At 66.7% G+C, this 908445-nt stretch carries 794 protein-coding genes and 9 pseudogenes (1 of these 803 running past the window's edge); 395 read left to right on the top strand and 408 right to left on the bottom strand.

Going from position 1 to position 908445, the window contains the following annotated elements; translation table 11 throughout:
- The 4 genes from ACN8ZM_RS24165 to ACN8ZM_RS24150 form a co-directional block, all read left to right on the top strand.
- Nucleotides 1-1555: the 3' portion of a DUF2126 domain-containing protein gene (locus ACN8ZM_RS24165; RefSeq protein ID WP_420212591.1), read on the top strand. It extends 1859 nt beyond the left edge of the window; only the last 1555 of its 3414 coding nucleotides appear in the window; its start codon lies beyond the left edge, outside the window; the stop codon is at nucleotides 1553-1555.
- A gap of 214 nt (nucleotides 1556-1769) precedes the next feature.
- Complete coding sequence (locus tag ACN8ZM_RS24160) at nucleotides 1770-4376, top strand: circularly permuted type 2 ATP-grasp protein (RefSeq protein ID WP_420212666.1); 2607 nt, start codon at nucleotides 1770-1772, stop codon at nucleotides 4374-4376.
- On the top strand, nucleotides 4370-5419 hold the full coding sequence (locus ACN8ZM_RS24155) for a transglutaminase family protein (RefSeq protein ID WP_420212590.1): 1050 nt from the start codon (nucleotides 4370-4372) through the stop codon (nucleotides 5417-5419). Before ACN8ZM_RS24160 ends, ACN8ZM_RS24155 begins: the two co-directional genes overlap by 7 nt.
- Nucleotides 5420-5604: 185 nt before the next feature.
- Nucleotides 5605-5877: a hypothetical protein gene (locus tag ACN8ZM_RS24150; protein ID WP_205823210.1), complete on the top strand. Its 273-nt coding sequence runs from the start codon at nucleotides 5605-5607 to the stop codon at nucleotides 5875-5877.
- 130 nt (nucleotides 5878-6007) lie between these two features.
- Here the strand turns inward: ACN8ZM_RS24150 and ACN8ZM_RS24145 are convergent, their stop codons facing one another.
- Nucleotides 6008-6940, bottom strand: coding sequence for an alpha/beta fold hydrolase (locus ACN8ZM_RS24145; protein ID WP_420212589.1), 933 nt, complete (start codon nucleotides 6938-6940; stop codon nucleotides 6008-6010).
- Between the two features lie 139 nt (nucleotides 6941-7079).
- A complete protein-coding gene (pip, locus tag ACN8ZM_RS24140; protein ID WP_420212588.1) occupies nucleotides 7080-8018 on the bottom strand; it encodes a prolyl aminopeptidase in 939 nt (312 codons plus the stop codon).
- A gap of 321 nt (nucleotides 8019-8339) precedes the next feature.
- Here pip and ACN8ZM_RS24135 point away from each other — a divergent pair, with 321 nt between their 5' ends.
- Nucleotides 8340-9491 (top strand): acyltransferase family protein, encoded by a 1152-nt coding sequence (locus ACN8ZM_RS24135; protein WP_420212587.1) that lies wholly within the window; start codon nucleotides 8340-8342, stop codon nucleotides 9489-9491.
- Nucleotides 9492-9527: 36 nt separating this feature from the next.
- On the opposite strand, the gene ACN8ZM_RS24130 is transcribed toward ACN8ZM_RS24135, so the two are convergent.
- The 9 genes from ACN8ZM_RS24130 to ACN8ZM_RS24090 form a co-directional block, all read right to left on the bottom strand.
- Nucleotides 9528-10343: a multidrug ABC transporter ATPase gene (locus ACN8ZM_RS24130; protein ID WP_420212665.1), complete on the bottom strand. Its 816-nt coding sequence runs from the start codon at nucleotides 10341-10343 to the stop codon at nucleotides 9528-9530.
- A 178-nt stretch (nucleotides 10344-10521) separates the two neighbouring features.
- A complete protein-coding gene (locus tag ACN8ZM_RS24125; protein ID WP_420212586.1) occupies nucleotides 10522-11433 on the bottom strand; it encodes a toll/interleukin-1 receptor domain-containing protein in 912 nt (303 codons plus the stop codon).
- Nucleotides 11434-12091: 658 nt separating this feature from the next.
- Nucleotides 12092-13156: a 2-aminoethylphosphonate aminotransferase gene (locus tag ACN8ZM_RS24120; protein ID WP_420212585.1), complete on the bottom strand. Its 1065-nt coding sequence runs from the start codon at nucleotides 13154-13156 to the stop codon at nucleotides 12092-12094.
- Nucleotides 13156-14337, bottom strand: coding sequence for a phosphonopyruvate decarboxylase (gene aepY, locus ACN8ZM_RS24115; protein WP_043183302.1), 1182 nt, complete (start codon nucleotides 14335-14337; stop codon nucleotides 13156-13158). The genes ACN8ZM_RS24120 and aepY overlap by 1 nt, the downstream gene beginning before the upstream one ends.
- A complete protein-coding gene (aepX, locus tag ACN8ZM_RS24110) occupies nucleotides 14334-16022 on the bottom strand; it encodes a phosphoenolpyruvate mutase (protein ID WP_043183303.1) in 1689 nt (562 codons plus the stop codon). Before aepX ends, aepY begins: the two co-directional genes overlap by 4 nt.
- The gene (locus ACN8ZM_RS24105; RefSeq protein WP_043183304.1) at nucleotides 16019-16786 is read right to left on the bottom strand and encodes an NTP transferase domain-containing protein; all 768 of its coding nucleotides are present in this window, start codon (nucleotides 16784-16786) and stop codon (nucleotides 16019-16021) included. The genes aepX and ACN8ZM_RS24105 overlap by 4 nt, the downstream gene beginning before the upstream one ends.
- Before the next feature lie 36 nt (nucleotides 16787-16822).
- Nucleotides 16823-17824, bottom strand: a complete 1002-nt coding sequence (locus ACN8ZM_RS24100; RefSeq protein ID WP_089453211.1) for an HpnL family protein — start codon at nucleotides 17822-17824, stop codon at nucleotides 16823-16825.
- Nucleotides 17821-18624 (bottom strand): HalD/BesD family halogenase, encoded by an 804-nt coding sequence (locus ACN8ZM_RS24095; RefSeq protein ID WP_043183307.1) that lies wholly within the window; start codon nucleotides 18622-18624, stop codon nucleotides 17821-17823. The genes ACN8ZM_RS24100 and ACN8ZM_RS24095 overlap by 4 nt, the downstream gene beginning before the upstream one ends.
- On the bottom strand, nucleotides 18621-19301 hold the full coding sequence (locus tag ACN8ZM_RS24090) for a CDP-alcohol phosphatidyltransferase family protein (RefSeq protein ID WP_089453210.1): 681 nt from the start codon (nucleotides 19299-19301) through the stop codon (nucleotides 18621-18623). Before ACN8ZM_RS24090 ends, ACN8ZM_RS24095 begins: the two co-directional genes overlap by 4 nt.
- Nucleotides 19302-19954: 653 nt before the next feature.
- On the opposite strand from ACN8ZM_RS24090, the gene ACN8ZM_RS24085 reads away from it, so the two are divergent.
- Entirely contained in the window at nucleotides 19955-21469 is a 1515-nt protein-coding gene (locus tag ACN8ZM_RS24085; protein ID WP_420212584.1) for an acetyl-CoA hydrolase/transferase family protein, read from the top strand.
- An 84-nt stretch (nucleotides 21470-21553) separates the two neighbouring features.
- Here ACN8ZM_RS24085 and ACN8ZM_RS24080 read toward each other — a convergent pair whose 3' ends face one another.
- A complete protein-coding gene (locus ACN8ZM_RS24080; protein WP_089453208.1) occupies nucleotides 21554-23083 on the bottom strand; it encodes a DHA2 family efflux MFS transporter permease subunit in 1530 nt (509 codons plus the stop codon).
- Nucleotides 23084-23218: 135 nt separating this feature from the next.
- Here ACN8ZM_RS24080 and ACN8ZM_RS24075 point away from each other — a divergent pair, with 135 nt between their 5' ends.
- The gene (locus ACN8ZM_RS24075) at nucleotides 23219-23659 is read left to right on the top strand and encodes a MarR family winged helix-turn-helix transcriptional regulator (protein ID WP_043183319.1); all 441 of its coding nucleotides are present in this window, start codon (nucleotides 23219-23221) and stop codon (nucleotides 23657-23659) included.
- 246 nt (nucleotides 23660-23905) lie between these two features.
- On the opposite strand, the gene ACN8ZM_RS24070 is transcribed toward ACN8ZM_RS24075, so the two are convergent.
- Nucleotides 23906-24403, bottom strand: a complete 498-nt coding sequence (locus ACN8ZM_RS24070; RefSeq protein ID WP_420212583.1) for a DUF2938 domain-containing protein — start codon at nucleotides 24401-24403, stop codon at nucleotides 23906-23908.
- 140 nt (nucleotides 24404-24543) lie between these two features.
- Here ACN8ZM_RS24070 and ACN8ZM_RS24065 point away from each other — a divergent pair, with 140 nt between their 5' ends.
- On the top strand, nucleotides 24544-24969 hold the full coding sequence (locus ACN8ZM_RS24065; RefSeq protein ID WP_043183323.1) for a helix-turn-helix domain-containing protein: 426 nt from the start codon (nucleotides 24544-24546) through the stop codon (nucleotides 24967-24969).
- Nucleotides 24970-25196: 227 nt separating this feature from the next.
- A complete protein-coding gene (locus ACN8ZM_RS24060) occupies nucleotides 25197-25883 on the top strand; it encodes a hypothetical protein (RefSeq protein ID WP_420212664.1) in 687 nt (228 codons plus the stop codon).
- Between the two features lies 1 nt (nucleotide 25884).
- On the opposite strand, the gene ACN8ZM_RS24055 is transcribed toward ACN8ZM_RS24060, so the two are convergent.
- Together ACN8ZM_RS24055 and ACN8ZM_RS24050 are read right to left on the bottom strand one after the other, a co-directional pair.
- A complete protein-coding gene (locus tag ACN8ZM_RS24055) occupies nucleotides 25885-26787 on the bottom strand; it encodes a helix-hairpin-helix domain-containing protein (protein WP_089453204.1) in 903 nt (300 codons plus the stop codon).
- A gap of 181 nt (nucleotides 26788-26968) precedes the next feature.
- The gene (locus ACN8ZM_RS24050; protein ID WP_420212582.1) at nucleotides 26969-28504 is read right to left on the bottom strand and encodes a sigma-70 family RNA polymerase sigma factor; all 1536 of its coding nucleotides are present in this window, start codon (nucleotides 28502-28504) and stop codon (nucleotides 26969-26971) included.
- Nucleotides 28505-28801: 297 nt separating this feature from the next.
- Here ACN8ZM_RS24050 and ACN8ZM_RS24045 point away from each other — a divergent pair, with 297 nt between their 5' ends.
- Together ACN8ZM_RS24045 and ACN8ZM_RS24040 are read left to right on the top strand one after the other, a co-directional pair.
- Nucleotides 28802-29239 carry a hypothetical protein gene (locus tag ACN8ZM_RS24045; protein WP_301766645.1) on the top strand — a complete coding sequence of 146 codons (438 nt, stop codon included), beginning with the start codon at nucleotides 28802-28804 and terminating at the stop codon, nucleotides 29237-29239.
- A 33-nt stretch (nucleotides 29240-29272) separates the two neighbouring features.
- Nucleotides 29273-30109: an SH3 domain-containing protein gene (locus ACN8ZM_RS24040; protein ID WP_089453201.1), complete on the top strand. Its 837-nt coding sequence runs from the start codon at nucleotides 29273-29275 to the stop codon at nucleotides 30107-30109.
- A gap of 138 nt (nucleotides 30110-30247) precedes the next feature.
- On the opposite strand, the gene ilvD is transcribed toward ACN8ZM_RS24040, so the two are convergent.
- The 5 genes from ilvD to ACN8ZM_RS24015 form a co-directional block, all read right to left on the bottom strand.
- Nucleotides 30248-32107: a dihydroxy-acid dehydratase gene (ilvD, locus tag ACN8ZM_RS24035; RefSeq protein ID WP_420212581.1), complete on the bottom strand. Its 1860-nt coding sequence runs from the start codon at nucleotides 32105-32107 to the stop codon at nucleotides 30248-30250.
- Between the two features lie 274 nt (nucleotides 32108-32381).
- On the bottom strand, nucleotides 32382-33404 hold the full coding sequence (locus ACN8ZM_RS24030; protein WP_420212580.1) for an Ldh family oxidoreductase: 1023 nt from the start codon (nucleotides 33402-33404) through the stop codon (nucleotides 32382-32384).
- 1 nt (nucleotide 33405) lies between these two features.
- Entirely contained in the window at nucleotides 33406-34989 is a 1584-nt protein-coding gene (locus tag ACN8ZM_RS24025; RefSeq protein ID WP_043183339.1) for an aldehyde dehydrogenase (NADP(+)), read from the bottom strand.
- A gap of 75 nt (nucleotides 34990-35064) precedes the next feature.
- Nucleotides 35065-36690 (bottom strand): APC family permease, encoded by a 1626-nt coding sequence (locus tag ACN8ZM_RS24020; protein ID WP_420212579.1) that lies wholly within the window; start codon nucleotides 36688-36690, stop codon nucleotides 35065-35067.
- A gap of 232 nt (nucleotides 36691-36922) precedes the next feature.
- Entirely contained in the window at nucleotides 36923-37843 is a 921-nt protein-coding gene (locus tag ACN8ZM_RS24015) for a dihydrodipicolinate synthase family protein (protein ID WP_006484863.1), read from the bottom strand.
- A gap of 251 nt (nucleotides 37844-38094) precedes the next feature.
- Here ACN8ZM_RS24015 and ACN8ZM_RS24010 point away from each other — a divergent pair, with 251 nt between their 5' ends.
- The 4 genes from ACN8ZM_RS24010 to ACN8ZM_RS23995 all read left to right on the top strand — a co-directional run bounded on the left by ACN8ZM_RS24010 (nucleotide 38095) and on the right by ACN8ZM_RS23995 (nucleotide 41839).
- Nucleotides 38095-39027: a 4-hydroxyproline epimerase gene (locus ACN8ZM_RS24010; RefSeq protein WP_420212663.1), complete on the top strand. Its 933-nt coding sequence runs from the start codon at nucleotides 38095-38097 to the stop codon at nucleotides 39025-39027.
- Nucleotides 39024-40151 (top strand): NAD(P)/FAD-dependent oxidoreductase, encoded by a 1128-nt coding sequence (locus ACN8ZM_RS24005; protein WP_420212578.1) that lies wholly within the window; start codon nucleotides 39024-39026, stop codon nucleotides 40149-40151. Before ACN8ZM_RS24010 ends, ACN8ZM_RS24005 begins: the two co-directional genes overlap by 4 nt.
- Nucleotides 40152-40340: 189 nt before the next feature.
- Nucleotides 40341-40574 (top strand): 2Fe-2S iron-sulfur cluster-binding protein, encoded by a 234-nt coding sequence (locus tag ACN8ZM_RS24000; protein ID WP_012338331.1) that lies wholly within the window; start codon nucleotides 40341-40343, stop codon nucleotides 40572-40574.
- A complete protein-coding gene (locus ACN8ZM_RS23995; RefSeq protein WP_420212577.1) occupies nucleotides 40571-41839 on the top strand; it encodes an FAD-dependent oxidoreductase in 1269 nt (422 codons plus the stop codon). Before ACN8ZM_RS24000 ends, ACN8ZM_RS23995 begins: the two co-directional genes overlap by 4 nt.
- A gap of 56 nt (nucleotides 41840-41895) precedes the next feature.
- Here the strand turns inward: ACN8ZM_RS23995 and ACN8ZM_RS23990 are convergent, their stop codons facing one another.
- Nucleotides 41896-42840 (bottom strand): LysR family transcriptional regulator, encoded by a 945-nt coding sequence (locus tag ACN8ZM_RS23990; protein WP_089453194.1) that lies wholly within the window; start codon nucleotides 42838-42840, stop codon nucleotides 41896-41898.
- A 164-nt stretch (nucleotides 42841-43004) separates the two neighbouring features.
- On the opposite strand from ACN8ZM_RS23990, the gene gtdA reads away from it, so the two are divergent.
- From gtdA to ACN8ZM_RS23950, 8 genes are all read left to right on the top strand, one after another.
- The gene (gene gtdA, locus ACN8ZM_RS23985) at nucleotides 43005-44048 is read left to right on the top strand and encodes a gentisate 1,2-dioxygenase (protein WP_043183352.1); all 1044 of its coding nucleotides are present in this window, start codon (nucleotides 43005-43007) and stop codon (nucleotides 44046-44048) included.
- Nucleotides 44049-44145: 97 nt separating this feature from the next.
- A complete protein-coding gene (locus ACN8ZM_RS23980; protein ID WP_043183354.1) occupies nucleotides 44146-44844 on the top strand; it encodes a fumarylacetoacetate hydrolase family protein in 699 nt (232 codons plus the stop codon).
- 25 nt (nucleotides 44845-44869) lie between these two features.
- Nucleotides 44870-45511 carry a maleylacetoacetate isomerase gene (gene maiA / locus ACN8ZM_RS23975; RefSeq protein WP_420212576.1) on the top strand — a complete coding sequence of 214 codons (642 nt, stop codon included), beginning with the start codon at nucleotides 44870-44872 and terminating at the stop codon, nucleotides 45509-45511.
- Between the two features lie 19 nt (nucleotides 45512-45530).
- Nucleotides 45531-46739: a 3-hydroxybenzoate 6-monooxygenase gene (locus tag ACN8ZM_RS23970; RefSeq protein ID WP_205824221.1), complete on the top strand. Its 1209-nt coding sequence runs from the start codon at nucleotides 45531-45533 to the stop codon at nucleotides 46737-46739.
- An 80-nt stretch (nucleotides 46740-46819) separates the two neighbouring features.
- Nucleotides 46820-48181: an MFS transporter gene (locus tag ACN8ZM_RS23965; protein ID WP_420212575.1), complete on the top strand. Its 1362-nt coding sequence runs from the start codon at nucleotides 46820-46822 to the stop codon at nucleotides 48179-48181.
- A gap of 98 nt (nucleotides 48182-48279) precedes the next feature.
- On the top strand, nucleotides 48280-48630 hold the full coding sequence (locus ACN8ZM_RS23960; RefSeq protein ID WP_043183360.1) for an ArsR/SmtB family transcription factor: 351 nt from the start codon (nucleotides 48280-48282) through the stop codon (nucleotides 48628-48630).
- Nucleotides 48620-49054 carry a YeeE/YedE family protein gene (locus ACN8ZM_RS23955; RefSeq protein WP_420212574.1) on the top strand — a complete coding sequence of 145 codons (435 nt, stop codon included), beginning with the start codon at nucleotides 48620-48622 and terminating at the stop codon, nucleotides 49052-49054. The genes ACN8ZM_RS23960 and ACN8ZM_RS23955 overlap by 11 nt, the downstream gene beginning before the upstream one ends.
- A 1-nt stretch (nucleotide 49055) precedes the next feature.
- Nucleotides 49056-49478 (top strand): DUF6691 family protein, encoded by a 423-nt coding sequence (locus ACN8ZM_RS23950; protein WP_043183364.1) that lies wholly within the window; start codon nucleotides 49056-49058, stop codon nucleotides 49476-49478.
- 153 nt (nucleotides 49479-49631) lie between these two features.
- Here ACN8ZM_RS23950 and ACN8ZM_RS23945 read toward each other — a convergent pair whose 3' ends face one another.
- On the bottom strand, nucleotides 49632-49982 hold the full coding sequence (locus ACN8ZM_RS23945) for a hypothetical protein (protein ID WP_089453186.1): 351 nt from the start codon (nucleotides 49980-49982) through the stop codon (nucleotides 49632-49634).
- A 203-nt stretch (nucleotides 49983-50185) separates the two neighbouring features.
- On the opposite strand from ACN8ZM_RS23945, the gene ACN8ZM_RS23940 reads away from it, so the two are divergent.
- Complete coding sequence (locus tag ACN8ZM_RS23940) at nucleotides 50186-51670, top strand: PLP-dependent aminotransferase family protein (protein ID WP_420212573.1); 1485 nt, start codon at nucleotides 50186-50188, stop codon at nucleotides 51668-51670.
- A gap of 81 nt (nucleotides 51671-51751) precedes the next feature.
- On the opposite strand, the gene ACN8ZM_RS23935 is transcribed toward ACN8ZM_RS23940, so the two are convergent.
- The 3 genes from ACN8ZM_RS23935 to ACN8ZM_RS23925 form a co-directional block, all read right to left on the bottom strand.
- The gene (locus ACN8ZM_RS23935; RefSeq protein WP_011355479.1) at nucleotides 51752-52027 is read right to left on the bottom strand and encodes a hypothetical protein; all 276 of its coding nucleotides are present in this window, start codon (nucleotides 52025-52027) and stop codon (nucleotides 51752-51754) included.
- 97 nt (nucleotides 52028-52124) lie between these two features.
- Nucleotides 52125-53447, bottom strand: a complete 1323-nt coding sequence (locus ACN8ZM_RS23930) for a cytochrome-c peroxidase (protein WP_420212662.1) — start codon at nucleotides 53445-53447, stop codon at nucleotides 52125-52127.
- A gap of 68 nt (nucleotides 53448-53515) precedes the next feature.
- Entirely contained in the window at nucleotides 53516-54979 is a 1464-nt protein-coding gene (locus ACN8ZM_RS23925) for a metallophosphoesterase family protein (protein WP_043183369.1), read from the bottom strand.
- Nucleotides 54980-55182: 203 nt separating this feature from the next.
- On the opposite strand from ACN8ZM_RS23925, the gene ACN8ZM_RS23920 reads away from it, so the two are divergent.
- Nucleotides 55183-56031, top strand: a complete 849-nt coding sequence (locus tag ACN8ZM_RS23920) for a class I SAM-dependent methyltransferase (RefSeq protein ID WP_420212572.1) — start codon at nucleotides 55183-55185, stop codon at nucleotides 56029-56031.
- Nucleotides 56032-56130: 99 nt separating this feature from the next.
- On the opposite strand, the gene ACN8ZM_RS23915 is transcribed toward ACN8ZM_RS23920, so the two are convergent.
- The 3 genes from ACN8ZM_RS23915 to ACN8ZM_RS23905 form a co-directional block, all read right to left on the bottom strand.
- Nucleotides 56131-56442, bottom strand: a complete 312-nt coding sequence (locus ACN8ZM_RS23915; RefSeq protein WP_043183372.1) for a hypothetical protein — start codon at nucleotides 56440-56442, stop codon at nucleotides 56131-56133.
- Nucleotides 56443-56494: 52 nt separating this feature from the next.
- Complete coding sequence (locus ACN8ZM_RS23910) at nucleotides 56495-58516, bottom strand: BCCT family transporter (protein ID WP_043183373.1); 2022 nt, start codon at nucleotides 58514-58516, stop codon at nucleotides 56495-56497.
- Between the two features lie 99 nt (nucleotides 58517-58615).
- The gene (locus tag ACN8ZM_RS23905) at nucleotides 58616-58855 is read right to left on the bottom strand and encodes a hypothetical protein (protein ID WP_420212571.1); all 240 of its coding nucleotides are present in this window, start codon (nucleotides 58853-58855) and stop codon (nucleotides 58616-58618) included.
- Nucleotides 58856-59138: 283 nt separating this feature from the next.
- Between ACN8ZM_RS23905 and ACN8ZM_RS23900 the strand changes: the two genes are divergently transcribed.
- The 8 genes from ACN8ZM_RS23900 (at nucleotide 59139) to ACN8ZM_RS23865 (ending at nucleotide 68515) form a co-directional block, all read left to right on the top strand.
- Nucleotides 59139-60083, top strand: a complete 945-nt coding sequence (locus tag ACN8ZM_RS23900) for a MurR/RpiR family transcriptional regulator (protein ID WP_089453179.1) — start codon at nucleotides 59139-59141, stop codon at nucleotides 60081-60083.
- Entirely contained in the window at nucleotides 60080-61081 is a 1002-nt protein-coding gene (locus ACN8ZM_RS23895) for an isoaspartyl peptidase/L-asparaginase family protein (RefSeq protein WP_420212570.1), read from the top strand. Before ACN8ZM_RS23900 ends, ACN8ZM_RS23895 begins: the two co-directional genes overlap by 4 nt.
- 29 nt (nucleotides 61082-61110) lie before the next feature.
- Entirely contained in the window at nucleotides 61111-63018 is a 1908-nt protein-coding gene (locus tag ACN8ZM_RS23890; protein WP_420212569.1) for a dipeptide ABC transporter ATP-binding protein, read from the top strand.
- 127 nt (nucleotides 63019-63145) lie between these two features.
- The gene (gene gsiB, locus ACN8ZM_RS23885; RefSeq protein WP_043183382.1) at nucleotides 63146-64708 is read left to right on the top strand and encodes a glutathione ABC transporter substrate-binding protein GsiB; all 1563 of its coding nucleotides are present in this window, start codon (nucleotides 63146-63148) and stop codon (nucleotides 64706-64708) included.
- Nucleotides 64709-64787: 79 nt separating this feature from the next.
- Nucleotides 64788-65708, top strand: coding sequence for a glutathione ABC transporter permease GsiC (gsiC, locus tag ACN8ZM_RS23880; RefSeq protein WP_043183383.1), 921 nt, complete (start codon nucleotides 64788-64790; stop codon nucleotides 65706-65708).
- Nucleotides 65709-65715: 7 nt separating this feature from the next.
- Nucleotides 65716-66609, top strand: coding sequence for a glutathione ABC transporter permease GsiD (gene gsiD / locus ACN8ZM_RS23875; RefSeq protein ID WP_043183385.1), 894 nt, complete (start codon nucleotides 65716-65718; stop codon nucleotides 66607-66609).
- Nucleotides 66609-67691: a P1 family peptidase gene (locus ACN8ZM_RS23870; protein WP_420212568.1), complete on the top strand. Its 1083-nt coding sequence runs from the start codon at nucleotides 66609-66611 to the stop codon at nucleotides 67689-67691. Before gsiD ends, ACN8ZM_RS23870 begins: the two co-directional genes overlap by 1 nt.
- A complete protein-coding gene (locus tag ACN8ZM_RS23865) occupies nucleotides 67688-68515 on the top strand; it encodes a M55 family metallopeptidase (protein WP_420212567.1) in 828 nt (275 codons plus the stop codon). Before ACN8ZM_RS23870 ends, ACN8ZM_RS23865 begins: the two co-directional genes overlap by 4 nt.
- A 38-nt stretch (nucleotides 68516-68553) precedes the next feature.
- Here ACN8ZM_RS23865 and ACN8ZM_RS23860 read toward each other — a convergent pair whose 3' ends face one another.
- On the bottom strand, nucleotides 68554-69333 hold the full coding sequence (locus ACN8ZM_RS23860; protein ID WP_043183389.1) for an alpha/beta fold hydrolase: 780 nt from the start codon (nucleotides 69331-69333) through the stop codon (nucleotides 68554-68556).
- A gap of 142 nt (nucleotides 69334-69475) precedes the next feature.
- On the opposite strand from ACN8ZM_RS23860, the gene ACN8ZM_RS23855 reads away from it, so the two are divergent.
- On the top strand, nucleotides 69476-70255 hold the full coding sequence (locus ACN8ZM_RS23855) for an AraC family transcriptional regulator (protein WP_205823635.1): 780 nt from the start codon (nucleotides 69476-69478) through the stop codon (nucleotides 70253-70255).
- Nucleotides 70256-70716: 461 nt separating this feature from the next.
- Here ACN8ZM_RS23855 and pcaG read toward each other — a convergent pair whose 3' ends face one another.
- The 3 genes from pcaG to ACN8ZM_RS23840 all read right to left on the bottom strand — a co-directional run bounded on the left by pcaG (nucleotide 70717) and on the right by ACN8ZM_RS23840 (nucleotide 72872).
- On the bottom strand, nucleotides 70717-71310 hold the full coding sequence (pcaG, locus tag ACN8ZM_RS23850) for a protocatechuate 3,4-dioxygenase subunit alpha (protein ID WP_420212566.1): 594 nt from the start codon (nucleotides 71308-71310) through the stop codon (nucleotides 70717-70719).
- Between the two features lie 3 nt (nucleotides 71311-71313).
- A complete protein-coding gene (gene pcaH, locus ACN8ZM_RS23845) occupies nucleotides 71314-72021 on the bottom strand; it encodes a protocatechuate 3,4-dioxygenase subunit beta (protein ID WP_006489685.1) in 708 nt (235 codons plus the stop codon).
- 275 nt (nucleotides 72022-72296) lie between these two features.
- Entirely contained in the window at nucleotides 72297-72872 is a 576-nt protein-coding gene (locus tag ACN8ZM_RS23840; RefSeq protein WP_301766619.1) for a YiiX/YebB-like N1pC/P60 family cysteine hydrolase, read from the bottom strand.
- 120 nt (nucleotides 72873-72992) lie between these two features.
- Here ACN8ZM_RS23840 and ACN8ZM_RS23835 point away from each other — a divergent pair, with 120 nt between their 5' ends.
- The 4 genes from ACN8ZM_RS23835 to ACN8ZM_RS23820 all read left to right on the top strand — a co-directional run bounded on the left by ACN8ZM_RS23835 (nucleotide 72993) and on the right by ACN8ZM_RS23820 (nucleotide 75651).
- Nucleotides 72993-73730: a helix-turn-helix domain-containing protein gene (locus ACN8ZM_RS23835; protein ID WP_043183393.1), complete on the top strand. Its 738-nt coding sequence runs from the start codon at nucleotides 72993-72995 to the stop codon at nucleotides 73728-73730.
- A 77-nt stretch (nucleotides 73731-73807) separates the two neighbouring features.
- Complete coding sequence (gene pcaQ / locus ACN8ZM_RS23830; protein ID WP_043183394.1) at nucleotides 73808-74794, top strand: pca operon transcription factor PcaQ; 987 nt, start codon at nucleotides 73808-73810, stop codon at nucleotides 74792-74794.
- 127 nt (nucleotides 74795-74921) lie between these two features.
- Nucleotides 74922-75281 carry a type II toxin-antitoxin system RelE/ParE family toxin gene (locus tag ACN8ZM_RS23825; protein ID WP_043183397.1) on the top strand — a complete coding sequence of 120 codons (360 nt, stop codon included), beginning with the start codon at nucleotides 74922-74924 and terminating at the stop codon, nucleotides 75279-75281.
- Between the two features lie 73 nt (nucleotides 75282-75354).
- Entirely contained in the window at nucleotides 75355-75651 is a 297-nt protein-coding gene (locus ACN8ZM_RS23820; RefSeq protein ID WP_043183399.1) for an XRE family transcriptional regulator, read from the top strand.
- A 150-nt stretch (nucleotides 75652-75801) separates the two neighbouring features.
- Here the strand turns inward: ACN8ZM_RS23820 and ACN8ZM_RS23815 are convergent, their stop codons facing one another.
- The 3 genes from ACN8ZM_RS23815 to ACN8ZM_RS23805 form a co-directional block, all read right to left on the bottom strand.
- The gene (locus ACN8ZM_RS23815) at nucleotides 75802-77076 is read right to left on the bottom strand and encodes an APC family permease (RefSeq protein WP_043183400.1); all 1275 of its coding nucleotides are present in this window, start codon (nucleotides 77074-77076) and stop codon (nucleotides 75802-75804) included.
- Between the two features lie 135 nt (nucleotides 77077-77211).
- The gene (locus tag ACN8ZM_RS23810) at nucleotides 77212-81828 is read right to left on the bottom strand and encodes a DEAD/DEAH box helicase (protein WP_420212565.1); all 4617 of its coding nucleotides are present in this window, start codon (nucleotides 81826-81828) and stop codon (nucleotides 77212-77214) included.
- A gap of 200 nt (nucleotides 81829-82028) precedes the next feature.
- Complete coding sequence (locus ACN8ZM_RS23805; protein ID WP_043183403.1) at nucleotides 82029-82553, bottom strand: metal-dependent hydrolase; 525 nt, start codon at nucleotides 82551-82553, stop codon at nucleotides 82029-82031.
- A gap of 426 nt (nucleotides 82554-82979) precedes the next feature.
- Between ACN8ZM_RS23805 and ggt (ACN8ZM_RS23800) the strand changes: the two genes are divergently transcribed.
- Nucleotides 82980-84701 carry a gamma-glutamyltransferase gene (ggt, locus tag ACN8ZM_RS23800; protein WP_043183407.1) on the top strand — a complete coding sequence of 574 codons (1722 nt, stop codon included), beginning with the start codon at nucleotides 82980-82982 and terminating at the stop codon, nucleotides 84699-84701.
- An 87-nt stretch (nucleotides 84702-84788) separates the two neighbouring features.
- Here the strand turns inward: ggt (ACN8ZM_RS23800) and ACN8ZM_RS23795 are convergent, their stop codons facing one another.
- Nucleotides 84789-85712 carry an alpha/beta fold hydrolase gene (locus ACN8ZM_RS23795; protein WP_420212661.1) on the bottom strand — a complete coding sequence of 308 codons (924 nt, stop codon included), beginning with the start codon at nucleotides 85710-85712 and terminating at the stop codon, nucleotides 84789-84791.
- A gap of 353 nt (nucleotides 85713-86065) precedes the next feature.
- On the opposite strand from ACN8ZM_RS23795, the gene ACN8ZM_RS23790 reads away from it, so the two are divergent.
- Complete coding sequence (locus ACN8ZM_RS23790) at nucleotides 86066-86515, top strand: winged helix-turn-helix transcriptional regulator (protein ID WP_043183410.1); 450 nt, start codon at nucleotides 86066-86068, stop codon at nucleotides 86513-86515.
- Between the two features lie 176 nt (nucleotides 86516-86691).
- On the opposite strand, the gene ACN8ZM_RS23785 is transcribed toward ACN8ZM_RS23790, so the two are convergent.
- On the bottom strand, nucleotides 86692-88107 hold the full coding sequence (locus ACN8ZM_RS23785) for a TolC family protein (RefSeq protein ID WP_175022221.1): 1416 nt from the start codon (nucleotides 88105-88107) through the stop codon (nucleotides 86692-86694).
- A 281-nt stretch (nucleotides 88108-88388) separates the two neighbouring features.
- On the opposite strand from ACN8ZM_RS23785, the gene ACN8ZM_RS23780 reads away from it, so the two are divergent.
- The 7 genes from ACN8ZM_RS23780 (at nucleotide 88389) to ppk2 (ending at nucleotide 96000) form a co-directional block, all read left to right on the top strand.
- Nucleotides 88389-88562, top strand: coding sequence for a hypothetical protein (locus ACN8ZM_RS23780; protein ID WP_006495012.1), 174 nt, complete (start codon nucleotides 88389-88391; stop codon nucleotides 88560-88562).
- Nucleotides 88563-88785: 223 nt separating this feature from the next.
- A complete protein-coding gene (locus ACN8ZM_RS23775) occupies nucleotides 88786-88971 on the top strand; it encodes a hypothetical protein (RefSeq protein WP_031396799.1) in 186 nt (61 codons plus the stop codon).
- Between the two features lie 145 nt (nucleotides 88972-89116).
- Nucleotides 89117-91237 carry a peptidase domain-containing ABC transporter gene (locus ACN8ZM_RS23770; RefSeq protein ID WP_420212564.1) on the top strand — a complete coding sequence of 707 codons (2121 nt, stop codon included), beginning with the start codon at nucleotides 89117-89119 and terminating at the stop codon, nucleotides 91235-91237.
- Nucleotides 91234-92238, top strand: a complete 1005-nt coding sequence (locus ACN8ZM_RS23765) for a hypothetical protein (protein WP_205823627.1) — start codon at nucleotides 91234-91236, stop codon at nucleotides 92236-92238. The genes ACN8ZM_RS23770 and ACN8ZM_RS23765 overlap by 4 nt, the downstream gene beginning before the upstream one ends.
- A gap of 12 nt (nucleotides 92239-92250) precedes the next feature.
- Nucleotides 92251-93546, top strand: a complete 1296-nt coding sequence (locus ACN8ZM_RS23760) for an HlyD family secretion protein (RefSeq protein ID WP_420212563.1) — start codon at nucleotides 92251-92253, stop codon at nucleotides 93544-93546.
- A 7-nt stretch (nucleotides 93547-93553) separates the two neighbouring features.
- Nucleotides 93554-94945, top strand: coding sequence for an OmpW/AlkL family protein (locus ACN8ZM_RS23755; protein WP_420212562.1), 1392 nt, complete (start codon nucleotides 93554-93556; stop codon nucleotides 94943-94945).
- 89 nt (nucleotides 94946-95034) lie between these two features.
- A complete protein-coding gene (gene ppk2 / locus ACN8ZM_RS23750) occupies nucleotides 95035-96000 on the top strand; it encodes a polyphosphate kinase 2 (RefSeq protein WP_205823298.1) in 966 nt (321 codons plus the stop codon).
- 55 nt (nucleotides 96001-96055) lie between these two features.
- Here ppk2 and ACN8ZM_RS23745 read toward each other — a convergent pair whose 3' ends face one another.
- Nucleotides 96056-96346, bottom strand: coding sequence for an H-NS family nucleoid-associated regulatory protein (locus ACN8ZM_RS23745; protein WP_420212561.1), 291 nt, complete (start codon nucleotides 96344-96346; stop codon nucleotides 96056-96058).
- Between the two features lie 263 nt (nucleotides 96347-96609).
- Entirely contained in the window at nucleotides 96610-97197 is a 588-nt protein-coding gene (locus ACN8ZM_RS23740) for an IMPACT family protein (RefSeq protein ID WP_043183437.1), read from the bottom strand.
- Nucleotides 97198-97823: 626 nt separating this feature from the next.
- Here ACN8ZM_RS23740 and ACN8ZM_RS23735 point away from each other — a divergent pair.
- Complete coding sequence (locus ACN8ZM_RS23735) at nucleotides 97824-98216, top strand: hypothetical protein (protein WP_420212560.1); 393 nt, start codon at nucleotides 97824-97826, stop codon at nucleotides 98214-98216.
- Between the two features lie 167 nt (nucleotides 98217-98383).
- Here the strand turns inward: ACN8ZM_RS23735 and ACN8ZM_RS23730 are convergent, their stop codons facing one another.
- Entirely contained in the window at nucleotides 98384-98770 is a 387-nt protein-coding gene (locus ACN8ZM_RS23730) for a hypothetical protein (protein WP_420212559.1), read from the bottom strand.
- 408 nt (nucleotides 98771-99178) lie between these two features.
- Between ACN8ZM_RS23730 and ACN8ZM_RS23725 the strand changes: the two genes are divergently transcribed.
- The 4 genes from ACN8ZM_RS23725 (at nucleotide 99179) to ACN8ZM_RS23710 (ending at nucleotide 102835) form a co-directional block, all read left to right on the top strand.
- Nucleotides 99179-99952: an SDR family oxidoreductase gene (locus ACN8ZM_RS23725; protein ID WP_043183442.1), complete on the top strand. Its 774-nt coding sequence runs from the start codon at nucleotides 99179-99181 to the stop codon at nucleotides 99950-99952.
- 195 nt (nucleotides 99953-100147) lie between these two features.
- Nucleotides 100148-100927, top strand: coding sequence for a DUF4105 domain-containing protein (locus ACN8ZM_RS23720; protein ID WP_301766598.1), 780 nt, complete (start codon nucleotides 100148-100150; stop codon nucleotides 100925-100927).
- A gap of 73 nt (nucleotides 100928-101000) precedes the next feature.
- Entirely contained in the window at nucleotides 101001-102374 is a 1374-nt protein-coding gene (locus ACN8ZM_RS23715) for an HdeD family acid-resistance protein (RefSeq protein WP_420212558.1), read from the top strand.
- A 44-nt stretch (nucleotides 102375-102418) separates the two neighbouring features.
- Nucleotides 102419-102835 (top strand): lysozyme inhibitor LprI family protein, encoded by a 417-nt coding sequence (locus ACN8ZM_RS23710; protein ID WP_420212557.1) that lies wholly within the window; start codon nucleotides 102419-102421, stop codon nucleotides 102833-102835.
- 17 nt (nucleotides 102836-102852) lie between these two features.
- On the opposite strand, the gene ACN8ZM_RS23705 is transcribed toward ACN8ZM_RS23710, so the two are convergent.
- Nucleotides 102853-104193, bottom strand: coding sequence for a helix-turn-helix domain-containing protein (locus tag ACN8ZM_RS23705; protein WP_420212556.1), 1341 nt, complete (start codon nucleotides 104191-104193; stop codon nucleotides 102853-102855).
- 176 nt (nucleotides 104194-104369) lie between these two features.
- Here ACN8ZM_RS23705 and ACN8ZM_RS23700 point away from each other — a divergent pair, with 176 nt between their 5' ends.
- A complete protein-coding gene (locus tag ACN8ZM_RS23700; protein ID WP_420212555.1) occupies nucleotides 104370-104858 on the top strand; it encodes a hypothetical protein in 489 nt (162 codons plus the stop codon).
- A gap of 338 nt (nucleotides 104859-105196) precedes the next feature.
- Here ACN8ZM_RS23700 and ACN8ZM_RS23695 read toward each other — a convergent pair whose 3' ends face one another.
- Together ACN8ZM_RS23695 and ACN8ZM_RS23690 are read right to left on the bottom strand one after the other, a co-directional pair.
- Nucleotides 105197-105847: a DUF2625 domain-containing protein gene (locus tag ACN8ZM_RS23695; RefSeq protein WP_420212554.1), complete on the bottom strand. Its 651-nt coding sequence runs from the start codon at nucleotides 105845-105847 to the stop codon at nucleotides 105197-105199.
- A 29-nt stretch (nucleotides 105848-105876) separates the two neighbouring features.
- Entirely contained in the window at nucleotides 105877-106734 is an 858-nt protein-coding gene (locus ACN8ZM_RS23690) for a LysR family transcriptional regulator (protein ID WP_420212553.1), read from the bottom strand.
- 127 nt (nucleotides 106735-106861) lie between these two features.
- Between ACN8ZM_RS23690 and ACN8ZM_RS23685 the strand changes: the two genes are divergently transcribed.
- On the top strand, nucleotides 106862-107440 hold the full coding sequence (locus tag ACN8ZM_RS23685; RefSeq protein WP_420212552.1) for a DUF4865 family protein: 579 nt from the start codon (nucleotides 106862-106864) through the stop codon (nucleotides 107438-107440).
- Nucleotides 107440-107610 carry a hypothetical protein gene (locus ACN8ZM_RS23680; protein ID WP_420212551.1) on the top strand — a complete coding sequence of 57 codons (171 nt, stop codon included), beginning with the start codon at nucleotides 107440-107442 and terminating at the stop codon, nucleotides 107608-107610. Before ACN8ZM_RS23685 ends, ACN8ZM_RS23680 begins: the two co-directional genes overlap by 1 nt.
- A 67-nt stretch (nucleotides 107611-107677) precedes the next feature.
- Here the strand turns inward: ACN8ZM_RS23680 and ACN8ZM_RS23675 are convergent, their stop codons facing one another.
- Nucleotides 107678-109879, bottom strand: a complete 2202-nt coding sequence (locus ACN8ZM_RS23675) for a glycoside hydrolase family 3 C-terminal domain-containing protein (protein WP_089453143.1) — start codon at nucleotides 109877-109879, stop codon at nucleotides 107678-107680.
- A 591-nt stretch (nucleotides 109880-110470) separates the two neighbouring features.
- On the opposite strand from ACN8ZM_RS23675, the gene ACN8ZM_RS23670 reads away from it, so the two are divergent.
- From ACN8ZM_RS23670 to ACN8ZM_RS23630, 9 genes are all read left to right on the top strand, one after another.
- Entirely contained in the window at nucleotides 110471-112900 is a 2430-nt protein-coding gene (locus tag ACN8ZM_RS23670) for a glycosyl hydrolase family 28-related protein (protein WP_420212550.1), read from the top strand.
- A 198-nt stretch (nucleotides 112901-113098) separates the two neighbouring features.
- Complete coding sequence (locus ACN8ZM_RS23665; protein ID WP_420212549.1) at nucleotides 113099-115489, top strand: hypothetical protein; 2391 nt, start codon at nucleotides 113099-113101, stop codon at nucleotides 115487-115489.
- A 546-nt stretch (nucleotides 115490-116035) separates the two neighbouring features.
- On the top strand, nucleotides 116036-117220 hold the full coding sequence (locus ACN8ZM_RS23660) for a polysaccharide biosynthesis/export family protein (RefSeq protein WP_420212548.1): 1185 nt from the start codon (nucleotides 116036-116038) through the stop codon (nucleotides 117218-117220).
- Nucleotides 117221-117590: 370 nt separating this feature from the next.
- On the top strand, nucleotides 117591-119399 hold the full coding sequence (locus ACN8ZM_RS23655; protein ID WP_420212547.1) for a serine aminopeptidase domain-containing protein: 1809 nt from the start codon (nucleotides 117591-117593) through the stop codon (nucleotides 119397-119399).
- Nucleotides 119400-119824: 425 nt separating this feature from the next.
- Nucleotides 119825-121015, top strand: a complete 1191-nt coding sequence (locus tag ACN8ZM_RS23650) for a glycosyltransferase (protein ID WP_420212546.1) — start codon at nucleotides 119825-119827, stop codon at nucleotides 121013-121015.
- 38 nt (nucleotides 121016-121053) lie between these two features.
- Nucleotides 121054-122307 carry an oligosaccharide flippase family protein gene (locus tag ACN8ZM_RS23645; protein ID WP_420212545.1) on the top strand — a complete coding sequence of 418 codons (1254 nt, stop codon included), beginning with the start codon at nucleotides 121054-121056 and terminating at the stop codon, nucleotides 122305-122307.
- Between the two features lie 297 nt (nucleotides 122308-122604).
- Nucleotides 122605-123816, top strand: a complete 1212-nt coding sequence (locus tag ACN8ZM_RS23640) for a hypothetical protein (RefSeq protein WP_420212660.1) — start codon at nucleotides 122605-122607, stop codon at nucleotides 123814-123816.
- A complete protein-coding gene (locus ACN8ZM_RS23635) occupies nucleotides 123813-125165 on the top strand; it encodes a cellulase family glycosylhydrolase (protein WP_420212544.1) in 1353 nt (450 codons plus the stop codon). The genes ACN8ZM_RS23640 and ACN8ZM_RS23635 overlap by 4 nt, the downstream gene beginning before the upstream one ends.
- Before the next feature lie 102 nt (nucleotides 125166-125267).
- On the top strand, nucleotides 125268-127460 hold the full coding sequence (locus ACN8ZM_RS23630; RefSeq protein ID WP_420212543.1) for a GNVR domain-containing protein: 2193 nt from the start codon (nucleotides 125268-125270) through the stop codon (nucleotides 127458-127460).
- Between the two features lie 227 nt (nucleotides 127461-127687).
- Here ACN8ZM_RS23630 and ACN8ZM_RS23625 read toward each other — a convergent pair whose 3' ends face one another.
- From ACN8ZM_RS23625 to ACN8ZM_RS23610, 4 genes are all read right to left on the bottom strand, one after another.
- Nucleotides 127688-128767, bottom strand: coding sequence for a glycosyltransferase family 4 protein (locus tag ACN8ZM_RS23625; RefSeq protein ID WP_420212542.1), 1080 nt, complete (start codon nucleotides 128765-128767; stop codon nucleotides 127688-127690).
- A 169-nt stretch (nucleotides 128768-128936) separates the two neighbouring features.
- Nucleotides 128937-130085, bottom strand: coding sequence for a glycosyltransferase (locus ACN8ZM_RS23620; protein ID WP_089453132.1), 1149 nt, complete (start codon nucleotides 130083-130085; stop codon nucleotides 128937-128939).
- Between the two features lie 448 nt (nucleotides 130086-130533).
- The gene (locus ACN8ZM_RS23615; protein WP_420212541.1) at nucleotides 130534-132096 is read right to left on the bottom strand and encodes a mannose-1-phosphate guanylyltransferase/mannose-6-phosphate isomerase; all 1563 of its coding nucleotides are present in this window, start codon (nucleotides 132094-132096) and stop codon (nucleotides 130534-130536) included.
- Nucleotides 132093-132677 carry a drug:proton antiporter gene (locus ACN8ZM_RS23610; RefSeq protein WP_043183916.1) on the bottom strand — a complete coding sequence of 195 codons (585 nt, stop codon included), beginning with the start codon at nucleotides 132675-132677 and terminating at the stop codon, nucleotides 132093-132095. Before ACN8ZM_RS23610 ends, ACN8ZM_RS23615 begins: the two co-directional genes overlap by 4 nt.
- Before the next feature lie 1453 nt (nucleotides 132678-134130).
- Between ACN8ZM_RS23610 and ACN8ZM_RS23605 the strand changes: the two genes are divergently transcribed.
- Nucleotides 134131-135522: a sigma-54 dependent transcriptional regulator gene (locus ACN8ZM_RS23605; RefSeq protein ID WP_043183473.1), complete on the top strand. Its 1392-nt coding sequence runs from the start codon at nucleotides 134131-134133 to the stop codon at nucleotides 135520-135522.
- A gap of 46 nt (nucleotides 135523-135568) precedes the next feature.
- Here ACN8ZM_RS23605 and ACN8ZM_RS23600 read toward each other — a convergent pair whose 3' ends face one another.
- The 6 genes from ACN8ZM_RS23600 to ACN8ZM_RS23575 all read right to left on the bottom strand — a co-directional run bounded on the left by ACN8ZM_RS23600 (nucleotide 135569) and on the right by ACN8ZM_RS23575 (nucleotide 142487).
- Nucleotides 135569-138055 carry a glycosyl hydrolase 2 galactose-binding domain-containing protein gene (locus ACN8ZM_RS23600; RefSeq protein WP_420212540.1) on the bottom strand — a complete coding sequence of 829 codons (2487 nt, stop codon included), beginning with the start codon at nucleotides 138053-138055 and terminating at the stop codon, nucleotides 135569-135571.
- Nucleotides 138052-139110: a DUF1839 family protein gene (locus ACN8ZM_RS23595; protein ID WP_043183477.1), complete on the bottom strand. Its 1059-nt coding sequence runs from the start codon at nucleotides 139108-139110 to the stop codon at nucleotides 138052-138054. The genes ACN8ZM_RS23600 and ACN8ZM_RS23595 overlap by 4 nt, the downstream gene beginning before the upstream one ends.
- Nucleotides 139107-140081: an amino acid--[acyl-carrier-protein] ligase gene (locus ACN8ZM_RS23590; protein WP_420212539.1), complete on the bottom strand. Its 975-nt coding sequence runs from the start codon at nucleotides 140079-140081 to the stop codon at nucleotides 139107-139109. Before ACN8ZM_RS23590 ends, ACN8ZM_RS23595 begins: the two co-directional genes overlap by 4 nt.
- Nucleotides 140078-141274 (bottom strand): acyl-CoA dehydrogenase family protein, encoded by a 1197-nt coding sequence (locus ACN8ZM_RS23585; protein ID WP_420212538.1) that lies wholly within the window; start codon nucleotides 141272-141274, stop codon nucleotides 140078-140080. The genes ACN8ZM_RS23590 and ACN8ZM_RS23585 overlap by 4 nt, the downstream gene beginning before the upstream one ends.
- The gene (locus tag ACN8ZM_RS23580; RefSeq protein WP_043183482.1) at nucleotides 141271-141522 is read right to left on the bottom strand and encodes an acyl carrier protein; all 252 of its coding nucleotides are present in this window, start codon (nucleotides 141520-141522) and stop codon (nucleotides 141271-141273) included. Before ACN8ZM_RS23580 ends, ACN8ZM_RS23585 begins: the two co-directional genes overlap by 4 nt.
- A 182-nt stretch (nucleotides 141523-141704) precedes the next feature.
- Nucleotides 141705-142487, bottom strand: coding sequence for a Crp/Fnr family transcriptional regulator (locus tag ACN8ZM_RS23575; RefSeq protein ID WP_043183483.1), 783 nt, complete (start codon nucleotides 142485-142487; stop codon nucleotides 141705-141707).
- 922 nt (nucleotides 142488-143409) lie between these two features.
- Here ACN8ZM_RS23575 and ACN8ZM_RS23570 point away from each other — a divergent pair.
- Both ACN8ZM_RS23570 and ACN8ZM_RS23565 read left to right on the top strand, forming a co-directional pair.
- On the top strand, nucleotides 143410-144198 hold the full coding sequence (locus tag ACN8ZM_RS23570) for a Crp/Fnr family transcriptional regulator (RefSeq protein ID WP_420212537.1): 789 nt from the start codon (nucleotides 143410-143412) through the stop codon (nucleotides 144196-144198).
- 2 nt (nucleotides 144199-144200) lie between these two features.
- Nucleotides 144201-145616, top strand: a complete 1416-nt coding sequence (locus tag ACN8ZM_RS23565; RefSeq protein ID WP_420212536.1) for an undecaprenyl-phosphate glucose phosphotransferase — start codon at nucleotides 144201-144203, stop codon at nucleotides 145614-145616.
- A gap of 110 nt (nucleotides 145617-145726) precedes the next feature.
- On the opposite strand, the gene ACN8ZM_RS23560 is transcribed toward ACN8ZM_RS23565, so the two are convergent.
- Entirely contained in the window at nucleotides 145727-146650 is a 924-nt protein-coding gene (locus ACN8ZM_RS23560; protein ID WP_043183486.1) for a LysR family transcriptional regulator, read from the bottom strand.
- Nucleotides 146651-146863: 213 nt separating this feature from the next.
- On the opposite strand from ACN8ZM_RS23560, the gene ACN8ZM_RS23555 reads away from it, so the two are divergent.
- From ACN8ZM_RS23555 to polX, 9 genes are all read left to right on the top strand, one after another.
- Nucleotides 146864-147526, top strand: a complete 663-nt coding sequence (locus ACN8ZM_RS23555) for an amino acid ABC transporter permease (protein ID WP_043183487.1) — start codon at nucleotides 146864-146866, stop codon at nucleotides 147524-147526.
- Nucleotides 147523-148284 (top strand): amino acid ABC transporter ATP-binding protein, encoded by a 762-nt coding sequence (locus ACN8ZM_RS23550; RefSeq protein ID WP_205823124.1) that lies wholly within the window; start codon nucleotides 147523-147525, stop codon nucleotides 148282-148284. The genes ACN8ZM_RS23555 and ACN8ZM_RS23550 overlap by 4 nt, the downstream gene beginning before the upstream one ends.
- A gap of 46 nt (nucleotides 148285-148330) precedes the next feature.
- Complete coding sequence (locus ACN8ZM_RS23545) at nucleotides 148331-149644, top strand: aspartate aminotransferase family protein (protein WP_420212535.1); 1314 nt, start codon at nucleotides 148331-148333, stop codon at nucleotides 149642-149644.
- Nucleotides 149645-149655: 11 nt separating this feature from the next.
- On the top strand, nucleotides 149656-150336 hold the full coding sequence (locus tag ACN8ZM_RS23540) for a CoA transferase subunit A (RefSeq protein WP_420212534.1): 681 nt from the start codon (nucleotides 149656-149658) through the stop codon (nucleotides 150334-150336).
- A complete protein-coding gene (locus tag ACN8ZM_RS23535; protein WP_420212533.1) occupies nucleotides 150311-150973 on the top strand; it encodes a 3-oxoacid CoA-transferase subunit B in 663 nt (220 codons plus the stop codon). Before ACN8ZM_RS23540 ends, ACN8ZM_RS23535 begins: the two co-directional genes overlap by 26 nt.
- A complete protein-coding gene (locus ACN8ZM_RS23530) occupies nucleotides 150970-152172 on the top strand; it encodes an acetyl-CoA C-acyltransferase (protein ID WP_420212532.1) in 1203 nt (400 codons plus the stop codon). Before ACN8ZM_RS23535 ends, ACN8ZM_RS23530 begins: the two co-directional genes overlap by 4 nt.
- A 70-nt stretch (nucleotides 152173-152242) precedes the next feature.
- Complete coding sequence (locus tag ACN8ZM_RS23525) at nucleotides 152243-153016, top strand: ABC transporter substrate-binding protein (RefSeq protein ID WP_230624333.1); 774 nt, start codon at nucleotides 152243-152245, stop codon at nucleotides 153014-153016.
- Nucleotides 153017-153351: 335 nt separating this feature from the next.
- A complete protein-coding gene (locus ACN8ZM_RS23520; RefSeq protein WP_043183498.1) occupies nucleotides 153352-153744 on the top strand; it encodes a TraR/DksA family transcriptional regulator in 393 nt (130 codons plus the stop codon).
- A gap of 155 nt (nucleotides 153745-153899) precedes the next feature.
- Nucleotides 153900-155666 carry a DNA polymerase/3'-5' exonuclease PolX gene (gene polX / locus ACN8ZM_RS23515; protein WP_420212531.1) on the top strand — a complete coding sequence of 589 codons (1767 nt, stop codon included), beginning with the start codon at nucleotides 153900-153902 and terminating at the stop codon, nucleotides 155664-155666.
- A 54-nt stretch (nucleotides 155667-155720) separates the two neighbouring features.
- On the opposite strand, the gene ald is transcribed toward polX, so the two are convergent.
- Nucleotides 155721-156836, bottom strand: coding sequence for an alanine dehydrogenase (gene ald, locus ACN8ZM_RS23510; RefSeq protein WP_043183500.1), 1116 nt, complete (start codon nucleotides 156834-156836; stop codon nucleotides 155721-155723).
- Between the two features lie 331 nt (nucleotides 156837-157167).
- Between ald and ACN8ZM_RS23505 the strand changes: the two genes are divergently transcribed.
- From ACN8ZM_RS23505 to ACN8ZM_RS23485, 5 genes are all read left to right on the top strand, one after another.
- Entirely contained in the window at nucleotides 157168-157584 is a 417-nt protein-coding gene (locus ACN8ZM_RS23505; RefSeq protein WP_043183502.1) for a DUF3995 domain-containing protein, read from the top strand.
- Nucleotides 157585-158426: 842 nt separating this feature from the next.
- Nucleotides 158427-159164, top strand: coding sequence for a gluconate 2-dehydrogenase subunit 3 family protein (locus tag ACN8ZM_RS23500; protein WP_420212530.1), 738 nt, complete (start codon nucleotides 158427-158429; stop codon nucleotides 159162-159164).
- Nucleotides 159164-160942 (top strand): GMC family oxidoreductase, encoded by a 1779-nt coding sequence (locus ACN8ZM_RS23495; RefSeq protein WP_043183504.1) that lies wholly within the window; start codon nucleotides 159164-159166, stop codon nucleotides 160940-160942. The genes ACN8ZM_RS23500 and ACN8ZM_RS23495 overlap by 1 nt, the downstream gene beginning before the upstream one ends.
- Nucleotides 160939-162351, top strand: coding sequence for a c-type cytochrome (locus tag ACN8ZM_RS23490; RefSeq protein ID WP_301766556.1), 1413 nt, complete (start codon nucleotides 160939-160941; stop codon nucleotides 162349-162351). The genes ACN8ZM_RS23495 and ACN8ZM_RS23490 overlap by 4 nt, the downstream gene beginning before the upstream one ends.
- Before the next feature lie 205 nt (nucleotides 162352-162556).
- Complete coding sequence (locus ACN8ZM_RS23485; protein WP_043183507.1) at nucleotides 162557-164272, top strand: cation:proton antiporter; 1716 nt, start codon at nucleotides 162557-162559, stop codon at nucleotides 164270-164272.
- 77 nt (nucleotides 164273-164349) lie between these two features.
- On the opposite strand, the gene ACN8ZM_RS23480 is transcribed toward ACN8ZM_RS23485, so the two are convergent.
- From ACN8ZM_RS23480 to ACN8ZM_RS23465, 4 genes are all read right to left on the bottom strand, one after another.
- On the bottom strand, nucleotides 164350-165114 hold the full coding sequence (locus ACN8ZM_RS23480; protein WP_089453118.1) for an SDR family oxidoreductase: 765 nt from the start codon (nucleotides 165112-165114) through the stop codon (nucleotides 164350-164352).
- Between the two features lie 19 nt (nucleotides 165115-165133).
- Nucleotides 165134-166129, bottom strand: coding sequence for an arabinose ABC transporter substrate-binding protein (locus ACN8ZM_RS23475; protein WP_089453117.1), 996 nt, complete (start codon nucleotides 166127-166129; stop codon nucleotides 165134-165136).
- A 209-nt stretch (nucleotides 166130-166338) separates the two neighbouring features.
- Nucleotides 166339-168234: a peptidoglycan D,D-transpeptidase FtsI family protein gene (locus ACN8ZM_RS23470; RefSeq protein WP_420212528.1), complete on the bottom strand. Its 1896-nt coding sequence runs from the start codon at nucleotides 168232-168234 to the stop codon at nucleotides 166339-166341.
- Nucleotides 168235-168681: 447 nt separating this feature from the next.
- Complete coding sequence (locus tag ACN8ZM_RS23465; RefSeq protein ID WP_043183513.1) at nucleotides 168682-169026, bottom strand: DUF3564 family protein; 345 nt, start codon at nucleotides 169024-169026, stop codon at nucleotides 168682-168684.
- 651 nt (nucleotides 169027-169677) lie between these two features.
- Here ACN8ZM_RS23465 and ACN8ZM_RS23460 point away from each other — a divergent pair.
- A complete protein-coding gene (locus ACN8ZM_RS23460; RefSeq protein ID WP_420212527.1) occupies nucleotides 169678-170889 on the top strand; it encodes an SDR family oxidoreductase in 1212 nt (403 codons plus the stop codon).
- 55 nt (nucleotides 170890-170944) lie between these two features.
- Here ACN8ZM_RS23460 and hpaR read toward each other — a convergent pair whose 3' ends face one another.
- Nucleotides 170945-171385 (bottom strand): homoprotocatechuate degradation operon regulator HpaR, encoded by a 441-nt coding sequence (gene hpaR, locus ACN8ZM_RS23455; RefSeq protein WP_043183515.1) that lies wholly within the window; start codon nucleotides 171383-171385, stop codon nucleotides 170945-170947.
- A gap of 152 nt (nucleotides 171386-171537) precedes the next feature.
- Here hpaR and ACN8ZM_RS23450 point away from each other — a divergent pair, with 152 nt between their 5' ends.
- From ACN8ZM_RS23450 to ACN8ZM_RS23400, 11 genes and pseudogenes are all read left to right on the top strand, one after another.
- Nucleotides 171538-172227 carry a fumarylacetoacetate hydrolase family protein gene (locus tag ACN8ZM_RS23450; protein WP_420212526.1) on the top strand — a complete coding sequence of 230 codons (690 nt, stop codon included), beginning with the start codon at nucleotides 171538-171540 and terminating at the stop codon, nucleotides 172225-172227.
- A complete protein-coding gene (locus ACN8ZM_RS23445; RefSeq protein ID WP_301766550.1) occupies nucleotides 172224-172988 on the top strand; it encodes a fumarylacetoacetate hydrolase family protein in 765 nt (254 codons plus the stop codon). The genes ACN8ZM_RS23450 and ACN8ZM_RS23445 overlap by 4 nt, the downstream gene beginning before the upstream one ends.
- A gap of 22 nt (nucleotides 172989-173010) precedes the next feature.
- A complete protein-coding gene (hpaE, locus tag ACN8ZM_RS23440) occupies nucleotides 173011-174474 on the top strand; it encodes a 5-carboxymethyl-2-hydroxymuconate semialdehyde dehydrogenase (RefSeq protein WP_089427642.1) in 1464 nt (487 codons plus the stop codon).
- 209 nt (nucleotides 174475-174683) lie between these two features.
- Nucleotides 174684-175532, top strand: a complete 849-nt coding sequence (gene hpaD, locus ACN8ZM_RS23435) for a 3,4-dihydroxyphenylacetate 2,3-dioxygenase (RefSeq protein WP_089453112.1) — start codon at nucleotides 174684-174686, stop codon at nucleotides 175530-175532.
- 33 nt (nucleotides 175533-175565) lie between these two features.
- Nucleotides 175566-175958, top strand: a complete 393-nt coding sequence (locus tag ACN8ZM_RS23430) for a 5-carboxymethyl-2-hydroxymuconate Delta-isomerase (protein WP_420212525.1) — start codon at nucleotides 175566-175568, stop codon at nucleotides 175956-175958.
- Between the two features lie 20 nt (nucleotides 175959-175978).
- Nucleotides 175979-176782 (top strand): 2-oxo-hept-4-ene-1,7-dioate hydratase, encoded by an 804-nt coding sequence (gene hpaH, locus ACN8ZM_RS23425; RefSeq protein ID WP_043183524.1) that lies wholly within the window; start codon nucleotides 175979-175981, stop codon nucleotides 176780-176782.
- A gap of 12 nt (nucleotides 176783-176794) precedes the next feature.
- The gene (gene hpaI / locus ACN8ZM_RS23420) at nucleotides 176795-177601 is read left to right on the top strand and encodes a 4-hydroxy-2-oxoheptanedioate aldolase (RefSeq protein ID WP_420212524.1); all 807 of its coding nucleotides are present in this window, start codon (nucleotides 176795-176797) and stop codon (nucleotides 177599-177601) included.
- A gap of 113 nt (nucleotides 177602-177714) precedes the next feature.
- The gene (locus ACN8ZM_RS23415) at nucleotides 177715-178182 is read left to right on the top strand and encodes a helix-turn-helix domain-containing protein (RefSeq protein WP_089453109.1); all 468 of its coding nucleotides are present in this window, start codon (nucleotides 177715-177717) and stop codon (nucleotides 178180-178182) included.
- Nucleotides 178179-178349: pseudogene (locus ACN8ZM_RS23410) on the top strand (PIN domain-containing protein); the annotation flags it as partial. The gene ACN8ZM_RS23415 and the pseudogene ACN8ZM_RS23410, both read left to right, overlap by 4 nt.
- A 92-nt stretch (nucleotides 178350-178441) precedes the next feature.
- Nucleotides 178442-179467, top strand: a complete 1026-nt coding sequence (locus ACN8ZM_RS23405) for a DUF6396 domain-containing protein (RefSeq protein ID WP_420212523.1) — start codon at nucleotides 178442-178444, stop codon at nucleotides 179465-179467.
- Between the two features lie 116 nt (nucleotides 179468-179583).
- Nucleotides 179584-180273, top strand: coding sequence for a DUF3304 domain-containing protein (locus ACN8ZM_RS23400; protein ID WP_420212522.1), 690 nt, complete (start codon nucleotides 179584-179586; stop codon nucleotides 180271-180273).
- Nucleotides 180274-180446: 173 nt separating this feature from the next.
- Here ACN8ZM_RS23400 and ACN8ZM_RS23395 read toward each other — a convergent pair whose 3' ends face one another.
- From ACN8ZM_RS23395 to ACN8ZM_RS23365, 7 genes are all read right to left on the bottom strand, one after another.
- Complete coding sequence (locus tag ACN8ZM_RS23395) at nucleotides 180447-180710, bottom strand: PAAR domain-containing protein (RefSeq protein ID WP_043183922.1); 264 nt, start codon at nucleotides 180708-180710, stop codon at nucleotides 180447-180449.
- Between the two features lie 116 nt (nucleotides 180711-180826).
- Nucleotides 180827-181201, bottom strand: a complete 375-nt coding sequence (locus ACN8ZM_RS23390) for an ankyrin repeat domain-containing protein (RefSeq protein WP_420212521.1) — start codon at nucleotides 181199-181201, stop codon at nucleotides 180827-180829.
- Nucleotides 181202-181509: 308 nt separating this feature from the next.
- Complete coding sequence (locus ACN8ZM_RS23385) at nucleotides 181510-182601, bottom strand: porin (protein ID WP_420212520.1); 1092 nt, start codon at nucleotides 182599-182601, stop codon at nucleotides 181510-181512.
- 137 nt (nucleotides 182602-182738) lie between these two features.
- The gene (locus ACN8ZM_RS23380) at nucleotides 182739-183806 is read right to left on the bottom strand and encodes an ABC transporter ATP-binding protein (RefSeq protein ID WP_420212519.1); all 1068 of its coding nucleotides are present in this window, start codon (nucleotides 183804-183806) and stop codon (nucleotides 182739-182741) included.
- Entirely contained in the window at nucleotides 183799-185571 is a 1773-nt protein-coding gene (locus ACN8ZM_RS23375; protein ID WP_420212518.1) for an ABC transporter permease, read from the bottom strand. The genes ACN8ZM_RS23380 and ACN8ZM_RS23375 overlap by 8 nt, the downstream gene beginning before the upstream one ends.
- Nucleotides 185572-185671: 100 nt before the next feature.
- Nucleotides 185672-186772, bottom strand: coding sequence for an ABC transporter substrate-binding protein (locus ACN8ZM_RS23370; protein WP_205823102.1), 1101 nt, complete (start codon nucleotides 186770-186772; stop codon nucleotides 185672-185674).
- 218 nt (nucleotides 186773-186990) lie between these two features.
- Nucleotides 186991-188478 (bottom strand): PLP-dependent aminotransferase family protein, encoded by a 1488-nt coding sequence (locus ACN8ZM_RS23365; protein WP_420212517.1) that lies wholly within the window; start codon nucleotides 188476-188478, stop codon nucleotides 186991-186993.
- Between the two features lie 102 nt (nucleotides 188479-188580).
- Here ACN8ZM_RS23365 and ACN8ZM_RS23360 point away from each other — a divergent pair, with 102 nt between their 5' ends.
- From ACN8ZM_RS23360 to ACN8ZM_RS23335, 6 genes are all read left to right on the top strand, one after another.
- Nucleotides 188581-189819 carry a multidrug effflux MFS transporter gene (locus ACN8ZM_RS23360; protein WP_420212516.1) on the top strand — a complete coding sequence of 413 codons (1239 nt, stop codon included), beginning with the start codon at nucleotides 188581-188583 and terminating at the stop codon, nucleotides 189817-189819.
- A 124-nt stretch (nucleotides 189820-189943) separates the two neighbouring features.
- Entirely contained in the window at nucleotides 189944-190624 is a 681-nt protein-coding gene (locus ACN8ZM_RS23355; protein ID WP_420212515.1) for a response regulator, read from the top strand.
- 181 nt (nucleotides 190625-190805) lie between these two features.
- A complete protein-coding gene (locus ACN8ZM_RS23350) occupies nucleotides 190806-192212 on the top strand; it encodes a sensor histidine kinase N-terminal domain-containing protein (protein ID WP_205823096.1) in 1407 nt (468 codons plus the stop codon).
- 571 nt (nucleotides 192213-192783) lie between these two features.
- On the top strand, nucleotides 192784-195390 hold the full coding sequence (locus ACN8ZM_RS23345) for a hypothetical protein (protein WP_420212514.1): 2607 nt from the start codon (nucleotides 192784-192786) through the stop codon (nucleotides 195388-195390).
- 2 nt (nucleotides 195391-195392) lie between these two features.
- Complete coding sequence (locus ACN8ZM_RS23340; protein WP_420212513.1) at nucleotides 195393-196058, top strand: hypothetical protein; 666 nt, start codon at nucleotides 195393-195395, stop codon at nucleotides 196056-196058.
- A 78-nt stretch (nucleotides 196059-196136) separates the two neighbouring features.
- The gene (locus ACN8ZM_RS23335) at nucleotides 196137-196823 is read left to right on the top strand and encodes a hypothetical protein (protein WP_420212512.1); all 687 of its coding nucleotides are present in this window, start codon (nucleotides 196137-196139) and stop codon (nucleotides 196821-196823) included.
- On the opposite strand, the gene ACN8ZM_RS23330 is transcribed toward ACN8ZM_RS23335, so the two are convergent.
- The gene (locus ACN8ZM_RS23330; RefSeq protein WP_205823088.1) at nucleotides 196811-197131 is read right to left on the bottom strand and encodes a hypothetical protein; all 321 of its coding nucleotides are present in this window, start codon (nucleotides 197129-197131) and stop codon (nucleotides 196811-196813) included. The genes ACN8ZM_RS23335 and ACN8ZM_RS23330 overlap by 13 nt on opposite strands.
- 59 nt (nucleotides 197132-197190) lie before the next feature.
- On the opposite strand from ACN8ZM_RS23330, the gene ACN8ZM_RS23325 reads away from it, so the two are divergent.
- Nucleotides 197191-197922 carry a hypothetical protein gene (locus ACN8ZM_RS23325; RefSeq protein WP_420212511.1) on the top strand — a complete coding sequence of 244 codons (732 nt, stop codon included), beginning with the start codon at nucleotides 197191-197193 and terminating at the stop codon, nucleotides 197920-197922.
- Nucleotides 197923-197987: 65 nt separating this feature from the next.
- On the opposite strand, the gene ACN8ZM_RS23320 is transcribed toward ACN8ZM_RS23325, so the two are convergent.
- The 8 genes from ACN8ZM_RS23320 to ACN8ZM_RS23285 form a co-directional block, all read right to left on the bottom strand.
- Nucleotides 197988-198854, bottom strand: a complete 867-nt coding sequence (locus ACN8ZM_RS23320; RefSeq protein WP_420212510.1) for an MOSC domain-containing protein — start codon at nucleotides 198852-198854, stop codon at nucleotides 197988-197990.
- A gap of 88 nt (nucleotides 198855-198942) precedes the next feature.
- Nucleotides 198943-199896, bottom strand: coding sequence for an ABC transporter substrate-binding protein (locus ACN8ZM_RS23315; protein ID WP_420212509.1), 954 nt, complete (start codon nucleotides 199894-199896; stop codon nucleotides 198943-198945).
- 37 nt (nucleotides 199897-199933) lie between these two features.
- Complete coding sequence (locus ACN8ZM_RS23310; protein WP_420212508.1) at nucleotides 199934-201118, bottom strand: c-type cytochrome; 1185 nt, start codon at nucleotides 201116-201118, stop codon at nucleotides 199934-199936.
- A gap of 50 nt (nucleotides 201119-201168) precedes the next feature.
- A complete protein-coding gene (locus ACN8ZM_RS23305; RefSeq protein WP_420212507.1) occupies nucleotides 201169-201984 on the bottom strand; it encodes an ABC transporter ATP-binding protein in 816 nt (271 codons plus the stop codon).
- Entirely contained in the window at nucleotides 201978-203072 is a 1095-nt protein-coding gene (locus tag ACN8ZM_RS23300) for an ABC transporter permease (protein ID WP_420212506.1), read from the bottom strand. Before ACN8ZM_RS23300 ends, ACN8ZM_RS23305 begins: the two co-directional genes overlap by 7 nt.
- Nucleotides 203073-203076: 4 nt before the next feature.
- Entirely contained in the window at nucleotides 203077-204111 is a 1035-nt protein-coding gene (locus ACN8ZM_RS23295) for an ABC transporter substrate-binding protein (RefSeq protein ID WP_420212505.1), read from the bottom strand.
- A gap of 32 nt (nucleotides 204112-204143) precedes the next feature.
- Complete coding sequence (locus ACN8ZM_RS23290; RefSeq protein ID WP_205824791.1) at nucleotides 204144-204983, bottom strand: class II aldolase/adducin family protein; 840 nt, start codon at nucleotides 204981-204983, stop codon at nucleotides 204144-204146.
- A 22-nt stretch (nucleotides 204984-205005) separates the two neighbouring features.
- On the bottom strand, nucleotides 205006-206091 hold the full coding sequence (locus tag ACN8ZM_RS23285; RefSeq protein WP_420212504.1) for an LLM class flavin-dependent oxidoreductase: 1086 nt from the start codon (nucleotides 206089-206091) through the stop codon (nucleotides 205006-205008).
- A 312-nt stretch (nucleotides 206092-206403) separates the two neighbouring features.
- Here ACN8ZM_RS23285 and ACN8ZM_RS23280 point away from each other — a divergent pair, with 312 nt between their 5' ends.
- A complete protein-coding gene (locus tag ACN8ZM_RS23280) occupies nucleotides 206404-207798 on the top strand; it encodes an acyl-CoA dehydrogenase family protein (protein WP_420212503.1) in 1395 nt (464 codons plus the stop codon).
- A gap of 61 nt (nucleotides 207799-207859) precedes the next feature.
- On the opposite strand, the gene ACN8ZM_RS23275 is transcribed toward ACN8ZM_RS23280, so the two are convergent.
- The gene (locus ACN8ZM_RS23275; protein ID WP_420212502.1) at nucleotides 207860-208777 is read right to left on the bottom strand and encodes a LysR family transcriptional regulator; all 918 of its coding nucleotides are present in this window, start codon (nucleotides 208775-208777) and stop codon (nucleotides 207860-207862) included.
- Nucleotides 208778-208851: 74 nt separating this feature from the next.
- On the opposite strand from ACN8ZM_RS23275, the gene ACN8ZM_RS23270 reads away from it, so the two are divergent.
- A complete protein-coding gene (locus ACN8ZM_RS23270; RefSeq protein WP_420212501.1) occupies nucleotides 208852-209418 on the top strand; it encodes a cysteine dioxygenase in 567 nt (188 codons plus the stop codon).
- Between the two features lie 103 nt (nucleotides 209419-209521).
- Nucleotides 209522-211150, top strand: a complete 1629-nt coding sequence (locus tag ACN8ZM_RS23265) for a rhodanese-related sulfurtransferase (protein ID WP_420212500.1) — start codon at nucleotides 209522-209524, stop codon at nucleotides 211148-211150.
- Nucleotides 211151-211227: 77 nt separating this feature from the next.
- Here ACN8ZM_RS23265 and ACN8ZM_RS23260 read toward each other — a convergent pair whose 3' ends face one another.
- Nucleotides 211228-212370, bottom strand: a complete 1143-nt coding sequence (locus tag ACN8ZM_RS23260) for a glycerophosphodiester phosphodiesterase (RefSeq protein WP_420212499.1) — start codon at nucleotides 212368-212370, stop codon at nucleotides 211228-211230.
- A 375-nt stretch (nucleotides 212371-212745) separates the two neighbouring features.
- On the opposite strand from ACN8ZM_RS23260, the gene ACN8ZM_RS23255 reads away from it, so the two are divergent.
- Both ACN8ZM_RS23255 and ACN8ZM_RS23250 read left to right on the top strand, forming a co-directional pair.
- The gene (locus ACN8ZM_RS23255; RefSeq protein WP_205824772.1) at nucleotides 212746-213810 is read left to right on the top strand and encodes a phytoene/squalene synthase family protein; all 1065 of its coding nucleotides are present in this window, start codon (nucleotides 212746-212748) and stop codon (nucleotides 213808-213810) included.
- A gap of 496 nt (nucleotides 213811-214306) precedes the next feature.
- Nucleotides 214307-215521 carry a porin gene (locus ACN8ZM_RS23250; protein ID WP_043183556.1) on the top strand — a complete coding sequence of 405 codons (1215 nt, stop codon included), beginning with the start codon at nucleotides 214307-214309 and terminating at the stop codon, nucleotides 215519-215521.
- Between the two features lie 128 nt (nucleotides 215522-215649).
- On the opposite strand, the gene ACN8ZM_RS23245 is transcribed toward ACN8ZM_RS23250, so the two are convergent.
- From ACN8ZM_RS23245 to ACN8ZM_RS23210, 8 genes are all read right to left on the bottom strand, one after another.
- Nucleotides 215650-216267, bottom strand: a complete 618-nt coding sequence (locus tag ACN8ZM_RS23245) for a hypothetical protein (RefSeq protein ID WP_420212498.1) — start codon at nucleotides 216265-216267, stop codon at nucleotides 215650-215652.
- On the bottom strand, nucleotides 216264-217421 hold the full coding sequence (locus ACN8ZM_RS23240; protein WP_420212497.1) for an AAA family ATPase: 1158 nt from the start codon (nucleotides 217419-217421) through the stop codon (nucleotides 216264-216266). The genes ACN8ZM_RS23245 and ACN8ZM_RS23240 overlap by 4 nt, the downstream gene beginning before the upstream one ends.
- 363 nt (nucleotides 217422-217784) lie before the next feature.
- A complete protein-coding gene (locus tag ACN8ZM_RS23235; RefSeq protein ID WP_420212496.1) occupies nucleotides 217785-219305 on the bottom strand; it encodes an efflux transporter outer membrane subunit in 1521 nt (506 codons plus the stop codon).
- A gap of 9 nt (nucleotides 219306-219314) precedes the next feature.
- The gene (locus ACN8ZM_RS23230) at nucleotides 219315-220469 is read right to left on the bottom strand and encodes an ABC transporter permease (RefSeq protein ID WP_420212494.1); all 1155 of its coding nucleotides are present in this window, start codon (nucleotides 220467-220469) and stop codon (nucleotides 219315-219317) included.
- Complete coding sequence (locus ACN8ZM_RS23225; protein ID WP_420212493.1) at nucleotides 220466-221425, bottom strand: ABC transporter ATP-binding protein; 960 nt, start codon at nucleotides 221423-221425, stop codon at nucleotides 220466-220468. The genes ACN8ZM_RS23230 and ACN8ZM_RS23225 overlap by 4 nt, the downstream gene beginning before the upstream one ends.
- The gene (locus ACN8ZM_RS23220; RefSeq protein ID WP_420212492.1) at nucleotides 221422-222393 is read right to left on the bottom strand and encodes an HlyD family secretion protein; all 972 of its coding nucleotides are present in this window, start codon (nucleotides 222391-222393) and stop codon (nucleotides 221422-221424) included. Before ACN8ZM_RS23220 ends, ACN8ZM_RS23225 begins: the two co-directional genes overlap by 4 nt.
- Nucleotides 222390-223097: a TetR/AcrR family transcriptional regulator gene (locus ACN8ZM_RS23215; protein ID WP_420212659.1), complete on the bottom strand. Its 708-nt coding sequence runs from the start codon at nucleotides 223095-223097 to the stop codon at nucleotides 222390-222392. Before ACN8ZM_RS23215 ends, ACN8ZM_RS23220 begins: the two co-directional genes overlap by 4 nt.
- A 192-nt stretch (nucleotides 223098-223289) precedes the next feature.
- Nucleotides 223290-224360: a helix-turn-helix domain-containing protein gene (locus ACN8ZM_RS23210; RefSeq protein WP_420212491.1), complete on the bottom strand. Its 1071-nt coding sequence runs from the start codon at nucleotides 224358-224360 to the stop codon at nucleotides 223290-223292.
- 288 nt (nucleotides 224361-224648) lie between these two features.
- Here ACN8ZM_RS23210 and ACN8ZM_RS23205 point away from each other — a divergent pair, with 288 nt between their 5' ends.
- Entirely contained in the window at nucleotides 224649-225395 is a 747-nt protein-coding gene (locus ACN8ZM_RS23205; protein ID WP_420212490.1) for a hypothetical protein, read from the top strand.
- A gap of 71 nt (nucleotides 225396-225466) precedes the next feature.
- Here ACN8ZM_RS23205 and ACN8ZM_RS23200 read toward each other — a convergent pair whose 3' ends face one another.
- The 3 genes from ACN8ZM_RS23200 to ACN8ZM_RS23190 all read right to left on the bottom strand — a co-directional run bounded on the left by ACN8ZM_RS23200 (nucleotide 225467) and on the right by ACN8ZM_RS23190 (nucleotide 227916).
- Nucleotides 225467-225889, bottom strand: a complete 423-nt coding sequence (locus ACN8ZM_RS23200) for a cupin domain-containing protein (protein ID WP_420212489.1) — start codon at nucleotides 225887-225889, stop codon at nucleotides 225467-225469.
- Nucleotides 225890-225899: 10 nt separating this feature from the next.
- Nucleotides 225900-226337 carry a carboxymuconolactone decarboxylase family protein gene (locus ACN8ZM_RS23195; protein ID WP_043183563.1) on the bottom strand — a complete coding sequence of 146 codons (438 nt, stop codon included), beginning with the start codon at nucleotides 226335-226337 and terminating at the stop codon, nucleotides 225900-225902.
- A 94-nt stretch (nucleotides 226338-226431) separates the two neighbouring features.
- A complete protein-coding gene (locus tag ACN8ZM_RS23190) occupies nucleotides 226432-227916 on the bottom strand; it encodes a PLP-dependent aminotransferase family protein (RefSeq protein WP_420212488.1) in 1485 nt (494 codons plus the stop codon).
- Between the two features lie 256 nt (nucleotides 227917-228172).
- Between ACN8ZM_RS23190 and ACN8ZM_RS23185 the strand changes: the two genes are divergently transcribed.
- Both ACN8ZM_RS23185 and ACN8ZM_RS23180 read left to right on the top strand, forming a co-directional pair.
- Nucleotides 228173-229090 carry a LysR family transcriptional regulator gene (locus tag ACN8ZM_RS23185; protein WP_089453066.1) on the top strand — a complete coding sequence of 306 codons (918 nt, stop codon included), beginning with the start codon at nucleotides 228173-228175 and terminating at the stop codon, nucleotides 229088-229090.
- A 151-nt stretch (nucleotides 229091-229241) separates the two neighbouring features.
- Complete coding sequence (locus ACN8ZM_RS23180) at nucleotides 229242-229991, top strand: SDR family oxidoreductase (RefSeq protein ID WP_043183566.1); 750 nt, start codon at nucleotides 229242-229244, stop codon at nucleotides 229989-229991.
- Nucleotides 229992-230087: 96 nt separating this feature from the next.
- On the opposite strand, the gene ACN8ZM_RS23175 is transcribed toward ACN8ZM_RS23180, so the two are convergent.
- Together ACN8ZM_RS23175 and ACN8ZM_RS23170 are read right to left on the bottom strand one after the other, a co-directional pair.
- The gene (locus ACN8ZM_RS23175; protein ID WP_420212487.1) at nucleotides 230088-231725 is read right to left on the bottom strand and encodes a glycoside hydrolase family 32 protein; all 1638 of its coding nucleotides are present in this window, start codon (nucleotides 231723-231725) and stop codon (nucleotides 230088-230090) included.
- A gap of 150 nt (nucleotides 231726-231875) precedes the next feature.
- Entirely contained in the window at nucleotides 231876-233474 is a 1599-nt protein-coding gene (locus tag ACN8ZM_RS23170; RefSeq protein ID WP_420212486.1) for a glycoside hydrolase family 68 protein, read from the bottom strand.
- A 153-nt stretch (nucleotides 233475-233627) separates the two neighbouring features.
- Here ACN8ZM_RS23170 and ACN8ZM_RS23165 point away from each other — a divergent pair, with 153 nt between their 5' ends.
- The 5 genes from ACN8ZM_RS23165 to ACN8ZM_RS23145 all read left to right on the top strand — a co-directional run bounded on the left by ACN8ZM_RS23165 (nucleotide 233628) and on the right by ACN8ZM_RS23145 (nucleotide 238821).
- On the top strand, nucleotides 233628-234692 hold the full coding sequence (locus ACN8ZM_RS23165; protein ID WP_043183929.1) for a substrate-binding domain-containing protein: 1065 nt from the start codon (nucleotides 233628-233630) through the stop codon (nucleotides 234690-234692).
- Between the two features lie 386 nt (nucleotides 234693-235078).
- Nucleotides 235079-235765 carry a type 1 glutamine amidotransferase domain-containing protein gene (locus ACN8ZM_RS23160; protein ID WP_420212485.1) on the top strand — a complete coding sequence of 229 codons (687 nt, stop codon included), beginning with the start codon at nucleotides 235079-235081 and terminating at the stop codon, nucleotides 235763-235765.
- Between the two features lie 157 nt (nucleotides 235766-235922).
- Complete coding sequence (locus ACN8ZM_RS23155; protein ID WP_420212484.1) at nucleotides 235923-237032, top strand: NADH:flavin oxidoreductase/NADH oxidase; 1110 nt, start codon at nucleotides 235923-235925, stop codon at nucleotides 237030-237032.
- Nucleotides 237033-237161: 129 nt separating this feature from the next.
- Nucleotides 237162-238232 (top strand): AI-2E family transporter, encoded by a 1071-nt coding sequence (locus ACN8ZM_RS23150; RefSeq protein ID WP_043183575.1) that lies wholly within the window; start codon nucleotides 237162-237164, stop codon nucleotides 238230-238232.
- Between the two features lie 214 nt (nucleotides 238233-238446).
- Nucleotides 238447-238821 carry a hypothetical protein gene (locus ACN8ZM_RS23145; RefSeq protein ID WP_420212483.1) on the top strand — a complete coding sequence of 125 codons (375 nt, stop codon included), beginning with the start codon at nucleotides 238447-238449 and terminating at the stop codon, nucleotides 238819-238821.
- A 24-nt stretch (nucleotides 238822-238845) separates the two neighbouring features.
- Here ACN8ZM_RS23145 and ACN8ZM_RS23140 read toward each other — a convergent pair whose 3' ends face one another.
- From ACN8ZM_RS23140 to ACN8ZM_RS23130, 3 genes are all read right to left on the bottom strand, one after another.
- Nucleotides 238846-239640 carry an SDR family NAD(P)-dependent oxidoreductase gene (locus tag ACN8ZM_RS23140; protein ID WP_043183576.1) on the bottom strand — a complete coding sequence of 265 codons (795 nt, stop codon included), beginning with the start codon at nucleotides 239638-239640 and terminating at the stop codon, nucleotides 238846-238848.
- A gap of 390 nt (nucleotides 239641-240030) precedes the next feature.
- Nucleotides 240031-240585, bottom strand: a complete 555-nt coding sequence (locus ACN8ZM_RS23135) for an inclusion body family protein (RefSeq protein WP_301766507.1) — start codon at nucleotides 240583-240585, stop codon at nucleotides 240031-240033.
- Between the two features lie 121 nt (nucleotides 240586-240706).
- A complete protein-coding gene (locus ACN8ZM_RS23130) occupies nucleotides 240707-241261 on the bottom strand; it encodes an AidA/PixA family protein (protein WP_420212482.1) in 555 nt (184 codons plus the stop codon).
- 362 nt (nucleotides 241262-241623) lie between these two features.
- On the opposite strand from ACN8ZM_RS23130, the gene ACN8ZM_RS23125 reads away from it, so the two are divergent.
- Nucleotides 241624-242181 carry an inclusion body family protein gene (locus ACN8ZM_RS23125; RefSeq protein ID WP_043183580.1) on the top strand — a complete coding sequence of 186 codons (558 nt, stop codon included), beginning with the start codon at nucleotides 241624-241626 and terminating at the stop codon, nucleotides 242179-242181.
- Nucleotides 242182-242436: 255 nt separating this feature from the next.
- Nucleotides 242437-243282 (top strand): AraC family transcriptional regulator, encoded by an 846-nt coding sequence (locus tag ACN8ZM_RS23120; RefSeq protein ID WP_043183582.1) that lies wholly within the window; start codon nucleotides 242437-242439, stop codon nucleotides 243280-243282.
- A gap of 45 nt (nucleotides 243283-243327) precedes the next feature.
- Here ACN8ZM_RS23120 and ACN8ZM_RS23115 read toward each other — a convergent pair whose 3' ends face one another.
- The 7 genes from ACN8ZM_RS23115 to ACN8ZM_RS23085 form a co-directional block, all read right to left on the bottom strand.
- A complete protein-coding gene (locus ACN8ZM_RS23115) occupies nucleotides 243328-243915 on the bottom strand; it encodes a LysE family translocator (RefSeq protein ID WP_043183583.1) in 588 nt (195 codons plus the stop codon).
- Between the two features lie 99 nt (nucleotides 243916-244014).
- Entirely contained in the window at nucleotides 244015-245454 is a 1440-nt protein-coding gene (locus ACN8ZM_RS23110) for a heavy metal sensor histidine kinase (RefSeq protein ID WP_043183585.1), read from the bottom strand.
- Nucleotides 245451-246146, bottom strand: coding sequence for a heavy metal response regulator transcription factor (locus tag ACN8ZM_RS23105; protein WP_089453057.1), 696 nt, complete (start codon nucleotides 246144-246146; stop codon nucleotides 245451-245453). The genes ACN8ZM_RS23110 and ACN8ZM_RS23105 overlap by 4 nt, the downstream gene beginning before the upstream one ends.
- Before the next feature lie 28 nt (nucleotides 246147-246174).
- Nucleotides 246175-247698, bottom strand: a complete 1524-nt coding sequence (locus ACN8ZM_RS23100; protein ID WP_420212658.1) for an efflux transporter outer membrane subunit — start codon at nucleotides 247696-247698, stop codon at nucleotides 246175-246177.
- A gap of 5 nt (nucleotides 247699-247703) precedes the next feature.
- Nucleotides 247704-248933 (bottom strand): efflux RND transporter periplasmic adaptor subunit, encoded by a 1230-nt coding sequence (locus tag ACN8ZM_RS23095; protein WP_420212481.1) that lies wholly within the window; start codon nucleotides 248931-248933, stop codon nucleotides 247704-247706.
- Nucleotides 248934-248969: 36 nt separating this feature from the next.
- Nucleotides 248970-252137 (bottom strand): efflux RND transporter permease subunit, encoded by a 3168-nt coding sequence (locus tag ACN8ZM_RS23090; RefSeq protein ID WP_089453056.1) that lies wholly within the window; start codon nucleotides 252135-252137, stop codon nucleotides 248970-248972.
- A gap of 228 nt (nucleotides 252138-252365) precedes the next feature.
- Entirely contained in the window at nucleotides 252366-253121 is a 756-nt protein-coding gene (locus ACN8ZM_RS23085) for a Crp/Fnr family transcriptional regulator (protein ID WP_043183591.1), read from the bottom strand.
- A 168-nt stretch (nucleotides 253122-253289) separates the two neighbouring features.
- Between ACN8ZM_RS23085 and ACN8ZM_RS23080 the strand changes: the two genes are divergently transcribed.
- Nucleotides 253290-254960 carry an acyl-CoA synthetase gene (locus tag ACN8ZM_RS23080; RefSeq protein WP_089453054.1) on the top strand — a complete coding sequence of 557 codons (1671 nt, stop codon included), beginning with the start codon at nucleotides 253290-253292 and terminating at the stop codon, nucleotides 254958-254960.
- Nucleotides 254961-255030: 70 nt separating this feature from the next.
- On the opposite strand, the gene ACN8ZM_RS23075 is transcribed toward ACN8ZM_RS23080, so the two are convergent.
- From ACN8ZM_RS23075 to ACN8ZM_RS23065, 3 genes are all read right to left on the bottom strand, one after another.
- Nucleotides 255031-256488 (bottom strand): MmgE/PrpD family protein, encoded by a 1458-nt coding sequence (locus tag ACN8ZM_RS23075; protein ID WP_420212480.1) that lies wholly within the window; start codon nucleotides 256486-256488, stop codon nucleotides 255031-255033.
- Between the two features lie 59 nt (nucleotides 256489-256547).
- Entirely contained in the window at nucleotides 256548-257621 is a 1074-nt protein-coding gene (locus ACN8ZM_RS23070) for a porin (RefSeq protein ID WP_420212479.1), read from the bottom strand.
- A gap of 159 nt (nucleotides 257622-257780) precedes the next feature.
- Nucleotides 257781-258689 carry an HpcH/HpaI aldolase/citrate lyase family protein gene (locus ACN8ZM_RS23065; protein ID WP_420212478.1) on the bottom strand — a complete coding sequence of 303 codons (909 nt, stop codon included), beginning with the start codon at nucleotides 258687-258689 and terminating at the stop codon, nucleotides 257781-257783.
- Between the two features lie 227 nt (nucleotides 258690-258916).
- Here ACN8ZM_RS23065 and ACN8ZM_RS23060 point away from each other — a divergent pair, with 227 nt between their 5' ends.
- The 4 genes from ACN8ZM_RS23060 to ACN8ZM_RS23045 are packed head-to-tail and all read left to right on the top strand — an operon-like array spanning nucleotide 258917 to nucleotide 263549.
- Entirely contained in the window at nucleotides 258917-259666 is a 750-nt protein-coding gene (locus ACN8ZM_RS23060; protein WP_420212477.1) for an IclR family transcriptional regulator, read from the top strand.
- An 18-nt stretch (nucleotides 259667-259684) separates the two neighbouring features.
- The gene (locus ACN8ZM_RS23055; RefSeq protein WP_205824740.1) at nucleotides 259685-260962 is read left to right on the top strand and encodes a CaiB/BaiF CoA transferase family protein; all 1278 of its coding nucleotides are present in this window, start codon (nucleotides 259685-259687) and stop codon (nucleotides 260960-260962) included.
- A 59-nt stretch (nucleotides 260963-261021) separates the two neighbouring features.
- Entirely contained in the window at nucleotides 261022-262044 is a 1023-nt protein-coding gene (locus ACN8ZM_RS23050; protein WP_420212476.1) for a cyclase family protein, read from the top strand.
- A 41-nt stretch (nucleotides 262045-262085) separates the two neighbouring features.
- Nucleotides 262086-263549 (top strand): MFS transporter, encoded by a 1464-nt coding sequence (locus ACN8ZM_RS23045; RefSeq protein ID WP_420212475.1) that lies wholly within the window; start codon nucleotides 262086-262088, stop codon nucleotides 263547-263549.
- Nucleotides 263550-263608: 59 nt separating this feature from the next.
- On the opposite strand, the gene ACN8ZM_RS23040 is transcribed toward ACN8ZM_RS23045, so the two are convergent.
- The 3 genes from ACN8ZM_RS23040 to ACN8ZM_RS23030 all read right to left on the bottom strand — a co-directional run bounded on the left by ACN8ZM_RS23040 (nucleotide 263609) and on the right by ACN8ZM_RS23030 (nucleotide 266049).
- A complete protein-coding gene (locus tag ACN8ZM_RS23040; protein ID WP_043183601.1) occupies nucleotides 263609-264040 on the bottom strand; it encodes a YqaA family protein in 432 nt (143 codons plus the stop codon).
- Between the two features lie 61 nt (nucleotides 264041-264101).
- Nucleotides 264102-265277, bottom strand: a complete 1176-nt coding sequence (gene kch, locus ACN8ZM_RS23035; RefSeq protein WP_420212474.1) for a voltage-gated potassium channel protein — start codon at nucleotides 265275-265277, stop codon at nucleotides 264102-264104.
- A gap of 124 nt (nucleotides 265278-265401) precedes the next feature.
- Nucleotides 265402-266049 carry a LysE family translocator gene (locus ACN8ZM_RS23030; protein ID WP_089453048.1) on the bottom strand — a complete coding sequence of 216 codons (648 nt, stop codon included), beginning with the start codon at nucleotides 266047-266049 and terminating at the stop codon, nucleotides 265402-265404.
- A gap of 285 nt (nucleotides 266050-266334) precedes the next feature.
- Here ACN8ZM_RS23030 and ACN8ZM_RS23025 point away from each other — a divergent pair, with 285 nt between their 5' ends.
- Nucleotides 266335-266817 carry an Lrp/AsnC family transcriptional regulator gene (locus ACN8ZM_RS23025; protein ID WP_021159229.1) on the top strand — a complete coding sequence of 161 codons (483 nt, stop codon included), beginning with the start codon at nucleotides 266335-266337 and terminating at the stop codon, nucleotides 266815-266817.
- Between the two features lie 824 nt (nucleotides 266818-267641).
- Here ACN8ZM_RS23025 and ACN8ZM_RS23020 read toward each other — a convergent pair.
- Complete coding sequence (locus ACN8ZM_RS23020) at nucleotides 267642-269291, bottom strand: IclR family transcriptional regulator (protein ID WP_420212473.1); 1650 nt, start codon at nucleotides 269289-269291, stop codon at nucleotides 267642-267644.
- Nucleotides 269292-269468: 177 nt separating this feature from the next.
- Here ACN8ZM_RS23020 and ACN8ZM_RS23015 point away from each other — a divergent pair, with 177 nt between their 5' ends.
- From ACN8ZM_RS23015 to ACN8ZM_RS23005, 3 genes are all read left to right on the top strand, one after another.
- Nucleotides 269469-270428: an MBL fold metallo-hydrolase gene (locus tag ACN8ZM_RS23015; protein ID WP_043183605.1), complete on the top strand. Its 960-nt coding sequence runs from the start codon at nucleotides 269469-269471 to the stop codon at nucleotides 270426-270428.
- Nucleotides 270429-270607: 179 nt separating this feature from the next.
- Nucleotides 270608-271960 carry an MFS transporter gene (locus tag ACN8ZM_RS23010; RefSeq protein ID WP_420212472.1) on the top strand — a complete coding sequence of 451 codons (1353 nt, stop codon included), beginning with the start codon at nucleotides 270608-270610 and terminating at the stop codon, nucleotides 271958-271960.
- An 87-nt stretch (nucleotides 271961-272047) separates the two neighbouring features.
- Nucleotides 272048-273388: an MFS transporter gene (locus ACN8ZM_RS23005; protein ID WP_420212471.1), complete on the top strand. Its 1341-nt coding sequence runs from the start codon at nucleotides 272048-272050 to the stop codon at nucleotides 273386-273388.
- A gap of 132 nt (nucleotides 273389-273520) precedes the next feature.
- Here the strand turns inward: ACN8ZM_RS23005 and ACN8ZM_RS23000 are convergent, their stop codons facing one another.
- Entirely contained in the window at nucleotides 273521-275341 is a 1821-nt protein-coding gene (locus tag ACN8ZM_RS23000; protein WP_420212470.1) for a sensor domain-containing diguanylate cyclase, read from the bottom strand.
- A gap of 332 nt (nucleotides 275342-275673) precedes the next feature.
- Complete coding sequence (locus ACN8ZM_RS22995) at nucleotides 275674-276474, bottom strand: SDR family NAD(P)-dependent oxidoreductase (RefSeq protein WP_043183609.1); 801 nt, start codon at nucleotides 276472-276474, stop codon at nucleotides 275674-275676.
- Nucleotides 276475-276615: 141 nt separating this feature from the next.
- Here ACN8ZM_RS22995 and ACN8ZM_RS22990 point away from each other — a divergent pair, with 141 nt between their 5' ends.
- Entirely contained in the window at nucleotides 276616-277575 is a 960-nt protein-coding gene (locus ACN8ZM_RS22990) for a GlxA family transcriptional regulator (RefSeq protein WP_205822696.1), read from the top strand.
- Between the two features lie 87 nt (nucleotides 277576-277662).
- Here the strand turns inward: ACN8ZM_RS22990 and ACN8ZM_RS22985 are convergent, their stop codons facing one another.
- Entirely contained in the window at nucleotides 277663-278154 is a 492-nt protein-coding gene (locus ACN8ZM_RS22985) for a 2,4'-dihydroxyacetophenone dioxygenase family protein (RefSeq protein WP_128843224.1), read from the bottom strand.
- A 167-nt stretch (nucleotides 278155-278321) separates the two neighbouring features.
- Here ACN8ZM_RS22985 and ACN8ZM_RS22980 point away from each other — a divergent pair, with 167 nt between their 5' ends.
- The 3 genes from ACN8ZM_RS22980 to ACN8ZM_RS22970 are packed head-to-tail and all read left to right on the top strand — an operon-like array spanning nucleotide 278322 to nucleotide 280399.
- Nucleotides 278322-278792: a MarR family winged helix-turn-helix transcriptional regulator gene (locus ACN8ZM_RS22980; RefSeq protein ID WP_043183613.1), complete on the top strand. Its 471-nt coding sequence runs from the start codon at nucleotides 278322-278324 to the stop codon at nucleotides 278790-278792.
- A gap of 36 nt (nucleotides 278793-278828) precedes the next feature.
- Nucleotides 278829-279164 carry a hypothetical protein gene (locus ACN8ZM_RS22975; protein ID WP_043183616.1) on the top strand — a complete coding sequence of 112 codons (336 nt, stop codon included), beginning with the start codon at nucleotides 278829-278831 and terminating at the stop codon, nucleotides 279162-279164.
- The gene (locus ACN8ZM_RS22970; RefSeq protein ID WP_043183617.1) at nucleotides 279161-280399 is read left to right on the top strand and encodes an MFS transporter; all 1239 of its coding nucleotides are present in this window, start codon (nucleotides 279161-279163) and stop codon (nucleotides 280397-280399) included. Before ACN8ZM_RS22975 ends, ACN8ZM_RS22970 begins: the two co-directional genes overlap by 4 nt.
- 66 nt (nucleotides 280400-280465) lie before the next feature.
- On the opposite strand, the gene ACN8ZM_RS22965 is transcribed toward ACN8ZM_RS22970, so the two are convergent.
- A complete protein-coding gene (locus ACN8ZM_RS22965; protein WP_043183618.1) occupies nucleotides 280466-281416 on the bottom strand; it encodes a LysR family transcriptional regulator in 951 nt (316 codons plus the stop codon).
- A gap of 105 nt (nucleotides 281417-281521) precedes the next feature.
- Between ACN8ZM_RS22965 and ACN8ZM_RS22960 the strand changes: the two genes are divergently transcribed.
- Both ACN8ZM_RS22960 and ACN8ZM_RS22955 read left to right on the top strand, forming a co-directional pair.
- Nucleotides 281522-282877 carry an aspartate aminotransferase family protein gene (locus ACN8ZM_RS22960; RefSeq protein ID WP_420212469.1) on the top strand — a complete coding sequence of 452 codons (1356 nt, stop codon included), beginning with the start codon at nucleotides 281522-281524 and terminating at the stop codon, nucleotides 282875-282877.
- 49 nt (nucleotides 282878-282926) lie between these two features.
- Nucleotides 282927-284444, top strand: a complete 1518-nt coding sequence (locus ACN8ZM_RS22955) for a CoA-acylating methylmalonate-semialdehyde dehydrogenase (protein ID WP_043183620.1) — start codon at nucleotides 282927-282929, stop codon at nucleotides 284442-284444.
- Nucleotides 284445-284555: 111 nt separating this feature from the next.
- Here the strand turns inward: ACN8ZM_RS22955 and ACN8ZM_RS22950 are convergent, their stop codons facing one another.
- The 4 genes from ACN8ZM_RS22950 to ACN8ZM_RS22935 form a co-directional block, all read right to left on the bottom strand.
- Nucleotides 284556-284930, bottom strand: coding sequence for a hypothetical protein (locus tag ACN8ZM_RS22950; RefSeq protein ID WP_043183621.1), 375 nt, complete (start codon nucleotides 284928-284930; stop codon nucleotides 284556-284558).
- Nucleotides 284931-285225: 295 nt separating this feature from the next.
- Nucleotides 285226-286161 carry a DMT family transporter gene (locus ACN8ZM_RS22945; protein WP_420212468.1) on the bottom strand — a complete coding sequence of 312 codons (936 nt, stop codon included), beginning with the start codon at nucleotides 286159-286161 and terminating at the stop codon, nucleotides 285226-285228.
- A 134-nt stretch (nucleotides 286162-286295) separates the two neighbouring features.
- Nucleotides 286296-287228, bottom strand: a complete 933-nt coding sequence (locus ACN8ZM_RS22940; RefSeq protein ID WP_420212467.1) for an AEC family transporter — start codon at nucleotides 287226-287228, stop codon at nucleotides 286296-286298.
- Between the two features lie 182 nt (nucleotides 287229-287410).
- Nucleotides 287411-288295: a LysR family transcriptional regulator gene (locus ACN8ZM_RS22935; RefSeq protein WP_043183625.1), complete on the bottom strand. Its 885-nt coding sequence runs from the start codon at nucleotides 288293-288295 to the stop codon at nucleotides 287411-287413.
- A 311-nt stretch (nucleotides 288296-288606) separates the two neighbouring features.
- On the opposite strand from ACN8ZM_RS22935, the gene ACN8ZM_RS22930 reads away from it, so the two are divergent.
- The gene (locus ACN8ZM_RS22930) at nucleotides 288607-289848 is read left to right on the top strand and encodes a serine hydrolase domain-containing protein (protein WP_420212466.1); all 1242 of its coding nucleotides are present in this window, start codon (nucleotides 288607-288609) and stop codon (nucleotides 289846-289848) included.
- A gap of 13 nt (nucleotides 289849-289861) precedes the next feature.
- Here the strand turns inward: ACN8ZM_RS22930 and ACN8ZM_RS22925 are convergent, their stop codons facing one another.
- Together ACN8ZM_RS22925 and ACN8ZM_RS22920 are read right to left on the bottom strand one after the other, a co-directional pair.
- Nucleotides 289862-290692, bottom strand: a complete 831-nt coding sequence (locus tag ACN8ZM_RS22925) for a GntR family transcriptional regulator (RefSeq protein WP_420212465.1) — start codon at nucleotides 290690-290692, stop codon at nucleotides 289862-289864.
- Between the two features lie 114 nt (nucleotides 290693-290806).
- A complete protein-coding gene (locus ACN8ZM_RS22920; protein ID WP_420212464.1) occupies nucleotides 290807-291742 on the bottom strand; it encodes an AraC family transcriptional regulator in 936 nt (311 codons plus the stop codon).
- Between the two features lie 87 nt (nucleotides 291743-291829).
- Between ACN8ZM_RS22920 and ACN8ZM_RS22915 the strand changes: the two genes are divergently transcribed.
- A complete protein-coding gene (locus ACN8ZM_RS22915; RefSeq protein WP_420212462.1) occupies nucleotides 291830-293260 on the top strand; it encodes a cytochrome P450 in 1431 nt (476 codons plus the stop codon).
- 231 nt (nucleotides 293261-293491) lie between these two features.
- Nucleotides 293492-293797: a hypothetical protein gene (locus tag ACN8ZM_RS22910; protein ID WP_043183631.1), complete on the top strand. Its 306-nt coding sequence runs from the start codon at nucleotides 293492-293494 to the stop codon at nucleotides 293795-293797.
- A gap of 72 nt (nucleotides 293798-293869) precedes the next feature.
- Here ACN8ZM_RS22910 and ACN8ZM_RS22905 read toward each other — a convergent pair whose 3' ends face one another.
- Together ACN8ZM_RS22905 and ACN8ZM_RS22900 are read right to left on the bottom strand one after the other, a co-directional pair.
- Nucleotides 293870-294253, bottom strand: coding sequence for a hypothetical protein (locus tag ACN8ZM_RS22905; protein ID WP_420212461.1), 384 nt, complete (start codon nucleotides 294251-294253; stop codon nucleotides 293870-293872).
- A 138-nt stretch (nucleotides 294254-294391) separates the two neighbouring features.
- Entirely contained in the window at nucleotides 294392-295192 is an 801-nt protein-coding gene (locus tag ACN8ZM_RS22900) for a helix-turn-helix transcriptional regulator (RefSeq protein WP_301766474.1), read from the bottom strand.
- Between the two features lie 141 nt (nucleotides 295193-295333).
- Between ACN8ZM_RS22900 and ACN8ZM_RS22895 the strand changes: the two genes are divergently transcribed.
- Together ACN8ZM_RS22895 and ACN8ZM_RS22890 are read left to right on the top strand one after the other, a co-directional pair.
- A complete protein-coding gene (locus tag ACN8ZM_RS22895) occupies nucleotides 295334-296740 on the top strand; it encodes an APC family permease (protein WP_043183634.1) in 1407 nt (468 codons plus the stop codon).
- A gap of 72 nt (nucleotides 296741-296812) precedes the next feature.
- Entirely contained in the window at nucleotides 296813-297922 is a 1110-nt protein-coding gene (locus ACN8ZM_RS22890) for a P1 family peptidase (protein ID WP_301800379.1), read from the top strand.
- Nucleotides 297923-298066: 144 nt separating this feature from the next.
- Here ACN8ZM_RS22890 and ACN8ZM_RS22885 read toward each other — a convergent pair whose 3' ends face one another.
- Both ACN8ZM_RS22885 and ACN8ZM_RS22880 read right to left on the bottom strand, forming a co-directional pair.
- Nucleotides 298067-298279, bottom strand: a complete 213-nt coding sequence (locus ACN8ZM_RS22885) for a hypothetical protein (protein WP_043183635.1) — start codon at nucleotides 298277-298279, stop codon at nucleotides 298067-298069.
- 137 nt (nucleotides 298280-298416) lie between these two features.
- Nucleotides 298417-300600, bottom strand: coding sequence for an FUSC family protein (locus tag ACN8ZM_RS22880; protein ID WP_043183636.1), 2184 nt, complete (start codon nucleotides 300598-300600; stop codon nucleotides 298417-298419).
- 201 nt (nucleotides 300601-300801) lie between these two features.
- Between ACN8ZM_RS22880 and ACN8ZM_RS22875 the strand changes: the two genes are divergently transcribed.
- The gene (locus ACN8ZM_RS22875; protein ID WP_043183638.1) at nucleotides 300802-301749 is read left to right on the top strand and encodes a LysR family transcriptional regulator; all 948 of its coding nucleotides are present in this window, start codon (nucleotides 300802-300804) and stop codon (nucleotides 301747-301749) included.
- A gap of 123 nt (nucleotides 301750-301872) precedes the next feature.
- Here the strand turns inward: ACN8ZM_RS22875 and ACN8ZM_RS22870 are convergent, their stop codons facing one another.
- Both ACN8ZM_RS22870 and ACN8ZM_RS22865 read right to left on the bottom strand, forming a co-directional pair.
- Entirely contained in the window at nucleotides 301873-302175 is a 303-nt protein-coding gene (locus tag ACN8ZM_RS22870) for a DUF4148 domain-containing protein (RefSeq protein WP_043183639.1), read from the bottom strand.
- Nucleotides 302176-302391: 216 nt separating this feature from the next.
- On the bottom strand, nucleotides 302392-303534 hold the full coding sequence (locus tag ACN8ZM_RS22865; RefSeq protein ID WP_043183640.1) for a porin: 1143 nt from the start codon (nucleotides 303532-303534) through the stop codon (nucleotides 302392-302394).
- A gap of 460 nt (nucleotides 303535-303994) precedes the next feature.
- On the opposite strand from ACN8ZM_RS22865, the gene ACN8ZM_RS22860 reads away from it, so the two are divergent.
- Nucleotides 303995-305329, top strand: coding sequence for a chloride channel protein (locus ACN8ZM_RS22860; protein WP_420212460.1), 1335 nt, complete (start codon nucleotides 303995-303997; stop codon nucleotides 305327-305329).
- A gap of 208 nt (nucleotides 305330-305537) precedes the next feature.
- Nucleotides 305538-306860, top strand: a complete 1323-nt coding sequence (locus ACN8ZM_RS22855) for a TIGR00366 family protein (protein ID WP_089453030.1) — start codon at nucleotides 305538-305540, stop codon at nucleotides 306858-306860.
- 66 nt (nucleotides 306861-306926) lie between these two features.
- Here ACN8ZM_RS22855 and ACN8ZM_RS22850 read toward each other — a convergent pair whose 3' ends face one another.
- From ACN8ZM_RS22850 to ACN8ZM_RS22835, 4 genes are all read right to left on the bottom strand, one after another.
- Nucleotides 306927-308255 carry an MFS transporter gene (locus ACN8ZM_RS22850; protein WP_043183642.1) on the bottom strand — a complete coding sequence of 443 codons (1329 nt, stop codon included), beginning with the start codon at nucleotides 308253-308255 and terminating at the stop codon, nucleotides 306927-306929.
- Nucleotides 308256-308477: 222 nt separating this feature from the next.
- On the bottom strand, nucleotides 308478-309410 hold the full coding sequence (locus ACN8ZM_RS22845) for a 3-keto-5-aminohexanoate cleavage protein (protein ID WP_089453028.1): 933 nt from the start codon (nucleotides 309408-309410) through the stop codon (nucleotides 308478-308480).
- A 35-nt stretch (nucleotides 309411-309445) separates the two neighbouring features.
- A complete protein-coding gene (locus tag ACN8ZM_RS22840) occupies nucleotides 309446-310252 on the bottom strand; it encodes an SDR family oxidoreductase (RefSeq protein ID WP_043183646.1) in 807 nt (268 codons plus the stop codon).
- A gap of 71 nt (nucleotides 310253-310323) precedes the next feature.
- On the bottom strand, nucleotides 310324-311034 hold the full coding sequence (locus ACN8ZM_RS22835; protein WP_420212459.1) for a GntR family transcriptional regulator: 711 nt from the start codon (nucleotides 311032-311034) through the stop codon (nucleotides 310324-310326).
- A gap of 377 nt (nucleotides 311035-311411) precedes the next feature.
- Between ACN8ZM_RS22835 and ACN8ZM_RS22830 the strand changes: the two genes are divergently transcribed.
- A complete protein-coding gene (locus tag ACN8ZM_RS22830; protein ID WP_420212458.1) occupies nucleotides 311412-312680 on the top strand; it encodes a glycosyltransferase in 1269 nt (422 codons plus the stop codon).
- Nucleotides 312681-312731: 51 nt separating this feature from the next.
- On the opposite strand, the gene ACN8ZM_RS22825 is transcribed toward ACN8ZM_RS22830, so the two are convergent.
- Both ACN8ZM_RS22825 and ACN8ZM_RS22820 read right to left on the bottom strand, forming a co-directional pair.
- Nucleotides 312732-314141 (bottom strand): cytochrome-c peroxidase, encoded by a 1410-nt coding sequence (locus ACN8ZM_RS22825; RefSeq protein ID WP_420212457.1) that lies wholly within the window; start codon nucleotides 314139-314141, stop codon nucleotides 312732-312734.
- A gap of 94 nt (nucleotides 314142-314235) precedes the next feature.
- Nucleotides 314236-315906, bottom strand: a complete 1671-nt coding sequence (locus tag ACN8ZM_RS22820; RefSeq protein ID WP_089453024.1) for a phospholipase C — start codon at nucleotides 315904-315906, stop codon at nucleotides 314236-314238.
- 403 nt (nucleotides 315907-316309) lie between these two features.
- Between ACN8ZM_RS22820 and ACN8ZM_RS22815 the strand changes: the two genes are divergently transcribed.
- Nucleotides 316310-317167, top strand: coding sequence for an EamA family transporter (locus ACN8ZM_RS22815; RefSeq protein WP_420212456.1), 858 nt, complete (start codon nucleotides 316310-316312; stop codon nucleotides 317165-317167).
- A 30-nt stretch (nucleotides 317168-317197) separates the two neighbouring features.
- Here ACN8ZM_RS22815 and ACN8ZM_RS22810 read toward each other — a convergent pair whose 3' ends face one another.
- Nucleotides 317198-317671 (bottom strand): Lrp/AsnC family transcriptional regulator, encoded by a 474-nt coding sequence (locus ACN8ZM_RS22810; protein ID WP_043183655.1) that lies wholly within the window; start codon nucleotides 317669-317671, stop codon nucleotides 317198-317200.
- 317 nt (nucleotides 317672-317988) lie between these two features.
- Between ACN8ZM_RS22810 and ACN8ZM_RS22805 the strand changes: the two genes are divergently transcribed.
- The 6 genes from ACN8ZM_RS22805 (at nucleotide 317989) to ACN8ZM_RS22780 (ending at nucleotide 322374) form a co-directional block, all read left to right on the top strand.
- Entirely contained in the window at nucleotides 317989-319374 is a 1386-nt protein-coding gene (locus tag ACN8ZM_RS22805) for an amino acid permease (RefSeq protein WP_043183656.1), read from the top strand.
- 45 nt (nucleotides 319375-319419) lie between these two features.
- Nucleotides 319420-320622 carry an amino acid aminotransferase gene (locus tag ACN8ZM_RS22800; RefSeq protein WP_420212455.1) on the top strand — a complete coding sequence of 401 codons (1203 nt, stop codon included), beginning with the start codon at nucleotides 319420-319422 and terminating at the stop codon, nucleotides 320620-320622.
- 163 nt (nucleotides 320623-320785) lie between these two features.
- A complete protein-coding gene (locus ACN8ZM_RS22795) occupies nucleotides 320786-321184 on the top strand; it encodes a DUF488 domain-containing protein (protein ID WP_043183658.1) in 399 nt (132 codons plus the stop codon).
- Between the two features lie 138 nt (nucleotides 321185-321322).
- A complete protein-coding gene (locus ACN8ZM_RS22790) occupies nucleotides 321323-321613 on the top strand; it encodes a DUF1488 domain-containing protein (RefSeq protein ID WP_043183659.1) in 291 nt (96 codons plus the stop codon).
- Between the two features lie 16 nt (nucleotides 321614-321629).
- On the top strand, nucleotides 321630-321869 hold the full coding sequence (locus ACN8ZM_RS22785; RefSeq protein WP_089453021.1) for a UDP-glucose 4-epimerase: 240 nt from the start codon (nucleotides 321630-321632) through the stop codon (nucleotides 321867-321869).
- Nucleotides 321870-322023: 154 nt separating this feature from the next.
- Nucleotides 322024-322374, top strand: a complete 351-nt coding sequence (locus ACN8ZM_RS22780; protein ID WP_420212454.1) for a metal ABC transporter ATPase — start codon at nucleotides 322024-322026, stop codon at nucleotides 322372-322374.
- Nucleotides 322375-322434: 60 nt separating this feature from the next.
- On the opposite strand, the gene ACN8ZM_RS22775 is transcribed toward ACN8ZM_RS22780, so the two are convergent.
- The 3 genes from ACN8ZM_RS22775 to lhpI form a co-directional block, all read right to left on the bottom strand.
- Nucleotides 322435-323214: a helix-turn-helix domain-containing protein gene (locus ACN8ZM_RS22775; RefSeq protein ID WP_089453019.1), complete on the bottom strand. Its 780-nt coding sequence runs from the start codon at nucleotides 323212-323214 to the stop codon at nucleotides 322435-322437.
- A gap of 16 nt (nucleotides 323215-323230) precedes the next feature.
- Nucleotides 323231-323635, bottom strand: a complete 405-nt coding sequence (locus tag ACN8ZM_RS22770; protein WP_043183664.1) for a response regulator transcription factor — start codon at nucleotides 323633-323635, stop codon at nucleotides 323231-323233.
- Nucleotides 323636-323803: 168 nt separating this feature from the next.
- A complete protein-coding gene (gene lhpI / locus ACN8ZM_RS22765) occupies nucleotides 323804-324739 on the bottom strand; it encodes a bifunctional Delta(1)-pyrroline-2-carboxylate/Delta(1)-piperideine-2-carboxylate reductase (protein ID WP_420212453.1) in 936 nt (311 codons plus the stop codon).
- Between the two features lie 263 nt (nucleotides 324740-325002).
- Here lhpI and ACN8ZM_RS22760 point away from each other — a divergent pair, with 263 nt between their 5' ends.
- The 7 genes from ACN8ZM_RS22760 to ACN8ZM_RS22730 all read left to right on the top strand — a co-directional run bounded on the left by ACN8ZM_RS22760 (nucleotide 325003) and on the right by ACN8ZM_RS22730 (nucleotide 333264).
- The gene (locus ACN8ZM_RS22760) at nucleotides 325003-325740 is read left to right on the top strand and encodes a FadR/GntR family transcriptional regulator (RefSeq protein ID WP_043183666.1); all 738 of its coding nucleotides are present in this window, start codon (nucleotides 325003-325005) and stop codon (nucleotides 325738-325740) included.
- A gap of 121 nt (nucleotides 325741-325861) precedes the next feature.
- On the top strand, nucleotides 325862-326983 hold the full coding sequence (locus ACN8ZM_RS22755; RefSeq protein ID WP_420212452.1) for a branched-chain amino acid ABC transporter substrate-binding protein: 1122 nt from the start codon (nucleotides 325862-325864) through the stop codon (nucleotides 326981-326983).
- Between the two features lie 65 nt (nucleotides 326984-327048).
- On the top strand, nucleotides 327049-328056 hold the full coding sequence (gene lhpH, locus ACN8ZM_RS22750; RefSeq protein ID WP_043183670.1) for a trans-3-hydroxy-L-proline dehydratase: 1008 nt from the start codon (nucleotides 327049-327051) through the stop codon (nucleotides 328054-328056).
- A gap of 175 nt (nucleotides 328057-328231) precedes the next feature.
- On the top strand, nucleotides 328232-330811 hold the full coding sequence (locus ACN8ZM_RS22745; RefSeq protein WP_420212451.1) for a penicillin-binding protein 1A: 2580 nt from the start codon (nucleotides 328232-328234) through the stop codon (nucleotides 330809-330811).
- Nucleotides 330812-330890: 79 nt separating this feature from the next.
- Entirely contained in the window at nucleotides 330891-331766 is an 876-nt protein-coding gene (locus ACN8ZM_RS22740; RefSeq protein ID WP_420212450.1) for a PilZ domain-containing protein, read from the top strand.
- A gap of 222 nt (nucleotides 331767-331988) precedes the next feature.
- On the top strand, nucleotides 331989-332315 hold the full coding sequence (locus ACN8ZM_RS22735) for a DUF4148 domain-containing protein (protein WP_043183673.1): 327 nt from the start codon (nucleotides 331989-331991) through the stop codon (nucleotides 332313-332315).
- Between the two features lie 256 nt (nucleotides 332316-332571).
- Nucleotides 332572-333264 carry a hypothetical protein gene (locus tag ACN8ZM_RS22730; protein WP_420212449.1) on the top strand — a complete coding sequence of 231 codons (693 nt, stop codon included), beginning with the start codon at nucleotides 332572-332574 and terminating at the stop codon, nucleotides 333262-333264.
- Between the two features lie 175 nt (nucleotides 333265-333439).
- On the opposite strand, the gene ACN8ZM_RS22725 is transcribed toward ACN8ZM_RS22730, so the two are convergent.
- Genes ACN8ZM_RS22725 through ACN8ZM_RS22715 form a run of 3 tightly spaced genes read right to left on the bottom strand, consistent with a single transcriptional unit; the run spans nucleotide 333440 to nucleotide 335755 of the window.
- Complete coding sequence (locus ACN8ZM_RS22725) at nucleotides 333440-334333, bottom strand: DMT family transporter (protein ID WP_420212448.1); 894 nt, start codon at nucleotides 334331-334333, stop codon at nucleotides 333440-333442.
- 7 nt (nucleotides 334334-334340) lie between these two features.
- On the bottom strand, nucleotides 334341-335129 hold the full coding sequence (locus ACN8ZM_RS22720) for a DUF2182 domain-containing protein (RefSeq protein WP_080741589.1): 789 nt from the start codon (nucleotides 335127-335129) through the stop codon (nucleotides 334341-334343).
- Between the two features lie 23 nt (nucleotides 335130-335152).
- A complete protein-coding gene (locus ACN8ZM_RS22715; protein ID WP_089453012.1) occupies nucleotides 335153-335755 on the bottom strand; it encodes a DUF1326 domain-containing protein in 603 nt (200 codons plus the stop codon).
- Between the two features lie 347 nt (nucleotides 335756-336102).
- Between ACN8ZM_RS22715 and ACN8ZM_RS22710 the strand changes: the two genes are divergently transcribed.
- Nucleotides 336103-336507: a lysozyme inhibitor LprI family protein gene (locus ACN8ZM_RS22710; RefSeq protein ID WP_089453011.1), complete on the top strand. Its 405-nt coding sequence runs from the start codon at nucleotides 336103-336105 to the stop codon at nucleotides 336505-336507.
- A gap of 75 nt (nucleotides 336508-336582) precedes the next feature.
- On the opposite strand, the gene ACN8ZM_RS22705 is transcribed toward ACN8ZM_RS22710, so the two are convergent.
- Both ACN8ZM_RS22705 and ACN8ZM_RS22700 read right to left on the bottom strand, forming a co-directional pair.
- Nucleotides 336583-337230 (bottom strand): response regulator, encoded by a 648-nt coding sequence (locus ACN8ZM_RS22705; RefSeq protein ID WP_006483707.1) that lies wholly within the window; start codon nucleotides 337228-337230, stop codon nucleotides 336583-336585.
- Nucleotides 337227-339338 carry a PAS domain S-box protein gene (locus tag ACN8ZM_RS22700; RefSeq protein ID WP_043183680.1) on the bottom strand — a complete coding sequence of 704 codons (2112 nt, stop codon included), beginning with the start codon at nucleotides 339336-339338 and terminating at the stop codon, nucleotides 337227-337229. The genes ACN8ZM_RS22705 and ACN8ZM_RS22700 overlap by 4 nt, the downstream gene beginning before the upstream one ends.
- Nucleotides 339339-339948: 610 nt before the next feature.
- Here ACN8ZM_RS22700 and ACN8ZM_RS22695 point away from each other — a divergent pair.
- The 5 genes from ACN8ZM_RS22695 (at nucleotide 339949) to ACN8ZM_RS22675 (ending at nucleotide 345498) form a co-directional block, all read left to right on the top strand.
- Nucleotides 339949-340419 (top strand): universal stress protein, encoded by a 471-nt coding sequence (locus ACN8ZM_RS22695; protein WP_205824909.1) that lies wholly within the window; start codon nucleotides 339949-339951, stop codon nucleotides 340417-340419.
- Between the two features lie 375 nt (nucleotides 340420-340794).
- Nucleotides 340795-341301: a cupin domain-containing protein gene (locus ACN8ZM_RS22690; RefSeq protein ID WP_420212447.1), complete on the top strand. Its 507-nt coding sequence runs from the start codon at nucleotides 340795-340797 to the stop codon at nucleotides 341299-341301.
- 186 nt (nucleotides 341302-341487) lie between these two features.
- Nucleotides 341488-342513 carry a DedA family protein/thiosulfate sulfurtransferase GlpE gene (locus tag ACN8ZM_RS22685; RefSeq protein WP_420212446.1) on the top strand — a complete coding sequence of 342 codons (1026 nt, stop codon included), beginning with the start codon at nucleotides 341488-341490 and terminating at the stop codon, nucleotides 342511-342513.
- Between the two features lie 451 nt (nucleotides 342514-342964).
- Nucleotides 342965-344347: an amino acid permease gene (locus ACN8ZM_RS22680; protein ID WP_043183686.1), complete on the top strand. Its 1383-nt coding sequence runs from the start codon at nucleotides 342965-342967 to the stop codon at nucleotides 344345-344347.
- Nucleotides 344348-344562: 215 nt separating this feature from the next.
- Nucleotides 344563-345498, top strand: coding sequence for a universal stress protein (locus tag ACN8ZM_RS22675; RefSeq protein ID WP_043183687.1), 936 nt, complete (start codon nucleotides 344563-344565; stop codon nucleotides 345496-345498).
- 548 nt (nucleotides 345499-346046) lie between these two features.
- Here ACN8ZM_RS22675 and ACN8ZM_RS22670 read toward each other — a convergent pair.
- Nucleotides 346047-346481, bottom strand: coding sequence for a hypothetical protein (locus ACN8ZM_RS22670; RefSeq protein ID WP_420212445.1), 435 nt, complete (start codon nucleotides 346479-346481; stop codon nucleotides 346047-346049).
- A gap of 553 nt (nucleotides 346482-347034) precedes the next feature.
- On the opposite strand from ACN8ZM_RS22670, the gene ACN8ZM_RS22665 reads away from it, so the two are divergent.
- Together ACN8ZM_RS22665 and ACN8ZM_RS22660 are read left to right on the top strand one after the other, a co-directional pair.
- On the top strand, nucleotides 347035-347289 hold the full coding sequence (locus tag ACN8ZM_RS22665) for a DUF3562 domain-containing protein (RefSeq protein ID WP_089453005.1): 255 nt from the start codon (nucleotides 347035-347037) through the stop codon (nucleotides 347287-347289).
- Between the two features lie 344 nt (nucleotides 347290-347633).
- A complete protein-coding gene (locus ACN8ZM_RS22660; RefSeq protein WP_043183691.1) occupies nucleotides 347634-349433 on the top strand; it encodes a methyl-accepting chemotaxis protein in 1800 nt (599 codons plus the stop codon).
- A 30-nt stretch (nucleotides 349434-349463) separates the two neighbouring features.
- Here the strand turns inward: ACN8ZM_RS22660 and ACN8ZM_RS22655 are convergent, their stop codons facing one another.
- Entirely contained in the window at nucleotides 349464-350501 is a 1038-nt protein-coding gene (locus ACN8ZM_RS22655) for a sigma-54 interaction domain-containing protein (RefSeq protein WP_420212444.1), read from the bottom strand.
- 415 nt (nucleotides 350502-350916) lie between these two features.
- Between ACN8ZM_RS22655 and ACN8ZM_RS22650 the strand changes: the two genes are divergently transcribed.
- From ACN8ZM_RS22650 to ACN8ZM_RS22640, 3 genes are read left to right on the top strand one after another with little or no spacing between them, the layout of a single operon-like run.
- Nucleotides 350917-352902 (top strand): ATP-binding protein, encoded by a 1986-nt coding sequence (locus tag ACN8ZM_RS22650; protein ID WP_420212443.1) that lies wholly within the window; start codon nucleotides 350917-350919, stop codon nucleotides 352900-352902.
- 55 nt (nucleotides 352903-352957) lie between these two features.
- Entirely contained in the window at nucleotides 352958-353368 is a 411-nt protein-coding gene (locus ACN8ZM_RS22645; protein ID WP_420212442.1) for a BON domain-containing protein, read from the top strand.
- Between the two features lie 58 nt (nucleotides 353369-353426).
- A complete protein-coding gene (locus tag ACN8ZM_RS22640; protein ID WP_420212441.1) occupies nucleotides 353427-354038 on the top strand; it encodes a DUF4142 domain-containing protein in 612 nt (203 codons plus the stop codon).
- 12 nt (nucleotides 354039-354050) lie between these two features.
- Here ACN8ZM_RS22640 and ACN8ZM_RS22635 read toward each other — a convergent pair whose 3' ends face one another.
- The 3 genes from ACN8ZM_RS22635 to ACN8ZM_RS22625 form a co-directional block, all read right to left on the bottom strand.
- Nucleotides 354051-354557, bottom strand: a complete 507-nt coding sequence (locus tag ACN8ZM_RS22635; RefSeq protein WP_420212440.1) for a PRC-barrel domain-containing protein — start codon at nucleotides 354555-354557, stop codon at nucleotides 354051-354053.
- Between the two features lie 93 nt (nucleotides 354558-354650).
- Complete coding sequence (locus ACN8ZM_RS22630) at nucleotides 354651-355082, bottom strand: CBS domain-containing protein (RefSeq protein WP_089453003.1); 432 nt, start codon at nucleotides 355080-355082, stop codon at nucleotides 354651-354653.
- 340 nt (nucleotides 355083-355422) lie between these two features.
- Entirely contained in the window at nucleotides 355423-355671 is a 249-nt protein-coding gene (locus ACN8ZM_RS22625) for a hypothetical protein (RefSeq protein WP_043183698.1), read from the bottom strand.
- A gap of 140 nt (nucleotides 355672-355811) precedes the next feature.
- Here ACN8ZM_RS22625 and ACN8ZM_RS22620 point away from each other — a divergent pair, with 140 nt between their 5' ends.
- The 5 genes from ACN8ZM_RS22620 to ACN8ZM_RS22600 all read left to right on the top strand — a co-directional run bounded on the left by ACN8ZM_RS22620 (nucleotide 355812) and on the right by ACN8ZM_RS22600 (nucleotide 361930).
- Entirely contained in the window at nucleotides 355812-356111 is a 300-nt protein-coding gene (locus tag ACN8ZM_RS22620; RefSeq protein ID WP_043183699.1) for a hypothetical protein, read from the top strand.
- 333 nt (nucleotides 356112-356444) lie between these two features.
- Entirely contained in the window at nucleotides 356445-356756 is a 312-nt protein-coding gene (locus tag ACN8ZM_RS22615; protein WP_011355236.1) for a hypothetical protein, read from the top strand.
- A gap of 206 nt (nucleotides 356757-356962) precedes the next feature.
- Nucleotides 356963-357841, top strand: coding sequence for a MipA/OmpV family protein (locus tag ACN8ZM_RS22610; RefSeq protein WP_043183702.1), 879 nt, complete (start codon nucleotides 356963-356965; stop codon nucleotides 357839-357841).
- Nucleotides 357842-357938: 97 nt separating this feature from the next.
- A complete protein-coding gene (locus ACN8ZM_RS22605; RefSeq protein WP_420212657.1) occupies nucleotides 357939-359633 on the top strand; it encodes a VRR-NUC domain-containing protein in 1695 nt (564 codons plus the stop codon).
- On the top strand, nucleotides 359630-361930 hold the full coding sequence (locus ACN8ZM_RS22600) for an ATP-dependent DNA helicase (RefSeq protein WP_420212439.1): 2301 nt from the start codon (nucleotides 359630-359632) through the stop codon (nucleotides 361928-361930). Before ACN8ZM_RS22605 ends, ACN8ZM_RS22600 begins: the two co-directional genes overlap by 4 nt.
- Before the next feature lie 105 nt (nucleotides 361931-362035).
- Here ACN8ZM_RS22600 and ACN8ZM_RS22595 read toward each other — a convergent pair whose 3' ends face one another.
- A complete protein-coding gene (locus ACN8ZM_RS22595; protein WP_011355232.1) occupies nucleotides 362036-362806 on the bottom strand; it encodes an IclR family transcriptional regulator domain-containing protein in 771 nt (256 codons plus the stop codon).
- A gap of 141 nt (nucleotides 362807-362947) precedes the next feature.
- Here ACN8ZM_RS22595 and ACN8ZM_RS22590 point away from each other — a divergent pair, with 141 nt between their 5' ends.
- On the top strand, nucleotides 362948-363889 hold the full coding sequence (locus ACN8ZM_RS22590) for an energy transducer TonB family protein (RefSeq protein ID WP_420212438.1): 942 nt from the start codon (nucleotides 362948-362950) through the stop codon (nucleotides 363887-363889).
- A gap of 8 nt (nucleotides 363890-363897) precedes the next feature.
- Complete coding sequence (locus tag ACN8ZM_RS22585; RefSeq protein WP_420212437.1) at nucleotides 363898-364104, top strand: hypothetical protein; 207 nt, start codon at nucleotides 363898-363900, stop codon at nucleotides 364102-364104.
- A 145-nt stretch (nucleotides 364105-364249) separates the two neighbouring features.
- On the opposite strand, the gene ACN8ZM_RS22580 is transcribed toward ACN8ZM_RS22585, so the two are convergent.
- Both ACN8ZM_RS22580 and shiA read right to left on the bottom strand, forming a co-directional pair.
- On the bottom strand, nucleotides 364250-365551 hold the full coding sequence (locus tag ACN8ZM_RS22580) for a UDP-N-acetylglucosamine 1-carboxyvinyltransferase (RefSeq protein ID WP_043183708.1): 1302 nt from the start codon (nucleotides 365549-365551) through the stop codon (nucleotides 364250-364252).
- 217 nt (nucleotides 365552-365768) lie between these two features.
- Nucleotides 365769-367076, bottom strand: a complete 1308-nt coding sequence (gene shiA, locus ACN8ZM_RS22575; RefSeq protein ID WP_205822605.1) for a shikimate transporter — start codon at nucleotides 367074-367076, stop codon at nucleotides 365769-365771.
- 356 nt (nucleotides 367077-367432) lie between these two features.
- On the opposite strand from shiA, the gene ACN8ZM_RS22570 reads away from it, so the two are divergent.
- Nucleotides 367433-368560 carry a 4-hydroxyphenylpyruvate dioxygenase family protein gene (locus tag ACN8ZM_RS22570; protein ID WP_089452993.1) on the top strand — a complete coding sequence of 376 codons (1128 nt, stop codon included), beginning with the start codon at nucleotides 367433-367435 and terminating at the stop codon, nucleotides 368558-368560.
- A 46-nt stretch (nucleotides 368561-368606) separates the two neighbouring features.
- Here ACN8ZM_RS22570 and ACN8ZM_RS22565 read toward each other — a convergent pair whose 3' ends face one another.
- The 5 genes from ACN8ZM_RS22565 to ACN8ZM_RS22545 all read right to left on the bottom strand — a co-directional run bounded on the left by ACN8ZM_RS22565 (nucleotide 368607) and on the right by ACN8ZM_RS22545 (nucleotide 374304).
- The gene (locus tag ACN8ZM_RS22565) at nucleotides 368607-369842 is read right to left on the bottom strand and encodes an NADH:flavin oxidoreductase (RefSeq protein WP_420212436.1); all 1236 of its coding nucleotides are present in this window, start codon (nucleotides 369840-369842) and stop codon (nucleotides 368607-368609) included.
- Nucleotides 369843-370463: 621 nt separating this feature from the next.
- Nucleotides 370464-371804: a type II toxin-antitoxin system HipA family toxin gene (locus ACN8ZM_RS22560; protein WP_420212435.1), complete on the bottom strand. Its 1341-nt coding sequence runs from the start codon at nucleotides 371802-371804 to the stop codon at nucleotides 370464-370466.
- Nucleotides 371805-371806: 2 nt separating this feature from the next.
- Nucleotides 371807-372235, bottom strand: coding sequence for a helix-turn-helix domain-containing protein (locus ACN8ZM_RS22555; protein WP_089452990.1), 429 nt, complete (start codon nucleotides 372233-372235; stop codon nucleotides 371807-371809).
- A gap of 152 nt (nucleotides 372236-372387) precedes the next feature.
- Entirely contained in the window at nucleotides 372388-372567 is a 180-nt protein-coding gene (locus ACN8ZM_RS22550; protein WP_420212434.1) for a hypothetical protein, read from the bottom strand.
- 45 nt (nucleotides 372568-372612) lie between these two features.
- The gene (locus ACN8ZM_RS22545; protein ID WP_007180429.1) at nucleotides 372613-374304 is read right to left on the bottom strand and encodes a site-specific integrase; all 1692 of its coding nucleotides are present in this window, start codon (nucleotides 374302-374304) and stop codon (nucleotides 372613-372615) included.
- 143 nt (nucleotides 374305-374447) lie between these two features.
- Here ACN8ZM_RS22545 and ACN8ZM_RS22540 point away from each other — a divergent pair, with 143 nt between their 5' ends.
- From ACN8ZM_RS22540 to ACN8ZM_RS22525, 4 genes are all read left to right on the top strand, one after another.
- Nucleotides 374448-377474, top strand: a complete 3027-nt coding sequence (locus ACN8ZM_RS22540) for a Tn3 family transposase (protein ID WP_007181927.1) — start codon at nucleotides 374448-374450, stop codon at nucleotides 377472-377474.
- Nucleotides 377471-377833, top strand: coding sequence for a hypothetical protein (locus ACN8ZM_RS22535; RefSeq protein ID WP_156903410.1), 363 nt, complete (start codon nucleotides 377471-377473; stop codon nucleotides 377831-377833). Before ACN8ZM_RS22540 ends, ACN8ZM_RS22535 begins: the two co-directional genes overlap by 4 nt.
- Nucleotides 377830-378093, top strand: coding sequence for a hypothetical protein (locus tag ACN8ZM_RS22530; protein ID WP_007180432.1), 264 nt, complete (start codon nucleotides 377830-377832; stop codon nucleotides 378091-378093). Before ACN8ZM_RS22535 ends, ACN8ZM_RS22530 begins: the two co-directional genes overlap by 4 nt.
- Nucleotides 378094-378169: 76 nt before the next feature.
- Nucleotides 378170-378742 carry a hypothetical protein gene (locus tag ACN8ZM_RS22525; protein WP_007180433.1) on the top strand — a complete coding sequence of 191 codons (573 nt, stop codon included), beginning with the start codon at nucleotides 378170-378172 and terminating at the stop codon, nucleotides 378740-378742.
- Nucleotides 378743-378831: 89 nt separating this feature from the next.
- Here the strand turns inward: ACN8ZM_RS22525 and ribBA are convergent, their stop codons facing one another.
- Together ribBA and ACN8ZM_RS22515 are read right to left on the bottom strand one after the other, a co-directional pair.
- Complete coding sequence (ribBA, locus tag ACN8ZM_RS22520) at nucleotides 378832-379872, bottom strand: bifunctional 3,4-dihydroxy-2-butanone-4-phosphate synthase/GTP cyclohydrolase II (RefSeq protein ID WP_420212433.1); 1041 nt, start codon at nucleotides 379870-379872, stop codon at nucleotides 378832-378834.
- Nucleotides 379869-380807 (bottom strand): alpha/beta hydrolase fold domain-containing protein, encoded by a 939-nt coding sequence (locus ACN8ZM_RS22515; protein WP_420212432.1) that lies wholly within the window; start codon nucleotides 380805-380807, stop codon nucleotides 379869-379871. Before ACN8ZM_RS22515 ends, ribBA begins: the two co-directional genes overlap by 4 nt.
- Nucleotides 380808-381088: 281 nt before the next feature.
- Here ACN8ZM_RS22515 and ACN8ZM_RS22510 point away from each other — a divergent pair, with 281 nt between their 5' ends.
- On the top strand, nucleotides 381089-382279 hold the full coding sequence (locus tag ACN8ZM_RS22510) for a helix-turn-helix transcriptional regulator (RefSeq protein WP_043183719.1): 1191 nt from the start codon (nucleotides 381089-381091) through the stop codon (nucleotides 382277-382279).
- A gap of 197 nt (nucleotides 382280-382476) precedes the next feature.
- Here the strand turns inward: ACN8ZM_RS22510 and ACN8ZM_RS22505 are convergent, their stop codons facing one another.
- Together ACN8ZM_RS22505 and ACN8ZM_RS22500 are read right to left on the bottom strand one after the other, a co-directional pair.
- The gene (locus ACN8ZM_RS22505) at nucleotides 382477-383142 is read right to left on the bottom strand and encodes a cation diffusion facilitator family transporter (RefSeq protein WP_420212431.1); all 666 of its coding nucleotides are present in this window, start codon (nucleotides 383140-383142) and stop codon (nucleotides 382477-382479) included.
- Between the two features lie 93 nt (nucleotides 383143-383235).
- A complete protein-coding gene (locus ACN8ZM_RS22500) occupies nucleotides 383236-384132 on the bottom strand; it encodes a LysR family transcriptional regulator (protein ID WP_420212430.1) in 897 nt (298 codons plus the stop codon).
- A 123-nt stretch (nucleotides 384133-384255) separates the two neighbouring features.
- Between ACN8ZM_RS22500 and ACN8ZM_RS22495 the strand changes: the two genes are divergently transcribed.
- The 4 genes from ACN8ZM_RS22495 (at nucleotide 384256) to ACN8ZM_RS22480 (ending at nucleotide 388802) form a co-directional block, all read left to right on the top strand.
- Nucleotides 384256-385551: an MFS transporter gene (locus ACN8ZM_RS22495; RefSeq protein ID WP_420212429.1), complete on the top strand. Its 1296-nt coding sequence runs from the start codon at nucleotides 384256-384258 to the stop codon at nucleotides 385549-385551.
- A gap of 64 nt (nucleotides 385552-385615) precedes the next feature.
- Nucleotides 385616-386506, top strand: coding sequence for an amidohydrolase family protein (locus ACN8ZM_RS22490; protein WP_420212428.1), 891 nt, complete (start codon nucleotides 385616-385618; stop codon nucleotides 386504-386506).
- 8 nt (nucleotides 386507-386514) lie between these two features.
- Nucleotides 386515-387402, top strand: coding sequence for an isocitrate lyase/PEP mutase family protein (locus tag ACN8ZM_RS22485; protein ID WP_420212427.1), 888 nt, complete (start codon nucleotides 386515-386517; stop codon nucleotides 387400-387402).
- Between the two features lie 44 nt (nucleotides 387403-387446).
- Nucleotides 387447-388802, top strand: a complete 1356-nt coding sequence (locus ACN8ZM_RS22480) for an MFS transporter (RefSeq protein WP_241017725.1) — start codon at nucleotides 387447-387449, stop codon at nucleotides 388800-388802.
- Between the two features lie 15 nt (nucleotides 388803-388817).
- Here ACN8ZM_RS22480 and ACN8ZM_RS22475 read toward each other — a convergent pair whose 3' ends face one another.
- The 5 genes from ACN8ZM_RS22475 to ACN8ZM_RS22455 form a co-directional block, all read right to left on the bottom strand.
- Entirely contained in the window at nucleotides 388818-389033 is a 216-nt protein-coding gene (locus ACN8ZM_RS22475; protein WP_043183727.1) for a hypothetical protein, read from the bottom strand.
- A 2-nt stretch (nucleotides 389034-389035) separates the two neighbouring features.
- The gene (locus tag ACN8ZM_RS22470) at nucleotides 389036-389407 is read right to left on the bottom strand and encodes a DUF4156 domain-containing protein (RefSeq protein WP_420212426.1); all 372 of its coding nucleotides are present in this window, start codon (nucleotides 389405-389407) and stop codon (nucleotides 389036-389038) included.
- A 213-nt stretch (nucleotides 389408-389620) separates the two neighbouring features.
- Nucleotides 389621-390268: a response regulator gene (locus ACN8ZM_RS22465; protein ID WP_043183730.1), complete on the bottom strand. Its 648-nt coding sequence runs from the start codon at nucleotides 390266-390268 to the stop codon at nucleotides 389621-389623.
- Complete coding sequence (locus ACN8ZM_RS22460) at nucleotides 390265-391722, bottom strand: HAMP domain-containing protein (RefSeq protein ID WP_420212425.1); 1458 nt, start codon at nucleotides 391720-391722, stop codon at nucleotides 390265-390267. Before ACN8ZM_RS22460 ends, ACN8ZM_RS22465 begins: the two co-directional genes overlap by 4 nt.
- Nucleotides 391723-391884: 162 nt before the next feature.
- The gene (locus ACN8ZM_RS22455; RefSeq protein WP_043183732.1) at nucleotides 391885-392376 is read right to left on the bottom strand and encodes a papain-like cysteine protease family protein; all 492 of its coding nucleotides are present in this window, start codon (nucleotides 392374-392376) and stop codon (nucleotides 391885-391887) included.
- A gap of 187 nt (nucleotides 392377-392563) precedes the next feature.
- On the opposite strand from ACN8ZM_RS22455, the gene ACN8ZM_RS22450 reads away from it, so the two are divergent.
- Nucleotides 392564-393583, top strand: a complete 1020-nt coding sequence (locus ACN8ZM_RS22450; protein WP_420212424.1) for a DNA-binding protein — start codon at nucleotides 392564-392566, stop codon at nucleotides 393581-393583.
- Nucleotides 393584-393705: 122 nt separating this feature from the next.
- On the opposite strand, the gene ACN8ZM_RS22445 is transcribed toward ACN8ZM_RS22450, so the two are convergent.
- On the bottom strand, nucleotides 393706-395277 hold the full coding sequence (locus ACN8ZM_RS22445) for a hypothetical protein (RefSeq protein WP_420212423.1): 1572 nt from the start codon (nucleotides 395275-395277) through the stop codon (nucleotides 393706-393708).
- A 307-nt stretch (nucleotides 395278-395584) separates the two neighbouring features.
- Here ACN8ZM_RS22445 and ACN8ZM_RS22440 point away from each other — a divergent pair, with 307 nt between their 5' ends.
- From ACN8ZM_RS22440 to ACN8ZM_RS22405, 8 genes are all read left to right on the top strand, one after another.
- Nucleotides 395585-396205 (top strand): TetR/AcrR family transcriptional regulator, encoded by a 621-nt coding sequence (locus ACN8ZM_RS22440; RefSeq protein ID WP_420212422.1) that lies wholly within the window; start codon nucleotides 395585-395587, stop codon nucleotides 396203-396205.
- A 230-nt stretch (nucleotides 396206-396435) separates the two neighbouring features.
- On the top strand, nucleotides 396436-397494 hold the full coding sequence (locus ACN8ZM_RS22435; protein ID WP_420212421.1) for an NADP-dependent oxidoreductase: 1059 nt from the start codon (nucleotides 396436-396438) through the stop codon (nucleotides 397492-397494).
- 107 nt (nucleotides 397495-397601) lie between these two features.
- Nucleotides 397602-397901, top strand: a complete 300-nt coding sequence (locus ACN8ZM_RS22430; protein WP_043183739.1) for a putative quinol monooxygenase — start codon at nucleotides 397602-397604, stop codon at nucleotides 397899-397901.
- Nucleotides 397902-398036: 135 nt separating this feature from the next.
- The gene (locus ACN8ZM_RS22425; RefSeq protein WP_043183740.1) at nucleotides 398037-398492 is read left to right on the top strand and encodes a (2Fe-2S)-binding protein; all 456 of its coding nucleotides are present in this window, start codon (nucleotides 398037-398039) and stop codon (nucleotides 398490-398492) included.
- Between the two features lies 1 nt (nucleotide 398493).
- Entirely contained in the window at nucleotides 398494-400716 is a 2223-nt protein-coding gene (locus ACN8ZM_RS22420) for a molybdopterin cofactor-binding domain-containing protein (RefSeq protein WP_420212420.1), read from the top strand.
- 16 nt (nucleotides 400717-400732) lie between these two features.
- Nucleotides 400733-402043, top strand: coding sequence for a c-type cytochrome (locus ACN8ZM_RS22415; protein ID WP_420212419.1), 1311 nt, complete (start codon nucleotides 400733-400735; stop codon nucleotides 402041-402043).
- A gap of 151 nt (nucleotides 402044-402194) precedes the next feature.
- On the top strand, nucleotides 402195-403640 hold the full coding sequence (locus ACN8ZM_RS22410; protein ID WP_043183744.1) for an NAD-dependent succinate-semialdehyde dehydrogenase: 1446 nt from the start codon (nucleotides 402195-402197) through the stop codon (nucleotides 403638-403640).
- A 397-nt stretch (nucleotides 403641-404037) separates the two neighbouring features.
- Entirely contained in the window at nucleotides 404038-405516 is a 1479-nt protein-coding gene (locus tag ACN8ZM_RS22405; RefSeq protein WP_043183745.1) for a sensor domain-containing diguanylate cyclase, read from the top strand.
- A gap of 61 nt (nucleotides 405517-405577) precedes the next feature.
- On the opposite strand, the gene tagH is transcribed toward ACN8ZM_RS22405, so the two are convergent.
- Together tagH and ACN8ZM_RS22395 are read right to left on the bottom strand one after the other, a co-directional pair.
- Entirely contained in the window at nucleotides 405578-407026 is a 1449-nt protein-coding gene (gene tagH, locus ACN8ZM_RS22400; protein ID WP_420212418.1) for a type VI secretion system-associated FHA domain protein TagH, read from the bottom strand.
- A gap of 44 nt (nucleotides 407027-407070) precedes the next feature.
- On the bottom strand, nucleotides 407071-407457 hold the full coding sequence (locus tag ACN8ZM_RS22395) for a TssQ family T6SS-associated lipoprotein (RefSeq protein ID WP_176130515.1): 387 nt from the start codon (nucleotides 407455-407457) through the stop codon (nucleotides 407071-407073).
- Nucleotides 407458-408087: 630 nt separating this feature from the next.
- Here ACN8ZM_RS22395 and tssJ point away from each other — a divergent pair.
- The 23 genes and pseudogenes from tssJ (at nucleotide 408088) to ACN8ZM_RS22280 (ending at nucleotide 442483) form a co-directional block, all read left to right on the top strand.
- On the top strand, nucleotides 408088-408603 hold the full coding sequence (gene tssJ, locus ACN8ZM_RS22390; RefSeq protein WP_043183748.1) for a type VI secretion system lipoprotein TssJ: 516 nt from the start codon (nucleotides 408088-408090) through the stop codon (nucleotides 408601-408603).
- Nucleotides 408600-410012, top strand: coding sequence for a type VI secretion system baseplate subunit TssK (gene tssK, locus ACN8ZM_RS22385; protein ID WP_420212417.1), 1413 nt, complete (start codon nucleotides 408600-408602; stop codon nucleotides 410010-410012). Before tssJ ends, tssK begins: the two co-directional genes overlap by 4 nt.
- Nucleotides 410013-410027: 15 nt before the next feature.
- Complete coding sequence (locus tag ACN8ZM_RS22380) at nucleotides 410028-411350, top strand: DotU family type VI secretion system protein (protein ID WP_043183750.1); 1323 nt, start codon at nucleotides 410028-410030, stop codon at nucleotides 411348-411350.
- Between the two features lies 1 nt (nucleotide 411351).
- Entirely contained in the window at nucleotides 411352-414978 is a 3627-nt protein-coding gene (gene tssM, locus ACN8ZM_RS22375) for a type VI secretion system membrane subunit TssM (RefSeq protein ID WP_420212416.1), read from the top strand.
- The gene (gene tagF, locus ACN8ZM_RS22370) at nucleotides 414960-415655 is read left to right on the top strand and encodes a type VI secretion system-associated protein TagF (RefSeq protein ID WP_089452968.1); all 696 of its coding nucleotides are present in this window, start codon (nucleotides 414960-414962) and stop codon (nucleotides 415653-415655) included. The genes tssM and tagF overlap by 19 nt, the downstream gene beginning before the upstream one ends.
- A gap of 72 nt (nucleotides 415656-415727) precedes the next feature.
- Nucleotides 415728-418070, top strand: coding sequence for a protein kinase domain-containing protein (locus ACN8ZM_RS22365; RefSeq protein ID WP_420212415.1), 2343 nt, complete (start codon nucleotides 415728-415730; stop codon nucleotides 418068-418070).
- Between the two features lie 40 nt (nucleotides 418071-418110).
- On the top strand, nucleotides 418111-419172 hold the full coding sequence (gene tssA, locus ACN8ZM_RS22360; protein ID WP_420212656.1) for a type VI secretion system protein TssA: 1062 nt from the start codon (nucleotides 418111-418113) through the stop codon (nucleotides 419170-419172).
- Between the two features lie 73 nt (nucleotides 419173-419245).
- Complete coding sequence (tssB, locus tag ACN8ZM_RS22355; protein ID WP_043183757.1) at nucleotides 419246-419800, top strand: type VI secretion system contractile sheath small subunit; 555 nt, start codon at nucleotides 419246-419248, stop codon at nucleotides 419798-419800.
- Nucleotides 419793-421301, top strand: coding sequence for a type VI secretion system contractile sheath large subunit (gene tssC / locus ACN8ZM_RS22350; protein WP_089452965.1), 1509 nt, complete (start codon nucleotides 419793-419795; stop codon nucleotides 421299-421301). The genes tssB and tssC overlap by 8 nt, the downstream gene beginning before the upstream one ends.
- Nucleotides 421302-421372: 71 nt before the next feature.
- Nucleotides 421373-421864, top strand: a complete 492-nt coding sequence (locus ACN8ZM_RS22345; RefSeq protein WP_027791618.1) for an Hcp family type VI secretion system effector — start codon at nucleotides 421373-421375, stop codon at nucleotides 421862-421864.
- A gap of 16 nt (nucleotides 421865-421880) precedes the next feature.
- Nucleotides 421881-422429 (top strand): type VI secretion system baseplate subunit TssE, encoded by a 549-nt coding sequence (gene tssE, locus ACN8ZM_RS22340; protein WP_420212414.1) that lies wholly within the window; start codon nucleotides 421881-421883, stop codon nucleotides 422427-422429.
- 4 nt (nucleotides 422430-422433) lie between these two features.
- On the top strand, nucleotides 422434-424305 hold the full coding sequence (gene tssF, locus ACN8ZM_RS22335) for a type VI secretion system baseplate subunit TssF (RefSeq protein WP_420212413.1): 1872 nt from the start codon (nucleotides 422434-422436) through the stop codon (nucleotides 424303-424305).
- Nucleotides 424302-425399, top strand: a complete 1098-nt coding sequence (gene tssG / locus ACN8ZM_RS22330; protein ID WP_420212412.1) for a type VI secretion system baseplate subunit TssG — start codon at nucleotides 424302-424304, stop codon at nucleotides 425397-425399. Before tssF ends, tssG begins: the two co-directional genes overlap by 4 nt.
- A gap of 12 nt (nucleotides 425400-425411) precedes the next feature.
- Nucleotides 425412-428072, top strand: a complete 2661-nt coding sequence (gene tssH / locus ACN8ZM_RS22325) for a type VI secretion system ATPase TssH (RefSeq protein ID WP_420212411.1) — start codon at nucleotides 425412-425414, stop codon at nucleotides 428070-428072.
- A complete protein-coding gene (tssI, locus tag ACN8ZM_RS22320) occupies nucleotides 428069-430342 on the top strand; it encodes a type VI secretion system tip protein TssI/VgrG (RefSeq protein ID WP_420212410.1) in 2274 nt (757 codons plus the stop codon). The genes tssH and tssI overlap by 4 nt, the downstream gene beginning before the upstream one ends.
- Nucleotides 430343-430397: 55 nt before the next feature.
- Nucleotides 430398-431021, top strand: coding sequence for a hypothetical protein (locus ACN8ZM_RS22315; protein WP_420212409.1), 624 nt, complete (start codon nucleotides 430398-430400; stop codon nucleotides 431019-431021).
- A 17-nt stretch (nucleotides 431022-431038) separates the two neighbouring features.
- Nucleotides 431039-432340: a hypothetical protein gene (locus tag ACN8ZM_RS22310; RefSeq protein WP_420212408.1), complete on the top strand. Its 1302-nt coding sequence runs from the start codon at nucleotides 431039-431041 to the stop codon at nucleotides 432338-432340.
- The gene (locus tag ACN8ZM_RS22305) at nucleotides 432337-436812 is read left to right on the top strand and encodes an RHS repeat-associated core domain-containing protein (protein WP_420212407.1); all 4476 of its coding nucleotides are present in this window, start codon (nucleotides 432337-432339) and stop codon (nucleotides 436810-436812) included. The genes ACN8ZM_RS22310 and ACN8ZM_RS22305 overlap by 4 nt, the downstream gene beginning before the upstream one ends.
- A complete protein-coding gene (locus ACN8ZM_RS22300) occupies nucleotides 436809-437339 on the top strand; it encodes a SecY-interacting protein Syd (RefSeq protein WP_420212406.1) in 531 nt (176 codons plus the stop codon). Before ACN8ZM_RS22305 ends, ACN8ZM_RS22300 begins: the two co-directional genes overlap by 4 nt.
- A gap of 334 nt (nucleotides 437340-437673) precedes the next feature.
- Nucleotides 437674-439074: an ISNCY family transposase gene (locus ACN8ZM_RS22295; RefSeq protein WP_420210992.1), complete on the top strand. Its 1401-nt coding sequence runs from the start codon at nucleotides 437674-437676 to the stop codon at nucleotides 439072-439074.
- Nucleotides 439075-439321: 247 nt separating this feature from the next.
- Nucleotides 439322-439790: pseudogene (locus tag ACN8ZM_RS22290) on the top strand (helix-turn-helix domain-containing protein); the annotation flags it as partial.
- A 450-nt stretch (nucleotides 439791-440240) separates the two neighbouring features.
- A complete protein-coding gene (locus tag ACN8ZM_RS22285) occupies nucleotides 440241-440555 on the top strand; it encodes a hypothetical protein (protein ID WP_043183771.1) in 315 nt (104 codons plus the stop codon).
- Between the two features lie 557 nt (nucleotides 440556-441112).
- Nucleotides 441113-442483, top strand: coding sequence for an MFS transporter (locus tag ACN8ZM_RS22280; RefSeq protein ID WP_043183772.1), 1371 nt, complete (start codon nucleotides 441113-441115; stop codon nucleotides 442481-442483).
- 309 nt (nucleotides 442484-442792) lie between these two features.
- On the opposite strand, the gene ACN8ZM_RS22275 is transcribed toward ACN8ZM_RS22280, so the two are convergent.
- Both ACN8ZM_RS22275 and ACN8ZM_RS22270 read right to left on the bottom strand, forming a co-directional pair.
- On the bottom strand, nucleotides 442793-442981 hold the full coding sequence (locus ACN8ZM_RS22275; protein ID WP_043183775.1) for a hypothetical protein: 189 nt from the start codon (nucleotides 442979-442981) through the stop codon (nucleotides 442793-442795).
- 135 nt (nucleotides 442982-443116) lie between these two features.
- Entirely contained in the window at nucleotides 443117-443248 is a 132-nt protein-coding gene (locus ACN8ZM_RS22270) for a hypothetical protein (RefSeq protein WP_420212405.1), read from the bottom strand.
- Between the two features lie 119 nt (nucleotides 443249-443367).
- Between ACN8ZM_RS22270 and ACN8ZM_RS22265 the strand changes: the two genes are divergently transcribed.
- On the top strand, nucleotides 443368-445479 hold the full coding sequence (locus ACN8ZM_RS22265) for a radical SAM protein (protein ID WP_420212404.1): 2112 nt from the start codon (nucleotides 443368-443370) through the stop codon (nucleotides 445477-445479).
- 150 nt (nucleotides 445480-445629) lie between these two features.
- On the top strand, nucleotides 445630-446127 hold the full coding sequence (locus ACN8ZM_RS22260; RefSeq protein ID WP_420212403.1) for a DUF4303 domain-containing protein: 498 nt from the start codon (nucleotides 445630-445632) through the stop codon (nucleotides 446125-446127).
- A gap of 203 nt (nucleotides 446128-446330) precedes the next feature.
- Here ACN8ZM_RS22260 and ACN8ZM_RS22255 read toward each other — a convergent pair whose 3' ends face one another.
- The 5 genes from ACN8ZM_RS22255 to ACN8ZM_RS22235 form a co-directional block, all read right to left on the bottom strand.
- Entirely contained in the window at nucleotides 446331-448661 is a 2331-nt protein-coding gene (locus ACN8ZM_RS22255; protein WP_420212402.1) for a putative bifunctional diguanylate cyclase/phosphodiesterase, read from the bottom strand.
- Nucleotides 448662-448714: 53 nt separating this feature from the next.
- The gene (locus ACN8ZM_RS22250; protein ID WP_420212401.1) at nucleotides 448715-450805 is read right to left on the bottom strand and encodes a putative bifunctional diguanylate cyclase/phosphodiesterase; all 2091 of its coding nucleotides are present in this window, start codon (nucleotides 450803-450805) and stop codon (nucleotides 448715-448717) included.
- 419 nt (nucleotides 450806-451224) lie between these two features.
- A complete protein-coding gene (locus tag ACN8ZM_RS22245) occupies nucleotides 451225-451440 on the bottom strand; it encodes a hypothetical protein (protein ID WP_420212400.1) in 216 nt (71 codons plus the stop codon).
- Nucleotides 451441-451587: 147 nt separating this feature from the next.
- A complete protein-coding gene (locus tag ACN8ZM_RS22240) occupies nucleotides 451588-453285 on the bottom strand; it encodes a M4 family metallopeptidase (RefSeq protein WP_301766335.1) in 1698 nt (565 codons plus the stop codon).
- Nucleotides 453286-453973: 688 nt separating this feature from the next.
- Nucleotides 453974-455188 carry an MFS transporter gene (locus ACN8ZM_RS22235; RefSeq protein ID WP_420212399.1) on the bottom strand — a complete coding sequence of 405 codons (1215 nt, stop codon included), beginning with the start codon at nucleotides 455186-455188 and terminating at the stop codon, nucleotides 453974-453976.
- A gap of 461 nt (nucleotides 455189-455649) precedes the next feature.
- Between ACN8ZM_RS22235 and ACN8ZM_RS22230 the strand changes: the two genes are divergently transcribed.
- Nucleotides 455650-456180 carry a toxin gene (locus ACN8ZM_RS22230; RefSeq protein ID WP_420212398.1) on the top strand — a complete coding sequence of 177 codons (531 nt, stop codon included), beginning with the start codon at nucleotides 455650-455652 and terminating at the stop codon, nucleotides 456178-456180.
- Nucleotides 456181-456198: 18 nt separating this feature from the next.
- On the opposite strand, the gene ACN8ZM_RS22225 is transcribed toward ACN8ZM_RS22230, so the two are convergent.
- The 7 genes from ACN8ZM_RS22225 to ACN8ZM_RS22195 all read right to left on the bottom strand — a co-directional run bounded on the left by ACN8ZM_RS22225 (nucleotide 456199) and on the right by ACN8ZM_RS22195 (nucleotide 466280).
- The gene (locus tag ACN8ZM_RS22225; RefSeq protein ID WP_420212397.1) at nucleotides 456199-456948 is read right to left on the bottom strand and encodes an SDR family oxidoreductase; all 750 of its coding nucleotides are present in this window, start codon (nucleotides 456946-456948) and stop codon (nucleotides 456199-456201) included.
- Nucleotides 456949-457143: 195 nt separating this feature from the next.
- Nucleotides 457144-457551: a VOC family protein gene (locus ACN8ZM_RS22220; protein WP_179258790.1), complete on the bottom strand. Its 408-nt coding sequence runs from the start codon at nucleotides 457549-457551 to the stop codon at nucleotides 457144-457146.
- 209 nt (nucleotides 457552-457760) lie between these two features.
- On the bottom strand, nucleotides 457761-458282 hold the full coding sequence (locus ACN8ZM_RS22215) for a hypothetical protein (RefSeq protein WP_420212396.1): 522 nt from the start codon (nucleotides 458280-458282) through the stop codon (nucleotides 457761-457763).
- 58 nt (nucleotides 458283-458340) lie between these two features.
- Nucleotides 458341-459141, bottom strand: a complete 801-nt coding sequence (locus ACN8ZM_RS22210; protein ID WP_420212395.1) for a hypothetical protein — start codon at nucleotides 459139-459141, stop codon at nucleotides 458341-458343.
- A gap of 283 nt (nucleotides 459142-459424) precedes the next feature.
- Nucleotides 459425-459556, bottom strand: a complete 132-nt coding sequence (locus ACN8ZM_RS22205) for a hypothetical protein (RefSeq protein ID WP_420212394.1) — start codon at nucleotides 459554-459556, stop codon at nucleotides 459425-459427.
- A 529-nt stretch (nucleotides 459557-460085) separates the two neighbouring features.
- Nucleotides 460086-465140, bottom strand: coding sequence for a YadA-like family protein (locus ACN8ZM_RS22200; RefSeq protein WP_420212393.1), 5055 nt, complete (start codon nucleotides 465138-465140; stop codon nucleotides 460086-460088).
- An 873-nt stretch (nucleotides 465141-466013) separates the two neighbouring features.
- Complete coding sequence (locus ACN8ZM_RS22195) at nucleotides 466014-466280, bottom strand: hypothetical protein (protein ID WP_143331128.1); 267 nt, start codon at nucleotides 466278-466280, stop codon at nucleotides 466014-466016.
- On the opposite strand from ACN8ZM_RS22195, the gene ACN8ZM_RS22190 reads away from it, so the two are divergent.
- Nucleotides 466275-467081, top strand: a complete 807-nt coding sequence (locus ACN8ZM_RS22190; protein ID WP_043183789.1) for a response regulator — start codon at nucleotides 466275-466277, stop codon at nucleotides 467079-467081. The two genes, ACN8ZM_RS22195 and ACN8ZM_RS22190, sit on opposite strands and share 6 nt — an antisense overlap.
- 22 nt (nucleotides 467082-467103) lie before the next feature.
- On the opposite strand, the gene ACN8ZM_RS22185 is transcribed toward ACN8ZM_RS22190, so the two are convergent.
- Entirely contained in the window at nucleotides 467104-469266 is a 2163-nt protein-coding gene (locus ACN8ZM_RS22185) for a TonB-dependent siderophore receptor (RefSeq protein ID WP_420212392.1), read from the bottom strand.
- A 125-nt stretch (nucleotides 469267-469391) separates the two neighbouring features.
- Here ACN8ZM_RS22185 and ACN8ZM_RS22180 point away from each other — a divergent pair, with 125 nt between their 5' ends.
- Nucleotides 469392-469793, top strand: a complete 402-nt coding sequence (locus ACN8ZM_RS22180; protein WP_420212391.1) for a hypothetical protein — start codon at nucleotides 469392-469394, stop codon at nucleotides 469791-469793.
- On the opposite strand, the gene ACN8ZM_RS22175 is transcribed toward ACN8ZM_RS22180, so the two are convergent.
- Complete coding sequence (locus tag ACN8ZM_RS22175) at nucleotides 469790-470815, bottom strand: AraC family transcriptional regulator (RefSeq protein ID WP_043183791.1); 1026 nt, start codon at nucleotides 470813-470815, stop codon at nucleotides 469790-469792. The genes ACN8ZM_RS22180 and ACN8ZM_RS22175 overlap by 4 nt on opposite strands.
- A 352-nt stretch (nucleotides 470816-471167) precedes the next feature.
- Here ACN8ZM_RS22175 and ACN8ZM_RS22170 point away from each other — a divergent pair, with 352 nt between their 5' ends.
- The 6 genes from ACN8ZM_RS22170 to ACN8ZM_RS22145 all read left to right on the top strand — a co-directional run bounded on the left by ACN8ZM_RS22170 (nucleotide 471168) and on the right by ACN8ZM_RS22145 (nucleotide 477472).
- A complete protein-coding gene (locus ACN8ZM_RS22170; RefSeq protein ID WP_420212390.1) occupies nucleotides 471168-472415 on the top strand; it encodes a dienelactone hydrolase family protein in 1248 nt (415 codons plus the stop codon).
- 40 nt (nucleotides 472416-472455) lie between these two features.
- Nucleotides 472456-473244: an SDR family oxidoreductase gene (locus tag ACN8ZM_RS22165; protein ID WP_420212389.1), complete on the top strand. Its 789-nt coding sequence runs from the start codon at nucleotides 472456-472458 to the stop codon at nucleotides 473242-473244.
- Nucleotides 473245-473309: 65 nt separating this feature from the next.
- Nucleotides 473310-474548 carry a styrene monooxygenase/indole monooxygenase family protein gene (locus ACN8ZM_RS22160; RefSeq protein ID WP_420212388.1) on the top strand — a complete coding sequence of 413 codons (1239 nt, stop codon included), beginning with the start codon at nucleotides 473310-473312 and terminating at the stop codon, nucleotides 474546-474548.
- A gap of 5 nt (nucleotides 474549-474553) precedes the next feature.
- Nucleotides 474554-475081, top strand: a complete 528-nt coding sequence (locus ACN8ZM_RS22155; protein WP_420212387.1) for a flavin reductase family protein — start codon at nucleotides 474554-474556, stop codon at nucleotides 475079-475081.
- Between the two features lie 36 nt (nucleotides 475082-475117).
- Nucleotides 475118-476074, top strand: a complete 957-nt coding sequence (locus tag ACN8ZM_RS22150) for a SphA family protein (protein ID WP_043183951.1) — start codon at nucleotides 475118-475120, stop codon at nucleotides 476072-476074.
- A gap of 135 nt (nucleotides 476075-476209) precedes the next feature.
- Nucleotides 476210-477472: a serine hydrolase domain-containing protein gene (locus ACN8ZM_RS22145; RefSeq protein WP_420212386.1), complete on the top strand. Its 1263-nt coding sequence runs from the start codon at nucleotides 476210-476212 to the stop codon at nucleotides 477470-477472.
- Between the two features lie 64 nt (nucleotides 477473-477536).
- Here the strand turns inward: ACN8ZM_RS22145 and ACN8ZM_RS22140 are convergent, their stop codons facing one another.
- The 20 genes from ACN8ZM_RS22140 to ACN8ZM_RS22045 all read right to left on the bottom strand — a co-directional run bounded on the left by ACN8ZM_RS22140 (nucleotide 477537) and on the right by ACN8ZM_RS22045 (nucleotide 497623).
- Entirely contained in the window at nucleotides 477537-479480 is a 1944-nt protein-coding gene (locus tag ACN8ZM_RS22140; RefSeq protein ID WP_420212385.1) for a heavy metal translocating P-type ATPase, read from the bottom strand.
- Nucleotides 479477-480520 (bottom strand): protease modulator HflK, encoded by a 1044-nt coding sequence (hflK, locus tag ACN8ZM_RS22135; RefSeq protein ID WP_420212384.1) that lies wholly within the window; start codon nucleotides 480518-480520, stop codon nucleotides 479477-479479. Before hflK (ACN8ZM_RS22135) ends, ACN8ZM_RS22140 begins: the two co-directional genes overlap by 4 nt.
- Nucleotides 480517-481554 carry a protease modulator HflC gene (hflC, locus tag ACN8ZM_RS22130; RefSeq protein ID WP_420212383.1) on the bottom strand — a complete coding sequence of 346 codons (1038 nt, stop codon included), beginning with the start codon at nucleotides 481552-481554 and terminating at the stop codon, nucleotides 480517-480519. Before hflC ends, hflK (ACN8ZM_RS22135) begins: the two co-directional genes overlap by 4 nt.
- Before the next feature lie 93 nt (nucleotides 481555-481647).
- Nucleotides 481648-483543, bottom strand: a complete 1896-nt coding sequence (gene hflK, locus ACN8ZM_RS22125; protein WP_420212382.1) for a protease modulator HflK — start codon at nucleotides 483541-483543, stop codon at nucleotides 481648-481650.
- Nucleotides 483544-483745: 202 nt separating this feature from the next.
- Nucleotides 483746-484243 carry a hypothetical protein gene (locus ACN8ZM_RS22120; protein WP_420212381.1) on the bottom strand — a complete coding sequence of 166 codons (498 nt, stop codon included), beginning with the start codon at nucleotides 484241-484243 and terminating at the stop codon, nucleotides 483746-483748.
- 415 nt (nucleotides 484244-484658) lie between these two features.
- Nucleotides 484659-485627 carry a type II secretion system F family protein gene (locus ACN8ZM_RS22115; protein WP_420212380.1) on the bottom strand — a complete coding sequence of 323 codons (969 nt, stop codon included), beginning with the start codon at nucleotides 485625-485627 and terminating at the stop codon, nucleotides 484659-484661.
- Between the two features lie 36 nt (nucleotides 485628-485663).
- Nucleotides 485664-486641 carry a type II secretion system F family protein gene (locus tag ACN8ZM_RS22110; protein WP_043183807.1) on the bottom strand — a complete coding sequence of 326 codons (978 nt, stop codon included), beginning with the start codon at nucleotides 486639-486641 and terminating at the stop codon, nucleotides 485664-485666.
- A gap of 33 nt (nucleotides 486642-486674) precedes the next feature.
- Nucleotides 486675-488042 carry a CpaF family protein gene (locus tag ACN8ZM_RS22105; RefSeq protein ID WP_043183808.1) on the bottom strand — a complete coding sequence of 456 codons (1368 nt, stop codon included), beginning with the start codon at nucleotides 488040-488042 and terminating at the stop codon, nucleotides 486675-486677.
- Nucleotides 488043-488061: 19 nt separating this feature from the next.
- Entirely contained in the window at nucleotides 488062-489270 is a 1209-nt protein-coding gene (locus ACN8ZM_RS22100; RefSeq protein ID WP_043183809.1) for an AAA family ATPase, read from the bottom strand.
- Between the two features lie 22 nt (nucleotides 489271-489292).
- Nucleotides 489293-489736 carry a TadE/TadG family type IV pilus assembly protein gene (locus tag ACN8ZM_RS22095; RefSeq protein WP_043183810.1) on the bottom strand — a complete coding sequence of 148 codons (444 nt, stop codon included), beginning with the start codon at nucleotides 489734-489736 and terminating at the stop codon, nucleotides 489293-489295.
- Nucleotides 489733-490266, bottom strand: a complete 534-nt coding sequence (locus ACN8ZM_RS22090; protein ID WP_420212379.1) for a TadE/TadG family type IV pilus assembly protein — start codon at nucleotides 490264-490266, stop codon at nucleotides 489733-489735. The genes ACN8ZM_RS22095 and ACN8ZM_RS22090 overlap by 4 nt, the downstream gene beginning before the upstream one ends.
- A gap of 13 nt (nucleotides 490267-490279) precedes the next feature.
- Entirely contained in the window at nucleotides 490280-491551 is a 1272-nt protein-coding gene (locus tag ACN8ZM_RS22085) for a pilus assembly protein TadG-related protein (protein WP_420212378.1), read from the bottom strand.
- Nucleotides 491552-491576: 25 nt separating this feature from the next.
- Entirely contained in the window at nucleotides 491577-491873 is a 297-nt protein-coding gene (locus tag ACN8ZM_RS22080) for a hypothetical protein (RefSeq protein WP_089452634.1), read from the bottom strand.
- Nucleotides 491874-491893: 20 nt separating this feature from the next.
- Nucleotides 491894-493831 (bottom strand): type II and III secretion system protein family protein, encoded by a 1938-nt coding sequence (locus ACN8ZM_RS22075; RefSeq protein ID WP_420212377.1) that lies wholly within the window; start codon nucleotides 493829-493831, stop codon nucleotides 491894-491896.
- 104 nt (nucleotides 493832-493935) lie between these two features.
- A complete protein-coding gene (gene cpaB / locus ACN8ZM_RS22070) occupies nucleotides 493936-494775 on the bottom strand; it encodes a Flp pilus assembly protein CpaB (RefSeq protein WP_043183817.1) in 840 nt (279 codons plus the stop codon).
- A gap of 35 nt (nucleotides 494776-494810) precedes the next feature.
- Complete coding sequence (locus ACN8ZM_RS22065; protein WP_420212376.1) at nucleotides 494811-496211, bottom strand: ATP-binding protein; 1401 nt, start codon at nucleotides 496209-496211, stop codon at nucleotides 494811-494813.
- Between the two features lie 32 nt (nucleotides 496212-496243).
- Nucleotides 496244-496783 carry an A24 family peptidase gene (locus tag ACN8ZM_RS22060; protein ID WP_420212375.1) on the bottom strand — a complete coding sequence of 180 codons (540 nt, stop codon included), beginning with the start codon at nucleotides 496781-496783 and terminating at the stop codon, nucleotides 496244-496246.
- 28 nt (nucleotides 496784-496811) lie between these two features.
- Nucleotides 496812-497018 (bottom strand): Flp family type IVb pilin, encoded by a 207-nt coding sequence (locus tag ACN8ZM_RS22055; protein WP_301770951.1) that lies wholly within the window; start codon nucleotides 497016-497018, stop codon nucleotides 496812-496814.
- Nucleotides 497019-497109: 91 nt separating this feature from the next.
- Nucleotides 497110-497292: a Flp family type IVb pilin gene (locus tag ACN8ZM_RS22050; RefSeq protein ID WP_043183821.1), complete on the bottom strand. Its 183-nt coding sequence runs from the start codon at nucleotides 497290-497292 to the stop codon at nucleotides 497110-497112.
- 139 nt (nucleotides 497293-497431) lie between these two features.
- Nucleotides 497432-497623, bottom strand: a complete 192-nt coding sequence (locus ACN8ZM_RS22045) for a Flp family type IVb pilin (RefSeq protein WP_089452629.1) — start codon at nucleotides 497621-497623, stop codon at nucleotides 497432-497434.
- A 1050-nt stretch (nucleotides 497624-498673) separates the two neighbouring features.
- On the opposite strand from ACN8ZM_RS22045, the gene ACN8ZM_RS22040 reads away from it, so the two are divergent.
- Genes ACN8ZM_RS22040 through ACN8ZM_RS22025 form a run of 4 tightly spaced genes read left to right on the top strand, consistent with a single transcriptional unit; the run spans nucleotide 498674 to nucleotide 502761 of the window.
- The gene (locus tag ACN8ZM_RS22040; protein ID WP_420212374.1) at nucleotides 498674-499912 is read left to right on the top strand and encodes a glycosyltransferase family 87 protein; all 1239 of its coding nucleotides are present in this window, start codon (nucleotides 498674-498676) and stop codon (nucleotides 499910-499912) included.
- Nucleotides 499912-501291 (top strand): glycosyltransferase family 87 protein, encoded by a 1380-nt coding sequence (locus ACN8ZM_RS22035; protein ID WP_420212373.1) that lies wholly within the window; start codon nucleotides 499912-499914, stop codon nucleotides 501289-501291. The genes ACN8ZM_RS22040 and ACN8ZM_RS22035 overlap by 1 nt, the downstream gene beginning before the upstream one ends.
- 24 nt (nucleotides 501292-501315) lie before the next feature.
- Nucleotides 501316-502362 (top strand): glycosyltransferase family 2 protein, encoded by a 1047-nt coding sequence (locus ACN8ZM_RS22030; RefSeq protein ID WP_043183827.1) that lies wholly within the window; start codon nucleotides 501316-501318, stop codon nucleotides 502360-502362.
- A 15-nt stretch (nucleotides 502363-502377) separates the two neighbouring features.
- Complete coding sequence (locus ACN8ZM_RS22025; RefSeq protein ID WP_043183829.1) at nucleotides 502378-502761, top strand: GtrA family protein; 384 nt, start codon at nucleotides 502378-502380, stop codon at nucleotides 502759-502761.
- A gap of 140 nt (nucleotides 502762-502901) precedes the next feature.
- Here the strand turns inward: ACN8ZM_RS22025 and ACN8ZM_RS22020 are convergent, their stop codons facing one another.
- Together ACN8ZM_RS22020 and ACN8ZM_RS22015 are read right to left on the bottom strand one after the other, a co-directional pair.
- A complete protein-coding gene (locus ACN8ZM_RS22020) occupies nucleotides 502902-504683 on the bottom strand; it encodes a DKNYY domain-containing protein (protein ID WP_420212372.1) in 1782 nt (593 codons plus the stop codon).
- A gap of 119 nt (nucleotides 504684-504802) precedes the next feature.
- Entirely contained in the window at nucleotides 504803-505327 is a 525-nt protein-coding gene (locus tag ACN8ZM_RS22015; RefSeq protein WP_420212371.1) for a GNAT family N-acetyltransferase, read from the bottom strand.
- 504 nt (nucleotides 505328-505831) lie between these two features.
- Between ACN8ZM_RS22015 and ACN8ZM_RS22010 the strand changes: the two genes are divergently transcribed.
- From ACN8ZM_RS22010 to ACN8ZM_RS22000, 3 genes are all read left to right on the top strand, one after another.
- Nucleotides 505832-507025, top strand: a complete 1194-nt coding sequence (locus ACN8ZM_RS22010) for an AAA family ATPase (protein WP_420212370.1) — start codon at nucleotides 505832-505834, stop codon at nucleotides 507023-507025.
- A gap of 4 nt (nucleotides 507026-507029) precedes the next feature.
- Nucleotides 507030-508733, top strand: coding sequence for a cobaltochelatase CobT-related protein (locus tag ACN8ZM_RS22005; RefSeq protein WP_420212369.1), 1704 nt, complete (start codon nucleotides 507030-507032; stop codon nucleotides 508731-508733).
- Between the two features lie 257 nt (nucleotides 508734-508990).
- A complete protein-coding gene (locus ACN8ZM_RS22000) occupies nucleotides 508991-510082 on the top strand; it encodes an alpha/beta fold hydrolase (RefSeq protein ID WP_420212655.1) in 1092 nt (363 codons plus the stop codon).
- 46 nt (nucleotides 510083-510128) lie between these two features.
- Here the strand turns inward: ACN8ZM_RS22000 and ACN8ZM_RS21995 are convergent, their stop codons facing one another.
- The 4 genes from ACN8ZM_RS21995 to ACN8ZM_RS21980 all read right to left on the bottom strand — a co-directional run bounded on the left by ACN8ZM_RS21995 (nucleotide 510129) and on the right by ACN8ZM_RS21980 (nucleotide 514606).
- Nucleotides 510129-511898, bottom strand: a complete 1770-nt coding sequence (locus ACN8ZM_RS21995) for a histidine kinase (RefSeq protein WP_420212368.1) — start codon at nucleotides 511896-511898, stop codon at nucleotides 510129-510131.
- 79 nt (nucleotides 511899-511977) lie between these two features.
- The gene (locus tag ACN8ZM_RS21990) at nucleotides 511978-513399 is read right to left on the bottom strand and encodes an HD domain-containing phosphohydrolase (RefSeq protein WP_043183836.1); all 1422 of its coding nucleotides are present in this window, start codon (nucleotides 513397-513399) and stop codon (nucleotides 511978-511980) included.
- Between the two features lie 137 nt (nucleotides 513400-513536).
- The gene (locus ACN8ZM_RS21985) at nucleotides 513537-513986 is read right to left on the bottom strand and encodes a GNAT family N-acetyltransferase (RefSeq protein WP_420212367.1); all 450 of its coding nucleotides are present in this window, start codon (nucleotides 513984-513986) and stop codon (nucleotides 513537-513539) included.
- 83 nt (nucleotides 513987-514069) lie between these two features.
- A complete protein-coding gene (locus ACN8ZM_RS21980; RefSeq protein WP_301767817.1) occupies nucleotides 514070-514606 on the bottom strand; it encodes a tetratricopeptide repeat protein in 537 nt (178 codons plus the stop codon).
- A 206-nt stretch (nucleotides 514607-514812) separates the two neighbouring features.
- On the opposite strand from ACN8ZM_RS21980, the gene ACN8ZM_RS21975 reads away from it, so the two are divergent.
- Both ACN8ZM_RS21975 and ACN8ZM_RS21970 read left to right on the top strand, forming a co-directional pair.
- Nucleotides 514813-516114, top strand: a complete 1302-nt coding sequence (locus tag ACN8ZM_RS21975) for a hypothetical protein (protein WP_420212366.1) — start codon at nucleotides 514813-514815, stop codon at nucleotides 516112-516114.
- A gap of 11 nt (nucleotides 516115-516125) precedes the next feature.
- A complete protein-coding gene (locus ACN8ZM_RS21970; protein WP_420212365.1) occupies nucleotides 516126-516749 on the top strand; it encodes an ABC transporter ATP-binding protein in 624 nt (207 codons plus the stop codon).
- A gap of 253 nt (nucleotides 516750-517002) precedes the next feature.
- Here ACN8ZM_RS21970 and pntB read toward each other — a convergent pair whose 3' ends face one another.
- The 5 genes from pntB to ACN8ZM_RS21945 all read right to left on the bottom strand — a co-directional run bounded on the left by pntB (nucleotide 517003) and on the right by ACN8ZM_RS21945 (nucleotide 523108).
- Complete coding sequence (gene pntB / locus ACN8ZM_RS21965) at nucleotides 517003-518415, bottom strand: Re/Si-specific NAD(P)(+) transhydrogenase subunit beta (RefSeq protein ID WP_089452616.1); 1413 nt, start codon at nucleotides 518413-518415, stop codon at nucleotides 517003-517005.
- Nucleotides 518416-518428: 13 nt separating this feature from the next.
- Entirely contained in the window at nucleotides 518429-520021 is a 1593-nt protein-coding gene (locus ACN8ZM_RS21960; protein ID WP_205823171.1) for a Re/Si-specific NAD(P)(+) transhydrogenase subunit alpha, read from the bottom strand.
- Between the two features lie 365 nt (nucleotides 520022-520386).
- Entirely contained in the window at nucleotides 520387-520959 is a 573-nt protein-coding gene (locus ACN8ZM_RS21955) for a GNAT family N-acetyltransferase (protein WP_420212364.1), read from the bottom strand.
- A 329-nt stretch (nucleotides 520960-521288) separates the two neighbouring features.
- The gene (locus ACN8ZM_RS21950) at nucleotides 521289-522092 is read right to left on the bottom strand and encodes a lipid II flippase Amj family protein (protein WP_205823169.1); all 804 of its coding nucleotides are present in this window, start codon (nucleotides 522090-522092) and stop codon (nucleotides 521289-521291) included.
- 110 nt (nucleotides 522093-522202) lie between these two features.
- Nucleotides 522203-523108 (bottom strand): LysR substrate-binding domain-containing protein, encoded by a 906-nt coding sequence (locus ACN8ZM_RS21945; RefSeq protein WP_301767821.1) that lies wholly within the window; start codon nucleotides 523106-523108, stop codon nucleotides 522203-522205.
- A 166-nt stretch (nucleotides 523109-523274) separates the two neighbouring features.
- Between ACN8ZM_RS21945 and ACN8ZM_RS21940 the strand changes: the two genes are divergently transcribed.
- The 6 genes from ACN8ZM_RS21940 to ACN8ZM_RS21915 all read left to right on the top strand — a co-directional run bounded on the left by ACN8ZM_RS21940 (nucleotide 523275) and on the right by ACN8ZM_RS21915 (nucleotide 527600).
- On the top strand, nucleotides 523275-523817 hold the full coding sequence (locus ACN8ZM_RS21940) for a sugar ABC transporter (RefSeq protein WP_420212363.1): 543 nt from the start codon (nucleotides 523275-523277) through the stop codon (nucleotides 523815-523817).
- Nucleotides 523818-523824: 7 nt separating this feature from the next.
- Nucleotides 523825-524151, top strand: coding sequence for a hypothetical protein (locus tag ACN8ZM_RS21935; protein WP_420212362.1), 327 nt, complete (start codon nucleotides 523825-523827; stop codon nucleotides 524149-524151).
- Nucleotides 524152-524169: 18 nt separating this feature from the next.
- Nucleotides 524170-525015: an MBL fold metallo-hydrolase gene (locus ACN8ZM_RS21930; protein WP_205823166.1), complete on the top strand. Its 846-nt coding sequence runs from the start codon at nucleotides 524170-524172 to the stop codon at nucleotides 525013-525015.
- Nucleotides 525016-525232: 217 nt separating this feature from the next.
- Nucleotides 525233-525979 (top strand): SDR family oxidoreductase, encoded by a 747-nt coding sequence (locus ACN8ZM_RS21925; protein WP_089452608.1) that lies wholly within the window; start codon nucleotides 525233-525235, stop codon nucleotides 525977-525979.
- Nucleotides 525980-526132: 153 nt separating this feature from the next.
- Nucleotides 526133-526987 carry a DJ-1/PfpI family protein gene (locus ACN8ZM_RS21920; protein ID WP_420212361.1) on the top strand — a complete coding sequence of 285 codons (855 nt, stop codon included), beginning with the start codon at nucleotides 526133-526135 and terminating at the stop codon, nucleotides 526985-526987.
- A gap of 130 nt (nucleotides 526988-527117) precedes the next feature.
- Complete coding sequence (locus tag ACN8ZM_RS21915; protein ID WP_420212360.1) at nucleotides 527118-527600, top strand: YybH family protein; 483 nt, start codon at nucleotides 527118-527120, stop codon at nucleotides 527598-527600.
- A gap of 93 nt (nucleotides 527601-527693) precedes the next feature.
- On the opposite strand, the gene ACN8ZM_RS21910 is transcribed toward ACN8ZM_RS21915, so the two are convergent.
- The gene (locus ACN8ZM_RS21910) at nucleotides 527694-528641 is read right to left on the bottom strand and encodes a GlxA family transcriptional regulator (protein ID WP_420212359.1); all 948 of its coding nucleotides are present in this window, start codon (nucleotides 528639-528641) and stop codon (nucleotides 527694-527696) included.
- 256 nt (nucleotides 528642-528897) lie between these two features.
- Between ACN8ZM_RS21910 and ACN8ZM_RS21905 the strand changes: the two genes are divergently transcribed.
- On the top strand, nucleotides 528898-529509 hold the full coding sequence (locus tag ACN8ZM_RS21905; protein WP_420212358.1) for a GNAT family N-acetyltransferase: 612 nt from the start codon (nucleotides 528898-528900) through the stop codon (nucleotides 529507-529509).
- A 41-nt stretch (nucleotides 529510-529550) separates the two neighbouring features.
- Here the strand turns inward: ACN8ZM_RS21905 and ACN8ZM_RS21900 are convergent, their stop codons facing one another.
- The 11 genes and pseudogenes from ACN8ZM_RS21900 to ACN8ZM_RS21850 form a co-directional block, all read right to left on the bottom strand.
- Nucleotides 529551-530066 carry a helix-turn-helix domain-containing protein gene (locus tag ACN8ZM_RS21900; RefSeq protein WP_420212357.1) on the bottom strand — a complete coding sequence of 172 codons (516 nt, stop codon included), beginning with the start codon at nucleotides 530064-530066 and terminating at the stop codon, nucleotides 529551-529553.
- 98 nt (nucleotides 530067-530164) lie between these two features.
- Entirely contained in the window at nucleotides 530165-531061 is an 897-nt protein-coding gene (locus ACN8ZM_RS21895) for an alpha/beta hydrolase family protein (protein WP_420212356.1), read from the bottom strand.
- 222 nt (nucleotides 531062-531283) lie between these two features.
- Nucleotides 531284-531535: a hypothetical protein gene (locus ACN8ZM_RS21890; protein WP_420212355.1), complete on the bottom strand. Its 252-nt coding sequence runs from the start codon at nucleotides 531533-531535 to the stop codon at nucleotides 531284-531286.
- 55 nt (nucleotides 531536-531590) lie between these two features.
- Nucleotides 531591-532110: pseudogene (locus ACN8ZM_RS21885) on the bottom strand (integrase core domain-containing protein); the annotation flags it as partial.
- Nucleotides 532111-532298: 188 nt separating this feature from the next.
- On the bottom strand, nucleotides 532299-533456 hold the full coding sequence (locus ACN8ZM_RS21880) for a cytochrome P450 (RefSeq protein WP_420212354.1): 1158 nt from the start codon (nucleotides 533454-533456) through the stop codon (nucleotides 532299-532301).
- A gap of 241 nt (nucleotides 533457-533697) precedes the next feature.
- Nucleotides 533698-534072 carry an adenosylmethionine decarboxylase gene (gene speD / locus ACN8ZM_RS21875; RefSeq protein WP_420212353.1) on the bottom strand — a complete coding sequence of 125 codons (375 nt, stop codon included), beginning with the start codon at nucleotides 534070-534072 and terminating at the stop codon, nucleotides 533698-533700.
- Nucleotides 534073-535287 (bottom strand): MFS transporter, encoded by a 1215-nt coding sequence (locus ACN8ZM_RS21870; RefSeq protein ID WP_420212352.1) that lies wholly within the window; start codon nucleotides 535285-535287, stop codon nucleotides 534073-534075. It lies immediately after the preceding gene.
- Nucleotides 535288-535305: 18 nt separating this feature from the next.
- On the bottom strand, nucleotides 535306-536718 hold the full coding sequence (locus ACN8ZM_RS21865) for a coproporphyrinogen-III oxidase family protein (RefSeq protein ID WP_205823156.1): 1413 nt from the start codon (nucleotides 536716-536718) through the stop codon (nucleotides 535306-535308).
- A 66-nt stretch (nucleotides 536719-536784) separates the two neighbouring features.
- Nucleotides 536785-536994, bottom strand: a complete 210-nt coding sequence (locus ACN8ZM_RS21860) for a hypothetical protein (protein WP_143331124.1) — start codon at nucleotides 536992-536994, stop codon at nucleotides 536785-536787.
- A gap of 205 nt (nucleotides 536995-537199) precedes the next feature.
- A pseudogene (locus ACN8ZM_RS21855) lies at nucleotides 537200-537430 on the bottom strand (IS30 family transposase); the annotation flags it as partial.
- Between the two features lie 631 nt (nucleotides 537431-538061).
- A complete protein-coding gene (locus ACN8ZM_RS21850) occupies nucleotides 538062-538376 on the bottom strand; it encodes a hypothetical protein (RefSeq protein WP_043183860.1) in 315 nt (104 codons plus the stop codon).
- Between the two features lie 200 nt (nucleotides 538377-538576).
- Between ACN8ZM_RS21850 and ACN8ZM_RS21845 the strand changes: the two genes are divergently transcribed.
- From ACN8ZM_RS21845 to ACN8ZM_RS21830, 4 genes are all read left to right on the top strand, one after another.
- Nucleotides 538577-538792: a hypothetical protein gene (locus tag ACN8ZM_RS21845; RefSeq protein WP_420212351.1), complete on the top strand. Its 216-nt coding sequence runs from the start codon at nucleotides 538577-538579 to the stop codon at nucleotides 538790-538792.
- Nucleotides 538793-538885: 93 nt separating this feature from the next.
- Nucleotides 538886-539203, top strand: a complete 318-nt coding sequence (locus ACN8ZM_RS21840; protein WP_420212350.1) for a hypothetical protein — start codon at nucleotides 538886-538888, stop codon at nucleotides 539201-539203.
- On the top strand, nucleotides 539204-540229 hold the full coding sequence (gene pstS, locus ACN8ZM_RS21835; RefSeq protein WP_089452594.1) for a phosphate ABC transporter substrate-binding protein PstS: 1026 nt from the start codon (nucleotides 539204-539206) through the stop codon (nucleotides 540227-540229). It abuts the gene before it with no gap.
- 269 nt (nucleotides 540230-540498) lie between these two features.
- Entirely contained in the window at nucleotides 540499-540816 is a 318-nt protein-coding gene (locus tag ACN8ZM_RS21830; protein ID WP_420212349.1) for a hypothetical protein, read from the top strand.
- Between the two features lie 10 nt (nucleotides 540817-540826).
- On the opposite strand, the gene ACN8ZM_RS21825 is transcribed toward ACN8ZM_RS21830, so the two are convergent.
- Nucleotides 540827-541426, bottom strand: a complete 600-nt coding sequence (locus tag ACN8ZM_RS21825) for a DJ-1/PfpI family protein (protein ID WP_420212348.1) — start codon at nucleotides 541424-541426, stop codon at nucleotides 540827-540829.
- Between the two features lie 658 nt (nucleotides 541427-542084).
- Between ACN8ZM_RS21825 and thrS the strand changes: the two genes are divergently transcribed.
- On the top strand, nucleotides 542085-543320 hold the full coding sequence (gene thrS / locus ACN8ZM_RS21820) for a threonine--tRNA ligase (protein ID WP_420212347.1): 1236 nt from the start codon (nucleotides 542085-542087) through the stop codon (nucleotides 543318-543320).
- Between the two features lie 383 nt (nucleotides 543321-543703).
- Here thrS and ACN8ZM_RS21815 read toward each other — a convergent pair.
- Nucleotides 543704-543835 (bottom strand): annotated as a pseudogene (locus tag ACN8ZM_RS21815) (IS3 family transposase); the annotation flags it as partial.
- Nucleotides 543836-544034: 199 nt separating this feature from the next.
- Between ACN8ZM_RS21815 and ACN8ZM_RS21810 the strand changes: the two are divergent.
- Nucleotides 544035-544985 carry a hypothetical protein gene (locus tag ACN8ZM_RS21810; RefSeq protein ID WP_420212346.1) on the top strand — a complete coding sequence of 317 codons (951 nt, stop codon included), beginning with the start codon at nucleotides 544035-544037 and terminating at the stop codon, nucleotides 544983-544985.
- Between the two features lie 387 nt (nucleotides 544986-545372).
- On the opposite strand, the gene ACN8ZM_RS21805 is transcribed toward ACN8ZM_RS21810, so the two are convergent.
- Together ACN8ZM_RS21805 and ACN8ZM_RS21800 are read right to left on the bottom strand one after the other, a co-directional pair.
- Nucleotides 545373-546581: a lysozyme inhibitor LprI family protein gene (locus tag ACN8ZM_RS21805; RefSeq protein ID WP_301767841.1), complete on the bottom strand. Its 1209-nt coding sequence runs from the start codon at nucleotides 546579-546581 to the stop codon at nucleotides 545373-545375.
- A 217-nt stretch (nucleotides 546582-546798) separates the two neighbouring features.
- Nucleotides 546799-547425, bottom strand: a complete 627-nt coding sequence (locus ACN8ZM_RS21800; protein ID WP_301767842.1) for a tyrosine-type recombinase/integrase — start codon at nucleotides 547423-547425, stop codon at nucleotides 546799-546801.
- A gap of 254 nt (nucleotides 547426-547679) precedes the next feature.
- Here ACN8ZM_RS21800 and ACN8ZM_RS21795 point away from each other — a divergent pair, with 254 nt between their 5' ends.
- The gene (locus tag ACN8ZM_RS21795; RefSeq protein ID WP_301767843.1) at nucleotides 547680-548678 is read left to right on the top strand and encodes an HNH endonuclease; all 999 of its coding nucleotides are present in this window, start codon (nucleotides 547680-547682) and stop codon (nucleotides 548676-548678) included.
- A 711-nt stretch (nucleotides 548679-549389) separates the two neighbouring features.
- Here ACN8ZM_RS21795 and ACN8ZM_RS21790 read toward each other — a convergent pair.
- A complete protein-coding gene (locus tag ACN8ZM_RS21790) occupies nucleotides 549390-551450 on the bottom strand; it encodes an FUSC family protein (protein ID WP_420212345.1) in 2061 nt (686 codons plus the stop codon).
- 145 nt (nucleotides 551451-551595) lie between these two features.
- Here ACN8ZM_RS21790 and ACN8ZM_RS21785 point away from each other — a divergent pair, with 145 nt between their 5' ends.
- The 6 genes from ACN8ZM_RS21785 to ACN8ZM_RS21760 all read left to right on the top strand — a co-directional run bounded on the left by ACN8ZM_RS21785 (nucleotide 551596) and on the right by ACN8ZM_RS21760 (nucleotide 558802).
- The gene (locus tag ACN8ZM_RS21785) at nucleotides 551596-552498 is read left to right on the top strand and encodes a LysR family transcriptional regulator (protein WP_089452588.1); all 903 of its coding nucleotides are present in this window, start codon (nucleotides 551596-551598) and stop codon (nucleotides 552496-552498) included.
- A gap of 393 nt (nucleotides 552499-552891) precedes the next feature.
- Entirely contained in the window at nucleotides 552892-554451 is a 1560-nt protein-coding gene (locus tag ACN8ZM_RS21780; RefSeq protein ID WP_043183864.1) for a DHA2 family efflux MFS transporter permease subunit, read from the top strand.
- Nucleotides 554452-554626: 175 nt separating this feature from the next.
- Nucleotides 554627-554956, top strand: coding sequence for a hypothetical protein (locus ACN8ZM_RS21775; RefSeq protein ID WP_043183865.1), 330 nt, complete (start codon nucleotides 554627-554629; stop codon nucleotides 554954-554956).
- A 257-nt stretch (nucleotides 554957-555213) separates the two neighbouring features.
- On the top strand, nucleotides 555214-555549 hold the full coding sequence (locus ACN8ZM_RS21770; RefSeq protein ID WP_420212344.1) for a sugar ABC transporter ATPase: 336 nt from the start codon (nucleotides 555214-555216) through the stop codon (nucleotides 555547-555549).
- Between the two features lie 136 nt (nucleotides 555550-555685).
- Nucleotides 555686-557275 (top strand): ABC transporter substrate-binding protein, encoded by a 1590-nt coding sequence (locus tag ACN8ZM_RS21765; protein ID WP_043183867.1) that lies wholly within the window; start codon nucleotides 555686-555688, stop codon nucleotides 557273-557275.
- Between the two features lie 273 nt (nucleotides 557276-557548).
- Nucleotides 557549-558802: a hypothetical protein gene (locus tag ACN8ZM_RS21760; RefSeq protein WP_420212343.1), complete on the top strand. Its 1254-nt coding sequence runs from the start codon at nucleotides 557549-557551 to the stop codon at nucleotides 558800-558802.
- Nucleotides 558803-558930: 128 nt separating this feature from the next.
- Here ACN8ZM_RS21760 and ACN8ZM_RS21755 read toward each other — a convergent pair whose 3' ends face one another.
- Nucleotides 558931-559179, bottom strand: coding sequence for a helix-turn-helix domain-containing protein (locus ACN8ZM_RS21755; RefSeq protein ID WP_043183871.1), 249 nt, complete (start codon nucleotides 559177-559179; stop codon nucleotides 558931-558933).
- 232 nt (nucleotides 559180-559411) lie between these two features.
- On the opposite strand from ACN8ZM_RS21755, the gene sapR reads away from it, so the two are divergent.
- The 9 genes from sapR to ACN8ZM_RS21710 all read left to right on the top strand — a co-directional run bounded on the left by sapR (nucleotide 559412) and on the right by ACN8ZM_RS21710 (nucleotide 567381).
- Nucleotides 559412-560293 (top strand): sap1 transcriptional regulator SapR, encoded by an 882-nt coding sequence (sapR, locus tag ACN8ZM_RS21750; protein ID WP_420212342.1) that lies wholly within the window; start codon nucleotides 559412-559414, stop codon nucleotides 560291-560293.
- A gap of 24 nt (nucleotides 560294-560317) precedes the next feature.
- Entirely contained in the window at nucleotides 560318-560881 is a 564-nt protein-coding gene (gene ddpX, locus ACN8ZM_RS21745) for a D-alanyl-D-alanine dipeptidase (protein ID WP_420212341.1), read from the top strand.
- A gap of 46 nt (nucleotides 560882-560927) precedes the next feature.
- Nucleotides 560928-562529 carry an ABC transporter substrate-binding protein gene (locus ACN8ZM_RS21740; protein ID WP_420212340.1) on the top strand — a complete coding sequence of 534 codons (1602 nt, stop codon included), beginning with the start codon at nucleotides 560928-560930 and terminating at the stop codon, nucleotides 562527-562529.
- Between the two features lie 10 nt (nucleotides 562530-562539).
- A complete protein-coding gene (locus tag ACN8ZM_RS21735) occupies nucleotides 562540-563610 on the top strand; it encodes an ABC transporter permease (protein WP_420212339.1) in 1071 nt (356 codons plus the stop codon).
- A 66-nt stretch (nucleotides 563611-563676) separates the two neighbouring features.
- Complete coding sequence (nikC, locus tag ACN8ZM_RS21730) at nucleotides 563677-564591, top strand: nickel transporter permease (RefSeq protein WP_043183878.1); 915 nt, start codon at nucleotides 563677-563679, stop codon at nucleotides 564589-564591.
- A gap of 1 nt (nucleotide 564592) precedes the next feature.
- Entirely contained in the window at nucleotides 564593-565507 is a 915-nt protein-coding gene (locus ACN8ZM_RS21725; protein ID WP_043183879.1) for an ABC transporter ATP-binding protein, read from the top strand.
- Entirely contained in the window at nucleotides 565504-566280 is a 777-nt protein-coding gene (locus tag ACN8ZM_RS21720; RefSeq protein WP_420212338.1) for an ABC transporter ATP-binding protein, read from the top strand. Before ACN8ZM_RS21725 ends, ACN8ZM_RS21720 begins: the two co-directional genes overlap by 4 nt.
- 132 nt (nucleotides 566281-566412) lie before the next feature.
- Entirely contained in the window at nucleotides 566413-566667 is a 255-nt protein-coding gene (locus ACN8ZM_RS21715) for a GlsB/YeaQ/YmgE family stress response membrane protein (protein WP_043183881.1), read from the top strand.
- A 378-nt stretch (nucleotides 566668-567045) separates the two neighbouring features.
- Nucleotides 567046-567381, top strand: a complete 336-nt coding sequence (locus ACN8ZM_RS21710; protein WP_043183882.1) for a type 1 fimbrial protein — start codon at nucleotides 567046-567048, stop codon at nucleotides 567379-567381.
- Between the two features lie 67 nt (nucleotides 567382-567448).
- Here the strand turns inward: ACN8ZM_RS21710 and ACN8ZM_RS21705 are convergent, their stop codons facing one another.
- The 3 genes from ACN8ZM_RS21705 to ACN8ZM_RS21695 all read right to left on the bottom strand — a co-directional run bounded on the left by ACN8ZM_RS21705 (nucleotide 567449) and on the right by ACN8ZM_RS21695 (nucleotide 570398).
- On the bottom strand, nucleotides 567449-568321 hold the full coding sequence (locus ACN8ZM_RS21705; protein WP_043183883.1) for a LysR substrate-binding domain-containing protein: 873 nt from the start codon (nucleotides 568319-568321) through the stop codon (nucleotides 567449-567451).
- 106 nt (nucleotides 568322-568427) lie between these two features.
- Nucleotides 568428-569327 (bottom strand): class A beta-lactamase, encoded by a 900-nt coding sequence (gene bla / locus ACN8ZM_RS21700; protein ID WP_043183884.1) that lies wholly within the window; start codon nucleotides 569325-569327, stop codon nucleotides 568428-568430.
- A gap of 210 nt (nucleotides 569328-569537) precedes the next feature.
- Complete coding sequence (locus ACN8ZM_RS21695) at nucleotides 569538-570398, bottom strand: peptidoglycan DD-metalloendopeptidase family protein (protein ID WP_420212337.1); 861 nt, start codon at nucleotides 570396-570398, stop codon at nucleotides 569538-569540.
- Between the two features lie 499 nt (nucleotides 570399-570897).
- Between ACN8ZM_RS21695 and ACN8ZM_RS21690 the strand changes: the two genes are divergently transcribed.
- Together ACN8ZM_RS21690 and ACN8ZM_RS21685 are read left to right on the top strand one after the other, a co-directional pair.
- Nucleotides 570898-571794, top strand: a complete 897-nt coding sequence (locus tag ACN8ZM_RS21690; protein WP_043183886.1) for a LysR substrate-binding domain-containing protein — start codon at nucleotides 570898-570900, stop codon at nucleotides 571792-571794.
- Between the two features lie 482 nt (nucleotides 571795-572276).
- Nucleotides 572277-574445, top strand: coding sequence for a hypothetical protein (locus ACN8ZM_RS21685; protein ID WP_420212336.1), 2169 nt, complete (start codon nucleotides 572277-572279; stop codon nucleotides 574443-574445).
- Between the two features lie 104 nt (nucleotides 574446-574549).
- On the opposite strand, the gene ACN8ZM_RS21680 is transcribed toward ACN8ZM_RS21685, so the two are convergent.
- Together ACN8ZM_RS21680 and ACN8ZM_RS21675 are read right to left on the bottom strand one after the other, a co-directional pair.
- Entirely contained in the window at nucleotides 574550-575290 is a 741-nt protein-coding gene (locus ACN8ZM_RS21680; RefSeq protein ID WP_420212335.1) for a sulfite exporter TauE/SafE family protein, read from the bottom strand.
- Nucleotides 575291-575571: 281 nt separating this feature from the next.
- Complete coding sequence (locus ACN8ZM_RS21675; RefSeq protein ID WP_420212334.1) at nucleotides 575572-576588, bottom strand: aldo/keto reductase; 1017 nt, start codon at nucleotides 576586-576588, stop codon at nucleotides 575572-575574.
- 140 nt (nucleotides 576589-576728) lie between these two features.
- On the opposite strand from ACN8ZM_RS21675, the gene ACN8ZM_RS21670 reads away from it, so the two are divergent.
- The gene (locus tag ACN8ZM_RS21670; RefSeq protein WP_043183890.1) at nucleotides 576729-577640 is read left to right on the top strand and encodes a LysR family transcriptional regulator; all 912 of its coding nucleotides are present in this window, start codon (nucleotides 576729-576731) and stop codon (nucleotides 577638-577640) included.
- Between the two features lie 41 nt (nucleotides 577641-577681).
- On the opposite strand, the gene ACN8ZM_RS21665 is transcribed toward ACN8ZM_RS21670, so the two are convergent.
- The gene (locus tag ACN8ZM_RS21665; RefSeq protein ID WP_205822648.1) at nucleotides 577682-578836 is read right to left on the bottom strand and encodes a porin; all 1155 of its coding nucleotides are present in this window, start codon (nucleotides 578834-578836) and stop codon (nucleotides 577682-577684) included.
- Nucleotides 578837-579219: 383 nt separating this feature from the next.
- Here ACN8ZM_RS21665 and ACN8ZM_RS21660 point away from each other — a divergent pair, with 383 nt between their 5' ends.
- Nucleotides 579220-580317, top strand: a complete 1098-nt coding sequence (locus tag ACN8ZM_RS21660) for an OpgC domain-containing protein (protein WP_043183960.1) — start codon at nucleotides 579220-579222, stop codon at nucleotides 580315-580317.
- A 61-nt stretch (nucleotides 580318-580378) separates the two neighbouring features.
- Nucleotides 580379-581314 carry an alpha/beta hydrolase gene (locus ACN8ZM_RS21655; RefSeq protein ID WP_089452572.1) on the top strand — a complete coding sequence of 312 codons (936 nt, stop codon included), beginning with the start codon at nucleotides 580379-580381 and terminating at the stop codon, nucleotides 581312-581314.
- Between the two features lie 36 nt (nucleotides 581315-581350).
- On the opposite strand, the gene ACN8ZM_RS21650 is transcribed toward ACN8ZM_RS21655, so the two are convergent.
- The 4 genes from ACN8ZM_RS21650 to ACN8ZM_RS21635 all read right to left on the bottom strand — a co-directional run bounded on the left by ACN8ZM_RS21650 (nucleotide 581351) and on the right by ACN8ZM_RS21635 (nucleotide 586335).
- Nucleotides 581351-582952 carry a GMC family oxidoreductase gene (locus ACN8ZM_RS21650; protein WP_420212333.1) on the bottom strand — a complete coding sequence of 534 codons (1602 nt, stop codon included), beginning with the start codon at nucleotides 582950-582952 and terminating at the stop codon, nucleotides 581351-581353.
- 26 nt (nucleotides 582953-582978) lie between these two features.
- Nucleotides 582979-583512, bottom strand: coding sequence for a sugar dehydrogenase complex small subunit (locus tag ACN8ZM_RS21645; RefSeq protein ID WP_043183961.1), 534 nt, complete (start codon nucleotides 583510-583512; stop codon nucleotides 582979-582981).
- 14 nt (nucleotides 583513-583526) lie between these two features.
- The gene (locus ACN8ZM_RS21640) at nucleotides 583527-584813 is read right to left on the bottom strand and encodes a c-type cytochrome (protein WP_420212332.1); all 1287 of its coding nucleotides are present in this window, start codon (nucleotides 584811-584813) and stop codon (nucleotides 583527-583529) included.
- Between the two features lie 307 nt (nucleotides 584814-585120).
- Entirely contained in the window at nucleotides 585121-586335 is a 1215-nt protein-coding gene (locus ACN8ZM_RS21635; RefSeq protein ID WP_420212331.1) for an FAD-dependent oxidoreductase, read from the bottom strand.
- Between the two features lie 164 nt (nucleotides 586336-586499).
- On the opposite strand from ACN8ZM_RS21635, the gene ACN8ZM_RS21630 reads away from it, so the two are divergent.
- Both ACN8ZM_RS21630 and ACN8ZM_RS21625 read left to right on the top strand, forming a co-directional pair.
- Complete coding sequence (locus tag ACN8ZM_RS21630) at nucleotides 586500-587444, top strand: LysR family transcriptional regulator (protein ID WP_420212330.1); 945 nt, start codon at nucleotides 586500-586502, stop codon at nucleotides 587442-587444.
- Between the two features lie 140 nt (nucleotides 587445-587584).
- Entirely contained in the window at nucleotides 587585-588349 is a 765-nt protein-coding gene (locus ACN8ZM_RS21625; protein ID WP_420212329.1) for an SDR family oxidoreductase, read from the top strand.
- Nucleotides 588350-588533: 184 nt separating this feature from the next.
- On the opposite strand, the gene ACN8ZM_RS21620 is transcribed toward ACN8ZM_RS21625, so the two are convergent.
- Entirely contained in the window at nucleotides 588534-588869 is a 336-nt protein-coding gene (locus tag ACN8ZM_RS21620) for an H-NS family nucleoid-associated regulatory protein (RefSeq protein ID WP_420212328.1), read from the bottom strand.
- A 326-nt stretch (nucleotides 588870-589195) separates the two neighbouring features.
- Between ACN8ZM_RS21620 and ACN8ZM_RS21615 the strand changes: the two genes are divergently transcribed.
- On the top strand, nucleotides 589196-589822 hold the full coding sequence (locus ACN8ZM_RS21615; protein WP_420212327.1) for a TetR/AcrR family transcriptional regulator: 627 nt from the start codon (nucleotides 589196-589198) through the stop codon (nucleotides 589820-589822).
- A 182-nt stretch (nucleotides 589823-590004) separates the two neighbouring features.
- Here ACN8ZM_RS21615 and ACN8ZM_RS21610 read toward each other — a convergent pair whose 3' ends face one another.
- Nucleotides 590005-590877, bottom strand: a complete 873-nt coding sequence (locus ACN8ZM_RS21610) for an NmrA family NAD(P)-binding protein (RefSeq protein ID WP_420212326.1) — start codon at nucleotides 590875-590877, stop codon at nucleotides 590005-590007.
- An 86-nt stretch (nucleotides 590878-590963) separates the two neighbouring features.
- Here ACN8ZM_RS21610 and ACN8ZM_RS21605 point away from each other — a divergent pair, with 86 nt between their 5' ends.
- Nucleotides 590964-591893: a LysR family transcriptional regulator gene (locus tag ACN8ZM_RS21605; RefSeq protein ID WP_420212325.1), complete on the top strand. Its 930-nt coding sequence runs from the start codon at nucleotides 590964-590966 to the stop codon at nucleotides 591891-591893.
- 16 nt (nucleotides 591894-591909) lie between these two features.
- Here ACN8ZM_RS21605 and ACN8ZM_RS21600 read toward each other — a convergent pair whose 3' ends face one another.
- Nucleotides 591910-592803 carry a LysR family transcriptional regulator gene (locus tag ACN8ZM_RS21600; RefSeq protein WP_043183900.1) on the bottom strand — a complete coding sequence of 298 codons (894 nt, stop codon included), beginning with the start codon at nucleotides 592801-592803 and terminating at the stop codon, nucleotides 591910-591912.
- A gap of 218 nt (nucleotides 592804-593021) precedes the next feature.
- Between ACN8ZM_RS21600 and ACN8ZM_RS21595 the strand changes: the two genes are divergently transcribed.
- Nucleotides 593022-593954, top strand: a complete 933-nt coding sequence (locus ACN8ZM_RS21595; protein ID WP_420212324.1) for an alpha/beta hydrolase — start codon at nucleotides 593022-593024, stop codon at nucleotides 593952-593954.
- Nucleotides 593955-594209: 255 nt separating this feature from the next.
- Here the strand turns inward: ACN8ZM_RS21595 and ACN8ZM_RS21590 are convergent, their stop codons facing one another.
- Genes ACN8ZM_RS21590 through ACN8ZM_RS21580 form a run of 3 tightly spaced genes read right to left on the bottom strand, consistent with a single transcriptional unit; the run spans nucleotide 594210 to nucleotide 596408 of the window.
- Nucleotides 594210-594677 (bottom strand): hypothetical protein, encoded by a 468-nt coding sequence (locus ACN8ZM_RS21590; RefSeq protein ID WP_420212323.1) that lies wholly within the window; start codon nucleotides 594675-594677, stop codon nucleotides 594210-594212.
- Nucleotides 594674-595387 (bottom strand): DsbA family oxidoreductase, encoded by a 714-nt coding sequence (locus ACN8ZM_RS21585; protein ID WP_420212322.1) that lies wholly within the window; start codon nucleotides 595385-595387, stop codon nucleotides 594674-594676. Before ACN8ZM_RS21585 ends, ACN8ZM_RS21590 begins: the two co-directional genes overlap by 4 nt.
- 37 nt (nucleotides 595388-595424) lie before the next feature.
- Complete coding sequence (locus tag ACN8ZM_RS21580) at nucleotides 595425-596408, bottom strand: zinc-binding dehydrogenase (RefSeq protein ID WP_420212321.1); 984 nt, start codon at nucleotides 596406-596408, stop codon at nucleotides 595425-595427.
- Nucleotides 596409-596505: 97 nt separating this feature from the next.
- On the opposite strand from ACN8ZM_RS21580, the gene ACN8ZM_RS21575 reads away from it, so the two are divergent.
- Nucleotides 596506-597552, top strand: a complete 1047-nt coding sequence (locus ACN8ZM_RS21575) for an AraC family transcriptional regulator ligand-binding domain-containing protein (protein WP_420212320.1) — start codon at nucleotides 596506-596508, stop codon at nucleotides 597550-597552.
- 170 nt (nucleotides 597553-597722) lie between these two features.
- Here ACN8ZM_RS21575 and ACN8ZM_RS21570 read toward each other — a convergent pair whose 3' ends face one another.
- The 5 genes from ACN8ZM_RS21570 to ACN8ZM_RS21550 form a co-directional block, all read right to left on the bottom strand.
- Nucleotides 597723-598259, bottom strand: a complete 537-nt coding sequence (locus ACN8ZM_RS21570) for a MarR family winged helix-turn-helix transcriptional regulator (protein ID WP_420212319.1) — start codon at nucleotides 598257-598259, stop codon at nucleotides 597723-597725.
- A gap of 52 nt (nucleotides 598260-598311) precedes the next feature.
- On the bottom strand, nucleotides 598312-598917 hold the full coding sequence (locus tag ACN8ZM_RS21565) for a TetR family transcriptional regulator (RefSeq protein ID WP_420212318.1): 606 nt from the start codon (nucleotides 598915-598917) through the stop codon (nucleotides 598312-598314).
- 162 nt (nucleotides 598918-599079) lie between these two features.
- On the bottom strand, nucleotides 599080-600528 hold the full coding sequence (gene adeC / locus ACN8ZM_RS21560; protein ID WP_420212317.1) for an AdeC/AdeK/OprM family multidrug efflux complex outer membrane factor: 1449 nt from the start codon (nucleotides 600526-600528) through the stop codon (nucleotides 599080-599082).
- The gene (locus ACN8ZM_RS21555) at nucleotides 600525-603692 is read right to left on the bottom strand and encodes an efflux RND transporter permease subunit (protein ID WP_420212316.1); all 3168 of its coding nucleotides are present in this window, start codon (nucleotides 603690-603692) and stop codon (nucleotides 600525-600527) included. Before ACN8ZM_RS21555 ends, adeC begins: the two co-directional genes overlap by 4 nt.
- 11 nt (nucleotides 603693-603703) lie before the next feature.
- On the bottom strand, nucleotides 603704-604864 hold the full coding sequence (locus ACN8ZM_RS21550; RefSeq protein WP_420212315.1) for an efflux RND transporter periplasmic adaptor subunit: 1161 nt from the start codon (nucleotides 604862-604864) through the stop codon (nucleotides 603704-603706).
- 954 nt (nucleotides 604865-605818) lie between these two features.
- Here ACN8ZM_RS21550 and ACN8ZM_RS21545 point away from each other — a divergent pair.
- Nucleotides 605819-606787 (top strand): LysR family transcriptional regulator, encoded by a 969-nt coding sequence (locus ACN8ZM_RS21545; protein ID WP_420212314.1) that lies wholly within the window; start codon nucleotides 605819-605821, stop codon nucleotides 606785-606787.
- Between the two features lie 105 nt (nucleotides 606788-606892).
- Here the strand turns inward: ACN8ZM_RS21545 and ACN8ZM_RS21540 are convergent, their stop codons facing one another.
- The 3 genes from ACN8ZM_RS21540 to ACN8ZM_RS21530 all read right to left on the bottom strand — a co-directional run bounded on the left by ACN8ZM_RS21540 (nucleotide 606893) and on the right by ACN8ZM_RS21530 (nucleotide 610426).
- Nucleotides 606893-607552 carry a TetR/AcrR family transcriptional regulator gene (locus ACN8ZM_RS21540; protein WP_043177224.1) on the bottom strand — a complete coding sequence of 220 codons (660 nt, stop codon included), beginning with the start codon at nucleotides 607550-607552 and terminating at the stop codon, nucleotides 606893-606895.
- 362 nt (nucleotides 607553-607914) lie between these two features.
- Nucleotides 607915-609009, bottom strand: coding sequence for a potassium channel family protein (locus ACN8ZM_RS21535; RefSeq protein ID WP_043177239.1), 1095 nt, complete (start codon nucleotides 609007-609009; stop codon nucleotides 607915-607917).
- 82 nt (nucleotides 609010-609091) lie between these two features.
- Nucleotides 609092-610426 (bottom strand): NAD(P)/FAD-dependent oxidoreductase, encoded by a 1335-nt coding sequence (locus tag ACN8ZM_RS21530; RefSeq protein ID WP_420212313.1) that lies wholly within the window; start codon nucleotides 610424-610426, stop codon nucleotides 609092-609094.
- 224 nt (nucleotides 610427-610650) lie between these two features.
- Between ACN8ZM_RS21530 and ACN8ZM_RS21525 the strand changes: the two genes are divergently transcribed.
- Complete coding sequence (locus ACN8ZM_RS21525; RefSeq protein ID WP_043177243.1) at nucleotides 610651-611505, top strand: helix-turn-helix domain-containing protein; 855 nt, start codon at nucleotides 610651-610653, stop codon at nucleotides 611503-611505.
- A gap of 125 nt (nucleotides 611506-611630) precedes the next feature.
- Nucleotides 611631-613298: an ATP-binding domain-containing protein gene (locus ACN8ZM_RS21520; RefSeq protein ID WP_420212312.1), complete on the top strand. Its 1668-nt coding sequence runs from the start codon at nucleotides 611631-611633 to the stop codon at nucleotides 613296-613298.
- Between the two features lie 55 nt (nucleotides 613299-613353).
- On the opposite strand, the gene ACN8ZM_RS21515 is transcribed toward ACN8ZM_RS21520, so the two are convergent.
- Entirely contained in the window at nucleotides 613354-614913 is a 1560-nt protein-coding gene (locus ACN8ZM_RS21515) for a methyl-accepting chemotaxis protein (protein ID WP_043177246.1), read from the bottom strand.
- Nucleotides 614914-615144: 231 nt separating this feature from the next.
- On the opposite strand from ACN8ZM_RS21515, the gene ACN8ZM_RS21510 reads away from it, so the two are divergent.
- Nucleotides 615145-616659 (top strand): MDR family MFS transporter, encoded by a 1515-nt coding sequence (locus tag ACN8ZM_RS21510; RefSeq protein ID WP_420212311.1) that lies wholly within the window; start codon nucleotides 615145-615147, stop codon nucleotides 616657-616659.
- A 59-nt stretch (nucleotides 616660-616718) separates the two neighbouring features.
- Here the strand turns inward: ACN8ZM_RS21510 and ACN8ZM_RS21505 are convergent, their stop codons facing one another.
- Complete coding sequence (locus ACN8ZM_RS21505) at nucleotides 616719-617717, bottom strand: quinone oxidoreductase family protein (RefSeq protein WP_420212310.1); 999 nt, start codon at nucleotides 617715-617717, stop codon at nucleotides 616719-616721.
- 131 nt (nucleotides 617718-617848) lie between these two features.
- Between ACN8ZM_RS21505 and ACN8ZM_RS21500 the strand changes: the two genes are divergently transcribed.
- From ACN8ZM_RS21500 to ACN8ZM_RS21470, 7 genes are all read left to right on the top strand, one after another.
- Complete coding sequence (locus ACN8ZM_RS21500) at nucleotides 617849-618721, top strand: LysR family transcriptional regulator (RefSeq protein ID WP_420212309.1); 873 nt, start codon at nucleotides 617849-617851, stop codon at nucleotides 618719-618721.
- 87 nt (nucleotides 618722-618808) lie between these two features.
- Complete coding sequence (locus ACN8ZM_RS21495) at nucleotides 618809-619351, top strand: GNAT family N-acetyltransferase (protein ID WP_420212308.1); 543 nt, start codon at nucleotides 618809-618811, stop codon at nucleotides 619349-619351.
- A gap of 27 nt (nucleotides 619352-619378) precedes the next feature.
- On the top strand, nucleotides 619379-620218 hold the full coding sequence (locus ACN8ZM_RS21490) for a MerR family transcriptional regulator (RefSeq protein ID WP_301800882.1): 840 nt from the start codon (nucleotides 619379-619381) through the stop codon (nucleotides 620216-620218).
- A 123-nt stretch (nucleotides 620219-620341) separates the two neighbouring features.
- On the top strand, nucleotides 620342-621322 hold the full coding sequence (locus tag ACN8ZM_RS21485; RefSeq protein WP_420212307.1) for a sulfonate ABC transporter substrate-binding protein: 981 nt from the start codon (nucleotides 620342-620344) through the stop codon (nucleotides 621320-621322).
- 347 nt (nucleotides 621323-621669) lie between these two features.
- The gene (gene ilvA, locus ACN8ZM_RS21480; protein ID WP_420212306.1) at nucleotides 621670-623250 is read left to right on the top strand and encodes a threonine ammonia-lyase, biosynthetic; all 1581 of its coding nucleotides are present in this window, start codon (nucleotides 621670-621672) and stop codon (nucleotides 623248-623250) included.
- Nucleotides 623251-623890: 640 nt separating this feature from the next.
- The gene (locus ACN8ZM_RS21475) at nucleotides 623891-624094 is read left to right on the top strand and encodes a cold-shock protein (RefSeq protein ID WP_006485974.1); all 204 of its coding nucleotides are present in this window, start codon (nucleotides 623891-623893) and stop codon (nucleotides 624092-624094) included.
- A 277-nt stretch (nucleotides 624095-624371) separates the two neighbouring features.
- Entirely contained in the window at nucleotides 624372-624596 is a 225-nt protein-coding gene (locus ACN8ZM_RS21470; RefSeq protein ID WP_043177258.1) for a hypothetical protein, read from the top strand.
- Between the two features lie 134 nt (nucleotides 624597-624730).
- Here the strand turns inward: ACN8ZM_RS21470 and ACN8ZM_RS21465 are convergent, their stop codons facing one another.
- Complete coding sequence (locus tag ACN8ZM_RS21465) at nucleotides 624731-624964, bottom strand: hypothetical protein (RefSeq protein ID WP_420212305.1); 234 nt, start codon at nucleotides 624962-624964, stop codon at nucleotides 624731-624733.
- A gap of 9 nt (nucleotides 624965-624973) precedes the next feature.
- A complete protein-coding gene (locus ACN8ZM_RS21460; RefSeq protein ID WP_420212304.1) occupies nucleotides 624974-626407 on the bottom strand; it encodes a CoA transferase in 1434 nt (477 codons plus the stop codon).
- Between the two features lie 103 nt (nucleotides 626408-626510).
- Here ACN8ZM_RS21460 and ACN8ZM_RS21455 point away from each other — a divergent pair, with 103 nt between their 5' ends.
- On the top strand, nucleotides 626511-627806 hold the full coding sequence (locus tag ACN8ZM_RS21455; RefSeq protein ID WP_420212654.1) for a citrate synthase family protein: 1296 nt from the start codon (nucleotides 626511-626513) through the stop codon (nucleotides 627804-627806).
- Nucleotides 627807-628034: 228 nt separating this feature from the next.
- Here the strand turns inward: ACN8ZM_RS21455 and speB are convergent, their stop codons facing one another.
- Nucleotides 628035-629003, bottom strand: a complete 969-nt coding sequence (speB, locus tag ACN8ZM_RS21450; RefSeq protein WP_089452548.1) for an agmatinase — start codon at nucleotides 629001-629003, stop codon at nucleotides 628035-628037.
- 364 nt (nucleotides 629004-629367) lie between these two features.
- On the opposite strand from speB, the gene ACN8ZM_RS21445 reads away from it, so the two are divergent.
- The 5 genes and pseudogenes from ACN8ZM_RS21445 (at nucleotide 629368) to ACN8ZM_RS21425 (ending at nucleotide 634655) form a co-directional block, all read left to right on the top strand.
- Nucleotides 629368-630039 carry a lysoplasmalogenase gene (locus ACN8ZM_RS21445; RefSeq protein ID WP_420212303.1) on the top strand — a complete coding sequence of 224 codons (672 nt, stop codon included), beginning with the start codon at nucleotides 629368-629370 and terminating at the stop codon, nucleotides 630037-630039.
- Between the two features lie 246 nt (nucleotides 630040-630285).
- Nucleotides 630286-631875, top strand: a complete 1590-nt coding sequence (locus tag ACN8ZM_RS21440; RefSeq protein ID WP_420212302.1) for a flavin-containing monooxygenase — start codon at nucleotides 630286-630288, stop codon at nucleotides 631873-631875.
- Nucleotides 631876-631896: 21 nt separating this feature from the next.
- Nucleotides 631897-632832: an SDR family NAD(P)-dependent oxidoreductase gene (locus ACN8ZM_RS21435; protein WP_420212301.1), complete on the top strand. Its 936-nt coding sequence runs from the start codon at nucleotides 631897-631899 to the stop codon at nucleotides 632830-632832.
- The gene (locus ACN8ZM_RS21430) at nucleotides 632829-633734 is read left to right on the top strand and encodes a metal-dependent hydrolase (protein WP_420212300.1); all 906 of its coding nucleotides are present in this window, start codon (nucleotides 632829-632831) and stop codon (nucleotides 633732-633734) included. The genes ACN8ZM_RS21435 and ACN8ZM_RS21430 overlap by 4 nt, the downstream gene beginning before the upstream one ends.
- Nucleotides 633735-633738: 4 nt before the next feature.
- A pseudogene (locus ACN8ZM_RS21425) lies at nucleotides 633739-634655 on the top strand (alpha/beta fold hydrolase).
- On the opposite strand, the gene ACN8ZM_RS21420 reads toward ACN8ZM_RS21425, so the two are convergent.
- On the bottom strand, nucleotides 634610-635170 hold the full coding sequence (locus ACN8ZM_RS21420) for a putative glycolipid-binding domain-containing protein (protein ID WP_420212299.1): 561 nt from the start codon (nucleotides 635168-635170) through the stop codon (nucleotides 634610-634612). The pseudogene ACN8ZM_RS21425 and the gene ACN8ZM_RS21420 overlap by 46 nt on opposite strands.
- Nucleotides 635171-635426: 256 nt before the next feature.
- Between ACN8ZM_RS21420 and ACN8ZM_RS21415 the strand changes: the two genes are divergently transcribed.
- The 4 genes from ACN8ZM_RS21415 (at nucleotide 635427) to ACN8ZM_RS21400 (ending at nucleotide 642343) form a co-directional block, all read left to right on the top strand.
- Nucleotides 635427-636320 (top strand): urea transporter, encoded by an 894-nt coding sequence (locus ACN8ZM_RS21415; protein ID WP_420212298.1) that lies wholly within the window; start codon nucleotides 635427-635429, stop codon nucleotides 636318-636320.
- Nucleotides 636295-637071 carry a class II aldolase/adducin family protein gene (locus ACN8ZM_RS21410; protein ID WP_043177273.1) on the top strand — a complete coding sequence of 259 codons (777 nt, stop codon included), beginning with the start codon at nucleotides 636295-636297 and terminating at the stop codon, nucleotides 637069-637071. The genes ACN8ZM_RS21415 and ACN8ZM_RS21410 overlap by 26 nt, the downstream gene beginning before the upstream one ends.
- A 50-nt stretch (nucleotides 637072-637121) precedes the next feature.
- Nucleotides 637122-637310, top strand: a complete 189-nt coding sequence (locus ACN8ZM_RS21405; RefSeq protein ID WP_039344138.1) for a 4-oxalocrotonate tautomerase — start codon at nucleotides 637122-637124, stop codon at nucleotides 637308-637310.
- 191 nt (nucleotides 637311-637501) lie between these two features.
- On the top strand, nucleotides 637502-642343 hold the full coding sequence (locus ACN8ZM_RS21400; protein ID WP_420212297.1) for an NAD-glutamate dehydrogenase: 4842 nt from the start codon (nucleotides 637502-637504) through the stop codon (nucleotides 642341-642343).
- A gap of 31 nt (nucleotides 642344-642374) precedes the next feature.
- Here the strand turns inward: ACN8ZM_RS21400 and ACN8ZM_RS21395 are convergent, their stop codons facing one another.
- From ACN8ZM_RS21395 to ACN8ZM_RS21375, 5 genes are all read right to left on the bottom strand, one after another.
- On the bottom strand, nucleotides 642375-643235 hold the full coding sequence (locus tag ACN8ZM_RS21395; protein ID WP_420212296.1) for a class I SAM-dependent methyltransferase: 861 nt from the start codon (nucleotides 643233-643235) through the stop codon (nucleotides 642375-642377).
- A 7-nt stretch (nucleotides 643236-643242) separates the two neighbouring features.
- Nucleotides 643243-643593, bottom strand: coding sequence for a VOC family protein (locus tag ACN8ZM_RS21390; protein ID WP_043177283.1), 351 nt, complete (start codon nucleotides 643591-643593; stop codon nucleotides 643243-643245).
- A 1-nt stretch (nucleotide 643594) separates the two neighbouring features.
- Nucleotides 643595-643771 carry a ribbon-helix-helix domain-containing protein gene (locus ACN8ZM_RS21385; protein WP_039344130.1) on the bottom strand — a complete coding sequence of 59 codons (177 nt, stop codon included), beginning with the start codon at nucleotides 643769-643771 and terminating at the stop codon, nucleotides 643595-643597.
- A 90-nt stretch (nucleotides 643772-643861) separates the two neighbouring features.
- Complete coding sequence (locus ACN8ZM_RS21380) at nucleotides 643862-644692, bottom strand: arylamine N-acetyltransferase family protein (protein ID WP_420212295.1); 831 nt, start codon at nucleotides 644690-644692, stop codon at nucleotides 643862-643864.
- A gap of 122 nt (nucleotides 644693-644814) precedes the next feature.
- Nucleotides 644815-645501 (bottom strand): hypothetical protein, encoded by a 687-nt coding sequence (locus ACN8ZM_RS21375; protein WP_205823465.1) that lies wholly within the window; start codon nucleotides 645499-645501, stop codon nucleotides 644815-644817.
- A 379-nt stretch (nucleotides 645502-645880) separates the two neighbouring features.
- On the opposite strand from ACN8ZM_RS21375, the gene ACN8ZM_RS21370 reads away from it, so the two are divergent.
- Nucleotides 645881-646120, top strand: a complete 240-nt coding sequence (locus ACN8ZM_RS21370; RefSeq protein WP_420212294.1) for a hypothetical protein — start codon at nucleotides 645881-645883, stop codon at nucleotides 646118-646120.
- On the opposite strand, the gene ACN8ZM_RS21365 is transcribed toward ACN8ZM_RS21370, so the two are convergent.
- Nucleotides 646063-647547, bottom strand: a complete 1485-nt coding sequence (locus tag ACN8ZM_RS21365) for an amidase (RefSeq protein WP_043177289.1) — start codon at nucleotides 647545-647547, stop codon at nucleotides 646063-646065. The two genes, ACN8ZM_RS21370 and ACN8ZM_RS21365, sit on opposite strands and share 58 nt — an antisense overlap.
- A 367-nt stretch (nucleotides 647548-647914) precedes the next feature.
- On the opposite strand from ACN8ZM_RS21365, the gene ACN8ZM_RS21360 reads away from it, so the two are divergent.
- From ACN8ZM_RS21360 to ACN8ZM_RS21350, 3 genes are all read left to right on the top strand, one after another.
- Nucleotides 647915-648349: a universal stress protein gene (locus ACN8ZM_RS21360; protein ID WP_043177291.1), complete on the top strand. Its 435-nt coding sequence runs from the start codon at nucleotides 647915-647917 to the stop codon at nucleotides 648347-648349.
- Between the two features lie 637 nt (nucleotides 648350-648986).
- Complete coding sequence (locus ACN8ZM_RS21355; RefSeq protein ID WP_420212293.1) at nucleotides 648987-649235, top strand: adhesin; 249 nt, start codon at nucleotides 648987-648989, stop codon at nucleotides 649233-649235.
- A gap of 290 nt (nucleotides 649236-649525) precedes the next feature.
- Nucleotides 649526-649999, top strand: a complete 474-nt coding sequence (locus ACN8ZM_RS21350) for a nuclear transport factor 2 family protein (protein ID WP_043177296.1) — start codon at nucleotides 649526-649528, stop codon at nucleotides 649997-649999.
- Between the two features lie 9 nt (nucleotides 650000-650008).
- Here ACN8ZM_RS21350 and ACN8ZM_RS21345 read toward each other — a convergent pair whose 3' ends face one another.
- Nucleotides 650009-650764 carry a BPL-N domain-containing protein gene (locus ACN8ZM_RS21345; protein WP_420212292.1) on the bottom strand — a complete coding sequence of 252 codons (756 nt, stop codon included), beginning with the start codon at nucleotides 650762-650764 and terminating at the stop codon, nucleotides 650009-650011.
- A 607-nt stretch (nucleotides 650765-651371) separates the two neighbouring features.
- On the opposite strand from ACN8ZM_RS21345, the gene acnB reads away from it, so the two are divergent.
- On the top strand, nucleotides 651372-653957 hold the full coding sequence (acnB, locus tag ACN8ZM_RS21340) for a bifunctional aconitate hydratase 2/2-methylisocitrate dehydratase (RefSeq protein WP_043177301.1): 2586 nt from the start codon (nucleotides 651372-651374) through the stop codon (nucleotides 653955-653957).
- 119 nt (nucleotides 653958-654076) lie between these two features.
- Here acnB and ACN8ZM_RS21335 read toward each other — a convergent pair whose 3' ends face one another.
- From ACN8ZM_RS21335 to ACN8ZM_RS21310, 6 genes are all read right to left on the bottom strand, one after another.
- Entirely contained in the window at nucleotides 654077-654589 is a 513-nt protein-coding gene (locus ACN8ZM_RS21335; protein ID WP_420212291.1) for a DUF4274 domain-containing protein, read from the bottom strand.
- 77 nt (nucleotides 654590-654666) lie between these two features.
- Nucleotides 654667-655080: a PPC domain-containing DNA-binding protein gene (locus tag ACN8ZM_RS21330; protein WP_043177304.1), complete on the bottom strand. Its 414-nt coding sequence runs from the start codon at nucleotides 655078-655080 to the stop codon at nucleotides 654667-654669.
- Nucleotides 655081-655165: 85 nt separating this feature from the next.
- Nucleotides 655166-655549 carry a hypothetical protein gene (locus ACN8ZM_RS21325; protein WP_420212290.1) on the bottom strand — a complete coding sequence of 128 codons (384 nt, stop codon included), beginning with the start codon at nucleotides 655547-655549 and terminating at the stop codon, nucleotides 655166-655168.
- A 267-nt stretch (nucleotides 655550-655816) separates the two neighbouring features.
- Nucleotides 655817-656839: an FAD-binding oxidoreductase gene (locus ACN8ZM_RS21320; RefSeq protein WP_420212289.1), complete on the bottom strand. Its 1023-nt coding sequence runs from the start codon at nucleotides 656837-656839 to the stop codon at nucleotides 655817-655819.
- Nucleotides 656840-656852: 13 nt separating this feature from the next.
- Nucleotides 656853-658520 (bottom strand): hydroxylamine reductase, encoded by a 1668-nt coding sequence (gene hcp / locus ACN8ZM_RS21315; RefSeq protein WP_043177310.1) that lies wholly within the window; start codon nucleotides 658518-658520, stop codon nucleotides 656853-656855.
- Nucleotides 658521-658714: 194 nt separating this feature from the next.
- Entirely contained in the window at nucleotides 658715-658942 is a 228-nt protein-coding gene (locus tag ACN8ZM_RS21310; protein WP_420212288.1) for a DUF3079 domain-containing protein, read from the bottom strand.
- A 177-nt stretch (nucleotides 658943-659119) separates the two neighbouring features.
- Here ACN8ZM_RS21310 and ACN8ZM_RS21305 point away from each other — a divergent pair, with 177 nt between their 5' ends.
- A complete protein-coding gene (locus ACN8ZM_RS21305) occupies nucleotides 659120-660046 on the top strand; it encodes an ADP-ribosylglycohydrolase family protein (RefSeq protein ID WP_420212287.1) in 927 nt (308 codons plus the stop codon).
- Nucleotides 660047-660088: 42 nt separating this feature from the next.
- Nucleotides 660089-660481 carry a hypothetical protein gene (locus tag ACN8ZM_RS21300; protein ID WP_420212286.1) on the top strand — a complete coding sequence of 131 codons (393 nt, stop codon included), beginning with the start codon at nucleotides 660089-660091 and terminating at the stop codon, nucleotides 660479-660481.
- 44 nt (nucleotides 660482-660525) lie between these two features.
- Here ACN8ZM_RS21300 and ACN8ZM_RS21295 read toward each other — a convergent pair whose 3' ends face one another.
- The 15 genes from ACN8ZM_RS21295 to ACN8ZM_RS21225 form a co-directional block, all read right to left on the bottom strand.
- Entirely contained in the window at nucleotides 660526-661077 is a 552-nt protein-coding gene (locus ACN8ZM_RS21295; RefSeq protein ID WP_420212285.1) for a GNAT family N-acetyltransferase, read from the bottom strand.
- Between the two features lie 170 nt (nucleotides 661078-661247).
- Entirely contained in the window at nucleotides 661248-662648 is a 1401-nt protein-coding gene (locus ACN8ZM_RS21290; protein ID WP_420212284.1) for an MFS transporter, read from the bottom strand.
- Between the two features lie 30 nt (nucleotides 662649-662678).
- On the bottom strand, nucleotides 662679-663923 hold the full coding sequence (locus tag ACN8ZM_RS21285; protein WP_089452526.1) for an NAD(P)/FAD-dependent oxidoreductase: 1245 nt from the start codon (nucleotides 663921-663923) through the stop codon (nucleotides 662679-662681).
- Complete coding sequence (locus ACN8ZM_RS21280; protein ID WP_089452525.1) at nucleotides 663920-664882, bottom strand: VOC family protein; 963 nt, start codon at nucleotides 664880-664882, stop codon at nucleotides 663920-663922. The genes ACN8ZM_RS21285 and ACN8ZM_RS21280 overlap by 4 nt, the downstream gene beginning before the upstream one ends.
- Nucleotides 664883-664900: 18 nt before the next feature.
- Nucleotides 664901-666391 carry an aldehyde dehydrogenase gene (locus ACN8ZM_RS21275; RefSeq protein WP_420212283.1) on the bottom strand — a complete coding sequence of 497 codons (1491 nt, stop codon included), beginning with the start codon at nucleotides 666389-666391 and terminating at the stop codon, nucleotides 664901-664903.
- A 72-nt stretch (nucleotides 666392-666463) separates the two neighbouring features.
- Nucleotides 666464-667279, bottom strand: coding sequence for an aspartate dehydrogenase (locus tag ACN8ZM_RS21270; protein ID WP_043177331.1), 816 nt, complete (start codon nucleotides 667277-667279; stop codon nucleotides 666464-666466).
- Nucleotides 667272-668939 carry a thiamine pyrophosphate-binding protein gene (locus ACN8ZM_RS21265; RefSeq protein ID WP_043177334.1) on the bottom strand — a complete coding sequence of 556 codons (1668 nt, stop codon included), beginning with the start codon at nucleotides 668937-668939 and terminating at the stop codon, nucleotides 667272-667274. The genes ACN8ZM_RS21270 and ACN8ZM_RS21265 overlap by 8 nt, the downstream gene beginning before the upstream one ends.
- The gene (locus ACN8ZM_RS21260; RefSeq protein WP_420212282.1) at nucleotides 668932-669729 is read right to left on the bottom strand and encodes an SDR family oxidoreductase; all 798 of its coding nucleotides are present in this window, start codon (nucleotides 669727-669729) and stop codon (nucleotides 668932-668934) included. The genes ACN8ZM_RS21265 and ACN8ZM_RS21260 overlap by 8 nt, the downstream gene beginning before the upstream one ends.
- Complete coding sequence (locus ACN8ZM_RS21255; protein WP_089496640.1) at nucleotides 669726-670583, bottom strand: IclR family transcriptional regulator; 858 nt, start codon at nucleotides 670581-670583, stop codon at nucleotides 669726-669728. The genes ACN8ZM_RS21260 and ACN8ZM_RS21255 overlap by 4 nt, the downstream gene beginning before the upstream one ends.
- Nucleotides 670580-671476: an alpha/beta fold hydrolase gene (locus ACN8ZM_RS21250; protein WP_420212281.1), complete on the bottom strand. Its 897-nt coding sequence runs from the start codon at nucleotides 671474-671476 to the stop codon at nucleotides 670580-670582. The genes ACN8ZM_RS21255 and ACN8ZM_RS21250 overlap by 4 nt, the downstream gene beginning before the upstream one ends.
- 18 nt (nucleotides 671477-671494) lie before the next feature.
- Nucleotides 671495-672022, bottom strand: a complete 528-nt coding sequence (locus ACN8ZM_RS21245) for a cupin domain-containing protein (protein WP_043177345.1) — start codon at nucleotides 672020-672022, stop codon at nucleotides 671495-671497.
- 37 nt (nucleotides 672023-672059) lie between these two features.
- On the bottom strand, nucleotides 672060-672830 hold the full coding sequence (locus ACN8ZM_RS21240; protein WP_174920687.1) for an SDR family oxidoreductase: 771 nt from the start codon (nucleotides 672828-672830) through the stop codon (nucleotides 672060-672062).
- Nucleotides 672823-673899 (bottom strand): Rieske 2Fe-2S domain-containing protein, encoded by a 1077-nt coding sequence (locus ACN8ZM_RS21235; protein ID WP_420212280.1) that lies wholly within the window; start codon nucleotides 673897-673899, stop codon nucleotides 672823-672825. The genes ACN8ZM_RS21240 and ACN8ZM_RS21235 overlap by 8 nt, the downstream gene beginning before the upstream one ends.
- Before the next feature lie 52 nt (nucleotides 673900-673951).
- Nucleotides 673952-674263 (bottom strand): recombinase-like helix-turn-helix domain-containing protein, encoded by a 312-nt coding sequence (locus ACN8ZM_RS21230; RefSeq protein ID WP_043177351.1) that lies wholly within the window; start codon nucleotides 674261-674263, stop codon nucleotides 673952-673954.
- 1 nt (nucleotide 674264) lies between these two features.
- On the bottom strand, nucleotides 674265-674582 hold the full coding sequence (locus ACN8ZM_RS21225; protein WP_006758060.1) for a non-heme iron oxygenase ferredoxin subunit: 318 nt from the start codon (nucleotides 674580-674582) through the stop codon (nucleotides 674265-674267).
- Nucleotides 674583-675026: 444 nt separating this feature from the next.
- Here ACN8ZM_RS21225 and ACN8ZM_RS21220 point away from each other — a divergent pair, with 444 nt between their 5' ends.
- Complete coding sequence (locus ACN8ZM_RS21220) at nucleotides 675027-676106, top strand: porin (protein ID WP_043177357.1); 1080 nt, start codon at nucleotides 675027-675029, stop codon at nucleotides 676104-676106.
- A 109-nt stretch (nucleotides 676107-676215) separates the two neighbouring features.
- Here the strand turns inward: ACN8ZM_RS21220 and ACN8ZM_RS21215 are convergent, their stop codons facing one another.
- The 15 genes from ACN8ZM_RS21215 to ACN8ZM_RS21145 form a co-directional block, all read right to left on the bottom strand.
- The gene (locus tag ACN8ZM_RS21215; protein WP_089452517.1) at nucleotides 676216-677109 is read right to left on the bottom strand and encodes an IclR family transcriptional regulator; all 894 of its coding nucleotides are present in this window, start codon (nucleotides 677107-677109) and stop codon (nucleotides 676216-676218) included.
- A gap of 301 nt (nucleotides 677110-677410) precedes the next feature.
- Nucleotides 677411-677890 carry a type 6 secretion system effector deamidase TecA gene (gene tecA, locus ACN8ZM_RS21210; RefSeq protein WP_043177360.1) on the bottom strand — a complete coding sequence of 160 codons (480 nt, stop codon included), beginning with the start codon at nucleotides 677888-677890 and terminating at the stop codon, nucleotides 677411-677413.
- A gap of 102 nt (nucleotides 677891-677992) precedes the next feature.
- The gene (locus ACN8ZM_RS21205; RefSeq protein WP_420212279.1) at nucleotides 677993-678472 is read right to left on the bottom strand and encodes a YbaB/EbfC family DNA-binding protein; all 480 of its coding nucleotides are present in this window, start codon (nucleotides 678470-678472) and stop codon (nucleotides 677993-677995) included.
- A 58-nt stretch (nucleotides 678473-678530) separates the two neighbouring features.
- Nucleotides 678531-679976 carry a Do family serine endopeptidase gene (locus tag ACN8ZM_RS21200; RefSeq protein ID WP_420212278.1) on the bottom strand — a complete coding sequence of 482 codons (1446 nt, stop codon included), beginning with the start codon at nucleotides 679974-679976 and terminating at the stop codon, nucleotides 678531-678533.
- A 76-nt stretch (nucleotides 679977-680052) separates the two neighbouring features.
- Nucleotides 680053-680436 (bottom strand): hypothetical protein, encoded by a 384-nt coding sequence (locus ACN8ZM_RS21195; protein ID WP_122949553.1) that lies wholly within the window; start codon nucleotides 680434-680436, stop codon nucleotides 680053-680055.
- A 46-nt stretch (nucleotides 680437-680482) separates the two neighbouring features.
- Nucleotides 680483-681313, bottom strand: a complete 831-nt coding sequence (locus ACN8ZM_RS21190) for a hypothetical protein (protein WP_420212277.1) — start codon at nucleotides 681311-681313, stop codon at nucleotides 680483-680485.
- A gap of 8 nt (nucleotides 681314-681321) precedes the next feature.
- Nucleotides 681322-682212: a peptidylprolyl isomerase gene (locus ACN8ZM_RS21185; RefSeq protein ID WP_420212276.1), complete on the bottom strand. Its 891-nt coding sequence runs from the start codon at nucleotides 682210-682212 to the stop codon at nucleotides 681322-681324.
- Nucleotides 682213-682256: 44 nt separating this feature from the next.
- The gene (locus ACN8ZM_RS21180) at nucleotides 682257-682700 is read right to left on the bottom strand and encodes a hypothetical protein (RefSeq protein WP_420212275.1); all 444 of its coding nucleotides are present in this window, start codon (nucleotides 682698-682700) and stop codon (nucleotides 682257-682259) included.
- Complete coding sequence (locus ACN8ZM_RS21175; protein ID WP_043177376.1) at nucleotides 682697-683293, bottom strand: YbjN domain-containing protein; 597 nt, start codon at nucleotides 683291-683293, stop codon at nucleotides 682697-682699. Before ACN8ZM_RS21175 ends, ACN8ZM_RS21180 begins: the two co-directional genes overlap by 4 nt.
- Nucleotides 683294-683352: 59 nt before the next feature.
- Nucleotides 683353-684036, bottom strand: a complete 684-nt coding sequence (locus ACN8ZM_RS21170) for a hypothetical protein (RefSeq protein WP_089452510.1) — start codon at nucleotides 684034-684036, stop codon at nucleotides 683353-683355.
- Nucleotides 684037-684048: 12 nt separating this feature from the next.
- Nucleotides 684049-685860 (bottom strand): putative porin, encoded by a 1812-nt coding sequence (locus ACN8ZM_RS21165; RefSeq protein ID WP_420212274.1) that lies wholly within the window; start codon nucleotides 685858-685860, stop codon nucleotides 684049-684051.
- Nucleotides 685861-685952: 92 nt separating this feature from the next.
- Nucleotides 685953-686651 carry a TonB family protein gene (locus ACN8ZM_RS21160; RefSeq protein WP_051889648.1) on the bottom strand — a complete coding sequence of 233 codons (699 nt, stop codon included), beginning with the start codon at nucleotides 686649-686651 and terminating at the stop codon, nucleotides 685953-685955.
- Between the two features lie 4 nt (nucleotides 686652-686655).
- On the bottom strand, nucleotides 686656-687066 hold the full coding sequence (locus tag ACN8ZM_RS21155) for an ExbD/TolR family protein (protein WP_060126341.1): 411 nt from the start codon (nucleotides 687064-687066) through the stop codon (nucleotides 686656-686658).
- An 18-nt stretch (nucleotides 687067-687084) separates the two neighbouring features.
- Nucleotides 687085-688890, bottom strand: coding sequence for a DUF2341 domain-containing protein (locus tag ACN8ZM_RS21150; RefSeq protein WP_420212273.1), 1806 nt, complete (start codon nucleotides 688888-688890; stop codon nucleotides 687085-687087).
- Between the two features lie 66 nt (nucleotides 688891-688956).
- Nucleotides 688957-690609, bottom strand: coding sequence for a ShlB/FhaC/HecB family hemolysin secretion/activation protein (locus ACN8ZM_RS21145; protein ID WP_420212272.1), 1653 nt, complete (start codon nucleotides 690607-690609; stop codon nucleotides 688957-688959).
- An 822-nt stretch (nucleotides 690610-691431) separates the two neighbouring features.
- Between ACN8ZM_RS21145 and ACN8ZM_RS21140 the strand changes: the two genes are divergently transcribed.
- The gene (locus ACN8ZM_RS21140; protein WP_420212271.1) at nucleotides 691432-691998 is read left to right on the top strand and encodes a hypothetical protein; all 567 of its coding nucleotides are present in this window, start codon (nucleotides 691432-691434) and stop codon (nucleotides 691996-691998) included.
- Nucleotides 691999-692031: 33 nt separating this feature from the next.
- Nucleotides 692032-693027, top strand: coding sequence for a type II secretion system minor pseudopilin GspK (gspK, locus tag ACN8ZM_RS21135; RefSeq protein ID WP_420212270.1), 996 nt, complete (start codon nucleotides 692032-692034; stop codon nucleotides 693025-693027).
- A 34-nt stretch (nucleotides 693028-693061) separates the two neighbouring features.
- Here gspK and ACN8ZM_RS21130 read toward each other — a convergent pair whose 3' ends face one another.
- A complete protein-coding gene (locus ACN8ZM_RS21130; RefSeq protein ID WP_420212269.1) occupies nucleotides 693062-694735 on the bottom strand; it encodes a type II toxin-antitoxin system Phd/YefM family antitoxin in 1674 nt (557 codons plus the stop codon).
- A gap of 164 nt (nucleotides 694736-694899) precedes the next feature.
- Here ACN8ZM_RS21130 and ACN8ZM_RS21125 point away from each other — a divergent pair, with 164 nt between their 5' ends.
- The gene (locus tag ACN8ZM_RS21125) at nucleotides 694900-695724 is read left to right on the top strand and encodes a hypothetical protein (RefSeq protein WP_420212268.1); all 825 of its coding nucleotides are present in this window, start codon (nucleotides 694900-694902) and stop codon (nucleotides 695722-695724) included.
- A gap of 265 nt (nucleotides 695725-695989) precedes the next feature.
- Here ACN8ZM_RS21125 and ACN8ZM_RS21120 read toward each other — a convergent pair whose 3' ends face one another.
- The 8 genes from ACN8ZM_RS21120 to gspG form a co-directional block, all read right to left on the bottom strand.
- Entirely contained in the window at nucleotides 695990-696241 is a 252-nt protein-coding gene (locus tag ACN8ZM_RS21120) for a FecR/PupR family sigma factor regulator (protein ID WP_080741398.1), read from the bottom strand.
- 257 nt (nucleotides 696242-696498) lie between these two features.
- Complete coding sequence (locus tag ACN8ZM_RS21115; RefSeq protein ID WP_043177399.1) at nucleotides 696499-697494, bottom strand: FecR family protein; 996 nt, start codon at nucleotides 697492-697494, stop codon at nucleotides 696499-696501.
- Between the two features lie 11 nt (nucleotides 697495-697505).
- Nucleotides 697506-698054 carry an RNA polymerase sigma factor gene (locus ACN8ZM_RS21110; protein WP_043177401.1) on the bottom strand — a complete coding sequence of 183 codons (549 nt, stop codon included), beginning with the start codon at nucleotides 698052-698054 and terminating at the stop codon, nucleotides 697506-697508.
- A 6-nt stretch (nucleotides 698055-698060) separates the two neighbouring features.
- Entirely contained in the window at nucleotides 698061-698807 is a 747-nt protein-coding gene (locus tag ACN8ZM_RS21105; RefSeq protein WP_089452503.1) for a secretin and TonB N-terminal domain-containing protein, read from the bottom strand.
- 165 nt (nucleotides 698808-698972) lie between these two features.
- Nucleotides 698973-699485, bottom strand: coding sequence for a type II secretion system protein GspM (gspM, locus tag ACN8ZM_RS21100; RefSeq protein ID WP_051889649.1), 513 nt, complete (start codon nucleotides 699483-699485; stop codon nucleotides 698973-698975).
- Complete coding sequence (gspL, locus tag ACN8ZM_RS21095; protein ID WP_420212653.1) at nucleotides 699449-700936, bottom strand: type II secretion system protein GspL; 1488 nt, start codon at nucleotides 700934-700936, stop codon at nucleotides 699449-699451. The genes gspM and gspL overlap by 37 nt, the downstream gene beginning before the upstream one ends.
- Nucleotides 700937-700965: 29 nt before the next feature.
- Complete coding sequence (gspH, locus tag ACN8ZM_RS21090) at nucleotides 700966-701469, bottom strand: type II secretion system minor pseudopilin GspH (RefSeq protein WP_244912085.1); 504 nt, start codon at nucleotides 701467-701469, stop codon at nucleotides 700966-700968.
- A 4-nt stretch (nucleotides 701470-701473) separates the two neighbouring features.
- A complete protein-coding gene (gene gspG / locus ACN8ZM_RS21085) occupies nucleotides 701474-701887 on the bottom strand; it encodes a type II secretion system major pseudopilin GspG (protein WP_089452661.1) in 414 nt (137 codons plus the stop codon).
- A gap of 139 nt (nucleotides 701888-702026) precedes the next feature.
- Here gspG and ACN8ZM_RS21080 point away from each other — a divergent pair, with 139 nt between their 5' ends.
- The gene (locus tag ACN8ZM_RS21080; protein WP_420212267.1) at nucleotides 702027-702473 is read left to right on the top strand and encodes a type II secretion system protein N; all 447 of its coding nucleotides are present in this window, start codon (nucleotides 702027-702029) and stop codon (nucleotides 702471-702473) included.
- Between the two features lie 11 nt (nucleotides 702474-702484).
- On the opposite strand, the gene gspF is transcribed toward ACN8ZM_RS21080, so the two are convergent.
- Entirely contained in the window at nucleotides 702485-703702 is a 1218-nt protein-coding gene (gene gspF / locus ACN8ZM_RS21075) for a type II secretion system inner membrane protein GspF (RefSeq protein ID WP_420212266.1), read from the bottom strand.
- Between the two features lie 640 nt (nucleotides 703703-704342).
- On the opposite strand from gspF, the gene ACN8ZM_RS21070 reads away from it, so the two are divergent.
- Nucleotides 704343-705677 (top strand): substrate-binding domain-containing protein, encoded by a 1335-nt coding sequence (locus ACN8ZM_RS21070; protein WP_420212265.1) that lies wholly within the window; start codon nucleotides 704343-704345, stop codon nucleotides 705675-705677.
- A 163-nt stretch (nucleotides 705678-705840) separates the two neighbouring features.
- The gene (locus ACN8ZM_RS21065) at nucleotides 705841-707166 is read left to right on the top strand and encodes a substrate-binding domain-containing protein (protein ID WP_420212264.1); all 1326 of its coding nucleotides are present in this window, start codon (nucleotides 705841-705843) and stop codon (nucleotides 707164-707166) included.
- A gap of 102 nt (nucleotides 707167-707268) precedes the next feature.
- Here ACN8ZM_RS21065 and ACN8ZM_RS21060 read toward each other — a convergent pair whose 3' ends face one another.
- The 8 genes from ACN8ZM_RS21060 to ACN8ZM_RS21025 form a co-directional block, all read right to left on the bottom strand.
- The gene (locus ACN8ZM_RS21060) at nucleotides 707269-720033 is read right to left on the bottom strand and encodes a filamentous haemagglutinin family protein (RefSeq protein ID WP_420212652.1); all 12765 of its coding nucleotides are present in this window, start codon (nucleotides 720031-720033) and stop codon (nucleotides 707269-707271) included.
- 311 nt (nucleotides 720034-720344) lie between these two features.
- Nucleotides 720345-722579: a tetratricopeptide repeat protein gene (locus tag ACN8ZM_RS21055; RefSeq protein WP_420212651.1), complete on the bottom strand. Its 2235-nt coding sequence runs from the start codon at nucleotides 722577-722579 to the stop codon at nucleotides 720345-720347.
- A gap of 2 nt (nucleotides 722580-722581) precedes the next feature.
- Nucleotides 722582-724825: a tetratricopeptide repeat protein gene (locus ACN8ZM_RS21050; protein WP_420212263.1), complete on the bottom strand. Its 2244-nt coding sequence runs from the start codon at nucleotides 724823-724825 to the stop codon at nucleotides 722582-722584.
- A 41-nt stretch (nucleotides 724826-724866) separates the two neighbouring features.
- Nucleotides 724867-727089 carry a tetratricopeptide repeat protein gene (locus ACN8ZM_RS21045; protein ID WP_420212650.1) on the bottom strand — a complete coding sequence of 741 codons (2223 nt, stop codon included), beginning with the start codon at nucleotides 727087-727089 and terminating at the stop codon, nucleotides 724867-724869.
- A gap of 188 nt (nucleotides 727090-727277) precedes the next feature.
- Nucleotides 727278-727940, bottom strand: a complete 663-nt coding sequence (locus ACN8ZM_RS21040; protein WP_420212262.1) for a PulJ/GspJ family protein — start codon at nucleotides 727938-727940, stop codon at nucleotides 727278-727280.
- Nucleotides 727924-728355 carry a type II secretion system minor pseudopilin GspI gene (gspI, locus tag ACN8ZM_RS21035; RefSeq protein ID WP_043179123.1) on the bottom strand — a complete coding sequence of 144 codons (432 nt, stop codon included), beginning with the start codon at nucleotides 728353-728355 and terminating at the stop codon, nucleotides 727924-727926. Before gspI ends, ACN8ZM_RS21040 begins: the two co-directional genes overlap by 17 nt.
- Before the next feature lie 307 nt (nucleotides 728356-728662).
- On the bottom strand, nucleotides 728663-728869 hold the full coding sequence (locus tag ACN8ZM_RS21030; protein WP_043177420.1) for a hypothetical protein: 207 nt from the start codon (nucleotides 728867-728869) through the stop codon (nucleotides 728663-728665).
- A gap of 339 nt (nucleotides 728870-729208) precedes the next feature.
- Nucleotides 729209-729814, bottom strand: coding sequence for an alpha-ketoglutarate-dependent dioxygenase AlkB family protein (locus ACN8ZM_RS21025; protein WP_420212261.1), 606 nt, complete (start codon nucleotides 729812-729814; stop codon nucleotides 729209-729211).
- A 237-nt stretch (nucleotides 729815-730051) separates the two neighbouring features.
- Between ACN8ZM_RS21025 and ACN8ZM_RS21020 the strand changes: the two genes are divergently transcribed.
- Entirely contained in the window at nucleotides 730052-730639 is a 588-nt protein-coding gene (locus tag ACN8ZM_RS21020; protein ID WP_043177424.1) for a malonic semialdehyde reductase, read from the top strand.
- Nucleotides 730640-730723: 84 nt separating this feature from the next.
- On the opposite strand, the gene ACN8ZM_RS21015 is transcribed toward ACN8ZM_RS21020, so the two are convergent.
- A complete protein-coding gene (locus tag ACN8ZM_RS21015; protein ID WP_420212260.1) occupies nucleotides 730724-731872 on the bottom strand; it encodes a metallophosphoesterase in 1149 nt (382 codons plus the stop codon).
- 865 nt (nucleotides 731873-732737) lie between these two features.
- On the opposite strand from ACN8ZM_RS21015, the gene ACN8ZM_RS21010 reads away from it, so the two are divergent.
- From ACN8ZM_RS21010 to ACN8ZM_RS20990, 5 genes are all read left to right on the top strand, one after another.
- Nucleotides 732738-733031, top strand: coding sequence for a hypothetical protein (locus ACN8ZM_RS21010; RefSeq protein WP_011547413.1), 294 nt, complete (start codon nucleotides 732738-732740; stop codon nucleotides 733029-733031).
- On the top strand, nucleotides 733028-734077 hold the full coding sequence (mdtN, locus tag ACN8ZM_RS21005; RefSeq protein WP_043177437.1) for a multidrug transporter subunit MdtN: 1050 nt from the start codon (nucleotides 733028-733030) through the stop codon (nucleotides 734075-734077). Before ACN8ZM_RS21010 ends, mdtN begins: the two co-directional genes overlap by 4 nt.
- The gene (locus tag ACN8ZM_RS21000; protein WP_420212259.1) at nucleotides 734058-736283 is read left to right on the top strand and encodes an FUSC family protein; all 2226 of its coding nucleotides are present in this window, start codon (nucleotides 734058-734060) and stop codon (nucleotides 736281-736283) included. The genes mdtN and ACN8ZM_RS21000 overlap by 20 nt, the downstream gene beginning before the upstream one ends.
- The gene (locus tag ACN8ZM_RS20995; RefSeq protein WP_420212258.1) at nucleotides 736270-737814 is read left to right on the top strand and encodes a TolC family protein; all 1545 of its coding nucleotides are present in this window, start codon (nucleotides 736270-736272) and stop codon (nucleotides 737812-737814) included. Before ACN8ZM_RS21000 ends, ACN8ZM_RS20995 begins: the two co-directional genes overlap by 14 nt.
- Nucleotides 737815-738119: 305 nt before the next feature.
- Complete coding sequence (locus ACN8ZM_RS20990) at nucleotides 738120-738827, top strand: MgtC/SapB family protein (protein ID WP_011354660.1); 708 nt, start codon at nucleotides 738120-738122, stop codon at nucleotides 738825-738827.
- Nucleotides 738828-738877: 50 nt separating this feature from the next.
- Here ACN8ZM_RS20990 and ACN8ZM_RS20985 read toward each other — a convergent pair whose 3' ends face one another.
- The gene (locus tag ACN8ZM_RS20985; RefSeq protein WP_420212257.1) at nucleotides 738878-739597 is read right to left on the bottom strand and encodes an autoinducer binding domain-containing protein; all 720 of its coding nucleotides are present in this window, start codon (nucleotides 739595-739597) and stop codon (nucleotides 738878-738880) included.
- A gap of 73 nt (nucleotides 739598-739670) precedes the next feature.
- On the opposite strand from ACN8ZM_RS20985, the gene ACN8ZM_RS20980 reads away from it, so the two are divergent.
- From ACN8ZM_RS20980 to ACN8ZM_RS20970, 3 genes are all read left to right on the top strand, one after another.
- On the top strand, nucleotides 739671-740114 hold the full coding sequence (locus ACN8ZM_RS20980; protein ID WP_205821766.1) for a DUF4902 domain-containing protein: 444 nt from the start codon (nucleotides 739671-739673) through the stop codon (nucleotides 740112-740114).
- A gap of 210 nt (nucleotides 740115-740324) precedes the next feature.
- Nucleotides 740325-740933: an acyl-homoserine-lactone synthase gene (locus ACN8ZM_RS20975; RefSeq protein WP_043177453.1), complete on the top strand. Its 609-nt coding sequence runs from the start codon at nucleotides 740325-740327 to the stop codon at nucleotides 740931-740933.
- A 51-nt stretch (nucleotides 740934-740984) separates the two neighbouring features.
- On the top strand, nucleotides 740985-741749 hold the full coding sequence (locus ACN8ZM_RS20970) for a hypothetical protein (RefSeq protein ID WP_420212256.1): 765 nt from the start codon (nucleotides 740985-740987) through the stop codon (nucleotides 741747-741749).
- Nucleotides 741750-741921: 172 nt separating this feature from the next.
- Here the strand turns inward: ACN8ZM_RS20970 and ACN8ZM_RS20965 are convergent, their stop codons facing one another.
- Entirely contained in the window at nucleotides 741922-742212 is a 291-nt protein-coding gene (locus ACN8ZM_RS20965; RefSeq protein ID WP_420212255.1) for a hypothetical protein, read from the bottom strand.
- Nucleotides 742213-742514: 302 nt separating this feature from the next.
- Here ACN8ZM_RS20965 and ACN8ZM_RS20960 point away from each other — a divergent pair, with 302 nt between their 5' ends.
- Nucleotides 742515-742901 carry a VOC family protein gene (locus ACN8ZM_RS20960; RefSeq protein ID WP_043177460.1) on the top strand — a complete coding sequence of 129 codons (387 nt, stop codon included), beginning with the start codon at nucleotides 742515-742517 and terminating at the stop codon, nucleotides 742899-742901.
- A gap of 21 nt (nucleotides 742902-742922) precedes the next feature.
- Here the strand turns inward: ACN8ZM_RS20960 and ACN8ZM_RS20955 are convergent, their stop codons facing one another.
- Nucleotides 742923-743489, bottom strand: coding sequence for a GNAT family N-acetyltransferase (locus tag ACN8ZM_RS20955; RefSeq protein WP_420212254.1), 567 nt, complete (start codon nucleotides 743487-743489; stop codon nucleotides 742923-742925).
- A 150-nt stretch (nucleotides 743490-743639) separates the two neighbouring features.
- A complete protein-coding gene (gene ribA / locus ACN8ZM_RS20950) occupies nucleotides 743640-744290 on the bottom strand; it encodes a GTP cyclohydrolase II (RefSeq protein ID WP_122947508.1) in 651 nt (216 codons plus the stop codon).
- Nucleotides 744291-744467: 177 nt separating this feature from the next.
- Between ribA and ACN8ZM_RS20945 the strand changes: the two genes are divergently transcribed.
- Entirely contained in the window at nucleotides 744468-744929 is a 462-nt protein-coding gene (locus ACN8ZM_RS20945) for a CBS domain-containing protein (RefSeq protein ID WP_021162297.1), read from the top strand.
- Between the two features lie 154 nt (nucleotides 744930-745083).
- On the opposite strand, the gene ACN8ZM_RS20940 is transcribed toward ACN8ZM_RS20945, so the two are convergent.
- Nucleotides 745084-745413: a DUF4148 domain-containing protein gene (locus ACN8ZM_RS20940; protein ID WP_043179606.1), complete on the bottom strand. Its 330-nt coding sequence runs from the start codon at nucleotides 745411-745413 to the stop codon at nucleotides 745084-745086.
- A 512-nt stretch (nucleotides 745414-745925) separates the two neighbouring features.
- On the opposite strand from ACN8ZM_RS20940, the gene ACN8ZM_RS20935 reads away from it, so the two are divergent.
- Nucleotides 745926-746324 (top strand): GreA/GreB family elongation factor, encoded by a 399-nt coding sequence (locus ACN8ZM_RS20935; protein ID WP_043179609.1) that lies wholly within the window; start codon nucleotides 745926-745928, stop codon nucleotides 746322-746324.
- Nucleotides 746325-746501: 177 nt separating this feature from the next.
- On the opposite strand, the gene ACN8ZM_RS20930 is transcribed toward ACN8ZM_RS20935, so the two are convergent.
- Nucleotides 746502-747629, bottom strand: coding sequence for a porin (locus ACN8ZM_RS20930; protein ID WP_043179611.1), 1128 nt, complete (start codon nucleotides 747627-747629; stop codon nucleotides 746502-746504).
- Nucleotides 747630-748230: 601 nt separating this feature from the next.
- On the opposite strand from ACN8ZM_RS20930, the gene ACN8ZM_RS20925 reads away from it, so the two are divergent.
- Entirely contained in the window at nucleotides 748231-748602 is a 372-nt protein-coding gene (locus ACN8ZM_RS20925) for a YXWGXW repeat-containing protein (protein ID WP_080741464.1), read from the top strand.
- 493 nt (nucleotides 748603-749095) lie between these two features.
- On the opposite strand, the gene ACN8ZM_RS20920 is transcribed toward ACN8ZM_RS20925, so the two are convergent.
- Nucleotides 749096-749482: a winged helix-turn-helix transcriptional regulator gene (locus ACN8ZM_RS20920; protein ID WP_043179613.1), complete on the bottom strand. Its 387-nt coding sequence runs from the start codon at nucleotides 749480-749482 to the stop codon at nucleotides 749096-749098.
- Nucleotides 749483-749811: 329 nt separating this feature from the next.
- Here ACN8ZM_RS20920 and ACN8ZM_RS20915 point away from each other — a divergent pair, with 329 nt between their 5' ends.
- The 4 genes from ACN8ZM_RS20915 to ACN8ZM_RS20900 all read left to right on the top strand — a co-directional run bounded on the left by ACN8ZM_RS20915 (nucleotide 749812) and on the right by ACN8ZM_RS20900 (nucleotide 753369).
- The gene (locus ACN8ZM_RS20915; RefSeq protein ID WP_043179615.1) at nucleotides 749812-750288 is read left to right on the top strand and encodes a nuclear transport factor 2 family protein; all 477 of its coding nucleotides are present in this window, start codon (nucleotides 749812-749814) and stop codon (nucleotides 750286-750288) included.
- A 222-nt stretch (nucleotides 750289-750510) separates the two neighbouring features.
- Nucleotides 750511-751326, top strand: a complete 816-nt coding sequence (locus tag ACN8ZM_RS20910; protein ID WP_043179617.1) for a helix-turn-helix transcriptional regulator — start codon at nucleotides 750511-750513, stop codon at nucleotides 751324-751326.
- A 149-nt stretch (nucleotides 751327-751475) separates the two neighbouring features.
- Nucleotides 751476-751634, top strand: coding sequence for a hypothetical protein (locus ACN8ZM_RS20905; protein WP_420212253.1), 159 nt, complete (start codon nucleotides 751476-751478; stop codon nucleotides 751632-751634).
- A gap of 109 nt (nucleotides 751635-751743) precedes the next feature.
- A complete protein-coding gene (locus ACN8ZM_RS20900) occupies nucleotides 751744-753369 on the top strand; it encodes an amidohydrolase (RefSeq protein WP_420212252.1) in 1626 nt (541 codons plus the stop codon).
- A gap of 19 nt (nucleotides 753370-753388) precedes the next feature.
- Here the strand turns inward: ACN8ZM_RS20900 and ACN8ZM_RS20895 are convergent, their stop codons facing one another.
- The 3 genes from ACN8ZM_RS20895 to ACN8ZM_RS20885 all read right to left on the bottom strand — a co-directional run bounded on the left by ACN8ZM_RS20895 (nucleotide 753389) and on the right by ACN8ZM_RS20885 (nucleotide 756897).
- The gene (locus ACN8ZM_RS20895; protein WP_205821743.1) at nucleotides 753389-754000 is read right to left on the bottom strand and encodes a cysteine hydrolase family protein; all 612 of its coding nucleotides are present in this window, start codon (nucleotides 753998-754000) and stop codon (nucleotides 753389-753391) included.
- Between the two features lie 173 nt (nucleotides 754001-754173).
- Nucleotides 754174-755424, bottom strand: a complete 1251-nt coding sequence (locus tag ACN8ZM_RS20890; protein WP_420212251.1) for an MFS transporter — start codon at nucleotides 755422-755424, stop codon at nucleotides 754174-754176.
- A 156-nt stretch (nucleotides 755425-755580) separates the two neighbouring features.
- Complete coding sequence (locus ACN8ZM_RS20885; protein ID WP_420212250.1) at nucleotides 755581-756897, bottom strand: MFS transporter; 1317 nt, start codon at nucleotides 756895-756897, stop codon at nucleotides 755581-755583.
- Nucleotides 756898-757220: 323 nt separating this feature from the next.
- Here ACN8ZM_RS20885 and ACN8ZM_RS20880 point away from each other — a divergent pair, with 323 nt between their 5' ends.
- Nucleotides 757221-758138, top strand: coding sequence for a LysR family transcriptional regulator (locus ACN8ZM_RS20880; RefSeq protein ID WP_089452376.1), 918 nt, complete (start codon nucleotides 757221-757223; stop codon nucleotides 758136-758138).
- 19 nt (nucleotides 758139-758157) lie between these two features.
- Here the strand turns inward: ACN8ZM_RS20880 and ACN8ZM_RS20875 are convergent, their stop codons facing one another.
- From ACN8ZM_RS20875 to ACN8ZM_RS20865, 3 genes are read right to left on the bottom strand one after another with little or no spacing between them, the layout of a single operon-like run.
- Nucleotides 758158-759303: a porin gene (locus ACN8ZM_RS20875; RefSeq protein WP_420212249.1), complete on the bottom strand. Its 1146-nt coding sequence runs from the start codon at nucleotides 759301-759303 to the stop codon at nucleotides 758158-758160.
- A gap of 59 nt (nucleotides 759304-759362) precedes the next feature.
- A complete protein-coding gene (locus ACN8ZM_RS20870; protein ID WP_420212248.1) occupies nucleotides 759363-760460 on the bottom strand; it encodes a M14 family metallopeptidase in 1098 nt (365 codons plus the stop codon).
- 7 nt (nucleotides 760461-760467) lie between these two features.
- Complete coding sequence (locus tag ACN8ZM_RS20865; protein ID WP_205821740.1) at nucleotides 760468-761799, bottom strand: MFS transporter; 1332 nt, start codon at nucleotides 761797-761799, stop codon at nucleotides 760468-760470.
- Nucleotides 761800-761930: 131 nt separating this feature from the next.
- Between ACN8ZM_RS20865 and ACN8ZM_RS20860 the strand changes: the two genes are divergently transcribed.
- The 3 genes from ACN8ZM_RS20860 (at nucleotide 761931) to ACN8ZM_RS20850 (ending at nucleotide 764333) form a co-directional block, all read left to right on the top strand.
- Nucleotides 761931-762824 (top strand): LysR family transcriptional regulator, encoded by an 894-nt coding sequence (locus ACN8ZM_RS20860; protein ID WP_043179636.1) that lies wholly within the window; start codon nucleotides 761931-761933, stop codon nucleotides 762822-762824.
- Between the two features lie 181 nt (nucleotides 762825-763005).
- Entirely contained in the window at nucleotides 763006-763542 is a 537-nt protein-coding gene (locus tag ACN8ZM_RS20855) for a VOC family protein (RefSeq protein WP_420212247.1), read from the top strand.
- 35 nt (nucleotides 763543-763577) lie between these two features.
- Nucleotides 763578-764333, top strand: a complete 756-nt coding sequence (locus ACN8ZM_RS20850; RefSeq protein ID WP_420212246.1) for a glucose 1-dehydrogenase — start codon at nucleotides 763578-763580, stop codon at nucleotides 764331-764333.
- A gap of 182 nt (nucleotides 764334-764515) precedes the next feature.
- Here the strand turns inward: ACN8ZM_RS20850 and ACN8ZM_RS20845 are convergent, their stop codons facing one another.
- The gene (locus ACN8ZM_RS20845) at nucleotides 764516-766033 is read right to left on the bottom strand and encodes a purine-cytosine permease family protein (RefSeq protein WP_420212245.1); all 1518 of its coding nucleotides are present in this window, start codon (nucleotides 766031-766033) and stop codon (nucleotides 764516-764518) included.
- A gap of 202 nt (nucleotides 766034-766235) precedes the next feature.
- Entirely contained in the window at nucleotides 766236-766883 is a 648-nt protein-coding gene (locus tag ACN8ZM_RS20840) for a glutathione S-transferase family protein (RefSeq protein ID WP_043179647.1), read from the bottom strand.
- 104 nt (nucleotides 766884-766987) lie between these two features.
- Between ACN8ZM_RS20840 and ACN8ZM_RS20835 the strand changes: the two genes are divergently transcribed.
- On the top strand, nucleotides 766988-768106 hold the full coding sequence (locus tag ACN8ZM_RS20835; RefSeq protein ID WP_420212244.1) for a transketolase-like TK C-terminal-containing protein: 1119 nt from the start codon (nucleotides 766988-766990) through the stop codon (nucleotides 768104-768106).
- Between the two features lie 18 nt (nucleotides 768107-768124).
- Here the strand turns inward: ACN8ZM_RS20835 and ACN8ZM_RS20830 are convergent, their stop codons facing one another.
- Nucleotides 768125-768580: a MarR family winged helix-turn-helix transcriptional regulator gene (locus ACN8ZM_RS20830; RefSeq protein ID WP_420212243.1), complete on the bottom strand. Its 456-nt coding sequence runs from the start codon at nucleotides 768578-768580 to the stop codon at nucleotides 768125-768127.
- A 173-nt stretch (nucleotides 768581-768753) separates the two neighbouring features.
- On the opposite strand from ACN8ZM_RS20830, the gene aceE reads away from it, so the two are divergent.
- Nucleotides 768754-771438 carry a pyruvate dehydrogenase (acetyl-transferring), homodimeric type gene (aceE, locus tag ACN8ZM_RS20825; protein WP_420212242.1) on the top strand — a complete coding sequence of 895 codons (2685 nt, stop codon included), beginning with the start codon at nucleotides 768754-768756 and terminating at the stop codon, nucleotides 771436-771438.
- Between the two features lie 60 nt (nucleotides 771439-771498).
- Here aceE and ACN8ZM_RS20820 read toward each other — a convergent pair whose 3' ends face one another.
- From ACN8ZM_RS20820 to ACN8ZM_RS20810, 3 genes are read right to left on the bottom strand one after another with little or no spacing between them, the layout of a single operon-like run.
- Nucleotides 771499-773022, bottom strand: coding sequence for an efflux transporter outer membrane subunit (locus ACN8ZM_RS20820; RefSeq protein WP_043179656.1), 1524 nt, complete (start codon nucleotides 773020-773022; stop codon nucleotides 771499-771501).
- Nucleotides 773019-776192, bottom strand: a complete 3174-nt coding sequence (locus ACN8ZM_RS20815) for an efflux RND transporter permease subunit (RefSeq protein WP_420212241.1) — start codon at nucleotides 776190-776192, stop codon at nucleotides 773019-773021. Before ACN8ZM_RS20815 ends, ACN8ZM_RS20820 begins: the two co-directional genes overlap by 4 nt.
- Nucleotides 776193-776205: 13 nt before the next feature.
- Nucleotides 776206-777432, bottom strand: coding sequence for an efflux RND transporter periplasmic adaptor subunit (locus ACN8ZM_RS20810; protein ID WP_301767956.1), 1227 nt, complete (start codon nucleotides 777430-777432; stop codon nucleotides 776206-776208).
- Between the two features lie 80 nt (nucleotides 777433-777512).
- On the opposite strand from ACN8ZM_RS20810, the gene soxR reads away from it, so the two are divergent.
- Nucleotides 777513-777992 carry a redox-sensitive transcriptional activator SoxR gene (soxR, locus tag ACN8ZM_RS20805; protein WP_043179662.1) on the top strand — a complete coding sequence of 160 codons (480 nt, stop codon included), beginning with the start codon at nucleotides 777513-777515 and terminating at the stop codon, nucleotides 777990-777992.
- A complete protein-coding gene (locus tag ACN8ZM_RS20800; RefSeq protein WP_420212240.1) occupies nucleotides 777989-778198 on the top strand; it encodes a hypothetical protein in 210 nt (69 codons plus the stop codon). Before soxR ends, ACN8ZM_RS20800 begins: the two co-directional genes overlap by 4 nt.
- Nucleotides 778199-778211: 13 nt before the next feature.
- Here ACN8ZM_RS20800 and ACN8ZM_RS20795 read toward each other — a convergent pair whose 3' ends face one another.
- On the bottom strand, nucleotides 778212-778865 hold the full coding sequence (locus ACN8ZM_RS20795; RefSeq protein WP_043179666.1) for a TetR/AcrR family transcriptional regulator: 654 nt from the start codon (nucleotides 778863-778865) through the stop codon (nucleotides 778212-778214).
- Between the two features lie 148 nt (nucleotides 778866-779013).
- On the opposite strand from ACN8ZM_RS20795, the gene ACN8ZM_RS20790 reads away from it, so the two are divergent.
- Nucleotides 779014-780306: an NAD(P)/FAD-dependent oxidoreductase gene (locus ACN8ZM_RS20790; RefSeq protein ID WP_089452363.1), complete on the top strand. Its 1293-nt coding sequence runs from the start codon at nucleotides 779014-779016 to the stop codon at nucleotides 780304-780306.
- 44 nt (nucleotides 780307-780350) lie between these two features.
- Nucleotides 780351-780749 carry a DUF3331 domain-containing protein gene (locus ACN8ZM_RS20785; protein ID WP_043179670.1) on the top strand — a complete coding sequence of 133 codons (399 nt, stop codon included), beginning with the start codon at nucleotides 780351-780353 and terminating at the stop codon, nucleotides 780747-780749.
- 29 nt (nucleotides 780750-780778) lie between these two features.
- Here the strand turns inward: ACN8ZM_RS20785 and ACN8ZM_RS20780 are convergent, their stop codons facing one another.
- Both ACN8ZM_RS20780 and ggt (ACN8ZM_RS20775) read right to left on the bottom strand, forming a co-directional pair.
- On the bottom strand, nucleotides 780779-782107 hold the full coding sequence (locus ACN8ZM_RS20780; RefSeq protein ID WP_420212239.1) for a dicarboxylate/amino acid:cation symporter: 1329 nt from the start codon (nucleotides 782105-782107) through the stop codon (nucleotides 780779-780781).
- Nucleotides 782108-782332: 225 nt separating this feature from the next.
- Nucleotides 782333-784084 carry a gamma-glutamyltransferase gene (ggt, locus tag ACN8ZM_RS20775; protein ID WP_301767960.1) on the bottom strand — a complete coding sequence of 584 codons (1752 nt, stop codon included), beginning with the start codon at nucleotides 784082-784084 and terminating at the stop codon, nucleotides 782333-782335.
- Between the two features lie 363 nt (nucleotides 784085-784447).
- Between ggt (ACN8ZM_RS20775) and ACN8ZM_RS20770 the strand changes: the two genes are divergently transcribed.
- A complete protein-coding gene (locus ACN8ZM_RS20770; protein ID WP_420212238.1) occupies nucleotides 784448-785326 on the top strand; it encodes a MurR/RpiR family transcriptional regulator in 879 nt (292 codons plus the stop codon).
- A gap of 27 nt (nucleotides 785327-785353) precedes the next feature.
- Here ACN8ZM_RS20770 and ACN8ZM_RS20765 read toward each other — a convergent pair whose 3' ends face one another.
- The 3 genes from ACN8ZM_RS20765 to ACN8ZM_RS20755 all read right to left on the bottom strand — a co-directional run bounded on the left by ACN8ZM_RS20765 (nucleotide 785354) and on the right by ACN8ZM_RS20755 (nucleotide 790134).
- Nucleotides 785354-786700, bottom strand: a complete 1347-nt coding sequence (locus tag ACN8ZM_RS20765) for an AAA-associated domain-containing protein (protein ID WP_043179726.1) — start codon at nucleotides 786698-786700, stop codon at nucleotides 785354-785356.
- 11 nt (nucleotides 786701-786711) lie between these two features.
- Complete coding sequence (locus tag ACN8ZM_RS20760; RefSeq protein WP_043179728.1) at nucleotides 786712-788463, bottom strand: ABC transporter permease; 1752 nt, start codon at nucleotides 788461-788463, stop codon at nucleotides 786712-786714.
- Nucleotides 788464-788544: 81 nt separating this feature from the next.
- Nucleotides 788545-790134 carry an inorganic phosphate transporter gene (locus ACN8ZM_RS20755; protein WP_043179730.1) on the bottom strand — a complete coding sequence of 530 codons (1590 nt, stop codon included), beginning with the start codon at nucleotides 790132-790134 and terminating at the stop codon, nucleotides 788545-788547.
- A gap of 273 nt (nucleotides 790135-790407) precedes the next feature.
- Here ACN8ZM_RS20755 and ACN8ZM_RS20750 point away from each other — a divergent pair, with 273 nt between their 5' ends.
- The 4 genes from ACN8ZM_RS20750 to ACN8ZM_RS20735 all read left to right on the top strand — a co-directional run bounded on the left by ACN8ZM_RS20750 (nucleotide 790408) and on the right by ACN8ZM_RS20735 (nucleotide 793603).
- The gene (locus tag ACN8ZM_RS20750; RefSeq protein ID WP_043179734.1) at nucleotides 790408-791352 is read left to right on the top strand and encodes a metallophosphoesterase family protein; all 945 of its coding nucleotides are present in this window, start codon (nucleotides 790408-790410) and stop codon (nucleotides 791350-791352) included.
- A gap of 25 nt (nucleotides 791353-791377) precedes the next feature.
- Nucleotides 791378-791710: a cupredoxin domain-containing protein gene (locus ACN8ZM_RS20745; protein ID WP_301767963.1), complete on the top strand. Its 333-nt coding sequence runs from the start codon at nucleotides 791378-791380 to the stop codon at nucleotides 791708-791710.
- 92 nt (nucleotides 791711-791802) lie between these two features.
- Nucleotides 791803-792264, top strand: a complete 462-nt coding sequence (locus tag ACN8ZM_RS20740; RefSeq protein ID WP_043179736.1) for a cupin domain-containing protein — start codon at nucleotides 791803-791805, stop codon at nucleotides 792262-792264.
- A gap of 199 nt (nucleotides 792265-792463) precedes the next feature.
- On the top strand, nucleotides 792464-793603 hold the full coding sequence (locus ACN8ZM_RS20735) for a patatin-like phospholipase family protein (RefSeq protein ID WP_089452357.1): 1140 nt from the start codon (nucleotides 792464-792466) through the stop codon (nucleotides 793601-793603).
- A gap of 137 nt (nucleotides 793604-793740) precedes the next feature.
- On the opposite strand, the gene ACN8ZM_RS20730 is transcribed toward ACN8ZM_RS20735, so the two are convergent.
- From ACN8ZM_RS20730 to ACN8ZM_RS20720, 3 genes are all read right to left on the bottom strand, one after another.
- Nucleotides 793741-794904, bottom strand: coding sequence for an alpha/beta fold hydrolase (locus ACN8ZM_RS20730; protein WP_420212237.1), 1164 nt, complete (start codon nucleotides 794902-794904; stop codon nucleotides 793741-793743).
- A gap of 116 nt (nucleotides 794905-795020) precedes the next feature.
- Complete coding sequence (locus tag ACN8ZM_RS20725) at nucleotides 795021-795701, bottom strand: HAD family hydrolase (RefSeq protein WP_420212236.1); 681 nt, start codon at nucleotides 795699-795701, stop codon at nucleotides 795021-795023.
- Nucleotides 795702-795782: 81 nt separating this feature from the next.
- Complete coding sequence (locus ACN8ZM_RS20720; protein ID WP_231937848.1) at nucleotides 795783-796094, bottom strand: winged helix-turn-helix transcriptional regulator; 312 nt, start codon at nucleotides 796092-796094, stop codon at nucleotides 795783-795785.
- On the opposite strand from ACN8ZM_RS20720, the gene ACN8ZM_RS20715 reads away from it, so the two are divergent.
- Nucleotides 796093-796890: a carboxymuconolactone decarboxylase family protein gene (locus ACN8ZM_RS20715; RefSeq protein ID WP_420212235.1), complete on the top strand. Its 798-nt coding sequence runs from the start codon at nucleotides 796093-796095 to the stop codon at nucleotides 796888-796890. The genes ACN8ZM_RS20720 and ACN8ZM_RS20715 overlap by 2 nt on opposite strands.
- A gap of 34 nt (nucleotides 796891-796924) precedes the next feature.
- On the opposite strand, the gene ACN8ZM_RS20710 is transcribed toward ACN8ZM_RS20715, so the two are convergent.
- The gene (locus ACN8ZM_RS20710) at nucleotides 796925-797431 is read right to left on the bottom strand and encodes a winged helix-turn-helix transcriptional regulator (protein ID WP_043179746.1); all 507 of its coding nucleotides are present in this window, start codon (nucleotides 797429-797431) and stop codon (nucleotides 796925-796927) included.
- A gap of 162 nt (nucleotides 797432-797593) precedes the next feature.
- Between ACN8ZM_RS20710 and ACN8ZM_RS20705 the strand changes: the two genes are divergently transcribed.
- From ACN8ZM_RS20705 to ACN8ZM_RS20695, 3 genes are all read left to right on the top strand, one after another.
- Nucleotides 797594-798385, top strand: coding sequence for an SDR family NAD(P)-dependent oxidoreductase (locus ACN8ZM_RS20705; protein ID WP_420212234.1), 792 nt, complete (start codon nucleotides 797594-797596; stop codon nucleotides 798383-798385).
- 38 nt (nucleotides 798386-798423) lie between these two features.
- Entirely contained in the window at nucleotides 798424-798843 is a 420-nt protein-coding gene (locus ACN8ZM_RS20700) for a tautomerase family protein (RefSeq protein ID WP_043179749.1), read from the top strand.
- Nucleotides 798844-798935: 92 nt separating this feature from the next.
- A complete protein-coding gene (locus ACN8ZM_RS20695; protein ID WP_420212233.1) occupies nucleotides 798936-799283 on the top strand; it encodes a hypothetical protein in 348 nt (115 codons plus the stop codon).
- 54 nt (nucleotides 799284-799337) lie between these two features.
- Here ACN8ZM_RS20695 and gcvA read toward each other — a convergent pair whose 3' ends face one another.
- Nucleotides 799338-800249, bottom strand: coding sequence for a transcriptional regulator GcvA (gene gcvA, locus ACN8ZM_RS20690; protein WP_043179752.1), 912 nt, complete (start codon nucleotides 800247-800249; stop codon nucleotides 799338-799340).
- 176 nt (nucleotides 800250-800425) lie between these two features.
- On the opposite strand from gcvA, the gene ACN8ZM_RS20685 reads away from it, so the two are divergent.
- From ACN8ZM_RS20685 to ACN8ZM_RS20630, 12 genes are all read left to right on the top strand, one after another.
- Entirely contained in the window at nucleotides 800426-801199 is a 774-nt protein-coding gene (locus tag ACN8ZM_RS20685) for an SDR family NAD(P)-dependent oxidoreductase (RefSeq protein WP_420212232.1), read from the top strand.
- 118 nt (nucleotides 801200-801317) lie between these two features.
- Nucleotides 801318-801599 carry a hypothetical protein gene (locus ACN8ZM_RS20680; protein ID WP_043179755.1) on the top strand — a complete coding sequence of 94 codons (282 nt, stop codon included), beginning with the start codon at nucleotides 801318-801320 and terminating at the stop codon, nucleotides 801597-801599.
- A gap of 55 nt (nucleotides 801600-801654) precedes the next feature.
- A complete protein-coding gene (locus ACN8ZM_RS20675; protein ID WP_043179756.1) occupies nucleotides 801655-801999 on the top strand; it encodes a carboxymuconolactone decarboxylase family protein in 345 nt (114 codons plus the stop codon).
- A 74-nt stretch (nucleotides 802000-802073) separates the two neighbouring features.
- Nucleotides 802074-802742 carry a cupin domain-containing protein gene (locus tag ACN8ZM_RS20670; protein WP_420212231.1) on the top strand — a complete coding sequence of 223 codons (669 nt, stop codon included), beginning with the start codon at nucleotides 802074-802076 and terminating at the stop codon, nucleotides 802740-802742.
- A gap of 2 nt (nucleotides 802743-802744) precedes the next feature.
- Nucleotides 802745-803869 (top strand): flavin monoamine oxidase family protein, encoded by a 1125-nt coding sequence (locus tag ACN8ZM_RS20665; protein WP_420212230.1) that lies wholly within the window; start codon nucleotides 802745-802747, stop codon nucleotides 803867-803869.
- Between the two features lie 53 nt (nucleotides 803870-803922).
- Nucleotides 803923-805008 carry an alcohol dehydrogenase gene (locus ACN8ZM_RS20660; RefSeq protein ID WP_420212229.1) on the top strand — a complete coding sequence of 362 codons (1086 nt, stop codon included), beginning with the start codon at nucleotides 803923-803925 and terminating at the stop codon, nucleotides 805006-805008.
- Nucleotides 805005-806012 (top strand): dicarboxylate transporter/tellurite-resistance protein TehA, encoded by a 1008-nt coding sequence (tehA, locus tag ACN8ZM_RS20655; RefSeq protein WP_420212228.1) that lies wholly within the window; start codon nucleotides 805005-805007, stop codon nucleotides 806010-806012. The genes ACN8ZM_RS20660 and tehA overlap by 4 nt, the downstream gene beginning before the upstream one ends.
- Nucleotides 806013-806176: 164 nt before the next feature.
- Nucleotides 806177-806350 carry a hypothetical protein gene (locus tag ACN8ZM_RS20650; RefSeq protein ID WP_155291816.1) on the top strand — a complete coding sequence of 58 codons (174 nt, stop codon included), beginning with the start codon at nucleotides 806177-806179 and terminating at the stop codon, nucleotides 806348-806350.
- Nucleotides 806350-806934, top strand: a complete 585-nt coding sequence (locus ACN8ZM_RS20645; RefSeq protein WP_089452345.1) for a disulfide bond formation protein B — start codon at nucleotides 806350-806352, stop codon at nucleotides 806932-806934. The genes ACN8ZM_RS20650 and ACN8ZM_RS20645 overlap by 1 nt, the downstream gene beginning before the upstream one ends.
- Before the next feature lie 29 nt (nucleotides 806935-806963).
- Nucleotides 806964-807545, top strand: a complete 582-nt coding sequence (locus ACN8ZM_RS20640; protein WP_420212227.1) for a carboxymuconolactone decarboxylase family protein — start codon at nucleotides 806964-806966, stop codon at nucleotides 807543-807545.
- A 133-nt stretch (nucleotides 807546-807678) separates the two neighbouring features.
- Nucleotides 807679-808929, top strand: a complete 1251-nt coding sequence (locus ACN8ZM_RS20635) for a MalY/PatB family protein (RefSeq protein WP_089452344.1) — start codon at nucleotides 807679-807681, stop codon at nucleotides 808927-808929.
- A gap of 180 nt (nucleotides 808930-809109) precedes the next feature.
- Complete coding sequence (locus ACN8ZM_RS20630) at nucleotides 809110-810543, top strand: amino acid permease (protein ID WP_420212226.1); 1434 nt, start codon at nucleotides 809110-809112, stop codon at nucleotides 810541-810543.
- A 69-nt stretch (nucleotides 810544-810612) separates the two neighbouring features.
- Here the strand turns inward: ACN8ZM_RS20630 and ACN8ZM_RS20625 are convergent, their stop codons facing one another.
- Nucleotides 810613-811542 (bottom strand): AraC family transcriptional regulator, encoded by a 930-nt coding sequence (locus ACN8ZM_RS20625; RefSeq protein WP_420212225.1) that lies wholly within the window; start codon nucleotides 811540-811542, stop codon nucleotides 810613-810615.
- Nucleotides 811543-811595: 53 nt separating this feature from the next.
- On the opposite strand from ACN8ZM_RS20625, the gene ACN8ZM_RS20620 reads away from it, so the two are divergent.
- From ACN8ZM_RS20620 to ACN8ZM_RS20610, 3 genes are all read left to right on the top strand, one after another.
- Nucleotides 811596-812918, top strand: coding sequence for a tetratricopeptide repeat protein (locus ACN8ZM_RS20620; RefSeq protein WP_420212224.1), 1323 nt, complete (start codon nucleotides 811596-811598; stop codon nucleotides 812916-812918).
- Nucleotides 812919-813081: 163 nt separating this feature from the next.
- On the top strand, nucleotides 813082-814320 hold the full coding sequence (locus ACN8ZM_RS20615; protein WP_420212223.1) for an MFS transporter: 1239 nt from the start codon (nucleotides 813082-813084) through the stop codon (nucleotides 814318-814320).
- Between the two features lie 103 nt (nucleotides 814321-814423).
- Nucleotides 814424-815332, top strand: a complete 909-nt coding sequence (locus ACN8ZM_RS20610; RefSeq protein WP_043179768.1) for a LysR family transcriptional regulator — start codon at nucleotides 814424-814426, stop codon at nucleotides 815330-815332.
- Nucleotides 815333-815616: 284 nt separating this feature from the next.
- Here ACN8ZM_RS20610 and ACN8ZM_RS20605 read toward each other — a convergent pair whose 3' ends face one another.
- Nucleotides 815617-817062 (bottom strand): APC family permease, encoded by a 1446-nt coding sequence (locus tag ACN8ZM_RS20605; protein WP_420212222.1) that lies wholly within the window; start codon nucleotides 817060-817062, stop codon nucleotides 815617-815619.
- 27 nt (nucleotides 817063-817089) lie between these two features.
- Nucleotides 817090-818649, bottom strand: a complete 1560-nt coding sequence (locus tag ACN8ZM_RS20600; protein ID WP_420212221.1) for a carboxylesterase/lipase family protein — start codon at nucleotides 818647-818649, stop codon at nucleotides 817090-817092.
- Between the two features lie 163 nt (nucleotides 818650-818812).
- Here ACN8ZM_RS20600 and ACN8ZM_RS20595 point away from each other — a divergent pair, with 163 nt between their 5' ends.
- From ACN8ZM_RS20595 to ACN8ZM_RS20585, 3 genes are all read left to right on the top strand, one after another.
- Nucleotides 818813-819367 carry a TetR/AcrR family transcriptional regulator gene (locus ACN8ZM_RS20595; protein WP_420212220.1) on the top strand — a complete coding sequence of 185 codons (555 nt, stop codon included), beginning with the start codon at nucleotides 818813-818815 and terminating at the stop codon, nucleotides 819365-819367.
- Nucleotides 819368-819587: 220 nt separating this feature from the next.
- Nucleotides 819588-819896: an ArsR/SmtB family transcription factor gene (locus tag ACN8ZM_RS20590; protein ID WP_043179776.1), complete on the top strand. Its 309-nt coding sequence runs from the start codon at nucleotides 819588-819590 to the stop codon at nucleotides 819894-819896.
- Nucleotides 819897-819978: 82 nt separating this feature from the next.
- The gene (locus ACN8ZM_RS20585; RefSeq protein WP_301767977.1) at nucleotides 819979-821040 is read left to right on the top strand and encodes an alkene reductase; all 1062 of its coding nucleotides are present in this window, start codon (nucleotides 819979-819981) and stop codon (nucleotides 821038-821040) included.
- Between the two features lie 97 nt (nucleotides 821041-821137).
- On the opposite strand, the gene ACN8ZM_RS20580 is transcribed toward ACN8ZM_RS20585, so the two are convergent.
- From ACN8ZM_RS20580 to ACN8ZM_RS20570, 3 genes are read right to left on the bottom strand one after another with little or no spacing between them, the layout of a single operon-like run.
- Entirely contained in the window at nucleotides 821138-822430 is a 1293-nt protein-coding gene (locus ACN8ZM_RS20580) for an MFS transporter (RefSeq protein ID WP_089452337.1), read from the bottom strand.
- Between the two features lie 14 nt (nucleotides 822431-822444).
- The gene (locus tag ACN8ZM_RS20575) at nucleotides 822445-823617 is read right to left on the bottom strand and encodes a porin (protein ID WP_420212219.1); all 1173 of its coding nucleotides are present in this window, start codon (nucleotides 823615-823617) and stop codon (nucleotides 822445-822447) included.
- A 60-nt stretch (nucleotides 823618-823677) separates the two neighbouring features.
- Nucleotides 823678-824865, bottom strand: a complete 1188-nt coding sequence (locus ACN8ZM_RS20570; protein ID WP_420212218.1) for a M20 aminoacylase family protein — start codon at nucleotides 824863-824865, stop codon at nucleotides 823678-823680.
- A 118-nt stretch (nucleotides 824866-824983) separates the two neighbouring features.
- On the opposite strand from ACN8ZM_RS20570, the gene ACN8ZM_RS20565 reads away from it, so the two are divergent.
- Nucleotides 824984-825901, top strand: coding sequence for a LysR family transcriptional regulator (locus ACN8ZM_RS20565; RefSeq protein ID WP_089452335.1), 918 nt, complete (start codon nucleotides 824984-824986; stop codon nucleotides 825899-825901).
- Between the two features lie 45 nt (nucleotides 825902-825946).
- Here the strand turns inward: ACN8ZM_RS20565 and ACN8ZM_RS20560 are convergent, their stop codons facing one another.
- Complete coding sequence (locus ACN8ZM_RS20560) at nucleotides 825947-826474, bottom strand: GNAT family N-acetyltransferase (RefSeq protein WP_420212217.1); 528 nt, start codon at nucleotides 826472-826474, stop codon at nucleotides 825947-825949.
- Between the two features lie 86 nt (nucleotides 826475-826560).
- Between ACN8ZM_RS20560 and ACN8ZM_RS20555 the strand changes: the two genes are divergently transcribed.
- Nucleotides 826561-827172 (top strand): LysE family translocator, encoded by a 612-nt coding sequence (locus ACN8ZM_RS20555; protein ID WP_043179790.1) that lies wholly within the window; start codon nucleotides 826561-826563, stop codon nucleotides 827170-827172.
- Nucleotides 827173-827228: 56 nt separating this feature from the next.
- Complete coding sequence (locus ACN8ZM_RS20550) at nucleotides 827229-828185, top strand: alpha/beta hydrolase family protein (RefSeq protein ID WP_420212216.1); 957 nt, start codon at nucleotides 827229-827231, stop codon at nucleotides 828183-828185.
- On the opposite strand, the gene ACN8ZM_RS20545 is transcribed toward ACN8ZM_RS20550, so the two are convergent.
- Nucleotides 828182-829102: a phosphatidylinositol-specific phospholipase C gene (locus ACN8ZM_RS20545; RefSeq protein WP_420212215.1), complete on the bottom strand. Its 921-nt coding sequence runs from the start codon at nucleotides 829100-829102 to the stop codon at nucleotides 828182-828184. The two genes, ACN8ZM_RS20550 and ACN8ZM_RS20545, sit on opposite strands and share 4 nt — an antisense overlap.
- 6 nt (nucleotides 829103-829108) lie before the next feature.
- Between ACN8ZM_RS20545 and ACN8ZM_RS20540 the strand changes: the two genes are divergently transcribed.
- Nucleotides 829109-830131, top strand: a complete 1023-nt coding sequence (locus tag ACN8ZM_RS20540; RefSeq protein ID WP_420212214.1) for a LacI family DNA-binding transcriptional regulator — start codon at nucleotides 829109-829111, stop codon at nucleotides 830129-830131.
- A gap of 32 nt (nucleotides 830132-830163) precedes the next feature.
- Here ACN8ZM_RS20540 and ACN8ZM_RS20535 read toward each other — a convergent pair whose 3' ends face one another.
- From ACN8ZM_RS20535 to ACN8ZM_RS20475, 13 genes are all read right to left on the bottom strand, one after another.
- Nucleotides 830164-831051: a carbohydrate ABC transporter permease gene (locus ACN8ZM_RS20535; RefSeq protein ID WP_420212213.1), complete on the bottom strand. Its 888-nt coding sequence runs from the start codon at nucleotides 831049-831051 to the stop codon at nucleotides 830164-830166.
- Nucleotides 831021-831890, bottom strand: a complete 870-nt coding sequence (locus ACN8ZM_RS20530; RefSeq protein WP_043179796.1) for a carbohydrate ABC transporter permease — start codon at nucleotides 831888-831890, stop codon at nucleotides 831021-831023. Before ACN8ZM_RS20530 ends, ACN8ZM_RS20535 begins: the two co-directional genes overlap by 31 nt.
- A 34-nt stretch (nucleotides 831891-831924) precedes the next feature.
- A complete protein-coding gene (locus tag ACN8ZM_RS20525) occupies nucleotides 831925-833163 on the bottom strand; it encodes an ABC transporter substrate-binding protein (RefSeq protein WP_420212212.1) in 1239 nt (412 codons plus the stop codon).
- Nucleotides 833164-833364: 201 nt separating this feature from the next.
- The gene (locus tag ACN8ZM_RS20520) at nucleotides 833365-834573 is read right to left on the bottom strand and encodes a porin (protein ID WP_043179800.1); all 1209 of its coding nucleotides are present in this window, start codon (nucleotides 834571-834573) and stop codon (nucleotides 833365-833367) included.
- Nucleotides 834574-834740: 167 nt separating this feature from the next.
- Nucleotides 834741-835679, bottom strand: a complete 939-nt coding sequence (locus tag ACN8ZM_RS20515; RefSeq protein ID WP_041493501.1) for a helix-turn-helix domain-containing protein — start codon at nucleotides 835677-835679, stop codon at nucleotides 834741-834743.
- 63 nt (nucleotides 835680-835742) lie between these two features.
- The gene (locus ACN8ZM_RS20510; RefSeq protein WP_420212211.1) at nucleotides 835743-836330 is read right to left on the bottom strand and encodes a DUF3156 family protein; all 588 of its coding nucleotides are present in this window, start codon (nucleotides 836328-836330) and stop codon (nucleotides 835743-835745) included.
- Complete coding sequence (locus ACN8ZM_RS20505; protein WP_301767985.1) at nucleotides 836327-837829, bottom strand: APC family permease; 1503 nt, start codon at nucleotides 837827-837829, stop codon at nucleotides 836327-836329. Before ACN8ZM_RS20505 ends, ACN8ZM_RS20510 begins: the two co-directional genes overlap by 4 nt.
- 237 nt (nucleotides 837830-838066) lie before the next feature.
- Entirely contained in the window at nucleotides 838067-839407 is a 1341-nt protein-coding gene (locus ACN8ZM_RS20500) for an aspartate aminotransferase family protein (protein ID WP_043179807.1), read from the bottom strand.
- Between the two features lie 72 nt (nucleotides 839408-839479).
- Nucleotides 839480-840982, bottom strand: a complete 1503-nt coding sequence (locus tag ACN8ZM_RS20495) for an aldehyde dehydrogenase family protein (RefSeq protein ID WP_420212210.1) — start codon at nucleotides 840980-840982, stop codon at nucleotides 839480-839482.
- A gap of 263 nt (nucleotides 840983-841245) precedes the next feature.
- The gene (locus tag ACN8ZM_RS20490) at nucleotides 841246-841443 is read right to left on the bottom strand and encodes a hypothetical protein (protein WP_043179813.1); all 198 of its coding nucleotides are present in this window, start codon (nucleotides 841441-841443) and stop codon (nucleotides 841246-841248) included.
- A gap of 161 nt (nucleotides 841444-841604) precedes the next feature.
- Complete coding sequence (locus tag ACN8ZM_RS20485) at nucleotides 841605-842315, bottom strand: hypothetical protein (protein WP_420212209.1); 711 nt, start codon at nucleotides 842313-842315, stop codon at nucleotides 841605-841607.
- A gap of 12 nt (nucleotides 842316-842327) precedes the next feature.
- On the bottom strand, nucleotides 842328-843068 hold the full coding sequence (locus ACN8ZM_RS20480) for a response regulator transcription factor (protein WP_420212208.1): 741 nt from the start codon (nucleotides 843066-843068) through the stop codon (nucleotides 842328-842330).
- 163 nt (nucleotides 843069-843231) lie between these two features.
- The gene (locus ACN8ZM_RS20475; RefSeq protein ID WP_089452323.1) at nucleotides 843232-844113 is read right to left on the bottom strand and encodes a neutral zinc metallopeptidase; all 882 of its coding nucleotides are present in this window, start codon (nucleotides 844111-844113) and stop codon (nucleotides 843232-843234) included.
- Nucleotides 844114-844513: 400 nt separating this feature from the next.
- Between ACN8ZM_RS20475 and ACN8ZM_RS20470 the strand changes: the two genes are divergently transcribed.
- From ACN8ZM_RS20470 to ACN8ZM_RS20450, 5 genes are all read left to right on the top strand, one after another.
- Nucleotides 844514-845305 (top strand): SDR family NAD(P)-dependent oxidoreductase, encoded by a 792-nt coding sequence (locus ACN8ZM_RS20470; RefSeq protein ID WP_420212207.1) that lies wholly within the window; start codon nucleotides 844514-844516, stop codon nucleotides 845303-845305.
- A 199-nt stretch (nucleotides 845306-845504) separates the two neighbouring features.
- Nucleotides 845505-846551 (top strand): LysR family transcriptional regulator, encoded by a 1047-nt coding sequence (locus ACN8ZM_RS20465; RefSeq protein WP_420212206.1) that lies wholly within the window; start codon nucleotides 845505-845507, stop codon nucleotides 846549-846551.
- Between the two features lie 100 nt (nucleotides 846552-846651).
- Nucleotides 846652-847338 carry a hypothetical protein gene (locus ACN8ZM_RS20460; protein WP_420212205.1) on the top strand — a complete coding sequence of 229 codons (687 nt, stop codon included), beginning with the start codon at nucleotides 846652-846654 and terminating at the stop codon, nucleotides 847336-847338.
- A gap of 78 nt (nucleotides 847339-847416) precedes the next feature.
- Nucleotides 847417-848736 (top strand): MFS transporter, encoded by a 1320-nt coding sequence (locus tag ACN8ZM_RS20455; protein ID WP_420212204.1) that lies wholly within the window; start codon nucleotides 847417-847419, stop codon nucleotides 848734-848736.
- A gap of 49 nt (nucleotides 848737-848785) precedes the next feature.
- Nucleotides 848786-849487 (top strand): DUF2848 domain-containing protein, encoded by a 702-nt coding sequence (locus tag ACN8ZM_RS20450; RefSeq protein WP_420212203.1) that lies wholly within the window; start codon nucleotides 848786-848788, stop codon nucleotides 849485-849487.
- A gap of 414 nt (nucleotides 849488-849901) precedes the next feature.
- Here the strand turns inward: ACN8ZM_RS20450 and ACN8ZM_RS20445 are convergent, their stop codons facing one another.
- Together ACN8ZM_RS20445 and ACN8ZM_RS20440 are read right to left on the bottom strand one after the other, a co-directional pair.
- Nucleotides 849902-851293, bottom strand: a complete 1392-nt coding sequence (locus tag ACN8ZM_RS20445) for an RtcB family protein (protein ID WP_420212202.1) — start codon at nucleotides 851291-851293, stop codon at nucleotides 849902-849904.
- A 131-nt stretch (nucleotides 851294-851424) separates the two neighbouring features.
- Nucleotides 851425-852408 carry an NAD-dependent epimerase/dehydratase family protein gene (locus ACN8ZM_RS20440; protein WP_420212201.1) on the bottom strand — a complete coding sequence of 328 codons (984 nt, stop codon included), beginning with the start codon at nucleotides 852406-852408 and terminating at the stop codon, nucleotides 851425-851427.
- Nucleotides 852409-852509: 101 nt separating this feature from the next.
- Between ACN8ZM_RS20440 and ACN8ZM_RS20435 the strand changes: the two genes are divergently transcribed.
- Nucleotides 852510-853412, top strand: coding sequence for a LysR family transcriptional regulator (locus ACN8ZM_RS20435; RefSeq protein WP_420212200.1), 903 nt, complete (start codon nucleotides 852510-852512; stop codon nucleotides 853410-853412).
- A gap of 51 nt (nucleotides 853413-853463) precedes the next feature.
- Here the strand turns inward: ACN8ZM_RS20435 and ACN8ZM_RS20430 are convergent, their stop codons facing one another.
- Together ACN8ZM_RS20430 and ACN8ZM_RS20425 are read right to left on the bottom strand one after the other, a co-directional pair.
- On the bottom strand, nucleotides 853464-853784 hold the full coding sequence (locus ACN8ZM_RS20430) for a DUF7660 family protein (RefSeq protein WP_043179842.1): 321 nt from the start codon (nucleotides 853782-853784) through the stop codon (nucleotides 853464-853466).
- A 59-nt stretch (nucleotides 853785-853843) separates the two neighbouring features.
- Entirely contained in the window at nucleotides 853844-854716 is an 873-nt protein-coding gene (locus ACN8ZM_RS20425; RefSeq protein WP_043181331.1) for a LysR family transcriptional regulator, read from the bottom strand.
- A 170-nt stretch (nucleotides 854717-854886) separates the two neighbouring features.
- On the opposite strand from ACN8ZM_RS20425, the gene ACN8ZM_RS20420 reads away from it, so the two are divergent.
- The gene (locus ACN8ZM_RS20420) at nucleotides 854887-856347 is read left to right on the top strand and encodes an MFS transporter (protein WP_420212199.1); all 1461 of its coding nucleotides are present in this window, start codon (nucleotides 854887-854889) and stop codon (nucleotides 856345-856347) included.
- An 81-nt stretch (nucleotides 856348-856428) separates the two neighbouring features.
- Here the strand turns inward: ACN8ZM_RS20420 and ACN8ZM_RS20415 are convergent, their stop codons facing one another.
- A complete protein-coding gene (locus ACN8ZM_RS20415; protein WP_011354524.1) occupies nucleotides 856429-856626 on the bottom strand; it encodes an oxidoreductase-like domain-containing protein in 198 nt (65 codons plus the stop codon).
- Between the two features lie 73 nt (nucleotides 856627-856699).
- Nucleotides 856700-857710: a choloylglycine hydrolase family protein gene (locus ACN8ZM_RS20410; RefSeq protein WP_089452315.1), complete on the bottom strand. Its 1011-nt coding sequence runs from the start codon at nucleotides 857708-857710 to the stop codon at nucleotides 856700-856702.
- A gap of 333 nt (nucleotides 857711-858043) precedes the next feature.
- Here ACN8ZM_RS20410 and ACN8ZM_RS20405 point away from each other — a divergent pair, with 333 nt between their 5' ends.
- Nucleotides 858044-858466 carry a RidA family protein gene (locus ACN8ZM_RS20405; protein WP_420212198.1) on the top strand — a complete coding sequence of 141 codons (423 nt, stop codon included), beginning with the start codon at nucleotides 858044-858046 and terminating at the stop codon, nucleotides 858464-858466.
- 71 nt (nucleotides 858467-858537) lie between these two features.
- On the opposite strand, the gene creD is transcribed toward ACN8ZM_RS20405, so the two are convergent.
- From creD to ACN8ZM_RS20380, 5 genes are all read right to left on the bottom strand, one after another.
- Nucleotides 858538-859929: a cell envelope integrity protein CreD gene (creD, locus tag ACN8ZM_RS20400; protein ID WP_420212197.1), complete on the bottom strand. Its 1392-nt coding sequence runs from the start codon at nucleotides 859927-859929 to the stop codon at nucleotides 858538-858540.
- A gap of 104 nt (nucleotides 859930-860033) precedes the next feature.
- Nucleotides 860034-861485: a two-component system sensor histidine kinase CreC gene (gene creC / locus ACN8ZM_RS20395; RefSeq protein WP_043179855.1), complete on the bottom strand. Its 1452-nt coding sequence runs from the start codon at nucleotides 861483-861485 to the stop codon at nucleotides 860034-860036.
- 15 nt (nucleotides 861486-861500) lie between these two features.
- Entirely contained in the window at nucleotides 861501-862205 is a 705-nt protein-coding gene (creB, locus tag ACN8ZM_RS20390; protein ID WP_043179858.1) for a two-component system response regulator CreB, read from the bottom strand.
- An 86-nt stretch (nucleotides 862206-862291) separates the two neighbouring features.
- Nucleotides 862292-863005, bottom strand: a complete 714-nt coding sequence (locus ACN8ZM_RS20385; protein WP_175025717.1) for an SDR family NAD(P)-dependent oxidoreductase — start codon at nucleotides 863003-863005, stop codon at nucleotides 862292-862294.
- Between the two features lie 103 nt (nucleotides 863006-863108).
- The gene (locus tag ACN8ZM_RS20380) at nucleotides 863109-864017 is read right to left on the bottom strand and encodes a sterol desaturase family protein (protein WP_174970345.1); all 909 of its coding nucleotides are present in this window, start codon (nucleotides 864015-864017) and stop codon (nucleotides 863109-863111) included.
- Between the two features lie 983 nt (nucleotides 864018-865000).
- Between ACN8ZM_RS20380 and ACN8ZM_RS20375 the strand changes: the two genes are divergently transcribed.
- The 6 genes from ACN8ZM_RS20375 (at nucleotide 865001) to ACN8ZM_RS20350 (ending at nucleotide 870734) form a co-directional block, all read left to right on the top strand.
- Entirely contained in the window at nucleotides 865001-866095 is a 1095-nt protein-coding gene (locus ACN8ZM_RS20375) for a hypothetical protein (RefSeq protein ID WP_420212196.1), read from the top strand.
- Nucleotides 866096-866188: 93 nt separating this feature from the next.
- On the top strand, nucleotides 866189-866494 hold the full coding sequence (locus ACN8ZM_RS20370) for an EF-hand domain-containing protein (protein WP_155291818.1): 306 nt from the start codon (nucleotides 866189-866191) through the stop codon (nucleotides 866492-866494).
- A 44-nt stretch (nucleotides 866495-866538) separates the two neighbouring features.
- Nucleotides 866539-867252 carry a response regulator gene (locus ACN8ZM_RS20365; protein ID WP_043179863.1) on the top strand — a complete coding sequence of 238 codons (714 nt, stop codon included), beginning with the start codon at nucleotides 866539-866541 and terminating at the stop codon, nucleotides 867250-867252.
- Nucleotides 867252-868598, top strand: coding sequence for an ATP-binding protein (locus ACN8ZM_RS20360; protein ID WP_420212195.1), 1347 nt, complete (start codon nucleotides 867252-867254; stop codon nucleotides 868596-868598). Before ACN8ZM_RS20365 ends, ACN8ZM_RS20360 begins: the two co-directional genes overlap by 1 nt.
- 518 nt (nucleotides 868599-869116) lie before the next feature.
- Nucleotides 869117-869884: a DUF4410 domain-containing protein gene (locus tag ACN8ZM_RS20355; RefSeq protein WP_420212194.1), complete on the top strand. Its 768-nt coding sequence runs from the start codon at nucleotides 869117-869119 to the stop codon at nucleotides 869882-869884.
- A gap of 157 nt (nucleotides 869885-870041) precedes the next feature.
- A complete protein-coding gene (locus ACN8ZM_RS20350; RefSeq protein WP_205825105.1) occupies nucleotides 870042-870734 on the top strand; it encodes a dihydrodipicolinate reductase in 693 nt (230 codons plus the stop codon).
- On the opposite strand, the gene ACN8ZM_RS20345 is transcribed toward ACN8ZM_RS20350, so the two are convergent.
- Complete coding sequence (locus tag ACN8ZM_RS20345; RefSeq protein ID WP_420212193.1) at nucleotides 870695-870937, bottom strand: hypothetical protein; 243 nt, start codon at nucleotides 870935-870937, stop codon at nucleotides 870695-870697. The two genes, ACN8ZM_RS20350 and ACN8ZM_RS20345, sit on opposite strands and share 40 nt — an antisense overlap.
- 151 nt (nucleotides 870938-871088) lie before the next feature.
- Here ACN8ZM_RS20345 and ACN8ZM_RS20340 point away from each other — a divergent pair.
- Nucleotides 871089-871415, top strand: a pseudogene (locus tag ACN8ZM_RS20340) (cupin domain-containing protein); the annotation flags it as partial.
- A gap of 51 nt (nucleotides 871416-871466) precedes the next feature.
- Here the strand turns inward: ACN8ZM_RS20340 and ACN8ZM_RS20335 are convergent.
- Nucleotides 871467-872669 (bottom strand): RNA-guided endonuclease InsQ/TnpB family protein, encoded by a 1203-nt coding sequence (locus ACN8ZM_RS20335; RefSeq protein ID WP_420212192.1) that lies wholly within the window; start codon nucleotides 872667-872669, stop codon nucleotides 871467-871469.
- An 83-nt stretch (nucleotides 872670-872752) separates the two neighbouring features.
- Between ACN8ZM_RS20335 and ACN8ZM_RS20330 the strand changes: the two are divergent.
- Nucleotides 872753-872872 (top strand): annotated as a pseudogene (locus tag ACN8ZM_RS20330) (transposase); the annotation flags it as partial.
- A 71-nt stretch (nucleotides 872873-872943) separates the two neighbouring features.
- Nucleotides 872944-873114 (top strand): annotated as a pseudogene (locus ACN8ZM_RS20325) (cupin); the annotation flags it as partial.
- A 250-nt stretch (nucleotides 873115-873364) separates the two neighbouring features.
- Here ACN8ZM_RS20325 and ACN8ZM_RS20320 read toward each other — a convergent pair.
- From ACN8ZM_RS20320 to ACN8ZM_RS20275, 10 genes are all read right to left on the bottom strand, one after another.
- The gene (locus ACN8ZM_RS20320) at nucleotides 873365-873985 is read right to left on the bottom strand and encodes a response regulator (RefSeq protein ID WP_043179870.1); all 621 of its coding nucleotides are present in this window, start codon (nucleotides 873983-873985) and stop codon (nucleotides 873365-873367) included.
- A gap of 39 nt (nucleotides 873986-874024) precedes the next feature.
- A complete protein-coding gene (locus ACN8ZM_RS20315) occupies nucleotides 874025-875626 on the bottom strand; it encodes an ATP-binding protein (RefSeq protein WP_420212191.1) in 1602 nt (533 codons plus the stop codon).
- A gap of 220 nt (nucleotides 875627-875846) precedes the next feature.
- Complete coding sequence (locus ACN8ZM_RS20310; RefSeq protein WP_420212190.1) at nucleotides 875847-876812, bottom strand: spore coat U domain-containing protein; 966 nt, start codon at nucleotides 876810-876812, stop codon at nucleotides 875847-875849.
- 18 nt (nucleotides 876813-876830) lie between these two features.
- A complete protein-coding gene (locus ACN8ZM_RS20305; protein WP_420212189.1) occupies nucleotides 876831-879236 on the bottom strand; it encodes a fimbria/pilus outer membrane usher protein in 2406 nt (801 codons plus the stop codon).
- An 84-nt stretch (nucleotides 879237-879320) separates the two neighbouring features.
- Nucleotides 879321-880160 (bottom strand): molecular chaperone, encoded by an 840-nt coding sequence (locus tag ACN8ZM_RS20300; protein WP_420212188.1) that lies wholly within the window; start codon nucleotides 880158-880160, stop codon nucleotides 879321-879323.
- Nucleotides 880161-880178: 18 nt separating this feature from the next.
- Nucleotides 880179-880688: a spore coat U domain-containing protein gene (locus ACN8ZM_RS20295; RefSeq protein WP_420212649.1), complete on the bottom strand. Its 510-nt coding sequence runs from the start codon at nucleotides 880686-880688 to the stop codon at nucleotides 880179-880181.
- A 91-nt stretch (nucleotides 880689-880779) separates the two neighbouring features.
- Nucleotides 880780-881346 (bottom strand): Csu type fimbrial protein, encoded by a 567-nt coding sequence (locus ACN8ZM_RS20290; protein ID WP_043179881.1) that lies wholly within the window; start codon nucleotides 881344-881346, stop codon nucleotides 880780-880782.
- 51 nt (nucleotides 881347-881397) lie between these two features.
- Nucleotides 881398-881943 carry a spore coat U domain-containing protein gene (locus ACN8ZM_RS20285; protein WP_420212648.1) on the bottom strand — a complete coding sequence of 182 codons (546 nt, stop codon included), beginning with the start codon at nucleotides 881941-881943 and terminating at the stop codon, nucleotides 881398-881400.
- A 1048-nt stretch (nucleotides 881944-882991) separates the two neighbouring features.
- The gene (locus tag ACN8ZM_RS20280) at nucleotides 882992-883801 is read right to left on the bottom strand and encodes an SDR family oxidoreductase (RefSeq protein ID WP_420212187.1); all 810 of its coding nucleotides are present in this window, start codon (nucleotides 883799-883801) and stop codon (nucleotides 882992-882994) included.
- Nucleotides 883798-884631, bottom strand: a complete 834-nt coding sequence (locus ACN8ZM_RS20275) for a molybdenum cofactor biosynthesis F family protein (RefSeq protein WP_420212186.1) — start codon at nucleotides 884629-884631, stop codon at nucleotides 883798-883800. The genes ACN8ZM_RS20280 and ACN8ZM_RS20275 overlap by 4 nt, the downstream gene beginning before the upstream one ends.
- Nucleotides 884632-884801: 170 nt before the next feature.
- Here ACN8ZM_RS20275 and ACN8ZM_RS20270 point away from each other — a divergent pair, with 170 nt between their 5' ends.
- The 3 genes from ACN8ZM_RS20270 to ACN8ZM_RS20260 all read left to right on the top strand — a co-directional run bounded on the left by ACN8ZM_RS20270 (nucleotide 884802) and on the right by ACN8ZM_RS20260 (nucleotide 887523).
- Nucleotides 884802-885596 carry an AraC family transcriptional regulator gene (locus ACN8ZM_RS20270; RefSeq protein WP_043179886.1) on the top strand — a complete coding sequence of 265 codons (795 nt, stop codon included), beginning with the start codon at nucleotides 884802-884804 and terminating at the stop codon, nucleotides 885594-885596.
- Between the two features lie 205 nt (nucleotides 885597-885801).
- Nucleotides 885802-886761 (top strand): DMT family transporter, encoded by a 960-nt coding sequence (locus ACN8ZM_RS20265; RefSeq protein WP_420212185.1) that lies wholly within the window; start codon nucleotides 885802-885804, stop codon nucleotides 886759-886761.
- 189 nt (nucleotides 886762-886950) lie between these two features.
- Nucleotides 886951-887523, top strand: a complete 573-nt coding sequence (locus ACN8ZM_RS20260; RefSeq protein WP_420212184.1) for a permease — start codon at nucleotides 886951-886953, stop codon at nucleotides 887521-887523.
- A gap of 95 nt (nucleotides 887524-887618) precedes the next feature.
- On the opposite strand, the gene ACN8ZM_RS20255 is transcribed toward ACN8ZM_RS20260, so the two are convergent.
- Nucleotides 887619-887753, bottom strand: coding sequence for an entericidin A/B family lipoprotein (locus tag ACN8ZM_RS20255; protein ID WP_009688930.1), 135 nt, complete (start codon nucleotides 887751-887753; stop codon nucleotides 887619-887621).
- Between the two features lie 233 nt (nucleotides 887754-887986).
- Here ACN8ZM_RS20255 and ACN8ZM_RS20250 point away from each other — a divergent pair, with 233 nt between their 5' ends.
- The gene (locus ACN8ZM_RS20250; RefSeq protein ID WP_043179892.1) at nucleotides 887987-889282 is read left to right on the top strand and encodes an aspartate carbamoyltransferase; all 1296 of its coding nucleotides are present in this window, start codon (nucleotides 887987-887989) and stop codon (nucleotides 889280-889282) included.
- Nucleotides 889283-889324: 42 nt separating this feature from the next.
- On the opposite strand, the gene ACN8ZM_RS20245 is transcribed toward ACN8ZM_RS20250, so the two are convergent.
- Nucleotides 889325-889882, bottom strand: coding sequence for a hypothetical protein (locus tag ACN8ZM_RS20245; protein WP_420212183.1), 558 nt, complete (start codon nucleotides 889880-889882; stop codon nucleotides 889325-889327).
- A gap of 372 nt (nucleotides 889883-890254) precedes the next feature.
- Here ACN8ZM_RS20245 and ACN8ZM_RS20240 point away from each other — a divergent pair, with 372 nt between their 5' ends.
- The 6 genes from ACN8ZM_RS20240 (at nucleotide 890255) to ACN8ZM_RS20215 (ending at nucleotide 895965) form a co-directional block, all read left to right on the top strand.
- Nucleotides 890255-892498, top strand: coding sequence for a TonB-dependent receptor (locus ACN8ZM_RS20240; RefSeq protein ID WP_089452293.1), 2244 nt, complete (start codon nucleotides 890255-890257; stop codon nucleotides 892496-892498).
- Nucleotides 892499-892501: 3 nt separating this feature from the next.
- On the top strand, nucleotides 892502-893269 hold the full coding sequence (locus tag ACN8ZM_RS20235; RefSeq protein WP_301801105.1) for a tetratricopeptide repeat protein: 768 nt from the start codon (nucleotides 892502-892504) through the stop codon (nucleotides 893267-893269).
- Complete coding sequence (locus ACN8ZM_RS20230; protein WP_420212182.1) at nucleotides 893266-893949, top strand: Fe2+-dependent dioxygenase; 684 nt, start codon at nucleotides 893266-893268, stop codon at nucleotides 893947-893949. Before ACN8ZM_RS20235 ends, ACN8ZM_RS20230 begins: the two co-directional genes overlap by 4 nt.
- Before the next feature lie 304 nt (nucleotides 893950-894253).
- Nucleotides 894254-894934, top strand: a complete 681-nt coding sequence (locus ACN8ZM_RS20225; RefSeq protein ID WP_420212181.1) for a M15 family metallopeptidase — start codon at nucleotides 894254-894256, stop codon at nucleotides 894932-894934.
- A 103-nt stretch (nucleotides 894935-895037) separates the two neighbouring features.
- Nucleotides 895038-895622 carry a nucleotidyltransferase family protein gene (locus ACN8ZM_RS20220; RefSeq protein WP_043179911.1) on the top strand — a complete coding sequence of 195 codons (585 nt, stop codon included), beginning with the start codon at nucleotides 895038-895040 and terminating at the stop codon, nucleotides 895620-895622.
- A gap of 202 nt (nucleotides 895623-895824) precedes the next feature.
- The gene (locus ACN8ZM_RS20215; RefSeq protein ID WP_021158153.1) at nucleotides 895825-895965 is read left to right on the top strand and encodes a hypothetical protein; all 141 of its coding nucleotides are present in this window, start codon (nucleotides 895825-895827) and stop codon (nucleotides 895963-895965) included.
- A gap of 35 nt (nucleotides 895966-896000) precedes the next feature.
- Here the strand turns inward: ACN8ZM_RS20215 and panE are convergent, their stop codons facing one another.
- Nucleotides 896001-896948: a 2-dehydropantoate 2-reductase gene (gene panE / locus ACN8ZM_RS20210; RefSeq protein WP_420212180.1), complete on the bottom strand. Its 948-nt coding sequence runs from the start codon at nucleotides 896946-896948 to the stop codon at nucleotides 896001-896003.
- Between the two features lie 250 nt (nucleotides 896949-897198).
- Between panE and ACN8ZM_RS20205 the strand changes: the two genes are divergently transcribed.
- A complete protein-coding gene (locus ACN8ZM_RS20205) occupies nucleotides 897199-898752 on the top strand; it encodes a methyl-accepting chemotaxis protein (RefSeq protein ID WP_420212179.1) in 1554 nt (517 codons plus the stop codon).
- A gap of 102 nt (nucleotides 898753-898854) precedes the next feature.
- Here the strand turns inward: ACN8ZM_RS20205 and ACN8ZM_RS20200 are convergent, their stop codons facing one another.
- Together ACN8ZM_RS20200 and ACN8ZM_RS20195 are read right to left on the bottom strand one after the other, a co-directional pair.
- Nucleotides 898855-899745 (bottom strand): hypothetical protein, encoded by an 891-nt coding sequence (locus ACN8ZM_RS20200; RefSeq protein WP_420212178.1) that lies wholly within the window; start codon nucleotides 899743-899745, stop codon nucleotides 898855-898857.
- A gap of 134 nt (nucleotides 899746-899879) precedes the next feature.
- On the bottom strand, nucleotides 899880-900551 hold the full coding sequence (locus tag ACN8ZM_RS20195) for a LuxR C-terminal-related transcriptional regulator (RefSeq protein ID WP_420212177.1): 672 nt from the start codon (nucleotides 900549-900551) through the stop codon (nucleotides 899880-899882).
- A 403-nt stretch (nucleotides 900552-900954) separates the two neighbouring features.
- Here ACN8ZM_RS20195 and ACN8ZM_RS20190 point away from each other — a divergent pair, with 403 nt between their 5' ends.
- On the top strand, nucleotides 900955-901449 hold the full coding sequence (locus ACN8ZM_RS20190; RefSeq protein ID WP_043179921.1) for a hypothetical protein: 495 nt from the start codon (nucleotides 900955-900957) through the stop codon (nucleotides 901447-901449).
- 27 nt (nucleotides 901450-901476) lie between these two features.
- Here ACN8ZM_RS20190 and ACN8ZM_RS20185 read toward each other — a convergent pair whose 3' ends face one another.
- The 7 genes from ACN8ZM_RS20185 to ACN8ZM_RS20155 form a co-directional block, all read right to left on the bottom strand.
- The gene (locus tag ACN8ZM_RS20185; RefSeq protein ID WP_043179923.1) at nucleotides 901477-901983 is read right to left on the bottom strand and encodes a hypothetical protein; all 507 of its coding nucleotides are present in this window, start codon (nucleotides 901981-901983) and stop codon (nucleotides 901477-901479) included.
- Between the two features lie 134 nt (nucleotides 901984-902117).
- Nucleotides 902118-903539, bottom strand: a complete 1422-nt coding sequence (locus tag ACN8ZM_RS20180) for a sigma-54 dependent transcriptional regulator (protein ID WP_043179926.1) — start codon at nucleotides 903537-903539, stop codon at nucleotides 902118-902120.
- A gap of 111 nt (nucleotides 903540-903650) precedes the next feature.
- The gene (locus ACN8ZM_RS20175) at nucleotides 903651-904235 is read right to left on the bottom strand and encodes a hypothetical protein (protein WP_043179928.1); all 585 of its coding nucleotides are present in this window, start codon (nucleotides 904233-904235) and stop codon (nucleotides 903651-903653) included.
- A 156-nt stretch (nucleotides 904236-904391) separates the two neighbouring features.
- Complete coding sequence (locus ACN8ZM_RS20170) at nucleotides 904392-906128, bottom strand: chemotaxis protein CheA (RefSeq protein WP_420212176.1); 1737 nt, start codon at nucleotides 906126-906128, stop codon at nucleotides 904392-904394.
- A 44-nt stretch (nucleotides 906129-906172) separates the two neighbouring features.
- Nucleotides 906173-906454, bottom strand: a complete 282-nt coding sequence (locus ACN8ZM_RS20165; protein ID WP_011354481.1) for a hypothetical protein — start codon at nucleotides 906452-906454, stop codon at nucleotides 906173-906175.
- A 74-nt stretch (nucleotides 906455-906528) separates the two neighbouring features.
- On the bottom strand, nucleotides 906529-907119 hold the full coding sequence (locus ACN8ZM_RS20160; protein WP_043179934.1) for a hypothetical protein: 591 nt from the start codon (nucleotides 907117-907119) through the stop codon (nucleotides 906529-906531).
- A gap of 112 nt (nucleotides 907120-907231) precedes the next feature.
- Nucleotides 907232-907555, bottom strand: a complete 324-nt coding sequence (locus ACN8ZM_RS20155; RefSeq protein ID WP_043179937.1) for a hypothetical protein — start codon at nucleotides 907553-907555, stop codon at nucleotides 907232-907234.
- Nucleotides 907556-908445: the final 890 nt, after the last annotated feature.

Raw genomic sequence — 908445 nt, 5'->3', positions numbered from 1 at the left:
GAGTCGCCTCCCCGAGCGCTTCGAATCGGCGGCGTGGATCACGCGCACCGCGCTGTGCGTCGAAGTGCGCAACGGCATCCTGTACCTGTTCATGCCGCCGCTTGCCGCGCTCGAGGATTATCTCGACCTGCTCGGCGCGATCGAGCTGACCGCGCACGCGCTCGGCGTGAAGCTCGTGCTCGAAGGCTATCCGCCGCCGCGCGACGCGCGGCTGAAGCTGCTGCAGGTGACGCCCGATCCAGGCGTGATCGAGGTGAACATCCATCCGGCCGCGAATTTCGACGAGCTGGTCGATCACACCGAATTCCTGTACGACGCCGCGTGGCAGTCGCGGCTGTGCAGCGAGAAGTTCATGGTCGACGGCCGTCACGTCGGCACGGGCGGCGGCAATCACTTCGTGCTCGGCGGCGCGACGCCGGCCGACAGCCCGTTCCTGCGCCGCCCGGATCTCCTGGCGAGCCTGATCGCGTACTGGCACAACCATCCGTCGCTGTCGTACCTGTTCTCGGGGCTCTTCATCGGGCCGACGAGCCAGGCGCCGCGCGTCGACGAGGCGCGCAACGACCAGCTCTACGAGCTCGACATCGCGTTCGCGGAGATCCAGCGCAACAAGCTGCTGTTCGGGCAGGACATGCCGCCGTGGCTCGTCGACCGCGTGTTGCGCAACCTGCTGATCGACGTGACCGGCAACACGCACCGCAGTGAGTTCTGTATCGACAAGCTGTATTCGCCCGATTCGTCGACCGGCCGGCTCGGCCTGCTCGAACTGCGCGCGTTCGAGATGCCGCCGCATGCGCGGATGAGCATCGTGCAGCAACTGCTGCTGCGCGCGCTGGTCGGGCGTTTCTGGGCCACGCCGTACACGACGCCGCTCACGCGCTGGGGTACCGCGCTGCATGACCGTTTCATGCTGCCCGCGTTTCTTCAGATGGATTTCGACGACGTGCTGGCCGAACTGCGCGACGCCGGCTTCGCGTTCGATCCGGCATGGTTCGCGCCGCACTTCGAATTCCGCTTCCCGCTGTTCGGCCAGATCGCGGTGAACGGCATGCAGCTGTCGCTGCGCGGCGCGCTGGAACCGTGGCACGTGATGGGCGAGGAGGGCGCGCCCGGCGGCAACGTGCGCTACGTCGATTCGTCGGTCGAACGGCTCGAAGTACGCGTGACGGGGCTGAACGACAACCGGCACGTCGTGACGGTCAACGGCCGCGCACTGCCGCTGCAGCCGACCGGCACCGTCGGCGAATACGTCGCGGGCGTGCGTTACAAGGCGTGGTCGCCGCCGTCCGCGCTGCATCCGACCCTCGGCGTGCACGCGCCGCTCACGTTCGACGTTGTCGATACGTGGCTGCAGCGCTCGCTCGGCGGCTGCCGCTATCACGTCGCGCATCCGGGCGGGCGCAACTACGCGACGTTCCCGGTCAATGCGTACGAGGCCGAAAGCCGCCGGCTCGCACGCTTCGTCGAGATGGGGCATACGCCGGGACGGATGGATGTCGCGGCTGCCGCGCCGAGCCGCGAATTCCCGTTCACGCTCGACCTGCGGCGGCCGTGACCGGACGATGACAGGACGGGCGACGATGCGCGGTTCGCGACACCCGGGTGCGGCGGTCGCTGGCGGCCCCGCCGGAATGCTAGGATGCGGGCAGATTGCGGCCGCGCGCCGCGGCCCGCCGCCCGGGTGGCGGCGCGCGTGCGCAGCCGCGCCCTGACGACGGAACGACACCGTGCCGCCCACTGACACCGATCATCTCGCCGCCCCCGACGCGATGCCCACGCTTTTCGATACCGGCGCGCAGCCGGACGCCGCCGAACTGGCCGCCGCGCTCGCGGCGCCGGCCGCCGCCGGCCGTTACGACGAACTGCGCGGCAGCGCGGCCGGCCTGAACGCGCCTGCGCTCGCGCCCGCGTGGCGCAGCTTCTTCACGTCGATCGGCAGCGACGGCGTGGCCGATCTCGATCGCCGCGCCGACGCGCTGTACCGGCGCATGCGCGAGAACGGCCTGTTCTATCAACTGCACGAGCAGCGCGCCGGCGACGGCGCGGCCGGCCCGTGGTCGCTGGACCTGCTGCCGCTGATCGTCACGCCCGAGGACTGGGTCGCGATCGAGCGCGGCGTGCTGCAGCGCGTGCGGCTGCTCAACGCGACGCTGGCCGACCTGTACGGCCCGCAGACGATCCTCGCGCGCGGGCTGCTGCCGCCCGCGCTCGTCAACGGGCATCCCGGCTACCTGCGCGCGATGCGCGGCGCGCGCGTGCCGGGCGATACCTGGCTGCACGTCGTCGCGTTCGATCTCGCGCGCGGCCCGGACGGGCAGTGGCGGATCGTCGCGCAGCACACGCAGGGCGCGGCCGGCCTGGGCTACCTGCTCGAAAACCGGCTGATCGTGTCGCGGCTCTTTCCGCGCGGGTTTCGCGGGCTGCGCGTGCAGCGGCTCGCGTCCGCGTACCGCGCGCTGCTGCAGAGCATGCAGGCGCTCAGCCCGGCCCGCAAGAATTCGCGGATCGTGCTGCTTACACCGGGGCCGCACAGCGCGACGTATTTCGAGCACGCGTATCTCGCGCGCTACCTCGGCCTCACGCTCGTCGAAGGCGGCGACCTGACCGCGCGCGACAACCGCGTCTTCCTGAAGACGCTGCGCGGGCTCGAACCCGTGCACGGCATCTTGCGACGCGTCGACGACGCATGGCTCGATCCGCTCGAACTGCGGCCCGATTCGATGCTCGGCGTGCCGGGTCTGCTGCAGGCCGTGCGCGCGGGCAACGTGCTGCTCGCGAACGCGCCGGGTTCGGGCTTCCTCGAATCGCCGGCGATGCTCGGCTTCATGCCGCGTCTCGCGGAAGGGCTGCTCGGCGAAACGCTGACCCTGCCGGCCGTGCATTCGTGGTGGTGCGGTGAGGCGGCCGCGTGCGACGACGCGCTGCCGCAGCTCGCGCGCGGCATCGTCAAGGCATCCTATCCACCCGACGTCCAGGCCGGCGGCCCGTTCGAGCCGGTGATCGGCGCGCGGCTCACGCAGGCGCAACTGGCCGAGTGGCGCGCGCGGATCCTCGCGCGGCCCGAGCACTACACGGTGCAGGCCGACCTGCCGCTGTCGCAGGCGCCGACCTGGCCGCGCCAGGACGCTCCCGACGGCAACGGCGGCGCGCGCATCGTGCCGAAGCCGCTGCTGCTGCGCGTGTTCGCGCTCGCCGACGGCGCGCAGCGCTGGCGGCTCCTGCCGGGCGGGCTGTCGCGGGTCGGTACGCGCGATACGCTGTTCAACGCGCCGATGCCGCGCGGCGGCAGCACCGTCGATACATGGGTGATGACCGAAGGCATCGTCGATTCGACGACGCTGCTGCAGACGCACCTCGGCCCCGACGATCTCGTCGAGCGGCCGCGCGCGATCGCGAGCCGGGCGGCCGAGAACCTGTTCTGGCTCGGCCGTTACACCGAGCGTGCGACCAACCTGATGCGGCTCGCGCGGGCGGCGCTCGAACGGCTGCGCGGCGAGGACGACGTCGACAGCCCCGCGCACCTGGAACTGCTCGACACGCTGTGCCGTGACACGGGCCTGATCGCGGCCGATGCGCCGAACGCCGTCGATGCGCCGCGTGCGTTCCAGCACGCGCTCGCGACGTCGCTGACGCGCGGCGCGGATCGCACGTCGGGCATCGCGTCCTGCCTGTTCGGGATGCGTGGCGCGGCCGCCGCGATTCGCGAACGGCTGTCGAGTGATCAGTGGCGGCTGATCGACGACGCGACCCAGCTGTTCGCAGACAGTGCGGGCCAGCCGGAAGCCGAGGAGCAGATCGGCAACGAGGCGCTGCAGCTGCTGGCGCGCCTCGGTCTGCTGCTCGGCGCGATCACCGGCGCGCAGACCGACAACATGACACGCGACGACGGCTGGCGGTTGCTGTCGATCGGCCGGCAGATCGACCGGCTGGATTTCCTGTGCAGCGTGCTGAGGTTTGCGTTCGACGAAGGCGCCGTGCACCGGCAGGACGGTTTCGAGCTCGTGCTGGAGCTGTTCGACAGCACGATCACGTTCCGTTCGCGGTTCCAGCGCGGCTTCGACGTCGCGCCGCTGCTGTCGCTCGTCGTGCTCGATACCGACAACCCGCGTTCGCTCGGCTGGGTCGTGCAGGCGCTGCGTGGCCGGTTGACGAAGGTCGAGCGCAGCGAAGGCTATGCGCTGTCCGAGCTGGCCGAGACGATTCCCGACGTCCCGGCGTGGTCGCTGCACGAGCTGTGCGAGACCGGCGACGGCGGCCGGCACGACAAGCTGCTCGATGCACTCGATACGACGGCGAAGGCGGTCTGGGAACTGTCGAACCGGATCGGCGAGCGCTATTTCAGCCACGTGCGCGAGGCGGGCAGGACGTTATGGTGACGACGAAAGGCGCGGCGAAAGTGCCACCCGGTTCCGGGAATGCGCGAAACGCATCGGCACCGGCATCTGCGACGGCATCCGCGATGGCAGACGTGACGCGCGGCCGGTTGCTGCGCGTCACGCACGATACCGAATACCGTTACGCGGCGCGCGTCGAATCGGCGCAGCACCAGGCGCGCCTGCAACCGCTCGTCACGCCGCGCCAGCAGGTGCTGTCGTTCGCGCTCGACATCGATCCCGCGCCGGAATCGGTCGGGACCGAGATCGATGCATTCGGCAACGCGCGCGCATCGTTTGCGTTGAACCAGCCGCATGACGCGCTGCTCGTGCGCAGCCGCAGCACGGTACGCGTGACGCCGCCCGTGTGGTCGCTCGGTGCGCGCGGCGAACCGCCGCCCGCCATCGCGAAACCCGACGCGAAACAGGCGACTGCATGGGAAGCCGTGCGCGACCGCTTGCGGTTCCGCGCGGGGCAGCCTTACGACGCGGCGAGCGAATTCGTGTTCACGTCGCCGCATGTCGCGTGCGATCCCGAGCTCGCCGCGTATGCGGCCGCGAGCTTCACGCCGCAACGGCCGCTCGTGCAGGCCGCGTGGGAGCTGATGCGGCGCGTGCATGCCGATTTTGCGTATACGCCGAACAGCACCGACATCACGACGTCGGCGCTCGATGCGCTGCGCTTGCGCAAGGGCGTGTGCCAGGATTTCGCGCACGTGATGATCGGCGCGCTGCGCTCGCTTGGGCTCGCCGCGCGTTACGTGAGCGGCTATCTGCTCACGCAGCCGCCACCCGGGCAGCCGCGGCTGATCGGCGCCGACGCGTCGCATGCGTGGGTCGAGGTGTACGACCCGGCGTGGCCCGAGGACAACGGCTGGCTGCAGCTCGACCCGACCAACGATCGCGCGCCGGGCGACGACTACGTGATGCTGTCGATCGGTCGCGACTATGCGGACGTGACACCGCTGCGCGGCGTGATCCGCGGTGGCGGCGCGGATCAGGAGCTGAAGGTCGGGGTGACGGTGGAGCCGCTCGACGCGCCCTGACGTATGCGGCATGCCGCGTGCCTGCGCGAATGCCGTTTAAGTCTTCGTTAATACTGCACGCCTAGCATGGTCATGCCGGCAAACGGATCGGACTCGATCCGGGACCCCGGCGGCACGCGCGGGTGCGTCGACGTCACGGCACCGCACCGTCGCGCATCGCCATTCCCTTGCAACGGCGGCGGATCATGATCAAAAACTTCGACTACACGCTCGGCAGCGACACGATTGCGCTCTGCGCGAGCTTCGGCGCGGGGCCGGCGTGGCGCCGCGTGCTCGTGAGCCGTGCGGATTCGATGGAGACGCTGGTGGTACTCGATGCGCGCGGCCTGTCGGGCTTGCTGAAGGTGGCGACCGAGGCGCCGGAAGGACTGCTCGACGATGCGATCCGCAAGGTCGGCGACGAACAGCTCGTCGAGCGGGCAATCAGCGGCAGGACGATCGTCGAAACCGCGCTGTGAACGCGCCTGAGTCAGATCAATCCGCGCACCCTTGTCGCGGATTGACGGCACGGCCTGGCGACACCGGCAATAGGCGGGCATCATCGGGCGAATGCAGGCACAAGGACCCGCGTGAATCGCGCCCGGTCGATCATTGCGCGAGAAAATCGAGCAGGGCGGACGCAAGCTGTTCCGGCTGCTCTTCGGCCGGATAGTGGCCGGAAGCGCGCAGCACGACTCCGCGCACATTGGACGCAACCTTCTCCATGGTGGCCTTCGACCCTTCGCCGTACCCGAATTCGCATCCGATGGCGAGGACCGGCATCTCGAGTTTCTTTTCTCCGAGCGTCTTGTTGTCGTCGAGATCCACGAGGAGCGTGCGGTAGTAGCTGAAGCTCGCACGCAGGGCGCCGGGCTGCGTGAGCGCCGTCGCGTAGACGTCGATGTCGGCTTCCGTGATGGACTCGGGATCCACGGTGCCGACCGTGTCGCGCCGGACAAAGTGACGGACAAACAGCGCCTCACGGCCGCGGACCAACTCTTCGGAAATGTCGCCTGCCATATTGAAGCCGAAGTGCCAGCTGCCGCCGGTGGCCACGTTCATCGCCTTTTCCTGGCCGAAGCCTGGCAGGCCGCTCTCGATGAACACGAACTGCTCCGTGAGTTGCGGATACAGTGCGGCGAACGCGTAGCCTACCTGGCCGCCCATATCGTGTCCGACGATGCACGCCTGGTCGATCTGCAGCGCATGCAGCAATGCGGCGATGTCGCCTGCGACGGTTTTCTTGTCATAGCCTGTCGCGGGTTTGCTGGAGTGGCCGAATCCGCGTAGATCCGGGGCAATGACTTTGCAGTGAGGCGCAAGCAACGGGACGAGCTTGCGCCATGCGTACGACGTTTGCGGCCAGCCGTGCAGCAGCACGACGGCACGGCCGGCTCCGGCCACTTTCGTATGAATGCGCAAGCCGTTCACCCGCACGGCAAGCGATTCGACAGCAGGGTGTTCGAGATTCTCGCGACGGGGTTCCGTCAAGCTCATTGCCATGAATCGGCCTTCGGTAAGGAAAGATTGCTCGGTGAGCATGCGATCCGACAACGCGCCGCGCCGCGCGATGACCGCACGGCCTCCAACTTCCCGGGCACGGCAGGTCCGGCCGGCGCAAGGGTTGGAGGGCTCGAGTCAGGTCGATCTGCTCGCCGGCGGCGTTGCCTGAGGGCGTGTCCTAGTCCTGGTTCGCGAACCGGTCTGTCGCGGCGATCAGCGCTTCCAGGATCCCCGGCTCGTTGTACGCATGCCCGGCGCCGGGCACGATCTCGAACGTCGCGTCCGGCCATGCCTTCGACAGCTCCCATGCGGTACGCGCGGGTGTCGCGACGTCATAGCGACCTTGCACGATCACCCCCGGAATGCCGGCGAGGCGATGCGCGTCGCGCAGCAGTTGGCCTTCTTCGACGAAGCCCTTGTTCACGAAGTAGTGGTTCTCGATCCGCGCGAATGCAAGGGCGTAGTGACCGTCCGCGAAGTGCGCGGCCAGTGCGGGGTCGGGCAGCAGCGTGATCGTGCGGCCCTCCCAGATGCTCCACGCGCGCGCGGCTTCGAGCTTCGCCGCTTCGTCGTCACCGGTCAGCCGGCGATGGTAGGCGGCCATCAGGTCGCCGCACTCGGCTTCCGGAATCGGTGCAAGGAAGGCTTCCCACAGGTCGGGGAACAGCCACGATGCGCCTTCCTGGTAGTACCACAGCAATTCCGCGCGACGCATCGTGAAGATGCCGCGCACGACCAGCGCGGTCACGCGCTCGGGGTGCGTTTCCGCGTATGCGATCGACAGCGCGCTGCCCCACGAGCCGCCGAACACGAGCCACTTTTCCGCGCCGACCATCTCGCGCAGGCGTTCGATATCGGCGACCAGATGCCACGTCGTGTTGTTCTCGAGGCTGGCATGCGGCGTCGAGCGCCCGCAGCCGCGCTGGTCGAACAGCAGGATGTCGTAGCGCTCGGGATCGAACAGGCGGCGATGGTCGGGGCTGCAGCCGGCGCCGGGGCCGCCGTGCAGGAACACGGCGGGCTTGCCGGCCGGGTTGCCGCAGCGCTCCCAGTAGATGCGATGGCCGTCGCCGGTGTCGAGGTGGCCGTGGGCGTAGGGTTCGATCGGTGGGTACACAGGCAGGCTCCGGGTAAGGGTCGACAGGGGGCGGACGAGGCGCGGGCCGGTGAGCGGGCGGGGGACTACGGATATTGCGCCGCCGCAAAAATCGTTGTGTTGGCATCGGACCGGCCGCCGCCGGACAAGGCTTGTCATTATGCCCATTCGCCGTCCCGGATGTCGGCGCGTGGCGGCGTGTGCGGTCGCCGGTATCGGCCCGGGGATTTTTGGCGCAATTTCATTCCGATATTTTTCATACAAAATCCCGGCGGCATATCGGCGTGCCGAAGCGGGGGCGCCGGTCTGCTGCCCATCCACCGTGCCAACGGAAACCAGCCGATGAACCATCGCGTCACGCAGTTGACCGGGTTGCGCGCCGTCGCGGTCGCGATGGTTGTAGTCGGACATGCCGAGCACGTGCTGCCCGGCGGCTACACGGGCTGGTACGCGCCGTTGCGGCTGATCGCCGACGGCCGGCTCGGCGTGCTGATCTTCTTCGTCCTCAGCGGTTTCCTGATCACCAACGTATTGCGCGCCGAGTTCGCGCGCACGGGCGGCATCGCGCTGACGTCGTTCTACGTGCGCCGCGCGCTGCGGATCTGGCCGGCCTGCTACGTCTATCTAGCGGCGGTCGCGATCGTGGCCTTCGCCGGCTGGTTCGACGTCGACCGCCGGCAGTGGCTGTATGCGGCGCTGCACCTGTGGAATTACTCGGCGTGGTTCGGGCTGACCGGCGACAACACGCTGCATCCGGACGGCGCGTGGTATCTCGGCCATTTCTGGTCACTCGCGCTCGAGGAACAGTTCTACTGGTTCTGGCCGCTGCTGTTCGTGTATGGCATGCGCCGCCGCGGCACGCGCTGGCTGGCCGCGTTGATCCTGATCGTGCCGCTCGTGCGCGCGGTCACGTACTTCGTTGCGCCTGCGCTGCGCGGGCAACTCGGGATGATGCTTCACACTGGCGTCGATCCGATCCTGATCGGCTGCTATGCGTCGCTCAACCGCGAACGGCTCGAAGCGTGGATTCGCACGTGGCGTGGCGAGACGCGCATCGTGACGGCGATCGTCTTGATCGTGCTGTTCGGGATGCCGCTCGCCGAACATCGGCTCGGCGGCTTCTGGAATGCGACGTATGGCGTGACGCTCGAAGCCGCATTGATCGCGATCGTGATCGTCGTGCTGAATTTCCGCAGCGAGTTCTGGTGCGTGCGATGGTTGCGCGCGCGGCCGGTCGTGTTTGTCGGCACGATCTCGTTTAGCCTCTATCTGTGGCAGCAGCCGTTCGCGAATCCCGATCTGGCGGTGCCGCACGCGTTTCCGCTCGGGATCGTATGGGCGCTGATGGCCGCGACGGCCAGTTACTTCCTGGTCGAGAAACCGTTCCTGCGGTTGAAGGATCGCTATTCGGCGCGCGAGATTCGGCGTGTACGCGATGAGGCACTGCGGATTCCGGCGTCGGGCGATGCGATCGGGGCGAAGGTGGTGGAGTAGGCGGGCGGGGCAGCGTCACCGCAGCCTCGCTTGCCGTTACTTGAATCGCTTCATCGAGACAGGTGAATACCAGAAGTCCCGGTACATATCGCTTCCGTATGATTTGCCATCGTATTTGACGACCGTGCGCACGGTGCGTTTTCCTGCGTCCGGTTGTTTGTCGTCGTCGCTGTCCGCGTTCATCACGTGTGCCGTAATCGACGGGTCCGCAAAGCCGTTGTGCGACGTCTTCTCGACAGCAATCGTCATGCGGGCAGATTCGCTGCGCAGGTCGCTGGTATCGGGGCCGCAGGCAGTGCCGGTGGTGGCGACCCAGCCATTGAGATTGGTCCCAAACACGGGGCGGATGTGAGCACCGTCGCGAATCCACAGGGTCAGTTCGTTTTCCATGTAGGCATCAGGACAGCTCGGTCCGTGCGCGGTGCTGCTGAATACGACGCCGAATGCTCGCACATCGGGAGACAGTCGGTACGGAGCCGTATCGATGCGATAGCTGTTCTCGCCAATCTGCGTCGCCGCATCTTCCTGGACCACCGACTTTTCCGCCGCCACGACCTTGCCGCCTTCAACGAGCGCGACGACCTGCAGCTTGTTGCTTTCGTCCGGGTTCTTGCTTTTCGGAAGCGAGTCGAACGCGGCGGCCACGATCGTCGTCTCCGGCGCGTTCGGCATGACCTTGCATGCCGATGCCACGACGAGCCGGTTCGTGTCGCGCGCGGCAAGGCGTGAGTTCGTGATGCCGGCCCAGCGGGCGACTGCGGCGACGGTTGCGTCGTCACAAGTCGGGTTGTCGGTGGCATGAGCGGCGGGGGCAGTGAGTACTAGCAGCGGGGCGAAGCGAAGGATTCTCATGGTTAAGATTGAAAAGGGCTTTTCACGGGTTTTCTTGAATGCCGGCCCAGCGGTTCGATCAATCTGTTGCATCGACCGGTTGAATCCGCGACCCGAAGCGGACATTGACCGTTTTGACAAGCGGACGTAAGCAAAATGGCCTGTACAATTTCAATCACATTGACAATGAAATGATCAATCATGCCGCGGAGTTGACGGCGAGATAAATCTGCCTGCAAACCTCATCCTCGCCCAGTGCATTCCAGTCAACTCCCTTGACATTTAGGAGGCTTGGGCTGTAATCATAGACCTCCTTCTTAGTGACTCCACACCAGATAGGCAACACAAGTCCCTTCTCTTCAAGAATTTCACGAGTGAATATGGAGTCAAATTCTCTTTTCCCCCAACCGGTATTGGCGAAAAAATGTGGGCTCAAGATCAAAACGCACTTTTGACACTCCTTCAAACCTTTTTCGATACTTTGCCGCAAGTTTTCGCCGAGCTTCAGCGAAAATTCGTCGTACCAAACCGGGCACATTTTTCTTTGTAAATTTAATGCAATAGGTCTGGCAATCGATTCTTTGTCTCGGGAGTCGTGACTAACGAATGCTTGCGGTTTCTCAAACTGACTGCGACGCGACGAATATTCATCAGATCGGAATTGCAAGTCGTGGTCCATAGTTTTTGCCTCAGTTTGAAGTTGGTCAATATCGGATTGAGATAGATTCGTTTCTGAATAAAGGAATACTCGCTTGCTCGTGTGTATCGATAGCAGGTCCTTCCAAGATGGATCGCCAAAAAATTGATAGCGAATCGAAAGGGGCTGACTATTTTCAACGTGAAGTTTACCGGGAAATTGTTTGGCAGAAGGGAGGGTAATTCCGCCGTCTAAGTTGAATTGAGTTTTCCCGTAATTGAGCGAGGAAAGAAGTTTTTGAAAATCTACGAATGCGCGTGCAGTGTTTGGTAGGTAAAATGAAATAAACGCGGATTGCGCAGATGCATCGTATAAGAGGCATCCTTCAAGTGACTCACCACCAAAATCATATCTAACTTTGATTCTCAGGCAATAGTCGAAATCGGTTTCGTAATATTGTCGGATTGTGGCCATAGCATGTCGTTTTCAAATTTTAAATAACATGTGCAACTTTCTACGTCAAGATGTCACTGACGAAGACTTGACAACGATTGTCAGCGATTTTTCCTACGGCGTCGACTATCCGTTTTTGACCGACTGTCGCCCGACACCGTAGGTCGTAGCTGACCAAGAGCCAACCTTCGTCACTGTCGAAATCGACTGATTACCCAGTGCTCCTGTTCCTCGTGGCTCGTACGAGTAACGCAAATGCGCGATGCCGCAGACTCTGTGAGAAACGTCGACTCTCTGAAATTTCCCTCAACAACTCGCTTATTTCGTCGTCGACAGCTGGACCTTGCTCCAACCAACAGATCGCGAGGTCGCACCAATATGGGGTTGGCCATCGCAATCCGGCCATCACGACTTCTCGAGCAGAGTCGTTGCTCGATACAAACTCTGCCAGCGAACCCTCAAGTGGCTTGACTATTGAAGGGGATTTCATCACGGAGCTTGGTTCGCGTGGTTGCGGAGGATGTCGAGGGCGATTCTGATCGATTCTCGTTGATGTCGGCGTTCGTGTCGACTGACTGCATTTGACCGAACACCGACAATGTGTCTCCGTGTTTCCGAAAAATCCGCAAAGAATAAAAAAGGCCCTTGCGGGCCTTTCGTAGACGAAGGAGTCAGGCGCTTACCGCGTCAGCGCAGTAAACCCTTCCAGCAACCGATCAACATCAGCCGCTTGAATCGCGCCCATCGTCGAAATCCGGAACAGCTCCTTCGACAACCCGCCTTGCCCCGCGTAGATCACGAAGCCACGTGCCTTCAACCCGTCGTGCAGCGTTTCGTACGTCACACCCTGCGGCAACCGATAAGCACGAAGCACAACCGACGATTCACCTTCCGCCAGCACCAGCGGCATCCCGCGCGCGGCAAGCCCGGCTTGCGCCTGATCAGCCAGCGCCTTGTAATGCGCATGCCGCGCACGCCAGCCGCCAGCCTCATCAAACTCGCGCAGCGCCTCGACGAGCGCGTAATACGCGTGCACGGAAGGCGTGAACGGCGTATTCCGCTGATCCTGCAGCTTCGCGAGACGGCCGAGATCGAGGTAGTAGGTACGGCTCGCCGCCTTCGCGAGCGCGCTGCGGCGCACGATCACGAACGCTGCGCCCGGCACGCCGTGCAGGCACTTGTTCGCGGTCGCGGCGACCGCGTCGATGTCGCCGCCGGCGAAATCGATCGCTTCCGCACCAAAGCTGCTCACGCCATCAACGAGCATTTTCACGCCGCGCGCACGGCACACCTCGGCAATCGCCCCGAGATCGTTCAGGCGACCCGTCGTCGTTTCATGATGAATCACGGCGACGTGCGAGTAACCGCCCGCATCGAGTCGCGCACCGATCTGCGCGAGATCGGGCGCCTGCATCCACTCATGCTTGAGCACATCGTGCGCGATCCCGTACTGCGTCGCGATCTGCGTGATCCGCTCGCCATACACACCATTCTCGATCACGAGAAGCTTGCCGTCCTTCGGCACGAGCGCCGCGATCATGCTTTCGACAGCGGCCGTACCCGAACCGGTCATCAGCACGGCCGTCCACTCAGCCGGATCGAGTTCATATGCGGCGACGAGACGCTGACGCGCTTCATCCTGCAGATCGAAGAATTCGCTTTCGCGATGGCACAGGTCAGGTTGCAGCAGGCTGCGGCGCACGCGTTCGGTGAGCGTGACCGGGCCGGGGTTCAGCAGCAGCATCAATGGGCTCCTTCAACGTGGGCTTCGGTCTGCGCGGCGCCGATGTGCCGCATCAGACGATTCTTGACCTCGACCGGCGTGACGGTCGGGCGGGGCAGGCCGTCGGGCACGCCGGTGCGGATCGCGACACGCACGAATTGCGCACCCTCGGCCGACGAAGCAAGTGCCGTATCGAGCACGTCGAGCGTGTCACCTTCGACCGCCGACGCATACCCGCACGCGGCAGCCACACCCGCGAACGAAACATGTTGCGACACCGTCGCCTGGCCGCCCGTCGATTCGTGCGCGCCGTTGTCGAGCAGCACGTGCGTGAGGTTGGCCGGGCCGTAGGTGCCGAGCGTCGCGAACACGCCCATGCGCATCAGCGCGGCGCCGTCGCCGTCGACCGCGACCACGCGCAGGTCGGGGCGCGCGAGCGCGAGGCCGAGCGCGAGCGGCGTCACGCAGCCCATCGAGCCGACCATGTACAGCTGGTTCGGGCGATCGTCGATGGCGTAGAGTTCGCGGCCGCAGAAGCCGGTCGACGCGAGCACGACGGTCGAATCGACTGGCGTGTGCGCGATCACGCGCTGCAGCGCGTCCTGGCGGGACGGCCAGGTGTCGGCCGACGCGGCGCGCGACGACGCTTGCGCGGCGACATGCGCGCGCGGCTGCGCGGCCGGGTTGGCCTTCAGTTCATACGGCGCGACGCTGCCTTTCTGCATCACGAGCGCGTACGGGCGGCCCGTCGCGTCCATGTGCGCGATCGCGCGGTCGAGTGCCGGGCCGACCTGTTCGGGGTCGGTCGGGAACGTCTCCCACGGGATCTCCATCGTGTCGAGCATCGCGGGCGTGATCGGCCCCATCAGCGCGTGCTGCGGCTCGTCGGCCACGCCCGGCTGGCCGCGCCACGTGACGATCAGCAGTTGCGGCAGGCGGAACGTCCACGTGAGCGACGTGAGCGGGCTCACCGCGTTGCCGAGCCCCGAGTTCTGCATCATCGCAATGCCGCGCTTGCCGCCGAGCGTCGCGCCCGCGATCAGCGCGACCGCGTCGCCTTCGTTCGCGGCCGACACGTAATGCAGCGTCGGGTCCTGCAGCACGTAATTGATGAACGGCGTCAGGTACGAGCAGGGCACGCCCGCGTACCAGTCGAAACCGCGCTCGCGCGCGGCCTCGACGAACTGGGCCGCTTCGATCATTGCGCGCCCCCGTTACGGGCGCCCGGTTGCGACAGCGGCGTCTGGCCGTGCGCGAAGTCGCCCGCGCGGCGGAAGTCTTCGAGATCGTTCACACCGCGCCAGTGGCCGTGCACGTACTGCACCTCGATCTTCTCGCCGGCGGCGATCAGTTCGTTGAGCAGCGCCGGGATGTCGAGCGTGTCGAAATCGTCGCGCGCCTGCAGCGTCGCGAGCATCGCCTTCAGGCGGTCGACACCGGCGCCGCGCACGTTCAGCAGGCCGATCCAGCGGCCGTGCGGCGTGCCTGCGGCGACGTCGCTCGACACGCGTTGCAGGTAGGTCTTCTGGCCGAACAGGCCGCGGTCGTCGGCCGCCGAGCAGAGCGCGAAATCGCGCACGCTCTGGTTGGTCGGCTCGGTCAGCGACGAATCGACCACCACGCTGAACTCGGCTTCGCTTTCCGCGAGGTCGCGCACGATGTAGCTGCGGAACAGCAGGTCGCCGTACGAGATCACGGTGTCGCCGGTCAGGCGTTCGGCCGCGCAAGCGAGCGACGCGAGTTCGCCCGTCTGCGCATGGCGTTCGTTGACGACGAGCTTGATGCCCGACGTGTCGATCGCGTCGGCGCGATAGCCGCCGACCACGGTGATGTCGTTCACGCCGTGCGTCTTGAAGCCGTCGACGAGCCAGCGCAGCAGCGGCTTGCCGGCGACCGGCAGCATGACCTTCGGCTTGTCTTCGGTCACGGCCTCGAGGCCCTTGCCGCGGCTCGCGGCGAGCACGATCGCCGCGTTCGACGCGCGCGACGACGACGACAGGTAGATGCGCTCGGCCGCCGAGTATTCGTCGGCGTCCTGCAGGCGGAAGATTTCGTTGACCGATGCGACGCGGTCTTCGACGTTGATCAGCGTTTCGCTCTCGTGGATCTCGCGTGCGGTCGCCTGCATCGCGGATGCCGACGCACGGATCAGGTGGTTCGCCCAGATCACGGTGCTGATGCCGGCCTGGCGGAACACGTCGGTCGGCGTGCTGTAGTACTTGGTCGGCACGATCACGAGCGGCGCCTTGCCGCTCCATTCGCGCGCGAACTGCAGGATTTCGTCCGGGCGCGACAGCTTGCTGTGGATCAGGATCGCGTCCGCGCCGGCTTCCGCATACGCGTTCGCGCGGCGCAGCGCCTCGTCCATCCCCCAGCCCGCGATCAGCGCTTCGACGCGCGCGACGATCGAGAAGTCGGGATCGCTCTGCGAATCCTTGCCGGCCTTGATCTTGCCGCAGAACTCGTCGATTTCCGCGAGCGGCTGGCGCTCGCCGCCGATGAAGCTGTTGGTCTTCGGGAACTGCTTGTCCTCGATACAGACGCCCGCGATGCCGCGCTGCTCGAGCTTCTTGACGAGGCGGCGCACGTTGTTGAAGTTGCCGTAGCCGGTGTCGCCGTCGAGCAGGATCGGCAGGTCGCTCGCGTCGGCCATGAATTCGAGCACGTCGACGACCTGGGTCCAGCTCGCCTCGTTGTTGTCGCGCACGCCGAACTGCGCGGAGATCGCGAGGCCCGATGCCCAGATCCCCTTGAAGCCGGCCTCGCGGACGATCCGCGCGGACAGGCCGTTGTGCGCTTCCATCAGGAATTCGAGTTCGTTGCTGACGAGCATGCGGCGCAGGCGTGCGCTGCGCGATTCGGAGAAGTTGGGTTCGCGTGCATTCATCGTGCAGCTCCTGCGGTAGTACGTTGAATCAGGGGGAGAATGTCTTGCGTGGCGCGTGCGACGTCGTTCGGGAAGTCGATCTCGATCCACGGCGAGCCGGTGACGTCGGCGACGTCGAACGAATGACCGCCTTCGAGCAGCAGGTCGCGCACGGCTTCCTCGTGCGGCATGTTCGCGCGGCCGCTGTCGACGTAGCCCGCGACGATCGTCGCGAGGCGGCGCGCGGTGCCTTCCGTGAAGCGGAAGAAGCCGACCGATTCGCCGATCGTGTCGTATTCGAGGTCGACCGCGAGCTGCTTGCGCAACTCGACCGGCACGCCGTTCTTCAGGCACAGCTTGACGGGTTCGTCGCCGGCCTCGAAGTCGCGATCGATCAGCAGGCGGTCGACCGCCTTGTCGGGATCGGCCACCAGCGCATGCAGGATGTTCTCGTCATACAGCACGTCGGCGTCCATCAGCAGCACGTCGCCGCCGCGCGTCATCGCATCGGCGACGGTATGCACGGTCAGCACGCTGCCGAGGTCGTAGCGGTCGTTGATCACGATCTCGGCCTGGCGGCCGAGGCGCTTCAATTCCTGCTCGACCTTCTCGTGCTGGAAGCCCAGCCCGAGCACGATCTCGTCGACGCCCGCGGCGTCGAGCACGCGCAGATGCCGCTCGAGCAGCGAAACGTCGTCGAAGCGCAGCAGGCACTTCGGGAACTGCGCCTCGGGCGGTTGTTGCAGGCGCAAGCCGAGGCCTGCCGCAAGAATGATGGCTCGCATGGGTTCTCCAACCAAAAAGCCGGCGGATCTGAACGATCAGTCGGCGAGCGGCTGCGGCGCACGGCGCCGCTGCCAGTTTCTTTCACTGAAATGCAGATAGAGCAGGCCGGGCAGGCCGAGCGCGAGTTCGCGCGCGCGCTTCGCGAGCGACAGCGCGAGCGCCGCGTCGGGCGGCAGTCCGACCAGCGGCGCGAGCAGCAGGTAGCCGCCTTCCTGCGCGCCGAGCGAGCCCGGGATCGCGAAGGCCGCGCCACGAATGGCCTGGCCGACGCTCTCGAGCAGCAGCGCGTCGAGCCAGCTCACCGGGTGCCCGAGAAAATGCAGCGCGAGCCACACTTCCGCGGTGCCGACGATCCAGCCGACGAGACTCAATGCGAACGTCTTCGCGACCTTCGCGCGATCGCGATACAGCGCGCCGACCGCGTCGTCGATCGCGTCGGCGCGGGTGGCCAGCGACGACCAGTCGCGCGGGCCGAGCAGCTTCGACGCGAGGCGCAGGCCGCGGCCGAACAGCCCGCGCCGCTGCGCCACGTAGAACAGCGCGGCGAGAGCGCCGAGCACGCCGGTGGCGATCAGCGCGGGCGTGCGCAGGTGCGCGACCGATTCGTGTGTCGCATACAGGCTGAACGCGGCGATGCCGATCAGCGCGAACGCCATCTGCGCGAGCGCCTGCATCGTCGTGCTGACGGTGACGGCCGCCGCCGCGTCGGCCATCCGCGTGCCGCGCTGCGCGAGGTGGCGCACCATCAGCACGGGGCCGCCGATCTGCCCGGCGGGCAGCAGGCTGTTCACCGATTCGCCGACCCAGCGCGCACGCAGCGCGTTGCCGAGTTCGGCGCCCGGCTGGCCGGGGCGGAACATCACGGAGATCGCCATCGCGTCGATCACGAGCGGCACGACGTGGAACGCCGCGACCAGCGCGAGCCCCCAGCCGGCCGCGAGGAACGTCGACGCGACCGCGCCGACGCCCTGCCATGCCAGGAGTGCGACGAAGAGTGCGGTCCCGAGGGACAGCAGGATGAGGCCGGCGCGTGTCATGACCCGGTCGTGCGCCGCGTTGCCAGTTGCTTGAACACCTGGCGGAAACCGAAATACGCGATCGCGTCCTTCATGTTCGAGATGAAGCGCTTCCACGGCCGCATGCCGGGGTTCGTCACGTATTCGAAGGTGAGCGACACGCGCATCTCGTTCTGGCCGAGCGGCGTGATGCGGTGGCGCAGCTTGTCGCCGTCGAACAGCACGATGCCGCCGTCGGCGATCTGCACGGAGCCCGGCTCGTCGGCGACGTCCGGATTGCGCGTGTGCAGCTCGTAGTCGAGCCGGCACGACGATTCGTCGATCACGCCGATCAGCAGCGTGTAGCGGCGGCCGTCGTAGTACGACGTGTCGTAGTGCCAGCCGATGTGATCGCCGGGCTTCGTGTAGTAATACAGCGCGTACGCGTGCGGATCGTCGTCCGGCGACAGCATCAGCTTGTCGCCCGTGACCTTCTCGAGGAAGGAGATGAGTGCCTTCGAACGATACAGTTCGGCGATGTACGGCGCCTGCTCGTCGATCGTATGACGGCTCACGCTGCCGCCCTGCTTGTGACCGGGCAGGTAATTGCGGTTCAGGCCGGCCTGCATCGCGCGGGCGGCGTCGGCCAGCTTCGCGTGCGCGTCGGCCGGCAGGAATGCATCGAGGTACAGGAACGAGCCCTGGCGCGTGTAGTCGTTGCGCACTTGCTCGAGGTCAAGATGGCCGACGCAGTCGGCCACGGTGCGATCGGGGTCGGACGCGGCGCGCACGGGCGCGGGGCGTGCCGGGCTCAGCACGGAGTCGTCGCGCGTGCTAGTCATTTGGAAGCCTGGATTTCAGTGGAATTCTGCGGAACATTGCCGCGCCGGACGATGCGCCACCAGTCGATCACGACCCACGCGGCAAACAGCGGGGCGCCGATCGACGCCGCGAGCAGGAACGGCTCGACGCCGTCGAACAGCGTCACGAGCGGCAGCAGGTACAGCACGTCTTCGGTTTCGAAGCCGCCGGCGAATGCCTGCTTGGTGCCGGCCTTGCCGGCGAACGATTCGATGCGCATGCGCAGGAAGAAGATCAGCGCAACGGCGGCGCCGGCCACCGCGCCGAGCAGCACCGGCGACGCGGCCATCTGGCCGCCCTGGGCGACGATGCCGAGGCCCATGCTGACGAACAGCGCGACCGTGACGAGCGCGTCTGCCGCGAGGTCGTAAAAATGACCGATCTTGCTCGTCTTGCCGCTGATGCGCGCGAGCTCGCCATCGGTGTGGTCGACGAAGTTCGACAGTACGATCAGGAACGCGCCGGCATTGCTCCAGCCGAAGCCGCCGTGCGCGAGGCACCAGGCGCCGGCGAGGCCGATCAGCAGACGAACGGTGGTGAGGTGATTCGGGGTGACAGGCGTGTCGACGAGCGGTCGGACAAGCGAGCGCGCCAGCCGCGCATCCCAGGTGCGTGGCAGGGGCGGTTCGGAACGTGTGGCGGTTTTTCTTTGGTCCATCGGCGAAATATATACGGAATTGTAATTTGGTGCTTTTTATTCGATCAATGTCCTGACATGAGGGAGTGTTACCGCGTCTTGCGGCGATTGGCCGGCCGAAAAGCGCGTGCGCGAAAGGGCGGCCAATCGGGGCCGCGCGATCCAGATTCCAGTGTGGTTCGCATCGGGCGGCTGTCAAGGACGGACGGGCCTCTCAGGCCGGTGCGGCGGTACTTTTCGCGCTTCGCTGCGCGCGTCGCGCGGCGCGTGCGAGCTTGATATGCGTCAGGTCGGAATGAGCCGCATCGGGTGACAATTGGCCGCGCCGGACGGGTGTCGTTCATTGCCGATGGAAAGGCGGTAAATGGCCGTCAAAATCCGCCGATTGATGCATGAGAGTTGGCGATCGGCGACGATTTTTCCTGCCCGATACTTTCGCGCACCTTTCGCGTGCATCCGCTTCAAACGGTGCGCCTGTCACAGAACGGTCGTTCGATACCCGGCAAATTCGACAAGGATCTTTTTCATACAGCGGACATTTCGCGGCGATCGCCTCTGCGATACTCCGACCGTGCCTGTGGTGCCGGCCGCCCCTCGCGGCCCCAAGGGCTTCATGTCGCTCAGGAGACACCCCCCGCGACGTCAACGACAGACCAAAGCGTCAGAAACCAGCCATGTCATCTTCACGCATCCTCGCTCCCGCCCTGCGTTCGCTCGTCCGCACCGCCGACGAAGCCGCCGCGCTGATCCGTCCCGGCATGACCGTCGCCATGAGCGGCTTCACGGGCTCGGGCTATCCGAAGGCCGTGCCGGCCGCGCTTGCCGCCCACATCGACGCGGCGCACTCGCGCGGTGAGGACTTCCGGATCAACGTGCTGACGGGCGCATCGACCGCGCCGGAACTCGACGGCGCGCTCGCCCGCACCAACGGCATCTCGATGCGCTTGCCGTACCAGTCCGACCCGACGCTGCGCGACAAGATCAACGGCGGCGAAGTCGATTACCAGGACGTCCACCTGAGCCACGTCGCGCAGTACGCATGGTTCGGCCTGTACGGCGATCTCGATGTCGCGATCGTCGAAGTCGCGGGCATCCGCGAGGACGGGCTGCTGATTCCGTCCGCGTCGATCGGCAACAACAAGACCTGGCTCGAACGCGCGAAGCACGTGATCCTCGAGGTCAACTCGCGCCAGCCGCTCGGCCTCGACGGGATGCACGACGTCTATTACGGCACCGCGCTGCCGCCGCACCGCAAGCCGATTCCGCTGACGAAGAGCGACGACCGGATCGGCGAGCCGTACCTGCGTTGCCCGGCCGACAAGATCGTCGCGATCGTCGAGACCGATGCGCCGGACCGCAGCAATGCGTTCCCCGCACCGGACGCGACGTCGAAGCAGATCGCGCTGCAACTGATCGACTTCCTGCGCCATGAAGTGAAGCGCGGCCGCCTGCCGGAAAACCTGCTGCCGCTGCAGTCGGGCGTCGGCAACATCACGAACGCGGTGCTCGCGGAGCTCAGCTCGGCCGGCTTTTCGAACCTGACCGCGTACACCGAAGTGATCCAGGACGGCATGCTCGACCTGCTCCAGGACGGCACGCTGGGCTTCGCGTCGGCCACCGCGCTGTCGCTGAGCCCGGCCGCCGTGCAGCGCTTCGCCGATGAAATCGCGACGTTCCGCGAGAAGATCGTGCTGCGCCCGCAGGAGATCAGCAACCATCCGGAGCTCGTGCGCCGTCTCGGCTGCATCGCGATGAACGGGATGATCGAGGCCGACATCTACGGCAACGTGAACTCGACCCACGTGATGGGCACGAAGATCCAGAACGGCATCGGCGGCTCGGGCGACTTCGCGCGCAACGGCTACCTGTCGTGCTTCATGTCGGCGAGTACCGCGAAGGGCGGCGCGATCTCGCGGATCGTGCCGATGGCGAGCCACGTCGACCATACCGAGCACGACGTCGCGGTGGTCGTCACCGAGCAGGGCCTCGCGGACCTGCGCGGCCTGTCGCCGAAGCAGCGTGCCCGCAAGGTCATCGCGACCTGCGCGCATCCCGACTATCGGCCGATGCTCGAGGATTACTTCGAGCGCGCGTCGCGCGAAAGCTTCGGCAAGCACACGCCGCACCTGCTCGCCGAGGCGCTGTCGTGGCACGAGCGCTACGTGCGCACCGGCACGATGAAGGCCTGACGCGGCACGCCTGCCGCGCGTGAGCGTCGCGGGGCAGGCGGCGCGCATGCGGTGCGCGTATCCGTCCGTCGATCGGCCGGATCGTCAGTCCATCGCCGCATGCGCGACGTCGACGCTCGCCGCCTTCTGCGGCGGGCGGATCAGCAGCAACAGCGGGATCATCAGCAGCGTCGCGACGAACATGAGCTTGAAGTCGTTCAGGTACGCGATCATCGACGCCTGCTGGTTGATCGTGCGGTCGAGCAGCGCAATGTCGAGGCGGCTGCCGGCCATCGCCTGCACGGCCGGGTTGAACGGCGTGATGTGGGTCGCGAGGTCGGCATGCGCGACTTGCGTGTTGCGCGTCATCAGCGTCTGGACGATCGAGATGCCGATACTGCTGCCGATGTTGCGCATCAGGCTGTAGGTGGCCGTGCCGTCCGCGCGCAGGTCGGGCGGCAACGTCGAGAACGACAGCGCGCTCAGCGGCACGAACACGAGCCCCAGCCCGAAGCCCTGCACCACGCCGGGCCACACGATGTCCGCTTCGGACAGCACGATCGTGTACTGCATCATCTGCCATAGCGCGAGCGCGGAAATCGACAGCCCCGCAAGCAGCAGCATCCGCGCATCCACGTATTTCAGCAGCCTTCCGACGAACAGCATCGCGATCATCGTGCCGGCGCCGCTTGGCGCGGTGACGAGGCCCGTCGTCGCGACCGGGTAGCCCATCAGGTTCTGCAGCATCGGCGGCAGCAGCGCGCGTGTCGCGTACAGCACCGCGCCGACCACGAAGATGAACAGCGTGCCCGTCGCGAAGTTGGGGTCGCGCAACAGTTCCGACTTGAAGAACGATGCCTTGCCGACGGTCGCGGTATGCGTGAGAAAGAACGCGAAGCTGAGCGCCGCGACGAGCGCCTCGATGCGGATCTCGTATGAGCCGAACCAGTCGAGCTGTTCGCCGCGGTCGAGCATCGCCTGGAATGCGCCGATCGCGAGCGCCAGCGTCGCGAAGCCGAATGCATCGAACTTCACGTGCGGGCGCGGCGCGCGCGCGGGCAGGAAGGTCATCACGCCGGCGAGCGCGAACGCGCCGATCGGCACGTTGATGAAGAACACCCAGCGCCAGTTGTAGCTGTCGGTGAGCCAGCCGCCGAGCGTCGGGCCGAGGATCGGGCCGACCATCACGCCCATCCCCCAGATCGCCATCGCCTGGCCTTGTTTCTCGCGCGGGTTGATGTCGAGCAGGATCGACTGCGACAGCGGCACCAGCGCGGCGCCGAACACGCCCTGCAGCAGACGCGCGCCGACGATCTGCACGAGCGTCTCGGCCAGCCCGCACAGCGCCGACGCGACGGTGAAGCCGGCGATCGACACGATCAGCAGCCGCTTCACGCTGAGCCGGTCGGACAGCCAGCCGGTGAGCGGCGTCGCGATCGCTGCCGCGACGATATAGGAGGTCAGCACCCACGTGATCTCGTCCTGCGACGCGGACAGCGTGCCCTGCATGTGCGGCAGCGCGACGTTCGCGATGGTGCTGTCGAGGGTCTGGATCAGCGTGGCGAGCATGATCGACAGGGTCAGCATCGGCCGGTTCAGGGCGGGCGAGGCGGGGGCGTCGGCGGCGGGGTTCAAGCGGGTGTCTCCGTGGGGCGGTCGCCGTGGGCGGCGATCCGGTATGACGCAAATTATAAGCATGCGTATTATATCTCCGCTTATGGCTGCGTCTCGAGCGGGAGGCAGTTGCCGGCTCGACCCTATAATCGCCGCATGGACAAGACTTACGAGAACCGGATCGGTTACCTGATCGCCGATGTGGCGCGCCTGAACGGGCGGCTCTTCGACCGGCGCGCGAAGCGCATCGGGCTGACGCGCGCGCAGAGCCGCGTGCTCGCGTACCTGACGTGGAAGGGCGAGATGAATCAGGCGCGGCTGGCCGAATGGCTCGAGATCGCGCCGATCACGCTGACGCGGCTGCTCGACCGGATGGAAAGCTATGGCTGGATCGAGCGCGTCGCGAACGACGACGATCGCCGCGCATTCGTGATCCGGCTGACCGACAAGTCGCGCGAGATCTTTCCGCAGATGCTCGAAGTGGGGGACACCGTCGCCGACGACGGGCTGCGCGGCTTCACGGCCGACGAGCGCGATACGCTGGTGCGGTTGCTCGGGCGCATGCGCCACAACCTGATCGACTGCGGCGGGGAGTGATGGGCGCCGCCATCCGGCAGGCCGGATGAACGGCTTGAAAATGGCGGGAACACCGGAAGGCGGCGCGCGAGCACGCCGGGTCGGCCCGTATTCCGGCGTGGGCATCTTCATCGCCGTGGCGCCGGTGCCGATACGCGGCGCGGCCTTCGTCCGGCGCGCGCGGGGCGATGCGCTAGTCACGCTCGACGGAGGGCTCGCGTGGGCGTGGGCGACGCGACCGGTTACGGCTTTGGCGAGGCCGTGTGCTCAACGGGCCAGCACTGCGAGCGTGATTGCCGCCAGATAAAGCCCCACACCGTACGACAGATGCGTGATGAGACTGCGCCGTCGCGCGACGCCCGGGTTCGGCGTGCGCGACGCCGCGATGCCGAAGCCGAACGCGGGCTGCATCACGAAGAACGGCGCGACCACGCTGGCGAGGCCGGCGACGAGCGCGGGGAGCGGGGTCGGCGTGCCGATCCATTCGGTGCCCGCGATCGCGACGGGCAGCGCCGCGAACGCGATGCCGATCGCGTAATGCGCGATCCAGCCGAGCGCGCGTTCGCCCGGCACGGGCGCCGCGGCGCCGATCGACACGTGCCGGAACCGGCCTTGCATCATGTGACCGATCCAGCGGCCGACCAGCGCGTAGTCGAGCGACGGAATGCCGAAGGCACGCCGCCGGAACAGCGTCCACAGATCCATCACGAGCGTGGCGCCCGCGCCGATCAGCAACAGGTTGAGCAGGACGTCGGGCGGGCTCATCGCGAGCCTCCCCGAAGAACGGAAAAGGCTGCGCGGTGCAGCGGAATACAGCGTGGTTTCAGCGGTTTCATGGCAGTCCGGGCTTGTCTTTATGGAGTCGAGCGACTATCTTGCAACTTCAAGTTCACTTGAGGTCAAGCATGAGCCGGCTGGACATTGCAGATGTGGCACGACGCTCGGGATTGCCCGCGTCGACGCTGCGTTACTACGAGGAAAAGGGGCTGATCGTCCCGACCGGCCGCCACGGGCTGCGGCGGCAATACGACGAGTCGGTGCTGGAGCGCCTGGCGCTGATCGCGCTGGGCCGCGAGGCCGGGTTTTCGCTCGACGACATCCTCGCGATGGTCGGCACGGACGGCCTGCCTGCGATCGATCGCGCGAAGCTCGACGGCAAGGCCGACGAACTCGACCGCACGATCCGCCGTCTCGGCGCCGTGCGCGACGCGTTGCGGCATGCGGCCGTGTGCCCGGCATCGAACCATCTCGAATGTCCGTCGTTCCAGAAGCTGCTGCGGATCGCCGCGCATCGCCACCCGGCGCGCCGCACGAAGACGGAAGGCGCGTAGGCGCTCGGCCCGCGCGATGCGCATGCATTGGCGGGGGGGCAGTGGCGATTCGGCGGCACGTCGCCATTCATGGCCGACGGACATTGCATTGCAAACAGGAACAACGGGGTTGCCGCGTGTGGTTTTTACTTGTGCTTTACGTGCTTCCTGCCGCGTATGCGGCATCGAAGGTCGGGCCGCATTACGGGTTTCTCGCCGGGTGCGCGACACTGGCCGCCGTGCTGGCGATGCAGACCGCGCTACTGACGTGGGGGACTGCCCTGTTGAAACGGCGGCGTGGGTCCGTTGGGCAGCCTGAGACGAGCGCGACGCCCGTAGCGGCCGATAGTCTGGATGACGAACCGGCTGACGAGCCCGACGACACGCCCGATGTGCCGCTTCGATATGGCGAGCATGCCCGATTCAAGCAACTGGTCCTGATTGCCGACGCCGCACGGCCCGAGGTTACGCGCCGGTTCTACGACAAGGCGAAGCGGGCGATCGAAGCGTACGTGGATGTCGAGACGGGGCGCGACGGTTCGGGCGCGGCGATGGTGTCGACGGCCGACCTCGCCCCGGCAGACGGCCTGCCCGCCGCGCCGCCGGACGAAACGCTGGTCGTGTTCGTGTCGAACGACGGTGCGTGGTCGGGGTTCCGCGTCGGCGACGACAGCTTCCGGTTCCGCCACGGCGCAATCACGAGACTGCGGTTCACGCATGTGATGCCGGTTCGCTGGAACGGCGACTACATGGTGACGTTCTGGTTCGACGTGCCGAAGCGGGAGCGCCCTACCGATTACAACGCGTATCTGACCGGGTTCGATATCGGGGTGGACCGTGCCGGCCACCGTTCACGCACGCTCACCCATGCCTGTCGTGAAATCGCGTCGGTGCTCGACGTCGCGTTCGACGTCGACGAGGTTGGCGACGACTGAGTCATCCCGCGTAATACACACGGCATTCCTGCTCGCGCCCGCGCACGATGCGCTTGCCGACGAGCGAGCCGTACGTTTCGGTGAAGACGGTGCGCTGGTGCTCGCATTGCAGGGCGTCGTAGAAATAGAGCGAGACCCAGTCGGTCGGGCGGGAGGCTTCCGGCGTGCGCATCGCGGCATGGAGGCACAGCGCGGTGAAATGCCAGCCGCCCTTGGTCATGTGCATCACGGGCAACGGCACGTAGCCGTCCGCGTTCAGGCGCCGATGCACGGTTGCGCGTTGCACAACGCCAGGCGTCGGCAACGCACCGGCGGCGGCCTTGTTGCGATACAGACGGTCGATGTAGAGCAGCAGTTCGACAGGCGGCTCCGTGCCGGGCCCGGCGTCCTGCACGCGGCCCTGCCAGCGCCGACGGCGGCTCAGCACGTCGTCGAGCGCGGTGCGGATGCCGGCCGCGCGTCGCGGGCCGACGCCCGTGATCGTTTCGAGCTGGCCGTTGCGGGCCGCGCGTTCGAGCTCCTCGAGCGTATCGATATGCAGCAGGTCGTGAATGCGCAGCGCGAGCGCGTGGCCGATACCCGGCACCGCCTCGAATGCGGACGTGCGTTCGGCGTCGCCGCACAGCCGGTCGAGCTGGCGCCAGCGCCCCGTCACCAGCAGCTCGGCAATCGCCTGCGCGACGCCTGTGCCGATCTCGGGCAGCGTGCCGAGCGCATCGACGCCGCCGGACTCGAACACTGCGCGGATATCGAGGTCGAGCGCATCGACCGTCTCGGCCGACGCGCGGTACGCGGCGACCCGATACGGATTCGCGCCCTGGTCAGCCAGCCGCTGCGCCGCCTCGCGCAGGCAGGTCGCGATATGGCGGTTTTCCTCGTACGTTTGGCTGGCGGTCGTCTGCATGGCGAGGGACCCGGGGAAGCACAAACGGAATGGACACGGCTAGCGATGCGCCGGTCGGCTTTTTAACATTGTCGCGATACGCGATGAAGAAAACTTGACGCACGTCAATGGCAAACGTAGCACAGGTGCGAAGCGCACGGTCGTGCCGGATCGTGGCACGACCGTGCGTCGCGTGACGCGGTCACGCGTCGAGGAACGACTGCGCGTTCTCGGCCTCGGCGGCCGTGCGCAACGCGGCGAGCGCCCGTTTCTCGATCTGCCGCACGCGTTCGCGCGACATGCCCGCGTCCTGCGCGATCGCGTCGTAGGTATCGGGCTCGGCGCCGCCGAGGCCGAACCGCCGGCGCAGCACGTCGGCCTCGGCCGGCGTGACCGACTGGAGCAGCGACCTCACGCACTCGCGCATGCGCGTGTCGGCCAGTTGCTCGAACGGGCTGGCCGACGCCTGGTCCTCGATCAGCTCCACCAGGCCGGTGTCCGCGTCGGGCAGCGGCGCGTCGAGCGATACGGGCTCGGCTGGCAGCGCGAGCACCGCGCGCAGCTTGTCCTCGTCGAGGCCGGTTTCGGCCGCGAGTTCGGCCGGCGTTGCGCGGCGGCCCGTGCGCTGGCGAAACCGCAGCGCATGCCGCTGCACACGCTGGTACTGGTCGCCGACGTGCACGGGCACGCGGATCGTGCGTGCGCGATCCGCGACCGCGCGCGCGATCGCCTGGCGGATCCACCAGGTCGCATAGGTCGAGAACTTGAACCCGCGCCGGTATTCGAATTTCTCGATCGCGCGCATCAGGCCCAGGCTGCCGTCCTGCACGAGATCGGGCAGGTCGACGCCGCGGTTCATGTACTTGCGCGCGATCGACAGCACGAGCCGCAGGTTCGCTTCGAGCATCGCGCGCGTGGCGTCGCGCACTTTCTGCTGGCCGTCGGTGAGCGCGGCTGCGAGTGCCCGTCGCGCGACCGTGTCGAAGCAGGCGGCGTCGCCCGCTGCGGTGCCATGCGGCGCAGACGCGAGCGTGCGCACGACGCGGCTCGCGTCGTCGACGGCCGGTGCGACCCACGCGATCGCGCCGAGCAGGGCGGCCACGCGGTTGCGCGCGTCGCGGTATTCGTCCGAACGGAAGCCATGCGCGTGCAACGCGCCGCGCAAGGCCGCGACGGCCGCCTGCAGCGCGTCGTCGCTGACGGGCGCGGGCGTGTCTGCGCTGTCGTCATCGGACGATCCGGCGGCGCCGGTCGTTGCCGTTGCGCGGTGACGCGCCAGCAGCGCGTCGACGGCGGCCGGACAGCCGGCGAGCGCGTGCAGGATCTGGTGGCGGCCCGTTTCGATCTCGCGGGCGAGCACGATCTCGCCTTCGCGCGTGAGCAGCGGCACGGCCTGCATGCGCCGCAGGTAGAGCGCGAGCGGATCGGTCGACGCGCTCGTGCCGCGTGCGAGGTCGCCGAGCATCGCGCGGCCTTCGTCGAGCGCATCGCGATCGACGTCGACAGGCACCGTGCCGGCGAACGGCGCAGGTGCGGCCGGCTCGTCGAGCACGGCGATGCCGATGTCGGCGAGCGCGGCGCGCACGACGTCGAGCGCGTCGGGGCTGTCGCTTTCGGGCGGCAGCGCGTCGACGAGGTCGGCGTGGGTCAGATAACCCTGTTCGCCGGCGAGCGCCAGCAACTGGATGATCGGATCGAGCGGCGTGTCCGCCCGGGGAGTGGGGCGTGGCGTAGTCATGTCGATGGCGGCGTGAGCCGCGTTCCTGTCTGGGCGGGCCGAAGTCCGCCGGTTTCGGGCCGCCGGTTGCTCGCGAACCCCTGTCCGCGCCGGCCAGCCTGACATCGTTCAAGTTGAGGGCATTTGCGCGAACTTCAACGCGGGCGCGGCAGACGTGCCAGCACGCGGCATGCCCACGCGGCCGTCCGGCACAGGAAACAAAAAGTAACCGATCATACCGAGCGGAAATCTGCAGGGGACGTAAGCTAGAGTCAGGCGCCGCCCGGCGGCGGCGCGTGGATTCTGCCGGAGCAACACATGACCCCGATTCCTGCCGCGAGGTGTGCGGTATTCGCATTGACGACGCTGACCCTCGGCGGCTGTTATTACACGAGCCCGTATGGCTATGCTCCGTATTACGCGCCGGCACCGGCCACGCTGACGCAGCGCGAGCTACCCGTCACGCCGGCTACGCCGGGCACCGCTCCACCGGGCCCGACGTCGGCGGCGGTTGCGCCGCCCGAGGCCGATTCGGCGCCTGTCTACGTCGCGCCGGCCTATCCGCCGCCGTATCCCTATCCGTATCCATACTATGCACCCGCGTATTACCCGGGCTGGTATGGCTGGGGCGCGCCGGCCATCTCGGTCGGCTTCTGGGGCGGCTGGGGCGGCGGCTGGCGTGGACGCGGCGGGTACGGGCATCGTCCGTGGGGCGGCGGCCACTGGGGTGGCGGCTGGGGCGGGCATCGGCATTGACCGGCGCGCGGCGGCACCGCGCGGGAGAGCATCATGAGGAACACGATTGTCCGAAGTCTGTGCGTCGTCCTGCTTGGCCTCGCGGCCGCGCCGGGCATGGCGCAGGCACAGAGCACCGGCTACACGAACGCGCCGGCCGAACTGTTCGCCGGGCCGGCGCCCGACTATCCGGTCGTCGCGCAGATTCCGCCGGGCACCGCGCTGGACGTGTTCGGCTGCCTGAGCGACTACTCGTGGTGCGACGTCGCGCTGCCGGGCGTGCGCGGCTGGATCGACGCGCAACTGATCGACTATCCGTACCAGGGCGGTTACGCGCCGCTACTCGAATATGGCGCGATCATCGGCGTGCCGATCACGGGGTTCGCGATCGGCGCGTACTGGGATCGCTACTACCGTCACCGGCCGTGGTTCCATGACCGCGATCGGTGGGAACATCGCGCGGAACCGCGGCTCGGCCCGGGCGGCGTACCGCCGGGACAGGGACGCCCGCAACCGGGCGGCGCGGTGCAGGTCGCACCGGGCGGTCCGCCGCCCGTGCATGACACACGGCCGTCGGCTGCGCGTGGCGGCTGGAATGGCGCGATCCGCACGCCGCCACCGGCTGCGCCTGCGCCGATGCCGGGTGCTGCCGTCCGTGAACGACCGGCAGCGCCGCCGCCGGCCGCCGTCATGCGCCCGCCACCGGCCGCTGTCATGCGTCCGCCGCCCGCGCCGGGAGGTGAGGGCCGCTCGATGCCGGCACCGGTGCACCCGGGCGGTGGTGGCGGTGGTTACGGCGGCGCGCGACCGCAAGGTGGCGGGAACGGCGGCGGAAGCCACGGTGGTGGCGGTGGCGGCGGAGGCGGCGGCCCGGAAGAATTCCGTCACTGACGTTGCCGGCGCTTTCTGCCGAAGCAGAACGAAAAAAAGCCGCTCCGGAGAGCGGCTTCTGGGTCGGGCAAGCGGGCGGTCGTACGGCCCGCGGCCTGACCGGCTACGTGTTACAAGCAGCCGGTCGTGCTACCCCTGTCAGTCGTCGAGCAGCGACAGGTCGCGCACGGCACCCTTGTCGGCCGACATGACCAGCTTCGCGTAGGCCTTCAGCGCAGCGGACACCTTGCGCGGACGCGGCTGCGCCGGCTTCCAGCCCTTCGCGTTCTGCTCTTCGCGGCGGCGCGCCAGTTCCTCGTCCGACACCAGCACGTCGATCGTGCGGTTCGGGATGTCGATGCGGATCTTGTCGCCGTCGCGCACGAGGCCGATCGCACCACCCGCTGCCGCTTCCGGCGAGCAGTGGCCAATCGACAGGCCCGACGTGCCGCCCGAGAAACGGCCGTCCGTCAGCAGCGCGCATGCCTTGCCGAGCCCCTTCGACTTGATGTAGCTGGTCGGGTAGAGCATTTCCTGCATGCCGGGGCCGCCCTTCGGGCCTTCGTAGCGCACGATCACCACGTCGCCGGCCTTGACCTTGTCGTTCAGGATGTTTTCGACTGCTTCATCCTGCGATTCGGTCACGTGCGCCGTGCCTTCGAACACGAGGATGCTTTCGTCGACGCCGGCCGTCTTCACCACGCAGCCGTCGACCGCGATGTTGCCCGTCAGCACGGCGAGGCCGCCTTCCTTCGAGAACGCATGCTCGTACGAGCGGATGCAGCCTTCGGCGCGATCGACGTCGAGGCTCGGCCAGCGCGTGTCCTGGCTGAACGCGACCTGCGTCGGGACGCCGGCCGGGCCGGCCAGGTAGAACGTGCGGACCGCTTTGTCCTGCGTGCGGACGATGTCCCACTGGTCGAGCGCATCCTTCAGCGACGGCGCGTGCACGGTCGGCACGTCGGTGTGCAGCTTGCCGGCGCGCTCGAGCTCACCGAGGATCGCCATGATGCCGCCTGCGCGATGCACGTCCTCGATGTGGTACTTGTTCGTGTTCGGCGCGACCTTGCACAGCTGCGGCACGACGCGCGACAGGCGGTCGATGTCCTTCATCGTGAAGTCGATGCCGGCTTCCTGCGCGATCGCCAGCAGATGCAGGATCGTGTTGGTCGAGCCGCCCATCGCGATGTCGAGCGTCATCGCGTTCTCGAACGCCTTGAAGCCCACCGAGCGCGGCAGCACGCGTTCGTCGTCCTGCTCGTAGTACTCGCGGGCCAGTTCGACGATGCGGCGGCCGGCGCGCTTGAACAGTTGTTCGCGATCGGCGTGCGTGGCCACCACCGTGCCGTTGCCGGGCAGCGACAGGCCGAGCGCTTCGGTCAGGCAGTTCATCGAGTTCGCGGTGAACATGCCCGAGCACGAACCGCAGGTCGGGCAGGCCGAGCGTTCGACTTCGGCGACTTCGGCGTCGGAATACGACGGGTCGACCGCGATCACCATCGCGTCGACGAGGTCGAGCTTCTTCACTTCGATGGCCTTGGTGACCGGGTTCGCGAGGCGCGTCTTGCCCGCTTCCATCGGGCCGCCCGACACGAAGATCACCGGGATGTTGAGGCGCATCGCGGCCATCAGCATCCCCGGCGTGATCTTGTCGCAGTTCGAGATGCACACCATTGCGTCCGCGCAGTGCGCGTTCACCATGTATTCGACCGAGTCGGCGATGATGTCGCGGCTCGGCAGCGAATACAGCATGCCGTCGTGGCCCATCGCGATGCCGTCGTCGACCGCGATCGTGTTGAATTCCTTCGCGACGCCGCCGGCGGCCTCGATCTCGCGCGCGACGAGCTGGCCGAGATCCTTCAGGTGCACATGCCCGGGTACGAACTGGGTGAACGAGTTGACGACCGCGATGATCGGCTTCGAGAAATCGTCGTCTTTCATGCCGGTGGCACGCCAGAGCGAGCGCGCACCTGCCATGTTGCGGCCAGCGGTGGAGGTTTTGGAACGGTAGATGGGCATTGTCGTTGCTGAAGAAATATCGCGGGAAAAGGGTGGAGGCACGGGGAATAAAGGCCTCTCTCGCGCCCGTGCGAACAACCTCTTGAGCTGCGCCCTGGGCAAACCGGACGATTATCCCACAGCCGCCGCGGGCGTGGCGCTCGTGGGGCTGGCAACCCGCGCGGGCGGCGTGCCCGGCGGGCTGCTGCGGGACGCCCGTATGACCGTCCAGGGAAGTGGCCGGATCCGCGCATCGATCGGCGATGAACACGCGATCCGGCCCGGCGCCTGGCGATCAGTCGAGCAGCGTCAGGATCTCGTCGTACAGCGGCTTCGGAATCCGCACGCCGTTCGCGATGCTGCGCGCGCGGGCGTCGAAGCGTCGTTGCGACGGCAGCCGCGCGCCCTGCGCGACGATCGACTCGAACATCCGTTCGCCGCGCGCGAGCCCCGTGTCGAGGTCATCGCCGAGGAACACCTTCGGGTCGAACGCGATCACGAGTTCGCCGTGGCACGGCGTCGCGCCGACGCCTTCGTCGAAGTCCATCGACTCGCGGCTCGTCATGTCGCCGATCAGCGCACCGCCGAGCAGTTCGACCATCGCCGCGAGCGCCGAACCCTTGTGGCCGCCGAACGTGCGCATCGCGCCCTGCAGCGCGGCCTTCGGGTCGGTGGTGGGCTGGCCGTCGGCGTCGATCGCCCATTCCGGCGGAATCGCCTTGCCTTGCTTCGCGTGCAGCTCGATGTCGCCGCGCGCAATCGCGCTCGTCGCGAAATCGAACACGAACGGCACGCCGCCCGGCCGCGGCCACGCGAACGCGATCGGGTTGGTGCCGAACACCGGCTCCTTGCCGCCTTCCGGCGCGACCCAGCTGTGGCTCGGGTTCATCGCGATGCCGACCAGCCCTTCGGCCGCGATCGCCTCGACCTCGGGCCACAGCGCGGAGAAGTGGTAGCAGTGGTTGATCGTCATCGCGGCGATGCCGTGCTGCTTCGCCATCTCGACGAGCACCGGCAGGCCCGTCTCGAAACTCAGCAGCGAGAAGCCGCGATGCGCGTCGACCGCGACGATCGACGACGACAGCCGCCGCAGCGTCGGCACGGCCTGCGGATCGACCTTGCCCTTCTTCAACGAACGCACGCAGACGAGCAGCCGGTACACGCCGTGCGAATGGCATTCGTCGCGCTGGCCCTGGGTAATCACGTTGGCGATGGCATGCGCGTGCGCGTCGGACATGCCGTTGTGCGTCAGCACGCGCAGCGCGAGCGCGTGGACTTCATCGAGCGACAGGACGATTTCGTCGGGGGATGCGGACATCTCAAGCCTCCCGCGGCGCGGGCACGCCGTCGATGCGTTGCGGCACGTTCAGCGGATTGCCGTTGCGGATCGCGTCCGGCAGCAGCGCGTCCGGCAGGTCCTGATACGACACGGGGCGCAGGAAGCGTTCGATCGCGCGCGCGCCGACCGACGTCGTGCGGGTGTCGGAGGTGGCCGGGAACGGGCCGCCGTGCACCATCGCATGACCGACCTCGACGCCCGTGCCGAAGCCGTTGACGAGAATGCGGCCGGCCTTGCGCTCGAGCATCGGGCGCAGCGCGGCGAACAGCGGTGCGTCGCCGTCGGCGAGATGTGCGGCGATCGTCAGCTGGCCTTCGAGCGACTTCAGCACGCGGTGCAGCGTATCGGCGTCCGGGCAACGCACGATCAGCGACGCGGGGCCGAACACTTCGTCGCGCAACTCGGGATGCGCGATGAAAGCGTCGGCCGAGGTGGCGAGTAGTGCTGCGCGGGCCTGCAGCCGGTTGCCTTCGGCGCCTTGTGCGAGCAGCTCGACGGCCGCGTGATCGCGCAGCGTCGCGACGCCTTGCTCGTAGCTGGCGTGGATGTGCGGCGTCAGCATGGTTTGCGCGGGCGCTGCGCGAACCGCGGTGGCGGCCGTTTCCTCGAATGCGCGCAGCGCGGGGCCGTCGACCGCGAGCACGAGGCCAGGGTTCGTGCAGAACTGGCCGGCGCCGAGCGTGAGCGATGCAACGAACTGCGGGGCGATCGCGTCGTGCCGCGCGTCGAGCGCGGCGGGAAACAGCAGTACCGGATTGATCGAGCTCATTTCCGCATAGACGGGAATCGGCTCGGGGCGCGCGGCCGCGATGTGCATCAGCGCGACGCCACCACGGCGCGAGCCGGTGAAGCCGACGGCCTTGATGCGCGGATCGGCGACGAGCGCCTGGCCGATCTCGCGCGACGCGTCGAACAGCAGCGAGAACACGCCTGCCGGCATCCCGCATTCGCGCGCGGCCTGCTGGATCGCGCGGCCGACGAGTTCCGACGTGCCCGGGTGCGCCGAATGGGCCTTGACGATCACCGGGCAGCCGGCCGCGAGCGCCGAGGCCGTATCGCCGCCGGCGACCGAGAACGCGAGCGGGAAGTTCGACGCGCCGAACACGGCGACGGGCCCGACCGCGACGTTGCGCAGGCGCAGGTCGACACGCGGCAGCGGCTTGCGCTCGGGGCGCGCCGGATCGATCCGCGCGTCGAGAAAGCCGCCGTCGCGCACGAGCGACGCGAACAGCGCGAGTTGGCCGACCGTGCGGCCGCGCTCGCCTTCGATGCGGGCGCGCGGCAGGCCCGTTTCGATGACGCAGCGCTCGATCAGGTCGTCGCCGAGCGCCATGATGTGGCGGCCGATCGCATCGAGAAACGCGGCACGGGCTTCGAGCGACGTTTCGCGATACGTGTCGAATGCGTCGTCGGCGAGCGCGCAGGCCGTCTCCAGGTCGTGCAGGCTCGCGCCGCCGAAGGCGGGTTCGAGCCGTTCGCCGGTTGCGGCGGCGATTGCGTGAAGGGTGCCGTTCTGTCCGGCAACGGCGGACTGGCCGATCAGGAGCTGACCTGTGAGTTGCATGGTTTTCCTCGGAAAAAGCAGGGGCCGGGCGTGGAGCGCCCGGCCGAAGGGATCATGGGAAAGGGCGCGGACGCGTCAGTCCTCGTCGTCGTCGAGTTGCAGCTTGTCGGCGCGCACGCCGGTATTCGCACCCCAGTAGTAGATGACGAGCGCGACGGCCGCGACGACGACCGTGTCGTACGGATGCGCGAGCCGGCCCGTGCCGCCGAAGCCGCCGAGATACGACAGCACGATCATCGCGGCATAGAACGCGATCAGCCACGCGGACGAGCGCACCTGTTCGGCGAGGCTCAGGTGTGCGGTCGGCACCCAGCGGCGGCACGCGAGATAGATCACGAACATCACGATCTGCAGGCCGAGCAGCCAGGACACCGTGCTCCAGCCCGACCAGTAGACGATCAGCGCGGCGATCACGAACGACGCGGGGCCGGTGACGCCGAACGCGACCGCGCGGAACGGCCGCGGCAGGTCGGGCGCGGTGCGGCGCAGCGCGGCGACCGACACCGGCGCGACCGCGTAGCTGAGCACCAGCGCGGCCGACACGATGTTGATCAGCGCTTCCCACGACGGGAACGGCAGCGTCCAGAAGATTGCGAGGCCGAACGTGAGCCACAGGCCCGCGCGCGGGATGCCCGACGCTTCGTCGACGCGCGTGAACACCTTGAAGAACGTGCCCGTCTTCGCCCAGCCGTAGACGACGCGCGGCGTCGCGTTCATGTAGATGTTGCCGCAGCCGCTCGGCGAGATCATCGCGTCGGCGACGACCATCACCGCGAGCCAGCCGACGCCGAGCGCCAGCGCGATGTCGCGGTACGGCAGCGAGAACGCCCTGCTCACGTCGTGCCAGCCGGCGGCGAGCATGTCGGTGGGGATGCTGCCGATGAACGCGAGTTGCAACAGCACGTAGATCAGCGTCGACAGCAGGATCGACAGGATCAGCGCGATCGGGATCGTGCGCTGCGGATTGCGTACTTCGCTCGCGACCGACACGATCGGCGTGAGCCCGAGATACGCGAAGATGATGCCGCCCGCCGACACGGCCATCTCGATGCCCGGCATGCCGAACGGCGCGAAGCCGTGCACGGTCAGGTTCGCGGGCTTGAAGAACGTGAACAGCACCGCGATCACTGACAGCGGCACGATGAACTTGAAGATGCTGATGATGTTGTTCGCCTTCGCGAACGTCTTCACGCTCGAATAGTTCAGGTAAAAGAAGAAGCACAGCAGCGCGGCCTGCACGAGCCAGCCGAGCGTGGTCGGGTCGCTCGATCCTTCGACGGTCAGGCCCGGAAACCACGCGGCCGCATACTGGCGCGCGGCGACGACTTCGATCGCGATCAGGCTCGAAAAGGCGATCAGCGTGATGAAGCCCATCAGGTAGCCGAGCAGCGGGCCGTGCGAGAACACCGGGTAGCGGACCACGCCGCCCGCGCGCGGCAGCGCGGCGCCGAGTTCGCAGTAGACGATGCCGAGCAGCAGCACCGCGAAGCCGCCGAGCAGCCACGAGAAGATGCCGGCCGGGCCCGCGATCGTCGACACGTGACTCGCGGCGAACAGCCACCCCGAACCGAAAATGGCGCCGAGACCGATGAACGTGAGGTCGGTCAGCGACAGCTGTTTCTTGAACTTGCCGTGACCCGCGTCGGGGTGCGCGGAACGGGAAAGCGGGACAGACGGGTGAGCGTTGCCTTGGCCTGGCATGGGCTTGTCTCCTAGGGGAATATCGGCACAGGCTAGAGGTGCGCCGCGCTCCGACGGAGCAGCGGCGCCTGCCTGCCGGCCGGCATCGCCCGGTTCGAACGACCGGGGCGGGCTGCGGGCCTTTCACGAGCGGCGCGGGCTGGCGCCGGTGCGAACGGGCCCGCGGGCCATGCCGGACCGGAGACGGCGGCGCGCAGGCGGAAAGCCCGCGCGCCGCCGCAGGGGGAGTCGATCAGAGACCGACGTCGGGCAGCGCCGGGCGCGTTTCGAGCGCCTTCGCGACGATGGCCTTCACTTCCGCGAGCGTGTCGCCCTGCAGCGCGAGGCGCGGCGGACGCGTGATTGCGCTGCCGCGGCCGACCAGCTCTTCGCACAGCTTGATGCACTGCACGAGGTCGGGGCGTGCGTCGAGGTGCAGCAGCGGCATGAACCAGCGATACAGCGCGAGTGCTTCGTCGAAACGCTTCTGCTTCGCGAGGCGGAACAGCGTCTCGCCTTCCTTCGGGAACGCGTTCGACATGCCCGACACCCAGCCTTCGGCACCGACGGCAATGCTCTCGACCACGACGTCGTCGAGGCCCGCGAACAGCACGAAGCGATCGCCGACCGCGTTGCGCAGGTCGATGAAGCGGCGCGTATCGCCCGACGAATCCTTGAAGCAGACGATGTTCTCGCAATCCTGCAGCGCAATCAGCACGTCGGGCGTCACGTCGTTCTTGTAGATCGGCGGGTTGTTGTAGACCATCACCGGCAGGTCGGTGCTCGTCGCGACCGCGCGGAAGTGCGCGGCGGTTTCATGCGGCTTCGCCGAGTAGACCAGCGCGGGCATCACCATCACGCCGTCGACGCCGACGCGCTGTGCTTCACGCACGGTGTTGCGTGCGAATTCGGTCGTGAATTCGGCGATGCCGGCGATCACCGGGATCTTGCCGCCGGCTGCGTCGCGTGCGGCCTCGATCACCTGGAGCTTCTCGCTCGTCGACAGCGACGTGTTTTCGCCGACCGTGCCGCAGACCACGAGGCCCGACACGCCGTCGTTCACCAGGTTCTTGACCACGCGGTGCGTGGCGTCGATGTCGAGGGAAAAGTCCGGCTTGAACTGGGTGCTGACGGCCGGGAAAACCCCGGTCCACTGAATGGCGTTTCGGCTCACTTCAATCTCCTACGTGTTTGTATCGGTCGGCCGACGTGGTGTCGGTGTGCAACCAGTATCGCCGCGCAAACGCCGATCACGCTTGAGTCGTATCGCGGAGCAAAATGACGAAATCGGCACAGCGGCCGGACGGCGCGGGAAGGGCGCTTCGCACTATGCCGATTTCGTCGTCGTCCTCATCGAAAAGCCACAAGCGGACGGACGCGCGACGGAGGAAGCTATGCTCCTTTCCCCACTTCGGACGGCTCATGATGAAGCGCATCCAGATCATCGATTCGCACACGGGCGGCGAACCCACTCGGCTCGTCGTGTCCGGTTTCCCCGCGCTCGGCAGCGGCACGATGGCCGAGCGCCGCGACGTGCTCGCGCGCGAGCACGACCGTTACCGCACCGCATGCATTCTCGAACCGCGCGGCAGCGACGTGCTGGTCGGCGCGCTGCTGTGCGAGCCCGTGTCGCCCGATGCGGCGGCCGGCGTGATCTTCTTCAACAATAGCGGCTATCTCGGGATGTGCGGGCACGGCACGATCGGCGTCGTGCGCACGCTGCACCATACGGGGCGCATCGCGCCCGGCGTGCATCGGATCGAAACGCCCGTCGGCACCGTCGAGGCGACGCTGCACGACGACCTGTCGGTCAGCGTGCGCAACGTGCCCGCGTATCGCCATGCGAAGGGCGTCGCGCTCGACGTGCCGGGTTACGGCCCCGTGAAGGGCGACATCGCGTGGGGCGGCAACTGGTTCTTCCTGATCAGCGACCACGGGCAGCGCGTCGCCGGCGACAACGTCGCGGCGCTCACCGCGTATGCGTCGGCCGTGCGCGAAGGGCTCGAACGCGCGGGCATCACCGGCGCGAACGGCGGCGAGATCGACCATATCGAGCTGTTCGCCGACGATCCCGAACACGACAGCCGCAGCTTCGTGCTGTGCCCGGGCCTCGCGTACGACCGTTCGCCGTGCGGCACCGGCACGAGCGCGAAGCTCGCGTGCCTCGCGGCCGACGGCAAGCTCGCGCCGGGCGCTGTATGGCGGCAGGCGAGCGTGATCGGCAGCGTGTTCCATGCGAGCTACGAGCAGGCCGAAGGCGGCATCGTGCCGACGATCCGCGGCAGCGCGCACCTGAGCGCGGAAGCGACGCTGCTGATCGAGGAAGACGATCCGTTTGGCTGGGGCATTGCGCCGTGAGCGATGCGAAGACGGATGTCGTCGTGATCGGTGCCGGTATCGTCGGCGCGGCGTGCGCGCACGAACTCGCGCAGCGCGGGCTGAACGTGCTCGTCGTCGACGACGCGAGCGGCGGTGCAACCGGCGCAGGCATGGGGCACCTCGTCGCGATGGACGACAACGCGGCCGAACTCGCGCTCAGCCATTACTCGATCGAACTGTGGCGCGCGTTGAGCGGCGAGATGCCCGACGAATGCGCGTACCGCAACTGCGGCACGCTGTGGCTCGCGGCCGATGCGCACGAAATGGATCTGGCGCGCGCGAAGCAGGCGACGCTGGCCGCGCACGGCGTGGCGGGCGAACTGATCGACGCGGCGACGCTCGCGCAACTGGAGCCGATGCTGCGCCCGGGCCTTGGCGGGGCGTTGAAGATTCCCGGCGATGCGATCCTCTATGCGCCCGTCACCGCGAACTGGCTGCTGCAGCGCGCGCCGCGCATCACGTTGCGGCGCGACAGGGCCGTCGCGGTCGATGGCCCGAGCGTGACGCTCGCAAGCGGCGACACGCTGCGCGCGGAGCGGGTGCTCGTCGCGAACGGCGTTGCCGCGCGCACGCTGCTGCCCGAGCTGCCGCTGCGCCCGAAAAAGGGCCATCTGCTGATTACCGACCGCTATCCGGGCCAGGTGTCGCACCAACTCGTCGAGCTGGGCTATGCGGCGAGCGCACACGCGAGCGACGGCACGTCGGTCGCGTTCAACGTGCAGCCGCGGCCGACCGGCCAGTTGCTGATCGGCTCGTCGCGCCAGTTCGACACCGAGGACGCGCAAGTCGAGCCGCCCGTGCTGGCGCGCATGCTGCGCCGCGCGGTGGGCTATCTGCCCGACCTGGCCGACCTGAACGGCATCCGCTCATGGACGGGGTTTCGTTCCGCGAGCCCCGACGGGCTGCCGCTGCTCGGCGAGCATCCGGCGCGGCCGGGTGTGTGGCTGGCGGTCGGGCATGAAGGGCTCGGCGTGACGACCGCGCCGGGCAGCGCGCGGCTCGTCGCTGCGCTGATGGCCGGCGAACGGCCGCCCATCGATATCGAACCGTATTGGCCGGGACGCTTCCTGAGCGCGTCCCTCGTAGCTGGAGCGCTGACATGAAACGACCCCCACGCTCACTTCGTACGCTGTCGACCGGCGTTGGCGCTTCAGTGCTTACTCCGGTTCCATGCACGAGCCTCCTTGGGGCGGCCCGGCGGAGGCTGAGATGAAACGACCCCCACGCTCTCTTCGTTCGCTGCCCCCCGCGGGGGCGGTCAGCCCCCTTGGGGCGGCCCGGCGGAGGCTGACATGATCATTCATCTGGACGGCCGCGCGCTGACGGTGGCCGACGGCGCGACCGTCGCGGCCGCCGTCGCGGCGAGCGGCGACGACACGACGCGCGTGTCGTGCACGGGTGCGGCGCGTGCGCCGTTTTGCGGGATGGGCATCTGCCAGGAGTGCAGGATGACGATCGACGGGCGCCGCCGGCTGGCTTGCCAGACGCTGTGCCGCGACGGCATGCAGGTGGAGCGCACGCGATGAAACAGGAACGACTGAGTGTCGACGTCGCGATCGTCGGCGCCGGCCCGGCCGGGCTGTCGGCGGCGCGGGCCGCCGCACGAAGCGGTGCGACGATTGCGATCGTCGACGACAACCCGCGCGCGGGCGGGCAGATCTGGCGGCAAGGCGCAGCGGCGACGCCGACGCCGGCGGCCGCCGAGCGGCTCGCCGTATTGCGGCAGCCGAACGTCACGCATCTCGCGGCAACGCGCATCGTCGCCGAAACGCAGCCGGGCACACTGCTGCTCGAGGACGACGAACGCGGGCTGCTGCTCGATTTCCGGACGCTGATTCTCTGCTGCGGCGCACGCGAGCTGCTGCTGCCGTTCCCGGGCTGGACGCTGCCGGGTGTCACCGGTGCGGGCGGCTTGCAGGCGCTGATCAAGTACGGCCTCGACGTGCGCGGGCAGCGCACGGTGATCGCGGGCAGCGGGCCGCTGCTGCTGGCGAGCGCTGCGACGGCCCGTCAGGCCGGTGCGCGCGTGTCGCATGTGCTCGAGCAGGCCGCGTGGGGCGACGTGGCCGGTTTCGGGGCGGGGCTGTGGCGCTGGCCGTCGAAGCTTGCGCAGGCGGCGAAGCTCGTCACGGCCGCTTATCGGCCGGATGCGCACGTCGTCGAAGCGTTCGGCGACAAGCGGCTCGAACGCGTGCGGATTCGTCAGGGCGATCGCGAGTTCGACGTCGATTGCGACCGGCTCGCGTGCGGCTTCGGCCTCGTGCCGAATACCGTGCTGCCGAGCCATCTCGGCTGCCGGATCGACAATGGCGCGGTGGCGGTCGATGCGCATCAGCGCACCAGCCGCGACGGGGTTTTCGCGGCTGGCGAGTGTACGGGCGTCGGCGGCAGCGAACTGGCGATGGTCGAAGGCGAAATCGCCGGTTTGGCGGCGATCGGGCAGACGGCGCCGTTGGCTGCGCTGGTGACGCAGCGAGCACACTGGCAGGCGTTTGCCGATGCCGTGCGCGAGCGCTTCGCGATCCGCGAGCCGATCCGCTGGCTTGCGCGGCCCGATACGCTGCTGTGTCGCTGCGAAGACGTGCGTTTCGATGCGGTCGCGCAAGCGCCGGGCTGGACGGCCGCGAAGCTGCAGTCCCGTTGCGGGATGGGCGCGTGTCAGGGCCGCGTATGCGGCGCGGCCGCGCAGGCACTGTTCGGCTGGACCCCGCCGGTGCCGCGCACGCCGCTCGTGCCCGCGCGCGTCGGCACGCTGATGCTGGACGGCACGGCATCCTGCGACGGCGCGTGATGTGACGCTTCGCGTCGTCGCGGCAACGCGGCCCGGGTGACGCCGGGCCGCGCCATTCATTCCACCTTCACTTTCTCCCATCCACCGACCTGCGGTGCCGCGCAGGCGCGCAGGCACTCGATCGTCGCGGCCACGGCTGCGCGATTCGCGCTATCGGGGTGCCAGTACATCGACACCGCGCCCTGGCCTTCGAGCTGCATCGGCAGGATCCGGATCGCGTTCAATTGCGCGAAGCGCTGCGCGGCACGATACGACGCGACGCCGAGCAGGTCGGTGTTGTTCAGCAGCGTGAGGTTGAGGATCGACGAATTCGATTCGACGCAGTGCGGCGGCCGCACGCGGCCGGCGGCCGTCAGCGCGGCCTCCAGCGCGTTGTGCACCGGCGTGCCCGACGGCCACACGATCCACGAATAGGCGAGCACGTCGTCCCAGCCGACCGACGCCGCGCCGGTGAGCGCATGGTCGGGCCGTGCGACGAACACGACCGGATCGACATACAGCGCTTCGGCGTGAAGCAGCGGATCGACGGAGGTCGACCCCGAACGGCCGACGACGATATCCAGTTCGCTGCGCGCGAGCTGCGGCATCAGCTGGTTCATCGTGCTTTCGGTCATCCGAACCTGGGCGCGCGGCATGCGTTTCAGCAGTTGCGATACCGCGAGCGGCACCGTATCGGCCGCCGCGACGCCCGACGTGCCGATCGTCACGAGACCGCTGCCGCCTTCCCGCAGCGCGGCCATGTCGTCGCGCGCGACGTCGAGCTGCGCCTCGACGCGGCGCGCATGCTCGATCAGCGCTTCGCCGTAGGGCGTCGGCCGCAGGCCGCGCGCATGCCGCTCGAACAGCGGCAGCCCGACATCCTCTTCCAGTTCCTTCAGCCATTTCGACAGCGCGGGCTGCGTGGTCGCCAGCGCCACCGCCGACTGGCTCAGATTGCCGGTGCCGGCAAGGCTCAACAGTACCTGCAGATGCCGCAGTCGCAGCCGGTGGGTCCAGTCCATCGCATGCCTCGTCGCGAGTAGGTATATCCAGAAGTATATGAATCAGATGATTTGACCATTTTACCGGGTATGTCTGGGTCGAATATAAATCTGCTAACGGACTGCAGCAGGGTCCCCGCCCCGACATAGCGCCGACGCCGATCGGCCGACTCCAAGGAGACATCATGACGACCCATCCGGACGCGTCGCGCGCCGCCTACTACGCACGGATCGCCGAGCAGCGCCTGGCGCCGCTGTGGGAATCGCTGCACAACCTCGTGCCGAAATCCCCGCAGCCGGCCGCGCAGGCCGCGATCTGGAAGTACGCGCAGATACGCGACCTCGTGATGCAGGCCGGCAGCGTGATCAGCGCGGAGGAGGCCGTGCGCCGCGTGCTGGTGCTGGAGAACCCGGGGCTGCCCGGCAAGTCGAGCATGACGCCGACCCTGTACGCGGGGCTGCAGCTGATCCTGCCGGGCGAGATCGCGCCGAGCCACCGGCATACGCAGTCGGCGCTGCGTTTCATCGTCGAAGGGCGCGGCGCGTGGACGGCCGTGAACGGCGAACGCACGACGATGCATCCGGGCGACTTCATCATCACGCCGTCGTGGGCGTGGCACGACCACGGCAACCCGTCGGAGGAAGCGGGCGGCGAACCGGTCGTGTGGCTCGACGGGCTCGACATTCCGCTGCTCGCGAACCTCGACGCGGGCTTCGCGGAGAACTACCCGGAAGCCGTGCAGCCGATCAGCCGCCCGGAAGGCGACAGCTTCGCGCGCTTCGGTCACAACATGGTGCCGGTGCGGCATCGCGCGAGCGATCCGACGTCGCCGATCTTCAGCTATCCGTATGCGCGCACCCGCGAGGCGCTCGATGCGCTGTACCGGAACGGCGAGCTCGACGCATGGGACGGCGTGAAGCTGCGCTATGTGAACCCCGCGACGGGCGGCTGGCCGATGCCGACGATCGCCACTTTCATGCAGTTCCTGCCCGCCGGTTTCGACGGCCGCACGTATCGCAGCACCGACGCGACGATCTACTGCGTCGTCGAAGGCAGCGGCACCGCACACATCGGCGGCAACGCATTCGAATTCGAGCCGCACGACATCTTCGTCGCGCCGTCGTGGGTGCCCGTGCGGCTGTCGGCGTCGTCCGACAGCGTGCTGTTCAGCTACTCCGACCGGCCCGTGCTGTCTGCGTTGAACCTGCTGCGCGAAGCGCGCGACTGACGCCGGCCGGTTTCGACGATTCGTTTCCCGATTCCTGTTTCCCGTGCGTCGCCGCGGCGGCGTGCCCCCTTCATTCGTATTTACGCTGGAGCCATTCATGACTTTCGTTTTCCCGCCTGAAGCACCTGTGGCACTCCCCGTTGCCGGCAGCGATGCGCAGTTCGCGGTTCGCCGCGTTTATTGCGTCGGCCGCAACTACGCGGCCCATGCGCGCGAAATGGGCTTCGATCCCGATCGCGAGCCGCCGTTCTTCTTCTGCAAGCCGGCCGATTCGATCGTGCCGGTCGCCTACGGCGAAACGCTCGATCTCGCGTATCCGTCGCAGACGCAGAACTATCACTACGAAGCCGAACTCGTCGCGGTGATCGGCAAGGGCGGTTCGGACATTCCGCTCGAGCGCGCGCTCGAACACGTGTGGGGCTACGCGGTCGGCCTCGACATGACACGCCGCGACCTGCAGATGAAGATGCGCGAAATGGGCCGGCCGTGGGAAATCGGCAAGGCGTTCGACCGCTCGGCACCGATCGGGCCAGTGCATCCGGCAAGCGACGTCGGTCATTTCGAGCAGGGCGGCCTGTGGCTGACCGTCAACGGCGCGACGAAGCAGAAGAGCGACGTGTCGCACCTGATCTGGTCGGTCGCGGAAACGGTGGCCGACCTGTCGAAGTTCTTCCGCCTGGAACCGGGCGACGTGATCTTCACCGGCACGCCCGAAGGCGTCGGCGCGGTGGTTGCGGGCGACGTGATGAAGGTCGGCGTCGAACGGCTCGGCGAACTGACCGTGCGCGTGGTCTGACGCATCTTCCTCGAAAGGCGACATCGTGCAACTGCATAGCTTCTTCAACAGTTCGACGTCCTACCGGGTGCGCATCGCGCTCGCGCTGAAAGGGCTGCCGTACGACACGCTGCCGGTGAACATCCGCACCGGCGAGCATCGCGAGGCGGCCTACGTCGCGAACGTGAACCCGTCGGCGGCGGTGCCGGCGCTGGTCAATGGGGACTTCCGGCTCGGGCAGTCGCTCGCGATCCTCGATTACCTCGACCAGTTGCATCCGGAACCCCGGCTGATTCCGCTCGAACCGCAGCATCGCGCCCGCGTGCTGGAACTCGCGACGCTGATCGCTTGCGACATCCATCCGCTCAACAACCTGCGCGTGCTGCGCTATCTCGACACCGACCTGAAGGTCACGCCGCAGCAGAAGACCGCGTGGTACCGGCACTGGATCGCGGAAGGGATGGCCGGCGTCGAGCGGCTGCTCGCGCGCGCGGATACGGGCCCGTGGTGCTTCGGCGACACGCCGACGCTGGCCGACGTGTGCCTCGTGCCGCAGGTCGCGAACGCGTTGCGGATGGATTGCGACTTGAGCGCGTATCCGCGCAGCCTCGCGGTTTTCGAGCACGCGCGGCGCGAGCCGGCTTTCGAGGCCGCACAGCCACAGCGGCAACCGGATTACGTCGCGTAACACGAAGCAGGAGACAGACATGGGCGAGACACAACACAACGGCCGGCGCGTGCTGGTGATCGGCGGCGGCATCGGCGGGCTCGCGACGGCGCTCGCGCTCGCGCGCCAGGGCATTCGCGTGAAGCTGCTCGAACAGGCAGATCAGATCGGCGAGATCGGCGCGGGGATCCAGCTCGCGGCCAACGCGTTCAACGCGCTCGACGCGCTGGGTGTCGGCGAGGCCGCGCGCAGCCGAGCCGTGTTCACCGACTGGCTGCAGCTGATGGACGCGATCGATGCACGCGAGGTCGCGCACATCGATACGGGCGCCGCGTACCGCGAGCGCTTCGGCAATCCGTATGCGGTGATTCATCGCGCGGACATTCACCTGTCGATCTACGAGGCGGTCAAGGATCATCCGCTGATCGAATTCCGGACGAGCACGCAGGTGTGCGGCTTCGAGCAGGACGGCAATGGCGTGACCGTGACCGACCAGCACGGCGAACGTTATCGCGCCGATGCCGTGATCGGCTGCGACGGCGTGAAATCCGCGATCCGTCACGCGCTGATCGGCGACGCGCATCGCGTGACGGGCCACGTCGTGTATCGCGCGGTGGTCGACGTCGACAACATGCCGAAGGATCTGCAGATCAACGCGCCGGTCGTGTGGGCCGGCCCGCATTGCCATCTCGTCCACTATCCGCTGCGCGGCGGGCGGCAGTACAACCTCGTCGTCACGTTCCACAGCCGCGAGCAGGAAACCTGGGGCGTGCGGGAGGGCAGCAAGGAGGAAGTGCTGTCGTACTTCGACGGCATCCATCCGCTGCCGAAGCAGATGCTCGACCGGCCGACGTCGTGGAAGCGCTGGGCGACCGCCGATCGCGATCCGGTCGAACGGTGGAGCGCAGGCCGCGCGACGGTGCTCGGCGACGCCGCGCATCCGATGACGCAATACATCGCGCAGGGCGCGTGCCAGGCGCTCGAGGATGCAGTGACGCTCGGCGCGGCCGTGGCCCGGACCGATGGCGATTTCGAGGCCGCGTTCGCGCTGTACGAGCGCGTGCGGATTCCGCGCACCGCGCGGGTGCTGTATTCGGCGCGCGAGATGGGGCGGATCTATCACGCGAAGGGCGTCGAGCGGCAGGTGCGCAACGGGCTCTGGGTCGGCCGCACGCAGGCGCAGTTCTACGACGCGCTCGACTGGCTGCACGGCTGGCGCGCGGAGGATTGCCTGAAGTCCGTCGCGTAACGCGGCGCGGTTGGCCCGATTCCGGCGGCGCGCATTTCAACGACACGACGCGCGACCGCCTTCCTGGAGGAGACACCATCATGGCCGATACGTTGTCCATCGACGTCAGCGAATGGATCGACCGTCATCGCGTTGCGCCGTTTCAGGCCGCGATCGTCGCCCTGTGCTTTCTGATCGTCGCGATCGACGGTTTCGATACCGCGTCGATCGGATTCATCGCGCCCGTCATCCGCGCGGAATGGGGGCTGTCGCCCGCGCAGCTCGCACCGGTGTTCGGGGCGGGGCTCGCGGGGCTGATGGCCGGCGCGCTCGTGTTCGGGCCGTTCGGCGACCGGTTCGGCCGCAAGCGCCTGCTGCTCGCATGCGTGGCGTGCTTCGGCATCGCGAGCGCCGCGTCGGCGAGCGCGGGCGGCCTGACCGAGCTGATCGCGTGGCGCTTCGTGACCGGGCTCGGCCTTGGCGGCGCGATGCCCAATGCGATCACGCTGACGTCCGAATATTGCCCGGCCCGGCGCCGCTCGCTGCTGGTGACGACGATGTTCTGCGGCTTCACGATCGGCTCCGCGCTCGGCGGGCTCGCGGCCGCGTCGCTGATCGAGCACCACGGCTGGCGTGCGGTGCTCGTCGTCGGCGGCGCCGCGCCGTTGCTGCTGCTGCCAGTGCTCGCGTGGCGGCTGCCGGAATCGGTGCGCTATCTCGTCAACACAGGCGCGGCGCGCGAACGGATCGCGGCGATGCTCGGTCGTATCGCGCTGGATCCGCATCTTGCAAACGCGTCGTTCATCGCGCCCGCCGGCAAGCCGGCCGGGTCGCCGCTCGGCCGCCTGTTCGGCGCCGACCTGCTGCGCGGCACGCTGCTGCTGTGGCTCACGTTCTTCATGAGCCTGCTCGTGATCTACCTGTTGTCGAGCTGGCTGCCGACGCTGCTGCGCACGACCGGCGCGACGCTGCAGACGGCCGCGCGCGTGACCGCGATGTTCCAGGTCGGCGGCACGCTCGGTGCGATCGTTCTCGGCGGGCTGATGGACCGTTTCGACCCGCATCGCGTACTGGCCTGCAGCTATGCGGCGGCCGGCGTATTCGTCGCCGCGATCGGCATGTTTGCCGTGTCGCCGTGGGGCGCCGCGCTCGCCGTGTTCGCGGCCGGTTTCTGCGTGTCGGGTTCGCAGGTTGGCGCGAACGCGCTGTCCGCCGCGTTCTATCCGACCGAGTGCCGCACCACCGGCGTGAGCTGGGCGAACGGGATCGGCCGCGGCGGCTCGGTCGTCGGATCGATGGCGGGCGGCGCGATGCTGGCGATGGGCGTGCCGTTGTCGACTGCGTTTGCCGTCGTCGCGGCGCCGTGCGTGATCGCGGGGATTGCGGTGCTGGCGCTCGGCGTCGTGCGTGCCGATGCGGCGCGCATGCCTGCTGCCAAGACGATGGCAGGCGAGCAGGCCTGAGCGAAGGGGGGGGCGCAAGGCCGCCCGCCGGCAAACAGCGGGGAGCATCATTATATAAATTAATATAATATTGATGCTTTAATTGTCTCCCTGCGCCGATGAACGACGATCTTTCCGCCGGGTTGCCGGAACCCGACCAGATGCGCGCGGCGGCCGAATCGGCCTGCGCGCTGCTCAAGGTGCTGTCGAATCCCGACCGGCTGCTGCTGCTCTGTGAACTGTCCCAGGGCGAGCGCTGCGTGAGCGATCTCGAGACCTCGCTGGACATCCGCCAGCCGACGCTGTCACAGCAGCTGGGCGTGTTGCGGGACAACGCGCTGGTTCGCACGCGCCGTGACGGCAAGAACATCCACTATTCGCTCGACAGCCCGGCCGCGATCGCGGTGATGGGCGTGCTGTACGCGCAGTTCTGCGGCCCGGCCGCGAAGGGGCGGCGCGATGCAGCTTGATGCGCTTCATTTCACGCCGTGGCTGTCGCTGGCCGGCGGCGTGCTGATCGGGCTCGCGGCCGCGTGGCTCGTCGCGTTCAACGGCCGGATTGCCGGTATCAGCGGCATCGTCGGCGGTCTGCTCACGGCACGTGCGGGCGAGCGCGACTGGCGCGCCGCGTTCGTCGCCGGGCTGATCGCCGCACCGCTCGTGATGTACGTCGCCGGGAACAGGCTGACACCGCAGGTCGATGCAAGCTGGGTCGAATTGGTGGCAGCCGGGTTGCTGGTCGGCGTCGGCACGCGGTACGCGGGTGGCTGCACGAGCGGCCACGGCGTGTGCGGGATGTCGCGCGGTGCGCTGCGTTCGGTGGTCGCGACGGCGGTCTTCATGGTCGCAGGCTTCGTGACCGTCTTCGTGCGACAGCACGTGCTGGGAGGCTGACATGCAGGCAGGATTCGCGTTTCTGGCGGGGCTGCTGTTCGGCGTCGGCCTCATCGTGTCGGGCATGGCCAATCCGCAGAAGGTGCTCGGCTTTCTCGACCTGGCGGGCCGCTGGGATCCGTCGCTCGCGTTCGTGATGGCCGGCGCGACGGGCGTGGCCGTGTTCGCGTTCGCATGGGCGAAGCGCCGGACGCGGTCGTGGCTCGGCTTGCCGATGCAGTTGCCGGCCCTGCGGGCGATCACCGTGCGCCTGGTTGCCGGAAGTGCCGTGTTCGGTATCGGCTGGGGGATCGCCGGGTTCTGCCCGGGGCCCGCGATCGTGTCGATCGGCTTCGGGTCGGCGAAGGGGATCGTATTCGTCGTCGCGATGCTGGCAGGGATGGCGGTATTCGAGTGGGTCGAGCGCCGCAGGCGCGTGCGGTGACGTCGTGACCGCCGCGTGCCGGGCGGGCTGTGGCGGTTGAATAGGTCGAGGTCGGTCGATCCGCATGCGCACCGCCGAACCGGATCGCGTCAGATCTCCGCTGGATGAGGCGGTGGCAGCCTGACGCTTTCCGTGATGCGTCGAATCGCCATATCAGGAGGGCTCGCGCACGCGCTGGCCGCCGCGTATCCGGCCGGACAACCGGCGCAGCGCCGCACGCCATGCCGCGAGCACGCCAGGCCGTTCGTCCGGCTCCACGACCGTCGTGCTGACCGCGCCCGTGCCGCCGGCTGACAGCGCTACGTGGCCGGCCGTCTCGAGCGTCAGGCATTCGCCTTCGTCGAGCAAGCGGCGGATGTGCTGCGGCGCGTCGGGCAGCCAGTCGAGCCCACCGTGACGCAGCGTGACCGCGAGCGCGCCGTCCAGCACGATCACCTGGCTGCCCTTGTCGAACCACGCAAAGTGGCTTTGCCCGGCGTCGAGCCGGATGTGATGCGTTTGCATGGCGATTCCCTTTCCCGGTTGCGCGGCCTCGCGACGGCGAGGCGACAGCGTGCAGTCAGGTTAGGGAAACGGGCACCGGCACGACAGATTCAGGGGGCGGGAATCTGTTGCGGTGCAGACGACGATTTTGCGCTGCTGTATCGGTGGGTTTCCCCGGAATCTGTATCTGGCGTGCGATCGGCCGCGCGGGCACGATCGCCTGCATGACGCCATTCGCCGAATCATCCCGCCCACCTTTGCCGATGGACGGCGAGCCGCTTTACGAGCGGCTCGCCGAGCATTACCGCCGCATCATCGCGGCCGGCACGCTGTCGCCCGGCGACCGGATGCCGTCGGTGCGCGCGTTCATGGCACAGCACGGCGTGAGCCTGTCGACCGCGATCCAGGCGTTCCGGCGGCTCGAGGACACGGGCTGGTGCGAGGCGAAGCCGCGCTCCGGCTACTTCGTGCGGCGCCGCGCGGCGGTCGCACTCGAAACCCTGCCGGAAAGCGACGGGCCGCCGCTGAGCGTCGAGCCGCCGTTCGCGGGCCTGCACGAACGTGTGTCGCGCGTGATCGATCGCGCAAATGCGGCGCCCGATGCACTGAATCTCGGCGGTGCGTCCGCGCTGGCCACGCTGTACCCGGCCGAGCGCTTGCAGGCGCTCGCGATCCGGCTGTTGCGGCGCAAGCCCACGTTGCTGACCGATGCGGGGCCCGTTGGTGGTTCGCCCGAATTCCGGCAGACGATGGCCAAGCGCGCGCTGTCGTACGGCGTGACGGTGACGCCGGACGACGTGATGTCGACGAGCGGTGGCGTCGATGCCGTGAATCTCGCGTTGCGCGCGGTGGCGCGCCCCGGTGACACGATCGCGATCGAATCGCCGGCGTTTTTCGGCTTGATCCAGTTGCTCGAAAGCCTCGGCCTGCGCGCGCTCGAAATCCCGGCCAGCCCGACGACCGGCCTGTCGATCGAAGCCCTCGAAGTGGCACTGACCGCGTATCCGGACATTCGGGCCGTGGTCGTCGTGCCGAACCTGCAGAACCCGCTCGGCTGCGTAATGCCCGACGAGCGCAAGGCCGCGCTCGTCTCGCTTTGTTCGCGCCACGGCGTGGCCGTGATCGAGGACGAGCCTTATCGCGAGCTCGTCGAGGCGCCGCAGGCGGTCAAGCCGGTGAAGGCGTGGGATCGCGACGGCACGGTGATCTACTGCCCGTCGTTCAACAAGGTGCTGGCCCCCGGGATGCGGCTTGGCTGGATAAGCGCGGGGCGCTGGCACGCACGCGTGAAAATGCTGAAGTTCACGCACAGCCGGCACAACGCCGCGTTGCTGCAGGCCGTTGCGGCCGAATTCGTCGGCTCGGGCGCGTTCGATCGCCATCTGCACCGGTTTCGCGAACAGTTGCGCGTGCAGCGCGACGTGACGATCGACGCGATTGCACGGCATTTCCCGGCCGGAACGCGGATGAACCAGCCGCCGGGCGGGATGCTGCTGTGGATCGCGTTGCCGGACGGCGTGCACTCCGAGGCGTTGTTCGACGCCGCGCTGGCGCAAGGGGTCAGAATCGCGCCCGGTTCGATCTTCTCGAATTCCGACCGCTTCGACGGCTATATCCGGCTCGCGTGCACGCGCGTGTCCGATGCGGCGCACGAAGCGGCATTCGAAACGCTCGGCCGCCTCGTACGGGAAGCCATCGCGGCCACGTAAGCGCGGTGGCGGCTGGCCAGGCTTGCGAATGCGCAAGCCCCCCGGCTTTCCGAGCCACCGAAGCAGGAAGCCGCCGCCATTTCATCGGCTGGCCGAGTGTGTGGCGAGGTGCTGGCGGATCAGCGACAGGTAACGATCACCGACCGAGAAATCGCGCGCGGCGCGGGGCCGTTCGGCCTGCCGCAGCGTAGCCGGTGCGCTCATGCCCAGATAGCGGCAAACGGCCGATGGAAACGGCTTGCGCGTATGCCCGAGCTGGCGAGCCGCGCGCTCGACGCGGGCATCGCCGACCTGGGCGCGGAGCCATGCCAGCACTTGGCGATCGGCTTCGTTGACGATACGGACCAGATGTTCCATCGCGCACCTCACTGTTCATAAATACAGTACTGTAAATATAACCAGTGTTTGCGGCGACCGCAAGCGGGTACGCGTGCGGCTGGCCGTTCGGCCAGGGTCAGCGAGCCGGCACGGCAGTTCGCGTGATCCGGCCAGCCGGAGCAGCGGGCGCCACGGGAGCAGCAACCTTCGTATAGTGCGCATCGGTCAGCGTGCCGAGGAACGCGACGATATCGTCGATTTCCGCGTCGGTCAGCGCGGGCGGCGTGCCGGGCCGGCGGTTCATCGGCGTCGAGTTGACATTGATGTTGCCGCGGTAGGCGGCCGGTACGTCGTCGAACGTTCTGGCCCCGTGATACCAGAAGCCCGGGTCGGTCGAGCGCGTGTTGTAGAAAGCAACCGCATCGCGCAGCGTCGCGAACACGCCGTTGTGCATGAAGGTCTGCTTGACCGCGACGTTGCGCAGCCCCGGCGTGCGCAGGTAGCCGCACCATTGCGTCGGCTCGGGCCAGCGCAGCCGCCGCGCTGTGTCGCACAGCCCGTTGTCGAAATGGCGCGGATCGCGGTTTGCCGGCAGCGCGCGGTTGCGCGGTACCGCGATCGCGTCGTAGCCGAAATCGGTGAACAGCGAACGCTCCGGGCGGCTCGACGTTTCCGACAGCGTGTGACAGCTCATGCAGTTGCCCTTGTCGGGATTCCGGAACAGCGCGAGGCCGCGCATCTCGGCCGGCGCGAGCGGCTTGCGCGTGCGCAGGAACGCGTCGAAGCGCGACGTGAACGGCGCCATCTCGTCGCTCTGCAAATAGGCTTCGACGGCCAGGCCCAGCGCGCGCACCAGTTGCTCGGGATCGCGCCGCACCGGCGCGCCGAAGCGTGCGGCGAGATCGGGCGCGAGTTCGGTCGCGTCGACCTTGCGCAGCAGCGCGGCCGGCGATCGGTTGTTCATCTCGTTCGGATCGAACAGCGGCCCGCGGATCTGCTCGGCGAGCGTATCCGCGCGGCCGTCGCTGAACAGGCCGCCGAACGGCGACGGCGCGGGTGCGTCGTCATCCTGATAGAAGTGGCGGCGCGGCACGTAGCGCACATAGAGCAGCGACGGCGCATTGCGCTGGCTGAAGCGCCCGGGTCGGCTGCCTTCCGGCACGCCGGGCCCCGCGAGCGACGCGGCCGACAGCGTCGGCGCGAACGCGCGGCCCGGGTCATGGCAGCCCGCGCACGACATGCTGCGCGGCTCGGACAACCGTGGATCGAAGAAGATCCGGCGGCCGAGCGCGACGAGCGTCGGGTCGGGCGCGAAGCGCGCGGTCGCCGCATCGATCTTGCCCGTCACCTGCGGCGTGCCGTTGCCGATCGTGTCGACGACCCGCGACGGCGGCGCACCGGGAAGCAGGACCGTTTCGGCCGGCGCGGCGTGAGCGGCGAGCGCCAGGCCGGCGAGCATCGCCGCAGCCAGCGCGCGCAGCGTTTGCGGGCCGCGTGCCTGGCGGCCGTCACATCGAACTGCTTCACTCACGGCGCAATGAACCCCGTCTTGTCGCAAGCGAGCGTCGTGCCCGACTGGTTGCACGACGCGAGCAGCTTGCCGGCTGCCGAATACGCGTGGAATACCCAGCCGGTCGCCGGGGCGGCGCGGCGTTCCATGATCAGGAAGCCGAAGCTGTTGTTGTGCGACAACCGCTCGATCACGGCGCCCGGTGCGGGCGTCAGACCGGCCGGGAACGGGTCGGGCAGCGCGACGTCGAGATTGTCGCCGCCATTGCCGGACACGATCGTCGCCGGATGCCCGGACGAGAAGTTGATCGCCTGGAAGTCGTGCACGTGCCCGTGCAGCGCGACGTGCACGCCGGGCGGGTAGTACGCCTGCGCATTGAGGCTCGACATCACCGACTGCAGCGCGAGGTTGCCCGGCGCGGGCGTGCTGCCGGCGATCGGCGCGAACGCGAGGATCGGATGATGGTTCGTGAAGATCGTCGTCGTCATGCCGGCTTTCGACGCGAGCGCGGCGACCGTCTGGAACTGCTTCTGGTAGATGCCGAATTGCGCGTCGGTCGTCTTGAGCGGCGTGCGGCCGACCTTCGCGGTGTCGAACACGATCACCTGCGAGCCGCCGCCGAGCGACACCGCATAGGGTTCCGAATAGTTCGCGTTGTTGTCGTTGGCCGGATCGTCGCACGAGCGCGCGGCCGAATACGGACGCGGATCGAGGAAGCGGAACCAGCCCTGGCCCGCCCGCGCGCATTCCTCGTGGTTGCCGCGCACGACGACCCACGGCGCCTTCGCGAGCAGCGGGGCGGCCGGGCGGAACAGGTCGGCCTGCCACGTATCCCAGCCATAGCCCCACGGGCTGTCCTTGCAGCCGGCGATGTCCGGCGGGCATGCGTTCTCGCGATAGTGGTAGTCGCCGATGTGCATCACCAGATCGGGCGACAGCTTCGCGACGCTGGCCGCGATCGTGTCGAGTGGCCACACCGTCGCGTCGTTGCACGCCTGCCACGCGTTGTCGGCTTTCTTCATGCGGCAGCCGGTGTCGGCGATGATCGCGATGCGTTGCGGCTGCGCCTTCGGCAGCGGCAGCGTGCGGCCCGCGACGCTCGCCGCCTGCGCGTCGGCCGGCAGCGTCGCCTCGCAGACCGACACCGGAAAGCTCGACGGCTTCGAATCGGACGGGTCGCTGGCGGTCGGCCGCAGGGCGATGGTCGCGGCGCCCGCGCGCAGGGACATGCGCGACAGCTTGCCGTCGACGGTCAGTTGCGGGCACAGCGGATCGCTGGCCGACGCGGGCGTGTAGTTCGTGATGACGCGCGCGATCGCCTGGTTCGACTCGCCGATCTCGACCCATGCGGCCTGGACGTTGACCGACGCGCTCGCCGGATCGTCCGGCGAATCGATGTGGTTCGAGCACGCGGACAGCGCGGCGAGGGCAACAAGGGGAGCGCAGCGCACGAGCAGGGCGCGCGGGAGGAGTCGTCGCATGGGAGGCACCGTAGGAAAGTCGTCAACGATACGCAACGCGAATGTAAGAAATGTGAACAAAACGGGGCGCGACGAGGGGGGCGTGGACGCGGGCCGGGTGTCGGCATGGCGGCGGCAGGTCGCGGCACGGGGGCCTTGACCTCAAGCCGGCTTGAGGCAGCACAGTGCGATGCACGATCAATGAACCAGAAGGGGAATCGACCATGGAAACCAGCCGGCCCAACGACGAACAATCCGCGCTGTGGAACGGCCCGTCGGGGCGCGCGTGGGTCGATACGCAGGCGCCGATCGACCGGATGTTCGAACCGCTGGAGAAGTTGCTGGTGGATGCGGCGGCCACGTCGTCCGCGCGCAGCGTGCTCGACGTCGGCTGCGGTACGGGCGCGGTCACGCTCGCGCTCGCGCGGCGGCTCGGTGCGAACGCGCAATGCACGGGCATCGATATCTCGGCGCGGATGATCGATGCCGCGCAGGCGCGCGCCGAACGCAGTGGCGTTCGCGCCCGCTTCGTGCGCGCGGATGTGCAGACGCACGCGTTCGAGCCCGCGAGCGTCGACCTGATCGTGTCGCGCCTCGGCGTGATGTTCTTCGACGATCCGGTTCGCGCTTTTGCGAATCTGCGGCATGTGGCGCGGCCGAAGGCGCAGATGCGGTTCGTCGCGTGGCGCGGCGCGGCCGACAATCCGTTCATGACGATCGCCGAGCGGGCCGCCGCGCCGTTGCTGCCGAACCTGCCCGCGCGGCGGCCCGGCGCGCCGGGGCAATTCGCGTTCGGCGACCGGCAGCGGATCGCGTCGGTGCTGTCGGACAGCGGCTGGGCCGACATTGCGATCGAGCCGGTCGATCTGGCGTGCGCGTTGCCCGCGCCTGCGCTGGACGACTACATCACGCGGCTGGGCCCGGTCGGGCTTGCGTTGCTGGAGGTGGACGAGGCGACGCGGCGGCGCGTGGTCGACACGATGCGTGCCGCGTTCGAACCCTACGCCGAGGGTGCGGATGTGCGCTTCGACGCGGCATGCTGGCTCGTGACGGCGCGCGCACCGTCCGCATAACGCAGTGCCGTAACAAGGCGGATCACGGAAGGGGCGGCCGGTTCGCCCCGCGCGTTGCCGTTCGCGCGGGACGAAGCCGGGGCGTGTGACGTACGCGCGTCAGCGTCGCCGCGCGCGCAGCATCAGCCACGCGCAACCGCCGGCGACCAAAGCGAGGCCGAGCAGGACGGCCTCGACGCCGAGCGCAAACCCGGGCGGCATATCCCCGGTGTCCGGCATCGGCGACAGGTTGATGCCCATCGCGATGGCGCCACCGGCGAGCAGCGCCGCGCAGACGACCCAGTAGACCTTGCCGCGCGGCGCGGCGGCCCGGATCCGCCACAGCGCGATGCCGGCGCCGCCGAGGTAGAGCAGGGCGAGCGTGCCGAGCGCGATGACATCGGAGGCGCGGCTTTGCAGGAGGCTGGTCATCGCGCGGCTCCATCGCGGGTGGCGAACCGCCACAGCACAACAAAGGCGGCGTTCATTCGGCCTCCGTCGCGTGTCCCGGCGCGCGGCTCAGCAGATGCGTGCGCTTGTCGGCCGCGAGCGACACGTAGCGTTCGTACTGGCGCAACACGTCGGCAATCACTTCGTCGCCGCGCAGGTATTCGACGTCGTAGCCGAGCCGGCCGTCCTCGAAGAAGGTAACGATCCCGTACACGTGTGCCCGTTCCGCTTCCGGCTCGGCCGCCTCGCGCACCAGGAACGCGGCCGCGGATTTCACCGTCACGCGCACGCCGTACACGAAATCGCGGTGGTCGGCAGTCGGCACGGTGAGCCGCACCGCGTCGTCGCTGTCGCGCTGCACGTTCGCATCGACGCCGCCCGCGCGCAGTTCGTCGGCGACTTTGCGCAGTGCGGGCTCGACCGTCTCCGTGATGAACTGGCGCGCTTCGGCTTCCGTCGTCTGCCGCAGGATGTGGGTCAGGCGGTGGCGCCAGTGCTGGCCGGTCCAGAAGCTCGTCGCGGGCGCGACGTCCTGCGAATAGTGCACGCGGTCGGCCGCGAGCCCGCGCCACAGCCCGTAGCAGAGCGCGATCATGATGATCGCGACCGGCAGCGCGGCGATCAGCGTCATCGCCTGCAACGCGCCGAGCCCGCCGGCGACGAGCAGCACCGCGGCCGTCACGCCGAGCAGCGCGGCCCAGAACAGCCGTTGCCAGACGGGCGAGTGCGCGTTGCCGCGCGTCGCGATCTGGTCGATCACGAACGCGCCCGAATCGGCGGACGTGACGAAGAACACCGCGATCAGCACGATCGCGACGATCGACAGCAGTTGCGGCATCGGCAGGAAATCGAAGAAGCGGAACAGCAGTGCGTCGACATTGGTGGCCGTCTGCGCGAGCGCGCCGGCCGCGCCGTGCGTATCGAGCCAGATCGCGCTGTTGCCGAACACGGTCATCCACACGAGATTGAACGCGGTCGGCACGAGCAGCACGCCGATCACGAACTGCCGGATCGTGCGGCCGCGCGAGATGCGTGCGATGAACATGCCGACGAACGGCGACCACGACACCCACCACGCCCAGTAGAGGATCGTCCAGCCGCCGAACCAGCCTTCCTCGCGCGGCGGCGCGTACGCGTACGTGCGGAACGACAGGTCGACGAGGCTCGACAGGTACTGGCCGATGTTGTCGCCGAGCGCGCGCAGCAGGAAGGCCGTCGGGCCCGCAACGACCACGAAGGCGAGCAGCAGGAACGCGAGCAGCAGGTTCAGCTCGGACAGCCGCCGCACGCCCTTGTCGAGGCCGGTCGCGGCCGATACGCCCGCGAGGATCACGACGACCGCGACGAGCCCGATGCGGAACACGTTGCTGCCGGTGTCCCAGCCGGCGACGGTATGCAGGCCCGCGCTCAGCTGCATCACGCCGTAGCCGAGCGTCGTCGCGATGCCGGCGACCGTGCCGACCAGCGCGAACGCGTCGACCGTGTGGCCGATCCAGCCGTTGATGCGCTCACGCAGCACCGGATACAGCCCCGATCGCAGCGTCAGCGGCAGGTTGTAGCGGAAGCCGAAGTACGCGAGCACGAGCCCCATCAGCCCGTAGATCGCCCACGCGTGGAAGCCCCAGTGGAAGAAGGTCATCAGCATCGCCTCGCGCGCGGCGGCGGGCGTGCCGGGGTCGACGGTCGGCGGTTTCAGGAAGTGCTGCATCGGCTCGCCGACGCCGAAGTACATGAGGCCGATGCCCATGCCGGCCGCGAACAGCATGGCTGTCCACGACACGAAGCTGAATTCGGGTTCGGCGTCGTCGGGGCCGAGCCGGATGTTGCCGAAGTCGCTTGCGGCGATCAGCACGAGAAATACGAGGAAGCCGGTGACGGCGAGCACGTAGAACCAGTCGAAGCGCGCGATGACCCATTGCTGGCCGGCGGAGAACAGCGCGCCGGCTTCGCTCGGGCGCAGCGCGCACACGACGAGCAGCGCGCCGATGACCGCGAGCGCGGGCAGGACGACCTGTGGCTTGAATGTCGTGCGGGGCGAGGGACGGGAGTCTGGCATGGCAGGCATCCAGTTGTGGGCGCAACGAGGCGCGACGCCGCCCGGCGCGCGCGTCGCGCGTCGGACCCTGATACGGCGTGCGTCGAGTGTACCGCGGTGTCAGGACTGCAAGAAGGGGGCATGCAGAAGGGAAAACCTGACGAATTGTAAGGTATCGATGCGATCGAGAAAACCCGTGCGGCTTGCGCCGCAACCAGACGAGGCGCTTGAAAAGCCGCGGCGGCCGTATATCGGGCGCCCGGACAGCACGCGCGGCATGCGCGAACGGCGCGTCGCCCGGGGCGGCGGCAGCGCGCCGAAGGCGCCGATGGATCGGAAGGTGACGGCGATCCCGGCCATGCCGACGAACTGGCCATGCGTCGTCGATGGCGTGAGCTGCTGTGAATCGACGACGGTGCATTCGAACGGAACCTGCTCGGGGTTTTCCCGACGGACGAGGACGTGCGGTACACGTCACGGCGCACGGCGACCACGTGCCGAAGGCCCGTGCGGAGGGGCTGTGCGAGTGACCGGGCGATCGCCGGGCACAGGGTGGGGCGTGACAACCCTGATGAAAATTTATTTCTTTTTCGGATTGTGATTGTGTAAATTCATTTTCATCATCCTTGCAACAACCCTTCGCATGACGCCTCTCGTTCCGCACGACGCCAGTCAAGATGAACCCGCGATCGCCGAGCGGATCGCGTCGGCGATGCCGTTGATGACGCCGATCCACCGACGCATGGGCGAGTTCGTGCTCGCGAATCCGTTCCGCGCGGCGACGATGCGGATCGACGAACTCGCGCAGGCCGTGAATGCGTCGATCGCGACCGCGAACCGCTTCGCGAAGGCGCTCGGTTTCGACGGCTATCCGGCGATGCGCGCGGCGCTCGTGCGCGGCTTCGAGGCGACGCTCGGGCCGGTCGAGCGGCTGCGTTCCGCGCAGGAGCAGGAGTCCGGCGTGCGTGGCGCCGCATGGATCGACGCGGTCTTCGACCAGGCCGTCGCGAACATCGAGAACACGCGCGCGCAACTGGACGCGGCCGATGTCGAAACCGCGGTCGAGGCGATCGTCGGCGCGCGGCGCGTGCTGATCCTCGGCGCGGGGTCGAGCGCGTTTCTCACCGGGCTGATGGAGCACGGGCTGTCCGTCTGTCACGACAACGTGCAGTCGCTTGCGCTGCTCGGCGGCCCGTCGCATGCGGCGCGGCGTTTGTACACGGCCGATTCGCGCGATCTCGTGATCGCGCTTGCATTTCCGCGCTACGTGACGGACACGATCGAGCTGGCCCGCCGTGCGGCGGCGCGCGGTGCACGCGTGCTGGGTATCTCCGACGGCCCGCAATCGCCGCTTGCGCCGATCGCGTCGCTGAACCTGTACGTCAAGGCCGAACGGCGCTTCGCGGCCACGTCGGAAGCGGCCGTGCTCGCGATGATCGAGGCGCTGATCGACGCGGTCGCGCTGCGCACGCACCGCTCCGCGAAATCCGCCGCCGAGATGACCGAATTCCTGCTGCCGTGGCTCGTGCAGCCGCAAGCGGCGCTGCCGGCCGCCAACCCTTCTTCTCACCGTCCGAAAAAAACATGACTTCATCCGCGATCGTTGCGATTCACGGTGGCGCAGGCACGATCCTGCGCGATGCGATGGATTCCGACACCGAACGTCAGTACCGTGCCGAACTGAACGCGATCCTGACGGCCGCGCAGCAGGTGCTGGCCGACGGCGGCAGCGCGCTCGACGCCGTCACCGTCGCGGTGCGGATGCTGGAGGACTGTCCGCTGTTCAACGCCGGGCGCGGCGCCGTCTATACAGCGGAAGGCAAGCACGAACTCGACGCGGCGGTCATGGATGGCGCGACGCTCGGCGCCGGTGCGATCTGCTGCGCGACGCGGGTGCGCAATCCGGTGCTGGCCGCGCGGCGCGTGATGGAAGCGAGCGAGCACGTGCTGTTCGCCGGCGAGGGCGCCGATGCGTTCGCGGCCGCGCAGGGGCTCGAACTCGCGGAACCGGGCTACTTCGACACCGACGCGCGTCGCGCGCAGTGGGTCAAGGCGCGCGCAGCGGCGGGCGCGATGCTCGACCACGACGCGGCGACGTTCACCTTCGGCGCATCACAATCGCAGCCGCAGCCGGCCGAACCGCTCGATCCGGACCGCAAGCACGGCACGGTCGGCGCGGTCGCGTGCGACTTGCATGGCCACATCGCGGCGGCGACATCGACGGGCGGCATCACCAACAAGCAGCCGGGGCGTGTCGGCGATTCGCCGATCATCGGCGCGGGCTGCTATGCGGACGATGCAACGTGCGCGGTGTCGTCGACGGGCACCGGAGAGATGTTCATCCGGCTCGCGACCGCGCATGACGTCGCCGCGCAGATCGCGTATCGCGGCGCGTCGCTCGCCGACGCCGCGCACGACGTCGTGATGAACAAGCTGCCGCGCCTCGCGGGCCGCGGCGGGATCATCGCGGTCGACGCGCAGGGCAACGTCGCGATGCCGTTCAACACCGAAGGGATGTACCGCGGCTACGCGCGTGTCGGCGAAGCGCCGGTGGTCGGCATCTATCGCGACGACGACACGGCCTGATCCCGGACCGCACGAGGAGGAGACCCACGATGACTTCGAGCCGTAACCCGTCCGGCCTGGTGCTGCCCGAGCAGCGCGTGGTGGCCGTCGACGACCTGTCGGTCACGTTCCGCCGCGAAGGCGCGACGTTCGACGCGGTGCGCAACGTGTCGTTTCACGTCGATCGCGGCGAGACGCTCGCGATCGTCGGCGAATCGGGCTCGGGCAAGTCGGTCACGTCGCTCGCGCTGATGCGGCTCGTCGAGCACGGCGGCGGCGCGATCACGAATGGCCGGATCGCATTCCGCCGGCGTGGCGGCGCGCTCGTCGATCTTGCGCAGGCCAGCGGCGCGACGATGCGCGGCATTCGCGGCGCGGACATCGCGATGATCTTCCAGGAGCCGATGACGTCGCTGAATCCGGTGTTCACGGTCGGCGACCAGATCAGCGAGGCGATCGCGCTGCATCAGTCGAAAAGCATGTCGGAGGCGCGCGCGGAAACGCTGCGGTTGCTCGAGCTCGTGCGCATCCCGGAGGCGCGTCGCGTGTTCGCGCGCTATCCGCACCAGTTGTCGGGCGGGATGCGGCAGCGCGTGATGATTGCGATGGCGCTGTCGTGCCGGCCCGCGCTGCTGATCGCCGACGAGCCGACCACCGCGCTCGACGTGACGATCCAGGCGCAGATCCTGCAACTGGTGCGCGGGCTGCAGGACGAGATGAACATGGGCGTGATCTTCATCACGCACGACATGGGCGTGGTGGCCGAAGTGGCCGACCGCGTACTCGTGATGTATCGCGGCGAGAAGGTCGAGGAGGGCGAATCGGATCGCATCTTCGCGGCGCCCGCGCATCGCTACACGCGCGCGCTGCTCGCGGCCGTGCCGAAGCTCGGCTCGATGCAGGGCACCGATGCGCCCGAGAAATTCCCGCTGCTGAAGGTGGAGGGTGCAAGCGCGGCGGCACCGGCGGTGTCGCCCGCACCCGCGGCGAACGACGCTGCGCAACCGCCCGTCGATCAGTCTGCGTCGCCGATCCTGCGCGTGCGCGATCTCGTGACGCGCTTCCCGGTGAAGAGCGGCGTATTCGGCCGCGTGTCGCAATACGTGCATGCGGTCGAGCGCGTGAGTTTCGAATTGCGCGCGGGCGAGACGCTCGCGCTGGTCGGCGAATCGGGCTGCGGCAAGTCGACCACCGGCCGCTCGCTGCTGCGCCTCGTCGAATCGCAGAGCGGCTCGATCGAGTTCGACGGCCGCGACATCAGTGCACTGAAAGGCCCGGACCTGCAGGCGCTGCGCCGGAACATCCAGTTCATCTTCCAGGATCCGTTCGCGTCGCTGAACCCGCGCCTGACCGTCGGCTTCTCGATCATGGAGCCGTTGCTCGTGCACGGCGTCGCGAGCGGCCGCGAAGCGCAGGCGCGCGTCGACTGGCTGCTCGACAAGGTCGGCCTGCCGCCCGAGGCCGCGCGCCGCTACCCGCATGAATTCTCCGGCGGCCAGCGCCAGCGGATCGCGATCGCGCGGGCGCTCGCGCTGAACCCGAAGGTCGTGATCGCGGACGAATCGGTGTCGGCGCTCGACGTGTCGGTGCAGGCGCAGATCGTCAACCTGATGCTCGACCTGCAGCGCGAGCTCGGTGTCGCATACCTGTTCATCTCGCACGACATGGCCGTGGTCGAGCGCATCAGCCATCGCGTCGCGGTGATGTATCTCGGCCAGATCGTCGAGATCGGCCCGCGCCGCGCGGTGTTCGAGGCGCCGCAGCATCCCTACACGAAGAAGCTGATGAGCGCGGTGCCGGTGGCCGACCCCGCGCGCCGGCATGCGCCGCGCCAGCTCGCGGCGGACGAGATCCCGAGCCCGATTCGCGCGGCCGGCGACGAGCCGGTCGTCGCACCGCTCGTCGCGGTCGGCCCCGATCATTACGTCGCGACGCACCGCGTCGGCGGCGCGTATTGAACGCGCGGAGGCGGCGATGGATCGCAGTTGCGCACGTGCGAGGCAGAGACGGTTTTTTCCCGAGCGGGGGCAGTCGTTCCGCGTATCCAACCACACGTTACCGAATCATGCACAGGAGTCAGGTCACATGAGCAAGTCGCTTTCATTTCCGATGTTCCGCTCGCGCGCGCTGTTCGCCACCGCCGCGAGCGCGTTCGCGCTGTCGGCCGCGGTGCCCGCGTTCGCGCAGCAGACCGCGGTGATGGCGGTGGATTCGACCTTCACGACGATGGACCCGTACGACGCGAACGACACGGTGTCGCAGGCCGTCGTCAAGTCGTTCTACCAGGGGCTGTTCGGCTTCGACAAGGACATGAAGCTCGTCAACGTGCTGGCGACGAGCTACGACGCGAGCCCGGATGCGAAGACCTACACGATCAAGCTGCGCCAGGGCGTGAAGTTCCACGACGGCACCGATTTCAACGCGGCGGCCGTGAAGGCGAACTTCGACCGCGTGACCGATCCCGCGAACCACCTGAAGCGCTACAACATGTTCCGCGTGATCGAGAAGACCGAAGTGGTCGATCCGTACACGGTGAAGATCACGCTGCGCGAGCCGTTCTCGGCGCTGATCAACACGCTCGCGCACCCGTCGGCCGTGATGATCTCGCCGGCCGCGCTGAAGAAGTGGGGCCGCGACATCGCGCTGCATCCGGTCGGCACCGGCCCGTTCGAGTTCGTCGAATGGAAGCAGACCGACGACCTGAAGGTGAAGAAGTTCGCCGGCTACTGGAAGAAGGGCTATCCGAAGATCGACGCGATCGACTGGAAGCCGGTGGTCGACAACAACACGCGTGCAGCGCTGATCAAGACGGGCGAAGCCGATTTCGCGTTCCGCATCCCGTTCGAGCAGGCGGCCGATCTGAAGGGCAACCCGAAGGTCGACGTCGTGGAGCGGCCGTCGATCGTGCAGCGCTACGTGTCGCTGAACATGCAGCAGAAGCCGCTCGACAACCCGAAGGTGCGCCAGGCGCTGAACTACGCGGTGAACAAGGAAGCGCTCGCGAAGGTCGCGTTTGCCGGCTTCGCGACGCCGTCCACCGGCGTGGTGCCGCAGGGTGTCGACTACGCGACCAAGCTGGGCCCGTGGCCGTACGACCCGGCGAAGGCGCGCGCGCTGCTGAAGGAAGCCGGCTATCCGAACGGCTTCGAGACGACGCTGTGGTCCGCATATAACAACTCGACGTCGCAGAAGGCGATCCAGTTCGTGCAGCAGCAGCTCGCGCAGGTCGGCGTGAAGGTGCAGGTGCAGGCGCTGGAAGCCGGCGAGCGCGTCGCGAAGGTCGAGAGCGCGCCGGATCCGGCGAAGGCGCCGGTGCGGATGTACTACCTCGGCTGGTCGTCGTCGACCGGCGAGGCGAACTGGGCGATCACGCCGCTGCTCGCCGGCACGTCGGCGCCGCCGAAGCTCCTGAACACCGCGTACTACAAGAACGACACGGTCGATGGCGATCTCTCGAAGGCGCTGGAGACGGTCGACCGCGCGAAGAAGACCGAGCTCTACACCGATGCGCAGAAGCAGATCTGGACCGATGCGCCGTGGATCTTCCTCGTGCAGGAGAAGATCGTGTACGCGCGCAGCAAGCGGCTGCAGGGTGCGTACGTGATGCCGGACGGTTCGTTCAACTTCGACGAAATCTCGCTGAAATGACAGTGGTGATGACGGCGGCTCGTCCGCCATGCGGTGCCGGCGGCGCCAGCCGCCGGCATGCTGATTCGATCGGTGCCCCATGCTGAATTTTCTCGTCAAACGCCTGTTCGGCCTGCTGCCCACGCTTGCGATCGTCGCGGTGCTGGTGTTCCTGTTCGTCCACCTGCTGCCGGGCGATCCGGCGCGGCTCGCGGCCGGGCCCGAAGCCGACGATGCGACGGTCGCGCTGGTGCGTACCGATCTCGGCCTCGACCAGCCGCTGCCCGCGCAGTTCGTGAACTTCTTCGTGAAGATCTCGCACGGCGATTTCGGCCTGTCGACCCGCAGCAAGCGGCCGGTCTCGACCGAGATCGGCGAGCGCTTCATGCCGACGCTGCTGCTGACGCTTGTCAGCATGGCGTGGGCGACGGCCTTCGGGATGGCGATCGGCATCGCGTCGGCGGTGTGGCGCAACCGCTGGCCCGACCGCCTCGGCATGACGCTCGCGGTGTCGGGCATCTCGTTCCCGGCGTTCGCGCTGGGCATGCTGCTGATGGAAATTTTCTCGGTGAAGCTCGGCTGGCTGCCGGTCGTGCCGGACGGCTCGTGGAAGAGCTACGTGCTGCCGTCGCTGACGCTCGGCGCCGCGGTCGCGGCCGTGATGGCGCGCTTCACGCGGGCGTCGTTCGTCGAGGTGCTGAATGAGGATTTCGTGCGCACCGCGCGCGCGAAGGGCGTGCGCGAGCCGATGGTGGTGCTCAAGCACTGCCTGCGCAACGCGATGATCCCGGTTGTCACGATGATGGGGCTGCAGTTCGGCTTCCTGCTCGGCGGCTCGATCGTCGTCGAGGTCGTGTTCAACTGGCCGGGGCTCGGGCGCCTGCTCGTCGACGCGGTGACGATGCGCGACTACCCGGTGATCCAGGCGATCGTGTTGCTGTTTTCGCTCGAGTTCATCCTGATCAACCTGACCGTCGACGTGCTGTACGCGGTCATCAACCCGACCATCCGGTTCAAGTGAGGCGCACATGAACGCGACTGTCCAGCCCGCGGCGCCGGCCGCACCGACCGCGATCCGCACGCCGTGGCGCGAATTCTGGCGCAAGTTCCGCAAGCAGACCGTCGCGCTCGTCGCGGGCGGCTTCGTGCTGGCGCTCGTCGTGCTGGCGTTCGTCGGCCCGCACATCGCGCCGTTCGATCCGGAAAACTATTTCGACTACGACGCGCTGAACGCGGGGCCGTCGGCCGTGCACTGGTTCGGCGTCGATTCGCTGGGCCGCGACATCTTCAGCCGGATCATCGCGGGCACGCGCATCTCGCTCGCGGCCGGCTTCTTCTCGGTCGCGCTCGGCGCGGTGATCGGCACGTTCTTCGGGCTGCTCGCCGGCTACTACGAAGGCTGGTGGGACCGCATCACGATGCGCGTGGCCGACGTGCTGTTCGCGTTCCCGGGCATCCTGCTCGCGATCGGCGTGGTCGCGATCCTCGGCAACGGGATGGTCAACGTGATCTGCGCGGTCGCGATCTTCAGCATCCCGGCGTTCGCGCGGCTCGTGCGCGGCAACACGCTGATGCTCAAGCACATGACCTATGTCGAGGCCGCGCGCAGCATCGGCGCGTCGGACTGGACGATCATCATGCGGCACATCCTGCCGGGCACCGTGTCGTCGGTCGTCGTCTACTTCACGATGCGGATCGGCACGTCGATCATCACGGCCGCGAGCCTGTCGTTCCTCGGGCTCGGCGCCCAGCCGCCGACGCCGGAGTGGGGCGCGATGCTCAACGAAGCGCGCGCGGACATGGTGACGGCGCCGCACATCGCGATCTTCCCGAGCCTCGCGATCTTCCTGACCGTGCTCGCGTTCAACCTGCTCGGCGACGGGCTGCGCGACGCGCTCGATCCGAAGCTGGAGCGCCGCTGATGCGCATCGCACCGATGTGGACGGCGACGCTGCCGGCCGGGCCGCGCGGCACGATCGCCGATGTGTCGGGCGTGACGGTCGGCCATTGCACGCTGGATGCCGGCAACGTGCAGACGGGCGTGACCGTCGTGAAGCCGCATCCGGGCGACGTGTACCGCAGCAAGGTGCCGGCCGGGGCTGCCGTGATCAACGGCTTCGGCAAGAGCGTCGGGCTCGTGCAGGTCGACGAGCTCGGCACGCTCGACACGCCGATCGCGCTGACCAATACGTTCGGCGTCGGCGCGGTTGCGCAGGCGCAGATTCGCGCGGCGATCGCGGCGAATCCGTCAATCGGCCGCGACTGGTCGACCGTCAACCCGCTCGTGTTCGAGTGCAACGACGGCTACCTGAACGATATCCAGGCGTTCGCGGTCACGGCCGCGCATTACGACGACGCGTGCCGCGCAGCATCGCGTGACGTCGCACGCGGCGCGGTGGGCGCCGGGCGCGGGATGTCGTGTTTCGACCTGAAGGGCGGGATCGGTTCGGCGTCGCGCGTTGCTGTCGCGGCCGGGCGGCCCTATACGGTCGGCGCGCTCGTGCTCGCGAATTTCGGCCGGCTGCCGATGCTGACGCTCGGCGGCGTGCCGCTCGGAGGCATCGTCGCGCAACGGCGTGCGGCCGAGGCCGCGCACGCGGCACCGCCCGAGCAGGGCTCGATCATCCTGTTGCTGGCCACCGATGCGCCGCTGGACGCGCGGCAACTGTCGCGGCTCGCGCGCCGTGCGGGCGCGGGGCTGGCTCGCACGGGCTCGGTCTACGGGCACGGCAGCGGCGACATCGCGCTCGCATTTTCCACCGCATACACGATCGGGCACGACGCATCGACCATCGCGCTGCCGGCCCTCGTTGCCGATGCGGCGCTCGATCCGCTGTTCATGGCCGCGGCCGAAAGCGTCGAGCACGCGATCGCCGACGCGCTGCTGCAGGCCGTGACGGTGGCCGGGCGCGACGGCCACGTGCGGCAATCGCTGCGCGATGCGGTGCCCGATCTCGATCGCCTGTTCAACGAAGGCCACAAAGGACGTCTTGCCCAGTCATGAAGATCCTGATTTCGACCGACATCGAAGGCGTCGCCGGCGTATTCGCCACCGAGCAGACGCGCGCCGGCAATCCGGAATACGAACGCGCGCGCCGCTGGATGACCGCCGAGGCGAACGCGGCGATCGAAGGCGCGTTCATGGGCGGCGCGCAGGCGGTGTGGGTCAACGATTCGCACGGCGGCTTTCGCAACCTGCTGCCCGACGGGCTCGATGCGCGTGCGCGTGTCGTGCTCGGCAAGCCGCGCACGCTCGGGATGATGGCGGGCCTCGAACAGCAGCCCGACCTCGTGTTCATGATCGGCTATCACGCGAAATCGCAGACGCGCGGCGTACTCGCGCATACGATCAACGGCTTCGCGTTCACGCAGGTGTGGCTGAATGGTGTCGAGCTCGGCGAAGCCGGGCTGTACGGCGCGCTGGCACGCGAATATGGTGCACACGTCGCGCTGGCCACGGGCGACGACGTGTTCGCGGAGGAAACGCAGCCGCTGTTTCCCGATGCGCATTTCGAGACGGTCAAGACCGCTGGCGGCGCATCGAGCGGCGATACGCTCACGCCCGCCGCGTCCTGCGCGCGGATCGCAGCCGCTGCGCGCGACGCGGTGGCGCGGGCAGTGTCGGCTGGCGTGCGCGCGGGCGCCCATCGGCCCGCGCCGGCCGCGTGCACGCTGCGCGTGCAGACGGCGGCGCTGGCCGACCTGTTCTGCGTGCTGCCGTCGCTCGAGCGCGTCGATGCGGTGACGCTGCGCTTCGACGGGCCTTCGGTCGAGCATGTGGTGCGCACGCTGAACAGTTTGTCGGCGATGTCGTTCATGTTGCGGTGATGCGCGTTACTGCCATGCCGCTTGCACGCCGCGCGTCGTCAGTGGTTGCCGACAGGGTTCGCCGTCACGGCGAGCAGGAACGCTTCCATCGCCGTGACCAGTGCCAGCGGCGTCTCGTTCATCGGGTAGTGGCCGGCATTGCGCAGCACGTCGACGGTGGCGAGCGGATAGCGTCGCAGGTAGGTGCGGGCCATCAGCGCGGCGTCGAACGCCGGATCGTGCTCGCCGATCAGCACTTTCACCGGATGGATGCCCGCGATCTCGTCGCTGAAATCCGTATCGGCCCACGCGCGGAAGTACGCGCCGAACGCCGGCGGCGACGAACGGGCTGCCGAATACGCGGCTTTCCACTCGACCCAGGCGGCGGGCAGCCGGCCGCCGGTGCTGCGGTCGATGATGGTCCGGCGATCGGCGACGTGGTCGGCGGCGCGCTCGAATAGCGCGCGTTTCTCCGCGTCGAACGGCAGGCCACCGCAAGGCACCGGCGTGATCGGCACCAGCGCGCGCACGCGCTCGGGGGCCATGACGGCGATTTTCTCGGCCGCCATCGCGCCCATCGAGTGGCCGACGATGCTGAAGGTCGCGAAATCGAGTGAGTCGGCCAGTGCAAGCGCGTCGGCGGCGATCTCGTCGATCGTGTAGTCACCCGCAGCGTCGCGCAGGCGGCCGTAACCTCGGTAGTCCATGAAGACATAGCTGAAGTGCTCGCGCGACAGCCACGCTTCGACGGGTTCGAATGCGTGGGCGTCGCCGAACCAGCCGGGCAGTACAAGAACAGGGTGGGGGCCGTCCCCCACGCGATGAAACGTATTCGGCATGTCCGCTCCGATGCAGTGGTGATCCGGCCGATCAGGCCGACGGGTCTTGCGGCCGTCTGGTCGCGCAAGGGTGGAGCGGATCGTAAATCGAGCGAAGGAGACCCGCCTTCGATATCGGGTCATTGATGATGGAATTCCGGCCGTGAGAAATACGCTGCTAGATCCCTACGAACACATTCCCCGGAGCGTGGTCGTGACCGCCAACGACTATGCGGCCGGCACGACGTTTCCGGCGCACGCGCACGGGCGCGGGCAATTCGCGTTCGCGTCGCGCGGCACGATCAGCGTGTCGACGCCGCACGGGCGCTGGCTGGTGCCGCCGCAGCGCGCGTGCTGGGTGCCTGCCGGCGTGCGGCACGAAATGACGATGACCGGGCCGGTCACGATGCTGAACACCTTCGTGTCCGGCGATGCGGCGCAGGAAGCGGGCCTGCCCGAGCAGTGCGGCGTCTACGGCGTATCGGCGCTGCTGCGGCAACTGATCGACGATGCGATCGACCTGCCGGCCCTGTATGACGTCGACGGACGCGCGGGCAAGCTGATGGCGCTGCTGGTCGCGGAAATCGCGACGATGCCGCGCCTGTCGCTGCATGCGCCGCTGCCGGCCGACGCACGGCTGGCGAAGGTATGCCGGCACCTGCTCGCGTCGCCGTCGATCGCGGCGGATCTCGACCAGGTGGCCGCCGACGCCGGCTTGAGCCGCCGCACGTTCACGCGGCAGTTCCGCGCGCAGACAGGCGTGAGTTTTGCCGCATGGCGCCAGCAGGTGTGCATGCTCGCGGCGATCGCGCGCCTGAGCGACGGGCAATCGGTGACGCGCGTCGCACTCGATCTCGGGTACGCGAGCGCAAGCGCGTTCACGTCGGCGTTTCGCCGCATCCTGGGCGATACGCCGAGCCGGTACCTGGAGATTCGGCGCTAACCGGAAGGAATCGGCGCGCGTCACGACCGTGCACGGGTTGCCACCAAAAAATACGCGCCTGCCAATTTCGGTCAGACGCGTTTAAAGGCACTCGGTCAGAAAAAATGCGCGCACGGCCTGCCGGACAGTGTCGCGCATTACATGCGTAATTGTTGCTTCTTCCGATTCAATCTCGTTGACTCGTTGTGGATAGCGAAGAATACGCCGCATAACGCGCAAACGAAATCCCGCGGGACTCGCGACTCATGTGCGGTTGCAGCAGCATGCGTTTCAATCGTGCGTTCGATGCAGGGGCAGAAGCCCCTTGCAATGGGCGTCGGCGCTGATGGCCAGGCGCGATGCGCCGCAGCATCGAATGCTGGCGACGGAGCACGAAAAACGCCGTGTGGCGCGATACCTGTCGGAATCGCGCCACACGGCGGTGCGGGAGCGGGCGATGCCGGCGTGCGCCGGCTCGCGCGTCACACGTCGAAGAACACCGTTTCGTCCGGCCCCTGCATGCGGATGTCGAAGCGGTAGACCACCGGACGGCCCGGCTGCGCGTCGCGTTTCGCGACGAGCGTCGCGCGGCGCTCGGCCGGCACCGCGTTCAGCACGGGGTCGGCCGCGTTCGCGGCGGCTTCGTCGTCGAAGTACACGCGCGTGAACGCATGGGTGAGGATCCCGCGCATCATCACGGTCACGTTGATGTGCGGCGCTTCGTTGGCGGCGAGGCGACCCGGCTTCACCGTCTCGACGACGAAGCGCTGCTGCGCATCGGTGCCGGTGCCGACCCGCGCGAAGCCCGTGAAGCCGGATTTCGCGATGTCGTCGCGCGACGCGGGGTAGCGGCCCGCGCCGTCCACCTGCGTGAATTCGAGCACCGCATCGCCGACGACGTTGCCGTCGCCATCGAACACCTGGCCGACCAGCAGCACGTGCTCGCCTTCGGCGTGGGCCGCGGCGATCGTCGGCGTGAACAGGCTCTTCAGGTCGTAGTCGTATTGCTGCGGGCACAGGCCGTACGCGAAGTACGGGCCGACCGTCTGCGAAGGGGTTTGTTTCAGCGTCGTCATGGTTCAGCGCTCCATCGGAGTAGCGTCGCGGCCGCGCAGCACGATGTCGAATTCGTAGCCGAGCGCATAGCCTTCTTCGGTGATGTCCATCGAGAAGCGCGAGATCAGGCGATCGCGCGCGGCCTCGGGCGTGCCCTGGAAGATCGGGTCGTACGCGAGCAGCGGGTCGCCGGGGAAGTACATCTGCGTGACGAGACGCGAACCGAAGTAATCGCCGAACAGCGAGAAATGGATGTGATTCGGGCGCCACGCGTTCGGATGGTTGCCCCACGGATACGCGCCCGGCTTGATCGTCAGGAAGCGGTAGCGGCCTTCGTCGTCGGTCAGGCAGCGGCCCGCGCCGAGGAAGTTCGGGTCGAGCGGCGCGTCGTGCTGGTCGACCTTGTGCACGTAGCGGCCGGCCGCGTTCGCCTGCCACACCTCGACGAGCGTGTTGCGCACGGGCTTGCCGCCTTCGTCGAGCACGCGGCCCGTGACGACCATGCGCTCGCCGAGCGGCTCGCCGTTCTTCACGGCGTTCTTCGTCAGGTCATGGTCGAGCGCGCCGAGATCTTCGGCACCGTAGACCGGCGCGTACTGGTCGCGCAGTTTCTCCTTCAGCGGGATCAGCGGGCGGGTCGGGCCGCGTTTCACGGACGAACGGTACTCGGGGTGGACATAGGCCGGATGCGACGGCCAGTCGCGCGGCGTGAGGATCGTGGGGGAATCCATCGGGCGTCTCCTGATAGGTATTTCGCGAAGGGGATGGCAGGACTTTAGCCAATCCGGAAAGTTATGCAAAATGACCTTTTTTCGCGAATCGTATAACCGTTCGTTATGTTGGACGCGCCAATGAAAATTCCGCCGGACAGGATGCCTGTCCGGCGGAAAAAGCGATCGGGCTTCGCGTCGTCGGTGACGACCCCGTGCACGGCCCTCCAGCCAGCCCGTCGCTGCTTTTTTGTGTTGTCGTTCTTGTTGTTATCCGGTCTCCCTGAGCGCGCCTGTTATGACTGCCGGCCGGGATCGAACACGATCCCGTCGAATTCGAGTGACAGCGTGCCGCTGCGCAGCAGTGCGGCGGGCGTCGCGTCGCGGTCGGCACCGAGCACGTCGCTCACGTAGTCCGCGCAGAACCCGCGCCGTGTCCGCAGGTTGAAGCGGTTGCCGAGCAGCGCGTCGATCCGCTGTTCCGCCGTTGCGTGTACCTGGCGCTGCGCATCGGCGGTCGGTGCCGAGACGCGGCGTGCCAGCGCGATGCGCCCGCCGTCGGTACGGGCGACGAAGCGCGACAGTGGCGTGAGCTTCGTCCACGCAAACGCGGATTCGGCGATCACGGGCTCGTCGCCCGATGTGTCGACGACGATGCCGAAGCGATTGGCCCATGCACCCGTCGAGCCCGTCGCACCTGCCGCGTCGCGGGGTGCATGCGCCGGCACGCGGATGAACACGAGATCCCCGACGTGCGCGCTGGCGGCCAGCGTGCGGACCGTGGCGAGCGGCATCGTGCGATCCGTGTCGCGGGCATCGCGCGGGGCGGTGTGATGCGATTCGTAGGCAGCGGTTTCGGTTCGGGTGGTCATTTCGGCTCCGTCGTTCAGTGACAGCACGGAGCGGATTATGCAGACAAGTACCCGAAAGTGTTCATCTGCGTGCGCAGGTAGCCTAATATCTGACCTGGAGCATCATTTTTCGATACCAAAATGACCGAAACCGCCCAACTCATCGAAATGCTGAAGCGCCAGTTGAAGGCGCAAGGCATGACCTACCGCGACGTCGCGCGTGCGCTCGACGTTTCCGAGACCAGCGTGAAGCGGCTGTTTGCCAGCGGCCGCTTTACGCTGGAGCGCGTCGTGGAGATCTCTCAGCTGCTCGGCTATACGCTGGCCGAGCTCGTGCAGGAGGCGTCCGCGTCGGCGCCGAGGCTGCACGTGCTGACCGAGCAGCAGGAGGCGCTGCTCGTGTCGGACGACAAGCTGCTGCTCGTTGCCGTCTGCGCGATCAACTACTGGACCGTGCAGGACATCGTGTCGGCCTATCAGGTGACGAAGGCCGAATGCGTGAAATACCTGCTGATGCTCGACCGGATGAACGTCGTCGCGCTGTTGCCGGGCGACCGGATTCGCGTGCGCGTCGCGCGCGATTTCGACTGGCTGCCGGGCGGGCCGATCCGCCGTTATTTCCATGCGCACGCGCTCGGCGATTTCCTCGACAGCCGCTTCGACGGGGAAGGCGAAACGATGACGTTCTCGCAGGGGATGCTGACGGAGGCCGCGTCCGCGGAGCTCGAGCTGGAGTTGCGCCGGCTGCGCAGCAAGGCGGCCGCGCTGCATGCGGAATCGTCGTCCGCACCGCTCGCGCAGAAGCACGGCACCAGCTTGCTGATCGCGAAGCGGATGTGGGAGCCGGCCGGTTTCCAGGCGCTGCGGCGCCACGCGTGACACCTCGTCGAGTGCTTGGGGCTATCCGGAAAGTTATGCAAAATGGCATTTCATCGTCACTCGCATAACCACCCGTTATGAATAACCGTATCGCCGACGGCCGCGTCAAGTTCCGGCACCTGCAGTGTTTTCTCGCGGTCGCGCAGCTGGGCGGCGTGCAGAAGGCGGCCGAAAGCCTGTCGATCACGCAGCCGGCCGTCTCGAAGACGATCGCCGAGCTGGAGGCGATCCTCGGCGTGAAGCTGTTCGAGCGCGGCCGGCAGGGCGCGCAGCCGACCCGCGAAGCGCAACTGTTCCTGCCGCACGCGAACGCGTGCGTGCTGGCGCTGCGGCAGGGCGTCGGGCTGCTCGCGCGCGAGGGCGGGGCCGCTGCTGCGACGCTGGAAATCGGCATGCTGCCGACCGTCGCGGCATCGCTCGCGCCCGCATTGATGAAGGCGCTCGCCGAGCGCTGGCCGCGCGTCGTCGTGAGGATCGCGACGGCCGCGAACGCCGATCTGCTCGAGCGCCTGAAGTCCGGTGCGATCGAGTGCGCGATCGGGCGACTGTCGGAGCCGGAGCGGATGATCGGGCTCGCGTTCGAGCAGCTGTACAACGAGCCGCTCGTCGCGGTCGTGCGCGCCGGGCATCCGCTGCTGTCGAGCGCGGCGCCGGCGGCCGAGCTCGCGCGCTATCCGGTCGTGCTGCCGCCGTTCGGCACGCTGATTCGCCAGTCGGCCGAGCAACTGCTCGGTGCCTGCGGCGCGCCGCCGCTGGATTCGTTCATCGAGGTGCTGTCGGTATCGGTCGCGCGCGCGCTCGCGCTCGAGAACGATGCGGTCTGGTTCGTGCCGCTCTATGCGGCCGAGTACGACCTGTCGGCCGGGGCGCTGGCACGCCTGCCGCTGCCGTCAGCCGGCACCGACGAGCCGGTCGGGCTGGTGCTGCGCACCGATGCGCAGCCGTCGCCGGTCGCGCGGACGCTCATCGATGCCGTGCGCGATATCGCGCGGTCGCGGTTCGGCGAGACGCGCGCACGCGGGACGTCACGCGCGGCACGCAAGCCGGCTCGTCGCGACAATTGACCCGTCGGGCCGTGCGGCAAGCGCGGCCCGGCCCGGTACCCGGCTGCCGGATTGGCCATCCGGTCAGTAGCCGGCCTCGCGGTGCTTGGCATATCGTACCGATTTTGGTACGATTGGTGTCAAGACGATGACGAGACAGCAGATCCAGGTCACGCTCGGCGTGCGGTTCTTCCAGACGGCCCGTGGCAACGAGCCGGTGCGCGAATGGCTGAAGGCGCTCGGGCAAGCGGAGCGAAGGGCGATCGGTGAAGAGATCAAGACCGTGCAACTCGGCTGGCCGCTCGGCATGCCGCTGGTCCGGAAGATGGCGCGGGATCTATGGGAGATCCGCGTGATGCTGCCGGGGCGGAGCGCCCGCGTGCTGTTCACGGTCGTCGGCGAAACGATGGTCTTGTTGCACGGCTTCTTCAAGCAGTCGCGGGCCACGCCGTCGGATGATCTCGATATCACCGTCGCGCGCCTGAAAGCGCTGACGCGCGCCATCTGAATTTCCCGGTTGCGCTGGAACGCACCGTCTCCGACGGGCAGGCAGCCGGCAACGCCATGCACTGGAGTACCCCATGACGACCACGAACAACCCGCATATCGGCAGCGATTTCGATTCCTTCCTCGAGGAGGACGGCAATCTCGAAGCGGCCACCGCCACCGCGATCAAGCGCGTGATCGCCTGGCAGATCGGGCAGGAAATGAAGGCGCAGCACATCACGAAAACCGCGATGGCCGCACGGATGAAAACCAGCCGCGCCGCGCTCAACCGTCTGCTCGACGAAACCGACACGAGCCTCACGCTGGCGACGCTCGCGAGCGCGGCCGCCGCGCTCGGCAAACGGCTCAGCTTCGAGCTGGTGCCGGCCTGACGGGCGTGAAGAAGCGGCGTGCGGCCGAGTCTGCATCGCGACGCGTAATGCGTGCGGCGGAATGGCCGGCAATCCGGCCCACGGCTCGGCCATGACGCGCGGGCGTGTCGCCGCAAGCGGGCGAATGTCGGCCCGCGCGCACACGCCGGGTCACTGACGCGGCGCGGCCACTTGTAGATAAAGCAGCGCACCGCCCGCGAGCAGCAGCGGGCACAGGATGTACCAGCCAGTCGTCAGGAACAGCCCGGCGACCGCGACCAGCGAAATCCATGCGCAGCGGTAAGCGATCCCGCCGCGCGGCAGCAGTTTCAGCGCGGCGGCCGCGCCGAGTCCATACACCATCACGAAGCATCCGGACGTAACGAGCACGAGCGGCTTCGGCCCGACGTCCGACAGCGTCGTCGCGGCCAGTGCGACGGCGGCGAGCACGGCGATTACGCCGAGGCTGTGGCGCGGGACGCCGCCGACCTGGCTGCCATGCGCGAGCCACGCGGGCAACGCGCCGTCGCGCCCAAGCGCCGCGCCGAGCTTGGCCGCACCCGCGAAATACGCGTTCATCGTGCCGAGCGTGAGCAGCAGCGCGGCCACGGCGGCCAGCACCTGCGCATGACCACCGATGCCGCCTGCGATCAGTTCGGCGAGCGGCGCACCCGATGCGCCCGCGGACGGCCCGAGCACCGTCACGCTCGCGGCCGCGACCGACAGATACAGGAACCCGACCACCACGACCGCGATCCCGGCCGAGCGCGGCATGTCGTGCGCGGGCCGGCGGAATTCGGCTGCGAGATGCGTGATCGCTTCCCAGCCGGCGAAACTCCACACGAGCAGCGCGGCGGCCTGGCCGACCGCGAGCCAGCCGTGCGGCGCGAACGGATGCAGGTTCGCGGTGCGCGCATGCGGCGCGGACGCGAGCACCGCGGCCAGCAGCAGCGTGACGAGCAGCGCCGACAACACGAGCTGCATGCGGCCCGACACGGTGACGCCGAATGCATTCGCGGCCGACACGATCGCGATCAGCGCGGCAGCCGTGACGACGACGGTCGTGTGCCCGCCGCCCGTGACGGCCGCGACGTATGCGCCACCGAACATCGCGGCAGCCGGCGCGCCGGCCGGTACCGCGAAGTAGAAGCACCAGCCGACGATCGCCGCGGCTTTCGGCCCGAATGCGCGCCGGGCGTAGGTCGAGACGCCGCCTGCGTCGGGATAGCGTGCGCCGAGTGCGGCGAAGGTGGCCGCGAGCGGCCCGGACAGCACGACGAGCGCGGCCCATGCGAGCAGCGAGGCCGGGCCCGCGACTTCGGCAGCCAGCGCGGGCAGCGCGATCACGCCTGTGCCGAGCACCGCGCCGATATAGAGCGCGGCACCCTGGAAAATCGTCAGTGAGCCCGCGTGATGAGCGGCGGGCGAATCGGCATGCGAGGGCATGGACAGCAGTCTCCGGAAGTCTTGTCGTGTTCGAGCGCGAGCGTCCGCGCGGAAAATCGTTCGATGCTACCCGAACGCCGGCGGTAGCGCGGCCCGGCGATCAGTAGTCCGGGCGGTGCCGCGTGTCAGCCGATGTCAGTGGTGGCGTGCGAGCCGCAGGCGGGCATCCTCGCGCGCGGCGGGCGACAGTTCGGGCGCGTAGTGGAATGCCCCCGACACCAGCGATGCGACCGGCACGCCGTCGCGGAACAGCACGCGATTGCCGGCCAGCGCCGGCACCTTGTCGCCGGGCAGCAGCGTGCCGGCAAGATTCAACGGATCGGCGCCCATCACGCACACGTACTGTCCGTCGCCCGGTTGCCGCCGCAGTTCGCGCAGGATCGGGATCGCTTCGGGCAGCGCGAACTGTTCGCCCGCGAGCCCGGCGACGAAGCGTCCGCCGCGAATTTCGCCGCGCGCTTCGAGGCGTTGCAGCACGCGCGCGAGCTCGCGCCAGTTCGGCAACCAGTCGGCTTCGCGTTCGAGCAGCCGCCAGAACACGACGCCGTAGCGGCGCAGCAGCGTCCACGCGATGTGTTCGAGCGCGTCGGGGTCGGTCGCGGCCAGGCCGCGTTTCGGTGCCGGCGCTTCGTCCGGCGGCGCGTGGCGTTGCACGAGTGCCCAGCGGCCCGCGTCGTCCATGCCGCCGATCAGTGCGCCGCCGCGCCGCGTGCGCGGCGCATAGGTCGCGCTGCGCTTGACGACCGGTTTCAGCAGCGCGCGCAAGCCCGCATAGCTGTCGGCATTCACGAGGCCGGCAGACACGAGTTCGCCGAGCGCTTGTTCGAGTTCGACCGGCAGCATGTGCAGTTCGTCGAGCAGCGCGTCGAAGAACATCGCGCCGTGCGCGGCGAGGGCGTCGCGCACCTGGGTGGCCCGCGCGGACAGTGCCGGTTGCGCATCGGGGTCGCGCAGCGCCTGCCACGCGGAAAGGTGGCGGCGCGGCAGCAGCACGATCGGCGTCGTCTTCACGGGCGTGCCGGCCGCGCGCGCCGGCGCGCCGATGCGCGTCCACACGAGCTTGCCGGAGCGGCACAGCTCGTCGAGCCCGCCTGCCGTGTAGTCGGTGAGCCGCGCGGGCAGCAGCGCATCTTCCCATGCGCTTGCGGCGGCCTCGTAGCCTTCGAGCTGTTCGACCACGGCCGCGAGTGCGTCGCGGCCCGTGCCGCGCGTGTCGGGCGTCAGGTGCTGCCAGTGGAACAGGAAGCGCATGAAATCGGCGCGCTCGACCGGCTCGATTTCGCGACGCAGCCGCTTCACCGTGTAGCGATGAATGCGCGCCAGCAGATGGCGTTCGCACCATTCGTCCGTCGTCGTGCCTGGCGTGAACCGGCCGCGCATCACATAGCCTTCGCGCTCCAGCGCCGCGAGTGCCGTCGCGATCGACGCAGGCGGCAGGCCGAGCGGTGTCGCGATCGCGTCGAGGGCTAGCGGGCCGAAACCGGTGAGCCGCGCGCGGATCACGTCGACGAGTGCGGCATCCGCTTCCCACGGTTGCGCGCAGGCTACCGGCACCTTGAGCGCCGGCGCGATGCGCGCGTCGGGATGCAGTGCACGCAGGCACACGAGCCGTTCGACCGGCACCCACAGTACAGCGCCGCCCGGCGCGACGAGTTTCGTTGCACGGCGGCGTTCGGCGAGTTCCGCGAGCCGGTCGGGCCAGCCTTCGCGGGTTTGTGCTTCGCTATCCGAGACGCACGCGAGCGTGAGCAGCGCGTCGTGCATTTCGTCGGCGTCGCGCACGAGCGGCCAGGCTTCGTCGCGCACCGCATCGATCGCGTCGGCGTCGAGCGCGCCGAGATCGTCGGCCGATTCGGGATCGCTCCAGCGGCGCGACTGTACGGCCTGCGTGCGGCGCTCCTCGAGCGGTGCATCGTCGAGGAACGCGTAGGGTTTCGCGTTCAGGATCTCGGCGGCGAGCGGCGACGGTGCGGGCAGGTCGCGCGCGACGAGCTCGATCGCGCCGCTTTCGATCCGGCGCAGCAGCGCAAGCCAGCCATCGGTGTCCATCGCGTCGTGCAGGCAGTCGTCGAGCGTCTGGTCGACCAGCGGGTGATGCGGGATCTCGCGCTCGCCGACGATGTTCTCGAGGCACGCGACCTGATCGGGAAACACGGTCGCGAGCAGGTCCTCGCTCTTCATCCGCTGCAGTTGCGGCGCGGTGCGCTTGCCGCCCGTGAAGCGCGGCAGCGCGAGCGCGGTCGTCGCGTTCCAGCGCCAGCGCACGCCGAACATCGGCGCGTCGAGCAGGGCCTGGACCAGGACGTGCTCGGCGCTGGCCGAACGCAGGTAGTGCCACACTTCGTCGAGTGCGAAGCTGTGCGCGAGCGACAGCGACAGGATGATCGCGTCGTCGGTCGCGGCTGCCTGCAGTTCGAAGTTGAAGCTGCGGCAGAAGCGCTTGCGCAGCGCAAGCCCCCACGCGCGGTTGATGCGGCTGCCGAACGGCGAATGGATCACGAGCTGCGTGCCGCCCGATTCGTCGAAGAAACGCTCCATCACGAGCGTGTCCTGCGTCGGCAGCGCACCGAGCGCGGCGCGCGTGCGGGCGAGGTAGTCGGCGATCTGGTGCGCGGCGTCCGGTGACAGATGCAGATCGTCGACGAGCCAGCGCAACGCCGGCATGAGGCGGCTGTCGGCCGGGCTGGCAGGGGCTGCACGGGCGACGTTGTTTCGTACACTGATCGCGGCTTCGGCTTCGGCTTCGGCTTCGGCTTCGGCTTCGGCTTCGGCTTCGGCTTCGGCTTCGGCTTCGGCTTCGGCTTCGGCTTCGGCTTCAACTCGTCGCGTCGATTTTGCACTGCCCTTGGTCCTGGCTTGGGTCGTCGCCTTGATTTCAGCCGCCGTCTTCCCGCGGATATCGTCGTCGGTGCGTTTACCGCCTCGGGCATGCCCTTGCCGCTCGCCGTCGGCGAACAGTCCGTCGAGCCGTGCGCGCAGCCGGCCGACCGCCGCCGACAGCTCGTCGCTGCGCCCCGGCGCCTCGCCGAGCCAGAACGGAATGTTCGGCGACTGGCCTTGGGCGTCCTCGACGCGCACGCGGCCTGTTTCCACGCGAATGATCCGGTACGACTGGTTGCCCAGCTGGAACACGTCGCCCGCGAGGCTCTCGATCGCGAAATCCTCGTTGACGGTGCCGACCTGGATGCCCTGCGGTTCGAGCAGGACTGCATAGTCGGCCATGTCGGGGATCGTGCCGCCCGACGTGGTCGCGGTCATCATCGCGTTGCGGCGCCCGCGCACGGTGCCGCCGACCACGTCGCGATGCAGGTACGCGCCGCGCACGCCGCGCCGGCTCGTGAAGCCTTCGGCGAGCATCTTCATCACTTCATCGAAGCGCTCGCGCGTCAGCCGTGCGTACGGCGCCGCGCGCGTGACGCTCGCATACAGCGCATCTTCCTGCCATTCCGTGCACGCGACTTCGGCGACGATCTGCTGCGCGAGCACGTCGAGCGGCGCTTCGGGAATGCGCAGCGTGTCGAGCTCGCCGCGTTGCACGCAATCGAGCAGCGCCGCGCATTCGACGAGCTCGTCGCGCGACAGCGGGAACAGCCGGCCCTTCGGCACGCCGCCCACGTGGTGCCCGGAGCGGCCGACGCGCTGCAGGAACGGCGCAATCCCGCGCGGCGAGCCGACCTGGCAGACGAGATCGACGTCGCCGATATCGATGCCGAGTTCGAGCGATGCGGTGGCGACGAGCAGCTTCAGTTCGCCGCGCTTCAGGCGCTGCTCGGCGTCGAAGCGGTGCTCCTTCGCGAGACTGCCGTGATGCGCGGCGATCGCTTCCTTGCCGAGCCGGTCGGCGAGATGGCGCGCCATGCGCTCGGCGGTGCGCCGCGTGTTGACGAACACGAGTGTCGTGCGATGCGCGGCCGCGAGCCCGGCGATGCGGTCGTACACCTGTTCCCACACGTCGGTTGCCATCACGGGTTCGAGCGGCACGTTCGGCAGTTCGAGCGCGAGGTCGCGCTCGCGCGTATGGCCCGTGTCGACGATCGTGCAGTCGCGCGGCGCGTCGGCCGGGCCGCCGACCAGGAAGCGCGCGACCGCGTCGATCGGCTTCTGCGTCGCCGACAGCCCGATACGCGGCAACGCGCGGCCGGCCAGCGCGTCGAGACGTTCGAGCGACAACGCGAGATGGCTGCCGCGCTTGGACGACGCGAGCGCATGGATTTCGTCGACGATGACCGAGCGCACGTTCGACAGCATCTGCCGCCCCGACGTGGACGACAGCAGCACGTACAGCGACTCGGGTGTCGTCACGAGGATGTGCGGCGCACGCTTGCGCAACGCGGCGCGCTCGGCTTGCGTCGTGTCGCCGGTGCGCACGGCGGTGCGGATCGCCGGCACCGGCAGGCCGAGTTGCGCGAGCGATTCGGCGATGCCGGCAAGCGGCGCGTCGAGGTTCACGTGGATGTCGTTCGACAGCGCCTTCAGCGGGGACACGTACACGACGAGTGTCGCGTCGGGCAGCGTGCCGTCGTGCGCCAATGCATCGCGCACCAGATCGTCGAGCGCGCACAGGAACGCGGTGAGCGTCTTGCCGGAGCCGGTCGGCGCAGCAACGAGCGTCGAGCGGCCCGCCTTGATGTGTGGCCACGCGAGCGCCTGCGCGCCGGTGGGCGCGGCGAACGTGCGTCGGAACCACGCGGCGACGGCCGGGTGGAACACGTCGAGCGCACTGGCGGCAAGGCGGGTAGCGGTGACGTCCATCGGAGCGTTGAAATGGGGGTGCAAGCGCAGAAGGCGCACGCACGAATCGAATCGTCAGTGTGCCAGACGTCGTGGGTGCGTGCCGGGCAGGTGTATCGGCGATTCAGATTCAAATGGGGGCCCGCATCGCACTTTCAACGAACAGAAAGTTGCATGCGCGCCGGCACACCGATAGCGTGCCGAATTGCACCGAATTGCAACTAAACGCGATGTAGCCAGCCGAGCCAGTGTTCGAGCAGCGGCGCACGCGAGCACAACGACTGCGCGAGCCACAGCGTGCCGCCCCATGCGGCGGCCACGACGATCAGGTCGCAATTCCCGCTGTTCCACAGGTTGAGCGAGTGACGCCGCCAGATCCACGGCACGCCGAGCGGGTTCGGCCAGTCGGCGAGCAGGTGCATCACGCCGCCGCACGCGAAGCCGAACAGCGGCGCGGCCCACAGCGGATGCGGTTGATGGATGAGCCCGTGCCACCCGAGCGCGAGCAGGGCGATCCAGCCGATGCCCCAGTGCGTGATCGTGCGATGCGTGACCCACAGGCGGCGCTTGCGGCGCCACCAGGCGACTTCGAGCCAGTCGGGCGCGGTGCCGCCCGCGACGCCCGCCGCGAATGCGGCGAACATGCCCACATGCCACGGACCCGTGGCGCCGGTTTGTGCGACGAGGGCGGCGGCGGCGACGCCGGCTGCGAAGCCGGACGCATGATGTGCATTGCGTGATGCCATAGGAAGCGAGACGAAGAAACGTGAAGCGGCGCGTGCGAGAAAAATTGATGCAGCGCGAAAACGGGGCGCTATCTTCGCAGATCGGCTCGTGCAGTGGGAGCGACATTTGCAGATTTTTTTGCACGTGTCGCGTGGTCTTCCACGCAGTTCGCAACTTTCGGTTTTTTTGTGCGCTGCGTGATGACGTATATGGCGGATGGACACGGCGGAAGCGCACTGTGTGCAATTTCGACCGATCCGCATGCAGGTTGAAAAGCTTCGGCATGACCGCGCGCACATAACGACTGCGCTTTCGTTGCACGTCACGTGTTCGACCCTTTTTGTCCCCCTATACTACGAAGCCGGAGATGGCCGTCGGCGTGCCAGCGGCCATGAGCGGAACAGGTGCTTTTCCTGCCTGAAGGAGATCCACATGGGGGACATGCAATGACTACGCTGAATCGCTTCAAAACATCCGCTGTCGTGCTCGCGACGGTGGCCGGCATCGGTTTCCTGCCGAACGCGCCCGTCTATGCGAAGGGGCCGCAGCCGGCCGTCCTGACGAGCTCCGCGGTCGCGGTGGCCGACAAGTACAGCGCGGATGCTGCGGAGCGGATCTTCAAGGAAGGCGGCAATGCGATCGACGCGGCCGTCGCGATCGCGTTCACGCTTGCCGTCACGTATCCGGAAGCCGGCAACATCGGCGGCGGCGGCTTCATGACGATCTACAAGGACGGCAAGCCGTACTTCATCGACTACCGCGAGCGTGCGCCGCTCGCCGCGACGAAGGACATGTATCTCGACAAGGACGGCAACGTCGTCAAGGGCATGAGCCTGTACGGCCCGCGCGCGGTCGGCGTGCCGGGCACGGTCGCGGGCATGTGGGAAGCGCAGAAGCGCTTCGGCAAGCTGAAGTGGAAGCAGGTGCTCGCGCCGGCGATCCACTATGCGCGCGACGGCTTCGTCGTCGACGAGCAGCTCGCGCAGCGCGGTGTCGACGCATCGAAGGAGTTCGGCGGCAAGACCAACTTCGACAAGTATTTCTCCGGGCTGAAGGCCGGCGTGAACTTCAAGCAGCCGGATCTCGCCGACGTGCTGACGCGCATCGCGAACGACGGCGCGGAAGGTTTCTACAAGGGCAAGACGGCCGAGCTGATCGCCGCATCGATGAAGACCGGCGACGGCAACGGGCTGATCACCACCGAGGATCTCGCGCAGTACCGCGCGGTGTGGCGCCAGCCGGTGCAGGCGAAGTGGAACGGCTATGACGTGATCACCGCGCCGCCTCCGAGCTCGGGTGGCATCGGCCTCGTGCAGCTGTTGAAGATGAAGGCCGACCTCAAGCAGGATTTCGAGGGTGTGAAGCTCAACTCGCCGCAGTACATCCACCTCGTCGCGGAAATCGAGAAGCGCGTGTTCGCCGATCGTGCGCAGTATCTCGGCGATCCCGATTTCTACAAGGTGCCGATCGCGCAGCTGACCGACGATGCGTACATCGCGAAGCGCGCGGGCGAAGTCAACCCGAAGGAGCCGTCGGATACGAAGAGCGTGCAGCCGGGCCTCGGCACGACGATGCCGGAGAAGGCTGAAACGACGCACTTCTCGGTGGTCGACAAGTGGGGCAATGCGGTGTCGAACACGTACACGATCAACGGCTATTTCGGCTCGGGCGTGATCGCCGACGGCACGGGCATCGTGCTGAACGACGAGATGGACGACTTCTCCGCGAAGCCGGGCGTCGCGAACATGTTCGGCGTGGTCGGCAGCGATGCGAACGCGATCGAACCGAAGAAGCGCCCGCTGTCGTCGATGTCGCCGACGATCATGACGAAGGACGGCAAGGTATCGCTCGTGATCGGCACGCCGGGCGGTTCGCGCATCTTCACGTCGATCTTCCAGGTGATCAACAACATCTACGACTTCAAGATGCCGTTGAAGGAGGCCGTCGGCGCGATGCGCTTCCATCACCAGCTGCTGCCGCCGAACACGATCTTCTGGGAGCCGTACCACCCGATCGAAGGCGAACTCGCGAAGCAGATCGAGGCGCGCGGCTATACGCTGAAGGGGCAGGATTTCAGCGGCGACATCCAGGTGATCAAGATCGACGGCAAGACGCCGGAGGCGATGGCCGATCCGCGCGGGCGTGGCGTGACGCGGATCATCCACTGACGTGAAAGGGCGCGTGCGCGGTTGCGAAGGCGGCCGCGCACGTCGTGTTCCGCAGCCGGGTGTCGTGCAGCCGGCTGCGGAACACACTCAGCCGGTGGTCCGGATGAATTCGGCGATGCGTGCCGCGATGGCGTCGGGCGCATCCTCGAAGCAGTAGTGTCCGACGCCCGCCAGCCGCTCGACGGGCGCGGACGGAAACAGTGCCGTGAAGAGCGGCAGGAAGTGTTCGGCGCCGAGCGTTCGATCGGCGTCTCCCCAGATCGCGAGCGCGGGCTTTTCGCGTATCGCGCGCAGCGCCGCGGCATCGGGCTCCTCGAACCGGTGCGCGCCAGAGGCAAACCCGCGGGCCCATCCGATCGCGCCGAGACAGTCCGCCGGTTGCGCGAACGGCGCACCGTATGCGGCGATCCAGGTGTCGTTGACGATCGCGTGATTTTCGAACCCGTTCAGCTTCAGCGTGCTCAGGATGTTGAAGCCAAGCTGGCCGAGCACCGTCTCCAGCGTATCGTCCGCCGCCGCGCGCATGATCCACTGGAACCACGGTGCATCGCGACCGTTCGCGGTCAGGCGTTCGACCAGATCGGGCTGGCCGAACGGCGTCGGCCCGTTCGCGGACACGATGCGCCGAATGCGATCCGGATGCCGTGCGGCGAGCCCCATGCCGACCGGGCCGCCGAAATCGTGCATCACGAGCGTGATGCGATCGAGGCCGTGCGCGAGCACGAAACGCTCCAGATTGTCGATATGGTCCTGCAGCCAGTAACTGCGGTCCTGCGGCGTCGCGCTTTTGCCGAAGCCCATGTGATCGGGGACGACGACGCGGTGCGTCGGGCTCAGCGCCGCAATCAGATGACGGAACAGATAGCCCCACGTGGGTTCGCCATGCAAGCACAGGATGGTTTCGCCGTCGTGCGGGCCTTCGTCCACGTAGTGCATCCGGAAGCCGGATGCGTCGTCGAAATGCGGGGCGAATGGAAAGGTGCCATCGAACGTGGCATCGGGCCGGATCATCGAACGCTCCTTCGGATAGTCGGACAAGTTGGTTTCAAGTTGAAACCGAATCGAAGCGTAGGATATGCGGTTTCTAGTTGCAACCAAAAAGATGGCTGGCCCAATTGCCGAATGACTGTGTCATTGGTGCGAGATGACGCACTGGAACGGAGCAGTGCCGGATTTTATAGACCGAACGTAGAGGCTTGAGTGCTAATCGGGCTCGAACCGATCGTTCTTTTCGTCGATCGCGAACAGTCGGGTGTCGTGCGATTGATCTTTCGAGTGGCGAGTTTTATATTGCAACCATTCATTTCAACGGAAACGACCGCCGTTCCACCCGCATTCCGGAAACGGCGTCACCGCATGCATCGATGAACAGACGAACCACGCACGAAGACTCCCCCTGCGGCGTAGCCCGCCCGCTGGACGCGATCGGCGACTGGTGGTCGCTGCTGATCGTCCGCGACGCGTTCGACGGGCTGAGCCGCTTCGGCGAATTCCAGAAGAATCTCGGGCTGGCCAAGAACATCCTGGCCGCGCGCCTGCGCAACCTGGTCGCGCACGGGATCATGGACATCGTGCCGGCCGCGGACGGCGGCGCGCATCACGAATACGTGCTGACCGAGAAAGGGCGCGGCCTGTTTCCGCTGTTGGTCGCGCTGCGGCAGTGGGGTGAGGATTTCTTCTTCGAACCGGACGAGGCGCACGTGCTGCTCGTCGACCGGAAGACCGGGCTGCCGGTCAGGAAGCTCGAGCTGCGTTCGCAGGACGGGCGCGTGCTCGGGCCGGAAGACACGGTCGTGTTGCCGCCGCCGGACTGACGGGTAGCTATTGATCGCGTCGTGCTGCATCAGCAGCGTTGTCGTGTGCGCGCGGACATCACGCGTTGCTCGAGCTGCGCGATGCGGCGTCCGTATTCGTCGTGCTGGCGCATCGGCGCGGCGAACAAGGTTGCGCGTACAACCTTTTACGCGTGCCGATGCGCATCGAACCGCATTCAACCACGGTCATTCGCCGCGTTGCTTTCGAGGAAGCTGTCCACCGCGATCAGCGATTGTTCATCGAGCGTACCGAGCACGCTTTTCAGCTTCAACTGCAGCTTCAGCGCATCGAGATAGCTGTCGAACAGCTTCTGCCGGATGCCCGAGATGTCGCGCCGCAGGTTCAGCGTTTCGTACGTCGTGCTGTAGCCGACCTGATGCGCTTTCATCGACGAATCGTACGCGAGCCGCGCGGCCTGCAGCGACTGCTGCAGCGCGCGGATGCGCTTGCCGACCGATTCGAGCGCGGACAGCGCCTCGCGATGATCGGTGCCCAGTTGCTCCTCGACCTCGCGCAGCCGGTTGCGGTACTGCTCGGTCACGTGCTCGGCCTCCACCTGCCGGTAGTACACGCTGCCGCCGGAGAAGATCGGGATCGTCACCTGCACGCCGATCGCGCTCTGATGGAAGTCCGAGCGATCGGTGAGCCCGCGCAGGTTCGGGTTGAGCCCGCGCGAATACGACGCGAACAGGTCGACGGTCGGCAAGTGCTCGGCGCTGACGCGCTTCGCGGCGAGCCGCGCGACCTGGACGTCGCGATACGCCTGCCGGTACGCGGGGTTGTCCTGCGGCGCGTATTCGCCCGACGGAATGCGCGGCGACGAGCCGCGCATCGCGAGCCGCGGCCAGCGCGAGAAATCGATCGTCGAACCGAGCAGCGTCTCGTAGCGCGCGCGACGCGCGTCGACGTCGGTTTGCGCGAGGGCTTCGTCGGATTGCGCGAGGCTGCGGCGCGCCTCGATTTCGGCCGTATCGCCGATCGTCTTCATCCCGAGCTGCGCCATGCGTCGCGTATCGCTTTCGAGCCGGGTGAGCGCGTTCACTTCGTCGTCGGCCGACTGCAGTTTCTCGCGCGCGCTGAGCAGGTCGAAGCACGCATTCGCGACACGCAGGATCAGGTCCTGCCTCGCCACCTCGAGTTTCTGTTTCGACGATTCCTCGTACTCGGTCGCGCGCCGCATGTCGTACAGGTAGGGCACGTTGAACAGCGCCTGCGTGACCTGCGCGGAACCGTAGGCGGCATTGCTCGACCCGCTGACATCGATGCCGAACAGGTTCGCGTGCGTACCGTAGCGTCCCCATTCGAGTTGCGCGGCAGCCTGCGGCAACATCTGTGCGCGTGCTTCCGGGAATTTCTGGCGCGCCGCGTCGTATTCGCTGCGCGCCTGCAGGTAGCGCGGATCGTGCACGACCGCGTACTGGAAGGCGGTGTCGAGGCAGAACGCGTGCGCGTTTGCGGACACTCCGATTATCGTTACAGCGAACAATGTCACGGTTGCAAGTCGGGGATTCCACCTAGTCGAAAAACTTGATAGGGAATTACCCGCACTCGGTGTCGCCGATCCGCGATTCGCGCGCCTCGTTTCAAACATGGCCGTCTCCGTCTCCTGCCCGTGCCGCAACGCATTGCGGCGGGATTTAAACGTTTTGAAATTGAAATTCAAACAGCGTGAATGCCTGCCATCCGTGACGCATCGGAAAACGCACCTGTAAGAGTGTGTCCTCCATTGAATTCCGATGCGATCGCATGATAGCCTGATTTCGGCTCGTAATCGCAGTGATTATTAGATTAACAAGTCGCTAGGGATTAAAAGCCGTTTGTCTTTCAATGAAGGTTCTTTGCATCATCTTTATTTTTTACGAGGAGAGAATGATGAAGGTCATGACGACGGAACAGGTCAGGAATGTGCATGGCGGCGGTGCGATCAGCTCGCTGGGTAGCCTCGCTGTTGACGCCGCGCCGGTGGTGACCGCGCTCGGCCAGTTCCTGCCGAGCCTCGGCAATTACCTGCAGAACCCGAAGACGTTCAATAACACCGGCAAGTAACCGCCGTGCGCGGGGAGGCGCCCCCCGCGCGAAATGCTGCGAAACAGAAGGAAAAGAATCGATCGCCGCAGTGGAAAAATCGAATCGGAAATACATTATTTCCGGTTGGGGCGATTATCAGGAGGCAGGAGTGCCGGATTATCCCCGTAATAAAGTTAACGGCCATTTTGATTGCAATTGGCTGACGGTGGCGGGCATTCCGACAATATAAAGGCCACAACAAATGCGAGACATCACGGAAGAACAGGCCCGCCAGATTCGCGGCGGCGCGTCGCTTTACTCCAATTCGGCTGCCTATACGGTCGATCTCGTCAATCAGTCGATCGGGTCCACGCTCCAGGGCCTGATGACCCAGTACCAGACCCGCGCCGTCGAACAGTTCCGGATGTCGCTCGGCTCGTCGCGCTGAGCGGCCCGCCAAGCGGCCGGTAACACCGATCTTCCGTCGCAGCCGGCAGCGTGCCGGCTGCGCCCATGCGTATCGCGCACGACCCGCCACGGGCCCGCTACCGGCAGGCCCGGGCGGCGCGTCGGCGCGCCCCGGGTGTCCGACCATGCTCTTCAATACGCGTAAAGTCCGTCCGGTCCTGCAGGACGAGGTGACGGAGTGCGGCCTGGCCTGCCTCGCGATGATCGCGTCGTGGCACGGGCGCGAAATGACCTTGCGCACGCTGCGCAACCGCTATCCCGTCCGGATCGATTCCGGGCTGTCGTTCTTCGACCTGATGGAGATCTCGAACGATCTCGGCCTGCGTGCGCGCGGGTTGCAGTTCGACGCGGGCGAGCTCGACGCGCTCAAGACGCCGTGCATCCTGCACTGGGGGATGAACCACTATGTCGTGCTGACGAAGGTCGGCTATGGCAGTGTGCACATCGTCGACCCCGCACTCGGCGAGACGAAGCTGCCGCTCGCGCAGGCGCTCACGCACATCACCGGCTATGCGCTCGAACTGAATCCGGACATCGGCTTCACGCGGGCGGGGCAGGCCGACCGGATCCGCCTGCGTGACTACCTCGAAGGGCTGACCGGCATCCGCAAGAGCCTCGCGATCGGCATCGCGGGCGGCGTCGCCGCGCAGCTCCTGCTGCTGCTCGGCCCGTCGTACGTTCAGTTGACGATCGACGAGGCGCTGAAGAAGACCGACGTCGACATCCTGTACCTGCTGACGATCCTGTTCGCGATCGTGTTCCTGTTCGACACGCTCTACGCGAACCTCGTCGGCAACATCAAGAGCTACCTGCGCAACATCGTGTCGCAGCAGTTGTCGGCGAACATGGTCGGGCATCTCGCGCGGCTGCCGATCGGTTACTTCCTGTTCCACAACACCGGCGATTCGATCTCGCGCGTGTCGTCGGTGTCGGAGGTCGGGCGATTTCTCGTTGATGGCCTCGTTGGCGGGCTGCTCAATATCGTCACCTGCACGCTGACGCTCGTGCTGATGCTGTACTACAGCCCGGTGCTGGCCGGCATCAGCCTGGCCGGGATGGTGCTGTTCGCGCTGAGCCGGCTCGCGATCCAGCCGCAACTGCAGGACGCGATGTCGCAGATCCTCACACGCGGTGCCGAAGCCGACGCGCTGCTGATCGAGAACATCCGCTCCGCGCACTCGATCAAGCTGCTGTCGGCCGAGACCGCGCGCAGCAGCCTGTGGGTCAACGCGTTCACGCAGAAGCTGCAGGCGATGCGCCAGCAGGAGCGGCTGCAGTTGCTGTTCGATGCGATCTCGAAAGGGATCGTGCACGTCGAGCAGTTGGTGATCGTCACGTACGGCGCGTGGCTCGTGATGCATGGGCAGAGCACGATCGGCGTGATCTACGCATTCATCCAGTACAAGAACCTGTTCGCCGACAAGTTCATCGACTCGATCCAGCTCTATGTGCGCCGCAAGGTGTTGCAGGTGCATATGGACCGCGTCGCGGACGTGTTGCAGACGGAGACCGAGGAGCCCGCGCCGGACGCGGTCGTGCGGCCGGTCGACGGTTTCGACGGCGCACTGTCGATCCGTGCGCTGTCGTACACGCCGAAGGGCGGCCATCGGCCGATCCTGAGCGACATCGCGCTCGACGTGCCGGCGGGCGGCAAGATCGCGATCGTCGGCCGCACCGGCAGCGGCAAGACGACGCTGCTGAACCTGATCTGCGGGCTCGTGCGGCCCGAGCCCGGCACGCTGTTCGTCGGCGGCGTCGATCTCGCGGAAGTGAACCTGCGGCAGTACCGCAAGCATCTCGCGGCCGTCACGCAGTCCGACCAGCTGTTTCGCGGGACGATCCGCGACAACATCACGAACTTCGCGCCCGCGCCGCGGATCGGCGCGATGTTCGACGCGGCAAAGCTCGCGTGCATCCACGACGAGATCGAGCGGCTCGACCATCGCTACGACACGCCGCTCGGCGATACGCAGAAATTCCTGTCGGCCGGGCAGATGCAGCGGCTCCTGATCGCGCGGGCGCTGTATTGCGAGCCGCGCCTGCTGATCCTCGACGAATTTTCGTCGAACCTCGACCAGGCGACGACGCACGAGATCTGCCGCAACGTGCTGACGCTGCCGTGCACGATCGTGCTCGTCACGCACGATGCGTCGATCCTGTCGATGGTCGACCGGATCTACGAGATGCAGGACGGCGTATTGACCGATGCGACCGACGCATGGCGTTCGGCCGAGGAGACGCGGTGATGCTCGGACGACTCTTTCTGTTCAATTCATTCTCGTATGCGTTCCTCGTGCGGCGCGCGGTGCGCGCCGTCGCGCTGCGCACGTCGCCCGCGCGCGGGCTGCGGCTGATGCGCTGGTGCTCGGGCGCATGCCTGCGCTGCTTTCCGTGCATTCGCGAGTCGATCGAGCGCGCGGTCGCATACATGCTGAGCGCACACCTGAACGACGATCCGCGACGCGTGCGGGACGTGTCGGCGGCGATCGTGCGCGAACTGTTCGAAGCCGAGTTCGCGGGGCTCAAACTGCGGACGCACAGCCTCGAAGCGATGAAGTCGATGATCGACGGGATGGCGTGCGAAGGCGACGCGCAACTGCAGGCGGCGCTCGCGCGCGGTGGCCCGCTGATGCTCGCGGGGCTGCACTTCGGCAACCTGATGCTGTTCGTCACGAAGCTGCGCTTCATGATTCCCGACGACCGCAAGCTGATGGTGATCCTGCACCGCGATGCGCCCGGCGCGTTCTTCGACGATGCGCTGCGGCTCGTCGCCGAATACGGTGCCGGCGAAGTCGAATTCATCGACATCGAGGAGCGTGTGCACCTGCGCCGGCTGATCACGAGCCTGCGCCGCGAGGCGCCCGTATTCCTGCTGTTCTCCGACCTGCACGGCAAGTTCGGCAAGACCAACCGCTGCCGGCTCGGCGGCCGCTGGGTGCGGATGGCCGGCGGCGGCGTGAAGCTCGCGGTCGAGCAGGGGATTCCGCTGCTCGTCGCGTATGCGACGGGCGTGCCGTTCCGCGATCGCTGCGCGGTGCATTTCACCGAGCTCGCGGCCAGCCCGCTCGCGCCGATGCTCGGCGCGGACGACGACGCGTCGCCCGTGCGCGCGACGCACCAGCGCATCGTCGACCGGCTCGAGCAGGCGCTCGTGCAACAGCCCGAGCAGTGGCATTTCTGGGAACACTTCACGCCTTACCTGATGCCGGCGCCGCTGCTCGATGCAGCCGCGCGGCGTCGCTCCTGACGAGCCCGCCCCATGCCGACCTGGAACTCCGCCCTCCGAGAACAGAAGCCGTCGCGCAAGCTCGCGCGCGGCACGACCTTCGGCACCGTGATCCACGGCGTCGTCGACGTGCCGGTGTCGATGCGGTTCTTCTGCTATCTGTCGCTCGCGATGTTCGCGATGTTCGTGACCGCGCTCGTCGAACTGAGCTATGCGAACACCGAGAGCGTGTCGGGGATGCTGACGCCGCGCTCGGGGCTGATCGGCGTCAGCGCGCCGCCGGGCTGGGCCGTGCGCGACATCTACGTCGGCAAGGATCAGCACGTGAAGGCCGGCCAGCGGCTGCTGGCGGTGACGCGCGACACGAGCTTCGTGAGCCAGGCGAACAACGTGCAGGGGATGCGCGCGGCGCTCGACCGGCAGCGCGTCGAGGTCACGCAGCAGATCGATGCGGCGCGGCTCGAATACAAGTCGTCGGTGCAGCAGATCAACCAGCAGATCGCCGCGCAGGGCGAGAGCAGCGGGCTGATCGGCCGGCAGATCCAGGACCAGAAGCGCATCGTCGACGAGTACGGCGAACGACGCGCGCGCGTGAAGCAGCTGCTCGACGAACAGGTCGTGACGCTCGAGCAGTACAACCAGGTCAACACGCAGTACCTGCAGGCCGGGCAGGCATACCAGGACTTGCTGCTGCGCCGCGCCGAGCTCGCGAAGAACGCGATGAAGCTGCGCGGCGACCTCGACACGATGCAGAGCAAGTACGACGGCGCGAACGCGGAACTGAAGATCAAGCAGGAGGAGCTGAACGCGAAGGAATACAACATCGACGAGAACGTGAACCAGGTGCTGTACGCGCCGGCCGACGGGCAGATCGTGCGGCTCGACGTCGTGCAGGGCGGCGTGATCGACCCGCCGGGCACGCGCGTCGTCGAGATCTTGCCCGCGAAGGCCGACGGGCTGATCGCCGAGGTCTACATCCCGTCGTCGAAGGCCGGCTTCGTGAAGAAGGGGCAGGAAGTGAAGGTTGCGTACGCAAGCTATCCGGTCGAGAAGTTCGGCACGTATCGCGGCAAGGTGCTGTCGATCTCGCCCGTCGCGTTTTCTGCGAAGGAGCTGAACCTGCCGGGCGATGCCGCCACGCCGCAGACCTACTTCAAGACCTGGGTCGAGCTGGCCGACCGCTCGCCGGCATTCGAAGGGCGGCCGCTGTCGCTGCGGGCCGGGATGATGCTGAAGGCCGACATCGTGCTGGAGCGGCGCAGCCTGCTCGAATGGCTGTTCGAGCCGCTGTACCGGATCCGTCAACGCCTGTTCGGCGTGCCGGCCTGAGCCGATGGTGAGCCGGGACAAGCACTGCCGCCGCGTGCGGCCGGGCGCCGTGCGTCCGCTGTCGCGCTGGCTCGGCGTGACGCTGTTCGCCTGCGCGGCCGCCGCGCATGGCGCACCGCAGCCGGACGGCGACGCCGAACCACGCTGGCAGGCCGGGGCCGACGGGATCGGCTTCTGGCCGGGCGGTGACGCGGACGGATTCGATGCGAGCGCGTGGGCGACCGATGCGGGGCCGGCCCGCCGTGGGCGCGACGATTCGGACAGTGGGCCGCAACCCGACGCCGTCCCGTTGACGGCGCGCAAGATCACGCTCGGCCAGCGACCCAGCGGGGCGGGGCGCGCATGTGCGGCCACGCGCGACGACGGCGCGGCCGGCATCGGCTTCGACGACGGCGGCGGTGACGCCGGCACCGGCTGCAAGCCAGGCGCCGCGCAGGAGGCGGCGAACGACGCGCCGGCGCGCGGCGTCGTCCATGCCGACCGGATGCCGTACGAACTGCATCCCATCGACCCGTCGCGGCTGCCCGATCTGCCGGCCGCCCAGGCGCCGCCGCTGCTGACGCAGCTGATGGGCGACGACCGCAACATGGTCGCTCTCGGCTGGCACTTCGTCGGCACGACCGGCCGATCGACGCCGGTGACGACGCACACGGACGCACTCGGGCTGAACAGCTTCCAGAACCAGGGCTCGAGCCTGTCGCTCAGCAATACGAACACGCTGGCGTTCACGTTTACCCACTTTTTCTCGGAGAACTGGGCGGCCGAACTCGGCGGGGGCATCCCGCCGGTACTGACGCTGCGCGGGAACGGCAGTATCGCGCTGCCGCTCGACCGGATTTTTTCGGGTGTCCAGGGGCGCTTGCCGCTGATCGATCTCGCGAACACGCAAAGCAACCCGCTCGCGACCACGCGCGCGTGGCTCGGGTCCGTCGTGTTCAAGTATTACCTCGGCGAGCGCGACGATCGTTTCCGCCCGTTCGCGGGCATCGGCATCAGCTATACGCGCTTCACGAACACGAACCTGAATCCCGTGTTCCAGCGCAAGCTCGCGTCGCTCGGCGGGCTGCTCGCAGCGGGCGGGGACATCGGCAGCCTGCAGTCGCTGCTGCTTGATCCGTCGCTGTTCCAGCGCATCTGGGATGCCGGCGGCGACCTGTTGCTGTCGGGGAAGACCAACGTATCGGCGAAGGTGAAGAGCGTGTGGGAGCCGGTGTTCACCGTCGGCGCGAGCTACCAGATCACGCGCCAGTTCTGGATCACCGGCATGGTGACCTATATCCCGTTGCGCACCAAGATCACGCTGGATATCGACCAGCCGAACCGGCAGCTCGCGTCGAACACGTTCGATATCTCCGCGAACCCCGTGCTGGCCAGCGTGCTGCTCGCGTACCGCTTCTGACGGGCGTGGCGGCCCTCATTTCATGATTTTGACGCGCGACACTGGGATAATGGCGGAGTTTGGCTGCGTCAATGATGGAAGGAGGCCCCATGGGCGACAACGATACCCGCACCGAGACCGGAACCGACAACCTCACCGAGATGGAGTCGATGGAGTCGATGGAGGCGCGCCAGCGCCGTTTCGAGGAAGATCTGGTTGACGCGTACGACGAAGAGCTCGAGATGGAGCTCGACGACCGCCGCTTCGACGACAACGACGACCTGCTGTTCTCGCAGGAACGTCGCGAGGCACGCAAGGAGTATTTCCGCGAGCTGTTCCGGCTGCAGGGCGAGCTCGTGAAGTTGCAGGACTGGGTCGTGAGCACGGGGCACCGGCTCGTCGTCATTTTCGAGGGGCGCGACGCGGCCGGCAAGGGCGGCGCGATCAAGCGCATCACGCAGCGGCTGAACCCGCGGGTCTGCCGGGTTGCCGCGCTGCCCGCGCCGAGCAACCGCGAGCGCACGCAATGGTATTTCCAGCGCTATGTCGCGCATCTGCCGGCCGGCGGCGAGATCGTGCTGTTCGACCGCAGCTGGTACAACCGCGCGGGCGTCGAGCGCGTGATGAACTTCTGTACCGACGACGAATACGAGGAGTTTTTCCGTTCGGTGCCCGAGTTCGAGAAGATGCTGGTGCGCAGCGGAATCCAGATCGTCAAGTACTGGTTCTCGATCACCGATCACGAGCAGGAAGTGCGCTTCCAGAGCCGGATCGAGGATCCGCTGAAGCAGTGGAAGCTGAGTCCGATGGACCTGGAAAGCCGCCGCCGCTGGGAAGCCTATACGGCCGCGAAGGAAGAGATGCTGCAGCGCACGCATATTCCGGAGGCGCCGTGGTGGGTCGTGCAGGCCGTCGACAAGAAGCGCGCGCGGCTGAACTGCATTCACCATCTGCTGCAACAGGTGCCGTATCACGAGGTGCCGCACGCGCCGATCGACCTGCCGCCGCGCGAGCATCACGAGGATTACATCCGCCGGCCGACGCCGGACGACATGATCGTGCCGGATACTTACTGAGCGGTCGTGGCGGGTTCGATGCGATGAAGGGGCGCGCCGTGCAACGCGGCGCGCGTTACTCCTGGATCAGGAACGCGGTGCGGTCGCGCCCGACGATCCATGCAGGTGCGCGGCCGCGCCCGCTCCATGTCGCCCCGGTTGCCGGGTCGCGATACTTCACGCCGACAGTGAACAGCTTTGCACGATGGCTGTAGCCCTGCCCGAAGACTTCCCGTGCGGTCAGCGCGTAGCTCGTGACGAGCTCGCGCACCTGCGCCAGCACCGCGCTGCGTTCGCGGCTCCGTGCCGCCTTGATGCGCCGATCGAGTTCCGCCAGCTGGGCTTGCAGTGTCTGTATCTGATGCATGCGTCCGTTATCCCGTAGCCGAGTTTTGGATGATTGGCGACGCGTGACGAACCTCACGTCGGCACGCCCGGCCTTGGCGTGCCGCCTCGGCCGGTGGCGGTTGTGTGCTGCCTGTGCCGGCCTGCGGGTAAGACGTATGTGGCGCGAGTCGCCGGGAACCCGGTGAGATTAAGTGGCGGCGCGCGTTTTTTCTATCGGATGTATCTGATTTTTCGGCGGAATTTGCAGATGGCCGGGGCGACGGAGCGGGCGGTTGCCGTTCGTCACAGATCGGGAAAGCCCGATCGCCCTTGCGTCAGGTCGAACAACTCGGTTCGCGCATTCCCGTCGGCGGTCTCGGGCAGCTTGATCACGAGCTTCACCGTCATCCCGTACGCGCTGTCCACCAGTTCATAACCCGCTTGTTCGATCCAGCGGCGCACGCGCGCCTCCTCGGGATAGCCGATCTCGATCGCGAGCCGCGTGTAGCGGATGCGTTCGATGCGCTCGGCATCGAGCAGCGCCGACGCGATTGCATCGGTGTACGCACGTACCAACCCGCCCGCGCCCAGCTTCACGCCACCGTAGTAACGCACGACCGCGCCGAGCACGCCGTCGAGATCGTGATGGCGCAGCACTTCCAGGATCGGACGGCCTGCGGTGCCCGACGGTTCGCCGTCGTCCGACATGCCCGACTGGCCGCCCGCCAGCAGTGCCCAGCATACGTGGGTGGCGGCCGGATGCTCGTCGCGCAGGCGTTGCAGCGCCTGCATCGCCGCGTCGCGGTCTTCGACGGGAATTGCGTACGCGATGAAGCGGCTCTTGCGGATCTCGAGTTCCCGGATGTAGGTGGTGGCGAGCGAATAGATCATTGTCCGGGTGAAAAAAAGTGTAGCGAAATCAATGGCTTTTGTAGTCGACTGCTTGATTTTATGTTGATCGATGTTGGCCCGTGTAAGCAAGGCTTGCCTACAGGTAGCCTACATGGATGGGTCTGAATGAAGCGAGAGAATTTTACCGTGGCACGCGTCGATGCATTTCGTTGCGACCAGAACACGCCTCAGACCACGATGGGTGAGGCTTGAGGTCAGTACGTCGGCAAGTCCTGGCTATCGAATGTTGCGTGCGGTCATTCGAGGGGCTGCGGATGAGCCGGAGTACGCCGGCCTTGAGTCGTCGGATGCACCCGGTACAAGCGCGGCCTCATGCATGCTTGCCCGGCAGCCGTCGCGAAGCGACCGATGCCATTAGCGGGCTTGCTGTTTCAGGATTTCCCACAAGTTTTCTGAAAGAAATGACGTGGATTGTCAATTACGCTCGTCCAGCCGAAATAGCGATCTGGGATACGGGGGTAAAAGATGACGGTCATTTCGCGACGCGTGCGCAAGTTCGTATCGATGTATCTCGCCGGCGCACTGCTCGGTCTCATGCTGGCTGCTTGCGGTGGCGGAGATAATGAAATCGACTCGTCCGGACTGTCGAGAGTGATGCGAAATATGTGATACCCGTCACGAAGAAAATAGAGGGCAGCAAACCCGAGGGTGGTTTCCTGCTGGTTCAGGAAGGGCAGTCGGGGCAGATTACCGTGTCGAATTACGTTTCAACGCTGAGTTCGGCGGCCGGGCACGCACAGTCGGTCGATCCGAAATGGGAGTTGGTCGCTTCCACCTGGGCGGCGGACGACTGGTCTCCAAATGAAAATCAGATCATAAAGATGCCGGGTGAAACGGCGATGGTCTTCAAGAAGGAGCCGATCCCGAGTTCGACGGACAAGAATTTTTATCAAAGTTTCAATTTCCAGTTCGGCGTGATCGATCTCGCGAACCGGATACATCTGTCCGACCAGATCGTCGTGCAATCGCAGGGGCAACCTTGTGTCGTACCTCAGTAAGGCGCGTGTTTACGACACAGGGGAAGCAGCATCGGAGCGACGTCGGAGTCGCCCTGGTGCCGCGCAAGAACATGATAAAAATCCGACCCGCTCGCCGGATATTCCCGCGTCAGGCGAAAGTAGTCATGCCGGATGAGCCACCGACGGAAACCGGCTTTCGACCGGTTTCAATTTGTGTGCAGGTTGGCTGCTTGCGTTGCGAAAAAGCTGTCGCGACGGAGGTTTAGTACCTCGTGCAAGCGCGGTATCGTGTGATGGATCGCCGGATCCAGATCGACGGGATAGGCGTCGGTGCGATAGGCGCCGCACGCGAAAGCCTCGAATATGTCCCACGTGTACGGCGACAAGTCGAAATTCGACAGCCTCACCAATTGCTGCATCAGATCGAAGCCAACGGGAAGGGGGAACCTGCTCTCGAGGTACGACACCGCGACGTTCCGAGCCAATACGTCAAAAACATCGTGGCGGTTGAGCGGTTTCGAGATATCGATGGCCTCCAGATAGCCTTGGGATATGCAGCGGGTCGTCTGAAAGTGGCGAATGATTTCGTTCATGAGCAGTGGGACCTGCGCGAAAGAATGACGTTTTCATCTGAGCGACGCAGACCCTGAACGACGATGCGGCATTGCGTCGGGGTTTGTCTGAAGAAAAGCCGCATTTTCTTGCCTGAAGGCGGCTCGATTGTTCCGCAGCACGAGGCTGTCGTCTTTCAAAAAAATCCGATGATTTTATGGAAATTTATGGTCGCCGTTAGAGGTAGGATTTTCGGCGCACGGTGCGTTGCCTGCGTTATTTTTTCGCTCGCTGATTGATTCGAAATCGGTATGTCTCGCCGCCATGAATTTGGGATTGTCAGCGTGCGGGATTCAATCGTTCAGGGCGCCTGCTTTTAATCAATCGCGGAATAGTGTTGCCCATCGACCGATGCAGGCGGCGTGTTTCCGGAAACTCGGAGAGTGGAGATGGCGGATCATCAGATTACGGGCAAGACGGTATTGATCGCGGGTGGCGCCAAGAATCTCGGTGGACTGATCGCGCGGGATCTGGCGCAGCAGGGCGCGAAAGCGGTTGCGATTCATTACAACAGCGAGCGCTCGAGGGCCGATGCGGTCGACACGATCGCGGCGATCCGGGCCGCCGGCGCCGAGGCGGTCGCGTTCCAGGCCGACCTGACGAGCGCGGGCGCGGTCGAGAAGCTGTTCACGGACACGATAGCGGCGATCGGGCGGCCGGACATTGCGATCAACACGGTCGGCAAGGTCCTGAAAAAGCCGTTCACCGAGATCACCGAGGCCGAGTACGACGAAATGAGCGCGGTCAACGCGAAGTCGGCATTTTTCTTTCTGCGGGAAGCCGGCAAGCACGTGAACGACAACGGCAAGATCGTCACGCTGGTCACGTCGTTGCTGGGTGCGTTCACGCCGTTCTACGCGGCATACGCGGGCACGAAGGCGCCGGTCGAGCATTACACGCGCGCGGCGGCAAAGGAATTCGGCGCGCGGGGCATTTCCGTGACCGCCGTCGGGCCCGGGCCGATGGATACGCCGTTCTTCTATCCTGCCGAGGGCGCGGATGCGGTTGCGTATCACAAGACGGCAGCCGCGCTGTCGCCGTTCAGCACGACGGGCCTCACCGACATCGAGGACGTCGTGCCGTTCATTCGTCATCTGGTGAGCGATGGCTGGTGGATCACCGGCCAGACCATCCTGATCAACGGCGGGTACACGACGAAGTAACGCGCCGCATTCGAAGCGGCATCGCGCGGCATCGGTGTCGCCTGGCTTTCGCTGACCGCATACCGGGTGAATCGACATGACGAAATCGACGACAGCTTGCCGCATTGCCGCGCGGCGCGTACCCGGTTCGGGTGATCGCGCCACGGGCGACGACGCGCTGCAACCGGACGTAGCGACAGGGCTGGAATGAACCCGTTGTCGTCGCTGATTCGGCTTGCGCGCGCGCCGGCCGTGTGGGTGCCGGAATACGCGCGTGCCGCGCGTGTCGAATGGCGCGGACCGCGGGTCACGGTGCGCGACGTGCGCAACTTCAGATACCGGACGCGCGACGACTGCGTGCCTGCGTACTACGACGCCACGTTCGCGCTCGATGCGGTGACGACGGTCGATCTGGTCGTGTCGCGCTGGACGGCCGAGGCGATCGCGCACGTGTTCCTGAGTTTCGGGCTGGACGACGGCCGATACGTGGCGATCTCGATCGAGACACGCCGGCGGCACGGACAACGCTATTCGCCCTACGCAGGCTTCCTGCCGCTGTACGACCTTGTGTACGTCGTCGCCGACGAACGGGACCTGATCGGTGTGCGCAGCGATGTGCGCAAGGAGCGCGTCTATCTGTTCCGTGCGCACGTCACGTCCGACACCGCGCGCGCATTGTTTGCGGATTACCTGCGCCGCGTGCATGCGCTCGAAAGCCGCCCGGAGTTCTACAACACGCTGTTCAACAACTGTACGACGAACATCCTGCGTCACGTCAGGGCGGTTGCACCTGAGGTCGGATACAGCTGGATGGTCTTGCTGAGTGGCTATGCGGATCGATACGGGCACGATCTCGGCCTGCTCGACGCATCGATGCCGTTCGATGCGCTGAAGACGGCGAGCCTGATTCGACGCCCGCCCGGCGCGACGATCGATGGCGACTTCTCCGCGGCGATCCGCGCGTCGCTGCCGCTTGCACGGACGTACGAACAATGAAGCACGCGCCCGGCCGCAGGTTCGCGACACGCGTATCGCGCAGTCGCGGCCGGCGATGATGAGGTAAGGGACCATGGTGAGACTGGTAATGCTGTTGCTGGGCGTCGACTATCTGCGCACGCGTGCGACGGGGATCGTCTGGATCGGCGTTGTGTGGGCGGTCGCAGGGATCGTCGTATTCGTCGACGCACTCGACGGCGCAATGCATTTCCCCATCACGTTGTTCGCGTGGCTGTTCCTGCTCGAAGGGCTGGCGACGCTCGCGGTTGCATGGACCGGCGTCGGCGGGCAACGCGCGCTGCGCTACGTGAAGGGCATCGCGGTCGTCGCCGCCTCGGTGCTGATCTTTGCCGGGCACCATCACGGCAACCTGATCCTGTCGATGATCTTCGGGACGCTGTTTCTCGTCGACGGGCTGCTGCAATGCGTATCCGCCTGGATCGTCCGGTATCGCCGCTGGAGGGCCGCGGTCGCGTGGGGTGTCTTCGAGATCCTGATCGCGGTGTTCTTTTACCAGCCGTATCCGACGCATTACGCGGGCACGTTGCCGTTCTGTCTCGGGCTGTTCCTGATCTTCGGCGGTATCAACATGCTGACGCTCGCCGCTCGCGTGCGGCGGCTCGAGCGCAATCCGGCATTCAACGTGTCGCGGCGATCCGCGTTGCTGCCCGACGCCGATTTGGCCACGCGCGCGAGCCGGTTCGATCGCAATGAATGGGACGGCCCGCCGGCCGACCACGAGCGTGCGCTGACCGTGCACGTGTGGACGCCGGCCGGTACGTCGAAGGCGCAGGCTCAGCACCATCCGGTGGTCGACCGCTATATCGCCGCGGTCGACGTCAACGGCACGATCTCGACCGGGCACGCGGCGCTCGAATCCCCGGAAGGGATCTATATCAGCCTGTATCCGGCCGCCGAGATCGACCGCTCGCCGTCCGAGTTCGGGCGCATCCTGCGCGCGACGCGCGAGAACGACGTGCCCGGCACGTTTCAACCGGACTATGCGACGGAGTCGACGGCATGGTGCCCGTCGACGGTGCGTGTGCGGATCCGCAATTACGACCCCGCGAAGCTGCACGCATTCTGGGAGCGCTATCGCGCGAATACGACGTACAACCTCACGCACCGGAACTGTTCGAGCACCGTCGCCTATGCGCTCGAGGCGGCGATCGACGGCGCGGTCGGCCGGTTGCGCGGTGGCGGGACCGGGTGGGGCAGTTTTCTGCGCGTGCTCGTCACGCCGGAACTGTGGGTGGCTGCGCAGATTCGCAAGCGTGCAGTGACGATGGCGTGGACGCCGGGACTCGCGCTCGACTATGCGCGCGCGCTCAGCATGCTGGCCGATCCGCGGCCGTTCGCGTGGTGGAAGGCCGCGCGGGTGGCTGCGAGCCGGTTGTCGCAACAGCGGCGCGCATGGCGTGCGCAGGACGCGGGCGCTGCGCGGTGACCCGGGTGCGAACCGTATCACGATCAAGCTGGAGGAAGGCACACATGACGATCCGCTCGAAGCTCGCGCCAGTTGCGATGCTGCTGGCTGTCCTGGCCGCACACGATGTGCATGCGGCGCCGGACTGCGCGAATCCGCAGGATCAACGCGCGATGAACGAATGCGCGAGCCGTGGCTATGCGCGCGCGGACACCGAGCTCAACCGTCGCTACCGCGCATTGCAGAGCCGGCTGAAGGACGATCGCGACGGTGCGAGGAAGCTGACCGAAGCGCAGCGCGCATGGATCGCGTTTCGCGATACCGAATGCGCGTTCCAGACGATCGGCGTGGCGGGAGGCTCGGCCGAGCCGCTCGCACGTGCCGCATGTCTGGAGGAAACGACGAAGTCGAGATCGGCCGCGCTGCAACGCTATCTCGACTGCCGCGAAGGTGAGACGAACTGTCCGGTCGCGGCGCAGTGAATCACGCCGCGCACGGCTTACCGGTCGTTGCTGTCGTTGCGGGCCGTCGTGGCCGCGAGGCGAAGCTGACGCGGCGTGACGCCGTAATGCCGCTTGATCAGCGTCGTCAGATAGCTCTGGCTGCCGAATCCGCATTCGAGCGCGATCGACAGGATGCTCGCGGACGTATGACACAGTCGCCAGCGCGCGCGTTGGAGGCGCCGTTCGATCACGTACTGCATCGGCGTGCGTGCGAACTGCTCCTTGAACGCGGCGATCGTCGCGTGTTCGCTCAGGCAGGCCAGGCGCGCGAGGTCGGCGAGGCCGATCGGTTTGCCGAGGGACTCGTCGATGAAGCGGTTGACCTTCGTTTCACACAACGTGTCGGCGAGCCCGCGGAAATCGTTGCGGATGTCGGCCGCGTTCGGATTGCGCCGGTAAGTCGCGCTCGGCGGCTCGCCGAAGCGCTGCCGATAGGCACTCACGAAGCGGTTGGACGGCGCGAAGCCAAATGCATGCAGCGTGCCGACGAAACTGCCGTCGCCTTTGGCGAGCGCACGGCGGACGCCATACAGCCGCCCGTCGAAAAACAGCGCGGTCGAAGGCTGGCCGGTCAGCCGGCGGATCGCGTTCTCCAGCGCGCCGGTCGGGCAGCCGAGCGCATGTGCGATCGTGCCGAGCGTCTTCCATCGCATCGGGTCGGTTTCGATCATCGCCACCGCGGAACGCGCGGTGTGTTCGGTCGCACAGGTATCCGTCGCAAACAGCGCGCTGTAGTTGCTGCCGTGCCGCAACATCATGTGTTTCAGCATGTGCTCGTACAGTGCACGAATGGCTGCCTCCGGTGTGGGCGTCAACAGCATCATCCGGCGCAGGCAGTCCGCCGCGGCATTCCATTCGATGGCCGCGTCCGCCGCGACCGGCTTCATGTCGAACCTGACCGGCGCGGCAAGCGGCTTGCCGATCCATTGCGATACGAAGTCGTTCAGATCGCCGGCATCGACAATCACCGACAGATGGCCGATACCCTCCGGTTGCGTGACGCAGGTCGACATGCCGGTCGACGAAATCGGCATCACGTCGCCGACCGCACATTGTGCGACCGTTCCGCCGCTCGTATAGGTCGAACCACCGCGCCGGCACGACAGGAACAAATAATTGGGACGCGGTTCCGACGAGTGGAAATGAAACGGCATCTCGTAATCGACGTCGTATATGCCGATTCCGTTCCATTCCTGGCCGCCCATATTCACGGCCTTCCGGTCCGCATGCTGCGCGCGAAAGCGGTTATCCGCATAAATCTTCTCGATGAAATCCGAAACTTCGTCCGGATCGTCGCTGTGAAAACTGTGCGTCTGGATCGGTGATTCGCTAATCATGATGGTCGGTCAGGCTTTGGGTGGCTCAATTGAATACACCGGGGAATCAATCTGGGCTGGCAGCAGTGCAACGCACGGCCGACATCGTAGGGAGGTGCAAGCCGGTCGATAAGCCGCCGCGCTGTATACGAGGTATACAGCGCAGCGGCTGCAGTTAATCACAACGAAACTGACGCGTGGCGAAACAATTCGGTCGGGTAGCACAAAAAAGTCTGTTGTTTTTCAGACGAGACGGCACTTTTTCATGGAGATCCCTTCGCTATTTTTACAGCTTTGAGACCAGTGCAAACAACCAACCACACCTGTACAAACACCTGGAGCAAACACGAATGAAGATTATTCCCCTGGCGCTGCTCGCTTCTTCAGCATTGATCGCCACGTCGGCAATCGCTGGGGATTTTTCGATCACAAGCGATCCGGACTCGGTCCATCATTTGGTGGTGACATGTCGCGACGGGGCGGGGAAATCCGGCTCGAGCCGCATTACCTTACAACCCGGACAGCGGATGGATATTGGTGATCCTACCTGCAACACATACACCGTATCCATTTCTACTGCAAACGGTACAAAGAGCGGGCGCATTGTAAGTTACACACTCGATGCCAACCGTTCTTATTCCATATTCTGGAACGATCGATACTGGGACATTGCGTCGGATAATTGATACGAATGAAGCTCCCCGCGTCCCGGGGTTTTAAGAGACGGTTTCATAAAGTCTGCTCGGCACCCGAAGCGTATCCGGAGACGATGAAAGCGATGCAGCCGGGCGTGCATGCGTTCAACGACCCAGCATCCGTATACGACGAAGTCGTATACGGATTCATCGGTTCACGAAGAGGATTATCTGACATGCGCGTGCATGGTATTCGAGTCCGTTGACGGTGGCGACGTGACGAAGATGCGCTGGGCACGCCTCATTCCGATTGATCGCTGTCTGCGCCACAAGAATTTATGGCAGCCGCTGAATTAGCGGGGGGCGGCTATTCCACGGTTGTGGCCCGATTACGGTTGTCGTGACGCCGCGGATCCGGGACTGACATGAAGCGCGTACAGCTCGGAAACGCTGACCGCCTGGCGGCTGCTGTGTTCCACCGAGCCTTCGTTCGTCCACAGGAACGGATAGAAGTTGAAGCATTGATCCGTCGTCAGATGCTGGACATCAGCTTGCCAGCCTGACCAGCGCAAGCTCGCATAGAAGTCGTGCAGCTTCTCGCTGAGCAACCACCGCACGAAGTCGCTATACCCGATCTCGAGGGGCTCCCATCTCAACGTGTCGGGTGCGAAGTAATACACCGAACCCGTGTCTTCCCCGAGTGCGCCGCCGTTCAACGCGAAGAAGCCGCCGACGGCATCGTCTGCGATCAATAGGAAACCGGACGATCGCCCCGTGTTCCAGCCGACGATGTCTCTGGGCAGCCTGGGGTGGCCCGAGCCAAGCAGACGAAGGTAGCCGCCTTCCACCAGAATGCCGCCGGTCGAATAGGCGATGGCCCCCAGGGTCGATCGGGTGGATACCTGAAGCGCTGAAAGCACTTCGCCACGCCGATCGGATGCGGGCAGTATTTCGCAAGGGTGACGGGCTGCCGCTACCCACTCGATCAAAGCCGGGAGCGCGGATTCGTGTTCGTTGATCAGTTCATCCAACTGGCGCATGTTGTTCTCCGGATTGTTCAAGCACGACATCACCGCACGCCGACCGACGAACGCAGTGCCGCACCGAGCGTGCGCAGCGCCTGCCGGGCCCGCGCATCGGTCAGGCTCGAGTAGAGCACCACGTCGCGCGTCGGCAAGGGCGGCAGCCCGTATCGCGCACCCACCTCAACCGATCCGACGGGCGCCACGCGATGCCCGAGCGCGGCGACCGCCAGCCCCGCGGATACCGCCGCGCCGATCGTCGCCACGCCGCCACCGACGAACACTTCCGTCCAGGCGACGCCGGCTTCGTCCAATGCGCCAATCGCCATGCGGCGCACACTGCACGGCTCGGCCTGCGTCGCGAGCCGCAGCGGTTGCGGCGGATGGTACTCGAAGTCGGTCGCGGCCATCCAGCCGAACGATTCCGACAGCAGGGTTTCACCGTCGAGCCGCCGGCTGTCGTGCTGCAGCGCGACGGCGGCGTCGAGCTGGCCGCGGTCGAACGCATCGAGCACGTCGCGCGATGCGGCAACCCGGATCTCCAGTACGAGCCCCGGTTCCGCTTCGCTCATGCGCCGAAGCAGCATTGGAAGATCGGCGCCGACGACATGATGGCTCACGCCGATTACCAGCCGCCGCTGGCCCGCACCGAACGCGCCGATCGCACCCTGGTGAGCGGCCACGAGTTCGCGCGCCGGCTCCAGGAACGCCGTGCCGTCGGCCGACAGGCGAACCTGCCGTGGCGTGCGTTCCAGCAGGCGGCGGCCGAGGCCGTCTTCGAGCCGCTTGATCTTCAGGCTCACCGCGGACTGGGTCGTGTCCATTGCCTCGGCGGCCCGCGTGAAGCTCTTGAGGTCGGCGGTCAGCACGAACGCCTGCACGGCTTCGATGTCGAGCGTTTTCATCGCACACTCATCCATTGAGAAATGAAATCATTGAAATATTCTGCCATCGTATTTTCAAATGATTCAAGGTCTTCTACGCTGTTCCCAAGCCGTTCGGAATCTCCCATATCTTTCCCAGGAGTCGATCATGCTGACCGCGTACTACGTGCACCGCCTGCCGGCGGACTACGACCTCGACATCATCCGCAATCGCGTGCGTGAGCGCGGCAGGCTCTGGGACGACACGCCGGATCTGGTCTTCAAGGGGTTCCTGCTGCGCGAGGCCGGCCGCCACGGCGCGACGGAAAACGGCTATGCGTCCCTTTATCTGTGGCGCAATGAACAGGCGTTCACCGGGTTCGTCACGGACGGCCGCTTCCGGGTCGTGACGGACAGCTTCGGACGCGCGCCGATCGACGTGCAGGTCGCACTCGACGCGCGCAAGGGCCGTGCGTCGACGGGGCGCTTCGTGCGGCTGGAAGCGATCGATATTCCGGCGGATGCCGACCTCGATGCCACGCTGGCACAGGAGGTCGCACGCAATCGCGAAGCGGCGGCGCGGCAGGGCACCGTCGCGGCCGCCGTCAGCCTCGATCCGCTGCGCTGGCGGCTGACGCGCGTACTCGTTTCGGAACACGAACCGGACGATGACGGCGCGGGCACGGTGTACCAGGTCCTGCATCTGGCCCGGCCGTTGCTCGATACGCTCGAGGGGAGCGGGGTGTGATGACCGGCGTCGCGTCGCAAGCGCGGGCCGGGCCGGCGGATGGGGCGGGCGGCGCGGCATCGACGCGATTGCCGGCCGGTCTGGTGGTCGCCGCGCATCTGACCGGGATGGCGGCGGGGATCGCCGCCATTGCCGTGCTCGCGACGTTGCTGGCGTTGCTGTTCCGGTAAGGTTCGCGGGGAGAATACGGTAGAACCGCGCAAGACGTGTGCGGCTCTACCGTGGGGGCATTCCTGCTCAGTGCCCCTGCAACCGGATATCCCGCGACGACGCACCCACATACACCGTTCCGCCCGGCACCACGCGCCAGCCGTTACGCGACGTATCCCACACGCTTTGCATCCGCGGCGACACGGTGACACGTACACGTCGCGTCTCGCCAGGATTCAGCCGGATCTTCTCCCAGCCGACCAGCCGCTTCGGCGGTTCGTCCTTGTACGGCACGCCAAGATAGACCTGCGGCGTTTCCGCGCCGGCGACGCGTCCGTCGTTGCGCACCGTGAACGCGACGCTCAGCGACCCGTCCCATTGCGTCGACACCGACAGCCCCGAATACGCGAAGTGCGTGTACGACAGCCCGTAGCCGAACTCGAACATCGGCTTGATGTTGCGTGCGTCATACCAGCGATAGCCCATGTTCAGCTTTTCCGCATAGACGGGATCGTTGTCGAACGCCCCGTTTTGCCCCCAGGTCGGCGAATCCTGATCGCGCGCGGGGAACGTGACGGGCAGCTTGCCGGACGGGTTGACCGCACCGAACAGCACGTTCGCGATGGCCTTGCCGCCGGCTTCGCCCGGATACCACGCCTCGACGATCGCGGACACCTGGTCCTTCCACGGCATCAGCACCGGGTTGCCGCTCTGGACGACGACGATCGTGTGCGGATTCGCGCGCGCGACGGCTTCGACGAGCGCATCCTGGTTCGACGGGTTCGCGAGGCTCAGGCTCTGAAGATCGCCGAAATCCTCGCCGGCCGGCTGCGCGACCACGACGATCGCAACGTCCGAACGGCCCGCGAGTGCCGCGGCCTGATCGATCTCCTGCTGCGTGTACGCGCGGAACGGCGATTGCTGGTCGCTGTTGCCCGCATACGTGACCTGCGCGGCCGGCGCGAGCGCGCGGATGGCCGCGACGATCGGCACGTCGACCTTCAGCCACGGATTGCGCCACCAGCTGCATCCCGTCGATGACCCGAACGTCAGGCCGCCGCAGCCCGCGAACGATCCCGATACGGGGTCGCGCGTGTTACCCGAACCGCCACCGGACAGCACGGCCGTGTCGGCATGGCCGCCGATCACCGCGATGCGCGCCAGCGCCGACGCGGCGAGCGGCAACTGGTTGCCGTCGTTCTTCAGCAGCACGATCGACTGCTCGGACGCGGCCTGAGAGAACCGGTTCGCGGCCGCGAAATCGATCGTGCCGCCACCCTTGGCCGGATCGTCCATCACCCCGACGCGGATCATCACCGCGAGCTTGCGCCGCACCATGTCGTCGAGTCGTGCCGTCGACACCGAGCCGTTCGCGATGGCCTGCTTGACCGCCGCCGGCGTCAGGTACACGCTCGGCCCGACGTCTTCCTCCTCGTCGAGCCCGGCGTTGATCGCGGCGGCGGTGCTGTGCGTCGCGCCCCAGTCGGACTGCACCTGGCCCTGGAAGCCCCATTCGTTCTTCAGCACGTCGTTCAGCAGGTGAGGGTTCTCGCACGCATACGCGCCGTTCAGGCGGTTGTAGCTGCACATCACGCTGCCGGGCCGCCCGCGCTTCGCGGCGATCTCGAACGGCAGCAGGTAGAGCTCGCGCAGCGTGCGCTCGTCGATCTGCGTGTTGCCGCCCATCCGGCCGTGCTCCTGTTCGTTGCCGGCGTAGTGCTTGATGGTGGCGATGACTTTCTGCCGCTGCGTGGCGAGCGTGCGTTCGGCGAGCAGGTCGCCGGCGAGCAGCGGATCCTCGCCGAGATACTCGAACAGGCGGCCGCCACGCGGTTCGCGCGCGAGGTTGGTGCCGCCGCCGAGCCCCATGCCGAACCCTTGCGCGCGCAACTGGATCGCGACCTGCTTGCCGTAGTCGTACGACAGGCGGCGATCCCAGCTCGCGGCGACGGCGATCGTCGCAGGGAACGTCGTGCTGGCCTGCGACGTGCTGCCGGAACCCGTCGCCGAATCGACCATGTTCAGGTCGGGAATGCCGAGCCGCGGCACACCCTGGATATAGCCGGCGCCGCCGCCCGGCACCTTTGACATTTCGTATTGCGAATGAATGAATTGAAGTTTTTCGTCGAGCGTCATCTTGCGCACGAGCAGGTCCGCGCGCCGGACCGCCGCGGCCGACGCGAACGCATCGGTGGCGTCGCCCTGCGCGTTGAAATCGGCGTCGCCCGCGTAGGCGGTGGTACAGAGGGTCGCTGCCAGCACGACGGCCGGCCAGAGTGTGTCCCGCATGTTGCTCTCCATGATCGTATTGCCGGTTGTTCGGATGATGTCTGGAGCTGCGCACGTCCGGTGGATTCGCACCGGACGCATTCGGCTGGCGATGCAGGGTGGTTGCGCGTCGGCATGCCAGGCCAGGCGGGGAATCGTTACGGCCGGTTGGGCTCGACCGGTACACGCGGACGGTGACGCACGGGCCGCCCGACGCTGCCGGATCGGATGTAGCGATCCTCTGCAGCGACTAATGGTATGAATGTAGTTTGACTACAGCATCGGTGTTTATACCGATATGTCCGATCTTTCTTCGGCACGGTCGCGCAGCGGGGTGGAAAGGCGGTCATCGTTCCCGATGATGGAGATGTGGCTGGGTAAGAAGTACCTTGCCGCAGGCGCGTTTGCGGGGAAATCGGGCGGTGCATGCGATCCGGGTCGTTGCGTGCGCATCGAATCGGGCTTCAGTCATGTCGCGCACGGTTTGTCACGAATGGCGCTTCTATTCTGGAATGGGCGAGTGCGAACGATCGTGCTCGCTCATGCTCTTCAGATTCCCCTTTTTTGACTTCTTTCCATCGCGATTGAATTGCGACGATACGGAGCGCCTGAATGACAGCAGAATTTCCGGCTACATACATTGTAGGTACCGCAACGGGCCTGACCGCCCGCCCGCTTCTGCAGGAATTGGTCGATCTCCCGATGAGCGTGAGGCGATTCGGGGTGATGGGTGACGGTGTGACCGACGATACGGCGGCACTCCAGGTGGCGCTCAATGCCGGGATCCCGCTGTATTTCCCGCCGGGTACCTATCTGTACAACACAACGCTGACGGCAACGGCGTCGATCATCGGAGCCGGGTGGGACTCGATCTTGCAATGCACGACAGCGCAAGGCCAGAATTCGGTGATTTACTGGCGCAGCGCCAGTAATTTCAAAATTCAGAATCTGCAGTTCTTTTCAAAGAATGCGACCGCCTACTATCCGGACGAGAATGCCGGCTCACTCAATTTGCAGGACTGCAGTCAGTTTGAAATCTCGGGGTGCAAGTTCAACAACTCGGCCGGCGGCGGCGCCATCATGCGCAGTTGCGCCAACGGGAAGGTGTTCGGCAATACGCTGCTCGATATCTGGCATGACGGCATTCATGTGACCAAGGCAAGCTCGGATATCACCATTACGAACAATGAGGTGATCAACGGCGGCGATGACGCGTTTGCGGTGGTTGGCTATTTCAACGAGGGCGTCCGGCCTTGCCGCGTCACGATCGCAAACAACCGGGTGGTCGGCACCAAATATGCGCGCGGCATCGCGATCGTAGGTGCCCAAGACATCACGGTGACCGACAACCAGATCTATAACCCGATGGCGGCCGGTATTTATGTGGCATCGGAGTTGACGAGCGTTTACCAGTCGTACGGCAATGACAACGTGACGGTCGCCAATAACGTTCTGGATACGTGCGGAGTTCAATCCAACATCGGCGCAATCGTCAATTCGCCAAACGGGCCGATCGGCTATGGCGCATTGGTCGTGACCGCGACGGCCGGATTCAATAATTCGAACATCACGATCGTCAACAACACGATCAAGAATGCCGCGGGCACGCCGATCGGTCTGTGGCAGCCGGCCGGAAACAACATCCACGTCAACATTTCTCAGAACACGATCAGCAATGCATGGGATCCGAACAACAAGAACGGATTCCCGTTGACGACGATCGCTGCGGCGTCGGCATCGACGACGCTGAACTTTGCCAATACCCCTGGCGTCGCCGTCGGCATGACGGCCTGGTATTTCAACGGATCGACCAGCGTGCCGATCGGCACGGTCGTATCGGCCGGCGTATCGACGGTCACGCTGAACAAGAATGCGACCGTGCCGAGCGGCGGGACCGTGATTTTTTCTGGTGTCGGCCTGTTCGGTGCGACGATCAAGACCACCGCGTCGGCTCCGAGTGCCGCGACATCGTTGACGTTCGCCACGACGACGGGCGTGACCTACAACGACAACTATGGTTTCGGGTCACCGGGAAACGAAACGACAGGCGTGTCGGTCGGGCAGGGCGTCAGTGGACCCAACATCGCGGCCGGAACCTTCGTGATCGGCGTGACGGCGAATTTGGTGACGCTAAGCAAGCCGACGACCGGCACGGTGGCGAGCGGCACGTCCATCGTCTTCACGCCGATGGTGTGCATGACGTCTCAAACGATTGCGACCTCGGCCGCAGCGGCGGCGGGAACCAACACGCTGACGTTCACGCCGTACCCGTCGGCACGCGGTTGTGCGGTGGGGCAAGGCGTATCCGGAGCGAATATCTCGGTCGGCACGTACGTGACGTCGGTTTCCGGTAACGGAAATGGCCCGACCGTTACGCTGTCCAGCAATGTCACGGGCAGCGGAATTGCCAGTGGCGCGTCGATCACGTTCACCGGGACCGGTGGACTGAGCGCCGTTTCCGGGATCACGCTTTACAACACCCGTGGGTGCATCGTTTCGAAGAATCAAATGTCCGGCATTTCCAAGGACGGTATCTACGTGGACGGATCCTGCACGTCGTTCACGGAGATCAGCGGCAACACTGGGGAGAATATCGGCTGCTGCAACGGCTTCGCTCGCCTCATCACGGTCGGCGCGCTCACGGCCGGCGCGTCGCTCAAGCTGCGGGGAAACTATATGGCCCAGCCGGTCAACTATCCCCGTGCAATCGACGTACTGATCTCGTCGACCTCATGGGCCTATACGTCGTGGAGCGAAGACAACGTTGCGCAAAACGGCTTTGTCGGCTTCGGCGTGCAACTGACGCCGGTCGTGCAGACGGTGGGGGCTTCACCGTGGACGTTCGCGAACAGCAACCCGAGTGCGGTCAGCATGTCGATCGCCGGCGGCACCGTGTCGTCGATCGGTGTGTCCCGAAACGGGCAGGCCGCCTATGCGTCCGGATTGACGAACGGGTTGATCGATCTCAAGCCGGGCGACGCGATGACGGTCACCTATAGCGCCGCGCCAACGGTCACGATGATTCCCCGACTCGGGCAGTAACGCACGTCTTCAGGTCGGCATCCAGGCGGCGAGGGGAAGTCAGGATCATACCGATCCGCCGGATCAGCGGGACGGCCGCGCGGCTCGCCCGCTGTGGCTGCGAGAAGCCCGAATCAAACGCGCCGGTCGACACGGCGCATGCGACGTTTTCATCAACATTCATCAAGCGTATCCATCAACCACACCTCGAGAATCGATATGGCATTCCAGCTTCAGGATCGTGTTCAGGAAACGACGACGACTACCGGCACGGGGGCGCTTTCTCTAGCGGGGGCAATGACCGGATTCCGTTCGTTTTCGTCCGTTTGTGCAAATGCAGATACCTTCTATTACGGGTTGCAGGCCGTGACCGGTGTCGGTTCCCCGAGTGGAAACTGGGAGATCGGAATCGGCACGTACAACGTCAGCGGGAATACGCTGTCGCGGACCACCGTATTGGCGTCGAGCAACGGCGGGGCTGTCGTCAACCTCGCAGCGGGCACCACGCAGGTATGGATCGATCTGCCGGCAGCACTGCCTGCCAACTTGCCGGTCAGCGCCAAATACTTCGGCGCGAAGGGCAACACGAGGATCGTCAATGACGGGGTAACGACGTCGGGGTCGACGGCGTTGACGTCGGCGTCGGCAGCATTCACGGCTGCGGATGTGGGCAAGCGAATCGATATCGCGACGACCAATGCAAGTGGCGTCGCGACGCTTGTGGTCTCGACCACGATCGCGGCGTTCGTCAGCGCAACGCAAGTGACGCTCGCGAAAGCAGCCAGTGCCTCCGCCACGGCTGCGAATGTGGTCTACGGCAGCGACGACGGCCCGGCCCTGACGGCCTGGTTGAACTACCTGATGACCATCTGGCCGGCTAAGGGCGATCTTCCGGCCGGAGTCTACTATTCGGGTAGCGCGCTTCCAGCGATCACGAAGCCGATAGCCTTGTTCGGGCATTCGGCGCGCACCTCGATCATCCAGTTTGGCGCCGGCGTCAGCGGTCAATGCCTGACGGTGCTGAACGCGGGTTTCAATAACGAAGCGACGGATCTGCCGCAAACAGGCAACGTGTCATGGACATCCAACACGGCCGTCCTGGCCGGTTGCGTGCTGCGTGACTTTACCCTTCAGGGAAATCGCGCGTGTGCATCGCTTCAACATGGATTGGTATTGCAAGGCAACGTGGACTGGCTCGACGTCGCGCACGTGAACTGCCTGTATTTCAGGGGTGGTGGCGTGCTGTGGATGGATACCGGAAGCGGATCGACGCAAGCGCGCGCCGACGTACGCGAAGTCAATCTGGATACGATGAAGATCAGGCATTGCGGCGACCTGTCGACGAACACGCCCAGCTTCGGTATCTATCTTGATGACAGTCCAGCCGCCCCCGGATCCGATTCGTCGAACCTGTTCAACCTGAACAATATCGACATCATCTTCAGCTACGGCACGGCGCTCGCCGTGCAGGACCGGCGAACGTCGAATACGGGATTTCCGCTGTACGGTATCCAGGCGCGCAACATCGTGCTGCACGATCGCATGAAAACGATGGGACTGAGTGGAGGGCGCATGTTCAGTGTCGTCGGGCAGGTCACCAACTGTCTGTTCGACATCAACTTCCCGTTGAGCGCCCGCAACGACTATGCGGCGGAGATTCTGCCGAACCCGAATTTCAATGTTTATCCAACTGACAATGAATTTACCTTCGCATTCCCGAATACGGTAAAGGGCGTGGTCATCGGGAACGTCGGCTATAACGCGATTAAGTTCAGGAACTTCTTCGGATGTGCTGAAGCGGTCTTTATCGCGACCGAGGGCCCATACAATCTACGAATCGATTGCGAGACCGACAGCGTGTTCCAGCAGATCGGCTCAGCGATCGTGCTGAATGGTACGGGGGCCGTGGCGATTCCGGGCTGGTCGTTCGGCACGACACCGAACCTGTCGATTTTCATGCCGGTCAATGCGGCCAACGGGACCGGCGACACGACGCTGGCGACGATCTTCGGTGTCACCGGCACCATTACGCGTGCCGGAAGCGTGACGGCAGGAACGGACACCTATACGTTTACGCCGTCCTTATCCAGTACGTCGTACATCCCGGCCGGTGAATACTTCTCGAAGATTTGCGTCGACGCGTCGCAAGGCAATGGTGTGGCCGGCCGCTACAAATATATTCCGGAGGACCGCTACGGGCGCGCAGTCAATAGCGCATGGGCAAGCGGGCGCCTTCTGCAAATCTGGCCCTGGCAGTTTCACATCGAGAATGCCACGGGGCTGGTTCGCTATAGCTATGGCGCGCCGACGGCTGACAGCGCCGGCAATGCAATGGCGCTTTGGTCAAACGGCTTCGTCGGCACAAGCTCGACGCCGAGCGTGACCGGTATCAGCAAACTGACGGCGAACTATGCGTTGCCGACGACGCTGACGAACCTGACCGGCGGCATTGATGGTCAGTCGGTCAAGATCGTTGCGACCAACGGGAACTGCACGATTGCGAATAACGCGAACCTTCAGACGACGACCGGGGCGAATGTGGTCATGGCAATCGGTCAGGTTCTGACGTTCACGTTCGACGCGACGCTGAACAAATGGTGCGGCGGTTGACAACGTTCCCCTAGCCACCTGGTGACAGGGTCCTCCACCGCAACGCGCACCGATCGGTGCGCTTTTTTTTTTGCAACGACGAATCCGGCGACCGCGCTCGCGGCGGCCGGGCGCCGGATTCAGGCAGTGTGGTCGGCCGGGCAGGGGCGTGATCCTCGGGGCCCGATCAGATGTTTGTATGAAGATAGGTTTTCGGTGGGGTTGCTCACATACACACGGCGCCAGGCAGTGTCCAATCAAGTATCAGCGGGTGAGCAACCCGGCCGGAGCACGACCGGCAGGGTTGCGCCAGCGCGCATTGCCCGATTCCTGTCGGGCGGCGTTCGACGCGGCGATGCATGCGTGCGCCGGTGCGCAGTACGTTGTCGTGGAGTGTGGCGGCCGACAGGATGCAGACAAGCGCGACATGGTGCCGCTCATGATGACCTGCACGGACTGACGTGCGGTGACAAGGGATGCGCGGCAATGCAGCGCGGGCCGTGCCGGCAAGCGTAATGCGGTAATCCGTCATGTTGGGCGGGTTTCTGCACTGTTTGGAAACATACGATGTCAACGACTACACAAACCATATCGAGGCTCGGTTCACCGCGACGGCTTGCGGCGGCGGTGACCGTGTGTGCGCTGAGCGCATGTGCATTTGCGCCCGGCATGACCTACCACGCGCCTGCCGAACGCGACGCGAATGCGCGCGTGGGGGGCGCCGCATCGGGCGCGGGCGGCCTCGACGGCGTGCAGAACGTGTCGAGCGAGGACCTGATCGAGATCACGCCGGCGTTTGTCGAGCAGCAGCACGCTACGCGTTCCGCCAGCGTCGACGCCGAGGTCCGGAACTTGTTCGGCACGCCGAAGGCGTACGTCATCGGTCCCGGCGACGTGCTGAACATCGTCGTATGGGATCACCCGGAACTGAACCTGCCCACGGCCCAGGCGACGAATGGCGACAATATCGGCACCAACTCGGTCGCGGCGGGCTACACGGTCGACGCGAGCGGCAACGTGCAATTTGCATACGCCGGCCTCGTACACGTGGCAGGGATGACCGAAGCGGAGGCTCGCACGGCGCTGACCAGGCGACTCGGCGAAACCGTGCGCAAGCCGCAGATTGCGCTGCGCATCCAGGCGTATCGCAGCAAGCGCGTCTATCTCGACGGCGAAGTGCGCACGCCCGGGTTGCAGATCGTCAACGACATGCCGATGACGTTGCCCGAAGCGATCGATCGCGCAGGCGGCTTCACGACCGCGGCCGATCGGTCGCAAGTCACGGTGACGCGGGGGGGCAAGACGGTGAACGTGAGCTTGCCGGCGATGATTGCGGCCGGCGTGAATCCGTCGAACATCCTGCTGCGCGACGGCGATCTGGTGCGCGTGCGTGCGACGAGCGACGCGAAGGTGTTCGTGCTCGGTGAGGTGTCGCGCCCGGCGACGTTGACGTTGACCGACGGGCGAATGAGCCTGGGCGAAGCGCTCGGCGACACGGGCGGCGTGAGTCAGTACACGTCGGACGCGCGACAGATCTACGTGGTGCGCCGCGGGCCCGGCAACCGGCCGCAGGTCTATCACCTGGACGGAAGTGCGCCGGCATCGTACGCGCTCGCCGATCAGTTTGCGCTCGAGCGGCGCGACGTCGTATTCGTCGACGCCTCATCGCTGGTGCGCTGGAGCCGCGTCGTGAACCTGCTGATTCCGTCTGCAGCCCAGGGTGCGTTGACGGCCCGCGCCGTTACACCGTGAAGCGCGTACCGAATGACTTGATCGTGCGACGGTGTGGTTCGGTGTATTGAAATTGTAATGTGACGTACGGAATACGTCAGAAATGAATGATCTACTACCCGTAGACATTCGAGCGGGGCCGTCTGCCTGACGCATCGAGGTCATCCGGCGTGAAAAATGGCGATATGACGGAATGCGAATTAAGTACATTCTCAAAAGCAATCTCAACGACGAAGAGTCCGCGGATCGGGGTGGTTCTCGGCGAACGTTCGCGCATCCGGCGCGCACGTCCCTTCGTTCATGCGAGTAGCGATCGACCCCTTGCCCCATGGCCTGCGGCAAGCACGCATTGAAATCCGGCCCGTCAGACACTTACAACAAGGACCAAACCATGACACCCATCCAGTTCGATGGATGCGTCGGCTGGCTTCACGAGGGCAATCGCTCTCATGGCATCGTCATTTGCGAACCGCTCGGCCACGAGGCGCTTTGGCTTCATAAACTGGTGCGCTCACTCGCCGAGCATCTCGCCGATCGTGGCTTCCCGGTGCTAAGGTTTCACTATCCGGCGAGCGGCGATTCGCTAGGCGATGAACAGGATGCGGATCGCTTCGAGCGCATGCTCGCGAGCATCCAGCGGGCCGTTCGGACACTGCACGAACGCGTTGCGCCGGACAGCCTGACGCTCGTCGGCGTGCGCGCCGGCGCGGCGTTGGCACTCCTTGCGGCCGATGGCATGCCGGGGCTCACGCGTTTCGTCGCAGTTGCGCCCGTCGTGCGTGGTCGCAGCTATGTGCGCGAGCTTTCCCTCGTCGCACAGCGTTGGCTCGACAACGTGCCGCCGACCGTACGAGATGCGGTTCGCCACGAACGGCCGTTCAACGTACTCGGCCATGCGTATCCCGACGATCTCGTCGGCGCGCTCCGGCGCATCGACCTGAGCCACGCTGCCGCGAACATGTGCACGTTGCCGACGCGTGCGTTGCTCGTCGATGCACCGTACGGCGACAGTGCTGCGCTGTCGGACGCACTGCAGGCACGGGGTGTCCCGGTGAGCGTTCATACGTGCCAGGACTGGGCGGTTGCGATGCGCGAACCGCTCTGGTCACGGCTGCCCGATGCGTTGCCCGATACGATCGCGAACTGGATCGACGACGGTGCGGATACGGTCGTTCGCGTCACCACGCAACGCCCCGTGCGCGGAGTCGCCCTGGAGGGCAACGGCTGCGTCGAACATGTGGTCCGAGTCGGCCCGCAATCGCTGGTCGGGGTGTTGTGTGAACCGGCCGGCGACAGAGTATGCGCCGGTGCGCCCACCTTGCTGATCGCCAATACGGCCGCCAATCCGCGCATCGCCGACGGGCGCCTCGCCGTTCGACTGGCCCGTTCGCTCGCGGGGCTCGGCATCCGCAGCCTGCGTATCGATTCGAGCGGGATTGGCGATAGCAGCCAGCGTGCGCGTGACGACCAGACGGACATTCCGTACTCGGACCAGGCGATTGGCGACATGGTTGCGGCCGCGCGTTGGCTGAAAGATGCCGGCCACCACAAAGTCGTTGCGTTCGGGATCTGCTCAGGGGCGTACGCGTCGCTTCATGCGGCCGCGCAGGGGCCACTGGCCGGCGTGATCGCGGTCAATCTCCCGGTTTTCATATGGCCGCGCGGGCAGATGCTCGCGAACGTCGTCAATAACCAGACCAATTCGATGCGCGGCTATGCCGCCTCGTTGCGCAACCTCGACAAGTGGCGCCGCCTGCTGACCGAGGGGCGCGACCTGCGCCCGGTATTACGTGCGCTCTTCCGTTTCGTCACCGATGTCATGAGCGTACCGGTCAGGCGCTTCATGGAGCGTGTCGGCCGGGGGCCGGGCAAGGACACGCCCCGTGGCTTGCTGCGCGACATGTCTGCGCGTGGCATCCAGACTCATCTGATCTACGGTACGTTCGACGCGGGCGTCGACGTCATGGTCCGGAATTTCGGTTCGGCATCGTCCGGTGCGTTCGCGCACTTGCCGAATGTATCGGTCGACACGCAGGATGCACTCGATCACTCGCTGCACGGTGCGGTCGCTGCGCAATACGTGATCGATCGATGCGCTGCGTTGCTGGTTGGCTGGCATGCGCCGGCGGTGCCTGTCGCTGGCGTCGGCGTCATTGCGCAAACAAAAGCGGAAACGAAGACGAAACGCGCGATTCCGTAGCATTTCGGCAAGCACCGGACAGACGCAAACGCGGCGGGGCCGGCCATTCGCGGACGACTGAACGGCTGGCAGGCGGACGGTGCACGGACCGTAACACGCCCGGGTGCGCCGGGACACCTGTTTGAAACCGCCCGTAAGTAACCGTGCGAACAGATCCCCGGTGTCCGAAACATTATCGTGGCGGTGTCCTTTTCTCGTGTCGTTCCGCCTGCAACGGCGTCGGCGCCACGAGGCCGTTCAGGAATGCCGATGCAACGAAACCGCCACGAATGCCGAAACACGACCAAACGCCGCGCGCGGCAGGCCGAGCATGCAGGTCGGTTTGGCGCGGGCTCGTGGAGCCCGAGCGCCGAGCCGCTTCCCGCGTACGAAGACCGTGACGCCGCGTCGCGCTCACAGTGCAACGTACATTGAGGCCGGTCGTGATGCGTGTGTTGGTCATCAACGACTTCGTTCGCAGGGGCGGGGCCGAGGAGGTCTATCGAGTATCGGTCGACGTGCTGCGCGCACGTGATGACGTTGTGGTCGAAACATTCGACGAGCACGCGCTGCCGGATGTCGAAGATAGCCGGCGTTCGCGCGCGTGGTCGCCTGCGGCTGCGCGTGCGCTCGTCACGCTGCTCGAGCGATTTCGTCCGCAACGGATCCTCGTTCACAACTATCACAATCTGCTGTCGAGCGCGATCCTGCCCGTGCTGGCCCGCTACAAGCGGCGCTCGGGATGTGGCTTGTACATGACCGCGCACGACTACCATCTGTTGTTTTACAACCCCGGTCTGATGGTCTATTCCCGGGGAAAGGCGCGGCCGTTGTCGCTCGACCAACTGCATCGCGCCCGGCGCTTTGCCTTCGCCGCCAGTCCGCGCGGCTTTCTTCACGACATCGCGAAGAAATTGCACTGGCATGCGGTCAATGCGCTTTTCGACCCGATCGGCCTGTTCGACGAAATCCTCTGCCCAAGCCCGTTCATGCGCGACCTGATCGCACGATCCGGTCGAACGCCCGCGACACTGGTGCCGAACCCGATCGACGCCGGGCTGATTTCCCGCGCACCGAAGCCCGCGAGAGGCAACCGTCTCGATCTCGCGTTCGTCGGTCGTGTGGAGCCGGACAAGGGCCTTGCGCCGTTTCTTGCACGGATGGCCGAACCGGCCGGCGATGCGATTGCGTCGCTCACCATCTACGGTGACGGAACTGAGCGGAGCAACCTGGAAAATCAGTACGCGACACTCGTTGAATCGGGGCGGCTGCGTTTCGCTGGACGCCTCGATCACGACACGTTGTTCGCGGCACTGCCCATGCACGATGCCCTCGTGTTGCCGTCGATCTGGGTGGAAAACGCGCCCCTCGTCATCGTTGAAGCCGCAATGCTCGGCCTGCCAGCGCTCGTGCACGACATCGGAAGCCTGTCGACCTTCGGCGACGAAATCGGCAACAAGATTTGCTACCGGAATACGCCTGAGGACTTCGCGCGCGCACTCGTCGAATTGCGGGCGCACCTCGACAGAGAGAACCGTCGCTACGACTGGTCGCTCTACTCGGTCGACTGCTATGCGTCGTCGCTGTACGCCGTGCTCGGCATCGGCAGGGACGGTCCGCGCACGCGGGCACATTGACGGTCGGTGCAAGGTTCACATTCAGCCTGGAAAGCACGATGACCGCCGTTCGAAAAAACTTTGCGTTGTTGTTTTCGCTGCAAATCTCGACATATGTCGTGCCGCTCGTCACGTTGCCGCTGCTGACGCGTGTACTCGGCCCGCAACAGTACGGCACGCTGTCGTTCGTGCTGGCGGTTGCAACGTACTTCATCAATCTGGCGAACTACAGTTTCGACCTGACCGCAACGCCGCGTGTCGCGCTCGCGAAAGACAGGGCGGAGCGCTCCCGCATTTTCTGGACGACGGTTTGCGCCCAGTGGCTGATCACCGTCGCCGGCTTCGTCGTGCTCATTGCACTGACGATGCTGATTCCGCATTTCGCAGCGGAGCGTACGGCGCTGCTCATCGGATTCGGGATGGCGATCGGCGCCGCGCTTACACCAGGCTGGTACTTCCAGGGAATCCAGCGGCTGAGCGTGTACAGCGTCACGGTGGTTGTGTACCGTGTGCTCAGTGTCGCCGCCTTCTTCCTGTGGGTGCGCACGCCGGACGATCTCCTGCCGGCGGTCATGATCAACGCGGCGGTGCCGTTGCTGTGCGGAATCACGTTGCTTGCATATCTCTTCTTTCGGCGCGAGATCGAGCGCGTACACGTGCGGTTTGCCGATATCGTCGCAGCGCTGCAAGCCGGCTTTCAGGTGTTCCTCGCGTCGACGTCGATCTCGTTCTACGCGTCGACCAATACCGTGCTGCTGAGCATCGTCTCGGGTAACGTCGCCGCCGGCTATTTCGCTGCAGGTGACAAACTGATCCGGGCCGCGGTGGGTCTGTTGCAGCCGCTGCGGGCATCAACCTATCCACATGTCACTTATCTGATGCATCACGCGCGCGACGAGGCATTTGCGTTCCTGCGCAAGCTGATCGTCGTGCAGGGCGCGCTCGTGCTGGCCATGTCGGCAGCCATCTACGCATGCGCGCCGATCGCTGTCCGGATCCTGTACGGCAGTTCGTTCGCGCCGACGGTCGGCGTGCTGCATTGGCTGGCCCTGGTGCCGTTCATGGCTTGCATGACGGATCTGTTCGGTGTTCAAACGATGCTGCCGCTCGGCATGAAGCGTGCCTTCAGCGTCATCCTGATCTCGTCCGGCATGTTGAACGTGACCTTGCTGCCGCCGCTTGCGATGCTGTTTGCCGAGCGGGGCGCCGCTATCGCAGTATTGATCGCCGAAACGGCCGTCGCGCTCGCTCTTGCGTACGTTCTCCGTCGCGAACGGGTTGGCCTGGTCAACGTGCCGGTGCGTTCGGGGTGACGCGATTCGCGGTGCTGCACGCACGACGCGGGGGACGGTGGCGGCGCGATTCCGCCACGCGGCGGGCACTGAAAGTGTGGGTTGTCGAACGTTTCTTCCGAGTGCGCCCACCTATACTGGCCGGACCTGAACGCAGGCCGGCGGTACTTCGCCGCACCTGGTCGGCGCAATTCGCACGGGGCGGCTTGCGCGCACCATGTCGCGCGCCACGCCTTCGCGTCGCTCCGCTCGACAACATGTGTCTCCAGCATCATGAACGGAAACCGATCGATTAACCGGCTCTGGGCCGCCACATTCATGATCGCGATCGCGAGCGAGGTCTTTTCCGGCGCGATCCGCTACTACACGTCGCTCGCCGGCATTTCGATGCTCGGCTATCTGCCCAAGGCGCTGATGGTCGGCTGCATCGTGCTCGGCCTCGTGATACGCCCGCGCATCGATACGCTGCTCGTCGGAAGTTACCTGGCCGTGCAGCTGTGCGTTTCGCTCGCGAACGGCGTCAGTCTCGTGGCTGCGTGTTTCTGGATCTGGACGGTCGCGCCGTTGCTGTTCGTGCTCCTCATGCCGCCCGGCGCGCTCGACATGCTCGAGTCGAACCCGATTCGGCTCGCGTTCGTCGTGTTGACGACGGCCTGCTGCGCCGGCGTCATGCTCAACGGGTTGGTACACCTGCCATGGGTGGGCGGCAGCATCGACGTGGACGGCGTCAATGTGCAGCTCGCGTCGTCCAATTACGTCGGTACCGTCCCGCGCCTGACCGGCTTTGGTCGAAGCAGCGCCACGACCGGCCTCGTGATCGGCTTGCTGACCACGTGGCTCGTCCCGCGCCTGCGCAACGCGATGGCCATCGCGGCGCTGCTCGCAATGTCGGCGGCCGCGATCTGGGCCACCACCAACAAGACGACACTCATTGCGCTTTCGCTCGTGCTGCTCTGTTTCGCCGCGCTGAAAACGGCAGGCCTCAGACGCGCCTGTATCGTCCTGACGAGTTTGATGATCGTATTGCCCGTTGCGGGGTGGGTGATCGCCGCGACGATCAACGTGGGTGTCCCCGATACGGGGTCGCTCGCTTCGATGCAGGACCGGCTGTTGAACACGTGGCCAAAGCTGCTCGACGGCATGGCGAGCGCAAACCTGCTCTGGTTCGGCGTCGGGCCCGGCGGCTTCGGTTCCGCGACGGCTTACTATACGGCCGACTTCGGCTTCAATACCGGCTACTCCGATAATGCCGCGCTCTATGTCGTCGCGAATCTCGGTGTAGCGGGAGCCATGCTCGTCATGCTCGTATTTGCGCAGCGCGTGCTTGCAAGTCGTACCGATGACCCGCGAGCGTGGCTGATGCTGCTCTTCGTGCTGTTGAGCGGCGTGACGACTGACATCTTCGAAGCGCTTGGCTGTCTGCTCTTCACGGGCCTCGCGATCCGCACGCTGACCGTGCATGCCGGCCGTGAGCGTCGAGCCGGGCGCGATGCCCCGGGACGCGCGGCGACTTGGGTGGGCAGTCGATGAGCCTGACCATTCAACCTGCACGCGCGAGGTCGTGGGCGAGGTGGTTCGCGACCGCGCTGCTTGGGGCCGTCGTCATATCGACTGCATCGAAACCCGCCAGCTCGGACGAGCCGGCCGTCGTCCTGCCGAATGGGACGCAAACGTCGACGCTGCCGTTCGTCGCTCTCCCGCGCTTTTTCGACACGCGCGCGAATTCGGGTGTCGCGATTCACGAGATCGCCGATCCGGCGTTGCTCGACGCAGTACGAGACGCCGGCTTCTCGTTCGTCCGTACCGACCTGTTCTGGGATTCGGTGGAAACGCCGAAAGGCTGGGATTTCTCGCGCTACGATGCACTTGTCGCCAACCTGCGCGCGCGTGGGCTCGGCGCGCTGTTCATCCTCGGCTATGGGCATCCGCGATACGCGCCCAAGCAGCCGCCGACGTCGCCCGCACAGATCGACGCATTCACCGAGTATGCGACGCAAGCCGCGCGGCACTATCGCGATCAGCCCGTACGCTTCGAAGTCTGGAACGAGCAGGATCACAAGGACTACTGGCTCGCGCCGCCATCGCCGGCCGCGTACCGGAACCTGCTGGAAGCGACCGTCCGGGCGGTCAAGGCGGCGAATCCGAATGCGGTCGTTGCGACAGGCGGCGTTCAGCAGGTCGACATGACATTCATCCGGGCGGTCGGTGATATCGGCAGCGCATCGCAGCCCGCACCCGATGCGGTCAGCGTACATCCGTATCGGCAGAGTGCGCCGGAAACCGCGTTGGGCGACTATGCTGCGCTCACGCGCGAGCTCGCCACGTATCGTATCGCTCCCGCCATCTGGGCCACCGAATGGTCGTATCCGACCTATGCATACAAGTACGTGGCGCACACCCGTGACGGTCACGATCCGGTCGCGCGCGAGCGCCAGGCGCGCTACGCGGTACGGCGTTTGCTGGTCGACTGGATCGCGCAGATCGGGCTCACCGCCTACTACGACATGCGCAACGATGGCCGCGACCCGAAGAACATGGAGCACAATTTCGGCCTGCTGGACGCCGATAACACGCCGCTGCCCGCATACGTCGCGGTGCGCCATCTGTTCTCGTTTACCGCGAACGCCCGCGACGCACGATTGTTTCTCGATCCGGTCCGCCGCTTTGCCATCCTGCAATTGCGGGCCGACGGCGTCGTGAAGTACGTGGTCTGGTGCTATGAAAACAACAACGCGGTAGACGTCGACCTGTCGCAGTTGCCTGCTGCCGGCACGTCCGCATCCGATCTCTATGGAGCGTCGCTCGACATCACGCGTCGTCGGCTGACACTCCGCGAAGAGCAGGGCCCGGTGTTCATCGTCTCGGCGGCTGGCCGATAGCCGGCAAGCAAGATCGGAAACGGTCGCCTCATACAGAAAATCAACATGACATCCAACGCACGAAACATCCAATATCCGCAGCGAGTACCGGACGAATCCGGGATGGTGCAGCTTTGGCAAGCCGTCACCCAGCATCGCCGCCTGTTCTTGACAACGATCGGCGTAACGCTCGCTGCTGGCGTGCTGTACGCGTTGCTGGCCACGCCGCAGTATCGGGCCGAAGCGCTGCTGCGTGTCCAGACCAAGCCCGGCTCTTCGATCAGTTCGCTGTCGGACGTCTCCGGAACGATTGCGGCGTCGCCGTCCGCGTCCGACGAAAGCGAGATGCTGATTTCCCGCGCGGTCATTGACAGTGCGATCGAGGCGACCGGTGCCGATCTCGATATCCGCAATGCAAGCCGGTTTCCGCTGATCGGTTCGATCGTCGCATCGCGCTCGGATTCGGACGATACGCTCGCGCCGGCGCCACTGGGGCTGACCGGTTATGCGTGGGGGGGCGAGAGGCTCGACATCGGCGAATTCTCGATTCCGACGAATGCGCTTGGCGATCGATTCAGGATCGTGGCGGACGACGCGAACACCTGGACGCTCCAGGACGACGACAACCATGCGCTTGCGCATGGCACGGTCGGTGAAACGGTACCGTTCAGGTTGCCGGGCGAAGCTACGGCCGGCCGGCTGCGCGTCGACGTGTTGCGCGCTCGTCCGGGTATCGCATTCACGGTGCGCAAGCAGCCGGAGCCGCTCGTTTTCGAAAACGTATCGAAGCATCTGAAGACGGTCGTGCCGAACCGCGACTCGACACTGGAATCGCCTTCGATGATTCGGCTCAGCTACCAGGCGGACAGTGCGCGGGAAGCGAAAAAGATGGTCAACGCGATCGTGCAGCAATATCTGCAGCGTGACCTCGCGTTTCGGACCGATCGCGCACGGCGCAATCTCGACTCGCTGCGCCAAAGGCTGCCGGTACTGAAGCACGACTTGCAAAAAGCCGAGGACGATCTGAACCGGTACCGGACGCAGAACGGTGCGATCGACGTCGACCAGCAAGGCGCCGCGCTGATCAGTCGCCTCAACACGCTGGCCGAGCACCAGACCGCGTTGCAGATCTCGCTCGACGACGTCAGGCAGCGTTTTCTGCCAAAGAGCTTCCAGTATCAGACTGTGCAGTCGCAGCTCGAGCAGGTGAAGCGCGAGATCCGTGACACGAGTGCAATGGCGGCTCAGTTGCCGACGACGCAGCGCGAATTCGTGCGGCTGTCGCGCCAGGTGACGATCGCGACGCAGCTCTACACCAGTGTGCTGACCAACGCGCAGCAGCTCGAGCTCGCCATTTCCAGCGCGTCGCCGGGCGTGACGGCCGTCGACTGGGCAGTCGCACCGTTCCGGCCGGTGTGGCCCAAGCGCGGCATCGTCGTGCTCGGCGCGCTGTTTGCAGGCGTGTTCCTCGCATTGACGGGTGTGCATCTGCTGTCGCTGTATCGCCGTGAACTTCATTCGCCAGCCGCGTTGGCCAGGGTGGCCGATCGCCCCTGTCTCGCGATCGTGGCGCCGTCGCCTGCATTGGCAGCCGCGCCTGGCGGACCGCGCCTGACAGCGTTGCCGTTGGCCGCGACGCATCCCGACGACACGGGTATCGATTCGGTGCGCGCATTGCGAGCGAGCCTGAAGGTGGTACTCGCGGCGCCTGGTCAGGGTGGCAAGGGCGGCAAGGTCTTGCTGTTCACGGGGACGACCGCGGGCGTCGGCTGCAGTTTCGTATCGTCGAATCTGGCGTACCTGCTGGCGGGAACGAACGCCAGCGTGCTGCTGATCAACGCCGACTTGCGTGCTTCGTCGATGGCCGGCGGTCCGGGCCTTACCCAGGTGCTCGACGGCTCGGTGTCGCCCGATACCGTGACGTTACCCGTGGCGGGAAGCCACCTGTCGATCATGCCGGCGGGTGCTCCGGTCAAGACGTCTCCTGGCGAGTTGCTGGAAGGCGCGGGGTTCACGGCACTCATCGCGTCATTGCGCGAGCGTTACGACTTCGTCGTCATTGATGGACCGCCGCTGCTGCCGAACAACGACGTGCTTGGCATCGTCGGTGTGAACTGCGACGCGCACGTCCTTGTTTCACGCAGCGGCGTGACGCGCGTCGCCGACGTTGAGACTGCGTTGTCTCGTTTGCGGAGTATCGGTGCCGATATCACAGGGCACGTCTTCAATACATACACTGGATCGAGCCGGCCGGTCGTCGAACGCGTGCGGATGCGTGGTTTTCCGGTTCGCTCGACCGAGCGCCAGCGCGTGTAATGTCGGGAAACCACGGTGTCGTGGATTCACGTAGCGGCACCGACGAGGCCAGGGAAAGGGGACGGTCCCACGCTGTTCGGTTGGTGTCGTTTGCCGCGCTGGAGAACGGCATCGGAGGGGCGGTCAACGTGGGCGAGCGCTTGCCGGCTGGCGGCGAGCGCTCATTCTCCGTCCGATGAACAGTGAGTCGAAACCGAGTTGATCCGGCTCGACTCGCATCGGCCAGCTCAAAGCGTATTGAATATCCGCGTCATCATTTCCGCGCTCTTGCTCCAGCTGTATTGCTCGGCATGGATGGATCCCCGGCGTTTCAGGTCCGCCCTGAGATCGGCAGAATCGAGCAAATTGCGCAATTTTTCTGCAATGTCTTTCGACGAATAGGGATCGCAATAGAGCGCCGCATCGGCGCAGACTTCCGGCAGCGCTGCCGATCTTCCCACCAGGGTCGGGCAACCATATCGCATCGCCTCGAGCGGCGGAATGCCGAACCCCTCGTAAATCGACGGATAGAGGAAGCAGGCCGCATGCTGGTACAGCGCCTTCAGCTTCTCGTCGCTGATGTACCCGGCGTACTTGATGTTCGGCTCGGGCGCGGAGATATCGTCCTGCACGCCGAACACGGCGGTATTGCGCATGCCGACGATGACGAGATCGACCGACGGGTCGTCGATTTGCCGAAATGCCTCGATCAGCCGGCCGAAGTTCTTGGTGGGGTTCATGCTGCTGACCGCCAGTACGAACCGGCCGGGCGTGAGCGCGTGCTCCTTCAATACGCTCGGGTCTGGCACCAGTGCATCGAGGTGGTCCGAACCCAGTGGTACGACGCTGATTTTGTCCGTTGAAACACCACAGTGGTGTGCGAGGCGATCGCGCGAGAAGCTGGAGTTCGTCAACACGCAAACGGATGTGCGCGCAAGAATCCAGAACATGATCCGGTACCAGGCCCGGAACGGTCGGGAGAAGTGCGCGGGTGTGTCGAATACCGCCGCGTCGTGCATATAGATGATCTGGTTGCCGAGGAAAATGGAACCTGAATTGCTGAGGTTGACGATCCGGTCGCGGCGAGCAAATAGAGGCAGGACCAGTTGCTCCCAGATCACGCCCTTGGCGAAACCGACCTTGACCGTCTTCGTGCCGCTCACCACGGCATCGGTATGTGGCGGAACCAGGAGCGTGACGGAATCTTGCGGCTGCGACCGGACCAGTGCAGCGATCAACTCGCGTGCGACGCGTTGCACTCCTGTCGTTTTCTGGGTGGCGAAACGGCCGTTATAAACGAGTTTCCTGGGTTCTTTGATGTTGCTCATGTCAAATCCGGTGTAATCGATGCGTGGCGGCGCGCGTGCGTATCTTGTTCAACCGCACCGCCTGCATCGTGTCCATGACGTGCATCGGTTCGATTGTTGGGGGGCGACCGACTTGCCGAGTGCATCGCTGTCGAGGCGGACCCGCACGGTTCGCGATTTCGGCGATGGATCAGGCCTTGACCTGTTCAGGCGCGGCATGCTCGAAATACCGGGCATCGGCGCGAAGCTGGCGTGCGTTCAGTCCGTAAAGGGACTGCCACTGCCTGAAGATGGAACTCATCGAAAACCGATGGAGCGCAAACTTTCTGGCAGATTCCCCCATTTGTTCTCGAAGCTGCCGGTCGTCGCGGAGCAGGGCCACATACCGCGACATCTCGTCGACACTTGACGCGACATATCCGGTCACACCGTGAATGACTACGTCGCGGTTGCCGACGACGTCCGTCACCACGGCGGGCAGGCCGGCCACCTGAGCCTCGATCAGTGCCAGCGGCATGCCTTCCCAGCGCGAGGTCTGGACGTAGATGTCCAGTCCGGACGTCAACTCGAGTGCGCGCGAACGCGTCACCCAGCCGCTGCAGACAATTGCCTGACTGTCTCGAGGATCCGGAATCTCTTCGGCGTTACCGCCAATCCAGAGAAACTCGACGTCGGCGTCGTGCAGCTCGGACGCCAGCTGTACGAAGGCTTGGTGATTTTTCTGGAACGACGCGCGACCGCTCATTCCGATTGCAATCTTGTGATCGTCACGTGCCCGACGCGAAGGGATCTCGACGACGTTGACGCCGTTCTCCACCAGCACGGCCGATTTCGCTCGAATTCTTCCCTTGATTTCCCTGAGTTCGCTATCCGAGCAGGCGACAATGGTTCCGCCGAGGAGGGCTGCCATTCGCTCGAAACTCAGGTAGGCGAACTGCTTCGCGAGGGAAACATCGCAGCGCAGAAACGACAGGCCATGCGGGGAATAGAGCACCTTTGCGGCAGGTGCGGCGATCCTTGCTGCGGCTCGTCCCAGCACGCCGGCCTTCGACGAATGAAGATGGATCACCGTCGGACGGCATTCACGAAGGCATTGAACCAGCGTGCGCAAACCGAGCAGGTCCTTCTTGACACTGACTTCGCGGGTCAGGTCGACGTGGACGAGCTTGACGTCGGGCCTGAAGAGCGTCGGGAAGTCGTTCGGCGTTTCGGGGCGAATGGAATGCAGCACGGTCACGTCGACGCCGGTTGCCGCGGCGTGATTGGCGAGATGGACGAGCATTGAAAGCACGCCACCACCAAACGCTTCGACGATATGAACGATCCTTTGAGTGGTCATCTTCTGGGCTGCCTGTTCGACCGGATGACGTGAGGTCGACCGCAAAAGCGAATATCCGACGGGGCGCCATGTCGACGACATTCAATTCGGTCGATGGGGAACATTAAAAATATGTATGACTAAGTGAATGGATGGAATGAAGTCTTGCCGTCCGTGTCCGTTCTACCTCGCTCGGGCGCGCGATATGTCGACGTTGTCGGGGGATCGATCCACTCGATGGGGCATCGATATGACGAGAGGGCGAAATGCGTCCTTGCTGCTGGAAGGGATCGGACGATTCATGTCGCGCAACGGTGATCGTTCGTTCGAGGACGTGTGACGCCACGTGTCTGAAGCATTGTGCTACGCACGTGCGACGTGCTGGGTGCGATGGCTTACATTGGACGACCGGAACCTGGCTGGCCGCGCGTCGGTCTTCCACGTGTGCGGCGGCATGGTCGGCACGTGCTTATCGAGCGACGTCTGGCGCGTGCGTTTTCTTTGACGCAATCGGGGCCGGTTTCGCCTCCCGTACTTCGACGGCCCGCCCGTACTGATCGTCGAAACGGACGATGTCATCCTCGCCGAGATAGTCACCCGACTGCACCTCGATGATTTCGAGCGGAATCCGGCCGGGATTCTCGAGCCGATGCAGTTCGCCGACCGCGATATACGTCGACTCGTTCTCGCAGAGCAGGAATGTCTCGTCGCCACGCGTCACCTTCGCGGTGCCGCGTACGACGATCCAGTGCTCGGCGCGGTGATAGTGCATCTGCAGCGACAGCCGCTTGCCGGGCTCGACGACGATCCGCTTTACCTGGAAGCGTTCGCCGAGGTCGATCGAATCGTAGTGTCCCCACGGCCGCTGCACCTTGCGGTGTTCGCTCGCCTGCGGGCGCCGTTCGGTCTTCAGCCGCGCGACGATGTTCTTCACGCGCTGCACGTCGTGCTTGTTCGCGACCAGCACGGCGTCGGGCGTCTCGATCACGACGACGTCCTTCATGCCGACGCACGCGATCAGGCGGCCCTCCGAGCGCACGAGGCTGTCCTGCGTGTCCTCGAACACGATCGGGCCGCGCGCGACGTTGCCGTGATCGTCCTTCGGCATGATCTCCCAGATCGCATCCCAGGTGCCGACATCCGACCAGCCGGCCGCGAGCGGCACCACGATGCCTTCGATGCCGAGTTCGCGGTGTTCCGCGAGCCGTTCCATGACCGCATAGTCGATCGAGTCCGACGGACACGCGTCGAAGGCCGCCGCGTCGATCCGGAAGAACGGATCTTCGGCGATGCCCGCACGCCATGCGGCTTCGCAGGCCGCATGGATGCCAGGCGCGAGCGTGCCGATCGCCCGCAGCCAGACCGACGCACGCGTGACGTAAATCCCGCTGTTCCACCAGTAGTCGCCCGATTGCAGATAGCGCTCGGCCAGCGCCGCGTCGGGCTTCTCGACGAAGCGCCCGATCGCGTAGCCACCCTGGCCGCCGTGGCGGCCCGCGCGCGGCTCGCCGACCTGGATGTAGCCGTAGCCGGTTTCCGCGCGCCGCGGCAGCACGCCCAGCGTGACGATTGCGCCTTCCTGCGCGTAGCGCGCCGCGCGTGCGATCGCGTCCTGGAATGCGCCGACGTCGGCGATCACGTGATCGGCCGGCATGACCGCGAGCACGGGATCGTCCGCGAGTTGGCTCGCGTCGAGTGCCGCCAGCGTGAGCGCGGGCGCGGTGTTGCGTGCCGCCGGTTCGAGCAGGATGCGGGCGGGCGCCGCGCGGCCGAGCACCTGTGCGGCACTCATGACGCGATGCTGTTCGCCGCAGACCAGCAGCAGCGTGTCGCCGAGCGACGCGTTCGCGATGCCGTTCAGGCGGCGCGCCGTCGTCGACAACGGCGATTCGTTCGAGACCAGCTCGATCAACTGCTTCGGATACTGCTCGCGCGACAGCGGCCACAGTCGCGTGCCCGAGCCGCCTGCGAGAATCACGGGCAGGATGTGCGGCAGCTCGGGTTCGGGAACCGGGCGAAGGGTGGGGGTCATCGATTGGCTCCAGTGTCGGCGGGCAGCCGGTTGTGTGCATGGCTGTCGGTTCGCGCGTCGTCGTTGCGCGACCGGTGCGCCGAAACGGTCCGGGTGAGCAGGTTGCGCAGCGCGCCTGCGGCGCGGCTGGCCGGCCGGACCAGGCCGATGAATGGCGTGCCCTGTTCGAGATACGGGCCGTAGGCCTTGCGGAATCCGAAACGTTTGTAGAACGCCTGGCGCGGCGCCGGCACGTGCGTGCGCACCGCGGTGTCGGGCCACGCAGCCTGCGCGGCGGTGAGGGCACGCTCGATCAGCCGCTCGAGCGTATCGTCGTCGCGACAGCTCTCGCTCGTCAGTACCTTGTCGATCACGACGTCCGGATCGATGTCGTCGCCGGGCAGGATGCGTGCGTAGGCCGCGACTTCCATCGTGTCGCCGTCGCGCACGCTCGCATAGACATGCAGCGCGCCCGCGTCCTTGCCGTCGATGTCGAGATGCGTGTGCGCGTCCTCGACCACCAGCACGGCGTTGCGCGCGCGCAGGATTGCATAGAGATCGACGGCGCCCAGATGTTCGAATTCACAACAATGCCATTCCATGATGCTGTCCTCGCGTGATGCCTTCGGCACGCCGTGCCGCACGGACGCGATCGTTCCGTGCGGCGCGGCGATCCTCATCATCCGGGCACGCCGTGCGTCGGTCTGTTCGAAAGCGTACTCACGATCCGGATTCGCACGGCAGGCGCGGTACGCGCAGCCGCGGCTTGCCGCGCGAGCGTCGCTAAGTGCGGTAGCACACACCGCGGCAGCCGGTGCTTTTCCATAATGGCCGCGATCCTGGTGGCCCGCCTCGATGCGTGGCCAGTCAACATCGCATGTCAATAAAGAACCGGGGGCAGGACTTGAAGATTGCGAGCGTTCACGACGGGCCGGTCGTGCGTGGCGGTACCGGGCACATATTCACGCAGGCGGTCGGCAGCTTGGTGCAGGCCGACCCAATGCTGCTTCGTCGAATTTCTTCAGGATCGTGCGTGCCCGTGCGGCGCACACGTCCTTCATCCGCATGCCGTTGTCTGACCGCATGCGCTACCGCAGCGATCTGCCGTGGTTGCCGCTGGCAATCGCGCGGTGCGGCCTGGCCCATTGCGACCACGTGCAGGCCACACTCGCGCCGACGGAGCGCAACGCACAGTCGCGGCGGGTCCATGCACGGCGCGTCGGACCGTCATGCTGCACTGCGGGAGATCGGTGTCGGCACAACCGGTTTCACGCGTGGCCGCGACGATGCACCGGAGGACGACCGGCGCGAGCGACATGCGCTTCTCCGCGCGTCGGCACCGCGAATTTCGATGCGCGATGGAGGGCGGTTGATTACGGCGTGTAACGGACGAGCGGGGGATGAGCGGGCCGTGCGCCATCGCGATACGATGCGGCCGTCCGGCGGCGCGCGCGATTATGCGGTGAGTGGAATGCGGTGCCGGCCTTTCCCGGGGATTTCGATGGAAATCACGGGCAATCAGCCACCCCCATTTTGCGGAAAAGTAGTATTTGCCACTGATTGACTGGAATGCTCATAGATAATCAAATCTGAGTGGTCAAACGCGTGTAGTGCGGGGCGACCAGTCGCGTAACCGGTTGATTCAGGTTTATCTTTTGGTAACAAGACCATCTCCAAACGGGGTGTAAATTCAGGAGCGGATGGGATGCGGCGGTCATTCCGGCAACGGGTTGGCGGCCATCCGGTTCAGCATCGGGCGCACCTGTCGTGTACGACGTGACGCACATGCCGACGGCATTCCCGTCTGCCGACGCGCTCCGCCTGGATGGCGGGTCGCCTCAAAGCGGGGACGTCGTGGCTCCCGCAGCCGCGCGTTCCCTTCGAGTTCGATGACAACGAGGCCGGATGACATCCGGCTCGACCTCCGGGGGCTCTCGCCGTGTGCAGTTTCGATCTTCGCCAAAGCTGCGGAAACGCAGCGCGGAAAGGCGGCCATGCGCCGCCGGCCGCAGCGCACGCGAACGGTTCGCGGAGTGGAGAAAGTGATGGTTCGCTATGAATATGCCAATAACGCGCGATAAGAGCGCCGGCGCGGGGAGCGGTAACGGGCAGCGTCCGCTGATTTACTGGACGCAGTCGCCGTCCGTCATGCTGCGAAAGGAACTGGCGCGACGCGACTGGAAAGTGTCGATCGTCGCGCAGGCGAGCGACCTGCGCGAAACGTCCGGCGAAATCACCTGCGGCATCCTCGACCTCAGCGGCGGCCATGCCGACGCGATCGGCAGCATCGCGTCGACCTGCGCGTCGATGCGCGACGTCGTCTGGGTCGCACTCGTCGACGCCGGCCAGACCGCGTCGCCGAACGTGCGCGCGCTGTTGCGCGACTATTGCTTCGATTACGTCACGTTGCCCGCATCGCACCAGCGGATCGCCGATACGGTCGGCCATGCGTACGGGATGGAGTGCCTGTTCGCGCGCGACCGGGAACGTCTCGAATCGGAGGAGAAAGGTATCGTCGGCACCTGCAGCGCGATGCTGCGGCTGTTCGACACGGTGCGGCGCTTCGCGCGCACGGATGCACCGGTGTTCGTGTTCGGCGAAACGGGCACCGGCAAGGAGTTGACGGCTGTCGCGATCCATCGCCATTCGGAGCGCCGCAACGGCCCGTTCGTCGCGGTCAACTGCGGGGCCATTCCGCCACATCTGCTGCAGTCCGAACTGTTCGGCTATGAGCGCGGCGCGTTTACCGGCGCGAACGCGCGCAAGATCGGCTATGTCGAAGCGGCAAACGGCGGCACGCTGCTGCTCGACGAGATCGGCGACCTGCCGCACGAGAGCCAGGCGAGCCTGCTGCGTTTTCTGCAGGAGCGCGCGATCCATCGCCTGGGCGGCAGCGATCCGGTGCCGGTCGATGTCCGGATCGTATCGGCGACGCACGTCGACCTGCGCGGTGCCATGGAGGAAGGACGCTTTCGGCCGGACCTGTTCCATCGTCTGTGCGTGATGCGCATCGACCAGCCGCCGCTGCGCGCGCGCGGCAAGGACATCGAACTGCTCGCGCATCACATGCTCGAGCGCTTTCGCGGCGATGCGCGCCATCGCGTGCGCGGCTTCTCGACGGATGCGATCACGGCGCTCTACAAGCACGACTGGCCCGGCAATGTCCGCGAGCTGATCAACCGCGTGCGCCGCGCGGTCGTGATGACGGAAGGGCGCCTGATTACCGCGCAGGATCTCGAACTCGAATACTGTCTCGATGCCGCGTCACCGTCGGTGGCCGACATCCGCAAGTCGATCGAGCGCGAGGCAATCGAAACCGCATTGCTGCGCACGCGCGGGCGCGTCGCGGCTTCGGCACGCGAGCTCGGCGTGTCGCGTGCGACGCTGTATCGCTGGATGGAAGCTTACGGAATCGAGCGGCCGCGCGGGACGGGTTCGTCCGACTGAGATTCGACCGGGGCGCTCGCGGCTTGCGGCAGCCGCGAGCGTCCTGTCAACCGGCCTGCGTGGCGCGCACCGTGCGTGCGGCGTTCACGGCCCGGATTTCCACCACGGGCGGCCCATCGGCCGCGGCCCCGTTCTTCCCGCCCATTTCGAGCGGAACGAGCACGACACGCGCCGGCGTGCCGGGCGCGAGGTGGAACCAGTCGTCGCGCGGCATGAAGCCCGGCGCATCGATCTGCACATGGCGTGCGACGTGCCGTGTGTCGATGTCGACGTGCCACGTGTCGCCGGTGCGCGACACGCACGCCTCCAGCCCGAGTTCGCGGCGCGCCAGCACGGCAGGGTGCGTGCGGGACGGGAAATGGAACGCCTGCGACAGCAGCGCGCCGTCGTCGGCGGCGCGTAGCGTCGCGACGACGGTGTCGTGTTCGCAGGGCCCGAAGCGGTACGCATAGGTCCAGTCGAAGAAGCGGCCGAGCAACTCGGCCGAGCCGATTCGCAGCGTGTCGTGCGCCGCGATCCGCACCGGGCAGCCGGCCCGCGCGACCGGCGTGCGGCCGTCGCGCAGCGCGACCAGTTCGAGCGTTGCCGACAGCGGCGCGGGGCGTTCGTTGACGACATGCACGTCGAGCCCGTTCAAGCCTTCGTCGACGACCAGCACCTGCACGGGTTGCAGGACCTGGCGCAACGCATGCCACGCCGATTTCGGCCGGTGCGCGGCGTCGATCACGCCCCAGCCGGCACCCGGCATCACGTCCAGGAATTGCCAGACGAGCGCGCCGGCACAGCGCGAGCCGGTGCGACGCCATTCGGAAAACGTGTCGCGCATCAGGTCCGCGATCACCGCGCGCGACAGCTCGAAGTAGCGCGCCGGATCTTCGCGCCGCAGCCGGTCGGGCGCGACGTCGTAGAGGGTCTGCAGATAGTGGTCGCGAACGTCCTCGAAATCCCACGACGTGCCGGGGTCGCGCGGCACGGTGGCCTTCCAGCGCGGCTCGTGCACGCCGGGCCAGCCGAGCTCGGCGAGCGTCGCATCGCACGGCACGTTCGAGAACGCGAGGCATTCGCTCGCGAAGCGCACGTCCGCGCGGCGCGCGTCGTCGAGCGGGCGCAGGTACGCACCGACGCCGTAGTAGTGCGACACGCGTTCGCGCGGCGCGAACGGCAGCACGCCGCCGTCGGGCGAATCGGGCACGTACGGGACGTCGGGCCGGCGTGCGGCCGCAAGGCCGGCCAGCCGGTCGGCGGTCAACTCGAGGAAGCGCTGCTTCGGCCCGAGCCCGGACATCGCGGCCTGTTGCGCGATCTCGCTGCCGCCGCACAGTACGGCAAGCGACGGCGATGCGCCGTGACGCGAGAGGAACTGCCGCGCCTCGCGATCGACGTTGTCCGCGAACGCGGGATCGTCGAGCGCATAGTCGAAGTTCGCGAACATGAAATCCTGCCAGACCAGCAGCCCGAGCCGGTCGCACCAGGTGTGAAAGGCATCGGCCTCGTAGGCCATCGTGCCGCCGACGCGGATCATGTTGAAGCCGGCGTTGCGCGCGAGCCCGAGCAGGCGGGCGTAGGTGGCGTCGTCCGCGTGCAGTGCGAGCGGCGCGGCGCTGCTCCAGCATGCGCCGCGCGCGAACACGGGCACGCCGTTGATGCGCAGCCCGAAACCCTTGCCGTCGGCGCCGGCGTCGACCTCGATCGTGCGGAAACCCGTCGCGCCGAGCGGCCGCCGCTCGTCACCGATATGCAGTGCAATGTCGTACAGCACCGGCTCGCCGTGCGTATGCGGCCACCAGCGGCGCACGCTGGGCACCGCGACGCTTGCGCGCAGACGGTCGGGTCCGGCCCGTTCGAGCGTGGCGTGGTGCTGGCCGCATGACAGCCGTGCCGCGAGCGCGTCGGGCAGCGGTGCGGCGAACGTCAGTTCCGCGTCGAGCCAGCCCGTGTCGCCTTCGATGCGCGCATGCAGGTCGCATTCGACGAGAACGGGCCCGTCGGCCGGATCGAGCACGTCCACGGGCCGCCACGGGCCGGTCGGCACATGCGGCGGAAACCAGCCGGGCATGTGTCCGAACAGCGACGTGCGGATCGTGCGCAGTGCCGCCGGCTCCGCGAGCCGCGTGCGCCAGCGCGCGCGGCGCGGCGCGCGCGTATCGTGCAGGTGCGGCGCGAGCGCGCGGAAACAGAGGGTCAGCCGGTGCGTGCCGTCGAGCGACACGGCTACGTCGTGCGCGACGAACATGCTGTCGGAGCGGAGGATCGGGGTGTCGTCGAGCCACGCTTGCGCGAGCGTCGCAAGGCCGTGAAAGCGCAGCACGCGCGGCCCGTGTCCGCGCAGTTCGATCCGGTACCAGTGGTCGCGCTCGTCGAGCGATTCGGCCTCGTCGAGCCGGCCGGCGAGCGCGAGCGACTGCGCGACCGTGCCGGGCACGGTCGCCGGGATCCAGTCGGCGCCGGCGGCCGGGAGGTCGCGCGGTTCCCGTGCGGCGCCCGCGGCCGTCGCCAGCATCGACCACGCGGGCAGGGCACGCGTGCGCGTCACCGCATGACCGGCACGGGTGCCGCAGTGTCGCTGTGCACGGGCGTCAGGTGCCGCAGCGGCAAGCCGATCTGCCGCGCGCAGGCGACCACATCCGCGTACGCGGCCTCGATCGCTTCGAGCGTCGAATCGCCGTGCTCCTCCTTGCCGCGCGCGCAGGCGCGCGCGAGCCGGAATTCCAGCACCATCGCTTCGGACGCGATGCGATCGCACGCGGCGCGGATCTCGGCGAACGGCCCGACGCAGCCGCTGGCCTGCAGCCAGCGCGCGTAGTGGCCGAACAGTTCGAAATTCGCACCGAGCTGCCGAACCGAATTGAACGAGTAAGCATGGAAGTGCTCGAGCGGTGAGTCGGCGAGCGTCCGCGCGTCGGTCTGCAACTGCCGCCGGAACGCGGCGATCGGGTCGACCACCGGCAGGCGCCGCAGGTGCCGCTGCAGCGCGGCGAGCGACGTTTCGCACAGCGCGCGCTCGTCGAGCGGCGCAAACCGCCGCTTCGCGCATTCGACGTACGGCGGCAGCGTCATCGGCGAACTGCCGCCGACGAGCCCGTTGTAGTCGAAATCCTCGGCCACGTAATAGCCGCTGTTGTGGAAATAGCCGATCTGGCGCTTCGCGCGGTCGATCGCATCGATGCCGATCGTCGTCTTCGTGTGCTGCGTGCGGTAGCTGCTGCCGCGCGTATCGGGCAGGAACCACGCGTCGACTTCGACGATCATCAGGTGGCCGCGCGCGACCTGCGTCTCGATGTGCAGGTCGAGCGGTTCGTAGATCGAGTGCTCCTGCACGACGATGCCGTACAGCCGCTCCAGTTCGTCGTGCGGAAACTTGAAGAACGTGAACTGGTCGCCCTCGAAGTCGAGCGCAATCGTGAACGGCAGCGCCGCGTACGGATTGAAGCCCCACCACCGGAGCACCTCGAGCCACATGTCGACGTAGCAGTTGGTCTGTTTCCAGACCATCTCCTGGCTGTGCAGCGGATGCGGCCGGTAGTGGCGCGCGCGGTGGCGCACATCCTCGAACGACGCGTCTTCGCCGTCGCGGGACACGAATCTCATGGCGTGCCCCACAGCACGTCGCGGACTTCGCGCGGCCATGCGTCGAGGTCGAAGCCGTGATGGCGGAACAGCGCGAGCGTGAGCCGTTCGAGGCCAAAGCCGACGCAGCCCGTGTGCGCAACGTCGCCCGTCGCGGTGCGGATGTTCCACAGCAGCCCGAAATGATCCATGTGGTAGTTGAAGCTCAGGCAGGCGGTCTGGCGACCGTCGTGCTCGATCGGGATCAGCAGCTCGAACTTCAGGTTCTGTTCGCGCTGGCTGTTCGCGACGATCTTGCCGCCGCGCCCGAAGAACGGGTCGTTCGCGAGATCGATCGCGTTGGGCAGGCGCAGCGCCTCGATCATCCGCGTGCCGCGTTCGATCCACGTCTCGCGGAACGACACGATCTGCTCGGGCGTGCCGATCCGCACGTATTCGCGCATCCGGAACAGCTGCATCCGGGTCGGATCGAGCGACGGCTCGTGGCGGAAGCAGTACGAGAAGACGTCGACGATCCGCCCGTCCGCCGGCAGCGCGCCCGCGCGCGCGACGACCGGATAGACGGGGTAGCACGCGGCCGGCGTCATCACGACGTAGGTCGGCTTCTGGCTTTCCGTCCAGTCGTCGCCGCGATCGAGGCACTGCAGTACGCGCTGGTGCTGGCGCTCGTCGCCGCAGAACGCATGCACGCTGCCCGCGAGCTGCGGGAAGCTCTTCATGTATTCGCTGCGCTCGAACTCGGTGCGGCTCATCGCCGGCGGGAAGCGCAGCACTTCCGCCTGCTGGTCGGCACCGATGCGCGTGACGAACGCATCGAGCGCTTCGACGACGCGCTCGAACCGTTCGCTGCGGCCGAACAGGCCCTGGATGCCGGTCGAGACCAGCAGGCCCGCATCGATCAGTTCGTCGCGCAGCGGGTTGACGCCTGCGCGGTCGAGCGGCGCGTCGGCGGGAGCGGAGGCGGAGGAGGGCACGGCAAGGCGATCGTTCACGAATGTTTCTCCAGCGTCGCAGGACGCAGCGCGAGCAGCAGGTTCGAGGTATTGGCGGCAATGCGGTCGTTGTTGATCATCAGCGGCGCCGCGTGCAGGTCGCGAATGTGGCGACCGATGCTGAACGGCGTGCCTTGCTTGTAGCCGGCCATCCCGCAGATCATCATGGCCTGGTGCGCGACTTCCAGCGCGGTCGTCGACACGTAGGTCTTCAGCGTGTTGATTTCGGCGGCCCAGGCCATGCCGGCCGACCACGAGCGCGCCGTCGCATTCGCATGGAGGCGCAGCACGTTGTCGACGCGGGCCTGCATCGCCTGCATCAGCGCGAGCGATTCGGCGATGCGCCGCGACGCGGGCGACGGTGCGCCGTCGGTCTGGCGTGCCTGCGCGCGGAAGAACTGGTGTGCGCGATGGAACGCGTCGCCGGCCACGCCGATCCATACGGCGGCCCACAGGATGTGCGATACCGGCACCATCGTTTCCTCGGCGATCTTCGCGAACGGCACCGGCAGGCACTGGACGGTGGCGCCTTGCGCGTCGAGCTCGAAACCGTTGCTGCAGGTGCCCCGCATCCCGAGCGTGTCCCATTCGCCGCGGCGCGTGAGCGTGTAGCCGTCGCGCAGCAGCGTGACGAGCACCTGTTCGGAAGCCGGCGCGTCCGCATCGCGTCGTGCGGTCGCGAGGATGCCGTCCGCATAGTCGCCGTACGAGATCGTCGGCGCGGATTTGCGCAGCCGGAACTCGCCGCCGTCGATTTCGAGCGCGCACTGGCTCGCGCGCAGGTTGCCGCCGACGCCGTCTTCCGACGTGGCCGATGCGAGCAGCCACTGGTGACGCACGAGCTGCTGCAGGAACAGCTTGTGCCAGCCCTGGTCGGCTGCGTGATCGACGATGCACGCGACCTGGATCTGGTGCATCGCGAACACCATCGCCGACGACGCGCAGGCCTGGCCGAGAATCGAGCAGGCCGACACGATGTCTTCCAGCGACGCGCCAGCGCCGCCCAGATGGGTCGGCACCATCGCGCCGAGCAGGCGGCGCGCGCGCATCGCCTCGATCGCCTCGACGGGGCAGCGCGCGTCGCGGTCGACCGCGTCCGCGTGCTGCGCGGCGATCTGCGCGACGGCATGCGCGGCCTCGTCGAGCCGACGCGAATCGCTGTCGGCTGCGAGTTCGGGAAGCGGCGCGCTCATGCGGAATGCTCGGTGCGTTGCAGCGTGGCGATCGTGTCCGCGAGCGCATCGATGCTGCGGAACAGGTTGCGGTTCAGCATCTCGTCGGGAATCTCGACGTTGAATTGCTTCTCGACCGCAAGCATCAGCTGGATCGTGTCGAGCGAGGAGAGGCCCGCTTCGTAGAGGTCGTCCCCGTCGCCGATCGAATCGATCGCGGCTTCGAGGTGGGCGACGTGCTTCAGGATGGTTCTGATTTCGTTTTTCACGTGCTGCTCCGGCGTGCGTGGTGTCGTCCGCTCGGGCAGACGCGCGATACGCGCTGACGTCCCCCCGGCAGTCCGGCATCAGTAGACCATTGGCAGACACTGCGTTCTGTTCGCCACCCTACAAACAGCTAACCCCGCGCTAACCACGCGCAACGAAGCGCCGCGCCGCGCAGGCAGGCCGGTCAGGTGCGCGATGCGGCCGGCACGCCCGAGTCGGCCGACAGGATGCGCTTCATCTCGTCGCGCACGATCGCCCGGCAGCCGCACGACATTTTTTCGAGGCCGTCGAGGTCGGCGAGCTCGATCGAGCTCCGGTATTGCCGGATCAGGCCCAGCTTCTGGATTTCGCCGGCCGCATCGGTCACCGTCTCGCGCCGCACGCCGAGCATCTGCGCCAGCATGCTGTGCGTCACCTGGATCTCGATGCTGCGCGTGCGGTCGTATGCCAGCAGGAACCATCTGCATAACTGATGTTTGAGCACGTGATGACGGCTGCAGAACGTGATCTGCGAGACCTGTGCCATCAGCAGCCGCACGCAGACGAACACGAGATGGCGGATCACCGGCGATGCATCGAACGCGGCGGCGAACATGCGCCGGTCGAGCCGGTAGACGAAGCCGTCGCGGCAGGCGACGGCCCGGCAGGGCATCCGGCCGCTGCCGCCGATCACGTCGTCGCATACCACGCTCTCGCTGCCGATCTCCGCGACTTCCAGCGTCATGCCGCCGGACGACACGTACTGCAGCGAAATCGCGGTCGTGACGGGCAGGTAGACCGCGGCGAGCATTTCGCCGGGTTCGCAGAGGACCTGCCCCGATTTCAGGTGGACGAGTTGAAGGTGGGGCGCCAGCGTCGCGAGCTCGTCGCGGTCGATGGCCGCGAGAAACCGGTTCGCGTCGAAGCTGTGGGAAAGCTCGATCATGCCGTTCGCGTGCGCGACGGCGTCAGGGGCCTGGTGAGTCACGGCGCATCCTCGTAGGGTGGCGGTCGCGCGTCGTCGCGGCGATACCCCGGAAAGGGGAATTCGCACGCTCGTGCGGACTTGTGTTCGTCATGAATGGAGTGACGGTACTGGCGAAAAGGCTAGCACGCTATTGAATTGGATCAATTGCACATTGCGTCATTTCACAAAGTTTGACGATTTTTGCGTGAGAGCAAACGTTATCTGGATTTAATGATTCATTTCGCCGGAATTAATCATCCGAAAACAGAATGCGACGGCGGCGATTCATTCGGTGTCAGCCGTGAATCAATCGAGTGGCGGCGCGCATCGCGCGGGGAGAGTGCGTGACGGGCATTGAACATTATTTGACAAATAAATGGTGCTCGCAAGAATGTGATTGAAAATCAATGTGTTGCGTGTGAAGTGTGCGATAGGTCGCAGAGTATTGAATTAGTGTGTCGATTCAAATTTGAGACAGTTTCAAACGACCGTGTGAGGTGGGGTGTCTCCGCGGAGCATAGTCCGGGACGTCATGTAAACAATTGAAAATAGACTGTAAGTATATGAGCGACAAGCCTCGTGGCACCGGTTCGGCTGCCTCGGCTCGATGCAAAAGAAATGATCAGTCAAATGGCGTGCAGTGTCCATGGTCCGGAAGAGTGTCCGGAAATGAGACGGTTTTTTGTTTTTTAGCCGATTATTCGGGCGATCTAAATCCGGCGTGATTCACATATTAAGGATGGGCATGTATTGGCACGTAAATCGCTTATTCGGGCTGGCGTGTCGAAACGGGACGGTCGACTCGATCCGGCGGCGACAAGCCGATGGTCGGTCGGAATCAGGGTTGTGGGCCGCAACCGCTGGGAACGTCCGGGCGCGCATCGCGATAACGAGTTCCGTGCACGCGGCAGCAGGCGGTGCGGACAATAAAAGGGATACAGACATGTTTCATCTTCACTCGAGCTACTCGGCGAATGCCATTCTCGCAGCCCTCCCGGAGGACAGCATCCGCACCATGGCGCCGCATCTGGAACTGGTCCGGGTCAAGGCCGGGGCACTCGACCGGGTCGGCGAGCCGATGCGCCACGTGCATTTCCCGACGACGGCAATGATGTCGGTGCAGCACCTGATGGAGGACGGTGCGATGGTCGAGGTCGCGCAGATCGGCCGCGAGGGGGTAGTCGGGCTGGCCACGCTGGCCGGCGGCGCCTCGGTGTCGCATCGGGTCGAGGTGCGCATCGGCGGAATGGCCTATCGCGTGCCGAGCTGCGTGATGCGTGCCGAATTCGAGCGCTCGCCGGCGACCTACCGTCTGCTGCTGAACTACTGCCAGGCGACGATGGCGCAGATTTCGCGCAGCGCGCTGTGCAACCGGCATCACTCGGTCAGCGAGCAGCTCAGCCGCTGGCTGCTGCTTGCGCACGATCGCATCGACGGCGACGAACTGGCCGTCACGCAGCAGACGATCGCGAACATGCTCGGCGTGCGGCGCGAAGGCGTGACGGAAGCGGCCGGCAACCTGCAGGAAGCCGGATTGATCCGGCAGCGCCGCGGCCGCATCACGGTGCTCGACCGCGACGGCCTCGAACATCACGCGTGTGAATGCTACGACCTGATTCGCGCCGACTATCGCAGGTTGCTCGGCACGCGCGGGGCGGCGCGGCCGACGCCTACGCCGGTTCGCCCCCGCATGCCGGAGGGGCGTTGCGGGTTCCCGGCACATGGTGCGTGACGATGCAGTCGAGGTCCGGTGGAACGAATGCGATACGGCGTGCCGCGATCGCGGCGACCGACGTCGTGCTCGTGCTGGCAGGCGCGCTCGCGGCGCAGGCGGCGTCGGGCCTCGCGTGGCGCGAGCTGTCCGACGCGCAGCGCGGCGCGATCGCGCTGCTGTGCGTGCTGACCGTGGCATTGCTGCCGCGCTACCTGCGCACCGTGCGCGGCAGCGTGGCGCCGCAAGGCGGCACGCATGCGCTGACGCAGACGATGGTGGCGCTCGTCTGCGCCAGCGTGCTGACGGTGGCCGCCGCGACGTGGATCATGAACCGCGGCGGCACGGTCACGACACGCTGGATCGTGCGTACGGTGCTGGCCGGCGACGCCGCGCTGCTGCTCGGCCGCGCCGCGCTGCTGGCGCTCGCGCTGACGCGCGACGATCCGCGCGCGCGGCAGCGCCGTGTCGCGGTGGTCGGTGCAACCGCGTACGGGCGTGTCGCGGTCGAGCGGATGCAACTCGCGCCGCAGGGTCCGTTCGTGGCGGTGTGCGTCTTCGATGACGATGCGCAGGCAGCCTCCGGCGGTATCGGCGGCGTGCCGGTGATCGACGACTGGAACGCGTTGCGCGACCTGATTCGCGGCGGCGAGATCGACGAGGTCTGGCTCACGCTGCCGATGTCGCACGAGTGGCGGATCCAGCGCATCGTCCGCGAGTTGCGCGACGAGTTCGTGGAACTGCGGCTGCTGCCCGACGTGCGCCAGATGGCCGTGGTCGATCGCTCGGCGACCGACGTGCTCGGCATGCCGGCGATCAATCTCGCGACCACGCCGCGCTCGGCGCCGGAGCTGTGGGCGAAGTTCGCGTTCGACCGGCTGTTCGCGTTCGGCGTGCTGATTCCGTTGCTGCCGCTGCTGTCGCTGCTGGCGATCGCGGTCAAGCTGTCGTCGCCGGGGCCCGTGCTGTTCAGGCAGCGCCGCAAGGGCGTCGACGGCCGCGAGTTCGACATCCTGAAGTTCCGGACGATGCGCGTGCATCGCGACCAGCCTGGCGTCGTACGGCAGGCGTCGCGCAACGATTCGCGCATCACGCGCGTCGGCGCGTTCCTGCGGCGCACGTCGCTCGACGAACTGCCGCAGTTCTTCAACGTGCTGTTCGGGCAGATGTCGGTCGTCGGCCCGCGTCCGCATGCGATCGAACACGACGATTTCTACCGGCAACTGATCGACTGCTACATGTATCGCTATCGCGTGCGGCCCGGCATCACCGGATGGGCACAGGTGAACGGCTATCGTGGCGAGACGCGCAAGGTCGAGGCGATGGAAGCGCGCGTGAAGTTCGATCTGTTCTACATGCAGAACTGGAGCTTCTGGTTCGACATCAAGATCATCCTGTTGACGGTCGTGCGCGGCTTCATCGGGCGCAACGCGTTCTGACCGGCGGCCGGGCATTCCGTCAACGGCGAATTCGAGTGCGGCGTGCCATCGCGCTTGCCCGCCGCGCGTGCCGTGCTCCATATCGCGGCGCGCGGCGGCGGGAACGCGCGTCAGCGCATCACGAACGCGTCGGGATAGGCCGAGCGCTCGGCGGTATCCCTGACGCACGCTTGCGCGATGTCGAGCACGTCGCGCACGGCCGGATTGTTCTTCAGCGCATGCTGGTGAACGAGGTAGAAATTGAACCACTGGCTCGAATCGAACGGACGCGCAACCAGTTCGCGGTTCGCGCACAGGTCGGCAGCGGTCAGCGCATTGAGCAGACTGACGCCGTCGGTGAGCCGGATGACTTCGCCGAGCGAACTCATGCTGACGCGCAATTCGTAGCCGAGCCGCCGGCGATCGCTTGAGTCGTCGTAGATCAGATGGTCGGACTGGATCGGCTTGATGTACTGCTGATCGGCAAGATCGTCGTAGGTCAGCAGCTTGCGCGCGGCAAGCCGGTTTTTGCGTGTCAGCAGCGCGACCATCTTCGCGCCGAACACCGGCACGAAGATCAGGCCGGGTTCGTGGATCTCGTAGGACACGATCGCGAGGTCGAGGCGACCGCCTTCCACATCCGAGATGAGCCGTCCGCTCGCGGCGACGTCGAGCGCGACACCCGTGCCGTCATGCGCCTGCGCATACTGCTGCGCGAGCCGGGGCCCGAAGCTGTGGCACAGCCCCGGCGCGCAACCGATGCGCAGCGACGCGACGCCGTTGTCCTGCAACAGCGAAATTTCCTCTTCGATGCGATTCAGCCGGTCGAGCAACTGCACGGCCTCGTCGAGCATGTAGCGGCCGGCCGGCGAGATCTGCAGGCGCTGGTTCTCGCGCGCGAACAGCCGGATGCGCAGGCTGTCCTCCAGCCTCGCGAGGGCATGACTGACTGCCGACTGCGTGATGCCCAGTTGAACGGCCGCTTGCCGTGTGGAGCCGGCCGTGGCGATCGCATGGAAGATTTCGATGTCGCGCAGGCTGAAGTCGCTCCGCATGTTCGCTCCGGTCAATCAATTGATTAAAAAAGATCATATATTGACCGAAAAATAATTCAAAGCGAGACTGCGATCCAGTCAAACAACAGGCCGGTTCCTTTTGCTGTAATGGCTTTCGAGCTGTCGGCAGATGATGAATCAAATCGGTCACTCATCTTACGGAGACACTTTCAGCGCCGTTGCGCCGCCGCGCAGCGCGCTGTCCGCCATGCCATGTTCGATTTCCATCTCGTGTTCAAGTACCTGCCGATGCTGTTCGAAGCGGCCGCCGTGACGGTGGAGCTGACACTGCTCGCCACCGTATTCGGCCTGGTCATCGGCCTTGGCGCCGCGCTCGGCCGACTGTCGCGCCATCGTGTGCTGCGTGATGCCACGAGCGCCTACATCTGGCTGATCCGCTCGACGCCGCTGCTCGTGCAGCTCTTCATCATCTATTTCGGGCTGCCGCAGTTCGGCATCGAGCTGTCGCCGTTCACGTCCGGCGTGATCGGTCTGGCGCTCAACGTCGGCGCCTACAACGCGGAGACGATTCGTGCGGGCATCCTCGCCATTCCGCACGGGCAGATCGAGGCGTCCCGGTCGCTCGGCTTTGGCGCTGCGCGCACGATGCGGCTCGTCGTGCTGCCCCAGGCGCTCAAGCTGATCGTGCCGCCGCTCGGCAACAACCTGATCATTCTCACCAAGGACACGTCGCTCGTGTCGACCATTACGCTCGCGGAGCTGTTCATGCGCACGCAGCAACTGGTCGGCGCGACCTTCAAGCCATTCGAACTCTATTTCGCGTGCGCCATGATCTATGCATTGCTGACCACCGGTACGAGCATGGCGCTGCGCCAGCTCGAACAGCGTCTGATCCTGAAGGGAGGTCGCGCATGAACGGGGCCCAGCCGCAGATCGTCCTGCGCGACATCCACAAGACCTATGGCGCACTCGAGGTGTTGAAAGGCATATCACTCGAGGTCCGCAAGGGCGAGGTGGTCGTGCTGATTGGCCCGAGCGGATCGGGAAAGAGCACGCTGCTGCGTTGCGTGAATCATCTCGAGACGCCGACGCGGGGCGAGGTGAGGGTGCTCGGCAGTCTCGTCAACGATCCTGCCCGCGGACACGGTGCCCAGGAGCGTTACCTGAATACGATGCGGATGAAGGTCGGCATGGTGTTTCAGCATTTCAACCTGTTCCCGCACCTGACCGTGCTCGAAAACCTGACGCTCGCGCCGATGCAGCTGCTCGGCATGGCGGCCGCGCAGGCACGCGACGAAGCGAGGGAACTGCTCGACAAGGTCGGCGTGCTCGACAAGCAGGATGTGTATCCGGGCAATCTGTCCGGTGGCCAGAAGCAGCGCGTCGCGATTGCACGGGCGCTGGTCCTCAAGCCCGACGCCATGCTGTTCGACGAACCGACGTCGGCACTCGACCCCGAGATGGTCGGCGGCGTGCTGGCGGTCATGGAGCGGCTGGCAAAGGCCGGCATGACGATGATGGTCGTCACGCACGAGATGCGGTTCGCGGAGCGCGTGGCGGATCGCGTCGTCTTCATGGCCGACGGCCGGATCGTCGAGGACGGCTGCCCGTCCGAGATCTTTCATCGGCCGTCGCACGAACGGACCCAGGCGTTCCTCGCCGACATCCGGTGAGTGCGCGCGACATCGAATCACCCTACGCAACCCGAAAAGGACGTCAATGAGCGACCATCTCCTTTATCAGTCTGCCGTGCAGCTGCCGACCATCGCGCGCGCCGAAGGCATCTACGCATGGGACACGGACGGCAATCGTCACATCGACGCGTGTTCCGGCGCCATCGTGGCCCAGTTGGGACACGGCCATCCGGCCATCCGCGACGCGATGCTCGCGCAGCTCGACAAGGTCGCGTTCTCGTACCGCACACAGTTCGAGAACCAGCCCGCCGTGGATCTCGCGGAGAAGCTCGTCGGCCTCGCCGGCGGCCGTTTCGATCGCGTGTTCTTCTCCAGTGGCGGCTCGGAGTCCGTCGAATCGGCATTGAAGCTCGCACGCCAGTACTGGGTATGCCGCGGCGAGCCGGCGCGCAGCGTGTTCATCGCGCGTCAGCCGTCCTATCACGGCTCGACGATGGGCGCGCTCGCGATGACGAGCTACACGCCGCTTACCCGGCCGTTCGAGCCGATGATCCAGCTTTATCCGAAGGTGGCTTCGCCGACGCAGTATCGCGTGCCTGCCGGGAAGACTGCGGAACAGCATGCGCTCGATTGTGCGGACGAACTCGACGCGGCGATTCGCGAAGTCGGCGCCGAACGGGTGGCCGCCTTCGTCGCGGAGCCGATCGGCGGCGCGAGCACGGGCGCCGAAGTGCCGCACGATGCGTATTTCACGCGTATCCGCGAAATTTGCTCGCGGCACGGGATCCTGCTGATTCTTGACGAAGTGATGACGGGTATCGGCCGCACGGGGCGCTGGTTCGGCTTTCAGCACTGGAACGTCGACGCCGACATCCTGTGTGTTGCGAAGGGGCTCGGCGCCGGGTACTACCCGACGTCGGCGATCGTCACCCGGGCCGAGCTGACCGCCCCGATCCTGGCGTCGGGTGGATTCCAGCACGGCTATACCTATGCCGGCAATCCGCTCGCGAGCGCGACGGCGCTGGCCGTGATCGACGTGATCGAACGCGAGGGGCTGGTGGAGAACGCGGCCGTGACCGGCGACTACCTGCGCGACCTGCTCGACGATCTCGCGACGCGGCACGACTTCATCGGCGACGTGCGCGGACGCGGCTTTCTGCAGGCGATCGAGTACGTCTCGGATCGCGACGCGAAAACCCCGTTCGACCCGGCGCTCCGGTTCGGCGAGCAGGTGACGCGCGCCGCGCGTGAACAGGGCGTGATCGTCTACCCGCGCAAGTCGTTGATGGGCGAAACCGGCGACCATACGCTGATCGCACCGCCGCTGATCACGACGCGCGCGCAATGCGACGAGATCGTCGAGCGGCTCGACCGGGCATTCCGGACGCTCGGGCGATGAGGGATTCACGCATGGACAAGCGCATGCAACTGGCCGACGCGGTCGCACCGATCCCGGACGGCGCGTCGATCATGGTCGGCGGTTTCGGGTCGCCGGGCACGCCGTTCTCGCTGCTCGCCGAGTTGCAACGTCAAGGCAAGCGCGATCTGACGATCATCAAGAACGACGCGAACCAGGACAACTACGGCGTGTCGCGACTGATCGAGGCCGGTGTCGTGCGGCGGCTGCTGACGACGCATCTCGGCTTGAGCGGCCCCGCGCGGCGCGCATACCTGTCCGGCGCGCTGCAGGTCGAATTCTTTTCGCAAGGGTTGTTCGCCGAACGCATTCGCTGTGCGGGCGTCGGCCTGCCTGGCGTCGTGACCGACATCGAACTGCCGCCCGAACTCGGCGTGACGCGCGAGACGATTTCGGTTGACGGGCGGACGCTGTATTTCGAATCCGCGCTGCATGCGGATTTCGCTCTGCTTCGCGCCGACCGGGCCGATCCCAGCGGCAATCTGCGCTATCGCGGTGCGGCGCGCAACTTTTCGCCGCTGATGGCGATGGCCGCGGAGCGGGTGCTGGTCGAGGCACGCGTCGTCGACGCGACACCCATGGCACCCGACGACATCCATACGCCGGGCATTCACGTGCACGGCCTCATCCAGATCGACGGAGACAGCGATGAATACCAGCCCATCCAGCGCTGACCCGCGCCACGTGATCGCGCGCCGGGCCGCGCGCGAGGTGGCGCGTGGGCAACTGATCAACCTCGGCATCGGCCTGCCGACCCTGATTCCGTCGTATCTCGGCGATCCGCCCGCCGCCTGGATCCACTCGGAGAACGGCATCGTCGGCGTCGGTGCGCTGGCGCGCGCGGCCGATCTCGACCGCGAGTTGATCGATGCCGGCGGCGGCTACGTGTCGGTCGTGCCGGGCGGCGCGATCGTGGACAGCGCCGAGTCGTTCGGCATGATCCGGCGCGGGCTGGTCGACATCACGTTCCTGGGCGCGTTGCAGGTGTCGGCCTACGGCGACCTCGCGAACTGGCTCGTGCCGGGCGGCCTCGTGGCCGGTATCGGCGGCGGCGCGGAACTCGCGCAGAAGGCGCGCCGCGTGATCGTGACGATGCCGCACACCGACAAGAATGGCCGGCCGAAGATCGTCGAGCACTGTACGTTGCCGCTCACGGCCCGGCGCCGTGTCGCGATGGTGATCACCGAACACGCGGTATTCCGGTGCGACGCGGACGGGCTGACGCTGGTCGAGCGACTGGGGTCGATGAGCGTGGCGGACATCCGGAACCTGACCGATGCCGACTTCACCGTTGCCAGGGAGGCCGCATGACGTATACCGATCGCGACGCATGGATCGTCGGATATGCACGGACGCCGATCGGGCGTGCGTTTCGCGGCGCGTTCAACGACACGACGTCGCCGACCCTGGCGGCCCTGTCGTTACGCGCCGCGGTGGCGCGCAGCGGTCTCGATCCGGAACGGATCGACGACGTGATGCTCGGCTGCGCATTGCCGGAAGGCACGCAGTATTACAACGTCGGCCGGATGGCGGCGCTGGCGGCGGATCTGCCCGTCAGCGTAGCGGGCATGACGGTCGACCGGCAATGCGCGTCGGGACTGATGGCGGTGGCCATGGCGTCGGCGCGAATCGCCGGTGGCGAAGCCGACGCGATTCTGGCGGGTGGCGTCGAATCGATCAGCCTCGTCCAGAACGCGAACATGAATCGCTATCGTCAGCAGGACGAACAGTTGCTGGCCCGACACGCCGATGCCTATATGCCGATGGTCGAGACGGCGGATGTGGTCGCGAGTCGATATCGCGTGTCACGTCGCGCACAGGACGACTACGCGGCGCTCAGCCAGCATCGTGCGGCGCATGCGGCCCAAGCGGGCTGGCTGCGCGACGAAATCGTCGCGGTCGATGTGCGCAAGCTCGAGCGGGACAAGGCGAGCGGCGACAGCGTGCCGCGCACGCTGCGCGTGAGCGAAGACGAGTGCAGGCGCCCCGGTACGTCGGCCGACGCGCTGGCCGCGCTCGATGCTGTGCGTGACGGGGGCACCGTGACGGCCGGCAATGCCTGTGCGCTCGCGGACGGTTCGGCCGCCTGCGCGGTCGTATCCGGTGCGATGCTGCGGACGCTGGACACCCCGCCGCTCGGACGCATGATCGCGTGCGCGGTCGCCGGCTGCCGGCCCGACGAGATGGGCGTGGGCCCCGTGCCGGCCGTCCACAAGCTGCTCGCGCGCACGGGGCTGTCTGCTGCCGATATCGACCTGTGGGAACTCAACGAAGCGTTCGCATCGCAGGTCGTGCATTGCGTCGATGCGCTCGGACTGTCGTATGAAACCGTCAATGTCAACGGCGGAAGCATAGCGCTCGGTCATCCGTATGGGATGACCGGCGTGCGGATGGTCGGGCATGCGTTGCTCGAAGGGGCGCGGCGTGGCGTACGCCGTGTCGTCGTCACGATGTGCATCGGCGGCGGGCAGGGCGCCGCCGCGTTGTTCGAGGTCGCGCACCGCGAGTGACCGCGCGATGCCACGTCGAACGCCTCGATGCGTTCGATTCACGATCAAATCGACATTCTGGAGACTGGAAATGACTTTGATGCAACGATTGACGAGGGTGGCCTGCGCGGCGCTCATCGGTGCCGCGAGCATCGCGGCGCACGCCGACGATCTCGACAGGGTCCGGCAGACCGGCAACCTGACGTTCGCGCTGACCGGCAAGTATCCGCCCTTCAGCTTCATCGACGAGTCGGGCAAGCTGACCGGCTTCGACGTCGATATCGGCAACCGCGTCGCGAACCGGCTTGGCGCGAAGCCGGTCCCGGTCATGACCGCGTGGGACGGCATCGTCGGCGGGTTGCTGGCCGGCAAGTACGACGCCGTGATCGGGAGCCTGGCCATCACCGACGAGCGGTTGAAGGCCGTGGATTTCACGCGGTCGTACTATCGTTCGGGCGCGCAACTCTTCGTGCCGAAGGGCAGCACGGTGCAGGACATCGGGCAGCTGAAGGGCAAGGTGATCGGTGTCACGCTCGGCGAGACGTACGAGGCGTGGCTGCGCAAGAATCGGCCCGACGTGCAGGTGAAGACCTACAAGGGGCTGCCCGACATCCTGATCGACTTGCAGAACCGCCGTATCGAAGGATTCGTGACGGACCGCATCGCGGGCATCCTGACGATACGCGACAAGCATGTCGACGCGAAGCCGGCCGGGCCGCTGCTGTATCCGGAGAAGATGGGGATCGCGGTGCGCAAGGACAGCCCGAAACTGCTGGATGCGATCAACGCCGCGCTCGATACGATGCTCAAGGACGGCGAGTACGGGGCGATCAGCAAGCAGTGGCTCGGCGAGGACGTACGCTGAGCCCGCAGTCCACCCGGGTCGTGGCAAGCCGGCGGCGGGCGCGGCGTTCGCGCCTGCGCTCGCCATCGGCGGCGTTGCTTCGCCTGGCGATCGTGTCGTGATTTCGCGTCCGTCCCCAGTTTCACGAAACGCATGCCGAACGCTGCAGTGCACGCTGATTCCGGTCAACACATGCGTGTTCAATGGGTTTATCCTGCGTCGAATGCGTCCGGCACTTGTTGTCTCCGGCCGCAGATCCGGACACGGTGGCAGGCGGTGACGCCTGCCCGCCGCGCACCGGCGCGACACCGCGCGCCGCAATGCCCCGCGCGGAACCCGGAACAGGAGAGACGGCCATGGCGCTCGACCAACAACAACGGCAGACGCTGAAACAGCGGCTGAACGAGAGCGAGCAGACGTTGCGTGCGGAGATCCGCACGAGCGAAGACCAGCGTGCGTCGGAATCCTACGCAGACCTTGCCGGCGCGGCGCCGGACGAGGGCGACGAGGCGAATGCGGATCTGTTCGTCGACGTCGATCATGCGTTGATCGGCATGAAGCTGACCGAACTGCGCGCGATCGGTCGCGCCCAGCAGCGGATGCGCGACGGCAGCTACGGCGAATGCATCGACTGCGACGGCTCGGTCGGCTACGAGCGCCTGCTGGCGCGCCCGGCCGCCGAACGCTGCACGCATTGCCAGTCGATCTACGAGCGGCACTACGCCACGACGCCGCGCGCCTCCCTCTGATTCCGACGACGCGACCGCAACGGCGCTGCACGCGATGCGCGGCCGGCGTACGATGATGAACGGGCGCCCGGCGGCGTCAGCATGCGGCGCCGGGTGGGCAGACGCCGTCGCGCACGCGCGCGGCGCCATCCACGTGGAAGGGAGCCACGCCGATCATGCCGATCCACAATGCCGGGTGTGCGGCCGTGTTCGCCGAGATCGCCGACATGCTCGAGATCCAGGGCGCCAATCCGTTCCGGGTGCGTGCCTATCGCAACGCCGCACGGACGATTGCCGACTACGGGCGCGATATCTCGACGATGATCGCGAACGGCGACGATCTCGGGAAGATTCCGTCGATCGGGCCTGATCTCGCGTCGAAGCTGCGCGAGATCGCCGCGACCGGCACCTGCGAGCTGCAGCAAACGCTGCGCCACGCGTTGCCGGGCGCGATCGTCGAACTGCTCGACGTGCCGGGGCTCGGCGCGAAACGCGTGAAGGCGCTGCATGACGCACTGCACGTCGATTCGCTCGAGCAGCTTCGCGCGGAAGCGAAGAGCGGGCACGTGCGCGAGCTGCCGGGCTTCGGCGCGAAAACCGAAGCACATCTGCTCGAAGCGATCGACGACCGGCTGAAGCGCGACCCCCAACGCTTCCTGCTGCCGGATGCGGCGCATTCGCTGCTGCCGCTGCTCGAACGCCTGCGCGCGATCGCGGGCGTCGGCAAGGCCGTGCCGGCCGGCAGTTTCCGCCGCCGCCGCGAGACGGTCGGCGATCTCGACATCCTGGTCACCGCACGCGATCCGGTCACCGTCGCCGAAGCATTCGTCGGCTATGGCGAGGTGGCGCGCGTGCTGGCGCACGGCAAGACGAAGTCGAGCGTCGTGCTCGCCAGCGGGTTGCAGGTCGACCTGCGCGTCGTCGATGCCGATGCGTTCGGCGCGGCGCTCGTCTACTTCACCGGATCGAAGGCGCACAACATCGCGTTGCGCAGGATCGCGCAGGCCGGCGGGTTGAAGATCAACGAATACGGCGTGTTTCGCGGCGACGAACGGATCGCGGGCGCGACCGAGGCGTCGGTCTATGCGGCGATCGGGCTGCACGACGTGCCGCCCGAATTGCGCGAGGATCGCGGCGAGATTGACGCGGCGCGCGCGGGCACGCTGCCGGCGCTGGTCGAGCGCAAGCACGTCCACGGCGATCTGCATGCGCATACCGACGCATCGGCCGGCCGCAACAGCCTGCGCGCGATGGCCGATGCAGCACGCGCACGCGGGTTCGCGTACCTGGCCATCACCGACCGGGCGCCGCATGCCGGCGGCGGCCGCGACAGCTTCGACTGGCTGGCCCGGCAACTCGACGAGATCGATCGCGTCAATGCGTCGTTCGACGATTTCGTGCTGCTCAAGGGCGTGGAGGCCGGCATTCGCGAGGACGGCAGTCTCGATGTGCCCGATGCGCTGCTCGGCCGGCTCGATCTCGTGGTCGGTGCGGTACGCGACGGCTTCGCGCTGTCGCGCGACGCGCAGACCGCGCGCATGCTGCGCGCGATGGACCATCCGCATTTCACGATTCTCGCGCACCCGACCGGCCGCGTGCTCGGCGAGCGAGATGCATGCGAACTCGACGTGCCGCGCGTGATCGCGCACGCCGCGGCGCGCGGCTGCTTCGTCGAACTCGATGCACAGCCGCGGCGGCTCGACCTGCCGGACATCTGGTGCCGTGAGGCCGCGAAGGCCGGCGTGCCGGTGGCGATCGGCTCGGATGCGTGCAGCACGGACGAACTCGACAATCTCGCGTACGGCGTCGATCAGGCGCGGCGCGGCTGGCTCACGCGGCCCGACGTGCTGAACACGCGCACGCTTGCGCAGTTGAGGCCGCTGCTTGCACGCACGATGGGGGCGGACGGCGCGTCGAAGCGCAGCGGCGCGAAGGGCGCGTGAACGCGGCCGGCGGCGCGTGCCGCCAGCCATCAGCCATGCGTGAACGCGGTCACGTCATGCCAGCACGTCGGCCGCCGGCACATAGGGCAGGCCGAGCGCCAGCGCGACCGCTTCGTACGTGATGTGTCCGTCGCACACGTTCAACCCCGCGCGCAGATGCGGATCGTCGGTCATCGCCTGCTTCCAGCCCTTGTCGGCGAGCGCGAGCGCAGCCCCAAGTGTCGCGTTGTTCAGCGCGAAGGTCGACGTGCGCGCGACTGCGCCGGGCATGTTCGCGACGCAGTAGTGCACGACGCCGTCGACGACGAAGGTCGGGTCCGCATGCGTCGTCGCATGCGAGGTCTCGAAGCATCCACCCTGGTCGATCGCGACGTCGACGACGACCGCCCCGGTACGCATCGTCGCAATCATGTCGCGCGTGACGAGCCGCGGCGCCGACGCGCCCGGCACGAGCACCGCGCCGATCACGACATCGGCATCGCGCACGGCTTCGTCGATCGTGTGCGCATTCGAGCAGACGGTCGTGATCCGGTTGGCGAACACGAGGTCGAGCTGGCGCAGCCGGTTCACGTTGGTGTCGAGCACGGTGACGCGTGCGCCGAGGCCGACCGCCATCTGCAGCGCGCCGGTGCCCACCACGCCCGCGCCGAGCACGACGACGTGCGCGGCCGGCACGCCGGGCACACCGGCCATCAGCAGGCCGCGCCCGCCACGCGGGCTTTCGAGGTGGGTCGCCGCGACCTGGATCGACATGCGCCCGGCCACCTCGCTCATCGGCGCCAGCAGCGGCAGGCCGCCGCCCGGGCCCGTCACGGTTTCGTAGGCGATGCAGACGGCGCCGGACTTCACGAGCGCGGCCGCCTGTTCGGGATCGGGTGCGAGATGCAGGTACGTATAGAGGATCTGCCCGCGCCGCAACATCGCGCATTCCGCCGGCTGCGGCTCCTTGACCTTGATGATCATGTCGGCGCGCGCGAAGACTTCGTCGGCGCCGTCGCAGAGCGATGCGCCCGCGGCCGTGTAGTCGTGGTCGAGCAGGCCGATCGCCGTGCCCGCGCCGCGCTGCACCAGTACGCGATGGCCGTGTCGTGTCAGTTCGTGCGCGCCGGCTGGCGTGAGGCCGACACGGTATTCGTGGTTCTTGATCTCTTTCGGCACACCGATCAGCATGAGTCGCCTCCATGGCCTTCGTTATCGTTGTCGTGCAGGTGCGCGATGCGGCGAACGATGCACGTGCGGCCGATCGCGCGGGGGCGTATCGATCGCAGTACTGGAATAACAGGGTAGTAGTGCGCGGAGGGAAGTCAAGCGGCCGGCCCGCGTGTGCCTGCGCGCGCACTGCATCGCAACATGCGTCGTGGCGGGTTGCGACCGGACGTCGCAATGCATGTGTCGCCGGGTTTCGGTATCGTCACGTGTGTCGCGGGCCGAGGCCGCGCGCCGGAACCTTGCCGGCAACACATCGAAATAACGACACAACGAGACGAGGACACTGACCGCCATGACCGGAGCGTATTTCATCGTGCCGACGCTTAGCGCAATCGCACTCATTCACGTCTACTGGGCGTTGGGCGGGCGGCGCGGCAAGGGAGCGGCCATTCCGGAGCAGGATGGCGTGCCGCTGCTGCGGCCGACCGCCATCGGCACGCTTGCCGTCGCGGCGGCGTTGCTGGGCGGCGCGTGCGTGGTCGCCGCGCGTGCCGGCTGGCTGGGGCTGAATCCGTATCACGGCGCGATCACGTTCGCGGTCGTTGCGCTCGCATTGATCTTCGCGGTGCGGGCCGTCGGCGATTTCCGTTACGTCGGCTTCTTCAAGCGGATTCGCGGGTCGCGTTTCGCGCGGATGGACTCGCTGTATTACTCGCCGCTTTGCGCGGCGCTGGCGCTGTCCATCGCATCGATGTTCTGGCCGTGGTGAGCGCGCGTCTCAGCGCGCAGGCGCAGCCCTCGCCATAAGGCATTCCACCGGTATGACGTCGGTCGGCCCTGCGCCGTTTTCGGCGACGAAGAGCATGATGGCGTTGCCGATGCATGCGCTTCACGTCCAAGTCGAGCATCACGGGCACGCCGTCGCGCGTGCCGATGGCCAGTGCTGTCCGGATTCCGGCGACAACTGCACGTGATGACGGGCGCCGGTCGTTCTTTCTTCCAGGTACGCATGACGCGCGGAGGCCATCAGGCCGCCATGCGAACCGGCTCCCTCGGATGCCCCATGTGGCTGGAAAGAGACAGCCTTCGGCCACGCTCGGCACACAACAATCCTCTGCCTGATACCGACATCGCCCGCTAATCGCGCGATCCTTGCACGTTCCGGCTTCCGGATTTTTCAATTGTTGCGATTTTCAATGCATTGAATTGCATTGACGCCTCTTTTATTGGAACCGGTTCCATATATAATCCGCGGCTCTTGTTGCCGGATCCGAAAGAGGGTCGTGCACGTCGCGCTTGCTGTCGGCAAACGTGGCGTCTAAGTTGAATGAGGGTCATGAGCGATGAGGGGCAAATGCGGGCAGATGCCGGTATTTGTCAGACGATAAGGCCCGCGAGAGGTCGACCCGTGCGGTGCAGCCTGAACGGGCGCGCTGCGCGGCTGCATGAAGGCGCTGCCGCGCGTTGCACGAGCGGTGCCTGCATCGAGGTTGTTCGCAACAGACGAAAGAACAGGACGGCCAGCCGCGTGCGGCATGGCTGCCATGCCGGATGTGCCGCATGCGGAGTGCGCGCGTCCGGGCCCCGATCCCCAACGATCAACATCCGACCATGTCCACGCCACCTGACAAACCCAACTCGCGCCGCCGTTTCCTGCGCACGTCGGTCGCGCTCGTGCCGATCGCGTCGGTCGCCGGCTGCGACCTGCGCTCGTCGTCGCAGTCCGCGACGACCGGCAACGCGCCCGGCGCAGCGGCCAATGCCGAACGCGCTCCGTACAAGCCGACCTTCTTCGATGCGAAGGAATGGGCGTTCGTCCAGGCCGCCGTCGACCGGCTGATTCCGGCCGACGCCGAAGGCCCCGGCGCGCTCGAATCGGGCGTGCCCGATTTCATCGACCGCCAGATGGAGACGCCGTATGCGCACGGCGCGACCTGGTACATGCAGGGGCCGTTCCAGCAGGGCGTGCCCGAGCTCGGCTACCAGTTGAAGCTGGTGCCGCGCGACATCTACCGGCTCGGCATCGCGGCGGTCAACCGCTATTGCGAGAAGACCCACGGCAAGGCGTTCGCGGATCTCGACGCGCCGACGCGCGACACCGTGCTCGGCGCGCTGGAGAAGGGTGGCGCGCAGATCGACGACGTGCCGCCCGGCGTGTTCTTCGGCCAGCTGCTGCAGAACACGCGCGAAGGCTACTTCTGCGATCCGGTGCATGGCGGCAATCACGACATGGCCGCGTGGAAGATGATCGGCTTTCCGGGTGCGCGCGCGGACTTCATGGATTTCGTCAACCAGAGCGGCAAGCCCTATCCGTACGGCCCCGTCTCGATCAACGGGGAGCGCAGCTGATGGCCGCAGAGAAAAAGCCGCATGTCGATGCGGTGATCGTCGGCTTCGGCTGGACCGGCGCGATTCTCGCGAAGGAACTGACCGAAGCGGGCCTGAATGTCGTCGCGCTCGAGCGCGGCGAGTATCGCGACACCTATCCGGACGGCGCGTATCCGAACACGATCGACGAGCTGACCTACAACATCCGCAAGAAGCTGTTCCTCGACCTGTCGAAGACGACCGTGTCGATCCGTCACGGCCTGCAGGACACCGCGCTGCCGTACCGGCAGCTCGCCGCGTTCCTGCCGGGCGAAGGCGTGGGCGGCGCGGGGCTGCACTGGTCGGGCGTGCATTTCCGGATCACGCCGGAAGAGCTGCGCCTGCGCAGCCACTATGAAGAGCGCTACGGCAAGAAGTTCATCCCGGAAGGGATGACGATCCAGGACACGGGCGTGACCTACGACGAGCTCGAGCCGTATTTCGACTTCGCCGAGAAGGTGTTCGGCACGTCGGGGCAGGCGTACAAGGTCGGCGGCAAGGTGGTCGGCGACGGCAACGTGTTCGAAGCGAATCGCAGCGACAACTTCCCGCTGCCCGCGCAGCTCAATACCTATTCGGCGCAGCGTTTCTCCGATGCGGCCAAATCGCTCGGCCTGCATCCGTACCGGCTGCCGTCGGCGAACACGTCGGGCCCGTACACGAACCCGTACGGCGTGCAGATGGGCCCGTGCAACTTCTGCGGCTACTGCAGCGGCTACGCGTGCTACATGTACTCGAAGGCGTCGCCTAACCTGAACATCCTGCCCGCGCTGAAGCAGGCGCCGAACTTCGAGCTGCGCTCGAAGTGCCACGTGCTGCGCGTCGACCTCGACGACACTAAGAAGCGCGCGACGGGCGTGACCTACGTCGACCCGGCCGGGCGTGAAGTGCACCAGCCGGCCGATCTCGTGATCGTGGCCGCGTTCCAGTATCACAACGTGCACCTGCTGCTGCTGTCGGGCATCGGCAAGCCGTACGATCCGATCTCGGGCGAAGGCGTCGTGGGCCGCAATTTCGCGTACCAGAACCTGTCGACGATCAAGGCGTTCTTCGACAAGGACACCTACACGAACCCGTTCGTCGGCGCGGGCGGCAACGGCGTCGCGGTCGATGACTTCAACGCGGACAACTTCGACCACGGCCCGCTCGGCTTCGTCGGCGGCTCGCCGCTGTGGGTGAACCAGGCCGGCGTGAAGCCGATCAGCGGCATTGCGACGCCGCCTGGCACGCCGCAGTGGGGCTCGGCGTGGAAGAAGGCCGTCAAGGACAACTACGCGCACACGATCTCGATGGACGCGCACGGCACCAACATGTCGTACCGCGACGTGTATCTCGACCTCGATCCAACCTATCGCGATTCGTACGGCCAGCCGCTGCTGCGGATGACGTTCGACTGGAAGGACAACGACATCAAGATGGCGCAGTACGTGACCGGGCAGATGAAGAAGATCGCGGAGGCGATGGGCCCGAAGGCGATCGGCGTGTCGACGCGCGAGTTCGGCAAGCACTTCGATTCGCGCGCATACCAGACGACCCACCTCGTCGGCGGCGCGATCATGGGCACCGACCCGAAGACGAGCGTGCTGAACCGCTACCTGCAATGCTGGGACGTGCACAACGTGTTCGTGATGGGCGCATCGGCGCTGCCGCAGGGCATCGGCTACAACCCGACCGGGATCATCGCGGCGCTGGCCTACTGGTCGGCGCGTGCGATCCGCGAGCAATACCTGAAAAATCCCGCGCCACTGGTGACCGTATGAAGACGACGATGAACCACAACGTCGCGCGCCGGATGTCGCGCGCGCTGGCGGCCGGTGCGGCCTGGGCCGCGTTCGGCTTCGCGGGCTCGACGGCCTTCGCGCAGCCGGCAGCGCCCGCGGCGGCTTCCGGCCCGGCGGCCGCACCCGCGGCCCAATCCGCCGACGCGGCCCTGATCAAGCGCGGCGAATACCTCGCGCGAGCGGGCGACTGTATCGCGTGCCACACCGCGAGCGGCGGCAAGCCGTTCGCGGGCGGGCTGAAATTCGATACGCCGATCGGCGGGATCTATTCGACGAACATCACGCCGGATCCGAAAACGGGCTTGGGCGGCTGGACGGTCGAGGACTTCACGCGCGCGGTGCGCGAGGGCGTGCGCAAGAACGGCGACACGATGTATCCGGCCATGCCGTTCCCGTCCTATGCACGCCTGACCGACGACGACATGAAGGCGCTGTACGCGTACTTCATGCACGGCGTCGCGCCCGTCGAGCACGAGAACCGCGCGGTCGACATCGTGTGGCCGCTGTCGATGCGCTGGCCGCTCGGGATCTGGCGCAAGATGTTCGCGCCGACGCCGAAGCCGTTCGACGCGGCGCCGTACACCGATCCGGTGGTCGCGCGCGGCGCGTATCTCGTGCAGGGTCTCGGCCACTGCGGCGCGTGCCATACGCCGCGCGCGGTGACGATGCAGGAGCGTGCGCTGACGGATGCCGGCGGCCTCGACTTCCTGGCCGGCGGCGCGGCGATCGACGGCTGGGTGCCGACGAGCCTGCGCGGCGAGCCGCGCACGGGCCTCGGCACGTGGACGGAAACCGAGATCGTGCAGTTCCTGAAGACGGGCCGCACGCTGCGCACGGCCGCGTTCGGCGGGATGACGGACGTGGTCGGTCACAGCATGCAGCACATGACCGACGACGACCTGAACGCGATCGCACGCTACCTGAAGACGCTGCCGCCGCGCGTGCAGGGCGAACAGCCGCACGTGTACGACGCGGCTGCCGCGAAGGCGCTGCAGACCGGCGACGCAAGCAAGCCGGGCGCGGCCGTCTATCGCGACAACTGCATGGCCTGCCACCGCAGCGACGGCCACGGCTACACGCGCGTGTTCCCGGCGCTCGCCGGCAACCCGGTCGTGCAGGGCGACGATCCGACTTCGCTGATCCACGTCGTGCTGGAAGGCAGTGCGCTGGAGGGCACGCGCACCGCGCCGTCGACCTTCACGATGCCGCCGTTCGGCTGGCGCCTGTCGGACCAGGAAGTCGCGGACGTGTCGAATTTCGTGCGCACGAGCTGGGGCAACACGGGGGCGGCAGTGACGGCCGCGCAGGTCGCGAAGGTGCGCAAGAGCGTGCCGTCGACCCGGCCCGAACCGCCGCCGGGCGCGCGCTTCCCGCAAGCGTCGCGCTGACGGGGCGGCGGGGCGCCAGCCCCGCCTGTCCGATGTGCTTCAAGGCGCCGCGCACCCGCGCGGCGCCTTTCATTGCGCCGGGGTTGCACCCCGCAAAGGCGCGCCACCGCGTGAAATTTTCGCGGTGGCGCGCCATTTTTCCGCCTCATCCCTTATCCTTCGTTCTTGAACCTTACTAAATAGTTACAAGAACTCGGGAGGGGGGATGCCTCATGACGTCAGCCTGATTGCGTTGCTCGCGGCCGGTTTCGGTCTCGCGATGGTCTTCGGTTATTTCGCGTCACTGCTGAAAATGCCGCCGCTCGTCGGCTATCTGCTCGCCGGGATCGTCATCGGTCCCGGTACACCCGGTTTCGTCGGCGATCTGTCGCTCGCGCAGCAGCTCGCCGAAGTCGGCGTGATGCTGCTGATGTTCGGCGTCGGCCTGCATTTCTCGCTCGGCGATCTCCTCGCCGTGCGCAAGATCGCGCTGCCGGGCGCGATCGTCCAGATTACGGTGGCCACGCTGCTCGGCGGCGGGCTCGCGCTCACCTGGGGCTGGAGCGTCGGTGCGGCGCTCGTGTTCGGGCTGGCGCTGTCGGTGGCGAGTACCGTCGTGCTGCTGCGCGCCCTCGAAGGGCGCGGGCTGGTCGAGACGGTCAACGGGCGCATCGCAGTCGGCTGGCTCGTCGTCGAGGATCTCGTGATGGTGCTCGTGCTGGTGCTGCTGCCGCCCGTCGCCGGGCTGCTCGGCGGCACGCCGCCCGGCGACGCGCATGCGGCCGGCGGCAGCGTGTGGAGCACGCTCGGCGTCACGATGCTGAAAGTCGCGGCGTTCATCGCATTGATGCTGGTGGTCGGCAAGCGCGTGTTTCCGCGCATTCTGTGGCTCGTCGCGCGCACGGGCTCGCGCGAGCTGTTCACGCTGTGCATGATCGCGGCCGCGGTCGGCATCGCGTTCGGTGCGGCGAAGCTGTTCGACGTGTCGTTTGCACTTGGCGCGTTTTTCGCCGGGATGATGATGCGCGAGTCGGAATTCAGCCGGCGCGCGGCCGACGAGACGCTGCCGCTGCGCGATGCGTTCTCGGTGCTGTTCTTCATTTCGGTCGGGATGCTGTTCGACCCGAAGATCCTGCTCGCGGAGCCGCTGCACGTGATCGAGGTCGCGGCGATCGTGCTGGTCGGCAAGACGCTCGCGGCGGTCGCGCTCGTGATCGCGTTCCGCTATCCGCTGAATACCGCGCTGACGGTCGGCGCGGGTCTCGCGCAGATCGGCGAGTTCTCGTTCATCCTCGCGGGGCTCGGCCGCGCGCTCGGGCTGTTGTCGGCCGAGGGGCAGAGCCTGATTCTGGCGGTCGCGCTGATCTCGATCGCGATGAATACGCTGCTGTTCGCGATGATCGATCCGGCGCTCGCGTGGATCCGCAAGCATTCGGCGTTCGCGCGCAAGCTCGAGGCCCGTGACGATCCGCTCGCCGCGCTGCCGATGTCGACGCCGCAGACGCACCTGACCGGGCAGGTCGTGATCGTCGGCTACGGCAAGGTCGGCACGCGGATCGCGCACGCGCTGGACGAGCGCGGCATCGCGTATGTCGTCGTCGAGCAGAATCGCGAGCTCGTCGAGAAGCTGCGCGAGGAAGGCGTCGCGGCCGTGTCGGGCGATGCGATCGAGCCGATCGTGCTCGTGCAGGCACATATCGCGCGCGCCGGGATGCTGGTCGTCACGCTGCCCGACGTGTTCGACGTGCGGCAGATCGTCGAGATCTCGCGCACGCTCAACCCGACGCTCGAAGTCGTGCTGTGCACCAACAGCGGCGACGAGGCCGCGCTGCTGTCGAACGAGGGCATCGGCACCGTGTTCATGGGCGAGACCGAGCTCGCGCGCGGGATGACCGAGCACGTGCTCGGCCGGATGGTGAAGCCGGCTGCGGCCGCGCATTGACCGCACGCGGCATCGCGCCGCGCACCGGCAGGGCGCGGCGGCCCAGGCGGCCGCCGGCCCCGCGTACCGCTTCACGATCAGTAGAACGTCTCCAGCGTCAGTTCCTGCGCCATCACGCGATTGCCGGCCAGCAGGCCGCCGTCGACGGGCAGCGCGACGCCCGTGATGATCCGTGCGGCCGGCGAGCACAGGAACAGCGCGGCCTGTGCGACGTCGTCCGGCGTCGCGAAATCGTCGAGCGGATACCACTTCCTCAATTGCTCGAACACCTGCGGGTTGCGCTGCACGCGCGCTTCCCATGCGGGCGTCTTCACGGTGCCCGGCAAGACGATGTTCGCGCGCACGCCGTCGCGGCCGTATTCGATCGCCAGCGATTTCGTGTAGCTGATCAGCCCGGCCTTCGCCGCGCTGTACGCCGGATGCCCGAGCGCATGCACGCCGTTGACCGAACCGATGATCGCGATCGCGCCGCGCCCGCGTGCGCGCATGCCGGGCAGCACGGCTTCGACGCTCACGTAGGTGGCCGTCAGGTTCGCGTCGAGATCCGTGCGCCAGGTGGCCGGCGTCGTGTCGCGCAGCGTGGTCGATGCGGCCGTGCCCGCGTTCGCGACGAGCACGTCGACTTGCGGATGCGATTCGAGCATCGAACGCAGCCGCTCGGCGTCGGTCAGGTCGTCGACGACCGGCGTCGCGCGCGCGTCGCCGAGCGTATCGAGGAAGCGGCTGAGCGCCGCGCGGTCGCGATCGAGCGCGAGCACGCGGTCGCCGGCCGCGAGGAAGGTGCGGCACAGCGCCTGGCCGATGCCGCCGGCGGCGCCCGTCACGAGGGTGGTGCGTGTCATGTCGGCTCCTTGAGGTGGCTCACAGACCGAGCGCGGCGCGCGCCTGTTTTTCGTTGTCGCGCGTGATCAGCGTGCCGGACGTCAGCACGAGCGGCGGCGGCGCCTGGTTCTTCGTGATCCAGTCGTACATGTTGACGCTCGTCTGGTAGCCGTGCTGGCGCGGATTCAGCAGGATCGAGCCGTAGAAGCCCGTCGGCTTCGGCTTCGCGAATTCGTTGAGCGCGACCTGGCTGCCGTTGATGCCGACCGCGACCATCGCGTCGGCGCCGATGCCGCGCCCCTCGGCGGCGCGCACCGCGCCGACCGTCGTGTCGTCGTTCGAGCCGAACGCGACCCAGCGCTTGAAATTCGCATGCTTGGTGAGCGCGATGTTCGCCGCGTTGAATGCGCCTTCGGTGTCGGCCGTCATTTCGGGCGCGTCGATCACGTTCGCGGCCGGAAAGCCGGCGGCCTTGAGCGCGTCGACCGCGCCGGTCGTGCGCTCTTTCGCGGTCGGCAACTGGTCGTACGCGATCCGGATGATGCCGACCTCGGCCGGGTTCCAGCCGCGCCGCTTCGTCTCGTCCGCGATCGCCTGGCCGACCTGCTGGCCGATCTTGTACGCGGAGATGCCCATGTGCGGCACGCCCGGGAGCGGCGCGCCGTGGCCGTCGACGAGTTGATCGTCGACCGACATCAGCTTGATCCCCGCGCGCCTGGCCTTCGCCGCGATGCCGGGGCCGAGCTTCACGTCGGGTGCGCAGATGATCACGCCTTGCGCCTTTTGCGCGGCGAGGCTGTCGAGCGCGGTCGATACTTTTTCGCCGCTCGGCGTCGCGATCTTGATCAGCGTGAAGTGCTTTTCCTTCGCCGCCTGGTCGGCGAAGCGCCATTCGTCCTGGAACCACGGATCGTCCGGCTGTTTGACGAGGAAGCCGATTTTGACGTCGGCGGGGTCGGCGGCATGGGCGGGTACCCCGCCGACCAGTGCCGCGCTCGCAATGGCCAGTGCGAGCGTCTTCCAGTGGAATCGCATGCGTCTCTCTCCTTTGTTGTAGTCGCGCACGCGGGCAGGGCTGCCCGACGCGCGGAAAAATTGTAGGAGGAGGGAGCGGGAACGCTCAAATGATGCGCGGCGTTCCTAGAAAGTGGGACGGTGCCCGATGGCGGGGGGGAGTGTGGAGGCGAGTGGTAGCCGGTGAGCCACGCGCGCCGGTTGCGGGCGCGGCATGTGGGCTGTGCGGATCATCCCGCCGCCGTGTTTGCCTGCGCCGGCGCTCTCGACGGCGCGGCAGTCTTCAGCGGCGCGGCGGTTTTCGGCGCAGCAGCCGTCCTGGTTTGTACAGCCGCTTTCGGCACCGCCACCGTCTTCTGCGGTGCAACGGCCCTCGCCGGCGGCGTCTTTTCGGGCTCGACCGGCGCGTCGGGCGGCACGCCGAGCAACTGCAGCGAGCCGCTCGTGACCGACGCGAACACCGGGCCGGCCACAGTGCCGCCGTAGTAGCCCTTGCCACGCGGCTCGTCGATCATCACCGCGACGATCAGGCGCGGGTTGCTCATCGGCGCCATCCCCGCGAACAGCGCGCGGTACTTGCCCTTCGCATAGGTCGCGCCGACCTGCTTGCGCGCGGTACCGGTCTTGCCGCCGATCCGGTAGCCATCGACGCGCGCGCGGCGCCCCGTGCCGCCTTCGCCGACCGCCATCTCGAGCATCGAGCGGATCGACGCGGCCGTTTGCGCGGACGTCACGCGGTGGCCGCGATGTGCGTCGATCGTCTGCTGGTCGGTGCCGTTCTTCAGCAGCGACACCGGATGCAGCGTGCCGTCGCCCGCATAGGCCGTGTAGGTTTGCGCGATCTGCAGCAGCGACATCGACAGGCCGTAGCCGTACGCCATCGTCGCCTGTTCGATCGGCCGCCAGCGCTTGTAGCCGCGCAGCCGGCCCGACGCGACGCCCGGGAACGTCAGTTCCGGCGCGCGGCCGATCCCGTATTCCTGGTATTTGTTCCAGATCGTTTCGGCGGGCAGGTTCAGCGCGAGCTTCGCGAGCGCGACGTTACTCGACTTCTGCAGGGCCTGCGAGACCGTCAGCGAGCCGTGGTTCGACGTGTCGTGGATCACGGCCGGGCCGATCTTGTAGGTGCCCGGCGACGTATTGATGATCGTGTTCGGGGTGACCTTGCGCTCGTCGATCGACAGCGCGACGACGAGCGGCTTGATCGTCGAGCCCGGTTCGAACGTGTCGATCACCGCGCGGTTGCGCAACTGCTGGCCGGTGAGGCGCGCGCGGTCGTTCGGGTCGAAGGTCGGGTAGTTCGCGAGCGCGAGGATCTCGCCGTTCTGCGCGTCGAGCACCACGACGCTGCCGGCCATCGCGTTGTTCTCGACCACGGCCGCCTTGAGCTGGCTGAACGCGAGCTGCTGGATGCGGCGGTCGATCGTCAGTTCGATCGTCGCGCCGTGCTGCGCCGGGACGAGCGGGCGCGTGTCCGACACGATGCGGCCGAGCCGGTCGCGAATCACCTCGCGTTGCCCGGACGTGCCCACCAGGCGCGCATTCGCCGCGAGCTCGACGCCTTCCTGGCCCTTGTCCTCGATGTTCGTGAAGCCGACCACGTGCGCGGCCGATTCGCCTTCCGGGTAGAAGCGCTTCGAATCGGCGATCTGCGTGATGCCGTCGATCGCGAGCTTGTCGAGCTTGCCCGCGGTGTCCGCGTCGACCTGCCGCTTGAGCAGCACGAACGTCTTGTCGTTGCCGAGGCGCCGCTTGACCTCGACGAGCGGCATGTCGAGCAGCTTCGAGATCTGCGGGTAGTCGGTGTCGGCAACCTGCTTCGGGTTCGCCCAGATTTCATAGGTCGACAGGCTGACGGCGAGCATCGCGCCATTGCGGTCGACGATGCTGCCGCGCGTCGCGTCGAGTTCGATCGTGCGCTGGTAGCGCTTCTGTCCCTGACCGACGTAGAACTCCTTGTTCGCGACTTGCACCCAGAAGGCGCGGCCGATCAGCGCGGCGAACGCGAGGAACACGATGATCACGATCAGCTTCGAGCGCCACATCGGCAGGCGCGACGCGAGCATGGGGTTCTTGGTCGCGGCCGCGTACGGATCGGCGGGGTGGGTCTTCTTTTTCACGCTCATGCAATGGCCGGGTCGGGCCGCCGAAGGGCGGCTAGTCAGTCTGAATAATGGGATTGTAATAAATGAGTAAACCCCGTGTGGGGAAAGTGTGTTCCGGCCCCGAGAAAAAGCGCGTGTCGGTGCGCCGGCAAGGGGCGGAATCGGGGAGGAAAGGCGGGGGTTACGGCACTGCACCGACACGACGCAGCCGGCGATGCAAGGCGGGCGATTCGCTGCGTGTCGATCCGGGCGTGTTGATCCGGGCGTGTTGATCCGGGCGTGCGATTTCGGGGATAGCCGATGCCGGCCGTCCCCGGTATGCGATCAATTGCCCGGATCGCGGTTATTTATTTGAACCGGAAAATGAAAACGCCCCGATATGGGGCGCCGTTAATGCTGAATATCGAAATGAATATCGTTGAAACCGGAATAAACCCGAAAACTGCAGACGAATTACATCGATAATTTCTATCGGGCGACGGAAATGAATTCCTGGTATTCCGGCTCGCTGGTGCAACGATCGACGGCCTGCAGCCGCCACGCGCCGGGGTGATCGCCGGCGAGTACGGCGGGGCCCTGTTCGCGCTGCGTTGCATCGAACGACAGTCCCTTCAGCTGGCACACGGCATTCCCGCCGTCGGCCGCGCAGAGCGCCATCGCGCCCTCGACATCGCGAACCTTGCCCCAGGTCGGAAGATCCATGCCCTGATGTGCCTCGCGCGACCACAGCCCCTCGTCGGTATCGACCCACAGTACCGCGAAGGAATGCCGGGTTGCCGATTCGCTGCCATTAATCCGAATGGTGAGGCGCATTGTGATCGTCTCCTAAAAAAATTGACACATTCGACCGTTTTGACTTGAACAGTCTAGATAGACTGGTGTGAAACGCAAGTGATAAACCGCAATAAATCCGTATTGAGTTCATTGCGGTTTCAGATGGAACGACGTCTGACGATTCACGGTTATTCCGGTGGCGCGCGCAAACACGCGCGCACCGGCGATCGCGGCACCGAAGGGGGCCGGGGCGATCATCGAGACATGGGATGACATGGCCGCGAGGCGCGTCGATCTGTCGCGCGCGGCCGGCCGCGTAAACCGGGCCGACCGAGGCGGCACCGTACCGTCGGAAGGCGGCCCGATCGGATGTTGCGGCGTTTTGACGGCGCGGCCGGGACGACAGACTCCGACAATCGCGTACAAATCGGCACACTTTCACGAAACTTTCGGGACAGACTTGCCTGCGGTCGGGCCCCACACTGGGATCTTCCCGATCCAGTGCCGCGGACGCCCGTCCTCGGCGGCTGCCGCCGCCTCGTGCCAGAGACGCGATCGACGCGATCGCGGGCCGCACGCCCGATCGGGACTGCCGGGGCGCGCGTCAGGCCCCGGCCCGGCCGGTGAGCCGTGCGCAGCCCGCAACCGCGGGCGTCGCGCCGCCCGGCCGACTCTTCGAAGGAGACTATCGTGCTGATCTGGAAAACCGCGTTGTCGCTCAACTGGCGGACGAGCCTCGTGTCGCCGGCCAGCGCACCGGTCGCGGCGGCGAACGTCGGGCGGCTGGTGCTGACCGGCGCAACCGGCTTCATCGGCAGTACCGTGCTGACGGCGCTCGTCAATGCGGGGCTGCTCGACCGCATCGTCTGCGTCGTGCGTGCGCAGGATCGCGGCCACGCCGTCGCGCGGCTGCGCGAGGCGGCGCTGCGAGCGGGGCTGGCGCCGTACTGGGCGTCGCGCCTGACCGATGCGAACGTGATCGTCGGTGCGCTCGGCGACGTATGGCAGGGCGCCGACGCGTCGCGCCTCGCCGCCGCGACGCACGTGATTCATTGCGCGGGCCATGCGTCGCCGGCCGACGGCGCGCACCTGCGGGCCGACATCGCCGATGCGGTGCGCTTCGCCGAACGCTTCGCACGGGCGCCGCGCCTGCAGCGCTTCGTGTATGTCGGCACCGCCTACGCGCATGCGGGCCGTGGCGGGATCGTGCAGGAAGAGACGGCGGGCGATGCGGCGAACGACGTCGCGCGTGACGAGGAAGGCCTGCCGGGCGCGGTGCTCGCGGCGGACTACCTGCACGCGAAGGCGCAGACCGAGCAGCGCCTGCGCGCGCTCGGGCTGCCGCTCGTCGTGGTGCGGCCGTCGCATGTGGTCGGCCACACGGTGCTCGGTACGCGGCCCGCGCCGAATTCGTTCTGGATGTTCCGCCTGGCGCATGCCGCGCGCCGCTTCACCGCGCGGCCGATGACGCGTATCGACATCGTGTCGGTGGACGACGTGGCGCGCGCGACGATGCTGCTGGCCGTCAAGCCGACGCTCGCGCACGACCTGTATCACGTGTCGGCCGGCGACGAGGCGCCGCAGGTCGCGCAGATCGTGCGTGCGATGGACGAGGCGGCGGGGATGACCGGTGCGCCGCGCTACGCGGCGTGCGCGCCGGCCGAATTGCCGCTGGTGGTGCGCGATGTGCTCGGGCGGACCGATCCGGCCCTCGAGCGCGTGATCGGCCGGGCGCTGCAGCGTTGCGGGGAATTCGCGACGGTCGATCGCGTGTTCGACAACCGCCGCGTGCGCGACGAAATCGATTTCGAGCCGTTGCCGTTCATCGACTACGTCGAGGAGTGCATGCGCACGTCGCGCGGCGTGGCCGTGACCGAGCTGATGCGCGGCGCAGTGCACTGATCGCCCGCGCTGCGCTGGCCCCCGTTTCCGCCGCTGGCGGGAGCGGGGGCTGTCATTACGTGTTGCCGCCGAGCTCGATGAGCCGGTCGAGCGCGCGATAGATGTCTTCGAGGCCGTCCTGGCCGAACCGCGACTCGAGCTGCTGGTACTGCTCGTCGATCCGCGGACCGATTTCCGTGACCAGTTTCCTGCTTTGCGGCGTCAGGCTGACCAACAGCCGGCGCTGATCCTCCTGTGCGCGCGTGCGCGTGATCAGGCCGTCGCGCTCCATCCGTTCCAGCACGCCCGTGAGACTCGGGCTCAGGATGCAGCAGCGTCGCGCGATCTGTCCCGCTTCGAGCGCATGCGCCGGTTCGCCGTCGAGCACGCGGATGATCCGCCATTGCTGTTCGGTCAGCGCGAATTCCTTGAGAATGGGGCGAAACAGACCCATCAGCGTTTCGCGGGCCTCGAGCAGCAGCATGGCCAGGTTGCGATGGTCGAGCGTACGGTTCATCGGGGTGAGCAGTGGACGGGGACGCATCAATCTTAACAGCCGCCGGTAGTGAATTTCGCATATCAGGGTAATCGAGGTTGCCAGCGCCCGATTGTTTACTTAAGATGTTAACTATTGACGATGCGCCGCGACGCGCGGCAGGGGAATGACGCATGGAGCTGTCTTGCACGACCGCCGCGGCGCCGCCGTTGCCGGTTGCCATCGGTACTGTCTACGGTGCGCTGCTCAACGAGCGCGCGGCGCTCGACGCGCTCGGCGATGCCGTGAACGCGCCGCCTTACGGCCGCCCGCCGCAGGCGCCGATCCTGTACATCAAGCCCGCCAATACGCATGCGGCCGACGGCGCGGCCGTCGTCGTGCCGGCCGGCGTCGACGCGCTGGAGATCGGCGCGTCGATAGCCGTCGTGTTCGCCCGGCGCGCGACGCGCGTGGCGGCCGCGCAGGCGCTCGACTACGTACACGGCTTCACGCTCGCGAGCGACGTGTCGGTGCCGCATCCCGATTACTACCGTCCGGCCGTGCGCTTCAAGTGCCGCGATGGTTTCTGCCCGCTGGGCCCGGCCATCGTGCCGGCCGCCGCGCTGGGCGATGTCGACGCGATCGGCCTGACCGTGCGGATCGACGGCGCGGTGGCCGTGTCTGCCTCGACTGCCACGCTGATTCGCCCGGTGCGCGAGCTGATCGCCGACGTGACGGCCTTCATGTCGTTCGACGCGGGCGATGTCCTGCTGCTCGGCGTCGCGGGCGGCGCACCGCGCGCCCGCGCGGGCAGCACGATCGAGATTTCGGCCGCCGGCATCGGCACGTTGCGGCATACGCTGATCGCGGAGGACGCACGATGAAAACCGCACGCGTCATTTACAACGGCGCCCTGCATGCGGCCGAACCGGCCGGCGACGGCGCGATCCGCCTCGATACGGGGCGCGTCGTCGCTGAAGAGGGGGTCGCATGGCTGCCGCCCGTCGCGCCGCGCACGACGTTCGCGCTCGGCCTCAACTATGCCGACCATGCGAAGGAACTCGCGTTCAAGGCGCCGAGCGAGCCGCTGATCTTCCTGAAGGGGCCGAACACGTTCATCGGCCACCGGTCGCGCACCGTGCGCCCGGCGGATGCGACCCACATGCATTACGAGTGCGAGTTGGCTGTCGTGATCGGCCGTCCGGCGCGCAACGTGAGCCGTGCGCAGGCGATTGACTACGTAGCCGGTTACACGGTCGCGAACGACTACGCGATCCGCGACTATCTCGAGAACTACTACCGCCCGAACCTGCGCGTGAAGAACCGCGACACCTGCACGCCGCTCGGGCCGTGGTTCGTGAGCCGCGACGAGATCGGCGACGCGGGCGACCTGACGCTGCGCACGACGGTGAACGGCCAGGAGACGCAGCGCGGCAGCACGCGCGACATGATCTTCGACGTGCCGGCGCTGATCGAGCACATCAGCGGCTTCATGACGCTCTCGCCGGGCGACCTGATCCTGACCGGCACGCCCGAGGGGCTGGCGGATACGAAGCCGGGCGACGAGGTCGTGACCGAGATCGAAGGGATTGGCCGGCTCGTGAACACGATCGTCGGCGAAGCAGACTACTATCGCGCCGGCTGAGCCCGTCGCCCAAGGAGAGAGCATGACCATCAAGCACTGGATCGACGGCCGCGAAGTCGAAAGCCGCGAGACGTTCACGACGCTGAATCCCGCGACGGGCGAGGTGATCACCGACGTCGCATCGGGCGGCGAGGCCGAGGTCGACGCGGCCGTGCGCGCCGCGAAGGAAGCGTTCCCGAAATGGGCGAACACGCCCGCCAAGGAGCGCGCGAAGCTGATGCGCAAGCTCGGCGAGCTGATCGAGAAGAACGTGCCGATGCTCGCGGCGCTGGAGACGCAGGACACCGGCCTGCCGATCGCGCAGACGAGCAAGCAGCTGATCCCGCGCGCGTCGGAGAACTTCAACTTCTTCGCGGAAGTGTGCGTGCAGATGAACGGCCGCACCTATCCGGTCGACGACCAGATGCTGAACTACACGCTGTACCAGCCGGTCGGCGTGTGCGCGCTGGTGTCGCCGTGGAACGTGCCGTTCATGACCGCGACGTGGAAGACGGCGCCGTGCCTCGCGCTCGGCAACACGGCCGTGCTGAAGATGTCGGAGCTGTCGCCGCTGACGGCTGACCAGCTCGGCCGCCTCGCGCTCGAAGCCGGCATTCCGCCGGGCGTGTTGAACGTCGTGCAGGGCTATGGCGCGACGGCCGGCGATGCGCTGGTGCGCCATCCGGACGTGCGTGCGGTGTCGTTCACCGGCGGCACCGTCACCGGCAAGCGGATCATGGAGCGCGCCGGTCTCAAGAAGTATTCGATGGAACTCGGCGGCAAGTCGCCGGTGCTGATTTTCGACGACGCCGATTTCGACCGCGCGCTCGATGCGTCGCTGTTCACGATCTTCTCGATCAACGGCGAACGTTGCACGGCCGGCTCGCGGATCTTCGTGCAGCGCACGATCTACGACCGCTTCGTTCAGGAATTCGCGCGCCGCGCGAACAACCTGATCGTTGGCGATCCGTCCGATCCGGCCACGAATCTCGGCGCGATGATCACGCGCCAGCACTGGGAGAAGGTGACGGGCTATATCCGCATCGGCGAGCAGGAAGGCGCGCGCGTGGTCGCGGGCGGCGCGGACAAGCCGGCGGGCCTGCCCGACCATCTGCGCAACGGCAACTTCGTGCGGCCGACCGTGCTGGCCGACGTCGACAACCGGATGCGCGTCGCGCAGGAAGAAATCTTCGGGCCGGTCGCGTGCCTGATCCCGTTCGAGGACGAGGAGGAAGGGCTGCGGCTCGCAAATGACACGTCGTACGGCCTGGCTTCGTACATCTGGACGCAGGACGTCGGCAAGGTGCATCGCCTCGCACGCGGCATCGAGGCCGGGATGGTGTTCGTGAACAGCCAGAACGTGCGCGACCTGCGCCAGCCGTTCGGCGGCGTGAAGGAATCGGGCACCGGGCGCGAGGGTGGCGAGTACAGTTTCGAAGTGTTCGCGGAGATCAAGAACGTTTGTATCTCGATGGGTTCGCACCATATTCCGCGCTGGGGCGTGTAACGGGCGCGGGTCGTCTGGCAGCACGAATGATTCCTTAGCCGGCAAGCCGGCCAAGCATGGGGCTGGAATAACCGCTAAAGCGCTAACTCCAGCCGACCGCGAAGCATGGGGCTGGAGTAACCGCTAAAGCGCTAACTCCAGCCGACCGCGAAGCATGGGGCCGGAGTAAGCGCTAAAGCGCTAACTCCGGCCGACAGGAGACTTGAACGATGGGCAAACTGTCCCTCGCCGCAAAGATCACGCACGTGCCGTCGATGTACCTGTCGGAATTGCCCGGCAGGCATCACGGCTGCCGCGAAGCGGCGATTCGCGGCCATCAACTGATCGGCGAGCGCTGCCGCGCGCTCGGCGTCGACACGATCGTCGTGTCGGACGTGCACTGGCTCGTCAACGCCGGCTATCACGTGAACTGCAATGCGCAGTTCTCGGGCACGTACACGAGCAACGAGCTGCCGCATTTCATCCGCGACATGCAGTACGCGTATCCGGGCAACCCGGCGCTCGGCCAGTTGATCGCCGAGACGGCCAGCGAGCGCGGGATCGCAACGCGCGCGCACGAGATCGACAGCCTCGAACTCGAATACGGCACGCTCGTGCCGATGCGCTACATGAACGCCGACCAGCACTTCAAGGTCGTGTCGATCGCCGGCTGGTGCATGTGGCATCAGCTCGACGAAAGCCGGCGCTTCGGCGAGGCGCTGCTCGAAGCGATCGAGAAGAGCGATTCGAACGTCGCGTTCCTCGCGAGCGGGTCGCTGTCGCATCGCTTCAACGACAACGGCAGCCCCGAGGAATCGATCCACCAGATCAGCCGCGAATTCTTCCGGCAGGTCGACCTGCGCGTGGTCGAGCTGTGGAAGCAGGGCGATTTCAAGACCTTCTGCGCGATGCTGCCCGAGTACAACACGCATTGCCACGGCGAAGGCGGGATGCACGACACCGCGATGCTGCTCGGCTTGCTCGGCTGGGATCGCTACGATAAACCCGTCGAGATCGTCACCGACTATTTCGCGAGTTCGGGTACCGGGCAGATCAATGCGATCTTTCCGTTGTCCTGATCACCACGCCACGCATTCGACAGGAGACTCGCCATGCCCCATATCGTCGTCGAATACACCGCGAACATCCGCGACGACGCGCGCATTCCCACGCTGCTGCGCACGATCAACGAAACGCTGATCGCGCAAGGCGGCGTGTTCCCGACGGGCGGCATCCGCTCGCGCGCGATCGAGCTGCACGACTACTGCGTCGCCGACGGCACGGAGGACGACGCATTCGTTCACGTGACGCTGAAGATCGGCTCGGGCCGCACCGACGCGCAGAAGAAGGCCGCGTGCGACGCGCTGTTCGACGCGATCAAGTCGCATTTCGCGGCGCTGTACGCGAAACGCTACCTCGCGCTGTCGATGGAACTGACCGAGTTCAGCGAAAGCGGCTCGTACAAGCACAACAACATCCATGCCCGCTACAAGCGGGCCGGCTGAACCCCATTCCCGATCCGACCATGCTCGAACCCGCCATCATCGACCAGCTCGCGCAGCGTCTGCACGACGCCGAGCGCGAACGCAAGCAGATCCGCCAGATCTCGCTCGACCATCCCGACATCACGATCGACGACGCGTATGCGATCCAGCGCGCGTGGGTGGCCCTCAAGCTCGCGGAAGGCCGCACGCTGAAGGGGCACAAGATCGGCCTCACGTCGAAGGCGATGCAGAACACGTCGCAGATCGACGAGCCCGACTACGGCGCGCTGCTCGACGACATGTTCTTCGCCGACGGCGGCACGATTCCGACTGGCCGCTTCATCGTGCCGCGCGTCGAGGTGGAGCTCGCGTTCGTGCTCGGCAAGCGGCTGACGGGCCCGGACTGCACGATCTTCGACGTGTACGACGCGGTCGACTATGTGGTGCCCGCGCTCGAGATCATCGACGCGCGCAGCCAGTCGATCGACCCCGACACGAAGCGTCCGCGCAAGGTGTTCGACACGATCGCCGACAACGCGGCGAACGCGGGTGTCGTGATCGGCGGGCGGCCCGTGAAACCGCAGGACGTCGACCTGCGCTGGGTCGCGGCGATCATGTCGCGCAACGGCGTGGTCGAGGAAACGGGCGTCGCGGCCGGCGTGCTGAACCATCCGGCGAACGGCGTTGCGTGGCTCGCGAACCGGCTTGCGCGCTTCGACGTCGCGCTGGAGCCGGGGCAGATCGTGCTTGGCGGCTCGTTCACGCGGCCGTGCGCGGCGCGGCCGGGCGACACGTTCAGCGTCGACTACGGCCCGCTCGGGACGATCCAGTGCTACTTCGAATGAGGTGAGCGAACGATGCAGATGCCTTCGAATGTCTTCAAGGCCGCGCTCGCGCGCGGCGATGCGCAGATCGGGCTGTGGCTCGGGCTCGCGAATCCGTACAGCGCCGAGGTGGTTGCGGGCGCCGGGTTCGACTGGTTGCTGATCGACGGCGAGCACGCGCCGAACACGGTGCCGACGATCCTCGCGCAACTGCAGGCGATCGCGCCGTATCCATCGCATCCGGTCGTGCGCGTGCCGTGGAACGATCCGGTGATCGTCAAGCAGGTGCTCGATCTCGGCGCGCAGACGTTGCTCGTGCCGATGGTGCAGAGCGCGGATGAAGCGCGCGCGGCGGTGGCGGCGACGCGTTATCCGCCGCATGGCATTCGTGGTGTCGGCAGCGCGCTGGCGCGTGCATCGCGGTGGAATCGTGTCGGCGATTACCTGCATCGCGCGAATGACGAGATGGCCGTGCTCGTGCAGGTCGAGACGCGGGCGGGGCTTGATGCGATCGATGCGATTGCGCGGGTCGAAGGTGTCGACGGCGTGTTCATCGGCCCGGCGGATCTCGCGGCTGATCTCGGGCATCTCGGCAATCCAGGGCATCCGGATGTGCAGGCGGCAATCGACGGTGCGATCCGGACGATCAAGGCGGCCGGCAAGGCACCGGGGATCCTGAGCGCGGACGAGGCGGCCGCGCGTCGTTATCTGGAAGCAGGAGCGCTGTTCGTCGCGGTCGGGGTGGATACGACACTGCTGGCGAGGAGTGCGGAGCGGTTGGCTGCGCAGTTCAAGGGGAAGGGCGGCGAGGCCGTGAAGAAGGGGGACGGGACGTATTGAGCCACGCGGGGTGTCGTCGACATAATAAGGGTATTATCAAATTTCGATTATTGCGATTTTCGTTTATTTCGAATAGACTGGTGCGACTCTGAAACCCTCGATTGGAGAGCGCGATGCCCCATACCCCGACACCCGACATGATCTTGCCGGTCGAGCGCGAGATGCAGGCGGCTGTCGAAGGGCAGCGCACGCTGGCGGCTTATCTCGCAACGCGAACCGATACACAGCGTATTCAGATCTTCGATGACGAGAATCGAGCGCATCAGGTTGAGCTCCCGACGTCCGCGCTGCGGCTGTTGGTCGATATTCTCGCGGAGCTGGCCGATGGCAACGCGGTCAAGGTCGTACCGGTTCACGCGGAATTGACGACTCAGGAAGCGGCGGATTTGCTCAATGTTTCTCGCCCGCACTTGATCAAGCTGCTTGAATCGAATGCGCTGCCGTATCACCGGACGGGTAAGCATCGTCGCGTGCGTTTTTCCGATCTGATGCATTACAAGGCAGCGCGCGATCAGGCGAGTGCCGATGCAATGGACGAGTTGAGCAGGCAGGCTCAGGAGTGGCGGATGGGCTACGAATGACGAGTTCGCCATTCACGGCCGTCTATGATGCCTGTGTGCTTTATCCCGCGCCGCTTCGCGATTTTCTGATGCGGCTGGCGTTGAGTGGATGCTTCCGGGCTCGCTGGAGCACGCATATTCACAACGAGTGGAAGCGTAACCTCTTGCGCAACCGTCCCGACTTGAGCGCCGAGCGCTCTTCGTCGGCCACGATGCCGTACCGTTCGGTCTCCGCGTCAAATGGTGGCGGTATCGGTGGCACTGACGAGTCGGGCCGCGCATGAAAATTTTGATTGATGCATTGCGCTTCTCGCTCGCCGCTTTACTGCTCGTCACCACGGCGCATGCAGGCGTCCTGACTTCCGTTGGTCATCAGTGGACCACTGCTACGTCTGATCTTCCACGTGACGAAAAACTGCCGCTCTTCGATCCACATCGAAAAGACTTCACCTGCGTAGTTGAGGCACAACAGGTGCCTCCAGTGGATCCGCAGGCGGACATGTGGTTTCAGCAAGCGTTGACCTTGGACGATCCGGCCGTACCGGCCGACAACATCGACTATGCGAAGGTGTATCAGCTCTATCTACAGGCCGCTGGAAGAAACCACTGGAAGGCGATGCTGAACCTGGCGTCGCTGATTTTGAGCAATCGTTCCGGCGTACCGGAACACGATCCCGAAGCCGCGATTCAGTGGGTCGAGAAGGCCATGAGGCTCGATATTCCCGATGCATACGACCGGATAGGCATCTATCACCTCGACGGGGTGGTCAAGGGCGGCGGTGCAAGCAAGGCGTACGCATTTTTCCAGCGAGCCGCCGATCTGGGGAGTCCGGCCGCGATGGCTTTCCTTGGCTACAAGCTGGCCGCGTCTTACGACAATCCCGGTGAGGGTTTCTGGGCCAACCAGGCGGTGGGAACCCGGATGCTCGAATGTGCGCTGGCACAGGGGTATGGCGATGCCGCAGAGAAACTGGGTTTGATCTACGCCCGTCCCAATACGCTCGAGGCAAAACGCCGTGCACTGAACGTCTTGCATGAAGGCGTCAAGCTGGGAAGCGCCAAATGCGCCGATAGCCTTGCGGCGGAATTCGACGGGATGGACCTCGACAATGGCACCAACCTGGTCGGCCATATCGACAAGGCACGTGCTCGACGCTATGGCAAAGTCGCCGATGTCTTGAAACCTTACGATGGGCGATTGAAGCTTCCCAACCTGGACAAGATATTGCCCTTGCCGCCAGCACCGCTCCCCAAATGGAACGGCGATATACAAACGCTGATCAATACCGCGAAGGCGGTCACTTAGCCGACGAGGCGACCAAGAGCGACGCCGCGCACGCGATGAGGTTTCGAGCGCGCGACAAGTCTCATCGGGTCAATGCCGGTCAGCAAGCAGTTCGAGGAAGCAAGTTGATTCGCCCAATGAAAAACGTACCAGCGCGCCGCAGCGCGCGACCAGCAGCCATGCCGGTGCGGTTTCTGGCTGCGCTCGCGTTAGGCGTGCTGGTGGCCGGCTGCCATCAGGAGGCGTCGCAGGCAGGCGCTGCCGCGCAGGTGGTGCCTGCCGCCAGCGCGGTCGAGAATCCGGCGTCGGTCAGCGGATTGAATTACGCATCGTATGGGGTTGGAAGTTTCTCCATCACGGATTCCGAAGGTCGAAGCGGGGGCGGTCCGAACATCGCGCCGGTTGGCAAGACCGGGGAACCGAGTGGGGGTGGCTCCGAATCGTGCTGCGTCTATGTGCCGGAGAAGTGGCGCGACGGCATGACGGTGCACGTGCGTTGGGAGCGTGACTCGCACCCATACGACGCCAACGACCGTAGCGGCGACCAATGGCTCGAAGCCGTGGCAAAAGTGCCGCCGTATGGACCCACGCAGTACAACTTCGTGGTGCAGTTCCTCGAGGACGACCGGATTCGCGTCCGCGTCGACGACGGCAGTTCGTTGGACAAGCCGGCCAGCAACGATCCGTATGTCGTTCAGGGTGTGCTCGACGCCACGGCGAACGCGCAGATGCAGGCGCTGCGCGAGCGCGACAAAGCGGCCGAGGCATACGATCGGCAACTGCAAGAAAGGGTGGATAAGGCGTTGAATCACGAGGCGGGCAAATGAGCCTGATCCAATAGCGGAAGTGCATGCCGGAGGCCGGTCGTCCTGGCGAAGCGAAGCAGGTGTGGAGCGAGGGGCGTGCCAAAGCCGTTGATCCGAAGATGGGCTGCATGGGCTATGACTGACTTCCGCCAAAAGAGGAACTTGGTGACGACCTATCCGAAATGCTGGTGATGTCACTCGTTCGCCAGAAATTCTTGTTGGCTAGCGATCAATGACGCGCCACATGCGGTCTTCGTCCCGTCCAGCGCTACCGCGCGGCCTTCGATCGTGTACTGGCTCGAGCCTTGAACGATTGGATAAGCGCCGTTGCACTTCGGACACGAGACCATGTGACCGACGCCAGATGCGGACCTGCCGTTCAAATTCGAAAGTCCAAAGCCTTCGAGCACCATACCGCCGTGATCCGTTGTGTCGCCTTTGCGGATGATGGCCTTCATAGTGATGGATGCCACCGTTCAGAAATGAAATCCGACAATATCGTTCGATTGCCTGGCAGGAGCGTCGAGGTAGATGCTCGATGCCATGAAATCGGTATCGAAGTTGCGAAGCAGATCTATTTGTCCGTTTTCAGGAGGTGAATTATTTCGGTGTTTTTGCTGATCTCAGCAACGTCCAGAGGCGTTTGGTCGAATTCATTCTTCAATTGCTTCTTGGCTCCGCATTTCAGAAGAAATTTAACCGATTCTACTTGCTTCATCATTGCTGCCTGATGAAGCGGTGTATTGCCCAAGTCACCTAAAATGTTTACATCGGCGCCAGCATCAATCAACACTCTCATATCGTCAATGGCACCCTTGCGCGCGGCAAGATGCAAGAGAGTATCGTCCACCGCTCCTCGTTGATTGGGGGCGGTCAGTTCAAGGCCCAAAAATTCAGGGTGGGTCTTGTACTTCTCAAAAACAGATTTCAGTTGCTCTTTTGAGGACATTTTGGCGTGCATTTCCTATTGTGATCATCCTTCAGATTCTGAAGGCGATTTTTCCAACCGGTAAGCTTTTGGTCATGCCGCCCTGGTAGCCACTTTTGATCCCATGCCTCGTACAATTTAATGCACTTTTCGGCATGGTCGATTTGTCGAGAAAGTGTCGAACAGTCGTTACTGCCAGGAGGAGGCGTATCACAGAAGCCTTTAGCATATTGGTCGAGCCGTGCGGCGACAATCCGGGATTCACCGTCATGCCGCCGCGCGTGGGGCCAAAAGACAGCCCCGTGCGACACACGCCCGCCGCATCCGGCTCAGAACCGCTGCTGAATCCCCGCCGTCACCCCGACTTGCGTGGTGCCGTACCCGTTGACATCGCGCGATACGCCGACCTTCTGCCCGTGCTGCCCGATCGCAAACGCACCGGCCGCGTACAGCACCGTGCGCTTCGACAGTGCGTACTGCGCGCGCATCGACACGAGCGTCGGATCGGCGTCCGTGCCGCCCTTGATGTTCTGGTGATACACGGCGCCGATCAGCGAGAACGTCGGCGTGAACTGGTACGAGCCGCCGAGCCAATACATGTCGCTCAGCTGGTTCGCGGCGCTCGTGCGATACGCACGCTTGTAGTTCCGATAGCCCGCCATCGTCTTCAGGTTACCGAAGTCGTAGCTCAGGCCGGCATGAATCCCCTGGATGTAGTTGACCGGATCGGCCGGCGTCACGCTGTCGGACGCGCCATTCTGACGGTCGAACGCGACCACTGCCGCGAACGGGCCGCCCTCGTAGCCGATCGCCGCATCGTACTTCGAACTGGTCTTCACGCTGCCCGGCACGTTGCCGAAGCCGTACATCGCGCCGAACTTGAAGCCGCTGAATTCGCCGTCGTAGCGCACCGCGTTCGACGAACGCGTGAACATGCCGTCCTTGCGGCCGCCGGTGGCCATCGACGACGTCGCCCACGAGTAGTTCTGCGCATACCCCATCGGGTCGAACGGCAGCATGTAGTCGTAGGTGACGGTGAAATTGCGGCCGAGCGAGATCTCGCCCCACTTGCCCTTCAGGCCGACGGTTGCGCGGCGCCCGAAGATCGAGTCGGGGCCGTCGTCGGACGCGCCGTTCGCGAGATCGATCCCGCTTTCGAGACGGAACACAGCCTTCAGCCCGCCGCCGAGATCCTCGACGCCGCGCAGGCCCCAGCGCGACGTGTTCTTGTTGCCGGACTTGAGCTTGTACGAATTGCCGCCTTGCGGCGCCGCGTGGTTGGCGAACTCGATGCCGGCATCCATGATCCCGTACATCGTGACCGACGACTGTGCGTGCGCGGCGCTTGCCGCGAGGCCGGCGACGGCGGCCGAGCCGGTCAGGACGGCGGCGCGAAGGGAGCGTTCTGCGCGTGACTTCATTGACGGTGTCTCCTTGGTTCTTGTGAGTGGGTGAAACGGGGTGAAGCGAATGCGGCGCGCAGCACGCCGCGGCGGACGCGGGGGAGGCGTCCGCCGGACCTGCATGTCATCGGATGGCGGGATGCGCGCCGCGTGGGTCAGCCCGCTTTCGCGAACGCCCAGCAGTCGTTGGTCGGGAATTCGATCCAGTGCTTGCCCGCTGCGCGCGGCATGTGGCCGAACGCGCGCAGGCGCATGTCGCCGCAATGGAACAGGTATTCCCAGCGGTCGCCGAGATACATCGACGTGACGAGATCGGCTTGCAGCCGGTTCGCGCCCGGGCCGTCGGCGACCTGCACGCGTTCGAGGCGAATCACGGCCTGTGCGTCCTGGCCCGGCGCGAGCGTGTCGCGTGCAAGTGCGCGGATTTCCCAGCCGTCGCCCGCGAGCGTCACGCATTCGCCGTCGATCGCCGCGACGCGCGCATCGATCCGGTTGTTGCTGCCCATGAACTCGGCCGTGTACAGCGAGCGCGGTGCGCCGTACAACTCGGCCGGCGTGCCTTCCTGCTCGATGCGGCCGTTGCGCAGCAGCAGGATGCGGTCGGACATCGCCATCGCCTCGGTCTGGTCGTGCGTCACGCACAGGGCCGACAGCCCGAGCGACACGATCAGCTCGCGCAGCCAGGCACGCGCTTCTTCACGCAGCTTCGCGTCGAGGTTCGACAGCGGCTCGTCGAGCAGGATCACCGGCGGGTTGTAGACGAGCGCACGCGCAATCGCGACGCGCTGCTGCTGGCCGCCCGACAGCTGATGCGGAAAGCGTGCCGCGAGATGGCCGAGGCCGAGCTGGTCGAGCGCGGTCTGCACGCGGCGCTTCTGTTCGGCCGGCGCGACGCGGCGCAGCTTCAGCCCGTAGCCGACGTTGTCGGCGACGGTGCGGTGCGGCCACAGCGCGTACGACTGGAACACGAGACCGAGCGAGCGCTGCTCGACGGGCAGGTCAACGCGCTGCGCGCCGTCGAAGAACACGCGGCCGTCGAGCTGGATACGCCCGTCGGACGGCTGTTCGAGGCCGGCCACCGCGCGCAGCAGCGTGGTCTTGCCGCTGCCCGACGCGCCGAGCAGGCACACGACTTCGCCGGCCTTCAGTTCGAACGACACGCCCTTGAGGATCGGGTTGGCGCCGTAGCTGAGGTGCAGGTCGTCGACGATGAGCTTATCCATGAAGTTTCACTCCGAAACGCAGGGCCACGCCGAGACCGGCGCCGACCATCGCAATGTTGATGACAGAGAGCGCGGCGACCTGGTCGACGGCGCCGGTCGCCCACAGCGACACGAGCAGCGCGCCGATCACTTCGGTGCCGGGCGACAGCAGGTAGACGGCCGTCGAGTATTCGCGCTCGAAGATCATGAAGATCAGGAGCCACGCGGCGAGCAGGCCGAAACGCACGAGCGGCAGCGTCACGTCGAGCGACACGCGGCTGCGCGTCGCGCCGACGCTGCGGCCGGCTTCCTCGAGCTCGGGGCCGACCTGCAGCAGCGCGCTCTGGATGAGCCGCATCCCGTACGCGAGCCACACGACCATGTACGCGATCCAGATGCTCCACATCGAATTCTTCAGCTCGCGCAGGCCGGGCACGAACAGGAAGATCCACAGGAACGCGAGGCCGGCGAGCAGGCCCGGCACCGCGCGCGGCAGCAGCACGAGATAGTCGAGCAGCTTGGTGGCCCAGTCGGGGCGGCGGTGGCCGGCGAACGCGACGAGCGAGTAGAAGCCGATCGCGAGCGCGCCGCCGATCACGCCGATGCCGAGCGTGTTGACGATCGCGCGCACCAGGTTGTCCTGCTCGAACAGCTCGATGAAGTTCGACAGTGTCAGCACTTCGGCGAGCGCGACGCCTTCGCCCCAGTTGGTCACGAACGCGCGCAGCACGATGCCGGAGATCGGCACGATCACGGTCAGCATCAGCCACAGCGCGACGATCGCGAGCGCGACCCAGCGCCATACGCCGAGCGGCAGCACCGTCGCGCGGCCGGCCTTGCCCTTCACGGTGACGAAGCGGTTGGCCGTCTTCAGCAGCCGGCGCTGCAGCAGCACGAGCGGGAACGTGATCGCGACGATGCACACGGCGACTGCGGCCATCAGGTGATACGACGGCACGCCGAGCTTGTTGGTCAGCTTGTACAGGTAGGTCGCGAGCACGAGGTGGCCTTCCGGATCGCCGAGCACGAGCGGCAGCCCGAACACTTCGAAGCCGAGGAAGAACACGAGCACGCCGGCGAACAGCAGCGCGGGCATCGTCATCGGCAGGCTGACGTCGAGCGCGACGCGGAACGGGCGGGCGCCCGTCACGCGCGCGGCTTCCTCGACGTCCGAGCCGAGATTGCGCAGCGCGGCCGACGAGTACAGGTACACGTGCGGCACGTGCGTGAGGCCGACGATCACCGTGATCGCGAAGATCGAGTACACGTTCCAGGGCACGTTTTGCACCCCGAACAGTTCCTTGAACCACACGGAGTAGAAGCCGACCGGGCCGGCCGCAACCACGTAGCCGAACGCGAGCACCATCGGCGACACGAACACCGGCGTGAGCAGCAGCGGTTCGAGCCAGCGGCGGCCGGGCAGGTCGGTGCGCACCATCAGGAACGCGAGGATGCCGCCGAGCGGGATCGAGATGAACAGCATCCCGCCGGCGATGATGAACGAGTTCTTCACGGCCGACCAGAAGTCGGGATCGCTGAAGATGAAGCGGAAGCCTTCGATGCCGAGCGTCTTGTTCGCGTCGAAGAACGGCGCGGACAGCAGGCTCTGGAACAGGATGAAGCCGAGCGGCAGCGCGACCGCGACGGTCAGTACCGCGACGACGATCCAGCGCAGCATGCCGGCGAGCGGCTGCAGGCCGTTGGCCGGCAGCGCGGGAATCGCGTCGCGCGGGCCGGTGGTGGGCGGCACGGCCGGTGCCGTTCCGCGGGTGCTGGTTGAAAGCATGAGTTCGCCCCTGCGGCCATCCGGATGGCCGCCTCAAGGAAGTCGGTAAGGGGAAGGGGCCGCCCGCGCCGTGTGCGGCGGGCGGCCGGCAGTCAGCGGATCAGCGCTTGATCGCCTGCTGCCATTGCTTCAGGAAAGCGAGGCGCTTCGACTGGTCGAGATAGACGAGCAGGCCGGTGCCGATCTGGATCGGCTTCAGCGAATCGCCGAGTTCCTTCGTGAGGCTCGCGGCCGACGTTTCGCCGGTCACGTCCGTACGGATCGCGTACAGGTTCGCCTGGTTCGCGATCAGCGTCTGGCCGCGCTTGGACAGCAGGTAGTCGACCCACAGCTTCGCGGCGTTCGGGTTCTTCGCCTTCTTCGAAATCGTGGCGAGACGGCTCACGACCTGCGTGTAGTCCTTCGGAAACACGTAGCCGATCGACTTGTCCTTCTTCGCCTTCGCATACGCATACGAACCGATGATGTTGTAGCCGATCAGGTTCTCGCCCGACGAGATCCGCTCCATCATCGCGCCCGTGCTCGACTGCAGCTTCGGGCCGGTCGCGCCGATCGCCTTCACGAGCTCCCACGTGACCTTTTCGTTCACGTGCGCGTCCTGCGTCAGGTAGTTGAAGCCGACGCCCGATTTCTCGATGTCGTAGGTCGTGACCTTGCCCTTGAACTTGTCGGCCTGCGTGGTCAGCAGCTTGATCAGGTCGGCGCGGGTCTTCGGCACTTCGTTCTCGGGAATCAGGCGCTTGTTGTAGACGATCGCGAGCGGCTCGAACGTCGTGCCGTACGCCAGCTTCTGGTACTGCGCCCACTGCGGCACGTTCGCGCTTTCGGGCGAGTCGTACGGGGCCATCAGGCCGTCGTTGACGAGCTTGACCTGCAGGTCCATCGCCGAGCTCCACAACACGTCGGCGCTGGTGCTGCTCGCCGCGTTCTCGCTGATGTAGCGGTTGTACAGCTCGGTGCTGTTCATGTCGTTGTACTCGACCTTCACGCCGTACAGGCTTTCGAAGTCCTTGATCAGCGGACGCACGAGGCCCGTGTCGGTCGTCGAGTAGACGATCAGCTTGCCTTCCTTCTTCGCGGCGTCGATCACGCCCTGGTAATTCCCCGGATACCCGGCCGGAACCTGCGCGGCGGCGCTGCCGGCGGCAGTGCCCAGAACGACCGCCAGCGCGGCGGCGAGGTGCTTCGGTGCAAACGGCATGTCTTCCTCCAGTTACGTCTAGGTGTTGTTCGAGTGGAGCGGATGTTAATTGCGGCGCACTTTCAGCCTGCTTTCATTTCGGTTCACAATCGTGTTGTTTGTGTCATGGATTTCCCGAGGTCGAAGCGGCGGCCGCCGCGCGTTTCGCGACGCGCGGCACGATCTGGCATCGGAGGGAGGCGCGTTGCCGCGGGGCGCGGCAACGATGGCGAGGGCGGCTACGCGGGTTGCGCGAGAAGCTTGCCGAGGATCCGGCCGCCATGCCGCGCGTGCGCGGCCGTCAGCGCGGAATACCCGACGACGACGCCCGCGTCGCACCGGGCGCTTCGACAGAATCCGCTGATCGGCTGCAATTCGACGCCGGCCGCCTGGGCCTGCGCGACGTACGTTGCGTCGTCCATCCCGGGCGGCAGCCACAGCACGAAATGAAAGCCCGCGAGTTCGCCGGACACCGTATATCGCCCGGCGGCGTGTTTCGCCAACTGATCGAGCACGATGTCGCGCCGCTGGCGGTACGCGTGCCGTGCGGCGCGCAGGTGTTTCGCAAAATCGCCGTGCGCGATGAAGCGGGCCAGCGCCAGCTGCGGCGCCACGCCGACCGAGCGCGCGGTCGCATGCCACACGGCCGACAGCGCCGGCCGCAGTTCCGCCGGCACGACCATGAAGCCGATGCGCAGCCCCGAGAACAGCGTCTTGTTGAACGAGCCGCAGTAGATCACGCGATCGCACGCGTCGAGCGATTTCAGTGCGGGCAGCGGGGCGGTCTGGTAGCTGAATTCGCCGTCGTAGTCGTCTTCGATGATCCACGCGCGGTTGCGCTGCGCCCAGTCGAGCAGTTCGAGCCGGCGCGACACCGACATCGTGACGCCGAGCGGCGCCTGATGGGCGGGTGTCACGTAGGCCGCACGCGCGCCGGGATGCCGATCGAGCGCCCCCGTGTCGATGCCTTCCCGATCGACCGGCACGTCGATCACGGTCGCGCCCGCGATCGTGAAAATCTGCCACGCCGACGCATAGCCGGGATCCTCCATCAACACCGTCGAGCCCGGCGCGAGCAGCGTGCGCGCGACGAGATCGATCGAATGGCGGATGCCGGTCGTGATGAAGATGTCGGCCGCGTCGCACGGGATGCCGCGGTATTCCCGCAGGTACGCGGCGATTTCATGGCGCAGGCCCTCGACGCCTTGCGCCGGCGTCGCCCCGAGGTCGTTCGCCGTCGCGGCAAGCAGGCTGGCCCCGAGCGCCTTCTTCCATTGCTGCATCGGCAGCAGGCCGGGATCGGCCAGCCGCGCGACGAACGGGACGCCCGGACGCACGCCTTGTTCCGGCACGGCGGTGTCGGTCGCGCGCGGCGGCGCGGGGCGCGGGTCGGAAGGGGGATGGCCGTTGTCGCGCGACTGCGCGGCCGCGCGCAGATAGCTGTCCGGCACCACCGCGCAGACCCGCGACCCCGACCCTTGCGTGCGGGCGATGTAGCCCTCCGCGCACAGCCGGTCGTACGCCGCTTCGACGGTTCCCCGGGCGACACCCCAGCGTGCGGCGAGGGTGCGGCTGGACGGCAGCGGGCTGTCGCCGGGCAGCAGGCGTTTCAGGATCGCGTCGCGCAGCGTGTCGGCAATGCATTCCTGCTTCGACTGCGGACTGCCCGTGGACAGCCCGGCAGGGCACGGCAGATCGAGCGGAATCGCGGCTTTGCCTCGCGCCATAGTGGTCTAGTCAGTGTTGGATTTAATGGCCCTTAAGCTTATATCACTTTGACCTTAGATTGCTGTCGACCACATCAATCCGACCGGAGACGGGCTCACCGCATGAAAACGCGTTCATTACCCCAGTGGGGCTGGCTGTTCCTGTTGATGCTCGTCGTGTGCCTGCCGCGGGTCACGATCGATGCGTACCTGCCGTCGCTGCCGGCGATGGCGGACGCGCTGCACGGCACCGACGCCCAGTTGCAGCTCACGCTGACCCTCTACATGGTCGGCTATGCGCTGTCGATGCTGGTGTCGGGGCCGTTGTCCGATCGTTACGGCCGCCGTCCGGTCCTGCTCGGTGGCCTGTGCCTCTATGTGGTCGCGAGCGTCGCCTGCGCGTGGTCGACCAGCATCACGGCGATCGTCGCCGCGCGCATCTTCCAGGCGTTGGGCGGCTGCAGCGGGACCGTGATCGGGCGGGTAATCGTGCGCGAGCGTTTCCCGACCGCGATGCAGGCCACGATGCTGGGGCGGATCTCGGCCGGCATGGCGCTGTCGCCGGTGATTGCGCCGCTGGCCGGCAGTGCAGTTGCCGAGTGGCTCGGATGGCGCGGCGTGTTCGGATGGCTGGCGGCGGGCGGGGTGGTCGCGACGGCGATGGTGCTGCGCTACCTGCCGGAGACCCGCGAAAGCGACGCGCGGCCGGCGCTGGGCGCGGGGCTTCTGCGGACGTACGCGAACCTGCTGCGCGAGCGCCGTTTCCTGCGCTATTCGCTCGCCATCAGTTTCGCGTACTGCACGTACTACCCGTTCATCGCGGAATCGTCGACGCTGTTTCAGCGGCAACGCGGCGTATCGGGCCCGGTGTATGCCGCGATCTTCGGCCTGACCGTGCTCGGCTACCTGATCGGCTCGAACATGTTCGCGCGGACCGGCACCCGCTGGAAGGCCGATTCGGTCATCGCGGCGGCGGCGGGCGTCAATCTGGCCGGCGCCGTCGCGTTGTGGATCGGCGGTGCGATCGCGCCGACGGCGGTGGCGGCGCTCGTCGTCCCGATGTTCTTCGTGATGATTGCGGTCGGGATCGCGATCCCGGCCTGCCAGTTCGCGGTGATGCAGCCATACACGACGATCGCCGGGACGGCGTCCGGGCTGTTCTTCTTTATCCAGATGGCGATCACGGCCGCGTGCGGCGGCGTGCTGGCGTGGCTGTCGGACGGCACTGCGCGCCCGATGATCGTCGTGACGGTCGGCGCGAGCGTCGCGTTCCTGGCGGTGGCGGTCGGCCTCCGCGAGCGGCGGCGCGCAGGCGACGGGTCACGCTTCGCGACACGGAACCGGCCCGTAGCCGACCGCTGAGCGTTGGTCGGCCGGCCCGGCCGACGCGCGCTCGCGCCGGCGGCGCAACCGGTGTTTCCGCGAGGCGTCGGCATGGAAAGGATCATGTAATGTAGCGGCCTGTCGCTGACCTTACGGAATCCCCATGCGTGTGCTGCTCGTCGAAGACAATCCGAACCTCGCCCAGTCGCTGAACGACGCGCTGAGCGCGGCGCGCTTCGCGGTCGACCACATGGCGGACGGCGAGGCGGCCGACCACGTGCTGCGCACGCAGGATTACGCGCTGGTGATCCTCGATCTCGGGCTGCCGAAGCTCGACGGGCTGGAAGTGCTGCGGCGGTTGCGCGCGCGCCGCAATCCGGTGCCGGTGCTGATCCTGACCGCGCACGGGTCGGTCGAGGAGCGCGTGAAAGGGCTCGATCTCGGCGCCGACGACTATCTCGCGAAGCCGTTCGAACTGACCGAACTGGAGGCGCGCGCCCGCGCATTGATCCGCCGCAGCCTCGGCCACGAGCATTCACGGGTCGAATGCGGGCCGCTTTCGTACGACAGTATCGACCGCAGCTTCCAGCTCGCGGGCGAGCCGCTGTCGCTCACGCCGCGCGAGCGCTCGGTGCTCGAGGTGCTGATCCTGCGCAACGGCCGCGCGATCAACAAGGAAACGCTGTCGGAGAAGATCTTCGGGCTCGACGAGTCGGTCAATGCCGATGCGATCGAGATCTACGTGTACCGGCTGCGCAAGAAGCTCGAGAACACGGGCGTTGCGATCGTCACGCTGCGCGGGCTCGGTTATCTGCTCGAAGCGAAGGCGGAGGCGGCGGAATGAACCGCCGCCGCGCTCACGCTCTTTGCACGGGGCCGGTGTACGCGTTGACACGCTGCGCCGGATCGACACGTTCGCGGCCCGCCAACGGCACGCCTGCCATTCACGGCCGATCGCATGGGCGCGGAGAAGCGCGCCGTGCATGCTCCGCTGTGCTCCATGGGGCGGCCTGGCGGGAGGCACGGTGACCCGCCCGAACCTGCGCACCCAGGTCGCGCTGTGGCTGCTGCTGCCGCTGCTCGGCCTGCTCGCGCTCGACTCGTGGCTTACGTACCAGCGCGCGATGAACGCGGCGCACGTCGCGTTCGACCGCACGCTGTCGTCGTCGCTGAAATCGATCCGCGAAGGCGTGCGGCTCAACGATGGCGAGATCGAGGTCGACCTGCCGTATCTCGCGCTCGAAATGCTCGAGTCGAGCGACGGCGGCAAGATCTACTACCTGATCCGCGAGGACAACGGCCACACGATCACCGGCTATCCGGACCTGCCGCTGCCGCAGGGGCGTGACGCGGGCGACGGCGCGCTGTTCGTCACGCGCTACTACGACGTCGTCTATCGCGGCGAGCAGTTGCGGATGGCCGCGCTGCGCATCCCGGTGCACGACGTGCCGACCGCGCAGTCGCGCATCGTGTGGGTGATGGTCGGCGAGACGATCGAGGCGCGTCAGGCGCTCGCGCGCGAAATTTTGGTGGGGTCGCTGCTGCAGGAAGGCTTGCTGGTCGTGCTGGCGCTCGGCATCGTGTGGCTCGGCGTCGGGCGTGGGCTGCGGCCGTTGAACCGGCTGTCGGCGACGGTCGCCGCGCGCAGCGAGGACGATACGACGCCGCTCGATACCGGCGCGATGCCGAGCGAACTCGCGCCGCTGGTCGAGTCGATCAACCAGTACATCGGCCGCACGCAGCGGATGCAGGTCGCACGGCGCCGTTTCTTCGCGGACGCGGCCCATCAACTGAAGACGCCGCTCGCGGCCGTGCAGGCCGGCGTCGAGCTTGCGCTGCGGCCCGACGAGCAGCCACGCGCGAACGGGCACCTGCGGCGCGCGAACGGCGCGGTGCGGCAGGCCGCGAAGATCGTCCAGCAACTGCTGTCGCTGTCGCGGCTCGATTCGGACAGCGGCCATGCGATCGCGCACAAGCCGGTCGCGCTGCACCGGCTCGCGCGCAGCGTGACGCTCGACTGGTCACCGGTTGCACGCGCGCGCGACATCGATCTCGGTTTCGAGCACGAAGCCGACCTCGACGTGCACGGGCAGTCCGACCTGCTCGGCGAGATGATCGGCAACCTGATCGACAACGCGATTCGCTATGCGGGCGACCGCGCGGTGATCACGGTGCGCGTGTCGCGCGATGGCGAGCATGCGCGGCTCGACGTCATCGACAACGGGCCGGGCATTCCGGCGGACGAGCGCGATGCGGTGTTCGAGCGCTTCCATCGCGGCAGCAAGACGCAGACGGTGGAAGGGACGGGGCTTGGGCTGTCGATCGTGCGCGAGATCGCGCGCGTGCATCAGGGCAATGTGACGCTTGATGATGCGGCCGGTGGCGGGCTGGTTGTCACGATCCGGTTGCCGGTGGCTGATGGGAATGGCTGACGAGGTGCGTGGCCGGATCCGCTGAAGTTGGACTGCATTGAAACAGAATGGGCCTGAGCGCAATTGCAACGGCCATCTGAATTGAGTTGGTTCGCCGATTCAGGGGGAACTGACATTTCGCCTGCGCTGCCGGGAACGGCATTGTCAAATTCCGCGCGTCTTTGCCGGTTACTGGGTGCTCCAACCGGGGGCAGTTGCATGTCTATAATATTAGCAATCCATATTATTTGACGCGGATCCCGAATTTCGCCCGCATTGCAGGGTATTTCGGGTTCTTTAACACCCGCGTGTATGTCATCCGACGGAAAAATACACCTCGAAATTTCGGATTCGTCTCATGGACATTCTGCGCATCGGCGGCGAACCTCTCACTTCGCGCGGTTCGGGTAGCGCTATCACGCTGGGCGATAGCGGCATTACCTCAACGCTGCGCTAACGCAATTCAAACGTCGGATGGCTGGCGGAGTGCCTGTCACGGCAATCCCTTCGGTATTGATGGCCAACCGCTGGCCGATCAGGCGATTGCTCCCGACGACATGTCATTTTGCGAACTGAGTTTGTGGAGCCGCTCATGCTTATCAGCTTCCCCTTCCTGGGCACGCCTCAGCCGCGAACCGAGGACGACAGGAACGACGGAACCTTTGGCCTCGGTGAAAAGAGCGGCAAAGGCAGTTTCCCCGTTAGCCATCAGTTCGGTTGGCATGGCGGTGTGCATCTGGTCGCGCCAGGCCCCGACGCGAATCCGGAACCGGTGCGCGCCATTGCCGACGGCGAGGTCGTGTTTGCGCGTCCCTGCGCTGCCAAGCCGGAGCAGAACCCTACCGAGCAAGAGCGCGACGCTTACCCCTTGCTCTACTACGCAGGTTGGACCAGCAATGGTGTGGTGATCCTCAAGCACCAGACTGAAATCGGCGAGGGTGTCGAGGTCGTCTTCTATTCGATCTACCAGCACCTGAAGAGCGTGGCGATCAATTCGGCCACCAAGGCAGCGTGGACGAAAGGCGACAAGATCTATCGCAAAGACCCGGTTGGCCAAGCAGGTGAGATTTACGGTAGGCCAAACCGCATCCATTTCGAAATCGTTGCGGACAAAGCGAACGTCGAGAAGCTGATGGGCCGCAGCGAAGGCAAGCTGCAAGCCTCCGAGGGACGACGCAATTGCGTCTGGGGTGACATCCATATCGTGTTGCCTGCCGGTACGTCTATGTACGCGGTCAACCCGCGTACTGAAACCAGGAGCTACGTCGTGCGCGTCTTCGATTCCACCGTGGGTGCCGCCAACGATACGCTCGAAAGCGTCGCGCAACGGTTCAGTACGACGCGTGAGCGGATTCTTGCGCTGAACGGCAAGACTACGGTGCAGGCAGGCACTTGGTGGTCGAGAGTCTCAGGCTCGGAACAACATGCTTTGAAGAAGCCCGCGCCGACCATGCAGCAACGCACTATTCGCGTGCCGGCCGTCTACGGGGTGGCAGCCACCACGCCGCCTGACGACCTGACCGCCGAGGCATGGGCGCAATGGACCGTACGGCCCATCGGTCAAACGAAGGAGGTGCTTAACGTTGCGCTGAGCGAAGCGCGAGGCACCATCACTCTGACTACGCGTGACGCTGTGGGGGATCGACGTGGTGGCGTTGAAGAAGCAAAGGGCGGTTATAGCCTATACAAGACCGCGACAGACACGTATCCCGGATGCCCCAGTGCAGGCTACGAGATGCTGCGTTTCGGTCGAATCCTGGGGCCCGACGCGCCAGCCGCCACAGATCTGCATGAGGGCCGCCTCCCGCATTTCCGCAAGATTGCTATCGACGGTGGCGTCACAGCCTACGTGGATCTCAATCGTATCGGCGTGAAGGTCTACAGCGACGCCGACTTCCCGCACTGGCTGGGGTGGACATTTATCGACGACGATACCGACGGCAACAGCAGGTGCGATTCGACGCAACTGCTCGACATGATCGAGCCGATGTCGCCAACGCCCGGTGCCGACGCTGCCACCCAATACCGAAATCGGCTGATCCTTGCCTACGCCAAAACGCAGGCCGGTGAATTGCGTGACCGACTCACCTACTGTGTGGTCAAGATGCCCACCGAGTGGGCACGTGACGATTTCGACAAGCGCTGGGATTGGCTGAAAGGCACCGACGGCGAAAGTCCAATCGGCAACATCGTGTTCCCGATTTGCTTGGGCGATCCGGCCTACGAATGGCTCAAGCGCCACCATCAAGCGTTGGCGTTTTGGGAGGAGGCCGTAGAGAAAGGACTAACCCTGAAAGCGGAACATTATCATTTTCATCCGATGCAGTTTATTTATGTCTTTAAAAAAAGCGGATGGCTTAGCCCCGCTGAATTGAAGCAAGTGGTTCCAGCACGAGCTTTGCGAGGCCTGGGGCCAGGCGCATCCACTCAGATCGTGTATGAAAGTACGAGGGCACAGGCTGGACAGTTGGTTGAGACGAATCTTATCGAGTTGAATCGTGCCCTGAGAAAATACGGCATAAATACACCCGAACGTATGGCTGCCTTTCTCGGAAATTCGGTGCCTGAAACGGCTTGGTTGCGAGTGATGCAAGAGGAGGACGCCGACAGTCGTTGGTATGCTCCTTGGATAGGGCGTGGTTTCCTTCAGATTACCCATTCAAGCAACTATCTAGGCTATTGGCACTGGCGTGGGCGCGGGATTGATTCATCGATTGAAGTTAGACTGAGGCAGTCTCAGAAGCAAGCTGATACTCAACGAAGCAACCAACCACTGAAGGATATGGAGCGACAATTGCCTGTACAGATGCAGGGATGGCGCGAGGATGTGCGCCGAATTGCGTTTGATGCTGCCGATAGTTCTGGATACTACTGGAGCGTACACAAGGCAAACTATGAGGTGGATAAGGCTTCACCCAATATTCGTCGTTCGTTCACATTGCATATCACGAGTCAGCAGCGACGTAGTCAACCATTTGCATTCTATGAGAATGTGTCTTTTCGACGGGTGAGCTGCTTGATAAATCTGCCAGGTCATCTCGACCGCGATAACCCAAGGCTGAATGGTTTGGTGGATCGTTATCATGCTCACGCGTATGCGCAAGTATTATTGCTTGATCAGCCAGTATTTCCTAACGACAGTGGCGTGCGACAGTTCCTGCCTGAGGACTATCAAGTGAAAGGGGAGGCGCCGCGATAAATATGAAATACTTAATATGTAAGATCGTCTTCGGGCTGATTTTTTGTGCTAGTAATCGATATGTATTGGCGCATGATAAAAACAAGGAGGCGCTAGCCATTGCAGATCATTCTGATGTCATGCCTGCTGGCATGCAGCGCTATGTTATTTTTATGCGCGATTGCGCTATTGAATTTTTCGCAAAAAAAGGTGGAAATACTCGGACCTACATGGAAGGCGGTAGCTCCTACGCGGATTTTTCACTGAATCATCAGGCTGTGCAAAAATCGTTGAATTTTAGTTTAAATTGCCGTAAAGGGGCTGCAGCTGATCTTTGCTCGAAACTGTTGCCTGTTGAAGATTTTGAAAATATTCACTACTACAAGATACGTCGCCTGGAGAGGCTGCATCCGCTTTACTTTGGGGTTGCACAAATTTCGTCATTTCCTCTTAACAGCTTTCGGCCCGGTCAGGTTCGGGAGCTGGATTTTTGTTTAGGGGATGGTTTACGTACGCTGCGTACCGACAGAGGAGGTATAGAGATCGGTTACGATTCTCGTGATATTTCTGAGACGGTGGGCAAAAGTCTTCAGAATTCCTCGGAGAGAGCTCTTCCCGAAGTGCTTGAAATCATTCGTTCGATCCACTTTGTGTCACCTGATGATGAGATGGATGGGGGTGTGATTTGATTCCGACGGGGGGTAATTTTATTGTGTGAATTAAAATCGCACGATATGTGGATAATTTATTTTGTTTTGAATAATTTCATGAGGGATTGTTTCTATAATATTCACGGTGCCGCGCTTCTTGTCGTGCTGTTGTCGGTGCTGTCGACCTCGTCCTTGGCTTCGAAGGGTTGCATACACGGCGATTCAAAAGAAGTTCATATAGCGCGATCAAAGGAAAGTGGGTCGGTAGTCAAAATCGATTATTGTTGGAGGGGTGGTACCGGTGACGTTGTTATTGATTTGATAAATGATAAAATTCAGCAGAAGTATAAATTTATTGTTGATAATGAGGCGTATTCAATAGGTGTCAATTCATCTATCGATTTGACGGGCCAGGGTGGGCGTGATCTCGGAATAGCGAATGGAAAAGGAAGGTCTGGAGAAGGGATGTGGTACTGGATTTTTGACGGAAACTCAAGGTCATACAAATTTGTTGGAGCGGCGCCACTGCTTCGGAGATCAAAGGCAAAGAATGGGCCACTTTTTGCAATCGTAAGCGGTAGTGGGGATGTTCAGGCGACGCGCTATAGTTATCGAATCAAAGGAGGGAAATTGGCGGTGGTTGGTGCGATAAGCTTTACACCTGTCGATGATGCATATGACATTTCTTTGATGATCTGTGCTTCTGATATTCGGTGCGGGGAGGTCGGAAGGCTAAAAAATATTTCATCGGAGCGAGCACAGAAGTGCATGGAAGGAGTCGATGATTGCAATTATCTTAAATAGAAATCGAGAACAGGATCAGGTTTGCTTCCAGCTGAGTGGTCGATATCGACGTTAAGGTTTACAGCGACGCCGATTTCCCGCACTGGTTGGGATGGGCCTTTATCGATGACGACACTGAGGGCCACGGCCGTTGCGATTCGATGCAACTGCTTGACCTGATCGAGTCGATGACACCTGCATCCGGTGCAGAAGCGGAACGACCAATTCCGCAGGATGGGGCGGCGCCCGGTGTTGCCGTGATTGAAGCTGTCACCCGATACCGCAATCGGCTGATCCTTGCCTACGCCAAGACGCAGGCCGGCTTCCACGTGACCGACTCACCTACTGTGCGGTCAAGATGCCGACCGAGACTCCGCAGGAGGAGCACATGAGAATGCTTTTTTCTGCCGTCGTTGTCTTGATTGCATTGGTGCCTGCTTACACGAGCGGAGCAGCGTTGGACGACTCCAAACTTTCGGCACCCGAATTCGACAAACAGCGTGAGCTTCGAGGCGTAGGCTCTTGTCGCTTCACTATCGAAAGCCAATCTGGATTTGAGGAATATCGTCTTGGTTACGGGCGGGAGGAGTACGCAACGTATTTAACGCAGCTACCTGGTATTCGGTCGAATACTGCGATAACGCTGACACTTGGCTGTGCGAGTGACGACAACGGCGATGTCGATAGTGCCATGGTCCTAAACGATAACATCATCAAGTCCGCGCGAATCGGACATTGGTCGCTATCGAAGCGTGCTGCTCGACAGAGGGAGCCGAAGCTTGTCGTCACGAATGTGGCGAACGGAACTACCCGGGGCTACGTCTTGATGGCGATTCCAAACAAAATCGACTCGCAAGGCACCTTGGGCTTCTGCGTTACCGACCAACAACAGGTCTCATTCGGCGGTGCATCTCTGTCAGCTGTTGCACGGAAGGGAGAAAACATCGCTTGTGAATCTGATACAGGGGATCAGGCTCGTTCCTTCCCGGAGGCTTGGCGTAACACGATACTCGCAAGAACGACGTGTGCTTCCTCTGATTTTTCACTGTCCAATTGGTCGCGTGCAAACTCGACAGCAAGGATGGAAATCGAGCAAGTTCAACGTGCCTCACTGGTGTGAGGAATCATCGCCCGGCGTCGATCGCCGGGGCATTCGACCATTTCTTGAACATGTGAACGCCCGGCTCAATCGCCGAACCCGATCTCCGCTTCCAGCGACTGGCCGACTTCGAGCCACGTGCCCGCGCCTTCGACGACGATCGCGTTGATGCCGAACGTCAGTTCGCCGTCGAAGTTCGGGTTCGCCCGATAGGTCTGCATCGTGTCGGTCGGCTCGTGCGGCCACGCCGGATCGGGCGCGCCGGTGACCTGGTCGATCGTCGGCATCGGGCAGCGCGTGCACAGCTTCACGAGGCGCAGCCGCACGGGCGTCGCGCCTTCGGTGTCGAGATGCTCGACGAAATCCTCTTCGTACGCGGCGAGATCCGACACCACGATGTTCGGGCGGAAGCGGTTCATCGGAATCGCCGGCGCACCTTTCGCGGCGAGCCGCGCGTTCAGGTCGTCGAGCGACGACTGGCCGATCACGAGCAGCGGGTAGCCGTCCGCGAACTGCGTGTGCGTATCGATCTCGCCGGTCCACTTGCGATTGCAGCCGCGGCGCGCGTCGGGCCCGAAGCGCGCGAGCTTCGTGGGCATGCCGAGGAATTCGGTGAGCCACGCGGCGGTTTCGGCGCCCGTGTCGATCGCGTCGACGGTGTCGCGCCAGACGGTCGCGGCCATTTTCGGCGTGGCGGGCGATACGTCGCCGTCGAGCGGCGTGCGGATCTCGCGCATGCCCGGCGCGTTCAGCACGAGCGCATCGTTGTCGAGCGCGGTGCGGATCAGCGCGAGGCGCGGGTGCGTGCGCTGCGTGATCATCTGCCCGGTGGGGTCGGTGATCAGCCAGTGGCGGTCGTACGCCAGGCCCGTTTCGAGCAGTTGCGCGCGCGACAGCGCGATGCCGGCACAGGATTTGATCGGGTAGATGAAGAGTTCGGCGATGGCTGGCATGACGCTGGCTGAAGGCGGATGACGAGACTGCGATTGTGCCAGATCGCGCCGCAGCCGTTTGGACGGCTGCGCACCGTCGCGCGGCCGGTCATGCGAGCGGGAAGCCCGGGTCGAACGTCGTGCGCACGTCGAGCGGCTGGCGCAATAGTCCCGCCTTCAGGTAGAAGTCGGCCGTGCGCTGTTGTTCGGCGATCACCGTCGCGTCGATCGGCAGCCAGCGCGTGTTGCGGCGCTCGAACTGCAGCCTGGCGGCTGCCGGCGGAATGCCGATGATGCGCGCAAGTGCCGCGGAATACGCGTCGACGTGACGGTACGACCATGTCTGCGCGCGCACGACGCGCCGCAGGAAATCGTGCAGCACGTCGCGCTTCGACGCGATTGCCGCGTCGGTCGCCGCGATGTAGCTGAGGCCCGACCACAGTCCGCGGCCGTTGACGAGCACGCGCGCGCGGCCACTCGTTTCGGCGAGTGCGGTATAGGGCTCCCAGGTCGCCCACGCGTCGATCGAGCCGGTTGCGAGCGCAAGCATCGTATCGGCCGGCGGCAGGAAGCGGAACGAGACGGCGTCGGGCGGCAGGCCGGCCGCGTCGAGCGCCTTCAGCGTGACGAAATGGCCGATCGAGCCGCGCGTCGTGCCGATCCGCTTGCCCTTCAGGTCGGCCGCGCCTTTCAGCGCCGCATCGGGCCGCACGAGCACCGCCGTGCCGTACGGATCGGAACGGTTCGCGCCGATTACCTTGATGCGTGCGCCCGACGCGAGCGCGAAGATCACCGGCGCGTCGCCGATCGGCCCGCAGTCGACGGCGACTGCGTTCAGCGCTTCCGCGAGCGGTGCGGCGGCCGGGAACTCGGTCCACGCGATGTCGTACGCAAGGCCGTTCAGTTCGCCGGCCGCTTCGAGCAGCGCGCGCAGCCCGCCTTTCTGGTCGCCGGCGCGCAGCAGCGGTCGTGTGCCCGATTGCGCGCGCAGTGCGGCCGGGGCTGCGGCGATCGTGGCGAGGGCGCTCGCTTGTGCGAGGAAATGGCGTCGGGTCGGATTCATCGTGAAGTTCGGTTGGAAGAAACGGTCAGGGATTCACTCAGTGCGGGAGCCCGGCCTGTACGTCACGCACGGGTTCCGTGTCGACGCGCAGCAGCAGCGCGGTCAGCGGATCGCCGTTCGCTGCCGGTACTGCCGATCGTGCGGTGGCGTCCGAGCGGCACAGCAGGTCGGCATCCGACCAGCCGGCGCTGCCCGGCAGCGCGCGCGCCCGCAACCAGCCACGGCGATCGGCGAGAAGCTGCGTGCCGCCGAACGCGTCCGGCGCCACGCCGGCGATCGTCGCGAAGGCGAGCCATGCATCGGGCGTCGACGCCACGCAATCGGCTCGCGCGGCGCCGGTCGCTTGCGCCACGGGCGCACCGCGTGCCGTGACGAGCAAGGTTTGCCAGCGCGCATCTTCCGGCGGGGGCGTCGCGCCCGGCGCGAGCGCGACGATGCGCACGCGCTGGCCTTCGCGCCAGCGCTCGAGCGGTTGGGACGCGGCGCCGCCGCAGCGCACGTCGAGCGCCGGCAGCGGGACGGGCACGGGCCACGCGCCTTCCGCCTGCGCGCCGCTGCCCGCGGCGAGCGCTTTCAGGTAGTCGAGCACGGCCCAGGTGTCCTGGGGCCCGAGCGTCGCGGCGAAGCCGGGCATGGTCGACGCGCCGTGTTCGTCGCGCGTGCCGTGGCGCACGCGCCAGAACAGCTCGCCGTCGAGACGGCGGGCGAGCAGCGCGCCGGCGAAGGTCGGCGGCCAGTGCGAGAGCGTGGCCGCGAGCGGCCCTTCGCCGCGTCCGTCCGCGCCGTGGTACGCCGCGCAGTGTTGCGCATACAGGTGCGCGCCGCGCATCACGTTCGATACCGAAAACGGCGCGGGATCGCGTTGGAAACTCGTCGGCACGGCGGGCGAGAGCCACAGCGAAGTCGGCGGCCACGGCGCGAACCACGCAGCGGCCAGCGCGGCGAGCGCCGACGCGACACGCCATTTGCGCGACGCGAGCGCGATGCCCGCGAGCACGACGGCCAGCGCCGTCGCCGCGGCGGCGAACGCGAGTTGCCGCGTGAGCCCCGCGTCGATGCGCAGTGTTTCGAGCGCGATGCGGTGTGTCCACGGCCACGCGGCTTGACCGTCGGCGTCGCCGGTCAGCCCGAGCGCATGCAGCGCACGCGCCAGCGCGATTTGCGCGCGGTACAGCCCTTGCAGGAACACGAGCGCCCAGTCGGCAAACGTCGGCGCGTTCATCGGCACCATTCCCGCCGCGCGGCGGCCCATCGTCGAACGGCACTGCGCATCTACCAGCTCGCATCGAGCCCGAGGTGCCGCAGCGCGTCGTGACGCAGTTCCGCGAGGTGCGGGTCGCCGCGATGGCGCGGGTAGGGCAGGTCGACGTGCAACTCGGCGACGATCCGCGCGGGACGCGGCCCGAACACGATCACGCGCTGCGCGAGGAACAACGCTTCCTCGACATCGTGCGTGACGAGCAGCGCGGAGAAACCGTCGCGTTGCCACAGCGCGGTGAGCTCGGCCTGCATCGTGAGCCGCGTCAGCGAATCGAGCTTGCCGAGCGGCTCGTCGAGAATCAGCAGGCGCGGATCGTTGACGAGCGCGCGGGCCAGCGCGACCCGCTGCGCCATCCCGCCGGACAACTGGTGCGGGAACACGTTCGAGAATTCCTGCAGCCCGACGCGCGCGAGCGCATCGTCGACGCGATGCTGCGACGCACGCGCCACGCCGCGCGCCTCGAGGCCGAGCGCGACGTTCGCACGCACGCGCCGCCACGGGTACAGCGTCGGGTCCTGGAACACGACGATGCGCGACGGATCGGGTTGTTCGATCGGCACGCCATCCTGTGCGATCGTGCCTTGCCGCGCGGCGTCGAGGCCCGCGACGAGGCGCAGCAGCGTCGATTTCCCGCAGCCGCTCGGGCCGAGCAGCGCGACGAATTCGCCGGCCGCGACCGACAGCGTGACGTCATCCAGCACCGGCAGCGCACCGCCGGGGCCGTCGAACGCATGGCTCACGCGGCGGATGTCGATGCGCGCGCCGCGCGGCGTCGTGGCGGCGGGCGCGACGGCAACGGACGAGTCGAGACCGGCGGCGCTTACCATTTGACGGTTCCTTTCTGCCAGGCGAGCACGCGGTCGCGCACCGCGAACAGCAGCGCGATCAGCCCGGAAAACAGCAGCGCCATCACGATCAGCGCCGCATACATGTTCACGTACGATGCCCAGCCCTGCGCCCAGCTCAGGTACCAGCCGAGCCCCGACTTGACGCCCATCATCTCGGCGACGACCAGCACCGTGAACGACGCGCTCAGCCCCATGAAGATGCCGACGAACACGTGCGGCAGCGCGGCCGGAATCGCGACGCGCAGCACGAGGAAGCGCGCGTTCGCACCGAGCGTGCGCGCGACGTCGTAATACTGCTTGTTGACGCTCGCGACACCGGACCACGTGAGCACCGCGACCGGGAAGCCGGTTGCGAGCGCAACCAGGAACGCGGCGGCCGAATAGCTCGACGGGAAGAAGTAGAACGTGAGCGGCAGCAGGGCGGTGGCCGGCACGGGGCCGAGCACGCGCAGCACCGGATGCACCCAGTAGCCGATCCGGCGCGACCAGCCGATCGAGACGCCGACCGCGAAACCGACCGCGACGCCGTATGCAAAGCCGAGTGCGAGCAGCTTAAGCGTGTTGCCGGCGCTGCCGAGCAGGCGCGGCCAGTCGTCGACGTAGACCTCGATCAGCGCTTGCGGCGGCGCGAAGAACGGCGTCGGCAGCCAGCCGGTTTTCGCGGTGACGATTTCCCACGCGGCGAGCACGAGCGGCAGCGCGACGAGCCACGGGCCGGCCGGGCGCACGCGCGCGAGCCGCGTGCGCGTCGCCGGGACGAGATGGCCGAGCGTCGCGGCGGCGAGCAGCAGCGCGGCGATCGTCCATGCGGCGACGGCGAATTCGTCGGTATACGCCCAGTCGGTGAAACCGACGACGCGGTTCGGCCACAGTTGCGTGAATGCGCCGAGCGCCGCCCACGCCAGCGCGGCGGCGATGCCGGTCGGCCAGGTGCGCGCGCGCCGGGCTTCGGCGGCGAGCGTGGCTTCGCACGCCGTGCAGGCGCCGCGCGTCGCGGATGCAGCGGCACTGCCGCCGGCAGGGGCCGACGTGGTGCGCGCGGATGAAGCGTGTTCGATCGTCGACATCGCGTTACCCCAGCACGTTCGCATAGACCTGCTGCGCGAAGCGCTGCGGGTCGGTGCTCTTCTTCAGCACGCTGATGCGGCGGAAGTCGTCCGCGTAGAACGCGATTTCCTGCTGCAGGTCGACGTTGGTCGGGTGGTGGTTGTAGGTGAGCGTCGCGTAGAGCTTGCGCAGGTCCTCGGGGCTGATCTTCGGCGAATACTTCGCGAACACCTTCGCGGCTTCGTTCGGGTTGTCGTGCGTGAATTCGGTGGCCTGCACGATCGAGCGCGCGAGTGCGGCGGCCGACGGCCGGTCGTTGCGCACGAGGTCGCCGCGCGCGCCGATCACGCAGCACACCTTGCGCGCGTATTCGCCGGACAGGTTCGTCGCGAGCTCCGTATACGCGCCGTTGCTGCGCTTTTCGAGCAGATAGAGGTTCGGGTCGCCGTCGGCGATCGCGTGGATCTCGCCCTTGTCGACCGCGACGCCGAGCAGGTCGGCCGGATACTGCCGCCACGTGATGTCGCGCTCGGGATCGATGCCGTTCTTCGCGAGCAGGATCGAGAAGAAATGCTTGCCGGGCGCGGCCAGGTCGCTGACGCCGACCGTCTTGCCCTTCAGCGCCTGCAGCGTCGTCACGCCGGCCGCCTTCGCGCCGAGCAGCCGCACGCAGCCGCCATGCGAGCTGCCGATGATCTTCACGTCGAAGCCGGCTTCGAGCGGCTTCAGCCAGCGGTGGATCATCCCGACCGCCGCATCGGCCTTGCCGGTCGCGATCGATTCGAGCAACTGGTCGGTCGAGCCGCTGTAGTTGATCAGCTCGACCTTCAGGCCGTTCTTCTCGAAGAAGCCGCGCTCCTGCGCGACGACGATCGGCGTCAGGCAGAACGCGTTCTGGTTCCACGCGAACGTGAGCTTCTTCAGCGGCGGCGCGGACCAGGCCTTGCGGCCCAGCGTGATCGCGGGTGAGGCGAGCGCGACGGCGCCGGCGGCGCGCAGCAGCTTGCGGCGTTTGTCGTCGTGCGTGTCGGCGGGCGCGGGGGCGGTGGTTCGGGTCATGAGGTCTGGTCTCCGGTCATGCGGAAAGGCGCTCAGTCGAGCAGGTCGGGTTCGTCGGCGACGACGCGCGCGAACAGGCTGTCGAATGCATGCAGCGCGCCCTCGGGGCCGCCGATCTGGCCGTGCGTGTGGCGCGCGATCGCGGGATCGATCGGCTGTGGCGTGCCGGCCGCCTCGGCCAGCAACTGCGTGTGCGCGGCGTTGTCGAGTGCGATGTACCACCACGCGGCGGCCTCGACCGTCGGGCCGGCGGTCAGGATCCCGTGGTTCTTCAGGATCGCGCCCTTGTGCGTGGTGCCGTCCGGCTTCGCCAGCGCATCGGCGATCCGTGCGCCTTCGCTCGTGTCGACGACCATCCCCGTGAAGTCGTCGAACAGCGCGTGGTCTTCGTAGAACACGCACGCGTCCTGCGTGAGCGGATCGAGCGGGCGGCCGAGCGTCGACCACGCCTTGCCGTAGGTCGAATGGGTATGCGCGGCGGCGACGATGTGCGGATGCGCGTCGTGGATCGCCGCATGGATCGCGAACGCGGCCTTGTTCAGCGGCCGCGTGCCGATCGCGGTTTCGCCGCGCGCGTTGACGAGCAGCAGGTCGGACACCTTGATCTGCGAGAAATGCACGCCGAGCGGATTCACCCAGAAGTGGTCGGGCAGTTCGGGGTCGCGCGCGGTGATGTGGCCGGCGAGCCCCTGCGCGAAGCCGAAGCGTGCGAACAGGCGGAACGCGGCCGCGAGCCGTTCCTGACGGTGACGGCGCTCGGCGGCGACGTCGATGCGCGGTGCCGGCGAATCGAACCAGAAATGCTGTCGCGGCGACGCGGCGAGCGTGAGGCCCGACGCAGTGCGTTGGGGCGTGGACAGAACGGCGGACATCGGATGGGTCTCCCGGGTTGCGTCAGGCTGCGCGGCGCGCCGCGTCGCGTGCGGCGACGGCGCTGCGCACGCGCGGAATCAGTTCGCGGCCGTAGTCGATCGCGTCTTCGAGCGGATCGAAGCCGCGAATCAGAAACGTCGTGACGCCGAGGTCGTAGTAGTCGAGCAGCGCATCGGCGACCTGCTCGGGCGTGCCAACGAGCGCCGTCGAATTCGAGCGCGCGCCGGTGAGCTTCGCGATCTCGGTCCACAGCCGCTTGTCGACGCGCGAGCCGCGATCGGCCGCGGCCAGCAGGCGGCGTGCGCCTTCGCTCTGTTGCGGGCCGCCGGTGCCGAGGCCGGCCGCTTCGCGCAGCCGGCGCGTTTCGTCGAGGATGCGATGCGCGCGCGCCCATGCTTCGTCCTCGGTCGCGGCGAGGATCGGCCGGAACGACACGGAAAAGCGCACCTGCCGGCCGTGCTTCGCGGCTTCGGCGCGCACGCGCGTCGTCAGGTCGCGCACCTGGTCGAGCGATTCGCCCCACAGCGCGTAGACGTCCGCGTGCTTGCCGGCCACTTCGAGCGCGGCTTCCGATGCGCCGCCGAAATAGATCGGCACATGCGGCTGCTGGAACGGCTTCACTTCCGAAAAGCCCTGCTTGAACCGGTAGTGCGCGCCGTCGTGATCGAACGGCTGCGCTTCGGTCCAGATCCGCCGCAGGATGCCGAGGTATTCGTCGGTGCGGGCATAGCGCGCGTCGTGGTCGAGGAAATCGCCGTCGCGTTGCTGTTCGCTGTCCGAGCCGCCGGAGATGAAGTGCACGGCGAGCCGGCCGCGGCTGAACTGGTCGAGCGTCGCGATCTGCCGCGCGGCGAGCGTCGGCGCGGTGAAGCCCGGGCGATGCGCGAGCATGAAGTGGATTCGCTCGGTCGCGGCCGCCGCGAACGCGATCGTCAGCGTCGCCGACGGGCCGGTCGAGTGATGCGGCACGAGGATCCGGTCGAAGCCGGCCGTCTCGTGGGCACGCGCAAAGTCGCGCACGTAGTCGGGATCGACGACGGGGCCGGACGGCGGGTGGATTTCCGACTGCTTCTGGCTCTGGATCATGCCGATGAATTCGACGCTCATCTGGGTCTCCGGTGCAGGGACGTCCCGGCGCGCGGCCGGGCAGGAATGGAGCGCAGGTTAACGCCGGGATCATGCGGAATGGAAATAATCAATCCCGATTTGAATATCAGATTTGCATGGTTTGGGCGGGGGTGCGCTGCGCCTACGCTGTGGGCTCACGAACGATCGGGCGCGCGGGCGCCGGCGCATCCGGCGCTGCGTGTTCCGGTTTGCCGACTTCATGAGAAACCGCGTCGCGTGGCGATCGATGGCCGCTGTCGCGGCGTTTGCCGCAGCTGCCGTCTTGCCGTATTACCCAGGGAATCCGTTTCGATGTCCGCCAGCCTTGCCGCTTCTTCGCCATCCTCGCCGCCGCCTTCGCTGCGCCTCCTGCCCACCGATGATGCCGACGCCGATTCCGACGCCGGTTCCTACGATGCGCGCGTCGCCGCGCTGCTTGACCGCCTCGCGCCGGCACTGGCTGCCGATGCGGCGCGCAACGACGTCGACGGCCACTTTCCGCACGAGAACTTCGCTCGGCTGCACCGCGCGGGGCTGATCGCGCAGGTCGTGCCGCGCGAGCATGGCGGCGCCGGTGCGACGCTCGCGCAGGCGAGCCGGATCGTGGCTGCCGTCGCGCGGGCCGATCCGGCGACCGCGTTGGTGCTGACGATGACGTACCTGCAGCATCGCGCGCTCGGCCGCGCCGACAACCGCTGGCCGGCGCAGGTACGGCGGGCGGTGTTCGACAGCGCGGTCGCACAGGGCGCGCTGATCAACGCGCTGCGCGTCGAACCCGCGCTCGGCTCGCCGTCGCGCGGCGGCCTGCCGGAAACCATTGCACGGCGTGACGGCGACGGCTGGCGGTTGTCCGGCCACAAGCTGTACAGCACCGGGATCCCGGCGCTGCGCTGGCTGGCCGTGTGGGCGCGCACCGATGAACCGGCGCCGCGGGTCGGCGTGTTTCTCGTGCCGCGCGACCGCGATGCGGATGGCGACCGCATCCGCGTGATCGAAAGCTGGAATCACCTCGGCCTGCGTGCGTCGGGCAGCCACGAGGTCGTGTTCGACGACGTGTGGCTGCCGGCGGATCACGCGGTCGACGTACGCGCGCCGGACGCATGGGCCGTGTCGGCCGCGACCCACGCGGATGCCGATGCGCAGGCCGACCAGCAGGCATGGATGGTCGCGCTGCTCGGCAGCCTGTACGACGCGGTGGCGCGTGCGTCGCGCGACTGGCTGGTCGGGTTCGCGACGACGCGTGCGCCGAGCGGGTTGGGGGCACCGCTCGCGACATTGCCGCGCGTGCAGGAAGCGGTCGGCGAAATCGAGGGCTGGCTGCATGTGAACCGCGTGCTGCTCGACGAGCACATCGCACGCACCGACGCGGGCAATGCGCCGCCGGTCACGACGAGCGGCCTCGTCAAGCGGACCGTGACCGAGCACGCGATCAGCGTGGTCGAGCAGGCGCTGAAGCTGTCGGGCAATCACGGGCTGAGCCGCGCCAATCCACTCGAACGCCACTATCGCGACGTGCTGTGCAGCCGCGTGCATACGCCGCAGGACGATGCGATCGCGGTGGCGGCCGGGCGTGCGGTGCTCGAAGCGGTGAGCCGGGGCGAAGGGAAGGACGAAGCGAAGGGCGAAACGAAGGGCGAAACGAAGGACGAAACGAAGACAGGCGGGGCGTCGGTCAACGAGACCGAACGCGGCCACGTCGATGCGTGAGCGGAGCAGGGGTGGCGCGGGCGTCGATCGGGCAGCGCGATGCCGTCGCTGCCCGGTACGGTCACGCAGCCTTGCCGTGCGCCTGCTCGGGCAACGCAAACGCCGTGCGCGCATGCGCGGCAACGGCTGCGAGCGGCGCGTCGAAGCGGGCCGCATCGTGCCGGCGCAGCAACCACAGATCGATCTGCGGCTTGAAATCGGTGAGCGGCACGATGTCGAGCGCATCGCGCAGCGGGCTGCCTTCGACGAGCGGCAGCGGCATCAGTCCGATACCGAAGCCGTTCGCGACGCTCTGCAACTGCAGGTCACGGCCGTAGGTGTCGAGGGTGACCGGCATCGGCAGGCCCTGCGCGTCGAGCGCGCGCCGCAAGCCCGCGCGAAAGCCGCAGCCGTCGGGGTTGAGCACCCAGCCATGCGCGTGGCAATCGGCGAGCCGGTAACTGCGGCGCGGCCAGTCGCCCTTGCGGCCGACCGCGACGAGCCGCGTGGCCAGCAACCGTTCGCCCTCGACCTGCGCGGGCAGCACCATCTCGCGCGCGAGGAACACGAGCGCCGCATCGAGTTCGCGGCGAGCGACGCGTTCGACCAGCATGCCGCCCCACGCGGTCGTGACCTGCGTCGCGAGCGCGGGCCACTGCGCGGCGAGATCGGCGATCAGCGCGGGCAGCATCAGCTCGCCGAGGCCCTGCGTGAGCCCGACCCGGAATTCGCCGGCGGGCGGCTGCTCGCCGGCCGTCAGCTCGCGCAGCGCATCGACTTCGCGCAGGATTGCGCGACACTGTTCGAAGACCCGCCGGCCGATGTCGGTCGGGCGCGGCGGCTTCGTGTTGCGATCGAGCAGGATCACGCCGAGCGCTTCCTCGAGATTCTGGACGCGCCGCGTGATCGCGGGCTGCGTCATCCCGAGCTCGGCCGCGGCCTGGCTCAGGGTCTGGCAGCGGACGACCGCTGCAAAAGCGTCGATATCGCTAATTTTCATGTTTGTTCTGCATGGTCTTTCGGGTGCATCATGACGATCCATCATATTCGGCATCATATTCGAGGAGCCAGCCGATGAGTACGCTTTCGTTGCATCAGACGCCGCTGCGGCCGTTCGTCGACGGTCTGGGCGCGCTGCTCGCGTCCGGCGCGAACGAGGCGCGCATCCTCGACGAGGGTGGCGCGTTGCTGGCCGCGCTCGTCGAGCACGACGACTGGTTGCCCGACGCATTCGCGCAGCCCGACCCCGCGCGCTATCGGCAGTACCTGCTGCATCTCGACCCGGACGAGCGGTTTTCGGTCGTCAGCTTCGTGTGGGGCCCTGGCCAGACGACGCCGATCCACAACCACACGGTGTGGGGGCTGATCGGGATGCTGCGCGGCGCCGAAATCTCGCAGCCGTACCGGTTCGACGCAGCAGGCAAGCCCGTGCCATCCGGTGAAGCCGTGCGGCTGCAGCCGGGCGAAATCGAGGCCGTGTCGCCGCGCATCGGCGACGTCCATCGCGTGACCAACGCATTCGCGGATCAGGTCTCGATCAGCATCCACGTGTACGGCGCGAACATCGGCAAGGTCGAACGCGCGGTGTACCTGGACGACGGTACCGTGAAGCCGTTCGTATCGGGCTATTCGAACGCCTGATGCAACGCGTGTGCGCGACCGGTTGCCCACACACGCCATCGGGCCCAAGATTCATCCGTTCCGCTTTCTTCACCGACTTCAACGCATTCAAGACAGAGACACCGTGACGCAATCCGCCGATTCCACTTCCCGCTTTCCCGTCGCGTCGTACCAGGACGTGCGTGCGCGCCTGCTGGCCCGCGACGAGATCGCGCTGATCGACGTACGCGAGGAAGATCCGTACGCGCAGGGCCACCCGCTGTGGGCCGCCAACTTTCCGCTGTCGAAACTCGAACTCGACGCATGGACGCGGATTCCGCGCCGCGACACGCCGATCGTCGTGTTCGGCGAAGCGGGCGGCGAGGATCTCGCGCCGCGCGCGGCCGCGACGCTCGCGCAACTCGGCTACACCGACGTGCGGCTGCTCGACGGCGGCCTCGCGGGCTGGCTCGCCGCGGGCGGCGAACTGTTCATCGACGTGAACGTGCCGAGCAAGTCGTTCGGCGAATGGGTCGAGGCCGAGCGGCATACGCCGTCGCTGTCCGCGCAGGAGGTGCAGGCGCTGATCGATGCGAAGGCCGATGTCGTGATCGTCGACGCGCGCCGTTTCGACGAATACCAGACGATGAACATCCCGACGTCCACGAGCGTGCCGGGCGCGGAGCTCGTGCTGCGCGTGCGCGCGCTGGCGCCGAACCCGGCGACGCAGGTGATCGTCAACTGCGCGGGCCGCACGCGCAGCATCATCGGCACGCAGTCGCTCGTCAACGCGGGGCTGCCGAATCCGGTCGCCGCGCTGCGCAACGGCACGATCGGCTGGACGCTCGCGGGCCAGACGCTCGAGCGTGGCGCCGCGCGTCGCTTTCCGGACGACATCGACGCGACCCAGCGTGCCGACGCGCGCCAGGCGGCGCGCGCGGTCGCTGAGCGCGCGGGCGTGCCGCGTATCGCGCTCGCGGATGTCGCCGTGCTCGACGAACCGGGCCGCACGCTGTACCGCTTCGACGTACGCACGCCGGAGGAGTACGAAACCGGCCATCTGCCGGGCTTCCTGAGCACGCCGGGCGGCCAGCTCGTGCAGGAAACCGATCATCACGCGGCCGTGCGCGGCGCGCGGATCGTGCTTGTCGACGACGACGGCGTGCGCGCCGACATGACCGCGTCGTGGCTCGCGCAGATGGGCTGGGACGTGCGCGTCGTCGAACCGGAGGACAGCACGGCGAAATTCGGCGAGCGCGGCCAACCGCCGCGCGACGTGCCGGCGACGCCGCCCGTGACGGACGTATCGCCCGCGACGCTCGCGGGCTGGCTGAAGGAGGCTGCACCCGGCGAGCTGGCGATCGTCGACGTAACGGCCAGCGCGAACTACGTGAAGCGCCATATCCCGGGCGCGTGGTTCGCGGTGCGTGCGCAGTTGCGCGACGCGCTCGCGGCGATTCCGCCCGCGAAGCGCTATGTGTTCACATGCGGGTCGAGCCTGCTGGCGCGATTCGCGGCGGACGACGCGCGAGCGCTGCTGCCGGCTTCGGCCGACATTTCGGTGCTGACCGGCGGCACTGCCGCATGGATCGAGGCCGGGCTGCCGCTCGAAAGCGGCGAGACGCATCTCGCGTCACCGCGCGTCGATCGCTACCGGCGCCCGTACGAAGGCACCGACAACGCGGCGGCCGCGATGCAGGCGTATCTCGACTGGGAGTACGGACTGGTCGATCAGTTGAAGCGGGACGGCACGCATCACTTCAACGTGATCTGACCGATGCGGCGCAACCGGGCGCCGCGGCACGCTGTGCGCCGCGCCCGGCTACCGCATCGCGGGCACGTGCTGCGCGCTCAGCGCTTGAACGTATCGACGGCCGTGCGGCCGACGGCCGGATCGTCGGTGAAGAAGCCGTCGATGCCCGCGCGCAGGTACGCCTGGATCTCGCGCACCGAGCCGGCGGTGTTGCGCGTGGCCGGCGTGCCGCCGTCCTTCAGCGACGCGGGCAGGAAGTTGTTCTCCGGGCGGAACGTGTACGGATGCACGACGAGGCCGGCCTCGTGCGCGTAGCGCACGTACGGCGTCGGCTGCTGCAGCGTGCCGTCCGCGGCGACGGCGATGATCGACGTCTTGTACGGGCCGACGCCGTTCGCATAGGTCGCGATCTCGCGCATGCCGTCGCGCGTCGACAGGTCGCCGTAGGTGCGCTTGTCGTTCGCCTTCACGAAGTCGTACGGGCGCTGGCCGGCTTCGTCCATCAGTTGCACGAGCTTCCAGTTCGGCTGGCTCGACTTGATCCGGTTGCGGATCGTCTTCAGGTTCGCGACCTCGAACGACTGGATATAGACGGTCGCCGTGCGCGCCGTGTATGAATCCTTCAGCAGCGCGTCGACGAGACGGTCTTCGAGCGGCAGGTTGATCGACTGGAAGTAGGTCGGATGCTTGGTTTCCGGATACAGGTGGATCGTGCGGCCGGTCTGCGCGGCCATCTGCTTCGCGAGCGCGACGATCTCGTCGAACGTCGGAATCTCGAACTGGTCGTTGTACGTGGTGTTCGCGGGGCGGACCTGCGGAATGCGCTCGCGGGCACGCAGCGTCTTCAGCTCGGCGAGCGTGAAATCCTCCGTGAACCAGCCTGTCAGCTCCGCGCCGTCGATCGTCTTGGTCGCCTTGCGGCTCGCGAACTGCGGCAGCGTCGACACGTTCGTCGTGCCCGAGATCTCGTTCTCGTGACGCGCGACGAGCACGCCGTCGCGGGTCGACACGAGGTCGGGCTCGATCACGTCCGCGCCGTCCTCGATCGCCTTGCGGTACGACGCGAGCGTGTGTTCGGGGCGCAGCGCACTTGCGCCGCGATGGCCGACCACCTGGACCTTCGCGGAAATCGGCTGGGTGGGATCGGACGCGACGTCGTCGCCGCCGCATGCGGCGAGCAGGAACGCGGCGGCGCACGCGAACGGGACGTAGCGCAGGGAGGTCGGGCGCTTGAAGAGCATGGCGGTGAACCTTCGAAACGGGAGTCGGAAAGGGGCGGTCGCTCCGGCGGCGCGGCTGTTGCGCCGTGTCGCACGGAGTCGAATGGGACGCGATCGTCGCACCGAATAATTACATATGTATTACGTGCGCCTTTCCGTTTCATATTTTTAGGGCGCGATGCTCGCGGCAAGGCGGTTGGCGGTGGCCCGATGTGCGACGCATTCCGCCCGTCTGAGGCAGGCCGCGCGCCGGATGCACTAAACTTGCGGGAATTTTGCATCGCTGCGCCGGGGCCGACGCCCGCCTGGCGCGACGATGCGGCGACTCGCGGGCCGACGCGGGCGCCCGGCGCCCGTGTGCGTCCGGGGCGCGCGCCGGCCGATTTTTCCCGACCCATGACGACTCGAACCGACTCTGCCTACCTGCTCGGCGACCTGCTGAAGAACGTTTCCCGCTCCTTCTACCTGACGCTGCGCGTGCTGCCCGACGGCATGCGCAACCCGGTCGGCCTCGCGTATCTGCTCGCGCGCGCGGCCGACACGATCGCCGACACGGCGCTCGTCGCCCCCGATCGCCGGGCCGCGTTGCTGACCGACCTGCGCGACGAGGTCGAACGGCTCGGCGACGGCGTTGCACTGTCGCGTGCGCTCGAGGACGTGACGCGGATGCAGACCGATTCGCACGAGCACGTGCTGCTCGGCTCGATCGAGCCGATGCTCGCGCTGCTGCGCGCGCAGCCGGACGCCGATCGCGCGTCGATCCGCAAGGTCGTCGCGACGCTGACGGCGGGGATGGTGTTCGACCTGCGCACGTTCCCCGACGAGCAGTCGGGGCAGGTCGCGTCGCTGCCGACGCGCGACGAACTCGACCGCTACACGTATCTCGTCGCCGGCTGCGTGGGCGAGTTCTGGACCGACATGACGGGCATGCACACGCCGGCAGCGCGTGGCTGGAACCTGCCGGACATGTGCGAGAAGGGCATCCGTTTCGGCAAGGCGCTGCAGATGACCAACATCCTGCGCGACTGCGGAAAGGATCTGCGCATCGGCCGCTGCTACCTGCCCGACGACGTGCTGGCTGCGCACGGGCTCGGCGTCGCCGACCTGATGTCGCCCGATGCGTCCGCGCGTGCGCGCGGCGTACTCGTCGACCTGCTGCGGGTGACGCTCGACCAGTATCGCGACGCGTGCCTGTATACGCTCGCGATCCCGCGCCGCTTCGTGCGGCTGCGGCTCGCATGCCTGTGGCCGATCATGATCGGCCTCGAAACGCTCGAACTGCTGGCCGGCCACGCGGCGTGGCTCGATCCGGTCAAGCCGGCCAAGGTGCCGAGAAAGCGCGTCTACCGGATCATGGCGTCGTCGCTCGCGCTGGTTGGCTCGAACGCAGCGATTCGCGCGCGCATGACCGCGCTCACCGACGCGGTGAATGCGCATCTGGTGCAACCGGCCACGCGCTGAGTCGCACTGAACGACGCCGGTACGACAGATGCCGGCGTCGCCTGTCGGCCCGCGTTCGCCGGGCCGCTCCCGTCCAACTGTCCATCCCCCAGGCTTCGACTAAAACGTTTTCATTATTTCGTGTCACGAAATGTGGGTGTCATGAACGTCAGCGATCCTGCGCGGCGGCGTGAATCGTGGCGTCAGCCGCGGTCGCGCATTTGTAAGATGGATGTTGCCGAAGGCATCTGACGACATCCGACGGTCTCGTTGCACCCGTAAAAATGTAAAGCTAGGGTTTTCACCGGGAAATGCCGGAGAGGCCCGCCGCGCAAGCGTTTCAAGGTGTTATGTAACCGTTTGGTGAACCCGCGCGTTGCGTCGATCATACGATGACCGACTGCGCGTGTTGGGAAATAATCGGTAATCCGTCAGAATTGCGCCGGCATGTACTCGCACATGTGTCAGATCATAAAACCACACCACAAAAGAAACATTCTTTGAGGACGGAGAATCAATGAAAAAGCGCGTCGCTGTTGCCATGACGGCAGCTGGCCTTGCAGCCGCTACCGCCGCTCACGCCCAGAGCAGCGTGACCCTGTACGGTATCGTCGATAACGGTCTGGCTTACCAGAACAACTCGTCGGCAGTCGGTGCGACCTCGGGTGGTCACTCGAAGGTGCAGATGTCCACCGGCGTGTGGGCAGGCAGCCGCTTCGGCCTGAAGGGCAGCGAAGATCTCGGCGGCGGCACGAAGGCGATTTTCCAGTTGGAAGCTGGCGTCAACACGGCTAACGGCTCGTCGCAGTGGACCAACGGCATCTTCACGCGTCAGGCGTGGGTGGGCCTGACCAACAACACGTACGGTACGCTGACGGCTGGCCGCCAGTACACCGCGTACTACACGCTGCTGTCGCCGTACAGCCCGACGACCTGGCTGACCGGCTACTACGGCGCGCACCCGGGCGATATCGACTCGCTGGATACCAGCTACCGCGCGAACAACTCGCTCGTCTACATGTCGCCGAAGTTCTACGGCTTCACGGTCGGCGGTTCGTACTCGTTCGGCGGCGTCGCAGGCGCAACGAACCGTGGCTCGACGTGGAGCGCGGCGATCCAGTACCTGAACGGCCCGGCAGGCATCGCGGTCGGCTATCAGAAGATCAACAACGCGACGCTCGGCGGCGGCGTGTGGGGCGCGAACTCGACGGTCCAGAACGGTCTCGATTCGAGCGGCAACGGCGCACAGCCGGCAGTGTCATCGATCAACAACGGCTACGCTACCGCGCAATCGCAACAGCGTATCGCTGTGACGGCTGGCTACCAGTTCACGCCGGCATGGGACATTTCGGCATCGTACTCGAACGTCCAGTACACGCCGGGCGTCGGTTCGTCGTTCCGCAATACGGCCATCTTCAACACGGCAGGCGCCGTGCTGCACTGGAAGGCAGCCGCTCAGTGGGACTTCGCAGCGGGCTACTCGTACACGGCGGCAACGCAGTCGAACGGCATCACCAGCTCGGCCAAGTACCACCAGGTCACGCTGTCGCAGTACTACAGCCTGTCGAAGCGCACGGGTCTGTACGCAGTTGAGGCTTACCAGCACGCCAGCGGCAACACGCTTGGCAAGAGCGGCATCATCGCCGCAACGACGTCGATCGGCGACGGCGTGGGCGCAGGTTCGAAGCAGAACCAGATCGGCGTCGGCGTCGGCATGATCCACCGCTTCTAATGTCGCGCGGCGCGCGAGCGCCGCTGGCGGCACGCGGTATGAAAACCGGCCTTCGGGCCGGTTTTTTTTATGGTTCTTGGCAGCGTGTCGTGGGTGGCACTTGACGCCCGAAACAGCCCTTAATGCAACTAGCCCTTTTTCGGTGAATCCTGCAATAGAGAGGTGACTCGTGGAATCGCTCGGGCCAAACTTGGAGCACGATTAACGGCCCGACCGATGTTCCAGTGGTTTTTGACGAAGTCTGTCATGTGAATGTTATAGCCCAAGCCAACCGGTGATGTAGCTCCTTTTCCGGGTAGCATCTCATCTCGTAATTCTCGACGCTTACTTTTCTTGACGAGGGCAAGCAGTGCTTGCTTCGGGTCGGGGAGGATTTCAGGCTGTGCCGGAAACAAGTCTTTGCTTACGATAGCAAAATTTGAAAACCCCACATGGTCTGCAAGAACCCAAGCCTCAGCCTCTTTTACAGCAAGCCGCATTGAAAGCCGGTGGCTGACATCTGCTGGAAGCCATGAATTGCGCTGTGTTACCACGCATGGAGCCTGATCGGCATCAGCGACCATTAATACAGGCATCACTTTTTTCGCGACATTGTTCATTGATGGAATTTTCTGCCGGAATGGGGCTGCTCCTCCGGTGACAATTCTCTGCTGAACATCTGTGGCTATCCCGCTATGCGCGATCAGAGCTTCGGCTATGGCACAGCACAATTCATCCTCGCCTACGACGAACACAGCTTTGCTCATACGAACAACCCAAGTTGATCTATTCCTTGCGGATGTGTCTTAGGCAATAAAACGTCTGCAGGAGACAGCCCAGAAGACATTAGCTGGAGTTCTGTCTCGTTTGCGACTCGAGCAAGGGTTCCGTCGCTTGCCGGTTCGAGCAAGAGAATTGCTCTACCGTCAAGGGGATTGCGCAGCAGCGCCTCACTGTGAGTTGTGATAATGACTTGCCGTCCAAAGGTCTTTTGCTTTCGTAGTACACGGTCAATCATCAACGGGATGTGAGCCACGATTGCGTCATTTAGCGATAGCTCAGGCTCCTCCAATAGTAGCAATGAGTTGCTCTCCTGCAGCATCCAAAGCAGGCCCAGTAGCCGCAACGTACCATCAGAGAATTGATCTTCACGCTGCCACGCACCGTGAATTCGCCAATGTTGATAGGACGCCATCAAGTGCGGAAGACCAGTGATTTTGTCTTGTTCGAACTTGAGTTGATTGAATTGAGGTACTGCCTTCTCGAGAGACTGTTGTATCCGACGCAAACGTGCATCACGTGTCTTTTGTGATGTTTTTGCAATGCGCTGCAGCAAACCTTGTCCAAATGGATCGCCTTCTAATATTCGTGCGCCAATTTCAGTGTGCTTAAGAAGTTGTGGAACCAAATGAAGATAAGTGGTTTCGCGAAAAAAATCAGCAATATCTCGAAAATCTGTATTTGAATTAATTTGCTCGAGTGCGGTTTGAGTTAATCTCAGTAGGTCGCCTTTATCTTTATTGTCTGGGCGACTAAGAACGGCAGTGGTTTTCCCGGCAAGCTTTACAATTTCTCGCGTAATCAGGACGCGGTGCAAGCCTTTTCCTTCTGGCTTAAAGGCAAGCGTATATTCCCACATTGGATCAGAGTCAACATCCTCTGAAATGGCCACGTGTATTTCGATTTCGTTGTCGGTTCGTGCCTGCAAACACCGCAATTTCTTCAGGCCACCTCTATCTTCGATGGCTTTTTGCAATCCGCCACCTGCAGGTTTGCAAATGTCACGCAAAAATCGGAAAACATCAAGAAGATTTGATTTTCCTGAGGCATTGGCGCCGATTACGTAGGTTCGATTTCCTAGCGGTACATCAAGATTCTTGAAGTTGCGCCAGTTCTTCAGTCTTAGTCGGGTAATCAGCATATGCAGATTTTTCAGTGATATTTTGCAGAGCCAGAACGAAAAATTGTCATGCATCCTCGTTGAGGCGGTTTGCAGTCAGTATAGCGCGGTACCAGATAAATCGGAAAACTCGTTGGTCTCCTCGCTTTCGCCTTAGTCGAAAAAACATCTGCTGTTGAACTGCTGCGACCAGATCTGGTGGCGTTGCCTTGGCTGTTCTACCGCGGCGATTGGTTCAAATCGGTGAGTCGCCAGAAGTCACCACCGCGCCATCTGGCAGCTCCTCCTTCGTAGCTAAGCCTACGTAAGCCGGCAGTAAGTGGCATCACCTTGGCGAACGTGGACGGGATGTCTGATGTTCCGTTGTAGTCTTCGATACATTCTTTATTGCGTCATCCATTCACCGTTCACGTCTCTGACGTATTTGTCCCAGCTTCCCGCCAGCGCCTGGAACAGCGCCGCCGTATCGGCAAGCCGGTCGGCCTGCGCGCGCGTACGGTCGAGCGCCGTCTGCAGCGTCTGCCGCTGCGCGTCGAGCAGGTCGAATGTGCTGATCCCGCCTGCCGCGTAACGGTCGCCGGCAATCCTGTTGCTGGCCGCCGCTTCCTGCGCGGCGGTGTCTCTCGCCTGCAGTTCCGCCGCGTCGTGCTCGACCGCGCGCATCGCGTCGGCCACCTGCTGCAGCGCCTCGATCACGGTTTCCCGGTAACTTGCGAGCGCCGCGTCGTAGGCCGCTTCGGCCGCACGCTTCTTCGCGCGCAGTTCGCCGCCGTGAAAGAGCGGTTGCGTCAGGCCGAGGCCGACATTCCACACGTTGAGCCCGCTCAAGAGATCCGCGATGCGCGTGCGCTCCGAGCCGATCCCCGCCGAAATCGACAAGCGCGGATACAGGTTCGCGGTGGCCACGCCGACGTTCGCGCTGGCCTGATGCAGCACGGCTTCGGCCGCGCGGATATCGGGCCGTTCGCGTGCGAGCGTCGACGGCAACGCGACGGGCAGCGTGCGCGGCAGCGCGAGCGCATCGAGCGCGAGGTCGGGTAGCACGGCGTCGGACGGCGGCACGCCGAGCAGAATCGCGAGCCGGTGGCCGGACTGCGCGAGGCGGGCCGCGAGCGGCGGCAGCGACGCCTGCGTCTGCGCGAGCAGCGCGCGTTGCGCATGCACGTCGGCCTGCGATACGCCGCCCGCTGCGAAGCGCGCTTCGACGATGCGCAACTGCTGCGTCTGCGCGTCGATCAACTGCCGTGTGAGCGCGACCTGCTGCGCGAGCGACGCACGCAGGATCGCGGTCGCGACGACGTTCCCCGCGAGCGTCAGGCGCGCAGCGTCGAGCGTGTACGCCTGGTAGTCGACTTGCGCGCGCAGCGCTTCGAGCGCGCGCCGGTTGCCGCCGAACACGTCGAGCACGTACGACACGCTCACCGACGCGTCATAAAGCGTGAACGGCCCCGGGCTGGGCACGTTGGCGGGCAGGCCGAATGCGGTCGTATCGACCTGCTCGCGCGTGGCGGAGAGGCTCGCATCGACTTTCGGCAACATCGTCGCGCCGGCTTCGGCCGCATGGTTCTGCCGCGCTTCATCGAGCCGCGCGCGGGCCGCGGCAAGCGTCGGGCTGTTGTGCCACGCGGTATCGACGAGCCGGTTCAGGGGTTCGGAGTCGAACTGCGTCCACCATTGCCGAGGGGTGTGCGCGGCCGATGCGAACGTCTGCGCGTCGCCGGCCGGGCCGGCGGTTGCGGCCGTCGTCGCGGGTGGCTCGCCGCGCGTGTAGTGCTGTGTGGCCGGCGCATCGGGCGCGTGGAAATCCGGCCCGACCGCGCATCCAGCGACGAGCAGTGCGGCGGCCAGCGCACAGCCGTGAGCAGCATGGTCAACGTAGGAGGGGCGACGCGAAGCCGGTTTCATCGTGCGCACCTAGTCGAGCGTCCGCTGGTAGAAGCGCAGCGCGACGCCCATCACGACGACGGTGAACAGCGCGACCGGCCACACGGACGGCCACAGGTCGCTCCAGCCGTTGCCTTTCAGCAGGATGCCGCGCACGAGGCGGTTGAAGTAGGTGAGCGGCAGCAGGTTGCCGATGAACTGCGCCCACTTCGGCATCCCGGCGAACGGGAACATGAAGCCCGACAGCAGGATGTTCGGCAGGAAGTAGAACACCGCGAGCTGCATCGCCTGCAACTGGTTCTGCGCGAGCGACGACAGCGTGATGCCGACCGTCAGGTTCGCGGCGATGAACAGCAGCGCGGACAGGTAAATCGCGAACACGCCGCCGACGAACGGCACGTCGAACACGAAGCGCGCCGCGGTGACGATGATCGACACCTGGATCAGCCCGATCAGCACGTACGGGACGATCTTGCCCGTCATCACCTCGAGCGGCCGCACGGGCGTCGCGAGCAGGTTCTCCATCGTGCCGCGCTCGCGTTCGCGCGTGATCGCGAGGCCCGTCATCATCACCATCGTCATCGTCAGGATCACGCCCATCAGGCCGGGCACGACGTTGTACTGCGTGATGCCCTCGGGGTTGTACAGCCGGTGCAGCACGACGTCGAACGCGGCCGGGCGGCCGTTCAGGTAGGCGAGCGGGCCCGTCAGGTCCTTGTCCGCGACGGGCTGCACGAGGCCCGGCAGCGCGCCGATCGCCGACGCGGTCGCGACGGGATCGGTCGCGTCCGCCTCGATGAGCAGCGACGGACGCTCGCCGCGCAGCAGCCGTCGCGAGAAATCGGCCGGCACGTTCAGCACGAACTGCACGTCGCCGCGTGCGAGCGCATGGCGGCCGGCCGCCTCGTCGGGCAGCGTCTCGACGATGTCGAAGTACGCGGAATTGCGCATCGCGGCGACGAAGCTGCGCGCGAACGGGCTGGCATCGGCGACGATCACCGCCGTGGGCAGGTGCTTCGGATCGGTGTTGATCGCGAAGCCGAACAGCGTGAGCTGGATGATCGGCACGCCGACGATCATCGCGAACGTCACGCGGTCGCGCCGCAGCTGCAGGAATTCCTTCAGCACGATGCTCCACCAGCGGGCGACCGAGAATGCGTCGCGCACGCGCGCCCACGCGTTCATGACGACGCTCCGCCGGACGGCCCGGAGGCACGGCCCATCATGAAGATGAACACGTCCTCGAGCCCGGTGTCGATCGGCGCGACCTGCAGCGCGGCAGGCCCGTCGGCTTGCGCGGCGACCTGCGCGAGCGTCGCGTCGAGCTGTGCGCGATCGCGGCCGCTCACGTGCAGCGCCGAGCCGAACACGACCGTCTGGTCGACGCCCGGCATCGTGCGCAGCCGAGCGGACAATTCGCTCAGATGCGCGCCGGTGATCGCGCGGGTCGCGAGCCCCTGCGACGCGACGATCTTCGCCGACGTGCCCTGCGCGAGCAACTCGCCGTACGCGATGTACGCGAGCTTGTGGCAGCGCTCGGCTTCGTCCATGTAGTGCGTGCTGACGAGCACCGAGATTCCCTGCGCGGCCAGCCGGTGCAGTTCTTCCCAGAAGTCGCGGCGCGCAGCCGGGTCGACGCCGGCCGTGGGTTCGTCGAGCAGCAGCAGCGCCGGCTCGTGCAGCATGCAGGCGGCCAGCGCGAGGCGCTGCTTCCAGCCGCCCGACAGCGCGCCCGTGAGCTGGTCCGCGCGGCTCGCGAGGCCGAGCGAGTCGAGCGCGCGCGCGACGGCCGCCTTGCGGTCGGACATCCCGTACACACGCGCGACGAAGTCGAGGTTCTCGCGGATCGACAGGTCTTCCCAGTACGAGAAGCGCTGCGTCATGTAGCCGACGCGCCGCTTGATCTGCGCGCTGTCGCGCACGATGTCGTAGCCGAGGCAGGTGCCGCTGCCCGAGTCGGGCGTCAGCAGCCCGCACATCATCCGGATCGACGTGGTCTTGCCGCTGCCGTTCGGCCCGAGAAAGCCGAAGATCTCGCCGCGCGCGACGCGCAGCGTCACGTCCTTCACGACGTGCTTGTCGCCGAAATGCTTGTTCAGGCGATCGACGTCGATCGCGTACGGTGCCGGCGGCGCGTTCATGGCACCCTCACGGCGACGGGCTGGCCCGGGTGCAGCTTCGGCGCGTCCGCGACGGCGGGGCGCGCCTCGATCATGAACACGAGCTTGGTCCGGCTCTCGTTGCTGTAGATCACGGGCGGCGTGTATTCGGCCTCGCTCGACACGTAGGTGATGCGCGCGGGCACGTCGGCCGCACAGCCGTCGCAGTGGATCGCGACCGTGCGCCCCGGCGCGAGCGATGCGATGGTGGCCTCCGGCACGAAGAAGCGCACCTTCAGGTTTTGCGGCGGCAGCATCTGCACGACAGGATTGCCGGCCTGCACCCATTCGCCGACGCGATACAGCGTGTCGTACACGCGCCCGGCCGCGGGCGCGGCGACGCGTTTCTGGTCGAGCTTCCATTGCGCCTCGTCGACCGCCGCCTGCGCGGCGTCGACCTGCGCGGCCTGCGCGGCGACCTGCTGCGCGCGGCCGGGCAGGCGCGCGACGTCGACCTGTTTCTGAAGTTCGCGCATTTGCGCGGCCGTGGTTTGCGCGGACGTGCGCGAATCGTCGAGCTGCTGCTTCGACAGGCCGCCGGCCGCATACTGGCTTTCATCGCGCGCGAGTTGCGCGGCGGCTCGCGCGGCCTGCGCGGTGGCCTGCGCGAGCTGCGCCTGCGTGACCGCGATTTCCGGCGGGCGCTTGCCGGTCTGCAGGTCGGCAAGCTGTGCGCGGGCGGCCGCGAGCTGATGCTGCGCCTGCAGCAGCGCGGCCGTTTCGCTGACGGCTTCGAGCGAGAACGCCGGTGCGCCGGCGGCGAGGGTCTGGCCGCGCGCGACCGACAATTGCGTCAGCGTGCCCGATTGCGACGACGACAGGTACACGAATTCGCCTTCGACGTAGCCCTGATAAGTCGTGCCGTTGCCGGCCGACCGTCCGCAACCGGCGAGCAGCGCGACGGCGACGGCGGCGGCCAGCGCGAGCGGCAGCGCGCGGCGCGCGTTCATGACGGCCTCCGCGGCGAGGGCGAGCGGGCCCGCACGCGCGGCGCGGCGGCCGGCGGCTGCATGCCCGAACCGAGCAGCGCGCGGACATGGCGGTGCAGCACGTCGCGGTCGATCGGCGGCAGGCCGCCGCGCGCGCTTTGCCACAGTTTCGCGGTCGCGAGCGGCAGCATCACCAGCGCGATGATCGAGTGGAACAGGAACGCGGGTTCGAGCGCGGGGTTCAGCGTACCGGCCTGCTGCGCGCCTCGGATGCGTTCGGCGAAGCGTCCGACATGTTCGAGCGGAATGCGGCGGACCATCCGCTCGCGCAGCAGCCCGCCTTCATGGATGATCTCGCGCAGCCAGATCGACGGCAGCCACGGCATGCGGTGCGTGACGTCGAAGAAGCGGTCGACGAGTTCGGCGACGAGCGCGAACGGATCGTTTTCGATCTGCGGCTCGGTCGGCCGCCACACGAACGCGATGGCCTGCGCGAGCCGTTCCTCGACGATCGCGTCGAGCAACTGCTCGCGATTCGTGAAGTAGTAATGAACCATCGCCGACGTGACGCCGGCGGCGGTGGCGATCTGTGCGACGGTCGTCGCGGCGATGCCGCGCTCGGCGAACAACTGCATCGCGACGTCGAGCATGTGGTCGCGCAGGTCGAAATCGTCGACCGACGGGCGGCGCCCGCGCGGCCTGGCGACGGTGGATTTCGCGTTCATGAAATCGACGCTAATTGATGAGTTAGTTAATTTCAAGGAGGGGTTTTCGCTGCCGTTGACCTGGATCAGGTGCGGCTCGAATCGCGGCGCGGACGGGCGTGGCGTCGCGACGGTCGCGCAACGCAACGCGGCGTTCGAATGAAGGAAGCGGCTACAGAAGAAGCAACGCGCGCGAACGCAGCTGTCGCGCGCTCAGGCCGCGCGCCGGTTGCCCTTGACGATCCACTCGCTGAACGTCGGGTCCGCCAGCTCGCGGCGCGGGGCGGCCGCCACCGGGGCCAACGAAGCGTCGTCGGAACGCCGAGGGGACTGTTCGATCGTTTCACGCGGGCTGTGCCCGAATTCGGCCTTGAAAGACCGGCTGAAGTGCTTGTCGCTGGCGAACCCGTAGCGCCACGCGAGATCCGCGATGCGGGTTCGCGGGCGGGTCGGATCCGCGAGCATGTTCCGGATCCGCACGAGCCGGGTGCGCTGCACGAGCTTCATCACGCCGCCGTCCGGCTGGAACAGCCGGTACAGCTTCGGGCGCGACACGCCGATCGCCTTGCAGATCGCGTCCGGACACAGACCGGGGTCGGTCAGGTGCTGCTCGATATAGCTTCGGGCGCGCTCCCGCAGCGCGGCGTCGATCTCCGTGCCGGCCTGCATCAGCGTGTCGGGGCAGGGCTGTACGCACGCATGCAGCAGGTTCGTCGTCGCCTGTGTCAGATAGGGCGCCTGCGCGGCGGACAATCCCGCGAGGTTGCCGTGGAATGCGAGCAGGTAGTCGGTGAGGATGCCGCCCATCGCCGGCGCCATCGCACAGCCGTGCAGCTTCGCGGTATCCGGATGAAACAGGTCTCGCGGCAGGGTCACGATGACCGTGTCGCCGGTCTTGACGATGCAGTCGAACGCGTGGGCCGTGTCGATCAGGTACAGGCCGCCCGGGCGCGTATCGACCGTCCTTGTGCCGAATTGCCAGGTGATGCTGCCGCCGAGATGCAGCAGCAGGTAGTAGTGGTCCAGCCCGTCGGCGCGGACCTGCCGCGCGGTGCGCGTCATCCCGTAGGCGACGGTGCGGTCGGGATTCAGCCAGGTGCGCCGGCCCATCGTGAACGGCCCGACGCGCGTCGCGTCGAACTGGCAGTCGAACGGCACCGAGCGGTCGTCGGGTGCGACGAACGACCAGCTACCGCTGGTGGCGGCCCATGCGTCGAACCGCTCGGCGGGCGGCGCAGCGAGGGTGGAAAAGCGATAGGTGTCCAGTACGGACGGGCTATCCATTGCTGGCCCTTCGGGTAGGGAAGACGCCGCTCGGTTCATTCCCGGAAACAGGAACACGGAACACGCAAAACGCGGTGACGGTCGATCGGAATCGGGCGATGCCGGCACGTCGAACGGAAAGCCACCAAATAGAGACGCACAGACACCTGTTGTCGCGCGGGTCATCATATCATCGGCCCGCAACACGCTTGAACCACGACCAACCAACACGAAAAACAGTACCGAGGGCCGTGCGTGAAAACAGTCGGGAACCGGCCGCTGTTGGCAAGGCGGTATCCGGGGGCAGCCATGACGAAAAAACGATGGGCCGGGGTGTCGGCGACGGCGCTGGCCGTTCTGCTCCTGCCGGCGTGCGGGGGGCCGGACCGGCCGGCGCCGGATGCGACCGGCAGCCGCGCGAACGGAGCCGATGTCTCCCAAGCCGAATGCGATCCGGTGTATCGGGAAGGCGATACCGTACGCCTGCATGTGTATGTTCGCGCGTCGGCGCACAGCCCGATTGCCGACGACGGCGTCGTGACGCGGACGTATTTGCCGGCCACCTTTCAAGGCGTGTCGCTGACGCGGGAAACCGAAGCCGCGGCCGATTCGATCGTGCAAACGCATCGCTACTATCGCGTCGGTCATGGCGTGCGCACGTATTACGGCGAGGATCAGACCATCGCCGGCAAGTTGATGCTGCGTGACATCTATGCGCCGCCCTATGCCGAGGCGATCAGCCTCGAAGGAACCGAATCGGCGCTTTATCGCGATACGGTCACCGTTCCGGCCGACGGCCAGCAAACGGCCGTGTCGATGCGACGTGCCTATGTCGGGCGCGACACCGTGCGCCTGCGGAACGGCAAGACGTTCGCCGGCGCGTGCCACTACCGCGTCACGCAGGTCGCGGCCGATTCGGACGGCCGGGTGACGACCGTCGCCGACGAATGGCGGGCACCCGGCGTCGGCGTGGTCAAAACGGTGGCGGCCGTTGGCGGGATCGACACCATGACGCGGGAACTGGAGTCGGCGACGGTCGGCGGCCGGATGTATTGAGGCCGCCCCTCGCGCGGGCTGCGCCGACAGCCCGATTCACGGGCCGTTCGGTGTGCCGCCGCCGGCGACGTTCACTGATCGATCGGCGACGTCAGCGGCGCGTGTTCGCCGGTCAGCCCGAACACGACGAGCTGCGCGGGCTCGGTCGCGCTTGCGTTGCGCGACACCTGGTGGCGGGAGCCGGGTGCCTCGTACCACCCTTCGCCGGCACGGTAGCGGTGCAGCGGGCCGCCGTTCACCTGCGACAGCACTTCGCCTTTCGTCACGACCGCGAACACCGAACCGAGGTGCCGGTGGGCTTCGGAAGCCTGGCCCGGCGCATAGTCGACGGTTGCGACGACCGCGAGCTTGCCGGGCGCTTCGGGCACGGCCTGCTGCATGATCGTGTGCACGTTGTCGCCGGCGTCGTGCGCGCGGGCGACGGCCGGCAGCAGCGCGGCACCGGCCGCGAGCCATGCGCCGACGGCGACACGGCGGAGCGTAGCGTACGTCATCGTCGTCTCCTTACTCGGGCATCTTGCGGAACGCGATCGCAAAACGGTTCCACGAGTTGATCGTCGCGATCAGCATCGACAGGTCGAACAGCTCCTCGTCGGTGAAGTGCGGCTTCACGGCTTCCCAGACGGCGTCGGGCACGTGGTTGCTGGCGACCAGCGTCAGCGCCTCGGTCCATTCCAGCGCCGCGCGTTCGCGCTCGGTGAAGAACGGCGTCTCGCGCCACGTGACGACGGTGGCCAGGCGGCGGTCGGTTTCGCCACCCTTGCGCGCGTCGGTCGTGTGCATGTCGACGCAGAACGCGCAGCCGTTGATCTGCGACGCGCGCAGGCGAACGAGTTCGGCGAGCGGCTTCTCGATCGAGCATTTCCCGAGGAATTCCTCGGCGTTGCGCATCACCTTGATCGCATTCGGGCTGGCGGCATAAAAGTTCAGGCGCGGTTGCATGGCAGGTCCTTGTTCGGTGGGAGCGCACGGTGGCGCGACAGGACCCACTTTAAGACGCATGCTGGCCTGCTTGAATCACCAATTTCACGGAAATTCAGGTAACCAGTGCCGGGCTGCCGAGGTTGCCCGAACCCAGCACGCCGGCCAGCTTCGCGAGCGCCGTGTCGATGCGCAGCGCGTCGATCCCGCCATAGCCGAACAGCAGTCCCGCCCGGACCGGCACACCGACGTGGAATGCCGAGATGCCGTACAGGCCGATGTCCTGCGCGCGGGCCGCGCGGACCAGCGCCGCTTCGTCGAGCCCCGGTTTCAGGTAGGCGGCGAGGTGGATGCCGGCAGTCGGCACGATCGCGTCGAACCACGGCGCGAGTTCGCCGCGCAGATGCGCGATCAGCATCTTGCGGCGCGCATCGTAGTGCTTCTGCACGCGCTTCAGGTGCCGCGCGAAATCGCCTTCGAGCATGAAGCGTGCAAGCGCCGCCTGCGTCAGCGTGCAGGTATGCCAGTCGACGATCTGCTTCGCCTTGGCGAGCGCGCCGCGCAGTGCGCGTGGCGGAATTGCGTAGCCGATCCGCAGTTCGGGAAAGATCGTCTTCGAGAACGTGCCGACATACGCGACGAGGCCCGTGCGGTCGAGGCTCTTCAGCGATTCCACCGGCCGGCCCTCGAAGCGGAACTCGCCGTCGTAATCGTCCTCGATGATCACCGCGCGGCGGCGCTGCGCCCATTCGAGCAGCGCGACGCGCCGGTCCAGCGTCATCGGCATCCCGAGCGGGAACTGATGCGACGGCGTTACGTAGACGAGGCGCGCGTCGTCGGGCAGCCGTTCCGTCACCAGACCGTGCGCGTCGACCGGCACGCCGATCACCGTCGCGCCGAGCGACGCGAACGCGGCGCGCGCGGGCGGATAGCCGGGATCCTCGACCGCGACCACATCGCCGGGCCGCACCACGACACGGGCGATCAGGTCGAGCGCCTGTTGCGCGCCTTGCGTGACGAGCACGTCGTCCCAGCCGCACGCAACCGCGCGGCTGAACGCGACGTAGCGCGCGATCGCGCCGCGCAACTGCGGATCGCCGGCCGGGTCGTGGTAATGGGCGGGGCCGCGCATCTGCTGGCGCAGCGCGTGATGCAGGCAGCGCCGCCACGCGTCGAACGGGAACAGCGCCTTGTCGGTCACGCCGCCGCGGAAGTCGAAGCCGGGCGAATCCTGCGGCGTGGGCATCGCGAGCGCGTCGGGCAGGTCGTTCCACAGCGCGCGCGCATCGACCGCGTCGACGCGCGGCGTGTCCTCGACGAGCGACGGCGCCGACATGGCCGCGGCGTGCGGCACGCGCGCGAGGCCGTCGGCAACGAACGTGCCGTCGCCCGCGCGCGTATTCAGGTAGCCCTCGGCGACGAGACGCTCGAACGCGTCGAGCGTCGTCTTGCGCGAGACGCCGAGCTGTTTCGCGAGGTCGCGCGTCGACGGCAGCCGTGCGCCGCCGGCGAGCCGCCCGTCGACGATCGCGGTGCGCAGCTGCCGGAAGATTTGCCCCGTCAGGTCGTGACGGCCTTCGATGCGGATGGCGATGTCCATCGCGGTGGTTACCTCGATTGCCGTGATTTCGTGTAGTCGAGCATACCGGAAGTCGATCGCCACGGCGTGGTGCGGGCTGCGTGGCGGCTGGGCGGGACGCCTGTACCGGTCGCTCACAGGCAAAGAAGCGGGGGTGTCCGGCCGAATGACGGGGCGGCGCACCCTGGCGACCGGCATCCGCTGCCCGCGTCGCCGGATTGGACCTCGGCTGGCCGCTGCCTTACGATCCACGACAACCCCACACCGGAGCGAGCCCATGCTGTCCGAAGACGAACTTGCGCTGCTCGACGCGATCCGTGCCACCGGCAGCCTGTCGCGCGCGGCGGCGCGGCTCGGCAAGGCGCCGTCGACGGTGTCGCACGCGGCGCGCCAGCTCGAAACGCGCTTCGACGCGCTGCTGTTCGACCGGCGCGGCTACCGGCTGCAGCTCACGCCGGCCGGGCAGTTGCTGACCGATGAGGCGGCACGGCTGGCGCTGGACGTCGCGCGGCTGACGCAGCGCGTGCGGCAGGTCGCGAGCGGCTGGGAAGACCGGCTGTGGATCGTCAGCGACGAGGTGCTGGAGTTCGACACGCTGCTGCCGGTCGTGCGCGCGTTCGATGCGCTCGACTCGGGCGTGTCGTTGCGTTTCACGCACGAAGTGCTCGGCGGAACCTGGGAAGCGCTGCGCGACGGCCGCGCGGACCTGGTGGTCGGCGCGACCAACGAGCCGCCGGCGATCCCCGGTTTCAAGTGGTTCGAGCTGGGCGCGATGGAGTGGGTGTTCGCGGTGTCGCCGCGCCATCCGCTGGCCGCCGCGAGCGGCGCGCTGACGCGGGACGCGATCGGCGCGCACCGCGCGGTCGTCGTCGCCGATTCGTCGCGGCGCGCAGCCGGCCGCGCGTATGGCCTGCTCGGCGGGCAAGCCGTGCTCGCGGTGCCGTCGATGCGCGCGAAGATCCTCGCGCAGCGCGACGGGCTCGGCGTCGGCTGGGTGCCGCGCCGGCGCGTGGCGTCGTTGCTCGCACGTGGGGAACTCATGGAAAAACCGACGGCCGATCCGCGCGAGCCGAACCTGCTGTATGTCGCGTGGCACGGCGACCGGGACGGCCGCGCGCTGCAATGGTGGCTCGAGCAATTGCGCGAACCGCGGCTCGCGCAGCGCCTGCTCGACGGCATCGACGTGGCGGGCTGACGCGGCGCGGAACGGCACGGGCCAATCGAACCGGCCCGCGCAAACACGTTCGACGATTTCGCACATGTTCGCCGCGCACGTCGTACGGCAAGGCCGGGCGCCGCGCGCATCCTGTGTTCACGGTCAACTCACCGGTTCACAGGAGAACATCATGCAACGCTTCGAAGGAAAGACGGTCCTCGTCACGGGCGGTAACAGCGGCATCGGCCTGGCGGCCGCCAAGGCATTCGCGGCAGAAGGCGCGCGGGTCATCATCACCGGGCGCGATGCGCAGACGCTCGAGGCCGCGCGGCAAACGCTCGGCGCAGGCGCGCTCGCGATCCGCAACGAGGCCGGCAGCGTCGCGTCGGCCCGCGCGCTGGCCGATGCGATCGCGTCGGCGGGGGCGCGGCTCGACGCCGTGTTCATCAACGCGGGCGTCGCGAAACTCGCGCCGTTCGCCGACAGCGACGAGGCCATGTGGGATCTCGTGTTCAACACCAACGTGAAGGGCGCGTATTTCCAGATCCAGTCGCTGGTGCCGCTGCTGAACCGCGGCGCATCGATCGTGATCAACGGCTCGATCAACGCGCACATCGGGATGCCCGGCTCGTCGGTGTACGCAGCCAGCAAGGCGGCCGTCAATTCGTTCGCGAAGACGCTGTCGGCGGAACTGCTGCCGAACGGCGTGCGCGTGAACGTCGTGAGCCCCGGGCCCGTGCAGACACCGCTCTACGGCAAGCTCGGGCTCGATGCGGCCACGCTCGACGAAACGGCCGACAAGATCAAGGGCCTCGTGCCGGTCGGCCGGTTCGGTACGCCGGATGAAATCGCGTCGACGGTGCTGCACCTGAGCGCGCCGGAATCCGCGTTCATCGTCGGCGCGGAGATCATCGCGTCGGGCGGGATGGGCTTGCTCTGAGCGATGGGCCCCCGGCGGGGGCTGCAACCGATCGGCGTCATGCCGGGCGGACAGCCCCCGTCACATGCAGGACCGATGGCCGTCCGCACAGCGCATCTATCGCGCCACACAGGCGCCAGGCCTGTCGCCGCCGGCTTCGAGCTGCGTTACCGTGAGCCCGGAGAACGTCGCGCGGCCTTGTTCGGCAAACACGGCGACGCGATCCGCGTCGAGCGGCGGAAAAATCAGGTCGGTGAGCGCCACGCGGCCGCCGTTCGCGAACACTTCGACCGAGCCGCGATCGACGACGATCTCGAGCCGCAACTGGCCATGATCGAGCGGCAGGTTCACGATGTGCTCGCGGCTGAACGTGTCGGCGAAACGGGTTTCGCCGGACATCGAACGATCGAGCGTCAGCGTGCGCTTCGCCGTGTCGTACACGATCCGGGTGCCGACCGAGCCATCCGCCGAGCGCCGGACGATCAGGCCCGCGCGTGCCGCGTGCTGCGGCGCGATCGTGACCGTGATGCGCTGGACGACGCCGCGCGTCGCGGCCGACAGCGCGCGTGTCGTGGAGTCGACCGTGAGGTCGCCTTCGTGTACGGCAGGCCTGCCGTCCGCCCATGCATCGAACGCGGCGGCTGGTGCGACGACGAGCGTCGGTTCGCCGTCGATCGTTTTCAGCGACAGTTCGCGCGGCAGGGTCGTCGCGCCGCGCCACGGCGTGGTCGGCACTTTCGCCGCGTAGTCCCAGTTGCTCATCCACGCGATCGCGACCGGCCGCGAGCCGGGCGCGCCCGAGAAGGTGCCGGCGGCGTAGAAGTCCGCGCCATGGTCGACCCAGCGGAATTGCGCGGGGTCGGAGCCGGCGGGTGCGATGCGATCCGGCGTAAACGTGCGGCCGTCGAAGTTGCCGACGAAGTACATGGCGCCGGAGCCGCCGGCGATCGACCACGGGTTGACATTGACGATCATGACCCACCGGGTGCGTGCGGGGTCGCCGTCGAGCGGCAGCGGCAAGAGGTCGGGCATTTCCCAAAGCGTGCCGTCGTGCGGCACGCCCGGCCGCGTGAAGTCGCTCAGGAAATTCCAGTGGATCAGGTCGTCGGAACGATAGAGCTTCACGACGTGCGCGTCGGCGACGACCGTCGTCATCAGCCAGTAGCCGCCCGGCGCATACCACGACACTTTCGGGTCGCGAAATTGCTTCGATTCCGGATCGAGCGTCAGCACCGGATTGCGTGCGTACGGCTGCCAGGTCGTGCCTCGATCGAGGCTGTACGCGAGCGACTGCGCCTGGGTGCCCGGCGCGTGGCCGGAGCCCGGCTTGTACACGCTCGTATAAAGCGCGACGAGCGGCGTTTGGCCCGGCTTGCCCAGGCCGGACGTATCGAGCGTGTCGGCGACGATCGAACCGGAGAAGATTTCCTCCGTCGCGTTCGCGCGCATCGCGACCGGCTGCTCGCGCCAGTGGACGAGATCGGTGCTCGTCGCATGGCCCCAGGACATGTTGCCCCATTCGTTGCCGAGCGGATTGTATTGAAAGAACAGGTGATAGCGGCCGTTGTCGTAGACGAGCCCGTTCGGGTCGTTCATCCAGTTGCGCTGCGGCGTGTAGTGGAGCGCGGGCCGCCATTGCGGCGTGTCGTTGCCTGCCGGTGCGTGGCAAGGCGCGGCGGCGACCTGGGTGCAGGCCACGCAGGCGAACAGCAACCGGGCGAGCCGGGCGGAAAAGCGGAAAGACGTCGATATCATGCGGGGGGCTGTGCTTCGCCATGCAAAGCGCGAAAGGAGGGCGCATGCCGCTTTCAGCGGTGGCGTGCGCAATGGATGGAAAAAAGAGGAGGCGCGCACGCGACACGCGCGATATGCGCCTCCCGAACCCCGGGCCTTTAACAGCGCTCGTTATTGTTGGTTATCCTGATTGCCCTGGCTGTTGCCGCCGTTGGCGCCGGCGCCGGTCGCGGGCAGGTTCGCCGGAATGTCGCCGTAGCCGCCGAGCCCGCCGCGTCCATAGGCGCGATCGACCGCCGTCGATGCTCCGTTGATGTTGACCTTCACCGTCGGCGCGAGCGTGCCGCCGCGGCGCGCGCCGATCGCATCGATGAACGACTCGACGAGTCCGCCCGGCATCACGTAGTGCGAATACGACTGGAATTCGCGCGGGTTCTGGTTCGGATCCTGCGAATACGGCGCGCCGGCCGGCGCGGAGAAGTCGGTCGGGTTGCCGAGCACGAGGCCGCTGCCGCCGTTCAGCGGCAGGAAGTCGCTGCGGATGCCGTTGCCGACGAAGCCGTACACGCCGTCCGGACCGTCGACGCCGGCCGCCATCGTCGTGCGGTGGCTGATCGTGAACAGGTAGTACTTGCCGTCCTTCAGGTAGATCTGCGGGCGCTCGGTCTGGTCGTCGACGCAGTTCGCCGACAGGAGCGGCGGCAGGAACTTCCACTCGGTCAATTGCGGGTTCGTCGCGATCGCCAGGCCGACATTGGCCTTTTGATACACTGCGCCCGAATTCATTACCGCGTTGAGATCTTCCTTGTACGGATCGTTCGGCGCGTAGCCGAGATCGGCTTGGGTGCAGGTGCGCGCGCCGCGCGGGCCGCCCGTGTTGCCCTCGAAGACCATGTAGGTCTTGCCCGGGTGTGCGGGATCGGTGAACACGAACGGATCGCGGAACGAGAAGTAGGTGTTCTGCTGGCCGGTCTGGTAGTAGTTGCCGTCCGGTTGCAGCAGCGCCTTGTGATCGTCGAAGCCGCTGAACCACACGTGCTTGTCGTCGGCGTGGATGTGGCCGTCGGCACGCGTGATGATCGCCTGCGGCGGCGTGATGTCGGCGCCGCCGGGCGCCGAGCGGTTGAACGACGTCGCGGTGTAGTAGAGGCTGACGTTGTCGCCGTGCGTGAGGCGTGCCGAGCCCGACCATTCGGCGTTGTTGGTCATCGGCGCGGTGCCGAACACCTTGACGCTGGCGCCGTCCGGGAACAGGTGGCCGCCCCAGGTCCAGCCGCCGTTCGCGGGGCGCTGCGACGCGGGGATGCCCGCGCGTCGGTAGAAGAAGCCGATGCGCGCATGGACGTGACGGTCGTCGAACGTGTAGCCGGCGTGCGGATCGGCAGTGAGCGAGAAGATCACCTCCCAGCCCTTGTAGCTGAGCTGGTTCGCGCGCAGGTCGGCCAGCGGCCACGTGTCCCACACCCACACGTTCGAATTGATCAGCGGGAAATCCTGCGGGATGTCCGGCATCGTCAGCGCTTGCGGCAGCGAGTTCTTGTCGGCGCCGGCGGTGTGCGATTGCGCGACGATCTGGCGGATGTCCGCCCGCGTCCAGCGCATCGTGAAGTTGCCTTCGGGATCGTAGGCCTGCTGCGTATGCGGCGTGGGCATGGGCGCGCCCGTGCCGCCGGACTGCGCATGCGCGACGGACGCGAGGGCGGCGAGTGCGCCGCCAGCGAGGAGCAAAAGTTGGGCCGCCGTCGGGCGGAAAAGGGGAAAGTAAGTCATCTCGTCGTCGTTTCCAGGGAAAGTGAAAGTGAACGGCTGAGTGGGCATCGATGTCCAAACCGGTTTGGATGCTATTTCAAACCGGTTTGGACGTCAAAAGATAATTATTTGACGGTAATCACTACCGAGCGGAAACAATTGCCGGCCATCGGCATGCCGCACGGCGCATCGAATGCGAGGAACACGGTGACGGTGAAGGTGAATCTGAAGGCGCTATCGGACGCGCTCGGGCTGTCGCGGACGACGGTCAGCCGCGCGCTGAACGGTTACGACGACGTCAGCGAAGCGACGCGCGAACGCGTGGCGCGGGCTGCCCGGGAAATGGGCTATGTGGCGGACCCGACCGCGCGCCGGCTCGCGACCGGTCGCGCGGACGTGATCGGGATCGTCTATCCGTTCGGTGCGGGCGATCTCGGCGATCCGCGCTTCGGCGAAGTCGTCGCGGGCATCACCGAGCGGCTCGCGGAACGCAATCTCGATTTCATCATCGCGTCGGCGCGACCAAACGCGGAACTGGACACCTATCGGCGCATCGTCGACGGCAAGCTCGTCGACGGCCTGATCGTCGCGCGCACGCTGGTCGACGATCCGCGCATCGCGTACCTGCAGGCGAGCGCGTTTCCGTATGTGGCCTACGGCCGGACGCAGGTGGCCGAACCGTATGCGTGGTTCGATTTCGACAACGAGGCCGGCGCGCGGGACGCGGTGCGCCGCCTGACGGCGTTCGGGCATCGGCGCATTGCGATGATCAGCGCGCCGCTCACCCTGAATTTCGCCGCGCAGCGCCGGGCAGGCTATCTGTCGGCCCTGCACGAAGCCGGCATCGAGCCGGATCCGGCGCTGCTCGTCGAGTGCCCGTTTACGCACGACGGCGGGCTGCAGGCGGTGCGGGCGCTGCTCGCAGGTGCCGAGCGGCCGACGGCGCTGCTGGTCGACAACAATATCGCGGGCGGCGGCGCGTTTCGGGCGCTCATGGACAGCGGACTGCGGCTGGGCGAGGACATGTCGCTGATCGTCTACGACGGCGTGCCGCCCGACATCGCGCATCCGCATCGCGTGACGGCGGTCGTGCAGCCGACCGGCCACGCATCGGGGCGCTCGCTCGCGGAACTGATGCTGCGGCTGCTGGGGGAGGGTGTTCGCGAGCAGCGGCTCGAAGCGCCGGCAATCGAGGCGGGCGACACGGACGGTCCGTTGCGCGGCCAGCCGGCGCGGTGAAGGCGAGGGGCGCGAGCGACCACGAACGCTCGCGGATCGCGCCCCGCCGAAAAGCCCACGACGGCGGCAGGGGCGATTGCCCGTTTTCTAGACGACCGGTCTAATCAGGGGCTATCATCCGTCCTCGTGAATGCGGCGACGTCCGTGGCACATGCAACAAAGACGCGAAAATGCCATTTCGCGCTGCGATGCTGATGGTGCAGCGAGACGCCGTCGTTTTATTTTGAATTGTTCTAGACGACTGGTCTAATAGGCGCATGCCACATTCGGATACGCGGGTCGCACGTTGACGCGTCACAGCTGACTAACCGACAGGCGTGCCGCGCCGGCCGGATTGTCCGGTTGGGCGGCCCCGTTCCCATCCACTTTCGAAGGAGTGTCCGATCATGAAGATTCTGGTTGTCCTGACCTCGCACGACACGCTCGGCGACACCGGCAAGAAGACCGGCTTCTGGCTCGAGGAACTGGCCGCGCCGTACTACGCGTTCAAGGATGCGGGCGTCGCGCTGACGCTCGCGTCGCCGAAGGGCGGCCAGCCGCCGCTCGACCCGAAAAGCAACGATCCGGCCGCCCAGACCGACGCGACGCGCCGCTTCGAAGCCGATGCGGCGGCCAAGGCCGAGCTGGCTTCGACGCGCAAGCTGGCCGACGTGTCCGTGGACGACTACGACGCCGTGTTCTACCCGGGCGGCCATGGCCCGCTGTGGGATCTCGCCGAGGATCTGCATTCGATCGGCCTGATCGAGCGCGCGCTGGCGGCCGGCAAGCCGGTCGCGGCCGTGTGCCACGCGCCGGGCGTGCTGCGTCACGTGAAGAACCCGCAGACCGGCGAATCGGTCGTGCGCGGCAAGCGCGCGACGGGCTTCACCAACAGCGAGGAAGCGGCGGTCGAACTGACGGAAGTCGTGCCGTTCCTCGTCGAGGACATGCTGAAGACCAACGGCGCGCAATTCGAGCGCAGCGCCGACTGGGCGCCGCATGTCGTCACCGACGGGCTGCTGATCACGGGGCAGAACCCCGCCTCGTCGGAACCGGCCGCCGAAGCGCTGCTCGCGCAGCTCGGCCACCGCTAAGCCGCTAAGTCACTAGCCGATGGTGCCGGCCGGGCCGGCGCCGTCCCGTATCCGTCGCCGGGCGCTAACCGGCCCGTCGACGGCCCGAATCGTTCCGTCGTGCGACCTGCACGACGCGTTTCCAGTTGTTTTGCAGAACCAAGCAAAGGAGTCGTGGATGTCTGCCCTGTTCGAACCGTTCAAACTCAAGGATGTCACGCTGCGCAACCGCATCGCGGTGCCGCCGATGTGCCAGTACGTCGCCGAGGACGGCGTCGTCAACGATTGGCATCACGTGCATCTGGCCGGCATCGCGCGCGGCGGCGCGGGCCTCGTGATCGCCGAGGCGACGGCCGTGTCGCCGGAAGGGCGCATCACGCCGGGCTGCGCGGGGCTGTGGAACGATGCGCAGGCCGAAGCGTTCGCGCCGTCGGTCGCGGCGATCAAGGCGGCCGGCGCGGTGCCCGGGATCCAGATCGCGCACGCGGGCCGCAAGGCGAGCGCGAACCGCCCGTGGGAAGGCGACGACCATATCGCCGACGGCGATCCGCGCGGCTGGCAGACCATCGCACCGTCGGCCGTGCCGTTCGGCGCGCACCTGCCGAAGACGCCGCGCGCGATGACGCGCGACGACATCGCACGCGTGCAGGCCGACTTCGTCGCATCGGCGAAGCGTGCGCGCGACATGGGCTTCGAATGGCTCGAACTGCACTTCGCGCACGGCTATCTCGGCCAGAGCTTCTTCTCGGTGCATGCGAACCAGCGTGACGACGAATACGGCGGTTCGGCCGAGAACCGCGGCCGCTTCCTCGTCGAAACGCTGGCGGCCGTCCGCAAGGTGTGGCCCGAGCATCTGCCGCTGACCGCGCGCTTCGGCGTGATCGAATACGACGGCCGTGACGAAGAGACGCTCGCCGAGTCGATCGCGCTCACGCAGCGGCTGAAGCAGGAAGGGCTCGACATGCTGAGCGTGTCGGTCGGTTTCTCGACGCCGGACGCGCAGATTCCGTGGGGCCCGGCGTTCCTCGCGCCGATCGCCGAGCGCGTGCGCCGCGAGGCCGGGCTGCCGGTGTCGTCCGCGTGGGGGATCGACACGCCGCAACTGGCGAACCGCGTGGTGGCGGAACAGCAGCTCGATCTCGTGATGGTCGGCCGCGCGCATCTGGCCGACCCGCACTGGCCGTACTACGCGGCCAAGCAGCTCGGTGTCGAGCGTCCGTCGTGGACGCTGCCCGCGCCGTACGCGCACTGGCTCGAGCGTTACCGGACCGCCGACAAGGTGGCCTGAACGGGTGTGTCGCCGGGGCGGCGCGCGCATCAGATGCGCCGCCGATCCGGCGCCGATGGATAGAATGGCGGTTCGCGCCGGCTGGTTGCCGGCGCGAACCGCCATTTTTTTCATTTCGACAGAGGTGGCATGGGCGCACATGTCCCGTCGTCTCACGATCCCGCCGCGCGGCCGCGCGCGCAGCAGATCTCCCGCGCCGTGCTGTATGCGGCGCTGCTGGTCATCGCGCTGTGGGTGATCCGCGATTTCATTCCCGCCATCGCCTGGGCCTGCGTGATCGCCATCGCGATGTGGCCGATGCTGAAGCGCTTCGAATCGCACCGGCTGTTCCGCAACCGCCCGACGCTCATCGCGCTCGTCATCACGGCGGCGATCTCGTTGCTGGTCGTGCTGCCGGTGGCCGTCGCGGCGACCCAGGCGATCGGGCAGGCGCATGACCTGCGCGAGTGGCTGCGCACGATCCAGGACAACGGCATCCCGGTGCCGGACGTGGTCGGCCGGCTGCCATACGGCGCGGCGCAGATCACCGAGTGGTGGCAGGCCAATCTCGGCCATCCGCTGCATGCGGCCAGCGCGATGCACGGCGTCAACAGCGAGAAATTCATCGCGTTCGGCCGGCAGTTCGGCACGAAGCTCGCGCACGGGCTGCTCGAATTCGGCTTCATGCTCGTCACGCTGTTCGTGATCCTGCGCGCCGGCCACAAGCTGTCGGGTGCGTTGCTGCAGGGCGCGCGGCGCGCGTTCGGGCGCAGCGGCGCGGAGCTGATCGAGCGGATGGTCGCGGCCGTGTTCGGCACGGTGACGGGGCTCGTCGTCGTCGGGCTCGGCGAAGGCGCGCTGCTCGGCATCGCGTATGCGCTGGCCGGCGTTCCGCATGCGGCGCTGCTCGGCCTCGTCACGGCGATCGCCGCGATGCTGCCGTTCTGCGCGCCGGTCGTGTTCTGCGGCGCGGCGCTGTGGCTGTTCGTCCAGGGAGCGACCATGTGGGCCATCGTGGTGGCCGTGCTCGGGTTCGTCGTCGTGTTCATCGCCGAGCACTTCGTGCGGCCGGTGCTGATCGGCAGCTCCGCGCGGCTGCCGTTCCTGCTCGTGCTGTTCGGCATCCTCGGCGGCGCCGAGACGTTCGGCCTGATCGGACTGTTCGTCGGCCCCGCGCTGATGACGGTGCTGACGATGCTGTGGGCCGAATGGATTGCATGACGATGCGCGCCGGGGCGGCCGCATGACGCGGCGGTACGGAAGCGCGATCAAGCGCGCACCGGCCGCCGCGACGGGCGACGATCCGGCTGGTACCGAAGCCTGCATTGCAGCGATCCGGATAAAGTTCTCTACATTTCTTTTCGATCCGGACCCAAAGGTCTAGTAGCATGGCGCTTTCGATCACGCCGGCATGGCGCAGCAGATTTCACCAAGCATGCGATTGATTACGATGTCCCGTCCCGCAGCGACGCTGTCCCTGGCCGCCAGCTGCCTGATGTTGCACGGTTGCGCGTGGTTCGACTCGTGGCTGCCATTCTCGTATTCGCGCACGCCGCTCGCGCGGGCCGCGTCGCGGCATGGCGCGACGCGCGCCGATGTCGTCCGCGCCGGCGGCAATCCGCGCAGCGTCTGGATGGTCCGCAACGGTAGCGGCGTCTGCTACAACTACTTCATCGAGCACGTCAACGATCACCGCGAGTATTTCGTCGTGTTCGACCGGGCCGGCGTCGTCACGCAACACGGCTTCGATTCCTGCATGAACGCCGACCGCAAGGGCACGCTCGCGCCGGGCAAGGCCGCTTCGCGCTAGCGCGGCGGCCGTGCCCGCCCGGCGTCACGCGATCGTGTCGACCACGCCGCCGTCCACCCGCAACGCGGCGCCCGTCGTCGCCGAGGCGAACGGCGAGCACACGTAGACGACCAGGTTCGCGACTTCCTGGGGCGTCGCGGGCCGCTGAATGATCGAACTCGAGCGGTGGTTGCGCACGAATTCCACGGCCACGTCTTCGACGCTGCGGCCGGTTTCGTCGGCCGTTTCCTTCAGCAGTGCCCGCACGCCGTCCGACATCGTCGGCCCCGGCAGCACCGAGTTGACGGTCACGTCGGTGCCGGCCGCGAGCTTCGCGAGGCCGCGCGCGATCGACAACTGCGCGGTTTTCGTGAAGCCGTAATGAATCATGTCGACCGGGATGTTCAGGCCCGATTCCGACGAAATGAACACGATCCGGCCGGCGTTGCGTTCGATCATCCCCTTCAGGTAATGCCGCGCGAGGCGCACGCCGGACATCACGTTGGTCTGGAAATAGTGATCCCACTCGGCGTCGTCGATATCGAAGAACGCCTTCAGGCCGTAGATGCCCGCGTTGTTGACGAGGATGTCGGCCGCGGGCGTGTGCTGCGTGATGCGCGCGGCGCCGGCGGCATCGGACAGGTCGGCGGCGATGCCGTCGAAGCCCGCATCGGGGACGGCCGCGCGCAGGTGCGCGAGCGCGGACTGCACCGACGCGTCGCTGCGGCCGTTGACGACGACGCGCGCGCCGGCACGCGCCAGCCCTTCGGCAATCGCGAGCCCGATGCCGGCGGTGGAAGCGGTGACGACAGCGGTCTTGCCTTTCAGATCGATCTGCATGAGCGTGGCGGGGGAAGAGTGAACGGGAGCCGCCGCGCGTGCCGCGGCGGACGGAATTCAAAGCTTAGGCAAATTCCGGTCAATAGGCCACGTCGCGAGCGCGTCGGCGGCGGTCACGCGGAAATTCCGGGGGGCGAAGTGAAGCGCTGCCGTGTATTGCGGACGCGCGAGATCGCTGTCGGCTCGGCTCAACCGAGCGCGAGCGCGCGTGGTTCACGCGCGGGGTACCCGATCGATGACGTATTCGCCGGCTGCGATAGCAGCCCGTCGATATCCGGCCCGCCAGGATCGGCGCAACAGCCGATCCTGGCGGATGTCGTGCATGCTGCCAGCATCTCTCGCGACCGTTGCTCGCAGAACGGGCGAACCTTCAACGCCGGAACACGAACATCAGGTGCACGTGACGAACCAGTCCCACCAGTAGTATCCGAACAGCTCCTGGGTACTTCTTTCCAGCGTATAGAGCCCGAAGCAGGCGCCAAGCGTTTCTATCCCGCTTTCTCTTGCCTTGGCGCCGATGCTGACGAACGTTTGCGGTTTCGTCAGCGGCGGCAGGCCGTCGCGCGTTTCGGGGTTCAGCTGTACGGCATTCACATCAAGGAAGTCCTGCGAAAACTGGTTGAAGACTTGCTGGCCGAACAGGTGCGAAACCTGATAAATCAGCACCGAGTCTTCCGCGTTTTCATAGAGGGAGACGGCCCTGAGTGAAACCGTGTCGCCCGGATACAGCGTCAGAACGGGGGCTGCCGGGCCAGTTCCGATCGACGCGCCCCGCGCGCCGGTGTAAAGCAGGCGCACGGCGCGATGATCGATGGCGATCGGTAACTCGGGCTGCTTGCTCGGATGCGGGTACCTCTGCTTGATGTATTCCGTGTCGATTACGGCCAGGACGTCGATTTGCTGCGCGGGCGTGTCGAGCGTGAGGCTTCCAAGATCGGCTGTCATACGGGTGCTCCATTCTGGTTTTATCGCGGAAAAGGGGCGGCGCACGGTAGGGCGCCGCGCAAAACCTGCCGGCTTGAATCGCTCCCGTATGGCTTCGGAGCGAGTTGTCGGCGCGCTTGCCTCAAGCAGCGGAGGCTTGCCAGACCCAGAAGAAGTAGCCGAACAAGGTTTTCTTGTTTTGGCTCCGCGTATAAAGCGCAAAAGACGTTGCGAGGCGCTCGGATCCGGAGGATCTTGCGACGGATTCGAATGCCTGGAAGACCTGCGATTGCGCCGAGGTCGCGATGATGTCGGGCGTTTCGGCAGCACTCGCAGCGCCAGCCTGTTCGATGGTCACCGCGGCAAACGGACCGAACACCTGAGCGCCCGAGTATTGCTGGACGTGGTAAATCTGCGCGGCGTCTCCCGAATTGTCGGACAGAGACGTCCCCATCAGGGATACCTTGTCGCCAACATTCAATGTCAGGCTCAGATTTCCGGTTCCTTCCGAACTGCTCACGCCGGGCGTGTGGCCGTTGAGCATGAACAATGCATTGCTGGCGATGGGAGTCGGGCTCTGCGCGCTCAGGCTCGGATTGGGGTAGCTTCTCTTTATGTAATTCGTGTCGATAACTGCAAGAATTTGAATGGATTGAGCGGATTTTTCCAGATTGATGCTATTTGGATCGACTTTCATTGGAGTGCCTCCGTGGTGGGTCAATTGCCCGTTCGGTGCGCGTGGCGCATCGGCGATGCGCTTCGTCAGTATTATCCATTTATATCCGCTTTAATACCTGTCAGGTTTGATGGGGGATTTATTTTAATGGGGATTGATTTTGTGGTCGGGAGTGGGTGATGTTGTCGTGTAATCGACTGTAATTGATTTTTATGGATTTTTCCGGGCGATATTTCAGGTTGCCGCATGTGATGAAAAATGCTCATCGCCGCGTAATCGGTTGTAATTGATTTTGGTGGTCAAAGGGAATGATATTGATCCTGACGCGCTAATGACGTGTCGTCGGATTCAAATTCATAACGCTTAGTGAATGGAGATTAACCATGGCTACCGAAGTTACTCTTGCATCGAGCGCACAGGACATCAACATCATCGCGGTGATCGATACGGAATGGGTCAAGAGGACGTATCCGAACCCGAGCCAGGATCAGACCAAGCCGACCGGCATCGCCCACAATGGCCAGTTCCTGATTTGCACCGGCGCGCGTGGCATCAAGGGGCAGGGTACGGCCGACCTGGAATTCATCGCATACCCGGGTGATCGCGTCCAGTTTACCGGCGTGTCGATCTACGACAACTCCGACGATGCCGTGATCATCTACAACATCCCGCGCTATTCAGGCGATGAGGTATTCAATCCGTTCGTCTGCAACACGGTCGTCCGCAATGGCGCGGTGGAACCCAACCCGGATTCGGGGTCCCGCAATGGCCTGCCGCCGCTGAAGAAACAACTCACGTTCGCGACTTTCGACTCGTCGGTCCGGAAAAGCGGCACGGAATATTTCGGCGTTTGCTTCGCTCTTTACAAGCTCGTCGGCGGGCAAAACCAGGAACTGGTCGGCTACTACTGGTGGGATCCGAAGATCGTCGTTCCGGCCTGACCCGCTCCTGTCGGCTTCAGCTCCCGAGCAGGCGCAAACGCGTGCAAGCAGGGGCAGGACGCGCGCCGTTTCAGCGTAAGCGGGACATCCGCCACCGCTCGTGTCGGAAGTCGGCGGGGCAGGATCGTGCCCACGATCATTGTCGTGGGCACGACCATTCAGCCAGGCGCCGCGCTGCGCCGGGCGAGCGCGGTTGCACGGCGCCGCACAGTCTTGTACGGTGAGCGTTCGTCGTCCGAACCGGGAGCCCGCCGCGTGAGCCGTACCACCAATCGATCCGTCGTACCGTCGCCGTTCTGGCGTGATGCCGCGTTGCCGTTCATCGAGGCGCGCACCGTCGACGACGGGCGTGCGATCTGCTACGCGAAGCACACGCACGACACGTTTTCGGTGGGCGCGATCGTCGGCGGCACGAGCACCTACCTGAACGGCGCGACGAACGAGCACGTCGGGCGCGGCGTGCTGGTGATCATCGATCCGGAACAGGTGCATGCGTGCAATCCGTACGGCCCCGACGCGTGGGCATACCGGATGGTCTATGTCGACGTGCCGTGGCTCGCGCGGCTGCAGCATTCGCTCGGCCGAGATCCGAACAGCGATTTTCACGGCTTTTCGCCGAAGTTGACCGAGCGGCACGACCTGTTCGCGCAATTTGGCGGTTTCTACCGCACGCTCGTCGCGCCCGGCATCGATCCGCTCGGCAAGGAGAGCGCGGCGGTCGAGTTCTTCACGGCGCTGCACGGCGCGCTCGATCGCGAGCTGCCCGACCCGCGCGCCGGGGACGACAACGCGAGGCTCGCGCGCGCGGCCGACTACATCGCCGCGCATTGCCGTGAGGGCGTCACGCTCGATGCGATCTGCGCGGCGGCCGATTTGTCGCCGTCGTACCTGATCCGCGCGTTCAACGCGCGCTACGGGATGACGCCGCATGCGTTCCTGATCGATCGCCGCGTGCAGTACGGCCGCACCGAGCTGCGCCGCGGCCGGCCGATCGCCGACGTCGCGCTCGACGCGGGCTTTGCCGACCAGGCGCATTTCCAGCGCGCGTTCCGGCGGATCGCGGCCGCGACGCCCGGGCAATACCGCAGCGCGACGAACTGAACGGCGGCCCACGCCGGCCGCCGCCCGTTTCCGACACGGCCTGCGTCAGATGTCGAGCAGATAGAGCGCACTGCCGGCCAGCAGCAGCGCCATCAGCCGGTTGAACACGCGCATGCGCCGCGCGTTCGCGAGCCGGTGCTGCAGCGACGCGCCCGCGTACCCCCAGCACGCGATCGACGCGAAGCAGATCACGAGATACAGCGCGGCGAACTGCCAGACCAGCGCGCGGTCGCCGTCGGCCGCATACGCGCCCATCGCGGCCACGCACGCGAGCCATGCCTTCGGATTCAGCCACTGCAGCGCCGCGCCGGACGCGGCCGACGGGCCGGCCACGTCCGGGTCGGCCGACAGCCGGCCGTCATCGAGCGCGAGTCGCAGCGCCATATACAGCAGGAACGCGATGCCCGACCACTGCGTGGCGGTCGTCAGCACGGGCCAGCGCGCGAGCGCTTCGTGCAGCCCGAGGCCGATCAGCAGGAACAGCGCGACGAAGCCGAGCGTCGCGCCGGCCGCATAACGCAGGCTCGCGCCGAGGCCGTGGCGCGCGCCCGCACTGAGCGCGACGATGTTGACGGGGCCAGGGGTGATCGACGAGGCGAGCGCGAACGCGGCCATCGAAACCAGCATGCTCATTGGATATCTCCATGCGAAAGATCGAAAGTCGCATCGAGACTACGGGAGCCGCACCGGCCCGTATTGAAGAAAACTCCCCTCGGCGGCGCGCGGCCGCCGTCAGTGCAGGGCGCGCGGCGCGTGCGCCGGCCGGGTGTCGTGCAGGTCGGCCGGGCGCAGCGGGCCGCCGGCACAGGGTTGCGTCGAGACCGAGAACCCGAACGTGTTGATGCCGCCCGAACAGGCGACGAATACGCTGCCACCGTGCATCTCGGCGACGGCCTTGACGATCGACAGCCCGAGCCCGTGGTTCTCCTTGCTGTTCGCACGGGCTTCCTCGAGCCGGTAGAAGCGCTCGAACACGTGCGAGCGCCGGACGGGGTCGATCGGCTCGCCGGGGTTCGCGACGGACATCTCGACGAGCGTGTCGCGCCGCACGATCGTCACGCTGACCGTCGCGCCCGGCGCCGAATGCTGGATCGCGTTGATCAGCAGGTTCGTCATCGCGCGGCGGAACAGCGACGGATCGACGGCCGCGCGCGCATCACCGTGCAGCTCGGCGCGCAACTGCGCTTCGTCGAGCGGGATTTCGAGGAAGTCGAGCATGCGCCGCACCTCGTCGGCGAGCGACACGTCCTTCAGGTCGGTCGCGCGTTCGCCGCGGTCGCTGCGCGACAGGAACAGCATGTCGTTGATGATCACGCGCAGCCGCTCGAATTCCTCGAGGTTCGACTGCAGCGTCTGCTGCATCCGCTCGACCGTGCGGTCGCGGCTGGTCAGCGCGACCTGGGTCTGGCCGATCAGGATGCTGATCGGCGTGCGCAGCTCGTGCGCAACGTCCGCGTTGAACGCTTCGAGCCGCGCGTAGGTTTGCTGGATACGGTCGAGCGCACCGTTGAACGAGGTGGCGAGGTCGCGCAGCTCGGCCGGCAGCGCGTCGGTCTGCAGGCGCTGGCGGCGGTTCGCGAGGCTGATCGCCGAGGCGTCCTGCGACAGCCGGTCGAGCGGCGCGAGCCCGAAGCGGGCGACCGCGCGGCTCAGCAGCAGCGCAATGATCGTCGCGATCGTGATCAGCCCGGCGAGTGTCCAGCCGAAGCGGCGCAGCATCCGCTGCGTGCGCTCGCACGAACTGGCGACGATCAGCTTCAGCGTCGGCCGCTCGCCGGCACCGGCCACCGTGACGGTCTTCGTCATCACGTCGTAGGTGCTGTGATTCAGTGCGTATTGCTGGAATGCGCCGAACGGCGCGCCGACGGGCACGCCGTCGACGGGCGTGCCGAAGCGGAAGTCCGGATTCGGGCTGTCGACCTGGTAGCGCGTCGAGCCGTCGGGCGGTTCGAGGTCGGCGAGCTTTTCCTGCATGAGACGCCCGCGCTGGGGCGTGAGCGCATGCGACACGATCATCTCGGCGACCTTGGTGCGCGTGTCGAGTGTCGCGCGCAGCTCGGCGAACAGCTGGCGCTCCATCATCACGAACAGCCCGCAGCCCACCAGCGTGAAGACGAGCAGCGACACGATGCCGAACATCGCGGACAGCCGCCGGACGATCGAGCGTTTCATGCGGGCCTCTCGCCGTCGCCGTCCTCGCGCGCTTCGAGCACGTAGCCCATGCCGCGGATCGTGTGCAGCAGCTTGTCCGTGAACGGGCCGTCGAGTTTTGCGCGCAGGCGCTTGATGGCCGTCTCGACGACGTTCGCGTTGCTGTCGAAGTTCACGTCCCACACGAGTTCGGCGATCGTCGTCTTCGACAGCACCTCGCCGCTGCGCCGCGCGAGCACGCCGAGCAACTGGAATTCCTGCGCGGTCAGGTCGAGGCGCGTGCCGTCGCGCGTGGCGCGGCGGCCGATCAGGTCGACCCGCAGGTCGCCGATCGAGATCAGCGTCGATTCCTGCACGCGCGCGCGGCGCGTCAGCGCGCGCAGCCGTTCGATCAGTTCCAGGAACGAGAACGGCTTGGTCAGGTAGTCGTCGGCGCCGCCGCGCAGCCCGCGCACGCGGTCGTCGACGCGGTCGCGCGCGGTCAGCATGATGACGGGCGTCTGCTTCTGCGCGCGCAATGCACGCAGCACGCCGAAGCCGTCGAGCTTCGGCAGCATCACGTCGAGCACGACCACGTCGTAGTCGAATTCGACGGCTTTCCATGCGCCGTCTTCGCCGTCGAGTGCGGTGTCGACGACCCAGCCTTCTTCGGTCAGGCCGCTCTTCAGGTATTCGACGACTTTCGGTTCGTCTTCGACGATCAGGACTTTCATGTTCGAATCCGTTGTCCGGGTAATCCGGTTAAGGGCTCGGGTGTGCCGGCGCCGGCGCCGGGGCGGTCGTGGCGACCTCGGCCGGTGCCGGGCCACCCGCAGCATGGCCATCCCAGCCGCCGCCCAGCGCCTTCGCGAGAAACACGACGAGCGCCGCGCGCTGGCCCTGGATCTGCACGGCCTGCCGCTCGCTCGTCAGCAACTGCTGTTCGGCCGTCAGCACGTCGATGAACGGCGTCAGGCCGCCCGCGTAGCGATCCTGCGCGAGCGACACGAGCTTGCGCGCGTCGTCGACGGCGGCGGACGCCTGCTGCGCCGCCTCGGCGAGCACCGACAATCCCGTGACCGCATTCTGCACCTCCTGGAACGCGGTGAGCACGGTCTGCCGGTAGCTGGCCTGCGCGGCGACATAGCCGGCCTGCGCGAAATCGACGCCGGCCTTCAGCTTGCCGCCCTCGAACAGCGGCTGGCTGAGCGACCCGCCGACCGACCACAGCAACGCCGGTACGGTAAACAGCCCCGCGAAGCGCGTCGCGTCCCAGCCGATATCGGGCGACAGCATGATGCGCGGGAAATACGCGGCGCGCGCGACGCCGATCTGCGCATTCGCGGCGGCCATCGCGCGTTCGGCCGACGCGACGTCGGGGCGCCGCTGCAGCACGTCGCTCGGCAGGCCGGTCGGCAGCGCCGGCGCGTTGATCGGTACGACGCGCGGCGCGATCGAGAAAGTGGGGGCCGGCGTGCCGACCAGCGTCGCGATCGCCGTTTCGACCTGCACGCGCTGCTGGAGCAGCAACTGCGCCTGGGTGCGCGTCGCGTCGAGCTGCGCGCGCTGTTGCAGCAGATCGAGGCCCGATACCGCGCCGAGGTCGTGGCGTGCGCTTACGTAGTCGAGCGCCTTTTGTTGCAGGTCGATCGAGCGCTTGACGACGTCGATCTCGGTATCGAATTCGCGCAGCGCGAAATAGCTCGACGCGAGATCGGCGGTCAGCACCAGGCGCGCGTTCGCGAAATCGTCGCGGGCCTGCTCGGTGGTCGCCTGCGCCGATTCGACGCTGCGCCGCACGCGGCCGAACAGGTCGAGTTCGTAGCTGACGGCCGCGCCGACCTGGATGTCGTTCTGCACGGTCGACGTGCTTTGCGTCGCGTAGTTGGTTTGCGGCCGGTCGGACGAGATCTTGAAGCGCTGGCCGCTCGCGTTCAGGCCGACGGCCGGATACTGCGCCGACGCGACCGATGCGAGCGTCGCCTTCGCCTGGTCGTAGCGCGCGGCGACGGCCTTCAGGTTCTGGTTGTTGCGCAGCGCGTCGGCTTCCAGCGCATCGAGCTGCGGATCGCCGAACGCGGTCCACCATGCCGGGTCGAGCGGCGCGCGGGCCGGCGCGGCCGGATGCCAGTACGCATCGGCCGGGTCGAGCCGCCACGCGGCCGGCGTGGCGACGTCGGGCCGCTTGTAATCGGGGCCGACCGTGCAGCCGGCGAGCGCGGCCGTGAGCGCAACGGCCGTGGCGACCGACGTGGCAGCGGCGGCGGGCCGCCGGCGGATGCGCATCGCGATCACGACTTCGCCTCCGCGGCGCCGGAGGCTGGCTTCGCGGCCGGCGCCGAGACGATCACCTGATCGCCGTTCGCGAGCGCGTCGCTCGGGTTCGTGACGAGGCGGTCGTTCGGCGTGATCGGACCATCGACCTCGAGCGTCTGCCCGATCGTGCGCACGACCGTCACCGGTTTCAGGCGCACCTGGCCGTTCGCGTCGACGGTCGCGACCGTCGGGCCTTCGGCGCGGAACAGCAACGTATTGGCCGGCACCTGCAGGCGGCCGACCGGCGTCATCGGCAGCGTCGCCTGGACATAGGCGCCGGGCAGCAGCCGCCCGTCCGGGTTCGGCAGCGTGATTTCGATCTGCAACGAGCGCGTCGCGACGTCGATCGCCTCGGACGTGCGCGTGATCGTCCCGTCGAAGGTCCGGCCCGGCAGCTCGGCCTGCGCGACGCTCACGTGCTGGTCGACCTTCACCTGCTGCGCGTACGCCTGCGGCACCTGCACATAGAGGCGCAGCCGGTCCGCCTGTACGACCGTGAACAGCGAGCGGCCCGCGTTGCCGGAACTGACGAGATCGCCGACATCGACGTTGCGCTGCGTGACGATCCCGTCGATCGGCGCGACGATCCGCTGGAAGCCTTTCAGCTCGGTGAGGCGGCGCATGTTCGCATCGGCCGCGGCGAGGTTCGCGGTGCCCTGGTTGAACGCGCCTTGCCGGTCGTCCAGTTCCTGCTGCGAGACGGCGTCGCGCTGGCGCAGTTGCTGCGCGCGGTCGAACGACGTCTTCGCGAGCGCGAGTGCGGCTTGCGCCTGCTGGCGCTGTGCGGTGGCCTGCGCGAGCTCCTGGTTCAGCTCGGGTGTGTCGAGTTCGGCGAGCAGTTGCCCCTGTTTCACGTGCGCGCCGATGTCGGCCTGCCAGCGCAGCACGTAGCCGCTCGCGCGGGCGTAGATCGGCGCCTCGACGAAGCCGCGCAACGTGCCGGGCAGCGTCAGCTTGCCGCCGGTGGCCGCATCGACCGGATGCACGACGGTCACGTATTGGCGCGTGTTCTGCTCGGCGACCGCATCGAGCCGGTTGTGGTTCAGCACGTTGACGACGACCGTGCGCGCGGCGCCGGCGGCCAGCAGCACGCCGATCACGATCAGGACGATGCGTCCGCGTCGCGACACCGACGTGCGCGACGGCAGGTGCATGCCATGTTCGTCCACCTGGATGCCGACGGAGCTGTGATGTTTCTCTTCCATGAATTCAACCAAATCAACCGGGTAGTGGGACGAAAGTCAGTGTCCGGCCTGGCGCGCGCGCCGGCGGGCCAGCCGCGCATGCACGCCGCCGAACACGAGCGGCACGAACAGCAAGGTCGACACGGTCGCGAACAGCAGCCCGCCGATCACCGCGCGGCCGAGCGGCGCGTTCTGCTCGGCGCCTTCGCCGAGACCGAGCGCCATCGGCACCATCCCGATGATCATCGCGAGCGCCGTCATCAGCACCGGCCGGATCCGCGTCGCGCCGGCTTCCAGCGCGGCCGTGAGCGGCGGCGCGCCGGCCGCGAGACGCTGGCGCGCAAACGATACGACCAGGATGCTGTTCGCGGTCGCGACGCCCACCGTCATGATCGCGCCGGTCAACGCGGGCACGCTCAGGTGCGTGCCGGTGATGAACAGCATCCAGACGATGCCGGCGAGCGCGGCCGGCATCGCGCTGATGATGATCAGCGGGTCGAGCCACGACTGGAAATTGACGACGATCAGCAGGTAGACCAGCACGATCGCCATCGCGACGCCCGCGCCGAGGCCGATATACGACGTGCGCATCGTCTCGATCTGGCCGCGCATCGTCAGCTCGGTGCCGCGCGGCAGCGTCGCGCGCGCATCGGACACGATGCGGTCGATCTCGCCCGCGACCGCGCCGAGGTCGCGGCCTTCGACGCTCACGTACACGTCGATCGCCGGGCGGATGTTGTAGTGCGTGATCACGGCCGGGTTCGCGGTGCTGCGCACCTGCACGAGGTTGCCGAGCAGTTGCAGCGGCATGCCCGTGCGGCCGCTCGCCGAGATCGGCGTGCCGAGCAGGTCGTCGACCGACGAGATGCTGTATTGCGGGGTCTGGATCTGCAGCGGGTACTGGACACCGGTGCGCGGGTTGATCCAGAACGACGGCGTGGTCTGAGCACTGCCGGACAGCGAGATCAGCATGTTCTGCGCGACGTTCTGCGCGGAGAGGTTGAGCTGCTGCATGCGCGTACGGTCCATGTCGGCCAGCAGGGTCGGCTCGTCGTTGCGTTGCAGCACGTGCACGTCGACGGCGCCGGGGATTTGCCTGAACTTTTTCATCAGGCTGCTCGCGATAGTCATGTTACTCGCGAGATCGTTGCCGAGCACCTGCAGGTCGATCGCGGCCGGTTGGCCGAAGTTGAGGATCTGCGTGATGATGTCCGACGGCTGGAAGAAGAACTCGACGCCCGGGAAGCGCTCGGGCAGCACCGTGCGCAGCGCCTGCACGTAGTGCTGGGTCGCGCGGTGGCCGGGCTTCAACGCGATCAGCAGCTCGCCGTCGAGCGTGCCGATCGTGCCGGCGTTGCTGTACGACAGGTTGATGCCGCTCGCCGGCAGGCCGAGGTTGTCGACGATCGCGCCGAGTTCGTCCGGCGGCACGGTTTCGCGGATCACGCGCTCGACCTGGTCGGCGAGGCGCGCGGTTTCCTCGATCCGGTAGCCGGTCGGCGCGCGCATGTGCAGCCGGATGTTGCCGGAATCGGCATTCGGGAAGAAGTCGCGGCCGAGCACGAACACGAGGCCCGTCGACAGCACGCAGAAGCCGAGGAAGCACATCGCGTAGAAGCGGCGGCGTACCAGCAGGATGCTGAGCAGCACGATGTACCACGCGCGCAGCCGTTCGAACGCGTCGTTGAACGCGTGATGGATGCGCGCGAAGCGCGACGTCGAATGGTCGGGGCCGGTGCTGGCCTGCTGCGGGCGGAACAGCAGCATCGCGAGCGTCGGCACCAGCGTGCGCGACAGCACGTACGACGCGAGCATCGCAAACACGACCGCTTCCGCGAGCGGCACGAACAGGAAGCGCGCGACGCCGGTCAGGAAGAACATCGGCACGAACACGATGCAGATGCACAGCGTCGACACGAACGCGGGCACCGCGATCTCGCCCGCGCCTTCGAGGATCGCGTCGTGCAGGTTGGTGCCGAGATGCAGATGCCGCTCGATGTTCTCGATCGTGACGGTCGCGTCGTCCACGAGAATCCCGACCGCGAGCGCGAGCCCGCCGAGCGTCATGATGTTGATGGTCTCGCCGAGCGCGGACAGCGCGATCAGCGACGTGAAGATCGACAGCGGGATCGAGATCGCGATGATCAGCGTGCTGCGCCAGTTGCCGAGGAACAGCAGGATCATCATCGCGGTCAGCACGGCGGCGATCAGCGCCTCGTGGATCACGCCCTGGACGGCCGCGTTGACGAACACCGACTGGTCGAACAGCGGCGTGATCGTGAGCCCTTCGGGCAGGGTCGGGATCACCTTCGGCAGCAGCGCCTTCAGGTCCGCCACGACCTTGAGCGTCGACGCGTCGCCGCTTTTCAGGATCGAGATGAGCACGCCGCGCTGGCCGTTCTGACGCACGACGTTGGTCTGCGGCGCGAAGCCGTCGCGTACCGATGCCACTTCACGCAGGTAGGTGGTCGCGCCGTTGACGGTCTGGATCGGCAGGTTGTTGATGTCGGCGATGGTGTCGGCCGACGCGTTCGTGTCGATCCGGTATTCGGTCTGGCCCATCTTCGCGGTGCCGGTCGGCAGCACGAGGTTCTGCGCGTTGACCGCGTTGACGATGTCGGCGGGCGTGAGCCCCTTCGCGAGCAGCGCCTGCGGATCGAGGTCGATCGCGACCACCCGCGTGCGGCCGCCGTACGGGAACGGAATCTGCACGCCCGGCACCGTGATCAGCTGCGGGCGCAGGAAGTTGAGCGCGATGTCGGCGAGCGACTGTTCGCTGAGCGTCTTGCTCGACAGCCCGAGCTGGATCACCGGAATGCTCGACGCCGAATAGGTGATCACGAGCGGCGGCGTCGCGCCTTGCGGCATCTGCCGCACGATCGCCTGCGCCGACGAGACCGTTTGCGCGATCGCCGTCTGCACGTTCGCGCCCGGCTGCAGGAACACCTTCACGACCGCGATTCCGGGCAGCGACGTCGATTCGACGTGCTGGATGTTGTTGACGGTCGTCGTCAGGATCCGCTCATGGACGGACGTGATGCGGTTCGTCATCTCCGTCGCGGAGAAGCCGCCGTAATTCCAGATCACGCTGATCACGGGAATGTTGATCGCGGGCAGCACGTCGACCGGCGTGCGCATCAGCGCAAGCGGGGTGGCCAGCACGATCATGATGGCCATGACGATGAACGTGTAGGGGCGCTTGAGCGCGAGATTGACGATCCACATGGAGGCAGCGGGACAGGCGGTGATCAGGCGTGGGTAATTGGAACCCGAATGATAGGCGTCGGCGTGGAACGGGTTACTGTCGCGAAACTGGCGGAATTGTCAGGTTGGCGCGTGGGGGCCCGCGGCCGATTCAGCAGAGGAAACGCACGGCCGCGCGCTGGCCGGAAAACGGCCGCGATGCCGGACGCCCCGGCTGCGTCGGCGGCGCTTTCGTTCATCGGCCCGCGCTCAGATCTGCTCCATCCCGACGCGCGCGAGCGCCCCCAGGTCGACGACGTCGATCTGGTTGTACGCGAGCCGCAGCGCGCCGAGCTTCTCGAGCTGCTGCAGCGCCTGGTTGATCCGCTGCCGCGATACGCCGACGAGCATCCCCAGTTCCTCCTGCGAAATCGACAGCGACGGGCCGGTGTCCGGATACAGGTCGGGGTTGAACAGTTGCGTGAGCGCCTGCGCGACGCGGGCGTCGACATCCAGCAGTCGGCTGTTCTGGATCGACGCGATGAATTCGCCCATCCGGTTGTTCAACTGGTGGATCACGAAGCGCGTGAACGGCAGGCTCGTGTCGAGCAGCGCGTGGAACGTGTCGACCGGCACGAACAGCACGGTCGAGCGCTGGATCGCGACGACCTCGTACTTGCGCAGCTCGCGCTTGATCACGCTGCCTTCGCCGAACCAGCCGCCCGACGGCACGCCGGAGAACGTGCAGCCGCGCCCCGACGCATTGAAGATCGCGAGCTTCAGCAGCCCGCGGTGTACGCCGATCCAGTATTCGGACGGCGCGAGCCGGTGGGCGATCACGTCGCCGGCCTCGCACTGCTCGACGCGCGACTGGGCGAGCACGAGCGCCTGGTGCTCGGGCGCGAGCGTGCGGAACCACGCGCATTGGCCGAACAGCGTGGCCAGCGGCGGCAGCGGGCCCGGTTCGGGAAGGGCGTCGGCCGGGTGGGCGGGCGCGTCGGGCGGGGCAGCGAGAGGGTCGTGCATGGGTGCGGGTTTGCGAGGATAGGGATAACGCGCAGCGCGTGAAAGGCACTCTGTCGTTTCGATGACAGACGGCTCACAATAGCGCCCGTTAGGCTGTCGGCAATTGAACCACATCAAAACGATCCGGGGTGGCTGTGCCCCGGTCGACAGGACACGGGAGACAGGATCATGACGCAGATGTTCGAGGCCGGACTCGGCCGCCGCGACGCGAATTACGTGCCGCTCACCCCGATCGACTTCCTGGTCAGGACGGCCGAAGTCTACGGCGAGCGCCTCGCGATCGTGCACGGCGACGTGCGGCGCACCTGGGGCGAGACCTACACGCGCGCGAAGCAACTGGCGAGCGCGCTCGCGCGGCTCGGCGTCGAACGCGGCGACACGGTCGCGGCGATGCTGCCGAACATCCCGGCGATGGTCGAGGCGCACTTCGGCGTGCCGATGGCCGGCGCCGTGCTGAACACGATCAACACGCGGCTCGACGTGTCGTCGGTGCTGTTCATGCTGCGTCATGGCGAAGCGAAGGTGCTGATCGTCGATACCGAATACGCGGAGTTCGCGCATCGCGCGGCGCTCGAGGTGCCGGGCCTGAAGATCGTCAGCGTGGCCGACGCGATGCCGGCCGACCCCGCCCGTTTCGCGGGCGCGACGGATTATGAGGCGCTCGTCGCAAGCGGCGACGCCGACTACGCATGGACGCCGCCCGCCGACGAATGGGATGCGATCGCGCTGAACTACACGTCCGGCACGACCGGCGACCCGAAGGGCGTCGTCTATCACCATCGCGGCGCCTATCTCGCGGCGATCAGCAACATCCTCGAATGGGACATGCCGAAGCACGCCGTCTACCTGTGGACGCTGCCGATGTTCCATTGCAACGGCTGGTGCTTCCCGTGGGCCGTTGCGGCGCGCGCGGGCGTGAACGTCTGCCTGCGCAAGTTCGACGCGAAGACGGTGTTCGACCTGATCCGCCGCGAACGCATCACGCACTACTGCGGTGCGCCGATCGTGCAGAGCGCGATCGCGAACGCGCCGGCCGAATTCCGCGAAGGCATCGACCACACGGTGCACGCGATGGTCGCGGGTGCGGCGCCCGCGCCGGCCGTGATCGCGAAGATGAAGGAGATCGGCTTCGACCTGCTGCACGTGTACGGGCTGACCGAGGTCTACGGCCCGGCGACCGTGTGCGCGAAGCAGTCGCACTGGGAGGAACTGGGCGACGAGGATCGCGCGCGGCTCAATGCGCGCCAGGGCGTGCGCTATCACCTGGAAGCGGGCGCGACGGTGCTCGATCCCGACACGATGGCGCCGGTGCCGGCCGACGGCGAGACACTCGGCGAGATCATGTTCCGCGGCAACATCTGCATGAAGGGCTACCTGAAGAACCCGAAGGCGACCGACGACGCGTTCCACGGCGGCTGGTTCCATACCGGCGATCTCGCGGTGCTGATGCCGGACGGCTATATCCGGATCAAGGATCGCAAGAAGGACATCATCATCTCGGGCGGCGAGAACATTTCGAGCATCGAGGTCGAGGATGCGCTGTACCGGCATCCGGCGGTGGCGGTCGCGGCCGTCGTCGCGATGCCCGACCCGAAATGGGGCGAGGTGCCGTGCGCATTCGTCGAGCTGCGCGAAGGCGCGAGCGCGACCGAGGCGGAGATCGTCGCGCATTGCAAGCAGCTGCTCGCGGGCTTCAAGGTGCCGAAGGCCGTGCGGTTCGGCGAACTGCCGAAAACGTCGACCGGCAAGATCCAGAAATTCCAGCTGCGCAATGCGGTGGGATCGGACAAGGCAATTGATCTGGCGGGCGGCGACGTGCCGGGCAAGAAGACGCAGTAATCCGCCAGGCTCGCTGCGCCGGCGGTCGCACGTCGACGAGCCGGCGGCCGGGCCGCCGGGCCGCCGTCGTTCAGGCACGGATCGTCATCAGCGCGGGCAGCGCCGTCACGTCCGGCTGTTCGTCGAGATGCCACAGCCAGCCGAGCGCGCGGCGCGTTTGCGCAGGCTTCCAGTAGGTCTGGACGCACTTCGCGAACTTGGTTTCGAAATTCGCGCGCGTCATCGGATGGTGCGGAAAGCCCGGCAGGTCGTCGACTTCCCGCGTGAACCGGCGCCCGTCGTCGGTCACGGCGGTCACGCGATTCGGCGCGTATTGCGGAAAGCGCGCCGTCAGCGCGGGGTCTTCCACGACCGTGATCCGTTCGATCAGTGCGTGCAGTTTCGGGTCGCGCAGCGCCGCCGGCGTGTAGCTGGCGGTCGTGATGTCGCCGTCGAGCATCGCACGCGCGACGATGTAGGGCAGGCTGTGATCGGCCGTCTCGCTGGTTTCGGGCGCCCATTTTTGCCGGTCCTTGCCCGCGGTGACATAACCGACCCGCGTCGTCGCGACCTCGATGCTGCGGATCCGCCCGAGATCGCCGACTTGCGCGGCGACGTCGATCGCCGCGGGAATCGACGTCTGCGTGAGCCCCTGCGCCGGGTAGAACTTCACGATGCAGTCGTTGATGCGGAAATGCCCGCCGCGCCCGCCGAACTGCGTCAGGTCGACGTCGAATGCCCCCGAGATCTGCCGGAAGAAGCCGGCGTTGCCCTCGAAGATCGGCGACGGGCCGGTCAATCCCTCGCGTGCCAGGCGCGTCGCGAAGATCGCGTTGCGCGCGGCGTCCGCATCGGCCAGCGCCTTCCAGTTCGACAGTTCCTGGATCCGCGTCTGGTTGAGGGCCATGTGTCCGTTGATTGCCAGATTCACGGCCTGCACGAGCTGCGGCCGGGTCAAGGCCATCAGCCGGCCGGTCGCGAGCGCGACGGCAGGCAGGCTGTAGCACGTGTGGTCCCAGCCGCGCGGGCTGATCGCGGCCGCGTCCATCAGGCGGCAATTGATCTCGTAGGCCAGCGCGATCGCGAGGATCAGGTCGCGGCCGCTGCCGCGCTGCGCTTCGGCCACGGCCAGGCACGGCGCGACGTTGTCGCTCGGATGGCCGGTTTCCTTGCCCGCGTACGCGTCGTTGAGATCGAAGTAGCGGAGCGCGGCGCCGTTGGCGAAGGCGGCGAGATCGGGCGTCGTGCGTTGCGCGGTGCCGAGCAGCGTCGACGAGCCGCCGCCCGTTGCGAGCGCAACCTGTCGGGCGATGCGGACCGGCGCTTCGTCGTGGGCCGCGATCGCGCAGCCGAGCGCGTCGATGAAATGTGATTTGACGGTCTCGACGGTGGCCGCGTCGAGATCCTCGTAACGGAGCGAGGCGGCGTAGTCGGCCAGCCGATGGGCGAGGTTGTCGGGCGAGGCGGGCGTCTGCGCATACGTGCGCAACGGCAGGGCGCCCGCGACGGCGGCGCTGGTCAGGGTGGACAGGAAGTGACGTCGGTTCATGTTCTGGAGCATCGGGAAGGAGTGGTCGGAAAACGTGCGCACGGCAGTCGGGCGGGGCGCTAGAACAGCTTGCGCATGCCGACGGCGACGCCGAGCGAACTGTTGCGGTTGCTGGCGAGCGAATAGTTGAGGATGCGGTAGTTGTAGTTGTCGAAATCGAGCGCGGCGCGCCATGCGTAGCCGCTGGTCAGATAAAGCGTGGTGGCTTTCGACAGCGCGTAGTTGAACTGCACCGTGATCTGCTTCGGGTTCTCGGGATCCGGGGCCGGCTGGCCGGCCGCGGGATTCTGCTTGCCGATGTCCTCGTAGTAGAACGCGCCGATCACCTGCAGCACGGGCGAGACCTGGTAACGCGTACCGAGCCAGTAGAAGTTGAAGCGCGTGACCACGCCGGGTGTCGTCACCGTGCCGTTCGCATGGGTGAAGCCCGCGATCAGTTGCGCCGCGCCCACCGTATAGATCGCGGAGGCCGCATAACGCCGGAAATGGGTGATGTCGGCGGGCTGCGTGCCGTTGACGTTGTCGTAGGCGGCGGCCACCGACAGCGCCGGCCCCGTGTATTCGAAGCCGATCCCCGAGGCCGCGCCGCTGCGAAACGATCCCGGCGTGCCGCCGAACGAGTAGTGCGCCTGGATCGCGACCGGCCCGAAGGTCACGCGGTACTTCGCCATGCTGTTCTCGCGGAAGTTCAGGCCGACGATCGCGCCGGCGGGCTCGTAGATCGTCGAGTACGCGATGGTCGGCGAATAGTGTTCCATCACGTCGAACAGCGTCGTGTACTGGCGGCCGAGGCGCAGCGTGCCCCACCTGTCGTTTTGCAGCCCGACCCACGCGGAACGATCGAAGCCGCCGGAATTGGTGCCGCTGTTGAGGTTGATCCCGCTTTCCAGCCGGAACACGGCCTGCCAGCCGCCACCGAGCGCTTCCGAGCCCTTGATGCCCCAGCGGGAGCCGCTTTTGCCGCCCGAGCCCATTCGCACGAGCGACCCGGAGCCGCCCGGCGTGGCGGCGTTCTGGTGCGTGAGGGTCTCGAGGTAGATGTCGGCGACGCCGTACAGCGTCAGGCTGCCTTGGGCGCTCGCGGTGGCGGAGGCCACCCCGAGGCCGCACAAGGCGAACAGCTTCTTCTTCATCGTTGTCTCCTGTTTTTTGATGTTGTTGTGTCAGTCATGCGAGTCGACGCGGCGGCCGGCGTGCGAGACGCACGACGCGCCGGCCGGAGCGGCGACGGGTACCGCCGCGTGGCGGCCGGCGACGCACGTTCGCCAGCACGCCGCGTGCGTGAACGGGCGCTAGCGGGGCGCGCCCTGCGCGTCGCCCGGCTGCGCCTGGCGCCGCGCGAGCACACGTCGTGCGCGCTCGACTACCGGCGCGTCGACCATCTTTCCGCCGACGCGCAGCGCGCCGCGCCCATCCGTGCACGCGGCTTCGTACGCGTCGATCAGCGTCTGCGCGGCCTGGATCTCGTCGTCGGTGGGCGCGAATGCGCGGTTCAGGATCGGCACCTGCGCGGGGTGGATGCAGGTGGCGCCGGCGAATCCCATGGCCTTCGAGCGTTGCGCCATGCGGGCGAATGCCTCGCGATCGTCGAGCGAGTCCGGCGTGCCGGCGAGGCCAAGCGGCAGCACGCCGGCCGCGCGCGCGGCGATGACCAGCAGCTGCTTGGGCACGTTCAGCACGTCCGCGCTCGCGTCGCTCTCGCAGTGCAATGCGAAATCGCCGCCGCCGAGCATCAGCGCCGCGATGCGCTGCGACGCGCGGGCGATCCGCGCTCTCGCCTCGAACGCACCGGGCGTCTCGATCATCGCGATCACGCGGATCGCGCCGTGCGCGACGCCCTGTTCGTCCTCCAGTTCGCCGAGCAGCGTGTCGATCGCCTCGAGGTGCGACGCGCCGAGGACCTTCGGGATCGCGACGCCGTCGGCCCCGGCGGCAACCGCCGCGCGCAAGTCGTCCGCGAGGCATTGCAGCGAGCCGTTGACCCGGACCAGCACGTCGCCGCCCGCGGCCTTCAGGCGCGGTACGGCCGCCGCCAGTGCGTCGCGCGCAAGCGCCTTCCGGTCCGCCGGCACGCTGTCTTCGAGATCAAGCAGCAACGCGTCGGCGCCGCACGTCGCGGCCTTGTCGACGAAGCGCGGGACGTGGGCCGGCACGTACAGCAGCGAGCGCCAGCCAGGTGCGTTGCAGGTGAGGTTTTTCATGGTAATCCGTAAAAATGAAAGTGACTTTCATTTTTGTGCGGATCGCGAAGGTTCGTCAATATCGAGGTTTACCCGAAAAAACAACGGGAATCTGATGATTCGTGGGTGGTGATCGATCCGTTGCCTGTTGACACGGCGAGTCGCATCCATAAAAATGAAAATCACTTTTGTTTTTATGCGGATGTGCCCCGATGCCGTCCGTCCCGGTTTCTCTTTGCGAGGTAGGTATGAATGCTCAGGCAGATGGCGGCGTTTCGGCCGTCAATCGCGCGTTGTCGGCGCTGCTGGCGTTCGGCGATGCGCCGAACGGATTGATGCTCGCGCAGGTCAGCGAGGCGACGGGGCTCAACATGAGCACGTTGCTGCGCCTGTTCGAATCGCTCGAGATGTTCCAGTTCGTCAAGCGCATGCCCGACGGCCGCTATGTGCTCGGGCCGGCCACCTTCCATCTCGGCATGATGTATCGCGAGTCGTTCCAGCTGCGCGAGCACGCGGTGCCGTTACTGACGCGGCTGTCTGAGGAAACCGCTGAAACCTCGGCGTTCTACGTGCGCGACGGCGACGAGCGCGTCTGCCTGTTTCGCGCGTATGCCCAGCGTGCCGTCCACACCAACGTGCGCGAAGGCGACCGTTTCCCGCTCGAGGTCGGGGCGGCCGGCCGGATCCTGCTCGCGTTCTCGGGCACGCGTGGCGGCGATTACGACAAGGCCGCCGAGCAAGGCTACGCGGTGTCGATCGCGGAACGCGACCCGGAGAGCGCGGCGATCGCCTGCCCGGTATTCGGGGTAGGCCGTTCGCTCGCCGGCGCGATTTCGCTGGGCGTGCCGCGCTATCGCTTCAACAAGAAGGTGCTCGCCGATTACCTGCCGCGCGTGCAGGCCGCGGCGAGCGAACTGACCCATACGCTGGGCGGCGATCTGCCGGTGTCGGCCAGCGTGCCCGCGGCAATCGGCCCGCAGGGCGAATTGCAGGATTAATCCACCAGGAGAATCTTCATGTCGGAACCCTTGGCGCAAGCCGGAATCGAGAGCGCCAGTCACGCGGGCCGTATCGGCCCGCTCCACGCCCGCCAGTTCGACGCCGATGCCGCCGGCCCGTTGTCGGGCGTGCGCGTGGTCGACCTGTCGCGGCTGATGGCGGGCAACATGCTGAGCGTGCAGCTCGCGGATTTCGGCGCGGACGTCATCAAGGTCGAGCCCGAGCAGGGCGATACGCTGCGTGCGGTCGGCGCGGGCGGCATCAGTACGAACTGGAAGGTGTACGGGCGCAACAAGCGCAGCGTGTGCGTCGATCTGCGCACGCCGGAAGGCATCGACATCGTGCTGGCGCTGGTGCGCGATGCCGACGTGTTCATCGAGAGCTTCAAGCCCGGCGTACTCGAGCAGATGGGCCTCGGCCCGGACGTGCTGCTCGCGGTTCGCCCGAAGCTCGTGATCGCCCGCATTTCCGGGTGGGGACAGACGGGGCCGTACCGCCACAAGCCCGGCTTCGGCACACTCGCGGAAGGTTACTCGGGCTTTGCGGCGATCAACGGCTTCGCCGACCGCGAACCGGTGCTGCCGCCGATGTTTCTCGGCGACATGACGGCCGGCCTGTCGGGCGCGATCGCCGTGATGGTCGGATTGTGGGCGCGCGACGCGAACGACGCGCCGGGCCAGGTGATCGACGTGTCGTTGTTCGAGCCGCTGCTGTCGATCCTCGGGCCGTCCGCGGCGAACTATGCGATGACCGGCAGGGTCAAGCCGCGCACGGGCAGCCGCTCCACCAACACGGCGCCGCGCAATGCGTATCGCACGCGCGACGACCGGTGGCTGTGCCTGTCGAGCTCGACGCAGACGATGGCGGAGCGCCTGTTTCGCGCGATCGGGCGGCCCGATCTCGTGGACGATCCGCGCTATCGCACCAACGTGCTGCGCGTGCAGCATGCGCAGCAACTCGACGAGATCGTCGGCGGCTTCATCGCGGCGCGCGATCTGGCCGACAATCTCGCGTTCTTCGAGGAGGCGGGCGTCACGGCCGGCCCGATCCATGATATTAGCCAAGTTGTTCAGGACCACTACGTGATAGGTCGTGAGGCGCTGGTCAACGTGCCGGACGAAGACGTCGGCACGCTGCCGATGCACAACATCGCGCCGCGCTTCTCGCATACGCCGGGCACGTTCCGGCGGCCGGCGCCGCGGCTCGGCGAAAACAATCGCGAGATCCTCGTGCCGTTGCTGGGCGAGCGCGAATTCGCACGCCTCGCCGAACGCGGGGTGATCTGTCACGGATGACGAAGGACGGGCACGTGCATCCACGGCCCGCGACAAACACAATCGAGGAGACTTTCGACATGAACCCGCGCTGGAACCACCGGCCGCCCGGCTCGAACTGGGGCGATTTTGGCGACGACGACCAGAAAGGGCGTCTCAACTGGCTCACGCCGCAGAAGACACTGGAGGGCGTGCGCGAAGTGCGGGAAGGCCGCGTGTTTTCGCTCAGCCTGCCGCTCGACGTGCCGCACGGCGGCGGGCTCAACGCGCGGCGGCGGCCGCCCGCGATCATGCCCGCGCTGCTGCACGACAAGCCGTACTTCGGCTATCGCGCGGACGAGCAGGTGGCGCATGCCACGGACGTCGTATGCGACGACGCGTTCTGCCTGCATTCGCAGTTCTCGACGCAATGGGACGCGCTGTCGCACGTCGGCGGCCTGTTCGACGCGGACGGCGATGGCGATGCGGAGGCGGTGTTCTACAACGGCTTCCGGATGGGCGAGCACGTGCGGGTACCCGAGGCCGGCGCGCAGGTGGGCGGCGCCCGTGCGCTCGGCATCGAGCACATGGCCGCGAGCGGCGTGCAGGGGCGCGGCGTGATGATCGACCTGCGGCATCATTTCGGCGATGCGCGTCGCAAGGTCGGATATGACGACCTCATGGCGGTGATGCGGGCCGACGACGTCGTCGTCGAGCGCGGCGACATCGTCTGCCTGCATACCGGCTTCGCCGACCTGCTGCTCGACGCCGAGGTGCCGGGCCGCGCGCTCGACGTGCACGCCGCCTGCTGCGTGCTCGACGGCGACGATCCCCGCTTGCTCGAATGGATCGACGTGTCCGGGCTCGCCGCCCTGGTCGCGGACAACCACGCGGTCGAAGAGCGTCCGCGATCGCCGCTGCCGCGTGCCGAACGCGGGCCGCTGATGCCGCTGCACGCGCTGTGCCTCTTCAAGCTCGGCATCCATCTCGGCGAGCTGTGGCACCTCACGCCGCTCGCGCGCTGGCTGCGCGAACACCGGCGCAATCGCTTCCTGCTGACGGCGCCGCCGCTGTACTTGCGCGGCCTCGTCGGCTCACCGGTCAATCCGGTCGCGACCGTCTGAACGCGGCGCGACACCCCGCATTCCTTTCCGGAGACAGCAGCATGTCCAACTCAACCGCGCTTGCCGTGACGGCGCGCATCGACCGTCTGCCGCCGACGGCCAGCATCTGGCGCCTCGTGCTGATGCTGAGCGTCGGCGGTTTCTTCGAGGTCTACGACCTGTTCCAGATGACGTACCTGCCGGCCGGCCTCGTCAGCGACGGGATTTTTCACGTCGGCGCGAAGGGCATGTTCGGCCTGTCCGACCAGGCGACGCTCGGCGCGGCGACGTTCATCGGCCTGTTCATCGGCGAAATCGCCGTGGCGCGGCTTGCCGACCGTTTCGGACGGCGCGCCGTCTTCACCGGCTCGCTGCTGCTCTATACGTTCGCCAGTCTTGCGATGTGCATGCAGCAGACGGCGGTCGGCATTCATCTGTGCCGGCTGGTCGCGGGCATCGGCGTGGGCGCTGAACTGATCACCATCGGCGCGTACCTCACGGAACTCGTGCCGAAGGGCATGCGTGGTCGTGCGTTCGCCGTGTGTTTCGCGATCGGTTATCTCGCGATGCCGGTGCTTGCGCTCGCGTCCTGGCTGCTGATCCCGCGTGCGCCGCTCGGCATTTCCGGCTGGCGGTGGGTGATCCTCGCGGGCGGCAGCGGTGCGGTGGTCGTCTGGTGGCTGCAATCGCGGATTCCGGAGTCGCCGCGCTGGCTCGCGATGCGCGGCCGCGCGGACGAAGCCGAAGCGGTGCTCGGCAAGATCGAGGCGCGCGTCGCGAGCGAGCATGGCGGGCCGCTGCCCGACGTGCCGCCCGTCGCGGCGGGCGAAGCGGAAACCGTGCGCGCGGTGTCGATGTGGGATGAAGGCTTGCGCGGCCGGACGCTGATGCTGATTGCGTTCAACGCGTGCCTGAGCATCGGCTTCTTCGGGTTCAGCCAGTGGCTGCCGAGCCTGCTGGCGGCTCGCGGTACGCCCGTGACGCAAAGCCTGCTCTATGCGTTCCTGATCGCGTTCGCGTATCCGCTTTCGCCGCTCGCGGCCGGGCTGTTCTCCGATCGCGTCGAGCGCAAGTGGCTGATCGTGGCGACCGCGTTCGGTGTCGCGTTGTTCGGGACGGCCTTCGCGATGTCGTCGTCGGCCGCGGCCGTGATCCTATTCGGCATCCTGATCACCTTTTGCAACACGACGCTCGCGAGCAATGCGACCGCCTATCAGGCCGAGGTCTTCCCGACTGCGATTCGCAGCCGCGCGCTGGGGTTCGTCCACTCGTTCGGCCGGCTGACCGGCGTGGTGAGCAGCTACCTGATCGCGCTGATCCTCGCGCATCTCGGCGTGCCGGCGGTGTTCGTGCTGATCGGCGCAAGCATGCTGGTCGTGATGTTGTCGATCGGGCTGTTTGGTCCGCGTACCAATCGCCGTTCGCTCGACGAGATTGCGGCGCCCGCGGCTGCACGGCAGGGCGCGGCGGAATCGGGTTCGGGGGGAGGGTATCGCGGCCCGGCCGTGCGCGCGAGGCAGCGGTAGTCCGGGCGCGACCGCTTTCGCGTGGCGCGTGCCGGGTTCAACGGTGACGCGTCAACCCGTCAACCTGGAATGAGCCACGCGATCACGAGATACCGGGCGACCTTCGCGATGGTGACGATCGCGAGGAACGACGGCAGCGGCTCGCGCAACACGCCGGCGATCATCGTCAGCGGATCGCCGATCACGGGCGCCCAGCTCAGCAGCAACGACCAGCGGCCGTAGCGGGCATACCAGCCCTCGGCGCGCGCGAGCGCGGCCGGCTTGACGGGAAACCAGCGGCGCTCGCGGAAGTGCTCGATGCCGCGCCCGAGCGCCCAGTTGATCACGGAGCCGGCGACGTTGCCGACGCTCGCGACGAGCACCAGCGCCCACACGGGTTCGCGCCCGGCGAGCAGCAGGCCGGCGAGCACGGCTTCGGACTGGAGCGGGAACAGGGTCGCGGCGACCATCGACACGGCGAACAGGCCGCCGTAAGTGAGCAATTCGGACATCGCGCGATTGTACCGGGCACGCGCCGGCCGCCCTGGGGCACCGGGTCACACGTTCATGCGTTCATGCGGCGTCGGCCGTGCCGAACAGCAGGTGCGAGATCACCGACTTGTCGACGGGTTCGTCGTTGAGCGTGCTGGCCAGCAGTTCGCCCGCGAGTTGCTGGGGCGAAAACACCATGTCGGGTTTCAGGAGGCGCAGCCGTTCGAGGTTGCGCTGCTGGTTCACGAGCGCGACCGTGCGAACCGACGCTGCAATCTCGCGGATCGCGAGGATGATGAAGGCGTTCTCGGCGTCGTCGGAGCGCAGCGCGAGCACGGCGCGCGCGGTCGCCGCGCCGGCGCTTTCCAGCACCGCGTGGTCGGTCGCATCGCCGACGATCAGGTCGGTCGTGGCCGGATAGTTGTGCTCGACGCCGGCTGGCACGACGACGGTCACCGCGTAGCCGCGCTTGCGCAGCCCGTCGTGTACCGCATGCGCGACGGGTGTCGCGCCGACGATCAGGTAATGATGCTTGCGGATCACGTTCGAAATGCCTCCCTTGACGATCCGTTTCAGATTGCCGCCGATCACGGGGCCGACGACCGCGCTGATCGACGTCGCGAACACCGTGATGCCGAGCACGATCACCGACGCGGTGAACAGGCGCGCGGTCGGTGCGTGCGGCACGATGTCGCCGTAGCCCACCGTCGACATCGACACGATCGAGAAATAGACGGCCGTGGCGAGATCGTGGACGGGCGGCGTGAATTCGTCGCCGAGATACAGCACGCCGAAGGTCGCGTAGATCAGCAGCGATACGATGCTCAGCAACGCGAACAGGCTGCTCGCGGCGACGCTCGCGCGGTCGAAGTGCCGCCAGTAATACAGCAGCGCGACGGCCAGCACGGCCGTATAGACGAATACCGCGTGGCTGCGATAGCCGCCGAGCACGCTGATCGCGGCGGCGGCGACCAGCAGCAGGATCGACAGCACCCACGCGACGCGGGCGCGCAGCACGATGCCGATGGCCATCGTCGCTAGGCCGGCCGCGACGACCACTTGCGGCAACACGACGAGCCCGGCGTTGTCGACGAGGTTCAGCGCATCGGCGAGCCACGCGTGATGCACGCCGAGCCGGGCATGGTCGACCACGGGGCGCAGCACCATGAGCGCATCGAGTGCGAGGAGGAGGGCGAGATACCAGTGCAGGCCGATCGGCGCGAACAGGCGCCGCAGGCGGGTAGTGAGGGGCTTCATCCAGTCGCCCGGCTGGCCGGGCATGTCCAACGAACCAGCCGCTACCCTAAAGCATTCGGCGATCGCGTGCTTTTTCGACGGGTGTGGCGGCGGCCGCGATGAAGCCGGCCGGCCGCCCGGCGCGTCAGTTCCAGCCGACCATGATCGCGCCCATCCCGACGAGCAGCCCGCCCGTCACGCGGTTCATCGCGCGCATCCGCGCCGGCCGTTGCAGCGCGCGGCTCAGCCGGTGCGAGAACAGCGCCATCGACGCGACCCCGCCCGCGAACAGCACCGCGAACGTCGCCGCGAGCAGCAGGAACTGCTGGTTCAGGCTCCAGTCGGCGCTCGGGCTGATGAACTGCGGAAAGAACGACGGAAAGAACAGCAGTGTCTTCGGGTTGAGGCCCGAGGTGGCGACGCCGCGCCAGAACAGCGCGCGGTGCGAGTCGGTTTCCGGCGTTGCCGCACCGGCCGGCCCGGCCGAGGCAGCGGGTGCTCCGGCTGGCGCACGGCTGAGCCATTGCTTGCAGCCGAGCCAGACGAGGTAGGCCGCGCCGGCCCAGCGCAGCACGGTCAGCGCGCGCTCGTCGAGATGCACGAGGGAATTCAGACACAGCGCGGTCAGCGCGAGTTGCAGCAGCACGGCGAGCGTGCCGCCCCAGACGCACGGCAGCGCGCGACGCCAGCCGGCGCGCAGTGCCTGGTTCATGGTGAGAAGGTTGACGGGGCCGGGGGCGTAGACGAGAACGGCGGAAGCAGCGAGAAACGAGAGGTAAAGCCTGAACGACATGACGGGTAGGGCAGGAACAGGAACACGGGCGCCGAAGCCGCGCGGCCGGATAGGCGCGCGGGCGGCGGGGAATCGCATGCCTGCTGGCCGGCACCGCAACTCGTGATTGCGGCCGTGCGTCCCGGTGCGAGGGGGTTGTCGCGGGGAGCGTGCCGGACAACAGGCATGGGTAAAAATATATCAAGGGGCCGGATTAAAAGGCTTCCGCATTTCCACACAAACCGACACAAATCCGGAATGTCGTTCAGATAGAATCCCGGTTTTCAGTAGAAGATTCTTCTTGTCATGGCCACACGTGAACGCTCGCCGAAAACGCTCGACAGTCAGGACCGCAAGATCCTCGGCGCACTGCAGAAAAACGCGCGTCTGTCGAACGCCGAACTGGCCGAACAGATCGGCATGTCGACCACCGCGTGCTGGAACCGCACGCGGCAGCTCGAGGTGGACGGCTATATCGACGGTTATGTCGCGCTCGTCAATCAGCGGAAGCTGGGCTACGCGGACATCGTGATCCTCGAAGTCACGCTCGATCGTCACGAGGACGACGCGCTCGCCCGCTTCGGTGAGGAACTCGCCGCACTGCCCGAGGTGCTCGAGGCTTATCTCGTGTCCGGCGAGTACGACTACTGGATCAAGGTGGCGGTGGACGGCACGGCCGGCTACGAGCGTTTCCTGCGCGAAAAGCTGTACAAGATCTCGAGCATCCGTCACAGCCGCTCGATGTTCGCGCTGCGCTGCATGAAGGACGTGCCGTCGATTCAGGTGTGAGGGGAATAAGCATGCGGCCGGCGTTGATACGACGGCGCAGGTGGCTGCGCGTGGGCGCGGGGAAAGACGGCAATCGGGTGCAGGGCAAGCCGCATCGCGCGGTTCGGTACCCGGGCCGGTAAAGCGGATGAATCTTCCATCCGGGACGATCCGGCGTAACCGCGCGCCGGCTCGATGACGGCTGCCCGCCCGGGCAACCGTCCGACAGAACCGCGCCGACGCCGGTCGGCGCCGGCATCGGCTTCAACGTGACTGCTACGCGCTCCCGACGCGGCGAGCGCATTCAACCGGGGCAACCCCGGCCGGTTTCCGACCGACAGCCAGGCGAGATGCCGTGCACTGCATGCCGATGCCCGACGCTGCGGCCTCGCGGCGCGCGTTCGGGCAAGCGGATCAGGCAGGGGATTGTGCGGCCAACTGGCGGCCGGCCGCTCCGTTCAGTGCGGCAGGCGTGCGTGTGCTTCAGCGATGACTTCGCAGTTCTCGAGGTGGAGTGCCCAAGCTTCTGCAATCAGGTCGCTCACACGTGCGAGCCAGCCTGCGGATTCGGTGGAACGGTTGGAGACATTGGACGTTTGCATGACGAAGCCCCGTATAGGTGGCGAGTTAGGGATAACCCTAATCATAGCGAAACGGCTCCGCTTTGTGAAATGCGATTTCGTTATATGAGAATTACTGACAATTTGTGTTGCTGCTTCGCAACATGAATATCGGGTGGCTTGGTCTCGGGCGCGCAGGCGTGGCGAGGCCGTGCCTGCACGGCCTCGCATGGGACAAGAGAAGGGATTCGAGCGGTGAGGAGGACGGCGGAAGCGGGCGGTGGCTTACCGGCCGATCCACCCGAACCGCCACGACAGCCGCCGTGTCGCGGCGAGCAACACTTGCGCGAGGTCGCTGTCCGGCCCGCGCGGGAAACCGCGCGACGAGCCGATGATCGCGATCACGAGCCGGATGCTGCCGGTGTGATCGAACACGGGCGCGGCGACCGTCCCGATGCCCGGCACCGGCGCGTCGAACGCGAAATCGAGTGCGTCCGCGCGGATCGTCGCAAGCCGCGCGCGGAAGGCGTCGTCGGCGGGCGCGGCGGCGTTGCCCGCGAGGCGCACGGGCTCGTCGGCGAGCAGGTCGGCCAGCACGTCGTCGGACATGCCGGCCGCGAAGATTCGTCCGATCGCCGTATTGACCAGCGACATCACCGTGCCGACCTGCAGGCTCACGTGCTGCGGCCGCGCCGACTCTTCGAGGCGAATCACGGTCGGACCGAGCGGCCCGAGCGTCGCGGCCGCCACGCTCATGTCGGTCGCGCCGGCCAGTGCGACGATCTCGGCTTCGGCGTCGCGGGTCGGCGACACGCGCTGCATCGCGATCAGGCCGAGCGCCTGCCCGAGCGGGCCACCGCCGAAGCAGCCGGCGTCGTCGCGGCTCAGCAGGCCGATCTTCTGCAGGCTGACGAGATGCGGAAACGCCTTCGCCGCCGGCATGCCGGCCGCCGCCGCGAGATCGCGCAGCGGCAGCGCGCGGCCCGCCGATACCAGTGCGAGCAGCAGCTCGCCGGTGCTGTCGAGCGCATTGATCCCGCGCTGCGCTTTCGCATCGTCGGCCAGCGCGGGGGGCAGGCGCAGGGCGGCCGGGGCCGGGCCGGACGCGGGCGGCGGGGCGTCGTGCGCCGCGCCGAGCGAGGCGGTGGCCTGCCGTGCCGCGTCGCGCAGTGCCGCTGCGATCGGGCCGTCCCAGTCGACGTCGATCGAGCCCGTCGAACCGATCACCGTCAACGCGAGCTGCAGCTTGCCGTCCGCGTCGAACACCGGCACGCACATCGCGCTGACGCCGGGGCTCGGCAGATCGACGCCGCGCTCGATACCGCGTGCGCGGATCGCATCGAGTTCGGCCGGCGGCACGCCGGTATCCGGCACAGGCTGTTCGGCGCCCGCGAGCGTGGCGCCCGCACCGGCCTGGCTGGCCGCCATCGCGTCGAGTTGCGCGGGATCGCCGAACGCGCGGAACACGCGGCCAGTGGCTGTCGTGTCGAGCGACATCACCGAGCCGACGTGCAGGTTCACGTGCAGCGGATAGCCGCCGTGCTCGATGCGCACGATCGTCGGCCCGAGCGCGCCCGGCACCGACAGCGCGACGCTCAGGCCGACCGCTTCCGCGAGCCGTGCCGCGTGCGGCAGCGCCGCGCGATAGGCCGGCTGGCGCTCGATCGACATCAGCCCGAGCCGCAGCGACAACGGGCCCGGCTCGTAGTTGCCGGTGATCGCGTCACGCTTCACGAGCGCGAGCCGCGTCAGGCTCACGAGATAGGTGTGCGCCTGCGCGGTCGCCAGGTCGGCCGCCGCGGCCAGTTCGGACAGGCCCAGCGGCTTGCGACGGCGCGCGAGTGCGTCGAGCAGCCGGCCGCCGACCTCGACACTCTGGATCCCGCGCTGCGCCTTGGGCGGCGCGTCGTCTGCGCTGACTTCGTGGTTCTGCACGCGATGATTCTTCCGTTGACGAAACCCCGCATGGTATCCGACGCCATTTATCGCGCCAGCCCGCAGGTTTACCCGTATTAGACAATAGCAAGCGACTTTGTCATTGACAAATATTCGATGCGGGCCGAAGATCCGCTCACTCCCCTCAACACATGGCTCGCAGCCACGGAACGCAACATGGCCAAAGCATTCGCCTCCCAAGCCGATCTGGAAGAGAAGAAAGTCACCTGGACGAAGCTGTCCGAGAACGCGTACGCGTACACCGCCGAAGGCGACCCGAACTCGGGCGTGATCATCGGCGACGACAGCGTGCTGATCGTCGACACGACCGCGACGCCCGCGATGGCACAGGATCTGATCGCGAAGATCCGCAGCGTGACCGACAAGCCGATCAAGCACGTGGTGCTGTCGCACTACCACGCGGTGCGCGTGCTCGGCGCATCCGCGTATTTCGACGAAGGCGCGCAGCACGTGATCGCGAGCCGGGGCACGTACGAGATGATCGTCGAGCGCGGCGAGGCCGACATGAAGTCGGAGATCGAACGCTTCCCGCGCCTGTTCGCGGGTGTCGAGACGGTGCCCGGCCTGACCTGGCCGACGCTCGTGTTCGAGCGCGAGATCACGCTGTTCCTCGGCAAGCTCGAAGTGAAGATCATGCACGTCGGGTCGGGCCACACGAAGGGCGACACGATCGTCTGGATTCCGTCGCAGAAGGTGCTGTTCTCGGGCGACCTCGTCGAATACGACGCCGCGTGCTATTGCGGCGACGCGCAGCTCGAACAGTGGCCGGCCACGCTCGAGGCGCTGCGCGCGCTCGGCGCGGAGAAGCTCGTGCCGGGCCGTGGCCCCGCGCTGCTGAACCCGGCCGAAGTGAACAAGGGCCTCGACTACACGAAGGATTTCGTCACGACGCTGCTCGCACAGGGCCGCAAGGCCGTCGAACAGAAGCTCGACCTGAAGGCATCGATGGCGCTCACGCGCGAAGCGATGGACCCGAAGTTCGGCCACGTGTTCATCTACGAGCATTGCCTGCCGTTCGATGTGTCGCGTGCGTTCGACGAAGCGAGCGGCATCACGCATCCGCGCATCTGGACCGCGCAGCGCGACAAGGAAATGTGGGCCGCGCTGCAGGACTGAGCGGCTTGCACAGGCGGGGCACCCGACAGGGCGCTCCGCCTTTTTTCTGAAGCGGCGACCGGCCGCGGCTTTTCGCCGACTTTCCGTCTGCCGTATCTGATCTCACAAGAAAGCAGGGCGCACGTACGCCCTGGGAGACGGCTGCGCGCTCGAATCGCGCAGCCGGTTTGGAGAGAGACATGCCCCAATCGCTTCCCGCCGAAGCGACGCTCGCGCACGCGAGTGCTTCGGCTTCCACGTCTGTCGCCTCAGACGACGCGCTGCTGTTCCGCAAGATCGCATGGCGGATCGTGCCGTTTCTGTTCCTCTGCTACGTCGTCTCGTTCCTCGACCGCATCAACATTGGCTTCGCGCAGTTGCAGATGAAGCACGATCTCGGCTTCAGCGACGCGATGTACGGCCTCGGCGCCGCGGTGTTCTACGTCGGCTACGTGTTCTGCGAAGTGCCGAGCAACCTGCTGCTCGCGCGTTTCGGCGCGCGCCGCACCTTCACGCGGATCATGCTGCTGTGGGGCATCGCGTCGACCGGGATGATGTTCGTGTCGCAGCCGTCGCATTTCTATGTGCTGCGGTTCCTGCTCGGCGTGTTCGAAGCGGGCTTCTTTCCCGGCATCGTGCTGTACCTGACCTACTGGTTTCCCGCGAACCGGCGTGCGGCCGCGATCTCGGTGTTCTTCGCGGGGGTGGCAGTGGCCGGCGTGCTCGGCGGCCTGATGTCGGGCTGGATCATGCGTGACATGAGCGGCGTGCTCGGGCTGCACGGCTGGCAATGGATGTTCGCGATCGAAGGCGCGCCGGCGATCCTGCTCGCGTTCGCCGCGTTCACGAAGCTCGTCGACCGGCCGCAGGACGCTGCCTGGCTCACGTCCGACGAAAAGGCGCGTGTCGCCGCGCTGTGCGCGGAAGGGCGCGGCGCCGCACATGACACGCACGACCGGCGCAGCCTCGCGGCCGCGTTGACGAACCCGCGCGTCTATCTGTTCGCGTTCATCTATTTCTCGCTGACCTGCGCGTCGCTGACGCTCAACTTCTGGATGCCGCTGATGATCCGCGACTTCGGCGTGACCGACGTCGTCGCCGTGAGCCTGTACACGGTCGTGCCGAACGCGGTCGGCGCGGTGGGGCTGATCCTGATCGCGCGCCGCTCGGATCGCACCGGCGAGCGCCGCAAGCACTTCGCGTGCTGCACGATCGGCGGCGGGCTTGCACTCGCGGCGCTGACGCTGCACCTGCACAGCTTCGCGGCGATGCTCGCGTGCCTGTCGATCGCGGCGACGCTGATCTTTGCCGCGCTGCCGATCTTCTGGGCCGTGCCGACCCGCTACTTGTCGGGCAATGCGGCCGCGGCCGGAATCGCGCTGATCAGCAGCATCGGGATCACGAGCGGCATCGTCAGCCCGTGGGTGATCGGGATGATCCGCACGAAGACCGGCAGCATGGATCTCGCCGTGTATCTGCTGGCCGCGCTGCTGGTGGCGAGCGGGGCCGCGCTGATGCTCGGCGTGAAAGGCGAAGGCGCGCCGCGCGACTGAGCGGGCAACGGCCGGTCGCTGCGCGCGGGCGGCGGCGACCGGCGTCACCTGTCCGTCCCGTACCCGAATCCATCGAGGAGACGATCGATGTCTGCCCCCTTTCAAGCGGACGCCGCGCGTGCCGTCGCGTCCGGCGTTGCTGCAACCGACGACGATGCGCTGTACCGGCGGATCGGCGCGCGAATCGTGCCGTTCCTGTTCATCTGCTACATCGTGTCGATCCTCGATCGCAGCAACATCGGCTTCGCGCAGTTGCAGATGCGGCAGGACCTTGGCCTGACCGACGCGATGTACAGCCTCGGCGCGGTGCTGTTCTTCGTCGGCTACGTGCTGTTCGAGGTGCCGAGCAACGCGTTGCTGCGCCGCTTCGGGGCGCGCCGCACGTTCGCGCGGATCATGTTCCTGTGGGGCGCCGTGTCGGTCGCGATGATCACCGTCGACAGCGCGAAGCATTTCTACGTGCTGCGCTTCCTGCTCGGGCTGTTCGAAGCCGGGTTCTTTCCGGGCGTGGTGTTATACCTGACCTACTGGTACCCGGCGCGGCGGCGCGCATCGGTGCTGTCGATCTTCTATGCGGGCGTCGCGGTGGCCGGGATGGTCGGCGGGCTGCTGTCGGGCTGGCTGATGCGCGGGATGTCGGGCGTGCTCGGGCTGCATGGCTGGCAATGGATGTTCGCGATCGAGGGTGCGCCCGCGATCCTGCTCGGCGTGGTCGCGTGGTTCTGGCTGTGCGATCGTCCCGAGCAGGCGAGCTGGCTGTCCGACGCCGATCGGCAACGGCTCGCGGCCGACCTGGCCGCCGACCGCGCCGGTGCCGAGTCGCCGGCACCGCATTCGCTGCGGCAGGTGCTGGCCGAACCGCGCACGTACCTGTTCGCGTTCATCTATTTCTCGCTGACCACCGCGCTCCTGATGCTGCTGTTCTGGATGCCGCTGATGATCCGCGAATTCGGCATCCACGATGTCGTGCAGATCAGCCTGTTGTCGGTCGTGCCGAACGCGATCGGCGCGGCCGGCCTGATCGCGATCGCGCGGCGCTCCGATCGCAAGCGCGAACGGCGCTGGCACTTCGCCGCGTGTGCGTTCGGCGGCGCGCTGGCGCTCGTGCTGCTGACGCTGCATCTGCCGAGCATCGTCGCAATGATGGCGCTGTTGTCGATCGCGGCGATGCTGATTTTCGCCGCGCATCCGGTGTTCTGGGCCGTGCCGTCCGCGTATTTCTCCGGCGCGGGCGCGGCGGGCGGGATCGCGCTGATCAGCAGCATCGGCGTATCGAGCGGCATGATCACGCCGTGGCTCGTCGGGCTGATCCGCACGAGAACGGGCAGCATGGATCCGGCGATGCTGATGATCGCGGCGTTGCTGGCCGCGTGCGCGGTTGCGATGCTGTTGGGCGTGCGGGCCACGCCGCAAGCCGATTCGGCGTGACGCCGGCGGCTGCGGGGCGGATTCAGGTGAGGGGCAGGAACAGCCCGAGCAGCACCCGCGCCCTGTGGATCAGGCCACCGCGCGCCTGCCGGTCGATCGTCAGGCACGCAATCGACGTGATCATCGCGCCGGCTACGCCCGATACACCTCGATCCGGTTGCGGCCGCGCTCCTTCGCGAGATAGAGCGCCTTGTCGGCGCGCGACAGCGGCTGGTACGCGCCGAAGTCCGACGTCCGCATCGCATCGATGCCGATGCTGACGGTCAGCGTGACCTGCTGATCCTCGTGCATCAACTGCGCCTGCATCGTGCGTTGCTGCACGCGCTGCGCGAAGGCCAGTGCCTTGTCGAGATCCGATCCCGGCAGCACGATCGCGAATTCCTCGCCGCCGACCCGGCCGACGATGCCGTCCGGCCCGGTTTCCGCGAGCAGCAGCCGCGCGAAATGCCGGAGCGCGCGGTCGCCGACCGGGTGGCCCCAGCGGTCGTTCAGCGCCTTGAAGTGATCGAGATCGAGCATCAGCACCGCGGCGGCCAGGCCGGTCGTGCGCACGGTGCGCAGCGCGGCTTCGCTTTGCCGCATGAAGGCGTGACGGTTCGACAGTTGGGTCAGGTGGTCGGTCGTCGCCATCCGGTGCAGTTCGGCCTCGATGTGCTTGCGGTCGGTCGCGTCGGTGATGAAGCCGTGCCACACGGTGCCGCCGTCGGCCGTGCGCAGCGGGCGCGCATCGCCTTCGCGCCAGCGCAGGCCCTGGCCGGGCAGCAGCACGCGATATTCGAGGCGCCACGGCGTCAGTCGCACCGACGAGTCGTGCAGCGACTGCCGATAGGCGAGCAGGTCGGCCGGATGGATCCGCGTCTCGACGGCCTCCGCGCTGCGGGCGATCTGCTCGGGCGTCAGTTCGTAGATGTCGCCGACCCCCGCGCTCGCGTAGGAAAAAAAGCGGTGCCCGTCGGCCGCCTGCCGCAGCTGGAACACGAGCCCGGGCACCTGGTCGGTGAGATCCGTGACGAGCGCGGCCGAGTCGCGCAACCGCGCGGCGAGCTCACGCAGCGCGGTGATGTCCGTAGTCGTCCCGACCATCCGGAGCGCGCGGTCGTTGCCGTCGCGGGCGATCACCTTGCCGCGGCTGCAGATCCACTTGTACGAACCGTCCTTGCAGCGGATGCGGTGCTCGACCGCGTAGTAGTCGGTGCGGCCTTCGAAGTGCGCGAGCATCGCGGCCTTCACGTCGTCGATGTCGTCCGGATGCAGTCGCTCGTACGCATCCTCGATCCGGGTGCTGAGTTCGTGCGGCGCGTAGCCGAGCATCGCCTTCCAGGCCGGCGAGTAATGGATCTCGCCGGTTGCCACGTTGCGATCCCATACGCCGGTGCCGCTTTCGGTCAGCGCGAGCGTGGTCAGCGTGCTGTGTTCCTCGACGATGCCGAGCCGCTCGCGTAACGCGCTTGCTTCGATCGCGCGGGCAAGCGCGCTTGCGGCGAGCGTGGCGAGGTCGCGCAGCACCGCATATCGGGGGGCGTCGAGCGTCAGGCACGTATCGTCGACGACGCACAGCGTGCCGAGGGTCGCGCCATCGGGCGCCGTCAATTCGCAGGCCGCGACGATCCGTAGTGCATGACTCGGGTGGTCGTCGTCTTGCCCGGTGCGGTTCGCACCGGGCAGCGCGAAGCGGGCATCGTCCGTCGGATCCGGCTCGGCTTGGGGCAGCAGGCATTCGGCGGGAAATCGATCGGGAAGCGGATCGGGCAGTGCGCCGTCGGCGGCCAGCACGCGTTGCGCATCGGCTTCGGCGCGCGCAATGAATGCGCCGGCGGCGGCGCAATACGCACGCGCGACACGGCAGACGGTGTCCAGTTCGGGCAGGGGCGGAAGCGCCGGCTGACGGTCGGCCGCGCCGCGCGCGGAGGCCGGCGCATCGCCGGTCTCGGTGATGAACATCCGGAACCGCATGGTCGAATTCCGCAACGGACGATTGCGCTCGTGATCGGACGAATGCCGGTCGAACGAGGCTGCTTGGGGGACTGTAATCGCAGAGCTTACTGTTGCGCGGAATGCGTGGCAAGCGGCCAGAAATCGGCGGTCGGTGCATGTCGATGCGGCGGTCGGGAAAGCGTCCGGCGCGTGTTCCCGCAGACGAATCCCGCGAGCGGCGCTCGCCCGGAAACCTGCTGCCGAACCCTGGATGACGGCGGGCGATTCACCGCGCGTCACCGCGTTCCGCAGCCGGTCCCGGGGGCGACGCGCGCGTTGCTTTCGACCTGCGGGTGCGGGATGTCCCGCGTTCAGCGGCCCGTCGCGTAGCGCGGCGCGGGCGTATCCGTCGACAGGTGCGGCGCCATCGTGCGGCGCGCGGCTTCGTACGCTTCCCATTCGTCACCCGCGTGCAGCGACGGGATCGTCACGAGTTCGCCGCGATCGAAGCCGACCAGCGCCGCGTCGACCATGTCGGGCGCCGGCATCACGATTTCCTTCGGCAGGTGCTCGAGCGGCAGGCCGCCCGTCTGCCAGAAATCGGTCGCGGTCGCGCCGGGCAGCACGGCCTGCACCTGCACGCCCTTGCCGGCGAGCTCGTGATGCAGCGACTGGCTGAACGCGAGCACGAACGCCTTGCTGCCGCCGTACACGCCGTTCAGCGTTTCCGGCGAGATCGCGACGATCGACGAAATGTTGATCACCGCACCGCGGCCGCGTGCGACGAAACCGGGCACGGCCGCATAGGTGAGGCGCGTGAGCGCGGTCACGTTCAGGTCGATCATCCGCGTCATCGCGTCGACGTCGCTGTCGAGCAGCGGCGCGTGCGTGCCGATGCCGGCGTTGTTCACGAGCAGCGTGATGCTCGCGTCCTGTTTCAGCTTCGCCTCGACGGCGGCGAGTGCGGTGCGGTCGTTGAGGTCGGCGTCAATGATCTCGACGCTGCGGTGCGTGTCGTTCGTGATGCGGTCGGCGAGGGCGACCAGCCGGTCGCGGTTGCGCGCAACCAGGATCAGGTCGTAACCGCGGCGTGCGAGGCGGTCGGCGTAGAGGGCGCCGATACCCGACGAGGCGCCGGTGATGAGGGCGGTACCGCGATGTGCTTGCGTCATGATGTGCTCCGTTTCGAGGGAAATGGCCGGATGGCGTGAAGCCATTCTGGTCTCGAATCGTTGCGACACAAATGACGTAGATGGGTATGATTCAGGACATCGGGCGGACCTGCGTGCCCGGGATGGAACGGGAGAACGCGCATGCACCGCATCGGCTTTCTGATCAGCGACGGCTTCCAGATCATGGCGCTCGCCGCGCAGTCGGTGTTCGAGTACGCGAACATGGGCATGAGCGAGCCGTTCTACGTGATGGACAGCTATTCGGTCGACGGTGGCGACGTGCGCTCGTCGCTCGGGCTGCCGGTCGCCACGCGCGCGCTGCGCGGGCGGATCGCCGTCGATACGTGGATCGTCGCGGGCGTCAACGATCCGCTCGCTTCGCCCGCGCCGGCCGGCGTCGTTGCGTTCCTGCGCCGCGCGAACGCACGCGCGCGGCGGATCGCCGGCATCTGTACGGGCGCGTTCGTGCTGGCCGAGGCCGGGCTGCTCGCGCAACGCCGCGCGACGACGCACTGGGCGTTCGGTCGCGACATGCAACGAAGCTACCCGGAGATACGTGTCGAGGAAGACCGGATCTACATCGTCGACGGGCCGATCTGGACCTCGGCCGGGATGACGGCCGGCCTCGACCTTGCGCTCGCAATGGTGGAAAAGGATCTGGGCGCCGATGCGGCCCGATCGGTCGCGCACAAGCTCGTGATGCACCAGCGGCGGGCCGGCGGCCAGTCGCAGCATTCGGAAATGCTGGATCTCGCGCCGAAATCCGACCGGATCCAGAATGCGCTGAACTACGCGCGGCAGCATCTCGGCCGTGCGCTGACCGTCGAGGATCTCGCTGAAGCCGTCCACCTGAGCCCGCGCCAGTTCAGCCGCGTGTTCACGCTCGAAACGGGGCAGTCGCCCGCGAAGGCGATCGAGCGGTTGCGGCTGGAATCGGCGCGGCTGATGATCGAGCAGAGCCGCCATTCGCTCGACGTGATTGCGAAGGAAAACGGTTTTCGCGACCGCCGGCACATGCGCGACGCGTTCATGCGCGGGTTCGGCGTGCCGCCGCAGGCGATGCGGCGCGAAGCGCGGGCGGACGAGCGGGACACGGGCTGAACGGTCACCGACCTCAGTCGGTTCGTCCCGTTGTATCGACGGTTACGGTGATGGGCGGCCCGTCCGATTTCCGCTATCGCCCGGCATTCAACGCGTGACGAACGGCGCGGCGTCGTCCGGCGCCGTGCGCGCATGCTTGCGCTGGCGCAGCAGCGCGACGCGGCAGTTTTCGCGCGCGGTCTCGCGGCCGTCGTCGTCGAGCAGCACGAGATCGCCGCGCATCACGTTGAGCGTGATCACGTCCTCACCCGGTGCGCCGAGCGTTTCCGGCGTATGCACCGAACCGGCCGGTTCGAGCACTGTCGAGCCGGCGTGCGCCACCCAGTCGTATTCGCGGTAGCGCCACGCCCCCTGCAACGTATGGACGAACACCTCGCCGTCGTGACGGTGGCGCGGCAACGTGCCGCCGGCGGGCATCTTCAGCAGCGCGGTCAGCGTGTCCTCGGCCGCATTGATGTGCAGGTACTTGATCGCCAGCCCCGGCAGGTCGGCGCTCATCGGCAGCCACGGCAGCGCGTCGCCGGGCAGGCACGAGATCGGCGGCAGGTCGGTGGAGAGCGGGGCGGACGGCTGCGTCATGGCGGGAGGCGTGCGGAAATGGGGAGCCCGCATTATCGCAGAGCCGGGTTGCGCAGCCGAACCGGACGTTGCGCATCGACTCGAGCACCGGCGAGGAGGCGATCCTTACAGCTTGAAATATGCAGCTAAACTGTACAGTTTTCCTGTATATCTGCTATCTTGAATTCATGAACACGCCATCGCCATCCTCCGACGCGCTCCCACTGGCCGGTCTCGCCGGCGAACTCCGCATCTCGGTCGGCAAGCTGATGCGGCGGATGCGGGAGCAGATCCACCCGAACGACCTCACGTCATCGCAGAAGTCGGTGCTGTTGCGGCTCGACCGCGACGGCCCCGCGACCGTGTCGGCGCTCGCGCGCGCCGAAAGCGTGCGCCCGCAGTCGATGCGCGTGACGGTCGCGACGCTCGAGACGCTGGGCGCCGTCAGCGGCGCGCCCGATCCCTCCGACGGCCGGCAGACGCTGATCGCGCTCACGCCCGGTTTCCGCAAGGTGCTGCAGGCCAACCGCGCGGCCAAGGACGACTGGCTGTTCCGCGCGCTGCACGCACAACTGTCGGAGGCGGAGCAGGCGGAGCTCGCGTCGGCCGTGAAGCTGCTGCAGCGGCTCGCCGAATTCCAGGCGCCGGCACGCCCGTAATCCGCTTCGACCTGTTTGCCGAAAGGACACCTGCAAATGAACCTCCCGCATCTCGTGTCGTATTTCTTCGGCGGTGCGTTTCTCGCGAACGTCGTGCCGCATCTCGTCAGCGGATTGCGCGGGGAGCCGTTCCAGACCCCGTTCGCGAATCCGCCCGGGCGCGGGTTGTCGTCGTCCACCGTGAATGTCGTGTGGGGCGTCGCGAACCTCGTGGTGGCTTATGTACTGGTGTGCCGGGTCGGCGACTTCGACCTCCGGGTGACGGCCGACGCGGCGGCGTTCGGTCTTGGCATCCTCCTGCTCGGCCTGTTCCTCGCGCGGCACTTCGGCGAGCTGCACGGCGGCAACGAGCCCGACCGGGAGCGGCCATGAGCGTGCCGGCGGCGGGCGTATTCCGCTCGCTTCGCAGCTTCAACTATCGCGTGTGGGCGATCGGCTCGCTGGTGTCGAACATCGGCACGTGGATCCAGCGCACCGCGCAGGACTGGCTCGTGCTCACGCAGCTCACGCATCACGACGCGTCGGCCGTCGGCATCGTGATGTCGCTGCAGTTCGGCCCGCAGCTTCTGCTGCTGCCGTGGACAGGTTACGCGGCCGACCGCTTCGACCAGCGCAAGCTGCTGATGGCGACGCAGGCGCTGATGGGCGGGCTCGCGCTCGCGCTGGGGCTGCTGACGGTGACCGGCGTCGCACAGTTGTGGCACGTGTATCTGTTCGCGTTCCTGTTCGGCTGCGCGTCGGCATTCGATGCGCCGGTGCGGCAGACTTTCGTCGCGGAGCTGGTCGCCGACCGGGAGCTGGCGAATGCCGTCGCGCTGAACTCGACGTCGTTCAACGCGGCGCGGATGATCGGGCCGGCAGCGGCCGGCTTCATCATCGCGTCGGTCGGCACCGGCTGGGCGTTCCTGCTCAACGGGCTCAGCTTCGTCGCGGTGCTGGCGTCGCTGTCGATGCTGCGTGCCGACGAACTGCGCGCGCACGCGCGGGCCGACCGCAAGCGCGGGAGCCTGCTCGACGGGTTCCGTTATGTGTGGCAGCGCCCGGACCTGAAAGCGATCCTCGTGATGCTGTTCCTGATCGGCACGTTCGGGCTGAATTTCCAGCTGTTCATCTCGACGATGGCGGCCAGCGTGTTTCACGTCGATGCGCGCGGCTTCGGCGTGCTGTCGTCGATGATGGCCGTCGGCACGATTACCGGCGCGTTGCTCGCGGCGCGCCGCGACCGGCCGCGCTTCCGGCATCTGTGGATCGGCGCGGCGCTGTTCGGGCTCGGCTGCACGCTGGCCGCGCTGGCGCCGGGCTACTGGCTGTTCGGCGCCGCGCTCGTGCTGACCGGGATCGCCGCGATCACCTTCATGAACTCGACCAACAGCCTGGTGCAACTGTCGACCGAGCCGGCGATGCGCGGCCGCGTGATGGCGCTGCGTCTCGCGGTGGCGCTCGGCGGCACGCCGATCGGTGCGCCGGTGGCGGGCTGGGTCGCGAACCATCTCGGCCCGCGCTGGGCGCTTGGTGTCGGCGCGATGTCCGGCTTTGCCGCGGCGCTCGTCGCGACGCATTTCATGGCGCGCATGCGTGCACAGCCGGGGACGGATGACGGCAGCTGACCGGCAGTGAAACCGGCGCAGGCTGCACAAGCACCCAAGCACCCAAGCACTCAGCCACGACGGTCGTTACGCCACCGGCCTTGCCGCCGCATGCGCGGCTTCCAGACACGACTGAAACAGCAACGCAGCCCGCGATGGCCGCGGCGAGCGCCGCAGCAGGCTCACGAACCGGCACCGGTAATTGAACCGGTGCGGCGCGATCGGCTGCATCAGCCCCTTGTTTTCGAAGCTTTCCGCGTAATGGTCGGGCAGGAAGCCGAGATAGCGGCCGGACAGGATCAGCGTCGCGATCGACTCCTGATCCGACGCGGTCGCGCTGCGCGTGAGCTTCGCGCGGTGACTCAGCTCCATGTTCGGCGAATGGAAGCCGAGGCCCGCGAACGCATGATTGCGGATCGTCGTCCACGTGAGCTTGCCGTGCGGCGCATCGAAGAGCGGGTGCTGGCGGCCGCAATAGAGGAGCATCCGTTCGTCGAACAGCTCCGAATACACGAGGCTGCCCGAGTTGCGGTGCGCGGGGATGATCCCGACCTGATAGCTGCCGTCGATGATGCCGCGCTCGACCTCGTTGATCGACGCGACATGCAGGTTCAACGCGACGTCGGGCGCCTCGTCGGCGAACTGGCGGATTGCGTCGCCAAGCCGCGCGTTCGCGTTGGTGGCCGTCTTGTCGAATACCGCGATGTGCAGTTCGCCGCCCATCTTGTCGTGAATGCCGTCGATCCGGCTGCGAAATGCCTCCATCGACGCGAGCAGCCGCAGCGTCTCCTCGTACACTGTCTGGCCCTCGGGCGTCAGCGTGAAGCCCGCGCGGCCGCGCCGGCACAGCACGAGGCCGAGGCGCGTTTCCAGATCCTTCACGTGCCGGCTGATCGTCGAGATGCCGATATTCAGTTCCAGCTCGGCCGCCGCCATCCCGCCGCACTGCACGACGCCCTTGAAGACCCGCAGCAGGCGGAGATCCATGTCGCTGAGCTGCCCGAGCAGCGCGCGGCTCTTCGGTTTCTTTGCTTGCATAGTTGAGCAAGTGAACATTGATATTGCGATATTCAAAAGACTAATTGGCGTCCCGACAATGTGCAACATCATCACAAGGAGGAGGGGCGCCACGCGCCGACCGACATGACCGACATCACCACCGCCCAGCAGGACGACACCAACCTCCGTACCGACGCCGCCTGGCTCGACGCGCACTGGATGCCGTTCACGGCCAACCGCCAGTTCAAGGCCGATCCGCGCATGATCGTGTCGGGCAAGGGCGCGTATTACACGGACGGCGAAGGCCGCAAGATCTTCGACGGCCTGTCGGGCCTCTGGTGCACGGGCCTCGGTCACGGCCGCACGGAAATCGTCGAAGCCGTGAGTCGCCAGGTCGCGCAGCTCGACTACGCGCCGGCATTCCAGTTCGGTCATCCGAAATCGTTCGAGCTCGCCAACAAGCTCAAGGACCTGACGCCGGCCGGCCTCGACTACGTGTTCTTCACGGGGTCGGGCTCGGAAGCGGCCGATACCTCGCTGAAGCTGGCCCGCGCTTACTGGCGCGCGAAGGGCAAGGGCACGAAGACGCGCCTGATCGGCCGCGAGAAGGGCTATCACGGCGTGAACTTCGGCGGTATCTCGGTCGGCGGGATCGGGCCGAACCGCAAGCTGTTCGGCCAGGGCCTCGACGCCGACTTCCTGCCGCACACGCAACTCGCCGAAAACAAGTTCTCGCACGGGATGCCCGAGCACGGCGCCGAGCTGGCCGACCGCCTGCTCGAGCTGATCGCGCTGCACGACGCGTCGAACATCGCGGCCGTGATCGTCGAGCCGTTCTCCGGTTCGGCGGGCGTGGTCGTGCCGCCGAAGGGCTATCTGAAGCGCCTGCGCGACATCTGTACCGCGCACGACATCCTGCTGATTTTCGACGAAGTCATCACGGGCTTCGGCCGTGCCGGCGCGATGACGGGCGCCGACGCGTTCGGCGTGGTGCCGGACATCATGAACTTCGCGAAGCAGGTGACGAACGGCGTGCAGCCGCTCGGCGGCGTGATCGCGACGAAGGAAATCTACGACACGTTCATGGCCGCAGGCGGCCCCGAGTACATGCTCGAGTTCCCGCACGGCTATACGTATTCGGCGCATCCGGTGGCATGCGCGGCCGGTGTCGCGGCGCTCGACCTGCTGGTGAAGGAAGACGCGGTGGCCCGCGTGCGCGATCTCGCGCCGCATTTCGAGGCTGCGGTGCACGGGCTGAAGGGCCAGCGCCACATCGCCGACATCCGCAACTACGGCCTCGCTGCCGGCCTGACGATCGCGGCGCTGCCGGGCGAGCCGGCACGGCGCCCGTACGAGATCGCGATGCGCTGCTGGGCGAAGGGTTTCTACGTGCGCTACGGCGGCGACACGATCCAGCTGGCGCCCCCGTTCATCTCGGAGAAGCGCGAGATCGACAACCTGATCAACGCGCTGTCCGATGCGCTGAACGAAGTGGACTGAGCCGCGGCTTGCCCTGAGCGATAACCGAATTCACGAACGAGCCTGAACGATGAAACACGACAGCAATGTGACCTCCACCGTCGGCCACCTGATCGACGGCAAGCGCGTCGACGGCGGCAGCCGCGTCCAGCCGGTGTTCGACCCGGCCACCGGCGAATCGCACAAGAGCGTCGCGCTCGCCGACAAGCTGACCGTCGAAGCCGCGATCGCGTCCGCGCAGGCCGCGTTCCCGGCCTGGCGCAACACGCCGCCGCTGAAGCGCGCCCGCGTGATGAGCCGCTTCAAGACGCTGCTCGAGGAGCACGCGGAAGAACTGTGCGCGCTGATCACGGCCGAGCACGGCAAGGTGCTCGCCGATGCGATGGGCGAACTGCAGCGCGGGATCGAGAACGTCGAATACGCAACCTACGTACCCGAGCTGTTGAAGGGCGAGCACAGCAAGAACGTCGGCCCCGCGATCGATTCGTGGAGCGAGTTCCAGGCGCTCGGCGTCGCGGCCGGCATCACGCCGTTCAACTTCCCGGTGATGGTGCCGCTGTGGATGTGGCCGATGGCCGTCGCATGCGGCAACACCTTCGTGCTGAAACCGTCCGAGCGCACGCCGTCGTCTACTTTGCGCATGGCCGAGCTCGCGCTCGAAGCCGGCCTGCCGCCGGGCGTGCTGAACGTCGTGAACGGCGACAAGGAAGCGGTCGACACGCTGCTGACCGACCCGCGCGTGAAGGCGGTGAGCTTCGTCGGCTCGACGCCGATCGCGGAATACATCTACTCGACCGGCTGCGCGCACGGCAAGCGCGTGCAGGCGCTCGGCGGCGCGAAGAACTTCGCGGTCGTGATGCCCGACGCCGACATCGGCAACGCGGTGAACGCGCTGATGGGCGCGGCGTACGGCTCGTGCGGCGAGCGCTGCATGGCGATTCCGCTGGTCGTCGCGATCGGCGACGAGACGGGCGACAAGGTCGTCGCGGGCCTGAAAGCCGAGATCGAGAAGATGAAGGTCGGCCCGGGCAACGGCGCGGGCGTCGACATGGGCCCGCTCGTCACGCAGCAGCATTTCGAGAAGGTGACGGGCTTCGTCGAAGCGGGTGTCGAAGCGGGCGCGACGCTCGTCGTTGACGGCCGCAGCGTGAAGGTCGACGGCCACGACGGCGGCTATTACCTCGGCCCGTGCCTGTTCGACAACGTGAAGCCCGGCATGCCGATCTACCAGCACGAGATCTTCGGGCCCGTGCTCGGCGTGATCAGGTTGAAGTCGCTCGACGAGGCGATGGCGCTGATCGACGCGCACGAGTACGGCAACGGCACGTGCCTGTTCACGCGCGACGGCGAGGCCGCGCGCTACTTCGGCGACAACATCCAGATCGGCATGGTCGGCATCAACGTGCCGCTGCCGGTGCCGGTTGCGTACCACTCGTTCGGCGGCTGGAAGCGCTCGCTGTTCGGCGACCTGCATGCGTACGGCCCGGACGCGGTGCGTTTCTACACGAAGCGCAAGACGATCACGCAGCGCTGGCCGTCGGCCGGCGTGCGCGAAGGGACGGTGTTCAGCTTCCCGTCGAACCGCTGACGCGCATGCCGGCTGCATGCAGCCGGTATGACGGGCAAAGGCCCGCTCCGATCGTCGATCGGAGCGGGCTTTTTCATGTCTGCACGGATGGGGCGGAAGGCAGCAGAATGCTTACGGTGCCACCACGTGCCACATGTTCTTGAAGTTGTCGCCGTTGCGGTCGCCCTGTTTCATGTCCTTCGAGAAGAAGTACAGCGGCTTGCCCTTGTACGCCCATTGCGGGCTGCCGTCATCGCGCTTGATGATCGTGTAGGGGCCGACCGGGACGTCGGTCGCGCTGGCCTTGTAGGGCGGCCAGAAGGATTCGCATTGGCCCGTGCAGGCGCTGGTGCCGGCGTTGGGCTTGTCGTGGTCGAATGCGTAGACGGTCATCCCGTTTGCGGCGACGAGCGCGCCGTTTTCGACTTTCGTGATCGAGCCTTGGGCCGACGCCGAAGCGGATGCAATGGCGAGCAGGGCGGAGCTGACGAGCAGCGCGGCTTTCATGAGGGCCTCCTGTAATCCGGTGGGCGGCCGCGATCGGGCACGGGCGAGCGTGCGCCAGGATCGCGATGAATGGTGCCGGAACGCGGTGCCGTTGCCGCCGGTGCGAGCGACGCAGGGTCGAATGGCGGCGAACGGAGCGCTCCATTCACGATAGGCGGTTTTTGGCGGGGCTGCGAGAACATCGGGGGCGTATCGGCCGCGCGTCGGCGTCACGCAACGGCATGGCGATCGCCGCCGTGCTGCGCGCCGGTATTCACCATCCGTCCCCGAAGGGCGCGCCGCGCATGCCGCTGCGTCAGCGTCTCGCCCGATTGGTCAGCGCGACGCCCGCGATCACGAGCGCACCGCCGGCCAGCATCGACGGCGACAACGGCTCGCCGAGCAGCGCAACCGACAGCAGCACGCCGAACACGGGCACCAGGTTGGTGAACACGGCCGCGCGGGCCGGCCCGAGTTCGCGGATCCCCTGCGAATACCAGACGAACGCGACCACCGTGCCGATCGCGCCGAGATAGAGCATCGACGCGACGGCCTGCCACGTCAGCGGCGTGCCGCTGCTGGCGGGCGAGCCGAACAGGTGCGCGACGATCAGCAGCGCGAGGCCCCACAGCGCCGCATACGTCGTGGCCGCCAGCGGCGACAGCCCGTCGAGCGCGCGCCGGCCGATCACCGTATAGGCGGCCCAGCTCAGCACCGCGCAGAGCATGTAGCGTTCGCCCGCGCCGAACGTGTTGCCGAGATCGGTCAGCACCCGCAGCAAGTCGCCACGGCTGATCACGATCAGCGCGCCGAACAGCGCGACGGCGATGCCGGCCCAGCGCGACAGCGACAGGCGTTCCCCGCGCACGACGATCGACAGCAGCACGGCGGTGGCGACGGGATTCAGCGCGACGAACAGCGCGGTGCGCCCCGCCGGCATCCGCGCGAGTGCCGCGAAAAAGCACACGTTGTACAGGAAGATGCCGGTCGCGCCGAGTCCGAAGGTCGTCAGGATCTGGCGGCCGTTCAGCTTCGGCAGCCCGCCTTCGATCTTCCACGTCAGCACGACCAGCAGCAGCGCGGCGATCGCGAAGCGGCCGGTGGCCGCTGAGGTCGCGGACATCGTCGCGGCCAGGATCCGGCCTGCGATGAAGGTCCCGCCCCAGAACAGCGCGACGAGCGTGAGCTTCACGTAGATGGCCGCGTGCGGCCGGGCGGCGGCGATGGCGGCGGGCGGGGCGGGAGCATTCATGTGACGGGGTTTCTCGGTGAGCGCCTGCGGCAACGCATGAGCGACCGCGCGCGGCCGGCGATTGCGAATCGCGCGATCGCGACGGTGCAGGCTGGATTCAGGGGGATCGGATAGGATCGGGCGCGGCGTCGTCGTCAGCGAAACGCGGGCGCCGACGCGAGGGCAGTCAGTACGACGGGCATCGCGAGCGCCGCGGCGATCGTCTGGAACGCGGTGATGCCGGCCATCAGCGGCGCGTCGCCGCCGAGCTGGCGCGCCATGATGTACGACGCCGACGACGTCGGCAGCGCCTGGAACAGCAGCGCGACCGTCAGCGCCGCGTCGCCGAGCCCGAACAGGCGGCCGGCGGCGAGCGTGATGAGCGGCATCGCCATGAACTTGAACGCCGACGCGACGCACACCGGCTGCAGCCACGCACGCGCCGCATCGAATCGCAGCGCCGCGCCTACGCACAGCAGGCCGAGCGGCATCGACGCGACGCCGAGCGCACGCACGGCCGGCTCGACAGCCGCCGGGAACGCAACGCCGCCGGCCTGCATCGCGATCCCGAGCGCGCACGCGACGACGAGCGGATTCGACAGGATCTGGCGCGCGAGCGCCGCCGCGCCGAGCCGCGTGTCGCCGTAGCGCGCGAACACGAGCACGCACATCAGGTTGACGGTCGGGACGATCGCCGCGACGCACACGGCCGCGAGCGCGATGCCTTGTGCGCCGAACAGGCCGGCCGCCAGTGCGGTGCCGACATAGTTGTTGAAGCGCACGGCGCCCTGGAATACCGACGTGAAGCCGGCGCCGTCGACCCGCACGAACCGGCGGACCAGCAGAAGAAGCGCCGCGGCGAGTGCGGTCGAACCGACCAGCGCAGCCGCGAGCGGTAAAACGGGCAGCGATTGCAGCCGCGCGTTCGCGAGACCGTCCGCGAACAGCGCGGGCAGCAGCACGTAGTAGCACAGCCGCTCGGCCTGCGGCCAGAACGCGTCGGCGATGAAGCCCGTGCGCCGCAGGCCGTGGCCGAACGCGACCAGCAGCGCGACCGGCGCCAGCGCGAGCAGGATCGGGCCGATCATCGGCGTGCCTTCACGCGAGCCATGCCGGCGGTGCGGGCCGCCACGAGCGGCGGGCACGCAAAGCGGCGGAACGAGGCGGGAATCCATCCGGCGGGCAACATGGCGACACGCAATCGAAAGAGTGACGATGCCGCCAAGTTAACACGCGCAAGCAACAGGAATAATTGTTAATTATCGGGTGTTCAATGAGAAATTCTCATTGATGACGCGGTGACTTCGGCCGCGAGCGCACGCGCGAAACGTTCGGCCGGACGCGACTGGTGTTCGAGCAGGACCACCGCGCGCCCCATCTGCGGCTGGCCGAACGGCAAGCGCGTGACGGGCGGCAGGCGCGCAAGCGTCGCATCGGGGAGCGCGACGATTGCCGCGCCGAGCCCTCTCGCCACCATGCGCGCGATCGTTTCCGCGCTGTCCAGCACCATCTCCTCGCGCACGCGCACGCCGATGCGGCGCAGCTCGGCGGCGATCATGCGGCCGGCCCATGCCTGCGCATCGAAGCGGATGAACGGCAGCGTGTCGAGCAGCGTGACCGCGTCGCGTTCCGCATGGTCCGGCGGCGCGAGCAGCCAGAAGCGATCCTCGTACAGCGTGGTCCACGTCAGTTCCGCCGGATGCGGGCGCACCGGGCTCGTCGTGATGGCCGCATCGAGTTCGCCGGCCGCGACGCGGTTCGCCAGTTCGGCCGACATCCCGGCCGACACGTGCACGCGCAGCCCCGGATGCGCATCGCGCAGCGCGAGCAGCGCGTCGGGCAGCGGGCCGGACAGCGCGGTCTGGATCGCGCCGATCCGCAGGCGCCCGACCAGCTTCTTCTCGTCGCTGAGCGCATCGGGAATCCGGTCGACCATCGCGAGCACCTGCTCGGCCTGCGCGAGCAGGATGTTGCCGGCCTCGGTGAGTACCGGCTGCCGGCGCGAGCGATCGAACAACTGCACGTTGTATTCGCTTTCCAGCGTCTTGATCTGCAGGCTCACCGCCGATTGCGTGAGGCCGATGGCTTCGCCGGCGCGCGCGAACGTCCGGTATCGGGCGATGGCGACCAGCGTTCTGAATGCGCGTAATGACATGGGCGGACGGAGGTGGGCAGAGGCAGCCGGGTGCGAAGCGGATCCCGGCCGGCGCGATTGACGGCGCGTTGCGATGAGCGGTTCGCAGGGCCGCCGCCAGGGTTCGCGACATCATGCCCGCGTGTCTCGAATCGGGCAACCGGCCCGCATGGCGCGCACCGCGTGTCGCCGATGACTCGCGACGGTTCGAGCATTCTTTAAAATGATATAGTTCTATTTTTAGAATGTTTGAGCCGGGCAGGCGTGTTTGGGGAAGCGCAGTGACGCGGGTTCCGGCGTGTCGAGACCGAAGTGGAAACAGGAGCAGGGGCATGACCAAGGTGGCACATCCGGGTTTGTCGTCGCAGCGGCTGAAGGCGCTCGACACGCGGCTGAACGAACGGTACGTGGCGTCCGGGCGCCTGCCGGGGGCGGTGACGATGATCCATCGCCGTGGCGAGCTGGCGCACGTCAACGTCGTCGGATCGATGGACGTCGAGCGGGCGAAGCCGATGCGTGACGACGCGATTTTCCGCATCTATTCGATGACCAAGCCGATCACGAGCGTCGCGTTCATGACGCTGGTCGAGCAGGGGCTGGTGGCGCTCGACGATCCCGTGTCGAGCGTGATCCCGGCATGGAAGGAGCTAGGTGTTGCCGTGGCGGGCGCACGGAGCCTCGGCGGGTTCCAGACCCGTCCGGTCGCGCGCGAGATGCTGATGGTGGATCTGCTGCGCCATACGGCCGGGTTGTCGTATTTCTTCCAGGCCCGCACGAACGTCGATGCCGCGTACCGCGAACTCGCGCTCGGCGAACCGGGCAACCCGGGCGGTCTCGACGGCATGATCGCGGACCTGGCCCGGCTGCCGCTCGACTACTCGCCGGGCGACGAATGGAATTATTCGGTCGCGACGCACGTGCTCGGCTATCTGGTCGAGAAGATCTCCGGGCAGCCGTTCGCCGACTACCTGAAGCAAGCGCTGTTCGACCCGATCGGCATGCCCGACACCGGCTTCTTCGTGCCGGACGAGCAGGCCGAGCGCCTGTGCGCGTGCTATCGACCGGGTGCGGATGGTGGGATCGTGCTGCACGACGACCCGGCTGCCAGCGCATTTCGCCGTCCGCCGGCGCTGGCATCGGGCGGCAGCGGGCTCGTGTCGACGGCCGGCGACTATCTGCGCTTCTGCCGGATGCTGCTGAATCGCGGATCGATCGACGGGCACCGGATCCTGAGCCCGAAAACCGTCGAGCTGATGACGATCAACCATCTGCCGGGCGGCCAGACGCTCGACCGGATGTCGCGCTCCACGTTCAGCGAGGCCGTGTATCCGGGGCTCGGTTTCGGGCTCGGCTTCGCGGTGACGCAGGACCTGGCCGCGACGATGCAGCCGGGCAGCGTCGGCGATTACTTCTGGGGCGGCGGTGCCAGCACGGCGTTCTGGATCGATCCGGCCGAGGACCTGATCGTCGTGTTCATGACGCAGCTGCTGCCGTCGACGACGTACCGGATCCGCCGCGACCTGCGGCATTGGGTCTACGGCGCGATGTGCGACGACGTCGATACGTCGGCGTGACGCGGTGCGCGGGTCAGGCCGCCGGCTTGCGGGTGGTTTTCCGGACGCCGGTGCGCGGCGACGGGATCAGGTCGGCACTGCGGTCGTCGCCGTCGAGATCGTGCGTGATATCGAGCACGAACCGGTCGGCGCGATACAGGTAGAGCCCGGCGTGGACGATGCAGCCGTCGCCGTCGGTCCACCAGCGGCGCATGCGAATCAGCATGTCGGCCATGCTGCAGTCGGCGCCGTCCGATGCGAGCAGGTCGGCCGTTTCCTGATCCGCATAGGCGGCCGTGATTTCCTGGCGCGCCTTCGCGAGCGGTAGCCGGTTGTATTGACGGACGAGATAACCGACCTTGTGCCGCGCGTCGCTGCCCTTCGGAAAGCGGTCGTAGGTTTCGCGCGCGACGTAGCTGTCCATCACGCCGTAAGGCGCACCGTCGTGCAGATGAAGCGTGCGGATCCGCATGTAGGCGGCGCGCATCGGCTGGCCCGTCTGCAATGCGGCGGGCAATTCGGTCACGGCGTCGCGCAGCAGCACGCGCAGCGTCTGGCCGGGTGCGAGCTGCAGCGGATCGTTGATCGCGGCGCGCAACGCCGGGTTATCCGCCGGCGAGACGACCTCGGCCGTGACGAACGTGCCGCGGCCGCGGGCGCTGCTCACGAGCCCTTCGGCGCTCAGTTCGGCCAGCGCCTGGCGCACCGTGATCGTGCCCGCCTGATAGAACGCGCACAGCTCGGGAATCGGCGGCAACTGGTCGCCGCGCTTCCATTCGCCCTGCTGGATGCGTCCGCGCAGCAGGCTGGCAATCCGCGCATAAAGGGCGACCCCTTTGCGTTCTGGGGGCGACGACGGGTTCAATTACGGGCTCCTGGAATGATGCGGGCGGTGGAGGGGGTCGGGGCAATGCCTAACATTCTACTATTGGAATGTATGACCCATTTCGCATGGCCGGCATCGTGGCGCCGCCGTGCGTCACACCCACAGCCGGTACATCCAGAACGATTCGTCCTCGATGAAGCGTTGTGTGAATTCGCTCGGCGAGAATCCCGTGATGCGCTTGACCTCGCGGCTCAGGTGCGCCTGGTCGGCGAACCCTTCGTCCAGTGCGAGCGTCGCCCAGTTGAACGCGGCACCGGCTTCGAACCGGTCGCGCGCCGCAAAGAACGCGCTTTCCGTCCTGACGAGCGTTTGCCATTCGCGCAGCGATCGGCCGCTGTAGGTCTTGATACGCCGCTCGACCTGGCGTGGGCTGTGGGTATGCCGCCATTCGCGCGCCTGCAGCGCGAGGCGCTCGACCCAGCTGCGTCCCGCATTGCGGAGCGACGACAGCGGCGTCGCGGGCCGCAGCGCCTGCCAGCGAGGCGCAAGATGACGTTCGATCGCCGCCAGCGCATCGGCATCGCGTTCCGCGCCCACCAGCGCATCGAGCAGCGGATGCCAGTCGTCGCCGAGGCAGGCGTGCGCGTCGAGCACGCGGTCGTGGATGTCCGCCAGCGCAATGCCGAACAGTGCCCGCGCCGCATCGGCGGTGAAGCAGATCATGCCGATCCGTCCGCCCGTCGGCGCCCAGGCCACGGTCGGGGCCGAATGGCTGCCCGACAGCGTCGCTGCGGCACCGAAGGGGCGCCACCGCGGCCCGTCGGCCGTGGGTTCGACGAAGCCCACGTCGAGATCCCGATACCACGACACGCACACGAGCGGCGTGGCCGGAAAATGCGAGAGCCGTTGCGCGTCGCTCAATGCGAACCCGCGCGTGTCGTGCAACACGATCGCGACCACCGCGCCCTGCAGGGCAGCCGGCGCGGGGTACAGCCGTCCATGCGGCGACCGCCCGTCGCTCAGCGCGCGGGGAGCGCGCGCCAGCGGATCGGGGCACGACGGCGAGATCGATGACGGGTCGGAGAACATGACGCCGGAGTATAGGGACCGGCCCGACGCGTGTCGATGTCGTTTGCGTTCAAGACCGCCCGCATGCCGATTCGGATAATCCGGCCCATGAACACGCGATCCACTTCCCAATGTCCATTCCATGCGGGCGCTTCGGCTTCGGCGCCCGTGCTTCACCCGCCCGGCGTATGGCCGCCGGGGCCGCGTGCCGGCCTGACGGGTTGGGGGCTGCTGCGCACGATGTCGCGCGACCTGGTCGGCACGCTGGCCGGCTGGCAGCGCGCATACGGTGACGTCGTGCACTTGCGCATGTGGCCCGAGCATGCGGTGGTCGTGACCGATCCCGCGCTCGTGCGCGAACTCCTGGTGACGCATCACGATGCGCTCGGGCGCTGGGAGCGTGCCGTCCGGGTGTTTGCGGAGGTCCACGGCAACAGCGTGCTGATCGCCGAAGGCGACGCGTGGCGCGACAAGCGGCACGCGTTGCAACCGAATTTCATGCCGAAGCCGGTGCAGGCGTTCGTGCCGTCGATCGCGGCGACGGCCGGACATGCGCTCGCGCAGTGGCCCGCGCGCGATCCGGACTGGCCGATCGAAAGCGCGCTGACGTCGCTGGCGATGGACGTGATCATGCGCACGATGTTCTCCGACGCGATCGGCGACGAGGCGCGTGCGGCCGAGGAAGCCGTGCGCGTGGTGAGCGCGGCGGCCAACGCCGATTTCTACTGGCCGGCAAGCGCGCCGGACTGGATGCCGTGGAAGCGCGGCAAGGCGCGGGCGATGGCCGTGCTGAACGGGCTGATCGACCGGCAACTGCATGCGCGTCTCGATCTGCCGACGCACGCGTGGCCCGACGATCTGCTGTCGCGCCTGTTGCGGCTGCATCGGGACGACGCACGGCGATGGCCGCTGCAGGCCGTGCACGACGAATGCATGACGGCGTTCCTCGCGGGCCATGAGACGACGGCCGGGGCGTTGACCTGGTGGGCCTGGTGCATGGCAGCGCATCCGGCGGCGCAGGATGCCGCGCGCGACGAGGTGGCGCGCGTGCTGGGCGGTCGCGCGCCGTCCGCCGAGACGCGATCGTCGTTGCACTACCTGACCCATACGCTCGAGGAAACGCTACGCCTGTATCCGTCCGCGCCGATCCTGATCAGCCGCCGGGCATCGCGGCCGATCGTGCTGGGGCCGTGGCAGTTTCCTGCGCGGACGCTGTTCATGCTGCCGCTGCAACTCATGCAGCGCGATGCGCGATGGTTTGCTGAGCCCGACGCGTTTCGTCCCGAGCGGTTTGCGGACGACGCGCCGGCCGCGCCGCGCGGCGCCTACATGCCGTTCGGCACGGGGCCGCGCGTGTGTCTCGGGCAGCATCTGGCGATGACGGAAATGACGGTCGTTGCGGCGATGATCCTGCAGCGCTACGCATTGTCGGTGCCGCCCGGCATGATGCCGCCGCGGCCGGTGCTGAACGTGACGCTGCGGCCGGAGCGTCCGCTGCATCTCGCGATCGCGCCCGCTGCGGGCGGCGGTACCGTGTGATGCGTGCCGCGCGGCCGGGCGAGCGGGGCGCCGATGCGACGGCGTATCGAATGCGACGCCATGCCCGGCGGATTTGCGCGTCGCTCACGATTGGCGTTCACGCGATGCGATGTCATCGAATCGTCGGAATGTGAATGCGAATCGGCCAATGGTCGTGGCGCCACTGGCGCGGCATCGCGCAGCACCTATGCTTGAAGGGCCCAGGCCGGGCGGAGCCCAAGGAGGATGGTCATGCGCATGCTTCTCAACATACGAATCCCTCACGAGCCGTTCAACACGCTGGTGCGCGACGGCAGCGTCGGCGACGTGATCGGGCGAATACTCGAAGCGGTCAAGCCGGAGGCCGTGTATTTCACCGAGCAGAGCGGCGGGCGCGGGGCCGTCGTGATCGTCGACGTGAATGATCCGTCGCAGATCCCGGCGCTCGCGGAGCCGTGGTTCCTGATGTTGAATGCGGACTGCGAGTTCCGCGTGGTGATGTTGCCGGACGATCTCCGGAACGCCGGGCTCGCGCAACTCGGTGAGAAGTGGAAGTAGCGGGAAGCTGCACATGCCCCTGCGCCTGCTCGAGAACCGGGCAGGCGGCATGACGCAGCGCTCGCGCGCCGACTAATGCGCAGGCTGCGGCGGTTCGACGTTCGCCGCTTCCCTGTCTTTCGGTCGCAATAGCAACAGCAGGCCGCTCAGTGCCGCAGCGGCGACGAACACGAAAAAGAACCGCTGGTTCCATTGATACTCGCTGGCGGACGCCGTGCCACCGTGATTCCCGGCCGTGGCGCCGATTTCCAGCAGGAACGTGAAGACGGCCGGCACCGGCGCGGAACCGAGGTAGGCCAGGAACGCGAACTGCAGCCGGCCACGGGTCAGGATCGACCAGATGTTCTTCCCCATCAGCCAGGCGACCAGCACCACGGGCGGTACGAGCACGATCGATGCGGCACTGATCGCGCACAGAAACAGCCAGCCAAGTCCCATGATCGGAATGAGCGACATGAATCGGGATTCCTGTTTTCGGGCAATCTTGTTGTGGACGGAGCGTCCGCATCGGTGTCGCGGGATGAACACGGCATGTGGCGCTTGACGGAGTGTGCCCGATTCCGCGCCGGTTGCCATCCATCAGCATCGACGCGGTCATCCGGCCGCGTCTTCCCCCAGCGCCTGGATGAACCGCGAAAACAGCTCGGGTTGCGACGAGATCCCGAGCTTTGCGTAAAGATGCCGCCGGTGCACCTTCACCGTTTCGGGTGAGATCGCGAGCCGCTCGGCAATCGCCTTCGACGAATTGCCGCGCAGCACCATTCTCGCGATCGACATCTCGCGATCGGTCAGCACGCCCGCACCGAAGCGGGCGAGCGCCTGCTCGACCCGCGCGCCGAGATCGGCGTCGGGCGCCACGCGCGCCGCATCGCCCACCAGCCGCCAGTGCTGCCGGATCGCCGCGAGCACCCACGGCATTGCGGCCGTCAGCTTGCCGAGCGGCTCGACGTCGAACCGCGCGCCCGCGCCGAGCGACAGCGACAGCAGCATGTCGGCGTTCGGCCGCACGAGGATCTGGATCTCGTCGTCGCCGACCGCATCGCGGAAGTAGCTCAGGAAATATTCGCTCTGCCGGAACAGGTCGGGCGCGACTTCCTCGAGCCGGTAGCAGCCGTCGGCGAGCCCGTCGTGCGCGGCCTGCAGGAACGGGTCGAGCAGATACACGCCGTTCAGGTAAAGCGGCACGGGTGATGCGGCATCGGTGCCGCCCGTGTCGTACTCGTCGAGCACGAGCGGCACGCCGTCGGGGCCGATCGCGGTCGCGAGCGCGTTGTCGAACGGCACCATTTCATTGAGCAGCAGCACCAGGAACCGCCAGAAACGCGGCTGGCCGAGATGATCGATTGCGCGGCCGAGCGCCTGGTGCATCGCGATTTCGGAAAAGAGACGATCCATACCACCACCGGAAGGGCGTAACACGAAGGGGGAATAGCGGTCCTGAAATTGGCTTCCTAGACTGCCACGCAATCAATCGGGCCCGAGTATGGGCGTTCAAAAAAAGTTGGCAAAGGATTGGCCCAAGCACAGGAGAACGAAATGGCGATGATGTCGGAATCGACGGGCACGCTGCAAGCGGCGCCTGCAACGGAAGACGCGCCGCGCGCGCTGTCGCAGACGCTCAGCGTGCGCGATGCGGTGATGATCACCGTCTCGGGCGTGACGCCCGCGAGTTCGATCTTCGTGATCGCGCCATTCGCGATCCAGCAGGCCGGCAGCGGCGCCGTGCTGTCGTTCCTGCTCGGCGGCGTGCTCGCGCTGGCGTTCGCGCTCTGCTACGCGGAGCTCAGCGCCGCGCACCGCAGCGCGGGCGGCGAGTACGTGATGGCCAAGCGCGTGTTCGGCACGCTGCCCGGCTACCTGACCTTCATCACGGTGCTGTCCGTCAGCGTGTTCATCCCGGCCGTGCTCGCGAGCGGCGCCGCGCCTTACCTGAACAACGCGCTCGGCACGCACTTCAGCAACCAGTCGGTCGCGCTGACGATCGTGCTGCTCAGCTACCTGCTCGGCATGCTGAACATCAAGACGAACGCGTGGATCACGGGCGCGTTCCTGGTGGTGGAGATCGGCGTGCTGATGCTGATCGCGGGCCTCGGCTTCGGTTCGCCGCATCGTGGCGCCGACGTGCTGGTCGCACCGGTCGTCGCGAGCGGCAACGCGCTCGTGCCGGCGACGCTGGCCGCGATCGTCCCGGCGATCGGCACCGCGATCTTCTGCTACAACGGCTTCGGCTCGGCCGCCTATCTCGCGGAAGACCTGCGCGGCGGCAACCGCAATGTCGCGAAGGCGGTGATCTACTCGCTGCTCGTGATCCTCGTCGTCGAATTGATTCCGCTCACCGCGATCGTGCTCGGCGCGCCGTCGCTGACGGAGCTGACGAAGAGCGCCGACCCGATCGGCTATGTGGTGCGTTCGCTGAGCAATCCGGCCGTGTCGCGCGTGGTCAGCGGCGGGATTTTCCTGTCGGTATTCAACGCGATCATCGCGATCGTGATCACGATGGGCCGCCTGCTGTACAGCAGCGGCCGGCACGCGCTCTGGTCGCGCACCTGCAACCGCGCATTCTCGACGATTCATCCGCGCTTCGAATCGCCGTGGCTCGCCACCCTCGCGCTCGCGGTGCCGTCGGCCGGGCTCGTGTTCGTGTCGAGCCTCGACGAGCTGACCGCGTTCACGGTCGACCTGCTGCTGCTGATCTATCTGGTCGTCGGCCTGGCCGCGCTCGCGAGCCGGTTCGTGCGCCGTGACGTCGAACACCATTACCGGATGCCGTTGTGGCCCGTGACGCCGCTCGTCGCGGTAGCCGGCGCCGCGTATACGCTCTACACGACGCTCGCAACGGCGACGAAACCGACCGACCTGATCATCATCGCGGGGTTGCTGATCGCCGCGCTCGTGATGTATGCAGTCTGGGCGCGCCACAGCGAAGCCTTCCGTACGCTCTGAGCGCCGGATCGAAAGCTTGCCGCACCGAAACACTGAAACACCGAACCATTGAAAGACTGGAGGAATCGCATCATGCGCACGAGGGATCTCGGCATCCGCATCGGACTCGGCACACCGGGCCGCTTCAACGCGATCACGGACGTTCCGGGCGTGCGGGTCGGACATTGCACGCTGAACGTCGAGAACGGCGACGCGTCGATCCGCACCGGCGTCACCGTCATCGAGCCGCGCGCGGGCGCCGCGCACGATTCGCCGTGTTTCGCGGGCGTGCACGTGCTGAACGGCAACGGCGACGCGACGGGGCTCGAATGGATCCGCGAGGCCGGCCTGCTTACCACGCCGATCGCCTATACGAACACGCACAGCGTCGGCGCGGTACGCGATGCGCTCGTCGCGAACGAGCGCGAAGCGGCGGCCGGCCGCGTGTACTGGTGCATGCCGGTCGTGATGGAAACCTACGACGGGCTGCTGAACGACATCTGGGGGCAGCACGTGAGCGCCGCGCACGTGCAGCGCGCGCTGGCCGCCGCACAGTCGGGGCCGGTCGCCGAAGGCGGCGTGGGCGGCGGTACCGGGATGATCTGCCACGAGTTCAAGGGGGGCATCGGCACCGCGTCGCGCGTGCTTTCGGCCGAGGCGGGCGGCTGGACCGTCGGCGCGCTCGTGCAGGCGAACTACGGCGTGCGCGAGATGCTGCGCGTGGCCGGCTACCCGGTCGGCGAAGTGCTGCGGCACGTGCCTTCGCCGTTCCGTGCGCCGGACGCGCAAGGCGAGGCCGGGATGGGCTCGATCGTGGTGACGATCGCCACCGACGCGCCGCTGCTGCCGCACCAGTGCACGCGCCTCGCGCAGCGTGCGAGCGTCGGGCTGGCGCGCGTCGGCGGCGGCACGGAGGATTCGAGCGGCGACATCTTCCTTGCGTTTGCAACGGGCAACGACGGCCTGCCGGCGGCGAACTACGGCAGCAAGGGGGCACCGACGACCGGCGTGAAGATGGTCAACAACGACCATATTTCCGCGCTGTTCGTCGCGGCGGCGGAGGCGGTGGAGGAAGCGATCGTGAATGCGCTCGTCGCGGGCGGCGACGTCGAATCGCGCGGTGCGCGGGTCGAGGGGCTGGGGCAGGCGCGCTTGCTGGATGCGTTGCGCGAGGTGGGTTGGCGGCCGGGGCGCGGCGCCTGAAACGGCATGCGCCGCTTCAATCGAAGCGGCGTGGGGGCGAGCGGCGATGCGGCGATCGGCCGGGCCGCGATCGGCCGGGCCGCCGCTCGCCCGCGCAAGCAGTGCGGGCGGTGCAGGCCTGGCCGTGACGACGCGGCGTCATGCTCAGCTGCCGAAGTAGACGTTGCAGAAGCTGACGGGGCCGACACAGGCGTTCGGGTCTTCCTGCTTCGATTGCGCACGATCGACGCGGCCGGCGGTTGCGACGGCTTCAGCGCGGTTCGCCTGTTGCTGTGCGACGTCTGCCGGTGCCGGCTGTGCGTGAGCAACAGCAGCGGTGAGCGACAGGGCAACGAGGGCGAGGTGCAGCGGCTTCATTTTGGTTTCTCCTGGGTGAGTGCCAGTCTCGCTGGCAGTGAGGAAACTATAGGCTCGTACTGCTTAAAGATTAATCACCGCGGCTGTAGAGCTTATTTCCATCCGGAACAAGGATCACGTTGCGCACGCACCGATCGTCAATGGCGATGCCGGTTGAACGGCGCGTCCTTGTCCAGCAGCGCGCTGCGCATGAAGTGCAGGCAGCCGACGATCCGCTGCATGCGGTGCCGCTCGTCGGGCACCGAATACCACGCCTGCAGCGTGTGCTGCGCCGCGCGGATCGCGAGATTCACCGATTTCAGCGTGCGCGCATGATGGCCGGGCGTCGGATCGTCGAAGAAGCGCGGCAGCTCGTGCAGCACCGCTTCGACGGAGCCGGTCCAGCGCAGTGTCTGCGGCGGTTTCGATGCGGAGAACGCGTTCAGTTCGTCGCGCAGGTCGATCACCGCGTGGCCGACCTCGAGCGTCGACAGCATCCAGCGCATCGCGTCGCGATGCTGTCGCGTGCGCCGCACGAGCAGCGTGCGCAGTTGCGCCATCAGGTCGTGCGTGCTCGACTGGAAGCGCTGCGCGAGGCCGTCCGTTGCCCCTTCGCATGCCAGCGTGACCTGGCGGCGCAGATCGTGCGCGATGCGGCCGGTGAGCCACGGCATGTGGGTCGGAAACACGACCGCGAACACGAGCGAGCACGCGAGCATCGCGATGACGATCGCCAGGCCGTTGTTGATCAGCACCTCGGGCGTGTATGCAGTCACGTTGTCGGGCCCCGCGAGCAGGCAGAAAAACACCGCGAAGCCGATCCCGTAGCCGGACAGTCCCGGCCGCATCGCGAGAAACGCGCCGAGGCCGAGCACCGGCGCGAGCACGGCGCACAGCAGCGGGAAGCCGTCGATGTTCGGATACACGTAGCACAGGAACACGTAGCCGACGGCGGTCGCGAATGCCGCGCCGACGCTCATCTGCGCGACGAACTTCGGCGCACGCGGTGACGTCGAGCTGAGTGCGCACGCGATCGCGGTGGCGATCACGGCGAGCGGGCCGCTCGGCCATTCGGACGCGAGCCAGAACGCGCTCATCGCGCCGACGGCGACGATCGTGCGCAGGAACGCGAACCCGACGAAGAACGAGTTGGTCTTCACCGCGTAATGCGTGACCGAGCGCTCGAATGCGTGATCGTCCTGGTCGAGCGACGCATAGGTGTCGGCGTAGCCGAGATATTCGCCGATGAAGCGGTACAGCAGCTCGATCGCCGTATCGAAGTCGAGCAGGCCGCCGGCCGCATGCGCCTCGATGTCTCGGCGCGATGCACGCGCGGCTTTCGGCAACGCGCTGTGGAAGCGGCGCAGTTCGAGCAGTGCGCCGGTGGCCGGCGCGATCCCGCGCTGGCGCTCGTCACGCAGCGCGGCGAAGCGCTGCGCGAGCGCGTCGACATGCGGCGCCAGCGCATCGAGCACCGCGTCCGAGCCATTGGCGCGTAGCCGCTTGACGAGCTGGTGCAGTGCATGCAGCCGCGTGCACGCGTTCATGAACTCGCTGTTCAACCGCGCGAGGCGGCGGCTGCGCGCGCGAATGTGCGGATCCTCGAACGACGCGAACGCGCGGTTGGCCTCGAAGCCGACGATATCGTCGACGAAATCGGCGAAGCGCCGCTCGAAATCGCCGCGTGCGACGTCGCCTGCGAGCGCGCCGGCCGTGAACGCCGCGAACGTCGCATGGCGGGTGCCCAGCGAACGCATCAGCGCCTTCGCGGAACTGAGCGGCAGGATCAGCGCGCTGACCGCGCCCGAGCACGCGATGCCGAGCGCGACTTCCGCGGCGCGGGTGAGCGCGGACTGGAACAGCGTCTGCGGGGTCATCACGGACGGCAGGCCGATCAGCGCGGCCGTATAGCCGGCGAGCACGAAGCCGTACCAGCGGAAATGGCGGTTGCGCACCGCGAGCGCGATGCAGGTGCCGATCCACAGCGTGATGCCGGCCATGTACAGCTCGGGCTGCTGCGCGAACAGCCCGCCGAGCGCGAGCGCGGCGACGAGGCCGGCCGCCGTGCCGAGCACGCGGTAGAAACTCTTGGCGAACACCATCCCCGACAGCGGCTGCATCAGCACGAACACGGTCGTCATCGCGGTGCGCGGCTGCGACATTTCCAGGCGCATCGCGATGCCCATCGCGAGGAGCGCCGCGAGTACGGTTTTCGCGAGGTGCAGCCAGATCAGCCCGTCGCTCGCGGCCCAGTCGCGCGCGGCGTCGCCGAGTGGATCGAGCCAGGTCCTCCATCGTGCCGGTTCGATGGAAGGTCGCTCGATCGCAGGTGATGGCTTCATGACTGGGGTGGGGCTCGTACGGCGCCGGGCGGGGTGCCGCGGCTTGTCCGAACGGTCCGTTCGACTGGTGAGGCGCCGATTGTAGGAGTGCGGCGCCCGCGCATTAACGCAGCTGCGGGGAAACGATAGTTGCAGCCGGAGTAACAATCTGTCGCATCCCGTGGAGGAAAATAGCGGCTCCGCTACAGGTTGCTCACAGGAATGGATACCCTACAAAACATGCGGGTGTTTTCGCGCGTCGTCGAAACGGGCAGTTTCACCGCCGCCGCGCAATCGCTGAATTCGACGACCGGCGCGATGTCGCGCGCGGTGTCGGAGCTCGAAGCGCGCCTGCGCACCCGACTGATGAATCGTTCGACGCGCCGTCTCGCGCTCACGTCGGCCGGCGAAAGCTATCTGCGGCGCTGCCGCCAGATCCTCGCCGACGTCGACCGCGCGGAAGAAGAGGCGAGCTGCGCGCACGAACGGCCGGCCGGCGTGCTGCGCATGCACAGCTTCGCGAGCGTCGGCCATCACTATGTGTTGCCCACGCTGACGCGCTATCACGCGCAGTTTCCGGACGTGTCGATCGAGCTGTCGCTGTCGCAGCGCATGCCCGACCTGTTCGACGGTACGAGCGACATGGCCGTCGTGACCGCGTCGTCGCTGCCCGATTCCGAACTCGTGTCGCACCTGCTCGGCTCGACCTTCAGCATCCTGTGTGCGTCGCCCGACTATGTGAAACGCCACGGCGCGCCGGTTCGTCCGCAGGATCTCGCCGCGCACGCGTGCCTGACGCTGTGCACGCCGGCATTCCCGACGCACGAATGGGTGCTCGAAGGGCCCGAAGGCGTCGAGCAGATCCACGTCGCGGGGCCGGTGCAGACCAATACGGCCGAATCGCTCGCCCTCGCGATCCGCGACGGCATCGGGATCGGCATGCTGCCGCTGTACTCGGCGATCGATGCGCTGCGCGACGGCACGCTCGTCCGCGTGCTGCCCGCGCATATCCTGCAGAAGATGAACGTCTACGCGCTGTATCCGTCGCGCCGCTTCGTCGATGCGAAGGTGCGGACCTGGGTCGAGATGCTGCGTGCCCAGGTGCCGGGAATGATCGCGCGCGACGTCGAGATGCTCAACGCGATCGATCGCGAACCGCAGGCCGCCTGAGCGGCGGACGCGCGCCGGCGTTCTGCCGGCTTTTTCTCTTCAAGCCAACCACACGAACGCGAATGCAACCTGCGCCGCGCCCGCGGCACATCGTTCACGCGGGCGCGGCGCATCGTCGTGCCGTTACAGCGCGGGCTTTGCCGCCGCGCCCGATTCCGTTGCCGGTTCGCCGGCCGGGCCGTACGCGGCATGCGCGGCCTTCTGTTCCGCGAGACGCTTTTCGTGGAGTCGTTCCTGCGCCGCCATGATGTCGTCCGGATAGTTGTTCACTTCGCCGCGCGCCGGGTTGTAGCCGACCGATTCGAGATCGATGAGCTCCTGCAGCACTTGCGCGCGCGTGACGGGCGACTGTGCCGACTGGGCGAAGGACAGGGCCGGTGCAGCGAGCAGGACGGCAGCGGCGGCGGTAACGACGAGCGATTTCACGAGGTTCTCCTGGGGACGGGGTGGGCGGCCGGTTCGACGCGCGATGCGTGACCCCGACCTTTGCTGGCAGTCTACGCAGCACCCGCGCGCGTAAAAACCCCGATTCCAGGCAGGCAGCCTTCCAGATGGAACAACATTGGTGCAAGCCGCCCGCGGCGAACGCACCCGCGTAAGAACGCGGGTGCGTGGCCAACGGGCGATGCTGCCGCGCGCCGGTCAGAAGCGCGTGCGCATGCCGATCGTGCCGACGATCTGGTTCGCCGTGCTCGATGCGCCGCCCGAGCCGTTGATGAACGCCTGGTAGCCGCGGCCCGATGCGTGCTGATACATCGCTTCCGCGTACACGTCCGTGCGGCGCGACAGCTTGTAGACGGCCTGCAGGTCGACCTGATGCCACTTCGGATCGGTGCCGTGCTTGCTGTCGGGGTTCGACACGCTGGCGTCCGTGTACACGTAGGCCGCGCCGAGGCTGACGGCCGGCGTCACCGCATAGCGCACGTTCACGTCGTAGTTGTTGAACGCGACCTGGCCGGTCGAGCCGAACGAGCCGGTGTTGTCGTACTGCGAGCGCGTATAGACGAAGCCGACGGTGGCCGGGCCGAACCCGTAGCTGATGCCGCCGCCGTACGAACGCATGCGGTCCGAGCCGATCGACCAGCCGCCCTGGTTCAGGCTCTTCGCTTCGGCCGCATCGGTCGCGCCGGGGCTCGCGCTCGTCGAGCCCTTCGTGCCGTTCATCTGCAGGTACGCGCCGGCCAGCTTCAGCGGGCCGTTCGTGTAGCTCGCCGCGACGCTGTACGCGCGGTTCGCACCGAAGCTGGTCGCGTTCGAGAATGCGTACATCGCGCCGACCTTGAAGCCCGCGTAGGTCTCGCTCGTGTACTTGACTGCGTTGTTGATGCGCAGCGAGTGGTTCAGGTTGTCGTTGTCGAACGGATGCGCGAAGCTCGTGTCGCCGAAGTCGCCGGCCGTGGCCGACAGCGGCGCGACGAAGTCGACCATCGTGTCGTACTGGCGGCCGAGCGTCAGCGTGCCATAGCCGCTCTGGCTCAGGCCGACGTACGCGTGGCGGCCGAACAGCTTGCCGTCCTGCCCGAGCCCGCCGTTGTTCACGTTGAAGCCGTTCTCGAGCACGAACAGCGCCTTCAGGCCGCCGCCGAGATCTTCGGTGCCGCGAAACCCGATGCGGCTGCCGTTGACGGTGCCGCTGTTCAGGCGCCACAGCGACGCACCGTTGGCGTTGTTGGTGTAGACGATGCCGGCATCGATCAGGCCGTACAGCGTCACGGAGCTCTGTGCGTGAGCGAGCGGGGCGAACAGCGCGGCGGTGCATGCGCCGGCGATGAGGGTTTTTTTCAAGTCAAGGCTCCTGCGTGTGGGACTGGGAACGAAAGTTCGGCGCAAGTATAGGAATGCCTCGCGCGCGCAAGGCCACCGGGGGCCGCGAGCGCACCTTTCCGGATCCGGCAAGAGTCCTTCACAAAACTGACACGACGCGCCGCGCACGCGAGACGATGGCGGTTCTTGCGTGATCGCACGCGGCTGGCATCCGTTCATCGCGGAGCGCCTGTCGCGTCGTTGCAACATGCGCGGGGCGCGGCACGGCGGCTGATCGGCGCGACCGGCGCGCGTCACGTATCCAGATTGAGGCGGACGAAGGAGGGCGGAGGGTGACGGCCTGCCTGTATTCGTGTATTCGCAAAATGCATGAGTCGATTCGAAAAATACGTTTGTCTCATGATGGGCGCCGGCCTACGATGCGGTCCTGACGACGGCGCGCGTGTTGCGCGCCGTCCTTTCGATCCCATTCGCCGACCCCATGCGCCTCGATCTCCCGTCCGCTCCCGCCTCTTCTTCGCCGGCCGCCAGCCCGTTCACGCGCGTGGCCGTCGTCACGATCCTGACCGGCGTCGGCGCGGGCCTCGGCGGCATGCTGCTCGCGCTGCTGCTGCATGCGATCCAGCACGTCGCGTATGGCTACAGCGTCGCGCACGTGATCGGCACCGAGAGCTTCCTCACCGGTGTGACCGGCGCCGATCCGCTGCGCCGGCTCGCGGTGCTGACCGTCTGCGGGATCGTCGCCGGCGGCGGGTGGTGGGCGCTGTACCGGTATGGCCGGCCGCTCGTCAGCATCCGCCGCGCGGTGCGCGCGGCCGATCCGCGGATGCCGTTCGTCAGTACGACGGTTCACGCGCTGCTGCAGATCGTCACCGTCGCGCTCGGCTCGCCGCTCGGCCGCGAAGTCGCCCCGCGCGAGATCGGTTCGCTGCTTGCCGGGCGGCTGGCGCATCGCGCGGGGCTCACGCCCGACGATTGCCGGCTGATGGTCGCGTGCGGCGCCGGCGCGGGCCTCGCGGCCGTCTATAACGTGCCGCTCGGCGGCGGGATTTTCGTGCTCGAAGTGCTGCTCGGCACGTTCGAACTGCGTGCGCTGGTCGTGGCGGTCGCGACGTCGGCGATCGCGGCGGCCGTCGCGTGGATCGGCCTCGGCAACGAGCATCAGTACACGGTGCCGCCGTTCGTGCTGAGCACGCCGCTGGTGGCGTGGTCGATCGTCTGCGGGCCGCTGTTCGGCTTGGCCGCATACGGCTTCGTGCGGCTCACGACGCGAGCCCGGGCGAACGCGCCGAAAGACGGGCGGCTGCCCGTGCTCGCGCTGCTCAATTTCGCGGCGATCGGCGTGCTCGCGATGCGGTTTCCTCAATTGCTCGGCAACGGCAAGGGCCCGGCGTCGCTGGGCTTCGACGGCACGCTGACGATCGGCCTTGCCGCGGCGCTGCTCGTGCTGAAGGTGCTGATCGAGGTCGGCAGCCTGCGGGCGGGCGCCGAAGGCGGCCTGCTGACGCCGGGCCTCGCGAACGGCGCGCTGCTCGGCGTCGTGCTGGGCGGGCTGTGGAGCCTCGTGTGGCCGGGTGCGTCGATCGGCGGATGTGCGCTGGTCGGCGCGACCGCGTTTCTCGCCGCGTCGATGCAGATGCCGATCACGGCGGTCGTGCTGCTGGCCGAATTCACGCGCGCGGATCACGACAGCCTCGTGCCGATGCTGCTTGCCGTGGCCGGGTCGCTCGTCGCGTACCGGTTCGCGCAGCGGCTGGCCGAGCGGCGGGTGGATTCGGTTGCAACCGTGAGCACACCTGCGACGGCCGTTCGCTGACGCACGCGCATCCGTCCTTGTCACCGGCGGTGCCGACTGCACCGCCGGTCGCTGTTTTCCTCTCCGTTTCCACGGCCGCGCCAGCACGCAATCGCAGCCGCGCGCGCCCAAGCGCGTTCGCCGGTTCTGTGCAAGAATCCGCGCGTTTCCGCGCCTCAACAAACAACGACACGCGCGGACGTCCCTATCAGGAAACGAGGAGCTCAAGTTGATTCAACGCATTTCCCGCTTTTTCACGCAGGTGGTTCACCGCGTGTTGCCCGACCCATTGATTTTCGCCATCCTGCTGACGATCGTCACGTTCGCGCTCGCGTTCGGCCTGACGCCGAATACGCCCGCGCAGCTCACGACGATGTGGGGTTCGGGTTTCTGGAACCTGCTCGCGTTCTCGATGCAGATGGTGATGATTCTCGTCACCGGCCACGCGCTCGCAAGCTCGCCGCCCGTGAAGCGCATGCTCGTCGCGCTCGCGAGCACCGCACGCACGCCGGGGCAGGGCGTGATGCTCGTTGCGTTCGTCGGCGCGCTCGCCTGCGCGATCAACTGGGGCTTCGGCCTCGTGCTCGGCGCCATGCTCGCGCGTGAAGTGGCGCGCCGTGTCGCCGGCAGCGATTACCGGCTGCTCGTGGCGTCCGCATACATGGGCTTCCTGAGCTGGCACGGCGGATTGTCGGGTTCGGTGCCGCTCGTCGCGGCCACGAAGGGCAATCCGATGGAGAAGACCATCGGGCTGATTCCCGTGTCGCAGACAATCTTCACCGGTTACAACGCGTTCATCACGATCGGCCTGATCGTGATGCTGCCGTTTCTCGCACGCATGATGATGCCGAAGCCCGGCGACGTCGTCAGCGTCGATCCGGCGCTGCTCGCCGAACCGCCGAGCGTCGAGCGCCAGCTCGGGCCCGACGCGACGTTCGCGGAGCGGATGGAGGAGAGCCGCGCCTTGTCGGTCCTCGTCGCGGCGCTGTGCGCGGCGTTCCTCGTGCTGAAGTTCGTGCAGAAGGGCTTCGCGCTCGACATCGACACCGTGAACCTCGCGTTCCTCGCGGCCGGCATCCTGCTGCACCGCACGCCGATGGCCTATGCGCGCGCGGTGGCCGGTGCGGCGCGCGGCGCGTCGGGGATCATGATCCAGTTCCCGTTCTATGCAGGCATCCAGGCGCTGATGGATCACTCGGGGCTCGCGGGCGTGATCACGAAGTGGTTCGTCGATATCGCAAACGTGCATACGTTCCCGCTGCTCGCGTTCCTGAGCTCGGCCGTGATCAACTTCGCGGTGCCGTCCGGCGGCGGCCACTGGGTCGTGCAGGGCCCGTTCGTGATGCCGGCGGCTCAAGCGCTCGGCGCCGATCTCGGCAAGGCCGCGATGGCGATCGCGTACGGCGAGGCGTGGACCAACATGGCACAGCCGTTCTGGGCGCTCCCCGCACTGGCGATCGCCGGGCTCGGCGTGCGCGACATCATGGGGTATTGCGTGACGACGCTGCTGTTCTCGGGCGTCGTGTTCATCGCGGGGATGTATCTGTTCTGACGCGGCAGGGCGCGATGCGGGCGGCGTTTGACGCGCACATCGCGCCGGCTTGAATGGCGTGGGCGGTCAACCGTGCGACCGCGCATCGGCATGCTCGTGCCCGTGACGCAGCGCCAGGCTCGCGAACGCCGCGACGACGAGCGCGGCCGCCAGCAGCGTCAGCCCGTTCTTCGCATTGCCGGTGGCCTGTTCGATCGCACCGACGACGGTCGGCCCGACGAAGCCGCCGAGCAACCCGCACGTATTCACGAGCCCGAGCCCGCCGGCCAGCGCGCTGCCGGCGAGCCGCGACGCGGGAAAGGTGAACACGATCGATTGCACGACGAAGAACATCGACGCGGCCACGCACACGCAGGCGAGCCCGGCGACAGGCGACACATGCGCGGCGCCGACCATCCCGGCCGCCATCACGACCAGCCCCGCGCACAGCATCCGCCGTGAATGACGCGACTCGCGCGCGAAGCGCGGCAGGGTCCCGGCCCCGATCGCTGCGGCGAGCCAGGGCAGTGCGGTCAGCAACCCGACGGCGAACGGCGAGAAGCGCCCCGACGCGCCGATGATGCCCGGCAGGAAGAAGATCACCGTGTAGATCGTCAGTTGATGGCAGAAGTACACGAAGATCGCGAGCCAGATCTGCGGATCGCGCAGCGCGGAACCGAACGCATGGCCGCCGTGCGCGGCGACGCCCGCATCCTGTTCGGCGGCCAGCGTGCGCTCGAGCGCGCGGCCGGTTTCAGCGGAGAGCCACGGCGCGGCGCTCGGGCGGTCCGGCAAGCGCGTCCACACGACGAACGCGAGCAGGATCGCCGGGATGCCTTCGACGACGAACAGCCATTGCCAGCCGTGGAAGCCGAGCGTGCCGTCGAGTTCGATCAGCGCGCCGGCCAGCGGCCCGCCGACGATGTTGGCGATGCACACGCCGAGCAGGAAGTAACCGGTTGCGCGCGCCCGCTCTTCGCGGCCGAACCAGTACGTCAGGTACAGCATCACGCCGGGAAACAGGCCGGCCTCGGCGGCACCGAGCAGCAGGCGCATCACGTAGAACGACGTTTCGCCGCGGACGAACGCCATGGCGACCGACAGTGCCCCCCAGGTGATCATGATGCGCGTGATCCAGAAGCGCGCGCCGACGCGATGCATGACCAGATTGCTCGGGATCTCGAAGAGCGCATAGGTCAGGAAGAACAGGCCCGCGCCGAGCCCGTAGGCGGCCGACGAAATGCCGAGATCGACGCCCATCGAGTGTTTGGCGAACGCGATGTTGGTGCGGTCGAGGAAGCTGATCACGTAGGCGGCGATCAGCAGCGGCATCAGTTTGCGGAACAGCAGCCGGTTCAGCGACGCGCTTGCGTCGCCGGTGGCGGACGGCAGGGCCTGGGCTTGAGGTGTGGACATGCGGACGACTCCGGTAAGGGCGAACCGGCGCGCGCGGCAAGCACGGCGCGCCGCGTTCGGCAGATGCCGCTGCGACGTGCGCAGCGGATGGGCAGACGACGGAGCCGCGCCGGCGGCGCTCGAACGGAGCGGGGCGATGATGGGCGTCCTGGCGCCGGCCGGCTGCGGCCGGCGCCTTGTCACTGCGCTTGCGGGTCCTGGTGTTGGGTCGCGAAGCGGCGATCAGAAATTCACCGCGTCGCCCCCCTTGAGCGCGAGCATCGCGCGCGCCTCGGCCGGCGTCGCGATGTCCAGCGACAGGCCTTCGAGCACCTGCCGCATTTTCAGTACCTGCGCCGCGCTCGATTCCGCGAGCTGGCCGGGCGCGATCCACAGCGAATCCTCGAGCCCGACGCGCACGTTCGCGCCCTGCGCGGCGCCGATCGTCGCGAGCGGAATCTGGTTGCGGCCGGCCCCGAGGATCGACCAGACGTAGTCGCCGCCGAACAGGCGGTCGGCCGTGCGGCGCATGTGCATCAGGTCTTCCGGGTGCGCGCCGATCCCGCCGAGCAGGCCGAACACGCTTTGCACGAAGAACGGCGGCTTCGCGAGCCCACGGTCGACGAAATGCGCGAGGTTGTACAGGTGCGAGATGTCGTAGCACTCGAATTCGAAACGCGTGCCGTTCGCGCCGCAGCGCGTGAGGATCGTCTCGATGTCGGCGAAGGTGTTCTTGAACACGAGGTCACGGCTCTTCTCCAGATGTTCGCGTTCCCACGGATGCTTCAGCTCGCGGAAGCGCTCGAGCATCGGGTACAGCCCGAAGTTCATCGAGCCCATGTTCAGCGACGCGACCTCCGGCTGGAAATGCAGCGCAGGCTGCAGCCGCTCGTCGACCGTCATGTGCGGGCTGCCGCCCGACGTCAGGTTGATCACGGCATCCGTCTGCGCCTTGATGCGCGGCAGGAATTCGGCGAACACGGCAGGATCCTGGGTCGGCTTGCCGTCCGACGGGTTGCGGGCGTGCAGGTGCAGGATCGCCGCGCCGGCCCGGGCAGCCGCGACGGCGGCCGTCTCGATCTCGTGCGGCGTCACGGGCAGGTACGGCGACATCGAAGGCGTATGGATCGCGCCGGTCGGCGCACAGGTGATGATGACTTTGCGAGCGTTTGCCATGGAGGGAATCCCTTCGGTGAGCGATGCAGGAGGCGTCAGAGCACTTCGACGTTGCCGCAGACGGAGATCGCCTGTCCGGTGATCCCGTGTCCGCCCGGCGAACACAGGAACAGCGCGGTCGCGGCGATCTCGGCCGGATCGGTCATGCGCCGCAGCGAGATCTTCTCCAGATAGCGCTTTTCCATCTCGTCGTAACTGACGCCGAGCTGCTGCGCGCGCGCCTCGATCACGCGGCGCATCCGGGGGCCCCGCACGATGCCGGGCTGGATCGCGTTCACGCGGATGCCGAGCGGCCCGAGTTCGATCGCGAGGCTTTTCACGAGGCCGACCACGGCCCACTTGGTCGCCGCGTAGGGTGTGCGGAACGCATATCCGAGCCGACCTGCCACCGACGACAGCGCGATGATGGCGCCGCCGTGTTTCGATTCGCGCAGAAGCGGCACCGCGCGGCGCGCAAACTGGAACTGCGCGTTCAGGTTGATCGCGACCGTCTGCTCCCACTGCACGGGATCGATTTCGTCGATGCCGCCGGTCGGGCCGGCGATGCCTGCGTTGTTGACGAGCACGTCGAGGCCGCCGAGCGTGGCCGATACGTCGTCGAACACCCGCGCGACGGCAGTCGGATCGGATACGTCGGCCAGCGTCGCACCGATCGCGCTTGCTCCTGCGCGCGGCGGCCGGTCGGCGAGCGCGGCGATTGCGGCCTGCGATGCGTCACAGACATGCACGCGCGCGCCGCACTCCGCGAACGCGTCCGCGATTTCGAGACCGATGCCCGAGGCACCGCCCGTCACGAGGACGCGCAGGCCGTCATAGGGTTTCAGCAGGTCGGAAGCTGTCATGCCGGGTTGTCTCCATCGTTGATGTTGTCGGATGCGGCCGCCCGCGATCGGGCGATCGCGGCAAACGGCCGCTATGGCTTCGCGTTCGCGGTGCGCGGCGTTTGCGCGGCACGCAGCGTCTCGGCAAGGTCGTGCGCGGCGCCGCCGATGTCGAGTGCGATGCCGGCCCGTACGCCCGTGCCGTCGCGCCGCTCGAGCGCATCGACGATCGCGCGGTGCGCATCCATCGAGCGCCGCATGTGCGGGATGTCGAGCGCGACCATGTTGAGGAACGGCCCGACGCGCATCCACAGGTTCTCGACGATCGCGAGCGTGCTTTCGCTCGCGCCGTGTGCGTAGATCGCGCTGTGGAAGGCGAAGTTGCTTTGCAGGTAAGCGCGCGACCGGCCGGCCTCGACGTGTGCCTGCATCGTTTCGCAGGTCTTGCGGACGGCGGCGATCTGCGCATCGGTCATTCGGGCGCATGCGCGTTCGGCGATGCAGCCTTCGAGCGCGATTCGCACGTCGCGCAGTTCGTCGAGCATGTCGAGCGTCATCGGCGGCACGACGAGCGCGCGGTTCGGGCCGTCGACCAGTGCGCGTTCGGCGCGCAGCCGCGTGAGCGCGGCACGCACGGGCATCGTCGACGAACCGACCGCCTCCGCGACGCTGCGCAGGCTCAACGCCTGTCCGGGCGCGAAACGGCCGCTCATCAGCGCTTCGCGCAGTTGCTGGTAGACCTTGTCGGCCATCGTTTCCTGTTCGATGGCTTTGAGGGCGGGCGGGACGATACGTGGCGCCAAGGCGGGTTCTCCTGGGTTTGATCTGCGATCTGTGATCACACTTGCAATGTGCGAAGTGTGGTCGCGGGAGGGCGTGGAGTCAAGGCGAACGGGATCGGGGAAAACGAGGGGGCAGGCGAAGGGCTGGCTGACCGGTGCGTCCATGACTTCCATTCGTTCCGGGCCGTTCGATATGGGGCGGCCGCAATCGACACTGTTTCTTACGGGTGGGGGACTGCGGAGCCGCGGCGGGGGCGCTTGCACAGGCAGATTCAAACGTTGCAGGCCGTCAGCCGTTCGTTGCTTGGCGAGCGAAAGGCGCTATGTTATAAAGGCGCCGAGAGCGAGCCTGGCATACCTTCGAACAACGGATCACATTCGCAGTACCAAGAAAAATCATGACTAAACAGGGGTATATCGAGGGTGAGGACACGCGCGTGCGGGTCCTGTTTCATGTGACCGATTTCGGCAACGGCGGGATCGAATCGTCCCTGATCCAGTGGCTGCGGATCCTCGACCGCCAGCGTTTCCGCGCGGTCCTGTCGATTACGTACGCGTCGCCGATGCTGGCCCAGCGCTTTCGCGCGCTGATCCCGGCAGACATCCCGATCGAGATCCTGGTGGGTCCGCAGTGGCTGCGCTACTTCCAGGATCGCCGTCACGCGCACAAGCTCGGCAAGGCGGGCCGGATCGCGCGCGATCTTCACGGTGCGCTCGCGGTGCGCCCTCACATCGGGCGGCGCGTTGCCGAACTCGCGCGCAACGTGGACGTCATCGTCGACTACGACCTGTCGCTGCGGCGCCTGGCCGGCCGGTTCGGAGTGGCCTGGATCGGCGTCAACCACTTCAGCTTCGTTGCACGGCTCGGCGGCCAGGGCCGCCGCGTGCGCCGCCTGCTCGACCAGTACAGCCGCTACGACAGCATTGCCGCGCTGAACCCGCAGATGGGCGACGAAGCCGACCGGATGTTCGGCGACCGCCTGCAACAGGTGACGGTCCTGCCCAACGCCATCGACATCGACGCGATTCGCGCAAACGCGACGGCGCCGCGCCCGGCACTGCCCGGCGGGGTCCCGTACATCGTCTCCGTCGCACGGCTCGACGAACTCCAGAAAGATCACCGCACGTTGCTGCGCGCGTATGCGCAACTCGTCGCGCAGCGCGACGTGCCCGAGCATCTCGTGCTGGCCGGCGACGGCGCACATCGCGACGAGCTCACACGCTTGGCGGATACGCTCGGCATCGGTGCGCGGGTGCATTTCATGGGGCAGATGGACAACCCGCATCCGTTGATGGCGGGCGCGTCGATTCTGGTCCTGAGCTCGAAGAACGAAGGGATGCCGATGGTGCTGATCGAGGCGCTCGCACTCGGCAAGGCGATCGTGTCGACGGACTGCCCGACCGGGCCGCGCGAGATTCTCGATCACGGTCGCGCGGGGCTGCTGGTGTCGGTCGGCGACGTCGACGCGCTGGCCAATGCGATGGCTCAGTTGCTGTCCGACGATGTGCTGCGGGCGGATCTCGCCGCGCGTTCGTTCGATCGCGCCGCATGCTTCGGCATCGCGGAAAGCAACCGGCGGCTCGACGCATGCATCGACGCGATTCGCGTGAAACGGGCGGGCCAGCTTCGCCAGCAAGCGCACACGAGGGTGCAGCGCGCCGGCTGACCGCTGGCGCGCGGGTGCCACGCGCCCCGCCATGCGCGGGGCGCGTGCGGTTTACCGCACCGGCTCGTCGTTCAGCGTGCCGAGGAACGCTTCGATATCCTTGATATCCTGCGCCGTCATCGCGGGCTTGTCGCCAGGCTTGCGGTCGAACGGCGCATCGGTCACGTCGACGTTCGCACGATATTTCGGCGGGATGTCGTCGTACTCGTCGATCTTCCCGTCCGCGCCGCGCGAATAGAACTTCTGCGGCGAGATGCTGCGCTCGTTGTAGAACGCCATCACCTGGTCGAGCGTGTGGAACACGCCGTTGTGGAAGAACACGTGGCGCGTCGCCGCGTTGCGCAGCGTCGGCGTCAGGAACATCGCGCAATACTGCGTCTGGTCCTTCAGGTCGTCGCGGAACGGCCCGCACACGCCGAGATCGTAGAACGCCGGGTTGCGGTTCTGCGCCAGTTCCTTGTTGCGCGGTGCGCCGAGCGCCTCGTACTGGTAATCGGTAAACATCGGCGGCAGCCCGTCCTTGCCGGGCTTCGACAGGTGGCAGCCCGCGCAATTCGCCTTGTCCGGATCGTTGAACAGGCGCAGCCCGCGCAGCTCGGCCTGCGACAGCCGCGCGCGGCCTTCGAGCCAGCGGTCGTACTTGCTGTTGTACGGGTGGAACGACGGATCCTCGACCTGGTAGCGCGCGATCGCGAACATCGCTTCCGACACCGCGAGCTGCGGGCTGTCGAACACGCGTGCGCCGAACAGTTGCTCGAGCTGCGCGCGGTGCGACGACTGCGCGAGCTTGCGCGCGACGTCGTCGATGCTCGCGTTCGCCATCTCGACCGGATTCAGCAGCGGGCCGAACGCCTGCTGCTGCAACGTATCGGCGCGGCCGTCCCAGAACATCCCGCCCTGCGGCACGAGCTGCGGCGCGGCCGACGTGCCGGCCACCTTCTGCGCCTTGACGACGCCGGCCGCCGACGCGGCCTGTTGCGCGACGGTCGGCGCGGCGTCGTTTTCACCGGCATCGGGGCCGATGCTGAAGTTCGGCTGGCGGTACAGGTACATCAGCGACGGCGGCGGTCGATAGCCCTGCTGCGTCATCGCGAGGCCGCCCGGCTGCACGTCGAGCGCGTTCGGTGGGCCGTATGCATGATCGGGGCTGTGGCACGACGCGCACGACTGCTTGCCCGATGCGGACAGCGACGGATCGGCGAACAGCGCGCGGCCGAGCTGTGCGACCGCCGACAGCGGCTGCGCGGCGGGCCGCTGCAGCACGACCGGATGCGGGTTCGCGCCCGTCCAGTCGGCGACGACGGTGCCGATCGCCGCGGGCACCTGCGCGGGGAACGCGATCGCGAACGCACCGTAGCCGAGCACGGCGGCGCCGATCACGAACGCCGTGCGGCGCAGGAGGCGGGAAGGCGTGCGGGTGCCGGTGGTGTCGGGAGACGGGAACGCGGGGCGAGCTGTCATGCTGTCGGTCGGAAATCGGGCGCCGCACGAAGCGGCGCATTAAATGGAAACGGCCGGCGCGTGATGCGCCGGCCATGCGGTCACGACGTACCGGTCAGATCGCCGGTGCCGCGCTCAATGCGGTGCCGAGCGTCGGGTCGAGATACAGCGGCGTCGTGTTCGGCTTCGACGTGAAGTCGAACAGGCTGCGCAGGTCGCCCGCCGTTGCATCGAACGAACCGCCGCCGATACGCTGGCCGCCGAGCCAGTTGTCCTCGATGAAGCGCACGACCGACGACTGGTCGATCATCGTGTGGTCGACGTAGTTCTGCTTCGCGTACGGCGAGATCACGATCAGCGGAATGCGCACGCCCGGGCCGCAGCGGCCGTTCACGGTCGCGCCGTTCACGCCGGTGGTGCCGCCCGTGCCGCACTTGCCGCTGCCGTTGACCTGGTCGACCGGGTCCGACGACGCGCGCGTCGGCGCCGTGTACACGTGGTCGTACCAGCCGTCCGAGTCGTCATAGGTGACGATCACGGCCGTGTTCTGCCAGTCCGGCTGCTGCTGCAGGAAGTTGACGACCTTCGTCACGAACGCCTGCTCGTCGAGCGGATCCGAATAGCCTGCGTGTGCGTCCTGTGCGGCAGGGGCCTTCAGGTAGCTGACCGACGGGAAGTTGCCGGCCTTCACGGCGGCGAAGAAGTCGTCCGTGTCGTACTGGTGGTTCGCGGGTTCGGCGGTCTTGCCGTCGGTCTGCAGGCTCGAGCCGATCGCTGCGACCGAGCTCGGGCGCGTGTGCTGCGGGTTCGCGGTCGACGCGTAGTACTGGAACCAGTTGTGGTGCGGGATGTAGTCGGACGTCGCGGCGTTCACGGCGGTGGCGACCGTGCTGCGGGCGCAGCCCGTGGTGCCGTTGCCGTTCGTCGTCGACAGGTTGAAGCCGCCCATGAAGCCGCCCCACGTGATCTTCGCGCCGTTCAGCAGGTCGCCGATGTTCTTGCCAGCCATCATCGCCTGGTCGGTCGTGCTCGAGCACACGTCGTAGCCCGGGTCGACGTCGTTGATCATCGTGAAGCCGCCCTGGCCGTCATTGATGTAGTACGAGCTCTTCGCGAGCGTCGACGGCTGCGCGGACGTCTTGACGACCTGCATCCCGTTGGTCTGGCCCGACACGACGTTCAGCGCGCCCGGCGTCGACGGGCCGTACGACGTCGTGTACATGTTGTCGCTCATCGCGAAGCGCTGCGCGTAGTTCCACAGCGCGGTCACGGTGTTGCCGTCGAAGTAGCCCATCACCTGGCCCTTCGTGCCGAACGCGCCGGCGCCGCCGGACGAGCCCTTGCCGGTGTATTTCGGGAACAGGTCGGCGAGGCCGTTGTCCTCGGCCTGCTGCTCGGCCGTGTACGCATGGTTCTGGTCGGCGGTCGCGGCCTGCGTGCGGTCGAGGCGGAACGGGTTCGCCGCGTCGGTGCCGTTGGCCGTGTTCGTGAAGTTCGGGTTCGCGGTGAGCAGCGTGCCCGTCAGGCCGTTGGGCGTCGGCGTGCCGGTCTTGGCGGTGAACGCCGGTTCGCCCGACGGGTTCGTCGCGTTCGGGTAGGTGCCGAAGTAGTGGTCGAACGAGATGTTTTCACCGTAAATCACGACGACGTGCTTGATCGGCGTGGCGGTCTGCAGCGCATCCTGCGACGACACGGCGGGCGTCGACGTCGGATCGCTGCCGCCGCAGGCGAACAGCGCCAGCGCTGCGGCAGCGCAGGCGGTGACGAGCAAGGCTTGACGGAACATCGGGAAACTCCAGGTAAGGTCTTCGATGGTGGAGAACGGCCCCGTCGCCGTGTCGGTTCGGCGCGGAGCTCGTGAGAGAGCACGCGCATTGGAACAGTCGCGTATGAAGATATGGGGACGGAGTGTTTTCGCGTCGATTGCGCTGCGGTATCGATTTCATTACGGCGGAATGCGGCACGAAAGAGAAAGGAAAGGGGCAGACCGCATGCCACCTTGGCGTCACATTCCGCGGCGCGCGGGGCCGCTGCCCCGGATGCCGCGCGGGGCGGGCGAAAGGGCGCCTTCGCCCCGTTCGCGCACGATGCGATGCGGCACCGGTTTTTTGACAATCGGATGACGGATTCGTAGGATGAAAACTCTGCGGCGACGATTTCGCGTGGCCGACCGTCAGCGAGTATTCATCGTGCCGATCCCCGTTTTGTTTGCCGTTCTGTGTGCGGCGTTCCTGCATGCGTCATGGAACGCGCTCGTCCGCAGCAGCGGCGACCGGCTGCGGTCGGCCACGGTGCTGCAGATCGCGATCGGGCTGTTCGCGCTGCTGTTCCTGCCGGCCGCCGCGCCGATCACGCCCGCGAGCTGGCTTTATGTCGTCGCATCGGCCGTGCTCCACGTCGTGTACACGCTGCTGCTGGTGCGCGCATACGAGCACGGCGACCTGACCGTCGCGTATCCGGTCGCGCGCGGCACCGCGCCGCTGCTCGTCACGCTCGGCGCGGCGGCGTTCGCGGGCGAGCACCTGAATGCGGGCGCGCAAGCCGGACTCGTGCTGATCTGCGCGGGCATCATGGCGATCGGCCTGGAGCGTGGGCGCGACGCGAAGCACCGGATGATGCAGGTGCTGCCGACCGCGTTCGCGACCGGCGTGTCGATCGCGGCCTACAGCGTGGTCGACGGGATCGGCGTGCGGGAAAGCGGCAACACGGTCGGCTATACCGCGTGGATGTTCGTGCTGACGGGCGCGATGATGGCCGCGTACTACCGGCTGCGGGCGGGGCCGCTGCGGCTGACGCAGGATGTCGGCGAAACGACGAAGGCGGCGTGCGGCGGCGTGTTCGCGGCGCTCGCGTACGGCATCGTGATCTGGGCGATGGATCGCGCGCCGATGGGGCCGGTGTCGGCGCTACGGGAAACGAGCGTGGTGTTCGCGGCGCTGATCGCACGCGTGTATCTCGGCGAGCGGCTGACGCCGCGCCGGGCGGCCGGCTGCATCGTGATCGCGGCGGGGGCGTTGCTGATCAGTGCGTTTGAAGCGGTGCGGTGAGCGGGCCGGCGGGGTGCGCGGCCCGCGGCTTCAGCCCTCGACCGGCATCGCACTCGTGCACTTGATCTCGTCGAGGCACACGCTCGAATGCACGCCGCTCACGCCGGGCGTCCGCATCAGCGTCTCGAGCAGGAACTGCGACAAGCCCTTCAGGTCGTGTGCGACGACCTTCAACACGTAGTCGATGTCGCCCGTCACGGAAAAACACTCCTGGATCTGCGCGAGATCGGACACCAGTTTCTGGAACTTCGACAGGTCGCGGATATGCCCGCGCTCCATCGTCACGTGCACGAAAGCGGTGACGCCAAAACCGAGCGTGTCGGGGCACAGCCGGGTTTCGTAGCGACGGATCGCGCCGATCTCCTCCAGCCGCCGGTGGCGGCGCAGCGTTTGCGCGGGCGACAGGCCGACGGCCTTCGCCAGATCGAGGTTCGACGCGCGGCCGTTCTCCTGCAGGATCGAAAGCAAGTGGCGATCGAGGCGATCCAGAACCGGTTCATGCATTTTTGTTTCCTTATCTATCTCCTGGATGCAATCTTATCTCATAATGTAGGGTTTGCATGAACGAGTTACGAAACCCGATTTCGTCGTCGCGACGCTAAACTGACGCCGGATTTTCGTGTGCGAACGCAGCAATGCGGGCGCGGCGACAGTCGGCGGCCGGTCTGGCGGGCACGCCGACACGAATCGGGCGCCGCCACGCGAAGATTGCAGTCCCCAACCCGGCGGCTCCACGAACGGCCCCGGCACAGCAAAACAGCGCCCGGCACACCGAGGCGCGCCGCACCGCTTCAGGCGGAGGCGGACAGAGTGGAGAAGACATGGTTTCTGGAAACGAGAGCGACGGCCTGAAGCGCGGGCTGAAGAACCGGCACATCCAGCTGATTGCGCTCGGCGGCGCGCTCGGCACGGGGCTGTTCCTCGGCATCGCGCAGACCATCAAGATGGCGGGCCCGTCCGTGCTGCTCGGCTACGGGGTGGCCGGCATCATTGCGTTCTTCATCATGCGCCAGCTCGGCGAGATGGTCGTCGACGAGCCTGTCGCCGGCTCGTTCAGCTACTTCGCCAACAAGTACGTCGGCCACTTCACCGGCTTCCTGTCCGGCTGGAACTACTGGGTGCTGTACATCCTCGTCAGCATGGCCGAGCTGTCGGCCGTCGGGATCTACGTGCAGTACTGGTGGCCCGGCGTGCCGACCTGGGTGTCGGCGCTGGTGTTCTTCGTCGCGATCAACCTGCTCAACCTGGCGAGCGTGAAGTCGTACGGCGAGACGGAATTCTGGTTCTCGATCATCAAGGTTGCCGCAATCGTCGGCATGATCGGCTTCGGCGGCTGGCTGCTCGCGAGCGGCCACGCCGGGCCGGAAGCCACCGTCCGCAACCTGTGGCAGCACGGCGGCTTCTTCCCGAACGGCGTGTCGGGGCTCGTGATGTCGATGGCGGCGATCATGTTCTCGTTCGGCGGGCTGGAGCTGATCGGGATCACCGCGGCCGAGGCCGACGATCCGAAGCGCAGCATTCCGCGTGCGACCAACCAGGTCATCTACCGGATCCTGATTTTCTACATCGGCGCACTCGCTGTGCTGCTGTCGCTGTATCCGTGGGAAAAGGTCGTCAGCGGCGGCAGCCCGTTCGTGCTGATCTTCCATGCGCTGAGCAGCAACGTGGTTGCGAACGTGCTGAACGTCGTCGTGCTGACGGCCGCGCTGTCGGTCTACAACAGCGGCGTGTACAGCAACAGCCGGATGCTGTTCGGCCTCGCGCAGCAGGGCAACGCGCCGAAGGTGCTGTGCTCGGTGAACAAGCGCGGCATTCCGCTCGCCGCGCTCGGCGCGTCGGCGCTCGCGACCGGCGTGTGCGTGCTGATCAACTACTTCATGCCGGGCAAGGCGTTCGAGGTGCTGATGGGCCTCGTCGTGTCGGCGCTGATCATCAACTGGGCGATGATCACCCTGATCCACCTGAAGTTCCGCCAGGCGAAGCGCGCGGCCGGGGAGGAGACTTCCTTCCGCAGTCTGGGCTATCCTTTCACGAATTACCTGTGCCTGGCATTCATGGCCGGCATTCTCGTCGTGATGTACCTGACGCCGGATCTCCGCCTGTCGGTGTACCTGATCCCGGTATGGCTCGCGGTGCTCGCGGTCGGGTATCGCTTCCGTCAGAAGAATGCAGGCTATGCGGTGCATGACAGCGCATCCGCACGCTGAAGCAGGCCACGACCGATCATTCTTCCAAACGAGACCGACATAGCCATGTTCGAACACATCGACGCGTACCCGGGCGACCCGATCCTGACGCTCAACGAGGACTTCCAGAAAGATCCGCGCGACCAGAAGGTCAACCTGAGCATCGGCATCTACTTCGACGCCGAAGGCCGGATTCCGGTGATGGGCGCCGTGCGCGAAGCCGAAACCGCGCTGCAGCGCGACAGCAGCGCGAAGCCGTATCTGCCGATGGTCGGCCTGGCCGCGTATCGCGACGCCGTGCAGGCGCTCGTGTTCGGCGCCGATCACCCGGCCCGCGCGGCCGGCCGCATCGCGACGCTGCAAACGCTCGGCGGCTCCGGCGCACTGAAGGTGGGCGCCGATTTCCTGAAGCGCTACTTCCCGGATTCGCAGGTGTGGCTCAGCGATCCGAGCTGGGAAAACCACCGCTTCATCTTCGAGCGCGCCGGCTTCACGGTGAACACGTACCCGTACTACGACGAGGCGACGGGCGGCCTGAAGTTCGACGCGATGCTCGCGGCGATCGACGCGCTGCCGGCGCGCAGCATCGTGCTGCTGCACGCGTGCTGCCATAACCCGACCGGCGTCGACCTCGACGAAGGCCAGTGGGAGAAGCTGATCGACGTGATCGAGGCGCGCGGGCTGCTGCCGTTCGTCGACATGGCGTACCAGGGCTTCGGCGCGGGCCTCGACGCGGACGCCTTCGCGGTGCGCGAACTGGCCCGCCGCGGCGTGCCGGCGCTGGTCGCGAACTCGTTCTCGAAGAACTTCTCGCTGTACGGCGAGCGCGTGGGCGGCCTGAGCGTCGTCTGCGAGGATCCCGCCGCGGCCGACCGCGTGCTCGGCCAGCTGGCCGGCGCCGTGCGCTCGAACTACAGCAACCCGCAAACCTACGGCGCGAAGGTCGTGGCGGCCGTGCTCGGCACGCCTGCGCTGCGCAAGCAGTGGGAAGAGGAACTGGCGGCGATGTGCCGCCGCATCGCACGGATGCGCCAGTCGATCCATGACGGCCTGCGCGACCACGTCAGCGGCGAGGCACTGACGCGCTACGTGAAGCAGCGCGGGATGTTCACGTACACGGGCCTGACCGAATCGCAGGTCGACGCGCTGCGCGAAGTGCACGGCGTGTACATCCTGCGTTCGGGCCGGATGTGCGTGGCGGGCCTGAACGACTCGAACGTCGCCATCGTCGCCGATGCAATCGGCAAGGTGCTGAAAAGCGGCGTCTGATCGCGGCGCGCTCCGGCGCGCCACGCGGCAGGCCGAACCGGCTGTCTCCCGCAAGGGGGCAGCCGGTTTTTTGTTGGGCGGCCGCAAGGTGCGTCGCCCGGCTGACGCGGGGGCAGGCGCGGCGGTACGATCACGGGATCGAACATCACTCGAAAGGAGCGACATGGGCATCCGGATCATCCAGCTCGGCACGCCGCGCGCGGCCGGCGAGGGCCTGCGGATCGGCACGGTGCGGCGGCCGCCGCGCGGCGTGCCGAAGGCGGAATTCGCGTCGCGCAACTACTATGATGTATGGTTGCCGACGCTGTCGCCGAGCCCGGAGCTCGTCGCACAGGCGCAGGCCGCCGAAACCGATGCCGAATGGAACGCGTTCCGGCGTCACTTCCGCGCGGAGATGGCGCATGGCGATGCGTCGAAGGTGCTCGACCTGCTGGCGGCGCTGTCGGCGACCACCGCGTTCTCGATCGGCTGTTACTGCGACGACGAGCGCCATTGCCACCGCAGCGTGCTGCGCGAACTGCTCGCGGAGCGCGGCGCGGCAATCGAGCCCGACGCGGGCTGAACGCAGTTTGAAGCGGCGTCGCGCAGCCGCGCCGGCACGCTGCTGCGTCGTTATCGTGCGGCGCAGCGAACCGGTTGACGTGGGTCAAGCGCGCGGGCGCGCGCGCCACTATGCTCTTGTCATGGAGCCATCACGACGATGACAGGCCGACAGATGCAGATTGTCTTCCCGCCGGAACCCCCCGAATATTGCGCACGCGATCTGGTCGTGGCGTTTTCGGCGCTGGTCGACGGGCGTTGCGTGCAGTGCGCGGTCACGGCCGAGGCGCTGGAAGATCATTTCGGCGCGCCGTCGCTGCTCGAACGCGACCTGCTGGCTGCGTTCGAAGCGCACCGGTCGGCGATCGAGGCGATGGCGCGACGCATGCTCGAGGAAATCGGCGGCCGGCCGGTGCTGCTGCACAGCGGCCACTTCCGGCTCGAAGACTGATACCGCAGGAGGGCGCATGACACTGCAGGGCAATATTCACGAACGCGACTGGTCCGTCGAAGTCGAGACGCGCCCGTGCGAATCAGGCGAATTCCGCTGCCGCGTGTCGGTCGAGCATGGCACCGGTGCCGCGCGATTTCATCACACGTTCGAGCACAGCCACGCGTATCCGACCGAGCGCGAGGCGATGATCGAAGGGCTGCGGGCGGGCATGACGTGGATCGAGATGAAGGCGTCGCAGACCTTCAACGTATGAACCGTCCCGCGCCGACGAAAGCGCGGGCAGACTATCGGCCGGCAGCGATCGAAGCATTCGCGCCGTGCCACGGGCAACACGTGCCGCCGCCTTTCGGTGCGGGCGGCACTTGCAAGGCGGTCGACGAGCGGGCGGCCCCGTCAGGAGACACGACATGGGCGTGGGCATGCAGATCGCCTGCCACGGATTCGCGGGTTCCGCCGCGGTCGAAGCCGAAGCCGGCGCGCAGCTGGTCCGGCTGGAACGGTTTCGCGCGCTGATCGGCGGCTGCCATCTCGCCATCGAAGCGCGTGCCGCCGCCGATGGCGCACGTCAGTACGACGTGCGGCTCGACCTCGTGATGCACGACACGGCGCTGTGGTCGCTGCCGCCGTGCGTCGGCGGCGACGTGGACGACACGCTGCGCCGTGCGTTCATGCAGGCCGAACAGGCGCTGATCGCATGCCAGGCGGGCGGTGCAAGGGTGGGGCTGCGCAACGCGGCGGCCGGCTGCGCGGTGCGATGATGCATCGCGCGCGGGGCCGGGGTCGTGCGGGTCGCCAGACGTCGCCCGGGTCTTGGTCCGTCAGACCCGTGCGAGCGCTTGCGAGTCGATGATGCGTATGCGCTTGCCGCGCGTTTCGACCAGCGCTTCACGATGGAACCGCGAGAACATCCGGCTCACGGTTTCGAGCTTCATCCCGAGATAGCAGCCGATTTCCTCGCGCGTCATCCGCAGGTTGAATTCCGTCGCCGAATAGCCGCGCGCCTCGAAGCGCGATGACAGGTTCAGCAGGAAATGCGCGACGCGTTGCTCGGCCGACATCGTGCCGAGCAGCAGCATCTGGCTCGACTCGCGGACGATCTCGCTGCTCAGCATCTGATAAAGGAAGTGCTGCATCGGCTTGATCTCGCGGCACGCCGCTTCGAGCGCGCCGAACGGGATGATGCACACGACGCTGTCTTCGAGCGCGATCGCGTCGCAACAGTGCTGGCCGCCGCCGATGCCGTCCATCCCGAGCGTTTCACCAGCGATCTGGAAACCCGTCACGTGCTCGCGGCCGTCGCGATGCATCATCACCGTCTTGAATGAACCGGCGCGCACCGCATAGATGCTCTGGAACGGATCGTCGGTGCGGAACAGCGCGTCGCCCTGGCGAACCTGCCGGGTCGTGCAGATGATCGCGTCGAGGCGGCCGTATTCGGCCGCGGTCAGGTGCGGCGGCAGGCACATCGAGCGCATCGCGCAGACCGAGCAGCGCGCGGCGGGATGTTTGGCTGCGTCGGCGCGCGTGACCGCGCGAAGCGGAATCGTCGGCCGAGGTGCGATGGGTACGTCGGCGGCGCAGATGGTGGCTGTGGACATGAGTCACTCCGGCTCGTCAGGGGCGGTGCGCGCGGGCGTGCACCAGGGATTCGATGACACGGCATGCAGCGTCGAATTCGACGGTCTTGTCGAAGAAGTAATCGGCTCCGGCCGACGCGCATGCCTCTCTGAATGCCGGCGCCGAGTGATTCGTCAGCACGATCGTGACGATGCGCGGCGCGGCCTTCGACAGCGTCCCGATCAGGTCGAGGCCGCTGCCGTCCGCCAGCCGCAGGTCGACGATCACCACGTCCGCCTGGCTGCTGCGGATATGCGTCCACGCGTCCTGGCCGTCCTCCGCCTCGCCCACGACGGCGACGCCGCGGATCGCGCCGACGAGCAGCGCGATCCGCTGCCGGACGGCAACAGCGTGATCGACGAGAAACACCCGGAGTGCGGCGGGCAACTGGCTGGCATTCATGCCGGCAGTATCGTGTTGCGCCGCCGAAAATGAAATCGGCCGAATTGGAAGTTGATGTAGGCCGCTGCGACGCGTTGTAGGGCGATTCCTACAACGCGTACGGAAAATCGCCGGAGCGGCGCCGAGCTGGGGGTGCCGCGAGCGCGGCCAGCGGGCTGCGCCGCCGAATCAGCCGGCCCGGCGTGCGTCCAGCGCATCGCGCGCCGTGCGGCACGCGGCCAGATCCCACGCGGCACAGCCGACGCTCTTGAACAGCAGCGGCCCGCTGCGGTCGAATGCGCCGCCGAGCACGTCGGCCAGCGATGCGACGTCCTGCCAGTCGACCTGCGCGACGATTAGGTCGCCGGCTTCGTGGCGCGCGCCGGCCGGATCGTCGACCACCAGCCGGCTGGCGCGCACCGTGGTCGCGTCGATCTCGGCCGCGTCCGCGGTGAATGCGCCGACGCCGACCACGAGCCGGCCTTCGCGCGCGGCTTCGCGATAGACGGGCGTACGGCTCGTCGTCAGCGTGACGACGACATCGATCGCATCGGGAATCGCGTCGCCGTCGAGCGGCACGAGACGCGGCGCGTGCGTGCGATGGGCGGCACAGAAGGCCGCCGCGCTGTCGGCGCTGGTGCCGCGCACGTGAAGGCGTGCTTCGGGAAAGATCGCGGCGAGCGCTTCTGCGTGATTGGCGGCCTGCTTGCCGGTGCCGATCAGCAGGATGTCGCGCGGCGCGGCGCCGTGCAGCGCCTGGATGCCGAGCGCGGTGATGGCCGCCGTGCGGCGTCCGGTGACCGTCGGGCCATCGAGCGCGAAGCGCATCTCGCCGGTGGTCGCGTCATATGCCGTGACCTGGCCGAGGATCGTCGGCAGCCCGCGCGCACCGTTGCCCGGGCACACGTTCACGAGCTTGTGGGTCGCGAGGTCGCGCGCGCTCGACGGCATCGACAGCATCACGCCGCCGGCCTGCAGCGGCACGACCAGGCGTTCGGGGCTGACGATCTCGCCCGACGCATAGTCGGCGACAGCCTGCCTGAGCGTGGCGAGGAGCGCCGGGTAGTCGAGCAGCGCGGCCGTGTCGGCCGCATCGAAAACGGGAATCGGGGAAAGAGCGGTCATCGTGTACGTCGTATGCGTCGGTGAGCGTGGACGACGGGCGCATGCCGCGCCCGCCACAGGGCTGCCGGATACCGTGACACAGGGCAGTGTGGATCGAATCTATACCACTTGCTGGCCCACCCGCAACCCAGAAAATAAAGCGGCTCGCTGTTTTTGGTTCTAATATCTGTCCAGAAGGGCCGTCACGGCGTCGATGCCGGCGCGCTCCGGTATAGTGCGAACCCATTCCAGATTCACGCCCGCGACCGGGCAGGAGCCATACGATGATGTCCGCGCGTCCCGACACACCCGAAGGCGGTTTCAGGCCGCTGCAGATCTACGAGCAGGTGGCCGAGAAGATTCGCGACGAAATTCGCGCGGGGCGCTATGCCGCCGAGTCGCGGCTGCCGTCCGAACGCGAGCTCGCGGGGCTGTTCCAGGTCGGCCGGCCGGCCGTGCGGGAGGCGCTCGGCGCGCTGCAGAACGAAGGGCTCGTGTTCACGAAGCGCAATTCCGGCACCTACGTCGTCGCGTCGCCGCTCGACGTGCTCGCGCAGCGCGGTGACACGCACGCGGCGTCCGAACCCGATTTCAGCCCGACGTCGACGCTCGACGTGCGGCTGATCCTGGAGCCCGCGATCGCCCGCCTCGCGGCCGCGCACGGTCGGGCCGACGCCGGCGCCGAGCGCTATCTGGCTCAGATGGAAACCATTACCGACGTCGACGATCCGCATCAGCGCGCGCTGTGGAACGAGAGCGACCGGCTGTTCCATCGTCAGCTCGCGTTGATGACCGGCGATGCGCTGATGGTGAAGATCGCCGACGAAGTCGCGAAGACGATGGACCAGCCGCTGTGGAAACGCCTGAAGGACGACGGCATCTACGATGCGGGCCGAATCCGGCTCTACGTGTCCGAACACCGGCTGATCTACGAGGCGATCGTGTCCGGCGACGCCGACGCGGCGGCGTTCTATGTCGAGCAGCACATCCGCCGCGTGCGGCGCGACATCACGCCGAAATGACGGCGCCAGGTTCGTTCTGGTCTGAAAAATGACCAGAATCGAAGTTTTTATTTTGATATTGCTTGCATGGTGACCACGCGTGTCCTACATTGGTTTCACACAAAACCAATCAGGAGACATCATGCGACACCTCGTTACCGCGCTCTCGGTGGCCATCGCCGCCGGCGCGCTGACTTCCGCGCACGCGCAGGAAGTCGTGATGATCGGCCATTCGGCGCCGCTGACCGGCCCGCAGGCCGCGAACGGCAAGGACAATGAAAACGGCGCGCGCCTGGCCGTCGACGAACTCAACAAGGCTGGCATCAAGGTCGCCGGCAAGACCGTCACGTTCAAACTGGTTTCCGACGACGACCAGGCCGACCCGAAGGCCGGTGTGCAGGTCGCACAGAATCTCGTCGACAAGGGCGTCGTCGCGGTGCTCGGGCCGTACAACTCGGGCGTCGCGATTCCCGCGTCGCGCGTGTACTCGACTGCCGGCGTGCCGATGCTGCCGGTCGCGTCGAACCCGGCGCTGACGAAGCAGGGCTTCAAGAACATCTTCCGGATCGGCGCGAGCGACGAACAGCTCGGCGGCACGATGGCCACCTTCGCCGCGAAGACGCTGAACGCGAAAACCGCCGCCGTGATCGACGATCGCACCGCATACGGGCAGGGCGTGGCCGAGCAGTTCATGAACGTCGCGAAGGCAAACGGCATCAAGATCGTCGACCAGGAATACACGAGTTCGTCGGCCACCGATTTCCTCGGCATTCTCACCAAGATCAAGGCCAGCAACCCCGACGTGATCTTCCTCGGCGGCTACGCGGCACAGGGCGCGCCGATGGCCAAGCAGATGAAGCAGCGCGGCCTGCGTGCGAAGCTGCTCGGCGGCGACGGCATCTGCTCGGCCGACATGGGCAAGGTGGCGGGCGACGCGGCGTCGATCGTCTACTGCGCGCAGGGCGGCGTCGCGCTCGAGAAGACGGCGGCCGGCCGCGAATTCCTGAAGAAGTACCACGACACGTATCACACCGATACGCAGGTCTACGGCGTGAACTACTACGACGGGATGAAGCTGCTCGCCGACGCGATGGTCAAGGCCGGCACGACCACCGACAAGGCGAAGCTGATCGCGCAGCTCGCGAAGTCGGACTACAAGGGCGTCGCGGGCACCTATTCGTTCGACGCGAACGGCGACCTGAAGGGCGCGCCGACCACCGTCTACGTGATCCGCAACGGCCTGCCGGAACCGTACGCGAAGTAACCGGCCAGCCTGCCATCGGACGGCGGCGCGGCCGCCGTTCTTCGTTTCAACGCATTCGACCACCCATGAAAATTTCCCGATCCCTTTCCACCGTCGAAGTCCATACGGGCGGCGAAGCGTTCCGCATCGTCACGAGCGGGCTGCCGCGTTTGCCGGGCGACACGATCGTCCAGCGCCGCGCGTGGCTCAAGGAGAACGCCGACGAGATCCGCCGCGCACTGATGTTCGAACCGCGCGGCCACGCCGACATGTACGGCGGCTACCTGACCGAGCCCGTGTCGCCGAACGCCGATTTCGGCGTGATCTTCCTGCACAACGAAGGCTACAGCGACCATTGCGGACACGGCGTGATCGCGCTGTCGACTGCGGCCGTCGAGCTCGGCTGGGTGCAGCGCACGGTGCCGGAAACGCGGGTCGGCATCGACGCGCCGTGCGGCTTCATCGAGGCGTTCGTCAAGTGGGACGGCGAGCATGCGGGGCCGGTGCGCTTCGTCAACGTGCCGTCGTTCATCTGGCAGCGCGACGTGTCGGTCGAGACCCCGTCGTTCGGCACCGTGACGGGCGACATCGCGTACGGCGGCGCGTTCTATTTCTATGTCGACGGCGCGCCGTTCGACCTCCCGGTGCGCGAAGCGGCGGTGGAAAAGCTGATTCGATTCGGCGCGGAAGTGAAGGCCGCCGCGAACGCGAAGTACCCGGTCGTGCATCCGGAGATTCCGGAAATCAACCATATCTACGGCACGATCATCGCGAACGCGCCGCGCCACCCGGGCTCGACGCAGGCGAACTGCTGCGTGTTCGCGGATCGCGAGGTCGACCGTTCGCCGACGGGTTCCGGCACCGGCGGCCGGGTTGCACAGCTCTACCAGCGCGGGCTGCTCGCGGCCGGCGACACGCTCGTCAACGAGTCGATCGTCGGCACGGTCTTCAAGGGGCGCGTGCTGCGCGAAACGACGGTCGGCGACATCCCGGCCGTGATTCCGGAAGTGGAGGGCAGCGCGCATATCTGCGGGTTCGCGAACTGGATCGTCGACGAACGCGATCCGCTCACCTACGGTTTTCTCGTGCGCTGAGTGGCAGCGCCGATCGGCCGCGCGTCGCGCGGCCTCCCGGTTGTAGTACCAGGCTTGGCGCGTCGTTCCCGTTGCGGGGCGCGCGCCTTTTTTACGTGGGTACCGCCCGCGCCGCCGCCCCGTGCATGCCGGTGCGACGCCATCGCAGTCCGGCGGGCCGCGCGAGTTTGGTACGATGCACCCTTTTCAGCCGAGCTCCACCCGCGTGAATCGCCGAAACGTGTCGTCAGTGCGTGACTTCTGTGCCAGATGGGTCGCGCGCGCCCAACCCGTCGCGGCTGCCGCCGTCGCGCGGGTCAAGCCTCTCGCCGCCACCGCGTGGCACCATGTCCGTCATCCGACGCGCCGCGGCGTGCTGCTCGCGGGCGCCGCCGTGCCGGCGCTGTTCGTGGTGTACGTGGTCGTGCTGATCCCGTTCACGCCGGGCATCGGCGACATCCGCAAGGCGCGCGTCGACCAGCCCGCACAGGTGCTGTCTGCCGACGGCAAGCTGCTGGCCGAATTCAAGCCGTCGAACCGCGAGTGGGTGCCGCTCAAGCAGATCTCGCCGCACATGGTCGATGCGCTGATCGCGACCGAGGATCACCGCTTCTACGAACACCACGGCCTCGACTGGAAGCGCACGGCGTCGGCCGCGCTCCATACGTTCTCGGGCAGCCGCCAGGGCGGCTCGACGATCACGCAGCAGCTCGCGCGCAACCTGTATCCGGACGAGATCGGCCGCGCGCCGACGCTTACGCGCAAGGTGAAGGAGGCGATCACCGCGCTGAAGATCGAGGCGGTCTACAGCAAGGACCAGATCCTCGAGACCTACCTGAACACGGTGCCGTTCCTGTACAACGCGTACGGCGTCGAGATGGCCGCGCGCACCTATTTCGACAAGTCGGCCGACGAGCTCGACGTGCTCGACAGCGCGACGCTCGTCGGGATGCTGAAAGGCAACAGCTACTACAACCCGGTGCTGAATCCCGAGCGCGCGCTGCAGCGGCGCAATACGGTGCTGGGCCAGATGGTGAAGTACGGCAAGCTGTCGCCCGCGCAGTTCGCGCAGCTGCAGCGCCGGCCGTTGCGGATCGACTTCGAGCGGCAGAAGGAGCCGCCGGGGCCCGCGCCGCATTTCGCGCAGCAGCTGCGCAAATGGCTGATCGCGTGGGCCGACCGCAACGACTACAACATCTACGCGGACGGGCTGATCGTGCGCACGACGATCGACTCGCGGCTGCAGCAGATGGCGACCCAGGCGCTCACGCTGCAAGGTAACCAGCTGCAGGGCATCGCGAACAACGCATGGAGCGGCCGCGACGGCTGCGGCACCGACAACGAGGTGTTCCGCACGTTCATGCGCGAGTCGCCGGAGTACAAGGCTGCGCAGGACGCCGGCAAGGACGACGCGGCCGCGATGAAGCTGCTCGCGGCCGACCGCGGCTTCATGCGCGCGCTGTGCAAGACCAAGACCGACGTGCAGGCCGGCTTCCTCGCGATCGATCCGCGCAACGGTCAGATCCGCGCGTGGGTCGGCAGCCGCGACTTCACCAACGAACCGTTCGACCACGTTGCGCAGGCGCGGCGCCAGCCGGGCTCGACGTTCAAGCCGTTCGTCTATGGCGTCGCGTTCGCGAGCGGGATGAAGCCGGACGACACGTTCATCGACCAGCCGGTCGAGATCCCGTTGAAGGGCGGCGAGATCTGGCGGCCGAACGACGACGTGCCGCCGACCGGCAAGCCGATGACGCTGCGCGACGCGGTCGCGCTGTCGCGCAACCGGATCACCGCGCAGGTGATGGAGAAGGTCGGGCCGGCTTCCGTCGCCAGGCTCGCGCGCGACATGGGCGTGCGCGAAAGCCCGCTCGAACGCGTGCCGTCGCTCGCGCTCGGCACGAGCCCGGTCACGCTGAAAGAGATGGTCGCGTCGTACGCGACGATCGCGAACGGCGGGCTGTATGTCGAGCCGCAGATGGTCACGCGCATCGAGAACCGCCAGGGCGACGTGCTCGCCGAATACGCGCCGGCGCCGCCCGAGCGTGCGCTCGACGCGGAAACCGACAAGACGCTGCTCAGCGTGATGCGCGATGTCGTGACACGCGGCACGGGCGGCAGCATCCGCACGCGCTTCGGGATCCGCGGCGACGTGGCCGGCAAGACCGGCACGACGCAGGACAACGCGGACGGCTGGTTCATCCTGATGCAGCCCGGCCTCGTTGCCGGCGCGTGGGTCGGGTTCGACGACGGCCGCGTGACGCTGCGCAGCGATTATTGGGGGCAGGGCGCGCACAGTGCGCTGCCGATCGTCGGCGATTTCTTCCAGCGTGCGCAGCGCGCCCGGATCGTCGACACGAAGGCGAAATTCGATACCGAGCCGTCGCCGGGCTGGTTCGCGTCGCTGCGCGAGCGCGTGACCGACCTGTTCGACACGTGGTTCCCGCCCGAGGCGAAGAAGGCCCCGGCGCCGGTCAGGACGCAGCGGGTGGAGCGTGCGCCCGAGGCTGACACGGGCGCGGCCTCGGCCGCTTCGGCGCCCGAAGCGGCATCGGGCGGTATCGTCGAGGAATGGGTGCCGGCGTCCGAAGTGGCCGCGTCGGCCGCCGCGCTGTCGGCGGGCGCGTCGCAACCGCAGCCAGCGCAGCCGCCGGCGGGGGCGAGCACGGCGAACGGGGGCAGCGCGGGCCCCGGCGCCGCACCGGCCGCAGCCCCATCGTCCCAGCCGTCTCAGCCGTCCGTACCGGTCGCGCCCGACGCGACCGGCGCTTCGCAGTAACGGAGCCGTTCAGATTTCGCGCGATGCTGCCGTAATCATGTTGTCATGACAGCTCGCGCGGTCGCTCCGCGCCTCCCCGATGAGGCTATCTACCGACTACGTCCCGCTCGTGCGCGACGATCTCGCCGCCGGCGTCCCGCTCGGCTTCGATCTCTACGATGCCGACGGCGCCGCGCTGCTGCCGGCCGGTACGACGCTGCGCGATGCCGCGCAGCATGCGTTCCTGTTCGACCATTTCCGGCCGGTACGCCGGCGCGACAACGCCGAGCCCGAGCCCAGCGTGCCTGACGCGGTGCCGCACGCCGCGCGAATGGGATTGTCGGCGGGCGCCGCGATCGGTCTCCGCCGTCGGGTCGGCGCGACACGCGGGCTGCAGCGCTGCCGGCTGATCGGCATCGCCGCGTCGGGCGCGCTGTTCGTCGAGCCACAGCCGGCCGCCGCGTTCGACTTCGCGCGCGGCGACGACATCGAGGCGGTCGCGATCGGCCGAGCCGCCGTGTCGCGTTTCGGTGCGACGGTCGAGTCGGTGCAGACGTCTGGTGCCGCGCGGTTTCTGATCCTGTCGCCGCCCGGCTTCGTCGACCGGCTGCGCACGCGCGCGGAGCCGCGCGTGCCGGTGCGGATCGCCGCCTGCTGCGCGGGCGGGGCGGAGGGGGCGGAAGGCATCGGGATGGTGCACGACATCAGCGTGAGCGGGCTGTCGATTGCCGTCGACCGGCCGATTGCGGCAACCGGCGAACCGTTGCGCGTGCTGCTTCCGTACGCTGCGGGCGATCGGGTCGAGCTGCTGGCGCTCGAGGGTACCGTGCGGGCCGTCCATGCGGATCCGGCTGCGCCCGCGCTGACGCTGCATCACGCGGCGTTCGGCGAGATCGGCGCCGACGACCTGATCCGCCTCAAGGCGCTGCTGTTCGACCGGCTGATGGCGTCGTCGGATACCGATCGGCGGCGCTGATGGGGGGCGGGCGGACCGGGCGCCGTGCCGCGGTATTCAGTGCGTGAATGCCGATAATCATCTGATGATTCAATGGTTTCCACGGCGATTGTATATTTTCCGTCAACAGTGAATTCGCGATTTAAGTATTTACCCTGATAGCGCAGCCTCCTAGACTTCTACTCATGCGCAACGACCCCGAGTCCGAAGCGCCTGACAAAACAATTCTGGAGGTAATGCATCATGAAATCGCTGATCAAGGCAGTTGCACTGGCCGCTCTGGTGGCCGCACCGGTCGTCTCGTTCGCACAGAGCCAGCAGCCGCTGACGCGCGCGCAAGTGCGCGCCGAGCTGGTCCAGCTCGAAAAGGCCGGCTACAACCCGAACGACTGGATGAACTACCCGGAAAACATCCAGGCCGCACAAGCAAAGATCGCCGCCGCGCAGAACACCGGCGCGCAAGCTGATGCAACGGGCTACGGTGCGAACGCTGCCGCGGCGTCGCAGTCGGGTCAGCGCGTGGTCGTGCCGGCCGCAACCGACCGTTCGTCGGTGTTCTTCGGCCACTAAGCCAGTTGCCATGCGGCGGCGTTTGCCGCCGCTGGAAGCCTCGCATTGAAAAGAGCCCGCACTCGGTTGGAGTGCGGGCTCTTTGCATTGGAGCGCAGCGGCGCGATGCTTTCAGCCGCGAGGAATGCGCAGGACATGCGAAAACTGGCGATGGATCCATGCGATATCAACCCGTGCCAATAATCATGTCGCATGCAACGTCCGCTGGATACGCTTCCGCGTTGCATCGTTAGCGTAAGATCGCCGGCGATGTGGAATGACGATTTCAATCAACGGAGAAGCGATGCGCCTGTATTTGGTCAGCGGAACAGTGTCAAATTTGCGCTTTTCTCGCGAGGTGTATTCGGCATCAAAATTTCAAAAATTCGAAGCGATGGCAGCGGAGTTCGCGCCTCTATTGCGTGAGGCCATTGGTGAAGGTGGTATGGCGATGCAGAACGATCCTGACAGGGCTCGCTCCAAACCACGCAAAGGTTACTGGATCGAGATCGAGGTGGCAGGGCGAACGCTCGAGGGCTGGTTCGACAGTATTTCGATTGAGAATGGCGGGCATGTCGACGCCGTCTGTGACGAAAACGGATTGATGATGGCGCTTCACAACCCGTTTGCGAGGTTGATCGTATTCAAGCCGCCTTGCCCTGACGGCCTGAAGCCCGTTTTCAACAGATCCTTGCTTTACGCCTACCTCGCCGTGACCGCGCTTTTATTTTTTGGCCTGGCCTTTATGTTGGCGTTCGCGGCATCCACGTGGGGCCAATTTTTTGACCTGATGCCGATCCTGCTGGCAATGACGATGTCGGTCGTGGCGCTCTTCGTGCTGTTGGCCTTTCGCGATGAATTGATCATTGGACGGAGAACCAGAAAGATTCTCAAGTTGCTCGGTTTGTCGGATACGGCGAGCAAACTGACGGCGGAATACATCGGCACCGGTGACGCGTACCGCTACTGACGGTTTCGGCCCGAACCTCCGGCCGCTTTTGAGCCGGTGATTTGGGTGACTGCGCGATTCTTCCGTCAGGCGAATCCAGGGTTTCAACCGCGAGCTATCCCGTAAAAATGTGTGTTCCCGGTATCCCTGAAATCCATGCGACGGGCCCACACTTGGGCTTCAACTCCACCCATCATTACCGCGCAGTACTCGCGTGCCGAGCCCGCGTCGCGAGCACGGCCGCGACGCCGCCGAGGATCGCGGCCGATGCGAGCGCGAGCCGCCATGTCGGCTGTTCCGACAGGAACAGCACGGCGCCGCACGCGGCGATGGGCGGAACGGAGAGTTGAACCGCCGCGGCGCGCATGGCCGTGAGGTGCCGCAGCGCGGCATACCAGACCACGTAGCCGAGGCCCGACGTCAGCGCCCCGGAAAGCGCGGCGAGGGCGACGCCGGCCGGCGTGACATGAAAGCGGGCGGCGAGCGCGACGCTCAGCGCGAGTGCCAGCGGCGCCGCACGCAGGAAGTTGCCGGCGGTCGCCGCGACCGGATCGACGGGCCGGCGGCCCCGTATCGAATAGATGCCCCACGCAATGCCGGCGGCCGTCATCAGCGCGGCACCTTGTGGGGTCGGCGCGGCGAGCCCGGGTGACACGAGATATACCAGCCCGCCGAGCGCCGCGCCGAACCCGGCCCAGCCGGTTGCGGCAAACCGTTCGCCCGCGTGCCATCCCGCCGCGAACATCGTCAGTTGCACCGCGCCGAACAGGATCAGCGCGCCGGTGGCCGCGCTGACGGTCAGGTACGCAAACGAGAAGCATGCGACGTATACGAACAGCATCGCCGCAGCCGGCCAGTCGGCTGGCGGGGCGGGCCGTCGGGCACCCACGCGCGCGACGACCGCGAGCATCAGCGCGCCCGATACGAGGCGCAGGCTGCCGAAGCTGGCCGCGTCGATTCGCCCAGCCTGCAGCGCGAGTCGGCACAGCAGCGAATTCGATGCGAACGCGAGCATCGCGATCGTCGTCAATGCGACGATGCGCACGCCCGGCCGGACATGCAGCGCGAATGCGGAGGCGGGCGGTCGCATCGGGGCCTCACGCGTGGCTGGCGACGATCAGCACGGCCGCGCCGAACAACGCGACGCCGAGCGGCGCGGTGAGCGCCTGCCCCCACGACGCATTCTTCTCGAGGGCCATCAACGCGGCGAGCGACAGCATCCAGCCCAGACTACCGGCGCCGACGACGAACATCAGCAGCATCAGCGCCCAGCAGCAGCCGACACAGAAGACCCCGTGGCTGACGCCGAGCGCGAACGCGTGACGCATCGGCGTGCGGCCGCGCCAGCGGCTGATCACGAAACTGAAGGGGGTTCGGCAGCGGTCGAGGCAGTGCGTCTTCAGTCCGCTGAACTGGAACGCGCCGGCGAGCGCGAAGACGGCCGCGCCGATCAGCCAGCCACGCCACGCGAGCGCCGGCACCTGCGCGACACCGGTCAGCAGCAGCCCGTGCAGGGCGTGTGCGACGAGGCCGAAGCCGCTCCACGTGGCGACGTAGCCGATGCCGACGAGCGCAAGCAGGCGCGTCTGGTCGGGGCGGCTCGCGACGACGCGGGCGAACGCATCGAACAGCGACAGCGTCGTCGGCAGCATCATCGCGAGGATCATCAGGGTCCAGCCGGCCGCGTCGAACGCAGCCGGCAGCCATAGCGTGCCGCCCGGCAGCGCGCGACAAAGCGCGCTGAACGGCGACGGCAGTGTGCTGTCGCCGTGGTCGAGGTACCGCCCGTACGGACTGCGCGTCCACGCCCACAGGGTGAGCCACGCGAACGCGACGAGACTCGCGAGCACGAGTGGAAACACGCGCCGATGCAGCGACGCAGCCATGATCGTTGGCGTGCGATCGCGCTTCACGCGTCGAACAGGAACGTGCTCTGCAGCGCGTTGTGATTCTTCAGATCGACGTCGATGCCGATCGCCGCGTTCTTCGACCGATAGACGGGCGCCTTGCCGACGAACACCGGCGCGCCGGGCACCGTCGAGAACACGGTGTCGGTCAGCGTCGTCTGCGCGCCGCTCGGGCCGAGGTACGGCTCGAGTTCCGCGTGGTAGTCGGTGCCGATCGACAGCGTGCCGCGCGCCCCTTCGACATTGAACGTGATGGGGGCGCGTTCGATCGACACGACCTTGCCGATCAGTTTGGCGAGTTCGGCGATCGGGCCGCCGGCCTGGCCCGTGTAGACCTTGAGCAGCGCCTGCTCCTGCGCCTCGGACGCGGTGTCGCTGAGATAGATCGCAGCCGTCCAGTTGCCTTGCAGGATGTTGCCCGGCACGCGGCACACGGCGGCGAGCGTATTGCCGCCCACGTCGACGCCGTCGATGGTGCCCTTGTCGACATGCCACGCGACGATCGTGTCGCAGACGCCGAAATCCGGATCCTCGCCGATCCAGCACGGGCAAAGTACGCGACAGTTGCAGACCTCGAGCAGACGGCCTTCAAGGTGATAGCTCATGATTCCCTCCAGGGAGCGACGGCGATGGCACGTTGGGCTGGGTGGAGGAAGCTGACAGACGAATCGTCACCCCGCTCGGCGATGCGAACGCGAAATGCGCTGAGGAATGCGCGGAAGCGGAGACGGGATGGATGCGATAGCGCGGGCCTGAAGCGGCGTATCGATTTTCAAGTGTAGGTGTGGAGGGCCGATATGCAAGCCGTCGCAGGCTGCGAGGCCGGCTGACAAGCCAGCGCGCGTGCGCTAGCATCGCGATCGGTGTCGCCGCGAGACGGCGGCGCGATGCGCGTCAGCGCGGCAAGCCCGGCACCGGGTTCCCCGACTTCAACGAACAACAAGGAGCATCCATGCGTGTCTTGACCGGTCTGCTGTGCTCGCTGGCGCTGGCGGCGAACGTCGCCCATGCACAGGCGAATTGTGCCGACGCGACGGATCAGGCGGCGATGACGGCATGTGCCGATCGCGCCTACAAGAAATCCGACGGGGAACTGAACCGGACCTACCAGGCCGTCACCGCACGCCTGCACGAAGCGCGGCCGCTTGCCGACAAACTCGTGAATGCGCAGCGTGCGTGGATCGCGTATCGCGATGCCGAGTGCAACTTCTCCAGCGCGAATGCCGAAGGCGGCAGCGTGTATCCGATGGTCGTGTCGACCTGCCTCGACGATCTGACCAAGGCGCGCACCGAAACGCTGAAGGGCTATCTGTCCTGCGAGGAAGGCGATCTCGCGTGCCCGGTGCCGGCCAAGTAAGCGTCGTGCGCCACCCCGGCCGGCCGCCTGCCGCGCGGCCGGTGGCGCCCACCATCCGAGGCTGGACGTCGTCGGTTACACGTCGTCCGTTTCGTCGAGCAGCTTGTGCCGCATCGCGTAACGCACCAGCGCCGCTTCGTGCGGCATCTGCATCTTTTCCAGGATCCGCGTCTTGTACGTGCTGACCGTCTTCGCGCTCACGCACAGCGCGTTGGCGATCTCGGTCAGCGTCTGGCCGGCGGCGATCCGCCGGAACACGTCGAATTCGCGGTCGGACAGCCGCTGGTGCGGTAGCGTCTCGGCCGGCTCGTTCAGGCTCTGCGCGAACTGCTCGGCCATCGCGAGGCTCACGTAGACGCCGCCCGACGCCACCTTCGTGACTGCGCCGACCAGCTCGGCGCTCGCGCTTTCCTTCGTCAGATACCCGGACGCACCCGCGCGGAACGCGCGCACCGCGTATTGCTGCTCCGCGTGCATGGTCAGCACGAGGACGCGCAGCGCGGGCTTCTCGTCCTTGATCTGCTTGATCAGTTCGACGCCGTTGCGGCCCGGCATCGACAGGTCGAGCACGAGCACCTGCGCGGGCGTGGCGCGCACGAGCGCGATCGTCGACGGGCCGTCGCAGGCTTCGCCGGCCACCTCGAATCCGGTGGCGTTCTGGAGGATGTGCCGCAGACCGTCGCGTACGAGCGTATGGTCGTCGGCGATGAGCACCTTGATCATATGATGAGCGTTTCCTGTTGTACGGTACTGAGCGGGAGGGCGACGGTGATCGAGAAACCGCGCGCGAGCGCGGTGTCGATCGTCACGGTGCCGCCCAGCATGTGGGCGCGTTCGCGAATGCCGATCAGGCCGAACGATTTGTCTTCGTGGGCCGTGCCGCCGCGCGCCGAGCCGCGGCCGTTGTCCGCGACGCGCAACACGCAGAAGCCTTCCTCGACGTCGAGCCGCAGCGCGACGCGCGTTGCATCCGCGTGGCGCGCGACGTTCGTCAGCGCTTCCTGCACGATCCGGAACAACGTGGTCGCGCCCGCGCTGGTGAATGTGAGGCCGCCCGTTTCGATGTGCCGCTCGACATCGATCCCGTAGCGGTTCGTGAAATCGTTCGCGAGCCATTCGATCGCGGGCACGAGGCCGAGATCGTCGAGCATCACGGGCCGCAGGTCGGCCGCGATGCGCCGCACCGACGCGACCGTCGCGTCGATCAGCCGCCGCATGCCCTGCAGATGCCCGAGCACGCCCTCGTCGGGCGGCGCATGGCGGGGGCCGCGCAACTGCTGCTCGACCACCGACAGATCCATCTTCAGCGCGGTGAGTTGCTGGCCGAGGTCGTCATGCAGTTCGCGCGCAATGCGGGTCTTTTCCTCTTCGCGCACGTTCTGCAGGTTCGCCGACAGTTCGCGCAATTCCTCGCGCGACTGCTTCAGCGCGTTCTCGGCACGCTGCCGCTCGGTGATGTCGCGCAGCATCACGGTGTAGAGCTTGCCCGACGCATCGCGGATCTGCGAGATCGACGCCTCGATCGGGAATTCCTCGCCATTGGCGCGCAGCCCGAACAGCACCCGCTGGCGACCCATCTGCCGCTCGGATACGCCCGTCACGCCGAACTGGTCGACGTGCTTCGCGTGCGCGGCGCGGAACCGCTCGGGGATGAAGCGCGACAGCGGCGCACCGATCGCCTCCATCGCGGACACGCCGAACACCTGCTCGGCCATCGGATTGAAGATCACGACCGTCTGCTTTTCGTCGATCGTGATGATCGCTTCCATCGACGAACGGATGATGCCCATCATCCGCGCTTCGTTGAGGATGCCGCGGCTGCTCGCGCCGGAATCGGCGGTGCCGGCGCGGCCGCGCAGCAGCGCATGGATGAGCACGGCGAACGCGATCGACGCGATCAGCCCCGCGGTGAGCACGGTGCCGGCCGCGCGTTGCGCGCCCGTTGCGCTCGGACGACCGTCCGCGGAATAGGTGAGCGTCAGCACGGTGCCGCCAAAATTCAGCTCGTCGGTGCGCCGCATCAGGTCGGGCGATGCCGACGCCTCGTCGGTCGTCGTTTCGACGCTGACGATCGCGCGCCGATCGCCGCCGGCGGTAATCCACACGTCGATCCCGCGCTCCGCGTCGAGTGCGCGCTCGATCAGGCGCCGCGGGCTCAACGCCGCGAACAGCACCCCGTCGGCGCCGGCTTCGCGCGTACCGGGCGGTGTGCCGGCCGCATGCGGCGACGCGACGGCCGGCAGGAACAGCGTGAAAGTGCGGGCGTCGCGGGACGTGTCGTCGTCGGCCGGGTGGACGCCGAGTGCGATGTCGCCGGTCTGCAGCGCGCGCGCGAGCGGTGCCGCGTCGGACGCGCCGAAGCGCACGACGGGCGAATTCGACGCCGGTGCGCTGAGCGCGGCGGTCGCGAGCGTGCCGGCCGGCATCGGCTTCGCGCCGGCGAGGGCGGTGCGCGTCGCGGGCGCCAGCGGTGCATAGCCGATCTGGCGGACCGGCGAGCGGGCGCTGTCGAGATCGAGCGTGTCCGCATACCGACGCCATTGCTCGGGCGTCATGCCCGGGACGAGGCTGAACGCGCCGCGCGCGCCTTCGAGCACGGCCACGCCGGATTGCAGCTCGTGGCGGAGCATCGCGGTCACGTGCGACGTGCGGCGTTCGAAACGCGTATGGACGGCGCCTTGCCACTGGTCGCGCACGAGCAGCGCGACGCCGAGCGACAGCGCCGCGCCGGCGCACAGCGTAACGACGCCGGCCGCGAGCGGCTGGCGTAACATGATCTGGAGGCGCGTGGGCCCTCGGGCGTCACGCGTCGGGGTTCCACTTGCGGTCATTCGATGGCCATTCTGTTGTCGGGGGCCGCCTAAGGGCCTGTTTGCGCTTATAACGGACTTGCGCTGGCCCCCAGAAGGGCCGAGCGCAAGGAATGCGACGAAGCGAATACTCGACGTATTCGCGAGGAGTATGACGCCGCGATCGGCCCTTCTGGGGGCCAGCCCCGCGAATGAATTTTCCAAGACAGGGGAACGTGCCTTGCCGGCCGTATTGCGGCGTCGATCGTCGCTTGTTTGGCGCGGCCAAACGGCGCTCCTCACTCCTTGCACTACGGCCGGCAAGGCACGTTCGCAAGTCCGTTATAGGCGTAAACAGGCCCTTAGCACGGGGGCAGCGCAGCAAAACCGGTCAAAACTCGCACCGGCTGCACGCAACGTCTATTTTCAAGATGAAATTGTGCGCGATTTACACGTTTTTTGTAATGGGGTCACTAGAAATTGCGGCAACTGGCGTGAAGCAGCGGGCGCGCCGGCCGCGTTTGACGCGCATCAACGGGCGCGTCGGCACGTGGGGCAGACTGTTCGGCAGGCCAGCCGGCACCGGGCCGGGTGGCGATAACGGGCCGTCGTCGCGCAATGCGCGACGCGTGCCCGGTCGGAGGGACGGACCATGTACAAGCGGATTTTCGTCGGGCTCGATGGCAGCCCGAGTGCGCGTCTCGCGCTGAACGAGGCGATCCGGATCGCGGCGGCGTCCGGCGGTGAAGTCACCTGCGCGTATGTCGTCGAGCATCGGCCGCAGCTCGTCGACGTCGATGCGGGCTTCGCGGCCGCGCGCGCCGGCGATGCGGCCGCGACCGATGCCGCGACGCCGGTGCTCGACGATGCGAAAGCGGTGCTCGCGCAGGAGCATGTGCCAGGCACCGTGCGCGCGCTCGACGCATACGGCGAGGATGTCGCCACGGTGCTGATGCGCACGGCGGCCGAAGCCGACGCCGACCTGATCGTGATGGGCACGAGCGGGCGGCACGGCCTGCGCCGGTTGCTGCTCGGCAGTGTCGCCGAATCGCTGCTGCGCGCGGCCGACCGGCCCGTGCTGCTGGTGCGGCACAGCGAGCCCGGCGCGTCGGCGGCTGCGTGACGCACGCGGCACGGCGCTGGCGCATGAGCGGTCGCGGCCGGCAACGGTCGCGCGCCTGCGCCGGATGACGGCCTGTTGAAACGGAAACGCACGACGCGCCGGTCGACGCACGGCGTGTGAGCGCGGCTGTCGTTTCTGTCGCATCGGCCGGGCGAGGGCGGCGCGCCCGATGCACGTTCCCGGGCGCAATCCCGCGCCCGCGGTTGCATCCCGACACGCAGTTCTGGCAGCATCGACCGGTGTCCGCTTGTTCGCCGCGCGCATGGCAGCGGCGATCGACGCAGCGGCATCCGGCGGAATACGGTCGCGGTCGTGACGAGCGAAGCGAGGCCGCGCACCGGTTCCGGGTTCCTTACCTTACCGACGTCATCCGCCATGCCGATTTCCGCTACCGACCTGATTCGCCAGTTCGACCTGCAGCCGCATCCCGAAGGCGGCTATTTCCGCGAAACCTATCGTGCGACCGATTCGGTCGTGCGTCCGGCCGACGGTGCGCCACGCGCCGCGTCGACGGCGATCTACTACCTGCTGTGCGACGGCGCGTATTCGTCGTGGCACCGGATCCGTTCCGACGAGGTCTGGCATTTCTACGCGGGCGACCCGATCGAGGTGTGGGTGCTCGACGAGCGCGACGGGTTGACGATCCACCGGCTCGGCAATCCGCTCACGCATCCGGGCACCGTGTTCCAGGCGGTCGTGCGGGCCGGGAGCTGGTTCGGCGCGCGCTGCGCAGCGCCGGAGCACGTTGCGCTCGTCGGCTGCACGGTGGCGCCGGGCTTCGAGTTCGCGGAATTCGAACTGGCCGACGCGGCCGCGCTGGCCGCCGCGTTTCCCGACTACGCGGAATACGTCGTGCAGCTTGCTCAGCGCACGGACATGTGACCGTCACGGTGGTGCAGCCTAATGGCGCGAAGCCCGTGCCGATGGCGCGTGTTCAGCGCGATCGCGGCCAAACCCGTTTAGAATGCCGTGATGCATCAGGTCGGTTGCGGACGTGCCGCGGCGGCCGGTGCCCAGCCGTACCGACGGCCCCCGTCGCGCGGCCGCATGTCTTCCAGGAGCGCCGCCGTGTGGCACTTTCCCATCGCTATTCCATCGTCGCTCGGCCCGTGGGCCGTGTTCGCGAGCGTGTTGATCACGCAGCTCGGTGTGCCGGTGCCGGCCGTGCCGATGCTGATTCTCGGCGGCACGATGGCGGCAATGGGGCAGGCGTCCTGGGTCAGCATGTTCGCGGCGGCGATCGGCGCGACGATGCTGGCCGATTCGCTGTGGTTCTTCATGGGCCGCACGCGTGGCCGGCGCCTGCTGAACGGCCTCGTGCGCTTCTCGCTGTCGCTCGACACGACGCTGCGTTTCGCGCGTAACGTATTCGAAAGATACGGCGCGCCGCTGCTCGTGCTGTCCAAATTCCTGCCGGGCCTCGGCCTCGTGTCGGCGCCGCTGCTCGGCACGACCGCGATCGGCGTCGGCGTGTTCCTGTTCTGGGATCTGGCCGGCGCGTCACTGTGGGCCGCATTCTGGCTGATCGGCGGCGCGGCCATTCACGACCAGATCGTCCAGTTCGTGCTGTGGGTGCGCGCGAGCGGCGGCACGATCCTCGATGCGTTCCTCGCGATCTTCATCACGTTCCTGCTGTACCGCTGGGTGCGGCGCGTGCAGTTCCGCCGCTATCTCGCGCAGGTTCGCATCTCGCCGCCGCAACTCGTCGAGATGATGACGTCGGACGAGCCGCCGTTGATCTTCGATGCGCGGCCGAAAGCGATTCGCGAGCGCGAACCGTACCGGATCGCCGGCGCGGTGCCGGTCGATCTCGATTCGCCGGACCTGCTCGACCCGGAAATGCTGAAACGGCCGATCGTCGTCTATTGCGTGTGCCCGAACGAGGCCACCGCGAAGCGCCTGATCGCGAAGATGCAGCGCAAGAAGATGATCCACAACATCCGCGCGCTGAAAGGCGGCCTCGATGCGTGGGAAAAGCACGGCTTCCCGGTCGAGCCGCTGCCGGCCGATCTCGATGCGTCGCGGTATTTCGTGCGTCAGGAACACGGTGCGCTCGAAGGCGAATATACGGTGCGCGCGACGCTGTCCAAATAAATCCGCGCGCGGCATACGCGCGCATTCGGCGCATTCGAATTCCGCCGCCGTTTTCACCCGCTGCGATTTTTCCAAAATCGACTGGCGTGAAACCGCTGATCCTCCATATAATCCCGCCTGCATATTGCGTGCGCATGATCGCGCACATTCGACGCGTGTTCGTTCGCGCCGAAAGCGATTGATCCCGTCGCCGTCCGTCACGCGCACAGCCGCGTCACACGGGCCGCGCGGGCGTATTCCGTGAAAGGCCCGATCCGTTTTCCGGATTGTTCCGGAAAATACGGATAATCCGCGGCGATTCCATTCGGATTGACGCAGTATCCGTGTCGTTTCTCATCTGGAAAACGACGGCGGAGATTATTTCGTTTTCGGCATGCCGGTATCGGCATGAACGGTCGCGCATTGACATCGACAATGATGGCGGCCCGTTCGCGGCTGCCAGGAGACGGACTTGAAACAACCAGAAGACCAGTTGCACCGTGGGCTGGAAGAGCGGCACATCAACCTGATGGCGCTCGGCGCGACGATCGGCGTCGGCCTGTTCCTCGGCTCGGCCACCGCGATCCGCGTCGCCGGCCCGGCCATCCTGCTGACCTACCTGCTGGGCGGCATCGCGATTTTCCTGATCATGCGCGCACTCGGCGAGATGGCGATCGCCAATCCGGTCGCCGGCGCGTTCAGCCGCTACGCACGCGATTACCTCGGCCCGCTCGCCGGCTACCTGACCGGCTGGACCTACTGGTTCGTGTGGATCGTCACCTGCATGGCGGAAATCACGGCGGTCGGCGTCTACATGCACATGTGGTTCCCCGGCGTACCGAACTGGATCTGGGCGCTCGCGGCGCTCATGGCGATGGGCTCGGTGAACTTCATCGCGGTCAAGCTCTACGGTGAATTCGAGTTCTGGTTCGCGCTGATCAAGATCGTCACGATCGTGCTGATGATCATCGGCGGCGGGTTGATGATCGCGTTCGGTATCGGCAACGGCGGTGTCGCGATCGGCCTCTCGAACCTGTGGGCGCATGGCGGCTTCATGCCGAACGGCATCAACGGCGTGATCGCCGCGTTGCCGATCGTGATGTTCGCGTATCTCGGCGTCGAGATGCTCGGCCTCACCGCCGGCGAGGCGCGCAACCCGGAGAAGTCGCTGACGAAGGCCGTGAACTCGGTGTTCTGGCGCGTGCTGATTTTCTACATCGGCGCGCTGTTCGTGATCATGTCGCTGTATCCGTGGGACCAGATCGGCACGCAGGGCAGCCCGTTCGTGATGACGTTCTCGCGACTCGGCATCCCGGCTGCTGCCGGCATCATCAACTTCGTCGTGCTAACCGCAGCGCTGTCGTCGTGCAACAGCGGCCTGTTCAGCACCGCGCGGATGCTCTACAACCTCGCGCAGCAGGGCCAGGCACCGAGCAAGCTCGGCAAGGTCAACCGCAACGGCGTGCCGGTGTATGGCGTGATCGTGTCGGTCGCGCTGCTGCTGATCGGCGTGCTGCTCAACTATCTCGCGCCGCAGCATGTGTTCACGTGGCTCACGTCGGTGTCGACGTTCGGCGCGATCTGGACGTGGTGCGTGATCCTGATCGCGCAGATGCGCTTTCGCCGCACGCTGTCGGCCGACAAGATCGCGCGCCTGCCGATCCGCGTGCCGTTCTATCCGCTCGGTTCGTTCGTCGCGCTCGGCTTTCTCGTGCTGGTCGTCGTGCTGATGGCGTTCACGCCCGACACGCGCGTCGCGCTCGTGATCGGGCCGGTATGGATCGTGCTGCTCGGCATCACGTATGCGCTGTTCTACGCGAACCGTCCGGCGGCATCGGTGCCGACGAAGTCGTAAGGAGCAAGGGGCTGGCGCAAGCACCGCGCGACTCTTGATCGCGATCATGCGCACGCGGGCCGGACGTTCTATGCTGAACGCATCGATTGCCCGCGCTTCGCGTGGCATCCTGCCGATCCCCGCGACCGCGGCGGCTGTCCGGCCGCCGCGCGCCGCTTCCGCGCGAAGCTCCCGTCGTCGTTCCGCGACGACGCGCACGCACGGAGACCTTCGCCATGCAGCCTGCCCAGCCCATCCCGACGCCTGCGCGAATCGCGCTGGCCGTCGATCCGACGCCCGAATCGCTGTCCGCCGCGCGCTATGCGCGCACGCTGCTGCGTCCCGGCATGCGATTGCGCATCGTCTGCGCCATCGACAACCCGCGCCTCGTCTTGCCCGACATCCCGCGCATCGACGCGCTGCTCACGTCCGCGCGCGAGGACATGATGCGCGAAGCGCAAGCCACCGGCGAACGGATCGCCGCATTGTTCGCCGACAGCGGCATCGAGGTCGAGCAGGCCATCATCGACACATCGGTGACGGGCGGCACGGTGGCCGATGCGCTGGTGAGCGATACGTCGGCGTGGCGCGCGGACGTGCTGGTGGTCGGCGCGAATCCGCATCACGGGCTGCTGCGGCTGGTCGAAGGTGCGATGTCCGACACGCTGACGACGCGCGCGCGCTGCGCGCTGCTGATCGTGCCGGCCGCCTATGCGCGCCCGGCGGACGGCGGCCTGCAGCGGCTGATGTTCGCGGTCGACGGCAGCGAGCCGGCGCTGCACGCGGTGCGCGTCGGGCTCGGCTTCGCGGCGCCGACGACGTTGCTGTACGCGGCCTACGTGATCGACCGCGCGGTTCGTCTGACGGATATCGTGCCGGTGCGCGCGCTCGAGGATGCCTATCGCGCGGAGGGCGAGGACGCGCTCGCGAAAATCGGCCCGCTGTTCCATGCGACCGGGAACCCGACCAAGCGCGGTGTCGTCGAAACCCGGCCGACCAGCGACGACGTGGCCCATGCGTTGATGCGCGACGCCGTGCACTGGCGTGCCGAGCTGCTGGTGGTCGGCACGCACGGCCGGCGCGGCATCGCTGCCTGGCTGATCGGCAGCGTCGCACGCCGCGTGGCGCATCTCGCCCAGGTGCCCGTGTTGCTCGTGCGCGGTGCCGAGTAAATCGCGCGGTGTCACGAACGAAGCGGGCTTGGGTTGATCTTAATCAGAAACGGCATGCGTATCGCGTGAGACCTTGGCGGAACATCCGGCCACGTGGCCGGTCTGTCGTGGATGTACCGCACAGCGACGCAGCCACGCGAGCGTCACTTCGTGCGATCGGTGGCGCATTCGCCGTCGTCACATCATTTTCCGGAGCCGCGACGTGCATGGCACGGCGCGTCATCCGACCGAGAACTCTCTGGCACGAGGGTAGGCAGCCGACGGCTGCCTTGGAGGACGGGCGGGGTGCAAGTCACCCCGTCCGCTTTCCGCGTTCGTGTTGTCGTTGGCCCCGTCTGGATTGCTTTCCCCGCAGGAATCGTTGTCATCGCGGCCGTGTGGAACGGCGCATCACGATGCGTGATGACGCGCGGTCGCGCCAATGCGGATCGGTGATGATCGCGGCAGGCGCGCCGCCGCCATACAGGCACGGCGTACGGCAGGCGCCGCCGAGTTGGCGCGGTGCGCAGCCGGTGCACGGCCCCGTGCCGTGCCGGCTGCCTGCGCGCTCAGGGCGTGCGAAGCATCGACCGCAGGTCGTGCCGGCGGCCCGCGCCGCGGCGCACCCGCGGCCGCTGGCGCGCGACATGCAGCGGCGCGCACGCGCTGCACGTGCGGTTGCGCAGGCGGTTTGCATGCGGCCAGCCGGGGCGCGCCTTGCGGCGCGGCTCCGCAACGGCCGCCGCGTCGGAGGCGGCCCGCGCGCAGAGTGCCGCGGCGAACCGTTGCAACGCGAGGACCGAGCCCGCGACGCTCTGGTACTTCTCGCGGCCGATCTGCCCGTCGAGCGTGACGAGCAACCCGGCTTCGCGTGCGAGCGCAAGCAAGGTGTCGATATTGTCGGACGGACGGTTGCCGGCCGACACGGCACGGGCGGGCAGGGCGCGCGCGTTGCCCGACGCGTGCCGCTGGCCGTCCCGGCCCGGTAAGTTGCGATGTCCCATGGTTGGTCTCCTGCGCCAGGCCCCGCATGCCGGCTCGATGGCCGGCTGAGCGATTGCCCGTATGAACGTTTCGTCCATGTCATCAGTATCGTGTGGCGCCCGTGCGCTGCCAAGCAGCGCGCGCTGAAGTCGCTGTCAGGGATTGCGCGGGGCGTATCGGAATCCGCTGACACGCAGTGCGACCGATCGGCCGTCCCGGCGACGATCCGGCGCGTTCGTTCCGACGAATGGGCCGGGCGTGGTGGCGGTCGCTTGACGCATGATTTCGGCCGGTCTAACTTCGCCACTGCATCGGCGTCGAGCGGCCTCCATCGTTTGCCCGCCACCGGTGCCGCGCCTCGGGGTGGCGTGGCAGGGCTTCCAGTCTCGTTCGCGGGCAGTTCGCGCCGCGGATCTTGCGCGGTCGGTTCGGGGACGAATCGGCGCGGCGGCACGCAACGTGCCGTTGATCGCGCGCAAACACGCGCCGGCGCATCGCACGCCGCGCGGCCGTTCAGTCTTTAAGCTTCCGGTATCTACTTCTTTTCGTTCCTCGACCGTCAGGAGTCCGTCGATGTCCAAGGACAATTTGCTCGATTCACTCAAGGAAGCCGCCAAACAGCGCGCGATCGGTTCGGATCAGTTGCGTGCGATGCTCGACGACGAAGTGCGCGTCTTGTCGTCCGACGCGCGGGTGCACGACTACATCCACGTGTTCGCGATCCGGCACCTGCGCGAACGGATGCGCCAGCAGGACGATTTCGACCACGACACGCGCTCCGATGGGGCGCCCGCGGAATCCGATCCGCGTCCGAGCCACCGCCTGTGACGGGCACACGCCGCGGCTGATGCCGCGGACGTGACGCGCTCCGTCGCCGGGCCAGGGCCGGATCCTGATCGACATGCAGGCATCCGTCGACAGCGAACCGGCCTGTTCCCATTCCCTTTCGATTGCCGTGCGCAAGATCGCCGGCACCGTCGTCGCATCCGGCGACGGCGTGTGCGCGCGGCGCCGGCCGGGTGCGGCGATCCCGGCGCCCCCTGAAAACCGACGTTGCGTTTCGTCATACGTTTCACTGAATTGTCACGGCGGCCTCAAGTAAGCGGCGCGATTGCCGTTTACCCGGTGAATTCGTCCACCGGGCGTTCGCGCTCCCTTACCGAGTCGTTGCCATGTTCTCGTCCATCCGCGCCCGCATCCTCGCCGCGTGCGTCTCCATCGTCGTATTCGCGCTCGTCGCCACCACGCTCATCAACTATTTCATCGCGCGTTCGTACAACGACGACGCGATCGATCGCAACCTGACCTCCGTCGCAAGCGGCCACGTGGTCGGGATCGCCGACTGGGTCGCCACCCGGAGCCGGATGATTGCGTCGTTGCAGGATGCCGCGCTGACCCCCGATCCGCTGCCGGTGTTCAAGCAGATGGCCACGGCCGGTGGCTTCACGAACGTCTACGCGGGCTATGCCGACAAGGCGTTCCACTTCTCCGACCCGACCGGCATCCCGCCCGACTACGATCCGACCGGCCGCCCGTGGTACAAGCAGGCCGCGCAGGCCGGCAAGCCGGTCGTCACGCCGCCTTACGTCGACGCCGGCACGGGCAACCTCGTCGTCACGTTCGCGGTGCCGATCCTGCGCGACGGCGCGCTGAAAGGCGTCGTCGCCGCGGACGTCTCGATGGACACCGTGATCGCGAACGTGAAGTCGATCCACCCGACGCCCGCGAGCTTCGGGATGTTGATCGACAGCAACGGCCACGTGGTCGCGCACCCGGACGCGAAGCTCACGCTGAAGCCGGTCGCCGACGTGTCGGCCGAACTCGGCGCAACGAACGGCGCGACGATCGCGGCCGCGACCGCGCCCGTCGAGGTGAGCGTCGGCGGCGACGCGAAGCTGGTGCGCGCGCGCCCCGTGCCGGGCACGGACTGGTACGCGCTGGTGCTGCTCGACAAGAGCGAAGCGACGGCCGGCATGCGCTCGCTGCTGACCGCGTCGCTGATCACGCTGCTCGTGATCGTCGCCGTCGCGTCGGTGATCATCGGCGCGATCACCGCGACCGCGTTCCGCCGCCTGTCGCAAGTGCGCCAGGCGATGGCCGCGATCGGCTCGGGCGCCGGCGACCTGACGCAGCGCCTGCCGGCCGACGGCCGTGACGAAGTGGCCGACATCGCACGCTCGTTCAACAGCTTCGTCGACAAGCTGAACGACGTGATGCGTCAGATCCGCGATGCGAGCGAGTCGGTGCGCACGGCTGCGAACGAGATCGCGGCGGGCAACCAGGACCTGTCGTCGCGCACCGAATCGGCGGCGGCGAGCCTCGAGGAAACGGCGGCATCGATGGAAGAGATCACCGCGACCGTCGGCCAGTCGGCGGCGGCCGCCGGCCAGGCCGACGAACGCGCGGCGGCCGCGTCGCGGATCGCGTCGCATGGTGGCGTGGTCGTGTCGGACGTCGTCGCGACGATGGAGAAGATCGAGGAAGCATCGGGCCGGATCGGCGACATCATCGGCGTGATCGACGGGATTGCGTTCCAGACCAACATCCTTGCACTGAACGCGGCCGTCGAAGCGGCGCGCGCGGGCGAGCAGGGCCGCGGCTTCGCGGTGGTCGCGCAGGAAGTGCGCAGCCTCGCGCAACGCAGCGCGCAGGCCGCGCGCGAAGTGAAGGTGCTGGTCGAATCGACGGTCGCGAGCGTGTCGGCCGGGTCCGGGCAGGTGCGTCAGGCCGGCGACACGATGCGCGAGATCGTCTCCAACGTGTCGAACGTGACGACGATCATCTCTGAGATCACGCACGCGGCGAACGAGCAGACGCGCGGCATCCAGGAAGTGAATCGCGCGGTCACGCAGCTCGACGAAATGGTGCAGCAGAACGCGGCGCTCGTCGAACAGTCGACCGCCGCCGCGACCGCGCTGCAGTCGCAGGCGAACGCGCTGGCGACGACGGTCGGGCGCTTCAAGGTCGCGTAACGCGGCGCGCGGGAAGCGCGGCCGCACCGCTCAGGAGCGGCCGCCGTCGCGCATCAGCGCGAGCCGGTTGTAGAGCGTTTTCAGGCTGATCCCGAGCGCTTTCGCGGCGCGCGGCTTGTTGCCGTCGAAGTGGCGCAGCGTCGCCGCGATGAAGCGCTGCTGCGCATGGTGCAAGGTCGCGCCGAGCGGCAGCGCCATCGTGTTCTCCGACAGGCGCTCGGGTGGCATCGCCGGCTTCGGCAGCGTGACGTCGATGCCCTCGTCCGCCAGGATGTACGCGCGCTCGATCGTGTTGTGCAGCTCGCGTACGTTGCCGGGCCACGAATACGCGCGCAACGCGGCGATCGCTGCTTCGGTCAGCCGCTTGTGCGAGTGATGCCGCGTGTTGAGCGCGTCGACGAATTCCAGCGCGATCGTCTCGATGTCGCCGTCGCGCTGGCGCAGCGGCGGCACGTACAGCGCAAACGCGGCGAGGCGGTAGAACAGGTCCTCCCGCAGCCGGCCGTCGCGCACGGCTTCGGCCGGGTTGTGGCGCGTGGCCGACACGATGCGCACGTCGAGCGGAATCGCGTCGGTGCCGCCCACCCGGACGATCGCATTCGATTCGATCGCCCGCAGCAGCTTCACTTGCAGCGGCGCGGGCATTTCCGCGATCTCGTCGAGCAGCAGCGTGCCGCCGCGCGCGGCTTCGAAGAAACCTTCCCGCTGCGCAATCGCACCGGTGAAACTGCCTTTCTCGTGCCCGAACAACTGCGATTCCGCGATATCGGGCGAAATCGCGCCGCAGTTCACGGGGACGAACGGGCCATCCCGACGGGCACTGAGATCGTGCAGCCGGCGCGCGACGATATCCTTGCCGACCCCGCTTTCGCCGGCAATCATCACGCTCGCGCGGGTCGGCGCGATTTTTTCGATGCGGCCGAGCAGCGTGCGCATCGCGGACGACCGGCCTGACAGCCGGCGGCCGTCTGCGCGCTGCTTCGAACGGTTGGCGGTTTCTCCCATCGGGGTTGGCGGGCCGTTTTGAAAATCGGCACCACGCGTTCCGTTGATTGCAATATTTATCATCGACAGCGAAACGACCGCAAAGGTGCCGCGGAATAGAAATTTCCAATGTGCGCGGCGAGGGCGGAAGAAACAGACCATCGATTCCTGACACGAATCGCGGCACTTCAGGGCCATCCAGGGTCGTATCGGTGCTTTTTTACAGCATTTCGATAAAAAAGCCGGTCGCGACCATGATGCGCCGATGCGGCCCGTGACAGCGGCCGGTGCTCGACCGGCCACCGCCCCCGGCCCTTGGGGCCGCCAGGCAGCCAGGCAACCAGGCAACCGGCACGGCGTACCGTCGGCCATCCACGCCGGAATCGGGCATGCCACTTGCGGATGTCATCCCGCTCGCCCGGCACGCTCGACGGCAGGCCTGCTGCTCGACCAGCGGCATGACACCGTGCGACGGGAGCCGGCGCGACGCAAGGATGCAATGAGATCCCTGACCCGTGAGCTGTTACGGCAGGGTGCATGGGTGGTGCTGGCCGTCGGGCTGGCGTCCGCGCTGCAGGCGTGGGCGGTTCGCGTCGTCGGCGAGCATGCGCCATTTGCGCCGCTGCCTTTCTATGTCGGCGTGGCGGCTGCCGCATGGCTGACGTCGTTCGGCGGCGGCCTGGCCGCGGCGGCCGCGAGCGTGGCCGTGATCGGCGTGTTGTGGTGGCGCGATGCGCCGCTGGCCACGCTGCTCGCGCAGGCCGGCGCATTCATCGCGATCAGCTTCGTCGAATGCGTGCTCGTGATGGCCGTGAAGCCGTTGCTCGCGAACGATCGTCTGCGCGAACCCGATGACGACGGCGACGCCGCTGCGCGCGAGCCGGCGCCTGCTGCCCGCGTCCCCGTTCCCGTCCATGACGACGGCCTGCTGCGCCGCGTGGTCGATGCGTCGCCCGACGCGATCGTCGGGGTCGATGCCGCACGCCGGATCACGAGCTGGAATCCGGCTGCGCGACGGATCTTCGGCATCGACGCGGCGCAGGCCACCGGGCGCGATATCACCGCGATGATCGCGCCGCGCTGGTTGCGGCGGCATCCGGTGCCCGCGTCGTTCGCGAACCTGCATGCACTGGTCGGGCCGCTCGACGTGCTGTGCGTACGGTGCGATGGCAGCCGTTTTCGTGCGACCTTCGCCGCGTCGCCGATCGTCGATGCGCAGGGCCACTGCACAGGCCTGTCGATGACATTGCGCGAAGCGCGCGAACGCCGTCGCGGCGAGCGGCGCAACATGCGCTCGCTGCGCGGCGCGCGCGACGCTCGTGCCCAGGCGGACACGTCGAACCGGCTGAAGGACGAGCTGCTGGCGACGGTGTCGCACGAACTGCGCACGCCGCTGAACGTGATCTACGGCTGGGTCGAGGTACTGCGCAACGTCGATGGCCAGGGGCTCGCGCAACAGGCGGTCGATGCGATCGATCGCAGCGCGCGGTCGCTGTCGCACATGGTGGCCGACCTGCTCGACGCGTCGGCGCTCGCGACGGGCCGCTTGCGCCTCGAGCGCGTGCCGGTCGATCTCGTGCGGATCGTGCGCGATGCCACGCGTGAACTCGACGCGACGGCACAGGCGAGTGGGCTCGAACTGTCGACCGAATACGAGATGCCGACCTGCGTGATTCCGGCGGACCGCGAGCGCGTGCGTCAGGTCCTGTCGAACCTGTTGTCGAACGCGATCAAGTTCACGCCGCCGGGCGGCCGCATCGTCGTGTCGCTGACCCGTGCCGGCGAGCGCGTGCGGCTGTCGGTCGCCGATACCGGGCAGGGGATTGCGCCGGAATACCTGCCGCATCTGTTCGAGACGTTCAGCCGGCCCGAACGCGCATTCGCGTCGCCGAAGCGCGGCCTCGGGCTCGGCCTGTCGATCGTGCGCAACATCGCGCAACTGCATGGCGGCGAGGTCGTCGCGACGAGCGCCGGCACCGGACGCGGGACGACCGTCACGGTCACGCTGCCGGCGGGCTGGGACGCCGACGATCCGGCCGAGAACCTGCTGCACGCGGGGGGCACGCCGGACACGGTGGCGCTCGACGGCCAGCGCGTGCTCGTCGTCGACGACGATGCGACATCGCGCGCGAGCCTTGCCGCGGCACTCGAAACGATGGGCGCACAGGTGTCGACCGCGCAATCGGGGCACGACGCGCTCGACGTGGTGGAACGGCAAGCGCCGAACGTCGTGCTGTCGGATCTCGCGATGCCGGACGGCGACGGCTTCTGGCTGCTCGACCGCATCCGCCATTTGCCGGGCGGCAGCGGGCATCTGCCCGTCATCGCGGTCACCGCGCACGCCGGCAACGCCGACCGGCATCGCGTGATGGCCGCCGGCTTCGACGCGTATCTGTGCAAGCCGGTGGACATGCCGACGCTGGCGAGCGTGATTGCCGATGTCACACCCGCCGCCGAGCACGGTCGGCACCCACGCGGCCGGTAGCCGCCGGCGCGGACGCTCGCCCGGTCAGCCACGAGGCAGGAGGCAAGGAGGCACGATGGACGCAACGGAAAGCACGCGGCACGACGGTGCGAGCGGCACGCGGGCTTGCCTGACGCGCATGCCGTCGGTCGTGTCGGCCGCGATCTTCCTGATGCTGTCGTGTGCATGGATCGCGACACCTTGCGACGCATCGGCCGAGGAGGGCGTCGGCGCAAGGCTCGAGAAGCAGGCATCTGCCGTCGGCGGCCAGATCCGCGATGCGACGCTCGCGTCCCGGATCCGCGCGGCGCTCGTCGCGGAACGTGGATTGACATCCGGCGACATCGACGTGCAGGTTCGCCATCGCGTGGCCGAACTGACCGGCAGCGTACCCGACGAACGGCAACGCGCGACCGCGATCCGCGTTGCGCACGATGTCGACGGCGTGAGCGGCGTGCGCGACAGGCTGCAGATCCGCCGCAAGTAACGTGATGTGATGCATGAGCGAGCACCGACCCGCTCTGTCGCGACACCCGGAGGTCCGGATGAAAACGAATCGAACCCGCCGGCCGGCGGCGATCGTGCTGGCCGCCACCGTCGCCGGAATGGCCGCCGTGCTCTCGCATGCGCAGGTGTCACCCGCTTCGTCGGCGCAGGTCGCGCCGGGCGTCATCCGCCCCGGCACGACCGCCGACGAGGCCGGCATGACGCAGCGGCCGACCGGTATCGATGTCGAGTTCGTCGACAAGGCCGGCATGATCGGCCAGGTGGAGCGTCAGGCCAGCCAGCTCGCGCTCGATCGCTCGTCCAACCCGGACGTGAAGGCCTTTGCGCGCCGGATGGTCGACGATCACGGACGGATCGCCGGCGAATTGCGGCAGCTTGGCGCGGCCAAGGGCGTGCCGGTGCAGTCGCGGATGCTCGTCGACCCGGCCGTGACGGCGTTGCGCGCGAAAGTGGGCCATGCATTCGACTCGGCCTATGTCGCGCTGGCGGGCCCGCGCGCGCATGAAGCGGCGATCCGCCTCTACGAAGCCGAGGCGCGGAACGGCCGCGATCCGCAGCTTCGCGCGTTCGCCGCCAACGCGTTGCCGATGCTGAACGCGCATCTGGCCTCGGCCCGGCAACTTGAGCAGACGGTAGCGGCCGCGCACTGACCGGCGAACGCGTTACCGCTTGCCGCCTTCAGCGCGTTCAGGGCCACCCGGCGACGCCTCGTACGGCGGTGCGTCGAGCGCCGTTTCGCCTTCCTCGATCAGCCAGTACGGCGAACTGCCGTAGTACGCATGCAGTGCCTCGGCCCAGACCGGATCGGCCATGGCCGGCCAGCGATTCCGGTCGAAGCCGGGGGCTTCGCGCACGCGTTCGGTGGCGACCGGCAGCACGAAGCATTTGCGCTCGACGTCGAGCACGAGCACGTTCCACGGCACGGCGAGCAGCTTGTCGCCGCTCCCCGGCAGGCCGCGCGACGACACGACCGCATACGCGATCCGGCCGGTGCGCACGTCGAGCATGATGTCGGCGACCTGGCCGATGTCGTCGCCGTCCATCGTCAGGACGCGATCGCCCTCGAGCGTGCGGGCGGCCATCACGTCAGGCCCCGGCCCGCCGCGGGCCGCGCGACGGATGCCGCCGACGATGCGCGTGTCGGCGCGCGACGGTCTGTCCGTTGTCATCGAACACCTCCTGGTCGAAGCGGCACCCCGGGGCGGGCCACGCGGCATGAAGCGGCACCCCGGGGCGGGCCACCCGGCATGAACGGGCGCCGGTCAGCGCCGGCGCGGCAGCGACACGTCCTCGAGCGTATTGGCCAGCTCGTCGCGCTCGGGGCCGCCCGCGCGTGTCGCGATGTCGCCGAGCGACACGATGCCGACCAGCCGCCGGTTGCGGTCGAGCACCGGCAATCGATGCAACTGCACGTCGGCCATCCGCTGCTGGACGTCGCCGACGCCGTCGTCCTCGACACACCATTGCACGGGCGTGGACGCGACCGCCTTGACGGGCGTATCGGACGCATGGCCGTGCGACAGTCCGCGCACGGCGAGGTCGCGATCGGTCACGATCGCGACGAGTTCGGTGCCGTCGCAAACGGGCAGCACGCCGATATCGAAGCGCCGCATCAGTTCGGCCGCATGGCGAATCGTGTCGGTCGGCGCGACGCACACCACGTCGCGCGACATGATCTCGGTGACGCGATACATGAACGTCTCCTTCGTGAGCGAGACGATGAGGAAGCAGACGGAGTGCCGCGCGCGTGCCGCCCACGCCGGGCCGCGACGGCCAGGCGACGGAGAAATTTGCCAGCCCGCTTGTACATCTTCCACGGCGGCAGCCGTGAACGGGCGGGGCGGGACGTCAGTGGCCGATGCCCGTCATCGCGACGATCGCGAGCACCACTGCGCTTTCGATCGCCGCCAGCGCAGCGACGCCGGCGGCGCCGCTGATTTCATGCCATCTGCGTTCAAGGCGTTTCATCAGATCAACTCCGGATTGCTCCGGCGCGCCGCTGCGCCGCCGCGCAGCGCGGGCCGGGTGCCACCGTCAGCCGTGATCGGGGGGCGGGGAAGGAACGTGCGGCGCGCGGCGTTCGTGCTCGCCGGACGGCTTGGCAGGATCGATACGGGTCGCGCCGCCAACGGCGGGCGGGTCGCTGGCCGGAAACGTCTCCTCGAGTCCCTCGTCGATGCGTTCCTCCGTCTTGTCTTTGGACGGCGGGCGCGACGTGGCGAGCCAGAGCAGTCCGGCAGCCGGTGACACGGCGTCGTGGCGGCCGGGGGCGTGAACGGTCATGGTCGAACCTCCTTGATCATGGATGCGGGCGCAAGCGCCATGCCTGCGCGGGCCGACGGCACGACGCTTGCGCGTCGGCGGAACCGTACGGGGCGCGACGCAGCCACGCGCGCCGTCGGCGTGGACGAGAGGACATCGTGATGAATGCATCCAAAGAAAGGATACGTTACGACGCGAACGTATGCGGCGGCGATTTCTCCCATGTGCGCGGACGTTTCGACACGTGGAAGCGCGAATCGCTGGTCTATCGGCCCGAGCGGCGCATGTTCGACGGCAAGGACGAGGTACGCGAACTGAACGACACCGTCTACGACGGCCCCGAGCGCGCGCAGCGGGCGCTCGTCGCGCAATGCACGCCGTCCGACCGGTTCGCGCTCGCGGTGCGGCTGATCGCGGAGGGGCGCGCGATGTGGCTGGTGATGGCGGCCTACGACGACTGAGCGCACCGCCGCGCCCGACCGGAGCGGGCAACCGGAGAAAAGCGGCGCCGCAGCGGGCACGCCATTTGCGCGCGGTGGCAGCGCCATCGAGATGCGCGCGCCGTCGCGCAGGAGAGACATGAAGACGCCATTCACGCTGCACCGCCCCGAGCCGACGACGCCCGACGTCGACCCGAATCCGCCGCCGCCCGGGCACGACGATCCCGTCGATCCGCCGGTACCCGACGGGCTGCCGCAGGGCGACCCGCCGCCGCACCCGCCACCGATGCGGATGCCGGGAGGCAGCGGTGTGCCCCAACCGGCCGCGCGAAACCTGAAAAAAGGAGGACCCTCATGGACATTCACGTGCAATCGCCAGACAAGCGCGCGATCGCTCAGGTGCTGGGCCGCTATTTCGAATCGCGCTCGTTGCGCTATCACATCGAGGAATTGCCGGGCGGCGTGCTGCAGATCGGCTTTCGCGCCAGCGGCCACCCGGTCGCCGTCACCGTGTCGTTCGACGATGCCGCGTACGACACCTATACGCACTGGGATGCGAGCCAGAAGCAGCTCGCGCTCGGACGGCTTGCCGATGGCTTCTCGCGGATGATGTCGACGCGCAGCCCGGCCGCGCTGGCCGGCGACTATCACGTCGAGCGCTTCTGATTCCACCACGCTTCACCGGTCGGTGCCGGCCTACGGCAAAGTGCCCGCGCGCAGCGGGCGCTTTGCGTCTGCGCGCGTGTCGCGTAGGATGTCCGTTAATTCAGCGCACGCTACGTTCGCGCCGCAGGCTGCCAGCCGCTGCAGCCGAAGAGGCGCAATGCGCTTTCCTTCAGGTTCGATTCGCGCAACCGACGGGGACCGCCTTGATGACTGCTGCTCGCCCTTTGCTGTCGCCCGGCGCACGCCGGTTCGTTTCCGGTGTGTCGGCCTGTGCGGCGCTCGTCGCGGCCGATGCCCGCGACGCGTCGGCCCAGACGCCTTCGCCGCTCGGCGAATGGCAATACTCGGCGGGTGTGCCGCTCGAAAAACTGTACGACCCGAACATCTCCACCTGGGATATCAGCGTGGGTGCCGCGATGACGCTGCAGCCGCGCTATGCGGGCTCCGATCGCTATCGCGTGATGGGCGGCCCGAATCTCGACATCCGCTATCGCGACCTGTTCTTCCTGTCGACGGGCGAGGGGCTCGGCGCGAACGTGCTGCGCGGGCCGAACTGGCGCGTGAGCCTGTCCGTCGGTTACGACCTCGGGCGTCGTTCAGCCGACGATACCGAACACCTGAACGGCCTCGACAACATCAACGCGGCACCGGTGATGAAACTGGCGGCCGATTACGTGATCTCGAAGGAATTTCCGCTCGTGCTGCGCGCGGATATCCGGCGCAGCCTCGGCGGCTCGAACGGCTGGGTCGGCGATTTCTCCGCGTACATGCCGCTGCCGGGCAGCAACGAGCATTTCTTCTGGTTCGCGGGGCCGACCGTATCGTTCGCCGATTCGCGCTACATGAACAGCTGGTTCGGCGTGAACCAGGGCGCCGCCGCGCGTTCCGGGTTGCCGGCCTATTCGTCGGGGGCCGGGCTCAAGTCGTTCGGCGCGGGCGTGACGATGGCCTGGTTCGTGAACAAGCACTGGTTCGTCACGATCGACGGCGCGATCGAGCAGCTCGTCGGCCGCGCCGCGCGCAGCCCGATCACGCAGCAGTCGACCAACGGCGTGTTCGACATGTCGGTGAATTACCAGTTCTGACGGCGGCCGGGCAGCAGGTCGGGACGATACGGGGTGCGGCATCCGCCGTCACATTTGATATGATTCCGACCTGTACAAATGTACAGTGATCAATCCCGTGACGCCTGCTTCGCCGACGCCTCCGGCGTTTTACTACCTGACCAATTTCGAACGCGCGCTGGCCTGGCTCGGCGAGCGTTACGACGACCTGTTCGACGCGCACGAGCACGCGTTCGTCCGGCAGTTCGCGACACTGCCGCAGGCGTCGCGCGCGCTGCTCGTGCGGATGCTGATGCGCAACGGGGCCGACTTCCGCGCCAGCAAGCTCCTGTACGACGAAATCGGCTGCACGCTCGACGCGGCCGCGCCGCTCGTCGAGCTCGGCTGGGTCGACCCGGCGCCCGCGCTGACGCTCGACGAACTGTTCGCGCTGTCGACCAAGGCCGATCTGCTGCGTATCTTCCCGGCACTCGCCCCGCATGCGGGCGAGCGCAAGCCCGAATGGCTCGAACGGCTGCGACCCGCGCACGACGTCGCGCAACCGCTCGACGCGTGGTGCGCGCAGGCCGGCGACCGCGTGCTGCGCGTGACGGTGGGCGCGCTGTGCGACCGGCTGCGCCTGATGTTCTTCGGCAACCTCCATCAGGACTGGAGCGAGTTCGTGCTCGCCGATCTCGGCGTGTTCCAGTACGAAAGCGTGCCGATCGCACCGTCGTCCCGTGCGTTCCAGCAGCGCGGCGACGTCGACGCGTATCTCGCGCTGCAGATGTGCCGCGATGCGCTCGACGCATGGCCCGACGATCTGCCGTTCGACGACCTGATGCGCGCGATCGACGCGGTCGGCTGCGCGCAGCCGTGGCTCGCGACGCGTCGCGCGAAGCTGCTGTTCGCGCTCGGGCAGACCTGCGAGCGCCGGGCCGACTGGACTGCCGCGCTCGACGCGTATGCGCGCAGCGCATGGCCCGGCAGCCGCCATCGGCGCATCCGCGTGCTCGAACGCTGCGGGCGTGACGACCAGGCGCTCGCGCTGGCGCTCGATGCGCGCGGCGGCTTCGAGAGCGACGAGGAACGCCAGCGTGTCGAGCGCATGCTGCCGCGCCTGCAGCGCCGGCTCGGCCAGCGCGTCGAACGTGCGGCCGCCGCCGCGGACGTACCGCGCGAAACGCTCGTGCTGGCGCGCCCCGACGCGTTCGTCAGTGTCGAATTCGCGGTGCGCGACCATCTCGCGCAAGCGGCTTCGCCGGTTCATTACGTCGAAAACACACTGATCAATTCGCTGTTCGGGCTGCTGTGCTGGGAGCCCGTGTTCGCGGCGGTGCCCGGTGCGTTTTTCCACCCGTTCCAGCGCGGCCCGGCCGACCTGCACGCGCCCGATTTCGCCGCGCGCCGGGCAGACGCGTTCGCCGCGTGTTTCGCGCAACTCGATTCGGGCGCCTATCGCGACACGATCCGCCGGCATTTCGCGACGAAGGCGGGGCTGCAATCGCCGTTCGTGTTCTGGGGCGTGCTGAGCGACGAACTGCTCGATGAGGCGCTCGCGTGCCTGCCGCCCGAGCACTTGCGGCTGTGGTTCACGCGCCTGCTCGCGGATATCCGCAGCAACCGGTCGGGGCTGCCCGATCTCGTCCGCTTCTGGCCCGGTGAGCGCCGCTACGAGCTGATCGAGGTGAAAGGCCCCGGCGACCGCCTGCAGGACAACCAGACGCGCTGGCTCGCCTACTGCGTCGCGCACGGCATCCCGGTGCGCGTGATCGATGTCGAGTGGGCCGGTGAAGGCGTCGCGCACGCCGAAGCGGCGGGTCTGTCCGCATGAGCTACGTCGTCGCGGTGCGGGCGATGTGCGAGTTCACCGCGCGACGCGGCGATCTCGACCTGCGCTTCACGCCCGCACCGACCGCGCTCGAAGGCATCGCCGGCCATGGCGCGGTCACGTCGAGCCGCGGCGCACGCTACGAAACCGAGATCGCGCTGACGGGCACGTGGGGCACGCTCACCGTGCGCGGCCGCGCGGACGGCTACGATCCGGTGGCGAACCGCCTCGAGGAGATCAAGACCTATCGCGGCAGCCTCGATGCGATGCCGGCCAACCATCGCGCGCTGCACTGGGCGCAGGCGAAGGTCTATGCGCACTTGATGTGCGACGCACGCGGCCTCACGGAAATCGACGTCGCGCTCGTCTATTTCGACATCGTGTCCGAGCGCGAGACGATGCTGACGCAAACGCTGGGAGCGGCCGAGCTCGCGACGTTCTTCGCCGAGCAGTGCGCGTGCTTCGTCGGCTGGGCCGAGCGCGAGACGGCCCATCGTGCGGCGCGCGATGCGGCGCTGCGCGCGCTCGCGTTTCCGCACGGACAGTTCCGCAGCGGCCAGCGCGAGCTGGCGGTGGCCGTCTATCGCGCGGCACGCGACGAGCGTTGCCTGATGGCGCAGGCGCCGACCGGCATCGGCAAGACGCTCGGCACCGTGTTTCCGCTGCTGAAGGCCTGCGGCGAGGGCGAGCTCGACCACGTGTACTTCCTGACCGCGAAAACGCCTGGCCGCGCGCTCGCGCTCGAAGCGGCGACGACGCTCGGCGCCGGCACACCCGCGCTGCCGCTGCGCGTGCTCGAACTCGTTGCGCGCGACAAGGCATGCGAGCATCCCGACAGCGCGTGCCACGGCGAATCGTGTCCGCTCGCGAAAGGTTTCTACGACCGGCTGCCGGCCGCGCGCGATGCGGTGATCGAGACCGGGCTGCTCGATCGGGACACGGTGCGCACGGCCGCGCTCGCGCATGACGTCTGCCCGTACTACCTGTCGCAAGAGCTCGCGCGCTGGTCCGACATGATGATCGGCGACTACAACTACTACTACGACGGCAGCGCGATGCTGCACACGCTCGCGCAGCAGAACCAGTGGCGCGTCGGCGTGCTCGTCGACGAAGCGCACAACCTGCTCGATCGCGCGCGCAAGATGTACAGCGCATCGCTTGATCCGTTCGCATTCGCGGCCGCGCGCGAGGCCGCGCCCGCCGCGCTGCGCAAGGCCTTCGACCGGCTCGCCCGCGCCTGGGGTACGGTCAATCGCGCGCAGGCCGAGCGCTATGCCGCGTATCCGGAGATACCGGGCCCGATCGTGTCGGCCGTGCAGAACCTCGTCGCGGCGATCGGCGAACACCTGACCGACGCGCCGCGCGCGAACGGCGACGCGCTGCTGCGGTTTCATTTCGAGGCGATCCAGTTCGGCGTGCTGGCCGAAGCGTTCGACAGCGCGTCGATCTTCGACGCGACGCTGCATGGCGAGCCGATGCCGCGCCAGCCGGCGCTCGATGGCGTTGCGGCGCCCGGCCGCCGGCGCCGCGTGCAGTCGACGCTGTGCGTGCGCAACGTGATTCCGGCCGGCTTTCTCGCATCGCGCTACGAAGCCGCGCGCGCGACCGTGCTGTTCTCGGGCACGTTGAGCCCGTTTCATTTCTATCGCGACACGCTCGGGTTGCCCGGCGACACGGGCTGGCTCGATGTCGACGGGCCGTTCCGCGCCGAGCAACTGACGGTGCGCGTCGCCAGCCACGTGTCGACGCGCTGGCGCGACCGCGACCGTTCGCTCGAACCGATCGTGGACCTGATCGCCGCGCAGTACGCGACGCGGCCCGGCAACTACCTCGGCTTCCTGAGCAGCTTCGACTACCTGGGGCGCGTGGTCGCGCTGATGCAGACGCGGCATCCGGACGTGCCCGTCTGGGCGCAGGCGCCCGGCATGGCCGAAAGCGAGCGCGACGCGTTTCTCGCGCGTTTCGACGCGGGCGGGCGCGGCGTCGGCTTCGCGGTGCTGGGCGGGGCGTTCTCGGAGGGTGTGGACCTGGTCGGCGAGCGGCTGATCGGCGCGTTCATCGCGACGCTCGGGCTGCCGCAGGTCAACGACGTCAACGAGCAGATGCGGCGCGCGATGGACGCGCGTTTCGGCAACGGCTACGACTACATGTACCTGTATCCGGGCTTGCAGAAGGTCGTGCAGGCGGCCGGGCGCGTGATCCGCACCGAGCACGACGAAGGCGTCGTGCATCTGATCGACGACCGTTACCGGCGGCGCGAAGTGCGCGATCTGCTGCCGCGGTGGTGGCGGATCGGGTGAGACGGAAGAAGCGCGGCCGGCAGACTGCCGATTCCGGCAGGTGGGCGCCATCCGTCGCGTAGCGAGATCGGGCGGCCGCGGACGCGGCCTGGGCGGGTGCTGCCGCTACAGCACATTCAGCATCGCGAGCGCGGCTTCCTGCAGGTGCGGCAGGACGCGCCGCACGGCCGCGTCGGTCGTCTCCGCGCCGATCGGCATGTTCGTGCTCAGCGCGGCGACCACTTCGCCGTGACGGTTCTTCAGCGGCACCGCGATCCCGCGCACGCCGACCTGCAATTGCTGTTCGATCGCCGCGAAACCGGCGTCGCGTGCCTGGTCGACCTGTTCGAGCAGGCGCGCCTTGTTGGTGATCGTGTGCGGCGTGAACGGCGGCAATTCGGTGTCGTCGAGCCACGCGCGCACGGCTTCGCGATCGGGATGATGGGCGAGCAGCACGACACCCGGCGACGTCAGCGGCGCCGGCACGCGCGCGCCGAGCACGAAGCCGGTCGTCATCACGCGCGACACGCCGTTGCGCGCGATGAACACGAGTTCCCAGCCGTCGAGCACGCTCACATACGCCGATTCGTTCAGCGATGCGCTCAATTGCTGCAGATAGGGTTGGACCGTTCGCGGCAGCCGCGCCGAATCGAAGTACGACCAGCCGACCCGCAGCACGCGCGGCGTGAGGCCGTACAGCTTGCCGTCGGTGTACACGTAGCCGAGCGATTCGAGCGTCAGCAGGTAGCGCCGCGCGGCCGTGCGCGTGAGGCCGGTACGCGCGGCGGCCTGGGTGGGCGTCATGCGCGCGTGCTGACTGTCGAACGCCTCGAGGATCGCCAGGCCTTTTTCGAGGCCGGCAATCCAGTCGCGTCGGTCGAGTTCGGGCTTTTTCATCGTCGGAGGGGCGCCTGGGTGCGCGGTAATCGCGCGCGAATGGGCGATTATCGCGCAAATCGGATCTGTCGCAACGCATGGCCGGGCTTGTATGATTCGACGCTGGATGTGTGCCCCGAGTATGTGCCCCGAGCCCGGAACATGACCGTCGACGACAACCGATATCTCCTCCTGCCAATCGCCCGCCGTATCGCCCGCTGCGCCGTGCTGGTGGCGCTGGCGTCGTTGCCGGCGGCGCAGGTTTGGGCGGGGGCGCCGGCCACGCAGGATGCATGGACCGTGGCGGTCAGGCAGGCCATCCTGCAGCGGCTGCAGATCCCGGCCGGGTCGGGCCATCCGTCGTCCGGCACGTACAAGGCGCGCCTGAGCGCACGAATCGGCCGCGACGGCTCGGTGACGCAGGTGGAAATTGGGCAGTCGTCGGGCTATGCGGATCTGGATCAGGCGGCGGTGGCCGCGTTCCGGGGCGGGAACGTGCCGGCGTTCTCGCCGGACATGCCTCAGGATTCGATGCTGCTCAATGTGCCGATCGTCTTCGATCTCGGCCCGGCGCAGCCGGATGCCGGCAACGGGCGGCGGTTCAGCGATGCGATGACGGGGCTGTCGTTCTCGGTGCCGGTGCCGCTGCAGTTGGGGGAACGGCATACGCGGCCGTCGATGCCGCTGGTCGTCGACGTGACGAATCCCGAGCCGGTGCCGCGCTACGCGGGGAAATCGAACAGCCTGTGCGCGGTGGCGCTGAAGTCGCAATCCTCCGCGATGGCCGACGTATCGCAGCGCGAACTGAATTCACCGGAGGCGATCGCCAACCTGAAGGCGTCGATCGAGTCGACGATTTCGATCCTCGGCGTGATCGAGCGCATGTCGCCGATCGAGCTCGGCGGCGGCGTGAAGGGGCAGGAAACCGTGTATTCGCCGAAGATCGGGCCCGATCATGAGCGCGTCAGGCTGTACATGGCGCTCGGCGATACGCCGAGCTACCGGATCAGCCTGACGTGCGCGACCTATGTGGAAGACATGCCGAAAGCCTTGCCGCTGTTCCGCAGCATCGTGAAAACGATGGCGTTGGGGACGTCGCACTGAGCTGCAGCATGACGTCGGGGCGAGGTGCGCCGCGTTCAGGGCTGCGGAAGGCGTCGGGCAACCGGATGGACACGAGCGTCCAGTATCCATCGAGCTCGACCGACGACAGCCTCGGCCAGCGGCCGAGCCATCCCGCACGCGGGACGACCGCGGTGATGCTGTACGGCTTCGATCACATGGGCGCGGGCGACGTCGACTGCGGGGACGCAGAGTGACGCCTGGCGGGTAGCACGGCCGGCCGGAACCGGCCGACGGGCAGGTGATGCTGATTGCCGGGCTGCCTGTCGAGGCAGCCGGAAGAAAACGGAAGGGGAAAAGGCGGCCGCGGTATCACGCGTACCGCCTCCGGTGCAGCGCTCGTTACTCGCTGCTCGTCCACTCGACGTTCGCGCCGACCGAGCGCAGGTTCTCGACGAAGTGCGGGTGCGCGCGGCGGATCGGCAGCGCGTTCATGATTTCCGAGCGGCCTTCGATGCTCGCGGCCACCATCAGCAGCGCGATCGCGACGCGGATGATGTACGGGCTCTCGACGCGCGCCGGCGTCAGTTGCAACCCGCCGAACGTGATCAGCCGATGCGGATCGGACAGCAGCACGTGCGCGCCGAACTTCGAGAGTTCGCCCGACCAGCCGAGCGCACCGTCGTAGACCTTGTTCCAGAACATCGCGCTGCCTTCCGCGCGCACGCCGAGCGCGATGAAGATCGGCAGCAGGTCGACCGGCAGGTACGGCCACGGCGCGGCTTCGACCTTGGTGAGAATGTTCTGCGTGAACGGGCGGCGCACGCGCAGCGGGCCGTCGCGTTCCGCACGCGACCAGCCGTCGCGGTGCGTGATGTTGACGCCGAACTTCGCGAACGTGCGGTCGATCAGCGGGAAGTGTTCGGGCGACGAGTTGCGCACCGTGATGTCGCCGCCCGTGATCGCGCCGAGCGCGAGGAACGTCGCGATCTCGTGGAAATCCTCGGCGAAGCGGAACTCGCCGCCGCCGAGCTTGCGGCCGCCCGTCACGCAGAGCCGCGACGTGCCGATGCCCTCGATCGCGACGCCGATCATCGCGAGGAACTGGCAGAACTCCTGCACATGCGGCTCGGACGCGGCGTTCATCAGCGTCGACGTGCCGTTCGCGGTCGTCGCGCACAGCGCGAAGTTCTCGGTGGTCGTCACCGACGCGTAGTCGAGCCAGTGGTCGTTGGCCGTCAGCGGGCCGTCGGTGCGGACGATCAGCGAATCGGGCGTGCGCTCGATGTGCGCGCCGAAGCGCTCGAACACCTCGACGTGCGGATCGATTTCGCGCACGCCGAGCGTGCAGCCCTTCACGTCGTTCTCGAGGCGCGCGACGCCGAAACGCGCGAGCAGCGGCGGGATCAGCATGATCGACGAGCGCATCGCTTCCGGCAGCCGATGGACCGCCGGATCGAATTTCGTGTTGCGATGGTGGAGTTCGAGCAGGCCCGTCGTGAAGTCGACCGATACGTCGCTGCCGAGCGTGCGGAAGATGTCGAGGATCTTGCGTACGTCGGTGATATCCGGCACGCCGATGAGACGCAGCGGCTGATCGGTCAACAGGGTGGCGCACAGAATCGGCAGGACGGCGTTCTTGTTCGCGGACGGCTTGATGTCCCCGCGCAGCGGAGTGCCGCCGTGGACGATGAGATTCGACATGATATGGGGGCGTATCGGTGACTGACGTAGGCCCATATGATGCCATTGGTCGGCGGGCGGCGTGGAATGTTCAGAGGGGAAAAGGGGGAATCGGTGGGTGTAACTGACAGTGTTTGACGTCGCGCGCACGAACGGAAGGCAGTGGCGCCGTTGCCGGTCACCGTTGAACAATGCGTGATGGCCGGCCGCGGGTCGGGCCGGCCATCCGGACGAGTTGTTACTGCGCCGCCCGCATCCGCGCGGCGACGACCAGCGAGATCAGGCAGCCGACCGCGAGATAACCGGCGACGAGGTGCCACGAACCGCCGGCCACACTGACGAGGCCCACCGCGATGAACGGCGTGAACCCGCCGCCGACCACGCTCGCGAACTGGTAGCCGACGCCCGCGCCGCTATAGCGGTATTCGGCGCCGAACAGTTCCGTGAACAGCGGCTGCTGGACGCTCACGACCATGTCGTGTGCGGCGTTCGCGAGCAGGATCGAGAAGATCACGATCCACGCGATCGACCGCGCCTCGAGCGCGAGGAAGAACGGCACCGCCGATGCTACGCCGATCAGCGCACCGATCAGGTAGATGCGGCGCAGGCCGTAGCGGTCGGCCAGCCACGCGAAACACGGGATCGTCACGCAGCTCACCGCGCCGACCAGCAGGCCGATGTTCAGGAACAGGTCGCGCGACATGCCGAGGTTCGTCGTCGAATAGCTGAGCGCGAACGCGGTGACGATGTACATCGTGAACAGTTCGGCGAGGCGCAGCGCGATGATCAGCAGGAACGCCTTCGGATGGCGCGTCAGCGCTTCGAGCACCGGCAGGCGCAGCTTGCGGTTGCCGTGTTCGACCTTGTCGACGAACTCCTGCGATTCGTCCATGTTCTTGCGCACCCACAGCCCGATCAGCACGAGCACGATGCTGAACACGAACGGCAGGCGCCAGCCCCACGACTTGAACGCGGCCTCGCCGAGCGTGTGGCTCAGGATCGACACGATGCCCGTGGCCAGCACGAGGCCGACGCCGTAGCCGACCTGCACACCGCTGCTATAGAACGCCTTCTTCTGCTTCGGCGCGCTCTCGACGGCCATCAGCGCCGCGCCGCCCCATTCGCCGCCGACCGCGAAACCCTGGATCGCGCGCATCAGCACCAGCAGCACGGGCGCCCACCAGCCGATCGTCGAGAACGCCGGCAACAGGCCGATCGCGACCGTCGACAGCCCCATCAGCATCACGGTCAGCACCAGCATCCGCTTGCGGCCGAGCCGGTCGCCGTAGTGGCCGAACACGACGCCGCCGAGCGGCCGGAACAGGAAACCGACGCCGAAGGTCGCGAATGCCGCGAGCGTGCCCATCGTCGGGCTGACTTTCGGGAAGAACTCGGAATTGAATACCAGCGCGGCGACGATCCCGTACAGCAGGAAGTCGTACCAGTCGACCACGGCGCCGACGAAGCTGCCGATCGCGGCCTTGCGGGCCTGGCTGCGTATGCGGGCACTGGCGGTGGCGTCGAGGGTGTCGATGGTTGGGGTCATGGCGGTGTCTCCTGGCACGGCGCATCGAGGAATCGTGGCGGTGCCGCGTCCGATGCTGCATTGAAGTCGATGGGTGAACGGAGAATAGGGCGCGCGCCGCGCGGCGGCAATTGGCCAAACGGGCAAAGTGCGCGATTATCGTTCAATTCCGTGCGATTATCGAACGCTTTCCGGGTTTGCACTAGGCGGGGCGGCGATATCCCTTTTGGCCAGGGTGTGCCGCCGTGAACGATCTGGTTAAAATCTGCAGCATTGATAACTCGCCCGTTCGGGGCGGATGCGCGGCGGCCGCCCTGGCCGCGCATGCCGCACGCGACGGGCGCCATCCCCATCGACGCATGCCCCCGGAGACTGGAATGCCCGGCAATTCCCACCCCCTGTCCAGCGATACGCCGCCCGTTGCCGATCCGGCTGCCAATCCGCTCGGGATGGCCGGCCTCGAATTCGTCGAATTCGCGGCGCCCGTGCCGGAAGCGCTCGCGCAGCGCTTCGAGCAGCTCGGGTTCAAGGCGATCGCGCGGCATGTCAGCAAGGACGTCACGCTCTATCGGCAAGGGCAGATGCATTTCCTGATCAACGCCGAGCCCGAATCGTTCGCCGCACGCTACGCGGAGGAATACGGGATGGGCGTCTGCGCGATCGGGTTGCGCGTGGCCAGCGCCCGGCGCGCGTTCGAGCGGGCGATCGAGCTCGGCGCGTGGGCGTTCGAAGGCGAGAAGGTCGGGGTCGGCGAGCTGAAGATTCCGGCGATCCAGGGCATCGGCGATTCGCACCTCTATTTCGTCGACCGCTGGCGCGGGCGCGACGGCCAGCGTGGCGGCGTCGGCGATATCTCGATCTTCGACATCGATTTCCGGCCGATCGACATCGCGACCGCGCATACCGATCTCGACTGCGTGGGCGTCGGGCTGCAGCAGGTCGATCATTTCACGCAGACCGTCGGTGCGGGGCGCATGCAGGAGTGGCTGGATTTCTACCACGACCTGCTGCATTTTCGCGAGATCCACGAAATCGACGCGCACTGGCATGTGTCGGAGGAATCGCGTGTGATGGTGTCGCCGTGCGGCGCGGTGCGGATTCCGGTCTACGAGGAGGGTACGCGGCGCACCGAGCTGATGCACGCGTATCTGCCCGACCATCCGGGCGAGGGCGTGCAGCATGTCGCGCTGGCCACCGACGACATCCTGTCGTGCGTCGATGCGCTGCGTGCGAACGGCGTCGAATTCATCGAGCCGCCGGCCCGGTATTACGACGACGTCGACGCGCGGCTGCCGGGGCACGGCGTCGATCTCGACGCGCTGCGCCGCCGGGCGGTGCTGGTCGACGGCGAGATCGGCAGCGACGGCGTGCCGCGCCTGTTCTTCCAGACCTTCGTCAAGCGCCGGCCCGGCGAAATCTTCTTCGAAGTCGTGCAGCGCAAGGGGCACCACGGGTTCGGGGAAGGGAATCTCGCGGCGCTCGCCCGCGCGCGCGACGCCGGCTGAGCTGCCGCGGCGCCCGCATCGGGCGTCACACGCGATACCTGACGCTTCACGCGCCGGCGGCCGGCACGCGGTTCGGCGCGGGGTCGTTCGGCTCGCGCAGCACGCACGCGGTGCCGCCCGGCGTGTACATCGACACGACACAGCGGTTGCACGACGTGCAGCCCGACTGCGCGAGCCGGCCGTCACGCAATCCGTTGACGAAATCCGGCTCGAACACGAGCGCGCGTGCAAGCGCGACCGCGTCGAACCCTTCGCGCATCGCCAGCTCGACGTTCCCGCGCGAACGTACACCGCCGAGGTAAGCGAGCGGCATCTTGACGGCCTCGCGCACTTTCCTCGAGTGCTCGAGGAAATACATCTCGCGAAACGCGCCCATCTTCGGCTCGGTGAGCTTCTGCAGCGCCATCGCGGCGCGCACGATCGCGTTGTCGGCATTCGCGCGCGCATCGCCGGGCAACGGGCTGCCGAACAGCTGCCACACCGATTCGACGTTCATTCCGCCGCTGAGCACGAGCAGGTGCGCGCCTTCGGCTTCGAGCCGCCGCGCGATTTCGCATGCGTCGTCGGCCGTGCCGCCGCCGCGCACGCCTTCGGTCACGCCGATCTTGCAGACGACGGCGAGGTCGCGGCCCACCGCATCGAGCACGCGGCGCAGCACCTCGACCGGGAATGCGGCACGCCGTGCCGCGTCGCCGCCGTATGCATCGCGGCGGCGGTTGTACAGCGGCGACAGGAACTGGCTGAGCAGATAGCCGTGCCCCATGTGGATCTCGACCGCATCGAAGCCGGCGTCGCGCGCATGGCGTGCGGCTTGCGCGAATTCGTCGGCGACGGCCGACATCTGGTCGCGCGTCATCGCCTGCTTCAGAAAGCGGCCGCTCATCACGCCGACCTTGTTGAAGCCGCCCGATGCGCTCAACGGCCGTGCGGTCGACAGCGACGGCAGGAACGTGAAGCAGCCGCCGTGCGTGATCTGCGCGGATGCGGCCGCGCCGTGGCGATGGACTGCGTCGGTCAGCGCGCGGAACTGGCGGACGGTCGGCACGTCGAGCCGCGCCTGGTCGACGAACGTGCGGCCGTCGTCGCTGATCGCGCAGTACGCGACGGTCGTGAGCGCCGCGCCACCTTCGGCGATGCGTTCGTGAAAGCGGACGAGCGCGCGCGACGGCACGCCGTTCGGCGTCATGCCCTCGTTGGTGGCGGATTTGATCAGGCGGTTGCGCAGCGTCAGCGGGCCGATCTGCAGCGGGCTGAACGCGGTCGTGAGGTCGGCGGATTCCATGAGGGGGCGGGTGTCGGGAATGGGCACGGCGACCATTGTGCGGCGGTGGCGCATGCGCGCATCATCCGGGTGGACGAGCCGGGTGGCGGTGATGGCAAGCCGGTGTGCCGTCGGGCGCGCCAGCCGGGCCGGCCTCACGGCCACGCACTTCGTTCGTCACCCGACGTGATGCGTTGCCGGCTGCATTCGTTCCGGAATCGCGGCGGATGTGCCGGTTCAGTCCGGATGTGCCGCCGAAGCAGCGCATTGAATCGCCATATCCGGTTCTCGAACCTGGCCGATGCGTCAGCGCAACCCGTACTGGACGGGATCTCGATCGCGGCGGATCTGTGCGTCCAGCCCGGATGGTCTGTCCAGTCCGTGCATTGAATCGCCATATCCGGTTCTCGAACCTGGCCGATGCGTCAGCGCAACCCGTACTGGACGGGATCTCGATCGCGGCGGATGTGTGCGTCCAGCCCGGCTGATCGGTCGAGTCAGTGCATTGAATCGCCATATCCGGTTCTCAAGCCCGGCCGATGCGCCAGCGCGACCTGAAACGGACCTGACCTCGATCGATGCATCGAACGCCACCAGACGCTCAAGCCTGCCCCAAACCCGACAGCCACCCGTCAAGCCACATTACGCGGGATCGCCAGCCCCGAGCTTGCGAACCTGCCGGCGCATGCCATCGAAGATCGCGTCTGCCACGTCCGCCGGAAAATCCGCCGGGATCTGCGCGGCAGCTTCGGCGATCGCGGGTTCCGTGCGTGCGACGACGGCCGCCATCGCGGCGCGCACGTCGTCTTCGGTCAGGCCGACGCGCCGGCCCTGCGCGATCCAGTGGCGCGGCTGGATCTCGCCGATCACGTAGTGCCGGTTCTTCCCGCACACGGCCATCGCGAGCCGTGCGCGGCGCGGCGGAAGCTGGTTGCGGCGCGTGCCGAGGATCGGATGCGCGGACAGCACGTCGTACAGCGGCGTGCTGCGGTACGTGTTGCCGGGCAGGTGCGCGATGCTGAAGTTCTTCGCGTGCCCGTCGATCGCCGCCAGCACCCAGAACACGAGCTGCGCGATGAAGAAATTCATCCGGTCGTGCGCGGCGTCGGCCGAATTCGCGAGGATGCCCATGATCGTCTCGATGCCGGGGCCGCCGTCGGATTCGTATTTCGCGCCCGACGGCGTGCCGGTCGCCTGGCACATGTCCTCCTGCGGCAACCGCAGGATCCACGTGCGGTCGCGCGAAGCGCGCCGGTCGAAGCGCTCGACGATCAGCGCCTTCTGGTCGTCGAATCGGCCGATCTCGCACCGCGCGACCGGCAACCCGTACGCGGCGACGAGCCTGGAGCACAGCCATTCGTTTTCGACGGACGTTCGCATGTCGGCCTGCATGTTCCCGACGCGCCCGAGCGGCAGCTTGAAGATGTGCGTCGTCGGCGTGCTGCCCGATGGCCGCAGCCAGCGATTTCCCTGGCGCAGCAACGCGGTCTTTTCCTGCGCGCCGGCAATCGACAGGCGCAGGTCGCCTTCCGGTTCCGGGCGGCCGGGCAGCGGCGCGGCGGTCGCGTGGCGCAGCACGTCGGCGACGGCCGCGTCGTCGAGCGTCACGCCGTCGATCGCTTCGAGATCGATGGGCGTTTCGCCAGGCGGCAGCATCTGGATCGCGCCGACGCAATCGCGGCCGATCGACGCGAGCAGTTCGAACGGCGCCGTCGATCGGAGCCGGTAACGCTGCGCGATGCGACGGCGGATCGGCTCGCTGTCCGGCAGCAGGTTGTCGAAGTAATCGGCGACGATCGCGCCCTGGTGCGGCTGGTTGCCGGGCGTGAAGGGCAGCGACAGCGACAGCGGCCGCCCCTGCGGATCGTCGAGCCAGGCCGGCAGGTAGACGAGACGCTCGACGCCGCGCCGGACTTCCCAGTAGCCGACCGGAATGCCGTTCATCCACAGGTCGAGCCGGTCGTGACGGGTGCGCGTGGCCATCGTCACCAGTCCTCCCGCTTCGATACCCGTGGCTTGGCCGGTGTTGCGGTCGCGGGCCGCTTGCGTGCGGCACCGGTCGTGGGTTTGGCTGGACTGTTGGCGGGCGTGGTGCCGCGCGCCGCATCCGGCTTGCGTTTGCTCGCCGCCGGTTTGCGAACCGCCGGCGCGGCATCGGGCGCGGGAACAGGGTCGGCCGATGCCGCCGGGACATCCTGCTTGCCTTGCGCGAGCGTCATGTGAACGCCGAGCGTGTTCAGCACTTTGAAGAGCCGCTCGATACTGACCGCCGACGGGTTGGCTTCGAGCTGCGCGTAGGATTGCTGCGTGACGCCCAGGCGGGCGGCCAATTGCGCCTGCGTGAGGCCCGCGGCTTTCCGGAAGCCGACGAGTATCGGACGCAGCTGGGTCAGGGTCTGGACAGGAAAGGCCATCGGGCGCTCCGCGGGATGACAGGCGATCGTTTGTAATCGGGAAATACAGTCTATGGCATGTATCGTCAAAATACAAACCCAAGACTGTATTTAACAAAAACAAACGATAGCCTGTTATACGGAAAGCCGGCCGGCCATCCCGCGTCAACGCGTCATGCCGCCCGCAGCGGATTCGCGTGCGCGCTCCGCGCGCTTTCCGGATCGTCGTCGCCGAGCGGAATGAACGCCATGATCTCCAGGTCGTGCCCCGACAGCGCGGGCAGCCGGAACGGGCTCGACAGCACGTTCAGGGGTTCTACGCCGGAACCCCAGAAAATTCCGTCATTCCACATTGTGAACGTCAATCGGTTTGTTGCCTGACGTGCCGAGCGAGTAACTCAGTCGGTAAATGCCTGCCCGAACTGCCGTGCCCGCTTTACATCGTCGGTATGCAAGTAAATCGACGTGGTCGAAATCGACGCGTGACGCAGGTTATCTCGTACGGCGCTCAGCTCAACCCCTCTGGCGATCGCGTGGGTCGCATGGGTGTGCCGCATCCAGTGCGGAGAGGCCCGATGCAGCTTTTCAGCCAGCACCGGATGGTCGTTCTTGATAATCTGCGCGACGAGCCGAAAAAACCGGCGCATGACTTCCCACAGCCGCAAGGGCTTGATGCCGGCATCGGCGTCGTCAAGGCTGCCAATCAGGGACGTGGTCGGATTCCAGTGAGCACGGCTGACAGGAAGCCCCCGCTCCTGCAGATATCGGTCCAGCGCTGTGCGCGCTAGGGGTGTCAGGGTAACGCGGGCTGGCTTGCCGCCCTTGCCGACCACGTGCAGCCAGTGATCACCGGCTGCGTCGACTTCGATGCTGCGCAGTGTGGCGTCAGCCAGTTCGCTGATCCGCAGTCCCGTTGCGTAGCCGAAATCCAGCATGAACCGCAACCGTTGCGCAGCGGGCGCCTGCCAGCCGTACGACCACTCGAGCCCGTTGGCGATGGTGCGCGTCAGCATCCATTCTCCTTCGGTGAAAGCGTGCGAGGTTTCAAGAGCCATGGCGCGCTTGCTGCCGCGTACCTTGATGCCGGAGAATGGGTTGGCCACGACGTAGCGCTGCTCGACCAGCCAGCGGAACATGGCGCTGAGCACGGCAAGCGCATGCGCAATCGAACGGGCCGAGAGGTTGTCGACAAACGGGCGCCAGTCCGTTGATGTGCGCGGCCGCGGTGGCCCGACCCAGCGTTCTCGCGGTGTAGGTCTGCGCAGAAACGCCCTGTAGTCGGTGGCATCCCGGGTGGTCAGCGAAGACAGCGCCTTGCCGCGAGCAACGATGCCCCAGAGAATCAGCCGTTCGGCTTCCTTGCGGTAGGCCCGCTGCGTGGCCGGGGATTCGTGCAACGCGAGCCATGCCTGGATAGCGTCGTAATCGTTGTCGACGCCGAGGATGCAGGCCGACACCGGTGCGCGGAAGGCGCCGGCGGATCCGTCGATCTCGTGCGGTAGCCGTAGTTGCTCCCAAGGCGTCACGACTGACTGCCGATCCGCGATGATCAGTGCGCGGGCCCGCTCCGTGAGCGCCGGGTACGCGGCAAAGAAGGCCTCGATCCTTCTTGCACTGGCCGGCCCGAGACCCGGAATGACGGTCCACCACTGCCGGCGACGCGGAATCCGTACCGTGAGATCGGCCAGGGTCCGGATGCCGGCCGCGTGCAGGGTGCGGGCAGCGCGATTCGGCAGCCAGTGCGCAATGTCGTCGCCGATCTGCGGAGCTGGCGCAGGCATGATGCGCAGTAGCTCGACAGCCTGCGTGGTGGCGCGCGCATGATGCATACGCTTTTGGGCCGGGCATTCGAACAGCGTGGCCAGATCTGCCCGCTGTCGGTTACGGGCATAAAGTGCCAGTTGCCGGCGGATCTGGCCGATGACGCCGCGGGCTGACTGGCTGTGGCTGAGCCGATCTTGCATGTACCGGTGTGCCGCCTCACGCGAGGATGCGCCCTCGTACCAGGCACGCAGCGCTGCCAGTGCATCAGCATCAGGAAAGTCGGTCGGGATGTCGGCGGCGGACGGGCTCGTGGGGCGCGTTTTCATGTCATCGAGTTTAATATGGAAACAATGCCACAGAGATAATAAAGCTTATCTCTGTAGAATGCGGGAGTTCAATATTTCTGTCGTACCCCATGTCGTGATATCACAAAATTGAAGGATCTGACGTTGCGTGGAGAGGATGGTCGATGATCAACAAGAATAAGCTGCTCAGCGTCTTTTCCGACGCCGAACAGGAAGCCCTGTATGGCCTGCCTGATTTCGACGATGCGCAGCGGCTGGAATACCTGGCATTGACCGAATCCGAACTGGCGCTCGCCAGTAGCCGGCCCTCCATACCCGCGCAGGTCTATTGCATCTTGCAGATTGGCTACTTCAAGTCCAAGCACGCCTTCTTCCGCTTCGATTGGGACGAGGTTGAGGACGATTACGATTTCGTGTTGAGCCGCTATTTCCACGGCGAGCCGTTCGAACGCAAGCCGATCACCCGGCACGAGTACTACGCCCAGCGCGAACAGATCGCTGAACTGTACGGCTATCGACCGTGGGTGGCCGCCTTCCTGCCGCAACTCATGCAGCAGGCCGCGCAGATCGTACGTCGCGACGTGACACCGGGATTCGTCGCCGCCGAGCTCATCGTGTGGCTCAATGAGCACAAGATGATCCGGCCCGGCTACACGACCTTGCAAGAGCTAGTCAGCGAAGCCCTGTCCGTCGAACGTCGGCGGCTGGGCGACCTGCTCACCGGCGTATTGGACGAATTGACCCAAACCGCGCTAGACCAACTTCTGGTGCGCGATGATACTCTGTCGAAACTGGCGGCGCTGAAACAGGATGCCAAGAATTTCGGCTGGCGTCAGATGGTCCGCGAACGCGAAAAGCGCGGCACGCTGCAGCCGTTGCACGAAATCGCCAGGACGCTGCTGCCCCGGCTGGATATCTCGCAGCAGAACGTGCTGTACTACGCAAGCCTGGCGAACTTCTATACCGTCCACGACCTGCGCAACCTGAAGGCGGATCAGGCGCAGCTCTACCTGCTGTGTTACGCCTGGGTGCGCTTCCGACAGCTCACCGACAACCTGGTCGATGCGATGGCCTTCCACATGAAGCAGCTCGAGGAAGAAAGCAGCGCGGGCGCGAAACAGTCACTCATCGCCGAGCAAGTAAAACGCCATCGGGAAACGCCGCAGATCGGCCGCCTGTTGTCGCTCTATGTGGACGACAGCGTAGCCGATCCGACGCCGTTCGGCGAGGTGCGTCAGCGCGCCTATAAAATCATGGCCAAAGATGTGCTACAAAACACGGCGCAACGCATGACGGTCAAGCCGCTGAGTCAACTGGCACTACACTGGTTGGCGGTGGACGGCCTAGCCAAACGTATTCGCCGTCACCTGCGCCCCTTGTACGTCGAGCTCGACTTCGTCGGCACCTCCCCAGACAACCCGTGGCTCGCGGCGCTGGCTTGGGTCAAGGGGGCCTTCGCCAAACAGCAGCGCCTGTCACAACGACCGCTCGCCGAATGTCCCGCGGCCACGCTGCCGAAGCGCCTGCGACCGTACCTGCTGATCTTCGGCGCTGATGGTCAGCCGACCGGTTTGCACGCCGATCGCTACGAATTCTGGTTGTACCGCCAGATCCGGAAGCGCTTCCAGTCGGGAGAGATCTATCTCGACGACAGTCTGCAACATCGTCACTTCTCCGACGAGCTTGTTTCGATGAACGAGAAGGCCGACGCGCTGGCGCAGATGGAGATCCCGTTCCTGCAGCAGCCAATCGATGCCCAACTCGATGCGTTAGCGGCCGAGTTGCATGCACAATGGCTGGCCTTCAACCGAGAGCTGAAACAGGGCAAGCTTACGCACCTGGAATACGACAAGGATACGCAGAAGCTGATTTGGCGCAAACCGAAAACCGAGAACCAGAAGGTGCGTGAGCAGGCATTCTACGAGCAACTGCCATTCTGCGATGTTGCCGACGTGTTCCGCTTCGTCAACGGCCAGTGCCAGTTCCTGTCGGCGCTGACGCCATTGCAGCCGCGCTACGCGAAGAAGGTAGCGGACGCCGATAGCCTGATGGCGGTTATCATCGCTCAGGCAATGAACCATGGCAACCATGTCATGGCGCGCACCAGCGACATTCCGTACCACGTTCTGGATAGCACCTACCAGCAGTATCTGCGTCAGGCGACGCTGCATGCGGCCAACGACTGCATCAGCAACGCCATCGCCGCGCTGCCGATCTTCCCGTACTACTCGTTCGATCTCGATGCGCTGTACAGCGCCGTCGATGGGCAGAAATTCGGCGTCGAGCGACCGACCGTGAAGGCGCGTTACTCGCGCAAATACTTCGGACGAGGCAAAGGCGTCGTCGCCTACACGCTGCTGTGCAATCATGTCCCGTTGAACGGCTACCTAATCGGCGCGCACGAGTACGAGGCGCATCACGTGTTCGACATCTGGTATCGCAACACGTCGGATATAGTGCCGACTGCGATCACCGGCGACATGCACAGCATCAACAAAGCCAACTTCGCTATCCTGTATTGGTTCGGGTTGCGCTTCGAGCCTCGCTTCACAAACCTCGATGACCAGTTGCAGGAATTGTATTGTATCGACGACCCGGCGCTGTACGAGAAATGCCTGATTCAGCCGATCGGACAAATCGATCGGCAGCTCATCACCAGTGAGAAGACAAATATCGATCAGATCGTCGCCACGCTGGGCCTCAAAGAGATCACGCAGGGCTCGCTGATCCGCAAACTATGTACGTACTCGCAGGAAAACCCGACACGTCGCGCGATTTTTGAGTTCGATAAGCTCATTCGTACCATCTACACGTTGCGTTACCTGCGCGACCCGCAGCTCGAGCGAAACGTGCATCGCTCCCAAAACCGCCTCGAGTCTTACCATCAGCTTCGTTCGACCATCGCCCAGGTCGGCGGCAAGAAGGAATTGACCGGCCGCACCGACATCGAAATCGAGATCAGCAACCAGTGCGCCCGGCTGATCGCCAACGTCATCATTTTTTACAACTCGGCGATTCTGTCGCATCTACTGACGAAATGGGAGGCCAGTGGCAACGCCAAGGCGCTGGCGCGGCTTACGCAGATATCACCGGCAGCCTGGCGGCATATCCTTTTGAACGGGCACTACACTTTTCAAAGCGACAACAAAATCGACCTGGACGCGCTCATTGCAGGGCTCGAATTGGAGTGATCGAATTTTCGGCGGTTCTGGCTTGGAATCCCTTATTCCTGTTACGGTGGAATACGATGCCACAACCAGGTAATCCTTTACCCCCAGCCGTGGTCAACACCTGGCGACTGAGCGTCGGCACGTCGCTGTTCGTGATCGATATCCTGGCCGACGGCAGCTGGCGACCGGCGTATATTGCGCCAAAGCGGCTGGGTGGCTGGACGATGGATGTGTTGCCGAACATGCCGCCGACGTTAGTCGATATCGCTCCCTCGGTACGCACCTGGGCGCGACAGTACGGCGCGAATGTAACGAACCGGCGCACGCCGGCGCGCCGGTTTCCCGCGCAAACCGCTTCTTCGAACAGGACGCCAGAATGAACATGCTGAAACGTCGTCTCGATGCGACAGACGAAAAGCTGCAGGAGCTGAAAACAGCCCGCAAAGCGGCAGCTAAGGCGCAGCGCCAGCAGGTCAAGCAAACGCGCGCGGATCGCGAGCGAAAGATCATGCTGGCCGGCGAGGCGTTGCTGCGGCGTGTCGATCGCGGCGAGTGGGATGAAGCCGATTTCCGCGCGATGATGGACGATTATCTGTCGCGGCCCGCCGATCGCGCGCTGTTCGAGCTCGACGATGTATAGCCTTTGATGTTCGACGTCGACGCACCGCACAGCCAGGTCGGCAAATGTTGATTTGATTCACGATGAAGGATGCCCGATGCTGCCAACGCTCCGCATGAACCGGAATTTTGTCGAGGCCTTGCTGGCCGAGCGCGCGCCCTGCTTTGCGATGGGACTCGTGGCCGAGGGCCAGACGCACTATGCTTGCCTGGCACTGCGGCCGGTGGATGACATTCCGAACGACGTAACACGCAGCGGTTTCAACTTTGGCCACTCGATACGCGGCACCGACGACTTCGAGGTCGTACACTTCGGCTTAGAGTTTTACGGCTACCGCATCTTCAATGCGCTGATCAATCCGAGCAACTTCATCGCCAGGACAATCCTGTCGCACATGGTCGACACGAAGGCGTTTTTCTTCTTCGCGGTCAACCCGTCAGGCGGTGTGACGGTGTTCAAGTCCGGCATCGGTGAATGCAGCCTGGACAGCATCGAGTCTAATCTCGAGCGGATACTGCGCTCGAGCACGTCCGATGCTCAGTACGACGCGGCGCTGACAACGTTCAGCGACCATCCAGATCCGGTCGGGCCGATGCTGCACTGGGTTTGCCGGGACTGCGAAGATTGTCTCGACCTGTCCCACAATGTAATCGAACTGGGCCCCGCGTAACGGTCCTGATGGTCCGTGTGACCGAGACCGTCATGTCACTCACCGGACGTCGCTCCAACATTCTTCGGCTGGAATAAGCCGATTAATGTTCACAATGTGGAACGACGGAATTTTCTGGGGTTCCGGCGTAGATCCCCGTTCAGCCGCCGCACGCCGAGCTCACGCAGGATCTGCGAGCCGATCCCCGTCACGCGTCCGTCGCGGCGGGCAGAGCCGGCCGGCATCCGCATCGCGTCGCCGCGCATGTCGCAGTCGAGCAGCACCGCCACGCCGCAGCCGGCCGCGTCGATCCGTTGCAGCGCGGCATGCAGCGGCCACGAATGCGCGGACGGCTCCGCATCGAGCAGGTCGAGCAACGAATGGCATTCGTGCACGCGTGTCAGCACGGGCGTCGACGGATCGGGCTCGCCGCGCACGAGCGCGAGATGCGGTGCGCCGTGCACGGTGTCGCGATACTCGATCGCGCGGAATCGTCCCCACGGCGTATGCAGTGGCCGCTCGCCGACGCGTTCGACGAGCGATTCGTGTTCGCGGCGGTAATGGATCAGATCGGCGATCGTGCCGATCTTCAGCCCGTGATGCGCGGCGAACGCCTTCAGCTCGGGCAGCCGCGCCATCGTGCCGTCGTCGTTCATCACTTCGCAGATCACCGAGGCGGGCGTGAGCCCGGCAAGCGCCGCGAGATCGCAGCCGGCCTCGGTATGTCCCGCGCGCACGAGCACGCCGCCCAGGCGCGCGGCGATCGGGAACACATGGCCGGGCTGCACGAGATCGTCCGGGCGGGCACCCGCCCGCACCGCCGCACGGATCGTGTGGGCGCGATCGGCCGCCGAAATGCCGGTCGTCACGCCTTCGGCCGCCTCGATGCTGACGGTGAACGCGGTGCCGAACGGCGTGCCGTTGCGATCGGCCATCGGCGGCAGCCGCAACTGCTCGCAGCGTTCGGCGGTCAGCGTCAGGCAGATCAGCCCGCGCCCGAAGCGCGCCATGAAATTGATCGCGTCGGGCGTCACGTGATCGGCCGCGATCACGAGATCGCCTTCGTTCTCGCGATCCTCTTCGTCGACGAGCAGGACCATCCGGCCCGCACGCAGCTCGTCGACGATCTCCAGCGTACCGGCGAGCGTCATGACGCCTCCGTCGCGCCGAACGCGCGGCGCAGCGCGTCGGCGCCGAAGGTCAGCACGCGGTCGGCCGCATCGATGGCGCCGAGCATGCTCGCGAAGCCGTGAAGCTGGCCCGGCCAGCGCACCAGCGTCACCGGCGTGCCGGCCTGTGCGAGCCGCAACGCATACGCTTCGGCCTCGTCGCGCAGCGGATCGAATTCGGCGCTCACGATCGTCGCCGGTGCCGCGCCCGCGACGTCCGGCGCGGCGAGCGGGCTCGCCAGCGGCGAAGCGCGATCGGCGCCTTCGTCGAAATAGTGCCGCTTGAACCAACGCATCATGTCCGCCGTCAGGAAATAGCCGGTGCCGAGCGTTTCGTACGACGGATGTTCGGTCGCGCAATCGACGACCGGATACAGCAGCAACTGGTGCGCGATCGCGATGCCCGAATCGCGCAACTGCAGTGCGGCGACCGCCGCAAGATTGCCGCCGGCGCTGTCGCCGGCAACCGCCACCGCACCGGCTCGCGCGCCGAGATCGCGCGCACTGGCGGCGGCCCAGCGCACGGCGTCGCATGCGTCGTGCGCGGCGGCCGGGAAGCGCGCCTCGGGCGCGAGCCGGTAGTCGACCGACAGCACGAGCGTGCGCGCACGGGCTGCGAGGCTGCGGCACAGGTTCGCGTGCGAATCGATGCCGCACGACACGAAGCCGCCGCCGTGGAAAAACACGGTCAGCGGCAACGGCCCGTCGGCAGCGGGCCGGTACAGCCGTGCGGACAACTGACGACCGGATGCGGGAATCTGCCAGTCCTCTTCGGCGACGACGGCATCGCCCGGCGCGAATGCGCCGCCGGCGGCAAGACTCGCGCGATACGCGGGAACGGTGAGCTGCGCGAAATCGATCGCGGGTGCCTGGGCGAACGCGGCGAGCAGCGCCTGCGCCTGTGGGTCGAGCGGCATGGGGACTCCTGTCTGAATCGTATGCGGTTTGAATCAGGTAAACCCGTGTCGCGGTTTTCCCTGAGTCCGTGCCGGACGCTTGCCGGCACGGCCTGACGGGCATTCCAGCGCAGCGGGCAGGGCGCCACATCATCCGATCGGACGATGGTTGGTTCGTCCGGATGGCCAATTCTCACCATTCAGTGAATCTCCCGATGACGCCGGAATTTAGACGCGTCTTAATCATGGCGGCGCGGTTGGGTCGCGTCGGAAACATGTCGTATGGAGGATGGAGCGTGCTGATGGAGACGAGATGGGCTCCGCAAGAGAGCCAGGCAACCAGTGACGAGGCCGACATCGGCGTCGCGGATTTCAGCGAGCTGATGGCGCGCATCTACCAGGGGCCGCTGGAGACGCCGCCGTGGGCCGGTGCGCTCGAACTGGTCCGCCGCTGGCTGCAGGCGAACTACGTGACGCTGATCCTGCGGGCGGCCGCGAGCGACCGCCGCGCGCCGCTGTCCGTGCACGCGTCGGAATTCGGTCCGGTCGTCCCGGGCGACGGCGAGGCGTCGTACAACAACTACTACTATTCGCTCGACCCGTTCGTCGGCCTGCCGGCCGATCGCGTGGTCACGGTCGACGAGGTATTCGGCGACACGGGCTGGCTGTCGAGCGAACTGTACAAGCAGTTCCTGAAGCCGCAGGACGTGCGCTATATCCTCGGCGCCGACCTGCGCACATCGTCGGGCGTCGAGTGCCGCTTCCGCGTGTGCCGCAACCATGCATCGAAGCCGTTTTCCGCGCGCGACAAGGCGATCTGCGCGCTGCTGCTGCCGCACCTGAAGCGCGCGGTCGAGTTGCATTCGCGGCTCGACACGGCCGAGGTCGAACGCTCGATCTATGCGAACGCGATCAACCGGATGCAGATCGGCACGATCACGCTCGACGAGAACGGCACGATCATCGACCTGAACAGCGTCGCCGACGAGATCCTCAAGCAGAACAACGGTCTGACGATTGCTCGCGGCACGATCGAGGCGGCCGACGCGCAGGAGAACCGCACGCTGAAGCGGCTGATCCGCCACGCGGTGATGGGACACCACGGCACGGCCGCGGCAACCGTCGAAGCGATGCCGATCACGCGCAGCTTCGACAAGCCGCGCCTCGGGCTGCTGGTGCGCACGGTGCTGCTGTCCGACTGGTCGGAGGACAACAAGCGGCGGCCGGCCGTCACGCTGTTCCTGCGCGATCCCGACCGCAAGCCGCAGGGCGCGCAGGAAATCATTCGCAAGCTGTTCGACCTGACGCCCGCCGAGACGTCGCTCGCGCTGTTGCTGACGAACGGGCTGACGCTCGAGGAGGCGGCGGAGGAATCGGGGATCAGCAAGAACACGGCGCGCACGCACCTGCGCGCGATCTTCTCGAAGACGGGCGTGACACGCCAGGCGACGCTCGTGCGGATTCTGCTCGGGAGCGTCGTGCCGCTCGGGTAAGCGATAGCCGATGCCGATCCATCGGAACCGGCTGCATTCGTCTGGCGATACATCGACATCGGTCAACGCGTCGCGTGCCGGACGATAGCGGCGACATCATGCAAAAGAGGCTCGCAACGTGCGAGCCTCTTGTTCGTTCAGCTGGGCCGACAGCGACTATTCAGCCGCCCGCGATGCATGGCGATGAACCCTGGCATTCACGAGCCGCGCGTCGACCGATCCGCCCATGCCGACAGCGCCGGCCACTGCGCACAGCCGCGCCGGATGAACCCAACGCCCGTGCGGATCACGAGCGCGCCGATCGCGAGCGCGGCCAGATCGTCGAGCCGACCGAAGCCGACCAGTGCCGCGCTCATCGCGAGCGCCGCCAGCAGCGACGACAGCGCATCGGTCCGGACATGCCAGCCGCTCGCCTCGAGCAGCGCGGAGCCCGTCTCGCGTGCCTTGCGCAGCATCCAGTGCGACAGCGCGGCCTTGCCGGCAAGCGTCACGGCGACAAGCGCGAGCGTCGTCGCGCCCGGCTGCACGACGGGCGGCGTCGTGAACCGGTTCGTCGCGTGCCAGATCATTTGCGCGCCGGTCGCAACGAGCAATGCGCCAAGGCCCGCGAGCGCGAGCGGTTCGTAGGTCGGGCGCCGTTCCGGCGGCAGGCGCGCGTCGAGCCGGCACGCGACGAGGATCAGCGCATCGGCCGCGAGATCGATTGCCGCATGCGCGACGTCCGCCAGCAGGCCTGACGAATGCGCGGACCCGGCCGCGACCGTCTCGACGGCGAGCAGCAACAGGTTGATCGCGAGGCTGATGGCGAGGGCGCGGGACGTGGCCGCATAAACGTGGGGCGTGGCGCGCGACGTGCGCTGCATGGCGGATTCGTCTGTCGATAGCGTGGGTCAGACCCGAACGCTACCGGTCGACGGTGGCAGATCGGTGACAGGCGCAGGACGCCGCCCGGCCGGTCAGCGCTGCACGTCTGCCGACGGCAGCAGCGCGGCGAAGCGATCCGCGAGCGTCGGGCGCGACCGCGCGGGCCAGATCGCGCTGAGTTCGAACAGCGGCAGCGCGCCGCCGTCGCGGATGGTGCTGTAGGCGACGCCTTCGAACGCGAACGTGTGGATCGAATGCGGCAGCAGCGACACGCCGCATCCGGCGGCGACGCACGAGATCACGGTCAGCGTGCGGTTCACGTCGAGCACGATGTCGACCGGGTGCCCGGCTTGCCGGAATGCACTCAGGATGCCCGCGCGGATCAGCGGCAACTGGTCGTGCGGAAACCACACGAGGCCGGTGCCGGCGAGATCCTGCAGCGTGACCGTGCCGTCGGGCTGGCGCCGGAAATCGTTCGGCAGCACGGCGACGAGCGGGTCGCGCCGGATCAGCTTCTCGCGCATCCGGCCGTTGACGGGGACCGGCGTATGCAGCAGGCCAATATCGATCTCGCCGCGCTCGAGTGCGATCGCCTGCTCGGCATTGCTCATCTCGCGCATCACGAGTTCGACGTCGGGCGTGCTTGCGCGCAGCGCGCGAATCGTGCGCGGCAGCGTGTCGAACAGCGCGGCGCTGACGAACCCGATCGTCAGGCGCCCGGCGCGCTGCGCGCCGATTTCGCCGGCCCGGTGCGCGGCCGCGTCGAGGCGTGCGAGGCTCAGGCGCAGGTCGTCGACCATCGCGAGGCCGGCGGCGGTCAGCGTGGCGCCGCGCCGCGAACGGTCGAACAGCCGGACGCCCAACTCCTTCTCCATCCGGTTCAGGGCCTGGCTGAGCGCCGGCTGCGCAATCCCGAGCTCGTTGGCCGCGCGCGTGAAGCTGCCCGTATCGACGATCGCGAGGAAGTAGCGAACGTGCCTGATTTCCATAAGCTCGCGTTATGAATAATTATTCAAAACATAGTAGCGAATTATCTCCACGCTTCATAGGATGCTCATCGGGCCACAACATCAGGCGCCCGGCGACGGCATGACGACACGAGGAGACCTGCATTGAACTGGACCCGCGAGCTATCGACGACCGAACGGCGCACGTTGCGCGGCTGCTTTGCCGGCTGGGCACTCGACGGGCTCGACACGCAGATGTTCAGTCTCGTGATCCCCGCGTTGCTCACGACCTGGGGCATCGGCAAGGGGCAGGCCGGGCTGATCGGCGGCGCGACGCTTGTGGCGGGCGCGCTCGGCGGGTTGCTGGCCGGCGTGATCGCCGACCGCTACGGGCGCGTGCGGGCGCTGCAGATCACCGTGTGCTGGTTCTCGCTGTTCACGTTCCTGAGCGCGTTCGCGCAGAACTTCGAACAGTTGCTGGTGCTGAAGGCGCTGCAGGGGCTCGGGTTCGGCGGCGAGTGGACGGCCGGCGCGGTGCTGCTCGCCGAAACGGTCGGCGCGCGCCATCGCGGCAAGGCGATGGGCATCGTGCAGAGTGCATGGGGCTTCGGCTGGGGCGGCGCGGTGCTGCTGTACATGCTGGTGTTCGCATGGCTGCCGGCCGAATGGGCGTGGCGCGTGCTGTTCGCGATCGGCGCGCTGCCCGCGCTGCTGGTGCTGTATATCCGCCGCGCGATTCCGGAGCCGCCGCGGGCGACGCCGGTCGACGCATCGGCGCAGGCAACGGCGAGCGGCGACGAAGGGCCGACGATCGGCATCTTCGACCGCTCCGTGGTGCGCGCGACGGTGGTCGGCGGGCTGATCGGCGTCGGCGCGCACGGCGGCTATCACGCGATCACGATCTGGCTGCCGACCTACCTGAAGACCGAGCGGCACCTGTCGGTGCTCGGCACCGGCGCGTATCTCGCGGTCGTGATCGTCGCGTTCATCTGCGGTTGCTTCCTCAGCGCGTACCTGCAGGACAAGATCGGCCGCCGCCGCAACGTGATGCTGTTCGCCGCGTGCTGCGCGGTGATGGTGAACCTGTACGTGTTCCTGCCGCTGAACGACGTCGCGATGCTGTTGCTCGGTTTTCCGCTCGGCCTGTTCTCGGCCGGCATCCCGGCGACGCTCGGCACGCTCTTCAACGAGCTTTACCCGCGCAACGTGCGCGGCCGCGGCGTCGGCTTTTGCTACAACTTCGGCCGCATCGCGTCGGCCGGCTTCCCGGTGCTGGTCGGGCGGATGGGCGAGTCGCTGCCGCTCGGCACGGCACTCGGCATCGACGCGGGCATCGCATACGGGCTGGTCGTGATCGCGGTGTGGTTCCTGCCCGAAACGCGCAGCCAGCGGCTGTCGGGTGCGGCGCCGGCCGGCGAGGCGGATGCCGAAAGCCAGCCGCGCGCCGAGGCGTCGCTGTAGGGCTCGCCGCCTCCCGTCATCGAATCGCCCGGTGCAGCGGCCGGGCGCCTCTTGCAGACTCGTCATGGATTGTCTCGTGAATCACCTCGCCGAACCGGTTCCGGCCGCGCCGTCAGTGGACGCGTGGTACGCAGGGAACCCCGCCGTGGCCGCCGTCGATGCGCATGCGCACGTGTTCGCGCGCGGCCTGCCGCTTGCGCCCGTGATCCGGCATGCGCCCGACTACGACGCGTCGCTCGACGCATACGTCGCGCACCTCGCCGCACATAGCATCACACACGCGGTGCTGGTGCAGCCGAGCTTCCTCGGCACCGACAACACCTACTTCGTCGACGTGCTGCGCCGTTACCCGCAGCGCTTTCGCGGCGTCGCGATGGTCGATCCGGCGATTTCCGACAGCGAGCTCGACGCGCTCGACCGGGCAGGCGTGGTCGGGATGCGGCTGAACCTCGTCGGGCTGCCGATCCCGGACTTCGGCGCGCCCGTCTGGCGCGCGCTGTTCGCCCGCATCAACGCGCTCGGCTGGCATGTCGAGATCCATCGCGGCATCGAGGATCTGCATGCGATCACCGCGCCGCTGCTCGCGCAGTCGTGCACGCTGGTGATCGACCATTTCGGCCGCCCGTCGCCCACGCTCGGCGAGCGCGCGCCCAGCTTCCGCCGCCTGCTGTTGCTCGCGGATACCGGCCGCGTCTGGGTCAAGCTGTCGGCCGCGTATCGCAACAGCGTGGCCGGCGACGGCGCGATCGACGCGTTCGGTGCCGCGCGGGCGCTGCGCACCGCGTTCACGGCCGAGCGGCTGGTGTGGGGCAGCGACTGGCCGCACACGCAGCATCGCGAGCGCGTCGATTTCGATGGCGCGTATGCGGCGCTCGCGCGCTGGCTGCCCGACCCCGGCGAGCGCATGCGCGTGCTGCGCGATGCGCCGAGAACCCTGTTTCGTTTCGACCAATGAGGCCCCGCATGTCCGATCACACCGCACTTCGTCGCGCCGGGTTCCGGCGCAGCATCGCCGCCCGCCAGGGGCTGCTCGTCGCCGGCACGTTCAATGCGCTCAGCGCGCGGGTCGCGGCCGATCTCGGCTTCGGCGCGCTGTACCTGAGCGGCGCCGGCGTCACCAACATGTCGCTCGGTTTGCCCGATCTCGGTTTCGTCGGGCTCGGCGAGCTGGCCGAGCACACCGCACGCGTGCGCGATGCGGTCGAGCTGCCGCTGATGGTCGATGCCGATACGGGTTTCGGCAATGCGCTGAACGTGCTGCAGACGGTGCGCACGCTCGAACGCAGCGGCGCCGACGCGATCCAGCTCGAGGATCAGGTGCTGCCGAAGAAATGCGGCCATTTCGCGGGCAAGGAAGTGATTCCGGCCGGCGAGATGGTCGGCAAGCTGAAGGCGGCCGTCGACGCACGCGTGGATCCGAACCTGCTGATCGTCGCGCGTACCGATGCGGCCGCGGTCCACGGCATCGACGACGCGATCGAGCGCGCGCACCGCTACGCGGAAGCGGGCGCCGACGTGCTGTTCATCGAGGCAATGGATACGGCGGAGGACGTCGAGCGGCTGCCGGCGCTGTTCGACACGCCGCAGCTCATCAACATCGTGATCGGCGGCAAGACGCCGACGCGCTCGCGCGACGACCTGGCGCGCCTCGGCTACGGCGTGGTGCTGTACGCGAACGCGGCGCTGCAGGGCGCGGTGCGCGGGATGCAGGCCGCGCTGACGGTGCTGCGCGATACGGGCCGGCTCGACGAGGATCCCGCGCTCGTCGCGCCGTTCGCCGAACGGCAGCGGCTCGTCGACAAGGCGCGCTTCGACGCGCTCGATGCCCGCTACGGGGCCGATCGCGCATAAGCGCGCCGGCACACGGGCGGCAAGGACAGCCGCCCGGCACGACCATGCCAGGACAGGACAGGAGACAACCCGTGGCAATTTCCCCTACCGGAGCGGCCGGCGAGCCGCCGCGTATCGGTTCGATCGTCGGCGGCCTGGCCGGCAACCTGATCGAGTGGTACGACTTTCTCGCGTACAGCATCTTCTCGATCTACTTCGCGCCGGCGTTCTTTCCGGCGGACCGGCCGACCGTGCAGCTGATGAACACCGCGGCGATCGCGGCGGTCGGATACGTCGCGCGGCCGGCGGGGAGCTGGCTCGTCGGCCTCTATGCGGACCGGCGCGGGCGCAAGGCCGCACTGACGAAATCGGTGCTGGCGATGTGCGCGGGATCGATGCTGATCGCCGTCACGCCCGGCTACGCGACGATCGGCGTGCTCGCCCCGGCGCTGCTCGTCGCCGCGCGGCTGCTGCAGGGACTCAGCATGGGCGGCGAATACGGCACCAGCGCGACCTACCTGAGCGAAATCGCACCGCCGGACCGGCGCGGCTTCTACGTCGGCTTCCTGCAGGTGAGCGTGGTCGCCGGCCAGCTCGTCGCGCTCGGCCTGATGCTCGCGATGCAGCGCATTTTCGCCGGTACGCACGACCTCGAACGCTGGGGCTGGCGGATTCCGTTCTTCGTCGGCGGCGTGCTCGCGCTGTTCGCGCTCTACATGCGCCGCAACGTCGTCGAGAGCGACGCGTTCATCGCCAGCCGGGCGCGCGCGGCGAAGACGCGCATGACGGCCGACCTCGCGGCCCACTGGCGCGAGCTGCTGCTCGCGATCGGCATCACGGTCGGCGGCACCGTCGCGTTCTACACGTACACGGTCTACATGCAGAAGTACCTCGTCAATTCGGTCGGGCTGCACAAGGAAACGGCGACCTGGATCTGCACCGCCGCGCTGCTGCTGTACATGCCGCTGCAGCCGCTGTTCGGCCTCGTGTCGGATCGCGTCGGCCGCCGGCCGGTGCTGCTGTGGTTCGGAATCGGCGGCACGCTGCTGTCCGTGCCGATCTTCACGGCGCTCGGACACGTGCACGAGCCGCTCGCCGCGTTCGCGCTGGTGTTCGCCGGGCTGGTCGTGCTGAGCGGCTTCACGTCGGTGCACATGCTGGTCAAGGCCGAGCTGTTTCCGCCGCAGATCCGCGCGCTGGCGGTCGGGCTGCCTTATGCGCTGACGACGGCGATCCTCGGTGGCACGACCGAATTCGTCGCGCTGCGGCTGAAGGCGAGCGGCAATGAGACGATGTTCTTCTGGTACGTCGCCGCGTGCGCGGCGATTTCGCTGCTCGTGTACTGGCGGATGCCGGAGACGCACCCGGCGAAGCGCGGACGCGCGTCGCGGGCGGCAGTCGCCGCGCCGGCCTCGCGCTGAACCGGTGCCGGCGCGTTACTGCGCCCGTTGCGCCACGCGTGGCGCGGCGGGCGTCACGATGCGGGTCGCGATCGCTTCCGGCATGTCGTCCGGCCAGGACGCGGCGCATCGCATCCCGGGCGGCGGCGCCGGCAGGCCGCCCGGCATGACGGCTTCGTTGGCGTCGCGGCCGCAGCCGGGCAACCAGCCTGACACGCCGAGGCTCCAGATCAGGGTCGCAAAGAGGCGCATCGTCACGCTCCGGCGTCTGGACAGCGATAGACGCTGCCGGTCAGCGTCACGCCCGTCTGCCGCAGATAGCCGCCTTCGCTGCCGTCAAAACTCCCGCTCTGCACGCCGCGCTGCGTGAGCAGCACCACGACGTTGCCGCCGAGCGCGGCCGCGCGGTTCTTCAGGTCGTTGCGCGCGCCGGTCTCGAGCGTCGCGTCCGGGATGAAGCCGCCGGTCAGGAAGTTGCCGCGGCTGCCCGTCACGTCGCCGAGGTGACGGCAACTGCCGCCGGGGTCGCGCATGACGATGCGCACGTCGCGACCGGCGGCGGAAGGCTCGAGTGGCGCGCACGCCGCCAGCGCGGCAGGAAGGAACAGCAGCCAGAGAGGTCTCATGTTTCCGCCGTAGCGAATGCGCGTGATCGCGCGACAGCGCCACTTTAGGGACGCCGCCGCGTCCGCACATCGGGCGAAGGTCGTGTGCTCGGGCCGGAAAGGATGCGACCAAAGTCGCAGACGGTGCGTATCGCGCGGGCCGGTGCGCGACGCTGGAATGCGGGGCGGGGCGGGGAGCGGGGCGTGCCGCCGACGCGCTGCCGGCAGCGGATGTCAGGGCTTCGGCGCCATCAGTCCTTCGCGCCACGCGAGCGCGACGGCCTGCGTGCGGTCGGACAGATGCAGCTTCGACATCACGTTGCCGAGGTGCGTCTTCACGGTCTTTTCCGTAATGCCGAGCGTCGCGGCGATGCGCGCATTGCTGCCGCCTTCGGCCAGGCAGCGCAGCACCTCCAGTTCGCGCGCGGTCAGCCCGGCGAACGGGCTGCGCGGCGGCTTGCGCCACGCGCCGATCATGCGCTGCGCGATGCCGGGGTGAAGTGTGGGTTCGCCGTGGACGGCCGCATGGATCGCCTGCAGCAGACGCTCGCCGCGCATCGATTTCAGCAGGAACGAATCGGCGCCGGCGTCGATCGCGGCGAGCGCGAGCGCATCGTCGTCCGACGAAGTCAGCACCATGATGTGCGTATCGGCGCTGGCCGCCCGGATCGCACGAATCACGGCCGGCACGCCGGTGTGCCCCATGCCGGGCATCATCAGGTCAAGCAGCAGCACGTCGGGACGATGCGTGCGTACCTGCTCGATCGTCGACGCGCCGTCGTCCGTTTCCGCGACGATCTCGAACGACGCATCGAGCCGCAACAGCCCGCGGATGCCTTCGCGCACGACCGCGTGGTCGTCGGCAATCAGGATGGTGGTCATGCCGTCTCCATCGGATGAAAATGAACGGTCACGCGCGTGCCGTCCGCGCCCGACGCGATGTCGAGCATGCCGCCGGGTAGCGCATCGGCGCGCCAGCGCAGGTTGCCGAGCCCCATGCCAGTCGGCACGGCAGCCGGGTCGAAGCCGCTGCCGTCGTCGCGCACGACCCAGCGCCAGCGCGACGACGCTGCGCCGGAGGGCGCACGCACGGCGTCGCCCGGTTCGCACGCGATGTCGATACGACGGCAGCCGCTATGGCGCAACGCATTCGCGGCAGCCTCATGGGTGATCATCAGCAGTTCGTGCGCGGCCGACGGGTGAGCGTCGAGCGTGTGCGCTGCACGTTCCGGCAGATCTAGCGACCAATCGATGCCCGAGCCGGCCAGCAGGTCGTGCACCGCCTGCGAAACGGCCGCGCGCAGGCCGTCCTCGGCAATCGCGGGCAGGCTGAAGCCGGTCACCACGTTGTCGAGATCCTGCTGAAGATGATCGGCCAGACGCCGCGCCGCGCCGACCGTCGGCAACAGGTCGGGGTGGCGCTGCGCCTCGTACGCCAGCTCGGTCAGCTTGAGGCCGAGCACGAAGCTGCGCTGCTTCGCGGTGTCGTGCAGGTCGCGCGCGATCCGCGTGCGCTCGACCGACACCGCGAGTGCCTTCTGCATCCCGAATGCCCGCGCGAGCGCATCGGCCATCCGGTTGAAATGCGCGGCCAGTTCGCCGAGCTCGTCGCGAGACGCATCGGCGATCCGTGCCGACAGGTCGCCGGCCGCCCAGCGATCGGCCGCGGCCGTCATCCGCCGCACGCGCCGCACCAGCAACCAGACCAGCAGCCCGGCGAAGCTCGCGCCCATCGCGCCGAGATACAGCAGAGTGCGTATCAGGTCGTACGCCGACGCATCGTCCGCGATCTCGTAGTGCAGTTGCCAGCCCGGCCAGTAATGGACGCCGATCCGCGCGATGGCGCCGCCCGCCAGCGTGACGGGCGTGACGATGGCCCAGTCGCCGTCGCGGCGCAGCATCGTGTCGGGCGCGGCCGGATCGGCCGGGGCCGTTGCGAACGCGTCGGACAGCAGCGGCGACGCAGCCGGCGCGGTCGCGCATCCGGCGCCATCCGGTCGCGCAATGCGCACCTGCAGTCGCCCGGCACCGAAGAAACCCATCATCGGCGCGAAATCCATCACGTCACGCGCGCCGACCCGCGCGATCTGCCAGAACAGTGCGTCGGCCGCCGCACGGCACGCAACCGGGTCGCGCCAGTCGACGGCGCCGGTCGCGGTGGCCAGCGCAGGGCGGTCGAGGTTACCGAGAAACCGGCGGATATCGCTTTCGGCATGCGCGCGCCACAGCACGCTCGTCAGCAGCGACGACAGCACCATCGCCACGAACCCCACGACGATGAACGTCGGCACGAGCTTGACGAACAAGCCACGGAAGCCGATCCGGAATGTGCGCAACGCGGGCTCCTCGTTGTTCTGTTTGCTTGACGGACGCACCGGATGAATGCCGACGACACGGCAACGCAGCGCAACCGGCTTTCAATTGCGCCATGTTGACGGTTTTCGGAGGCGGCTGCTGGGGCGTTTTGACGGGAGGGTGGAGGGACGCCCGCAATGGACTCAATAGCGGTGCGGCCCCTTCACCAGCAGTCCGTCGGGTTTCCACCGTCCGGTGTCGAGTGTCGCCAGAAGCATCGTGCGCGCGGGCGGCCCCTCCGGGTCGTTGTAATGAACGGTGCGTTGCCTGATCCCCGTGATGACGATCACGTGACCGATTTCAGGCTGGCCAGGCCTGTCCAGGAAATGCCCTGCGGCCCAGATCGGACCGAAGTCCTTCAGGACCGCGGCCAGCCACTCGGGCGTAATGACCGTGGGCTGATTGAGCGCCACGAGTCCTTCGGCCGCGCACAAGTCAGGGATCCTCGACGGGGGAAGCCCCTGGTCTGCCTGCCATAGCGTCGGCATGCCCAGACGCGGCCCGGGGCGGTGGAAGTACGACACCATGCACGCCGCCGCATACCAGCATGCATTGTTCAGTGCTTTGGATCCTGACTTGGTCTTCTTTACACCGCGCTGATCGACCATCGGCACGTTCAATCTGAAGTCCACCATTTCGGGTCTCCAGGCAGGAGTGATCCATAAGCGTATGAACAATCGGGCACGACGACAACCAGCGTGACTGGCAATCCACCCGACAATCTCGACATTATAGAAATAATGTCAAATTACATGGCTCGATTAATTGGATATTTAACGGTTTACGTTATATTATTAACGAAATCATCGACCCAACCTCGCCATGTCCGATCTCGCTGCCGACGAATCCCGCCTGACCGCCGAAATCGAGCGCCTCAAGGCCGAATTCCCGAAAACCCGCGAGCTGTATCGCGAAGCCTGCGCGCTGCTGTTCTTCCGCTTCGGCATCACGCCCACCGCGAACCGTCTGTACCAGCTCGTCCGCAAGGGCAGCATGAGCACGCCGACGGCCGTCCTCGGCGAGTTCTGGGCAGCGTTGCGGGAGAAGAGTCGCGTCCGCATCGAGCATCCCGACTTGCCGGCCGATCTGCAGGCGGCCGCCGGGGAGCTGGTGGCGGCGCTATGGAATCGGTCGAGCGCCGACGCGGCCGCCGCGCTCGATGCCCTGCGCGCAGAGGTCGAAGCCGAGCGGGTGGCGGCGCAGGCGGAAGTGGCGGCGCTGCAGGCCGAACTGGCCCGCACCGAAACTGCACTGGAGCAACGCACGGCCGCGCTGCTGGCCGCGCAGGTGCGCATTCAGGAGCTGGAGCAGGCGAGGGCGGCGGACGACGCATCGCGGCAGGCGCTGCAAGCCGATATCGAACGCCTCACGGCCGACAACGCGGAAGGCGACCGCGCACTCGCGCAGGCACGCGCGGATTTCACCACCCAGCTCGACCGGCTGCGCGACGACGCCGGCCGGGCCGAGGAGCGTCTGCGTGCGTCGGAGAAGCGGGCGCTTCAGGAAATCGATCGTGAGCGGCTCGTGGCCGCTCGGCTGCAAAAGGAACTCGATGCGTCGGCATCCCGCGCGGAGCAGCGCGATGCGCAGCAGCGCAAGGACGTGGCCGCGCTGCAGGCGCAACTCGGCGACGCGCTGCATCGATGCGGCATGCTCCAGGGGCAGCTCGACGGCGCGCAGGCGACCGAGGTGGCGCGCGGCAAGGAACTCGATGCGCTGCGACGAGAAATGACGGTGCTCGCGCGTCGGGCGCCGTTGCGGGGCGCCAAGGCTGCGCCGGCCGCGCAACGGGACGAGCGGCGCGCGCGCACGCGAAAGCGCGCCGACGAAGCGCCGCGCTGACGGCGAAACCGCGCGCGCGTCAGCCGATGGTGACGCACGCGTGAAGCCCGTAAGCGAGCAAGTGGGTAAGCCAGCCGCGATACCGCTACCCCCTCAACCGCTCGCCCACCCACCCATACAAATCAACTCGACACATACCGTGACGGCAGCGCCGGCGCATCCGCCGGAATCGTGACGAGCGACGTGTTCAGCCAACCCTGCGGCGAGCCATTCGACTGCGCATACGCGCCGACGTACGGCATCATCCGCGTCGTCTGGTAGACCTGCGGCGTCCACCCCGCGGGCGCCAGGAAGATCGACGTCGCGCGCTTCTCGCTATACGCGGACGCCCCGTACGTCGAGATGTTCCACAGCGTCTGCTGATACGTCGCATAGTCGGCGTTGTGCCGCGACCCGCCGGCCTGCCAGCCTTCGAGCTGGATGAACATGTTGTACGTGCCGGCGCCCGCGAGCAGGTTGTTCACCGTGCGCCCGTACAGGAACGACAGGATCAGCCCGCAGTTCGCCGGCGCGAAATCGCTGCCGACGCTCAGGTAATAGCGGCCGGTCGTGTTCAGGACCGACGCGTAATGCGAGTTGCCGATATCGGTCGACGTCGTCAGCCCGCTCGCGCCCATGAAGCTGTCGAACGCCTGCATCGTGACGCCCGCCGGCAGGTCGCTCGTCGCGCTGATCGCGACGATATGCGAGCCGGCCGCCAGCAGCGTCAGGAACGCGGACAGCGTGCCCGCGTTCCAGTTGCCCTGCGCATCGACGAACGGAAACGCGCGATAACCCGTCAGCGCGAACACCGCCGGATCGGTGCCGGCCTGCCACGCGATCTGCGGCACCCACATCGTCAGCGGGCCGGCGTTCGATGCGCCGGACACGTACTGGTTCAGCGCATCGATGAGCTGCGCATCGGCTGCGGGCAGCACGCCATACGCGGCGCCGTTTTGCCAGCGCTGCACCCATTGGGCGACGAAGCCCGCGAGCTGGCCGCCGGTGAAGTCGGCGGGCGGTACGTAGCCGAGCGGGCCCGTGCTTTGGTACGCGGACTGGATTGCCGCAGCCGTACGCACGTTGCTGCCGAACATGCTGTTCGCGAAATCCTGACAGTTGTTGGCCGGCGGCGTCGCCAGCTGCGCAAGCGGGACGACCCACGCGCCGTTCGCGGTCGCGACACCGCGATACAGCGTGAGATTCGCGACCGAATCGTGACCGGGAAACGTGGCGGCGTCGGCGCCCGACACGTAGCCGGCCGACGGCGTGACGCTCACGGTGGTCGGTTGCGACCCGAACGGATGCGTGTACGCGATCGCAAACGACGCGTCGCCGCCGGCAAGGCTGAACGATCCCGTGCAATCGCCCCAGCTGTTCGACGCGCTGACGGCGGTCGATTGCCCGGTCGAAATCTGCGCTTGCGACGCCTGCGGCAGCGAGCCGCTCTGGCTGGCCGCATTACCGTACGCGAGTGCCGTCGACGGGATCGCATTGACGACGTTGATCGTGATCGAGCGGTCGGCGATCCCGTAGTTGCGCGTGGATGCATCCGCGGCGCCGGCGGCGGCGAATGACGACGCGGACGTCGGGTTGCCGTCGCCGCCACAGGCGGCCAATGTGCCGACGAGCGGCGACAGGGTCAGCGCGGCGCCGCGCTGGATGAAGCGCCGGCGGTTCGGCGCGGACGGGCGTTCGGGTTTCGAAGCGGTCATGGGCGTTCCTGGTCACGGGTTCGGGAGGCGGCAACGACGATCCGGCGCATTGCACACGTGTGCAATGCCGGCCGAAATGCGTCGATTGCCGGCATGTGCGCCGCGCGTATTTATGCGGGAAATCGATGAAACGCCCGCGACGAAACCGAGTCGCGCGTGTGACGCCGTGCACCCGCCAGGGCGGGAGAGGAGCGAGGCATGCCGGCGCAACGTTTGGGCGCCCGGCGGGGATCGGGTAAAGTGCCGCTCAACCTACCGGATCGACGTTACTAGACGACCGGTCTAATCGTTGCTACCATACGCCATCATGAATGCATCTTCAGGCGCGGAAGTCCGCCAGCACATCCTGAACATCGCCAAGCCGATCATGCTCCACAAGGGGTTTTCGGCGGTCGGTCTGAACGAGATTCTCGCTGCGGCGGGCATCCCGAAGGGCTCGTTCTACCATTACTTCGGCTCGAAAGAGGCATTCGGCGAAGCGCTGCTCGAATCGTATTTCGACGGCTATCTCGCGCATCTCGACAACCTGCTCAAGCATCAGGCCGGCACGGGCGCCGAGCGCCTGATGACGTACTGGAGCAACTGGCTGCACACGCAATGCGCGGACGATCCGGAAGGCAAGTGCCTCGCGGTGAAGCTCGGCGCGGAAGTGTCGGACCTGTCGGAAGCGATGCGCGCGGTGCTGCGGCACGGCACGAGCCAGATCATCGAGCGGCTCGCGGGGGGCATCGAGGCCGGGCTGGCCGACGGCTCGCTGAGCGCGGTCGCCGATCCGTCGCATACGGCCGCAATCCTCTACGAGCTGTGGCTGGGCGCGACGCTGCTGGAGAAGATTCACCGCAACCGCAAGCCCCTCGAACGGGCGATGGTCGAAACGCGGCGCATGCTGAACCTGCCGCCGTTCGAGCCGAGCGGAGCGCAGGCGTAACCCGGGCGCGCATCGGCGCGCCTTGTTTTTACCCTTTTTCTAGACGACTGGTCTACTCAATGCGCATGACGAACGTGCCACGCCGCGTTACGCTGTCCCGATTGTTTCAACCGCACGCATGCAGACGCGACGGCCTGAGCGCCGCCGCCGCATGCGCGCGTCTCCTGCTGGTCCATCCCTGATCCGATCGTGCCCACGAAGCACGTCCATTCCTGTTGACGGAGGCTTACATGCCGCAAAGCAAGACCGCAAACCGCCAGATCATCCTGAATTCGCGCCCGGTCGGCGCGCCGACGCCGGGCAACTTCCGTACCGAATCCGGTGACGTGCCGACGCCGGGCGCCGGCCAGGTGCTGCTGCGCACGGTCTGGTTGTCGCTCGACCCGTACATGCGCGGCCGGATGAGCGACGCGCCGTCCTATGCCGCGCCGGCTGAACTCGGCCAGCCGATGGTCGGCGGCACGGTCAGCCAGGTCGTTTCGTCGAACCTGCCCGCGTTCCGCGAAGGCGACCTCGTGGTCGCGGGTGCGGGCTGGCAGGACTATGCATTGTCCGACGGCCGCGACCTGATTCCGCTCGGCCGCGACTTCGCGCATCCGTCGTACGCGCTCGGCGTACTCGGCATGCCGGGGTTCACCGCCTATACGGGGCTGCTGAAGATCGGCGAGCCGAAGGCCGGTGAAACGGTCGTCGTCGCGGCGGCCAGCGGTGCGGTCGGCGCGGTGGTCGGCCAGATCGCCAAGCTGAAGGGCTGCCGCGTGGTCGGCGTCGCGGGCGGCGCGGACAAGTGCGCGTACGTGACCGATACGCTCGGTTTCGACGCGTGCGTCGACCATCGCGATCCGGCGTTCGCCGAGAAGCTGAAGGACGCGTGCCCGAACGGCATCGACGTCTATTTCGAGAACGTCGGCGGGGCCGTGTTCGACGCGGTGTGGCCGCTGCTCAACGACCATGCGCGCGTGCCGGTATGCGGGATCATCGCGCACTACAACGACGCGGCCTACGACGACAAGGCCGTATCGACCGGCCGCGACCGCGTGCCGGCACTGATGGGCACGATCCTGCGCAAGCGCATCCGGATGCAGGGTTTCATCATCCTGGATCACTATGCAACCGGCTATGCGCCGTTCATGAAGGAAATGAGCGAATGGGTCGCGCAGGGCAAGGTGAAGACGCTCGAGGACGTCGTCCCCGATCTCGCCGATGCGCCTGAAGCGCTGATCGGCTTGCTCGCCGGCAAGAACTTCGGCAAGGTCGTCGTGCGCGTGGGTCCGGACGAACTGGCCTGACACGACGGTACCGGCCTGCAGTAGTAAACGGTCGCCCGCCGGCGTTACCTGAAATACATGACGCCGGCGGGCGGCTTTCCCGATTCCGTTTCGATAGGAGTGACAAGATGGCGCTTCACGTGATTGCTTCCCTGTTCGTGAAACCCGAACACGCGGAGGCTGCCGAAGCCGAACTGCGCAGCATGGTCGCGAAGACGCGCACCGAACCGGGCAACCGGCGCTACGACCTGTTCCGCGAGCAGGACGGTTCGCCGAACCTGCACCTGTACGAGATCTACGACGACCAGGCCGCCTTCGACGCGCACCTCGCGAGCCCGTATTTCGGTGAATTCCGTACGAAGTCGGCCGACTGGTTCACTGCGCCGCCGGTCATCAAGGTGCTGTCGGGCATCGACGTCGCCGAGTAACCACGCTGTACTCCCGTCGCGGCTCGCCCCCACCCGGGCCGCACGGCACCCGCCGCACGGCCCGCGGCGGCGATGACAACACCACGCGGCGCGCCGTTCGCGCCACCTCCCCAATACACCGGCCCCGGAGGCTGAATGATCACCCTCAACATCAACGGCGAAACCCGCTCGGTCGACGCCCCCGACGACATGCCCTTGCTCTGGGTGCTGCGCGACGTCGTCGGCCTCACCGGCACGAAGTTCGGCTGCGGGATCGCCCAGTGCGGCGCGTGCACCGTGCATCTCGACGGCGTCGCCGCGCGCTCGTGCGTGCTGCCGGTCGCGGCCGTCGCGGGCCGCAAGATCACGACGATCGAAGCCGTCGGCGCGACGCCGGCCGGCCACAAGGTCCAGCAGGCGTGGCGCGAGCTCGACGTCGTCCAGTGCGGCTATTGCCAGTCGGGGCAGGTGATGGCCGCCACCGCGCTGATCGCATCGAACCCCAACCCGAGCGACGCCGACATCGACGCGGCGATGGCCGGCAATATCTGCCGCTGCGGCACGTACAACCGGATTCGCGCGGCCGTGAAGCAAGCCGCCAAGGAGGCCTGACATGTCGCGAGGACTGATCGAAGCAGGTCGGGCCGGCGCGGGCGTGTCGCGCCGTTCGTTCCTCAAGCTCGGCATGTCGCTGGGCGCGGCGGCGGGCGGTGGCCTGCTGCTCGGTTTCAGCCTGCCGGCCGCGGGCGACGATGCGCGCCGTTCGGTGATCGGCGGCGACGGCGATGAAACCGCGCGCGCCGGCGTGTTCGCGCCGAACGCGTTCGTGCAGATCGACCGCGCGGGCAAGGTCACGCTGGTGATGCCGAAGGTCGAGATGGGGCAGGGCGTCTATACGTCGATTCCCATGCTGGTCGCGGAAGAACTCGAAGTGCCGCTGTCGAGCGTGACGCTCGACCATGCGCCGCCGAACGAGAAGCTGTTCCTCGATCCGCTGCTCGGCGGCCAGCTCACCGGCGGCTCGACGTCGATTCGCTACGCGTGGGAACCGCTGCGCCGTGCAGGTGCGACCGCACGCACGCTGCTGGTCGCGGCCGCCGCGAAGCAATGGCATGTCGATCCGGCATCCTGCCGCGCCGCGAACGGCGAGGTGCAGCATCCGCCGAGCGGCCGGCGCGCGTCGTACGGCCAGCTCGCCGATGCGGCGGCCAAGCTGCCGGTGCCGAAGGATGTCGCGCTGAAGAAGCCGGCTGATTTCAAGCTGATCGGCACGCCCGCGAAGCGGCTCGATTCGCCGGAAAAGGTCGACGGCACGGCCCAGTTCGGGCTCGACGTGCGCCTGCCCGGCATGCTGTACGCGGTGATCGTGAACAGCCCGGTGTTCGGCGGCACGGTCGCGAGCGTCGACGATGCGGCCGCGAAGAAGATCCCCGGCGTGCGCCAGGTCGTGCGCGTCGACAACGCGGTGGCGGTGGTCGGCGATCACACGTGGGCCGCGAAGCGCGGCGCATCGGCGCTGGTCGTGAAGTGGAATGAAGGCGCGGACGCGAAGGTCTCGACGAAGGATCTTTTCGCGGATCTCGCGCATGCGGCGGCGAACGGCAAGGGCGCGGTCGCACGCAAGGACGGCGACGTCGACAAGGCATTCGCGAATGCGAAGACGCGCGTCGATGCCGTCTATGAACAGCCGTTGCTCGCCCACGCGACGATGGAACCGGTGAATTGCACGGTGCACGTGCGCGGCGACGGCTGCGAGATCTGGGTCGGCACGCAGGTGCCGACGCGGGCGCGCGATACCGTGCAGCAGCTCACGGGCCTCGCGCCCGAGAAGATCGTCGTGCACAACCACCTGCTCGGCGGCGGCTTCGGCCGGCGGCTCGAGACCGACATGATCGGCCAGGCCGTGAAGATCGGCAAACAGGTCAACGCACCGGTGAAGGTGGTCTGGACGCGCGAGGAAGACGTGCAGCACGACATGTACCGGCCGTGCTACTACGACAGGATCTCGGCTGGCCTCGACGCGAACGGCAAGCCGGTGGCGTGGCAGCACCGGATCGTCGGCTCGTCGATCATGGCGCGCTTCGCGCCGCCGGCGTTCCAGCACGGCGTCGATCCCGATGCGGTCGAGGTTGCCGCCGAGCTGCCGTACGACCTGCCGAACCAGCTGGTCGACTACGTGCGCCAGGAGCCGCGCCACATCCCGACCGCGTTCTGGCGCGGCGTCGGCCCGACGCGCGGCACGTTCGTGGTCGAGAGCTTCATCGACGAACTGGCCGCGCAGACCAAGACCGACCCGGTGCAGTATCGCCGCGCGCTGCTCGACAAGACACCGCGCGCGCGCAACGTGCTCGACGTCGCAACGAAGGCGGCCGGCTGGGGCGGCCCGGCGCTGCCGAAGGGGCAAGGGCGCGGCGTCTCGGTGATGCACGCGTTCGGCAGCTTCTTCTCGATCGTCGTCGACGTCGCGGTGGATAACGGCGAGGTGCAGGTGAAGCGTGTCGTGTGTGCGGTCGATTGCGGTATGGTCGTCAACCCGAACACGATCGAGGCACAGGTGCAGGGCGGCATCATCTTCGGGATCACGGGCGCGCTGTATGGCGAGATCACGATCGAGGACGGCCGCGTCGTGCAGAGCAACTTCAACGACTACCGGATGCTGCGGATCAATGAGACGCCGCCGATCGAGGTCCATCTCGTGAAAAGCGGTGAAGCGCCGGGCGGGATCGGCGAGCCGGGCACGGCCGCGACGGCCGCGGCGGTGTCGAACGCGATCTTCGCGGCGACCGGCAAGCGGCTGCGCAAGCTGCCGGTCGGCGACCAGCTGAAGACGGCGTAAGGGGAGGACACAAGAGATGCGAAATCTGACCCTGACCCGTGCTGCTCACGCCCTTCGTGCGTCGCTGATCGCCATCGGCACGCTCTGCGCGCTGGGCACCGCCGCCACCGCACAGGCCGCCACGCCCGACAGCGCGCTCGTCGCGCGCGGCGCGTATCTCGCGAAAGCGGGCGACTGCGTCGCGTGCCACACCGCGCCGCGCGGCACGCCGTTCGCGGGTGGCCTGAAGATGGTCACGCCGATGGGCGCGATCTACACGACCAACATCACGCCCGATCCGGACACGGGCATCGGCGGCTATACGGAAGCCGAATTCGCCGGCGCGCTGCGCAAGGGCGTCGCGAAGGACGGTCACAACCTGTATCCGGCGATGCCTTACCCGTCGTACGCGAAGCTGAAGGACGACGACGTGAAGGCGCTGTACGCGTACTTCATGCACGGCGTCGAACCGGTGAAGCAGGCGAACCGGCCGTCCGACATCCCGTGGCCGCTCAACATGCGCTGGCCGCTCGCGTTGTGGAACATGGTGTTCCTCGACACGACGCCTTATGCCGACAAACCGTCCAAGGACGCGATGTGGAACCGCGGCGCGTATCTCGTGCAGGGGCTCGGGCACTGCGGGTCGTGCCACACGCCGCGCGGTGTCGGCTTCCAGGAGAAGGCGCTCGACGAAGGCGGCGCGGCATTCCTGTCGGGCGCGCCGATCGACAACTGGTTCGCGTCGAACCTGACCGGCGAGCCCAACACGGGGCTCGGCCGCTGGAACGAGGCGGAGGTCGCGCAGTTCCTGAAGACCGGCGCGAACCGCCATGCGACAGCGTTCGGCTCGATGGTCAGCGTGATCAACCACAGCACGCAGGCGCTCTCCGACGACGATCTGGCGGCGATTTCCCGTTACCTGAAATCGCTGCCGGCGACGGGCGGCACGGGCGCACCGCCGTACCGCTACGATCCGAAGGCGACGCAGGTCGCGCTGGGCCGGCCGGCAGCCGATCCGGGCGCGAAGGTGTATAACGCTTACTGCCTGCATTGTCACGGCGTGGACGGGCGCGGTTACGCGCCGCTGCTCGCGCCGCTCGCCGGCAATCCGAACGTACTCGAAGCCGATGCCGCGTCGCTGATCAACGTGACGCTGAACGGCAGCGAGACGCTCGTGATCGATGGCGTGCCGTCCGCGTATCCGATGCCGGCGTTCTCGAACCAGTTGAACGACCAGCAGATCGCCGACGTGCTGACGTTCATGCGCGCCGGCTGGAACAACGGCGCGCCAGCGGTGCAGGCGGCGGACGTCGCGAAACTCCGCAAGGCGACGGCGGCCGCGCGCTGAGCGCGGCCCCATGCGGAACGATGGCGGGCCGGCGTGCCCGCCGTCACTGCCGCCGGGTGCGTGCCTGCCCGGCGGCCTGGTGTTTTCTGTCAACCGGCGCGCGGCCGTTCGCGGCAGCGCGCGTTTATCGACGCAATGTAGGGGTGTCTGGATGGCTAACGTGACTTATACGGATACGCAACTGCTGATCGACGGCGAGTGGGTCGACGCCGTGAGCGGCAAGACGATCGACGTCGTGAACCCGGCGACCGGCAAGCCGATCGGCAAGGTGGCCCACGCGGGCATCGCCGATCTCGACCGTGCGCTCGCCGCCGCGCAACGCGGCTTCGAAGCCTGGCGCAAGGTGCCCGCGCACGAGCGTGCGGCGACGATGCGCAAGGCGGCCGCGCTGGTGCGCGAACGCGCGGACGCGATCGCGCAGCTGATGACGCAGGAACAGGGCAAGCCGCTCACCGAAGCGCGCGTCGAAGTGCTGTCGGCGGCGGACATCATCGAATGGTTCGCGGACGAAGGCCGCCGCGTGTACGGCCGGATCGTGCCGCCGCGCAACCTCAGCGCACAGCAAACCGTCGTGAAAGAGCCGGTCGGCCCGGTCGCCGCCTTCACGCCGTGGAACTTCCCGGTCAACCAGGTCGTGCGCAAGCTGAGCGCCGCGCTGGCAACCGGCTGCTCGTTCCTCGTGAAAGCGCCGGAAGAAACCCCCGCGTCGCCGGCTGCGCTGCTGCGCGCCTTCGTCGATGCAGGCGTGCCAGCCGGCGTGATCGGCCTCGTGTACGGCGATCCCGCTGAAATCTCGTCGTACCTGATCCCGCACCCGGTGATCCGCAAGGTCACGTTCACGGGGTCGACGCCGGTCGGCAAGCAGCTCGCCGCGATGGCCGGCCTGCACATGAAGCGCGCGACGATGGAGCTGGGCGGGCACGCGCCGGTGATCGTCGCCGAGGACGCCGACGTCGCGCTCGCGGTGAAGGCCGCCGGCGGCGCGAAGTTCCGCAACGCCGGGCAGGTCTGCATTTCGCCGACGCGCTTTCTCGTGCACAACAGCATCCGCGACGAATTCACGCGCGCGCTGGTCAAGCATGCGGAAGGGCTGAAGGTCGGCAACGGCCTCGAGGAAGGCACGACGCTCGGCGCGCTCGCGAACCCGCGCCGGCTCACCGCGATGGCGTCGGTCGTCGACAACGCGCGCAAGGTCGGCGCGAGCATCGAAACCGGCGGCGAGCGGATCGGCTCGGAAGGCAACTTCTTCGCCCCGACCGTGATCGCGAACGTGCCGCTCGAAGCGGACGTGTTCAACAACGAGCCGTTTGGCCCGGTCGCGGCGATCCGCGGCTTCGACAAGCTCGAAGACGCGATCGCGGAAGCGAACCGCCTGCCGTTCGGCCTCGCCGGCTACGCGTTCACGCGTTCGTTCGCGAACGTGCACCTGCTTACGCAGCGCCTCGAAGTCGGGATGCTGTGGATCAACCAGCCGGCCACGCCGTGGCCGGAAATGCCGTTCGGCGGCGTGAAGGACTCGGGCTACGGGTCGGAAGGCGGGCCGGAAGCGCTCGAGCCGTACCTCGTCACGAAGTCGGTGACGGTGATGGCCGTCTGACGGTCGTCGATCGATCGCGTGCGCGGCGCCATGGGCGTGGCGCGCGCGGTCGGCACGGGCCGGGCGGCATGCCCGGTCCCTCGCCAGCTTTTCCCGCCTGCCGTACATTCGAACGGCAACCCGCCCGGCATTTCACTGTGCGTGCCACTGCGGATGGATTGTTTCAATTCCATCATCGGCAACGCCACACGCCACGCCCCTCGGTGAATCGATACCGGCATCCGGTGCCGACTCGCACGGAACACGATCCGCCCGACACCGCTCGGCTCACGTCGTCAGCCACCTGGCAAGTTCGGACTGCACCTCGTACCCGGATGTCGCACTTTTTGGTATAGGTTATTCAGAACAAACCATAACAACCGGTGCGTGAGCGTCGGCCTAACCTGAGAGGAAACGGATGCATCCGCGGTCGGCAGCGCCGTACTACGTTGTGCTGGCGGGGACCTTGATAGCGTGCGCGCTGATGGGGCTCTGCGTGTTGCAGTTGTTTCAGAGCCGTCACGACGCGCTCGATCGCGCACGCGATACGTCGCGGAACCTGGCGCTCGTCGCCGAGCGCGACATCGAACGCAATATCGAACTGTACGGCCTGTCGCTGGAGGCGGTGATCCAGGGCCTTCAGCGGCCGGACGTGATGGCGGCGTCGCCGGCCTTGCGGCGCGGCGTCCTGTTCGATCACGCGATGACGGCGAAATTTCTCGGCTCGATGCTCGTGCTGGATTCGGCCGGCAACATCATCCTGGATTCGGCGACCGACGTGCCGCGACAGGGCAATTTCGGCGACCGCAAATACTTTACGGTTCATCGCGACAATCCGAACGCCGGGCTTTACATCAGCGATCCCTACGCGTCCCGCCTGCGCGGCGGCTCGCTCAGCGTGGCGCTGACGCGCCGCGTGTCGAATCCGGACGGCTCGTTCGGCGGCATCGTGATGATCGCGGTCAATCTCGAGTATTTCCACACGCTGTTCGCCGGCCTCGCGCTCGGCTCGCACGGCGCGATCTCGCTGGTCGGCAGGGACGGCATCATGTTCATGCGCCAGCCGTACGACGTGCACACCATCGGTCGCGACATCAGCCAGGCGGCGACGTTTCGCCACTTCATGACGGCGCCGGAAGGTTCGTTCCTCGACACCTCGACGATCGACAAGGTGCGGCGCCTGTACTACTTCAAGACGCTGCCGCACCTGCCGATGATCATCATGGTCGCCGAGGCGGAGCAGGACATCTACGCCGCGTGGCGGCGCCGGGCGATCACGATCGGCGCGCTGGTGGCCACCTTCGGCGCGGCGTTCATCGTGCTGTCGTTCTTGCTGGGCACCCAGCTGCGGCGCAGGATGCGCGCCGAATCCGAGCTGGTGATGCTGGCACGCACCGATGGCCTCACCGGGCTCAACAATCGCCGCTCGTTCGGGGAAGTGCTGGACCTCGAATGGCGCCGCGCACGCCGTGCCCGTTCGGTGTTTTCGCTGCTGTTCGTCGACGTCGACCGCTTCAAGGCCTACAACGACACGTATGGTCACCAGGCCGGCGATGACGCGCTGACGGCGGTTGCACGGTGCATCGGCGACAACATCCGGCGTCCCGCGGATACCGCGGCTCGCTACGGCGGCGAGGAATTCGTCGTGATCCTCCCCGATACGCCGGCGACGGGTGCGACCGAGATCGCCGAACGGATTCGGGCCGCCATCGACGGACTGGCGATCGAACATGCGGAAAGCGAATTCGGGCGCGTCACCGCGAGTATCGGCGTGGCGAGCTGGGCGCCCGGGCAGGAAGGGGAGGTCGAATCGGTGATCAAGGCGGCCGACGAAGCGCTGTACCACGCGAAGGAAACGGGGCGAAACAAGGTCGCCTCGCATGAAACCGGCAACTGACGCCACCGCCGGCACGCATCGCCCGCTGCCGATGGCGGGCGTGCCGTTCAAGGCTCGGCGCTCAATGCCGGCCGCTGCCGCGATAGCTTTCCACTTCCGCGTCGTACGCCGCCAGGAACGCCTTGCCGAACACCGACGCGAAGTCGTCCTCGATCGCGAACACCGTGTCGCGATGGGTGGCCGCGTAGCGATCCCACATCCTCGCCTTGTACAGCACGGGCACGCGCTTCTCGTACCAGCGCATCGCGTCGTCCCGCTCGCGCAGCCGTTGCGGTGAAAAGCGCGTCAGCAGGTCCATCAACGCGGCGCGCATGCCGGCGACCATGCCGATCTGGTGCGCATGCAGATCCTGGAACGCGTCGCTGACCGCGCTCTGCGGCGACATGAAGCCCGGCAGCGGCAGCCCGAACATCTGCCGCAGCACCGCACCGCCGTCCGGCAGCAGCTTCAGCGGGTTGTTCTCGCGGTCGAGCAGCATCGTCATGTGCGCCTTCACTTCGCGCTTCAGGATGCTGCGCGACGACAGCAGCTCGACCGTGCCGTTCGCGAACAGCGCCAGCAACTGGCCCGCGATGTACAGCTGCTCGGCCGACCACTGATGCGATTCGGCGGCCGTATCGAGCCCCGCGCCTTCGAAGAACGCGCTCAGCAGTTCATCGGGCGTCGGCGCGCGGGCGGCATGCGGCGCCGGTTCGTCGACGGGCTGCGTATCGGCGGCGCGCGCGGCGGCCGGTTGCACACGCACGTGTTGCGTCCACTCGGGCGCGTGGTCGGCCTGTGTCGTGGACGACGCTTCGCGATCCGCGTGGCCACGATCGACTTGCGCCGCCGTGCCCGTTGCGCCGATATCGCCCGACGACTGCGTGAACAGGTCGAGCGGATCGGTCGATAGCTGGTTCAGGTCGCGCTGCGACGGCGCGGGCGGTACGGCCTGCGCTGCGCGGTTCGCCGGCTGGGCGGCGTCCGCACGAGCCGGGCCACCTGGCCGGGTACCGGCGTCCGCCGTCTTGCCGCGCGGCGCGAGACGATCCTGCAGGAGCCCCCACAGCCGGTTGCCGCCGCCTTTCGTATCGACCCGCGAAGACGAAGCTTGCGCGGGCGCCGCTGACGCTCGCGCCTGCGCCTGCGTATCGACGTGCACGCCGGTATCGCGCGCCATGTCGATGACCGGTGCCGCGTCGCCATCGCCGCCATCGTCACGCTCGGCGCGCAGCACATACGGCCCGATGCGGATGATGTCGCCGGTGTTGAGCGGACGCTCCTGCGCATAGCCGACCGGCTCGCGGTTCACCTCGATCGTCGAGACGCTGCTCAGGTTCTTCAGCAGGCAGGCGTCGTCGCCGACCTGCAGCAGCGCCTGCAGCCGCGAGATCTGCCGCGTGTCGTCGCGCAACACCAGATGGTTGTCGCTGGCCCGGCCGATGGTGCCGCCCGGCGGATGAAACACGACGGCGTCGTAGGAGTCGTTTTCGACCGGCTCGCCGGCATGTTCGATCACGATCAGTTGCATGTCATACGTCGCTCGGTGAAGCGCTCGCGTGGAAGCCGGTTCGTTCAGGATGACGACGCATGCCTGCGGCGCGCGAATTCGAACGCGGGCCCCCAGATCGGATGCCCCTTCTCGGCAGGGGACAAGTCGAAGCGCGGGTTGAGGTCGAGAATTTTCGAGAACTCGGCGCGGCACGGCGTGATGCGGTTCGTCACGCAATAGCTGAACGCGAGAAGCTTGTGCGCGGCCACCTGCGTGTCGGTGTCGGCGCCGTCGATCTCCTTCGCGTGGCTCAGCAGCGCGATCGTGCGCCCGTAGTCGCCGCTGTCGTACGCGGCACGCGCGCTATCGACCGTCGCGCGTGCAGCCGACTGTGTCGGGGACGTACTGCACCCGCCGGCCCCCAGCAACAATGCGCCGAGGAAAAACACGAGCGATGAACGACCTTTCATTATTGAAATTAAAAATTGGCGTAATTGGAAGGTGGCACACAAGCGCTGTTGGATTCTAGTGCCAATCATCTGCATCGAACCGGCTGTTACGTTTTGTTTCATTTGGCCGATTCATTTCCACTTGAATGCAGAATCGACTACGAATTTCAGTGCTTGTGAATCCAGAAAAACGGCCTATAGTTCGCTGTGTTTTTCGGATTCGTCAGTTGTTTGGTCAGCGCACGTCAATGCTCGAAAAAACGGCCCGTCCGTTCGTGCGAAACGAATAGCCTGGCACACCCTCCGTGTCGCGGGCGCCCCTTGCCCGGCGGCCGGCCGGCTTGCGCCCCCGAGCCATCCGACAGGTGTCCACGCCATAGAACCGGGCCGCCCAGGCGCACCGGTCGGATTAACTGTTGCCATTAATTTACCAATCTCAATTCAATTGCCCATCATCTCGCCAAATCGACTTTCAAAAACCCTGAATGATATGACCCGGCTTTTTACAAGAATAATTTGCCGACACGGATTGCAATGAATGGATATGCAGGTTACACAATTACCGATCAATTAATTGTCCCTTTTTCAATCAGATCATCCGGTTTCGCAGTCGAAAACCGGCGCGTGGCTATTGGGTGGCGAGGGTGGAATATGCAATGGCGGTCGAGCAGTTTCATCGTATGGGGATGCGTGATGCTGTTGCCGGGATGCGGCGCGACGGAACACGCCGCGGCAGTGCCGTATGCGATCACGGTTGACGTTGCACCCGACGTCAACCCTGACATGAACCGCAAGCCTTCGCCGATCGTGCTGAAGGTGTTCCAGCTCCGCGCGGCGTCGTCGTTCGACAGCGCGGATTTCTTCTCGCTGCAGGACAAGCCGGAGAACGTGCTCGGCGCGGACCTGCTCGGCACCGACCGCGTGATCCTGCGGCCCGGCGAATCGCGCACGCTGCACTATCGCGGCAACGTCGAGGCGGGTGCGATCGGCGTGGTCGCCGAATACCGCATGCTCGAAAAGAACCGCTGGCGGCTGACGGTGCCGCTGCCGCGCGCGAAGCAGCTCAACCTCTACAAGTTCTGGCAGACGTCGCCGGGCGAGCTGAAGCTGTCGATCGCCATACGCAATGGCGGCATCGCGCTGAACGATGCGAAGGGGCGCCCATGACTGAACCGACGATGTCCGCGACGCCGGTCGCGGCGCTCCGCCAGCGGGTGGTGTGGACCGAGGGGATGTTCCTGCGGCCGCAGCATTTCCAGCAGCTCGAACGGCACTGGGAACGCTACGTCGCGCTGCGCTGCCTGCCGTTGCAGGGCTTCTACTGGGGCTTCGACACGCTGGAGCTCGATCGCGAGCAACTGGCGCTCGGCAAGGTCGCGCTGCGCACCGCGTCGGGCGTGATGCGCGACGGCACACCGTTCGACCTGTCCCATCCGGACGATCTCCCCGAGCCGCTCGACGTGCCGGCCGATGCGAAAGACCAGCTCGTCGTGCTCGCGCTGCCGCTGTGGCGCGGCGGGGGCGAGGAGGTGTCGTTCGGGGCAGGTGCAGCCGGAGGCAATGGCGCGAACGGCACGAACGGCGCTAATGGCAGTGCGGATGTCGCGCGCTACGTCGTGCGCGAATACGAAGTGGCCGACGCGAACGCGGTCGCGCTCGGCCCCGCGCTGCTGCAGACGGGCCGCCTGAACGTGCGGCTGATGCTCGAAGCCGAGCTGACCGGCGACTGGCACGCGCTCGGTGTCGCGCGGATCGTCGAGCGGCGCACCGACGCGCGGCTGCTCGTCGACGACGGCTACATTCCGCCGCGCCTCGTCGCGCAGCACGACGCCGTGCTGCTGGCCTATGCGCGCGAACTGCACGGGCTGCTCACGCAACGCAGCGAAGCGCTCGCGGCACGGTTGTCGGAGCCCGGCCGCGGCGGCGTGTCGGAAGTCGCGGATTTCCTGCTGCTGCAACTCGTGAACCGCTATCTCGCGCTGACCTGGCATGCGCAGCAGCACGTGTCGACGCATCCGGAGGCGCTGTTCTGCGACTGGCTGAAGCTTGCGTGCGACCTGAGCACGTTCACGGCGGCCGGCCGGCGCCCGCAGTCGCTCGCGGTCTATGTGCACGACGATCTGCGCACGAGCTTCGCGGAACTGATGACCGAGCTGCGCCGGTCGCTGTCGACGGTGCTCGAACAAAACGCGATCCAGATCGAGCTGCGCGACGCGGGCAACGGCATCCGCGTCGCGACGCTGGCCGACCCGGCGCTGCGCGACACGGCCGGCTTCGTGCTCGCCGTGCGCGCGGACGTGCCGGCCGACAGCCTGCGCACGCGTTTTCCGGCGCAGGCGAAGCTCGGGCCGGTCGAGCGGATCCGCGATCTCGTGCAGTTGCAGCTACCAGGCATCACGATGCGCCAGTTGCCGGTCGCGCCGCGGCAGATCCCGTATCACGCGGGCCATACGTACTTCGAGATCGACAAGGGCAGCGACCTGTGGAAGCAGCTGGCGCGCTCCGGCGGTCTCGCTTTTCATTTCGCCGGCGAATTCCCTGGACTCTCGATGGAGTTCTGGGCGATACGCGGGTAAGGGCGGGGCGACGCGATGAATTCCTCCTCCGATTCGATCTCCCCCGGCGCAGGCGGATTCGTGCCGCCGAATCCGGGTGGCGTGCATCCGTCCGCGGCGGGCACGGCCGGCCCGACCGCGACGCAGCCGCGCCCGGGGCGTTGGGCCGCGAGCGGCACGAACCCGCTCGTCGCGGCGGCGAATCCGTTGCTGAACCTGGTGCCGCAGATCCGTTCGACCGTCCATCACCCGAATCCGGCGTGGCTGCGCGAGCACCTGGTCGTCGAGATCCGGCAGTTCGAGGCACGTGCGCAGGAGGCCGGCGTGCCGTCGGAAGCGATCATCGGCGCGCGCTACTGCCTGTGCACCGCGCTCGACGAGGCCGCCGCGCTGACGCCGTGGGGCGGCAGCGTGTGGTCGTCGCACAGCCTGCTCGTGTCGTTCCACAACGAGACCTGGGGCGGCGAGAAGTTCTTCCACCTGCTCGAACGCCTGTCGCAGCAGCCGCGCCAGCATCTCGACCTGCTCGAGCTGCTGTATTTCTGTCTCGCGCTCGGTTTCGAGGGCCGCTATCGCGTGCTCGACAACGGTCATGCGCAGCTCGACGCGCTACGCCACCAGCTCGCGCTGACGATCCGCTCGGTGCGCGGCGAATTCGAACCGGCGCTGTCGCCGCACTGGCGCGACGTCGTCACGCGCGATGTCGCGCGCCGTTTCGTCGTGCCGCTGTGGGTATGCGTGGCGCTCGCGCTGCTGATCGGCTTCGGCGTGTTCGTCGGGCTGCGGATCGCGCTCGCCGGGCATTCGGATCGGCTGTTCGCGTCGATCGACGCGCTGCACGTGCCGAAGCTGCAGCCCGCGCAGGCGCCGCCGCGCCCGGCGCCGGCGCCGCGCATCGCGAAGTTCCTGGAACCGGAAATCGCGGCCGGCCTCGTGTCGGTGCGCGACGACGCCGATCGCAGCGTGATCGTGCTGCGCGGCGACGGGTTGTTCAAGTCCGGCTCGACGTCGGTGATCGACCGCTACGTGCCGGTGCTCGCGCGCGTGGCCGATGCGCTGAACAAGGTGCCCGGCAACGTGCGCGTGACCGGCTATACCGACGACACGCCCGTGCACACCGCGCGCTTCGCGTCGAACTGGGACCTGTCGCGCGAACGCGCGGAAGCCGTGCGCGGCATGATCGCCGCGCGGCTCGACCATCCGGAGCGGCTCGCGGCGGAAGGGCGCGGCACGCTCGACCCGGTCGCGCCGAACGATTCGCCGGCGAACCGCGCGCTGAACCGGCGCGTCGAGATCACGCTGCTGCCGGCGCCCGGCACTGCCGCCGTCGGCGCGAGCGCCACGCAGGGAGCCAACTGACATGAACCAGGCTGTCGCGCGTTTCGTCCGGCCGTTGCCGTCGCGGGAAATCTGGACTTTCGCCGGTCTCGTCGTGCTCGCATGCTTCATCTGGCTCGCGGGCCCGCTGTTCTCGTTCGCCGAGGTCCGGCCGCTCGAAAGCGGCTGGGCGCGCGGGCTGACGATCGCAGTGCTGTTCCTCGCGTGGGGCGCGCGCGTCGCGTGGCGCGGCTGGCGTGCCGGCCGCCTCAACGCGCAGTTGCTGAACCAGCTGCGCGAAGCCGCGCCGGGGCCGGCCACCGCCGACGATCCGGCCAAAGCGCAGCTCGACGAGTTGCGCAGCCGCTTCGACGAAGCCGCGACGCTGCTGAAGAAAGTCCGCTTCGGCCAGGCCGACACCGCGCGCAAGGGCGTGTCGCAGTGGTTCGACCGGATGTCGCGCCAGTATCTGTATCAGTTGCCGTGGTACGTGTTCATCGGCGCCCCGGGCTCGGGCAAGACCACCGCGCTCGTGAATTCCGGGCTCAGTTTTCCGCTCGCAGAGCAGTTCGGCCGCGCGGCGATTCGCGGTGTGGGCGGCACCCGGCATTGCGACTGGTGGTTCACGAACGACGCGGTGCTGATCGATACGGCCGGCCGCTATACGACGCACGAGGGCAACCGCGCGCTCGACGAGGCCGAGTGGAAAGGTTTCGTCGACCTATTGAAGAAGTACCGCACGCGCCAGCCGCTCAACGGCGCGATGCTGACGATCAGCGTGGCCGACCTGCTTGGCGCGTCGGAGGCCGAACGCACGCAGCACGCGATGGTGCTGCGCAAGCGGCTGCTCGAACTGCGCGCGCAGCTCGGCATCCGTTTTCCCGTGTACCTGCTCGTGACGAAGGCCGACCTGCTCGCGGGCTTCGCCGAGTATTTCAGCAGCTACGGCCGCACGGAATGCGCGCAGGTGTGGGGTTTCACGTTCCCGCTCGCGCAAAGCGAGGCGCCGGGCTTCGACTTGCGCGCGGCCTTCGACCGCGAATACCGGCTGCTGCACCAGCGACTGAACGACGGACTGCCCGAACTGCTTGCCGCGCAGACCGACGCCCGACAGCGCGAGATGACGTACCTGCTGCCGCAGCAGATCGCCGACCTGCAGGACATGCTCGGCCAGTTCGTCGCCGAGGTGTTTTCCGTGTCGAGCTACGAGCCGATGCCGATGTTGCGCGGCGTCTACCTGACGAGCGGCACGCAGGAGGGCACCGCGTTCGATCGCGTGATGAGCGGCATCAAGCGCTTCCTGAAGATCGAGGGCGTGCCGCCGGTCGCGCAGGTCGGCTCGACAGGGCGCAGCTTCTTCCTGAAGTCGCTGCTGCAGGAGCACATCTTCCGCGAAGCCGCGCTCGCCGGCAGCGATCTGCGCTGGCATCAGAAGCGGCGCGTGCTGCAGATCGCCGGCTACGTGCTGCTCGCGCTGGTGTGCGTGGCCGTGCTGGTCGCCTGGCTGCGCAGCTATTCGAACAATCGCGCGTATCTCGACCAGATCGCCTCGCGCGTACCGGCCGTCGATGCGCAGATTGCCGGGGCGAAATTCTCCGATGCGGCCGACGTCGCCCGCCTGCTGCCCGTGCTCGACGCGCTCGGCGGCCTCGCGAATGCGGGCGGCGTCGACCTGCAGCATCCGCCGCTCGCGTATCGGTGGGGGCTGTTCCAGGGCGAGAAGATCGATGAAGCCGTCGATGCCGTGTACCGGCGCGCGCTCGAAGACGTGCTGCTGCCGATCGCCGCGAGCCGGATGGAAGCCGCGCTGCGCGACGCACGGCCCGACGAGACCGAATACGCGTATGCGGCGCTGAAGGCGTACCTGATGCTGTACGACAGCGCGCACTACGATCCCGCGTTCGTGCAGGCCGTCGTCGACCTCGAAATGGAACGCGCGCTGCCGCCCGATTTCTCGCCGGCCGAGCGCTCCGCGCTGCGTGCCCATCTCGCCGCGCTGTTCGGCGGACGCGTCGCGGTGTCGCCGTATCCGATGAACGAGCGGCTCGTGGCCGACGTGCGCGACCGGCTGCGGCAGGTGCCGTTCTCGCAGCGGCTGTACCGGCAGCTCACGCTCACGCTGCGGCCGGCCACCTCCGCGTTCGACTTCAGCGTCGCGCGGGCAGTCGGCCCCGACGCGTCGCTGGTGTTCCGCCGTCAGAGCGGCAAGCCGCTGTCGGAAGGCGTGCCGGGCCTCTATACGCGCAACGGCTATCGCAACGTGTTCGCGCCGCGCCTGGCCGGCGAGGTCGACGCGTACGGGCGCGAGGAAGTGTGGGTGCTGAACCTCGGGCTCTCCGAGATTCCGGGGCCGAACGACGCGGCCGCATGGGCCCGCGATATCCGCCAGCTGTACCTGAACGACTACCTGAAGATCTGGGACGACTATCTCGCCGACATCAAGCTGCAGCGCACCGCGACGCTCGCGCAGAGCATCCAGGTGGCGCGTGCGCTGTCGTCCGCCGATTCGCCACTCACACGGCTCATGGTTGCGCTCGCGCGCGACACGGCGCTCGGCGATGCGCCGGGCGGGGCGCGCAATCTCGCGGCGCGCGCGCAGGACAAGGTCGACGAGGCGCGCAGCTCGCTGTCGCAGATCTTCGCGGGCCAGGGCAGCAATGCGAGCGCGTCCGCGGCGGCGCCCGCGAGCGCCGAGCAGATCGTCGACAGCCACTTCGCCGGGCTGCGCGCGTTCGCGCCGGGCAGCGGCGACCAGGCGCAGGCGTTCAACGAGGTGTTGAAGTCGATCGACGCGCTGTACACGTACCTGACGGCCACCGACGACGCGCTGCGCAGCGGCGCGCAACCGCCGCCGTCCGACGCGCCCGCCAAGCTGCGCGCGCAGGCCGGCCGCCTGCCGACACCGTTCCGCGAAGTGCTCGACGACCTGTCGAACGTCGCGAACGGCAGCGTCGCGACCGTCGAGCAGCGCAGCGTCGCGACGCGGGCCGGCGCGAACGTCGGCGACTTCTGCCGGCAGGCGATCGCGGGCCGCTATCCATTCGCGCGCGGCTCGTCGCGCGACGTCGCACCGGCGGATTTCGCGCAGATGTTCGCGCCCGGCGGCCTGATGGACGACTTCTTCCAGAAGAACCTGCAGTCGATCGTCGATACGACGTCGCATCCGTGGCGCTTCGCGAACCGCAATGCGGACGCCGATCCATCGGCCGCCGCGATGCTTGCATCGTTCGAGAAGGCGGCGGTGATCCGCGACGTCTATTTCGGCGGCGGCGCACGCACCGCGCAACTGAAGGTGCAAATCCAGCCGCTCGAAATGGATCCGTCGATCACGGAGATGGTGCTCGACGTCGACGGGCAGATCGTCCGCTACGCGCACGGCCCGCTGGTGCAGAGCGCGGTGGACTGGCCGGGCCCGCGCGGCAGCAACCAGGTGCGGCTGCAGGTATCGGGGCAGGCCGGCGCGACCGACGGCTTCTCGACCGACGGGCCGTGGGCACTGCACCGGCTGTTCGACCGCGCGGCCGTGTCGGCCGGGCGCGGCTCCGACCAGATGATTGCGCGCTTCACGGTCGACGGCAAACCGATCGTGCTGCAAGTGAATGCGGGCAGTGTCCGCAACCCGTTCAGGCTGCCCCAGATGGAGTCCTTTACATGCCCTCCGAAGCCATGAGCTCGACCCCGCCGTTCACGCGTACCGACGGCGATGCGCCGGCCTGGTACGGGAAGATTCCCGGCGCCGGCGACTTCGTGAATAGCCGTCTGCCGCATGCGCTCGCGCTGTGGTGGGAGCGCTGGCTCCAGCAGGGGATGGCCGCGATGCGGCAGCGCGGCACGGATGAGATCGAGCGCCACTACACGGTCGCGCCGGTCTGGAATTTCCTGATTCCGGCGGGCGCCGGCGCGTCGTGCGTGCAGCCGGGCTGCCTCGCGCCGAGCTGCGACCGCGTGGGGCGCTACTACCCGGTGATCGTCACGCTGCCGATGCGCGCGGCCGATTACTGGAACGGGCTGCCGGATGCCGCCGACACGTTCTACTGGCAGGTCGGCCAGGCGCTGCTCGACGCGATCCGGCATGCACGCGCGCCGGGCGATCTCGAGCAGATGCTGGAGCGCGTGCGGCTCACACAGGGCGACGACACGTACGCGGACATCGTCGACGGCATGCCGGCGCCGCCGCCGGAACGGCCGGCCCCGGCTGCGTGGCCGGGACTGTCCGGTTACTTCGATCCGCACGGCGGCACGAGTTTCTGGTGGACCAACCGCGCGGACGGATCGCCGCTGCGCACGCATGCGCATACGGGCACGCCCGACAACGCGCTGTTCCTGACGCTGTTCGGCGGCAGCTAGCGGCCCGGCCGAAGAATGGCGGGCCGCCGGGCGCGGCGGGCGGACAGGACGCGGTTTCGAGAGGTGGTGGAGATGAAGGACGCTGGATCGAGAGACAACGAGCACGACACGGCGACACGCGGCAACGCATCCGAATTCACGGTGCGGCCGCTGCCGCTCGGCCATCGCCTGGGCGAACTGCAGCTCGACGAGGTGCTGGGCATCGGCGGTTTCGGGATCGTCTATCGCGCATTCGACCGCACGTTGCGGCGCGCGGTCGCGATCAAGGAATACATGCCGTCGATGCTGGCCACGCGCGGCGGCGACTATACGGTGTCGCTGCGCTCCGAGCGGTTCGCGCAGGCGTTCGACGCCGGGCGCGGCGCGTTCCTCAACGAGGCGCGCCTGCTCGCGCAATTCGATCATCCGGGGCTCGTCAAGGTCCTGCATTTCTGGGAAAGCCACGGCACCGCGTACATGGTGATGCCGTTCTACGAAGGGCGCACGCTCAAGCAGCTGCTCGACGGCGGGATGCGGATCAGCGAGACGCAGTTGCGCAATATCGTCGGCGCGCTGCTCGGCGCGCTCGACACGCTGCACCGCGCGCAGTGCTTCCATCGCGACGTCGCGCTCGACAACGTGCTGATCCGCCCGAACGGCAGCGCGATCCTGCTCGACTTCGGCGCGGCGCGCAAACGGATCGGCGATCTGGTCGACGACGGCGCGATGATGATCAAGCCCGGCTACGCGCCGATCGAGCAGTACACCGACGATCCCGCGTTCAGCCAGGGGCCGTGGACCGATCTCTATGCGCTCGGCGCGGTGATGCACGCGATGATCACCGGCGAGCTGCCGCCCGCGGCGGTCGTGCGCAGCATCAAGGACACGTACCGGCCGCTCGCGTCGCGCGAACTGCCGGCCGGCGAGGTGTACAGCCCGGCGTTTCTCGCGGCTGTCGATCATGCGCTGCAGTTGCGGATTCCGGATCGGCCGGAATCGGTCGCGGCGTTCGCGGCCGAGCTCGGGTTGCGGGATTTCGGGGCAGGTGGCGGGTATGGTGCGGCGGCCGTGCCGCCGGTGACTGAAGCAGGCAGGAGCGGGGAAGGGAAGAGCGAAGCTTCTGCTGCGTCCGGCACGGCGTCGGCTGCTGCTGCGGCTTCGATCGGCTCGGGCGCGACCGCTTCGGGCAACGCTGCTCAGGATGGGCGGCCGTCAACGCCCGCCGGTGCGGATCAGGTGTCCAGGCCCGCGGACACGGCATCCGCATCGTCTGCCGTGTCCGGTGCCAAGCCGGAGGCCGATGTGCGTTCAACGCGCCAGGCGGCCGCGCAAGGCGCCACGACTGCGGCTGCGGGCGCGCTCGCAGCATCCGCATCGTCTGGGCCTCAGCCGGCGGCCAACCCGGTTGAAAAGCCGGTTGAATCCGACGTACCGAACGGAAACGCCGAACGCACGAAAGCACCGCCCGCTGCACGAACCGACACCCACGACGAAGTCGGTACGCGATCCGCAAATCCCGACACGGACATCGGTGCGCGCGGTGCAGCAGGTGCCGGGAATGCGAACGCACACGCGGCTGCCGGCGCACCGTATTCCGCCGCATCGGCTTCGTCATCAGGCGGCGCATCCGTGCCGCCCGGTGCCCAGCGTGGTCACGCCACCGCCGGATCGCGCCACCGCCGCCTGCCGGTCTACGTCGGTAGCGCGCTCGTTGCGCTGATCGCAGTCGGCCTCGCCGCGACCTATCTGTCGCGTCCCGCCCGCGTCGCCGACGAGCCCGCGCCCGTTGCGAGCCAGCCGCAGGCCGGCACATCGCCGCCCGCGAGCGCGCCGGCCGCCACACTGGCCCAGCAGGGACCCACACCAACCGTCGTGCCGCCGTCCAGCCTGCCGGCCGGATCGTCCGCGCAAGTTCCGCCGCCCCCCATCGCCGCCGAGCCTGCCAGCACGCCTGCCGTTGAAGCCACGCCCGCGCCGCAGGTTGCGACCACCGTGACGAACCCGGCCCCGGCCCCGGCGGCGACGGCCGGTTCCGGTTCCGCCATCGCGCCCGCCGGCAGCCTCGACGCGTCGGAACGCGTCGTCAACGTGCCGCCGTCGGAAGCCGCCGTACCGCCGCTGGCTTCGGCATCCTTGGCGCCGAAGCCGCCTGAAAACCAGACGGCCATCGCCGCCGCGAACGTGCTGCCCGCCGAGCAACAGCCGCGTCCGCAGAAGGCACAGGAAACCGTGCAGGTGCGTTTCAACGTGCGGCCGTGGGGCGACATCTACGTGAACGGCGCGCGGCGCGGCGCGAGCCCGCCGCTGCGTTCGGTATCGCTGACGCCGGGCGTCTACGTGATCGAGATCCGCAACGGCTCGCTGCCGCCGTTGCACCGCACCGTGGCGATCGACTTCGGCAGCAAACCGGTCAACATCGACTATGCATTCGAATGACGTCAGCCAGGCGGCGCTGGCCGCCGCCGCATTGTCCGCGATGCCGCCCGGCATGCCGGCGACACCGCGCGCCGACGTGATCGGCCAACTGCTCGCGGATGTCGCGCCCGATGCGCCGTGCGGCGCGAACCTCGAATACGACGCCGAGTTCCTGCAACTGCAGGAGCGTGCGACGCCGCGTGCCGAGCAGCAATACGGCGACACCGTGATCCCGGCCGAAGCGCCCGACTGGCGCGCGGTCGAGCGGCTCGCGATGGCGCTGTCCGCGCGCACGAAGGATCTGCGCGTCATCGCCTGTCTCGCACGAAGCTGGACCGAGCAGCACGGCATTCCCGGCTATGCGGACGCGCTCGCGCTCGTCGCGAACCTGCTCGAGCGCCGCTGGGATGACCTGCATCCGCGGCTCGACGCGGACGGCGACCCGGACCCGACGCTGCGGATGAACGCGCTCGCCGAAGTAGCCGGCGCGCACGACTGCGCACGCGCGGCGCGCCGCCAGCCGCTGTTCGATGGCGGGCCGAGCGTGCGCGACGCCGAACGGCTGCTCGACGGCCGCGACGACGCCGGCAGCCCCGTGGCCGGCAGCCGCGAAAGCCTGCTGGCTGCGCTGTCCACCGCGCGCAGCGACGGCACGACGCCGCTCGACGCGGCGCGCGCGGCACTGCACGCGCTGGATGCGATCCGCGTGTGCGTGACGGACAGGCTGGGCCGCGAATGGGCGCCCGACGAAGGCGATGCGGAGAAGGCGCTGCGGCGGATCGTGCGCGAAGTGCCGCTGCCCGAGCCGCAACCGGTCTCTCCCGACATGCAGCAAGCCGCGCCCGGCGACGCCTCACCGGCCGGCCCCGCAGCAACCGCAGCGGCGGCGATGCCGAACGCCCACGCGTGGCGCGATGCCGAAGTCACGAGCCGCGACGACGTGCGGATCGGTCTCGACAAGATGTGCCGCTATTTCGAGCAACACGAACCGAGCCACCCGGCGCCGCTGCTGCTGCGGCGTGCGCAGCGGCTGCTCGCGCTCGACTTCTACGAAATCATCCGCGACCTCGCGCCGGAGAGCCTGCCGAAGCTGGATCTGCTGAGCGGCGAGCGGAGCGAATGAAACGAACGAAAGGCGCCGCCATGCGGGCGACGCCGACGGACTGCGCAACCTGATCGATGTGAAGGAGTGGACGATGACGGACAGAACCAAGGCGGCAGGCAGCGGACAGAAGTTCATTGCGCGCAACCGGGCGCCGCGCGTGCAGATCGAGTACGACGTCGAGACCTACGGCGCCGAACGCAAGGTGCAGTTGCCGTTCGTGATGGGCGTGATTTCGGACCTGGCGGGCAAGCGTGCCGAGCCGCTGCCGGACTTGCCGGAGCGCAAGTTCCTCGAGATCGACGTCGACAACTTCGACGAGCGGATGAAGTCGGTCGCGCCGCGCGTTGCGTTCCAGGTGCCGAACACGCTGACGGGCGAAGGGATGCTCAACGTCGACATGACGTTCGAGCAGATCGACGATTTCTCGCCGGCCGCGATCGCGCGCAACGTCGACGCGCTGCGCAGGCTGCTGGAGGCGCGCACCGAGCTGTCGAACCTGCTGTCGTACATGGACGGCAAGCACGGCGCCGAACAGCTGATCGAGCGTGCGATCAACGATCCCGACCTGCTGAAGACACTCGTGCGCGAACCGCATGCCCCTGCCCAGGGCGGCGACGCGACCCAACCGGAGGCCCGCGATGAATGATCCCGTCCAATCCCGCGCGGACACGCGCGATACCGCGCAACCGGCCGTCGCGCACGACGAATTCGCCGCGCTGCTGCAGAAGGAGTTCAAGCCGAAGACGGCCGAGGCGCGCGAGTCGGTCGAGCGCGCGGTGCGCACGCTCGCGCAGCAGGCGCTCGAACATACGGTCGGCATGACGACCGATGCATACGGCAGCGTGAAGCAGATCATCGCGGAGATCGACCGCAAGCTGTCCGAGCAGATCAACCAGATCCTGCATCACAACGAGTTCCAGACGCTCGAAGGCGCGTGGCGCGGGCTGCATTACCTCGTCACGCACACCGAGACCGACGAGCTGCTGAAGATCAAGGCGTTGCCGGCGTCGCGCAACGAAGTCGCGCGGATGCTGAAGCGCTACAAGGGCGTCGCGTGGGACCAGAGCCCGCTGTTCCGCAAGATCTACGAAGAGGAATACGGGCAGTTCGGCGGCGAACCGTTCGGCTGCCTGGTCGGCGACTTTCATTTCAACCACAGCCCGCCCGACGTCGAAATGCTCGGCGAGTTGTCGAAGATCGCGGCGGCCGCGCACGCGCCGTTCATCGCGGGCGCGTCGCCGGAGCTGATGCAGATGGATTCGTGGCAGGAGCTGTCGAACCCGCGCGACCTGACGAAGATCTTCCAGAACACCGAATACGCGGCGTGGCGCAGCCTGCGGCAATCGGAGGATTCGCGCTACATCGGCCTCGCAATGCCGCGCTTTCTCGCGCGGCTGCCGTACGGTGCGCGCACCAACCCGGTCGACGAATTCGACTTCGAGGAAGACACCGACGCCGCGAACCACGACCGCTACACGTGGGCGAACTCGGCATACGCAATGGCCGCGAACATCAACCGCTCGTTCAAGCAGTTCGGCTGGTGTTCGTCGATCCGCGGCGTCGAATCGGGCGGGGCGGTCGAAGGGCTGCCGAGCCACACGTTCCCGACCGACGACGGCGGCGTCGACCAGAAATGTCCGACCGAGATCGCGATCAGCGACCGCCGCGAAGCCGAGCTCGCGAAGAACGGCTTCATGCCGTTCGTGCACCGGAAGAACTCGGATTTCGCGGCGTTCATCGGCGCGCAGTCGCTGTACCAGCCGGCCGAATACCACGATCCCGACGCGACCGCGAACGCGCGGCTGTCCGGCCGCCTGCCGTACCTGTTCGCGTGCTGCCGCTTCGCGCACTACCTGAAGTGCATCGTGCGCGACAAGATCGGCTCGTTCCGCGAACGCGACGACATGGAGCGCTGGCTGAACGACTGGATCATGAACTACGTCGACGGCGACCCCATCAACTCGTCGCAGGAAACCAAGGCGCGCAAGCCGCTCGCGGCCGCGCAGGTGGTGGTCGACGAGGTCGAGGACAACCCCGGCTACTACACGTCGAAATTCTTCCTGCGGCCGCACTACCAGCTCGAAGGGCTCACGGTGTCGCTGCGGCTCATCTCGCGGCTGCCGACCGCGAAGGCGGCCAACGAGTGAGCGGCGGCGCAAGCAACGATCGGCAATCAACGCGGCATTCATCCTGACATCGCACTGAAACGGAGACGGCAATGGGCGTGGCAATGTTTATGAAGGTGGACGGCGTGACCGGCGAATCGGCGGACGCACAGCACAAGGGCTGGACCGACATCCAGTCGTTCACGTGGGGCGCGAGCCAGCCGGGCGCGATGGCGAGCGGCAGCGGCGGCAACGCGGGCAAGGCGAGCTTCAACGATCTCGTCGTCGCCGCGTACATGGACAAGGGCGCGCCCGCGATCATCAAGAACTGCGCGAACGGCAAGCATCTGTCGTCGGTCGAGATCTCCGCGTGCAAGACGGGCGGCACGCAGGTCGAGTTCATGCGCGTAACGCTGCAGGAGGTGCTCGTCACGTCCGCGCAGGTCGCGGGCATCGACCCGGGCGACGTCGCCGACCGCCTGATGATGCACTACGGCTTCCAGGCCGCGAAGGTGAAGAAGCAGTACTGGCAGCAGAACGACAACGGCGGCAAGGGCGCGGAGGTGACCGTCGGCTGGAACATCAAGGAAAACACCGAGATGTGACGGCGCGGAGATGACCATGGACGACCCGCGAACCCGCGACGGCCGGGAGGGCAGCCTGCGCGACCGGCTCCAGCCCGCGTTGCTCGACCGGCTCACCGACGATGCGCCGCAGCGCGAGACCGAAGCGCCCGGCGCACAGTGGATCGGCACCGACCGCCTGCGCGCGGCCGTGCTGCGCGATCTCGCGTGGCTGCTCAACACGCGCAACGCCGAGGACGGTTTCGTCGACTGGTCGGCGTTCTCGCACGCGCAGGCATCGGTGCTCAACTACGGGATGCGGCCGCTCGTCGGCAAGCCGATGTCGGGTGTCGAGCGCATGTCGGTCGAGGCGTCGATCCGCGACGCGATCCTCCGTTTCGAGCCGCGCATCGCGCCCGACAGCGTCGAAGTGCGCAGCGTGATCGACGCGGCCGGCGGGCGGGCCGGCGAACGGCGCCACAACGTGCTGCTGTTCGAAATTCGCGGCACGCTGTGGTCGATCCCGCATCCGCTCGAATTCGTGCTGCGCTCCGACCTCGATCTCGAGACGGGCGCGATGTCGCTGCAATCGGTAACGGGGGCCTGACGCGATGGATACGCGCCTGCTCGATTACTACAACCGCGAACTCGCGTACCTGCGCGAGCTCGGCGGCGAATTCGCGCAGCAGTTCCCGAAAGTGGCCGCGCGGCTGCGGCTCAATGAATCGGGGCCGCCCGACCCGTACGTCGAACGGCTGCTCGAAGGCTTCAGCTTCCTCACCGCGCGCGTGCAGCTCAAGATGGACGCCGAGTTTCCGCGCTTCACGCAGGCGCTGCTCGATGCCGTGTATCCCGGCTATATCGCGCCGCTGCCGTCGATGGCGATCGTGCGGTTCGCGCCGATGCTGAACGAAGGCAGCCTCGCGCAAGGCTGGCGGCTGCCGGCCGGCACCGCGCTGCGCGCGCGTCCGGCCGCGTCCGAGCAGACCGCCTGCGAATTCCGCACCGCGCACGACCTGACGCTGTGGCCGCTCGAACTGACCGATGCGACCGTCACCGGCGCGCCGTCGTGGCTGCCGCGTGGCGCGTTCGCCGCCCGGCAGGACGTGCGCGGTGCGCTGCGCATCCGGCTGAAAGCGCGTGGCGGCGCCAAACTCTCCCAGTTGCCGCTCGACCGGCTGACGTTCCATCTCGCCGGCCCCGAGCGCGACGCGCTGCACCTGCTCGAACTGATCGCCGCGCATGCGCTTGGCGTCGTATGCCACGATCCGGCGCAGCCACCGCGCTGGCTGCACACGCTCGACGCCGACGCGATCGTCCACGAGGGTTTCGATCCCGCGCAGGCGATCCTGCCCGACGACGGCCGCAGCTTCCACGGCTACCGGCTGCTGCGCGAGTATTTCGCGTTTCCGGCGCGCTTCCTGTTCTTCAGCATCGGCGGGCTGCGTGCCGCGCTCGCGCGCGCGACCGGCGACGAGTTCGAACTGACCGTGCTGTTCGACCGCCACGACGCGGCGCTCGAAGCGGCCGTCAGCGCGAAACACCTCGCGCTGAACTGCACGCCGGCCGTGAACCTGTTCACGCGCCGCGCCGATCGCATTCCGCTGCAGCCCGGCGCGCGCGAGCACCATGTCGTCGTCGATCGCAGCCGGCCGCTCGACTACGAGGTCTATGCGGTGCAGCGGCTCGCGAGCGAGCAGCGCGACGACGGCCAGTCGCGCGAATTCCGGCCGTTTCACGCGTCGATCGCCAGTGATGACGGCAACCACGGCGCGTACTACACGGTGCGGCGCGAGCCGCGGCTGGTCTCCGCGCAGGCACGCGCGAGCGGCACGCGCACCGGCTACGTCGGCAGCGAGACCTACGTGTCGCTGGTCGACAGCCAGTGCGCGCCGTACGACGAGACGATGCGTTACCTGGCGGCCGACACGCTGTGCACGAACCGCGATCTCGTGCTGCTGCAGCCGCCCGGCGATGCGAACACGTTCACGCTGCGCGTGTCGGCCCCGGTCGAAAGCATCGTCGCGATCCGCGGCCCGTCGCGGCCGCGCCCGCCGATCGCCGATGCGCAAACCGCGTGGCGGCTGATCCGCCATCTCGGGCTGGCCCGCCACACGCTGACCGATCTCGATGACGACGAGGGCGCGCGTGCGCTGCGCGAACTGCTCGGCCTGCATGCCGACCCGGCCGATGCCGCGATGCGCCGGCAGATCGACGGCGTGCTGCGCGTGGCGTTCTCGCCGGTGTTCCGCCGGCTGCCGACGGCCGGGCCGCTGATGTTCGGGCGCGGCGTGCAGGTCGACGTGACCGTCGACGACCATGCGTTCTCCGGCGACAGTCCGTTCCTGCTCGGCGCGGTGCTCGAACAGTTCTTCGCGCGCCACGTGTCGATCAACGCGTTCGCCGAATGCGTGCTGACCAGCGCGCAGCGCGGCACGCTCGCGCACTGGCCGGCGCGTATCGGCAGGCGGCCCGCGATATGAAGCGCGATAGGTCACCGGGCGCCGCCCCAGCCACCGAAGCTGCACGCCGCGACGCGTGGTGGGCACGCCTGCGTGCCGCGCCGCACGGTTACGACCTGTTCCAGGCGCTGCGCTGGCTCGATGCGCTGTCGCCCGGCCGCGCGCCGCTCGGCCATGCCGCGCGGCCGCGCGACGAACCGGTGCGGCTCGGGCAGCAGCCATCGCTCGCGTTCGCGGCGTCGATGCTGGCCGGCGTGAGCGACGAGGGTGGTGGCACGCCGCCGCGCATCGCGATCCACGGTTTCGGGCTGTTCGGCCCGAACGGGCCACTGCCGACGCACCTGACCGAATACGCGCACGAACGCGCGGCACAGCACGACGACCCGACGTTTGCCGCGTTCGCCGACCTGTTTCATCACCGGCTGATCCTGCTGTTCTACCGCGCGTGGGCCGACGCGCAGCCGACGGTGAGCCTCGATCGCCCGGAACGCGCACGGTTCGATGGCTATGTCGCGAGCCTGATCGGGCGAGCAGCACACGGCGACAAACCGGCCTCGCAAGCCAACGCCGACACCGACGCGCTCGCACCGCACGCGCGCTATTTCCATGCGGGCCATCTCGTGCGGCACACGCGCAACCCGGAGGGCCTCGTGCAGATCCTGCGCCGGCATTTCGGCGTCGAGGCCCGCATCGTCGAGCACGTACCGCAGTGGGTCGCGATCGAGCGTTCGCAGCGCTGCACGATCCGCGCGACGCGGCCGACGTTGCGGGTCGGCGCCGTCGCACTCGGCATCGCGGTGCGCGATGCGCAGTCGCGCTTCCGGATCGTGCTCGGCCCGCTGTCGCTCGACGCGTACCGCCGTTTCCTGCCGGGCGGCCCGCATGCCCGGCAGCTCGCGCAATGGGTGCGCGAATACGTCGGCATCGAATTCGACTGGGACGTGCAGCTCGAACTCGCCGCCGACGCGGTGCCGGCGATTGCGCTCGGCGCGCCGCAGGGCATCGGCCGCACCGCGTGGCTCGGGCAGCGGCTCGAACCGGGCCCCGCGCGCGACCTCATCGTCCGCTATGACGTGCGGCGCGGCGGCGCACCCCTTCATCGCGAAACCGCCTAAACGGGAACCGTCATGTCCGATATCGGCCGCGCCAACCTGTTCGGAAAACTGAATCCGTTCCTCTACGAGACGCTCGAGCAGGCGACCGGCTTCTGCCGGCTGCGCGGCAATCCGTATGTCGAACTTGCGCACTGGCTCAAGCAGATGCTGCAGCGGTCCGACGGCGACCTGCAACGCGTGTTGCGCCACTTCGCGATCGACGACGCCGCGATCGACCGCGGGCTCGTTGCCGCGCTCGACAAGCTACCGCGTGGCGCGGGCTCGGTGTCGGATCTATCCGTGCATATCGACGATGCGGTCGAACGTGCGTGGGTCTACGCGACGCTGAAGTACGACGCGACGCGCATTCGCGGCGCGGTGCTGCTGCTCGCGATCCTGAAGACGCCGCAGTTGCGTAACGTGCTGCTGGCGATCACGCGCGAATTCGAGCGCATCGTGCCGGACGTGCTCGCCGACGCACTCGAATCGATCGTCGAAGGCTCGCCGGAGGCACCACCGGCCGGGCAGGCTGCGCCGGGCGGCGACGCTGCAATGCGCGGCACGACCGCCGCCGCCGACGGCTCCGCACTCGCGCGCTTCGCGGTCGACCTGACCGCCCGCGCGCGGGCCGGCGAGATCGATCCGGTGATCGGGCGCGATCCGGAGATTCGCCAGATCGTCGACATCCTGCTGCGGCGCCGGCAGAACAACCCGCTGCTGGTCGGCGAAGCCGGCGTCGGCAAGACCGCCGTCGCGGAGGGCTTCGCGCTGCGGATTGCCGCCGGCGACGTGCCGCCATCGCTGCGCGACGTCGCGCTGTACCTGCTCGACATCGGGCTGCTGCAGGCCGGCGCGAGCGTGAAGGGCGAGTTCGAGAGCCGGCTGCGCGGCGTGATCGACGAAGCGATGTCGTCCGAGCGGCCGGCGATCCTGTTCATCGATGAAGTCCACACGCTCGTCGGCGCGGGCGGGGCCGCCGGCACCGGCGACGCCGCGAACCTGTTGAAGCCCGCGCTCGCCCGCGGGCTGCTGCGCACCATCGGCGCGACCACATGGTCGGAGTACAAGCAGTACATCGAGAAGGATCCCGCGCTGACGCGGCGCTTCCAGCTCGTGCACGTGCACGAACCGGAGGAAGCGGCCGCACTGACGATGCTGCGTGGCCTGGCCGGGAAACTCGAGGCCCACCATCGCGTGCTCGTGCTCGACGACGCGCTGCAGGCCGCCGTCACGCTGTCGCACCGCTACATTCCCGCCCGCCAGTTGCCGGACAAGGCGATCAGCCTGCTCGATACGGCCTGCGCGCGCGTCGCCGTCAGCCAGCACGCGGTGCCCGCGCCGATCGAAGATGCGCGCCGCCGGATCGACAGCCTGCGTGTCGAACAGGAACGGATCGGGCGCGAATGCGCGCTCGGCACCGGCGATACGGCCCGGCGCGAGGCGATCGATCACGACATTAGCGCCGCGCAGACCGAACTCGACCGGCTCGACACGCGCTGGCAAACCGAACGCGACGCGTTGACCACGATCGTCGATGCCCGCACGCTGCTGCTCGACGACGATCCGTCGCGTGCGCTCGACGCCGACGCGCGTACCGCGGCGCTGAGCCGTCTCTCGGCCGCGCAGCAGGCGCTGGCCGACCTGCAGGGCGACGCGCCGCTCGTGCTGCCCGCCGTCGACACGCATGCGGTGGCCGCCGTCGTGGCCGACTGGACCGGCATTCCGCTCGGCCGGATGGTGCGCGACGAAACGCAGGCCGTGCTGAAGCTCGCCGATACGCTCGGCGAACGCGTCGTCGGCCAGAAGCACGCGGTCGAACTGATCGCCGAGCGCATCCAGACCGCACGCGCGAAGCTGGACGATCCGAAGAAGCCGCATGGCGTGTTCCTGCTGTGCGGCCCGTCGGGTGTCGGCAAGACCGAGACCGCGCTCGCGCTGGCCGACACGCTGTACGGCGGCGAACACAACGCGATCACGATCAACATGAGCGAGTTCCAGGAGGCGCATACCGTGTCGACGCTGAAGGGCGCGCCGCCCGGCTATGTCGGCTACGGGCAGGGCGGGGTGCTCACCGAGGCCGTGCGCCGCCGCCCGTACAGCGTCGTGCTGCTCGACGAGATCGAGAAGGCGCACCGCGACGTACACGAGATTTTCTTCCAGGTATTCGACAAGGGCTGGATGGAGGACGGCGAAGGGCGCGACATCGATTTCCGGCATACGGTGATCCTGCTGACGTCGAACGTCGGCGCCGATCGCGTGATGCAGCTGTGTCGCGATCCCGAGCGCCTGCCGGACACGCAGACGCTCGCCGATGCGCTGCGCGCGCCGCTGCTCGACGTGTTTCCCGCCGCGCTGCTCGGCCGGCTGACCGTCGTGCCGTACTACCCGCTCACCGACGCGACGCTCGCGCGGATCGTCGCATTGCAGTTGCGACGGATCGAGCAGCGGATCGATGCGCATCACGGCATCCGGCTGCACTGCACCGACGCGGCGACCGCGCTGGTCGTCGAGCGCTGCCGGACGATCGAATCCGGCGGCCGGATGGTCGACGCGATTCTCACGCACACCGTGATGCCGCGCATCGGCCGCGCGATCCTGCAGGCCACGCTCGAAGGGCGCGTGCTTGCGTCGATCGAGTTGAGCGCGGCCGACGGCGAATTCACGTACCGGTTCGACGAGGAGGAAACGACGTGAATCGCGTATTCACACTCGACAGCCCACACGGCGATGCCCTCAAATTCCATACGCTCGACGGCAGCGACGAACTCGGCCGCCTGTTCGAATTCCGGATCGAGGCGCTCGCCGACAGCCACAGCCTGTCGCTGAAGGACATGCTCGGCAAACCCGTGACGGTCCGGATCGAACAGCAGGACCTGTCGACGCGCTACCTGAACGGCATCGTTGCGCGCGCATCGCTCGCCGGACGGCGAGCCGAACGGTACTACGGCTACGAGCTGATCGTGCGCCCGTGGCTGTGGCTCGCGACGCGCCGCTCCGATTGCCGGATCTTCCAGAACAAGACCGTCCCCGAGATCGTGCAGGAAGTGCTGTCGACGTACGGCTTTCCGATCGAGAATCACCTCGCCGAGTCGTATGTGCCGCGCGACTACTGCGTGCAGTACAACGAGACCGACGCCGCGTTCGTGTCGCGGCTGATGGAGTTCGAGGGGATCTACTTCTGGTTCCGGCATGCCGAGGATACGCATACGCTGATGCTGGGCGACGCGATGTCGTCGCACACCGTGCTGCCTGGCTACGAAACGATTCCGTACATCGCACGCGACCGTACGGCGATCGCCGACGAGGAGCACATCGACGGCTGGCTGCCCGCGCAGGAAGTGAGTGTCGGCCGGCACCAGACCACCGACTACGACTATACGAAGCCGCGCGCCGATCTGTCGTCGCAGAAGGTCGATCCGCGTGGTCACGATCACGACAGTTTCGCGTCGTTCGAGTGGCCGGGCGGCTATCGCGACGATGCGCCAGGCGCGCATTACAGCCGCGTGCGGCTCGAGGAACAGCAGGCCGAACACGAGCGGGCGAATGCCGATACCGACGTGCGTGGTGTCGCGCCCGGGTATCTGTTCACGCTCGAACATTGCCCGCGCGCCGACCAGAACCGCGAGTACCTGATCGTGCGGTGCCAGTACCGGTTTCAGGAGAACGCGTATGCGAGCGATCAGGGCGCGGAGGCTGTCGTGCATCAGACGATGATGCTCGTGCAACCGTCGAGCCTGCCTTATCGATCGCCGCGTGATACGCCGCGGCCGCGCACCAACGGGCCGCAGACGGCGACCGTCGTCGGGCCGCCCGGCGAGGAAATCTGGACCGACCAGTATGGGCGCGTGAAGCTGCAGTTTCGGTGGGATCGGTACGGGCAGAGCAATCAGGATTCGTCGTGCTGGGTGCGGGTGTCGAGTCCGTGGGCCGGGGGCGGGTTCGGGGGGGTGCAGATTCCGCGGGTGGGCGATGAGGTCGTCGTGGATTTTCTGAACGGCGATCCGGACGAGCCGATCGTCACCGGGCGGGTTTACAACGGCGAGAAGATGCCGCCGTGGGGGCTGCCGGGGAGTGCGACGCAAAGCGGGATGCTGTCGAGATCGTCGCCGGGCGGGACGACCGACCACGCCAATGCGTTCCGGTTCGAAGACAAGAAGGGCGCCGAGCAACTCTGGATGCACGCGGAACGGAATTTCGATGCGGAGACGGAGCTCGATCATTCGCTGTCTGTCGGGAACAACCATACGCATACGGTCGGGAACGACGAAACGATGCAGGTGAAGAACAACCGGCAACGGAGCGTCGGGCAGAACGAGACGGTGAATATCGGGCAGAACCGGGTGGCGCAGATCGGGGCGAACGAGACGCATGGCGTGACGGGGAATCGCAGCGTGTCGGTCGATGGCAACAGTTCGCATACCGTGACCAAGGGGAATCACAACCTGGCGGTGGTCGCCGGCACGCACGACGTCTTCGTCGAGGGGAACAGCACACATGTCGTCGGCACCGGGTCGTATGCGACGAAGGTCAATACGGGAAGCCATTCCGTCGACGTGGCCCAGGTCGCTTCATTGGCGGCCGGGAAGTATATCGACATGGGTGCGGGAGAAAGCGGCGTGTCGATCAACAAAGAGAACGTCGGGGTTCTGATCGGCGGACTGGCGAGCGACGTCGGTGTCGGCATTACCGGTCAGGTTGGCGGCGTCGACATCGCCGGATACGACAAGGGCGTGAACATCTCGGGCTTTGCGCAGGGCGTGTCGATTTACGGCGAGAACGATCTCAATCTTTCGGGCAAGTCGACCGCCAATCTTCAGGCGCCGACGGTGAACATCGATAACGGCAAGGCCAGTTGCAACGTCAATGTCAACGCGACGCGGATTGTCCTGGCGACCGGTGGCGGCTCCATCACGCTCGACGGATCGGGCGTGACGATCCAGGGGACGATTGCCCACATCAATTGATTTCGGCCGGTACCTGCCGGTTGCGCGATTGCACACGAAGCATGGGAGACATTCGATGGAAAACGAATCGGACCAGATGATGGTCGACGAAGCGCTCGAAGCGGAAACGGTCGAGGCGTTGCGCCGGTTGTTCGCCAACGATGCAGCGCCGGAACGTTCACCGCCTCCCGAACACCGCGAACCGTCGACGATGATCGGCGAAGTGACCGATACGCATCACCCCGATGCGATGGGGCTCATTCGCGTGAAGTGGGCTTTGCTGGACGACACCACGTGCGAACGCTGGCTCGAATGCGTGGACGGCATCAAGCCCCGCATCGGCGATCGCGTGCTGCTGCAATCTCCCGCGAACTGGCCCGAGTACCTGATCGCCGGGCTGCTGACGCGCAAAGGTCATGGCGAACCCGTCGAGCCGGTTATCGAACCCGCCATGGCGCTTTCCCTCGAAGCCGACCAATGCGTGCAGATCGCGGATGCATCGGGCTGTCCGCTGCTGCAGGTGCGCGCTTCGCCTGACGGGCCGGTCGTGACGCTGCTGAACCGGAACGTGAATATCGAAGTGGCCGGCAAGCTGCGGTTGAGTGCGCAGACGCTCGAACTGGAAGGCGGGCGAGGCGGGGTTGATATTCGAACCGAAGCGGATACCGTCGTGCGCAGCCGGTACGTTCGCCTGAACTGAGAAGGCGGCCTGACGTCATGCATCGTGAATTCTCCACCATCGAATCGTCGCTCGAGGCGTTCATCGATCAGCCCGATGATCCGACGCTGTTGATCGAGGCAACCGACAACGACGTCGTGCCGGTTCTCAAGATGATGCATTCCCTCGACGAACGACTCGGCGATGCGGTTTTCCTGAATTTTCCGTTTCCTTGCGACTCTGTCGACGCGTATCTGCAGACATGTATGGAAGCACTTGCACGTCAGATCGACGACGCAAGCAGCGCACGCATCGAACGTGGCGAAACAGGCTGGCCGCCGTTGCCACTGACATGCACCGACCCGAGGCGCGCGCCGGCGACACGGCTGCGCGAGGCTGTCATGCACGTTCGCACGCTGATGCCGGAAGGCACCAAGGTCGTGTGGGCATGGCTGCCGTCACCGATGGGCGATTTCGGTGGCTTCGCAAAGCTGGTGCTGCAATGCCTGGCACTGAACGGCTTTGAGGCGTGGATGGAAGGACATCGGTTCTGCATCCGCGACGACCGGAAGCATCCGTGCCTGATTCCGCTCGCTCGGGAGAAGAAGGCCGAGCATGTGCTGGTTCTTCCAGTCGACTTCTCGTCCGAAAAGGCGACCCGTCATCTGGTCGACATCGCGAACGATGCAGTGCATCCGATCGAGCAGCGCATGGGGGCCTTGCTGCAAATCGCAGGGATCGATCTTGCGCATGGCAGATTGCCCGAAGCGCAGCGCAAGTATTACGCGCTCTTTTCCTTCCACGCCGAGCGCAAGGATGCGACCGGCTGCGCAGTGGCCTTGCACGGTCTCGGCGATGTGGCGTTGCGCCACGGGTCACCACGCGATGCGAAGGACTGGTACGTGCGCGCGCTGCCGGCTGCGCTCGATGGCCGGAATCTGCTGGTCGTGCTGAATGCGTTGATGGCGACGGGTAGCTGTTGCAACACGCTCGGCGAGCATGCGAAGGCGGCGACTTATTTCGACCTGGCAAGCGGCGCGGCAGGCAGGCTGATGCTCGTGCATACGAAGATCGAGGCGATGGAGAAGGGCGGTGTCGCGCTGCTGGCTTGCGGCCAGGCGGCGGAAGCGGCGAAGAGCTGGATTGCAGCGAAGGGATTGTGTGAACGGTTCAGTTGCGAACGGCAACGTATTTCCATCCTCGATCGACTCGTTTCCCTCTACGGGAATGCCGGTCTGAAAACTGAGGCGAGGGCGTATGAGTTGGAGAAGGATCCGCTTTACATGACTCGCCTCCGTGGAACCGTCGCGCCGACGGGTCACGATGCGATGGCCGCCGGATACGAACGGGCTCGCCCATGAGTGAATTTGGAACCCGGTTGACGCGCGCGTCAGCGCCTACCGAGAGCCATTCAACGTCATCGGAGTCGAAGGCCGACACCGCATGCGACTCGCTGCTCGGCACGGTCAAGTCTACGTTCGATCCGTTCAAGCAGACCTTCTCGTCGGAAGGCGGCACGCTTCACCACGTCAGCGAAGCCGTGAACTCGCTCGCGTCGTTGCAGGGCATGCCGTCGCAGTTGCTCAACACCGGCATCGCGCAGATCCCGCTGCTCGACAAGATGCCGGGGATGCCGGCGGCCACCATTGGTGTTCCGCATCTCGGTACACCGCACGCGCATAGTCATCCGCCGAGCAGCGGTTTTCCGTTGCCGAGCGTCGGGGCGACCATAGGCAGTGGGTGTTTGAGCGTGCTGATTGGGGGTATTCCTGCGGCACGTGTACTGGATATCGGTATTGCGCCGACGTGCGGCGGGATAACGCCGTATTTCGATATTCAGACGGGCTCGAGCAATACGTTCATCGGTGGTATGCGTGCGGCACGCATGGGTATCGACATGACGCGGCATTGCAATCCGATGGGGCATGTGGGGAAGTCGGGCGGCGAAGCGGCGAGCGCTGCCGAGAAAGGCGAGGAGGTGGCGAGCGAGGCTGCTCAGGTGTCTGGCCGGGCGAAGTTGCTGGGGCGGGCAGGGAAAGCGTGGTCGGTTGGTAATGCGGCAGTCGGGCCGGCGTCAGGAGCGGCGACTGCTGCCGACGACGCATCGCAAGGAGAAGTCGCCGCCGCCGCGATGATGGCCGCGCAAACAGCGGCCGATCTCGCGTTCATGGCACTCAGCAACCTGATGGGCAAAGATCCCGGCATCGAGCCGAGTATGGGTACGCTGCTCGCAGGCGATCCGACAGTGCTGATCGGCGGGTTTCCGCTACCGGACTCGCAGATGATGTGGCACGGGGCAAAGCACGGGATCGGGAAGAAGGTCAAGCCGAAGTTGCCGAAATGGGTGCAGAAATTGGCTTGTGAATTTTTTGGTGAGCCCGTGTGTGCCGTCACTGGAGAGGTCGAGAACGATTTCACCGACTACGACACGGCTGACACGGTCCCGTTTCAATGGAGGCGGTACTACGGCAGCAGGTGGCACGACCGTGACGGTGTGTTGGGATATGGATTCCGGCACGCATGGCAGCACGAACTGGTGCTGATGCGAACACGCGCCGTGTACATCGATCCGCGCGGAACCCAATACACGTTCGCCAAAAGATCAGATGGCACCTACTGCGGTCATTGCCAAGGATACAAGATCGAGCAGTTTGACGGCAGGCACTTTGTCGTTCGCCACGATATAGAAGGTGACTTAGAGTTTGAACGTAGCTCGGCAACGGACCAATTTGCCAGATGTGTAGGCCTTGTCCGCGACGGGGCGCGTAACTGCCTGCACTGGAACGGAGACGGTCATCTACGGGGAATTACGCAAGCCGACACGCACGGCCAAGTCCGACGCGAGATTGTATTCAGATACGACCAATTCGGACGGGTAGTGGAGACTGCTTTAACTGATGTCAACGGTCATATCAAGCGCATTGCCCGCTACGCGTACGACGCAAACGGCTGCCTGGTCACACATTGCAATGCGCTTGGAGCGACGGCGAGTTACGCATACGACTCGCGACTCCGTATGGTGCGCCTCACTGATGCGAACGGATATTCATTCCTCTATCGCTACGACGTCCAAGGGCACTGTTTGGAGAGCAGGGGCCAGGATGGGCTGTGGCATGTGCAATTCCAGTACCACCCGGGACGGACGATCGTCACCGAAAGCGACGGCGGAAAATGGACCGTGCTCTACAACGATGCCGGAACGATCACACACGTCATCGACCCTTATGGGGGCACCGCGGAGTACGTGCTCGGTGCGGACGGCCGCATTGAGCGCGAAATCGATTCGGGCGGGTGCGTCACCCGCTGGCTTTACAGTTCAACCGGGCGTAACACCGGGCGTGTCGATCGATGGGGAAACTTATGGCCGCCAAAGGACGAAGCGCCTATCTTGCCGAACCCATTGGCGCATACCGTACCGGCTACTCCGCTTGCTCTGCAATGGGGAAAGGTCGCGCCCACGGATCTGACAGATGCAGTTCTGCTCCCACCAGAAATACAGAATGTTGCGGAATCGCTATTTCAGCATCGCACATTTTCCCCCAGCGAACAGCACGATGCCAGCGGGCAGGTCGTTTGTTATACAGACGAATATGGAGGAGTTGAGCGGTTTCGCCGCGACGCTTCGGGAAATATTATTCAGGCCTGCGACAAAGACGGACGTGAGTACCACTATGGCATCGCGTCGTGGAATCTGCGAGAAAGCGAGACCAATCCGTTAGGCAACACCGTCCGATATCGGTATTCACCCAAACAGGAAGTCACGGCTATAGCCGATGCGAACGGCAACGAAAGCGCGTACACGTATGACTACAAGGGTCGCATTACGAGCGTTATGCGGCATGGCGTGGTGCGTGAGACCTACGCTTACGATGCGGGCGACCGGCTGATCGAAAAGCGCGATGGTGCTGGAAACCTTTTGTTGCGCTTCGAGGTGGGCGAAAACGGCCTGCACAGCAAGCGCATTCTAACGAGCGGCGAAACACACACCTACTACTACGACCGCCGGGGGAATTTTACAAGAGCGTCAACGGACAAATTTGATGTCGCACTTACATACGACGCACACGGTCGCCGTACCGGGGACAAGCGCGACGGACGCGGGATCGAGCACGTATATGGCGACGGGCGGCTACGCAGCACGACTTACTTCGAGCGCTTCACGGTGCGCTACGAAGCCGAGACCGATGGTGAAGTGCTCATTCACGCTCCAGTCGGCGGTACGCATCGACTACAGCGTTCCTCCGATGGTCAGATTTTGCTGCGCCTCGGCAATGGTGCCAACGTGTTGTGCCAGTTCGATGCGCACGGTCGATGCGTCGGGCGGCTGACCTGGCCGGAGGGCCGCACAACACAGATCCGCTGCGTGCAATACCAGTACAGCGCGATGGGCGAACTGCGGCGTGTGATCGACAGCACTGGCGGCACCACAGAGTATCAATACGATGTCGCGCATCGACTGGTCGGCGAGCGTCGCAGTGGCGGGGGCGTGCGGCATTTCGAATACGACCGTGGCGGCAACCTGATGTCGACGCCGACGTGTCAATGGATGCGCTATGCCGAAGGCAACCAGCTTTCGAGCGCCGCGTGCGGCACCTTCCGCTACAACAACCGAAATCACCTGGCCGAGCAGATCGGCGAGAACGACCGTCGTACGACCTATAGCTACGACAGCCTGGATCTGCTTGTGCAGGTGAAGTGGGGCGATCAGGGCAACATATGGACGGCGGACTATGATGGGCTGTGCCGCCGGGTTTGCAAAGCCATGAATGGGCGGCAAACCGAATTTTACTGGGACGGGGACAGGCTGGCGGCCGAAAAAGGACCGGACGGACAGTTACGGATATACCTATATGTGAACCAAGAGGCATTCCTGCCTTTCATGTTCATCGATTACTCAGTCGTAGACGCATCTCCCGAATCAGGGCAAGCGTACTTCGTTTTCTGCAATCAGGTCGGGTTGCCGGAATGGATAGAAGACGCCGATCGACGAGTGGTTTGGCGGGCTGCCGAAATTGATCCATACGGCCTCATTTACACTACCACGGGAAATATTGTTGATTATGTGCTTCGTTGGCCTGGGCATTACTATGACCACGAGACTGGACTGCACTATAACCGATTCAGATCGTATCACCCGGGGCTGGGGCGATATTTGCAATCGGACCCGGCTGGACAGTATGGTGGGATTCATCTGTACGCCTACTCCAGCAACCCGACAATTGATGTCGATGTCCTTGGGCTAACGTGTCAGAATCCGAACCACCCTGATGATTGCGACGGCAAGGGGCCGGAACATGAACATCCGGGGGTACCCAGGCTTTACAGGGGAGCGCCTCTGGGCGGGGTCAACGAGCTACATATAATTGACGATCCGAGATTAATCGTGGACATGCCGTTCGTCGGCATCAACGCGCCGAAGTATAAGCGAAACGCTGCTGGATGGCTTCGTGATCTCCAGTATTATTGGGACGAGATAAAGGCTAGACATCCAGAAGCCTTCAGCCCCTTCAATTTAAGAATTTTGAATGGAGAAATTACACTAACCCGCAAAGATGGCACTCCCTATACGCCATTATCCCCCAAAAATGATCCAGTTTTCAGATCAGTATTTCCGCAGTTTGATGTCACCGGATTGCGTGGGCAGCTGCTGGTGCATCACCATATAGGCGGCGGAGGGCAAGCGGTGGGGATTCCCAAGCCTCTGCATCCCGGATTTGGTGGTATTCATAACACCGAAAAGGATCTTGGCATCTGGGGTGGCGATGACCGCACTGCAAAATTGCTCCAACAATTCTTGGATGACAATAATAATCTACCTATAGGTGACATATGAAACAAGGGAATCGCATGAGAGAGGTGTTGCGGTCGTATTTTAAACAATTCGATACGTATGATGATGAGCGATTACCTCAGATGCCTGTGCCGGATGATGCGACGCCGGGTATCTTTGTTGGGGCCGAGGAAGACGGCTGGGTCAGATGGAGGCCAAGGGAAAAGGATGAATTCTTTGACCTTGGCGAACTCGAAAACAATGCAAAAATATCCATTCCGCAGTCGATCAAGGATTTCATGAATTCTTGGTGGTTTGGCGATCTCGATGTGCAGTTCGGAGAAAATCGGTTTGCAATTGATCCCATCATCCCAGGCAATTACAGAGCTGATTTTTATTCGCGCCTGCTTGGTTATAAGCGCGCACACCAAGGGAGGTTGGAGTATATCCCGATAGGCATCTGCATGATGACAGGAGATCTTCTCGTGGTTGAGATCAAATCTGGCAAGGTGTGTACAGAGGAATTCGATGCGGGTGAATATCGAGTGATTAGCAACGATCTGGAGGAATTCTTCGAGTCAGGAAATTGACGATGCCACGGAGTAGACTTCACGATCTCGACAATGCGACTGCCAGAATTGTCAGGATTTGCTATTCGGCACAAGCCGGCGGCCCCTAGTGGAATTCGCTGGCCGGGCTATCATCATCTCCGTGTGCTGTAGGGCACAAATATAAACCGGACCTATGATCTACAGTCGTCACACAATTTTACATAACGTGAATTATCGACATTTTGTTTGTAGGAGCAAAGTAGTAATGTCGCATCTGAGCAAAGTTGAAATGTCGTAGTTCGAGGGTTTCGGCGCATGCTGGCGGCGGTTCGAACTGCCGGAGCGCATCGTGGGCCAACCTGGACTGATCACCATGAGCATGCGGGAGCTGGATCGTCTGAAGGTCGTGGAAGCCGTGATCGAGCAGCGTCTGATGCCTTGGCGAGCCGCGGAGCGGCTTGGGATCAGTCGACGGCAGATTGAACGGCTGGTCGCCCGGTATCGGGCTGCTGGCCCGGCCGGTCTGCTTTCGCAGCGCCGTGGCCACGCGAGCAACCATCAACTGCCCGAGGATTTGGCGCATCGTGCCTTGAGCCTGGTTCGGGAGCGCTACGCCGATTTTGGGCCGACGCTGGCCTGCGAGAAGCTTTGCGAATGCCATGGGCTGCAGTTGTCGAAGGAAACCGTCAGGAGGCTGATGACAGACGCTGGGCTCTGGATTCCGCGCCGGCAACGACCGCCGAAGGTCTACCAGCCGCGAGCGCGACGGGCGTGCCTGGGTGAACTGATCCAGATCGACGGCAGCGATCATCGGTGGTTCGAGGAACGGGCGCCGGCCTGCACGCTGCTGGTGTATGTCGACGACGCGACGAGCCGGCTGATGCATCTGCACTTTACGGCAACCGAATCGACCTTCAGCTACTTTGAGGCGACGCGGGCGTATCTGGAGCGCTATGGCAAGCCGGTGGCGTTCTACAGCGACAAGTACAGCGTGTTCCGCAGCCCGAATGCGGGCAAGACCGGCAGCAGCGTGACGCAGTTTGGTCGGGCGATGTATGAACTGAACATCGACACGTTCTGCGCGAACAGCAGTTCAGCCAAGGGGCGTGTCGAGCGAGCCCATCTGACGTTGCAGGACCGGCTGGTCAAGGAGATGCGCTTGCGCGGGATCAGCACGGTAGCCGACGCCAACGCGTATGCGCCCTCCTTCATCGCCACGTATAACGCCCGCTTCGCGAAGCCACCACGCAGCGACTTCAATGCGCACCGGCCGCTGCGTAACGATGAGAATCTGGATCGGCTGATGACCTGGCGCGAAACGCGCCGGGTATCGAAGTCACTGACGGTGTTGTACGACCGTGTGCTGTATCTGCTGGACGATACGCTCGAGAATAGGAAGCTGGTTCATCGCTATATCGACGTCTGGGAGTACCCGGACGGACGGATCGAAATACAGGCCGATGGCGAGGTATTGCGATGCCGCCTTTACGACAAGCTGGCGGAGGTTGATCAAGGCGCGATCATCGAACACAAACGCTTGAGTCACGCGCTGCAGGTCGCTGAAGCGATCCAGGCGCAGCGCGACAATCGACGGATCTCGGGATCGCCGTCGCGCGCCAATCGGGGGCTGCCGGTACGCGCCAAGGCATCGTTGCCCGGTGCCAAGAAGCAGCGTGCGTTCACCGAAGCCGACATCGAAGCAGCCATCCTGCAGGTCGCTTCGCAGACACATCAAGCAGAGTCGAACCGGCGGTCTGCCAAGGCCCGTGGGTGAACGTAAGCGCCCTGCTGCTTCAGGCTCGGCGCTTCAACACTGCATGACGGAAAACCGATGAAACATGCGACATCTGTATTTAGCTGGCGCTACGACATCTGAATCCGGGTATGACATTGTTTGTGGGAGCAAAGTTGTAATGTCGCATCTAGGCAAAGTTGAAATGTCGTAGTTCGAGGGTTTCGGCGCATGCTGGCGGCGGTTCGAACTGCCGGAGCGCATCGTGGGCCAACCTGGACTGATCACCATGAGCATGCGGGAGCTGGATCGTCTGAAGGTCGTGGAAGCCGTGATCGAGCAGCGTCTGATGCCTTGGCGAGCCGCGGAGCGGCTTGGGATCAGTCGACGGCAGATTGAACGGCTGGTCGCCCGGTATCGGGCTGCTGGCCCGGCCGGTCTGCTTTCGCAGCGCCGTGGCCACGCGAGCAACCATCAACTGCCCGAGGATTTGGCGCATCGTGCCTTGAGCCTGATTCGGGAGCGCTACGCCGATTTTGGCCCGACGCTGGCCTGCGAGAAGCTCTGGGAGTGTCACGGCATTCGGCTGGCCAAGGAGACGGTCAGAAGGCTGATGACAGACGCTGGGCTCTGGATTCCGCGCCGACAACGACGCGACGAGCCGGCTGATGGTGCTGCACTTCACGCAGACCGAATCGACCTTCAGCTACTTCGAGGCCACGCGAACGTATCTGGAGCGCTACGGCAAGCCAGTGGCTTACGCAGGCCGACGTCGAGCACGTGATCTTGGATCTGGCGCAACGTCGGCAGACCGCAAAGCCCTCAGATAAACCTGGCCGTCGGTCCGCAAAAGCAGGAGAAACAAACGTGAGCGCCCTGCCCGTTCAGGCGCCGACCTTCGACACTGCGTAACGGTCAAAACGAGGAAACAGAAGCAGCAAACCAACCTTAAAACCGGACATTTTTAAATGGCTGGAAGGTGGACATCTGAATCCGGGTATAACATTTAACAGGGTTGATACCTATCACTCCTGCGCCGCAACAGACTTAACTCTGAAGCGAACGAGTCAGACTCGTGGTCAGGAGATCTACGAGGATCGCCGCTGGTAGACTGCCTCGCAGCGACCGCGGCCATCGCACGCCATGGCCGATTTTCGGTGGATCCTCGCGCGGCGTTAGAATAGCGCCCCTTCTCACAGGAGACGAAAATGTCCTGGTTCGTTTACGAAGTACCTGAATACCACGAAGACGCTGCGCGCATCGAGCCCTTCAGCGACCTGCGTAGCCGCGTGCTGAAAGCCGGCGACCCGGCCATGGCCGACGAACTGGAAAGCGTTCGCGAGAATGCCGCCGCGACTGCGGACACGCCCGAGCGCCCGCTGCGTAGTCCGGAAAATCCGCATGTTTTTCCGATTCCTTACGCCGAATCCATGATCCTGGTTGGGTTCATCTTCGATCTGAAACGCGAATTCCGGCAACTGGTCGTGTCACCCGTGGAAATGCCCTGGCTCAAAGACGCGTAAATGGTGGTCGGAACGGACGCCGACGGGAAAGTTGTTCCTGGTCTGGAGCCGGGTCCGAATATCCAGTGCACGCTTTCGGATATACATGCGTCCCGTTGGAACCGCGCGTCGGACTGAATCAAGCTGCAAGGCTGTTAAAACAGGGGCGGCTGCCGTGGATCTCGCGGGGTACCGAGACGCGTTCGACATCTTTCTCTGCACGTTGCATCCAGGTTACGTTTTACGAGCAAAGTTGAAATTGTCGTAGCCCGAGGGTTTGAGTACATGCTGGCAGCGGTTCGGGCCGTCTGAGCGCAGCGCGAGCCGTAACGGCGTCAGGTGCGGTCGTCGAACGATCCGCGAAACCCCGGCTCGGCATCTGCATGCGTCCAGCTCGAGCATCACGCCACCCCGATCGTTTCCGCGTCGAATGACAATCAAATATCATATTATGATATATAAGGATCGCTGAATAAAACCTCCGGACGCCGTGGCAGCCATGCTCAGCGCCCGCTTGCCGGAACCTGTCGCGGGGCGTATGGTTGATTTCTCTATCGCCCTTTCCGGGAGATATCAAAATGGCTGCCATGCAATCCGCGGCCACGCCCCTCTCCGACGAGGAAGCCCGGCGCCAGCTACACCGCGCCGTCATCGCCAGCACGATTGGCACCACGATCGAATGGTATGACTTCTTCCTCTACAGCACGGTCACCGGCCTGGTCTTCGCAAAGCTGTATTTCCCGCAATCCCACCCTCTTGTCGGCACGCTCCAGGCGTTCCTGATCTATGCCGTCGGCTTTGTCGCACGGCCGGTCGGGGCGGCGATCTTCGGCCATTACGGCGACCGTATCGGACGCAAGGCCACCCTGATCGTGACCCTGTTGCTGATGGGGCTCGCCACGTTCGCCGTGGCCTTCGTTCCGACCTACGCCGCGATCGGCATCTGGGGCGCCGTTATCCTCACGATCCTGCGCTTCATCCAGGGCGTCGGCGTGGGTGGCGAATGGGGCGGCTCGGTCCTGATGTCGATGGAGTGGGCGCGCACCAATACGCATCGCGGTTTCGTCGCGTCGTGGCCGCAGTTCGGCGTGCCTGCGGGATTGTTCCTCGCCAACCTTGCCGTGCTGGCCATGAGCTGGCTTTCCGGCAACGCGTTTCTCACGTGGGGCTGGCGCGTGCCGTTTTTCCTCAGCATCGTGCTGGTTGCGATCGGGCTCTATATCCGCCTGAATATTCTCGAGACGCCGATCTTCGCGAAGCTGCTGGCCGAGCATCGAATCGAGAGGACGCCGATGCTCGAAGTGCTGCGCAAGCAGCCGAGGGATATCCTGCTGTCGGCGTTTGCGCGGATGGCCGAACAGGCACCGTTCTATATCTATACGGCGTTCGTGTTCACTTACGGGATCACGGCGCTAGGCGTCACGCGCGAACTGCTGCTGGCGGCGGTGCTGGTCGCATCCGTGGTCGAGTTCTTCACCATTCCGCTGTTCGGGCACGTGTCGGATCTGATCGGGCGGCGCAAGATGTACATCATCGGTGCGGCTGCCGTCGGCGTGTTCGGATTCATCTACTTCGCGATGGTCGATAGCCGGAATCCGGTATGGATCTTCGCGGCCATCGTGTTGTCGCTGGTCCCGCATTCGATGATGTATGGGCCGCAGGCTGCATTGATTGCCGAGTCATTCACAGGGCGGTTGCGGTATAGCGGCGCGTCGATGGGTTATCAGCTCGCGTCGGTCATTGCCGGTGGCCCGGCACCGCTGATCGCAACGGCGCTGTTTGCCTACTACCACTCGGGGTATGCGATCGCGGCGTACGTGCTGGTGTGTGCGGTGCTGAGCGTGGTCGCCGCATCGAAGCTTGGCGACTATACGAACAAGGATATTTCACGGGAATACGACGACGCTCGGGGCTTGGGGGATCATGGGCACGCGCCGCCGGTGACTTGACGCATTCGCCGGCTCAGGCAGGCGATGACGACCGCAGCCGCGATCCCATCGCGTCACGGGTGCATCGAGCCGCCTTGGGTAGGCCGATACGCAGGGCTGGGCCGCGCCGCGAGACGGCGCCGGGCGACGCAAAACATCGAGCAGCCCAGCCCGGAACAGGTCCGACGACGGGGCGCGATATGCGTGCTGCGCCGTTCGTGATTCGACGCTCGCCGTCCGGCGGGCGCGTTTCACATGGCTCGAAATGGGGGAAGCCGCCGGACGGTGAGAGCGCTGCTGTCGCGCAGCGGTTCGCCCGGCGTAACCGGCTTATCGCTCGCTGACCTTCGCGCGCGGCAGCCATTCCGCCACGGCGCCTTGCGTGCCCTTCAGATGGGCGGGAGTCGCGTCCTGAACGTGCGCGTCGAAGCGGCGTGCCGCCTCGGTGTCGAGATGCCGGCCGTCGAACGTCGACTGGCGACGGGAAATCATGTTGATGCGAAGACGTTTTGCCGCCATGGTCGGTATTCCTTGAAAAAACAGCTCTCGCCAACTGGCGAAGTGCCATAGATTTACGTGAGAAAGATGTCGCTGCGATGACGCGGTGCGCAACGCAAATCCCTCGCCCTCACCTCTTTCCTCCGGCAATCCCCCTCAAGCATCCACCCACATCCTCAACAGGTTGTGATATGCACCGGTAAGCCGCAGTAACGACTTCCCGTCCACGCCCTGCTGAGTCAATCGCTGGGTCGAAGCGCCCCTACAGCGGCCGCGCTTGTCGGCCACCGACTACGCCGTGATAATTTCCTTTTCGCGCATAATGCGCTCAAGGACAATACAGCAGTTTCCCACATCGACACCGGATTCACGTTGACCGTGGACAAAAATAATTGAGGGCCTCGCCGATGCCGGATTCCACTGGTTTTGATCGCAATGCATTCAGGGAATATCCACTGGATGGCGCACTGCTGCGCTTTCACCCCGCGACAGGAACGCACATCCGGATCGAGCATCCGGCGACCCGCCACTTGCGGCGCCTCGCCCCTCGAGTCGCCATGTTCGGGATAACGAACAAGTGCAATCTATCTTGCGATTTTTGCTCGCGTGACGTTCAACGCGATAGCGCCTGGTCCGTCCAGTCGGCCGCCGACGTCCTTCGCGGCCTGAGCGCGGCAGGAACGCTGGAAGTCGCCTTTGGCGGCGGAGAGCCGTTCGCGTTCCGCGGATTCGCCGAGTTGATCGACATCCTCCATGACACCACGCCGCTTGCACTGAACGTCACGACCAACGGAACGCTGATCCGGCGCAACACGTTTGCGCCCTACGCCGGCCGTTTCGGCCAGGTCCGCGTCTCGCTCTACGACGAGGTGCGCTGGCGCGACGCGGGCACGGTCCTGTCGGAATTCGGACAAAGATGGGGGGCCAACCTGATCGTCGACGACGCCGTGCTGCCGGGGCTTCCCGCGCGGCTGGCCGAACTGGCCGCGCTGGGTTGCGAGGATGTCTCGTTGTTGTCTTACATCGGCCCCGATCTGCGCAGGCACCTTTCGCCACGGGGACGGGCGCAGCTTGCGGCGATCGTTCAGGACTCGCCGCTTGCGTGCCGACTGTCCGTGTGCTTTGGCGACGCGGTTCCGGTACCCAGATTGTTCGATGGTGCCGATGGAAGTGGCGACTGCGGCGCCGGTCTGGACTTCGTTTCCATCACGCCTGACCAACGCATGCAGGGCTGTTCGTTCCATGACGGCGGCCTGCCCGCGAGCAGTGCGGAGGAGATCCTGCACGGGTGGCGGAATGAGCGTGCGCGCCTCGCGCAGCCAAGCGCACGGCGCGGTTGCGCACGTCGCAACGCAAGCGCCAGTCGAACCCGGTCCACGCCATCGGTCAGCGTGTGGCAGGCATTCTCCGGCAACAACAGCGGCGAATGCGTGATGGTCGCGAAGTTCGAGACCATCGCGGATGCGGACGCCTACCTCGCGCAACTGCTGCCGTCATGGGCACCCGATGCCGAGTACTCATCCGAGTGGAAGCGCCTGTTCAACGAAGAAGCGGTCGCGGGCCCGCAATTGTCGGGCGGAGGATCACCTCGCGAGCTGGCGGCGATCGGTCGCTCGGTGATCGCGACGGGATACGACGCAGAAGACCTGTTTCCGGAGTTGCGCGCCCTGGCCTGGAAGAAAGGCGCATACGTGGTGCCTGACGGCGTCCACGCTCATCACGTATTCCTGCTGGCGGCGGTGCGTGCGTCAAGCGCAGATGACGCCCGCACCCTGGCCAGCCTGACGCCCCATCCGGCCGCCAGGACCTGGCTGCATGGCGATGTCATCCTCGTCATGCTCGAATTGCAGGGGGATAGCGTGCCGGGTGAGCTTGTCGAGACTCGACAATGGCTCACCGCCTTTGCGGCCGGCCGGCCGCTCGCCGCCGAGCTCGTGTTTGAGGACATGGATGATGCGGCCATGCTGTCCGTGTTGAAGCGGCTCGGTACGGAGATCGGCAAAACGCCCAGGCTTGCGTTGCATTTCGGATGGCGTGATCAATCCGGCGAGAAAGCGGCTCGATTCGCGCAAATGATCGAAGACGGCCAGACGAGCATCGCAGGCAAATGTGTGTTGGTATCGGGCCTCGCGCGGCGAAAGCGGCTCGCTGTGCTCGCCTATCGGCAGGGTGCGCATGTCAGCGCCCTCGACGGATCGGAAGTGCGTGTCAGCGCCTATCTTTCCGTGCCTGATGTCAGGCCTCAACCGGGCCGGCGCGCAATACCCGGCGAGATTGATATTGGCCGGGTTGGCGAAGCGCTCCGCCAACGGTTCCCGGGCGGTATACGCATCGATGTCAAGGCGGGATATCGCCGAGGCATGGCGTTCGTGGACATCGTCACCGCGGACCCTGCATACGCTTTCGCACAACTCGAGCAGCTTGCCGCGTTGTTCGATGCCACGCTCTCCCTCTGGGTTCACGAGGTCGATCCGCTGGCATTCGCGGTTCGACGCGTGATCGCGGACGTCCGTGCCTGATCTGCCGTGCAACATGGCGGGTCGGCCGAACCAATGTCCTGCAGATTGAACATGTCCATGCGATGTCCCCGGCTAAACACGTAACGATACGGCGAGGTCAAGAAGAACATGCATCCTGAATTCGCGCTCGAGATTGCCGACGCGGCGAGCGTGACCTATCGAGCGCTTCTTGCTGCCCATCCGGACGAACATTTTTATGCGTTCGCCCTCTATACCGACAGTGGCGCGATGACCGTCGTACCGGCCGCCAATTCCGAGGAGGGATTGAAGCGGGTTCGCGAACGGATGGAGGTCGGCGACGACGAGAAGGCGCCGGAGTTCACCTGGGCAACCGGCGAATGGGCGTATGAATCCGCCGAGGCTGATTCGTTCAATCCGCTCTGCGAGCGGTTGGCCGAAACGGTACTGGGCCCGGAGATTCCCGAAGCGAAGTTCGGCGAATTTTTCAGGGATCTTCAGCGCGACATGATCGAGGCGCTCCGGATGCTCGACCAGGAAGGATTGTTCGGAACGGGCGCGGCGCGCGAGAAGATCACGCTGTTCGTCACGATCAGTGACGACAACGGGGCCGAGGCACTGGAGAACGAATCCGCCAGGATCCTGAACCCGCCCGCCGTCTTCGATCGTTTCATCAACCGGTACGCGTAGCGGCGAAAAAGCCGACACCGAGCGTTCGAGACGCGGCATGCGCCGATGCCAAGGGTCGTTCGCTGATCGGCAGACTGCGCGAGTTCGTCGATTTCACAGCAGAAATCTCGTCGAACACGTGGCGATGGCGTCGGCCGATCCACGGCACGCTGAGGCGAGTGCCCTACCCGCTTCAGCGGGCGCGCATGGCGCCCATGCCACGCTCACGCCCGCGTGGTCGTGGCCTGCTCGGCCAGCGCGGCCCGCTCGATCCAGTGGATGGCCGGCGCATCGTGCTCGCCCGGCACGGGCCTGCCGATCAGGAAACCCTGCACTTCGCGGCAGCCGGCATCCGTAATGCACGCCAGTTGCTCCTCCGTCTCGACGCCTTCCGCGACGGTCGTCACGCCGAGGCGCTTGCCGAGATCGGCCACCGCGCGCACGACGGCCGCGCAGTCCGGGCGCGTGACCGCATCGCGCACGAAGCTGCCGTCGATCTTGATCTTGTCGAACGGAAACGCGCGCAGATGCGCGAGCGACGAGAAGCCCGTGCCGAAGTCATCGAGGGCGACGCGCACGCCCATCGAACGCAGCGCGCGCAAGTCCGCGATCGCCTTGCCCTCGTCGTGCAGCAGCGCGGTTTCCGTCACCTCGATTTCCAGCCGGTCAGGCGCGAGGCCCGCGCCGGCCAGCGCCGCCGCGAAGGCCGGCACGATCGTGCCGTGGCCGAGCTGCCCCGCCGACACGTTGACGGCGACGCGCGCGCCGTCCGGCCAGCGCGCCGCCTCCCGGCAGGCCTGGTCGAGCACGAATCGGCCGAGCCGGTCGATCAGGCCGCCGCGCTCGGCCACCGGAATGAAGCGGCCCGGCGAAATCCACCCGGCGTGCGGGTGATGCCAGCGCAGCAGCGCCTCGCGGGCGGTAATGCGGCGGGTCCGGGCATCGACGATCGGCTGGTAGAACACGTACAGCCCCTGGTTCTCGTCCAGCGCGAAGCGCAGCTTCGATTCGAGCGCGATCCGCTCCTGCGCGCTCGTTTCCATGTCCGGCGAGAACATCCGGTACGTGCCCTTCCCGGCTTTCTTGGCCGCATAGAGCGCCATGTCCGCGCGTGACAGCAGCACGCCCGCGTCGTTGCCGTGATGCGGCGCCAGCACGCAGCCGATCGACGCGCCGATGCGGAACTGCCGGTCGGGCGACGGTGCATAGGGGGCGGCGAGCGAGTCGACGAGCCGCGCGGCCGTGCCCATCGCGCCGTCCGCGTCGGTGTCGCGCAGCAGCACCGCGAATTCGTCGCCGCCGATGCGCCCGAGCATCATCCCCGGCTCGGGGCACTGCCCGCGCAGGCGTTCCGCGACCTGGCGCAGCACCTCGTCGCCCGCCGAATGCCCGCGGGCGTCGTTGATCAGCTTGAAGCCGTCGAGGTCGATGAAGAGCAGCCCGAGCACCTTGTCCGAGCGGCGCAGGCTCGCGTCGAATTCGGCCAGGAAGGTCGCGCGGTTCGGCAGGCCGGTGAGCGAATCGTGATGCGCGAGCTGGTGGATGCGCGCCTCCGCTTCGGCCTGCTGCGTGACGATCGACCACGACAGCATCGGGCCGATGTAGCGCCCCTGGGCGTCGCGCACAGCCGAGACCTGGATGTCGAGCACTTCCGGCCCGAGCGCGATGCGGGCGCGATGCGGCAAGTTCGCCGGATCGGCAAGCAGGCGGCGCTGGTGCTGCGGGTGCGGGTGGAAGAAGTCGATCGGCGCGCCGAGCGCATCGTCCGCCCGGATCGGCAGCAGGTGCTCGATCGAGCGCAGCAGGTTGCGCGACGTCGCGTTCAGGTAGTTGATGCGGAACGTCTCCGGGTCGGCCGTCATCACGGCCACCGGCATGTCGTCGATCATCCGCATCAGCCGCATCTGCGCCTGCTCGCGCATCCGCGATTCGGCCTGGGCATCGACGGTACGCAGGAAGCCCCGGTAGTTGACCGAGATCACGGCGATCAGCGCCGCCGACACGAAGGCCATGTTGACCGCGGTGGCGACGAGCGTCGGCTGGCGCGTCGAGAGAAAGAATGCGATGAACGCGACGTTGACGATCACGGCCACGCTCAGCGCGGCCGTGCGCAGGTACATCAGGCTGAAGATGCAGCCGATCACCGTGATCGCCATGTAGAACGCGACCTGGGCCTTTTGCCACGCGTCACCGTACGGGAACAGCAGCAGTGCCCAGGCGGTGAACGTCACCGCGATCGGGATCACCAGCCAGTTGGTGACCGTGAGCGCGCGCAGCACGGCGTCCGGCGTCGGTTCCAGCAGCCGGGCGCGGCGCCAGTGCAGCAGCCGCGCGAGCGACGCGAGCGTCATCGCGGCCGGCATCGCGACCGACAGCCACCACGGCGTGCTGCCCAGGTGCGTGACGGCGAGGCTCCAGGTGCTCGAGATGAGGATCAGGTACATCACCGGAAGCTGGCCGGCGAATACCCGGAACTGCGCCGCGAGCAGGTCCGGGTTGCGGGCCGGCGCTGCGATGCTTGCCAGTCTTGCGATCCGTGCGTAGTGGGTTTTCATGTGAGCCTGCATGCTGCAACCCGGGTTCGGGTTGTCGTGTCCGGCGCCGCCGGTTACCCGCACGGGTCCGGCTCCATATCGGCCTTGACGGCCGATTCAGCCGCGGCAACCGGCGCACCGGCGCGGTTGCCGCCGGTCAGCGCGAGCTGCCCGCTGCCGACGATCTCGTTGAGTGGCGCGGGCCTGCCGAGCAGGAAGCCCTGCGCTTCGTCGCAGCCTTCGTTCGCCAGCAGCGCAAGCTGGTCGCGCGTTTCGATGCCTTCGGCCAGGATCGGAATGCCGAGGCTCTTGCCGAGCGCGAGCACGGCGCGGATGATCGCGCGATCCTGCGGTTTCGCCTCCGCGTCCGCGACGAACGACTGGTCGAGCTTGATGCGGTCGAACGGGAACGAGCGCAGCGTGTCGAGCGACGAATAGCCGGTACCGAAATCGTCGAGCGCGATGCTCACGCCCAGCGCCTTGATCTGCCGCAGCGTGTCCAGCGCGCGCTCGCGGCCGGCGAAGATCGTCGATTCGGTCAGCTCCAGCTGCAGGCGCGACGCCGGCAGGCCGGTTTCTGCGAGCACGTTGGCCACGAGCGCCGTCAGGTCCGCGTGCATGAACTGCACCGCCGATACGTTCACCGCGACGGCATAGGGCGGTTCCCACGTGGCCGCTCGCGCGCATGCCTCGCGTAGCACCCATTCGCCGATGTCGAGGATCACGCCGTTCTCCTCGGCGAGCGGAATGAACTCGGCGGGCGGAATCGTGCCGAGCGTCGCGTGCTGCCAGCGCAGCAGCGCTTCGTAGCCGCGGATCTCGCCGGTCGTGAGCGAAGTCTGCACCTGGTAGTGGATGCTCAGCTGGTTGTCGGCCACCGCGCGGCGCAGGTCGGCCGCGAGGCTGCGGCGCGCGCGCACGATCAGGTCCATCGCCGGCTCGTAGAAGCAGATCGTTTGCGCGATGCTGCCCTTGGCGCGGTACATCGCGAGGTCCGCGTTGTTGATGAGGATGGCCTGGGTGGCGGCGTCGTCCGGGAAGATCGCGACGCCGAAGCTCGCGCCCGGCACAACCTCGTAGTCGTCCAGCCTGACCGGCTTGTAGAGCGCCGGCTCGAGCCGCTCGAGCAAATCCATCAGGCGCGTGTCGTCGTCCATCCGGCAAAGCGCCGCGAATTCGTCGCCGCCGATGCGCGCGACGAATTCGCCGTCGCGCAGCAGGTTCGTCATGCGCCGCGCGAGGATGCGCAGCACCTCGTCGCCGGCGTGATGGCCGCGCAGGTCGTTGATTTCCTTGAAGCGGTTCAGGTCGATGCCGATCAGCGCGAGCTTCGTGCCGTGTTCCTGCGCGAGCCCGATTTCGAGATCCAGCCGTTCGTTGAAGCTGGCCCGGTTCGGCAGGCCGGTCAGCATGTCGCTCAGCGCCAGCCGGCGCAGGTGTTCGAGCGATTCGGCCCGCACGTTGCTGTCGATCACGTAGCTCACGAGCCCTGTGCAGACGATCACGAGCGACATGCCCGCGACCGCCAGCGCCAGCGGACGCAGCGCGCTCATGTCGGTCCAGGTGCCGTCGAGCGTCAGCGGCGTGATGCGTAGCGCGGTCATCCCGGTGAAATGCAGCGCGAGAATCGCGAGCGACAGCACGCCGGCCATCTGGTTGACCGCGTGCGGCGACGGCCGCATCGCGAGGTGCAGCGCGAGCGCCGCGAGCGTCATCGCCAGGAGCACCGATGCGATCAGGTAGCCGACGTCCCACGACACGATGCCCTCGACTCGCCACGCGAGCATGCCGGTGTAGTGCATCAGCACGATCGCCACGCCGACGATCGCGCCGCCGAGCGCGGGCGCGGCCTTGACGGTGCGACAGGTCGTCAGCGCGAAGCCGATCGTGCTGCCGCCGACCGCGATGAACAGCGACACGAGCGTAAGCGGCAGGTTGAAGTGCACGGGCGCGCCGGCGTCGAAGCCGAGCATCGCGATGAAGTGCGTGCACCAGATCGCCACGCCGGCCGAAATGGCCGTCAGCACCTGCCAGCCGAGCCGCTGCGTGCCGGACGTGTTCACCGTGCGCTGGAACAGGCGCGCGGTGACCCACGAGCCGGATCCGCACAACAGTGCGGCAAGCAATACCAGCCAGTGATTGTGCCGATAAACGATGCACCCCAAAACTGTCGCCAAAACCTTCCTTCCCCTATCCGTCGCATGGGCTGATGCTGTTCCCGATCGAAGCCGCGAGGCGATGCCGCTTCGATCGGGCGCGCCTTCCAGATATCGGCATGTGATGAATAAACTGAACGCCACGCGGCTGCGCGCAAACGATTTCCTGGAAGATATTTTTTGTGGAAAAAGTGCCGGAACGCGGCTGGATGGGGCATCGACGGATCGGCTGAGGGCTTGCCGATCGCCCGGGAGGTGCAGGTGATGGATCATGCGGTGGAGTTCCGCCTGGGTTCACCGTCAGCTTCTTGGGGGGCATCGCGGATGACCGGGGAGCGCGGCGCGGATCTTGAAGAAGATGTGTTTCTCGTCGCAACGCCAGCGCCCTGCTGCTTCTCTTCAGAACTTCTACGCCGAGTGACGGCAAATCAATGAAACATGCGACGTCTGAATCCGGGGATGAGATTGCCGGTGGCGGCAAATTTGGCATGCGCGTGCTTCGGCGCCTCACCGGCCGATTCCGGATAAGCGCGCGACCGGTAATGGACGCGCATCGGCGCGCGGATGGCTGCCGGCGCGACCGTGTCGGCATGCAGCGCCGATGAACGGGATACGTGGTGGGCGTGATAAAAGTGGCGTTCCAAAGGTCGACCGCCTGCAATCGCAGGCGGTCGATCCACATCTGCCCGTCATTCGCCTGAGTGTCGCGTGGCCTCGATCGGCACGCCTTGCTCCGACACGAAATACCGCCACGCGATCATCGGGCGCTCAACGCCCTCACACCGACGCGATCAATTCACCCCGACCGCACTCCACGCGCGAGCGACCGTTGCGCTTTCGGCCGAGTTCGCGCCGTACAGGTCGTTCGCCGCCTGGATCGATGCACGACGTGCGTTCGGGTAGCTGGAGTTGGCATTCAGATACACGGTCAGCGTCCGGTACCAGATCTTGCCGGCCTTTTCGCGGCCCAGGCCGCTGAAGGTCGTGTCGCCGTTGCAAACCAGCTGTGCCTTCGTCAGACCGGTATCGGTCGACGGCACCGTCGGGCCTTCGGCCAGCAGGTAGAACAGGCGGTTGCCGACGCCCGACGTGAAATGCGGATCGTGGCGCGGATTCGACCACGAGAATCCGCCGGACGGGTAACAGCTGAACGACCGGCCATCGAGATCCTGCTTGTACATCTTGCGCAGGCCGCCGCTCACCACGCGCGCGCCGATCACGTAGTTGCCGGGATCGTTCGGATTGTTGGCGTAGTACTTCACGAGCGTGCCGAAGATGTCCGACGTCGACTCGTTCAGGCCACCGGCGTCGCCCGAATAGTTCAGGTTGGCCGTGGCCTCGGTCACGCCGTGGCTCATCTCGTGCCCGGCGACGTCGACCGACACGACAGGTTTCGGCAGACTGGTGCCGGGTTGGCCGTCACCGTACACCATCACGTGCGACGAGAGCCATGCCGCGTTCGCGCCGGTCGTGCCGCTGCCGGTATTGAATACAACGTGTGCATAGCTCTTCACGCCGCGGCCGTCGTTGAAGATGCCGTTGCGGTTGTGCGCCGTCTTGTAGTAGTCCCAAGTGAGCGCGAGCCCATAATCGATGTCGGCGGCGACCGTCTGCCGGTCGGTGGTCGTGTTGTTGCCCCACACGTTCGTGCTGCTCGTGAAGATCGGCAGGTCGGTCGCCTGCTCGACGTCGTCCGAGGTCAGGCCGCGACCGTCGTAGACCGAGCCGGCGCCGCGACTCGGATCGAGCATCCGGTACGCGTTCATGCCCGTCTGGTCCGTGGTGAGCGTCAGGTCGCCGTAGTACAGCGAGCGGCCGGTGCCGGTCGCGGCGGCGGTCTTGATCAGGTCCTGTGCGTCGAGCACGGTGCCGGTGCGCGCGTCGACGTAGTACAGCACCGCATCGCCGTGCGCATCGGTTGCCTTGCCGTATACACGCACGGCGTAGGCCAGCGTCGGGTTGACGTCGCGTGCGAACACGACGAGTTCCGCGTCATCGACGCGGCGCACGTCCGAGTTGAACCGCGCGGCCGCGATGCGCTTGACCCTGGCCGCACCGATGTCGGGTGCGTTGCGTACCACGGAGCGGTTTCCGACCTTGCCGATCGTGCCGGAGAGATTGATCGGCGCGAGCTGGGTCACGCTCGCCTGCTTCAACTGCCCCTTGCTCGAATGGACGACAACGTCGCCGCCGATCACCGGCAGCCCCGCGTAAAAGCGGTCGAAACGCACGTGCTCGGTGCCGTCGGGATCGACGATCACGTCGCGTACCTGGAACTGATCGCCGTCCGTCGGCGCGCCGGCCTGTGGCCCCGCGAACTTCAACGTGCGGGCTGCGCCACCGACTGCGAGACTGAAGGCGGACGGGTTCTGCTGGATCAGTTGCAGTGCCTTGTCAACCGTGGCCGACTGGTCGCCGGCTTGGGCAAAAGCACTGAGACTCGCGACGGTAATCGCGGTGATGGACAGCAGACGAGACAGTTTCTTCATGTAATCCCCCGGGTTATAAGTGGGTGATGTTCGAGGAATGCATCAACGTCAGACTTTCAAGACATGTCACGAACAGCAGAGGGATCCTAGAAGGTCATTTTTATAATTACAAGATATTTTCTGTTTGATTAATTTTTACCTTCATCGAAGTTAATCGAGTCATGTTTTGGTGAGGAATTTGAAATTATCTCGTTGGCTGAGGTGACGGAATCCGCAACCTTGTATTGGCTGGATTTGCGGGGCGAGCCCCGTGTTACCTAGGGGAGCCAGCGTGCGACGTGGGTCGATCAGGACGGACGATGTGAAACCGGAGTAAAGCGGTAGATGCTATTTGCTTTATTAAATATTGATTTTGATTGTTGCCATTCCGGGCGCGTCGGTGCGATTTTTCACGGCGATACGATTCTCGTTTTTGATGACGAGACCTTTTAATTCGTAGTGAAAGCAGGACGACCGACGCATGAGATAATGTTTTCTACGAATCTCCCGCTTGAGCGACGCGACGCAACTCATCGCATGTAAGCGTCACCCTTTCTCCGGCATCGGAAGGCCCGCGCTCCGACACCGGCTGCGCACGGTTCTGACCACCTGTCGCGCTTGTCGTACGTGAAGCGGATGTACCGTGGCACGCAGCTATTTCCGACGGAGACGCATGCGATCGACGAACCCTCCGTCGACGGTCGGCCGCCTACCCGCCCCTCACCTTCAACCGCACCACCAGCCACGTCAGCGCGCCCAGCACGAACACGGCGAGCGTCCACGTGCCGCCATGGTGCTGCAGCACCGCGGCTGTCGCGGCGACGCCCGCCAGTCCTTGCTGCAGGAAGCCGCACAAGGCCATCGCATGCGCGCCATGGTCGTGCGCATCGCTGACGGCGGTGGCCATGCTGTTCGGAAACAGCACGGCCTGGCCGAAAATCGCCAGGCAATACAGCGCGATGAAGATCCACAGGCCGGTAAAGTGCGTCAGCAGGCCGCCGTGCCACGACGCCAACATCAACGTGGTTGCCAGCGCAACCAGCGCGGCGCCGGCATGCATCAGCCGCACGCCGCCGAGCCGTCTCACGAGGCGATTGACCAGCATCGCGCCGCTGAAATAGGCGACGCCGAGCAACAGGCCGATACCGCCGAAGCTCGTTACGGCCAGCTTGAAATGCTCCTGGAACACGAACGGACTCACTTCCTGCAAGGTCACGGTGGTCGCGAACCCCAACCCGCCTGCGCAGGCTGGCCACAGGAAGCCCGGGCGCCGCAGCAGGATCCAGTAAGTGCCGGCCATGCCCGACGTGACCGCGGTGCGGCTCCCCGCCTTCAACGGCAACATGGACGAGAGACCGATCGCCAGCGCGGCGATGACGGCCATCAGCACGAAACCCGTTTGCCAATGACTGTATCGGCCGATCAGCCCGCCGACGAACTGGCCGCCGCCCAGCGCCGTGATGAAGGCGATCGACAACACGGAGAGCCGTCGCGCCAGTTCGTCACCGCGCCAGTTGTCGCGGACGATGATTCTGGCGATGATCGCTGCGCCGCCGCCCCCGATGCCCTGGATGGCGCGCAACGCGAGCAGTGCCGGTGCGACCGTGCAGCTGGCGAGCAACAGGCTGCTGGCGACGAACAACAGCAGCGAAATCAACAGCGGGCCACGCCTGCCCCAGCGTTCCGCAGCGGCGCCCCAGAATGGCACCGGCAGCGCCGCGCCGATCACATAGGCGGAGATGGAGAATTCGGCACCGCCTTGCGTCATCTTCAATTCGCGCATGACGACAGGCAGCGACGGCAAGTACACCGTCGTCGCCATTTGCGCCATGAAGACGATCAGGCACGCCAGCGCCATCAGGGGAACAGTCGACGCGGCAGGTTCGCACGGCGCGCCGGCGGCAAGAACGGGTTTGTCGCTCATGCGCGGTCCCGATCCGATCGAGATGCGCACGCCGTCTTTACCCATTCGCGCACACATCGCGGGATCCTGTCGCACGCGCCGCCCGCTTGCATGCTCTCCCGCACCCCGAGTTCGGTCGCCATCGTTTCTCTCTTTCGCTCTTGTTGACGTTCGTTGCGGCCGTGTGCTGCCCGACCCTCGCGCGAGATTGTACAAAACGCGGAACGTGCCTGCACGAGACCCCACGCCTGTCGTGGCCGTCGCAACGGCGAACCTCCGGGAGCGGTGTCGGAACGACGTCTCTTGCAACCGGTTCCGGGGAAATTGGAACCTGTCCGGAACGGCATGCGCCAATGCATCGAGGCCCCCGGGACGCGCATGACGACCCGAGTGCCACCTGCCTGAACCCGATCGAAGACCCAGCATCGCATCGGCGCATGAGGCACAATACCCGGCTTCCAAAATCAACCGCGGCCAAACCCATGCGCTTCATCGTCGTTGGAACCAGCGGAGCGGGGAAATCCACCTTTTCGAGCGCACTGGCCGCGGCAGCAGGCTGCCCGTACATCGAGCTGGATCGACTCTACTGGGGCCCGGGCTGGACCGCCGTGCCGCCGGAACAGTTCGAGAACGCCGTCCAGGCGGCGACAGCCGGCGACCGATGGGTCGCCGACGGGAACTACAGCGCCGTGCGCGACGTGCTCTGGTCGAGAGCCACGCACGTGATCTGGCTCAACTTCGGGCGACGGACGGTATTCTCCCGGGTGCTGTGGCGCACGTTGAGCCGCGGGCTCATGCGCACCGAGCTTTCGCACGGCAACCGTGAGTCGCTGCGGATGGCATTTTCCCGAGAGTCAGTGCTGCTGTGGTCGTACACCACGTTCGCGAAGAATCGTGTCAAGTTCGCCGCCCTGCGCGACGACCCGAAATACGCGCACCTGCACTGGACGGAAATCACCGAGCCTTCGCGCACCCGCGCGGTCATCGACATGCTGGCCCGCGCGGGCAGTTGAGCTTGCCCCAACGGGGCATCACTTCACCGCTGCATTGCCGCCGTCGGCGAACAGGGCCGAGCCAGTCACGAAACTGGCCATCGGGCTCGCCAGAAACAGCGCCGCGGACGCGATCTCGTCGGGGCGGGCGATGCGCTTCATCGCGTGGAGCCCGGCCGCCCATTCCTTCTGCTCACGGTCTCCCCCCATCGCGGTATCCACCCCGCCCGGCAACAGTGCGTTTGCCCGAATGCCCCGTGCCGCGTAGTCCGCGGTGATGCTCTTCACCAATCCCATCAAGCCGGCCTTGGACGCGCCATACGCGGCCATCCCGGGAAGCCCGACGCTGGTTCCCACGAAGCTGGACGTGAAGACGATCGAACCGCCCCCGCGTTCGAGCATCGCGGGAATCTGGTTGCTTGCGCCCAGGAAGGCCGCCGTCAGATTGATGGACAGCGTGTGCTGCCAGTCGTCGAGCGAGAGGTCCGCGAGCGGCTTGAGCGGTCCGACCGTCCCCGCGTTGTTGATCGCGATGTCGAGGCCGCCGAACTCGCGCAGGGCCGTCGCGACGAGCCTTCGATGCGTATCGGCGTGACCGACGTCGCCGGCGCATGCGCACGCCTGCCCGCCCTGACGACGGATCTCGTCGGCAACCTGATTCAGCGTGGCTTCGTTTCGCGCGCCCAATACGACTGACGCACCGTGCTCTGCGAACATCAACGCGATCGCGCGGCCGATGCCGGCAGAAGCGCCGGTGACGATGGCGACTTTCCCTTCGAGTAAGGTCATTTTTTTCACATCCCGTGAGTGAGGTTCGTCACGGCAATGTAGGTGACCGCACGCAGGCGGACACTCCGTTTCTTGCTTTTCAAGTCCTGCTCGACGGCAAATCGCACGGTGGGTTGCGGGTGGCGCGGATCGGCCCTGTCGCGCACTGCAGCGATCTGCACTGGACGGAAATCGCCAGGCCGTCGCATACCCGCATCAGTCGTCGAACGTGCCGCGATATTCCGGCGCGGCATCCGCACGCGTGTTCAGTTCGAACATCACGCCGCCCGGTGCGCGGCAGAAGAAACGCGAACCGCGCCCGTTGTTGAAGACGTCCGTCACCATCTCGACGCCCTCTTCCCTGAAGCGCTCGAACAACGCGCGAACGGCATCGAGGCTCGGCAGCTCGAACCCGACGTGGAAATTCGTCGGCCATGCCGGCACGTCGTCGCTGACGTGGTCGATCACCACGTCGAAGCCCGCGCGCTTGAGGATCCAGGATTTTTCCCAGCTTCCCGCGATCGTGAAGCCGAGGTGCCGCTCGAAGAAGCGGGCCGTCGCCAGCGTGTCGGCCGACGGGAAGCTCAGGTGATTGAGCTTCATGGTTTGCGTAGTGGCAGTCATTGCGAGTCTCTGTCATGCGTCGATCGGCGGAGGCCCCATGCCGTTCCGCCCGACGAATTCAGAATACGAGCCGACGCTCACCTTCGACAACTCGCATTGGACGCCTGCTTCGACCGCGCGCGAACCCGCGTGGCACCGCGGGCCGGGGCACGGATGCGATCGCCGCGGATCGCGCTACTCGCATTCGGCCGCGATTCACCGCAACGACATCATTTCCGGCACCCGCCCACCTCCACCTTCGTGATGATGTCGGCATGGTTGGTCTTGATGGTGATCATGCACACATAATCGAGGACGGTTTCGTGGCCGTAATACCCGGTGGCTTCATAGTCGTCCTGGTACAGCGGGATCTCCGCCACGCCATTTCCTGCGGGATTCACCCCGGCAACATGACTGCCGACGTACCGGCTGCCGGTCTGGACGAACGTCAGGTTCGGGCTCACGTGAACCCGCGACGTGTCCCAAAAGTAGTTCCCGGTATAGCTTGCCGACTCCGGCGACTGCCCTAGCGGCGGCTGATTGATGAACGGACGGCCGAACGCCTTGAACGCCACCGATATCGGCTGTCCGACCATGGCTTTGGCCGCCTTCTGAACCGGGCCGGGATCCAGGGTCGCGCACACCGGGCTGGAATCCAGGACGGAGCAGACATTCGCGCAACCGGCGAAGAACGGGATCGCCGCACACGCCCACACCATCGACATACTGTTTCTCGAGATAGACATCGCCATTCGACCCTCCCCGTGCACAAGTGGAACCCTCGTTGAACGCGACCTGCCGCGCGCCGCCCTACGTCTGCGCCGCTTCGTACACCCTCGTCTTTGGATTGAACCTGTATTCGACGACGTCCGCGGCACCATAAGTCTTCTTCCGACCGGCGTTGTCGACGCCCGTCCCCTTCATCGCCACACGAAGACGCGGCCAATCGCGACCGTCGGTCGACGGGAAGGTCAGGGTCGACGAGCCGGCCACACACGGGATGTGATTGCCGGTGCCGTCGGCATCGCATGCTGCGCCGTTGTCGTCGCCGCGAAACACGTTGCCGGCATAGGTCCAGTCGGTATCGTCAGGATTACTTGACGCACTGGTGCGCTGATAGACGAACATGCTGAACGACTTGATCCGGGTCCCGGAAGCCAGATGCCAGGTCGGGACCGCCAGCACGATCTGCCCGTCCGGCGTTGTCGTGCTCACGGCGGGTTCCTTGTCGTCGATCGTGTCGGCCTTCTCATAGCCGCCAAACTCGCCGATGGAGCGCTCCGACTCGACCATGTTCCAGCCGGCCACGCCACCGTCCGTGGTCCATTCGAAGGTGGCCTCGGTGATCGTCACCCGGGCATCGGGCGCCGGGGCAGCGGTTTTCTCCTGTTCGGCGTACTTGTTCGGCGTGTCGTAAGCGAAGCCGGTGAAGTAATGGTTGCCGTTCAGATCGAACGCATAGCCATACCAGTACGACGCCTGGCTTCCGTTGGCGATCTCCATCGTGTCCTCGCCGTGCGCGTCCTTCTGGTAGATGCCCTCGAGCACCTGGCCGGGCCTCGGCGGCACGGGTGCCGGGCGCTTCTCGCTGCCCTCGCCTTGCGCGGCCACGGCCTGCGTCGCCGACGCAGCGGCCGATTGCGCATTCGATGCCGTATCCGCATGCCCGGATTTATCCCCGCATGCCGCGACCACAAGCGAAACGACGGACAGCCACGCAAACTTCCCGATCATGTGCCTTTACCCCTGTATGCGGTCCCGTGATGCGTCGTGATGTGATCCGATGCGATCTCACGGGATGCATTAACTGATATCGCTGTTCGATACCGATTGCCCGGCCGACCGATTCAAGCGCCGGGCCGTGTTGAACAAATGGAGCGGATTGTCTGGGCGTTCAGCGCCGCCGGGCGTCGTAACCGGCGGGAAAAGCGAAGGCCATGAAGGCGGGCGCTGCATAGGCAGACAGCCGAATTTGACGCGGCAACGCGAAGCGCTGCTCGGGAAGCATCTTGTTGACGGGTTTCATCGTTTTCGTTTGTCGTTGTCGGCGCCAATACGGGATTGGAAGACGTGCTCGGACACGCTCAACGCGGGTTGCGTTGCACCAGTCGACGATTATCACCACTATCGGCAAATAAATCATCCATCGACGGTATTCGCGGACGTTGTTTCTCGCAGAGAAATGTCGACCGCATTTGACGATAACGCGTGCAATGCGCTGGCACTTGGCACCGGCAAACGCTTGCTTTCATACGACTGACACAATCTGCCAGGTCGCAAATCATGCTCACCGATTGGGCGCAGCCGGTTGCCCGGATCGATGTCGGCATCCTGCCGATGCCATTTTTTTGGTGTTTGCCGCGTGAGACTCGGGCGTGAGGCAAGCGATATCGCGTGCCGGACACGCCCGGCGCAGCCCTGTCGATCGTCGCGACGCCTCAAGCGCCGATGGCCCGGGGTCGACAGACAGACCCCGGGCCCCGGATTTCCCGCCGGTGCCGGGCATCACAACCGCTGCCCGGCACCATTGGTCGATCGATACTGCGCGAACGACGTCAGAACTGGTAACCGGCACCCACCACCGCGCCGAAGTCCGAACGCGTGTTGCCCGTCACCGACGCCTTGACGACCCAGCGGTTGCTTTCCGTCACGTACGAGTACCCGGCGGCGAAACCCTGCTGGCCGTGATAGTTCGACGTCGCCGCCGAGACCATCGAGCGGCCCGCGCCCGTCGGTTGCGGCAGGCCGGCGACGGCCATTGCCGATGCCACGCCGCCGTACATGTCCTTCTTCAGGTCGTTGAACGAGTTGTACACCTGGCCGATGCGCTGGTCGGTGTAGCCCTTTGCCTGCGTCGTGGCGGTCGACAGGTTGTCGTTCAGCTGCTGCACGTTCACCGCGTCGGTCGGCGCCGTGCCGGCCGCGACGTTCGTGACCTGACGTTCGCTGCCCTTCGCACCGACCGAGAACGAATTGTCGCGATCGGCGACGGAGCCCTGGCCGACTGCCACCGCGTTCTTGCCGGTTGCGGTTGCCGTCGACCCGATCGAACCCGCATCGGCACGCGTGATCCACGTGGTGTTCGCATCGGTCGCCGCCGCGCGGATCTGGTCGTTGGCCGCCGCGTTCTTCAGCGCGTTGTTGAACTGGCCCATGTTGACCGCGTCGTTGTCCTTCACGCCCGCCGCGACGCCAGTCAGCACGCGGTCGCCCGCCGTGCCGGAGAAGTTCACGCTGGTGCCGCCGGAGTCCTTCCCGACCGTGATCGCGCCATTCGGATCCTGCTGCTGCACGAGGCCGGCCTTGCCGTTCGCGATGTTGGTGACGTTCCCCTGCAGGTTCGTGATATCGGTCGTGTTCTTCGCGACCTGCTGGTTGGTTGCGTAGAGCTGCGAGCCGTTCACCGCGTCCGTGCTGGTTGCGCTGAGCGTGCCGGCCTGCACGTTGGTGATGCGCGTGCCACCGGCGCCGCCGAGGGTGATCGAGCTCTTCGAGCTGTCGTCGTACTGCACCGCGAGCGCGCCGAGCTGGTTGAGATTCGACTGCACGCTCTTCAGCTGCTTCACGTTCACCGCGTCCGTATCGTCGGTGCCCGCGGCGACGTTCTTCAGCACGACCGCCGCATTCGTGTCGCCGCCGATGAGCGATACCGAATTCAACCGGTTGCCGTTCGCGTCGACATCGTACTTGACGACGTTCTTCACGGCCTCGCCCGCCTGATTGGACACCTGCGTGATCTGCTGTTCGAGCGACGATTTCACGCCCGACAACTGGCCGCCGTTCACCGCATCCGTGCTGCCCGCAGCGATGTTGCCGTCGGCCACGTTGGTCAGCTTCGTCGGGGCGCCACCGCGCGCCGCGTTGTATGCGCCAGCCTTCGGGTCGAACTGCAGCGCGTCCTGCTGCAGCCCGGCGATCGAGGCCGTGTTGCCGGCGATGTTCGTTTCGGCAGTGTCGATACGCGTTTCGTGATTCTGGAGCGTCGTCGTGTTGCTGCCGACGCGGGTGTCGAGGTTGGTAAGCGCGTCGCCGACATTGTTGAACGAGCCGCCACCGACTTTATAGTCCGGCGCGCTGATCGTGCCGTCCGGTTTCGCGGTCGCACCGCCGCCCAGTGCTGCCGCCGTACCGTCGGTCGCGCGGCGCAGCTGCGCGCCGTTCACCGCGTCCGTGCTGCCGGCCGCGACGTTGCCTTCCGCGACGTTGGTCAGGCGCACCGGACTCCCGCCGTTGCCGGCGCCGAGCGAAACCTGCTTCTTGCTCGCGTCGTCGTACTTCACGGCGAGCGCATCGAGCTGGCTCGTGCCGTCCTGGATCGCCGCATTCAACTGGTCGACGTTGACTGCGTCCGTGCCGTTCTTGCCGGCCGCGACATTGCCGATGCGCTGCGGACCGTTGCCGCCGTGGCTCGCATCGTAGGTGCCGAGGTTCGCGTTCCACTGGAGCGCGTCCTGCTGGAGCGCGGCGATGTTGCCCGTATTCGTCGTCACCTGGTTGCCGAGCGTCGTCACGCTGTTGCTGACAGTCGTGATCGACTGATTCAGCGTGTCGGTTGCCTTGCCGAGCTGGCCGACATTCACCGCGTCGCTCGCGGCAACGCCGTCCGCCACGTTGTGCACGCCGACCGGTGACTGTGCCCCCTTGCCGCCGAGCGTGACACCGCTGTGTGCGTCATCGTCGTACTGCACGGCATTCTTCGTCGCGTTGCCGATCTGGTTGGTGATCGACGTGCTCAGATTGCCGAGCGTCGTGCCGAGGTTGTTCGTCACGCTCGTGCTGAGCGACGACAGGCCGCCCGTCAGTTGCCCGACGTTCACGGCGTCGGTATTCGCAACACCAGCCGCGACGTTGTGCAGCGTCGTGCCGTTCGTGCCGGCGAACGTCACCGAGTCGAATCCGCTTTGGCCGTCGTACTTCACGTTACGGGCGTCGGCCGCCTGCAGGTTGGTGATATTCGTGGTCGCCGTGCTCAGCGATGCGTTGATGCCGGTGACGTTGCTCTGCAGGTTCGTGATGTTCGACGCTGCCGTCGAGATGGACGTCTGCAACGGTGCGACGGTGCCCGTCAGCTGACCGACGTTGACCGCGTCGGTATTGGCGACGCCGGCCGCGACGTTGCCGATGCGTTGCGGGCCGTTGCCGCCGTGGCTCGCATCGTACGCACCGAGGTTCGCATTCCACAGCAGCGCATCCTGCTGAAGCGCAGCGATGTTGCCCGTATTCGTCGTCACCTGGTTGCCGACATTCGTGATCGACTGATTCAGCGTGTCGGTTGCCTTGCCGAGCTGGCCGACGTTCACCGCGTCGCTCGCGGCAACGCCGTCCGCCACGTTGTGCACGCCGACCGGCGACTGTGCACCCTTGCCGCCGAGCGTGACGCCGCTGTGTGCGTCATCGTCGTACTGCACGGCGTTCTTCGTCGCGTTGCCGATCTGGTTGGTGACCGACGTGCTCAGGTTGCCGAGCGTCGTGCTGAGGTTGTTCGTCACGCTCGTGCTGAGCGACGACAGGCCACCGTTCAACTGCCCGACGTTCACCGCGTCGGTATTCGCGACACCCGCTGCGACGTTGTGCAGCGTCGTGCCGTTCGTGCCGGCGAACGTCACCGAGTCGAATCCGCTCTGGCCGTCGTACTTCACGTTGCGGGCGTCGGCCGCCTGCAGGTTGGTGATGTTGGTGGTCGCCGTACTCAGCGATGTGTTGATGCCGGTGACGTTGCTCTGCAGGTTCGTGATGTTCGACGCCGCCGTCGAGATCGACGATTGCAACGGTGCGACGGTGCCCGTCAGCTGGCCGACGTTGACCGCATCGGTATTGGCGACGCCGGCCGCGACGTTGCCGATGCGTTGCGGGCCGTTGCCGCCGTGGCTCGCATCGTACGCACCGAGGTTCGCATTCCACAGCAGCGCATCCTGCTGAAGCGCAGCGATGTTGCCCGTATTCGTCGTCACCTGGTTGCCGACATTCGTAATCGACTGATTCAGCGTGTCGGTTGCCTTGCCGAGCTGGCCGACGTTCACCGCGTCGCTCGCGGCAACGCCGTCCGCCACGTTGTGCACGCCGACCGGCGACTGTGCACCCTTGCCGCCGAGCGTGACGCCGCTGTGTGCGTCATCGTCGTACTGCACGGCGTTCTTCGTCGCGTTGCCGATCTGGTTGGTGACCGACGTGCTCAGGTTGCCGAGCGTCGTGCTGAGGTTGTTCGTCACGCTCGTGCTGAGCGACGACAGGCCACCGTTCAACTGCCCGACGTTCACCGCGTCGGTGTTCGCGACACCCGCTGCGACGTTGTGCAGCGTCGTGCCGTTCGTACCGGCGAACGTCACCGAGTCGAATCCGCTCTGGCCGTCGTACTTCACGTTGCGGGCGTCGGCCGCCTGCAGGTTGGTGATGTTGGTGGTCGCCGTGCTCAGCGATGTGTTGATGCCGGTAACGCTGGTCTGCAGGTTCGTGATGTTCGACGCTGCCGTGGAGATGGACGTCTGCAACGGTGCGACGGTGCCCTTCAACTGACCCACGTTGACCGCATCGGTGTCGGCGACGCCGGTCGCAACGCCGCCGATCTTGGTGCCGTTGCTGCCGTCGAGCGCGATCGCTGCGTGCGAATCGTCGGTGTATTTCACGACGTTCTTCGTCGCCGTCACGATGCTGGTGCTGAGGCTGTTGCCCACGTTGGTCACGCGCTGGTCGACGTTCGAGATCGTGGTCGACAGCGAATTGCCGACCGACGTCACGCGCGCGTCGACAGTGGCAATGCTCGTGCTGAGCGTGCCGTTCACGTTCTTCAGCTGCTGGACGTTGACGGCGTCCGTATCGGCCGCGCCCGCCGCGACGTTCTTGAGCTGGCGCTCCTTGCCGACCGCGCCGAACGATACCGCGCCGCCGACCGGCGCGGCGGTGCCGCCGAACACCGGCGTGCCGCCATTGTTCGCGCCGGTGCTGCCCGAGCCGATCGCCACCTGGTTGTTGTCATTCGTCTGCGCGCCCGCACCGATTGCCACGGATTGCGTGCCGCCGGCGCGCGTTTGGGTGGCCGCGTCATACGTCGCGCCGGCCGACACGCCGTCGCTCGTCGTCGGGTTGGCGCCGCCGATCGCCACCGAACGATCGCCGCTCGCCAGCGCCGAGTGGCCGAGCGCGATCGAGCTCGTGCCGTGCGCATCGGCGACGTTGCCGAGCGCCATCGAGTAGTCGCCGACCGCGGCCGACTGGCGACCGATGGCGAGCGCCGTATTACCTTGCGCGACGGCGACCGTGCCGATCGCCGTGGCCGAGTTCGCCAGCGCCTGCGCACCGACGCCGACCGCAATCGCGCCGCCGCTGGTGGTACCGCTCTTGCTGGCCGCATTCGACTGGTCGCCGATCGCGATCCCGCTGGCATTCGCCTTGGCGTTCGTTCCCATCGTGACGTTGTTGGTGCTCACCGCCGCGTAGCTCCCGCTCTTGGTCGACACGCACTGCGGGTTGGTCCCGTCGATGCACTGACCGCTCAGCGCGTTGTCCGGGTTGCCTCGATCGACGAAATTGTCCGCCTGCGCGGCGCCCGCGATCAGGACACCTGCCCCCGTGAACATGGCGGCGGCCAGCGCCGAAATCTGCTTCCTCTTCATGGTCTTCTGCTCCGTTTTTAGCGTTTGGTTTGAATACGGACTACTTACTTTTATTGAAGGCTTCAGCTGCGATTGCGATTACGACTTCAGTGCGGAACCCGATTCCCGTGCCGGCCCGAGCGTGTCGAAGGCGACACGTATCGTCCGCCCGTGGCGACGGGACGTTCGAAAGCCCGGGCACGCCGTTCGTGTTACGGCCCGTTCCGTTAATCCGGCTAATGCATTAGGAATGCATATTGGTTTGTATGGACGAATTCGCCCAGCGACTGAATCCGGAGATTCAACCCGCCGTTATGGATACCCCTGATTTGATGTCGCGCCGACCGCGACCCACCCCGCTTCTTTTATTTCATCCGCGGCAACCGGATTTTCGCCTGCACGCAACGAACCTGCGTTCGGATACACATCAATTGATGCCCCGGATCCAAATCGCACAACGTCCGTCACAACCCGCCGCGCCTTGCGTTACCTTGTGCAACCCTGCATTCAAAGTTCGGACGAATTATGAGACACGATCTAAAATTATTGAAGGCGACATTCTTTATAGATTGTAAAATTCAATATATTCAATGTGTTACATTAACATTTCCCGTCTCGCAAACGATTTACAGCCGCCGAATTTAATCGAAATGTTTTGCTGAGCGGACAAATACTTTGCTGAAGCGGATTAAAGATAAATGCCGGAAAAAGTTTTTATGCAAAATCCGCTGGACTACGTGATTGCGCATGGGACGAGAATGGGAATGGCGGAAATGGACAGAGATCCCCTCCCGTTCAACGCAGCAAGCGCACGCCTCGACGCGCATTGAAAAACCCGAAAGACGGAATGAGCCGAATTGAGTCGATGGTTCTGGTCAGAATTGAAATAACCCCCTACAATGCGGCCCGCATCGATACCGGCAGCCACACTTTTTTCAGGGGACGACGACGGTAATGCTCCGCGTCTTTACCGGAGCAGCGATCAAAACAACCCATGCCGGGTATTCCACCGACGGGTTGTGGGTCGCGTCGTTGGACGAAATCCGAATACCGATGCACTTGAGCGTCGCCATAGAGCGGCTTCCGACGATTATTTCGAACCGGGCCGGCCACCCGCAGGAACGCAGCCAGCAGCCATTCCAGAACAGGTGCACGATGCATCCATCGATCTCCGCATTGGGCGACGTCCATATCCTGATCGTCGACGATCAGCCCGACCAGCTTCGCTTGCTGATCGACATCCTGCGCGACACGGGGTGCCGGATCAGCATTGCATCCGACGGGGCGCAAGCGTGCCAGCGTGCGCAGGCGCTCATGCCGGACCTGATCCTGATGGATGTCCGCATGCCGCGCATGGACGGCTTCACCGCGTGCCGGCTGCTTGCCGCCGATCCGCAGACGTGCGCGATTCCGGTCATCTTCCTGACCGTGGCCGGTGCCTTGCACGAACGCCTCGAGGGGTTCGAAATCGGCTGCGTCGACTATGTCGTGAAGCCGTTCGAGCCGGCCGAAGTGCTTGCGCGGATTCGCGTGCAGCTCGCGCGGGCGAAGCGCGCCCGGCCCGTCGACACGGAAAGCCCGTTCGTGGCCGGCAAGGAAGACGACATCATCGTGCGCGCGGCGATCCGCCACCTCGCGCGAACGCTGAACGATCCGCCGACGGTGGAGCAACTGGCCCGCGCGGTCGGCACCCATGAAAAACGGCTGTCGCGCGCGTTTCGCGACAATCTCGGCCAGACGGTGTTCGAGTATCTGCGGCACGAGCGGCTGCGGATCGCGCAGGATCTGCTGGATTCGACGTCGCTCAGCATTGCCAGCATCGCGCAGGAAATCGGTTTTTCCACGCCGGCGAATTTCGCGACCGCATTCCGCGAACGTTTCGGCCTCACGCCGACCGAGTGGCGGCGCCAGCGCCACGCCGGCGAACGTGCCGTGCGGCGGGAACCGCAACGCGACGCTTGAGACGCGTTCCGCGCATTCACGATTACCAGTTGTATTTCGCGCTGGCCAGCACGGTTCGCTCGTTGCCGAACACGCAGACGGCGTACGACTGGCAGCCGCTGACATAGCGCCGGTCGAACAGGTTCGCGACGTTCAGCGCGAACCGCCAGTGCGACATCTCGTAATGCAGCGCCAGATCGACCAGCGTCACGCTCGGCACGGTCAGCGAATTGTCGGGCGCGCCGGCCGACGCGCTCTGGTAGCGCACGCCGCCGCCGATCCCGACGCCCGACAGCGCGCCCGTGCGCCAGGTCCAGTCGGCCCACATCGACGCCATCTGCCGTGGCAGCGGCACGGCCACCGGCCAGTGGTTCAGCGACGCGTCGTTCGCCTGCACGTTCTTGACGTCCTGATAGACATACGACGCGACGACCGACAGCTCGCGCGTGACTTTGCCGACCGCGCTCAGCTCGATCCCGCGCGAGCGCACCTTGCCGGTCTGCACGGACGTCGTGCTGGTCGGGTCGAGCTGCACCGGTGTCGGCGTCACGACGTTGGTCTGGTCGATCTGGTAGATGGCCGCACTCAGCATCAGGTTCCGGCCGGGCGGCTGCCAGCGCAGCCCGGCTTCCGTCTGCGTGCCGCGCGTAGGTTCAGGCAGGCCGCCGCCAAACATCCGCACGCCGATGACGGGATCGAACGACGTCGAATAGCTGACGTACGGCGACAGTCCGGCGTCCCCCTGATAGGTCAGGCCGACGCGCCCGGAGAACGCACTGACGTCCTGCCGTGCCTGCGTGCCGGCCGTCCGGTCGTCGAACCGCGCATTGACGAAGTCCTCGCGACCGCCGAGCGTCAGCGTCCAGCGCTTCCAGCGGATCTGGTCCTGTGCGTACACGCCGAACGCGTTCATCGCCGTGTACTGGTCGACGTGGCCGAGCGACGTCGGGCCGGAGAAGATCGCAGCCGTGACGGGCCGGTAGACGGGTTGGTACAGGTTGAGCGACGGCGCCAGCGCGAGCCACGCACTGTGGGTCGTGGTCTGCCGGTCGTATTGCAAGCCGAGCAAGAGCGTATGGTCGAGCGGCCCCGTGCCGAAGCGCGCCTGCGCGTAATGGTCGATATCGAGCCGGCTGTAGTTGAGCTGGAACAGCCCCGCGAAACGCATCATGTTGGTGGTGCTGCGGGGCACGAGGCCGTTGCCGAACACCGTCGCGTCGTCGAGCGACAGGTGCGACCAGCGCACGTCCTGGTGCAGCGACCAGATTGCATTCACGCGGTGCGCCAGCGTGTAGCCGAGCGACCACTGCTTCTTCCGGTAGTCGTTGAAGGCGGGGTCGCCCATGTAGATGTCCTGCGACAGGCGGCCGTTCGGGTTCGGCAACACCGTGCCCGACGCGGGCAGGAAGTTCGACGAAATATCGCCGCTGTCCTGCAGGAACGTCGCCGAGAGCGTCAGCGACGTGTCGGCGTTCGGCCGCCATCGGAACGACGGCGCCAGCGCGACACGCCGGTCGCCGTTCGGGCCGGTCACCGCGTTGCCGTCGCGCGCCACGCCGACGAAGCGATACGCATATCGGCCGTCCGGATCGAGCGCGTCGCCGACATCGACCATGAATTGCTTGCGCGCGTCATTGCCGATCTGCACGCCGGCTTCGCGGACGCGTTCGCCGTCGGCGAGCTTCGTGTGTGCGTCGACGATCGCGCCGGGCTCGCCCGCGCCGTACAGCACCGACGTCGGCCCGCGCAGCACGGCGATCGAGTCGATCGTGTACGGGTCGACGCGCCAGTTCGCGATCACGGCGGTGTTCGGCGCGGCCACGCCGTCGACGTACAACGTCGGCGTGAAACCGCGCAATGCCGCATACCAGTCGGTGCGGCTGTCGGCGCCGAACGTCGCGAATCCCGGCACGTAGCGCAGCGCCTGGTTCAGATCGGTCGCGCCGGTCATCTCGATCTGCTGCGCGGTCACGAGATTGATCGTTTGCGGGATCTCCGCCACCGGCGTGTCGGTCTTCGTGCCGGCCGTGGTGCGCCGCCCGACGAGCCCGCTCGACGCGCCGTCCGCCTTCCCTGTCACATCGATTTCCGGCAGCGCGGCCGCCGCCGATGCCTGCGCGTGCGCGCCGCCCGCAGCCGCCACGTACAACGCGCCCCCGGCTGCGATCGCCCTCGCGCGTCGCGCCGCCCCCGTCCCCGTTACCATCGTTCTGTGCTCCGTCGTGCTGCTGGCCGATTCGAGCCGATCGCGGCGCCACGCACCGCCGGCGCCCGCCCTGTGTTGTCGTGCTTGCGATACGGGTGGCGCGCGAGTCGGCATGCGCTGGCCCCGTGGTGCCGTTCGCGAGCGCAGCGATCATACCGGGCGAACGTGGCGCGGTCTTCAAAAAAGTGCGCACGCGGGTCAAGCCGGCATCCGGCACATGGGAGGGGTTCGGGATCGATCCCGATCGGGAATTCGACGGCGCGATCGGCCGCCTGGCGAACCTCGTCATCGATGACGTCGAGCATCCCGCAAGCTTCGCGGCAATCACGCCGGTCCGGCAGAACCTGTTTCCGTGGACGTTCCGCGATGAACTGCGCCGGGTCGAGCCGTCCTGCGTACGCTTTCACGACGATCATCGCACCGCGCCGCCCGTTCATCGAATGGCGGCTCGGCGGGGGCGTGACGGCAGTCTGGAGCGTGCCGCTGCCGTCGGCGATCCGCGGGCGGGCTGCCGCCTGCGACGCTAACCGCGCACGCGCCGCATCCTGAGCGTCGCCGAAGGCGATTCCCCGAACGCCCGCTTGTACTCGATCGCGAACCGCCCGAGGTGCGCGAAGCCCCATTTCAGCGCGATGTCCGTCACCGATGCGAGCCCCGGCGACGCGTCGGCCAGCAGTTCCTCGCGCACATGTTGCAGCCGCAACTGTCGCACGAAGCCCATTGGCGTGATCCCGTGGCGATGGCGAAAGCCGGCGAACAGCGTGCTCGGGCTGACGCCGGCGAGTTCGGCGAGCCGTTCGATCGTCAGCGGCTCGTCGAGATGCGCGCGGATGTAGTCCTCGACGCGCCGCACGTAGAACGGCGCGAGCGCCACCGGCAGGTGCCGCGTGCCGTTGCGCGCGCTGTTCGGGTGGCCATGCAGCAGCAGGTTGAGTAGCGTCGATTCGAGCTGCTCGAAGGCGAGCGGGTGACGCAGCGGATGCGCGTCCGTCGCAATCGCGCCGGCGAGGATCGGCAGCATCTGCGCCAGGCACGTCCCCTGCGACGATGACAGGCTGAATTCCGGTTCGAATTCGACCGGCGCGCGCCGGTCGTCGCCGAAATGCCGCTGCGCGTGGCGCTCCATCACTTCGCGCTCGATGCGCAGGATGACTTGCGGGCACGCATCGCCCCAGCGCATCTTCAGCGACAGCGTCGGCGAGATCAACGACGCGGTGCCCGGCGACGACACGAAACGCGCCGCGCCGCACTCGATCTCCGCGTCACCGCGCAGCGGGATCTGCAACAGGAAGAAATGTTCGAGCGGCCCGGGCTCGATGCTGACGCCGCCGCCGTAATCGAGCAGGTTCAACGACAGGTTGCCCCAGCGCGCATGATGCATGCAGCTGCGCAGCGCGCGCGATTCGCCGGTCGGCGTGAGCCGGTGCGGCTTGAATACGTCGGCGACGCGAGCGCGAACCTCGTCGACATCGTTGGACTGCAGCAGCAGGTTGTCGTGATTGAAACAGGCGGCGTCGGCCAGCCAGCCTGTTTCGGAAAATTGCGCCATCGATGTTCTCCCGTCATGCTCGATTGCACTCGCGCCGTGCATGCGTTCCCGGTATGGGGGCATCCGCCGCACGATCCGGATAGCGCCCGGAGTATCCGGACAGTCCGGCCGCCAAAGCACGCAAGTCCCGCGCAAACGACGCAAGAAGCGGACCGTTCGCGCATCGTAGAAAACTGTGCGGGACTTCCGCATCCGCACATACCCGCAGTTGGCCGTGCGCCTGCCCACGCGCGGCGGCCGGACCGTCAGGTTTCCGGAATTCGCGGATACCGGCCGAAGAAAGCGGATAGAAGTGCCCATTTCGTCCGCCAATACTGGGCTCGTCGCAGCAATGAAACGAATGGAGGGACACATGAAAGGACGTCACATCGAGATTCCGTCGCCGGATGGCCGCACGTTTCGCGCGTATCTGAGCACGCCGGCCGGCGGCACGGGGCCGGGCATCGTGCTGTGCCACGAGATCTTCGGCGCGAACGCGACGATGCGTGAGGTGGTCGACTACTACGCGGAGGAAGGCTATACGGTGCTCGTGCCCGACCTGTTCTGGCGCCAGGCGCCGGGCATCGAGCTCGGCTACACAGCCACCGAGGTGGAACGCGCGATGGCCCTTTACCGCGAATACGACGAGAACAAGGGCGTCGAGGACGTCGGTGCCGCGCTTGACGCACTCAAGCAGTTGCCGGCATGCACGGGCGAAGCCGGTGTGCTCGGCTACTGCCTCGGCGGCAAGCTCGCGTATCTCGCCGCGTGCCGGCTGCCCGACGTGGCCGCGGCGGTCAGCTACTACGGCGTGGGCATCGAACACGCGCTGGACGAGGCGGCGCACCTGCGCGGCCGGCTCGTGCTGCAGATTGCGGGGCAGGACCGCTTCTGCCCGCCCGATGCGCAGCAGCGCATTGCCGAAGCGCTGTCCGGGCGCGACGGCGTCGACGTGTACGTGTATCCGGGTGTCGATCATGCGTTCGCGCGCGTCGGCGGCGATCATTACGATCCGGCCGCCGCGGTGATGGCCCACCAGCGCGCGATCGCCGCGTTCCGTGCCGCGCTCGGCCCGCATTACGACCTGTCCACGCTGTGGGAAGCGCATCTCAAGCACGAATTCGACACGCGCAACGTCGACGCGACGATGGCGACGATGGTCGCCGAGCCCTACGTCAACCATATTCCGACGCTGACGGGCGGCGTCGGCTACGACGAGCTCAAGCGCTTCTACACGCATCACTTCGTGCATGCGAATCCGCCCGACACGTCGATCACGCCGATCTCGCGCACGATCGGCGCGAGCCAGATCGTCGACGAACTGCTGTTCTGCTTCACGCACACCACCGAGATCGACTGGATGCTGCCGGGTGTCGCGCCGACCGGCAAGCGCGTCGAGATTCCGCTCGTCGCGATCGTCAAGTTTCGCGGCGACAAGCTCTATCACGAGCACATCTACTGGGACCAGGCCAGCGTGCTCGTACAGATCGGGCTGCTCGATCCGGACGGCCTGCCGGTCGCGGGCGTCGAAACGGCCCGCAAGCTGCTCGACGTAACCGTGCCGTCGAACGGCCTGATGCGCCGCTGGCAGGACAGCGCGCCGCCGACGGATGCGCATTGACGCGTCCCTTCCGTCACACAACCATTTTCGGAGACACCCCATGACTGCCCTTGCTGGCAAAGTCGCGATCGTCACCGGCGGCGCCACGCTGATCGGCGCCGCGGTCGCGCAGGACCTGAGCCGCGCCGGTGCGTGCGTCGCGATCCTCGATCTCGATGCGCAGAACGGCGCGCGCGTCGCCGATTCGCTCGGCGAACGGGCGATGTTCGTCGCGCTCGACATCACCGACGATCGTGCGATCGAGCGTGCGATATCGGCCATCGTCGAACGGTTCGGTGCGATCGACGTGCTCGTCAACCTCGCGTGCAGCTACGTCGACAACGGCATCCAGGCGACCCGCAACGACTGGCTCGCCGCGATGGACGTCAACGTCGTGTCGGCGGCGATGCTCGCCAAGGCCGTGCATCCGCACATGATCCGGCGCGGCGGCGGCGCGATCGTGAACTTCAGCTCGATCTCGGCCCAGTGCGCGCAGACCGGCCGCTGGCTGTACCCGACGTCGAAGGCGGCGATCCGCCAGCTCACGCGCAGCATGGCGATGGATCTCGCGCCCGATCGCATTCGCGTCAACTCGGTGTCGCCGGGATGGACGTGGTCGCGCGTGATGGACGAGCTGACGCACGGCGACCGGGCGAAGACCGATCGCGTCGCCGCGCCGTTCCACCTGCTCGGCCGCGTCGGCGATCCGTCCGAGGTCGCGCAGGTCGTGACGTTCCTGTGCAGCGACGCGGCGAGCTTCGTCACGGGCGCCGACTACGCGGTGGACGGCGGCTATTCCGCGATGGGCCCCGAACAGGCGGTGCCGGCCATTCCGCGTCTCGCGGAATAACCCATCGTCGCCACCGCTTCCCGCACTATCAGCCAGCCGGCATCCGGCCAACCAAGGACATTTCCATGAGACGCATCGCTATCGTCGGCGCCGGCCAGTCCGGCCTGCAACTCGCCTTCGCCCTGCTCGACCAGGGCTACCACGTCACGCTCGCGACCAATCGCGACGCCGAACAGATCCGCACCGGCAAGGTCATGTCGAGCCAGTGCATGTTCCACACGTCATTGCAGATCGAGCGCGACCTCGACCTGAACACGTGGGAGGAAGCGTGCCCGTCCGTCGAAGGAATCGGCATCGCGGTGCCGCATCCGGACGGCAACGGTCGCAAGGCGATCGACTGGTCGTCGCGGCTGACCCGTTATGCGCAGTCGGTCGACCAGCGCGTGAAAATGGCCGACTGGCTCGATGGCGTGCGGCGCCGTGGCGCCGACGTGCGCATTGCCGACATCGGCGTGCCCGAGCTCGAGGAACTGGCACGCAGCCATGACCTCGTGCTGCTCGCGGCCGGCAAGGGCGAGATCGTCAACCTGCTCGGCCGCGACGACGCGCGCAGTGCGTTCGACCGCCCGCAACGCGCGCTGGCCCTCACCTATGTAAAAGGGATGACGCCGAGCCAGCCGTATTCGCGGGTGCGCTTCAACCTGCTGCCCGGCATCGGCGAGTATTTCGTGTTCCCCGCGCTGACCACGTCGGGCCCGTGTGAAATCATGGTGTTCGAAGGCATTCCGGGCGGCCCGCTCGACTGCTGGGCCGACGTGAAGACGCCCGAGCAGCATCTGGACCGCAGCCTGTCGTTCCTGCAGCACTACGTGCCGTGGGAATTCGAGCGCTGCCGCGACGTCGAGCTCACCGATTCGAACGGCACGCTGGCCGGACGTTTCGCGCCGACGGTGCGCAAGCCGTTCTTCCGCCTGCCGTCGGGCCGCACGGTGTTCGGGATGGCCGATGCGGTGGTCGTCAACGATCCGATCACCGGCCAGGGATCGAACAATGCCGCGAAATGCGCGAAGGCCTATTTCGACGCGATCGTCGCGCGCGATGCCGCACCGTTCGGCGAAGACTGGATGCAGCAGACGTTCGAAGGCTACTGGGCCTATGCGCAGCATGTCGTGCGCTGGACCAACTCGCTGCTCACCCCGCCGCCGCCGCACATCCTCGAACTGCTCGGCGCGGCCGGTCAGTTGCCCTCGCTCGCCGCGGCGATCGTCGACGGCTTCGACGATCCGCGCCGGTTCTCGCCGTGGTGGTTCGAGCCGTCGGCCTGCGCGGCGATGATCCGCGAACACAGCCTGCGTGCGGAGTAACCGCCATGGAAACGACCGCCACCGATCGCCCGGCCCTCGACCCGATGCAATTGCGCGCCGCGTTCGGGCAATTCCCGACCGGCGTGACCGTGATCACCACGTGCGCGGCCGACGGACGCAAGGTGGGCCTCACCGCCAATTCGTTCTCGTCGCTGTCGCTCGATCCGCCGCTCGTGCTGTGGAGCCTGCGCAAGCTCGCGCCGAGCCGCCCGGATTTCGTCGCGGCTACCCATTTCGCGATCAACATCCTCGCGCACGACCAGATCGAGCTATCGCGCCGTTTCGCGACACCCAGCGCCGACAAGTTCGACGGCGTACTGCACGTCGATTCGCAGGCGGGCGGCGTGCCCTGCCTCGACGGCGCGAGTGCGCGCTTCGTGTGCCGCAACGTCGGCCACTACGAAGGTGGCGATCACCTGCTCTTCATCGGCCACATCGAACAGTTCGACGCGTTCGGCAAAGCCCCGCTGGTGTTCCATGCCGGTCAGTATCGCGCGATCGCCGATCATCCCGATCTTTTGCGCACCATTTGATTAGTTATGCAAATAAACATAAAGGAGGTGGTGAACATGACATTCGGCTCTCGCCTGCTCGTCGTCGCAGGCCTCACGATTGCCGGCATGGCCGCAAGCGCGCCGGCCAGCGCGGCCGACCTGCCGGCGGTCAACCTCGGCATGACCAGCTTCCTCGACGGCATGCCGCCGGCCGGCTCCGGCTGGTACGGCACGCAGTACCTGCAGTACTACACGGCCGGCCGCGTCAACGACAATGCGGGCAACAAGGTCGGGCTGCCGAAGCAGGACATCGACCTGTTCGCGGGGCTGAGCCAGCTCGTCTATCAGTCGCCGCTGACGTTCGCGGGCATGCATCCCGGCCTCGACGTGATCCTGCCGTGGATCGCGTCCGCGCGGACCGACGACGGCATCGGCAACGTCGCGCTGAATGCGCGTGCCGGCTTCGGCGACCTGCTGATCGGCCCGTTCATCCAGTTCGACCCGGTGATGGGCGCACAGGGCCCGCGCTTCGCGCAGCGCGTGGAATTCCAGTTCATCGCGCCGACCGGCGCCTACGATCCGTCTCGCGCGATCAACCCCGGCAGCCATTTCTGGTCGTTCGATCCGTACTGGGCGGCGACGCTATGGCTCACGCCCAAGTGGACCGTGTCGTGGCGGCTGCATTATTTGTGGAACGCGACCAACCATCAGCCGGCCACGTCGCTCGGCCCGGACGTGACGTCGACGCAGGCCGGGCAGGCCATCCACGCGAACTTCGCGACCGAGTATGAAGTGCGCCCCGGCCTGCGGCTGGGGCTCAACGGCTACTGGCTGCGGCAGACCACCGACATGAAGGAAAACGGGCAGGACGTGCCGGGCACGCGCGAGGCCGTGTTCGCGATCGGCCCGGGGGCCATGGTTAGCTTCTCGCCGCACGATCATCTGATGTTCAACGCGTACTTCGAGACCTATGCGCGGAACCGGCCGCAAGGCACGCGGATGGTGCTGCGGTACGTGCATCACTTTCAGTGACGGCCGCGACCGGGTGAACGCGCCCGATCGCTATCGTCAGACGAAAAATGCGGACTGCAGGCATGCGCGCGCCTGTCCTATAGTTTTGGAGAAGGCAACGCAGGCAATACGTCACGACCACGGAGGGTCCGCGCCATGGCGACTTCAGCAACCTCCCGGTTTTTGTCGAACGTATCGCGGCGGCTGGTGCGCGGCATGGTTGCCGTCGCACCGGCCGTGGTCATCGGCCTCGCCGTTTCCGCGTGCGGCGGCGACAGTTCGCCGGCCTCGAGCACGCCCGCGTTCGCGAACGCGGCGCGCCCGCAGATCAATGCGCTGCTCGCGGACACGCTGACGCCCGGTGCGGTCGTCTATGTGCAATCGCCGCAGGGCAACTGGCTCGAATCGTTCGGCACGGCCGTGCGAGGCACGAATACGCCGATCCCGACGAATGCGCACTTTCGCGTCGGCAGCGTGACGAAGACCTGGACCGGCACGGTGATCCTGCAACTCGTCCAGGAAGGCCGGCTGAGTCTCGGCGACACCGTCAGCAAGTTCGTCCCGAACGTGCCCAACGGCAACACGATCACGATCGAACAGTTGCTGACGATGCGTAGCGGCCTCTACAACTATTCGACGAATCTCGCGTTCAACCAGACGCTCGATGCGCAGCCGGACATGGTCTGGACCACGTCCGATTTGCTGGGCATCGCCGAAGGCCAGCCGGTCTATTTCCCGCCCGGCACGGATTTTCGCTACTCGAATACGAACACGATACTGCTGGGGCTCATCATCGAGCAACTGACCGGCATGAGCGCGGCCGATGCGATGAACGCGCGCCTGTTTGCGCCGCTCGGCCTGGCCAATACCTTGCTCCCGCCGCAGCAGGATACGTCGCTGCCGGCACCGGCACCGCAGGGCTATCAATGGGGCACCAATGCCGAAACGACCGACAGCGACGCGCTGTCGCCCCAGCGCCAGGCTGATGCGAAAAGCGGCGCGCTGCAACCGACGAACGTGACCAGCGTCAATACGTCGTGGGCGTGGACGGCCGGCTCCGGTATTTCAACCGTCACGGAACTGGCCGCCTACGTGCAGCGGATGGTCGGCGGCGGCTACCTGAACGCCGACCTGCAGGCGCAACGGCTCGCCAGTTGCACGCCGATCGATGCGACCGACCCGATGTCGGCGAGCTACTGCCTGGGCCTGGCCAAGTTCGGCACGTTCTACGGACATACGGGCGAGATACCCGGCTTCAACACCTTCATGGGCTACGACCCGGTCACGCAAACGACGATCGTCACGTGGTCGAACACGGCTGCCGCGCCCGATGGACGCGCACCGGCCAACGAAATCGCGCGGATCATCATGGGGGAACTCAGCAAGGCGGCCGAGGTGCCGAGCGAAGGTCGGCCGTGATGGGGTGAAGGGGAATTTCGCGACCGTGCATGAGGTGCGCCGCTGAACGATCGCTCTCCTCCGCTCACGCGCCGCGATCGTCCTCGTCGATCCGCAGCAGCCGGCCGGCGTTCGCGATCACGATGAACGTGCCGACGTTATGCAGGATCGCCGCCCACACCGCGCCGAGCATGCCGGTCGCGGCCAGCGCGATCACCGCGAGCGTCCATGCGAGGCCGATCGCCGCATTGGTCGTCGCCGTGCGCCGGCAGCGCCGTCCCAGGCGGATGCAGGTCGGAATCCGCCGCAGGTCGTCGCCCAGCAGCACGACGTCGGCCGACGCGATCGCGATGTCGACGCCGCGCTCGCCCATCGCGATGCTCGTCGAGCCGGCCTTGATCGCCAGCACGTCGTTCAGCCCGTCGCCGACGACGAGCGGATTCAGGCCCGCGCCGATCTCGCGCATCACGTAGTCGAGCTTGTCGTGTGGCAGCGCCTGCGCGACCACCGTCTCGATGCCCGTCTCGGCCGCGACCCTGCTCGCGACGCGCTCGAGGTCGCCCGTCAACAGCGTCTGCCGCGCCAGGCCCAGCGTCCGCAGTTCGGCAAGCGCCTCGCGCGCGTCGGGCCGCAGCGTATCCGCGAAACCGAACCACGCAAGCAGCCGCCCGCCGAGCACGAGGCCGACGAGCGGCCCGTCGAAACCGTCCGGAGCCGGCGGCAACGCATCGACGTGGTCGGCCAGCAGCGCGGGCCGACCCAGCACAGCCGTGCCGTCCGGCGTATCGGCGACGACACCGAGGCCGCGCAATTCCCGCGTGCGTTCGAATGGCGCAACGGCGGCGCCGGTGAGACCGGACGCGGCGGCATCGCGAACGAGCGCGCGGCTCGCCGGGTGCGCGCTGCTTTCGCCGAGCCGTGCGGCCAGCGCACGCGCCTGCGCGCCGTCGACGCCTGGCTGCAACCACATCTGCCGGACCTGCAATTCCCCGCGGGTGAGCGTGCCCGTCTTGTCGATCACGAGCGAATCGACTTCGGCGATCTTGTCGAGGAACGCGGCATTGCGAAACAGGATGCCGTGCCGCGCGCCGACCGCGATCCCGGCAATCGCCGTGGACGGCGCGGCGAGCACCAGCGCGCACGGGCACGCGGCCACGATGACGGCGAGCATCGCCGACGCATTCGCGGACGTGAACCAGACGATCGCCGCGATCAGCAGGACGAGCGCGAGATACGCGCCCATGTGCCGCTCGAGCACCTGCGTGACGGGCGGCTTCGCCTGCTCGGCGTGCTGCATCAGCGCGATGATCTTGCCGAGCGTCGAATCCTTGCCGGTGTGAGTGACCTCGATGCGCAGCACGCCGTCGAGATTCAGTGCGCCGCCATACACAGCACTGCCCGTATCGACGTCGAGCGGCACGGATTCACCGGTAATCGGCCCGTTGTCGACGCTCGACGTGCCGGCCACCACGATGCCGTCGACCGGAATGCGCGCGCCGGCCACCACCTCGATGCGGTCGCCCGTCCGCAGCGCGTCATAGGCGACTTCGGCTACGCTGCCGTCCGGGCCGATGCGGCGCACGCGGCCGGCCGTCAGCCGGCCGAGCGCGCGGATCGCCTCCTGCGAACCGAGCACGCTGCGCTCTTCGAGCGCATGACCGAACGTCATCACGATCGGCAGCAGCGCGGCCGTCGTCATGTCGCCGATCGCCCACGCAGCCAGCATCGCGAGCGCGATCAGGCGATCGGTCACGCCGTGCAGGCTCGGTGCGCGCAGGCTGTGCCATGCACTCGCAAACACCGGCCCCGCGACGATCAGCGACGCGAGCGCGGCAAGCAATTGTGCAAGCGTGTCGCCGCCGGCCGACAGCATGCGCCATGCGAACGACAGCACGAGCAGGCCGCCCGCGAGCAGCGCCAGCGCGATCTGCCGCGTGATCGTGTGGCGTTCGTCGGAGGACAGCGCGTAAGCCGTCGTGCCGGCGGGCGCGGCGTCCGGCTGCGTGGCCGGTTCGGCGAGCGAATTCATCGGGCGTTTCCGGGCAGGATCAGGTTCGAGGTGTCGTGCGGATCGATCGTCGTCACGCGCCCGGCTTTCGACAGCACGCGCTGCACGCGATCGCGATACAGCCGCGCCAGCAGCCCCGGATCGCCGTTCTCGCGGAGCGTCGCGTCGAGCTGCCGGATGTCGAGCGTGTCGGTCTGCGCGGTGGCGACGCGTTCGGCCGCGTGGGCCTGCGCGTCCTGGACGATCCGGTCGGCATCCTGCTGCGCGTCCTGGCGCCGCTGTTCGGCGGCGGTGCGTGCTTCGGCGATGGTCCGCTCGGCGACCTGCAGCGACGTCAGCACCGCGTTGAACGCGTCGGCGGCCGCACCGGGAAACGCGGGCTGCACGTCGACGCGCGCGACTTCGACGCCGAGCCCCGCATGCGCCGCGTCGAGCGCGCGCAGGTGCCGCGCGATCGCATCGGCGAGATCGCCACGCAACCGTTCGCGGCGTGCGGCCATCTGCCGGTCGGCGGCCAGTTGCTCGGGCCGGGCGACCAGGATCGCGTCGAGATCGCGGGTCGCCGCGACCTCGACCGCCGACGCGGACACGATCCGCTCGAGCGCGGCGTCGAGACGGTCCCGCTGCAGCACATATGCATACGGATCGCTGACGCGGTAATAGAGCACCGCGCTCAACGCGACCGCGCCGCCGTCGCCCGTCAACACGTAGCCGGAACCGGCAAGCGCGTCGGGCAACCGCGCGACGCCCTGCACGGACGGCGCGAGCGCCCGCGGATCGCGGTCGAGCGAGCGGATCCGCTGTTCGAGCACGCGCGCGGCGCCCGGCACGAGCAGGACCGATTCGAACGGCTGCGGCCATGCGATCACGAGCCCGGCGTCCTGGGTGCGCACGAGCGCGCCGAAACGCATCACGACCGCACGGCTGTCCGCCGGAATCCGCCGGATGTTCGAGCCGGCCCACGCGCACGCGGCGAGCACCGCGAGCGCGGCGACGAACCAGAACGACAGGCGCACGGCCTGCGCGCCCGGCCCGAGCGGCGGTGCGGACGGGTCGCTCATCGCGCCGCCTTGTGCGACTTGGGCGCCGGCGCGGCCTGCCCCGACGCGTCGCCCGGGCCCTGCACGAGCACGCGGAACGGCGCGGCGTCGGTGCGCAGGATCAGGTTCGTATTGGTGCCGACCACCGTGTTCAGCGTGTCGAGCGAACGCAGCATCGTGTACAGGTGCGGGTTGCCCGCATAGCTCTTGCCGTAGATGTCGGCCGCGTCCTTGCGCGATTGCGCTTCGATGCCGGCGGCTTTCACGTTCGCATCGGCCAGCGCGATGCGCGCGTCGCGCTCGGCGTCCGAGCGGATCTGCGCGGCCTCGCGATTGCCGTCCGCGGTGCGCTGCGCGGCCACCGTCTCGCGTTCCGCGCTCATCCGGTCGACCGTCGCGGCGAGCGTAACGGCCGGCAGTGTGAGCCGTTCGAGCCCGACCTGGGCGACCCGCACGCCGTAAGCCGCATAGAGCTGCGCGTCGATCTGCCGGCGCAGCGCATCTTCGAATTCGCCGATCTTCACCTGGGCCGGATCGGTGTTCACGAGCGACGCGAGATCGTATCCGGCGGAGGTCGTCTGCAGCGCGGAGCCGACGAGCGAGCGGATCTGCCGCGCCGCTTCATCCGGCTCGTTGCCGACCGCACGCATGAAACGCCCGATGTCGCGCGCATCGGCCGGCACGCGCCACGCGACGTAGGCCTCGACGATGATGCGCAGCCCGTCGCGGGTACCGACATCCTGCAGGCCGCTCGACGTGGTGTGCAGGCGCAGGTCGACCGGCGTCACCGCATCGATCGGCGCGGGCAGGCGCCACGCGAGCCCGGGTTCGAGCAGCACGCGCACCGGCCGCCCGAAGCGCGTGATCACCGACGCCTCGCCGGCACGCACCTGCACGAAGCTCGCGACCGCGAGCGCGACGAGCACGCACAGCAGCGCGACGGCGACGCGCAGGCGGAACGCGCCGGGCGGCTGCGGGGCACCGCGATGCGCGTGGTGGTCGTGGCCATGGCCGTGGTGCGCATGATCATGCGCGTGCGAATGAAACAGACTCACGATATCGCCCCGGGTGCGGCGTCGCCCGCGTGCGGGGCGGCGGCACGGCCTGCCGCCGTGGTGCGCCGCCCGCGCGGATCGCGCCGCGACATGTCAATGGATGCCGGCCAGATCGCCGGCGGGAGTATTGCGAAGATCGACGGTCGCCCGCGTGCCGTCGGCAAGCCGGTCGTCGATGATCGTCATGCGCGCGTTGCGCAGGCCGCGTTGCAGCCGGTCGAGGTAATACTCGAACGGAAACGCGGGGCCGCCGAGCCGGTACGCGACCACGTCGGCATCGAAATCGATCTGCTGCACGCGCGCCGACGACAGCGTGTCGCCGGCCTGCGCTTCGGCGTGCGCGACCCGTTCGAGCGCCTGCTGCTGCGCGTTGCCGAGCAGACCGGCCGCGAAGCCGCGCGCCTGCGCGACGCTGCCCTGCGCGCGGATCTGTGCGGCCTGCACGTCGTGGAATGCGGCCGCCGCGCCGGTCGGCGGATGCACGCTCTCGATCACGACCGCGATCACGTCGACACCGCTTTGCAGCCGGTCGAGCTGCTGCTGGATCGCGCGCTTCAACTGGTCGGCCATCGCGGCCTGATTCGTTTCCAGCAGCGACTCGAGCGTATGCGACGCGAGGTAGTGCACGAGTGCGCGATTGGCGCTCGTGCGCACCGTGCTTTCCGGGTCGATCGTGCGATAGAGCGCCGCGCGCGCGTCGGCGTCGGTCGGGCCGAGCCGGTAGTCGACCCGCACGTCGGCGTTGACGATCTGGAAGTTCTGGCGGTCGCCGTTCGCGCCGGCGATCACCTGGGTGGTTTCCCACGGATGCGGCGCGTCCCACAGACGATCGAGGCGTTCGGGCGTCGGGTCGTCGGCCAGCACGGGCGTCGGATCGGCGTTGCCGTCGTTCGCGCTGCCCGCGATCGCGACCTGGTGCACCGCGCCGTTGTCGACGATGCGCGCGCGCCCGAACGGCCAGGGCAAACCGACGTGCAGGCCCGGCTGCCAGACCGCGACCGGCGCGCCGAACCGTTCATACACCGCGCGCTGCTCCGGGTTCAGCACGACGATGGCGGTCAGCAGCCACGCGCACGCGACGGTGGCGGCGAACGCGCCCGGCAGCAGCCGCACGAAGCTGCGCCAGCCCCAGCTCTGCCGCAGGTCGATCCCGTAACGATGGCGCAGTTCGGCGCCGAGCGACGCGAACGGCGACGGGCGCCGGCTCAGCAGCCCGGCGATCGCGCTGGTCGGCACGACCGCGCCGCGCGGCACTGCAAACCACGACAGCACACCGCGCAGCGCCAGTTCCGCGGCGACGGCGGCGTTGAGCAGCGCCACCGCATGCACGAGCCAGTCCGCCGTGCGGTGCCGGAACGCGAACCAGGCGGCGGCCAGTGCCCCCGCTAGCGCGGTGACGAGCGCGACGCGCAGCACCCGTGTGAGCGACGCGGACACCGCCGAATTGCCGGCCGCCGCCGCATGATGGCGTTCGGCGACGAGTGTCAGAAACGCGAGGACGATGCCTGCCGCACCGGCCGCGAGCGTGGGTTCGGGCGCAGCCATCGCGCGAATCAGCATGACGGGCGACGGCGGCTGCCACGCGAGTGCGGCAAGCGCGACGGAGAGCGCACCGCCGGCGGTGACGGCCCACGGCCGCCAGTCGATCGCGGCGGCGATCGCCGGCCACGGGTTGTCGTCGTGCTCCGGTTCCTGCGTGCGGCTGAACGCATGGCGCAGCCAGTCGGCGAGCAGCGTGGCGGCCGATCCTTCCGGAGGATGGCGGCGCGCACGTCCGGCGAGCAGCACGCCGATCGCGACGACGAACACGTTGCACCACGCGCTGGCGAGCGGCGCGCACCAGCGCAGGTCGGCGGGCAGGATGTCGACCGCGCTCAGCGTGCCGAGCGCGGCGACCAGCAACGCGGCGGCGCCTGCGACCGGCGCGAGTGCGTCGCGGCCGGACGGGCTGCCGGGAATGTCGTCGTTGCCTTCCGCCTGTTGCCCCATCGGGGGTTCCTTACGTACGCGTTACAGGGTGCGCAGGAGTCCGTGCGGATTGCTGCGAGCGGCAATGTAGCGCGGCGGATGATGAAACTCAAGGCATCGATGCGATTGGCACGAAGGACGAAACAGTCGCCGGGATCGAACCTTTCCGCCGCCTTGCGGCCAACGGCGATCGCCGACCTTCCGCACGGCGAGCATCCGGGATTCAGATCCGGTGCCGGTACGTCGCCGTCTCGATCTCCAGCACCCGGCCGGAATGCGGCAAGAACGCGATACGGACACGCTCGCCGCTACGCAAGTTGTCAAAGGTGTCCTGGTCGACGTCAAAGCGCCGGCGCGGCACGTCGGGGCCGTGGTCGGCAATCAGCAGGTAGTAGCTCGGCACGCCGCCGACATGGCGCACGTCGAGCCGGGCCACCGTGGTGTCGAGCACGAACTTCCGGTTGGCTTTCAGGTCGAGCGAGACTTTGCGCTCGTACCACTTGCCCATCAGATACATGCTCAGGCTGGTCAGCACGATAATCCCCGCGACCCACTGGAACGTCAGCAGCGGAGATTTGATTCGCTCCGTGAGGAAGGCGAGGCCGACGGGCACCGCGGTAAACACGAGCGCCACCACGACGATCAGCAGGCCGCCGCCTTTCATGCTGCGCAAGCGGGCGCGCTCGTCGGGCTCCAGCGGTTCGGTCGTCAAAGTCGGCATGGTTCTCCTGTCGCGTCTCGACCGGAAATGGCGCGTGCAGCGCCGAGATTGCCGACCATGCTATCGCGCGGCACCGCTCCTGTCATCGCCGCGATTGCGTCCGGGATGCCGCCGACACGCCGGTCGCGATCCGCGACCGCCGCGTCATCGCGCACAACGCGATGCCGGCAAACTTCGCCGGCATTCAGGTTAGCAGTAGGGGGCAGCCGGTAAGGCGGTGGACTACGGCTTGTTCCATGGCCGACCATGGGTCCAGGATGCATTGACGCCGCTATGGTCAACCTGTCTCGCGGCGCCGCCTGGGGAGGGAGCCTCCATGAAGCCTGTTGCCGTGCCGGCCGGCGGGGGTGGCCGTCCGGCACGCAAAACCTTTATCGACGATTCCGTCGATCCCGGCGTGACGCCGGCTCATCGCTCAATGCGACATCCCGACGAACGTCGGCAGCAGCACGCGATACACGTGAATCATCGCCGGCCCGAGCAGCACCAGCATCAGCGCGGGGAAGATGCAGAAGATCAGCGGGAACAGCAGCTTCAGCGCGATCTTCGCGGCCCGCTCCTCCGCACGCATCCGGCGCCGCGTGCGCAGCATGTCCGACAGCACGCGCAGCGATTCGCTGATGCTCGTGCCGAAGCGATCGGCCTGGATCAGCATCGTGCAGAACGATTCGATATCCTCCACACCGGTGCGCAGCGCGAGATTGCGCAGCGCCGTCTCCTTCGTGAAGCCGGAGCGCATCTCGAGCAGCAGCAGGTCGAGTTCGCTCGAGACCACCTCGCTGCTGAACCGCAGCTCCTCGCTCACCTTCATCAGCGCCGCGTCGAGCCCCAGGCCCGCTTCGACGCACACCGTCAGCAGGTCGAGCGCGTCCGGGAAATCCTCGAAGATCTTCTGCTGGCGCACCTTGACCCGCTGCGACAGCACGATGTTCGGGATGTAGTAGCCGATCCCGGCGAGCACGACGAGGATGACCGACAGGATCTCGCGCTCGTTCCCGAGCCGGGTCGTGACCAGCACCAGCAGCGCCGCGCACGGCAACAAGAGCGCGAGCAACGTCTTCGCGGTGAAATACAGCGCGGCCGCGCTCTGGTTGCGCCAGCCGGCATTCATCAGCCGGATGCGCAGCGGCGAACTCTCCCAGCCCTCCTTCGGCACCGACAGCCTCGAGATCGGGGTCGACAGTTCCACCAGCTTCGCGACCCAGCGCGACGTCGTATCGTCGCCGTCGCCGGAGCCCGTGCCGACGACGGCGCCACCGGCCTGCTGAATCCGGCGCTGGATGTTGCGCGGCGCGAACAGCAGCATCGCGGCGAGTGCGCCGCCGGCCACGAAGAGGAACAAGCCACCCAGCATGACGGCGTGGACTACGCTCAGGTTTTGCATGACAGCCTCGCAACGGTTCGTTATTCGGCTCGCGCGTCAGACGCGAATCCGGACAATGCGGCGGATCCACAACAGGCCAAAGAGCATCGACACCAGCATCACGCCGACCATCCTGATCCCGGCCGGATCCTCCCAGAGCACCGACAGGAACTCGCGGTTCAGCAGCGCGATCGCGCCGGCGGTACCGAACGGCAGCAGCCCGAGAATCCACGCCGACAGCCGCCCTTCCGCCGACAGCACGCGCACCTTGTCGAACAGCTTGAAGCGCTCGCGGATCAGCCCGGAGATGCTGTCGAGCAGCTCGGCCAGGTTGCCGCCGGTCTCGCGCTGGATCAGCACCGCGATCACGAAGTAGCGCAGGTCCTGCACCGGCACGCGCGTCGCGAGGTTCGTCAGTGCGTCGTGCAACGACACGCCGTAGTTGACCTCGTCGAACGTGATCCGGAACTCGCCGCCCATCGGATCGGGAAACTCTTCGCTCACCATCCCGAGCGTGCTCGTGAACGAATGACCGGAACGCAGTGCGCGCGCGATCATGTCGCAGATGTCCGGCAACTGCCGTTCGAGCTTGCGCATGCGCCGCCGGCGGCAGCGCATCACGTACAACGTCGGCCAGCATCCGGCAAACAGCGCGATCGGCAGCACGGCCAGTTGCGGCAACGTGGCGAAGCTCAGCGCCAGCCAGGCGAGCGCCGGGAACACCGCGCTGAGCACCACCAGCTTCGACAGCGTCCAGTCGAGGCCCGATTGCTGGATCAGGAGATCGAGCGTCTGCACGCGCGGCATGCGCAGCAGCAACCGGTCGAACGGCTTCGACTCGTCGAGCATCCGCTTCTTCAGGATCGACAGCCGCTCCTGCTGCACGTTGCCGCCGGCCGACATCGCGCGGATGCGCGACTCGATCCGGCGCACGGCGGTGCCATGCCGCGCGTTCCACCATTGATAGGCGCCTTCGATCGTCAACACGACGGCGACGAAGGTGAGAATCACAAAGGCGTAAAAGATCGTGTTCATGAGGCCTCCCCGGCAGCCAACGGCGCCCTGTCGTCAGTTCGTCTCGTAACGCTGCGACGGGTCGTAGAGCGAATCCGGCAGGTTGATGCCGAATGCCTGCAACCGCTCGACGAACTTCGGCCGCACGCCGGTCGCGCAGAAGTGGCCGCGTACCGAGCCGTCGCGGTCCACGCCCGTGCGCTTGAACGTGAAGATCTCCTGCATGTTGATGATGTCGCCTTCCATCCCGGTCAGTTCCTGGATGCTGACGATCTTGCGCTTGCCGTCGGTCAGCCGCGCGGCCTGCACGACCACCGAGATCGCCGACGCGATCTGCTGGCGCATCGTCTTCGGCGGCAGCGTCAGGCCGGAGACGCTGATCATGTTCTCGAGCCGCGTCAGCGCATCGCGCGGCGTGTTCGCGTGGATCGTCGCGAGCGAGCCTTCGTGGCCGGTGTTCATCGCGTTGAGCATGTCGAGCGCTTCCGCCCCGCGCACTTCACCGAGGATGATCCGGTCCGGGCGCATCCGCAGCGCGTTGCGCACCAGCGTGCGCTGCGTGATCTCGCCCTTGCCCTCGATGTTCGGCGGGCGCGTTTCGAGCCGCAGCACGTGCGGCTGCTGCAGTTGCAGCTCGGCGGCGTCCTCGATCGTCACGATCCGCTCGTTGCGCGGAATGTAGCCGGACAGGATGTTGAGCAGCGTCGTCTTGCCGCTGCCGGTGCCGCCCGACACCAGCACGTTCACCTTCGCGCGCGACAGCGCGTCGAGCAGCTCGGCCATCGGCGGCGTCAGGCTGTGGTAGCGCACGAGGTCGTCCATCTTCAGCGGATTCACCGCGAAACGCCGGATCGACATCAGCGGCCCGTCGATCGCGGACGGCGGGATGATCGCGTTCACGCGCGAACCATCCGGCAGCCGCGCGTCGACCATCGGGCTCGATTCGTCGATGCGGCGCCCGACGCGCGACACGATCTTCTCGATCACCTTCATCAGGTGCGCGTCGTCGTAGAACGTCACGTCGGTCAGTTCGAGCTGGCCGCTGCGCTCGACATAGACCTGCCGGTACGTGTTCACGAGGATGTCGGAAATGCCGGGGTCGCGCAGCAGCGCTTCGAGCGGGCCGAAGCCGAACATCTCGTCATACACGTCGATCGCAAGCTGCCGGCGCTCGATGTCGTTCGCGGGCATCCGTTCGTCGTCGAGGATGCGCGAGATCAGCGCGGCGATTTCCTGCCGGACCTGATCCTGCTGCAGCCGCGACAGACGCTCAAGCTCGACGCGCTCGAGCACGGCCAGGTGAATTTCACGGCGCAGCTTCTGGTACGCGTCGCGTACCGACGAATGAGCCGGGCCGCCCGGTTCGCTGCCCGCCGCCAGCGGCGGGGTCCGGTGCAACGACATCTGTTCGCGCAATGACATGATCGATTCCCCGAAAGAATTACATGGACTTGAGCTTCGGCGTGGCCTTGCGGCCGAAGAACCTGGACATCAGCGGTTCGCTGCGCGTGGCGCCGTGTCCCGCGCGCACCTCCCCTTCGACCAGCTGTTTCGCGTAACCCTGCAGCGCACGCGTGACCGCCGTGCCGCGTGCGAGCCGCGATACCGGATGGCCCTGGTTGATCGCTTCGAGCACGGTGTCGGCGTCGTCGGGAATCGTGCAGGCGGCCTTCAGGCCGAGCACTTCCTCGAGCGCGGTGCGGGTCCGGTCGCTCGCGCGCGTCGCGCGGTTCAGGATGAGCCGCATCTGGTCGGTCGAGTAGCCGAGCGACACGAGAATCTCCAGCAGCCGGCGGCCGGCGCGCACGTGCGGCATCGTGGGCTGCATCACGAGCTGGATCTGGTCGCTGCGATCCAGCGCGACCATCGACAGCGGATTGATGCCGACGCCGATGTCGAAGATCACGAAGTCGTAGCGCGGCGCGGCGACGCCCAGGATCCATTCGAGCGCGTCCTCGCGCATCTCGGCGGCCTTGACCGGGTCGCCGGCGCCCGCGAGCACGTGGAAGTTTTCCGTCACGTGCGCGACGCTCGCGTCGAGAAACGCGCTGTCGAGCCGCTCGATCTGCGTGCACAGCTGCGGCAGCGTCGACGGCGGGGTTTCGTCGCTGACGAGAAAGGCCGCATCGGCGAACTGCTGGTTCAGGTCGATCAGCAGCACACGGCGCTTGAAGCCTTCCGCGATCTCGAATGCGACGTTGCTGGCCGCGAAGCTCGTGCCGGCCCCGCCCTTGCACGACATGAACGACACGATCCGCGTATCGTCGGTGTCGCGCCGCGTGCTTTGCGCGGCCGCGCGTTCGAGCGCGTTGCCGAGCGCCTGCGGGTCGAGCGGCCACTGCAGCACGTCGCGGGCGCCTGCGCGCATCGCGTCGAGCAGCACGTGCGGCGATGCGTCCGCGGTCACGAGGATGCAGGTCAGCCCGGCGTGAGCCCGGCAAATCCGCTCGATCGCCGACAGCTCGGAGGCGTCGAGCGACGTGCCGTCGACCAGCAGGATGTCGAACGCGTCGAGCCCGTCGGTGCGATGTTCGATCTGCGACGGGCGGCCGGTCGCGCGCGTCGCGCGATAGCGTCCGCAGTCGGCCACGAGGCGCGCGATCTGCGTGAGTCGCGCGGTGTCGTCGGAAGCTACGAGGATGTTGATCATGTCGTGTGCCTCGCCTGTTCGATCAGTTGCAGTTGGCGCCGCCGGTCGCGGAAGTCAGGCTTTCGCGCGGCAGCGTCGTCGTGAACGGCGGCATCTTCACCGTGACGTTCACGAACGGAATCATCGTCTTGACCGTGACGTTCGTGACGCTCACGGTCACGAACGAGCACGAGGTCACGTCGCAGTTGGCCGGCGAGTAGTTCACCGACACGTTCGCGCTCGACAGCAGCGGCAACATCGCGGTCACGCGCTTCGCGACCCCGGCGGCATTGACGTCGCAGACCACCGCCGTGCGCGCACCGAGGCGCACGGCTTCGCTCGCGGTGTTCCAGTAGAACAGCACGCGGCCGAATTCGAAGATGCCGATCAGCAGCATGATCAGGACCGATGCGATCAGCCCGAACTCGACGAGTGCCGCGCCGCGCTGGCCGCGCCGGCGCGATAGCGGGAAATGGCGCGCGTTCATGACACTTGCCTCATCACGGTGACGATGTTGCCGAACGTGATCGACGTGAGCCCCGGATACACGGGGATCGGCTGGTACTGGTAGCCCTTGATCTTCACTTCGACGACGTTGATCGCGCCCGACGCCGAACCGCTCGCCGCGTTGTTGTTCGAGTCGTAAGTCGGCAGGTTCGCGAACTGCGACGGGTCGGACGAGTCGCTGCAGCCAGTCGTGTGCTGCGCGTCGCAGATCGTCACCATCGAGGTCGTGAGCCCCGGCACCAGCTCGGTGCCGGACGCACCGCACGTCGTGCTGCCGTAGACGACGAGGCACTGCGCCGCCGACACCGGATACGCGCTGTCGGTCGGCAACCAGACCGACAGGTAGCGCGCCGCATCCCGCGTCGCCTTGGTCAGCGTCTCGTACTGGTAGATCGCGCGGCCGAACTCGGCCACGCCGGTCGCGAGCAGGATCATCGGCATCAGCACGATCGCGAACTCGACGGCGACGACGCCACGGGTGCGCGAACGGCGAAACGGACGGGTTTTCATGATCGTCTCTCCGCTATTGAACGAGCATCGGAACCTGGGTCCCGGACGCGCTGCCGCTGCCCGGCATCCCGTGCGTCGCGCACGGGTTGTTGCCGGAAACCGACGAGCCGAGATATTCGAGGTGCGCGACGACACCGCCGCTGCCGGGGCTGAACGGCAGCGGATCGAGCATCAGCACGCAATCCCATTGCGTGACGTGCACCTTGCCGCTGTTGCCGTTCAGCGTCGAGCAGTCGCCTTCCGGGGCAAGCGCGACGCGGCGGTCGCCACCGTTATTCTGGTAATTGGCCTGCGACCACGTGCCGTTGGTCGCGACCCCGCTGCCCGACGGCGGCGCGCCGTCGCCCTGGTAGGACTTGAAGGTCGTGCGGTCGGTCACGAACTGCGTGTAGGCGTCACCCTTGATGCCGGCGGTTCCGGGCGGCCCGTAGTTCGGGCCGACATACGCGTAACCGGTGAAGTCCGGCTGGCCGCTCGACCCGTTCGCGCCGTTCGTATAGATACCGAAGCGCGTATTCCAGGCACGCAGCGACGCCGACTTCAAGCCCGTGGTGCTGAGGTCCGGCGGGCTCGTGATGTTGCAGGTGTTGCCCGACAGCTCGCCGGCCAGGGTGGGTTCGTTCGTCGAGCCGTCGAGCGCCGCCCAGCCGAAGTTGCCGGGCCCGTAGGTCGACGACGACCCGGACGGCGACGTGATCCAGTCGCCGACGTTGTAGGACGGCGCGCCGGTTGCGCGGCACACGAACACCGGGATCGCGCAGGTCGTCTGGCCACCGCCCACCGTCGCGATCGCGCTGGCCGACACGGTCGCCGCGTTTGCCAGCTTCGCGCCCGGCAGCACGTTCAGCACCTCGATGAACCAGTGCGCGATGTTGCTCAGCGACGCCGTGCACTGTACGTACTTGATGTTGGCCGGCGTCGTGACCGAGTTCTTCGTCAGGAACGCATTGGTCAGCGAATCGCTGAACGTGACGTTCGCGTTCGTCGACAACTGCACCGACTTGTTCTGGAAGAACACGAAATTCAGGTGGCCGGCGGCGATGCCGTCCGCCTCGGCCACGGAGAGGCTGATGGCCCCGGTCAGATCACGCGCAGCGGACAGCGCGCACGCATCGGCGCTGTTCTGCAGTTCGCTGCGCGTGACGTACAGCTTGCCAAGATCCAGCGCGAGGCCGACGAACCCGATCATCACCGCCAGTGCGAGACCGACGATGATCGCGACGGCACCGCGCTGGCGATGCAGGCTGCGACGCATGACTTTCGGATAGCGAGCTGCGCTGTTCATGGCGTTCTCCCTGAGCGTGCCGTCGTTACTGGTTGGCCTTGCCGATGCCGATCACGAACGCATTGGTGGGCGGATCGATCTGCTTGAACGACTTGTCGTAGTTGTCGAGCGCCGACGCGGCCGCGTTGCCGTCGACCACCGTCGTCGCGGCCGCGTGTTCGGCGGCATGCGGATCGATGATCTGGGCTTGTGTCACGGCGCGGACCGATTCGCCGAAGCGGGTGTCCCACACCGGGGTCGACGACATGCAACCGGCAAGCGCGAAGGCCAGCGGTACGGCGAGCGCCGCGCGGCGCACGAATACGAGGTAGGCGGATTTCATGAGTGTCCCCTTGGATGGCATCAACGATCGGTGGACTCGGGTTCCGAGCGGGCGATCTGCGCGTGGGCAGCCGCCGGGATCCGGTGCTTCGGTCGCGCCGGCGTCGCCGGCTGGGCCGGTGCGTTGGAGCCGGCCGCGGCAAGGCGCGCGGCGGCGGCTTCGATGTGCGCGATACGGGCCGCGTTGGCCGCGTCGGATTGCGGCACGGTGGCCGCCACCGGCGCGGGCGCCTTCTGCGGCTCGGCCGTTACCGGCGGCTGCGCGTCCGCACCGTGCGGCGCGCGCGGCGCGGGCAGCGCGGCGGCCGGGCCGGCCGGCGCATCCGATTGCGGCGCCGGTGCGGGGGCTTGAGCGGGTGCCTGAGCCGGTGCCTGCGGGGCTGCTGCTGCGCCGTTCGCCGGTTGTGCGCCTGGCTTGCGAACCCCGCCGCGGCCTTCCATGTTGCCGGTCGCATACACGTCGGCTTCGTTCGGCTTCGAGAAGCTGTCGGTCGGCAGCGGCACGTCGGCGGTCTGCAGCGGCTTCACGAGGTGCGGCGTGATCAGGAAGATCAGCTCGGTACGGTCCTGCTGGAACGACGTGCTGCGGAACAGCGCGCCGAGCACCGGCACTTCGCCGACACCCGGGATCGACTTCAGCGCGCCCGTCACGTTGTCCTTGATCAGCCCGCCGATCGCGAACGATTCGCCGTCGCTCATCTGGACCGTCGTCGACGCGCGCCGTGTCGTGATCAGCGGCAGGATCGACGTGCCGCCGATGTTGGTCGCGCTCAGCGTGACGCCCGTCTGCGACAGTTCCGACACTTCCGGCGCCACCTTCAGGCTGATCCGGCCATTCGCCAGCACGGTCGGCGTGAACTTCAGCGCGACGCCGAATTCCTCTTCCTGCAGCGTGATCGACGACGTGCCGTTGCCGCTGCTCTGCGGGATCGGGATGAAGATCTTGCCGCCGGCGAGGAACGTCGCTTCCTGGCCGCTGATCGTCACGAGATTCGGTTCCGCGAGGATCTTGACGAGGTTGTCGGTGTTCTGCACATCGGCCGCGATGCTGAACGGCTTGTTGTTCGCCTTGTTGAAGACGGCCCCGCTCGCGACGCCCGCCAGCAGGTTGCTGACCAGCGCGCCGCTCCACGAACCGAACCCGCCCTGGATGTTGAATGCGCTGCCCATCTGGTTCAACAGCGTCTTCGACACCTCGGCCACCTTCACCTCGAGCATCACCTGCTGCGGCGACGTGACGGCCAGCATGTTCAGCACGCCGCCACCGCCTGGCTTGCCGCCCGCGGCCGGGTCGCCGGAGCTGTCGCCGTAGGCGTGCGCGATCTGCACGGCCTGTTGCGCGGCCTGCGAGCTCGACACCGTGCCCGACAGCACGATCGTGCCGGCCGCGGTCGTCACGCGAATGTCGCGTTCGTTCGGCATCAACTGCTGCAGCGACGCCTGCAGGCCGCCGGCATCCGCGCCCACCGCCACGTCGATCACCCGGCATGCACCGCTTCTGCCCTGCACGATCATGTTGGTCGTGCCGACCGACAGCCCGAGGATGTACAGCGTCTGCGGCGACACCATCGTGGCCTGCGCGACGGCCGGATTGCCGATCGTCCGATTGCGGACCGGCTCCGGCATCGGCACCAGCAGCGACTTGCCGAGCGGCACGCTGACGCTGGTCGATTCACGCACCGCGCCGACGCAGTTCGGCCCGCGCAGCGGTCCCGCCGACGCGGCGGGTGCGGCGGCCGCCACCGGCGCCATGCTGATCGTCATCTGCATCGGCCCCTTGCCGACCGCGGCCGGCGCGCTGGCGCCCCCTTTCGTCAGCACGGCCGACTCGACACCCTCCTGGGCCAGTGCGCCATAGACGGTCAGCCATCCGGAACAGAGGATCGCGGCCATCATCGTGCCCCGAGCGACGCGTGTACGCAGCGGGCCGGTACCTGTGCATTGCGGTTTGATCTTCATTTCGTCTGATCCCCCGAGAGACCGGCGCTGCGCCGGTTATCGACTTCCAAGGCCGCCGTGTCTCACTGACGGCCGATCTGTTTATCTGGATGAATAGGTCTGCTTCAGAAACATTCGACGCTGCCCCGCACGCCCGTCAGCACGCCGACGCAGTCGCGCCGCACTTCCGGCGCCGCGTGCGATGCGACGTGTACGCGTACCGTCCGTACATGGACCGGTGCCGGCGGCGCTTCGGGTGCGGGCTCCTTGCCGAGCAGCGTCAGCTTGGTCGCGCCGTCGGTGTTCAGCGTCTTCTGGTCGACCTGGTTGCGCAGCACGAGCGACAGCGTGCCGACGCTGCGTGCGAGGTCGAGCCGTTCGGCCTGGTCGGGCGTGACTTCCAGCGTGACCGCGTTGACGACCTTCGGCGCCGTGTCGTCGCGGCTGACCTGCTGCGCGACGGCGAGCACGAGGATGTGTTCGAGCACGATCTTGGAGATGCTCTGCCCGTCGGTCTTGCCTTGCTGTTCCTGCGTGTTGACGATCACGTCGACGTAGTTGCCCGGCAGCGCGAAGCCCGCGACGCCGACCACGTCGTTCACGCGCACCGTGATCGCGCGGCTGCCGTCCGAGATCACCGCGGACAGCCCGCCCTTCGTGCCGATCGGCGCGAGCTTCGACTCGATCACCGGCTCGTCCCGCGACAGGCTGGTGCGGACCACGCGCCCTTCGAGCGACTTGGTATCGGTGAACGCGCCGGTCGGCACGCTGCCCGACGGCCAGTTCACCATGTGGATCTGGTTCGGCCCGAGCGGTTCGCCCAGGTTCAGGTCGGTGGCCGCCACCGCAACCGGCGTGACCGAGCTCGTGGATGTCTGCATCAGCCAGTGGGACGCGAACAGGACCGCGGCAAGACCCGCGACCATCGCGACGACCAGCATCATGACCGCTCGACTGTTTTTCATGGCAATGCTCCTCGACGAATCGTGAAAGAAACCGCTCAACCGGTGACGCTGGTGCGCCCGCCGCGCTCGACGGGCGGCGGATGGCCGCCGTCCCGTTCAGGCGCTGAACCGAAATAGCTCGCCCAGGCGTCGTACAGCGCGTCGTGCGTCACTTCGGGCGGATCGCCGCGGTAACGCGCGCCGGCAGCCACGAGACGCAACAGGTCTGCCGGGAAACAGGCGAGAAACGCCTTGCCGGTCGGCAGGTGCAGCCGATGCAGCAGGTAGTCGAATGCGTCGTGTGCCGCGACGAGGCCCAGCGACGAGCAGGCCGCGTCGAACAATGCGCGGTAGTCGTCGATCGACAGCGCGCCGACATGCAGCTTCGAGCCGAGGCGGCGCAGGAACGCGTCGTCGCCCAGTTGCTCCGGCGACAGGTTGCTCGAGAACACCGGCCAGACGTCGAACGGCATGACGAAGCGGTTGCCGGATTCGAGCGTCATGAAGTCGACGCCGCGATCGAGCGGGCGCAGCCAGCGATTGAGCAGGTCGCGCGGCTCGACGCGCTGCCGGCCGAGATCGTCGACGACGTACATGCCCATGTTCGCCTTCATGTGCGGCGGCGCCTGGTAGAAGCCGGCGGCCTCGTCGCGGCGCAGGTCGAGCTCGTCGAGCGTCAGTTCGCCGCCGGACATCACGACCGGCCGTTCGCACAGGCGCCAGCGGCGATCGACCGACTGGCCGCCGGGTTGCGATGCCGCGTCGACATGCACGAGCGGATCGTAGATCTGGATCACTTCGCCGGCCGCGCAGATCGCGTGCGGCACCGGCACGTAACCGTGCATCAGCGAGCCGAGCCGCTCGGCGAGAAAGGTCTTGCCGCTGCCGGCCGGGCCGTAGATCAGCAGCGGACGGCCCGCGTTCAGCGCCGCGGCCGCCGCGTCGAGCACCGCCGTGTCGATCACGATGCCTTCGAAGGCGGCCCACACGTCGTTCTGGCCGATGTGCAGGTTGCGCACCGAATGCGCGGCCACGCATTCGAGATACGCGTCGAGCGTCACCGGCGCGGGCCCGCTGTAGCCGCTGCGCGCCCGTTCCTCGAGCGCCAGCACGCGGCCCGCGTCGGTCAGGCGGAACGTCACGTCGAGATCGGTCGCACCGCGATGGGTGAGTTCGACGAGGTGCTCGCGCACCAGGAATGCAAAGACGTCGTCGAGCACCGCGAGCGGCAGGCAGTGCCGCTCGACCAGGTCGCCGTACGACGGGCGGCCGAGCATCAGCGTCGACTTCAGCACGAGCCCGGCGACGAACGTCTTGCTCAGTCCCGTGTCGTCGAGCGAGCGCGGCGCCGCGGGCAATGGCATGCCCAGCTTCGTATGCGCCTCCCGCGACGGCAACGGATCGGGCAGATGGGCCACCTGCGCGTCGCGTCTCGGTTCGGTATGGTTCGTGTTCATGGTCGTTCCGTCCTCGTTGCGGATGCGTCGCGCTACACGTACGACGCGAACAACATGGCCAGCGTGCCGGCCGCGATCGCTACGCCATACGGCAGCGAGCCGACCGACGTCATTTCCGCGGCGCCGTCGGCGGCGGCCGCACCCTTGCCTTGCGCGTGCCGCGCGATCAGTGCGCGGACGTTCGCCCACATCTGGCGCATCCGCCCGCGCAACAGCACGACCGCGAGTGCACCGATCCCGCCGGCCACGAAGGTGGCCAGCACGATGTAAAACGTCATTTGCGCGCCGACCCATGCGCCGATCGCGAGCATCAGCTTCACGTCGCCGGCCGCCATTCCGCGCAACAGGTAGAACGGCAGCAGCAGCGCGAAACCGGTCGCGGCGCCGGCAAACCAGCCGAGTGCGCCCGCCACGACGCCGTGCAACACGCACTGGGCGACCAGCGCGCCGGCGAGGCCGAGCGCGACGAGGCGGTTCGGGATGCGGCGGGCCGCGATGTCCGTGCCGGCCGCGGCAACCGCGAGCAGCGTCACGCACAACGGAATCGGGTAAGGCGGCGCAACGGGTAACATGGCGAACCTCACGGAGCGGATCGAAGGATCAGGAAACCATCGCCAGCGCGGTGGCGGCGGCGGCCATGACGGCCGTTGCGATCACCACGTACGTATCGGCAAGCGAGCCCCGCAGCGTCACGACGCTGCCCAGCACCGCGACAGCGAACGTCGCGGCGAGGAACGCAGACTCGATCGACGTCACGCCCCGTTCGTCGCCGAACCTGGAGCTTGCGATACGCACCCTGGGTTGCATGATGGTCTCCGGTTCCCGGTCATCGGGGGCGTGGGAGCGGCTCGAACGCTGCACCGGCCGAGCCGTCCGCACGCGCTGCCCTTCAACGGCCTCAAATGGCCGAGGTCAGGTCGGCAGCGATCGTGGTGAACACGGTCTTGAGCTCCGTGCCGACCGCGGTGACTGCGACGATGATGCCGACTGCGATCAGTGCAGCGATGAGGCCGTATTCGATGGCGGTCACGCCGTCTTCATCGCGCACGAAACGGGCGGCTTGTTGAATGAACTTGGACATGATGATCTCCTTGCGTGGTTACTTTTAAGCACCTCGGGTGCCGGCTGGTCGGATGACCATGCATCGATACGGCGAGGCAGGTGTTGATGCCGTGTGGTGGCGACGAGCAATTCGGATGTTTCGTTCGTCGTACCGTCCATCAGAGTGCTGTTACCGCCGAGTCCAGACTTGACGCGATCGTGCTGAACACGTTCGACAGGTCCGTACCCACCGCCGTCAATGCGACGATGATGCCGACCGCGATCAGCGCAGCGATCAGGCCGTACTCGATGGCCGTCACGCCGTCCTGATCCTGAACGAACCAGGCGATCTTTTCGATGATTCTTGACATAGGTACTCTCCTTTCGGACTGCTATTAATTACCCTTCGTCCGCCAGGACGTCGGGACGGGCACCACCGGCACTACTCGAAAAATCGGAACGCGCCGCTCAGCTGCGGGAACGGGGATGCACATCCCTGTCCGTGCGAACGGGTATCAATGAGGCAGAGAGCCAGAGAGGCGTGTACGGTGCGACCGGCCGGATGAACCGCGCGATCCGGTCGACCGGAACGGCACGACTGCCGTTCGACGCATGGAATCCAGTTGAACGGGAGACAAACTCCCGGCAAAGCTGCAATGTGTCTTTAACGCGGTTTGCGAGCCGCACTGTGCTGTGGTCTTTCATTTTTATTCCCCATATGCTGCCATGCCGATTTCTTATTGCCCTGAAGAGACCGGGTCTCATTGGTCATTCGACGAAAGCTGCGTGGTGAATCCACCTGGAGCTGCGTATTCCCCGACGCGCTCCGGCCTTCCTTTCCGCAGGTGATTCCGAAGCTGGTTCCGTCTGTCTTTTGCCGGAACCGCCCGGTCGTCACCTCGTCGACTGCCGTGCCAACGCTTACGCAAAGAGCAGGCCACCCAGGGCGAAATCCAGGCGTATCAAGGGTTCCGGCGATGCCCGCGTTCGTCGGCCCACGGCCCGATGCGAGAAATGTTTCAGAATTGATATGGGTTCGTCCGCAAGCGTTGTAAGCCGGAACGCCCGCAGCCGCGCTGCGTCAAGGATCAAAAATTTTTACTCGGGATTTTCCCGAACGTCCGCAGCGGCCTGCGCTGCACGCGATCGGCGGGATGCGGCCCCGGTCAAAATGACGGAATGTTTCAACGCAGAAACAAAAATGCCGATCGCGTCGATTACTCATACCTGAAAACACGCTTTTCGCGCGTCTCGCCAGACAATCTAAATACCGGCTTTCAGTGCGCGGTTTGCATCACGCGATTTTTTCTTCAACAATGAATTCACCGGACAACGCCATTTCAGGGCGATTCGATCCGCAGGCACGACAACATGAAACGGCTGCGACAGACCACGCAGCCTCTACACACAGACGGGGAATCATGTACACAGCCAATCGTGGGACGCGCGTTCGCGCCGTACGCTGTGCTCAATGGCTGACAGCCGACCGGATCATTCCGTACAGCTGCATCGTGCTGATGCTCTTCGTCGCATTGCTGGCCGTTTGGGGCGTCGTGACCGATGGCTTTACATCGAGCGACGTTACCCGTCCGGGTGTCGACTTCTCGGTCTTCTGGACCGCATCGCATCTCGTGTTGCAAGGCCATGCCGCATCGGCCTACGACCCTACGTCATTCCTGCAGGCCGAGACCGCGCACTTCGGTGCGTATCTGCAGCATCGGCCGCTCCCCTGGCTCTATCCGCCGACGATGTTGCTGTTCATCGCGCCGGTTGCCCTTGTGCCTTTCCTGCCCGCTTACCTCCTTTTTTCCGCGGGCAGTCTTTTATGCTATGCGTTCGCCGTCTCGCGGTTGTCGGGATTGCGCGCGCATCTTCCCGTGCCGCGCGCCACGGCGCTCGTCATGATCGCGTATTCGGCCGTGTGCCTGTCCGCACTGTTCGGCCAGAACAGCATCCTGACCGCCGGCATCGCCGCACTCGCGCTGCATCTGCTCGGCAAGCGCCCGATCGCGGCCGGCGTGTTGATCGGGCTGCTCGCGATCAAGCCGCAACTGGCCGTGGTGTTCCCGTTCGCGCTGATCGCCGCGCGTGCGTGGCGCGCGTTCGGGGCGGCGGCAATCAGCGCGACGCTGTTAGCCGCGGCCGGGATCGCGCTGACCGGTGCCGGCGCGCTGCATGGGCTGGGCGCGGCCGTGTCGACGGTGCGCGACCAGCATTTCATGCTGCCGTCGTACTGGCTTGCGTCGCCGACGCCGTTCGCCGCGCTGCGGCTCGCGGGCGCATCGGTGGCGGTCGCGCTGACCGCGCAGGCGGTGGTTGCGCTGCTCGCGATCGCGGCGACCATCGACGTGTGGCGCCGCACGCCCGACATGCGCTTGCGCGGCGCAGTCCTGTCCGTCGCCACCTTGCTGATTACGCCCTATCTGTGGCACTACGAACTGACCTGGCTCGGTATCGCGATCTTCTGCCTGATCGCCCATGGCTTCGATGAAGGCTGGCTGCCCGGCGACCAGGCCGTGCTCGTGCTGGCCTGGCTGCTGCCGATCTTCGAGATGCTGAACCGGTTGATGAAGCTGCCGCAGATCGGTCCGATCGTGCTGCTTGCCGTGCTGTTCGTCGTCGTTCGCCGCACCGCGCAGCGCTCGCCGCGGAACGCGTGATGAAGACGCCCCTTTCCATTCGCCATGCCCATCCCGCGATGGATGTGCATCCGGAGCTCCCGATCGCCGGCCCGCGCCGCTATCCGCACTGGCTCAATCGCGATCGCGTGCGCGCCTACGCCACCGGCGTGTTGCTGACCGAGCTGCTGTTCATCGGCATCTATATTGCCCGGGTGGCCTTGCAGCATGCCAACGCGCTGACCCCGCTGTCGCAGGATTTTTCCGCAATCTGGAGCGCCGCATGGCTCGCCGCGCACGGGCGTGCCGCCGACGTCTGGCATTTCGACGCGTTGTTCGCGATCCAGCAGATCGCCGTCCCGGGCATGAATCTCGAGAACGGCGTGCTCCTGTGGCTCTATCCGCCCAGCATGCTGTTGCTGGTCTTGCCGCTGGGCTGGCTGCCGTATATGGCGGCGGTCGTGCTCTGGCTCGGGATCACGTGCGTGCTGTTCGCCGCCGTCATTCATGCGACCGTGCAGCGCGGCACCGCGTGGCTGTGCGCGCTGGCCTTCCCCGCCGTCTTCGTGACCGTCATCGTCGGGCAAACCAGCCTGTTTACCGCCACGCTCGGCGGCCTCGGCCTGCTGCTGCTGAATCGCCGCCCCGTCTGGGCCGGGATCTGCTTCGGCATGCTGATGATGAAGCCGCAGGTGGCCATCCTGATCCCGCTCGCGCTGCTGTGCGCCGGCCAGTGGCGTGCGCTGGCCGCGTGGGCGGCGACGATTGCCGCCTGTGTCGCGCTCGCCGCGCTCGCGTTCGGTACCGACTCGTGGCTTGCGTTCGCCCACGCGATGCACGAGGTCTACCAGGTCGTCGGCGCCGGCCACGCGAAGCTCGCGCGGATGCCCACCGTGTTCGCGCTGGCCGCGATGGCGGGCTGGCCCGCCTACGTCGCCAGCGGACTTCAGCTGCTGTCGGCATCGATCGCGGCCATCGCCGTCGTCTATGCATGGCGCGGCGCGTGCTCGTATGCGCTGCGCGCCGCGACCCTCGCCTGTGCCTGCCTGCTCGTCAGCCCCTATCTGTACGACTACGACCTGACCTGGTACGGCATCGTGATCGCGTGGTACGTGCGCTATGCGTGGACGCACGGCTGGCGGCGCTTCGACCGCGAATGGCTGGTGCTGCTGTGGCTGATGCCGCTCGCGGGCCTCGCCGTCGTGCCGCATCTGTCGTTCCAGTTCATGCCGCTCGTCACGCTGGCGTCGCTCGGGCTGCTCGTCGGCCGGATCGCCCGGGAACGACACGACGTGCCGTCGATGCCGGACGCAAGCGACAACACGACCGAAACCGCGTTCACGCATCAGGCCAGAACGCACCACCGCCCGGCGTACGGATTGCGCCGCACCGGCAGACCGACCATCGGCGCCCATCGGTGAAGCGACATCACAAGGGGAATCATCATGCGGGAACCACTCTTTACACCGCTCGTATCGCTGGTCGTGCCGTTCTATAACGAAGGCGAAGCCGTCGAACGCTTCTTCGACATCGTGATTCCGCTGATGACGTCGATCGACGCGATCCGTTTCGAGATCGTCTGCGTGAACGACGGCAGCCGCGACGACACGCTCGAGCGGCTGATCCGGATCAGCACCGGCGAGCGGCGCGTGCGCGTGATCGACCTCACCCGCAACTTCGGCAAGGAAGCCGCGCTGACGGCCGGTCTCGACGAAGCCGTCGGCGACGCGGTGATCCCGCTCGACGCCGACCTGCAGGATCCGCCGAGTCTGATTCCCGTGATGATCGAACACTGGCGCGACGGCGCGGAAGTCGTCGCCGCGAAGCGCAGCAACCGCGCGTGCGATTCGTTCGCGAAGCGCACCGCGGCCGCGATCTACTATCGCGTGCACAACATGCTGTCGGACGTGAAACTGCCGGAGAACGTCGGCGATTTCCGGCTGATGGATCGCAAGGTCGTGAACGCGCTGCGCAACCTGCCCGAGCGGCATCGCTTCATGAAGGGGCTGTTCGCGTGGGTCGGCTATCGGACCGTGATCGTCGAATACCAGCGCGACGCGCGCAGTGCCGGACACTCGAAATTCTCCGGCTGGAAGCTGTGGAATTTCGCGCTGGAAGGCATCACCAGCTTCAGCACCGTGCCGCTGCGCAGCTGGACCTACATCGGCGTCGGCATCGCCGCACTCGCCTTCCTGTACGGCTCGTTCATCATCTTCCGCACGCTGCTGTTCGGCAATCCGGTGCTCGGCTACGCGTCGCTGATCTCGGTCACGCTGTTCATCGGCGGCATCGAGCTCATCGGGATCGGGATCGTCGGCGAATACGTCGGGCGGATCTACGACGAGTCGAAGCAACGGCCCGTCTACCTGATCCGCCGCCGCTACCAGGCGCACAGCAAGGTGATCGAGCTCCCGGTCGCGCGCGATGCGCGCCGCCAGATCGCACGCCGGCGCGTGCAGCCGACCCGTGCGCGGCTCGGCAGCGTACGCTGACGCGCACCGACGGCCATGATCGCCCTGCTTTATGCCGAGCGCACGCGGCTCATGCGCTTCGGCGTGTCCGGGCTCTGCTCGACCGCGATCCACGCGCTGGTCGCGGCGGCGATGTTCGCGCGGTTCGACGCGACGCTGGTGACGGCGAACGCGATCGCATTCCTCTGCGCGACGGCGTTCTCGTATCTCGCGAATACGCTGTGGAGCTTTTCGTCGACGGTGCGCACGCGCAACGTGGTGCGCTTTCTCGCGGTCACGCTGGCCGGCTTCGCCGAAACGCTGCTGCTCGCGCGGGCGGCCGAAGCGCTCGACGTGTCCCGCGGGATGAGCATCGTCGCGATCGCGCTGCTGATTCCTCCAACCACGTTCGTGCTGCACCGGTTCTGGACCTACCGGTAAGCGACCTTGCTCCTCCGCGCCGCTCCCGAAAGCGCGAATCTTCCGGCGGCCCGTGTGTAGGGCCGTGCGATTCGCTCTGTCGCCGACAGGTCACGCGGTGAATGATTTCAACAGCCCGTCAGTCACTCGACGCCCTTTTTTCAGGACTCGCGATCCCGAGATTCAACGGGCCGATCGAATTCATAGCGCCGATGCCGGTCGTGAGCTGCAGTCCTACCGTCCGCGACAAAACTGGCCGCATCGGCGTCGGGAATCTGTTCGGCGCGGAAATAGACTACCTTGCCCTGGCGCGCGTAATCGGAGTCAGCCCGATCGGAGTCAGCCAGCACGGTGAATTTCTTCGGATCAGCATCCTGAATCAGCTTTTCGCAGTTATAAACACGATTTCCGTCCGTCCAAAAGAATGAACCCATGAATTTGACGGCTTCGGGAGGCGAGTCCGGGATGACCTCGCCGTTGAGCCAGACATGCTGCGCATCCGCGCTGATAGTCGCGTTCGGCAGCGCGCGCATGATCCGGAACGCTGCCGGCTCCGCATCCTGCAAGATATGCAGGTCCGGGCTGAACGCATGGCCATCCGAGACATCTCGAAGCTGGTAGACGTGGTGATTGTCTGCATATAAATCGTAGTCAAGATAGCGCAGCATGGCGGCATCGAGTGGGCGCTTGATCGCATGCCCTTGACGAAAGAACCGTCCGTTGTTGCAGCTCAGTCCGCCCAGATACGTCGTCATTCCTGGAAGGGCGCCCTCCATGCGGATCAGGCCCCGATCCGTCTGGACATAGACTGACTTGCCATCTTCAAACAGACAGTCTTTTACATGGACGAACGATGCGCCCTCCACCCGGGTGGGGCGAACATACTCGAAGTTGTATCTCTTCTCCCATACTGGAATGCCGCCGTGCGCTTGAATGATGCGCAAGACGCTCTTGACGTTGCCTTCGGTATTCCCGCCGTTCGGGTAGTCCGCGTGACCGAAAATACTTCCCCCGTTGGGATAATCCACGTTAGCGACAGCCCACACGGTGTCGCCACAACGCAATAGCGGCTCTCCATCCGAACTGAAGGGCCGCCAACCCTGCATGGATATGGATGCGCCCGATTCGAGCGATTGCACCGGCACAACGACCACCATCGGATGGTGATACCAGATCTGGCGCGCGTCGGCATAAAAGGCCGAGTCCATGCTGTTTGCTGGCGTGACCCGGCGAAAGGTTTTCGGGTCTGCGTTTCTCATTACCGGGTTATCCGAAGAGCCGCCGTAAACGTGCTCGCCATCGGTCCAGAAAAAACGATCGTAATCGTAGGGCGCTTGCGGGCTGGCCCGTAGCGCACCCAGTGCAACCTGCTGCTTCAGGGTCCGTGCCAATGGAGGGAACAGCACAGCCATGACGTTGTCCGGGTCGCCGAAGTTCTCTTGACCGATCCACTCATCGAACCAATCGGGGGACACCTGCGCATTGACAGGTTCGGGCACGATCCGCGAGGCCTTTTGACTGATCTCGATGCACAGAATATCGGCGCCGGTGTCGAACAAGCGGATGAATGACGGCTTTTTTGCCGTGTAGATTTCCGCAATACCTCGCAGCAACGCGCAGAAAGCAAGCGCGGACTCCATGACTCCCGCTTCATCGCCATACTGAAAATACACCGCAAAACGCAGCGCTTTTGCTTGTTTGTCGTAGTTGCAATGAAGGTGACCATCACCCAGCCCAAAGCTGCTCACGCAATGGGCAACCAATCCGTCAGCGACACTGAGGTCCGCCGATGTTGCCGCGTGGGAGATCCCGGAATCGCCGCGACCCACTGAACCTGGCCAGTCATCGAATGTCGTGGCAGAAAGTGGAGCGGATTTCAGCCATCGACGCAACGCCGCCTCACTGATTTCGACATCGGCGAGCACGAAAAGTGGTTCAGCCATTTATTTGTGTTCCCTTAATCATTGCATGTTGTCGTGGACGTGGCGCTCGCGATTCATGCACGCCTATCTCCACGGTCCGGCAACCGGCTGCCGCTTTGCTGATTCGCGTGCCGGCACCGTCACAAGCTGCGCCCCAACAACTGCCCCGGCCAACCGTCCACGTCGAAGGTCGAGATTCGCTCATACCCGCAGGACTCGTAGAAACGCACCAGCGCGCCCGTCCCGCCGCCATAGCAGTCCACCCGCAAACGCCCCACCCCGGCAGCCCGGGCGCGCTCATCCGCGAAGGCCATCAGACGCCGGCCGACACCGCGCGCCCGCGCATCGCGCGACGCAACCAGCACACGGACATAAATTTCCGGCTCGGTCGCGGGCGGCACGTAGGGCATGGACTCGCCGAGGATCAATGCGCCCAGGACGCGACCTTCCCGATCCTCTGCCACCCACGCGTCGGGCAGCGCACAGGCGTCGGTCACGAGCGCAATCCGCTTGGGTTGCGTCGACCACCGCTCGCGGCCCCATTGCCCGTCGTTACCGATGGAAACGAACCACGCAATCACGTCGTCAAAGATCCCCAGCACGGCCGGGGCATCGAGCGCACTGGCCCGACGGATCACCCGTTCGTCCATTCCTGTCTCCGTCATGTTCAACGCTCCTTCGCCGGATTCGACGACCGGCGCACCATTGGATGTCGCGCCGAGCCGTCCAGGGACACGCGATGGCAGCCAGGCGATCAAGCCTGCTACGGTACTGAAATTCCCCCCTGTTGATCAAGGCATGACGAGACGGCTGCCATTCGACATGACGGATTGTCTTCGTGAGAGGCCGGAGAGATCAGCGTCAGGCAGGGTGTCAATCGACCTTCGAATACATGAACGTTGCCGACTGGCGCCCACGAGCCGTAACCTTGCCGCCGGATCGGCACGACAAAGGCGGTTCGGTGCCATGCCGACGGTGCCGAAAAGCCATGCTGCAACCCATGCCCCATGGCGCTCGCCTGCTCCGGCTGGCCGATGCACCGCCTGCGCTGCACCGGATCGCTGCGAATCGATTCCCGTACGAATGCCCTCCTTCACGACAAAAAAATCTACAATCGACGCGATGCATCGCAAGCATGAAGCGCCAGCCGCCCACTCTCGCTCGCCACCATGAACGCACCCGCTGATTCCTCCCCGTCGGTACTCGGCGTCTATCGTCAACTGGCGGACCCGTCCGCCGGGCAATGGATCGTCAGCCGCTCCGAACGCGCGCATATGTACCGAATCCAGCATCACCGGCCCGATGGCAGCACGTCGGTCGATACGGTCGTCGATGCGGACAACCTCGATGCGAAGCTGCACAAGTGGATCCAGGAAGGCTTCGTCCGGCGCGAAGCCGGCGACCGTGCCACGCCCGCTCATCGCGGCGAGTTCATGCAGGACCTGCGCCGCGCGCAGTCGTCGCGACCCGTGGCGGCCGGCACCGCAACCCACGTCGCGCACGTGGGTGGCGTGCCGATGCCGCGCGGGCCCGGCGGGCCGCTCGTGCCGCCGCTGAACCCGGCCTACCTGTTCACCGCGCGTGCGACGAACGTGCTGGAAGACATCGTCGAGAACCGGCGCATCCTGTTGATCGGCCACACCGGCACGGGCAAGACGAGCCTCATCGAACAGGCCGCCGCGCTGGCCGGCCACGGCGTGCTGCGTTCGAACATGAACGGGCAGACGACGGTCGGCGACTTCGTCGGGTTCTGGACCGTCAAGGGCGGCGAGACGATCTGGGTCGACGGCGTGCTACCGACCGCGATGCGCGAAGGGCTATGGCTCATCGTCGACGAGATCGACTTCGCGGAACCGGCGATCCTCGCGGTGCTGACCGCCGTGCTCGAACCGGCCGGACGCCTGCTGCTGAAGGAGAAAGGCAACGAGATCGTCGTCCCGCATCCGTCGTTCCGGCTGTTCGCGACCGCCAATGCGGTGGGCGCGATGGGGCAGTTCCGCCATCTGTACCAGGGTGCCAACGTGATGAACGAGGCGTTTCTCGACCGCTGGCGCGTGTACCGCCTCGACTATCTGCCGCCGCCCGACGAGGCGCGCGTGCTGCAGCGCACGTTCGGCGCGGCCATGACCGCGGCGATGGCCGACACGCTCGCGGCGATCGCGGCCGACTGCCGCGCCGCGTTCGTCCGCGAGGATCTGGCCAGCGCGTTCTCGACGCGGCGCCTGATCGACTGGGCCGAGCTGATGCTGCGCACCGGCGATCCCGAATCGGCCGCCGGCCCGACGATCTACGCGAAGGTCGGCGCGGAAGACGCCGACCTGATCCGCAGCATCATTCGCCACTACATCGACGTCGAGGCCTGACGCGATGGACCGGGACGACGACGCGCGGTCGCTCCACCTGACCCGGCTCGCCCGCACGCTCGCGCAGCGGCACGGCATCGAGGTGCGGTTCGCGCGCCATGGGCCGGTCGCGCAGCGCGACCTGCTGGTGCTGCCCGACACGCTGCTCGCCGGCGACGTCGACGACGACGCGATCATCGGCCTCGTCGACCTCTACGCGGCGCGCACCCGCTTCGGCGCGATCGAGGACATTGCCGCGCTGGCATCGCCCGCGGTGCGCGCCATTGCGCAGGCGATCGACGACCGGCGCGCGGCCGGCCGCCTCGCGTCGATCTATCCCGGCGCAATGGCGTTCCTGCGGCGGATGCGGGCGGCATCAGCCACCGACACGCTTCCCCGGTGGCAGCGAATGGCGTGGCGCGACAGGCTGGTGTGGCGCATCGAGCGTGCGCTGTGGGACGAATCGCCGTCCCCCACCGAGCGCGTGCCGTCGCTCGATGCGACGCTGGCCGCATCGGACGATCTCGTCGACGAAGCACGCGCCGCGACCTCGACCGCCGACAGCATCCGCGTCGCGCACCGGATCGTCGAGCGCGTGCGCGCGCTGGCATCGGCCGGCGCGAACAACATGATGTTCACGGCCGATCCGGGCAGCACGATCGACAGCGACAGCATTGCCGCCGAATTCGAATCGGACGGACCGGGCGCGCCAGACGACGCACGTGCGCCGGTTTCGGCCGAATCGAGCGCCGGTGCGATCGCCGACACGGAATCGACGGCCGAAGCGCCGACGCCGGGCGACGCAACGCCCGGCACGATCCGCCTGTCCGCGGACAACCGGCCGCTGCTGTCGGTCCCGCTGACCACCGCGTTCGACACGGTGACGGACTTCACCGGCCAGGGCGAACCGGCTCGCTGGCACCGCCTGCGAAGCGCGGCCCGCGCGCAAACCGAGCCGCTCAAGCTGCGACTCGAACGCGCGTTGAAAGTGGACGAGCAGACGCGCTGGAAGCGCGAACAGGAACGCGGCGCGCTCGACCGGACGTCGCTCGCCCGCCTCGTCACGTCACCCGGCTATCGCACGCCGTTCCGCGTCCGGCGCGCGGCGCCCGGGCGTGACGCGGCCGTCAGCCTGCTGATCGATTGCAGCGGGTCGATGGCCGGCAAGAAGATCGAGCTCGCCAGGCTGTGCGCGGCGGCGCTGTGCGATGCGCTGACGCAGCTCGGCTTCGCGTGCGAAGTGCTCGGCTACAGTTCCGTCGAGGATGCCGCGATGCGCGCGCACTACCAGCGCTGGATCGACGCCGGCCGCGACACGTTCGGCTACAACCGGTTCGTCGAACGGCTCGACCTGCGCGTCTACAAGCGGTTCGAATCCGACAACCCGAGCGGCCTCGCGTGCATCGAATGCGGCCACGAGAATCCCGACGGCGAGGCATTGAGCTGGGCCGCCGAGCGGCTGCTCGCGAAGCGGGCCCGGCGGCGCATCCTGATGGTGCTGTCGGACGGCTATCCGGCAACCGGCGACGGCAACCCGGCGATCCTGCGCACCGACCTGCGCGCACGCGTCGATGCGCTGCGCGAGCGGCGCGTCGAACTGATCGGCGTCGGGATCCTCGACGATTCGGTCGAAGCGTTCTATCCGGTCAGCAGCGTGGTCGAGCACCTGCACGAGCTGCCGGGCGCGGCGTTCAATGTGCTGAGCGATACGCTGCTGGACCGGCGCTAGCCCCGCGCGCGACAGGCTCGATGCAGACTTCGATTCGCACGGGCGTCACATCGGACGGTGAACATCGCCGATGGCAGACTCGAATCGCTGCCGTCAAGCAGGCCGCTGCTTTCCGTTGCTTTCGATCTGCCGACCGGTTCCGGTGCGCACACGGCCGGCAGCACGAATCTTGCTCCGCGCCCCATTTCGATTTTCAACTCGACGGCGGATTCGGCTGCCTCTTCCTGCTACGGTCGGCCGCCGGCACGAAACTGCACATGTCCAGGAAAAAAACCAGCCTCTGGTTGCGGCCTCTCGACCTGCTCTCCGTCGCAACCGGCACGCGCCCGGCGAAGCGCACGAACAAGCCACGACCGGCCGCCAAACGGGCGGTCAAGCCCGCCGTCGTCTCCCGTACCGCAAAACGCCCGGGCACCGTGCATCCCGCCCGCGCACGGACGGACAAGGCGCCCGGCACGTGGCTCCGGTCGTTTCATTCCGCCGGCCCGAGTGCCGGCCGCTACGTGAACCACCTTGCATACGCGCTGTATCTGCCCGCCGCGCCCGCGACGACAGCCGGCATGCCGGCCGTCGTCATGCTGCACGGCTGCAAGCAGAGCGCCGAATCGTTTGCCACGGGCACGCGCATGTGCCGTCTCGCCGAGCGGTCGGGATTCGCCGTGCTGTTTCCCGAGCAAGCCAGGACGGCCCATGCGCACCGCTGCTGGCACTGGCATGGCGACGCGACGCAGTCCGAAGCCGCGGCCGTTGCGTCGCTGGTCGACGCTGTCGTGCGACAGCACGGATTCGACCGCGACCGGATCTACCTGGCCGGCATGTCCGCCGGTGCCGGACTCGCCGCGGCACTGGCAATACGGTATCCCGATCGCTTCGCGGCAGTCGGACTGCACTCCGGCCCCGCCATTGCCCCGCCGTCGTCGACACTGGCGGCCATGAACCTGATGCGTCGAGGCCTGCGCGACGACCCGATACGCGCAGTCGAAGCCTGTGCCGACGTCGCCTCCTATCCCGGCATGCCGGCCCTTGTCATGCACGGCGCACTCGATACGGTCGTGACCGACCGGAACGCAACGCAGCTCGGCATCGCGTTCGCCCGGCTCAACCGGCTCGTCGATGAACACGGCGCGATGCGCGTTGGCGAGCAACGCATCCATGCGCGCGACGATGCCGACTATGTCGACTATCTCAAGGGCGGACGTCTCGTCGTCAGGGTCTGCATCGTCCGCCGGCTGCCGCATGCATGGAGCGGTGGCGACCCGCGCGAGCCGTTTCATTCCGCCACGGGGCCGGACGCCGCCGCGATGTTCTGGCATTTCTTTCGTCGCCAGCGCCGCAAGCGACTGCGGTGACGTGCGACAACCGCGCCGGCCCGTGGCGCACGACGCCGTCATGCGATCACGCCCGTTGCGCCAGCGCTGCCGCGTTCGCGCGATCGCCGGCCCGCCGGATCGGCAGCCGGACGCAGAACGTCGTGCCGTGCCCGGGCTCGCTCATCACGTCGATGGTGCCGCGATGGCGCTCGACGATCCCATGCGACACCGACAAGCCCAGCCCCGTGCCCTGCCCGACCGGCTTCGTCGTGAAGAACGGATCGAAGATCCGCCGGACGACGTCGGGCGTCATGCCCGTTCCGGTATCGCTGATCGCAATCGACACCTGCTCGCCGTCGCTCGACGTGCGGATCGTGATCACGCCGCGCTCGGGAATTGCATGCGCCGCGTTCACCAGCAGGTTCATGAAGACCTGGTTCAACTGCGACGGCAGGCATTCGACCTGCGGCACGTCGCCGTAATCGCGCACGATCTCGGCCTTGTACTTGAGTTCGTTGTGGACGACGTTGAGCGTGCTTTCCAGGCCCGCGCGAAGATCGACCACGCTCCACTCGCCGCTGGCCGGACGCGAGAAATCGCGCAGGTCCTGCACGATGCGCCGCACGCGCAGCGCGCCGTCGATCGATTCGTCGATCAGCGTCGCGATCTCGTCGCGCACATAGTCCAGATCCGCCGCGCGGCCCGTCGCCGTCAGCGCGTCGCGCGTGGCCGGGTCGAGCTGCGGCAGCGCGGCTTCATGCGCGGCGATCACGTCGAGCAGACTGCGTACCCAGCTCTTCAACGTATTGAGGTTCGCGCTGACGAAGCCGATCGGATTGTTGATCTCGTGCGCGACACCGGCCGCGAGCTGGCCGATCGACGCGAGCTTTTCCGACTGCAGCAACTGCACGTGGGTTTCCTCGAGTACCTGCAACAGGCGCCGCTGCTCGTCCTTCTCCTGTTCGAGCCGCGCCTGCGCGGCCTTGCGTTCGTCGATCTCGGTCGCCATGTTCTCGCGCGTCCGCTGCAGCATCGCCGTCGTCTTTTCGTAGCGGTGCAGCGCGCGTTCCAGTTCGGCGGTGCGCAAGCGCACGAGCCGCTCGAGCGTATCCGTCATCCCGCGCAGGAAGGTTGTGCGCGCATCGAATCGGCTCAGCAGCAAAGTGACGACCAGTGTCCCCGTTGTAAACAGCGCGACGGTTGTTGCGAGCCACGGCGTATCGACTCCGTTCGCGGCTCCGCATCGCGCGTCCGGCGCGAAATGGGCGGCCGCCATCGCCGTGTAGTGCATGCCGGTAATGGCGATGCCCATCACCAAGGCCGCGCCGACCCGCTGGGCGGTCGCATGGCGCGCCTGCTGCACGCGCAGCGCCTGTGCGATCCACAACGCGGCCGTCGACGCGATCACCGCGATGCCGATCGACGCGGCGAACAACGCCGCATCGTAGCGAATGCCGGGCTGCATGCGCAGCGCGGCCATCCCCGTGTAATGCATGCCGGCGATCCCGCCGCCCATCAGCGCGCCGCCCGCGAGCAGCCGCCACCAGCCCAGCCGCGCGCGCGTGACGACCGTCAGCGCGAAGTACGACACGAGCACGGCAATCGCCAGCGACGCGCCTGTATCCGACAATGCGTAGCCGAGCGGAATCGGCAGCGAGAACGCGAGCATGCCGACGAAATGCATCGACCAGATGCCGGTACCCATCGCCATCGCGCCGCCGCCCAGCCACGCACGCTTGAGCTTCCGGTTGTCGAGCAGCGAAATGAAGGCGGCCAGGTCGAGTGTCGTATACGAGGCCAGCGTCGCGATCGCAAGCGACAGCAGGACGAGCGGGAGATCGTAGGTGCCGTACATGATGAGCGCCCGAATCGAGGTGAGTGCGTTGCCGCAGCGCGCGATCGCGCACCGCGGCCGTCAGGCTGCGCGTCCGGGCTCAGGCAGGGGCCGCGCCCGCGTTCGGCGCGTTCGGCACCGGCTTCGCCGCGGCCTGGCCGGCCAGCACGAGGATGTCGAATGACGTCCCCTCGCGCGTCTCGAAGCGGCGCACGAGCTCGATCTGGTGCGCCGACATCACGCTGCCCTTGGTCATCAGCAGCACGCCGCGATGCGTGCGCAGATCGTCGGCGAGCTGCATCCCTTCGCGCAGCTGCGCGGACTTGATCTCCGCGACGGACGCCGCGATGCCGAGACTCGCCGGGTCCTGCAGCAGTTCGATCAGGCGGTCGACGATCCGCGGGTCGTAACGCACGCCGGCCTGCGAGCGCAACGCGTCGATCGCCTGCTCGACCGAATGCGGCGCACCGATGTCGCCGTTGCGCAGCCCTTCGAAATCGCGCACGATCGCCACGATCCGCGAGCCGAGCGGGATCGAGTCGCCCGCCAGGCCGTCCGGCGTGCCGCGTCCGTTGAAGCGTTCGTACTGGTGCAGCACGATCGACGCGACCTTGTGCAGTTGCGCGACCGGCGTCAGCACCATCTGCGCGCGCAGCGGATGCTGCTGGAACAGGCCGTGCTCTTCGGCCGTCATTTTCGCGAGCGGCTTGCGCAGCAATTCGTCCGGCAGCGACAGCTTGCCGATACCGTGCAGCAGCCCTGCGAAATAGACGTCCTGCGCATGCAGCTCGCTCATCCCGGATGCCAGCGCGAGCCGCCGCGCAATCTCGCCGACCCGCATCGCGTGACCGCTGGCCGACCCGCAGCGCATCTCGATCATGCTCGCGCAGACCTGGACCATCGCGGTGAAACTGCTTTTCAGGTCGCGTTGCGCGGCTTCGAGGAACATCACGGTCTGGCCGAGCTCCTCCGTGCGTGCGCGAACCTGCGTTTCGAGTTCCGTGTTGAAACGGCGCAGCGCTTCGTTCTGCTCTTCCGTCAGCGCGGCCAGCCGGGCCGCTTCGCGCCGCAAATGCCGCTGCTCCAGCGCGTGTTCGATGGTCAGCAGCAGGTCGTGATCGTCCCACGGCTTGTTCAGGTAGCGATATACGCCGCCTTCGTTAACGGCCTGCACGACCGACGCGATCTCCGCATAGCCGGTCAGCAGGATGCGCATCGTATCCGGGTAGCGCGCCCGTGCACGGGCCAGGAACTCCGCGCCGCTCATGCCCGGCATCCGCATGTCGGACACGATCAGGTCGACTTCGGTCGACGCCAGTATCTCGAGGGCGGCCTCGCCGCTTTCCGCGGTCAGGATCGCGTAGCCCGCGGGCCGGAACACGCGCTTGAGCGCCGACAGCACGCTCGGCTCGTCGTCGACCAGCAGGATCGACGGCACGCCACCCGCATCGTCGGATGTCGCTGCCGCCCCGGTCGTTTCAGGCGATACCGCATTCGGTCCGTTTGTTGCAGATGTCGTCATGATGAGCCTCGGAGCATGTATTTATAGTCTCTCTGCATCAACGGCACGCGCCGCGCATTCCGTATCCGGGAAAACGCTGATGCGCTCGCCCGGATCGCACCGCGGATGCGTCGCCGCAGCGCGTGGCCGCATGCGTTCTACACGGTTGCCGAACCCGGTTCACGCACGTAGTAGATGTCCCACTCCGCTTCGTCGGCCCGCACGAAGCCGTGCCGCGCATAGAAGCGGTTCGACGCGCTGCCGCGCAGCGCGCCGACGCGGACGGGCACGCGCTTCTCATCCGCCTCGGCAAAGATCCTGCGCAGCACGGCCGCGCCGATGCCCTTTCCCTGATGCTCGGGCGCAATGTACAGATGGTCGAGCTGCCAGTGGTCTTCCTGCGGCCGAACCACGAAAAAGCCCGCGTTCACGCCATCGGCTTCGATGAAGCGGCATAGCGCCGGGTCGAACGACGCGAGAAAGCGTTCGCGCGCACGCTGGGGATCGAAGCGGCCGACACGTTCGAGGCTGTCGCGCATCGCGGCGATGCGGATCGCGACCAGCGTTTCGGCGTCGGATCGGGCGGCGAGAGGAAAGGTCAGGTTCATGGGCAGGTCGCGCTCGTGCGAAGGAAACGCCCGGCATCGCGGCGCGGGCGTCGAAGCCTGCTCGCGATGCCGGCACGCGTGCGTCAAGGCGTCTCGATGCCTTCCGCCCGCGTCGCCAGGAATCGCAGGTACTTGTCGTCCTCGTCCTCGAACAGCTCCGGCCCGCCGCCCATGTACGCGCGCATCAGTTCGTCCGCCGCGCGGTCGAGATTGCCCAGTTCGAACTGGCATTGGCCGAGCCGCAGGTGCAGGAACGGGTTGCCGATCGCGTTGGGGAAATGCATCGCTTCGCCGAGCGTGTCACGTCCGGCCGCGTAGTCCTCCAGATAGAAATTCGCGTCGCCGATCGCGGCCATCAACCAGGTTCCGGCTTCCCAATTGGTCTTGGGTTCGGGAAGCAGGTCGAAACCCGCCCAGAATTTCGCCAGCGCGCCCGCGTAGTCGCCGTCTTCCATCAATTCATCGCCCGCGTCGCTCAGCGCGCCGATCCGTTCGTACAGCGCGTTGTCCAGTTCTGCCATGTCGAGTCCCTGTTCCGGAGTTGAAAGCGGCCCGGTGCGGCCGGTGGTTGCGATACGATCGCGGCGATTGTGTGCAGTTTTGCCGTCCTGCGCGTTCATCCGGCCGGCATTCATCCAGCATACCCGAGCCGTGTGACGCGCGTGCCTCGACTTTCGGCGCATCGCTGCGGCGTCTGCTCGTGAATCCAACAAGACTCGTATCAGGGTGCTACGCTGACGGATGCCTTGAGCCGCCGTGCCCCACCCGTTTGCGCAGCCGGCGCGGCCATACGCGGCGACGGTTTTTCATATGACGTGGCGATCTCATGCGTGTCGCCACACCCAGCGAAGACGGATGTAGTTGTGGCGCGGCGACCGCCGTGGCACGATGCCGGGTTCGATTGCGCAGTGAAAGGGAGCTGGAAGCGATGTTGTCTTGCCGACTGAGGTGGTACGCGCTTGCGACGTCCAGCCTGCTGCGCAGGCATTGGCAGGCACTGTTCCTGTTGATTCTGCTGTTGCTGCCGGCGATGCCGGTGTTTTCGCAGACACGCATCCTGGGCGCCCCCGTACTCGAAGCGCTGGCCCCGTCGCATGGCATCGAATGGCGGTTCGCGTGGGTGCACCTGCTCGAAGCCGTCGGCATCGTGTGGGTTTTGGCGCAGCGCACCGCGATCACCGGCGGGCCGTTCGTCACCTTCCTTGCATCTTTGCCCGTCCCCGACAGCCGCCGTCGTCTCGTCGACACCCTCGTCGTGATCATCGCGAGCACGCCGCTGTTGCTGCCCGTATTGGCGGCTGCCATCGCGCTCGCCTTCGTGCCGCAGAAGGCGGTCAACTACCTGTTCGTGTTCGACCTGTTCCTGATTACGCTGGGATGGCAACTGACCGCGCTGTCGCGCAATATGCGCGACGCAATCGCGTTGATCGTTGCCAATGCCTTCCTCGTCGGCGGCTTTCACGCCGAGGGCGCGTTGCGTCCGGTGTTGCTGATCGTGGCATTGTTGCTCGCGGCGTTCACGATTGCGCATACCGCCGCCGCATCGTCCGCTCGGTCGAGAACGCCGGGCGCATGCGCGCGTCGCGTCACGCATGCCATCCGCGCCCGTGTGCGGAATGGGCTTTCGCCCATCGCCACGCTGCAAATCGGCATCCTGCGGGACCGTGCCGCGAGCACCGTCGGACACTGCCTGATGATGGGTGCGGTCGCCGCCGCGACAGGGTTCCTGCTCGCACTCTGGGATTTCGACAAGCGCGCCGTGCCGCTGACGTTGATGGCGCAGGCCGTCATCGCACTGATTGCGGCGACGACCTATCGCGATTTGCTGGCGGCTCACCAGCGTGCATCTCACTTCATGCGGTCGCTGCCGCTGTCGGCGTTCGCGAAGCGCCGCGCCGACTGGCTGACCGTTGCCGCGCTGGCGCTGCCGTTCGCCGCGATCGCACCGCTGCTGCTGGTGCTGCACGGCGTGCTGTCGTCGCAGATGGCGGCGGCGCTCATCTGCTCGGGCGCACCGCTCGTCGCATTACACTATCTGCCGCAACGCTACGCGTCCCGACAATCCGTGTTGCTGGGCGTCGTGCTGACCGTGATCTGGGTCACGCTCACCTGGCCAATTTTCATTTGATCGACCGATCCATGCTCCGCTTCGACAATCTCGGCAAGCGCTACGACAAGCGCGTCATCTTCCAGGGACTCCACTACGCATCCGGTGCCGGATGTGTCGCGCTGTGCGACGAAAACGGCAGTGGCAAATCGACGTTGCTCGCCATTCTCGCCGGCACGATCGACGCGGACGAAGGCGAGGTGTGGCTCGGCGGCCATTCGCTGCGCACCGCGCCACTCGATGCGAAATCCGCGCTGGCGTACGTGCCCGACGATTGCCTCGCGTATCCGTTTCAGACCGGTCGTGAATTTCTCGACCTCGTGGCGGCTGCCAAGAAGACGGCTGTCGATACCCGCACGCTCGAACTGGCGGATCGATTCGGGCTGGCCCCGCATATGGAGAAGCGTTTCGAGCAGATGTCGCTCGGCACGCGCAAGAAACTGTTCCTGACGGCGACGACGCTCGGCGCGCCCACCGTCGTGATCGCCGACGAACCGGGCAACGGGCTCGATGCGGCGTCGCGTGCGGTGCTGATCGATCTGTTCAAGACGTTGGCCAAGGACCGCGCCGTCTTTTTTTCGAGTCACGATCCGGCGCTGGCGCGCGCCTGCGACGCAAGGACCACCAGTTTCGCGGAGCTTGGATTCGCTGGATAGACGGTATCGTCGCCGGCGCAGTCACAGGAAAGGATCGGGTGTGACTGCTTGTCGAAGGGTGATCGGCGCACCGACAATCGATCGCCGTCATTTTCCGGAAGGAAGAAAGGAAGTGCGAAACGGACCATCCCGCCCCGCACTTCCGTGAATTTTACGACGCACATGTCCGGCGTGCCGGGCCCCGATCAACCGACTGTCCGACACCCCAGCCGCTTATCGTTCGACCCGCGCACGTGCCCGAACACGCACCCCGTCAGGCCTTCAACGCCCCGAACACCTCGTCCAGCATCTTCTTCGCGTCGCCGAACAGCATCCGGTTGTTGTCCTTGTAGAACAGCGGATTGTCGACACCCGCATAGCCGGACGCCATGCTGCGCTTCATCACGATCGAGGTCTTCGCCTTCCACACCTCGAGCACCGGCATGCCGGCGATCGGGCTGCCCGGATCTTCCTGCGCCGCCGGGTTCACGATGTCGTTCGCGCCGATCACCATCGACACGTCGGCTTCCGGGAAATCGCCGTTGATCTCGTCCATCTCCATCACGATGTCGTAAGGCACCTTCGCCTCGGCGAGCAGCACGTTCATGTGCCCCGGCATGCGGCCGGCCACCGGATGGATCGCGAAACGCACGTCGACGCCCTTCTCGCGCAGCACCTTCGTGAGTTCGTGCACGGTATGCTGGGCTTGCGCCACGGCCATCCCGTACCCGGGCACGATGATCACGCTCTTCGCGTCGCGCAGCAGCTCGGCCGTTTCCAGCGCGCTCACCGCCACCACTTCGCCGGCCGGCTGTGCGCTGCCGCCCGACGCCGCGGGCGCACCGCTGCCGGTACCGAAGCCGCCCGCGATCACGCTGATGAAGTTGCGGTTCATCGCGCGGCACATGATGTACGACAGGATCGCACCCGACGAGCCCACCAGCGCGCCGATCACGATCAGCAGGTCGTTGCCGAGCATGAAACCGGTGGCCGCCGCCGCCCAGCCCGAGTAGCTGTTGAGCATCGACACCACGACGGGCATGTCCGCGCCGCCGATCGCCATCACCATGTGCACGCCGAACAGCAGCGACACCACCGTCATCACGATGAGCGGCGTCAGGCCGTCCTGGACCGTCTCCGCATGCAGGAACGCGCGGCCGAACACGATCACCACCACCAGTGCGGCCAGGTTGAGCCAGTGACGTGCCGGCAGCAGCAGCGGCTTGCCGCCGATCTTGCCGGAGAGCTTGCCGAACGCAATCACCGAGCCCGCGAAGGTCACCGCGCCGATCAGGATGCCGACGTAGATTTCCACTTCGTGGATCGCATGCTCGGCACCCGTGAACTGCACCGACGTATCGATGTAGCTCGCGAAGCCCACCAGGCACGCGGCCAGACCGACCAGGCTGTGCATCAGCGCAACCAGTTCGGGCATCTGCGTCATCTGCACCTTCTTCGCGGCGAACAGGCCGACCGCGCCGCCGACGACCAGTGCCGCCACGATATACGGAATGCCCTCGGCGGAAACGCGCGGGCCGAGTACGGTCGCGAGCACGGCGATCAGCATGCCGATCATGCCGAGCAGGTTGCCGCGGCGCGCGGTCTCGGGATTCGCCAGCCCGCCGAGGCTGAGGATGAACAGGATGGCCGCGCCGATATAGGAGACGGTAGTCAGATTGGAAGTCATGGTTGTCGTCTCCTTACTTGCGGAACATCGCCAGCATGCGGCGCGTCACGGCAAAGCCGCCGAACATGTTGACGGCCGTGAGCGTCAGCGCGCCCACCGCCAGGCCCAGGATCAGCCCTGACGGGCGGCCGTCTGCCGCCGCCTCGCCCAACGGCGGCGCGACCTGCACCAGCGCGCCGATCGCGATGATCGACGAGATCGCGTTGGTGACGCTCATCAGCGGCGTATGCAGCGACGGCGTGACGTTCCAGATCACCATGTAGCCGACGAAGCAGGCGAGCACGAACACCGTGAAGTGCGACAGGAACGTGGCCGGCGCGAACTGGCCGACCAGCAGGAACGCCAGTGCGCCGACGGCGAACGTGATGGCGAGCGACTTGGCCGACATCGGTGCGCCGCTGCCGTGACCGTGGCCCTTGGATGCGGCTGCCGCGACCGGCGGCGCGGCGGGTTTCGGTGCGGCGGCCGGCTGCTGGATCGGCGGCGGCGGCCAGGTCACGTTGCCTTCCTTGATGACCGTGAGGCCGCGGATCGCGTCGTCGTTGAAGTCGACGTTGATCGTGCCGTCCTTGTTCTTGCACAGCTCCTCGGCCACGCGCAGCAGGTTGGTCGCATACAGCGTCGACGACTGGCGTGCCAGGCGCGACGCGAGATCCGTATAGCCGACGATGGTCACGCCGTGACGCACCACCGCCTCGCCCGGCACCGTCAGCTCGCAGTTGCCGCCTTGCTCGCCGGCCATGTCGACGATCACGCTGCCCGGCTTCATCGATTGCACCATCTCGGCCGTGATCAGCTTCGGTGCCGGTTTGCCGGGAATCAGCGCGGTGGTGATGATGATGTCCGCCTCCTTGGCCTGCTGCGCGTACATCGCGCGCTGCGCCTGCTGGAAGCCTTCGCTCATCACCTTCGCGTAGCCGCCGCCGCCCGAGCCCTCTTCCTCGTAGTCGACCTTGACGAATTCGCCGCCCAGCGACTTGACCTGGTCGGCGACTTCCGCGCGCGTGTCGTTGGCGCGCACGATCGCGCCGAGGCCCGCGGCCGTGCCGATCGCCGCGAGACCGGCGACGCCCGCGCCGGCGATGAACACCTTGGCCGGCGGCACCTTGCCCGCGGCCGTGATCTGCCCGTTGAAGTAACGGCCGAATGCGTGGGCCGCCTCGATGACGGCACGGTAGCCGCTCACGCCGGCCATCGACGTGAGCGCATCCATCTTCTGCGCGCGCGACAGCGTGCGCGGCAGCGAATCGATCGCCAGCACCGTGGCCCGCTTCGCGGCCAGCTGCTGCATCAGTTCAGGGTTCTGGGCCGGCCAGACGAAGCCGATCAGCGTGCCACCCTCACGCATCAGCGAAACTTCTTCGCTGCTCGGCGGGCGCACCTTGAAAACGATATCGCTGCGTCCCCATAGATCGGCAGCCGTCGCCACGACTTCGGCCCCGGCCGTACGGTAGTCGTCGTCGCTGAAGTTCGCGCCGGTGCCGGCACCGCTTTGCACGGCCACCGAGAACCCGAGCTTGATCAGCTTTTCGACCACGTCGGGAACGGTCGCTACGCGCCGCTCCTCGTGGGCCGTCTCCAGAGGGACCCCAATCAGTAATGTCATATCCTGAACTGTCAGTAGTGGCCGTCGCAAGGAATTACGGCCTGCGTTTCACGTCACCCAACTCAATCCATCCGTGTACGACTTTGCTTCGCGCGCAGCTTGGCACTGCCGCGCGGATTTCACAAACGATCCATCCTCTAATTGATCGTCTTGTCAGATCAACCCGGTTCATGCTGTTGTCTGATTTTCCTGACGAATATCCGGCCGCTGTTCCGATCGGATAAGAACTGCGAAGCATATCCCGTGCCAGAGTCTTTCCGAAATTTATATTTTGAATCGACGCGCATTCAATCCATGAATCCCCTGTCTGGACACGACGGGCCGGCCACCTTCCGTTCATTCTCCGGGGCCGTCCCGCTCGCCGCCTAGAGCGGCGCCAACCGTCGCTCCATCTTCACGATCTCGAGCTCGACCTGGCTGCGCCCGTGCGAAAAACGCCCCTGCCCGACGACCTCGAACCCGTGTCGTTCATAGAACGGCCGGGCGTTCGTGGTGGCTTCGAGATACGCGCGCGCATGGCCGCCGTTCGCGATCTTGGAGACCGCATGCGCGAGCAACATGGCGCCAACGCCGCCCCCCGCCGAATGGCCGCGGACGAACAGCTTGGTGACCTCCTCGCCCGCCGTCTCGACGAAGCCGCATATGCCGCCGTCGTCGGCGACCCAGATCGCGCCAGCGGCGACGGCGGCCAGGTACATCGAAGGATCCCGCCCGTCCAGCCAGCCCTCGATCTGTTGCTGCGTGTAATGGCCGGCGCAAAGCTTGACGACCGAGTCGCGGTGTACCGCGTAGATGTCTCCAACGTCTTTTGCGACGGCGGCCCGAATCACCGGGGAATTCATTCGATTGGCTCCCTGAGGCACGTAGTTCGAGTTGTACAAGACTGCGGATTTTTTGACGCCGCGACTGCGAGACGTGGCGGCAGGAATCGGTTTCATCGCGCATCCCCCGCTCGCCGGCACGATGCGATGTGTCGCATCACGACGACGCACACCGCGTCGCCGGGGATCTTCCGCGCAACCGAGTTTAAACGAGGATGTGGCGTATTCCGGTTAAACCCTGCAACGCTCACTCGCGCGCAGCGTCGACATGCGCACGTATGCGGCGCACACCCGCGTCCGGCATCCATGTCGACATGTCGATGCGCATCGCGCAAAACCGCGAGCAAGCCGATACGCGAACCGGGACCGCGCCATTCCGCCACCTCGAACCGCTCGCGCCCGCTCGCGCCTGTTTGCGCCTGTTCGCGCCGTTCAGGCCTGCCGCACTAGATCAGCTCGGCGACGTGCACGATGACGAGCGCGGCCGGAACGAGCAGCGCCTGCGCGCACAACGTGCCGAGCACGCGCGCGCCCGCGAGTGTCGTGATGGCCCGCCGGAAGCTGTTTTCCGAGATCCGCCCTTCGATGACGTCGTCGGTCATGACGGACACCTGCGGGTCGATGATGACCGCCAGCACGACGGTCGCGAAACCGTTGATGACGGACGACAGGTTCGCGCATGTCACTCTCAGATCGGGCTTCAGGTAGCCCGCATACAGCGACGCGAACACGCCGACCGTCCAGATCGCCATCGCGGCAACGTTCAACGCGATGACGCGCCACGACACGCCCGTGTTCGCGGCCAATTGCGTGACGTTCTGGCTCGAAGGCAGTCGTGCGCCGACGCGAAGCGTGTTGATCCCTGCGCGACTGCACGCATCCAGCAGCAGGCGCGGAATCGAGCGGTTCGCCTGGAAGTGTTCGACGGCGCGACTGAAATAACGCTGGAACGTCGGGATCAGGAATGTCCCGACAATGGTCGCAATGGTTGCGGACAGCAGGAACCACCGGAAGTCGGCCAGCAACCCGCTCCCCATCCGGTGCGCGATGTCCATTTCAACCCGTTTCGCGATGAACGGCCCCTGAAACGAATTGGCCGTTCGGGACACCAGCGCGATGATCCCGAACAACGAGAACGACAACGCGATGCGACGCGTGCGAACGCCGGCGATCCGCACCGCATACGCGAGTGTCGCGATCACATGGATGACGAAGGTAAGCCCGCAGATGATCCAAAGCTGACTGTCCATGCTGGTGCCGCGTGCGTGACGGGATCACGAGTGTACCCGAGCCCGGCCCGCGCCCGGCGCATCGGCTAGGTGAGGCCGCCTTCGCAGGCGGAAAGGTGTGGCGACGAGCGTCAGGCGCTACCGTGCGGTGCCAATCCCCGCGCCTCATTCAGCATCCATGTCGCGAATGCCTGCAACGGACCCTCGGCCAGTTCGATCGGCTCGGGCAGGACGAGGCAGAAGTTTTTCGTAATCGACTTGCCCGCCGGCCAGGGCGCGACCAGCCGGCCCTGCTCGAGCTCCGCGTCGATGTAAAGGCGCGGCACCAGCGCGACACCCAGGCCGGCCAGCGCCGCTTCGATCAGCATCGAATGGAGATCGTAACGCGCGCCGACCGCCGAATTGGTCAGCTCGATGCCGGACTCCTGCGCATAAGCCTGCCACGCGTCCGGGTTCTGTCGCCGGTGCAGACGCGGCAGTGCGTCCAGCGACGGGTTCGCCCCGGCACCGGCGAGCAGCGCCGGGCTACAGACGGGCACCAGCACTTCCTCCAGCAGCGGATGCAGATGCATCCCCGCCCATGCCGGATGCTCGAAATGAATGGCGGCATCGAAGCCGCTCCCGGCCAGCAGGAACGGTTCCATCCGCTCGGCGATATGCACCGTGATATTCGGATGCCGGTCTTGAAAGTGCTTCAGCCGGGGGATCAGCCAGCGGGTGGCAAAGGTTGGAATGGCGGCGATATCGATGCTCGCGCCTTCGATGGGCTGGCCCATCAGGTACAGGCTGTCCCGTTCCAGCCGATCCAGAATCTCACGAACCTGCCCCGCGTATCGCGCACCGTTCGGCGCCAGCCGTACCCGATTGCCGATCCGCTCGAACAGCGTGACGCCCAGGAACGCCTCCAGCCGGCCGATCTGACGGCTGACGGCGCCCTCCGTCCGCGCCAGCTCTTCGGCGGCTCGGGCAAAGCTGCCGTGTCGGGCCGCGGCTTCGAACGCCTGGAGCGCGGAATTGCTTGGGATCTTGCGGGGCATGGGCGTCTCGACGGTTGGGGTGTGCTTGCCATCAGCTTGAGCAAATATCACTGAAGGCTGACTTTATTTCGTTTTATCGGGTGGAAATGCGAGCTTAGCATTACGTTACCGCACTGACCATCGACGGTTCGCAGATGGATGAGCATCCTGTTCAAAGGACAACGTGATGATCTACACCGTGGAATGCAGCTTCGCCGACCTTGGCAGCGAAGCCGAATGGAACGACTTCTACAGCCTCGAAAAACTGCCCGCGCTGATCTCGGTAACGGGGTTTCACACGTCGCAGCGGTTCAAGGCGATCAGCGGCGGTTGCCCGGTCTATCTGGCGATCCACACGATCGACGGGCTCGATGTGCTGACCGGCGATGAATATCGCCGGAAAGGCGGCGGCAATTTCGCGAAATGGCAGCAGCACATCACCGACTGGCATCGGAATCTCTACAGCGATATCGGTGTTGCGCCGGCGGTAAAGGACGGCGAATACCTCGCGCTGTGTGCCGGCGGCCCGGACCCGCTGATCCGGTTGGGCCTCGAGCCGCTGGCCATGCAGGCCGTTGCGCTGGAGAGGTTTCCGGAGCGCCGGTGGCTCGCCGTCCTGCCACGCGACAGCGCTCAGCTTGTCGAGAATCTTCCTGAAGGCATTCACCTTTACGCGCCGATGACGCCGCAACTGACCAGCGCGCGCGCCCTTTCCGCTGCGCAGGAGTAAGCCCGCGATGCCGAACGTCACTTTCTCGATCGATGCGAACCGGATGCCGGCTGATGACAGTCTTGCCGAGCTGTCGCGCGACTGCGTCGAGCTCTGTACGCAAGTGCTTGAAGCGGCGCTCAAGAACGTCCACGTCATTTTTCTGGAAGCTCGGCATGGGCATGGACATCCCGTCTTCGCAGACATCCGGTATCGCGTCGCGACGTCTCGCACGCCGGCAGTCATGAACCGGTTCATGGAAGCGCTGGATCACGCGATCGTTCGCCGCACCGGTCTCACCGCGCGCATTCGGTGTTTTGGTTACACCACGTCGAACCTTCACGCCCGCAACTAGCCGATCCGGAGAAACACGATGTCCACGCTTACTTTTCCCGGTCAGCAAGTCGGGGATTTCACGATCACGGCCATCAGCGATGGCTACCTCACGGCCAGCCTCGACTTTCTATCGAACATCGATTCGGCCGACGCATCAAGAATGCAGCATGAAGCCGGGCAGAAAGCGCCCGACGCCGTGCATATCAATTGCTACGTCGTGCGCGGCGCGGGCCGTACCGTCCTCATCGACGGGGGCGCGGGCGGGTTCAAGCAATGGGGTGGGCAACTCCGGACGAACCTGGTGCTTGCCGGTATCGAACCCACTGCGATCGACACCATCCTGCTGACCCACGCGCATCCCGATCACGTCGGGGGGCTGGTGAATGAGGTAGGACAAGCCGCGTTTCCGAATGCGGAGCTGGTGGTGCATCGGCGCGAGGTCAGGTTCTGGCAGGACGACGGCAATCTGAGCCGCGCCAGCGAGCGGGCGCGCGGTAACTTCTTCAAAGCGCGTCAGGTGTTCGATGCCTATGACGACACGCTCCGTCTGTTCGACTCGGGTCAGGTGCTCCCCGGCATCAGCGCGCTGCCGCTGCCGGGGCACACCGATGGACACACCGGATATGTGCTCGAATCCCGCGATCAAAGCCTGCTTGTGTGGGGGGACGTGGTTCATTTTCCGCATATCCAGGTTCAACGGCCGGAGGTCTCGATTGCGTTCGATCACGATGCGTCGCTGGCGGTGGCAACGCGGTCACGGCTTCTCGATCAGGTCAGTTCGGAGGGGCTGTTGATCGCCGGCATGCATCTGGGGGAACTCGGGTTCGCACGCATCAAGCGGACGCGTGACGGGTATGGCTTGCTTTACGAGCACGAAGGCTGACACCACCGGTGCACTGACGTGCGATGCCACCACCTGGCGTCGAGATGCATGAGTCGCCCGTTCAACTGAGTGGCGCTTTTTGAGGGTTATACGACCTTTGCGCCATCCGCTTCGCGTTCCATACTTCGCGTGGAAGATCGAGCCGAGCAAGGCACACCGACGCCATTGCGCCATGTGCCTTCGGCCCGATCCATCACGACGTAGAAAGGAGCAGAAGATGAGACTTAAAAACAAGGCGGCGTTGATCACCGGCGGCACCAGCGGCATCGGTCTTGCAACCGCGAAGCTGTTCATGGCGGAAGGCGCCCGAGTAGCGGTGACGGGTCGCGACGATGCGGTATTCGAACGCGTGAAGGCCGAACTCGGCGAGCAGGCGCTCGTTCTCAAGGGCGACGTCCGTTCGATCGCCGACATGCGCGCGATTGCCGCCGAGGTCAACGAGAAGTTCGGTGGCCTGGATGTGGTGTTCGCGAATGCGGGCTGGGCTTTCCCGTCCGCAGTCAACGACATCGACGACGCACTCTATGACGAGATCATGGACATCAACGTCAAGGGCGTGGTGTTCACGCTTCAGGCAGTGTTGCCGGATTTGCGCGCAGGCGCGTCGGTCATTCTCAATACCTCGTTCGTCGCGCAGACCGGCAAGCATGGCATCTCGTTGACCGCGGCAGCGAAGGCCGCCGTGCGATCGCTCGCCCGCAGCTGGTCCTACGAGTTTCTCGACCGGAAAATCCGCTTCAACGCGATCGCGCCCGGCCCGATCGACACGCCGCTGCTCGGCAGATGGGGCATGCCCGACGAATGGGTTCGCGACCGCAAGGCCGCGTTCGCCGAAGCCATTCCGGTGGGCCGCATGGGCACGGCCGACGACATCGCCTACGCGGCACTCTATCTCGCCAGCGACGAATCCTCGTACGTCGTCGGCACCGAGCTGGTCGTCGATGGCGGTGCGTCGCAGCTTTGAGCCTGCGGCGCCCGTTTCCAGCGCCCAGCACGTCATCCCGGCTCATCCCCCCATCCGATCCCACGCCCGCCACGCTTTTCGTCGCGGCGGTGATTCCATCCGGCCCAGCCTGCTTGCGCTCGCAGCGGGGCCGACATGCAAGGAGAAGCGATCTTGACCGACAGTAGCGAAAACCATGCTTCCGGACAGCCCCTCACCCGAGCAGGCCGCTCGCGCCGCGATATGCTCAAGTTTGGTGGCGTCGCGACCCTCGGCGCCGTCCTGGGTGGCGGAGCCTTGCTGGGGCACACAACCCCTGCGCTTGCGCAGACAGGCAGCGCAGGCGCACTTGCCCCGAATGACCCGCTCAATATCCTGATCGTCAATTACGACGGCGGGACGCTGCTCGACTTCGCCGGCCCCAGCGAGATTTTCCATCGGCTACCGAACACGAACGTTCGCTACGCGAGCCTCGATGGCGGCAACGTGACGCTCGAATTCGGCGTCGTGTACGGCAACACCGAACGACTGGCCGATATCGACAAGACCGATGTGATCCTGGTCCCCGGCGGGTCCGATTTGTCGGCGCCGATGCGACCCGCGTATCAAGCGCAGATCCGGCGTCTGGCAGAAAGCGCCAAACACGTGACGTCGGTTTGCAACGGATCGCTCGTGCTCGCCGCGACCGGCGTTCTCAAGGGCAAGCGCAGTGCCTGCCATTGGGCGTTCGTCAACAAGCTGGCCGAATATGGCGCCATTCCCGTGCCCGATCGCTTCGTGGAAGACGACAACGGCCGGTTCATGAGCGGTGGCGGCGTGACGGCGGGCATCGACTTCGCACTGCGCGTGGCCGCGAAGCTGCGCGGGCAGCAGGCCGCCGAATTCACGCAACTCGCGATCGAATATGATCCCGCGCCGCCGTTCCACTCCGGCCATCCCAGGGACGCGCGGCCAGAAATCATCGCGATGGTCGACAAGAAACTGCCCGGTGCATCCAGGGGGCTCGCACGCGTCCCGGGCGTTCGTTGAGCCGCTTGCAGGCGATGTAAGCGCGACCAGCTTCAGGACTCGATGATCACTGCCGCCGACGTTGCCTGCTCCAACCGACAACCTTCGTAGTCCTCTTAATTAAATCAAATTCACGATCGGAAATCACTCGATGCAACAAATTCGTATGTGTACCGCTGCGCTCGCAGCCAGTGTCACCTTTTTCGCGTTTGCCGCGCCGGCGACTGCCGGTGGTGTGCAACGTCCGCCCGAAGCGGCCATCAAAGCCGAGAATGCGCGATGGGCGGATGCCTTTGCGCGAGGCGACTACGAGGCGATCGGCCGCCTCTATACCCGCGACGGCACGCTCTTGCCGCCCGGTGGCGACAAGGTAACGGGAAGCAGCGCGATCACCGCGTACTTCACCAACGGGTATGCCGGCTCGAAGCCCGCCACCGTATCGTTCAGCAATTACGAGTTCTACGGTAACGATCGGGTCGTGACGGAGGTTTCGGATGCGGAGATCCATGACCACGACGGAAAGCTCAAATACCGCGGCAAGCAGACCCTCGTCTTTCTGAAGCAAGGCGGTGCCTGGAAGTTGCATCGCGACATGTGGAACGACTACGGGCCGCTGAAAACGGATGACCATTGATCGACTGGCGAAACGGATCGTGACCTGCCCACAGCGCCACTAGCCCGTTCGACGGACGTTGACCGGGCATCGCGCTGATCGGCTAGCCGTCGATCAGCGCGCCCCGTTCGATCGGCTCTCGCGTCGAATCGCTTGCGGCGGGTGCCCATGCAATTTGATGAAGGCCCGCCGCATCCGTTCCGGATCGGAGAATCCGACAGCCAGCGCAATCTGTTCGATCGGTTCGCTACCGCCCTGCAGGCGCAGCCTCGCCGCTTCGACTCGCAAGCGCTCGACCGCCTTCGCAGGTGTTTCACCGGTTTCCCGGCGAAATGCGCGTCCGAACTGTCGCAGACTCAATCTGGCGGCATCGGCGAGCCGTTCGACAGGCAACGCTTCGGCCAGATGTTCCCTGGCAAAATTCAGCGCGATGCGGATACGATCCGATTCCGGCTCCATCTGCGACATCGCAGAGAATTGGGACTGACCGCCTGGCCGGCGATACGGAACAACCAGAAGCCTGGAAACCGCGCGCGCAACCTCCGCGCCCATATCGCGTTCAATCATGCCAAGCGCGAGGTCGATTCCGGACGCGATGCCCGCCGACGTCCAGATGCGGCCCTCCTCGATATAGATACTGTCGCCCTCGACTTTGGTGCGCGGGAAGCGCGACTGCAATTGCGCCGCGTATCGCCAGTGCGTCGTAGCTCTCACGCCGTCCAGCAAGCCGGTTTCCGCAAGCAGAAACGCCCCCGTACACACGCTTGCCACCCGTGCGGCCCGGGCGGCCAGTTTCCTGGCGGCCGCGATATTCTCAGGCGTCTGCATCGGATCGATATTGCCGCCCACGAAAACGACTGTGTCGAACGCGCGCCTTCCGATCGGCCCGGTTTCGATCAAAAGGCCCGTATTGCCAGGAACCGGGCCGCCGGACTGAGAAATGACATGGAGATCATAGGGCGTATGGCCCGCCGCTGTGCCCACCTGATTGAAGGCCGACAGTGGCCCACCCAGATCAAGCACATCGTAGTCACGGCAAACGAAGAATCCGATTCGATGCATGACGAAGTCGTTAACTGAAAACCCCGGAAAGTCGTATTTTACAGAGAACCCTCAAATAGCGCCATTCGGCCTGAAATGAGGGAAAAAGGTCGTTTACGCGCTGATCGATTGTCCGTATGGACGCCGAAATCCGACGCGCGCAGAGCAACTTTTCCAGCAGCGCCTGCTCCTTTCCTGCAGAGGAATCGAGTCATGCGCTACGCTGCAAGTCACGCCAACGTTCCCCCCGCAACGATCCATCGGAGCCGCCTCGAACATGCACGGTACAGAATTGAAGGTAGCCTCGCTGCCCCCTCGGTTTCTCGAAGCAGCGCTGGCGTTGCTCGATTCGGCATTCGAGCAAGACCCGACACTTGGCTGGTGCCTGCTCGCCGAAAATCCGGGATTCCACGAGCGCCGCGCCCATTATCTCGGGCGCTATCTGAAGTATCACTACGATGCAGGCCTGCCGGCTTTGGGCGCGTGGCGCAATGACGATCTCGTTGCAGTCAGCTACTTTGCGCCCGCATCCTGCAGCGAATCGCCCCGCATGCTGGCGGAGCTGGGGCGCGACATCGCGATCGGTTGCGGCGCGTCATCGTTGAGCCGGATCGATTTGCTTCGCGAGACGCCTGCCGCGAGTGCGCCGGGTGCGGCGTGCAGCCGGATCGAATTCATCGGCGTATCGCCGGTTCGGCAAGGCGAAGGCATCGGATCGGTGCTGCTCCGTGCGACGTTGTCCCATCTTGGCGACGCCGATCCGTCGGCGAAAATAGCGCTGGAGACGGGAGAATCGCGCAATCTCCCGTTCTATGAACGCCACGGGTTGTCGGTCAAAGCGCGCATGGAATATGACGGACTGACGCAATACCGATTGCAGACCGACTAGCCGCCGACATCAGCCGGGCCAGGATCGGAACCCGGCCCGCCCTACTCCGTATTCACCTTTCGCCATTGCATCGGCGACATCTCATACCGTTCGCGAAACGCCCGACTGCACGCCGCTTCCGATGTATACCCGACGCGCGCGCCGATATCCGAAATCGGCGCGCGGCTGTACCGCAGCAACTCCGCCGCCCGATCCAGGCGCCAGGTCGTGAGATAGCTCAGCGGCGCCTGCCCCACGACGCGCTGGAACCGGTCCGCAAAAGCCGATCGCGACAGATTCGACAACGCGGCCAGATCGCTGACGCTCCAGGCACGTCCGGGATCCGCATGAATGGCGGACATCGCCGGGTTGATCCGGCTGTCGATCGCACCGGACAACCGCCCGTGCCCTGCCGAGCCCTCCGTCGCCCAGGTGCGCAGCAACTGGACGAAGATGACATCGAGCAACCGGGAGATCATTGCGGCGGCGCCCGCGCGCGGACTTAACGCCTCGTCGAGAATGAAATGGCAGCTCAACTCCAGCCACTCGAACGGCCGCTCCCGCAACCCTTTCAGCACCAGCCTGCAACCGTCCTCCCGATACTGCGGTAGTACCCGCGCCTTATCAGATAACGTTCAGCGCCCAAACCTACGCCAGGCCTTACGCGCCGCCTCCATCATGGCTGCCGTCGAGCGGGAAATCCCTGACGCTCGAGAAACTCGGATACCACGGGCTCCCAGACGTCGACGCCGTGCGCAAACAGCATGTGGCCGTTTTTCTCGAACGGCGGAAGCAGCCGATAGTCAGCGTTGCCGCCAGCGTGAACGAAGGCATCGTGCCAGGCGCGGCTATAGGTTGGGCCAAAGTATTGGTCATTCTCCGTATAGATCCACAGCATCGGGACGCGTGCTGTTTTTCCAAATCGCGAATACATCGCCTCCATCAGCTCGTCCTGACAGGGCGATCCGGGATGTTGAACCGGATCGCCACCCGCACCGCCCGCAAAGTTGATTGCAGCAACCACGCCCGCCGGATTTTCGGCAGCCATCGCTGTCGTCACAAAGCCGCCGACAGATTGACCAACGATGACGATGCGATTCGACGTGACGTGCGGTTGGCGTTTTGCATAGTCAAGCACCGCGAGTTCCTCGGCTCGGGCGGCATCGATCATCGGGTGATAGTCTTTGTGGCGACACGCGCCGCTATATTCGGGATCGAACTGTATGCCGTACGCACCGTAGCCGATCCGGGTCGGCGCGAATACGGCAAATCCGAGTTTCAGGAACACGGCGACTTGTTGCGTGTAGCGGAATCGAGCGGGCGCAGCTCGATTGTCTCCATTGCGTCCGTGATTGAGGATCAGGATGGGGAATGGTCCATCGCCGTCTGGAAAGAACTGCGTGATCGCGACCTTACCGGTCTGTTCCGCGCCATAGAAATCCTTGACCGTCACGTCGATCGTCGACACGGCTTCGTGGAGATCCGTTCTGAACTGTTCGGCGCGGGCGTCGGAGATCACGAGCGCAACGCAGATCCACAGCAGGTGCCTGGCAATAGTCATCGTGACCGGCATGTCGGGAATAGATAATTTTTTGATTCATCGGAGATGCTGCGCGGGCGTCGCGAAGGAACGTCACAAAGCAAACGAATCGTCGCGCGTCGACGCTACGGAACGTAACATGCGCGCCGACGATTAGCGACAATTGAACTATCGCAATGTGTCAGTACGGATCGTGAATGATAGTCAGGTACTGACTTGCCCCCGCATCTCCGGACACGCGCTAAATCGAACTCGTCAATGGTGCGAATCGGGTGTTCGACAGATGTCTGTAATGACGCCATCCGCGAAGACCCTGCCCTCCCACATCTGGATTTCCATGCCGATAGCCAGATGTGGGGCAACCAGGGCGAATGACAGAAACTTTACCGGTACATCGTGTTCGTGACCAAGTTCGAGCGTCCGACCTTCGACCAACCAGCGACAATCAAAGTACTGGCCCTCGATGACCAGCGGGCAACCGTAGTGCATGCCCGGATTGACGAGCACCGGCCCATTTCGTCCGCCTTCGGCTGTAGTTCTCAGACGAAGACGTAGTACCACGTCAGGTTGCATCAAATTCCTCCCGGGCCAAGGTTCGCCTGAACTCACGTGGGGGGGGCGATATTTCGAAGCGCTATGCGGATGCTTCTCGTTGCAGTGTTCGAACGCGACAGCCAGATTGCGAACGGCCGTTGCTGCATCAGGCTTCGGCATGAAGACGATGTGGTCGCGCTTCATTGTCTTCACAAAGCTTTCGGCCATGCCGTTGCTTTGTGGGCTGCACACCGGCGTCGTCAACGGCTTCAGGCCGATGTCGGCAGTGTAGCCCGAGCCGTTATCCGTGAGCCATTCGATTTCCGCTGGCGCCTTCAGGGCGTTGCCAAAGCGATGCTCAACGGCCGCGAGCATCACGTCACGCACGATGTTCCCACTGTGGCCGCCGGTCGTCGTCACTCAGCTCATCGCTTCGCGGTCGCAGCACGCCAGCGCAAACGTCAGCGCAGCGGCTCGCCGTTGTCGCAACGAAACTCGAAGCCGTCAGCACACCAGCGCTGATTGCTTTTCGCCACAGCAACCTTGTTCAGAGCCGAATGGCTTGCTGAGGGTCTGCGCCAAGCGGAGGTGTTGAAGCGTCGCGCATGATCCATCATTCGACCACGCCCCGATACGCGGCATTCGGATCGACGCGGCTGACGTGGCCGTGTTGTCGCAACAAGACCAGCCGGCGACAACGCCCTTTACGCTCCCCTCCGAGTGACGTGATGTCGCCTCAACGAGGCCTCAGAGAGAAGCTGGCCATTTTCAATCCGCGCGCAGACAGGCCGTGATCAAACCGGGTCTGCTCGTTGTGATAATGCACGCGCGAAAAGCGCGCAAGGAACGCTGTGAGGTATTCCGTTGCGCACGCGGCCGCGAATTCCGACCCGACGCATCGGGTGGGGCCCCACCCGAATCCAAGATGGATCGGTTGCCGGTTCTCGTCGAATACGTCAGCATTGCTGAACACTTGATCGTCCCGGTTAGCGGCGCCGACATGCAGATAGACGCGCTCGCCCTTTCGAACCAGGTAGTCACCGATTCGGGCATCATCGAGCGCGACGCGACCGCTTATCTGAACGGGCGAATCGTACCGCAAGGCCTCGGCTATGAACGAGGCGAGATGGGGGAGCAGAGCATTGTCGAGGTCCCCCTCTCTCGTCGAAAGGTGGCACAGGCAGGTGTAGAGCAGATATGAAACGCTTTCGTGAGCGGCCACGTAGAGCAGGACGAGATCGGCCAGTATCTCTGCGTCGTTCGCGCGCGACAAGCCGCGCTCCGTCGCCAGCCAGTCCGCCAGGCGATCGGTCGCTTCCATGGCGGCAATCAGATCTTCTCGCTTGGGCCTTTTCCCGTCGAAGAAGTAGGTGACGGTCACGGCATCCTCGGTGACGTATGCAGGCACCTCTGCCATTTGCAGCACGAGGAATTTGGCACAGCGAGCCACGAACGGTCGCAACGAGGTCAGGAACACTTCGGCCGGTTCATCGGCAGGAAGAAGGTCAATCGATTTCGACGCCGCCCCGCGGATACGATCGAGGCCGGGATCATGCCTGGCGTGACCGACGGCTTCCAGGAGTCGCTGACGTCGTGCCGCATAAGCGGAGCCCGCGGGCAAGAAAATGGACATCGCCTGCATGACTTCGTATCCCGATCGGGCTTGCCTGCTGTCGCTAAAAAGGTCGGACGGCAACGACAGACTTCTGCGCCCAAACTCGTCGATGCGCCGGGCCACTTCCTTGCAATTTTCGTAGCCGATAACGACGTGACCATCGAGATACCTGTCGAAAAACACGCCGTGGCCCCCGCCGAACGAGCGTAACGTCTCGTAGTAGATCCGTGAGTCGTAAAAGCCACGCTTCAGCGCCGTCAAAATGGTGGGTTCTTGCACGTTATGCCCTCAGATCCGGATCGGGAATGCCTCATCGAACGCGGCTTCAATCGCATCGAACATTTTCGCCCGCTCTCCATTCGATACGACACGCTCGCCGGCGGCCATCTCGCCTTCGTAACGCTTGCTTGTGCCGTGGGCCCACCTGGGGCCGCGAGTGAGAATGTGAACAGGACCTCCGGTGTCCGCTGCCGATGAGCCGGCAACGGACAGCGATACGTCGCACGCCGCCGTCAGATCGTCACGTCTCGCTGCACCGATCCCCTCGCTCGCACTGAACGATCCGATAGGATCCGACGGCGCTAGCCCGAGCGAAGCCGTGGAAAATATTGGCCGGTTCGAACTGCACACCGCACGTGAACGCATCAAAGAACGCTTTGCCCTGCTCAGGATAGGTGTGCAACGATACGTGGGATTCGGCGAGGAGCAAAAGGATGGTCACTCCGCTTGGCTGGAACGCATGCCGGATCACCCCGAGAACCGTCACCCCTTCCGTGATGGCCGCCTCCGTCAACGCCCGTTCGAGCGACGACAGATCATTCAGCACCTCGGGGTTGGTATCCGATATGTCGACAAAGACGTGGCGACCGCAAGCCAGATACGATGCCCCGTCCATTCAGACCTCGACCCGAATCTTGCCGAGATAGGCAACCGACGCAATCAGCAGCCCCGTGATCACCAGACTGCCACCAACAGGTGAAATCAGCGTCAGCAATCCGGCCAAGCCACCCGACAACGCTTCACTCGTGTTCGCCAATGTAGAGAACAGGCTGAAGTTCTTGCCGACGTTCGCGTCGGTCGAGAGATTCTGAATGTTGGTCGGCAAAATGACGTCGGCGAATGCGCCTACCGCGCCCAGCAAGAAGCATCCCGCAAAAATTGTCGGTGTACTCACCACGCAGGCCGGCAGGATCGCGAGTGCAATGCCGTACATGCTCCAATAGAGCATCAGATTGCGCGTATCGAACCGTCGCATCACCTTGCTGCACACGACGGCGCCGGCCAGTGCGCCGAACGCGATGAAGCTCATTGCATAACCGACCATGCTGTCCGAGTAGCCGTTGCCTTTCAACAGCGCCGGAATCAGGATGCGTAAGGCCGAACCGACGAACAGAATGCAAAGCGCAGAGTATCCAATCGTGACGAACAATTCGCGCTTTTGTAACGCCCCCTTGAGATTCTGTCCGAAATCGCCATAGAGACTCCGGATCGTCAGTTTCTCCTGGGAAAGCGTGGCGTCGTCGCGCATGTGCGCCGCGATGGCACACCAGACGCAAAGCGTCGACAGCAGATAGGTCGCGGCGTCGATGATCAACACGAAGCCCGGATTGCCGACGGTCGCCAGCATGACGCCGCCGAGCGCGGGCCCGACGAGTCCACCCATTTCGGCGGCCATTTGCGTTGCCCCGTTGGCAGCAGGCAGGTGCTCGGTTTTGACGATCGCCGGAATCGTCCCCTGAAACGCCGGCTGGAACAATGTGCGGAAAGAAGTCATCGCCATGCCGATCAGCCCCAGCGAAACGAGGTCGACACGATCGATCGCGAGCAGCACGCAGAATAGTCCCGTCGTGACGGCACGGGAGAGATCCGCGAATACCATCAGCGCGCGGCGAGGCAGTCGATCGGACAATGCGCCGCCGAGCGGCCCGAGCACCAGATACGGGATGAAGCGGAAGAAGTAGACGATGCCGGCGAGCGCCACGTTGTTGTGTGCGGCGTGCAACACCGTGATGACGAATACGAACTCGTGAACGCCATCGCCAATTTGGGACATGGCATTACCGGCCAGCAACACCGAGAATCGCCGTTCACGACGGAGCATTCCGATCATATGTCCTGCCTCCTTTCGCTACGCTGCCGCCAGAGGAATGATCGGATACAGCAATTCTCGCTTCGAGAACTGGCGCCCCGGGTCCTTGAGTTTGTCGACGACCATGCCGTTCATCAACAGCTGGTCTGCCTTTGGCATCAGGAAGTACATGAGATTGACGTACCAATACCAACCGAGCTTGGTCAGCGAAATGGACGTATCGTCTTCCGTGACGAATCCCTCGCCTCTCAGCGTGTCAAATTTGGCAAGCACTTCGGGATGAACCTGATCCCAGACGACGCGCTGCTTCTCGATCGTTCCGTGATAGGGAAGGCGGAGGACGAGCGGGCGAGCGTAGTCGAGTGACACGTCGTGCTGGCTGACCACACTGGGAAACTCGCCGGCGGCGATCTTCTCCTGATAGACCTTCCTGCTATGCGTGTTCGTCGTGACGTGCCCCATCGTCGAACTGATCGCGTTCACGCCGAAACCCAACAGGTCGAGGTCGTGGTAGCCGTACACATGTTCGTGATAGACGAACGAATAGGCGTCGCTCACGACGCTGGTCGTTGCCGGTGTGCGAACGTAGCCGTGGCCGTTGTGCGGCATGAATCCGGCGTGCCGCATGAACTGGTCGACGAGGAGGTTCATCCCGAATTTGCGCATCGCCGATGTCGGCGCTGCGGCTTCGTCCGACAGCTTTTTGTGCAACCCGACCTGGGTCACGATGTTGTCGATCGGGTAGATATCGACGTTTGTCGTACCGAGCGCGACGGCTTTCTGAAGATCCGCGACGAGTTCTTCCTCGTCCTGCCCGCTCATGCCATACAGGATATCGAACGTCTGGTACGGAAACATTTCCTTGAGCAGCGTCGCTGCGCCGTGGATCTGGTCGAGCGTCGCGGTCAGGTCGAATATTTCACGCCACCTCGGTGAGAACGTCTGCAAGCCAAAGCGCGGGTGCGTCACGCCGATGTCTCGCATGGCTGCGGCACGCTCGGGCGTGAGGCTCTTGACCTCGACTTCGAACGAGAATTCACGCAACTGCGACAGATCGAAGGTCGCACGAATCAGTTCGCCGATCTGCCTGATCTGCTCAGGATCAAGCAGGCTCGGCGTGCCGCCGCCGAAGAAGATCGAGCTCACCGGAACGTGCTTCAGATCGACCGACTCGGCTCTCATCCTGATCTCGGTGAGGAGCGCATCGAAGTACTGATCGATGGTGGAACGATCCGAATACTTTCCCCGGGTAAACGGACAGAAATTGCAGATCGTGTCGCAAAACGGAATGTGGAAATACAGCGCCCGCGATCGAGCGTGTTGTTGCGCGTGATGCCACACGCGAGACGCCGATACCGCGGACTGTTCCTTGCCCTGATTGGGAAAGAAGAAGTTGTAGATTGGAAACTGACGATCAAACTTGATTAGCGATGCCCCTGCCAGCAGATTCATGTCGCCCCCCGTGTTTGCCAGGAAGGAGGGGCATGCGCCCCTCCTCTTTCAACGCCTGATCGTGGCTTACCAGACGCCCATCTTCACCGGCATGGCCTGGACTTCCTGGGTTTCGAAATAGCTGAGCACGTCTTCCATTCTGGACTCCAAAATAAAAGAACAGGATGCCTCCTGCGAGGATGTCAGATTGATTCCGACATTCGATACCAGACCCGCTTCACTCGGAGCGGATGCTGCGTGACACGGCTCGATATTGCCGTCGTTTCCGGAAGGCACGAGGCCTCCTCATGACGCCAATCGGCAAGCGCTTATTTGTCTTATGAAACGTGAATGAAACGTATCAGGAGAAAATATGACAGTCAAACTTTTTTTGACGACACCAAAAAATGTATGACTGGTGATGGGGCGTCACCAAATGGACTGGCTCCACGGCGGGTTATCCGCCCTTCGGCAAGGCGTGTGGCGTATCCACGAAGCCGTCGGCGACGACTCCGCGCGAGCGCTCCTCGCGTTTAGAAAGCGTCAAGGCAAGTCGGGAGCGATGTCGAGGCACTGGCCGAATTCCGCCCGTCCTGGCGAGAATCCTCTGAATAGAGGAACGATAGCGATCGAACCGTTGGGCAATTTGATGAAGCGTGCTCCCCCTGCACCACCGTTCCCGCATCAGTGCCTTTTGAGGCTCGGTGTAGCAGATCCTGCGCCGCTGTTTCATTGCAACACCGCCACTGCTTATGCAGCGCCTGGCGTGTTGCATCGACCGGTTGAATCCCCCGTTACGGACAACCGGAAAACATGGCATGGACGCGGGCATTTCCGTGCCTAACTGCACAGGAATACTATCGAATCTTCGTTCGAGAATCGTGCCGACCATCCCGATAATTCGGATAGGAAGCTGGAACGTCAGCTATTGATCCCACCGAAGCCAAGAGGTCTTGTACCGAGGTCGCTCGTCAGTCCAAGCAGGTACCCGTCTGGATCTTGAACGAGGAATTGCCTCAGTCCAATTTCCCGATCGCGGGATCGGTACCATTTTTCTTCTTCATCCATGAATAGCGCCCAACCTGCGTCAAGTAATCGCTGACGCGCGCCCGCCATCGGCAACACCTGGCGGGATGGCGAATTTCGAGCAGTCGCGCTCCAGATTCAGACAAATTCGGATTGCAAATGAAAATTTGCCCGGCCCCGTGAACACCCAACCCACCGCATCACCTGCAAACGTCACCCCGACGATGCCGCGGTACCTGCACCGTCCCTGACAACGCCCAACACGAGAAGTTACGCAAAGTCCTGCGCCCGCTCTTTCCGAAACCGGGCACGCCACCCGCTCATCCTCCCTGCGGCGCTCATCGCATCACCGCCCAAGAGCCCTGCTCGGCCCGCGCGTTGCCCGTTCGAACAAAATCCGAAACATTCAGCGAAACCGTATCGGCCTTCGCATTGGTGCGCGTCTTCCTTGCGACCGCCAGGATCGGCGCCACATGCTCGTAAAAGCACTCGAGTTGTCGCGCGTCAGATGCCAGTCGCTCGAGCTCGCACGCTTTCTCGAGAATCAACCGGGAAATATGAAAACGCTGAAGCCCGCGGCCGACCCGAATCTGAAACACGACGCCATCGCTGTTATGCGGCACCCCCGCCCATACGAGCGAACTGCGATCCATGAAGCCTCCGGGAAATCTTAATCGTCACATCAATATGCCAGCCATCTCCGACCTTGCATATTTGTATTTCAAAATTGTGGCGTTCGACGCATCGGCGCTTTCGCGGGATCCGCATATTGCGCCGCAGCAAAAGTGCCCGTAGACTGGGTTCGCATTCAATGTAGTTGCCCTGCAGTCGCCCCATGACGGGAGAGCACGCCATGACGACTTCTTCACCCGCACTGATCCCAGCGCCTCCCGCCCTCCACGTTTTCCAGCAGGATGGAGGCTGGCACTGGGGCATCACGGTTCCTCGCTCCGCGGGATCCGGCTTCAAACTGATCGCATTCAGTCACCACATCTTTTCCACTGAAGACACGGCCCAACGCGACGGCGATCGGGCGTTGGCCTCCATCGTCGCAAGTGACGTGCATTGAAAGGCGAATCGAGCCGTTGCACCGTCCTTGAGTTTTCACAAGCAGATGCAATACTCGTATTTCCCTTCGATGCGAGACCACGTACCGCGCACGATGACGGACTCCGCCACTTGTCTGACTTACCCGATCGTCGGTGACGATCCAGGCCGGCCGCGCTCCACCTTTGGCCCCGGCTGGGGGAACGTTGCAATCAAGCTCGCAGCGGACGTCATCCGAGAAAAGCGCGGCGCACCGACTGCCACACCTACGCAATTGCTCACCGTGTTTGAAAGCAATCGAGAGAAGATCGCGGCCACGGTCAACCGTCCGACGTTGACGCAAGACGGCCGGCGGATCCCGCTCGACGAGTCAGACTTCTCAACCGAGGCCAGCTTGCAGGCCAGCATGTCGATAGCAGACAGGAGGCGTTAGATGAACATCCGGATCTTGGTTCCCTGCACCGTATTTCTTGTTGCCCTCAGTGCTCAAGCTGCAGATATCACCGGTGCAGGCAGCACCTTTGCCGCACCGATTTACGCAAAGTGGGCCGATGCGTACAAGAAGGCGGGGGGTGGCAAGGTCAACTATCAAGGCATCGGGTCGTCGGGCGGCCTGAAGCAGATCAACGCGAAGACGGTGGATTTTGCCGGTTCGGACGCTCCGTTGAAGGATGACGAACTCGCGAAGACCGGCCTGTTCCAGTTCCCGACGGTGGTCGGCGGCGTGGTGCCGGTCGTCAACGTGCCGGGCGTGAAGGCTGGCGAGCTGACGCTGTCGGGCCCGGTGCTCGGCGACATCTACCTCGGCAAGATCAAGAAATGGAACGACCCGGCGATCGCCGCACTGAATCCGAAGGTCAAGCTATCGGACACCGACATCGCCGTGGTTCGCCGGGCTGACGGCTCGGGCACCAGCTTCATCTGGACGAACTACCTGTCGAAGGTCAACGGCGAATGGAAGTCGAAGGTCGGCGAAGGCACGACGGTCAACTGGCCGACGGGCACGGGCGGCAAGGGCAACGACGGCGTGGCCGCCTTCGTACAGCGCCTGCCGGGTGCAATCGGCTACGTCGAATGGGCCTACGCGAAAAAGAACAACATGGTCTACACCGCGCTGAAGAACTCGACGGGCACGGTGGTCGAGCCGAAGACCGAAACGTTCAAGGCCGCGGCTGCGGGCGCGAACTGGTCGAAGTCGTTCTACCAGATCCTGACGGACGAGCCGGGCAAGGACGCATGGCCAGTCGTCGGCGCGACGTTCGTGCTGCTGTACGCGAAGCAGGACAAGCCCGCACAAGGGGCGGAAACGCTCAAGTTCTTCGACTGGGCATTCCACAACGGCAACCAGGCCGCCACGGAGCTGGACTACATCTCGCTTCCCGATTCGGTGGTGTCCGAAATCCGCAAGCAATGGAAAGCGAAAATCAAGGATGCCGCCGGTAAGGCGATTGCAAACTGAGTGCGTCAGGTGGGACGCGCCCTCGCCCACCTTCGCACTGCGGCGAAGGCGATTGTCCCTCCGAAGCGCTTCCAGCATGTTCGATATGGCCGACAGTCGACGCCCGCCGCGATCATGAGCACGCTTGAATGGCACTTGGGCCGGATCCGCCGATCACGTTGCAATCAGCGGACCATTCGAGTCATGAGCGAAGAGACGCTTCCTCGCGCCGACGCATTCCTGAAAGGCTGACGCACATGCCTTGTGAAGCCTGCACGAACATGCGCACGATGTCCGATCCTGTCGCCCATGGCGAACTGGTGGAATTGCACAAGCCGACGAAGTTGCGGCCGCTGGGACGCCCGGCAATCGTCGTGCGGCAGTATCGCTACCGTCTTTGCAAGACGAACTGGCTGCTGGAGTTCGACCCCTTGCAAGCCGGGGTCACCGAATGGCTCTGCCTGAACGGGGCATCGAACATTCTCGCCCCCACTTCCACACGTCAGCCCAACGACGTGGCAACCTCGCGCGCCGGTGAAGCCGCGATCGGGAACACGGCGATACTGCCGAACCCGGCTCACTGCAATGGAGGCGGCGCCCTCTTTTAGTGCACTACGGCTACGGCAGGTAAGGCGTGATGTTCGCGAGCGCGCGGGAAACGTACTCGTCCTTCTCGCCGACCGGCGCAACGTAGTGCAGTGCGCTCCGCGCGGCTTCCTCGCCTTCCGTGCGCGCAATGATCCATGCGGCCAGATACGGCGAAGCAAAGCAGCCACCTGCGGTTGCGACGTTACCTTGCGCGAAGAATGGCTGATTGAGGACGTCGACGCCTGCCTCGACTACCCAGGGTTTGGTCGTGAGATCCGTGCAGGCCGGGATGTTGCCGAGGAAGCCGAGCTTTGCGAGAACCAGCGTGCCCGAACACTGGGCACCAATCAGTTGCCGGGCAGGATCGAGCTTCAACTGCTCCATCAGCGTGGCGTCGTTGACGACCTCCCGGGTTTGAATGCCGCTTCCGACGATGACGGCATCCGCCGTGCTGGCATCCGCCAACGTCGACTGCGCCTGCACGGTCACACCATTCATCGACGTGACGAAATGCTCCGGGCAGGCAAGCGTTACCCGCCAGTCGGGCTTCTTGATTCGATTGAGCACGCCAAGTGCGATGAGGGAATCGAGTTCATTGAAGCCCTGGAACGTCAGAATCGCGATGTGCATGGGGTGCCCTGTCTGAAGTCTGTCGACGCATATTGCCAGATCACCGTGATGAACGTCGCTTCCGTGCCGAAAACTTGTCGTTGCGACCACTGAAACCTGGTCAGAAGGTGCAATTCGCGCGCTCATGTCAGCGCGCTGGTCGACTTCGGCGGACAGCGCAATTTTTCCTGGGTACGTGAGCACGCAACCTGCTGCAGCATCCGCGAACACCGCGCCACCGATGCAGCAGTCGCTTTATTTGATAATGCCCGCCCACGAAAGCTACGCGTGGATCTACTCGTGCTCTTTGGGGAAATGACCCCGAAGAAGCATTCGACACATCCCGATTCGGTCGTTCCCGCACGTCCAGAAGCAGCCGCGCGCATGCGTGTATGCATGCATTTGAAGATGTCATCGTCGCGCTGATTTACCGAGTCAATGATCTCCATACAATTGACGCGACCTGTTCAATTGATTTATCGTGGCCTCATGCAACGCCAATTTATTTCCCTCGCGAGCATCACCACCACGACGACCACCGGTAACGGCGGGTCGTCTGGAGGATGCGCGCGGTAGTTTCGGCAGTTGCATACCTTCAAGGGCCCCGCCGGCAACGGACGGGGCCCTTGGCGTTTATGGCGCTCCGTGTGTTGTCAGCACATACCAACACGGAGTCATCATGAACGACAGCGATCATCGCATTCTCGGGAGCAGACTCGGCCTGTTCCATCAGCAGCAGGAAGGTCCGGGTATGGTTTTCTGGCATCCACGCGGCTGGGCGCTGTACCGCGTGCTGGAAGATTACGTGCGAATGCGAATGCGCCGCGCGGGCTTCCGCGAGATCCGCACGCCGCAACTACTGGCTCGCGCGTTGTGGGAACGCAGTGGGCATTGGGACAAGTTCGGCTCGCAAATGTATGCGCTACCCGAGCGATCGTTGATCGAGCCATCGGCCGATGTCGATCGCGACGATGCGCTGGCGCTGTGTCTGAAACCGATGAGCTGCCCATGTCACGTGCAGGTGTTCAATCAGGGGCTGCGTTCATATCGCGAGTTGCCGATTCGCTATAGCGAGTTCGGTGCGTGTCACCGCGACGAACCCTCTGGCTCGCTGGAAGGACTCAAGCGCACGCGTGCGTTTGTGCAAGACGATGCGCATGTGTTCTGCACGCAATCGCAAATCGAAAATGAAGTGGTGCGCTTTTGCGAGTTGCTGAGCGCGGTCTATACGGACCTTGGATTTTCGTCCGTCACGGTCGCGCTGGCAACGCGGCCGATGCAACGGGCCGGCGAAGAGGCAGTGTGGGATCAAGCCGAAGCATCGCTCGCGGCCGCGGCTCGTGCGGCCGGTCTGGCATTCGAACTGTCCGAGGGCGAAGGTGCCTTTTATGGACCCAAGCTCGAATTCAAGCTGTCTGACAGTCGCGGCCGGGAATGGCAATGCGGGACGATTCAGCTGGACTTCGTGCTCCCCGAGCGGCTGTCCGCGTATTTCATCAACGCGGAAAACGTACGAGAGACGCCGGTCATGGTGCATCACGCCGTGCTGGGCAGCATGGAGCGTTTCATCGCAATACTGCTTGAACACTACGATGGGTGGTTGCCTGTATGGCTCGCGCCCGAACAGATTGTCGTGGCGAGTATCAGCGATGCGCACGCCCCCTACGCGATGCGGGTGGTGCAGAGGCTTGAAAGCGCGGGACTGCGCGTCGTTGCTGACTGCCGTGCCGAGCGACTGGAGCGCAAAATCATTGACGCCCGGAATTTGCAGATTCCGTTCCTGATTGCCGTAGGGGCACGCGACGAACAGAATGGAACGGTCAGTATCCGCAACCGCAATGGCGATCAGGTTACGTTGCCGCTTGAGGAGGCAATCACGGTTTTATCGTGCGAGGCCAAGGTACCGGCGCCATAATCTGCGTAAGTCAAGACCTGATCTCTCAGTCAGCGTCAGATCAGGTCTGAGCTTGCTTCGCCGTCACTTCATCAAGGGCGGTGATCGACCCGTAAGCAGACATTGAGCAATCTTCGCTCAGAGACGGCCGTGCAGCGATCGCAGCCGGTCGCCGCAGCAATTGGAACTCACGCTGAGCGCCGTGAAGCAGCCGGTGGATCTTGCGAGCGCGCGACCCACGAAAGTTGGCTCTATGAATTCATGCCGCGCTTGATTACTACCACCGCCGCAGACTCTGGAAATCAGTTGTCTGCTTGACAGGAAGCTTACTCGCCAAGATCGATTACTGTGTTGTCGAAGAGCAGGTTACCCAGGTGCGTGCGCCAAGAGTCTGAGTGCTCGCGCAACGATGCTCCCGGCTCCAGTGTCTCCTGCACGATGACGATTTTTTCCTGCGCCGTGCGCCGACGACGGCGCACCGGCTCGGTCAGAATTTCGATGCTTTCCACGTAATGACTAGGCTTACTGATAGGCACGAGACTATCCCTTATTTTAAGAGAGTCCTCGTGTCCTCAAATACGTGGGGCCGCTCCACGGTGGCGGTGGCCTAGCCACGCCTGGGGTTGGGGAACTCTGGCCTGGGGCTGATATATGCAACAACGCCCGTGGACGCAGCCAATGCTACGATGCATTTGTAACAAGGTGCAGGAAAGAAGCAGCTAAAACGTTGGAGCTATGGCGAAATACGAAAAAATTGAAGGGTTCTCACAATCGCAGAACAAGCTTTACGCCAAATACAAAGAGGAATTTGGCGAGGAAGTTGCCTTAGCTGTGGCTAGGTGGATAAAGACGGACAGAGCCTCCTTCGCCGAGATAGAAGTCATACGGAAGCTGATTGCACCATACAAAACCATCACAGTCCACGGAGCTGGGTCTGGCGGTAAAGGCTTGTGCCTAAAAGGGCGCTACTCAGAGGAGAACCCGCGCTTCAGTGAATTCTATCTGCACTTCGTACTTCAGTACGCTGTACCAAATCCAAGCCAAAGCCCACAATCAAAAAACTACTCCATCGATATGGTCGTAGAGGTATTCCATGCGGACGGAGTGAACAAGGATGACCAGCTCTTAGGGGCAATTGGTGTTGAGTACGACGGGCACCCTGGACATTTTGACTCCGAAAACACAAGGCGCACCTATTTGCGAGACGCCAACATTTCATCGCAGGCTGGGATACAGCAACTGAGGATAAGCCCAGATGGAGCGAAGCGCCATCTGGGAGTTTATGAGGTAGCGATAAAGAAGTTCATACGGAGAACGATCGACACTCATCTTGAGACTGTCAAGAGAGCGATTAGGAAGAACCGACTCATCGTTGAGAAAGGGGTATTCAACGGGAGGCAACCTCTCTCTCCTGCCTCAACTTTGTTGAGACTTATTGCTGATCCCTGGGTGGATTGCCCAATCTGCAAGGGCAGGGGCTCTTTTTGCTCAATTTCTTGTCCCCTCTGCGAGACTCATGGGCGAGTCCCCGAAAGCATGCTTGCACGCGAAAACTTAAGCACGTATCGCATGGTTACATGCCCTGCTTGCAAGGGGTCAAGCAAGTCATGCAGGCATTGTGGCGGTTCCGGCAGCATGGACCATATAAAGGCATTTGAGTACGCGAAGAAGCACGACTGTGACTAGTGTGTGCTAAGAATTAGCGGGAATGATTACCGCAGAGGCCAATGTGATGACCACAGCGAAGCTGCTGTCCGTCTTATCGCCACGCAAAGCAATACGCTTGAATTCTTTGAGCTTGCGAATATAGCTTTCCTGAAAAAGGATGACGTAGCATAGCCGTGGTCAGAGTTTAGGGGCGTTCATCTCAAACTGGATTTATGCAAAAGATCCCAAAGCTCCGCTCTCAACCTAGACCTGCCGTTCGCGGCCTCGCGCCGGACAACAACTTCTGGCCGGAAACAGACCTTACCGACCGTCCGCTCCCGACCCGTTGCGGCCGCTAGATGCCGCCAGTTGTCGATGACCGATACACGAATCGGAGCGGCCGTTTGCCTGTCCTGGGTCGACTTATCACTTGATGAACCAGTCGAAATACGGTGCGTCAAGAGTTGAGCCGGGGAGCGCCATCCAATTGATTAATATGTCTTTGGGGTCGGTGCGTAGACAGTCAGCCTCTTTGTCCCATTCAAATTGAGTCTCTTGAAGAAGGCCTACACCACTGAACACTGACAGTGCTCCGAAACAAAAGTATGTCCAGGCTCCAGGAGGCCCACTCCGACCGCGCACATAAATTTCCTGCGTCCTCAGGCTATCTCGAAACTCAACCTCCAACTGATGGTCACTCGCGAGAATGTCTGCCAACGTCAATTTGCCGAGAGGTATATCAGTAAAAAAGGCCGGGGACGAACCTGAATAGAATCGGTCGTGGAGCAAAATAATAATGACATCGTCGACGATATCTTCGTCGTTATATGAAATCTCTACCTGAGTTTCTTCATAACGGTAATAGAAATGATTGGCTGAAACAAAGCTTGGCGTACCCAGAATATCTTGCACACGCTTCTTTGGTACGCCAGGAACAATATGTTGTAGAAGGTTCTTTGGTGTCGTAGGAATTTTTACTACCAAGTCCCCGCTGACCTCCATCTTTCCTTCTGCTGATAGTCCAGCGATCCGCTCTCGCGTAATCGCTTCATATTTCAGATTGACCATGAGCGGCCTGATCGTTCCACCTTCCCAGCGTCGAGACTCCCGTGTTGTCTCCGTCTCGCGGAAGGACTCCCATGCTGACTGTGACTGCTGGAGTAACAGGCGATCATCTCCGTCGAGCTCTCGAATTTTACTATTAACTATCGCTGCTAATTCATCGTCAGCCTGCGTTGCCTTTTTCATCGACAGCAGGTTCATGTCTGTTTGCGTCAGAGCCTGCTCCCAATCTGGGTCATGCTCTGCTTTCTCGGCATCGCCAACCAATTGTGAAGCAGCATCTGTATATTTCTGCGCAGTGACGATGGCTATGCTGGCAGATTTACCCAGAGCCTTAGCACGAAAGCTCTGAAGTTCCTCCAGAGTCATTCCGTTTTTGTCCAATTTCTCCTTGAGATCGGCAAGCTCGTTCAGTTGCGAAATATTTTCCGCATCTGGCTTCCCTTCTATTTTTCTTTCAAGCAAATATTTGAAAAATAAGTAAATCCCGCCGAGGGACGGGAGAGCTAAAATTTTGACCCAGTCGTTTTGAAGAAGCGTGTTGACGCTCTTCTGGATTTCAACAATCTCCAAGCCTCACCCCCTTTGTGACAGGCTGCTAGCGTATCAGAACAGACGCGCCAGCGAAGTAGTAGAACCGGCCGAGGCATACTCGCGCAGTCACAATAGAGTGGAGACAACCAGCGAAAGACCGTTCCCTTGACGATAAACGACGTCCGAACGTGCTTGGGAAAATACAAGCCAATGGCTGTAGATGGCCGGCAAGCGATCGCTCGCCGGCCGTGGTAAATCAAACTTCGGTTTGCTCTGCCATCTCAAGGGCATCGTCGACCTCGATGCCGAGATAGCGAACCGTGCTTTCTAGCTTCGTATGCCCGAGCAGCAACTGTACCGCCCGAAGATTCTTCGTTCGCCGGTAGATCAGCGAAGCTTTTGTGCGGCGCATAGTGTGGGTACCGTATGCGGTATCGTCAAGACCAATCGCCGCGATCCAGCGATGCACCATCCGGGCGTATTGCCGGGTCGAAAGATGCGGTGACGTATGCAACCGGCTCGGAAACAGAAAATCCGCCGCCTTAAGTCCTCGCGCTTCGATCCAGGCTTCGAGGCTCTCACGGGTCTGTTCCGTGATCTCGAATTGGACCGGCCGCTGGGTCTTCTGCTGCATGACGGTGGCCCTCGCGGCCACGTGGCTTCCGTGACGGACGTCCTGCACCTGTAATCGCGTGAGATCGCACGCTCGAAGCTTGCTATCGATTGCGAGATTGAATATCGCAAGCTCACGGACGTTCGATGCCATCTGAAGCCTCGTCCGGATTGCCCAAATTTCTTGGAGCTTTAGCGGCGGCTTCTGCCCGGTGAGTTTGCCCTTGTTCCATGGAACACGATGGCTAACGGCGACATTCTCGGATTTCATGACAATCTCCTTTCAAGCAAAGGGAGATTGAGTGTGCGCCTACGGACGGTCGCTACTCGACCCGCAAGAGACATTCATGGAGCTGCCATGAAGCAGCCATTCATGCCTTACTCCATGTTGTGCGAACTGCGGCCGGTTCGCCGCATGGGCTATAACAGCGTATAGAAAGAAAAGCACCGAATCGAAGAAGTTCTTCTGCACTCTGGAGCTATAGTGAACGAAGTTAGAACTCGTCATCCCGGAGCGTCCGAGAAATGTACGGCCCCTGCATCCTCTGCCTTGAGTCCGCTGAACCGCTGACCGAAGAGCACATCTTTCCCGAAGCCGCCGGCGGAAACATTTCAAAGTACGTACTCTGCAAGCCTTGCAACGACAAGTTGGGGCACTGGGTTGATGCACCCTATGTGGACCAAAAGCACATTCAGCTTGCCCGCGTTACGTACAAGATTCCGGGAAAGACGGGAAACATCCCGCAGCCGTTTTCCGATATTTACTCTGTAGATGGCTCCGACGGACAGTTGAAGATAAAGCTGGACAAGAACTTTGCGCCAAGGATGGTGCCTCAAGCACCGAAGGTATGGGTTACAGAGAACGGTGAAGTCGGTCTCAGTCTGGCCCTGGACGTCAAGGACAGGAAAGACATTCCGAAAATCATTAGGACCGTACTGTCACGGTTCTTCAAGTCAGATGAGGGTATGCGTCTCGGATGGTCCGATGAGCAAAAGGAAAATGCAATACAAAAGTCCATCGACGGGGCCAGCAAAGTCGACCCTAGGTCCGAGCGGATACAGTCCACCTTGGGCGGTCGCTGGACAATCGAACTCAAAGCACTATTTGCCGAGTATGTAAAAGTCATTTATGAAATCTGCTGCCTAGAGTTCGGCGCTCCCTTTATCAATAGCCGATCTGGGGAGCTACTGCGGGCCTTTCTTCGTGCTCAGTGCTGCGATGAACCCGAGCCATGGGAGCTAATGGATATGGCTAAACATCTAAATGTTGTCCCTCAGATTCCACCAGACCTCGATGGCGTTATTAGGCACCTCACGAACGGCAATCCATATACGCATCATATTGCCGTAGTGACGTCAACCAGTGTGGTGTGCTCTATGCTCGGGATGGGTGCCGTTTTCCACGCTAGAGACCTCAATCAAGCCCAAGGAGTGGCAGACGTAGCAAAGGTCTATGTCAGCAGCGTCACAGGCGGCAAGTCGGGAATATTCTGTCTTCATGAATTGCTAATTGATGCCCAATGAGTTCTAACCTCACGGCCAACATAGACCGCCTGCAAGCTGCACGGCTCCAGCGAGCCGGTTACTTTAAACCCTGAGTGACTGTTTTCTATTGAGGTCATCGACTGCTCCTGGCCGGCAGCTGTCACTCGCCATCAGCGACAACTGCCGAATGACGAACATCGAGCTGCCCCGTTGGGCTGCCGACAAACTCGGGCGATATCTAGCCGATCCAAACTTCCGTACCGATTGGAACCTCGTCCTTGGATAGCGCTTCAAGCGTGCACGACCAGCGTCGCTCCCGGGATGGTGGAGACTGAAAATGGTAAGTCACGGTTAGCTGCGCTTGACTGATCGAGCCGTCTGGCCGACGAAGCTCGACGTCCATGTTTCTTGGGCCCGAGAAATCCTCTTCAAGAGGGCCAGGCACCACGACTAGACCGCGTCCCGCGATGAAAAATGTGTCTGCGATGGTCAAAAGCCGCCTCACTGTCGCCTCTTTTAGTTCACGCTGGCGATCGATTGTCGCGAATCCAAGGACAAACGTCGACTCGTAGCGTCATCGACTACCGCCGGACAATACGGGTCTACGCGCCGCGTTTCTCTCCCTCGCTTATGCGACGCAGGCGGCTCCAGCCAAATTCAACGTATTCACGCGCCCGATCGAGCGCACGCTGCTCGAACTGAACCGCGAGCCGCTGCCGGCGGAAGTGACACCCGGCAAGGTCTATCGGCTCAGTTGAGCCACGCCATACCGCTCGCGCTCCAAGGCAGACGCCCGCGCAGGAAACGGCTGTGCGCAGCAGCGGCCTCCGCGATCGTCCGCACCAGCACGACGCCGCGCAGCAGCGCGCGCCCGTCGTCGCTGTCGAGGTCGGCCACGCGCCGCCGCAATGCGCGGGCGGCCACGTCGCAGGTCCGTTCGAGCCGGACGAAATCGCCCTGCCCGATCCGCCCGCGCACCGCCGCGACGGCCCGGCGTGCCGCCGGTTCGCGCGTCGCCAGTTCGGCCAGCGCCAGCAGGCTGTCGCCGATCGTCCAGGCCGCGAGCAGATCGCGCAGGTCGCGCTCGACGAGACTCTGCGGCAGGCTGCCGGCGAAACCCAGTTCGCGGCCGAGGCGATCGGCCGTGCGGCTCAGCCACGCGCTGGCCGGCCACGCGCGCGGGTCGCGTGCGAGGTTCGCCAGATCGCGGCGCACTGCGCCGTGCAGGCGCCGCCGGCTCGTGCCGGGGTCGCCGGGAAACACGAGCGCGAACACGAGCGCGCCGAACGCGATCCCGAGCAGCGTCGCGAGCGCCGAGTTGAGGAACGCGGCATCGCCGATGCGCGCCGTGTTGTCCGGCGACGTGAAGTTCCAGAAGAAGATCGAGAAGCCGCTGCCGATGCCGGCCGTGCGCGGGTTGCGCATCACGATGCCGGTGCCGATCAGGAACACGCCGAGGATGTACGCGAGCATCTCGAAACCCGACACCGCCGGCAGCAGCACGAAATTGCACAGCGCGCCCGCAACCGCCGCGCAGGCGGTGCCTTTCAGGAAGCCCATGGCCGCGCCCACCGAGTTCGGGCGTGTCGAGAACAGCGCGCAGACCACGCCCGTGATCGTGACGAAGCCGGCGCCCGACGGCCACGCGCTGACAATCCAGATCGCCGACGCGGCCAGCACCGCGATGAACGCGCGGATGCCGTTGTGCCAGGCCAGCACCGTGTCGCGGTGGAACGCGTAGCGCACGCGCGACGTCGGCGGACGCTCCCGGTCGACCAGCGCCTTGCCCGCAAACGCCCGCTCGAATCCGGCCAGCACCGCGGCCAGCCGGTCGAGCGTCAACAGCCGCGACGTATCCGAGCCGGCCGGTTCAGCCGCTTCGGCGCGCACAGCGTCGTCCACGCGCGCGCGCAGCGCCGCGAGTTCCGCGCCCGGCTCGCCCGCGGCGGCCATCCCGTCGAGCACGCGCGCGGCGTCGGCGACCAGCGGGTCCGGCGCGTCGCCGCTGCGCGCCGCATGCTCGTGCAGCGCCTGCCCGGCGGCCTGCGCGGCCAGCACGCCGAGCACGGCGGTACGCAGGTGGCCGATCGCGTTGCGCACCGGGGGGGCGCCAGCGGCCGCATACTCGGCCGCCGTGTCGAGTTCGAGCGCGTCCGCAAACAGCCGGTGCACGGCCGCGCCGTTCGGTTCGCGACGCAGCGCGCCCGCGCCGACGGCGACCGCGCGCTGCAGGTAGCTCGCGAACCGCTTGCGCACGTCGCGCAGCGGCGAACCGGGTGCGAACACCGTCTCGAACGCCGCGCCGCACAGGATGCCGACCACCACGTACAGGAATCGCGCGGTCGCGATGTCGAATGCGTGCAGCGGGGCGGAAACGGCGTCCATCGCGATGATCGCCGCCGTATACCCCGCGAGCACGGCCGCATACGCCCGGAAATTCCGCAGGAAGGTCGCGACGCCCGCGCACAGGCCGATCCACGCGGCGAGCGCCGGCAGGAACAGTTCCGGGGTCTGCGCGAACGCGCCGGTCAGCAGCAGCGCGACCGCCGCGCCGATCGCGGTACCGAGAATCCGGTACTGGCTCTTCGACAGCCCCATGCCGCGGCTGCCCTGCGCGACGATCCACACGGTCGACGCGGCCCATTTCGGGTCGTCGAGATTCATCCGGAAGGCAATGTAGAGCGCCAACAGCGACGCGGCGGTGTTGCGCAAGGCGAAGCCGAGGGCGCCCGGCGGCAGCGTGGGCCGTGCGTCGCGCAATGCAGTGCGGACGGCCGCGAGCGGCGGCAGGCTGGGGAAAGCGAATTTCATGCCGCGAGCATACGGGGGCGCACCGCCGCCACTAAGAGGCGCGGACGGGATGCGTTATTGCACCGGGCAGGATAATCGCTGCGTCATGAAACGATCCGGCCAGCAAAGGTAAGATGCGCGCAGATCGAACACTGAAGCACCCCACATGGACTTCGAAAGCATCCGGATATTCCTGCGCGTGGTCGAGCGCGGCAATTTCACCGCCGCCGCCACGCACCTCGACATGCCGCTCAGCCGCGTGAGCCGCAAGGTCAAGCAGCTCGAGGACGAGCTCGGCGTCCAGCTGCTGTACCGGACCACGCGCCGCGTATCCGTCACCGAGGCCGGACGCGACTATTACGAGCGCTGCCTGCGCGCCGAGGACATCCTGCTCGACGCGGATCGCCAGGCCCGCTCGCTGCGCACGGCGCCGGAGGGCACGCTGCGCGTGCTGGTGCCCTACTCGATCGGCCTGTTCGAACTGGAGCCGACGCTCGCCGAGTTTCGCCGGCGCTATCCGCTGGTCCAGCTCGTGCTGATCTACGACAACAACCCGCTCGATCTCGTCGAGCACGGCTTCGACGTGGCGCTGCGCGCGGGCGTGCTGACCGACTCCAGCTACATCGCGCGCTCGCTCGGCTGGTCGCAGGCGAAGCTCGCCGCGAGCCCCGCCTATCTCGACCGCGCCGGCCGGCCCGCCACGCCGCAGGACCTCGCGCAGCACGACCTGCTGCTCGTCGGCCGCGACGCGCCGGGCCTGACGCTGCGGCTCACCAATGCGGCCGGCGACGTGGCCGACGTGCCGGTGCGGCCGGTGCTGATCACCAACGAATCGGTGACGGTGCTGCGCCAGGCCGCGAGCGGCGGCGGCATCGCGCTGGTCTCGACGCACTACACGGCCCGCCGGCTCGAACGAAACGAACTCGAAATCGTGCTGCCCGACTGGCACCGCGCCGACGACGTCGAGCTGCACGTGCTGTACCCGCGGCGCGCGACGCTCGACAGCAAGGTGCGCGCGTTCGTCGATTTCCTCGCGGAAGTGTTCACCGCATGGCGAACCGCCCTGTAACCGGCACGGTTCGCACACCGATTATTGCGCCCCGCGAAATCGATTAGTGAGCCGGCGCGTGTTGATGGCGGCTCGCCACATCGTTAGCCTGTCGCGATGCACAACGACTCCACACGCGACGTCAGCCGCCTGACCGCTGCCCGCAGGCGCGTCACGCGCGTCCCGCCTTCCTGACCGGCAGCCTCCTGCCTCCCGAAGCCCGCCACGGCTTCGCGCATTCGATCGAGCCGCACGTCGCACGCGTCGGCCCCGTGTAACGGGCCGCGTCGCGCGCACCGTGCCCCCTTCCGTTCAGCCGCCGCACCGCGCCTGCGTTTCTTTCGCGCGCGTGCGCGGCCGCGCGTGCCCGCCGCAACGGGCCGCATCCGTTCCGCACGTTACGCAGGAAACCCCATGTCCACTCCGTCATCCCCAGCCCCGCTGTCGGGCGGCCGCCTCGCGATCGGCACGATCGCGGTATCGCTCGCGATGTTCATGAACGTGCTCGACTCGTCGATCGCGAACGTCGCCATTCCGACGATCTCGGGCGACCTCGGCGTGTCGGTCGACGAAGGCACGTGGGTGATCACGATCTTCGCAGCCGCGAACGCCGTGTCGATTCCGTTGACGGGCTGGCTCACGCAGCGCTTCGGCCAGGTACGCCTGTTCGTCACGTCGATCCTGCTGTTCGTGTTCGCGTCGTGGCTGTGCGGGATCGCGCCGAACCTGCCGACGCTGCTCGCCGCGCGGATCCTGCAGGGCGCGGTCGCGGGGCCGCTCGCGCCGCTGTCGCAAGCGCTGCTGCTCGGCGCATGGCCGCGGCAGAAATCGTCGAGCGCGCTGGCGCTGTGGTCAATGACGGCGCTCGTCGGGCCAATCGCGGGACCATCGCTCGGCGGCTGGATCACGTACGACTACAACTGGTCGTGGATCTTCTACATCAACATTCCGGTCGGCTTCTTCGCGGCCGCGGTCACGTGGATCGTGTTCCGCGACCGTGAATCGGCCACGAAACGCATGCCGATCGATACGGTCGGCCTGTTGCTGCTCGTGCTGTGGGTCGCATCGCTGCAGATCATGCTCGACAAGGGCAAGGATCTCGACTGGTTCAACTCGCCCGTCGTCGTCGCGCTCGGCATCGTCGCACTGATCGGCTTCGCGTTCTTTCTCGTGTGGGAGCTTCACGAGGCCAACCCGATCGTCGACCTGCGCCTGTTCACGCAGCGCAATTTCGCGGGCGGCACGATCGCGATCTCGGTCGCGTACGGGATGTTCTTCGGCACGCTGGTGCTGCTGCCGCAGTGGATGCAGGGCTATCTCGGCTACCGCGCGGTCGATTCGGGGCTCGCCACCGCACCGCTCGGCGTGTTCGCGATCCTGCTCACGCCGGTCATGGGACGCCTGCTGCCGCGCACCGATCCGCGTTACATCGCGACGCTCGCGTTCGTCGGCTTCGCGGTCGTCTTCATGATGCGCACGACCTTCTATACCGACGTGTCGCGCTGGGATCTCATTTTGCCGACGCTGCTGCAGGGCATCCCGATGGCGATGTTCTTCGTGCCGCTGACGTCGATCATCCTGTCCGGGCTGCCGCCGGAAAAGATCCCGGCCGCCGCCGGCCTGTCGAATTTCGGCCGCACGTTCTGCGGCGCGGTGGGCACGTCGCTGATCAGCAACGCATGGAACGACCGCACGATCCTGCATCACGTGCGGCTCACCGAACAGGCGAGCGTCACCAACCCGGTCTTCACGCAGCAGGTCGACACGACGCGTTCGCTGCTGCACCTGAGCCCCGATTCGGCGCTCGCATTCTTCAACGCATCGGTCGATTCGCAGGCGGCCGTGATGGGGTTGAACGACATCTTCTACGTGTCGGCGATCATCTTCATCGCGATCATTCCGCTCATCTGGATCACGAAACCGGTGCGCTCGGGCGGCGGCGATGCCGATGCGGCGGCAGCCGGCGCGCATTGATCCGCATGCGCGACGGTCGGGCCCCGCGCCACGCATGCCGGGGCCCGCGTCGAATCGCGCGGACGTAATAAAGACTTGCAATCGATACAGGCCGAAACGTCAACAGGCGGTGCCCGCTCCGCGTTTTTTCATCAAGCGCCCACGATCCGGACGCGCAACGACAGGAGAAAACACCATGCGAGCCCTTACCCGCCATCTCGCGATTGCCGCCACCCTGATGTCGGTGCTGACCGGCACCGCGTTCGCCGACACGCCGTGGCAGCAGGCGCATCCGCGCCGCGAAGAAGTCAACCAGCGCCTCGCAAACCAGAATCGCCGGATCCATCACGAAGTGAAGGAAGGCGAGATGTCGCACGCACAGGCCGCGCGCCTGCACCGTGACGACCGCAAGATCCGCCAGGAAGAGCGGGACATGGCTGGGCAGGATCGCAGCCACATCACGAAGAGCGAAAAGCACGTGCTGAACCAGCAGGAAAATGCGGTCAGCCACCAGATCGGCCAATAAGATCGACACCACCGGCAAGTGCCCATTCGCCATCACTTGAAACGCCCGCTGCCGCCATGCGGTAGCGGGTGCTTGTTGTGTATCGAATCGTTTCAACGCGCCAACGCCGTCAAACGCTGCGGGTATACTCGACCGTCAGCCGCCTGTCGCATCGTCGTCCGTCATCAACGGCCCGATTCCGGGCGGTTTCGTCGCGAAGCTTCGCGTTTCGCCTACCCCGCGCCCCAGCCTCGATACGAGACACACGACGACCCATCATGAAACGATTCCTGCTGCTCCTTCCCGCCGCCCTGCTCGCCGCCTGCGGTTCCGCTCCCTCGTCCGACTCGGCCGCGTCATCCGGCGCAGCGCCGATGATCTACGTGTCGTCGCAACGTCCGGCCTACGCGATCGCCAACTGCCTCGACAGCCGCCTGTCGGGCACCGAGCAATCGCAGCACAACGGCGTGACCGATATCGCCGTCGGCTCGAACTCGTACTTCGTCACGCTGACGCCGTCGGGCAACGGTTCGGTCATCAAGGTCGTGCGCGGCTCGGGTAACGAGCCGGCCGAGGAAGCGATGCGCTTCGCGGTCGCGCGCTGCGCGATCTGATCCGAACCTGCCGATGCCGGGCGCCCGCCCGGCTCGCTGCTGCGCGCCACCCCGCCGGCGCGCACGCCGAATAATTTCATCCGGGCGGCCGTCGATGAGAGAATCGCACCCACGATTCCCTTTCCACGGAGCCCGCATGAAGCACCTGCTGTCCCGCCTGTTCGTCAGCGCCGCGCTCGTCGCACTTGTTCCGGCGCTGCCGGCACAGGCGGCCACGCCGCCCGGCATCTTCGTCGTCGCCACGCAACTCGGCGAATTCACGACCCTCGACCCGAGCGGGATCTACGAGCTGGTGCCGTCCGAGTACGTCGCGAACACCTACGAACGCCTGGTGCGCGTCGACCTGAAGGACCCGACGCGCTTCGACGGACAGATCGCGCAATCGTGGACGGTCGGCGCCGACGGCGTGACCTACACGTTCAAGCTGCGCCCCGGCCTCACGTTCCATTCCGGCAACCCGGTGACCGCCGACGACGTCGCGTGGTCGCTGCAGCGCACCATCCTGCTCGACAAGGGGCCGGCCGGCGTGCTCGCCGATCTCGGTCTCACGAAGGCGAACGTGACGCAGAAGGTGCGCGTGGTCGATCCGCAGACCGTCGTGCTCGAAACCGACCGCAAGTACGCACCGAGCTTCGTGCTCAACGTGCTGAGCGCCTGCCCGGCATCGGTCTTCGACAAGAAGCTGCTGCTGTCGCACCAGCAGGGCAACGATTTCGGCAGCGGCTGGCTCCGCACCAACGACGCGGGCTCGGGCCCGTACCAGCTCGTCAAGTGGACGCCCAACGAGAGCATCGTGCTGCAACGTTTCGACAAGTACCGCACGCCGTACCCGATGAAGCGCATCGTGCTGCGTCACGTGCCCGAAGCGTCCGCGCAACGGCTGCTGCTGGAGAACGGCGACGCCGACGCCGCGCGCAACCTGAGCCCCGACAGCCTCGCCGCGCTGACGAAGGCCGGCAAGATCAAGGTCGCGTCGTGGCCGGTGTCCGCACTGCTGTACCTGAGCCTGAACACGAAGAACCCGAACCTCGCGAAACCCGAGGTGCAGCAGGCGATGAAATGGCTCGTCGACTATGACGGCATCCAGCGCAACATCGTCAGCACGACCTACAAGGTGCATGAAACCTTCCTGCCCGAAGGCTTCCTCGGCGCGTCGAACGCGCGGCCGTACAAGCAGGACGTCGCGAAGGCAAAGGCGCTGCTCGCCAAGGCCGGCTTGCCGAACGGCTTCGACGTGACGATGGACATGCCGAACGACTATCCGTACCTCGAGATCGCGCAGGCGCTGCAGGCGAACTTCGCGCAGGGCGGCATCCGCGTGAAGCTGATTCCGGGCGATGCGAAGCAGGCGATCGGCAAATACCGCGCGCGCCAGCACGACATCTTCGTCGGCGAATGGTCGCCCGACTACATGGACCCGAACAGCAATGCGCGCGGCTTCGCGTGGAATCCGGACAACTCCGACCAGTCGCCGACGAAGATGCTCGCATGGCGCAACAGCTGGGACATCCCGCAACTGACGAAGGACACCGAGGCCGCGCTCGTCGAGCCGTCGCCCGCGAAGCGCGCGCAGCGTTACGACGCGCTGCAGAAGGCCGTGCTCGCGAACTCGCCGTTCATCATCATGTTCGAGAAGGTCGTGCAGGTCGCAACGCGCCCCGGCGTGACCGGACCGGAAATCGGGCCGATCAACGACCTCGTGTCATACCGCACGCTCGCGAAGTAATGGCGGCTGCCCGCGCGGCCGGGTGTACCGGCACGCGGGCAATCGCCGCGGCCCGCCGCGCCGGCGCCAGGCCGTGCGGCGGCCGCGATCTACAATGAGCGGCACCGCCGACCCGGTTCGGCCCGTCGGCGCGCAGGATGATCGTGCCGCACGACATGACCGCGTCCGCCGTCGACAAGCCGTGTTCCGGCGGCTGCACGACGGCAGGCAGTTTCAGATACGCAGCACGCGCGCCGCGCCGGCTACCGGGCGCGCGCACCACGGGGAGAACACATGCATACGAGCGAGCACGCGGTCTGCGTGGCGATCAACGACAACAACCGCGCATGGTATGAAATGCTCGTGCCGTTCCTGCTGTCGCTGCGGCACACCGGCTACGACGGCCGGATCGCGGTGATCGGCTACGGCCTCTCCGAACGCAAGCGGCAGATCCTGGCGAGCCAGTCGGTCGACGTGATCGACGCGTCGAGCGCGCATGCGCTGCCGGTCGGCCGCTTCATCGAGGCCGCCGAGTATTGCGCACGCAACCCGCAGATCCGCAAGCTCGCGCTGTACGACGCCGACATCTGGTTCTGCGCGCCGGGGTTCGACCTGTTCTCGCAGATCGGCGACGACCGGATCCACGCGTGCCCCGACCCGCTGTTCTGCACGTTCGTCGTCGCGCCGTTGATCGGCGAGCGGCGCGATCATCACTGGCGGCTCGTCGTCGACGAGGTCTCCGCGCGCCACGGCGGCGCATTGCAGGCCGGGCTCGTTGCCGGAACTGCCGACGCGTGGGCGCGCTACGCCAGCCATCTGCGCGACTGCATCGCCCGCATCGGCACCGATTTCCAGGATTGCTTCGGGATCGATACGACGTTCCTGCACCTGTGGGGCGCACAAGGCGAAACGGCGCTGCTCGATCCGGTCCAGAACTTCGTCAGCAAGTACGGCATTCACGAAGCGTTCGACGGGAGCAACGGCACGACGACGCTCCGGTATCGCGACGAGCCGATCCGTGCGTTGCACATGACCGGCGACATCCGCTTCTTCGACCGGTGGCGCTACTACGCGAACCGCACCGACGCCGCGCTGCGCGACGGCGCGCCGTTCGCGCTGTCGGACGGCACGCCGGCACCGTCCGACGCGGTCGCGGCGCGCATCGCGGCGACCGACTACGTGCGCTCGGCCGGGCTGACCGTCGCGGCCGCGGCGATCGAGGGAAGCGCGGGCGCCTACCTGCAGGCGATCGACGAGCCCGGCGGCACGATGCTGATCGGCAGCGGGAACCACGAGGTCGTGTTCACCGCGTCACGCGATATCGCGCGGCTGAACGTCTACGTCACGCACCCGTCCGGCTCGCCGTCGCCGCTGCTGTGCGAAGTGCTGGTCGACGGGCAGGCGCAGCGCAAGGGTACCGAGCTGATGGCGCATTTCTCGTATCGGATCGTGGCCGGCACCGTCATCACGCTGCGCTCGACGAGCCTCGGCGGCCAGCAATGCAACGCGATCTGGCGGCTGCGCGAGGCACCGGACATGCAGCAGTAGGCTGCCGGCGGGCGGCCGTTCAGTTGAAGGCCGCCCACACCACGGACGCATTCAACCCGACGATCACGACCGTCGCCTTCGACCGGCCAGATCGACAACGCGCGAGTGTGCGATTTGCGTCCCATCGCTTACCACTCGACTTCGGCTGCTTCGCGCTCGTCCTTCGTGCGGATGCAGAGCTCGAGACCGTACAGCGCGGTCAGTTCGAGCAATTGACTGAGCGACAGGCTTTCGGTACGTGTGGATTCGAGCGACGAAATACGTGGCTGGCCCACGCCGATCCGCACCGCCGCTTCGGCTTGTGTCAGCCCCTTGGCCTGGCGCGCGGACGACAGGATCTCTCCCAGTTGCGCGGGTGTATTGACGATGAAATTCACGGCGTGGATTCCTGTAGGCAATAAACGCAGCATATTTCTGACAGGCATAAACGCAAAATATGCGTGACAGGAATAATTCTCCAGCCTGCTCGCCTGCCCCTCCCAGCCACCCACCACGCTCCCGACCCTATCACCTATCCTCACACCATAGTTTTTATCCGCTGGCGCGAATGATTTTGGCTTTGTTAGATGGATGACATTCGATCATCAGACGACAGCGATCTAACAGCCGATGACCTGCGCGTTCGCCCATACCGTCGAATCCCGCTACGCCGAGCTGACGCCGACCGCCAAGCGCATCGCGAGCTACATGCTCGCGAACCTCGACCGGCTCGGGCTCGAGACGGCCGACCAGATCGCGCAGCAGGCCGGCACCAGCGGCATCTCGGTCGGGCGGTTCCTGCGCAGCGTCGGCTATCGCAATCTCGACGACCTGAAGCGCGAGCTGCGCGGCGGCGGCGACCGCCCCTGGATGATCACCGACCGGCTCGACGAATACCGCCGCGTCGCGGGCACGCAGCCGGCCGAACCCCATGGCAACGGCAATGAAGGCCCGCTCCCGTCGTCGCTCGAGCGCGAGCTCGATGCAATCCGTCACGTGTACCGGCTCGCCGAAGGCCCGGTGTTCGCGCAGGTGGCCGACCGGATCGCGCATGCGGACGCCGTGTTCATCCTCGGCATCCAGTCGACGCGCGGGATCAGCAACGCGTTCAGCAGCTACCTCGAATACCTGCGCCCGCGCGTGTTCTATTCGGACGGCCAGTCGGGCTCGTACGTCGATTCGCTGAACTCCGAATTCGAGCGGCCGTACTGCATCGTCACCGACACGCGCGCGTATTCGCGCAGCGCGCGCCGCTATTGCCAGGCGGCCGCCGAGCGCGGGCAGCCGTTCGCGCTGGTCACCGATCTCTCGTGCCCGTGGGCGCGCGACTGGCCGGCCGACCTGCTTCAGGTAAAGACCGACGTCGGCCAGTTCTGGGATTCGCTCGCGCCGCTCACCTGCCTGTTCAACCTGCTGATCACGGCTGTGGTCGACCGCCTCGGCCCCGCGATCGACCGGCGCGTCGCGCGCAACCGCGAACTGCAGCACACGTTCGATCAATTCGAATCCTGAATGCGAGGGCCTTCCGAACCGCCGATGAACACGCACCGCCTCGTTGAAATCACGCCCGCCACGCATCGCGTCGACATCGATCTGGTCTACGCGACCGATCGCAACCTGACCGGCAAGCCGATCTACCGCGCAGCGCACTGCCTGTTGCTGGAGCCGGCCGAAGCCGCACTGCGCCGCGCGGTGGACATCGCGGCACAAGCCGGCTTCACGCTGCGGATCTACGACGCGTACCGGCCGCCGCAGGCGCAGCAGGTGCTGTGGGACTGCCTGCCCGATCCGAACTTCATCGCCGACCTCGGCCGCGGCTCGAATCACAGCCGCGGCACCGCGCTCGACCTGACGCTCGTCGGCACGGACGGCGAGCCGCTCGACATGGGCACCGGCTTCGACGAGATGGTCGCCGCATCGGGCCACTTCCACGCGGGGCTGCCCGAAACCGTGCAGCGCAACCGCCTGCTGCTGCTCGGCGTCATGCACGCGGCCGGCTTCGCGCACATCGACAGCGAGTGGTGGCACTACGAATTGCCGGGCTCGCGCGCACTGCCGCAGATCGACAACGCCGACAGCGGCCCGTGGCACCTGATGTGATGCACGTCCCCCTTCCCGTTCACGTTCGACAACCGATGGAGCGCTCATGAATTTCCTGACATCCCGGCTCGTCGCGGCGCTGGCCGCCGCGTCCGTTCTCGCCGCCGTTCCGCTTTCCGCTGCACGCGCGGAAACGCCGAAGGACATGTTCGTGATGGCCACGCTGCTCGACGAATTCACGACGCTGGATCCGGGCGAGATCTACGAGCTGGTGCCGGAGGAATACGTCGCGAACACGTACGACCGGCTCGTGCGCGTCGACCTGCGCGATCCGTCGAAATTCAACGGCGACGTCGCTCAATCGTGGACGGTGAGCACTGACGGGCTGACCTACACGTTCAAGCTGCGCCCCGGCCTGAAGTTCCACTCGGGCAACCCGCTGAGCGCCGACGACGTCGCCTGGTCGATCCAGCGCGCGGTGCTGCTCGACAAGGGCCCGGCCGCCGTGCTCACCGGGATCGGGCTCACGAAGGCGAACGTCGTCGCCAACGTGAAGAAGCTCGACGACCTGACGGTGTCGGTCACGACCGACCAGAAGTACGCGCCGACCTTCGTATTGAACGTGCTCGGCTCCTGGCCCGCGTCGGTGCTCGACAAGAAGCTGCTGCTGTCGCATCAGCAAGGCAACGACTTCGGCAACGCATGGCTGAAGACCAACGAGGCCGGCTCCGGCGCATACAAGCTGGTCAAGTGGACGGCCGGCGACAGCCTCGTGCTGCAGCGCTTCGACGGCTACCGGCTGCCGCTCGCGATGAAGCGGATCGTGCTGCGCCACGTGCCCGAAGCCGCGAGCCAGCGCCTGCTGCTGGAAAACGGCGATGTCGACGCGGCGCGCGACCTGAGCCCCGACGATCTCGCGTCGGTCGTGAAGTCCGGCAAGGCGAAGGTGTCGGCCTCGCCGCAGGCGACGCTGCTGTATCTCGGCCTGAACACGAAGAGCCCGACGCTCGCGAAACCCGACGTGCAGGAAGCGCTGAAGTGGCTCGTCGACTATGCGGGCATCCAGGGCAACGTGGTGAAGACGACCTACAAGGTGCACCAGACCTTCCTGCCCGAAGGCTTCCTCGGCACGCTGAACGCGAACCCGTACAAGCTCGACATCGCGAAGGCGAAGGCGCTGCTCGCGAAGGCCGGCGTGCCGAACGGCTTTTCGGTGACGATGGACGTGCGTAACGACTATCCGTACACCGAGATCGCGCAGGCCGTGCAGGCGAACTTCGCGCAGGCGGGCATCAAGGTGCAGCTGATCCCCGGCGACAACAAGCAGACGCTCGCGAAATACCGCGCGCGCCAGCACGACATCTACATCGGCGAATGGTCGGCCGACTACATCGATCCGCACAGCAACGCGCAGGGTTTTGCGTGGAACCCCGACAATTCCGACAAGTCGAGCTATAAAATGCTGGCCTGGCGCAACAGCTGGGACATCCCGCAACTGACGAAGGAAACCGACACCGCGCTCGCCGAACCGACCGCCGCGAAACGCGCGCAACGGTATCAGGCGATGCAGAAGGAAATGCTCGCGCGCTCGCCGTTCGTGATCATGTTCGAGAAAGTCGCGCAGGTCGCGACGCGGCCCGGCGTGAGCGGGCTCGAAGTCGGGCCGATCAACGATCTCGTGTCGTACCGCAACCTGAAGAAGCAATAAGATTCGCCGCATGTCGACTCCCGTCTCCTCCCTCGAAGCACTGCGCACGCTGCCCGCGCGGCGCCCGGCCGTGCGCTGGGTCCTGCGCGTGCTGCGCTGGGCACTCACGCTCGCCGTCACGTTCGCGGGGCTGCTCGCGCTGACGTTCGTGATCGGCCGCAAGGTGCCGATCGATCCCGTGCTCGCGATCCTCGGCGATCGCGCGTCGGCCGAGGCGTACGCGGCCGAACGCATCGCGCTCGGGCTCGACAAGCCGCTCGTCACGCAATTCCTGATCTATGCGCGCGACGTGCTGCACGGCAATCTCGGCATGTCGCTGCTGACCGCGAACCCGGTGCTCGACGACATCAAGCGCGTGTTCCCGGCCACGCTCGAGCTGGCGACGATCGCAACGCTGATCGGCATCGCGATCGGCGTGCCGCTCGGCGTCGCGGCCGCCGTGAAGCACAACCGGCCGATCGACCACATCGCGCGCTTCGTCGGGCTGATCGGCAATTCGGTGCCGCTGTTCTGGCTCGGGCTGATGGGGCTGCTGCTGTTCTACGCGCGGCTGCACTGGGTCGGCGGGCCCGGCCGGCTCGATCCCGTGTACGACGGGATGGTCGACACGCGCACCGGCAGCCTGCTGATCGACGCGGCGCTCGCGGGCGAGTGGGACGTGTTCCGCAACGCGGTGTCGCACATCGCGCTGCCGGCTGCGATCCTCGGCTACTACTCCGTCGCCTACCTGAGCCGCATGACGCGCTCGTTCATGCTCGACCAGCTGAGCCAGGAATACATCGTCACCGCGCGCGCGAAGGGGTTGTCGGAACGACGCGTAATCTGGCGGCACGCGTTCGGCAACATCATGGTGCCGCTGCTCACCGTGATCGCGCTCACGTACAGCAACCTGCTCGAAGGCTCGGTGCTGACCGAGATCGTGTTCGCATGGCCGGGGCTCGGCTCGTACCTGACCGGCGCGCTGCTGAACGCCGACATGAACGCGGTGCTCGGCGCGACGCTCGTGATCGGCGCGATGTTCATCACCGTCAACCTGCTGACCGACGCGCTGTACCGCGTGTTCGATCCGCGTGCGCGCTGAGGGCCGCCACGACATGACCGCCTCCCCCCCGCTTCTTTCATCGCCCATGCCGAAGGTCTTCCAATCATGAACGCCGAGCGACTCACGCTGCGCGCATGGCTGCTGTCCGACGCGCCCGCGTCGCGCTCGCAGGCCGCGCTCGGCCTCGCGTACCGACGCTGGCGCCGGTTCGCCACCAACCCGCTCAACCTGTTCGGGCTCGCGATCCTCGTCGCGCTGATCGTCGTCGCGATCGTCAGCCCGCTGATCATGCCGCACGATCCGCTGCGCCAGGTGCTGTCCGACCGCCTGCTGCCGCCCGGCTCGCCGTCGCACTGGTTCGGCACCGACCAGCTCGGCCGCGACATCCTCTCGCGACTGATCGCCGGTTCGCGCCTCACGCTCGGCATCGCGCTGCTCGTCGTCGTGATCGTCGTGCCGATCGGCCTGCTCATCGGCACGACGGCCGGCTATTGCGGCGGCTTCGTCGACAGCGCGCTGATGCGTATCACCGACGTCGCACTCGCGTTCCCGAAGATCGTCCTTGCGCTTGCGTTCGCGGCCGCGCTCGGGCCCGGCGTGATCAATGCGGTCGTCGCGATCTCGATCACCGCGTGGCCCGCGTATGCGCGGCTCGCGCGCGCCGAGACGATCCGCATCGCCCAGGCCGACTACATCCACGCCGCGCGGCTGCAGGGCGCGTCCGGCCCGCGCATCCTGCTGCGCTACATCGTGCCGATGTGCATGTCGTCGGTGATCGTGCGCGCGACGCTCGACATGGCCGGCATCATCCTGACCGTCGCGGGCCTCGGCTTCCTCGGCCTCGGCGCGCAACCGCCGAGCCCCGAGTGGGGCTTCATGGTCGCGTCGGGCCGCAACGTGCTGCTCGACGCGTGGTGGGTCGCCACGCTGCCCGGCTGCGCGATCCTGCTCGTGAGCCTCGCGTTCAACCTGCTCGGCGACGGGCTGCGCGACGTCTTCGATCCGCGTCATGGAGCGTGACATGCCACTGAATTCCGCCCCCTCGCCCGCGCCGCTCTGCGAAATCGACGGCCTGAGAATCGGCTTTCGCGGGCACGACGGCACCGTCACCGATGCCGTGCGCGACCTGTCGCTGACCCTCGCCCCCGGCGAGCGGCTCGGCATCGTCGGCGAATCGGGCTCAGGCAAATCGCTGACGGGCCGCGCGCTGCTCGGCCTGCTGCCCGACGCCGCGCGCTGGTCGGCACGCACGATGCGCTTCGCGGGCCACGACCTGCTCGCGATGTCGCCGGGCGAGCGCCGGCGGCTGTGCGGCAGCCAGATGGGCATGATCCTGCAGGACCCGAAATATTCGCTGAACCCGGTGATGACGGTCGCGAAGCAGATGGGCGAAGCGTTCCGGCTGCGCGAACGGGGCCTGCGCGGCCGCGCGCTGCGCGAACGGATCATTGATGCGCTGTCGGCCGTGCAGATCCGCGACCCGGCGCGCGTGGCCGATGCGTATCCGCACGAGCTGTCGGGCGGCATGGGCCAGCGCGTGATGATCGCGATGATGGTGTCGACCGGCCCGCGCCTGCTGATCGCCGACGAGCCGACCTCCGCACTCGACGTCGCCGTGTCGATGCAGGTGCTCGCGGTGCTCGACGCGATGATCGCGCGGCACAACACGGGCCTGATGTTCATCAGCCACGACCTGCCGCTCGTGATGTCGTTCTGCGATCGCGTCGCGGTGATGTACGCCGGCCGCGTGGTCGAAACCTGCGCCGCGCGCGACCTGCGCAACGCATCCCATCCGTATACCCGCGGGCTGCTCGCCGCGAACCCGCCGCTCGCGAACCCGCCGGACGAACTGCCCGTGCTGCGGCGCGATCCGGCGTGGCTCGATCCCGCGTCGCACGCCGGCACGCCCGCCGATCGACAGGAGGCCGCACGATGATCGACGTCGATCACGCATCGATCCGTTTCCCGACCCGCACCGGTCACGTCGACGCCGTGCGCGACGCGAGCTTCGCGGTGCGCAACGGCGAGGTGTTCGGGCTCGTCGGCGAATCGGGCTCCGGCAAGTCGACGCTGCTGCGTGCGCTGACGGGGCTCGTGCCGCTCGCGTCCGGCAGCCTGTCGATCGACGGCCGGCCGGTGGGCGGCAAGCCCGATCGGGCGTTCCGCCGTCACGTGCAGATGGTGTTCCAGGATCCCTACGCGTCGCTGCATCCACGCTTCACGGTCGACCAGACGCTGCGCGAGCCGCTGTCGATCCATGGCATCGGCGACACCGATGCGCGCATCGCCCGCGCACTGTCCGAAGTCGGCCTCGGCCCCGCGTTCCGGTTCCGCTATCCGCACCAGCTGTCGGGCGGCCAGCGCCAGCGCGTCGCGATCGCGCGCGCGCTGATCGTCGAACCGCGCGTGCTGCTGCTCGACGAGCCGACGTCCGCGCTCGACGTGTCGGTGCAGGCCGAGATCCTCAACCTGCTGCGCCGCCTGCATCGCGAACGCAACCTGACGATGATCCTCGTCAGCCACAACCTCGCGGTGATCGGCTTTCTGTGCCAGCGCATCGCGGTGATGCAGCATGGCGAGATCGTCGAGCAGCTCCGGATCAAGGACGTGCGCGCCGGGCAGGTGGCGCGCGACTACACGCGCACGCTGCTGCACGCGACCGAAGGCTACCGTCGTCTCGACCCGGTGGCGGGCGCGCCGGCGGCGTGACATCTGCGCGACGCGCCTGCGTGCGATACTCGGCGCGCCCCGCCCCGTGCCTCTGCCGCCGCATGGAACCCTTGTGCGCCGTACGGGTCAACACCGTTTCGTCAACAGCTCAACCGCAATAGGGAGGCGTTCATGCTGCACTTCATCGAAACCCTGGTCGTCGGGCTCATCGTCGGCCTCCTCGCCCGCGCGCTCAAGCCCGGCGACGACAAGATGGGCATCCTGATGACGACCGTACTCGGCATCGTCGGCTCGCTGTTCGCCGGCTACGTCGGCCGCGCCGCCGGCTGGTACGCGCCGGGCCAGGGCGCGGGCTGGATCGCGTCGATCGTCGGCGCGATCGTGCTGCTCGTGATCGTCGGCGCAATACGCAAGCGCATGAACTGAACGGCGCCCCTTCGGCTCCAACGCAAAACGGCCGCTCGACACGAGCGGCCGTTTTCTTTTGGTGCGCCGACATTCACCCGCGCACCGCTTCCACGATCCGTAAACTCGTTGACTTCGCAACGACCTGTCATGACGACCCGCATCGGACATCCGCGCTCCGGTTGGGCATACACCATCGGCATTACCCTGATTTGATATCTCACAAATCAGGCATAGATTGAATTCAGCAATACGGAATCGTTTGCGCATATCCCGAATTTGTAAATTTTCCACTCAAGAGTTTCGATGGATTTGCCGTTTACGCACTCAGCATCGCAGCGTTGACGGACTGCCACCCGAGCGGCCCCGCTGCGACGCGCTTCCTCTCTGGAGCCTGTCATGAAGCATCGCCATATCGCCGCCTCGTTCGCCCTGGCTGCCTCGCTTCTGGCCACTTCCTCATCCTTTGCCGCCGGCGCGTCCGGCATCATCCATTTCTCCGGCATGATCGTCGAGCCGCCCTGCTCGTTCGCGCTCGATACCGCTGACCTCGCCCGCGGGCACGTGCTGCCTGACTGCCCGCGCCCGGCAACCGGCCAGATCGCGTTCGTCGACGCGGCGAGCCAGCAGGCCATCAAGACCACGACCTTTACTCAGGCCTCGCGCGCAATCGTTTTACCGAACCGTCCGGGCAACAATCAGGCGCCGATGATCGCCGTCGTGACGTACCAGTAAAGCCGTCCGCCGGCGAGGCATCCAACGGGTGCCGCGCGCCGGTTCGCGCACGTGCGCGCTTCGCCGGTCAATCGCGATGGCGCGCGATCCAGTCGCTGAACGCGCGGATCTTCTGCTGGTTGCCGATGTTCTCGGGATAGACGAAGAAGTAGCGTGCGCCCGTCTCGAGCACGATGTCGAACGGCCGTTCGAGCCGACGCGCGCTGACGTCGTCATCGACGAGCGTCACGTCGCCGATCGCGACGCCAAAGCCCTGCATCGCCGCGTTCGTCGCGAGATCGAGCGTGTCGAACGTCGGCCCGCGCGCGGGATCGACGCTGCGCTCGCCCGCATGATCGAGCCAGGCGCGCCAGTCGCGATGGTCGCGGGTCGGATGCAGCAACGTATGACGCGCAAGATCGCCGACCGCGTCGAGCGGCGACGTCTGCCGCAATTCGGGCGCGCAGACGGGCGTCAGCCGCTCGTCGAACAGCGGCAGCGCGAACACGCCGGGGCCCGGCGACGTGCCGTAGACGATCGCCGCGTCGAACGGCTCGGTCGAGAAATCGACGACGTGCTGCCACGCCGTCGTGATCTGCACATGAAGATCGGGATGCTCGCCCTGGAAGCGCATGATGCGCGGCAGCATCCAGCGCATCACGCAGGTCGGCACCTTCAGCGCGAGATCGGTGCGCTGCCGCGTGAGCTTCATCGAAATATCGTCGATCCGCGCGAAACTCTCGTTGACGACCGGCAGCAACTGCTCGCCTTCCGCCGTCAGCGTGAGGCCCTTCGCATGCCGCTTGAACAACGGAAAACCGTAATGCGCCTCGAGCGTCTGGATCTGCCGGCTCACCGCGCCCTGCGTGATGCACAGCTGCTCGGCCGCGCGCGTGAAGCTGCGGTGGCGAGCCACCGTCGAGAAGATCTGCAGCGCGTGCAGGGGCGGAAGTCGGCGCATGAAGAAGGCAAACGGAAAAACGGCGCGGAAGGACCGCGCGCCGACCCCGGCGCGCGCTGTCCGACACGATAAGCCAAACGCCGGTTTTGCGCGAGACGCGGGACGCTCAGGCCGTCGCGGTGAGCGCGCCCGCCACGATGCGCGCCGCCGACGCGACGACGTCCGCGCGGGCCGCAGCGGCGGCCTGCGGCTGCGTGAACGACACGGCCATCACGATCGGCGCACGCGACGGCGGCCACAGCACCGCGACGTCGGTCGTCGTGCCGTATCCGCCGGTGCCGGCCTTGTCCGCGACGCGCCAGCCGGGCGGTACGCCCGCCGCGATGCCGGTCGCGCCGCGCGCGCCACCGACCATCCATTCGGTCAGCTGCGTGCGCTGCGGCTCGTGCAGCGTGGTGCCGAGCAGCAGCCGCTGCAGCGTGTCGACCATCTCGACCGGTGTCGACGTGTCGCGTTCGTCGCCGGGCGCCGCGTTGTTCAGTTCGGGCTCCCAGTGATCGAGGCGGAACGACGTGTCGCCGCTCGCGCGCGCGAACGACGTGACGGCCTGCGGGCCGCCGAGCACGCCCATCAGCAGGTTGCCGGCGCCCTTGTCGCCCGACTGCAGCATCGCCACGCAAAGCTGCTCGATCGTCATGCCCGTGTCGACGTGGCTTTCCGTAATCGGCGAGCCCGACACGACTTCATAGCGGCGATACAGGATGCGGCGCGGCAGCAGCGACGCGTCGAGCGAGCCGCGCGCGAGCATCGCGGCGGCCGCGACGACCGCGTACGTGCCACACAGCGGGAAGCGCTCGCGCGCATGGTGGGCGATGCGCACGCCGTTCGACGTATCGAGCGCGGCGACGCCGAGCCGGCCGTTCGAGGCCTTCTCGAGCGCGGTCAATTCGGCCTGGGCGGCATGGGCGCGCCCCTGGTCGGCGACCGGCGCGGAGCTGCACGCGGCGACGAACGGCGCGGCAACGGCGGCAAGCAACAGCGAGCGGCGTGTCGGAGAGTGTTCCATGAATGTGGTGTGTTCTATCGGAAACGGTGGCACGGAGCAACGCGGGCACGCATCGACGACGCGCGCCCGTTCACGCCGACGGCCGGCCCGCGGCGGCATCCGCCGCACATCCCCGAAAGACGACCGTCGGCCCCGCGAAGCGCGGGACGCGCATGAACAGGCCCTAGCGTAGCAGCGACCGCCGCCACGTTCCAGCGCAACGGCCCGGCGTCACCCTTGTGACGAAGGCAGGTACGGCATCGGATTGACCGGCTTGCCGTCGCGCCGCACTTCGAACAGCAGCGCGACACGCGAGTTGTCGAGGTCGCCCATTTCGGCAATCTCGTCGCCCTGACGCACGATGTCGCCCGTCTTCACGAGCAGCTTGCGGTTGTGCGCATAAGCGGTCAGGAAATCCGCATTGTGCTGGACGATGATCAGGCTGCCGTAATCGTTCAGGCCGGTGCCTGCATACATCACGCGGCCGTCGGCCGCGGCGCGGACCGGGTCGCCGGGCCGGCCGGCAATCTGGATGCCGCGGTTCTGCCCCGGCCGGAACCCGTCGACGATCCTGCCGTTCGCGGGCCACCTGAGCGCGACACCGCCCGCATGCCGCTTCGTTTCCTTGACGACCTGACGGTCGCTCGCCGTCGCTGCGGCGGTCTGCGTCGTTGCAGGGTTGCCCCCTGCGCCGTTACTCGCGGCCGACGATGCGGCCACCTGCGTGCCGGCCGTGCCCGCCGGCGGCAACGGCTGCTGCTTGACGATGCGCAGCACCTGCCCCATCCGCAGCCTGCCGTTCGCACCCAGCTTGTTCCAGGTGCGCAGGTCGGCGATGCTGCAATCGTTCGCGGACGCGATGCCCGTCAACGTGTCGCCGCGCTTCACGACGTACTTCTGCGCGACCAGAATCGGCGCCGGTGGCGGGCTGGCGGCCGACGGCGCAGCGACGGGCGCGCTCGACGGCGACGACTGTCCCGCCTGCGTGTCGCTTGGCGGGACGGACTGCGTGCTTGCACAACCGGCCATGACGAGCACGGCGGCCAGGCCCGGCAGCCACGCCGCGTGACGATGAATCTCGCGCGTTTTCATGGACGATCCGACTCCGGTTTGACAATCTTTCAAGCATCTCAAAAACGGAACGGCCGACGTGTAACCGGATGCAAACAATGATGACAAACAATCACGAACCGGATGCCGGCCGGCATTCGTTACCGGTAATACGGCCCGATCCAGAAAAACTTGATGGTCTTTTTGCGGAAAAGCGGAAGAATTTTCGTTTCGAGAATCTATGACAGATTTGTTTCAATAGACGCGAAGCGGTGTTCAACGCAACCACGTGGCGAGTTCGGAACAGGCCCACGCGATGCCGATGCACAGGAACAGCACGTGCATCGCGATCTTGAACGACACGGCCCACGACGGATCGATCTGCATGACAGGCTCCCCGGTTGATGTGCGGTCATGATCCGCCATCGATCGCGCCCCGAAAATGCGGAACCGGCGAATCCGGCCTCAGGCTGCGCCTGAGACCGCGGCTGCGATTCCCTGCTAACTTATCGGCCATTCCAACATGATCGCCCCACCCATCATGCGTTTTGACCTGACCGACCTGCGGCTCTTCCTGAACATCTGCGACGCCGGCACGATCACGAGCGGCGCCGAGCGGACCCACATCACGCTGCAGGCCGCGAGCGAGCGCATCCGCGGCATGGAGGACGAGCTCGGCGTGCCGCTGCTGCACCGGACCAAGTCGGGCGCGCAGGCAACCGACGCCGGCCGCGCGCTCGAACACCACGCGCGCACCGTGCTGCAGCAGATCGACCACATGCGCGGCGAACTGCAGCAATACGGCCAGGGGCTGCGCGGGCATATCCGGCTGCTGTGCAACACGGCGTCGCTGAGCGAATACCTGCCCGACGCGCTGGCCGACTACCTGCCGCATCATCCGAAGCTGTCGATCAGCGTCGAGGAGCGCTCGAGCCAGGAGATCGTGCATGCGATCCGCAACAAGACGGCCGACGTCGGCATCGTCGCCGATTCGGTCGGGCTCGGCGGGCTCGAACAGAAACCGTTCCGCGAGGACTGGCTGATCGTCGTCGTGCCGGCCACCCATGCGCTCGCGGCACAAGACAACGTCGCGTTCGACGCGATCGCCGATGCCGACTTCATCGGCCTCACCGACGGCAGCGCACTGCAGGTGCATCTCGCCGACCAGGCGCGCGCGCTCGGCAAGCGGATCCGCTATCGCGTGCAACTGAAGAGCTTCGATGCGATCTGCCGCATGATCGCCAGCGGCGTGGGCATCGGCATCGTGTCGCGCCACGCGGCCGAGCGCGCGATGCAGACGATGGACGTGCGGCTCGTCGAGCTGTCCGATTCGTGGAGCCATCGTCGGCTGAAGCTGTGCGCGCGGTCGTTCGACGCGCTGCCGAAGTACACGCGGGAGTTCGTCGCGTTTCTGTCCGGCGAAACCACGTCGCAGTGACGCGCGCCGTTCGTGGTCGAAGCCGCGATGCGCGGCCCGACTCACTTCGATCCTTATGGATAACGTTTTCTCGCAAAATCCGGTGAGCTGGCGTCGCCGGATAGCCGTTCTGCTCGCCGCTTCCGCACCGACACTCCACGCTGCACCGCCTCTCAACCGGAAGAAATCCCGGTAACGGGTGCGACATTCCTATCCCGCCTGCCCCTCCCGCCTTCCCACTATCCGGGTTTTTCCCGGCGCTTCCGGCGTGAAAGTTCATTGACATCATGTCGATCGCTGCCTAAATTTGGAAAACGTTTTCCAATGTATCCGCGCGACGCCGGTCACGGCCCGTGCAGGGAGAACGCTTGCCCGCTCGAGTAGTGATTCAGGCCGTCCGTCTTCAGGGATCAGGGTTGCAAGACGGAGGCAAGGTACGGGCATCGAGCGCGGCAACGGCCACCGCCGCCCGTCCTTCATCACTATTCAAAACTGGAGACACAATGCATCCGCGCAGCAGATTCGCGCTCGGCGCCGCGTTCAGCGCCCTTTCCGTCCTGTTCGTCAGCGCGTGCGGCGGCAACGACGTGACCGATACGCCGTCATCATCTTCGCCGCCCCCGTCCACGACACCGTCGCTCGCGTCCAACTCGTTGCAGGCGCTCGTCTACGGCGCGCCCGACACCAGCGTGCCGGCCGGCACGAACATTCCGGTCACGATGATGGGCCAGATGCGCGCGTTGTTCGACCTGATCCGGAAATCGCCCGACTTCACGCAGGTCGTGATGGATCTCGGCGACGGCACGCCGGTCCACGTGCTCGACACCAACACCGGCGACAAATTCCTGCCGGGCAAGCTCGCGCTCGGCCTGTCGTACATCCTGATCGACATGAAGTCGAAGAACGATCCGCAATACGCAAGCTACCTCGCGACCTACCAGACGATCACGACCGCGATGATGGCGCAGTCGGGCAGCAACTACACGTATGCGAATACGTCCTGGGGCGAGTACTACTACCTCGTCGCGCTGAACAACCTGAAGGCGCACGGGATGCTCAACGAAGTCTTCAGCGACGCGATGCTCGCGACGCTGCAGCAGCGGCTCACCTTCTGCGACATGTTCGGCCCCGATGCGAGCGGCAAGACCGATACGTGCCCCGCGGCCGGTACGCCAATCGACATCGCGTCGCTCAACACCGCGCAGAATTACTATGCGGTGTCCTACGGAATTGCCGGGCTGCGCCAGAAGCTCGGCTGGAGCAGCCCGTCGTTTGCATCGAAGACCGATCCGTCGGTCGCGACGATGGGCGCGCGCGACGCGCTGCTGTACACGCTCACGAACCATATCCGCAACGATTCGTCGGGCGGGTTCTCGGACGAAGCGTCGAACACCCACACGACCTACTACGACCAGGCACGCTTCGACCGCTACAGCACGCTGCTGATCGGCGAAGTGACCGAGCGCACGTTCGAGATGGGCAACGAAGCGAATCTCACGCCCGAACTGAAGGGCTATCTGCGCAAGTCGGTCGACCTGATCCTGCCGCAGCTGAACGCGAACGGCCAGGGCTTCAACTACGGCCGCTCGATCGGCCCGTACGGCGATTCGGCGTTCATGGAAGTGCTGACGGCCGCGGCCAACGCCGGCGTGCTGACCGACCAGGAGAAGCAGGTCGCGTATGCGTTCATCTACCAGGCCGCGCGTCGGTTCGACACATACTGGTACGACCCGTCGCTGCCGACGCCGTCGGTGAACATGTGGGTCAAGGGCCGCGGCACGGACGCGTATCGCGGCAAGCCGCGCGTGATGGGCGAGAACTTCAGCCTGCTGCACCAGTACCTGTACGTGAACGCGTGGTGGAACAAGCTCGGCTTCGGCGGCCAGGCGCCGATGGCCGATGCGGACTACAACGCGTGGCTCGATGCGCTGCCGCGCTACACGCTCACCTGGTACAACCAGCCCGGCGACACCGCGCATCCGTACAGTGCGGCGCTCGTCACCGTGCGCGACGGCCGGCGCGTGATCAACCTGAACCTCAGCCAGGCGCCCGACTACAACTCGTACACGCCGTACTATCCGGTGCCGTTCTCCGACAAGCTGATCTACGGCACGACCGATCTCGGCTACGCGCTGCTGGTGCCTCAAGTGTCGTACAACGGGAAGACCTACATGCCCGTCACGTACTACAAGAACCTGAACGTCCAGCAAGGCAACGGGCAGGTGATCGTGTCGTTCGATACCGCGAAGTTCCGGCTCGCGTCGAAGAACGCGGCGTACACGACGGATCTCGACCTGCAGGTGCATACGGTGCTGACGTTCGCGCACGGCTCGGTCGCACGCAGCGATACGCTGAGTACGGGCACGCTCACCGGCAACCTGTCGGTCGAGACGGACTTCACGTCGTTCGCGGATTTCGCGTCGACGCAGGCCAACGGCGACGGTGTGTCGGTCGCGTATGCGAACAGCGCCGCGACCGGCTATGCGGCGTCCGGGTTCGACACCTGCGCGCTGTCCGCCTTCGACACGGCGAACGGCACGACGAATCCGCTGTCGACGACGCCGATCGGCCAGTTGCATTCGAACTTCGCGTGCACGACGAAGCCGTTTGCACTCGGCGCGGGCGCGACCCGCACGTTCGGGTGGACGCTGAAGTACGCCGACCCGGCCTGAGCGGTGTGACCCTCGTTCCGTGCATGCTCCCGAAGCCGGTTGCTGTCGAACCGGCTTCGGGATCGTCACGACCGGTGGGCATCACGCTCGTCGGCGATGCCCGCTCACAGCCACCCCGACGCCGCCATATACCCGCCCAGCGCGATCAGCCCGACGAAGAAGCAGCGCTTGAACGCCTTCTCGCTCATCACGCGCCGCGCATATTGCCCGCCGGCCATGCCTGCCAGCGCCGGCACGAGCGCGAGCGCCGACACGCCGAGATCGACCGTCTCCAGCGCGCCCGTCACTCGCAATTGCAGGCCGAGCACGATCGTCGATGCGGTGAACGACAGCCCGAGCGCCTGGATCAGGTCGTCCTTCGACAGCCGCAGCGCCTGCAGGTACGGCACGGCCGGCACGACGAATACGCCGGTCGCAGCCGTCACGACACCCGTCAGGTAGCCGACCACGGCCGACAGCCATTTTTCGTGGCGGCCCGGCGCCGGCAGCCGCGCGGCGGCCAGCCCCCACAGCCCGTAGAGGATCAGCACGACGCCGAGTGCCGCATGCGTCCACGTGGTGCCGGCCGCGAGCGCGGGCAGCCCGCCCGTCAGCGTGCCGATCGTCAGGCCGGCGAGCAACGGCCACAGCCGGCGCAGCAGCGGCCCGAACGACGGGCCGAGCCACAACTGCCACACATTGGTGATGAACGACGGCACGAGCAGCAGGCTCGCCGCGGCCGACGGTGGCATCGCGAGCGTCAGCAGCCCCATCGCGATCGTCGGCAGGCCGAGCCCGATCATTCCCTTGACCGCGCCGGCCAGCAGGAAAACCCCCGCGATGATCGTCAGCGTATGAATGTGCATGAAAGGCATTCCGTCCGGTTGAGTACGGCGCCGATGGTGAACCCCGATCGCGCCACCCGCCATCTGGCTTTGCCTGAGGCTGGCTAGGGCTTGCCGGACGGAGCGGCGGCGCGATGGTGCCGATGGGCTGTCGCACCGCCGGCCGTCGTGAAACGCACCGCCGGCGTCAAGGCAGGCGGTACCGGCCATGCGCCGCCATCCGGGTTGCCGAACCCGGCCCCGGCCCCCGGATTCGAGCCGAATACGGGGCCTGTTCCGCAACCCGTGCCGACCCGGGCCGATCAGTCCCCGTGAGATGCCCCCCGCCCCTGCTCGCTGTCGAGGTGCGCCATCTGTGCGGTCGGATAACGCTCACCGGCAGCCGCCCCGGCGGGAACCGCCGCTTCAATGCGCGCGCTGTCATTGACCGTTAGTTGCATCTCTGAGGCCTGAAACGCATCCTGAAGCTGCGTGCGCTTGCGCGCGCCGATCAGCGGCACGATATCGTCGCCGCGCGACAGTACCCACGCGATCGCGACCTGCGCCGGATTGCTGCCCTTCTCGTCGGCGATGGCGCGCAGCGCGTCGACGAGCGCGAGGTTGTGCGCGAGGTTCTCGCCCTGGAAGCGCGGGCTCGCGGCGCGAAAATCACGCTCACCTTCCCGCGCCGTGCTCCAGCGTCCGCCGAGCAGCCCGCGCGACAGCACGCCGTAGGCCGTCACGCCGATCCCGAGTTCGCGGCACGCGGGCAGGATCCCGGCCTCGATACCACGCGACAGCAGCGAATACTCGATTTGCAGGTCGGCGATCGGCGCGACGGCCGCCGCGCGGCGGATCGTGTCGACGCCGGCTTCCGACAGGCCGATATGGCGCACGTACCCGGCCTGCACGAGATCGGCGATCGCGCCGATCGTCTCCTCGATCGGCACCGCCGGATCGACGCGCGCCGGCCGGTAGATGTCGATGTAGTCGGTCCCGAGCCGCTTCAGCGAGTACGCGACGAAGTTGCGGATCGCCACCGGCCGCGCGTCGTAGCCGGCAAACCCGCCGGCCGGATCGCGCAGCGCGCCGAATTTCACGCTGATCAGCACCTGGTCGCGTGCCCGGCCGCGCAGCGCATCGCGGATCAGCATCTCGTTGTCGCCCATGCCGTAGAAATCGCCGGTGTCGAGCATCGTGATGCCGTGGTCGAGGGCCGCGTGCAGGGTCGCGATGCTTTCGTCGCGGTCGGCCGGCCCGTAGAAGTCCGACATCCCCATGCAGCCGAGCGCGAGCGCCGACACCCGCGGGCCCGTCCGGCCCAGTTCACGCATATCCATGTCCGTTTCCTCGAGTGATCAATGAACAGGCCGGATTCTGGACGCATCGCGACGCACGATAAACGCGAAACACTCAACCAAACCATTCGACGCTGATTAACAATGGAGCCTGCTCCCCTCCACCCACGCACTCGCCCCGCATGGATCATCTGCAAGCAATGCGCATCTTCGCGCGCGTCGCCCATCTCGGCAGCTTCACGAAAGCGGCCGAGCAGCTGCAACTGCCGCGCCCGACGGTCAGCAATGCCGTCCAGTATCTGGAAAAGCACCTGAAGACCCGCCTGCTGCAGCGCACGACGCGGCGCGTCGCGCTGACGGCCGAGGGCGCAACCTATTACGAACGCTGCATGCGCTTGCTGGCCGATCTCGACGATGCGGAAACGCTGTTCGAGGACGCCGGCACGACGCCGCGCGGCGCGATCCGCGTCGACCTGCCCGAGCGCTTCGCGCTGAACCAGGTGATTCCGGCGCTACCGGGTTTCCACGCGCGCTACCCCGACCTGCGCGTCGTGATCGGCACGACCGACCGCTTCGTCGATCTCGTCGCCGACGGCATCGACTGCGCGGTGCGGGTCGGCACGATGTCCGACACATCGCTCGTCGCGCGGCGCATCGGCGAACTGGCGCAGATCAACTGCGCGGCACCCGCGTATCTCGCGCGACACGGCACGCCGCGCTCGCCGGACGAGCTGCCGGACCACGTCGCGGTCGGCTATTTCTCGAGCCGCACGGGCCGCGAGCTGGACTGGGAATATGCGGACATGGATTCGGGCGAGCTGCACGCGGTCAAGATGCGCAGCGTCGTGTCGGTCAACAGCTCGCAGGCGTATCTCGCGTGCTGTCTTGCGGGCCTCGGGCTGATCCAGGTACCGCGCGACGGCCTCGGGCCGCTGCTGGCCGACGGCTCGCTGGTCGAGGTGCTGCCGGAATGGAATGCGGAGCCGCTGCCCGTGTCGGTCGTGTTTCCGACCGGCCGGCATCTCGCGCCGCGTGTGCGGATCTTCGTCGACTGGCTCGCGGAAACGCTCGGCGCCACGCCCCGGGCGGACTGAGCGCAGCCAGCGCCGGAACACGCGGCCCCGGCGCCGCCCGATCAGAATTTGTGGCGGATCGCGGCGCGCACCGCGAACTGGTTCGACGACGCCGACGGGCCGTCCGTCCCGACGACATAGCCGCCGTCGGCCGCCGTGCCGGTCTTGTCGCCGGCGACCTTCTGCCATGCGCCCTGCAGGTAGACGTCGGTGCGCTTCGACAGGCTGTAGTCGGCCATCAGCCCGACAGTGTGGTATTTCGGCTTGAACGACCCGGCTGCGGCATCGAACTTGCCGTCCGTGTACACGTACTGCGCGCCGAGATAGAAATCGGGCGTGAGCTGGTACTTGCCGTTGATCTCGAAGTTCTGGAACTTCGTCGCGGTCAGCCCGAGGCCGGCGAACGTCGCCGTCGGCAGGTAGACGGTCGACACCGGGTTCTTCACGTCCGTCTTCGTGTAGACGAAGCCGACCGTGGCCGGGCCGAACGTGTAGTTGACGCCGCCGCCGAAGATCCGCAGGCGGTCGGCGACGAAGTTTGCGTCATCCGCCGAGATCGCGCCCGCGCTGCCGACGCCCGGGTTGTTCGCCTGCAGGTACGCTGCCGCGACCTGCAGCCCGGCGAGCGAATACTGCGCGCCGAGGCTGTATTGACGGTTGTTCGAGAAGCCGGTGCTGTTGCTGAAGCTGTACGTGCCGCCGAACGTCAGGCCGTTCCAGTCGGCGCTTGCATACTTGACCGTGTTGTTGACGCGGAACGAGTTGTCCGTGTTGTCGTTGTCGAACGGGTGCGAGAACAGCGTGCCGCCCCAGTTGCCGTTGGCCGTGAGCGGCGCGAGATAGTCGACGACCGAGTCGTACTGGCGGCCGAAGGTCAGCGTGCCGAAGCGCGACTCGCTCAGCCCGACGAACGCCTGGCGGCCGAACATGCGGCCGCCCTGGCCGAGCCGGCCGTTGTTCACGTCGAAGCCGTTTTCCAGCGTGAAGATCGCCTTCAGCCCGCCGCCGAGATCTTCGCTGCCCCTCAGGCCCCAGCGGCTGCCCTGTGCATAGCCGCTCGCGAGCTGGTAATTCGTTTTTCCGACCCCATTGACGTTCACGTTGTTCGTGTAATTGAAGCCTTCGTCGATCACACCGTACAGCGTCACGCTGTTCTGGGCGAAGACCGGCGCGGCGAAAGCGGCCAGCGCGGCGGTAAAAATGACGTGCTTCTTCATGACGGATCTCCGGAGCCGGTGGCCGGGCATGGTCAAGCGCCCGGCGGATGTTTGGTCTGTTATATGTGTGGCCCGCAGGGCGGACGACGCGGTGTGCGGCCGCGTGAGGTCAAAATGGTGTCACGTCGCAAACCGTCCGTCCATCGGGGTATATGAACCCTGCGCAAACCGTTGCGCTCGTCCAACTGCCCTGTTGCGCAGACGGCCTGACCGGGCTTATCGGCAGCGGCAGGACGGCCGACCATCCGCGTAAACCCGGTGTACGCCGCATCGGTGGCACAATGCGCATCCGTTCGTCATTTCTTTCACGAAGTCATGCTTCACCCCGATTCATGCGCGGCGCGTGCCGGCCGCGCACGCGCCCCGCGCCGGGAGGCGGTCCGATGACCGCACCGGCCCGGGCCGGCCGCTACGCCGAGCTCGATTTCTTCCGCGGCCTCGTGCTGCTCGTCATCGTCGTCGACCACATCGGCGGCAGCATCCTGTCGCGCGTGACGCTGCACGCGTACGCGCTGTGCGACGCGGCCGAGGTGTTCGTGTTCCTCGGCGGCTTCGCGACCGCGATCGCGTACAACTCGCTGGCCGAGCGCCACGACGAGGCCGCCGCGCGCCAGCGCTTCATCCGGCGCGCGTTCGAGATCTACCGCGCGTTCCTCGTGACGGCCGGCCTGATGCTGCTGATCACGGCCGCGCTGAACGCGTTCGCGATCGACGGCCCGAACATGCCGACCAACGACCTCGACGGCCTGCTCCAGAAGCCGCTCGCCGCGTTGCGCGACATCCTGCTGTTCCGCCGCCAGCCGTATCTCGCGTCGGTGCTGCCGATGTACGCGTTCTTCGCGCTGCTCGTCCCGCTCACGCTGCCGCTCGCGCGCACGCAGCCGTGGCTGCTGCTCGCGTTCAGCGGATCGCTCTGGTACGCGGCGCCGCACGTCGCGCGCTTTTTGCCGACCGTCGAAGGCGCGCCGTGGGACTTCAATCCGTTCGCGTGGCAGTTCCTGTTCGTGCTCGGCGTGATCGCGCGCTGCCAGCCCGTCTACCAGACGCTCGCGCCGAAGCCGCAAGGCTGGCTGCTGACGGCCGCGGCGCTCGCGATCGTCGCGGCCGGCGCGTACTACCGGCTGCGCATCGAACCGTTCCCGACCGATCCGTCGATCAAGCAGAACCTCGGCGCGCTGCGGCTCGCGAACTTCCTCGCGATTGCGTGGCTCGCGGCCAAGCTCGTCCACCTCGGCTGGATGAAGAAGGTCGCGCACGCGATGCCGTGGATCGGCACGATCGGCCGGCAGGGGCTGCTGTGCTTCGTCGCGGGCACCGGCATCTCGCTCGCGGTCGACTCGCTGCTTTACCAGGCGACCGAAGGCTATCTCGACGTGAAGCTCGGCCTGCTTGCCGATGTGGTCGCGATGGGCCTGCTGTATCTCGTCGCCAAACTCTACGGGCCGCTCGTCGCGCGGCTGCCGTTCCGTTCGCGGCGATGACGCGCCGCGCCGTCATGCGCCGCTGCTACGATAGCCGGCGCCTCTCCTGAAACGATTCGTCATGCGCCGACTCGCCCTTCCGTTCGCCCTCGCCCTGATCGCCGGCTCCATCGCCACCGCCCGCGCCACGCCGGCCGCGCCGCCGGTATCGCCCGTACCGCCGCCACCGGCCGTCCAGACCGCGACGACCCCGTCGGCCGCCCTGGAGCCCGCGGTCAACCCGGGCAGCAGCGTCGTGCTGCGCACGTTCCGGTCGGCGTCGCTGAAGCGCGACTGGTCGTACACGGTCTACCTGCCGCCCGGCTACAACCCGGAAGGCGCGCGCTACCCGGTGATGTACCTGCTGCACGGCAACGCCGGCAATGCGAACGACTGGGTCACGCAGGGCCGGCTGCAGGCCACCGCCGACACGCTGATCGAACGTCGCGAGATTCCGCCCGTCGTGATCGTGATGCCGCAGGGCGGCACCGACTGGTACGTCGACCGCAAGGAGAAGATGCAGAGCGCGTTCCTCAACGACCTGCTGCCCGAAGTCGAAGCGCACTTCGCGGTGTCGAACCAGCGCGCGGGCCGCGCGATCGGCGGCGTGTCGATGGGCGGCTTCGGCGCGCTGCGCTTCTCGCTGCTCGAACCCGGGCTGTTCTGCGGCGCGATGCTGCTGAGCCCCGCGATCTACGCGAACGAGCCGCCGCTCAATTCCGCCGCGCGCTACGTCGGCGTGTTCGGCGACCGGCAGTTCGATCCGCGCGTGTGGCACGAGCTCAACTACCCGGCGCTGATGCGCGGCTATTTCGCACGCACCTGGCGGATCCCGATGTTCATCGCGGCCGGCGACGACGACCTGACCATCCAGGCGGAATCGAGCGTGCTGTACACGCACCTGCGCCGCGCGCAGAACCCGGCCGAACTGCGCATCGTCGACGGCGGGCATACGTGGGACGTATGGCGCGGGCTGCTCGGGCAGGGCTTGAAGTACGCGCTGGAGTGCGTGAAGTGACGGCGGCGTAAGCGCGGCCCCGCGCCGCCGGCCGCGTCAGACTTCCGTACCGATCGTCTTCGCCATCCGCAGCGCCAGCGCGTACCCGGTCAGCGTCGGATTGACCACCGACGAACTCGGATGCACGGCCGTGCTCGCGATGAACAGGTTCGGGTGATCGTGCGTCCGGCAATCGCGGTCGACGACCGAATCCGCCGGATCGTTGCCCATGATCGTCGTGCCCATGATGTGCGAACTCGGCACCCACGCGTGGACGTCGTTCACGACCTCGGTTGCACCGAACACCTGCTGGAAATCGCGGTAATCGTCGAGCACTTGCGACGCCGCGCGCAACGAATAATCGTAGACGTCGTAGTCGGTGCGTGGCGTCGGCAGCCCGAGCGCATCCTTGCGGTCGCTCAGGGTGACCCGGTTGCGCGGGTCGGGCAGGATCTCGACGTAGCTCGCGATCTTCAGATAGCGTGCCGCGTCGTGACGAATCCGCGCATCGAGCGCGTCGCCGACGATGCCTTGCGCGATCAGCCGCCGCGTGACGATCTCGTTGGGCACCGTGTTGTCGAGGAAATGCCGGATCGCGCCATGTTCGCGGCGAAACGCACCGTCGCGCCGCGTGTTGATACTGCCCTGCTGCGTCGGGCCGCGCCCGGCCCACAATGGCTCGCGGGCGAGCATCGCGATCGCGCGGCCGGTGTGCCCCATCATGTTGCGGCCGACCTGGCCGGACGCGTTCGCGACGTCCGACATCAGCAGCAGCTTCGGAATCTCGACGCCATGTGCCGCGAGCACGAAGGTGCGAGCGGTCAGGCGCGTGCTTTTGCCGTCGGGCGTCATGTAATGAATCGCCGCGATCTTGCGGTTCTCGCCGCGTTCGATCTTGTAGACGACCGCATTCGTCAATAGCCGCGCGCCCTGCGCGACGGCGCGCAGGACCGGGCGATCGCCGGAGAATTGCGCGCCGATCGGGCAGATCGGCGCGCAGTTGTTGTTGCCCGCGCAGGTCGGCCGGCCGTCGTAGGGCCGCGTCGCGCGCGCGTTGGGTTCGTCGACGAAACGATGGCCGATCGTCGCGACCTTGTCCGCGACCTGCTGCGTCAGGTACGACCACGGTTGCTGCCGCATCGGGTACGGCTTCGAGCGCGGCGGGAACGGCGCACCGCCCTGGCCGCTCTGGTCGTCGGTGTCCGAGCCCGATACGCCGATCTGTTCTTCCGCGAGCTGATACCACGGCTCGAGCTCGTCATAGCCGATCGGCCAGTCGCGCCCGTGCCCGTACAGGCTGTGCAGGCGGAAGTCGTTCGGCAGCATGCGCCAGGTCGCGCCGCCCCAGTGCCACGTCGTCCCGCCGACGAGCCGCAGGAACGATGGCTTCTGCAGCACCGGGCCGACGCTGTCGATGTACCGGTCGGAATAGCGCCCGGTGGACGACTTCGGTGCCCACGGCAGATCCGGATACGGGCCGTTGTAGTCGGACTTGTTGCCGTAGTTGCGGAACGCGCTGACGAGTTCGGCCCGCTTCACGTCCGGCCCCGCCTCGATCACGATGACGGACTTGCGCTGCTGCGTCAGCGACTGCGCGACGGCGCCGCCCAGGATGCCCGCGCCGATGACGATGACGTCCGCGTCGTAAGTACTGCCCATGGTTTCGATCCTCGTTCGGAAGGCGGTCAACCGGCGTCGACGGCCGGGCGCTCGGTCCAGTATTCGGGGCGCGCGCGGATATAGGTTGGAATGACCGTGACGTCCACGGTCGGCTCGAACATCAGCGCGGTTTCGTAGCCGACCATCCGCGCCTGCCCGCCGTGCCCGACGCTGCCGGTGTAGAAGGCTTCGATGACGGCCAGCGCCGTGGTGTGCAATTCAGGCGCCGCGATGCCGAGCGTCTTCACGAAGGCCTCGAGCGGCTGCGTGCCCGTGTCGATCGCGACGACGAGCGCGCGCAGTCGTGCGGGAAACGCGTGGTCCTGCGCGACGAGGCCGTCGTAGACGGACTGCACATAGCGCGCCGGGAGCGCCTTGCGGCAAGTCAGGTACGCAGCCACGCCGGCAAAGTCCCGCGCCGGCAAGGCTTCCGGCGCCACGGCCGCACGCGCCATCAACCTACCGGCCGGCAACGCCGCGGCGAGCGCCGCGCCGGCCGACAGCTTCATGAGACGACGGCGCTGCACGTCCAGGTCGCCGGCTCCATCGAAATCGTTCATCGCGGACATCTCCTTCAGTGTGCGGGCGCCGTGCGGAGCTTCGCGACATCCGCCGCGCTCACGCGGGCCCGGCCGCTGCCGAACCGGTCGCTCAGGTAGTTCACGAGCACCACCACTTCGTCATCCTTGAGTTCGGTCTGAAAGGCCGGCATGAAATAGTGCGTGGCGCCGTTGTTCACGCTCGCGCCGTGCATCACGACCTGCAGCAGGTTCGACGCGGTCGCGGTGCCGACCGTGCTGTTGGCGAACAGCGACGGAAAGAAGCCGTCCGCCGTGCCGGCGCCCGTCATACCGTGGCAGCTCGCGCAGTGGTCGAGATAAAGCGACGCGCCGGCCGGTGCCTGAGCGCCGACGGCGGCTGCGGCACGCACCGCGACGTAGTCGTCGGTCTTGCGCCCCTGCGTGGAACGCGGCGCGGTGTCAGCGCCCTTGGCGGCCGGCACCGTCGACAGGTACGTGGCGATCGCGTTCAGGTCGCGATCGCTCATGCGGCTGAAGCTGTGTTCGACGGCTTCCGCCATCGGGCCGGCTGCCTGTGCCTTGCCGGGCACGTTGCCGGTGCGCAGGTACTGGACGATCTGCGCGGTCGTCCACGTCCCGATGCCGGCGTCGCGGTCGTGCGTGATGTTGAACGCCTGCCAGCCCGCGAGCGGCGCGCCGGCGAGGTAGCCGGTGCCGGTTTCGTCGTAGGCCAGTTCCTGCATCCCGATGCCGCGCGGCGTATGGCAGGTGCCGCAGTGCGCGGCGCCCTGGACCAGATAGGCGCCGCGATTCCACTCGGCATCCCGCCCGGGTTTCGGCACATACGCGCCTTCGCGCAGATAGAGCGCGTTCCAGATTTTCAGCGGCCAGCGCATGGTCAGCGGCCACGGAAAATCCGGTTGGCGGTTCGCCTGATGGACCGGCGCGACGCCGTGCATGAAATACGCGTACAGGCTCGCGATGTCGTCATCGCTGAACTTCGTATACGACGGGTACGGCATCGCCGGATACAGGTTGCCGCCGTCGCGCCGCACGCCCTTGCGCAGCACGTTCGCGAATTCCTGCCCCGAATAGTTGCCGATCCCGGTCTGCTTGTCCGGCGTGATGTTGGTCGAGTAGATATTGCCCATCGGCAACGGCATGGCGAGACCGCCCGCGAACGGCTGGCCGCCACCCGCGGTATGGCACGCGACACAGTCCGCCGCGACGGCCAACGCCTTGCCCGCCGCAACGCGATCCGCCGCCTGCCCGGCTGCCGACGCGGGGGCCGCCGCGATGAGAGAAAGCACGACTAGCGCGGAAATGCCGGGCAAACGCATGGAATCGTCCCTGGAGGAATCCGGTGAAAAGGTGATTTCGGGAGTGTTCTGTCATGCAGCCCCTATTTTTTGAGAGGCGGTGGTGCGCATGACGTGGCCGGACTATATCATTTTCTGTATCGATACACTAAATCGATACAGAATCGCCGTTCAGGAAACAATCGATGAATGGCTTGCTTTCGTTAGCGGGCTTTCCGATGCAGCACGAAGACACGGTGCGACCGGTCACGCCGGCCGACCTCGCCGTCCTGCCGGTACGCCGGGCAGTCGGCCGCCCGAGCGCGACGGCCATGCGACGGCTCGCCGCTCAAAGCCACGTGCCGCCCTGCCGTTCGCTCGGCGCCCCGGCCAACGCGTCGAAATCGTGAATCCAGTCCAGGTGATGCAGCACGCTGTCGCGCTCGGCCAGACGCGCATTGCGCGCCTGCGCGGCCGGCCCGTCGGGCAGGTGCAGCACGTCGGCCACGGAGATCGACGCGTACTGCACCTTGCGCGTGCGGCCGCGACGCAGCCGCTCGTACGCTTCCTGCGCTTCGCGCCAGTTGCCCGGCCCGGCCTGCGCCAGTTGCGCGGCCAGCACCACCGCATCCTCGATCGACTGATTCGCGCCCTGCCCGTGGTGCGGCACCAGCGCATGCGCGGCGTCGCCGATCAGCGTCACGCGCCCGCGGCTCCAGCGGCCGAGCGGCGGCCGATGGAACAGCCCCCAGCGCAGGCTGATCGGCACGGCGGTGATCATCTGCACCACCGCCGGATGCCAGTCCCTGAACGCGCGCAGTTGCTCGCCCTCTTCCGACGGCATCACCCAGTCGCGCGACGGCCACGGTGACGGATGACGCTCGACCAGCAGGAAGTTCTGGTCGCCGTTGTCGCCGATCGGATAGTGCAGCAGGTGCCCGTGCGGCCCGATCCAGTACTGAAGCGTGTCGGGATCGGGCAGCAAGCTCAGCCGCGCGGCCGGCACCACGCCACGAAACCCCGAACAGCCCGAATACAGCACATCGTCGTAGCCGAGCATCCAGCGCCGCGTGATCGAGCGCGCGCCGTCCGCGCCGATCACGAGATCGGCGTCGACGCGCTCGCCGTTGTCGAACGCCAGCGTGACGCGATCGGCGTGCTGCGCGAGATCGGTCAGCCGATGGCCGAGATGGATGGATTCGGGGCCGACCGCCTTCGACAGCACGGCCTGCAGATCCGCGCGATGCACGCCCCAGTACGCGCCGCCGAATTGCCGGCGATAGTCGGGGTCGCCGCGATGATGGCCGATCACCGCGCCGCTGCGGCCGTCGCGATAGACGAGCCCCGGGATGTCCGCGCACACCGCGTCGAAGGCCGCCCGCAAGCCCATGCGCTCGTAGAAGCGCGTCGCGTTGGCCGACAGCGCGACGGCCGCGCCGACTTCGCGCAACACCTCCGTCTGTTCGTAGAGCTGCGCGTCGATGCCGTGCTCGCGCAGTGCGAGCGCGAGCGTCAGGCCGCCGATCCCGGCGCCGACGATCGCAATCTTCAGGTTCGTCTGCATGATGAAGGTGTCTCCGATGTTCCGATGGGGGGCTGCGGCTCGCGCAGCGGTCATGTCGATTGCATGGCCGTGTCGATATTTTCAGGAGCGGACTTTCATCCCGCAATAAAATGACCGGAATCTGCTTCATCACTGGAAGCAATGAACCCGGCAAGGCGAAACCCATGGAACTGAGCGATCTCGACCTCAATCTGCTGCTGCTTTTCCAGCGGCTGATGCAGGAGCGGCGCGTATCGAGCGTCGCCGAGCAGATGAACATGAGCCAGCCGGGCGTGAGCAACGCGCTCGCGAAGCTGCGCCGCCGGCTCGGCGACCCGCTGTTCGTGCGCGGGCCGGGCGGCGTGGTGCCGACGCCGTTCGCGCTCCGTCTCGCGGAACCCGTGTCGCACGCGCTCGCGACACTGCATGCCGCGCTCAATCCCGAGACCGGGTTCGATCCGCTGCGCGCCACGCGCACGCTGACGATCGGCATGACCGATATCGGCGAAGTCGTGTTCCTGCCGGCGCTGCTCGAACACCTGTCGCAAGCGGCGCCGGGCATCGCGCTCAATACCGTGCGCAACACGAGCGTCAACCTCGGCGACGAAATGGCCGACGGCCGCGTCGATCTCGCGATCGGCCTGCTGCCGCAGCTCAAGGGCGGCTTCTATCAGCGCCGGCTGTTCGATCAGCGCTATGTGTGCCTGTTCCGGCGCGGGCATCCGCTCGAGGACGCGCCACTGACGGTCGACGCGTGGCGCAATGCCGAGCATCTGGTCGTCGTGTCGGCCGGCACCGGTCACGGGCAGGTGGACGAATGGCTGAAGCGCCGCCGCGTGACGCGCCAGGTGCGGCTCACGGTGCCGCATTTCATGAGCGTGGGCTACATCCTGCAGCGCACCGACCTGATCGCGACGGTGCCCGAGCATCTCGCGCAGCAGCTCGCCGCGCCGTTTTCGCTGGGCTGGCGCGCGTTGCCCGTCACGCTGCCGGGTGCGCCGATTCACATGCTCTGGCATACGCGGGTCAATCAGGACGAAGGGAACCGGTGGCTGCGCGACGTGGTCGTCGATCTGTTTGCGGAGTCGGGCACGCGGGCAAGGAAGGCCGCGCCCGGCAGGAAGAAGTAGTCGAGGTCGTCGCACCATCGCGCGTGCTTTACGATATCGCGTGAACCGCTGCGCCACGCATTTCGACTACATTGCCGAAGTGGCCCTGCCATCGTTCATCCGCAGCCTCACCCGTCACTCAACCCGCAGGAACTCAAGCCATGTCTGTCTCGAAGTCGCAGAAATTCGCAGCTGTCACGGGCGCCGGCTCCGGCATCGGTCGCGCAGCGGCCACCGCGCTCGCCCAAGCGGGATTCACCGTCGCGCTGCTCGGGCGCAAGGAGGCGTCGTTGCGCGAAACGCAGGACGCGATCCAGGCCGCCGGCGGCGACGCACACGTGTTTCCTGCCGACGTCACCGACGAAGCATCGGTCGACCATGCGTTTGCGCAGATCGCGCAGCAGTTCGGCCGGCTGGACGTACTCTTCAACAATGCCGGCCGCAATGCGCCGCCGATTTCCCTCGACGAATACGATTTCGATGTGTGGAACAGCGTCGTCGCGACGAACCTGACCGGCGTCTTTCTGTGCGCGCGGGCCGCATGGCGCCTGATGAAAGCGCAAACGCCGCAGGGCGGCCGGATCATCAACAACGGTTCGATCTCTGCGCATGCGCCGCGCCCCGATACGATCGCGTACACGGCCACCAAGCATGCGGTGACCGGGATCACCAAGTCGCTGGCGCTCGACGGCCGCCGCTACAACATCGCGTGTAGTCAGATCGACATCGGCAACGCGGCAACGTCGCTTACGGACCGGATGACGCAAGGCGTCCCGCAGGCCGACGGCAGCCTGGCGCCCGAGGCACGCATGGACGTCACGCATGTCGCGAACGCGATCGTCCAGATGGCGAACCTGCCGCTGGACACGAACATCCTGAACATGACGATCATGGCGACGGCCATGCCATTCGTGGGACGCGGTTAAACGCACGCGGCACCCAATCCCGCTCGCATCGGGAGACATCACCCGCGTCACGACAGCGGACGATGTCTCCCGGAGACCGATGCGCACCGGTGAAATCGCCTGAAAGCGCGACGCTGCTCGTGGTGTTGACGCCGCCGGGCCAAACGCCGGCGAAGCCGCTATCGCCGCAGCCCGGCGCCCGCCTTCAACGGGCCCTGGTTTTCTTGCTGGTGGACAGCGGCTTGACGATGACGAACTGACGGCGATCCTTGCCCCTGATCCAGAGCGGCGCATTGCCGCGCCCGCTCCACTCCTTCCCGCTCGCCGGATCGCGATAGCGCGCCGGCAGCACTTTCACGACGTACGAACCCCGGCTGCCATTGCGGCCGACCAGGTCGCGATGCTTGATCGCGTAGGTATCCATCAGCGAGTGAACCTCCGCGATCGCATCGACGCGTTCGCGTGCGCGTGCGCGCTCGATTTCCTCGTCCAGTTCGGCCAGCTCGACTACGAGCTGTGCATAGGTCTTGCTCGCGCTCATCTTCTGCTTCCTGCCCCGCATCCGCATGCTAACCGGCACGATTCGCATGACTAACTGACTGTTTCACGTCGCCCCGTGACGACGGCATTCACTCGATCGGCAAACGGCTCGCGTCGGCGCATCGAAGCACGCGACACGAGGGCAACGACACGCCGCCACACACCGGCACACAGTGCGCGCCCGCGACGGCACGATCGCCCGCCCGAAACGATCCCCGCTCGGACATCCGGCGACACAATCGCGCCCTGCATTTCACATATCAAGTGATATTTGAAATGCAATCGTAATGGTATCTATCTTAAATATCAACTGATATCCTGCCTGCCATGAACATGGCCCCCCTTCCCCCGCGGCTGAGTCGCGAAGAAAGCCGCTTGCAGACCCGCGCCCATTTGCTCGCCGCGGCGAAGCGGCTGTTCGTCGACCGCGGGTTCGGCGCCACGTCGCTCAGGGATATCGCGGCCGAGGCCGGCTATACGCAGGGTGCGTTCTATTCGAACTTCGCGAGCAAGGAGGCGTTGTTCATCGAACTGATGCAGGAGCGCTCGAAGACGCAAGTGGCCACGATCGCCCAGGCGCTGAGCGACCCATCCGCGTCCGGGGAGGACATCCTGAATGCGCTGGATGTCTGGTCGCGGACCGTCGATGCCGAGCCCGAGTGGTCGGTGCTGGGCGTCGAGTTCAAGCTTCTGGGGCGGCGCAACCCCGCTTTTGCCATCGCGTCGCAGGCGTTGCTGGACGCCCATCGCGATGGCCTCGCCTATTGCATCGAACAGATTTTCGCGCGGCTGAAGAAAGTGCCGCCCGAACCGCCGACCGTGCTCGCCATTGCGTTCATGGGGCTCTCGCAGGGCCTGTCGCTGCAGCAGTCGATCCTGTCCGAGGTGCCGATCGGGCACATGATCATGGTGTTCCTGCGCAGCCTGCTGGCCACGGCCGCGCCGGTGCACTGACCGGAAAGGTCGCGCGCGACCCGGCAGCGACCGCCTCCGCGGCGGAGCCGGATCGCGCGTGACGCCATTCGACCCGTTGCGGCCGTTCGGCATACGCGATGAGCCCGTGTCCGGGCAGTGCCGCCGCGCCGTTCACGAACGCCGCGATGCCGCAACGACGCGCCGGCTGCGGACGGCCGGCGTCACGCGCGCAGGATCTCCTCGGTGACCTGTTCGAACGGCACGCGCCCGTGTCGAAGCTCGACCGTGTCGTCGCTCCCGAAGTCGATGTGACCGCTGTTCAGCCCGCGATTCAGTTCGATGAATCCATCGATTGCCGCGGTCGAAAACGGATTCATCGCGAGTACCCCGGCCCATGCGGACGGCTCGAGCGCCACCGGCCGCACCGGTCGATTCAGCGCACGCGCAAAGATCGCCGCGATGTCGCCGGGCGAATACGCCATCGGCCCTGCCAGGCCGATCTTCCGGATGCCCGCCCAGTCTTCACGCAAAAGATCCGCCGCGAGGCGGCCGATATCCTCGGTCGCGACCATCGGAATCGCGCGCTCGACCGGCACGAGCAGGCTCGGCAGAATACCTTGCGTGCGAACCGGATCGACGACGCGCGCCCAGTTCTCCATGAAATACGCCGCGCGCAGGAACACGACCGGCATGCCCAGTTCCGCCAGTCGTTGCTCGGCCGTGCGATTGGTCGCGATCACGCCGGTGCCGTCCGGTCGATCCGCGCCGACCGACGACAGCAGCACGAGTTTCGGCAAGCCCGCCGCGCGCACCGCGTCGGCGACGGCACGTGCCGTCACGTCCGCGTGTTCGAACAGGTTTTCCAGCGCATAGTTGGGCGGCTTGACCAGATACGCGCCGCGCGCGCCGGCGAAGGCACGCGTCAAGGCCGCGGCGTCGGCCAGATCCGCGACCGCCACTTCCGCACCCTGCGCCGCCCAGCGCGCCGCCTTCGCGCGATCGCGCACGACCACGCGCACCGCGACGCCCGCATCGATCAGGGCCTGGGCCGCGACGGCTCCCGTGCGCCCGGTGACACCCGTAACAACGAACATGTGTTCTCCCGTCAGACGCTCCACCCGTTGGAGCGATGACTTCGATGATGTAGGCTGGCATCACATAACTCAAATGCATACCAATCATGTCCAGCATGCACGAAGTGGATTTGCGCGCCGTCGATCTCAACCTGCTCAAGCTGCTCGACGCATTGCTCAAGGAGCGCAGCGTCACGCGGGCCGGCGCCCGGCTCGGCCTGACGCAGCCGGCGGCAAGCCGCGCGCTGGGCCGCCTGCGCACGCTGCTCGACGATCGCGTCGTCGTGCGCACGCCGAAGGGGCTGGAGTTCACGCCGCGCGCGGCGTCGCTCGCGTTGCGCGTGTCGCGCGTGCTGACGGAAGCGGCCAGCATCGTCGCGCCGGCCGTATTCGATCCGGCCACCGCGCGCGGACAGTTTTCGATCGCGAGCCTCGATCACATGGCGCTGACGCTGATCCCTGACGTGAATGCGCGGCTGGAGCAGCGCGCGCCCGGCATGGATCTCGACGTGCCGCCGTCACGCGGCAACAACGTCGAACTCGTGGTGGACGGCACGGCCGGTATCGCGCTCGGCGCGTTCGACGACGACACCCTGCCGGCCGGCATCTATCGTCGCAAGCTCTACGACGACAGCCTGGTCTGCATCGTCCGCAACGGGCATCCGGCACTGTCCGCGCGACTGACGCCGAAGCGTTTCGCGGCGCTGTCGCACGTGCTGGTGACGATCGGCGGCCGCGGTGGCGAGCAAGTCGACGCAGCTCTCGCGCAGCAAGGGCTGCAGCGGCGAATCGCGATGCGGTTGCCGCATTTTCTGGTGGCGCCGATGGTGGTCGCGAAAAGCGACATGACGCTGGTGCTGCCGCGCCGTCTCGCGCGGCACGTCGCGCAGTCGATGCCGGTCACGCCGGTGCCGCTGCCGGTCGAGGTGCCGCCGTTCGCGTTGACGATGATCTGGCACGAGCGCACGCACGACGATCCGGCGCACGGGTGGCTGCGCCGGCAGATTGCCGAGCTCGCGCAGGACATGGCGCCGTAGCGCGCGACCGCGATCGCTACCCGCGGTAGCGCAGTGCGTCGACCACCAGCGAAAACGCGGGGGACGCATGACGGCGGCTCGGATAGTAGAGGTAGTACGGCTCGTAGGTCTTGCGCCAGCCCGACAGCGCTTCGACCAGTTGCCCCGCGGCCAGCTGATCGGCGACGTACGCATGCGGCAGGTACGCCAGCCCGAGCCCGCTCAGCGCGGCATCGCGCGCCGACCCGATGCTGTTGCCGACCAGTTGACCATCGACCTTCACGCGCTGCTCCTTGCCCGCTTTCGCGAACACCCACGGGAAGTACTCGCCGTGCGTCGGCAGGCGCAGGTTGATGCAGAGATGCTCGGTCAGGTCGCGCGGGTGTTTCGGCGCCGGCCGGCGCGCGAAATACGCCGGCGCCCCGACGACCGACATCGGATGCGGCGCGCTGATCTGCACGGCGATCATGTCTTTGGCCACGAGCCCGCCGCGCCGCACGCCCGCGTCGTAGCGGCCGCTGACGATGTCAGTCAGACCGTAATCGATATTGAGCTCGACGCGTATGTCCGGGTACGCGGGCAGAAGTCGCGTCACGGCCGGCTGCAGGACATGCTGCACCGCATATTCGTCGGCATTGAGGCGGACCGTTCCGGCGGGTTTGTCGCGCAGGTGGGTAATTTCGTCGAGGCCCGCATCGATCTCGCCCATCGCCGGGCCGATCAGCTCCAGCAACCGGCTGCCCGCGGCAGTCAACGAAACGCTGCGCGTGGTGCGCGCGAACAGTTGCAGGCCCAGCCGCGTCTCGAGCGCGCGGATGACCTGGCTGAGCGCCGACTGCGATACGCCCAGGCGCGCGGCCGCGCGCGTGAAGCTGCCTTCTTCGGCGACCAGCAGGAATGCCGTCAGGTCCTTGAGGTTGTTGCCGTGCATTCAGAAGCTCCGCTTATCACTGCATCAAAATTTTTCTGGATTATCACCGAGCCTGTCAAGGTCTAAAGTCCTCCTTGCCGCGAGCATCGACGGTACGCCCTATTCGACGGCATGCCGGCGTTCGGCTCGCTCACCGGGAGACTGTTCCCGATCCACTCATCGCGCGCAGGGCCCGATCGTCGACACGACCGGCCACGCGCACACGACAGGACCTCACCATGAAAACCGTGACCTTCAAGAACCGCATGTGGGACGTGGCCGCCGATCTTCGCCTGCCGAAGGACTTCGATGAAACGAAGACCTACCCGGCCATCGTCTGTGCGCACCCGATCAGCAGCTGCAAGGAGCAGACGTCGGGCCGCATCTACGGCGAACAGCTCGCCGAGCAGGGGTTCATCACGCTGGCCTTCGACGCATCGACCCAGGGCGCGAGCGGCGGTGAGCCGCGCTTCAGCGAAGATCCCGCGCTGCGCGTGGAAGACTTCCGCTGCGCGGTGGACTACCTGGTCACGCTCCCGTTTGTGGACGAGCAACGCATCGGCGTGCTGGGCATTTGCGGCGGTGGCGGTTATGCGGTCAATGCCGCGATGACCGAGCGCCGGTTCAAGGCGGTGGCAACGGTGGTCGGCGCCAACTATGGCCGCCTCATGCGCGAAGGCGACATGACGCCCGACTCGGCGCTGAAGACGCTCGACGCGATCGCCAGCCAGCGCACGGCGGAAGCACGCGGCGCGGCCCCGCTGCTGACGACCTATATCCCGAACTCCCGTCAGGAATGCGAACAAGCGGGCCTGACCAATGTGGACATCGTCGAGGCGGTCGACTACTACAAGACGCCGCGCGGCCAGCAGCCCGGTTCGCCGAACCAGCTGCGTTTCGCGAGCCTCGCGCCGGCGGTCGGCTGGGATGCGTTCTTCCTCGCCGAGCATCTGCTGACGCAGCCGCTGCACATCGTCATCGGCGGCGGCGAGCCGGGCGTGTTCGGTTCGTACCGCGACGGCTTCGACCTGTACAACCGCGCGCGGTCGAGCGAGAAGACGCTGCAGATCGTGCCCTGCGCCACCCACTATGACCTGTACGACCAGCCTGCGCCGACCAGCCAGGCGCTGGAGCAGCTGGTGCCGTTTTTCCGGAAGCACCTGGGGGCGTAACGCGACGCGACGACCGGGAAGCCGTGTGCTTTCGCGCTGCGACGGCCGCGATCGATGGGGTCGTCGCGGACGCTGTCACCGAGGTCGCATGCTAGCCGAACGCACACCAGATCGCGTTCGGCGCAACGGCAATGCGTCGGCGGCGATTTCGCGCGCGCACCGGGATACCGGCGCCGCGGCGCGCCCTCTCCCGTCCGCGAGCCGGTTGCCGCTCACGCCAGGGCGGCAACTTGCACGACCTCGTTGCTCATGCGCTTACGAGGCACTGCCGACGACACGGCGATAGACGTCCGTGTTCTGATAAACGCGCCCGTCGGAAAATCGGCCGAACACCGAGATCGTCATCCGGACGCCACTGCCATCCAGCCGGCGCTCGGCCCAATGCACCTTTTCATTGTTCTTGAATGCCGACGACCGCAACAGGCCGGGCGGCTCGAACTCGAAACCGAGTTCGTCGGCGGCGCCGGTGCTGGAATAAGGAAACCGTCCACCGCCAAGCTTTCCGGCGAAGCGGATCTCCCGCGTACGCCCCGCGGCACTGCGCCACCGCGACGTGATGGCCAGCCAGCCGTCGCCATCCAGCGCGACGGTGTAGGTGCCGTCCAGTGGAGGTATCCCGAACTCGTATACCGAGCGTCCCGGTTCGAGCGCCCAGACGCCGAGGAACGGGAAGTCCTCCGGCGCGGGCGCAACGCGCCCGTCTGCCGGAAGCGATGCGTTCATTTGCGGACCTCGCAAAAGCCGTCCTTGCAGATCCCGGCATCATCCGATGCCGGGGCCGGCCCGGTCTCCTGCGTGGCGGCCGCCGCAATCGCCGCCTGTTCGCTCAACACGCGCACGAAATCCGCGACATCACGCGCGCCCGACACCGACGCCTGCCCGTTGATCACGAAGTAAGGCACGCCACGAATCCCCAGTTCGACCGCTTGCTGCTCGTCGGCGCGCACCTCGTCGGCAAAGCGGTCGGTGCCCAGCACCGCATCAACGTCGCCGGCCGCCAACCCCGCCTCGAGCGCCAGCGAACGCAGCACCTGCCGGTCACCGATATCCTGCCCCTCGGTGAAATACGCGCGCAGAAAGCGCTCCTTGACCTGACCGCCGATTCCGTCGTGCCTGGCGAGGTGGATCAGGCGATGCGCATCGAACGTATTGCCGGGCCTTGCGATGCGCCACTGGAAATCCAGCCCCATGCGGCGCGCTTCCTGCTCCTCGTGATTCAGGATGGCCAGCGCGCGCTGGCGGTCGATGCCGTACAGACGATTCATCACGTCCGGCAGCGGCATGGCATACGACCGGGGCGCGGAAGGGTTCAGCTCGAAGCTGTGCCACTCGATTTGCGCCGCGATGCCGGTCTGCTCCAGCGCCGCTTCCAGCTTGCGTTTGCCGATATAGCAAAACGGGCAAATAACGTCCGACCAGATATCGATCTTCATGATTGCTGCTCCATCGTGCAGGAACCCCGAACCGGGTTCAGAATTCACTATGACCACCGCGCAGCAGCACCTTCCCGGCACTGCTTCGGATACCTGATGCCATGGCTACATCACCTAGGTCGTAAACCGCCGCGACGGGCAGATTGAAGCCGTTGCGCTGCGCGATCGCGAGGATCTCGGCCACCATCCGGGCCCGGTACGCGTCGCTCAGCTTCTCGACCTTGCGCAATCCCCAGAAGCCGCGCACCGTCGCCTGCTTGAACAGCACGTCCTGGAAGTCGATGTTCAACGGCTGATTGCTCAACGCACCGAATACCACCAGCGTCGCGTTGTCGTCCATCACGTGAAGCATTTGCCCGGTCAGGCTGCCGGCCACCGAATCCAGCGCATGGAGCAGCGGCTCGCCGTTCAGCGCGGCCTTGATACGCGCCTGCCAGCCGTCGACGGTGGTGTTTTCCACCACGTCCACCCCGAGCTTCCTGAGTTCTTCGACCTGCGCGTCCTGATTGACCAGGGCAATGACGCGAATATTCCGCGCGGCGGCCAGCAGCGCCACATTCTTGCCCACGGCGCCCGCCGCGGCATTCAGCATCATCCATTGGCCGCTTTGCACGCCCAGGTCGTCCAGCACCACCATGGCGCTCGTCGGCATGATCAGCAACTGCGCCGCGAGTTCGTCGCTGATGCCGTCGGGTACCGGCAGCACCTGGCCGGCCGGCGCCACGAACGCATCGGCCCAGGTGCCGAACGCACCCGACACCGACACGCGCTGACCGACTTGCAGATGGGTCACGCCCTCGCCCACGGCCAGCACGCGCCCCACCGCCTCGGTGCCGGCACGCGCCGGCAATTCCGGCTTGATGCCATAGGTGCCGGAAATCTGCATCAGGTCGTGGTTGTGGATGGGCGCCAGGATCATCTGCAACAGCACCTCGCCGGCTTGCGGCGCCGGACGCACGACGTTGCGAATCTCGAGCACCTGCTCGGGCTGGCCCATGGATTGATGAATGGCGGTACGCATGACGGACACTCCGTGTGTCTGGTTTGAATGAGGTCATGGTACGCAGCCGCCAGATTTTCTCTTGATCTCACGAGACAATGTTTTTATATTGCGAGACATGACCGCAATCATTCGTTCGACAGGCATGAAGGGCTACCGCGAGCTCATGACGACGCTCGGGGTCGATCCGTTGCCGCTGCTGCGCAAGCACAAGCTTCCGGCCGACCTTGGCGAAGTGGACGACGCGACGGTTTCGATTCTGTCGGTGATGCAACTGATGGAAGACAGCGCCGCCGCCGCGCACCGGCCCGACCTCGGCCTGCAGCTGGCCGCCCGCCAGGACATCGACATCCTCGGCCCGCTCGCGATGGCCATCCAGCATTCCGCCAATGTCCGCGAGGCCATGACGACGGCGTCCCGCTATCTGTACGTGCACAGCCCGGCCGCGCAGCTTTCCGTGATCGAACCGAGCACGCTGGTCCAGGATGCGGCGGAGATCCGTCTCGAGTTGCTGGTTCCTCGCGCGCCCGTGTCCCGGCAAGCGCTCGATCAGTGCCTGGGCAGGATGCACCATCTGGTGCGGTCCTTCGCGGCGGACAACTATCGGCTGCTTGCGGTGGCGTTACCGTACGGGAACAGTGCCGACCCCGGCGCCTATGCGCGTTTTTTCGGGCCAGCGCGCATCTATACGGAGCAGGAGCACGCCGGTTTGCACGTGTCGCCGCAAACCCTCGGCAGCCGGCTGGAGAACGTCAATGCGTCGCTGAAGCACATCGCGCTGGAGTATCTGCAGCGGCACTACGGCGACCCCGGATTGTCGATGGTCGAGCGCGTGCGACGGGCGCTGCATTGCACGCTCGGCGCGACCGGCGGAAGCAAGTCGGCGATTGCCGAGCTGCTGTTCGTGCATCCACGCACCATGCAGCGCAAACTGGCCGACGAAGGCGCGACTTTCGAGGGGGTCCGGGATGAGGTCCGGCAGGAAATCGCATTGCGCTACCTGCAGCAGACGACCATCCCGCTGGCCCAACTGACGAGCTTGCTGGGGTTTTCCGATCAGTCGGTCCTCACCCATTCGTCGATACGATGGTTCGGCCTGCCCCCGTCGAAGCTCCGTGCAAGTTCGCGATCTCGAGCGCCTGCTGCCGCGAATCGATCGCGATGAGCGGCGTCGAATCGACGCCCCCTCTGCAATACGTCTATGCGGATTACGACGCGCGGGCCGCGTTGATGTCGGAGGGCCGATCCGGGAGCGGGCACACCCCTCCCGTTCGGCACCTGGGAAACATCAGCGAAGGCGGCCTTCAGTACGCAAGGAAAGGCCGGCCACGACGCTCATCCGCTCGCATCGCGTCGCGCCGCATTGACGAGCATGCGCGACAGCAAATTACCCATCTTCCGAAGCTCGTCGTCGTTCGCGAAGGCGCGCCACTCGCGCTGAATTTCGGATTGCACGTCGCGCCACGCAGCCGCGATCCGGCGCCCGTCCAGCGTGAGCGACACGTGGACGATACGGCGGTCATCCTCGTTCTGCGTTCGCGTCACGAGAGACAGCGCCTCCAGCCGGTCCACAAGGCGCGTCACCGCGCTGCCGGCAATACCGCAGGCATCGGACAGCTCACCGGCCGTCAACGGTTCCCCGCCACCGAGTGCGTGCAAGAGCGATGCCTGCGAAGTCGTGATGCCGAGCGCCCGCTCGACATGCCGGTCGACGCGTCTGGACAGCAACGATTCGGCAGCCGACAGCAGGTGCACGATGGACATACCCCGGCCGCTCATTTCCCGTTGTCTGGAATCCGAACCAGACCTCTCCTGCACCACTTCACGGCACCCTTCTTTCTCGATTTCACGTTCTTCCGGTACGGGATTCATGGCAGCACGCGCGGCCCCCGGCACAACACCGTTCGCCGAGCGCCTGGCGCATTCATCCTTGAATCAGCGTCCGGACGATTTCGGTAATGTCAGCCATGTCCGGATTGCGACGTCCGGGCCGCGTCAACTCCCGGCGCAGCAACCCGCTCAACGTCGCGTGAACCACGCTGGCGATCACCGCCGGTTCATGTTCGCTCGCCAACTGTCCGGCCGCTATCGCACGACGCACGCAGGCTTCGATGTGCTGTTCGGCATGGCACGCGGCCTGACGAACCCGCTCGCAGAACGCGGCCGTTTCACCCGCGCTCTCGCAACGCGTGTAGGACAGCGTGTACAGGCGACGGGACAGCTTCGACCGGGTTGCCGCCCGCCAGCACGCGCCGAGTGAATCGATCAGCGCATCGAGCGCATGCGCCGCATCCTGACGCGGCGTAATCAGAAAGGGATCCAGCGGGATCGCCGCATCGGCGAAGATGGCATCGAGCACGTCGAGCTTGCTCTCGAAGTGCCAGTACACGGCCCCGCGCGTGACGCCGGCGCGGCGGGCGATTTCCTCGAGCGACGCATGCGCGAAGCCATGATCGAAGAACACGCCCTGCGCCGACTCGACGATGATGGCCCGTGTCGCCTGTGCCTGTTCACGGGTTCGTTTCACCATAAGCTTTCCGAACGTCCATCCGCATCGGGATGGCTCGCCTGTCACATCGCAGCGGCCCGGCAAGGGCATGCGATTGCGTGCCCCGGGTGTCGGGGCACGCCTCCTGAATCACCGCAACGGGCCGGGCCCGTTACGGTGTCCTGCTTCACGTCAGCGCACGGATCAACCCGGCGGATGCGCGGCTTGCCCGGTCGGCACGTCGGCTTTCACGGTCCGGTCCTGCCAGCCGCCGCCCAATGCGCGGTAGAGATCGACCGTGTTCGTCATCCGCGCCAGCCGAACCTTCACCAGATTCTGCTGCGCGTCGTACAGCGACCGCTGGTTGACGAGCACGTTCACGTACCCGTCCACCCCCTCGCGATAACGTACGTCGGACAACCGGTACGCCGACTGGCTCGCATCCACCAGCAGACGCTGGGCCGTTTCCTGCTGGCCCCAGGTCGCACGCCCGTCGAGCGCATCGGAGACTTCGCGAAACGCCGTCTGGACCGCCTTCTGGTACGTCGCGACTTCGATGTCGCGATTGACCTTCGATACCGCCAGGTTCGCGCTGTTGCGTCCGTAGTCGAAGATCGGCACGCTGATCGTCGGCCCGAACGACCACGCCGCGCTGCCGGGATCGAACAGGTTGCGCAACGACGCACTGGCCGTGCCGCCGCTGGCCGTCAGCGAAATGCTCGGGAAGAACGCGGCGCGGGCGGCGCCGATGTTCGCGTTGGCCGCCATCAGCTGATGCTCGGCCGCCATGATGTCCGGCCGCCGCGCGAGCAGATCCGACGGAAGCCCGGCCGGCAGATCCTCGTCGAGCCGCACCGTCGCCAACGATTCGCGCGACAGCAGCGCGTCGTCGAGCGGCGCGCCGACCAGCAGCGTCAGCGCGTTGATGTCGGTCCGCACCTGCCGGTCGTACTGCGCGAGATTCGCTTCCGCGGCACGGACGGTCGTCTCGGCCTGACGCAGATCGAGCAGCGACGACGTGCCGTTCCGGTACCCCGATTCGACGATCTTCAGCGACGCCCGCTGGCTGGCGAGCGTGTCGGCCGTCAGCGACTGGATGTCCTGGTCGGCCTGCAGCGTCAGCCACGCGGTGGCCACCTCGGCGATCAGGCTGATCTGGGTGGCCTGGCGCGTGGCCTCGGTCGCCAGATAGGTCTGCATCGCCTGCTCCGTCAGGCTGCGGATCTTGCCGAACAGGTCCAGCTCATACGACGCGACGCCCCCGACGTTGTAGGAGCGCGTGACGCCGGCTTGGCCCGTCGTCGACAGGTCGGACGGCAGCCGCTGGATCGACCCGGACGCGCTGGCCGACAGCGTCGGCAGCAGGTCCGCCCGCTGGATCCGGTACTGCGCGCGCGCCGCTTCGATGTTCAGCACGGCCACGCGCAGGTCGCGGTTGTTTTCCAGCGCCATGCCGATCAGCGTCTGCAGGTGCGGGTCGGTGTAGAAGTCGCGCCAGCCGAGTTCCGCGGCCGACGGCTTGCCGGCGGTGTCCGGTGCAGTGGCCGCGTATTGCGCGGCGACCGACGGGTCGGGACGATGATAGGTTGGGATCATCGTGCAGCTCGCCATCAGCAGCGCCGCGGGCAACACCGCGAGTTTCAGGATCTTCATGCGGTCACCTCGTCAACCTTGTCGATGTCGTCGGCCTTGTCGGCCTTGTCGGCCTTGCCTGTCTTGCCGCGCGAGAACAGGCCCGTCACCAGCACATAGAACAGCGGCACGTAGAACACGGCCAGGAACGTCGCGGTCATCATCCCGCCGACCACCCCGGTGCCAACGGAGTGCTGGCTGCCCGAGCCGGCGCCGTTCGAGATCGCGAGCGGCAGCACACCGAGCACGAACGCCATCGACGTCATGATGATCGGGCGCAGCCGCAGCCGTGCCGCCTGAACGGCCGCCTGCATCAACGACATGCCTTCCTTTTCGTACAGCTCCTTCGCGAACTCGACGATCAGGATCGCGTTCTTCGCCGACAGGCCGACCGTCGTCAGCAGGCCCACCTGGAAGAACACGTCGTTCGTCAGGCCGCGCGCCAGCGTGGCGACCACGGCGCCGATCACGCCGAGCGGCACGACCATCAGCACCGAGAACGGCACCGACCAGCTCTCGTACAGCGCGGCAAGACAGAGGAACACGATCAGGATCGACAGCGCATACAGCGCCGGCGCCTGCGAACCCGACAACTGTTCCTCATAGGACAGCCCCGTGACCGCCAGCCCGAATCCGTTCGGCAACTGCGCCGCGATCTTCTCGATCTCCTGCATCGCTTCGCCCGAGCTGTGGCCGGCTTTCGGCTGGCCCTGCAGTTCGACGGCCGGAATGCCGTTGTAACGCTCGAGCTTCGGCGAACCGTATTCCCAGTGCCCCGACGCCACCGCCGAGAACGGCACCATCTGGCCGTTGCTGTTGCGCAGATACCATTTGTACAGATCCTCCGGACCCACGCGCGCATCGGGCACGCCCTGGACGTACACCTTCTTCACCCGGCCGCGATCGACGAAGTCGTTCACGTATTGGGAACCCCAGGCGGCCGTCATCGTATCGTTGATGTCGGCGATGCTGACCTGCAGCGCACGCGCCTTCTCGTCGTCGATATCGATGTGGAACTGCGGCTCGTCGTTCATGCCGTTCGGGCGGACGTTGGCCAGCAGCGGGTTATCATGCGCGAGCTTCAGGAACTGGTCGCGTGCCGCCATCAGCGCCTCGTGGCCTTGACCGTTCCGGTCCTGGAGGTACACGTCGAAGCCCTGCGAGTTGCCCATTTCCATGATCGCGGGCGGCACGATCGGAATCACGATGCCGTCCTTGATCTTTGCAAAGGCCCCGCCAGCGCGCTGCGCCAGGCCGAACACGCTCGTATCGCTGCCCTTGCGCTTTTCCCACGGCTTGAGCGAGACGAATGCCAGCGCCGAGTTCTGCCCACGCCCCGCGAAGTTGAATCCGTTCACGGTGTAGACCGACTCGACGACATCCGCCTCGTCCTTCAGCAGGTAGTCGCGCACCTTGGTCAACGCGTCTTCGGTCCGTTCCGCCGATGCATTGCCCGGCATCTGGATCTGGACGAACAGCGTCCCCTGGTCTTCGTCCGGCAGGAACGCCGTCGGAATGCGCGTGAACAGGAAGCCCATGCCGACCACGATCAGCAGGTAGATGACGATGTAGCGCCCCTTCTTGCGCAGGATCGCCGCGACCGCACCTTCGTAGCGGTCGGTACCGCGGTCGAACGTCCGGTTGAACCACCCGAAGAAGCCCTTCTTCACGTGATGATCGGCATCGCCCGGCTTGAGCATCGTCGCGCACAACGCCGGCGTGAACACCAGTGCAACCAGCACCGACAGCGCCATCGCCGACACGATCGTGATCGAGAACTGGCGATAGATCACGCCCGTCGACCCGCCGAAGAACGCCATCGGCAGGAACACGGCCGACAGCACCATCGCGATGCCGACCAGCGCGCCCTGGATCTGCCCCATCGACTTGCTGGTCGCTTCCCGCGCGCTCAGCCCTTCCTCGGTCATCACGCGCTCGACGTTCTCCACCACGACGATCGCATCGTCGACCAGCAGGCCGATCGCCAGCACCATGCCGAACATGGTGAGCGTGTTGATCGTGAAGCCGAACGCGGAGAGCACGCCGAACGTCCCCAGCAGCACGACCGGAACCGCCAGCGTCGGAATCAGCGTCGCGCGGATGTTCTGCAGGAACAGGTACATCACCAGGAACACGAGGATGATGCCTTCGATCAGCGTCTTGACCACTTCGTGAATCGACGCGTGAACGACCGGCGACGTGTCGTACGGAATGACGATCTTCACGCCCGGCGGCAACAGCGCTTCCTGTTCCTTGAGCAGCTTCTTGACGGATTCCACCGTCTCGAGCAGGTTCGCGCCGGTTGCCAGACGCAGTGCGATACCGGCGGACGGCTTGCCGTCGTACATACTCGAGATCGAGTAGTTCTCCGGCCCGAGGCTCACGGTCGCGACGTCGCCGAGCTTGACCTGCGAACCGTCGGCATTCACCTTGAGCAGGATCTGCTTGAACTCGTCGGCGGTACGCAGGCGCACCTTCCCGATCACGGTCGCGCTCAGTTCCACGCCGCGCCGCGTCGGCAGGCCGCCGAGCTGGCCCGACGAGACCTGGACGTTCTGCGACCGGATCGCGTTCGTGACATCGAGCGGCGTGAGCGAATAGCTGTCGAGCTTCGCCGGGTCGAGCCAGATCCGCATCCCGTACTGCGAACCCATCAGCAGGTAGTCGCCCACCCCTTTCGTCCGCAGGATCGGATCCTGGAGGTTCGACGCCAGATAGTTGCCGAGGTCGCCGCTCGACATCTTCCCGTCTTCGGAAACGAGCGCCGCGACCATCATGAAGTTGATCTGGTACTTGACGACGCGAATCCCCTGCTGCTGCACTTCCTGGGGCAGAAGCGGCGTCGCGAGCGACAGCTTGTTCTGCACCTGGACCTGCGCGATATCGGGGTTGGTGCCCTGGTCGAACGTCGCGACGATCGTCATGCTGCCGTCGGCGTTACTTTCCGACGACATGTAACGCAGGCCGTCGAGGCCGTTGAGCTGCTGCTCGATCGGCTGGACGACCGTGTCCTGAACCGTCTGCGCGGATGCACCCGGGTAGCTGACCGTGATCGACACCGCGGGCGCCGCGATGTTCGGATACTGGTTGATCGGTAGCGAACGAATCGCCAGATAACCGGCCAGCATGATGACGATGGCGATCACCCACGCAAAGATGGGGCGCCTGATGAAGAACTGTGACATGCGCGCTCCGACTAGCTGCCGTTTGCCGTAGACGGCGCGGCAATGCGCGCGTCACCCAGGTCGACATGGACGTTCGTCGCCGGTACCGCGACCACCTTCATGCCCGGCTGCAGTTTCTGCACGCCCTCGGTCACCACGCGTTCGCCCGCATTCAACCCGGAGCGGACGAGCCACGTATTGCCGACCGTCCGGTCCACCGCGAGCTGCTTCAGCTGCACCTTGCCGTCGGCATCGACGACCCAGGCCACCGGCGTGCCCGTCGTATCGCGCGTGATGCCCTGCTGCGGCACCAGGATCGCGTCGCGCTTGACGCCCTCGTCGAGCTTCGTGCGCACGAACATGCCCGGCAGGATCTGGTGATCCGGATTCGGGAACTGGGCACGCAACGTCACCGAGCCCGTGCCTTCGTCGACACTGACTTCGGAGAATTTCAGCGTGCCGCCATGTGCATACGACGTGCCGTCCTCGAGCAACAGTCCGACACTGGCTGCCCCTGCGCTGACGGTCTGCAACTGGCCGTCGGTGAGTTCCTTGCGCAGGCGCAGCATGTCGGACGACGACTGCGTCACGTCAACGTAAATGGGATCGAGCTGCGTGATGACGGCCATCGACTGCGCCTGGCCGTTCGTGACCAGTGCGCCTTCCGTCACGAGCGAGCGGCCGATACGCCCGGCGATCGGCGCGTAGACCTTCGTGTAGTCCAGGTTGACCTTCGCGGTATCGAGATCCGCCTGCGCCTGGCGATACGAGGACACCGAGTCGTCGTACTGCTGACGGCTCACCGCGTTGTCGGCAAGCAGTTTTTCATTGCGCTCGGCGAGATGCTGCGCCGACACCAGTGCGGCACGCGCCTTTTCGTACGCGGCCTTGTATGGCGCATCGTCGATCTGGTAAAGCTGCTGCCCCTGCTTGACGTCGTCGCCTTCGACGAAGAGCCGCCGCTTGATCACGCCGTTGACCTGCGGGCGCACCTCGGCGACACGCCACGAATTCGCCCGACCCGGCAACAACGACTTGAGCGTGATCTCCTGCGGCTGCAGCGTGACCACGCCGACCTCGGGGACGGCCGCCACCGCGGCTTCCTTCTTCTGGCATCCGGCGACGGCCATCGACCCGACCACGACACACGTCGCAAGCAAGGCGCTTCTCTTGGGAATGATCATCCGGTACATACAACATCCCTCACTGTTCGTTTCATGTTTCTCACTCTCAACGTTGCGAATCCGGCGGCCACTGGGGAAGCCCCTCGGTGCGCCGGGCTGAACGACAAGTCCGGTTCGTCGATCCATATGGACGCCTGCGTGGCGCATCCGCCATCGCGACATGCATACGATCCGCCGCACGCAACGTCGAATCGGCAAATGGCACCGCCTTCAACGATTTCTGCGCGCAGCATGACTCCCACCCATTCAGTAGGTGTACTGATCTATAAGAAAGGACGTTAACGGTCCGGAATATCGCGCCCGTTAACGCGCGACCCGACGCAACGAATCACCCGTACGAATGACGCGTGCGATGCGACGGGACCTCCACCCGATGGAGTAGGCATGCCACCCGGGTTGCCGGGCGCCTGTCGTGCGGGGCGGAAGCAGAGCGCGCTGCGCGCTATCCGTCCCCGATGGCCGGAATCCTCATGGTCGAAATTTATTCATCACTTGTTGATTTAATGCGATGGTAGGGCATCCGTCGCGACGCTGTCAACCGTTCGATCGTCGCGCCATGCGGCAGGACGGCACGCTCGAGGCAGCGCCAAGCCAGGCGCAAGCGGCACTCACGTGGCAGAACGGACAGCGGATAGAAGTGCCACTCAGATCGGAGCAACGAGGTGACAGGTGCGCCGGTGGGCGACGGAATTCAGCGATTGAGCCGCGCGGACGAAGGGTCGGCGTCGAACCTGGCGAGCGTGTCGAAAGTGCTACCGCCGCCCCGATCGACGTGCTGAGCCATCGTGGCGGACATGACGGCGGGAAGCGAGCGCGGACACGCTTCACGCATGATCATTTTTACGCTATCATTTTATTCAACACGTGTTGAATAATGTTGGCGAACGATGCCAACGACCGTTCCCAAGCACATGCCGAGCACGTCGATTGCCGGGCGCGATATGTCCGGGACGGAAACGACACGTGAACCCGGAAACCGAAATGGACAAACTTCAATCGATGCGGTCGTTCGTACAGGTCGTGAACGACGGAAGCTTCATCCGCGCAGCCACCCGCCTCGGCATTTCTCAAATGATGATCAGCCGTCGCGTCAACTGGCTCGAGGAACAACTGGAAAGGCGCCTGCTCGTCCGCAGAACGCGGAGTGTGTCGCTCACGGATTTCGGGAAGACGTACTACACGCGCGTCAGCGACATTCTGGCGAAGCTCGACGAAGTCGAGCACGCGGTGTCGGTGCCCACGCAAACGCCGTCCGGAACCCTGCGCGTAGCGGTCTCCGTCGGCCTTTCGCTGCGGCACCTGTCGTCGTGCCTGCGAGACTATTGCGATTCGTACCCGGAAGTGGTTCCCGTTCCCGTGCTGGTCGATCGCCCGGTCGATCTGGTCGCAGACGGATACGATGCCGGCATCTTCGACCTGTCGTCGTTGTCATGCACGAGCCTCGTCGCACGCGCGGTCTTCAGCTCGCCGCTCATCGCGTGCGCATCCCCCGACTATCTTCAGCGGCGCGGCGAGCCAACGCGCCCGGAGGAACTGGCCGAGCACGCGTACCTCGCGATCTCGAGCCCCCAGCGCGGCAAATCCGAGCTGCAACTGGACAGTGCCGACGGCACCGTGACGATCACGTGCCATCCGGCCGTCGTGGCCAACAATATCGATTTTCTGATGCAGATGGTCCTGTCGGGCGCAGGCATCGCGTTGATCCATCCCGCACTGGTTCAGCGGGAACTCGAGAAAGGCACGCTGAAGCGAGTTCTCCCGGATTACTGGGCGCCCTCGCCCACGTTCGGCATCGTTTACCCCAGCCGTCGCCACTTGCCGGCCAAGGTGCGAACCTTCATCGACCATCTGTTGGCGACTTTCGACGAATCCGAGACTGCCTGGCACAGCGCCGCATCGGCTCAATGCCAGGCAAGCGCGGATGCCGCGTGACAGCGGCTGCCCGCTCGGCCGCATGATGCGCCGGCCCCGCGACCTTCATCACCACGCACCTCGCCGGAATTTCGTCGCACCTGGCACTTCGGCGCGACGGCCACGCTATCGCAGCAGCCCCATTGCGATATCCAGGACGCCTTGCTTGAATTTTTCGGGGTGATCGGGCAGTGTTGAAAACTTCGCGAACACGTGGCCATAGGAGATCGTATTGCTGATCGCATTCACGATCATCGCGTGCATCAGCTCGGGATCGTGAGACTTCATCTTTCCGGCTTCGATGGCATCCGCGAGAAGCGGAATGAACGCGTCACGATAGGGGCCGAGCAACCGTTCCACGAGGACGTTCAAGCGCTCGCCGTGCTCCGTCGTGGCGGTCGAGAAGAACATGCCGATATCCGGGTTGGCGAACACGTTGTCGATGAACAGTGTCAATGCCTGCCTGATCCGTTCGACCGGCGACATCCGGCTGTTGCGGAGCTGTTTCGTCATCTCGATCAACGGTGCCAGTTGCGCGGCCAGCTGGTCGACGACCGCCGTCCACAACCCCTCTTTCGACCCGAAATGATGCGCCATCAATGCGGGATCGACACCGGCCAAACCGGCGATTTCCCGCACGCTGGTTGCCGCGTAGCCCTGCTTGGCGAACCGCTGCCGCGCACATCGCAGCAGCGAATCGAAACCCACGTGCGCAGTGCCGGACGGGCGTCCCCTGGTACGTTTGGCAGTGGGCTGGCGCTTGGCCGAAGTATCGGAGCTGGGCATGCAGGAATAGCGTCGAAGGCGGGAAGACGTCGAAGTATACCAAGCACATGTTGCGCGCCCAATGCGATTACCGTCGCGGAAACCGCACTCGACCCGGGACGCTGGCATGCTGCTTACGCTGTCTCGTCGCGACTGCGGTTTTGCAACACGATCATCCGATAACACTCGTCACAACAACAAGCGTCGAGTCCTTGCCGAAGTCGTTAAAGGGATCTCGACGACGCATTTGATATCGATCTGCGCGGATTCACGTTGCCATAGATCGCCTGCACGGCGCCCACACGACAAAAAAAAACGCGAAATCACGAAACCGTTCGCCATCAAATCATGGGCATCGATAGACTTTCCAGAACGCCCGTCCATCAAATATCCGGATCGGGAATCCGCGCCGACTGGATCACGACCAGCGTGTCCCCCGCCTCGATCCTGCACGGCGGGTCCTCGTAGAACGAATAAATCTTCCCGCACCGATCGAGCCCGACGACGATCGCCCCCGGCACGACGTTCGTCAGGCAGCCGATCTCGCTTGGCATCGCCTCGCGCTCCAGCAGCGTCGCGCGGCCGCGCGTCGACAGCATGTCGTTCACGAACGGCACGATATAGCGGCTATGCACGGCATCCGCGAGCAGCAGCGCGCCGATCTTCGTCGACGACACGATCACGTCCGCCCCCGCCTGCCGCAGTTGCCGCTGGTACAGGTTCTCCTGGATCCGCACGACGATCTTCGTATCGGGCGCGATGCTGCGCACCGACAGCGTCAGCAGGATCGCGGTCGGATCGTCGGTCACGGAGATGATCACGGCCTTCGCTTCACGCACCTGTGCCTGCTGCAGCAGATCCTCGTGCGCGGGATCGCCGAGCAATCCCGCCACGCCGAGCGACGTCGCGGCCTCGATCGCCTGCTGCTGCGAATCGATCACGATGAGCGTCGCCGGATCGACGCCGCTCTCGAGCAGTTCGCGCACCGCGATCGACCCCGACAGGCCATAACCGCATACGACGATGTGATCGGACAATTGCTTCTGCAGGCGTTTCATGCGGAATTCCTCGATGACGCGCTGGATCACGAACTGATACGCCGTGCCCAGGAAAATGAACCAGATGACGATACGGATCGGCACGATGAAGAACGCATCGATCAGGCGCGCCCGCGCGGTGACGGGCACGATGTCGCCGTAGCCGACCGTCGCGACAGTCACCATCGTGAAGTACACGAGATCGGCGACGGTCATCGGCGTGCTCTTGGTCGAATCGCGCAACCCGTCGCGATCGAGATACAGCACGAGGAACGCGAGCGTGCACAGCAGCACGACCGCGCCGATACGGAACATCAGCGTGCGCCGCGGCGACGTCGCGGGACGCGTGAACAGCGTGCGCGCCCGCGGTGCCTGCCACGGATTGCGGGCGCGACGCAGGCGTGAGCGCAACGAGCGGCGCTGGGCGGAAGGCGTTGCCAACGGGGAATCTCCTGAAGGATGCGGGCTCGATTCTACGATGGGTCGGCCGCGACCGGCCGACGTCATCGCGTCGATTCGTCTGCTACAGCATGCTGCGCGGCCGGACCATCGTCCCGTCGACGAAGCGCCGCGCGCGAAACGCCGACAGGTCGAGCGACGGCGCGCCCGTGTCGACCCATTCGGCAAGCAGCCGCCCGACGATCGGCCCCATCGCGAAACCGTGGCCGCAGAACCCCGTCGCAATCGCGAGCCCGGACGGCGTGCCCGGCGCATCGATCACCGGAATGCCGTCGGGCAGCACGTCGATCAGGCCGGCCCAGGCTTCGACGATCTGCGCGTCCTTCAACGCGGGGAAGATGGTCTTGAGTTTCGTGAGCGCACGCGGCGCATGCGCACGATTCGGCTGCGGCTGCGGATCGCGCGGCTCGATCGGCCCGGCCGCACCGTTGATGCGGGCAAGCGCATCGCGCCACGCAGCCCCGTTCACGTGCAGCCGGAACTTGTCGCGCTGCGACCAGAACTCCGGCCAGAACAGGCTCAGTCCGCGCAGGTGGCCGAGCGTCAGGTCGACGTCGACCTGCATGTCGTCGGCGAGATTGATCGCGCCGTTCTTGCGCTGCCGGATGCCGAGGCCGTGCCCCCACACCGTCGACGCCGACACCGGCGGCACCACATTGGTGCGCATGCAGGTGCCGCGGACGGCCTGCTGCGGCAGCCGGATGCCGACGCCGTCGAGCAGCCGGAAGCTGGTCGCGCCGGCCGCGCAGATCACGCGCCGCGTGCGGATCGTGCCGCGCTCGGTCACGACACCGACCACCGCGCCGCCGGCCGTCTCGATCGCGGTCACGCCGCAGCCTTCGAAGAAGCATGCGCCCGCCTCGGCGGCACGCGCGGCGAACGCGGCGGCCACGCGGCGCGGCTCGGCCTGGCCGTCGGTCGCGGTGTACAGCCCGCCGAGCGTGCGTGCCTGCGACGAAAGGCCGCTGACGCGCTCGTCGATCTGCGCGCGCGTCAGCGTACGCGTGTCGAGCCCGTGCTCGCGCGCGACGGCGAGCCACGCGTTGAACGACGCCCAGTCCGTTTCGTTGTCCGCAATATAAAGACAGCCGCCCTGCCGCCATTCGAGATCGAAACCGAGGGTTTCCTCTAGCCGCTCCCAGATCCGCATGCCGGCCATCATCAGCGGCACCTCGGCCGCTTCGCGGCCCTGCTGCCGCACGAAGCCCCACGCACGGGTCGATTGCTGTCCGGCGATGCGCGACTTGTCGAGCACGACGGCCTTCAGGCCGCGCAGGCCCAGGTAATACGCGGCGGCGCAGCCCATGATGCCGGCACCCGCGATCACGACGTCGGCTTCTGCCGGGAATCGCGTGCCGGCGAGGGTCAGGGCATCGTGCAGCGGATAAGTTGTCGTCATTGTTTCCTGTCAGGCGTTAATGCATCCGGATACGAACCGCGACGGTAACGTCGTGACACACCTTTCACACAAACGCACCTTTCACGGCGCTGAATGACGACCATTTTGCGGTAAAGTTATCTTTTCCGCGCGTGGCCGGTCGGCTCGCCCCTGGACGTCTTGAAGACTGTCCGTCGAGACTGCCGAAAGGCGTCGTTCTGAACGTCACGATCCGTTCCCGTAGCATGACCACTGAAGCAATCACCACGGATTCCCTCGCGGTTGCCGAGCGCGTGCGCGAGCTGATGACCCGCAACGGCATCGGCAAGCGCCAGCAGACCACCGAGCTGTGCCGCATCCTCGACCTGAGTTTCTCGCAAGGCCATCGCAAACTGCGCGGCAGCAGCCCCTGGACGCTCGCGCAGATCAAGAAAGTCGCCGAAGCATACGGCGAACCCGCCGCCCAGCTGTTCGGCGCGCAAACGCTCGACCCCGGCATGGTCGGCGCCTATTCGCAGGAAGCCGTCCTTTATGCGGGCGTCGCCGAAATTCCGTGCACCGCATGGATCGGCGCGCCGCTCGAAGCCGGCGCTCGCCCCGAGTTCGTCGCGTATGAACAAAACGGCCGCTGGCGCGTGCTGCGCCACACGGGCGTGCTGTACCAGAACGCGTACGACGTGCACAAGATCGAGATCTATCCACGCCGCGCGGAGAACGACAAGCTCGTCGTCGCGGTGATCGACCCCGATCGCGTCAGCGCGACCGAGCTGTGCCGCTATCTCGAACGGCAAGGCTTCGCGACGGCCGCATTCGACGGCCTCGCGCCGTTCGTCGACGCGCTGCAGGGCCAGGCGTTCGACGCGGTCCTGACCGAATGGCTGTTCGACGACAGCACGGCCGCCACCGCGATCAAGGCGGTGCGCACGTCCGACAACCCGGGCGCGCCGATCTTCGTGCTGACCGGCGACCTGCTCACCGGCCGCGCGAGCGAGGCCGACATCAGCGAAGTGATCCGCGCGTTCGACGTCGTCTGCTACGAAAAGCCCGCGCGCATGGCGATCCTCAGCGCCGATCTCGCGAAACGGCTCGCGCGCGGGTAACGTCCCCGGGCCGTCCTTCTCCGGACGGCCAGCGTCTGCGCGGCACGGCGGTCGTGAACCGGGTCATAGCTCAGTACAATAGCCGCACCCGTTCACGCCCACGCCGGCTTCCGCCGCCCGACGCCATGGCCCGCCTCATCCCCGACGACTGGAAAAGCCTCGCCGCGACCGGCGCGGCCGAACGCGAGCGCGAAACGCTCGCCGCGCTCGAACACGCGCTGCCCGACAGCTACACCGTGTATCACGGCGTGCACTGGACGCGCGCCGACCAGGCGTTCTCGGTGTTCGGCGAGGCCGCGTTCGTCGTCGTGAGCCCGGCCGGCCGCGTGCTGCTGATCGAGCAGAAAGCCGGCTTCCTGCGCGAAACGCCGAAGGGGCTCGTGAAGGTCTATCTGCAGAAGGAACGCAATGTCCCGATCCAGCTCGCGCGCACGCAGGAAACGCTGCACCGGCGCCTGACGGCCGCGCTCGGCGCGGGCGTCTACGGCGTCGAGGCGCTGCTGTACTGCCCCGACTACGCGATCCGCGACGCGTCGATCGCCGGCGTCGCGGCCGACCGCATCGTCGATGCGTCGCGCAAGGCGCAACTCGCGCAGGTGATCCTGCAGATCCTGCCCGAAGACGACGAGCACTTTCCGAACGCGCCGAAACTCCACCATTTCCTGGCTGACGAGCTCGCGCTCACGCCCGACACGAGCGCGCTCGTCGGGCAAGCCGGCACGCTCGTCACGCGGCTGTCGGGCGGGCTCGCCGCATGGGCGCGCCAGCTCGAATTCGCGCCGTTCCGGCTGCGCGTCACCGGTACAGCCGGCTCGGGCAAGACGCAGCTCGCGGTGCAGGCGATGCGCGATGCGGTCGCGGCCGGCAAGCGCGTGCTCTACGTGTGCTTCAACCGGCCGCTCGCCGACTACATCGCGCGCATCGCGCCGCCCGGCGCGAAGATCGCGAACTACCACCAGCTATGCGACTGGGTCGCGCGCGACGGCGGCTATACGCCCGACTTCCAGGTGCCCGGCGAGTTCGAGCGGCTCGAAGCGCGCTTCGCGGAAACGCCGATTCCCGAGCACTGGCGCTTCGACGTGCTGGTCGTCGACGAAGGGCAGGATTTCCATGCGCCGTGGGCAGCCGCCCTGGAGCGCTTGCTGGCGCCGGATGGCGCATGGTGGTGGCTGGAAGATCCGTTGCAGAACCTGTACATGCGCGAACCCGTCGCGCTGCCGGGCTGGGTCACGCTGAAGGCGCTCACGAACTACCGGAGCCCGCGCGACCTGCTCGAATTCGTCCGCGACATCGTCGGCCGGGTCGAGCCGCTGGCGATCGAGCTGCGCTCGGGCAGCCCGTTCGACGGTTCGGATCCGTCGGTGTCGGCGTACGGGGAAGCAGACGCGTCGGGAGACGCACTGGCCGACGCCTGCATCGACGCGACCAAGCGGGCGATCACGCACGCGCTGTCGCTCGGCTTCCGCAAGCAGGACATTGCGCTGCTGTCGTATCGCGGCCGCGAGGGCTCGGTGCTCGCGCCGCTCGACCAGCTCGGCCCGCACCGGCTCAAGAGCTTCACCGGCAAGTACGACCTGTTCGGCAACCCGGAGTATCGCGAAGGCGACGTACTGCTCGATTCGATCTACCGCTTCAAGGGCCAGTCGGCGCCGTGCGTGATCCTCACCGAGGTCGACTTCGATACGCTCGACGCGCGTGCCGCGCGCAAGCTGTTCGTCGGCGCGACGCGTGCGACGATGAAGCTGCTGATCGTCGCGTCGTCGCGCGCGGCCGCGCAACTGGCAGCCGTCTGACGTAACGGGCGGGCGACCTGCAGGTGAGCGCCCGCCCCGTCGCCGCCCCGGTCGATCAAGCGACCCGGAACGCGCCGACCGCGCGGCGCAGCCCGTCGGCCTGCTCTTCCAGCGACGCGGCCGCCGCTGCGGCCTGCTCGACGAGCGCCGCGTTCTGCTGCGACACCTGGTCCATCTGCGACACCGCGCGGTTCACCTGCTCGATCCCGTCGCGCTGCTCGTTCGATGCAGCCGCGATCTCCGTCATGATGCCCGTCACGCGCCCGATCGCCTGCTGGATGTCCTGCATCGTCGTGCCGGCCACGCCGACGAGCCGCGAACCGTTCGCGACGCGCTCGACCGATTCGCCGATCAGCGTGCGGATTTCCTTCGCCGCCGACGCCGAGCGTTGCGCCAGTGTGCGCACCTCGCCCGCGACCACCGCGAAGCCGCGGCCCTGCTCGCCCGCACGCGCGGCTTCGACCGCCGCATTCAGCGCGAGGATGTTGGTCTGGAACGCGATGCCCTCGATCGTGCCGATGATGTCGGCGACCTTCTGCGAGCTCTGGTCGATCTCGTTCATCGTGCCGATCACCTCGCCGACCACCGTCGCGCCGCGCGTCGCGATCTCGCTCGCGCTGTCCGCGCACGCCTGCGCCTCGAGCGCATGGTCGGCGTTCTGCTTCACGGTCGCCGTCAGTTGCTCCATGCTCGCGGCCGTCTCCTGCAGCGCGGATGCCTGTTCCTCGGTGCGCTGCGACAGGTCGGTATTGCCGGCCGCGATCTGGTGCGTCGCCGTCGAAATCGCCTCGGAACCCTGGCTGACCTGGCGCACCGTGTCCGCGAGGCTGCGCTGCATGCCGGTCACGCCCTTGACCAGCTCGGCCATCTCGTCGCGCGACGACCAGCGCACCTCCGACGTCAGGTCGCCGTCCGACAGGCGGCGGAAGTGCGACAGCAGCCGGTTCACCGGCTGCGTGATCGCGAAATGCAGGCCGACCGCGCAGCCGAGGCATGCGGCGAGGCCGAATGCGATACCCGCGATCGCGCCCACGCGCATCCAGCCGTAATAGGTCTGCGCGGTGTCGTACACCGCCTTGCCACGCGCGGCCTGGTACGCATCGAGCGCATCGGTCGCCTGCGTGAGCGCGACCGACAGCGGCGGCGCGACCTGCATCAGCAGCCGGTCGGCCTCGTCGCGGCGGCCGTCGCGGACCGCGTCGATCATCGGCTTCAACGCCTGCCCGATCAGCGCCTGACGCGCGGCGTCGAGGCGGCTCGCGAGCGGGCCTTCGTCGCCGTCGTGCGGCATCGCCGCGTAGCCGCGCCATGCAGTGTCGGCCTTCGCGAGATAGTTCTCGGCCTTCTTGACGAGATCGGGCACTTCCGGCGCTTCCGGATGCAGCAGCGCGCGATCGAGCGTCGTACGCACGACCGTCAGGTTCAGGCTGGCCGCCGACAGCGCGGTCTTCGCAGCCAGCTGCTGCGTATAGGCCTCGTCGAGCGCGCGGTTCGAGCTCTGCATGCCGGCGAGGCCGATCAGCCCCGATACGACGAGCAGCGCGGCGACGAGGCCAAGCGTGGAGAAGATCCGCGTACGGATCGAGAAACGGGAAAACAGGACGTTCAGGTTCATGACGGGACGTGAGCGGTGATTAGTGCCGCGGCAATCGGTCCGCGGCACTCTGGATTACGGTTTGCCTGCAGAAAACTTGAGTCCGGCCCTGCTTTCCGCCTGATCCCGATCAATTTTTCGGGCCGGCAATCTCCTGTTACGGCTGCAACATATCGAGGCTGGGCAGAAATTGACCAGTCAATCATCTGTGGCTATAGTTCGACACAATTCCCTGCCATGGCAGATATTTCAATGACAACCGACACCCTCCTCACTCCGGCGGCCACCGAAACGGCCCGCCGCGACGCGCCGACCGGGCTGATCATCGCCGCGCTGCTGCTCGTCATGCTGCTGTCCGCACTCGACCAGACGATCGTGTCGACCGCGTTGCCGACGATCGTCGGCGAGCTCGGCGGGCTCGACCAGTTGTCGTGGGTCGTCACCGCGTACCTGCTGTCGTCCACCGTCGTGCTGCCGCTGTACGGCAAGCTCGGCGACCTGTACGGCCGCAAGATCGTGCTGCAGGCCGCGATCGTGCTGTTCCTCGCGGGCTCCGCCCTGTGCGGCGTCGCGCAGGACATGACGCAGCTGATCGTGCTGCGCGCGCTGCAGGGGCTGGGTGGCGGCGGCCTGATGGTCGTCACGATGGCCGCGATCGGCGATCTGGTGCCGCCCGACCGCCGCGCGCGCTACCAGGGGATGTTCGGCGGCGTGTACGGCCTCGCGACGATCATCGGCCCGCTGCTCGGCGGCTTCCTGGTCGAGCACCTGTCGTGGCGCTGGATCTTCACGATCAACCTGCCGCTCGGCTTTCTCGCGCTCGCGGTGATCGGCGTCGCGTTCCGGCCGCACACCGCGCACGTGAAGCACCGGATCGACTACATGGGCGCCGCGTTCCTCGCCACCGCCCTCACCTGCGTAATCCTGTTCACGAGCGAAGGCGGCTCGCTGCTGCCGTGGACGTCGCCGCAACTGTGGATGACGCTCGTGCTGGGCGTCGTCGCGATCGGCGGCTTCATCTATGAAGAACGGCTCGCGGCCGAGCCGATCATGCCGCTCGAACTGTTCCGTCATCGCACCTTCGTGCTGGTCAGCCTGATCGGCTTCGTCGTCGGCATCGCGCTGTTCGGCTCGGTCACGTTCATCCCGCTCTACCTGCAGGTCGTGAAGGGCTCGACGCCGTCGCAGGCCGGGATGCAGCTGCTGCCGATGATGGGCGGGATGCTCGTGACGTCGATCGTCAGCGGCCGGCTGATCTCGCGGCTCGGCTCGTACCGGATGTTCCCGATCCTGGGCACGCTGACCGGCGGCATCGCGATGGCGCTGCTGTCGACACTGACGCTCAATACGCCGCTGCACACGATGTATGCGTACATGGCGCTGCTCGGGATCGGGCTCGGCATGGTGATGCCCGTGCTCACGCTCGCCGTGCAGAACACGGTCGAATTCCGGCACATGGGCGTCGCGACGTCGGGCGCGACGCTGTTCCGCTCGATCGGCGGTTCGCTCGGGGTCGCGGCGTTCGGTGCGCTGTTCTCGCACGGGCTGCAATCGCGGGTGATGGCTGCGCTCCCGGCCGGCACCGAGCTGCCGCCCGCGCTCGGCCCGGCCGCCGTGCACCAGCTACCGGATGCCGTGCGTGATGTGTACCTGCATGCGTTCGCCGGTTCGCTGCATGTCGTGTATCTCGCGGCGGCGACCGTCATCGCGATCGCGTTCGTGCTCGCGTGGTTCGTCGAGGATGCGCCGCTGCGCAAGCACCACTGAGCCGCCCGTGGATCGCGATGCGAGCGGCGGGCCGCATCGCGATCCCCATCCGCCTGCCGTCAAGGCAGCAGCACGACCCCGCCCGTCGTCGCGCGCGACTCCAGCAGCCGGTGTGCATCGGCCGCCTGTTCCAGCGGTAGCCGCGCGCCGATCTCCATATGCATCCCGCCCGCCAGCCGGTCGAGCGTCGCGCGTGCAGCCTCCCGATATCCGTCCACGTCGCGCGCGATGAAGCCGAGCACGCTCGGCCGCGACAGCGCGATCGACCGCGCCGGCCCCAGTTCGTCGAGATCGAACGTCTGCCGCGCGCCGATCGCGGCCACCTGTCCGATGCTCGCGACCATCCCGAACGGACGGACCGCGCCGAGCGTGCGCGTCAGCACGTCGCCGCCGATCCCGTCGATCGCAAAATCGACCCCCGCGCCGCCGCCGAACGCGCGTGCCGCCGCGACAAAATCTTCCTCGCGATAATCGACGACCGCCTCGGCGCCGTGCGTACGCACGAGCGCGGCTTTCGCGGCCGACCCGACCGTGCCGATCACCCGCGCGCCGAGCGCACGCGCCCATTGCGTCGCCAGCAGCCCGACGCCGCCGGCCGCCGCATGCACGAGTACCGTGTCGCCGGCGCCGACCTGCCGGATGCGATGCAGCAGCATGTAAACCGTGATCCCTTTCAGCAGCCCGGCGGCGGCGGCTTCGTCGCTCAGGCCATCGGGGATCGGCACCACGCGCTCGGCCGGCATTGTGCGCAGGCTCGCATAGCTGCCGGTCGGCATGCCCGCATACGCGACGCGCTGGCCGGGGGCGAGCGCCGTCACGCCGGGCCCGACCGCATCGATCACGCCGGCCGCCTCGACACCGAGCGCGTCCGGCAGCGCGGGCATCGCGTGCGCCCCCGTCCTGAAATAGATGTCGACGAAATTCACGCCGATCGCGGTCTGGCGAATCCGTACTTCGCCGGCACCGGGCGGCGCGACGGGTGCATCGACGCGGCGCAGCACGCCGGCGTCGCCGTAGCGGTCGATCCCGATCCGGATGGCAGTGGCAGTCTGGGTCATGACGTTCCTCGTAATCGAATGAAGTGACACGATCATCCCATCGTGCATAATCGAACGGAATTCATGCAAATCGCCCATCTACTGTGCAAAATTCAACCGATCCGGACACCGCGCCCGCATCCGCGTTACCGATGAGCTGGGACGACATCCGCTATTTCCTCGCGGTGATGCGCGGCGGCAGCCTGTCGGCCGCCGCGCGAGCGCTGCAGGTTCAGCATTCGACGGTCGCACGCCGCATCGACGCGCTGGAGTCGGCGCTCGGCATCCGGCTGTTCGACCGGCTGCCGCGCGGCTGGCCGCCGACCGACGAAGGGCTGCACCTTGCCGAGCATGCCGCCCGCCTCGAAACCGACGCGCATGCGTTCGCGCGCGCCGCCCAGGGCGCGGCGGCGTTCGACGGCGTGGTGCGCGTCTCGGCGTCGCCGGTGTTCGCGAGCCATTTCCTCGCGCCGCGGCTCGCCCGTGCGCAGCGCGCATGGCCCGCGCTGCGGATCGATCTGCTGGGCGAGATGCACGCGGCGAACCTGTACGCACGCGAAGCCGATCTCGCGGTGCGGCTGTCGCGGCCGACCGAGCCCGGGCTCGCCGCGCGCCGGCTCGGCACGATGCGCTTCGCGTTGTGCGCGTCGCCGGAATGGGCGGACGCGCCGCCCGACACCTGGCCGTTCGTCGGCTACGACGATGCGCTCGCGCAAACGCCGCAGCACCAGTGGCTCGCCCGCTTCGCGGCCGGACGCCGTTTCGCGTTCGTCACCAACGACCTGGCTGCGCAGCATCACGCGTGCGCGGCCGGTGCCGGCGTCGCGCTGCTGCCGAGGTTTCTCGTCGACGATCCGGCTGCGCACGCCGGTGCGCCGCTCGTCGAACTGACGGCCGCACCGCGTTGCGACATCGAGCGCGAGATCTGGCTCGTCGTCCATCCGGACGTGCGCCGGTCGCCGCGCGTGCAGCGGGTCGCCGACGCGATCGCCGATGCGGTTCGCGCGGCGGACGGCCGACTCTAGGCGGCCGCGGCCGCACGCGGCTTTGCCATGCGCTCCGGCGGCCGGCATAGTGGTGGTTTGCGTTCTGAATTCGCCGGACCCGCCGCCATGCCCACCACCCCCGCCTGCGTCGTTCGCGACGCGACCGACGCCGACCTCGATGCGATCCACGCGATTTATGCGCACCACGTGCACCACAGCGTCGCGTCGTTCGAAGAGACGCCGCCCGACGTCGCCGAACTGCGCGCGCGCCGCGACGCGGTGCTGCGCCACGGGCTGCCGTATCTCGTCGCCGAATGCGACGGCCGCGTGGCCAGCTACGCGTACGCGACACCGTACCGCACGCGCAGCGCGTACCGCTTCACGATCGAGGATTCGATCTACATCGACGAGTCGCAGCGCGGGCGCGGAATCGGCCGCGCGCTGCTCGCGGCGCTGATCGTACGCTGCGAGGCCGGCCCGTGGCGGCAGATGATCGCGGTGATCGCCGATGGCGGCACCGGCGGCTCGACGTCGCTGCATCGCGCGTTCGGCTTCGAGCCGGCCGGCATGCTGAAGGCGGCCGGTTTCAAGCACGGCCGCTGGATCGATACGGCGCTGCTGCAGCGCCCGCTCGGCGACGGCGCGCGCACGCTCCCTGTCTCGCCCTAGCCCGCCGCGTCGCGCTAGAATGGCCGCATGTCAAAACAGACTCATTCCACACCCGACGAGGCGGCGCCGGACTCCCGCAACGAGTACACGGTCGACGAACTTGCACGCGTGTCCGACACGACCGTGCGCAATGTCCGCGCCTACCAGGATCGCGGGCTGCTCGCCCCGCCGGAAAAGCGCGGCCGCGTCGGCATCTACGACGACACGCACGTCGCGCGCCTGAAGCTGATCAATCACCTGCTCGCACGCGGCTATACGCTGTCGAACATCCAGGACCTGATCAAGGCGATCGACGAAGGCCACGACCTGCGCTCGATCCTCGGCCTCGAAAACGCGATCGGCGGCCGCTGGTCGCACGAATTGCCGAAAACCTATTCGCTCGCCGCGCTCGCGCAGATGTTCGGCCCGCAGGCGACCACGCAGCTGTCACGCGTGACCGAACTCGGCCTGCTCGAACGGCGCGGCCTGTCGTTCGTCGCGAAGAACCCCGCACTGCTCGAAGCGGCGGCGGCGATGACGAAGGAAGGCATCCCGCCGCGCGAGCTGCTCGACGTGATCAGCCTCGCGCGTCCGCATTTCGACGCGATCGCGCGACTGCTCGTCGATCTCGTCGTGAAGCGGCTCGACCGCTACGACGCCGACACGCTGCCGCCCGCCACCGACGTGCCCGAACTGGTCGACGCGATCTGGCGCCTGCGCCCGCTCGCGGCCGTGTTCGTCGAAGGCGAGACGAACCGCGCACTCGAAACCGCGGCGAGCGCCTATCTCGGCGGCCGGGTCGCGACGATCCTCGACAAGAAGCTCAGCGACGAGGCCGCGCGGCAGTCCGGCACGCCGGCATCGAAAGACGACAGCGACGAAGCATAGGCGCACCGCCGTCATATTGATATCGGCAATGCTTCGTTTGCGGGCGTGATCGCCCATGCGACGATTCTTCCAATCGAGCGGCACCGCCGCTCGCCCGAAGACGTTTTGCATGGAGTCCGTTCGATGATTCGTTTCACCCGCTGGATCGCCCGCACCACCGCCGTCACGCTCGTCGCACTGTCCGCCGCGTCGGCCTTCGCGCAAGGCGGCGCCGACAAGGTCGTGCGCATCGGCTACCAGAAGGCCGGCCTGCTGTCGGTCATCAAGGCGCAAGGTTCGCTCGAAGCGCGGCTCAAGCCGCTCGGCTATGGCGTCCAGTGGTTCGAATTCCCGGCCGGCCCGCAACTGCTCGAAGCGCTGAACGCGAACAGCATCGACTTCGGCTATACGGGTGCGCCGCCGCCCGTGTTCGCGCAGGCGGCCGGCGTGCACTTCGTCTATGTCGGCGCGGAACCGCCGGCGCCGCACAACGAAGCCGTGGTCGTGAAGGCCGATTCGCCGATCCGTTCGGTCGCCGGCCTGCGCGGCAAGAAGATCGCGTTGCAGAAGGGCTCGAGCGCGAACTACCTGCTGCTCGAAGCGCTGAAGAAGGCCGGCGTGCGCTACGACGAAATCCGCCCCGTGTACCTTGCGCCGGCCGACGCGCGCGCCGCGTTCGAGAGCGGCAACGTCGATGCGTGGGTCGTCTGGGATCCGTACTATGCAGCCGCGCAAAACGCGCTGAAGGTGCGCACGCTGTCCGACTACACGGGACTCTCGGCGACCAACAACTTCTACGAAGCGACGCGCGATTTCGCGCAGCAGCATCCCGACGTGGTCGGCGCGATCCTGAAGCAGGCGCGCGAGACGGGCCAATGGGTCAACACGCATCCGGCCGACACGGCCGCGCTGATCGCACCGAAGGTCGGCCTGCCGCAACCGCTCGTCGAGACGTGGATCAAGCGGGTTCCGTTTGGCGCGGTGCCGCTCGACGAAAAGATCGTCGCGGCCCAGCAAGGTGTCGCCGATGCGTTTTATGCGGCGAAGCTGATTCCGCAGAAACTGAGCGTGGCCGACAACGCATGGGTCGACAAGAGCGTGCAGAGTGCGCTCGCGGCGAAGTAACGCGCAACCCGCGGCGCGAACTGATTCGAACGAGGCCGACCGGCACCCTGCCCGTCGGCCTCGTTCGTTGCTTGTCACGGATGACCGGGAAAGGCGACGCGAAGTACCGGCATTCGACCAGGCAGCCATCCATGATGGCCGGAATTCGCTCGATACAGTTGACAACTACCGTTGCCATGGTTGATGCTTGAAAACATGAGCCGCCAAGCATTCGCCATTGCGCTGATTATTCGCACCATTCTTCGAATGGTGGGTTAGCGCGCATCCGGCTCAATGACGACAACCCGCCCCTGAGGCGGGTTGTTTCATTTCCGCCCAGGGCATTTCAAACCCGCCCCCGAAAGGAAATGACCGTGTCTTTGTACCGAAGCTCGCCTGACGCTTGCACCGCGCTTGCCACGCCAGCCCAACCTCCCGTCGACTACGTCAAGAAAATTCTCACCGCCCGTGTCTACGACGTCGCGCGCGAGACGGAACTCCAGCCCGCCCGCAACCTGTCGGCCCGGCTGCGCAACGCTGTCTACCTGAAGCGCGAGGACAACCAGCCGGTGTTCTCGTTCAAGCTGCGCGGCGCGTACAACAAGATGGCGCACATTCCGGCGGACGCGCTCGCACGCGGCGTCATCACGGCGTCGGCCGGCAACCATGCGCAGGGTGTCGCATTCTCGGCAGCGCGGCTGGGCGTCAAGGCCGTGATCGTCGTGCCCATTACGACGCCACAGGTGAAGGTCGATGCGGTGCGCGCGCACGGCGGCCCGACGGTCGAGGTCATCCAGGCTGGCGAGTCGTACAGCGACGCGTACCAGCATGCGGTCAAGGTGCAGGCGGAGCGCAATCTCACGTTCGTCCACCCGTTCGACGATCCGTACGTGATCGCCGGCCAGGGCACGGTCGCGATGGAAATCCTGCGCCAGCACCAGGGGCCGATCCACGCGATCTTCGTGCCGATCGGCGGCGGCAGCCTCGCGTCCGGCATTGCTGCCTACGTGAAGGCCGTGCGCCCGGAGATCAAGGTGATCGGCGTGCAGACCGAGGATTCGTGCGCGATGGCGCAATCGCTCGCGGCCGGCCGGCGCGTCGAGCTGACCGAGGTCGGCCTGTTCTCGGACGGCACCGCGGTGAAGCTGGTCGGCGAAGAAACCTTCAGGCTGTGTGCCGAATACCTCGACGGCGTCGTGACGGTCGACACCGATGCCCTATGCGCGGCCATCAAGGACGTGTTCCAGGATACCCGCAGCGTGCTCGAACCGGCCGGCGCGCTCGCGGTCGCGGGTGCGAAGCGCTACGCGGAACGCGAAGGCATCGAGAACCAGACGCTCATTGCGGTCACGTCCGGTGCGAACGTGAACTTCGACCGGATGCGCTTCGTCGCCGAGCGCGCGGAAGTGGGTGAAGCGCGCGAAGCCGTGTTCGGCGTCACGATCCCCGAGGAACGCGGCAGCTTCCGGCGTTTCTGCGCGCTCGTCAGTGACCGCAACCTGACCGAGTTCAACTACCGGATCGCCGACGCGCAATCCGCGCACTTCTTCGTCGGCATGCAGATCAAGCGCCGCGGCGAATCGGCCGAGATCGCCGCGAACTTCGAATCGCACGGCTTCAGGGCCATCGACCTGACGCACGACGAATTGTCGAAAGAACATATCCGCTACATGGTGGGCGGCCGTTCGCCGCTCGCGCTCGACGAGCGCCTGTTCCGCTTCGAATTCCCGGAACGTCCGGGCGCACTGATGAAGTTCCTGTCGGCGATGGCACCGGACTGGAACATCAGCCTGTTCCACTACCGCAACCAGGGCGCGGACTACAGCTCGATCCTCGTCGGGCTGCAGGTGCCGCAGGCCGATCGCAACGCATTCGACCACTTCCTGTCGACGCTCGGCTATCCGTACATCGAGGAAGGCAGCAATCTCGCCTATCGCTTGTTCCTGTAGTACGGAAAACACGGGGCGACGATGCGGGTCTTCAGGGCAGTTGATCGTCCTTGCCGCATCAGAAACGGCTGTCATCCCTCTCGCACGATCGGTGGCGCATCGGGACATGCGCCGCCGATCGCTTCGGCCGTCTGCTCCGGCGCATGACGGACGCACGACGCGTCGGCCTTTTTTGTTCCTGTCGAATTTTCGGGAAACGCGGGACGATCGGTCGGCGTTCGACCAGAGCACGGGTCTCACTTCTATGTTTATCGTGGGCGACCGCGATGCGATTCCCCATCGCAACGTGGTCCCTGATTCGAATGGCTGATTTGGACAAGGCGATGTGGCCGCTTCGGATCGTTCAGCGCCATCGACCCCATCAGGCCCCGCCCAACCTGCGCGTCATGCCGGATAGCGTGCGCAGCCAGTCAGGGCCACATCGCTTCATCCGCCAATCCAAGCGCCTGAAGAAATAGTTACAAAGTAGCGATTGACGCCGGCACCGCCCAGCGGTTAGTGTATCGTCCGAAGTTCAAGAAGTCCGATTGCTGTTCATCAATTGATCGCTCCTCAGCGGTATTCGTTGTCCTCTCCCTCCTTGACGCTTCACGCGCTCTTTTCCAGAGCAAATCTTTCTATTTTTTCTCAAGGAATCTTCATGGATACCGGTATCGTCAAGTGGTTCAACGACAGCAAAGGCTTTGGCTTCATCACGCCCGACAACGGCGGCGACGATCTGTTCGCTCACTTCTCCGAAATTCGCGCCGACGGCTTCAAGACGCTGGCTGAAAATCAGAAGGTGAGCTTCGAAACGAAGCAAGGCCCGAAGGGTCTGCAAGCGGCCAACATCAAGCCGCTGTAAAGTTTGAAGGACCCGGCCTCCCGTAACGGACGCCGGGTTGCAGCGACATCCTCGCGGAGATTGATCTCCCAAAGTTGGCGCGATTGCTCTTAGCTGCATCGGTTCATTCAGCAGCTCGCCGAGCGCCACACGCCTCGTTGCACTTCATTCCCCCTCAGGCTGCCAAGCCCTTTTTCGCTTTACGACTGCTTCAGATTCAGCTCGCAATGGCTTTGAATCGGCGCACCTGTGCACATTCCGCACGGCACGCGCGCACTCGAACATTATTAAAATTAAAATGCAGAACAATCGAATTCAACAATACAACGGCTATGCCGTTCACCCCTCGGCGCATCGTTTGCCCGACGGAAGTTTTTCATCCAACCTGCTGCTTGAACGCGCCGGTAGCCCACGCACCGAAGGCCGCTACCAATTCTATTCGCTCGATTACTTCACGAGTGAGGAGCAGGCGCTGCAGCATTCGGCCCGCTGGGCACGCAACTGGGTCGACACGCGCGGTTGAAGGCTAGGCCCGGCCATCGATCCAGCGACGCGCGCAACGCGCCGGCGGCCTGCGCGCGCCCACTTGCTTCACTCGCCCGCCACTCTCTCCGCCGGCCGCGTTGATCACGAAATCGAAGGGCTCGAAACGCTCTGTCAGCGTATCCCGAACGCGTTCCACCTGATCAGGCACACCCAGGTCGGTCGCGAGGGCACGGTGGGACGCGCATCGGGAAACACGCCGCCGATCGCTTCGGCGGCGTGTTCCAGCACGTTCGCGCGCTGTCCGACGATGACGATGACGACCTGCGCATTGCGCTGAGCGCCATGCATCGCCGTGGCCGGGCCGATTCCCGTCCCGCCGCCACGCACCGGCACCAGCCGATTCATCGCGCCGCTTCAAAGATCGCCGTTCGAAGACAACCACTCGGGTTCATACGCACCCAGTGCGCGCGCCGGATAAAACCAGCGAAGCGGCGCATCGTCGATCTGCACGGGCGGGAGGAGCCGGGATGCCGGCCCCCACGTCGTCGGCTCGACGTGCTCTGCACGATCCCGTTGACCGTCGGCGACCAGTTCGACCACCTCGCTCATGGGCTCCGACCGCAGTTGCAAATCGGCCGCCGTGCGCGCCAGCGACGCGCGAACCTCGGTACCGACACCCTGTTTCATTCGTGTCGTCAGCCCACGGATGGCGGCCGTCGCCATCAGGTAACCCGTCGCATGGTCGATGGCCTGAACGGGCAGGTTCACCGGTTCATCGCTGCCCATGACACGCATGCCCGCCTCGGCGATTCCCGTGCTCGTTTGAATGAGGCTGTCGAAGCCGCGCCGGCAACGCCATTCACCGCTCCAGCCATAAGCGTCGAGCGAAACGTCGATGAGCGCAGGATTCAGTTCGCGCCGATGCGCAGCATCGAGACCGAGGCGCGCGAGCGCGTCGGCCCGGTAACCGTGCACGACGATATCCGCGCTGCCGAGCAACTGTTTGAGCGTATCGAGGTCCGCCGCATCTTTCAGGTTCAGCCGCGCACATCGCTTGCCGAGGACGACTTCGGGCACCGTGCCCGGTTCTTCCCAACCGTACGGATCGATGCGCAATACGTCTGCGCCCAGGCCCGCAAGAAATCGCGTCGCCACGGGGCCGGCGAGGATGCGTGTCAGGTCGAGCACGCGGATGCCGCGCAACGGCCGGTCTTTCGAAGGCCGCCAGTCGCGCGCGACGGCATCGGTCGCGGCATGAACATGCAGCAACGGTTCGGTTGCGACCGCCTTGCCCTGCGGGTGCTCGGCCCACTCCTGCGCCGCGTACATCGCCGCAGCGCAACCGCCTCGCTCGACGATCGCGTCTTCGAGCGCACCGGCATCCCAGCGACTCACCGCTTGCGCGACCGCCGGTGCATCGGCGGCACAGCCCAGCACCGACAACGCGGCCAGCCGATGATGCGGCGCGTTGGTGTGCAACCGGATCCAGCGATCGCGCGCCCGATAGTTGCCGGCCACCGGATCCCATTGCGGCGGCATCGTCCAGCCCTGCGGACGCAGCGACGTGCCGAACCACAGCGACGCCATGCGCCGGTCGACCCGCACCGACGGCAACGTTCCGGTCGACGCATGCAGCAATTCGGCAACGGACGTCCCTGCCGCGCCGATTGCCGCCGTGGCCAGGTCGGTTACGCGAAACGCGGAAACCAGCTCACCCGACCCGCTGAAGCTGCACGACTCGAGGAACGCCTGAGACCCACCCGCCGCCAGCCAGAACGCCCGCAGATGACGCGACACCCGATCCTCATCGGCCACGGCCCGTTCCCTCGACACTTGATCGATACGCATGTTCGCCTCGCATGAATTAGGTGAGGCAAAGATCGTCTCGCTCGCATTTGCTGTCAACGTTGATTATCCTGATCAACCTGTCGAACGATTCCCCCTGCGCACGATGTCGAACTACCTGAATTCGATCGAAGCCGCGGCAAGGCTCGGTGTCTCGCGGCAAACCCTCTATGCGTACGTCAGCCGCGGCCTGCTTCGCGCGGAACCGGGCGGCAGTCATCGCGAAAGCCGCTATCTCGCGGCCGAGGTCGACCGGCTCGCGGATCAGCGCGCACGAGGCCGCAAGCCGAAGGAAGTCGCGAAGGCCGCGCTGAACTGGGGTTCGCCCGTGCTCGAGTCGAGCATCACGTTGATCGACGGTGGCCGGCTCTTCTATCGCGGTGTGGATGCACTCGATCTCGCGTCCCGCGCGAGTCTCGAAGAAGTCGCGGCGCTGCTATGGCGATGCGACGAGCAGGCCGCTTTCGGCCGCCACATTCCCGCTACGCCCGCGGTGCTGCGAACGCTCTTCAGGCATTACGGCGAGCAACGCGCCGAGCAGGCCCTGCTGCCGCTCTTCACCGTCGCAAGCGAGGACGCGCCAACGGCGATCTGGCAACAATCGTCCGATCGTCAGGCGCAGGGCTGCGGCGATCTCGTGCGGATTCTTGCCGCATGCCTGTTGCGAACCCGGATCGACACAGCGCCCATCCACGTGCAATGCGCACGGGCGTGGGGCGTCGGGCCTGCTGGCGCCGAGTTGATCCGCATGGCGCTCGTGCTGTGCGCGGATCACGAACTGAACGCGTCGAGCTTCACGGGACGATGCATCGCGTCGACAAACGCGAGCTTGCGGGCCGTCGTGGTCGGTGGTCTGGCCGGCCTGTCGGGCGAGCGGCATGGCGCGACCACCGCGCGTGGCGAAGCACTGTGGGACGAACTGGGTAATAAGGACATCGAGCAAAAAATGAGCGAACGTCTCGCCCGGGGAGACGGCTTGCCGGGCTTCGGACATTCGCTCTATCCCGACGGCGACGTGCGTGCGACGTATCTGTTGTCGCGGATCCTGCCGCGCCATCCGCAATGGAGAAGGATGATCGATGCAGGGAGCGCGCTCGTCGGCCACAAGCCCTCTTTGGATCTCGCGCTGGTGGCGCTGCGCAGACATTTGCGGCTTCCCGTCGGTGCCGCATTCGGCCTGTTCGCGCTGGGCCGCTCGATCGGCTGGATCGCGCACGGGCTGGAGCAGCGCGAGCAATCCGATCTCATCCGGCCGCGTGCGGTTTATACGGGGACATGGCCAGGTGGATCCGGTGCCGGGGCGGATCATGCGCGATCCCGCGGACGGTCGGGAAAGCATCAAACAACGGAAACTGCAGCGCCGGAAGACGACATGCTTGCCGCTTTTTTCAGGAGTCGATAGCTTATCTTGATGCGATGACGTCAGCGTGCATCGTCGGTGACAAGCCAACGCCTCGTTGGCGTATGCAAGCGGCCATCCAATGACGTTCCGCCGATGTCGCCAACGGGTCGGCAAGCACGCGCCATGGGAATCCGCGAAGATCTTTTGCCTGAGCCACGTGATGCAAACCGCACACGGCACACCGATCCGGCGATGCGCGCACCGCGCCAACGGCACGCGCATGCTGACTTACTTCAGCGCCCCCGCCACCTTCTTCTGCCGCCACAGACACAGCAAGTCACACGCGACATGCGCGGCCGCAATCGCCGTGATGTCCGCGTGGTCGTACGCGGGCGCCACCTCGACCACATCCGCACCCACCAGGTTCACCGCGCCGAGCGCGCGCACGATCGCGAGCGCCTGTGCCGAAGACAGCCCGCCCGCGACCGGCGTGCCCGTGCCGGGCGCGAACGCCGGATCGAGACAATCGATATCGAACGTCAGGTACGCGGGCCGCGCGCCAACGATGTCGACGATCCGCTCGACCGCCGCGCGCGACCCGTGGTCATGCACCCACGCCGCATCGAGCCGCTCGATCCCGAGAAAGTCGTCGTTCCACGTGCGGATGCCGACCTGCACCGACGTCGCCGGATCGATCAGCCCTTCCTTCACGGCCTTGTAGAACATCGTCCCGTGATTGAGGCTGTCCGGATCGTCGTCGGCCCACGTATCGCAGTGCGCGTCGAAATGGATCAGCGACAGCGGCTTGCCGTAGCGCTCCGCATGCGCGACCAGCAGCGGATACGTGATGTAGTGGTCGCCGCCGAGCGTCAGCATCTTCGCGCCGGAACCGAGGATCGTGCGCGCATGCTCGACGATCGCGGGCTTGATCGACAGCGGGTTGTGCGCGTCGAACCAGCAGTCGCCGTAGTCGATGGCCGCGAGATCGTCGAACGGGTTGAAACCCCACGGATACGGATGAAGCTCCGCGAGCTGCACGCTCGCCGCGCGGATCGCAGCCGGGCCGAGCCGCGCACCGGAGCGGTAAGTCGTCGCGAGGTCGAGCGGTACGCCGGAGATCGCGACGTCGACGCCGTCGAGCTCGCGCGAATAGTTGCGGCGCATGAACGACAGCACGCCAGCATAGGTGTTTTCGATCGACGAGCCGTACGGCGTCGTGCGACGGATCGCGCCGTCGCCGTGGAGAAGTTCGGTCATGGTCGGACCTGTTTTCGTGGGGAGGCCAGCCCGCCCCGCTTCGCATGGGCGCGCGGGCCGGGCACGGCATGGATACATCGGGCTCGCACCAGCTTGCGCATCCTGCCGCGCGGCCGGGCGGAACAACGACAGCAACAACCACATCGACAACGGCAATACCGCGGCGATCATAGCAAGCCGAATTGAAGTCGTTGCCCCGGTTCAACCGGGGCAACGCGCGGAGAAATCCGGCAGTAGCGACGCCCTCGTTTCCTAGAAGGATTCGCCGGTTTTCCCATCCCCTTTCTTCCGGATAATGGCCGACAGCCGCGCCCTCGACCGCGCACCGTCCACCGCAGACAACAACAAACCGGAGACACCCGCCTTGATCGCCACGCTTCCCGCCACCTACCGCCGGCTCTGGCCGCTCGCCGTCGTCGCCGCGCTGCTGTACGGGCTGTCGCTCGCCGCCGCGCCCTATCCCGGCCAGGCCGCCGCGAAAGCGGCGATGGGCATTCTGCTGCTCGCGGCGGGCAGCACCTGCGCCGCACCGCGCGAACGCGCGTGGCTGTGCGCGGCGCTCGTGACGGCCGTGCTCGGCGACGTGCTGCTCGCGCTACCCGACTGGCCGCTGTCGTTCGTCCTCGGCCTCGGCGCGTTCCTGCTCACACACCTGTTCTATTGCGCGATCTTCTTCCGCTGGCGCGCGCGGCCGCACGGCTGGCGCATCGTCGCGCTCGTCGGGCTGTGGATCGCCGCGCCGGCGTTCTACGCAGCGTTCTTCCCGCATCTCGGCGAGCTGGTCGCACCGGTCGCCGTCTACATGCTCGTGCTGTGCACGATGGCCAGCTTCGCGCTCGCGGCCCGCACGCGCGGCCCGTTGGTCGCGCTCGGCAGCCTGATCTTCGTCGGCTCCGATACGCTGATCGGCGTCGGCCGCTTCCTCGGCGGCTTTCCGGGCATCGACTACCTGATCTGGGGCCTCTACGCGCTCGCGCAGGTCACGATCGTGGCCGGGGTTTTCCATGAGACGGCCGCCCGAACGATCCGTCCCTGATACTGTTTCAAACAGACCGCCGCGCGCCGGCGGTCTCGTCCGCCCCCTCTCTCGCCCGACCGACGGCCCTTTCCCCGCATCCCGCGATGCGGAAAGCGCCCTGTTCCAAACCCCGCGCAGCCTTTTCCCGTCTGGCTTCCGGCCCTTAGAGCGCCGCTTCTAGCCTCTTGCGGTTTCCAGGTTCACCCACTATCGTTACATCGAACAATGTAACATTCAAAAATGAGCCAAATCGGAGACACCCGGATGAATGCTCGCACGTTGCCTTTCGGTCCGCCCGGCCACGACGGCCTGGACGAAACCATCGACATCGCCATCATCGGCACCGGCTTCGCCGGCCTCGGGATGGCGATCCGCCTGCGTCAAACAGGCGTGACCGACTTCGTCGTCCTCGAGAAGGCCGCGTCGGTCGGCGGCACGTGGCGCGACAATCATTACCCCGGGTGTGCATGCGACGTGCAATCGCACGTCTATTCGTTCTCGTTCGCGCCGAACCCGCGCTGGACGCGCATGTTCGCGCCGCAGCCGGAAATCCGCGCGTATCTGGAAGACTGCGTACAGCGCTTCGGCGTCGGCCCGCACCTGCGCCTGAACCACGAATTGCAGCGCGCCGAGTACGACGACGCCGCGCAACGCTGGCGCCTCACGTTCGCGAACGGCAAGCGGCTGTCCGCGCGCGTGCTGGTGTCGGGGATGGGCGGCCTGTCGCGGGCCGCACTGCCGTCGATTCCCGGCGTCGAGAATTTCCAGGGCCGCGCGTTCCACTCGCAGCACTGGGATCACGACTATGCCCTCGAAGGCAAGCGCGTCGCGGTGATCGGCACCGGCGCGAGCGCGATCCAGTTCGTGCCGCAGATCGCGCCGCGCGTGAAGGAACTCGCGCTGTTCCAGCGCACGCCGCCGTGGATCATGCCGAAGCCCGACCGCAACCTGACCGGGCTCGAGAAGTGGCTGTTCCGCACGCTGCCGTTCACGCAGAAGGCCGTGCGCAGCAGCATCTACTGGATGCTCGAATCGCGCGTGCTCGGCTTCGCGATCCATCCGTCGCTGATGAAGAACGTGCAGAAGCTCGCGCTGCGCCACATCCGCAAGCAGATTCCCGATCCGGAGCTGCGCAAGACCGTCACGCCGAACTACACGCTCGGCTGCAAGCGCGTGCTGATCTCGAACGACTACTACCCGGCGCTGTCGCGCAAGAACGTCGACGTGATCACGACCGGCATCGACCACATCGAAGCCGACGCGGTCGTGACGACCGACGGCCGCCGCCATGAAGTCGACTGCCTGATCTACGGCACCGGCTTCCAGGTGGCCGATCCGTTTCCGCGCGGCGCGATCCTCGGCCGCGGCGGGCTCGACATCGTCGACGCCTGGCGCGACGGCGCGCACGCGTATCTCGGCTCGACGCTGCCCGGCTATCCGAACTTCTTCATGATCGTCGGCCCGAACACGGGCCTCGGCCACAACTCGATGGTGTTCATGATCGAGTCGCAGATCGAGTACATCCTCGGCGCGCTGCAGGCGATGCGCCGCGAACGCGCGGATGCGATCGAAGTGCGCCCGCTCGTCGAAGCGCAATTCAACAGCGACCTGCAGGGCAAGCTGAAAAAGGCGATCTGGTCGACGGGCGGCTGCAAGAGCTGGTACCTCGATCCGCGCACCGGCAAGAACACGACGCTGTGGCCGGGCTTCACGTGGCGCTTCCGCCAGGCGACCGCGCACTTCTCGATCGCCGACTACCACGCGTATCGCGCGCCGCAACACGACACGACCGCGCGGCCCGTCGCCGCGCCCGCCGCTTCCGCTTCGACTACCACGTCCGCCGAAGCGGCCTGAGCCAGACAAGGAGCAACCGACATGAGAGATTTCGCCAACAAGGTCGCCGCGATCACGGGTGCCGGCTCGGGCATGGGCCGCTCGCTCGCGATCCAGCTCGCGCAGGCCGGCTGCCACGTATCGCTCGCCGACAAGAACGGCGTGGGCCTCGCCGAAACCGAGCGGATCGTCCGCGCGATCGCGCCGAACGTGCGCGTGTCGACGCGCGTGCTCGACGTCGGCGACCGCGACGCGATGTTCGCGTGGGCCGACGACACCGCGAAGGAACACGGCAAGGTCAACCTGATCTTCAACAACGCGGGCGTCGCGCTGTCGAGCACGATCGAAGGGATGGAATACAGCGATCTCGAGTGGATCGTGAACATCAACTTCTGGGGCGTCGTGCACGGCACAAAGGCATTCCTGCCGCACCTGAAGGCGACCGGTGACGGCCACGTGATCAACACGTCGAGCCTGTTCGGCATCTTCGCGCAACCGGGCATGAGCGGCTACAACGCGACCAAGTTCGCGGTGCGCGGCTTCACCGAATCGCTGCGCCAGGAACTCGACATGATGAAGTGCGGCGTGTCGGCGACCTGCGTGCATCCGGGCGGTATCCGCACGAACATCGCGCAGGCCAGCCGCGTCTCGAAGAACATGGTCGGCTTCATGGTCGCGAGCGAGCAACAAGGCCGGGACACGTTCGAGAAGTTCTTCATCACGACCGCCGACGACGCCGCGCGCACGATACTCGCCGGTGTCCGCCGGAACAAGCGCCGGGTGCTGATCGGCCGCGATGCGAAGGCCGGTGACTGGATGGCGCGCGTCCTGCCGTGTACGTACCAGGCGCTCGTCGTGCTCGCGACGCGCCGCGAGGCCGCGCGGGCCCGCCGCGACGCCGCGCGCGGCACGCCGGCGCCCGCCCCGATGCACGCCACCTACACCAACGCAAGCAATCAGGGAGGAGAACAATCATGACCACCCCGCACATGATGCCCGTGCGACGCGACATCCGTTTCGCGCTGCCCCCCGAACGCGCGCGCGACTGGCACGTCCAGGGCGTGCCGGTCACGCACTTCATGAACGCGATGTCGCTGCTGTTTCCGGCCGGCGAGCGCTTCTTCATGGATTCGGTGCGCAACTACCGCGACCGCATCGACGACCCCGACCTGAAGAAGCAGGTGGCCGGCTTCATCGGCCAGGAGGCGATGCACACGCGCGAGCACGTCGAGTACAACGACCTGCTGCAGGCGTCGGGGCTGCCCGCGCACAAGCTGGACAAGCGCCTGTGGGCGATCCTCGGCTGGCTCAAGAAGGTGCTGCCGCATTCGATTCAGCTCGCGATCACGATCGCACTCGAGCACTACACGGCGATGTTCGCGAACCAGTTGTTGTCGGACCATGAGCGCTGGATCGACGGCTCCGTCGAAGGCTACCAGCAGATGTGGATGTGGCACGCGATGGAAGAGACCGAGCACAAGGCTGTCTCGTACGACGTGTGGAACACCGTGATGAAACCCGGCCTCGGCAGTTATCTGCTGCGCACCAGCGCCATGCTGGGGACGTCCCTCTTGTTCTGGGCGACCATTTTCGACTTCCACATCCGCCTGATGTCCGCACATCGGCGCCGTCACGGCAAATTCGGGGGCATGTGGAATCTCGTGAAGTACCTGTACAGCCCGAAGGACGGCGTGTTCCGGCGAATCGCGCGCGAATGGTTCGACTACTTCCGCCCCGGCTTCCACCCGTGGGACCACGACAACCACCAGTACCTGCAGGGGCTCGACACGCTGCTCGAGAACATCGACGCGACCAACGCGCGCTACGCCGCGCAAGCCGCCCCGCGCCGCGTGCCGCTGCACCCGGTTCCGCAGGCATGACGTCATGGCGCGCGCCCACGAGATGCTGACCGTCCAGTCCGGCGACGTGAAACTCGCCGTCTACGTAAGCGGGTCGCGTCGCGCGCCGCCGCTGATCCTCGTGCACGGCTACCCCGATTCGGCGGCCGTGTGGGCGCCGATCGGCGCGCGGCTCGCGAAGCGCTACCGCGTGATCGCGTACGACGTGCGGGGCGCCGGCGCCTCCGATGCACCGCGCCGCCGCGCCGACTACACGCTCGCACGGCTCGCCGGCGACCTGAAGGCGGTGGCCGACGCGACCTGCGGCGGCCGGCCGTTCCATCTCGTCGGCCACGACTGGGGGTCGATCCAGTGCTGGGAGGCCGTGACCGACCCCGCGTTCCGCGGCCGGATCGCATCGTACACGTCGATCTCGGGCCCGTGCCTCGATCACGTGTTCCGCGCGAAGATGCGGCTCAAACAGAGCCTGAGTCGTGGTACATCGCGTTCTTCCACTTGCCGCTGGTGCCGTCGCTGGTGTGGCGGCTCGGCGGCGCGGCATGGTGGCCGCGCTGGCTGCAGCTCACCGAACGCGTGCGCGCCGAGCGCGATCCCGTGCAACTGAAGAACGCGCTGAACGGCCTGCAGCTGTACCGCGCGAACTTCATCGCACGGGCCCGCAAGCCGCGCGAACGGTATGCACAGGCGCCCGTGCAGATCCTGGTGCCGGTGCGCGACCGCTATGTGACGCCCGAGATGTCGGTCGATCTCGACCGCTGGCTCGGCGACCACGTGCGCGAGGAAATCGACGGCACGCACTGGATCGTATTGCGCCACCCGGACATGATCGCGTCGCGGATCGACCGCTTCGCGTCCGCGCACGAGCGGCCGGCGCTCGCCCCGGCCGCGGCCCGGGTTCAGCGCACCGCCGGGGCCGGCAGGCGTCTGAACAGCGTCTCGTAACCGATGACGAGCCCGTCGTCGTCGACGTCCATCTCGGCGGTGAAATCGCGGAAGATCCCTTCGTAGCGGTAGCGCCGGCCCGGCTCGAGGCACGCGTAGGCCTGCTTGACCGGCGTAACCTTCAGGTCCGGCGTCGAGATGTACGCGACGTCGATCGGCCGCCGCTCGCCGCGCGCGAGCCCGAGGCGGCCGATCGGCAGCGAATTCGTGAACGGCGTCGCCGCGATGTCGATGTCGATGCAGCCGTCCAGCTCCGGCAGTACGCGGCCCGAGCCGTCGTGCCAGTGGCCGGCGCCGTCGCCGCGCAATGCGAGCGTGCCGCCGCCCATCACCTTGAGCACCGCATAGGTCACGCGCCAGTGCGCGTCGCACTCGACGCGATACGCGAGCCCGTACGCACGGCCATACCGCTGGCCGACCACCGCGCTTTCGACGACGATCCCGCCGCCGCTCCGGTCGAACGTCAGATGTTCGACCCCGTCGCCTTCGAGCGACGCCCACCGCACTTCGCGCATTCTTCCGTCTCCCGGTATGCCCGATGCGAGGCATCGTCGCACAGATCGCTCGACGAAAATGCCGGCCACCGCCGGCATTCGGGTCCCAAACGGGCACCCTCGCCGGGGGTGCCAACGGCGCGGCGTTCGGGCGCGAATCGACCGCTGCCTTCACCATTTCGGGGCATCGACCACAAATCCTGACTATCCAGAATTCCCTATTCCGGTGCATGGCATTGTGTCCTATGCTCGCGGCTCGTCCTGTTCCGCCGCCATCATGCCTACCGCCCGCCCCGTCCCGCCGTCGATCGACCTGCGTATCTTGCTGCGCGGCATCGGGCAGATCGTGCTGCAGGCGAACGCGCTCACCGGCGCGCTGCTGCTCGCCGCGCTGGCGCTGACCGACCTGCGGCTCGCGAGCGCGGCGCTGGTCGGTTCGGCCGCCGCCAGCATGACGGCCGTGCTGACAGGCGCCGAACGCCGCGACGTCGAACAGGGGCTGCACGGCTTCAACGGCGCGCTCGCCGCGCTGATCGCCGTGCTGTTCGCGCCCCATCAACTCGCCGCCGTCGCGCTGGTGCCGCTGGTCTCGATCGGCGCGGCGCTCGTGCAACGCGCGATGCGCTTGCCGCTCGCACGCTGGCGCCAGTGTCCGTATTCGAGCCCGTGCCTCATCGTCACCGCGCTCTGGCTGCCGTTTGTCGCGCTGCAACATGCCAGCGGCGCGACGGCCGGCCCGGTGCTGACGTTGACTGCCGCCGCCGACGCCCTTCTGTCAGGCGTCGCGCAAACCACTTTCGCGCAAGGCGCGTGGGCCGGCGCGCTGATCGTCGCCGGCCTCGCCGTCGCGTCGCGCCGAGCGGCCGCGTTCGCGCTCGGCGGCGCGCTGGTGTCGACCGTGCTGCTGGTTGCGCTCGGTGCCAGCGGCGCGTCGTTCGCCGACGGCCTGCTCGGCTTCAACGGTGCGCTCGCCGCGCTCGCGCTGATGCCGCGCGGCCCGCGCGCGGCGCTCGCGGCCGCCGCGCTGGCCGCGCTGATCCAGTGGCTCGCGACGCGCGCCGGCATTCCCGCGTTCACGGCCCCGTTCGCGCTCGCGTCGTGGGTCACGGTGATCGTCGCGCGCCGCTTCACCCTCGGAGAACCCGATGTCGTCATTCGCACACCGTCCTGATGCCGTGAAACCCGGCGGCCCGATCTCGGACGCCGAACGCCAGATGCGCGTCGACCTCGCCGCCGCGTACCGGCTCGTCGCGCTGAACGGCTGGGACGACCTGATCTACACGCACCTTTCCGCGACCGTCCCCGGCGAGCCCGGCCACTTCCTGATCAACCCGTTCGGCCTCACGTTCGACGAAGTCCGCGCCTCGAATCTCGTGAAGATCGACCTGGCCGGCAACCGGATCGGCGACAGCGAGCACGCGGTCAACGTGACGGGCTTCGCGCTGCACGCGGCCGTGCACGCCGCGCGCGCCGACGCCGTGTGCGTGATGCACCTGCACAATACGGCCGGCATCGCCGTGTCGATCCAGCGCGACGGGCTGCTGCCCGCGTCGCAGCACGCGCTGCGGTTTCATGGCGACCTCGCGTACCACGACTACGAGGCGCTCGCGTTCTCGCCAGCCGAAGGCGCGCGGCTGACCGCGAGCCTCGGCGCGAAATCCGCGATGCTGCTGCGCAACCATGGCACGCTGACGGTCGGGCGCACCGTGGCCGAAGCCTATGTGCTGATGGATACGCTGATCAAGGCGTGCGACATCCAGGTGCGCGCGCAGGCCGGCGGCGGGCCGCTCGTGCTGCCCGACCCGGCCATCGCCGACCGAACCGCCGAACAGCTGCGCGACGGCGGCGCGATCGAAGGCGAACTGGAATGGCCGGCGCTGCTGCGCCGGCTCGACCGGATCGATCCGACGTATCGCGACTGACGCCGCCGATTCCCAACCCAACATTCACCCCAACCATCGGAGCATCCGTCATGCCGACTTTCAATATCCAGCTCTTCGAAGGCCGCACCGTCGACCAGAAGCGCGCATTCGTCGAAGCGATCACGCGCGTCACGTGCGAGACGCTCGGCTGCGAGCCGGGCTCGGTCGACATCATCCTCACCGACGTGAAGAAAGAGAACTGGGCGACGGCCGGCAAGCTGTGGAGCGACGAGCGCTGAGCGTCAAAGGCGGCGTCGCTTCGGCGCTGCCTGCCCTGCACTGATCACCCACTGCGGCGCCCACAACGGCGCCGCACGCGGCTTCCTCCGGCCCGCCCTTCGTTGTGCGCCCGCACATCGCTTTGTCACGCAATCGGCGCATAATGCCGGACAGACGCAGCAGCCGATGGCCACCCGACGAGGAGACCGCCATGGAAGCGAAGAACGAGGAAGTCGTCGCACACCTGCTCTCGGACGTCGTCGAATTCGCGCGCGGGCGCCTGCCCGAAGCCACGTTCCGGATCGTCGAACCCTTCCTGCGTCATTACTACGACTTCGTCGATGCCGACGATCTGCAGAGCCGCAGCATCGCCGATCTCTACGGCGCCGCGATGGCGCACTGGCAGACCGCCCAGAAATTCGTGACCGGCAGCGAACGGCTGCGCGTGTACAACCCGATCCTCGAACAGCACGGCTGGCATTCCGACCACACGGTCATCGAGATCGTCAACGACGACATGCCGTTCCTCGTCGATTCGGTGACGATGGCCGTCAACCGCCTCGGGCTCGCGCTGCACTCGGCGCTGCACCCGGTATTCCGCATCTGGCGCGGTCGCGATGGCAGCATCGAGCGCGTCGATGCGGGCGGCGCGACGCCCGGCGACGGCCAGTCGCAGCTCGCGTCGTTCATCCATTTCGAAGTCGACCGCTGCGGCGATGCCGCGCTGCTCAACACGTTGCGCAACGACATCGCGCATGTGCTCGGCGACGTGCGCGCGTCGGTGGAAGACTGGCCGAAGATCGTCGACATCGCGCGCGCGACGATCAAGGAAATGAAGGCGCGCGAATCGACCGCGGAAGACATCGAGGCACGCGCGTTCCTCGAATGGATGGCCGCCGATCACTTCACGTTCCTCGGCCAGCGCGACTACGCGCTGGTATCGGACGGCACCGGCTTCGGGCTGCGCGGCATCGAAGGCACCGGCTTCGGCATCCTGCGCGAATCGCTGCGCACGTCGGGCGCGCCCGACGTCACGCCGCTGCCACCGGCGGCGGCCGACATCATCACCGGCTCCTGGCCGATCTTCCTGACCAAGGCGAATTCGCGCGCGACCGTGCACCGGCCCGGCTATCTCGACTACGTCGGCGTGAAACTCGTCGGCCCCGATGGCAAGGTCACCGGCGAACGCCGCTTCATCGGGCTCTACACGTCGACCGCCTACATGGTGTCGAGCGCCGAGATTCCGATCGTGCGCCGCAAGTGCGCGAACATCGTGCGGCGCGCGGGCTTCTTGCCGAAGGGACATCTCGGCAAGTCGCTCGTGACGGTGCTCGAAACCTATCCGCGCGACGAGCTGTTCCAGGCCGACGAAGACCAGCTCTACGACATCGCGCTCGGCATCCTGCGGCTGCAGGAACACCAGCGCACGCGCCTGTTCGTGCGACGCGACCGCTTCGACCGCTTCGTGTCGTGCCTCGTGTTCGTGCCGCGCGACAAGTACAACACCGACCTGCGCCGGCGCATTGCGAAGCTGCTCGTCGATGCGTACAACGGCGTGAACGTCGAATTCACGCCGCTGCTGTCGGAATCGGCGATCGCGCGCATCCATTTCGTCGTGCATGCGGAACCGGGCACGATGCCCGACGTCGACACGCGCGAGCTCGAAACGCGGCTCGTGCAGGTCACCCGCCGCTGGCAGGACGATCTCGCCGACGCGCTGCTCGACGCATTCGGCGAGGAGCAAGGCAACCGCCTGCTGCAGCGCTATGCCGACTCGTTCCCGGCCGGCTATCGCGACGACTATCCGGCACGCACGGCCGTGCGCGACATCGAGCTGATCGAGCGTGTGAAGGATTCGGGGCAGCTCGCGATGAACCTGTACCGGCCGATCGAGGCCGAGGCGCGCGCGTTCCGCTTCAAGGTCTATCGCGCGGGCGACCCGATCGCGCTGTCGCGCAGCCTGCCGATGCTCGAGCATCTCGGCGTGCGCGTCGACGAGGAGCGGCCGTACCGGATCCAGACCCAGGACGCCGCGCATGCGTGGGTACACGACTTCGGCCTCGAACTCGCCGACGATACCGAATTCGACATCGAGCGCGTGAAGGGCCTGTTCGAAGATGCGTTCGACCAGATCTGGAGCGGCCGGATCGAGAACGACGACTTCAACCGCCTCGTGCTGCGCGCCCACCTGAGCGCACGCGAAGTGACGATCCTGCGCGCGTATGCGAAGTATCTGCGGCAAGTCGGCTCGACCTTCAGCGACGCCTATATCGAACGCGCGCTGACCGGCAATCCGGCGATCGCGCGGCAGCTCGTCGAGCTGTTCCTGCTGCGCTTCGACCCGGCCACCGGCGACACGCGCGACGTGCAGGCCGAACGGATGCTGAAAGAGATCGAAGGCGCGCTCGACCAGGTGCCGAACCTCGACGAGGACCGCATCCTGCGCCAGTTCCTCGGCGTGATCAACGCGACCGAGCGCACCAACTACTTCCTGGCCGACGCGAACGGCAACTCGAAACCGTACCTGTCGTTCAAGTTCAATCCGTCGAAGGTACCGGGCCTGCCCGAACCGAAGCCGATGTTCGAGATCTGGGTGTATTCGCCGCGGGTCGAGGGCGTGCACCTGCGCGGCGGGCGCGTCGCGCGCGGCGGCCTGCGCTGGTCGGATCGCCGCGAGGATTTCCGCACCGAAGTGCTCGGGCTGATGAAGGCGCAGATGGTGAAGAACGTCGTGATCGTGCCGGTCGGCTCGAAAGGTGGCTTCGTCGTGAAGAACCCGCCGCCGCCGAGCGATCGCGAAGCGTGGATGCGCGAAGGCATCGCGTGCTACCAGACCTTCCTGCGCGGCCTGCTCGACCTGACCGACAACCTGGTCAGCAACGCGATCGTGCCGCCGCCCGACGTCGTGCGCCACGATCCGGATGACCCATACCTGGTCGTCGCCGCCGACAAGGGCACGGCCACCTTCTCCGACTACGCGAACGCGATCTCGCACGAATACGGCTTCTGGCTCGACGACGCGTTCGCGTCCGGCGGCTCGGTCGGCTACGACCACAAGAAGATGGCGATCACCGCGCGCGGCGCGTGGGAATCGGTGAAGCGGCACTTCCGCGAGATGGGCATCGATACGCAGACGACCGACTTCACGGTGGTCGGCGTCGGCGACATGTCGGGCGACGTGTTCGGCAACGGGATGCTGCTGTCGCCGCATATCCGGCTGGTCGCCGCGTTCGATCACCGGCACGTATTCCTCGACCCGAACCCCGATCCCGCGACGAGCTTCGCGGAGCGCGCACGCATGTTCGCGCTCGAACGCTCGAGCTGGGCCGACTACGATCCGGCGTCGATCTCGTCGGGCGGCGGCGTCTATCCGCGCACCGCGAAGACGATTCCGCTGTCGCCGGCCGTGCAGGCCGCGCTCGGCATCGACGCGCACGCGCTGCCGCCGGCCGAGCTGATCCGCGCGATCCTGCAGGCGCCGGTCGACCTGCTGTACAACGGCGGCATCGGCACCTACGTGAAGGCCGCGCGCGAAACCCACCTGCAGGTGGGCGACCGCGCGAACGACGCGGTGCGCGTGAACGGCACGGACCTGCGCTGCAAGGTGGTCGGCGAAGGCGGCAACCTCGGCTGCACGCAGTTCGGCCGGATCGAGTTCGCACAGCGCGGCGGCCGCATCAACACGGATGCGATCGACAACTCGGCCGGCGTCGATTGTTCGGATCACGAAGTCAACATCAAGATCCTGCTCGGGCTCGTCGTGTCCGATGGCGAGATGACCGAGAAGCAACGCAATGCGCTGCTCGCGGAGATGACCGACGAAGTCGGGCTGCTCGTGCTGCGCGACAACTACTACCAGACGCAGGCGCTGTCGATCGCCGGCCGCTATGCGGTCGAGATGCTCGACGCCGAGGCGCGCCTGATGCGCTGGCTCGAACGCGCGGGCCGCCTGAACCGCGTGATCGAATTCCTGCCGACCGACGACGAAGTCGCCGAGCGCCAGACCGCGAAGCTCGGCCTCACGTCGCCGGAACGCGCGGTGCTGCTCGCGTACAGCAAGATGTGGCTGTACGACGCGCTGCTCGAATCCGACGTGCCCGAGGATCCGCTGGTGGCCGCGATGCTCGTCGACTACTTCCCGAAGCCGCTGCAGCAGCGCTTCAGCGAACCGATGCGCCGCCATCCGCTGCGCCGCGAGATCCTCGCGACGCACCTGACCAACGCGCTCGTGAACCGCGTCGGCTGCGCGTTCGTGCACCGGCTGATGGAGGAAACCGACGCGAAGCCCGGCGACATCGTGCGGGCGTGCATCATGGCGCGCGACGTGTTCGACCTCGATGCGGTGTGGCGCGACATCGACGCGCTCGACAACCGCGTCGCCGACGACGTGCAGGCGCGCATGTTCGTCGACGTCGCACGATTGCTGGAGCGCGCGGCGCTGTGGTTCCTGCGGCATCTGCAATCCGGCGCGGTGGCCGACGGCGGCGTCGTCGAGCTGATCGCGCGCTGCCGCGACGCGGCGGAGCGGCTTGCGCCGCAGCTGCCGTCGCTGCTGCCGGCCGACGATCTCGAAGCGCTGTCCGAGCGGCAGCGCGTGCTGGTCGAAGCCGGCGTCGACAGCGCGCTGGCGGTGCGCGTCGCGAGCGGCGACATCTCGGCCGCGCTGCTCGACATCGCCGAGGTGGCCGCGGCGAGCAACCGCAGCCTCGAACTCGTCGCGGGCGTCTATTTCTCGCTCGGCACGCTGCTCAATTACAGCTGGATCGGCGAACGCGCGGCGACACTGCCGACGCCGACCCACTGGGACATGCTGGCGCGCGCGGCCGCGCTCGCGGAAGTCGCGCGCCTCAAGCGCACGCTCGCGACGAGCGCGCTCGCGGAATCGCCGGATTCGACCACGCCGGAGACGATCGTCGGCGCGTGGCGCGCGCGCCGCGAAGCCGCGCTCGTGCGCTACGAGCACCTGCTCGCGGACTTGCGCGCGTCCGGCGGCGCGAGCCTCGCGGTGCTGCTCGTGGTCGTGCGGGAAATGGCCGTGCTCGAGCGCGCGTGACGGGCGCGACGAACGCAATGAACGCGACGGCTCAGACCGTCGCGACCAGCAGCTCTTCCGCGTTGTTCGGCGGCCGCAGGCCGTCGGTGCGATCGGCGAAATAGCGGCGCGTCAGTTCGGCGGCCGAGACGTGCGCGGCTTGCGCAAAGCCGGCCTCCCGCGCGAGCGCCTGGATCTGCGCCGGCATGAAGAAGCTGATGAACGGCGTACCGCTTGCGCGTGCGCCCTTCGCGGCCATTTCGAGCCCGGGGCGCACGTCCGGATCCGCATTCTCCAGCGGCAGCAGGAACGTCATCGCGAGCGTCGAGCCCGGTGCGAGCGATGCGACTTCGCGCAACGCAGCCGCGTTCGCTTCGTGCGACAGGTACATGCTGACGCCGGTGGACACCACGACCGCCGGCTTGCCGGCATCGAAACCCGCGCCGACGAGCGCCGCGCGCCACGACTGTTTCGCTTCGAAATCGACCGGCACGAAACGCAGCCAGTCGGGCACGCCGAAACCGAGCTCGACCAGACGGCGCTGCTTCCATGCCTGCGGCGCGGGCGGATCGACTTCGAAGACGGTCACGCGGGACGCCATGTCGGGCCGACGCTGCACGAAGCTGTCGAGGCCCGCGCCGAGGATCACGTACTGGCTCACACCGCGCGCGGCCTGCTCGGTCACCAGATCTTCGATGAAGCGCGCCCGCGCGACGATCGACGCACGGAACGGCCGCGTGAACTGCGGATCCATGTCGCCGCGCTGCTGCCAGCCGGGTTCCGGTGCGAGCATTTGCAGCCCGACCTCGTCGGCGAGCACATGCGGCGGTGCATCGAGTTCGACGTGCAATGCGCGCCACAGCGCGACGCGCGCGGCCGTGCTGTCGGGGGCGCTTTCGCGGGGTTCGGTCATCGCCGCCTCACGCGCCCTGCTTGCCCGGCGCCTGCAGGCGCCACACGCGGCCGTCCGGGTCGCGCACGGTCATGTCGCGCGTGCCCCAGTGGGTATCCTCGAACGGCGTGACGACGTCGACGATCGGCTGCGGCTGCACCGCCTGTTCATCCGGCACCTTGAGCACGACCTGCATGTCCGGCGTCTCGCCCGGCGGGACTTCGGCGATGAACAGAAAGGGGCCGTCGCCGCTACGCAGCTGGCCCGAGTGGTGATCGGTTTCGAACTCCAGCGTGAAGCCCAGCGCCTGGAAGAATTTCGCCGACTTGCCCCAGTTGTGCGTCGTCAGGTACACCGCTTCGATTCGCTCGGATGACATGTCACTCCTCCTTGGTGGATGGCCCCGCGCCCGGCGGCGGCGCGGCCAGGTACGCGCGCAATGCATCGGCCACCAGCGCGGACAGCGATTGCTCCGTTTCAATGGCGCGATGCTTGACCTGCCGGATCAGGCTGAGCGGCAGGTACACGTTGAATTGCTTCACTTCTTCGTCGGTCATGGCGCTAGTATGCTAGCAATCTAGCAAATGTCAATCGCAGCCGCGGCCCGTGTTTGCGGGCCGCCGTTGGCTATCGATCGTGAGTCCGGGTTACGTCGCGGCGCGCGCCGCCAGCCGCGCGAACAACGCGTCGAGATCGAATCCCGTGGTGTCGATGCCGATCGTGTCGCGCAGGCACGCGCCCCAGGCGGCCGCATCGTCGAACGTGGCGGTGCGCCCGACGCCCGCCGCGTCGCGGATCGTCAGCGTGGTGTTGCGCAGCGCGGCACGGCCGTCCGGCAGCACGCGGCAGGCAATCAGGTTATGCAGGAAGATCGATTCGGGATAGGTCGACGTGAACCAGTTCGCGGCGTCGTAATCGATCCACTCGACCCGCTTCGGCTGGAAGCGGTAGGTGGTCTGCCAGCCTTCGGGCGTCTCGATCTGCATGTCGAATTCACCGTCGACCGGCGCGGCGACGACCCGGAACGCGCCGTGCGGCGTCAGTTGCCGCTCGTCCGGCACGAAACGCAGCGGCGCAGTCAGCGTCGCGCTGCCGAAGCCGATGTCCGCGAGCCACGCCGCGCCGTCGAGATCGATGCGCAGCAGCATGTGCGTATGCGCGGTGGCGACTTCCGGCGGCAGCATCCAGCGCACGCGCGCGATCATCGGCGTCACGCGAAAGCCGATCGTCGTGAGCGCGGTGTAGAACAGCTTGTTGAGTTCGAAGCAGTAGCCGCCACGGCGATGCGCGAGCACCTTGTCGACGATCGACGGCAGGTCGAGCGCGACGCGCGCACCGGTCAGCGGATTGAGGTTTTCGAACGGAATCGCCTGCGGGTGCAGCAGATGCAGCCGCCGCAGCACATCGAGCGTCGGCTCGACCGGGCCGTCGTAGCCGATGCGGGAGAAATAGCGCGAGAGGTCGAACGAGTCTGTCATGAACCTGCACCGAAAAAAGGGACACGCCACGATAGCATCGCGCGGAATCCCCATGTTGGGCGGGGCGATCTTCGTCGTCGCGCGCGATGCCGGCACCGCATCGCGCGCAGCCCCGCGCAACGTTACGGCAGCAGCTTCAGCGCGGACGAGGCGACCGATGGCACCGAAATGCCCTGGCTCGTCGCGAACTGCACGGCCTGGCTGAGCGTCGCCGCGAGCGACTGCAACTGGCCCGGCGCGCTTTGCGCGATATACGACGCAGCCTGCATGTTCTGCGGATTCAGGCCCGACTGCAACAGCGACGCCGCGCTCGTCGAACCGAGATTGCCGAGCCCCGACTGCAGCTGCGAATACTGCGTGAGCCCCTGCCCGAGCGACGCGAGGCCGTTGCTGAACGCCTGCTTGTCGATCGGCCCGTGCGTCGCGCCACCGCTCGCGAACGCCTGGCCAAGCGCCTGCGACACCGATTGCTGCGCGCCGCCCATCTGCGACAGCGCGGCCGGCGTCAGCGCATCGCCGCCGGCGAGCTGGCTCGCGGCCTGCTGCGCCTGCCCGGCCGCGCCGGTGAGCCCCATCGCCGACGCAAGCGAAGACTGGCCGGTCAGCACCTGCTGGTTCGCGCCGACATAGGCCTGCAGCAGTTGCCCGACACCGCCCTGCGCAGGCGCCGCCTGCTGCTGCCCGCCGCCGAGCAGCGATGCGCCGAGCGACTGCAGGTCGAGCTGTGCGTGTGCGGCGCCGCTTGCCAGCATGCCGAACGCGATGCCTGCCGAGGCCAGGTACCGGCCCGTCGCGCGAATCTGCTTCATGTGTTTTCCTCGTGCCCGAATTGTTGAGGCCGATATTGTCGAAGCGCGCCGCGCGCGGCCGCAACGACTGAAACACATCGAAACGAAATCGCGCGGCGCGGCCGCTTGCAATTCCGCGACCGACGTACGCGGCCGGGCGGATTCGTCCGCGTTTGCCGGGCCATATCGGGCGGGAGCTGAAATTCGTTCGCGAGCCGCGTCAATGGTGGCGTTGCCGGGTTTCGCAGACGATGCCGGAGGGGGCGGCCAGCCGTCGCGCGTGTCGCACTGCGCGTCGAATTCACCGTCGACCGGCACCGCGGCGACGCGGAACGTGCCGAGCAGCGTCTAATGACGTGACGCCACGCCGTCGCACAACACGCCCGTGCCCGTGCCTGGCGTGACCCGCGCCGTCGAACAACACGTTCGGGAATCAAAGCAAAACGGGCGGCTTGTCGCCGCCCGCTTCTCGATCTGCCATGCGCCCATCGGCTTCGGCTTCGGCTTCGGCTTCGGCTTCGGCTTCGGCTTCGGCTTCGGCTTCGGCTTCGGCTTCGGCTTCGGCTATCGGCCAGCGCAGCGTTACGCAGCCATCCACCCCGGCAACCGTCCGCCGACCAAATCAGCCGCCTGCTCATAGCCACGCGCAAGCTGCAACACCGCGAGATCGGCGCGCGGACGCCCGATCAGCTGCATCCCCATCGGCAGCCCCGCGTCGTTGAAGCCGACCGGCACGCTGATCACCGGGCAGCCGGCCAGCGTCCACGGCACGACCGTTTCCATCCAGCGGTGGTAGGTATCCATCGCGCGGCCCGCGATCTCCTTCGGCCAGCGCTGGTCGACGTCGAACGGGAACACCTGCGCGGTCGGCGCCGCGATGAAGTCGTAGCGGTCGAAGAAGCTCAGCACGGCCTGATGCCACGCGGTGCGCTCGACGCTCGCGTCGAACACGGCCGCACCCTGCATCGCGAGCAGCCCTTCGACCTCGTAGATCGCCTCGGGCTTCAGCAGCGCACGGCGCGCCGGGTCGCGATAGTGCGCCAGCAGGCCGCCGCCGGACAGCAGGTGCCGGTGCGTGAGCCACAGGCGCCAGATCCGGTCGGGCGCGAACGCCGGCAGCGCGGCATCGACGTCGCAGCCGATCTCGCGCAGCGTCGCCAGCCCCTGTTCGCACAACGCGAGCACGCCAGCCTCGGTCGCGAGATAGCCGTTCCAGTCGCCGACCCATGCGATGCGCTTGCCGCGCAGGTCGGTGTCGAGCGGCTGGGCGAACACGGCCGGATCCTCCGCAAGCGACAGCGGATCGTTGCGGTCGTAGCCGGCCTGGATCGCGAGCAGCTGCGCGACGTCGCCGACCGTACGGCCCATCGGCCCTTCGATGCCGAGCTGCTGCACGAACACGTCGACGCCCGGCCAGCGCGGCACGCGGCCCTGCGACGGGCGGAAGCCGTAGATGTTGCAGAACGCGGCCGGATTGCGCAGCGAACCGCCGAAATCGCTGCCGTCCGCCACCGGCAACATTCGCGACGCGAGCGCCGCCGCCGTGCCGCCGCTGCTGCCGCCCGCGCTCTTCGTCAGGTCATACGGGTTGCGCGTCGCGCCGTAGACTTCGTTGAACGTGTGCGAGCCGAGCCCGAACTCGGGCGTGTTGGTCTTGCCGATGAAGATCGCGCCGGCCGCGCGCATCCGCGCGACGCCCACGGAATCGGCCTGCGGCACGTTTTCGCGGAAGATCGGCGAGCCGTAGGTCGTCCGCAGCCCCTTCGTCATCGCCAGATCCTTCGGCGCCTGCGGCATCCCGTGCATCCAGCCGTGGTACTCGCCGCGCGCCAGCGCGGCATCCTTCTCCGCGGCTTCGGCGAGCAGCGCGTCGCGATCGCGCAGCGCGACGATCGCGTTGACCGCGCCGTTCACGCGCTCGACGTGATCGAGATACGCGCGCATCGTCTCGACGCACGACACGGCCTTGCCGCGGATCGCCGACGCGAGCTCGCCCGCCGACAGGCGCACGATCGGATCGACGGGGATGGAAGCGGGAGCGAGAAGCTGCGGGGCGCCGTGCGGCATGCGGAGTCTCCTGGAATCGGAATGGAATGGCGGGCCGCGTGGCGGCGGTCGCTCCCGAACCGGCCGGGAGCGGCCGCGCCGCGGCCGATGCACTACTCTACGCGACGCCGGATCGGCAACCTCCGATATTTTCCGCCGCGATTCATTGCGGTTTCGACTGAATCGGGGCGGCGGGCCACGCGTCGCGCACACCGGCCCCGCCGATGAAATCGTTTATGCGCATAAACTTAAATTTCTTATATTTCTATTAGGTGCGGCACGAGGCCGCGCGCGTTAACGACATTTTTACGCGCTCGCCCGCTCTCTTTAGATTGTTCGGCCCGGCGGCGCGCTACGCTGGAATCATCTCGTTCCCTGGACAATATTCATGCTCAAGCTGCTGGTTCCGGTCGGCCACTCTCCACGATCGCTTCAGGCGGTTCGCCATGCGACCTTCCTGTATCGCGAACGTTGCGCGTCGGAGATCGTCCTGATCAACGTTCAGGCACCGCTCGAATCGACGCGGCTCGAGGCCTACCATCCGCTGTCGCGGTTGCGTTCGATCGAGGAGAAGTTCGCGTCCGACGATCTGGCCATGGCCGAGCGGATCCTGCAGGAAGCCGGCGTCAAGTACAGCGTCGTGATGAAGGTGGGCCCGGTAGCCGATACGATCGCGGCCGTGGCAGCGGAGACAGGATGCGACGAGATCGTGGTCGTCGCGCCGCGTCACGACCCGTTGCATGCGCTGATGTCGGTGTTCCGCCGCAGCGTGATGAGCCAGCTGGTGCGGATTTCGAATGTGCCGGTAACCGCCGTGCAATGACGGCGATGACGCGCGGCGACGCGTCGACGGGCGTTCGCTGACGGGCCACAGGCCAGCACCCGCGACGGACGAACGAGCCGTGCGACACATGTGCGCGTTGCCGCCCGCACGCGCACCGGCCTTCACGCAGCGCTCAATCGATGACCTTGCGCCAGAACACGAAATAGGCAGCTGCCGACGATGCAACGAGCAGAATGGCCCACATCGGGGCGAGGCTGATCAGGACAGAAGAGACGTTAAGCATTTGGATTCCTCACTATTTCGATAGCGACATTCAACACGCACCTGCTTGCCGGAACCGATGCGTTCGTCCGCGATCGCGTTCCGTCAAATCATGCATTCATGCTATCGCTTTGAACGGCCGCGCGACCGCCCCGTCCCGCCCGTACCCTGACATTCGTCAAACTCGCGCGAATCGCGTGCCTGTCGCGCTGAAAACCGTCGCGCGAATGCCGCGCCGCACGTCCGGCTTCGCCTGCCAGCGGCGTTGAAGCCGCGCCCTCCTTCCGCACGCAAAGCACGAAAAACGGGACAAGATCACCGCGCTTCCCCCGTTTCAGCAGACGTTTACCGGGGGAACCCCCAAGTGCTTCGTCGAACCGGTCCGCGTTACGCTTGAGCGACGAGGAGACGAACCATGAGACGAGCCGTACATATCGCTGTTTTCGCGCTGCTGGCGTATCTCATTGGCGATCGCGCGATCCTGCATGCGCAGGGCCGCGACACCAGCCCGCTTGCGTGCGAACAGGGCGCCGCGCAGGTGAAGATCGACGCGCTCGGCCGCGGCTTCGGCGAAGCGGCCGCCGGCAGCCAGAGCGAGGCATTCATGTCGGGCTGCCTGGTGACGGGGCGCGGCAACCAGGACGTCGCGCTGGCGAACCGCTGACGTACGTCGGTTGACACGCTGGTCGCACCTGGGTCACGACGGCTGAACCGGCGCCACGTGCGCCCGCATCCCTTCCCGCTTTGTTCGACCGAAGTCGCGACGCATGTCACGGCCCGGACGGCGGTGCCGCCGAACGCCTACACGTGACCGGCATTGTCGCGGGGCGAACGCGTCGACGTCGGCTCGATCGGCGGATCCTTGCCGTCCAGCACGCCCCCGTCGATTGACCGGCGGAATTCCGGCCGCCGCGTCGCGGCTCCGCTTCATCCGCAGCAACACCCCATCCAGAGATGAACCATCCGCACACCGAGTTGATCCAGCGCTTCTACACGGCGTTCCAGCAGCGCGACATCGACGCCATGCTCGCCTGCTATGCCGATGACGTCGTCTTCAGCGATCCCGCCTTCGGCGAGTTGCGCGGCGACCTCGCACGCGACATGTGGCGCATGCTGGTCGCGCGGGCGCAGGACTTTTCCTTGACGTTCGGCGACGTCGACGCGGATCAACAGGCCGGGCGGGCCGAGTGGATCGCCCACTACCGGTTCACCGCGACCGGCCGGATGGTGGTCAACCGGATCGACGCGCGGTTCCGGTTTCGCGACGGACTCATCGTCGAGCATCGCGACAGCTTCGACCTGTGGCGCTGGGCGCGTCAGGCGCTGGGACTGAAAGGCGCGCTGCTCGGCTGGACGCCTTTCGTGCAACGCGCGATCCGCGCGCAGGCGCGGAAAAATCTCGACGCGTATCGCGCCAAACGGAAATAGCACGCACCGTTATGGCTTCATCGTCGCATTGATCAGGTCGTAAGCCATGTCCGGCTGAATGCCGTCCGGATTCTTTAGACCGTACTCGCCGTACCAGCTTTCGTCCGCTTCGGGATGCGGGCCGACGAGCCCGACGCGGCCTTTGCCGTAGCGATAGGTCGCGGCCGCGATATCGCGGTTCGGATAGGTCGCCAGCACGACCGCGCCGGGAGCGGCCGGAAGCATCGCGCCGTCCTGGAAGTAGATCCAGCGCCTTTTCCCGCGCCATACCACCGGCGTCACCGTGTCCGCGATACCGTGGAGCGTCGAGCGCGGCCGGTCGACTTCGGTGTCGATCTCGCCGTCGACCAGCCCGAAACCCGGAGCACCCGCCAGGTAGGCGCCCATGCAGATGCCCAGATAGCGCCCGCCGTTCGACACGTATTGCCGCACGGCCTCGATCGAGCGCTTCCCGATGCTGGCCGCCGCGCCCGGGATGTCCTGCCCGCCGCCGGGCTGGACATACAGCGCGGCGCCCGCCAGGGCTGCGGGCGTGATCTTGAGTTTTTCCGCCGGCCCGACATAGATCACGCGGAACTTGTGTTCCGATTCCCGCAGGCGCTTCGCAATCGTTTCGGGGCAACCATCGCAGGCGGCCGGGCCGCGATAGACCAGCGCGACGGGACGGCTGGCGGAGCCGCGCGTTTCGTCGCCGGCCGCGGCCGCCTGCACGACCGACGAAGCGACGAGCGACACCACCACGAAAACCGATTCTCTGTATCGCATGCTGTTGATCGAAAGGACTGAGGGACGCGCGGCCGTTCAGGACGGGGCGATCAGCACGCACCGCTGCTCGCCTCGGCTTTTGAAACCTGATTGAAAGTCGCGCGAAATGGAGCGTAGGCGCGCGAAAGCGGCATGTGTGTACCGTTTCCTTGCGTGCTTGTGCAGATATGTGCGCCACGGCCCCGGCAACCGGGCTCCCGGGACTTCGTTACCGGTCGCGCCCCTCGCCGGCCGTCCCGAATAGCCCGCGCCTGTTCCGCATGACGGCATGCCTGATCCGACGGGAGCAGCCTGGCGCGAACGGACGATCCCGGATCGCAGTTGGCCACCCGGCCCCGCCGCCCGCGCACGTCCCGGCGACGGTCGGCACCACCCCGAATCCCTCGCCCGCGTTTACGCCCAGGCAAGCTCGCGAAACACGTCCGAAAAACCCAACCCCCTGTCCCATCGGGCTTTCCCGTGCCGCGGATCTCAACTCTTATATAAGACATAAGACATTTGACGTTACAGAGCATTGAGATTAGAATCCCGCTCAAAGCAGTGCCTGGAACAGCCCCGGAGTGCCGGCAAGGCCTTCCCCTCAAACGCAATATCAGCAGGTCTCCCCATGCTTGAAAACTTTCGTGCTCACGTGGCCGCCCGCGCCGCGCTCGGTATTCCTCCCCTGCCGCTGACGGCTCAGCAGACCGCCGAACTGGTGGAACTGCTGACGAACCCGCCCGCCGGCGAAGAGCAGACGCTGCTCGACCTGATCACCCATCGCGTGCCTGCCGGCGTCGACGAAGCCGCCCGCGTGAAGGCCGGCTTCCTGGCCGCCGTCGCCAAGGGTGAGACCGTCTGCCCGCTGATCTCGCGCGAACGCGCGACCGAACTGCTCGGCACGATGCTGGGCGGCTACAACATCCAGCCGCTGATCGAGCTGCTGTCCGATGAAGCCGTCGCTGCCGTGGCCGCCGACGCACTGAAGAAAACCCTGCTGATGTTCGACCAGTTCCATGACGTCAAGGAACTCGCCGACAAGGGCAACGCGCACGCGAAGGCCGTGCTGCAGAGCTGGGCCGACGCCGAATGGTTCACGAGCCGTCCGGAAGTGCCGCAAAGCCTGACCATCACCGTGTTCAAGGTGACGGGCGAAACCAACACCGACGACCTGTCGCCGGCCCCGGACGCCACCACCCGCCCGGACATCCCGATGCACGCGCTCGCGATGCTGAAGAACACCCGCCCGGGCATCACGCCGGAAGAAGACGGCAAGCGCGGCCCGGTCAAGTTCATCGAATCGCTGAAGGAAAAGGGTCACCTGGTCGCCTACGTGGGCGACGTGGTCGGCACCGGCTCCTCGCGCAAGTCGGCAACCAACTCGGTGCTGTGGTTCACGGGTGAAGACATCCCGTTCGTGCCGAACAAGCGCTTCGGCGGCGTGTGCCTCGGCGGCAAGATCGCCCCGATCTTCTACAACACGATGGAAGACGCCGGCGCACTGCCGATCGAACTCGACGTGTCGCAGATGGAAATGGGCGACGTGGTCGAACTGCGCCCGTACGAAGGCAAGGCGCTGAAGGACGGCAACGTCATCGCCGAATTCCAGGTCAAGTCCGACGTGCTGTTCGACGAAGTGCGCGCCGGCGGCCGCATTCCGCTGATCATCGGCCGCGGCCTGACCGCGAAGGCACGTGAAGCGCTCGGCCTCGCGCCGTCGACGCTGTTCCGCCTGCCGCACCAGCCGGCCGACAGCGGCAAGGGTTTCTCGCTCGCGCAGAAGATGGTCGGCCGCGCCTGCGGTCTGCCGGAAGGCCAGGGCGTGCGCCCGGGCACGTACTGCGAACCGAAGATGACCTCGGTCGGCTCGCAGGACACCACGGGCCCGATGACCCGCGACGAACTGAAGGATCTCGCGTGCCTCGGCTTCTCGGCCGATCTCGTGATGCAGTCGTTCTGCCACACCGCCGCTTATCCGAAGCCGGTCGACGTGAAGACGCACCAGACGCTGCCGAACTTCATCAGCACGCGTGGCGGTATCGCGCTGCGCCCGGGCGACGGCGTGATTCACTCGTGGCTGAACCGCATGCTGCTGCCCGACACCGTCGGCACCGGCGGCGATTCGCACACCCGCTTCCCGATCGGCATCAGCTTCCCGGCAGGTTCGGGCCTGGTCGCATTCGCGGCCGCCACCGGCACGATGCCGCTGGACATGCCGGAATCGGTGCTGGTCCGCTTCAAGGGCAAGATGCAGCCGGGCGTCACGCTGCGTGACCTCGTCAACGCGATCCCGCTGTACGCGATCAAGCAAGGCATGCTGACGGTCGCCAAGCAAGGCAAGAAGAACATCTTCTCGGGCCGTATCCTCGAAATCGAAGGCCTGCCCGACCTGAAGGTCGAGCAAGCGTTCGAGCTGTCGGATGCGTCGGCAGAGCGTTCGGCAGCCGGTTGCTCGGTGCACCTGAACAAGGAACCGATCATCGAATACCTCAACAGCAACATCACGCTGCTGAAGTGGATGATCGCGCAGGGCTACCAGGATCCGCGCAGCCTGCAGCGCCGTATCGAGGCGATGGAACAGTGGCTGGCCGACCCGCAACTGCTGTCGCCGGATGCCGACGCCGAGTACGCGGCCGTCATCGAGATCGACCTCGCCGACATCCACGAGCCGATCGTCGCCTGCCCGAACGATCCGGACGACGTGAAGACGCTGTCGGACGTCGCCGGCGCGAAGATCGACGAAGTGTTCATCGGCTCGTGCATGACCAACATCGGTCACTTCCGTGCCGCGTCGAAGCTGCTCGAAGGCAAGCGCGACATCCCGGTCAAGCTGTGGGTCGCGCCGCCGACCAAGATGGACCAGAAGCAGCTGACCGAAGAAGGCCACTACGGCGTATTCGGCACGGCTGGTGCGCGTACCGAAATGCCGGGCTGCTCGCTGTGCATGGGTAACCAGGCACAGGTGCGCGAAGGCGCGACGGTCATGTCGACGTCGACCCGCAACTTCCCGAACCGCCTGGGCAAGAACACGAACGTGTACCTCGGCTCGGCGGAACTGGCGGCGATCTGCTCGCGTCTGGGCAAGATCCCGACCAAGGAAGAGTACATGGCCGACATGGGCGTACTCAGCGCGAACGGCGACAAGATCTACAAGTACATGAACTTCGACCAGATCGAAGACTTCAAGGAAGTGGCCGACACCGTGCAGCTGTAAGCACGCGGAGCGGGCTGCGACGGGCGGTAGACGTCGCAGCACACCACGCCATGGCGTCGCAGGCTGAATGCCCGCGGCGCCATTTTTTTATCCGGCGCCGGAGGGGAGCGCCGGCCCGGTCACTCGTGAAGCGCGTAAAGCCGCTCGACCACGTCGAACGGCAAGCCTTCGTCGTACCCCTCCGCCTCGTCGAGATCGACATACTCGCGGCCGTCGGTCGGCTGCAGCATCAGCGCGGGCACCGGTCGCGCGACCGGGAGATCGGGATAGTCGTTCGGGCTCGCGCCTTCGTAGTCATGCGGATCGAACCAGATCCCGTGATCGGCGTAATAGCCGTCGGCATAACGCTGCTCGATTTCACGCACCAGCCGGAACCGGTCCAGTTGATACGACGCGTTGCCCAGGTCGCTTTCGTTCGCGTACTGCACGAACCACGCGGCACCGAGACTCCAGTAGATCAGCAGCGCGGTGGCGCGATCGATGTTGCGGTTGTCGAGCAGCCAGCGCAGCGCGCGGCTGTTACCGTCGTAATTGGAACGCGCGGCGAAGCGGTGCCATTGCTCGGGCGTCGCGCCCTCGAGCCAGGTGCGGACGATATCCCACGCCTTTTGTTCGATGTCGGAATCATCCATGGATGGCGGCCTCGCGGAACGGTGAATGGCGAAAAAAGCGTCGAATGACCGGCGATTCTAACGCCGCTTCGCGACCGTCACGCGCCCTCGCCGCCCGGCTGGCGGCGGATCACCAGTTCGTTGAAGCCGGTGTGCGGGTCGGGTTCGCGCGCAAAGCGATGCGCGGGCAGCACGGCAAGCAGGATCTCGGCGGTCGTGCGCACCACGCAGCCGCTGGCCACATGGCCGCCCGACACGCGGCCGACCACATCGGAAACGGACATGTGCAGGTGCGCGCCGTCCGGCGATACCGAGCCGGCCAGCGTCAGGATTTCGAGGTCGCCGCGCAGTTCGGTCGGCACGTCGGCCCCGGCAAAGCGCAACTGCGCGACGCTCAGGCTGCCGATGCCCTGGATCACGAATGCCGCGTGCGCGTCGTGCTGACGCAATGCGTGCTCGATCGACGCGCGCAGGTCGTCGCCGGGAGAAAGACGCAGAGGGTGGGCTTGCATGGTCGTGATCCTGTTCGGGGCCGGGATGTCGACCAAGGGTAAGTTCGTGCCGGCAATCCGGCAAGCCCGCCAGTCGCCTGCCCGGTCAGAGATCGAGCCGCAGGCACTCGAATTCGACCGCGCCGTCGCATGGCAACTCGCCCACGTCGAGCGTGAAGCCGACCACGTCGATCAACCCCTGCTCCCGATCGATGACCCACCCGCATCCGCGGTAGCCGTACGGGTTCCCGGTTTTCCCGATCCATTGCCGGCTGGCCGCACGTCTTGCGTCGTCGGGCCAATCGTCGAGACAGGCCGCCCGGACCTCGCAGTCGACTGCCGACACCGGCGTTCGCACGATGTCGTCGACGCGCGCGTCGCCTCCGAACGAGAACACCGTGATCGCGTGTTCGCCGCACCGTAACGTCACCGCCGCGCACTCGCTGTCGGTTGAATATGGCGCGACGCGCGTCACCACCACCTGCTCCATGTCGTGACTCCATGCCCCGATGCCGCCGCCGTGTCGTCGGCCGCGCGGATTGCGCTCCGTCGTCCGTCGTCCGTCACCGACGCCGGTCCCGGGCGCAAGCATACCGCCAGCGACGCGCGCGCCCTCCGGACGAATGTGCGGCGACGCCGTGCGACGGCTTCGCGGCAACGGACCAGCAGGCCGCGCTGGCACGTTGCACAACGGGCGAGGCAGCCTTCCGCTGGCGCCGCAATACCCGCGGCGCACCATCGGTGCCGGATACAAGCATCACACGGTGAAACGCTCGCTCGCGAACTGCGCATCGGGCACGCCGGCCGTCATCGCCACGTCCCGTACCGCCTGCACGAGCGGGGGCGGTCCGCACACGTAGATGTCCGGTGGCGCGCCGCCCTGCGCGAGCGCCGCGCGCAACGCATCGACCGGCGTGCCACTCGACCCGGCCCACTCCCCGCCCGGCCGCCAGACGCACAGTTCGACGCGCAACTGCGGCAGGTCGGCTTGCAATCGAGCGAGTTCATCCAGCATGAACAGTTCGCTTTCCTGATTGACGCCGAAGAACAGCCGCGCGTCGACCATCTCCTGAAATTCAGCCATGCGCCGCAGCATCGACAGGATCGGCGCGAGCCCGGTGCCGCCCGCGACGAACCAGCGCGGCCGCAGGCTGTCCGCGAACAGCCCGAAGCCACCCATCGGCACGCGCACGGTCAGCGGATCGCCCGGCCGCGCCCGCTCGCGCAGGTAGGTCGAAAACCAGCCGCCCGGCCGCAGCCGGATCAGGAACTCGAGGCGGCCGTCCCAGTTGCTCGTGTTCGCGAGCGAATACGGGCGGCGCACACCGCTGCCCGGCACCTCGAGTTCCGCGAACTGGCCCGGCTCGAATTCCGCGGCCAAGCCGAACGCGTCGTCGGGCTCGACCTGCAGCTCGACGCGCATCGTGTCGGCCGCGATCGTCTCGAGCGCCGCGATCCGCGCGGTGCGCACGGGCACCGGATGCAGCAGCACCTTGGTGCGGTCGTACGGCGCGGCGACCCGCAGATCGCCGCGCGGCCGGGTCCGGCACAGCAGGACCGCGCCGCGCTGGCCGGCCGGCAGCACGCCGGCACTGTCGGTCGACGTCTCGTACGCGCCGTCGACGACGGTCGCCTGGCACGCGCCGCAGCTTCCGCGCCGGCATTGCGACGGCAGCGTGATATCGGCCTCGGCCGCTGCCGACAGCAGATCCTGCCCGGCGTCGCAGCCGAAGCCGAAGCGCTCGCCGTCGCGTGTCGTGATCTCGATGCGATAAGTCATCAAACGATCCCGCTCAAGCGGCCTGGCGCGCCAGCGACGCGGCCAGGTCGGTACCGGCGTCGCCGATCGGCTGGATGCCGAACTGCTCGACCAGCACCGCCAGCACGCCCGGCGTCACGAAGGCCGGCAGCGTCGGCCCGAGGCGGATGTTGCGCAGGCCGAGCGCGAGCAGCGTCAGCAGCACGGCCGCCGCCTTTTGCTCGAACCACGAGATCACGAGCGACAGCGGCAGGTCGTTCACGCCGCATTCGAACGCATCGGCGAGCGCCGTCGCGATCCGGATCGCCGAGTAGCTGTCGTTGCACTGCCCGAGGTCGAGCAGGCGCGGAATGCCGCCGATATCGCCGAACGCGTGCCGGTTGAACCGGTACTTGTTGCAGCCGAGCGTCATCACGACCGTATCGTCGGGCGCCTGCTCCGCGAACTCGGTGTAGTAGTTGCGGCCCGGCGCCGCGCCGTCGCAGCCGCCGATCAGGAAGAAATGGCGGATCTGTCCGGCCTTGACCGCGTCGATGACCTTGTCCGCGACACCGAGCACCGCATGCCGGCCGAAGCCGACCGTGATCGTCTCCTCCGGCGCCGTGGCCGGGAACCCGGGCAGCGCCTGCGCGGCGCGAATCAGCGTCGAGAAATCGTGATGCTCGAGATGGCGCACGCCCGGCCAGCCGACCGGCCCCGTCGTGAAGATCCGCTGCCGGTATTGCGGCATCGGTTCGATGATGCAGTTGGACGTCATCAGGATCGGCCCCGGGAAATGCGCGAAGTCGCTCTGCTGATCCTGCCATGCGCCGCCGTAGTTGCCGGCCAGATGCGGAAACGCCTTCAGCACCGGATACGCATGAGCCGGCAGCATCTCGCCGTGCGTGTACACCTGGATGCCGGTGCCGGCCGTCTGTTCGAGCAGCGCGTGCAGATCGCCGAGATCGTGGCCCGACACGAGGATCGCCTTGCCCGCCACCGGCGACACGCGCACGGCCGTCGGTTGCTGCGCGCCGAAACGGCCGGTGTTCGCGCTGTCGAGCAGTTCCATGACCGTCAGGTTCAACCGGCCGAGGTCGAGTGCCTGCGCGAGCAGCGCGTTGACGTCGTCGGGGTCGCGCGCGAGAAACGCGAGCGCCGCTTCGATCCCCTCGTAGATGTCGTCGCGCTCGTAGCCGAGCACCCGCGCATGATGCGCGTACGCGCACACGCCCTTCAGCCCGTACAGCACCAGCGCGCGCAGGCCGACGATGTCCGCGCCCACCTTGTCGAGCCCGTGGTCCACGCCGACGCTCTTGGCCTGCTCCAGCAGCCCGGCCAGATCGTCCGCCGGCTGCCACATCGCCGGCCCGTGCTGCGCCGGGACGACCGTGCCCGCCGCCCGCGCGCTCGCATCACATGCGGCCTTCACGCGGTCGCGCATCTGCGCCGCTTCGCGCAACAGTGCGACGAAACGGGCCGCATGGAAGTTCACGTTGGTCAGCGTCGTGAACATCGCATACAACACGAACCGGTCGGCATCGCGATCCGGTGCGCCCATCGCACGCGCGATCGCGCCGTATTGCGCAATGCCCTTCACTGCATGGACCAGCAGGTCCTGCAGGTCCGCCGTCGTTGCATCCTTGCCGCAGTTGCCTTTCGCCGATGCACAGCCGGGCCGCGTGCCGGTCCGGTCAGTCTGTTCGCATTGATAGCAAAACACGGTGCTCTCCTTTCTCGATCATGGGGGCGCGGGTCGGCGCGAGCGACAGCGGAACACGGGTTCCTGGCTGCCGGGCATCCCGCCCGCTTCAAGATGCGTGTCTTATGCATCTTTTTTCATGATGTTTCGGCACGCGTTTCGCAACCGTGATGCAGATCAAGAAACCGGATGCGCGCAGGTGAGGCAACTTGTCGCTATGACTGCCCGCCGGCTTCGGTCGCGGGTTCATGTGCGTTGTCGGCATCCGCGCCTTCGATGCCCCAGTCGCCGTATCGATACCAGTCGTCACCGAGCAGCTCGCTCGGGTGCTGCGTACGGCTGGAGCCATTGCCGCAACGCATCGCGTGTGTCGGGCAGTAGTTGTCGCATCCCCAGCAGATCCGCTCCGGATGCATGGGATGCAGCGGAAATTTCTTGGCCATGATCGTGTCTTCCCGGTGTCGTTTCATCCGCTACCGTTCGACTCTAGTTCACCGGCACACACGGGCCATGCGGCATTCGTTCGCACCGGCGGCATGGCATCGGCTAGGTACGCGCGCACGATTGGTCTAGGCTGCACGGTATTCCGCGGCGCGAGCCGCCAACCCGATCCCTGTCCGATGACCACCACTCCGAACCGACGATCCCGCCTGCGCGGCGGCCTGCTGGGCCTGCTGATCGGCGACGCGCTGGGCGTGCCGTATGAATTCCACGACGCCGAGTCGATTCCGCCGCCCGCCGCGATCGACATGACGCCGCCGCCCGGCTTTGCGCGCGCCCACACCGGCGTGCCGCCCGGCACCTGGAGCGACGACGGCGCGCAGGCGCTCGCGCTGCTCGACGCGCTGTCGGACAACCGCGACCTGAATCTCGACACGTTCGCGCGCAACCTGCAGGACTGGTTTCATCGCGGCGCCTTCACGCCCGACGGCCGCGTGTTCGACGTCGGCCTGCAGACGCAGCGTGCATTCCACGCGCTGGCGGCCGGCGCGGCGCCAGCCGTTGCCGGCCCGAACGGCGAGCGTGACAACGGCAACGGTTCGCTGATGCGCTGCTTTCCGGTGGTCATGGTCGCCGCATCGCGCGACGAAGCGATCCGGCTCGCGTGCAAGCAGAGCGTCGTCACGCACGGCCACGTGCGCTCGCAACTGTGCTGTGCGCTCTATGGCCTGACGGCATGGGGCATCGTCGAAGGCCAGCCCGCGCCCGATGCGGTGCGCGCGGCCGAAGACGAGCTGCTGGCGCGCTACGCGGGCACCGCCGACGAGAGCGAACTGAAGATCGTGCTCGATGGCCGCTTCGATGCGCCGCAAGGATCCGGTTACGTGGTCGACAGCTTCTGGTCGTCGATCCATTGCCTGCTGTCGACGGGCAGCTACGAAGACTGCGTGAAGCGCGCGATCGCACTCGGCAACGACACGGATACGACGGCAGCCATCGCCGGCAGCCTCGCCGGCGCGCTGTACGGCGAGCACGCGTTGCCCACCCGCTGGGTCGTGGCGCTGCGCGGGAAAGAACAGGTCGAGGGCTGGCTCGCGAAACCGTGAGCGTGCGAAGGGAATACGCGGCAGACAGCAGAAGGAGATCAGATGGGGCAGTACGCAGACGCAGACTGGTACAGACGAAGCGTGGCCGACTACCTCGCGCAGTACGGTGCGGTTCCGCCGCCGTGGATCATCGCGGCCGATTCGCATCCGTACAGCATGCGGTGGCGCATGGGCGGCGGCGAAACGTTCATGATGGTGTTTCAGGAATGGTGGGAACAGCACGCGTGGCACGAGCCCGAGCGCGTGACCTACTTCCTGAAATGGCCGCCTCCGCCGCGCTGGATTCCGTGGATGGCCGACGTGATCTGGGATCTCGAACCGTGGGAAGAGGACGGCGAATTCGACTACACGCGCTACTACGCGCAGCTCGAGCAGCTGGGATTCGGCGGCACCGCCGACGTGGAAGCCGACATGGAAGACAGCCGCTGGGATTGATACCACCGGGCCATCGCCGGCCCGGCCGCATCACACGTCACGCATCACGCGCGCCGGTCGCTCGCCAGCAACCCGTACAGCGCGCTGTCCGATACTTCGTCCCCGACGATCCAGCGTTCGCGCAGTAACCCTTCCCGCGCAAAGCCGAGCCGTTCGAGCAGCCGCGCCGATGCGGCGTTGCGCGGATCGATATCGGCTTCGAGCCGGTTCAGCCGCAACGTGCCGAACGCGTGATCGATCACGGCCGATGCCGCCTCGCGCATGTAACCGCCGCTCCAGTACTTGCGCCGCAGGCTGAAGCCGATCTCGGCGCGCCGGCATTGCTCGTTCGCATGGAACAGCACGCATTCGCCGAGCGCTTCGCCGGTTTCCCGCAGTTCGAGCACGCAGATCAGGTCCTGCCCGCCCGCGGCATTCTTCACGTTGCGCGCGACACGTTCGATCGCCTGTTCGATGTGCGTCATCGGCGAGAACGAGAAATAGCGCATCGCTTCCGCATCCGACCAGATCTCGAAGAAGGTGTGCGCATCGGCGTCGCGTAGCGGTCGCAGGACGAGGCGGGAGGTATCCAGCGTGACGGGTTCGAACAGAGGCATGGCGGCAGTCGGTCGAAAAACGGGATCGTGAATTAGAACACGCAAGCCGCAAATCGGCCTTCTCGCGCGTTCGCACGCTCCGCCGCACAGCAGCAACCCGATCGCCGCCAAACAAAAAGGCCCGGACATCGCCCGGGCCTCTTCACTGCAGCCGATACCGCCAGCCGCGCTTACGCTTCAAGCGCTTCGAGCACCTTCCCCTTCGTCTCGATCCCGACGAAGTGCACGGTCACCGCCGCGATCAGCGGCACGATGCCGATCAGGTAGAACGCCGGCGCGAGGTTGCCGCCGATGATCGCGTGCGGCACCACCATCGGCGCGACGAACGACGCGATCTTCAGCCACGCGCTGCCGAGCCCGCAGCCCGACGCGCGGATGCTCGTCGGATACTGCTCAGGCGTATAGACGTACGCGGTGATGAACCCCGAGGCCATCAACCCGAGCGACAGCGAGCAGAAGATCGAGACGACATACACCGACGACGCGTGATAGACGCCCGCGAACGCCAGCGACAGCGCGCACAGCACGAACGACCACACGATCACCGGCTTGCGGCCGAGCTTGTCGACGAGCAGCGCGGACGCCAGCGACCCGAGCACGCCCATCACCGAGCCGATCACCGCGAGGTTCAGCGCGAGCTGCAGCGGTGCGTGATAGAAGTTCTTGTAGATCGTCGGCAGCCACGTCGACAGCCCGTACTGGATGAACCCGCAGGTCGCCCACAACGTCGCCACCGCGAGCGTGCGCTTGCGATACGCGGCGCTGAACAGGTCGCTCATCTTGCGCTTCGGATGCTGGCGCACCATCTCGTCGAACGCGGCCGCCTGCGTGACCGGCGGCAGCTCGCCGCGCACCGACGCTTCGAACGCGCCGACCGCGCGCCCTGCTTCGGCCAGGCGCCCGCGCGACGCGAGCCAGCGCGGCGACTCCGGCACGATACGCGTGAGCACGAGCGACAGGATCAGCGGCAGCCCGCCGACGAAGTACATGATTTCCCAGCCGAAACGCGGCACGAGCCACGCGCCGAGCGCCATCGACACGAGCAGGCCGATCGGGAACACGATCTCGTACAGCAGCACGAAGCGGCCGCGGCCGTGTGCGCGCGTGATCTCGTTGATGTACGTCGCGGCGACCGGCAGCTCGCCGCCCAGGCCCAGGCCCTGCAGGATCCGCAGCAGCACGAAGATCTCGAAGGTCGGCGCGAAGCCGCACGCGATGCTGGTGATGCCGATCACGGCCGAGCTCCACGCGATCGCCTTCACGCGGCCGTGCTTCTCCGCCAGCGCCGGAAACAGGAAGGCGCCGATCAGCTGGCCGATCGCGCCGGATGCGATCAGCAGGCCGATCTGCGTCGGCGACAGCCCCCATTTGTGGATCAGCAGCGGCAGCGTCGCCGCGATCGTGATCACGTCGAAGCCGTCGAAGAACGTCGCGGCGCCGATCAGCACGCGCGCGCGGATCTGCATCGCGTTGGCCGGAAGCCGCTCGAGCCGCGCGATGATCGCGCCGGGCGTGGAGGCGGCAGCTTCCATCGTGGCGCGACCGGCCACGACGTTGTCGAAAGTGCTCATGCGGGGTGTCTCCTGTGTCTCGTCGCCCGGTCAGGCCAGTGTCTTGCTCGTGTCTGCCAGGGCTTCCGTATCCACTGCCCGGCCCTGGTTCATCCACTTGCGCGCGAGCTTCAACTCACGTGCGTTGTTGACGGCGATGACACCTCTCACATGTCCTTCGCCCACGAAAAACAGCGTCGCGCGTCGCGCGGCAAGCTCGCCGCGCACGACGAGCTGCGCATCGGCCGGCAGATCGCCGAGGATCTGCAGGTTCACGTCGTACTGATCGGACCAGAACCACGGGATCTCCGCGTACGGGGCACGCACGCCGAGCACGGCCTTCGCCGCCGCGATCGCCTGGTTCTGTGCGTTGGCCCACGATTCGAGCCGCACGCGCCGCTTCAGCCAGCCGTTGTGATGGTTCGCGACGTCGCCGCACGCGAAGATCGCCGGGTCGCTGGTCGCGCCGAATTCGTCGACGACGATGCCGTCGTCGATCGCCAGCCCCGCGTCGCTCGCGAGCGACGCGTTCAGCGCGAGGCCGATGCCGGCCACCGCGAAATCGGCGTCGATCGTCGTGCCGTCGGCGAGCGTCGCGCGTACTTTCGACGCGTCGTCGGGCTGCGCGTCGAGCGACGCGAGCGCCGCGCCGAGCCGCACGTCGACGCCGTTCGCGCGATGCAGGTCGAGCAGGAAATCCGACACGATCTGCGGCACCGAGCGGCCGCACAGCCGCGGCGCGCCTTCGACCACGACCGCCTCGACGCCGAGCTTGCGCGCGGTCGCCGCGACTTCGAGGCCGATCCAGCCGCCGCCGATCACGAGCACGCGCTGGCTCGCACGCAGCTTCTCGCCAAGCGCGGCCGCTTCGTCGAGCGTGCGCAGGTAATGCAGGTTCGGCGTCTTCACGAGCGCGTCCGGCAGGCGGCGCGACGTGCCGCCGGTCGCGATCACGAGGCGGTCGTATTCGATCTCGCGACCGCTTTCAGTTTTTACGACGCGGCGTGCACGGTCGATCGATGCGGCGCGTTCCGGCTGCCAGGCTTCGACGTTCAGTGCGTCGAATTCGTCGGGACGCACGACGCGCACGGTGTCGATGTCGGCGTCGCCGGCCAGCACGGCCTTCGACAGCGGCGGACGCTCGTACGGCAGATGCGGCTCGTCCGCGATCATCACGAGACGGCCGGCAAAGCCTTCCGCGCGCAGCGTCTTCAATACCCAGCCGGCGGCCTGGCCGCCGCCGATCACGACGACCGTGCCGGGCGCGGCTTGCGCCTGTTCGTTCCCTTCGCTCATGATTTCCGCTCCGTCATGAACTTGCCTTCCGGCGCCTTCGCGTTCTTCTGCCGGCGCGTGTTGCCGTCGAGGCCGCCGTCGACGGCCCATTCCGCGAACACGGTCGGGCCCGGCTCGAATTCGCGCGGCTGCCACTCGGGCGTCAGCATGTCTTCGTCCGCGTAGTACTCGATCAGGCCGCCGGCCGGGTTCTGGAAGTACCAGAAGTACGCGGACGACACCGGGTGACGGCCCGGGCCGAGTTGCGTTTCCCAGCCGCAGCGGTCGATGTGCATGCCGCCGCCGAACACTTCGTGGATGTCGCGCACGGTGAATGCGACGTGGTTCAGGCCACGCTTGCCGTTCGGCAGCGCGAGCAGGAACAGGTCGTGGTGGCCGCCGTGCGGCGCGCAGCGCATGAACGCGCCGCGGCCCGGATAACGGTCGGACGTCTCGAAGCCCAGCAGCTCGTGATAGAACTTTTCCTGTGCGTCGAGGCAGTTCGTGAAGAACACCACGTGCCCGACCTCGACCGGCTCCGCGCGCGCATAGATCGGGCTCGGCTGGTCGACGCGCAGCGTCTGGCCCCACACGTTCGACGGCGAGCCCGTGATGTCGAGTTCACGCTTGCGCGTGACTTCGATGCGGATCGCCATCCCGTTCGGGTCGATGCAGCCGACCGCATCGTCCTGCGCGTAATAGCCGGGCTGGCCGGCCAGTTTCGTGCGCAGCGCGTCGAGTTCCTGCTGCGTCGCGACGCCCCACGTGACTTCACGCAGCGTCGGGCCCGCTTCGAACGCCGGCGGCAGCGCCGGATCGTCGGCCTTGACGGCCAGCACGGTGCAGCCGTTCAGCGTCTCGAAGCGTGCGCGCGCGTCGTCGTGCGAGACTTCCTTCATCCCCCAGTCGGCGAAAAAGCGCCGGCAGGTCGCGAGGTCGTCAACGCCATACGTGATCTGCTCGATTCCCAAAATGCTCATTGCGTCATTCCCCTTCGCTCAGTTCGCCCACGGCAGCGGCGCGTCGTTCAAGCCCCAGTAGAGGCTCTTTTGCTGCATGTACTCGCGGATGCCGAGGCGGCCCTTCTCGCGCCCCATCCCGCTCTCCTTCCAGCCCGAGAACGGCGTGGAAATCGAGAACAGCTTGTACGTGTTGATCCAGACGGTGCCCGTCTCCAGCGCACGCGCGATGCGCCACGCGCGCTTGTAGTCGCGCGTCCAGATGCCGGCCGCCAGGCCGAACACGCTGTCGTTCGCCTGTGCGATCAGCGACACTTCGTCGTCGAACGGCATCGCGACGAGCACGGGCCCGAAGATCTCTTCCTGGCAGATGCGTGCGCTGTTCGGCAGGCCTTCGAGAATCGTCGGCTGATAGAAGAAGCCGTCCTCGCGCCCGTCGCCCGACGGCCGTTCGCCGCCGCACAGCAGGCGGCCGCCTTCTTCGAGACCGAGCGCGACGTAGCGCTCCACCGATTCGCGATGCTTCGCGGTGATCAGCGGCCCCATCTGCGTGTCGGGACGCGTCGGGTCGCCCACGCGCAGCTTGCGTGCGCCCGCGACGAGACGCTTCATGAATTCGTCGTACACCGCGCGCTGCACGAACAGCCGCGAACCCGCGATGCACGCTTCGCCCGACGAGCTGAAAATGCCATACAGCACGCCGTTGACCGCGTGATCGAGATCGGCGTCGTCGCAGACGATGGTCGGCGACTTGCCGCCGAGTTCGAGCGACACGGGCATCAGCTTTTCGGCCGCGATGCGCGCGATGCCGCGGCCCACTTCGGTGCCGCCGGTGAACGACACCTTCTTCACGAGCGGATGACGCACGAGCACGTCGCCGATCACCGAGCCCTTGCCCGGCAACACGCTCAGCACGCCCTTCGGCACGCCGGCTTCCTCGCAGATGCGAGCCAGCGCGAGCGACACGAGCGGCGTGACTTCGGCCGGCTTGAGCACGACCGCGTTGCCGCCCGCCAGTGCCGGCGCAAGCTTCTGCGCATCGGACGCGATCGGCGAATTCCACGGCGTGATCGCCGCGATCACGCCAATCGGCTCGTACACGCTCATCGTTAGGTAATCGCCGCGCGACGGCGTCAGTTCCTCGTCGAGCGTTTCGAGGCACGCCGCGAAATAGCGGAACGTGTTCGCGGCGCTGGCCACCAGCACGCGCGTCTCGCTGATCGGCTTGCCGTTGTCGCGGCGCTGCAGGTTCGCGAGCGCCTCGTGGCGCTGCATGATCAGGTCGGCGATGCGGTACAGCACCTGCGCACGCAGGTGCGGCTTCAGCCCGGCCCAGTCGGCGCGGCGCCACGCGGCATCGGCGGCGACGACAGCTTCGGCCGCGTCTTCCGCGTTCGCGGTCGACACTTCCATGTTCAGCGACTGGTCGGCCGGATAGATGCTCGCGTAAGGCGCACCACGGCCGCGCCGCCATTCGCCGCCGATCAGGATGTTGCCGTCGGGTACGAGGCTCGTATCGAAAGGAGTCATGTCACAAGTCCCACAAATCTGTCTCTGCACGTCCGCCCTCGCCGTGGCGCGGGCGGACATTCAATGGCCCGGTCAGATCACGCAGCGGGCCGCGCGGTTGCGCAGCGCGCGGATCGCGCTGTACGCCGTCAGCGCGGACGTCTTCGGGTTGTCGGGCAGCGGCTTGCCGCTCATTTCCAGCGACATCTCGCCGAATGCGCCGCGCGCGGTGATGCGATGCACGTTGCGCTCGACGGCCGGATCGGCAATCAGGCGCACGTGCGTCGCGTCGAGCCCGAGGCCCGCGAGCGCGACGGTGGCCGCGACGTTCGCGTTCTTCGGATACAGGCGTGCGGCATCGCGCGCGCTGCCTTCGAAGATCACCTTTTCCGCGGTCATCGCACGCAGGTCGCACAGTTCCTCGGCGGGCGTGCCGAGCCAGCCGAGCGGCGGCTTGCGGCCCACGTACAGCACTTCGTCGAGGCCGCCCTGCTGCGCGGACGCCAGCGCGTCGATCCCGCCGATCGCGCCGGACAGCAGCGTGACCGTCGCATCGCCTTCGTCGGCCGCCTGCGCGAGCACGTCGAGCAGCGCGAGATCGGACAGCGCGCCGATCGATGCGACCGCGCAGTCGGTGCCGGCCTTCAACAGCGGCACGACGTGATCGACGAGCGCGCTGTGGCCCGCGCATTCGAGCGCGAACTCGGGGCGGCGGGCCAGTGCGTCGACCGACGACACGACCTCCACCGCGCCGCCCAGCACGCCCTGCACCGCCGCGCGCTGGTGTTCCGGCACGATCACGTGCGCGATGCGCAGCGACGCATCGTGCTCGACCGCGTGGTACACGGCCGCGCCGATCGCACCGAAGCCGATCATCGCGACGTCGACGGGTGCGTGGCCGTTACGCATACTGGCGCTCCGACGGCTCTTCCTTCTTGACCGGCGGGCCCGCGAAGTTCGACGCGAACGAGCCGACCGACAGCATGTCGACCTCGACCATCACCGGCCCTTCCTTCGCCATCCCTTCGCGCACGATCGCTTCCGCCTGGTCGAGCGACGTGATCCGGTAGTGCGTGAGGCCGAAGCTCGCGCAGAACTGCGCGAAATCGGGCTGGTGCAGCTGCACGAAGCAGCGGCGGCCACCGTAGTGCGCGTCCTGGATGTTGCGGATCACGCCGTAGCACTGGTCGTTCATCAGCACGATCATCACGTTCGCGTTTTCCTGCACGGCCGTGACGAGCTCGCCGACGTTGACCATCAGGCCGCCGTCGCCGACGAGGCAGACCGTCTTCGCAGCCGCATCCGCCAGCGCCGCGCCGATGCCCATCTGGATGCCCTGGCCGATGCCGCCGCCGAGCGCATGCACGCCCGAGCGCGGCTCGAAGATCTTCAGCAGGCGGTTACCCCACGTGCTGTTCGAGATCGTCACGTCGCGCACCCAGTTGTAGTCGCGGCCGACGGCGCCCTGCAGCGTGTCGACGAGCTGCTTGTACGGCCCGAGGCCCTTCGACACGTCGGCCACCGCCTGCTCGCGCGCTGCCGCGAGATCGGCGGCGAATTGCGGATCGACCGACAGGCGGCCTTCGAGGCGGTCGGCCAGCTCGGCCAGCACGCGCTTCGAATCGCCGTGCACGAACAACTCGTTGCGATAGCCGCGGTTGTCGGCGAGCGCGTCGGCATCGACGCGGAACAGCGGCTGCGGCAGCGCGAGCTTGTACTTCAGCGTCTCGTTGCCGCGCAGGCGCGAGCCGACGACGACGAGCGCATCGCAGGTCTTGTAGAACGCCTCGACGGACGCGTGCACGTTGAACGCGCCGAGCGTCGCCGGGTGATCCTCGGGCAGCACGCCGCGGCCCTGCACGCTCGTCACGACGCCGAAGCCGAGCTTCACGAGGCGTTCGACTTCCTCGCGTGCGTGGCGCGCGCCGCCGCCGAGCCACAGCAGCGGGCGGCGCTTGGCCGCCAGTGCGTCGGCTAGCTTCGCGACGCGTGCGGTGTCGTGCTCGCGCACCGTGACGTGTGCCGGTGCGAGGTCTTCCGGCCATTCGATTTCGGCAGCCTGGATGTCGATCGGAATCTCGACCGAAACGGGGCCCGTCGGCGCGGTCTGCGCGATGCGCACGGCTTCGCGGATCGTCGGCAGCACGGTTTCGACGGTGCGCACGCGGAACGCGGCCTTCGAGATCGAATGCAGCATCGACAGCTGGTCCGGCGCTTCGTGGATGTACGCGAGATCCTGGTCGAGATACGGCGTCTCGATCTGCCCCGTGACGTGCAGCAGCGCGGTGCCGGCCGTCAGCGCTTCGACCATCGCGCCGGCTGCGTTGCCCGCCGCCGTGCCCGTGCTCGTGAACGCGACGCCGAGGCCGCCCGACACGCGGGCCAGGCCGTCGGCCATGTTCAACGCGCCGGCTTCGCCGCGTGCGCCGACATACCGGATGTTGCCGCGCGAGTTGATCGCGTCGAGGATCGGCATGTTGTGGATCGAGATGACACCGAATGCGGTCTTCACGCCGCACTGCTCGAGAAAGGCGGCAATCAGCTCGCCAACCGTGGTTTTTTTAGACATGGCGTGCAAAGCCTCCAGAAACGTCGATATGGCTGCCCGTCGTGTACGACGACAGATGCGTTGCGAGATAAAAGAGTGCCCAGGCGGCCTCGTCAGGCTTGCCGAAGCGGTTCAGCGGAATGTTCTTCGTGCGGGCGATCGCGCCCGTCCAGTCCTCCCAGCTTTCGCCGGCCTGCGCCTGCGCTTCGTAGCGGCGGCGCCACTGGCCCGACTCGACGATGCCGATCAGGATCGAGTTCACGCGGATGCGCTGCGGCGCGAGTTCGGTCGCGAGCGACTTCACGAGACTCAGCACGCCCGCGCGCGCCGACGACGTCGCGACCATGTGCGGCTCCGGCTGCAGCGCGAGCAGCGAGTTCACGCAGGTGATCGTCGGCGCCTGCGCGTCGCGCAGCAGCGGCAGGAACGCACGGGTCGGGCGGATGATGCTGAAATACTTCAGTTCGAGCTCTTCGCGCCACGCGTCGTCGGTCGTGTCGGCGAAGGTCGACACGCGGCCCTGGCCGGCGTTGTTGACCAGCATGTCGGCACGACCGAAGCGTGACGAAACCGCTTGAGCGAACGCAGCCACATCCTGCTCATCGAGCACGTTGCAGCGTGCGGCGAGCAGTTGCGCACCCGGATATTTCTCGCCAAGCATCGCTTCGGCGCGCGCCAGGCGCTCGCTGTCGCGGCCGCAAATCGCGACCGACGCGCCCGCCTGCAGGAACCGTTCGGCAGTCGCGAGGCCGATGCCGGACGAACCGCCCGTCACCACCGCCACCTGCCCGGTCAGATCGATCTGAATCATCGGAGTCCTAAAGCCTTCAGAAACGTGTGCTCGTCATCCGAGCGGTAATTGAGCCGCCGCGACAATTCCGCCGCCGCGCGCTGCACCTTGTCGATCAGACCATCCGCGATCAGCGCCGCGTCGATCTCCGGCCTCGGCACCGTCACCGTGATGCACGCGACGATCTTCTGCGTCTCGTTGCGCACCGGCGCCGTCACCACCGAGATACCGCGCTCGAACGACGAATTGCTGACGCCGTAGCCGCGCAGCGCATCCTCGCGGATCACTTCGTACAGCGCGTCGACCGTCTCCGGCGTCGCGTTCGTCATCCGGTTCAGCGCGCCTTCCGGATACAGCGCATGCAGTTCCTTCAACGACAGGTCGCCCATCAGCACGTGGCCGTGCGTCGTCGCATGCGCGGGCAAGCGCGTGCCGACGTTCACGCGGATCGAGCTGAACACCGGCGCCTGGCTCTGCGCCTTCGCGACGAACACCACGTCGCGGCCGTCGCGGATCACGATGTGCGTCGTGAAGCCGGTCGCGTCGCGCAGGCTCTCGATCACGGGCAGGCCCAGATCGGTCAGCTCCAGCGAGCTCAGGTATTCGAAGCCAAGCCGCAGCACGGCGATGCCGAGCTTGTAATTGCGATCCTTGTCCGCACGCTCGAGGAAGCCGAGCGATTCGAGCGTCTGCAGCAGACGGAATACCGTCGTGCGCGGAATGCCGAGCCGCTTCGACAATTCGGGCGCGCCGAGCACGGGCTCGCGCGGCGAGAATTCGGCGAGGATCCGCAGCCCGCGTTCGAGGCCGGGCACCACGTAGCTGGCTTCGGCTTTCCCGTTTTCGGTATCGGGTTGTTGTAGCGGTTCGTTCATGCCAGTCCCCGCTGTTGGTCGCACTGACGGCAGAACGTGTCGATCAGTGCGGAATAAACGGTCGGTGCTTCCACGTAGCCGGCATGGCCCGCTTGCGGAATCACCTGCAGCCCGACGTGCGCGGCCGCGGCAATCCGCTCGCACGCGGCGGGCGGCGTGATCGCGTCGTTCGCGCCGACGGCCACGGCCGTGCGGCCGCGAAAGGCGGCGAGATCGGCCGCGAGATCGGCATTCGCGAGCAGATGCGTGGCCTGCGCGTAGCCGGCCGGCACGATGCGCGCCATGTTCCAGCGCACCCACGCACGCGCATCCTCGTTCGCGAAACCGGACAGCATGTTGCCGCTGCGCTGCTCGGCGAGCCCGGCCGGGCCGAGTTCGGCAAGCATCGCGAGCCGCGCGTCACGGCGCGATTCGCGGGTTTCGGCCGGTGCGCTGCCATAGCCGCCCGCGGGCGACACCAGCAGCAGGCCGGCGATCCGCGCGGGCATCACGCGGGCGAGACCGCCCGCGATGATCGCGCCGAGCGAATGACCGACCAGCACGCAGCGTTCGATGCCGAGTGCCTCGAGCCACGCGTTCAGCGATGCCGCGTAATCGGTGGCGGCCGGCGACGCGCCGTGCACCGGCGTCGACACGCCATAACCGGGCGCATCCCATGCGAGCACGCGCCGCGATGCGCCGAGCGTGTCGAGCTGGCGGACCCACGATGCGGCGCCCGAGCCGATGCCGTGCAGCAGCACGACGGGCAGCGCACGGCCCGCATGCTGCGCGCCGGCCTCGCGATAACCGATCGTGCCCGCCGCGCCGGCCGCGCAACGCTGTTCGGGAAACTGCCCGAGCAGCGCGGCGAACGCCGCGGTGCGGTCGCGTTCACGTTTGTCGATGACACTCATTGCTTCACCCGCTCCGTTTCAGCGCTTGATCTTCGCGAGCGGCGAATCGGGCGGATACGTCGGCGTGATCGGCTTCGGCGAACCGAGCATCACGCACATCAGCGCGTCTTCCTCGCCGATGTTGATTTCCGTGCGATACACGCCGGGCGGCACCGAGATCAGGTCGCGCTCGCCGAGGATCGCTTCCCACGTCTCGCCGTCACGCTCGCAGATCACCTTCATCTTGCCGCGCAGCACGAAGAAGATTTCCTCGACGTCCATGTGGATGTGGCTCGGGCCGATGTTGCCGGCCGGGATGACCATCGTCGAAAACGTGAAGCCGCCGGCCGGCACCGTGTTGACGTCCTTCGCGACGCCCGTGCCGCCCGTGCCGACGTAGCGCATCTGCGCACGGCGGTACTTCGGGTCGTAGTCGGCCTGGAACTTCAGTGCGTCCCAGTCGTAGCGACGGGTCGCGTAGCGCGCCACGCGCCCTTCCATCCAGTCGTTGAAGCTTGCGCCTTCCGGCTGGTCCCACGACTTGCGTTCGAGATCGGCGTCCGCCATCGTCCTCTCCTTCATCAGAGTGAAAACTTCAATTCAATCAATTCATCACGAAGCCGCCGTTCACCGGCAGCAGTTGACCCGTCACGAAGCGCGCGCCGTCCGACAGCAGGAACAGCACGGGGCCCGTCACGTCGTCGGGCACCTGCGCGCGTGTCAGCGCGCGGCCCTGCATGTAGAACGCGTGGCGCTCGGCCGGCACGTAGGCCGTGGCCTCGACTTCGGTGAGCCCCGGCGCGATCGCGTTGACCGTCACGCCGTGCGCGCCGAACTCGCGCGCCTGCGCATGCGTCATCGCGATCACCGCGCCCTTGCTCGCGACGTACGCGAGCAGCTTCGGCGCGCCCCACAGCGCGGTGTCCGACGCGAGGTTCACGATCGCGCCGCGGCCCGACTGCGCGAGGTGCGGCAGCGCCGCATTGCTGACGAGCCACACGCCGCGCACGTTCACGTTCATCACGGCGTCCCACGTCGATACGTCGAGCTCGGTCGACAGCTTGCCGCCCGAGTTCGTGATCGCCGCGTTGTTGATCAGCGCGTCGATGCCGCCGAGCGCCGCCGCGCCCTGCGCGACGAACGCATCGACGCTCGCCGGATCGGCGAGATCGAGCGCGAAGAAATGGGCGACATGGCCGGCTTCGGCGAGTTGCGCGGCAAGTGCGCGGCCTTCGTCGGCCAGCACGTCGCCGAACGCGACCTGCGCGCCCGCTTCGACGAGCGCCGTCACGAACGCCGCGCCGAGCCCGCGCGCGCCGCCCGTGACGAGCACGCGGCGCCCCGCGAGCGACACGACCGGAGCGCGCTCAGCCATTTGCCGGCTCCGATGCGGCCTGCGCCTGCGCCGCGCGATGCGCGTCGAGCGCGGAAAGATGCTCCTGCGCACGCGTGCGCAGCATCCGGCGCACGCGCGTCATGCCGACATCGTGCTGGTACAGGTATTCGTGATCGCGCGCATTCGGCGCGAGGCTTTCGAGGACGTAGCGGTCCTGCTCGAGCACGTCCCAGTGCAGGCCCTCGAGGCGGTTGCGGTACATGAAGCGCCACACGTCGCGCTGCCAGCCGCTGACCTTGCGGGTGCGCCAGAAGTAGACCTGGCAGTTGTCGCCGTCGACCGGCGTCGCGAAACCGATGATCCCGAAGTTGCCGCCCGGGCCGAACTTCTGCTTGTACGGAATCGCGAGGCGCATCCACAGGCAGCCCGTTTCGCCGAGCTCGACCCAGTCGAAGTTCACGTCGCGCTGGCCGATCTTCTCGAACATCAGCCCCGTTTCCGTCTTGCGCACGCGCATGTCGGCCTGCTTGTCGCCTTCGGCCATCGAGTGCGAGGTGGCGTGCAGGTACGCGCCGTGCATCGGGTCCATCACGTTGTCGATCGCGTACTGGTAATTGCACGTCCAGTTCGACACGCACAGGAAGTGGCCGTATTCGTCGTCGACCAGTTCCTCGGGCAGGTTCAGCGGCGCCGGCTCGCCGTGCGCTTCGTCGCCGAACCACAGGAAGATCGCGCCGGCCTTCTCTTCGACCGGATACGACTTCACGCACTTCGTGCCTTCGAGCGGACAGTTCGACACCGCCGGCACGCGGTTCACGGTGCCGCCGCCGTCGACTTCGATGCCGTGATACCAGCAGGCGATGTTGCCGCCGAGGTTCCAGCCGAGCGACAGGCGCGCGCCGCGGTGCGGGCAGCGATCTTCGAGCGCGTGAACCTTGCCGTCGTGATCGCGCCACAGCACGATCTGCTCGGACAGGCGCGTGAGGCCGACCGGTGCGTTCGACACCTGCCAGCTCGGCGCGACGGGATACCAGTAGTTCTTGATGCCGCGGTCGAGATAGGCACGGACCGGGTCGTGTTGTGCTGCGTGTTGTTCGGGGGACGTCATCAGTGTGCTCCGGATGCGGTTGTCGTCGGGTCGGCGATCGGCGCTCGAGCGCTCATTCCGCCAGCGCGGCCATTTCGGCGCGGAAGCGCTCGGCGGTCCACGCCGTGCCGTCCGGCGCGCGGAAGCCGATGCGGTTCAGGCCCGCGACGACGTCGTCCAGCTCGATCGCGCCGGCTTCGAACACGCGCTCGAGCGCATCGCCGAGGTCGTTTTCGTACTGGGTCGGTGCGGCCTTGCGGTTCTGCCAGACCTGGTTCTCGACCTGGCCGGGGATCTCGATCTGCCCCTTGCCCGCGACGTTGTTCGGCTGCGGCGCCACCCACGGCTTCAGGAAGGGATTGAAGTTGACGGTCGCTTCTTTCATGTCATTCCACCTTGATCTGGATTTCCTCGCCGGCGAGACGCACCGCGTACTGCTTCAGTGCGCGTCCGCCCGGACCCTTCAGGCATTCGCCCGTCTTGATGTCGAACACGGCCTCGTGCAACGGGCATTCGACCGTGCCTTCGTCGACGAACCCCTGCGTCAGCAGCGCGTACGCATGCGGGCACACGTTCTCGAGCGCGTACACCTCATCGCCGACGCGATAGATCCCGATCTCGACGCCGTCGGTCCGCTTGAACTCGATCGGCGTGTCTTCCGACAGCGCGCCGGCGTGTCCGGCGCAAACCCATTGTTCAGACATCTCACACCCTTCCTTCTGATCGACTCTCGGTTGGTTCCGATTTGTTCCATACCCGGAACAGCAGTTTATGGATGGTGAGTATAGGAGTGACTTTCCACGAGTAAAACAAAAAGGTGTATGCCCTAGGGAAAACACTGACCGTCGGGTTGGCGATCACGTCCATCCATCTCATTAAATGAAATTTTTTGTTATATGACGGGGATTTACCGGGTTTACGCGGGCTTCGCGCACCGCCGCCGGGCATCGTTCCGAAACCCATCCGTCCCGAAAAAATTATTTTTGATCCGGTGCGTGACGCCTCTATACTCCATTCCATCAGAGGCACATCGTTCCTTATATGGAACATTAAAATGCCCGCCCGATGGCGAAAACGCGCGACGGCCGGCCGTTCCTGCGCATGCCGCCACGGCACGTTTTCATCAGGTTGGAGATTCAGGAGATCAAATGGTCAAGCATGCGGTAGCAGCAGCAGTGATCGGATTGGGCGCCGCGTCGGGCGCGTGGGCGCAGAGCAGCGTGATGCTGTACGGCAGCATGGATGCGGGTGTCGCGTACGTGAACAACGTCGGCGGCCATGCGAAGTGGGCGATGATCCAGGGCAATACGCAGCCCGATCGGTGGGGCCTGAAAGGCAAGGAAGACCTCGGCGACGGCCTGTCCGCGATCTTCCAGCTCGAAAACGGCTTCTATACGAACAACGGCCAGTTCGCGACCGCGAACACGATCTGGAACCGCGCGGCGTTCGTGGGCCTCAGCTCGGAACGCTACGGCACGCTGACGCTCGGCCGCCAGACGCCGTTGTCGTTCGACTATCTCGATCCGCTCAGCACGGCCTACCTCGCGATGAGCTGGTACGCGTTCCACCCCGGCAACATCGACGGGCTCGCCGCGACCGGCAACGTGCCGTACAACAACTCGGTCAAGTACCGCTCGCCGACCTTCGCGGGCTTCTCGGCCGCCGCGACGATGGCGCTCGGCAACACGACGAACTTCTCGACCGGCAAGTCGGTCGGCGTCGCGCTGAACTACGCGAACGGGCCGTTCAAGGCATCGGCCGTGTACTCGAACGAGCACGACCGCGCGATCCTGATCAGCACGACCGGCATCACGTCGTTCCAGGGGCAGAACACCGCGACCGGCTATACCGCGAGCAAGGTGGAAAACATCGGCGCGGGTGCGTCCTACCAGTTCGGCGACTTCCTCGTGCATGGCCTGTACACGCGCACGAAGATGCAGTCGAACGGCTTTTCGGATACGTTCCAGAGCTACGACGCGGGCGTGAACTACCGCAGCAGCGCGTTCAACACGATCGCGGGCGGCGCGGCGACCACGACGCTGGCCGGCCGCCGCTGGACGCAGGTCGAGCTCGGCGACATCTATTCGCTGTCGAAGCGCACGCAGCTGTATGCGAACGTGTTGTATGAGCACGGTTCGGGCGGCGCACAGGCCGCGTTCTTCACGGCAGGCGTGTCGAGTACCGCGAACCAGGTAATCGTGCTCACCGGGATCCACCACTCGTTCTGAACGAACGGTGGCAGGCGCTTCGCCGCCTGAAACGACAAAAGCGGCCCGCGGGCCGCTTTTGTCTTTCGCGCATTGCATGGGCACGGCCGCCGGCCGCACATCGGAACACTCAGAACATCGCGACCTTGTGGCGCGCGTGTGCGAACGTCGGGTCGCTTTCGAGCGGACGATAGTTCAGCCGCTGCGACAGATCGACCGCCGCGCCGCACACGGCTTCGACGAGCCGTTCCTTCTCGCCGGCCTCGCCGATCTCCGAGCGCGGCACCGTCGCCGTGATCGCCGCGACGATCGAGCCCGAATGATCGCGCACGGGCGCGGTGACGGCCGAAATGCCGCTCTCGAATGCCGCCTCGCTGACCGCGTAGCCGAGCCGCGCGTAATGGCGCACGCGTTCGTACAACTCGTCGACGCTGCCCGGCGTGCGCTCGGTGAACTGCTCGAGGCGCTTTTCCGGATAGAGCTGGCGCAGCGCGTCGCGCGTCAGGTCGCCCATCAATACGTGGCCATGCACGGTTGCGTGCGCGGGCAGGCGCGTGCCGACGTGCACCTTCACCGAACCGAACATCGACGCGTTGCTCTGTGCCTTCGCGACGAACACGACGTCGCGCTGATCGCGGATCAGCAGGTGCGTCGACAGGCCGGTCGTGTCGCGCAGCCGTTCGAGCACGGGCGCACCGAGATCGGTCAGTTCGAGGGAATTCAGGTATTCGAAGCCGAGCCGCAGCACGCCGACGCCGAGCCGGAAATAACGGTCGCCGTTCACGCGCTCGAGGAAACCGAGCGCTTCGAGCGTCTGCAGCAGGCGGAACGTGGTCGTGCGCGGAATGCCGATGCGCTTCGACAACTCGGGCGCGCCGAGCACGGGCTCGCGCGCGGAGAATTCGGCGAGAATCCGCAGCCCGCGTTCGAGCCCCGGCACCAGATAGGACGAACCGCCGCCGGACGATTCATCGTCGCCGGGCGCGGCTTGGTCGGGTGCGTTGCTCATCGTTGTCTTGGCCATGTGGGCATGGACGGGAGGAAATCAATCACGAAACAGGTCATGGATCGTCGTGGACGGCCGGTCGTGCCGCCCCGGCGCGCACGCAGTTGCACCCGCGCACTTCGCCGCGACGCAGCATGCGCCGCCACGACTCCCGGAAGAGTCATTCACGGTCGAGAGGATAGCAGCGATGGGCAGCGCGACGCCATGCGGAAATCGCCGGACGGCGGGACAGCCGCCGCCCGGCCGTGTGCGAGGCGAGCCACCGACTGATCGAGACCACCGTGGCCTGTACCGCGGAGACCGCCGAGACGCCCGCAGGCTACAGGTGCGACAGATGAACCCGGATGTTCGTGCGGTCGTACTTGAAGCCGCCGGCCGCGTCCGGTTCGAGCACGCTTGCCAGGTCGACCGCATACCGCCATCCGCTGCCGAGAAGCCCGCCGTTTACGGCGCGGATCCGGGTGCCGCCGATGGCGATCGCCGCATGAAAGACCGTGCCGCCACGCGAGAAGCCGACCGCGGTCCCGGCCTGAATGGGCGCGTGCCCGTCCCATTCGCCGCCGTTCTCGAAGTTGAACCGCGGTCGCCAGTGCTGACCGATCGTGTCGAGCAGCGTGTTGGGCGTGATCATTGCGTCAGCCCGCATCAGGTACCGCACATAGGCTGCGGCATCGTAGCAGACGCCGGCGGAAACATACGTGTTGATATCGGCCGTGCCGGAGATCAGCGCCTGCACGTGTCTCTGCCGCTCGGGGAAACCGAACTGGGCGACATGCGCGCCCAACGGGGTCAGTTGCATGGGTGGCTCCTGTTGAAGAAGCGAGGCGTCATCGTCCCGCCAACGCAATAACCTCATATCTTATTATGATATCCGGCGACGTCGACGCCCGCCCCCCGCGCATCACGGCATGCGCGCCGCCGATGCCGGCGCGGCGGCCGCCGCATCGGGATTCGGCGCGAGCCGCAGGCGCACGCGCAACGGCTGCAGCATGTCGGGCGGCGGCGGTTCCGCCAGCGGGCCGGCCGTGAGCAGTTGCCGCAGCGTCGCGTCCGCGTCGGGATCGCCGAGCGACGCGAATTCGACGCGCGTGACGGCGCCGTTCATGCCGATCCACGCGCGCACGACGATCGCGGGCGGTGGCGCATCGGCACGCGCGTTCAGTACGCGCGCCTCGAGATAGCGGTGCAGACGATCGGCCGCGTCGCCGTCGGCTTCGAGCCAGGTCTGGAACTGCTGCCCGGCGAGCTGTCCGTAGCGGATCCACGCCTGCGGCACGTCGGCCGTCTGCGCGATGGCCGGCACGGCGCACCCGGCCAGCGCCCACGCGACAGCGATCGTCCGCAGCCATCCCGCTGCGCCCCACTCCTGCATTCGCTTCATCCCGTCTCCCGTTTCGACGGTTCGCCGTCGTGCTGCGTCGTGTCGTGTCATGCGACCCTCAACCGATCTCGATCGGCACATACAAGCGCGTGCCGCCACGCTGGACGAGCAGCGCGACGTTGCCGTGCGCGGCGTCGATCTCGGTCATCAGCGCGCCGATGCTCGCGACCGACGTGCCGTTGACCGACAGCACGATATCGCCGGGCTGCAAGCCTGCGCGGGCGGCCTGCCCGCTCGCCTGCTCGACGACGAGCGCCTGCCCGACACCGAGCCGCTGCCGCTCCTGCTCGGTCGCCGCGCGCAGCGCGAGCCCGAATCGCGCGGGCCCTTGCTCGCCACCGGCCGACGCCGTGCCGCTGTCGAATGCGCCAACCGTCGCGCTCACGTGCATCGCCCGTCCCGCGCGCCACACCAGCAGGTCGGCTTGCCGCCCGGCCCGCATGCCCGCCACGGTGCCGAGCAGGTCCGCCGATTCGGCAACCGGCTTGCCGTCGACCGCGAGCACGACGTCGCCCGGCTGCAGGCCCGCGTGTGCGGCCGGGCCATCCGGCTCGACCATGGTGATCAACGCGCCGTCCGGACTCGCGAGGCCGAACGACCGCGCGAGCGCCTGGCTCACCTCCTGCACGGCCACGCCGAGCCGGCCGCGCGTGACCTTGCCGGTCCGCAGCAACTGGTCCTTCACGTCGAGCGCGATATCGATCGGGATCGCAAACGCGAGCCCCTGATAACCGCCCGTCTTCGAGAAAATCATCGAGTTGATCGCGATCACGCGGCCGCCGAGATCGAACAGCGGGCCGCCCGAATTGCCGGGGTTGATCGGCACGTCGGTCTGGATGAACGGGATCGCCCGCTCGCCGGGCAACGAGCGCGATTTCGCGCTGACGATGCCCTGCGTGACCGTGTTCGCGAACCCGTACGGCGAACCGATCGCCATCACCCAGTCGCCCACTTCGGTGCGCGCCGGGTCGCCGGTCGCAACGACCGGCAGGTTGTGCGCGTCGATGCGGATCACCGCGACGTCGGATACCGGATCGCTGCCGATCACGCGCCCCTTGAACTGCCGCTTGTCGGTCAGCTTCACGTCGATCGCAACGGCGTCGCCGACCACGTGCCGGTTGGTCAGGATCACGCCATCCGCACTGACGATGAAGCCGGAGCCGAGGCTCACTTCCTCGCGGTTGCCGATCACGCGCCGCGCCAGAAACGGCGCGAGCGGATGATCGGGCGCGATGCCGGGCGGCAACTGGATGCCCAGCTGCGTGACTTCGCGCGTGACGCTGATGTTGACGACGGCCGGGCCGACACGTCGCACCAGCGCGGCGAAATTCGGCAGCGCGACGGTCGGCGCTGGCGCTGGCGCTGCCGATGCGGCACCCGGCTGCGCGGGCCGCTCGGCAGCCGTTGCCGTTGAACAACCGCACGCGCACGCACAGGCCAATGCCAGCCCGCCGGCCATCGCTCGCAGCATTGCCGCCCGGTTCATGTGCTTGCCCGCCGTCATGTTGCTGCTCCTCGTCAGTTCGCGCCGGAACGCAACCGGCCCATCGATACCTGCGCCGCACGCTCGGCCGCGTGCGTTACTTCGGCGGCACCGCGACCGGCGCATCGGGCCGCTGCGGCGTCACCGACCGGCCCCAGTTCGAGCCGAAACGGTTCCGCTCGGTCGACAGGTTGAACGTGCCGAGACGGTTCGACGGCTGCTTCGACAGCCGCTCCGAATCCGTTTGCGATGCCCCCGCCTGCGGGTCGGCCTTCGGCTTCAGTTGCTGGCTCAGGCAGTCGTACGACAGCGCGCGCTTGCCGTCGACTTCCGCATCGACACACACCGGCTTCGCGGCCGAGCCCGGACTGGCCGGCGCGGGCACGGCCGCACTCGCCGCCGCGCGTCCCCCCTGCGCGTGCGCACCGGCTGCCAGCAGCAGGCAGACGATCGTCGCGATTCCGCTTCGTCGCATCTTCATGTGCGTCTCCTTCAGAAATGGCGCCATGGCGCCTTCACGGCCGCCATCACAGGTGCGTGCCCGGCGTCGCCGCGCGCGCCAGGAAACGCGCGAACGCCGCGCCATCGGCCGCTTCGACGGCAGGCTCTTGCGCATCGATCCGTTGCGCCCACGCGTCGCGCATGTCGTCGACCGGCTGCCACGCATGCACCTGTGCGCCGGTCGGATACGGCGTGACGAGCGGTTCGCGGTAGTCGACGCGAAACAGCGCTGGCGCACCGCTGCCGGCCGTCCACAGATCGCCGACGTCGCGCACGCTCGCGTCGAACCAGAACCGCACCCAGCGCACCGTCGGCGCGCGCGGGTCGGGGCCCGGTGCATCGGTGCCCGCCGCGTCCGGCACACGCAGGAAGCCGGCCAGCACGAGCAGCACGGCCGCCAGATCGTCGTCGCGCAACATCCGGTACGACCAGAGATCCGCGACGTCGACACAGGCGACCACCGCGATGAAGCGGCCGATCGTGAGTGCGGGCCACGCCCGCCGCATCAGCGCGTAATGGCGCGCCCACTGCGCGACGAAGCGCTCGCGGTGCCGGGCGGCGACCTGCACGTCGCGCGAGCCGCGAATCGTCAGTTCGTCCGGTTGATACTGGCGCGTCGTGAGCACGCACTGCGCGGAACACCGCGCGCTCCGGTGCCGCGCGTAGCCGCCCGCGCCGGGCAACGGCTCCAGCGCGCCGAAGCACAGCGGGCAATGCGTGGGCCACTCGCCGGGCCGGCCCGGCCACGGGTTGGCCTTCGGCATGCGCGGGCGGTCGGCGGCCGCGGCCGGGCGGCGTCGCCCCGGCGTGCGCGCGTCGGGCACGTCGACGCGCGGTGTCGAACGGACGATTGCCATGAGCGTGCCTACCGGGCAGACGCGAGCGCTTTCTTCAGCGCGTCTTCGTTGATCGGCGCGTTCGCCGCCAGCTTCGCGAGATACGCCTGCGCATTCTGCTGGGTGCGCTGCGCACGCAGCATCGCGCGCAGTTGCTCCTTCACGTCGGCCAGCGGGCGCGGCGCGGCCGCGCGGATGTCGATCAGCTTCACGACATGAAAGCCGGCCGGCGTCTGGATCGGCGCGGAGACCTGGCCCGGCTTCAGCGCGTCGGCCGCCTGCCGGACCGCCGGCACCATCAGTTGATCGGGCACGAAACCGAGATCGCCGCCGTTCGCGGCACTCGCCTTGTCCTGCGAGTTCGCCTTTGCGAGCGCCGCGAAGTCGCCACTGCGCGCGCGGTTCGCGAGATCGGCCGCCTGCTTGCGCGCCTTGTCGAGCGTCGCGGCATCCGCGTTGGGCGGCACCGCGATATAGATCTGCGCGACGTGCAAGGCGCGCGGCGCAGTGAACGCGGCGCGGTTCTTGTCATACGCGGACTGGAGCTCCGCGTCCGACGGATAGTCGGCCGGCGGCGCATTCACCGATGCCAGATAGCTGCGCACGACGATATCGCGCTGCGCCTGCTCGACAGCCGCCTGCACCTGCGCCTGCTTGTCCCAGCCCTTCGATTTCGCCTCGGCCAGCACGGCCTTCTGCGCAAGCGTCGAGCGCACGACCTGGTCCAGCGCCCCGGGATCGGCCGCGAGACGTTCGCGCCCTTCGGGGCTCACCGCCTTCAACAGCTCCGCGATATCGGCCTGCGTGACCGACGCCTGCGCGGCATTCGCGATCACGTCGTCCTGCGCGTGCGAAACGAGCGGCACGGCCAGCGCGAGACCGCCTGCCACGATCGCCAGCATCTTCATCTTCGTCTTCATCGTTCGACTGCCCTCTCGATTGCTCTTGAAATGCGGACGCTGCATCAGCGCGCGTCCGTCAGCGTCATGCGCAGGACGAGCGGCTGCGCCATCCCGCGTGGCGGCGCTGCGCCGACCGCCCGGCCGACGAGTGCGGCGTGCAGCGCCGCGTCGAGTTCCGGTTGCCCGGCCGCACCGCTGTCGATGCGCGTCACGTGCCCGTACCGGTCGAGCCACGCACGCACCGGCAGCTCGGGACCATCGTCGCCGGCATCGGCAAGCTCACCGGCCCAGCGCTCGATGCCGGCGCGCAGGCGGCACACCGCTGCGTCGTCGCCGTCGAGCGTCGCCTGCAGCCACTGCGCGATGCGCCGTGCATACGCGCCCCACGCGGCGGGTGCATCGCCGGCGGCGATCGCATCCGCGTCGTGCCACGCACGGCCGGGCAGCAGCGCACGCAGCGCAGCGCCGATCCGGCCGCCGGCGCGCCAGCTCGCGCCGAGCGTCACTGCGCGGCAGCCTCGAGCCCGGCGACTGCCGTTGCCGCCTCGGCGGCCGACGCGGTGGCCGGATCGCCTGCCGCCGCCGCGCGCGCCGCCGCTTCCTGCTCGGCCATCGCAGGACGGTTGCGCAGGTGCAGCAGGAACTCCTGAATCAGGCGATCCCACAGCTCGATCGTCGAGCGCAGATAGCGCTCCGACACGCCGCCCGCGACGACCACGTCCATCTCCAGCGCGAGAAACGGCCCGTGGCTCGCGAGACGCGCGAAGCGCTTGGTCCGGTTCCAGTCCGCGACGAGTTCTGCCGGCAATTCACCCTGCACCTGCAGCACGCACGACAGCGTGTAGTCGATGAACAGCAGCGACGCGGGCGATGCGTCGGGCCCCTGCGGCGCGAGCACGGCGGCCGGGTTGCCGAAGCGCACCGCGAAGCCGATGCCCTGGCTCGCGCTCATCAGTTGCACCGCGCCGTTCTGTTCCGCCGCCGTCACGCGGTAGCCCGCGCGGCGCAGCACGTCGGCGAGGTGGTCGGCGCTGATCGCTTCGATCGGCGCATCGTGTGCCGCGCGTTCATCGCCGGCGTTCGGTTGCTTGTCTTGCATGTCTGTGTTCCCCGTATTCAACGAATCGATCGGTTCGACCCCGGCTGCGGGCCGCGCGCTCACTGCGGGTTTGCCGCAGCGGCCGATGCCGGTGCCGGCGTGGCGGCAACGGGCCGCGCAGCCGGGTCGTACTTGCCCGCATACAGCGCATCGCCGTAGCGTTGCGCAATGTCGTCGTACTTCACGCGCGCCGACTGCGCGAACGGCTGACGCGACGAGAACAGCGTGCCGATCCCGACGTGCTCGTAGGCGTCGAGAATCTCGTGCCCCACGCGATACAGCTCGGCATTGTGTGCCTGGCAGGTTTTCAGTTGCGTGTCACGCGCCGCCACGTCCTTCTGCAGTTGCGTGTGCTGCGTATCGCGGGCGCGCGACACGGCGAGCAAGTCCTCGTAGGACGACTTGTATTTCGCGAGCGACTTCGCGTCCTGCTCGCGGCCCGCCCGCTCCTGCGCGAGCGCGCGCTTCGCGGCCGCTTCGGCGCCCGAGTCGCCGTGCGCGGCCGCCAGTTGCCCCTGCATCGCCTTCAGTTGCGCGAGCGCGTCGTCGCGCTGCTTCTCGGCCGCCACCTTGTCGCTTTGCAACTGCGCCTGGTTGTCCTGCAACTGGCGCAGCTCCTGCACGGTCGAGCGCAACTGGCTGCGCAGCTTGTCCTCGATGCTCTGCGCGTGCGCGCCGCCAGCCGCAAGCAGCAGCGTGCCGGCCACGCTGGCCGCGAACATCGTGCGAGTGATCGTGTTCATCCGCGGCTCCGGTCAGAAGCGAGCATTGAGCTCGATCTGCAGCACGTCGATCGAGACCGGCGGCCCGTACACTTCCTTCGAGCTCAGGTAACGGGCCGACACCCACGTGTCCCGTGCGACCGCATACGCGGCGCCGAGCACGTAGCCGCGCGCGTTGGTGCCGCCGAGATGGAAGTCGGGATCGTTGAACGCGTCGAGCACGGCGTCCGGCTGCAGGTACTTGTATGCGATCGAGAAGTTCCACTGGCCCTTCTCGCGCGGCTCCGGCTCGCCGAACGTCGCCTTCGCGAGGAAGCCGTTCGGGCCGCTGCGGTAGTCGGCGCGCGTCGCGTTCACCGACGTCGAATCGTAGTTGTTGACCGGCAGCGACGCCGCCGCGAACGCCTTGTTGTCGTTGTACGCGAGGTTGCGCACGTATTCGCCGTCGAGACGCAGCTTGAAGCGATCGGCCACCACCGTGTCCCACTGCGCCTTCAGGTCGAGCAGCCGGTAGTTGTAGGCCAGGCCGAACAGCTGCGGCTGCGGCGTCATCCCCGGCGCGAGATTCGGGTTCTGCACGATGTTGCGCAGCGCGACCAGCGTGTTGCCGCCCTGCATGAATGCCGGCGCCTCGTTGTCGGTGCTGCAGCTCGTCGCGCCCAGATACAGCGCGCACGGCGACGACAGCGTGCCGCGCATGTTCTGGAAGTCGTAGTACGCGACCGCGCCGCGCAGCCGGTTCTTCGCGTCGATCTTCCAGTCGGCACCGAACTGCGCGCCGAACATCCACTTCGTGTCGCTGCCGGCCTTGTCGGTGCTGTTCGACGGGAAGTTCTCGCTCGTGTACTGGATCGGGAACACGCCGAGCGTGCCGAACAGCGTGACGTCCGGATTCCACGGCAGCGCATGGCGCAGGTTCGCGGCGAGGCCGTCCATCATCAGGTCGTCCGAGAACACCAGGTCCGACTTGAAGAACGGATTGTCGAACCGGCCGGCCGTCAGGTTCAGCCACGGCGTCGGCCGGTACGCGAAGAACGCCTTGTTCAGCCAGATGTTCTTCTTCGCGAAGCCGCCGCCCGCGGTGGCCGTGGTCGACACGGGCCCGTTGTCGTTGCCGCTCGCGAGCTGGATGCCGGCGATCATTTCGTCGGACAGCGTCGCCGTCACGCCGAGCCGCGCGCGGTAGCGCAGCAGGTTGTTGCGGTTCTCCCGCGTGTTCTGCGTGGGAATCTGCGTGTTGTTGGTGTTCGAGTTGACGTCGAACCCGCCGCCCTGGTTGATCGCCGCGAAATTCGTCACGCCGTTCGTGTTGCGGCCGCCATAGAAGTGATACTCGTCACGCACGCGCAGGTCGCCGTCGAGCTTGATGCGCGACACCCAGTCGGGGAACGTGTTCGGTTGCGCCCAGTTCTCGGCCTTCGCCTGCGCGATCACTTCCTGCTTCACCTGGTCGCGGATCTGGTCGCGCACGAGCTGCGGCACGTACGGCACCGCGACATCGCCCGGCTGCGTCGGCGGATTGACGACCCCACCCGCCACGACCGGCGCGCCCGATGCGCGGGCCGACCTCGCCTGCACGGCCTCGGTGCGCGCCTCGCTGATCAGCTGGTTCGCGTTTTGCTGCGTGAGCACGCCACGCTTCACGAGCAGGTTGATCAGGTTGATCACCACGCTCTCGGTCGGCGCGGCTTTCCCCGTCGCCGCCTGCGCCTCGAGCGATTGCCCGTGCGCGGCGGACGCGCAGGCCAGCCCGAGCGTCAGCACCGCCGCGCCGACGCGCGACAGGCGCGCGGGCAGCGCGCCGTTGCGGGGCACCCCACCCCGTCCGTTCATCTTCCGAATCATCGAAGCACTCCGAACAATTTTCGTTTCTTTTCCGGCGGCATCCGTGCGACGGCGCCACCCCATGATTCTTTCGTCGTTTCGCGCACGCATCGTCATGCCGGCTTGCGCCCCTGAAGCTTGACGAGCACCGGATACGCGGTTGCGGGCGGCGGCACCTCGTCGACCCTGCCAAGCGCTTCGACCGCCGCGACGACGGCCGCATCGATCTTCGCGTCGCCGGTGGACTGCGCGACCGTCACCTTCGTGATCCGCCCCGACGCGTCCATCCACAGGTTCAGGCTGCCCGCGAACCGCGCGCCGCCTGCCTCCTGCACGCCCTTGTCCTGCTCGATCGCGCGCTGCAGCACGTAGACCATGTATTGCGCATAGCTCGCGTTGCCGAACTTGCCGCCCCCGCCGCTGCCGAGCATGCCGGACCCGTCGCCCGCACCGATGCCGAAGTTGTCGGTGCCCGCCTGCGCATCGGCATTCATCGTCATCTGCTTCGGCTGGTTGTCCGACGGCTTCGGCGCCTCGGACGGCTTCGGCGCGATCGTCGGCCGGTCGACCGGCGTCTTGACCTCTTCCTTCACCTTCTCGGGCGGCGGCTTCTGTTTCGGCGGCGGCGGGGGCGGCGGCAACGGAATCACCGTCGTCACCTGCGGCGCGCTCACGCGCTTCACGCCGGCCGTGTCGCCCGCGAAATGCCAGATCAGCGCGGCCACGCCGGCGAGCACCAGCGCGATCGCGACGGGCTTCACGTAGCGGCCGGGGCCCTTGTCCGGCGGGCCGCCGTTGTAGGTCATTTCCATCGCGTCAGCCGCCCTGCTTCGCCTTGCCGGTCACGAGACCGACCTGCGACAGATCGAGGCGGCGCAACAGGTCGAGCACGTCCATCACCTTCTGGTACTGCACGCCCGCGTCGCCCTTCAACACGATCGGAAAATCCGGATTGGTCGCCTTCTCGGTGCGCAGCCGGCTTTCGAGCTCGTCCATCGTCACCGGGTACGCGTCGAGGAACACCTGCCCCGAATCGGCCACCGTGATCGCCTTCGTCTTCGGCTTCGCGAGGCTCGCGGACGAGCTCGCCTTCGGCAGATCGACCTTGATGCCCTGCACCGACGCGGTCGTCATGATGATGAAGATGATCAGCAGCACGTACGCGAGGTCGAGCATCGGCGTGATGTTGATGTCGTCGTACGGCTTGTCGTCGTCCTGAACCTGCATGGTGGTCTCCTGCGTGCGTCAGTCGGCCAGCACCGCGTGATCCGGCGCGCGGTGCGCTTCGGCGAGGCGCGTGACGAATTCGTCGACGAACACCTGCATGTTCGCGGTCACGTTCTTGTTGCGGATCAGCAGGTAGTTGTAGCCAAACAGCGCGGGAATCGCGACGAACAGGCCCGTGACCGTCGCGAGCAGCGCGGCGGCGATACCCGGCGCGATCGCGTTCACGTTCACGTCGCCGGCCGCCGCGATCGCCGCGAACGTGATCATCACGCCGACCACCGTGCCGAGCAGCCCGAGGAACGGGCCGCCCGAGATCGCGATCGTCAGCAGCACCATCGACTTCGACAGCTTCTGGTTCTCGCGCACGAGCGTCGCGTCCATCGACGCGCGGATCGCCTCGATCGATTCTGACGTAATCACCGTGCGGCCGTTGCCGTCCACGCGGCTGTGGATCTCATGCACGCCAGCCTTGTACAGCCGGTACAGCGACGACTGGTACAGCCGGCGGCCGTCGGCGCTCGCTTCGTCGACATGCGCGAGGCCGACCAGATGACGCCCGGCCACTTCGCGGAAGCGCTGCACGAAATACTGGTTGGCCTTGTCGACGGTGCCGACGTAGCGCGCCTTCGTCCACATCACGACCCACGACACGAGCGCCATGCCGAGCAGGATCGTGATCACGACCCACGCGTCGACGGTCACCGACTGCACGATCACGCCGAAGTAGCCGAAGCCGAAGCCCGACTGCTTCTCGTCGGCGCCATAGGCGACGAGCTTCGATTCCGAGCCCTGCGCGAGCGCGTCGACCGCGATCGCGGCCGCCGAGCGCGCGATCTTCGACAGACGCAGTTCGTCGAGCGCGCCCGAATACGCGGCGAACCCTGCGGGTGCGCCCGTTGCGTCCGCCGCGACCGTTGCCGCGCCGCTCAGTGCCGGCAGCGTCGCCGCGACCTGCGCGGCCTGCTTGCCGTTCACGTAGACGGTGAGGTTCTTGCCGTCGGCCGTGACCGCGAGATACGTCCACTGGTTCGCGGCGACCGGCGCTGCGGCCGGCGTGCGCACCGGCGCCGGATTGCCTGCCGCGCCCTGGACTTCCGCGAACGGCACGCCGTTGTCGAGGCCGATCAGCAGCGCGTTCGCGCCGTCGCGACGGCTGTAGACCAACGTGTTCGGGGCAAGCGCCGACGGCTTCACCCATGCACTGAACGTGAAGCTGCCGCCCGCCGGTACGTTCAGCGACGCACTCGCCGGCAGCGTCAGCGACCCGTTGCCGTCGAACCGCGCGCCCTTGCCGACGATGCCATCCTCGACCGTCTGGAACGACGCGTTCTGCGCGTGGTTGCCATAGGCGGTCAGGTCCTTCGGCGGCGCACCGGCCGCGCCGTTGAAGTGGTAGACGAGCGTGTAGTCGGCATCGAACGTCTCGGCCGGCTTGCTGCCGTCCGGCGCCTTCTTGTTGCCGTAGTACATCCAGATCGACTCCGCGGCGCCGGCCGGCATCTTCGGGATGTCGACCCAGATCAGCGCGACGCCGAGCACCGGATCGTATTGCTCGATGTGGTAGTTCAGCGGCGTCTTGTCGTCGGCGGCGACGAAGCGGATGTCCGCGCCGTTGTCGGCCAGCCCGTCGAACTGGAAGTTGCCCGAGTGCAGGCGGATCAGCAGCGGCACGCGGCCGGCCGATTCCGCGAGGTTCGCGCCTTTCGCGCTCGCGTCGATCGTGATCGCCTTCCGGTACGACCAGTCGTTCTGCCACCATGCATTCGCGATGCCGGGCAGCACGCCGAGCATCACCGCCAACAGGAAAAACAAGACTCGCTTCACGATCCACTCCCCGAATGTGCGGGCGCCGCGCTCGTCGCATCGCCCCGGCACGATCAAAAAAATCCGTCAGAAACCCAGCCTTACGTAGAAATCGAATCGCGGGCTGTACTGCCGCGTATAGACGCCCGCCTTCAACGGCCAGCCGGCCTCGAAATCCGCGCTCGCATACTTCATGATCTGCACGCGTGTGCCGACGCCGACACTCATCAGGTTGAAACGCGACGTCTGCTCCGGCAGCGGGCTCAGCAGCCACAGGTGCGCCGCGTCGAAGAACGCGTGGAAGCGCCATTCGTTCACGCGGCTGCCGACCGCCCCGCCGAGCCACTTCGCGAGCGACGGGCTGCGCAGCTCGACCGATGCGATCACGCCGCTGTCGGCCGTGTCCTCGGCCTGCATGTAGCCGCGCACGCTGTTCATCCCGCCCGCGGCGAACTGCTCGCTCGACACGAGCGGCGAGTTCGAGATCTGCGCGTTCACGTGCGCGTTCGCCTGCATGTCGTTCGCGAAGCGCTGCGTGTGGTTGACGTCGAACTTGCCGTACACGAAATCGGGCGTCGCGTTGTAGCGCTTGTTGTCCCATGCGCCCCAGTCGCTGCCGACGCCGCGGAGGTTGGTCGTCACCGATGCGGCGAACGACGTCTGCGAATTCTTCAGGCTCAGTTGCCCGTTGTACGACAGCGTCACCGGCACGTACGTCAGCGGCGCCGTCGAGCTCGGCTGGCCCGGCATCGACACGTTTTCGTCGAAGTGCTTGCGGTCGATCTCGATGCTGACCGAGTGCGCGTAGGTTTCCGACGCCGGCAGCGAATAGATCGCGGTGAAGCCGTACGTGGTGCCCTTGCCGAGCACGTTGGTGCTCGCGACCGACGCGACGTTGCTGTCCGAATGCACGACCGTCGCGAGGAAGCTCCAGTGCGAATCCTTGATCGGCGCGAGATACGAGAACGCGTAGACGCGCGCATCGTTCGGATGCTGCGGCGCGAGCACGTAGGTGCCGGAAATCACGTGGCCGAGCTGCCAGAGATTCGAGTAGCTGAGGTTCGCGGTCGTGCGCAGCGTCGACGTGCCCGGGCTGTTGTCGTTGTTCAGTTCGAGCGAGCCATGCAGCGGGCTGTGATCGTCGACCTTCAGGTCGACGTCGACCGTCTGCGGCAGCGCGCCCGGCTTGAGGATCGGAATCACCTGCCGGTCCGCCGAGCGGTTCAGGTCGGTGAGCTGTTGCTGCGCCTGGTTGAAATCGGGCACCTGGCCTTCGGACAGCGCGGGCACCGCATCGCGGATGTTCTGCGGCGAGTTGTATTTCGCGCCGTCGACCCGCAAGCGGCCGACCTTCGCCTCGGTCACCTGCAGCAGGATCACGCCGTTCTTCACCTGCTGCTGCGGCAGCTCGACGACGACCGACTGGTAGCCGCGATCCTGGTACACCTTCTGCAACGCATCACGTGCCGCGTTCACGTCGGCGAGCGTGCGGCCCGGCCCTTCGAACGGATACACGGCCTTCTCGATCTCGAGCGTCGGCAACGTCGTGTTGCCGCGCACCACGAAGGCATTCACGTCGAACGACTGAGGCACGGCCGGCGCCGCCTTCGCAGCCGGCGCGGCTTCCTGCGCATGAACGCCCGGCGCGAGGCCCAGCCCTCCGGCCAGCACGACACCGGCCAGGCATCGGCAGTTCAGCCGCCATCGTTCACGTGACTTGCGGTCTACTCTCGGCGGCATGCGCCATTCCCCTTTGTTGTTCCGGATCGCAACGAAGCACACCGCACCAGCCGTTCGCTCCGCTATCAAATGCCTGTTTCACTTTGATGACGGTTTGTTCGTCATCCTTATCATGATCTGCGCAATGCTTTTCCCGATTTCCGTATCCAGTGCGTTCGACGGCATCTACCGAAAAGGACGAAGCGAATCCGGAAAACCCGCAATCTCCAGCACGCATCGTCGCGACCGACTGCCCGCCGACGCATCGGCACTGATGCGTCGATCGACAACGACCATCGTGGGCGGCGCACGAGTCGCCGCTCTCACCTACCTAGACGGAACTGGTCGCGCATTGCCGCAAACTTTTTTCGCGGGCCGTCCAATTGGCCGTCCGACTGGCCGTCCGACTCGACGCCGGAAGCAGGACACGGCCGCCAGCGTGCGGCCTGCAATGCGCGCGCAACGAGCGCCGCGTGAATCGCGCGGCGCGTTGCGCAGGAATGTGCGTGGCCCCCGTTTCGTGTTCGTATCGTCTGCCGAGGCCGTCAAGGCTTCCGGGCACCGCGCGCGTGCGCGATCGCCGGCAAACGTGTTGCCGCCCCGAACGCGTCGCGCAGCGCGCGTCGCCCCTTGCGGACGGCACGACAATCCTCGGGTTTCAACCGGGAAGTTTTTGTGACATTCCGCTGAAGATATGCACGAGATGCGCGCGAGACCGTTTCCGCGCACCGCACGCGCGATGCGGCACGACGACAAACGTCCCGGCGACGAGAAATCCTGCGGTTTACGGCCGTCCGCTTCGTCCTAGCTATTGGGTAAAAACATCAACGACCGGGTCCATCCATGTCATTCGCGACGATGCTCGTACGGTGGCTCGCCGAACGCCTGTCCGGCCATGCCGCGACCGCGCGCCGGCCGCCGCCCGCCGCCTTTGCCGCGGCGCGGCGCCCGTTGCGCTGGCGCGCCCCCTGGCTGGTCTGGCACCTGCTGTCGTGGGTCGCGCTCACGTTGCTCGCGCCGCCGATCTGGACGATCGGCACGTTGCTGCTGATCGACGCGTCGAGCGATCAGCCGCTGTTCTGGATGCTCGCGATGGCGATCGTGCCGGTCGCGAACGGAGCCGCGATCGTCGCGGCGAACCAGCGCCATCATCGCAGGCCGTTCACGCGGCGCTCGACGGTCGCGCTCTACCTGTTCTTCGTCGCGATGGCCGTCGGCTGCGCGCTGTTCGTGCTGCTGCTGTGGTGCTCGCATGCGATCGCATCGCTGGTCGGCCCGCTGGCGTTGACGACCGGCGGCACGCATCCCGCGACGCTCGCGTTCTGGGTGACCGGACTCACCGCGATGTTCGGCGTCACGTCATCTGCGCATGCGAGCATCGCCCACGCGTGGCTGGTGTTCGAGGACTGACCACAGTCACATCGTCCTTGCAGGAGCAAGCGAATGCATCGATACGGCAAGTCGGGCAGAACGCGGCCGCCGCGCGAACGTGGCATCGCGATCGTCACGGTGCTGCTCGTCGTCGCACTGGCGGCGACACTCGCGGCAAGCGTGCTGTGGCGCCAGCAGGTTGCGACGCGCGACGTGGAGAACCAGCGGCTCGCGACGCAGACGATGTGGGTCGAGCGCGCGGCGGTCGAATGGGCGCGTGCGACGCTGCGCGCGCAGAGCGCAACGTCGAACGTCACGTTCGTCGGCCAGCCGTGGTCGTCGCCGGCCGCCGACGTGCAGCTTGCGGACCTGCTGCCGCCCGAAACCGCGGCGGTCAATGCGGAGCTGTCGCGCGCCTGGATCTCCGGGCATGTCGAGGATGCGCAGGCGCGCTTCAACCTGACGAACCTCGTGACGCGCATCGCACCCGGCAAGCCGTGGCAGGCCAACGGCGAAGGCGTGCTCGCGTATCGGCGGCTGCTGAGCCAGCTGTCGCTCGATCCCGCGCTCGCGCAGCAGACGGCCGACTACATGCTGCGCTCGCTGCGCGACACCAACGGCCCCGACGGCTGGCCGCTGCAGCTCGTGTCGATCGACGATCTCGCACGCATTCCCGGCTACGACGCGCGTGCGATCGAGACGCTGGCGCCGTTCACGACGATCCTGCCGGACCTGACCACCGTCAATGCCAATACCGCAGCCGAGCCCGTGCTCGTCGCCGCGATTCCGACGCTGTCGGCGAGCCAGGCCAAGCGACTCGTCGACCGGCGCGGCACCGCGTATTTCGTCAGCACCGGCGACATCGCCGAGTACCTGCTGCCCGCGCGCGGCGGCAATCCGACGCTGCCGGACGGCTCGACCGTCGGCGTCAACAGCCTCTACTTCATCGTGCATTGCCGCGTGCATTCGGCACGCATCAACGCACGCGTCGACACGCTGATCGCGCGCTACGGCAGCGGCAATTTCACGTGGACGTCGGTGATCTGGGTCCACCGGCTGGCGAGTTGATCGCGGCGCCTGCGCGCCACTTCGTCATCGCCAGCTAGTTCAGCGACGATTCGCTCAACGCGACCGAATGCATGCCCTGCGTCGCCGCGCAATCGAACGACAGCCGCGTGAGGCTCGTCTCGCGCACTTCTCCGAGCAGCCGGTTCCAGTCGTCGATCGACACGAGCAGCGCGATCGGCCGGTTGTACTTGGTGACCATCACGAGCGCCTCGCCTGCGTGCCGCAGTGCCTTCGACGGATTGCTGCTGAAGTCGCGCGTCGCCATCGCGATCGTGCGCAGGCTGAACACGTTCGCGGCGGGATCGCCGCCGTCGTCATGCAGCAGGTGTTCGACCGTCGCCGCGCGCAGCAGTGCCTGCGACTTCGCCGACAACCGGTTGTCGCGGCGCCTGCGCCGCTCGCTGCGCGGATCGACGTGCACGGCGAGCATCCGTACGATCTGGCCGAGCGTCGCCGCAGGCAACTGGTCGTAGCGTCGCCACCAGTCGGGCGGCAGCGCGATCATCATCCCCACATAGGTTGTGGTGACGCCTTCGGCGATATGCGACGGCACCCGTTCCGCGTCGCGTTCGTCCAGACCGAGCGCGCCGCTGACGACGCGCGTCATCACGCTGAACGCGTTGTAGGCGAGTGCCGCGATGCCGCTCGCAAGCTGCGACGCACGGGCGGGCACGCTGCCGAACAACGCGCCACCGAGTACCGGCTCGAGCGGAAACGGCAGTGCATCGCGCCAACGCCGGCGCGCCAGCTGCATCACCTGGCCCGCGTCGAACTGGTCGGCGGGCAGGTTCGTCAGTACCGCGACCGCCGCGCCCTCGTTGCCGTCGGCACCGCGATCGCGCCATTCGATTCGCCTGAGCGTACCGGCCGCGTCGCCTTCGCCCGGGATACCCACAGCCTGCTCCCGAACGTAACCGCCATCGAGCGGACCGGCAGCGCGCCAGTCGCCGAGCGGGCGGCATGCCGTCGCACCACCGTCGTCGCGCAGCACGAATGCGCCGCCGCGGCGCGGCCAGCCCGACACGATCGCGTCGATATCGAAACGGCCATCGACGATCCACAACTCGCCGGGCCGCACCGTTTCCAGCAGCGCGCCGACGAACGCGCGTTCATGTACGCGGCCGCGCTCGACCGGCAGCAGGTCGACGATCATCGCAAGCTCCGGATCGTAGACCGGCAGCACGCGCGCACCGGTCAAACCCAGTGCCGCATCGCGCGCCGGGTCGTCGCACGCGCGGCCGCAGTCGCAACCGGCACCGCCCGGCGCGCAACTGTCGCCCGTGCCGTCCAGCACGCGCAGCCGCATCCCGCCGAGCGTGCGCCCGCGTTCGTCGGCTCGCGTCGCCGCGACGGGCAACAGCAGATCGACGCTGTCCCTGACGAGCGCTCGCCCCCAGCCGGCCCGCCATCGACTCATGCCGTCGTGAAGCGCCGCCACCGCGGTGCCCGATGCGGACAGCGCGCTCCCGGGCACGCCGTGCGGCATCTGCGATGGCTGCATCCGCGTCTGCGTCTGCGCGGCAATCGCCGCGATCGCATCGACCGCCAGCGCGAACAGCGTCTCGCGGATCGACTCGTCGTCGGGTTCTTCGTCCGCGTCGACAGCCGTGTCGATCCAGTCGTCGTGCAGCGCGCACTGCAACACGAGCCGCGTCATGATCGTCATCGGGCTCTGTTCGACGAAGCGTTCCACAATCGTGCGCATCATCCGGTCACTCCACACTGTTCGGCCGGGCGCGCTCGCCCGCCTGCATCGCGGCGCGCTCGCACTTGACGGGCCGCCCGCGACGCCGCAGCATCGTGGGCGTCCGGACCCGCGCGACGGCGCGCCGCCGCGGCGGTCCGCCCGCAATCGATGCACGAGGCACCGGCATGTACGTAGATCCCCGCGTGGCCCATGGCCGCGCCCGGTTCGACCTGAGCGGCTCGCCGCGGCTCGTCGCCGACGAGCGCCGCTGGGAAATCAGCAACGTGGTCACGCGCGGCCTCGACGATTTCACGGGCGTGCGCAACCGCCGCAACCTGATGCGGCTGCTCGAACGCCAGATCGCGCCGAAGCTCGCGCGCCTCGGGCTCGAGCCGTTCGTCGGCGCGCTCGGTCATGCAGAAGGGTTGTTCGTCAACTTCTCGACGATGAGCGCCGAGCATGGCCTGCGCGAATTCCAGCTTCAACTGACCGTGCCCGACCTCGTGCTGCGCAGCTTCGCGTCGAACGTGATCCGGCCGCATGCGGTCGCGCGCTGCATGCAGCGCAACGGCGTGATGTCGCTGGCTGAAATCGAGCATGAATCGCGCATCGCGTTCGTCGCGGCACGCGTGATGCGCTCGCTCGCCCTCGCGGAAGGCTGGCAGCAGATCGGCGTGCCGACGCCGCGCGGGCTGTTCGTCGGCACGCTGACCGATGCGCGCGATGTCGCGATGAACACCTATTTCCGGCCCGGCGACAACGACCGTCCGTCGCGCTGGAGCGGCTTCTCGGCCCTCTTCTCGACGATGCCGGACTGGCGCCCGGAACAGGTCCGGCACGGCGGCGAACTGCTGCAATGGATGGTCAACCATATCGTGGCCCTGCAAGAATCCGCACCGTTCGTCGAACGCTTTCCCTTTCTGCGCGAGCCGCTGCGCGATGCCGGCGATCCGCTCGACGCCGCTTGGGACGGCGCACGCGCCGGCCTGCAGCCCGGGGCGCCCTCCTGAATCCCGAGTCGTGAATCCGGGCTTGCGTGACGCGGCCGGCACGTACTCGGCCACGCCCGCCACCATGCGTGAGCGGTGATCCGGAAGCCCATACAGACCTCCGTTCCCCGGTCTCCGCTTTACAGCCCCTCTGTACAGCCCCCTCGCTCTCTCATATACAAGGTCGAAGCGGGCCCGCCTAACCCGCATACTTTCTTTCAGCGCACGTGTGCCACGGCGCAAATGCGCTTGCGCACCACACCGGTGCGCGCGACGAGCCGCCGTATCAATGCGTGCGCGTCGGCCCGCCAGGCGCCTGACGGCCGACCGCCTCCAGCACGGCCCACATCCAGATCAGCTCGCGAACCGTGCGCGCATGCTCGTCGCTCTGCGCACGCCAGCGCGCGAAGGCGTCGAGTTCCTGTTCCGTCGTGTCGCCGGCGCGCAACCACAGCAGCCAGCGCACGGCGCCCTCGCGGATCGCATCGGCGCGCGTAGTCGCGTCGCCGGGATCCGACTCCCGTTGCGATTCGTTCATGATCACGCCACCGCCCGAAGCTCCCTCGACACACCTCCCCCGCACCGCGCATCGCTGCACGGCCGGGGCGCTTGCCACCCACGCCTCGGGTCCGACGACGTCACACCGGGCCGCCATGACAGGCAGCCCGGCGTTTGCCGGCCCTCATTGATCAAGTCGTATCGGACGGCCGTAACCCGCAGCGCGCGGACAGCCGGAAGCGACGCGAACGCATCGCCAGCGGAAGGAAGAAGGAAACGTAAAACGCGGGAAGCCGGTCAGCTCAGCAGCACGATGTTGCCGGGCAGGCGCGTGATGTGCGCGCCATACAGGCGGCCGACCATGTCGATCACGTCGTCGACCCGCGTGATCGGGAACTGCGCCTGCATGCGGTTCTCGCCGAGCGACGCGCTGCGCAGGATGACCTTGCCGCGCCGGTAGCGGTTGATCTCGTCGACGACATCGGCGAGCGGCACGCCGTTGAACACCAGCATGCCGCGCCGCCATGCAGTGACCGCGCCTGGATCGATCCGAGACACGGGCTGCACGCCACGATCGTCGTAGACGACCTGATCGTCGGCCGTCAGCGTGCGCGCACCGCGCGGATGCTCGAGCGCGACCGTGCCGGACAGGCAGGTCACGCAGACCTGCGAACCCGTGCGCCGCACGTTGAAGCGCGCGACGGTGGCTTGCATGCGGCCGCCGCCTGCCACCACGGTGACGGGCTGGATCGGTGTCGCGCGGTCGGCCGGCGGCGCGGCCGCGTCGATCTCCGCCTCGCCGGCGACGACTTCGACGCCGTGCGCGACGTCGCTCGCGGCCAGTACGTCCAGACGCGTCTGCGTATTCAGCTCCACCGTCACGCGCGACGACAGCGCGACGCTGCGTTGCTCGCCGGTGCCCGTGTGGTAGTCGGCCGCGAGATCGCCGAGCGACGGCCACAACTGCATCGGCGGGCGCAGCGCGAGCCACGACGCGCCGGCCGCCACCGCGAAGCCGATGAACGCGCGCCGCCCGGTGCGCATCGTGCGCTCGCGCTTGGCAACGTTTGCCCAGGCAGCGGCCGCGCGTTCCTCGTGCGCGAGTTCGGTCGCCGCCGTGCGCAGCGAGCTCCAGGTATCGCGCAGCAGGTCGGCGGCTTGCGGACGATCGGCGCACCAGCGCTCGAACGCATCGGCTTCGGCCTGGCTCGCGTCTCCCGAGCGCAGACGCAGCAGCCACGCACTCGCTTCGTCGAGTTCGTCGTGGGCAGGTTCGGCCTGGGCTTTCGTCATCGTCCTGATGCTCAAAATTTACGCGGGCCGCCTCGCGTGCCCGTGTACGGATCACCATCTTCCTGCATGCGCTGCAGGCAGTACTTCATTGCCGCACTCAGCTCGCTTTCCACGAGCCGCAGCGAAATGCCGAAATGCTCGGCGATCTCGCGGTTCAGCAGACCGTCCACACGGGCGGCCAGCAGGATCGCGCGGCGCCGCGGCGGCAGGCCGCGCAGCACGTCCTTCAGTGTCTCGACCTTGCGGCGCGCCGCGACGATACGCTCGGGATCGGCCAGTTCGTCGGGCATCTCGAGCAGCGTCTCGACATCGTCGTCGTGCAGATGGCGGCGTTCTCGGCGATGCTGGTCGATCGCGACATTGTTCGCCATCCCGAGTATATAGGCGTCCGCGTTCGTCACCTGCGTGGAAACGTTCGCGTTCTCGAGGCGCAGCCAGGTTTCGTGCAGTGCGTCGGCGGCGCCGTCCTTCGACCCGGTCACGCGCTCGAGGCGCCTGACGAGGTACGCGTAGCGCGTCGCCAGCAGCTTCCTGAGCCCGGTGCGGTTGCTGTCGGTCATCGCGGCCTAGCCCCGGACCGCCGGCTGCGGCGCCGGACAGCGGAAATGCACGCCATTGCCGGCCGGCCGCAGCAGGATCGTGACCGGCTGCGGCAGGTCCGCAGGCGGCGCGTCGTCCAGCTTCAATGCGCGCAACGCACGCATCACCGCCGCGTCGCGGGCGGCTGAACCGCTCGATGCCACCATGTTGACCGCCACCACCGCCCCCCTGTTGTCGATGCGCACCTGCGCGACGAGTCGATAGCTGCCCGGCACCGCCCCCGGCTGCCCGCACAGCGCATCGATCAGATGCGCCTGCAGCATGCCCGCGAACGCACGCCGATCGCCGGAATCGCCGATCCCGTCGATCGGCAAGGCCGCATCCGCCGGCGGGTCGGCCGTCGCGGGCACCTGCTCGGCAGCCGGCTGCGCGACGATGATCGCTTCGTCCGGGCGCGAGAATTCCGCACGCAATCCCGTTCCGGCCAGCATTCGCTCGAGCGCGTCGCGCGGCGCGAATTCGCCCTGGACCGGCGCACTCGTGCGCCCGTCGAGCAGCGGCGCCGGCGCCAGCACGATCAGCTCGGTCAGCCGCGCGAAGTCCTGCAAGGTCTTTGCGAGCGGCTGCGCGGGCAGATCGAAATGCACCATGCTGCCCGGCTGGCGGCCGCTGGAACCGGTCTCCTGCGCTTGTACGCCGCGCATGCACAGCACGACGAACGCAAGCCACGCGACGAACGCCAGGACACCGGTCGGCGCCCGTGAACGAGTCATGAATCCCTGGACGGAAGTGGAGTTGCACGTTGCCGTGCGAAACGCGCACCCCCGTGAGCGGTTCCGCAGCAAACGAACGTCAGATTGTGAGCGGGCACTATGACAGTCAGGTGAACCGTGCAGCGATGCGATTCAATACTTTCGCTGCGTTCATGCGGTTCGCAATCAACGGGCCGTTGGCGGCTGCAGCAACGCCGAAACCGTCGTCACACCAGGCTTGCCGTCCGCGCTCGCGTGCGCGCTCACGACCCGCACGTGGTGCGTGTCGCGCATCCGGTCGAGCCAGTCCATCCAGGCGGCGAACGAGATGCCCTTCGCGTCCACCTGAATGCCTTCGCCCAGCACCGCGACTTGCGCCTTCGCGATGCCCGACTGTGCGAGCGATGCGGCAAGCGCATCCTGCAGTGCGGCACCGGCCGGCGGCCGGATCGCGGCGGCTGCGCGCAGGCGTCGTGCTTCTGCGAGTTGCCCGCCGGCTTCGGCTACCTGTCGCTGCAATGCGGGCAGGTTGGCCGCAATGCGTGCGCGCCCCGTGTACGCAGGTTCCCACATCACGTGGTAGACCAGCGCCGCGAACAACACGGCACCACCCGCCGCCAGCAGCGTGCGCTCGCGCGGCGAACGGCCATCGAGCCACTGCGTCAGCGCGGCATGGGCCGCGCGGAGCCGAGCATCCACTTCGCATCCTCCTCGTTGGCCGTCACGCCCTGCGCCTGCAGGCGCTGGCGGAATCCGTCGCGGTCGACGGCGGTACCGGGACGGAAGGCGACCGCCAGCGAGCCGTCGCGATAGTCGAGCGTCGCGATCGCATCGGACGGGATCGGGCCCAGCGCACGCGACAACGACGCCGACAGCACCAGGTAATCGTTTGCATGCAGCTCGCCGGCCGCCGCGCGCAGGCGTTCGAGCCCGGTTCGCATTTGCAGCGGCGGGTCGAGCAGCACCTGCGTCTCGGGGAAGGCGGCTTTCACACGGGCCGTCAGTTCCGTGTTCAGCGCATCCTGGCGGTGGCGTAGCTGGAACCACTGCAGGTTGATCGTCGCGATTGCGATGATCGCTGACGCGGTCGCCAGGCCGGCAGGCACGCGCCAGCGACGCCACCCGCCCGTGGCGGCGCGTGAAGCGCTGCGGGCGAATTCGAACTGGCACAGGTCGAACTTGCAGTCGAGCGCGTTGCTTGCGAGTGCGTCCCACCGTAGTGTTCGTGCGGCCAGCGGGAATGCGGACGGTCCGGCCATGCGTGCGCGGAGGTCCGATGGGGCTGTGGCGCCGCCTTCGACATCGTCGTGACCCTCGACAACCAGCGCGTGTACCCGCACGGAATCGTGTTTCGACAACTCGGCAATCGTCGTATCCAGCGCCGACGCATGCGTTTCAAATCCGAACCCCGATGATCCGCGCTTGATGGCCAATTCAAGTCGGAGCGGGTTGCCACGCGCATCGGTATCGGTATTGGCTTCGCTCGATGCCGGTCGACAAATGACCAGTACATCGGTTTCACAGCGTTCGGCATCCACTTCGCTCAATGCGGGTGGATCGACGCTCAGCACATCGGCTTCGCTGTGCATGAGCACTGCCGCTTCGCCATCCTCGTCGCCGTTCGGTATTGGAAGTGTTCGCGATGTGGATGACCTTGCGAACTCGGGCAACACATCGTCCTGCTCGCCGCCATCCGCTGGCCCACCGTACACCGTCGTCGTCATGCAGTGGATCAACGGTACCGCACGCACGCGCCGATGGCCGGCCTCGGTGAACCAGCGAATCACTTCGCCGAACCGCTCGCGATCGACGACCGCCACAGGTCGCGCCGCGTTGTCGGTTGCAGCCGGACCAACGGCGACATGACTCTGCAGCGCATCGCCGATCAGATACTCCTCCACCGCATGCGGCAGCACGCGTCGCAATTTCTCTCCCTTCACGGGAGGCAGGTTCACGTCGACGAGCAACGTATCGCGTGCGGCGAGCACGAGCACGGTCGACGCGGCCTTCGGCCACGCTTCACGATGCGCGCGCCCCGCCCGCACGCATTGCCCACGGCGGTCGAACAGCGCGTACGGCATCTCCGTGGCTTCCCACCCCGCAGCATCGAACGTGTCGATCGACGGCAGCAGCACGATCAGACTCGACATCGCGCCCCCCCTGACGTTTCGTGCGACGTTCATGGCCGACGCACGACGAAGTTGCCAATGCCCGTACCGACAACCGCCATCCGCACATCGCCGGACCACAGCGTGATCGTCACCGGCACGTCGATGCTTTCGCTGCCGAGCACGATACGTGAAGGAGTTTCGCCACCGCCCGTGTAACGCACTGATACGCCCGTCACCTCCGTGCCCCAGCGACGCGCACGATACAGGTCGTCCGTCATCGGCGCCCACGCGCCGCTTTCGGTGCGCTGCATGAAGCGATAGCCGCCGCCCACCGCCTGCCACGCGATCGGCATCGAGCGCACCTGCGCTTCGTCGCCGGCCGATTCGAGCAGGTTCGCGAGCCGCTGCGCTTCCTCGGCCAGATCCGTGCGGCGATTGCGCGACGGCGCGAGCGTCACGACCGCGACCAGCAGCCCGACGATCACGAGCACGACGAGCATCTCCAGCAGCGTGAAGCCGGCCGCATCGCGTGCCGCGAGCGGACGCCGCTTCCTGATGCGCGCAAGCTTCATGCCATCACTGCCACGAGCCGATGTCCGCATCATTGCCCTCGCCGCCCGGCTTGCCGTCCGCGCCATAACTGAACACGTCGATCGCGCCGTGCGCGCCCGGGTTCAGGTATTGATACGGGTTGCCCCACGGATCCTTCGGCAAGCGCTCCAGATAGCCGCCGTCCTTCCAGTTGTTCGGCACCGGATCGGTGGTCGGCTTCTGGATCAGCGCAGTGAGCCCCTGCTCTTGCGACGGGTAGCGGCCGTTGTCGAGCCGATACAGGTTCAGCGACTGCATCATCGTGCCGATGTCCTGCTTCGCGGCGATGCGGCGCGCCTCGTCGGGACGGCTCATGATCTTCGGCACGATCAGCGCCGCAAGAATCCCGAGAATCGCGACCACCACCATGATTTCGATCAGCGTGAAGCCGCGTTGCATGCGGCGGCGCGCACCGTCATGCGGCCGGCCGGCATGCAACGTTCGGACTTCTTCGTGGCGCGTCATCATGCATTCACCCTTGTGTCAAAGAATGGAAACCGTTGCCTGTTCATCGAACCCATCGAACCACTTCGTCGCCATGAAACCGCTCGCCCTGCTGCGCACCGTTCCGTCCCGCATCGATCCGTTGCCGCTCGTCGCGACGCTTGCAGCCGGCACGGCGCTCGTCGCCGTTTCGATGTGGGCCACGCGCGCACTGAACGCGCCCGATGCGCCGGCGCCTGCCCAGCCCGCACCGCCCGCACCGTTCGACGTTACGGCCAGCGCCCAACTGTTCGGCGCAAAACCTGACGACAACCGCAACACGATCCAGTTGCTCGGCGTGCTCGCGTTCGACGCGCGCCGTGCGGCCGCGATCGTCAGCGTCGGCGGCGAAGCGGCGCGCGTCGTGCGGATCGGCTCGGCGATCGGCGAAGCCGCGAAACTTGCTGAAGTGCGCGCCCGCTCGATCGTCGTCGACCGCAACGGCCTGCAACGCGAGATCGCGCTGCCCGCCGTGCAGAACGCCAACGCGTTCGTGCGCTGAGCCACAACGCATCACTGCACCATGTTGTTCAGCTCGATGATCGGCATCATCACCGCGAGCACGATCACGAGCACGACGCCACCCATCGCCAGGATCAGCAGCGGTTCGAGCAGGCTCGTCAGGAACATCGTGCGGCGCTCCAGTTCACGCGATTCGCCTTCGGACGCGCGGTCGAGCATCGTCGTCACGTCGCCAGTCGCTTCGCCCGAGCGGATCAGGTGCACGAGCACCGGCGGGAACGTCTTCGTATGGGCCAGCGCACGCGACAACGCCGAACCTTCGCGCACACGCACGATCGCATCGTCGACGTTCGCGCTCATCGCGCGGTTCGACAGCGTCTCGCCGGCCGCCTGCAACGCGCGCAGGATCGGCACGCCCGCTGCGGTCAGGATGCCTAGCGTGCTTGCAAAACGCACCGTGTTGTAGCCACGCACGAGCTTGCCGGCGAGCGGCGCGGTCAGCACCCAGTGGTCGAATTTCAGCCGCGGCCCGTCCTGTGACAGCACCTTGCGGATCGCAAAGACGATCGCGATCGTTGCAAGCAGCGACGCCCACCACCAGTGCCGCACGAAACCGGACAACGCCATCATCACGACCGTCAGCATCGGCAACTGCTGCTTCGTGCTGGTGAACACGTTCGCCACCTGCGGCACCACGTAGCTCAGCAGGAACGTGACGATGCCGAACGCGATCAGCGTGACGATGCCCGGATACGTGAACGCGAGCAGGATCTTCTGCTTCAGCGCATTGCTCTGCTCGATGTAGTCAGCCAGACGCGACAGCACGATGCCGAGCTTGCCGGTGTGCTCGCCCGCTGCGACGAGCGCGCGGTAGATCTCCGGAAAGTCGCGCGGATGCTGGCCGAGCGCATTCGCGAACGAATGGCCGCCGACGACTTCCGCACGGATCGACGCCATCAGCTCGCGCACGTATTCGCGCTCGGCCTGCTCGCTCAGCACCGACAGCGATTCGTCGAGCGGCAGCCCCGCGACCAGCAGGCTCGCGAGCTGGCGCGTGATGATCGCCTGCTCGCGCTGCGACAGCTTGCGGCCGAACGACAGGCGTTGATGACGTTCGCCGTGCAGGCGTTGCGCGGCGAGTTCGACCACGAGCGGCGTGAGACCCTGCGTGCGCAGATGGCTGCGGCCTGCGCGCGCACTGTCGGCTTCGAGCACGCCTTTCAGCGTGCGGCCGGTGGGATCGATCGCTTCGTAACGGAATGCCGACATGTCAGTGCCCTCGTGTCACGTGTGCGACTTGCTCGGCGACGTCGTGCAACGAGTCGGACGGAGTCGTCGAGGAAGACTACGGAGCGAACCGGCGCAGATTTGTGACGGATGTTGGGCTACCTTTTTTGGCTTTGGCGGGCGTTATTATTTTTGGTCGGCGCCCTTATATTGGAGAAATCATTTAATTCACATCGATGGCATCAATTATTCAATCATTGACCACCCGGCAATTAAGAATCAATACCCAACAATTAACCAAATTAAATCAATTTCGGGAATATATAAATCGGATAGCCGATGCGCCGCCGGAAGAAATCTTCCGTAGCATCCGCCACGAAACTGACTTGATGTTGCGATAGCGCTGCCTTGCCCGCCAACACGCCCGCGGCACGACATGCCGCCACCGTTCGTCATCGTCTTCCCAACATCCGGGACTCACGCGTCCCGCGAAGCAGTCCCGATTGGCCGCCCGCCAATCCGGATACTCCATTGGCAATATCGCCAAAAATGTTCCGTACCATTCGTTATTAAAAATTCACACGCCGCATACGGATTTCCTCCTACATTTATCCGGCGGTCGACACGGTATTCAAACCGCAGCAGCAGGCTTCCCGTTTATCTTCGTCCAAGGAAATTTCTCATGAAATCCAGCAAGCGCAAGATCTGTCAAGTCCTCGCTCTCGTCGTTTCGGGCATGGGTGCATCGGTCGCGATGGCCGCAGGCCCGCTGATTCAAGGTGGTGGCTCGTCGCTCGTCGCACCGACGATCGGCTCGGCCAGCAACCCCGCCAGCGAAATCGGCCTGTACACCACCAACAACGCCACGTTCACGTACTTCTCGGTCGGCTCGGGCGCCGGCCAGAACGCGTTCCTGAACAACCAGCCGACGTACTTCGGCGCGGGCGCCAACACCACCAGCGCGGTCTACTTCGCGAACAGCGATGCCGCGCTGACGGGCACGCAGGTCACGGCATACAACGCCAGCACGGTCGGTGCGAACAGCGGCCCGCTGATCCAGATCCCGTACATCGTGACGGCGATCACGGTGCCGGTCGTCAACGGTCCGGCCGTGACGAGCGCGAACACGCCGCAAACGACGCCGGGTCAAGCGCACAGCATCGCGCTGAACGACGACGACCTGTGCGGCATCTTCTCGGGCAAGCTGACGAACTGGAACCAGGTCACCAACCCGGAAGGCGGCCTTTACTCGGCGAACGCCCCGATCACGGTTGTCTATCGCTCGGACGGTAGCGGCACGACCGAACTGCTGACCCGCCACCTGGCAGCAGTCTGCACGACCAACAACACCGCGTCGGGCGTCAAGTTCATCGATTCGCTGACGTTCGCGAACACGTCGGCATTCCCGTCGGGCGTGCCGGCGAACTTCAAGGCAGCGTCGGGCAGCGGCGGCGTTCGCGGTTTGCTCACGACGCTGTCGTCGGCCAGTACGGCTGCCGTCGCGTACCTGAGCCCGGACTACACGAACACGTACATCGCATCGCAAAGCGCGGTCGTGACGTCGTCGGGCGCGCTGCAGCTTCCGCTCGCCAGCCTCTACAACACGGTGGCCCGCGCGTACTACGCGCCGACGTATGCGAATGCGACGACGGCAGTCAGCACGGCCTCCGCGCCGTCGACCCAGGCCGCCGCAGCGGATCCGACGCAGTGGGTGCCGGTTTCCGGTGCGGCTTACGCTTCCCTGGCCAATCCGTCGTCCGGCTATCCGGTTTCGGGTACGAGCCAGATCATCCTGAGCCAGTGCTACGCCGATCCGACGGTTGCCTCGAACGTTCAGAGCTTCCTGAACAACCACTACACGAACGCCAGCTACGCATCGGTCGTGCATGGCAACGGCTTCGACACCGTCCCGTCAGGCTTCAAGACCGCGATCCTCGCCGACTTCCTGAGCAACAGCAGCACGTACGGGCTGGATATCAACGATGCGTCGACCTGTGCCTTCGTCGCGGGCCGGTAATCCGGATCATCCCTGATTCAACGCGTCCTGTTGAAACCGCCTCGAGCATTCGAGGCGGTTTTTTTTGCACTGCCGACGTCACGTGCAGCGATGTACCGATAGATCCGTTGCGCGTCAGTCGATACATACACGTTGCGTCCGGCCACGTCTCCGAGAAATTCACATGAAATTCAGCAAACGCAAGATCTGCCACATCCTGGCACTTGTCATTTCTGGCGCAAGCACATCGCTCGCCATCGCGGCCGGCCCCGTCATTCAGGGTGGAGGATCGTCACTCGTCGCCCCCATGCTCGGCGCCCACTCGCCGGCTTCGGGTGAAATCGGCCTGTTCGGCACGTCCAGCGCGACGTTCACGTATTTCGCGGTCGGTTCGGGTGCCGGTCAGAACGCGTTCCTGAACAACCAGCCGACGTTCTTCGGTGCGGGTGTCTCGGGTACGGTCGCATTCGCGAACAGCGAGGCGGCACTCACAACGGCGCAAGTCACGGCGTACAACGCCAGCACGGTCGGTATGAACAGCGGCCCTCTGATCCAGATCCCGTACCTCGTTACTGCGATCACGGTGCCGGTCGTCAACGGTCCAGCCGTGACGAGCTCGGTCACGCCGCAAACGACGCCGGGTCAAGCGCACAGCATCGCGCTGAATGATGACGACCTATGCGGCATCTTCTCGGGCAAGCTGACGAACTGGAATCAGGTCACCAACCCGGAAGGCGGCCTTTACAGGGCGAACGCCCCGATCACGGTCGTCTATCGCTCGGACGGCAGCGGCACGACCGAACTGCTGACCCGCCATCTGGCTGCCGTTTGCACGAGCGCAAACACGAAAGCCGGTGTCACGTTCATCGATTCGCTGACGTTCGCGAATATGTGGACATTCCCAACAGGCGTGCCATCAAACTTCGTCGCGGCTGCGGGCGACCGTGGCGTTCGCAATTCACTCGCATCGCTAGGGTCAGCCGGCACGGCCGCCGTCGCGTACCTGAGCCCGGCCTATACGAACACGTTCCTCGCATCGCATAGCACGGTCGTGACATCGTCAGGCGCGCTGCAGCTTCCGGTCGCCAGCCTGTACAACTCGACGAATGCCACGTACTACGCGCCGACGTATGCGAACGCGACGATGGCATTCGGCTGGATTGCTCCTCCGTCGGGTGCAGTGGTCGCCGATCCGAACCAGTGGGCGCCGGTCTCCGGCACGGCTTACAAGCATTTGGCTAATCCCAACTCCGGCTATCCGGTTTCCGGCACGAGCCAGGTCATCCTGAGCCAGTGTTACGCCGATCCGACGGTGGCATCGAACGTTCAAAGCTTCCTGAATAACCACTACACAAACGCCAGCTACGCGTCAATCGTGCGCGGCAACGGCTTCGACACCGTACCGTCAAGCTTCCAGGCCGCGATCTCCGCAAACTTCCTCAGCAATTCAAGCGGGAACAACCTGGACATCAACAACGCATCGAGCTGCGTTCTTTACAACGGCCGCTAATCCGAAGCATCGCAGATTTGACGCTTCCGTTAAACCCGCCTCGAGCATTCGAGGCGGGGCAATCTCTACTCTTCCAGTCCCAACAATACTGGCACTGCCGTATCAGAAGCGGTTCAGCTTCCCAAGCTCGTCCTTGCTAAGCAGCGTCCGCTGAGTCGGCCCGGCCGCGCCGAACCCCAACAGCGACACCGAATTCGACGAGTCGTAACCAACCTGCTCCGACTTGCGCCGCTTCGACCCGCCATCCGGGCCGTTATCCCCGAAGCCCTCGACCTGCACGCTGATCGCCCAGCGTCGCGGGGCAACGCCCGATGCATTGTTCTTCGCGATGTCCTGCGCGACCTGGCTCGCCGCCGACGCCGCCGAACTCGCGGCCGTCAGCGCGCCCGTATTCACCGCCTGAACGAGCGGGATACCGGTCGCCTTGCCGGTCACCTGGATGTTGTCCGCGTTCACGACACGCAACGCGGCGACGTTGAGGTTGCCCGCACGAATACCCGCATCGCCGGCATCGACGGTACCGCGCGGCGCGATCAGGTTGACCGTGCCTTTCGGTGCACCGGGAATGCTCTGCAGCGTCGCGATCCCCGCCCCTGTCACCTGCCCGCGCGAATCGACCGTGCAGTAGTGGTTCGCATCGCAGACATACTGCGGCGCCGGCGTGTCGGCCGACGTCTTTGCGCCCTTGCCCGCGTTGATGTCACCGTTCGAACTCCAGATGGTCATGTCGCCGCCCTGCTCGGTGAATATCCGGCTCTGTGCGAGCAGCACGCTCTGATCCGTGAAGATGTCGACGTTACCCTTCTCGAGCGTCAGGATCCCCATCGTGCCGGGGCCCGCAACGACCTTCCCGTCACTGCCGACGATCTGCGGCGGCGCCGTCGTACTGCCGACGAGCGCCTGCCCGCCCGGCCCGAGGATCGTCACGTCGCCGCCTTGCTGCGTCTGAATCGTCGTGCTGCGGATATCGAGGTTGCCCGTGCTCGCGGGCTTGTTCGCCCCGTTTGAGCCACCACTCAGATTGTTCGCCGTATAGCCGAACGAAGCGGGGAACAGCGTGTTGATCGCCTGGTAGCCTCGCGAATACTGGCCGTTGTACCGGCTCGCCGGGTCGTTGAAGTCCGCACCGACCTGCGCCAGCACGTTGAACAACACCTTCTCCGCGAAGAATTGCTGTACGTACGACGGCAACGCCTGGAACTGCTTCCACGCGTCATCGGCCGTCAACCGGCCGACCTTCGCCAGCGCAGCGTCCTTGTCCACCTGCAATCCCGTATCGACGCCAAGCCCCGCGTCGTACTGCTCCATGAACGCGATCAATGCAGGCGTCGCACTCGGCACGCCGGCGACGGAGCTGCCCGGAGCGATATAGGTAGAAACGAATCCCGGCAGATCGACACCCGGCCCGACGCCGAACAGCACGTTGACGTTCGCGCTTTCGTGCGGCAAGTTCGGATTGTTCACGTTGCCGACTGCATCGATACCCGTGAACAGGTGCGCGATCCCGCCCGTGTTCGCCTTCCTGTTGTACAACTCGACCTGACTCGTCAGCGGGCCGATGTTGCGTCCCGCCTGCACATCGAACGAGCCCGGCCCTCCGAGCTCCAGTACCGGTACCGCGCCTGCGGCCGTCGAAATCGGTGTGTCGCAGATGTCCCGGCCGGCAACGATCCGCGTCACATCAGAACTGCGCAAATTCTGCCCCCAGAACGCCAGATTCATGATGTCCTGTCCAGCCTGCACGAGCGCCGGTTTGTCGATCGATAGCGTGACGAGATTCTGGTATAAACCGTCGCTCACGCCGAGCGCGTCGACGGTGCCATTGACGATGCTTCCGTTCAGACTGTAAAGACGCGCGGGCTGCATGTCGTCGCCATGAAGCGCATTCAGTGCATGTGCCGCGAGCGTCGTATTCATCAGCGACGGGACATTTGGCATCGGTTGCGGATTTGTCGGAGAAGGCATCTGCGATGGATCTGCGTCCGACAAACCAAACGTGCTGGGCATATCTGCGTTGGTTCGCAGGACTGATACATTGGAAAGGTACACGGATTGGTCTGCAACCAGATTCAACTGGCCGACGGCAGACGGATAAAGCACGCCCCCTGAATCGATATGGATCGCGCCGCCGAATGCTGTCAGATTGACACTCGCGGGAAGAACGCCATTTGCGCCTGTCAGTAGCCCGCCTAGCGCACCGAGCCGGACATCTCCGGTTGTGGACAGGACATTCACCGTGGAAGTCGGCGAGTAACCCTGACTGTCGGGATACTGTCCATAGTATTCCAGGAGGACGGCTTTAGTAGGTTGACCACCGGGCGGCGAAATCCGGCTTGCATAAGACGGATTCAATACTTCGCCGATTTCCACGCCTTGACGCGCCGTGACATCGAATATGCCATCCTGCGTTGCAAGCACGGTAGAAACGGCAATCGGACCCACCGCGGTTCGTGGAGAAAGCACGGCAATATCCGACCCGATGCGTCCGCCAGCCGATATCGTCCCCGTCCCCTTCGCGACGAAGTAGTCGCCGCTCAGAATATCGGCCCCCGCTCGTACCGTCAGATTTCCGCCGCCGGCCGTAACCGGTTTGCCGTTTCCGTTCAGATACCACGTGGTTGGCAATGACACGGCGAAGTCCGAGATATTGCCGCCTGCGCTGATCGATACGTTGCCGCCGACGCTCATTACGCCTTGGTCGAATGCGCCGAAATCGATCGACGATCTCGTCAACGGGGCGACAATTCCGCCGCTCCTCGCGGTTGCCTCCGGGGTGATCTGCATCCACTGCCACCAATACTGGCTGATGTCGTTTCCGGCACCGCCGGTTACAGCTCCTGTCGCATCGGTCACGTTCTGGATGCCGTTGATATCGCCCTGCACACGAATCGATATGTCGCCGGCAGAATCGGGATTCACGGTCGGGGTAACCAGAATATCTTGCAGACCCGCGCTACCACTCATGACCTTGGAGCTAAGGCCCAACGCGGGCGAGCCCTGTGCCGGCGCACCCGCCGTATAGACGACACCCGGCGCAGTCGTATCCGCCAACGCAAAATCGTTGCCCGCTGCAATGTCGATCGATCCCGTGCCAGTACGAATCGTCGTCGGCTGAAGCAACGTCAACCCCTTCGAGTCGACGTAGGCCGTGTGCTGGTTCAGCGTCACGCTACCGGATGCAGCGCTGCCGGCATCGAATGCCGCGCCAGGTTGCACGGCAAGCGGATTGGCACTCGTCAGGTCGGCGCCGCCCACTACGCGGTACGACGAGCTTTGTCCTCCAAGGAGTGCGGCGAAACTGATGGGCAACGGGTTGTTGGCGGTTGCAACATTTGCCGGCACGTTACCCGGCAAGTTTCCGATATTGGAAATCCCCGTATCGGCAATAGACAATGGTGCGGTCGGAGCAAATACAAAACTGAATGCGTTATTTGGATGCACCAACACACTACCCGACGACTTAGTGGTAGATACCCTGCCAAAGTACGATGTTCCGTACAATGAAATGTAGGCACTGTAATCCGTCGGATTAGATGACATGACAGGAGGCGTGGGCGTGCCAAACTGTTTAAACACCACCACCCCGTTTCTAACCAACCCCGTAACAGTAGCGACCGCGTATCCGGCCATCCACTGCGAATACGCTTCCGAATAACCCTGATACGACGCGTTTTCGGAAAGTACTGGCGCAGCGGTCGAGAGCGGAACACGGGGCATCACATGAAGCGCATAGTTCCCAAAAAATCCAGCGCCATTTACCCACAGATCGTAATATCCCCCCCACGCATTCGCATACCCCAGGTAATCCGAATAATAATCAGCCGTCTGCTTTACGAGCGGCGCACTCAGCGCCATATTTGGATCGTATAGCGAACTAGCCGGGTTGTTGCCGAATGAGGACAAGGAATGGGTCGAACCATCCGTCAATTGCACGGTAATCGACGCCGGATCGTAAAGCGATATCAGATTGTTGTACAACGCCAGCGCAGCGGCATACGTTCCCGTCGCGCCGGCATTCCCGGCCGCCCCCAGGATCGTCGCCACCTGGTTCTGGAAGAACCCGTCGGTAATGCTCGCTTCCGCATCGAAATTGTTGGTCGCCCGGAACGTCAGCATCGGCGCGACCGTCCCGATATAACGATACGAAGGATCGATCGTCCCGCTGTTGTTCGGCAGTCCCGCGCCGAGATTCCAGTTCGACAGGACCGAGATGTTGCCGCCGTTGATCGCCGTGCTCGGATTGTCGAATTCGACACCGGGTGCCACGCGGAAATTCGCGATGTTCGCCGTCGAGCCCTGCAGCGTCGGCCCATTCGCTCCGAGCCCGCTCTGAATGAATCCCATCAGCGTGCCGGGCGTCATCGAGAGTGTGCCGTCGCTCGCCTTGACGATCTGTCCGCCGTAGTAGTTCTGATGATCGGCGTTCGCAGTCGTCGGAACGAAGTATGCGCCGCTCGCTCCCGGGAAGCCAATCGACGCCACACCGTTGTACAGCGAAGCCAGGTCTGACTGGCTCCCCGTCAGCGTTACCTGTGCACCGGTCGCGTTGTTCGTCAGCGTGCCGCCACCGTCGCCGCTCGCATTCGGCGCAAACGTGAAGGTTGGCGGATTGGTGCCTTGTGCCGTGAACGTACCGGCCAGCAAATGCCCTTTGCTGTCGTACCAGCCTGCCGGATCGACGATGCCGTCGAAGTGCTGCGCGCCCGACGTCGCATCGGTCGTGCTCCACGTCGCGTACGCCTCGAGCGTCGTCGCACGGGAACCGACGATGCCCTTGCCGTCGTTGAACGCATTCGGCAGCTGAACATCAACGCTGCCATCCGCGAGCAACGGCGCGCGGAAATTCACCGTGCCGCCCGACAACCCGCCGGCCATCCCGCCCGATACGTCGATCAGCGCATTCGCACCGACACGGATCAGCCCCGAACGCGACGGATCGATGTTCTCGTAGCCATAGGTCGCGTTGTACGGGTTCGCCACTGTCGGATCGAACACCGCGCTCGTGCCGATGTTCACCTTGCCGCCGCGCTGCGTCGGGTCGGAACTGCGTGCGAGCAGCATGCCCTCCACATCGACGCCGCTGCGGCCGTACAGGTCGATCTGCCCGCCCGCCTTGCCCGACGCGTCGATCGTGCCCAGCACGTTCACGTTGCCGTTCGCCGTATCCGACGCATTGCCCGCGCCGCCGTCAGCCGTCAGCGACACCGAGCGCGCGGTCAACGCGTTACCGGCGGACAGCGTCAGGTTGCCCGACTTCGTATGAACCGCAATCGACTGGTTCACGCCGCTCGATGCGAGCGTCTGCGCCAACGAATCGAGATCGGCCGCCCCGGCCGTGTCGAGCGACAGCGAGCCGCCCGCATAGCCGTTCGTCGCGCCGCCCTTGATCGTGCCGTTGAGATTCACGACCTGCTTCGGCGCAGACAGTGTCAGGCTGCCCGCCCCGCCGCCGCCTTTCGCGCCAGAGAAATCAAGCGTTGCGCCCGACTGCACGTCGACCGTCCCTGCATCGGCGGTCAGGATGATCGAACCGGCCGGCGCGTACTGCGTCACGTCGAAGAACTGTTTCGACACGCCCGCGGCGCTGACCGTCGAACCGCTGCCGATCGTCAGGTTGCCGGTGGTCGCCTCGAGGCTCACGTTGCCGGCTGGTGCCGCGATCGTCGCGCCGTTGTCGGCCAGCGTGCTGCCCACGAATTTCCACGCGCCGCCGACCGGCGTTGTCGTCAGCGCCGTGCCCGCTGCGCCGTTCAGCGTCAGGACACCGGACGTCTTCACGGTCGACGCGGAACTCGTATCGGCCAGATACACCGGGGCATTCAGCGTCACCGGCAATGCACCGAAATCGAACGTCCCCGTGCCTTGCCCCACGATGCCGCCGCTCGCGGTCATGTTCACCGACGAGAACCCGCTCAGCGTCTTCGTGCCTGCGCCGAAGTCGATCTCCTTCCCGTTGACCGTCAGCGTGCCACTGCCTGTCGTACCCGCACTGGTGGGTGCGCCCGTCTCGTTCGTGAATGCGATCTGCTGCCCGTTCAACGTGACGTGGCCGCCGTCGCTCGTGAACGTGCCGGCGCTCAGGTCGACGCTCTTGCCGAACGTCGCGTTCACATCGCCGACGAAACCCATTGCACCATAGCTGCGCAGCGAAACGAGATCCGCGTTGGCAAGCTGCGCGAGCCCGGCCGGATCGATCACGAAGCCCGGCAGGTTCGCGGCGGCCGCACCGCTCGCATTCGTGAACGTGATCGCCGAGCCGTCCGCGGTAATCGCTTTGCCCGACAGCACCGCGCTCGGATCGACCTTCAGGTTGCCCGACGAATCGAGCATCAGCGCCTGGCCGCCCGACAGCGTCGCGCCTGCTCCGACCGCCAGCAGCCCCGTGCCGGTGCCGCCGGTGCGCGTAAGCGACGCCATCGCGCCGTTCGATACGCGCAGCAGCGCGCCGTCGCCTGCGATCGTGATCGGCTGGTCCTTCGCGGCCGGGTAGTCGCCGGCGGCCACGATCGACGCCCCCGCGTCGACACGCAAGCCATTCGCCGCGCTCGAATCCATTCCGCTCGCGTCGGTCTTCGTCACGAGCAGGATCTCGGGGCCCTTCAACGACGAGCCGGCATCGTTCGACACCACCACGCTGTTCGCGATCGGCGTGATCGTCACGCCCTTCGTCGTCGCGGCGCGCGTGCCGCCGATCAGCAGGCTGCCGGCGTTCAGCGAATCGAGCGCATCGCCGCCGATCTGCAGATAGCCAGGCAGCGCCGCGCTGCCGTTGCCGGTGATCTGGATGTCCTGAGACGCGACGTCGACCTCGGCCGGCGCGCCGCCCACACCTGCCGCCGCGTTCAGCGTCGCACCGAGCGTGAGCGCCTTCGTTGCAGCCAGCACGAGCTGGCCGCCGTCCACCGGCAGCGGCGGCGTCACGTTGCCCTGCTTCACGGCCTGCGTCGTGAAGAAGTCGTTCGCCCCCTTCAGCATGTATTGCGAGTACTGCTGCCACGTCGCACCCGACTGCACGTTGAAGAGCGTCGGCGTCGCGCTGCGACCGCCCGTCACCGCATCGGCAAAATACCCGGCCGCCACGACGGTGCCGTCCGGTAGCACCTGCGACGCGCCTGGCACGACGTTGCCGGTCGTCGCCGATACCGTCACGCGATAGGCGCCCGGCAGCGTCGCGTACTTGCCGGGCAGCAGCGTGTAATAGCCAGGTGCGAGGCCCGGCACGCCGGACAGGTACACGGCCTTGCCGATCGCGTCGTTCATCCCGGCCTGGCCGACACCCAGCGTCACGGTCTTGGTCGTCGGCGTCCCGTTGCTGGCGACATCAGGCTGCAGGATCTGTGCGAACAGCGGATCGTAGGCGGCCACCGGCGCTTGCGTGCCCGGCACGATCGCGTAGACATTCCCGGCGCCCGCGTTGACCGGCACGGCCGTTGCACCCTTGCCGTTCGCATAGCTCACGTTGTATTGCGACAGCACGTCGCGCGTGCCGCCCGTGCCCGGCACCCATTCGGCGGCCTGCAGGTCACCGCCGCCGGACAGGTCGATCGTCGCGCCCTTGTCGAGTGCGACGCTAGTGCCGTTCACGCCGATGTACTTGGCCGGCGGCGCACTCAGGTCAGGCGCCGTCGTGCCCGCGAGCGGGTTGAACTGCCATTCGACGCCATCGACCGTCGTGCCGTAAGGAATGATCGATCTGCCGTTCGAAACCGACGTCACGCTGCCGTTCGCGAACGTCACCGAATCGGTCGCGACCAGCGGCAGGTTGCCGAACTGCTTCTGCGTCGCGCTGTTCGTCGGGTCGCCGACGCCGAATACGAGCGAGCCGGACGGCGCGCGCACGGCACCGCCCTGCACGATGTTCGTCGCGTCGACGAGCAGCGTGCCGCCCGCCGACAGCGGCGTGCCGGACGCACCAGTCGTGCCGAACGTAACGGTGGTCGGCGCGGGTTTGCCGGTGGTCGAATCGACCGGGCCGACCGCATCGACGATGAACGTGCTGCCGGTCGCCGGATAAACGTCCGCCGCGTTGAACGTCACGTTGCCCGGCGTGTACAGTACGCCGGGAACCAGCCCGGCGGGGCCGCTCTGCGCCACGCTGGTCGAACCGAGTCGGATATCGCCACTGCTTGCGAGGGTCGCCTGACCGATATTGTTGAGCTGGATCTGATTGCGCAGGTCGAGGAACGACGCGTTCACGTTCAGCGTCGCGTCGGAAAGCGTCGCAACCGGTGCAAACGCGGGAGACGACGAAGTCTGTACCGGGCCGGCCAGCGCGACATAAGGCGCGGCAATGGTCACCGTCGTGCCGAGCGGATGAGCCGGCGGTTGGGCGAGCAGGTTCACGAGCACCGAATCGCCGCCTGCCGGCAGGGCCGGTGTCGACAGCAGGGTCGAGAGCTGGTCCATCCCGATTGCCGCGATTCGTCCGGTATTCAGCGTCACCGATTCAGGCAACGTCAGGTTGACGTCACCGGCAAACACAACCGGCGGCACCGGAATCCGAAACGCGGACGGCGTGCTGTCGCCCAGCACCAGGTTCGCGATACCCGAATCGTTCAGGCCGTCGGCCGCGAACTGGATCACGCCCGTCGGCTGACCGATCGGCTGACCGGTGGTCGGATCGATCGCGGTCGAGAAATCCTGGCCGGCGGCAAGCCCAGCGGGAACGAGCGTCCCGCTTTGCCGCACGACGAGCGCCGTCGCGCCAGCCGAGGTGTTGTTCTGGTGCGGCAGGATCGTCAGCGTGCCGCCGCGCGCCTGTGAGGCACCACCGTAGCCGGCCAGCGTCCCGTCCGCAAACAGTCCATAGGCGGCCGACAACGTGATCGACCCGGCATCGCTCCATACCGGCTGGGCTGCATACGTACCGTTCGCCTGCAACCGGTCGAAGCTCGCCGATGCGCCCGATACGTCGATCTTCGAACCGGCTTGCGCGACTACGTAACCCGAATCGCTCGACAGCGCCACCGAACCGCCCGGCAGAACCTTCCCCGCCTTCGGCAAGACCGTCGTTCCTCCCATCTTCACAGGCGCCGCAAGCGGATTGGCGAGGGCGACGCCAGAAACATCGAGTGTCGCATCGGAGCCGAGCCAGACGGACCGGCTGTTGCTCGGCGTGAAGACATTGAATTGCCCCTGCTGAACGTTCTGGGTTCCGGTATCGGCACTCAGCAAGATCGACCCGCCCGGCGCGACCACCGAACCGAGCACCGTGACCTGCGTGGGCGATGCGAGAACAACGCTCGCACCGGCATCGGCGTTGATCGATGCGCCGGACGACAGCGTGACCGCGCCAGCCACACCCGGATACGACGGCGGCGGGCTGTCTGGCGTGCCTTGCCACACCACGTAATTCCCCCCCGTCAACACGAGGTTCGTCGGCTGCCGGTGATACGTGTCGAGTTGACCGATTGTCGTCAGGCCGCCGGCCGACAGATTCGTGCCCGAGTTTGTCCGCTGGAGCGCCAGTGCATCCGGAATGCGGTTCAACTGAGTCAGTGCGACTTCCGCGCCGGGTGCGATGGTCGAATCGTAGTACGCGTTCAGCACGTACTTGCCGAAGCCCTGTTGCGCGAAGAAGTTCTCGGGCAGATATACGTCCCATGGCGACGCTGCCGTCCGGTCACCACCGATCCGGAAGCCGAGCGCCTCCAGCGTCAACGTGCCTCCTCCCGAAAAGCCTTCGCTCAGGATCGTGCCGCCCATCGCGATCGTGCCCGCGGTCGGTTGCGTCGAGGGCAGGGGCGAACCGCTGTCGCGCGTATGACCGAACTGCTGCGTCGCCTGCGATGCGGCGTAGGTCTGCAATGCAACGTTGCCCCCGCGCCCGGCCGGCACGCCGTTCTGCATCAGCAGCTGGCCGTTCGCGAGCATTTCGCCGCCGCTCGATACGTCGAGCACACTTCCCGGTCGCAACAGAATCGACCCCGTCGTATCCACGTTGCTGCCGTTCACGACGACCGATCCCTGCTGCGTCGCCGACAGCGAAATGCTGCCGCCGTTGATGAACTGGCTGTTGCCGGGAGTCGTGCCCGGGGCAGCCAGCACATCGTTGTTCACCCACTGTCCGGCCGCACTGAGCACACCCTGCGGCCCGACAACCACATTGCCGCCGCTCGTGATCGAAATCGATCCGGACGGCGCGGACAGCCGTCCCGCGACATTCACGGCCGCGCCAACCGCCGTGCTGCTGAGCGAAATTGATCCACCCGGCTGCAGGTTCAATTGCGTGCCCTGTGCGACCACGATGCCCTTGCCGGCGTCCTTGTCCTCGGTCACGTTCAGGTTCGCGAAACCGCCGTTGTTCAGCTTCGCAACGGGCACGACCTGCGTCGTCAGCAGGTTGTTCGGATCATTGACGGCCATCGACTGGGACGCGGTCTTGTCGATCGGCGTATCGATCGAGAAGCCCGGCATCAGCACGCCGAGTTGCGGTGCATTGTCCTGCAGGATCGCGGTGCCCGAGATACCGTTGATCGTGACCGTCGTGTTGGCCACGGTGTTCCACGTCATCCCTGCCAGCGCGCCGCCGGCCAGCTTCGGATCGGCACCGAGGTTGAACGTGCCGCCGGACGGCAGGCTGTTGCCCTGCATCTGCTTCGCGCCGCCGAACGACTGCGCGCTGATGTCGCCGTCGAGCACCAGCGCCTGCGACGCGAACAGGTCGAGCGTGCCCGCATTGCCGCCGACGATGTAGTCGGACTGGTAGGTGCCGCTCGTCAGTAGCGGGTTGTACCAGGATTTCGTCACGCCCCAGCGCGGATGGCTTTCGATGAACTGCCCGGCGATGCCGACATAGTTGTCGTAAGGGCTCGCCTGCCCGATCGGCACGATCGCGCCGTTGGCATCGACGAGCCGCGTCGTGTTGACCATCCCGCCGTTGTAATGCACATACCCGCCGTTCAGGTTCATCGACGAACCTGCCGCGGTCATCACCTCGTTGCCGGACAGCGTGATCGTACCGCCATTGGTCAGCAACTGGTCGACGGTACGCGGAATCAGGTTCACGTAACCCGACAGGTTCAGGATCGGGCTGCCGACCCACTGAACGCCGTCGCTGCGCGTGCCCGTCAGCGTGCTGTCGACGACGACGCCTTTCAGTCCGAACAGGAAGCTGTTGCGCAGCAGTGGTGAATCAGCGAGTTCGTTCTGGCCAATGCGGTCGACCGTCACGAGCGTCTGCGCGATCGGCACCTGCACGTCCGCCAGCCCCGATACGTCGATCGTCGCGCCGTCGTCCAGATAGATCCGGCCGGGCACCGCCGTCTGGCCCGGCACCTTGTTCACCACGATCGACGGCGCATAGGCCGTCACCGATACGTTCGAGCCCGGTGCCTCGATCAGCGAGCCGCCCTGGAACCAGACGGAACCGGCCGTCATCGTGATGCCGCCCGGCGTGAAGGTCGTACCCGGCGTGGACGTCGCGGTCTGGCCGTTGTTGTCGGGCAGTACCGTCGTGACCGAACCGGGTCCGAAGCTCAGCAGGCCGGCACGGTTTGTATTGTCGGCTCCGCTCAGGACCTGATTCGGATACGGCGTACCCAGCGGAGTGTTCGACGCATACTCGTCCGCCGTCGAGAGCGTGATCGTGCCTGGCGTATTCACGCTCGTCGTCACGCCCACTACACCGTTCTGCGCGACGCGGCTGCCGAGCAGATTCACGTTGCCACGCGCAGCTTGCACGATGCCCGTGTTCGTCAGTGTGCCGGCCGGCGTTATATCGATCGACTTCCCCGTGGCCGGATCGACCGTCACGATCTGCCCGCTCAGCGCCGGCAGCAGGACTTGCGGATTGCCCGACGCTCCGGCTCCGTTGGGCCGCAGACTCACCCCCACCCCTGCCGCGAGCACGACCTGCCCCGACGTCGCCGAGATACTGCCCGCATTCGTGACATTCGGCGCGGCAACGAGCACGAAACCGCCATCGCTCGCCGTACCATTGGTATGCGTCGTGATCGACGCGCCTTGCTCGACGGTCACGTCACCCGGCGCCTGGTACGTGCCGATCAACGTCACCTGATTACCCAGCCCCAGTACCTCGTTCAGCGTGCCCCCCGACCCGGCCACCCCGCTCGAACTCCCCGACTCCGGATAAGCCAGCCCGCCCGTCGTCCCCGCAGGCAAGCTCAAAAACTGCTGATTGCTCGCCACAATGCCCGCAGGCGTCGGCACGAGCTGGTTTTTCATATCGAGCAGGTTCAGCGATGAAGCCACGAGCGAATGCACGTTGACCTGCGACCCTGCACCAAACAACACCCCATTCCGGTTGATCACATACACCGCGCCCTGCGCGGTGATGTTCCCGAGAATCTGGCTCGGCTTGCCGCTCGGATCGTTGATCCGGTTCAGCACGGCCCAGTTGTTCGCGCCGTTCGTCTGCGTGCCGGCCGACTGGTCGAAGTTCAGCGTCGTCTGCCGGCCGACGTTCATCGTCTCCCAGGTCAGCACCGCGTTCTGCCCGGTCTGCTTGACGTCGACGTTCACGTGTCCGCTGCCGTCGACGTTCTGCGTCGGCGCATTCGCGTTGAACCACAGCACCGGATTGTTCGTATCGCTCGACGCACCGGCCGCCACCTGCAGCCCGCCCGGCGTCAGCCCGTTCGGCACGGTCGAAGGCAGCTTCGCCGCCGCAGCAGCAGCATTCTGCTGCGCGGCAATCTGCGCGGCGATCGCGTGCGCGGCATACCCGAGGTTGCGGATCGACGGCTGACTCGCCTGCAGCGCCTGCTGTGCCGACACGCCCAGATTCGGCATGCCCGGCGCGCCACCGGCGCCGCCCGCGCCGCCGCCCGATGCACGCGCGGCCGCCGCGCCGAGGTTCATGATGCCGGCCGCGTGCACGTGCGCGGACGCGCCCGCCAGCAGCATCAAGGCCACGGCCCGGACCAGCGGCCGCAGTTCCGATTTCAGGACCGGGCGCGAGCCCGTCGCGTCAGGTTGTCGTGCCGTGCGTGCGCGTGCTGCCATTCTTCACCCCGAATCCTATGAAATTGCGCTTGACGACGGTCGCGCCGAAAGCGGCACCGATCCGATTTCGCGCTGGGTCGTTGCAACCGGGTTCGAACCCGGCCACTGGAATCCCAAGAACATACGAAGGCCCGATGGCAGCGGCGTGGCGGGTGTTACGGACCATTCGGGCCGCGTGCGAAAGGTCCGTAGCTTTTGTCACAGTCGGCCGGTCACGCGGTTGCGCGGTGCGCGTGGATGCGGGCCGCGAGGGCCTCCGTCACACGCCCAACCAGCGCCGGCCAGTCGCCGGGCAGCCCCTGCCGGAACAGTGTCGCGCTCGGGTACCACGGGCTGTCGTCGCGCTCGAGCAGCCAGCGCCAATCCGGTACGCGCGGCAGCATCACCCACACGGGGCGCCCGAGCGCGCCGGCCAGGTGCACGACCGACGTATCGACCGCGATCACCAGATCCAGCGTGTCGACGAGCGCGGCCGTTTCCGCGAAATCCTTCAGCTCGGCCTCGAACGACAGCACGCCGCTCGTCGCGAATGCGTCGGCGTCGCGCGGGCGTACGCCTACCTGCAGACTGACGAACGTCGCATCGAGCGCGACGAGCGGCGCGAGCGCGGCGAACGTCATCGACCGGTTTTCGTCGTTCGCATGATTCGGATTGCCCGACCACGCGAGCCCCACGCGCAATCGTTGCGGCCAGGCGACCGTGTCGAGCCGTTCGATCCATGCGGCACGCCGTTGCGGGTCGGCATGCAGGTACGGCACGTCGGACGGCACCGTATCCAGCGTCGTCCGGAACGCGAACGGCAGGCTCATCATCGGGCAATGGAAATCGAACGTCGGTGCCGGCTGCCCGTCGGCGACGACGCGGCTCACACCGCGCAGCGTGCCCAGCAGCTCGGCCAATGGCGCCGGCGCGTCGATCAGCACGGTCGCGCCGCGCGCGTGCGCGAGGCTCGCGTAGCGGCAGAATTGCAGCGTGTCGCCGAAGCCTTGCTCCGCATGCAGCAGCAGCGTGCGGCCCGCGAGCGGCTCGTCGCCCGTCCATTGCGGACGGTCCGCATGACGCCGATGCAGCGTCACGTCGGCAGCATCCCAGCGCGCTTCATGCTGCCGCCAGCCGGCGTCGAAGTCGCCCAGCACCAGGCGGCAAAACGCCTCGGACCGGCGCGCGACGCCGTGATTCGGGTCGCGCCCGCACGCCAGCGCGAAATCGACCAGCGCGGCTTCATGGTCGCCAAGTTGCTGCCGGGCGACCGCGCGCGTATAGATCTCCTGCGCCGTGCGGCCCGGCGCACCGGCGGCCGCCGCGTAGCTCGCGAGCGCATCGTCGTAGCGGCCGAGCAGTTGCAGCGCGATCGCGCGATTGCACAGCACTTCCGCATGTGGACCGCGTGCTTCGAGCGCACGATCGTAATGCGCGAGCGCCTCGTCGAACGCACCGAACGCCCGCAGCGCGCCGGCCCGGTTGCGCAGCGCATCGAAATCCGCTGGCGCGCGCGCGAGGGCTTCGCCGTATGCGTGCGCGGCTTCCTCGTGCAGCCGCAGCCCGAGCAGCGCGTTGCCGCGGCCGACCCACGCGCCGACGTTGTCGCGGTCGCGCGCCAGCAGCCGGTCGCTGCGCTTCAGCAGTTCGTCGCGCAAATGCAGCAGGTCGAGCGCGACACAACTCACGAACAGCAGTTGCATGTCGTCCGGCATCCGCGTGAGCGCTTCGTCCAGACACGCCAGCGCTTCGGCCGGACGCCCCAGTTCGATCAGCGTATAGCCGCACGCATAGACGAGATCAGGTGTCTTGCCGCGCACCACCATCGCGAGCTGAAAGCAATGCAGCGCCTCGTCGCCGCGGCCGAGCGCACGCAAGGCATGGCCGCGTTCAGCGAGCGCGGCCGGGTCGTCCGGATCGATGCGCAGCGCGCGCTCGATGCTGATCAATGCATCGGCGGGCCGGCCGATCGCGCGCAATGCTTCGCCGCGCCGGACCCACGACACCGCGCGTCCCGGCTCGCGCGTCAGCGCAAGGTCGTAGGCGCCAACCGCTTCACCATGCCGGCCGAGCGCATGCAGCGCGTCGCCGCGCGCCGCATACGCCGGCGCATGGCCGGAATCGCGCGCGAGCGCCTGTGCGGCGGCGTCAAGCGCTTCACGATGACGGCCCGCGCCGGTCAACGCCGCGGCATGATTCGCGAAGTTCCACGGCTGGTTCAGTCCAAGCTGCATAGAACGCGCAATCAGCGGCTCCGCACGCGCGGGCTCACCGCGCAGAAGATGCGCGCACCCGAGCAGATGCAACGCCTCGACGTGGTCGGGCATCATCGCCAGCACGCCCTCGTAGAGCCGCCCCGCCCCGGCGAAGTCGTGTTGCTCGAGTTTCAGGCGCGCGTTGCGCAGCGCGTCGTCGACCGCGGCGCGCAGCGGCACGACACCCGCGCCGAACGCCGGTGCCTGCGCCATGCTCATCGCGACGCTCCCGTCACCAGCGCCGGCAACGCCTCGCGGATTCGCTCGACGACCGGCGCCCACTGCCCGCCTTCCGGCTGCCGGAACAGGCGCGCGCCGGGATACCACGGGCTGTCGTCGCGATCGAGCAGCCAGCGGAAATCGGGCGTATGCGGCAGCATCACCGCGAGCGGCCGGCCGAGCGCGCCGGCCAGGTGCGCGACCGACGTATCGACGCTGATCACCGCATCCATTGCCTCGGTCAACGCGGCCGTTGCCGCGAAATCCGTCAGCGCGTCGCCGACGAAGCGGATCGGGCTCGCATCGAGCGCCGGACGGTCTTCGTCGCGGACCACCTTCTGCAAGCTGATCCATTCGTAGCGGTCGTCGAGCAGCGGCAACAGGTCGGCGAGCGTGATCGAGCGATTGCGGTCGTTCAGGTGCAGCGGATTGCCTGACCAGACGAGACCGATGCGCGGCCGGTCACTCGCGCCCAGACGCGCGCGCCAGTGCTCGACCCGCACCGGATCGGCGCGCAGGTACGGCACATGCGCGGGGATCGACGACAGGTCGGTGCGGAATTCGAGTGGCAGACTCAGCAAAGGGCAATGCAGGTCGAACGGCGGCAGCGGGTCGCCGCGCGCGACGAGCACGTCGACACCGTCAAGCGTGGCGAACAGCGCCTTCAGTTCGACGGGCGCCTCGACCACGACACGCGCGCCGAGCGCCTTCACGAGCGGCACGTAGCGGCAGAACTGCAGCGTGTCGCCGAGCCCCTGCTCCGGATACAACAGGATCGTCTGCCCGCCGAGCGGCATCCCGTGCGTCCAGCGCGGCTGCGCGAAGTCGCGCCGGCTGCCGTCGAGCTGGCTGTCGCGCCAGCGCCATTCGTATTCGGCCCAGCCGGCCTCGAAATCGCCGATCGACAGGCACAGGAACGAACGCATGCAGTGCGCGTGCGCATAGTCTGGATCGATGTCGATCGCTTCCGCATACGCGCGCAGCGCATCCTCGTGCCGCCGCAGCGCGCGCAATGCACTGCCGCGATGAAAGTGCGCGAGCTTGTCGCGCGGCGTCGCGGCGATCACACGTGCGAGGTCGTCGAGCGCGTCGTCGTAGCGATGCGTTTCGAGCCGGACGCGTGCACGCGTGAACGATGCGGGCGCATAGTGCGGATCGATCGCCAGCGCGCGGTCGCACATGGCGTGCGCATCGTCGTGACGGGCCACCTGTATCAGCGCGCTCGCGTAGTTGCACAGCACGCCCGTGCTGCCTGGCTCGACCTCGAGTGCTCGCGCATAGCTGTCGACCGCCTCCGCGAAGCGGCCCAGGTGGCTCGCCGCATTGCCGCGATTGGCGAGCGAGCGCGCATGGCGCGGGTCGATCGCGAGCGCGCGGTCGCAACGCATCAGCGCCTCGTCGTGCCGGCCGAGCTGTTCGAGCGCGATCGAGCTGTTGAAGATCGCATCGACGAACGTCGGGCTCGCCGCAATCGCCGCATTGAAATCCGCCAGCGCGTGCTCGGGGTCATGCAGGTCGAGATACGCGACGCCACGCAGAAATAGCGCGTCGGCACTGCCTGGCCGCAGTGCCAGCGCGTGACCATAGCTGTCCGCCGCGTCGCGGAAGCGGCCGAGCTCACGCAGTGCGAGCCCGCGCGCGCGCATTGCGTCGAACGTGCGGCCGGCAAGCGCGATCGCGCGATCGCAATCGGCGAGCGCGCCTTCGAAGCGGCCGAGCGCGCGCAGCATGTCGCTGCGTTTCACGTAGCCGTCGGCGAAACCGGGCGTCAGTTCGAGCAGGCGATCGTAGACCGCGCACGCTTCGTCGTACCGCGCGAGTTGCGCGAGCAGCCCGGCTCGCTGAAACAGCACGCGCTGATGGACGGGATTGATCGCGAGCGCCTCGTCGAGCCGCGCCAGCGCATCGTGCTCGCGTCCGAGACCGGCCAGCACGGCCGAGTAGTTCGCGAGCGCCAGCGGCACCGGCTGGCGCTCGACCGAGCGCCGCATCAGCGGCTCGGCATCGTCGAGCCGCCCCTGCTGGAAACGCACCGCGCCGAGCAGGTGCAGCGCCTCCGGATGCTCGGGATCGAGCGCCAGCAGTTCAGCGTAGGCGTTCTCCGCATGCTGCAGCGCGCCCTCGTGATGCGCCTTGCGCGCGCGCACGAGCAGCCGCTCGAGCTGCATGGTGTCGGGTGGGCGGCGATCCGGCGCGACCTGCGCGCTCGCCAATGTCATCCCTTCCCCGTTCGGTGTCATCGTGTGGCCCCCACTGTCACTGTTCGTATCGCGTATCGTGTCTAACGTGTCATCGGTTCGAGCGCGGCGCGCACCGCGTCGATCGCATCGGCCCAGTTGCCGGGTGCCGGCTGGCGAAACAGCCGCGCGGACGGATACCACGGGCTGTCGTCACGCGTGCGCATCCAGCGCCACGCCGGCGGGTCGGGCAGCAGCACCCAGACGCGCGCCCCCAGCGCGCCCGCCAGATGCGCGACCGCGGAATCGGTCGCGATCACGAGATCCAGCGCGCCGATCAATGCAGCCCTGTCTGCGAAATCGCCGATTTCGTCGTCGACGCGGCAGACCGGCACATCCGCCAGCCGCGCGGCGTCGCGCTCATGCACCGGTTTCTGCAGGCTGATCCAGTCGACGTCGAGATCGAACAGCGGCGCGAGGCTCGCGAAATCGATCGACCGGCCGGCGTCGTGTCGTCGTGCCGCTTCGCTCGCCCACGCGAGTCCGATACGCGGCCTGCGCCGTACACCGAGCAGCGTGTCCCACTGGCGCGTGCGCTGCGGATCCGCATGCAGGTACGCGGCGGTGCGCGGAATGGTGTCCATGTCGGTGCGAAACGCATGCGGCAGGCTCGGCAGCGGCACATGGCAGTCGAAGGCCGGCAGCGGCTCGCCACGCGCGATCACGTGGGCCACGCCGGTGAGCGACGCCATCAGCGCGCGCAACGACGGCTGCACCTCGAGCACCACGCGTGCGCCCCGCGCGGCGACGAGCGGGATATAGCGGCAGAACTGCAGCGTGTCGTCGATGCCCGGTTCCGCATGGATCAGGATCGTCTTGCCGTCGAGCGGTTCGTCGCCGCGCCACACCGGCTGCACGAACGGTCGCGCATGCTGCGCGAGCGACGTATCGCGCAGCCGCCATTCGTACCCGCGCCAGCCGCGTGCGAAATCGCCTTCCGTCAGGTGCAGCGCGGCACGTGCGCAATGCGCGGCGGTGAAGTCGGGTTGCAACGCGAGCGCGCGATCGTAGGCGCTGAATGCGTCGTCCACCCTCCCCATCCCGGCAAACAGGTTGCCGCGGGCCAGCCAGCTCGCCGCGAGATCGGGACGCAGCGCGAGCGCGCGATCGAGAGACGCAATCGCTTCGTCGTATCGGTGCAGGTCCTGCAACACGTTGCCGCGGTTCGTCCACGCTTCGGCGAAACGCGCGTCGAGCGCCAGCGCCGCGTCGTAGCTGGCAAGCGCTGCGTCGAAGCGCTGCTGGTCGCGCAGCACGGTACCGCGATTGCACAGCGTGTCGGGCGAGCGCGGATCGATGGCGAGCGCCCGTTCGTAGCTATCGAGCGCGTCGTCGTGACGTTCGAGCGCCAGCAGCGCATTACCGCGGCTCGCGAGCGTGCGGACATGATCCGGATCGAGCGCCAGCGCCCGTTCGCAACGCTCGAGCGCTTCGTCTGCGCGGCCGAGCCGCTCGAGCACGGCCGCGCTGTCGCAGAGTACGTCGAGCCGCGCGGGATCGGCCGCAATCGCCTCGTTGAACGCGGCCAGCGCTTCGTTGGGACGGTCGAGTTCGGCGAGCGTGCGGCCACGCTCGGCCATGATCGCGGCGACACCCGGCCGGATCGCGTTCGCACGATCGAAGCAATGCAGTGCATCGGCCGCACGCCGCAACGCGCGGAGCACCAGTCCGCGGTTGAACCACGACTCGAACGAATGCGGATCGACCATCAGTGCGCGGTCGTATGTGTCGAGCGCATCGTCGAAGCGGCCGAGCGCGCGCAGCGCGCCACCACGATTGCAGAGCGCGTCGAGCACGAGCGGCGACACCGCGAGCGCACGGTCGAACGACGCAAGCGCGTCGTCGTAGCGGTGCAGGCCGATCAACGTGTTGCCACGACGCACGAGCGTCTGCACATCGTCGGGTGCCGCTTGCAGCGCGGTCGCGAAATGGCCGAGCGCCTCGTCGATGCGGCCGCGTTCGCCGACGATCGCACCGAGGTCCGACAGCGCGCGCACGTCCGGTTCGATCGCGATCGACTGGCGCAGCAGCGCTTCGGCCTGATCGGCCGCGCCGCACTGGAATTGCAGCACGCCGTACAGATGCAGCGCCTGCGGATGATCGGGTTCCTTCGCGAGCACCGCGAGATATTCCCGTGCCGCGTCGACGAAGCGACCGGCGCCGTGCCACTGTTGTGCGCGGCCCAGAATCGCCGCCGATTGCCGTTGCCCGCGCGCGTCGTGTCCCGACGCGCCCGCGTGTGCATCATGCCGGTGCTCGACCGTCACGTTCACCCCCTTCCCGTTTGCCGATGCCGCCGCTGAACCGGTCAATGGAACCGGTCGCGGCGGTCATGCTCGTGACGAGACTAACGGACGGCCAATAACAGACGTATGACGAAAGTTACGGACCATTTTGCCCGGGGGACGGAACGGCTTTCGGGGCCTGGCCGCGTGCGCTGGACAGCATCTTGCGTTCACTGGCCGATCGGGATCGTCCGCACGTATTCGACGGCCGGCGCGCCCATCGTCACCGAGAAGCGGACCCCGCGCGGCACCGGCGCGCCGATCGACGTCGAGTTGCTGATCCCGTGCTGCGCGAGAAACTGCGCATAGGACTGTTCGATGGCGGCCTGGCTCGTCGTCCATCCGCCGGGCGGAATCCACACGGAAAGCTGCATCGAGCGCGCATCATTGCTGACCACCACGCGCGCGAATGCATCCATGTGATGCAGCGCGTCGTCGACTTCGGCGAGCGACGCGAGCGGCTGCGACGCGCTGCGCACGAGTGCGCGCCCGTCGAGCTGGTAGCGCACGACCTGCATCTGCGTCGGCCCGCTGCCGACGCCGAGATGGCGCACCATCACGAGTTCACCCGGGTGGATGCGCAGCGGCGGCCCGAACACTTCGTCGGCCGTCACGAGGTTCGTGAGGTCGAACTGCAGTTGAGAGAAGTAACGGCCGAGCAGACGCGTTTGCGCCAGATTCGACGCGATATCGTCGCGGCCGCGGATCGTCGCATCGAGGCCGCGCCACGACAGCAGCGCGATCACGGCGAGCAGCGCGATCGCGACCAGCATTTCGATCAGCGTGAAGCCTCGGGCACGCGCCGCCGCGCGCGGTTCAGCGGCGCGCTTCATTCTGGATCACCGTGACGACTTCGGCGAGCACGTTGCGGCTCGACGCGGACGGATACACGCTCACCGTCACGCGCCGCACCAGCGGGCTCGGCAACGCGGCCACCGACTGGCGACACACGAACCGGTAGCGGCCCTGCGGACACGCAAACGTGTTCGTGCCGACGGACGGCCAGGTGGACGCGATGCGGATCTCGCCCAGCGCATTGTCGGCGCTCCACAACGCGAGCAGGCGCATGCGCGCCATGTCGGTATCCGACGCGAGCGCGCCGATCGCACGCATCACCGCGCCCAGCGCTACCGCGACGATCGCCAGCGCGATCAGCACCTCGATCAGCGTGAATCCCCGTTCCGGCGCCCGCGCCGTGCGCGATCCGCCGCGCGCATGGCGGTTGTAGTCGGTTCTGTCGTCGCACATGACCTGCATTCTTGTCGAGAGGTCGTCGTCCGGCGTCCGACGTTCGAACCGCGGCGCAAGACCGCATCGCCGGCGCGACGGACGCCGTGCGAGGACGTTAAGCGCGACGTATGGCACACACGTGTCGAATGGTACGGACCATTTGGGCGCGACCGGCCCGGGCGGACAGACGCGCAGGTGCACGCACACGCGGCACGCGCTGCCGCGCGACGGGCGGACTGAAAACTGAAAACGATCGGGAAAAAACCACCCGGCGGCGGGCGGTGAACGATGAGGGCGATCCTCGGGCGGGATCGACGCGACGGCGTCAGGCCGTCACGGCGTCGTCATACTCGGCGCGGGCAAGCTGGCCGGCGGCATAGGCCTCGGCTTCGCCGCGAAAGCCTTCCCGGCTGAACGCAACGACTTTCACGCCGACGCCGGTCGCCCGCCTCACCGTCAGCGCCCATTGCCATCCGCCGTCTTGTTCAAAGACGTGCAGCGAGGGTTCGAAGGAAGGGTCGAATACGGTCACGCGTTTTGCTCCTGCCCCCTTGCGCACCGCATCGGCGACGCGTGGGGCATGTCGAAAGGATCGCGTCGGGATGCGACGCGCTTTTGCCATTCGACAGTCTAGTCAATGATTGTTGCGACGCACCATCAGAGGTTTCACTCATCTATCGGTACCGGGCGGTCGATGAAATTTTCATGAAACCCTTATGGGACGGGGCTCAGCGCCGGTTCAAGGCGCACGGATCAGCGTTCGTGCGGCAACGTGCCGCACATTCGACCGCTTGCCTGCATCGATCGCCCATGAGTCGCAAAAACGGGGCGCGAATCGCCCGACGCTCCGGGCACCTCGCGACGACGGTTGCTACCGGCCCGTATCGGCCGGCATCACGCGCCGGAACGTCAGGTTCACGCGCTCGCCCTGCACGCCCGGCGCCTTCGGCACGCGATGCTGCCATTCGGCCTGCGTGCGCCCGCGCATCACGAGCAGGCTGCCATGCCCGAGGCGATACGCATGCGTGACGCCGGTCTTGCGATGGCGCAGGTCGAACACGCGCATCGCGCCGAGGCTCACCGACGCGATCACCGGCGCGTCGCCCAGCTCGGGCTCGTTGTCCGCATGCCAGCCGAGGCTGTCCTGCCCGTTGCGGTAGCGATTGAGCAGCACGCTGTTGAAATGCGCGCCGCACGTCGCCTCGACCGCGCGCTTCAGGTCGAGCACGGCCGGCGTCCACGGCGCCGGCACGTTGCGGATCCCCGAATACACGTAGACGGCATCCGCCTCGCCCTGCCAGGCGGTGAGCCGCGGCAACGGAATGCGTCCGCGCGGCGTGCGGATCGTGTCCTGCTGCCACGCGACCTCGCCGATCAGTGCGGCCAGCGCGCGATCGGCGTCGGGCGGCGCCAGCCAGTTCGGATACCAGTCCACGTCGGGGGCGGGCGTGTCAGCGAAGAGATCGGGCGTCGACATGTCGAAAGGAACGGAGCGAACAGTGCATGCCTGCATACTAGCCAACGGCGTCGCGCACCGCCATGCGCTGTCATTCGCGGATGGAAGGAAACCGCCGCGCCCCGCGCCCTGCGATGCGCGTTCGCGCATCACGCTATCATCGCGGCGTGTCGCGGCCCGCCTTGCCGACGGGTGCCGCGTTCCCTCCTCCGCCCTGCCGGCCGGCGCGATCCGGCCGCTTGCTTTCCGGATCCCATCATGACGACGCTGTCCGACGCCGCCCTCGATCAACTGTTTCTCACCGCGCGCACGCACAACGCGTGGCAGGACAAACCCGTCGACGACGCGCTGCTGCACCGGCTGATCGACCTGGCGAAATTCGGGCCGACGTCGGCGAACGCGAGCCCCGCGCGCTTCGTGTTCGTCAAGTCGCCCGAAGCGAAGGCACGCCTGAAGCCCGCGCTGTCCGCAGGCAATCTCGCGAAGACGATGGCCGCGCCCGTCACCGTGATCGTCGGCATGGACATGGCATTCCACGAGCACCTGCCGCGCCTGTTCCCGCACGCCGACGCACGCAGCTGGTTCGCCGGCAACGATGCGCTGATCGAGGCCACCGCGTTCCGCAATTCGTCGCTGCAAGGCGCCTACCTGATCCTGGCCGCGCGCGCACTCGGCCTCGACGCGGGCCCGATGTCCGGCTTCGACGGCGCGAAGGTCGATGCCGCGTTCTTCGCGGGCACCGCGATCAGGAGCAACTTCCTCGTGAATCTCGGCTACGGCGATCCGGCCGGCCTGTTCCCGCGCAGCCCGCGCTTCGACTTCGACGACATCGCCCGCATCGAGTGACGGCCGCTGGCCAGGGCCGGTGCCCGTTGATGAATGGCTCGCACCGGCCCCACGAATGAGCTTATCCCGACGTGGAAACGTGCCCTACCCGCCCCGCGTCAGCCGGATCAGCGTGATCTCCGACGGCACGCCGAAGCGGTTCGGTGGCCCCCAGTATCCGGTGCCGCGGCTCGTATAGAGCCACAGATCGCCGAAGCGGCTCAGCCCGCCGATCACCGGCTGCTGCAACCGCACGAACGGCGGCCACGGCAGGAACTGGCCGCCGTGCGTGTGCCCCGACAACTGCACGGTAAAACCGGCGCGGTTCGCCGCCTCCGCGCTACGCGGCTGGTGCGCGAGCAGGATCTTCGTGCCGACATCGTGCGGCGCGCCCGCCAGCGCCTGCGCGGGGTCGCTGCGATGGGCGGGATCGAACCCGCCCGCCGTGAAATCGGTTACACCCGCGAGCACCGCGCGCGCGCCGTCACGCTCGATCAGCACGTGCTCGTTGAGCAGCACCGTCAGCCCAATGCGGCGGAATTCGTCGATCCACGCATGCGCGCCCGCGTAATACTCGTGGTTGCCCGTCACCAGGAAGCTGCCGTGCCGCGACTGCATGCGGCCGAGCGGCGCCGTGTGCTCGCGCAGGCGCTTGACCGAGCCGTCGACCACGTCGCCCGTCACGACGACGAGGTCGGCATCGAGCGCATTGACCGCGCGCACGATCCGTTCGACATAGGGCCGCTTGATCGTCGGCCCGACGTGGATGTCGGACAGCTGCACGATCGTCAGCCCGTCGAGCCCGGCCGGCAGCCCCGCAACCGGGATCGACACGCGCTTGACCGCCGCCGTGCGGCGCGCGCCGACGAACCCGACCACGGTGACGAACACCGCACCGGCCAGCACGCCGAGCGCCGTGTCGGTCGCCACGCCGGGCCACGCGCCGTCGTGCCCGAGATGCCGCCAGCCGAACACGGCGAGCAGCACGAATTCGCGGAGGAACGTCAGCAGGAGCAGCGACGAGAAGAAGCCCATCACGAGCGAGCCGGCCCAGCCGGCCAGCGTCGCGGCCCAGCCTTCGTCGAAGCGGCGCGAGAACATGCCGACCGGGATCAGCACGACGAAGCTCGCCAGCACGAGCGCCGCGATCGTGCGCGCGACCGGCGACGCGAACGCATCGGGAATGATCCGCATCCCGACGTACAGATGGAACAGCACGCCGATTGCAATGAACCGGACAAAGAAACTTCGCATGGAACGTTCACCTTCGTTGCGATACCGCTTTACCGCTTCCGCGCCGCGTGTCGCACGAGACCGTGACGGTTCGTGCCGCGCGTCGCGCCATCCGTACGATGGTACACAGATCGCGGCTGCGACGACCGGTCGCCGGCCTGGCTTCGGTCCCGTTCGCCGCAGCATTCGACTGCTGCTGCATCAGGCGACCCGAAGCGAGCGCGATCGACGATTGCCTGAAGCGCCCCGTTCGCGACATGCAGCATATGCTGCGCTTGCACATCCAGGCCGGCCACGTCGACACGGCCTGCAAGACGATCGACGCGAACGACCGCGTCTTGCCCGCAGGCGCTGCGCGCCGCCATGCGGCGCCGATGGCGCTGCGCGTCGTCGCCTTCGCCAACGACTCGGGCCGCACGCCCGCTGCAGGTATGCATCGGCGAAACGCGCCGCGCTGCCGCGCTTCGCACGCAATCCCGTCGACCTGCTCGTCAACATCGCCCCCCGACCTCCCCAAACCGGAACCGACTGAATTCCCGTGCGTCCGAGCTGCAATCGCCTGTTTCCGCACCGATTCCGCGCTGCCGACACGGCAAATTCAGCGACCCTTCGTTCGTCTGACGATCCTTTACAGTCCGTTAGCAACCCTACGCGAGCCGGCACTGGCAGAATCGCGGCGATCCGGTCCCGGTTGCCGAAACGCGATACCGGACATGTGGACTCGCCCCCCGACCGGCAACGCCCCCCCACGGGGTACCGGGAGGATGGCTGGCGATCCGCATCGCACTGATTTATTATCGGCTCCGTATCCCGGAATCGTCGTCGCGGCGACGATCCGCATTGCGCCGCGCCCGGCATCCACCCCCAACGTCGAGCTCGTCACACCATGAGAAAAACAACGCCGCGCGCGCCCTTGCGCGTCGCCGCCGTCCTCGCGCCTGCCCTGCCGCTCGCGGGCTGCGCATCGCGCGGCGCACCGTCGTACGTCCTGTTCGGCGCGTATTTCCCGCTTTGGCTCGTCAGTGCGATCGTCGGCGTCGTCGGCGCGATCGTCGCGCACCGCGTGTTCGTCGCGACCGGCTGGGCCGCCACGGTGCCCTACCAGCTTGCCGTCTGCACCGCGATCGGGCTCGTGGTCGCCGTGATCGTCTGGCTCACCGGTACGGGACCGTTCGCATGAAAGCCGCCGGCACCGCCCGCCCCTCCATCAAAGGCCGCGTGATCGCATTCGCGATCATCGCGCTCGGCATCGCGGCGCTCGCGTATGCGTATCACCGCACGACTGCCTACCCGTCCACCGACGACGCGTCGATCGACGCGGACGTCGTGCATGTCGCGTCGCCGGTCGGCGGCCGCATCGTGCAGCTCGCGGTGCATGAAAACCAGCGCGTCGCGAAGGGCGACTTGCTGTATGTCATCGATCCCGTCCCGTACCGGCTGACGGTTGCGCAAGCGCAGGCCGACCTCGAGCTCGCGCGCGCATCGCTCGACACGCGCCGCCGCTCGCTGATCGGCGAGCGCTCGAACGCGGCCGTGGCCGCCGAGCAGGTCAAGCGCGCGACGCAGAACCACGACCTTGCGATGCGCGACGTGAACCGGCTCGCCCCGCTCGCCGCGCAGGGCTACGTCAGCGCGCAGCAGTTCGACCAGGCGAAGGTCCGCCAGCGCGACGCGGCCGTGTCGCTCGCGCAAGCACAGGAACAACAGCGCGCGTCCGCGCAGACGATCGGCGACGAGGCCGACGCGATCGCGACGCTGCATGCGCGCGAGGCCGCGCTGGCTCGCGCGCAGCACGCGCTCGACGACACCGTCGTGCGCGCGCCGCACGACGGCCTCGTCACGGGCCTGACGGTACTCGCCGGCGAAACCCTGGCGCCGAACCAGTCGATCTTCACGCTGATCGACGCGAGCGAATGGTTCGCCGTCGGCAACTTCCGCGAGACGTCGCTGAGTCGCATCGAGGTCGGCGACTGCGCGACCGTCTATTCGATGATCGACCGCAGCCGCCCGCTGACGGGCAAGGTCGTCGGCATCGGTGCGGGCATTGCGGACAGCGACCGTATCAACCTGCCGCGCACACTGCCGATCGTGCAGCGTTCGGTGAACTGGGTGCACGTCTCGCAGCGCTTCCCCGTGCGCGTGAAGCTCGACGAACCCGACGGCAAGCTCGTGCGCGTCGGCGCCAGCGCGATCGTCGAGGTCCGGCATGGCACTGCCTGCCGCTGAGGTTCGCTCGCCGGGCCCGCGCGAAGTCCTGCGACTGCTCGCGCCGTTTCCGGGACGCGCGTCGATTGCCGTGCGGGTCGCGCTGATCTGCGCGCTGACCGCGCTCGTGACGGCCGCCTACGGCACGCCCGAAGCCGCGCTGTCCGCGTACGTCGTGTTCTTCATGATCCGCGCCGATCGCGTGACGAGCATCGTGCTCGCGGCCGCGCTGCTGCTGATCGTCACGATCGTGATCGGGCTCGTGCTCGGCGTCGCGATCTTCAGCATCGACTATTCGATCCTGCGGGTCGCGTGCATGGCCGTGCTGTCGGTCGGCCTCCTGTACCTGACGTCGGCCAGCAAGCTGCGCCCGGTCGGCGCGATCCTCGCGATGATCGTCGGCTTCGGGCTCGACCAGCTCGGCCTCGCACCGTTCGGCGAAGCCGCGACACGCGCGCTGCTGTACATCTGGCTGACGATCGCGATCCCGGTCGGCGTCGCGATCGTCGTCAACCTGCTGATCGCGCCGTCGCCGCGCAAGCTCGCGCACGCGCAGCTCACGAAGCGCCTGCGGCTCGCCGCGCAGCGGCTGCGCGGCGACGATACCGCGCGCGATGGATTCGATGCCTGCCTGCACGAAGGCGACAAGCAGCTGCTCACGTGGCTCAAGCTGTCGAAACTCGAAGGCTCGTCGTCCGCCGCCGACTTCGCGGCATTGCGGCAGGCCGTGGCATCGAGCACCGCGCTGCTGGTCGGCGTCGCGCTGGCCGATCGCGAACCGGACGCGCGGCTGCCCGATACGGTCGCCGCACCGATCGCCGCGACGCTCGACGAGATGGCCGACATCCTCGAACAAGGCGGCTACCCGGTCGACGTGACGCTCGTGCTGCCGCCGATCGACGCGCTGCCGCCGCTCGCGCGCGTCGCCGCGACGGATCTCCATGCGGCAATCACGCACTTCGCGGAACCGGCCGCAACGGCCAATGTCGCTTCGGCAGCTTCGGCAGCTTCGGCAGCTTCGGCAGCTTCGGCAGCTTCGGCAGCTTCGGCAGCTTCGGCAGCTTCGGCAGCTTCGGCAGCTTCGGCAGCTTCGGCAGCTTCGGCAGCTTCGGCAGCTTCGGCAGCTTCGGCAGCTTCGGCAGCTTCGGCAGCTTCGGCAGCTTCGGCAGCTTCGGCAAGGGCACACGATGCGCCCGCAGCCGCCCCCGCAGCCGCCCAGCCCCCCGCGCCGCGCGGCGGCTTCTTCCTGCCCGACGCGCGCACCAATCCCGACCACATCCGCTACGCGCTGAAGACGACCGCCGCGGCGATCTTCTGCTACCTGCTGTATTCGCAGCTCGACTGGTCGGGCATCCATACGTGCGTGGTCACCTGCTACATCGTGTCGCTCGGCTCGACGGCCGAGACGGTCGAGAAGCTCACGCTGCGGATTCTCGGCTGCATGGTCGGCGCGCTGCTCGGCACCGCGGCACTCGTCTTCGTCGTGCCGTCGCTGTCGTCGGTCGGCCACCTGATGGCGCTGGTGTTCGCCGGCGGGTGGCTCGCCGCGTGGGTCGCGTTCGGCTCGCCGCGCATCGCGTATGCCGGCTTCCAGATCGCGTTCGCGTTTTTCCTGTGCGTGATCCAGGGCGCCGGCCCCGGCTTCGACCTGACGATCGCGCGCGATCGCACGATCGGCATCCTGCTCGGCAACGTGGTCGTGTATCTCGTGTTCACGCGCATCTGGCCCGTCAGCATCGGCAAGCAGATCGACGCCGGGCTCGCGGCGCTGATCGACCAGTGGCGGCGCCTCGTGCAGATCACGCAGCCGGCCGAGCGGCGCGCGCTCGCGGCCGAGGCGTTCGCCCGCCACGGCGCGATCGCGCAGGAACTCGGGCTGATCCACTACGAGCCGTCATGGGTGCGGCCGGCCGCCACGTGGCTCGCCACGCGACGGCGCGCGCTCGCGGAACTCGGCGCGCTCGAAGGCCCGCTGTTCCTGCTGGCCGAACGCAAGCCCGGCGATGCCGCGATCGGCGAGCAGCTCGCCCGCGTGACCGAACCGCGCGACGACGAAACCGTGCGCCCGGCAGATTCGCCCGCGCCGCCGGCCACCCCGCCAGGCACCGCCCCCATCGACCCCGCACGCGACGCGTTGCTGAACCTGATCGACACACGGCTCGCGCACATCGCCGATGCCGCTCGTCAAGCCACACCGAAGGAGCCTGCCCCCCATGCGCCTACCTGAACCGCCGGCCGCCTCGATCGCCGCCGCCGCCCTCGCGACCGCCGTCGCGCTGGCCGGCTGCGCGACGTCGTCGCTCGATCTGGCGCCGGAGGCGTCCGACCGCCCGTGGCAACCGCAAACGTCGGCCGCAGGCGACATCGTGCCGGGCCCGCCGCGCGCGTCCGCGCAAGGTGCGCACGACTACACGCTGCCCGCGTCGCCGGCGCTCGCGTCGGTCCCGCCGCCGGCCGCGCTCGATGCCGCGCACGCGTACACGCTGCCCGAGCTGATCGATCTCGCCGAGTCGGCGAACCCGCTGACCCGCATCGCGTGGAACGACGCGCGCAACGCCGCGCTCGCGGTCGGCCTGGCCAAGACCGCCTACCTGCCGAAGCTGTCCGCGACGGCCATGGGCGGGTACCAGGCCAACCACGGCTCGACGTCGTCGTTCCTCGGCGACTCGTCGAGCAACTCCACCGTGCACGGCACCATCTCGGCGCTGTCGCTGCAATGGCTGCTGTTCGATTTCGGCGGCCGCGCGGCGCGCGTCGAAGCGGCCGAGCAGGCGTCGATCGCGTCGAACGTCGCGTTCACGGCCGTGCACCAGCAGGTGATCCACGACGTGACCGTCGCGTACTACCGCTACGAAGCCGCGCGCTCGCGCGCCCTCAGCGCCCAGCAGGGCCTCGCGAACGCGGACGCGATCCTCGCAGCCTCCCGCGCGCGGCTCAAGCATGGCGTCGGCACGGTCGTCGAGCTTGCGCAGGCGACGCAGAACCGCGCGCAGGCGAACCTCGCGCTCGTGCAGGCGAGCGGCGCGGAGAGCGACAGCTACCTCGCCCTCGTTTCCGCGCTCGGCATCTCGCCGCTGTCGAAGCCGACCATCGCCGCGCTGCCGAAGCGGCCGCTGCCGCCCGCGCTCGGCTCGTCGGTCGACGCGATCGTGTCGGATGCGATCGCGCGCCGCCCCGACCTGCAGGGCGCGTTCGCGCTTGAAAAGGCCAATCGCGCGAAGATCAAGGCCGCGGAAGCCGCGTTCATGCCGAAGATCTTCCTGTCCGCATCGACGTCGTACGCGAGCGGCGGCACGTCCATCTCCGCGCTGCCCGCGATCGGCGACCAGACACCGACCGTCAACCTGAACGGCAGCCGCTACGGCGGCGGCGTGTTCCTCGGCGTGACGATCCCGCTGTACGACGGCGGCCTGCGCTCGGCCGTGCTGATGCAGGCACGCAACGATGCGGAAAGCGCCTCCGCGCGACTCACGCGAACCAAGGAGGAAGCCGTCCGCCAGGTCGTGGCCGCGCAGAACGCGGTGCAGACGAGCCTGGCGTCGCACGACGCCGCGACGGCGCTCGTCGATGCCGCGCAGACGAGCTACGACGCGGCGCTCACCGCGTACCGGAACGGCGTCGGTTCGGTCACCGATGCGACGATCGCGCAAAGCCAGTTGCTCGCGGCCCGCAACGCGGAGGTCGACAGCTATGCCGGTGCGCTCTCCGCCGCGGCCGCACTCGCGCTCGCGACGGGGACGATCGGCTCGGCGCAGTAGCGCAACCGCCGCGAGGCGGTTGACGCATGCGCTCGCCGCCCACTAGAATGCCGGCCAATCTTCCTTCAGGAACCATCGTGGACAGTTGCAGCACTCCGTTGCGTGCGCCGCTTGCCGCCTGAACGCCTGTCCGACGCAGTTCTCCTGCCCGGCTCGCGTTCCGCGAGCCGCACGCCTACCGTTTCACACTGAATGACGCATTCGCGCGGTACAGTACCGCGCGATGACGGCTATCTTCGCGTCGCCTTCGGCATTGCGCCGCAGCGACGCGAAACGGCACGCGCTCCTTGCACGGCAGGACAACCATGACTTTCGATTTCGCACTCCGTCTTTTCACCGCGTTCGCCTGCGGCGTCGCCATCGGCATCGAACGCCAGATGCGCCAGCGCACGGCCGGCCTGCGCACGATCACGCTCGTCGCGAGCGGCGCGTGCCTGTTCGTCACGCTCGGCGTGCTGACCGGTAACGGCGTCGCGGGCGTCACGCAGATCGCCGCGTACGTCGTGTCGGGCGTCGGCTTCCTCGGCGGCGGCGTGATCATGCGCGACAAGGGCTCGATCCAGGGCATCAACACCGCCGCGACGCTGTGGTGCTCGGCCGCCGTCGGCGTGCTGTCCGGTTCCGGCCATTACGTGCCGGCGCTCGCCGGCACCGGCGTCGTGCTGCTGACCAATACGCTGCTGCGCAGCGTCAGCCAGGCGATCAACGCGACGCCTGTATCAAACGCCGATCTCGTGCGCGAATACCAGATCACCGTGATCTGCCTGGCCTCCGACGAAGTGCACATCCGTACGCTGCTGTCGAACTCGATGTACGCGAAGCCGCTGTCGTTCCAGAGCCTCACGAGCGAGGACGTGCCCGACCAGCCGGACCGGCTGAAGGTGACCGCGACCCTGAAGCTGCATCCGAAGGATCAGCAGAAGCTCGAGCAGATCGCGAGCCGGATGAGCATGGAGAAGAGCATTTCCAGCGTGAGCTGGACCGCGAAGGAAGCGGAGCCGATGATGGAGTGAGCGGCCTGGCGGCAGCCGCGTTTCGCGCCGCCGCCCGCCCTCGTGCCCTGTCAGGGGGTCTCGATCAGCCCGGCCGAGATTGCCTTGACGACCGCCTGGACCTTGTTCGTCGCACCCAGCTTCTCGAGGATGTTGTTGACGTGGAAGTTGACCGTCCGTTCCGAGATGCTGAGGATCTGGCCGATTTCGCACGCGGTCTTGCCCTCGGCCGTCCAGCACAGCACCTCGCGCTCGCGCGCGGTCAGCGTGACGCCCGCCGCCGGCGCCAGCTTCGGCACCATGAAGCGGCTCATCAGCGAGTGCGACAGGTTCGCGAGCCAGTTCGTCTGCAGCGTCAGCATGTTGATTTCCGCCGATGTCAGCCGGTCGGCATGGCGGGCGATGCTCAGCAGGCCGAACGCGCCGCGGGCCGCCCAGCTCGACTGCGCGACCCCCACCGACAGCCCGAAATCGCGCGCGTCCTGCCACAGCGGGCACGGCTCGATCCGGTCGACGTCCGGCCAGACGATCATGTTGGTACTGAGCGCGCCGTCGCGCACCGTCGAATCGATCTCGATGTAGTTCTGCGCCTGGTAGTGCGCCATCCAGCCGTCCGGATAGGTATCGAAGATCGCGACCGACGGCTTCGATACGGGCAACGGCACGCGAATACCGTAGCAGCAGTATTCGAATCCCAGCCGTTTGGAATAGGCGGCGATCCGCTGGAAGAGCTGCTGCTCGTCTTCCGCGGCGCTGAATTGTTGGTAGGCATCCTGCCAGCGCAGTTCCATTCATTCTCCGACAACGACACGCTGTCATACTTGTCAGGTTCCAGCACCCGTTCGAGGCTGATACATTCCGCGCATGACTTCACCTTTGCTGCACCCGGTCCCCGGCCCGTCCCCGGACGGCTACGTACGCCTGTCAGAAGGCGCACTGGCCGCGCTTGCGCTCGACCATGTCGCAAGCGGCCTCGACGCATCGCTGCTTGCGGAACTGCACGACAGCGCCATCGACGCACGCCTTGCCGGCTATACCGAATGGCATCGCCCGGCCCATACCGGCGTCGCTTACGTGACGGTCGGCTGGGACTGGTATCTCGACCGCGCGACGGGCACGTTCGTGATCGCGGGCAGCGACGTCCGCAGCAACGTGATGGCCGTCGACGCCACGGGCGCCGACATCGGCATGTTCCGCACGGCCGCCGCGCTCGCCGCGCGGCTTGCGTCCATCGACTGGCCCGCCGCCGTCGCGTCGGCCCTGCTCGGGCACAACGACGCCTATCATGCCGGGCCGACGCTCCAGTGACAACTGGCCGCGCATTCCTCTGACGATTTCCGCGATGCTGGCGCTCTTTATAAGCAAAAGCGGCTCGGTTTTCAATCCCGTTGATCAAGAAACCGATACCACGTCCTGAACGGCGCCCTTTCGCCGTCACCCTGTAAGAGTTACCAGTTACAGCCCCCTCGTGCTGCGCGATGTAATGCACGGATACAAAAGCACAGATCCGAGGACACCATGCGGACCTTCGTTCACGAGGAAGGGCGGTTGCCACACGAACTTGCAGCGGATCTCGGGCGCTATCGGCGCCGTGTGTTCGTCGAGCAGCTCGGTTGGGCGCTCCCGTCGGCGAACGAATGTTTCGAGCGCGACCAGTTCGATCGCGACGATACCGTTTACGTGTTCGCGCGAAACGCCGGCGGCGACATGTGCGGATGTGCGCGCCTGCTGCCGACGACGCGCCCGTATCTGCTGAAGTCGCTGTTCGCCGACCTGATCGCCGAAGACATGCCGCTGCCGCAATCGGCCGCCGTCTGGGAGCTGTCCCGGTTCGCGGCAACCGACGACGAAGGCGGGCCGGGCAATGCCGAATGGGCCGTGCGCCCGATGCTCGCGGCCGTCGTCGAATGCGCGGCGAAGCTTGGCGCGCGGCAGTTGATCGGCGTGACGTTCGCAAGCGTTGAGCGGCTGTTCCGCCGGATCGGCATACACGCGCACCGCGCAGGCTCGCCGAAGCAGGTGGACGGACGTCTGGTGGTCGCGTGTTGGATCGACATCGATCCGCAAACGTTTGCTGCACTAGGAATCGAGCCGGGGCAGGCCGCCCGGCAAGCCATCGCCGCCTGAGCCGGAACGCGCGTTTCGGTCCGGGCGGTATCGTAACGAAGGAGAATCAACGTGGACCAGTCCCAGGTCTTTCGCGCGATGATGCCCGGGTTGACGAGCGTCAACGGCGCCCGCATCGCGGTCGCCTACCCGTCGTTTCCCCGGCCGCTGCCGCTCGTGCGGCTCGACCGCCGCGGCCTCGTGTTCCGTGCCGCCGGCGCCGCGCCGCTCGTGTGCGGGCTGCCGCGTGCGGCGACGCTGCTGGTCGCGGACGAGCCGCTCTGCTCGCTGCGCCTCGTGATCCGCGACATCGCGCCGGCCGGCGACGGCCGGCATGACCTGACGATGCAGCCGTCCGGCGCCGCTGGCGACGAATTGCTGTGGCATGCGTTGCGCGATCGCGAGCCCTACCGCCGGATTCGGCACCCGCTCGCGCCCGTCGACACGTCCATGGCCACCGACAGCGAACCGCACGCATCGGCCAGCGAAGCCGGTTCGCGCCCGTCGCGCAGCGCGGCCTTCCGGCTGCCGTGCCACAGCGACGCGCTGTTCTTTGCCGACTGGCTCGAATATCACTTCGACGAACTGCGCGCGCTGTCACAACAGCACGGGCCGCAACTGCAGCTCAACCAGCTCGAGCGACAGGTCGCCGACGACGAGGTTGGCGTGCGCTTCGTCTACGACATCGACGGGCACGCGACACGGCACGCGCTGACCGACTGCGCGCGCGAGGCCTGTGCATGGATCGAGACGGAGATGCGCGACAAGTTCGCGTTGCCTGTCGCGCAGGAGCGGTTCAGCGCGTTCGCGGCGCACGCGCGGGCAGGCGCCATGTGAGTGCGGCGCAACAAAAAGTTGTATCGATACAACTAGGGCTTGCCATGGGTCGGGTTTTCCCTTAAATTTACGTCTGTCTCCTCCATGTCTCCAAACATGGATTCAGCCCGCTCAATGTAGCGGGCTTTTTCTTGCCTGCTCGAATTGCGGGGACACATCCCCTCCGCCCCGCCTAACCCGCCGGGTACACACCGATCGGTCGCAGCCAGTAGTGGTGCACCGCAAATATCAGCGCGACTCCCCCGACCACTGCCAGCAGCAGGTACAGCCACCCCTTTCTGGTTGTCGGCAGGTCCGCCAGCGCACTCACGTCGCCCGTCAAGGCCGCCAGCGCAGCCAAGCCGAGTCCGAGCAGCAGCATCGTCCCCTTGGCCACCCATCCAAAGGCAAGCTCCAGCACGCCCGACCATCGCGCCTGGCGATAAGGGCCGGCAACCGGCCGACGGAGATCGGGCTTACTCATTCACGATCTCTCGTCCGGGATGCGTGCATCCGTCCGTCGATCGACAGGCTGACGCCAAAGCGGAACTTCGAAGGTTGTCCGGACAAGCACTCGCCGCATCGGGGCGAGTGCAGTGGCTTTGGATCGGCAGCGTCATGTTTTTTCTTTCGCGAGACGAGGTTCGACGGTTCGATTCGTTTGGCCGGAACGCGCTCATATCGTTCAATACGACGAGCATGCGCCGGGCGCGCTCCGTTCACCTCGCGCAATCCGGATCGGCCGGCTTATCATTGACCGGCCCGCCACTCACCTCCGAGGCCATCTTGCACGCCCATCTGCGCATTGCCCGCCCGGTCAGCAACCTCACCCGCACCGAGCGCATGTATCGCGAAGCCCTCGATTTGTCCGTTCTTGCCCGCTTTGAAGATCACGACGGCTTTTCCGGCGTGATGCTCGGACGCGACGGCCTCGACTATCACTTCGAATTCACGCACTGCCCCGACCATCCGATCGCGCCGTCGCCGACGCCCGAAGACCTGATCGTGTTCTACCTGCCCGATCGGCCGGAATGGGAAGCCGCCTGCGCGCGCGCCACAGCGCATGGCTTCATGCCCGTCACATCGTTCAATCCTTACTGGGAAATATCCGGCCAGACCTTCGAAGATGCCGACGGCTACCGGATCGTGCTGCAGAACGGCACGTGGCGCTGACACGCGAATACGCGTGAGCCGTTACGCGCCGGCCAGGCCGGCGGCGCGAGCGGCATACACGACGTGCCGACGCAGCGCGTGACCTTCCGGCAACGCAGGATGGTCGAAGTCGCGCGCGGGCTGGCGCTGCATGCCGAGCCGCTGCATCACGTGCTGCGATCGCAGGTTGGTGTCGGCGGTCCACGCGAAGATCTCGCCGAGCCCGATCCGGCCGAACCCGTCGGCCAGTGCGGCAGCGGCCGCTTCGGCGACGTAGCCATGCCCCCATGCGTGGCGAGCCTGCCGCCACATGATCTCGACGCACGGCGCCATCGGATGCGTTGCACGCACTTCGTGCGACAGACCGCACACCCCGATCAACATCGCGTCGGCGCGGCGCTCGACCGCCCACGGGCCGAAACCGTGTGCATCGAAATGCGCGTCGAAGCGCGCGATGACGTCGCTCGCCTCGTCAACGGACATCGGGCCGCGCGCGAGCCACGCGGTCATGTCCGGATCCGCATGCATTGCCGACAGCGCGTCCGCATCCGCCGACTGCCAGCGACGCAGCGTCAGACGCTCGGTTTCGATCTTCGACGGTGTGGACATGGAGGATACGGATCGTTCAGGCGGCGTAATGCAAGCGCCGTCACAAACCCGAAAGCGGAAAGGACGAAGGGGAAGTCGGGATCGTCGCTTCTGCCGGCGACGATCCAGGGAGCAGATAACGAGAAACGGGCGCCGGCGCGCCCGCGGGGATTACTCGTTCTCTTCGAAGTAATGCCCGAACTTCACCTGCTTCGTGCGGATATAACGCTCGTTTTCCTCGCGCACGGGCACCGCAAGCGCCACGCGCTCGCAGACGGGAATGCCGTGCTTCGCGAGCGTGTCGAACTTTGCCGGGTTGTTGCTCATCAGCCGCACCGACGTCACGCCGAGGATCCTGAGGATCGCGGCGGCCGAGTCGTATTCGCGGGCGTCGTCGGGCAGGCCGAGGTCGAGGTTCGCCTCGACGGTGTCCCGCCCCTGCTCCTGCAGTGCGTACGCGCGGATCTTGTTGCTCAGGCCGATCCCGCGCCCTTCATGACCGCGCAGATACAGCAGCACGCCGCGGTCTTCGGCAGCGATGTAGCGCAACGCGAGATCGAGCTGCTCGCCGCAGTCGCAGCGGTACGAGCCGAACACGTCGCCGGTCAGGCATTCGGAATGCAGCCGCGTCAACACGGACTGCTCGCCGGCAACGTCGCCCATCACGAGCGCGAGATGTTCGGCATCGCTGCCCGATACGCGAAACGCGTATGACTTGAACGTACCGTAGCGCGTGGGCAGCGACGCGGTGGCGACGAGTGTCACGCACTCGTCGGCTTGGCCGTTGCCCGGCGTGGGCGATTGGGGACGCGAAGACATCATGAATTCAATCGAAACGTTCAGGAATGTAGGAGTTGTGTGGATAGTGCGTGACGGGAGTTTACCGCTAATCTGGAATCGTCACGCGACTGCCGCCACCTGCGCGGCTATACTGGGCTCGTCGGGTGACACGCATCACGCCCTGCCAGCCCAGCATCGACCTGCACACGGAGAAAGCGAATGAGCACGACTGTCGCGCAGATTCTCAAGGCCAAGCCGGATTCGGGCCGCACCATCTACACCGTCACAAAGACCGATCTCGTCTACGACGCCATCAAGCTGATGGCGGAAAAGGGCATCGGCGCGCTGCTGGTCGTGGACGGCGACGACATCGCGGGCATCGTCACAGAGCGCGACTACGCGCGCAAGGTCGTGCTGCAGGATCGCTCGTCGAAGGCCACTCGTGTCGAAGAAATCATGACGGCAAAGGTGCGCTACGTCGAACCCTCGCAATCCACCGACGAGTGCATGGCGCTGATGACCGAGCACCGGATGCGCCACCTGCCCGTCCTCGACGGCGGCAAGCTGGTCGGCCTCATCTCGATCGGTGACCTCGTCAAGAGCGTGATCGCCGATCAGCAGTTCACGATCAGCCAGCTTGAACACTATATCCACGGCACGCCTGCGGTCACGTCCGCCTGACCCGCTCCAGCAAAAAAGGCCCAAACGCGTGAGCGTCTGGGCGGAAAGCCGCCGGAATGCGGCGACGGAGGTTCTGCTCCTGCGGGCGGATGACGCGCGCAACTGGCGCGCGTCTCGTCGAATAAGCGGTGCGCTCGGGCAGACCCGGGGACGATCAGTTGCCGAAGTAGACCGAGTTCACGGGATTCGGTGCTTCACGCGTCATGCGACGGCCGGCTTGCGCGGCACCCGTCGCGACGGCACCGTAGCCACTCGTATCGGCATGCGCGAGCATCGGCTGATTCGGTTGAATGCGTTGTTCGGCGGCCTGGATGTTGTCCGGATACTGCGAATCGCTCGCCAGCGGCTTGTAGCCGTTCTGTTCGAGTTGCACGAGCTCGGCCTTGACCTGGTCGCGGGTCAGCCCCTGCTCGGACTGGGCAAACGATGCGATCGGGGCGGCAAGGACGGATGCGGCGATGGCTGCGTAGATGATCGACTTCATGATTTACCTCCGGAATATGTTCTCTTATGGCGTCGCCTCGGCAGGACTGTCTGAAGCGATTGAATCCAGTGTAGTTCTCGCCACTCCAAGGGGAAACCCTTAGTTTGAACATACAGCGTTGCGATTTCGACAAAAATCACCGGCTTTTCCCGGCTGATATCGCGCCAACTTGCTTCACTCGCACAACAATCGCTGACGAATTGCCGACAGCCAAATCACATATCCCGAAGGTTGTGTTGTAGAATCGTAAGGTTTTATACGTCAATCGACCTTCCATTCACCATGTACGCGCTCACGCCCCTTTCGGTTTCGCCGTCCGGCCCGGCCGGCGTGCGCGCGCGCGCCGGTCATCCGGCGCATCCCCTCGCTCGACGCACGGCCCAGGCGCCGCTCGCCCCTGCCCGGCGCCTGATCTGACGGCTCGGTCTCCTCCCGGAGCCAGGTCAGACAGGCTCCGGGCGATCCTCATAGGCACGCCACGCCTGCCCCTGCCGATCATTTGGAGAACTGCCATGAAACAACGCCTTTACCAGTTGACCGAACTCGACGTCGCTCGCCTCGAGAAGCACGCCGAACACAACCCGCGCTTCCAGACGATGCTCGATACGCTGCTCGAACGCGCCGACATCGTCCAGCCCGACGCCATCAAGGCGAACGTCGTCACGATGAACTCGCAAATCACGCTGCTCGACGAAGCGACCCAGGAACAAGCCACCTGGACGATTGTTTATCCGGATGCTGCCAATCTCGAGCACGGCCGCCTGAACGTCTTCTCGCCCGTCGGCATGGCACTGCTGGGCACCCAGCGTGGCCAGATGGTCAAGGTGATGCAGCCGAGCGGCGCCGAAAAGTTGATGAAGGTCGCCGCGATCGTGTTCCAGCCGGAAGCCAACGGCGAATACACACGCTGACGCCACCTGCCGCCGGCACCGCGCCGCAACGGCGCTCAACGAAAAAAGCGAGGCACAGGCCTCGCTTTTTTGCATCCGGACGATGCGAATCGCCGGCATCACATTCCGCAGACGAAAAAAAAGGCGCCCGAAGGCGCCTTTTTCGATGCTGCGTAGCGGGTTACCCCGCCGTCACGCTTAGAAGCGGTGACGCAGACCAACCGTTGCTGCGGTTTGGTTGATCGACGAGCTCGGCAGCGTGTTGATGTCGCCGTTGTAGATCGATGCGCCAACGCCGTTCTTCGCTGCACGCTGGTACACAGCTTGTGCGTAGACGTCCGTGCGCTTCGACAGTGCGTAGTCAGCTTGCAGACCGAACTGGTTCCAGTGCGTGCTGCCGTTGTTGATCTTCGCGTTCGTGTACGTGTAAGCAGCGCCCAGGCCGAGAGCCGGCGTCAGGTTGTACTTTGCGTTGACTTCGTAGTTGTCGGTGCGAACCGAACCCGTGCCAACTGCATTGTTGTCCAGACGTGCTTGCGTCCATGCAGCGCCGACTTGTGCCGGGCCGAATGCATAACCAGCAGCAGCACCGTACGTGCGGACGCGGCCTTGGCTAGCGATGCCACCGATTGCCGACGACGTTGCGCCGTTACCGTTGGAACCGTCACCCAGGTTTGCTTGCGAGTATGCAGCAGCCAGCTTCAGACCTTGGAACTGGTATGCAGCACCCGCGCTGTATGCACGGTTGTTGCCGAAGTTCGTGTTGTTCGAGAACGAGTACGTGCCGCCGAATTGCAGGCCAGCGTAGTTCGCGCTCGTGAACTTGACCGTGTTGTTCGATGCGACATCGCCGTTCGTGCTCAGGCGGTCGAGGTTCAGCGGGTGCGCGAAGTACGTGCCGCCCCACGAACCCGTTGCCGTCAGCGGCGCCAGGTAGTCTTGCGTTGCGTCATACTGCTTACCCAGCGTGACCGTGCCGTACTGGCTCGACAGGCCGACGAAAGCTTGACGGTTGAACATGCCGCCGTTGTTGCCCAGCTTGCCGTTACCGATGCCGAAGCCGCTTTCCAACGTGAAGATTGCCTTCAGGCCGCCACCGAGGTCTTCCGAACCACGCAGGCCGAAACGGCTTTGGTCGATACCCGAGCCCATCGACCACAGCGACTTGCCGTTCACCGGCTTGCCAGCTGCGTTAACGCCCGTTGCGACGTTGCTTTGGTAGGTGATGCCTGCGTCCAGCACGCCGTACAGCGTGACGCTGCTTTGCGCGTGAGCGACGGTAGCGAACGATGCTGCAGCTGCTGCAACGATCAGAGTCTTGTTCATTCGTGGAGCTCCCTTCTAAAAAGAGGCAGGTCTCGCGACCTTGTTCATAAACGGTCTGCAACCGCCCGGGAGCGCCATCGATCCTGCTGGCCGCGCCCGGATAGTTGCCCGTTTGGGAACCGTGAGTTTAGGGGTGTACCCTAGGCGAGCGATCCGCAAATAAAGAAATAAGCTTTTCCAGAACTAGAAATAATAGAAATGGGGCCGCGTTATAAGTATTTGTTTTGACGTTTGTTTTTGACTTCTTGACGGGGGTTTTTTGGAGGCTTCCATCGCATCATTCTTTCATGTCATCGTCTTGACGGTTGCATAGAAACAACAAACGGATTCGGCAAGACACCCCGCAATCAGTAAATTTTACCCGATTTAGCCTCGAATTCCAGGCTCCGGACACCTAAAACGCGTCCGTCAGCCAGTAAACAGGGCGCGACGTTCGTACAGCGGGCACCCCGATCAGTTGCTGAAACAGAAAGCCCCCCCGCCCATCAGCGGTTAACCCGCCCGCCGTGACACACCGTAACAGCCTTAACCGCTCGCGTAACCCGGCCGGCCGACTGGCAGGCTAACGTAAGGCAGCCTCGAATACAGAACAGGACACGCCATGAATCGACGCTCGTTGTTGCGCGCCATCGGATTGACCGCCGCCTTCGTCGGCACCGGCTGGCTGCGTGCCGCCTCGGCCCAGCCCGCGCCGCCCGCGTACCGGCCGCCCGGTCCGAACGGCGTACCCGGCGGGCCGCCCTATGGGGACCGCCCGGGCTTCGCGCCGCCAGCCGCCCGGCACGACCGCCGCCCGCCGCCACCACGGCCGCACGGCTATATATGGACGGACGGCTACTGGCGCTGGCAGCGTGGCCGCTATATATGGGTGTCCGGCCGCTGGGTCGCGCGGCGCCCCGGGCGCAGGTGGGTGCCCGGCTACTGGCGCCGTCAGGGGCCGACGTGGATCTACGTCGACGGTACGTGGCGATAGGCAAGCACCCGGCATCCGGCCGATGGCCGGCCCGGAACCGGGTGGCGCGGGCGAATCCGCGCCGTTCGACCCCGACATCGTGACGCCTGGCAGGCGCCTCCGCGAATCCTGCCCCACTCCGCCCCGATGCCGGCGCGCAAACCGGTGCCGAGGCGTCCGGTCACTCAACTTCGACCATCGACATGCCCGCCGACCTACGGCGCACCGCCCCGTCTCGACCGGATCCTGCCGCACCCGCCGTGCGCCATGCGGCGGAAAACCGCCGTTTCGGTCGCCCCCGCACCTGCCCTTGCAAACGGGGCGCCGCCAGCGCATGGCCGCATTCGGGACAAACGGAATACGCCGAAGCATCGACGATCCTGCCCATCCCGATCCAATCATTCGGATAACGAAATCATGCGGTGGCGATACACACGCAGTTTCGCCATGCCTCGTCGCATCGCCCCCGATCCGCAGCACGACACCCCTCGACAGGACAATGCGAGTGCCCCGCTCAGCGCCCGCCGCCCTCCAGCTCCCGTGCACGACGTCGCGCGGCGCAGATCGCGCGATGATGCTCGTCGGCCCACCGGATCATCGCCTGCATCGGCGTCAGGAACGAACGCCCGAGGTCGGTCAGCGCATATTCGACACGCGGCGGCACTTCGGCGAACAACGTGCGACTGACGAAGCCGTCCTGCTCGAGCCGCTTGAGCGTGCGCGACAGCATCTGGTTCGACACATCGCCGATCGCACGGCCCAGTTCATTGAAGCGCATCGTGCCGCCGGACAGCGCTTCGAGCACGAGCAGGCTCCACTGGTCGCCGATGCGGTCGAGCACATCGCGGATCGGGCACGGCTGATCGAGTTCGACGGTTTCATCGGCGGGCTGGAACGGCATGGCTGGATTCTCTTTGACGGGCAACGCACGGTCAGCGCGGTGTGACCTGTTCACACCGCGCTGACTTCTTGTGACGGGTTCGCGGCAACTGTACCATTCGATCGGCCCGACAGCCGCGCGGATTCGCCAGTTGAACGAAGCATGACGCCACCGCGCGGCCTCGCCCCGCCCATACCGTGACGTTACGGACCGGGCGGCGGATCCGTCGCGTCGATCAGGTACATGCATCCGCAACCAGGCCCCTTCGCCCGCCGATCGCCACGGCCGCGTCAACCCGCCGTCGCGCATCGCGCACCAACCCACGCTTCGTCAGACAAGGAACCCGCTACATGCCATCGCTCCGCTCCCCCGTTCGCGCCGTTGCCGCGCTCGTCCTGCTGGCCGCGTCGACGGCCGCGCTGGCGGCCGGCCCGGCCACCCGCGACCTGGCCGCCGAGGAAGCCAACCGCCAGCTCGTACTGACGTTCTACGACCGCTTCTTCAACAAGCACGAAGCGGTCGAGGCCGCCGCCGTCGTCGCGGACGACTACAAGCAGCACAACCCGCACGTGCCGGACGGCAAGAAGCCGTTCGTGTCGTACTTCGTCGGCGCCTTCCAGAAGAACCCGGCATCGCGCGCACGCATCGTGCGCAGCGCAACCGACGGCGACCTCGTCTACCTGCACGTGCACGCAACCGAGCGTCCGGGCGACCGCGGCGAAGCCGTCGTCGACATCTTCCGCGTGAAGGACGGCAAGATCGTCGAACACTGGGACGTGATCCAGCCGGTGCCCGAAACGGCCGCGAACGCGAACACGATGTTCTGACGCGCCGGGGCGAAACGCGGTGCGCAACGAAGCGCGCCGCCCGTCGACGGACGATCGGCCGCCCGCCGCGCAAGCGCACATGCCCCGCGGTGGCGAAGTCCCCTACAATCGAGCTTCGCCGCCGCGCCGGCCTCCGTCCCGCATGACCGCACCGCCGCCGGCGCGCCGTCGTATGCGAAGCACGGCCGGCACGGGCGGCCGTTCGCGAAGACGGTGTCAACGATGAGCCCCGCCCATATTTCCCTCAGCAATGCCGGCGACCTGGTCGCCAGCCTCGGCAGTCCGCAGTTTCCCGCCCGGCTTTGGGCGTGGCTGCGCGAAACCGTCGATCCGCAGTCCCATTACAGCGTCGCGACCCGCTACCGTCGCGACGCGCCGTCGCAATCGGTCGACAGCGTCGACGTGCTGTTCTTCGCGGGCGGCGACGATCCCGACGGCACGCGCCACGCGCTCGATCTGTATACACAGGGCGACTGGCGCACCGACACGCTGCTCCCGCATATCGAGCGTGCCACCGATTCGCAGCTCGTGTTCTCGTGCAACGAGGAAATCGACACGGCGACCGAATACGGCCGCCATTTCGCGCTCGGCGAACTCGGCGAAGACTGCACGCTGCTCGGCAGCGAGCGCGACTATGTCTATGCGTTCTCGCTGTTCCGCCGGCGCGGCCAGCCGTCCTATACGCTGGCCGAACTGGCGCTGCTGCGCCAGCTCGGCGATTTCGTGCTGCCGCTCCTGATCCAGCATGCGCGGCTCGCCCGCCTGACGCCGCGCTCGGACGACGGCGCACTGCTGCAGCGGTTCGAACAGCGCCTGTCGGCCAGCGGCGCGGCGCTGTCGCAGCGCGAACGGCTCGTGTGCCGCGCGGTGCTGCAAGGGCAACCGGTCCCGCAGATCGCCGATACGCTCGCGCTCAAGCCGAGCAGCGTGCGCACCTATCTCGGGCGCGCGCTCGCGAAGCTCGGCGTCGCGAACCGGGCCGGGCTGTTCGCGTGGTGCGTGACCGAAGAGGAAGCGCCGGAGGATCGCGGTCACTAGATGACGCTTCCGTATCGCTGCAACGCCCCCCGCCCCCGCCGCCTTTGTCGCGCCTTGTCCTCAAAACGATGACAGACAGTCGGCCGCCCCGCTCCTAGTATCTGACTCACCCGACGGCAGGAACGCGTCGGATATCACGGAGACACGGAATGCCGAATACCGGATGGACGCCGGCCTGCACGGCCGCGCGCGCGTCGCCCATCGACCTGCCGAGCCAGACCGGGCGGCGAGATCGGCATGACGCTCCGGCAACAGCCGGCCCGCTCCACGACGCATCGCCGCGCCTGCCGCGCCGCACCGGCACCTAGCCGCCCCCATCCCATTCCAACCCGACCGGGTTCACGCGACCGGACGAGCCACTCGGCCCGCCCGCCGGACACGTGCGCCCGTCGATCTGCCCCCATCCGGAGGAGACACATGCAACACGCCGATACCGTCTATCTGAACGGCCTGCTTTACACGGGCGACGCGCAGCGCCGCTTCGCGCAGGCGCTCGCCATCCAGGACGGCAAGATCGTCGCCGTCGGCCGCGACGACGACATCCGCCCGCTGGCCGGCCCCGCGACGCGCGTCGTCGACCTGGCCGGCAGGCTGATGCTGCCGGGCCTCATCGACGGCCACGTGCACCCGCTCGAAGGCCACCAGATCCTCGGCGACTTCGACCTGTCCGGCGTCAACGATCCCGACGCGATCCTGCAGCGCATCCGCGCATGCGCCGATGCGACGCCGGACCAACCGTGGGTCTATCTCGGCGGTGCCAACCTGGCCGCCTTCGGCGCGTATCCGACCCGCGAGCTGCTCGACCGGATCGTGCCCGACCGGCCGCTGCTCGTGGTCGGCTTCGACGTGCACAGCGGCTGCCTCAATACCAAAGGCCTCGAAGCGGCCGGCATCCACGCCGACACGCCCGATCCGGCCGGCGGCGTTTACGAGCGCGATGCGTCCGGCGCGCCGAACGGCGTCGTGCACGAAGCGGCGTTCTACCGCGTCTGCCCGATCATTCCGCAACTGAGCCCGGCCGGCTATCCGAAGTCGCTCGCGAAAGCGCACGCGATGGCGCACGGGTACGGCATCACCGGCTGGTTCGATGCGCGCGTCGAGGAAGCTGAACTCAAGGCTTATGCGGACGCGCAGCGCGCGGGCACGCTGAAGGCGTACATGAGCGCCGGCCTCTATGCGAACCCGCGCCGCGATCCGCGCGAGCAGATCGAGCGCTTTGCCAGATGGCGTCGCGAGTACGAATGCGACAACCTTCGCCTGCATACGGTGAAGATCTTCGTCGACGGCGTGCCCGAATCGAAAACTGCCGCGCTGCTCGAGCCGTACGCCGGCACCGACGACTGCGGCCTCGCGCTGTGGAGCCAGGACGCGCTGAACGAGATCTGCCTGCTCGCCGATACGGCCGGCTTCGACCTGCACTTCCACACGCTCGCCGACCGCGCGGTGCGCATGACGCTCGACGCGCTCGAATATGTCCAGATCCGCAACGGCATGCGCGACCGGCGCGCGCAGCTCGCGCACCTGCAGATCGTCGATCCGGCCGACATGAGCCGTTTCAACCGGCTCGGCGCGATCGCCAGCGTCCAGACACTCTGGACGGCCGCGCGCGAAGAACAGCAGCAACTCTATCGCGACCTGCTCGGCGCGGAACGCACCGCGCGCAACTATCCGTTCCGCAGCCTGCGCAACGCGGGCGCGATGCTCGCGGCCGGCTCCGACTGGTCGGTCAGCACGATGGACCCGATGCAGATCATCCAGACGGGTGTCACGCACCTGCTGATCGACCAGCCCGACAGCCCGCCGTGGAATCCGCACGAACGCCTCGACCTGCTCACGATGCTCGAAGCCTATACGGTCAACACCGCGTATGCGCTGCGCTTCGACGACTGCACGGGTTCGCTCGAAGCGGGCAAGGACGCGAGCTTCGCGATCCTCGACCGTAATCCGTTCGCGCACCCGGTCGAGACGTTCGCGCAAACCCGTGTGATCGAGACGTGCTTCCGCGGCGAAGTCGTGTACGCCGCACCGGGCTGGGCCGACTGAAGCACGCCCCCGGCGGCCGTCAGGCGATACCGAGCGCCAGCACCTGCTCGGTCGTCAGCACGTCGCCGAACGTGTCCGACAGCGCGGCCAGCGTCGCGCGATGGAGGTCGCGGTGCGATACCGTGCCGCCATCCGCGATGTCGAGGTCGCGCGTCGCACATGCGTCGTCGACGACGATCACCGCGTAGCCGAGCGGCACCGCATCGCGTGCCGCACCGGCGACGCATGCATGCGTCATCAGGCCCGTGACGATCAACGTGTCGATACCGGCCGCCTTCAGGCGCGCATCGAGGTCCGTCGTCGGGAACACGCTCACCGACGTCTTCTTCACCACCGTGTGATGCGGCGCCGGCTGCAGGTCCGCGTGGAAGCGGAAGCCGTCGCTGCCGTCCGCGAAGATCGGGCCGTCGGCCGCATCAACGTGCTGGACGTGAAACACCGGAATGCCCGCGCGGTCGGCGAACGCGATCACGCGCTGCGCATTACCCAGCGCGCGCGGCCCCTCCGGAATCGGCAGGCGGCCGCTGAAGTATTCATTCTGGAAATCGATCACCAGCAGCGCGGTGCGGGCGGCGGCGATCGACTTCGGCGCGCTCGCGCCCGCCAGGGTACGGATGGTCGGATGTTGCATGGGTCGCTCTCTCGGTTGGCTTATCGAAGGAACGGCGTGCCGGGCCAGCCGGCGCCGCCGGACGCGGCCCCGATACTCGTCGGCCGCGAGGCGCCAGTGTCGGGCCGCGCGGCCGCGCGCGACAGCGGCGCGCAGGACAACGTCCGACAGGATCGGGCCAACGTGCAAACCGCCTACGACAGCGCGGCCGTTCGCGCGCCCGGCTGCGTGCGGCCGTACGCGACCATCATCGCGAAGCTCAACAGGAAGCCCGCGCCGCCGATCAGCAGCAGGCCGATCTCGCCGAACACGGGCAGCAGGTTCGTGAGCGCGCCCGTCACGACCCACGCGACGGCCATCACCGAGCCCGCGACACCGAGCGCCCAGCCTTGGCGGTCTTCACTGACCGCGTCGGAAAACGCCGTATACATCGTCGTATACGCGACCATGTCGAAGCAGCCGACCACCATCGCGAGCGCCCACAGCACCGGCTCGTGCGGGACCAGCGCGGACAGGACCTGGCCGACGCCCGCGACAAGCAGGCCCGTCTTCGCGATGTCGACCACGCGCCACACGCGCAGCATCCGCCGCACGACGAACAGCAGGCCGAACACGAAGCAGAGGCCGATCACGCCGCTGAACAACCCGAGCCGCGCGCTCGTGTAGCCGAATTTCGCCTGCAGCAGCAGCATGATGGTCTGCAGGTAAAGCCCATAGCCGACCTGCATCAGGAAGAACACCACCGACAGGAACGCAACGTCGCGCTGGCGCGCGGCCTCCCCGATGATCCGCAGCGGCAGCAGCGGATCGATGCGCGTGTCGCCGCGCGGCGCGGCCGAATCGCGATACGACGCCCAGGTCCAGCACGCGCAGATCAGCGACAGCGCGGCAACCAGCACGAACGGCGTACCGTAATCGAACAGCGGTGAAATCGTGCGGTCGGACGTGACGCCGCCGAGCACCGGGCCGACGATCACGCCCGCGCTGAACGCGAGCGACATGATGCTCATGTTGACCGCCTTGTTCTCCGGCGTGCTCAGGTCGGTGATCGCGGCCTGCGCGATGCCCTGGCAACCGGCCATCAGCCCGGTGAGCCCGCGGCCGGCCAGCAGCAGCGCGACGCTCGCATGCCATGCGCCGGCCGCCATCATCGCGTAGCCGGCCGCGAGGCCGAGCAAGCACAGCAGCAGGATCCTGCGGCGGCCGTAACGATCGGACAGGTCGCCCATCAGCGACGAGCCGAAGAACATGCACAACGGGTAGATCCCGTAGCCGAGACCGAGGTAGAAATTGCGCGCGTGCGCACCGGTGTCGGCCGGCAGGATGCCCGCGTGCGGATCGCTGAAGATCGCGGACATCATCGGATAGACGAGCCCGAATCCCATCGCGTCGATCGCGATCGCGAGCAGGCAGGGGCCGAGCAACTTGTAATCGAGCCGGGACATGGCGACCTTCCGGACAGAGTGGATGATCGCCCAAGCGTATCGATCGGGCGGCGGCCGCGGTAGGCCGCCGCCCGCGATGCTAAGCATCGGCCGCGCCAATACCCTGCCTGCCGCCCGCGCCGATGGGGCGCCGGTGTGGGCGGCAGGCGATGCCCGCTATTTGACGCTCAACGGCTCGCCCTGAAACTGCCGGCGTGCGAGCACGCACGGCGCACCGTCATGCATGAACACGCTCGCGAGCAGCCCGAACGACGCCGCGAACAGCACGTACCACGCAGGTGCGACGGGCGATCCGCTCGCGTGCGTCAGCCACGTGACGATGAACGGCGCGAAGCCGCCGAACACCATCACTGCGACGTTGTAGGCGAGCGCGATGCCGGTCGAGCGCGAACGCGTCGCGAACTGCTCGGCGAGCGTGGTCGGCGCGGGTCCGTAGCAGATGCCGATGATCGTGCAGATCACGAGCTGCATCACGAGCAGGCGCCCGATGCCCGGCGCCGCAGCCAGCCACGTGAACAGCGGATACGTAACCGTCAGCAGCGCCAGCGAACCGGCGATCAGCACGGGACGCCGGCCGATGCGGTCGGACACGAGTGCGGCGACCGGAATCGTCACCGTCAGCAGCGCAACCGCCGCCATCTGCACCTTGAAGACCTGGTCGAGCGGCAGCCCGAAGGTCTTGTGCACGAACGTCGGCATGTTGACGAGCATCACGTAGAACACGGCCGTGCCGGTGATCGTCTGCCCCATCGACACCAGCACGCCGCGCAGGTTGTCGCGCAGCACGCGCGACACGCTCGCCGGCGGCTCGACGGCCGACTTGCTCGCGTCGAGGAACGCGTCGGTCTCCTCCATGTGCCGGCGGATCCACAGGCCGACCGGCCCGATCAGCAGCCCGAGCGCGAACGGCACGCGCCAGCCCCAGCTGTGCAGCGCCGCCTCCGATAGCGACTGCGTGGCCCACGCGCCCATCGCAGCGCCCGAGAACACTGCGAGACACTGGCCGATCAGTTGCCACGATCCATACAGCCCGCGCCGGTTCTCCGGCGCGCTTTCCACGAGGAACGCGGTCGCGCTCGCGTATTCACCGCCGGTGGCGAACCCCTGCAGCAGCCGCGCGAAGACGATCAGGACCGGCGCCGCCGGGCCGATCACCGCGTACGACGGCGCAAACGTGATCAGCGCGATCGACAGCGTCATCAGGAAGATGATGAGCTGCATCGCGGCCTTGCGGCCCTTGCGGTCCGCATAGAGCCCAAGCATGATGCCGCCCACCGGACGCATGAAGAAGCCGACGCCGAAGGTCGCGAGCGACATCAGCAACGACGCGTACTGGCTCTCGGCGGGAAAGAACAGCCGCGCGATGATGCCGGAGAAGAAACCGTAAACGATGAAGTCGTACCACTCGAGGGTATTGCCGACGACAGCGGCAACCACCTGCCGATGCCGCGCGTTCCGACGTGAGTCGTGCATGCTTGTCTCCTGCAGTCTCATGGCGCCGCGCCGCATGCGTGCCGTGTTCCGTGGCTGGCATGGGCGAACCGGCTGTTCGTATCGCCGGTCGATGAGGCACGGGCCCGCACCATCGAAACCTCGTGGTCCGCGCGCACGACCGGCGTGAAACGATCATAGGGACACCGAAAACCCGCATCAATTAACGCCCGCGGCGGATGATTAGCCGGAGATTAAATGTTTCCCCGCCGGGCCCCAGCACACGAAAACCCCGGAAATTCGCGCATTGTTGCAGCCCCGGTTCTGCGGCAGAATCGTCGGCCGCCCTTCCCGTCGTCCGCATCATGCGCAACCGCATCAACGAAGAGATCACGTTCCGCAAGCTCGAGGTGCTGCTCGCCTTCATGGAAGCCGGCAGTCTCGCGAAGGCCGCCGAGGCGCTGGGCGTGAGCACGGTCAGCGTGCACCGCGCGCTGCACACGCTCGAGGAAGGGATGCACTGCGCGCTGTTCCGCCACGAGGGGCGGAACCTGATTCCGACCGACGCCGCGCAGGTGCTCGCCGAAGTCGCGGGCGAAGTGCTCAAGACGATGACCGACGGGATCCGCTCGACCCGTGAGGCGGCCGGCTACGGCGCCGGCCAGTTGAAGATCGGTTCGCTCTACTCGTTGACGATCCGCACCGTTCCCGAAGTCGTGATCGCGTTGAAGGAGCGCCGCCCCGAGCTGCAGGCCGAGCTCGTGCTCGGCTCGAACGCCGACCTGCTCGACAAGCTCCGGCAAGGTGCGATCGACGCGACCCTGATGGCGCTTCCCGAACCGGACGCCGAGATCGAATCGATTGCGCTGTTCGAGGACGAGATGTTCTTCGCCGCGCCGATCGACTCGCCGTACGCGCAGCATGACGCCATCGATCTCCGTACGTGCGGCGACGCGCCGTTCGTGTCGCTCGGCGAAGGCTTCGCGACGCATCACGGCTTCACGGAAGCGTTTCGCGCGGCCGGCATCGCGCCGAACGTCGTGATGCGGGTAGGCGACATCTTCTCGCTGATCAACCTCGTGTCGGGCGGCGTCGGCTGCTCGCTGCTGCCCGGCCGCGTGCGCGACCTGTTCGCGCACAAGATCGCGCTCGTGCCGCTCGCCGGGCCGGCGATCCGCCAGACGATCGGCCTGAGCTTCCTGCATCGGCGCGAACGCGACCCGAATCTGCTCGCCCTGGCGACGGTGTGCCGGCTGACGGTCAAGGGGCCGAACGCGCGGTAGCGCGTCGCGGCGCCCGACATCAGAACTTGACGAGCAAGCCGAGCCGCATCAGCAATTGATTGGCGGTCGACGACGGTGTCGTCTGGTTGATCTGCGCGACGGCCTGCCGGCCGTACGAGTCGAGCCCGGACGCATGCTGGTAGATGCCGACCATGTAGAGGGTCGTGCGCTTCGACAGGAAATACTGCGCGCCGACATTGAACTGCTGATACTTCGCATCGGGCGCCGCCGTGTACGTGTACGCGGCGCCGAGCGACACGGCCGGCGTGACGAGGTACGTGACGTTGGCCTCGTAGTTGTCGAATGCTGCCTTGCCGCGGTACCGCGTATTCAGCGTCTGCACGATGTCCTGGAAACGCGTATTGGTGTACACGAATCGGAACGTCGCATTGCCGACGGCATAGCTGCCGCCGGCTCCGAAGATCTGCAGCCTCGATGCCGACTGGTAGCCGCCCCAGATCGGCGTGGGCAGCGCAGTCGAGAACGCCGCGTTCGGCGCCGCGTTCGCGCTCGCGCCCCACAGCGTCACGGCCGGGTTGTTGACGGTCTCGTACGCGGCGTCGAGCGTCAGCGGGCCGCGCTCGTAGCGCGCGCCGACGCTGATCGCCCGGTTCGCGGAGAAACTGCCCGGCACGCCGCCGAATCCGTATAGCGCCGCCATCGAGAAGCCGTTGAAATCCGGCGTCTTGTACTTGATCGCGTTGTTGATGCGCGCCGTGTCGTTCAGGTTGTCGACGTCAGCCGCATGTGCGCCGAGATAGCCGGTGAAATTGCAGCCGGCCGCCAGCAGGCCGAGATATTCGCCGCTCAGCTCGTCGTACTGGCGGCCAAGCGTGACGGTGCCGAACGCGCCGGTCAGGCCGACGAACGCCTGGCGGCCGAACATCAGGCCGCCCTGCCCGAGCCGCCCCGTGTTCGCGTCGTAGCCGTTCTCCAGCGTGAAGATCGCCTTCAACCCGCCGCCCAGATCCTCGCTGCCCCTGAAACCGAGGCGGTTTCCGTACAGCGTGCCCGATACGGCCTGGATCGCCTTGCCGCCGCCCATGTTGCTGACGTAGTTCACGCCGTTGTCGATGGTGCCGTACAGCGTGACCGAATTCTGCGCGTGCGCGGCGATGGCGAAGGATGCCGTCGCGGCTGCCGCGATGATGCCGTTGATTTTCATCAGATCTCCTGAATAATATTCTTATGATTGAACAGGCGGCGCATGCCGCCTTCCCGCCCTTACGTGGCGGCCAGCCCCATCAGCGCCTGCAGCAGCGCGGCTCGCGCCTGCCCCCAGATCGCGCCCTTCCAGACGTCGTCGTCGCCGTAGAACGCGTCGCGGATTCGCTGGAGAATGTCGCGCCTCAGTTCGGCCGGCGCATCGGGATGCCGGATCAGCCAGTGCGACGCACGCAGCCGGTCGATCACGTCGTCGAACGGCAGCGTGCCGAATTCGAGCGCCATCAGCGCCGCATCCGCGTGCGGGCACTCGTCGTACGCGATCGACGCGACGGGCCCCGACACACCCGGCGATTCGGATTCGCCGTCGAACGGCGCGACGACGTCGGCGCCCCACCACGAGCGGGCGCGCGCGAGTTCGGCGGCGACGTTGCGGCCCGCGTAGATCTTCTCGCCATGGCCGCGCGGCCCGAGGCCCGTATGCACGTCGATCCATGCGATCGTGTTCGCGTGTGCCGCGCGCTCGCGCAGGATCGTGCGCATCGTGCGGTTGTTCCAGGTCGGTTCGCGCCCGCCGAAGAACATCCCGTCGGGTGTCGCATACTGGCCGCCGCTCAGCGCACCGTGATACGCGAGCTTGCCGTGTCGCGCGATGTAATCGGCCAGCGCCCGCTCGTCGTCAGGCGACGGTGGCCAGGTTTCCGTGAGCACGAGGCGGTCGATCTCCGGATACGCGTCGTTGGCCGGCAGCGCTGCGCTGAAATCGATGTGGTTGCGGTTCAGGTCGACGTTGTCCTGGTTGGTGCGCCGCAGGTACGAGAAACCATACGGATTGACCGCATGAATCAGCAGCAGCCCGACACCGGCACGCGCCAGCCGCCCGATCAGGTCGTCGTCGAACAGCATCGCGACCTGGCAGCCCGACCCGCAGAAGCCTTCGGGCCCATGCGTGCCGGAACTGACGATCAGCAGCCGCTCGGCATCGGCCATGCCGAGGCCGGCCACGTCGATCGCCAGCGCTTCGCCGAGCGCACCGCGCAGATCAGGCAGCACGAACGACTCGAGCGTCGCGCGACGGTGCGCGGCGGCGTCGAGAAACTTCTGGCGGGCTTCGGCATAGGTGCCGGAAAAATGGCGGGTAACGGCGGTAGATTCCATGGAATGGTCAGACCTTCGAGTAGGAGGAAACGCCGGAAACGGCGGGAGCGTCGATCGTTTCACCGGTGCGGTCGCGCAGGTACGGCAGGCCGGCCATCGACACGAGTGCGACCACGATCAGGTACCAGGCCGGCGCCACCTTGTTGCCGCTCGCATTGACGAGCCACGTACTGATGAACGGCGCGAAGCCGCCGAAGATCGCGACCCCCACGCTGTACACGAGCGACATGCCCGTCGCGCGCACCGATTCGGGAAACATCTCCGGCAGGATCGTGATGCTCGGCACGGCCTGGATCGCGAGCACGACGGTCAGCAGGCCGACCACCGTGAACAGCACGGCGGGCGTCGGCGACGCCTTCAGCCACGCGAACGCCGGATAGATCAGCAGCACGAGCGCGATCCGCCCCGCGACGATCAGCGGCTTGCGGCCGACGCGGTCCGACCAGCGCCCGACCAGCGGCGCGCATCCGAATGCCAGCGCGCCCGTCAGCGCGGCGGCCGACAGCGCGACGGCCGGGCTCATCCCGAGTTCGTGGATCGCATAGGTCGGCATGTAGAAGCTGACGACGTACGATGCGCCCGTACCGCCCATCGTGATCATGATCGCGACGAGGACCGCGCGCCCGTGCTCGCGACAGAGCGTCGCGACGCGACCGCCGCGCCGCGTGCCGCCCGGCGCAGGCCGCGCGCTATCGCCCGAATGCGTTTCCTCGAGCCGGCGACGTATGTAGGCGCCGACCGGCGCGATCAGCATCCCGAGCGCGAACGGTACGCGCCAGCCCCAGCGTTCGAGCGCGTCGGGCGTCAATGCGAACGACAGGATCGCGACCGTCAGCGCAGCCGTCAGCACGCCGAGCCCCTGACTCGCGAACTGCCAGCTCGCCATGTAGCCACGCGTGCGCGGCCGCGCATGCTCGACGAGCAAGGTCGTCGACGCACCGAATTCGCCGCCGGCCGAGAAGCCCTGGATCGACCGCGCGACGACGATCAGGATCGGCGCAGCCACGCCGATCTGCGCATAGGTCGGCATCACGGCGATCATCCCGCAGCCGAGCGCCATCAGGAAAATGGTGAGCACCATCGCCGGCTTGCGCCCCGCACGATCGGCGTATGCGCCGATCACGACGCCGCCGAGCGGCCGCATCACGAAGCCGGCCCCGAATGTGCCGACCGCCAGCAGCAACTGCCCGGCCGTGTCGAACGACGGGAAGAACAGCTTGCCGATGATGAACGCGAGGAAGCCGTAGACCGTGAAATCGAAGTACTCGAGCGCGTTGCCGACGGTCGTCGCGAGGATCGTCCGGCGCACGTCGGCGCCGGACTGCGGTTGGGGTGCCATCACGGGTGTCTCCTTCGTGGTGCGGTGTCGCACCGGTTGTATGCGACGCATTCTAGGCGGGCTCGTGTTACCCGAAAAGACAACAATCCATTACACTCGTTGCCATTTGGTTTACACCCCCGGAGCGCCTCGTGAAGCCGAACCAGCTGCATGCATTCGTGGCCGTGGCCGCACAGATGAGCATCCGCGGCGCCGCGCGCCAGCTCGGCGTGTCGGCGCCGGCCGTCACGAAGATCATCCGCGAACTGGAGCGCGAGATCGGCGCGCCGCTCGTCGAGCGCAGCGTCAAGGGCATCGTGCTCACCGAATACGGTGCCGCACTGCTGCCGCGTGCGCGCCTGCTGCTCGACGACATGCAGCGCGCCCGCGATGAGATCGTGCAGCTGCGCGACGGCAACTTCGGCCACATTCGTGTCGCGGTCAGCACGTCGTTCGCGCAAACGATCTTCGTACCGGCCTACAGGCTGCTGCGCGAACGGCGCCCCGGCGTGACGGTGCACGTCACCGAATCGGGTCTCCCCGGCACGCTCGCGAGGCTGCGTGACGCGCAGACCGACTTCGCGATCATGCATGTCGATCCGCAATCGCTCGACGACGATTTCGTCAGCGAGCCGCTCGCGCCCGTGCAGCTCGTGCTCGGCGTGCGCAACAAGCATCCGCTGCGCAACCGGCGCAACGTGCGCGACTTTCTCGATGCCGAATGGGTGCTGCCGGGCGACGGCAACGATCCGATGTCGGCCACCCAATGGCTGTTCGGCTCGTTCGGGCTGCCCGTGCCGGCACACGTCGTGCACGGCGATTCGATCTCGACCGCGCTCGCGCTCGTCGCGCAGATGGATCATGTCGGCTTCTTCGTCGAACCGCTCGCGAACGAGGTGTTCCAGCGGATGGGCATCCGCCGCGTGGCGCTCGACGATCCGATGCCCGAACTGCAGATGTGCGCGATCCAGCGCCGTGGCAGCGCGTTGACGCCGGCCGCCGCGCAATTCGTCGACTGCGTGCGCGACCTCCTCGTGGCGCGCTGACGCCCCCCGCCCTGCCTTCGCGCGAACCGGCGTCACCAGGACGCCGAACGCCCCATCGGCGCTACGCCTTGGCCGTGCCTCGCAGCTAGTCCGTTTGGATGGCACGAAGCGCGCGCTTTGTTGCGATCATGGCCGGCATTCATCGCGCGGCACGCACACGTGCGTCCGCCACGGAGACGCCATGAACGACCCAATCCTCGGCCCCATCGACCAGATCGGCTACGTGGTCGCCGATCTCGACCGCAGCATCGCGCGCTGGCGCGAACGCCACGACATCGGCCCGTGGACCGTATTTCGCAACGTGCGCCTCGACGGCCATCATCTCGGCGCACCGGTGACGGTCACGATGGACGTCGGGCTCGCGTATCGCGGCGATCTGCAGATCGAACTGATTCACGTGACGAGCGACACGTCGTCGCCGTACCGCGATGCGCATGGACAGCCGCTCGTCGGCTTGCATCACGTCGCGTGGGTCGTCGGCGATCTCGATGCCGCGCTCGCACGGCTCACGTCCCGTGGCCTACGTGTCGTGTTTGAAGCACGCAACCCCGCCACGCGCGTCGCGTATCTCGACGACGCCGACGATCCCGGCGTGCGCGTCGAAGTCATCGAAGGTGCCGGCATGCGCAACATGATCGCGCACGGCATCGCAGAAGCCCGCGCCTGGGACGGCACCGATCCGGTTCGCATCATCGACGCGGCGGGCACCTCCGCGTAAGCCCCCTCTTACGCTCACGCACAGGAGCAAGCAGCATGAAACGACTCGAAGGCAAGGTGGCCATGATCACGGGCGGTGCCCGCGGCCAGGGCGAAGCGGAAGCGCGCCGGTTCGTTGCCGAAGGCGCGCGCGTGGTGATCGCCGACGTGCTGGACGACGCCGGCCGGCGCGTCGCGGCCGAGCTCGGCGACGCCGCACGTTTCCAGCATCTCGACGTGACCCGCCAAGCCGACTGGCAGACTGCCGTCGATGCGACGCTCGCGCAGTTCGGCCGGCTCGACATCCTCGTGAACAACGCGGCGATCCTGAAGCTCATGCCGATCGAAGCGTGTTCGCTCGACGACTATCGCAAGGTGATCGACGTGAACCAGGTCGGCTGCTGGCTCGGCATGAAGTCGGCGCTTGGCGCACTGAAGGCGGCAGGCGGCGGCTCGATCGTCAACGTGTCGTCGACGGCCGGGATGGAAGGCGTCGCGGGCGGCAGCGCATACGTGTCCAGCAAGTTCGCGGTGCGCGGGATGACCAAGGCCGCCGCGCTCGAATTCGGCCGCTACGGCATTCGCGTGAACTCGGTGCACCCGGGCGGTATCGATACGGTGATGGCGCGCCCGCCCGAGTTCGCCGATTTCGATCCGTCGTCGATCTACAGCGGCCTGCCGATCGCGCGCATCGGCAAGCCGGACGAAGTGGCGAACCTCGTGCTGTTCCTCGCGTCCGACGAATCCGCGTACTGCACGGGATCGGAATTCATCGTCGACGGCGGGATGCTCGCAGGCAGTTCGTTCCACTGACACGCATCCAGGTCGACGCACGCCCGCCAACCCGGCGGGCGTTTTCGTTTTCGTTTGCGGGCCACCGAGTGGAAAGTACGGCCTTCCCGTTCAGGCAATCACGCCCCCGAAAACGACAATGCCGCCGGCGGCCCTCCCGCGCGGCGGCATCGTCATGTGCGGAGCGACACGCCCCGCGCCGCTCAGTACCCCTTCGGCTGGATCGCCGGCGCGCCATTGCCGCGCGCCGCCTGCCTGCCGCCGCGCACGAAGCGGCGCCCGTGCGGCCCGTACACGCCGTCCGGTTCCGGGTACAGCGTCAGCAGCACGAAATACAGCATCCCGCCCATCACCAGCGACACCGGCACGCTCAGGTCGAGCCCGCCCGCGAGGTTGCCGAGCGGCCAGACGAACTGGCCCGGCAGGTTCACGAACGATAGCCCGACGAACGCTGCCGGCAGCCACGCGCCCATCGCGCGCACGTTCCAGCCGTGCGTGAACCAGTAATGGCCGCCGCGCAGCCCGCGGTTGAACACCTGCAGGTCGTCCGCGAGATAGTAGCCGCGCCGCGTCACGTAGCCGATCACCATGATCGCCATCCACGGGCAGCTGAACGTATCGATCAGCGTCGAGAACGTCGCGACGCTTTCGACGAGGTTGAACCAGAAGCGGCCGACGAAGATGAACGCGATCGCGATCGTGCCGATCAGCAGCGTCGCACGCACGCGGTTCAGCAGGCGCGGGAACATGCTCGATACGTCGAGGCCGGTGCCGTACAGCGCGGTCGTGCCGGTCGACATCCCGCCGATGATCGCGATCAGGCACATCGGCAACAGGAACCAGCGCGGCGAGATCGCGAGCAGGCCGCCGACATAGTCGTTCGACGCGATGAACGCGGGCGCCTTCGTCGCGATGATCGTCGCGGTCGTGAGGCCGAAGAAGAACGGCACGAAAGTCGCGATCTGCGCAGCGAACACGGCGCCCATCACGCGATGCTTTGGGGTGCTCTGCGGAATGTAGCGCGCCCAGTCGCCGAGCGTCGACGCGAACGATACCGGGTTGCTCAGCGCAACCAGCACTGCACCGACGAACGCGGCCCAGAAGCCCGCGCTGCCCTGCTGCACCGTGCCGGCATAGCTCATGTCGAACAGCCCGGCGAACGCGAACAGGCCCGCGACGAACAGCACGCTCGCGGCCCACACGGCGATCTTGTTGACCCACAGCATGAAGCGGAAGCCATAGATGCAGACGATCAGCACGAGCACCGCGAACACCATGTACGCCGCGCCGAGCGTAAAGCCGTTGACCGGCACGCCGACCATGTTGTGCGCACCGCCGACGAGCGCATCGCCCGAGCTCCACACCGCGAGCGAGAAAAACGCGATCGACGTGAGCAGCGCGAGGAACGAGCCGACGATCCGGCCGTGGATGCCGAAATGCGCGCCGGACGACACGGGGTCGCTCGTACCGTTGCGCGGGCCGAACAGGCTCATCGGCGCAAGGATGCAGGTGCCGGCGAGCACGCCGAGCACAATCGCGCAGACACCCGCCTTGAACGACAGCCCGACCAGCACGGGAAAACTGCCGAGCACCGAGGTTGAAAACGTATTGCAGCCGCCGAACAGCAACCTGAACAGATCGATCGGCCGTGCATAGCGCGATACATCGGGAATGCGCTCGAAACCGAACGACTCGACCTGCGTAATCCTGCCTTCACTCATTTGTCTCCCACTCCTCTGGTGCATCTGTATGGCCCGGGACTGCGGCGATACGACACATCGTCATCGATTCGCGGCCACTCTAAACCGGATCGCGCGGCGCAAATATCACGCATTCGAGACGTTTACGACGAAGGAGAACAATGTTTCCCGGCAGGCCTGCGGCCGGCGCCCGCGCCATCCGTATGACGCGGGCGATGCGACGTCAGTGCGCGCCCTCCGCCGCCGGCGCGCGGCATGCGGTCAGGCCCCGCTGAACGGCCTGCCGTGCCTCGATGCCGGCAAGCCAGCGCTCGACGTGCGGGTAGCCGGACAGATCGATGCCGAGCTCGGCCGCCGCGCGCAACCACGGGAACGCGGCGATGTCGGCGATCGAGTAGCGCGACGACGCGAGATACGCCGATTCCGCCAAGCGGCCGTTCACGACCCCATAGAGACGCCGCGCCTCGTTCCGGTAGCGCTCGAGCGCTTCCGCATTGACCGTCTTCGATGCATGCAGGAACCACCAGAGCTGGCCGAGCATCGGCCCGATCCCGCCGATCTGGAAGTGCAGCCATTGCTGGACGGCGGTGCGCTCGGCCAGCGTGTCGGGATGCAGAAAACCCGTCTTCGCGGCGAGATAGCTCAGGATCGCGCCGGACTCGAACACGGTCAGCCCGATGTCGTGGTCGACGATGGCCGGGATCTTGCCGTTCGGGTTGATCGCGAGGAACGTCGCGCTGCGCTGCTCGCCGGCGGACAAGTTCACGTGCACGCGGTCGTGTGCGAGCCCGGCCTCTTCCAGGTAAATGGCAACCTTGTGCCCGTTCGGCGTGTCGGCCGTATAGAACGTGAGGGGGTGCGTCGAGATCATGTCGGTCCTTGTCTTCCGGTTATAGTTGCAACTACAATCGTTGCAATTGCAATCCTACGCCGGAACCGATAACCCGGTGACATGCCAGTACTCGAAGGAGGGACATGCAGACTGCGCGACCCGGTCCGCCCGTGCGGACACCCGACACCCACCGCGCCGCGGCGGCCTGCCTCGACAGGTTGATCACGCAGCGCCTCGTGCCGCGTGGCCGCGCGGTATCGCCGCTCGGCGCGATGCGCGCGGCCGCCGATTGTCTGGAACGCGATACGGCGACCTCGGAACGCGTCTGGATCGTGCGCGCCGATGCGCGGGAGCCGGTTGCAGACGCGGGGGCGCAGCGCCGCATCAGTGCATGGCCGCTGCAGTTTCTCGATGCGCGCAAACGGTTCGAGCGGCCGCTTCTGTACCTGCTGCATGCACGCGCGACCGACCGGCTGCGGCTGGCGTCGGTCGAAACCGTCGATCGCGGGATCTTCGTCAATGATGCCGAAACGGTCGCGTCGTCCTGGCCGAAAGGCGTGACGCCCGACGTCCCGCACTGGCTGGCCGCGAACCCCGCGTGCACGCCGTACGATCCGGCTTCAGGGCATGAGGCGATCGCGATCCTGCGCCACGCGTTGCGCACGCTCTATGTCGCCGGCCAGCCGGGATTCTGCTACCTCGCGAGCCACGACGACCCGGTGCCCGGTGCGAAGCCGCTGTCGGCCACGGCGGCCCGCGATGCGTTCCGCGGCATGGTGCGGACCGGCCGGCGCACGGCAGCCGGCGCGGCCGCGCAGATCCGGCTGTGCGGCGCGGGCAGCACGCTCGCGCAGGTGATGGAGGCGGCCGATCTGCTGCACGACGAATGGCGCGTCGATTCGACGATCTGGAGCTGTCCGAGCTACACGCAACTCGCACGCGACGGTCACGCGGCCGACCGGTGGAACCTGCTGCACCCGCACGACGAACCGCACATCGCGCATGTGCGCCGATGCATCGGCGACAGCCGCATACCGGTGCTTGCGGTGACGGGTTACGCGGGGCACGTCGCCGCGCAGATCGGCGCGTTCGTACCGGCCCGCTTTGCGGCGCTCGGTGCGGATCTGGCCGGCCCGGGCCTCGCCACGCGCGCGCCGAATGCGCGCTGGATCGCCGCGGTCGCGCTTCGCCTGCTGGCCGACGATGGCCGCGTGCCGGCCGACTGGGCCGCGCAGGCGATGCGCCGCTATGCGAGCGACTGACGCGCGGGCCCGCCGCCGCTACTTCGCGTCGGCCGCCGCGTCGCGCGCCGCGGCGGTCGCCCGGTCGAGCGCTGCGGCCATCGCCGCCTGCTCCTTGCCGCCGAACTGATCGAGGAAGAGCTCCGCGACCGTCGACTGGTACACCTTCCACATCTTCTTGCGCAGCACCCGCCCCTTGTCGGTGATGCTCGCGTACGCGGCACGGCCGTCGTCCGCCGAACGGGCGCGCGTGACGAGCCCCTCCTGTTCGAGCCGGTCGACGAGGCGCGTCAGGTTGTAACGCTCGATCGCGAGCACGTCGGCGAGTTCGTGCATGCGGCGCGTGCCGTCGGGCCCGCTTTCGAGCCCCCACAACGCGTCGTACCACGCATAGGCCGGCAGGCAGGCCGCCGCGAGGCGGCGCTCGATCTCGCGAATCATCGTCCGGTGCGCGCGGACGAACGAGAACCACAGATCGGGTTCGGGTGCGCTCATGTCAGGTCGTTCCTCTCGTTGAATTGCAGTTGCAATTAAATTTTACCTCGATAACAATTGTCCTCACATGATTGCAATTGCAACTATCTGCCCGCCGATCGGCGGGCGTTCCGTCGCGCGTCGCGGCGCCACGACCGTCGCCCCGCGCAGCCTTATGCTTCTGGAGACACTGCATGACCGCACCTCTCGCGCTACCCGACATCGACCCGCAGGAAACCCGCGAATGGCTCGATGCACTCGAATCCGTGATCGCGCTCGAAGGCCGCCCGCGCGCGCACTACCTGCTCGACCAGCTTGCCGACCTCGACGCGGCGCGCCACGGCGACCTGCACGGCCGCGTGACGACCGCGTACGTGAACACGGTGCCGCGTGAACGGCAACCGGCCTATCCGGGCGATCTCGCGCTCGAACGGCGCCTGAACGCGATGATCCGCTGGAACGCGATGGTGATGGTGCTGCGCGCGGGCCGGCATTCGAACGTCGGCGGGCACATCGCGACCTACCAGTCGGCCGCGGTGCTGTACGACGTCGGCTTCGATCACTTCTTCCGCGGCCGCACCGATACGTTCGACGGCGACATGGTCTACATCCAGGGCCATTCGGCGCCCGGCATCTATGGCCGTGCGTACCTGGAAGGCCGCATCACGGACGCGCAACTCGACAACTTCCGCCGCGAGACCGGCCGCGAAGCGGGACGCGACGGGCTGTCGTCGTATCCGCATCCGCGCCTGATGCCCGATTTCTGGCAATTTCCCACCGTGTCGATGGGGCTCGGGCCGCTCACGGCCGCGTATCAGGCGCGCTTCATGCGCTACCTCGAATATCGCGGGCTGAAAGCGCATCAGGGCCGCAAGGTCTGGGCCTTTCTCGGCGACGGCGAAATGGACCAGCCCGAATCGCTCGCCGCGATCTCGCTCGCCGGACGCGAACGGCTCGACAACCTGATCTTCGTCGTCAACTGCAACCTGCAGCGCCTTGACGGCCCGGTGCGCGGCAACGGCAAGGTCATCCAGGAACTCGAAGGCACGTTCCGCGCGGCGGGCTGGAACGTCGTCAAGGTGATCTGGGGCGGCGGCTGGGATCGCCTGCTCGAACGCGACACCACGGGCCTGCTGCGCCAGCGCATGATGGAATGCGTCGACGGCAACTACCAGACCTTCAAGTCGCAGAGCGGCGCGTACGTGCGCGAGCATTTCTTCGGTAAGTATCCCGAACTGCTCGAGCTCGTCGCCGATCTGTCCGACGACGACATCTGGAAACTGGCGCGCGGCGGCCACGATCCGGAAAAGGTGCATGCAGCCTATGCGCAGGCGATGCGCGCGGACGGCCGGCCGACCGTCGTGCTCGCGAAGACGGTCAAGGGCTTCGGGATGGGCGAAGCCGGCGAAGGCCAGAACGTGAACCACCAGTTGAAGAAGATGAGCGCGGACGCCGTCCGCGCGTTCCGCGACCGCTTCGCGCTGCCGGTCAGCGACGCGCAACTCGACGACCTGCCCTACCTGAAACCCGAACCGGACAGCGCCGAGGCACGCTACTTCGCGGAGCGCCGTGCCGCGCTCGGCGGCCACGTGCCGGCCCGCTTCAGCCAGGTGGCGCCGCTGCCGGTGCCGCCGCTCGACGCGTTCGACGGTCAGCTCAAGGACAGCGGCGAGCGCGGACTGTCGACGACGATGGCGTTCGTGCGCATCCTCGGCACGCTGCTGAAGGATCCCGCACTCGGCAAGCTCGTCGTGCCGATCGTGCCGGACGAATCGCGCACGTTCGGGATGGAAGGCCTGTTCCGCCAGATCGGCATCCACTCGCATCTCGGCCAGCTCTACACGCCGCAGGACGCGGGCCAGCTCAGCTACTACAAGGAAGCGAAGGACGGGCAGATCCTGCAGGAAGGCATCAACGAATCGGGCGCGATCGCCTCGTGGATCGCAGCCGGCACCGCGTACAGCAACCAGGGCCTGCCGGCGATCCCGTTCTACATCTTCTATTCGATGTTCGGGCTGCAACGCGTCGGCGATCTCGCGTGGGCGGCCGGCGACGCGCGTACGCGCGGCTTCCTGCTCGGCGCGACGTCCGGCCGTACGACGCTGATGGGCGAAGGGCTGCAGCACGACGACGGGCACAGCCACGTGCTGTCGTCGGTGATTCCGAACTGCGTGTCGTACGACCCGACCTATGCGTACGAACTCGCGGTGATCGTGCGCGACGGCCTGCGGCGGATGTTCGCGGAACAGGAGGACGTGTACTACTACATCACGCTGCTCAACGAGAACTACCCGCATCCGGCGCTGCCGGACGGTGCGGAGGCCGGCATTCTCAAGGGGCTTTACCTGCTGCGCGAAGATACATCGCGTGCGGCCGATACGCCGCACGTGCAGTTGATGGGCAGCGGCGCGATCCTGCGCGAAGTGCTCGCCGCGAGCGACCTGCTCGCGCAGGACTTCGGCGTGACGAGCGACGTGTGGAGCGCGACGAGCCTGAACGAGCTGCGCCGCGACGGGCTTGCGGCAGAACGCTGGAACCTGCTGCATCCGGATCAGGCGCCGCGCGTGCCATACGTGCAGCAATGCCTCGACGGCCGCACGGGGCCGGTGGTCGTCGCGACCGATTACATGAAGATCGTCGGCGACCAGATCCGCGGGTTCGTCGACGGCCGGCGCTTCGTGTCGCTCGGCACCGACGGCTTCGGCCGCTCGGATACGCGCGACGCGCTGCGCACGTTCTTCGAGGTCGACCGGCACTTCATCGTGATCGCGGCGCTGAAGGCGCTCGCCGACGACGGCGCGATTCCGCGTGCCAAGGTAGGTGAAGCGATCCGGCGCTACGGCATCGACATCGACAAGGTCGATCCGGCCAGCGTGTAGTCATGCGGTGGCGCGGCAGGCGGGATTGCGCCAGCCTGCCGCGCCACCGCCCTGCCCGCGCTACTGCCCCGACTGCGCGAGCGGGCCTTGCGGGCCCTGTCCCGTTCCCGACGGCCAGCCGCCCGCCAGCGCCTTGTACAGCGCCACCGTCGACGCCGCACTGCGCATCCGCCCGTCGGCCGCCGCATCCTGCGCCTGCAGCAGCGTGCGTTGCGCGTCGAGCACTTCGTAGTAGTCGATCGCCCCCGCCGAGAAACGCGCTTGCGCCAGTTGCGCGGCGCGCGCGCTGTCGGTCGCGGCCCGCACGAGATGGTCCGTCTCGTCACGCGTGCGGGCGGCGCGCAGCAGCGCGTTCTCCGTTTCCTCCAGCGCCCCGAGCACGGTCTGCCGGTACTGCGCAAGCTGCCCGGCCGCTTCCGCATCGCTCGCGGCGATCCGCGCACGCACGCGGCCGACGTCGAGGAACGACCAGTCGATGCCGAGCGCGATCAGGTTCGTGTCGCTGCCCGCGCGGAAGAACCCGTAGCTGCTCGTCGCGCTGCCGAGCAGGCCCGACAGCGTGAAGCGCGGGAACAGGTCGGCCGTCGCGACGCCAACGCGCGCGGTCGCCGCGTGCAGCCGCGCCTCGGCGGCCGCGACGTCGGGCCGCCGCCGCAGCAGGTCGCCCGGCGTGCCGGGATCGATGTCGGCGGCCAGCGCCGGCAGCGGCACGGGCGTGCCCGCCGACGCGGCTGCCTTCGGCAGATCGAAGCGGCCGATCAGCGCGTCCGGCGTCTGCCCGGTCAGCACCGCGAGACGGTGCTCGTCGACGCCGATCGCCGCTTCGTACACGGCGATCCGCGACGTCGTCGATTCGTACTGCGCGCGCGCCCGCGCCGCATCCAGTTCGGAGCCGCGCCCCGCACCGACGCGCGCATTGATCAGCGCGAGCGTCTGCTTCTGGTTGTCGGCGTTCTCGCGCGCGATCCGCAGCCGCTCCTGCGAGCCGCGCAGATCGACGTACGTGCTCGCCACCTCGCCGGCGATCGCGACCCGCACCGCGCGCACGTCCGCCGCGCTGGCGGCCGTTTCCGCACGCTGCGACTCGATCGACCGGCGCACGCGGCCGAACAGGTCGAGCTCCCACGCCGCATTGATCCCGACGCTCGACGTCGGCGTATCGCGCTGGCTGCGCGGCGCGCCGAACGCCTGATCCTTGCTCATCAGCTGATGGCCGATCTTCCCGCTCGCGGTGATCGTCGGGTAGCGGTCGAACGTGGCCTGCGACAGCAGCGCATTCGATGCGTCGTAGCGCGACACGGCGACCTGCAGGTCCTGGTTCGCCGCGAGCGCCGTGTCGATCAGTTGTGTCAGCGTCGGATCGCCGAAGCCGCGCCAGAACGTGGCATCGGCATCGGCCGACGCGTCGGGCGGCGTATCCGGCGTCGTACCGGACGGCGACGCATCGCGCGGCGACGCCGGATGCGCGTCGCGCGCGAACCGCGCGGTCGTGGCCGTGTCGGGCCGCTTGAAATCGGGGCCGACCGCGCACGCGGCGAGCGTCACCGACATCGCGAGCGCGGAAAGACGAAAAGCGGCGCTCATCGGTTTTCTCCTTCGAGGGTGCCGTGGTGTTCGCTCCACACGGCCGGTGTGCCGCCCGCGAGTTTGCGGATCGCCACATAAAACACGGGCGTCAGGAACAGCCCGAACAGCGTGACGCCCAGCATCCCCGCGAACACGGTGATGCCGGTGGCCGCCCGCACTTCGCTGCCCGCGCCGCCGCCGATCAGCAGCGGCACCGAGCCCGCGATGAATGCGACCGACGTCATCACGATCGGGCGCAGCCGCAGCTTGCACGCTTCGAGCGCGGACTCGATCACGCCCTTGCCCTGGATTTCGAGCTCGCGTGCGAACTCGACGATCAGGATCGCGTTCTTGCACGCCAACCCCATCAGCACGACGAGACCGACCTGCACGAACACGTTGTTGTCGCCACCGGACAGCCATACGCCGAACAGCGCGGCGCAGATGCACACCGGCACGATCAGGATCACCGCGAGCGGCAGCGTCCAGCTCTCGTACAGCGACGCAAGCACGAGGAACACGAGCATCACCGCGAGCGGGAACACGACGATCGCCGCGTTGCTCTGCGTGACCTGCTGGTAGCTGAGGTCGGTCCATTCGAGCGTGATGCCCGGCGGCAGCACGTCCTTCGCGATCTGCTGCAGCTTCTCGATCGCCTGCGACGACGACATCACCTTCGGATCGGCGTCGCCGATCAGGTTCGCGGCCGGATAACCGTTGTAGCGCACCACCGGGTCGGGCCCGTACGCGGGCGCCACCGTCACCATCGAGCCGATCGGCACCATCTCGCCCTTCGCGTTGCGCGTGCGCAGGTTCGCGATGTCGGCGGCCGTCTGCCGGTGACCGGCATCCGCCTGCGCCATCACGCGGTACACGCGGCCGAACAGGTTGAAGTCGTTCACGTACATCGAGCCGAGATAGACCTGCAGCGTGCTGAACAGGTCGGTCAGCGCGACACCCTGCGCCTTCGCCTTCAAGCGGTCGACCTTCACCTCGAGCTGCGGGATGTTCGCCTGGTACGAGCTGACGGGGTAGCTCATCCCCGGCGTCTTCGCGACCGCACCCTGGAACGCGGTGAGCGCGTTCTGCAATGCGCCGTAGCCGAGCCCGCCGCGATCCTCCAGGTACAGCGAATACCCCGAGCCGTTGCCGAGGCCCTGGATCGGCGGCGGCATCAGCGCATAGGTAATACCGCCACCGATCGCGGAGAAGCGCGCGTTCAGGTCCGCGTTGATCTGCGCGGCACTGCGGTGGCGCTGGTCGAACGGCTTCAGGATCACGTACGAGTTCGTGATGTTCGGCGTGTTCACGCCCTGCAGCGCATTCAGCCCGGCAAACGCCGGCACCATCTCGACACCGTCGGTGCCGAGCGCGATCTTCGTCATCTGCTCGGTCACCTCGCTGGTGCGCGCGAGCGACGCACCCTCCGGCAGCTTCGCGCCCGCGAACAGGTACAGCTTGTCCTGCACGGGGATGAAGCCGCCCGGCACCGCGTTGAGCAGCAGCGCGGTCGCCGCGAGCAGCGCCGCGTAGACCGCGAACACCACGCCGCGCCGCTTCAGCGTGCGGCCAACGAAGCCGTGATAGCGATCGGAACTGCGGTCGAAGAAGCGGTTGAACGGACGGAACAGCCAGCCGAACGCGCGGTCGAGCCCGCGCGTGAGCGCATCCTTCGGCGCGCCGTGCGGGCGCAGCAGCTTCGCGGCGAGCGCGGGCGACAGCGTCAGCGAGTTGATCGCGGAGATCACCGTCGAAATCGCGATCGTCACCGCGAACTGCCGGTAGAACTGGCCCGTGACGCCGGACATGAAGGCCATCGGCACGAACACCGCGCACAGCACGAGCGCGATGGCGACGATCGGCCCCGACACCTCGCGCATCGCCTGGTGCGCGGCGTCGCGTGGGCTCAAGCCCTGCGCGATGTTGCGCTCGACGTTCTCGACCACCACGATCGCATCGTCGACGACGATCCCGATCGCAAGCACGAGCCCGAACAGTGTCAGCGTGTTGATCGAATAGCCGAGCAGATAGAGCCACGCGAACGTGCCGACCACCGACACGGGCACCGCGACGAGCGGAATGATCGATGCGCGCCAGGTCTGCAGGAACAGGATCACGACGAGCACGACCAGCACGACGGCCTCGATCAGCGTGTGCTGCACCGCGCGGATCGATTCGCGCACGAAGACCGTCGGATCCCACACGGGCCGGAACGCGACGCCGGGCGGGAAGCGCTTCGACAGTTCGTCGAACTTCGCATACACGGCCTTCGCGACCTCGAGCGCGTTCGCGCCCGGCGACAGGAAGATGCCGACCACGGCCGATTGCTTGTCGTTGAAGTACGAGCGCAGCGTGTAGTCGCCCGCGCCCAGCTCGACGCGCGCGACGTCGGACAGCTTCACGACCTGGCCGTCGTCGCCGGTGCGCAGCACGATGTCGCCGAACTCCTGCACCGTGCGCAGCCGGCCGCGCACGTTGATCGACAGCAGGAAGTCGTTTTTCTTCGGCGTCGGCTCCGCGCCGAGCTGGCCGGCCGACACCTGCACGTTCTGCTCGCGCACGGCGGCAATCACGTCGCTCGCGGTCAGCCCGCGCGACGCGAGCCGGTTCGGGTCGAGCCACAGCCGCATCGCATAGTCGCCGGCGCCGGACAAGCCGACGTCGCCTACGCCCGTGAGCCGTGACAGCTCGTCCTTCACGTGCAGCGTCAGGTAGTTGCGCAGGTACAGCGAGTCGCGGCTGTTGTCCGGCGAATAAAGGCTCACGTACATCAGCGGCGTGGGCGACTGCTTCTGCGTGGTCACCCCGTACTGGCGCACCTCGTCGGGCAGGCGCGACAGCGCCTGGCTCACGCGGTTCTGCACGCGCACGGCGGCCGTGTCGGGATCGACGCCCTGCAGGAACGTGACGACGACCTGCAGGCTGCCGTCGGAACCGGCGACCGACTTCATGTACATGATGCCTTCGACGCCGTTGATCGCCTCTTCCAGCGGTTCGGCGACCGATTCGGCGATTTCCTTCGGGTTCGCGCCCGGGTACGTCGCCCGCACGACGACGCTCGGCGGCACGACTTCCGGGTACTCGCCGGCCGGCAGCATCGGAATCGAGATCAGGCCGATCGCGAAAATGACGATCGACAGCACGACCGCGAAGATCGGTCGGTCGATGAAGAATCGGGAGAAATCCATTGCCTGTCTCCCGTCACTGCGCGGCCGGCGCACCGGCATCGGCGATGGCCTGCGTGCCGTTGCCTGCGCCGTTACCTGCGCCATTGCCGGCACTGGTATCGGCGCGCGCAGGCAGTGCCTTCGGCTTCACCTGTGCGCCCGGATAATAGATCCGCTGCATGCCGTCCACGACCACGCGGTCGCCCGCCTGGATCCCCTTCTCGATGATCCGCTCGCCGTCCAGCCCGCGGCCGATCGTCACGTCACGGCGCAACGCCTTGTCGCCGGGTCCGATCACATACACGTACTTGCGGTCCTGGTCGGTGAGCACGGCCTTGTCGTCGACGAGCAGCGCATCCTGGTCGCGGCCGCTGACGAGTTGCACGCGCGCATACAGGCCCGGCGTAAACGTATGGTCCGCATTCGGCAGCCGCACGCGTGCGCGGATCGTGCCCGTTTGCGGGTCGAGCCGGTTGTCGAGGAAGTCGACGGTGCCGGCATGCGGGAAGCCCGTCTCGTTCGCGAGGCCCACGCGCACCGGATCGGCGCCGATCGCGCGATGCTTCGGATCGGCACGCCGTGCGTTGTAGCGCAGGTAGCTCTGTTCGTCGCAGTCGAAATACACGTAGACGGGGTTCTGCGACACGACGGTCGTCAGCAGCGTGTCGTCCGCGCGCGCCAGATTGCCGACGGTAGCGACCGCGCGGCCGACGCGGCCCGCGATCGGCGCCCGCACTTCGGTGAAACCTAGATTGAGCTTCGCATCGGCGACGGCCGCGTCGGCCGCCTGCAGGTCCGCACGCGCCTGCTCGGCCGTGGCGCGCGCGTTGTCGAGCTCTTCCTGCGACGTCGCATGCGCATCGATCAGCGTCTGCACGCGCTTGAGCTGCACGTTCGCGAGGCTCGCGGCCGCGCGGGCCCGCTGCAGCTGCGCATTCGCGCGATCGAGGGCGATCCGGTACGGGCGCGGGTCGATCTCGAACAGCAGCGCGCCCTGCGCGACCAGATCGCCTTCCTTGTAGGCGACGCGTTGCAGATAGCCGCTCACGCGCGGCCGCAGCTCAACCGCGTCGACCGCTTCGACGCGTCCGTTGAATTCGTCCGCGAGGCGGATCGTGCGCGGCGCGATCGTGGCGACGCCGACTTCGGGAAGGGATTGGGCCGACGACGTGCCTTTGCCGTCGTGACAGCCCGACAACGCCAGCAGCAGTGCACAGGCCGCGCCTAAAGGCGACGTCCTGCGTAGGGATAAGGAGAGCATGATGCCTCGCGACGGGTTAAACTGCCGCGTAGCATAAAAGTTGAAGTTAACTTCAAGTCAAGTTTTCCCGGAGGGGCAACATGGGTATCCAGGAAATCCCGCAATGGCCGCTGATGTCGATTCGCGAAGTGGCCGCGCGCAGCGGCGTGCCGGCGTCGACACTGCGGTTCTACGAGACGCGCGGGCTCATCAAGTCGCACCGCAACGGCTCGAGCCATCGCCACTATTCGCGCGCGGTGCTGCGGCTGATCGCGTTCATCGTGTTCGCGCAGAAGATCGGCTATTCGCTCGACGAAATCGCCGAGCAGCTCGTCAGCCTGCCCGAGGACACCGCACCGAGCAACAAGGACTGGCAGCGGCTGTCGCGCGGCTGGAAGCAGCGCGTCGCGAGCCGGATCGAGGAGCTGCAGCGGCTCTACATCAGCCTCGACGAATGCATCGGCTGCGGCTGCCTGTCGCTGAAACGCTGCAAGCTGACGAACCCGGAAGACCGTGCGGGCCGCAACGGGCCCGGCGCACGGCGCTGGCTCGGCGACCCGCCGCCCCCGGACCTCGAATGACCGGCGGACGGGCGCGGTGTGCGATGCCGCGCCTGTTCGTGCCGATGCAACCGCAAGGTATTGGGTTCTTCGAACTGAAGGATGCGGGCAGCCCGCTCGCGTACGAGCTGGCGATCGCGTACCGGACGCCATCGCCGCTCGTCGATGCGTTGCGCGAGACCGCGCGAAGCGCGGTGCGCGAACTGGGGCTGGTGGTGGCGGCGTGACCGCGCACGGCGCTCAGCCGCCGACGACGTTGAACGCGACGTCGACCACGGCCTTCCGGAACGCGTCCGGCTGCGTGGGCAGCGACGTGTACTCCAGCATCATGTGACTGTACGACACAGTCGTGCCGATCGCGCTCGCGATCATGAAGAACAGCACTGTCGGCTCGACCGGGCGGATCACGCCGGCCTCCACCGCATCCGACAGCAGCGGGAACATCACGTCGTAATACGGGCGCACGATCTGCTCCTGCAGCCGGTCGAGCCGCCCGCCCACTTCGGTCGCCGCCGTCGAGAAGAACATGCCCATGTCAGGCTCGTCGAACTCGTGGTCGACACACAGCTCGATCGCGCGCCGCACGCGGTCACGATGCGGCAGCGGCGACGTGCGCAGCGCGCGCATCGCCTCGAACATCGGCACTGCCAGCTCGGCGATCTGCTCGACGACCGCCAGCCACAACGTTTCCTTCGTCCCGAAATGGTGCGCGATCAGCGCCGCGTCGACTCCCAGCTCGCGCGCGACTTCGCGCACGCTCGTTGCGTCGTAGCCACGCCTCGCAAACGTGCGGCGCGCGGCCCGCAATATCACGTCCGGACCGACGGACGCCCCGGCCAGCGGCCGCCCTCGCATACGCCGCTTGGCCGGCGCGCGCTCAGTGACTTCAGCCACGTTCTCCTGCTCTCCTTGAATGATTCGAATGCCCCTGTTCCGGCCCCGCTTGAGCGCCGCCGAAATAGGGTGACCTGCCCCACTCCGTTGACACGCGAAGCCGGGAAGCGCTAGGATCATACCTTATTCATCACGTGATGATTTATACATGACAACCCCTACACGCATCGTCATCGTCGGCGGCGGGATCGCCGGACTGCAGCTCGCCACCCGCCTGGGCGAGCGCCTCGGCCGGTCCGGGCGCGCGCAGGTCACCGTCGTCGACCGCAGCCCGACCCACATCTGGAAACCCATGCTGCACACGATCGCGGCCGGTACGCGCGACGTCCAGCAGCAGCAGGTGATCTTCCTCGCCCATGCACGCGACCACGGCTACACGTACCAGCCCGGCGAACTGAAGGGGCTCGATCGCGCACGCCGCCGCGTGCAGCTCGGCGAGATCCGCGCGCAGGACGGTGAGCTGATGCTCGACGCGCGCGAACTCGAATACGACGTGCTGATCCTCGCGCTCGGCAGCCAGGCCAACGATTTCGGCGTGCCGGGCGTGCGCGAGCACTGCTATTTCATCGACAGCCAGCAGCAGGCCGAGACCTTCAACGAAGCGTTGCGGATGCGCGTATTTCGCAGCGTCGCGCGCGACGAAGCACTGCGCGTCGCGATCGTCGGCGCGGGTGCGACCGGCGTGGAGCTCTCGGCGGAGCTGAGCCGGTTGCTGGAAGTGGGACAAGCGTATGGCGACGCGAGGGTGCGCGAGCGGCTGCAGCTCACGCTGCTCGAAAGCGGCCCGCGCATCCTCGCCGCGTTTCCGCCGAGGATTTCCGCGTCGGCGCAGCGGCGGCTCGAACAGATCGGCTTTCATGTGTTGACGTCGACGCGCGTCACGGCAGCCGACGCGAACGGCTTCCACTACGGCGACGGCTCGTTTGCGGAAGCGGACCTGATGGTCTGGGCGGCTGGCGTGAAGGCGCCCGATTTCATGCAGGCGCTCGACGGGCTCGACACGAATCGTGCGAACCAGCTCGTGGTCGGGCCGACGCTGCAGGCCACGGGCGACGAGCACGTGTTCGCGATCGGCGATTGCGCGAGCCTGTTGCCCGACGGCCACGAACGGCCGCTGCCGCCAACCGCGCAAGTCGCGACGCAGCAGGCCGAGCATCTCGCGAAGCACCTGCCTGCGTGGCTCGACGGCACGCCGATTCCGCCGTTCGCGTTCCACGATTTCGGCGCGCTCGTGTCGATCAGCGACTACGACGCGTTCGGCACGCTCGGGCAGTTCGGGTTCTTTCGCGGCGGCTTCATCCAGGGGCGCTTCGCGCAGTTCAGCCACCTGATGCTCTACCGGCGGCACCAGCAGGCGCTGCACGGCTTCCCCAAGGCGACCCTGCTGTGGATCGCCGAACGGATCAACGGCTGCGTACAGCCGCGCATCCGCCTGTCGTGATGCCGCACGTGGCGGTGTCGCGTAACGTTTAGAGGAAAACTGACATGAACAACCGTATAGCGCCCTGGCTCGTGACCGTCGCCGCGATCGGCAGCTTCGACATGCCGTCCGTCTCGTGGGGCGTGCCGCGGCGGCGCAGCGTCACGCGCGACCGGCTGCCGTCGTGGGACGCGACGAGCAAGCCGTCCATCAGCGTGCTCGAACGGCCCACGGCCGACACCGTGATGATTTCATGGTGCGACGCCTGCACGGGGCACTACGGTTACCAGAAGTGGCGGCTGTTCACCACGCGCAAGCGCGGCGTGTGCGCGCTGTCGGGGCAGCCGATCGAGATCGGCGACAGCGTCTTTGCGCCGCAATTGCTCGGCTCGACGCCGGGCAACGCCGCCGCGATGGTGCTGGCCGCGTGCATCGACGCGGCCCGCCCCGCCGAGGCGGCCTGAGGGCCGGGAATTCGGCCCGGGATTCCGCTTCAGGCAGTGGTGACGCGATCCATATCGCGGACCGCCTCGCTCATCCGCGCTTCGGCTTCCGCATCCAGCCGCGCCGCATTCGCTTCGGCTTCCGCTTCCGGCATCAGCTCGCCTTCCCATTTCGCGACCACCGCGCTGGCGATCGAGTTGCCCACCGCGTTCGTGGCCGAGCGGCCCATGTCGAGGAACGTATCGACGCCCAGAATCAGCAGCAGCCCCGCTTCCGGGATGTTGAACTGGTGCAGCGTCGCGGCGATCACGACGAGCGACGCACGCGGCACGCCGGCCATGCCTTTCGACGTCAGCATCAGAATCAGCAGCATCGTGACCTGCGTGCCGAGCGACAGGTGAATGCCGTATGCCTGCGCGATGAACAGCGACGCGAACGTGCAGTACATCATCGAGCCGTCGAGGTTGAACGAATAGCCCATCGGCATCACGAAGCTCGAGATCTTGCGGCGCACGCCGAACCGGTCGAGCGCATCGAGGATCTTCGGATACGCGGCTTCCGAGCTTGCGGTCGCGAACGACAGCATGAACGCTTCCTTGATCAGCACCAGCAGCTTGAACACGCGGCGGCCGAGGAACAGCAGTCCGGCGGCGACGAGCGTGCCCCACAGCAGGAACAGGCTCAGATAGAAGTCGCCCATGAACACCGCGAACTTCAGCAGGATCGACAGGCCGTTGATCGCGACGGTCGACGCCATCGCCGCCAGCACCGCGAGCGGCGCGAGCTTCATCACGTAGCCGGTGATCTTCAGCATCACGTGCGCGAGCTGGTCGATCGCCGCGACGAGGATCTTGCCGCGTTCGCCGAGCGACGCGAGCGCCACGCCGAAGAACATCGAGAACACGACGATCTGCAGGATCTCGTTGTTCGCCATCGCTTCGGCGATCGACTTCGGCACCATGTGACCGACGAAATCCTTCAGCGTGAACTTCGACGTCGCGAGATGCGCGGACGCACCGATATCCGGCAGCGGCAGCCCGAGGTTCTCGCCCGGGCGCAGCAGGTTCGCCATCAGCAGCCCGAGCAGCAGCGAGATCAGCGACGCGGTGACGAACCAGCCGAGCGCCTTCACGAACACGCGGCCCACCGACGACGCGTCGCCCATGTGCGCGATGCCGACGACCAGCGTCGAGAACACCAGCGGGCCGATCACCATCTTGATCAGTCGCAGGAACACGTCGGACACCAGCGAGATGTAGCCGGCGATCTCCGTCGCGGCCTGCTTGTCCGGCAGTTGCGTATAGATCATGTAGCCGATCAGGATGCCGGCCGCCATCGCGAGCAGGATCCAGCCTGCCGCGGACATTCGTTTGTTCATAACGGAATTCGATGCACGGGAAGATGTTGACGGATGAAAGGCGCGCATCCCGTGCCGTGCCAGGGGGCGCGCGTGGCAAGCCGGTCGTGCCCGGTGTGTCGGGCACGGGCGCCGGCGCCGGTCAGGCTCGCGGATGTCCGCGAACTGACGTGCTGCCGCCGCAACGGCATTCGCTCGGAGGCGAACGCCGGCGGCAGCGATTCAGCTTGATGCAATCCGATCAGGTCAGTAACCGATCGCCGAACCGGCCGGACGGCGCGGGTCGTTGTAGCCGTAGATGAAACCGACCCGCACGTTACCGGACACGGACGAATCGTTCCCGGAACTCTGGCGGCTCGCCGCTTCGGTACCCGGCAGGCCGACCATGATCAGCTCGGCGGCGCCCCACGGCGTCTGCTCGACCATCTTGTAGCCCATGTTGCGCAGGATCGCGAGCGTGTCGGGCGACAGTCCGTAGGTTTCGTAATAGACCTCGTCGGGCAGCCACTGGTGGTGGATGCGCGGCGCGGTGACCGCGTCCTGCGGCGTCATCCCGTAGTCGATCACGTTCAGCACCGTCTGCAGCGTGATCGTGATGATGCGCGAGCCGCCCGGCGAGCCGACCACCATGAACACCTTGCCGTCCTTCTTCACGATGGTCGGCGCCATCGACGACAGCGGACGCTTGCCCGGTGCGATCGAGTTGCGCGTGCCCTGCACGAGACCGAACAGGTTCTGCGCGCCGACCTTCACGGTGAAGTCGTCCATCTCGTCGTTCAGGAAGAAGCCCGTGCCCGGCGCGATGACCACGGCGCCGAAGCGACCGTTGACCGTGTAGGTCGTCGATACCGCGTTGCCGTCCTTGTCGATGATCGAGTAATGCGTCGTCTCCGGCTTCTCGTGCACGCCGACGCCCGGCTGCACGTCGACCGACGGCGTTGCCGTATCGGCATGGATGCTCTTGCGGATTTGCGCCGCGTAGTCCTTGCTCGTCAGCTTCGCGACCGGGTTGTCGATGAAGTTCGGGTCGCCGAGCAGCGTGTTGCGGTCTTCATACGCATGGCGCATCGCTTCGGTCATGTAGTGAACCGCCGCGGCCGAATGGTAGCCAAGCTTGCGCATGTCGTACCCTTCGAGGATGTTCAGCGTCTCGCACATCGTCACGCCGCCCGAGCTCGGCGGCGGAGCCGACACGAACTCGTAGCCGCGATACGTGCACGTCAGCGGCGCCATGTCCTGCGCGCGGTACGACGCGAAATCGGCTGCCGTGATCAGGCCGCCGCCCTTCCTGGCCGCGGCCTCGACGATCTTCGGGATCTCGCCGTGATAGAACGCGTCGGGGCCCTGCTCCGCGATGCGCTCGAGCGTGCGGGCCAGGTCCTTCTGCACCAGGCGATCGCCCGGCTGCAGCGGCGAGCCGTCCGGTCGCAGGAAGATGCGGGCCGCATCCGGGTCCGTCTTGAAGCGGTCGATCGTCGTATCGAGGATGTCCGTATCGGCGCGCGTCAGCACGAAGCCGTCGCGCGCGAGCCGGATTGCCGGCGCCATCACCTGCTTGCGCGTCAGCTTGCCGTACTTGCGCTGCGCGAGATCGAGGCCGGCGACCGTGCCCGGCACGCCGACGGCGCGATAGCCGTACAGGCTGTCGTCCTGAATGACGTTGCCCTTCGCGTCGAGATACATGTTCGCCGATGCCGCGGCCGGCGCCGTCTCGCGGAAATTGATGAAGCGGTCGCGGCCGTCGGCCAGGTGCACGGTCATGAAGCCGCCGCCGCCGATGTTGCCGCAGCACGGGTTGGTCACGGCCTGCGCATAGCCGACTGCTACCGCGGCGTCCACCGCGTTGCCGCCTTCCTTCAGGATGTCGACGCCGATTTGCGACGCGAAATGCTGCGAGGACACGACCATGCCGTTCTTCGCTTCAACCGCGGGGTCCGAAGCGGCGAACGTGCACACGCTCATGGCCGACAACAGGGTGAGTACTACGAGCCGCCTCATGACGGGATCCTCCAGACAAAAAAACCGGGCCAGGCCGGGATGCGCCGCCGCGTGATCGCGTGCCGACGCTGCCAGTTCGACATGTAATAAACAATACATCCCGGCGAGGCCGCGATCATAGCACTCGTCTTTTTGCGCTAAAACCTAGGGTAATCACTGAATATATGGCGATTGTTCCCGGGGGCGGATTTCGATGTATGTTTGTTTTATTACATGGACCGACGCACCAGGCAATCGAATGATGCGTCCCTCTAATTTCGAGCCGCAGGCGGCCTGCCGCACGTCGATCGGCTAACATGCATGGAGTCGCCGGCAGACACCCGTCTGCCGTTTGTCATTCAGATCAGAAAGCTGGAGTGCCCGATGGGGACGAGCATCAGGGCGTTGCTGTTATCCCAGATGGATAGCTTCACGCCGTCGGAACAGAAGGTCGCGCAGGCGTTGCTGGATCGTTATCCCAGTCTCGGGCTCGGACCCATCGCCCAGTTTGCGAAGCAGGCGGAAGTCAGCGACCCGACCGTGTTCCGCTTCGTCGTCCGGATCGGGTTTCCCAACTACTCGTCGTTCCAGCAGGCGCTGTACGGCGAGATCGACACCGCGATGAATTCGCCGCTCGCACGGATGGATGCGTTCCACTCGGAAACGGGCATGCGCGACAGCCATGCGGCGATTTTCCAGCGGCTGTCCGAGTCGCTCGCGACCACGATCGACGGGCTCGATGCGGCCGCATTCGACGCAGCCGTGGCGCTGCTGGCCGATCCGGATGTGCGCGTCTTTTGCGGCGGCGGGCGTTACACGGCACCGCTCGCGTCGCTGTTTTCGTTCACGCTCGCGTACGCGCGGCCACATGTTCAGTATATCGAACCGAATGTGAATCTCGCGTCGGTCGCGTTGGCGGACATGGGGCCCGGCGACGTGCTCGTCATTTTCGATTTTCGCCGCTATCAACGGGACAGCATCCGGTTCGCGCAGGCTGCGCATCGGCTCGATACGCGCGTGCTGCTGATCACGGACGAATGGCACTCGCCTATCGGCGAATTCGCGGAGATCGTGCTGCGTATCCGGGGGCAGCCGTTCGCGATGCTACAGACCAACGTGCCGGCGCTCGCGCTCGCTGAAGCACTCGTGATCGGCGTGACGAACCAGTTGCCGGAACTGGCGCGGCAGCGGATGGAGAAGATCGAGCATCTGAATTCCGGGGGGAGCGAGCCGGATATCAGTCAGCGGGATTTGCCCGAATGACGATAGCTCGCCATTCGGGCGCAGGCTTCAGCTCTCGACATCCTCAAGACTGAACACCTCGGTCTTGTCGTTATACGAGAACACTTCCCCGTAACGGCCCCAGTCGATCACCGCGTCGAGCGTTTCCTCTGCCGCTTCGTCGGACAGGAAATCCTCCAGTTCCTGCTCGAAGCGCACGCGCGGCGCACGATGGCCCGGACGTTCGTTCAGCACCTTGCGGATCCGCGCGGCCAGCGGCACGTGCTTCAACAGGTGATCCGCGAACATCAGCTTGCGCTCCTGCGTGCCGAATTCCGCGAACACGCGCGCGGGCGGCGTGAGGAACACGTCGCCTTCCCGCACGTCCGCGAAACCGAGGTACTGCAGCACTTCGGCGATCGGGAACAGTTCGTCGACTTCCAGATGCAGCGTGCGCGCGATTTCCGGCATGTCCGCGCGGCCGTGGTACGGCGCCATCGCGAGCGTCTCGATCAGGCCGGACATCAGGTTGGTCGACACACGCGGCAGCCAGCTGCCGAGCTCGAGCCCCTTCTTCGTCGCCTCGTTGGTCGCACGCGCCGTCATCTTCGCGTAGATGTCGTCGACGAGCTTGCGGAAATCGGTGTCGAGTCGATTGCGCGGATGCTTGAACGGCACCTTGATCTCGGCGATCACGCGGCCCGGGTTCGACGACAGCACGAGGATCCGGTCGCACATGAACACGGCTTCCTCGATGTTGTGCGTAACGATCAGCACCGACTTGATCGGCATCCGACCCTGCGTCCACAGGTCAAGCAGGTCGGTACGCAGCGTCTCGGCGGTCAGCACGTCGAGCGCCGAGAACGGCTCGTCCATCAGCAGGATCGTCGGATCGACGACGAGCGCGCGCGCAAAGCCCACACGCTGGCGCATGCCGCCCGACAGCTCGCGCGGATACGCGTTCTCGAAACCGTCGAGACCGATCAGGTCGATCGCGGCCAGCGCACGCTCGCGCCGCTGGCGTGCGTCGACACCGAGCGCCTCGAGGCCGGCTTCCACGTTCTGCAGCACGGTGAGCCACGGGAACAGCGCGAAGGTCTGGAACACCATCGCAACACCTTCGGCCGGACCGTCCAGCGGCTTGCCGAGATAGGACACCTCGCCGCCGGTCGGCTCGATCAGGCCGGCGATGATCCGCAGCAGCGTCGACTTGCCCGAGCCGGAACGGCCGAGCAGCCCGACGATCTCGCCTTCGCGCAGCGACAGGTTCGCATCGTCGAGCACCAGCAGCTCGCCTTGCGACTTGTTGAAACCGCGGCTGACGTGCTCGACGCGCAGGATTTCGTCGCCAAGACGCGGCGGCTGGGCCGCCTGGTTCGTCTGGACGGGGGCATTCATGACATTCGGATTTTGCATCGCGCTTACTCTCAATCGAGACGGAGCCGGGCTTCCGCATAGGCGTACATCGGACGCCACAGCAGACGGTTGAACAGGGTAACGAACAGGGACATCACGGCGATGCCCAGGATGATCTTCGGGAAATCGCCGGCGGCAGTCGTTTGCGCGATGTATGCGCCGAGGCCGTGCGCGACGACCTTCGTATCGCCCCACTGCACGAACTCGGACACGATGCTCGCGTTCCACGCGCCGCCCGATGCAGTGATCGCACCGGTCACGTAGTACGGGAAGATGCCCGGCAGGATCGCCTGCCGCCACCACTGCTTGCCGCGGATATGGAAGTTCTTCGTCACTTCCTTGTAGTCGTTCGGATAGGACATCGCCCCGGCGATCACGTTGAACAGGATGTACCACTGCGTACCGAGCACGATCAGCGGCGACAGCCAGATGTCCGCATTCAGGTGAAAGCGGACGATCACGATCACGAACACCGGGAACAGCAGGTTCGCCGGGAAGGCAGCGAGGAACTGCGCAAGCGGCTGGATCTTCTCGGCCAGCGCCGGGCGCAGCCCGATCCACACGCCGAGCGGCACCCAGATCACCGATGCGATCAGGATCAGCAGCAGCACGCGCAGCAGCGTGATGAGGCCAAGCACCAGCACGTGCCCGACTTCGGCCATCGTCACGCCGGTCGACACGAAGGTAACGACGCGCCACACCACATACACCGTCAACAGGATGACCAGCACGCCCCAGACGATGTCCCCGATTCGCGACGACCGGCGGCGCGATGCGCCGCGCGCACCGGTGCCCTTGAACGACGGCAGGCGCAACGGAATCCGCGCGGCCTGCGACAGCAGCCAGCCGGCCGGCACGAGCAACTGGTGGATCAGGTGCGTGCGACGCATCATGTCGAGCAGCCAGGACTGCGGCGCGTCGCCCGATGCGGTGTTCTCCATCCGGAACTTGTCGGCCCACGCGACGAGCGGGCGGAACAGCAACTGGTCGTACGCGAGGATCACGACCGTCATCGCGACGATCACCCAGCCGACCGCGCCGAGGTTCTTGTCCGAAATCGCCTGTGCGAGATACGCGCCGATCCCCGGCAACGTGATGGTCTGGTTGCCGACCGTGATGGCCTCCGACGCGACGACGAAGAACCAGCCGCCCGACATCGACATCATCATGTTCCAGATCAGCCCCGGCATCGAGAACGGTACCTCGAGCTTCCAGAAGCGCTGCCAGGCCGTCAGGTGAAAGCCGCGCGACACTTCATGCAGATCGCGCGGCACCGTGCGCAGCGACTGGTAGAAGCTGAACGTCATGTTCCACGCCTGGCTCGTGAAGATCGCGAAGATCGCCGCGAGCTCCGCGCCGAGCACGCGGCCCGGGAACAGCGCGATGAAGAACGTGACGGTGAACGAGATGTAGCCGAGCACCGGCACCGACTGCAGGATGTCGAGGATCGGGATCAGCACCATGCCCGCGCGGCGGCTCTTCGCGGCGAGCGTGCCGTAGACGAGCGTGAACACGAGCGACGCGACCATCGCGGCGAGCATCCGCAGCGTGGTGCGCAGCGCGTATTCGGGCAGGTTGGAAGGATCGAGCGAGATCTTCTGGGTCTGCAGCACGCCGATCGGCGCCATCGTCTGGTGAAAGCCGATGATCGTCATCGCGAGCAGGCAGATGATCAGCGGAAACGCGACGGCATCCCAGCGGTTGGGTAGCACGCGCCACGCCGAGGCGTTCGCGGTGCGGTTCGGATCGAAACTGATATCCATCGGTAGCGTCTTGTGTTGAATTGAAAATCGATGGGACCGGCCGCGCGTCGCGCGGCCGGACGTCGCGCCCCCCGGCGCGGGTCAGAACAGTCCGTGCAGCGCCCAGTACAGGACGGCCGACAGGGCAATCGACGCGGGCAGCGTCAGCACCCATGCGAGCACGAGGTTGCGCACGGTATCCCAGCGCAGGCCCGAGCCGCTCGCCGTCATCGTGCCGGCCACGCCCGACGCGAGCACGTGCGTCGTCGACACCGGCAGCCCGTATGCGTCGGCCATCCCGATCGTCAGCATCGCAACGGCCTCGGCCGATGCGCCCTGCCCGTACGTCAGGTGCGACTTGCCGATCTTCTCGCCGACCGTCACGACGATCCGCTTCCAGCCGACCATCGTGCCGAGGCCGAGCGCGATCGCGACCGCGACCTTCACCCAGGTCGGGATGAATTTCGTCGCGCGGTCCATCTGCTTCTTGAACGCTTCGAGCGCGCTCGCGTCCTCGACCGAGAACGCCGGCGTCTTCGCCTTCTCCATCAGCCGGATCGCCTCGGACGCGACATACATGTTGTTGCGCACGTTGTCGACGAGGTTCTGCGGCACGCTCGAGATGCCGCCGGCCTGCGCGACCTGGTCGGCGATCGTGTCGGTGAGCTTGCCCAATGCCGGGATCGTCGCGGGCGACAGCTTGTGCGTGCGCACGTACGCCTCGACGTCGGCGCGCGGGTCGGACGACTGCGCGACCGGATCCGCGTACTTGACGAGCGTCGTCGACGCGTGACGCGCGACCGCGACGAACGTGCTCGTCTGGTCGGGCGTCACGGCCTTGTTCAGCGCGTAGGCGGTCGGCATCACGCCGATCAGGATCAGCATGATCAGCCCCATGCCCTTCTGCCCGTCGTTCGAACCGTGCGCGAACGACACGCCCGTGCAGGTGAGGATCAGCAGCAGGCGGATCCAGAACGGCGGCGGCTTGTTGCCCTTCGGCTCCTGGTACAGCGCCGGCACGCGCACGAGCGCCTTCAACAGCAGCAGCACGAGCGCGGACAGCACGAAGCCGATCAGCGGCGAAAACAGCAGCGCCTTGCCGACGCCGAGCGCCTGGTTCCAGTCGACACCGCTCGTGCCCGACGGGCCGCTGACGATCTGGTTCATCAGCCCGACGCCGATGATCGAGCCGACGAGCGTGTGCGAACTCGACGACGGCAGCCCGAAATACCAGGTCGCGAGGTTCCACGTGACGGCCGCGATCAGCAGCGAGAACACCATCGCGAACCCCGAGCCGCTGCCCACCTGCAGGATCAGCTCGACCGGCAGCAACTGCAGGATGCCGAACGCGACGGCGCCGCTCGACACGAGCACGCCGCACAGGTTCCAGAGGCCCGACCAGACGACCGCCAGGTGCGGGTCGAGCGAATGGGTATAGATGACGGTCGCGACCGCGTTCGCGGTGTCGTGGAAGCCGTTGACGAATTCGAAGCCGAGCGCGATCAGCAGCGCGACGATCAGCAGCAGGAACGGGAGGACCGAGCTTTCCTTGACGGGACTGAGGTCGGCGCTGAGATGAACACCGACATAGACGATGCCGCAGGCAATGATCAGAAAAAACAGCGCGAGGCTGATGGTGCGCGTGCGGTTGCTGACCGCACCGCTGGTTTCCGTTGCCGCGAGATTCGGCATGAAGGGGCTCCGGAGAGGTGACTCGGAGTGGCAGGCTATCGATCGGTCGTGACGCAAATGTGACGTGTCACTTACAAGACATTGACAAGCCATCCGTCAGGAATCGCGTCGCGCCGCGCAAGCCGCAAACACGGGTGGTCGACCTTGTAACGCATGGGAATAAATCCCCGCTCGGGAATAAATCCGCCGCTTCGCCGGTATGGCACGCGAAGGCGCCGGTTTCTTCCAGGACGATTCGGCCGTCCGGTTTCGTCACACGAATGCGAGGCTCACATGTCTTCATCGACCCCCACCAACCCGTCGCGACGCAAGGCCCTGCAGTGCATGGCCTTCGGCGGCCTCGGCACGCTGTTTACACTGTCGGGCGGCGTCCTGACGCCGTTCGACCTTGCGCTCGCGCAGACCGGCGACACGCTCCCGGCCAACGCGGGCCGCCCGCTGTTCGTGCAGATCAGCGACACGCACATCGGCTTCAACAAGGACGCGAATCCCGACGTGTCGGCCACGCTGAAGCAGACGATCGACCTCGTCAACGGCATGCCGGCGATGCCCGCGCTGGCCATCCATACCGGTGACATCACGCACCTGTCCAAGCCCGAGGAGTTCGACCACGCGTCGCAACTGCTGTCCGCGCTGCGCGTACCGGAACTGCATACGGTGCCCGGCGAGCACGACGTCACCGACGGTTCCGGCGCCGAATATTTCGGCCGGTTCGGCAAGGCGTCGGACAACCGCGGGTATTACAGCTTCGATCACGCGGGCGTGCACTTCATCGGCCTCGTCAACGTGATGCATTTCAAGCCGAACGGGCTCGGCAGCTTCGGCGACGACCAGCTCGCGTGGCTCGCGCAGGATCTCAAGGGCCGCTCGTCGAGCACGCCGATCGTCGTGTTCTCGCACATGCCGATGTGGACCATCTACGAGCCGTGGGGCTGGGGCACCGGCGACGCACCGCAGACGATGGCGCTGCTGCGCCGCTTCGGCTCAGTCACCGTGCTGAACGGGCACATCCACCAGATCGTGTCGAAGGTCGAGGGCAACGTGACGTTCCACACCGCGCGCTCCACCGCGTTCCCGCAGCCGACGGCCGGCAACGGCCCGGGCCCCGTGCCGCTCACCGTGCCGCGCGACCGGCTGCCGTCGATGCTCGGCGTGACAACCGTCGAATTCGCGGGCCATCCGGTCGCATCGTCGCTGCACGATGCGACGCTGGCGTGACGCACCGAACCGCAAGGAGACCGACATGACCCGCTTCAAGCCAATCAGCGTCGTCGCGGCGCTGATCCTGTGCGCCGCCGCCCCGCTTTCCGCACTCGCACAGGGCCCGGACGGCACGCTCGTGACGATCCGCAATTTCATGTTTTCGCCGATGTCGACCACGATCAAGGCCGGCACGACGATCACGTGGAAGAACCTCGACGCGGAGCCGCACACCGTCGTCAACGACGCCGGCATCTTTCATTCGAAGGCGCTCGACCAGGACGAGACGTACTCGTTCCGCTTCGACAAGCCGGGCGTCTACAAGGTGTTCTGCGGGATTCACCCGTTCATGAAGGAGACCATCACGGTCGAATGACGCGGCGCACCGCGACACGCGCGGACGAATGGCGGGCGCCGCCGCCTACAATGCCCCCATCCCATTCGCCCGCGTGGCCGACGGAGCCGCCCATGCCCAGGATCGACCTCAGCACCGTGCCCGAACGCCGCGGCAGCGGCTATCCGCGGCCGTTCGACGCGCCGTGCGCGCAGCGCATCCGCCAGCGCGTCGGCGACGCCGGCGGGCTGCGCGATTTCGGCGTCAACCTGATGCGCGTACCGCCGGGCGGCTGGTCGAGCCAGCGCCACTGGCATTCCGATGAAGACGAATTCGTCTACGTGCTCGCAGGCGAACTCGTGATGATCGAGAACGACGGCGAAACCGTGCTGCGCGCCGGCGACTGCGCGGCGTTTCCGAAAGGCTCGGGCAACGGCCATCACCTGGTCAACCGGTCGGATACGGTCGCCGTCTATCTCGAGGTCGGCTCGCGCTCGCCGGACGACGTGATCACCTGCCCGGACATCGACATGATGAGCCCGAGCCGCGACGGCCGGTTCCTGCACAAGGACGGCACGCCGTACCCGGACGCGTGACGCCGGCGGTCGCCCGGCCCAAAGCGGCGCGAGCTGCCGCATGCAAGCGCACCACGGCTAACGCACTTGAGGGTCGGAAGCGGCAGGCAAAGCAGACGCAGCGGCCCGTTGCACTTGGGGGCGGTCCCCCGCCGTCGATCGCCTAAACTGAATCGAACCGTTCGGATCCGACCCACCGTCACACGCAGCGAGGCCAGCCATGACCGCGAGCCAGCCGGCACGCATGGATCTCCCCGGGCAAGTCGTGCTCGTGCTCCAGGGCGGCGGCGCACTGGGCGCGTTCCAGCTCGGCGTCTTTCAGGCGATGGACGAAGCCGGTATCCGGCCCGACTGGGTGGTCGGGACGTCGATCGGCGCGATCAACGCGGCGCTGATCGCCGGAAACCCGCCGGAGCAGCGTTACGACAAGCTGTCGGCGTTCTGGCGCCGCGTGACCGAACGGACCCGTTTCGACGCCGCGCCGCTGCTGCCCGGCTGGGACCGGACGCTGGCCGAGCTGATGATCATCGGCGGCGGCATCGCGGGCTTCTTCCAGCCCAATCCGGCATCGTGGCTCGGGCCGATGGCCCGCCTCGGCGTCGATCGCGCATCGTATTACCGGATCGCGCCGCTGCGCGACACGCTCGCGTCGCTGATCGATCCCGACCTGCTGAACGCGGGCCACCCGCGCCTGACCGTCAGCGCGGTCAATGCGTGCACGGGCACGATGCGTTATTTCGATTCGCGCGATACGCGGCTCGGGATCGAGCACATCATGAGCTCGGGCGCGCTGCCGCCCGCGTTCCCGGCGATCCGGATCGACGGCGAACCGTACTGGGACGGCGGCGTGTATTCGAACACGCCGGTCGAGGTCGTGCTCGACGACAACCCGCGCCGCAGCTCGATCATCTTCTCCGTCCAGATGTGGAATCCGGCCGGCCCCGAGCCCGAGAGCATCTGGCAGGTGTCGGAGCGGCAGAAGGATATCCAGTATGCGAGCCGCACCGACAGCCACATTGCGCGCCAGCAGCAGATCCACCGGCTGCGCCACGTGATCCGCGAACTGGCCCGGCACGTGCCGGAAGCCGAACGCGCGTCGCCGGCCGTGCGCCGGCTCGCCGCGTGGGGATGCGAAACCACGATGCACCTGGTCAAGCTCGCGGCGCCGCGGCTCGCCGGCGACAATCAGCTGAAAGACATCGATTTCACGCCGGACGGCATCGCGGCCCGCCGGCAGGCCGGCTACGAGGCCGCGCAACGGGCCATCGCGGCACGTCCGTGGGACACGCCGACGGACCCGACGGAAGGCCTGACGGTATTCGATGCAAGCGCGCCGCCCGGCACGGAAAAAACGGCATGACGCGCGGCGCGGCAATCGCGCGCCGATCGCGATCGGCCTGAACGCGGGCGTGGCCGACAGGGAAACGCATCGATCCGGCCGGTTCGTGGATCGTTCCGATCGGTCGATGCCGGCCGGCGCGGATCTCCCGCCCCCGCTTACGGCAACGCCGCGCGCACGCCCGGCGCGGTGCCGGTGACGACCGGACACGATGACGGCAATGTCTGGTCGAACAGCACGGCCAGCCCGCAGGCGGACGTGAACATGCCGAGATTGTCGTGCCCGACGCCCGGTACTTCGACGACCTGCTGGGCGAGATCGGCCGGGTGCCGCTTCTTCAGGTAGTCGAAATACGCGAGCCCCCGCGCGAGACGGTACGGGCCTTGCGCCATGGCCGCGCACGAACGGTCGATGAAATGCGTGTACGGGTTCGTGTCGGCCTGGCCGAGCAGGTACACGACACGACGTGCGACGTAGCGCGCTTCGAGCGCGCGCACGTCCTGCGATGCGACATAGGGCGGTGCCGACTTCAACCCGTATTTCCATTGCGTCGCACTCGGGCAGGTTCCGCCTGCGATCGCCTGGCCGTCCGGCCGTGCGTCGTCGAAATACAGGTAGCTCGACGGGTTCGCGACCACATAGCGCACGGCGATGCCGGCGCGCTCCAGCGCATCGCCTTCGTGCCCGGCCACCGCATAGCGCTGCAGCAACTGCGCGCCGGCGGAATGGCCGATCACGACCACGCTCGACAACGCGGGATACAGGCTGCGGTCGCCGAAATGCGCGAGCAATGCGTCGAGCGCGGCGAACGAACTGACCGGCTCCGGCTGACGGGCCGCGTCGCCGCCCTTCCATCCTTCCTGCGTCCACGCGAGCGTCTGCGCGGGCAACGAAAACGCGCGCGTATCGGCACGCGTCAGGAACTGCGGCGCGACGACCATCGTGCCCTTGCCAAGCGCACCGGCTTGCTCGACGACCTTGAGCCCCGACGCGTAATACGCGTCGGCATTGCGCAGCGTGCCGTGAATCACGACGAAGACGCGTGTGACATCGGGCGCGGCCTGGTCGAGCGGACGATCCGCGTAGACGGGCAGCACCGCGCTGCCCTGTGGCGTATTGACGGCCACGCGCTGGCCGGCGACGGCCTTGACCGGCGCATCGAGGCGTTCGCGCTGCGTGGCGGCTTCGGCCGGACGCGCGCCGCCCGGCACGCCGAGCACCGCACCGGCGATCGAGAGCGATATGGCGTATGACAGCGTTCGGGCGGCCTGCAGCACGCGCGCGAACCGGAGGCTGGCGAAGGCGACGGAAATGAGTGACATGGCACGGATCGGGTGGCGGGTATGACTTTAACGGCGATGGTCGCAGAATCCGTCGCGCGCTGCCGGACTGTTGCCGAAAGCGGTTCAGCCGGCCGGGATCGCGGCGCGGTCGCGCGTCAGCCCGATGCTTCGGACGGATCGCGCTGCATCCGCTGCACGATCGCGTCCAGTTCGCCGATATGCGTGGCCACCGCCTGCTTGCCCGCGCGTGCCCATCCGTCGAACGACGTCATCCCGGTCACCGCGCCGACGAACGCCACGCCGGCACGCTCGGCCGCCTGCGCGTCCACCGCGTGGTCGCCCACGTAGATTGCCGAGCGGGCCGGCACGCCCAGCCGCGCCAGCGCCAGCACGAGCCCTTCGGGATCGGGCTTGTGACGCTGCACGTCTTCCCCGCCGATCAGCACGTCGACGAGCGCTTGCAATTCGTTCAGCGCAAGGATCGCCTCGATCCGGTAGCGAAACTTCGACGATACGATCGCGACCGCGAGGCCCTGCTCGCGCAGACGCGCGAGCAGCGATGGAACCTCGGGATAGATGCGCGTGCCGTGCACCATGATCTCGTCGGCCCGCGCCACGAAGTGACGTGCGAACGCGTCAGCCCGCGCCGGCTCGGTTTCCCCCGTGAGCGAGCAAAACATCTCGTGCAGCGGCAGCCCGATCACGGCACTGATCTGCGCCGGCGTCGCGCCGGCGGCATCCAGCCGATGCAACGCGTACTCCGTGCACGCGATGATCGCGGCGGACGAATCCGCCAGCGTCAAATCGAAATCGAAAAGAACGGCCCGAACAGACATGAAAGGACTCCGCAAAATATTGGCTCGTGCGCGATGCGCGAACCGGCATGACATGGCGATGCAAACCCGCGCGTCGATCGATCAGCGTTCCTGACCGGATTGCTCGCGATCGGCCGCGTCGAACCCGTCGGGGTCGCGCTTTGCCCATTGTTTTGCCCACCCCAGCAACGGCTGCAACGCCGCCTCGAGCCGCCGGCCTTCGGCGGTCATGCAGTAGCCGCCCTCGCCATGCTCGACGAGGCCCGACGCCTTGAGCTCCGCCAGCCGCGTATTGAGCAGGCGTGCGTTCGTTTCGCAGGCTTCCTGCAGCGCACGGAAGGTGAGCGGCTCGCCGCGCAGCTCCCACAGGATGCGCAGCGTGGTGCGCCGCCCGAGCAGATCCAGCACGACCATGATGGGTCGTCCCGTCTTCGATCCGCGAACGCGTTGTCCGATTTTGGGTGTCGTCATGCTGTACTTTTTAAAGCAAACGCCGCGTGACGTCAACGAATCGATGCAATGTCGGACGCATGCGGCATCGCATGATGCCGATGCTTTCTTCCTTCCTCATGCTTTACTTTTTAAAGCACGCCACCTACGCTACCTGCTCAGCCATCGGCGAATGCGAGCGTTCACACGCACCCGCCACGAGCACGAAGGAGTTCACATGACTCAGCGTATCGCATGCGCAGTGCCGCCGTTCGCCCCCGACATCGCCGCGTCGATCGACCGGATCATGCGGGGCCGCCCGCCGTTGCGCCTCTTCACCACGTTGGCGCGGGACACTCGCCTGTTCACGAAGTTCTTCGCCGCCGGGCTGCTGGACCAAGGCCACCTCGACATCCGGCAACGCGAAATCGTCATCGACCGCACAACGGCGCTGTGCCGTTCCGAATACGAATGGGGGGTGCATGTTTCCGTGTTTTCGCCGGCCGCGGGGCTGACCAGCGAACAGCTTCGCTCGCTGGCCCGAGGCTCGGCCGACGACGCATGCTGGAGCGATGCGGACCGGTTGCTGATCCGGCTGTGCGACACGCTGCATCGGCATTGCGACATCGACGACGAGCTGTGGCACGCGCTGCGCCCGCATTTCAGCGACGAGGCGCTGCTCGAACTGCTGATGCTCGCGGGCTTCTACCGGACCGTCAGCTACCTCACGAACGGGCTGCGCCTGCCGCCGGAAGCCGGCGCCGCGCGATTTCCGGCATGAGCCGTGAACCGGCAGCGCGACGGCGATGTGCGCGTCACGATTCGCCGCGCCGCGCGCGCGTCTTCTCGAGCCGCCAGTGCATGATCTCGTCCGCGCCGGGCCCCGCCTCCACGCGCAGGTCCGGCAGGTCGATCGGGCTACCCGTCTCGACATCGACCAACGCCAGCCGCACCGCATGCCCCGAACGCGCCTCCATGAAACGGAGCGGCGGCGCCTTCGATTCCGCCTGCCCCCACGCATCGCCGACCTGCGCGAGCGCCATCAGCACGATGCCGATGTCGCGGCCGCGCGGCGTCAGATGGTATTCGTACCGGTCGGGGCGCGACTGATACAACCGGCGCTCGATCAACCCCCTGCCTTCGAGCGCCTTCAGCCGATCCGACAGCGTCGCATGGGTCACGCCCGTGGACTGGCGCAGATCGTCGTAACGCGCCAGCCCGAACGCCAGATCGCGCACGATCAGCGTGCTCCATCGATCGCCGAGCGCATCGAGCACGCTGGCGATCGAGCAGGTCATGCCGTCAAAACTCTTGGATTTCATCGTAAATCACCTTTCCTGACTTCGATGCGCAGCCCATGCCGGGGCGCGCACGGCGGTAATCGTATCGCATCCGGCAACGCTTGACGGCGTGTCGCCCTCGACTTACTCTGATAATAAGAGTTACGAGAAACCTTGTCAGTCCAACCCTTTGGAGGTTCGAACATGCAGCAAGAAGATCGAGGCGTAATCGTCGTAACCGGTGCGTCGTCGGGGATCGGCGCGGTCTATGCGGATCGTCTCGCCGCTCGCGGATACGACCTGATCCTGGTTGCGCGCCGGCGCGAACGGCTCACGGCGCTCGCCGACCGGCTCCGGTCCGCATACGGCTGCGATGCGCAGGCCGTCGCCGCCGACCTGTCGAGCCACGACGGCGTCGCGCACGTCGAGGCGCTGATCGACGGCACCGCCGATTTCGCCGGCATCGTCAATGCCGCCGGCCTCGGCGCACTGGGCCTGTCGGTATCGGTCGACCCGGCCGCCGTCGACACGATGATCCGGGTCAACGTGCTCGCGCTGACCCGGCTCTCGCTCGCGGCCGCGCGCCGCTGCAGTGCGGCCGGACGCGGCATGATCGTGAACATCGGTTCGATCGTCACGCTGATGCCCGTGCCCGGTGCGGGCGGATACAGCGGCTCGAAAGCATACGTGCTCAACTTCACGCGCTCGCTGCACGCCGAGCTTGCGCCGCGCGGCGTCGCGGTCCAGGCCGTGATGCCGGGGCCGGTGCGCACGGCGTTTTTCGGCAACGCGGCCGCGCCGTTCCCGGATTCGCTGTTCATGACGCCGGAAACGCTCGTCGACACCGCACTGCATGCACTGGATCACGAGGAATCGGTGTGCTTTCCGACGCTCCACGATCTCGGCGCATGGCAGCAGTTCGACGGCGCGCGCGGCACCCTCCTTCATGCCGTCACGCGGGATGGCCAGCCCGCCGCGCGCTACAGCGCAATCTGACACGACACCTGCTTGCTCTCACGAACCGGGGAACACACATGCCGCTCTGGAACATCTACCATCCCGAACACGCCTATTCCGATACCGACAAACTGGAGATCGCCGAGCGCATCGTCGGCCTCTACGACGGATTTCTGCCGCGCTTCTACGTGAACGTGCTGTTCCAGCCGCTGCCGCCCGCGTCGTTCCTGATCGGCGGCAAGCCGACCGACGACTTCGTGCGGATCCGGGTCGACCACATCGCGCGGCAGATCGAGGATCCTGCCGAACAGGCGCGGTTCATGCAGCATGTCGGCCGGCGCCTGACGCCGTTCATCGGCGAGCGTGGCTTGCGCTGGGAAATCCATATCGGCGAAACGCCGTTCGGGCTGTGGACGATCGAGGGGTTGCGCCCGCCGCGGCCGGGCACGCCGGCCGATCTCAAGTGGCGCACGGAGAACCGGCCGTCGCCGTACTGAAAGACGCTGTCTCCCGGGGGCTGCCGTCCGGCTCAAGCGCCCCCGGGGGCGTCACCACCGCATCCCCACGACTCGCGAATGGAGGCACTGCCGTGATCACCGAAATCGTCTTCTTCAAGCTGCGACCCGACGTCGACCTGCCCACGCTGCGAGACCGCTATGAAACGACCGCCGTGAAGTGGGCGCTGAACCCGGACCTGCTGCACAAGTGGTACTTCTACGACGCGGCCACGCACGAAGGCGGCGGCGTGTACGTGTGGCGCACGCGCGAAGCCGCCGCGCACTGGCACGGCGACGAATACAAGGCGATGGTCGAGCGCGTGTACGGTTTTCCGCCCGTGATACGCGTGCTCGACACGATCGCACATGTCGATGCGACGCAGGGGCGGTACGAGATCGTCGGCAGGCCTCCGGTCACTGCGGCACCGGGCAAGCGGTAGCCGACGCAATTCAGGCCGGCGACAAGCCCGTCGTCGGCTGCGCGCGGCCCCTCGCTACAACGCCGCTTCCTTGAGCAACCAGTCGCGAAAGGCCACGAGTTTCGCCAGGCCGGAACACTCGTTGCGATACACGATGTAATAGGCCAACGGCGAAGCGAACGTGATTTCCGGGAAGAGACGCACCAGACGCCCGGTCGCCAGATCGTCACGCGCCATGACGCTCCGCGCGAGCGCGACGCCGTGCCCGTCGATGGCAGCCTGCAGAACCGCCGCGGAATTGTTGATCTGCATCCCGCGCCCGGTAGCGGCATCCGCCACGCCGGCCCTGTGCAGCCACGTATCCCAGGCGGGAAAGCCCGTCCGGCTATCCATCGACAGGTCGTGGATCAAGGTCTCCCGGGCCAGATCGGCCGGCTTTTGCAGACGCGGACGCCCGCGCAGCAGCCCGGGCGAGCACACGGGATAGACATCTTCGTCCATGAGTTTGTCCGCAACGAGCCCTGGCCATGTGCCCGTCCCGTAGCGCACGCCGATATCGATCTGCTGGGTCACGAAATCCACCGGTTTGAGGTTGGTATCCAGGCGCACGTCCGTATCGGGCCACGCGTTCTGGAAGCGCTCGATCCGGGGCAACAGCCACTTGGCCGCAAAGGCCGGGCTGACCGCGACGGTGAGTACCCCGCTCGTGGATCCCTCCTTGAGCCGCTCGAGACCGACCGTCAGCCTGTCGAAGCCTGCCCGAATATCCGGCAGCGCGCGCTCGGCCGCCTCGGTCGGCACGAGTCGCAGACGCCCGCTGGCGCCGCGATGGAACAGCGGCGTGCCCAGCCATTCCTCCAGCGCGCGGACGAGTTGGCCAACCGCCGCAGGCGTCACATGAAGCTCGGCCGCGGCTGCCGAAAAGCTTCGATGACGGGCGCTGGCCTCGAATGCACGCAACGCATTCAGGTGAACGGGTGACTTCATCGTGACAAAGATTTTCTTTCAATGAAGAACACTTTATCTCGTTTGCCGATGAAAGTGAATCGGCGAAAAATTCACGACATGCCCGTTGCTGGCGCCAAGCAGCGTTGAACGGGCCTGCAACATGGCCCATCCGGGTCCGATCCCATCCATAGCTTTTCTTCTAAACGGAATTCACCATGAGCAATCCATTCAAGGGCAGGAAGCTGCTGGTCGTCGGCGGGACCAGCGGCATGGGGCTGCAAACGGCCCGCCTGGTGCTCGCCGAAGGCGGTAGCGCGGTCATCGTCGGCCATCGGGCCGACAAGGCCGAGGCGGCGCAGCAGGAATTGGCCGCGCTGGGCCCGGTCGCGGTCCTGACGGCGGACCTGTCCAGCGACGACGGCCTCGCAGCGCTGCTCCAGACCCTCGACGCGCACCATCCGGACATCGACTTGCTGGTCAACGCCGCGGGCGTGTTCTTCCCGAAGCCGTTCCTCGAGCATCGCGACGCAGACTACGACCAGTACATGAAGCTGAACAAGGCGTTCTTCTTCATTACGCAGAAAGTCGCCGCCAATCTGGTCGCCAGCGACCGCCCGGGCGCGATCGTCAATATCGGCTCGATGTGGGCGAAACAGGCGATCGCCGCGACGCCGTCGTCGGCGTACTCGATGGCAAAGGCGGGCCTGCACTCGCTGACGCAGCATCTGGCCATGGAGCTGGCCCCGAAGCACATTCGCGTCAACGCGGTGTCGCCGGCAGTCGTCCAGACGCCGATCTACGAAGGCTTCATCCCGAAGGCCGACGTGCACGACGCGTTGCAGGGCTTCAACAGCTTCCACCCGATCGGCCGGGTCGGCACGCCGCAAGACGTGGCGGAAGTCGTTGCGTTCCTGCTGTCGGACAAGGCGAGCTGGGTCACCGGCGCGATCTGGGACGTGGACGGCGGCGTAATGGCCGGCCGCAATTGATGCACCGCAGGCAGCAGCACGACATGCCCGCCTGCCCCGTTCGAACCGGATCGTCGAACCATGACGGATCGATGGCCGGAATCCCGCTGCACCTTCCCGCTCGATGAGGAGAAACGACATGGTTTATTTGCAGATCACGCTCAGGATTGCCGACGCCAACCGCGCTGCCGCAGCCGAGATCTACAGGCGCTACAAGACGCCGTTCCTCGACACCGTCGCCGGTGCGCAATCGAAGGAACTGCTCGTGCGCGATGAAGACGTGCAGGTGCTGCACGGCTTCGACAGCACGGAGCACGCGAACGCCTACCTGCAAAGCGAGCTGTTCACCGCCGACGTGGTGGCCGGCCTCCAACCGCTGCTGGATGCCGCGCCTGACGTGCGCATCTACCAGGTCGCCTAGTCACACGGCCGGGCGCCCTCCCGCACCCACCCCTTATTTATCAGGAAACCTTAGCATGATGAACGACTGGAACGCCTACCGCGCTTCCCTGCTTGAGCGCGTCGGCGACTATGCGAAACAGAGCCCCGACGTGGTGCGCGGCCTGACGGCAATCGACAGTGCCGCCGCGAAAACGGGCCATCTGGATCCCAAGATCCACGAGCTGATCGCGCTGGCCGTGGCCGTGACCACCCGCTGCGACGGCTGCATTTCCGTCCACACCCAAAAGGCAGTCGAGCACGGCGCCACGCTCGGGGAAATCGCCGAAGCGCTGGGCGTCGCGATCGCGCTGAATGCGGGGGCTGCGCTGACCTACTCGGCGCGCGTCATCGAAGCCCACGCGCAACTGTCCAGCCAGTAATTCGCATCGAGGCCGGCCGGCTGCCGATTCCCCGTCGGCCGGCCGCGCGCTCATCCAGCCCAGGAACACCACCCATGCTCGTCAACGCAGATTTCTCGCGGCGCGTCGTCGTCGCGCCTCACCAGTATCGATGGGTGGCCTCCCCGCAGGCCGGCGTCGAGCGCGTGATGCTGGATCGGCTGGGTGGCGAGCAGGCGCGCGCCACCAGTATCGTCCGGTATGCGCCCGCTTCGTGCTTCCCGCCCCACCGGCATCCCGAGGGCGAAGAGATTCTGGTGCTGTCCGGCACCTTCTCGGAAGACGGCGTGCATTATCCGGCAGGCTGGTATCTGCGCAATCCGCCCGGCTCCAGCCACCGCCCGTCCAGCCGCGAGGGCGCCCTCCTCTTCGTCAAGCTGCGGCAGATGCGCGCCGGCGAGCGGCAGCGGGTACGCGTCGACACCAACGACCCGGCGGCCTGGCACCGGCGCGACGGTCGCGACATCTGCCCGTTGTTCGCGAACGATGTCGAACAGGTTTGCCTGCAACGGCTGGCGCCGCGTGAAGCACTGTTCTCCGCGCCGACAGACAACACCGAAGTGCTCGTCCTGGCCGGAACGGTCGAGGACGAGGGCCGGCCTCACGGGCATGGCAGCTGGATGCGCCTGCCGAAGAGCGCCTATCCGGAGATCGTCGCCGGGGCCGGCGGGGCCACCGTCTATCTCAAGACCTGCCGCCCGGCCAGCATCACGGTGGATGCCTAGCCATGCAGACAGCACGCATCGCCATCGTCGGCGCGGGCCTGAGCGGCCTGTACGCGGCCTTTCTGCTGGAGCAGCGAGGCATCAGGGACTACGTGCTGCTCGAGGCACGCGATGTCCCGGGTGGTCGCATCGCCTCCGTTTCTCGGCACACGGCCGCCGGCACTGCGGTTGCGACGAACGACATCGATCGCTTCGATCTGGGCCCGACGTGGTTCTGGCCACACCTCCAGCCCCAGTTGGACCGACTGATCCACGATCTCGGCCTGCAGCGCTTCGAGCAATACGAAGCGGGCGACATGATGATCGAGCGCTCGCCAGATGCGCCGCCCGTACGCATGCAGGGGTACGCCAGCACGCCGGCGTCGATGCGCGTGGCAGGCGGCATGAGCGTGCTGATCGATGCGCTGCGCGGCCGCCTAGACGCGCGCCGTGTCGTCACCGGTCAGATCGTGCGGCACATCCGTATCGTCGACGCCCATGTGGAACTGGAAAGCGAAAGCGTCGCCGCTGGCGTCACGACCTGGCGCGTCGAACACGTGCTGCTGGCCATCCCGCCGCGACTGGCGGAGGAGCGCATTGCATTCTTCCCGCCATTGCCGACGGCACTGGCCCGGCAATGGCGCGACACGAGCACCTGGATGGCGCCGCATGCCAAGTACGTCGCCATCTACGACACGCCGTTCTGGCGCGAACAGGGACTGTCGGGCGAGGCCCGAAGCGCACGCGGGCCACTGGGCGAGATCCACGACGCGTCCATGCCGGGCGGCAGCGCCGCACTGTTCGGCTTCTTCGGCATCCCCGCACACGTTCGCAAGAACGTGCGTGACGACGTGCTGCGCGCACATTGCCGCGCACAGCTGGTGCGCCTGTTCGGTGCGAAGGCGGCGACGCCCGAAGCCGAGGTCGTCAAGGATTGGGCGCAGGACGCCTTCACGGCCACCGCCGCCGATCTCGACGACAACGGCCACCACGCGCAAGCCCCTGCCGCCGCCGCGTCGTCCGGCCCCTGGCACCGACGCCTGACCGGCATCGCGAGCGAATGGTCACGACCGTTTCCGGGCTATGTCGCCGGCGCGATCGAAGCGGCGCACGCGGGTGTGCAGGCCTTGCCTGAATCGGGCGAATGACGACGCATCGCTGCGGCACATCAGGTTCCATTCACGACTCTGGAGAAACCCTCATGAAAAGTCATTACCGAGCCATGCAGGTCACCCGCCCCGGCGTTCTCGAACTGGTGGAGCGCAAGACGCCCACGCCGGCAGCCGGCGAGGTGCTGATTGCCGTCGAGGCTTGCGGGATATGCGGTGCGGACGCCGCCGACATCGAACGCGCCGATCCGGCCTTGCAACCGCCACGCGTTCCGGGTCACGAGATCGTGGGACGGATCGCCGCGCTCGGTGCCGGTGTGCCGTCACGCTGGCAGATCGGGCAGCGCGTCGGGGTCGGCCGTCTTGGCGGCTACTGCAACGAATGCGCCCAATGTCGCCAGGGACACTTTCAGCTTTGCCGCAACCAGCCGGTCGTCGGCGCAACCTGCGATGGCGGTTACGCCGAGATGATGCTCGCCCGCAGCACGGCGCTCGTCTCGATCCCGGACGAACTCGGCGCGGCAGAAGCCGCCCCGCTGCTTTGCGCCGGGATCGCGACCTTCAACGCGCTCAAGAAGTGCGGTGCCGAAGCGGGCGATGTCGTGGCCATTCTCGGCGTCGGCGGCCTCGGGCACATGGCGTTGCAGTATGCGCGCCACATGGGATTCAAGGTCGTCGCCATCGGCCGTCGCGGCGAGGTCGCCGCGGATGCGCTCGCGTTGGGCGCACACGTCTACATCGATACCAACCAGGAGCATGCCGCCACCCGGCTGCAAAGCATGGGCGGCGCGCGCGCCATCCTGACCACCATCGGCAATGCCGACGCGGTATCCGGTTTGCTGGACGGCCTCGCCCCTGCCGGCCGGCTCGTCGTGCTCGGTGTGACCCGGGACCCGCTGTCCGTGTCGTCCGGCCAGCTGGTCGTCGGCGAGCGGACGATACAGGGATCGATTACCGGCTCGCCGTACGAGAGCGAGAAAACGCTCGATTTCAGTGTGCTCACGGGGATCCGCCCGATGATGGAAGTCATGCCGCTGGAGCAGGCCAACGAGGCCTATCGAAGAATGAAATCAGGCGACGTCAGATTCCGCATGGTGCTCACGATGAACCATGAGCCTTCGGATGAAACAAGCGATGGCCCGCTGCAGGAACAGGCATGGCACACCCAGGACAGGTGACGATTCCGGCGTCGCATTTCGGCATGGTGCTGGGCCTCGCCGGCCTCGGGCAGGCCTGGCGCGCCGCCACGCGGCTGTGGGCACTGCCGCCGCTCGTGGGCGAAACGATTCTGGCGGTGGCGGGCCTGACCTGGGCCGTCCTGATCGCCGGCTATGCGTGGCAAGCCGTGCGTCGCTTCGAGCAGGTGCAGGCCGAATGCCTGCATCCCGTGCAGGGCGGCACGCCGGCGCTGGTGTCGGCGGCCACTTCGCTCGTTGCGATGGCGGCCCAGCCATATTCGATGACCCTCGCGTGGATGCTAGCCATCGTCAGCATCGCGTGGCACCTGGGGTTCAGCCTGTGGCACACGGGCACGCTCTGGCAAGGCGGGCGGAATGCGCAGGACACGTTGCCGACCGTGTATCTGCCGACCGTCGCAGGCAACTTCACCAGCGCGGCCGTACTCGGCTCGTTGGGTCACCCGGACTGGGGGTGGCTGTTTCTGGGTGCAGGCCTGTTCTCCTGGGTGGCACTCGAGTCGCTGGTCATACAGCGGCTGTGGCACCCGACGACGCTGCCGGCACCGCAACGCCCGTTGATCGGCATCCAGCTCGCACCGCCGACCGTGTGCGCGATGGCCTGGCTGACCTTGTCACCCGGCAGCGCAGATCACTGGATTCTCATGCTGTGGGGCTACGGCCTCTTTCAGTTGCTGCTTGGCCTGCGGCTCGCCGCGTGGCTGCGCGCGCAACCGTTCGTCCCTGCGTACTGGGCTTATACGTTCGGCGTCGACGCTGCATCGGTGACCAGCCTGAAACTGGCCCATGCGGGTGTGGGATCGGCCCGGGCATTGGCGCTACCCGTCTTCATCGGCGCCAACCTGTTGATCGGATATCTCGTTCTACGGACGGCCAGCCTTTTCATCGGGAATCTTGCAACGCGGCAAGCGCATGCGTCGACTCCAGAAAGCACGATCGATCCGGCCGCGGATGCCGAATACGCGCGCCGAGTCGGGCGCTCTTGACCGGGTGGCGACGCATCGACAGATCGCCATTCACGTCGAAGTTCTTTGCGCTTGTCCATTCCTCGATACAGGTTGACGACCGATCGACATACAACAAGCCCGCTCGGCGATAAATTTCCTGTTCGATTATTCCGTTGGTTTTCCTGAACGAGGAGAAGTCTCGCATGTTCATCGGCTTCATTCCGGTGCTGTTCGCGTTCGCCGCGGCGCTGGCATCGCTTCGCAACCTGGCCGCCGCGCGGCTCCTGTGGTCGACGAGCGCATTACTGGTCGTCGTGTGGACCGTTCATCACGGCAGCCATCACATGAAGGATCTGATGACGCTGGGGTCGTGGTAATGAAGCTCACACCACGCCACCTCGACGGACTCGATACCGCCGCGCTGCTCGGCATCGCCGTCACGCTGCTCGCCGCCTTCTACTTCCAGCTGGCAATGGGCGAGCTCCCGTGCGCATTCTGCAATCTGATCCGGGTAGGCTTCATGCTCTTCGGCAGCGGCCTGCTGCTGAATCTGCGGTTCGGTGCCCAGGCCTGGAACTATCTTCTCAGCGCCTTCGGCGCACTGATCGGCAGCCTGATCAGCCTCCTGTTCATGTTCGCGAAGGCGCCCGCCTATACGGTCCCGACGGGCTCGGCGATTCTGGGCCTGCACATGTACACGTGGACGTACCTGATCTTCACCGCCGCGATCCTCTATTGCGTGCTGATGCTGTGCCTGCACGCGCAGGCACGCGCGACCTCGGCCGCGGATCCGTCGCAGCGTCCGCGCCCGGCCATTCGCTCGTTCGCCATGGTGCTGTTCATCGCGCTGGTGGGCGCCAATCTCGTCTCGGCATTCCTGCAGAACGGCTTCCATTCGTTCAAGGCCGGCGGGCAAAAGCACTACGAGATGCTCTACGACGGCGACGTCATGAAACCCTGACACCGGCCAGGGCCAGGCGCCCGTGCCGCGTGACGGTCGGGCGCCGCCCTGGCGACGGTATCGCAACGCACATTCCACTGGAGGTGAAGATGTCAAACGTGAGAGTCGTCCCGTGGCAGGACGGAGAGCCAGCCCCCGAAGCGTTGCTGGCCGCGATGCGCGCGCGTCGTCCGGGCGGCGAACTGATCGGCATCGACCGTGTCCTGCTCAGGAGCGAGCCGCTGGCGGCGGGATGGAACGAACTGCTGCGCCGGGTGCGCGCCGATTTCAGCCTGCCGCTCGTGCTCCGTGAACTGATCATGCTGCGCGTGGCCGTGCTCAACGGTGCGGATTTCGAGTGGCACGTTCATTACCCGGCCTATCTGGCGGCAGGCGGCACGCGCGCGCAGAGCGAAGCCTTGAGGGCTGCCGAGGTAGACAGCCGGCTGTTCGGTGACGCGGAACGCGCGCTGATTCGTCTGACCGATCAGTCGACGCGACAGGTGCGTGTCGATGCCGATGTGATCGCCGAACTGACGTTGCATTTCGGCGAAACGCAGACGATCGAGGCCGTGGCCACGGCGGCCGCCTACAACATGGTTTCGCGCTTTCTCGTGGCACTGGGAATCTGAAGCGTGCCGCGAACCGGCATCCATGAGCCAGGCTCACTGCTCCATGAGGAGATACCATTGTTCGTCGAAATTTCGCGCTGCTACTCTGTTCGCCATACGTGGTCACGCCGCCGGCGTGCCGTTTTTATCGTGAATGGAAGGGAACGTGAAGTCTCATTCTGAATTGGCTGCCGGCGGGGGCGCGGCAGATACGCCCGCCTCGATCTTCGACGAAGTCATCGATCGCAGATCATCGAACTCGCTGAAATGGGCGTTCGGCGCCACGCTGCTGTCACCCGACGAGCATGCTGCCGATCCGCTGCCGATGTGGGTCGCCGACATGGATTTTCGCGCCCCGCGCCCGGTCATCGACGCGCTGCACGATGCGGTCGAATACGGTGTCTTCGGCTATTCATGCGGCGCGACCGCAAGCTACGTCAGTGCTGTCGTCGACTGGCAGGCGCGTCGCTTCGGTTGGGAAGTCGATCGCTCCTGGGTGATGCAGGCAAGCGGCATCATTACGGCGTTGAAGACGGCGATCCAGGCCTTCTCGTCACCCGGCGATACGGTCCTGATTCAGCCGCCCGTCTATGCGCATTTCCATGATGATGTCCTGCTGAACGGGCGGCACCTCGTGTTCGCACCGCTCGAGCGCGCCGGCACCGCCTATCGTTTCGACGAGCGCGCGTTCGAGGCGGCGATACGCGACAACACGCGGCTCTTTATCCTCAGCAATCCGCACAATCCGACCGGCAATGTCTGGAGCGAAGGTGAGCTGCGGGCGATGGGTGAAATCTGCGCACGGCGCGGCGTGATCGTCATCTCCGACGAGATCCACCAGGACCTGATCCTCAATCCGGCCAGGAAGCACATCCCCTTCGCGTCGCTCGGCGCATCGTTCGCGCGCAACAGCATCACCTGCACCGCGCCGAGCAAGACCTTCAACCTGCCCGGACTGCAGAGCGCGAACCTGTTCGTGCCGGATCCGCGCCTGCGCGACTCACTGCGGCGCCAGTTCGACCGCAACATGTACCAGTCGGTCAACACGCTCGGCATGGTGGCCGCCGAAGCCGCCTATACCCATGGCGAGTCGTGGCTCGAAGCGCTGCTGACCTATCTGCGCGGCAATCACGCCCATTTCCGCGACGCGATCCACGGCATCACGTCGCGCATCGAGGTCTTGCCGGCCGATTCGCTCTATCTGGCCTGGATGGATTGCCGCGGGCTCGGCATGGACCCCGACGTACTCAATCGCTTCATGCTGACCCAGGCGCGGCTCTGGCTCGACAAGGGGCAGAAATTCGGCATCGAAGGGCACGGCTACATGCGCGCGAACCTCGGATGCCCACGCGTGCTGATCGACGAGGCGGTCGAGCGGCTGAGCCTGGCACTGGCCGCGCTCTGACTTCCGCGATGCAAGCCGGCGCGAGGCTGGACTAGCGCCCGCTTCGCCCGCGGTCACCCGGTGCAGGACAAGGATGCCGATCGTCCTGAACGACCCCGCCAAACAATAAGGAATGCAAACAAAAAAACACCGATTTCCCATGCAACTGCAAAGACAGATGAAGACACTCTCGGAGGCGACATGACACAGACCCCCACCACCCCTGCTTATGAACAGGAAGACCTGAAGCGCGACCTGTCGAACCGGCACGTCCAGATGATCGCCATCGGCGGCGCAATCGGCACCGGGCTTTTCTACGGCTCGTCCTGGGCCATCCGCACGGCCGGACCGGCCATCCTGCTCGTCTATGTGCTCGCCGCCATCGCGATCTACTTCGTGATGCGCGCACTGGGCGAGATGGCGGTCGAGGAGCCGGTATCCGGTTCCTACGTCTCGTACTCGAACCGCTACATTCACCGCTTCGTCGGCTTCCTGAACGGCTGGAACGCGTTCATCTTCCTGCTGGCCACCAGCGCGGCCGACCTGAACGCGCTCGGCAACTATGTGCACTTCTGGTTCCCCACCATCCTGATCTGGGTGACGGCGGGCACGGCCGTCTCGATCATGTTCTGCGTCAACATCATCGGCGTGAAGTTCTATGGCGAGGCCGAATTCTGGTTTGCGCTCGTCAAGGTGGCGGCGATCGTCGCACTGATCATCTTCGGCGCCGGCATGATCGTGTTCGGCATCGGCAACCACGGCGTACCGATCGGCTATCACAACCTCGTTGCCAACGGCGGATTCTTCGCCAAAGGCGTGGGCGGGACCTTTCTCGCGATCGTGATGGTGGCCTTCTCGTTCGGCGGTGTCGAGAATCTCGGCCTGGCGGCCGGCGAAGCGAAGGACGTCCGCACCACCATGCCGAAGGCGATCAACGCGACGTTCTGGCGCCTGCTGATTTTCTATGTCGGCGCGATCGCGGTCCTGCTGATGGTGTTCCCGTGGACCTCGCTGACGACCAAGGGCAGCCCGTTCGTCGAGGTGTTCACGAAGATCGGCATTCCCGCCGCGGCCGGCATCATGAATCTCGTCGTGATCATGGCAGTGCTCTCGGCCGTGAACGCGAGCGTGTTCACCAACAGCCGCACGTTCTACAACCTGTCGCTGCAGAAGAATGCGCCGGCCTTCCTCGGCGTCGTCAACGGCCGCAAGGTGCCGTTTCGCGCGATCCTGATGGTGTTCGCGACGATGTTCGCCGGCGTGCTGCTCAACTATGTGATGCCGGAGCAGGCGTTCGAGCTGTTCTCGTCGGTCACCGTGTTCGCGCTCGTCTGTGCGTGGGGTTCGATCGTCATCAGCCACCTGCGCTTCCGCAAGATCCGGATCGCGAACGACGAAGCGGACAAGCTCATCTACAAGATGCCGTTCTATCCGTACAGCAACTACATTGCGCTCTGCTTCGTCGCCGCGGTGATGGCCTGTATCGCGATCCTGCCGGATATGCGGATGTCGCTGGTGGTGTCGGCGGTCTGGGTCGCGTTCGTGTATGGGGTGTATCGCTTCTATATCCGAAGCGAAGCCACGAGCACCGATGCCGCGTGCGAATCGTGCGATCCGAAGGATCTTCCCGCGTAAGCGGCACCGGCCGGATCCTGGCAGGCATCGCGCCTGCCGGGGCCCGATCGGCCCCGATTGCCGTCGCCTTCAGCGCGGGCGCGCCGGCGCGCGTTCGCCGACCGCGGTGCCGCGCCCGCGCATGTAGACCTGCGGGCTGCTGCCCATCTCCAGCCGGAATGCGTAGACGAAAGCCGACGTCGAGCCGTAGCCCAGTTCCATCGCGACGCGCGTCACGCCGTGCCCGCCCGCCAGCAGTTCGATCCCCCTGAACAGGCGCATGCGACGGCGCCACGAACGCAGGCTCATGCCGGTTTCGGCGACGAACCGGCGAGCCAGCGTGCGCGTCGACATGCCGAACCTCGCCCCCCACTCCTCCGGGCCGCGCAGGTCCGCCGGATCCGCATAGAGCGCTTCGCACAGCGACATCAGCGCCGCATCGCGCGGCCAGGGCAATGCCGACGGAAGTGCCGGCGCACGTCGCAGCTGGTCGAGAATCAGATGCGTGATGCGCCCCGCATAACCATCTTCGTCGGGTTGCCCATCGATTTCGCTCGCCTCGACGATCAGCGCCTTCAGCAACGGCGAGACGGTGAACACGCTCGGACTCGTGCCCGGCAGCGCCGGCCCCGCGTCGTCCGAGATCCACAGGCTTCGGAATTCCGCCCCCAGGAGCGAGCCGACGCGATGCCGCGCGCCGGTGGCCAGCCACACGGCCTGATCCGGCGAGATCACGTAGGAACCGCCTTCCGCGATCACCGTCAACGCGCCCGAGATCGCGTACACCACCTGATGCCAGTCATGATGATGTTCGGGAAAACAATGGCGAGCGGGAATGAACTGCGCGCGCACCCTGAGGGGTGCCGGTGGCGCCGCGTTCTCCGGCGCCTCGATCGTCTCCCAGACCATGATGATTCTCCAGTTGGCAGATATTCTATACATCTTGTCTATCAATCGAAATACCGACACATCGAAACTTGGTCTAATGACGTCATGCCTGTTTCGCGGCAACGTGCGCAATCGACTGCCGCAGCCCCGAACCGCCAACGATCCTTACCGGAGTTTCCCGCCTCATGGCCTGTTTCGACCGCTACAGCCTGCCCCTTTCGACGACCTCCGAAGTCGCGGCCGAGCGCTATCGCGCCGGTGTCGACCTGCTGCTGTCCCTGTGGCCAGGCGTGGCCGAAACGCTCGACGAGGCGATCGCGGCCGATCCGGAATTCGCGCTGGCGCAGGCGGCCCGGGCACGCCTGCATGCGATCCGCGCCGAGATCGGTGAAGCACGCGCGATGGTCACGAACGCGGTCGCACTCGCCGCCCGCAACGGCACGCCGCGCGAGCGCAGCCATGTCAACGTGCTGTCGCTCGCGATCCACGGGCAGTCCGCCCAGGCACTGACCGCCGCGCTCGAGCATGCCGACAGCTGGCCGCGCGACGTGGTCGTGTTGTCGCTGCCGCTCGGTGCGTTCGGCCTGTTCGCGTTTTCGGGCATGGCGGATCACGACCAGGCGCGCGTCGATCTTTGCGAGCGCCATGCGCGGCATTTCGAGGACGACGACTGGTGGTTCCTGACGTATCGCGGCTGGGCACATGGCGAGAACGGCGACGTCCGGCTCGGCCGTACGCTGACGCAGCGTGCGCTCGAACTGCGCCGGCACAACGTCAATGCCGCGCACGCGGTGGCACACGTGCTGTACGAGGCGGGGGCGAACGACGAGGCCGACGCGATGATCGCCGGCTGGCTGCCCGAATACGACCGCAGCGGCATCCTTCACAGCCACATTGCGTGGCATGCCGCCCTGGTCGCGCTCGAACGCGGCGACACCGAACGCGCGCTCGCGATCTACGACGCGCAGGTTGCGCCGGCGGCGTCGCTGGGCGTGCCGATCAACGTGGTCAGCGATACCGCTTCGTTCCTCTGGCGCATGCAGGCTTACGGCTACACCGTTCCCGACGGCAAGTGGGACGACGCGGCCCGGTATGCATCGGATTACTTCCGGCAGGCGGGCTTCCCGTTCGCCGATGTCCATATGGCGTTGATCGCGGCGGCCACGGGCGCAACGGCGGCGCTCGACGAACGTGCGGGCGCGCTCGACGCGCTCGTCGAGGCCGGCACGCTGCGGGCCGGTGCCGTGGTGCCGGCGATCTGCCGGGCGGCGCGTGCCTTCGCCGACGAGCAATACGCGCAATGCGCGGCGCTCCTCGAGCCCGTGGCGCACGAAGCGGTACGCCTCGGCGGCAGCGGCGCGCAGCGCGAAATCGTCCAGGACACGCTGCTGGTTGCGTGGATGCGCAGCGGCAACGCCGGCAAGGCACGCGCACTGCTCGAGCAGCGCCTGCATCGTCGCCCGTCGCCGCGCGACACGCGCTGGCTCGGTCAGCTCGTGACCGCCTGATCCGGCCCGTCCGTGACCGCGTAACCGGTAGCGGCGCGCCCCGCGCCCTCCCTTCACCCCGCCCGCCGGCGCCCCTGCCGGCTCGCGCGGACATGTCCGTCCGATTCGGCGCGTGGACGGCGAGCGAGACCGCGGGCAGCCGCGCAACCGCCAAGGAAGTCATATGTGTTCAAGCATCGTGGAACCGCGCACCGGATTGCGGCGCTGGCTGGTCGACGGAATCGGGCCGGTCGCCGCGATCGCGATCGCGCAGCTGTTCGGTACGGCGCTGTGGTTCAGCGCGAACAGCACGGCCCCGGACCTGATGCGGCTCTGGCAGGCGAGCGCGGCCGACATCGGCTGGCTGACCAGCGCGGTCCAGCTCGGCTTCATCGTCGGCACGCTGGTGATCTCGTTGAGCGGGGCCGCGGACCGGTTTCGCGCGAGCCGGATTTTCGTGTGCAGCGCCGTGCTCGGCGCCGCCTTCAACCTCGGTTTTGCGTGGCTGTCGAGCGGTCTTGTCACGGGTGCGGCGTTCCGCTTCGGCGTCGGCATCTGCCTCGCGGGCATCTATCCGATGGGCATGAAGCTGATCGTCGGCTGGGCGCCGGATCGCACGGGGTCCGCGCTGGCCCAGCTGGTCGCCATGCTGACGCTCGGCACGGCGCTGCCGCACGCCATGCGGGTCGTCGGGACCGGTTTGCCGTGGCAGTGGATCATTACCGCGTCGTCGGTGCTCGCGCTGATCGGCGCCGGCGTGATCGGCGTCCTCGGGGACGGCGCCCGCCCGCGGACGAACGCGGCCGTCGGGCAGCAACGCGGTCCGGCCGCCGTGCTCGGGGCGTTCCGGATCCGCGCGTTCCGTGCCGCGACACTCGGCTACTTCGGCCATATGTGGGAGCTCTACACGTTCTGGACCGCCGTGCCGCTCCTGATCACCCATACCGCGCTGGCAACCCACTTTCCCCGTGTCGGCGTATCGGGCCTGGCCTTCGGCGTCATCGCCACGGGCGCCATCGGCTCGCTCGTCGGCGGGACGCTGTCGCGCACACTGGGCAGCGCGAAGGTCGCGCTCGGCGCGCTCGCCCTCTCGGGGCTCTGCGCGCTGACCTTCGCACTCGCATGGCGCGTGCTGCCGCCGATGGCCATGGCGGTGCTGCTCATCGTCTGGGGCGCGTCGGTCATCGCCGATTCGCCGCAATTCTCGGCGCTGGCGGCACGCGCCTGCCCGCCCGAGTGGGTCGGGGGCGCGCTGGCCATTCAAAACTCGATCGGCTTCGCCATCACGGTCGTCTCGATCGCCGCCACCACCGCGCTGCTCGAGAAAATCGGGCTCGATGCGATCTGGCTGCTGGTGCCCGGGCCGGTGCTCGGGCTGGCGGCGTTCCTGTGGACCTCGGGCCGCGGCACGGCCAGCGCATGACCCGCACGGGTAAGCGGCGGAGCCGTGCCGCGGGCCGGCCGATGCGCGTCACACGCAGCGGCGCCGGCGCTCGCGGGTTGCAAGCAATGTGGGGAGTTCAACGATGCTCGATCTCCAGTATCTGTCGATCCTGAAGGAAGTCCAGCGCCTCGGCAGCCTGACCGCGGCCGCCGAGCGCCTCAACGTCACGCAGTCGGCGCTGTCGCATATGGTCCGCAAGTTCGAGGAGCGGCACGGCGTCAAGTTCTGGACCAAGAACGGACGCGGCCTGCGCTTCACGCACGCGGGCGAATATCTGCTTGCGCTGGCCGAACGCGTGCTGCCGCAGATCGAACATGCCGAGCGCACGCTCGTCGAGTTTGCGGAAGGACGACGCGGCGCACTGCGTGTCGGGATGGAGTGCCATCCCTGCCAGAAATGGCTGACGCGGCTGACTTCACGCTATCTCGCCAGCTGGCCCGATGTCGATTACGACGTGCGAACCGCGTTCGGTTTCGATGGCGTGGCGGCGCTGCTCGGCTATGAAATCGACCTGCTCGTCACCCCCGACCCGATCGACCTGCCCGACATCGTGTTCGAACCGGTCATCGACTACGAGCTGATGCTGGTGGTACACGAGCGGCACCCGCTTGCAGCGCGCGAATTCGCGCTGCCGCATGACCTGCTCGCCGAGGAACTGATCACGGTGCCGGTCAGCAAGGAGCGGCTCGACATCTATACGCGCTTCCTGGTACCGGCCCATTGCCGGCCCAAATTTCATCGCACGGCCGAGCAGACCGAGCTGATGCTGCAACTCGTCGCGGCACACCGTGGCGTGGCCGTGCTGCCCGACTGGCTGGTGATCGAGGAAGGCGCGGCCATGCCGATTCGCACGGTGCGCCTCGGTCAAGGCGGCATTCACAAAAGCATCCACCTCGGCGTGCGTCGAGGGGAGCAGGACACGGCCTATATCGCCGGCTTTCTGGCGCTGGCGCGGCAGCAGGACGTCAAGGCCGGCGGCCACGCCAACTGACCGCTCACGGCACGCCAGTGCTGCAATACGCGGACGTCCGGGGACGGACCGCCCTGTCTCGCGATGCGACCGCGCGCGAGGCGACTTCATGCGTCCGTCGACGAACAGGGGCGGTACGAGATCGTCGGCCTGCCGGGCTGAAGCCGACGTGCACGGATGCGGGGCGCGTCGATCGAACCGAACCCGCCCCCCGGATCACCAGTCCAGAACACCTTCGTCACGCATTTTCCATATGGATACCTTAATGATTAAACCAGCCCCGTTTCAGGAACATGTCCGCATGCTCAGCTATCGCTGAGAAATTGCCCCAGGCCGTTGTACGCCGACGGCCGCGCACGTCGCAGCCAAACCGCGAAGCCGGCACCCGCGAAAGCAACCGCCGGCGTCGTCCACGGCAGAAGCGAAACGACGGTCGAAGCCGTGCCGGCCATCAGCGATACGTTGCCGATCATTGCGTACAGGAAGTAAGCGAATCCGGCAAAGCTCAGTGCCGGAAACACGGCCCACCGGATGAACCGCGTTTCGCGCTCGCGGCGAGCCGCGAAGAAGCGGATGACCGCCAGCGCGGTCAACGCCTGAACGCACACGATCCCGATCGCGGACGGAATGCTGAGATACGGTGCAATCACCATCACCGGATCGACGCGATATGCGGCAGACAAAGCGATCAGCGTGACCATGAGCATGGACTGCAGGTTCGCGGCCCGGACCGGCAGGCCCTTCTTCTCGCTCAATTGCGCGAGCCGCTTGAACGCAATGCCGTCGCGGCCGAGCGAATACCAGTAACGCACGGTCGCATTGTTGAAGCTGATGATCGCCGCGAGCATGCTGGTGATCAGCAGTGCGTTGGTGACCACCACCATCTGCTTGCCGAGCACCCGCTCCGTCACGGCGAACCACAGATCCGCGGGAGACTTCACCGCCAGCGCGACGACTTCGGCATAGCCGAACGCATTGGACATCTGCACCGTCGACACGACATAGATCGCCATGATGACCGCGACGCTGACGTAGGTGGCAATCGGAATGGAGCGGCCCGGATTCCGGACGTCGTTCGCATAGATCACCGTCGTCTCGAAGCCCATGTACGCGACCACGACGAACACCAGCGACGTGCCGAACTTCCCGGTGAACACGTTCGCCGGGTGCAGCGGCGCGAGGCTGAAGTGCTCGACCCCGCCGCCCGTGGCCGCGACCTTGAGGTTGAATGCGACGATCAGCGCGATCTCGACGATCATCAGCAGGAACAGCACGGCGCCGTTGAACTGGACGTTGTTGATCGCGAACGCATGCACGACGGCTGCCGCGCAGAGTGTACTGACCCACCACGGCACGACCAGGCCGGTGAGGTTGTTGATGAAATAGCTGATATAGAACCCGAGCAACGCGTAACACGCGAGCGTGATCACGAAATACGACGCGACCGCCATGAACGCGGCGCCGACACCCGCCGGCCGGCCGAGCCCTTGCCCGACGTACGCATACAGCGCGCCCGCATTGCCCACGTGACGGCTCATCGCCGTGAAGCCGACGGCGAAGCACAGGTAGATCAGGCCGACGCACAGGTAGGACCCTGCGATGCCGATGCCGTTGCCGTACGCGACGCCGTACGGCACGCATCCGATCAGACTGGTGAGGGGCCCGTTGGTGGCGAGGACGAAAAATACGATCGCGACCCAGTTCAGGGGGCGCGTGGATGAGGATTCCGAGGTTACCGCTGACGTCTCCATGTCTTCTCCTTGTCGATGATGAGTGTGTCACGCGCCCGCGCGCGCGGCGAACAGTGCCCGCCGGCGCTCGGCATCCGGATCGTCCTCGACGCGGCAGACCCGGTCGAAAATCCGTGTCGCACGCGCCTCCGGTGTGTAGCGCGGCCACACCGACACGCCGCTGGCGGACGGATCGCCGTATCGGGCGAAATCGGCCCACGCACGCTGCACGCGCGCAGCCAGGCCGAACCGCTCGCCACGCGTGTCGTCCGAATACCGCGCGTTCGGGAGATCGGCGTCATCCCAGGCCGGCAACGGGTAGTCGAGCACGCCGAACACGAACGGGATTTCGGCGCCGTGAATCGAGTAATGGCCGCCGCAGCACGGGAATGCCCAGTCGAACCGGTACATGAACGTGTTCGCATGCCGGCTGTTGCGTTCCGCCAGCGCGACCGCGGGCTTCCAGAACAGGACGTCGGTCAGGTCCCGGCCGATCGAGCGAGGCGCTATCGCACGCGTACGCGATGCGACGTCGGCCGTTGCCCGCGCATCGTCCGGGCCGATGCTGAATGGCTTCAGGCCGTCCTCCAGCGCATCGCGGTAGCCGACCGGCTCGAGCGGGCCGTGCGCGAGCAGCTGCGGCGCCAGGAAGTACGCCGACTCGTGCCGGGTCGTGCCGATCATCATCGGCACCGATGCGCGCGGGATGCTCGACGCATCGATGACGACACCGTCGTCGACGGGCCAGAACGCGGTATAGCCGTACCGGTCGATCAGGCGGCGCGCGGCCGCAAGCGCCTGTTCGTCACTGATCGTATCGAGTGCGCCGATGTCGGCGCCAAGCATCGACAGGAACGCGTCGGCCCTGACCTGTGCCTGCGCTCGCGACAGCATGGTGAGAAAGGCCCCGCTCTGGACGATCGCCTTGTGAAACAGGCCCTCGGCCGACGGCATCATCGTGAGCGCGCAGATCTTCCCGCCACCGCCCGATTCGCCGAACAGCGTCACGTTGTCTGCATCGCCGCCGAACGCACCGATGTGTGCCGCAATCCATTCGAGCGCCAGCACGATATCCTGCTGCCCCACGTTCGCGGCAGTCGACGGGCTGTCGCCCCGATCGCCGAAATGCAGGTAACCGAAGACGTTGAGGCGATGGTTGATCGACACGACCACCACCCGCTCCTGCTCGGCGAGCACGCGTCCGTCGTACAGGGGCAGGTTGGCGGACCCGGACAGATAGGCGCCGCCATGCAACCACACCATCACCGGCAAGCGATCGCCGGGCGCCGCCGACGCAGGCGTCCAGACGTTGAGATTGAGACAGTCCGCCGAGTGATCTCCATCGAACTGCCATGCGGGCAAGTCGTCGTTGACCTGCGGACACGCATCGCCGTAGCTGCGGCAATCGCGGATTCCGTCCCATGCTGGCGCCGGCACGGGCGGCCTGAACCGCAAGTCGCCGATCGCAGCCTTTCCGTAAGGAATGCCAAGAAATTGACAGATGCCATCGTTGCAGCTGCCGCGGATACTGCCCTGCGGAAGCGTCAGCACGCCATCGCGGCGCGCGATGCAGTCGTCGATCGTGGAGAGGCTTGCATGTTCGTTCATCGTTCTATCCATGCCCGGGTAGAGGGGTTCGAGGTTCGTTGACGCGATGTGTACCGTCCAGCCGGTACAGTACCGAACTCAAAAAAAAATGGCAAAGGGAATTTGTATAATGCACCGTCCAGCCGGTACGGCTTATTTCGGTGCATTTTCCGCGCAATTCCCGATGAACGAGAATATTGATAGCGAAATTGGCGACACCAAGAGAAAAATATTCGAAGCCTCACGAAAAATCCTGCAGGACAAAGGCATCCTGGGATTAACCCTTGCCGAGGCCGCGTCGGTTGCGGGCATCAGCAAGGGGGGGCTGCTCTATCACTTCTCGAGCAAGTCGGAACTCCTCGCAGGGCTGCTGCATTTCGAAGCGACCACCTTCGAGCAAGCCGTGACCGACGCCGCACTGGCGGACGGCCAGCCCGGGGCCTGGACCCGCGCGTACATCATCGCAAGCTCCGAGCAAGCGCTCCAGGGCAGAAGCTTGTCGGCCGTGATCGGCAGCCTGCTCCTGGAGCCGAGCCTGCTCCCCGTCTATGCGGGCCACGCTGCCCGCTGGACCGAATTGCTGAGCCGGGACGCGTTGCCGGAACGGACCGGGCGGATCATCCGCTTTGCCGTCGAAGGATTGTGGTTCGATGAAGTATGTGGGGTACGTCCGCTGGACCCGACGCAGCGCAAGGCATTCATCGACGAATTGCTGGCGATGACGCGCTCGAACGGCTGACGCCCGCCAACGTGCGGCGGGGGCCTGCCGACCCTGCGTCGATTCGGCAAGCCACCGGTTCGCTCGGGCGTCAGATGGCCCGGCCAGCCTTGATGCCGCTCGACAGCCGTTCGCTATCAACCCCATTGGCAACAATGCTTTCAAACATATCGTCACATTCCGATATAAGATTCGCCCATCGACGATACCTGGTTGCCCGACCGAAACACCCCACCTATCCATGCCGACCGAACTCGACATCGAAGCGATCCTGAAAGCGCTCTCGAACCCCGTGCGCCGGGAAATCCTCGTCTGGCTGAAAACGCCGGACGTGCATTTCCCGAACCAGACGCTGCCGTACGAACACGGCGTCTGCGCGGGCCAGATCGACGCGCGCTGCGGGCTGTCGCAATCGACCGTCTCCGCGCACCTCGCGACGCTACAGCGCGCGGGGCTCGTGACGTCGACGCGGATCGGCCAGTGGGCGTTCTTTCAACGCAACGAGGCCGTCATCGACGCATTTCACGACGCCCTGCGCCGCGAACTCTAGCCAACACGGCCGAACCGGCCATGCGGGTTGCGGTCGCCCATGACGCGACGGTTGCCCGCCTTTCGTGAAGAGGTTATTTGCCATGCCCACCCTGTTCGATCCCGTCACCCTCGGTGACCTGACCCTGCCGAACCGCATCGTGATGGCGCCGCTCACCCGCTCCCGCGCGGGTACGGCACGCGTGCCGAACGCACTGATGGCCCGCTACTACACCGAGCGCGCAACGGCCGGCCTGATCATTACCGAGGCAACGTCGGTCACGCCGCAGGGCGTCGGCTATGCGGACACGCCCGGCATCTGGTCCGACGAGCAGGTCGAGGGCTGGAAGCAGGTGACGCAGGCCGTGCATGCGGCCGGTGGGCGCATCGTGCTGCAGCTCTGGCACGTCGGCCGGATCTCCGACCCGGTGTTCCTGAACGGCGACCTGCCGGTCGCGCCGAGTGCGATCGCCGCGGGCGGCCACGTGAGCCTCGTGCGTCCGCAGCGCCCGTACGTGACGCCGCGCGCACTCGAACTCGACGAAATCCCGGGCATCGTCGCCGCGTACCGCAAGGGCGCCGAGAATGCGAAGGCCGCCGGCTTCGACGGTGTCGAGATCCACGGCGCGAACGGCTACCTGCTCGACCAGTTCCTGCAGGACAGCACCAATCGCCGCACCGATGCATACGGCGGCCCGGTCGAGAACCGCGCACGCCTGCTGCTCGAAGTGGTCGATGCCGCGATCGACGTGTGGGGCGCCGGCCGTGTCGGCGTGCACCTTGCACCGCGCGGCGACGCGCATACGATGGGCGATTCCGATCCGGCGGCAACGTTCGGCTATGTCGCGCGCGAACTCGGCCGCCGCAAGATCGCGTTCATCTTCACGCGCGAATCGTATTCGGGCGACCACTTGAGCCCGCGCCTGAAGGAAGCGTTCGGCGGCCCGCTGATCGCGAACGAGCAGTTCACGCTCGACACCGCGCAGGCCGCACTCGCGAACGGCAGCGCCGACGCGATCGCATGGGGCAAGCTGTTCATCGCGAACCCCGACCTGCCGCGCCGCCTCGAACTCGGCGCGCCGCTCAACAAGCCGGTGCCGGAGACGTTCTACGCGGAAGGCGAAACGGGCTACACCGATTACCCGGCGCTGAGCGACGCGGCCTGATCGCACCGCAGGCCACGTGCGACGAACGGACCGGCCTCGCCCGTCCGTTCGTCGCGCACACCACCGGGCGGGGATGCCACGCGTTCGCCCTTCCCGCTCACCGCCTGCCGTCCTCGGCGGGCGCGTCCACGAACAACGCCAGACCGACCAGGCTCGCCGCGCTGCATCCCAGCACATACCACGCCGGCGCATAAAAACTGCCGGTCGCGCGCCACATCGCACCGACGATCAGTTGTGCAAACCCGCCGAAAATCGTCACACCGAGCGCATAGATCATCCCGAGCGACATCGCCCGCACTTCGGGCCGGAATGCATCGAGAATCATCACGAAGCCGGCGGGACTCGACAGCGTCATCAAGCCGATCAGCACGATCACGACCGCGACCGCGGTGACCACCGACGGCCACACGCTCATCGCGTAAAACGCCGGCAGCACGAGCACGGCCGACGCGACGCACGACACGCCCACCAGCCGCTTGCGGCGACGCACGCGATCCGCGAGCCGCCCCGCGAACGGCGAACCGATCAACAGCACGGCGCCCGCCGCGCAGCCCGACAGCAGCGATACCGATGCCGGCATGCCGACGGTCAACGTCAGGAACGACGGCAGGAAAAACACGATCGTATAGGTGGTCGACGTGCCGCCGATCACGAGCAGCGTGCCGGCCACGACCTGCCGCCACGGAATGCGCGCACGCTCGCGCGGGGCGCCGGCCGCCGCGTGCGGCAGCGTATCGTCGAGGTGACGCCGCAGATAGAAGCCGACCGGGCCGATCAGCAGACCGAGCACGAACGGTACGCGCCATCCCCACGCGTGCAGCGCGTCGGGCGACAGTGCGCGCGACAGCGTCAGCGCGACGAACGCGCCGACCAGCGTCGCGCCGCCCTGGCTCGCCATCTGCCAGCTCACCCGCTCGCCGCGCCGGCCGGTGTCGCCCGACTCCATCAGCAGGGTCGTCGCGGCGCCGACTTCGCCACCGGCCGAAAAGCCCTGCAGCAAGCGCCCGATGACGATCAGCAGCGGCGCTGCGATGCCGATCTGCGCATAGGTCGGCGCGAAGCCGATGATCCCGGTGCCGAGCGCCATCAATGCGACCGTCAGCACGAGTGCAGGCTTGCGTCCGGCACGGTCCGCATAGGCGCCGATCGCGACGCTGCCGAGCGGCCGAGCGACGAAGCCGACACCGAACGTCGCGAGCGACAGCATCAGCGCGCCTACGTCGCTCGACGCGGGAAAGAACAGCTTGCCGATCAGTGCGGCGAAGAAACTGTAGACGGTGAAGTCGAAGAATTCGAGCCCGTTGCCGAGTGCGGCCGCAACGACCGTGCGGCGCGTCACGCGCGGCGCGGCATCGACCGGCGCGGCGGCCGTGCGATTCAGGGTATGCATCGGAAAATTCCCGTTCAGAAGTTGTGATACATGCCGAGCGACAGCGTCACGGGTGTCGTCCCGGTGCGCGGTGCGGTGCCGCCCGGTTCGGTCGGCAGCGGGTTGCCGTTCAGCAACACGGTCGAGATGCCGTAGTTGCGGATGAACCCCGCGCGCGCATAGAGGCCCGTGCGTTTCGACAGCAGGTAGTCGTAGCCGAGCATCGCGCCGAGCGCCGAGTCCTTGGCCGGCTGGCCGGCCGCGTCGCGTACGCCCGACGTATCGCGATAGACGACCGACGCGCGAATCGCATTGACGCCGAACGGCACGATCGCGCCGACCGTGTAGACGCGCGCGATGCCGTCGCCGGCCAGCTTCGGCGCGTACTGGTTGAACGATGCGGACAGCACGATCCGCCCCGTGTCATAGACGGCGCCGAGCCCGTACAGGTCGTTGCGCACGGTGCCTGCCCCGTTGACGCCCCACACCTGGTTGTAGCTCGCGGCCAGATAGGTCGTGCCGTTGTACCACTGCAGCAGCGCGCCTTGCGCGGACGCCGCGGGCGCGCGCCCGGCCACGTTGCTCGGCGCATACATCAGCATCAGCGACGTGGTGCCCGCGACGATCGGCGTACGGTACGTGATGGCGTTGTCCACGCGCGCCGGCAATTGCGTCGCCCCTGGCCCGAGGTCCGAGTTGTAGCCGACGCCGCGGCTCGTCTGCACGGCTGCCGCGCCCAGCCACGTATAGACCGAGTTCGTGCCCACCGTGCCGAACACGTCGATGAACAGCGGCAGCGCCGTGCCGATCTGCTTGCCGAGACGCAGCCGCCCGTAGCTGTCCGACGTCAGGCCGACCCACGACTGCCGGTTGTAAGTCGACTGCTTGTCCTGCTGCGCGCCGTTGTTCGCGAGAAACCCGCTTTCGAGGTTGAACTCGGCGCGCCAGCCGCCACCGAGGTTCTCACGGCCGAAGAAGCCGAATTTGGAGGTCCACTCGCCGCCGCTCTGCGTCTGCCACAGCGAATGGCCGCCGACCGTCTGGTAGTTGATCCCCATGTCGACCGAGCCGTACAACGCGACACCCTCCGTCAGTCGACCGTTGTACTCGGGCACCGCCGCCAGCAACACGTCCTGATAGGGCACGGCACGCGCGTTGCCGGCGCCGAGCGCGAGACAGGCCACGCCAAATGCAAATCGCTTCTTCATTCGTTATCCTTATTGTCAATTCAATCCATCTCCGGCCGGCGCGTCTCCTGTGCGCCGTCGTCAGCCCGCCTTCAGGAAGCGTTCGGCGATACCGGCGAAATAGGCCGCCCCCCAGCTCAGCGCGGTGTCGTTGAAGTCGTAACCCGGGTTGTGCACCGAACACCCGCCCCGGGAATCGACGCCGTTACCGATCAGCACGTAGCAGCCCGGTACGCATTCGGTCATCCACGAGAAATCCTCGCTGCCCATCACGCCGTCGGGCAACAGCATGAGCGCGCCCTCGCCGGCCAGCGCCGAGATCGTCTCGACCGCGAGATCCGACGCCGCATGGTCGTTGTCCACGACACGCGAGATCGACTGGTATTCGATCTGCGCGGTCATCCCGAACGCCTGCGCCTGCGCGTCGACGATCCGGCGGATCCGCGCCTCGACTTCGTCGCGCGTCGCCGCATCGAGCGCACGCACGGACAACTGCAGCGTCGCGGTTTCCGGAATCACGTTCGGCGCGGTGCCCGCATGGAACGTGCCGACGGTCACGACGGCCGGTTTCAGCGGATCGACGTTGCGGGAGACGATCGATTGCAGCGCGGTCACGATTTGCGCGCCCGCGACGATCGGGTCGCTCGCGAGCTGCGGCATCGCGCCGTGCCCGCCCTTGCCCGTCACGGTGATCGTCACCGAATCGGACGAGGCCATCATCGGCCCGTAGCGCAGCGCGAAATGGCCGACCGGCACGCCCGGCGCGTTGTGCAGCGCATACACGCGTTCACAGGGGAAACGTTCGAACAGGCCGTCGTCGATCATCCGTTTTGCGCCACCGAGCCCTTCCTCGGCCGGCTGGAAAATCACGTTGAGCGTGCCGTCGAACCGGCCCTGTTCAGCGAGATAGTGAGCGGCGGCCAGCAGGATCGCCGTATGGCCGTCGTGTCCGCACGCGTGCATCGTGCGCGCCACCGTGCTCGCATACGGCAGCCCCGTCGCCTCCTCGATCGGCAGCGCGTCCATGTCGGCGCGCAGCCCGAGCGTGCGCGCCGACGCGCCGCGCCGCAATTGGCCGACGACACCCGTGCCGCCCACGCCCGTCGTCACGTCGTAACCCCATGCGGCCAGCTGTTCGGCGACGAGCTGCGCGGTGCGGGTCTCGGCGAAACCGAGTTCGGGATGGGCGTGGATGTCGCGGCGGATCGCCACGAATCGGGACTCCGACTCGCGAATCGCCGCGAGTACGTGAGCAAGGTTCTGCGTCATGAATGGCTCCGTGGAATCGGCCGCGTCGCGACCGTCTCGGCCAAGCATAGAGACGCGTTTCGGGTCAAAAAACTCACGAATTTTGATGCGGATAACTTTTGGTAATATCTTCCGCATCATGAAAATCCATCAATTGCGCGCGCTCGTCGCGGTCACGACGGCCGGCAGCATCAAGGCCGCAGCCCGGACCCTGCACGTCACGCAGCCGGCCATCAGCAAGGCGATCCAGGAACTGGAGAACGAATTCGGCGTACCGCTCCTCGAGCGCAAGCCGTGGGGCGTCGCGCCGACACCGGAAGGCGACGCGCTGCTGGGGCGCGCCCAGGCCGTCGTGCGCGAGCTCGAACGGGCGAGCGAGGACATGGCGCACATGAAGGGGCTGCGCGACGGACGGCTCGTGATCGGTTTCACGCCGATCGTCGCGGTGACGGGCTTTGCCGAGGCCTACGCCGCGTTCCGCCGCCACTGGCCGAACGTCGAGTGCGAACTGCGTGAACTGACCTTCAACCTGCTCTCGGAACAGTTGCGCAATCGCACGCTCGATCTCGCCTTCGTCGCCGTGACGGGCCCCATTGCCGAGTCGGTCGACATCAAGGCGATCCGCACGTTCGACACCGCGTTCGTCACCCGCGAGAACGGGCGCTTCGCGGGCGCGACGTCGCTCGAGGCGCTGCGCGACGCGGAATGGATCCACGCCGACGCAAGCGACAACTTCCCCACGTATATCCGTGACCTGCATGCGCACGCGGGCCTGCCCCCGCCGCGCTGCATCACGCGCTGCACGTCGTATGCGCTGTTCTACAGCCTGATGATGACCAACGATGCGATTTTCTCGTGGACCCGGCTCTCGCTCGCGGAAACCGTGTTCGGCCAGAAGCTGACGCCGCTGCCGTTACCGATGTCGCCGCCACCGCTGCAGTTGTACCGGCTCACGCCGCCGGGGCTGCAACTGACGCGGCCCGCGTCCGACTTTCTGGCGCACGTGGAAGCCGCGTTCGCGTCGCTGCCGCTGACCGGGAGCGACGCATTGCGCTGACAACGAATCGGGCTGCAGCCGACACCATGACTCGCCGGGCCTGCATCAGCCCGGAACGCGCAACCGCATGAATACGCGCTGTGTCTCGTCGAGCCCGAGCGACACGTGATACGCGCGAATGGTACGCAGCATATCGTCGAGCCTCGCGTCGTCGAGCACCTCGAAACCCAGGCGCGCGTAGTACGGCGCATTCCACGGCGCGTCGCGAAACGTCGACAGCACGACCTCCGCGAGGCCGTCCTGCGCCGCGCGCGCCATCACCTGTTCGATCAGGCGCGCGCCGATCCGCAGTCCGGCATGCGACGGCACGACATCCAGTTCTTCCAGATAAAGCCGCTGCGCATCCAGCAGCCGGTAGAACGCAAACCCGACGCACACTCCCTGCGCATCGACCGCCACATAAGCCCGGCCGCCATCGATGCGCACGAGCACGGCGGCCGTATCGGTCGGCTCGGCTTCCGCGATATGGGTCATGCCGATTTCGCGAAACCGCTGCGCGGCGGCCACTTCGACGGCGGCCATCGCGGCCGCGTCTTCCCGCGTGGCGGGACGGATCAGGATCGGTGCAGTCATGACGGCAACTCAGGCAGACAGTCTGGAACGGCCGTCACTATAATCGAAACTTCATACGTTTCGAACGCCCGCCCACGAGGTCCGTCATGACGCTGTCCGCGCTCGCCGTCTTCGCTGTCACCCTGCTCGTCACCGCCGGCACGCCCGGGCCGAGCGTCGCCGCGCTGGTCGCGCGCGTGCTGACGAACGGCGTGCGGGACGTGCTGCCGTTCCTGGCGGCCATGTGGCTCGGCGAAGCACTGTGGCTCACGCTCGCGGTCGCGGGGCTGTCCGCATTCGCCCGCACGTTCGAGACCGGCCTGATCGTGCTGAAGCTGCTCGGCGTCGCGTACCTGCTGTTCCTCGCATGGAAGATGTGGACCGCGCCGACCGAGACCGGCGCCGACGACCTGCCGCGCGGCCAGTCGCCGTGGCGCATGTTCGTCGCGGGCATGGCCGTGACGCTCGGCAATCCGAAGATCGCGGTTTTCTATCTCGCACTGCTGCCGACCATCGTCGATCTCGCGCACGTCGGCGTGACCGCATGGGCCGAACTGGTCGGCACGATGCTCGCGGTCCTGATCCTGGCCGACTGCTTCTGGTCGCTGCTTGCATCGCGCGCACGGGCTTTCCTGACGTCGGCGCGCGCGAAGCGGATCGCCAACCGCACGAGCGCGACCGCGATGGCCGGTGCGGCAGTGGCGATCGCGACGCGTTGAGCGCATCTGTCCGGCGCACGTCGCGTCGCGCCTCCTCCATTGCCCCGGGAATCGACATGAAAACCTGGCTATCGGTTGCCCTGCTCTGCCTGTCCGCCTCGGTCGCGCACGCGGCCGGCGTCAAGTTCGTCAGCATCCCGGCCGACGCGGCCGGCCCCGAGCTGCGCGCGGCCATCTGGACGCCCTGCGCGACACCCGCACAACCGCTCACGATCGGCCCGTTCCTGTTGAAAGGGCAACGCAACTGCCCGACCGTCGGCGACAAGCTGCCGCTCGTCGTGATCTCGCACGGCCATGCCGGCACCTACTTCGGGCATCACGATCTCGCCGAAACGCTCGCCGACGCGGGCTACGTCGTCGCGGCGATCAACCATCCCGGCGACACGCACACCGATATGAGCCATGCGGCCGACCTGCGGGAGCTGGTCGAGCGCCCGGAGGACATCAAGCGTCTCGTCGACTACATGCTGGCCAACGGGCCCGACGCCGCGCATATCGATCCGGCGCGGATCGGCTTCTTCGGTTTCTCGCGCGGCGGCTATACGGGCCTCGTGCTGGCCGGCGCCAATCCGGATTTCGTGCACGCGCACGTGGCCTGCCCGGATCCGGCCTGGCTGATCTGCAAGCAGATCCGCGACCGCGACGTGCCACGCCAGCCGCTGACACACGATCCGCGGATCAAGGCCTACGTGATCGCCGACCCGATGAACGAATTCCCGAGCGCCGATACGCTGAAGGGCGTGCACGCGCCGATCCAGCTCTGGGGGTCCGAAGCGGGCGGCGACGGCGTGGAGCCGGAAACGATCCCGGCGCTGGCCAATATGCTGCCGAAACGGCCGGAATTCCACGTCGTGCCGAACTCCGCGCACTTCGCGTTTCTCGCACCTTGCTCCGAACAACTGGCGCACATCTCGCCCGAAGTCTGTACCGATGCGAAGGGATTCGATCGCGCGGCATTCCACGAAACGCTCGACACGAAGGCGCTCGCGTTCTTCAGCGCGAATCTCCGCTAACAGCGAAACGTCTTGCGCCAGACGCCCGGCACCGACACATGGTCGTTGCACGCGATCAGCGCGCGCACCAGCGCCCAGTCGTCGTCATCGCAGAAATCGAGCAGCATCGCGCCATACGGGCCGCGCTGCGCGCGCAGTCGTTCGGCCAGCCGCGCATGAATGCCCTGCACCCTGCCGTCGCCGTGTGCGACCACCGACGGATTCGCACCCATCCCGGTCCCGCTGCAGAAGTTGATCGCCCAGCGGCCGCTGTCCGGCGACGGCAGGTCCGTCAGCAGCGCATCGATCGCACGCCACTTCCAGCCGATCGACGCGGCCACCGGCACGCGATATTCGTCCTGGATCACGAACGCGCCATCGGGATGATCGATCGTGAACGTCGCGTTGTCGGGCCACGCGGTCAGGTCGATGCCGAGCGGCCGGCTGCTGCGAAAGCGCCGCAGCAGCACGATCGCGCCGCGCACGTCGCCGAGCGCCGGCAACGGGCCGCCGGCATGCCAGCGCAGCCGCGGGTGCCGCGCGCGATGCGCGTCGAACGTCGCATCGAAGCTGCGCGTACACGCGTGCGCCGGCCATTCGTCCTTCACCGACATCACGAGGCATTCGCGCGGATGCGCATCGAGAAAACGCGCACAGGTGGCCAGCACGTCGTCGAACGTCATGCCGAGCGCGATGCCGCCGTGATGGATCGCGAACGCATCGCGCACGTGCCGGCAGCGGATGTCGAGCAGCCGCACGCCCTGCGCGAGCTGCGCGTCGAGCGGCGCACGCTGCGTGCGCACGAGCGGATCGTCGACGGTATACGCACAGGTGTCATGGCTGCCCGGTAGGGTCAGCGTATGCAGCGGCCGCGCGTCGTCGAGCGCCGACATCCAGTCGGCAGGCGGCGTGCACGTATCGTGGCTCGAAGGAATCATGAATCGATGAATGACAAGGAAAGAAAACCGTGGGTAACGGCGTCGGATGTCGCGGCACGCGCGGGCGTCTCGCGTTCCGCGGTGTCGCGCGCATTCTCGCCGACGGCCAGCATCGCGCCGCAGACGCGTGAGCGCGTGATGGTCGCCGCGCGTGCGCTCGGCTACCAGGTCAACCTGATCGCGCGCGACATGATCACGCAGCGCAGCAGCATGATCGGCGTCGTGACGGCCGGGTTCGAGAATCCGTTCCGCGCGCGGCTGCTGTCGGACCTGATGGCCGCGCTCGGGCAGCGCGCGCTCACGCCGCTCGTGACCAATGCGGAAGATCCGCGCCAGGTCCGGCAATCGCTCGAACAGTTGCTGAGCTACCGGATCGCGGGCCTCGTGATGACATCCGCGTCGCCGCCGCTGTCGGTCGCGCAGCAGTATCTCGAACACCGGATCCCGGTCGTGATGATCAACCGCGAGGCAAACCTGCCGGGCGCGGACCTCGTCGTCAGCGACAACGCGGCGGGCGCCGTCCATGCGGCGCAGCGGCTCGTGCGGGCCGGTGCGCGCCGGCTCGCGTTCGTGGGGCCGCGCGGCGCGAGCTACAGCGCGCAATCGCGCGCCACCGCGTTCGAGCAGGCGATCGGGCGCGGCGACGCGTTCGACGCGACGCTCGCGCACGTGCTCGACACGCCGTCCGACACCCATGCGAGCGGCGTCGAAGCGGCGCGGCAACTGTTCGCGAACGGCGGGCGGCCCGACGGCGTGTTCTGCTCGTCGGACCTGCTCGCGCTCGGCGTGATCGACGTCGCGCGCAGCGAATTCGGGTTGCGCGTGCCGGACGACGTGCGCGTGATCGGCTTCGACGACATCCCGGCCGCCGAATACGATGCGTATCGGCTCACGACACTCCGGCAGGACACGCGCGGCCTCGCGCACGCGGCAGTCGACCTGCTCGCCGACCGGATGCAGACGTTCGACGGCCCGTCGCGCACGCGCGTCGTGCCGGTCACGCAGGTGGTGCGGGCCAGTTGCGAGTAACACGGGGAGATCGGGCGCGGCGTTGCCGCGCGTCACTTCAGCCCGCCCGCGAACCCGCGCAACAGGTAGCGCTGCACGTAGCCGGCCACGGCCAGCGTGGGCAGCGACGCCATCAGCCCTGCGCTCATCAGGTCGCCCCAGTCGATGCCGTTCTCCGTCACGTAGCCGGCAATCGCAAGCGGCAGCGTGAAGCGACTCGGCGTCGATACGAACAGCAGCGCGATCAGGAATTCGTTCCACGCGGCGATGAACACGAAGATCGCGGTCGCGATCAGTCCCGGCGCGCACAGCGGCAGCACGATCTGCACGAGCCGTCGAGCCAGGCCCGCGCCGTCGATGCAGGCCGCTTCCTCGTATTCGATCGGCACTTCGCGCACGAACGCGAGCAGCATCCAGATCGCCATCGGCAGCGCATAGATCTGGTACGCGAGCATCAGGCCGAGCGTCGAATCGAGCAGGTGCAGCCGCTTCGCGAGCGCGAACAGCGGCACCGCGATCGTGATCGGCGGCATCAGCTTCAACGCGAGCACGAGCACCAGGAACAGCAGGTCGAGCCGCGCCGGAAACCGCAATCGCACGAGCGCGTACGCGGCCGGAAACGCGAGCGCCAGCGCGAGCAGCGTCGTGCCGAAGCCGACCAGCAGCGAATTGAACAGCGGCGCGCCGATGCCGTTGGACCATACCGACGCGAAATGCTCGACGGTCGGTGCGGCCGGCCAGATCCGCAACGGATGATCGAGGCGTTCGAGCGTCGGCATGAAGGCTGCGCCGGCCATCCACAGGCACGGCAGCAGCAACAGCGCGAGCGCAACGATGCGCAATGCCCACGGCAGTGCGCGACCGAATGCGACGCCCGTTCGTGCGCCCGTGATGCGGGCGGGTTGCGCCGTCATGCGCGCCGCTTGCGAACCGTCTGCCATACGTACCCCGAGACCAGCAGCGCGGACGCCGCGAGCATCAGCACCGACGCGGCACTCGCCGGCCCGACGTTGAAGAAGCGGAAGCCCGTGTCGTAGATATAGGTCGACAGCGTCTGCGTCGCGTTGCCGGGGCCGCCGCCCGTCAGCGCATAGACCTTGTCGAACAGCTTGAACGTGTCGATCGAGCGCAGCAGCAGCGCGAGGCCGATCTGCGGCGCGGCGAGCGGCAGCGTGATGTCGCGCAGGCACTGCCACTCGCTCGCGCCGTCGGTGCGCGCGGCTTCGTACAGCTCCTGCGGGATCGACTGCAGCCCGGCGAGCACGATCAGGAACGCCATCGGCGTCCACTGCCATACGTCGACGAGCGCGAGCGACCACAGCGCGAGATGCGGATCGGACAGCCAGCGCACGCCTTCAATACCGAACGCCGCGAGCAGCGCGTTCAGGAAGCCGTCGAAGTTCAGCCAGTTGCGCCAGATCGCCGAGCACACGAGCGTGGACAGCATCATCGGCAGGATCGCGAGCGGCAACGCGATGCGCCGCCCCGGAAACGCACGCACAAACAGCAGCGCGAGGCCGAAGCCCAGCGCGACTTCGGCGAGCGACGCGACGATCGTGAAGCGCAGCGTGTTGCCGAAGCCGGCCGTGAACGCGTCGTCGCCGAGCACCGCGCGATAGTTCGCCAGCCCGGCGAATGCGCGGCGGCCGGCCGAATAGTCGACCTGGCAGAACGAATCGATCAGCACTTGCGCGACCGGATACAGCGCGAGCGCGGCGAGCACCAGCAGCGCGGGCCCGAGCAGCGCGACGAACGGCAGGCTGCGGCCGAAGGCTTTCATGCGCTGTGTCCCGGCGAAGGTTCGACGCGTCCCGTCACTTGCCCGCCGCGGCTGTCGCCTGCGCGATCTTCTGCTGCGCCTGGCGCAGCGCCGCGTCGGGTGCGGCCTGCCCCGTCAGCGCGAGTTGCAGCTGGTCGCCGAGAATGCTCTCGACCTGCTGCCAGTCCTTCACGCGCGGCCGCGCGCGGCCCGCTTCGAGCGCCTTGAGCTGATCCGGATACCAGCGGTACTGGCGCACCAGCGCCGGATCGTTGAACACGCTGCGGCGGGTCGGCGGAATGCCGATGCCGGCGAGGCGCGTCTGCGTGTCGCGTGCGGTCAGGTACGCGAGGAAATCCTGTGCAAGCTTCGCGTGCGGCGCATCCTTCGGGATGCCCATCTGCCAGATACCGAGCATCGGCGCCGGGCCCGCGGTCTGCCCGGGCGGCGGCTGCAGCGCGATCTGCCCGACCACGCGCGACTGCTTCGGATCGTCGAGCGCCGGCACCCACGCCGGCCACACCTCGATCGACTGCGCGGCCGTGCCACGCTGCAGCGCGTCGCGCACTTCCGCTGCGCCATATACGTCGACGTCCTTCGGCGCGGACGCCTTCAGCGCGAGGAAGGTCTTCAGCGCGGCCTGCGTTTCGCGCGAATCGATCGTCACGTTGCCGGCATGGTCGAACACGTCGCCGCCGTAGGCCCACAGGATCGGCAGGAAGCCCGTCACGACGGGGTTGCCCTTCGTGCCGCGGAATACGACGCCCGACACGCTCTTGTCCGCGCCGCCGACGGTCTGCGCGATCTTCAGCACGTCGTCCCAGTTGCGCGGCGGCTGCAGCTTGTACTTCGCGAGCAGGTCCTTGCGATACGCGAACATCTCGACGTTGCCGACGATCGGCAGCGCGTACAGCGCACCGGCCGCATTGCGGCCGAGCGCGACCGTGGACGGCACGAGATCGGCGTCCGCGAGCGACGCGGGCAGCGGCTTCAGCCAGCCGTTGCCGATGAATTCGGGTGCCCACGTGTCGTCCATCATCACGAGGTCGTATGCGCCGGTGCCTTCGCGCATCGACAGCTTGAGCTTCTGGTACAGGTTCGCGTTCGGCAGCTTGAGCAGCTCGATCTCGGTGCCCGGGTGCAGCTTGTTGAAGCCGGCGACAGCGTCGGCCAGCCCCTTGCCGTAGATGTCGTCGCGGCCTGCGATGACGAGATCCGCGGCAACGGCGTGCGTGGCGGCGAAGGACAGCGCAAGGGCGGCGGACAGCGCGCGCAGGCGGCTCAGCAAGGTCATGAGGTCTCTCTCGTTCGGCGTGGTGGCGGGACGGCCAGGCGTTGCACACGTGTGCAACGCGGGCGACGCTTCTGGCCGCCTGAAGCGAACGCCATTGTTCACGCCGATCGTTAAGAATTTATGGCACACGGCGGGAGAGGCGGCCGCCGTGCCCAGCCGCCCCACCCGCGTGGCGTCCCCGGCCGGACCTCCCCGGCCGGATCAGAAGTTCACGCGGATCCCGGCCATCACCGCCAGTTGCCGGCTCGAGTTGCTGTTCGCGAGCACCGGGATCTGCGCGTAGTTCACCGCGTTGCCGTCCGCGTCGGTGCCGAGCCCCTTCCCGCTCGAGATCTGGCCGATCGCGACCGCATACAGCGCCGTGCGCTTCGACAGACTGTAGTTCGTGCCGACGTTCACCTGGTGGAACCGCGTCGTGCCGCGCCCGTCGGTATGGGCGGCATTGAAGATATAAGCCACGCCGCCCTGCAGCGCGGGCGTAAACATGTACGTGGCATTCAGCTCGCCGATGTCGAACGTGAACGCCTGCGTGCGCGGCTGCGCGGCCGTCGAGAAATAACGGCTGTCGCCGAGGCGCGTATGCGTGTAGGTGAGCGCGATCGTCGCATCGCCGAACGTGACCGAGCCGCCCGCGCCGAACGCGCGCATCGAGCCGGCATCCTGCAGCAGGCAGTACATCGCGCCCGGGTTGCTGCACGCGAAATCGCCGATATAGCCGCTCGCGCCGCCGAGCGCCGCATCGAGCGGCTGGTGCAGGTCGAGGTAGCCGACCGAGAACGCGACCGGCGCACGCGTGTACGTGGCGGCCACCGCGTAGCCGCGCTTCGCGGAGAAGTCGCCGGCCTGCCCGCCGAAGCTGAACGTGCCGCCGAACGTGAGGCCGTTGAAATCGGCGCTGGTGAACTTCACCGCGTTGTTGAAGTTGAATGCGGCGTTCAGGTTGTCGACGTCGCCGAGGTGCGAGCCGTACGGCGTCGCCCAGTTGTTGCTCGACACGTACGCGCCGAGCATGTCGGTGTACGAGTCGTACTGTCGGCCGAGGCCGAGCGTGCCGATCCCGTCCTGGCGCAGCCCGACCCACGCCTGCCGGCTGAAGGCCGTGCCGCCCTGCAGCGCCTGCCCGTTCGCCGACAGGAACTGCTGCTCGAGCGTGAATACCGCATTGAGCCCGCCGCCGAGCGGCTCGGCGCCCTGGAAGCCGAAGCGCGACGGCACGAGGTTGCCGCCGCCCATCTGCCACGCATGGCCGCCGCCCGTGCTGCCGTCGGCGCGCGTGAACTGCTGGTTCGTCGAGTAGATGATGCCGGTGTCCACGGTGCCGTACAGCGTCACGCTGCCGGAGGTTTGCGCGTGTGCGTGCATGCAACCCAGCGTCGCCGCAGCCGCGGCCAGTCGTCGTCCGATCTTCATGTCCCGCCCCTCTGTTGTCATCGATTCGCAGTGCAGATCGATGGGGTTATCGATATGGGTGACAGGACTCTATCCAGCGAAAATTCAGGACCTCTATCGCAAATCGGCAAACAGTCGCACGCGTTGCCCGCGACCGTGCCCGGCGGCGCCGTTGCGGCGCGCGTGCGTCATTCGGGGCGCGTCGTCTGGGACGGCAGCTCGCCGAACAGGTCGCGATACTCGCGCGCGAAATAGCCGAGGTGCGTAAAACCCCAGCTCGCAGCGGCCTCGCCGACGCCGAGTTGCTGCACCGACGTCGTGCGCAGCATGCGGCGCACCGCATTCAGCCGGATCGTGCGCAGATAGCCGACCGGTGTGACGTCGGCCACGCGCTGGAAACTCGTTTGCAGCGTGCGGCGGCTGCAGCGCAGCGCACGGCACAGTTCGAGCACGGTGACGGGTTCTTCGGGCCGGTCGCGCAGATGCTTCTCGCAACGGCTCACGATGTCGCTGTAGGTGGCGTGCGTGATGTCGCGGCGCTCGACGCCGATGCCCTGCTCGAGTGCGTCGAGGAACATGCCGAGCATCGCGTCGCGGAACATCTTGCGGGTGGCCGCGTATTCGAGGTGGCCCGGGTTGCGCTGCGCGTCGTCGATCAGCGCCGACAGCCGCACGCCGAGCGCGACACCCTGCTCGTCGGACAGCCGCGTCACGTGGCGCAGTTTGCGCGCGCCGGATGCGCCGAATTCGGCTTCGCACAGCTCGTCGACCATGTCGGACGCCGCACTGATCCCGACGAGCCCCATCCCTTCCGGCGTGTGGAATTCGAAATCCTCGCCGGCGCGCAGCGCGAGCAGCGCATAGCCGTCGACGGGCTGGCCCTGGAACGTGCCCGCGAGCGGCACGGACAGCGGCACCGCGAGCGACGTGCGCCCGGCCGGCGCGAGCCCGGTTTGCGCGACCCGCCGGTTGGTCGTTTCGCGGAAGAAGTGGAAATCGTCGTACAGCACCTGCGTGACGGTGCCCTTGAAGCGGCCCGGCGTCATCTGGCGGTAGACCTGATGCCAGCCCGCGATCGCGAGCCCGTGATCGTGCACGTCTTCGTGTGAGCGTGACTGGAACAGCATCGGCATCTCCGGTAAAACCCTTAAACGCGGCCGCCGGGTTCCCCCGGTGCGAAACGCCACAGCTTACCCGTGCAAAATCCTGCGTAGTGCGGTTTCGAACGCAAGACAGGCCGCCGACAAGGCAGCGGCCTGCTCGCCCGTCAGACGAACGTAGCGGCGGAACGACGGCATCCGGTTCACGACCTCGCTGCCGCCGAACGGCACGATCGCGAGCGTCCAGCGGCCGTCGCGCGCGTCGATCGTGCAGTCGGTCTGGTGCAGCGGCCGCAGCGCGTCGGCCAGCGACGGCTCGGCCACCAGTGCGGCCAGCGTGTCGGCGAATCCGGGGTCGCATCCCGGCGCGGCCAGCGCATCGATGCCCGTGCAGCGCAGCCAGCCGGTCTGCCGCACGCGCGCACTGCCCTGCACGGCCGGACCGCACACGGTTGCCGCCACCTTCACGCTGACCGTGTGCATCAGGAACTGGCGATCGACCCGCTCGTCGATGCTCACGCGCACGCCGTTCGGCAGCCTCGCCGTCGGACTGCCGACGCGATCGGCATCGCGCGCGGCGCCCAAATCGGCCAGCACGCGCGCGGCGATCGCGCCGGGCCGATGGCCGGGCGGCGGCGCATCGGGCGTCGCGCGCCAGCGGGCAAGCACGGCCTTCACGACGCGACGTGCTCGTTGCGCAGCACTTCCTCGACCGGCACCGGCTTGAACGGATGCCGGCGCTGCACGACCAGCGTCCAGAACAGCGCGTACAGCGCGGTGAGCCCGAGCATCGCGCCGAACGGCACGTAGATGTCGCGCGCGTTCATGCCCGGCGGCGTGATGTACCAGATCGCCAGGATGATGCCGACGCTCGACACGATCTGCGGCAGCGGGAACAGCGGCGAACGGTACGGGCGCGGCAGGTCCGGGCGGCGAATCCGCAGCATCACGACCGACGCGGTGACGAGCAGGTACGCGGTGCCCCACGCGCAGGTCGCGGCAAGCACGAGGTGCAGGATGCTGTCGAGATTGCCGTTGATCAGCCACGCGTGGAAGATCGGCACGATCGCCGCCGCGACGATGCCGACCACCGGCGTCTTGAAGCGCGGATGCAGGTACGCGAAGCAGCGCGGCAGCGCCCCGTCGATCGCCATCCCGTACAGGATGCGCGGCAGCCCGGCCATCAGCGTGTTGATCGTCGCGGCGCCCGCGCACAGGAACGCGATGCCGAACCACACGCGGCCGAAGGGCCCGAGCACCTGCAGCGCGAACGCGGGAATCGCGCCCGGCGTGTCGAGCAGGTGCGTGAGACCGTCGGGGCTCACCGGCACGTTCGCGACCTGGCGGCGGATCGCCGCGCCGTACAGGAACATGCAGATCGCGACGCCGACGAGGCCCAGCGCCATCGCGCGCGGAATCGTCTTGCCCGGCGTCTTCATTTCCGGCGCGAGCGGCGTGACGAACTCGCAGCCGACGAACATGAACATCGCCATCCCGACCAGCGACAGCACGGCCGGCACCGACGTGCCGACTTCCGAGCCGCCGAACCAGCCGTCGAGATGCACGGCCGGCGCGGCCGCGAGCCCGAGGATCCCGAAGATCATCAGCGACAGCCACATGCCGGCCGTCAGCACGATCTCGAGCTTGCTGAACACCTTGATGCCGATGATGTTGGTGATCGCGAACGTGACGACGAGGCCGACGCCGACGAGCCACGAGCTGTTGTGCTTCTCGAACGCGGCATTCAGCGATTCGAAATTGACGAGCGCCATGATGCCGCTCAGGATCGTTTCCGCCGTGCCGGCGAACACGTGCACGAGGAAATACGCGGAGATCGTGCCGGTGATCGCCCAGAAACGGCCGAGCCCGCACGACAGGTAATCGTAAACCGAGCCGGCCGTCGGCAGCATCGCGGCGGCTTCGGAGAAGGTCGTCGCCTGCGCCTGCATCATCACGAACGCGATGATCATCGCGACCGCGAACGCCCAGCCACCCATCCCGAAGCCCGACGTCGCGGTGAGAATCACCGGGCTTGCCATGATCAGGCCGACGGCGCTCGCCAGCGCGGTCGGAAAACCGACCGCCCCCGCGTTCAGCGCCGTGCCGCCACCCGCTTCAGCCGGCGTGCCGGCGGGCGTGCCGCCCGCTGCGCCGGTAACTCCAGACCATCCCGACATCCTTGTCTCCTTCCTGTGTCGACCCTGGCCGCCGCTTCGTCGGCGGCCGGGGTTCCATGGCATTGCGGTCGGCCCGGGGCGGCGCTTCAGCGCTTCGATTCCCGGGCCCCCTGTCGATCACACCTCGATCCGATGTCGAAAAAATACGCAGGCAAAATAATCCGGTCATAGCGCAAATCGGCAAACCGGCGGCAGCCGCGCTGCCCGCCGCCGGCGTGCCGTCACGCGATCACGCCATCACGCGAACGGCACGGCCTCGAAGCCCGCCGCGAGCGCGTCGACGATCCGGTCGAGCTGCTCGCGCTGGATCACGAGCGGCGGCGACAGGATGATCTTCGTGCCGACCGGGCGCACCAGCACGCCGTTCTCGCGCGCGACTTCCGCGACCGCGTTCGCGTAGCCGGACAGCGGGTCGATCGGCTCGCGCGTGTCCTTGTTCGCGACGAGGTCGAGCGCGAGCATCAGCCCCTTGCCGCGCACCTCGCCGACCGCCGCGAAGCGTTCCGCGAACGGCTTCAGCGCTTCGAGCAGATACGCGCCCTGCTTCGCCGCATTCCCCGGCAGGTCTTCCTTCACGACGATGTCGAGGCTCGCGATCGCGGCCGCGCATGCCACCGGGTGGCCGGCATACGTGTAGCCGTGCATGATCGCACCGCCGAAATCCGCGTTCGCGGCGAACGCGTCCTCGATCCGCGCGTTCACGACGGTCGCGCCGAGCGGCACGTAGCCCGACGAGATCCCCTTCGCGAGACACATGATGTCCGGGCGCACGCCCCAGCCGCGGCTGCCGAACATACTGCCGCTGCGGCCGAAGCCCGTCACGACCTCGTCGGCGATCAGCAGGACGCCGTAACGGTCGCACACCTCGCGCACCAGCGGCCAGTAGTTGGCCGGCGGCACGATCACGCCGCCCGCGCCCTGGATCGGCTCCGCGATGAACGCGGCGACCGTGTCGGGGCTCTGGAACTGGATCTCGCGCTCCAGCATTTCCGCGCAGATCCGGCCGAGTTCCTCCGGATCCTGCGTGAACGGGTTGCGGTACAGCCACGGCGTCTCGACGTGGAAGCAGCCGGGCAGGTTCGGCTCGTAGTTGCGGCGGAACACCGTGTTGCCGTTCACCGACGCGCCGCCGAAGTGCGTGCCGTGATAACCCTGCTTCAGCGAGATGAACTTCGTGCGGTCGGCCTGGCCGCGCACCTTCCAGTACTGGCGCGCGATCTTCAGCGCGGTCTCGATCGAATCGGAGCCGCCCGAGCTGTACAGCACGCGGCGCATCCCTTCCGGTTCGAGCATGTCGATCACCTTCTTCGACAGCTCTTCCGCGCGCGGATGCGAGATGCCGTCGAACAGCTGGAAGTATTCGAGCTCGTCGAGCTGGCGCACGATCGCGTCCTTCACTTCCTGGCGGTTGTGGCCGACGTTCACGTTCCACAGGCCCGCGACGCCGTCGACCAGCTTGCGGCCCTCTTCATCGAACACGTAGCAGCCGTCGCCGCGCACGATGCGGATCGGCTTGCGCTGCTTCATGTCGTTCGGGTGCACCATCGGATGCCAGAATTTCGCTTCGTTGTAGCTCATTGCAGTCTCCACTGTCGGATCGGTTGAACCTCGATCGCCGAGGTTCTCGGTTTTCGTAATTGGCGCCGCGCGTCAGTGCGCGATGCAGACGGATTTGGTTTCGGTGAAGCCTTCGATCGCGTACTGGCCGAATTCGCGGCCGATGCCCGATTGCTTGTAGCCGCCGAACGGCATCGACGGGTCGAGCGGGATATGGCAGTTCACCCACACGGTGCCGGCCTCGATCTGCGGCACGAGGTTCATCACGCGCTTCAGGTCGTTGCTCCACAGGCTCGCGGCGAGGCCGTACGGCGACGCGTTCGCGAGGCGCACCGCGTCGGCCGCGTCGTCGAACGGCACGACGACGATCACCGGGCCGAACACTTCGTCGCGCACGATCGCGCTGTCCGGATGCGGATCGGCGATCACGGCCGGCTTCACGTAATAGCCGGGCAAATCGTCGGCCGGCGTGCCGCCGGCGAGGAACGTGAGGCCCGCGCGGCGCGCGCCTTCGATGTGCTGGACGACCTTGTCGCGGTGATGCGCTGAGACCAGCGGGTTGATCTGTGCGGTCGTGTCGAGGCCCGCGCCGAGCTTCATCGACTGCGCGACGCCCGCGAGGCCGTCGGCGAGCTGCGCGAACTTGCTGCGATGCACATAGATGCGCGACGCGGCCGCGCACACCTGCCCCTGGTTGAAGAACGCGCCGGCGGCGACGCCGTCGAGCGCCTGCGCGACGTCGATGTCGTCGAGCATCACGATCGGGTTCTTGCCGCCGAGTTCGAGCGAGAAGCGCGTCATGTTCTGCACGGCCGCCGCGCCGACCAGCTTGCCGGTCGCGGTCGAGCCCGTGAACGAGATCTTCGCGATCGACGGGTGGCTCGCGAGCGCGGCGCCGCACACGCGGCCGCCGGTGACGACGTTGAACACGCCGGGCGGCACGCCGGCTTCGAGCGCGAGCTCGGCGAGGCGCAACGCGGTGAGCGGCGTTTCCGGCGACGGCTTCAGCACGATCGTGCAGCCGGCCGCGAGCGCGGGAATCAGCTTCCACACCGCGATCATCAGCGGGAAATTCCACGGCACGATCGCGGCGACCACGCCGACCGGCTCCTTGCGCGTATAGGCCGTATAGCGCGCGCCGGGCGGGAACGGGATCGACACGTCGAGCGTCTGGCCGGTGATCTTGGTCGCCCAGCCGGCCATGTAGCGCACGTATTCGACGCTCGCGCCGACCTCGACCGCGCGCGACACGTGGATCGACTTGCCCTGGTTCAGCGTTTCGAGCTGCGCGAGCGTTTCCGCGTCGCGCTCGATCAGGTCGGCGAGTTTCAGCAGGATGCGTTCGCGGTCGGCCGGGCGCAGGCCGCGCCACACGCGGGTGTCGAATGCGCGCTTCGCGCTGGCGACCGCGCGGTCGACGTCGCGTTCGTCGGCGTCCGCGACCGTCGCGAGCCGCTCGCCCGTCGCGGGGTCGTACACGTCGAGCCGCGCGGCCGCGTGCGCGGGCTGCATTTCACCGTCGATGAAGAGGCCGAAATCGCGCGCAACGAAGGTGCGCACGGTGTCGCTGACGGCGACGAAATTCGTGGTGCTCATGGGCGTCTCGAGGATTGTCGTGGCTGGACCGCGTGCGCATGGGCACGCGGGCGTCGTTCCACTGTATCGACGAGGGTTCGCGCCCGGTGAGCGCAAATTGGCAGCGCGTGGGCGCTGAGGGTGGCAGGTTCGAGCCCCGCGGGGGCGTGTCGAGTGTCGAGGCGGGAAGCCGGCTCGGTATCGCGCGGGCAGACCGGCCGGCCTACTCGACCGGTGCGGGCATGCCCGCGCCGGTACCGGGCCCATGCCCGGTCATTGCGATGCTAGTTTCTGAAGCCGTGCCCCATCGACGCAAGGAAGTCGTACGCCTGGTAATCCAGCCAGTAGATGCCGAGCGCCAGCGGAATCAGGAAGTACAGCGAATCGTATATCCCGCTTCTCACGGTCCTGATGATGAAAATCGGCAGTGCAATGCTCAAGGCGGCGACCACAAGCGCAACTGCAATGATCGTGACGTCCATGTTCCCGGCCCCTGGTTGTTATTGAAACGACGATCGCGCATGGTACTGCACGACGGCGGGAACCCGCGAGCAGAACGATTTCAGCGGCGGCGAGCCACCGGTTCGGCACGGTTCGACCGATCAGGCTTGCAAAGTGGGGGCTTGGCTGAGGCGTCTGCCGGTCAGCCGCTGACATCCAGGCAGCCCGCGGGGCCAACCAGTTCGTTTTCCTTGGCATTGCCCGACGTGAACAGGCAAAAATTCGTGCCGATTTCATTGCCGAACTCCATCAGGAAGTCCAGTCGGCCGTCGCGATCGAGGTCGCCGGCCCAGATCAGCGTCACGCGAAACGGCGGCGGGTCGCCGCCGAAATCATGCAGGACCGACCGCTTGCCGCCGCCTTCGACCATCACCGCACCGGATGCGGTGTAGCGCAATGCGTACCGGTGGCCGTGAAACGCGAAACGCAGCGGTTCGGGGCCGGGCTCGATCACCCTTCCACCGTTCGGGAACGCCAGGTTCGCCGCGTCGACCCGGCCCTGCCTGAGCGATGTGCAACGCAACAGCGCAACGGCCTTTTTCACGTCGGGCGTGACGTCGACGACAATGCCATCCGGTTGCACCGGTTCGAGCCGGATGCGTGCCGGCGCGAGCTTCCAGCGATTGCCGTCCGGCGCCAGTGCGAGCCATCCGTCGCCGAGATCAGTGCCAGCGTCGCCGACGTCATCGGCCAGCATCCGGAGCGGTTGCAGTACGGCGCACGAATCGGGTTCGCTCTCTTGCGCGAACGCAGTCGAGGCCGAGAAAACACCCAGCAACACGAGCAGCACAGCCAGCAGCGCTTTGATATCCATGAATCGGCGATCGCGAAAGGTTCGAATTCCGGATCGCAATTATCCGATGAATTACAGGAACAGCGCCCCGACCAGTTCGGTGCGGTTCGACACGCCGAGCTTGCGGTACATCCGCATCAGGTGCGTCTTGACGGTCGGCTGGCCGAGCGCGAGATCGCGGGCGATCTCCTTGTTCGAGCGGCCGTCGCGCACGAGGCGCGCAATCTGCTCCTCGCGATAGGTCAGGCGCTCCTCGCAGCCGATCCGGTGGATCCCGCGCCGCGCGCGCAGCAGCGGGCTCAGCGCGGCTTCGGCAACCGGCTGCAGCCGCGCGAGCGCATCGATCTCGCCGGGCGCGAACCGCCCGGCCGTGCTGTTGCCGGTCACGCCGCCGCGCGTTTCGCCCGACCCGAAGCGCAGCAGCGAGAACGCGCCGACCGTCCGGCCCGCATCGCGCAGCCAGATCTCGACGACGTCGGCCACGTCGTGGCGCCGCAGGAAACGGGTCCAGTACGCGGATGCGTCGCGCCTTTCGTCAGGCAATTGGGAAGCGAGCGTGACGACCGCGCGCTCGCCCGCCGCGCAGCGCGACGGATGCAGCGGATCGAGCATCCGGTAGCGCGCGACATAGGTGCGATGCATCGATTCCGGCATCCCGAACAGCTCGAAATCGGCCGGTTCTCCGCTCTGGTCGAGCCGGTAGAACACGATCGCGGACGGGCTCGCAAACGCGTCGAATGCGTCCACGCATGCGCGCAGCGCGCGTGGCCAGTCGGCGGCGGCCGGGTCGGCGGGAACGGATGGGGTCGGCATGGTGGCGTCGGCTAACGGGCGAACGTATCGAAGATCGAAGTTCGGGCCAGCCTACCGGCGCCGAAAAGCGCCGGTGAGCACAAATCGGCAAATCGTCCCGGCCCGGCCGGCACCGCGGGTTCGGCCGGAACGAGGCGGGCGCGCGACGGCGCGCGCCCTCGTGTCAGCGGGCGTTCGCCGCGAACGTGTCGCAGGCGCTCAGCTCGCCCGATTGCATCCCGCGCCGCAGCCAGTACACGCGCTGGTCGCTGGTGCCGTGCGTGAAGCTTTCCGGGACGACATAGCCCTGCCCTTGCTGCTGCAACCGGTCGTCGCCGATCGCGGCGGCGGCCTTCAGCCCCTGCTCGAAATCGCCGGGTTCCATCAGCCGCTGGTTCGCGCGCTGCGCGTTGTTCGCCCATACGCCGGCAAAGCAGTCGGCCTGCAACTCCATCCGCACCGACAGCGCGTTCGAGTGTGCCTGGCTCGCCCGCCGGCGCGCGGCATCGACCTTGTCGGAAATGCCGAGCAGGTTCTGCACGTGATGGCCGACTTCATGCGCGATCACGTAAGCCTGCGCGAAATCGCCGCCCGCGCCGAAACGCTTGCGCAGTTCGTCGTAGAAGCCGAGATCGATATACACCTTGCGGTCGCCCGGGCAATAGAACGGCCCCATTGCGCTCTGGCCGGTGCCGCATGCGGTTGGCGTCGAATTCTCGAACATCACCAGCTTCGGCGGCTGGTATTGCGCATGCAACTGGGTCGAGAAAATGCCCGACCACGTGTCCTCGATATTGGCAAGCACCTTGCGCGTAAACACCGCGCCCGGTTCGTTCGCCGCCGCGCCCTGCCGCTGCGCGGGCGCGGGCTGCGCCTGCTGCTGGCGGCCCTGCAGCGCCGATGCGCCTTCGAGTATCACGCGCGGGTCGATCCCGAAGAAATACGACGCGGCGAACGCAACCACGATCGTGCCGATGCCGATCGTCGCGCCGCGCCCGCCGCCGAACCCGCCGGCGCCGCGGCGATCCTCGACGTTCGTGCTTTCCCTTTCGTCGTCCAGCCTCATTGCCGGCCCTCCCTGTTCTTGTCGATGATCCGGCGCGCGAGCGCGCGACCGGGAGATAAGTTGTCGTGGCACGATCCTCGGCCGATGCAGCGCCCGCGCGCCGGGTGCGCGCCCATGCCGGGATCGCCGGCCTGCCGCTCCGCTCGCACGACGGAATCGGCCGACCGATGCGCCGCGCGTCGATGCGCGGCCCGCCCGCGCTATTCTGCCGGGCTTTCGTGACTTATCGCAAAAATGTGGAGGATAGAGCGATTCGGCACCGGACATCGTCAGCCTTTGCAAAATGGGCAACGGCCGATCCGGCTGGCCGGATGCCGCCCGCCTTCATCCTTTCGGCTGATACCGGCGCTCGCCCGCGCCGCCTAAAGTGACCGGAGACGACACCCTTCCGGAGCACGACATGACACACCCGCCACCCCGCACGATCGCGATCACCGGCGCGGGCACCGGTATCGGCGCCGCGTGCGCACGCCGCTTCACCCATCGCGGCGACCGCGTCGTGCTGATCGGGCGGCGCCAGGCGCCGCTCGACGCGCTGGCCGCCGAAACGGGCGGCCTCGCGCTGGCCGGCGATGCCGCGAGTGCCGCCGACTGGGCCCGCTTCCTGCCGCAGATCGCCGAACACTTCGGTCGCGTCGATGCGCTCGTCGCGTGCGCGGGCGGCCACGGGCTCGGCCGCGCGGACGAAACCGACGACGCGCAGTGGCGCGACGCGATGCACGCGAACCTCGACACCGCGTTCGTCAGCGCGCGCGCGTGCCTGCCCGACCTGATCGCGCAGCGCGGCAGCATCGTGCTGGTCGCGTCGATCGCGGCGCTCGCGGCCGGGCCCGGCGTGTGCGGCTATACGGTCGGCAAGCACGCGCTGCTCGGGCTCGCACGGTCGCTCGCGCGCGACTACGGGCCACACGGCGTGCGGGCGAATGCGGTGTGCCCCGGCTGGGTCCGCACGCCGATGGCCGATGCGGAGATGGCCCCGCTGATGTCGGCGCACGGCGACACGCTCGACGGCGCGTATGCGCGCGTCAGCGCCGACGTGCCGCTGCGGCGCGCGGCCGACCCCGACGAGATCGCGGCCGTCTGCACGTTCCTCGCGTCGCCGGACGCGTCGTTCGTGACCGGTGCGACGCTCGTCGCGGACGGCGGCGCGATGGTCGTCGACGTGCCGACGCTCGCGTTCGACAAGCTTTGATGTGCGCGGGTGCGCCGCTCGCGTGACGCACGCGTCGCGGGCGGCGTTTTCGTGCACGTCCTCCTGCCCGCCACCGCCCGCCCGCGCACCCGCTACCGCGCGCGTACCGCACCGCCCGCTCAGTTCCCGCCCTGGAAAATCCGCTACCATCGACCGATCCCGCCGCCCCGCCCGGCACCGCCTCACGGTTCGAACCTCGATGAACATCCGGTTTCTTGAAACCTTCGTCTGGCTCGCGAAGCTGGAAAACTTTCGGCTCACCGCCGAAAAACTGCACACGACGCAGGCCGCCGTGTCGAGCCGCATCGCGTCGCTCGAGGAAGCGTTCGACGTGCGCCTGTTCGACCGCAACACGCGCTCGGCCACGCTCACGCCCGCGGGCCGGCGCATGCTCGCCTACGCGGAGCGGATCGTGCGGCTCGACGGCGAAATGCGCCGCGACATCGATGCGGCGAGCGACGCGGGCCTGATCCGGATCGGCGTGATCGAATCGATCGTGCACAGCTGGTTCCCCGCGCTGATGGCACAACTGCGCGAGCGCTATCCGCGCCTCGACGTCGAGATCACGAGCGACACGACGCTGCACCTGATCCGCCTGCTCAGCACCGACGGCGTCGACCTGATCCTGCAGACCGACCCGGTACCGGGCCCCGATTTCACGAACCTGCCGCTGTGCGAATTCCCGGTGCGCTGGGCGGCCAGCCCGCGCCTCGGGCTCGGCGGCCAGGCGCTCGACGTCGCGCGCCTGGCCGAATTCCCGATCATCAGCTTCTCGCGCCACTCGGGGCCGCACGCGACGATCGAGCGCCTGTTCGCGGCCGTCGAGCGGCCGGCCAGCATCAACTGCATCACGTCGGTCGCCGCGATGATCCGCCTCGTCGCCGACGGCTTCGGCGTGGCCGCGTTACCGCCCGCGATCATCGGGCGCGAGCTGCACGAAGGCGCGCTCGAACTGCTCGACGTCGATCCCGAATTCCCCGCGCTGCCGCTCGTCGCGACGTACCGCAGCCAGGGTCAGCCGGTGGCCGCGCGCATCGCGGAACTGGCCAGCGAAGTCGCGCGCGCGATGTCGGCCGCCGCGAATCACGCAAGGCCGGCGGCAGCGGTCACGCCCGATAGCGTGGACAAACCACCCGCCCGTCCCGCGACGAAAACGAAAGCCAAGGCGCCGGCTGAAGCGAAGCGCACGACGCCATCCGCACCACCCGCCACGCCCCCCGCGAAACGCCGCCCGCGCCGCTCATAAGAAAACCTGTTCACCGCGAATTTGTTTTCTTGTTGGACGGGCGCGGCCCGTCTTCGGGAAACTGCGGTTCCTGACACACCCCGTCACGAGGAACCCCGCGATGACCCGCCTTTCCCTTCCGCACGGCCAACTCTGCGTCTGGACGGATATCGACCCCGCGCACGAAGCCGATTTCAACGCGTGGTACGACCGCGAGCACATGCAGGAACGTGTCGCGATTCCCGGCTTCACGCATGCACGGCGCTTTCGCGCGACCGATCGCGGCCCGCGCAAGTACCTCGCGCTGTATGTGACGGACGCGCTCGACGTGTTCCGCGGCGACGCGTACCGGCGCGCGTTCACGCAGCAGACCGCCTGGTCGCTCGCGAACTTCGAGCGCATGACGGGCACTCAGCGGCGCGTCGGCGAACTGACGATCGAGGCCGGCGATGGCGAAGGCGCGCATCTCGCACTGTTCGTGCTGCCGCCGGATCGCATCGACGTGCCGCAACTGCGCGCGCGCTTCGACGACGTGCTGCACGAACCGGGCATCCACGCCGCGCGACTCTTCCGCACCGCGCCCGATCTGTCCGCGCCGATCGGCGCCGATGCGGCTGCCCGCCCGGCCGCCGATGCGCTCGTGCTGATCGAAGGCAGCGATGCGGCCGCGACGCGCCGCGTAGCCGCCACGCTCGCCGGGCATGACGACGTGCGCACCTTCGACCTGCTGTGGCGCGCCGCCGCGCCGTTGCATGCGGTGGGCGACGACGTCGAAACCGAGCCCGCTGCCGCCGCCCTGCCGGCCTGATCGCCCACGCCGGCCGCACCGGATGCGCGATGCACACCCGCGCATCGGCCGGCGTTTCATCCCGTTCCCCGTCACGACATGCCCGACACCATGAGCACTCTCGCCCAGCCCGCCGCCCACGCGCCCCGCCGCGTCCGCAACAGCCGACTCGCGACCGCGAGCATGATCGGCACGTCGCTCGAGTGGTACGACTTCACGATCTACAACACGCTCGCCGCGCTCGTCTTCAATCACCTGTTCTTTCCGTCGGTCGATCCGCTGGCCGGCACGATCCTCGCGTTCTCGACCTATGCGGTCGGCTACGTTTCGCGCCCGCTAGGCGGCTTCGTGTTCGGCAATCTCGGCGACCGCATCGGCCGTCGCGCGGTGCTGATGCTCACGCTCGTGTTGATGGGCGTGACGACCGCGCTGATGGGCGCGCTGCCGACCTACGCGCAGGCCGGCATCCTGAGCCCGATCCTGCTCGTCGCGCTGCGCTTCGTGCAGGGCGTCGCGCTCGGCGGCGAATGGGCCGGCGCGGTGCTGCTGTCGGTCGAGCACGGCGACCAGAAACGGCGCGGGCTGTCCGCATCGTGGACGCAGATCGGCCCGTCGTTCGGCACGCTGCTCGGCACCGGCTGCATCGCGCTCGTGACTCTGTCGACCACGTCGGGTGACTTCCTGTCGTGGGGCTGGCGCGTGCCGTTCGCGGCCAGCGCGCTGCTCGTCGTGTTCGGTTTCTGGCTGCGGCGCGGCGTCGACGAAACGCCGCAGTTCGAGCAGCTCGCCGAATCGCATGCGACCGCCGAGGTGCCCGTCGCCGACGTGCTGAAATACCACTGGAAGCGCCTGCTGATCGCGGGCGGTTCGCGAATCGGCTCGGACGTGCTGTATGCGCTGATCGTCGTGTTCACGCTGACCTACGTGACGGCCGTGCTGCATCTGTCGCGCCCCGTCGCCCTGACGGCCGTGATGATCGGCACGGCCTGCAACGCGCTCGCGGTGCCGTTCTTCGGCGCGCTGTCGGACCGCTTCGGCCGCCGGCCCGTGTATCTCGCCGGTGCGCTCGCCGGCATCGTGTGGGCGTTCGTGTTCTTCACGCTGCTCGATTCGGCGCGCCCGGGCGCGATCGTCGCGGCCGTCGCGATCGGCCTCGTGATCCATGCGGTGATGTACGGCCCGCAGGGCGCGTTCGTGACCGAACAGTTCCCGACCCGCGTGCGCTATGCGGGCTCGTCGCTCGCGTACACGCTGGCCGGCATCGTCGGCGGCGGCTTTGCGCCACTCGTGATCGCCGCGCTGTTCCGGCAGACGGGCACGACGACGGCCGTATCGCTGTATGTCGCCGCGGCGCTGGTCGTCACGTCGATCGCGCTCCTCGCCGCGCGCGAAACCGCGCACCAGCCGCTCGCGGATTGAACGTCGCCGCCAGCCGTTTCATTCCTTCGTACTTCAAACGGATACCCGCATGCAAACCCTGTCGTTCAACGTGATGTCCCGGCAACACGCACCGGCCGCCGTCGAGGTCGAGATCGAGCGCGTCGTGATCGCCGGCTGGGCCGGCCGCGATCCCGCCGCGATCCGCGCGCATATCGACGAACTCGCGGCGCTCGGCGTTGCGCCGCCATCGACCACGCCGTGCTTCTATCGCGTGTCGGCCGCACTGCTCACGCAGGCGCCGTCGATCGGCGTGCTCGGCGCGCGCTCGGGCGGCGAGATCGAATGCGTGCTGGTCGACAGCCCGGCCGGCACGCTCGTGACCGTCGGCTCCGATCATACGGATCGCGAAGTCGAAGCCTACGGCGTCGCGGTGTCGAAGCAGGTGTGCGCGAAACCGCTCGGCCGCGACGCATGGCTTTACGCGGAAGTCGCGGATCACTGGGATGCGATCGAGATGCGTTCGTGGCTGATCTCGCGCGATGGCGAGCGCACCGCATACCAGCACGGCGCGGTGAGCGGCCTGCTCCCGCCCGACGTGCTGTGGCAGCGCTTCGACGACCGCCGCACGATGCCCGCGCGCGGCGCGATGTATGGCGGCACGGTTGCCGTGCATGGCACGATCGCGGCGATGGGCGACGGCGATGCGTTCGAGATGGAACTGCACGATCCGGTGCTCGGGCGCAGCCTTCGGCACCGCTACGCGGTGGAGGTGTTGCCGGTCGTCGCGTGACGGGCAATCAGCCATCGCGCGGCACACGGGCGCGACAGCTATCTGTCGCCGCGCGTGTCCCTGCCGGTACGGCTAAAAGCAGTGATAGTCCGGGAAGTTGAACTGTGAGTTGCCGCAATACAGCACCCCAACCAGGTTGGTGCACCCGCTCAATGCAAACATGATTGCCCCCACAACCGACACTTTCCATCCGATATGCAACATGGCGCCCCCGTTTTCGCTGTTTCGACGTTGACCGCCATGATGCGCATCGGACGCGCCCGGTTATGTGGAAAATTGTTGTCGCGCGGGTTCCGCGGTTCGCGATGACGCGTTCCCCGTGCCCGGGCGCAGCCCGCGGCACGGGTAGGCGGACGGCGGGTCGCCGGTCCTCGCGCAAGCGATGACGGCCGCCGCGGAGCACGCCGCCGCCCGTCACGCCTTGAACGTGACCCACGGCTTCAACCGGACCGCGCTGCGAATGAGGCCGGCCTGCTCCTGCGCGTCGATCACGGGCCCGATCGGCTTGTAGGCTTCCGGCGCTTCCTCGATGCGACGCTCGTCGCGCAGCGTGACGCAGCGCCACGTGCCCGGCGCCTGCTCCGTGCGCATCCGCCGCACCGCCTGCCGGCGCACGCTGCGGCCGGCGCCGTGGCTGCACGACCATAGCCAGTCCGGATGGCCGAGCCCCGTCGCGAGAAACGACGCATCGCCCATCGATCCGGGAATCAGCGCGAGATCGCCGTCGCGGGCGGGCGTCGCCCCCTTGCGATGGATGTTCATCCCGTCTTCGCGCAGCACGACGTTGTGCGGCACGTCGACCACCAGTGCCGAGCGGGTCTCGCCGGTGAGTTCCGCCAGTTCCTTGCGAACCATCTCGGCCAGCACGACACGGTTGAGCCACGCATAGCGCGCGGCCGTGCCCATCGCGACGAGGTATTCGCGCGCCAGTTCGCCGGAAAGGCCGTACAGGCCGCTTTCCGGATGCCTGACGCCCGCCGGCCACGCCGCGCGCGCCCGGTCCATCCAGCGGCGCCCGACGTAGAAACCGACATCGCGCGACCCGCTGTGGATCATCACGACGACATCGTCCTTCGCGAGTCCCGCACGGTAGGCCGCATGCCGGTCGAACACTTGGTCGACCACCTGCAGTTCGACGAAATGATTGCCCGCCCCGGGGGTACCGAGGCAAGGATCGCGGAATACCTCCCGCGACCCGACGTGTGCGTCCGGCGCGTATTTCGCGCTGCCGTCGAACCGGTCGAGGCCGATGCACGCCGACAGTTCGTCGATGAGCCGGTCGCGGTCGACGTGCTGCCAGAGCCCCTGCGGCGCAACGCGATCGACGAATGCCGCCGGGCCCGCATCGAACAGCGCGCGGAATGCGTCGCTGCCGACCGGCACGTCGCGCCGGTCCGCGAGAATCGCGCGCGTCAGCCGCTCGACGAGCGCCGTCTCGAACGGCGCAAGCGCCGACCGCTTGAGGCCCGTGGTGACGAGACGCATCCCGCAATTGATATCGGTGCCGATCGCGGCGGGAATCACGAACGCGTCGTCGGTCGCGACGATCGAACCGACCGGCGCGACCCCGCCCGGATGAAAATCGGGCGTCGCGCACGCCTTGCACACGCGCTGATGACCATCCGGCGAACGGACGGCCGCGAACGCGAGCAACTGCTGAACGGCCTTCTCCTCGAGCGGGAGCGAAGCGGGCAACAGGACGGATGCCTGCGTCAGTTCATTGCGCAGGTGATAAATGCCGGCGTGATAGTCGACATGGATGCCTTGCCGTTGCAAGGCCTTTTTTAAGCGAGGAAGAGTAGACATCGCTGCTGGAAATGAAAAAGGTACGACGCGACCTCCGGCCTTGCGGCGGTCGTGGGTACCTTCCTGCAGCAGCGTCGAGGAAGGGAGCGCGGATCATAGCAGAACGCGATTCCGTTCGCGACCGCCGTTGCTCAGTTGAGACACCCGAGCCCCGTCAGCGTCGCCTCCACCGCCGCGTCGAGCGGCGTCACCGGCTCGCGGCCGAGCACTGCGGTCACCCGCGTGTTGTCGAGCCGGATCGGCTCGCGCCACAAGTAACGCATCTCGAGCAATTCGCGCAGCGTCGTGACGAACGGCGCCGCCGCCCACACGAACCACCACGGGAACTTGCGCACCGTCGGCCGCAGCCCGTGCCGCTGCGCGACGCGGCGCACGGCCTCCGCCATCTGCGTGCCGTCCGCGTCCCAATGGCCGCCGAGATGAAAGCGCGCGAACGGCTCCAGCGTGTCGCGCCGCTCGATCAGCTCGACCATCGAGCGCGCGGCGTCCGGCACATACGACCATTGATGCCCGATGCCGTCCCGCCCCGGCACGCTGATGGCCGCAACCGGCTGCCCGGCCTTGACGAACCCCGCCGCAAACCAGCTGTTGCCGGTGAGCTTCGGCCCGAAGAAATCGCCGGCACGCACGATGATCGTGCGGACGCCCTGCCCGGCCGCATCCTGCAGCCGGCGCTCCAGCTCGACGCGGATCGCGCCCTTGCGTGTCGACGGATGCTGCGGCGCATCTTCGACCAGCACCGGAAATGCATCGGCGCCGTAGTTGTAGACGGTGCCCGGCAGCACGACGGTGGCCTGCTCCGCCTTCGCCGCCGCGATCGTGTTGTCGATCATCGGCAGCACCTGCCCGGCCCAGTTCCGATAGCCGGGCGGATTCACCGCGTGCACGATCACGCTGCAGCCGCGCGCGGCCCGGACGACCGCGTCGCGGTCCATCGCGTCGCCGCGCATCCACGCGATGCCGTCGCGCTCCACGACCTCGGCGTCGAGCCCGCGCTTCAACCCACGCACCTGCCAGCCCGCATCGCGCAACTGCCGCGCGACTTCCCCGCCAATCCCGCCGCTCGCGCCGAGCACGAGTGCCTGTCGTTGGGTCCCGCCTGCGTGGGTCGTCATTGCCGCTCTCCTTGAATGAACTTCCGTGATGACACGCATTCTGGCGCGCCTTCAGCTATCAAGGAATTGCCGAACCTGGTGGATCGGCTATACATTTATGCATGACCACCGATCTGAACTGGGAACGCTACCGCACCTTCCTCGCCGTGCTGACGGAGGGCTCGTTGTCCGGCGCGGCCCGCGCGCTCGGCATCACGCAACCGACGGCCGGCCGCCACGTCGCGGCGCTCGAGGCCGGGTTCGGCCAGACGCTGTTCACGCGCTCGCCGTCCGGCCTGCTGCCGACCGAGGCGGCGCTTGCGCTGCGCGGCCATGCGGAGGCGCTGCGCAGCGCGGCGGCCGCGTTCGAGCGCGCGGCCGCGAGCCACGGCGCCGGCGTGCGCGGCATCGTGCGGATCTCCGCCAGCGACGTGATCGCCGTCGAAGTGCTGCCGCCGATTCTCGCGCAATTGCGGCGCAACCATCCGGGGCTCGTCATCGAACTGGTGCCGACCGACCGCATCCAGGACGTGCTCAAGCGCGAGGCCGACATCGCGGTCCGGATGGCGCCGCCCGTGCAGGAGGCGCTGGTTGCGCGGCGCATCGGCGAAATCGATGTCGGGATGTATGCGCGCGACGACTACCTGGCGCGCAACGGAGTGCCCGCGACGACCGACGAACTCGCGCATCACGCGCTGATCGGCTTCGACACGGTCACGCCGTTCATCCGCGCGGTGGGCCGCAGCATGCCGCTGTGGAAGCGCGATGCGTTCTCGCTGCGCACCGACAGCAACCTCGCGCAGCTCGCGATGATCCGCGCCGGCTACGGGATCGGCTTCTGCCAGACCGGGCTCGCGAAACGCGACGCACGGCTCGTGCGCGTGCTGCCGGACGGGCCCGCGATGCAGCTGGAAACCTGGGTCGTGATGCACGAGGACCTGCGGACGAGCCCGCGCTGCCGCGCGGTGTTCGATGCGCTGGCCGACGGGCTGCGTGCGTATGTGAACGGCGAAGCCGTCGAATAGACGGTTCGCGGCGGCGTACGCGAACGAAGTGAACGAAGCGCCCGAGCGGCGCTATTCGTAGATTTTCCCGGCGAACAGGATGTCCGCCATGCGCCGCCACGGATTGTCGGGCAGGTCGTAGCAGCGCAGCCCTTCCTCCGACGCTTCGGCCCAGTCGACCATCGCGTCGAGGTATTCGCCGATCGAGTGGTTTTCCCAGCCGAGCGCGGCGCGCGCGTACGGCGACGGCGGCACGTCGGCCTCGAGCTGGCGCTCCTTGTTCCAGTCGTGCCCAAGCACGCGCAGGAAGTGGATCAGCGAGCGTTCGTCGACCACGCGCTCCAGCGCATCCTGCAGCTTCGCGGCCATCTGGCGTTGCAGTTCGTCGTTCATTTTTATGTTCCTTCGCGCGCCTCTCAGATACGCGCCGCCGCGGGTCGTGTGGCCCGGTTTTACATCAGCAATTGCCGCGACAGCACCTCGCGCGCCTGCGTGACGGTTTCGCGTTCGCCCGGCATCGGTGGCGTCAGCGAAAACACCGCGTCGGGCAGCGGCGGCAGTCGGTATTTCGTGCCGAGCCGCATCAGGCCCTCGCCGATCGCCGACGCGCACAGGCAGCCCACCCCGAGCCCCGCCGCCAGCATCGACTGCAGCCCCGCGACCCCCGACGCGCTGTGCACGAGCCGGTACGGCGTGTGTTGCTCGTCGAGCGAGCGCACCGCGACCTGATGCATCATGCAGTCGTCCGGCAGCAGCACGAGCGGCAGCGGCTCGGGCAACTGCTCGGCGAGCGCGGGCGATGCGACCCACGACAGCGGCTCACGCCGCAGCACCCAGCGCGTATCGGCCGACGCCGGCCGGAACGGCCCGCTCGACAGGTTCATCACCACGCCGAGATCGACCTGCCCGCGCGCGTGCGCGGCCTCGATATCGGCGCTCTTCATCGCGCTGACGTGCAGGCTCAGTTGCGGGTAGCACTCCCGCAGCCGCGCGAGCAGGCCCGCGACTTCGTTGGTCCGGTAGTAATCGGTGATCGCGACGCGCAGCTCGCCCTTGATCGCCTGCCCGCGCACTTCGTCGAACGCGGCCTCGTTCAGCGCGACGATGCGCCGCGCGTGCTGCAGCAGCCGCGAGCCGGCCGGCGTCGGCTCGACCCCGCGCTTGCTGCGCACGAACAGCGGCACGCCGGCGCGCGATTCGAGCTTGCGCACCTGCTCGCTGACCGTCGACTGCGACAGGTGCAGCAGCGGCGCGGCGGCCGTCAGGCTGCCGGCGTCCGCGACCGCCGCGAAAGTACGCAACTGATCCAGGTCGAAACCGCGCATCGCCATTCTCCATCCATCGAATAACCCGATGGATGCTACCACCAATTCCCGCTTTTCCGATTCTTCGACACCGACCAGAATGGGGGTCAATCGCCCGTCCACGGCCGAACCGGCGCTTCTGGCGTCACGTCCGGCGTGAATGTGGCACTCATTCTTTCGGACTTGCTTCCATGACGAACGACACCCTTGCCCCCTGCGTACCGGCCGGCACGGCCGCCGCGGCGACGCCGCGCAGCCACCACGGCTGGGCGCTGGTGGTCCTGCTGGTTGGCGCGATTCTGCCGCCGCTCGACTACTTCATTGTGAATCTCGCGCTACCGGCCATCCGCGACGGCATCGGCGCGCGCCCGGCCGAGTTGCAGCTGGTCGTGTCGGCATACGCGTGCGCGAACGCGGTCGTGCAGATCACCGGCGGCCGGCTCGGCGACCTGTACGGCCGCAAACGCATGTTCATGATCGGGATGGCCGGCTTCGTCGTCGCGTCGACGCTGTGCGGGCTCGCCGGCAGCGGCGCGGTGCTGGTCGGCGGCCGCGTGCTGCAGGGCCTGTTCGCCGCGATCCTCGCGCCGCAGGTGCTCGCGACGATCCGCAGCGTGTTCAGCCCGCAGGAGCAGGTGCGCGTGATGGGCTTCTACGGTTTCGTGTTCGGCCTCGCGGCCGTGATCGGCCAGCTCGGCGGCGGTGCGTTGATCAGCCTGCATCCGTTCGGGCTCGGCTGGCGCGCGATCTTCCTCGTCAACCTGCCGATCGGCATCCTCGCGCTGATCGGCAGCTGGCGTTTCATCCCGGAAAGCCGGCCGCCGCGCGGCCAGCGCATCGACGTGCCGGGCATGGCGCTGCTGTCGCTGTTCCTGCTGATGCTCGTCTACCCGCTCACGCACGGGCGCGAGGCCGGCTGGCCGCTGTGGATGGTCGCGTGCCTCGTCGGCGCGCTGCCGATGCTCGGCGCGCTGCTGGCGGTCGAAGCGCGCCGCCTGACGAGCGGACACGATCCGCTGCTCGACGTGCGCCTGTTCCGTAACCCCGTCGTCGCGCTCGGGCTCGTGCTGGCGTTCCTGTTCTATACGTTGAGCGCGTTCTTCCTGAGCTACGGGATCTACCTGCAGGGCTGCCTGAACTGGTCGCCGCTCGCGTCGGGGCTCGCGATCCTGCCGCTCGGGCTTGGCTTCCTGTCGAGCCCGCTGCTGATGCCGCGACTCGTCGGCCGGTTCGGCGGCTATCGCGTGCTCACGCTCGGCTTCGCGATGCTCGCGGCCGGCGTCGCGACGGCCGCCGCGCTAGCGGGCGCGGCCGCGCCGGGCCCTGGTTTCTACGCGGGAATTGCGGCGATCGGAATCGGCCAGGGACTCGTGCTGCCGTCGGTCGTGCGGATCGTGCTCGCGGAAGTCGACACGGCACGCGCGGGTGTCGCATCCGGCATGGTCACCGCGATGCTGCAGATCGGTGCGGCCGTCGGCGCGGCCACGCTCGGCGGCATGTTCTTCGCCCGGCTCGGCGCGCATCCGGCCGCACTCGATTACGTGCAGGGCTTCAGGACGTCGATGTTCGCGCTGACGGCCGTGCTGCTCGTGTGCGTCGCGCTATCGGCCATGCTTGGGCCGCTGCATCGGCGGCTGCATGCGGGCGCGTAAGCGGGACGGGAATCGTTGCGACGGCAGGGTCTGACGCGGAAACGGCGCAGGCGCAGGTGTAGCCGCACGCCCGCATCCGGCTCACGCGTGATGCTTGCGTTGCGCCTGACGCGCTTCCCATTCGGCCAGCTCGACGCGATAGCGCGCGAGGGCTTCGTCGTAGAGATCGAAGACGCACGGCGAGCAACCGCTGTTGCAGCAGTCTTCCAGTTCGGGTTGGATGGGCGGGGTCGGACGGGGATCGTCGACGGACGGATCCCCGGAAGGTTGGTTCGGCACGGCGTGGTCCGGTGAAGTAAGACGATCAGTATAGGTCGATCCGGGCCACCGCCGCTTCCAGCAGGCCGAACGGCTAGACGGTTGTCAGTTCGACGTGCGTCGGCGACGCGACCGTCGACACCTTCGACGTCGCCAGGTCGATCACACGCATTACCGTATCGTCATACGTCCGGAAGTAATACTTGCGCGCCTCCAGGTCGGCGATCGTGGTCCACTGCGTGTATTCGTAGACCGGCTGATCGTGATCGACTTCCTCCTTGATCCACCCTTTCGGAATGTCGAACGTATTGATGATGTGTTCGGCCAGCCGGATCGCGTCGGCGCCGCTATGCGGATTTTCTGCGTACGTCGCATACCCGACCGCGCGCACGAAACGCGACGCCGGTGTGATGTCGCCGGGCAGTCCCAGCATCCCGTAGCCCTGGCCATACGCCTTGAGCTTCACGTGTTTCGCGTCGCGCGACAGCGACAGCGTCCTGCTCGATGGCGTGACGCGCGACAGGTTCAGGTAGTTGTGCAGGTTGGTGCAATGCCAGTCGAACGGCGGCGAGTTGGTCATCACGCCGAGCGGGTTGTCGTGGACACGCAGTTCGCCGCCGACCGGCTCGACGACGAGCGATGCGCCGCTCGCGTCATGCAGCGTGTAATGCAAGGGCGGCGCGCCGTCGAATGCGGGGTGCGGGATATCGGCGACGACGATGCCGTCGAGCGCCTGCTTGACGTCGCTCACGCTGTCGAAGCCGGTCAGCGCCCAGGTGAGGAAATCCCACGGCGCCAACGCGCGCGCCGTGTTCTCCGGTGTCAGCGCCGGATACTCGGCGAACTCCGGGAAGTAGAGCATCCCGCCGGCCAGCCCCGCCTCGTTGATGCCGTCCACCAGGATCGGCATCTTCAGCCCGTTCATGCCGATCGCCTTGTACTTCGTCGTCCAGCTCTTGCCCTGCTTGCCGAGCGGCGGCGACGCGTACAGCGTCTTGCCGGCCTCGATGACGATCGGGACCGAACCCAGATCCTCTGCGAACTCCATGGTTCTGCCATAGACGACGTGCTCATCCACCGTGCGGATCACAAAACTCGTACACATGTTGTTTTCCTTGTTTTGACGAGAAGCAATAGCGGGCGCGTGATCGGCCCGCCCCTCGGACCATGCGCGTCCCCGACCGCGGAATGCGCGTGTGAATCATATCGGTGCAGACGTGCTCCAGGCGCGAATCCCCGCAGAATTACTGCTACGTCAACAGTCGAATCGATTCACACCGCGAAAGAAAAAATATCGCCGCCCGGGAGCCGCCCGATCGGGACAGGCGGTTTGCACCGGCCGCAGGGAGCGCAAAAGCGAACGCATCCATAATGGCGCGACGATCGACGACATCGATCCGCTGTGCCCGACCCATTCACGCCACACAGGAGCTGCATCATGGCTGAAGCAGTGAATCCGCCGGACGTCTGGGCGCCGTTCGGCGCGTTCTCGATGGCCGTGATCCAGGGCGACGGCCGGATCGTGCATCTGAAGGGGCAAGTGGCGCTCGACCGCGACGGCCAGGTGGTCGGCCACGGCGACATGCGCACGCAGGTGCGGCAGACGCTCGACAACATCGGCGCCGTGCTCGCCACGATGGGCGGACAGATGCAGGACGTGATTTCGCTCGTGCACTACGCGACCGACATCGATGCCTTCATGCAGGCCGGTGACCTCCGCAAGACGTATTTCCCGGAGCCCTATCCGGTGACGACGACCGTCCAGGTCGAGCGTCTCTACCATCCCGATCTGCTGATCGAGATCACCGCCGTCGCCGAAATTCCACTGGAGCGTTTTCGGCGGCCTGCGCCGCGCGCGTGATGCGGCGATGCACAGTATGACGCGCCGGCCGGGACATTCCCGACCGGCGCGCCTGCTCGCCACCCGCGCGCTTACTTCACTTGCGCACCCGGCTTCGCGGTGCCCGCGCCCGCCTTGTCGGCCAGCGGCTGCCACGCGGCACCGAGCGAATACCAGTCGACGCGGCGCGTGAGCGTCATGATGCCGGCGAGGATCGCGAACAGCAGCAGCGAACCGAGCATCAACGCATTGTCTTCCGACAGCAGCAGCCCATAGAGCGCCGCGTACAGCACCGTGAGCAGCGCGGCAAACACGGCACCGCGCTTCACGCTTTGCAGCACGAACGACAGGTAGAAGCCGAGCAGCCCGATGCATGCGCCGCTCGCCGCCAGATACGCATACGCGAACGCGATGTGCTCGGACAGGCTCAGCAGCAGCAGGAAGAACAGCGCGAGCGACAGGCCGACCAGCGCGTACTGGATCGGGTGAATGCGCAGCCGCTTCACGAGCTCGTACATGAAGAAGCTCGCGAACGTGAGCATCACGAACAGCGCGCCGTACTTCGTCGCGCGTTCAGCCTGCAGATAGACGTTCACGGGTTCGATCACCGACACCGATGCCATTTCGATCGCACCTTCCCCGTTGCCCGACGCAATCTGCTCGCGCGCCTTCGTGTTGAACGACGTCACGCGCCAGTTGCCGGTGAAGCCGTGCGCATCGACCGTGCGGGTGTTCGGCAGGAACGCGCCGTCGAAACTCGGATGCGGCCACGTCGATTTCAGCGAGAAATCGTTCTGGTCGCCCACCGGCGCGAACGCGACGGAATCCGCGCCGCGCAGCGGCAGGTCGATGCTGAACGGCACGGCCGCCCCCGCGCTTGCGTCCGCCAGCGCCGCGAGATCGACGTTCGCGTGCACACCCTGGCGCAGGCTGTCCAGCCGCGTGCCTTGTTCGACGTCGAAGCGCGCGCCGCCGATGCGCAGGTCGGGCTGCGCGGTCAGCCCGCGAATGTCGCCGATGCCGATCGCGACGTAAGCGTCGTCGACCTTGAAGCTCACGTGACCGTCCGCCTGTGGCAGCTTCTTCAGGTCCGGCAACGGCAGCGTGCCGGTCACCCGGCTCGCCAGCTCGTACACCAGCGCCTTGTGGATGCCGCGATAGCGGACGCTGGTCGTCAGCGTGCCGTCGACGTTCAGCGTCTTCGGGAACACGAGCAGGCGCTTCGTCTCGCTTCTGAGGCTCGTCTTCGTCGCGCCGCCGGCCGGCGTGTCGTCGCGCACGCGCGTGACTTCCGTGTAATGCACGACGAGCACCGGGCCCGCCACCGTCTGCGGCCCCGCATAGCTCGACCAGATGCTCTGCAGCGCATCCATCCGATACGCGGAGCGTTCCTGCACGATGCTTTGCACCATGTGCAGCGGGATCAGGATCAGCAGCGCGAGAAACGCGGTGATCGCGAATTTGAACAACAGGACTCGATTCATGGCCGACGGGTACCGGAGTAAAAGGGTACGGTCAGCATGAGCAGCCCCGGTGAAGGGCGATTGAAGCCGGTGTGAAGCGAACGTGTGGCGAACGTGAAGCGCGCTCAGCCCGCCGACGGCAGCGTGAGCGTCGCGCACGCGCCGCCTTCGTCGCGGTTCGCGAGCGCGACCTGCCCGCGGTGCAGCATCGCGACTTCGCGGACGAAACACAGCCCGAGGCCCGTGCTGCGATCCTGCCCGTCGGGGCGCGGCAGCGAATAGAAGCGCTCGAACACGCGCGCCAGTGCGTAGTCGGGCACGCCGGGGCCGTCGTCGGCCACGCGCACGACGGCGACGTGCGCCTTCCCCGCCGGCTGCCGTTCGAGCGCGATGCGGATCGTGCTGCCCTGCGGCGCGAAATCCAGCGCGTTGTCGAGCAGGTTGCCGAGCGCCTGGCGCAGCAGGAACGGATCGCCTTCGACGATCGCCGGATCGGCCGCGTCGTGTGCGTCGATCGCCAGGTTTACGCCGCGCTGCCGCGCACGGGGCTCGATATCGTCGACGAGCTGTTCGAGCACCGGCCGCAGCGCGACCGGTTCGCGCACCGACAGGCGCTGCTTCTGCTCGACTTCGGCGAGCGCGAGCAGCTTGCGGATCATCTGTTCGAGGCGGCCGGCCTGGCGGCGGATGTTTTCGGTGAAGCGCCGGCGGTTCGCCACCGGCATGTCTTCCTGCAGCAGTTCGGCCGCGCCGCTGATCGCCGCCAGCGGGCTCTTCATCTCGTGCGTGAGCGTGTGGATGTAGGTCTCGACGTACTGCCGGTCCTCCAGCCGCTGATGCATGCTTTCCACCGCGCGCCCGAGCTCGGCCAGCTCGCTCGCGCCCTGCAGCGGCATGTCGGCCCGCTCGCCCGCCGCGATCGCGCGCGCATAGCGTTGCAGGCGCCGCAGCCCGACCACCAGCCACCACGTGCAGGCCACGCCGATCAGGATCGCGCCGCCCATCAGCAGCGCGCCGTACAGCATGATCTTGCGCTGGCTGCGCGCGATGAACGGCGCAACCGTCTGGTTCGGCTTCGCGATCGTCAACACGCCGATGATCTCGTTGCCGCGCCGGATCGGCGCCGCCACGTGCATCACGGTGCTGCTGTCGTCGTTCGGATCGCTGCGTGTGCTGCGCGCGCCGTATTCGCCGCGCAGCGTCCGGTACACGTCGTTCCAGCGCGAATAGTCCTGCCCGACCGCCTTGCCGGACGAGTCATAGCGCACGATGCCGTGCGCGTCGGTGATGTACAGACGGTAGCCGATCGCGGTCTTTTGCACGCCCCATACATTCGCGCTGACCGGGCTTTCGTGCAGTTTCGAAAGCTGCCGCGCGAACGCGCCGTTGGCGATGTGGCCGTTCGCCATGTCGTCGGCGGCCAGTGTCGCGAGCACTTGCGCGGTATCGACGAGCGTGTCCTCCATCGCCTCGCGCACACCGGGCTTCACCTCCTGCACGAATACCCGCAGCGTGATCAGCGCGGCCAGACCGACGATCAGGAAAAAGCCGAAGAAGATGCGCAGGCCGATATGCATGGGCGGTACCGGTCGTTAAGGTTGCAGCGAATAACCCATCCCGCGATGCGTGCGGATCGGGTCGCGTTCGGGATCGACCGCGCGCAGCTTGGCGCGCAGCGTCTTGATATGCGTGTCGACCGTGCGGTCGGCCGAGTCGAATGCCTCGTGCCACACGAGGTCCATCAACTGTTCGCGCGAATAGATGCGCCCGGGATGCCGGACCAGCAGCGCCAGCAGCCCGAATTCGTAGCGCGTGAGGTCCAGCGCGTGGCCGAGCCACGACACGCGCGCGCCGTCGGTATCGAGCGTGAAACCCGGTGCGATGGCCGCAGCCGGCGCGGGCGCGGGCGTCGCTTCGGGTGCGGCCGTCCGGTAGAAACGCCGCAGGATCACGCGCACGCGCGCCGCCAGCTCGCGCGGCGAAAACGGCTTGACCACGTAATCGTCGGCGCCGATTTCGAGCCCGACGATCCGGTCGATTTCATCGTGCCGCGCGGTGAGGAAGATCACCGGCACGTCGGAGAACGTGCGCAGCCGCCGGCATACTTCGAAGCCGCTGAGATCCGGCAGGCCGACGTCGAGCACCACGAGATCGAAGCGCGCGTCGCGCAGATGGTCGAGCGCCGCCTGCCCGAGCGTGCAGTGGACGGTCTGCATGCCGTCGGTGCCGAGGGCGTAGACGATCGTGTCCGCGATCGCCACTTCATCTTCGACGATCAGGATAGTGGGCTGATGCATGGTCTCTGGCTGGGCTCGCGCAATCCGGTGCGACATTGTACGCACGGCCGGCCGCGGCGCGAGCCCCTGCCCTTACCCCCGCCGCGCTATGCCACGCGGCCGGTCACCGGAATCGACGCGCCGGTGATCGCCTGCGCGTCGGCCGACAGCAGGAAGCCGATCGTCGCCGCGATCTGTTCCGGCCGCACCCAGCGCGTGAAATCCGCATCCGGCATGTCCGCGCGGTTCGGCGGCGTGTCGATGATGCTCGGCAGGATCGCGTTCACCGTCACGCCGCGGTCGAGCAGCTCGGCCGCCAGTGCCTCGGTGAGCCGCGCGACGCCGGCCTTCGCGGCCGCGTAGGCGCCCATCCCCGTGCCGGCCTTGAACGCCGCGCCCGCGCCGATGTTGACGATGCGCCCGGCCGGGCTCGCCAGCAGGTGCGGCAGCGCGGCCTTCGATGCGTTCAGCGCGGTCTTCACGTTCAGTTCGTACATCCGGTCCCACGTGGCGGCGTCGCCGTCGGCGATCGTCTGCCACACGAACGCGCCCGCGATGTTCAGCAGCGCATCGACGCGGCCGAATTCGCGCTGCACGGTATCGAGCGCCTGCGCGGCGGCCTGCGGATCGACGAGATCGATGCCGCCGATGCGCAGCGCGTCGGCCGGCACGCCGGGCAGCGCCTGCGCCGCCGGGGCCGCACCGCGGCCGATCAGCGCGACGCGTGCGCCGCGCTCGCCGAGCCACGCGGCCGTCGCGACGCCCAGATGACCGAATCCGCCGGTGATCGCGACTGCCTTGCCTTTGAGTTCGTGTTCCATCGATGTTTTCTCCTGGATCGAGGGTTGCTTGATGCGTGTTGCATGAGTCATGCCGGCCGCGACATAGGTGTGCGGCCGGCAATGCGCCACAGCGTAGCGCCGTTCACGCATCCGTGCGCACCGCGACGAGGCTGCGGCGGCGCAATTCCTCCGTCGTTTCGCCCTGGTTGTCGGGGCGCCAGCCCGGCGGCAGCAGCACGAAGCGGATCGCGGTCCACACGTCGCGGGCCGTGGCGACGTCGCGGGCGAGGCTCGCCCAGTGCTCGAGTTCGACGACGAACGGATTGCGCGAGCGGGTCGGCGTGACGAGGCCGAAACGGCACGGCTCGTCCGCACGCTCGGCGACATAGGTGCCGAACAGCCGGTCGAACACCACCAGCACGCCGCCGTAGTTCGCATCGAGATAGTCGAGGTTCGACGCATGGTGCACGCGGTGCGCGGACGGCGTGTTGAACACGTATTCGAACCAGCCGAGCTTCGGCATCCACGTGTTGTGCAACCAGAACTGGTACATCAGGTTGAACGACAGGATCGCGAGCACGGCTTCCGGACGCACGCCAAGCCACACGAGCGGCGTGAAGAACATCGCGGCGCCGGCGATCTTGCCGGTCCAGCCGAGGCGAAATGCGGACGACAGCGTCAACTGGTTCGGCGAATGATGCACCGCATGGGTCGACCAGAAGAAGCGCACGCGGTGCGACGCGCGGTGATACCAGTAGTAGCAGAACTCCTGGCCGACGAACACGAGCAGCGCGAGCGCGACGCTGTGGAGCGGGATCGTGAAGAGCCGGTGCGCCCACGCGAGGTCGAACAGCGGCGTGGCGAGCGACAGCGGCACCAGCGCGAGCAGCTTGCGGCCCGCGAGATCGGCGAGCGACAGCCACACCTCGTTCCAGTCGAACGGTTCGGGCCCGCGGGCGCGGCGCCAGGTGAGCACGGCCGCCTCGACGAGCGAGACGGCGACGATGAAGAGCGTGACGTAGTACGCGAGCTTTCCTGTGGTGGTGAGCATGATGGGCCTTTCCTTCGGTTGAGTCGGACGCGTCATGGGCGGCACGGGCTGCCATCGCGTCGAATGGAACGCACTGTAGTGGGCGCGGAATGGAAAGACCACGCGGGAAATGTGTCGCCGTATGTCGCGGGGAAAGGCGTTCGGGTGGTGCGTGGCCGTCAAGGGCGCTTGTGGATTGGAGGACGGCTGGTTTGGAGCTGCGCGTATGCGTGACCGGCGGGAAATGTGTCGCCGCATGTCGTGCGGGAAGGCGCGTTCAGCTGGTGCGTGGCGGGTGTGGACACTTGTGGACTGGAGCCGGGCCGGTATGGGGCTGCGCGTATGTGTGTCCGGCGGGGAATGTGTCGCCGCATGTCGTGCGGGAAGGCGCGTTCAGGTGGTGCGTGGCGGGCGTGGGCGCTTGTGGACTGGAGCGTGGCCGGTTTGGGGCTGCGCGTATGCCTGTCCTGCGGAAAATGTGTCGCCCGTGACGAAGCCGGTCGACGGCGTCGTACACGGCATGACACGGGCCGACGGACAAGCCCTGCGCGACAGATGAACACTGTCGTTTCCGATCGGACGGAAATCGATTCTTCGGATGGTTGGCGACGGTCGCGCCCTGTTACGGCGAAGCACGTTCCAGTCGCACATGGCGTACTGCATGCGTTCAATTCGCGTGACGCGGCTCGACACAAAACGCGCATGAATCGGCCGGCAAATATGTCGCCGCATGTCGCCGCGACACACTTTCGCGCTGCGCACGACACGTTCCTCACCCGTGCCACGGCACCGTGCCCTCATGCGACCGCATCGCCGACAGCCTTGCCCGGCGCGGCATACCCGCGATCGCCGTGGCCGGCGCACGCATTCGTCGTACTTCGAAACAGCACGCCACGTGTAACACCGCGACATCTTTTATGACGCGACGGGCGCGTGTCATCGCCCTAAAGTTCGTCCCGTCGCCACGCCACTGCGTGCACCGAAACGAACCGCAAGGACACCCGATGAAAACCCGCTTCCTCGTCACCGCCACTGCTCTCACCCTCGCCTGCGCACCGGCCTTCGCCGGCTGGGCCGGCCACGGCACCGCGTACACGCCGCGCGGCACCTACAACGGCGCGCACGCCGGCTCGTGCGGCGGCGGCAGCTGCTCGCATGCGGGCGGCGTGATCGGCCCCGGCGGCGGTATCGCGACCAACACGGGCACCGTCACGCGCACCGCGCCCGGCCAGTTCTCGAACAGCGGCACGGCCGTCGGGCCCAACGGGCGCTCGGTCGAACACAGCGGCGACACGAGCTGCGCGGACGGCACCTGCTCGCACACCGGTTCGCTGACGGGCTCGGACGGCCGCAGCGCCACGACGTCGGGCAGCGTGACGCGCAACGGCCCGGGCCAGTACTCGTCGAGCGGCACGATCACGGGCGCGAACGGCAACACGGCCAGCCACACGGCGTCGACGAATTGCGCGGGCTCGACCTGCTCGCGCTCCGGCACCGTGAAGGGCACCGACGGCGGAACCGTCACGCATTCCGGCAGCGCGACGCGCGTGGCGCCGGGTGTCGTGACGACGTCGGGCGGCTCGACGGTCGTACACGGCGGCACGGTCTCGACCGGTGGCACGGCCGTGATCCACGGCAGCACGACGGTGGGCGGCACGGTGGTCGTGGCCGGCGGAACGGTGCCGGTTCCTGTCCCGGTGCCGGTGCCGGTGCCGGTGCCGGTGCCCGTCGTGGCGCCTGCGCCGGCCGCGGTGGTCGTGACGACCCCGCCGCCCGCCGCCACGGTCGCTGTCGCGGCACCTGCACCGGCCGCCGTCGTGGTCACGCCCCCGCCGCCCGTGCCTGCCGCTGTCATCGTCACGCCGCCCCCGCCGAAGGTCGTGCGCGTTGCGGCGCCGAAGGCTGTCGTGGTCGCACCCGCGCCGCGTGTCGTCTACGTCGCGCCGCCGCCGCCGAAGGTCCTGTATCTCGCGCCGCCGCTGCCGCGTTCCGTGTACGTCGCCCCGCGTGCCGTGTATGTCGCCCACCCGCCGCGCGCCGTCATCTGGGTGCCCGCCCATTGGGCCGGCCGCGTGTGGGTGCCTGCGCACTGGGCATAACCCGGCGCCGCTTCGTTTCGCTTCGTTTTCCATCCGTTTGTTTCATCAACCACCCGGCCGGCGCAGACCGTCGGACACGCAAGGAGAAACCCCATGAAGTCCATCAAGAAGATGATTGCCGTCGTCGTTTTGTGTATCGTCTCAGCAGCAGCGTCGGCCCAGCAGGTGCCGCCTGGCGCGGCGAACGGCGGGGCACGCGTCGAACGTGCGCTGATGCAGTTGCAGTCCCGTTTCGCCAGCGCGAACACGACGCACGACGGCAAGCTCACCCGCGAGCAGGCCGCCGCGGGCATGCCGATGGTCGCGCAGCATTTCGACGAAATCGACACGCAGCACAACGGCTACGTCACGCTCGAGCAGCTCGCCGGTTTCATGCGCCAGCGCATGGCGGCCCGTTGAACCCGCACGAGAATCCGGCCGCGCACGGCACCGGGAGGCAAGCGATGGAACAGTCCTGCAGGATCGTCGTGCTCGACGACGAAGCCGAGCTGCGCAACATGCTGCAGCGCTTCCTGACCGGCCACGGCTTCCAGGTGCGCGCGGTCGCCGACGGCAAGCGGCTCGACCGCCTGCTGCAACGCGAACCGTACGACCTGCTGGTGCTCGATCTGATGATGGAGCCCGAGGACGGCCTGAGCGTGTGCCGGCGCCTGCGCGCCGAAGGCCAGACGCTGCCGATCCTGATGCTCACCGCGAAAGGCGACGCGGCGGACAAGGTCGTCGGCCTCGAGACGGGCGCCGACGATTACCTGGCGAAGCCGTTTCTCCCCGATGAACTCGTGGCCCGCGTCCGCGCATTGCTGCGGCGGCAGAAGATGGCGGCCGGCGAGCCGACGGTCACGTCGCAGCGGTTGCGTTTCGGTGCGTTCACGTTCGACGTCGGCCAGCAGACGCTGATGCGCGACGGCACGCCCGTCGAGATTCATTCGGCGCAGATGCTGCTGTTGCATGCGCTCGGCTCGTCGCCGAACCGCGCGGTGAGCCGCGAGAACCTGCTCGCCCGCGCGCGCGGCCGCGACCATGCCGCACTCGACCGCAGCGTCGACGTGCAGATCCTGCGGCTGCGCCAGATCGTCGAGGACGATCCCGGCAAGCCGCGCTTCATCAAGACCGTCTGGGGCATCGGCTACATGCTGGTGGCCGGCGTCGAGCCGTGATGCGCATCCCGCTGCCGCGCTCGCTGCTCGCGCGCAACATCGCGCTGCTGGTGGCGCTCGTCGCGCTGTCGCTCGCCTGTTCGCTCACCGTGCTGCTGCACTACGTGCAGCGCCCGCGCATCGAGCGGGCGTCGATCGTCTTTTCCGACTACGTGCGGTTGCTCGACCGCACGCTTGCCAGTCTGCCGCCCGACGCCGGCCGCACGGTCATCGCGCAATTCGGCGGCCAGGCCGCGCTGCCGCCCGCCGCATCGCCGCAAGCACCGAACCTGGCGGCCTTCTTCCGCACCTGGCAGCGTGACGTGTTCATGCAGGCACTCGAACGCCACCTGCCGCCTGAGCTCCCCGCGCGTTGGCAGTCGGGCGACGACGAGCGTCTGTGGATCCGGTTGCATGTTGCCGGCTCGCCTGTGTGGTTGCCGCTGCCGATGGCCGCCGACGCGCAGGCGAGCGGCATCACGACGGCACTCGTGCTGTCGGTCGGGCTGGCGTTGCTCGCGGCGCTGACCGGCTACCTGATCCAGCTCCACCTGAACCGGCCGCTCGACGCACTGGCGCGCGCGGCGCAACGTGTCAGCGCGGGCGAGCGCCCGCCGCCGCTGCCCACCGACGGCCCGACCGAAATCGCCGACGTGAGCCGCGCATTCAACCAGATGGCCGATGCGCTGCAACAGGCGGAAGCGACCCGCTCGCTGATGCTGGCCGGCGTGTCGCACGACATCCGCACGCCGCTCACCAAGCTGCGCCTGGCGATCGCGATGGCGCTGCCGCGCGGCACGCACGACGCGCTCACCACGTCGACCGAGCACTACCTGGACCAGATCGATACGATCCTGCAGCAATTCATGGACTACGCGGGCAGCGGCGAGCGCGAAACGCCGCAAACCGGCGACCTGAATGCGTTGATCGGCCAGCTCGTCGCGGATTTCGCGGGGCTCGGCCACGAATTCGACTTCGACGAAGGGGCGGTGCCCGCTTTCGCGTTCCGTCCGATCGCGCTGATGCGGCTGCTGATGAACCTGATGCAGAACGCGGTCGTCTATGGCCGGACGGGCCTCGGCGTGCGCACGTGGACCGAGCGCGGCATCGCGTATGCGGTGGTCAGCGATCGCGGCAACGGCATCGGTGCGGCCGAACTCGAACGGCTCAAGGCACCGTTCAGCCGGGGCGCGAACGCCCGCAACCACGCGGGCGGCACGGGCCTGGGCCTCGCGATCGTCGAGCGGATCGCCCGCCTGCATGGTGGGTCGCTGACGTTCCGCGACCGAGATGGCGGCGGGCTGGAGGCCGTTGTTGCGTTGCCGCTCGATTCGTCAGGAGTGGTGCGGCGGTCGCTGTCGGCCTGACGGACTGTTTGCCTGATGGCCTGCCTGACTGTCCGACGGCTCGCCCGTTCGCCGTTCGCCGTTCGCCGTTCGCCGTTCGCCGTTCGCCGTTCGCCGTTCGCCGTTCGCCGTTCGCCGTCCGTTCGCCCGTTCGCCCGTTCGCCCGTTCGCCCGTTCGCCAGTTCGCCAGTTCGCCAGTTCGCCAGTTCGCCAGTTCGCCAGTTCGCCAGTTCGCCAGTTCGCCAGTTCGCCAGTTTGTCTGCTGGCCTATCTGCTCGTCTGCTCGTCTGCACGCCCGCCCGTTCGTCCATCCGCCCGACGGCCTACCTACCATCCGCGCCAGCGCGCAGCCCTGCGTGACATCCGCCGACATAATTCCTGCGTGGCGCATCCCGCCCGACCTCCGCATACTTGCGCCTGCGTGTTGCGCAACGGCATGAACCCTCTCCCTCGCCAGCGATCACGCCCCGCTTCCGATCGTTCGCGTTCCTGAATGCCGCGACAGTATCGGCAACTTCATCCAGGCCACGGAGATCGACATGTTCCCTTCCCTTCACGCACTCGCTGCCGACGCCAAACGTCTGACCAGTGTCGCACTGATCGCCGGCACGCTCGCGATGACCGGCTGCGCATCGACCGCGACCACGTCCATGACCGCCGCGCCGGCCGCCCGCACGCAGCCGCAGGTTCGTGCGGACGTCGTCTATGTATCCGCGTTCGACGTGGCCACGACCGACGTCAAGGTCGACGGCGGGATGATCAGCAAGCTTGCGACCCTCGCGAGCGGATCGTCCGCCGACGTGCAGCGCCAGCAAAGCGCGCTGAAGACCCGCGACCAGCTCGCCGACGCCCTCGTGCGCGAGCTCCGGTCGCAAGGCATCCCCGCGCTGCGCGGCCCGGTGCCCGACGGTCGCGACGCGCTGGTGGTCGAAGGCCGCTTCGAATCGATCGACGCCGGCAACCGCCGCCGCCGCACGCTGATCGGGCTCGGCGCGGGCAAGAGCGAAGTGAAGGCATCGGTCACCGTGCTGTTCCAGCCGGCGCATGGCGCACCGCAGCCGCTCGGCACGTTCTCGTCCAGCGCGAACAGCGGCCACCTGCCCGGCATGGTGGAAACCGCCGGAGTCGGCGCGGCGGCCGGCCGCCTCGCGACGTCGGCAGCAGTGGGCGCAGGCCTGCATGGCGTGTCGGAAGCGAAGCACGACACGGTGGCGTCCGATACCGACCGCCTCGCGCGCTCGATCGCGAAGCAGCTCGCGACGCAGAACGCAGCGAACGCGTGGCTGCCGACGGTGTCGGCGAGCTGACGCACCGCGCCGCCGGCGCAGCCCCGGCGGGCACGCAGGCGGCCGGCCGGGCATAATGCGCGAGGCCGCTCCGGCGCCACGCGCCGCGACCGAGCCGGGCGACCGGACGGCCCGCGCCGTTCTCGCCCCGAATCCTGAACCTCAACCCGTCAATTCCATGCAAGTACTCGTCGTAGGAACCGGCAAGCTGGCCAGCGAGCTGCTCGGCGCGCACCGGCTCGATCCGGCAACCTGTCGCGTGATCCCCTGGTCGGACAGCGCGCGCAACGATGCGCAGCGCAGCGACGCCCGAACGATCGTCGTGCACGCCGGTTCCGGCCGCGAACTCCCTGACGTGATCGCATTCTGCGAAGTCACCGGATCGCCACTCGTCGAGCTGTCGACCGGCTCCGAGCTCGAGACCGGCTCGCACGCGTTCCCGGTCGTGCTGTGCCCGAACACGAACATCCTGATGCTCAAGTTCATGAGCATGCTGGAAACCAGCGGTCACCTGTTTCATGACTGCCAGATCAGCCTGACGGAGTCGCATCAGGCTGGCAAGACGTCCGTCCCCGGCACCGCTGTCGGGATCGGCCAGTCGCTCGGCGTGCGGCCGGAAGATATCCGTTCCGTGCGCGACCCGGACGTGCAGCGCAGCGAATTCGCGGTCGCCGACGATCAGCTCGGCCGCCACGCGATTCACCGAATCCGCATCGACGACGGTGCGTGCAGCCTGCAATTCGAATCGCGCGTGGTGGGCGCGACACCTTACGCGGACGGCGTGTCGCGTATCGTCGATGCCGTCCGGCAGCACGATCTCGAGCACCGCCGCTATTCGATCGTCGAGTTCATCCGCAACGGCTGGCTGTAATCGCGGCGATACGCGGCGGCGAGCATCCGTGCATCGCGTCGCAGACTTTTTTGCACGACGCAAGAAACGGTGCGGTGCTGATTTCCGCAGATGTCGTCGACCGCCCGATCCGCGACATCCGGGCCACCATGAATTTCGCCGACCGGCACCTGACGTCCCACGTGGCCGGCGGTCAAGATCGCGCCAGCCGGCTTCGCCGCCACGGCCGCTCCAGAAATCCGACGCGCAATCGTCCTGCCGCATTCGCTGGTAAGTTATCGGGCGAGGTTCGTTCGCCGAGAGGGTGCGCGAGTCACCGCCGATGTCAGCGCCTGAACCGCTACCGTCACCATCTCCCCGAAAGGAGCGCAACCGATGACCCGCCCCGCTTTCATCAAGCACTGGACCGAGCTCGAAGAACCCGAAGCGCATTGCTATCGCGGCGATACCGAGCCGAGGGCGCTGGACGCACCGATTTCCGCCGAACTCGGCATCACCCGGATCGGCATCCATCACGTGAGGCTTCTGCCGGGCCGGCGGACGTCCTATCCGCATGCCGAAAGTACCGAGCAGGAGTTTGTGTATGTGCTCGAAGGCAAGCCGGATGTCTGGATCGACGGCGTGCTGCACCCCGTTGCCGAAGGCGATTCGGTCGCGTTTCCGGCGGGCACCGGCATCTGCCACACCTTCTTGACATCCTCCCCCGCCTGAAGACGGGGGATTCCTACCGCGTCTGAAACGATAATGCTTGTCTCAGATCGCCTCGGCGGGTTCCTGCTTCATCGAGCGGCCCGACTGCACCGTCTCTCCACAGGCTGCAACGCGGTGTCCCCGCGCCAGAATGTTCAGAGCACCGACGACATCGGCGTTCTCCTCGTAACGGCATTCGACACAGGCGAATTTTTCCTGCGTGGTCCGGTTATCCGCACTCACGTATCCACAAGCCGGACACGTCCGGCTTGTATTCGCGGGCGGAACCGCCACCAGCCAGCCGCCATTCCAGGCCAGCTTGTATTCCAATTGCCGCCTGAACTCGAACCACCCTTGATCGAGGATGGCCTTATTCAGACCGGACTTGGCCCGAACATTTTTGCCAGGCGCATCGATGCTGCCTGCCGCCGACCTGGACATATTCCGAACCTGCAGGTCCTCGATACACACCATCGCGTGGTTTTTGCTGATCGTGGTCGTGGCCTTGTGCAGGTAGTCGCGGCGAGCATTGCCGATGCGCGCATAGATGCGCTGGACTCTGGTCTTGGCTTTTTTCCAGTTATTGCTGAACTTGACCTTGCGGCTCATCGCACGTTGGCATCGGCGCAGACGAGCCTCATGTTTCCTGAAACTGTTGAGCGGTGCGACAAACGTGCCGTCGCTCATCGTGGCGAAGCGGGCAATGCCCACATCGATGCCGATCACGCTCGTGGCATGGGGCACCGGCTGCTCGACCTCCCGCTCGGTCTGGATCGAGACACACCACTTGCCCGCGTTGAAGCTGACCGTTGCGTTGCGCAGTTCGCCCAGCACGGGACGCGACAGCCTCAGCCGCATCCAGCCCAGCTTGGGCAGGAAAATGCGCCCATTGGGCTGGTCGAGCTTGAATTGCTTGGGGTCCGGGTAGCGAAAACTGTCGCGCTGGCCGCGCTTCTTGAACTTCGGAAACGCCGCTCGCTTGGCGAAGAAGTTCTTGTAGGCACGGTCCATGTCTTTGAGGGTGTGTTGCAACGGGTGAACGGGGGCATCCTTGAGCCATGGCGTTTCGCCTCCGTTACGCCACTCCGTCAGATGCCTGGCCATTGCTACGTAGCCAATGAACTTGCCGCCCGCCTCGTAGTTCTCCTTCTGCAACGCCAGTGCCTTGTTGTAGACGAACCGGCACGATCCGGCGAAGCGGCGCATATCGCGCTGCTGCTCGCCGTTCGGCATCAGTTCGAACTTGAAGGCCTGGAGTCGTCGCATCGGACGATTGTATGTCTGGCCCACAAGAGCGAGTCAAGCCATTCGACGTGGTCGCTATTACGTCTTTCAAGTGCTACTCGAGCATTCGTAAAAAGTTGTGGGGCGGCGCGCTGGAGTCTCTGTCTTACTTTGCCGGAAGTTGTGGTGGAGCGCCTGTCGAAATCGTTCGCAAATACATCGACCAACAGAAAACGCCCCACTAGCCGCCCGAAAGGACGCCTACGGCGTCCGCGCTATCCTTCCCCGCCCTGAAGGACGAGGTTTGACGCGCATTCAGATCAACAACACGCAGGACGAAGTCCGGCTGATGGTGATCGGTGAACGTCCGCGCGACGACAACCGCATCCGCTACCCGATGAACCACGCGTATGAGCTTACCCACGCGGACCGCTGGGTGGACTGGCCCGACCGGCCGCTCGGGGACCACAACGGGATGCCGGACTGACGCGCGCGAAGATGCCCGCGACGGTCATCGAACCCGTGTGTTGACGGACGCCATAAGGGCATCGCTGACGCTCGACAGTCGACCCGAGTGCATGGCCGAACGGCCAGCAGTGATCCGGGCCAACCGTTACCGGCGCCCACCTCGCCATGGCGCGACGCGCAAAAAAAAATCCCTCCGCCGTCGATCCAGGCTGGAGGGCAAGCGATCCCGATCGTGCGGGATCGAGGCACGGGATGGACAGCCGGCCCGCTCAGGCCAGCCCGTTTCCCGACACGTACAGAAACAGCTCGGCATCGCTGCGGATGCCGAGCTTCTTCATCGCGTTGTGCTTCTGCGTGCTGATCGTCTTGATGCTGCGGCCGTAGTAATGCGCGATATCGGTCATCGTCATCCCGCTCGCACACATCCGCACGACTTCGATCTCGCGCGGGCTCAGCGCATAGACGTCGTCGTTCACGGCCGTCGGCATCGGCCGCACGGCCGGCAGGAACGGGCGCCCCGCATACGCGGCGACGATCGCACGCGCCAGGTCGGCCGCCACGCCGCGCTTGTTGAGCACGGTCAGCACGCCCGTATTGCAGATGTTCTGCATCAGCGCCGGATTGTCGAGCATCGTCAGCACGACCACGCGCACCAGCGGAAACGCTTCGCGGATCGCCTCGAGCATCAGCAGTCCATCCGCGTGCGCGCGCCCCGGCATCGCGAAATCGGTCACCACGACATCGCAGTGCGTGCGCGCGATGCAGCTCAGCAGCGCGCCGGGCTCGAGGGCCTCGCCGACCACGCTGATACTCGTCTCGGATGCCAACGCGTGACGAATGCCGTACAACATCAGCGGATGGTCATCCGCTATCACAACCCTGATACTCACTTTCGCCCTCCTTCGTCTCTCGCCATCAACTCAATGCCGTCAGGCGCCCGCTGCGCGTGCCCGTTCGCCGACGTGCGTCAGCAGATGATCCGTCATCTTCAATACTTCTGCTCCGGCGTTGCCGATCGCCGCCGCCGAGCCGGACATGAGGGCCGCGTGAAAGCGGTCGAGCAGGCGGTCGATGTGACGCTGCCCGAACAGCGCGTAGGTGCCGCGCGCCGCATGACTCCATGCCTGCAGCGCTTGCCGATCCCCCGCGCGCAGTGCGCGCGACAGCACCGCGCAGTCGGCATCGAGCGACGCGCGGCACGCGGCGAGCACGTTCCGGGCATCAGCGCCACCGTCTCCCGCTACGCCGAACGCATCGAACAGCGTCGCGTAATCGAGCGCCGCGGCGTCGAAGCCGAGCGCGTCGCCGGCATCGTGCGATACGCGCGTGTCGAGTGCATCGAGCGCATCGAGCACGTCGCGCAGATCGCCGGGCGTGACCGGCCTGCGCAGGCACGCAACCATGCCGGCGCCGACCCAGCCGGACGCGTCGGCATCGGCGTCGGCCGTCAGGCCGATGACCGGCATGCGCGCGAGCCGTGGATCGCGGTGATCGCGCAACGCGGCCGCCAGCGCGAACCCGTCCATCCCCGGCATCCGGCAGTCGGTCAGCACGACGTCGATCGGCATCGCGCCCGTCTCCAGCAGATCGAGCGCCGTGCGCCCGTCGTGACGCTCGATCGCACGATGCCCGAGGCGGGCCAGTTGATGCGCGAGCGCGATGCGGTTGACCTCGCGATCGTCGACGATCAGCACGCACAACGGCCGCGAGGGCGCCTCGGTGTCCTCGCTATCGTGCGGTGAATCGGCAGCGGCAACGGCAGCGCCGGAGTCAGACGTGGTCGCATTCGCGCGTGCTGGCGCCGCCACCGGGCAACGCAGCGTCAACGCAAACGCCGCGCCAACGCGATGCGTATCGAGCAGCCGCAGGTCGCCGCCGAGCGCCCGCGCGAGCTTGCGCGAAATCGCCAGGCCGAGCCCGCTGCCGTCACCACCATCGCGCCCGGCACCGGCATGCGTGACGAATGGCGTGAACAGGCCCGGTTTCAGCGCATCCGGAATACCGGGCCCGGTATCCTCGACGACGATCTCCAGCACGACGCCATCGCGTGCCCGCGATACCACGTCCGCACGCAACCCCACCGCGCCGTGCGCGGTAAACGCGATCGCGTTGCCGACCAGGTTCGACAGGATCTGGCGCACGCGCTCGCCGTCCGTCGTCACGCACGCGGGCACCGCGCCGGCCACCTGCACCTGCAGGCGCAGCCCTTTCGCGGCCGCGCGCGCCGAGAACAACGCCGATACGTCGTCGAGCAGCGCGCGCGGATCGACCGCCGACGGTGCGATCGGCAGCCGGCCCGCGTCAGCGCGCGCATGCACGAGGATGTCGTCCAGCAGACGCATGAGCCGCAACCCCGTCTCATGCACGAGCGCCAGCAGGCCGCGGCGCTCGTGCGCGGGCGCCTCGCGATGCGCGACGTCGACGAGCGCGAGCATCGCCGCGAGCGGCGTGCGCAGTTCGTGGCCGGCCAACGCCAGCGCATCGTTCGACGCGCGCAGCGCCGCTTCGAGACGCAGCCGCTCGCGTCGCATGCAGGCCCACACCGCCACCCCCGCGATGGCGCTGCAGACACATGAGGCAAACACCGACCATAGCACCACGGGTCATCTCCCTGCCGCCGAACCGGCGCGGTCGTTCGGTGTCACTTCACGCCCCCGGAACCGCGCCGGCATCCCGGTGGTTCGTCACTCGTGGTCATCCTCATCCTTGTCGTCATTCGGGGCGCCAACCAGGCATGCCTTCGCGCGCCCGCTAGTAGCGGACGTCGACGATCACGCTGTCGGTATAGGTGCCGACGGGCGGCGTGGCCTGGTCGTTGTAGATTCTAGCCACGTACGGCATCGTATTCACCGACGTTCCGTCCGCCGGGCCGCTGCCGGCGACGCGGTTGCTCGCCTGCCCCCAGACCGTCGCGCCGCCGCCGGCAAACAGGTCGTACTGAAGACGATTCGCACCGCTCGCCATCTGTCGGCGCCCGTTGCCGGCCACGTTGTTGCCGGGGCTCAGCCCGACCGTGTAGATCATCCCCTTCGTGCAGGTCAGCGCAATCGAGCCGGACACGGGCTGGAAGCTCGACACGGTCGGCGCAGCGCCAAAGCTCACGTCCGGTGCGGTGATCGTGCAGTCGTTGGTGACGGTCATCGTGACCTGGAACGTCGACACGCCGCTGCCCTGGTCGCGGCCGAGGCAGATCCCGAGAATCCCGATCCCCGCGCAATAGTTCCAGGTCCAGTTGATCGTCAGCGTGTCCGTATAGACGCCCGCCGCGACGTTGCTGTTGGTGCTCGTGCGGAAATAGAGCGGCAGCGAGGCGGCCGGCCCGCCGAAAATCCCGAGCAGGTTGAGCAGCGCGCCGCTGAACCAGTTGTATTGCTGCCCCCTGTTCAGCACGACCGAATAAGCCGAATCCGCGAAGATCGTGTACGGAATCGCATCGCCGGTCGGGCCGGTCAACTGGCCGCCGTTGGCCGACGTGATGGTGGCGTCGATCTGGTCACCGACCTGCAGCAGCGACAACAGGGCGCCCGAGCAGGTCAATCCGCTGTTCGTCGTCGAGGTCGACTGCGCCTGGTTTAGCGCCGCGAACGACGTGACGGTGCCGAACGACGCACCGTTCGCCGGTGTCACCGCGCATCCGGCATACGCGGCCGACGGCGCGAGCACGGCCGCCATCGCGGCCGTCAGCGCCCATTTCAAGATCCAGCCGAACTGTTTCATCCGTCCCCTCCCTTCCGTCTAGTTGCCGCAGCGCAGCGGCCCGATGCGCTGCATCCGGTCCGCGCCGGCGTCGGACGGGAACGTCACTTCGCAAGTCCGGCCGCCCGGCAACGCAACGTCCACGTGATTGATGTCCGACAGTCCTTCGAAATACGTCTCGCCACCCCAGCCGACGAGCGCCGTCTGCCCCGATTCGCGATGCGTCGCGCGCGCGCCGACCGGTAGCTGCCGACCCTGCGCGTCGACGAGCGTGATGCTGGCGGACACGATGCGCTCGACCGGAAACCGCACGATCGCGCCCGCCCGCTGGCGCACCGCAACACGCCGCTCGACCGTCGGGACGCGCACGTTGCTCGGCAGGCCGAGCGGATCGATCTCGTACTTGGCCGCGTAATACGCGGGCGCCCACGGCACGAGCAAGTGGCCGCCACCGTCGGTCTTGCCGACCACCTGGTTCTCGTAGCGCACGGGCACGCCCGGCTGCCCCTGCGTGTCGATCAGCACGAACGCATCGTCGACGCGGTCGGCCGCGAGCACCGCGCCGCCCATCACGACGAACGAGCCCTGCACGTCGGCCCAGCGCGTGTAGCCCTGGCCCGCACCGCCGCCATATGCGCCACCCTGCACCTGGAAGTAGCGATTGCGCCACGTCAGGTCGGCCTGCTGGTAACGCGAACCGCCGCCGGCATACGCGAGGTTCCAGCCCAGCCCGCCATCGCTCGGCACCGAGCGGCTGTACTGCACGCGCTCGGTCCAGTTGTCGCGCTCGTCGCGCGCGGTGCCGGCCGTCACCGTGCCGCCGCCGCCGAACGGCACGATCAGCTGCATCTGGGCGGCGACGCCGTGATTGCCGATGGTCTTGTTCAGCGACGCGTAGAGCGTCGCGCGCCCGAACAGCGGCCGCGTGTACGACACGTTCGCGATCCGCGTATGCGATCCGTCGCCGCCGTGTACGTCGAAATAGCCGGCCCCGAGCGTGCCGCCGATCATGCCGAGATTCAGCGCGCCGGTCGCCTGCGTGCTGCTGCGCACGAGCCGGTAGGTCACGCCGGATGCCTGGTCGTACACGGACAGGTCGCGAAACCCGTCGGTGCGCTGGATGCGCTGCAACGCGACGCTGAACCGGCGCGACGTGTAGCTGTAGCCGAACGCGTATTGCTGACCCGACGTGCCGGCGAGGCTGCTTTGCGTCGCCGCGAAGTTGAACACCCCCATGCGGCCGGCCGCGACGTCGAAGCCGAGCCCGCCGAGCGCGAGCCGTTCGCCGGTCTCCGCATGCCCTTCGAGCGTCAGGTAGTCCGTGAGCCCGTAGCGCGCGGTGCCGGACATCGCGAACTTGCCGTACGAGAACGAGCGGATGCCGTAGTCGCGGCGCATCGCGCCGACCGACAGCGAATAGTCGGACAGCCCTTTCTGCAGCAGCGTGTTCGCGACGTAGAACGGCACCGTGGTCGCGACCTGGCGGCCGAGCGCGTCGGTCGTCACGACGGTCGCCTCGCCCGCGCCGTTGATGAACGGCACGTCGTTCAGCGCGAACGGACCTGGGTTGACCTGCCCCGACGTCGCCTTGCTGCCATTGATGAACAGGTCGACCGCGGTCGGCACCGCCGCCTGCCCCGCGAACTGCGGCAGCGGGTAGGTAACGATGTCCGGCCGGACACGAAAATCCCGCGCAACCGACACGCCGCCCAGCCGCACCGCGCTCGTCCACGACAGCGCCCCCGTGACGAGGTCGCCGGCCGTGAAGCTCAGCATCCGGTCCTGGTCGGCATAGCGCCAGGTCGTGTCGTAACGCATGTAACGGTTGTCGCCGGGCGCGCCGCCGATACCGTAGGTGCGTCGATAGACGCCCGTGTTCGCGAGCGTGCCCCAGCGGTCGAACAGCCGCTGCTCGGTCCACGCGGACGTCTGGCTGCGGCCGAGTGTCGGCGAGTTCGTATAGACGTCGTAGTTGAACAGCAGCCCGAAGTCCGCCGCCGCCGGCGTGCGGTCGTACAGCCGCCGCGTGCCGATCGTCTGGGCCGGCAGCCAGTCGGGCGGCACCGTGAGCCTGAGCTGCTGCGACGTGCTTTCGTATTCGACCTCGACGTGAGCGAGCTTCGCGAGATCGACCATCCGGTCAGGCTCGGCGTCGGTTCGCACCGACACCTTCGCGAGATCGCCGGCGCGCACGTAGTACGCGCCGTCCTGATAGCGAACCGGCACGACCTGCCCGGTGGGCAGCGCGTTGACCACGAGTTCGAGATACAGCGTGCCGCTGCGCAGCGCCGGGTCGGAGGACGGCAACGCGCGCCCGAAGTTGTCGGCGAGTTTCATTGCGTCGTCCGCACGTGCCGCACCGGTCACCGAAACGGCGATGCCGATCGCCCACGCGGCGCCGCGCAGGCGCGGCCGCCTGCGTCCCTGTCGATTGAACCGCTCCAAGACTGCCCCCGTTTGCCGTGATATCCCGTCCGTTCCTGCTCGATCCCCTGCGACGACCTCGCGTCGCTGCGCGCATGCGAAGCGTCAGCGCTTCATGTCGGCGGGCTCCGGCTCGATGGCCACGTCGTGCTCTCCATTGACCGTCGCGACCAGTCGCGCTTGCGGCGTCTCCCGCACGGCATCCGGCAGCACCCAGCGCATCCGCGCGCCGGGCAGCACATAGCCGAGCAGCCCGCGCGCCACGTCGCTGCGTTCGCCCTGCGCGACGAGCGCAACCTGCGTCAGCCGGGCGTGCACGGGGCCACGGTTCTCGATCGCGAGCCAGCGCTTGCCGCCCTCGTGCTCGATGCGCCAGCCGAGCCGCGGCTGCCCGACGCCAGCCTGGCCGGACGACGGCTCCGCAGGCGCCTTCGCGCGCAGCCCCGCCCCATACACGAACAGCGGGATCGAGTAGTGCATCTGGAACTTCACGCCGAGCGACGCCTGGCCGCCGGCTTGTGCCGTGTCGTCGTCCGGTTGCGGAATCTCGTCGATCAACACGCGGTACGCGTCCTCGGCGCCGGGCGCGACGTCGGTCAAGCGCGTCAGGCGAATCAGTTGCCGCTTGCCCGGCGGCACGGTCGTCATCGGCGGACTGCCCGCGACGCGCGTCTGATCTTCCGCATACAGGTCCTCGCCGCCAGCCTCGCGCCAGCCGAGCACGCGCACCTGCAGCGTGACGGGCTTCATGTCGCGGTTCTCGAGCCACAGCGCCGCGGCACGCTGGTCGCTCTCGATGACGGGATCGATCGGCCAGATCATCACGGACGCAGCCGCGCGGGCCGTGCCGGCCGCGACCGCCATGGCCAGCGCCACGGCCGCGCGCACCCTCGTGCGCCTGCGCCGCACGCCTCCGCGACGAAGTCCTGAAACGGCATCATTCATGTCGGAATCCTGATTGAATCAATAACTCAGCGTGACCTGGGCGGTGTCGGTATAGGTGCCGGGCGGTGTCGCACCACCCGGCAGCGTCAGTGCGCCGTAGATCGGCAGGCTGACGACACCGGACGCCGGGATCGACACCGATTGCCCGACCGCCAGCACGGTCGTGCGGCTCGCGTCCGCATAGAGCCGGTAGGCGATCAGCGCATTGCCCGCGCTCGCGAGGTTGCGCTGCGTGTTGCCGCCCGTCGGATGCATGCCGCCGTCCACCGACATCTTCAGCGTCGTGCCGGGCGAGCACTCGATTTGCAGCGCGCTGCCGCCCGACGTCGCGACGGCCTGCCCCGTCGCGACCGCGGGATACGCGCCGAAATCGAGCGTGTCGAAATCGAGCCCCGTGCCCGACCCGCCGCCGGCCACGCCGCAGCCGGACACGATCTGCGCGCTGACCGCGAAGGTTCGGGTGGTCGGTACCGCCGTATCCGCGAGGCCGGCGATCGGGCACGCGAGCGCGCCCATCAGGAAGACCAGAGGTTCAGCTATCCGCATGATGGCAAGTGAGTCGAAGGGGTTCGCGGCAGCGCAGCCGACGGGCCGCCACGTGGCGGCGCCGGCCGCGCGCTTACCAGCCGAGCGTGACGTTGAGCGTGTCCGTGTAGGTGCCGGCAGAAAGTGCGCCGCGGCTCGTCTTGTTGATCGCGCCGTAGATCGGCAGGTTGAACGCCGAACCCGGCGCCGGCACCGGGACGGACTGCACGGTGCCCGCGACGTACTGGACCGAGCGCGCGGAATCCGCGTACACCTCGTAAGGCACGTAGCTCGAGCCGCTCGCGAGCGCGCGCGTGCCGGCGCCGACCGCCACGCCCTTGCCGAGGTTCTGGCCGCCGTCGATCGTCACCTGCAGCGCGGTCACGTCCGGCGAACAGGTCACCTGCGTCGCGCCGGCGCTGCCGCCGCCCGCGGCCTGGGCCGTCAGTGCCCCGGTAAAGCCCGACGGCTGCGTGCCGAAGTCGAGCGTGCCGAGGTTGGTCGAGTTGCCGGTCGAGCCCGAGCCGGCATCGATCGCGCAGCCGGTCGTCAGCACGAGCTTCGAATTGACGGAGCCGGTAATCGGGCTCGTTTGCGCGCCGGCGGTCATGCATGCCGACGCCAGAGCGACCGCTGCCAGGGTGTTCCATTGAGTTTTCACGCGTGTTCCTTTGACGAATGAGAGGTGAAGTTGCTACGCATCCGCCCGGGCTCACCAGTTGACGGTGATCCCGAGCAAATCTTCATAAGTCCCGGCCGGGACGAACTGCATCTGTGTGCCGACGACGCCGAACAGCGGCAGCGCGACGGCATCGCGCCGCTCGTCGACACGAAACGATTGGGGTATCTGCGGGACGTACGCCACGCTGCGCGCCGGATCGCGATAGATGTTGTAGGGCACGCGCGCGACGCTCCGGCCCGCCGCATCGCGCCGCACCAGATAGCGGGTCGACTGCAGGCCGTGCCGGCCCTCGTCGACCGACACCAGGAAACCGCCGATATCGGGGCTGCACACGACGTGCAGCGGGCCGCCACCGGACGGGCGCGTGTCGGTGGTCAGGGGCTCGGCCCACGTGGGCCCGCGCGTGCCGAAGTCGAGCGCGCCCAAATCCGCGCCGATCGGCCCGCCGCCGACCTGACAACCGCTGCGCACCTGCAGGCTGACGTTCACCGTGCCGTTGACCTGCCCGGCCTGAATGCCGGCGAACGGAACCAGCATCAGCCCGAGCCAGACCGTCTTCCGAATCGCTTTGACCATGCTGGCCTCCGGCGCACGCACAATTACGGCGCAATTACCCGCCATTGCCGCGCAATTGATTAATCCATTGGAATTCCGGCCATTCGGGCCGGTGCAAACGATTGAAAAGGGATTATTCCGGCGACACGAGACAGCGAAGTGGAACGACACCGATCGATATCGGCGCATCGCTCCATTCGCATTTTTCAGGGACGACAAAGCCCGCCCGGCATCGCGCTCAGCGCGTACCGGAGCCCTTCCCTTTATGATGTCTTGTGCTGTCGTTAATCCGCGATTCGTTTCCCCGCTCGCGGACTCGATTTATTCGATGAAATGCATGTTGGTGGCCTCGGATTGCTTTTCGTTTTCTTTACACACAGTAATGATCCAGAAAAAATTCCCGGCACACAATCGGAATATTCCTAGAACCGAAAAAATAATCCGGAATGAAGACAGGTTTATCGCTCAGCCAATAACCAGTTCTTCATTTTCCAAAATGATCGCGTTGCTCGTGCGAATACGTTGTCGGAAGAATCCTATGATTCGCTTCGGAGAAGGTGGAAACCGGTGGCGTTACCGCGCGATTCGTTCCGGCACAGGCAGATTCGCCACCAATCAGCGATTTTTTGTCGGGCAATGGGGGGGACGGCGAGACGGGACGGCTGGTCGGTAAAATTGGCGTCCAGTCGCCGGCAGACAGACAGGAAGGACCCTGGCGATCGATTCACTCGGTATGACGGCCCGGGTTTCGGACGCGGGCCAGGCGTCGCGGATCGCGATGCAAGCGAGTCGGGATTGTGCGCGGTAAGTGGTGCGTGGTGCGTGGTGCCGGGTGCTAGCGGCTAATCGCTTGTCGACTGTTGTCGCTGGCCGTCATCGGCCAAGACGTCGGCGGCACGTCCCGCATTGCACGGAACGAAGGGGCGCGAAGCCGCGCTTAAACGGCCGCCGCATGCCGCATTACGGAGAAGCCGCCCGGCAACCGCCTGCGGAAAACATGGAGAGCCTGCTGCACAAACGCACAGCAGGCCGCCGCCCCCGCTCCACCGGGGCGTAACGCGGTCAACCGTCATTCGCCGCCCAGCACCGCCCCGCTCTCCGGCAAGGTCGCACCGCCGTCGACGACGATCGTCTGCCCCGTGATGTACGCGGCATCGGCCGATGCGAGAAACAGCATCGCATTCGCGATGTCTTCCGGCTCGCCCATCCGTGCGAGCGGAATGTCGCGCGCAATCTGCGCGGCGACCGACGCGTCGCCGAGATTGCCGGCCGCCGGCGTACGGATCATGCCCGGCTCGACGCCGTTCACCGTCACGTTGCGACGCGCGAGCTCCAGCGCCGCCGCGCGAATGAAGCCGTTCACGCCGGCCTTCGACGCCGCGTAATGCGCGAGCCCCGGATACACGACGCGGGGCCCCGTCACCGACGACGTGACGAGCAGCCGCCCGGCTCCCGCGCGCTCGAATGCCGGCAACGCGGCCTGCGCGAGCCAGAACAGCGCCGACAGGTTGACCGACAGCGTCCGGTCGAGTGTCGGCTCGTCGATCTGCGTGAACGGCGTCAGCGGAAAATACGCGGCATTGTGGACGACAACGTCGAGCCGGCCGCCGTCACGCTCGACCGCCGCGACCAGCGCGCCCAGTTCGTCGCGGCTGGCGGCATCCACCCGATAGGCACGCGCCTCGCCGCCCGTGCTCGCGAGCGCGTCGGCCTGTGCAGCGGCGGCCTCGCCGTTCAGATCGGCCAGTGCGACGAACGCATCGGATTCCGCGAAACGGCGCGCGATCGCCGCGCCGATCCCCTGCGCGGCGCCCGTGACGAGCACGACACGCCCGCTGAAATCCGCCCGCAGGCGGCCGTTGCCCGGCGCGGCATTCATCGCGGCGTCGCGCCATCGAGCGGATGCACGGTGTCGTTCAGCACCTGCGCATGCGCGCCGATCGGGAAGTTCGACAGCGTGCCGAAATCACCTCCCTGGTAGCCGAAGATCTTGCCGTCGGTCTTGCGCTGCGCGAGGTCGATCAGCACGACACCGAGCGTCGGCACCACCTTTTCACGCCACACGAACAGGTACAGCTCGTCTGCAATCCTGAAGTAATGGCAGCGGTCGACATCGGCCAGCCCGCGCTCGACACCCAGCAGGCACTGCCACGCGTAGAAGTTCTCGTTCAGGTAGATGTGCTCGTAGCATTCGGTCGGGCTGTAGCGGTACATCGTCCGCTTGCCGATCAGCGCGCGCGTGGGCCCGTGCAACGGCCCCGGCTGCGTGTGGCCGCCGAGCGTGCCGTGCCGGAACCCGGCCTCGACGGCCGTCAGCGGCAGCCCGCGCGCAACCCGCGTGAACGCGTCGATGCGCGTGTCGGCTTCGGTCGGCAGCGTGCCGACCACCGACGTCCATACGCCGTTGTCGAGATCGATCACGAGACTGACCGAAGTCGCACGGGCGGCCGAATCGAGGTAGTCGACGAAGTACAGCGCGTCGCGCAGCCGCGTCACGCGGCACGGCTCGCGGCCGCTCGCGCCGGTCGCCGCATCGCGCCACTGCAGCGCGCCGGGCTCGAACGTATAGACGCGCCACACGCCCGATGCGTCGCCGAGCGTGAGCGTCCGTCCCGCGAGCGCATCGACGGATGCGAGGATGTTCGCTTCCGGCGCGAAGCCGTCCGCGAGCGCGCCAACCTGAATGAATACCGGATCCTGTCGTTCCACCTGCCGTCTCCCGCGCAGCTTCAGGCCCGGCGGGCCGTGTACGCTGCTCATGTGCACATGGTGCGGGCTGCGTGCGCCGCGCGGTATCGGCCAAAAGGATGAAGGGCGCGCGGCGCCGGAACGCGCTAAAGTGCACGAAATCCGCGCCGCGACCGGCGCGAGGAGCGCACATGCACCGCGTCACCCATTACCGACGAACCGGCGAAGGCATCGAGGCGATCAGCCTCGAATCCGATCGCGCGTTTCCGCGCCACGCACACGACGAATTCGGGGTCGGCGTGATCGTCAGCGGCGCGCACCGGTCGTGGAGCGGCCGCGGGCAGGTCGACGCCCTGGCGGGCGACGCGATCATGGTCAACCCGGGCGAGATGCACGACGGCTCGCCGATCGAGGCCGGCACGGGCCGGCGCTGGCGGATGCTGTACCTCGCGCCCGCGCTGGTTGCGGGCGTCGCGGCGGAAGAAGGTCTCGGCGGCGTCGAACTGGCGCACCCGGCGGTGCGCGACGCACGGCTCACGGCCGCCGTCGGCCGGCTGCATGCACGCATCGTCGCGGGGGCATCCCAGCCGCTCGCCCGTGACGAGGCACTCGTGATGCTCGTCGCCGGGCTGCTCGCCCGGCACGCGAACCGCACGCTGCCGGCGGCGGGCGTCGCACCGGCGATCCGCATCGCCCGGGAGCGGCTCGACGCGGCGCCGGCCGCCCCCGTCTCGCTGGCCGAGCTGGCCGACCTGAGCGGCGTCAGCCGCTTCCAGCTGCTGCGCGGGTTTGCCCGCGAGCTCGGCATCACACCGCACGCGTACCTGATCCAGTCGCGTGCACGGCTGGCGCGCGCGCTGCTCGCCAGCGGCCTGCCGATCGCCGATGCCGCGGCCGAAGCCGGCTTTGCCGATCAGAGCCACCTGACGCGTGCATTCGCGCGCCAGTTCGGGATCACGCCCGGCCGGTTCACGCAGGCCGTTTGACGCCGCCGTCCTCCCGCGCGAGGCCACTAGGCAAACCGCCGTCGACGGCACGGCCATTGCGACCGCAGTAACACATGACCGCAGCGGTGGCAGCCGATGCCCGTGACGCACGCATGCCGAATCCCCTGCACCGTATTCGACCCGCCCGCGTGCGCTGCAATTTCGTTCAAGACGCACGCTGCCGCCGTGCGCGACGATGCGGCGCATGAAGACACGACTGATTGGCTATCTCTATCTCGCCGCCGCGATGGCGGGCGTCGGCAGCACCGTCATCGCGAGCCGTCTCGCGGCTGGCGGCCTGCCGCCGTTCGCGGCCACGGCGCTGCGCTTCCTGATCGCGACACCGCTGCTGTTCGCGCTGATGCGCGCGCAGCGCATGCGCTGGCCACGCATCTCCACACGCGACGCCGTGCTGCTCGTCATCCAGGCGGCGGCGGGCGGCGTCGGTTACACGGTGCTGCTGATCTGCGGCACGAAGCTGTCGTCGCCGCTCGATGCGGGCGTGATGCTCGGCACGCTGCCCGCGATGTCGACGCTGATCGCGGCCATCGTCCTGCGCGAGCGGCAAACGCCGCGCGACTGGCTGGCCGCCGCGCTCGCAACGGCCGGCGTGCTGTTCGTCACGTTCGCACCCGGTCAGGCGCTGCCGTCGCTCCGCACGCTTGCCGGCGATGCGCTGGTGCTGGCCGCCGTCGCGTGCGAAGCCGTCTTCATCCTGCTCAACCGGCGGCTTGCCGCACCCTTGCCGCCGCTGGCGCTGTCCACCGCGATGTCGGGCCTCGGCTTCGTGCTCGCACTCGTGCCGGCCGCGTTCGAATGGCACGCGGTAGCAACCGGCTGGACCGTCGGCGCCGTATCGGCGATCGCCTACTACGCACTGGTGCCGACCGTGCTCGGCTACCTGTGCTGGTATGCGGGTTCGGCGCGCACGAGCGGCACCGAGGCCGCGCTGTTCACGGCGGTCGCGCCGGTCTCCGCCGTGCTGTTCGCAGTCGCGCTGTTCGGCGAAACGCTCAACGGCACGCGGGTCGCGGGCATCGCGCTCGTCGTCGCGGGCATGGTCGTCGGCGCAACGCGGCGGCGCGAACCGCCCGCTCAGGCACGCGATGCGCGGCCGGCGAAGCCGGTACGGCCAGCCCGCCCCGCGCCAACCGCGACCGACTGATCGGTGTTCGTCGCGTCATCTCAACATGGGAGATCGTTCGGCCCTGCCGCTCCGCCGCGTTCCCGCGCCGCCGCAGGCGATTGCAGGAATGTGTCCGCGCGCCGCAAAACCGTTGCGTGGCACCCGGCGAGATGCAATATTCGCGTGACCGGGACCTTTGACGACCATCGACCGACACGCCGCCGCGCAATGAACAGGAAGGAAGCCAAAACAAGAATCGCGGTGCTGATGTCCGCTGGAATGAGGAAGGCCGACGTCCTGGCCGATCTGTCCGGACAAGGGCTCGACGATCGAGTGCTCGCCGGCCTGATTGCATCGCGCCCCGATCCCGAACGCTGCCGCAAGAACAAGGTGCACGTCCGGATCCTGGTCGCACTCGCTGTCGTCCAGCTCGCGAACGGCCTGACGTTCGCTTATGGCGTCGCCCAATCCGGCGGCGACCTCGGCGTCTCGGGCGCGCTCGGCAATGGCCTCGTCATGCTGTTGCTCGCGCTGAACGTGCTGCTGTCGCTGCTGTTCATCTGGGGCTTCGCGACGCATCGCGTCGGCGCCTATCACGCGTTCATCCAGTTGTCGCTGGTGCAGGTGCCGAAGACCATCGCCGAGCTCGGACGCAGTCCGTCGACCGCGCTGCCGAGCCTCGTGGTCACGGTCCTGCTGGTGGGCTATGTCTGGTTCGTCCGCAACCGGATGTTCCCCGACTACGGCGGGTTCACGCCGCGCAAGGTCGAAGGCCGCTACGCGTTCGTCGAGCACGCCTGACGCCACTGGCATCGGACATCAGACGCAAAAAAGCGCCGGGCCGCCCCGCGATTGCGGGACGGCCCGGCGCTTTCTGTATTCCTGAACCAGTCGGCTTACTTGGCCTTTTCAGCCGTATCGCTGATCGCCTGGCCGCCCTTCGAAATGTCCTGCCCCATGCCGGCCACCGTGTTGCAACCGGCAAGCGCGGCGGTCACCACCAGCAGCATTGCAGCAATCGTACGCGTCATTCCCATTCTCCTTCGAATCATCAAGCCCGACGGGCGAATCATGTGCGGCGTGGCGCCCGGCCAGATGCCGGGCACGGGGCCTGACCTGATTATACGGAGACGGCCGCCGCGCGCCAGTACGAACCCGCCGCCTGCCCCACGGGCCACCCAGCCGGGTCGCACAGATTTTCCTTGACTTCAACGCGCCACGAACTAATATACGCACCGCGTATATTTTCCGTCAGGAGCCGCCGATGACCGTTCCCCAGCAAGCCTTCCTTCGCGACGCGATGCGCCGCCTCAACATGACCCGCGAAGCGTTCGCCAATCGTATCGGTGTCAGCCGGCGCGCGCTGGACACCTGGCTGTTGCCCGACGATTCGCAGGAATCGCGCGGGATGCCCGAGATCGTCGAGCGCTTCGTGTCGGAAATCGTCGAGCGCTCGGCGCCGGATGGCGGGGACTATACGCAAAGCGTAGACAAGCAAGGGCTCTCGAAGCAGTTCCTGTTCGAAGGCAAGCCGCAATTGATCTCGGTCGACCAGTTCTCGCGGGATTCGGTCGAGGCGCTGTTCCGCGTGGCCGACGTGATGCAGCCGATCGCGCGCCGCCACAAGATCTCGCGCGTGCTGGAGGGCGCGGTGCTCGGCAACCTGTTCTTCGAGGCCAGCACGCGTACGCGCGTGTCGTTCGGCGCCGCCTTCTGCCGGCTCGGCGGTTCGGTGTGCGACACGACGGGCTTCACGTTCTCGTCGATGGCCAAGGGCGAATCGATCTACGACACGAGCCGCGTGATGGCCGGCTACGTCGATGCGCTCGTGATCCGCCATCCGGAGAAAGGCTCGGTGGCCGAGTTCGCGCGCGCGACCAACCTGCCTGTGATCAACGGCGGCGACGGCCCCGGCGAGCACCCGAGCCAGGCGCTGCTCGATCTCTATACGATCCAGCGCGAGTTCTCGCGGCTCGGCAAGATCGTCGACGGCGCGCACATCGCGCTGGTCGGCGACCTCAAGTACGGCCGCACCGTGCACTCGCTCGTCAAGCTGCTCGCGCTGTACCGCGGGCTGAAGTTCACGCTCGTGTCGCCGCCGACGCTCGAGATGCCGGCTTACATCGTCGACCAGATCGCGACGAACGGCCATGTGATCGAGCAGACGACCGACCTCGCAGCCGGGCTGCGCGGCGCGGACGTCGTCTACGCGACGCGGATCCAGAAGGAGCGCTTCACCGACGAGTCGTTCGAAGGCTACACGCCGGATTTCCAGATCAACCAGGCGCTCGTCGACTCGGTATGCAAACCCGACACGCTGATCATGCACCCGCTGCCGCGCGACAGCCGGCCCGGTGCGAACGACCTGTCGGTCGACCTGAACCGCGACCCGCGCCTCGCGATCTTCCGCCAGACCGACAACGGCATTCCGGTGCGGATGGCGATCTTCGCGGTACTGCTCGGTGTGGAGAACCTCGTCCAGCATTCGATGCGCGACGCGACGTGGCGCCCGCCGGCCTATCTCGGGCCGGAGGACGCGGTGTTTCACGGGGTGGATTGACGTCGAGGTGGTGGCGCGATTCGGACGCCGCCACTCATCCCCTCAACAGGACGACCCTTGATTCGCCGAGCATCGGCGGATCGGTCGTCCGCCCGGATCGACCTCCATGCTCGCATCGGTAACCGACTGCAGGTACATCCCATATGGCCCGGTCTGCGCCACGACGTTCAACACGCCACGGGGGGCGTCTGGCGAGAGTCCCCAACGCACTCCGCAGATCTTCACGCGCTCTCGAAGAAACGGGGCATCAAACGCAACACCGAACCTGCAGTTCTTCCAGCCATCGGTACGCGTGTACTCAACTCGGTAAGTCTGGGTTGCCGTAGCAGTCAACCGCGGCAGGGCCTGAAAAGCGCTCCAGATCAACCAAAATCCGATTCCAGCCCCGGCGGCAAGACTTCCCAACGCGTGAACCAATGGATTCTCCAGTGGCTTGCGCATGCCCCTGAACATCCACAAGCTGCCGAGTGCGGCGGCAATTGCACCGATCGTCGCGAACTGAATCACCGGTACGGCGGGTCCGGCAAACGAATTCTGCGCCAGCACGGAGAGCATGAAGGCCATCAGAATGGCCGCAGAAATGGCGCCGAGTTGAAACACAACGAATCGATTGTCGGGATTCAGAGACGCCCCCTTGGCGTGCGTTGAAGATCTGCCAATGTGCCACGGTTGCGGCCCCCCTTATCTCAATAGTCACCAAGCGACTGCAAACCAATCCCGGTTTTCTCATCAACGCCCCCTTCCCCAGGCGCGAACCGAGGCCCATCACCCCCTCGGACCACGCGATCCCGTGCTCACAACCACCCCGCCACATTCGTTAACAATTTCCCAACAAACGAGAACAAGAACGCTTCTCATTTAACTAAAAATTACATAGAATGCCGCCTGAAAACAAATCGTAATAATTCCCGACGGCATGCACATTTCCGCAGCGCACCGCCCCGGGGCCACACCGCGAGGTCGAAGCGCACCATGAAGTCACGTTCCGACGAGCTGAAGCTCGGCAAATTCACCACCCTGTGCAGCGTGCTCGCCGCGAGTCCGGCATTCGCGGCGGACGGCACGCCGCCGCCCGCCCCGGCGAGCACCGAAGGCCATCTCGCGCCGATCGAGATCCAGGGCAAGGCCGAACACAGCTACAAGGCCGACTTCTCCGCTTCCGCGAAATTCACCGCACCGCTCGTCGATACGCCGAAATCCGTCACCGTGATCCCGCAGGAACTGATCCAGAACAGCGGCGCGTCGACGCTGACGGAAGCGCTGCGCACCGTGCCCGGCATCACGTTCGGCGCCGGCGAAGGCGGCAACCCGCTCGGCGATCGTCCGTTCATCCGCGGCTACGACACGCAGGGCAGCATGTTCGTCGACGGCATGCGCGACACGGGCGCCACGACGCGCGAGATCTTCAACACCGAGCGCATCGAGATCACCAAGGGTTCCGACGGTGCGTACGGCGGTCGCGGCGGCGCGGGCGGCAGCATCAACCTGATCACGAAGGCCCCGCACCTCGGCACCACCGCCGCCGCGAGCGCGGGCCTCGGCACCGACCGCTATCGCCGCTTCACGGCCGACGGCAACTGGCAGTTCGCCGATCACGCCGCGTTCCGCCTGAACCTGATGAGCCACAACAACGACGTCGCCGGTCGCGACGCGGTCAACAACGAGCGCTGGGGCGTCGCGCCGTCGATCGCGTTCGGCCTCGGCACATCGACGCGCGTCGTCGCGAGCTACTACCACCTGTCCACCGACGACCTGCCCGACGGCGGCATCCCGTACTACTACGGCTTCAATCTCCCGAAGGGCGTCGCCACCGACGGCCCGGCGCCCGTCGACCGCCACAACTTCTACGGGCTGATCAACCGCGATTTCCGCAAGACCACGTCGGACATCAGCACGCTCAAGATCGAGCACGACATCACGTCGTCGCTGACGATCCGCAACACCACGCGCTACACGGAGTCCACCCAGGACTACATCTGGACGCAGCCCGACGACAGCCAGGGCAACGTGGTCAACGGCAAGGTCTGGCGGCGCGCGAACACCCGCAACAGCGCGATCAACAGCATCGCGAACCAGACCGAGCTGTTCGGCGAATTCCGTACCGGCCCGTTCAAGCACAGCTTCACGACCGGCATCGAGCTGTCGCGCGAATGGGGCAAGCGCGACACGTACAACGTCGCCACCGCGAACGGCAAGATCTGCCAGAACGGCATCGGCGCGGCGTCGGGCTACAACTGCACGAGCCTGTGGTCGCCGAATCCCAACGACCCGTGGGCCGGCTCGATCACGCGCAACAACGACTACTCGCGTGCCCGCACCGTGACGAAATCGATCTACGGCTTCGACACGATCGAGATCACGCCGCGCTGGCAGGTCAACGGCGGCGTGCGCATCGACGACTACTCGACCCGCTTCACCGACACCAAGGCCAACGGCGGCAAGACCACCACGCGTGACGACACCCTCGTGAACTGGCAGGCCGGCCTCGTGTTCAAGCCGGCGCAGAACGGCAGCATCTATGCGTCGTACGCGACGTCGTCGACGCCGGCCGGCATGCTGCTCGGCGAAGGCAGCGAATCGCAGTCGCTCACGCCGGGCCGTGGCGGCGTCGGCTCGAACGCCGATCAGCTGTCGCCGGAAAAGAACCGCAGCATCGAGCTCGGCACGAAGTGGAACGTGCTGAACGACAAGCTCGCGCTGACCGCCGCGCTGTTCCAGATCGACACGACGAACGCACGCGTGACGCTGCCGAACAACCAGTACGCGATGGTCGGCAACAAGCGCGTGCAGGGGCTCGAACTCGGCGTCGCGGGCCAGATCACGAAGCAGTGGCAGCTGTTCGGCGGCTATACGTACATGAAGAGCGAACTGCGCGACAACGGCAAGGACACGGCGAGCAACGGCAACCAGTTCCCGAACACGCCGAAGCACAGCTTCACGATGTGGTCGAACTACGACGTGACGCCGAAGTTCACCGTCGGCGGCGGCGCGTTCTACATGTCGCAGGTGTTCGGCGATACCGCGAACCAGCACGCAGTGCCGTCGTACTGGCGCTTCGATGCGATGGCGCAGTACCGGATCAACAAGAAGCTCGACCTGCAGCTGAACGTGAACAACCTGTTCAACCGCACCTACTTCGACCAGGCGTATCCGGCGCACTACGCGTCGATCGCACCGGGCCGCTCGGCGTTCGTCACGCTGAACGCGCGCTACTGATCGATGGAGGCCGTGTCGCTGAAGGCGCTCGCGTCGGTATCGCCGCGCGAGTTCGCCGACATCCTGGCCGGGCCGCCCGAGCGTGCCGCCGCGTGGGTCGCGGCGGCGGCCGACAACGGCATCGTCGATGCGCAGGCCGTCTACGGGCAGTACCTGCTCGACGGGCATGGCGTCGCGCGCGATCCGGCGGCCGCGTTCAACTGGTTCCGGCACGCGGCGCGGGCCGGCCACGCGATGGCGATGAACATGCTCGGCCGCTGCTACGAGTTCGGCTGGGGCACGGCCGCGTGCGCACCGGTCGCCGTGTACTGGTACCGGCTCGCCGCGCAGGCGGGGCTCGACTGGGGCATGTACAACTACGCGACGGCGCTCGCGCTCGGCAACGGCGTCGACGAGAACCGCGCCGATGCGCTCGACTGGTTCCAGCGCGCGGCCGCGCTCGGCCATGCGAAATCGATCAACCTGATCGGCGGCTTCTACGAGGACGGCTGGGTCGTCCCGGTCGACCCCGACGCCGCGTTCGACCACTATCGCCGCGCCGCCGTGGCCGGCGACTTCCGCGGCCAGTTCAACCTTGCGCGGCTGCTCGCCGAGCGCGGGCGCATCGACGAAGCGCTCGCCTGGCTCGCTCGCGTACCGGCCACGGCTACCCCCGCGTTCGTCGCGAAGATGCACGCGTATCTCGCGTCGTCGCCGATCGACGCGTTTCGTGCGGCGGCGATGCAGTTGCCACCGCAGCCGCAGCCGCACTGCATGGAATCCGCATCATGATGCTTCATATCCCCGGCGTACTGACGAAAGCGCAGGTCGCGCAATGTCGCGAGTTGCTCGATGCAGCCGAATGGGTCGACGGCAATGCGACGTCCGGCACGCAGTCGGCGCTCGCGAAACGCAACCGGCAACTGCCGGAAGGTTCGCCGGCCGCACGCGCGGTCGGCGACGCGATCCAGGACGCACTCGCACGCCATCCACTGTTCTTTTCCGCGGCGCTGCCGCTCAAGGTGTTTCCGCCGCTGTTCAATCGCTACGAAGGCGGCGAGACGTTCGGCACGCACGTCGACAACGCGATCCGGCTGCTGCGCGGCACGGATTTCCGCGTGCGCAGCGATCTGTCGGCGACGCTGTTTCTCGAAGAGCCCGATGCGTACGACGGCGGCGAGCTGTGTGTCGAGGATACGTACGGCACGCATCGCGCGAAGCTGCCGGCCGGCGACCTCGTGCTGTATCCGGCATCGAGCCTGCACCACGTCACGCCGGTCACGCGCGGCGAGCGCGTCGCGTCGTTCTTCTGGATCCAGAGCATGGTGCGCGACGACGCCGACCGCACGCTGCTGTTCCAGCTCGATACGCAGATTCAGGCGCTTTCCGGCGAGAAAGGCGCGAAGGATCCGATGGTCATTGCGTTGACCGGGATTTATCACAACCTGTTGAGGAAGTGGGCGGATGCGTAGCCAACGGAACGCCATCCAGTCGCTGAACGTATTGCGCGGCTCGCTCTTGCGCTACGACGATCCCGTCGATCCAATCGAGGAAAGCGCCCGGGAAGCGCCGCAACGCGACACCCGAAACGAAGGCGTCCACGCAGACACGTCCATCGAGACGCCCAGATAGGCACGCACGGCCCGCAGCGAAAACCGCAACACATCCTCCGCCGGACTCTGGCATATTGGCGATTCGTCTGACAAAAACCACATCGGCCTGTCTCTCCGCCGGCTCGTGGCCCACAACCGTCATCGCGCCATTTCGTCCACTATCGTGATTTCGCTCTCCGATCCCGTTGTCCGGTCGATCGCCCTGCTGGAGTCGCACGAAGGGTTTGTCGATCTCGCAGCCTTCCATGACCGCATCGCCGTCGTTCCCGGCCCCGACGATGTCGCCAACAAGAGCCCGCATTTCCTGAAAGTGCGCCGTGGCGTGGCGGAACGGCTGATCGCCGCCGCGCACGCGCTGCCCGACGGCCTGCGCCTGTACGTCAAGGAAGGCTATCGTCCGCTGGCCCTGCAGCGCCACTACTTCACCGGGCATCTCGCGCACCTGCGCCGGACGCTGAATCCGCTGCCGGACGAAGACACCTTGGTCGCACTCACGAGCCACTACGTCGCACCGCCGGAAGTCGCCGCCCATCCGACGGGCGCAGCCGTCGACCTCACACTGATCTCGCCGGACGGCATCGAGCTCGACATGGGCTCCGCGCTCGACGCCACCGACCAGGAATCATCCGGCGCGTGCTACACGCACAACCCGTTCATCAGCCGTGCGGCCGCCCGCAATCGCCAGGTGTTGATCGCCGCACTGACGGGCGCCGGCTTCACGAATTACCCGTCGGAATGGTGGCATTGGTCGTTCGGCGACCGCTATTGGGCCGTCATGCACCATCAATCGCACGCAATTTACGGTCCCGTCGAGGAAGACATGCTCGACGAAGCCGCGCGCTGACATTCTTTCCGACGAAACGCGCCCGTCTCGGTAACATCCTCACTTGTCGATCCCTGCTCGCTCCCGCACAATCGCAGCACCTGCTTCACTCTCCCCCGCGCCGATGTCCTACGCGTCATTCGCCACCGGCGTCCTTCTCGCCGGCGGCCTCGGTCAACGCTTCGACCCGAGCGGCCTGCACAGCAAGCTGCTCGCGCCGCTTCCCGACGGCACGCCGGTGGCGGTCGCGGCCGCCCGCCATCTCGCGGCGGTCACGGCCGACGTGATCGCCGTCGTGCGTCCCGGCGCCGAAAAACTCGCGATGCTGCTGAACGAAGCCGGCTGCCATGTGGTCTACGCGCCCGATGCGCTGCGCGGCATGGGCGCGAGCCTCTCGGCCGGCGTGCGCGCGACGCCCGAGTCGAACGGCTGGCTCGTCGCGCTCGGCGACATGCCGTGGATCGCGGCGTCCACCTACGAAACCGTCACGCGCGCGCTCGACGCGGACGGCGCGTCGATCGTCGCGCCCGCGCATCGCGGCGTGCGCGGCCATCCGGTCGGTTTCGCCGCGCACCACTTCGATGCGCTCGCCGCCCTCGACGGCGACACGGGCGCCCGCGCGCTGTTCGCCAGCGCACCGGTCAAGCTGCTCGACGTCGACGATCCCGGCATCGTGCGCGACGTCGACACGCCGGCGGATTTGCGCTGACCGCGACCACGCAGCGTTCGCGCTGCAACGCATGACCCGCTCCGACGCAGCAGATTCCTGCACGAAAACCGCCCATGTACGGATTGCGCAGACGAAAGACCGCCGCCGCAACAATCCCGCTGCAAACGCATGCCCGATTGGCTATAACGGAGACGAGGCGCCCCCGCCGCGCCACCGCCGTCACGCACTTCGCGAGTTCTCCATGACCGATCACACGACCCCGACGCCCGAGCCACCGGCCGACCCGAACCGCGACCCGGAAGACGACCCGCTGTCGTCGCCGCCCGGCCATCACGACAACCCGCAACAACCGGACGGACCGCCGAGCAAGGATCCGGTCTAGCCGCCGGGCGGCCGGGCGACCGCCCGCTCCGGTGCCTACGCGGCCGCGTGCTCACGCGCCGTACGTACTTCGTATGCCTTCAGGTGGTTGTACGCGATTCGCAGCAGCGACAGCGCATCGGCTGCCTGCGGGTCGCGGCGCGCGAGCAGGTCGCCGATCACGTGATCGGCTTCGACACGCGCATGGTTCTCGACGTCGCGCAGCATCGACGCGGTCAGCGGTGACGGCGTCAGCACCATCCGCTGCATCCGCTCGATGGCGGCCGGGTCGGGCCGGTGGCCGTTGTGCTCGGCAATCGCGCTGCATTCGGCGAGCATCGTCTCGAGCAGGTGGCGGCCGTCCGGCGCGGCGAGAATGTCGCCGACCGAGCCGCGGAACAGCGACGTGCTCGCGGCAAGGGTCGCGAGGAACACCCACTTTTCCCACATCCGCGCGGCCACGTTGTCGCTGAGCGTCGCATCGAAACCCGCGCCGCCTAGCACGTCGGCTACCGCGCGCACGCGCGGCGATTCACCGCCCGCGAGTTCGCCGAAGGTGACCCCGTGCGTGTCGTTGAGGTGCACGATGCGCTGCTCGCGATCGAGCGTCGCCGCGATCACGCACAGCCCGCCGAGCACCTGCGCGGCGCCGAACCGCTCGCGCAGCACGTCGAGATGACGCATCCCGTTGAGCATCGGCAGGATCAGCGTCTGCGGGCCGACGAACGGCGCGAACGAGAGAATCGCGTCGTCGAGGCTGTATGCCTTGCAGCTCAGCAGCACGAGGTCGAACGGCGCGACCCCGGCTTCCACATCGCCCGCGCGCACGGTCTGCACGTTCGCGAGCGTCAGGTCGCCGCGCGGGCTGCGGATCAGCAGCCCGTCACGCGCCAGTGCGGCCGCGCGGCCGTCGCGTACCAGGAACGTCACGTCGCGCCCCGCCGCGGCCAGCCGGCCGCCGAAGTATCCGCCGACCGCGCCGGCCCCTACCACCAGAATTCGCATCGTTGCCTCCTTTCGGTTTCATTCGCCGCCGCGCCGCCGGGCCGGGCCCGCGGCGCGCATGCAATCGCCCCGACAGTATAGCGACGCCCGTTATGCATATGCATAGATACCCGTATCGGCGTCGAAGGCATCGGCGCCGGTACCGGTTCCTAGGGATAACCCGTCTACGGCGACCCGCGTCGGGCGCCGTCAAGACATCTATCCCGTCACGCCGCTTCGGCGAGCTTCCAAGACCGACCGACCACACACCATGCGCAACCTTTCCCTGAATCAGAAACTCGCCTCGATGATCGTCATCCTCTGGCTCGGCCTGCTCGTGATCGCGGGGCTCGGCGCCTGGCAGACGCGCGCATCGATGATCACGGACCGCCGCGACCAGCTCGCGTCGCTGGTCGCGCAGGCCACGAGCGTGGCCGACCATTACTACAAGCTGTCGCAGCAGAATGCGCTGCCGGAAGCCGATGCCAAGCAGAAGGCGCTCGAGGCGATCGCCGCGATGCGCTACGGCGCCGACGGCTACATTTCCGTCAACGACTCGAAGCCCGTGATCGTGATGCATCCGATCAAGACCGATCTCAACGGCAAGGACGTGTCGAATTTCACCGATCCGAACGGCAAGCACCTGTTCGTCGAGATCGTGAAAGCCGGCAACGTGGACGGCGGCAAGGGCTTCGTCGAATATCTGTGGCCGAAGCCGGGCGCCGACAAGCCGCAGGAGAAAACCAGCGCCGTGCAGCGCTTCGCACCGTGGGACTGGTATCTCGTGACCGGCATGTACATGAACGACGTGCGCTCGGCCGTGCTCGAGAGCATCGGCCGCTGGCTCGCGATGACGACCGTGCTCGGCGGGATCGCGACCGCCGTGATGGTGATGGTGCTGAAAAGCGTACGCGCCAACCTCGGCGGCGAGCTGGAAGTGGCGCTCGACGCCGCGCAGCGCATCGCGCAGGGTGACCTGACCGCGCGCGTCACCGTGAAGCAAGACGATCGCGGCAGCCTGCTGCATGCACTGCACACGATGCAGGGCGGGCTGATCGACATGGTGTCGCGCGTGCGGATGGGCACCGAGAACATCAACGTCGGCGCGAGCGAGATCGCGTCCGGCAACACCGACCTGTCGCAGCGCACCGAGGAACAGGCGGCGGCGCTCGTGCAGACCGCGTCGAGCATGGACCAGATGACCGCGAACGTGAAGCAGAACGCGGACAGCGCCGCGCAGGCGGCCTCACTCGCCGACCAGGCCGCGCAGGTGGCGACGCGCGGCAGCGCGGTGGTCGACGACGTCGTGCGCACGATGAACGAGATCACCGACCGCTCGCACAAGATCGGCGACATCATCGGCGTGATCGACGGGATCGCGTTCCAGACCAACATCCTCGCACTGAATGCGGCCGTCGAAGCCGCGCGGGCGGGTGAACAGGGCCGCGGCTTCGCGGTGGTCGCGGCCGAGGTACGCTCGCTCGCGCAACGCTCGGCGACGGCCGCGAAGGAGATCAAGACGCTGATCGTGTCGTCGAACGAGACCGTCGAGCAAGGTGCGGCGCTCGTCACGAATGCGGGCGAGACGATGGCCGAGATCGTGCAGTCGGTGCGGCGCGTGAACGAGATCCTCGACGAGATCAGCCACGCGTCGCGCGAACAGAGCGCCGGGATCGAGCAGGTCAATCGCGCGGTGGGCGAGATGGACCAGGTCACGCAGCAGAACGCGGCGCTCGTCGAAGAGGCCGCGGCCGCCGCGCATTCGTTGCGCGATCAGGCCGAGGCGCTGCGGGATGCTGTGACGCGGTTTGCGTTGCCGACGTAGGCCTTGAAAGCGTGCGGGCCCGGTTTTCCTGCGCCTGGCCCGCACGCTCGATCGGCATCGATCGGGATGTCCTCGTGTCTACACGTCGTGTCCCGTGGTAGGTCACTGCGTCTTCGGTACGGGATTCAGGTTCGGGCAGCAGTGATTCGGGCACCCCGGACTAACGTTGACCTCGACGCGTCGCCCGGATTGACCAAACTTGTCCGGCTTGAAGATCTTGCCGGCCAAGGCGCGATTCTCGCCGTGGATCGAATATTGATCCAAGACCGACATCACGCTTTCGGCTCGTCGCGTCGCAAGCTGTTGTGCGTCATGTTCGGTCCGTTCGGCCAACCCGTTCAACCACACGGTATCGATGATCGGAAAGCGCTTGTGCAGGTCGATCGACCATTCGGACAACCGTGATAGCTCGGCCGGCGAAATTGCGCTCGAATCCGTATCGAACACAATATCGATGTAGTGGGCGGGCATGTTCGATGCGCCGTCACATGCGGCGAATGCTTGTACGCAGGTCAACGCGAGCGCGGCGGCAACTGCGAATTTAGTAATCACCATCGACAACGTACCCCGCAATGCTATCGGCGTTGTTAATTGCCAAGTCAGGATTCGACCGGCCCCAAGGCGCCAGAAGCGGTGTGATGGTGTATTTGTCGTCAGTGGAAGACATGGTGTCGTGAAAATGTGTCGCTTCGCGGATTTCACCGCGACTGACAATCGGCCTTGCCGCTCGATGAAATGACGGGTATCGACTTGCCGAAAGTCGATCGGCCAAAAATGGCCGTCGTTGCGCGTGAGCGCTCGGGAACCCATGACCGCATCAAGTGGAGAAAGGTAGGTGCAAATGAACGCGGCATGCGTGCAGATCATTTGCATGTTGCCTTTGTACGTCGGATCAAACACGCCGGGCACATCGGTCGGCAACGTATGGAGTTGCTGCACCATTGCGTAAAGCTTGATTGATGAATGAAGGAAGGAAATACGGACATTGGGCATGTTCCTTTTGGGTCATAGACTCGGACACCCTGTACGTCGACGGACCATAGACAGTTGCCGGCAAGAATTTCGTTGTCTATAGGATGAGTACGATATTTATTCGCACTCCGACTCAATATGTGATCGCGCGCTGTTCAGCAAGCGTCCCTCGACATGCCCGACGCCCCACCGAGCCCCAGCCCCGCCGCCCGCTGGATCAGCTCGACGTCGTTGTTCGCGCCGAGCTTCTTCATCGCGCTGATCTTCTGCGCACTGACCGTCTGCTTGCCCTTGCTCAGACGGTGCGCGATCGTCTTGATCGGCACCCCCGACAGATACAGGCGAATGACCTCGATCTCGCGCGCCGTCAGCTTCGCGGGCGCCTCGCCGCGGTCGGCGCATGCGTCGACCGCGCGCCTGACGAGCGGCGACAGGTAACGCCCGCCGCTGTAGCTCGAATGAATGGCCGTGACGATATGGCCGACCTCGTCGAACTTGCTGACGATGCTCACGCTGCCGGCCGCGAGGATCGACCCGAAGATCAGTGGATTCTCGTTCGCGACCAGCGCGACGATCCCGACGTTCGGACGCGTGCGCCGCAGCCAGTCGAACAGCGCGAGGCCGTCCATCTGCGCGTCTCCGCGAACCGCATAGTCGACCAGCACGACATCGCAGTCGACACTGCCGAACGACGCGACCAGTTCGGCCACACTCCGGTAGACCGCAACGAGCTCGATCGCACCGCCGCTGCCGGCGACCTGCTCGATGCCGGCCAGCGTCAACGGCCAGTCGTACGCGAAGACGATACGAACATTGAATTTCCTCATGCGCAGTTCCAGGTGGTTCGCCAGCCACGCGACGCGAACGCGCATGGCCGGTTTGGCGTTGAAAGGACGTTCAGGCTATTTTTAGCCTGAACGTCGATTCTATGAAGCCGCGCGCGGACGGGATATCGGACGGTATCGGGATCGGCCGTCCGGGACGTAATACGAGTTTGATATTTGCGCCGGTTCGAGCGCCCGACACATGGCAGCCGGCATCGGCAGGCATCGGCCGGATGGCCAACGTGGCGGGCCGTGCGGGCCACTCGGCCGGCCAGCAGGTAAAATTGCACCCTTTGCATGCCGCGCCGGGCCACCGGCGGCGAGCGACGCGCCGATGCCGGCCGCGCGCCACCGCCCTGCTCCCGGCTGCCCATCCGCCGGCTGCCCGTACTTCCCCGCTTTCCCCATGACCGAATCCGACCTGCAATCCGACGACACCTCCATCCACGAAGACGGCCTCTGGCGCGACAACGGCTGGACGGCCCGCATCATCAAGAACGAAGACGACGACGGCTGGGCCGTCGAGATGATCAAGGACGGCGAGTCCGAGCCCGCGCTCGTCGGGCCGTGGACCATGGGCCGCGACAAGAAGAACCCGAAACCGATGGACGCGAACGCGTTCCGCACGCTCGTGAAGACCGCGACCGAGGTGCTGATGCGGCACGAGCAGCAGCGGCGCGCGATGCTGCACAAGGAAGTGACGGTTCAGGGCGACGACGACCAGGATGTGTCGGTGACGCTCGACATCGTGCCGGACGAGTTCGAGCCGTACGCGCAGCTCAAGGCCTTCGATCCGTACGGCGAGCTGCTGGCCGAAGCGAAGGTGTCGGCCGGGTTCAAGCTCAACAAGGCCAGCGCCGAGCGCTGGGTCGCATCGGGCTTCGAGCGGCCGGCCTCCTGATCGCGCGCTGCGCGCCGGGCCGCGCGCTCAGGCGCTGACGCCCTGCCTCGCGCGCCGCAGCCGGCGCGCCGCCAGCTTGCGTCGCACGAGCTGCTCGAACTGTTGCGTCGCGACCTCCGGATCGCGCGCGGCCAGCCCGAGCGCGTTGCGCGCAAGCTGGATCGGCGTCAGCACGAGGCCCCACGGCAGCCCCCACCAGCCGAACGCGGCCGACGCCAGCAGCGCGACCGCCTGCTTCCGGCGGCCGCAACGCCGGCAGCACACATGGCGTCGCGTCGCCCAGCGCGTGACGAACAGCAACGACACGACGCGATGCGACGCATGGACATCGACCGGCCGGTCGTCGCGACGGCAGATCGGGCATGGTCCGTAACGCCAGTCGTGCACGTACTCCCAGACTTTCGCGTCGGGCACCCGTTCTGCCTCGACGACGATCGCATGCGCCCGGGCGCACGCCGGACGGCAATAGCGGCGGCCGTCGATCGACCGCCCGCCGACCAGGAACGTCCTGCCGCAGTGACTGCACTCTGCCACGGTAACCTCGGATAAGCGTGATGCGCCGCGTGCCGGCCGCGCGCGCATCGCTGCGCCGGCGGTCCGGACGGGCCGTTGCCTGTCTTAACGGCCGCCGTCGCGCGGTCTTGAGCGGCTGGCTGCGCCGCGGCGCGTCAGCCGTGCAGCCCGTGTGCGGTCATCAGCCGATACAGCGTCGCGCGCGAAATGCCCAGCTCGGCGGCCACGTCCGCGTGCTGGTGGCGGTGCCGCAGCAGCGTTTCCTCGATCGCGTGCCGCTCGGCCTGCCGGCGCGCTTCCGCGAGCGTCGGCGGCTGCCGAGACGTGTACTGCTGCAGTTCGAGATCGGCGGCCGAGATCATCGGGCCGTTCGTCATCACGACCGCGAACCGGATCCGGTTGATCAGCTCGCGCACGTTGCCGGGCCACGGATAGTTGTGGATCGCTTCGATCGCGCACGGCATGAAGCCGCGAATCCGGTGCGAACTGTCGCCGCGATAGCGCCGCAGCACGTGGTCGGCGAGCAGCATGATGTCGCGGCCGCGCACGCGCAGCGGCGGCTCGTCGATGCGCAGCACGCACAGGCGGTAGTACAGGTCGGCACGGAACCGCCCCGCCTGCATCGCGGCCTCGAGATCGACGTGAGTCGCCGACACGATCCGCACGTCCACCGGAATCGACGCGTGCCCGCCGAGGCGCTCGATCGTGCCTTCCTGCAGGAAGCGCAGCAGGCTTGCCTGGCTTTCGAACGGCATGTCGCCGATTTCATCGAGAAACAGCGTGCCGCCGTGCGCGGCCTCGATCCGGCCGATCTTGCGCTGGTGCGCGCCCGTGAACGCGCCGCGCTCGTGGCCGAACAGTTCGGCCTGCAGCAGCGTCGACGGAATGGCCGCGCAGTTCACGGCGACGAACGGCGCCTCGGCGCGCAACGACTGCTGGTGGATCGCTGCCGCCGTCAGCTCCTTGCCGGTGCCGGATTCGCCGGCGATGAAGACGGTGGCATCCGTGTTCGCGACCTTGCGGATCGTCGCGAACAGCCGGCGCATCGCGTTGCACGAGCCGATCATCGTGCCGCCGGGCGGCGCCGCATCGGCGTCCGGGCTGCCGTCCGCGAGCTTCAGCATCCCGTATGCATGGCCGACCAGATAGCCGATCGTCGTGTACGCGGTCGCGTTGCGCACGTAGTCGAAGCAGCAGTGGCGAATCAGGCGCGCGATGGCGAGATCCCGCAGCCGCTCGTCGTCGGCGAGCGCGACCCAGCCGACGCGCGGGTCGCGCAGCAGCGCCTCGAACGACATGACGTCGGGCGACGCGAAGCCGCCGAAATCGACGATGCCCGCATGCGGACGGTTCGCCCTGACGAGATTCAGTGCGTCCGCAACGGTTTTCGCGCGCCACACGTCCCAGCCACGCGACGCGAGACAGTCGACGAGCGCGGCATCGGGCTGCTGCGACAGGTAGACGAGCGGCCGCGACGGTACGACATGGTTGCGCCGGACGGCGACGAATGGCGCCGTTCCCGCGTCGCGTTCGAGATCCTGCGGGCCCGATACCCTGATCTGGCAGCAATAGTTCACGATGGCCTCGTCGCTTGGGTTGGTTGTCGAAACGGCCGTCGCCGGATCGCGCAGGGCGGGACGTCGTGGTCCCGCAGCGCGGCGCCGGGCCGTCCTCGGATTGGCGTTTCGTTATCGGCAGAAAACGACGCGCTGTGTGTAGATTTGCGGCTCGACGACCGGCTTCGTGGAACCGTTGAGGTCGTCACGATAGGCGCGGTAGGTCTTGCCGTTCACCGTGACTTCCGTCGCACGGGCCGTCTCGATCGAGTTGAGCCCGTTGCGCTGCCACCCGCTCACCCGATCCGCCGCCGTCACGCTCGACTCGCCGGCGATCTTCTGCGTGATCGCGCTGCCGTCGCTCCATGGCTGCGTCTGCATGTCCTCGGCATGCTGCATCGCGCCGATCGTCTTGCCGGTCGGCGTCGGCCCGTTCTGCGCTTCGAACGGCGCACCACGGCCGTACACCGGCGATTGCCACGACGGCGCGTGACCCTCCTCCGGCATCATGTAGATCATCTGCGGATCGCCGATCATCATCATCGGCGCGCATGCCGTGTTGTCGGCACGACCGAGCGTCGTCAGCGCCTGCTCGACGCTCACGGCGTTCGCGGCGGTCTGCTCGCCCAGGATCACGAAGACCGCCGGGTTCTGAAATACCGCCTGCGCGGCGGCTTGCGCGCTGTACAACAACAGAGCGACCAAAAAGATCCTCATGATTGAGGCCTCCTTGCATCCTCGTCGGGCAAAAAGAGGTGTTGACCTCGGGGATGGGACCAACACCCGTCAAACAGGAAACGACCGTCGGGCATCGGGTCCGAACGACGCCCGTGCGGCCGGCGTGCCGGTCGCACGGGAGTCCGACCCGCGTACTTACGACGACGTGCTCGTCGAGATGACAGCCGGAGCCGGCACGACCGGGGCAACCGGAGCGGCCTGCTGGTCGACCGAAGCCGGCGGCAATCCTTGCGCCGGATCGGACAACGCCGGCATGTCGGCGGGCTGCGCAGCGGCCTCGTCCGGCACCTTCGCGTCGGCGCTCGGCTGGTCGGCCGGCGCAGCGGCGACGGCAGGCTGCGCGGCTTCCGGCGCGGGCGCTTCCGCGGCGACCGGAGCCGGCTCGGCGGCCTTCGCATCGGCTGCCGGGGCGGGCATCGCGGTCTCGGCTGCGGGCGCCGCGACGACGGCAGCAGCCGGCGTCGTGTCGGCAGCGGGCGCGGCAGCGGCCTGCGCGGCGTTGTCGGACGCTGCCGGGATCGGCTCCGGCGCCTTGTCGGCGACGGGCTGCACGGGCTCGGGCGCCTTGTCGGCAACTGCCGGTGCAGGTTCGGGCGCCGTGTCGGCAACCGCCGGTGCGGGTTCGGCGGCCTTGTCGGCAACCGCGGGTGCGGGCTCCGGTGCCTTGTCGGCAACCGCCGGTACGGGCTCCGGTGCCTTGTCGGCCACGGGCTGCACAGGCTCGGGTGCCTTCGTGTCGGCAACCGGCGCGGCAGGCACCGGCGATGCCTTGTCCGCCACTGCCGGTGCGGCGATCACGGCGGCAGCCGGTACGGCTGCGATCGCGGCCGCCGGTACGACCGACGCTGCGGGTGCGGCGGCGACAGCGGGCGCGGCGGCCACCGCGGGCGCTGCGGCTGCGGCCGGTGCCGCGGCTGCAACGGCGGGTGCTGCAACAGCCGGCGCGGCCGCCACTGCAGGTGTCGCCACTGCCGGTGCGGCAGCTGCAACCGCCGGTGCTGCAACAGCCGGTGCGGCCGCAATCGGCGCCATCGACGGCACGGGCACCGGTACCGGCACCGACACGGGTGCCGCCTGCACCGAGGTCGTCGCCACCGGGCGGGGCTGCGCCGGTGCCGGCGCGGCAGCGCCCAGCGGCGGCAGGCCCATGCGGTCGCGCACGATCGGATCGTGATACTTCACGTCGTCGGCGACGGTCGCTTCTGCGCTCGGCGCCACGTTCGAACGGGCGAGCGGCGCGGTCGTGCCCGGGCACAGGTGCCCGGTCGCTTCCACCGCACGCCGGTTCGCGTCGCTCTGGCAGAGCAGCGCAAGCGCCACGTCGGTCAGGCCCATCGCACGGAATTCACGCGCATCGAGACGCCGGACGCAGGCCTGGTCGACCAGTGTCGTGCCGCCCGTCGCGCCGAACCCCGGGAACGACACGCCGACGCTCACCGATCCCATGCAGGTATCGGACAGCGTGGTCGTGAGGCCCGGCGCCTGGATCGCGGGGTTCGTCTTGATCGTCTGCGTCCCGGAGTAATTGACGTTTTCCGCCGACTGGGTGTTGTACGGGTTGGTGCCGGGCGCGCCGGACGACTGCAGCGACTGCGGCGTCACGCTCGTGCCGCCGCTCGTGCTGGACGGCATCGTCACGTTCACGTTCACGCTCGAATTGCCGCTGCTGCGAACCCCGCTGGAGCTGGTGGCGTTCCCGCCGCGCGAGCTCGTGGTGTTCGAGTTCATGCTCGAGCCGCCGCCCTGGCTGATCGCCGTCGACGACGTCGACGACTGCGCGCTCGAAGTCGAATCGGCGGTTTGCGCCTGGGCGCCAATCGTGGTCATCGCGAACATCGCTGCGCATGCCACCTTGATCCTGTTGCTGTTCATTTCACTCTCCGGACGAGGTTTGACCTCCCACCCAGGCAACCGTACTAATTCCCCTGATTCCCTTCAGCTTTGCCTGCTTCCCCGAACTGTTTCCAGCCGTTGCCCAGCTGGGACCATGAGCCGGCCGACATGCCCTGCCACTGCTGGGCGTCAGGTCCGCCGATGGCACTTCCCGAAGAAAGCGTTTGTTGTTCTGACGGTTTGGTTGTCTGGTCAGGGTTGTTTGACGTCTGCAAATTCGATTGCACGTCGTTGGCAATACGGTCAGCGCCATACGCCGTCAGAGACGCGAGCATCAGAGCGGCGGCAATCAGTTTCTGCTTCATGCCAACTCCTTACGTGACAACAATGTGGGGAAAAGAGACCAGCGTCGCTGGGAAACTGGTCCCCCCACACCTGACTAATGACTGCTTCCGGTCGCGCTCGAACTGCCCTGGCTTCCGCCCGCCGCGGACGGCGAGCCGGCCGGACCGGTACTCCACACGGTCGACGAGTTGAAGTGATCCGAGCCCGCAATCGCGCCCGAACCGCCACTGCCCGTCAGGCCAGCGGCACCCGCGTTGGCAATGCCCTGGTCGTTTCCGCCCGCAGCCGTATAGTGGTTCGCGCCGAGTACGATCGTGGCGGTTACCCCTCCCGATAGCGCATTCGCGTTCTCGTTCGTGCTGCTGTTTCCACCGTACGAGCCTGCGGCACCGATACCGCCGCCTGCCGCAAACGCGCCTCCGTTCGTGCCCGAACCGCTGGCCGTCGAAGTCGAGTTGTGGAAGGCGGATGCCGTGCCGGCGGAACCAGCGGGTGTCACGGTACTGCCTGCATTCGCGCCCGCCGTCGAAGTCGAATTGCTGGTATAGCTGCCGGAACCGACCAGCACCGACCCTGAAACACCAGCCGCAACGGATTGCGTCTGGTTGGTCGTGGACGAACCCGCTGCCAATGCAGCCGACGATAAGACGGTGAGCGCTGTCGCAAATATGACGTTGGCTTTCATAGCAATTCCTTGCTGTGAGTAAGTTCGGCGGTGGCGGAGCCGGGCCTGCCCCCCATCGAGCGAAACCCGGCGTCCGTACCGCCAGCCATTGACGAACGCTACGCTCCGCCGCTTAGTAGTGCGTCGTCCAGCCGATCGAGCCGGCATTCGCGCCGCTGTTGCCACCAGCCTGTGCGCCGCCGAAGCCGAAGCCGCCCACTTGCGAGGTGTTGGTGTGGTTCGTGTACGAGACCGAGCCGCTGCTGCCATGGCCGGCCGTTGCGCCAGCTGCACCGAGCGCTGCACCGGAATCGGTCGCGCCGAAAACGCCGAACCCGACGACCCCGGCCATCGTCGAACCGCCGCTCGACGAATTGCTGGTCGATACCGTGCCGCTGCCAGCGAACGCTGCACCCGAAACCGCCAGAACTGCTGCTGCAATCAGAAGCTTCTTCATGGTCGACTCCAAAACGGCGTGAACGGAGTGAGTCAGGAAGATCGCACGCCATCAACCTTCCTGACTTGAGCAATCCTCAAAAAATAAGGATCACTATCCAATTAAGAAAAGCCTGTTGCCTTTTCAATTCAGGTTCTTTGTGATTTTTTCCAGACGAAGCTTAGCTTCGTGATTTTTCGTTATCCAAACTTTTTTGATAGGTGTTTTCGATTATTTTTGTGAACATTCGCCTTATGGCGAAAACACCATTGTTTGATAAACCGGAACGGTGCGCGCACCTTTCCGGCCCGCGATATTCGACACCCCGCCGGACGGCATGCCGGCACACGGCATGCCATTCCGGAATCGAAATTTCGCGAATACATTAACCACCGCAAAATGCAGCGCCGTTGAAAATGCACCCTTTACCCGGGCGACAACGGGCCTGCATTGCAGCCAGGTGGCATGGCTTCTCCCTGAACTGTCGACGAAAGGTCTTCCGGATAATCCGGCCGACGCGCGTTCGATCTAATCCGGCCGGCGCCGGCATGGGCCTGGCGCGATCGAAGCAACCCTGCACGGTCGAGAACGAATCGGCATCACGCTGTCCGGCACGAACAGCCTGATCCATCCGGGTGAACTGCATGAAAGCGAGCCCCGCTGTCGCCCGACTGTCGTGCGGCGCGACAACCGCGCCAGCACGCGAAGCGCGCGGCGGGCAAGAAACCGGTACGGAGCAGCCCGCGAAGCTGGCACAGCGTCGCGAGCGACTCCCCGATCTTTCCGACTCCCCCACTGATGCGCAAAGTACGCGCCGATCAAGCTACTGCTTATGGTCTTCATCGCCGTTTCCCCGACTGCTTATTGACGAGTTGGCCGCCCCACCTCTTCGTTACTTCGTGTCGGCCGCC

It is taken from the genome of Burkholderia aenigmatica (genome assembly GCF_048627025.1).
In the GTDB taxonomy this organism is placed as follows: Bacteria; Pseudomonadota; Gammaproteobacteria; order Burkholderiales; family Burkholderiaceae; genus Burkholderia; species Burkholderia aenigmatica.
The sequence above is the reverse complement of the archived record's forward strand: the minus strand, read 5'-3'. Positions and strand labels throughout refer to the sequence as shown.

Excerpts from the sequence above, each read along its gene's own strand:
- ACN8ZM_RS22930 (WP_420212466.1), top strand. The coding sequence starts at position 288,607 with ATGACCAAGGTGGCACATCCGGGTTTGTCGTCGCAGCGGCTGAAGGCG.
- ACN8ZM_RS22380 (WP_043183750.1), top strand. The coding sequence starts at position 410,028 with ATGAATTCCTCCTCCGATTCGATCTCCCCCGGCGCAGGCGGATTCGTG.
- ACN8ZM_RS23745 (WP_420212561.1), bottom strand. The coding sequence starts at position 96,346 with ATGCATCAGATACAGACACTGCAAGCCCAGCTGGCGGAACTCGATCGG.
- ACN8ZM_RS21050 (WP_420212263.1), bottom strand. The coding sequence starts at position 724,825 with ATGACACCGAACGGGGAAGGGATGACATTGGCGAGCGCGCAGGTCGCG.
- ACN8ZM_RS23475 (WP_089453117.1), bottom strand. The coding sequence starts at position 166,129 with ATGCGATTCCACTGGAAGACGCTCGCACTGGCCATTGCGAGCGCGGCA.
- ACN8ZM_RS22735 (WP_043183673.1), top strand. The coding sequence starts at position 331,989 with ATGAAATCGCTGATCAAGGCAGTTGCACTGGCCGCTCTGGTGGCCGCA.
- bla (WP_043183884.1), bottom strand. The coding sequence starts at position 569,327 with ATGGAACACTCTCCGACACGCCGCTCGCTGTTGCTTGCCGCCGTTGCC.
- ACN8ZM_RS23015 (WP_043183605.1), top strand. The coding sequence starts at position 269,469 with ATGGCCAAAGCATTCGCCTCCCAAGCCGATCTGGAAGAGAAGAAAGTC.
- ACN8ZM_RS21520 (WP_420212312.1), top strand. The coding sequence starts at position 611,631 with ATGGCCCGCCTCATCCCCGACGACTGGAAAAGCCTCGCCGCGACCGGC.
- ACN8ZM_RS23150 (WP_043183575.1), top strand. The coding sequence starts at position 237,162 with ATGGGCGCACATGTCCCGTCGTCTCACGATCCCGCCGCGCGGCCGCGC.
- ACN8ZM_RS20615 (WP_420212223.1), top strand. The coding sequence starts at position 813,082 with ATGTGTTCAAGCATCGTGGAACCGCGCACCGGATTGCGGCGCTGGCTG.
- ACN8ZM_RS21330 (WP_043177304.1), bottom strand. The coding sequence starts at position 655,080 with ATGCAAGCCCACCCTCTGCGTCTTTCTCCCGGCGACGACCTGCGCGCG.
- ACN8ZM_RS22980 (WP_043183613.1), top strand. The coding sequence starts at position 278,322 with ATGAACACGCCATCGCCATCCTCCGACGCGCTCCCACTGGCCGGTCTC.
- ACN8ZM_RS21200 (WP_420212278.1), bottom strand. The coding sequence starts at position 679,976 with ATGACGGCGGGCAAGCACATGAACCGGGCGGCAATGCTGCGAGCGATG.
- ACN8ZM_RS22185 (WP_420212392.1), bottom strand. The coding sequence starts at position 469,266 with ATGGTAACGGGGACGGGGGCGGCGCGACGCGCGAGGGCGATCGCAGCC.
- ACN8ZM_RS20580 (WP_089452337.1), bottom strand. The coding sequence starts at position 822,430 with ATGCATACCCTGAATCGCACGGCCGCCGCGCCGGTCGATGCCGCGCCG.
- ACN8ZM_RS20745 (WP_301767963.1), top strand. The coding sequence starts at position 791,378 with ATGACCCGCTTCAAGCCAATCAGCGTCGTCGCGGCGCTGATCCTGTGC.
- ACN8ZM_RS23980 (WP_043183354.1), top strand. The coding sequence starts at position 44,146 with ATGACTTTCGTTTTCCCGCCTGAAGCACCTGTGGCACTCCCCGTTGCC.
- ACN8ZM_RS23730 (WP_420212559.1), bottom strand. The coding sequence starts at position 98,770 with ATGAACGAAATCATTCGCCACTTTCAGACGACCCGCTGCATATCCCAA.
- ACN8ZM_RS22295 (WP_420210992.1), top strand. The coding sequence starts at position 437,674 with ATGAGCATGCGGGAGCTGGATCGTCTGAAGGTCGTGGAAGCCGTGATC.
- lhpH (WP_043183670.1), top strand. The coding sequence starts at position 327,049 with ATGAAAATTTCCCGATCCCTTTCCACCGTCGAAGTCCATACGGGCGGC.
- ACN8ZM_RS20930 (WP_043179611.1), bottom strand. The coding sequence starts at position 747,629 with ATGAACAAGACTCTGATCGTTGCAGCAGCTGCAGCATCGTTCGCTACC.
- ACN8ZM_RS23520 (WP_043183498.1), top strand. The coding sequence starts at position 153,352 with ATGGCGCTCGACCAACAACAACGGCAGACGCTGAAACAGCGGCTGAAC.
- ACN8ZM_RS23175 (WP_420212487.1), bottom strand. The coding sequence starts at position 231,725 with ATGATATCGACGTCTTTCCGCTTTTCCGCCCGGCTCGCCCGGTTGCTG.
- ACN8ZM_RS20530 (WP_043179796.1), bottom strand. The coding sequence starts at position 831,890 with ATGAAAGCCTTCGGCCGCAGCCTGCCGTTCGTCGCGCTGCTCGGGCCC.
- ACN8ZM_RS20570 (WP_420212218.1), bottom strand. The coding sequence starts at position 824,865 with ATGACGCAGAACCTTGCTCACGTACTCGCGGCGATTCGCGAGTCGGAG.
- ACN8ZM_RS21145 (WP_420212272.1), bottom strand. The coding sequence starts at position 690,609 with ATGCCGCCGAGAGTAGACCGCAAGTCACGTGAACGATGGCGGCTGAAC.
- ACN8ZM_RS21325 (WP_420212290.1), bottom strand. The coding sequence starts at position 655,549 with ATGGAGCAGGTGGTGGTGACGCGCGTCGCGCCATATTCAACCGACAGC.
- ACN8ZM_RS21105 (WP_089452503.1), bottom strand. The coding sequence starts at position 698,807 with ATGACTCGTTCACGGGCGCCGACCGGTGTCCTGGCGTTCGTCGCGTGG.
- sapR (WP_420212342.1), top strand. The coding sequence starts at position 559,412 with ATGACCTGCGCGTTCGCCCATACCGTCGAATCCCGCTACGCCGAGCTG.
- ACN8ZM_RS20440 (WP_420212201.1), bottom strand. The coding sequence starts at position 852,408 with ATGACGACCCACGCAGGCGGGACCCAACGACAGGCACTCGTGCTCGGC.
- pcaG (WP_420212566.1), bottom strand. The coding sequence starts at position 71,310 with ATGACGACGCTGAAACAAACCCCTTCGCAGACGGTCGGCCCGTACTTC.
- ACN8ZM_RS22045 (WP_089452629.1), bottom strand. The coding sequence starts at position 497,623 with ATGTCAAGAATCATCGAAAAGATCGCCTGGTTCGTTCAGGATCAGGAC.
- gspH (WP_244912085.1), bottom strand. The coding sequence starts at position 701,469 with ATGAAGCTTGCGCGCATCAGGAAGCGGCGTCCGCTCGCGGCACGCGAT.
- ACN8ZM_RS20520 (WP_043179800.1), bottom strand. The coding sequence starts at position 834,573 with ATGAAGATCGGACGACGACTGGCCGCGGCTGCGGCGACGCTGGGTTGC.
- ACN8ZM_RS23125 (WP_043183580.1), top strand. The coding sequence starts at position 241,624 with ATGGCTACCGAAGTTACTCTTGCATCGAGCGCACAGGACATCAACATC.
- ACN8ZM_RS22465 (WP_043183730.1), bottom strand. The coding sequence starts at position 390,268 with ATGACCACCATCCTGATTGCCGACGACCACGCGGTCGTGCGCGAAGGC.
- ACN8ZM_RS22485 (WP_420212427.1), top strand. The coding sequence starts at position 386,515 with ATGTCCGATCACACCGCACTTCGTCGCGCCGGGTTCCGGCGCAGCATC.
- ACN8ZM_RS23075 (WP_420212480.1), bottom strand. The coding sequence starts at position 256,488 with ATGAACCGACGTCACTTCCTGTCCACCCTGACCAGCGCCGCCGTCGCG.
- ACN8ZM_RS23325 (WP_420212511.1), top strand. The coding sequence starts at position 197,191 with ATGAGAATGCTTTTTTCTGCCGTCGTTGTCTTGATTGCATTGGTGCCT.
- ACN8ZM_RS22850 (WP_043183642.1), bottom strand. The coding sequence starts at position 308,255 with ATGTCCACACCTCAAGCCCAGGCCCTGCCGTCCGCCACCGGCGACGCA.
- ACN8ZM_RS24030 (WP_420212580.1), bottom strand. The coding sequence starts at position 33,404 with ATGTCCGCATCCCCCGACGAAATCGTCCTGTCGCTCGATGAAGTCCAC.
- ACN8ZM_RS23785 (WP_175022221.1), bottom strand. The coding sequence starts at position 88,107 with ATGTTTGAAACGAGGCGCGCGAATCGCGGATCGGCGACACCGAGTGCG.
- ACN8ZM_RS22240 (WP_301766335.1), bottom strand. The coding sequence starts at position 453,285 with ATGAAGAAACTGTCTCGTCTGCTGTCCATCACCGCGATTACCGTCGCG.
- ACN8ZM_RS20635 (WP_089452344.1), top strand. The coding sequence starts at position 807,679 with ATGGAAGGGAACGTGAAGTCTCATTCTGAATTGGCTGCCGGCGGGGGC.
- ACN8ZM_RS21300 (WP_420212286.1), top strand. The coding sequence starts at position 660,089 with ATGGGGCAGTACGCAGACGCAGACTGGTACAGACGAAGCGTGGCCGAC.
- ACN8ZM_RS21175 (WP_043177376.1), bottom strand. The coding sequence starts at position 683,293 with ATGCAAGACAAGCAACCGAACGCCGGCGATGAACGCGCGGCACACGAT.
- ACN8ZM_RS21170 (WP_089452510.1), bottom strand. The coding sequence starts at position 684,036 with ATGAACACGATCACTCGCACGATGTTCGCGGCCAGCGTGGCCGGCACG.
- ACN8ZM_RS21070 (WP_420212265.1), top strand. The coding sequence starts at position 704,343 with ATGAAATCCAGCAAGCGCAAGATCTGTCAAGTCCTCGCTCTCGTCGTT.
- ACN8ZM_RS21515 (WP_043177246.1), bottom strand. The coding sequence starts at position 614,913 with ATGAACCTGAACGTCCTGTTTTCCCGTTTCTCGATCCGTACGCGGATC.
- ACN8ZM_RS22455 (WP_043183732.1), bottom strand. The coding sequence starts at position 392,376 with ATGGTGGACTTCAGATTGAACGTGCCGATGGTCGATCAGCGCGGTGTA.
- ACN8ZM_RS23505 (WP_043183502.1), top strand. The coding sequence starts at position 157,168 with ATGACCGGAGCGTATTTCATCGTGCCGACGCTTAGCGCAATCGCACTC.
- ACN8ZM_RS23680 (WP_420212551.1), top strand. The coding sequence starts at position 107,440 with ATGACCGGCGTCGCGTCGCAAGCGCGGGCCGGGCCGGCGGATGGGGCG.
- ACN8ZM_RS21705 (WP_043183883.1), bottom strand. The coding sequence starts at position 568,321 with ATGCGCCGACTTCCGCCCCTGCACGCGCTGCAGATCTTCTCGACGGTG.
- ACN8ZM_RS21715 (WP_043183881.1), top strand. The coding sequence starts at position 566,413 with ATGCTGCACTTCATCGAAACCCTGGTCGTCGGGCTCATCGTCGGCCTC.
- ACN8ZM_RS20170 (WP_420212176.1), bottom strand. The coding sequence starts at position 906,128 with ATGAACAGCAACAGGATCAAGGTGGCATGCGCAGCGATGTTCGCGATG.
- ACN8ZM_RS23040 (WP_043183601.1), bottom strand. The coding sequence starts at position 264,040 with ATGTCCGAATTGCTCACTTACGGCGGCCTGTTCGCCGTGTCGATGGTC.
- ACN8ZM_RS22945 (WP_420212468.1), bottom strand. The coding sequence starts at position 286,161 with ATGAATGCTCCCGCCCCGCCCGCCGCCATCGCCGCCGCCCGGCCGCAC.
- gspI (WP_043179123.1), bottom strand. The coding sequence starts at position 728,355 with ATGTGCGACGACAGAACCGACTACAACCGCCATGCGCGCGGCGGATCG.
- ACN8ZM_RS20675 (WP_043179756.1), top strand. The coding sequence starts at position 801,655 with ATGATGAACGACTGGAACGCCTACCGCGCTTCCCTGCTTGAGCGCGTC.
- ACN8ZM_RS23305 (WP_420212507.1), bottom strand. The coding sequence starts at position 201,984 with ATGGTAAGCGCCGCCGGTCTCGACTCGTCCGTTGCCGTCGCGCCCGCC.
- ACN8ZM_RS21205 (WP_420212279.1), bottom strand. The coding sequence starts at position 678,472 with ATGAAGCGAATGCAGGAGTGGGGCGCAGCGGGATGGCTGCGGACGATC.
- ACN8ZM_RS23675 (WP_089453143.1), bottom strand. The coding sequence starts at position 109,879 with ATGCGGGACACACTCTGGCCGGCCGTCGTGCTGGCAGCGACCCTCTGT.
- ACN8ZM_RS21455 (WP_420212654.1), top strand. The coding sequence starts at position 626,511 with ATGTCGAACTACCTGAATTCGATCGAAGCCGCGGCAAGGCTCGGTGTC.
- ACN8ZM_RS21010 (WP_011547413.1), top strand. The coding sequence starts at position 732,738 with ATGAGAAAAACAACGCCGCGCGCGCCCTTGCGCGTCGCCGCCGTCCTC.
- ACN8ZM_RS21245 (WP_043177345.1), bottom strand. The coding sequence starts at position 672,022 with ATGGCGGACGCCGATCTCGAACGCAAGTCGTGGGACCAGCCGGAAGGC.
- ACN8ZM_RS20725 (WP_420212236.1), bottom strand. The coding sequence starts at position 795,701 with ATGTCTGTTCGGGCCGTTCTTTTCGATTTCGATTTGACGCTGGCGGAT.
- ilvD (WP_420212581.1), bottom strand. The coding sequence starts at position 32,107 with ATGCCCATCTACCGTTCCAAAACCTCCACCGCTGGCCGCAACATGGCA.
- ACN8ZM_RS23740 (WP_043183437.1), bottom strand. The coding sequence starts at position 97,197 with ATGATCTATTCGCTCGCCACCACCTACATCCGGGAACTCGAGATCCGC.
- ACN8ZM_RS22660 (WP_043183691.1), top strand. The coding sequence starts at position 347,634 with ATGTTCTCGTCCATCCGCGCCCGCATCCTCGCCGCGTGCGTCTCCATC.
- polX (WP_420212531.1), top strand. The coding sequence starts at position 153,900 with ATGCCGATCCACAATGCCGGGTGTGCGGCCGTGTTCGCCGAGATCGCC.
- ACN8ZM_RS22315 (WP_420212409.1), top strand. The coding sequence starts at position 430,398 with ATGGAAAACGAATCGGACCAGATGATGGTCGACGAAGCGCTCGAAGCG.
- ACN8ZM_RS22490 (WP_420212428.1), top strand. The coding sequence starts at position 385,616 with ATGGATTGTCTCGTGAATCACCTCGCCGAACCGGTTCCGGCCGCGCCG.
- ACN8ZM_RS23470 (WP_420212528.1), bottom strand. The coding sequence starts at position 168,234 with ATGAGCGTGAAAAAGAAGACCCACCCCGCCGATCCGTACGCGGCCGCG.
- ACN8ZM_RS23570 (WP_420212537.1), top strand. The coding sequence starts at position 143,410 with ATGTTTCATCTTCACTCGAGCTACTCGGCGAATGCCATTCTCGCAGCC.
- ACN8ZM_RS20990 (WP_011354660.1), top strand. The coding sequence starts at position 738,120 with ATGACTTTCGATTTCGCACTCCGTCTTTTCACCGCGTTCGCCTGCGGC.
- ACN8ZM_RS23955 (WP_420212574.1), top strand. The coding sequence starts at position 48,620 with ATGCAGCTTGATGCGCTTCATTTCACGCCGTGGCTGTCGCTGGCCGGC.
- ACN8ZM_RS23165 (WP_043183929.1), top strand. The coding sequence starts at position 233,628 with ATGCCGCACGGCGCATCGAATGCGAGGAACACGGTGACGGTGAAGGTG.
- ACN8ZM_RS20385 (WP_175025717.1), bottom strand. The coding sequence starts at position 863,005 with ATGGAACACGAACTCAAAGGCAAGGCAGTCGCGATCACCGGCGGATTC.
- ACN8ZM_RS20865 (WP_205821740.1), bottom strand. The coding sequence starts at position 761,799 with ATGGCACCCCAACCGCAGTCCGGCGCCGACGTGCGCCGGACGATCCTC.
- ACN8ZM_RS20785 (WP_043179670.1), top strand. The coding sequence starts at position 780,351 with ATGAACAACCGTATAGCGCCCTGGCTCGTGACCGTCGCCGCGATCGGC.
- ACN8ZM_RS22220 (WP_179258790.1), bottom strand. The coding sequence starts at position 457,551 with ATGACTGCCACTACGCAAACCATGAAGCTCAATCACCTGAGCTTCCCG.
- ACN8ZM_RS21645 (WP_043183961.1), bottom strand. The coding sequence starts at position 583,512 with ATGAACGATTTCGATGGAGCCGGCGACCTGGACGTGCAGCGCCGTCGT.
- ACN8ZM_RS23500 (WP_420212530.1), top strand. The coding sequence starts at position 158,427 with ATGTCCACGCCACCTGACAAACCCAACTCGCGCCGCCGTTTCCTGCGC.
- ACN8ZM_RS22620 (WP_043183699.1), top strand. The coding sequence starts at position 355,812 with ATGAATGCATCCAAAGAAAGGATACGTTACGACGCGAACGTATGCGGC.
- ACN8ZM_RS23685 (WP_420212552.1), top strand. The coding sequence starts at position 106,862 with ATGCTGACCGCGTACTACGTGCACCGCCTGCCGGCGGACTACGACCTC.
- ACN8ZM_RS21000 (WP_420212259.1), top strand. The coding sequence starts at position 734,058 with ATGGCACTGCCTGCCGCTGAGGTTCGCTCGCCGGGCCCGCGCGAAGTC.
- ACN8ZM_RS23065 (WP_420212478.1), bottom strand. The coding sequence starts at position 258,689 with ATGAAAAACCTCACCTGCAACGCACCTGGCTGGCGCTCGCTGCTGTAC.
- ACN8ZM_RS22880 (WP_043183636.1), bottom strand. The coding sequence starts at position 300,600 with ATGAAGCCATCACCTGCGATCGAGCGACCTTCCATCGAACCGGCACGA.
- ACN8ZM_RS20205 (WP_420212179.1), top strand. The coding sequence starts at position 897,199 with ATGCGCAACCTTTCCCTGAATCAGAAACTCGCCTCGATGATCGTCATC.
- ACN8ZM_RS22635 (WP_420212440.1), bottom strand. The coding sequence starts at position 354,557 with ATGACAACGGACAGACCGTCGCGCGCCGACACGCGCATCGTCGGCGGC.
- ACN8ZM_RS20740 (WP_043179736.1), top strand. The coding sequence starts at position 791,803 with ATGCCCAGGATCGACCTCAGCACCGTGCCCGAACGCCGCGGCAGCGGC.
- ald (WP_043183500.1), bottom strand. The coding sequence starts at position 156,836 with ATGCTGATCGGTGTGCCGAAAGAGATCAAGAACCACGAATACCGTGTC.
- ACN8ZM_RS21635 (WP_420212331.1), bottom strand. The coding sequence starts at position 586,335 with ATGCAGACGAACCTGAAGATTGCGATCGTCGGCGCCGGGATCGGCGGC.
- ACN8ZM_RS21440 (WP_420212302.1), top strand. The coding sequence starts at position 630,286 with ATGAATGCTCGCACGTTGCCTTTCGGTCCGCCCGGCCACGACGGCCTG.
- ACN8ZM_RS24085 (WP_420212584.1), top strand. The coding sequence starts at position 19,955 with ATGTCATCTTCACGCATCCTCGCTCCCGCCCTGCGTTCGCTCGTCCGC.
- ACN8ZM_RS22810 (WP_043183655.1), bottom strand. The coding sequence starts at position 317,671 with ATGCATGAACCGGTTCTGGATCGCCTCGATCGCCACTTGCTTTCGATC.
- ACN8ZM_RS21165 (WP_420212274.1), bottom strand. The coding sequence starts at position 685,860 with ATGATTCGGAAGATGAACGGACGGGGTGGGGTGCCCCGCAACGGCGCG.
- ACN8ZM_RS22020 (WP_420212372.1), bottom strand. The coding sequence starts at position 504,683 with ATGGCTGAACCACTTTTCGTGCTCGCCGATGTCGAAATCAGTGAGGCG.
- ACN8ZM_RS22060 (WP_420212375.1), bottom strand. The coding sequence starts at position 496,783 with ATGTTACCCGTTGCGCCGCCTTACCCGATTCCGTTGTGCGTGACGCTG.
- ACN8ZM_RS21510 (WP_420212311.1), top strand. The coding sequence starts at position 615,145 with ATGACAACCGACACCCTCCTCACTCCGGCGGCCACCGAAACGGCCCGC.
- ACN8ZM_RS21945 (WP_301767821.1), bottom strand. The coding sequence starts at position 523,108 with ATGCCCCGCAAGATCCCAAGCAATTCCGCGCTCCAGGCGTTCGAAGCC.
- ACN8ZM_RS21125 (WP_420212268.1), top strand. The coding sequence starts at position 694,900 with ATGTACGTAGATCCCCGCGTGGCCCATGGCCGCGCCCGGTTCGACCTG.
- ACN8ZM_RS20455 (WP_420212204.1), top strand. The coding sequence starts at position 847,417 with ATGCCCGACACCATGAGCACTCTCGCCCAGCCCGCCGCCCACGCGCCC.
- ACN8ZM_RS21195 (WP_122949553.1), bottom strand. The coding sequence starts at position 680,436 with ATGAAGATGCGACGAAGCGGAATCGCGACGATCGTCTGCCTGCTGCTG.
- ACN8ZM_RS21430 (WP_420212300.1), top strand. The coding sequence starts at position 632,829 with ATGACCACCCCGCACATGATGCCCGTGCGACGCGACATCCGTTTCGCG.
- ACN8ZM_RS21610 (WP_420212326.1), bottom strand. The coding sequence starts at position 590,877 with ATGTTCGTTGTTACGGGTGTCACCGGGCGCACGGGAGCCGTCGCGGCC.
- ACN8ZM_RS23180 (WP_043183566.1), top strand. The coding sequence starts at position 229,242 with ATGCAACGCTTCGAAGGAAAGACGGTCCTCGTCACGGGCGGTAACAGC.
- ACN8ZM_RS20665 (WP_420212230.1), top strand. The coding sequence starts at position 802,745 with ATGCAGACAGCACGCATCGCCATCGTCGGCGCGGGCCTGAGCGGCCTG.
- ACN8ZM_RS21690 (WP_043183886.1), top strand. The coding sequence starts at position 570,898 with ATGCGTTTTGACCTGACCGACCTGCGGCTCTTCCTGAACATCTGCGAC.
- ACN8ZM_RS23295 (WP_420212505.1), bottom strand. The coding sequence starts at position 204,111 with ATGACCCGAACCACCGCCCCCGCGCCCGCCGACACGCACGACGACAAA.
- cpaB (WP_043183817.1), bottom strand. The coding sequence starts at position 494,775 with ATGAAAAACAGTCGAGCGGTCATGATGCTGGTCGTCGCGATGGTCGCG.
- ACN8ZM_RS22700 (WP_043183680.1), bottom strand. The coding sequence starts at position 339,338 with ATGACCGCAAGTGGAACCCCGACGCGTGACGCCCGAGGGCCCACGCGC.
- ACN8ZM_RS21775 (WP_043183865.1), top strand. The coding sequence starts at position 554,627 with ATGCGAGCCCTTACCCGCCATCTCGCGATTGCCGCCACCCTGATGTCG.
- ACN8ZM_RS22845 (WP_089453028.1), bottom strand. The coding sequence starts at position 309,410 with ATGGCAAACGCTCGCAAAGTCATCATCACCTGTGCGCCGACCGGCGCG.
- ACN8ZM_RS22050 (WP_043183821.1), bottom strand. The coding sequence starts at position 497,292 with ATGTCCAAGTTCATTCAACAAGCCGCCCGTTTCGTGCGCGATGAAGAC.
- ACN8ZM_RS21470 (WP_043177258.1), top strand. The coding sequence starts at position 624,372 with ATGCAGAACAATCGAATTCAACAATACAACGGCTATGCCGTTCACCCC.
- ACN8ZM_RS20755 (WP_043179730.1), bottom strand. The coding sequence starts at position 790,134 with ATGCCGAATCTCGCGGCAACGGAAACCAGCGGTGCGGTCAGCAACCGC.
- ACN8ZM_RS20895 (WP_205821743.1), bottom strand. The coding sequence starts at position 754,000 with ATGCAACATCCGACCATCCGTACCCTGGCGGGCGCGAGCGCGCCGAAG.
- ddpX (WP_420212341.1), top strand. The coding sequence starts at position 560,318 with ATGAACACGCACCGCCTCGTTGAAATCACGCCCGCCACGCATCGCGTC.
- ACN8ZM_RS20995 (WP_420212258.1), top strand. The coding sequence starts at position 736,270 with ATGCGCCTACCTGAACCGCCGGCCGCCTCGATCGCCGCCGCCGCCCTC.
- ACN8ZM_RS21925 (WP_089452608.1), top strand. The coding sequence starts at position 525,233 with ATGAGACTTAAAAACAAGGCGGCGTTGATCACCGGCGGCACCAGCGGC.
- ACN8ZM_RS23635 (WP_420212544.1), top strand. The coding sequence starts at position 123,813 with ATGAGCCTGACCATTCAACCTGCACGCGCGAGGTCGTGGGCGAGGTGG.
- ACN8ZM_RS21335 (WP_420212291.1), bottom strand. The coding sequence starts at position 654,589 with ATGGATGATTCCGACATCGAACAAAAGGCGTGGGATATCGTCCGCACC.
- ACN8ZM_RS23915 (WP_043183372.1), bottom strand. The coding sequence starts at position 56,442 with ATGACCAGCCTCCTGCAAAGCCGCGCCTCCGATGTCATCGCGCTCGGC.
- ppk2 (WP_205823298.1), top strand. The coding sequence starts at position 95,035 with ATGGGCGACAACGATACCCGCACCGAGACCGGAACCGACAACCTCACC.
- ACN8ZM_RS23970 (WP_205824221.1), top strand. The coding sequence starts at position 45,531 with ATGGGCGAGACACAACACAACGGCCGGCGCGTGCTGGTGATCGGCGGC.
- ACN8ZM_RS22840 (WP_043183646.1), bottom strand. The coding sequence starts at position 310,252 with ATGACAGCTTCCGACCTGCTGAAACCCTATGACGGCCTGCGCGTCCTC.
- ACN8ZM_RS21600 (WP_043183900.1), bottom strand. The coding sequence starts at position 592,803 with ATGCACGGCAACAACCTCAAGGACCTGACGGCATTCCTGCTGGTCGCC.
- ACN8ZM_RS23310 (WP_420212508.1), bottom strand. The coding sequence starts at position 201,118 with ATGAACGCGCCGACGTTTGCCGACTGGGCGCTCGTGTTCCTGCAAGGG.
- ACN8ZM_RS21735 (WP_420212339.1), top strand. The coding sequence starts at position 562,540 with ATGTCGACTCCCGTCTCCTCCCTCGAAGCACTGCGCACGCTGCCCGCG.
- ACN8ZM_RS22405 (WP_043183745.1), top strand. The coding sequence starts at position 404,038 with ATGCATCCGCGGTCGGCAGCGCCGTACTACGTTGTGCTGGCGGGGACC.
- ACN8ZM_RS22695 (WP_205824909.1), top strand. The coding sequence starts at position 339,949 with ATGTACAAGCGGATTTTCGTCGGGCTCGATGGCAGCCCGAGTGCGCGT.
- ACN8ZM_RS23285 (WP_420212504.1), bottom strand. The coding sequence starts at position 206,091 with ATGAGCGTCGAATTCATCGGCATGATCCAGAGCCAGAAGCAGTCGGAA.
- ACN8ZM_RS23000 (WP_420212470.1), bottom strand. The coding sequence starts at position 275,341 with ATGCGGTTCCGGATGTTCATCACCGAGACCGGCGATGCGCCGGCCTCC.
- ACN8ZM_RS22005 (WP_420212369.1), top strand. The coding sequence starts at position 507,030 with ATGGACCGGGACGACGACGCGCGGTCGCTCCACCTGACCCGGCTCGCC.
- ACN8ZM_RS23545 (WP_420212535.1), top strand. The coding sequence starts at position 148,331 with ATGAGCGACCATCTCCTTTATCAGTCTGCCGTGCAGCTGCCGACCATC.
- ACN8ZM_RS21625 (WP_420212329.1), top strand. The coding sequence starts at position 587,585 with ATGTCTGTCTCGAAGTCGCAGAAATTCGCAGCTGTCACGGGCGCCGGC.
- ACN8ZM_RS21310 (WP_420212288.1), bottom strand. The coding sequence starts at position 658,942 with ATGGCCAAGAAATTTCCGCTGCATCCCATGCATCCGGAGCGGATCTGC.
- ACN8ZM_RS22415 (WP_420212419.1), top strand. The coding sequence starts at position 400,733 with ATGCGAAATCTGACCCTGACCCGTGCTGCTCACGCCCTTCGTGCGTCG.
- ACN8ZM_RS20410 (WP_089452315.1), bottom strand. The coding sequence starts at position 857,710 with ATGTGTACGAGTTTTGTGATCCGCACGGTGGATGAGCACGTCGTCTAT.
- ACN8ZM_RS21530 (WP_420212313.1), bottom strand. The coding sequence starts at position 610,426 with ATGACGACAACTTATCCGCTGCACGATGCCCTGACCCTCGCCGGCACG.
- ACN8ZM_RS22600 (WP_420212439.1), top strand. The coding sequence starts at position 359,630 with ATGAGCTACGTCGTCGCGGTGCGGGCGATGTGCGAGTTCACCGCGCGA.
- panE (WP_420212180.1), bottom strand. The coding sequence starts at position 896,948 with ATGCGAATTCTGGTGGTAGGGGCCGGCGCGGTCGGCGGATACTTCGGC.
- ACN8ZM_RS20685 (WP_420212232.1), top strand. The coding sequence starts at position 800,426 with ATGAGCAATCCATTCAAGGGCAGGAAGCTGCTGGTCGTCGGCGGGACC.
- thrS (WP_420212347.1), top strand. The coding sequence starts at position 542,085 with ATGAACGACAGCGATCATCGCATTCTCGGGAGCAGACTCGGCCTGTTC.
- ACN8ZM_RS21605 (WP_420212325.1), top strand. The coding sequence starts at position 590,964 with ATGTCCAGCATGCACGAAGTGGATTTGCGCGCCGTCGATCTCAACCTG.
- ACN8ZM_RS20285 (WP_420212648.1), bottom strand. The coding sequence starts at position 881,943 with ATGGTCAAAGCGATTCGGAAGACGGTCTGGCTCGGGCTGATGCTGGTT.
- ACN8ZM_RS20885 (WP_420212250.1), bottom strand. The coding sequence starts at position 756,897 with ATGCACGACTCACGTCGGAACGCGCGGCATCGGCAGGTGGTTGCCGCT.
- tssG (WP_420212412.1), top strand. The coding sequence starts at position 424,302 with ATGAAGCGCGATAGGTCACCGGGCGCCGCCCCAGCCACCGAAGCTGCA.
- ACN8ZM_RS22995 (WP_043183609.1), bottom strand. The coding sequence starts at position 276,474 with ATGACGCAAGCACATCGCGGTACCGCCCTCATCACCGGCGCCTCGTCG.
- ACN8ZM_RS23340 (WP_420212513.1), top strand. The coding sequence starts at position 195,393 with ATGAAATACTTAATATGTAAGATCGTCTTCGGGCTGATTTTTTGTGCT.
- ACN8ZM_RS24020 (WP_420212579.1), bottom strand. The coding sequence starts at position 36,690 with ATGCCAGGCCAAGGCAACGCTCACCCGTCTGTCCCGCTTTCCCGTTCC.
- ACN8ZM_RS23930 (WP_420212662.1), bottom strand. The coding sequence starts at position 53,447 with ATGCTCGCCGGCCTGGCGCTCGCCGCTCACGCCGCGCCGGCCGAAACG.
- tssB (WP_043183757.1), top strand. The coding sequence starts at position 419,246 with ATGACGGACAGAACCAAGGCGGCAGGCAGCGGACAGAAGTTCATTGCG.
- ACN8ZM_RS21140 (WP_420212271.1), top strand. The coding sequence starts at position 691,432 with ATGTCATTCGCGACGATGCTCGTACGGTGGCTCGCCGAACGCCTGTCC.
- ACN8ZM_RS20715 (WP_420212235.1), top strand. The coding sequence starts at position 796,093 with ATGATGGGTCGTCCCGTCTTCGATCCGCGAACGCGTTGTCCGATTTTG.
- ACN8ZM_RS22215 (WP_420212396.1), bottom strand. The coding sequence starts at position 458,282 with ATGGCGATGTCTATCTCGAGAAACAGTATGTCGATGGTGTGGGCGTGT.
- ACN8ZM_RS21265 (WP_043177334.1), bottom strand. The coding sequence starts at position 668,939 with ATGTCTAAAAAAACCACGGTTGGCGAGCTGATTGCCGCCTTTCTCGAG.
- ACN8ZM_RS23715 (WP_420212558.1), top strand. The coding sequence starts at position 101,001 with ATGGTGAGACTGGTAATGCTGTTGCTGGGCGTCGACTATCTGCGCACG.
- ACN8ZM_RS23225 (WP_420212493.1), bottom strand. The coding sequence starts at position 221,425 with ATGAACGCGCCGCCGGCACCGTACGCGATCGACGTCGATCGCCTGAAC.
- ACN8ZM_RS20405 (WP_420212198.1), top strand. The coding sequence starts at position 858,044 with ATGGCTGAAGCAGTGAATCCGCCGGACGTCTGGGCGCCGTTCGGCGCG.
- ACN8ZM_RS22165 (WP_420212389.1), top strand. The coding sequence starts at position 472,456 with ATGACTGCCCTTGCTGGCAAAGTCGCGATCGTCACCGGCGGCGCCACG.
- ACN8ZM_RS20550 (WP_420212216.1), top strand. The coding sequence starts at position 827,229 with ATGAAAACCTGGCTATCGGTTGCCCTGCTCTGCCTGTCCGCCTCGGTC.
- ACN8ZM_RS22090 (WP_420212379.1), bottom strand. The coding sequence starts at position 490,266 with ATGAAAACCCGTCCGTTTCGCCGTTCGCGCACCCGTGGCGTCGTCGCC.
- creD (WP_420212197.1), bottom strand. The coding sequence starts at position 859,929 with ATGAATCGAGTCCTGTTGTTCAAATTCGCGATCACCGCGTTTCTCGCG.
- tagF (WP_089452968.1), top strand. The coding sequence starts at position 414,960 with ATGCCCTCCGAAGCCATGAGCTCGACCCCGCCGTTCACGCGTACCGAC.
- ACN8ZM_RS20735 (WP_089452357.1), top strand. The coding sequence starts at position 792,464 with ATGACCGCGAGCCAGCCGGCACGCATGGATCTCCCCGGGCAAGTCGTG.
- ACN8ZM_RS23060 (WP_420212477.1), top strand. The coding sequence starts at position 258,917 with ATGAATGCTCAGGCAGATGGCGGCGTTTCGGCCGTCAATCGCGCGTTG.
- ACN8ZM_RS23620 (WP_089453132.1), bottom strand. The coding sequence starts at position 130,085 with ATGACCACTCAAAGGATCGTTCATATCGTCGAAGCGTTTGGTGGTGGC.
- ACN8ZM_RS21255 (WP_089496640.1), bottom strand. The coding sequence starts at position 670,583 with ATGAACGAACCGCTACAACAACCCGATACCGAAAACGGGAAAGCCGAA.
- ACN8ZM_RS22450 (WP_420212424.1), top strand. The coding sequence starts at position 392,564 with ATGTCCGATCTCGCTGCCGACGAATCCCGCCTGACCGCCGAAATCGAG.
- ACN8ZM_RS23135 (WP_301766507.1), bottom strand. The coding sequence starts at position 240,585 with ATGACAGCCGATCTTGGAAGCCTCACGCTCGACACGCCCGCGCAGCAA.
- ACN8ZM_RS23415 (WP_089453109.1), top strand. The coding sequence starts at position 177,715 with ATGCCCCATACCCCGACACCCGACATGATCTTGCCGGTCGAGCGCGAG.
- ACN8ZM_RS23400 (WP_420212522.1), top strand. The coding sequence starts at position 179,584 with ATGAAAAACGTACCAGCGCGCCGCAGCGCGCGACCAGCAGCCATGCCG.
- ACN8ZM_RS23270 (WP_420212501.1), top strand. The coding sequence starts at position 208,852 with ATGAGTACGCTTTCGTTGCATCAGACGCCGCTGCGGCCGTTCGTCGAC.
- ACN8ZM_RS21525 (WP_043177243.1), top strand. The coding sequence starts at position 610,651 with ATGACCACTGAAGCAATCACCACGGATTCCCTCGCGGTTGCCGAGCGC.
- ACN8ZM_RS21975 (WP_420212366.1), top strand. The coding sequence starts at position 514,813 with ATGCGTGTCGCCACACCCAGCGAAGACGGATGTAGTTGTGGCGCGGCG.
- ACN8ZM_RS23155 (WP_420212484.1), top strand. The coding sequence starts at position 235,923 with ATGTCTGCCCTGTTCGAACCGTTCAAACTCAAGGATGTCACGCTGCGC.
- ACN8ZM_RS23215 (WP_420212659.1), bottom strand. The coding sequence starts at position 223,097 with ATGAACGCGAAATCCACCGTCGCCAGGCCGCGCGGGCGCCGCCCGTCG.
- ACN8ZM_RS21460 (WP_420212304.1), bottom strand. The coding sequence starts at position 626,407 with ATGCGTATCGATCAAGTGTCGAGGGAACGGGCCGTGGCCGATGAGGAT.
- tssH (WP_420212411.1), top strand. The coding sequence starts at position 425,412 with ATGTCCGATATCGGCCGCGCCAACCTGTTCGGAAAACTGAATCCGTTC.
- ACN8ZM_RS22120 (WP_420212381.1), bottom strand. The coding sequence starts at position 484,243 with ATGCCGACTTTGACGACCGAACCGCTGGAGCCCGACGAGCGCGCCCGC.
- ACN8ZM_RS21130 (WP_420212269.1), bottom strand. The coding sequence starts at position 694,735 with ATGATGCGCACGATTGTGGAACGCTTCGTCGAACAGAGCCCGATGACG.
- ACN8ZM_RS20850 (WP_420212246.1), top strand. The coding sequence starts at position 763,578 with ATGAAACGACTCGAAGGCAAGGTGGCCATGATCACGGGCGGTGCCCGC.
- ACN8ZM_RS21230 (WP_043177351.1), bottom strand. The coding sequence starts at position 674,263 with ATGAAAGAAGCGACCGTCAACTTCAATCCCTTCCTGAAGCCGTGGGTG.
- ACN8ZM_RS23480 (WP_089453118.1), bottom strand. The coding sequence starts at position 165,114 with ATGACACGCACCACCCTCGTGACGGGCGCCGCCGGCGGCATCGGCCAG.
- ACN8ZM_RS22275 (WP_043183775.1), bottom strand. The coding sequence starts at position 442,981 with ATGGCGGCAAAACGTCTTCGCATCAACATGATTTCCCGTCGCCAGTCG.
- ACN8ZM_RS20230 (WP_420212182.1), top strand. The coding sequence starts at position 893,266 with ATGATGCTTCATATCCCCGGCGTACTGACGAAAGCGCAGGTCGCGCAA.
- ACN8ZM_RS23010 (WP_420212472.1), top strand. The coding sequence starts at position 270,608 with ATGCCCCAATCGCTTCCCGCCGAAGCGACGCTCGCGCACGCGAGTGCT.
- ACN8ZM_RS20255 (WP_009688930.1), bottom strand. The coding sequence starts at position 887,753 with ATGACGCGTACGATTGCTGCAATGCTGCTGGTGGTGACCGCCGCGCTT.
- ACN8ZM_RS20820 (WP_043179656.1), bottom strand. The coding sequence starts at position 773,022 with ATGAGCGCCGCTTTTCGTCTTTCCGCGCTCGCGATGTCGGTGACGCTC.
- ACN8ZM_RS21955 (WP_420212364.1), bottom strand. The coding sequence starts at position 520,959 with ATGAAACCGATTCCTGCCGCCACGTCTCGCAGTCGCGGCGTCAAAAAA.
- ACN8ZM_RS23070 (WP_420212479.1), bottom strand. The coding sequence starts at position 257,621 with ATGAAGAAGAAGCTGTTCGCCTTGTGCGGCCTCGGGGTGGCCTCCGCC.
- ACN8ZM_RS24130 (WP_420212665.1), bottom strand. The coding sequence starts at position 10,343 with ATGAGAATCCTTCGCTTCGCCCCGCTGCTAGTACTCACTGCCCCCGCC.
- ACN8ZM_RS21505 (WP_420212310.1), bottom strand. The coding sequence starts at position 617,717 with ATGACCCAGACTGCCACTGCCATCCGGATCGGGATCGACCGCTACGGC.
- ACN8ZM_RS23365 (WP_420212517.1), bottom strand. The coding sequence starts at position 188,478 with ATGGCGCGAGGCAAAGCCGCGATTCCGCTCGATCTGCCGTGCCCTGCC.
- ACN8ZM_RS22280 (WP_043183772.1), top strand. The coding sequence starts at position 441,113 with ATGGCTGCCATGCAATCCGCGGCCACGCCCCTCTCCGACGAGGAAGCC.
- gsiD (WP_043183385.1), top strand. The coding sequence starts at position 65,716 with ATGAACGCGACTGTCCAGCCCGCGGCGCCGGCCGCACCGACCGCGATC.
- ACN8ZM_RS20165 (WP_011354481.1), bottom strand. The coding sequence starts at position 906,454 with ATGAAGCAGAAACTGATTGCCGCCGCTCTGATGCTCGCGTCTCTGACG.
- ACN8ZM_RS20250 (WP_043179892.1), top strand. The coding sequence starts at position 887,987 with ATGACCGTTCCCCAGCAAGCCTTCCTTCGCGACGCGATGCGCCGCCTC.
- ACN8ZM_RS20315 (WP_420212191.1), bottom strand. The coding sequence starts at position 875,626 with ATGCGACGCGAGCGGCTGCGTCTCGAAGCGGCGCTGCGCGCGTCGAAC.
- ACN8ZM_RS21270 (WP_043177331.1), bottom strand. The coding sequence starts at position 667,279 with ATGCGTAACGGCCACGCACCCGTCGACGTCGCGATGATCGGCTTCGGT.
- ACN8ZM_RS22145 (WP_420212386.1), top strand. The coding sequence starts at position 476,210 with ATGGCGACTTCAGCAACCTCCCGGTTTTTGTCGAACGTATCGCGGCGG.
- ACN8ZM_RS21650 (WP_420212333.1), bottom strand. The coding sequence starts at position 582,952 with ATGGGCAGTACTTACGACGCGGACGTCATCGTCATCGGCGCGGGCATC.
- shiA (WP_205822605.1), bottom strand. The coding sequence starts at position 367,076 with ATGACCCCAACCATCGACACCCTCGACGCCACCGCCAGTGCCCGCATA.
- ACN8ZM_RS20265 (WP_420212185.1), top strand. The coding sequence starts at position 885,802 with ATGAAGACACGACTGATTGGCTATCTCTATCTCGCCGCCGCGATGGCG.
- ACN8ZM_RS22440 (WP_420212422.1), top strand. The coding sequence starts at position 395,585 with ATGAATGCATCTTCAGGCGCGGAAGTCCGCCAGCACATCCTGAACATC.
- ACN8ZM_RS21970 (WP_420212365.1), top strand. The coding sequence starts at position 516,126 with ATGCTCCGCTTCGACAATCTCGGCAAGCGCTACGACAAGCGCGTCATC.
- ACN8ZM_RS23895 (WP_420212570.1), top strand. The coding sequence starts at position 60,080 with ATGACTTCATCCGCGATCGTTGCGATTCACGGTGGCGCAGGCACGATC.
- ACN8ZM_RS22095 (WP_043183810.1), bottom strand. The coding sequence starts at position 489,736 with ATGAACGCGCGCCATTTCCCGCTATCGCGCCGGCGCGGCCAGCGCGGC.
- ACN8ZM_RS22445 (WP_420212423.1), bottom strand. The coding sequence starts at position 395,277 with ATGACCGCTTCGAAACCCGAACGCCCGTCCGCGCCGAACCGCCGGCGC.
- ACN8ZM_RS22555 (WP_089452990.1), bottom strand. The coding sequence starts at position 372,235 with ATGGCCTTTCCTGTCCAGACCCTGACCCAGCTGCGTCCGATACTCGTC.
- hflK (WP_420212384.1), bottom strand. The coding sequence starts at position 480,520 with ATGAGCGACCCGTCCGCACCGCCGCTCGGGCCGGGCGCGCAGGCCGTG.
- ACN8ZM_RS22195 (WP_143331128.1), bottom strand. The coding sequence starts at position 466,280 with ATGCATCGTGCACCTGTTCTGGAATGGCTGCTGGCTGCGTTCCTGCGG.
- ACN8ZM_RS23080 (WP_089453054.1), top strand. The coding sequence starts at position 253,290 with ATGACGCAGATGTTCGAGGCCGGACTCGGCCGCCGCGACGCGAATTAC.
- ACN8ZM_RS20360 (WP_420212195.1), top strand. The coding sequence starts at position 867,252 with ATGCGCATCCCGCTGCCGCGCTCGCTGCTCGCGCGCAACATCGCGCTG.
- ACN8ZM_RS21575 (WP_420212320.1), top strand. The coding sequence starts at position 596,506 with ATGACCGCAATCATTCGTTCGACAGGCATGAAGGGCTACCGCGAGCTC.
- ilvA (WP_420212306.1), top strand. The coding sequence starts at position 621,670 with ATGACCGTGTCTTTGTACCGAAGCTCGCCTGACGCTTGCACCGCGCTT.
- ACN8ZM_RS21405 (WP_039344138.1), top strand. The coding sequence starts at position 637,122 with ATGCCGACTTTCAATATCCAGCTCTTCGAAGGCCGCACCGTCGACCAG.
- ACN8ZM_RS21290 (WP_420212284.1), bottom strand. The coding sequence starts at position 662,648 with ATGAGCACTTTCGACAACGTCGTGGCCGGTCGCGCCACGATGGAAGCT.
- pcaQ (WP_043183394.1), top strand. The coding sequence starts at position 73,808 with ATGAATAACCGTATCGCCGACGGCCGCGTCAAGTTCCGGCACCTGCAG.
- tssA (WP_420212656.1), top strand. The coding sequence starts at position 418,111 with ATGCCGCCCGGCATGCCGGCGACACCGCGCGCCGACGTGATCGGCCAA.
- ACN8ZM_RS23300 (WP_420212506.1), bottom strand. The coding sequence starts at position 203,072 with ATGTCGACGATCGAACACGCTTCATCCGCGCGCACCACGTCGGCCCCT.
- ACN8ZM_RS21555 (WP_420212316.1), bottom strand. The coding sequence starts at position 603,692 with ATGTCACAGTTCTTCATCAGGCGCCCCATCTTTGCGTGGGTGATCGCC.
- ACN8ZM_RS21420 (WP_420212299.1), bottom strand. The coding sequence starts at position 635,170 with ATGCGCGAAGTGCGGTGGGCGTCGCTCGAAGGCGACGGGGTCGAACAT.
- ACN8ZM_RS20925 (WP_080741464.1), top strand. The coding sequence starts at position 748,231 with ATGAATCGACGCTCGTTGTTGCGCGCCATCGGATTGACCGCCGCCTTC.
- ACN8ZM_RS20875 (WP_420212249.1), bottom strand. The coding sequence starts at position 759,303 with ATGAAAATCAACGGCATCATCGCGGCAGCCGCGACGGCATCCTTCGCC.
- ACN8ZM_RS23695 (WP_420212554.1), bottom strand. The coding sequence starts at position 105,847 with ATGCGCCAGTTGGATGAACTGATCAACGAACACGAATCCGCGCTCCCG.
- ACN8ZM_RS22080 (WP_089452634.1), bottom strand. The coding sequence starts at position 491,873 with ATGAAATCCGCCTACCTCGTATTCGTGCGCCGCGCGGCGCTCGCCGTA.
- ACN8ZM_RS22745 (WP_420212451.1), top strand. The coding sequence starts at position 328,232 with ATGCACCCTTTTCAGCCGAGCTCCACCCGCGTGAATCGCCGAAACGTG.
- ACN8ZM_RS20235 (WP_301801105.1), top strand. The coding sequence starts at position 892,502 with ATGGAGGCCGTGTCGCTGAAGGCGCTCGCGTCGGTATCGCCGCGCGAG.
- ACN8ZM_RS21185 (WP_420212276.1), bottom strand. The coding sequence starts at position 682,212 with ATGAAGACGAAGATGAAGATGCTGGCGATCGTGGCAGGCGGTCTCGCG.
- ACN8ZM_RS23860 (WP_043183389.1), bottom strand. The coding sequence starts at position 69,333 with ATGCCGAATACGTTTCATCGCGTGGGGGACGGCCCCCACCCTGTTCTT.
- ACN8ZM_RS21935 (WP_420212362.1), top strand. The coding sequence starts at position 523,825 with ATGCCGAACGTCACTTTCTCGATCGATGCGAACCGGATGCCGGCTGAT.
- ACN8ZM_RS20215 (WP_021158153.1), top strand. The coding sequence starts at position 895,825 with ATGACCGATCACACGACCCCGACGCCCGAGCCACCGGCCGACCCGAAC.
- ACN8ZM_RS20905 (WP_420212253.1), top strand. The coding sequence starts at position 751,476 with ATGCCGAATACCGGATGGACGCCGGCCTGCACGGCCGCGCGCGCGTCG.
- ACN8ZM_RS21910 (WP_420212359.1), bottom strand. The coding sequence starts at position 528,641 with ATGCATCGAATCGGATTCTTCGTTTGCCGTGACTACGATGTGCTTGAT.
- ACN8ZM_RS22710 (WP_089453011.1), top strand. The coding sequence starts at position 336,103 with ATGCGTGTCTTGACCGGTCTGCTGTGCTCGCTGGCGCTGGCGGCGAAC.
- ACN8ZM_RS20500 (WP_043179807.1), bottom strand. The coding sequence starts at position 839,407 with ATGAGCTACAACGAAGCGAAATTCTGGCATCCGATGGTGCACCCGAAC.
- ACN8ZM_RS21765 (WP_043183867.1), top strand. The coding sequence starts at position 555,686 with ATGAAGCACCTGCTGTCCCGCCTGTTCGTCAGCGCCGCGCTCGTCGCA.
- ribA (WP_122947508.1), bottom strand. The coding sequence starts at position 744,290 with ATGATGTCTTCGCGTCCCCAATCGCCCACGCCGGGCAACGGCCAAGCC.
- ACN8ZM_RS22170 (WP_420212390.1), top strand. The coding sequence starts at position 471,168 with ATGAAAGGACGTCACATCGAGATTCCGTCGCCGGATGGCCGCACGTTT.
- ACN8ZM_RS22580 (WP_043183708.1), bottom strand. The coding sequence starts at position 365,551 with ATGTCGAATCTCATCGTCCACGGCGGCACTCCGCTGCGCGGGGACATC.
- lhpI (WP_420212453.1), bottom strand. The coding sequence starts at position 324,739 with ATGACCGCTCTTTCCCCGATTCCCGTTTTCGATGCGGCCGACACGGCC.
- ACN8ZM_RS22920 (WP_420212464.1), bottom strand. The coding sequence starts at position 291,742 with ATGTTCTCCGACCCGTCATCGATCTCGCCGTCGTGCCCCGATCCGCTG.
- ACN8ZM_RS21065 (WP_420212264.1), top strand. The coding sequence starts at position 705,841 with ATGAAATTCAGCAAACGCAAGATCTGCCACATCCTGGCACTTGTCATT.
- ACN8ZM_RS21675 (WP_420212334.1), bottom strand. The coding sequence starts at position 576,588 with ATGGATATGCGTGAACTGGGCCGGACGGGCCCGCGGGTGTCGGCGCTC.
- ACN8ZM_RS22510 (WP_043183719.1), top strand. The coding sequence starts at position 381,089 with ATGGAGACGAGATGGGCTCCGCAAGAGAGCCAGGCAACCAGTGACGAG.
- ACN8ZM_RS22055 (WP_301770951.1), bottom strand. The coding sequence starts at position 497,018 with ATGCAACCCAGGGTGCGTATCGCAAGCTCCAGGTTCGGCGACGAACGG.
- ACN8ZM_RS21665 (WP_205822648.1), bottom strand. The coding sequence starts at position 578,836 with ATGAAGAAGCACGTCATTTTTACCGCCGCGCTGGCCGCTTTCGCCGCG.
- ACN8ZM_RS21055 (WP_420212651.1), bottom strand. The coding sequence starts at position 722,579 with ATGGCGCAGGCACCGGCGTTCGGCGCGGGTGTCGTGCCGCTGCGCGCC.
- ACN8ZM_RS21580 (WP_420212321.1), bottom strand. The coding sequence starts at position 596,408 with ATGCGTACCGCCATTCATCAATCCATGGGCCAGCCCGAGCAGGTGCTC.
- ACN8ZM_RS21930 (WP_205823166.1), top strand. The coding sequence starts at position 524,170 with ATGTCCACGCTTACTTTTCCCGGTCAGCAAGTCGGGGATTTCACGATC.
- ACN8ZM_RS23115 (WP_043183583.1), bottom strand. The coding sequence starts at position 243,915 with ATGAGCATGCTGGTTTCGATGGCCGCGTTCGCGCTCGCCTCGTCGATC.
- ACN8ZM_RS22665 (WP_089453005.1), top strand. The coding sequence starts at position 347,035 with ATGTCCAAGGACAATTTGCTCGATTCACTCAAGGAAGCCGCCAAACAG.
- mdtN (WP_043177437.1), top strand. The coding sequence starts at position 733,028 with ATGAAAGCCGCCGGCACCGCCCGCCCCTCCATCAAAGGCCGCGTGATC.
- ACN8ZM_RS23030 (WP_089453048.1), bottom strand. The coding sequence starts at position 266,049 with ATGTCGTTCAGGCTTTACCTCTCGTTTCTCGCTGCTTCCGCCGTTCTC.
- ACN8ZM_RS22705 (WP_006483707.1), bottom strand. The coding sequence starts at position 337,230 with ATGATCAAGGTGCTCATCGCCGACGACCATACGCTCGTACGCGACGGT.
- ACN8ZM_RS22550 (WP_420212434.1), bottom strand. The coding sequence starts at position 372,567 with ATGTGGAATGACGGAATTTTCTGGGGTTCCGGCGTAGAACCCCTGAAC.
- gsiC (WP_043183383.1), top strand. The coding sequence starts at position 64,788 with ATGCTGAATTTTCTCGTCAAACGCCTGTTCGGCCTGCTGCCCACGCTT.
- ACN8ZM_RS20590 (WP_043179776.1), top strand. The coding sequence starts at position 819,588 with ATGCCGACCGAACTCGACATCGAAGCGATCCTGAAAGCGCTCTCGAAC.
- ACN8ZM_RS23610 (WP_043183916.1), bottom strand. The coding sequence starts at position 132,677 with ATGGAATGGCATTGTTGTGAATTCGAACATCTGGGCGCCGTCGATCTC.
- ACN8ZM_RS23775 (WP_031396799.1), top strand. The coding sequence starts at position 88,786 with ATGCGAGACATCACGGAAGAACAGGCCCGCCAGATTCGCGGCGGCGCG.
- ACN8ZM_RS23565 (WP_420212536.1), top strand. The coding sequence starts at position 144,201 with ATGCAGTCGAGGTCCGGTGGAACGAATGCGATACGGCGTGCCGCGATC.
- ACN8ZM_RS21160 (WP_051889648.1), bottom strand. The coding sequence starts at position 686,651 with ATGGAAATGACCTACAACGGCGGCCCGCCGGACAAGGGCCCCGGCCGC.
- ACN8ZM_RS23110 (WP_043183585.1), bottom strand. The coding sequence starts at position 245,454 with ATGAAACGCTCGATCGTCCGGCGGCTGTCCGCGATGTTCGGCATCGTG.
- ACN8ZM_RS21355 (WP_420212293.1), top strand. The coding sequence starts at position 648,987 with ATGAGACGAGCCGTACATATCGCTGTTTTCGCGCTGCTGGCGTATCTC.
- soxR (WP_043179662.1), top strand. The coding sequence starts at position 777,513 with ATGGGTATCCAGGAAATCCCGCAATGGCCGCTGATGTCGATTCGCGAA.
- ACN8ZM_RS23375 (WP_420212518.1), bottom strand. The coding sequence starts at position 185,571 with ATGCTTTCAACCAGCACCCGCGGAACGGCACCGGCCGTGCCGCCCACC.
- ACN8ZM_RS22525 (WP_007180433.1), top strand. The coding sequence starts at position 378,170 with ATGCTGCCAACGCTCCGCATGAACCGGAATTTTGTCGAGGCCTTGCTG.
- ACN8ZM_RS23540 (WP_420212534.1), top strand. The coding sequence starts at position 149,656 with ATGGACAAGCGCATGCAACTGGCCGACGCGGTCGCACCGATCCCGGAC.
- ACN8ZM_RS20565 (WP_089452335.1), top strand. The coding sequence starts at position 824,984 with ATGAAAATCCATCAATTGCGCGCGCTCGTCGCGGTCACGACGGCCGGC.
- ACN8ZM_RS22770 (WP_043183664.1), bottom strand. The coding sequence starts at position 323,635 with ATGAATGCCAGCCAGTTGCCCGCCGCACTCCGGGTGTTTCTCGTCGAT.
- ACN8ZM_RS20480 (WP_420212208.1), bottom strand. The coding sequence starts at position 843,068 with ATGCCGACCCCATCCGTTCCCGCCGACCCGGCCGCCGCCGACTGGCCA.
- gspK (WP_420212270.1), top strand. The coding sequence starts at position 692,032 with ATGCATCGATACGGCAAGTCGGGCAGAACGCGGCCGCCGCGCGAACGT.
- ACN8ZM_RS22075 (WP_420212377.1), bottom strand. The coding sequence starts at position 493,831 with ATGAAGATCAAACCGCAATGCACAGGTACCGGCCCGCTGCGTACACGC.
- hpaD (WP_089453112.1), top strand. The coding sequence starts at position 174,684 with ATGGGCAAACTGTCCCTCGCCGCAAAGATCACGCACGTGCCGTCGATG.
- ACN8ZM_RS20815 (WP_420212241.1), bottom strand. The coding sequence starts at position 776,192 with ATGGATTTCTCCCGATTCTTCATCGACCGACCGATCTTCGCGGTCGTG.
- ACN8ZM_RS21725 (WP_043183879.1), top strand. The coding sequence starts at position 564,593 with ATGCCACTGAATTCCGCCCCCTCGCCCGCGCCGCTCTGCGAAATCGAC.
- gtdA (WP_043183352.1), top strand. The coding sequence starts at position 43,005 with ATGACGACCCATCCGGACGCGTCGCGCGCCGCCTACTACGCACGGATC.
- ACN8ZM_RS23190 (WP_420212488.1), bottom strand. The coding sequence starts at position 227,916 with ATGGACATCGCCATCCGCATCGAAGGCCGTCACGACCTGACGGGGCAA.
- ACN8ZM_RS21345 (WP_420212292.1), bottom strand. The coding sequence starts at position 650,764 with ATGCGATACAGAGAATCGGTTTTCGTGGTGGTGTCGCTCGTCGCTTCG.
- ACN8ZM_RS22435 (WP_420212421.1), top strand. The coding sequence starts at position 396,436 with ATGCCGCAAAGCAAGACCGCAAACCGCCAGATCATCCTGAATTCGCGC.
- ACN8ZM_RS22310 (WP_420212408.1), top strand. The coding sequence starts at position 431,039 with ATGCATCGTGAATTCTCCACCATCGAATCGTCGCTCGAGGCGTTCATC.
- ACN8ZM_RS20840 (WP_043179647.1), bottom strand. The coding sequence starts at position 766,883 with ATGATCTCGACGCACCCCCTCACGTTCTATACGGCCGACACGCCGAAC.
- ACN8ZM_RS22115 (WP_420212380.1), bottom strand. The coding sequence starts at position 485,627 with ATGCAAAACCTGAGCGTAGTCCACGCCGTCATGCTGGGTGGCTTGTTC.
- ACN8ZM_RS21830 (WP_420212349.1), top strand. The coding sequence starts at position 540,499 with ATGTCCGATCCTGTCGCCCATGGCGAACTGGTGGAATTGCACAAGCCG.
- ACN8ZM_RS21680 (WP_420212335.1), bottom strand. The coding sequence starts at position 575,290 with ATGCACATTCATACGCTGACGATCATCGCGGGGGTTTTCCTGCTGGCC.
- ACN8ZM_RS20350 (WP_205825105.1), top strand. The coding sequence starts at position 870,042 with ATGCAAGTACTCGTCGTAGGAACCGGCAAGCTGGCCAGCGAGCTGCTC.
- ACN8ZM_RS22890 (WP_301800379.1), top strand. The coding sequence starts at position 296,813 with ATGCGCACGAGGGATCTCGGCATCCGCATCGGACTCGGCACACCGGGC.
- ACN8ZM_RS23710 (WP_420212557.1), top strand. The coding sequence starts at position 102,419 with ATGACGATCCGCTCGAAGCTCGCGCCAGTTGCGATGCTGCTGGCTGTC.
- ACN8ZM_RS21305 (WP_420212287.1), top strand. The coding sequence starts at position 659,120 with ATGACCACCACTCCGAACCGACGATCCCGCCTGCGCGGCGGCCTGCTG.
- acnB (WP_043177301.1), top strand. The coding sequence starts at position 651,372 with ATGCTTGAAAACTTTCGTGCTCACGTGGCCGCCCGCGCCGCGCTCGGT.
- ACN8ZM_RS23205 (WP_420212490.1), top strand. The coding sequence starts at position 224,649 with ATGACGAAAAAACGATGGGCCGGGGTGTCGGCGACGGCGCTGGCCGTT.
- ACN8ZM_RS23045 (WP_420212475.1), top strand. The coding sequence starts at position 262,086 with ATGTCCAACTCAACCGCGCTTGCCGTGACGGCGCGCATCGACCGTCTG.
- tssE (WP_420212414.1), top strand. The coding sequence starts at position 421,881 with ATGGACGACCCGCGAACCCGCGACGGCCGGGAGGGCAGCCTGCGCGAC.
- ACN8ZM_RS20940 (WP_043179606.1), bottom strand. The coding sequence starts at position 745,413 with ATGAAGTCGATCATCTACGCAGCCATCGCCGCATCCGTCCTTGCCGCC.
- ACN8ZM_RS22500 (WP_420212430.1), bottom strand. The coding sequence starts at position 384,132 with ATGGAAATCAGGCACGTTCGCTACTTCCTCGCGATCGTCGATACGGGC.
- ACN8ZM_RS21350 (WP_043177296.1), top strand. The coding sequence starts at position 649,526 with ATGAACCATCCGCACACCGAGTTGATCCAGCGCTTCTACACGGCGTTC.
- ACN8ZM_RS21060 (WP_420212652.1), bottom strand. The coding sequence starts at position 720,033 with ATGCTGCTGGCGGGCGCGTCCGCGCACGTGCACGCGGCCGGCATCATG.
- ACN8ZM_RS23405 (WP_420212523.1), top strand. The coding sequence starts at position 178,442 with ATGAAAATTTTGATTGATGCATTGCGCTTCTCGCTCGCCGCTTTACTG.
- ACN8ZM_RS20900 (WP_420212252.1), top strand. The coding sequence starts at position 751,744 with ATGCAACACGCCGATACCGTCTATCTGAACGGCCTGCTTTACACGGGC.
- ACN8ZM_RS23910 (WP_043183373.1), bottom strand. The coding sequence starts at position 58,516 with ATGCCAGACTCCCGTCCCTCGCCCCGCACGACATTCAAGCCACAGGTC.
- ACN8ZM_RS21415 (WP_420212298.1), top strand. The coding sequence starts at position 635,427 with ATGCCTACCGCCCGCCCCGTCCCGCCGTCGATCGACCTGCGTATCTTG.
- ACN8ZM_RS23105 (WP_089453057.1), bottom strand. The coding sequence starts at position 246,146 with ATGAAAGTCCTGATCGTCGAAGACGAACCGAAAGTCGTCGAATACCTG.
- ACN8ZM_RS20645 (WP_089452345.1), top strand. The coding sequence starts at position 806,350 with ATGAAGCTCACACCACGCCACCTCGACGGACTCGATACCGCCGCGCTG.
- ACN8ZM_RS23660 (WP_420212548.1), top strand. The coding sequence starts at position 116,036 with ATGTCAACGACTACACAAACCATATCGAGGCTCGGTTCACCGCGACGG.
- ACN8ZM_RS22625 (WP_043183698.1), bottom strand. The coding sequence starts at position 355,671 with ATGACCGTTCACGCCCCCGGCCGCCACGACGCCGTGTCACCGGCTGCC.
- ACN8ZM_RS20335 (WP_420212192.1), bottom strand. The coding sequence starts at position 872,669 with ATGCGACGACTCCAGGCCTTCAAGTTCGAACTGATGCCGAACGGCGAG.
- ACN8ZM_RS20475 (WP_089452323.1), bottom strand. The coding sequence starts at position 844,113 with ATGAGGCTGGACGACGAAAGGGAAAGCACGAACGTCGAGGATCGCCGC.
- ACN8ZM_RS21275 (WP_420212283.1), bottom strand. The coding sequence starts at position 666,391 with ATGACTCCTTTCGATACGAGCCTCGTACCCGACGGCAACATCCTGATC.
- ACN8ZM_RS22655 (WP_420212444.1), bottom strand. The coding sequence starts at position 350,501 with ATGATAAATATTGCAATCAACGGAACGCGTGGTGCCGATTTTCAAAAC.
- ACN8ZM_RS20605 (WP_420212222.1), bottom strand. The coding sequence starts at position 817,062 with ATGGAGACGTCAGCGGTAACCTCGGAATCCTCATCCACGCGCCCCCTG.
- ACN8ZM_RS23550 (WP_205823124.1), top strand. The coding sequence starts at position 147,523 with ATGAACGGGGCCCAGCCGCAGATCGTCCTGCGCGACATCCACAAGACC.
- ACN8ZM_RS24125 (WP_420212586.1), bottom strand. The coding sequence starts at position 11,433 with ATGGCCACAATCCGACAATATTACGAAACCGATTTCGACTATTGCCTG.
- ACN8ZM_RS22430 (WP_043183739.1), top strand. The coding sequence starts at position 397,602 with ATGGCGCTTCACGTGATTGCTTCCCTGTTCGTGAAACCCGAACACGCG.
- ACN8ZM_RS21685 (WP_420212336.1), top strand. The coding sequence starts at position 572,277 with ATGCATCCGCGCAGCAGATTCGCGCTCGGCGCCGCGTTCAGCGCCCTT.
- tssJ (WP_043183748.1), top strand. The coding sequence starts at position 408,088 with ATGCAATGGCGGTCGAGCAGTTTCATCGTATGGGGATGCGTGATGCTG.
- ACN8ZM_RS23525 (WP_230624333.1), top strand. The coding sequence starts at position 152,243 with ATGACTTTGATGCAACGATTGACGAGGGTGGCCTGCGCGGCGCTCATC.
- ACN8ZM_RS23770 (WP_420212564.1), top strand. The coding sequence starts at position 89,117 with ATGCTCTTCAATACGCGTAAAGTCCGTCCGGTCCTGCAGGACGAGGTG.
- ACN8ZM_RS22570 (WP_089452993.1), top strand. The coding sequence starts at position 367,433 with ATGCCCGGCAATTCCCACCCCCTGTCCAGCGATACGCCGCCCGTTGCC.
- ACN8ZM_RS20830 (WP_420212243.1), bottom strand. The coding sequence starts at position 768,580 with ATGAGCGCACCCGAACCCGATCTGTGGTTCTCGTTCGTCCGCGCGCAC.
- ACN8ZM_RS20700 (WP_043179749.1), top strand. The coding sequence starts at position 798,424 with ATGCCGCTCTGGAACATCTACCATCCCGAACACGCCTATTCCGATACC.
- ACN8ZM_RS21985 (WP_420212367.1), bottom strand. The coding sequence starts at position 513,986 with ATGAACCTGACCTTTCCTCTCGCCGCCCGATCCGACGCCGAAACGCTG.
- ACN8ZM_RS24040 (WP_089453201.1), top strand. The coding sequence starts at position 29,273 with ATGAGGAACACGATTGTCCGAAGTCTGTGCGTCGTCCTGCTTGGCCTC.
- ACN8ZM_RS20240 (WP_089452293.1), top strand. The coding sequence starts at position 890,255 with ATGAAGTCACGTTCCGACGAGCTGAAGCTCGGCAAATTCACCACCCTG.
- ACN8ZM_RS23810 (WP_420212565.1), bottom strand. The coding sequence starts at position 81,828 with ATGGACGTCACCGCTACCCGCCTTGCCGCCAGTGCGCTCGACGTGTTC.
- ACN8ZM_RS21395 (WP_420212296.1), bottom strand. The coding sequence starts at position 643,235 with ATGACCGAACCCCGCGAAAGCGCCCCCGACAGCACGGCCGCGCGCGTC.
- tssM (WP_420212416.1), top strand. The coding sequence starts at position 411,352 with ATGAACCAGGCTGTCGCGCGTTTCGTCCGGCCGTTGCCGTCGCGGGAA.
- ACN8ZM_RS23870 (WP_420212568.1), top strand. The coding sequence starts at position 66,609 with ATGCGCATCGCACCGATGTGGACGGCGACGCTGCCGGCCGGGCCGCGC.
- ACN8ZM_RS20935 (WP_043179609.1), top strand. The coding sequence starts at position 745,926 with ATGAAACAACGCCTTTACCAGTTGACCGAACTCGACGTCGCTCGCCTC.
- gsiB (WP_043183382.1), top strand. The coding sequence starts at position 63,146 with ATGAGCAAGTCGCTTTCATTTCCGATGTTCCGCTCGCGCGCGCTGTTC.
- ACN8ZM_RS21615 (WP_420212327.1), top strand. The coding sequence starts at position 589,196 with ATGAACATGGCCCCCCTTCCCCCGCGGCTGAGTCGCGAAGAAAGCCGC.
- ACN8ZM_RS20660 (WP_420212229.1), top strand. The coding sequence starts at position 803,923 with ATGAAAAGTCATTACCGAGCCATGCAGGTCACCCGCCCCGGCGTTCTC.
- ACN8ZM_RS21800 (WP_301767842.1), bottom strand. The coding sequence starts at position 547,425 with ATGAAATCCGAGAATGTCGCCGTTAGCCATCGTGTTCCATGGAACAAG.
- ACN8ZM_RS21495 (WP_420212308.1), top strand. The coding sequence starts at position 618,809 with ATGCCCACCACCCCCGCCTGCGTCGTTCGCGACGCGACCGACGCCGAC.
- ACN8ZM_RS21365 (WP_043177289.1), bottom strand. The coding sequence starts at position 647,547 with ATGCCGCACGGCGCCCCGCAGCTTCTCGCTCCCGCTTCCATCCCCGTC.
- ACN8ZM_RS20705 (WP_420212234.1), top strand. The coding sequence starts at position 797,594 with ATGCAGCAAGAAGATCGAGGCGTAATCGTCGTAACCGGTGCGTCGTCG.
- ACN8ZM_RS21540 (WP_043177224.1), bottom strand. The coding sequence starts at position 607,552 with ATGCCCAGCTCCGATACTTCGGCCAAGCGCCAGCCCACTGCCAAACGT.
- ACN8ZM_RS22720 (WP_080741589.1), bottom strand. The coding sequence starts at position 335,129 with ATGGCTGCGTCGCTGCATCGGCGCGTGTTTCCACTCGTGCTCGCGAGT.
- ACN8ZM_RS20545 (WP_420212215.1), bottom strand. The coding sequence starts at position 829,102 with ATGATTCCTTCGAGCCACGATACGTGCACGCCGCCTGCCGACTGGATG.
- ACN8ZM_RS24150 (WP_205823210.1), top strand. The coding sequence starts at position 5,605 with ATGATCAAAAACTTCGACTACACGCTCGGCAGCGACACGATTGCGCTC.
- ACN8ZM_RS20800 (WP_420212240.1), top strand. The coding sequence starts at position 777,989 with ATGACCGGCGGACGGGCGCGGTGTGCGATGCCGCGCCTGTTCGTGCCG.
- ACN8ZM_RS22200 (WP_420212393.1), bottom strand. The coding sequence starts at position 465,140 with ATGAAGAGGAAGCAGATTTCGGCGCTGGCCGCCGCCATGTTCACGGGG.
- ACN8ZM_RS21410 (WP_043177273.1), top strand. The coding sequence starts at position 636,295 with ATGTCGTCATTCGCACACCGTCCTGATGCCGTGAAACCCGGCGGCCCG.
- ACN8ZM_RS20460 (WP_420212205.1), top strand. The coding sequence starts at position 846,652 with ATGACCCGCCTTTCCCTTCCGCACGGCCAACTCTGCGTCTGGACGGAT.
- ACN8ZM_RS20420 (WP_420212199.1), top strand. The coding sequence starts at position 854,887 with ATGACGAACGACACCCTTGCCCCCTGCGTACCGGCCGGCACGGCCGCC.
- ACN8ZM_RS23530 (WP_420212532.1), top strand. The coding sequence starts at position 150,970 with ATGACGTATACCGATCGCGACGCATGGATCGTCGGATATGCACGGACG.
- ACN8ZM_RS21115 (WP_043177399.1), bottom strand. The coding sequence starts at position 697,494 with ATGACGAAAGCCCAGGCCGAACCTGCCCACGACGAACTCGACGAAGCG.
- ACN8ZM_RS21285 (WP_089452526.1), bottom strand. The coding sequence starts at position 663,923 with ATGAGCGAAGGGAACGAACAGGCGCAAGCCGCGCCCGGCACGGTCGTC.
- ACN8ZM_RS22395 (WP_176130515.1), bottom strand. The coding sequence starts at position 407,457 with ATGAAAGGTCGTTCATCGCTCGTGTTTTTCCTCGGCGCATTGTTGCTG.
- ACN8ZM_RS23210 (WP_420212491.1), bottom strand. The coding sequence starts at position 224,360 with ATGGATAGCCCGTCCGTACTGGACACCTATCGCTTTTCCACCCTCGCT.
- ACN8ZM_RS22515 (WP_420212432.1), bottom strand. The coding sequence starts at position 380,807 with ATGCCGCTCGACCCACAGGCGCAGGCGCTGCTCGCCGCGTTCGCCCAG.
- ACN8ZM_RS22640 (WP_420212441.1), top strand. The coding sequence starts at position 353,427 with ATGAAAACGAATCGAACCCGCCGGCCGGCGGCGATCGTGCTGGCCGCC.
- ACN8ZM_RS21240 (WP_174920687.1), bottom strand. The coding sequence starts at position 672,830 with ATGGCTGAGCGCGCTCCGGTCGTGTCGCTCGCGGGGCGCCGCGTGCTC.
- ACN8ZM_RS22785 (WP_089453021.1), top strand. The coding sequence starts at position 321,630 with ATGACACTGCAGGGCAATATTCACGAACGCGACTGGTCCGTCGAAGTC.
- ggt (WP_043183407.1), top strand. The coding sequence starts at position 82,980 with ATGACTACGCTGAATCGCTTCAAAACATCCGCTGTCGTGCTCGCGACG.
- ACN8ZM_RS20750 (WP_043179734.1), top strand. The coding sequence starts at position 790,408 with ATGTCTTCATCGACCCCCACCAACCCGTCGCGACGCAAGGCCCTGCAG.
- ACN8ZM_RS22910 (WP_043183631.1), top strand. The coding sequence starts at position 293,492 with ATGCGCATGCTTCTCAACATACGAATCCCTCACGAGCCGTTCAACACG.
- adeC (WP_420212317.1), bottom strand. The coding sequence starts at position 600,528 with ATGAAGATCCTGAAACTCGCGGTGTTGCCCGCGGCGCTGCTGATGGCG.
- ACN8ZM_RS20670 (WP_420212231.1), top strand. The coding sequence starts at position 802,074 with ATGCTCGTCAACGCAGATTTCTCGCGGCGCGTCGTCGTCGCGCCTCAC.
- ACN8ZM_RS21760 (WP_420212343.1), top strand. The coding sequence starts at position 557,549 with ATGCATACGAGCGAGCACGCGGTCTGCGTGGCGATCAACGACAACAAC.
- ACN8ZM_RS21110 (WP_043177401.1), bottom strand. The coding sequence starts at position 698,054 with ATGACCGACAGCAACCGCACCGGGCTCAGGAAGCTGCTGGCGACGCGC.
- ACN8ZM_RS22505 (WP_420212431.1), bottom strand. The coding sequence starts at position 383,142 with ATGCAGCGCACGTCGCGCGCCACGCCCCACGTTTATGCGGCCACGTCC.
- ACN8ZM_RS22650 (WP_420212443.1), top strand. The coding sequence starts at position 350,917 with ATGAGATCCCTGACCCGTGAGCTGTTACGGCAGGGTGCATGGGTGGTG.
- ACN8ZM_RS22965 (WP_043183618.1), bottom strand. The coding sequence starts at position 281,416 with ATGCAAGCAAAGAAACCGAAGAGCCGCGCGCTGCTCGGGCAGCTCAGC.
- ACN8ZM_RS23890 (WP_420212569.1), top strand. The coding sequence starts at position 61,111 with ATGACTTCGAGCCGTAACCCGTCCGGCCTGGTGCTGCCCGAGCAGCGC.
- ACN8ZM_RS20450 (WP_420212203.1), top strand. The coding sequence starts at position 848,786 with ATGCAAACCCTGTCGTTCAACGTGATGTCCCGGCAACACGCACCGGCC.
- ACN8ZM_RS22545 (WP_007180429.1), bottom strand. The coding sequence starts at position 374,304 with ATGAAAACGCGCCCCACGAGCCCGTCCGCCGCCGACATCCCGACCGAC.
- ACN8ZM_RS21785 (WP_089452588.1), top strand. The coding sequence starts at position 551,596 with ATGGACTTCGAAAGCATCCGGATATTCCTGCGCGTGGTCGAGCGCGGC.
- ACN8ZM_RS23605 (WP_043183473.1), top strand. The coding sequence starts at position 134,131 with ATGAATATGCCAATAACGCGCGATAAGAGCGCCGGCGCGGGGAGCGGT.
- ACN8ZM_RS20190 (WP_043179921.1), top strand. The coding sequence starts at position 900,955 with ATGACCGAATCCGACCTGCAATCCGACGACACCTCCATCCACGAAGAC.
- ACN8ZM_RS22015 (WP_420212371.1), bottom strand. The coding sequence starts at position 505,327 with ATGACGGAGACAGGAATGGACGAACGGGTGATCCGTCGGGCCAGTGCG.
- ACN8ZM_RS20835 (WP_420212244.1), top strand. The coding sequence starts at position 766,988 with ATGCAGACTGCGCGACCCGGTCCGCCCGTGCGGACACCCGACACCCAC.
- hpaH (WP_043183524.1), top strand. The coding sequence starts at position 175,979 with ATGCTCGAACCCGCCATCATCGACCAGCTCGCGCAGCGTCTGCACGAC.
- ACN8ZM_RS22670 (WP_420212445.1), bottom strand. The coding sequence starts at position 346,481 with ATGGGACATCGCAACTTACCGGGCCGGGACGGCCAGCGGCACGCGTCG.
- ACN8ZM_RS23345 (WP_420212514.1), top strand. The coding sequence starts at position 192,784 with ATGCTTATCAGCTTCCCCTTCCTGGGCACGCCTCAGCCGCGAACCGAG.
- ACN8ZM_RS20430 (WP_043179842.1), bottom strand. The coding sequence starts at position 853,784 with ATGAACGACGAACTGCAACGCCAGATGGCCGCGAAGCTGCAGGATGCG.
- ACN8ZM_RS24135 (WP_420212587.1), top strand. The coding sequence starts at position 8,340 with ATGAACCATCGCGTCACGCAGTTGACCGGGTTGCGCGCCGTCGCGGTC.
- ACN8ZM_RS23935 (WP_011355479.1), bottom strand. The coding sequence starts at position 52,027 with ATGGAACATCTGGTCCGTATCGTCAACGAAGCCGATCGCCAAGTGCTG.
- ACN8ZM_RS24105 (WP_043183304.1), bottom strand. The coding sequence starts at position 16,786 with ATGCGAGCCATCATTCTTGCGGCAGGCCTCGGCTTGCGCCTGCAACAA.
- ACN8ZM_RS23780 (WP_006495012.1), top strand. The coding sequence starts at position 88,389 with ATGAAGGTCATGACGACGGAACAGGTCAGGAATGTGCATGGCGGCGGT.
- gspG (WP_089452661.1), bottom strand. The coding sequence starts at position 701,887 with ATGCAACGCGGCTTCACGCTGATCGAAATCATGGTGGTGGTCGCGATT.
- ACN8ZM_RS23670 (WP_420212550.1), top strand. The coding sequence starts at position 110,471 with ATGACAGCAGAATTTCCGGCTACATACATTGTAGGTACCGCAACGGGC.
- ACN8ZM_RS21990 (WP_043183836.1), bottom strand. The coding sequence starts at position 513,399 with ATGACGACATCTGCAACAAACGGACCGAATGCGGTATCGCCTGAAACG.
- ACN8ZM_RS23835 (WP_043183393.1), top strand. The coding sequence starts at position 72,993 with ATGACCGAAACCGCCCAACTCATCGAAATGCTGAAGCGCCAGTTGAAG.
- ACN8ZM_RS22235 (WP_420212399.1), bottom strand. The coding sequence starts at position 455,188 with ATGAGCGACAAACCCGTTCTTGCCGCCGGCGCGCCGTGCGAACCTGCC.
- ACN8ZM_RS22000 (WP_420212655.1), top strand. The coding sequence starts at position 508,991 with ATGTCCAGGAAAAAAACCAGCCTCTGGTTGCGGCCTCTCGACCTGCTC.
- ACN8ZM_RS21320 (WP_420212289.1), bottom strand. The coding sequence starts at position 656,839 with ATGACTTATCGCATCGAGATCACGACACGCGACGGCGAGCGCTTCGGC.
- ACN8ZM_RS21465 (WP_420212305.1), bottom strand. The coding sequence starts at position 624,964 with ATGAATCGGCTGGTGCCGGTGCGTGGCGGCGGGACGGGAATCGGCCCG.
- ACN8ZM_RS22230 (WP_420212398.1), top strand. The coding sequence starts at position 455,650 with ATGCGCTTCATCGTCGTTGGAACCAGCGGAGCGGGGAAATCCACCTTT.
- ACN8ZM_RS20160 (WP_043179934.1), bottom strand. The coding sequence starts at position 907,119 with ATGAAAGCCAACGTCATATTTGCGACAGCGCTCACCGTCTTATCGTCG.
- ACN8ZM_RS20490 (WP_043179813.1), bottom strand. The coding sequence starts at position 841,443 with ATGGACGTCACGATCATTGCAGTTGCGCTTGTGGTCGCCGCCTTGAGC.
- ACN8ZM_RS22585 (WP_420212437.1), top strand. The coding sequence starts at position 363,898 with ATGACGTCGGGGCGAGGTGCGCCGCGTTCAGGGCTGCGGAAGGCGTCG.
- ACN8ZM_RS22300 (WP_420212406.1), top strand. The coding sequence starts at position 436,809 with ATGAAACAAGGGAATCGCATGAGAGAGGTGTTGCGGTCGTATTTTAAA.
- tssC (WP_089452965.1), top strand. The coding sequence starts at position 419,793 with ATGAATGATCCCGTCCAATCCCGCGCGGACACGCGCGATACCGCGCAA.
- ACN8ZM_RS23825 (WP_043183397.1), top strand. The coding sequence starts at position 74,922 with ATGACGAGACAGCAGATCCAGGTCACGCTCGGCGTGCGGTTCTTCCAG.
- ACN8ZM_RS23245 (WP_420212498.1), bottom strand. The coding sequence starts at position 216,267 with ATGAGCAAAGCTGTGTTCGTCGTAGGCGAGGATGAATTGTGCTGTGCC.
- ACN8ZM_RS23275 (WP_420212502.1), bottom strand. The coding sequence starts at position 208,777 with ATGAAAATTAGCGATATCGACGCTTTTGCAGCGGTCGTCCGCTGCCAG.
- ACN8ZM_RS23395 (WP_043183922.1), bottom strand. The coding sequence starts at position 180,710 with ATGAAGGCCATCATCCGCAAAGGCGACACAACGGATCACGGCGGTATG.
- ACN8ZM_RS22065 (WP_420212376.1), bottom strand. The coding sequence starts at position 496,211 with ATGAACACGAACCATACCGAACCGAGACGCGACGCGCAGGTGGCCCAT.
- ACN8ZM_RS22975 (WP_043183616.1), top strand. The coding sequence starts at position 278,829 with ATGAACCTCCCGCATCTCGTGTCGTATTTCTTCGGCGGTGCGTTTCTC.
- ACN8ZM_RS22780 (WP_420212454.1), top strand. The coding sequence starts at position 322,024 with ATGGGCGTGGGCATGCAGATCGCCTGCCACGGATTCGCGGGTTCCGCC.
- ACN8ZM_RS22040 (WP_420212374.1), top strand. The coding sequence starts at position 498,674 with ATGTACACAGCCAATCGTGGGACGCGCGTTCGCGCCGTACGCTGTGCT.
- ACN8ZM_RS22025 (WP_043183829.1), top strand. The coding sequence starts at position 502,378 with ATGATCGCCCTGCTTTATGCCGAGCGCACGCGGCTCATGCGCTTCGGC.
- ACN8ZM_RS22895 (WP_043183634.1), top strand. The coding sequence starts at position 295,334 with ATGGCGATGATGTCGGAATCGACGGGCACGCTGCAAGCGGCGCCTGCA.
- ACN8ZM_RS21695 (WP_420212337.1), bottom strand. The coding sequence starts at position 570,398 with ATGAAAACGCGCGAGATTCATCGTCACGCGGCGTGGCTGCCGGGCCTG.
- ACN8ZM_RS22935 (WP_043183625.1), bottom strand. The coding sequence starts at position 288,295 with ATGTCATTACGCGCATTCAGAACGCTGGTCGCCATCGCCCGATACCGG.
- ACN8ZM_RS23920 (WP_420212572.1), top strand. The coding sequence starts at position 55,183 with ATGGAAACCAGCCGGCCCAACGACGAACAATCCGCGCTGTGGAACGGC.
- ACN8ZM_RS22560 (WP_420212435.1), bottom strand. The coding sequence starts at position 371,804 with ATGGCCACGCGCACCCGTCACGACCGGCTCGACCTGTGGATGAACGGC.
- ACN8ZM_RS23385 (WP_420212520.1), bottom strand. The coding sequence starts at position 182,601 with ATGAAGTCACGCGCAGAACGCTCCCTTCGCGCCGCCGTCCTGACCGGC.
- ACN8ZM_RS24120 (WP_420212585.1), bottom strand. The coding sequence starts at position 13,156 with ATGCTGCTGCTGAACCCCGGCCCGGTCACGCTCACCGAACGCGTGCGC.
- ACN8ZM_RS21595 (WP_420212324.1), top strand. The coding sequence starts at position 593,022 with ATGAAAACCGTGACCTTCAAGAACCGCATGTGGGACGTGGCCGCCGAT.
- ACN8ZM_RS24065 (WP_043183323.1), top strand. The coding sequence starts at position 24,544 with ATGAGCCGGCTGGACATTGCAGATGTGGCACGACGCTCGGGATTGCCC.
- ACN8ZM_RS23630 (WP_420212543.1), top strand. The coding sequence starts at position 125,268 with ATGGTGCAGCTTTGGCAAGCCGTCACCCAGCATCGCCGCCTGTTCTTG.
- ACN8ZM_RS20980 (WP_205821766.1), top strand. The coding sequence starts at position 739,671 with ATGACTTCACCTTTGCTGCACCCGGTCCCCGGCCCGTCCCCGGACGGC.
- ACN8ZM_RS21360 (WP_043177291.1), top strand. The coding sequence starts at position 647,915 with ATGCTCAAGCTGCTGGTTCCGGTCGGCCACTCTCCACGATCGCTTCAG.
- ACN8ZM_RS21485 (WP_420212307.1), top strand. The coding sequence starts at position 620,342 with ATGATTCGTTTCACCCGCTGGATCGCCCGCACCACCGCCGTCACGCTC.
- ACN8ZM_RS20540 (WP_420212214.1), top strand. The coding sequence starts at position 829,109 with ATGAATGACAAGGAAAGAAAACCGTGGGTAACGGCGTCGGATGTCGCG.
- ACN8ZM_RS20575 (WP_420212219.1), bottom strand. The coding sequence starts at position 823,617 with ATGAAGAAGCGATTTGCATTTGGCGTGGCCTGTCTCGCGCTCGGCGCC.
- ACN8ZM_RS23315 (WP_420212509.1), bottom strand. The coding sequence starts at position 199,896 with ATGAATCCGACCCGACGCCATTTCCTCGCACAAGCGAGCGCCCTCGCC.
- ACN8ZM_RS20870 (WP_420212248.1), bottom strand. The coding sequence starts at position 760,460 with ATGGAATCTACCGCCGTTACCCGCCATTTTTCCGGCACCTATGCCGAA.
- ACN8ZM_RS22675 (WP_043183687.1), top strand. The coding sequence starts at position 344,563 with ATGCAGCCTGCCCAGCCCATCCCGACGCCTGCGCGAATCGCGCTGGCC.
- ACN8ZM_RS22985 (WP_128843224.1), bottom strand. The coding sequence starts at position 278,154 with ATGACGCAGCCGTCCGCCCCGCTCTCCACCGACCTGCCGCCGATCTCG.
- ACN8ZM_RS24010 (WP_420212663.1), top strand. The coding sequence starts at position 38,095 with ATGAAGCGCATCCAGATCATCGATTCGCACACGGGCGGCGAACCCACT.
- ACN8ZM_RS23335 (WP_420212512.1), top strand. The coding sequence starts at position 196,137 with ATGAGGGATTGTTTCTATAATATTCACGGTGCCGCGCTTCTTGTCGTG.
- ACN8ZM_RS22285 (WP_043183771.1), top strand. The coding sequence starts at position 440,241 with ATGTCCTGGTTCGTTTACGAAGTACCTGAATACCACGAAGACGCTGCG.
- ACN8ZM_RS22155 (WP_420212387.1), top strand. The coding sequence starts at position 474,554 with ATGGAAACGACCGCCACCGATCGCCCGGCCCTCGACCCGATGCAATTG.
- ACN8ZM_RS20965 (WP_420212255.1), bottom strand. The coding sequence starts at position 742,212 with ATGAGTAAGCCCGATCTCCGTCGGCCGGTTGCCGGCCCTTATCGCCAG.
- ACN8ZM_RS23555 (WP_043183487.1), top strand. The coding sequence starts at position 146,864 with ATGTTCGATTTCCATCTCGTGTTCAAGTACCTGCCGATGCTGTTCGAA.
- ACN8ZM_RS23145 (WP_420212483.1), top strand. The coding sequence starts at position 238,447 with ATGCGATTGATTACGATGTCCCGTCCCGCAGCGACGCTGTCCCTGGCC.
- ACN8ZM_RS21780 (WP_043183864.1), top strand. The coding sequence starts at position 552,892 with ATGTCCACTCCGTCATCCCCAGCCCCGCTGTCGGGCGGCCGCCTCGCG.
- ACN8ZM_RS21950 (WP_205823169.1), bottom strand. The coding sequence starts at position 522,092 with ATGGACAGTCAGCTTTGGATCATCTGCGGGCTTACCTTCGTCATCCAT.
- ACN8ZM_RS22950 (WP_043183621.1), bottom strand. The coding sequence starts at position 284,930 with ATGAAAGCCGCGCTGCTCGTCAGCTCCGCCCTGCTCGCCATTGCATCC.
- ACN8ZM_RS20765 (WP_043179726.1), bottom strand. The coding sequence starts at position 786,700 with ATGCAAAATCCGAATGTCATGAATGCCCCCGTCCAGACGAACCAGGCG.
- ACN8ZM_RS21895 (WP_420212356.1), bottom strand. The coding sequence starts at position 531,061 with ATGCCGGTCACGATGACTATTGCCAGGCACCTGCTGTGGATCTGCGTT.
- ACN8ZM_RS21280 (WP_089452525.1), bottom strand. The coding sequence starts at position 664,882 with ATGAGCATTTTGGGAATCGAGCAGATCACGTATGGCGTTGACGACCTC.
- ACN8ZM_RS20525 (WP_420212212.1), bottom strand. The coding sequence starts at position 833,163 with ATGACCTTGCTGAGCCGCCTGCGCGCGCTGTCCGCCGCCCTTGCGCTG.
- ACN8ZM_RS22630 (WP_089453003.1), bottom strand. The coding sequence starts at position 355,082 with ATGTATCGCGTCACCGAGATCATGTCGCGCGACGTGGTGTGCGTCGCG.
- ACN8ZM_RS24050 (WP_420212582.1), bottom strand. The coding sequence starts at position 28,504 with ATGACTACGCCACGCCCCACTCCCCGGGCGGACACGCCGCTCGATCCG.
- ACN8ZM_RS24000 (WP_012338331.1), top strand. The coding sequence starts at position 40,341 with ATGATCATTCATCTGGACGGCCGCGCGCTGACGGTGGCCGACGGCGCG.
- kch (WP_420212474.1), bottom strand. The coding sequence starts at position 265,277 with ATGAAGCCCCTCACTACCCGCCTGCGGCGCCTGTTCGCGCCGATCGGC.
- ACN8ZM_RS20365 (WP_043179863.1), top strand. The coding sequence starts at position 866,539 with ATGGAACAGTCCTGCAGGATCGTCGTGCTCGACGACGAAGCCGAGCTG.
- hflK (WP_420212382.1), bottom strand. The coding sequence starts at position 483,543 with ATGGGGCAACAGGCGGAAGGCAACGACGACATTCCCGGCAGCCCGTCC.
- tecA (WP_043177360.1), bottom strand. The coding sequence starts at position 677,890 with ATGCAACTGACCCCGTTGGGCGCGCATGTCGCCCAGTTCGGTTTCCCC.
- ACN8ZM_RS23170 (WP_420212486.1), bottom strand. The coding sequence starts at position 233,474 with ATGACTTACTTTCCCCTTTTCCGCCCGACGGCGGCCCAACTTTTGCTC.
- ACN8ZM_RS24060 (WP_420212664.1), top strand. The coding sequence starts at position 25,197 with ATGCAGACCGCGCTACTGACGTGGGGGACTGCCCTGTTGAAACGGCGG.
- creC (WP_043179855.1), bottom strand. The coding sequence starts at position 861,485 with ATGCATATCGGCCTGCGCATCTTCTTCGGCTTTTTCCTGATCGTCGGT.
- ACN8ZM_RS20470 (WP_420212207.1), top strand. The coding sequence starts at position 844,514 with ATGACACACCCGCCACCCCGCACGATCGCGATCACCGGCGCGGGCACC.
- ACN8ZM_RS20200 (WP_420212178.1), bottom strand. The coding sequence starts at position 899,745 with ATGCCCAATGTCCGTATTTCCTTCCTTCATTCATCAATCAAGCTTTAC.
- ACN8ZM_RS21215 (WP_089452517.1), bottom strand. The coding sequence starts at position 677,109 with ATGGCCAAGACAACGATGAGCAACGCACCCGACCAAGCCGCGCCCGGC.
- ACN8ZM_RS23095 (WP_420212481.1), bottom strand. The coding sequence starts at position 248,933 with ATGGAAGAGAAACATCACAGCTCCGTCGGCATCCAGGTGGACGAACAT.
- ACN8ZM_RS22645 (WP_420212442.1), top strand. The coding sequence starts at position 352,958 with ATGGACGCAACGGAAAGCACGCGGCACGACGGTGCGAGCGGCACGCGG.
- ACN8ZM_RS23650 (WP_420212546.1), top strand. The coding sequence starts at position 119,825 with ATGCGTGTGTTGGTCATCAACGACTTCGTTCGCAGGGGCGGGGCCGAG.
- aepX (WP_043183303.1), bottom strand. The coding sequence starts at position 16,022 with ATGAATGCACGCGAACCCAACTTCTCCGAATCGCGCAGCGCACGCCTG.
- ACN8ZM_RS22035 (WP_420212373.1), top strand. The coding sequence starts at position 499,912 with ATGAAGACGCCCCTTTCCATTCGCCATGCCCATCCCGCGATGGATGTG.
- ACN8ZM_RS23645 (WP_420212545.1), top strand. The coding sequence starts at position 121,054 with ATGACCGCCGTTCGAAAAAACTTTGCGTTGTTGTTTTCGCTGCAAATC.
- ACN8ZM_RS22960 (WP_420212469.1), top strand. The coding sequence starts at position 281,522 with ATGACCGACATCACCACCGCCCAGCAGGACGACACCAACCTCCGTACC.
- ACN8ZM_RS23260 (WP_420212499.1), bottom strand. The coding sequence starts at position 212,370 with ATGCTCTTCAAGCGCCCGACCTCCCTGCGCTACGTCCCGTTCGCGTGC.
- ACN8ZM_RS20260 (WP_420212184.1), top strand. The coding sequence starts at position 886,951 with ATGAACAGGAAGGAAGCCAAAACAAGAATCGCGGTGCTGATGTCCGCT.
- ACN8ZM_RS22345 (WP_027791618.1), top strand. The coding sequence starts at position 421,373 with ATGGGCGTGGCAATGTTTATGAAGGTGGACGGCGTGACCGGCGAATCG.
- ACN8ZM_RS23450 (WP_420212526.1), top strand. The coding sequence starts at position 171,538 with ATGGAGCTGTCTTGCACGACCGCCGCGGCGCCGCCGTTGCCGGTTGCC.
- hpaI (WP_420212524.1), top strand. The coding sequence starts at position 176,795 with ATGCAGATGCCTTCGAATGTCTTCAAGGCCGCGCTCGCGCGCGGCGAT.
- ACN8ZM_RS22265 (WP_420212404.1), top strand. The coding sequence starts at position 443,368 with ATGCCGGATTCCACTGGTTTTGATCGCAATGCATTCAGGGAATATCCA.
- ACN8ZM_RS20370 (WP_155291818.1), top strand. The coding sequence starts at position 866,189 with ATGAAGTCCATCAAGAAGATGATTGCCGTCGTCGTTTTGTGTATCGTC.
- ACN8ZM_RS21865 (WP_205823156.1), bottom strand. The coding sequence starts at position 536,718 with ATGAATCTGCTGGCAGGGGCATCGCTAATCAAGTTTGATCGTCAGTTT.
- ACN8ZM_RS22530 (WP_007180432.1), top strand. The coding sequence starts at position 377,830 with ATGAACATGCTGAAACGTCGTCTCGATGCGACAGACGAAAAGCTGCAG.
- ACN8ZM_RS21220 (WP_043177357.1), top strand. The coding sequence starts at position 675,027 with ATGGTCAAGCATGCGGTAGCAGCAGCAGTGATCGGATTGGGCGCCGCG.
- ACN8ZM_RS20810 (WP_301767956.1), bottom strand. The coding sequence starts at position 777,432 with ATGCTCTCCTTATCCCTACGCAGGACGTCGCCTTTAGGCGCGGCCTGT.
- ACN8ZM_RS22540 (WP_007181927.1), top strand. The coding sequence starts at position 374,448 with ATGATCAACAAGAATAAGCTGCTCAGCGTCTTTTCCGACGCCGAACAG.
- ACN8ZM_RS20435 (WP_420212200.1), top strand. The coding sequence starts at position 852,510 with ATGACCACCGATCTGAACTGGGAACGCTACCGCACCTTCCTCGCCGTG.
- ACN8ZM_RS21570 (WP_420212319.1), bottom strand. The coding sequence starts at position 598,259 with ATGAATCCCGTACCGGAAGAACGTGAAATCGAGAAAGAAGGGTGCCGT.
- ACN8ZM_RS21390 (WP_043177283.1), bottom strand. The coding sequence starts at position 643,593 with ATGTCATCCGAGCGAATCGAAGCGGTGTACCTGACGACGCACAACTGG.
- ACN8ZM_RS22140 (WP_420212385.1), bottom strand. The coding sequence starts at position 479,480 with ATGAATTCGCTCGCCGAACCGGCCACGCAGCCGGACGCCGCGCCCGCC.
- ACN8ZM_RS20780 (WP_420212239.1), bottom strand. The coding sequence starts at position 782,107 with ATGAACAAACGAATGTCCGCGGCAGGCTGGATCCTGCTCGCGATGGCG.
- ACN8ZM_RS21655 (WP_089452572.1), top strand. The coding sequence starts at position 580,379 with ATGCGCCGACTCGCCCTTCCGTTCGCCCTCGCCCTGATCGCCGGCTCC.
- ACN8ZM_RS23725 (WP_043183442.1), top strand. The coding sequence starts at position 99,179 with ATGGCGGATCATCAGATTACGGGCAAGACGGTATTGATCGCGGGTGGC.
- ACN8ZM_RS22790 (WP_043183659.1), top strand. The coding sequence starts at position 321,323 with ATGACAGGCCGACAGATGCAGATTGTCTTCCCGCCGGAACCCCCCGAA.
- ACN8ZM_RS23690 (WP_420212553.1), bottom strand. The coding sequence starts at position 106,734 with ATGAAAACGCTCGACATCGAAGCCGTGCAGGCGTTCGTGCTGACCGCC.
- ACN8ZM_RS22805 (WP_043183656.1), top strand. The coding sequence starts at position 317,989 with ATGGTTTCTGGAAACGAGAGCGACGGCCTGAAGCGCGGGCTGAAGAAC.
- ACN8ZM_RS23025 (WP_021159229.1), top strand. The coding sequence starts at position 266,335 with ATGGCCACACGTGAACGCTCGCCGAAAACGCTCGACAGTCAGGACCGC.
- ACN8ZM_RS21080 (WP_420212267.1), top strand. The coding sequence starts at position 702,027 with ATGAAACCGCTCGCCCTGCTGCGCACCGTTCCGTCCCGCATCGATCCG.
- ACN8ZM_RS23665 (WP_420212549.1), top strand. The coding sequence starts at position 113,099 with ATGGCATTCCAGCTTCAGGATCGTGTTCAGGAAACGACGACGACTACC.
- ACN8ZM_RS20375 (WP_420212196.1), top strand. The coding sequence starts at position 865,001 with ATGAAAACCCGCTTCCTCGTCACCGCCACTGCTCTCACCCTCGCCTGC.
- ACN8ZM_RS23495 (WP_043183504.1), top strand. The coding sequence starts at position 159,164 with ATGGCCGCAGAGAAAAAGCCGCATGTCGATGCGGTGATCGTCGGCTTC.
- ACN8ZM_RS22110 (WP_043183807.1), bottom strand. The coding sequence starts at position 486,641 with ATGAACACGATCTTTTACGCCTTTGTGATTCTCACCTTCGTCGCCGTC.
- ACN8ZM_RS20845 (WP_420212245.1), bottom strand. The coding sequence starts at position 766,033 with ATGAGTGAAGGCAGGATTACGCAGGTCGAGTCGTTCGGTTTCGAGCGC.
- ACN8ZM_RS23140 (WP_043183576.1), bottom strand. The coding sequence starts at position 239,640 with ATGCAGATCGATCTGAAAGGCAAGACCGCTGTCGTCACCGCTTCCACC.
- ACN8ZM_RS21740 (WP_420212340.1), top strand. The coding sequence starts at position 560,928 with ATGAATTTCCTGACATCCCGGCTCGTCGCGGCGCTGGCCGCCGCGTCC.
- gcvA (WP_043179752.1), bottom strand. The coding sequence starts at position 800,249 with ATGAAGTCACCCGTTCACCTGAATGCGTTGCGTGCATTCGAGGCCAGC.
- ACN8ZM_RS24145 (WP_420212589.1), bottom strand. The coding sequence starts at position 6,940 with ATGCTCACCGAGCAATCTTTCCTTACCGAAGGCCGATTCATGGCAATG.
- nikC (WP_043183878.1), top strand. The coding sequence starts at position 563,677 with ATGAACGCCGAGCGACTCACGCTGCGCGCATGGCTGCTGTCCGACGCG.
- ACN8ZM_RS21980 (WP_301767817.1), bottom strand. The coding sequence starts at position 514,606 with ATGAACGCGCAGGACGGCAAAACTGCACACAATCGCCGCGATCGTATC.
- ACN8ZM_RS23595 (WP_043183477.1), bottom strand. The coding sequence starts at position 139,110 with ATGAGATTCGTGTCCCGCGACGGCGAAGACGCGTCGTTCGAGGATGTG.
- ACN8ZM_RS23360 (WP_420212516.1), top strand. The coding sequence starts at position 188,581 with ATGAAAACGCGTTCATTACCCCAGTGGGGCTGGCTGTTCCTGTTGATG.
- ACN8ZM_RS21810 (WP_420212346.1), top strand. The coding sequence starts at position 544,035 with ATGGCGAAATACGAAAAAATTGAAGGGTTCTCACAATCGCAGAACAAG.
- ACN8ZM_RS20270 (WP_043179886.1), top strand. The coding sequence starts at position 884,802 with ATGCACCGCGTCACCCATTACCGACGAACCGGCGAAGGCATCGAGGCG.
- ACN8ZM_RS22830 (WP_420212458.1), top strand. The coding sequence starts at position 311,412 with ATGACTAAACAGGGGTATATCGAGGGTGAGGACACGCGCGTGCGGGTC.
- ACN8ZM_RS23965 (WP_420212575.1), top strand. The coding sequence starts at position 46,820 with ATGGCCGATACGTTGTCCATCGACGTCAGCGAATGGATCGACCGTCAT.
- ACN8ZM_RS20555 (WP_043179790.1), top strand. The coding sequence starts at position 826,561 with ATGACGCTGTCCGCGCTCGCCGTCTTCGCTGTCACCCTGCTCGTCACC.
- ACN8ZM_RS23945 (WP_089453186.1), bottom strand. The coding sequence starts at position 49,982 with ATGCAAACGCATCACATCCGGCTCGACGCCGGGCAAAGCCACTTTGCG.
- ACN8ZM_RS23795 (WP_420212661.1), bottom strand. The coding sequence starts at position 85,712 with ATGATCCGGCCCGATGCCACGTTCGATGGCACCTTTCCATTCGCCCCG.
- ACN8ZM_RS23130 (WP_420212482.1), bottom strand. The coding sequence starts at position 241,261 with ATGAAAGTCGATCCAAATAGCATCAATCTGGAAAAATCCGCTCAATCC.
- ACN8ZM_RS21770 (WP_420212344.1), top strand. The coding sequence starts at position 555,214 with ATGAAACGATTCCTGCTGCTCCTTCCCGCCGCCCTGCTCGCCGCCTGC.
- ACN8ZM_RS22775 (WP_089453019.1), bottom strand. The coding sequence starts at position 323,214 with ATGTCCACAGCCACCATCTGCGCCGCCGACGTACCCATCGCACCTCGG.
- ACN8ZM_RS23255 (WP_205824772.1), top strand. The coding sequence starts at position 212,746 with ATGACGACTCGAACCGACTCTGCCTACCTGCTCGGCGACCTGCTGAAG.
- ACN8ZM_RS22255 (WP_420212402.1), bottom strand. The coding sequence starts at position 448,661 with ATGAAAACCCACTACGCACGGATCGCAAGACTGGCAAGCATCGCAGCG.
- ACN8ZM_RS23905 (WP_420212571.1), bottom strand. The coding sequence starts at position 58,855 with ATGGCCGGGATCGCCGTCACCTTCCGATCCATCGGCGCCTTCGGCGCG.
- ACN8ZM_RS23820 (WP_043183399.1), top strand. The coding sequence starts at position 75,355 with ATGACGACCACGAACAACCCGCATATCGGCAGCGATTTCGATTCCTTC.
- ACN8ZM_RS22905 (WP_420212461.1), bottom strand. The coding sequence starts at position 294,253 with ATGTCGCTCATTCCGATCATGGGACTTGGCTGGCTGTTTCTGTGCGCG.
- hpaR (WP_043183515.1), bottom strand. The coding sequence starts at position 171,385 with ATGAACCGTACGCTCGACCATCGCAACCTGGCCATGCTGCTGCTCGAG.
- ACN8ZM_RS20975 (WP_043177453.1), top strand. The coding sequence starts at position 740,325 with ATGCGGACCTTCGTTCACGAGGAAGGGCGGTTGCCACACGAACTTGCA.
- ACN8ZM_RS23705 (WP_420212556.1), bottom strand. The coding sequence starts at position 104,193 with ATGATTAGCGAATCACCGATCCAGACGCACAGTTTTCACAGCGACGAT.
- ACN8ZM_RS23280 (WP_420212503.1), top strand. The coding sequence starts at position 206,404 with ATGTCCGCCAGCCTTGCCGCTTCTTCGCCATCCTCGCCGCCGCCTTCG.
- ACN8ZM_RS22565 (WP_420212436.1), bottom strand. The coding sequence starts at position 369,842 with ATGGAATCCGCCGACCTCACGACCGCGTTCAGCCCGCTGCAGATCGGC.
- ACN8ZM_RS22760 (WP_043183666.1), top strand. The coding sequence starts at position 325,003 with ATGATGTCCGCGCGTCCCGACACACCCGAAGGCGGTTTCAGGCCGCTG.
- ACN8ZM_RS21905 (WP_420212358.1), top strand. The coding sequence starts at position 528,898 with ATGCACGGTACAGAATTGAAGGTAGCCTCGCTGCCCCCTCGGTTTCTC.
- ACN8ZM_RS21260 (WP_420212282.1), bottom strand. The coding sequence starts at position 669,729 with ATGATTCAGATCGATCTGACCGGGCAGGTGGCGGTGGTGACGGGCGGT.
- ACN8ZM_RS21015 (WP_420212260.1), bottom strand. The coding sequence starts at position 731,872 with ATGCGAAGTTTCTTTGTCCGGTTCATTGCAATCGGCGTGCTGTTCCAT.
- ACN8ZM_RS21550 (WP_420212315.1), bottom strand. The coding sequence starts at position 604,864 with ATGTACCGGATGATCATTCCCAAGAGAAGCGCCTTGCTTGCGACGTGT.
- ACN8ZM_RS21940 (WP_420212363.1), top strand. The coding sequence starts at position 523,275 with ATGATCTACACCGTGGAATGCAGCTTCGCCGACCTTGGCAGCGAAGCC.
- tagH (WP_420212418.1), bottom strand. The coding sequence starts at position 407,026 with ATGCAACTGATCGTGATCGAACATGCCGGCGAGCCGGTCGAAAACGAC.
- ACN8ZM_RS22795 (WP_043183658.1), top strand. The coding sequence starts at position 320,786 with ATGGGCATCCGGATCATCCAGCTCGGCACGCCGCGCGCGGCCGGCGAG.
- ACN8ZM_RS20195 (WP_420212177.1), bottom strand. The coding sequence starts at position 900,551 with ATGAGGAAATTCAATGTTCGTATCGTCTTCGCGTACGACTGGCCGTTG.
- hpaE (WP_089427642.1), top strand. The coding sequence starts at position 173,011 with ATGACCATCAAGCACTGGATCGACGGCCGCGAAGTCGAAAGCCGCGAG.
- ACN8ZM_RS22365 (WP_420212415.1), top strand. The coding sequence starts at position 415,728 with ATGAAGGACGCTGGATCGAGAGACAACGAGCACGACACGGCGACACGC.
- ACN8ZM_RS22725 (WP_420212448.1), bottom strand. The coding sequence starts at position 334,333 with ATGCGACCGCCCGCCTCCGCATTCGCGCTGCATGTCCGGCCGGGCGTG.
- ACN8ZM_RS23160 (WP_420212485.1), top strand. The coding sequence starts at position 235,079 with ATGAAGATTCTGGTTGTCCTGACCTCGCACGACACGCTCGGCGACACC.
- ACN8ZM_RS20425 (WP_043181331.1), bottom strand. The coding sequence starts at position 854,716 with ATGCGCGGTTTCGACCTGGATCAGTTGCGTACTTTCGCGGCGGTCGCG.
- ACN8ZM_RS23185 (WP_089453066.1), top strand. The coding sequence starts at position 228,173 with ATGCTGTCCGAAGACGAACTTGCGCTGCTCGACGCGATCCGTGCCACC.
- ACN8ZM_RS20300 (WP_420212188.1), bottom strand. The coding sequence starts at position 880,160 with ATGAATGATGCCGTTTCAGGACTTCGTCGCGGAGGCGTGCGGCGCAGG.
- ACN8ZM_RS23990 (WP_089453194.1), bottom strand. The coding sequence starts at position 42,840 with ATGGACTGGACCCACCGGCTGCGACTGCGGCATCTGCAGGTACTGTTG.
- ACN8ZM_RS21795 (WP_301767843.1), top strand. The coding sequence starts at position 547,680 with ATGTACGGCCCCTGCATCCTCTGCCTTGAGTCCGCTGAACCGCTGACC.
- ACN8ZM_RS22955 (WP_043183620.1), top strand. The coding sequence starts at position 282,927 with ATGAAACACGACAGCAATGTGACCTCCACCGTCGGCCACCTGATCGAC.
- ACN8ZM_RS23815 (WP_043183400.1), bottom strand. The coding sequence starts at position 77,076 with ATGCCCTCGCATGCCGATTCGCCCGCCGCTCATCACGCGGGCTCACTG.
- gspL (WP_420212653.1), bottom strand. The coding sequence starts at position 700,936 with ATGTCGAGTCTGATCGTGCTGCTGCCGTCGATCGACACGTTCGATGCT.
- ACN8ZM_RS23760 (WP_420212563.1), top strand. The coding sequence starts at position 92,251 with ATGCCGACCTGGAACTCCGCCCTCCGAGAACAGAAGCCGTCGCGCAAG.
- ACN8ZM_RS22730 (WP_420212449.1), top strand. The coding sequence starts at position 332,572 with ATGACGATTTCAATCAACGGAGAAGCGATGCGCCTGTATTTGGTCAGC.
- ACN8ZM_RS22470 (WP_420212426.1), bottom strand. The coding sequence starts at position 389,407 with ATGAGACCTCTCTGGCTGCTGTTCCTTCCTGCCGCGCTGGCGGCGTGC.
- creB (WP_043179858.1), bottom strand. The coding sequence starts at position 862,205 with ATGCATCAGCCCACTATCCTGATCGTCGAAGATGAAGTGGCGATCGCG.
- gspF (WP_420212266.1), bottom strand. The coding sequence starts at position 703,702 with ATGTCGGCATTCCGTTACGAAGCGATCGATCCCACCGGCCGCACGCTG.
- ACN8ZM_RS21670 (WP_043183890.1), top strand. The coding sequence starts at position 576,729 with ATGGATCATCTGCAAGCAATGCGCATCTTCGCGCGCGTCGCCCATCTC.
- aceE (WP_420212242.1), top strand. The coding sequence starts at position 768,754 with ATGACCGCACCTCTCGCGCTACCCGACATCGACCCGCAGGAAACCCGC.
- ACN8ZM_RS21915 (WP_420212360.1), top strand. The coding sequence starts at position 527,118 with ATGCAACAAATTCGTATGTGTACCGCTGCGCTCGCAGCCAGTGTCACC.
- ACN8ZM_RS23465 (WP_043183513.1), bottom strand. The coding sequence starts at position 169,026 with ATGCGCCTCACCATTCGGATTAATGGCAGCGAATCGGCAACCCGGCAT.
- ACN8ZM_RS23925 (WP_043183369.1), bottom strand. The coding sequence starts at position 54,979 with ATGCGACGACTCCTCCCGCGCGCCCTGCTCGTGCGCTGCGCTCCCCTT.
- ACN8ZM_RS22715 (WP_089453012.1), bottom strand. The coding sequence starts at position 335,755 with ATGAGCTATCACCTTGAAGGCCGTCTGCTCGAGGTCTGCAACTGTCGC.
- ACN8ZM_RS22410 (WP_043183744.1), top strand. The coding sequence starts at position 402,195 with ATGGCTAACGTGACTTATACGGATACGCAACTGCTGATCGACGGCGAG.
- ACN8ZM_RS20595 (WP_420212220.1), top strand. The coding sequence starts at position 818,813 with ATGAACGAGAATATTGATAGCGAAATTGGCGACACCAAGAGAAAAATA.
- ACN8ZM_RS20310 (WP_420212190.1), bottom strand. The coding sequence starts at position 876,812 with ATGAAACAGTTCGGCTGGATCTTGAAATGGGCGCTGACGGCCGCGATG.
- ACN8ZM_RS23445 (WP_301766550.1), top strand. The coding sequence starts at position 172,224 with ATGAAAACCGCACGCGTCATTTACAACGGCGCCCTGCATGCGGCCGAA.
- ACN8ZM_RS23790 (WP_043183410.1), top strand. The coding sequence starts at position 86,066 with ATGAACAGACGAACCACGCACGAAGACTCCCCCTGCGGCGTAGCCCGC.
- ACN8ZM_RS24100 (WP_089453211.1), bottom strand. The coding sequence starts at position 17,824 with ATGACACGCGCCGGCCTCATCCTGCTGTCCCTCGGGACCGCACTCTTC.
- ribBA (WP_420212433.1), bottom strand. The coding sequence starts at position 379,872 with ATGACGCTCGCCGGTACGCTGGAGATCGTCGACGAGCTGCGTGCGGGC.
- ACN8ZM_RS21235 (WP_420212280.1), bottom strand. The coding sequence starts at position 673,899 with ATGACGTCCCCCGAACAACACGCAGCACAACACGACCCGGTCCGTGCC.
- ACN8ZM_RS22915 (WP_420212462.1), top strand. The coding sequence starts at position 291,830 with ATGAACACGCGATCCACTTCCCAATGTCCATTCCATGCGGGCGCTTCG.
- ACN8ZM_RS22420 (WP_420212420.1), top strand. The coding sequence starts at position 398,494 with ATGTCGCGAGGACTGATCGAAGCAGGTCGGGCCGGCGCGGGCGTGTCG.
- ACN8ZM_RS22595 (WP_011355232.1), bottom strand. The coding sequence starts at position 362,806 with ATGAAAAAGCCCGAACTCGACCGACGCGACTGGATTGCCGGCCTCGAA.
- ACN8ZM_RS23240 (WP_420212497.1), bottom strand. The coding sequence starts at position 217,421 with ATGCTGATTACCCGACTAAGACTGAAGAACTGGCGCAACTTCAAGAAT.
- ACN8ZM_RS20630 (WP_420212226.1), top strand. The coding sequence starts at position 809,110 with ATGACACAGACCCCCACCACCCCTGCTTATGAACAGGAAGACCTGAAG.
- ACN8ZM_RS21190 (WP_420212277.1), bottom strand. The coding sequence starts at position 681,313 with ATGGCAATCGTCCGTTCGACACCGCGCGTCGACGTGCCCGACGCGCGC.
- pntB (WP_089452616.1), bottom strand. The coding sequence starts at position 518,415 with ATGACTTCCAATCTGACTACCGTCTCCTATATCGGCGCGGCCATCCTG.
- tssF (WP_420212413.1), top strand. The coding sequence starts at position 422,434 with ATGGATACGCGCCTGCTCGATTACTACAACCGCGAACTCGCGTACCTG.
- ACN8ZM_RS20955 (WP_420212254.1), bottom strand. The coding sequence starts at position 743,489 with ATGTCCACACCGTCGAAGATCGAAACCGAGCGTCTGACGCTGCGTCGC.
- speB (WP_089452548.1), bottom strand. The coding sequence starts at position 629,003 with ATGACCGAACTTCTCCACGGCGACGGCGCGATCCGTCGCACGACGCCG.
- ACN8ZM_RS20650 (WP_155291816.1), top strand. The coding sequence starts at position 806,177 with ATGTTCATCGGCTTCATTCCGGTGCTGTTCGCGTTCGCCGCGGCGCTG.
- ACN8ZM_RS21385 (WP_039344130.1), bottom strand. The coding sequence starts at position 643,771 with ATGACCGACGAAGAAGTGAAGCAATTCAACGTGTACCTGCCGCTCAGC.
- ACN8ZM_RS22425 (WP_043183740.1), top strand. The coding sequence starts at position 398,037 with ATGATCACCCTCAACATCAACGGCGAAACCCGCTCGGTCGACGCCCCC.
- ACN8ZM_RS23370 (WP_205823102.1), bottom strand. The coding sequence starts at position 186,772 with ATGCCGTTTGCACCGAAGCACCTCGCCGCCGCGCTGGCGGTCGTTCTG.
- ACN8ZM_RS22755 (WP_420212452.1), top strand. The coding sequence starts at position 325,862 with ATGCGACACCTCGTTACCGCGCTCTCGGTGGCCATCGCCGCCGGCGCG.
- ACN8ZM_RS20355 (WP_420212194.1), top strand. The coding sequence starts at position 869,117 with ATGTTCCCTTCCCTTCACGCACTCGCTGCCGACGCCAAACGTCTGACC.
- ACN8ZM_RS22205 (WP_420212394.1), bottom strand. The coding sequence starts at position 459,556 with ATGAAACCCGTCAACAAGATGCTTCCCGAGCAGCGCTTCGCGTTGCCG.
- ACN8ZM_RS20915 (WP_043179615.1), top strand. The coding sequence starts at position 749,812 with ATGCCATCGCTCCGCTCCCCCGTTCGCGCCGTTGCCGCGCTCGTCCTG.
- ACN8ZM_RS21155 (WP_060126341.1), bottom strand. The coding sequence starts at position 687,066 with ATGCAGGTTCAGGACGACGACAAGCCGTACGACGACATCAACATCACG.
- ACN8ZM_RS21400 (WP_420212297.1), top strand. The coding sequence starts at position 637,502 with ATGGAAGCGAAGAACGAGGAAGTCGTCGCACACCTGCTCTCGGACGTC.
- ACN8ZM_RS20945 (WP_021162297.1), top strand. The coding sequence starts at position 744,468 with ATGAGCACGACTGTCGCGCAGATTCTCAAGGCCAAGCCGGATTCGGGC.
- ACN8ZM_RS21995 (WP_420212368.1), bottom strand. The coding sequence starts at position 511,898 with ATGTACGGCACCTACGATCTCCCGCTCGTCCTGCTGTCGCTTGCGATC.
- ACN8ZM_RS24025 (WP_043183339.1), bottom strand. The coding sequence starts at position 34,989 with ATGCAACTCACAGGTCAGCTCCTGATCGGCCAGTCCGCCGTTGCCGGA.
- ACN8ZM_RS23490 (WP_301766556.1), top strand. The coding sequence starts at position 160,939 with ATGAAGACGACGATGAACCACAACGTCGCGCGCCGGATGTCGCGCGCG.
- ACN8ZM_RS24090 (WP_089453210.1), bottom strand. The coding sequence starts at position 19,301 with ATGGACCAAAGAAAAACCGCCACACGTTCCGAACCGCCCCTGCCACGC.
- ACN8ZM_RS22475 (WP_043183727.1), bottom strand. The coding sequence starts at position 389,033 with ATGCGCCTCTTTGCGACCCTGATCTGGAGCCTCGGCGTGTCAGGCTGG.
- ACN8ZM_RS22305 (WP_420212407.1), top strand. The coding sequence starts at position 432,337 with ATGAGTGAATTTGGAACCCGGTTGACGCGCGCGTCAGCGCCTACCGAG.
- ACN8ZM_RS20155 (WP_043179937.1), bottom strand. The coding sequence starts at position 907,555 with ATGAAGAAGCTTCTGATTGCAGCAGCAGTTCTGGCGGTTTCGGGTGCA.
- ACN8ZM_RS23100 (WP_420212658.1), bottom strand. The coding sequence starts at position 247,698 with ATGCGCATCCGCCGGCGGCCCGCCGCCGCTGCCACGTCGGTCGCCACG.
- ACN8ZM_RS20720 (WP_231937848.1), bottom strand. The coding sequence starts at position 796,094 with ATGGTCGTGCTGGATCTGCTCGGGCGGCGCACCACGCTGCGCATCCTG.
- ACN8ZM_RS22160 (WP_420212388.1), top strand. The coding sequence starts at position 473,310 with ATGAGACGCATCGCTATCGTCGGCGCCGGCCAGTCCGGCCTGCAACTC.
- ACN8ZM_RS23005 (WP_420212471.1), top strand. The coding sequence starts at position 272,048 with ATGTCTGCCCCCTTTCAAGCGGACGCCGCGCGTGCCGTCGCGTCCGGC.
- ACN8ZM_RS20890 (WP_420212251.1), bottom strand. The coding sequence starts at position 755,424 with ATGTCCCGGCTCGATTACAAGTTGCTCGGCCCCTGCCTGCTCGCGATC.
- ACN8ZM_RS20220 (WP_043179911.1), top strand. The coding sequence starts at position 895,038 with ATGTCCTACGCGTCATTCGCCACCGGCGTCCTTCTCGCCGGCGGCCTC.
- ACN8ZM_RS21845 (WP_420212351.1), top strand. The coding sequence starts at position 538,577 with ATGACGACTTCTTCACCCGCACTGATCCCAGCGCCTCCCGCCCTCCAC.
- ACN8ZM_RS22820 (WP_089453024.1), bottom strand. The coding sequence starts at position 315,906 with ATGTTCCGTCAAGCCTTGCTCGTCACCGCCTGCGCTGCCGCAGCGCTG.
- ACN8ZM_RS21710 (WP_043183882.1), top strand. The coding sequence starts at position 567,046 with ATGAAGCATCGCCATATCGCCGCCTCGTTCGCCCTGGCTGCCTCGCTT.
- ACN8ZM_RS24045 (WP_301766645.1), top strand. The coding sequence starts at position 28,802 with ATGACCCCGATTCCTGCCGCGAGGTGTGCGGTATTCGCATTGACGACG.
- ACN8ZM_RS21720 (WP_420212338.1), top strand. The coding sequence starts at position 565,504 with ATGATCGACGTCGATCACGCATCGATCCGTTTCCCGACCCGCACCGGT.
- ACN8ZM_RS20445 (WP_420212202.1), bottom strand. The coding sequence starts at position 851,293 with ATGTCTACTCTTCCTCGCTTAAAAAAGGCCTTGCAACGGCAAGGCATC.
- ACN8ZM_RS22740 (WP_420212450.1), top strand. The coding sequence starts at position 330,891 with ATGAGGCTATCTACCGACTACGTCCCGCTCGTGCGCGACGATCTCGCC.
- ACN8ZM_RS20880 (WP_089452376.1), top strand. The coding sequence starts at position 757,221 with ATGCGCAACCGCATCAACGAAGAGATCACGTTCCGCAAGCTCGAGGTG.
- ACN8ZM_RS21435 (WP_420212301.1), top strand. The coding sequence starts at position 631,897 with ATGAGAGATTTCGCCAACAAGGTCGCCGCGATCACGGGTGCCGGCTCG.
- ACN8ZM_RS23290 (WP_205824791.1), bottom strand. The coding sequence starts at position 204,983 with ATGTCCGCCGTTCTGTCCACGCCCCAACGCACTGCGTCGGGCCTCACG.
- ACN8ZM_RS22875 (WP_043183638.1), top strand. The coding sequence starts at position 300,802 with ATGGATACCCTACAAAACATGCGGGTGTTTTCGCGCGTCGTCGAAACG.
- ACN8ZM_RS24070 (WP_420212583.1), bottom strand. The coding sequence starts at position 24,403 with ATGAGCCCGCCCGACGTCCTGCTCAACCTGTTGCTGATCGGCGCGGGC.
- ACN8ZM_RS22610 (WP_043183702.1), top strand. The coding sequence starts at position 356,963 with ATGACTGCTGCTCGCCCTTTGCTGTCGCCCGGCGCACGCCGGTTCGTT.
- ACN8ZM_RS20515 (WP_041493501.1), bottom strand. The coding sequence starts at position 835,679 with ATGCTGTTCCAGTCACGCTCACACGAAGACGTGCACGATCACGGGCTC.
- ACN8ZM_RS23230 (WP_420212494.1), bottom strand. The coding sequence starts at position 220,469 with ATGAACGCGTGGGCGCGCGTGCGCGACGCATTCTCGGTCGCCCGCTGG.
- ACN8ZM_RS23655 (WP_420212547.1), top strand. The coding sequence starts at position 117,591 with ATGACACCCATCCAGTTCGATGGATGCGTCGGCTGGCTTCACGAGGGC.
- ACN8ZM_RS21620 (WP_420212328.1), bottom strand. The coding sequence starts at position 588,869 with ATGAGCGCGAGCAAGACCTATGCACAGCTCGTAGTCGAGCTGGCCGAA.
- ACN8ZM_RS22150 (WP_043183951.1), top strand. The coding sequence starts at position 475,118 with ATGACATTCGGCTCTCGCCTGCTCGTCGTCGCAGGCCTCACGATTGCC.
- ACN8ZM_RS23805 (WP_043183403.1), bottom strand. The coding sequence starts at position 82,553 with ATGGCATCACGCAATGCACATCATGCGTCCGGCTTCGCAGCCGGCGTC.
- ACN8ZM_RS22885 (WP_043183635.1), bottom strand. The coding sequence starts at position 298,279 with ATGAAGCCGCTGCACCTCGCCCTCGTTGCCCTGTCGCTCACCGCTGCT.
- ACN8ZM_RS22225 (WP_420212397.1), bottom strand. The coding sequence starts at position 456,948 with ATGACCTTACTCGAAGGGAAAGTCGCCATCGTCACCGGCGCTTCTGCC.
- ACN8ZM_RS21500 (WP_420212309.1), top strand. The coding sequence starts at position 617,849 with ATGAGCTGGGACGACATCCGCTATTTCCTCGCGGTGATGCGCGGCGGC.
- ACN8ZM_RS20855 (WP_420212247.1), top strand. The coding sequence starts at position 763,006 with ATGAACGACCCAATCCTCGGCCCCATCGACCAGATCGGCTACGTGGTC.
- ACN8ZM_RS23195 (WP_043183563.1), bottom strand. The coding sequence starts at position 226,337 with ATGCAACCGCGCCTGAACTTTTATGCCGCCAGCCCGAATGCGATCAAG.
- ACN8ZM_RS23560 (WP_043183486.1), bottom strand. The coding sequence starts at position 146,650 with ATGCGGAGCGACTTCAGCCTGCGCGACATCGAAATCTTCCATGCGATC.
- ACN8ZM_RS22175 (WP_043183791.1), bottom strand. The coding sequence starts at position 470,815 with ATGGCGCAATTTTCCGAAACAGGCTGGCTGGCCGACGCCGCCTGTTTC.
- ACN8ZM_RS23050 (WP_420212476.1), top strand. The coding sequence starts at position 261,022 with ATGAACCCGCGCTGGAACCACCGGCCGCCCGGCTCGAACTGGGGCGAT.
- ACN8ZM_RS20985 (WP_420212257.1), bottom strand. The coding sequence starts at position 739,597 with ATGGAACTGCGCTGGCAGGATGCCTACCAACAATTCAGCGCCGCGGAA.
- ACN8ZM_RS22010 (WP_420212370.1), top strand. The coding sequence starts at position 505,832 with ATGAACGCACCCGCTGATTCCTCCCCGTCGGTACTCGGCGTCTATCGT.
- speD (WP_420212353.1), bottom strand. The coding sequence starts at position 534,072 with ATGGACGGGGCATCGTATCTGGCTTGCGGTCGCCACGTCTTTGTCGAC.
- ACN8ZM_RS20710 (WP_043179746.1), bottom strand. The coding sequence starts at position 797,431 with ATGAAATCCAAGAGTTTTGACGGCATGACCTGCTCGATCGCCAGCGTG.
- ACN8ZM_RS22030 (WP_043183827.1), top strand. The coding sequence starts at position 501,316 with ATGCGGGAACCACTCTTTACACCGCTCGTATCGCTGGTCGTGCCGTTC.
- ACN8ZM_RS21585 (WP_420212322.1), bottom strand. The coding sequence starts at position 595,387 with ATGAAGATCGATATCTGGTCGGACGTTATTTGCCCGTTTTGCTATATC.
- ACN8ZM_RS20175 (WP_043179928.1), bottom strand. The coding sequence starts at position 904,235 with ATGAGGATCTTTTTGGTCGCTCTGTTGTTGTACAGCGCGCAAGCCGCC.
- ACN8ZM_RS20610 (WP_043179768.1), top strand. The coding sequence starts at position 814,424 with ATGCTCGATCTCCAGTATCTGTCGATCCTGAAGGAAGTCCAGCGCCTC.
- ACN8ZM_RS22800 (WP_420212455.1), top strand. The coding sequence starts at position 319,420 with ATGTTCGAACACATCGACGCGTACCCGGGCGACCCGATCCTGACGCTC.
- ACN8ZM_RS23585 (WP_420212538.1), bottom strand. The coding sequence starts at position 141,274 with ATGAGCGCGCCGCTTCCCGAACTCGCAGCCGACAGCGATTCGCGTCGG.
- pcaH (WP_006489685.1), bottom strand. The coding sequence starts at position 72,021 with ATGGATTCCCCCACGATCCTCACGCCGCGCGACTGGCCGTCGCATCCG.
- ACN8ZM_RS21025 (WP_420212261.1), bottom strand. The coding sequence starts at position 729,814 with ATGTCGACGCCCGATCTCTTCGCTGACACGCCCGCCCCCGACGTGGAC.
- ACN8ZM_RS20920 (WP_043179613.1), bottom strand. The coding sequence starts at position 749,482 with ATGCCGTTCCAGCCCGCCGATGAAACCGTCGAACTCGATCAGCCGTGC.
- ACN8ZM_RS20505 (WP_301767985.1), bottom strand. The coding sequence starts at position 837,829 with ATGTCGGGATGGTCTGGAGTTACCGGCGCAGCGGGCGGCACGCCCGCC.
- ACN8ZM_RS23200 (WP_420212489.1), bottom strand. The coding sequence starts at position 225,889 with ATGACGTACGCTACGCTCCGCCGTGTCGCCGTCGGCGCATGGCTCGCG.
- ACN8ZM_RS22940 (WP_420212467.1), bottom strand. The coding sequence starts at position 287,228 with ATGATCGGCCCGATCCTGCTCGCGCTGGCGCCGGTCGCGCTGCTGGTC.
- ACN8ZM_RS23940 (WP_420212573.1), top strand. The coding sequence starts at position 50,186 with ATGACGCCATTCGCCGAATCATCCCGCCCACCTTTGCCGATGGACGGC.
- ACN8ZM_RS20910 (WP_043179617.1), top strand. The coding sequence starts at position 750,511 with ATGAGCCCCGCCCATATTTCCCTCAGCAATGCCGGCGACCTGGTCGCC.
- ACN8ZM_RS23640 (WP_420212660.1), top strand. The coding sequence starts at position 122,605 with ATGATCGCGATCGCGAGCGAGGTCTTTTCCGGCGCGATCCGCTACTAC.
- ACN8ZM_RS22825 (WP_420212457.1), bottom strand. The coding sequence starts at position 314,141 with ATGACAGCTCGCCCCGCGTTCCCGTCTCCCGACACCACCGGCACCCGC.
- ACN8ZM_RS20495 (WP_420212210.1), bottom strand. The coding sequence starts at position 840,982 with ATGAGCACCACGAATTTCGTCGCCGTCAGCGACACCGTGCGCACCTTC.
- ACN8ZM_RS21660 (WP_043183960.1), top strand. The coding sequence starts at position 579,220 with ATGACCGCACCGGCCCGGGCCGGCCGCTACGCCGAGCTCGATTTCTTC.
- ACN8ZM_RS23085 (WP_043183591.1), bottom strand. The coding sequence starts at position 253,121 with ATGCACGACCCTCTCGCTGCCCCGCCCGACGCGCCCGCCCACCCGGCC.
- ACN8ZM_RS23960 (WP_043183360.1), top strand. The coding sequence starts at position 48,280 with ATGAACGACGATCTTTCCGCCGGGTTGCCGGAACCCGACCAGATGCGC.
- ACN8ZM_RS24155 (WP_420212590.1), top strand. The coding sequence starts at position 4,370 with ATGGTGACGACGAAAGGCGCGGCGAAAGTGCCACCCGGTTCCGGGAAT.
- ACN8ZM_RS20600 (WP_420212221.1), bottom strand. The coding sequence starts at position 818,649 with ATGAACGAACATGCAAGCCTCTCCACGATCGACGACTGCATCGCGCGC.
- ACN8ZM_RS21565 (WP_420212318.1), bottom strand. The coding sequence starts at position 598,917 with ATGGTGAAACGAACCCGTGAACAGGCACAGGCGACACGGGCCATCATC.
- ACN8ZM_RS20380 (WP_174970345.1), bottom strand. The coding sequence starts at position 864,017 with ATGCTCACCACCACAGGAAAGCTCGCGTACTACGTCACGCTCTTCATC.
- ACN8ZM_RS21225 (WP_006758060.1), bottom strand. The coding sequence starts at position 674,582 with ATGTCTGAACAATGGGTTTGCGCCGGACACGCCGGCGCGCTGTCGGAA.
- ACN8ZM_RS21790 (WP_420212345.1), bottom strand. The coding sequence starts at position 551,450 with ATGAAATTCGCTTTCCCCAGCCTGCCGCCGCTCGCGGCCGTCCGCACT.
- ACN8ZM_RS24160 (WP_420212666.1), top strand. The coding sequence starts at position 1,770 with ATGCCCACGCTTTTCGATACCGGCGCGCAGCCGGACGCCGCCGAACTG.
- ACN8ZM_RS21295 (WP_420212285.1), bottom strand. The coding sequence starts at position 661,077 with ATGCCTCTGTTCGAACCCGTCACGCTGGATACCTCCCGCCTCGTCCTG.
- ACN8ZM_RS23430 (WP_420212525.1), top strand. The coding sequence starts at position 175,566 with ATGCCCCATATCGTCGTCGAATACACCGCGAACATCCGCGACGACGCG.
- ACN8ZM_RS22105 (WP_043183808.1), bottom strand. The coding sequence starts at position 488,042 with ATGTCATTGCGCGAACAGATGTCGTTGCACCGGACCCCGCCGCTGGCG.
- ACN8ZM_RS23380 (WP_420212519.1), bottom strand. The coding sequence starts at position 183,806 with ATGGATAAGCTCATCGTCGACGACCTGCACCTCAGCTACGGCGCCAAC.
- ACN8ZM_RS21630 (WP_420212330.1), top strand. The coding sequence starts at position 586,500 with ATGGAACTGAGCGATCTCGACCTCAATCTGCTGCTGCTTTTCCAGCGG.
- ACN8ZM_RS21120 (WP_080741398.1), bottom strand. The coding sequence starts at position 696,241 with ATGAACGAATCGCAACGGGAGTCGGATCCCGGCGACGCGACTACGCGC.
- ACN8ZM_RS22690 (WP_420212447.1), top strand. The coding sequence starts at position 340,795 with ATGCCGATTTCCGCTACCGACCTGATTCGCCAGTTCGACCTGCAGCCG.
- ACN8ZM_RS22590 (WP_420212438.1), top strand. The coding sequence starts at position 362,948 with ATGACCGTCGACGACAACCGATATCTCCTCCTGCCAATCGCCCGCCGT.
- ACN8ZM_RS22100 (WP_043183809.1), bottom strand. The coding sequence starts at position 489,270 with ATGATCAACATCCTCGTAGCTTCCGACGACACCGCGCGACTCACGCAG.
- pstS (WP_089452594.1), top strand. The coding sequence starts at position 539,204 with ATGAACATCCGGATCTTGGTTCCCTGCACCGTATTTCTTGTTGCCCTC.
- ACN8ZM_RS23485 (WP_043183507.1), top strand. The coding sequence starts at position 162,557 with ATGCCTCATGACGTCAGCCTGATTGCGTTGCTCGCGGCCGGTTTCGGT.
- ACN8ZM_RS21960 (WP_205823171.1), bottom strand. The coding sequence starts at position 520,021 with ATGACATTACTGATTGGGGTCCCTCTGGAGACGGCCCACGAGGAGCGG.
- ACN8ZM_RS23900 (WP_089453179.1), top strand. The coding sequence starts at position 59,139 with ATGACGCCTCTCGTTCCGCACGACGCCAGTCAAGATGAACCCGCGATC.
- ACN8ZM_RS20280 (WP_420212187.1), bottom strand. The coding sequence starts at position 883,801 with ATGAATGCCGCGCCGGGCAACGGCCGCCTGCGGGCGGATTTCAGCGGG.
- ACN8ZM_RS21870 (WP_420212352.1), bottom strand. The coding sequence starts at position 535,287 with ATGATCGGAATGCTCCGTCGTGAACGGCGATTCTCGGTGTTGCTGGCC.
- ACN8ZM_RS23090 (WP_089453056.1), bottom strand. The coding sequence starts at position 252,137 with ATGTGGATCGTCAATCTCGCGCTCAAGCGCCCCTACACGTTCATCGTC.
- ACN8ZM_RS23840 (WP_301766619.1), bottom strand. The coding sequence starts at position 72,872 with ATGACCACCCGAACCGAAACCGCTGCCTACGAATCGCATCACACCGCC.
- ACN8ZM_RS20585 (WP_301767977.1), top strand. The coding sequence starts at position 819,979 with ATGCCCACCCTGTTCGATCCCGTCACCCTCGGTGACCTGACCCTGCCG.
- ACN8ZM_RS20535 (WP_420212213.1), bottom strand. The coding sequence starts at position 831,051 with ATGGCAGACGGTTCGCAAGCGGCGCGCATGACGGCGCAACCCGCCCGC.
- ACN8ZM_RS22085 (WP_420212378.1), bottom strand. The coding sequence starts at position 491,551 with ATGAACAGCGCAGCTCGCTATCCGAAAGTCATGCGTCGCAGCCTGCAT.
- ACN8ZM_RS20560 (WP_420212217.1), bottom strand. The coding sequence starts at position 826,474 with ATGACTGCACCGATCCTGATCCGTCCCGCCACGCGGGAAGACGCGGCC.
- ACN8ZM_RS21040 (WP_420212262.1), bottom strand. The coding sequence starts at position 727,940 with ATGAAGCGCGCCGCTGAACCGCGCGCGGCGGCGCGTGCCCGAGGCTTC.
- ACN8ZM_RS22990 (WP_205822696.1), top strand. The coding sequence starts at position 276,616 with ATGCACCGCATCGGCTTTCTGATCAGCGACGGCTTCCAGATCATGGCG.
- ACN8ZM_RS22900 (WP_301766474.1), bottom strand. The coding sequence starts at position 295,192 with ATGGATCGTCTCTTTTCCGAAATCGCGATGCACCAGGCGCTCGGCCGC.
- ACN8ZM_RS23995 (WP_420212577.1), top strand. The coding sequence starts at position 40,571 with ATGAAACAGGAACGACTGAGTGTCGACGTCGCGATCGTCGGCGCCGGC.
- ACN8ZM_RS21020 (WP_043177424.1), top strand. The coding sequence starts at position 730,052 with ATGACGACGCTGTCCGACGCCGCCCTCGATCAACTGTTTCTCACCGCG.
- ACN8ZM_RS22970 (WP_043183617.1), top strand. The coding sequence starts at position 279,161 with ATGAGCGTGCCGGCGGCGGGCGTATTCCGCTCGCTTCGCAGCTTCAAC.
- ACN8ZM_RS21640 (WP_420212332.1), bottom strand. The coding sequence starts at position 584,813 with ATGCGTTTGCCCGGCATTTCCGCGCTAGTCGTGCTTTCTCTCATCGCG.
- ACN8ZM_RS20790 (WP_089452363.1), top strand. The coding sequence starts at position 779,014 with ATGACAACCCCTACACGCATCGTCATCGTCGGCGGCGGGATCGCCGGA.
- ACN8ZM_RS23320 (WP_420212510.1), bottom strand. The coding sequence starts at position 198,854 with ATGCCAGCCATCGCCGAACTCTTCATCTACCCGATCAAATCCTGTGCC.
- ACN8ZM_RS21490 (WP_301800882.1), top strand. The coding sequence starts at position 619,379 with ATGTCAAAACAGACTCATTCCACACCCGACGAGGCGGCGCCGGACTCC.
- ACN8ZM_RS22190 (WP_043183789.1), top strand. The coding sequence starts at position 466,275 with ATGCATCCATCGATCTCCGCATTGGGCGACGTCCATATCCTGATCGTC.
- ACN8ZM_RS23055 (WP_205824740.1), top strand. The coding sequence starts at position 259,685 with ATGTCGGAACCCTTGGCGCAAGCCGGAATCGAGAGCGCCAGTCACGCG.
- ACN8ZM_RS21475 (WP_006485974.1), top strand. The coding sequence starts at position 623,891 with ATGGATACCGGTATCGTCAAGTGGTTCAACGACAGCAAAGGCTTTGGC.
- ACN8ZM_RS21250 (WP_420212281.1), bottom strand. The coding sequence starts at position 671,476 with ATGAGTGTCATCGACAAACGTGAACGCGACCGCACCGCGGCGTTCGCC.
- ACN8ZM_RS23625 (WP_420212542.1), bottom strand. The coding sequence starts at position 128,767 with ATGAGCAACATCAAAGAACCCAGGAAACTCGTTTATAACGGCCGTTTC.
- ACN8ZM_RS20730 (WP_420212237.1), bottom strand. The coding sequence starts at position 794,904 with ATGTCACTCATTTCCGTCGCCTTCGCCAGCCTCCGGTTCGCGCGCGTG.
- ACN8ZM_RS23250 (WP_043183556.1), top strand. The coding sequence starts at position 214,307 with ATGAAAAAGCGCGTCGCTGTTGCCATGACGGCAGCTGGCCTTGCAGCC.
- ACN8ZM_RS22615 (WP_011355236.1), top strand. The coding sequence starts at position 356,445 with ATGGACATTCACGTGCAATCGCCAGACAAGCGCGCGATCGCTCAGGTG.
- ACN8ZM_RS23865 (WP_420212567.1), top strand. The coding sequence starts at position 67,688 with ATGAAGATCCTGATTTCGACCGACATCGAAGGCGTCGCCGGCGTATTC.
- ACN8ZM_RS22860 (WP_420212460.1), top strand. The coding sequence starts at position 303,995 with ATGCGCCTCGATCTCCCGTCCGCTCCCGCCTCTTCTTCGCCGGCCGCC.
- ACN8ZM_RS23535 (WP_420212533.1), top strand. The coding sequence starts at position 150,311 with ATGAATACCAGCCCATCCAGCGCTGACCCGCGCCACGTGATCGCGCGC.
- ACN8ZM_RS21375 (WP_205823465.1), bottom strand. The coding sequence starts at position 645,501 with ATGAAGCAGATTCGCGCGACGGGCCGGTACCTGGCCTCGGCAGGCATC.
- ACN8ZM_RS21840 (WP_420212350.1), top strand. The coding sequence starts at position 538,886 with ATGACGGACTCCGCCACTTGTCTGACTTACCCGATCGTCGGTGACGAT.
- ggt (WP_301767960.1), bottom strand. The coding sequence starts at position 784,084 with ATGAGGCGGCTCGTAGTACTCACCCTGTTGTCGGCCATGAGCGTGTGC.
- ACN8ZM_RS24075 (WP_043183319.1), top strand. The coding sequence starts at position 23,219 with ATGGACAAGACTTACGAGAACCGGATCGGTTACCTGATCGCCGATGTG.
- ACN8ZM_RS20465 (WP_420212206.1), top strand. The coding sequence starts at position 845,505 with ATGAACATCCGGTTTCTTGAAACCTTCGTCTGGCTCGCGAAGCTGGAA.
- ACN8ZM_RS23220 (WP_420212492.1), bottom strand. The coding sequence starts at position 222,393 with ATGAACGCGCGCCGCGCGCTGCCGCTCGCGCTGGCCGCCGCCGTCGCC.
- tssK (WP_420212417.1), top strand. The coding sequence starts at position 408,600 with ATGACTGAACCGACGATGTCCGCGACGCCGGTCGCGGCGCTCCGCCAG.
- ACN8ZM_RS21850 (WP_043183860.1), bottom strand. The coding sequence starts at position 538,376 with ATGGATCGCAGTTCGCTCGTATGGGCGGGGGTGCCGCATAACAGCGAT.
- ACN8ZM_RS20760 (WP_043179728.1), bottom strand. The coding sequence starts at position 788,463 with ATGGATATCAGTTTCGATCCGAACCGCACCGCGAACGCCTCGGCGTGG.
- ACN8ZM_RS24055 (WP_089453204.1), bottom strand. The coding sequence starts at position 26,787 with ATGCAGACGACCGCCAGCCAAACGTACGAGGAAAACCGCCATATCGCG.
- ACN8ZM_RS20770 (WP_420212238.1), top strand. The coding sequence starts at position 784,448 with ATGGGGACGAGCATCAGGGCGTTGCTGTTATCCCAGATGGATAGCTTC.
- ACN8ZM_RS21590 (WP_420212323.1), bottom strand. The coding sequence starts at position 594,677 with ATGAACGCATCGCTTCCGGCAGACGGGCGCGTTGCGCCCGCGCCGGAG.
- ACN8ZM_RS23355 (WP_420212515.1), top strand. The coding sequence starts at position 189,944 with ATGCGTGTGCTGCTCGTCGAAGACAATCCGAACCTCGCCCAGTCGCTG.
- ACN8ZM_RS23390 (WP_420212521.1), bottom strand. The coding sequence starts at position 181,201 with ATGTCCTCAAAAGAGCAACTGAAATCTGTTTTTGAGAAGTACAAGACC.
- aepY (WP_043183302.1), bottom strand. The coding sequence starts at position 14,337 with ATGATCGAAGCGGCCCAGTTCGTCGAGGCCGCGCGCGAGCGCGGTTTC.
- ACN8ZM_RS24095 (WP_043183307.1), bottom strand. The coding sequence starts at position 18,624 with ATGACTAGCACGCGCGACGACTCCGTGCTGAGCCCGGCACGCCCCGCG.
- ACN8ZM_RS23615 (WP_420212541.1), bottom strand. The coding sequence starts at position 132,096 with ATGACCCCCACCCTTCGCCCGGTTCCCGAACCCGAGCTGCCGCACATC.
- ACN8ZM_RS20680 (WP_043179755.1), top strand. The coding sequence starts at position 801,318 with ATGGTTTATTTGCAGATCACGCTCAGGATTGCCGACGCCAACCGCGCT.
- ACN8ZM_RS23235 (WP_420212496.1), bottom strand. The coding sequence starts at position 219,305 with ATGAAACCGGCTTCGCGTCGCCCCTCCTACGTTGACCATGCTGCTCAC.
- ACN8ZM_RS21825 (WP_420212348.1), bottom strand. The coding sequence starts at position 541,426 with ATGCACATCGCGATTCTGACGTTCCAGGGCTTCAATGAACTCGATTCC.
- ACN8ZM_RS21380 (WP_420212295.1), bottom strand. The coding sequence starts at position 644,692 with ATGACAGACTCGTTCGACCTCTCGCGCTATTTCTCCCGCATCGGCTAC.
- ACN8ZM_RS20620 (WP_420212224.1), top strand. The coding sequence starts at position 811,596 with ATGGCCTGTTTCGACCGCTACAGCCTGCCCCTTTCGACGACCTCCGAA.
- ACN8ZM_RS23950 (WP_043183364.1), top strand. The coding sequence starts at position 49,056 with ATGCAGGCAGGATTCGCGTTTCTGGCGGGGCTGCTGTTCGGCGTCGGC.
- ACN8ZM_RS22480 (WP_241017725.1), top strand. The coding sequence starts at position 387,447 with ATGCCAGGACAGGACAGGAGACAACCCGTGGCAATTTCCCCTACCGGA.